The sequence below is a fragment of the Lichenicola cladoniae genome, assembly GCF_013201075.1.
GTDB classification, from domain to species: Bacteria; Pseudomonadota; Alphaproteobacteria; order Acetobacterales; family Acetobacteraceae; genus Lichenicola; species Lichenicola cladoniae.
On record NZ_CP053708.1, the window covers coordinates 747,501 to 1,659,585 of the forward strand.

860 protein-coding genes, 4 tRNA genes, 2 rRNA genes, 1 other RNA gene, 16 pseudogenes and 1 riboswitch (2 of these 884 only partly in view) are annotated in these 912,085 nt (G+C 65.3%); of the genes and pseudogenes, 497 read left to right on the forward strand and 386 right to left on the reverse strand.

Annotation, left to right across the window (positions count from 1 at the left end; genetic code table 11):
- The 3 genes from HN018_RS03285 to HN018_RS03295 all read left to right on the forward strand — a co-directional run.
- Positions 1-2,163: ribosomal RNA gene (locus HN018_RS03285) — 23S ribosomal RNA — on the forward strand; it begins 580 nt to the left of the window's first position.
- Positions 2,164-2,314: 151 nt separating this feature from the next.
- Positions 2,315-2,430, forward strand: a 5S ribosomal RNA gene (gene rrf / locus HN018_RS03290).
- 49 nt (positions 2,431-2,479) lie between these two features.
- Positions 2,480-2,556: transfer RNA gene (locus tag HN018_RS03295), tRNA-Met, on the forward strand.
- Between the two features lie 32 nt (positions 2,557-2,588).
- On the opposite strand, the gene HN018_RS03300 is transcribed toward HN018_RS03295, so the two are convergent.
- Entirely contained in the window at positions 2,589-3,953 is a 1,365-nt protein-coding gene (locus HN018_RS03300; RefSeq protein WP_239478979.1) for a recombinase family protein, read from the reverse strand.
- A 490-nt stretch (positions 3,954-4,443) separates the two neighbouring features.
- On the opposite strand from HN018_RS03300, the gene HN018_RS03305 reads away from it, so the two are divergent.
- Complete coding sequence (locus HN018_RS03305) at positions 4,444-4,782, forward strand: hypothetical protein (RefSeq protein ID WP_172443425.1); 339 nt, start codon at positions 4,444-4,446, stop codon at positions 4,780-4,782.
- A 230-nt stretch (positions 4,783-5,012) separates the two neighbouring features.
- On the opposite strand, the gene HN018_RS03310 is transcribed toward HN018_RS03305, so the two are convergent.
- From HN018_RS03310 to copC, 5 genes are all read right to left on the reverse strand, one after another.
- On the reverse strand, positions 5,013-5,171 hold the full coding sequence (locus HN018_RS03310) for a hypothetical protein (RefSeq protein WP_171837983.1): 159 nt from the start codon (positions 5,169-5,171) through the stop codon (positions 5,013-5,015).
- A 65-nt stretch (positions 5,172-5,236) separates the two neighbouring features.
- Positions 5,237-5,980, reverse strand: coding sequence for a copper resistance protein B (locus HN018_RS03315; protein WP_171837985.1), 744 nt, complete (start codon positions 5,978-5,980; stop codon positions 5,237-5,239).
- Between the two features lie 50 nt (positions 5,981-6,030).
- A complete protein-coding gene (locus HN018_RS03320; RefSeq protein ID WP_172443426.1) occupies positions 6,031-7,767 on the reverse strand; it encodes a copper resistance system multicopper oxidase in 1,737 nt (578 codons plus the stop codon).
- Positions 7,768-7,889: 122 nt separating this feature from the next.
- Positions 7,890-8,786, reverse strand: coding sequence for a copper homeostasis membrane protein CopD (gene copD / locus HN018_RS03325; RefSeq protein WP_239479244.1), 897 nt, complete (start codon positions 8,784-8,786; stop codon positions 7,890-7,892).
- A gap of 14 nt (positions 8,787-8,800) precedes the next feature.
- Positions 8,801-9,172 (reverse strand): copper homeostasis periplasmic binding protein CopC, encoded by a 372-nt coding sequence (gene copC, locus HN018_RS03330; RefSeq protein ID WP_275434177.1) that lies wholly within the window; start codon positions 9,170-9,172, stop codon positions 8,801-8,803.
- A gap of 101 nt (positions 9,173-9,273) precedes the next feature.
- Here copC and HN018_RS03335 point away from each other — a divergent pair, with 101 nt between their 5' ends.
- The 5 genes from HN018_RS03335 (at position 9,274) to HN018_RS03355 (ending at position 13,614) form a co-directional block, all read left to right on the forward strand.
- A complete protein-coding gene (locus tag HN018_RS03335) occupies positions 9,274-9,567 on the forward strand; it encodes a hypothetical protein (RefSeq protein WP_171837987.1) in 294 nt (97 codons plus the stop codon).
- Positions 9,568-9,581: 14 nt separating this feature from the next.
- Positions 9,582-10,007: a periplasmic heavy metal sensor gene (locus HN018_RS03340; RefSeq protein ID WP_204259649.1), complete on the forward strand. Its 426-nt coding sequence runs from the start codon at positions 9,582-9,584 to the stop codon at positions 10,005-10,007.
- The gene (locus tag HN018_RS03345) at positions 10,004-10,567 is read left to right on the forward strand and encodes an RNA polymerase sigma factor (RefSeq protein ID WP_172443429.1); all 564 of its coding nucleotides are present in this window, start codon (positions 10,004-10,006) and stop codon (positions 10,565-10,567) included. Before HN018_RS03340 ends, HN018_RS03345 begins: the two co-directional genes overlap by 4 nt.
- Before the next feature lie 381 nt (positions 10,568-10,948).
- Positions 10,949-12,724 carry a copper resistance system multicopper oxidase gene (locus HN018_RS03350; RefSeq protein ID WP_172443430.1) on the forward strand — a complete coding sequence of 592 codons (1,776 nt, stop codon included), beginning with the start codon at positions 10,949-10,951 and terminating at the stop codon, positions 12,722-12,724.
- Positions 12,725-12,759: 35 nt separating this feature from the next.
- Positions 12,760-13,614: a copper resistance protein B gene (locus tag HN018_RS03355; protein ID WP_172443431.1), complete on the forward strand. Its 855-nt coding sequence runs from the start codon at positions 12,760-12,762 to the stop codon at positions 13,612-13,614.
- A 4-nt stretch (positions 13,615-13,618) separates the two neighbouring features.
- On the opposite strand, the gene HN018_RS03360 is transcribed toward HN018_RS03355, so the two are convergent.
- The 5 genes and pseudogenes from HN018_RS03360 to HN018_RS03380 all read right to left on the reverse strand — a co-directional run.
- Complete coding sequence (locus HN018_RS03360; RefSeq protein WP_171833585.1) at positions 13,619-13,876, reverse strand: hypothetical protein; 258 nt, start codon at positions 13,874-13,876, stop codon at positions 13,619-13,621.
- 16 nt (positions 13,877-13,892) lie between these two features.
- Positions 13,893-14,612 carry a DUF4396 domain-containing protein gene (locus HN018_RS03365; protein ID WP_239478982.1) on the reverse strand — a complete coding sequence of 240 codons (720 nt, stop codon included), beginning with the start codon at positions 14,610-14,612 and terminating at the stop codon, positions 13,893-13,895.
- 147 nt (positions 14,613-14,759) lie between these two features.
- Positions 14,760-15,041: a MerR family DNA-binding protein gene (locus HN018_RS03370; protein WP_172443433.1), complete on the reverse strand. Its 282-nt coding sequence runs from the start codon at positions 15,039-15,041 to the stop codon at positions 14,760-14,762.
- A 5-nt stretch (positions 15,042-15,046) separates the two neighbouring features.
- Positions 15,047-15,349 carry a DEAD/DEAH box helicase family protein gene (locus HN018_RS03375; RefSeq protein ID WP_172443434.1) on the reverse strand — a complete coding sequence of 101 codons (303 nt, stop codon included), beginning with the start codon at positions 15,347-15,349 and terminating at the stop codon, positions 15,047-15,049.
- Between the two features lie 125 nt (positions 15,350-15,474).
- Positions 15,475-15,699 (reverse strand): annotated as a pseudogene (locus tag HN018_RS03380) (HU family DNA-binding protein); the annotation flags it as partial.
- Positions 15,700-16,040: 341 nt separating this feature from the next.
- Here HN018_RS03380 and HN018_RS03385 point away from each other — a divergent pair.
- Positions 16,041-16,955, forward strand: a complete 915-nt coding sequence (locus tag HN018_RS03385) for a LysR family transcriptional regulator (RefSeq protein WP_239478983.1) — start codon at positions 16,041-16,043, stop codon at positions 16,953-16,955.
- On the opposite strand, the gene HN018_RS03390 is transcribed toward HN018_RS03385, so the two are convergent.
- The gene (locus HN018_RS03390; RefSeq protein ID WP_171833588.1) at positions 16,952-18,295 is read right to left on the reverse strand and encodes a dihydroorotase; all 1,344 of its coding nucleotides are present in this window, start codon (positions 18,293-18,295) and stop codon (positions 16,952-16,954) included. The two genes, HN018_RS03385 and HN018_RS03390, sit on opposite strands and share 4 nt — an antisense overlap.
- A gap of 466 nt (positions 18,296-18,761) precedes the next feature.
- On the opposite strand from HN018_RS03390, the gene HN018_RS03395 reads away from it, so the two are divergent.
- The 6 genes from HN018_RS03395 (at position 18,762) to HN018_RS03420 (ending at position 25,181) form a co-directional block, all read left to right on the forward strand.
- Entirely contained in the window at positions 18,762-19,691 is a 930-nt protein-coding gene (locus HN018_RS03395; RefSeq protein ID WP_204259650.1) for an isocitrate lyase/PEP mutase family protein, read from the forward strand.
- Positions 19,692-19,759: 68 nt separating this feature from the next.
- Positions 19,760-21,319: an ABC transporter substrate-binding protein gene (locus tag HN018_RS03400; protein WP_204259651.1), complete on the forward strand. Its 1,560-nt coding sequence runs from the start codon at positions 19,760-19,762 to the stop codon at positions 21,317-21,319.
- 42 nt (positions 21,320-21,361) lie between these two features.
- Entirely contained in the window at positions 21,362-22,312 is a 951-nt protein-coding gene (locus HN018_RS03405; RefSeq protein ID WP_204259652.1) for an ABC transporter permease, read from the forward strand.
- Positions 22,309-23,175, forward strand: coding sequence for an ABC transporter permease (locus tag HN018_RS03410; RefSeq protein ID WP_171833591.1), 867 nt, complete (start codon positions 22,309-22,311; stop codon positions 23,173-23,175). Before HN018_RS03405 ends, HN018_RS03410 begins: the two co-directional genes overlap by 4 nt.
- A complete protein-coding gene (locus HN018_RS03415; RefSeq protein WP_171833592.1) occupies positions 23,176-24,210 on the forward strand; it encodes an ABC transporter ATP-binding protein in 1,035 nt (344 codons plus the stop codon).
- On the forward strand, positions 24,207-25,181 hold the full coding sequence (locus tag HN018_RS03420; protein ID WP_171833593.1) for an ABC transporter ATP-binding protein: 975 nt from the start codon (positions 24,207-24,209) through the stop codon (positions 25,179-25,181). The genes HN018_RS03415 and HN018_RS03420 overlap by 4 nt, the downstream gene beginning before the upstream one ends.
- 41 nt (positions 25,182-25,222) lie before the next feature.
- Here HN018_RS03420 and HN018_RS03425 read toward each other — a convergent pair whose 3' ends face one another.
- From HN018_RS03425 to HN018_RS03435, 3 genes are all read right to left on the reverse strand, one after another.
- Complete coding sequence (locus tag HN018_RS03425) at positions 25,223-26,644, reverse strand: NAD(P)-binding domain-containing protein (RefSeq protein ID WP_171833594.1); 1,422 nt, start codon at positions 26,642-26,644, stop codon at positions 25,223-25,225.
- 121 nt (positions 26,645-26,765) lie between these two features.
- The gene (locus HN018_RS03430; RefSeq protein WP_171833595.1) at positions 26,766-27,521 is read right to left on the reverse strand and encodes a class II aldolase/adducin family protein; all 756 of its coding nucleotides are present in this window, start codon (positions 27,519-27,521) and stop codon (positions 26,766-26,768) included.
- Between the two features lie 53 nt (positions 27,522-27,574).
- Positions 27,575-29,968, reverse strand: a complete 2,394-nt coding sequence (locus HN018_RS03435; RefSeq protein WP_171833596.1) for a TonB-dependent receptor — start codon at positions 29,966-29,968, stop codon at positions 27,575-27,577.
- Positions 29,969-30,415: 447 nt separating this feature from the next.
- On the opposite strand from HN018_RS03435, the gene HN018_RS03440 reads away from it, so the two are divergent.
- From HN018_RS03440 to HN018_RS03455, 4 genes are read left to right on the forward strand one after another with little or no spacing between them, the layout of a single operon-like run.
- Entirely contained in the window at positions 30,416-31,366 is a 951-nt protein-coding gene (locus HN018_RS03440; protein ID WP_171833604.1) for an N-carbamoyl-D-amino-acid hydrolase, read from the forward strand.
- A gap of 5 nt (positions 31,367-31,371) precedes the next feature.
- Positions 31,372-32,049, forward strand: coding sequence for an aspartate/glutamate racemase family protein (locus HN018_RS03445; RefSeq protein ID WP_171833605.1), 678 nt, complete (start codon positions 31,372-31,374; stop codon positions 32,047-32,049).
- Positions 32,033-32,779 carry a cysteate racemase gene (gene cuyB, locus HN018_RS03450; protein WP_171833597.1) on the forward strand — a complete coding sequence of 249 codons (747 nt, stop codon included), beginning with the start codon at positions 32,033-32,035 and terminating at the stop codon, positions 32,777-32,779. The genes HN018_RS03445 and cuyB overlap by 17 nt, the downstream gene beginning before the upstream one ends.
- Positions 32,780-32,827: 48 nt before the next feature.
- Positions 32,828-33,802 (forward strand): D-2-hydroxyacid dehydrogenase, encoded by a 975-nt coding sequence (locus HN018_RS03455; protein WP_171833598.1) that lies wholly within the window; start codon positions 32,828-32,830, stop codon positions 33,800-33,802.
- Positions 33,803-33,863: 61 nt separating this feature from the next.
- Here HN018_RS03455 and HN018_RS03460 read toward each other — a convergent pair.
- The 3 genes and pseudogenes from HN018_RS03460 to HN018_RS03470 all read right to left on the reverse strand — a co-directional run.
- Positions 33,864-35,063, reverse strand: a pseudogene (locus HN018_RS03460) (MFS transporter); the annotation flags it as partial.
- 262 nt (positions 35,064-35,325) lie between these two features.
- Positions 35,326-35,502: a response regulator gene (locus HN018_RS28400; protein ID WP_204259654.1), complete on the reverse strand. Its 177-nt coding sequence runs from the start codon at positions 35,500-35,502 to the stop codon at positions 35,326-35,328.
- A 319-nt stretch (positions 35,503-35,821) separates the two neighbouring features.
- Positions 35,822-36,529, reverse strand: coding sequence for an IS6 family transposase (locus HN018_RS03470; protein WP_204259655.1), 708 nt, complete (start codon positions 36,527-36,529; stop codon positions 35,822-35,824).
- A 233-nt stretch (positions 36,530-36,762) separates the two neighbouring features.
- Here HN018_RS03470 and HN018_RS03475 point away from each other — a divergent pair, with 233 nt between their 5' ends.
- The 5 genes and pseudogenes from HN018_RS03475 (at position 36,763) to HN018_RS03490 (ending at position 41,065) form a co-directional block, all read left to right on the forward strand.
- A complete protein-coding gene (locus tag HN018_RS03475; RefSeq protein ID WP_239479245.1) occupies positions 36,763-37,830 on the forward strand; it encodes an allophanate hydrolase-related protein in 1,068 nt (355 codons plus the stop codon).
- Between the two features lie 164 nt (positions 37,831-37,994).
- A complete protein-coding gene (locus HN018_RS28565) occupies positions 37,995-38,594 on the forward strand; it encodes a gamma-glutamyltransferase (RefSeq protein ID WP_239478987.1) in 600 nt (199 codons plus the stop codon).
- Between the two features lie 115 nt (positions 38,595-38,709).
- Positions 38,710-39,048, forward strand: coding sequence for an AtzH-like domain-containing protein (locus HN018_RS03485; RefSeq protein ID WP_171833600.1), 339 nt, complete (start codon positions 38,710-38,712; stop codon positions 39,046-39,048).
- A 221-nt stretch (positions 39,049-39,269) separates the two neighbouring features.
- Entirely contained in the window at positions 39,270-39,404 is a 135-nt protein-coding gene (locus tag HN018_RS29055; protein WP_275434178.1) for a hypothetical protein, read from the forward strand.
- Positions 39,405-39,768: 364 nt separating this feature from the next.
- A pseudogene (locus HN018_RS03490) lies at positions 39,769-41,065 on the forward strand (pyridoxal-phosphate-dependent aminotransferase family protein).
- Between the two features lie 124 nt (positions 41,066-41,189).
- Here HN018_RS03490 and HN018_RS03495 read toward each other — a convergent pair.
- From HN018_RS03495 to HN018_RS03505, 3 genes are read right to left on the reverse strand one after another with little or no spacing between them, the layout of a single operon-like run.
- A complete protein-coding gene (locus HN018_RS03495; RefSeq protein WP_172443435.1) occupies positions 41,190-42,143 on the reverse strand; it encodes a carbohydrate kinase family protein in 954 nt (317 codons plus the stop codon).
- Positions 42,140-43,327: an SIS domain-containing protein gene (locus tag HN018_RS03500; protein WP_172443436.1), complete on the reverse strand. Its 1,188-nt coding sequence runs from the start codon at positions 43,325-43,327 to the stop codon at positions 42,140-42,142. Before HN018_RS03500 ends, HN018_RS03495 begins: the two co-directional genes overlap by 4 nt.
- Positions 43,328-43,386: 59 nt before the next feature.
- Positions 43,387-44,505: an SIS domain-containing protein gene (locus HN018_RS03505; RefSeq protein ID WP_172443437.1), complete on the reverse strand. Its 1,119-nt coding sequence runs from the start codon at positions 44,503-44,505 to the stop codon at positions 43,387-43,389.
- Between the two features lie 247 nt (positions 44,506-44,752).
- On the opposite strand from HN018_RS03505, the gene HN018_RS03510 reads away from it, so the two are divergent.
- From HN018_RS03510 to HN018_RS03575, 14 genes are all read left to right on the forward strand, one after another.
- On the forward strand, positions 44,753-45,526 hold the full coding sequence (locus tag HN018_RS03510; RefSeq protein ID WP_171837923.1) for a DeoR/GlpR family DNA-binding transcription regulator: 774 nt from the start codon (positions 44,753-44,755) through the stop codon (positions 45,524-45,526).
- A gap of 95 nt (positions 45,527-45,621) precedes the next feature.
- On the forward strand, positions 45,622-47,151 hold the full coding sequence (locus tag HN018_RS03515; RefSeq protein WP_172443438.1) for an ABC transporter substrate-binding protein: 1,530 nt from the start codon (positions 45,622-45,624) through the stop codon (positions 47,149-47,151).
- Entirely contained in the window at positions 47,148-48,140 is a 993-nt protein-coding gene (locus HN018_RS03520) for an ABC transporter permease (protein ID WP_204259656.1), read from the forward strand. The genes HN018_RS03515 and HN018_RS03520 overlap by 4 nt, the downstream gene beginning before the upstream one ends.
- Complete coding sequence (locus tag HN018_RS03525) at positions 48,137-48,982, forward strand: ABC transporter permease (protein WP_172443439.1); 846 nt, start codon at positions 48,137-48,139, stop codon at positions 48,980-48,982. The genes HN018_RS03520 and HN018_RS03525 overlap by 4 nt, the downstream gene beginning before the upstream one ends.
- The gene (locus tag HN018_RS03530; RefSeq protein WP_172443440.1) at positions 48,979-49,923 is read left to right on the forward strand and encodes an ABC transporter ATP-binding protein; all 945 of its coding nucleotides are present in this window, start codon (positions 48,979-48,981) and stop codon (positions 49,921-49,923) included. Before HN018_RS03525 ends, HN018_RS03530 begins: the two co-directional genes overlap by 4 nt.
- Positions 49,924-49,927: 4 nt before the next feature.
- A complete protein-coding gene (locus HN018_RS03535; protein ID WP_172443441.1) occupies positions 49,928-50,923 on the forward strand; it encodes an oligopeptide/dipeptide ABC transporter ATP-binding protein in 996 nt (331 codons plus the stop codon).
- Complete coding sequence (locus HN018_RS03540) at positions 50,920-51,633, forward strand: aspartate/glutamate racemase family protein (protein WP_172443442.1); 714 nt, start codon at positions 50,920-50,922, stop codon at positions 51,631-51,633. Before HN018_RS03535 ends, HN018_RS03540 begins: the two co-directional genes overlap by 4 nt.
- Before the next feature lie 35 nt (positions 51,634-51,668).
- The gene (locus HN018_RS03545; RefSeq protein WP_204259657.1) at positions 51,669-53,168 is read left to right on the forward strand and encodes an amidohydrolase family protein; all 1,500 of its coding nucleotides are present in this window, start codon (positions 51,669-51,671) and stop codon (positions 53,166-53,168) included.
- On the forward strand, positions 53,165-54,070 hold the full coding sequence (locus tag HN018_RS03550) for a polysaccharide deacetylase family protein (RefSeq protein ID WP_239478989.1): 906 nt from the start codon (positions 53,165-53,167) through the stop codon (positions 54,068-54,070). The genes HN018_RS03545 and HN018_RS03550 overlap by 4 nt, the downstream gene beginning before the upstream one ends.
- Positions 54,071-54,261: 191 nt before the next feature.
- Positions 54,262-56,760 carry a TonB-dependent receptor gene (locus tag HN018_RS03555; protein WP_172443443.1) on the forward strand — a complete coding sequence of 833 codons (2,499 nt, stop codon included), beginning with the start codon at positions 54,262-54,264 and terminating at the stop codon, positions 56,758-56,760.
- Positions 56,760-57,635 (forward strand): ABC transporter permease, encoded by an 876-nt coding sequence (locus HN018_RS03560; RefSeq protein WP_172443444.1) that lies wholly within the window; start codon positions 56,760-56,762, stop codon positions 57,633-57,635. The genes HN018_RS03555 and HN018_RS03560 overlap by 1 nt, the downstream gene beginning before the upstream one ends.
- Entirely contained in the window at positions 57,632-58,423 is a 792-nt protein-coding gene (locus HN018_RS03565; RefSeq protein WP_172443445.1) for an ABC transporter permease, read from the forward strand. Before HN018_RS03560 ends, HN018_RS03565 begins: the two co-directional genes overlap by 4 nt.
- Position 58,424: 1 nt before the next feature.
- The gene (locus tag HN018_RS03570; RefSeq protein WP_172443446.1) at positions 58,425-59,522 is read left to right on the forward strand and encodes an ABC transporter ATP-binding protein; all 1,098 of its coding nucleotides are present in this window, start codon (positions 58,425-58,427) and stop codon (positions 59,520-59,522) included.
- Positions 59,519-60,739: an ABC transporter substrate-binding protein gene (locus tag HN018_RS03575; protein ID WP_172443447.1), complete on the forward strand. Its 1,221-nt coding sequence runs from the start codon at positions 59,519-59,521 to the stop codon at positions 60,737-60,739. The genes HN018_RS03570 and HN018_RS03575 overlap by 4 nt, the downstream gene beginning before the upstream one ends.
- Positions 60,740-62,069: 1,330 nt before the next feature.
- Here HN018_RS03575 and HN018_RS29340 read toward each other — a convergent pair.
- A pseudogene (locus HN018_RS29340) lies at positions 62,070-62,366 on the reverse strand (transposase); the annotation flags it as partial.
- 12 nt (positions 62,367-62,378) lie between these two features.
- Here HN018_RS29340 and HN018_RS28570 point away from each other — a divergent pair.
- Positions 62,379-62,513, forward strand: a pseudogene (locus HN018_RS28570) (IS3 family transposase); the annotation flags it as partial.
- Positions 62,514-62,612: 99 nt separating this feature from the next.
- Here the strand turns inward: HN018_RS28570 and HN018_RS28575 are convergent.
- From HN018_RS28575 to HN018_RS03600, 3 genes and pseudogenes are all read right to left on the reverse strand, one after another.
- Positions 62,613-64,360: pseudogene (locus tag HN018_RS28575) on the reverse strand (Tn3 family transposase); the annotation flags it as partial.
- Between the two features lie 36 nt (positions 64,361-64,396).
- On the reverse strand, positions 64,397-65,200 hold the full coding sequence (locus HN018_RS03595; protein WP_172443450.1) for an IS5 family transposase: 804 nt from the start codon (positions 65,198-65,200) through the stop codon (positions 64,397-64,399).
- Between the two features lie 231 nt (positions 65,201-65,431).
- Positions 65,432-68,374, reverse strand: a complete 2,943-nt coding sequence (locus tag HN018_RS03600) for a bifunctional YncE family protein/alkaline phosphatase family protein (RefSeq protein ID WP_204259658.1) — start codon at positions 68,372-68,374, stop codon at positions 65,432-65,434.
- A 297-nt stretch (positions 68,375-68,671) separates the two neighbouring features.
- Between HN018_RS03600 and HN018_RS03605 the strand changes: the two genes are divergently transcribed.
- A complete protein-coding gene (locus HN018_RS03605; protein ID WP_239478991.1) occupies positions 68,672-69,391 on the forward strand; it encodes a response regulator transcription factor in 720 nt (239 codons plus the stop codon).
- A gap of 154 nt (positions 69,392-69,545) precedes the next feature.
- Positions 69,546-70,482, forward strand: a pseudogene (locus HN018_RS03610) (IS5 family transposase).
- A 78-nt stretch (positions 70,483-70,560) separates the two neighbouring features.
- Here HN018_RS03610 and HN018_RS03615 read toward each other — a convergent pair.
- Positions 70,561-70,705 (reverse strand): annotated as a pseudogene (locus HN018_RS03615) (IS481 family transposase); the annotation flags it as partial.
- A gap of 12 nt (positions 70,706-70,717) precedes the next feature.
- Here HN018_RS03615 and HN018_RS03620 point away from each other — a divergent pair.
- Together HN018_RS03620 and HN018_RS03625 are read left to right on the forward strand one after the other, a co-directional pair.
- Entirely contained in the window at positions 70,718-72,118 is a 1,401-nt protein-coding gene (locus HN018_RS03620) for an ISKra4 family transposase (RefSeq protein ID WP_171837743.1), read from the forward strand.
- A 143-nt stretch (positions 72,119-72,261) separates the two neighbouring features.
- Positions 72,262-75,432, forward strand: a complete 3,171-nt coding sequence (locus HN018_RS03625) for a bifunctional cytochrome P450/NADPH--P450 reductase (RefSeq protein WP_171837746.1) — start codon at positions 72,262-72,264, stop codon at positions 75,430-75,432.
- Between the two features lie 329 nt (positions 75,433-75,761).
- Here HN018_RS03625 and HN018_RS03630 read toward each other — a convergent pair whose 3' ends face one another.
- A complete protein-coding gene (locus HN018_RS03630) occupies positions 75,762-76,886 on the reverse strand; it encodes a YeiH family protein (protein WP_171837747.1) in 1,125 nt (374 codons plus the stop codon).
- Between the two features lie 97 nt (positions 76,887-76,983).
- Between HN018_RS03630 and HN018_RS03635 the strand changes: the two genes are divergently transcribed.
- Positions 76,984-77,949: a LysR family transcriptional regulator gene (locus tag HN018_RS03635; protein WP_171837748.1), complete on the forward strand. Its 966-nt coding sequence runs from the start codon at positions 76,984-76,986 to the stop codon at positions 77,947-77,949.
- A 503-nt stretch (positions 77,950-78,452) separates the two neighbouring features.
- Here the strand turns inward: HN018_RS03635 and HN018_RS03640 are convergent.
- The 5 genes from HN018_RS03640 to HN018_RS03660 all read right to left on the reverse strand — a co-directional run bounded on the left by HN018_RS03640 (position 78,453) and on the right by HN018_RS03660 (position 83,201).
- Positions 78,453-78,929: a hypothetical protein gene (locus HN018_RS03640; protein WP_171837749.1), complete on the reverse strand. Its 477-nt coding sequence runs from the start codon at positions 78,927-78,929 to the stop codon at positions 78,453-78,455.
- Positions 78,930-79,429: 500 nt separating this feature from the next.
- Positions 79,430-79,777, reverse strand: coding sequence for a hypothetical protein (locus HN018_RS03645; protein WP_171837750.1), 348 nt, complete (start codon positions 79,775-79,777; stop codon positions 79,430-79,432).
- Positions 79,778-80,578: 801 nt separating this feature from the next.
- Positions 80,579-81,100, reverse strand: coding sequence for a DUF4142 domain-containing protein (locus HN018_RS03650; RefSeq protein ID WP_275434180.1), 522 nt, complete (start codon positions 81,098-81,100; stop codon positions 80,579-80,581).
- A 469-nt stretch (positions 81,101-81,569) separates the two neighbouring features.
- Complete coding sequence (locus HN018_RS03655; protein WP_171837752.1) at positions 81,570-82,988, reverse strand: chloride channel protein; 1,419 nt, start codon at positions 82,986-82,988, stop codon at positions 81,570-81,572.
- Positions 82,989-83,000: 12 nt separating this feature from the next.
- Entirely contained in the window at positions 83,001-83,201 is a 201-nt protein-coding gene (locus HN018_RS03660; RefSeq protein ID WP_171837753.1) for a hypothetical protein, read from the reverse strand.
- Positions 83,202-83,394: 193 nt separating this feature from the next.
- Between HN018_RS03660 and HN018_RS03665 the strand changes: the two genes are divergently transcribed.
- The 3 genes from HN018_RS03665 to cax all read left to right on the forward strand — a co-directional run bounded on the left by HN018_RS03665 (position 83,395) and on the right by cax (position 85,947).
- Positions 83,395-83,568 carry a DUF1328 domain-containing protein gene (locus HN018_RS03665; RefSeq protein ID WP_171837754.1) on the forward strand — a complete coding sequence of 58 codons (174 nt, stop codon included), beginning with the start codon at positions 83,395-83,397 and terminating at the stop codon, positions 83,566-83,568.
- 61 nt (positions 83,569-83,629) lie between these two features.
- Positions 83,630-84,892 carry a cation:proton antiporter domain-containing protein gene (locus tag HN018_RS03670; RefSeq protein ID WP_171837755.1) on the forward strand — a complete coding sequence of 421 codons (1,263 nt, stop codon included), beginning with the start codon at positions 83,630-83,632 and terminating at the stop codon, positions 84,890-84,892.
- Positions 84,889-85,947: a calcium/proton exchanger gene (gene cax / locus HN018_RS03675; RefSeq protein ID WP_171837756.1), complete on the forward strand. Its 1,059-nt coding sequence runs from the start codon at positions 84,889-84,891 to the stop codon at positions 85,945-85,947. The genes HN018_RS03670 and cax overlap by 4 nt, the downstream gene beginning before the upstream one ends.
- On the opposite strand, the gene HN018_RS03680 is transcribed toward cax, so the two are convergent.
- Together HN018_RS03680 and HN018_RS03685 are read right to left on the reverse strand one after the other, a co-directional pair.
- On the reverse strand, positions 85,911-86,909 hold the full coding sequence (locus HN018_RS03680) for a mechanosensitive ion channel family protein (RefSeq protein ID WP_171837757.1): 999 nt from the start codon (positions 86,907-86,909) through the stop codon (positions 85,911-85,913). The genes cax and HN018_RS03680 overlap by 37 nt on opposite strands.
- Before the next feature lie 12 nt (positions 86,910-86,921).
- Positions 86,922-88,238, reverse strand: coding sequence for a DUF2254 domain-containing protein (locus HN018_RS03685; protein WP_171837758.1), 1,317 nt, complete (start codon positions 88,236-88,238; stop codon positions 86,922-86,924).
- A gap of 1,117 nt (positions 88,239-89,355) precedes the next feature.
- Between HN018_RS03685 and HN018_RS03690 the strand changes: the two genes are divergently transcribed.
- A complete protein-coding gene (locus HN018_RS03690) occupies positions 89,356-91,593 on the forward strand; it encodes a penicillin acylase family protein (protein WP_171837759.1) in 2,238 nt (745 codons plus the stop codon).
- 103 nt (positions 91,594-91,696) lie between these two features.
- Here the strand turns inward: HN018_RS03690 and HN018_RS03695 are convergent.
- The 4 genes and pseudogenes from HN018_RS03695 to HN018_RS03710 form a co-directional block, all read right to left on the reverse strand.
- Positions 91,697-91,962: pseudogene (locus tag HN018_RS03695) on the reverse strand (HU family DNA-binding protein).
- An 809-nt stretch (positions 91,963-92,771) separates the two neighbouring features.
- Complete coding sequence (locus HN018_RS03700; protein ID WP_171837760.1) at positions 92,772-95,183, reverse strand: putative bifunctional diguanylate cyclase/phosphodiesterase; 2,412 nt, start codon at positions 95,181-95,183, stop codon at positions 92,772-92,774.
- 238 nt (positions 95,184-95,421) lie between these two features.
- Positions 95,422-95,763: a transposase family protein gene (locus HN018_RS29345; protein WP_171837769.1), complete on the reverse strand. Its 342-nt coding sequence runs from the start codon at positions 95,761-95,763 to the stop codon at positions 95,422-95,424.
- Between the two features lie 495 nt (positions 95,764-96,258).
- Positions 96,259-96,420, reverse strand: a complete 162-nt coding sequence (locus HN018_RS03710; RefSeq protein ID WP_171837761.1) for a hypothetical protein — start codon at positions 96,418-96,420, stop codon at positions 96,259-96,261.
- Between the two features lie 133 nt (positions 96,421-96,553).
- On the opposite strand from HN018_RS03710, the gene msrB (HN018_RS03715) reads away from it, so the two are divergent.
- The 3 genes from msrB (HN018_RS03715) (at position 96,554) to HN018_RS03725 (ending at position 98,374) form a co-directional block, all read left to right on the forward strand.
- The gene (msrB, locus tag HN018_RS03715) at positions 96,554-97,078 is read left to right on the forward strand and encodes a peptide-methionine (R)-S-oxide reductase MsrB (RefSeq protein ID WP_171837762.1); all 525 of its coding nucleotides are present in this window, start codon (positions 96,554-96,556) and stop codon (positions 97,076-97,078) included.
- A 134-nt stretch (positions 97,079-97,212) separates the two neighbouring features.
- Positions 97,213-97,743, forward strand: a complete 531-nt coding sequence (locus HN018_RS03720; RefSeq protein ID WP_239478796.1) for a sigma-70 family RNA polymerase sigma factor — start codon at positions 97,213-97,215, stop codon at positions 97,741-97,743.
- Positions 97,733-98,374 carry an NrsF family protein gene (locus HN018_RS03725; RefSeq protein ID WP_171837763.1) on the forward strand — a complete coding sequence of 214 codons (642 nt, stop codon included), beginning with the start codon at positions 97,733-97,735 and terminating at the stop codon, positions 98,372-98,374. The genes HN018_RS03720 and HN018_RS03725 overlap by 11 nt, the downstream gene beginning before the upstream one ends.
- A gap of 397 nt (positions 98,375-98,771) precedes the next feature.
- On the opposite strand, the gene HN018_RS03730 is transcribed toward HN018_RS03725, so the two are convergent.
- Both HN018_RS03730 and HN018_RS03735 read right to left on the reverse strand, forming a co-directional pair.
- Positions 98,772-98,969, reverse strand: coding sequence for a hypothetical protein (locus HN018_RS03730; protein ID WP_171837764.1), 198 nt, complete (start codon positions 98,967-98,969; stop codon positions 98,772-98,774).
- Between the two features lie 7 nt (positions 98,970-98,976).
- Complete coding sequence (locus HN018_RS03735) at positions 98,977-100,236, reverse strand: lactonase family protein (RefSeq protein WP_171837765.1); 1,260 nt, start codon at positions 100,234-100,236, stop codon at positions 98,977-98,979.
- Between the two features lie 670 nt (positions 100,237-100,906).
- Here HN018_RS03735 and HN018_RS03740 point away from each other — a divergent pair.
- From HN018_RS03740 to HN018_RS03770, 7 genes are all read left to right on the forward strand, one after another.
- Complete coding sequence (locus HN018_RS03740) at positions 100,907-101,287, forward strand: hypothetical protein (RefSeq protein ID WP_171837766.1); 381 nt, start codon at positions 100,907-100,909, stop codon at positions 101,285-101,287.
- Between the two features lie 32 nt (positions 101,288-101,319).
- Positions 101,320-101,790 (forward strand): hypothetical protein, encoded by a 471-nt coding sequence (locus tag HN018_RS03745; protein ID WP_171837767.1) that lies wholly within the window; start codon positions 101,320-101,322, stop codon positions 101,788-101,790.
- 5 nt (positions 101,791-101,795) lie between these two features.
- Entirely contained in the window at positions 101,796-102,287 is a 492-nt protein-coding gene (locus HN018_RS03750; protein ID WP_172443451.1) for a DUF2161 family putative PD-(D/E)XK-type phosphodiesterase, read from the forward strand.
- A 193-nt stretch (positions 102,288-102,480) separates the two neighbouring features.
- Positions 102,481-104,001, forward strand: coding sequence for an IS21 family transposase (gene istA / locus HN018_RS03755; protein ID WP_172443514.1), 1,521 nt, complete (start codon positions 102,481-102,483; stop codon positions 103,999-104,001).
- Between the two features lie 10 nt (positions 104,002-104,011).
- Positions 104,012-104,746: an IS21-like element helper ATPase IstB gene (gene istB, locus HN018_RS03760; RefSeq protein WP_171837778.1), complete on the forward strand. Its 735-nt coding sequence runs from the start codon at positions 104,012-104,014 to the stop codon at positions 104,744-104,746.
- Positions 104,747-104,857: 111 nt separating this feature from the next.
- Complete coding sequence (locus HN018_RS03765) at positions 104,858-105,139, forward strand: DUF2161 family putative PD-(D/E)XK-type phosphodiesterase (RefSeq protein ID WP_171837701.1); 282 nt, start codon at positions 104,858-104,860, stop codon at positions 105,137-105,139.
- Positions 105,140-105,413: 274 nt separating this feature from the next.
- Positions 105,414-106,385, forward strand: a complete 972-nt coding sequence (locus HN018_RS03770; protein WP_239478993.1) for a LysR family transcriptional regulator — start codon at positions 105,414-105,416, stop codon at positions 106,383-106,385.
- 1,179 nt (positions 106,386-107,564) lie between these two features.
- On the opposite strand, the gene HN018_RS03775 is transcribed toward HN018_RS03770, so the two are convergent.
- From HN018_RS03775 to HN018_RS03805, 7 genes are all read right to left on the reverse strand, one after another.
- Positions 107,565-109,133, reverse strand: a complete 1,569-nt coding sequence (locus HN018_RS03775; protein WP_171837700.1) for a cation:proton antiporter — start codon at positions 109,131-109,133, stop codon at positions 107,565-107,567.
- A 123-nt stretch (positions 109,134-109,256) separates the two neighbouring features.
- Complete coding sequence (locus tag HN018_RS03780; protein WP_171837699.1) at positions 109,257-110,165, reverse strand: DMT family transporter; 909 nt, start codon at positions 110,163-110,165, stop codon at positions 109,257-109,259.
- A 44-nt stretch (positions 110,166-110,209) separates the two neighbouring features.
- Positions 110,210-111,016 carry an alpha/beta fold hydrolase gene (locus HN018_RS03785; protein WP_171837698.1) on the reverse strand — a complete coding sequence of 269 codons (807 nt, stop codon included), beginning with the start codon at positions 111,014-111,016 and terminating at the stop codon, positions 110,210-110,212.
- Between the two features lie 27 nt (positions 111,017-111,043).
- On the reverse strand, positions 111,044-111,427 hold the full coding sequence (locus HN018_RS03790) for a tautomerase family protein (RefSeq protein ID WP_171837697.1): 384 nt from the start codon (positions 111,425-111,427) through the stop codon (positions 111,044-111,046).
- Positions 111,428-111,490: 63 nt separating this feature from the next.
- A complete protein-coding gene (locus HN018_RS03795) occupies positions 111,491-111,949 on the reverse strand; it encodes a DUF302 domain-containing protein (RefSeq protein WP_171837696.1) in 459 nt (152 codons plus the stop codon).
- A complete protein-coding gene (rclC, locus tag HN018_RS03800) occupies positions 111,946-112,578 on the reverse strand; it encodes a reactive chlorine resistance membrane protein RclC (protein WP_275434181.1) in 633 nt (210 codons plus the stop codon). Before rclC ends, HN018_RS03795 begins: the two co-directional genes overlap by 4 nt.
- 24 nt (positions 112,579-112,602) lie before the next feature.
- Entirely contained in the window at positions 112,603-112,944 is a 342-nt protein-coding gene (locus tag HN018_RS03805) for a carboxymuconolactone decarboxylase family protein (RefSeq protein WP_171837704.1), read from the reverse strand.
- 19 nt (positions 112,945-112,963) lie between these two features.
- Between HN018_RS03805 and HN018_RS03810 the strand changes: the two genes are divergently transcribed.
- Complete coding sequence (locus HN018_RS03810; RefSeq protein WP_204259660.1) at positions 112,964-113,995, forward strand: cupin domain-containing protein; 1,032 nt, start codon at positions 112,964-112,966, stop codon at positions 113,993-113,995.
- 245 nt (positions 113,996-114,240) lie between these two features.
- On the opposite strand, the gene HN018_RS03815 is transcribed toward HN018_RS03810, so the two are convergent.
- From HN018_RS03815 to HN018_RS03825, 3 genes are all read right to left on the reverse strand, one after another.
- Entirely contained in the window at positions 114,241-115,014 is a 774-nt protein-coding gene (locus tag HN018_RS03815; protein WP_171837695.1) for a type 1 glutamine amidotransferase domain-containing protein, read from the reverse strand.
- Between the two features lie 163 nt (positions 115,015-115,177).
- The gene (locus tag HN018_RS03820) at positions 115,178-115,948 is read right to left on the reverse strand and encodes an SDR family NAD(P)-dependent oxidoreductase (RefSeq protein WP_171837694.1); all 771 of its coding nucleotides are present in this window, start codon (positions 115,946-115,948) and stop codon (positions 115,178-115,180) included.
- A gap of 32 nt (positions 115,949-115,980) precedes the next feature.
- Positions 115,981-116,850 (reverse strand): NmrA family NAD(P)-binding protein, encoded by an 870-nt coding sequence (locus HN018_RS03825; RefSeq protein ID WP_171837693.1) that lies wholly within the window; start codon positions 116,848-116,850, stop codon positions 115,981-115,983.
- 101 nt (positions 116,851-116,951) lie between these two features.
- Here HN018_RS03825 and HN018_RS03830 point away from each other — a divergent pair, with 101 nt between their 5' ends.
- Both HN018_RS03830 and HN018_RS03835 read left to right on the forward strand, forming a co-directional pair.
- Positions 116,952-117,881 (forward strand): LysR family transcriptional regulator, encoded by a 930-nt coding sequence (locus tag HN018_RS03830; RefSeq protein ID WP_171837692.1) that lies wholly within the window; start codon positions 116,952-116,954, stop codon positions 117,879-117,881.
- A 232-nt stretch (positions 117,882-118,113) separates the two neighbouring features.
- The gene (locus HN018_RS03835) at positions 118,114-119,106 is read left to right on the forward strand and encodes a zinc-dependent alcohol dehydrogenase family protein (RefSeq protein ID WP_239478995.1); all 993 of its coding nucleotides are present in this window, start codon (positions 118,114-118,116) and stop codon (positions 119,104-119,106) included.
- Between the two features lie 799 nt (positions 119,107-119,905).
- On the opposite strand, the gene HN018_RS03840 is transcribed toward HN018_RS03835, so the two are convergent.
- Both HN018_RS03840 and HN018_RS03845 read right to left on the reverse strand, forming a co-directional pair.
- Entirely contained in the window at positions 119,906-120,952 is a 1,047-nt protein-coding gene (locus tag HN018_RS03840; protein WP_172443452.1) for an IS30 family transposase, read from the reverse strand.
- A 421-nt stretch (positions 120,953-121,373) separates the two neighbouring features.
- The gene (locus HN018_RS03845; RefSeq protein ID WP_171837663.1) at positions 121,374-122,408 is read right to left on the reverse strand and encodes an IS630 family transposase; all 1,035 of its coding nucleotides are present in this window, start codon (positions 122,406-122,408) and stop codon (positions 121,374-121,376) included.
- Between the two features lie 277 nt (positions 122,409-122,685).
- Here HN018_RS03845 and HN018_RS03850 point away from each other — a divergent pair, with 277 nt between their 5' ends.
- Positions 122,686-123,504 carry an IS5 family transposase gene (locus HN018_RS03850; protein WP_171837629.1) on the forward strand — a complete coding sequence of 273 codons (819 nt, stop codon included), beginning with the start codon at positions 122,686-122,688 and terminating at the stop codon, positions 123,502-123,504.
- Positions 123,505-123,682: 178 nt separating this feature from the next.
- Here the strand turns inward: HN018_RS03850 and HN018_RS03855 are convergent, their stop codons facing one another.
- From HN018_RS03855 to HN018_RS03875, 5 genes are all read right to left on the reverse strand, one after another.
- A complete protein-coding gene (locus HN018_RS03855; RefSeq protein ID WP_171837621.1) occupies positions 123,683-124,099 on the reverse strand; it encodes a TIGR01244 family sulfur transferase in 417 nt (138 codons plus the stop codon).
- 9 nt (positions 124,100-124,108) lie between these two features.
- A complete protein-coding gene (locus HN018_RS03860) occupies positions 124,109-124,564 on the reverse strand; it encodes a DUF6691 family protein (protein WP_171837622.1) in 456 nt (151 codons plus the stop codon).
- The gene (locus HN018_RS03865; protein WP_338034008.1) at positions 124,561-125,004 is read right to left on the reverse strand and encodes a YeeE/YedE family protein; all 444 of its coding nucleotides are present in this window, start codon (positions 125,002-125,004) and stop codon (positions 124,561-124,563) included. Before HN018_RS03865 ends, HN018_RS03860 begins: the two co-directional genes overlap by 4 nt.
- Positions 125,004-125,930, reverse strand: a complete 927-nt coding sequence (locus HN018_RS03870) for an MBL fold metallo-hydrolase (RefSeq protein ID WP_171837623.1) — start codon at positions 125,928-125,930, stop codon at positions 125,004-125,006. The genes HN018_RS03865 and HN018_RS03870 overlap by 1 nt, the downstream gene beginning before the upstream one ends.
- 224 nt (positions 125,931-126,154) lie before the next feature.
- Positions 126,155-126,784 (reverse strand): TetR/AcrR family transcriptional regulator, encoded by a 630-nt coding sequence (locus HN018_RS03875; protein WP_171837624.1) that lies wholly within the window; start codon positions 126,782-126,784, stop codon positions 126,155-126,157.
- A 392-nt stretch (positions 126,785-127,176) separates the two neighbouring features.
- On the opposite strand from HN018_RS03875, the gene HN018_RS03880 reads away from it, so the two are divergent.
- From HN018_RS03880 to HN018_RS28580, 4 genes are all read left to right on the forward strand, one after another.
- On the forward strand, positions 127,177-127,923 hold the full coding sequence (locus HN018_RS03880) for an SDR family oxidoreductase (RefSeq protein ID WP_171837625.1): 747 nt from the start codon (positions 127,177-127,179) through the stop codon (positions 127,921-127,923).
- Positions 127,924-128,010: 87 nt separating this feature from the next.
- Positions 128,011-129,030, forward strand: coding sequence for a zinc-dependent alcohol dehydrogenase family protein (locus HN018_RS03885; protein ID WP_171837626.1), 1,020 nt, complete (start codon positions 128,011-128,013; stop codon positions 129,028-129,030).
- A gap of 39 nt (positions 129,031-129,069) precedes the next feature.
- Positions 129,070-129,963 carry a haloalkane dehalogenase gene (locus HN018_RS03890; RefSeq protein WP_171837627.1) on the forward strand — a complete coding sequence of 298 codons (894 nt, stop codon included), beginning with the start codon at positions 129,070-129,072 and terminating at the stop codon, positions 129,961-129,963.
- A gap of 414 nt (positions 129,964-130,377) precedes the next feature.
- The gene (locus HN018_RS28580) at positions 130,378-130,626 is read left to right on the forward strand and encodes an SDR family oxidoreductase (protein WP_239479000.1); all 249 of its coding nucleotides are present in this window, start codon (positions 130,378-130,380) and stop codon (positions 130,624-130,626) included.
- Positions 130,627-130,732: 106 nt separating this feature from the next.
- Here HN018_RS28580 and HN018_RS29350 read toward each other — a convergent pair whose 3' ends face one another.
- Entirely contained in the window at positions 130,733-131,218 is a 486-nt protein-coding gene (locus HN018_RS29350) for an alcohol dehydrogenase catalytic domain-containing protein (RefSeq protein WP_408886746.1), read from the reverse strand.
- Positions 131,219-131,268: 50 nt separating this feature from the next.
- On the opposite strand from HN018_RS29350, the gene HN018_RS03900 reads away from it, so the two are divergent.
- On the forward strand, positions 131,269-131,631 hold the full coding sequence (locus HN018_RS03900) for a LysR substrate-binding domain-containing protein (protein WP_171837628.1): 363 nt from the start codon (positions 131,269-131,271) through the stop codon (positions 131,629-131,631).
- A 9-nt stretch (positions 131,632-131,640) separates the two neighbouring features.
- Here the strand turns inward: HN018_RS03900 and HN018_RS03905 are convergent, their stop codons facing one another.
- Positions 131,641-132,687: an IS30 family transposase gene (locus HN018_RS03905; protein WP_172443453.1), complete on the reverse strand. Its 1,047-nt coding sequence runs from the start codon at positions 132,685-132,687 to the stop codon at positions 131,641-131,643.
- 48 nt (positions 132,688-132,735) lie between these two features.
- Between HN018_RS03905 and HN018_RS29355 the strand changes: the two genes are divergently transcribed.
- On the forward strand, positions 132,736-133,137 hold the full coding sequence (locus HN018_RS29355) for a LysR substrate-binding domain-containing protein (protein ID WP_172443454.1): 402 nt from the start codon (positions 132,736-132,738) through the stop codon (positions 133,135-133,137).
- A gap of 167 nt (positions 133,138-133,304) precedes the next feature.
- Here HN018_RS29355 and HN018_RS03915 read toward each other — a convergent pair whose 3' ends face one another.
- A complete protein-coding gene (locus HN018_RS03915) occupies positions 133,305-134,678 on the reverse strand; it encodes a TonB-dependent receptor domain-containing protein (RefSeq protein ID WP_171837861.1) in 1,374 nt (457 codons plus the stop codon).
- Between the two features lie 118 nt (positions 134,679-134,796).
- On the opposite strand from HN018_RS03915, the gene HN018_RS03920 reads away from it, so the two are divergent.
- Positions 134,797-135,843 carry an IS30 family transposase gene (locus HN018_RS03920; RefSeq protein ID WP_172443453.1) on the forward strand — a complete coding sequence of 349 codons (1,047 nt, stop codon included), beginning with the start codon at positions 134,797-134,799 and terminating at the stop codon, positions 135,841-135,843.
- Here the strand turns inward: HN018_RS03920 and HN018_RS03925 are convergent.
- From HN018_RS03925 to HN018_RS03955, 7 genes are all read right to left on the reverse strand, one after another.
- A complete protein-coding gene (locus tag HN018_RS03925; protein WP_172443455.1) occupies positions 135,750-137,225 on the reverse strand; it encodes a TonB-dependent receptor plug domain-containing protein in 1,476 nt (491 codons plus the stop codon). The genes HN018_RS03920 and HN018_RS03925 overlap by 94 nt on opposite strands.
- Positions 137,226-137,417: 192 nt before the next feature.
- Positions 137,418-138,398, reverse strand: a complete 981-nt coding sequence (locus HN018_RS03930) for an ABC transporter ATP-binding protein (protein ID WP_171836502.1) — start codon at positions 138,396-138,398, stop codon at positions 137,418-137,420.
- The gene (locus HN018_RS03935) at positions 138,395-139,405 is read right to left on the reverse strand and encodes an ABC transporter ATP-binding protein (protein ID WP_171836503.1); all 1,011 of its coding nucleotides are present in this window, start codon (positions 139,403-139,405) and stop codon (positions 138,395-138,397) included. The genes HN018_RS03930 and HN018_RS03935 overlap by 4 nt, the downstream gene beginning before the upstream one ends.
- Positions 139,402-141,012: a DUF885 family protein gene (locus HN018_RS03940; RefSeq protein ID WP_171836504.1), complete on the reverse strand. Its 1,611-nt coding sequence runs from the start codon at positions 141,010-141,012 to the stop codon at positions 139,402-139,404. The genes HN018_RS03935 and HN018_RS03940 overlap by 4 nt, the downstream gene beginning before the upstream one ends.
- Positions 141,009-142,130, reverse strand: coding sequence for a Gfo/Idh/MocA family protein (locus HN018_RS03945; RefSeq protein ID WP_171836505.1), 1,122 nt, complete (start codon positions 142,128-142,130; stop codon positions 141,009-141,011). Before HN018_RS03945 ends, HN018_RS03940 begins: the two co-directional genes overlap by 4 nt.
- Entirely contained in the window at positions 142,127-143,230 is a 1,104-nt protein-coding gene (locus HN018_RS03950; protein ID WP_171836506.1) for a ketopantoate reductase family protein, read from the reverse strand. Before HN018_RS03950 ends, HN018_RS03945 begins: the two co-directional genes overlap by 4 nt.
- Positions 143,230-144,432, reverse strand: a complete 1,203-nt coding sequence (locus HN018_RS03955; RefSeq protein ID WP_171836507.1) for a DUF885 domain-containing protein — start codon at positions 144,430-144,432, stop codon at positions 143,230-143,232. Before HN018_RS03955 ends, HN018_RS03950 begins: the two co-directional genes overlap by 1 nt.
- 149 nt (positions 144,433-144,581) lie before the next feature.
- Here HN018_RS03955 and gcvA point away from each other — a divergent pair.
- Positions 144,582-145,460: pseudogene (gene gcvA / locus HN018_RS28585) on the forward strand (transcriptional regulator GcvA); the annotation flags it as partial.
- 48 nt (positions 145,461-145,508) lie between these two features.
- On the opposite strand, the gene HN018_RS03960 reads toward gcvA, so the two are convergent.
- The 4 genes from HN018_RS03960 to HN018_RS03975 all read right to left on the reverse strand — a co-directional run bounded on the left by HN018_RS03960 (position 145,509) and on the right by HN018_RS03975 (position 149,968).
- Entirely contained in the window at positions 145,509-146,354 is an 846-nt protein-coding gene (locus HN018_RS03960) for an ABC transporter permease (protein ID WP_171836508.1), read from the reverse strand.
- A gap of 47 nt (positions 146,355-146,401) precedes the next feature.
- Complete coding sequence (locus tag HN018_RS03965; protein WP_171836509.1) at positions 146,402-147,355, reverse strand: ABC transporter permease; 954 nt, start codon at positions 147,353-147,355, stop codon at positions 146,402-146,404.
- Positions 147,352-148,938 (reverse strand): ABC transporter substrate-binding protein, encoded by a 1,587-nt coding sequence (locus HN018_RS03970; RefSeq protein WP_171836510.1) that lies wholly within the window; start codon positions 148,936-148,938, stop codon positions 147,352-147,354. The genes HN018_RS03965 and HN018_RS03970 overlap by 4 nt, the downstream gene beginning before the upstream one ends.
- Before the next feature lie 103 nt (positions 148,939-149,041).
- Positions 149,042-149,968, reverse strand: coding sequence for a 2-hydroxyacid dehydrogenase (locus tag HN018_RS03975; RefSeq protein WP_171836511.1), 927 nt, complete (start codon positions 149,966-149,968; stop codon positions 149,042-149,044).
- Between the two features lie 224 nt (positions 149,969-150,192).
- On the opposite strand from HN018_RS03975, the gene HN018_RS03980 reads away from it, so the two are divergent.
- The 4 genes from HN018_RS03980 to istB (HN018_RS03995) all read left to right on the forward strand — a co-directional run bounded on the left by HN018_RS03980 (position 150,193) and on the right by istB (HN018_RS03995) (position 154,895).
- Positions 150,193-151,872 (forward strand): gamma-glutamyltransferase, encoded by a 1,680-nt coding sequence (locus tag HN018_RS03980; protein WP_171836512.1) that lies wholly within the window; start codon positions 150,193-150,195, stop codon positions 151,870-151,872.
- A 26-nt stretch (positions 151,873-151,898) separates the two neighbouring features.
- Positions 151,899-152,309 carry a VOC family protein gene (locus tag HN018_RS03985; RefSeq protein ID WP_171836513.1) on the forward strand — a complete coding sequence of 137 codons (411 nt, stop codon included), beginning with the start codon at positions 151,899-151,901 and terminating at the stop codon, positions 152,307-152,309.
- Between the two features lie 293 nt (positions 152,310-152,602).
- A complete protein-coding gene (gene istA / locus HN018_RS03990; protein ID WP_171837289.1) occupies positions 152,603-154,126 on the forward strand; it encodes an IS21 family transposase in 1,524 nt (507 codons plus the stop codon).
- Positions 154,116-154,895, forward strand: coding sequence for an IS21-like element helper ATPase IstB (gene istB / locus HN018_RS03995; RefSeq protein ID WP_171837288.1), 780 nt, complete (start codon positions 154,116-154,118; stop codon positions 154,893-154,895). Before istA (HN018_RS03990) ends, istB (HN018_RS03995) begins: the two co-directional genes overlap by 11 nt.
- A 252-nt stretch (positions 154,896-155,147) precedes the next feature.
- Here istB (HN018_RS03995) and HN018_RS04000 read toward each other — a convergent pair whose 3' ends face one another.
- From HN018_RS04000 to HN018_RS04015, 4 genes are all read right to left on the reverse strand, one after another.
- Positions 155,148-156,101, reverse strand: a complete 954-nt coding sequence (locus HN018_RS04000) for an alpha/beta fold hydrolase (RefSeq protein WP_171837919.1) — start codon at positions 156,099-156,101, stop codon at positions 155,148-155,150.
- Positions 156,102-156,453: 352 nt separating this feature from the next.
- Positions 156,454-157,221, reverse strand: coding sequence for an SDR family oxidoreductase (locus tag HN018_RS04005; RefSeq protein ID WP_204259662.1), 768 nt, complete (start codon positions 157,219-157,221; stop codon positions 156,454-156,456).
- Positions 157,221-157,607 carry a nuclear transport factor 2 family protein gene (locus HN018_RS04010; protein ID WP_171837918.1) on the reverse strand — a complete coding sequence of 129 codons (387 nt, stop codon included), beginning with the start codon at positions 157,605-157,607 and terminating at the stop codon, positions 157,221-157,223. The genes HN018_RS04005 and HN018_RS04010 overlap by 1 nt, the downstream gene beginning before the upstream one ends.
- A gap of 91 nt (positions 157,608-157,698) precedes the next feature.
- Positions 157,699-158,559, reverse strand: a complete 861-nt coding sequence (locus HN018_RS04015; RefSeq protein WP_171837917.1) for an alpha/beta fold hydrolase — start codon at positions 158,557-158,559, stop codon at positions 157,699-157,701.
- A 329-nt stretch (positions 158,560-158,888) separates the two neighbouring features.
- On the opposite strand from HN018_RS04015, the pseudogene HN018_RS28590 reads away from it, so the two are divergent.
- Positions 158,889-159,757: pseudogene (locus HN018_RS28590) on the forward strand (LysR family transcriptional regulator).
- Positions 159,758-160,023: 266 nt separating this feature from the next.
- Complete coding sequence (locus tag HN018_RS04025; protein WP_172443453.1) at positions 160,024-161,070, forward strand: IS30 family transposase; 1,047 nt, start codon at positions 160,024-160,026, stop codon at positions 161,068-161,070.
- Positions 161,071-161,076: 6 nt separating this feature from the next.
- On the opposite strand, the pseudogene HN018_RS04030 reads toward HN018_RS04025, so the two are convergent.
- From HN018_RS04030 to HN018_RS04070, 9 genes and pseudogenes are all read right to left on the reverse strand, one after another.
- A pseudogene (locus tag HN018_RS04030) lies at positions 161,077-161,979 on the reverse strand (IS110 family RNA-guided transposase); the annotation flags it as partial.
- 332 nt (positions 161,980-162,311) lie between these two features.
- A complete protein-coding gene (locus HN018_RS04035; protein WP_171837437.1) occupies positions 162,312-162,713 on the reverse strand; it encodes a zinc ribbon domain-containing protein in 402 nt (133 codons plus the stop codon).
- A 176-nt stretch (positions 162,714-162,889) separates the two neighbouring features.
- Entirely contained in the window at positions 162,890-163,057 is a 168-nt protein-coding gene (locus HN018_RS04040) for a hypothetical protein (protein WP_171837438.1), read from the reverse strand.
- A 208-nt stretch (positions 163,058-163,265) separates the two neighbouring features.
- The gene (locus HN018_RS04045; RefSeq protein ID WP_171837439.1) at positions 163,266-164,432 is read right to left on the reverse strand and encodes a pyridoxal phosphate-dependent aminotransferase; all 1,167 of its coding nucleotides are present in this window, start codon (positions 164,430-164,432) and stop codon (positions 163,266-163,268) included.
- Positions 164,429-165,127 carry a glycosyltransferase family 2 protein gene (locus tag HN018_RS04050; protein ID WP_171837440.1) on the reverse strand — a complete coding sequence of 233 codons (699 nt, stop codon included), beginning with the start codon at positions 165,125-165,127 and terminating at the stop codon, positions 164,429-164,431. The genes HN018_RS04045 and HN018_RS04050 overlap by 4 nt, the downstream gene beginning before the upstream one ends.
- Positions 165,115-166,170 (reverse strand): radical SAM/SPASM domain-containing protein, encoded by a 1,056-nt coding sequence (locus HN018_RS04055; RefSeq protein ID WP_171837441.1) that lies wholly within the window; start codon positions 166,168-166,170, stop codon positions 165,115-165,117. The genes HN018_RS04050 and HN018_RS04055 overlap by 13 nt, the downstream gene beginning before the upstream one ends.
- On the reverse strand, positions 166,170-167,546 hold the full coding sequence (locus tag HN018_RS04060) for a glycosyltransferase 87 family protein (RefSeq protein ID WP_204259665.1): 1,377 nt from the start codon (positions 167,544-167,546) through the stop codon (positions 166,170-166,172). The genes HN018_RS04055 and HN018_RS04060 overlap by 1 nt, the downstream gene beginning before the upstream one ends.
- Entirely contained in the window at positions 167,543-168,322 is a 780-nt protein-coding gene (locus HN018_RS04065) for a TIGR04282 family arsenosugar biosynthesis glycosyltransferase (RefSeq protein WP_171837442.1), read from the reverse strand. Before HN018_RS04065 ends, HN018_RS04060 begins: the two co-directional genes overlap by 4 nt.
- A 199-nt stretch (positions 168,323-168,521) precedes the next feature.
- Entirely contained in the window at positions 168,522-169,370 is an 849-nt protein-coding gene (locus tag HN018_RS04070) for an AraC family transcriptional regulator (RefSeq protein WP_171837443.1), read from the reverse strand.
- Positions 169,371-170,170: 800 nt separating this feature from the next.
- Between HN018_RS04070 and HN018_RS04075 the strand changes: the two genes are divergently transcribed.
- From HN018_RS04075 to HN018_RS04090, 4 genes are all read left to right on the forward strand, one after another.
- Positions 170,171-170,839: a cytochrome b/b6 domain-containing protein gene (locus HN018_RS04075; RefSeq protein WP_171837444.1), complete on the forward strand. Its 669-nt coding sequence runs from the start codon at positions 170,171-170,173 to the stop codon at positions 170,837-170,839.
- Positions 170,836-171,609 (forward strand): molybdopterin-dependent oxidoreductase, encoded by a 774-nt coding sequence (locus HN018_RS04080; RefSeq protein ID WP_171837445.1) that lies wholly within the window; start codon positions 170,836-170,838, stop codon positions 171,607-171,609. The genes HN018_RS04075 and HN018_RS04080 overlap by 4 nt, the downstream gene beginning before the upstream one ends.
- Positions 171,610-171,620: 11 nt before the next feature.
- On the forward strand, positions 171,621-172,076 hold the full coding sequence (locus HN018_RS04085; protein ID WP_171837446.1) for a hypothetical protein: 456 nt from the start codon (positions 171,621-171,623) through the stop codon (positions 172,074-172,076).
- Between the two features lie 89 nt (positions 172,077-172,165).
- Positions 172,166-172,825 carry a DoxX family protein gene (locus HN018_RS04090; protein WP_171837447.1) on the forward strand — a complete coding sequence of 220 codons (660 nt, stop codon included), beginning with the start codon at positions 172,166-172,168 and terminating at the stop codon, positions 172,823-172,825.
- A gap of 370 nt (positions 172,826-173,195) precedes the next feature.
- On the opposite strand, the gene HN018_RS04095 is transcribed toward HN018_RS04090, so the two are convergent.
- On the reverse strand, positions 173,196-173,828 hold the full coding sequence (locus tag HN018_RS04095) for a pyridoxamine 5'-phosphate oxidase family protein (RefSeq protein WP_171837448.1): 633 nt from the start codon (positions 173,826-173,828) through the stop codon (positions 173,196-173,198).
- A gap of 59 nt (positions 173,829-173,887) precedes the next feature.
- Complete coding sequence (locus HN018_RS04100) at positions 173,888-174,433, reverse strand: carboxymuconolactone decarboxylase family protein (protein ID WP_171837449.1); 546 nt, start codon at positions 174,431-174,433, stop codon at positions 173,888-173,890.
- A 124-nt stretch (positions 174,434-174,557) separates the two neighbouring features.
- Between HN018_RS04100 and HN018_RS04105 the strand changes: the two genes are divergently transcribed.
- A complete protein-coding gene (locus HN018_RS04105) occupies positions 174,558-175,490 on the forward strand; it encodes a LysR family transcriptional regulator (RefSeq protein ID WP_171837450.1) in 933 nt (310 codons plus the stop codon).
- A gap of 37 nt (positions 175,491-175,527) precedes the next feature.
- Here the strand turns inward: HN018_RS04105 and HN018_RS04110 are convergent, their stop codons facing one another.
- Positions 175,528-176,415, reverse strand: a complete 888-nt coding sequence (locus HN018_RS04110) for a LysR family transcriptional regulator (protein ID WP_204259667.1) — start codon at positions 176,413-176,415, stop codon at positions 175,528-175,530.
- Between the two features lie 162 nt (positions 176,416-176,577).
- Between HN018_RS04110 and HN018_RS04115 the strand changes: the two genes are divergently transcribed.
- On the forward strand, positions 176,578-177,438 hold the full coding sequence (locus HN018_RS04115) for an alpha/beta fold hydrolase (RefSeq protein WP_171837452.1): 861 nt from the start codon (positions 176,578-176,580) through the stop codon (positions 177,436-177,438).
- 42 nt (positions 177,439-177,480) lie between these two features.
- Positions 177,481-177,813: a DDE-type integrase/transposase/recombinase gene (locus HN018_RS28420; protein WP_204259668.1), complete on the forward strand. Its 333-nt coding sequence runs from the start codon at positions 177,481-177,483 to the stop codon at positions 177,811-177,813.
- A gap of 356 nt (positions 177,814-178,169) precedes the next feature.
- On the opposite strand, the gene pckA is transcribed toward HN018_RS28420, so the two are convergent.
- The 12 genes from pckA to HN018_RS04180 all read right to left on the reverse strand — a co-directional run bounded on the left by pckA (position 178,170) and on the right by HN018_RS04180 (position 190,931).
- Positions 178,170-179,813, reverse strand: a complete 1,644-nt coding sequence (pckA, locus tag HN018_RS04125) for a phosphoenolpyruvate carboxykinase (ATP) (protein WP_239479003.1) — start codon at positions 179,811-179,813, stop codon at positions 178,170-178,172.
- Between the two features lie 28 nt (positions 179,814-179,841).
- Positions 179,842-181,047 carry a 3-oxoadipyl-CoA thiolase gene (pcaF, locus tag HN018_RS04130; RefSeq protein ID WP_171837453.1) on the reverse strand — a complete coding sequence of 402 codons (1,206 nt, stop codon included), beginning with the start codon at positions 181,045-181,047 and terminating at the stop codon, positions 179,842-179,844.
- Positions 181,040-181,702, reverse strand: a complete 663-nt coding sequence (locus tag HN018_RS04135) for a 3-oxoacid CoA-transferase subunit B (protein ID WP_171837454.1) — start codon at positions 181,700-181,702, stop codon at positions 181,040-181,042. Before HN018_RS04135 ends, pcaF begins: the two co-directional genes overlap by 8 nt.
- Positions 181,703-181,712: 10 nt before the next feature.
- Complete coding sequence (locus HN018_RS04140) at positions 181,713-182,393, reverse strand: 3-oxoacid CoA-transferase subunit A (protein WP_171837455.1); 681 nt, start codon at positions 182,391-182,393, stop codon at positions 181,713-181,715.
- 173 nt (positions 182,394-182,566) lie between these two features.
- On the reverse strand, positions 182,567-183,346 hold the full coding sequence (locus tag HN018_RS04145) for an IclR family transcriptional regulator domain-containing protein (protein WP_171837456.1): 780 nt from the start codon (positions 183,344-183,346) through the stop codon (positions 182,567-182,569).
- Between the two features lie 78 nt (positions 183,347-183,424).
- On the reverse strand, positions 183,425-184,225 hold the full coding sequence (locus HN018_RS04150; protein ID WP_171837457.1) for a glucose 1-dehydrogenase: 801 nt from the start codon (positions 184,223-184,225) through the stop codon (positions 183,425-183,427).
- Between the two features lie 11 nt (positions 184,226-184,236).
- Positions 184,237-185,220: a zinc-dependent alcohol dehydrogenase gene (locus tag HN018_RS04155; RefSeq protein ID WP_171837458.1), complete on the reverse strand. Its 984-nt coding sequence runs from the start codon at positions 185,218-185,220 to the stop codon at positions 184,237-184,239.
- Positions 185,221-185,266: 46 nt separating this feature from the next.
- Positions 185,267-186,268 (reverse strand): Gfo/Idh/MocA family protein, encoded by a 1,002-nt coding sequence (locus HN018_RS04160; RefSeq protein WP_171837459.1) that lies wholly within the window; start codon positions 186,266-186,268, stop codon positions 185,267-185,269.
- Between the two features lie 44 nt (positions 186,269-186,312).
- Complete coding sequence (locus HN018_RS04165) at positions 186,313-188,010, reverse strand: extracellular solute-binding protein (RefSeq protein WP_171837460.1); 1,698 nt, start codon at positions 188,008-188,010, stop codon at positions 186,313-186,315.
- A gap of 16 nt (positions 188,011-188,026) precedes the next feature.
- The gene (locus tag HN018_RS04170; RefSeq protein ID WP_171837461.1) at positions 188,027-188,938 is read right to left on the reverse strand and encodes an NAD(P)-dependent oxidoreductase; all 912 of its coding nucleotides are present in this window, start codon (positions 188,936-188,938) and stop codon (positions 188,027-188,029) included.
- Positions 188,939-188,951: 13 nt separating this feature from the next.
- Complete coding sequence (locus HN018_RS04175) at positions 188,952-189,839, reverse strand: intradiol ring-cleavage dioxygenase (protein ID WP_171837462.1); 888 nt, start codon at positions 189,837-189,839, stop codon at positions 188,952-188,954.
- Positions 189,840-189,848: 9 nt separating this feature from the next.
- On the reverse strand, positions 189,849-190,931 hold the full coding sequence (locus HN018_RS04180; RefSeq protein WP_239479005.1) for a maleylacetate reductase: 1,083 nt from the start codon (positions 190,929-190,931) through the stop codon (positions 189,849-189,851).
- Positions 190,932-191,203: 272 nt separating this feature from the next.
- Here HN018_RS04180 and HN018_RS04185 point away from each other — a divergent pair, with 272 nt between their 5' ends.
- Genes HN018_RS04185 through HN018_RS04220 form a run of 8 tightly spaced genes read left to right on the forward strand, consistent with a single transcriptional unit; the run spans position 191,204 to position 198,775 of the window.
- Positions 191,204-192,337, forward strand: a complete 1,134-nt coding sequence (locus HN018_RS04185; protein ID WP_171837463.1) for an ABC transporter substrate-binding protein — start codon at positions 191,204-191,206, stop codon at positions 192,335-192,337.
- A 10-nt stretch (positions 192,338-192,347) separates the two neighbouring features.
- Complete coding sequence (locus HN018_RS04190; protein WP_171837464.1) at positions 192,348-193,847, forward strand: sugar ABC transporter ATP-binding protein; 1,500 nt, start codon at positions 192,348-192,350, stop codon at positions 193,845-193,847.
- 12 nt (positions 193,848-193,859) lie between these two features.
- A complete protein-coding gene (locus HN018_RS04195; protein WP_171837465.1) occupies positions 193,860-194,825 on the forward strand; it encodes an ABC transporter permease in 966 nt (321 codons plus the stop codon).
- Positions 194,822-195,790 (forward strand): ABC transporter permease, encoded by a 969-nt coding sequence (locus HN018_RS04200; protein WP_171837466.1) that lies wholly within the window; start codon positions 194,822-194,824, stop codon positions 195,788-195,790. The genes HN018_RS04195 and HN018_RS04200 overlap by 4 nt, the downstream gene beginning before the upstream one ends.
- Positions 195,791-195,803: 13 nt before the next feature.
- Complete coding sequence (locus HN018_RS04205) at positions 195,804-196,583, forward strand: SDR family NAD(P)-dependent oxidoreductase (protein WP_171837467.1); 780 nt, start codon at positions 195,804-195,806, stop codon at positions 196,581-196,583.
- An 11-nt stretch (positions 196,584-196,594) separates the two neighbouring features.
- On the forward strand, positions 196,595-196,882 hold the full coding sequence (locus HN018_RS04210; protein ID WP_171837468.1) for a YciI family protein: 288 nt from the start codon (positions 196,595-196,597) through the stop codon (positions 196,880-196,882).
- 26 nt (positions 196,883-196,908) lie between these two features.
- The gene (locus HN018_RS04215) at positions 196,909-197,676 is read left to right on the forward strand and encodes an SDR family NAD(P)-dependent oxidoreductase (protein WP_171837469.1); all 768 of its coding nucleotides are present in this window, start codon (positions 196,909-196,911) and stop codon (positions 197,674-197,676) included.
- Between the two features lie 10 nt (positions 197,677-197,686).
- Entirely contained in the window at positions 197,687-198,775 is a 1,089-nt protein-coding gene (locus HN018_RS04220; RefSeq protein WP_171837470.1) for a zinc-binding dehydrogenase, read from the forward strand.
- A 45-nt stretch (positions 198,776-198,820) separates the two neighbouring features.
- Here HN018_RS04220 and HN018_RS04225 read toward each other — a convergent pair whose 3' ends face one another.
- The 6 genes from HN018_RS04225 to HN018_RS04250 are packed head-to-tail and all read right to left on the reverse strand — an operon-like array spanning position 198,821 to position 205,426.
- Positions 198,821-199,615 carry an SDR family NAD(P)-dependent oxidoreductase gene (locus tag HN018_RS04225; RefSeq protein WP_171837471.1) on the reverse strand — a complete coding sequence of 265 codons (795 nt, stop codon included), beginning with the start codon at positions 199,613-199,615 and terminating at the stop codon, positions 198,821-198,823.
- A 14-nt stretch (positions 199,616-199,629) separates the two neighbouring features.
- Complete coding sequence (locus tag HN018_RS04230) at positions 199,630-200,610, reverse strand: ABC transporter permease (RefSeq protein WP_171837472.1); 981 nt, start codon at positions 200,608-200,610, stop codon at positions 199,630-199,632.
- Between the two features lie 55 nt (positions 200,611-200,665).
- Positions 200,666-202,183, reverse strand: coding sequence for a sugar ABC transporter ATP-binding protein (locus HN018_RS04235; protein WP_171837473.1), 1,518 nt, complete (start codon positions 202,181-202,183; stop codon positions 200,666-200,668).
- Complete coding sequence (locus tag HN018_RS04240) at positions 202,180-203,205, reverse strand: ABC transporter permease (protein ID WP_171837474.1); 1,026 nt, start codon at positions 203,203-203,205, stop codon at positions 202,180-202,182. The genes HN018_RS04235 and HN018_RS04240 overlap by 4 nt, the downstream gene beginning before the upstream one ends.
- A gap of 16 nt (positions 203,206-203,221) precedes the next feature.
- On the reverse strand, positions 203,222-204,328 hold the full coding sequence (locus tag HN018_RS04245; protein ID WP_171837475.1) for a sugar ABC transporter substrate-binding protein: 1,107 nt from the start codon (positions 204,326-204,328) through the stop codon (positions 203,222-203,224).
- 39 nt (positions 204,329-204,367) lie between these two features.
- Entirely contained in the window at positions 204,368-205,426 is a 1,059-nt protein-coding gene (locus tag HN018_RS04250; protein ID WP_171837476.1) for a ketopantoate reductase family protein, read from the reverse strand.
- Between the two features lie 528 nt (positions 205,427-205,954).
- Here HN018_RS04250 and HN018_RS04255 point away from each other — a divergent pair.
- Positions 205,955-207,013, forward strand: a complete 1,059-nt coding sequence (locus HN018_RS04255; protein WP_171837477.1) for a LacI family DNA-binding transcriptional regulator — start codon at positions 205,955-205,957, stop codon at positions 207,011-207,013.
- 32 nt (positions 207,014-207,045) lie between these two features.
- Here HN018_RS04255 and HN018_RS04260 read toward each other — a convergent pair whose 3' ends face one another.
- From HN018_RS04260 to HN018_RS29215, 3 genes are all read right to left on the reverse strand, one after another.
- Entirely contained in the window at positions 207,046-207,330 is a 285-nt protein-coding gene (locus tag HN018_RS04260; protein ID WP_171837478.1) for a YciI family protein, read from the reverse strand.
- Between the two features lie 204 nt (positions 207,331-207,534).
- A complete protein-coding gene (locus HN018_RS29360) occupies positions 207,535-207,771 on the reverse strand; it encodes a LysR substrate-binding domain-containing protein (protein WP_408886749.1) in 237 nt (78 codons plus the stop codon).
- Entirely contained in the window at positions 207,690-208,121 is a 432-nt protein-coding gene (locus HN018_RS29215; RefSeq protein ID WP_408886750.1) for a LysR substrate-binding domain-containing protein, read from the reverse strand. Before HN018_RS29215 ends, HN018_RS29360 begins: the two co-directional genes overlap by 82 nt.
- A gap of 88 nt (positions 208,122-208,209) precedes the next feature.
- Here HN018_RS29215 and HN018_RS04270 point away from each other — a divergent pair, with 88 nt between their 5' ends.
- From HN018_RS04270 to HN018_RS04280, 3 genes are read left to right on the forward strand one after another with little or no spacing between them, the layout of a single operon-like run.
- Positions 208,210-208,767: an MFS transporter gene (locus tag HN018_RS04270; RefSeq protein ID WP_171837479.1), complete on the forward strand. Its 558-nt coding sequence runs from the start codon at positions 208,210-208,212 to the stop codon at positions 208,765-208,767.
- The gene (locus HN018_RS04275; protein WP_171837480.1) at positions 208,764-209,759 is read left to right on the forward strand and encodes an LLM class oxidoreductase; all 996 of its coding nucleotides are present in this window, start codon (positions 208,764-208,766) and stop codon (positions 209,757-209,759) included. Before HN018_RS04270 ends, HN018_RS04275 begins: the two co-directional genes overlap by 4 nt.
- A 55-nt stretch (positions 209,760-209,814) precedes the next feature.
- On the forward strand, positions 209,815-210,723 hold the full coding sequence (locus HN018_RS04280) for an EthD domain-containing protein (RefSeq protein WP_171837481.1): 909 nt from the start codon (positions 209,815-209,817) through the stop codon (positions 210,721-210,723).
- Between the two features lie 331 nt (positions 210,724-211,054).
- Here HN018_RS04280 and maiA read toward each other — a convergent pair whose 3' ends face one another.
- Positions 211,055-211,726: a maleylacetoacetate isomerase gene (maiA, locus tag HN018_RS04285; protein WP_171837482.1), complete on the reverse strand. Its 672-nt coding sequence runs from the start codon at positions 211,724-211,726 to the stop codon at positions 211,055-211,057.
- A 384-nt stretch (positions 211,727-212,110) separates the two neighbouring features.
- Positions 212,111-213,148 (reverse strand): SDR family oxidoreductase, encoded by a 1,038-nt coding sequence (locus tag HN018_RS04290; protein ID WP_171837483.1) that lies wholly within the window; start codon positions 213,146-213,148, stop codon positions 212,111-212,113.
- A 299-nt stretch (positions 213,149-213,447) separates the two neighbouring features.
- Between HN018_RS04290 and HN018_RS04295 the strand changes: the two genes are divergently transcribed.
- From HN018_RS04295 to HN018_RS04320, 6 genes are all read left to right on the forward strand, one after another.
- Positions 213,448-214,176 carry a GntR family transcriptional regulator gene (locus tag HN018_RS04295; RefSeq protein ID WP_171837484.1) on the forward strand — a complete coding sequence of 243 codons (729 nt, stop codon included), beginning with the start codon at positions 213,448-213,450 and terminating at the stop codon, positions 214,174-214,176.
- A 16-nt stretch (positions 214,177-214,192) separates the two neighbouring features.
- A complete protein-coding gene (locus tag HN018_RS04300) occupies positions 214,193-214,981 on the forward strand; it encodes an SDR family oxidoreductase (RefSeq protein WP_171837485.1) in 789 nt (262 codons plus the stop codon).
- A gap of 43 nt (positions 214,982-215,024) precedes the next feature.
- Positions 215,025-215,903, forward strand: a complete 879-nt coding sequence (locus HN018_RS04305; RefSeq protein ID WP_171837486.1) for an SMP-30/gluconolactonase/LRE family protein — start codon at positions 215,025-215,027, stop codon at positions 215,901-215,903.
- 54 nt (positions 215,904-215,957) lie between these two features.
- Complete coding sequence (locus HN018_RS04310) at positions 215,958-217,298, forward strand: MFS transporter (protein ID WP_171837487.1); 1,341 nt, start codon at positions 215,958-215,960, stop codon at positions 217,296-217,298.
- A complete protein-coding gene (locus HN018_RS04315; protein ID WP_171837488.1) occupies positions 217,295-218,590 on the forward strand; it encodes an MFS transporter in 1,296 nt (431 codons plus the stop codon). Before HN018_RS04310 ends, HN018_RS04315 begins: the two co-directional genes overlap by 4 nt.
- Before the next feature lie 65 nt (positions 218,591-218,655).
- Entirely contained in the window at positions 218,656-219,588 is a 933-nt protein-coding gene (locus tag HN018_RS04320; protein WP_171837489.1) for a BKACE family enzyme, read from the forward strand.
- 211 nt (positions 219,589-219,799) lie between these two features.
- Here HN018_RS04320 and HN018_RS04325 read toward each other — a convergent pair whose 3' ends face one another.
- Entirely contained in the window at positions 219,800-220,219 is a 420-nt protein-coding gene (locus HN018_RS04325) for a gamma carbonic anhydrase family protein (protein WP_239479007.1), read from the reverse strand.
- A 244-nt stretch (positions 220,220-220,463) separates the two neighbouring features.
- Between HN018_RS04325 and HN018_RS04330 the strand changes: the two genes are divergently transcribed.
- The 5 genes from HN018_RS04330 (at position 220,464) to HN018_RS04350 (ending at position 225,468) form a co-directional block, all read left to right on the forward strand.
- Entirely contained in the window at positions 220,464-221,636 is a 1,173-nt protein-coding gene (locus tag HN018_RS04330; RefSeq protein WP_171837491.1) for an acetyl-CoA C-acetyltransferase, read from the forward strand.
- Between the two features lie 93 nt (positions 221,637-221,729).
- A complete protein-coding gene (locus tag HN018_RS04335) occupies positions 221,730-222,437 on the forward strand; it encodes a CoA transferase subunit A (RefSeq protein WP_171837492.1) in 708 nt (235 codons plus the stop codon).
- Positions 222,437-223,072, forward strand: a complete 636-nt coding sequence (locus HN018_RS04340) for a 3-oxoacid CoA-transferase subunit B (protein ID WP_171837493.1) — start codon at positions 222,437-222,439, stop codon at positions 223,070-223,072. Before HN018_RS04335 ends, HN018_RS04340 begins: the two co-directional genes overlap by 1 nt.
- 374 nt (positions 223,073-223,446) lie before the next feature.
- Entirely contained in the window at positions 223,447-223,710 is a 264-nt protein-coding gene (locus tag HN018_RS04345; protein WP_171837494.1) for a hypothetical protein, read from the forward strand.
- A gap of 315 nt (positions 223,711-224,025) precedes the next feature.
- Positions 224,026-225,468 (forward strand): PQQ-dependent sugar dehydrogenase, encoded by a 1,443-nt coding sequence (locus HN018_RS04350; protein WP_171837495.1) that lies wholly within the window; start codon positions 224,026-224,028, stop codon positions 225,466-225,468.
- Between the two features lie 87 nt (positions 225,469-225,555).
- Here the strand turns inward: HN018_RS04350 and HN018_RS04355 are convergent, their stop codons facing one another.
- The 5 genes from HN018_RS04355 to HN018_RS04375 all read right to left on the reverse strand — a co-directional run bounded on the left by HN018_RS04355 (position 225,556) and on the right by HN018_RS04375 (position 230,957).
- A complete protein-coding gene (locus HN018_RS04355) occupies positions 225,556-226,521 on the reverse strand; it encodes an ABC transporter permease (protein ID WP_171837496.1) in 966 nt (321 codons plus the stop codon).
- Positions 226,518-227,501 carry an ABC transporter permease gene (locus HN018_RS04360; RefSeq protein WP_171837497.1) on the reverse strand — a complete coding sequence of 328 codons (984 nt, stop codon included), beginning with the start codon at positions 227,499-227,501 and terminating at the stop codon, positions 226,518-226,520. The genes HN018_RS04355 and HN018_RS04360 overlap by 4 nt, the downstream gene beginning before the upstream one ends.
- Positions 227,498-228,982: a sugar ABC transporter ATP-binding protein gene (locus tag HN018_RS04365; protein ID WP_171837498.1), complete on the reverse strand. Its 1,485-nt coding sequence runs from the start codon at positions 228,980-228,982 to the stop codon at positions 227,498-227,500. The genes HN018_RS04360 and HN018_RS04365 overlap by 4 nt, the downstream gene beginning before the upstream one ends.
- A 6-nt stretch (positions 228,983-228,988) precedes the next feature.
- Complete coding sequence (locus tag HN018_RS04370) at positions 228,989-230,008, reverse strand: ABC transporter substrate-binding protein (protein ID WP_171837499.1); 1,020 nt, start codon at positions 230,006-230,008, stop codon at positions 228,989-228,991.
- Between the two features lie 220 nt (positions 230,009-230,228).
- Positions 230,229-230,957 carry a FadR/GntR family transcriptional regulator gene (locus HN018_RS04375; RefSeq protein ID WP_204259670.1) on the reverse strand — a complete coding sequence of 243 codons (729 nt, stop codon included), beginning with the start codon at positions 230,955-230,957 and terminating at the stop codon, positions 230,229-230,231.
- Between the two features lie 173 nt (positions 230,958-231,130).
- Between HN018_RS04375 and HN018_RS04380 the strand changes: the two genes are divergently transcribed.
- From HN018_RS04380 to eda, 5 genes are read left to right on the forward strand one after another with little or no spacing between them, the layout of a single operon-like run.
- On the forward strand, positions 231,131-232,144 hold the full coding sequence (locus tag HN018_RS04380) for a zinc-binding alcohol dehydrogenase family protein (RefSeq protein ID WP_171837500.1): 1,014 nt from the start codon (positions 231,131-231,133) through the stop codon (positions 232,142-232,144).
- The gene (locus tag HN018_RS04385; RefSeq protein WP_171837501.1) at positions 232,141-233,280 is read left to right on the forward strand and encodes a mannitol dehydrogenase family protein; all 1,140 of its coding nucleotides are present in this window, start codon (positions 232,141-232,143) and stop codon (positions 233,278-233,280) included. Before HN018_RS04380 ends, HN018_RS04385 begins: the two co-directional genes overlap by 4 nt.
- Positions 233,273-233,491, forward strand: a complete 219-nt coding sequence (locus HN018_RS04390; protein ID WP_171837502.1) for a hypothetical protein — start codon at positions 233,273-233,275, stop codon at positions 233,489-233,491. Before HN018_RS04385 ends, HN018_RS04390 begins: the two co-directional genes overlap by 8 nt.
- A 2-nt stretch (positions 233,492-233,493) precedes the next feature.
- The gene (locus tag HN018_RS04395; RefSeq protein ID WP_171837503.1) at positions 233,494-234,414 is read left to right on the forward strand and encodes a sugar kinase; all 921 of its coding nucleotides are present in this window, start codon (positions 233,494-233,496) and stop codon (positions 234,412-234,414) included.
- Between the two features lie 13 nt (positions 234,415-234,427).
- The gene (gene eda, locus HN018_RS04400) at positions 234,428-235,066 is read left to right on the forward strand and encodes a bifunctional 4-hydroxy-2-oxoglutarate aldolase/2-dehydro-3-deoxy-phosphogluconate aldolase (RefSeq protein WP_204259671.1); all 639 of its coding nucleotides are present in this window, start codon (positions 234,428-234,430) and stop codon (positions 235,064-235,066) included.
- Between the two features lie 323 nt (positions 235,067-235,389).
- Here eda and HN018_RS04405 read toward each other — a convergent pair whose 3' ends face one another.
- The 18 genes from HN018_RS04405 to HN018_RS04490 form a co-directional block, all read right to left on the reverse strand.
- Positions 235,390-235,839 carry a TadE/TadG family type IV pilus assembly protein gene (locus HN018_RS04405; RefSeq protein WP_171837504.1) on the reverse strand — a complete coding sequence of 150 codons (450 nt, stop codon included), beginning with the start codon at positions 235,837-235,839 and terminating at the stop codon, positions 235,390-235,392.
- 7 nt (positions 235,840-235,846) lie between these two features.
- A complete protein-coding gene (locus tag HN018_RS04410; protein ID WP_171837505.1) occupies positions 235,847-237,598 on the reverse strand; it encodes a TadG family pilus assembly protein in 1,752 nt (583 codons plus the stop codon).
- A 79-nt stretch (positions 237,599-237,677) separates the two neighbouring features.
- Positions 237,678-238,439, reverse strand: coding sequence for a tetratricopeptide repeat protein (locus tag HN018_RS04415; protein ID WP_171837506.1), 762 nt, complete (start codon positions 238,437-238,439; stop codon positions 237,678-237,680).
- Positions 238,440-238,474: 35 nt separating this feature from the next.
- Entirely contained in the window at positions 238,475-239,413 is a 939-nt protein-coding gene (locus tag HN018_RS04420; RefSeq protein WP_171837507.1) for a type II secretion system F family protein, read from the reverse strand.
- Entirely contained in the window at positions 239,410-240,369 is a 960-nt protein-coding gene (locus tag HN018_RS04425) for a type II secretion system F family protein (protein ID WP_171837508.1), read from the reverse strand. Before HN018_RS04425 ends, HN018_RS04420 begins: the two co-directional genes overlap by 4 nt.
- Before the next feature lie 4 nt (positions 240,370-240,373).
- Entirely contained in the window at positions 240,374-241,783 is a 1,410-nt protein-coding gene (locus HN018_RS04430) for a CpaF family protein (RefSeq protein WP_239479009.1), read from the reverse strand.
- The gene (locus tag HN018_RS04435; protein ID WP_171837509.1) at positions 241,780-243,051 is read right to left on the reverse strand and encodes a cellulose synthase operon protein YhjQ/BcsQ; all 1,272 of its coding nucleotides are present in this window, start codon (positions 243,049-243,051) and stop codon (positions 241,780-241,782) included. Before HN018_RS04435 ends, HN018_RS04430 begins: the two co-directional genes overlap by 4 nt.
- Before the next feature lie 9 nt (positions 243,052-243,060).
- The gene (locus HN018_RS04440) at positions 243,061-243,378 is read right to left on the reverse strand and encodes a hypothetical protein (RefSeq protein WP_171837510.1); all 318 of its coding nucleotides are present in this window, start codon (positions 243,376-243,378) and stop codon (positions 243,061-243,063) included.
- The gene (locus tag HN018_RS04445) at positions 243,378-244,826 is read right to left on the reverse strand and encodes a type II and III secretion system protein family protein (protein WP_171837511.1); all 1,449 of its coding nucleotides are present in this window, start codon (positions 244,824-244,826) and stop codon (positions 243,378-243,380) included. Before HN018_RS04445 ends, HN018_RS04440 begins: the two co-directional genes overlap by 1 nt.
- Entirely contained in the window at positions 244,826-245,665 is an 840-nt protein-coding gene (gene cpaB / locus HN018_RS04450) for a Flp pilus assembly protein CpaB (protein WP_171837512.1), read from the reverse strand. Before cpaB ends, HN018_RS04445 begins: the two co-directional genes overlap by 1 nt.
- A 16-nt stretch (positions 245,666-245,681) precedes the next feature.
- Positions 245,682-246,173, reverse strand: coding sequence for an A24 family peptidase (locus HN018_RS04455; RefSeq protein WP_171837513.1), 492 nt, complete (start codon positions 246,171-246,173; stop codon positions 245,682-245,684).
- A gap of 236 nt (positions 246,174-246,409) precedes the next feature.
- The gene (locus HN018_RS04460; protein WP_171837514.1) at positions 246,410-246,601 is read right to left on the reverse strand and encodes a Flp family type IVb pilin; all 192 of its coding nucleotides are present in this window, start codon (positions 246,599-246,601) and stop codon (positions 246,410-246,412) included.
- Positions 246,602-246,797: 196 nt separating this feature from the next.
- Complete coding sequence (locus HN018_RS04465) at positions 246,798-246,992, reverse strand: Flp family type IVb pilin (protein ID WP_204259672.1); 195 nt, start codon at positions 246,990-246,992, stop codon at positions 246,798-246,800.
- A 135-nt stretch (positions 246,993-247,127) separates the two neighbouring features.
- Complete coding sequence (locus tag HN018_RS04470) at positions 247,128-247,763, reverse strand: lysozyme family protein (protein WP_171837515.1); 636 nt, start codon at positions 247,761-247,763, stop codon at positions 247,128-247,130.
- Between the two features lies 1 nt (position 247,764).
- Positions 247,765-248,451, reverse strand: coding sequence for a response regulator transcription factor (locus HN018_RS04475; protein WP_239479249.1), 687 nt, complete (start codon positions 248,449-248,451; stop codon positions 247,765-247,767).
- A gap of 167 nt (positions 248,452-248,618) precedes the next feature.
- Positions 248,619-250,466 (reverse strand): ATP-binding protein, encoded by a 1,848-nt coding sequence (locus HN018_RS04480; protein ID WP_171837517.1) that lies wholly within the window; start codon positions 250,464-250,466, stop codon positions 248,619-248,621.
- An 820-nt stretch (positions 250,467-251,286) separates the two neighbouring features.
- On the reverse strand, positions 251,287-252,027 hold the full coding sequence (locus tag HN018_RS04485) for a response regulator transcription factor (RefSeq protein WP_171837518.1): 741 nt from the start codon (positions 252,025-252,027) through the stop codon (positions 251,287-251,289).
- A 640-nt stretch (positions 252,028-252,667) separates the two neighbouring features.
- Positions 252,668-253,657: a zinc-dependent alcohol dehydrogenase family protein gene (locus tag HN018_RS04490; protein ID WP_171837519.1), complete on the reverse strand. Its 990-nt coding sequence runs from the start codon at positions 253,655-253,657 to the stop codon at positions 252,668-252,670.
- A 95-nt stretch (positions 253,658-253,752) separates the two neighbouring features.
- Here HN018_RS04490 and HN018_RS04495 point away from each other — a divergent pair, with 95 nt between their 5' ends.
- Together HN018_RS04495 and HN018_RS04500 are read left to right on the forward strand one after the other, a co-directional pair.
- A complete protein-coding gene (locus HN018_RS04495; RefSeq protein ID WP_171837520.1) occupies positions 253,753-254,388 on the forward strand; it encodes a TetR/AcrR family transcriptional regulator in 636 nt (211 codons plus the stop codon).
- 175 nt (positions 254,389-254,563) lie between these two features.
- Positions 254,564-255,711 (forward strand): IS3 family transposase gene (locus tag HN018_RS04500; RefSeq protein ID WP_239479011.1). Its coding sequence is split into 2 segments (ribosomal slippage): positions 254,564-254,825 and positions 254,825-255,711, totalling 1,149 coding nucleotides; the frame shifts between segments, so codons are not numbered across the junction.
- 150 nt (positions 255,712-255,861) lie between these two features.
- On the opposite strand, the gene HN018_RS04505 is transcribed toward HN018_RS04500, so the two are convergent.
- Together HN018_RS04505 and HN018_RS04510 are read right to left on the reverse strand one after the other, a co-directional pair.
- Positions 255,862-256,506, reverse strand: a complete 645-nt coding sequence (locus HN018_RS04505; RefSeq protein WP_171834392.1) for an NrsF family protein — start codon at positions 256,504-256,506, stop codon at positions 255,862-255,864.
- Between the two features lie 14 nt (positions 256,507-256,520).
- Positions 256,521-257,087, reverse strand: coding sequence for a sigma-70 family RNA polymerase sigma factor (locus tag HN018_RS04510; RefSeq protein WP_171834393.1), 567 nt, complete (start codon positions 257,085-257,087; stop codon positions 256,521-256,523).
- Positions 257,088-257,282: 195 nt separating this feature from the next.
- On the opposite strand from HN018_RS04510, the gene HN018_RS04515 reads away from it, so the two are divergent.
- Together HN018_RS04515 and HN018_RS04520 are read left to right on the forward strand one after the other, a co-directional pair.
- Positions 257,283-257,969 (forward strand): hypothetical protein, encoded by a 687-nt coding sequence (locus tag HN018_RS04515; RefSeq protein ID WP_171834394.1) that lies wholly within the window; start codon positions 257,283-257,285, stop codon positions 257,967-257,969.
- Between the two features lie 146 nt (positions 257,970-258,115).
- Entirely contained in the window at positions 258,116-258,361 is a 246-nt protein-coding gene (locus HN018_RS04520) for a hypothetical protein (protein WP_171834395.1), read from the forward strand.
- On the opposite strand, the gene HN018_RS04525 is transcribed toward HN018_RS04520, so the two are convergent.
- Positions 258,321-259,136, reverse strand: a complete 816-nt coding sequence (locus tag HN018_RS04525; protein ID WP_171834396.1) for an SDR family NAD(P)-dependent oxidoreductase — start codon at positions 259,134-259,136, stop codon at positions 258,321-258,323. The genes HN018_RS04520 and HN018_RS04525 overlap by 41 nt on opposite strands.
- Before the next feature lie 143 nt (positions 259,137-259,279).
- On the opposite strand from HN018_RS04525, the gene HN018_RS04530 reads away from it, so the two are divergent.
- From HN018_RS04530 to HN018_RS04550, 5 genes are all read left to right on the forward strand, one after another.
- Positions 259,280-259,558, forward strand: a complete 279-nt coding sequence (locus HN018_RS04530; protein WP_239479014.1) for a winged helix-turn-helix transcriptional regulator — start codon at positions 259,280-259,282, stop codon at positions 259,556-259,558.
- A 331-nt stretch (positions 259,559-259,889) separates the two neighbouring features.
- Entirely contained in the window at positions 259,890-261,215 is a 1,326-nt protein-coding gene (locus HN018_RS04535) for an MFS transporter (protein ID WP_204259673.1), read from the forward strand.
- Entirely contained in the window at positions 261,212-262,444 is a 1,233-nt protein-coding gene (locus HN018_RS04540; protein WP_171834397.1) for an alpha-hydroxy acid oxidase, read from the forward strand. The genes HN018_RS04535 and HN018_RS04540 overlap by 4 nt, the downstream gene beginning before the upstream one ends.
- A gap of 151 nt (positions 262,445-262,595) precedes the next feature.
- A complete protein-coding gene (locus HN018_RS04545) occupies positions 262,596-263,783 on the forward strand; it encodes a pyridoxal phosphate-dependent aminotransferase (protein WP_171834398.1) in 1,188 nt (395 codons plus the stop codon).
- A gap of 232 nt (positions 263,784-264,015) precedes the next feature.
- Positions 264,016-264,798, forward strand: a complete 783-nt coding sequence (locus HN018_RS04550) for an SDR family NAD(P)-dependent oxidoreductase (RefSeq protein WP_338034009.1) — start codon at positions 264,016-264,018, stop codon at positions 264,796-264,798.
- A 30-nt stretch (positions 264,799-264,828) separates the two neighbouring features.
- Here the strand turns inward: HN018_RS04550 and HN018_RS04555 are convergent, their stop codons facing one another.
- Complete coding sequence (locus tag HN018_RS04555) at positions 264,829-265,767, reverse strand: glutathione S-transferase family protein (RefSeq protein ID WP_171834399.1); 939 nt, start codon at positions 265,765-265,767, stop codon at positions 264,829-264,831.
- A 4-nt stretch (positions 265,768-265,771) separates the two neighbouring features.
- Complete coding sequence (locus tag HN018_RS04560; protein WP_171834400.1) at positions 265,772-265,981, reverse strand: TOBE domain-containing protein; 210 nt, start codon at positions 265,979-265,981, stop codon at positions 265,772-265,774.
- 39 nt (positions 265,982-266,020) lie between these two features.
- Between HN018_RS04560 and HN018_RS04565 the strand changes: the two genes are divergently transcribed.
- Positions 266,021-266,845: a sulfotransferase family protein gene (locus HN018_RS04565; protein ID WP_171834401.1), complete on the forward strand. Its 825-nt coding sequence runs from the start codon at positions 266,021-266,023 to the stop codon at positions 266,843-266,845.
- Here the strand turns inward: HN018_RS04565 and HN018_RS04570 are convergent.
- The gene (locus tag HN018_RS04570; RefSeq protein WP_171834402.1) at positions 266,829-267,509 is read right to left on the reverse strand and encodes a YoaK family protein; all 681 of its coding nucleotides are present in this window, start codon (positions 267,507-267,509) and stop codon (positions 266,829-266,831) included. The two genes, HN018_RS04565 and HN018_RS04570, sit on opposite strands and share 17 nt — an antisense overlap.
- A gap of 85 nt (positions 267,510-267,594) precedes the next feature.
- On the opposite strand from HN018_RS04570, the gene HN018_RS04575 reads away from it, so the two are divergent.
- Positions 267,595-268,896 carry an MFS transporter gene (locus tag HN018_RS04575; protein WP_239479016.1) on the forward strand — a complete coding sequence of 434 codons (1,302 nt, stop codon included), beginning with the start codon at positions 267,595-267,597 and terminating at the stop codon, positions 268,894-268,896.
- 104 nt (positions 268,897-269,000) lie between these two features.
- Here the strand turns inward: HN018_RS04575 and HN018_RS04580 are convergent, their stop codons facing one another.
- Complete coding sequence (locus tag HN018_RS04580; RefSeq protein ID WP_171834403.1) at positions 269,001-269,648, reverse strand: S24 family peptidase; 648 nt, start codon at positions 269,646-269,648, stop codon at positions 269,001-269,003.
- The gene (locus HN018_RS04585) at positions 269,648-269,872 is read right to left on the reverse strand and encodes a hypothetical protein (RefSeq protein ID WP_171834404.1); all 225 of its coding nucleotides are present in this window, start codon (positions 269,870-269,872) and stop codon (positions 269,648-269,650) included. Before HN018_RS04585 ends, HN018_RS04580 begins: the two co-directional genes overlap by 1 nt.
- Positions 269,873-269,978: 106 nt before the next feature.
- Between HN018_RS04585 and HN018_RS04590 the strand changes: the two genes are divergently transcribed.
- Together HN018_RS04590 and HN018_RS04595 are read left to right on the forward strand one after the other, a co-directional pair.
- Positions 269,979-271,046, forward strand: a complete 1,068-nt coding sequence (locus tag HN018_RS04590; protein WP_171834405.1) for a quinone-dependent dihydroorotate dehydrogenase — start codon at positions 269,979-269,981, stop codon at positions 271,044-271,046.
- A complete protein-coding gene (locus tag HN018_RS04595; protein ID WP_171834406.1) occupies positions 271,046-271,897 on the forward strand; it encodes a TIGR01459 family HAD-type hydrolase in 852 nt (283 codons plus the stop codon). Before HN018_RS04590 ends, HN018_RS04595 begins: the two co-directional genes overlap by 1 nt.
- Before the next feature lie 38 nt (positions 271,898-271,935).
- On the opposite strand, the gene HN018_RS04600 is transcribed toward HN018_RS04595, so the two are convergent.
- On the reverse strand, positions 271,936-272,370 hold the full coding sequence (locus tag HN018_RS04600; protein WP_171834407.1) for a hypothetical protein: 435 nt from the start codon (positions 272,368-272,370) through the stop codon (positions 271,936-271,938).
- A gap of 112 nt (positions 272,371-272,482) precedes the next feature.
- A complete protein-coding gene (locus tag HN018_RS04605) occupies positions 272,483-273,064 on the reverse strand; it encodes a YqgE/AlgH family protein (RefSeq protein ID WP_171834945.1) in 582 nt (193 codons plus the stop codon).
- Positions 273,065-273,214: 150 nt separating this feature from the next.
- On the opposite strand from HN018_RS04605, the gene HN018_RS04610 reads away from it, so the two are divergent.
- From HN018_RS04610 to HN018_RS04620, 3 genes are read left to right on the forward strand one after another with little or no spacing between them, the layout of a single operon-like run.
- The gene (locus HN018_RS04610; protein WP_171834408.1) at positions 273,215-273,472 is read left to right on the forward strand and encodes a hypothetical protein; all 258 of its coding nucleotides are present in this window, start codon (positions 273,215-273,217) and stop codon (positions 273,470-273,472) included.
- Positions 273,469-274,224, forward strand: coding sequence for an SDR family NAD(P)-dependent oxidoreductase (locus tag HN018_RS04615; protein ID WP_171834409.1), 756 nt, complete (start codon positions 273,469-273,471; stop codon positions 274,222-274,224). The genes HN018_RS04610 and HN018_RS04615 overlap by 4 nt, the downstream gene beginning before the upstream one ends.
- Before the next feature lie 5 nt (positions 274,225-274,229).
- The gene (locus HN018_RS04620) at positions 274,230-275,120 is read left to right on the forward strand and encodes a polyphosphate kinase 2 family protein (RefSeq protein WP_171834410.1); all 891 of its coding nucleotides are present in this window, start codon (positions 274,230-274,232) and stop codon (positions 275,118-275,120) included.
- Between the two features lie 853 nt (positions 275,121-275,973).
- Here HN018_RS04620 and HN018_RS04625 read toward each other — a convergent pair.
- Positions 275,974-277,389: a glycosyltransferase family 2 protein gene (locus HN018_RS04625; RefSeq protein ID WP_171834411.1), complete on the reverse strand. Its 1,416-nt coding sequence runs from the start codon at positions 277,387-277,389 to the stop codon at positions 275,974-275,976.
- Between the two features lie 134 nt (positions 277,390-277,523).
- On the opposite strand from HN018_RS04625, the gene HN018_RS04630 reads away from it, so the two are divergent.
- On the forward strand, positions 277,524-278,114 hold the full coding sequence (locus HN018_RS04630) for a cytochrome b (protein WP_171834412.1): 591 nt from the start codon (positions 277,524-277,526) through the stop codon (positions 278,112-278,114).
- A gap of 10 nt (positions 278,115-278,124) precedes the next feature.
- Here the strand turns inward: HN018_RS04630 and HN018_RS04635 are convergent, their stop codons facing one another.
- The gene (locus HN018_RS04635) at positions 278,125-279,447 is read right to left on the reverse strand and encodes an APC family permease (RefSeq protein ID WP_171834413.1); all 1,323 of its coding nucleotides are present in this window, start codon (positions 279,445-279,447) and stop codon (positions 278,125-278,127) included.
- A 160-nt stretch (positions 279,448-279,607) separates the two neighbouring features.
- On the opposite strand from HN018_RS04635, the gene HN018_RS04640 reads away from it, so the two are divergent.
- Positions 279,608-280,498 (forward strand): alpha/beta hydrolase, encoded by an 891-nt coding sequence (locus HN018_RS04640; protein ID WP_171834414.1) that lies wholly within the window; start codon positions 279,608-279,610, stop codon positions 280,496-280,498.
- A gap of 46 nt (positions 280,499-280,544) precedes the next feature.
- Here HN018_RS04640 and clpA read toward each other — a convergent pair whose 3' ends face one another.
- Both clpA and clpS read right to left on the reverse strand, forming a co-directional pair.
- The gene (gene clpA / locus HN018_RS04645) at positions 280,545-282,899 is read right to left on the reverse strand and encodes an ATP-dependent Clp protease ATP-binding subunit ClpA (RefSeq protein ID WP_171834415.1); all 2,355 of its coding nucleotides are present in this window, start codon (positions 282,897-282,899) and stop codon (positions 280,545-280,547) included.
- 273 nt (positions 282,900-283,172) lie between these two features.
- The gene (gene clpS / locus HN018_RS04650) at positions 283,173-283,517 is read right to left on the reverse strand and encodes an ATP-dependent Clp protease adapter ClpS (protein ID WP_456307005.1); all 345 of its coding nucleotides are present in this window, start codon (positions 283,515-283,517) and stop codon (positions 283,173-283,175) included.
- Positions 283,518-283,833: 316 nt separating this feature from the next.
- Between clpS and HN018_RS04655 the strand changes: the two genes are divergently transcribed.
- From HN018_RS04655 to ggt, 3 genes are all read left to right on the forward strand, one after another.
- Positions 283,834-285,036 (forward strand): D-alanyl-D-alanine carboxypeptidase family protein, encoded by a 1,203-nt coding sequence (locus tag HN018_RS04655; RefSeq protein WP_171834416.1) that lies wholly within the window; start codon positions 283,834-283,836, stop codon positions 285,034-285,036.
- A 249-nt stretch (positions 285,037-285,285) separates the two neighbouring features.
- Positions 285,286-286,095: a type I methionyl aminopeptidase gene (gene map, locus HN018_RS04660; protein WP_171834417.1), complete on the forward strand. Its 810-nt coding sequence runs from the start codon at positions 285,286-285,288 to the stop codon at positions 286,093-286,095.
- Entirely contained in the window at positions 286,092-287,942 is a 1,851-nt protein-coding gene (ggt, locus tag HN018_RS04665; RefSeq protein ID WP_171834418.1) for a gamma-glutamyltransferase, read from the forward strand. The genes map and ggt overlap by 4 nt, the downstream gene beginning before the upstream one ends.
- Before the next feature lie 39 nt (positions 287,943-287,981).
- Here ggt and HN018_RS04670 read toward each other — a convergent pair whose 3' ends face one another.
- Entirely contained in the window at positions 287,982-288,596 is a 615-nt protein-coding gene (locus HN018_RS04670; RefSeq protein WP_171834419.1) for a YjbE family putative metal transport protein, read from the reverse strand.
- A gap of 103 nt (positions 288,597-288,699) precedes the next feature.
- Here HN018_RS04670 and purB point away from each other — a divergent pair, with 103 nt between their 5' ends.
- From purB to HN018_RS04720, 10 genes are all read left to right on the forward strand, one after another.
- Positions 288,700-290,052, forward strand: coding sequence for an adenylosuccinate lyase (gene purB / locus HN018_RS04675; protein ID WP_171834420.1), 1,353 nt, complete (start codon positions 288,700-288,702; stop codon positions 290,050-290,052).
- A 436-nt stretch (positions 290,053-290,488) separates the two neighbouring features.
- Positions 290,489-291,226, forward strand: coding sequence for an NRDE family protein (locus tag HN018_RS04680; protein WP_171834421.1), 738 nt, complete (start codon positions 290,489-290,491; stop codon positions 291,224-291,226).
- Between the two features lie 108 nt (positions 291,227-291,334).
- Entirely contained in the window at positions 291,335-292,099 is a 765-nt protein-coding gene (purC, locus tag HN018_RS04685; RefSeq protein WP_171834422.1) for a phosphoribosylaminoimidazolesuccinocarboxamide synthase, read from the forward strand.
- A 64-nt stretch (positions 292,100-292,163) separates the two neighbouring features.
- Positions 292,164-292,406, forward strand: a complete 243-nt coding sequence (gene purS / locus HN018_RS04690; protein ID WP_171834423.1) for a phosphoribosylformylglycinamidine synthase subunit PurS — start codon at positions 292,164-292,166, stop codon at positions 292,404-292,406.
- Entirely contained in the window at positions 292,403-292,801 is a 399-nt protein-coding gene (locus tag HN018_RS04695) for a Rap1a/Tai family immunity protein (RefSeq protein ID WP_171834424.1), read from the forward strand. Before purS ends, HN018_RS04695 begins: the two co-directional genes overlap by 4 nt.
- Complete coding sequence (gene purQ, locus HN018_RS04700; RefSeq protein ID WP_171834425.1) at positions 292,801-293,484, forward strand: phosphoribosylformylglycinamidine synthase subunit PurQ; 684 nt, start codon at positions 292,801-292,803, stop codon at positions 293,482-293,484. The genes HN018_RS04695 and purQ overlap by 1 nt, the downstream gene beginning before the upstream one ends.
- Positions 293,481-295,685 (forward strand): phosphoribosylformylglycinamidine synthase subunit PurL, encoded by a 2,205-nt coding sequence (purL, locus tag HN018_RS04705; protein ID WP_171834426.1) that lies wholly within the window; start codon positions 293,481-293,483, stop codon positions 295,683-295,685. Before purQ ends, purL begins: the two co-directional genes overlap by 4 nt.
- A 28-nt stretch (positions 295,686-295,713) precedes the next feature.
- Positions 295,714-295,944 carry a BolA family protein gene (locus HN018_RS04710; protein ID WP_171834427.1) on the forward strand — a complete coding sequence of 77 codons (231 nt, stop codon included), beginning with the start codon at positions 295,714-295,716 and terminating at the stop codon, positions 295,942-295,944.
- 29 nt (positions 295,945-295,973) lie between these two features.
- On the forward strand, positions 295,974-296,306 hold the full coding sequence (gene grxD / locus HN018_RS04715; RefSeq protein ID WP_171834428.1) for a Grx4 family monothiol glutaredoxin: 333 nt from the start codon (positions 295,974-295,976) through the stop codon (positions 296,304-296,306).
- Positions 296,307-296,421: 115 nt separating this feature from the next.
- Entirely contained in the window at positions 296,422-296,748 is a 327-nt protein-coding gene (locus HN018_RS04720) for a hypothetical protein (protein ID WP_239479018.1), read from the forward strand.
- Between the two features lie 110 nt (positions 296,749-296,858).
- Here HN018_RS04720 and HN018_RS04725 read toward each other — a convergent pair whose 3' ends face one another.
- Positions 296,859-297,290 carry a YraN family protein gene (locus tag HN018_RS04725; protein ID WP_239479020.1) on the reverse strand — a complete coding sequence of 144 codons (432 nt, stop codon included), beginning with the start codon at positions 297,288-297,290 and terminating at the stop codon, positions 296,859-296,861.
- Between the two features lie 131 nt (positions 297,291-297,421).
- Between HN018_RS04725 and HN018_RS04730 the strand changes: the two genes are divergently transcribed.
- Positions 297,422-298,855, forward strand: a complete 1,434-nt coding sequence (locus HN018_RS04730) for a phospholipase D-like domain-containing protein (RefSeq protein ID WP_171834429.1) — start codon at positions 297,422-297,424, stop codon at positions 298,853-298,855.
- Here the strand turns inward: HN018_RS04730 and HN018_RS04735 are convergent.
- Together HN018_RS04735 and HN018_RS04740 are read right to left on the reverse strand one after the other, a co-directional pair.
- Positions 298,846-299,523: an endonuclease/exonuclease/phosphatase family protein gene (locus tag HN018_RS04735; protein ID WP_171834949.1), complete on the reverse strand. Its 678-nt coding sequence runs from the start codon at positions 299,521-299,523 to the stop codon at positions 298,846-298,848. The two genes, HN018_RS04730 and HN018_RS04735, sit on opposite strands and share 10 nt — an antisense overlap.
- Positions 299,524-299,615: 92 nt before the next feature.
- Complete coding sequence (locus tag HN018_RS04740; RefSeq protein ID WP_408886784.1) at positions 299,616-300,689, reverse strand: AI-2E family transporter; 1,074 nt, start codon at positions 300,687-300,689, stop codon at positions 299,616-299,618.
- A gap of 337 nt (positions 300,690-301,026) precedes the next feature.
- Here HN018_RS04740 and HN018_RS04745 point away from each other — a divergent pair, with 337 nt between their 5' ends.
- From HN018_RS04745 to metC, 3 genes are all read left to right on the forward strand, one after another.
- The gene (locus tag HN018_RS04745) at positions 301,027-301,854 is read left to right on the forward strand and encodes a helix-turn-helix domain-containing protein (RefSeq protein ID WP_239479021.1); all 828 of its coding nucleotides are present in this window, start codon (positions 301,027-301,029) and stop codon (positions 301,852-301,854) included.
- An 81-nt stretch (positions 301,855-301,935) separates the two neighbouring features.
- Positions 301,936-302,838, forward strand: a complete 903-nt coding sequence (locus HN018_RS04750) for a sulfurtransferase (protein WP_171834432.1) — start codon at positions 301,936-301,938, stop codon at positions 302,836-302,838.
- A complete protein-coding gene (metC, locus tag HN018_RS04755; RefSeq protein ID WP_171834433.1) occupies positions 302,835-304,067 on the forward strand; it encodes a cystathionine beta-lyase in 1,233 nt (410 codons plus the stop codon). The genes HN018_RS04750 and metC overlap by 4 nt, the downstream gene beginning before the upstream one ends.
- A 68-nt stretch (positions 304,068-304,135) precedes the next feature.
- Here the strand turns inward: metC and HN018_RS04760 are convergent, their stop codons facing one another.
- From HN018_RS04760 to HN018_RS04780, 5 genes are all read right to left on the reverse strand, one after another.
- On the reverse strand, positions 304,136-306,418 hold the full coding sequence (locus HN018_RS04760) for a DUF6600 domain-containing protein (RefSeq protein ID WP_171834434.1): 2,283 nt from the start codon (positions 306,416-306,418) through the stop codon (positions 304,136-304,138).
- Positions 306,419-306,546: 128 nt separating this feature from the next.
- The gene (locus HN018_RS04765; RefSeq protein WP_239479022.1) at positions 306,547-306,756 is read right to left on the reverse strand and encodes a DUF3072 domain-containing protein; all 210 of its coding nucleotides are present in this window, start codon (positions 306,754-306,756) and stop codon (positions 306,547-306,549) included.
- Positions 306,757-306,843: 87 nt separating this feature from the next.
- On the reverse strand, positions 306,844-308,337 hold the full coding sequence (locus HN018_RS04770; protein ID WP_171834436.1) for a YifB family Mg chelatase-like AAA ATPase: 1,494 nt from the start codon (positions 308,335-308,337) through the stop codon (positions 306,844-306,846).
- A 79-nt stretch (positions 308,338-308,416) separates the two neighbouring features.
- Entirely contained in the window at positions 308,417-309,661 is a 1,245-nt protein-coding gene (gene serA / locus HN018_RS04775; RefSeq protein WP_171834437.1) for a phosphoglycerate dehydrogenase, read from the reverse strand.
- 123 nt (positions 309,662-309,784) lie between these two features.
- Positions 309,785-310,168: a winged helix-turn-helix transcriptional regulator gene (locus tag HN018_RS04780; protein WP_171834438.1), complete on the reverse strand. Its 384-nt coding sequence runs from the start codon at positions 310,166-310,168 to the stop codon at positions 309,785-309,787.
- 104 nt (positions 310,169-310,272) lie between these two features.
- Between HN018_RS04780 and HN018_RS04785 the strand changes: the two genes are divergently transcribed.
- Complete coding sequence (locus tag HN018_RS04785; RefSeq protein ID WP_171834439.1) at positions 310,273-311,337, forward strand: SDR family oxidoreductase; 1,065 nt, start codon at positions 310,273-310,275, stop codon at positions 311,335-311,337.
- A gap of 22 nt (positions 311,338-311,359) precedes the next feature.
- Here HN018_RS04785 and HN018_RS04790 read toward each other — a convergent pair whose 3' ends face one another.
- Together HN018_RS04790 and HN018_RS04795 are read right to left on the reverse strand one after the other, a co-directional pair.
- Positions 311,360-312,166, reverse strand: a complete 807-nt coding sequence (locus HN018_RS04790; RefSeq protein ID WP_171834440.1) for an inositol monophosphatase family protein — start codon at positions 312,164-312,166, stop codon at positions 311,360-311,362.
- Positions 312,163-313,044: a c-type cytochrome gene (locus HN018_RS04795; protein WP_171834441.1), complete on the reverse strand. Its 882-nt coding sequence runs from the start codon at positions 313,042-313,044 to the stop codon at positions 312,163-312,165. The genes HN018_RS04790 and HN018_RS04795 overlap by 4 nt, the downstream gene beginning before the upstream one ends.
- A gap of 139 nt (positions 313,045-313,183) precedes the next feature.
- Between HN018_RS04795 and HN018_RS04800 the strand changes: the two genes are divergently transcribed.
- Positions 313,184-314,050: a prephenate dehydratase gene (locus HN018_RS04800; RefSeq protein WP_171834442.1), complete on the forward strand. Its 867-nt coding sequence runs from the start codon at positions 313,184-313,186 to the stop codon at positions 314,048-314,050.
- Positions 314,051-314,104: 54 nt separating this feature from the next.
- Here the strand turns inward: HN018_RS04800 and HN018_RS04805 are convergent, their stop codons facing one another.
- The 3 genes from HN018_RS04805 to nudC all read right to left on the reverse strand — a co-directional run bounded on the left by HN018_RS04805 (position 314,105) and on the right by nudC (position 318,719).
- Positions 314,105-315,382 (reverse strand): PepSY-associated TM helix domain-containing protein, encoded by a 1,278-nt coding sequence (locus HN018_RS04805; protein WP_338034010.1) that lies wholly within the window; start codon positions 315,380-315,382, stop codon positions 314,105-314,107.
- Entirely contained in the window at positions 315,325-317,463 is a 2,139-nt protein-coding gene (locus tag HN018_RS04810) for a TonB-dependent siderophore receptor (protein ID WP_171834444.1), read from the reverse strand. The genes HN018_RS04805 and HN018_RS04810 overlap by 58 nt, the downstream gene beginning before the upstream one ends.
- A 335-nt stretch (positions 317,464-317,798) precedes the next feature.
- Positions 317,799-318,719, reverse strand: a complete 921-nt coding sequence (gene nudC / locus HN018_RS04815) for an NAD(+) diphosphatase (protein WP_171834445.1) — start codon at positions 318,717-318,719, stop codon at positions 317,799-317,801.
- Between the two features lie 115 nt (positions 318,720-318,834).
- On the opposite strand from nudC, the gene ffs reads away from it, so the two are divergent.
- From ffs to HN018_RS04860, 9 genes are all read left to right on the forward strand, one after another.
- Positions 318,835-318,932: signal recognition particle sRNA small type (gene ffs / locus HN018_RS04820), an RNA gene on the forward strand.
- A 13-nt stretch (positions 318,933-318,945) separates the two neighbouring features.
- Complete coding sequence (locus tag HN018_RS04825) at positions 318,946-320,997, forward strand: DNA polymerase III subunit gamma/tau (protein ID WP_171834446.1); 2,052 nt, start codon at positions 318,946-318,948, stop codon at positions 320,995-320,997.
- Between the two features lie 25 nt (positions 320,998-321,022).
- The gene (locus tag HN018_RS04830) at positions 321,023-321,346 is read left to right on the forward strand and encodes a YbaB/EbfC family nucleoid-associated protein (RefSeq protein ID WP_171834447.1); all 324 of its coding nucleotides are present in this window, start codon (positions 321,023-321,025) and stop codon (positions 321,344-321,346) included.
- Between the two features lie 10 nt (positions 321,347-321,356).
- Positions 321,357-321,947, forward strand: a complete 591-nt coding sequence (gene recR / locus HN018_RS04835; protein WP_171834448.1) for a recombination mediator RecR — start codon at positions 321,357-321,359, stop codon at positions 321,945-321,947.
- A gap of 10 nt (positions 321,948-321,957) precedes the next feature.
- Positions 321,958-322,752, forward strand: coding sequence for an SDR family oxidoreductase (locus HN018_RS04840; protein ID WP_171834449.1), 795 nt, complete (start codon positions 321,958-321,960; stop codon positions 322,750-322,752).
- Positions 322,749-323,144 carry a dihydroneopterin aldolase gene (folB, locus tag HN018_RS04845; RefSeq protein WP_171834450.1) on the forward strand — a complete coding sequence of 132 codons (396 nt, stop codon included), beginning with the start codon at positions 322,749-322,751 and terminating at the stop codon, positions 323,142-323,144. Before HN018_RS04840 ends, folB begins: the two co-directional genes overlap by 4 nt.
- Positions 323,145-323,209: 65 nt before the next feature.
- Positions 323,210-324,571, forward strand: a complete 1,362-nt coding sequence (locus HN018_RS04850) for a mercuric reductase (RefSeq protein ID WP_171834451.1) — start codon at positions 323,210-323,212, stop codon at positions 324,569-324,571.
- A 124-nt stretch (positions 324,572-324,695) separates the two neighbouring features.
- Positions 324,696-325,619, forward strand: coding sequence for a manganese catalase family protein (locus tag HN018_RS04855; RefSeq protein WP_171834452.1), 924 nt, complete (start codon positions 324,696-324,698; stop codon positions 325,617-325,619).
- Between the two features lie 78 nt (positions 325,620-325,697).
- Positions 325,698-326,225 (forward strand): ferritin-like domain-containing protein, encoded by a 528-nt coding sequence (locus tag HN018_RS04860; RefSeq protein WP_171834453.1) that lies wholly within the window; start codon positions 325,698-325,700, stop codon positions 326,223-326,225.
- Between the two features lie 9 nt (positions 326,226-326,234).
- On the opposite strand, the gene HN018_RS04865 is transcribed toward HN018_RS04860, so the two are convergent.
- Entirely contained in the window at positions 326,235-326,900 is a 666-nt protein-coding gene (locus HN018_RS04865; RefSeq protein WP_171834454.1) for a hypothetical protein, read from the reverse strand.
- A 56-nt stretch (positions 326,901-326,956) separates the two neighbouring features.
- Positions 326,957-327,301, reverse strand: coding sequence for a TIGR02300 family protein (locus tag HN018_RS04870; RefSeq protein ID WP_171834455.1), 345 nt, complete (start codon positions 327,299-327,301; stop codon positions 326,957-326,959).
- Positions 327,302-327,514: 213 nt separating this feature from the next.
- On the opposite strand from HN018_RS04870, the gene aroA reads away from it, so the two are divergent.
- The 4 genes from aroA to HN018_RS04890 all read left to right on the forward strand — a co-directional run bounded on the left by aroA (position 327,515) and on the right by HN018_RS04890 (position 332,331).
- Positions 327,515-328,873 carry a 3-phosphoshikimate 1-carboxyvinyltransferase gene (gene aroA / locus HN018_RS04875; RefSeq protein ID WP_171834950.1) on the forward strand — a complete coding sequence of 453 codons (1,359 nt, stop codon included), beginning with the start codon at positions 327,515-327,517 and terminating at the stop codon, positions 328,871-328,873.
- On the forward strand, positions 328,870-329,541 hold the full coding sequence (locus HN018_RS04880; RefSeq protein WP_171834456.1) for a (d)CMP kinase: 672 nt from the start codon (positions 328,870-328,872) through the stop codon (positions 329,539-329,541). The genes aroA and HN018_RS04880 overlap by 4 nt, the downstream gene beginning before the upstream one ends.
- A 206-nt stretch (positions 329,542-329,747) precedes the next feature.
- Positions 329,748-331,472: a 30S ribosomal protein S1 gene (gene rpsA / locus HN018_RS04885; protein WP_171834457.1), complete on the forward strand. Its 1,725-nt coding sequence runs from the start codon at positions 329,748-329,750 to the stop codon at positions 331,470-331,472.
- A gap of 340 nt (positions 331,473-331,812) precedes the next feature.
- Complete coding sequence (locus HN018_RS04890; RefSeq protein ID WP_171834458.1) at positions 331,813-332,331, forward strand: hypothetical protein; 519 nt, start codon at positions 331,813-331,815, stop codon at positions 332,329-332,331.
- 15 nt (positions 332,332-332,346) lie between these two features.
- On the opposite strand, the gene HN018_RS04895 is transcribed toward HN018_RS04890, so the two are convergent.
- From HN018_RS04895 to ccmC, 9 genes are all read right to left on the reverse strand, one after another.
- Complete coding sequence (locus HN018_RS04895) at positions 332,347-333,663, reverse strand: APC family permease (protein ID WP_171834459.1); 1,317 nt, start codon at positions 333,661-333,663, stop codon at positions 332,347-332,349.
- Between the two features lie 208 nt (positions 333,664-333,871).
- Entirely contained in the window at positions 333,872-334,033 is a 162-nt protein-coding gene (locus HN018_RS04900; protein ID WP_171834460.1) for a DUF1674 domain-containing protein, read from the reverse strand.
- A 47-nt stretch (positions 334,034-334,080) separates the two neighbouring features.
- Positions 334,081-334,824 (reverse strand): c-type cytochrome biogenesis protein CcmI, encoded by a 744-nt coding sequence (gene ccmI / locus HN018_RS04905; protein WP_171834461.1) that lies wholly within the window; start codon positions 334,822-334,824, stop codon positions 334,081-334,083.
- Positions 334,825-334,828: 4 nt separating this feature from the next.
- Complete coding sequence (locus HN018_RS04910; protein ID WP_171834462.1) at positions 334,829-335,290, reverse strand: cytochrome c-type biogenesis protein; 462 nt, start codon at positions 335,288-335,290, stop codon at positions 334,829-334,831.
- On the reverse strand, positions 335,287-335,859 hold the full coding sequence (locus HN018_RS04915) for a thioredoxin domain-containing protein (RefSeq protein WP_171834463.1): 573 nt from the start codon (positions 335,857-335,859) through the stop codon (positions 335,287-335,289). The genes HN018_RS04910 and HN018_RS04915 overlap by 4 nt, the downstream gene beginning before the upstream one ends.
- Positions 335,856-337,853, reverse strand: coding sequence for a heme lyase CcmF/NrfE family subunit (locus HN018_RS04920; RefSeq protein ID WP_171834951.1), 1,998 nt, complete (start codon positions 337,851-337,853; stop codon positions 335,856-335,858). Before HN018_RS04920 ends, HN018_RS04915 begins: the two co-directional genes overlap by 4 nt.
- A gap of 55 nt (positions 337,854-337,908) precedes the next feature.
- The gene (ccmE, locus tag HN018_RS04925; RefSeq protein WP_171834464.1) at positions 337,909-338,418 is read right to left on the reverse strand and encodes a cytochrome c maturation protein CcmE; all 510 of its coding nucleotides are present in this window, start codon (positions 338,416-338,418) and stop codon (positions 337,909-337,911) included.
- Positions 338,415-338,558, reverse strand: coding sequence for a heme exporter protein CcmD (ccmD, locus tag HN018_RS04930; RefSeq protein WP_171834465.1), 144 nt, complete (start codon positions 338,556-338,558; stop codon positions 338,415-338,417). The genes ccmE and ccmD overlap by 4 nt, the downstream gene beginning before the upstream one ends.
- Entirely contained in the window at positions 338,555-339,274 is a 720-nt protein-coding gene (gene ccmC, locus HN018_RS04935; RefSeq protein WP_239479251.1) for a heme ABC transporter permease CcmC, read from the reverse strand. Before ccmC ends, ccmD begins: the two co-directional genes overlap by 4 nt.
- A 233-nt stretch (positions 339,275-339,507) precedes the next feature.
- Here ccmC and HN018_RS04940 point away from each other — a divergent pair, with 233 nt between their 5' ends.
- Together HN018_RS04940 and HN018_RS04945 are read left to right on the forward strand one after the other, a co-directional pair.
- Positions 339,508-339,801, forward strand: a complete 294-nt coding sequence (locus HN018_RS04940; RefSeq protein WP_171834467.1) for a YciI family protein — start codon at positions 339,508-339,510, stop codon at positions 339,799-339,801.
- A gap of 31 nt (positions 339,802-339,832) precedes the next feature.
- Entirely contained in the window at positions 339,833-340,279 is a 447-nt protein-coding gene (locus HN018_RS04945; protein ID WP_171834468.1) for an EVE domain-containing protein, read from the forward strand.
- On the opposite strand, the gene HN018_RS04950 is transcribed toward HN018_RS04945, so the two are convergent.
- Complete coding sequence (locus HN018_RS04950; RefSeq protein WP_171834469.1) at positions 340,276-340,644, reverse strand: hypothetical protein; 369 nt, start codon at positions 340,642-340,644, stop codon at positions 340,276-340,278. The two genes, HN018_RS04945 and HN018_RS04950, sit on opposite strands and share 4 nt — an antisense overlap.
- A 206-nt stretch (positions 340,645-340,850) precedes the next feature.
- Here HN018_RS04950 and HN018_RS04955 point away from each other — a divergent pair, with 206 nt between their 5' ends.
- Positions 340,851-341,204: a helix-turn-helix domain-containing protein gene (locus HN018_RS04955; protein WP_171834470.1), complete on the forward strand. Its 354-nt coding sequence runs from the start codon at positions 340,851-340,853 to the stop codon at positions 341,202-341,204.
- A 111-nt stretch (positions 341,205-341,315) separates the two neighbouring features.
- Entirely contained in the window at positions 341,316-342,170 is an 855-nt protein-coding gene (locus tag HN018_RS04960) for an EcsC family protein (protein WP_171834471.1), read from the forward strand.
- A 33-nt stretch (positions 342,171-342,203) separates the two neighbouring features.
- Here HN018_RS04960 and HN018_RS04965 read toward each other — a convergent pair whose 3' ends face one another.
- Both HN018_RS04965 and HN018_RS04970 read right to left on the reverse strand, forming a co-directional pair.
- Positions 342,204-342,422: a hypothetical protein gene (locus HN018_RS04965; protein ID WP_172443457.1), complete on the reverse strand. Its 219-nt coding sequence runs from the start codon at positions 342,420-342,422 to the stop codon at positions 342,204-342,206.
- Positions 342,397-343,386: a 2-hydroxyacid dehydrogenase gene (locus HN018_RS04970; protein WP_171834473.1), complete on the reverse strand. Its 990-nt coding sequence runs from the start codon at positions 343,384-343,386 to the stop codon at positions 342,397-342,399. The genes HN018_RS04965 and HN018_RS04970 overlap by 26 nt, the downstream gene beginning before the upstream one ends.
- Before the next feature lie 107 nt (positions 343,387-343,493).
- Here HN018_RS04970 and aat point away from each other — a divergent pair, with 107 nt between their 5' ends.
- The 3 genes from aat to HN018_RS04985 all read left to right on the forward strand — a co-directional run bounded on the left by aat (position 343,494) and on the right by HN018_RS04985 (position 345,637).
- Entirely contained in the window at positions 343,494-344,180 is a 687-nt protein-coding gene (gene aat / locus HN018_RS04975; RefSeq protein WP_171834952.1) for a leucyl/phenylalanyl-tRNA--protein transferase, read from the forward strand.
- A gap of 64 nt (positions 344,181-344,244) precedes the next feature.
- Positions 344,245-345,009 (forward strand): hypothetical protein, encoded by a 765-nt coding sequence (locus HN018_RS04980; protein WP_171834474.1) that lies wholly within the window; start codon positions 344,245-344,247, stop codon positions 345,007-345,009.
- A 10-nt stretch (positions 345,010-345,019) separates the two neighbouring features.
- Positions 345,020-345,637, forward strand: a complete 618-nt coding sequence (locus HN018_RS04985) for a hypothetical protein (RefSeq protein ID WP_171834475.1) — start codon at positions 345,020-345,022, stop codon at positions 345,635-345,637.
- A 21-nt stretch (positions 345,638-345,658) separates the two neighbouring features.
- Here the strand turns inward: HN018_RS04985 and HN018_RS04990 are convergent, their stop codons facing one another.
- Positions 345,659-346,900 (reverse strand): oxalate decarboxylase family bicupin, encoded by a 1,242-nt coding sequence (locus tag HN018_RS04990; protein WP_171834476.1) that lies wholly within the window; start codon positions 346,898-346,900, stop codon positions 345,659-345,661.
- 82 nt (positions 346,901-346,982) lie between these two features.
- Here HN018_RS04990 and HN018_RS04995 point away from each other — a divergent pair, with 82 nt between their 5' ends.
- Entirely contained in the window at positions 346,983-347,852 is an 870-nt protein-coding gene (locus tag HN018_RS04995; protein WP_171834477.1) for a LysR substrate-binding domain-containing protein, read from the forward strand.
- 201 nt (positions 347,853-348,053) lie between these two features.
- Positions 348,054-348,434, forward strand: coding sequence for a hypothetical protein (locus HN018_RS05000; RefSeq protein ID WP_171834478.1), 381 nt, complete (start codon positions 348,054-348,056; stop codon positions 348,432-348,434).
- 29 nt (positions 348,435-348,463) lie between these two features.
- Here HN018_RS05000 and HN018_RS05005 read toward each other — a convergent pair whose 3' ends face one another.
- Positions 348,464-348,973, reverse strand: a complete 510-nt coding sequence (locus tag HN018_RS05005; RefSeq protein ID WP_171834479.1) for a peroxiredoxin — start codon at positions 348,971-348,973, stop codon at positions 348,464-348,466.
- A 104-nt stretch (positions 348,974-349,077) separates the two neighbouring features.
- Positions 349,078-352,176: a bifunctional [glutamine synthetase] adenylyltransferase/[glutamine synthetase]-adenylyl-L-tyrosine phosphorylase gene (locus HN018_RS05010; RefSeq protein WP_171834480.1), complete on the reverse strand. Its 3,099-nt coding sequence runs from the start codon at positions 352,174-352,176 to the stop codon at positions 349,078-349,080.
- On the opposite strand from HN018_RS05010, the gene HN018_RS05015 reads away from it, so the two are divergent.
- Both HN018_RS05015 and glgX read left to right on the forward strand, forming a co-directional pair.
- Positions 352,149-355,532, forward strand: coding sequence for an AsmA-like C-terminal region-containing protein (locus HN018_RS05015; RefSeq protein ID WP_171834481.1), 3,384 nt, complete (start codon positions 352,149-352,151; stop codon positions 355,530-355,532). The genes HN018_RS05010 and HN018_RS05015 overlap by 28 nt on opposite strands.
- A gap of 76 nt (positions 355,533-355,608) precedes the next feature.
- Positions 355,609-357,738, forward strand: a complete 2,130-nt coding sequence (gene glgX, locus HN018_RS05020) for a glycogen debranching protein GlgX (RefSeq protein ID WP_171834482.1) — start codon at positions 355,609-355,611, stop codon at positions 357,736-357,738.
- On the opposite strand, the gene HN018_RS05025 is transcribed toward glgX, so the two are convergent.
- Positions 357,722-358,264: a GNAT family N-acetyltransferase gene (locus HN018_RS05025; RefSeq protein ID WP_171834483.1), complete on the reverse strand. Its 543-nt coding sequence runs from the start codon at positions 358,262-358,264 to the stop codon at positions 357,722-357,724. The genes glgX and HN018_RS05025 overlap by 17 nt on opposite strands.
- A gap of 114 nt (positions 358,265-358,378) precedes the next feature.
- Between HN018_RS05025 and parS the strand changes: the two genes are divergently transcribed.
- The gene (gene parS / locus HN018_RS05030) at positions 358,379-358,801 is read left to right on the forward strand and encodes a type II RES/Xre toxin-antitoxin system antitoxin (protein ID WP_171834484.1); all 423 of its coding nucleotides are present in this window, start codon (positions 358,379-358,381) and stop codon (positions 358,799-358,801) included.
- Positions 358,802-358,816: 15 nt separating this feature from the next.
- Complete coding sequence (locus HN018_RS05035; RefSeq protein WP_171834485.1) at positions 358,817-359,248, forward strand: RES family NAD+ phosphorylase; 432 nt, start codon at positions 358,817-358,819, stop codon at positions 359,246-359,248.
- 6 nt (positions 359,249-359,254) lie between these two features.
- On the opposite strand, the gene HN018_RS05040 is transcribed toward HN018_RS05035, so the two are convergent.
- Positions 359,255-360,025, reverse strand: coding sequence for an SDR family oxidoreductase (locus HN018_RS05040; RefSeq protein WP_171834486.1), 771 nt, complete (start codon positions 360,023-360,025; stop codon positions 359,255-359,257).
- Between the two features lie 48 nt (positions 360,026-360,073).
- Positions 360,074-361,000, reverse strand: a complete 927-nt coding sequence (locus HN018_RS05045; protein WP_171834487.1) for a LysR substrate-binding domain-containing protein — start codon at positions 360,998-361,000, stop codon at positions 360,074-360,076.
- Between the two features lie 96 nt (positions 361,001-361,096).
- Between HN018_RS05045 and HN018_RS05050 the strand changes: the two genes are divergently transcribed.
- A complete protein-coding gene (locus HN018_RS05050; RefSeq protein ID WP_171834488.1) occupies positions 361,097-362,293 on the forward strand; it encodes an MFS transporter in 1,197 nt (398 codons plus the stop codon).
- A 167-nt stretch (positions 362,294-362,460) separates the two neighbouring features.
- Here the strand turns inward: HN018_RS05050 and HN018_RS28425 are convergent, their stop codons facing one another.
- Positions 362,461-363,825 (reverse strand): YXWGXW repeat-containing protein, encoded by a 1,365-nt coding sequence (locus tag HN018_RS28425; protein WP_204259674.1) that lies wholly within the window; start codon positions 363,823-363,825, stop codon positions 362,461-362,463.
- Between the two features lie 172 nt (positions 363,826-363,997).
- Here HN018_RS28425 and HN018_RS05060 point away from each other — a divergent pair, with 172 nt between their 5' ends.
- The 7 genes from HN018_RS05060 (at position 363,998) to HN018_RS05090 (ending at position 374,111) form a co-directional block, all read left to right on the forward strand.
- Entirely contained in the window at positions 363,998-365,200 is a 1,203-nt protein-coding gene (locus HN018_RS05060; RefSeq protein ID WP_171834489.1) for a DNA recombination protein RmuC, read from the forward strand.
- Between the two features lie 63 nt (positions 365,201-365,263).
- Positions 365,264-366,016: a response regulator transcription factor gene (locus HN018_RS05065; protein WP_171834490.1), complete on the forward strand. Its 753-nt coding sequence runs from the start codon at positions 365,264-365,266 to the stop codon at positions 366,014-366,016.
- 55 nt (positions 366,017-366,071) lie between these two features.
- The gene (locus HN018_RS05070) at positions 366,072-367,472 is read left to right on the forward strand and encodes a sensor histidine kinase (RefSeq protein ID WP_171834491.1); all 1,401 of its coding nucleotides are present in this window, start codon (positions 366,072-366,074) and stop codon (positions 367,470-367,472) included.
- Between the two features lie 135 nt (positions 367,473-367,607).
- Positions 367,608-368,090 carry a hypothetical protein gene (locus HN018_RS05075; protein ID WP_171834492.1) on the forward strand — a complete coding sequence of 161 codons (483 nt, stop codon included), beginning with the start codon at positions 367,608-367,610 and terminating at the stop codon, positions 368,088-368,090.
- A 152-nt stretch (positions 368,091-368,242) separates the two neighbouring features.
- On the forward strand, positions 368,243-371,422 hold the full coding sequence (locus HN018_RS05080) for an efflux RND transporter permease subunit (protein ID WP_171834493.1): 3,180 nt from the start codon (positions 368,243-368,245) through the stop codon (positions 371,420-371,422).
- Positions 371,419-372,654 (forward strand): efflux RND transporter periplasmic adaptor subunit, encoded by a 1,236-nt coding sequence (locus tag HN018_RS05085; protein ID WP_239479028.1) that lies wholly within the window; start codon positions 371,419-371,421, stop codon positions 372,652-372,654. Before HN018_RS05080 ends, HN018_RS05085 begins: the two co-directional genes overlap by 4 nt.
- On the forward strand, positions 372,651-374,111 hold the full coding sequence (locus HN018_RS05090; protein ID WP_171834495.1) for an efflux transporter outer membrane subunit: 1,461 nt from the start codon (positions 372,651-372,653) through the stop codon (positions 374,109-374,111). The genes HN018_RS05085 and HN018_RS05090 overlap by 4 nt, the downstream gene beginning before the upstream one ends.
- Here the strand turns inward: HN018_RS05090 and HN018_RS05095 are convergent.
- From HN018_RS05095 to HN018_RS05115, 5 genes are all read right to left on the reverse strand, one after another.
- The gene (locus HN018_RS05095) at positions 374,092-375,177 is read right to left on the reverse strand and encodes a glycosyltransferase (RefSeq protein ID WP_171834496.1); all 1,086 of its coding nucleotides are present in this window, start codon (positions 375,175-375,177) and stop codon (positions 374,092-374,094) included. The genes HN018_RS05090 and HN018_RS05095 overlap by 20 nt on opposite strands.
- Positions 375,174-376,097 carry a galactosyltransferase-related protein gene (locus HN018_RS05100; protein ID WP_171834497.1) on the reverse strand — a complete coding sequence of 308 codons (924 nt, stop codon included), beginning with the start codon at positions 376,095-376,097 and terminating at the stop codon, positions 375,174-375,176. The genes HN018_RS05095 and HN018_RS05100 overlap by 4 nt, the downstream gene beginning before the upstream one ends.
- A gap of 6 nt (positions 376,098-376,103) precedes the next feature.
- Entirely contained in the window at positions 376,104-377,240 is a 1,137-nt protein-coding gene (locus tag HN018_RS05105) for a hypothetical protein (protein WP_171834498.1), read from the reverse strand.
- Positions 377,237-378,553: a glycosyltransferase gene (locus HN018_RS05110; RefSeq protein WP_171834499.1), complete on the reverse strand. Its 1,317-nt coding sequence runs from the start codon at positions 378,551-378,553 to the stop codon at positions 377,237-377,239. The genes HN018_RS05105 and HN018_RS05110 overlap by 4 nt, the downstream gene beginning before the upstream one ends.
- Positions 378,554-378,644: 91 nt before the next feature.
- Complete coding sequence (locus HN018_RS05115) at positions 378,645-380,363, reverse strand: dihydroxyacetone kinase family protein (RefSeq protein ID WP_171834500.1); 1,719 nt, start codon at positions 380,361-380,363, stop codon at positions 378,645-378,647.
- 181 nt (positions 380,364-380,544) lie between these two features.
- On the opposite strand from HN018_RS05115, the gene HN018_RS05120 reads away from it, so the two are divergent.
- From HN018_RS05120 to HN018_RS05140, 5 genes are all read left to right on the forward strand, one after another.
- Complete coding sequence (locus HN018_RS05120; protein ID WP_204259675.1) at positions 380,545-382,110, forward strand: sugar ABC transporter ATP-binding protein; 1,566 nt, start codon at positions 380,545-380,547, stop codon at positions 382,108-382,110.
- Complete coding sequence (locus tag HN018_RS05125) at positions 382,097-383,104, forward strand: ABC transporter permease (RefSeq protein WP_171834501.1); 1,008 nt, start codon at positions 382,097-382,099, stop codon at positions 383,102-383,104. Before HN018_RS05120 ends, HN018_RS05125 begins: the two co-directional genes overlap by 14 nt.
- A 32-nt stretch (positions 383,105-383,136) precedes the next feature.
- Positions 383,137-384,168 (forward strand): substrate-binding domain-containing protein, encoded by a 1,032-nt coding sequence (locus HN018_RS05130; protein WP_171834502.1) that lies wholly within the window; start codon positions 383,137-383,139, stop codon positions 384,166-384,168.
- 76 nt (positions 384,169-384,244) lie between these two features.
- Positions 384,245-385,075 carry a DeoR/GlpR family DNA-binding transcription regulator gene (locus tag HN018_RS05135; RefSeq protein WP_171834503.1) on the forward strand — a complete coding sequence of 277 codons (831 nt, stop codon included), beginning with the start codon at positions 384,245-384,247 and terminating at the stop codon, positions 385,073-385,075.
- Positions 385,076-385,178: 103 nt separating this feature from the next.
- Complete coding sequence (locus tag HN018_RS05140) at positions 385,179-385,937, forward strand: SDR family oxidoreductase (RefSeq protein ID WP_171834954.1); 759 nt, start codon at positions 385,179-385,181, stop codon at positions 385,935-385,937.
- Positions 385,938-385,949: 12 nt separating this feature from the next.
- Here HN018_RS05140 and HN018_RS05145 read toward each other — a convergent pair whose 3' ends face one another.
- Positions 385,950-386,192, reverse strand: a complete 243-nt coding sequence (locus HN018_RS05145; RefSeq protein WP_171834504.1) for a hypothetical protein — start codon at positions 386,190-386,192, stop codon at positions 385,950-385,952.
- Positions 386,193-386,351: 159 nt separating this feature from the next.
- Here HN018_RS05145 and rplK point away from each other — a divergent pair, with 159 nt between their 5' ends.
- The 39 genes from rplK to HN018_RS05340 all read left to right on the forward strand — a co-directional run bounded on the left by rplK (position 386,352) and on the right by HN018_RS05340 (position 419,973).
- Positions 386,352-386,786 carry a 50S ribosomal protein L11 gene (gene rplK / locus HN018_RS05150; protein ID WP_171834505.1) on the forward strand — a complete coding sequence of 145 codons (435 nt, stop codon included), beginning with the start codon at positions 386,352-386,354 and terminating at the stop codon, positions 386,784-386,786.
- A gap of 4 nt (positions 386,787-386,790) precedes the next feature.
- A complete protein-coding gene (gene rplA, locus HN018_RS05155) occupies positions 386,791-387,486 on the forward strand; it encodes a 50S ribosomal protein L1 (protein WP_171834506.1) in 696 nt (231 codons plus the stop codon).
- A 310-nt stretch (positions 387,487-387,796) separates the two neighbouring features.
- Positions 387,797-388,336, forward strand: a complete 540-nt coding sequence (gene rplJ, locus HN018_RS05160) for a 50S ribosomal protein L10 (RefSeq protein WP_171834507.1) — start codon at positions 387,797-387,799, stop codon at positions 388,334-388,336.
- Positions 388,337-388,426: 90 nt separating this feature from the next.
- Positions 388,427-388,804 (forward strand): 50S ribosomal protein L7/L12, encoded by a 378-nt coding sequence (gene rplL / locus HN018_RS05165; RefSeq protein WP_171834508.1) that lies wholly within the window; start codon positions 388,427-388,429, stop codon positions 388,802-388,804.
- 333 nt (positions 388,805-389,137) lie between these two features.
- Positions 389,138-393,310, forward strand: a complete 4,173-nt coding sequence (gene rpoB, locus HN018_RS05170; protein ID WP_171834509.1) for a DNA-directed RNA polymerase subunit beta — start codon at positions 389,138-389,140, stop codon at positions 393,308-393,310.
- 88 nt (positions 393,311-393,398) lie between these two features.
- Positions 393,399-397,592 (forward strand): DNA-directed RNA polymerase subunit beta', encoded by a 4,194-nt coding sequence (gene rpoC, locus HN018_RS05175; protein ID WP_171834510.1) that lies wholly within the window; start codon positions 393,399-393,401, stop codon positions 397,590-397,592.
- Positions 397,593-398,019: 427 nt separating this feature from the next.
- On the forward strand, positions 398,020-398,391 hold the full coding sequence (gene rpsL, locus HN018_RS05180) for a 30S ribosomal protein S12 (RefSeq protein WP_171834511.1): 372 nt from the start codon (positions 398,020-398,022) through the stop codon (positions 398,389-398,391).
- A 14-nt stretch (positions 398,392-398,405) separates the two neighbouring features.
- On the forward strand, positions 398,406-398,882 hold the full coding sequence (rpsG, locus tag HN018_RS05185; RefSeq protein ID WP_171834512.1) for a 30S ribosomal protein S7: 477 nt from the start codon (positions 398,406-398,408) through the stop codon (positions 398,880-398,882).
- A 75-nt stretch (positions 398,883-398,957) separates the two neighbouring features.
- Positions 398,958-400,148: an elongation factor Tu gene (gene tuf / locus HN018_RS05190; RefSeq protein WP_171834513.1), complete on the forward strand. Its 1,191-nt coding sequence runs from the start codon at positions 398,958-398,960 to the stop codon at positions 400,146-400,148.
- Positions 400,149-400,196: 48 nt separating this feature from the next.
- Positions 400,197-400,505 carry a 30S ribosomal protein S10 gene (gene rpsJ / locus HN018_RS05195; RefSeq protein ID WP_012227960.1) on the forward strand — a complete coding sequence of 103 codons (309 nt, stop codon included), beginning with the start codon at positions 400,197-400,199 and terminating at the stop codon, positions 400,503-400,505.
- A gap of 10 nt (positions 400,506-400,515) precedes the next feature.
- Entirely contained in the window at positions 400,516-401,217 is a 702-nt protein-coding gene (rplC, locus tag HN018_RS05200) for a 50S ribosomal protein L3 (RefSeq protein WP_171834514.1), read from the forward strand.
- Positions 401,218-401,228: 11 nt separating this feature from the next.
- Positions 401,229-401,843 carry a 50S ribosomal protein L4 gene (gene rplD, locus HN018_RS05205; RefSeq protein WP_171834515.1) on the forward strand — a complete coding sequence of 205 codons (615 nt, stop codon included), beginning with the start codon at positions 401,229-401,231 and terminating at the stop codon, positions 401,841-401,843.
- Between the two features lie 35 nt (positions 401,844-401,878).
- Complete coding sequence (locus tag HN018_RS05210) at positions 401,879-402,175, forward strand: 50S ribosomal protein L23 (protein WP_171834955.1); 297 nt, start codon at positions 401,879-401,881, stop codon at positions 402,173-402,175.
- A gap of 16 nt (positions 402,176-402,191) precedes the next feature.
- Entirely contained in the window at positions 402,192-403,022 is an 831-nt protein-coding gene (gene rplB, locus HN018_RS05215; protein ID WP_171834516.1) for a 50S ribosomal protein L2, read from the forward strand.
- A gap of 15 nt (positions 403,023-403,037) precedes the next feature.
- Positions 403,038-403,316, forward strand: coding sequence for a 30S ribosomal protein S19 (gene rpsS / locus HN018_RS05220; RefSeq protein ID WP_171834517.1), 279 nt, complete (start codon positions 403,038-403,040; stop codon positions 403,314-403,316).
- A gap of 1 nt (position 403,317) precedes the next feature.
- A complete protein-coding gene (gene rplV / locus HN018_RS05225) occupies positions 403,318-403,746 on the forward strand; it encodes a 50S ribosomal protein L22 (RefSeq protein WP_171834518.1) in 429 nt (142 codons plus the stop codon).
- A gap of 3 nt (positions 403,747-403,749) precedes the next feature.
- The gene (gene rpsC, locus HN018_RS05230; protein ID WP_171834519.1) at positions 403,750-404,427 is read left to right on the forward strand and encodes a 30S ribosomal protein S3; all 678 of its coding nucleotides are present in this window, start codon (positions 403,750-403,752) and stop codon (positions 404,425-404,427) included.
- A 41-nt stretch (positions 404,428-404,468) separates the two neighbouring features.
- On the forward strand, positions 404,469-404,885 hold the full coding sequence (gene rplP, locus HN018_RS05235; protein WP_171834520.1) for a 50S ribosomal protein L16: 417 nt from the start codon (positions 404,469-404,471) through the stop codon (positions 404,883-404,885).
- Position 404,886: 1 nt separating this feature from the next.
- Positions 404,887-405,114, forward strand: coding sequence for a 50S ribosomal protein L29 (gene rpmC, locus HN018_RS05240; RefSeq protein WP_171834521.1), 228 nt, complete (start codon positions 404,887-404,889; stop codon positions 405,112-405,114).
- 13 nt (positions 405,115-405,127) lie between these two features.
- Positions 405,128-405,427, forward strand: coding sequence for a 30S ribosomal protein S17 (gene rpsQ, locus HN018_RS05245; RefSeq protein WP_171834522.1), 300 nt, complete (start codon positions 405,128-405,130; stop codon positions 405,425-405,427).
- A gap of 15 nt (positions 405,428-405,442) precedes the next feature.
- A complete protein-coding gene (gene rplN / locus HN018_RS05250; protein ID WP_171834523.1) occupies positions 405,443-405,811 on the forward strand; it encodes a 50S ribosomal protein L14 in 369 nt (122 codons plus the stop codon).
- Positions 405,811-406,128: a 50S ribosomal protein L24 gene (gene rplX, locus HN018_RS05255; RefSeq protein WP_171834524.1), complete on the forward strand. Its 318-nt coding sequence runs from the start codon at positions 405,811-405,813 to the stop codon at positions 406,126-406,128. The genes rplN and rplX overlap by 1 nt, the downstream gene beginning before the upstream one ends.
- 10 nt (positions 406,129-406,138) lie before the next feature.
- Positions 406,139-406,711, forward strand: coding sequence for a 50S ribosomal protein L5 (gene rplE / locus HN018_RS05260; RefSeq protein ID WP_171834525.1), 573 nt, complete (start codon positions 406,139-406,141; stop codon positions 406,709-406,711).
- 96 nt (positions 406,712-406,807) lie between these two features.
- Entirely contained in the window at positions 406,808-407,113 is a 306-nt protein-coding gene (gene rpsN / locus HN018_RS05265) for a 30S ribosomal protein S14 (RefSeq protein WP_171834526.1), read from the forward strand.
- A gap of 12 nt (positions 407,114-407,125) precedes the next feature.
- A complete protein-coding gene (rpsH, locus tag HN018_RS05270; protein ID WP_171834527.1) occupies positions 407,126-407,524 on the forward strand; it encodes a 30S ribosomal protein S8 in 399 nt (132 codons plus the stop codon).
- A 10-nt stretch (positions 407,525-407,534) separates the two neighbouring features.
- Positions 407,535-408,068, forward strand: a complete 534-nt coding sequence (rplF, locus tag HN018_RS05275; protein ID WP_171834528.1) for a 50S ribosomal protein L6 — start codon at positions 407,535-407,537, stop codon at positions 408,066-408,068.
- The gene (gene rplR, locus HN018_RS05280; protein ID WP_171834529.1) at positions 408,068-408,430 is read left to right on the forward strand and encodes a 50S ribosomal protein L18; all 363 of its coding nucleotides are present in this window, start codon (positions 408,068-408,070) and stop codon (positions 408,428-408,430) included. Before rplF ends, rplR begins: the two co-directional genes overlap by 1 nt.
- 14 nt (positions 408,431-408,444) lie before the next feature.
- Positions 408,445-409,023, forward strand: a complete 579-nt coding sequence (gene rpsE, locus HN018_RS05285; protein WP_171834530.1) for a 30S ribosomal protein S5 — start codon at positions 408,445-408,447, stop codon at positions 409,021-409,023.
- Positions 409,016-409,222, forward strand: a complete 207-nt coding sequence (rpmD, locus tag HN018_RS05290) for a 50S ribosomal protein L30 (RefSeq protein WP_171834531.1) — start codon at positions 409,016-409,018, stop codon at positions 409,220-409,222. Before rpsE ends, rpmD begins: the two co-directional genes overlap by 8 nt.
- 1 nt (position 409,223) lies before the next feature.
- A complete protein-coding gene (gene rplO / locus HN018_RS05295; RefSeq protein WP_171834532.1) occupies positions 409,224-409,709 on the forward strand; it encodes a 50S ribosomal protein L15 in 486 nt (161 codons plus the stop codon).
- 146 nt (positions 409,710-409,855) lie between these two features.
- Positions 409,856-411,208, forward strand: a complete 1,353-nt coding sequence (gene secY, locus HN018_RS05300; protein WP_171834533.1) for a preprotein translocase subunit SecY — start codon at positions 409,856-409,858, stop codon at positions 411,206-411,208.
- Positions 411,205-411,864, forward strand: a complete 660-nt coding sequence (locus HN018_RS05305; protein WP_171834534.1) for an adenylate kinase — start codon at positions 411,205-411,207, stop codon at positions 411,862-411,864. Before secY ends, HN018_RS05305 begins: the two co-directional genes overlap by 4 nt.
- A 255-nt stretch (positions 411,865-412,119) precedes the next feature.
- The gene (gene rpsM / locus HN018_RS05310) at positions 412,120-412,497 is read left to right on the forward strand and encodes a 30S ribosomal protein S13 (protein WP_171834535.1); all 378 of its coding nucleotides are present in this window, start codon (positions 412,120-412,122) and stop codon (positions 412,495-412,497) included.
- A gap of 78 nt (positions 412,498-412,575) precedes the next feature.
- The gene (rpsK, locus tag HN018_RS05315) at positions 412,576-412,968 is read left to right on the forward strand and encodes a 30S ribosomal protein S11 (protein ID WP_171834536.1); all 393 of its coding nucleotides are present in this window, start codon (positions 412,576-412,578) and stop codon (positions 412,966-412,968) included.
- 117 nt (positions 412,969-413,085) lie between these two features.
- Positions 413,086-414,105 (forward strand): DNA-directed RNA polymerase subunit alpha, encoded by a 1,020-nt coding sequence (locus tag HN018_RS05320; protein WP_171834537.1) that lies wholly within the window; start codon positions 413,086-413,088, stop codon positions 414,103-414,105.
- A gap of 45 nt (positions 414,106-414,150) precedes the next feature.
- Positions 414,151-414,576, forward strand: a complete 426-nt coding sequence (gene rplQ, locus HN018_RS05325) for a 50S ribosomal protein L17 (protein ID WP_171834538.1) — start codon at positions 414,151-414,153, stop codon at positions 414,574-414,576.
- Positions 414,577-414,751: 175 nt separating this feature from the next.
- Positions 414,752-418,243 carry a transglutaminase family protein gene (locus HN018_RS05330; protein ID WP_171834539.1) on the forward strand — a complete coding sequence of 1,164 codons (3,492 nt, stop codon included), beginning with the start codon at positions 414,752-414,754 and terminating at the stop codon, positions 418,241-418,243.
- A 69-nt stretch (positions 418,244-418,312) separates the two neighbouring features.
- Positions 418,313-419,185, forward strand: coding sequence for a slipin family protein (locus HN018_RS05335; protein WP_204259676.1), 873 nt, complete (start codon positions 418,313-418,315; stop codon positions 419,183-419,185).
- Between the two features lie 23 nt (positions 419,186-419,208).
- The gene (locus HN018_RS05340) at positions 419,209-419,973 is read left to right on the forward strand and encodes a DNA polymerase III subunit epsilon (RefSeq protein ID WP_204259677.1); all 765 of its coding nucleotides are present in this window, start codon (positions 419,209-419,211) and stop codon (positions 419,971-419,973) included.
- Between the two features lie 15 nt (positions 419,974-419,988).
- Here the strand turns inward: HN018_RS05340 and HN018_RS05345 are convergent, their stop codons facing one another.
- A complete protein-coding gene (locus tag HN018_RS05345; protein WP_171834541.1) occupies positions 419,989-421,062 on the reverse strand; it encodes a zinc-binding metallopeptidase family protein in 1,074 nt (357 codons plus the stop codon).
- A 192-nt stretch (positions 421,063-421,254) separates the two neighbouring features.
- Between HN018_RS05345 and HN018_RS05350 the strand changes: the two genes are divergently transcribed.
- Both HN018_RS05350 and HN018_RS05355 read left to right on the forward strand, forming a co-directional pair.
- Positions 421,255-421,509 carry a CsbD family protein gene (locus HN018_RS05350; protein WP_171834542.1) on the forward strand — a complete coding sequence of 85 codons (255 nt, stop codon included), beginning with the start codon at positions 421,255-421,257 and terminating at the stop codon, positions 421,507-421,509.
- A gap of 125 nt (positions 421,510-421,634) precedes the next feature.
- On the forward strand, positions 421,635-421,808 hold the full coding sequence (locus HN018_RS05355) for a DUF1328 domain-containing protein (RefSeq protein WP_171834543.1): 174 nt from the start codon (positions 421,635-421,637) through the stop codon (positions 421,806-421,808).
- 70 nt (positions 421,809-421,878) lie between these two features.
- On the opposite strand, the gene HN018_RS29710 is transcribed toward HN018_RS05355, so the two are convergent.
- The 7 genes and pseudogenes from HN018_RS29710 to larC all read right to left on the reverse strand — a co-directional run bounded on the left by HN018_RS29710 (position 421,879) and on the right by larC (position 427,253).
- Positions 421,879-422,100 (reverse strand): MOFRL family protein, encoded by a 222-nt coding sequence (locus tag HN018_RS29710; RefSeq protein WP_456307006.1) that lies wholly within the window; start codon positions 422,098-422,100, stop codon positions 421,879-421,881.
- Positions 422,097-422,680, reverse strand: a pseudogene (locus HN018_RS05360) (DUF4147 domain-containing protein). The gene HN018_RS29710 and the pseudogene HN018_RS05360 overlap by 4 nt, the downstream one beginning before the upstream one ends.
- A 109-nt stretch (positions 422,681-422,789) precedes the next feature.
- Positions 422,790-423,299 carry a cupin domain-containing protein gene (locus HN018_RS05365; RefSeq protein WP_171834544.1) on the reverse strand — a complete coding sequence of 170 codons (510 nt, stop codon included), beginning with the start codon at positions 423,297-423,299 and terminating at the stop codon, positions 422,790-422,792.
- 26 nt (positions 423,300-423,325) lie between these two features.
- Positions 423,326-424,393, reverse strand: a complete 1,068-nt coding sequence (locus HN018_RS05370; protein WP_171834545.1) for an aldo/keto reductase — start codon at positions 424,391-424,393, stop codon at positions 423,326-423,328.
- A gap of 21 nt (positions 424,394-424,414) precedes the next feature.
- Positions 424,415-425,074, reverse strand: a complete 660-nt coding sequence (larB, locus tag HN018_RS05375; protein ID WP_171834546.1) for a nickel pincer cofactor biosynthesis protein LarB — start codon at positions 425,072-425,074, stop codon at positions 424,415-424,417.
- Positions 425,071-425,949 (reverse strand): adenine nucleotide alpha-hydrolase family protein, encoded by an 879-nt coding sequence (locus tag HN018_RS05380; protein ID WP_204259678.1) that lies wholly within the window; start codon positions 425,947-425,949, stop codon positions 425,071-425,073. The genes larB and HN018_RS05380 overlap by 4 nt, the downstream gene beginning before the upstream one ends.
- Positions 425,946-427,253 (reverse strand): nickel pincer cofactor biosynthesis protein LarC, encoded by a 1,308-nt coding sequence (gene larC / locus HN018_RS05385; protein ID WP_204259679.1) that lies wholly within the window; start codon positions 427,251-427,253, stop codon positions 425,946-425,948. Before larC ends, HN018_RS05380 begins: the two co-directional genes overlap by 4 nt.
- Positions 427,254-427,276: 23 nt before the next feature.
- Between larC and HN018_RS05390 the strand changes: the two genes are divergently transcribed.
- Genes HN018_RS05390 through HN018_RS05400 form a run of 3 tightly spaced genes read left to right on the forward strand, consistent with a single transcriptional unit; the run spans position 427,277 to position 429,723 of the window.
- Positions 427,277-428,410 (forward strand): HoxN/HupN/NixA family nickel/cobalt transporter, encoded by a 1,134-nt coding sequence (locus tag HN018_RS05390; protein WP_239479030.1) that lies wholly within the window; start codon positions 427,277-427,279, stop codon positions 428,408-428,410.
- A gap of 37 nt (positions 428,411-428,447) precedes the next feature.
- Positions 428,448-428,633: a hypothetical protein gene (locus HN018_RS05395; protein ID WP_171834547.1), complete on the forward strand. Its 186-nt coding sequence runs from the start codon at positions 428,448-428,450 to the stop codon at positions 428,631-428,633.
- Positions 428,634-428,670: 37 nt separating this feature from the next.
- Positions 428,671-429,723, forward strand: coding sequence for an aldo/keto reductase (locus HN018_RS05400; protein ID WP_171834548.1), 1,053 nt, complete (start codon positions 428,671-428,673; stop codon positions 429,721-429,723).
- A gap of 45 nt (positions 429,724-429,768) precedes the next feature.
- Here HN018_RS05400 and HN018_RS05405 read toward each other — a convergent pair whose 3' ends face one another.
- From HN018_RS05405 to HN018_RS05425, 5 genes are all read right to left on the reverse strand, one after another.
- A complete protein-coding gene (locus HN018_RS05405; RefSeq protein WP_171834549.1) occupies positions 429,769-430,098 on the reverse strand; it encodes a hypothetical protein in 330 nt (109 codons plus the stop codon).
- Positions 430,099-430,218: 120 nt separating this feature from the next.
- Positions 430,219-431,709: an efflux transporter outer membrane subunit gene (locus HN018_RS05410; RefSeq protein ID WP_171834550.1), complete on the reverse strand. Its 1,491-nt coding sequence runs from the start codon at positions 431,707-431,709 to the stop codon at positions 430,219-430,221.
- Positions 431,706-435,200, reverse strand: coding sequence for an efflux RND transporter permease subunit (locus tag HN018_RS05415; protein WP_171834551.1), 3,495 nt, complete (start codon positions 435,198-435,200; stop codon positions 431,706-431,708). The genes HN018_RS05410 and HN018_RS05415 overlap by 4 nt, the downstream gene beginning before the upstream one ends.
- Complete coding sequence (locus HN018_RS05420; protein WP_171834552.1) at positions 435,197-438,391, reverse strand: efflux RND transporter permease subunit; 3,195 nt, start codon at positions 438,389-438,391, stop codon at positions 435,197-435,199. Before HN018_RS05420 ends, HN018_RS05415 begins: the two co-directional genes overlap by 4 nt.
- A gap of 58 nt (positions 438,392-438,449) precedes the next feature.
- A complete protein-coding gene (locus HN018_RS05425; protein ID WP_171834553.1) occupies positions 438,450-439,778 on the reverse strand; it encodes an MdtA/MuxA family multidrug efflux RND transporter periplasmic adaptor subunit in 1,329 nt (442 codons plus the stop codon).
- Positions 439,779-440,106: 328 nt separating this feature from the next.
- Here HN018_RS05425 and HN018_RS05430 point away from each other — a divergent pair, with 328 nt between their 5' ends.
- The 5 genes from HN018_RS05430 to HN018_RS05450 all read left to right on the forward strand — a co-directional run bounded on the left by HN018_RS05430 (position 440,107) and on the right by HN018_RS05450 (position 442,983).
- Positions 440,107-440,280, forward strand: coding sequence for a hypothetical protein (locus tag HN018_RS05430; RefSeq protein ID WP_171834554.1), 174 nt, complete (start codon positions 440,107-440,109; stop codon positions 440,278-440,280).
- Positions 440,281-440,501: 221 nt separating this feature from the next.
- Positions 440,502-440,783: a CsbD family protein gene (locus HN018_RS05435; RefSeq protein ID WP_171834555.1), complete on the forward strand. Its 282-nt coding sequence runs from the start codon at positions 440,502-440,504 to the stop codon at positions 440,781-440,783.
- A 147-nt stretch (positions 440,784-440,930) separates the two neighbouring features.
- On the forward strand, positions 440,931-441,551 hold the full coding sequence (locus tag HN018_RS05440; RefSeq protein WP_239479032.1) for a ribonuclease HII: 621 nt from the start codon (positions 440,931-440,933) through the stop codon (positions 441,549-441,551).
- Positions 441,552-441,573: 22 nt separating this feature from the next.
- Positions 441,574-442,677 (forward strand): site-specific DNA-methyltransferase, encoded by a 1,104-nt coding sequence (locus HN018_RS05445; protein ID WP_275434226.1) that lies wholly within the window; start codon positions 441,574-441,576, stop codon positions 442,675-442,677.
- A 60-nt stretch (positions 442,678-442,737) separates the two neighbouring features.
- A complete protein-coding gene (locus HN018_RS05450) occupies positions 442,738-442,983 on the forward strand; it encodes a CopG family ribbon-helix-helix protein (RefSeq protein ID WP_171834557.1) in 246 nt (81 codons plus the stop codon).
- Between the two features lie 169 nt (positions 442,984-443,152).
- Here the strand turns inward: HN018_RS05450 and HN018_RS05455 are convergent, their stop codons facing one another.
- The 7 genes from HN018_RS05455 to HN018_RS05485 all read right to left on the reverse strand — a co-directional run bounded on the left by HN018_RS05455 (position 443,153) and on the right by HN018_RS05485 (position 452,641).
- Positions 443,153-444,088: an EamA family transporter gene (locus HN018_RS05455; RefSeq protein WP_204259680.1), complete on the reverse strand. Its 936-nt coding sequence runs from the start codon at positions 444,086-444,088 to the stop codon at positions 443,153-443,155.
- 28 nt (positions 444,089-444,116) lie between these two features.
- Positions 444,117-444,773, reverse strand: coding sequence for an ankyrin repeat domain-containing protein (locus tag HN018_RS05460; protein WP_171834558.1), 657 nt, complete (start codon positions 444,771-444,773; stop codon positions 444,117-444,119).
- 69 nt (positions 444,774-444,842) lie between these two features.
- Positions 444,843-445,364: a TspO/MBR family protein gene (locus HN018_RS05465; protein WP_171834559.1), complete on the reverse strand. Its 522-nt coding sequence runs from the start codon at positions 445,362-445,364 to the stop codon at positions 444,843-444,845.
- 151 nt (positions 445,365-445,515) lie between these two features.
- Positions 445,516-447,765 carry a VWA domain-containing protein gene (locus tag HN018_RS05470; RefSeq protein ID WP_171834560.1) on the reverse strand — a complete coding sequence of 750 codons (2,250 nt, stop codon included), beginning with the start codon at positions 447,763-447,765 and terminating at the stop codon, positions 445,516-445,518.
- 10 nt (positions 447,766-447,775) lie between these two features.
- Positions 447,776-450,622 carry a DUF4159 domain-containing protein gene (locus HN018_RS05475; protein ID WP_171834561.1) on the reverse strand — a complete coding sequence of 949 codons (2,847 nt, stop codon included), beginning with the start codon at positions 450,620-450,622 and terminating at the stop codon, positions 447,776-447,778.
- A complete protein-coding gene (locus HN018_RS05480; RefSeq protein ID WP_239479035.1) occupies positions 450,619-451,647 on the reverse strand; it encodes a DUF58 domain-containing protein in 1,029 nt (342 codons plus the stop codon). The genes HN018_RS05475 and HN018_RS05480 overlap by 4 nt, the downstream gene beginning before the upstream one ends.
- Positions 451,648-451,657: 10 nt before the next feature.
- On the reverse strand, positions 451,658-452,641 hold the full coding sequence (locus HN018_RS05485; protein ID WP_239479252.1) for an AAA family ATPase: 984 nt from the start codon (positions 452,639-452,641) through the stop codon (positions 451,658-451,660).
- Between the two features lie 199 nt (positions 452,642-452,840).
- Between HN018_RS05485 and HN018_RS05490 the strand changes: the two genes are divergently transcribed.
- The 8 genes from HN018_RS05490 to HN018_RS05525 all read left to right on the forward strand — a co-directional run bounded on the left by HN018_RS05490 (position 452,841) and on the right by HN018_RS05525 (position 464,761).
- A complete protein-coding gene (locus HN018_RS05490) occupies positions 452,841-453,521 on the forward strand; it encodes a DUF1285 domain-containing protein (RefSeq protein ID WP_239479037.1) in 681 nt (226 codons plus the stop codon).
- Positions 453,522-453,532: 11 nt separating this feature from the next.
- A complete protein-coding gene (locus HN018_RS05495) occupies positions 453,533-454,723 on the forward strand; it encodes a CCA tRNA nucleotidyltransferase (RefSeq protein ID WP_171834563.1) in 1,191 nt (396 codons plus the stop codon).
- 770 nt (positions 454,724-455,493) lie between these two features.
- Complete coding sequence (locus tag HN018_RS05500; RefSeq protein ID WP_171834564.1) at positions 455,494-457,794, forward strand: TonB-dependent receptor; 2,301 nt, start codon at positions 455,494-455,496, stop codon at positions 457,792-457,794.
- A 35-nt stretch (positions 457,795-457,829) separates the two neighbouring features.
- Entirely contained in the window at positions 457,830-458,807 is a 978-nt protein-coding gene (locus tag HN018_RS05505) for an ABC transporter substrate-binding protein (RefSeq protein ID WP_171834565.1), read from the forward strand.
- A gap of 2 nt (positions 458,808-458,809) precedes the next feature.
- A complete protein-coding gene (locus tag HN018_RS05510; protein WP_171834566.1) occupies positions 458,810-460,399 on the forward strand; it encodes an ABC transporter permease in 1,590 nt (529 codons plus the stop codon).
- Positions 460,400-460,615: 216 nt separating this feature from the next.
- On the forward strand, positions 460,616-461,506 hold the full coding sequence (locus tag HN018_RS05515) for a TauD/TfdA dioxygenase family protein (RefSeq protein ID WP_275434227.1): 891 nt from the start codon (positions 460,616-460,618) through the stop codon (positions 461,504-461,506).
- A 364-nt stretch (positions 461,507-461,870) separates the two neighbouring features.
- A complete protein-coding gene (locus HN018_RS05520) occupies positions 461,871-462,836 on the forward strand; it encodes a nucleoside hydrolase (protein WP_171834568.1) in 966 nt (321 codons plus the stop codon).
- 137 nt (positions 462,837-462,973) lie between these two features.
- Positions 462,974-464,761: an ABC transporter ATP-binding protein gene (locus HN018_RS05525; protein WP_171834964.1), complete on the forward strand. Its 1,788-nt coding sequence runs from the start codon at positions 462,974-462,976 to the stop codon at positions 464,759-464,761.
- 40 nt (positions 464,762-464,801) lie between these two features.
- On the opposite strand, the gene HN018_RS05530 is transcribed toward HN018_RS05525, so the two are convergent.
- Positions 464,802-466,205 (reverse strand): YkvA family protein, encoded by a 1,404-nt coding sequence (locus HN018_RS05530; protein WP_171834569.1) that lies wholly within the window; start codon positions 466,203-466,205, stop codon positions 464,802-464,804.
- 311 nt (positions 466,206-466,516) lie between these two features.
- Here HN018_RS05530 and HN018_RS05535 point away from each other — a divergent pair, with 311 nt between their 5' ends.
- Together HN018_RS05535 and HN018_RS05540 are read left to right on the forward strand one after the other, a co-directional pair.
- Complete coding sequence (locus tag HN018_RS05535) at positions 466,517-467,698, forward strand: HlyD family secretion protein (RefSeq protein WP_171834570.1); 1,182 nt, start codon at positions 466,517-466,519, stop codon at positions 467,696-467,698.
- Positions 467,695-469,284: a DHA2 family efflux MFS transporter permease subunit gene (locus tag HN018_RS05540; RefSeq protein WP_171834571.1), complete on the forward strand. Its 1,590-nt coding sequence runs from the start codon at positions 467,695-467,697 to the stop codon at positions 469,282-469,284. Before HN018_RS05535 ends, HN018_RS05540 begins: the two co-directional genes overlap by 4 nt.
- A gap of 39 nt (positions 469,285-469,323) precedes the next feature.
- On the opposite strand, the gene HN018_RS05545 is transcribed toward HN018_RS05540, so the two are convergent.
- A complete protein-coding gene (locus HN018_RS05545) occupies positions 469,324-469,971 on the reverse strand; it encodes a TetR/AcrR family transcriptional regulator (protein WP_239479038.1) in 648 nt (215 codons plus the stop codon).
- A gap of 96 nt (positions 469,972-470,067) precedes the next feature.
- Here HN018_RS05545 and HN018_RS05550 point away from each other — a divergent pair, with 96 nt between their 5' ends.
- A complete protein-coding gene (locus tag HN018_RS05550) occupies positions 470,068-470,913 on the forward strand; it encodes an oxidoreductase (protein ID WP_171834572.1) in 846 nt (281 codons plus the stop codon).
- Positions 470,914-470,928: 15 nt separating this feature from the next.
- Here HN018_RS05550 and HN018_RS05555 read toward each other — a convergent pair whose 3' ends face one another.
- The 9 genes from HN018_RS05555 to HN018_RS05595 form a co-directional block, all read right to left on the reverse strand.
- Entirely contained in the window at positions 470,929-471,834 is a 906-nt protein-coding gene (locus HN018_RS05555; RefSeq protein ID WP_171834573.1) for a dihydrodipicolinate synthase family protein, read from the reverse strand.
- Between the two features lie 112 nt (positions 471,835-471,946).
- Positions 471,947-472,825 (reverse strand): YihY/virulence factor BrkB family protein, encoded by an 879-nt coding sequence (locus tag HN018_RS05560; RefSeq protein ID WP_171834574.1) that lies wholly within the window; start codon positions 472,823-472,825, stop codon positions 471,947-471,949.
- Between the two features lie 72 nt (positions 472,826-472,897).
- Complete coding sequence (locus HN018_RS05565) at positions 472,898-474,280, reverse strand: metallophosphoesterase (RefSeq protein WP_171834575.1); 1,383 nt, start codon at positions 474,278-474,280, stop codon at positions 472,898-472,900.
- Positions 474,277-474,774: an RNA pyrophosphohydrolase gene (locus HN018_RS05570; protein ID WP_171834576.1), complete on the reverse strand. Its 498-nt coding sequence runs from the start codon at positions 474,772-474,774 to the stop codon at positions 474,277-474,279. The genes HN018_RS05565 and HN018_RS05570 overlap by 4 nt, the downstream gene beginning before the upstream one ends.
- Positions 474,771-475,868: a divergent polysaccharide deacetylase family protein gene (locus HN018_RS05575; protein ID WP_171834577.1), complete on the reverse strand. Its 1,098-nt coding sequence runs from the start codon at positions 475,866-475,868 to the stop codon at positions 474,771-474,773. Before HN018_RS05575 ends, HN018_RS05570 begins: the two co-directional genes overlap by 4 nt.
- Position 475,869: 1 nt before the next feature.
- On the reverse strand, positions 475,870-477,333 hold the full coding sequence (locus HN018_RS05580; protein ID WP_171834578.1) for a S41 family peptidase: 1,464 nt from the start codon (positions 477,331-477,333) through the stop codon (positions 475,870-475,872).
- A 170-nt stretch (positions 477,334-477,503) separates the two neighbouring features.
- Positions 477,504-478,928 carry a murein hydrolase activator EnvC family protein gene (locus HN018_RS05585; RefSeq protein WP_171834579.1) on the reverse strand — a complete coding sequence of 475 codons (1,425 nt, stop codon included), beginning with the start codon at positions 478,926-478,928 and terminating at the stop codon, positions 477,504-477,506.
- Between the two features lie 61 nt (positions 478,929-478,989).
- Positions 478,990-480,534 (reverse strand): 2,3-bisphosphoglycerate-independent phosphoglycerate mutase, encoded by a 1,545-nt coding sequence (gene gpmI, locus HN018_RS05590; protein WP_171834580.1) that lies wholly within the window; start codon positions 480,532-480,534, stop codon positions 478,990-478,992.
- A 162-nt stretch (positions 480,535-480,696) separates the two neighbouring features.
- Entirely contained in the window at positions 480,697-480,852 is a 156-nt protein-coding gene (locus HN018_RS05595; protein ID WP_171834390.1) for a hypothetical protein, read from the reverse strand.
- Between the two features lie 128 nt (positions 480,853-480,980).
- Between HN018_RS05595 and msrB (HN018_RS05600) the strand changes: the two genes are divergently transcribed.
- Positions 480,981-481,409 carry a peptide-methionine (R)-S-oxide reductase MsrB gene (gene msrB / locus HN018_RS05600; RefSeq protein WP_171834581.1) on the forward strand — a complete coding sequence of 143 codons (429 nt, stop codon included), beginning with the start codon at positions 480,981-480,983 and terminating at the stop codon, positions 481,407-481,409.
- A gap of 21 nt (positions 481,410-481,430) precedes the next feature.
- Here msrB (HN018_RS05600) and HN018_RS05605 read toward each other — a convergent pair whose 3' ends face one another.
- A complete protein-coding gene (locus HN018_RS05605) occupies positions 481,431-481,922 on the reverse strand; it encodes a hypothetical protein (RefSeq protein WP_171834582.1) in 492 nt (163 codons plus the stop codon).
- The gene (locus HN018_RS05610; RefSeq protein ID WP_171834583.1) at positions 481,919-482,422 is read right to left on the reverse strand and encodes a hypothetical protein; all 504 of its coding nucleotides are present in this window, start codon (positions 482,420-482,422) and stop codon (positions 481,919-481,921) included. The genes HN018_RS05605 and HN018_RS05610 overlap by 4 nt, the downstream gene beginning before the upstream one ends.
- A gap of 140 nt (positions 482,423-482,562) precedes the next feature.
- Between HN018_RS05610 and upp the strand changes: the two genes are divergently transcribed.
- Positions 482,563-483,201: a uracil phosphoribosyltransferase gene (gene upp / locus HN018_RS05615; protein ID WP_171834966.1), complete on the forward strand. Its 639-nt coding sequence runs from the start codon at positions 482,563-482,565 to the stop codon at positions 483,199-483,201.
- 118 nt (positions 483,202-483,319) lie between these two features.
- Here the strand turns inward: upp and HN018_RS05620 are convergent, their stop codons facing one another.
- Entirely contained in the window at positions 483,320-483,991 is a 672-nt protein-coding gene (locus tag HN018_RS05620; protein WP_171834584.1) for a GntR family transcriptional regulator, read from the reverse strand.
- A gap of 280 nt (positions 483,992-484,271) precedes the next feature.
- Between HN018_RS05620 and HN018_RS05625 the strand changes: the two genes are divergently transcribed.
- From HN018_RS05625 to HN018_RS05645, 5 genes are read left to right on the forward strand one after another with little or no spacing between them, the layout of a single operon-like run.
- Complete coding sequence (locus HN018_RS05625) at positions 484,272-485,213, forward strand: ABC transporter substrate-binding protein (RefSeq protein ID WP_204259681.1); 942 nt, start codon at positions 484,272-484,274, stop codon at positions 485,211-485,213.
- Between the two features lie 5 nt (positions 485,214-485,218).
- Positions 485,219-486,007 carry an ABC transporter ATP-binding protein gene (locus HN018_RS05630; RefSeq protein WP_204259682.1) on the forward strand — a complete coding sequence of 263 codons (789 nt, stop codon included), beginning with the start codon at positions 485,219-485,221 and terminating at the stop codon, positions 486,005-486,007.
- Positions 485,970-486,815: an ABC transporter permease gene (locus HN018_RS05635; protein ID WP_171834586.1), complete on the forward strand. Its 846-nt coding sequence runs from the start codon at positions 485,970-485,972 to the stop codon at positions 486,813-486,815. Before HN018_RS05630 ends, HN018_RS05635 begins: the two co-directional genes overlap by 38 nt.
- 24 nt (positions 486,816-486,839) lie before the next feature.
- Positions 486,840-487,763 carry an acetamidase/formamidase family protein gene (locus HN018_RS05640; RefSeq protein ID WP_171834587.1) on the forward strand — a complete coding sequence of 308 codons (924 nt, stop codon included), beginning with the start codon at positions 486,840-486,842 and terminating at the stop codon, positions 487,761-487,763.
- Positions 487,760-488,965 carry an amidase family protein gene (locus HN018_RS05645; RefSeq protein WP_171834588.1) on the forward strand — a complete coding sequence of 402 codons (1,206 nt, stop codon included), beginning with the start codon at positions 487,760-487,762 and terminating at the stop codon, positions 488,963-488,965. Before HN018_RS05640 ends, HN018_RS05645 begins: the two co-directional genes overlap by 4 nt.
- Before the next feature lie 75 nt (positions 488,966-489,040).
- Here the strand turns inward: HN018_RS05645 and HN018_RS05650 are convergent, their stop codons facing one another.
- The 5 genes from HN018_RS05650 to carA all read right to left on the reverse strand — a co-directional run bounded on the left by HN018_RS05650 (position 489,041) and on the right by carA (position 496,719).
- Complete coding sequence (locus HN018_RS05650; RefSeq protein WP_171834589.1) at positions 489,041-490,237, reverse strand: threonine ammonia-lyase; 1,197 nt, start codon at positions 490,235-490,237, stop codon at positions 489,041-489,043.
- A 13-nt stretch (positions 490,238-490,250) separates the two neighbouring features.
- Complete coding sequence (gene greA, locus HN018_RS05655; protein ID WP_171834590.1) at positions 490,251-490,724, reverse strand: transcription elongation factor GreA; 474 nt, start codon at positions 490,722-490,724, stop codon at positions 490,251-490,253.
- A gap of 97 nt (positions 490,725-490,821) precedes the next feature.
- The gene (gene carB / locus HN018_RS05660; protein WP_171834591.1) at positions 490,822-494,076 is read right to left on the reverse strand and encodes a carbamoyl-phosphate synthase large subunit; all 3,255 of its coding nucleotides are present in this window, start codon (positions 494,074-494,076) and stop codon (positions 490,822-490,824) included.
- 13 nt (positions 494,077-494,089) lie between these two features.
- Positions 494,090-495,283 carry an ATP-binding protein gene (locus tag HN018_RS05665; protein WP_171834592.1) on the reverse strand — a complete coding sequence of 398 codons (1,194 nt, stop codon included), beginning with the start codon at positions 495,281-495,283 and terminating at the stop codon, positions 494,090-494,092.
- A gap of 53 nt (positions 495,284-495,336) precedes the next feature.
- Positions 495,337-496,719 (reverse strand): glutamine-hydrolyzing carbamoyl-phosphate synthase small subunit, encoded by a 1,383-nt coding sequence (gene carA, locus HN018_RS05670; RefSeq protein ID WP_171834968.1) that lies wholly within the window; start codon positions 496,717-496,719, stop codon positions 495,337-495,339.
- A 138-nt stretch (positions 496,720-496,857) separates the two neighbouring features.
- Between carA and HN018_RS05675 the strand changes: the two genes are divergently transcribed.
- From HN018_RS05675 to HN018_RS05765, 19 genes are all read left to right on the forward strand, one after another.
- On the forward strand, positions 496,858-497,313 hold the full coding sequence (locus HN018_RS05675; protein WP_171834969.1) for a GatB/YqeY domain-containing protein: 456 nt from the start codon (positions 496,858-496,860) through the stop codon (positions 497,311-497,313).
- A gap of 20 nt (positions 497,314-497,333) precedes the next feature.
- A complete protein-coding gene (gene dnaG / locus HN018_RS05680; protein WP_171834593.1) occupies positions 497,334-499,193 on the forward strand; it encodes a DNA primase in 1,860 nt (619 codons plus the stop codon).
- An 89-nt stretch (positions 499,194-499,282) separates the two neighbouring features.
- Complete coding sequence (rpoD, locus tag HN018_RS05685) at positions 499,283-501,238, forward strand: RNA polymerase sigma factor RpoD (RefSeq protein WP_171834594.1); 1,956 nt, start codon at positions 499,283-499,285, stop codon at positions 501,236-501,238.
- 90 nt (positions 501,239-501,328) lie between these two features.
- On the forward strand, positions 501,329-501,940 hold the full coding sequence (locus tag HN018_RS05690; RefSeq protein WP_171834595.1) for a GNAT family N-acetyltransferase: 612 nt from the start codon (positions 501,329-501,331) through the stop codon (positions 501,938-501,940).
- Between the two features lie 10 nt (positions 501,941-501,950).
- Complete coding sequence (locus tag HN018_RS05695; RefSeq protein ID WP_171834596.1) at positions 501,951-502,937, forward strand: energy transducer TonB; 987 nt, start codon at positions 501,951-501,953, stop codon at positions 502,935-502,937.
- Between the two features lie 114 nt (positions 502,938-503,051).
- The gene (locus tag HN018_RS05700) at positions 503,052-505,118 is read left to right on the forward strand and encodes a hypothetical protein (protein WP_171834597.1); all 2,067 of its coding nucleotides are present in this window, start codon (positions 503,052-503,054) and stop codon (positions 505,116-505,118) included.
- A 142-nt stretch (positions 505,119-505,260) separates the two neighbouring features.
- Positions 505,261-506,367: an NAD-binding protein gene (locus HN018_RS05705; protein ID WP_171834598.1), complete on the forward strand. Its 1,107-nt coding sequence runs from the start codon at positions 505,261-505,263 to the stop codon at positions 506,365-506,367.
- 5 nt (positions 506,368-506,372) lie between these two features.
- Positions 506,373-507,179, forward strand: coding sequence for a Rossmann-fold NAD(P)-binding domain-containing protein (locus HN018_RS05710; RefSeq protein WP_172443458.1), 807 nt, complete (start codon positions 506,373-506,375; stop codon positions 507,177-507,179).
- Positions 507,176-507,997 carry a sugar phosphate isomerase/epimerase family protein gene (locus HN018_RS05715; RefSeq protein ID WP_171834600.1) on the forward strand — a complete coding sequence of 274 codons (822 nt, stop codon included), beginning with the start codon at positions 507,176-507,178 and terminating at the stop codon, positions 507,995-507,997. Before HN018_RS05710 ends, HN018_RS05715 begins: the two co-directional genes overlap by 4 nt.
- A gap of 109 nt (positions 507,998-508,106) precedes the next feature.
- A complete protein-coding gene (locus HN018_RS05720; protein WP_171834601.1) occupies positions 508,107-510,077 on the forward strand; it encodes a hypothetical protein in 1,971 nt (656 codons plus the stop codon).
- Between the two features lie 63 nt (positions 510,078-510,140).
- Positions 510,141-511,523 (forward strand): DUF2252 domain-containing protein, encoded by a 1,383-nt coding sequence (locus tag HN018_RS05725; RefSeq protein WP_171834602.1) that lies wholly within the window; start codon positions 510,141-510,143, stop codon positions 511,521-511,523.
- Between the two features lie 12 nt (positions 511,524-511,535).
- A complete protein-coding gene (locus tag HN018_RS05730; protein ID WP_239479040.1) occupies positions 511,536-512,270 on the forward strand; it encodes an MgtC/SapB family protein in 735 nt (244 codons plus the stop codon).
- Between the two features lie 118 nt (positions 512,271-512,388).
- Positions 512,389-513,075, forward strand: a complete 687-nt coding sequence (locus HN018_RS05735; RefSeq protein ID WP_171834603.1) for a glutathione S-transferase family protein — start codon at positions 512,389-512,391, stop codon at positions 513,073-513,075.
- A 179-nt stretch (positions 513,076-513,254) separates the two neighbouring features.
- Entirely contained in the window at positions 513,255-513,758 is a 504-nt protein-coding gene (gene rpsF, locus HN018_RS05740; RefSeq protein ID WP_171834604.1) for a 30S ribosomal protein S6, read from the forward strand.
- Positions 513,759-513,764: 6 nt separating this feature from the next.
- Positions 513,765-514,046 carry a 30S ribosomal protein S18 gene (gene rpsR, locus HN018_RS05745; protein ID WP_171834605.1) on the forward strand — a complete coding sequence of 94 codons (282 nt, stop codon included), beginning with the start codon at positions 513,765-513,767 and terminating at the stop codon, positions 514,044-514,046.
- A gap of 13 nt (positions 514,047-514,059) precedes the next feature.
- On the forward strand, positions 514,060-514,638 hold the full coding sequence (rplI, locus tag HN018_RS05750) for a 50S ribosomal protein L9 (RefSeq protein WP_171834606.1): 579 nt from the start codon (positions 514,060-514,062) through the stop codon (positions 514,636-514,638).
- A gap of 154 nt (positions 514,639-514,792) precedes the next feature.
- Positions 514,793-516,034 (forward strand): SAM-dependent methyltransferase, encoded by a 1,242-nt coding sequence (locus tag HN018_RS05755; RefSeq protein ID WP_171834607.1) that lies wholly within the window; start codon positions 514,793-514,795, stop codon positions 516,032-516,034.
- A complete protein-coding gene (locus HN018_RS05760; RefSeq protein ID WP_171834608.1) occupies positions 516,024-516,944 on the forward strand; it encodes a glycerophosphodiester phosphodiesterase family protein in 921 nt (306 codons plus the stop codon). Before HN018_RS05755 ends, HN018_RS05760 begins: the two co-directional genes overlap by 11 nt.
- A 232-nt stretch (positions 516,945-517,176) precedes the next feature.
- Complete coding sequence (locus HN018_RS05765; protein WP_172443459.1) at positions 517,177-517,371, forward strand: cupin domain-containing protein; 195 nt, start codon at positions 517,177-517,179, stop codon at positions 517,369-517,371.
- A gap of 75 nt (positions 517,372-517,446) precedes the next feature.
- On the opposite strand, the gene uilS is transcribed toward HN018_RS05765, so the two are convergent.
- The gene (gene uilS, locus HN018_RS05770; protein WP_204259683.1) at positions 517,447-518,355 is read right to left on the reverse strand and encodes a UilS family quorum-quenching N-acyl-homoserine lactonase; all 909 of its coding nucleotides are present in this window, start codon (positions 518,353-518,355) and stop codon (positions 517,447-517,449) included.
- A gap of 163 nt (positions 518,356-518,518) precedes the next feature.
- Between uilS and HN018_RS05775 the strand changes: the two genes are divergently transcribed.
- Positions 518,519-519,373 (forward strand): GNAT family N-acetyltransferase, encoded by an 855-nt coding sequence (locus HN018_RS05775; protein ID WP_171834609.1) that lies wholly within the window; start codon positions 518,519-518,521, stop codon positions 519,371-519,373.
- A 397-nt stretch (positions 519,374-519,770) separates the two neighbouring features.
- Here the strand turns inward: HN018_RS05775 and HN018_RS29060 are convergent, their stop codons facing one another.
- The 7 genes from HN018_RS29060 to lptF all read right to left on the reverse strand — a co-directional run bounded on the left by HN018_RS29060 (position 519,771) and on the right by lptF (position 528,199).
- Positions 519,771-520,145, reverse strand: coding sequence for a hypothetical protein (locus tag HN018_RS29060; RefSeq protein ID WP_171834610.1), 375 nt, complete (start codon positions 520,143-520,145; stop codon positions 519,771-519,773).
- Positions 520,142-521,035: a VOC family protein gene (locus HN018_RS05785; protein ID WP_171834611.1), complete on the reverse strand. Its 894-nt coding sequence runs from the start codon at positions 521,033-521,035 to the stop codon at positions 520,142-520,144. The genes HN018_RS29060 and HN018_RS05785 overlap by 4 nt, the downstream gene beginning before the upstream one ends.
- A gap of 152 nt (positions 521,036-521,187) precedes the next feature.
- Entirely contained in the window at positions 521,188-522,021 is an 834-nt protein-coding gene (rsmA, locus tag HN018_RS05790) for a 16S rRNA (adenine(1518)-N(6)/adenine(1519)-N(6))-dimethyltransferase RsmA (RefSeq protein ID WP_171834612.1), read from the reverse strand.
- Positions 522,022-522,186: 165 nt separating this feature from the next.
- A complete protein-coding gene (locus tag HN018_RS05795) occupies positions 522,187-523,560 on the reverse strand; it encodes a peptidylprolyl isomerase (protein ID WP_171834613.1) in 1,374 nt (457 codons plus the stop codon).
- A gap of 21 nt (positions 523,561-523,581) precedes the next feature.
- Positions 523,582-525,936 carry an LPS-assembly protein LptD gene (locus HN018_RS05800; RefSeq protein WP_171834614.1) on the reverse strand — a complete coding sequence of 785 codons (2,355 nt, stop codon included), beginning with the start codon at positions 525,934-525,936 and terminating at the stop codon, positions 523,582-523,584.
- Positions 525,936-527,048 (reverse strand): LPS export ABC transporter permease LptG, encoded by a 1,113-nt coding sequence (gene lptG / locus HN018_RS05805; RefSeq protein ID WP_171834615.1) that lies wholly within the window; start codon positions 527,046-527,048, stop codon positions 525,936-525,938. The genes HN018_RS05800 and lptG overlap by 1 nt, the downstream gene beginning before the upstream one ends.
- Before the next feature lie 8 nt (positions 527,049-527,056).
- On the reverse strand, positions 527,057-528,199 hold the full coding sequence (gene lptF, locus HN018_RS05810) for an LPS export ABC transporter permease LptF (protein WP_239479042.1): 1,143 nt from the start codon (positions 528,197-528,199) through the stop codon (positions 527,057-527,059).
- A 65-nt stretch (positions 528,200-528,264) separates the two neighbouring features.
- Here lptF and HN018_RS05815 point away from each other — a divergent pair, with 65 nt between their 5' ends.
- Positions 528,265-529,485 carry a phospholipase D-like domain-containing protein gene (locus HN018_RS05815; RefSeq protein WP_171834617.1) on the forward strand — a complete coding sequence of 407 codons (1,221 nt, stop codon included), beginning with the start codon at positions 528,265-528,267 and terminating at the stop codon, positions 529,483-529,485.
- Between the two features lie 43 nt (positions 529,486-529,528).
- Here HN018_RS05815 and HN018_RS05820 read toward each other — a convergent pair whose 3' ends face one another.
- From HN018_RS05820 to HN018_RS05845, 6 genes are all read right to left on the reverse strand, one after another.
- Positions 529,529-529,927, reverse strand: coding sequence for a hypothetical protein (locus tag HN018_RS05820; protein ID WP_171834618.1), 399 nt, complete (start codon positions 529,925-529,927; stop codon positions 529,529-529,531).
- Between the two features lie 271 nt (positions 529,928-530,198).
- Positions 530,199-531,005 carry an MOSC domain-containing protein gene (locus tag HN018_RS05825; RefSeq protein WP_171834619.1) on the reverse strand — a complete coding sequence of 269 codons (807 nt, stop codon included), beginning with the start codon at positions 531,003-531,005 and terminating at the stop codon, positions 530,199-530,201.
- The gene (locus tag HN018_RS05830) at positions 531,002-532,429 is read right to left on the reverse strand and encodes an FAD-binding oxidoreductase (RefSeq protein WP_171834620.1); all 1,428 of its coding nucleotides are present in this window, start codon (positions 532,427-532,429) and stop codon (positions 531,002-531,004) included. The genes HN018_RS05825 and HN018_RS05830 overlap by 4 nt, the downstream gene beginning before the upstream one ends.
- Positions 532,430-532,438: 9 nt before the next feature.
- Positions 532,439-532,990, reverse strand: a complete 552-nt coding sequence (locus HN018_RS05835) for a hypothetical protein (protein ID WP_408886785.1) — start codon at positions 532,988-532,990, stop codon at positions 532,439-532,441.
- A 9-nt stretch (positions 532,991-532,999) separates the two neighbouring features.
- On the reverse strand, positions 533,000-533,998 hold the full coding sequence (locus HN018_RS05840) for an L-threonylcarbamoyladenylate synthase (protein WP_408886757.1): 999 nt from the start codon (positions 533,996-533,998) through the stop codon (positions 533,000-533,002).
- Positions 533,999-534,091: 93 nt separating this feature from the next.
- Entirely contained in the window at positions 534,092-534,901 is an 810-nt protein-coding gene (locus HN018_RS05845) for a 3'(2'),5'-bisphosphate nucleotidase CysQ family protein (RefSeq protein WP_171834623.1), read from the reverse strand.
- Positions 534,902-535,048: 147 nt separating this feature from the next.
- On the opposite strand from HN018_RS05845, the gene HN018_RS05850 reads away from it, so the two are divergent.
- Both HN018_RS05850 and HN018_RS05855 read left to right on the forward strand, forming a co-directional pair.
- Entirely contained in the window at positions 535,049-536,518 is a 1,470-nt protein-coding gene (locus tag HN018_RS05850; RefSeq protein ID WP_171834624.1) for a leucyl aminopeptidase, read from the forward strand.
- Positions 536,519-536,531: 13 nt separating this feature from the next.
- The gene (locus HN018_RS05855) at positions 536,532-537,107 is read left to right on the forward strand and encodes a histidine phosphatase family protein (RefSeq protein WP_171834625.1); all 576 of its coding nucleotides are present in this window, start codon (positions 536,532-536,534) and stop codon (positions 537,105-537,107) included.
- Between the two features lie 64 nt (positions 537,108-537,171).
- On the opposite strand, the gene HN018_RS28430 is transcribed toward HN018_RS05855, so the two are convergent.
- Together HN018_RS28430 and HN018_RS29365 are read right to left on the reverse strand one after the other, a co-directional pair.
- Positions 537,172-537,333, reverse strand: coding sequence for a hypothetical protein (locus HN018_RS28430; RefSeq protein ID WP_204259684.1), 162 nt, complete (start codon positions 537,331-537,333; stop codon positions 537,172-537,174).
- An 80-nt stretch (positions 537,334-537,413) separates the two neighbouring features.
- Positions 537,414-538,145 (reverse strand): annotated as a pseudogene (locus HN018_RS29365) (TIM barrel protein); the annotation flags it as partial.
- 348 nt (positions 538,146-538,493) lie between these two features.
- Between HN018_RS29365 and HN018_RS05865 the strand changes: the two are divergent.
- Positions 538,494-539,456 carry a substrate-binding domain-containing protein gene (locus HN018_RS05865; RefSeq protein WP_171834626.1) on the forward strand — a complete coding sequence of 321 codons (963 nt, stop codon included), beginning with the start codon at positions 538,494-538,496 and terminating at the stop codon, positions 539,454-539,456.
- 67 nt (positions 539,457-539,523) lie between these two features.
- Here the strand turns inward: HN018_RS05865 and HN018_RS05870 are convergent, their stop codons facing one another.
- The 4 genes from HN018_RS05870 to HN018_RS05885 all read right to left on the reverse strand — a co-directional run bounded on the left by HN018_RS05870 (position 539,524) and on the right by HN018_RS05885 (position 543,811).
- On the reverse strand, positions 539,524-540,438 hold the full coding sequence (locus tag HN018_RS05870) for an alpha/beta hydrolase fold domain-containing protein (protein WP_204259685.1): 915 nt from the start codon (positions 540,436-540,438) through the stop codon (positions 539,524-539,526).
- 273 nt (positions 540,439-540,711) lie between these two features.
- Entirely contained in the window at positions 540,712-541,479 is a 768-nt protein-coding gene (gene cobS, locus HN018_RS05875) for an adenosylcobinamide-GDP ribazoletransferase (protein WP_239479046.1), read from the reverse strand.
- The gene (gene cobT / locus HN018_RS05880) at positions 541,476-542,492 is read right to left on the reverse strand and encodes a nicotinate-nucleotide--dimethylbenzimidazole phosphoribosyltransferase (protein WP_171834627.1); all 1,017 of its coding nucleotides are present in this window, start codon (positions 542,490-542,492) and stop codon (positions 541,476-541,478) included. The genes cobS (HN018_RS05875) and cobT (HN018_RS05880) overlap by 4 nt, the downstream gene beginning before the upstream one ends.
- A complete protein-coding gene (locus HN018_RS05885; protein WP_171834628.1) occupies positions 542,489-543,811 on the reverse strand; it encodes a cobyrinate a,c-diamide synthase in 1,323 nt (440 codons plus the stop codon). The genes cobT (HN018_RS05880) and HN018_RS05885 overlap by 4 nt, the downstream gene beginning before the upstream one ends.
- A 53-nt stretch (positions 543,812-543,864) precedes the next feature.
- Here HN018_RS05885 and HN018_RS05890 point away from each other — a divergent pair, with 53 nt between their 5' ends.
- A complete protein-coding gene (locus HN018_RS05890; RefSeq protein WP_171834629.1) occupies positions 543,865-544,995 on the forward strand; it encodes a cobalt-precorrin-5B (C(1))-methyltransferase in 1,131 nt (376 codons plus the stop codon).
- On the opposite strand, the gene cobM is transcribed toward HN018_RS05890, so the two are convergent.
- Genes cobM through cbiE form a run of 3 tightly spaced genes read right to left on the reverse strand, consistent with a single transcriptional unit; the run spans position 544,971 to position 547,314 of the window.
- On the reverse strand, positions 544,971-545,723 hold the full coding sequence (gene cobM, locus HN018_RS05895) for a precorrin-4 C(11)-methyltransferase (RefSeq protein ID WP_171834630.1): 753 nt from the start codon (positions 545,721-545,723) through the stop codon (positions 544,971-544,973). The genes HN018_RS05890 and cobM overlap by 25 nt on opposite strands.
- Positions 545,720-546,097, reverse strand: a complete 378-nt coding sequence (locus tag HN018_RS05900; RefSeq protein WP_171834631.1) for a cobalamin biosynthesis protein — start codon at positions 546,095-546,097, stop codon at positions 545,720-545,722. Before HN018_RS05900 ends, cobM begins: the two co-directional genes overlap by 4 nt.
- Positions 546,094-547,314: a precorrin-6y C5,15-methyltransferase (decarboxylating) subunit CbiE gene (cbiE, locus tag HN018_RS05905; RefSeq protein WP_408886758.1), complete on the reverse strand. Its 1,221-nt coding sequence runs from the start codon at positions 547,312-547,314 to the stop codon at positions 546,094-546,096. Before cbiE ends, HN018_RS05900 begins: the two co-directional genes overlap by 4 nt.
- 29 nt (positions 547,315-547,343) lie before the next feature.
- On the opposite strand from cbiE, the gene HN018_RS05910 reads away from it, so the two are divergent.
- Positions 547,344-548,111 (forward strand): cobalt-precorrin-6A reductase, encoded by a 768-nt coding sequence (locus HN018_RS05910; RefSeq protein ID WP_171834975.1) that lies wholly within the window; start codon positions 547,344-547,346, stop codon positions 548,109-548,111.
- Here the strand turns inward: HN018_RS05910 and cobJ are convergent.
- From cobJ to HN018_RS05945, 7 genes are read right to left on the reverse strand one after another with little or no spacing between them, the layout of a single operon-like run.
- Entirely contained in the window at positions 548,081-548,836 is a 756-nt protein-coding gene (cobJ, locus tag HN018_RS05915) for a precorrin-3B C(17)-methyltransferase (protein ID WP_171834632.1), read from the reverse strand. The genes HN018_RS05910 and cobJ overlap by 31 nt on opposite strands.
- A complete protein-coding gene (locus HN018_RS05920) occupies positions 548,833-549,573 on the reverse strand; it encodes a precorrin-2 C(20)-methyltransferase (RefSeq protein ID WP_171834633.1) in 741 nt (246 codons plus the stop codon). Before HN018_RS05920 ends, cobJ begins: the two co-directional genes overlap by 4 nt.
- Positions 549,573-550,202, reverse strand: a complete 630-nt coding sequence (locus HN018_RS05925) for a precorrin-8X methylmutase (RefSeq protein ID WP_171834634.1) — start codon at positions 550,200-550,202, stop codon at positions 549,573-549,575. The genes HN018_RS05920 and HN018_RS05925 overlap by 1 nt, the downstream gene beginning before the upstream one ends.
- Positions 550,199-551,410: a precorrin-3B synthase gene (locus tag HN018_RS05930; RefSeq protein ID WP_171834635.1), complete on the reverse strand. Its 1,212-nt coding sequence runs from the start codon at positions 551,408-551,410 to the stop codon at positions 550,199-550,201. The genes HN018_RS05925 and HN018_RS05930 overlap by 4 nt, the downstream gene beginning before the upstream one ends.
- Complete coding sequence (gene cobN / locus HN018_RS05935) at positions 551,407-554,751, reverse strand: cobaltochelatase subunit CobN (protein WP_171834636.1); 3,345 nt, start codon at positions 554,749-554,751, stop codon at positions 551,407-551,409. The genes HN018_RS05930 and cobN overlap by 4 nt, the downstream gene beginning before the upstream one ends.
- A gap of 7 nt (positions 554,752-554,758) precedes the next feature.
- Entirely contained in the window at positions 554,759-555,829 is a 1,071-nt protein-coding gene (cobW, locus tag HN018_RS05940) for a cobalamin biosynthesis protein CobW (RefSeq protein ID WP_171834637.1), read from the reverse strand.
- Positions 555,826-556,224, reverse strand: coding sequence for a DUF1636 family protein (locus tag HN018_RS05945; RefSeq protein WP_171834976.1), 399 nt, complete (start codon positions 556,222-556,224; stop codon positions 555,826-555,828). Before HN018_RS05945 ends, cobW begins: the two co-directional genes overlap by 4 nt.
- A 141-nt stretch (positions 556,225-556,365) precedes the next feature.
- A riboswitch (cobalamin riboswitch) is annotated at positions 556,366-556,645 on the reverse strand.
- A 107-nt stretch (positions 556,646-556,752) separates the two neighbouring features.
- Here HN018_RS05945 and HN018_RS05950 point away from each other — a divergent pair.
- Positions 556,753-557,184, forward strand: coding sequence for a DUF1810 domain-containing protein (locus tag HN018_RS05950; RefSeq protein WP_171834638.1), 432 nt, complete (start codon positions 556,753-556,755; stop codon positions 557,182-557,184).
- Between the two features lie 38 nt (positions 557,185-557,222).
- Here the strand turns inward: HN018_RS05950 and HN018_RS05955 are convergent, their stop codons facing one another.
- Positions 557,223-557,708 (reverse strand): pyridoxamine 5'-phosphate oxidase family protein, encoded by a 486-nt coding sequence (locus HN018_RS05955; protein ID WP_171834639.1) that lies wholly within the window; start codon positions 557,706-557,708, stop codon positions 557,223-557,225.
- Between the two features lie 114 nt (positions 557,709-557,822).
- Here HN018_RS05955 and HN018_RS05960 point away from each other — a divergent pair, with 114 nt between their 5' ends.
- On the forward strand, positions 557,823-558,716 hold the full coding sequence (locus tag HN018_RS05960) for a peptidylprolyl isomerase (protein ID WP_171834640.1): 894 nt from the start codon (positions 557,823-557,825) through the stop codon (positions 558,714-558,716).
- Positions 558,717-558,826: 110 nt separating this feature from the next.
- Here the strand turns inward: HN018_RS05960 and HN018_RS05965 are convergent, their stop codons facing one another.
- Complete coding sequence (locus HN018_RS05965) at positions 558,827-559,873, reverse strand: amidohydrolase family protein (protein ID WP_239479049.1); 1,047 nt, start codon at positions 559,871-559,873, stop codon at positions 558,827-558,829.
- 132 nt (positions 559,874-560,005) lie between these two features.
- Here HN018_RS05965 and HN018_RS05970 point away from each other — a divergent pair, with 132 nt between their 5' ends.
- The 6 genes from HN018_RS05970 (at position 560,006) to HN018_RS05995 (ending at position 564,975) form a co-directional block, all read left to right on the forward strand.
- Positions 560,006-560,911 (forward strand): LysR family transcriptional regulator, encoded by a 906-nt coding sequence (locus HN018_RS05970; protein ID WP_171834641.1) that lies wholly within the window; start codon positions 560,006-560,008, stop codon positions 560,909-560,911.
- A 70-nt stretch (positions 560,912-560,981) separates the two neighbouring features.
- Positions 560,982-561,482, forward strand: coding sequence for a bifunctional adenosylcobinamide kinase/adenosylcobinamide-phosphate guanylyltransferase (gene cobU, locus HN018_RS05975; RefSeq protein WP_171834642.1), 501 nt, complete (start codon positions 560,982-560,984; stop codon positions 561,480-561,482).
- Positions 561,479-562,102: a cob(I)yrinic acid a,c-diamide adenosyltransferase gene (gene cobO / locus HN018_RS05980; protein ID WP_171834643.1), complete on the forward strand. Its 624-nt coding sequence runs from the start codon at positions 561,479-561,481 to the stop codon at positions 562,100-562,102. Before cobU ends, cobO begins: the two co-directional genes overlap by 4 nt.
- A gap of 187 nt (positions 562,103-562,289) precedes the next feature.
- On the forward strand, positions 562,290-563,135 hold the full coding sequence (locus HN018_RS05985; RefSeq protein ID WP_172443460.1) for a DUF3667 domain-containing protein: 846 nt from the start codon (positions 562,290-562,292) through the stop codon (positions 563,133-563,135).
- Complete coding sequence (locus HN018_RS05990) at positions 563,132-564,607, forward strand: cobyric acid synthase (RefSeq protein WP_204259686.1); 1,476 nt, start codon at positions 563,132-563,134, stop codon at positions 564,605-564,607. Before HN018_RS05985 ends, HN018_RS05990 begins: the two co-directional genes overlap by 4 nt.
- An 86-nt stretch (positions 564,608-564,693) precedes the next feature.
- On the forward strand, positions 564,694-564,975 hold the full coding sequence (locus tag HN018_RS05995) for a DUF427 domain-containing protein (RefSeq protein ID WP_171834645.1): 282 nt from the start codon (positions 564,694-564,696) through the stop codon (positions 564,973-564,975).
- 141 nt (positions 564,976-565,116) lie between these two features.
- On the opposite strand, the gene HN018_RS06000 is transcribed toward HN018_RS05995, so the two are convergent.
- A complete protein-coding gene (locus HN018_RS06000) occupies positions 565,117-565,284 on the reverse strand; it encodes a hypothetical protein (protein WP_171834646.1) in 168 nt (55 codons plus the stop codon).
- Positions 565,285-565,390: 106 nt separating this feature from the next.
- Complete coding sequence (cbiB, locus tag HN018_RS06005) at positions 565,391-566,398, reverse strand: adenosylcobinamide-phosphate synthase CbiB (RefSeq protein WP_171834647.1); 1,008 nt, start codon at positions 566,396-566,398, stop codon at positions 565,391-565,393.
- Between cbiB and cobD the strand changes: the two genes are divergently transcribed.
- Positions 566,399-567,424 (forward strand): threonine-phosphate decarboxylase CobD, encoded by a 1,026-nt coding sequence (gene cobD / locus HN018_RS06010; protein ID WP_239479050.1) that lies wholly within the window; start codon positions 566,399-566,401, stop codon positions 567,422-567,424.
- 36 nt (positions 567,425-567,460) lie between these two features.
- Here the strand turns inward: cobD and HN018_RS06015 are convergent, their stop codons facing one another.
- Together HN018_RS06015 and HN018_RS06020 are read right to left on the reverse strand one after the other, a co-directional pair.
- Positions 567,461-570,478 carry a ligand-binding sensor domain-containing diguanylate cyclase gene (locus HN018_RS06015; protein WP_171834648.1) on the reverse strand — a complete coding sequence of 1,006 codons (3,018 nt, stop codon included), beginning with the start codon at positions 570,476-570,478 and terminating at the stop codon, positions 567,461-567,463.
- A 192-nt stretch (positions 570,479-570,670) separates the two neighbouring features.
- Positions 570,671-571,033: a hypothetical protein gene (locus HN018_RS06020; protein ID WP_171834649.1), complete on the reverse strand. Its 363-nt coding sequence runs from the start codon at positions 571,031-571,033 to the stop codon at positions 570,671-570,673.
- 183 nt (positions 571,034-571,216) lie between these two features.
- Between HN018_RS06020 and HN018_RS06025 the strand changes: the two genes are divergently transcribed.
- The 10 genes from HN018_RS06025 to HN018_RS06070 all read left to right on the forward strand — a co-directional run bounded on the left by HN018_RS06025 (position 571,217) and on the right by HN018_RS06070 (position 580,804).
- Complete coding sequence (locus tag HN018_RS06025) at positions 571,217-571,663, forward strand: DNA polymerase III subunit chi (RefSeq protein ID WP_171834650.1); 447 nt, start codon at positions 571,217-571,219, stop codon at positions 571,661-571,663.
- A gap of 19 nt (positions 571,664-571,682) precedes the next feature.
- Entirely contained in the window at positions 571,683-572,684 is a 1,002-nt protein-coding gene (locus HN018_RS06030; RefSeq protein WP_171834980.1) for a glycosyltransferase family 2 protein, read from the forward strand.
- Positions 572,685-572,710: 26 nt separating this feature from the next.
- Positions 572,711-572,902, forward strand: coding sequence for a hypothetical protein (locus HN018_RS06035; protein ID WP_171834651.1), 192 nt, complete (start codon positions 572,711-572,713; stop codon positions 572,900-572,902).
- Positions 572,895-573,755 (forward strand): aldo/keto reductase, encoded by an 861-nt coding sequence (locus tag HN018_RS06040; protein ID WP_239479051.1) that lies wholly within the window; start codon positions 572,895-572,897, stop codon positions 573,753-573,755. Before HN018_RS06035 ends, HN018_RS06040 begins: the two co-directional genes overlap by 8 nt.
- Positions 573,756-575,769: 2,014 nt before the next feature.
- Positions 575,770-575,814: a hypothetical protein gene (locus HN018_RS29370; protein ID WP_408886786.1), complete on the forward strand. Its 45-nt coding sequence runs from the start codon at positions 575,770-575,772 to the stop codon at positions 575,812-575,814.
- The gene (locus HN018_RS06050) at positions 575,811-576,743 is read left to right on the forward strand and encodes a hypothetical protein (RefSeq protein ID WP_171834653.1); all 933 of its coding nucleotides are present in this window, start codon (positions 575,811-575,813) and stop codon (positions 576,741-576,743) included. Before HN018_RS29370 ends, HN018_RS06050 begins: the two co-directional genes overlap by 4 nt.
- On the forward strand, positions 576,740-577,333 hold the full coding sequence (locus tag HN018_RS06055; RefSeq protein WP_171834654.1) for a hypothetical protein: 594 nt from the start codon (positions 576,740-576,742) through the stop codon (positions 577,331-577,333). The genes HN018_RS06050 and HN018_RS06055 overlap by 4 nt, the downstream gene beginning before the upstream one ends.
- Positions 577,330-578,733: a hypothetical protein gene (locus tag HN018_RS06060; protein ID WP_171834655.1), complete on the forward strand. Its 1,404-nt coding sequence runs from the start codon at positions 577,330-577,332 to the stop codon at positions 578,731-578,733. Before HN018_RS06055 ends, HN018_RS06060 begins: the two co-directional genes overlap by 4 nt.
- Positions 578,730-580,262 carry an NADH-quinone oxidoreductase subunit D-related protein gene (locus tag HN018_RS06065; RefSeq protein ID WP_171834656.1) on the forward strand — a complete coding sequence of 511 codons (1,533 nt, stop codon included), beginning with the start codon at positions 578,730-578,732 and terminating at the stop codon, positions 580,260-580,262. The genes HN018_RS06060 and HN018_RS06065 overlap by 4 nt, the downstream gene beginning before the upstream one ends.
- Positions 580,259-580,804, forward strand: a complete 546-nt coding sequence (locus tag HN018_RS06070) for an NADH-quinone oxidoreductase subunit B family protein (protein ID WP_171834657.1) — start codon at positions 580,259-580,261, stop codon at positions 580,802-580,804. Before HN018_RS06065 ends, HN018_RS06070 begins: the two co-directional genes overlap by 4 nt.
- Here HN018_RS06070 and HN018_RS06075 read toward each other — a convergent pair.
- Both HN018_RS06075 and HN018_RS06080 read right to left on the reverse strand, forming a co-directional pair.
- The gene (locus HN018_RS06075) at positions 580,692-581,627 is read right to left on the reverse strand and encodes a CDP-alcohol phosphatidyltransferase family protein (RefSeq protein ID WP_171834658.1); all 936 of its coding nucleotides are present in this window, start codon (positions 581,625-581,627) and stop codon (positions 580,692-580,694) included. The two genes, HN018_RS06070 and HN018_RS06075, sit on opposite strands and share 113 nt — an antisense overlap.
- Positions 581,614-582,306: a phosphatidylserine decarboxylase gene (locus HN018_RS06080; RefSeq protein ID WP_171834659.1), complete on the reverse strand. Its 693-nt coding sequence runs from the start codon at positions 582,304-582,306 to the stop codon at positions 581,614-581,616. The genes HN018_RS06075 and HN018_RS06080 overlap by 14 nt, the downstream gene beginning before the upstream one ends.
- Positions 582,307-582,371: 65 nt before the next feature.
- Here HN018_RS06080 and HN018_RS06085 point away from each other — a divergent pair, with 65 nt between their 5' ends.
- Positions 582,372-582,857 carry a hypothetical protein gene (locus HN018_RS06085; RefSeq protein ID WP_171834660.1) on the forward strand — a complete coding sequence of 162 codons (486 nt, stop codon included), beginning with the start codon at positions 582,372-582,374 and terminating at the stop codon, positions 582,855-582,857.
- Here the strand turns inward: HN018_RS06085 and HN018_RS06090 are convergent, their stop codons facing one another.
- The gene (locus tag HN018_RS06090; protein WP_171834661.1) at positions 582,858-583,637 is read right to left on the reverse strand and encodes a class I SAM-dependent methyltransferase; all 780 of its coding nucleotides are present in this window, start codon (positions 583,635-583,637) and stop codon (positions 582,858-582,860) included. It lies immediately after the preceding gene.
- Between the two features lie 63 nt (positions 583,638-583,700).
- Between HN018_RS06090 and gloB the strand changes: the two are divergent.
- Positions 583,701-584,438, forward strand: a pseudogene (gene gloB / locus HN018_RS06095) (hydroxyacylglutathione hydrolase).
- Entirely contained in the window at positions 584,438-585,034 is a 597-nt protein-coding gene (locus HN018_RS06100) for a glutathione S-transferase N-terminal domain-containing protein (RefSeq protein ID WP_171834662.1), read from the forward strand. Before gloB ends, HN018_RS06100 begins: the two are co-directional and overlap by 1 nt.
- Positions 585,035-585,111: 77 nt before the next feature.
- On the opposite strand, the gene HN018_RS06105 is transcribed toward HN018_RS06100, so the two are convergent.
- Positions 585,112-586,167 carry an NAD(P)-dependent alcohol dehydrogenase gene (locus tag HN018_RS06105; RefSeq protein WP_171834663.1) on the reverse strand — a complete coding sequence of 352 codons (1,056 nt, stop codon included), beginning with the start codon at positions 586,165-586,167 and terminating at the stop codon, positions 585,112-585,114.
- Positions 586,168-586,377: 210 nt separating this feature from the next.
- Between HN018_RS06105 and phaR the strand changes: the two genes are divergently transcribed.
- Positions 586,378-587,037, forward strand: a complete 660-nt coding sequence (phaR, locus tag HN018_RS06110; RefSeq protein ID WP_239479053.1) for a polyhydroxyalkanoate synthesis repressor PhaR — start codon at positions 586,378-586,380, stop codon at positions 587,035-587,037.
- Between the two features lie 3 nt (positions 587,038-587,040).
- Here the strand turns inward: phaR and HN018_RS06115 are convergent, their stop codons facing one another.
- Together HN018_RS06115 and HN018_RS06120 are read right to left on the reverse strand one after the other, a co-directional pair.
- A complete protein-coding gene (locus HN018_RS06115) occupies positions 587,041-587,712 on the reverse strand; it encodes a Fe2+-dependent dioxygenase (RefSeq protein ID WP_171834664.1) in 672 nt (223 codons plus the stop codon).
- 22 nt (positions 587,713-587,734) lie between these two features.
- A complete protein-coding gene (locus tag HN018_RS06120; RefSeq protein ID WP_171834665.1) occupies positions 587,735-589,918 on the reverse strand; it encodes a TonB-dependent receptor in 2,184 nt (727 codons plus the stop codon).
- A 61-nt stretch (positions 589,919-589,979) separates the two neighbouring features.
- Between HN018_RS06120 and HN018_RS06125 the strand changes: the two genes are divergently transcribed.
- Positions 589,980-590,729: a tetratricopeptide repeat protein gene (locus tag HN018_RS06125; protein ID WP_239479055.1), complete on the forward strand. Its 750-nt coding sequence runs from the start codon at positions 589,980-589,982 to the stop codon at positions 590,727-590,729.
- 104 nt (positions 590,730-590,833) lie between these two features.
- Here the strand turns inward: HN018_RS06125 and cydB are convergent, their stop codons facing one another.
- The 7 genes from cydB to HN018_RS06160 all read right to left on the reverse strand — a co-directional run bounded on the left by cydB (position 590,834) and on the right by HN018_RS06160 (position 597,979).
- The gene (gene cydB, locus HN018_RS06130) at positions 590,834-591,853 is read right to left on the reverse strand and encodes a cytochrome d ubiquinol oxidase subunit II (protein ID WP_171834666.1); all 1,020 of its coding nucleotides are present in this window, start codon (positions 591,851-591,853) and stop codon (positions 590,834-590,836) included.
- Between the two features lie 5 nt (positions 591,854-591,858).
- Positions 591,859-593,322, reverse strand: coding sequence for a cytochrome ubiquinol oxidase subunit I (locus HN018_RS06135; RefSeq protein ID WP_171834667.1), 1,464 nt, complete (start codon positions 593,320-593,322; stop codon positions 591,859-591,861).
- A 161-nt stretch (positions 593,323-593,483) separates the two neighbouring features.
- A complete protein-coding gene (locus tag HN018_RS06140; RefSeq protein ID WP_171834668.1) occupies positions 593,484-594,599 on the reverse strand; it encodes a DUF2125 domain-containing protein in 1,116 nt (371 codons plus the stop codon).
- Between the two features lie 313 nt (positions 594,600-594,912).
- Complete coding sequence (locus HN018_RS06145; RefSeq protein WP_171834984.1) at positions 594,913-595,677, reverse strand: lysophospholipid acyltransferase family protein; 765 nt, start codon at positions 595,675-595,677, stop codon at positions 594,913-594,915.
- Between the two features lie 16 nt (positions 595,678-595,693).
- Positions 595,694-596,341: a YdcF family protein gene (locus HN018_RS06150; protein WP_171834669.1), complete on the reverse strand. Its 648-nt coding sequence runs from the start codon at positions 596,339-596,341 to the stop codon at positions 595,694-595,696.
- The gene (locus tag HN018_RS06155; RefSeq protein ID WP_171834670.1) at positions 596,338-597,318 is read right to left on the reverse strand and encodes a cell division protein FtsX; all 981 of its coding nucleotides are present in this window, start codon (positions 597,316-597,318) and stop codon (positions 596,338-596,340) included. Before HN018_RS06155 ends, HN018_RS06150 begins: the two co-directional genes overlap by 4 nt.
- Entirely contained in the window at positions 597,311-597,979 is a 669-nt protein-coding gene (locus HN018_RS06160; RefSeq protein WP_171834671.1) for a cell division ATP-binding protein FtsE, read from the reverse strand. Before HN018_RS06160 ends, HN018_RS06155 begins: the two co-directional genes overlap by 8 nt.
- A 107-nt stretch (positions 597,980-598,086) precedes the next feature.
- Here HN018_RS06160 and HN018_RS06165 point away from each other — a divergent pair, with 107 nt between their 5' ends.
- Entirely contained in the window at positions 598,087-598,494 is a 408-nt protein-coding gene (locus tag HN018_RS06165) for a zinc-ribbon domain-containing protein (protein WP_171834672.1), read from the forward strand.
- An 11-nt stretch (positions 598,495-598,505) separates the two neighbouring features.
- Here HN018_RS06165 and HN018_RS06170 read toward each other — a convergent pair whose 3' ends face one another.
- From HN018_RS06170 to HN018_RS06180, 3 genes are all read right to left on the reverse strand, one after another.
- A complete protein-coding gene (locus tag HN018_RS06170) occupies positions 598,506-598,937 on the reverse strand; it encodes a hypothetical protein (protein WP_171834673.1) in 432 nt (143 codons plus the stop codon).
- 145 nt (positions 598,938-599,082) lie between these two features.
- Positions 599,083-600,321 (reverse strand): MFS transporter, encoded by a 1,239-nt coding sequence (locus HN018_RS06175; RefSeq protein WP_171834674.1) that lies wholly within the window; start codon positions 600,319-600,321, stop codon positions 599,083-599,085.
- A 116-nt stretch (positions 600,322-600,437) separates the two neighbouring features.
- Entirely contained in the window at positions 600,438-601,127 is a 690-nt protein-coding gene (locus tag HN018_RS06180) for a DUF1796 family putative cysteine peptidase (RefSeq protein WP_171834675.1), read from the reverse strand.
- Positions 601,128-601,271: 144 nt separating this feature from the next.
- On the opposite strand from HN018_RS06180, the gene HN018_RS06185 reads away from it, so the two are divergent.
- Together HN018_RS06185 and HN018_RS06190 are read left to right on the forward strand one after the other, a co-directional pair.
- Positions 601,272-602,099, forward strand: coding sequence for a DeoR/GlpR family DNA-binding transcription regulator (locus tag HN018_RS06185; RefSeq protein WP_204259687.1), 828 nt, complete (start codon positions 601,272-601,274; stop codon positions 602,097-602,099).
- Between the two features lie 19 nt (positions 602,100-602,118).
- Positions 602,119-603,267 (forward strand): MFS transporter, encoded by a 1,149-nt coding sequence (locus HN018_RS06190; RefSeq protein ID WP_171834676.1) that lies wholly within the window; start codon positions 602,119-602,121, stop codon positions 603,265-603,267.
- Positions 603,268-603,276: 9 nt separating this feature from the next.
- Here the strand turns inward: HN018_RS06190 and HN018_RS06195 are convergent, their stop codons facing one another.
- Positions 603,277-603,918 carry an HD domain-containing protein gene (locus HN018_RS06195; protein ID WP_171834677.1) on the reverse strand — a complete coding sequence of 214 codons (642 nt, stop codon included), beginning with the start codon at positions 603,916-603,918 and terminating at the stop codon, positions 603,277-603,279.
- Positions 603,919-604,034: 116 nt separating this feature from the next.
- Here HN018_RS06195 and HN018_RS06200 point away from each other — a divergent pair, with 116 nt between their 5' ends.
- Entirely contained in the window at positions 604,035-605,006 is a 972-nt protein-coding gene (locus HN018_RS06200) for a GlxA family transcriptional regulator (protein WP_239479057.1), read from the forward strand.
- On the opposite strand, the gene HN018_RS06205 is transcribed toward HN018_RS06200, so the two are convergent.
- The gene (locus HN018_RS06205; protein ID WP_171834679.1) at positions 604,985-605,575 is read right to left on the reverse strand and encodes a TetR/AcrR family transcriptional regulator; all 591 of its coding nucleotides are present in this window, start codon (positions 605,573-605,575) and stop codon (positions 604,985-604,987) included. The genes HN018_RS06200 and HN018_RS06205 overlap by 22 nt on opposite strands.
- 117 nt (positions 605,576-605,692) lie before the next feature.
- On the opposite strand from HN018_RS06205, the gene HN018_RS06210 reads away from it, so the two are divergent.
- The gene (locus HN018_RS06210; RefSeq protein ID WP_171834680.1) at positions 605,693-606,919 is read left to right on the forward strand and encodes an MFS transporter; all 1,227 of its coding nucleotides are present in this window, start codon (positions 605,693-605,695) and stop codon (positions 606,917-606,919) included.
- Here HN018_RS06210 and HN018_RS06215 read toward each other — a convergent pair.
- Both HN018_RS06215 and HN018_RS06220 read right to left on the reverse strand, forming a co-directional pair.
- The gene (locus HN018_RS06215) at positions 606,800-607,960 is read right to left on the reverse strand and encodes a glycosyltransferase family 4 protein (RefSeq protein WP_204259688.1); all 1,161 of its coding nucleotides are present in this window, start codon (positions 607,958-607,960) and stop codon (positions 606,800-606,802) included. The genes HN018_RS06210 and HN018_RS06215 overlap by 120 nt on opposite strands.
- Positions 607,957-608,838, reverse strand: a complete 882-nt coding sequence (locus HN018_RS06220; protein ID WP_171834681.1) for a UDP-2,3-diacylglucosamine diphosphatase — start codon at positions 608,836-608,838, stop codon at positions 607,957-607,959. The genes HN018_RS06215 and HN018_RS06220 overlap by 4 nt, the downstream gene beginning before the upstream one ends.
- 211 nt (positions 608,839-609,049) lie before the next feature.
- Here HN018_RS06220 and HN018_RS06225 point away from each other — a divergent pair, with 211 nt between their 5' ends.
- Positions 609,050-609,997, forward strand: a complete 948-nt coding sequence (locus HN018_RS06225; protein ID WP_171834682.1) for a diacylglycerol/lipid kinase family protein — start codon at positions 609,050-609,052, stop codon at positions 609,995-609,997.
- Positions 609,998-610,007: 10 nt separating this feature from the next.
- Here HN018_RS06225 and HN018_RS06230 read toward each other — a convergent pair whose 3' ends face one another.
- Complete coding sequence (locus tag HN018_RS06230; RefSeq protein WP_171834683.1) at positions 610,008-612,149, reverse strand: putative bifunctional diguanylate cyclase/phosphodiesterase; 2,142 nt, start codon at positions 612,147-612,149, stop codon at positions 610,008-610,010.
- Positions 612,150-612,911: 762 nt separating this feature from the next.
- On the opposite strand from HN018_RS06230, the gene HN018_RS06235 reads away from it, so the two are divergent.
- The 3 genes from HN018_RS06235 to hslU are packed head-to-tail and all read left to right on the forward strand — an operon-like array spanning position 612,912 to position 615,378.
- Positions 612,912-613,391 (forward strand): response regulator, encoded by a 480-nt coding sequence (locus tag HN018_RS06235; RefSeq protein ID WP_171834684.1) that lies wholly within the window; start codon positions 612,912-612,914, stop codon positions 613,389-613,391.
- Positions 613,392-613,450: 59 nt separating this feature from the next.
- Entirely contained in the window at positions 613,451-614,059 is a 609-nt protein-coding gene (gene hslV / locus HN018_RS06240) for an ATP-dependent protease subunit HslV (RefSeq protein WP_171834685.1), read from the forward strand.
- A complete protein-coding gene (gene hslU, locus HN018_RS06245; protein WP_171834987.1) occupies positions 614,059-615,378 on the forward strand; it encodes an ATP-dependent protease ATPase subunit HslU in 1,320 nt (439 codons plus the stop codon). The genes hslV and hslU overlap by 1 nt, the downstream gene beginning before the upstream one ends.
- Before the next feature lie 42 nt (positions 615,379-615,420).
- On the opposite strand, the gene HN018_RS06250 is transcribed toward hslU, so the two are convergent.
- The 5 genes from HN018_RS06250 to HN018_RS06270 all read right to left on the reverse strand — a co-directional run bounded on the left by HN018_RS06250 (position 615,421) and on the right by HN018_RS06270 (position 620,764).
- Positions 615,421-616,974, reverse strand: a complete 1,554-nt coding sequence (locus HN018_RS06250; RefSeq protein ID WP_171834686.1) for a DHA2 family efflux MFS transporter permease subunit — start codon at positions 616,972-616,974, stop codon at positions 615,421-615,423.
- Positions 616,974-618,158 carry an efflux RND transporter periplasmic adaptor subunit gene (locus HN018_RS06255; RefSeq protein WP_171834687.1) on the reverse strand — a complete coding sequence of 395 codons (1,185 nt, stop codon included), beginning with the start codon at positions 618,156-618,158 and terminating at the stop codon, positions 616,974-616,976. The genes HN018_RS06250 and HN018_RS06255 overlap by 1 nt, the downstream gene beginning before the upstream one ends.
- Positions 618,159-618,210: 52 nt before the next feature.
- A complete protein-coding gene (locus HN018_RS06260; RefSeq protein WP_204259689.1) occupies positions 618,211-619,644 on the reverse strand; it encodes an efflux transporter outer membrane subunit in 1,434 nt (477 codons plus the stop codon).
- Entirely contained in the window at positions 619,641-620,120 is a 480-nt protein-coding gene (locus HN018_RS06265) for a MarR family winged helix-turn-helix transcriptional regulator (RefSeq protein WP_204259690.1), read from the reverse strand. The genes HN018_RS06260 and HN018_RS06265 overlap by 4 nt, the downstream gene beginning before the upstream one ends.
- 179 nt (positions 620,121-620,299) lie before the next feature.
- A complete protein-coding gene (locus tag HN018_RS06270) occupies positions 620,300-620,764 on the reverse strand; it encodes a SufE family protein (protein ID WP_171834688.1) in 465 nt (154 codons plus the stop codon).
- Between the two features lie 104 nt (positions 620,765-620,868).
- Between HN018_RS06270 and HN018_RS06275 the strand changes: the two genes are divergently transcribed.
- On the forward strand, positions 620,869-621,327 hold the full coding sequence (locus HN018_RS06275) for an antitoxin Xre/MbcA/ParS toxin-binding domain-containing protein (RefSeq protein WP_204259691.1): 459 nt from the start codon (positions 620,869-620,871) through the stop codon (positions 621,325-621,327).
- Between the two features lie 3 nt (positions 621,328-621,330).
- Entirely contained in the window at positions 621,331-622,092 is a 762-nt protein-coding gene (locus HN018_RS06280) for an RES family NAD+ phosphorylase (RefSeq protein ID WP_171834689.1), read from the forward strand.
- Between the two features lie 31 nt (positions 622,093-622,123).
- On the opposite strand, the gene HN018_RS06285 is transcribed toward HN018_RS06280, so the two are convergent.
- Positions 622,124-622,432, reverse strand: coding sequence for a DUF167 domain-containing protein (locus tag HN018_RS06285; protein ID WP_204259692.1), 309 nt, complete (start codon positions 622,430-622,432; stop codon positions 622,124-622,126).
- 49 nt (positions 622,433-622,481) lie between these two features.
- Here HN018_RS06285 and uvrB point away from each other — a divergent pair, with 49 nt between their 5' ends.
- Positions 622,482-624,707 carry an excinuclease ABC subunit UvrB gene (gene uvrB, locus HN018_RS06290; protein WP_171834690.1) on the forward strand — a complete coding sequence of 742 codons (2,226 nt, stop codon included), beginning with the start codon at positions 622,482-622,484 and terminating at the stop codon, positions 624,705-624,707.
- Positions 624,708-624,763: 56 nt separating this feature from the next.
- Here the strand turns inward: uvrB and HN018_RS06295 are convergent, their stop codons facing one another.
- The gene (locus HN018_RS06295; protein ID WP_171834691.1) at positions 624,764-626,947 is read right to left on the reverse strand and encodes a TonB-dependent receptor; all 2,184 of its coding nucleotides are present in this window, start codon (positions 626,945-626,947) and stop codon (positions 624,764-624,766) included.
- 133 nt (positions 626,948-627,080) lie between these two features.
- Here HN018_RS06295 and HN018_RS06300 point away from each other — a divergent pair, with 133 nt between their 5' ends.
- Positions 627,081-627,470, forward strand: a complete 390-nt coding sequence (locus HN018_RS06300; RefSeq protein ID WP_171834692.1) for a tautomerase family protein — start codon at positions 627,081-627,083, stop codon at positions 627,468-627,470.
- A gap of 9 nt (positions 627,471-627,479) precedes the next feature.
- Here HN018_RS06300 and HN018_RS06305 read toward each other — a convergent pair whose 3' ends face one another.
- Complete coding sequence (locus HN018_RS06305) at positions 627,480-628,055, reverse strand: GNAT family N-acetyltransferase (RefSeq protein ID WP_239479059.1); 576 nt, start codon at positions 628,053-628,055, stop codon at positions 627,480-627,482.
- Between the two features lie 104 nt (positions 628,056-628,159).
- On the opposite strand from HN018_RS06305, the gene HN018_RS06310 reads away from it, so the two are divergent.
- The 6 genes from HN018_RS06310 to gshB all read left to right on the forward strand — a co-directional run bounded on the left by HN018_RS06310 (position 628,160) and on the right by gshB (position 636,244).
- Entirely contained in the window at positions 628,160-629,083 is a 924-nt protein-coding gene (locus HN018_RS06310) for a PhzF family phenazine biosynthesis protein (RefSeq protein ID WP_239479060.1), read from the forward strand.
- Positions 629,084-629,141: 58 nt separating this feature from the next.
- Positions 629,142-630,026: an aldose 1-epimerase gene (locus HN018_RS06315; protein ID WP_171834694.1), complete on the forward strand. Its 885-nt coding sequence runs from the start codon at positions 629,142-629,144 to the stop codon at positions 630,024-630,026.
- Positions 630,027-630,161: 135 nt separating this feature from the next.
- Positions 630,162-632,507, forward strand: coding sequence for a TonB-dependent receptor (locus HN018_RS06320; RefSeq protein WP_171834695.1), 2,346 nt, complete (start codon positions 630,162-630,164; stop codon positions 632,505-632,507).
- Positions 632,508-632,581: 74 nt separating this feature from the next.
- Positions 632,582-633,115, forward strand: coding sequence for a transcription elongation factor GreB (greB, locus tag HN018_RS06325; RefSeq protein ID WP_171834696.1), 534 nt, complete (start codon positions 632,582-632,584; stop codon positions 633,113-633,115).
- Positions 633,116-633,129: 14 nt separating this feature from the next.
- The gene (locus tag HN018_RS06330; protein WP_171834697.1) at positions 633,130-635,211 is read left to right on the forward strand and encodes an alpha/beta hydrolase family protein; all 2,082 of its coding nucleotides are present in this window, start codon (positions 633,130-633,132) and stop codon (positions 635,209-635,211) included.
- A 31-nt stretch (positions 635,212-635,242) separates the two neighbouring features.
- Positions 635,243-636,244, forward strand: a complete 1,002-nt coding sequence (gene gshB / locus HN018_RS06335) for a glutathione synthase (protein ID WP_171834698.1) — start codon at positions 635,243-635,245, stop codon at positions 636,242-636,244.
- 8 nt (positions 636,245-636,252) lie between these two features.
- Here gshB and HN018_RS06340 read toward each other — a convergent pair whose 3' ends face one another.
- Positions 636,253-636,411: a hypothetical protein gene (locus tag HN018_RS06340; RefSeq protein ID WP_171834699.1), complete on the reverse strand. Its 159-nt coding sequence runs from the start codon at positions 636,409-636,411 to the stop codon at positions 636,253-636,255.
- A gap of 277 nt (positions 636,412-636,688) precedes the next feature.
- Here HN018_RS06340 and HN018_RS06345 point away from each other — a divergent pair, with 277 nt between their 5' ends.
- The 4 genes from HN018_RS06345 (at position 636,689) to HN018_RS06360 (ending at position 639,896) form a co-directional block, all read left to right on the forward strand.
- Positions 636,689-637,357: a class I SAM-dependent methyltransferase gene (locus HN018_RS06345; RefSeq protein ID WP_239479254.1), complete on the forward strand. Its 669-nt coding sequence runs from the start codon at positions 636,689-636,691 to the stop codon at positions 637,355-637,357.
- A gap of 121 nt (positions 637,358-637,478) precedes the next feature.
- The gene (locus tag HN018_RS06350) at positions 637,479-638,768 is read left to right on the forward strand and encodes a cbb3-type cytochrome c oxidase subunit I (protein ID WP_171834700.1); all 1,290 of its coding nucleotides are present in this window, start codon (positions 637,479-637,481) and stop codon (positions 638,766-638,768) included.
- Positions 638,765-639,685, forward strand: coding sequence for a heme o synthase (gene cyoE / locus HN018_RS06355; protein ID WP_171834701.1), 921 nt, complete (start codon positions 638,765-638,767; stop codon positions 639,683-639,685). Before HN018_RS06350 ends, cyoE begins: the two co-directional genes overlap by 4 nt.
- A complete protein-coding gene (locus tag HN018_RS06360; protein WP_171834702.1) occupies positions 639,678-639,896 on the forward strand; it encodes a hypothetical protein in 219 nt (72 codons plus the stop codon). Before cyoE ends, HN018_RS06360 begins: the two co-directional genes overlap by 8 nt.
- 25 nt (positions 639,897-639,921) lie before the next feature.
- Here the strand turns inward: HN018_RS06360 and HN018_RS29065 are convergent, their stop codons facing one another.
- From HN018_RS29065 to HN018_RS06390, 6 genes are all read right to left on the reverse strand, one after another.
- Positions 639,922-640,914, reverse strand: a complete 993-nt coding sequence (locus HN018_RS29065; RefSeq protein WP_171834703.1) for a Tim44 domain-containing protein — start codon at positions 640,912-640,914, stop codon at positions 639,922-639,924.
- 41 nt (positions 640,915-640,955) lie between these two features.
- Positions 640,956-642,308 carry a TldD/PmbA family protein gene (locus HN018_RS06370; protein ID WP_408886761.1) on the reverse strand — a complete coding sequence of 451 codons (1,353 nt, stop codon included), beginning with the start codon at positions 642,306-642,308 and terminating at the stop codon, positions 640,956-640,958.
- On the reverse strand, positions 642,305-643,600 hold the full coding sequence (locus tag HN018_RS06375; protein WP_171834704.1) for a M16 family metallopeptidase: 1,296 nt from the start codon (positions 643,598-643,600) through the stop codon (positions 642,305-642,307). Before HN018_RS06375 ends, HN018_RS06370 begins: the two co-directional genes overlap by 4 nt.
- An 84-nt stretch (positions 643,601-643,684) precedes the next feature.
- Positions 643,685-645,085, reverse strand: coding sequence for a threonine synthase (thrC, locus tag HN018_RS06380; protein WP_171834995.1), 1,401 nt, complete (start codon positions 645,083-645,085; stop codon positions 643,685-643,687).
- Positions 645,086-645,188: 103 nt separating this feature from the next.
- Positions 645,189-646,490, reverse strand: a complete 1,302-nt coding sequence (locus HN018_RS06385; RefSeq protein WP_171834705.1) for an L-dopachrome tautomerase-related protein — start codon at positions 646,488-646,490, stop codon at positions 645,189-645,191.
- Positions 646,491-646,757: 267 nt separating this feature from the next.
- A complete protein-coding gene (locus tag HN018_RS06390; RefSeq protein WP_171834706.1) occupies positions 646,758-648,251 on the reverse strand; it encodes a carboxypeptidase M32 in 1,494 nt (497 codons plus the stop codon).
- A gap of 95 nt (positions 648,252-648,346) precedes the next feature.
- Here HN018_RS06390 and HN018_RS06395 point away from each other — a divergent pair, with 95 nt between their 5' ends.
- A complete protein-coding gene (locus HN018_RS06395) occupies positions 648,347-650,203 on the forward strand; it encodes a tetratricopeptide repeat protein (protein WP_171834707.1) in 1,857 nt (618 codons plus the stop codon).
- A gap of 24 nt (positions 650,204-650,227) precedes the next feature.
- Here HN018_RS06395 and HN018_RS06400 read toward each other — a convergent pair whose 3' ends face one another.
- From HN018_RS06400 to HN018_RS06410, 3 genes are all read right to left on the reverse strand, one after another.
- Positions 650,228-653,131, reverse strand: coding sequence for a [protein-PII] uridylyltransferase (locus HN018_RS06400; protein WP_239479062.1), 2,904 nt, complete (start codon positions 653,129-653,131; stop codon positions 650,228-650,230).
- Between the two features lie 26 nt (positions 653,132-653,157).
- Positions 653,158-655,926: a DNA mismatch repair protein MutS gene (gene mutS, locus HN018_RS06405; RefSeq protein ID WP_239479064.1), complete on the reverse strand. Its 2,769-nt coding sequence runs from the start codon at positions 655,924-655,926 to the stop codon at positions 653,158-653,160.
- Positions 655,927-656,068: 142 nt separating this feature from the next.
- Positions 656,069-656,962 (reverse strand): LysR family transcriptional regulator, encoded by an 894-nt coding sequence (locus tag HN018_RS06410; RefSeq protein WP_171834709.1) that lies wholly within the window; start codon positions 656,960-656,962, stop codon positions 656,069-656,071.
- A gap of 235 nt (positions 656,963-657,197) precedes the next feature.
- Between HN018_RS06410 and HN018_RS06415 the strand changes: the two genes are divergently transcribed.
- Together HN018_RS06415 and HN018_RS06420 are read left to right on the forward strand one after the other, a co-directional pair.
- Positions 657,198-657,971 carry an SDR family oxidoreductase gene (locus HN018_RS06415; protein ID WP_171834710.1) on the forward strand — a complete coding sequence of 258 codons (774 nt, stop codon included), beginning with the start codon at positions 657,198-657,200 and terminating at the stop codon, positions 657,969-657,971.
- Between the two features lie 69 nt (positions 657,972-658,040).
- The gene (locus HN018_RS06420) at positions 658,041-658,826 is read left to right on the forward strand and encodes a meso-2,3-butanediol dehydrogenase (RefSeq protein WP_239479066.1); all 786 of its coding nucleotides are present in this window, start codon (positions 658,041-658,043) and stop codon (positions 658,824-658,826) included.
- Positions 658,827-658,926: 100 nt separating this feature from the next.
- Here HN018_RS06420 and HN018_RS06425 read toward each other — a convergent pair whose 3' ends face one another.
- Positions 658,927-660,288, reverse strand: a complete 1,362-nt coding sequence (locus tag HN018_RS06425; protein ID WP_171834711.1) for an outer membrane beta-barrel protein — start codon at positions 660,286-660,288, stop codon at positions 658,927-658,929.
- 249 nt (positions 660,289-660,537) lie between these two features.
- Complete coding sequence (murJ, locus tag HN018_RS06430) at positions 660,538-662,115, reverse strand: murein biosynthesis integral membrane protein MurJ (RefSeq protein WP_171834712.1); 1,578 nt, start codon at positions 662,113-662,115, stop codon at positions 660,538-660,540.
- Between the two features lie 332 nt (positions 662,116-662,447).
- Between murJ and HN018_RS06435 the strand changes: the two genes are divergently transcribed.
- The 4 genes from HN018_RS06435 (at position 662,448) to HN018_RS06450 (ending at position 668,220) form a co-directional block, all read left to right on the forward strand.
- Positions 662,448-663,884 (forward strand): glycosyltransferase family 2 protein, encoded by a 1,437-nt coding sequence (locus tag HN018_RS06435; protein WP_171834713.1) that lies wholly within the window; start codon positions 662,448-662,450, stop codon positions 663,882-663,884.
- 85 nt (positions 663,885-663,969) lie between these two features.
- The gene (locus HN018_RS06440) at positions 663,970-665,793 is read left to right on the forward strand and encodes an adenine deaminase C-terminal domain-containing protein (protein WP_171834714.1); all 1,824 of its coding nucleotides are present in this window, start codon (positions 663,970-663,972) and stop codon (positions 665,791-665,793) included.
- 10 nt (positions 665,794-665,803) lie between these two features.
- Positions 665,804-667,576 (forward strand): ATP-binding protein, encoded by a 1,773-nt coding sequence (locus tag HN018_RS06445; RefSeq protein ID WP_171834715.1) that lies wholly within the window; start codon positions 665,804-665,806, stop codon positions 667,574-667,576.
- Between the two features lie 59 nt (positions 667,577-667,635).
- Positions 667,636-668,220, forward strand: coding sequence for a Uma2 family endonuclease (locus tag HN018_RS06450; protein WP_171834716.1), 585 nt, complete (start codon positions 667,636-667,638; stop codon positions 668,218-668,220).
- A 17-nt stretch (positions 668,221-668,237) separates the two neighbouring features.
- On the opposite strand, the gene HN018_RS06455 is transcribed toward HN018_RS06450, so the two are convergent.
- From HN018_RS06455 to HN018_RS06470, 4 genes are all read right to left on the reverse strand, one after another.
- Positions 668,238-668,600 carry a hypothetical protein gene (locus tag HN018_RS06455; protein WP_171834717.1) on the reverse strand — a complete coding sequence of 121 codons (363 nt, stop codon included), beginning with the start codon at positions 668,598-668,600 and terminating at the stop codon, positions 668,238-668,240.
- Positions 668,597-670,459: a cobaltochelatase subunit CobT gene (cobT, locus tag HN018_RS06460; protein WP_171834718.1), complete on the reverse strand. Its 1,863-nt coding sequence runs from the start codon at positions 670,457-670,459 to the stop codon at positions 668,597-668,599. The genes HN018_RS06455 and cobT (HN018_RS06460) overlap by 4 nt, the downstream gene beginning before the upstream one ends.
- 10 nt (positions 670,460-670,469) lie before the next feature.
- Positions 670,470-671,435 carry a cobaltochelatase subunit CobS gene (gene cobS / locus HN018_RS06465; protein ID WP_239479256.1) on the reverse strand — a complete coding sequence of 322 codons (966 nt, stop codon included), beginning with the start codon at positions 671,433-671,435 and terminating at the stop codon, positions 670,470-670,472.
- 176 nt (positions 671,436-671,611) lie between these two features.
- Positions 671,612-672,229, reverse strand: a complete 618-nt coding sequence (locus HN018_RS06470) for a J domain-containing protein (protein WP_239479067.1) — start codon at positions 672,227-672,229, stop codon at positions 671,612-671,614.
- Between the two features lie 99 nt (positions 672,230-672,328).
- Here HN018_RS06470 and HN018_RS06475 point away from each other — a divergent pair, with 99 nt between their 5' ends.
- The 3 genes from HN018_RS06475 (at position 672,329) to HN018_RS06485 (ending at position 675,969) form a co-directional block, all read left to right on the forward strand.
- A complete protein-coding gene (locus tag HN018_RS06475) occupies positions 672,329-672,697 on the forward strand; it encodes a BolA family protein (RefSeq protein WP_239479069.1) in 369 nt (122 codons plus the stop codon).
- A 78-nt stretch (positions 672,698-672,775) separates the two neighbouring features.
- A complete protein-coding gene (locus tag HN018_RS06480) occupies positions 672,776-675,337 on the forward strand; it encodes a glycosyltransferase family 2 protein (RefSeq protein ID WP_171834719.1) in 2,562 nt (853 codons plus the stop codon).
- Between the two features lie 5 nt (positions 675,338-675,342).
- The gene (locus HN018_RS06485) at positions 675,343-675,969 is read left to right on the forward strand and encodes a LolA family protein (RefSeq protein WP_171834720.1); all 627 of its coding nucleotides are present in this window, start codon (positions 675,343-675,345) and stop codon (positions 675,967-675,969) included.
- On the opposite strand, the gene lipB is transcribed toward HN018_RS06485, so the two are convergent.
- The gene (lipB, locus tag HN018_RS06490; protein WP_171834721.1) at positions 675,950-676,669 is read right to left on the reverse strand and encodes a lipoyl(octanoyl) transferase LipB; all 720 of its coding nucleotides are present in this window, start codon (positions 676,667-676,669) and stop codon (positions 675,950-675,952) included. The genes HN018_RS06485 and lipB overlap by 20 nt on opposite strands.
- A 58-nt stretch (positions 676,670-676,727) precedes the next feature.
- Between lipB and HN018_RS06495 the strand changes: the two genes are divergently transcribed.
- The 6 genes from HN018_RS06495 (at position 676,728) to HN018_RS06520 (ending at position 682,540) form a co-directional block, all read left to right on the forward strand.
- Positions 676,728-676,813 (forward strand) — tRNA-Leu (locus HN018_RS06495).
- 144 nt (positions 676,814-676,957) lie between these two features.
- The gene (gene galU / locus HN018_RS06500; protein ID WP_171834722.1) at positions 676,958-677,836 is read left to right on the forward strand and encodes a UTP--glucose-1-phosphate uridylyltransferase GalU; all 879 of its coding nucleotides are present in this window, start codon (positions 676,958-676,960) and stop codon (positions 677,834-677,836) included.
- A complete protein-coding gene (gene pgmG / locus HN018_RS06505; protein ID WP_171834723.1) occupies positions 677,836-679,245 on the forward strand; it encodes a phosphoglucomutase/phosphomannomutase PgmG in 1,410 nt (469 codons plus the stop codon). The genes galU and pgmG overlap by 1 nt, the downstream gene beginning before the upstream one ends.
- Before the next feature lie 28 nt (positions 679,246-679,273).
- The gene (locus HN018_RS06510) at positions 679,274-680,350 is read left to right on the forward strand and encodes a glycosyltransferase family 61 protein (protein ID WP_171834724.1); all 1,077 of its coding nucleotides are present in this window, start codon (positions 679,274-679,276) and stop codon (positions 680,348-680,350) included.
- Positions 680,316-681,740 carry an anthranilate synthase component I family protein gene (locus HN018_RS06515; protein WP_171834725.1) on the forward strand — a complete coding sequence of 475 codons (1,425 nt, stop codon included), beginning with the start codon at positions 680,316-680,318 and terminating at the stop codon, positions 681,738-681,740. Before HN018_RS06510 ends, HN018_RS06515 begins: the two co-directional genes overlap by 35 nt.
- Entirely contained in the window at positions 681,737-682,540 is an 804-nt protein-coding gene (locus HN018_RS06520) for an aminotransferase class IV (protein WP_171834726.1), read from the forward strand. Before HN018_RS06515 ends, HN018_RS06520 begins: the two co-directional genes overlap by 4 nt.
- Here the strand turns inward: HN018_RS06520 and HN018_RS06525 are convergent.
- From HN018_RS06525 to HN018_RS06545, 5 genes are read right to left on the reverse strand one after another with little or no spacing between them, the layout of a single operon-like run.
- A complete protein-coding gene (locus tag HN018_RS06525) occupies positions 682,527-683,339 on the reverse strand; it encodes a CheR family methyltransferase (RefSeq protein ID WP_171834727.1) in 813 nt (270 codons plus the stop codon). The two genes, HN018_RS06520 and HN018_RS06525, sit on opposite strands and share 14 nt — an antisense overlap.
- Positions 683,336-684,415 carry a chemotaxis-specific protein-glutamate methyltransferase CheB gene (gene cheB, locus HN018_RS06530; protein ID WP_239479090.1) on the reverse strand — a complete coding sequence of 360 codons (1,080 nt, stop codon included), beginning with the start codon at positions 684,413-684,415 and terminating at the stop codon, positions 683,336-683,338. The genes HN018_RS06525 and cheB overlap by 4 nt, the downstream gene beginning before the upstream one ends.
- A complete protein-coding gene (locus tag HN018_RS06535; RefSeq protein ID WP_171834728.1) occupies positions 684,412-684,816 on the reverse strand; it encodes a response regulator in 405 nt (134 codons plus the stop codon). The genes cheB and HN018_RS06535 overlap by 4 nt, the downstream gene beginning before the upstream one ends.
- Positions 684,813-685,313, reverse strand: coding sequence for a chemotaxis protein CheW (locus tag HN018_RS06540; RefSeq protein WP_171834729.1), 501 nt, complete (start codon positions 685,311-685,313; stop codon positions 684,813-684,815). The genes HN018_RS06535 and HN018_RS06540 overlap by 4 nt, the downstream gene beginning before the upstream one ends.
- A 14-nt stretch (positions 685,314-685,327) precedes the next feature.
- Positions 685,328-687,910 carry a hybrid sensor histidine kinase/response regulator gene (locus tag HN018_RS06545; protein ID WP_171834730.1) on the reverse strand — a complete coding sequence of 861 codons (2,583 nt, stop codon included), beginning with the start codon at positions 687,908-687,910 and terminating at the stop codon, positions 685,328-685,330.
- 131 nt (positions 687,911-688,041) lie between these two features.
- Here HN018_RS06545 and HN018_RS06550 point away from each other — a divergent pair, with 131 nt between their 5' ends.
- Positions 688,042-688,227: a DUF3553 domain-containing protein gene (locus HN018_RS06550; RefSeq protein WP_171835002.1), complete on the forward strand. Its 186-nt coding sequence runs from the start codon at positions 688,042-688,044 to the stop codon at positions 688,225-688,227.
- 62 nt (positions 688,228-688,289) lie between these two features.
- The gene (gene moaA, locus HN018_RS06555; RefSeq protein WP_171834731.1) at positions 688,290-689,300 is read left to right on the forward strand and encodes a GTP 3',8-cyclase MoaA; all 1,011 of its coding nucleotides are present in this window, start codon (positions 688,290-688,292) and stop codon (positions 689,298-689,300) included.
- Between the two features lie 7 nt (positions 689,301-689,307).
- Here moaA and HN018_RS06560 read toward each other — a convergent pair whose 3' ends face one another.
- Together HN018_RS06560 and HN018_RS06565 are read right to left on the reverse strand one after the other, a co-directional pair.
- The gene (locus HN018_RS06560; RefSeq protein WP_171834732.1) at positions 689,308-689,490 is read right to left on the reverse strand and encodes a hypothetical protein; all 183 of its coding nucleotides are present in this window, start codon (positions 689,488-689,490) and stop codon (positions 689,308-689,310) included.
- An 81-nt stretch (positions 689,491-689,571) separates the two neighbouring features.
- Entirely contained in the window at positions 689,572-690,447 is an 876-nt protein-coding gene (locus HN018_RS06565) for a methyltransferase domain-containing protein (RefSeq protein ID WP_171834733.1), read from the reverse strand.
- 184 nt (positions 690,448-690,631) lie between these two features.
- Between HN018_RS06565 and HN018_RS06570 the strand changes: the two genes are divergently transcribed.
- The 4 genes from HN018_RS06570 (at position 690,632) to HN018_RS06585 (ending at position 692,720) form a co-directional block, all read left to right on the forward strand.
- Positions 690,632-691,390, forward strand: coding sequence for a ComF family protein (locus HN018_RS06570; protein ID WP_239479258.1), 759 nt, complete (start codon positions 690,632-690,634; stop codon positions 691,388-691,390).
- 100 nt (positions 691,391-691,490) lie between these two features.
- A complete protein-coding gene (gene grxC / locus HN018_RS06575; protein ID WP_171834734.1) occupies positions 691,491-691,751 on the forward strand; it encodes a glutaredoxin 3 in 261 nt (86 codons plus the stop codon).
- Positions 691,752-691,770: 19 nt separating this feature from the next.
- Entirely contained in the window at positions 691,771-692,262 is a 492-nt protein-coding gene (locus HN018_RS06580) for a DUF1178 family protein (RefSeq protein ID WP_171834735.1), read from the forward strand.
- Entirely contained in the window at positions 692,238-692,720 is a 483-nt protein-coding gene (locus HN018_RS06585) for a DUF2147 domain-containing protein (RefSeq protein ID WP_171834736.1), read from the forward strand. The genes HN018_RS06580 and HN018_RS06585 overlap by 25 nt, the downstream gene beginning before the upstream one ends.
- Before the next feature lie 4 nt (positions 692,721-692,724).
- Here the strand turns inward: HN018_RS06585 and ubiG are convergent, their stop codons facing one another.
- A complete protein-coding gene (gene ubiG / locus HN018_RS06590) occupies positions 692,725-693,468 on the reverse strand; it encodes a bifunctional 2-polyprenyl-6-hydroxyphenol methylase/3-demethylubiquinol 3-O-methyltransferase UbiG (RefSeq protein ID WP_239479092.1) in 744 nt (247 codons plus the stop codon).
- Positions 693,469-693,608: 140 nt separating this feature from the next.
- Here ubiG and HN018_RS06595 point away from each other — a divergent pair, with 140 nt between their 5' ends.
- The 6 genes from HN018_RS06595 to prfA all read left to right on the forward strand — a co-directional run bounded on the left by HN018_RS06595 (position 693,609) and on the right by prfA (position 700,826).
- Entirely contained in the window at positions 693,609-694,862 is a 1,254-nt protein-coding gene (locus tag HN018_RS06595) for an aspartate kinase (protein ID WP_171834738.1), read from the forward strand.
- Between the two features lies 1 nt (position 694,863).
- A complete protein-coding gene (locus tag HN018_RS06600) occupies positions 694,864-695,958 on the forward strand; it encodes an NAD(P)H-dependent flavin oxidoreductase (RefSeq protein ID WP_239479094.1) in 1,095 nt (364 codons plus the stop codon).
- A 79-nt stretch (positions 695,959-696,037) separates the two neighbouring features.
- Positions 696,038-697,111, forward strand: coding sequence for a helix-turn-helix domain-containing protein (locus tag HN018_RS06605; RefSeq protein WP_171834739.1), 1,074 nt, complete (start codon positions 696,038-696,040; stop codon positions 697,109-697,111).
- Positions 697,112-697,333: 222 nt separating this feature from the next.
- Positions 697,334-698,497: a flavodoxin-dependent (E)-4-hydroxy-3-methylbut-2-enyl-diphosphate synthase gene (gene ispG / locus HN018_RS06610; RefSeq protein ID WP_171834740.1), complete on the forward strand. Its 1,164-nt coding sequence runs from the start codon at positions 697,334-697,336 to the stop codon at positions 698,495-698,497.
- Positions 698,498-698,510: 13 nt separating this feature from the next.
- Positions 698,511-699,761 (forward strand): histidine--tRNA ligase, encoded by a 1,251-nt coding sequence (gene hisS / locus HN018_RS06615; protein WP_171834741.1) that lies wholly within the window; start codon positions 698,511-698,513, stop codon positions 699,759-699,761.
- Between the two features lie 9 nt (positions 699,762-699,770).
- Positions 699,771-700,826, forward strand: a complete 1,056-nt coding sequence (gene prfA / locus HN018_RS06620) for a peptide chain release factor 1 (RefSeq protein ID WP_171834742.1) — start codon at positions 699,771-699,773, stop codon at positions 700,824-700,826.
- A 150-nt stretch (positions 700,827-700,976) separates the two neighbouring features.
- Here the strand turns inward: prfA and HN018_RS06625 are convergent, their stop codons facing one another.
- On the reverse strand, positions 700,977-701,822 hold the full coding sequence (locus tag HN018_RS06625) for an acyltransferase family protein (protein ID WP_171834743.1): 846 nt from the start codon (positions 701,820-701,822) through the stop codon (positions 700,977-700,979).
- Between the two features lie 147 nt (positions 701,823-701,969).
- Here HN018_RS06625 and HN018_RS06630 point away from each other — a divergent pair, with 147 nt between their 5' ends.
- The gene (locus HN018_RS06630; RefSeq protein ID WP_204259693.1) at positions 701,970-703,118 is read left to right on the forward strand and encodes a ceramide glucosyltransferase; all 1,149 of its coding nucleotides are present in this window, start codon (positions 701,970-701,972) and stop codon (positions 703,116-703,118) included.
- 14 nt (positions 703,119-703,132) lie between these two features.
- Here the strand turns inward: HN018_RS06630 and HN018_RS06635 are convergent, their stop codons facing one another.
- Positions 703,133-703,603 carry a hypothetical protein gene (locus HN018_RS06635; RefSeq protein WP_239479096.1) on the reverse strand — a complete coding sequence of 157 codons (471 nt, stop codon included), beginning with the start codon at positions 703,601-703,603 and terminating at the stop codon, positions 703,133-703,135.
- Between the two features lie 43 nt (positions 703,604-703,646).
- Between HN018_RS06635 and prmC the strand changes: the two genes are divergently transcribed.
- Positions 703,647-704,507: a peptide chain release factor N(5)-glutamine methyltransferase gene (prmC, locus tag HN018_RS06640; protein WP_171834744.1), complete on the forward strand. Its 861-nt coding sequence runs from the start codon at positions 703,647-703,649 to the stop codon at positions 704,505-704,507.
- A 343-nt stretch (positions 704,508-704,850) separates the two neighbouring features.
- Entirely contained in the window at positions 704,851-705,327 is a 477-nt protein-coding gene (locus HN018_RS06645) for a DUF4167 domain-containing protein (RefSeq protein ID WP_171834745.1), read from the forward strand.
- A 91-nt stretch (positions 705,328-705,418) separates the two neighbouring features.
- On the opposite strand, the gene HN018_RS06650 is transcribed toward HN018_RS06645, so the two are convergent.
- Complete coding sequence (locus HN018_RS06650; RefSeq protein WP_171834746.1) at positions 705,419-706,561, reverse strand: mechanosensitive ion channel family protein; 1,143 nt, start codon at positions 706,559-706,561, stop codon at positions 705,419-705,421.
- Between the two features lie 137 nt (positions 706,562-706,698).
- Between HN018_RS06650 and HN018_RS06655 the strand changes: the two genes are divergently transcribed.
- Positions 706,699-706,773, forward strand: a tRNA-Met gene (locus HN018_RS06655).
- Positions 706,774-706,832: 59 nt separating this feature from the next.
- Here HN018_RS06655 and HN018_RS06660 read toward each other — a convergent pair.
- From HN018_RS06660 to HN018_RS06715, 12 genes are all read right to left on the reverse strand, one after another.
- Positions 706,833-707,942, reverse strand: coding sequence for a tyrosine-type recombinase/integrase (locus tag HN018_RS06660; RefSeq protein WP_171834747.1), 1,110 nt, complete (start codon positions 707,940-707,942; stop codon positions 706,833-706,835).
- Positions 707,943-708,182, reverse strand: coding sequence for a helix-turn-helix transcriptional regulator (locus HN018_RS06665; protein ID WP_171834748.1), 240 nt, complete (start codon positions 708,180-708,182; stop codon positions 707,943-707,945).
- Positions 708,175-708,363: a hypothetical protein gene (locus tag HN018_RS06670; protein ID WP_171834749.1), complete on the reverse strand. Its 189-nt coding sequence runs from the start codon at positions 708,361-708,363 to the stop codon at positions 708,175-708,177. Before HN018_RS06670 ends, HN018_RS06665 begins: the two co-directional genes overlap by 8 nt.
- 596 nt (positions 708,364-708,959) lie before the next feature.
- Positions 708,960-710,753, reverse strand: coding sequence for a DNA cytosine methyltransferase (locus tag HN018_RS06675; protein WP_204259694.1), 1,794 nt, complete (start codon positions 710,751-710,753; stop codon positions 708,960-708,962).
- Positions 710,750-710,995, reverse strand: coding sequence for a hypothetical protein (locus HN018_RS06680; protein WP_171834750.1), 246 nt, complete (start codon positions 710,993-710,995; stop codon positions 710,750-710,752). The genes HN018_RS06675 and HN018_RS06680 overlap by 4 nt, the downstream gene beginning before the upstream one ends.
- Positions 710,996-711,179: 184 nt before the next feature.
- On the reverse strand, positions 711,180-712,121 hold the full coding sequence (locus tag HN018_RS06685; protein ID WP_171834751.1) for a hypothetical protein: 942 nt from the start codon (positions 712,119-712,121) through the stop codon (positions 711,180-711,182).
- Positions 712,118-712,582, reverse strand: a complete 465-nt coding sequence (locus HN018_RS06690) for a hypothetical protein (protein ID WP_171834752.1) — start codon at positions 712,580-712,582, stop codon at positions 712,118-712,120. The genes HN018_RS06685 and HN018_RS06690 overlap by 4 nt, the downstream gene beginning before the upstream one ends.
- Positions 712,583-712,664: 82 nt before the next feature.
- Positions 712,665-713,048 (reverse strand): hypothetical protein, encoded by a 384-nt coding sequence (locus HN018_RS06695; protein ID WP_171834753.1) that lies wholly within the window; start codon positions 713,046-713,048, stop codon positions 712,665-712,667.
- Positions 713,035-713,271: a hypothetical protein gene (locus HN018_RS06700; protein ID WP_171834754.1), complete on the reverse strand. Its 237-nt coding sequence runs from the start codon at positions 713,269-713,271 to the stop codon at positions 713,035-713,037. Before HN018_RS06700 ends, HN018_RS06695 begins: the two co-directional genes overlap by 14 nt.
- 130 nt (positions 713,272-713,401) lie before the next feature.
- Complete coding sequence (locus tag HN018_RS06705) at positions 713,402-713,809, reverse strand: hypothetical protein (RefSeq protein ID WP_171834755.1); 408 nt, start codon at positions 713,807-713,809, stop codon at positions 713,402-713,404.
- A gap of 333 nt (positions 713,810-714,142) precedes the next feature.
- Positions 714,143-714,661 (reverse strand): hypothetical protein, encoded by a 519-nt coding sequence (locus tag HN018_RS06710; protein ID WP_171834756.1) that lies wholly within the window; start codon positions 714,659-714,661, stop codon positions 714,143-714,145.
- 488 nt (positions 714,662-715,149) lie between these two features.
- Positions 715,150-715,524 (reverse strand): helix-turn-helix domain-containing protein, encoded by a 375-nt coding sequence (locus HN018_RS06715; RefSeq protein ID WP_171834757.1) that lies wholly within the window; start codon positions 715,522-715,524, stop codon positions 715,150-715,152.
- A 315-nt stretch (positions 715,525-715,839) separates the two neighbouring features.
- Between HN018_RS06715 and HN018_RS06720 the strand changes: the two genes are divergently transcribed.
- Positions 715,840-716,238: a hypothetical protein gene (locus tag HN018_RS06720; protein ID WP_171834758.1), complete on the forward strand. Its 399-nt coding sequence runs from the start codon at positions 715,840-715,842 to the stop codon at positions 716,236-716,238.
- A gap of 6 nt (positions 716,239-716,244) precedes the next feature.
- Here the strand turns inward: HN018_RS06720 and HN018_RS06725 are convergent, their stop codons facing one another.
- Positions 716,245-716,559 (reverse strand): hypothetical protein, encoded by a 315-nt coding sequence (locus HN018_RS06725; protein ID WP_171834759.1) that lies wholly within the window; start codon positions 716,557-716,559, stop codon positions 716,245-716,247.
- Between the two features lie 540 nt (positions 716,560-717,099).
- On the opposite strand from HN018_RS06725, the gene HN018_RS29375 reads away from it, so the two are divergent.
- The 50 genes from HN018_RS29375 (at position 717,100) to HN018_RS06975 (ending at position 755,509) form a co-directional block, all read left to right on the forward strand.
- Entirely contained in the window at positions 717,100-717,681 is a 582-nt protein-coding gene (locus tag HN018_RS29375; protein ID WP_171834760.1) for a GcrA family cell cycle regulator, read from the forward strand.
- A 180-nt stretch (positions 717,682-717,861) separates the two neighbouring features.
- Positions 717,862-718,194, forward strand: coding sequence for a hypothetical protein (locus tag HN018_RS06735; RefSeq protein ID WP_171834761.1), 333 nt, complete (start codon positions 717,862-717,864; stop codon positions 718,192-718,194).
- A gap of 124 nt (positions 718,195-718,318) precedes the next feature.
- Positions 718,319-718,738, forward strand: a complete 420-nt coding sequence (locus HN018_RS06740) for a helix-turn-helix domain-containing protein (protein WP_171834762.1) — start codon at positions 718,319-718,321, stop codon at positions 718,736-718,738.
- Positions 718,731-719,009: a DUF2312 domain-containing protein gene (locus HN018_RS06745; RefSeq protein WP_171834763.1), complete on the forward strand. Its 279-nt coding sequence runs from the start codon at positions 718,731-718,733 to the stop codon at positions 719,007-719,009. The genes HN018_RS06740 and HN018_RS06745 overlap by 8 nt, the downstream gene beginning before the upstream one ends.
- 127 nt (positions 719,010-719,136) lie before the next feature.
- Positions 719,137-719,547, forward strand: a complete 411-nt coding sequence (locus HN018_RS06750; protein WP_239479259.1) for an HNH endonuclease signature motif containing protein — start codon at positions 719,137-719,139, stop codon at positions 719,545-719,547.
- The gene (locus tag HN018_RS06755) at positions 719,544-719,987 is read left to right on the forward strand and encodes a hypothetical protein (RefSeq protein ID WP_239479098.1); all 444 of its coding nucleotides are present in this window, start codon (positions 719,544-719,546) and stop codon (positions 719,985-719,987) included. Before HN018_RS06750 ends, HN018_RS06755 begins: the two co-directional genes overlap by 4 nt.
- A complete protein-coding gene (locus tag HN018_RS06760) occupies positions 719,984-720,214 on the forward strand; it encodes a hypothetical protein (RefSeq protein WP_171834765.1) in 231 nt (76 codons plus the stop codon). Before HN018_RS06755 ends, HN018_RS06760 begins: the two co-directional genes overlap by 4 nt.
- A 259-nt stretch (positions 720,215-720,473) precedes the next feature.
- Positions 720,474-721,058 (forward strand): hypothetical protein, encoded by a 585-nt coding sequence (locus HN018_RS06765; protein ID WP_171834766.1) that lies wholly within the window; start codon positions 720,474-720,476, stop codon positions 721,056-721,058.
- Entirely contained in the window at positions 721,055-721,957 is a 903-nt protein-coding gene (locus HN018_RS06770; protein ID WP_171834767.1) for a DUF1376 domain-containing protein, read from the forward strand. The genes HN018_RS06765 and HN018_RS06770 overlap by 4 nt, the downstream gene beginning before the upstream one ends.
- Positions 721,954-722,739, forward strand: coding sequence for a hypothetical protein (locus tag HN018_RS06775; RefSeq protein WP_171834768.1), 786 nt, complete (start codon positions 721,954-721,956; stop codon positions 722,737-722,739). The genes HN018_RS06770 and HN018_RS06775 overlap by 4 nt, the downstream gene beginning before the upstream one ends.
- Positions 722,736-723,470, forward strand: a complete 735-nt coding sequence (locus tag HN018_RS06780; RefSeq protein ID WP_171834769.1) for a phage antirepressor KilAC domain-containing protein — start codon at positions 722,736-722,738, stop codon at positions 723,468-723,470. Before HN018_RS06775 ends, HN018_RS06780 begins: the two co-directional genes overlap by 4 nt.
- A 71-nt stretch (positions 723,471-723,541) precedes the next feature.
- Positions 723,542-724,246: a hypothetical protein gene (locus HN018_RS06785; protein WP_171834770.1), complete on the forward strand. Its 705-nt coding sequence runs from the start codon at positions 723,542-723,544 to the stop codon at positions 724,244-724,246.
- 110 nt (positions 724,247-724,356) lie between these two features.
- Positions 724,357-724,776: a hypothetical protein gene (locus HN018_RS06790; protein WP_171834771.1), complete on the forward strand. Its 420-nt coding sequence runs from the start codon at positions 724,357-724,359 to the stop codon at positions 724,774-724,776.
- Between the two features lie 150 nt (positions 724,777-724,926).
- Positions 724,927-725,790: a tyrosine-type recombinase/integrase gene (locus HN018_RS06795; RefSeq protein WP_171834772.1), complete on the forward strand. Its 864-nt coding sequence runs from the start codon at positions 724,927-724,929 to the stop codon at positions 725,788-725,790.
- 14 nt (positions 725,791-725,804) lie between these two features.
- Positions 725,805-726,437: a DUF3164 family protein gene (locus tag HN018_RS06800; RefSeq protein ID WP_171834773.1), complete on the forward strand. Its 633-nt coding sequence runs from the start codon at positions 725,805-725,807 to the stop codon at positions 726,435-726,437.
- A 12-nt stretch (positions 726,438-726,449) separates the two neighbouring features.
- On the forward strand, positions 726,450-726,695 hold the full coding sequence (locus HN018_RS06805) for an Acb2/Tad1 domain-containing protein (RefSeq protein ID WP_171834774.1): 246 nt from the start codon (positions 726,450-726,452) through the stop codon (positions 726,693-726,695).
- Positions 726,696-726,744: 49 nt separating this feature from the next.
- The gene (locus HN018_RS06810; RefSeq protein WP_171834775.1) at positions 726,745-727,785 is read left to right on the forward strand and encodes a glycosyltransferase family protein; all 1,041 of its coding nucleotides are present in this window, start codon (positions 726,745-726,747) and stop codon (positions 727,783-727,785) included.
- A 14-nt stretch (positions 727,786-727,799) separates the two neighbouring features.
- Complete coding sequence (locus HN018_RS06815; RefSeq protein WP_171834776.1) at positions 727,800-727,994, forward strand: hypothetical protein; 195 nt, start codon at positions 727,800-727,802, stop codon at positions 727,992-727,994.
- 2 nt (positions 727,995-727,996) lie between these two features.
- Entirely contained in the window at positions 727,997-728,338 is a 342-nt protein-coding gene (locus tag HN018_RS06820) for an HNH endonuclease signature motif containing protein (RefSeq protein WP_239479101.1), read from the forward strand.
- Positions 728,339-728,529: 191 nt separating this feature from the next.
- A complete protein-coding gene (locus HN018_RS06825) occupies positions 728,530-729,042 on the forward strand; it encodes a P27 family phage terminase small subunit (RefSeq protein WP_171834777.1) in 513 nt (170 codons plus the stop codon).
- Between the two features lie 443 nt (positions 729,043-729,485).
- Positions 729,486-731,825, forward strand: coding sequence for a terminase TerL endonuclease subunit (locus tag HN018_RS06830; protein WP_172443461.1), 2,340 nt, complete (start codon positions 729,486-729,488; stop codon positions 731,823-731,825).
- Entirely contained in the window at positions 731,825-733,129 is a 1,305-nt protein-coding gene (locus tag HN018_RS06835; protein WP_171834779.1) for a phage portal protein, read from the forward strand. Before HN018_RS06830 ends, HN018_RS06835 begins: the two co-directional genes overlap by 1 nt.
- A gap of 22 nt (positions 733,130-733,151) precedes the next feature.
- Positions 733,152-733,847 carry an HK97 family phage prohead protease gene (locus HN018_RS06840; protein ID WP_171834780.1) on the forward strand — a complete coding sequence of 232 codons (696 nt, stop codon included), beginning with the start codon at positions 733,152-733,154 and terminating at the stop codon, positions 733,845-733,847.
- A 109-nt stretch (positions 733,848-733,956) separates the two neighbouring features.
- Positions 733,957-735,510 carry a phage major capsid protein gene (locus tag HN018_RS06845; RefSeq protein WP_171834781.1) on the forward strand — a complete coding sequence of 518 codons (1,554 nt, stop codon included), beginning with the start codon at positions 733,957-733,959 and terminating at the stop codon, positions 735,508-735,510.
- A gap of 9 nt (positions 735,511-735,519) precedes the next feature.
- Positions 735,520-735,720 (forward strand): hypothetical protein, encoded by a 201-nt coding sequence (locus tag HN018_RS06850; protein ID WP_171834782.1) that lies wholly within the window; start codon positions 735,520-735,522, stop codon positions 735,718-735,720.
- A 6-nt stretch (positions 735,721-735,726) separates the two neighbouring features.
- On the forward strand, positions 735,727-736,131 hold the full coding sequence (locus tag HN018_RS06855) for a hypothetical protein (RefSeq protein ID WP_171834783.1): 405 nt from the start codon (positions 735,727-735,729) through the stop codon (positions 736,129-736,131).
- Between the two features lie 16 nt (positions 736,132-736,147).
- Complete coding sequence (locus HN018_RS06860; protein ID WP_171834784.1) at positions 736,148-736,777, forward strand: head-tail connector protein; 630 nt, start codon at positions 736,148-736,150, stop codon at positions 736,775-736,777.
- A gap of 3 nt (positions 736,778-736,780) precedes the next feature.
- Positions 736,781-737,161, forward strand: a complete 381-nt coding sequence (locus tag HN018_RS06865) for a phage head completion protein (protein WP_171834785.1) — start codon at positions 736,781-736,783, stop codon at positions 737,159-737,161.
- The gene (locus tag HN018_RS06870) at positions 737,161-737,691 is read left to right on the forward strand and encodes a hypothetical protein (protein WP_171834786.1); all 531 of its coding nucleotides are present in this window, start codon (positions 737,161-737,163) and stop codon (positions 737,689-737,691) included. The genes HN018_RS06865 and HN018_RS06870 overlap by 1 nt, the downstream gene beginning before the upstream one ends.
- The gene (locus HN018_RS06875; RefSeq protein WP_171834787.1) at positions 737,691-738,155 is read left to right on the forward strand and encodes a hypothetical protein; all 465 of its coding nucleotides are present in this window, start codon (positions 737,691-737,693) and stop codon (positions 738,153-738,155) included. The genes HN018_RS06870 and HN018_RS06875 overlap by 1 nt, the downstream gene beginning before the upstream one ends.
- Positions 738,152-738,694, forward strand: coding sequence for a phage tail terminator protein (locus HN018_RS06880; RefSeq protein ID WP_171834788.1), 543 nt, complete (start codon positions 738,152-738,154; stop codon positions 738,692-738,694). The genes HN018_RS06875 and HN018_RS06880 overlap by 4 nt, the downstream gene beginning before the upstream one ends.
- Before the next feature lie 14 nt (positions 738,695-738,708).
- Positions 738,709-738,933 (forward strand): DUF2635 domain-containing protein, encoded by a 225-nt coding sequence (locus HN018_RS06885; RefSeq protein WP_171834789.1) that lies wholly within the window; start codon positions 738,709-738,711, stop codon positions 738,931-738,933.
- Positions 738,934-738,945: 12 nt separating this feature from the next.
- Positions 738,946-740,436, forward strand: a complete 1,491-nt coding sequence (locus HN018_RS06890) for a phage tail sheath subtilisin-like domain-containing protein (RefSeq protein WP_171834790.1) — start codon at positions 738,946-738,948, stop codon at positions 740,434-740,436.
- 11 nt (positions 740,437-740,447) lie between these two features.
- A complete protein-coding gene (locus HN018_RS06895; RefSeq protein WP_171834791.1) occupies positions 740,448-740,846 on the forward strand; it encodes a phage tail tube protein in 399 nt (132 codons plus the stop codon).
- On the forward strand, positions 740,846-741,160 hold the full coding sequence (locus tag HN018_RS06900) for a phage tail assembly protein (RefSeq protein WP_171834792.1): 315 nt from the start codon (positions 740,846-740,848) through the stop codon (positions 741,158-741,160). Before HN018_RS06895 ends, HN018_RS06900 begins: the two co-directional genes overlap by 1 nt.
- On the forward strand, positions 741,157-741,309 hold the full coding sequence (locus HN018_RS29380) for a GpE family phage tail protein (protein WP_408886787.1): 153 nt from the start codon (positions 741,157-741,159) through the stop codon (positions 741,307-741,309). Before HN018_RS06900 ends, HN018_RS29380 begins: the two co-directional genes overlap by 4 nt.
- The gene (locus tag HN018_RS06910) at positions 741,309-742,094 is read left to right on the forward strand and encodes a DNA circularization N-terminal domain-containing protein (RefSeq protein ID WP_171834793.1); all 786 of its coding nucleotides are present in this window, start codon (positions 741,309-741,311) and stop codon (positions 742,092-742,094) included. The genes HN018_RS29380 and HN018_RS06910 overlap by 1 nt, the downstream gene beginning before the upstream one ends.
- Positions 742,091-742,660 (forward strand): hypothetical protein, encoded by a 570-nt coding sequence (locus tag HN018_RS06915; RefSeq protein WP_171834794.1) that lies wholly within the window; start codon positions 742,091-742,093, stop codon positions 742,658-742,660. Before HN018_RS06910 ends, HN018_RS06915 begins: the two co-directional genes overlap by 4 nt.
- A gap of 7 nt (positions 742,661-742,667) precedes the next feature.
- Entirely contained in the window at positions 742,668-743,831 is a 1,164-nt protein-coding gene (locus HN018_RS06920; RefSeq protein ID WP_171834795.1) for a phage baseplate assembly protein, read from the forward strand.
- Positions 743,832-743,844: 13 nt separating this feature from the next.
- Entirely contained in the window at positions 743,845-745,878 is a 2,034-nt protein-coding gene (locus HN018_RS06925; RefSeq protein ID WP_171834796.1) for a hypothetical protein, read from the forward strand.
- Complete coding sequence (locus tag HN018_RS06930; RefSeq protein WP_171834797.1) at positions 745,875-746,369, forward strand: phage baseplate assembly protein domain-containing protein; 495 nt, start codon at positions 745,875-745,877, stop codon at positions 746,367-746,369. The genes HN018_RS06925 and HN018_RS06930 overlap by 4 nt, the downstream gene beginning before the upstream one ends.
- A gap of 3 nt (positions 746,370-746,372) precedes the next feature.
- The gene (locus tag HN018_RS06935) at positions 746,373-746,825 is read left to right on the forward strand and encodes a phage GP46 family protein (RefSeq protein ID WP_171834798.1); all 453 of its coding nucleotides are present in this window, start codon (positions 746,373-746,375) and stop codon (positions 746,823-746,825) included.
- Between the two features lies 1 nt (position 746,826).
- Positions 746,827-747,939, forward strand: a complete 1,113-nt coding sequence (locus HN018_RS06940; protein WP_171834799.1) for a baseplate J/gp47 family protein — start codon at positions 746,827-746,829, stop codon at positions 747,937-747,939.
- Entirely contained in the window at positions 747,939-748,568 is a 630-nt protein-coding gene (locus HN018_RS06945) for a YmfQ family protein (RefSeq protein ID WP_171834800.1), read from the forward strand. The genes HN018_RS06940 and HN018_RS06945 overlap by 1 nt, the downstream gene beginning before the upstream one ends.
- Positions 748,565-750,076, forward strand: a complete 1,512-nt coding sequence (locus HN018_RS06950) for a hypothetical protein (protein ID WP_171834801.1) — start codon at positions 748,565-748,567, stop codon at positions 750,074-750,076. Before HN018_RS06945 ends, HN018_RS06950 begins: the two co-directional genes overlap by 4 nt.
- Positions 750,077-750,109: 33 nt before the next feature.
- A complete protein-coding gene (locus tag HN018_RS06955) occupies positions 750,110-750,946 on the forward strand; it encodes a glycine-rich domain-containing protein (protein WP_171834802.1) in 837 nt (278 codons plus the stop codon).
- A complete protein-coding gene (locus HN018_RS06960; protein WP_171834391.1) occupies positions 750,946-751,149 on the forward strand; it encodes a hypothetical protein in 204 nt (67 codons plus the stop codon). The genes HN018_RS06955 and HN018_RS06960 overlap by 1 nt, the downstream gene beginning before the upstream one ends.
- A gap of 10 nt (positions 751,150-751,159) precedes the next feature.
- Positions 751,160-751,699, forward strand: coding sequence for a phage fiber-tail adaptor protein (locus tag HN018_RS06965; RefSeq protein WP_171834803.1), 540 nt, complete (start codon positions 751,160-751,162; stop codon positions 751,697-751,699).
- 11 nt (positions 751,700-751,710) lie between these two features.
- Positions 751,711-752,058, forward strand: a complete 348-nt coding sequence (locus tag HN018_RS06970; protein ID WP_171834804.1) for a hypothetical protein — start codon at positions 751,711-751,713, stop codon at positions 752,056-752,058.
- Positions 752,059-752,065: 7 nt separating this feature from the next.
- Entirely contained in the window at positions 752,066-755,509 is a 3,444-nt protein-coding gene (locus HN018_RS06975) for a hypothetical protein (protein WP_171834805.1), read from the forward strand.
- On the opposite strand, the gene HN018_RS06980 is transcribed toward HN018_RS06975, so the two are convergent.
- Positions 755,506-756,558 (reverse strand): acyltransferase family protein, encoded by a 1,053-nt coding sequence (locus HN018_RS06980; protein WP_171834806.1) that lies wholly within the window; start codon positions 756,556-756,558, stop codon positions 755,506-755,508. The genes HN018_RS06975 and HN018_RS06980 overlap by 4 nt on opposite strands.
- A gap of 646 nt (positions 756,559-757,204) precedes the next feature.
- Between HN018_RS06980 and HN018_RS06985 the strand changes: the two genes are divergently transcribed.
- The 7 genes from HN018_RS06985 to HN018_RS07015 all read left to right on the forward strand — a co-directional run bounded on the left by HN018_RS06985 (position 757,205) and on the right by HN018_RS07015 (position 762,479).
- Positions 757,205-759,337 carry a cellulase family glycosylhydrolase gene (locus tag HN018_RS06985; protein ID WP_171834807.1) on the forward strand — a complete coding sequence of 711 codons (2,133 nt, stop codon included), beginning with the start codon at positions 757,205-757,207 and terminating at the stop codon, positions 759,335-759,337.
- Positions 759,334-759,810 (forward strand): hypothetical protein, encoded by a 477-nt coding sequence (locus tag HN018_RS06990; protein WP_171834808.1) that lies wholly within the window; start codon positions 759,334-759,336, stop codon positions 759,808-759,810. The genes HN018_RS06985 and HN018_RS06990 overlap by 4 nt, the downstream gene beginning before the upstream one ends.
- Positions 759,807-760,250, forward strand: coding sequence for a hypothetical protein (locus HN018_RS06995; RefSeq protein WP_171834809.1), 444 nt, complete (start codon positions 759,807-759,809; stop codon positions 760,248-760,250). The genes HN018_RS06990 and HN018_RS06995 overlap by 4 nt, the downstream gene beginning before the upstream one ends.
- Positions 760,247-760,699 carry a hypothetical protein gene (locus tag HN018_RS07000; protein ID WP_171834810.1) on the forward strand — a complete coding sequence of 151 codons (453 nt, stop codon included), beginning with the start codon at positions 760,247-760,249 and terminating at the stop codon, positions 760,697-760,699. The genes HN018_RS06995 and HN018_RS07000 overlap by 4 nt, the downstream gene beginning before the upstream one ends.
- 45 nt (positions 760,700-760,744) lie before the next feature.
- Complete coding sequence (locus tag HN018_RS07005; RefSeq protein WP_171834811.1) at positions 760,745-761,428, forward strand: glycosyl hydrolase 108 family protein; 684 nt, start codon at positions 760,745-760,747, stop codon at positions 761,426-761,428.
- A 76-nt stretch (positions 761,429-761,504) separates the two neighbouring features.
- On the forward strand, positions 761,505-762,002 hold the full coding sequence (locus HN018_RS07010) for a hypothetical protein (RefSeq protein WP_171834812.1): 498 nt from the start codon (positions 761,505-761,507) through the stop codon (positions 762,000-762,002).
- Positions 762,003-762,026: 24 nt separating this feature from the next.
- A complete protein-coding gene (locus HN018_RS07015) occupies positions 762,027-762,479 on the forward strand; it encodes a hypothetical protein (protein WP_171834813.1) in 453 nt (150 codons plus the stop codon).
- Between the two features lie 284 nt (positions 762,480-762,763).
- On the opposite strand, the gene HN018_RS07020 is transcribed toward HN018_RS07015, so the two are convergent.
- The gene (locus tag HN018_RS07020) at positions 762,764-763,567 is read right to left on the reverse strand and encodes a HEPN domain-containing protein (RefSeq protein WP_171834814.1); all 804 of its coding nucleotides are present in this window, start codon (positions 763,565-763,567) and stop codon (positions 762,764-762,766) included.
- A 1,376-nt stretch (positions 763,568-764,943) separates the two neighbouring features.
- Between HN018_RS07020 and HN018_RS07025 the strand changes: the two genes are divergently transcribed.
- Entirely contained in the window at positions 764,944-765,630 is a 687-nt protein-coding gene (locus HN018_RS07025) for a hypothetical protein (protein WP_171834815.1), read from the forward strand.
- Between the two features lie 47 nt (positions 765,631-765,677).
- Here HN018_RS07025 and ubiM read toward each other — a convergent pair whose 3' ends face one another.
- Complete coding sequence (gene ubiM, locus HN018_RS07030; RefSeq protein ID WP_171834816.1) at positions 765,678-766,889, reverse strand: 5-demethoxyubiquinol-8 5-hydroxylase UbiM; 1,212 nt, start codon at positions 766,887-766,889, stop codon at positions 765,678-765,680.
- Positions 766,890-767,078: 189 nt separating this feature from the next.
- Positions 767,079-768,578 carry a hemolysin family protein gene (locus HN018_RS07035; protein WP_171834817.1) on the reverse strand — a complete coding sequence of 500 codons (1,500 nt, stop codon included), beginning with the start codon at positions 768,576-768,578 and terminating at the stop codon, positions 767,079-767,081.
- 966 nt (positions 768,579-769,544) lie between these two features.
- On the opposite strand from HN018_RS07035, the gene HN018_RS07040 reads away from it, so the two are divergent.
- Both HN018_RS07040 and HN018_RS07045 read left to right on the forward strand, forming a co-directional pair.
- The gene (locus HN018_RS07040; RefSeq protein ID WP_171834818.1) at positions 769,545-770,423 is read left to right on the forward strand and encodes a hypothetical protein; all 879 of its coding nucleotides are present in this window, start codon (positions 769,545-769,547) and stop codon (positions 770,421-770,423) included.
- 3 nt (positions 770,424-770,426) lie between these two features.
- Positions 770,427-771,122, forward strand: coding sequence for an SOS response-associated peptidase (locus HN018_RS07045; RefSeq protein ID WP_171834819.1), 696 nt, complete (start codon positions 770,427-770,429; stop codon positions 771,120-771,122).
- 58 nt (positions 771,123-771,180) lie between these two features.
- On the opposite strand, the gene HN018_RS07050 is transcribed toward HN018_RS07045, so the two are convergent.
- Entirely contained in the window at positions 771,181-771,453 is a 273-nt protein-coding gene (locus HN018_RS07050; protein ID WP_239479104.1) for a hypothetical protein, read from the reverse strand.
- A gap of 141 nt (positions 771,454-771,594) precedes the next feature.
- On the opposite strand from HN018_RS07050, the gene HN018_RS07055 reads away from it, so the two are divergent.
- Complete coding sequence (locus HN018_RS07055; RefSeq protein WP_171834821.1) at positions 771,595-771,939, forward strand: DoxX family protein; 345 nt, start codon at positions 771,595-771,597, stop codon at positions 771,937-771,939.
- Positions 771,940-771,949: 10 nt separating this feature from the next.
- On the opposite strand, the gene HN018_RS07060 is transcribed toward HN018_RS07055, so the two are convergent.
- From HN018_RS07060 to HN018_RS07070, 3 genes are read right to left on the reverse strand one after another with little or no spacing between them, the layout of a single operon-like run.
- A complete protein-coding gene (locus HN018_RS07060; protein WP_171834822.1) occupies positions 771,950-772,228 on the reverse strand; it encodes a DUF3253 domain-containing protein in 279 nt (92 codons plus the stop codon).
- Positions 772,228-773,247 carry an isocitrate/isopropylmalate dehydrogenase family protein gene (locus HN018_RS07065; protein WP_171834823.1) on the reverse strand — a complete coding sequence of 340 codons (1,020 nt, stop codon included), beginning with the start codon at positions 773,245-773,247 and terminating at the stop codon, positions 772,228-772,230. The genes HN018_RS07060 and HN018_RS07065 overlap by 1 nt, the downstream gene beginning before the upstream one ends.
- A gap of 2 nt (positions 773,248-773,249) precedes the next feature.
- Positions 773,250-775,094 (reverse strand): aminopeptidase P family protein, encoded by a 1,845-nt coding sequence (locus HN018_RS07070; RefSeq protein WP_171834824.1) that lies wholly within the window; start codon positions 775,092-775,094, stop codon positions 773,250-773,252.
- Positions 775,095-775,289: 195 nt separating this feature from the next.
- Between HN018_RS07070 and HN018_RS07075 the strand changes: the two genes are divergently transcribed.
- Positions 775,290-776,465 (forward strand): ATP-binding protein, encoded by a 1,176-nt coding sequence (locus HN018_RS07075; RefSeq protein ID WP_171834825.1) that lies wholly within the window; start codon positions 775,290-775,292, stop codon positions 776,463-776,465.
- Between the two features lie 68 nt (positions 776,466-776,533).
- On the opposite strand, the gene HN018_RS07080 is transcribed toward HN018_RS07075, so the two are convergent.
- Genes HN018_RS07080 through HN018_RS07090 form a run of 3 tightly spaced genes read right to left on the reverse strand, consistent with a single transcriptional unit; the run spans position 776,534 to position 780,179 of the window.
- A complete protein-coding gene (locus tag HN018_RS07080) occupies positions 776,534-777,019 on the reverse strand; it encodes a GNAT family N-acetyltransferase (RefSeq protein WP_171834826.1) in 486 nt (161 codons plus the stop codon).
- Entirely contained in the window at positions 777,016-777,924 is a 909-nt protein-coding gene (locus tag HN018_RS07085) for a 50S ribosomal protein L11 methyltransferase (RefSeq protein WP_171834827.1), read from the reverse strand. The genes HN018_RS07080 and HN018_RS07085 overlap by 4 nt, the downstream gene beginning before the upstream one ends.
- Positions 777,921-780,179, reverse strand: a complete 2,259-nt coding sequence (locus HN018_RS07090) for an ATP-dependent helicase (RefSeq protein WP_171834828.1) — start codon at positions 780,177-780,179, stop codon at positions 777,921-777,923. Before HN018_RS07090 ends, HN018_RS07085 begins: the two co-directional genes overlap by 4 nt.
- A 230-nt stretch (positions 780,180-780,409) precedes the next feature.
- Here HN018_RS07090 and HN018_RS07095 point away from each other — a divergent pair, with 230 nt between their 5' ends.
- From HN018_RS07095 to HN018_RS07105, 3 genes are all read left to right on the forward strand, one after another.
- Positions 780,410-781,045 carry a JAB domain-containing protein gene (locus tag HN018_RS07095; RefSeq protein ID WP_239479108.1) on the forward strand — a complete coding sequence of 212 codons (636 nt, stop codon included), beginning with the start codon at positions 780,410-780,412 and terminating at the stop codon, positions 781,043-781,045.
- A gap of 440 nt (positions 781,046-781,485) precedes the next feature.
- Positions 781,486-783,180, forward strand: a complete 1,695-nt coding sequence (locus HN018_RS07100; protein WP_171834830.1) for a GGDEF domain-containing protein — start codon at positions 781,486-781,488, stop codon at positions 783,178-783,180.
- A gap of 29 nt (positions 783,181-783,209) precedes the next feature.
- The gene (locus tag HN018_RS07105) at positions 783,210-783,719 is read left to right on the forward strand and encodes a GFA family protein (RefSeq protein WP_239479110.1); all 510 of its coding nucleotides are present in this window, start codon (positions 783,210-783,212) and stop codon (positions 783,717-783,719) included.
- A 581-nt stretch (positions 783,720-784,300) separates the two neighbouring features.
- On the opposite strand, the gene bcsD is transcribed toward HN018_RS07105, so the two are convergent.
- From bcsD to HN018_RS07140, 7 genes are all read right to left on the reverse strand, one after another.
- Complete coding sequence (gene bcsD, locus HN018_RS07110; RefSeq protein WP_171834831.1) at positions 784,301-784,756, reverse strand: cellulose biosynthesis protein BcsD; 456 nt, start codon at positions 784,754-784,756, stop codon at positions 784,301-784,303.
- A complete protein-coding gene (locus tag HN018_RS07115) occupies positions 784,753-788,586 on the reverse strand; it encodes a cellulose biosynthesis protein BcsC (protein WP_171834832.1) in 3,834 nt (1,277 codons plus the stop codon). Before HN018_RS07115 ends, bcsD begins: the two co-directional genes overlap by 4 nt.
- An 8-nt stretch (positions 788,587-788,594) precedes the next feature.
- Positions 788,595-793,250 (reverse strand): UDP-forming cellulose synthase catalytic subunit, encoded by a 4,656-nt coding sequence (gene bcsA / locus HN018_RS07120; RefSeq protein WP_171834833.1) that lies wholly within the window; start codon positions 793,248-793,250, stop codon positions 788,595-788,597.
- Positions 793,250-794,041, reverse strand: coding sequence for a cellulose biosynthesis protein BcsQ (gene bcsQ, locus HN018_RS07125; RefSeq protein ID WP_171834834.1), 792 nt, complete (start codon positions 794,039-794,041; stop codon positions 793,250-793,252). Before bcsQ ends, bcsA begins: the two co-directional genes overlap by 1 nt.
- Positions 794,042-794,081: 40 nt before the next feature.
- The gene (locus tag HN018_RS07130) at positions 794,082-794,768 is read right to left on the reverse strand and encodes a hypothetical protein (RefSeq protein ID WP_171834835.1); all 687 of its coding nucleotides are present in this window, start codon (positions 794,766-794,768) and stop codon (positions 794,082-794,084) included.
- Positions 794,765-795,748, reverse strand: coding sequence for a glycosyl hydrolase family 8 (locus HN018_RS07135; RefSeq protein WP_171834836.1), 984 nt, complete (start codon positions 795,746-795,748; stop codon positions 794,765-794,767). The genes HN018_RS07130 and HN018_RS07135 overlap by 4 nt, the downstream gene beginning before the upstream one ends.
- A 303-nt stretch (positions 795,749-796,051) precedes the next feature.
- Positions 796,052-796,756: an HAD hydrolase-like protein gene (locus HN018_RS07140; protein ID WP_171834837.1), complete on the reverse strand. Its 705-nt coding sequence runs from the start codon at positions 796,754-796,756 to the stop codon at positions 796,052-796,054.
- A gap of 120 nt (positions 796,757-796,876) precedes the next feature.
- Here HN018_RS07140 and radC point away from each other — a divergent pair, with 120 nt between their 5' ends.
- Positions 796,877-797,647 carry a RadC family protein gene (gene radC / locus HN018_RS07145; RefSeq protein WP_239479111.1) on the forward strand — a complete coding sequence of 257 codons (771 nt, stop codon included), beginning with the start codon at positions 796,877-796,879 and terminating at the stop codon, positions 797,645-797,647.
- A gap of 3 nt (positions 797,648-797,650) precedes the next feature.
- On the opposite strand, the gene HN018_RS07150 is transcribed toward radC, so the two are convergent.
- The 3 genes from HN018_RS07150 to HN018_RS07160 are packed head-to-tail and all read right to left on the reverse strand — an operon-like array spanning position 797,651 to position 799,592.
- On the reverse strand, positions 797,651-798,817 hold the full coding sequence (locus tag HN018_RS07150) for a 5-(carboxyamino)imidazole ribonucleotide synthase (RefSeq protein WP_408886762.1): 1,167 nt from the start codon (positions 798,815-798,817) through the stop codon (positions 797,651-797,653).
- A gap of 10 nt (positions 798,818-798,827) precedes the next feature.
- Positions 798,828-799,364, reverse strand: a complete 537-nt coding sequence (purE, locus tag HN018_RS07155; protein ID WP_171834839.1) for a 5-(carboxyamino)imidazole ribonucleotide mutase — start codon at positions 799,362-799,364, stop codon at positions 798,828-798,830.
- 27 nt (positions 799,365-799,391) lie between these two features.
- Positions 799,392-799,592: a YdcH family protein gene (locus HN018_RS07160; protein WP_171834840.1), complete on the reverse strand. Its 201-nt coding sequence runs from the start codon at positions 799,590-799,592 to the stop codon at positions 799,392-799,394.
- A 108-nt stretch (positions 799,593-799,700) separates the two neighbouring features.
- Here HN018_RS07160 and HN018_RS07165 point away from each other — a divergent pair, with 108 nt between their 5' ends.
- A complete protein-coding gene (locus HN018_RS07165; RefSeq protein WP_171834841.1) occupies positions 799,701-799,871 on the forward strand; it encodes a YdcH family protein in 171 nt (56 codons plus the stop codon).
- A gap of 105 nt (positions 799,872-799,976) precedes the next feature.
- On the opposite strand, the gene HN018_RS07170 is transcribed toward HN018_RS07165, so the two are convergent.
- The 4 genes and pseudogenes from HN018_RS07170 to HN018_RS07185 all read right to left on the reverse strand — a co-directional run bounded on the left by HN018_RS07170 (position 799,977) and on the right by HN018_RS07185 (position 802,325).
- Positions 799,977-800,558 carry a DUF1013 domain-containing protein gene (locus HN018_RS07170; RefSeq protein ID WP_171834842.1) on the reverse strand — a complete coding sequence of 194 codons (582 nt, stop codon included), beginning with the start codon at positions 800,556-800,558 and terminating at the stop codon, positions 799,977-799,979.
- A gap of 197 nt (positions 800,559-800,755) precedes the next feature.
- Positions 800,756-801,232: pseudogene (locus tag HN018_RS07175) on the reverse strand (Hsp20 family protein).
- Between the two features lie 177 nt (positions 801,233-801,409).
- Positions 801,410-801,640, reverse strand: coding sequence for a 50S ribosomal protein L31 (rpmE, locus tag HN018_RS07180; protein ID WP_171834843.1), 231 nt, complete (start codon positions 801,638-801,640; stop codon positions 801,410-801,412).
- A 97-nt stretch (positions 801,641-801,737) separates the two neighbouring features.
- Complete coding sequence (locus tag HN018_RS07185; RefSeq protein WP_171834844.1) at positions 801,738-802,325, reverse strand: Spy/CpxP family protein refolding chaperone; 588 nt, start codon at positions 802,323-802,325, stop codon at positions 801,738-801,740.
- A 47-nt stretch (positions 802,326-802,372) separates the two neighbouring features.
- Here HN018_RS07185 and pdxY point away from each other — a divergent pair, with 47 nt between their 5' ends.
- On the forward strand, positions 802,373-803,254 hold the full coding sequence (gene pdxY / locus HN018_RS07190; protein WP_239479114.1) for a pyridoxal kinase PdxY: 882 nt from the start codon (positions 802,373-802,375) through the stop codon (positions 803,252-803,254).
- 77 nt (positions 803,255-803,331) lie between these two features.
- A complete protein-coding gene (gene mscL / locus HN018_RS07195) occupies positions 803,332-803,829 on the forward strand; it encodes a large conductance mechanosensitive channel protein MscL (protein ID WP_171834845.1) in 498 nt (165 codons plus the stop codon).
- 5 nt (positions 803,830-803,834) lie between these two features.
- On the opposite strand, the gene HN018_RS07200 is transcribed toward mscL, so the two are convergent.
- Positions 803,835-804,254, reverse strand: coding sequence for a DUF3597 domain-containing protein (locus HN018_RS07200; protein ID WP_171834846.1), 420 nt, complete (start codon positions 804,252-804,254; stop codon positions 803,835-803,837).
- 205 nt (positions 804,255-804,459) lie between these two features.
- Between HN018_RS07200 and HN018_RS07205 the strand changes: the two genes are divergently transcribed.
- Positions 804,460-804,822 carry a hypothetical protein gene (locus HN018_RS07205; RefSeq protein ID WP_171834847.1) on the forward strand — a complete coding sequence of 121 codons (363 nt, stop codon included), beginning with the start codon at positions 804,460-804,462 and terminating at the stop codon, positions 804,820-804,822.
- Between the two features lie 56 nt (positions 804,823-804,878).
- On the opposite strand, the gene secF is transcribed toward HN018_RS07205, so the two are convergent.
- Positions 804,879-805,865, reverse strand: a complete 987-nt coding sequence (gene secF, locus HN018_RS07210; protein WP_171834848.1) for a protein translocase subunit SecF — start codon at positions 805,863-805,865, stop codon at positions 804,879-804,881.
- 10 nt (positions 805,866-805,875) lie between these two features.
- The gene (gene secD / locus HN018_RS07215; protein WP_171834849.1) at positions 805,876-807,435 is read right to left on the reverse strand and encodes a protein translocase subunit SecD; all 1,560 of its coding nucleotides are present in this window, start codon (positions 807,433-807,435) and stop codon (positions 805,876-805,878) included.
- A gap of 398 nt (positions 807,436-807,833) precedes the next feature.
- Here secD and HN018_RS07220 point away from each other — a divergent pair, with 398 nt between their 5' ends.
- On the forward strand, positions 807,834-808,850 hold the full coding sequence (locus HN018_RS07220) for a Gfo/Idh/MocA family protein (RefSeq protein ID WP_171834850.1): 1,017 nt from the start codon (positions 807,834-807,836) through the stop codon (positions 808,848-808,850).
- A gap of 132 nt (positions 808,851-808,982) precedes the next feature.
- Here HN018_RS07220 and HN018_RS07225 read toward each other — a convergent pair whose 3' ends face one another.
- Positions 808,983-809,189 (reverse strand): hypothetical protein, encoded by a 207-nt coding sequence (locus HN018_RS07225; RefSeq protein ID WP_171834851.1) that lies wholly within the window; start codon positions 809,187-809,189, stop codon positions 808,983-808,985.
- 15 nt (positions 809,190-809,204) lie between these two features.
- Here HN018_RS07225 and HN018_RS07230 point away from each other — a divergent pair, with 15 nt between their 5' ends.
- From HN018_RS07230 to HN018_RS07270, 9 genes are all read left to right on the forward strand, one after another.
- Positions 809,205-810,608: an aminotransferase-like domain-containing protein gene (locus tag HN018_RS07230; protein WP_171835014.1), complete on the forward strand. Its 1,404-nt coding sequence runs from the start codon at positions 809,205-809,207 to the stop codon at positions 810,606-810,608.
- A 276-nt stretch (positions 810,609-810,884) separates the two neighbouring features.
- Positions 810,885-811,367 carry an MSMEG_0572/Sll0783 family nitrogen starvation response protein gene (locus HN018_RS07235; protein WP_171834852.1) on the forward strand — a complete coding sequence of 161 codons (483 nt, stop codon included), beginning with the start codon at positions 810,885-810,887 and terminating at the stop codon, positions 811,365-811,367.
- A 5-nt stretch (positions 811,368-811,372) separates the two neighbouring features.
- Positions 811,373-812,305, forward strand: a complete 933-nt coding sequence (locus HN018_RS07240) for a Nit6803 family nitrilase (RefSeq protein WP_171834853.1) — start codon at positions 811,373-811,375, stop codon at positions 812,303-812,305.
- Between the two features lie 40 nt (positions 812,306-812,345).
- Positions 812,346-813,458, forward strand: coding sequence for an MSMEG_0568 family radical SAM protein (locus tag HN018_RS07245; RefSeq protein ID WP_171834854.1), 1,113 nt, complete (start codon positions 812,346-812,348; stop codon positions 813,456-813,458).
- A 4-nt stretch (positions 813,459-813,462) separates the two neighbouring features.
- The gene (locus HN018_RS07250; RefSeq protein ID WP_171834855.1) at positions 813,463-814,026 is read left to right on the forward strand and encodes an MSMEG_0567/Sll0786 family nitrogen starvation N-acetyltransferase; all 564 of its coding nucleotides are present in this window, start codon (positions 813,463-813,465) and stop codon (positions 814,024-814,026) included.
- Positions 814,026-815,015 (forward strand): sll0787 family AIR synthase-like protein, encoded by a 990-nt coding sequence (locus HN018_RS07255; RefSeq protein ID WP_171834856.1) that lies wholly within the window; start codon positions 814,026-814,028, stop codon positions 815,013-815,015. Before HN018_RS07250 ends, HN018_RS07255 begins: the two co-directional genes overlap by 1 nt.
- Positions 815,012-816,169, forward strand: coding sequence for an MSMEG_0565 family glycosyltransferase (locus HN018_RS07260; protein WP_171834857.1), 1,158 nt, complete (start codon positions 815,012-815,014; stop codon positions 816,167-816,169). The genes HN018_RS07255 and HN018_RS07260 overlap by 4 nt, the downstream gene beginning before the upstream one ends.
- On the forward strand, positions 816,162-816,491 hold the full coding sequence (locus HN018_RS07265) for an MSMEG_0570 family nitrogen starvation response protein (RefSeq protein WP_171834858.1): 330 nt from the start codon (positions 816,162-816,164) through the stop codon (positions 816,489-816,491). The genes HN018_RS07260 and HN018_RS07265 overlap by 8 nt, the downstream gene beginning before the upstream one ends.
- A complete protein-coding gene (locus HN018_RS07270) occupies positions 816,488-817,744 on the forward strand; it encodes an MSMEG_0569 family flavin-dependent oxidoreductase (protein WP_171834859.1) in 1,257 nt (418 codons plus the stop codon). Before HN018_RS07265 ends, HN018_RS07270 begins: the two co-directional genes overlap by 4 nt.
- A 35-nt stretch (positions 817,745-817,779) precedes the next feature.
- On the opposite strand, the gene HN018_RS07275 is transcribed toward HN018_RS07270, so the two are convergent.
- The 8 genes from HN018_RS07275 to HN018_RS07310 form a co-directional block, all read right to left on the reverse strand.
- On the reverse strand, positions 817,780-818,514 hold the full coding sequence (locus tag HN018_RS07275) for a glycoside hydrolase family 16 protein (protein WP_171834860.1): 735 nt from the start codon (positions 818,512-818,514) through the stop codon (positions 817,780-817,782).
- A 559-nt stretch (positions 818,515-819,073) separates the two neighbouring features.
- Positions 819,074-820,873, reverse strand: a complete 1,800-nt coding sequence (locus HN018_RS07280) for an ABC-F family ATP-binding cassette domain-containing protein (RefSeq protein WP_171834861.1) — start codon at positions 820,871-820,873, stop codon at positions 819,074-819,076.
- 684 nt (positions 820,874-821,557) lie between these two features.
- On the reverse strand, positions 821,558-823,054 hold the full coding sequence (locus tag HN018_RS07285) for an alpha,alpha-trehalose-phosphate synthase (UDP-forming) (protein WP_171834862.1): 1,497 nt from the start codon (positions 823,052-823,054) through the stop codon (positions 821,558-821,560).
- 205 nt (positions 823,055-823,259) lie between these two features.
- On the reverse strand, positions 823,260-825,299 hold the full coding sequence (gene malQ, locus HN018_RS07290; protein WP_171834863.1) for a 4-alpha-glucanotransferase: 2,040 nt from the start codon (positions 825,297-825,299) through the stop codon (positions 823,260-823,262).
- Positions 825,296-827,506, reverse strand: a complete 2,211-nt coding sequence (gene glgB, locus HN018_RS07295; protein ID WP_171834864.1) for a 1,4-alpha-glucan branching protein GlgB — start codon at positions 827,504-827,506, stop codon at positions 825,296-825,298. Before glgB ends, malQ begins: the two co-directional genes overlap by 4 nt.
- Complete coding sequence (gene treS, locus HN018_RS07300; RefSeq protein WP_171834865.1) at positions 827,499-830,846, reverse strand: maltose alpha-D-glucosyltransferase; 3,348 nt, start codon at positions 830,844-830,846, stop codon at positions 827,499-827,501. The genes glgB and treS overlap by 8 nt, the downstream gene beginning before the upstream one ends.
- A gap of 63 nt (positions 830,847-830,909) precedes the next feature.
- Entirely contained in the window at positions 830,910-834,134 is a 3,225-nt protein-coding gene (locus HN018_RS07305) for an alpha-1,4-glucan--maltose-1-phosphate maltosyltransferase (protein WP_239479117.1), read from the reverse strand.
- 159 nt (positions 834,135-834,293) lie between these two features.
- Positions 834,294-835,037: a response regulator gene (locus tag HN018_RS07310; protein WP_171834866.1), complete on the reverse strand. Its 744-nt coding sequence runs from the start codon at positions 835,035-835,037 to the stop codon at positions 834,294-834,296.
- 176 nt (positions 835,038-835,213) lie between these two features.
- Here HN018_RS07310 and HN018_RS07315 point away from each other — a divergent pair, with 176 nt between their 5' ends.
- The 8 genes from HN018_RS07315 to recQ all read left to right on the forward strand — a co-directional run bounded on the left by HN018_RS07315 (position 835,214) and on the right by recQ (position 844,677).
- On the forward strand, positions 835,214-835,684 hold the full coding sequence (locus HN018_RS07315) for a sigma-70 family RNA polymerase sigma factor (protein ID WP_171835016.1): 471 nt from the start codon (positions 835,214-835,216) through the stop codon (positions 835,682-835,684).
- Positions 835,685-836,106: 422 nt separating this feature from the next.
- Entirely contained in the window at positions 836,107-836,694 is a 588-nt protein-coding gene (locus HN018_RS07320; protein ID WP_171834867.1) for a sigma-70 family RNA polymerase sigma factor, read from the forward strand.
- 119 nt (positions 836,695-836,813) lie between these two features.
- The gene (locus tag HN018_RS07325) at positions 836,814-836,999 is read left to right on the forward strand and encodes a NepR family anti-sigma factor (RefSeq protein WP_171834868.1); all 186 of its coding nucleotides are present in this window, start codon (positions 836,814-836,816) and stop codon (positions 836,997-836,999) included.
- A complete protein-coding gene (locus HN018_RS07330) occupies positions 836,983-838,794 on the forward strand; it encodes a sensor histidine kinase (protein WP_171834869.1) in 1,812 nt (603 codons plus the stop codon). Before HN018_RS07325 ends, HN018_RS07330 begins: the two co-directional genes overlap by 17 nt.
- An 85-nt stretch (positions 838,795-838,879) precedes the next feature.
- A complete protein-coding gene (gene cydD, locus HN018_RS07335; RefSeq protein ID WP_171834870.1) occupies positions 838,880-840,655 on the forward strand; it encodes a thiol reductant ABC exporter subunit CydD in 1,776 nt (591 codons plus the stop codon).
- On the forward strand, positions 840,652-842,340 hold the full coding sequence (gene cydC / locus HN018_RS07340; protein WP_171834871.1) for a thiol reductant ABC exporter subunit CydC: 1,689 nt from the start codon (positions 840,652-840,654) through the stop codon (positions 842,338-842,340). Before cydD ends, cydC begins: the two co-directional genes overlap by 4 nt.
- 85 nt (positions 842,341-842,425) lie before the next feature.
- Positions 842,426-842,818, forward strand: coding sequence for an OmpA family protein (locus HN018_RS07345; RefSeq protein WP_171834872.1), 393 nt, complete (start codon positions 842,426-842,428; stop codon positions 842,816-842,818).
- Between the two features lie 17 nt (positions 842,819-842,835).
- Positions 842,836-844,677 carry a DNA helicase RecQ gene (gene recQ, locus HN018_RS07350; RefSeq protein ID WP_239479260.1) on the forward strand — a complete coding sequence of 614 codons (1,842 nt, stop codon included), beginning with the start codon at positions 842,836-842,838 and terminating at the stop codon, positions 844,675-844,677.
- On the opposite strand, the gene HN018_RS07355 is transcribed toward recQ, so the two are convergent.
- Positions 844,657-845,556, reverse strand: a complete 900-nt coding sequence (locus tag HN018_RS07355; RefSeq protein ID WP_171834873.1) for an aldo/keto reductase family oxidoreductase — start codon at positions 845,554-845,556, stop codon at positions 844,657-844,659. The genes recQ and HN018_RS07355 overlap by 21 nt on opposite strands.
- A 96-nt stretch (positions 845,557-845,652) precedes the next feature.
- Between HN018_RS07355 and HN018_RS07360 the strand changes: the two genes are divergently transcribed.
- The 13 genes from HN018_RS07360 (at position 845,653) to HN018_RS07420 (ending at position 858,805) form a co-directional block, all read left to right on the forward strand.
- Complete coding sequence (locus HN018_RS07360; protein WP_171834874.1) at positions 845,653-846,546, forward strand: LysR family transcriptional regulator; 894 nt, start codon at positions 845,653-845,655, stop codon at positions 846,544-846,546.
- Positions 846,547-846,685: 139 nt separating this feature from the next.
- Complete coding sequence (locus HN018_RS07365; RefSeq protein ID WP_171834875.1) at positions 846,686-847,387, forward strand: TIGR02466 family protein; 702 nt, start codon at positions 846,686-846,688, stop codon at positions 847,385-847,387.
- A complete protein-coding gene (locus HN018_RS07370) occupies positions 847,377-848,180 on the forward strand; it encodes a DeoR/GlpR family DNA-binding transcription regulator (protein ID WP_171834876.1) in 804 nt (267 codons plus the stop codon). The genes HN018_RS07365 and HN018_RS07370 overlap by 11 nt, the downstream gene beginning before the upstream one ends.
- Positions 848,181-848,293: 113 nt before the next feature.
- A complete protein-coding gene (gene glpD / locus HN018_RS07375; RefSeq protein ID WP_171834877.1) occupies positions 848,294-849,874 on the forward strand; it encodes a glycerol-3-phosphate dehydrogenase in 1,581 nt (526 codons plus the stop codon).
- The gene (locus tag HN018_RS07380; protein ID WP_171834878.1) at positions 849,871-850,986 is read left to right on the forward strand and encodes an ABC transporter ATP-binding protein; all 1,116 of its coding nucleotides are present in this window, start codon (positions 849,871-849,873) and stop codon (positions 850,984-850,986) included. The genes glpD and HN018_RS07380 overlap by 4 nt, the downstream gene beginning before the upstream one ends.
- 12 nt (positions 850,987-850,998) lie before the next feature.
- Positions 850,999-852,096 carry an ABC transporter ATP-binding protein gene (locus HN018_RS07385; protein WP_171834879.1) on the forward strand — a complete coding sequence of 366 codons (1,098 nt, stop codon included), beginning with the start codon at positions 850,999-851,001 and terminating at the stop codon, positions 852,094-852,096.
- A complete protein-coding gene (locus HN018_RS07390) occupies positions 852,093-852,983 on the forward strand; it encodes a carbohydrate ABC transporter permease (protein WP_338034012.1) in 891 nt (296 codons plus the stop codon). The genes HN018_RS07385 and HN018_RS07390 overlap by 4 nt, the downstream gene beginning before the upstream one ends.
- Positions 852,983-853,786: a carbohydrate ABC transporter permease gene (locus tag HN018_RS07395; protein WP_204259695.1), complete on the forward strand. Its 804-nt coding sequence runs from the start codon at positions 852,983-852,985 to the stop codon at positions 853,784-853,786. Before HN018_RS07390 ends, HN018_RS07395 begins: the two co-directional genes overlap by 1 nt.
- Positions 853,787-853,797: 11 nt before the next feature.
- Positions 853,798-854,073, forward strand: a complete 276-nt coding sequence (locus tag HN018_RS07400) for a DUF2160 domain-containing protein (protein WP_171834881.1) — start codon at positions 853,798-853,800, stop codon at positions 854,071-854,073.
- A gap of 81 nt (positions 854,074-854,154) precedes the next feature.
- Positions 854,155-855,942: an ABC transporter substrate-binding protein gene (locus HN018_RS07405; protein WP_171834882.1), complete on the forward strand. Its 1,788-nt coding sequence runs from the start codon at positions 854,155-854,157 to the stop codon at positions 855,940-855,942.
- Positions 855,943-856,007: 65 nt separating this feature from the next.
- Positions 856,008-857,528: a glycerol kinase GlpK gene (glpK, locus tag HN018_RS07410; protein WP_171834883.1), complete on the forward strand. Its 1,521-nt coding sequence runs from the start codon at positions 856,008-856,010 to the stop codon at positions 857,526-857,528.
- Between the two features lie 28 nt (positions 857,529-857,556).
- Positions 857,557-858,252: a hypothetical protein gene (locus HN018_RS07415; protein ID WP_171834884.1), complete on the forward strand. Its 696-nt coding sequence runs from the start codon at positions 857,557-857,559 to the stop codon at positions 858,250-858,252.
- 139 nt (positions 858,253-858,391) lie between these two features.
- Complete coding sequence (locus HN018_RS07420) at positions 858,392-858,805, forward strand: hypothetical protein (protein ID WP_171834885.1); 414 nt, start codon at positions 858,392-858,394, stop codon at positions 858,803-858,805.
- Here HN018_RS07420 and HN018_RS07425 read toward each other — a convergent pair.
- The gene (locus HN018_RS07425) at positions 858,795-859,325 is read right to left on the reverse strand and encodes a tetratricopeptide repeat protein (protein WP_171834886.1); all 531 of its coding nucleotides are present in this window, start codon (positions 859,323-859,325) and stop codon (positions 858,795-858,797) included. The genes HN018_RS07420 and HN018_RS07425 overlap by 11 nt on opposite strands.
- Positions 859,326-859,364: 39 nt before the next feature.
- On the opposite strand from HN018_RS07425, the gene HN018_RS07430 reads away from it, so the two are divergent.
- On the forward strand, positions 859,365-859,523 hold the full coding sequence (locus HN018_RS07430) for a hypothetical protein (RefSeq protein ID WP_171834887.1): 159 nt from the start codon (positions 859,365-859,367) through the stop codon (positions 859,521-859,523).
- A gap of 85 nt (positions 859,524-859,608) precedes the next feature.
- Here HN018_RS07430 and HN018_RS07435 read toward each other — a convergent pair whose 3' ends face one another.
- A complete protein-coding gene (locus HN018_RS07435; protein WP_171834888.1) occupies positions 859,609-861,003 on the reverse strand; it encodes a sensor histidine kinase in 1,395 nt (464 codons plus the stop codon).
- Positions 861,000-861,710, reverse strand: a complete 711-nt coding sequence (locus tag HN018_RS07440) for a response regulator (protein WP_171834889.1) — start codon at positions 861,708-861,710, stop codon at positions 861,000-861,002. Before HN018_RS07440 ends, HN018_RS07435 begins: the two co-directional genes overlap by 4 nt.
- A 188-nt stretch (positions 861,711-861,898) precedes the next feature.
- Between HN018_RS07440 and HN018_RS07445 the strand changes: the two genes are divergently transcribed.
- The 14 genes from HN018_RS07445 (at position 861,899) to HN018_RS07510 (ending at position 873,373) form a co-directional block, all read left to right on the forward strand.
- The gene (locus HN018_RS07445; protein WP_171834890.1) at positions 861,899-862,669 is read left to right on the forward strand and encodes an MlaA family lipoprotein; all 771 of its coding nucleotides are present in this window, start codon (positions 861,899-861,901) and stop codon (positions 862,667-862,669) included.
- Positions 862,666-863,751, forward strand: coding sequence for a Rieske (2Fe-2S) protein (locus HN018_RS07450; RefSeq protein ID WP_171834891.1), 1,086 nt, complete (start codon positions 862,666-862,668; stop codon positions 863,749-863,751). Before HN018_RS07445 ends, HN018_RS07450 begins: the two co-directional genes overlap by 4 nt.
- Positions 863,752-863,892: 141 nt before the next feature.
- Complete coding sequence (locus tag HN018_RS07455; protein ID WP_171834892.1) at positions 863,893-865,056, forward strand: substrate-binding domain-containing protein; 1,164 nt, start codon at positions 863,893-863,895, stop codon at positions 865,054-865,056.
- Between the two features lie 32 nt (positions 865,057-865,088).
- Entirely contained in the window at positions 865,089-866,663 is a 1,575-nt protein-coding gene (locus tag HN018_RS07460; RefSeq protein ID WP_172443462.1) for a sugar ABC transporter ATP-binding protein, read from the forward strand.
- Positions 866,660-867,622, forward strand: coding sequence for an ABC transporter permease (locus HN018_RS07465; protein ID WP_171834894.1), 963 nt, complete (start codon positions 866,660-866,662; stop codon positions 867,620-867,622). Before HN018_RS07460 ends, HN018_RS07465 begins: the two co-directional genes overlap by 4 nt.
- Before the next feature lie 113 nt (positions 867,623-867,735).
- Positions 867,736-868,281, forward strand: a complete 546-nt coding sequence (gene nrdR, locus HN018_RS07470) for a transcriptional regulator NrdR (protein WP_171834895.1) — start codon at positions 867,736-867,738, stop codon at positions 868,279-868,281.
- A 55-nt stretch (positions 868,282-868,336) separates the two neighbouring features.
- A complete protein-coding gene (gene nusB / locus HN018_RS07475) occupies positions 868,337-868,903 on the forward strand; it encodes a transcription antitermination factor NusB (RefSeq protein WP_171834896.1) in 567 nt (188 codons plus the stop codon).
- Entirely contained in the window at positions 868,900-869,859 is a 960-nt protein-coding gene (gene thiL, locus HN018_RS07480; protein WP_171834897.1) for a thiamine-phosphate kinase, read from the forward strand. The genes nusB and thiL overlap by 4 nt, the downstream gene beginning before the upstream one ends.
- A gap of 440 nt (positions 869,860-870,299) precedes the next feature.
- The gene (locus HN018_RS07485; RefSeq protein WP_171834898.1) at positions 870,300-870,491 is read left to right on the forward strand and encodes a DUF4089 domain-containing protein; all 192 of its coding nucleotides are present in this window, start codon (positions 870,300-870,302) and stop codon (positions 870,489-870,491) included.
- Positions 870,488-871,894 (forward strand): AtzE family amidohydrolase, encoded by a 1,407-nt coding sequence (locus tag HN018_RS07490; RefSeq protein ID WP_171834899.1) that lies wholly within the window; start codon positions 870,488-870,490, stop codon positions 871,892-871,894. Before HN018_RS07485 ends, HN018_RS07490 begins: the two co-directional genes overlap by 4 nt.
- A gap of 6 nt (positions 871,895-871,900) precedes the next feature.
- Positions 871,901-872,305 (forward strand): oxalurate catabolism protein HpxZ, encoded by a 405-nt coding sequence (hpxZ, locus tag HN018_RS07495; RefSeq protein ID WP_171834900.1) that lies wholly within the window; start codon positions 871,901-871,903, stop codon positions 872,303-872,305.
- 273 nt (positions 872,306-872,578) lie between these two features.
- On the forward strand, positions 872,579-872,779 hold the full coding sequence (locus HN018_RS07500; RefSeq protein WP_171834901.1) for a hypothetical protein: 201 nt from the start codon (positions 872,579-872,581) through the stop codon (positions 872,777-872,779).
- Positions 872,780-872,799: 20 nt separating this feature from the next.
- Complete coding sequence (locus HN018_RS07505; RefSeq protein ID WP_171834902.1) at positions 872,800-873,027, forward strand: hypothetical protein; 228 nt, start codon at positions 872,800-872,802, stop codon at positions 873,025-873,027.
- A 46-nt stretch (positions 873,028-873,073) separates the two neighbouring features.
- Positions 873,074-873,373, forward strand: coding sequence for a hypothetical protein (locus HN018_RS07510; RefSeq protein ID WP_171834903.1), 300 nt, complete (start codon positions 873,074-873,076; stop codon positions 873,371-873,373).
- Positions 873,374-873,456: 83 nt separating this feature from the next.
- Here the strand turns inward: HN018_RS07510 and HN018_RS07515 are convergent.
- Positions 873,457-873,530 (reverse strand) — tRNA-Cys (locus HN018_RS07515).
- Positions 873,531-873,652: 122 nt separating this feature from the next.
- On the opposite strand from HN018_RS07515, the gene HN018_RS07520 reads away from it, so the two are divergent.
- The 5 genes from HN018_RS07520 to ilvD all read left to right on the forward strand — a co-directional run bounded on the left by HN018_RS07520 (position 873,653) and on the right by ilvD (position 881,100).
- Positions 873,653-874,381, forward strand: coding sequence for a protein-L-isoaspartate O-methyltransferase family protein (locus HN018_RS07520; protein ID WP_171834904.1), 729 nt, complete (start codon positions 873,653-873,655; stop codon positions 874,379-874,381).
- 173 nt (positions 874,382-874,554) lie between these two features.
- Positions 874,555-875,997 (forward strand): TolC family outer membrane protein, encoded by a 1,443-nt coding sequence (locus HN018_RS07525; protein WP_171835019.1) that lies wholly within the window; start codon positions 874,555-874,557, stop codon positions 875,995-875,997.
- 3 nt (positions 875,998-876,000) lie between these two features.
- Positions 876,001-876,576: a DUF2497 domain-containing protein gene (locus tag HN018_RS07530; protein ID WP_171834905.1), complete on the forward strand. Its 576-nt coding sequence runs from the start codon at positions 876,001-876,003 to the stop codon at positions 876,574-876,576.
- A gap of 84 nt (positions 876,577-876,660) precedes the next feature.
- Positions 876,661-879,366 carry a valine--tRNA ligase gene (locus HN018_RS07535; RefSeq protein WP_171834906.1) on the forward strand — a complete coding sequence of 902 codons (2,706 nt, stop codon included), beginning with the start codon at positions 876,661-876,663 and terminating at the stop codon, positions 879,364-879,366.
- 12 nt (positions 879,367-879,378) lie between these two features.
- On the forward strand, positions 879,379-881,100 hold the full coding sequence (gene ilvD, locus HN018_RS07540; protein WP_171834907.1) for a dihydroxy-acid dehydratase: 1,722 nt from the start codon (positions 879,379-879,381) through the stop codon (positions 881,098-881,100).
- On the opposite strand, the gene HN018_RS07545 is transcribed toward ilvD, so the two are convergent.
- A complete protein-coding gene (locus HN018_RS07545; protein WP_171834908.1) occupies positions 881,085-881,819 on the reverse strand; it encodes a COG4705 family protein in 735 nt (244 codons plus the stop codon). The genes ilvD and HN018_RS07545 overlap by 16 nt on opposite strands.
- Before the next feature lie 23 nt (positions 881,820-881,842).
- Positions 881,843-883,924 (reverse strand): phosphocholine-specific phospholipase C, encoded by a 2,082-nt coding sequence (locus HN018_RS07550; RefSeq protein WP_171834909.1) that lies wholly within the window; start codon positions 883,922-883,924, stop codon positions 881,843-881,845.
- A 197-nt stretch (positions 883,925-884,121) separates the two neighbouring features.
- Here HN018_RS07550 and HN018_RS07555 point away from each other — a divergent pair, with 197 nt between their 5' ends.
- Positions 884,122-885,063, forward strand: coding sequence for a metallophosphoesterase family protein (locus tag HN018_RS07555; protein WP_239479119.1), 942 nt, complete (start codon positions 884,122-884,124; stop codon positions 885,061-885,063).
- Between the two features lie 102 nt (positions 885,064-885,165).
- Here HN018_RS07555 and HN018_RS07560 read toward each other — a convergent pair whose 3' ends face one another.
- Complete coding sequence (locus HN018_RS07560; RefSeq protein WP_171834910.1) at positions 885,166-887,349, reverse strand: glycoside hydrolase family 52 protein; 2,184 nt, start codon at positions 887,347-887,349, stop codon at positions 885,166-885,168.
- 314 nt (positions 887,350-887,663) lie between these two features.
- Positions 887,664-889,595 carry a M61 family metallopeptidase gene (locus HN018_RS07565; protein ID WP_171834911.1) on the reverse strand — a complete coding sequence of 644 codons (1,932 nt, stop codon included), beginning with the start codon at positions 889,593-889,595 and terminating at the stop codon, positions 887,664-887,666.
- Positions 889,596-889,820: 225 nt separating this feature from the next.
- On the opposite strand from HN018_RS07565, the gene HN018_RS07570 reads away from it, so the two are divergent.
- From HN018_RS07570 to HN018_RS07605, 8 genes are all read left to right on the forward strand, one after another.
- Positions 889,821-890,519, forward strand: coding sequence for a 2Fe-2S iron-sulfur cluster-binding protein (locus HN018_RS07570; protein WP_171834912.1), 699 nt, complete (start codon positions 889,821-889,823; stop codon positions 890,517-890,519).
- Positions 890,516-891,520 (forward strand): FAD binding domain-containing protein, encoded by a 1,005-nt coding sequence (locus HN018_RS07575; protein WP_171834913.1) that lies wholly within the window; start codon positions 890,516-890,518, stop codon positions 891,518-891,520. Before HN018_RS07570 ends, HN018_RS07575 begins: the two co-directional genes overlap by 4 nt.
- Positions 891,513-893,798: a xanthine dehydrogenase family protein molybdopterin-binding subunit gene (locus HN018_RS07580; protein ID WP_171834914.1), complete on the forward strand. Its 2,286-nt coding sequence runs from the start codon at positions 891,513-891,515 to the stop codon at positions 893,796-893,798. The genes HN018_RS07575 and HN018_RS07580 overlap by 8 nt, the downstream gene beginning before the upstream one ends.
- Before the next feature lie 72 nt (positions 893,799-893,870).
- Entirely contained in the window at positions 893,871-894,491 is a 621-nt protein-coding gene (locus HN018_RS07585) for a hypothetical protein (protein ID WP_171834915.1), read from the forward strand.
- Positions 894,488-895,822, forward strand: coding sequence for an AAA family ATPase (locus tag HN018_RS07590; RefSeq protein ID WP_171834916.1), 1,335 nt, complete (start codon positions 894,488-894,490; stop codon positions 895,820-895,822). Before HN018_RS07585 ends, HN018_RS07590 begins: the two co-directional genes overlap by 4 nt.
- A 23-nt stretch (positions 895,823-895,845) precedes the next feature.
- Entirely contained in the window at positions 895,846-896,691 is an 846-nt protein-coding gene (locus HN018_RS07595; protein WP_171834917.1) for a hypothetical protein, read from the forward strand.
- 15 nt (positions 896,692-896,706) lie between these two features.
- Positions 896,707-897,936 (forward strand): M48 family metallopeptidase, encoded by a 1,230-nt coding sequence (locus HN018_RS07600; protein ID WP_171834918.1) that lies wholly within the window; start codon positions 896,707-896,709, stop codon positions 897,934-897,936.
- Positions 897,937-897,989: 53 nt separating this feature from the next.
- Positions 897,990-898,352: an FKBP-type peptidyl-prolyl cis-trans isomerase gene (locus tag HN018_RS07605; RefSeq protein WP_171834919.1), complete on the forward strand. Its 363-nt coding sequence runs from the start codon at positions 897,990-897,992 to the stop codon at positions 898,350-898,352.
- Between the two features lie 44 nt (positions 898,353-898,396).
- Here the strand turns inward: HN018_RS07605 and HN018_RS07610 are convergent, their stop codons facing one another.
- Complete coding sequence (locus tag HN018_RS07610) at positions 898,397-899,671, reverse strand: MFS transporter (RefSeq protein WP_239479121.1); 1,275 nt, start codon at positions 899,669-899,671, stop codon at positions 898,397-898,399.
- A gap of 194 nt (positions 899,672-899,865) precedes the next feature.
- On the opposite strand from HN018_RS07610, the gene HN018_RS07615 reads away from it, so the two are divergent.
- The 5 genes from HN018_RS07615 to araH all read left to right on the forward strand — a co-directional run bounded on the left by HN018_RS07615 (position 899,866) and on the right by araH (position 906,465).
- Positions 899,866-900,954 (forward strand): aldose epimerase family protein, encoded by a 1,089-nt coding sequence (locus tag HN018_RS07615; protein WP_171834920.1) that lies wholly within the window; start codon positions 899,866-899,868, stop codon positions 900,952-900,954.
- A 5-nt stretch (positions 900,955-900,959) separates the two neighbouring features.
- The gene (locus HN018_RS07620; RefSeq protein ID WP_171834921.1) at positions 900,960-902,801 is read left to right on the forward strand and encodes an IlvD/Edd family dehydratase; all 1,842 of its coding nucleotides are present in this window, start codon (positions 900,960-900,962) and stop codon (positions 902,799-902,801) included.
- 80 nt (positions 902,802-902,881) lie between these two features.
- Positions 902,882-903,880 carry an arabinose ABC transporter substrate-binding protein gene (locus HN018_RS07625; RefSeq protein ID WP_171834922.1) on the forward strand — a complete coding sequence of 333 codons (999 nt, stop codon included), beginning with the start codon at positions 902,882-902,884 and terminating at the stop codon, positions 903,878-903,880.
- Entirely contained in the window at positions 903,877-905,412 is a 1,536-nt protein-coding gene (araG, locus tag HN018_RS07630; protein ID WP_171834923.1) for an L-arabinose ABC transporter ATP-binding protein AraG, read from the forward strand. The genes HN018_RS07625 and araG overlap by 4 nt, the downstream gene beginning before the upstream one ends.
- Before the next feature lie 54 nt (positions 905,413-905,466).
- The gene (gene araH / locus HN018_RS07635; protein ID WP_171834924.1) at positions 905,467-906,465 is read left to right on the forward strand and encodes an L-arabinose ABC transporter permease AraH; all 999 of its coding nucleotides are present in this window, start codon (positions 905,467-905,469) and stop codon (positions 906,463-906,465) included.
- Between the two features lie 154 nt (positions 906,466-906,619).
- Here araH and HN018_RS07640 read toward each other — a convergent pair whose 3' ends face one another.
- From HN018_RS07640 to HN018_RS07660, 5 genes are all read right to left on the reverse strand, one after another.
- Positions 906,620-907,465: a substrate-binding domain-containing protein gene (locus tag HN018_RS07640; protein WP_171834925.1), complete on the reverse strand. Its 846-nt coding sequence runs from the start codon at positions 907,463-907,465 to the stop codon at positions 906,620-906,622.
- A gap of 197 nt (positions 907,466-907,662) precedes the next feature.
- The gene (locus HN018_RS07645; RefSeq protein ID WP_171834926.1) at positions 907,663-908,592 is read right to left on the reverse strand and encodes a Gfo/Idh/MocA family protein; all 930 of its coding nucleotides are present in this window, start codon (positions 908,590-908,592) and stop codon (positions 907,663-907,665) included.
- Positions 908,589-909,224, reverse strand: coding sequence for a 2-dehydro-3-deoxy-6-phosphogalactonate aldolase (locus tag HN018_RS07650; protein WP_171834927.1), 636 nt, complete (start codon positions 909,222-909,224; stop codon positions 908,589-908,591). Before HN018_RS07650 ends, HN018_RS07645 begins: the two co-directional genes overlap by 4 nt.
- Positions 909,218-910,228: a 2-dehydro-3-deoxygalactonokinase gene (locus tag HN018_RS07655; protein WP_239479123.1), complete on the reverse strand. Its 1,011-nt coding sequence runs from the start codon at positions 910,226-910,228 to the stop codon at positions 909,218-909,220. Before HN018_RS07655 ends, HN018_RS07650 begins: the two co-directional genes overlap by 7 nt.
- A 69-nt stretch (positions 910,229-910,297) precedes the next feature.
- On the reverse strand, positions 910,298-911,092 hold the full coding sequence (locus tag HN018_RS07660) for a FadR/GntR family transcriptional regulator (protein ID WP_171834928.1): 795 nt from the start codon (positions 911,090-911,092) through the stop codon (positions 910,298-910,300).
- Between the two features lie 154 nt (positions 911,093-911,246).
- On the opposite strand from HN018_RS07660, the gene HN018_RS07665 reads away from it, so the two are divergent.
- On the forward strand, positions 911,247-912,085 hold the 5' portion of the coding sequence (locus HN018_RS07665; protein WP_171834929.1) for an aldehyde dehydrogenase (NADP(+)). The gene runs 721 nt beyond the window's last position; the window shows 839 of its 1,560 coding nt (coding positions 1-839); the start codon lies at positions 911,247-911,249; its stop codon lies off the right edge, out of view.

Consider the following 912,085-nt stretch of genomic DNA (forward strand, 5'->3'; position numbering starts at 1 on the left):
AGCGAGCTTAAGCCGTTAGGTGTAGGCGCAGCGAAAGCGAGTCTGAACAGGGCGTTCAGTTGCTGGCAGAAGACCCGAAACCAAGTGATCTAGCCATGGCCAGGCTGAAGGTGCGGTAACACGCACTGGAGGGCCGAACCCACGCCTGTTGAAAAAGTCGGGGATGAGCTGTGGCTAGGGGTGAAAGGCCAATCAAACTTGGAGATAGCTGGTTCTCCGCGAAATCTATTGAGGTAGATCGTTAGGTGTTTACCCCGGGGGGTAGAGCACTGGATGGGCTAGGGGGGCCCAAAGCCTTACCAAACCTAACCAAACTCCGAATACCCGGAAGTATAGCCTGGCAGACAGACGGTGGGTGCTAAGGTCCATCGTCGAGAGGGAAACAGCCCAGACCACCAGCTAAGGCCCCCAAATCGTGGCTAAGTGGGAAAGGATGTGGAGATTCCAAAACAACCAGGAGGTTGGCTTAGAAGCAGCCATCCTTTAAAGAAAGCGTAATAGCTCACTGGTCTATTAGAAACTCTGCGCCGAAGATGTAACGGGGCTCAAGCCACGTGCCGAAGCTGTGGGTGCATACTTTGATGTATGCGCGGTAGCGGAGCGTTCCGTAGGCCTGTGAAGGGAGATGGTGATGTCTCCTGGAGGTATCGGAAGTGCGAATGCTGACATGAGTAGCGACAAACAGTGCGAGAAACACTGTCGCCGTAAGTCCAAGGGTTCCTGCGCAAGGTTAATCCGCGCAGGGTGAGCCGGCTCCTAAGGCGAGGGCGAGAGCCGTAGTCGATGGGAATGGGGCGAATATTCCCCAGCCTGCCAGAAGTGACGAATGCAATATGTTGTCTGTCCTTATCGGATTGGATGGGCTTTTGGAGCATTCCAGGAAATAGCTCTGGCGTATAGACCGTACCCTAAACCGACACAGGTGGACTGGTAGAGTATACCAAGGCGCTTGAGAGAACGATGCTGAAGGAACTAGGCAAATTACTCGCGTAACTTCGGGATAAGCGAGACCTGTCCTTGGGCAACCATGGGTGGGTGGCACAGACCAGGGGGTAGCGACTGTTTAGTAAAAACACAGGGCTCTGCGAAGTCGAGAGACGACGTATAGGGTCTGACGCCTGCCCGGTGCCGGAAGGTTAAGAGGAGGTGTGCAAGCACTGAATTGAAGCCCCGGTAAACGGCGGCCGTAACTATAACGGTCCTAAGGTAGCGAAATTCCTTGTCGGGTAAGTTCCGACCTGCACGAATGGCGTAACGACTTCCCCGCTGTCTCCAGCATCGGCTCAGCGAAATTGAATTCCCCGTGAAGATGCGGGGTACCCGCGGTCAGACGGAAAGACCCTATGAACCTTTACTGTAGCTTTGCAGTGGCATCAGGAAAATGCTGTGTAGGATAGGTGGGAGGCTATGAAGCATGGGCGCCAGCTCGTGTGGAGCCATCCTTGAAATACCACCCTGAATTTTTCTGATGTCTAACCGCGTCCAGTCAGCCTGGACCGGGACCCTGCATGGTGGGCAGTTTGACTGGGGCGGTCGCCTCCTAAAGTGTAACGGAGGCGCGCGATGGTGGGCTCAAGTCGGTCGGACATCGACTGTTGAGTGCAATGGCATAAGCCCGCCTGACTGCGAGAGCGACAGTTCGAGCAGAGACGAAAGTCGGCCATAGTGATCCGGTGGTCCCGCGTGGAAGGGCCATCGCTCAACGGATAAAAGGTACTCTAGGGATAACAGGCTGATCTCCCCCAAGAGTCCACATCGACGGGGAGGTTTGGCACCTCGATGTCGGCTCATCACATCCTGGGGCTGGAGCAGGTCCCAAGGGTTCGGCTGTTCGCCGATTAAAGTGGTACGTGAGCTGGGTTTAGAACGTCGTGAGACAGTTCGGTCCCTATCTGCCGTGGGTGTTGGAGACTTGAGAGGAGCTGTCCCTAGTACGAGAGGACCGGGATGGACATACCTCTGGTGCACCGGTTGTCACGCCAGTGGCACCGCCGGGTAGCTACGTATGGAAAAGATAATCGCTGAAAGCATCTAAGCGAGAAACTTACCTCAAAACCAGGTCTCCCCGAGGGCCGTGATAGACCATCACGTTGATAGGCCAGATGTATACGGGCAGTAATGCCCTCAGCTAACTGGTCCTAATCGCCCAATAGGCTCAATCATAACCGGGACCGCAGCAATGCAATCCCAAAACCACATGCATAGAAATCATCCACAACACCAGAACTGCTACTCACACACACGACCAAACGACAACACGCACACGCACCAACCCCCACACGTCCCATCAAACATACCAAGTTTGCTCGGACGACCTGGTGGCCATGGCGGGGAATGATCCACCCGATCCCATCCCGAACTCGGCCGTGAAAACCCCCAGCGCCTATGATACTGCATCTTAAGATGCGGGAAAGTCGGTCGCCGCCAGGTCTTCCAAACAAACCAAGCCGCATCCTCCATGCAGCAATCACATCACCCACGCGGGGTGGAGCAGCCCGGTAGCTCGTCAGGCTCATAACCTGAAGGTCACAGGTTCAAATCCTGTCCCCGCAACCATCTTAACTTGCAACGCTAACACCCCCGCGCCATCAGGCGCGGGGGTGTCGCTGTTTGCGCCGGCCGATCCACCCGATAGCGTCCCAGACGCGCTGTTGCGGCTCACGCCAGACACACACAGCGCCAGGATCGCCCCTAACTCCCCGCGCACCTCCATACGATAACCTCGTCTGCTGCCCGCTCGGCCGCAACGTCGCCCTGCGTGCGCTTCCATTCAAGCATTCAAGCGCAAACGTCTCGGCGAACACCTTGTAGAGCGTCGGGTCCATCAGGCGATCCCGTAGCGGGTGCAGCACCCGATCCGCGAGCGTGTCACGCCCAATGGTACGTCGATTGCCAAACGTAGTCGGCCCCCTTGTTGCAGGCCGTCGAGCAGGCGGACCAGTCGCGCTGATCTTGGAAAAGCCTCCGCCACATACCCCACCATGCATCAAACCCGAGAACAGGTAGCGTGACCGCTGCTTCGACCAGAAGGGCCGAGGGATCAACGGAGTCGCAGACGTCTGGTCTGTGTCGCCCGGGTCATGACGAAGCAACCCCTGTCGCGCCTTGACCGCCTGCCATAGGGCATCGTCGATGATCCGCAGCCCCGGCACCTCGGTCACCACCTGCTGATTCGGCGCGCGCAGGCGGGACCGACGGCGGCCGGTATCGGGGTCCTTGAGGTAGGTGAGGCGGTTCCAGACCAGCCGGCCGATGTAGAGCTCGTTGTTGAGGATCCCGGTGCCGCGGGCACTGTTGCCGTTGATGGTGCTCGAGCTCCAGGCGCCACCTCGAGGGCCAGGCACCGAGCAGGCGTTCAGGTCGAGCGCGATCCGCTTGGGCGATCGGCCGTCCGCGTACGCCTGGAAGATCCGCGTCACCACCGCAACCTGGACAGGATCGAGCTCCCGCTCGCCGGTCACGGGCTGGCCATCCGTGTCCATCCGGCGGACCACGGTGAAGCCATACGCGTTTCCACCGCCGCTGCGTCCGGCCTCGACGCGGCCACGCAGGCCGCGGTGGGTCTTGGCGGCAAGGTCCTTGATGAACAGGGCATTCATCGTGCCCTTGAGACCGACATGCAGCTCGTTGATCTCGCCCTCGGGCAGCGTGACCACCTGGATGCCGGCAAAGCTCAGCCGCTTGTAGAGGGCGGCGATGTCCTCCTGGTCCCGCGACAACCGGTCCAGTGACTCAGCAAACACCACGTCGAAGGCGCCCTCCCGCGCGCCTGCCAACAAGGCCTGATAGCCGGGCCGCAGCGCCGAGGAACCGCTCAGGGCGCGGTCCTGGAAGACCTGCAGCAGCTCCCAGCCCTCACGGACGACGCGCTCCTTGCAGATGCGAAGCTGGTTCTCGATCGACGCCTCGCGCTGGTTCTCGCTCGAGTAGCGGGCGTAGATCACGGCGCGCATAGCACTTCCTCGGTTCGGCGGCGGCCGGCGCCCCGCGACCCTGATCGGGACTGGAGCGCGCAGCAGGTCGTCGGCTCATTAGGGTAGTGTACCGTCACGACCTCCTAAACACGCAAATCTTTTCGAACGCTTGCCATCTTGAACCGCAAGATCCTGCTCGCAGGGTGATGTGAAGGCACCCGAAATCAGACAGCTATGACCGCCGGATCTCAGGGGCAGATCCCTACTCAACCGCAGCAACCGGCAAGCACACTTATCGGGCGTGGGGAGATCGGGGTGAGGGATGGTCTGGGGCTGCAGTTAGTCTGAAAGAGAAAATGAAATCAGTAGCGCAGATCCATTCAACGCTGCATTGGACACATAGTAAACCAAGACAGCACTCGCCGTCTTTCATATGCGCGACTATGGCAGGACTATATGGGTCGCTACGCCACGGCGCGATGCTCGACAGCCAAAGGAAGGACGCGATAACCGTGCCTTCGATGTCCCGGTGCTGATCATCGGCTCGCAAATCCGCCAGCAGCCAGGGCAGACACAGTCCCCGACCGGCCCTGATCTGCAGCGGCTGGATCCGCAGTCGGTACGCGATCGTGTGCTCGGGCTGCAGCGTACCGGCGAAGTAGGGCAGTTGCTAATCGTCAGGCCGGCCGAGCCGGCGATCCCGATGCGTTTCGATCCGGTCGGCTTGCGCTTCGAGCCGGCAGCAGGCTTCGTGTCAGGTTGCACGAAATTCTGGGATTTGCCGGAGCGAGCACTCAATTGCATGAAATTAAGGACGCCAGCCTTTCTCGAAGTCCTAAAATACGCAGCAATTCCGGGACAACGGTAGTTCTAATGTGCCTCGAACAATGATGATTAGGCGTTCGGTGGCGGGGCGTAGATCGGGCGTTCGATACAATCTGGGCCGGAAACACGTAGTCTCGCCTCACTTGGCGGGAGGAGTCTGACTCCGACCTTGCATGAGTCATAGTCCCGCGTTTCGTGCAGCCAAGCAACTGCCTGTTCGGAATATCATGCAGTCAGTCCCGCATTTCCGTCGAGCTAACACATTATAATAACTTAAAAGTCCTGTCCGAGATTTTCGTGCAGCGCGACACCCATGCTACTGCCCTGAGTGCCGGTCATTCCTTGCATCTTCGGGCCCGACATGCCGCTCATGTTGGACATACCGGATTGCTGCTGAGCATAGGCGGCGGGTGTAAGGCCAATAAACGCCACGCAGACAACTCGTATAATTCTCGTTTTGCTCGACATTCTTTTTTCTTAAACCGGGGGGGAAGGATTTAAAACCAGGAACGCACGCCAAAGGTAAAGCGAATATCCTGCACTCGATCACCGTTAGAATGGGCAATAGGCTGCGCTTGTCCGAAATATCCTGCGTAGGTGACGCCGATATAGGGTGCGAACTTGCGCGTGACTTCGTAGCGCAGGCGCAAGCCTGCATCGATGTCGGAGAGGCCGGAACCAACCGACCGGCCGCGATCGGATTTGCTGTAGAAATTGAGTTCAGCTTCGGGCTGCAGGATGAGCCTATTGGTCAGAAGGATGTCATACGATCCTTTGAGACGGGCGGCAGTTCGCCCACGATCGCTTACGTAGCCGGTTGCTTCTATATCGAAGAAATAGAGCGATAGGCCTTGGACACCAATCGCTGCCCAAGTTCGGGTCGGACCATTATCTAGATCCATACGTACACCAGCTTGCAGATCGAAATAGCGGCTGATCGCCCGGTCGTAGAGCAACTCCTGGTCGCTGTCGCTGAATTGTCCCCGCGTGCCGACAGTGCCCTCAGACTTGACCCAAACTTTGTTAATATCAGTGCCGATCCAGCCTTGGCCGTCATAGCGGAATTGCTGGCCATTCCCGGCAGCGCGATCCTCAAACTGCTCCAGCAGTACATGTGCAAAGATGCTGTTGTCCATGACCGGCTGCATGCCGCCGATGTATTCGAGTGGAGCAAGGCGTACAGCATCCTGAACGCCGGCTGGCGTTTGTTGTGCCAGCGCCGCTGGACCTCCAGCCGTCATGAAGACGGCGCCACCGATGAAGAGGCCGGAGTGGCACCATGCGCGGTGTGTCACGCCACCACCACGGTGCGGAACATGCCCAGTTCCATGTGATAGAGCAGGTGGCAGTGATATGCCCACATGCCGGGAGCATCCGCGGTGACTAGGTAGCTTAGCTTCCCACCCGGCTGGACGATGACGGTGTGCTTGTAGGGGCGGTAGTCGCCCTGGCCGTTCTCAAGTTCGCTCCACAGCCCATGCAGATGGATCGGGTGCTCCATCATCGTGTCATTGATCAGCGTGAAGCGCACCCGCTCTCCGCGCGCAAGGCGGATCGGTTCAGCCTGCGAGAACTTCTTACCATCGAATCCCCACATGTAGCGCTGCATGTTGCCGGTCAGGTGCAGCGTGATCTCACGCGAAGGCGGCCTCGGGTCGGCGCCGGCAATGGTGGCGCGCAGATCGTTATAGGTAAGCACGCGGCGTCCATTGCCCGACAGGCCGTCGCCAGGCTCACCGAGCCGGTTGATCGGGTCCATCGCGACGTTATCGACACCGACACCGACATGAAGCTTCTGCCCCTCCGGACTGGCCTTCATGGCGCCGCCCATGCGTCTCTTGTCCGCCATGCCCGTGGTTCCAGAGTTGGCCGGCGCCGGCTTGCCTCCACTCATGTCCATGCCTGCCATGCTGCCACCCATGTTCATGGTACCCATGCCCATGTCAGTCATGGTGCGGATCGGCCGAGGATCCATTGGTGGGATCGGCGCTACGAGGCCAGCACGGGTGGCCAGCGTGCCGCGTGCGAAACCGGTGCGGTCCTCGCTTTGGGCAAAGATGGTATACGCCTCCGCGGTCGGCTCCACGATGACGTCGTAGGTTTCGGCGACGCCGATGCGGAACTCGTCGATCGGCACCGGCTCGACGTCGTTTCCATCGGCGGCGACCACGGTCATCGTCAGGCCAGGTATCCGCACGTCGAAAAAGCTCATCGACGAACCGTTGATAAAACGCAGCCTTACCCGCTCGCCCGGCCGAAATAGGCCGGTCCAGTTTGCCCCCGGCGGCGCACCGTTGAACAGGTAGGTGTAAGTCGCGCCGGTGACATCGGCGATATCAGCGGCGCTCATGCGCATGCCGCCCCACATCAGCCGGTCACCGATAGTTGCTCCTAACCCTCTCCGGTGGGCATCTGCGAGGAACGTGCCTGCATCGCGCTCATGGAAATTATAGTAGTCGTTCTGCATCTTGAGGTTGCTGACGATCTCTTCCGGGCTGCTGTCGCTCCAATCCGACAGCAGCACGACGTGATCGCGATCGAAATGCTGCGCGTAACCGGCAGCCGGTTCCACGACGATCGCGCCATACAGACCGGTCTGCTCCTGGAAGGCGGAATGACTGTGATACCAGTAGGTGCCACTCTGATGCAGCGGTATCCAATAGGTGAAGGTCTCGCCGGGCATGATGCCGCGGAAGCTCAGCGCTGGAACCCCGTCCATGTTGGCTGGAGAGCGGATGCCGTGCCAGTGGATCGAGCTCGGCACCGCGAGCGTGTTCCTGACATTCAACACGACAGTGTCGCCCTGGCGCCAGTGCAGCACTGGGCCGGGGGTTAAGCCGTTCACGCCAGTTGCGACGGCCGGACGGCCAGTCATGTTGACCGGCACGCTGCCAATCGCGAGGTCGAACCGCTTGCCGGACAGTACGCCTGCGGAATTGGCAGCCGCCATCCCCCACGCCCTACCGCCAAGCGTCGCCAGGGCCGCGCCGCTGAGGATGGAGCCCTGGACGAAGCGTCGGCGGCTCATCACGCTGTGCTTCGATGAAGGTCGGAAGTCCATGGTCATCGTTCCGTCGTCAAAAGTTAAGAATGACCCTGCGGTTAGGGTCTCAGCTCGTGCATTCATTGTGGATTGCGGTGTTCGGTGACTCAGCCATCGTTTGGCGGGGCCAGGGTGCCGAACCACGCCACCAGTCCCAAAACCAGCACCGCACTGACCGTCTCCAAGGCAATGCTGCGCCGGATTTCGGTCACCCCATTTCGAATGTTGACGCCCCCGCTTTCGGCGGTTTCGAGCCGAGGCGTCAGCCGCCAGCGGTGCAAGGCGGCCAATCCAAGCATCACCATGAACAGCGCGAGCTTGATCAGCAGCAGTCGCCCATAGAGCGTCGTGAAGAGGCCCCGAAGATGATCCGGTCCGACCAGAAACCAGCCGTTGATCAAGCCGGAAAGGATCACCAGGACGACCGCCACGGTGCCCACTCCTGAAAAGCCTGACAAAGCCCGATCCAGGCGGCGTGCGGGGGTGCCAACTGTCCTGGCCAAATGGCCCGTCACCATCGCCATAAGGATGCCGAGCGCTCCGATCCAGAAGGCAGCGGCCAGCAGGTGGACGACGTCCGTGGAGAAGTGGACGAAGCCAGCCGAACCCTCGTTACTCACGGCGTGACCACCCCAGGCTAAGCTCGCCGTCGCGACGGCACCAAGGGCCGTCACCAACCAGAGGCGATGGCGGTTCGGCTGGTTCAGGAGCAGGAGCAGGAGCAGCGCCACGGCAACGACGACAAGACGACTGATGGCCGCATGCCCAAAGGACGTCGACGTCAGCACCATGGCCATCATGGATGGATCAGCACCGCCTGCCATGTCGGCCGCCTGCAGACCCAGCGCGGCAATCGTTGCGGCCATGAGCATCAGCCCGGAGACAATGAGCAGACGACGTTCGCCGACAGTGGGGAGGTCGGGATGCTGGCGAGCCAGAAAAAAGGCGCCACCGAACAGGCCGGACGTACCAACATACTGGCCCAGGCGGGCGAGGACGAGCATCGTCTGCAAGAGGCTCATCGCACCGTGAACGCGAACGCCCCCTGGGTGCGGTGCGTATCGGCCGTCACGACGTGCCACTTCACCGTGTAGCTGCCGGTCTTGAGCGGGTGCTGAGGGATGACCACAAGCATGTTCTTGTCCATGCCCTTGGACGAGACTGGAATGACTGCACCCGATGCCGTCTGAAGCTCTACGCCTGACAACCTCGCTAGAGGTGCTTCGCTGAACCGGAGCTCGATGTCCCCCGGAGCGGCAGTGGTAGCATCCGCCCCCGGCTGACTGTTCATGAGGTGAGCATGAGCCTCAGCCGCCTGTGCCAGGATAAGTCCTGCAAGGAATGCGCAGGTCGTGAGCAGGCGGCGATGAGACCAATGAATTTTAGACAATGGTAGCTCTTCTCGACGTGTTGCATGACCTCTACGCAGCGCGCTACCGGAACCCTCGCGAGGGAATGATGACCGTGATGCGTATGTAATGGACGAGAGGAATGCGCATCATGCTGGACCATGACTTGGAGGAACTCACCGGCCGAGTGGGCGACGTGCCACCTCCAGGGCTGGAACAAGCGATCTGGTGCAGGATCGAGGTGCTGCAGCAGTCGCGTCGCATCGAGGTGCTTGCTACGCGTCTCCAGGCCCTGGCGCTGGTCATCGTCCTAGGGGCCAGCACAACGATCGGAGTGGCGCTCGCCCGCGCGCGGCCATCCCCTTTGTCGATGATCCAGATCTCTTCAGAAGCCGCCGGACTCGCTCCCTCCACCCTGCTGGGCTTTCAGTTTTGAACCGACTGGGCCGCATGAGCTTTGTCATCATCGTGCTGACTGCGATGGCAGCCGGCTTGGGAGGATGGGCTGGCATATACCTCGGCCTGCACCAGGTGCAGGCCCCAGCTGGACTGGACATCATCGTCCACCGCCAGATCCATCTGACCGCTGATCAGGATCGCCAGCTGGCTGTTCTGGAAGCGCACTTCGCTGAGCTGCGCAAGACACGGCAGGCCGAGATGCAGTCCGCTAATGCCGACTTGGCCGAAGCGATCGGCGCTCAGCACGCCTACGGACAAAAGGCGCAGGAAGCGGTGGCCCGCTTCCACGCCGCAATGGGTGCCCTGCAGGAAGATACCATTCGCCACGTCTTCGCGATGCGCGCGGTCATGACGCCTGAGCAGGCGCGCCAGTTTGATGACTCGGTGGCCAAGGCACTCACGTCGCCTGCCTCGTGAACGAAAGCGACGAGGCACTGGCCGGACAGGCTAGGACTGGGAACAGACAGGCATTCGAGGTTCTCGTCCAACGGCACAAAGAGCCGCTCTACCGCTTCTGCCGCCGCTACATCGGCAATGCAGACGATGCCTCCGATGTTCTCCAGGATGCATTCGTCGCGGCGTGGATGGGATTACAGCGCTATGACGAGCGCCGGCCCTTTGCCGCCTGGCTGCAAAGGATCACCCTCAACAAGTGCCGCGACTTTGGACGCCGTGGTCTGGTCCGGCGGCTCTTCCTCGCTAGGTTTGAACGGGAACAGCCTACCGAAGCAGCGTTGACTGAGGACGGTGCAACATTCGATCCGCACACCGAGCGCTTGGCTCGGCTTGACCGTGAAATCGCGGCCCTACCGCCGGCTTACAAGGAAGCGCTTCTTCTGACGACGTTGGGCGGTATGAGCCACCTGGAAGCGGCCGAGCAGCTCGGTATCTCCGTCAAAGCGGTGGAAATGCGAATCTACCGCGCAAAACAACGGCTCACCGAACTCATGAACGACGAGCAGTCCCATAGCCATTGATGCTATTTGCCAATTCCGTCACCCCGCAGCTCTATCATTGCTGCGGGTCCGGGGGTTGGCCGGGCGCCCGCCGCGTTTCTCGACGACGTGCGCTTGTCGATGCCTGCTGTCCAAGGTGCTCTTGGCACGGCCTCGATTGACCGAGCAGGCCAGGGTCAGCCTGATCGCACTGCTCGCTCGAGGCGTCGCCAAAGGATGTCGCATCCATCCGGTGCGCCATCGCCGAACCTTGGTAGAACGGTCAAACCGACCATCACAACCCCGGTATTTGCAGCCGCTATCGGAGGAGCCTGCTTGACTTACCAACATGGGAACCCTGCATCCATTCAGACTCCGTTGGCCCATCACTGACGGCCGCATTTATCTGGATGGAACGTGGCAATGAGCAAGTCCGGAGATATTTTGACGATTGATCGCCGCCGCTTCGTTCAGGGCTTGGCCGGGCTGGGCGCTAGCGCGGCCGTTGGGCTACGGAGTGCGCCCGCCCTTGCCGTGACAGGACCGGCCGAACCTTCGTCGCTGCGCGGGAACCGCTTTAAGCTCAGCCTCGATCGAATCACAGTCAACAAGACCGGCTTGCCCTCCTGGGCAAACGCGATCAACGGCAGCGTGCCCGGTCCCATCCTTCACTGGAAGGAAGGCGATGTCGTCACTCTCGACGTGACGAACAACCTGCCGGTCACCACGGGCGTCCACTGGCATGGCATCATTCTGCCGAACCCGATGGACGGGGTGCCGGGCCTGGAGTTTCCTGGCATTCAGCCCGGCGAGACCTTCACCTACCGCTTCCCGGTCATCCAGAGCGGCACCTACTGGTATCACAGCCACATGGGCTATCAGGAGCAGAAGGGCGCCTATGGCGTGCTGATCATCGAGCCCGCGGGCGAGCCAATGATCAGGGCCGACCGGGATTATCCGATCGTGCTGAGCGACTGGATGGACGGTGACCCGCTCGTCGTTGCCAACAACGTCAAGCAGAACCCCGACTACTACAATTATCGCCGCCGCACGCTTGGCACCTTCATCTCGGACGCTAAACAAAGCGGGCTGAGCGCCACGATCAACGAGCGGCTGAGCTGGGGCGAGATGCGTATGGACCCGTCCGGCCTCGCCGAGCCGACCGGCGCGCTCTACACCTATCTGATAAACGGCGCGCCGCCAGCCGCCAACTGGACGGCACTGTTCAAGCTTGGGGAGCGCGTCCGCCTGCGCTTCATCAACGCCTCCGCCATCACCTACTACGACATCCGCATCCCCGGCCTGACCATGGAGGTGGTGCATGTCCACGGCAATGACGTGCGGCCGGTCCAGGTGGACGAGCTCCGTATCGGCGTCGCCGAGACCTACGACGTGATCGTCGAGCCGAAGGAAAACCGGGCTTACACAATCTTCGCCCAGGATTATGAGCGCAGCGGCTACGCCCGCGGGACGCTGGCGCCGCGCGCAGGCATGGTCGCCGCCATTCCGGACATGGACCCGCGCCCGATGCGCAGCATGGCCGACATGGGGATGCACATGATGCCAAAGGAGGTCGGGGCATCGAAACCGGACGGTACCCGGATCGGCGGTATCATGGGCATGATGGCGAAGACGGTGCCGACAGCCGAACGTGTCGGCGAACAACCGATGCACCCGAACACGCCGGACAACCCGGCGATAAGCGTAGAGGTCCAGTCGAATGCCAAGATGGTCAGCGACCGGCTTGGGCTGCCCGGTGACGGCCTGAACCTGCTCAACCGGCGAGTGCTCACGCTTGCGGAACTGCGGTCCATCCACCCCGGCGTTGATCCGCGCCCGCCCGGACGAGAAATCCTGCTGCACCTAACGGGCAACATGAACCGCTTCATCTGGGGGTTCGACGGCAAGAAGTACAGCGAGGTCGGCCCGATCGACGTGAAGCTCGGCGAGCGGTTCCGGCTGCGCTTTATCAACGACACGATGATGAGCCACCCTATCCACCTGCACGGCATGTGGATGGAGCTGGAGAACGGCGGGGGCGAGCACCGGCCCTACCTGCACACCATCAACGTCAAGCCGGCAGAGGATGTCAGCCTGCTCGTGACGCCGCTGGCAACCGGACAGTGGCCGTTGCACTGCCACGTGCTTTACCACTTCGAGGCAGGTATGTTCCGTACCCTGCGCGTTCTGCCGGCATGACGGTTGACCTCAGCCGGCTCGCCGGGAGCGTCACTATGTTGCTCGGCCTGGCCTCCGTAACGGCGGCCGCGCAGACGGTCCGCACCGGGCTTTCCCCCGACATTTCGGACACCGGAACGTCGCTGTACCCCAAACCGATCCCGAATAACTCGATCCTCGATTTCGGCGTGCCCGCTCTGTCGCGGGTTGGCGGAACCGGGCTTTCATCCAATACCCTGAACGGGGCGGCCCCCTATGGGAGCCCGATAGAGGACACCCGTATCTACTTTCACGGTGTCCTTAACCAGTTCGAGGGGCGGGTCGGAAACGGCAGCTATCTCCGCTGGGACAGCGAGGTCTGGGCGGGCGACGACTACAACCGTATCTGGCTGAAATCGGAAGGCCGCTACAACTCCGACAACAAGGGCAAAGTGTCGGACGGTGACCAGGAGGCGCTGTACGACAGGCCGATCAGCCGCTATTTCGACGTGCAGGCGGGCATCCGCTACGATCTCGACAGCGGACCTGGGCGGACCTGGGCGGCGCTTGGCATCGAAGGCTTGGCCTTGGACTTTTGGAAAGTTCAGGCAACCGTCTATGCCAGCGACAATGGCCACTATGCTCTGCGCACAAACGCCAACTACGACCTGTATGTGACGCAGAAGCTCGTCCTGCAGCCGCAGATCGAGACCAACTGGTATTCCAAGCAGGACCGCGGCCGAGGCGTCGGCGCCGGGCTCTCGGACATCGATATGGGTCTGCGGCTGCGTTACGAGTTCACTCGCAAGTTCGCACCCTATGTCGGCGTAGCCTACCAGCGCTTTTTCGGCGGCACCGAGGGCTTAACCCACGAGCAAGGTGGCCGGGTGAACGACCTCCGCTTCGTCTTCGGCATTCGCCTCTGGTACTAACGACCTACGGCGTCGCCCCGGGCGTGACCGAGTTGCCGGGCTGGTTGTGCAGCGTCCGGTGCAATTGATTGCATTCAGCGTCGAGCGATGTTCCGCGATCAACTCCGACCACTTGTGGTCTGGATTGCGAGCAACGGGCCAGCATGGTGCTCAGGCTGTCGCCGGAGACGGGTTCGACCCCGTAGCCTTTGAGACCCGGCTGTCTGTCCGTCACTGCTGGAGACGAGCAGGCGGCCAAGCCAAGCACGAACAGGATCGGCAAGGATGCGTTCATCGGTCTACATCTTCCCTTTGATTCCGGACTGGATCAGCCACCAGTTCACCGGGTAGGCAGTCAGGAAACCGCAGATCATGGCGATCTGCATCATGAACCAGAACTCGACCGTGTCGGTTTGCAGCTTCACGCCAAGCAGCGTGCCGAAGAAGTAGAAGTAGGCGAGCGCCATGAAGCCGTACATGCCAACCTGCCAGGCGGTCAGCGACAGCGTGTCCGCATTGATTGCGGCGATGATGCCCTTTCCGAAGCCCAACCCGCGCATCGGGGCGATGGTGAAGTACTGGAAGAAAATCCCGAAGGCATACGCGAAGATATAGTCGACTACCCAGACAGCAAAAACTTTGTCACTGAAGATGGTCTGATAACCGAACGCGACGGCCACGGCCGGCACGGCGAACACCAGCCACTCGGCCACGATGTCGCCGAGCATGCAGCCGCTGCCGCAATGCAGAGCGCCGTTGGCGACCATGACGGGAAACGGCGTTTCCCGCTTGCTCGGCGGCTCCTCCTTGCGATCCATGGCCGTCTGCATCGTCTTGTGAGTCGCCAGCCGGGCATAGGCGAAATACTGCCAGGTGACCCAGACGGTGCCGAACAGCGCCGTCACCGGCCAGACGACATCCATGATCCACATATGCTGCGGGCGCCGCACGACGTCGATGGCAATGACGACCGTGCACAGCGCACCGAGCAGCAGATAGGCGATGGAGAGGATGTGCAACCAAGTCGGTATCATCTGCGCGGGATGCCAGCCTTCTGGCCGTCATCTTCAGGCGGTCTGGCGGATATGGTCCGCATGGGAGAGCTTCCAGCTCGCAGCTTTAGAACATACCGTCCGTGCAATGCGCTTCCCATTTGGCAAGGTTCCCTAGCGGAAGGATGAAAGCGACGCGGGACGCCTGCCGTTGCTAGGAGCGGACGCGGCCGTTCGCTGATTGCTCATGCCGATCACTGCGGCAAGATCATCGATAATCGGGCAGTTGGGTCGATGGTCGCCTTCGCATTGCTCGGCCAGGTGCCGCAATGCACTGCTCATTTCAGCGATCTCCTTGGCCTTTGCGTCCAGCGTCATGACATGCGCCAGGGCAAGGCGCTTCACGTCGGCACTGGCCCGCTTTTCGTCCCGCCATAACGCCAGCAGCTCACGCATTTGGTTTAAGGAGAAGCCGAGATTCCGCGTACCGACAGGCCGTGTCCGAGAACACTGCGCCAGACCGGATCGGTGAACGCTTCCTCGGCCTGCAGGCGCAGGCTGTCGCGCGGCACGATCCAGCAGACGCGCTCTATGAGGCCCGCCTCGATCAGCCGGGCGGCGGCGATCACCGGCAGCAGAGACTTGCCGCCACCGGGTGTGACCGCGGCCAGGATGTCGCGGGCCGTGGTCTCGCCGGCCGCCATCGCCGCCACCAGGTTGGCAAGGCGCTGCTGATGGGTGCGGAGCGGGCGGGACGACGTCATCGACGGAATCTTGAGTCACGCAGACTCCGCTGTCCCAGGCCGACTATGTTGGCCCGCTTCGTGTTCAGGTCGACGGCGCCGCCTGCCTCACTTGATCAAGGCTGGCGGCGGCCGGTGCAGAACGGCTAGCCGGCCTTCTTGAGGTTCGGGCTGGCCTTGAAGCGGACGGTCTTGCCGGCCTTGACCTTGACCGGCTCGCCGGTGCGCGGGCTCAGTGACTTGCGCGCCTTGGTCTTCTTGACGCTGAAGGTGCCGAACGAGGGCAGGGTAAAGCCGCCCTCCTTCTTCATTTCCGAGACGATCGCGGCGATCGTCTCGGCGGCTGCCAGGTGGGCGGCGACGCCGCTGCAGCCAGTAAAGCCGGTAGAACACCGCGATGGCGATGGTGTCGCTGGGCAGGCAGGTCCGGTTCAGTATGCCGCTGCTGTGCTCGTTGAACTGCCCGCAGTCCCGGCAGCGGAAGCGCCGGTAGCCTCGCGCTGTGACTTCCCGACGTTCCGTCACCGCAGCCGAACCACAGCACACGCATTTCGCTCCGCCAGCCCGGTCAATCGCTCATCGCTCGTCGTGCTATGCCGCCAGCTGCTCACGCCACGACGACCTACAGAGCGTGTTCCGACAGAACCACACAACCTGCAAGAATAGGGACCGTGTTGCCGATGTGGCAAATATAAGGAATGTTGCACCTCGCGTGCCGTTCTATTCGCCGGGGTTATGGATGAATCTACGCCAGCTTGAAATTCTTCGCGCGATCGTGCGATACGGCACCACCGTGGCCACGGCTCAGGCGCTCGGATTGTCACAGCCGGCCATCAGCAACGCTATCAAGACGATGGAAGAGCAGGTGGGCTTCGCGCTCTTCCAGAGGCTCAACAACCGGATCTATCCGACACCCGAGGCAAAGCTGCTACTCAGCGACGCGGAAAGCATCTTCGAGACGCATAAGCGGCTGGAACGGCGGATTCACGATCTGCGGACGAACCGGGCGGGACAGCTTCGAATCGTTGCGACGCCGCCGCTGGGCTACGGCGCCGTCGCTCGGGCGATCCGGGAGATGCAGATCAAGAAGCCGCGCGTGCAGACCTTCTTCGATGTGCGTAGCTATTCGGAAGTTCTGGATAGGATCGAGACTCACCACAGCGAGTTGGGCTTTGTCGTCGGATACAAGGACCAGGCTGGGCTAAAATCGGAAACGCTCTATCGGGGCGAGATGGTCTGCGTCATGCGGCCCGACCATCCGCTCGCATCGCACGCTATCGTCGATGTCAAGGCGTTGCAGAAGCACCGGTTCATCGCCCTTGAACGAGGGACGCAACTAGGCAACGCGCTGCGTCTCGTCATCGACCAGGCGGAGGATAAGTTCAGGTCGGCGGTGGAAGTCCGGGCCGGGCTGACGGCGTGCACACTCGCCGATGCCGGCGTGGGCGTTGCCGTTGTCGACCCGCTGACCGCGTCTTCATCAGGAAAGTTCTCGCTGGTCAGCCGTCCGTTTTCACCGTCGATTCCAATCTCTGCATCGGTGGTCTGGGCGGAGAGCCGGTCGCTGTCCCGGCTCGCCAACCTGTTTGTTCAGGAAGTTCGCAAGATCACCGATCACCATCCTTAGTGCCGTCCGGACGAGTGCGCGCTTCCGGCGAATGCGACCGGTTTTCCCAGCGGCAGGCCGAGCACTTCGTCATGCGCCATGACCAGGTTGCCGCCGACGATCGTCATCATCGGCCAGCCGGTGCAGGCATGGCCGATGAAGGGGGACCAGCCGCAAGGAGAAGCGATCCAGCTTTCTTCGATAGTTCTGCGATGCGCCATATCGACCAAAGTGAAATCGGCATCGTAGCCGACGGCGATGCGGCCTTTGCCGACGGCGCCGTTGACGCGCGCAGGGCCTTCGGCCATCAGACTGACGAGTTGCACGAGAGAGAGCCGCCCCTCGTTGACATGGGTGAGCATGACCGGAACGGACGTCTGCACTCCGGTCAGCCCGGCGGCGGTGTCCGGCCAGGGTTTTTCCTTGGCGCTGCGCGCATGCGGCGCATGGTCGGAGCCAATGCAGTCCACCCTGCCCTCGCGCACGGCGGCCCAGGCGGCGTCATAATGGCGCCGGTCGCGGATCGGTGGGTTCATGACGGCGTAGGCGCCGAGCGCGTCATAGATCTGGGGCCCGTAATGGGTGAGATGGTTGACCAGCAGCTCGATCGTCGCGAGATCTCGCCTGTCCTTCAAGTAATCCAGCTCTTCCGCCGTCGAGACGTGCAGAATGTGGATTTGCCTGCCGGTTTCTTCCGCGAGACGGACTAGACGCCTGGTGCCGAGAAAAGCGCATTCCACGTCGTGCCATTCAGCGTGGAGGCGATGCGGATCGCCCGCCTTGAACAGCACTTTGCGCGCGGCGAGCCGCGCTTCGTCCTCCGAATGGAAACAGATGCGTCGGGCGCCATGGCGCATGATGTCGGCAATCGACTCGTCGTCGTCGACGAGAAGCTCGCCGCGGGCGGAGCCGATGAACACCTTGATGGCGCAGACGTTCGCGTGATCTTCGAGCGTCTCAAGCGATGTGGCGTTGGCCCTGGTGCCGGCGATGTAGAGACCAACATTGCACCAGGACCGGCCGGTGAGCGAGTCAATCTTTTCTTCCAGCACCCGCTCCGACGCCACCAGCGCCGCGGTGTTCGGCATGTCGAACAGGCTGGTGATGCCGCCCAGCACGGCGGCCCTGGTTCCGTCCGGGATGGTCTCGACCGCCGGGTCTCCCGGATCGCGCAGATGCACGTGCGGATCGATCAGGCCGGGAAGCACCTTTAGGTTTTTGCAAGCGATTACTTGCTCGGCAGAGGCGCCGCGCAGATCGCTGATTTCGACGATCCGGCCGTCGATGCAGCCGATATCGGCATGTTCCACCGAGGCGCCGACGATGCCGCCGCCGCGTAGGATCAGGTCGAAATGCGCCATCGGACGCTCCGTGCTGAGGTCTGCCGGTCCGGTTGCGGACGGGATCGGGCGAGACGCTTTAGAAAACATCGTCGAACATGTGGCGGGCATGCCGCCGATCATACGGATAGATCCCCTCTGGGCCTGCTACAATAAAGACGGCTATAAAGAAAACCGGTCATCCATAACCCGGAGTGATAATCCCATTCTGGACGTTCGCGATTCTCTTTGTCCTTCAATGGTGTATGCCAGTTGTATCGGCTCTGACAGGCTCGTCCCAAGCGTTTGGAATCCTTTGCGAAGCCGGAAGTTTCCGGTAGGTTCGGCCGTGTTAGAAGCGCATTGGACAGATGTCGGGCGGGCCTGCGGAACGCGGCCGGCCGGTCCGGAGCGGAGTAGGATACGTCCTCGATCCGGGACGGCCGTTTGCGATAGCCGCCGTTTGCTTTGGGAGCCTCGCATGTCAAAACGCCCTCTTGCGACTTATATGGACGACGGTAAGTTTTATTACGTCCCGGAAGTATTCGACTGCTCCTCAGCAAAAGCTGCAGAGATCAACGGTTTCCAGATGATCATGCTGTCGAGCAGCGATTTCTCCTGTTCCTCCACGGGGATACCAGATCTCAAGCTGTTATCGGTGGAGGAGTATGTCGGGATCACCGAGCGGCTGACCGCGATGACCGACATGCACCTTTTCATCGATGCCGATGAGGGGTTTGGTCGTCCGCTTCACACCTATCACGGGTGCAGAAAGCTGGCGAAGGCCGGTGCGGATTCGATCCTGATCACCGATTGTGCCGAGGGCGGGAAACCGGGACTGACGTCGATCGACGAGGCCGTCTACAGGTTTCGAGCGGCGCGCGATGGCATGGCGGGAACCGACTGCCTGCTGCTGGCACGGTGCGATCATAGCATCGATGAAGATTTCGAGGAGTTCGTTGAGCGGTGCAATCGGTATCTAGAAGCAGGGGCGGACATGATCTGCCCGCTGGAGGTCAACCGGTCGAAGCGCTATGGCGGCAAGCAGGCAGCTGCGAAGAAGATCGCTGAGCATGTGAAAGCGAAATTTTGGTATCCGAACCTGAAGGAAGGGGAAAAAGCCAACGACATCAGAGCTCTTCTTCATCACGGCTACAAGTTCACAGGCATCCATTACTCGTTCCGCGCCGCGATGCTGGCCATGCTCGATGCCGGCCGACGCGTGTTCGAAAGTGGCACCAACGACTATATTTCGACCGCCTACGACCATACCGGCTATAAGTTCTACTACTCGCCGATGGCGGCGTTTCTGCGCGACGGAAAATGGGTGCAGCGCGAGAGCATGTATTCGGCGGAACCGTCGCAGGCGCTGGCGGTGCGGATCGAGCAGCGCTTCATTGGGCCGACCGACCGGTTCGGCCCGGACGACGTGCGCTGAAAGACCACGCAGGGTTTAAACTAGCGCCTCCGGCGGAAGGGAATCCGGGATTGTACGGTTCACACCGGTTGAGCCGGCGCCTGGCGTTGGGATCGGCGCTGTCTGCCTCCGCGCTTGCTGCGATCCCGGCCCGGCCAAGCGCCGCAGCCGTCGCGGCGGTGCGTGGCGGAGTGTTGAACATCGGCGTCAGCGCTGAAATGAATTACAACATGCTCTGTTTCGCGATGACCGGCGATCCGATGGACTACATCTATTCTTGGCCGATCTACGAGTCGCTGTTCAGGCCCAATGCGAGCGGCACGGTCGATCCGTGGCTGCTGGATTCGGTTGCGACCGACCCCGACGGCCTGTGCTACGTGTTTCATCTCAGACCGGGCGTGGTGTTTTCGGACGGGACGCGGCTGGACGCATCGGTGGTCAAATGGAACCTCGATCGTTACTTGGCGGTCGGGTCGAAGCGGACCGAGTTGTTTTCGTCTGTGAAATCGGTCGATATGGTCGATGAGATGACGCTGAAGATCGCGCTGCGCGAGTGGAGCGCCGTCATTCCGACCGCACTTTCGCGCGAATGCGGCTACATGTTCTCGCGCACCCAGTACGAGGCGCACGGCGAGGCGTATTGCCGGTCGCATCCAGTCGGCACCGGGCCGTTCATGCTGGAGAACTGGGAGCGCAACGTGGGCAAGAGATTCGTGCGCAACCCACTCTACTGGAACGGGGCGGTGCAGCTCGATCGCGTCGTCTACACGATCTACAACGATGCGCTGGTCGGGCAGGCGGCCATGCTGTCGGGCGAAATCGATGTCTTCGCCGGGATGGCGCTGACCGGGATCAGGGGCCTAGCCAGGCACGGGTTCCGGGTCGCGGCGGCGGCGCTCGAAGACCATTCGTCGCTGCTGGTGTTCAACTCGCTCAACGTGCGGGGAAACGATCCGACGGGAAGTCTGCCGGTCAGGCAGGCGATCTGCCATGCGATCGACACCGGGGCGCTGGTGGACGCGTCGTATCTTGGATACGCCACGGTGTCGTCGCAGTTCGGGATCGGCACGCATTACAGGAGTGACGCGATTACCGGTTACGATTACGACCCGGCGAAGGCCCGGGCGTTGCTGGCGCAGGCCGGGTATCCAAACGGATTCAAGACCCAGATCCGGGCGGCGGCGGCTGGGTCGAACAAGACCGTCCTGACAATCATGCAGTCTGGTCTTGCGGCGGTCGGGATCGAGGCCAGCTTGCAGCTTCTGACCGGGGCGTCCGCCAGCCAGGCCCTTACGGGCTGGGGCTCGGGGATGTGGTACCAGACGTCGGGAGTTTACGTCGACGTGGCGATGCAGATGGCGGCGATCTTCCCGCAGGGGTTAACCGGCGGCGCGCTCGGCGTCAGCACGATGCTCAGACCTGCCGACGTATCGATGGTGCTGCGGCGCGCGGTGGCGTCGCGCAGCGATGCGGATTCGATCGGGGCGGTTCGGGAGGCGAACCGGCTGTTGATCGACAAATATGCCCTTTACATGCCGGTGGCGGAGTACAGCACCGCCTTCGTGCTCAATGCACGGGTGAAGAACTCGGGCATCGGTGAGATCTTCTATGCCGTGGCAACCCTGGCCGGTGCGTATGTCGAGACGTGAGGCCGGAACGGCGATGCCGGTCGTGACCGGGATGCGGCGCTGATGCGTTACGTCGCGAACAAGATCATGACGGCGATTTTCCTGACGCTGGTCGTATCGGTGTTGGTGTTCCTGCTGATGCGCGCGCTGCCGGGCGATCCGGCGTTGATCGCGCTTGGTGATTCCGCGACGATCGAATCCATTGCGGCGTACCGGCATCACCTGGGCCTCGATCTGCCGCTGACCAGGCAATACTGGCGATGGATCAGCGGCGTGGCGCTGCATTTCGACTTCGGCCAGTCGGTGCTCAACCAGCAGGACGTGTCGGAGATCGTCCGGCAGAGACTGCCCAACACGCTGACGATCGGCATTCCATCCCTCGTCCTCGGGGTGCTGACCGGAATTCCTACCGGCATCGCGACGGCGATCTTTCGCGGGCGCGGGGTCGATCAGCTCATCACGCTGGTGATCAACTCGTTTCTCGGCACGCCGCGATTTCTCATCGCGCTCTTTGGGGTTCTCGTCCTTGCGCTCAAGTGGCGGTTGATTCCGCTTCAGGGCTATACCGCGCCATGGGACGATTTTGCCGCCTATCTGCACAAGGCGGCGTGGCCGATCATCGTCAACAGCATCTACATCGTAGCGGTCGTGGCCCGTCACACGCGGTCCAACCTGCTCGAGGTGATGAACCAGGACTACATCCGCACTGCGCGGGCGAACGGTCTATCTGAATGGCGGATTGTGTTCGGGCATGCGCTGAAGAATACGCTGATCCCGGTGCTGACCGTGATCGGGCTGGAGATGCCGCAGATCGTCGGCGGGGCGGTGGTGATCGAGACCATCTTCAACATTCCCGGGATCGGGCAGCTCGTGCTGAACGGCGTGGTCAACCGGGATTATCTGGTGGTGCAGGCGGCGGTTCTGGTGATTTCGTTGGTCACGGTAAGCTCCAACCTGGCCGTCGAGGTGCTTTATGGGCTGGTAGATCCGCGGATCAGGAGGGGTGCTCGATGAGCGCGGGCGGCGCTGCGCCGGCCTGGCGGAACACGGTTCGGACGTTTCTCGGGCGTGGGTTGCTGGTGCGGGTGTGTTCGGTCGTCATCGTGGTGTTCGTCGTGGTGACGCTTCTTGCCGGGGTGCTGGCGCCGTATAATCCGGCGGCGCAGAACCTGACCAAGGCGCTGGCGCCGGCGTCGCTGGCGCATCCGCTCGGACAGGACGATCTCGGACGCGACGTGCTGAGCCGGATCATCTATGGCGGACGGGTGTCGCTTTCAGTGAGCATTCTCGCCGGCAGCCTCGCCGCCGTGGTCGGCATCGCGCTCGGTCTGATCTCGGGATATTTCGGCGGCAGCGCGCGGCGCCTGATCATGGGGCTGACCGACGTCTTGCTGAGCATTCCCAGTCTGGTGTTTTCGCTGATCCTGGTGGCAGCACTGGGCGGCGGCCTGCTCAACTTAGTGCTGGCGATCGGCATCGGCATGGTGCCGACCTATATCCGGATGACCAATGGGCTGGCGCTGTCGCTGCGCGAGAACGACTACGTCGTCGCTTCGCGTCTGGTCGGGCAGTCCGAGCGGCTGATACTCCTGCGGCACCTGCTGCCCAATTGTTTTCCGACGCTGACGGTTCTGTATACGATCAATTTGGGCAACGCCGTGCTGACCGAATCGACGCTGAGTTACCTGGGCGTCGGGATCAGCCCGCCGACCGCGTCCTGGGGCAGCATGGTTTCGGATTTCTATCCGTATCTGATCAGTGCGCCCGCTCTCGTGGTCGGTCCGAGCCTGTGCATCATCCTCATCATCGTTTCCTTCAACGTGGTCGGCGACGGGCTTCGCGATGCGCTCGATCCGCGTCTGAGAGGACGGCTGTAGATGGACGACGAGGTGCCTCTGCTGGACGTCCGGAATCTGCGGACTTCGTTCTTCACCGATGGCGGCGAGGTGAAGGCGGTTGACGACGTGTCGTATTTTGTCAGGCGCGGCGAAGTGGTCGCCATCGTCGGAGAGAGTGGCTGCGGGAAATCGATCACTCAGCAATCGCTGGTGCAGTTGGTGCAGACGCCGCCCGGCCGAATCCTGGGCGGCTCGGCGATCTTCGAGGGCCGGGACCTGATGCAGTACGGTCCGCGATCGAAGGAGATTAGGGCGGTGCGCGGCGCCGGGATCTCGATGATTTTCCAGGAGCCGATGACCTCGCTCAACCCGGTGCTGACCATCGGCAGGCAGCTTTCAGAGGTCATCCGCGTCCACTTGGGCCTGTCGCGCAAGGCGGCTTGGGCACGCGGCACCGCTGCCCTTGAAGCGGTCGGCATTCCAGAGCCAGCCAGGCGGATGGCGAGCTATTCGTTCGAGATGAGCGGCGGCATGCGCCAGCGCGTGATGATCGCCATCGCGGTGGCGTGCGGGTCGAAGCTCATCATCGCGGACGAGCCGACGACGGCGCTCGATGTCACCACGCAGGCGCAAGTAATGGAGCTGCTGCTGGCGCTGGTGCGCACCGAGCAGCGGTCGCTGGTGGTCATCACCCATAATCTGGGGCTGGTGACGCGCTACGCAGACCGCGTCTACGTGATGTACGCGGGCAAAATCATCGAGTCAGGCACGACGGAACAGTTGCTGACGGCGCCGAGGCATCCGTACACGGCCGGTCTGCTGTATTCGATCCCCCGGCTCGAAGGCGACACCGGCTCGGATCTGCGGCCGATCCTGGGTCTGCCGCCAAACCTGCAGGATCTGTCGCCGCACTGCGCGTTCGAGCCGAGATGCCCGTACGCAACGGCGGCGTGCCGGGAGTTGTCGTTTCCGGCGTTGCGCCAGACCAAGGGCGAGCCCGGGGCGCCGGAGCAGCAGGTCGCCTGCCATTACGACATCGACCACGCCGCCCGACCCGAGGAACTCCGCGCATGACAGAGCGGCTTCTGTCGGTCGAGAATCTCAGCATGCATTATCCCGTCCGCGCCGGCTTCGCGGGTCGCACTCGTGAGCTGGTCAAAGCGGTGGACAATGTGAGCTTCAGCATAAACAGCGGTGAGACGTTTGGGCTGGTCGGCGAAAGCGGATGCGGCAAGACGACGACTGGAAAATGCGTGCTGCGGATCAACGAGCCGACCAGCGGGCGGATCGTGTTCAAGGGGCAGGATCTGGCGCATGCGAGCCGGCGTGCGCTGGCGCCATTCCGCCGGAAGCTGCAGCTGATTTTTCAGGATCCGTACAGCTCGCTCGATCCGCGGCAGACGGCGTCGTCGATGTTGGCCGAGGCGATCACCGCCGGCGGCGAGGCGGTTTCTGGTGCGGCGCTGCGGGAGAAGATCGCGGCCCTGCTGGCGACGGTCGAATTGCCTGAGGCGATGGGGCGGCGATATCCGCATGAGATGAGCGGCGGGCAGAGGCAGCGGCTAGGGATCGCTCGAGCGCTTGCCTGCGCGCCCGATCTGGTGATCTGCGACGAGCCGGTGGCGGCACTCGACGTGTCGATCCAGGCGCAAATTATTAACCTGTTCAAATCGATCCAAAAGCAGACCGGGGTCACCTATCTGTTCATCGCTCATGACCTTGCAGTGGTTCGGCATATCAGCGACCGGATCGGTGTGATGTATCTGGGCCGACTGGTGGAGGTGACGGGGGCCGAGGCGCTATATATCGACCCGCGCCATCCCTATACGAAGGCGCTGCTCTCTGCGATTCCGATCACTGACTATTACGAGGAGCGCAAGCGGAGCAGGATCGTGTTGCCGGGCGAGGTGCCGAGCCCGATGAATGTGCCGCCCGGCTGTCCGTTTCATCCGCGCTGCGGCTATGCCACCGCGGAATGCAGGATCGTGACGCCGGAGCTGCGCGACATCGGCAACGGGCATAGCGTCGCCTGCCACAACGCCTGAGCGTGGCCGGCCGGGTCCTGGGGACCGGCCGGGACGACGAATTAGCTGCGGACCAGCCGCTGCTGGTCGAGTTCAACCTGCTTCACGTCGTAGGCCTGGAGTGCGGCCCAGTGTGACTCGATATCAGCCTCGAACAGGCCGCGGGTGATGCCGGCGACGAGCTTGGGCACGGCGATGGTCATTGCGTTGATGGACGACGCGGACGGGCCGAAGCTCAGCGTGGCGCCGATGCCGAACAGGTGGATGTCGCGGAGCCAGGGCGCCTCGCCGGGGTTGCGCTCGGTGAACGCATAGTCGGGAGCGAGATACGGGAAGCCGCCGAGGCGCTCGCTCTCCTCCGCAGCCGGGGGCGTGTAGCGGTCGGACCAGCGGGCGATCCGGTTGGCGAAGGCTGAGAGTTCAGGCCGGGCAGCGAAATCGTGAACCACGCCGGTGCCGCAGATGGCGAAATCGGCGATGAATGGTCCGTGCAGGGTGTCCAGCCGGATCCGGCCGTCCACGACTGAGGCGTTGGTCCATGGCGCGCCGACATGCATGGTGAAGGTGGAGAATGCCTGCACCCGGTCGTAGGTCGCGGGTGGGAAGCCCTCCCGCATGCCCAGCACGTAGCCGAGGATCCGCCAGCGCCACGCATCGGTCATGTCGCCGATATGGCGCATGAAGCCGGCGAAGGTCAGCCAGCGATAGGGCTGGACCACCATCGGCTCCGCCCGGCGGCAGAACAGGTGAACGATGGCGCCGTGTTCGAGGGCGGTGGCTGCATTGTCGAAGGCCGATGCGCCGGCGCCGAGGACCGCGACCGTGCGGCCGCGCAGGCTCTCGAAATCGATGTGGTCGCAGGTATGGGCCCGCATCGCCGGCGGTAGTTTTTCGACGAAGGATGGCATCCACCAGCGGCCGGTTCCGTCCTGACCGGTGGCCAGAATGACTTTGCGTGCATAGAAGACGTGGCCGTCTTCGCTGGTTGCCTTGATGCAGCGGGCACCCTGGTCGGTCAGGCCCGGCTCCAGGCTGCGCAAGGCGGTGTCGTTGCGAACCGGCAAGCCGGTAATGTCGCGAAACCAGCGCAGGTAGTCGTGCCATTGGCCTTTGGGAATCAGGTCGAGCTGCACGAACGCCTCGGCGCCCCATTGCGCTTCGAACCAGGCCTGGAAGGTGAGGCTCGGCATGCCGAGATCGGGGCCGTTCTGGTCCTTGGTGCTCCGCAGGGTCGGCATACGCGCGTAGGTCGACCACGGGCCTTCCATGTCGCGTGGCGCCTTGTCGATCAGCAGGATGTTCTCGACCTTGTCGCGCAGCAGCGCGAAGCCGGTGGCGAGGCCGGACTGGCCGGCGCCGACAACCAGGACATCGAGCGCCGGTTCGCCGCCGACCGCATGGGGTGCCAGCCATTTGGCCCGCGGATGCGCCGTCAGTTCGAGGTCCCGCCGGACGCAGACTTCCAGGGCCTCGAGACTGATCATCGCGCATACCTTCAATCGGCCCGGACGCGTGCAGAGCGCGCCGGGCGTTGTGTCGAATAGTCGTCAACAGGGACGATGATTGGACGCTGCTTTTTGTCCGCCGCGTGCCGAAGCGTTCGGCTCAGGCGCGATAATCGGATCCCACCTTGTCGATCAGCCGCAGACAGGCATTCCACGCCATCATTTCGATGTGGATCTGCTTGTCGGAAACGGATTGCTGCTCCAGCCGCGACTGGACCGGGACCGGCGGCACGATCAGCTCGCTGTTGCCGCTGAGGGCCGCGATCTGGATTTCACAGGCGCGTTCCAAATTGTAGATCCGGTTCAACGCCTCGGCCGCAGTGCGACCGACCGAGATCAGGCCGTGGTTGCGCAGGATGAGGACCTTGTTTTTGCCGAGATCGTTGACCAGACTGACGCGTTCCTCGCGCGTCAGCACGAAGCCTTCGAACGCGTGATAGCCGACGCTGTCGTGGAACATCATCGCCTGCTGGCTGATCGGCAACAATCCCTGGCGCTGTGCCGACACCGCCGCACCTGCGCGGGTGTGGGTGTGGATGACGAAGCCGATCTCGGGAAAGGCCTCGTGGATCGCGCTGTGGATGTTGCATCCAGCACCATTGGTTTCGGCGTCGGCGTACTCTGGCAGCACGGCGCCCTCCTCGTTGATCTCAATCAGGCTGGATGCCGTAACTTCGTCGAAGAGGAGGTTGTAGCGGTTGATCAGCAGCGTTCCGGCCTTGTCGGGAAGACGGGCCGACGCATGGGTATGGATCAGGTCGGTCAGACGGAAATGGGCGAGGATGCGGAAGATCGCTGCGAGCTCCTGCCGCGTTATCAGCGACGTAGGTGCGCCGTTATTCTCATACGTCATCATGTCGGACTCCAGACTACGTCACGTCGGTGCTCGGCGACGTCGCTTTGAAAGACTTACAGGGAAGCGGACACCGATACCATGGCCGCAAAGCCGCTTCCAACGATATAGGTCGGCAGCGTGCCGGCGAGGGTTGACCCGAAAATACCCTTTGCGGATCGCGCCGTCAGCTGATTGGCATAGATGCCGGTAAGATAGTGGGTGTTGGCAAGGTTGATCATGTTAAGCTGAACCGTCGGGTTCTTGACCGGACCTACCGGGGGCAGGCGATAGCCGAGTGACATGTCGACAGTCTTGTAGGAGGGCAGTCTCTCGTCATTGGTAAAGGTCGAGTACTGCGAGTCGAAATAATGGAACTGCACGTTTCCGAACAGGTGGTTGTCGTCGTAGCTCAGGCTGATGTTGCCGGTCCATTTTGGAGACCCGGTCGCGGTGCGGCCAGTGGTGGCGAGATAGTCAGCACCGTCGGCGATGTTGTTGTCGATGGTCGCCTGCAGGAACTCGCCCGACGCAAATAGCGAGAGATGGTGCCACGGCTTGGAGCCGATCGAGACGTCGACGCCTCGGCTGGTCTGGCCGCCACCATTGATATACTGCGTGACCATTGTGCCGTTCTGGACGACGACCGTCGAAATCTGCCGGTTAGTGAAATTGTAGTTGAACAGGGAGACCTGGGCTGCGAGGTACTGGTCGTTGTAGCGGTAGCCGAGCTCCTCAACGATCGAGTTCTCGATTTTCTGGTCACGCGATGCTGTTGTGGTTTTCTTGCCGGTGGAGGAGGAGATCGCGTCTGTAATCTGGCTGGGATCGGGCGTGCGGGTGTTGTCCCCGGCGTCGAAGAAGACCTGGCTGCGGTTGTCGAGGTTGTAGCGGACCCCAAAGCTCGGCATTGGCGCGGTCTGGTTGTTAGTGACGTTGTAGGTCGCGCCCGGCAGCCGGTTGAAGCTCGACGCTCTGAAGATCTCGTATTTCAAACCGCCTTCGATTGCCAAGCGGCCACCAAAGTAATTGGCGTGGTCACCGAGATAGATGTTGTTAGTCTGTAGCCGACTGACGACGTTGCTGGTGGCGTAGAGCTGACCGTTCGGCAGACGGACCGCGCTGCCCTTGGAGCCCCAAAGACTGCCGGGAGAGCCCGACGCGTCGACATAGTTGAACTGGCCAGACTGCGACAGCTCGGTGAAGGCGTACCAGTCCCCTAAGGTCAAGCGGTTATGATTGTCGAGATCGATATTGACATTAGCATTGACGCCGGGCCGCACGTATTTCGTTGGCACTGAGGAGTAGAGCAGGGTCGAGCTTGTAGGCGCGCCGCTCGAGGTGTGGAGCTGGAGCCCCTGGATCTTCTGGGTTCCGTAATAGGCTGAGCTGGTCGAAAGAACGCTGGCACCGGGTCCCGGAAGCCCTTTGGCGTAGAACAAATAGGGCGTGAAGTTGACCGTGATTGCGCGGCTGACGACGATCTTGTTCTCAAGCGTGAGGAAGATGTTGTCGTTTACGTTCTGGTGAAACTTGTAATAGTTTGTGTCCTTTGCGGAGTAGTTGGCGTCATAGTTGAAGTCCTGGCCCTGCGCCGCGTACTGGGCAAGGGTGGGCGGCCGCTCGAGCTGATAGTTCAGGTTGGTCCAGGTCGCGGAAAACGAGGTCTCGCTGCCGTTACGCCAATCCTTGATGAATTTCGCGTCGATATGCTGCCGCTTGATCTTACCGGGGCTGCGCCAGTCGTCGCCAAAAAAGTTTGAATAGGACACGAAGCCTCGAATCCCACTCTTGCCGAGGTCACCCGTCTCCAGACGCACGAAGCTCTGGCGGGAGTTGTTGGTGCCGTAGGTGAAGTTCACCATGCCGCCGAGCTGGTGCGACGGGTTGTGCAGCAACATCGAGATGGTCCCGGCAGCGCCATTCGACCCGGGCAGGTCAAAGTTTGTCGAGCCGGGGCTGAGTTTGACTTCCTCAAGGTTGAGGGCGTCAACCGCTTCGGTGGCGTTGAAACCGCCATCGTTGGTGATTGGCGATCCGTCGAAGAGGAAGATGATTTGGTTGGTGTTGAGGCCGCGGACCGTGAGGTTTCCCGGCTCGACGCCGTAGGGATCCTGGGTGGCGGCGACAGCGCCCGGCTGCAGCTGGATGAGACGCACCGGGTTGGCGGTCGCCGGCTGTGTGAGGATGTAGGCGCGGGTCGAGGTTACCGAGGATTTGGTGGAGTTTGACAAGGCGAGCAAACCGCCGCCAGACGACTGATGCGCGGTGCCGACGACGGAGACTTCCTCGGAGCTTTCTGCTGTTCTTACAGCCTTGGGCGTCGACCTTTTATCAGGGCTGGCGATGGCCTTGCCTTCCTTCACAACGGGCATTTCCGCGGCAACCGAAACGGGGGGATCCCCGAAACACGCGATCGCGATGATCGTTGTTGAAAGTAGGGACGACCGAAAGACGACTTTGTGTTTCAAGCGTTACGTTCCTTGTCTACCGCCTGCTCCAGGGCCGAGCGCTTTACGCGGTCCAGCCCGGCTCAAATGCTCGCCCGACGGTGGTGATCCGTCGCAATTCACTAATCTGTCATCAACAGGTAAGCATAAGACGAATGGCAGCTTCAATAAAAACCGCTATCAGGAAACGGCGGTGTTTATAGATCTCGGTGATAGCCCTAGCGTCCCGGTCTGGGCCTGCCGCTCCTGGGCACGCGAGACGGCCCCGAGATCCTAGCTGTTTACCAAGGGAAGATTGGAACTTGCGCCCGGACAAGGATGGGCGGGCCGCGGCGTATAACCACGGCTTATAGTGAAGCATCAATGCTGATAGTGATTCGATTGATCAGTCAAAATGCGTTCGCTATCGTCAGACCAGACACAAGAGCGGACCGGACGGGAAGTCCGCCAACAAACGCGGTGTAAATGATGACCAGAGTGATACGAATTGCAGCGGCCCAGATGGGCCCGACGCAGCGCGATGACACGCGCGCGCGCACTCTCGGCCGTCTTATTGTCTTGCTGGAACAGGCAGCGGAGGCGGGCGCGCAGCTGGTCGTGTTCCCGGAACTGGCGCTGACGACGTTTTTTCCACGCTGGATGCTGGAAGATGCCGAGCTGTCTGCGCAGTTCGAGGACGCAATGCCGAACCCCGGGATACAGCCGCTATTCGACCGGGCGCGCGCGCTGAAGATCGGCTTCTATCTTGGCTACGCGGAGCGGACTTCGGATGGGGAGCGGTTCAACAGCGCCGTTTTTGTCGACAGCGAGGGCACGATCGTTGGCCACTACCGCAAGGTTCACCTTCCCGGTTCGGTGGAGCCAATCCCTGACGCTCGGTATCAACAGCTGGAGAAGCGTTATTTCCAGTACGGCGATCGTGGTTTCAAGACGTTCCGAGGAAACAAGAAACTTGGCGGCGCGATCGTCGGTATGCTTATCTGTAACGACCGGCGCTGGCCGGAGGCGTGGCGCTGCCTGGCGCTGCAGGGTATGGAATTGCTATGCGTCGGGTACAATTCCGCAGCCTATGATCCGAATGGCGGCGACACCGAGTCTGAGGAGCTGCGGACGTTCCACTCGACCCTGGTGGCGCAGGCGAATGCCTACATGAACGCGTGCTGGGCGGTTGCGGTCGCCAAGGCCGGCAACGAGGACGGAGCCGGGCTAATCGGTGGGTCGTGCATAGTCGATCCGAATGGCAGGATCGTCGCCGCTGCCAAGACTGTTGCCGATGAAGTGATTATCGCAGATTGCGATCTCGATCTGTGCAAGCAGGGAAAGAAGAAGATGTTCAACTTCGATGCCCATCGGCGCCCGCAATGGTATAGCAGGATCGTGGAGATGGGCGCCGCGGCGCCCATCGACGGCGACATCTAGCCGTGATGCCGGGCGGCCGCATCCTGATCGTCAATCCGAACAGCTCCGCGCGCGTGACCGCGGTCATCGACCGAGCCCTTGAACCGCTGCGACGGACGACGTCAATGCGGATCGAGGTGGTGGGCAACCCGTCGGGACCGCCCGGCATCGCGTTACAGGCGGATGCGGACTCGGTGGCGCCGTTCGTGCAGGACACGGTAGGGCAGTCGGACGCTCTCGCATGCGTCATCGCCTGTTTCAGTGATCCCGGTCTGCATGGTGCCCGCGAGGCATCGGCGGGCAGGATCGTGCTCGGCTGCGGCGAAAGTGGGATTTTGCATGCGATGATGTCTGGAGATCGATTTGGCATAATCTCGCTGTCTGAGTCGTCGACGCAGCGACAGCGGCGCATGGTCAGGACCATGGGCGTTGCGTCCCGTTACGCCGGTAGTGTTTCCCTTTCGGCAACCGCGGAAGATGTGACGTCGCCGGCGATGTTTGAGGCGATGGCCGGCGCGGGGGATGAGCTGGTCCGACAGGGTGCGAATGTCGTTGTCATGGGCTGCGCCGGCATGGCCCATTGCCGTGATGCGCTCGAACGCCGGCTCGGCGTCATCGTGATCGATCCCGTCGATTCGGCCGTGGCGATGGCGATCGGCCTTTGCTGCCTGAAAGGCTCCCGGGTTCATGGCGACGCAGCCTAAGCTTATCGGTGTTCTGGGTGGCATGGGGCCGGCCGCAACGGCGGAGTTCATGCAGCAGGTGATCGGGAACACGGTTGCGGAAACTGATCAGGGCCATGTGCCGATGCTGGTGTTTTCCGATCCGTCGATTCCCGATCGCAGCACCGCGATCCTGGATGTGAACGCGCTGTCGCCGCTGCCCGCGCTGCGGGACTACGCGCAGCGGTTGGAGCGCGCGGGCTCGACGGTAATCGTCATTCCCTGCAACACCGCCCATCATTTCTACGCCCTGATCTCGGCCGCGGTTGGGATTCCGGTTCTGCATATCGCCGATGCGGTGATCCGCAATCTCGAGGACATGCCCGACGGGGTCAGCAGGAACGTGGCCGTCATGGCGACGGCCGGAACCGTTGCCTCCGGATTCTACCAGACCTATCTTGATGCGAGCGGACGCGCCTGCCTGATCCCGGACAGGATCGAACAGGCTCTGATCAGCCACGCAATCTACGAGATCAAGGCATCGAGGGTCACGGTTGCGGTTCTGATGGTGGTGGCGGCGGCGCGGTTGCTTCGGCTACGCGGCGCGACCTGCGTCATTCTCGGATGCACTGAGCTTGCGTCGGTCAGGCAGGCAGTCGAGGAGGAGCTTCCGGTGGTAGATTCAACCCAGGCGCTGGCCCTGGCCTGCGTCCGTTACGGCATGGCGCAGGTTACGATCCCGAACGTGATCCAGGCCTTGAGCCTCGCCTGACGCCCCGGCGCCGTGCCGGCCTCCTCCGGCCTTCGAGAGAGTAGATGAATGCGCATCCATGTCCATGACCCCCGCATCGGGCTACCGCGTCGCCTGACCCCGGAGATCTGGGCGGCGTGCTTTGCCGGGGAGGATCCGTGCTGGGCCGGGCTCGAGGTGACGTTCGGTGAGACGAACGAAGCGCTGGCCGCGATGCTGCCCGACGTGGAGACGCTGGTCTGCACGCAGCCGCCACCCCGGCCGTTTCACGCGGCGCCGCGACTGCGGCGGATTTTCTGCACGTTTTCCGGCATGGACGCGCTCATGCCGCTGGACTGGCTGCCGCCCGGCGTGACCCTGCTCAACAATAGCGGCGTGCATGGCGCCAAGGCCGGCGAATACGCCATCATGAGCATGCTGATGCTGGCGAACAACGTTCCAGCCTATGCCGCGGACCAGGGCAGGCAGCTCTGGCAGAGGCGGCCGGGCGGCATGCTGCGCGGGCGGCGTCTCACCGTCATCGGCCTCGGCGCGCTCGGCGGCGGTGCGGCGAAGTGGGCGAAGCAGTTCGGGATGCACGTCACCGGGGTCCGGATGCGGCCGGGTCCGCATCCCGATTGCGACAGGGTGTGCGCGACCGGCCGGCTGGAGGAGGTTCTGCCGGAGAGCGAGTTCCTGTTGCTGGCCTGCCCACTGAACGACGGGACGCGGAACATCCTGAACCGGACACGGATCGGCCTGTTGCCGCTGGGTGGTTACCTGATCAATATCGGACGCGGCGACCTGCTGGACCAGGAGGGTCTGTGCGATGCGCTTGACTCAGGCGGCCTGGGCGGCGCGGTGCTGGACGTGTTCGCGCAGGAGCCGGTCGGGCCCGGCCACCGGATTTGGACGACGCCGAACCTGCTGATGACGCCGCATGTGTCCTGCGACGACGCCGGCAGCTATCTCGCGCAGTGCCTGGAAGTGCTGAAGACGAACCTGATCGCGCTGGCGGCGGGACAGGCGCTTCCCAACCAAGTCGATCCGCGTCTCGGATACTGACCCGGACGCTGCCAGAGCGCCGGGAACCGGATCGGCCGGCGACGGCGGCAAGCGCGTCGACCGGCCTGGAGGAGGGGAGCAGGCCGAGGGTGATGACCAGATCGACGAGGTAGATGCAGGCCATCAACCCGAATGCCGCGCCGAATCCCATGCGTGGCGCGGCATAGCCAATCACCAGCGGCGCGAGGCCGCCGCATGCGCGGCCACAGCTCCATAGCACGTTCTGCGCGGTGGAGCGCATGGAGGCCGGATAGAAACGTGGGATAAGTTCGCCGTAGCCGCCCATCATGCCGTTGACGAACACGCCGGCCACCACGCCGACGAGGATCAGTGCGTGCTGCGACGTGGCCATCGGATAGATGAACACGATGGCCGCGGCGCAGAGCTGGTAGAGGGCGAAGGCCGGCTTGGATCCGACGCGCTCGGACAGGCGGCCGAAGAGCAGCACGCCGACGATCATGCCGAAGACGACGAACATGGCGATCAACCCGGACTTTTCCATCGTCAGGCCGCACTCACGCGTCAAATACGACGGAAGCCAGATCATGATGCCGTAGTAACCAAAGTTCTGGATGAAGGCCATCAGGAAGATGGCAAGGCTGCTGCGGCGGCGAAGCGGGCTGCTCCATAAGCCGCGCAGCGCCATCTCCGAGCGCGGAGCTTTTTTAACCGCGACGAACTCGTGCGAATCGCGTACTGTCAGGCGGATCAGGAACGCCGCCAAGGCCGGAAGTCCACCGACAACGAACATGCCGCGCCAGCCGATCCATGGCAGCAGCGCCGGTGTCAGAAGGGCGGCCATCAACGCGCCGACCTGCCAACTCAGTCCGACATAGGAGGCGACGCGCGAGCGCATCGCCGCCGGGTAGGCCTCCGTCGCCAGCACCATGCCCACGCCGAAATCGCAGCCCATGCCAAGACCGGCGCAGAATCTGCTGAAGAACAGATCGTAGAAATTGGTGGAGAACGCCGACAGTACTGAGAACAACGAGAAAACGACGATGGACATGGACAGCACGCGGGCGCGTCCGATGTAGTCAGCCAGGATGCCGAACGCCGATCCGCCGATGGCGCCGCCGAGCAGCGTCCAGGTTACCAGCAGGCCGCCCTGGCTGAGGGACAGGTGCAGGTCCCTGGACATGCTCGGCAGCATGAAGCCGAGCATCAGCATGTCGAAACCGTCCAGGGCAAACCCGGCCATCGCCGCGATGAGGGCACGGCTGCGCGTGTGCTTGCGATTCATGTTTCGACATTCTTTCATGCCGACACGTGCCCGATACACGCAGGACCCGGTCGATTCCGCTCCGACACCGTTCGCAATGGTGATTGCCGCCGGGTGCGACGACCGTGCGGATGCTAGCGGTGCGATCACACGAAAGCGAGCAGGCGCTCGGCATCTGTCCCGCCAAAATCGCTGTTGTAGACAACAAGGCTTTCGATACGTGCAGCACTTCGACGGAGCGTCGTCGTATTGCCGACGTTATGGGCACGCGTTGCGCGGGCCGCCGCTCGGCGTCGAGCGTCTAGCTACCCTGGATGATGGCCCTGATGCGCAAAGCGAGGACGTCCAGTGCGAAAGGCTTGAGCAGCACCTGCATGCCGGAAGCGAGGGTGTCGTGGCCGACGACGGTGGTTTCGGCGCAGCCGGTGATGAACGGCACCTTGAGCTCGCGTCGGAAGACACGCATGGTATCGGCCATCTGGGGTCCGTCATGCCGCCTGGCAGGCCGACTTCGGTGACGAGCAGGTTGATCGGCCTATTTGAGCGCAGCACCGCGAGGCCGGAAGCACCGTCGGCCGTCGCGATGGCCATGTGGCCGAGTTCCTCCAGCTCATCGGTGATGAGCACGCGCACCGTGGTTCGCCGTCGACGACGAGCACGGTTTCGCCGGCGCGCGTGCGGAGTTGCGGCCGGTGTGGCCAAGCCTGAGCAAAGCGAAATGCGCGACGATGCGATCTATGCGGTTCTGTCAGTCCTCGCGCCAAGACTTTGATTGTTCGTCATGAGGACTTGGCGGATCACGCGTTCTGCATGATCCCGAGCGCAACTCGGGCGCCTGTTGCGAACCGGAAGCGGCGGAAGGGGGCGGAGACGGGCTGGTTGTAACGGCGGCGGGAACGAAGGAGATCTCGGAATTCGCCGTGCTCCCTGCAGAAGCGGTGGGCGGCATCGTGGCTCTTGAAGCCGCGCATACATCGGATCCTGCCTTTGATGCCGCGGTGGTCCTGCTCAAGGCGGTTGTTCAGGTAGGCGCTGATGCGGTGGGAAACCACCTTGCCCAGCACGGTGCGGATCGCCCTCGGGTAGGAGCCGTGGCCGTCCGTGGTCACCCGGTCCGGCCGGAAGCCCACCGTCGCCCGCGCCGAGTGGAAGAAGGTTTTGGCCGCCTTCATGTCGCGGTGGTCGCTCAGCATCGCGTCGATCAGGTTCCCGTCCTGGTCGACCGCACGGTAGAGGTAGACCCAGCGGCCGCGGACCTTCAGGTAGGTCTCGTCGACATACCAGCTTGCCCCGGATACACGGCGCTTCCCGAACCGGCGCTTGCGGAGCGCGTCGCCCATAACGGGCAGTAGCTTGGCCTCCCAGTCCCGGACGGCTTCGTAGCTGACCTCAATCCCACGCAGCGCCATGATCTCACTCAGGTCCCGAAGGGTCAGCCGGTAGCGGAGCCGACAGAACACCACGAAGGCGATGACGTCGCTGGGCAGGCATGTCCGGTTCAGCACGCCCCCGCTGCGTTCGTTGAACTGCCGCCCGCAGGCTCGGCAGCGGAACCGCCGGTATCCCCGCGCCGTCACCTCCGACCGCTCGGTTACAGCGGCAGACTCACAGCACACGCAGTTCATTCCGAGATCCTGCCGACTGCCATGACTGGCGACGCTACGTCAGCCGCACGGCGGCCACCAGATCCGTCACTGGCGCGAGGACTGACAGAACCCGAGCGGGGCAGCCTATCGGCCTGCCCGAAAAGGCGTTTCATTTTGGAGTACTTTCGGGCGCCGACCGGGACTTCGACGCCGACAAGGAGGCCGAAGCGCTCTACGATGCCGCGATCGCGAACCTCGCCTGCCTTGGCGGAACTCCGGTTCCGATCGACTATACGCCGTTTCGGGACGTTGCAGCCTTGCTCTATGATGGGCCCTATGTCGCGGAACGGCTGGCAGCGATAGAGCCATTCATCACTTGGCAACCCGAGGCGATGGATCCCGTCGTGCACAGGATCATTGCGGACGCCGCGCGCTTCTCCGCCGTCGATGCGTTCAAGGCGCAATACCGGTTGCTGTCGCTTGCTCGGCAGGCGGCGTTGCAATGGACCGGCATCGACATGCTGCTGCTCCCGACCACCCCTACGATCTTCAAGTTGGCGGATATTGCGTCCGACCCGGTGCGCCTGAACGGCCTGTTGGGTCTGTACACGAATTTCGTCAATCTTCTCGATGACGCTGCAATCGCCATACCGGCTGGCTTCCGATCGAATGGGCTTCCTTTCGGCGTCACTCTGATCGGTCCAGCCTTCAGTGATAGCAGTCTTGCCCGGCTTGGCGCCCCGCTGCATCGGGCCGCCGGGTGCGGTGCCGGGCTCGATCGCTCGGTTGGCATCCCGCTCCCCGAGCCGGACATGGCGCCGCTACCCGGGATCGTCTTCGCCCTCGCCGGCGCGCATCTGAGTGGAATGTCGCTCAACTCCGAGTTGATCACATTCGGTGCGGAACTGGTTGGTGAGGCACGAACGGCTGCGGATTACCGGTTGGTGCTACTGGATGCCGTCCCGCGCAAGCCAGGCCTGGTGCAGACGCCGGGCTTCGACGGTCAGGGGATTGAACTCGAGCTATGGCGACTGTCCGATGAAGGGTTCGGACGATTTGTCGCCAGCCTACCGCAGCCGATGTCGATGGGGAAAGTTGCCCTGGCTGACGGTCGAATCGTGTCTGGCTTTTCCTGCGAGCCCTCCGCGGTCACGAATTCGGTTGACATCACCAAGTTCGGCGGCTGGCGACGCTACATCTCCGAAGCCACAGGCGCCTAGGAATATGACCTGATTGGCGGAGGAGAGCCCGTGAGTGTTTCGGCAATTCTGAAGGAGGTGCTGCCCCCGCTTGGTGCGTGCGTCTGCACGAACTATGGTCGCCGCGCACGATCGGTTGGTGCATACTGGGGTTCCATTCGCGGTATTGCCGGTTGCGGATCCCGATGATCTTCTGTTCGGCATTTGGATCGTTAGGCCTGCGTTGGGCGAGGTATCAAAGGTGGATATTGCCGACATGCTCGAACGGGCATGCGTCGTCGGTGCGTGGCCGACACCTAGCCTGGGGGGAAGTCTCGTCGCGTGCTGAACACGATGCGGGCCCTTGGAGGGATGGTGACCCTCCCCACCACGCGGCAAGCCACGCAGGACTTGACGTACTTCGGGAAGGTGTCTCGCCTGTCCAGGATGCTGTCGAAACCGCCGCCGTGCTGGCTGTCGTCTATCCCCACAGGAACAGTATCGGCGGGGATGGTTTCTGGCTTATCCGCGAGCTGGGAGAGGCGCCGGTTGCGATAGCGGCATGTGGTCGTGCGGCTGCTGCCGCTAGCTACAGTCGCATGCATGCTCAGCCGCAACTGATCGTTCCCTGCGCACTCGACACGAACGATATGCGCTTGACCGCGTTGCAGGGGTTCAATTCGGGAGACCGGTTCTTCAGCTACCGTCGGGACGCATTAGAAGTTCTCTACGTCGAGGGCGAGATCAACCTAAGATGCTTTCGCTCGGGCTCCATTGTCGGACAGCCGCGTGTCCCGCGCGACTAGCATGTTCGCGCGCACAAAAATGTCAGGATTGCCGGACGTCTCGATATCGCGAGACACTGGCTTTCTATTTATCCGCTTGTGATCGAACCAGACAACACTGCCGGGGTGGATCACCATGAAGATCAACGACATCGTCGTTCTTGCCGAGGTGACGGCCGCGTTTGAAGCCTACGAGCGTGCCTTGATGATGAACGACATCATCAGTCTAGACAGTTTTTTCTGGCAATCGGCTCATGTGGTTCGCTACGGAGTGACCGAGAATCTATATGGCACTAACGAACTTGCGGCATTCCGCAGAGGGAGGGTAGGGGGTGCGCCAAACCGCTTGCTCAAGCGTGTATCGATAACGACTTACGGAGATGATTTCGGGACGGCCTGCGCAGAGTACGGTCGCGATGGAAGTAGGGCGACCAGTCGGCAGATACAGAGCTGGGTTCGGTTTCCCGACGGATAGCGGGTAGTCGTCGCGCATATCTCGGAGATTACTGCGATTTCGTAATTTGTCGCGCTGCGGCTTCTTTCGGCCGGTTAATAGTAAGGCACTATCTGTCGACGCTGCAAGATTGGTTCCAGCCGGCCAAGCGGTGCAGGTGCCCATTTCCACACATTACGGCGCGTGAAACACTGGCGGCGTTCTGCGGCCATCCGAAGCCGTCGATCCTGCTCACGGTAGTGATGGCCTTCGAGGTGCTCGACCCGCCGGAGGTGGCTGTGGTGGTAGCCCTGACCTACATCCGTTCGCGCTGTCTGGAGCAAATGATCAACCTCGCACCCCAGGTGGACCCGTATGCCGGCACCGATGAGAAGTAGCGTACGCTGGTGTTACGTTCCAACGAGCCGCTGTTTGCCATCTTCCTCCTCGGTTCTGTCAACTCTCACGCCAGAAATGATCTGGTGGCTACCGAAAGGTTGACGTAGCGTGCTGTTGACGGCGGCTGGTGGGATATCGAGATCAACTGCGTGTGCAGTGGATCTGCGGCTGTTACGGAGCGGTCGGAGTTGACGGTTTGCGCGCAGAGGAACAGCTCTTCACTGGGACCAGGGAACCGGAGCGTCTATATCTCGATGTTCTCAGCTAGACTGGGGGCGTCCTCACGTCCACGCATGCCGGACGATATGCAGGAGAGAGCGTATTACGGCAGTTGCTAATACCTCCGTCATAATAGGCCTTACCATGAGCTCAACCCCGACCGCCTCGCCGTCATCCTTCGGCGAGATCGACCCGCCGCCGCGCCTGCTGATGGGGCCTGGGCCGGTGAATGCGCATCCGCGCGTGCTGCGGGCGATGTCGGCGCAGTTGCTGGGCCAGTTCGATCCCGAATTCACCACCTACATGAACGAGACCATGGCGCTGTATCGCCAGGTGTTCCAGACGCGGAACCGCTGGACCTTCCTGATCGACGGCACCGCGCGGGCCGCGATCGAGGCCGCCCTGGTGTCGCTGCTGGAACCAGGTGATGCGATCGTCGTGCTGAGCGCCGGTCGGTTCGGGCTGCTGCTGCGCGAGATCGCCGAGCGCTGCGGTGCCGAGGTGACGATGGTCGAGGGCGAGTGGGGCGGGATCGTCACGCCTGCAGCGGTCGAGGCGGCGGTGGCCCGGGTGCGGCGGGATCGTCACGCCTGCAGCGGTCGAGGCGGCGGTGGCCCGGGTGCGGCCGCGGGTGGTGGCGGCGGTGTTCGGCGACACCTCGACCACGATCGCCCAGCCGATGCACGAGATCGGCCGGATCTGCGCCCGGCATGGTGCGATGCTCTACTTGGATGCGACGGCGACCCTGGCGGGCATGGATGTTCCGGTCGACGAGTGGGGGGCGGATGTGGTCACCGCCGGGTTGCAGAAATGCCTCGGCGGCCCGTCCGGCTCGGCGCCGGTCACCATCTCGGACCAGGCGGCCGCGCGCATCGCCTCGCGCCGCCATGTCGAGCAGGGGATAGCCTCGGGCGCCGACCGTCCTGCCGGTGGACGGCGCATTGCCTCGAACTACTTCGACCTGGCGATGATCATGGATTACTGGTCCGAGCGGCGGCTGAACCACCATACCGAAGCGACGACCATGCTGTACGGCGCCCGTGAATGCGCCCGGCTGGTGATGGAGGAGGGCCTTGTCGACCGCATCGCCCGGCATCGCCTGGCCGGCGAGGCGATGAGGGCCGGCCTGCAGGCCATGGGGCTGACCCTGTTCGGCGACCAGGCGTACGCCATGCACAACGTCACCGGCATCGAGATCCCGGACGGGGTCGATGGCGAACGGGTGCGTCTCAGGATGCGGGTTCAGTTCGGGATCGAGATCGGCAGTTCGTTCGGCCCGCTGGCGGGGCGGATCTGGCGCATCGGCACGATGGGCTACAACTGCAGGCAGGATACCGTGATGGCCACGTTGGCAGCGCTCGAGGCAGTCCTGCGTGGCGAAGGGGTCAGGGTGCCATCGGGCGAGGCTGTGGATGCAGCGCTCGCCCGATACGCGGCGTAGTCACCCACTGTGGCGGGGCAAGTGGAGCTTTGAGTTCGGGCTGCCTTTGCTGAATTCCATAAGCCTTGGGGCAAGCCGCCACACCCCTGTAGTGGTTTGTCTTACCCAGCCCTACACAGCCAGACTATTCCTGAAGCGCAAAATATTGCATGAGCTGCTCCCGGCGTTCGGAAAACAGTTGAGCACTTGCAGCCTGCAAGCCAGCAATTCCGAAGTCACTGATTGCAAATGAAGCCGCCGCAGCGCCGGACGCCGCTGCGCGGACCAGATCGCCCCGCACTTGCACCAGCGAGGCTACAAATGCCGAGCAGAACGCGTCGCCGCCGCCAGTGGTGTCAACCAGATCGACGGGGCAGGCGGGCATCAGTACATCGCGATCCGTCCGCCGGTCATGCGTCAGGCTGCCCTCCGCACCCATCTTGATGACCACTCGGCCGGGTCCCAGGGCAGCAAAGTACCGCGCCGCGCGCGGCGCATCGACATGGCCAAGCAGGCGCCGCACTTCGTCGAGGCTCGGCATGAACACATCAACCTGCGCGACCAGTTTCAGGATCTCATCGACATGGCCGTCGATGTATTCCTCCTGCGGATCCAGCGCGATTAAGGCCTGACCTTGCCGGCGTAACCCGGCCACCAAGTCGCGCTGGGCGTCCAGTGTCATTGCCAGGATCATGAACGCATCCGCTCCCTGGAAGCTATCCGGGATATCGGCGGCATGGGGCGACAACAAGTCGAAGTCGTCTTCAGACGAAAGCAGCTCGACTGCACGCTGGTCAAACGTCTGGTAGACGATGCGATTGTGCAAGGTTGGCCGAGAACGACGCGGCAGGCCGGCTTCGGCGAAGCCGGCGGCCAAAATCGCGTCCTGCATGACCATCGGCAGGTCGCAGCCGATGGGTGCCAGCATATGCGTTTCTGGCAACACCAGCCTCGCTCCCAGCGCCCCGAACAATGCGTCGCCACCAATGCAGCCCGGATGCGATGATCCGTCCGGATGCACCATGTCGTCGATCGACAGATTACCGCAGCATACCAACCGCGGGGGCGGCGAGATCACGGCCGCGCCGCTGCTGCTCACTCCGGCTGAGCCGGAATGGTTGTGCCAGCGCGGATAAATTTCTCCATCGCCGCATGGTAGGCGAAGAGCTGCAACGGCAGGGTGAAGGTGAAGGCAGCTAGGCTTTCGGGGACTGCTTCCAGCCGGATCACTTGGTCGCAGAACGGGTCCAGCGCATCTTCCTCGCCTGTCACCACTCCATAGACGCGACCGCGCCAGCGCTGGCCCTCGAAGGCGGTGTCCCGGGCGCGCGGAACGGAGGGGCCATCTGGCGCCAGCACGAATAGAGGATCATTGGGTTTCAAGGAATTGTAGTGATGGAACTCCTCGATCGGGATCGCAATCGCATGATCTGGTGAGCACTCCTTCATCTTCACCGCACCAAAGAGCGCAGACGCATAGGCCGGACCACCCCCCGCATAAAGATACATGCCACGATCAGCCTCGATCCGCGCTAGATCCGCCATCACCGCATCGAGTGCGGTGAGTGAACTTGCCATCTGTCGCGGCAGTTTGCTGAGTGCGGTTTCTAGGGCCGGCGCACCCGGTACACCGCGCAGTATCCCGACCCGAATCGCCACCCGGCAGAGCATCGCCATTGCCGCGGTGCTGGACTGCGTCGGCCAGCCGCGGCGTTCGGCATGCACCACCAGCCCATGCGTGGACTGTGTCATCAGCGCGGAGCCCGGAGTATTGCTAAGCGCCAGAGTCAGCGCCCCGAGTGCGTTCGCCACGAGGGCAGCCTCCACCGTACGGGTGGTCGTGCCGCTGGAGCTCAGCGTCACCACCAGCGTCTGCGGCCCAAGGCCACGCTTGTAGTAATAAGCGAGGTCGAGCGCCTGCATCGGCTCGCACACTACCCCAAGCATTTCTTCAAGCAGAAGCCGGGCGCCGATCATAACGGCCAGCGAGTCGCCGCATCCGGTCAGCACCACCCGGCGGATGGACCGGCCAGCGAGGTCGCGCGCCACCGTCTCGATTGCCTCGGCCTCGCGGGTCAGAGTGTTGGTGATCGCGTCGGGCTGAGCGAACATCTCTGTGCGGGTCAACATGACTCGGCGTAGCCGTTTTGGATCCTGCGGATCGTCTGTCGGTAACGAAGCCATCAGCTGGGCCTCTTTTTCGAACAAGCCGGCGATGAGCGCCCGGGCTTGGTCGTCGAGCGGCGAGTTGTCCCCAAGGAGCGGCGTGAGAGGTGCGATCATGGCAGGATTCCGGCGGTAAAAATTCGTGCTGACGAGAGATGCGGGGACCGGGATTCGCCTCAGGAGGCCGGCGCCAGTTCGCAGTGCCGGCTCAGCAACTGCGCGGCAAGGAAGCGAGCGGGATCGCCCTTGTCCTGGCTCATGTTCGGATTGCCGCCAAGCGCGATCGCCAGGTGATACGCCAGCAACTGAAGCGGTATCGCCTGCGCCACCGGCGCCAGCTCAACCGGGACCACAGGGAGTTGGATGCGGTGGGTGGCGGAGCCGACTGCATGGCCACCGGTCTCGACGGAAACGGTGCGCATACCGACTTCGTGCAATGCAGAGGCCGTGTTTTCAGCCAGCTGCGCAGTCTCGGCCGAACTAGCAAGCAACACGACCAGTTCGCGGGCATTCGCGGACCAGAACTGGCTGTGCGCATATTCCTCGATCTCCGCGCCCCAGACAGGCCCGTCATAGAGCTTGACCAGCTTGGCGGCCCCATACTCCGCGGTGCCCCAGTCACTGCCAGCGCCGAGAACGCGGATCCCGCTCAGCCCTTCCCCCGCCAGCGTGGCGGCAATCGCCTGGGTGCGCCGGCTGGCCTCGGCCAGCAATACCGGGAGGGCCAGAGCGAGAAAATCACTGACCCGCCCGTCGAAGCCTGGCACTTGGCCACCCAGCGCGCCGTCGAGCAGGAACATCAGTGCGAGTACCGTGGCACTGTAGCGGGCCGTACCGGTCAGGAAGGGCGCGACATCGGCAACGTGCAGAGACGCCACCCCGGAGGTAATGGCACCGAGTGGGCCGCCATCCTCATTGGTCAGTGCCACGCAGGTCCCGCCCGCCGCCTCGATCGCCTCTGCCGCCGCGTTGGTGCGATCGACGCTGCCGGACATAGAAATGGCGATGCCGCGATCGGCTCGGGTGAATTTCGAGGCTGCCAGCACCACACCGAGGCTGGTAGCCGCCTCGGGCACAACGTCGGAGCCACTGTTCCAGCTTAAGCAGGTGGCCCGCGCCGCAGTCCAACCATCGCCACAGCCGAACACGAAGAGCCGGCCGCCTGCATCCGGGCAGAGCTGCTCGCGCCCGATCGCCCGGAACTGGTCTGCGCGCTCGAACAGGGCGGCAAGCACCGCCCCCTGCCGCATGATGTCTGCAAGCATGGGCAGGTCGCGGGTCAGCTCGATGGTCATGGGGCCCCTGATGGACGCGTAAGGCAAAAATGCCGATCCGACTGTGCAAGGCACCATGGCAGGCTACAAGGAATATCTTCGAAGAAGGTGATCGGGAAAGTTTACGTAAGGCACTGCTGCTGGGCATCATCCTCTGTGCTGCGGTATCCAGTCTCAAAGCCTGCCTCAGCCCGCTACCGAACTTTCTGCTTCTTCTTCACTTTCGAAAAAGATAGAAAGAATGCGAAAATCAGCAGGAGGCACATCCATGGCCGCGTTCGGTGCAGTCAACCGGCAGAAGGAAATCGTCGACCGGCTGCGTGTCGACGGCAAGGTCAGCGTCGCTGTCCTCTCCGACGAACTCGGTGTGTCGGTGGTGACGATCCGAAACGATCTGGACGTGCTGGAGCGCCAGCAAATGCTGCGCCGGCTGCGCGGGGGCGCAATCGCGGTTCGCCCGGCGCGGTTTCAGCGCTCGCTGCACCCGCTCCACAACGCCTTCGAAGAGGAGAAGACCCGCATCGGCGAACTCGCCGCCAGCCTGGTGCGCGACGGCGAGACCATCATCATCGATGCTGGCAGCACCACCCTGGCGCTGGCTCGTGCTCTGTCGATGGCACTGCAGGATGTTGCGGTGGTGACCCCGGCGCTGGATGTGGCGCTGGAACTGGAGCGACATATGGGGGTGAAGGTGGTGATCACCGGCGGCACCTTCGCCAAGCCGCAGCGCTGTCTGATCTCCCCCTTCGCCACGACGTTATTGCGTCAGATTAACGCCGATGTCGCCTTCGTTGCCTGTTCCGGAGTCGATGCGGAGAAAGGCTTTACCACCCAAAGCTGGGAGGAGGCCGAGGTCAAGCACGCCATCGTCGCCGCGTCCTCTCGCGTGGTGTTCCTGGCCGATCGCGGCAAGATCGGCCACGTTGCCACCGCCAAGATCATGGACATAAAAGATGCCGAGCTGCTGATCACCGACAGCGACGCAGACCCGGCGACCCTCAGGCCGCTGGAACATGCCGGTCTGAACATCATCCTGGCGTAGCGGCCCACGATATGGGGAACTTTCGATGTTTTTCGTTGATCTGCAGATCGAAAGCCTTGAGCTTACGAGATGATGCAACCCCGGGGAGACGGTGCGTGTCACCACCTGCTCTGCCGACACGATCCATCCTGCTCAACCGGCGCGGCTTCAACACGACCCTTGTGGCGGCGGGGCTGCTCCCACGCTTTGCGTCGGCAGCGTCCGTTCCTCCGGTGGTAATCACCTCCGATGAAGACGTGACGACCCTCGACCCGCACTTGATCCGCAACAACCACCCGATCGGCAGCGTAATCTGGTCGCTGTTCGACAGCCTGGTACGCCGCCGCCCGGACGGCACCCATGAACCGCGGTTGGCGACCGGCTGGGCGCAGGTCTTGCCGACCGTCTGGCACTTTACGCTGCGCAGCGGCGTCACCTTCCATAATGGCGAAACGCTGGACGCTGCCGGGGTGGTGTTCAACCTGCATCGCATGAACCAAGCGCCCTGGAACGGCGAATGCCAGCTTTGGCAGCAGAGTGGGCTGGTTGTCGCCCAGGCACTGGATGCCGCGACGGTGGCGCTGACCACTGCGGCTCCCTCATCCACCTTGCTCTATTGGCTCGAGGAGGCCTTCATCGGCCCGGCCGCCTATCTGCGCGACACTCCGCCGGAGCAGGTTGGCAGTAACCCGGTCGGCTCCGGTCCGTATCGCTTTGTTTCCTGGCAGCGCGGGTCCCAGGTCAGTTTGAGAAGCAATGCGGGTTACTGGGGTGGCGCACCGCCGATCCGCGACGTGGTGTTCCGCGCAGTGCCTGAGCTTTCTGCCCGGCTTGATGAGCTGAAAGGCGGCAGCATCGACCTGCTGACCGGGCTCGACCCGGATTCAGCAGCGCTGGCTGTTTCCCCGGTGTCGGGCGTTCGGCAGGTGCGGGGTTTGCGCAAGATGCATATGGGCATCGCTCAGCACGGTATTGCGCCGTTGCGCGACCGGCTGGTTCGTCAGGCGCTGAACCACGCCGTCGATGTGCAGCTGATGGTGGACACCCTGCAGCGCGGCACAACGACTCGGTTGCTGTCGATCATTAATCCACCTCATAACGACCCGGCCCTGAAGCCCTTCGCCTACGACCCGGTGCGGGCGCGGACCTTGCTGAAACAGAGCAACCATGAAGGTTTTACTGTCGAACTCGCATTCGACGGTCGGTACGCCGATGCGCAGGAGACCTGCGAAGCAGTCGGCAGCTTTCTCGAGGCTGTTGGGCTGCGTCCGGTGCTCAAGGCTTATGAAAGCGGCCACTTCACCGAGACGCTTCGCGCGCGGGGTTTCCCTGGTTTGTATTTCCACGGCTTCGCCGCGCAGATTGAGCCTCTGGTGGAATTGATCGTGTTCACCAGCAGCGCCGTCGACAATGCCAGCGGTTATGACAGTCCCGCGGTCGATGCGGTCATGAAACAGGCATCGGAGGCGACCGATGACGACAGCCGGGCGGCCCTGGTCAGGCGGGCCGAGGGCATGATCTGGAACGACGCGCCCTGGATCTACCTCTGGTATCTGCCGGCACTGTATGGATCGAGCCATCGCCTGGACTATCTGCCGCGCCCCGACGATTACATCGAAATATATCGTGCACGGCTCACCGCGTGAGCGGGACGATACCCTCTCTGCTGCGTCGATCGCCGCGTCCACGCCGTGCGGCCTCACCGCTGCGGGCGCGCACGCTGCATGCGCTGGCAGTGCTGTTCGGGGTGAGCCTGCTCACCTTCCTTGTCGCTCACGCCACCGGTGATCCAGTAACCTTGCTGCTGCCGGCCAATGCGCCGGAGACGACGCGGACCGCGCTCGCCCACCATCTCGGCCTCGACCAGCCCCTGCCGGTGCAATACGGGCTGTTCCTGCTGCATGCGCTGCAGGGCGATTTCGGCCGCTCCTTCCTCTATGGACAAAGGGTAGCGCCACTGGTGCTGCAGACACTGCCCGCCACCTTGGCACTCGCTGCCGCCGCGTTCTGTATCGCCTTGCTGGTTGGGCTGCCACTCGGCGTGATCGCCGCATCACGTGGCGGGATAGCCAGCGTGGTGCTGCAGTCTCTGTCGATGCTCGGTCTTGCCATGCCGGCCTTCTGGCTGGGCCTGATGCTGGTGCTGGTGTTCGCAGTAGAACTGCATCTGCTGCCGGTCGACGGCTCTGGCGGCCTTTCCCATCTGGTGCTGCCTGCGCTGACCCTGTCGCTGCTGAGCCTGGCCCGTATCAGCCGGCTGGTGCGCTCCGGGATGCAGGAGGTCCTCGACCGCGACTTCATCCGGACCGCGCGAGCGCGGGGCCTGCCGGAGTGGCGTGTAGTCTGGGTGCACGGCCTGCGTAACGTGCTCGTGCCGGTCGTCACCATGGCCGGGATGGAACTGGGCGACCTGCTATCGTCTGCAGTGGTGGTCGAGGTGGTGTTCGCCTGGCCCGGGATCGGCCGCCTCTCGGTCGATGCACTGGGGGCGCGCGATTTCCCGCTGCTGCAGGGCACGGTCTTCATCGCCGGGTTGGGATTCGTGCTGATCAACCTGCTGGCCGACATCCTCTGCGTCCGGCTCGATCCGCGAATCCGCAACAGCACCGGTGCCGCCGGCGGCACCGCGCCATGACCCGCCTCCGCCGCTCGACCGCCCTGGGCGCCGCCGGTGCGACCTTGCTGGCGATCGCGGTGCTGGTTGCCGTGACAGCGCCGCTGATCGCGCCCTGGCCGCCGATGCAGATCGATCTGCGCGCCCGTTTTACTCCACCGTTCTGGGAGGAGCATGGCGCCCTTCGCCATCTGCTCGGCACCGATAATCTCGGTCGTGATATTGCATCGCGGATCATCTGGGGCGCGCGGATCTCCCTCGGAGTCGGTGTGGCAGCGGCTTTGCTGGGTGCCGTGATCGGCGGCACTCTGGGGCTTTGCGCCGGGTTCTTCGGCCGCCAGGTCGACGCGATGATCTCCTGGCTGATCGATGTGCAGCTCGCTTTCCCCTTCACCCTGTTCGCGTTGTTCCTGCTGGCGGTGTTTGGCGGCGGCCCCGGACCGGTGGTCGTGGTGCTGGCCTTGGCCACCTGGGTGAATTACGCCCGCGTCGTCCGCGCCCAGGTGATGGCTTTGCGGAGCCAGGACTTCATCCTCGCGGCCCGCGCGGTGGGCGTCCCGTCGAGGCGCATCCTGCTGCGCTATCTGTTGCCGGCTGTAGCGCCCGTCATGATGGTGGTCGGCAGCTTCTCCGCCGCGCAGGCGATTCTCACCCAGGCGGCCCTCAGCTTCCTCGGCGTTGGCGTCGATCCCTCAAGCCCGTCCTGGGGGGCGATGCTGGATCTCGGGCGCAGCTACATCCTGAGCGCCTGGTGGATGGCCACCTTCCCCGGCGTGACCATCGCGCTGGTGGTGCTGGGCGCAAACTTGCTCGGCGACTGGCTGCGAGAGCGGCTCGACCCGCTCGCCGCGTCTCGCCGATGAGCACGCTGCTGGTCGATGTGTCCGGGCTGAATGTCCAGTTCGGCGCCACGCACGCGGTGCGCGATTTCTCCCTTGTCCTCGCGGAAGGAGAATCCGTCGGGCTGGTCGGCGAGTCCGGCTCCGGCAAGAGTGCCGCCTTGCTGGCACTAATGGGGCTGCATCCGGCATCCCGTGTCCAGGTCACCGCCGAACGGTTGCGGACCGGCGGTACTGACCTTCTCTCGGCAACGGACGCGCAGCTCCGTGATATGCGCGGCGGTGTCGCCGGGCTGATCTTTCAGGACCCTCTGTCCGCACTCAACCCGCTGCTGACGGTGGGCGCGCAGGTTAGCGAAGTCCTGCGCCGGCACCGCGGTCTCTCTGCCCGTGAAGCCCGGCAGGAAGCGACCGCGCTCCTCGCTCTGGTCGGCATCACCGACGCGCAGGCGCGGCTGGCACACTACCCGCACGAGTTCTCCGGCGGCATGCGCCAGCGGGTGATGATTGCCACGGTGCTCGCGGGCCAGCCGCGCTTGCTGCTGGCTGACGAGCCAACCACCGCTCTGGACGTATCGGTGCAATCCGAGATCGTACGGCTGATCCTGCGCCTGCGTGCGGAGAGCGGCATGGGGCTGCTCTGGGTGACACATGACCTGGCGCTAATGGCCGGGATCGTCGACCGGGTGGTGGTGATGTACGCCGGCCGGGTCATGGAAACTGCGCCGGTCGACGCGCTCTATGCGCAGCCGCGTCATCCCTACACTCGGACCTTGCTGGCTAGCCTGCCACGGCTCGACCGCCCGCATCGGCCCCGCGCAGCCATGCCTGCCGAAGCCGGCGTGCCCGGCACCGGCTGTCCGTTCGCGCCACGCTGTCCGCAGCGTTTCTCTGCCTGCGACACGCTGCCGCCGCTGTTCGATGACGGTACCTCGCAGGCCGCCTGCTGGCTCCTGGAAGGCTAGAGCAATGAACGCTGCTGCGCTCGCGGAACTGGCTGGAGTCAGCGTCCGCTATCATCGCGACGGACGGCTCAGCCATGGCCTGATCGAGATCGATCTGCGGCTGGCTGCCAATACTACCGTTGCGGTGGTCGGTGAGTCCGGCTGCGGTAAAAGCACGCTGGGTCGCGTCCTGCTGCATCTGCAGCACCCGAGCGAGGGCGCTGTGCGATTCCGCGGCGAGGATTTGACGCTGCTCAAAGCTGCAGAACTGCGCCGCCGGCGCAAGGCGATGCAGATGATCTTTCAGGATCCGTTCGCCTCGCTGAATGCGCGCATGACCATCGGTGAAACATTGGCCGAGCCTCTGGTGGTGCATGGCCTGGCCCGCTGGCGCGATGCGACGCCGCGGGTTGCCGCCATGCTGGAGCGGGTCGGGCTCGATCCCGCCATGGCGGCACGCTACCCGCACGAATTTTCCGGCGGCCAGCGCCAGCGCATCGCCATTGCCCGTGCCGTGATCGCCGGCCCCGCGCTGGTGGTGGCGGACGAACCGCTCTCCGCCCTCGACATGACGGTGCAGGGCCAGATCGTGTCGCTGTTGATCTCGCTGCAGGAGGCCATGTCGCTGACCTATCTGTTCATCAGCCACGACCTGCCGCTGGTCAGGGAATTCGCCAGCCACGTGGTGGTGATGATCGGCGGCCGGATCGTCGAGGACGGGCCGCCGGATGCCGTGTTTGCCGCCCCGGCGCATCCATATACGCAACTTCTGGTCTCTTGCGTGCCGGTACCCGATCCGGCAACCGAACGCGCGCGGCAGGTTGCTGCTACCGTCACCGCCACCGCCACCGCCACCGCATCCGCAACGCGGCCGGCCGCCCCGAACCGCGCTCCGGATGCGACGGCCTGCCCGTTCCGCGACCGTTGCCCGCACGCCATGGCGATCTGCGCCACCATGCCACCGTTCCGGCGTATTGCCCCCGATCGCCATGCCGCGTGCTGGCTGTACGAAAGATCATGACCGTGCGCATCGCGCTGCTCAATCCCAACACCACCGACGCTTTCACCGCGCGACTGGGCGAGGCCTGCCGCGCGATCGCCTCACCGGACACGGTAGTGGTGGCGCGCGCGCCTGCCGTCGGCACGCCGTCGGTCGAGTGTCATGCCGATGAGGCCGTGGCAACGATCGGGCTGATGCAGCTTGCCCGCGAGGAGGAAGCACTCGGCACGGACGCTTATGTCATCGCGTGCTTTGGCGATACGGGCATTGACGCCGTGCGCGAGATCGCCAGCGGCCCGGTGGTCGGCATGACCGAGGCGGCATTGCAGGCGGCGACCACGGTGGCTGCCTTCTTCTCGATCGTAACCCTGCCACCGCGCACCATCGTGCAGGCGGAACGGGTGGTGCGGTATCTCGGGCTGTCGCATCGCTGCCGCAGGATCCGCGCGATCGACGTGCTTGTCGATGACTGCATCGCTCTCGATGAAACCCTGCTGACGGCGATGATCGTCGAATCCCGCAAGGCGCTCGACGAGGATGGGGCGGAAGCGATCGTGCTCGGCTGTGCCGGCCTGTCCGCGCTGGTCGGGCCGATGACGCAAGCGCTGGGGGTCCCGGTCATCGACGGCGTCGGCGTCGCGCTAAAAATCGCCGAGGGCCTGGTCGCCGCCGGCCTGCGCACTAGCAAGCACTGCTCCTGGGCGACGCCGCCGCGCCATTCCGTACCCTGATCGCTCTCCAACCCGAACTTCGAGGATCCGGCCTGATGAAGACCCTGTTCCGCCACGCGACTTTACGCTCCTTCGCGCCCGGTCGGCCGATCATCGAACTGGCGGATATCCTCGTGGACGGCCCACTGATCGCCGCGGTCGCCCCAGTCGGCAGCATGATCCAGGATGCCGGGACGGAAGTGATCGAGGCGGCGGGCAAGCTGGTGATGCCGGGGTTGATCAACGCGCATTTCCATTCTCCCGTAAATCATCTCAAGGGTTCTCTGGACAGCCTGCCGCTCGAGATCTTCATGCTCTATGAGAGTCCTGGCCTGCCGGGGCTGATGGCCTCGCCGCGCTGGGCCTATGTGCGTACACTGCTGGCCGCAGCCGAGATGCTGAAGACCGGCACCACCGCCGTACAGGACGATGCCTTCCTGGTGCCATTCCCGACGCCGGACGTGATCGACGCAATTCTGCAGGCCTACGCCGATATCGGTATTCGTGCACGAGTGGCACTCGATCAATCGGATCTGCCCGAGATCAGCAAGCTGCCGTTTCTCGGTGGCCTGGTGCCTGCCGAGATGCGCAGCAGCCTGGAAGCCCCGGCGGCGGCTCAAGGCGAGCAGCTGCTCGACAGCTACCGGCATCTGCTGGAGCGTTGGCATGGTGCCTGCGACGGACGCCTGCTGGCCGCCACCTCCTGCTCGGCGCCGCAGCGCGTCACCGACGACTACGTCGGTGCATTGCTCGACCTGTCCCGCGCGCATGACCTGCCATTCTATGTCCACATCCTGGAGACGCGGACACAACGCGTTCTTGGCCAGCAGCGCGGACGATCGCTGTTGCAGGAGGCCAGCGCTCGGGGAATGCTGTCGGAGCGTAGCAACGTCATCCATGCAGTCTGGATGGACGACGCCGATCTCGACACCATCGCCGCCTCCGGAGCGACAGTCGCGCATAACCCGATCAGCAACCTGCGCCTGGGCAGCGGGGTGATGCCGTTTCGACGCCTGCGCGACCGCGGTATACCGATCTGCCTCGGCACCGACGAGGCGATCGCCGATGACAGCGTCAATATGTGGGGCGTCGCCAAGATGGCCGGACTGATCCACAACATCGGAAACCCGGATTACGAAACCTGGCCGCGCGCACATGAAATCCTGGATTGCCTGATTGCGGGCGGCGCACGCGCCATGCGCCAGCAGGGCCGGACCGGCGCGATTGCACCCGGCATGCAGGCTGATCTGGTGCTGGTCGATCTCGACACGCTGGCTTTCACCCCGATGAATGATCTCGACCGCCAGCTGGTCTATTGCGAGAATGGCAGCTCGGTGCGGCTAACGATGGTTGCCGGACGGGTCGTGATGCGGGACGGCGTGCTGGCGGGAATCGACGAGGCGGCGATCCGCGCGGAAGCCCGGGAGCTGGCTCGCGAACAGGATGGCGCCGCCCAGACCGCCAGGGAGGCAGTCCCGTGGCTGCCGCATTATCGCGAGATGCATCTCCGCGCAGCGCAGACCGATGTCGGCATGATGCGCTGGGTCCCCACATGAATCGACAGGAGCTGAAAATGCTGCCTCACCATGGTCGGTATGGCTATCGCGCCATCACCGAGCGGCCGGCCTATCGATGGCCGGGCGACAAGCGCCTCGCGGTCTATGTCGCCCTCGGGGTGGAGTGCTACGCCTTTGGCGAAGGCTTGGTGGAAAACCTGGTGCCTGGCGGGGCCGCGGCGCACGACGTGCTCAATACCTCCTGGCGCGAATACGGTAACCGCGTTGGCGCCTGGCGCATCCTTGACGGGATGAACCAGCTTGGCCTGCCTTTGACCATTCTGATGAACAGCGCAGTCTATCGGGAGGCTCCGTCTCTCGCCGCCGCGTTCCGAACCAACGGTTGCGAGATCGTGGCCCATGGAAGCTCCAATTCCGACACCATGGCGGGAATGAGCGAGTCCGAAGAACAGGCCTACATCGCCAAAGTCACCGAAACGATTGGCGCGGCCGAAGGCCGACAGCCGTCTGGCTGGGCGAGCCCATGGATTGCGGAAACGCCGACGACCCCGGATGCCTTGCAGGAAGCTGGATATCGGTATTTGCTCGACTGGTGCATGGACGACCAACCTGTCTGGCTGAACACGCGCAAGGGCCGCTTGCTGTCGGTGCCCTACAGCCAGGAAATCAATGACAGCTCGACCATCATCGGCCGCATGGCCAGCGCCTCCACCTTCGCCGACATGATCGTCGATCAGTTTGACCAGCTGCTTGCCGATTCCGAGGGCCAGCCGCTGGTGATGAGCGTGATCCTGCACAGCTTCATCGCCGGCCAGCCCTTCCGGCTACGGTCAATCCTCAAAGCATTGGCACATATCGCCGCCGCCAGAGAGGTGCTCTGGCTGACCACTCCCGGCGCGATCGCTGACCAGATCTATGCCGACCCCGCCCTCGCCCCGTAGCTCGGCTTCTGTTCGTGTTGAAGAGAAACCCAATCGAAAGTCAAAGCGCAAGTCCGAGACCGGACTGCGACGTCAGCTAAAAAAACTTTGCCTTTAATCCACGCAGCCAAACACGCCGGATCGTTGGTTTCCCGATAAGCATCCCACCTTAAGCCCGATTTCTGGGCGCGACGCCTAGAATTGCATCAGATGTGCCGCCGACTTTCGAAGCTCTTTCGTTGAAAAGAAAACAGAAGGCTGGTGTAGTCGCTCAGGATGCAACGGGGGGCGATGTGGCCGGTCTTTCCAAAAAACTCGGCGTATTCGGGCCGATCATGTTGTTGTCGATTCCGGCCTCCGGTATCGCCTCGGCCCAGACTGCCGCACCGACCGCCCGTGCACAGGCGTCACAGCCGATTGCCGGCGTTCCACCGACCGGCGCGACCGCGCCCGCAAACATCAAGGCCCATGCAGCGCAGCCGTCGCAACTGGAAGAGGTGGTGGTTACCGCCAACAAACGGCGGCAGAACTCGCGCAAGATTGCTGGGAGCATTGGCGTAATCACCGGTAAGCAGCTGATTGACCATCATGTCGAGAGCTACGAAGACATTACCCGCGTGCTTCCTGGCGTGTCGTTTGCCGCCCATAACGGTCCCGGACAGGACAATATCTCGATCCGCGGCGTCAGCTCGACAGTCGGCAATCCAACCGTCGGGATCTACATCGATGAAGTACCAATCATCACGCAGAACGGCTATGAAGGTGCCGCTCAGCCCCGCATCCTCGACCTTGATCGCCTCGAGGTGCTGCGCGGCCCGCAGGGCACGCTTTATGGTGCTAGTTCTGAAGGCGGTACTATTCGCTTTATTACCAATCAGCCGAACCTCGAGAAATACGGTGCGGTAATCAATTCTGATGTTTCCGGAACCGTCCATGGCGGCGCCAACAGCGACCAGCAGCTGACCGTCAACCTTCCCGTAATCAAAGATAAGTTCGCGCTGCGTATTTCGGGCGAGTTGCTGAACAACAGCGGTTGGATCGACAATCAAAGCCTTGATGGGAACCTGACAAAAAGCGGCACCAACTATGAGCGCACAGGCGTGGTGCGGGTTACGGGCCTCATCCAGCTGGCGCCGGATTTCAGCCTGACGCCGTCTCTATACTACCAAAACCTGTTCACTGGGGATTCGCCAAATTTCTTCGAGGGTCTGGGAACTTACAGACAGAATAAGCAAGTCCGTGAATGGATCAAGGATGAGATCTATATTCCTAGCCTGACTATTCGAAAGGGAATCGGCAACTTTGCCGACCTGACGTCGATCACCAGCTACTTCCAACGTAACGTCGACCGCCAGGCGGACGGCACCGCCTTCAACAGTACAGCGTTGTCGCAATTCTATCTTGACCCGGCTTACCCGGAGCACCAGGCGCAGAACGATTCCACTCTAGGCAACTCGCCCTCGCCGGTACTGTTCCTGGATCGCTTCAAGACCGTCACCCAGGAAGTCCGCCTGGCCTCGAAAGCTAACCAGCGCCTCCGCTGGGTGTTGGGATTCTTCTATTCCGACCAGAAATGGACCCACGACGACTACGAGACGATCCCTGGTTACAGCCAGGCGTTCCAGAACATCTACGGCTTCAACGTCAATGAATCGGTGCTTGGAAGCCCTGCCAATCCGGGGTTGTGGAATAACAACGTGGTCTGGCAGGTCTATGACCATAACGAGATCAGCCAGTATGCCGGATTCGGCCAGATCGATTACGACCTCACACCGCGCCTGCATTTGAGCGCCGGCGAGCGCTACGTCTATGCGCACGAGACTTTCAGCGAGACCGGCGGCGGCTTCTTCGACCTTGGTGGGGCCGGCACTATGGGGTCGCCCTATCGTCAGTCCGCCTCATTCTCGGCTCCGACGCCAAAATTCTCTGCGACTTTTGACCTCTCGCCGCATACCAGCGTCTACTCGACGATCGCAAAGGGCTTCCGCCTCGGCGGCGCCACGACACCTAACACCAACGTGTCGTGCGTGGCCGGCCTAGACCAGCTCGGCTTCAAGAGCGCCCCGAGCACCTATGGCTCCGACCAGCTCTGGAGCTATGAGGCTGGCCTGAAGTCGCTGTTGCTGCACAATACCCTGTCGGTCAACGTAGCCGGGTATTACATCAACTGGTCGCACATCCAGGAGACCATCACGATCCCAATCTGCGGCGGCGCGTTCAACTACAATGTCGGCGACGCGGAGGCCTATGGCGGTGAGGTTGAGACCCGCTATCGCCCGCCCGCCATCCCGGGCTTGACGATCGGCGTGAATGCCGGCGCCGAGCACGCCACCATCACCAGCACCATCAATGCGCAGACAGCGGCAGTAGGCCAGAACGTACTATTTACTCCCACCTGGAGCGCGTCCGCTATCGTCGACTACTACCACGACCTTAGCCCATCGGTGACGGGCTTCATCAAGGGAGATTACGACTGGGTCGGCCCCTCCAATGGCAGCTTTACGGTAACCGACCCGAACTATCACGACCCGGCCTATGGCGTGCTCAATGCCAGCATGGGCGTCGATTTCCGCGGCTGGGAAGCGTCACTTTATGCGCAGAACCTGCTCGACAACAAAATCATTATCCAGCACCCGATCATCAACTCGGTCCCGCAATCCTACACGCTGCGCCCTGCCACGATCGGAATCCATCTCACCAAGCGGTTCTGATGGGTACGGGTCCAAACTCCACCGGGCCGGCCGGTGGGGCGCCAGCGCAGACCTGGGTTCTGGCAGCAGGATGGGGAGTGGCGGTCCTGCTGCCACTCCTATTCGGGCTGTTGCTCGCCATCATGCAGCATCGCGGCCTGCATCTACGCTGGGGCTTTACGTTTTCTGCTTATCGCAGCCTGATTGAAGCCGGCCGCATCCGTGTCGTGCTCGACACCGCCCGTATGGCAGCCATCGTCAGTGTTCTCTGCCTGCTGTTTGGTTTGCCGCTGGCACTTTGGCTGGCCCGCAACGCCCGACCCGGGCTTGCCGTGCAGATGGTCTGGCTTTGCCTCACGGTTCCATTCTTTCTAGATCCCTCGGCGCGGGGACTCGCTCTCCGGCTCATGTTGTCGGCGGGCGGACCGGTCAACAGCATGCTGCTGCATCTGCATCTTGTGCACCAGCCGGTCCGCTGGCTGCTGTTCAGCGACTTCGCCGTTGTGATTGGGCTGCTCGGCCCGTATTTCCCCAACATGGTCTGGCCAATCTATTTGTCGCTTATGCTGATCGACGAATCGCTGTTCGATGCCAGTTCCGATCTCGGTGCCAGCCCAACCCAGACGTTGCGGCTGATGGTCCTGCCGCTGGCCGTGCCCGGGATAATGGCGGGTGTGATTATGACCTTCATCCCGGCTCTCGGCGATAATGTGGTACCGGATTTGCTGGGTGGCGGCCGCACCGAATATATCGCCGACTCAGTCATGGCCTTGTCCACATCGATGAACTATGCCGGCGCTTCGGCAATGGCCACTATAGTGTTCGCACTGCTGGGCGTCCTGCTGCTGCCGACCCTGCTCCTGCGCCGGATGCTGACCCGTGCGGGGGCTGCATGAACCGCGCAGTTCCTTTCTTGCGGGTTGCGCTCCTGACCGGCGCCGCCTCAATTTTGCTGTTGATCTATCTGCCCGTATTGTGGCTGGCGCTTTTGTCGGTCAGCGGCGAGCCGCTCTCCGGCATGCCGGGCCATTTTACCACCGGCTGGTATCGCGCCCTGGCCGAAAACCGGAACTGGGTGCAGCCGACGATCCGCTCGGTGGAAATCGCGAGTTGTGTCGCGTTACTCAGCGTGCTCGGGGCACTGGCAGCCGGGCGCGGGCTGCCGTTGATGCGCCGGGCACGACAGCCACTAGTGCTTGCCTTCCTGTTGCCGCTCGGCATCCCGGGCACTGTGACCGGGCTGATGCTGTTCATCGGCTATCGCTTTATGCTCGGCATCCACATGGGGTTCTGGTCACTGGTTTTGTCGCATTTCATCTGGGCGTTTCCGTTTGCGTTGATCAGTATGCTGGTCGTCACGAATCGCTTTGATTACAGCCTGCTCGAAGCCGCCGCTGATCTAGGTGCCTCTCCCCGCCAGCGTTTTTGGCAGATCGAGTGCCCATTGCTGATGCCCGGTCTGGTCGGTGCCGCGCTGTTCGGATTCCTGCTGTCCTTCACCGAATTGCCCCGCAGCATTTTCGTGAGCGGCGCAATCCAGACCCTGCCGCTGTTCAACTGGGCGGAAGCCTCCGCTCATAGCAGCCAGGTGCCCTTGATCTTCTGCCTGAACACCCTGCTGACCGTATTAAGTACGGTCGCCTCGGTGGCGATGATCGGACTGCTTGGCCAGAGGACGCGCTGAAATGGATCAGATTATCTCCCCGCCCGCCCTGCAGGTGGACCAGCTCTCCCATGCCTATGGTCAGGTGGCCGCGCTCAATAGTATCAACCTCACCGTCGGGCGCGGCGAGCTGTTGACCATCGTCGGTCCGAGCGGCTCCGGCAAGACTAGCCTGCTACGCATTTTGGCTGGTTTCGAGATCCCCAATCGCGGTGGTCGCCTGCGCATTGGCGGCGTGGACATGTTAGAACGCCCGCCGAACCAGCGGCCGGTGGCAACCGTGTTCCAGCACTACGCGCTGTTCCCGCATCTCAGCGTCGGCAAAAATGTCGAATACGGTTTGCTCGTGCGTGGCGTGGCAAAGGCGCAGCGCCGTGCACGGGCAGCGGAAGCGCTCGAGATCATGCGGCTTCCCGGCCGGGAGCAGCGGCGTATCAGCGAGCTCAGTGGCGGCGAGCGTCAGCGCGTTGCCTTTGCGCGAGCCTTGGTAACGGATCCGGAAATCCTGCTGCTAGACGAGCCGATGGGTGCGCTGGACGAACCTCTTCGCCGCGCGCTGGAAGCCGAAATCCGAGGACTGCAGCGCAAGCTTGGCACCACCGTCATCCAGGTCACGCATGGGCGCGAGGAAGCTCTGGCGATGAGTGATCGGTTGGTGGTGCTGAGGGGCGGACGGGTTGAGCAGGACGCATCGCCGAGGACTGTGTTCGAACGCCCGGTCAGCCGTTTTGTCGCCGGTTTCATGGGCCTGACCAACCAGCTGACCGGCCGGATCGTCTCAGGCGGTAGCCGACACGTCACCATCGAGACCGGTCACGGACGGCTCGACGGCCAATGGAGCGGCCTGAGCCCCGCGGAGCTTGGCGCCGCCGCATTCCTGGCGGTTCATCCCGAGAAGCTCTCGCTCGATCTGGACGACGCCTGCAGCAACCAGCTGCAGGGCCGCGTCGTGCAGGCCCTCTATCAAGGTCTTGGCAGCCGAGTTGAACTGGAAACCGACTTCGGTTCGTTCATCGTCGTGTCTGATCGTATCGAACCGCTTACGGGCACCGTCCATCGCTTCGGCTGGAACGCCGAGAATTGCGTGATCGGAAGCCTTGACGCCGATGTGAATGGATGACCCAGACCATGGCAGATTTGCTCTCCCGCACCGAGATTGGCCGGGTGGTACCGCTCCACCGCCGCCAGTTCCTGCGCAACGGCGCGTTGGCGCTGACCGCGCTGTCCGGGGGCATCGCCTTGCCTGACCGGCGTTTCCGCGCTGACGCAGCAACACCAGATAATGTGGTGCGCGTACTCGGGGTTTCGACCGGGGCTTTAACCGACTGGAGCGAGTTTGAGAGAGCCACCGGTCTGAAGATGGAGTGGACCCCGGCGTCAGACGATGTCGGGCTGTTCCTGCATGACATGATCGCGGGCGATGCGGGCGAGCGCTACGACCTCGTCACCTGCCTGAGTGGAAGCTTTGCGCCGTTGGTGGACCAGGATCTGCTGATGCCAATCGATCTCGGCCGGCTGAAGAACTGGACCAACCTGCAGGGCTTTGTGTCCGGTGTAACCCCGAAGGCGCCAGGCGTGAACAAGGCCTGGGGCGTGCCCTATCACATGAATGCAGACAGCTTCCTGTATGCGCCGAGGCGCCTGGGGGTACCGGATGCACCGGAAGAGATTTCCTGGAAGCTGATCTATGACGATCCGCGCACTAAGGGCCGGGTTGCCCTCGACAACGAGATCTATGCTTTAATATGCGCCTCGATTTACGTAAAGGCGCATAAGCTGGCTGAGATCGACGACCTTGCCAACATGACCACCAGCGAGTGTCGCTCGGTGGCAGATTTCCTGATCGAGCGCAAACAGGCCGGTCAGTTTCGCACCTTTTACAAATCCTATGACGAGCAGCTGCAACTGCTGCTGGGCGGCGAGGTGATCGCCGAGTCCGGATGGGAACCGGTGGCGCGCGAAGCACAGCGACATCATGACGACGTTGCCTATGCCTATACTGTCGAGGGCTACGACAAGTGGGCGCAGAACCTGATGGTTCCGGCTCAGGTTGCCGATCGCAAAAGCACCGACAAAGTGCACGCTACTATCGACTGGATGCTGTCGGGCGCCTATGCGGCGGAGTTATCGACGCGAGAAGGCTACATGACGCCCCGGCTTGATCTCGGTCTCACCTATGCTCAGGAGCACGGCTGGGGTGCCGATCGCATCACCGTCATTCGCCAGGTGATCGACAAGGGTACCGCCAAGCTTTCGAAGCCGCTGTTCTGGGATCCCGGCTATTTCACCAACTTCGCCAGCTACCACACCGAGATGGCTCGCTTCCGAAATGCCTGACGGAGGTCGCAGGACGGCTATGGCAGAGCCGGATGACTGCAGCGCGACACTGGAACAGAACACGGTCTGGAACTTTACCCAGGTCACCTGAACCCGAGTTGGGTGCCGGACGACCTTCATCACGAGACAAGCGTCCGGCATTCCCGCCATTAGCAGACCGACCTGACATTCGAGATCAGCGTTAAGAGCTTGATCCAAGCCAAATGCAAAGAAAACCGATTTCTAAGATGCTGACCAGCATCAGGCTCCATTGACCACAGGGTTCGTATGGGAGGAGGTAGTGTTGGTTGATCAGGCTTAATGCATTGGATGCTGGACCTGCGCAGGAAAACGAGCCATTTCGGCAGCTTATTACTATGGATTCGTAACTGACGCTTTCCGGGATCGGAATGAGCCGGTGAGATTCAACATTTGAACAGCCTCGCGAGCCCGAGCAACTTCAGCTGGATTGCCTTGAGGTCGGTATTCCGAATTCCTGCAATCAAACTGCTGGCGTGGCGTGACATCGGTCAGTTCGATAAAGCCAAGTGCTATGGCACTAGTTTTAGAGGATTGAGCTTCGGCACCTGCACACGCTGCTGATGCCAGTAGCAGGACGAGCCCGCGGTAAGTCCCCCACTAAGACTTCATCGTTATCCACAGTGTTGAGGGGGAACGCTACGAATGTAGGCTACGAAGATCCCACTAGCAGAGGCGTCAGACGGTACGATTAAGCGATGGCTTAACCAAGACGAGGAGGGGTGGATGCGAAGACCTCCTTCAAATTTGGCACGAAATAGTTGAGTTGCGGCTGATCGGGTTACGATTGGCCGCAATCCAATGCGCTTGGCAGACTATACTCTATGCGGGTATAAGTAGGATAACGTGGTCCCGCCTGCTGTTCATGCTGTATGCGGCAATCACCAGTGCGCGTTCTCTGGATGCCCGCACGAGCACCAACCGCCTTGGCCCATACTGAACGCTGTGCATCTATTGCAAATCCCGCAAGGACCCGTCCCGAGCCGGGTCTCATCATATCGCTGGGCGACGGAGCAGAACTCTGAAAAGTTCGTGACAATTTCGTTACACCCTTCCTTACACTCAAACATGTTCAGACTCCGCGTGCTGTTTTCAAACTCCCAATCGATCGTGCCCCACCTTAGTTTTTAGATGCAAGTTAAGTCCGGAACCGGACGTGAGATTTGTTTGACCGTGGCGGGGATACATCTACCCTCAGCATAGATCGGGATCACTCATTGTAAGGAGCTGCTCGAGCGAGGCGTCGACCGTCTGCCATACGAGCCGCTGGCTCGGCCAGCTTCCAAGGGCCTCAGAGGTTTACCAGGGCCTGTTAGCACCTGATCCGGTCGCATGTGGCTGCGAGGCGGGAGATGCTTTTGAAGGAGCGTGCAGTTTTTTTACAGCGTGTAGCGACTGCGCGCCATTCCTTCAGTCTTTTCCACACCCGTTCAACCGGATTGCGGTTCGTGTGAGATCAATAAGGGACAGGAAAGCGTCTCCCCGTTCCGGCGATTTGGATCAAGGGGCGGGCGCCCAGGCTCCAGACGTGCTCACGGAAGTCGTGGCTGCTGTAGCCCCGTTCGGCGACCACCCACTTCGGAACGCCAAGCAGCTTGTCCAGCAGCGGGTGAAACGAAAGGGCATTCGGCTGAACCAAAAGAAGTTGTTCCGGCTCTACCAGCAGGAGAGACTGGGGGTACGCAAGCGGGGCGGTCGGAAGCGGGTATTGGGCACCCGATCGCCGATGGACTTGCGGGAGGCGCCGAACCAGCGCTGATCGCTCGACCTCGTGTCGGACGCTCTCAACAACGTATTAGGGGTCACTACACGAAAGATAATTTTATGTACGCTAGCCAAGAACGGATGTAGAACTCTACGCTGCCAACAGCGACTGGGGCCGACGTAGAGGCTTGAGACCGCTGCGCTCGGGCTCAGCCTCTCCAGGCCAGATGTAATCACCGGTCAGGCTGATGTGCTCCCAGCCAAGCGGTGCAATATGCCTCTTGAGTTCCTGTGGCACGGTCGCCCCGAGCCTCGTAAATGCTTCGTTGGGGTAGCGGGTGTTCCACATGATGATGGCCGCAATCAAGAGGTTCAGCCCTGATGCTCTAAAGGCCTGACTTTCGAATTGTCGATCACGCAATTCGCCAAGCCTATTGAAGAAGACCGCGCGGGCCAGCGCGTTACGGGCCTCGCCCTTGTTCTGGCCAACCTGGGCGCACCGGCGCATGTCGCGACTGAGGATCCAGACAAGAGTGAACACGGTGCGCTCGAGGCGCCCGACGTCACGAAGTGCGACGGCCAGACCGTTCTGGCGTGGATAAGCAGCCAGCCTTCGAAGCATCGGCGAAGCGCTCGTCGTGCCCGCGCGAATGGAGACAGCGAGGCGCCCGAGCTCGTCCCAGTTTGCCTCCATGTGCCTGATGTCGAGCACGCCGCCCACCAATGGCTCGATCATCGGGTCGACCGTCATGCCGGGTAGCAGATAGATGCGCCGGTCTTTGATGTCTCGCAGGCGGGGGGCGAACCGGGAGCCAAGGAACAGGCAAAGGGCTAATGAGTGGTCGGTCGCACCGCCCGTATCAGTGCAGTGCTCGCGGATCTGCAGGCCCGATCGATGCGACAGCAGGCCGTCCAGGACATGCAGCGCCTCGGACGCGGCGGCCGCGATCACCTTGGTGTGAAACGGCCCAACTGGTCCGAGATGTGTATGTAGAAGGCAACCCCGGGCTCACTGCCATGGCGAGCGCTTATGTCACCCAGGCCGCTCCCCTGACTGCCCGATCGGAAATACTGCCCGTCCGATGACGAGCGGGAACCGTCTCCCCAGACGGTGGAGAGCGGCAAGGTCCGATAGGTATCGACAAGACGGGCGAGGGCGGCAGCGTAGGTCTCCTCACGGATATGTCAGTCATGCACCCAGGCGAGTCGGCGGGACGTGACACCGCTGCACGTCTCGGCCATCCGCGTCAGGCCCAGGTTGATCCCGTCAGCCAGCACAGTGGCCAAAAGCGCTGTGCGGTCCTCTGCGGCTCGACCGGTGCGCTGGTGCGTAAAGCGCGCCGAGAAGTCAGTCCAGCGGTCGACTTCCATCAGCAGGTCCGTGATGCGGATCCGTGGAAGCAGGTCGTAGGCCGCGTTTCTGGCGACGCCGGCCTCGGGTGGCGTCGTCGCCTTGAGCGGGGTGATCTTCAACTCACCACCGTCTAGACGCGCGTCGGGGAGCTGCCCGATCCGGGCTAGTGCGGTCACCATGACGAGCTTGCCGTGGGGCAGCATCTGACGGTCCTCCAGATGTGTTCCCCAGAGCGATGAGACCGCGATCGGCAGCGGTCCGTTTGCCTTCATCAGATCGAAGCTCGGTCGCGGGATCAGCGCATTATCAAAGGACTGGTCGTGCTGACTGCCCTCGACCCAGATGTCTCCGGCGCGCAGGCGATCGCCAAGCTCGGACAGGACGCAGAGCTCGTAAGGCCGACGATCGATCTTGCCATTCGGCATTACGAAACTGCGCCACGAGCGTCTGATAAAACCGGTCGGGGCGGTGTCGGGCAGGCCACGCCGTCGTGTCTGCCAGATCTCTCGCAGAATGCCGATGGCTTCGAGCAGGCTCGCCGAACTCCGGTGCACGTACCTCATCGGGACTAAGAGCGCCTTTCAAAACCTCTTCTGCAGCGTGTTGAAGCAGATCAATGAGCAGGCGAGAGCGGTGAACGCGTGGTGGATATCGCTTCTGCGCTCGTAGCGCGTGACGAGGCGGCGGTAGCGGTTGATCCACGCGAAGGTCCGCTCGATGACCCACCTGTGTCGGCCCAGCTTCTGGCTGGTCTCGACGCCGCGCCGGGCGATGCGGGGTGAGATCCCACGGCTGCTGCAGGCCTGGCGGCACCGTCGGTGATCATGGGCCTTGTCGGCGTGCAGCTTGTCCGGCCGGTGTCGTGCCCGGCCCGGCTTGCCGCCGATCGCCAGGATGCTGTCGAGCAGTTCCTCGAACGGCATGCTGTCGTTGGTGTTGGCGCCGGTCAGGATGAAGGCGAGCGGGATGCCGCTCCGGTCCGTGACGAGATGGCGTTTCATGCCGAGCCTGCCCCGATCGGTCGGGTTTGGCCCTGTCTTGTCGCCCCCCTTTTTTGCAGCCAGCGATGCGCTGTCCAGGCAGGCCCGGCTCCAGTCGATCCGGTCGGCCGCCCGCAGCCGACGCAGCGGTTCGCGGTTTAGTGCATCCCACACGCCCGCCTCTTGCCGATCCCGCAAGCGACGCCAGCACGTGATGCCCGAGCCGCACCCCACCTCGAGCGGTAGCATCGCCCGCTGGATGCCGGTCCGTAGCACGAACAGGATCCCGGTCAGCGCCGCCCGATCCGGTACCCGCGGCCTGCCGCCCCGCGGTCGTGGCGGAGGCACGGGCAGCAACGGCTCGATGATCGACCAGAGGGCGTCGGAGACGAGCGCAGAAGCCATGTCTCCTCATGAATCAGATCGCCAGGCAGTACAAGGTTTTGAAAGGCGCTCTAAGTCGCCATCGCCGTCAGCGCACTTAATCGCATGATCCGAACAGCCAAGCCCGTATCGGTTCGGGCATCCCAACGTTACCTGCTGGTAGGGCGGTCCAAACCCTGTAGACGATCCATGCACCAACGCCAGTCGAACCGCATTGCGGTCCGACTGGCCGTCTTAAGCCCGTCGACGTGATCAGTCGTCTTTATCAACCACAGAACTGGCGGCGATCCGCGGGTAGGCGACGCCCGGCCTGGTGCCCTCCCAAAGCACCCGATTGAACAGCGCCGTCGGCACCCGGTCCTCAACCGAGAAGTCGAAACCGGCAGTCTTTTTCGCCCACCACGCGGCGTCGTGTAATGGCCGGATGTCTGGTCCGGCAGCATAGCGGATTCCGGTCTGGTTGGCGGCGACGAGCGTCGTTGTCTTGAGGATCGTCGATGCCGTGGCGGTGTAGGACCAGTCGCCAGAGCCGGAGATATCGAACACGTCGGCCATCGGCGCCGCATTGGCGGTCAGCAGGCTGATATGCGCGGTACCCAGGATATCCTCCATGGTGCGCAGCATGTTGACCTGATTGTAACGGGTGCTGACGACGGCATGCTGCCTGACGTAGGCGCCGGCGACGTAGGCGGTAGCGCGATGGCTGTCGACATGGTCCGGCCCATCCTGGCTGTCGTCCTCGATGACAAACACCAGCGTACTTTTTGCAAACGGGCTTTCGCTGACGGTCTGCAGCACGCGGCCGATGGCCAGGTCGTTATCGGCCTCCTGGGTTTCCGGCGTATTCACGCCGGCCAGCGCGGTCGCAAAGTTGCCTGTATGATCGTGGCTGAGGCGAACGGTTTCGAAGGCGGGCAGATTATTGTCATGCACATAGTGCCTGAACTCGCGCTTCCACTCGTTGACGTTCCACTGGTCGGAGAAGTTCTGGTCGAAGCCCCGGAAGTAGAGGTCGGTATTGCCCTGCAATGCCGGATGCAGCTCGGCAACCTGCTGGATGCCGGCGGCGCCGGCGTTTGTGATGGGCTGGCCGTTCAGGGTTGTCGGGCCGATATTGTTGACCATGAAACCATAGTTGCGAACGCTCAGACCGGCCTTGATCGCAGCGACAAAAATGTAGCCGTTCTGCTGGCCTGGCTCGTCGCCGAAAACGGTGTCGGTCGCGGCGATATCGGACGGGCCGGGAAGCAGATTGGCGGTTCCCCCGGGCAGGAGCGCGGACAGCGTGTTATAGTTGTAGACGGTGCCGTTGACCGTGGTGGGCGCCACTGCGTCGACGCGCGCGGCATCGGCGACGCCGACCGGCACGTTGCGGTTCGAGCCTTCGGTCTCGTAGGAAAGCCCACGGTTGACATAGGCGTAGTTCTGCTGCTGCGTCACTTCCTCGTCGTTGGTGATGCGGCCGCGCATCGACCACGACCAGCCATCCATGCTGCCGTCCGCCGGATCGAAGAAATTGTCGAGCGTCACGTACTGGCGCGAGATCCTGTGGAAGTTCGGGGTGATGTCCCGGCCGAACTGGACCAGCGACGGGTCGGCGTTGGCGCCGTTCTTGAGATCGCCGAGGATCTGATCAAACGTGCGGTTCTCCTTGATGATGTAGATGACGTGTTTGATGCGCCGCCTCAGGAACGACATCACCTGCCTGTCAGCAGCCGGCACCCTGGCAGAGTAGCCGTTGTTCTTCGCGACCTGTTCGGTCAGATCGATCAGTTGCTGAGCGTCCGGCGTCGGCGCGCTGATTAGCGAAGCCTGCTCGAGCTGAAACTGATACTGGTTGGCGGCATTGGACGCGGCGGCGGCGATCGTGTTGGCCGCGAGGATGCCGGCCGGGTTATTGCTGTAGCCCGGTGGGATCGGGGCAAATGCCTTGTACTGGATAGAGCCGGTGTTGGTCATCAGGTTGGCGGGATTGGGGCCGGTGTTGCTCTTGCCATTGATGATGTACATCTGGCGGCCATCCGTGCTGAAGGCGATGTCCTTCGGCGCGTAGGCGGTCGGGATCAGGCCGGTCACGCTCAAAGCCTGGCTGCCGGTCAACGGCACGACCGCGATGTTGTTGGCGCCGTTGTTGACGACATAGAGCGTCTTGCTGTCCGGGGACAGGGTTACGGCATACGGTGCAGCGCCGGTATAGCGGGGTCCTTTGAGCATTCCGGCCGGGGCGCGGACATCGATTTCGCGTAGGAGGCTGTTGCTGGCGACGTCGATCAGGCCAACACGATCCTGGTTATCCTCGGCGACAAACAGCACGCCGTCCCGCAACACCATGCCGTATGGGTTGCCCGAAAGCTTGATCCGCTTGACCAGGCGGCCTGCGGTGCCGGAGATGTCGACAACGACGATCTCGCGATCCCGGGTCGAGGACACGTAGGCGTCGTTACCGTTGATCGCGACCGCGAACGGATATTCGCCGCCGGCCACACCGTTGGTGCCGCTGGTGTTGAACGGACGCAGATCAAAGTCGAACCTGATCCGGGCACTCGCAACGTCGCCTACGGTAATCGAGTCGTTATAGTTGTTCGCAGCAACCAGCGTCCGGCCATCGGCCGAAATCGCGAGGCCGATGGTTTCCGGCTTGACCAGAAGGCCCAGTCCGCCCGAACCGGCCTGAGCGTGGCCAAGCGGGACGGTTTTCGTGAGGGAAAAGACGCCGTCGTTTTTCGTATAGGCGTAGACGGCGTCGTCGGATCCGCCGGCGGCGAACAGGATGTTGCCATCAGGCGACCAGACCAGCCCACGATTGGCATTCGGCTGCTTCAGCACCTGGACCAGGGATGGCCGGCGCGCGTTGCTGCCGCTGATGTCGTAGATGAAGATATACTGAGTCGAATTGGCGGTATCGGTGACGCCGCTCGCATTGTGCAGGGAGTTCTGGCCGCCGGTGACAATCGCCAGGCTTTTTCCATCCGGGCTGACTGCCTCGAGCAGCGCCTCGCTGGCGATGAAGTTCGGGTAGTCAGGCAGCTTCGGGTTCAAGAGCTGTTGCTCGGCACCCCGGATGGCCAGCGGGGTAATGTAAAGGTTGGTCGGCAATTCAACCCCTCTCGGGGTCGCATCGGCGACCGTCGCGAACGACAGGGCGCTGGTGGCGAAGAGGGCGGTCCGGAGCCTTTGGCTCAAACGGATGGGCATGGGCATTCTCCTTTGCTGGCGCGCCGGCTTGTCACGGGTGTCGGCACGGATCATCGTGTCAAAGACTACAGTTCGGGATCTGATGGTCGGCCGGTCGCGGCGGGGACTGGACGATGAAGCGCACGGATTGACTGGCAACAAGGCGGTTTGGCCGCGCTTTCATAAAACTGTCTCCGAATCCCATCGGTTGAGACCATAGGATATTTGCCTGACGGAACGCTGACGGTACGGTCGCACTGGGCGCCTCGGCGTACGATGTCATATAAACTTCGCGGTTGACGCCGCAGGACCAGGTGCGTGACACGACCGATGCGGATATTGCTGATCGAGGACCATGCCACACTTCGGGAGATGCTGAGCGCGCATCTTCGCCATATAGGCTTTGCTGTGGATGTCATGCCGACGGGTCGTCTGGCGTTGGCGGCGGCGGCGGCGGCACCCTACAACGCCATCGTGCTCGATCTCGGTCTACCTGACATGGACGGCATGGCCGTGTTGGAGGAATTGCGTGGCAGTGCGAATGCCGATGCCGCCGTGCTCATCCTGACCGCCCGGGGTGGACTGGAAGATCGGGTTGCCGGTCTGGACGCAGGTGCCGACGATTATCTCCTCAAGCCATTCGATCTCCCGGAGTTCGACGCCCGGCTACGGGCGGTGATCCGCCATGGCGCAAGTCGGGCGGCTGACCGCGGACGGTTGCTAAGGTTCGGCGATCTGGCCTTCGACGCGGTCTCTCGCGAGGCTCAGGCGGGACCGCTGAAGTTATCTCTGACGCGTCGCGAGCGCGCGCTGCTCGAGGCCTTGCTTGAAGCCGGCGGCCGTACGGTGCAGCGGGATGCTATCGAAGGCCGTCTCTATAGCTTCAACGAGCCCGTCGGCAGCAATGCACTCGAGGCTGCCGTTTCACGACTACGTCGTCACCTTGCAGACGCCGGGTCCAACGTCACGGTGGAGAACCTGCGCGGTGTAGGCTATCGCCTGCTGGCGTTCGAGCCGCATGCGGATGAGACCACGTGACGTGGCACCGCAGCCTGCGTGCCCGGTTTATCGTTTCGATCAGCATCGTTCTCGGCTTCGTCTGCATACTGGTGACGGTTGCGCACTAACTGGGCGTTGGTGCATGGATGCAGGAGGTAGCATCGCCTGAGTAGCCCGGCTACGCCGCCATCGCATCCCGAAGCAGCGCAGGCAGGTAACGAACTGGCCGGCCTACGAGGCAGGCCTGCGGCAGCGTGGCGACCTGACCATCTGGCTGGACGAGGCTGCGCTGTCGGGCTGGAACACGCCGCGCAGGACGACACGAAGTGGCCAGCCGCCCTACACGGACCTGGCCATCGAGTTGGTGCTGAAGCTGCGGCTGGTCTTCCATCTGGCGCTGCGCCAGGCCGAAGGCTTCGCCCGTTCGGTACTGCGCCTGCTGGGCCTGGACCTTTCTGTGCCGGACCATACCACGCTCAGCCGCCGCAGCCGGGCGTTCGCCGGTCGGCAACCGCGTTCCGCACAATGCGGCGGGCCAGTCCATGTCGTGCTGGACAGCACCGGATTGCAGACGTTGGCCAGGGCGAGTGGGATGGCGAGAAGCACGGCCGAACACCGCGGCGATGGCGAAAGCTGCATCTGGTCGTCGCTGCTGAAACCGGCGAGATCGTAGCGCACGTCCTGACCGATCCGATTTCGGTGACATCACCGCCGTCCCTGTCCCGCTCGCGACGGTTGAGGGATAGATCGCCAGCGTAATCGCTGACGGCGCCTATGACGGCGCGTCCGTCTACCGGGCGGCATCTCCGCGCCAGCGCGATCCGCCACCTGACATCGTCATCCCGCCGCTTGCGTCCTCGATGATCAACGACAACAAGACCTATGCCGCGACAGCCCGGGATCGTCATGTCCGATACATTGTTGAGAGGAGCCGCATGGCCTGGCAGAAGGCAACCGGGTACGGGCGCCGCAGCATCGTGAGAACCGCGATCGGCCGCTACAAGCACGGCATCGGTGCGAAACTGCGAGCCAGATCAGCCGATGGCCAGCGGGGCTAAGTCGCCATCGCCGTCAGCGCACTTAATCGCATGATCCGAACAGCCAAGCCCGTCTCGGTCCGTCAGAACTGATCCTCCACACTGGGAAGAAATATCTCACCAGCCTCCGGTCCATGCGCCAACGCCTGTAGCCGCCTATTCACCGGACGCTCACCAGATGTTTAGTCCCGGCATTTGGTGGATCAGGTCGAGCGTGAATCGTTTTTGGCTCAGAAGTCCAGGTTTTGCAGATGGCTTCGTAGGGGGTGAGGCCCTTCAGGGTCTTCAGTCGCCGACCGAAGTTGTAGGCATCAGCATATGCCCGTGCATGAACGACTGGGACTTCGTGGACATTTCCTGGTCGCCTTTGACCGAGTTGCTCCCGGACCGGTGCACGCCCGAGCTCGGGCGGCTGCAAGCGGAGTTGAGCGCCAGGCACCCCTTCCGAGAAGCAGCCCGGCTGTTGACCAGTCTCTTGCCGTGCCAGCCGATGAACCACGCCACCATGCGAAACAGGACCCATCGCGTCGCATCGGATCTTGAGCAGATGCCGCCAGGTCAACCCGCGCCGGAGCCCGAAGCCAAACCACAGGGTGAGATCATGGTCCTGATCGACGGGGCGCATATTCGGGCGGCTCATGGCTATCAGTCGCGGCGAGTCGACGTCACCGTCGGCAACATCGAAGTCGCAGGAAGGCCGCCACGGCGGTTCGCTCTGGCCCCCAAGGGTGCCGGATCGCCGTTGGCAACCATGCGTCAGGCGCTTCGAGAGCAGGGTTGGCAGCCCGGTCGCTCCGTCACAGTGCTCAGCGACGGCGAGGCGGCTCTTCCCGGCCTGGTCCGCGCCGCAGTTGGTGAGCCGATCGCGTGCATTCTCGACTGGTGGCACATCTCCATGCGAGTGCAGCATATCCAGCAAGCGATGCGCGGCATCCACGCCCCCGATCCGCAACCATGCTTAGATCTGGACATGATCGACTGGTGGGTCGGCCGACTACAAAAGTTGATCTGGCATGACCGCTCCGACGAGGCGCTCGACGAGTTATTCTACATCCAACACGCTGTGCCGGTGGTCGTCCGTGTCAATGGCGAAACGTTAAGATCTGCCGCTGCGATGCTCCTCTGGAACTGCGACGACCTGCGTCGCGACTTGGAGAACGCCGGCAGCTCGTTGATCAACTACGGTGAGCGTTACCGCTCCAAGCTGCCCATCTCGACGTCGCGGGCAGAAGGATGCTTCGACGAGATCGCCAACGCCCGCATGGCCAAGAAGCAGCGAATGAGGTGGTCGCCCGCAAGATGCACATGGCGTCGCCGTGGTGCGCGCCGCGGTCCTGGACGGTCGTCTCACGCAGCCATTCAATCTTCCTCTGGCGGCGTGACCAAAACCTTTCCACTCCCGCAACGCTGTAAGCGACTTCGTCCAGAGTTTCGTGCGATTAGATTAGCACATGTCGCATTTATCCAGAAGCTTTTCTCAAATATTGATCGTCTGACATACTCGAACTATGCGTTTCAAATTCCAGCGAATGACTGCAGCGCGACACCCGTCTCCCTATGCATGAGGCTCCGCGCCGGATTATCCAGCACAACCCTCGTTGCCTTGCATATTGCGAGACTGGTCACCCCTTCTCGGGCGAACATCTGTTCTAGAGACATCTGGACTGATCACCGCGGGCGAGATCCAAGGTGCGGCTGCATGAGCCGCGCCGACTGCACGCGGGTGTGAAATATCAGCCACTCACTGTGCCGGAACCGAAGGATTTGCCGGTGAAGTTTTCGCCTGTGTTCACCCCGCCCGGGGATGGTCACTTGCCACATCCCCGGGCTGCAAGGACAACGGTCGAGGCGAAGCAAGTCCGGAGCGCTCCCATGCCGATCAGCCCGATCCCCCAGCCCCGCACCATCCCGCTGCTCGGCAACCTGGCCGACATCGACAGTCATGGCCCGGTGCAGAGCCTGATGCGGCTGGCGGCCGAGCACGGCGAGATCTTCCGCCTGAGCCTGGCCGGCCAGAACCCGATCATCGTGAGCTCGCATGCGCTGGTGGATGAGCTGTGCGACGAGACTCGCTTCTGCAAGAAGGTCCATTCATCCATCGAGCATGTCCGGCCGCTGGCGGGCGACGGGCTCTTCACCGCCTACGACCACGAGCCGAATTGGGCGCGTGCGCACCACCTGCTGATGCCGGCGTTCGGTCCGCTCGGCGTGCGCGCAATGTTCGGCAAGATGCTGGACGTGGCCGAACAGATGCTTCTTCGCTGGGAGCGGTTCGGCGACGCGGAGATCGACGTCGCCGACAACATGACCAGGCTCACACTGGACACCATCGCGCTGTGCGCGTTCGACTACCGGTTCAACAGCTTCTACCAGAACGAGATGCACCCGTTCGTGGCGGCAATGGTCGGCGCGCTGGACGAGGCCAGTGCACGTGCCCGCCGGCCCGAGGTCGCGTCGCTCGTCATGCTGACGAGGCGGCGGCAGTTCGACCACGACGTCAGGCTGATGCACGCGCTCACCGATACGCTGGTCGCCGAACGCCGCGCGCATCGGCGGCCGGACGGCGCGCCCGATCTTCTCGACATCATGCTCGACGGGCAGAACGATAACGGCGCGCTGCCTGACGAGAATATTCGCTACCAGATGGTCACCTTCCTGGTCGCCGGTCACGAGACCACCAGCGGCCTGCTGTCGTTCGCGCTCTTCCTGGCGCTCCAGAACCCCACGGTGCTGGACCAGGCGCGTGCGCAGATCGATGCGGTGCTGGAAGGTCGCGCGCCCACGGTCGAGGACCTTGGGCGCCTGCACTGTGTCGAACAGATCCTTATGGAGACCCTCCGCCTCTGGCCCACGGCACCGGCCTTCGCGGTGACGCCGCTGCAGGACACCATCGTCGGCGGCCGGTATGCCGTCACCACAGAGGACACACTCCTGGTGCTGAGCCCGGCGCTGCACCGCGACCCGGCAGTCTGGGGTGCCGACGCGGAACGGTTCCGCCCCGACCGGTTTGCGCCCGAGCAGGCCAGGCAACTGCCACCCAACGCCTGGAAGCCGTTCGGCACCGGTCGCCGCGCCTGTATCGGCCGCGGTTTCGCAATGCAGGAGGCGCAGTTGGTGCTGGCGATGATCCTCCAGCGCTTCCACATCGAACTCGCCGATCCCGGCTATCGGCTCGAGATCACCGAAACGCTGACGATCAAGCCCCACAATCTCTTTATCCGCGCCCGCCGCCGGGGCCCCGCCGCCCGCCGCCCCGCCAGCGCCATGCCAAGCGCGCCGCAGCGGCCCTTAACGCCGCACATCGAGCCGGCGGCAGCCGGTCCGAGCACCGGCGGACGGTTGCTGGTGCTCTACGGCAGCAACACCGGCTCTTGCGAAGCCTTTGCCAGGCGCATCGCCAGCGACGCCGCCGGCCAGGGCTATGCCGCCAAGGTCGCGGGCCTCGACACGTATACGGGACAACTCCCGACCGACGGCGCGGTGATCCTGCTCAGTGCAACCTATGAAGGGCAGCCGCCCGACAACGCGGCTGCTTTCCTGTCCTGGCTCGAGGCGGAGGAGCCCGGCGCGCTTTCCGGCGTGCGGTTCGCGGTATTCGGCTGCGGCAACCCCCAATGGAGCCGCACCTATCAGGCGATTCCCAAGCGGCTGGATGGCGCCCTGGAACGTGCCGGCGCCAACCGGATCAGGCCCCGTGGGGAGGCAGACGCGAGCGGCGACTTCTTCGGCGATTTTGACGAATGGTATGCTCAGCTCTGGGCCGATCTGGGGCGCACATTCGGGCAACAGCCGGTTGCGGCGGCGGTGCCGCAGGCACTGGAGATGGATGTGCTGCCGCCCGGGCGTGCCACGTCGTTACGCCTGACCGACCTGCAGGGGGGTGTCGTGCTCTCCAATCGTATCCTTGGCGACACGGATCGATCGCCGGGGAACTCGGTCAAGCGTCACATCGAGATCGCATTGCCGTCCGGTATGAGCTACCGCACGGGCGACTATCTGGCGGTGCTTCCACGCAATCCGCCGAACAACGTCACGCGCGCGCTGCGGCGCTTCGCGCTGGCGCCCGACACCCAGATTGTCGTACGCAAGGGCGGTCCCGCGACGACGCTGCCGGTCGGCTACCCGGTTTCGGTCGCCGAACTGCTGGCGAACTATGTCGAGCTGGAACAGCCTGCGACGCGCGAGCACGTCAACATGCTGGTTGAGTGCACACACTGCACGCCGGAAAAGATGGCGCTCGCCGCCTTCGCCCATCCCGACATCTACAGGAGCGAGGTTTTGGCGAAGCGCGTGAGCCTGCTGTCACTGCTCGAGCGGTTTCCGTCCTGCAACCTGTCCCTGGCCGCCTTCCTCGGCTCGCTGCCGGGAATGCGCGTGCGCCAATATTCGATTTCCTCCTCTCCGCTACGCGATCCGGCGAGGTGCTCCCTGACCTTTTCGGTGCTGGATGCACCTGCCCTTTCGGGTAATGGACAATACCTGGGCGTGGCGTCGAACTACCTGGCAGGGCTCGGCGAAGGGGCCCGCCCCTCGGTGGCGGTCCGGCCGTCCCAGGCTTTCCATCCACCGGCCGAGCCGGCAACGCCCATGATCCTGGTCTGCGCGGGCGCCGGCTTCGCTCCGTTCCACGGCTTCCTGCAGGAGCGTGCGCTCCTCAAGCGCCAGGACAAGCCGGTAGGCCCGGCATTGCTGTTTTTCGGCGTCGCTCACCGTGACATCGACCGGATCTACCGGGAAGAGCTGCGCACTTGGGAAGATGAAGGCGTCGTCACCGTGCGCATGAGCTATTCGCGTGAGCCGGAAGGAGACGTGCGCTACGTTCAGCACCGCATGTGGCAGGACCGCGCCGACGTCGCCGACCTGTTCCGGCGCGGGGCCACGGTGTTCGTATGCGGCGACGGCGTCCGCATGGCGCCGGACGTCCGTGCCACCTTCGTGCGCATCTACGGGGAAGCCATGACGGTTCCGCCCGAGGAAGCGGAAGCCTGGGCAGATCGCATCGAGCACGAAAACGGACGCTACGTCGCGGACGTGTTTTCGTGAGCCATGCGTCGCGTTGACTGATCCACTCGCCACCGGGAGTGATCGGTAGGTGCTAAAACACAATCTGAGCGCATAAGTCGGAATGCGGACCGACGTAAGTGGAGGCATGATCGATTGGGACAAGGGCTGCGTCTGTACCATCGCAGTCACGCGAAGACGATGCGTCTTGCCGTTAAGTCGGAGGAGGTTGCCGTGTTTGCGCACATAGAAGCCCTTCCGGCCAGTCATAGACTTGGTTCCGACCGGGTTCGACATCACGACATCTTCGATAATCGATAGGTCTTCAACCACCGATGAGACAGAACCCAAGCATCTCTGGCGCTGTCTGGTCAGGCAAGGCCGAGCAGGCGGATCAAGCCCAGGCTGAGCAGCCCCAGCGCCAGCAGGGACAGCAGGACCACGGCGGTGACCCGGGCGCCGGCTCGGACTGCCACACGCAGGTCGGTACCCAGCCCGAGTGCTGCCATGGACACCACGGTCAGCAGGCTCGCGGCCCATGAAGCCGGCTGCAGCATCACGTGCGGCACCATCCCGAGGGAGCGCAGCGTCGCCAGGCCCAGGAAGCCGATAATAAACCAGGGCACCAGCTTGTGCAGGGGGAGGCCGGCCTGCTTCGGGCGATCGCCGGCGGTCAAATGCGGTGCTGCCTCGTCGGTCTCGTCGCGGAGCCGGCGTGTCAGCAGGGACAGGACCAGCACCACCGGCCCCAGCATCAACACGCGGACCAGCTTGACCAGGGTGCCGAGCTGCACCGCGACCGTCCCGACGGGTGCCGTCGCCGCCAACACCTGCGGAACCGCGTAGACGGTCAGACCGGCGAGCGCGCCATATTGCAGCCCGCTCAGATGCAGCAGCGGCACGGCCAGCGGCAGGAGCAGCACCAACACGACGCCGAACAGGGCGGTGAAGGCGATGGAGGCCGCGACATCCTCGCCATCGGCGCCGATCACCGGCGCCACCGCAGCGATGGCCGAGTTGCCGCAGATGGAGTTGCCACAGGCGACGAGGGTCGCCATCCGGTGCGGCAGGCCGAACAGGCGACCGATGCCATAGGAACAGCTGATCGCCAGCACGACCACCGCGGCGATCCCGACCAGTAGGCCCGGACCCGCTGCCAATACGGTGCGCGCGCTGACGGACGCGCCGAGCAACACCACGGCGATCTCCAGGAGCATCTTGGCGCTGAAGCTGATGCCGGCCTGCCAGCGGGCGGAGGGCATCCAGGCAGTGCGGACAACCGTGCCGATGATGATCGCCAGCACCAGGCTCTCCAACCAGGCGGTACCGAACACCCGCCGCTCGAGCACCGCCATAAGCGTTGCAGCTCCGGTGACCAGAACACACAGCCCGATCCCCGGCAGCGTGCGGCGGACGCTGTCGAAGGCGGGCAGCCAAACAGGAACCGATGGGACGGCCAGAAGCGGGGAAGGCCGGTTGCAGGCACTGGCAGCCATGGGTCACCTCGTCTCGATGACGGGAGGATGACCCTCTGGCTGACACGCTTCCAACGGATTAATATGCTAGGAATGATCTGTTCTGGAGATCGGTTGGATGACGCTTGAGCAGCTTCGCATCTTCGTCGCGGTCGCGGAGCGCCAGCATGTGACGGCGGCGGCGCGGGCGTTGAACCTGACCCAGTCCGCCGTGAGCAACGCGCTCGCAGCCCTCGAGGAGCGTCATGCAATCCACCTGTTCGACAGGGTCGGACGCGGCGTGGTCCTGAACGAGAATGGTCGGGTGTTCCTGGGCGAGGCGCAGGCCGTGCTGGCGCGGGCCCGTCTTGCCGAGACGACCCTGGCTGATCTGGGCGGTTTACGGCGCGGGCGGCTTGCGGTGTTCGCCAGCCAGACGATCGCAGGCTACTGGCTGCCGGAACAGCTGGTGCGGTTCCATGAGCGCCATCCAGCGGTCGAGCTCGATGTCCAGGTCGGCAACACGCGCGAGGTCGCGCAGGCTGTGCTCGATGGCGCAGCTGAGCTTGGGTTTGTGGAAGGCGAGCTCGACCATCCATTGCTTGAGCAGCAGGATGTCGGACAAGACCGCCTGGTTATACTCGTTCACCCATCACACGCCTGGGCAAACGGCAAACGCCTGCTTGGCCACGACCTAAGCCTGGCCGTCTGGGTGATGCGCGAGCAGGGGTCTGGCACCCGCTCCAGCCTGGAAGCGGCGCTCACGGCAGCGGGCTGCGATCCATCTGCACTCTTGGTGGCAATGACGTTGCCCTCGAACGAAGCGGTCCTGAGCGCAGTGCAAGCCGGTGCCGGTGTGACCGCACTATCGGAACACGTGGCACGTTCAGCGCTGGCAGCAGGGCAGCTTGCTGCGGCTCGGTACAAACTGCCCGAACGGAGATTTCACATGCTTCGACATCGGGATCGCTACAGCAGCCGCGCTGCCGACGCGCTTGTTGCTGCGATAGGCGAGACCGAGAATCAGGCAGGTTCACCGGATCTCGAGCGAGAGCGCAGTTTGGTCCAGGGCCGCCCCGTACGATCGAGGACACCATGTGATTAAAACAAGGGCAATCGGAACGAGCCAAACTACCGCAAACACTGTAGTTGAAGCGCCCCAATGAGAAGGGGAGCGGGAGATCATGCTGTAGCGGCCGCGGGAGGGCATTGCCAAAGCCAGGGCTGAGAACCGTTTCCTCGGCCGTAAATCAGAAGTCGATACCGATGTCGTCTGGGATCGCATCTTTGCCGGCCGGTCTCCGACCACCCTAGAACTAGATTGTTCGTTAATGGAATTGTTGGGCCAGACCCATATCTTGACCTTGCCCCGGTAGAGTGGACACCGGTTACGGCTTACGCAGCCGCAGCGGTTTGTTCCAGATCAGCAGGTAAACTTTTGCCCACCCGTTGCCGCCGATCGCACTACCCATGCATGGGAGACGGATCGCATGACGGAGCTGCGTTTACTTACTCGTCCCGGTCGCCGGCGGCCGGGCTGAATACATGTATTGTTGCTCATCAGACTGGACATCGGCAAATCGGTTTAATCTGTGACTCTATCGGCCTCTAATGGTGCTCGGACTGGGCCAGCCGCTGTTCCGCAAGCTGCCGCCAGGGTGCATCTGCCGGTGCCGCATCGAGTGCGCGCCGGAACAGGGCAGCCGTTTCCGGCCCGACTGCCCCATCCGCCCGGCTTTGCGCCTCTGCCGCCTGCATCGCCACGGTCGGATCGAAACCGTGCGCGATCGCTACCCGCCAGGCCGCCGCCGCCGCGCCCCAGCTGCCGCGGGACGCTTCCGCCTGGCCGAGCAGGATGTATCCCTGGCGCGCCTGCGGAGCAGCCGGGTTCATCTTCGCCAGTCCCTGCCGCAGCGTGTCGATCAGGCTGGCGTCTTCCTGCTCGCTTGTTTCCGCCTGTGCCATGCGCTGGCCGATCGGTTGCGCGGGCAGGTCCGGCCGGCCGCCGGACAGGTAGAGCAGCAGTGCCACCGGCGGGATGATCGCCAGGACCAGCCAGCTCCGGTTCCGGCCTAATACGGGCACGGGCGATAGCAACGTGCTGTGTGGCGGCCGTGCGTAGGCCTGGAGTTGACTGGCACCAACGCGTGCGGCCGGATGAAGCTGAGCGAACCATTGCGACATTTCACGGGCAGGAATGCATTGCCTCAGCCTGGGGCCGCCCGCAGACGAGAAGGGAGTATTACAGATCCTACATTCGATCTCCCAAAGCTCGAACCGGGCCTTTACCGAGACCGGGTCAACACTGCCGACACGATGAAGCGTGCAACACGTTGAACAAATCTGGATTGGTCTCGAGGCCGCTCGTAGCATAAGGGCGGTCGGTTGAAGTCGGAGATGCATAGAGCCGCGGATGATTGCCGGCTCTGAACGCTTCGTTACGGTGAGCCGCCAGATGTCGCTGGTCGAGATCAACCGACGTTGTTCTAGTACTGCGCGATCCCACCGATAGTGTCGCGCACGTACTGTTGCGGCTCACGCCAGAGCCACACAGCGCCAGGACTGTCGCCAACTCACCACGTATCTCAACACGATAGCCTCGTCTGCGGCAACTCTGCTACGACGTTGCCCTGCGCGCGCTTCCATTCGAGCGCACACGTCTCGGCGAACACCTTGTAGAGCGTCAGGTCCATCAGGCGATCCCGTAGCGTGTGCGGCACCCGATCCGCGAGCGTGTCACGCCGGATGGTATGTAGATTGCCAAATATGGTCGGCCCCTCATTGCAGGCCGTCGAGCAGCCGAAATGCGCCGCGCTGATCTTGGAGAAGCCGCCACCACAGACCCCACAGTGCATCAAGCCCGAGAACAAGTAGCGCGGTCGCTGCTTCGACCAGGACGGCCGGGGGACCAGGGGCGTTGAAACGCGACGCACGCGGCGACCGTCGCGCTGTTGCTTGCTCCCGTCGCCGCTTTCGCCCAGACCAGCCCATCGTCCGCCACGGCCGGCAGTAATCCGCCCGGCTTGGCAGCCGGTCGGACCGCAGGGACCGACAATTCGGACGCCTATCCGACACAGGCCGATGGTACTGCGGAGAACCCGAAAAGCACCATGGTGAGCCGGCGGGCACGCGCTCGAGTACCCAGCCGCATAAGCAGACGCGACATTATGAGCAGACCCTGAAGAGCAATTCGGCGAGCCGGGCACTGGATCGCGCGGCCGGCACGGACAACTCAGGTGCCTATCCAAGCCAGGCGGACGGCACGACGGGCAATTCGAGAGCACCGTCGTGAGCCGCGCGCTCGGAACGACGACGCCGAGATGATCGGCGTTGCTGCTGCGGACCGTTGCCGGCCGCACCCCGTTTCGTCGGGACGCCGCAGCACTATCGAAAGCGAACGGAATTCTGCATTTTGCGCTATCTATAACAGAAACGCGCTATCCTGCTTGGGACGTCTCGCATGAGATCGAGCCGGCGCGCCGCAATCATTTCCCTGGCCGTGGTCCTGGTCGGCGCGGCAGGCTGTTATCTTGCCATCGTCCGCGCCTCCGCGCTGGTGACAGCACGCAACATCCTGAGGGCCGACGACGCGCGCGGGACATCTCTGGGCCAGGATAGAGACGCGCTGCAGCAGCAGGTCACAGGCCTGGAGGCGCAACACTCGACCGCACGAGAATCTGTCGGTCAGGCGCAGGCTGTCTTTCGGCTCGAGCGGGCATGGCTACCCGACCAGGTTAGCTTTGCGAGAGCAATGCCTCGGCAGCTTTCAGATTATACTGCACCACCGGCAGCCGGTCGCTCGCATACTTCTTGATGGCGGGGTCGGTTCCGGAGGCGACCTCGCCCTGATAGGCCTGCAGCATCGCCTTGTGACGGGTGATTTCCTGCGCGACATACGCCTTGTCGAACGCGCCGCCGTGGCTTGCCGACATCGCGGTGATTTCGGCGATCTGCGTGTCGCTCGGCGAGGTGGGAACCGTCATGCCCTGCGCGGTCGCCACCTGTCGCATGCCGATTGCCATGTTGGCGTGATCTGCCATCATCCTAAAGGCAAACGTCTTGACAGCCAGCGACCGGGCGCCCGTGGAGGCGTAGCTGGCGGCCAGTTCTTCCGCCAGATTGTCCTGGCCGGCGGTCTGCACGAACTGTGAATCGTTCGCTGGAACAGTTGCGGTTGTCTCACCTGTGCCGGAGCCGGCGCAGCCGCCGACTGCGAGAAGAGGGAGTAGGGCAGCGAAGATCAAGCGGCGGATCATGCGTCTGGTTCCGTTTCAGGAGAGCAGGAAAATGCCACTGCGATGCCGGTCGTCGGGACCGACGCAACGAAAACCTAGTCGCAGTCACTGTGGAACTGTCCTCTGAAACGGATGGATTGCAAAGCTCAATCGCTTCCGGGCGGTCAGTCTTTGCTTCTTATTGCTGGCGCCGCAGCGTGGCTAATGTGCTCGGTTGGGCGGTTCGCAATCGCCGGCCGGGCCTTCTCGGACACGCGTGACGCCGTTGGCTGCGAACACTAGGCCGCGGGAGACGATGGCTCGTGCGACATCTGTCTGACGCGGCCTCTATGGTGCAACTGCGGTGCGAGAGCGGCTAGCAAATCCGGCCTCCGGCCTATCGGGAGTCGACGGCGGTGGATGGACGTGTCGGTGGTCCCAGGTTGGCGCCCTGCCCCTTCCGCACCACGGTGCCGCATGGGCGTTGTCGAGATCAGGCGTGCCCATCGCCTCAAGGCGGGGCGCTGCTCGGCCGATCGCGTTCCCCCCGATCTGAGTGAGCCGGCTCCGGCTCCATAGCCACGCTGGTCTTGATCGACGAGGCCGGCTCGATCGCCAGCAGGAAACGCTGCGCCAACGCGCCATACAGTGCCCGGCGGCTGACGAGCCGCGACACGCCGTAGGCGAGGAACGATGTCGCCAGCAGCGGCACAGTCAGCCCCTGGTTGTCGGTCATCTCCATGACGATCACGGTTGCGGTCAGCGGCGCCTGCACCACGGCCGCGAAATAGGCGACCATGCCGAGCAGCACTACGGCACCAGATGGGCTATGCGGCAGGTAGACGGCGATCCAGCCGCCGATACCAGCGCCGACCGACAGCGACGGCGCGAAGATCCCGCCTGGTATGCCGCTACAGTAGGACACCAGCGAGGCAGCAAACTTCCAGGCGAAGAAGCTGGCGGGGAAATGCACCGAGCCGTCGACCAGATGGCGCGCCTCGCCATAGCCGGTGCCGTAGCTGGTGCCGTGCGAAGCGAGGCCGATCAACGCCAGAACCAGGCCGCACAGGCCGGCGAACAGGATCGGCCGGTCACGCACGAAGCTGCCAGCGCGGCCCGGCAGGCCGCCCGACATGCGGACCAGCAGGGCACTGAACGCGCCGCCGGAAACGCCGCCGACCAGGCCGCAAGCGATCACTGCGATCCATCCGGCGCCGATCGGCAGGGTGGCGGTGGTGTGGCCGAAATAGGTATAGTTGCCGACCAGCGCGAGGCTCGTGACGCCGGACAGGATGACAGCGGTCAGCATGGTGCCGCTGGTGCGGGCCTCGAAGGAGTGGCTCAGCTCCTCGATCGCGAAGACGATGCCGCCGAGCGGGGTGTTGAAGGCGGCCGAGATGCCCGCGGCGCCCCCCGCCAGGATCAGGGCGCGGCGCATCGCCACGTCCGAAAGTCGCAGTGCGCGCCCGAGCGCATGCATGATGGAGGCTCCCACCTGCACTGTCGGACCTTCGCGGCCGATCGAGGCGCCGGACAGGATGCCCAGCACGGTGAGCAGCATCTTGCCGAACGCGATCCGCAGCGACAGCACCCGATCGACCGATGATGCATGCCGCATGTGCAGGGCGGCGATAGTCTGCGGAATGCCACTGCCCTGGGCACCGCGAAACGCGCTCCGCGTCAGCCAGGCTGACAATGCAAGACCCGCCGGCGCCATCAAAAGCATCCAGGCTGGATTCCGCGCCGAGATCATCCGGCGCAGACGGTCGGCCTGGTCGGCAGCGTCGGCGAACAGGATCGCCGCCAGCCCGATCAGGATGGCGCCAACCCACCACACGATCCGGTGTAGCCATAGTCGACGTGAAAACAGGGATGCCCGTCGGAGGCGACGGAGCCGGGACTTCGCCACGGCGGACAAGGGACGATTCATCCGCGGCCTCCTCTACCGCGTCCCTTTGGCCGTCAAGCCCCGGGTTGACGGATTTCCTTTCAAGTTAACCAGGAAAAAATCGAAACCGGCTTCGGTCACCCGGTCAGGTTCAGCCGCCCGATGCAGTTCAGGAGGTGCGATCCCGGCCGTGCTCTGCTTCAGCGGAGCCATTGCCAGCATGTAGTTCTCGTTGATCGAGGCTGCCTTGAGCATCTCGCGAATTGTCTGGGTCGCCCTCGCGCAGTTGCTCGTCGGCCTTGGCGGTTGTTGCGCCTCCCGGAGCGGACTTGTCTCGCTTTCGCAGGGCCAGTCAGTGTTTTCGCAAGCGGATTTACCGGATCGGTTGATGCCATACTGCCGCAAATACCGAACGATGTGATCGGGCCTACGGTTCGAGGAGCCGACAATGCTTAAATTGGCCATCATCTTCTTCGTGGTCTCGCTGATCGCGGGTTTTTTCGGCTTCTCGGGCGTGTCTGCGGCGACAGCGGGCATCGCCAAGATCCTGTTTTTCATAGCCATCGCGATCTTCGTGATCTTCATTCTAATCGCGATCCTTGCGGGCAAGGCGATCTTCTGATCCGCCGGCCGACCGCGAACGCGATGGCTGCCTGACACAGATCCACGCTACTCAAGGATCCATGACGATTCCCGATCCCTGGCTGCTCGCCTTCTCCGTCACCGCGCTGCTGCTGCTGCTGGGCGCCTCCTCCGGGCTGGTCAATTCCGAGCTCTGGATGTCGGAGCCTCTGGTCTGCGCGCTCGCCGGCATCCTGCTGGGCCCGGTGGTGTTCGGCTTCATCCGGATCGATCCCGGGCACGACCCGACCGCCCGCGCCGTGTTCCGGGAGGCCCGCCGGGTGACGCTGGCGATCGCGGTGCTCGCGTCGGCGGTCCGGCTGCCGCGCGGCTGGCTGCGCCGGCACTGGCGCAGCCTGTCGGTGGCGCTGGGGCCGGGCATGCTGCTGATGTGGGCCGCCGGCACCGCGGTCGCATGGGTCTGCCTCGGCCTGCCGCTGTTGGATTGCGCACTGGTGGGCGCGATCCTGGCGCCGACCGATCCGGTGCTGTCGGCGCCGGTGGTCAGTGGCCCGCTTGCCCGGCGGACCGTCCCGGACGATCTCCGCCATGCCATCAACGCCGAGAGCGGCATCAATGACGGGCTGGCGCAACCGTTCGTCATGATCCCGCTGTTCCTCATCCTGGCCACCCGACCGGGCTTGCATGGCCACGGCATCGGCGACTGGCTGCTGCAGGTGCTAGCGATCGAGATCGGCAGCGCCGTCGTGCTCGGCGCCGCCGCAGGCTGGGCCGCCGGCGTCTGCCTGCGCTGGGCAGGCCGTCATCCCGACGCCGAGCGCTCCTCTCTGCTGACCATCGCGCTCGCCCTGGCGCTCGCCACCCTGGCCGGGCTGCAGGCGATCGGCGGCAACGGCGTGCTCGGCGCGTTCGTGGCAGGCGCGGTGTTGAACGAGAGCTTCAGCGAGCAGCACGAGGAGCACCAGGAGCATTTCAACGAGGCGGTCGCCCGCTTCTTCGACCTGCCAATCATGTTCCTGCTCGGTGCCGCAGCACCGTGGGCGGACTGGTATCAGATGGGCTGGCGCGCACCTGTCTTCGTGCTGTGCATCCTGCTGTTCCGCCGGCTGCCGGCCTGGCTGCTGCTGGGCGGCCTGATGTCGTGGACCCGCCCGTTCTCGCATCGTCTGTTCGCCGGCTGGTTCGGGCCGGTCGGGGCGGCTGCCCTGTTCTATGCCTGCGACGCCCAGGGCGCGACCGGGATCGGCGCGCTCTGGCCGGTGGTGAGCCTGGCCGCCGCCGCCTCGGTGGTGGCGCATGGCATCACCGGCACGCATCTGTCGGTCTTTCTTGGCCGCAGCCGGCAGCGCGGGAACGCCGCATGATCCGGCTCGGCCTGCTGCTGCTGGTGCCGGTGGCGCCGCTGCTCCATTACCTGTTCCATGTCTCGCCGATCTGGGTGTTTCTCGCCGGCATCCTTGCGGTGGCGGTGCTGGCGGACTGGATCCGGGCGGCGACCGAGCAGCTGGCCGGTCATACCGGTCCGGCAGTGGGTGGCCTGCTGACCATCAGTCTCGGCAGCGTCGCCGAGTTGCTGCTCGCTTTGTTCGTGCTGATGCAAGGCGAGGCGGACGTCGTGCACGCCCAGATCACCGGCTCGATCCTGGGTACGAGCCTGCTCGGGCTCGGCTTGGCGATCGTCGTCGGTAGCTGGGGGCGCGAGCGCCAATCCTTCAAACGCGAACGTGCCGGCCTGTTGTCCAGCCTGCTGATCCTGGTGGTGATCGCGCTGCTGCTGCCAGCCGCCTTCGACTACACCGGCCGTCACATTGCCAACTCGGCTGGTATCGCCGGTCGCGACGAATCGCTGAGCCTGGCAGTCTCTGTCGTGCTGCTGCTGATATATGTCGCCAATCTCGCCTACACGCTGATCACACACCGCGATGTATTTGCATCCGGCGAGCCGGAGGGCCAACCGGATTGGTCGATCGCCCGCAGCCTCGCCGTGCTGATCGGGGCCACGGTCGCTGCCGCGCTGGAGAGCGAGATGGTGTCCGGCGCACTGACCGAGGCCGCCTCGACGCTGCATCTGACGCCGATCTTCCTCGGCGTCATCGTCATCGCCCTGGTCGGCACAATCTCCGACCTGTTCGCGGCGGTTTGGTTCGCCCGCCAGAACCGGATGGGGCTGGTGATGAGCATCTGCATCGGGTCCGCAATCCAGGTGGCGCTGGTGGTGGCGCCGCTGCTGGTGATCCTCTCCTGGCTGTTCGGCCATCCGATGACGCTGGTTTTCGAGGATCCGCTCGACCTGTTCGCGATCGCAGGCACCGCCTTCATCGTCAACGCGATCGCCGGCGATGGCGAGACCACCTGGTTCGAAGGCGTGCTGCTGATCGGCGTCTATATCGTGTTCGGGCTCGCGTTCTTCTTCGTCTGATCCGGCGCTTCCGAAGGCGGGGACTGGCGGATCTCGATCGGCGGAAGGCCGACTATGTCATAGGTTGCCGACGCGATGCCGATGCCGGCCTGTTCGAGGGCCTCGATGATGTCGCGGCTCATTGCGTCCTTGGTGCCGCGCACGCCGTGGGTGTCGACGATGAATCGCACCGAGAGTTCGATCCAGTTGTCGGTCATGCGGACAAACACGCGGGGATCGAGGTCGATCGGGTTGACGCCGAAGCGCCCCTGCATGTCATCCTTTTCCCTGGTCGCGATGCCGTTCGGATCGATCGCGTGGCGATGTGCGGCATCCAGCAGGATCTGCTCGGCGCGGGCCCGATCGGCCTTGTAGGTGATCCAGATCGCCATCTCCTCCCAGATGAAGGGGAAGTCGCGTGTGTAGTTGAAGACCGGCTCGGAGAAGATCTTCGAGTTGCTGACGGTCACGATCCGCCCGGTGAACTGCCGGCTCCGCACCCACACCGCGGGATCTGCGCCCTGGACGCTCGGCGGCTGGCCCATTTCCATGATGGTGGTCTGGATGAAGCCGAGCCGCATCACGTCGCCGCGCACGCCGCCCATCGATATGCGATCGCCGACGGTGAAGGTGCTGCCGCGCAGGATGACGAAATACCCGGCGACCGACGTCACCACCTGCTGCAGGGCGAAGGCGAGGCCGGCCGAGAGCAGCCCGAAGGCGGTGGCGAGCCGGGTCGGGTCGCTGAACCAGATCGACAGCAGGCCGAGGATCAGCACCACCGCCGAGAACAGGCTGACCGCCTGGCGCATCCAGAAGCGCGTCTGCGTGCCGGCATGGTCGGTGCGGCGCAGTAATAGCCCGATCAGACCACGGATGAGCGCGCTCGCCCCCAGCACGCCGGCAATGAAGGCGATCGAGAGCAGCAGCTTGCGGCCGTTCTGCGGATTGACGCCGACCCAGTCGACACCCAGGAAATGCATATACGGTCTCCGTCAGGCTTGGGCTACGGCCGGTCCGGCGGGTCCGTGCCGGCGCATGCTCATGAAGGCGTGGTGGCGCTGCCTGAGGTCGTCGAGGTCGTCTGGATTGGCGACACTGCGCGTGGCGTCGTCCAGGACGAGGGCAGCATGGCGCTGCAGCGTGTCCAGCCGCTCGGCGACTGTCTCGACCCCCGCGGCCGAGACCAGCACCTCGAGGATTCGGATCAGCACGGCAACGCTGCCGGCGGCGTTCTGGCGGATCAGGTTGAACATGCCATCGCATAGCCCGTCATAGGTGATCCTCGGCACCACCAGCACGGGCCGGTCCTGCCGCAGGAACACGCCGCTGCCGAGATGGCGTCCCTCCAGCTCGCACAAGGCGGCGCCGAGCCGGTCGAGCACGCTCATCGCCGTGTGCGGGTCGTTGATGCCGGGCGAGAGCGCGCGCACCGCCACCTCGACCAGCTGCCGCAGCGCGAATTCCAGGTCGGCCGAGCTCACGCGCTGCGCGCCGAGCGCGGTTGCGTCGCGGATGGCGGCTTCGGCGCCGTCGACCAGCGGGATCATCACGGCGATGGCAGCACCCGGGAACACGTAGTCGCCGGGCCGCACCAGCAGCCGGATCGCGGTCCGGTGCTTCGCCGCCCAGTCCGCCAGCCCGTCTCCCTCGAGCTGCTGCAGGTAGCCCTGCCGTGCATCGCTGACGATGTCCGCGCCATTCCAGATCGACGGATCCGGCACCGCCGGCTGCGGATGGTCGGTGGTCAGGCGCGCGATACCAGACCTGACCTCCAGGGAGACCAGCTCGATCACCGTGTCGACGTTGATCCGTCCCGCCATGTGGCCGACGAAGAAAACCAGCGTGCCGACTGAAACGAAGGCGAGCACGATGCTGATGGTGAGCGACAGGTGCGGGACAAACTCGCCCTCGCTCGGTGTACGCACGCTCCTGAGCACCATCAGGCTGAACGAGAAGGTACCGAGGAAGGTGCCGAGCGTGAACTGGTTGCCGCGGTCACGGGTGAAGTTGCGCAGCAGCCTCGGTCCCATCTGGCCGGCCGCCAACGACAGCGCGGCAATGGTTATGGAGAAGACCGTTCCGGCAACCCCGATCGTCGAGGACGCGACCGCCCCCAGCAGCGTGCGGGCCCCGGTCGCGCCACCATTGTAGAGCCAGGGGCCGGCGATCAGCCATTCCGGCACGACGCCGCTTCGGTCGAGATGCACCACGCCGACGGCCCCCAGGATCCCACAGAGGACCATCAGCGCAGGGAGCACCCAGAACCTCTCGCCAAGGTCGCTGAAGAACTTACGCAGGCGTGCGATCATGTCGTGCGGTATCCAGAACGGGGTGGTTAAGGTTGTTCACCGGTCGCGTCGGCAGGCTCCCCTGCCGACCTAACGCAACGAAAGCCGGAACGGATCATGCGGGCGGCACGGCCGCCTCCGTCGGCGCCACGTCGAAATCGACCGGTCTGTCAGGTTGCGCGTGATTCGGCTCGGTCGCACATCCCGTGCTCACGCGGCGGTGATGACGTGCCCCGCTGGTCTGAATTCGCCGTTAAGCCGTGCCGCCCTCAGCATTTGCTGCCTCCAAGCGTTGGCAACGAACGCTCACCCCGGCCGGAGGACCCGTTATGCAGAGGAAGATCTCGATAGCTTTCAGCCCGAATTCGAGCCTTGAGGTCGTCAGCCTCAGTGGGGTGGCGCGCAACCTCGCGGTGATCATGCACCGCATGTGGGTGTTTGGGACGGGGTTCGCGTTCGGAGGGAAGGTGTCGGTAGCGGCCGCCGCGTAACACGCGACCCGCGCCACTACCCTCCGCCGACCGCATCCTTGACGAAGGGGCGGGTCAGTCCGTTACGATCCCTGCAAGCGCCTGTTACAAGCGACCGCGCATTGTCAGATTGGACGACCCAGCTCCTCGAAACCCATCGTGGGGCGGCAGAAACGCCAGACCCCGGACTGAAGACAGATCCAGAAACGCGGTGCCGTCAGACGGCAGCGAAGAAGAAAGACCCTGCTACCGTTCAAGTCCCAGGGTGACGAACGGCCTCAACAAAGCGGATTGCACGCTCCCGTGTGATGCCGTTTGCCCAATCATGACTGATCACCCCGAGGGCTCCGAACTGGCTCGAACGGTTCAGCCGCACCTCGTGATCGCCGATCGTATTGTGCGGGAGGATACCGGCCTCGAGGTGGGGCACTTGGGAGCCCCGGCGTTGATGCGTTGCCGGCCCGCTGCGGTGCGAAATCGACGTCGATGATTTGCTCAACCCTGCGGCAAGCCCGTGCATGTCGTCCTATGACTGCAGACCGGACCCGGTTAGCCGTCGGCCGGCCAGCGCGTTGGCGCGCGGCTGCCGCATGCTCCGGCTTTTACCTGGACGTCGTGCATGTATCATCCTCCCGGGTTGGGGGATGAGGAACAGTCTGGTGAAAAGCATGAGCGGCGTTGATAATCACCCGGGACGGCCCGGCCTGTTCTTTTCCGCTCTGGCAGCAGCGCTGTACATCGCGAGCGTGCCGCGTGCCGACGCTCGGAGCGGCGATGATCTATCGGCGCTACGGCAGGAAGCGTCGCAGGTCACGATCGTCAGGGACGATTGGGGCATCGCGCATGTCCACGGCCATACCGACCGCGATGCCGTGTTCGGCATGGCCTACACGCAGGCGGAGGACGACTTCAACCGAGTCGAGACCAACTATCTCACCGCTCTCGGCCGCACGGCGGAGGCAAGCGGCGAAGCGGCGATCTGGCAGGACCTGCGCCAGAGACTGTTCATCGATCCGACGGTGCTGAAGGCTGACTACGCCGCAAGCCCCGCCTCGCTGCGGTTGCTGATGGACGGATGGGCGGACGGGCTGAACTGGTATCTCGCGACTCATCCCGACGTCAGGCCGCTCGTGATCCGGCACTTCGAGCCGTGGATGGCGCTGAGCTTCACCGAAGGCAGCATCGGTGGCGATACCGAGCGCGTGCCGCTGAAAGAGTTGCAGGACTTCTACGGAACGCCGGGCACCACGGCGACGCCTGTGGTCCCCGCGACTGCAACGCGATCCGGGCTCGTCGCGCCGAAGGAGCCTGGCGGGTCGAACGGGATCGCCATAGCGCCCGCCAACACGCGCGATGGGCACGCGCTGCTGCTGATCAATCCGCACACCTCGTTCTTCTTCCGCTCCGAATTGCAGATGACCAGCGACGAGGGTCTCGACGCGTATGGCGCGGTTACCTGGGGGCAGTTCTTCGTCTACCAGGGCTTCAACCAGCATATCGGGTGGATGCACACGTCGAGCGGCGTGGATGCGGTAGACGAATTCACTGAGACGGTCACGCGCCACGGAAACCGGCTGTTGTATCGCTATGGGAACGAGGAGCGGCCGGTCACCGTCACGAAGCTGCAGGTGCGGTATCGCACCCCGTCCGGGAGCATGGCGTCCCGGAGCTTCGCGGTGTATGGCACGCACCATGGCCCTGTCATCCGTGCAGCCGGCAGCAAGTGGATCAGCATTGCGCTGATGAATACGCCGGTCGCCGCGCTCAGCCAGTCCTGGCTGCGGACGAAGTCCTTCGATTACGCGTCGTTCCTGAAGATCGCTGTACAGTTCAACGCGAACTCTTCCAACAATACCATCTTTGCCGATGACAAGGGCGAGATTGCATATCTGCATCCGCAGTTCATCCCCTCTCGCGACGATCGCTTCGACTACACACGCCCAGTGAACGGGGCCGATCCCGCAAGCGACTGGAAGGGGCTGGTGCCGTTCGAGCGGACGCCGCATGTGGTCGATCCGCCGAATGGTTGGGTCATGAACACCAATGACTGGCCGTATTCGGCAGCTGGTCCGTTCAGCCCAAAAGAACTCGACTTTCCTCGCTACATGGACAGCTTCGGCGAGAACCCACGCGGCATGCATGCGACACGGCTCCTCACCGGCACCAAGGGCTGGACACTGGAGGGGTTGAACCGCGCAGCATTCGACCCCTACCTGCCGGCTTTCGCAAAACTCATCCCGCCTCTGCTGCAGTCCTATGACGGGATGCCCGGTTCGGATCCGTTGAAGGTGAAGCTCCGGGACCAGGTCATGATGCTTCGGGGGTGGGACGACCGCTGGAGTGCCGGGTCGATACCGACTTCGCTGGCGGTATTCTGGGGAGAAGACATGTGGGCACGCGCCGCGGCAGGCGCAAAGACCGCCGGGATATCGCCCTATGACTGGATGGAAGACCGCATCCCGCCGCGCGAGAAGCTTCAGGCGCTCGCGGAAGCGTCCGACCGGATCGCGCACGATTTCGGCGACTGGCGGACGCCATGGGGCCGGATCAATCGCTTCCAGCGGCTCGATGACCAGATCGACTCGCATTTCAGCGATGCGCAGCCGAGCATACCGGTACCGTTTACCTCGAGCCGCTGGGGCTCGCTCGCCTCGTTCGGCGCGCATGCTTACCCGAACACGCGGAAATGGTATGGCACGCTGGGCAACAGCTTTGTTGCCGCGGTGGAGTTTGGGCCACGCATCCGGGCAGTCGCGGTGACCGCCGGTGGCGAGAGCGGCCATCCCGGATCACCGCACTTCGAGGACGAGGCCGATCGCTATGCCACCGGCCATTTGCGGGAGGTCTATTTCTATCCGGACCAGCTCAAGGGCCATACCGAGCGGACATACCATCCGGGGCTATAGGCCAGCCCGGCAGTTCTTCTCCAGCATTGGCCCGCCTCGTGTTCAGATCGACAGCGCCGCTTGTCTTACCGGATCAAGACAGGCAGCGGCCGACGTAGGACGGCTAGACGGATTTCTTGAGGTTCGGGCTGGCTTTGAAGCGGACGGTCTTGCCGGCCTTGACCTTGACGGGCTCGCCGGTGCGCGGGTTCAGCGCCTTGCGCGCCTTGGTCTTCTTGACGGTGAAGGTGCCAAACGAGGACAGGGTGAAGCCGCCTTCTTCATTTCTGAGACAATGGCCGCGATCAGCTCGGCGGCTGCCAGGTTGGCGGCGACGCCGGTGCAGCCGGTCGAGTCCTGCAATGTCTCTACGATAAAGGCCTTGCTCATCTGTCTGGTATCCTAACCCGCGTTAAACAAGGTATCGACTTCGGATCAGCTCGGTATTCCTAATAGACGAGTAGCGGTGGCTGGCCACATGCCTTGTTTGGCGACAGCTCGAAGAAAACGTAAAATGGCTAGATGACATATTTCCCTTTGCGGAGAACTGCCTGGACGCTGGGTCTTGCAGTAGGCCGGCGCGCAATGAGTGCGTGGCGTGATTGCTTCCATCTCACGCGGCGGTAGACCGCGCATGTCGGATCGGGCGGCGCTGACCGGGATCCTGTTTGTGCTGCGCACTAAAATCTATTGGAAGATGCTACCGCTCGAGATGGAATTTGACCCGGGCATCCGTGCTGACGCCGCTTGCAATACTGGTAGGAGACAGGCGTATGGGGCATCTGGCATCGAGAGCTGCTGCTGCGGCAGTGGGCGGCCGACCGGATCAACTGGAGCTGGACCTGTCCAGACGGCGCGTCGTTCGCTGCTAGGAACATAGTAATAAGACAGAGCCGAATTGGACCGATCAAGGAAGGCACCGTGCGACACGAAACGCCATCTTGTGACCTATCCGGCAAGGCATCCCGCTCGTCTTCGTTCTGACCGGAGGTGACAGTAATGACAGCACACCGTTCGGGGACCTGCTGGATCGCATACCGTCGATCGTTGACAAGACAAGTCCTCGTTCATCAACCGGAAAAGCTTGACGCCAAAAAGCCTATGACTATCGCCGTTGCTGACAGGCCAATCGTCGTCTCGGGACAATGCGTTGCATTGCCCTGCGGGACATCTTCATGAAGCTCGTAGTCGTTTTACCTCTAGATCAATCTGAGGTGAAGTGGCGTCTTACGGACGAGTTCCCCCTTAGCGTGGCACGATCCAGCAGCAATGAGTTGCAAAGCAGCCTCCAGCGGTAGCGGCCGGCTGAAGTGGAAGCCCTGCGCAATGTCACAGCCCAGTGACCGAAGCTGAGCAAGCTGGCCCGGCTCCTCGACACCCTCGGCGATCGTTGTCGCGCGGAAGCTACGTGCCAGTTGAATAATGGTTGCTACAATCGATGCTGCGTCGGGAGATGTCTCGAGATCTCCCACGAAAGCCTGATCGATTTTGATGGAGTCGAATGGTAGCCGCCGAAGGTAGAGCAGTGAAGAATAACCGGTTCCGAAGTCGTCCAGCGCGACTCTTACGCCAGCTCGCCTGAGTGCAGTGAGTGCATTGACGATCTCAGGTGTGTCTTCAAGCAACACTGTCTCGGTCACCTCCACCTCGAGGAGGTCGGGCCTAAATCCGATTTCCTCCAGGGCCACGATCGTGTCGGCTACGAAGCTTTTCTGACAAAGCTGTACAGCCGAGACATTGACCGCAACCCGGATATCTCCGCCCCAGCTATTAGCCGCGCGGCAGGCCTCGCCAATTACCCAAGCACCCAGACGTACGATCAGGCCGGTTTCTTCAGCAACGGCAATGAAGTATCCTGGATCGAGAAGGCCGCGGCTAGGATGCTGCCACCGTATCAAAGCCTCGAAGCCGAGCAGCGCGCCACTGGCTACTTCATATTGCGGCTGGTAATATAGAATGAATTCATCATTATCCAGCGCAACTAGCAACTCGGCTTTCAGCTCTTTATGACGTTGCTCAGCGACCGCAAGTTCCGGACGAAACACCTCAAAGACGCCACGTCCGCGTGCCTTGGCTTTGTATAGTGCAAGATCCGCCTGCCTGAAGATTTCATCCGGCGTGAGTAACGCGTTGACGACCACGGTGATGCCGATCGAGGCTCCAATAAGGATCGTAGTACTTTCAAAGATAAACGGTGAAGTAAGAGCAGCAACAATATGTTGCGCTATCAACGGTGGAGAACCCAATTCCGAAGCGCTCTCCATCAGCAAGGTGAACTCGTCTCCGGCCAGGCGAGCAATCACGCCTGCGTCTGGCGCCAAATGGCGCAACCGAACGCTGACTTCACGTAACACGGCATCGCCCGCAGAGTGGCCAAACGCGTCGTTGATCTCCTTGAAACGATCCAGATCGATCAGGAAAAGCGCAAAGGAAGACACTTGGCCTAATCTCTCTAGACAGGCCAACATCGCGCTATTGAATGCGGTGCGGTTCGCAAGCCCGGTCAGTGGATCATGCAGAGCTAGAAATCGCATCCTTTCCTGATCGCGCATCTGTAATGTGACATCGCTGTGAGTGGCGACCCACCCGCCGCTGGCGAGGCATTGATGATGAACAGCGAGAATCCTTCCCTGTTCGGTCCGGACAACAAATTTGCTTGATCGATTACCTGCAAATAGATGCCGATGGGACGTCAAAGCAGCCTCGGCATCATAACCGATTGCGAGTGATCCGGCGCTTTCACGGAGTGCAAATACCTCGGCCAGCGTCATTCCCGGGACTATATGCGTTGACTCAATGCCATACATTGTAGCGTATCGCGCATTGGAAACGATAAGCCGGTGATCAGAGGAATACAGGCAAAGGCCATCGGATATATTCTCAAGCGCGACATCAAATCGATCCGCAAGCCGCTTGAGACTACTCTCGCGATCATCGATCTCGCGCTTCAATGGTCGTGCGATACTAATGAAGGCGAAGGTTGTGAGGATCAGGAGAGCGACTGACGCGAAAGCAATATTACGTTGAAGTTTAACTACGAGATCGCGAAAGGCAAATCGAGATAAGCCGCTAAAGACAGCGCCGATCACCCGTCCATCCGGCGCCCGTAATGGATCATAAGCAACGTAATAGTCTGTTCCGGCCACATTTTCCCGCCCGCGATAGGCTTGATTGTGTTTGAATATTGCGTCGTGAATTGGTCCGGGCGCCAGGGAGGTGCCGACAGCCCGCTGTCCATTTCGGCGAATCGTGGTCGCAATTTGGACATTCCCGCGAAATATTGCGATATCCCCGCCTAGCATTGACGACATCTTATCCACAAATGCCTCATTGGCATCCAGCACGACATCTCCGGCCACCAAGTATTGATCTTTAAGTCGGACCGCACCATAGTAATGCAGGTCTTGCTGGATGATGGCAATATTTCGACCAAGACGATCCATCGCCCGATTGTCGACGCCGTCTCCCAGGACGACTCTGGTGACCGCCAGAGACATCAATGACATGATCACCAGGCTAATAAGGCCGAAGGCGACAAGCATTGAGCTAGGATGCAGCTTAACAAGTGCGCGAAAAATGAAGCGGACTTTCTGGCGAAGCTTCGATTTCACGGGCCACTCCAACACCGCCTGTCCTTCTATACTTGGTTTTACAATCGTTGAGCAAGGTTAATATATAAATAGAATCGATTTTGGATCCAGTGCGGAATGGTAGTTCGTCGCAAGTTTGCGAATCTGTCCTGAACATTTGAAACCTTGATATCACTATTGAGGTTGAAGTATTAAGTGTTCCAGTCTTTTAGACTTCGGCACGATCCGTGATGTAATGCGCTCGGGATTAGAGATTCTGTCAAAAACCGTATACTGCTTGGCGACGTGGTTCATGACGAGACACGGCATCTCCTGTGATTTCGTGCGCCCCGTGGTAGATCATCGGGCCTGCAAGGTCGACGATACGAAGCGTCCGACGGCCGTATGGGGCCACGATCTGCTGCCCGCGATCGGCGAACGTCCGCTGAGCGCACTCGCGATTAAGGCATAGCCATCGTGCCACTTTGAGCGTCAGCTTCACGGCAGCCCCTTGAGTCGGCAGGTCCTGCAGACGCCGCACACATAAGCCGTGGCGGTGACTGGAGCGAGTGCTACATGCTGGGCACCCGCGACACCGGACATCACCGCAGAGACGAGCCAGCCGTCTCCGAGCTTGATAGCTGCGGAAACCTTAATGCCCGGACCATGCGACCACTCGCTGTCTGTTCTCATGCGATATCAACGCGGTGTCACCACAATGTGGCCAAATGCCATCCTGGAACCAAGTCGCAGCGTCACACGCTTGCGACAGACCCCCACGCGTTGAGGGAGAGCCATATAAGCGCATTAAAGCGTGAGAAAGCACCATTTCCAGCAATATCCTGCAGTCTGACACCGGCAGGCTCGTCTAGGAACGATGTTTAGACGGATGCACGGACAACGGCTCGAGTTGCTCTCATTCCGACGGCTGCAAATGCATCGTTACCGCAAAAGCTTAGGTGAACAAGTTGATTGTAAGTGCAGCTGGTTGGCATGCGTTCCGATCCGGACCAGGCAGGCGACAAGATCATCAGGGTTTAGCTCACCAGCCGCAGCATACTCGTTTGGGTGTCCAAGCGGCGGCCTGGACCTCGTCGTCGAACCGCGACATGATTTTTCAACGCCCGATCCACGGCTCGCCATCGTCCAAGTTGCATTCCGTCAGTATCGACAAGGCGCCGAGCGACAGCGCACTGCGCAGCATCAGCCGGCGTTCGATCTTGACCAGAACGGGACAAACCTCGTCATAGGTCGGGCCGGCCCGCCTGAACGGGTTCATGATGCGGTCTCCCAGTCGGTAGGTTCCGCGACCCGGCCGCCGGTGATCATGCTGCGCAATATCAGCGCACCGTGCTGTAACCGCCGGGGTGCCGCCGCGAATACCATGTGGAAGCTGGATAGCGGCGGGACGGATGATGCGACACGATCGACGGGACATCTTGATCAAGGGCGTGGCTTTCCTGGGCGTCGTGGCCGCGGCACGCGGTGCACTGGCCGCGCCGCCGATGGCCACGGCCGCGACCGTCGGCGGTTCGGACGCCCATCCATACGCCGTGGTCCACACCGAGGCCGAGTGGCGCCGCCTGCTCAGCCCGGGTCAGTTCGAGGTGCTCCGGCAGGCTGGCACCGAGGTTCCCTGGTCCAGCGCCTTGCTGAAGGAGAAGCGCCACGGCCGCTTCCTGTGCGCCGGCTGCAGGCAGCCCAAATTCGACGAGGCCACGAAGTTCGAGAGCGGGACCGGTTGGCCGAGCTTCTGGCAGCCGATCGGCGGAGAGGTTCTCGTGGCCACCGACACGAGCTTCGGCATGGACCGGTCGGAGGTGCATTGCGCGACCTGCGGCGGGCATCTCGGCCATGTGTTCGATGATGGCCCGAAGCCGACCGGTCTTCGCTACTGCATGAACGGCATCGCCCTGGAGTTCCAGGCCGATGCATGACCCCGGACGCCGGCGAGCCGAGCGATAGTCCCGGACCGGCCATGTTGCGGCGTCAGTTCGACGGTCCTATCGTACCCGAATCGTCCTGGTCATTATCGGGCAAATCCGGATCCGAGGGATCAGCAGGACATGGTGTGAGCGATCGCGGCTGGACCGAGATGATGGCGGCGGCGCAATCCGGCAACGCCGCCGTCTATCGGCGCCTGCTCGGCGAGATCGACCCGTGGCTGCATCGTTACTTCGTGCGGCGCCTGCCACCGGCGATGGTCGACGATGCCGTGCAGGACACGCTGCTTGCAGTGCACGAGAAGCGCCATACCTATGAGCCATCGAGGCCGTTCGAACCGTGGCTCGGCGCGATCGCCCGCTACAAATGGATCGACCGGCTGCGCGCGATGAAATCTTCCCGGACCGAGGAACTGACGACTGACATTGCCATTCCCGATCATGAAGATGCAGTCACCAGCGCCAGGTCGCTGGAACGACTGCTCGATGAATTGAAGCCCGCGCAAGCCGATGTCATTCGCCTGGTCAAGCTGCAGGGCCTGAGTATCCAGGAAGCATCGTCGCGCACCGGACAGACGATGTCGCTGGTGAAGGTCAATATCCACCGTGGCCTCGGCCGGCTGAGCTCATTGGTACGGAAGCGCGCCGATGTCGAATGAATTCCTGATCGATCGGCTGACGGTCGGTCTCAAGCCTGTGCGGCCGCGCAACCCGGTCATCGACGGGGTCATCATCGGCGGCATCTGCCTGATCGAATTGATCCTGTTCCTGGGCATGGGTGCGACGCGTCCCAACATGCCGCTTGCCATGGTGCAGCCGTCCTTCTGGTGGAAGCTGACCGGGCTCGGCCTGATCGCCCTGTTCAGCGGCGCGGCAGCGGTCATGTCGTTCGACCCGGTCCGCTCCCCACGCCGCGGGCTGATCGCGGTGGTGGCGCTGGTGGCGATCTGCCTGGGTGCCGGGTGGATGATCGATGCCGGGCGCGGCGGCTGGGGCGCAGTGGTCGGCCGCCTCGACTGGCGCAACGGAATCTGGTGCGTTTATAAGATGATGTTGCTGGCGATACCGCCGGTCATGGGCCTCGGGGTGCTCATGCAGCGCGGCGCTCCGACCGACCGGAAGGGCACCGCCTGGATGGTCGGGATCGCCGCCGCCGCCTGGGGTGCGTTCGTGTTCGTGTTCGCCTGCCCGTTCGACGATCCGCTCTATACGGCGGTCTGGTACAGCGTCGGATGCGGAATCGTCACGATCGTATCGCGGCTGGTAGTGCCGACTTTGACCCGTTGGTAGTGGTCTGTTGCTGCACGGGTAAGCACCTACGAACCGCATCTGGTTTGGCAGAGCCGTGCCTCGGCGCTTGCACGGTAGTTGGGGCGAGCCGTAGGCCGATCGGCGAGAGAAATTCCATGCACCGCGGGGCGGCTATGACGGTGCCGTCGTAGTTCTCTTGAGTATTGATACATGCTTGCCGGAAACTTGAGACAGCGTCTCACCAAGCGTGTTGAACCGCTTAACTATGCCCATGATGCGGCGCGATATAAGCTATGCGCGGAGCTGGTATTCCCTTTGACCTTAAGTGGGTCGGTGAAATATCCGTCAGGCCGGATAAAACCAATTGCGATTCTGTCAAGTATCCGTCGAGCAAGGGAACGCGGTCGACCTTTGATAACGGCACGAGTTACCGAAGCTAGAGATCGAGTGCCGTCAGGCTCATGGGCTTAAGGGCGGCTGCTCTGCGCGTCTGTTTTACGCGGCGGCCGTTCGGATAACCTGTGCCGCCTTTGACATCCACAGCAGCAAGTTGCGCAATCTTCGTACGACTGGAGGCCTTCCGCTGTCTGAAGATCAGCATGCCGTCGCCGCCCTGATCCAGCGGCCACGGCATGCACTTTTCAGCGGATGATCAGGCCGAAGGGCCGCGTATTGGCAGCAACTGGCAAAGAGATTGTCTTGTCGGGGTCGTTACTGAGCCGGCCTTTAATCTGGTCAAAATCAAAGACGTGGATCTTGTTGCTTTTACCCTCTGCCGCGGTTGAGGTCTCCTCCTCAAGCGCGTAGAGGTGTCGCTGATCCGGCGACAAGCCGATCTGGTAGTAGCCGCCGGCACCACCACCGACGGCGCGGGAAACCTCGACTGGCTTAGCAGGATCACGCAGGTCGAAAACCGAGACCGAATTGTCACCGGTGTTTGAAGCAAACAACCATTTTCCATCCGGTGTCACTCTAAGCCAGCACAAACCCTGCCCGGTATCCGCAACGGTGGTGACGAGGCTCAGCTTCCCGGCTTTGTTGTAGCGGTAGACGCCGAGACGGTTGACATTGACTAAGCCGGCATAGAGGTAGGGTAGCTTCGGATGCGCCCAGAGACCAAGAGCAAGCGCTTGGGTTCCATTGAATGTCGGCGGTTCTACAGTGTCCGTAGGAATGATCGAACCATCGGGATTACGCTCGAAGGCCGCAATGCTGCCGCCGGCCGGGAACCCGGTACCAAAGATGAAGCGGCCGGTATTGGTCGTGAGCGCTTGTGTGGGATCCGATTCCTTTGGCAAGTCCACTACCTGGAGCGGACGCCGTAGCGGAAAGCCGCCCGGCAGAATGTCGATAGTCTGGGCATTTGGTGCTCCGGCTGTCGCCGCCTGAGCCGGATCTTCGCTGCTGTTCAGAACGATTAGTCGATTGCCTACCCGGCCGATCGAGATTGGCGTACTACCGCCGCTATGCGTTGGCCAGCCGAGCGAAAGCGAGAGGCGGCCGTTCGGCGAGACATGGAACGCTGTCAGCGTATTTGAACCCGGATTGACCGCGAACAACGTGTCCAGGTTCCGGCTCATTACCAACTGCTGGTCGTTGTCAAACGGCCCGAGGGCGAAGGAAGGGTCAACAAAGCCAGTACCCCCCGTTGCAAAGGGCGAGCCTGAAATCTGACGGAGACTTCCATCATCCGCAATACCATATGCAAAGATGCTGTTACTGTTCGGTCGAGCGTCATTCGACTCAACGTAAAGCACGTGCCGTGTAACCGGCTGCCTACTCTCGTTCGCTACAGATATCGCATCGGCGCCGAAGCTTTGACTGGCATTCAAGCCCACCACAGCCGCCGACACCAATGCCAAGCGATGACAAAATTGAACTCGATTTTTGTGCAGTGTCACGTCTTATCCTCCTGAGCAAGACACTCTTTCGGATAGCTTGGCGACACGGTTACAGCATAACTAGAGAGGAATTTCGTGACCTGGTGTAAATCACCGATTTCCCCAGCTGGCATGGAACCGGTAGCGTGAGCAAGCTTGCCACCGTAGGCGAGGGAACAGAGTACGTCCCTGGGACTGATTTACCCAATAGATGTTGGTGATCACTACCTTGATGATACCAAGTGCGACGTTCACTTGATGAGAACCTGTACACGCCAGGGTTGGCTTCGCTTCTCGTGGCGACGACTTGATGCGAAAATCACGGGCCTAGAAGCGGCTTCGGTCACGCCAGCAAAACAGGGTTCTGTCGTCAGTCCGTGCTTGCGTGGACGTGATGACGTTAGCCGTGCTTCTGAAGACGTCGAGCATGGGCCGCCCGGCTGCTGCTGCTGCGGTCACGGCTGCTGTTCCCGGCCAGCGCGGCCGAGGCCGCCACCGCCGAGCAGGACGCCGCCGCGGAAGAACTGCGGCTTGGCTGGAGGCATAGCCACAGCTGGGACAGGAGGTGTTCGCCCGGCCACGGTAACAACAGGACAGCCGCACCAAGACCACGATGGCGTTGCTCGAGGCCTGACCCGTGGTGCTGCGGGGACCGCGCAGCCGCCCTGACACCGCGCCGGTCTACCGCACAATGCTGGTGCCGTTCTGTCGGGTCGAGCAGGCACTGGCGCGGATCCGCATGCTGCTGGCGGCAGATCGGTTAGAGGGTGAATTGGGGATCTTCCTGCCGGAGCCGGAGCCGGAGCCGGAGCCGGAGCTAGAGATGGGGGAGGGCCGTACTTGGACCAAGCAGGTGCGTGTTGCGCTGGCGGGGACCTTCATGGCGTGTCTGGAGATGGCCAAGCAGGGCGAGATCGATGCCGACCAGGACATCCTGTTCGACCCGATCCGGATCTGCCTACCCCAGGCGGCATTCCAAAAAGCTCAGCAGGCTGAGGCCGCCGAGGGAGCGCCGAGACAAAAGCTGATCCGCCAGGCTCAGAGTTCGCGTCCGAGCATGGCTTGGTTCTAGACTCTTCAGGGTCTTTCGCTCGAGGAGTCGATATGCAGGTTTCCGACAGCACGGAGCTTTCAGCAAGCGTGACGCCGGCACCGATGGCGCCGCGGCTGCACCATAAGCCTGGCACCATCCCGGTCACCGTCCGGCTGGACTCGTTCCGCCATGATCGGCTGAAGCGGCTGGTGCGACGCTTTTCGACCACCGGGCAGAACATCATCCAGACGGCGCTCGACCGCAGCATGGTCAGCATGGAGCGGGACCGCGAACGGGCGTCCCAGGCAGAGGTCGCCGGGCAGAGCCTGCTGTTTGCCCCGGCACTCGACACCGAGGCCAGCATCGTCCGCAAGCCGAAGCAGGACAGCTTTGCCTTCATCAGGCCAGAGCCAACCGTGGCGCTGACCTACCGGGCGACGGTGCCGATGCACCGCTGGCTGCATCGCCGATCAGCCGAGACCGGGATGACGATCCAGGAGATCATGACTGAAGCCCTAAAAATGGCGAAGGGTGTGGAGTAGCGATCGTGGCCGACAAGCCCGCTTCCGTTCTGGCATCCAGTCCGGTCGAGACGGCGCTTTATCCTCTACTGAAGGCATTTCTCGAGGTTCAAGGCTTCGTCGTGAAGGGCGAGATCTGCAGCTGCGACATTGTCGCGGTGCGGGGTGAGGAACCGCCCTTGCTGGTGATCGTGGAGATGAAACTCTCCTTCACGCTCGAGCTGCTGCTCCAGGCGGTGGATCGCATGGCGGCTGCGGACGAGGTTTGGGTTGCCGTCACCGCCACTCGCCGCGGACGTGACGGTGATCGGCGGGTTCACCGCCTTTGCCGGCTGTTGGGGTTGGGGCTGCTTACAGTCGATGTCTTGGATGGCCGGGTCAGCGTTGTCGCAGAGCCGGAGCCTTATCGCCCGCGGATAAATGTCAGGAAGCGGCGTCGCATCCTCAAGGAGCACGGTGGACGGCGCGGAGACCCTGCTGCGGATTCCGACGTAAGCCGCCCACCCATTCCGATCTGATGGCGCTCGGCATTCCGATTTGATGTCGCCCACCGTTCCGATCTCAAGCCGCCCACCATTCCGATGATCCCGCCCACCATGAGGGTAGGAGTGGGCAAGCGGAGATGGATTGTCTCGCGGGTCAGCAATGACCTGGTCTCCAGTGCCGCCATCGCAATCGATGGAGGGATGGATGCCGACACAGAGGCTGTCCATGCGGCGGATACGACATTTACTAACGATGCATTTTGGAGCCGGCGCCAGCGCCCGTTTGATCGCACGCGAGCTGGGCATCTCGCCCAGCACGGTGCGCGAGTACCTCGGCCGAGCCATCGCGGCCGGGATCACCTGGCCATTGGATGTGGACGCGACGGACGAGATCCTGATGGCGCGCCTGTTCGTCAACGGTGGTGTCCGGCTTGGAGCACGCTACCACGCTGAACCCGACTGGGCGGTGCTGGTACGCGAGTTCAAGCGCCCGGGCGTCAACCTGGTGATCCTTTGGGAGGAATACAGAGCAACCCATCCTGAGGGTTATGCCTACAGTCGGTTCTGCGAGCTGTTCCGGGATTTTGAAAGGCGTTTGTCGCCGACAATGCGCCAGCAGCACGTGGCCGGGCACAAGGCGTTTGTCGACTACTCTGGCAAGCGGGTGCCGATCGCCGATCCGGTAACCGGCGAAGTGCGAATGGCGGAGATTTTCGTCGCCGTGCTTGGCGCCTCCAGTCTGACCTATGCCGAAGCAACCTGGTCGCAGGCACTACCTGATTGGGTAGGCGCGCACGTGCGGATGTTCCGCTACTTCGGTGCGGTTCCGCGCCTGCTGGTGCCGGACAACCTCAAGAGCGGCGTCAACAAGGCCTCGTTCTACGATCCCGAGATCAACCGCAGCTATGCCGCGATGGCGGCGCACTACGGGGTCGGCGTCCTGCCAGCACGGCCGCGGCGCCCACGCGACAAGGCCGCCGTCGAGGCGGGCGTGCGGTTCGCGCAGTCCTACATCGTCGGCCGCTTGCGTAACGTCACGTTCTTTTCCCTGGGCGAGTGCAATGCTGCGATCGCTGTCGCCCTCGAGCGGATGAACAATCGAGAGATGCGACGCCTGGGCGTCAGCCGCCGCCAGCTGTTCGAGACGATCGAGCGGCACGCCATGCAGCCCCTGCCGCAAGACGATTACGAGTATGCCGACTGGCACCTCGCCCGCGTCGGCATCGACTACCACGTCGAGGTGCAGAGCTTTTTCTACTCGGTGCCGCATGCGCTGATCCGCGAGCAGGTCGACACCCGTGCCACGGCCCGCACGATCGAGGTGTTCCATCGCGGCAAGCGGGTCGCAGCGCACGTCCGGCGTTATGGCGGACCGCGGCACGGCACCCAACCCGAGCACATGCCAAGCGCACATCGGCGCTACGCCGAGTGGACGCCCGAACGTCTGCAGCGCCAGGCCCGCGGCATCGGGCCGAACACCGAGGCGCTGATCATCGCCGTGCTCGCCCGCCGACCGCATCCCGAGCAGGGGTTTCGGACCTGCCTGGGTGTCCTGCGACTGTTTCGCGGCCTGGATGCAGTCCGGGTCGAGGCGGCCAGCCTGCGCGCCGTGGAGATCGGCGCCCTGGCCTATGCCTCTGTCGCCTCGATCCTCAAGCATCGCCTCGACCGACCCACGTCGCCGCAAGCCACGGACGAGACGCCACTGCTGCACGACAACATCCGTGGCTCCAGCTACTACCATTAGGAGATCGATCTTGCTGAATCACCCAACGCTCGACCTGCTCACTGATCTTGGACTGCATGGCATGGCCAAGGGATTCCGCGACATGGCGGACAATCCGGAGGCAGCCGCACTCAATCAGGCGGAGTGGCTCGCCATCCTGCTGGAGCGTGAGGTCACGCTGCGCCAGCAGAAACGGTTCGAGAGCCGGGCCAAGAACGCCAAGCTGCGCCACCAGGCTGCGATCGAGGATGTCGACTACCGGACCCCGCGCGGGCTCGACCGCACGATGTTCCTGGCACTCGCCGGGTGCGACTGGATCCGGCAGCGCCGCCATTGCCTGCTGACGGGCCCAGCGGGTATCGGCAAGTCGTGGCTGGCCTGCGCGCTCGGCCAGAAGGCCTGTCGGGAGAACCTGTCAGTGCTCTACCAGCGCGTGCCACGGCTGTTTGCCGCCCTGGCGCTGGCACGCAACGACGGCCGCTACGCCAAACTGCTGCACCAACTCGCCAGGGTCGACCTGCTAATCCTCGACGACTGGGGACCAGAACCGCTGACACCGGAGCAGCAACGCGATCTGCTGGAAATCCTCGAGGACCGCTACGACGCCGGTTCGGTCATCATCACCAGCCAGGTGCCGATCGACCGCTGGTACGAGATCGTCGGCAATCCGACGCTGGCTGATGCGATCCTGGACCGCATCGTGCACAACGCGCACCGGATCGAGCTCAAGGGCGAAAGCATGCGCAAGAAACGAGCAACTGCTTGACCCCACCCGCACCCCTATGACATGAGCGAAATCGACCCGCGAGACAACACCATCCTGGGCACCATCAGATCGGAATGATGGGCGGCATCAAATCGGAACGGTGCGCAATACATGCTCGGAATACCCGAGCGGCATCGTCGGAATCCGCACCCTGCTCCAGGCGGTTCGACCCGTCAGCCGATCATGACGGCATACCGGCAGCGGGCGCTGGCGTGTGCCGCTGCCTTGCAAGCGGGGCCGCTCCGGCCGCGTGACCTGCGCCCTGTTGCCAGTGATGCAGGGACCATACTGTCGCGCAACGTCTACGGCTGGTTTGAGAGGGTCGAACCCGGTGTCTACCGGCTTGTGCCCATGGGAGAGGCCGCGGTGGCGAACTGGCTGCCGGGCACGTAACGGCCACCGATGCAACCAGCGAAACCACGCAAGTCGTCACCTGCCGAAAGGCGTCATCCTCTCGCCAGCAGCCTCGACCGAGCCGCCAAGTTATCTTGAGGATGGCCGGCATCATGCGCCTTGCACAAGCCTCCACGCCCCACGGTACTCGCGTCAAACGGACTGAAGCAGGCGTATCAATCCACACCAGTACGTGATCTAATCCAGACGCTGGCGGAGAGTTGACGCAACGCGGAGCCGCGCCGTCACGGTACCGACGCTAGCAGCCGGCATCGTGTTGAGTCTGGTCATGGTTACCTCGTGCGTGGGCGACCGCAACAATCGATTGACGCAGTTGAAGGGACCTGATCGCTTCTGCACAGTCTCCCATACAATTTTATTTTGGCATTCGAACATGGACTGGGGTGACCTCCGCATCTTCCTTGCTATTGCGCGTGTCGGCACGCTCGGAGCTGCCGCTCGGACGCTGGGGCAGACCCAGCCGACCATGGGTCGACGGCTACGCGCCTTGGAAGCTGTCACGGGCCAGATCCTGTTCCAGCGGACGGCGGATGGCTTTATCCTAACCGACGAGGGCGCCGCAGTGTTGGGGCATGCCGAGCGCATGGAGGAGGAGGCCCTCGGCTTTCAGCGTGCATTAGCCGGTAGCGGAGGGCAGCTCGAAGGCCCGCTGCGGGTCTCATCCTCCGAATGGTTCGGCACGACAATCTTGGCCCCGATTCTCGCGACCTTCGGTCAGAGCCACCCGGCAGTTTGTATCGAACTTCTGACAGATGCTCGACTGTATAGTCTTCCACGGCGAGAGGCCGACATGGTTTTTCGTATCAAGCCCTTTGAAGAACCGGAAGTGATTTCACGGCGGCTGCTCCACATCCCTTATGCACTTTATGGTCCCGCTGGAAGTAGCAGCCCGCGCATGGGCGACGGGAGCGGCGTCCGAGTGGTTACAATGGATACCGCCTTCGCAGACATGCCCGATGCATTGTGGCTCAAACGAGTGCTTCCGAAGGCGGTCGTAGCTTTTCGCAGCAACAATCGGGAGGTCCAGGCACGACTCTGCGCGGAAGGCGCAGGGCTGGCCGTGTTGCCGTGCCCTTTGGGTCAGTGCATCCCTGGCATCGCGGCAATCGGTATCGGACAAAAGCCGCCTGGTCGTGATACGTTTGTCGGCTATCATCGCGATTTACGGCACCTTGCACGCCTGCGTGCGCTCCTTGACCTGGTGATTGAAAAGCTGGCGGCCTAACCGCGTTCAATCTGATTTCCTGAAGCGGCCATAACCGCTGCAATAGCCATTCCTCGTTATTGCGGCTAATCATGGCATCGAGCTCAATCATTGATGCAGCTAGGTATGCGCACTATATCGCGTGTAGGTCCGGTTCAGGCTCAATGGCGGACGTATCTAACTTGAAGGTAAAGCGGCAGGGCAATGCGAGGCCACATCACGCTAGAGACCGCGCTTCGAGACTTCGTGCTAGCCGTGCCGTAGTTCGTCATTTTGGAACGCTCCCCATAAAAGCTGCGCTGTTATCGGAAAAATCGTCGTGAGCACAATGCTGCGCACAACTCTTCTGCCGTAAGTCGCGAATTTCTTCCGGCTAAGTCGATGTGTCATCCGCCCCCGTCCCTACCCTTATGCCCGTCATCCATTCTGATCTACCGCTGGCTGACTCAGGCTCCCAACCTTAGAAAATCATCTCGGCAAATTCTGGTGCATCCACCCGCGACACATTTCTTAATGCGACGTTATGAGGCCAGTTACACGGCACAAGATGCCACTATTGTGCGAACAGTTGCGGCTGCCGCGAGACAGGAGCTGGGTCAATACCTGGCCATCAATATGCGGGCAGGCGGATCAGATTCGCGGTTGTACCGATTGGCAAACATCCCCACCGTTGTCTAGGGACCGACGCCGTTTAACATGGGCTGGGACCGACGAATACGCCCTGGTGGATGAACTACATACGGTCGCCATCGTACACGCTCTGGCTGGCTTGGACTTTCTGTCTGCGGACTGATAGGCGGTAAGGCCGCCCCATTTTATTATGAGATCATCTTTGATCCATGCTTGAGCCCTGCGATAGCCTCCATCGGCCGCTGTGCATGGGGTATTAACACAAGTACACAATGCCAATGTCTCTTTACTATTCAGCGTTCATCACGTAAGTCCGTCTTTTCCGAGACTTGCAATCAACGTGGCCGTCCCACCATTCGTTAACTCGAGATCCGAGAGCATTGAGCTGCATTCGGCCTTACCAGGCATTACGTCATGCCGCTGGTAGGTTGCGCAACGACGAGAGCATCCCGATTTCTCGATGAAGGACCGGGTGCTGGAGGCCCCCGTTTATGCTGAGTTATGCGCATCATCACTCAATCATCATACCGGTACACGAAGACAGCACTCAAAGTCCGGGATAACCTATACCTAGTCGACGTGTGGCAAGGGCGCCGCTGTAGCGCGAATACGTGGATCTGCCGTCAGCTCGATGATGTCGAGTTCTTCCTCGATGGCATGGAAAGCATCGTCGCCAATCACACCATCCCGTCTTAGGACAGCAAGCCTTTGCCGCTGCACAACCACGGCTTTACCCTGTAACCCCGCAAGGGTGTCCTCTCTGCCGTCCAGTTGGGCTACACCTTCTGCACGTGTCGCATACTCATCCAGCAGCAGCGCTGCATTATCCGAGACGGTGACGTTGCGCAGGAACGCCACCGCTGCCTGTGCGGTCTCACGGCGTGCGAGCACCGTTTCCTCTTGAACTAAATTATCTTCCGGAAGCCGCAGACGTTGCATGAGCGGTCGCAGGGTCATCCCTTGAAGCATGAGTGTCCCAAGGACCACGCTGAGAGCGCAGAAGATGATGATGTCCCGGTCAATGAAGGTATCCGGCAAGGCCAGCGCCGTGGCCAGCGTCACAATGCCGCGCATCCCGCACCAGGCGATAATGAGACCGCCGCCCGCAGTCGGCCGTGCCGGCTGGCGCCCGCTACGGGGGCCAAGCCGATGCAATGCCCAGCGCAGGATAGCGTTGTACCCCATCACCCAAACAAGTCGGACGAGGATCACAACCAGCAGTACAACGCCGGCAACCTCGACGTAGAGCGCTATTTGCCCACTCATGCGGCTGACAATCGCCCTGAGTTGCAGCCCGATCAGGAGAAAGGCCAATACGTTCAGAACAAATACTGCCACGTCCCATACTGCGTAGGATGCTATACGACGCCGTGCGCCATCGCGCAGCGGAACATGGCGCGCGATGACAACGGCATAAACAACCACAGTGATGATCGCCGATACGCCGAGCCGGTCCGCTAGCAACCAGACTGCGAAGGTGCTTAGGAACTGCACAAGCACCGCAATCGGTATCTCCAACCGGTGGGTAGGGGTCATGAGCAGCAGTCGGGCGAGTGTCCAGCCTAGCAGGCCGCCGCCACCTACCGTGAAAAGAAATTGTGGCATGACCGTCCATCCGACGCTGCCGCCGGTTACGGCGGCAGTGACTGCGATGCGATAGATAATTAGCGACACAGCATCGTTTAGCAGGCTTTCACCTTGTATGATTACCAGCAACCGATGCGGCGGCCGCAAGTAGCGCAGGATGGCCGTCGCTGCGGAAGCGTCGGACGGTGCAACGATGGCCCCCAGCGCTACCGCAGCCGCCCAGGGCATTCCCGGCACCATGGCATGCCCGACCCAGGCGACGGCGATGACCGTAAGCAGCACGACAATTACGGCCAAGGCGCTTATCGGCAGCCAGTTCGCGCGTATGTCCCGGGGCGAGGCGTCATAGGCCGAGTCGAGCAGCGTCGGTGCGACAAATAGAACGAGTGCAAGTCGCGGGTCGAGCGCCATGATTGGTATGCCCGGGATAAAGGCCGCCGCAGATCCTGCCAGCGCCAGCAGCGCCGGGTAGGGCAGGCCGACCCGGCTGGACCAGGCCGCAAGCAGCGCCCCTATCAAAAGGAGTGCGATGACGAGTTCAAACAGAGCCATGGCGTTCCCATCGTTGCACTTACATCACTGCCGAGTTCATCTGCAGGATGCCAGATACCTCTAGTGCTGAGTCCAAGGGTTGTTGCAGGTGTCGCTGCGGGAAGTCACCCCTCGGGCTTCAAGTCAGCGCAGTGCTGGTTTAACTTTCATTGCATGAGCGAGCCGTCCGGCCTGGAGCAAGCCCACGCCGGCGAGTATCGCCACCATGGCGCCGACATCGAGAAGCCTAACTGGTTCACCAACTGAAAGAATGCCGATCAGGAGCGCTACCACCGGCGGGACATAAGTGACACCCGATGCCGCAATGGCGCCAAGTCGCGCGACGAGAATGTAATACAGGATATAAGCAAGTCCTGTTCCGCACAGGCCTAGTCCGAGCACCAGCCCGAGGGTGGCGCGGCGGTCCATGAATACGGCCATGATCCCGTGCCGATCGACGGTCACAAGCAGCAGAAGCAACGCCAATCCAATTTGATAGGTAGTCAATGCCAGTGGCGACAGTCCGAGCGGACTGATGAATTTGCGCGCGTAGACGAAGGAGCAACCAACGCTCAGGGATCCGCCGATCATCCAAAGGACGCCCAGGGAGCTTACCTGACTACTCCCATTCCACGGACGCGCTATGACAAGTACGCCAGCAAATCCGAGCAACGTCCCACAGACCGTCCGCCCGTTGACCGGTTCATCCCGCAGGAAAAGCCAAGCCGTCAGAAAGGTGAAAAGGGGAATAGCACCGCTGAGCATTCCCGCGACACTCGACAGAAGCAGCACGGTGCCCTTGGCAAATGCCAGGTAATATACCGCTGTCGCCAACAATGCCATCACTGTGAAGTGGTGAAGATAACGCAAGTCGCGCCAACGCAGCGCCCGTGTTGCGAGGGCGAACACAAATAGTGGCACGAAACCGAAGACGAGACGCAATAGAACAATCTGCTCCGGCGTAATCGAGACAGCGGCCCATTTCATAAAAATGAAGTTGCTTCCCCATATCACCCCGAGCAGCGCGAAGGCCCCATAGGCGACGACCTGCATGGGGTTCGGTCGAGGACGAACAGCCAGTTCCGGAGCGGTCGACCTCATGATCCACAGCCTGACGGACTGAGGAAGCGACATATCAGCGCTGAAATTTCGCTGCGGTGGGCTTCGAGAGCGAAGTGGCCCGTGTCCAGGAAATGGACTTCTGCACTGGGAAGGTCGCATCGATAGGTTTCGGCGCCTGCCGGAATGAAGAATGGGTCATTGCGACCCCAGACGGCCAGCAGTGGCGGTTGATGCTTGCGAAAGTAGGCCTGGAAGTCCGGGTAGAGCGTCACGTTCGTGCGGTCGCTGAGAACAAGGTCTAGCTGGATCTCCATCGCTTCCGGCCGGTGCATGTAGGCGATGTCGAGTGTGTAACCGTCGGGGGAGACAAGCTCCGCCGGCGCGCCATGCTGGTATTGAAAGCGTATTGCTTCATCGGTCAGCGAAGCACGGCAGACCTTCCGACGCTCGGGTGTCGGTTCGCGCCAATAGGCCTGCCACGGTCCCCACTCCTGGCTGAGGCCTTCCAGATAAGCATTACCATTCTGCGTGAAGATAGCTTTTACCCGCTCCGGATGCTTCATCGCTAGTCTCAGCCCGATCGGCGCGCCGTAATAGAAAATGTAGCGATCGAAGCTGTAGCTGAACGCGTCCCGAGGTGGGGTTACTGTGTTGCCGAACCCCGGCAGGTCGGGTGCAATCACCCTATAGTGGTTCGAGATCTCAGGAATAAGATTGCTAAACATATGCCCAGACGTCGGGAAGCCGTGCAGTAGAAGCAAAACAGGCGCATCTGCTGGCCCCGCTTCACGATAGAAGACCTTGATATCGTCGATTTCTTTAACACCATAAGTAACGGCCATGACTTGTTCTCCTCTATCGATCCGCCGCTAGTTGACGAGGGATGCTTCGCCGTTTCCGAACGACCAGTCGTCAGCGTTAACAGGTACAAGACTGATGAGGACATCCTCGCGTCGTACGTCGAGTTGCCGATGCAGTTCATCAGCCACCTGTTTGTAAAACGCCTGCTTCTGCTCGACCGTGCGACCCGCGACCAACGTCAGCTGGATGAAGATGCAGCCTCGTGAGCGTTGAATGCCAAGAAAACCGGGATCGAAGACAAAGTCTCCAGGCGCATGCTCGGCGATCACCTGGAAGCGGTCATCCTTGGGTGCGTTGAGGACGTCGTGCATCGCTTGATAGACGACTTCTCCCACGGTCTGCCGGAACTCCGGGGTTTTGCCTTGTACCATGTCGATGCGTGCGAGCGGCATAAGAGTCTCCTGCTTTGATGCGTCAGTAGCGTGACGGAGGCTGTCTGGTCCTTTCTTCGACCCTTAGCCCAGCGCCCCGAAACGCGGTGCAAGGCTTTCCGAGACGATGTGCTCGCATAAGACGGCGAGTTCCTGGCCGAGAATCGTCAAGGCCTGGTTATCATACCGAGCGAAGGCAACTGCCGGGTCAATCCACCGGATCGTTATTCTGCTGTCAGGGAGCTCAATCACAGCCAGTTTCAGCGGAGCTTCTAACAGAGCCGAGGCGTCCGCCGTCAAAAGACGGACCATCAGGTCTGGGTGGAAGAACAGGATCTGCCGTGCAGCACCAATAGCATGACCGCCGCGCTGTAGCACCTTCTGCGGATCGATCTCATGCAGCATCCGTAAACCGGCAGCCTCTACCTCCCTTCGTAGTGACGCGATGATGTCGGTGAAGGTCAAGTCGCTCGATTTGCTACACTGGAACGCGCCAGTCATTCCACCGGGCTGGCCGTAATGGATTGGAGCTTCGGCACTCATGATTGCACCGGAGAAACCGCGAGCGAGCTACGGGTCGAAGCTTGCCGCATCGCAGGACCACCGGCTAGTACTGCCCGTGCGCTGTCGACGAGTACGAGCCATCCGCCAGCCATCAACATGACGTCCTTCAACACCAGTCGCCCACCGCCTGACAGGTAAGGGAACCCGTGTTGAGCGTCGCCAAGGGCGGCTACCCAGGCTTCCGGCGTCGTGACCAGGAACGAAAGGGTCACGAACGACGTCAGGAAGCCAAGTGTCGCTCCGACGAGGCCCCACCGGCGTGATATCAGTCCGGCAAGGATTAGGAAACCGATCATCAATTCCACCGCTCCCAAACCCTGGGAGAAGGCATAAGTGTCGTTACCAGTCTGCCAGGTCCGCTCGATGGGCTTCAGTTCTCCTTCATGAGTCAAGTGGTGGGCATATTGATCGGGATGCTCGTAGAAGAGGGACAATACCGGATTGTTGGCGACGAAAGGCGTGATGCTATCGGCTTCGTAGGGGACGAACTTCAAGCCACCAATCCACAAGAAGACGATGGCCATGGCTATGCGCATGCCGTGCAGGCCGATCCATTCCGATCTAGAACCGGAAATCACACCAAGGATACGGTGGATTTGTATGTTCATAACTGAGCTCCTATAGTTAGATTTCTACACTTCGCCAGCGGCGGCAAAGGCGTCCAGCGCACGAACCGAATAGACGATGGCCGCACCCGCGTTGATACTCGTTGCGACGCCCAATGCTTCTGCAAGCTCTTCCCGGCTGGCTCCAAGCTTGCGCGCCGCATCGGTATGGACGGTGATACAGCCGTCGCAGCGCAAGGTGATTGCGACGGCGACGGCAATCAGTTCACGGGTTTTGGCGTCAAGATGACCGGTCTTCTGTCCGGCGACGCCCGTGGCGCCATAGCCTTTAACTGTTTCCGGACTGAGTTTGGCAAAACTTCCAACCCCGGTGATGACCTGCTGGCGATAAGTATTCCAATCGAACATATGCATAGCGACCTCCTTGATGATGATGACTAAAGTAGGCAGCAATCGACAGACGTTCGATACCAACACGGCTCAATCAGATGGCCGCCCGGATCAAAAGCCGCGCCACCCTGGAGATGTCGCGACCATGCCGCTGACAGATGACGTTTTGAGTGAGCTTGCTCAGCTGCTCCGCGTTCGCCCCGAGTTAGATGACGTTTGCCGGTTTGGTGGGCCGTGGATATCCACCCACGTCGCCGGACCAGCCGGTTGGGCGTATTTTCACCTCGTCACCCGGGGTCATGTGCAACTCGACCGGCCCGGTTTTGATCGCCTGAATCTCGTAGCGGGCGACATTCTGCTACTGCCAAACGGGGATGCCCACACAGTACATGGGCTTGGGTTCGCTGAGCATCTGCATTCGCCGGTCGTGACTCAGCTCCGCGGCGCGCTCCGGATACGAACCAGCGTCGGTGTTGAGTTGGATACGGAGTTGATCTGTGGCCGGCTGCACTTTCAGGCGGCGCCGCAAACCTTGGTCATGGCAGCCCTTCCGAGCGTTGTGATCCTGCATATAGACGAACTGCCCCTTGCCAGTCGCTTCAAACCGCTGGTCGAGGGTATCCGGGAGGAGTTGAGTGACGGTCGCCCCGGCGCTGCCTCAATCGCAATAAATCTTGCTAGCGCTTTATTTATGATGATGATTCGGGCGCAGATCGAGAAGTCAACAGCTGTCACCGGCCTGCTGCAGTTGTTCAACCAAAAGGTGACGTCTCAAGCAGTCCTGGCGATGATACGCGAGCCCGTACGCGCCTGGACGCTGGATGATCTCGCACATGACGCGGGAGCCTCGCGGGCGACGCTAGTACGCGCATTTCGCAAGGCTGCTGGAATCGCGCCACTGGCGTTTTTGGCTGACTTACGCCTTGGGCTTGCACGGCACCGTCTGGGGAGCAGCACGGTCTCGGTTGATCGAATTGCAGCAGAAGTAGGCTATCAATCGCCCGCTGCGTTTAGTCGCGCGTTTCTCCGCAAGTTTGGTGTTCGGCCGAGCCAAAACCGGAAAGCTTAGATAATCGTCCCGTCATTAAACAGGCGATAGTTCAAGGTTCTAGGAATCCGACGCCTGAACAGTAGCTCTGGGTCAGTATCCATTTGCTTATTCTCGATGTATGATCCAAGGCCCGCCGCTGGATAAACCCGATGCCACAACTGCGACACCTAGAAATCCGCTTGGCAAGGTCTGCGTGATGATACTTTACCCGCCGATAACCATCACCAGCTCGAAAGGCGACGTCGCTCGCAACCTCAGAGGCCTTACTGCTTGCCTTGCATTATTGGAAGCACAACGTCCATCAAAGCGGTGTCGGAGAATGGGTTTTGACCAGTGACCAATTCCCGATCCCGCACCACCTTCGAATGCCATGCTGCAATGGTTGAGACTTGCCCTCCAGCGTTCTTTAACGCCATGGCGGGCAGAAACTGGGGCTTAGCATGAAAGACGTTTTTTGCTGCCTGTTCCTCTTCGTCATCACTGAAAACAGTTAGACGATAATTACGATAAGGCCAGTTGGAAGCCAGCATTCGAGCTTTAGCCAGGTCGCCAACGCGTAACGCAGCCTGTTCCAATTCAGGATTACGGGTGGTTGACAGGAGAGCGATCGTTGCGTGGCAGAGGAGAGCAGTTGTCTTGGCATGTGTGTGGAAGTAGGTAAGAATCCGTCCTAGGTTCCGATCGGCCATCAGGTCGATCATCGGCGCGGGACCACCCGGCACAAACACTGCTGCATATTGATTGAGATCATGGTCAGCCGCCCAACGCAGTGTGGTAGGATGTTTCAAGCCATCGAGAGAAGATTGATATTTTAGTGCTTGATCAAGCTTAACCTTGCTTCCGTTAAAGTAATCCGGACTAACGGATGCTTGATCCTCCGGCGGAATGTTTCCGGTCGGATCAGCGAAGACCAGTTCGTATCCGGCAGCTGAGAATCTTCGAGCCAGCACGATTAGCTCGTTGAGATAGTAACCAGTCTTGAAGGTATGGCCGTCTTTCAACGGGAGTATGCTTTCGCTCGAAAGCACGATCAGCACCTTGCCCCTGGTCCCGGTGTGTAAGACGGCTGCGCTAGACGCAGCAATTGTTGCAGTCGTAAGGGCGAACGCAAGCGCAGACACTCTTGTCTTGTTTATCATTATTTGAAGTCCTCTATGTATTCGACGCCAGATGCCATACGCCGGCCAGACGGTGATAGGGTTAACAGATCTCTACGCCAGTGAGGTCACGACAGATTTGAAGTAGCCGATCCTGTAGGTCGAAGCGCATTATTGTAGCGCTCACGCGCCGTTGCTTCTGATGATATAGATAGCCGCCAGTGACACGCGCTGCCGCGTCCTCGCTTCCTGCAAGCCAAGCCTGCGTGACATGCCCCAATGCGAGGTCGTCAGGGGCGTCTGGGCCGCCCATTTTGGTGGGTACCCAACCGGGTTCAAGCGCATTGGAAAGAACGCCTGGCCAACGCCGCGCGACTGCAAAGGCAAGGAGAACGTCGTGCAACTTTGTATCGGCGTAGGCTTGGGATCCGTTCCAGCGCCGGTGCGTCCATTGCAAGTCGTCGAGGCTCGTATCACCGCTGCTATGCATACCCGAGCTTAAATATATCAGCCTGTCAGGTCGATCGATCAGTGCCGTCAGCAGATAGGGCGCCAATACATTAACGGCGAAGATCTGCGAAAGGCCGTCCTCGGTCTCGACCCGGTGAGGTTCGCGATAACCGATGCCGACATTATGGATGATCGCGTTGAACCGACCGAATTTGTTAGCCTGTTCAGCGACCACTTGGATCGTGGCAATGCTCGATAGATCGCCGATGACCACTGCCTGCGCTGCGGGCAAGGCTATTTTCGCCTGCTGTGCCCGTGCATCTGTGCGGGCGTGGATGACAACGTCGTGCCCTTGCTCGACCAGGAGCTGTGCGGCCATCAGACCAAGTCCATCGGATGATCCGCTGATGAAAATGCGTGCCATTGCAGATCCCCTCGATATCTAAACGCAGCAGGTCAAGGGGCACGGTCGGCGAGAAAGCGCAGCACTGTTTCGAGAGAGCTCGTGCCTCGCTCGGTTTCGACGCCTCCTCCCCCTTCGAAGGACAGCCATCCCTGGTTGAACCCGTCGATCATCTGCATCCTCGGCTCTGGGTTGCTCATGCCCTGATCGCGAAAAATGTCATGCCAGTCCGACTTCGGCACAACCTGCGCTGAAACTGGCAGACCGAGCACGTCGCCAAGGGTGCGTGCCAGTTGATTGGGTGATACCGGTGCCGGGCCTTGTAGTTCGACGATCCGCCGGCCGCTCCACGTTTCGCCGAGCAGCCTGGCTGCGGTGGCGCCGATATCAGCGGTGGCGATCATTGGGATGGCGCGATCGAGCGGCTGGAGAAAGCTCGCCACAATACCATTTGCCTTTGCCGAGGCGATGTCCCAGCTGGCATTCTCCATAAACCAGGCGGCCCGCACGAAGGCAATCGACAGATCGAGCGTGCTCAGTTCGCGCTCCATCAGGCTAAGTTGGCCTAGGAGGTTTGGATTACTCGCCTGCGCGCCGACCGTCGACAGGCAGACAACACGGGTGGGGCGTGCGGCGGCCAGCGCCACCTTAACGGCGGCTACGACCGCACGTACTTCGGGGAAGCCAGGCGCAGGATCAAAGATCGGCGGGATCAGGATGAATACTCCCTCCACGTCCGTGAAAGCGCGTGTAAGTGCATTGGGGTCGCTCATATCCGCGATTGCCAGTTGACAGCCGCGCGCAGTCCAGGCTGCGGCTTTACTGGGATCACGTGCCACGGCGCGCACTGGCAGGCCGGCCGCCAACAGGCGGTCGGCCACCACGCTGCCAACCTGTCCCGTTATCCCTGTGATCGCATACATGATCGTCTCCTGTTCGATGGAGAAACTTGTCGCACGACGCCTTTCCTGCATTAAGTGCGCTCTGGTCAGCTCACTCCTGACTAATTGGCAAGGATGTCCTGATGTACGATGCGCGGCTTCTCTCTGGCGTCAGTGTGCTCGCCGCCGTGGTCGAGACCGGCAGCTTTATTCGCGCAGCGGATGCGCTCGGACTGTCGGATTCGGGCGTCAGCCGGGCGATCACGCGGCTAGAGGCGCGGCTCGGTGTCCGCCTGCTGGATCGCACGACCCGCTCACTGCGTCTTACGGAAGAGGGGGCGCGGTTCCATGCCGAGGCGGCGCCGCTGCTCGTGCAGCTCTCAGATGCTGCGATGGCGCTGACTGAAGCACGTCACACGGTGCGCGGACGATTGCGCGTGGAAGTCGACCCCTTTTTCTCGCGGCTTGTGCTTGCGCCGCGTCTCGGGGCCTTTTTGGGTCGATATCCCGAATTGTCGCTTGAACTGGTGACGACCGAAGTGCCCGGCGATCTTGTGGCACATGGCTTCGATCTGGCGATCCGTTTTGGGCCACCGGCGGTGGCAGGTCTGATCACGCGGAAACTGCTCGACACGCGCATCCTGACCGTTGCCTCGCCTCTCTACCTCAAACGTCATGGCCGTCCTTCGAGGCCGGAGGAGCTAAAGGGGCATCACTGCATCCACTATCGCGATCCTGCCAGCAACAAGCCATTCGCCTGGGAATTTCATCGCCAGAGAAAGATCCTGCCGGTCGAGGTTACTGGCGCGGTCACCGTGACCGACGTCGGCACGATGCTTGCTGCCTGCGTTGCCGGTCTAGGCGTCGCACAGGTAATGGCGCTGGGCAGCGAGACCATGATCACAAGCGGTGCACTAGTCGAGCTCTTCCCCGAGTGGCCTGGCGAGACCTTTCCGCTGCATGCCTATCACCCGTCACGCCACCAACCGCCAGCCCGGACCAGAGCGCTGATCGATTTCTGTCTCCAGCTCACAGCGAATACAGGCTCCGCAGCTGTCAATTCAGTCAACTGAGCTTCTTTGTCCGCTGGAGCAGCCTTTGCTCGACATCTTGCTTTGAGGAACAATCGGCCGTCCCTCACCGGCTGATCCAGCGGGTGGCGCGAATGGCAGATGCGGAGCCCGCTCCATTCGACCGACGTCTCGTGATCCTGCCATTCATTTTCGAATGGACACCGTGCACGCTTGTCGATGTCTAAACGAGCACGTTGCGCTCAGCTTCCCGTGCAGAAGAGGAGAGCTGTTCATGGCCAACATGTTGATGCAAGCGGCAATACTGGAAAAAATCGGAAGCCCGTTCCGAATCGCCACCGTGGCGCGGCCGTCACCGCTGGCCGGCCAGGTGCTGGTGCGCATTGCAGCGAGCGCAGTTAATCCACTCGACCTGAAGATCCGTGCTGGCGGGGCTGCCCATGCACGCCAGCTGCTGCCGGCCATCCTTGGCCTCGACATGGCAGGGACCGTCGAAGCAGTAGGTCCCGGTGTCACCGGGTTTTGCCGCGGCGACGAGGTCTATGGCATGACCGGGGGTGTCGGAGGCATACAAGGCTCTCTGGCCGAGTATGCTGCGGTCGACGAACGGCTGCTGGCAATCAAGCCAGCAAAGCTGTCGATGCGCGAGGCAGCCTCCCTCCCGCTGGCCTTCATCACGGCTTGGGAGGGTCTGGTGGATCGTGTCGGCATTCAGCCTGATCAAACCGTTCTCATCCAGGGGGGGGCTGGCGGTGTCGGACATATCGCCATCCAGATCGTCTTGGCGACCGGCGCCCGCGCCTATGCAACCGGGTCTACGAGAGACCAGGTCTTGATTGAACGGCTGGGTGCAACTTGGATCGACCGCAACTCCGAGGCCAAGGACTACGTGTCGGAGCACACGGACGGACGCGGCTTCGATATCGTCTACGACACGGTTGGTGGCGCAGTCCTGGACGCTTCGTTTAACGCTGTCTGCCGTTTTGGTCATGTGGTCAGCGCGCTCGGCTGGGGAACTCATGCCTTGGCGCCACTCTCATTCCGAGCTGCAAGCTATTCCGGCGTCTTTACTCTCCTCCCGCTGCTGACGGGTGATGGTCGGACCCGCCATGGCGAAATCTTGCGCGAGGCGACCCGGCTGGCCGAGGCGGGGCGGCTCGCGCCCAAGGTCGATCCGCGGCGTTTCACGCTCGCGACGGTTGGCGAGGCTTACGCAGCACTCGAAGGACGCAAGACCGACGGCAAACTCGTTGTCGACATTGCCTGACAGCAAAACAAAGAGAGGCGAAGTGCGGTTATAAGGATGAACCGGTTTACTGAAAGGTAAGTCCTCAACATGCTTCTGGGCATCTTGCAGCGTGCTGTCTATTGCGCGTCCCGGGGCGGCGTGGATGCGAAATAAGGTAGCTCGTATAACGATTGTTGATGGCCATGCCGCTTTCAAATAGAATGGCAAGCTGAGCAGATAAACAAACTACGCCATTGTCACGTTAGCTGGTGGTGACGGCCGCTTTGCCTCCGATCGCCCGCCCGGCCTAATCCGCGCCTTGTTCGACACAACCGAGCCAGGCAAGCCAGTTCGAACGTATCACACGAAGGCAATGCCTATGATCCTAATGACCTAAGATGAGATCGAGACACGGCTGATAGCGTCAACACGTGGAGTTCTGGAGCTGCAGCGGCCCTTGCTGGATGACGCGCCGGTTGTCGTGGCGCGGGGCTCCTGAAAGGATGGAGCGATCATATCAAACTGATGATGTGCGCGTTCCAGCCCGACGCAGTGGTGGTTGGAACGCGGATCATTCTTCATTTATGGCATCTAATGGATAGCCTCACTTAATACACTGTTCGCTTCTATATCGAGTCCGTGGGGAAAAATTCTCTCTGCGCCTTGCCAAATCTCGATGTAAGCTCCGGCACCTGTGACTAGCTGACCGAAGCGAATGGCTTCAGCATCATTAGGGCAGACGACGTCTTCAACACGTGTGTAAGGCAGATCTAGCTTGACTTTTGTGTATACGTAATAGTTTGGCAATGTAGCACCCTCCATAAAACCCTGGGCGGATTCAAGTTCCGGAGCGAACACCCACGCCGAAGACTTTGTTTACACCAGCCTGCCCGGCCAGCAACATGCTGAATTGCTCGCTTGGCGTCGCGTAGTCGAGCGTCTTTCGAGGACGGCTATTCAGGCTGTCGGCAACGATGTCGAGATCGTCCTGATCCAAGCCCGACAGAGCCGTGCCTTTCGGGAAATACTGGCGCAGCAGACCATTGGTGTTTTCGTTGGAGCCACGCTGCCAAGGTGAGTGAGGGTCGGCGAAGAAGATCCTCATGCCAGTGCTCAGCGCCACGCTTTCGTGCTGTGCCATTTCCTTGCCTTGGTCGTAGGTCAGCGTCTTGCGCAAAGATGCGGGAATGGCATTCAGCGCGCCGGAGAAAGCGCTCGCCACCACATCGGACTTGCGCGTAGGCATGTGCACCAGCACCACAAAGCGGCTTGTCCGCTCGACCAACGTGCCGATGGCACTCGCTCCGCCGGTGCCCAGAATAAGATCGCCTTCCCAATGGCCCGGGACCAGCCGGCCCTCGATTTCCTCAGGTCGTTCCTTGATGTTGGTCATGTTGCAAAGTTTGCCGCGGCGTTCGCTGCCCTTTGGCTTGCGGCCGCGCATTGGCTTGTCCTGTCGCAAATACGAGATCAGCTCACGGCGTAGTTCACCGCGCGGCAAGGCGTAAATCGCCGTGTAGATTGCCTCGTGCGATACCGACAGACCAGGTGGCTGCTCCGTTCCCGCCTCCATCCGCTTACGCCTGCCCGATATCTGCTCGGGGGACCAACCCAGACGCAAAAGCCTCGCCACACGGCCGAACAGCTCACCATCATGCGCCAGAACAGGCCTGCGTCCAGTCAGGCGACGATCTGCCTCGGCCTGCGTCGCCGCAGCCTGCGCCCGGTAGGAGGTCGCGCCGCCATGCCGATTGATCTCGTCCGAAATCATGCCCGCAGAGCGATCCAAGTCGCGTGCAATCGCCCGCACGCCCCAGCTATCACAAAGGCGAACCTCGATCATCGATCGATCAAACACCGTTAGCTTACGTCGTTGCCCTGCCATCCCACCACCCTACACCCGTTGGCCCGGCGTGGGTGTTCGCTCCGGAACTTGAATCCGCCCTGATTTAAAAACAAACAAATAAAAAATGGATCGGTAACTCTAATTCTTGATACCAGGCAGCTGCCGGTTACTGAGCATATGATTTGGATCGGTTATAGGATGGTTTCTATATGGCCGGCTTATTCCAGGCCGCTATGTCGACTGGTTTAGCACTGTCTGATGCTGACACGAGGCGACCTTCCTCAATCGTCGTCGCCTCAGTGCGCTGACCGTTCATCCAAGTCAGATAGGCTTTGTCGGTATCTGCTATGACGCCACCAAACCTCATGCGCCGCCCTCCCGACTTGCAACAAACCATCTCACCGACCGGGAAGTTTCTCATTTATTATCCTAAGGCATGTCATCGAAGTCTGCGTATTACTCAGCAGTCGGTGATATAAGCTACACTTGCCACTCTGAAGAATGAGCGCACCAGCTTGGGCATACGTTTGAGTTTGGCAAGCTGACCCTCGATCTTCTCGCCCAAGCTATCGCCCTTCCGCAATGGTGTTCTGGCTACACCGGTACGCTTGATGTGGCTCCACACGAGCTCGTCCGGGTTAAGATCGGGAGCGTAGCCGGGAAGAAAGTGAAGCGTCAGCATCCCGTTGGTTGATTGGATGTAGGCGTTCACGAGCTTTGTCTTGTGGGCTGGAAGACCATCGACTACGAGATGAACGGGCTTGCGGCGGTTACGCATCATCATCTTCAGTAGGACGATAAACAGCTCCGCGTTGAGGCCGCCCTGGTAGGTGCAATACCAGAACGCACCGCGAGCGTTGACGGCTGATGCCGCGCTGATCGACTGCCGTTGACCCGGGCGCTCGACAACCGGTGTTTGTCCCTTCTTGCCCCAGGTCTTCCCATGCACCGTATCGGCACGGAACCCCGATTCGTCCCAGAAGTAGATCTCGCCGCCCTCGCTTTTTGCTCTACTGGCAATAGAAGGAAACGTATCACGCTGCCACGTCTGGATGGCTTCAGGGTCGCGTTGATAAGCCCTCTGCAACGGCTTCTGCGGCGTGAGCTCCAGCCTCGCCAGTAGGGTGCCGACTGCCGTCAAGCCAATTTTGATGCCGAACTTCTCCTCGATCAAAGCGGAGATCATGGAGCGCGTCCAAAGACCGAAATCCAGACCATACTGACGAGGATCTTTCCCATTGACCCAAAGGAACACCTGCTGCTCCTGACTTGGCGTCAGACTGCGCGGCGGGCCCAGAGACTTTGTCGAATGCAGCGCCTCATCTCCCAGTTCAGGCGTTGACGCTGCTCTGAGCCATTTGTAGATCGTGGTCCGGCAGAAGCCATACGACGCTACGACAGAGGACGGCCGTTCACCGTCGCGAACGCGTTCAACTGCCATCAGCCGTATGGCTTCCAGCGTCCCATGATCAAAAGTTCGGCCATCTCTCTTCATGCCTGACCGTATCAAATGGCAGATACTAGTACAAGGGATTGTAGCCTATGTCACCGACTTGTGAGTAACATATAATCAAAGTTAGGTAAGTCGTTCAGGGTGAACACATTTTTTGCAACTTTTCCGTGTTGCTTAGGCGTTGAGACACTACTATTACGAGCGTTTGTTTATGTATTATTGCATATGCGATGATCGTGCTTTATTTAGAAACACGATTTTCAGTCATCGCAGCCCTAGAGGGTGTTACGTACTTCTGCGAGGCTGCGGTCTAATGGAGATGGATGTCTCCCGTGCTGCCTCGCAAGCCCTACCAGCTGACGTCAGCGACCAGGAATGGTCACTGGTTGTCCCGAATCTGACGCTGATGACGGAGGCGGCCCCGCAGCCTGAGCACTCCCTGCAGGAACTGTTCAACGCCCTGCGCTACGTGATTCGCTACGGCATCGCCTGGCGCGCCATGCCGAATGATTTCCCGCCGTGGGCGGCGGTGTATCAGCAGTCCCAGCGTTGGCTGGCAGCGGGATGTTTCGAGATGCTGGCGCAGGACTTGCGGGCACTGCTGCGGCGGGCTTGCGGCCGGCGGGAAGAGCCGAGTGCTGCGATCATCGACAGCCGCACCCTGCGTTCGACACCGGAAAGCGGCACCCGCGCTGGCTACGATGGGGCCAAGCGCAAACGCGGGTCGAAGGTGCATCTGGCGGTGGACACGCTCGGCCACCTGCTGGCGTTGCACGTCACACCGGCCGATGTCGGTGACCGGGCTGCGGTCACGCGTCTTGCCGCCGAGATCCAGGACGCGACTGGCGACAGCGTCAGTCTTGCCTATGTCGACCAGGGTTATACTGGCAAGGTCGCGGCGAAGGCGGCGGCCGCCGAAGGCATCCAGTTGCATGTCGTCAAACTGCCAGAGGCAAAGCGTGGTTTCGTCTTGTTGCCCCGACGCTGGGTCGTCGAAAGATCCTTTGCCTGGGCCACACGCTGCCGTCGGCTAGTCAAGGATTACGAACGCTATGCCACAACCCTCGCCGGCTTCCACGTGATCGCTTTCGTCGGATACATGTTCAAGCAGGCCGCAGACCTTATGAAAAGTGCATAACACCCTCTAGAGTCACGCCGCACGGAGGTCCGCTTGGCGCGGCTAGGCCAACCCGTCGCGGCGCACAGGCCTCCCGTCCCAATCAACGGACGGCAGCATCGTCGCCTCGAGAAACCAGCCGGCCCAGCTGGGCGTAGAGTTCGCCGTCGCGGGCCTCCTGGCCAATCATTAATGTAGGTTAAGCGACCAGCCGCGATTTGATGGCGCTGAGGTCAAAGCCAGCGTCAGCGCTCGCTTTCATGAGCATTTCGGGCGACGTCTCGCCAACTTGAGAAAGGGCCCACATCATCGCCGCCCGCGTTCCGGTCCTGCAATAACCAAGAACCGGACCCGGCGATTTCGAAATTGCAGCGCGCATCTGCGCGATATCGCTCTCATCGATGCCGATGGCGGTAGTGACGGGGATGTGGGCGAAGTCCAGACCGTGGCTTTGGGCGATGGCCTCCATATCCTCGGCGCTAGGCTGGTCGGCGTCTTCCGCGTCGGGCCGACTGTCGATGATCGTGCGGAACCCCGCATCGGCTGCCGCGGCGACATCGGCTGCGGAGAGTTGCGGCGAGGCCGAAAACGAAGCCGAAAGGCGCTTGAAGGTCATGGCAGTCTCCTAGGTCGTCCGAGCATTGGTCGGCAAAAGGCGGTGGGCCGCGCGCCATGAGTCGAGTCGCTGAATTGCCATTCCAAGCAGCATCGGGGCGACGAAGATCAGGGCTGAGCGTGGTTTGATTGCGAAATCGGCGATCGCCGGGCCGGGACATAGACCGGACAGGCCCCAGCCGATGCCGAAGATCGCCGCGCCTGCAATCAGGCGGAAGTCGACCAGTCGTGTCGACGGAAGTACGAAGGCCTCGGCGTAGATGGGTTTTTGCATCTTGGACTCGAGCATCCAAGCCACCGCCATGACACCCACCGCTCCACCCATGACGAAAGCCAGGGTCGGATCCCAGTGACCGAAGACATCAAGGAAGCCGCGAATGCGCGCGGGATCGACCATGCCCGAAACGGCAAGGCCGGCGCCGAAGAGCGTACCCGACAACAGAGCGATGAGAACATTGCGGATCATGCCGCTACGCCCAGCAGATGCATGAGAGCAACGGTGGCTATTCCGGCGATCATAAAGACCGCTGTCGCCACAATCGAGCGGAGGGACCGTCGGGATACCCCGCACACCCCGTGGCCGCTGGTGCATCCGTTGCCGAGGCGCGTGCCAAAGCCGACCACAAGGCCGCCGACAGCCAGGATGGCGGGACTACCGGGGAGGTGCGTCTCGACCGGTCCGACAATCGCTGCGATGAGCGCCGCGCCAAGCGGCAATCCCACCACGAAGGCCATCGCCCAGGACCACGGCGCGCCATCGGCGGCTAGTCCAGACGCCCGCGCGGCCATGCCACTAACGCCAGCGATACGACCGAGCCCTAATAGCATCAGTGCTGACGCCAGGCCGATCATTGCGCCACCAATTAGCCCCTGCAAGGGCATCGCTGTTGGGCCGACACCGGTCATCACAGCGCGTCCAGCGGGATTTTCAGGAAGCGGGCCCCGTTCGACTCGGGGTCCGGTAGATGGCCGCCGCGCATATTCACCTGGATCGACGGAATGATCAGCTTTGGCATGCTCAAGGTCGCGTCGCGCGCGTTACGCATCGCCACAAAGTCATCCTCAAGGACGCCCTCATGGACCTGGACATTGCTGGACCGTTGCGCGCCGACCGTTGTCTCCCAGACAAACTGCTCACGCCCGACAGCCTTGTAGTCGTGACAGAGAAAGAGCCGCGTCTCGGGTGGCAGGCTCAAAAGCCGTCGGATGGAACGGAAGAGCTGGCGGGAATCTCCGCCAGGAAAATCGGCCCGCGCCGTGCCGTAGTCCGGCATGAATAAAGTGTCGCCGGTGAATACCGCGTCGCCGATGACATAGGCCAGATCGGCAGGGGTGTGCCCGGGAACGTGGAGGGCCATCGCCTGCATATCGCCGACCATGAAGTGGTCACCATCGTCAAACAGCCGATCAAACTCTGACCCGTCGCGCGCGAACTCTGTTCCGGCGTTGAAGATTTTGCCGAAGACATTTTGGACGTGGATGATTTCGCGGCCAATCGCCAACTGTCCGCCAAGTTCCGCCTTCAGGTAGGGGGCGGCGCTAAGGTGATCCGCGTGAGCGTGCGTCTCCAAAACCCAGCCCACGGTCAGGCCTTCAGTCTTTACGTAGGAGATGATCTTGTCGGCGGATTTACGGGAGATCCGTCCTGACGCCACGTCGAAATCCAGCACGCTATCAATGATGACGGCAGACCGAGTCGCAGGGTCATGGATGACGTAAGACGCTGTGTTGGTGGCCTCGTCGAAGAAGCTTTCGACGATCGGCGCAGTCCCCCGGCCCGCTCGGACGCCGCAGATCAACGCTGACGCTTGGGCTAAATGGTGATCAGACATGGATTTCCACCTTTCATCGCGGCTAGTTTTAGCAAGGCTATGTTTTCCCGTCGGACTGGATTCGTCCCATGGCCGCCTAGCGCCCCAAGCGGCCATTGTACTTCCTCCGGAACCGAGACGCTCGAACCTTCCGCGCTTCTAAGCGCCGAAGCTTTGATTGGAGCGGGAGGTCACCGCGTGCCAAATGCCGCCAGCAGTCGGTTCGACAGCCTCGACATCCAGCATCAACTTTCTAGCGCGGCCGTTTCACGCGGCAAAAGGACAAAGTCTACCGCGTCCTCGGCATCTCTAAGAAGCGTCTTGCGCGGCGCGCCCATCTGCGCACGCATGGTCAGACCGCGGGCAAGGTCCATGACCTGGATCGCGCGAGCGGATGCGGGAAAATCAGGTGGCACTTCTCCCGCGCTGACTCCGTCACGAAAGCGGCGTTCCACTTGCGCCGCGCCGGCAGCCGCGACGTCCTGCACGAACTGTCGGACCTCTGCATCGTTCACGAGCGGCGCAACGCACACAACCAGACAACCCGGCGCTGATCCCTCCACAGTCGCACTGTCTACCACGTGTCGCAGGAAGCCGGCGAGCGAGGCGCGAAGAGTCTGCGGCGAGAAGAGTGCTTTCGCGGCAAGAGCACCGTACTCCTCGGCGTACGCCCGAATGGCGCGCAGAAATATCGTCCGCTTGTCCCCGAAGATCGAATAGAGGCTCGGCCGTCCTACGCCCATCCCGGCGACGAGATCGTCGATCGTCACGCCGTCATAGCCCTTCGACCGGAAGATCTGGATCGCCTTTTCCAAAGCCTGCCTCTCATCGAAGCTGCGTGGCCGACCGCGCAATCTAGCGGTGTTCTGTACCATTGGGTTCACATATCCTTGATCAACGCTATCTCAGCATTATCTAACCATATCGTTCGCAATTAGCAAGCCTACGTTAAAACGAAGGCGTCTCGGCTCGACCGTCCCCTCAGCCTGTGAGGCCAAAGGCATATTCGATCGCACTTACCACAGACATGTCAGGCGACGATATTCCGTGCCTGAGCCCAATTTCGAGGAGGCCGGCGGAGAGCGGCGAATTGACCGCCGCGGCTTGAAGCAGCACTCGATGGCGGATCAACTTGATCGTTCGAGTGCTGTCCGAGGATAACTGAATGGATAGTTCGAAAACGTCTTGACCGGGTCCAGCTGCTGATTTACATATGAAGTAGTTCTAAACCAGATAGACGCCGCTGGCGCTGCTAAGGAGAATTCGGATGAAGCGCTACCAAGGTAAAAAGGTTGTCATCATTGGGGGCACCAGCGGCATAGGGCTCACCACGGCAAAGATGCTCGTTGACGGAGGCGCCCGCGTTCTTTTGACGGGGCGCTCACCAAGCAGCCTTGAGAAGGCGCAGAAAGAGCTGGGTGACGGCGCAGTGGCACTTTCGAGCGATGCCGGATTATTGGCAGATATCGACACCCTCGCCGCTCGCGTTAGGGCCGAGTTCGAAACAATCGACCTGCTCTTCGTCAACCCTGGAGTCGGGGTCTTCGCGCCTTTCGCGCATACCAGTGAGGCTATGTATGACGAAGTGTTCGACTTGAACACAAAGGGATCGTTCTTCGCGGTCCAAAAGCCGGCGCCGTTGATCAACCGGGGCGGTTCGGTCGTCCTCACAACCGCGATCTCCAACGTCAAGGGAATGCCGATGCTGGCCGCCTCTGGAGCGAGCAAGGCAGCGCTACGATCCTTCGCTCGGGCGTTTGCCGGCGAACTCGCTCCTCAGGGCGTCCGCGTCAATGCGGTGTCACCTGGCCCGATCGACACGCCAAGCTGGAGCAAGTCGTTTCCCGACAAGGAAATGGCGGCCCAGGTGACAGTGCAGATGAGCGAAGCCAATCCGATGAAACGCTTGGGCACGTCGGAGGAAGTCGCCAGGGCGGTCCTCTTCCTCGCGTTCGACGCGACCTACACGACCGGCGCCGAGCTTCCGGTCGACGGCGGTCAGTCGCAATTCTGACGCGACACTTACCAAATCGAACCCACTCCACTCGATTGGGCGTTCGACCTCAGTGCGAAAGACGCCAAAGCAAAAGGGACTCATAAGATGAAAGCGTTCAATATAATCGAAACTGGTAAAGGTCTGGACAGCTGGAGCCGGGTTGATCTTCCCGATCCCACGCCCGGTCCCGGCCAGGTCTTGATTCGGGTCAAAGCCGTGTCATTGAACACTCGAGACCTGATGGTGATCAGTGGATACTTTCCCATCCCTCCAAAAGAGAATGCGATTCCGGTTTCTGATGGAGCGGGAGAGATAGTTGCAGTGGGTGCGGGTGTAACGCGTTGGAACGTCGGCGACCGCGTTTTTGGTTCCTACTATCAGCATTGGCAGAACGGGCAATTTCCAGCCGATGCGGAGCTTCATGGCTTGGGCGGCCCGCTTGAAGGCATGCTGGCTGAACTCGTGACGCTTCCCGAGTCCGGGGTCATTCGCGTTCCGGATCACCTCAGCTACGAAGAGGCATCGACACTTCCTGTTGCTGCACTGACAGCCTGGAACGCCGTGATGGAGTCCATGCCCCGCACGACCCCCGGGGCGATAGTGCTGACACTGGGAACCGGCGGCGTATCGCTGTTTGCAATTCAGTTCGCATTAGCCAGCGGGCTCCAAGTGATCGCGACGACCTCAAGCCCTGCCAAAGCAGAGCGTCTTCGGTCTTTGGGCGTCTGGGACGTCATCAACTATAACGAGACTCCGGACTGGGAGCAGGAAGTCCTGCGACTGACAAACGGCCAGGGCGTCGATCAGGTTATCGAGGTTGGTGGAACCGGAACGCTGCCGAAGTCTCTCAAGTCCGTCCGATCCGGGGGGCTTGTAAACCTGATCGGACTTCTCACCGGGTTCAACGAACCGATCGATACCTCGCCGATCCTCTTCAATAAGATCCGGCTTCAAGGATCGGGGGTCGGGCCGGTCCAAATGGCAGAAGCGATGGCACGCACGATCAGTGCAATAAAGCTCAAGCCTGTAATTGCCGAGGTATTCGGGTTCGAGCAGGCAAAGGATGCTTTGGCTAAGCTCCAGGACTCAGCGACCTTCGGAAAGATTGTCGTTCGGCTTGACTAAAGCAACACCGAAAACCTCTCAAGTCTAAAGGAGAGCACGATGCACCTGACTGATGCACCCTTCGCTGAGAAGAAGTTCATGACCGTCAATGGTCAACGCATGGCCTATATCGACGAGGGCGAAGGCGACGCCATTGTCTTTTCGCACGGCAATCCAACCTCGTCCTATCTCTGGCGCAACATTATGCCGGCGGTTAAGGGCATGGGACGGTTGATCGCCGCCGATCTGATTGGCCAGGGGGATTCGGACAAGCTCCCGAATTCGGGGCCTGACAGCTATAGCTTTGCCGAACAGAGGAGCTACATCCATGCGTTGTGGGACAAGCTCGATCTGGGCGACAATATCATCTTCGTCATCCACGATTGGGGCTCGGCGCTCGCCTTCGACTACATGAGCAAGCACTCCGATCGGGTCCAGGGCATTGCCTACATGGAATCGATCGTGATGCCGCTCGAATGGGCCGACTTCGGCGAAAACGTCCGTCCGGCGTTCCAGGCACTGCGTTCACCCGCCGGCGACACCATGGTCCTGCAGGACAATATCTTCGTGGAGCAGTTGCTTTTGGGAATGGGCCGCCCGCTTTCCGATGCCGTGAAGGCCGAATATCGCCGTCCGTTCCTGAACCCGGGCGAAGATCGGCGGCCCACATTGAGCTGGCCGCGCCAGCTTCCTATCGCGGGCGAGCCGGCCGATGTGGTCGAAGCCGTAAACGCATACTCGCAATGGTTGGCGACGACCCTCGTGCCAAAGCTCTACTTCCACGCGACTCCCGGAATCATCGACCAGAATCCGAACCAGGTCGCGTTTTGCCGGACCTTTGCCAATCAGGAAGAAATTCAAGTGCAGGGCGCCCATTTTATCCCCGAAGACGATCCCGAAACCGTCGCTCCAGGCGTGGCCGCTTTTGTCCGTCGGCTGCGGGGAATTACCTGACGTCGGCTCTTACTCAAGAGCATGGCAGAGTTCAGGAGTTGCCTGTTAGCGGGACTTATCCTGGACTCGGCACTCGCCGATTTCGGATCAGCTTGGAGATTATGACGGCCGGATTGCCTCATCGCTATGCCCTAATCATCGGTGCCGGGCCGGGGATCAGCGCATCGCTTACGTTGCGCTTCTCGCAGCTTGGCGTGCAAATCGGCCTGGCGCCTCGCAATGCTGCCTAGCTGCCGGCGCAGAAGACGGGAGCCGCTGCCTTTGCAGTAGACGCCTCGAAACCTGATCAGTTGGCCCGGCTGTTCCTCAATATCGATCGACAGGTCGCGGCACCCGATGTTGTGATTTATAACGCCAGCGCGCGTACCCGGCCCGCTGGCGAGCGTCGATCCCGCCGCGGTCGAGCAAGCAATCATGGTTAGTGCATTTGGGGCCTTTTTTGCTGCCCAGCAGGCTGCCGAACGCATGGAGCCAAACGGGCCCGACGCGATATTCTTTACCGACGCGAGTGCCGGCACAAAAGGCTTCGCACAATCAGCGGAATTCGCCATCGGCAAGCTCGGAATGCGCGCACTCGCTCAGAGCGCGGCACGAGAAGTGGGCCCGAAGGGGATAGACGTCGCCCACTTCAACATCGACGGATGCGTCCGCTCCTTGCGGTGACCCAACCCGAGAGATCAGCCCGACAGCACGCTCGATCCCGACGCCATCGCCCAGATCTATATCGACGTCCTTGTCCAGCCGAGAAACGCCCGGTCGCACGAACTTGTCAAGCCGCACTGCGGAGATCGACATGCCGCCGTTTCCCAATGTCAAGATGGACCGGCCGGGCTGGATCATATGAAGACCTCCAAGGGCAAGCCTCGAGTGCGCCATGGCCGTCCATCTCGGACCCCGCCGGCTGCGGGCCGCCAAAGCGGCGGCGGTGAAAACTGCTGATCACGCGATCCCCTGGCTGGAAGATCCGCACGCTCTCTCCAATGGCGACCATTTCGGCGGCAGCATCGCTTGTCGGAATGTATCCGACCTCCGACGGCGAAGGGTAGATGCCGAACGGCATCGCGATGTCGCGATAATTGAGCGAAACCGCCCACACTCGCAGAAGCACTTCGCCCCATTGCGGTGAGTGAGTCGGCTCTTCGTGGAGGCGTAGACCCTCTAGGCCCCGGAATTCATCGACCCGCCAAACACGCGTGGGAAAGACCTCTCGATTGTTGGATCTTCGTATATTAAAAGTAGTGGCGATGGCTAACATGGGGCGGGAAGTATTTCACCTGCAGTTTGGGGTTTGCAGTCGATGAAGCGATGCAAGCGCTCAACAAGGCTCCGCGTGGCCGCTCGCGCGTCAATGCTCCTGTGACGTTTGGCACCTTTTGCCTAGCACCCCTCGTGGGCCGCTACCTCGACAAATTTCCCGAGATCGAAGTGGAACTGATTCTGTCCCACCGTTTCATCGACACCGTCGGAGAAGACTTCGACATCGTTCTGCGGTTGGGGGCCTTTCAGGACACGACGCTGGGCGCTCGTTCGATTGCTCCCCACCGCGCCATTGCCTGCGCGGCCTCCGATTACCTCAGGCGTCGCGGTATACCGAAGCAGCCGAAAGACCTTACCGCTCAGGATTGTCTCGGCTTCGTGGCCTCCTCAGGCCTGGCGGAGACCAAATAGTGGGCGGATTCAAGTTCCGGAGCGAACACCCACGCCGAAGACTTTGTTTACACCAGCCTGCCCGGCCAGCAACATGCTGAATTGCTCGCTTGGCGTCGCGTAGTCGAGCGTCTTTCGAGGACGGCTATTCAGGCTGTCGGCAACGATGTCGAGATCGTCCTGATCCAAGCCCGACAGAGCCGTGCCTTTCGGGAAATACTGGCGCAGCAGACCATTGGTGTTTTCGTTGGAGCCACGCTGCCAAGGTGAGTGAGGGTCGGCGAAGAAGATCCTCATGCCAGTGCTCAGCGCCACGCTTTCGTGCTGTGCCATTTCCTTGCCTTGGTCGTAGGTCAGCGTCTTGCGCAAAGATGCGGGAATGGCATTCAGCGCGCCGGAGAAAGCGCTCGCCACCACATCGGACTTGCGCGTAGGCATGTGCACCAGCACCACAAAGCGGCTTGTCCGCTCGACCAACGTGCCGATGGCACTCGCTCCGCCGGTGCCCAGAATAAGATCGCCTTCCCAATGGCCCGGGACCAGCCGGCCCTCGATTTCCTCAGGTCGTTCCTTGATGTTGGTCATGTTGCAAAGTTTGCCGCGGCGTTCGCTGCCCTTTGGCTTGCGGCCGCGCATTGGCTTGTCCTGTCGCAAATACGAGATCAGCTCACGGCGTAGTTCACCGCGCGGCAAGGCGTAAATCGCCGTGTAGATTGCCTCGTGCGATACCGACAGACCAGGTGGCTGCTCCGTTCCCGCCTCCATCCGCTTACGCCTGCCCGATATCTGCTCGGGGGACCAACCCAGACGCAAAAGCCCCGCCACACGGCCGAACAGCTCACCATCATGCGCCAGAACAGGCCTGCGTCCAGTCAGGCGACGATCTGCCTCGGCCTGCGTCGCCGCAGCCTGCGCCCGGTAGGAGGTCGCGCCGCCATGCCGATTGATCTCGTCCGAAATCATGCCCGCAGAGCGATCCAAGTCGCGTGCAATCGCCCGCACGCCCCAGCTATCACAAAGGCGAACCTCGATCATCGATCGATCAAACACCGTTAGCTTACGTCGTTGCCCTGCCATCCCACCACCCTACACCCGTTGGCCCGGCGTGGGTGTTCGCTCCGGAACTTGAATCCGCCGTGGTTTACGCACGATGGCGAGACACGGACGGTTAAGGTTGGTGGGCGGTATCATGTGAACGACGCACGAGTGCTGCGCGACGCAGCCATCACCGGCTGGGGCATCATCATCCAAGGCGAGCGCCTCGTCGCCGGGGACTTGGCGTCCGGCCGGCTGGTGCGCGTCCTCCCAGATCGGGACGGGGAGGTTAGGCCGATGCATCTCTTGTTCCCTGCGGCGCGACCGCTCACATCGAAGCTGAGATCATTTGTCGATCTCGTGGCCCAAGAGTTCGGCTGGCAATGTCTGCGGCTCTTATCCGGAAGCGGTCTTAATCTCGGAGCCGCAAGCGATTGCGGACTGGATTCGGGCAACTGGAGTTGGGGTTGCCCTACGAACTCCTTCAACTGACCGCACCGACAGGCTGCTCAGAACTCCTCAAGAATGCTACGGAGCTGGAGCGAGTTCCTTTTCCGCTAGTCGATTCGAGCTTTGCCAAGCTCCGCCGCAGGTGAACGATAGTAATCACCTGCCTTTCAGGAAAGATCAAGTTCCGCAAATAGTATAGGACCTGGCCTTTAAAACCGAATACCAGCTTTGAAGTAGTAGTAGCGGCCCAGATAATCGTAGCTGTTTGTCAAAGAGTTCGTTGAACCATCATAATAGAATGGCGGATCACGATCGAACATGTTGTCGATACCGGCAACGAGGGTGACCGTGTGCTTTCCAGCTACCTTCAAAGCGTAGCTGCCTACAATATCGTGGTAGACTATTGCGCCGACGCTGCCGCCATAGCTCGTATCGGCCGGCTGGCCCGGCGACACGTAGTTGCTCGACGGACCAATATAGCGGACGGTCCATTGGAAGGACCATTTTGGCTGGACATAGGCAATACTGCTTGTCGACTTGAAGCGGGTAAAGGCCTGCGGCGTGGTTGTCGAGATAATGGCCCCGGCATCCTGGCGAATCTCGCCATCGGGCAGCTGTTCCGTATAGTTGAGAAGCAACGTATCCAGGTTGCTGAACTCGAGCCGCCCGGCCCAGTTCGGCAGTCCGAGCCGGCTGAGCTTAAGGTTGTAGTTCAACCCAAAATCGAGACCGTCGGTATTAACGAAGCCGGAATTAGCATTAACTGCGCTGACAGTTGACAGCTGGCCGCCACCACGTGGCCCAACCAGTAAGCACTGAGAGCTCGACAAGCCGGAGGAGGAGTAGCAGCTGTTGAGGATGGTCTGAGCATCCGGCGCGGTAATGTGATTGGCGATCTTGATCCGGTAGTAGTCGACCGTCATGGAGAGGTCCGGGATCCAGCGTGGCGTGATGATGGTTCCCAAATCGAGCTGCCTGGAGGTTTCTGGTTGCAGCCTCGGATTACCACCGACATAGGTGTAAAGTTGGGTTTGCTGCTGCACGAAGTTTGCCGGCGTCAAGCCTGCAGTTGACAGCACTCTGTTGCAGTTCGCCGCGGCATTCGCGTTGCTACGACGCAACCCAACGTTGACGTCGCAGGGATCGTTGACGGTATTAGCCGCCTCGTACTCGCCTGCGTAGAGATCGGTAATGCTGGGAGCACGGAAGCCAATCCCGGTGTTGAAGCGGAACCGGATATCACGCGTCGGCGCATAGGCGACGGAAACGTTCCAAGTGGTAGCGCTGCCGAAGTTGCTGTAGTCGGAGTAGCGCGCAGCACCGTCTACCGAAAGATCCTTGGCAAGGAACATGTCCTTGAGCACCGGCACCTTGAACTCGAGATAACCCTCTTTAACGTTAAAGCTTCCCGCTGTCGGTGCCTGATCGAAATCACCGTCTCCACTGGTGATGACGCTGTCTGGAGCGTATTTTCCGGACTCATGACGCAGCTCGCCACCAATGGCGAAGCTGAACGGTCCTGCCGGAAGCTGCACGATTGGTCCGGTCACTTTACCATACCAGTAGTGTTGGCCGACATTCACCTTGTTCGTCTGGGTGAAGCCAATATAGCGAGCCTGCGCGGGGGTCAGTGTATTAGGACGGCGGATTCAAGTTCCGGAGCGAACACCCACGCCGGGCCAACGGGTGTAGGGTGGTGGGATGGCAGGGCAACGACGTAAGCTAACGGTGTTTGATCGATCGATGATCGAGGTTCGCCTTTGTGATAGCTGGGGCGTGCGGGCGATTGCACGCGACTTGGATCGCTCTGCGGGCATGATTTCGGACGAGATCAATCGGCATGGCGGCGCGACCTCCTACCGGGCGCAGGCTGCGGCGACGCAGGCCGAGGCAGATCGTCGCCTGACTGGACGCAGGCCTGTTCTGGCGCATGATGGTGAGCTGTTCGGCCGTGTGGCGGGGCTTTTGCGTCTGGGTTGGTCCCCCGAGCAGATATCGGGCAGGCGTAAGCGGATGGAGGCGGGAACGGAGCAGCCACCTGGTCTGTCGGTATCGCACGAGGCAATCTACACGGCGATTTACGCCTTGCCGCGCGGTGAACTACGCCGTGAGCTGATCTCGTATTTGCGACAGGACAAGCCAATGCGCGGCCGCAAGCCAAAGGGCAGCGAACGCCGCGGCAAACTTTGCAACATGACCAACATCAAGGAACGACCTGAGGAAATCGAGGGCCGGCTGGTCCCGGGCCATTGGGAAGGCGATCTTATTCTGGGCACCGGCGGAGCGAGTGCCATCGGCACGTTGGTCGAGCGGACAAGCCGCTTTGTGGTGCTGGTGCACATGCCTACGCGCAAGTCCGATGTGGTGGCGAGCGCTTTCTCCGGCGCGCTGAATGCCATTCCCGCATCTTTGCGCAAGACGCTGACCTACGACCAAGGCAAGGAAATGGCACAGCACGAAAGCGTGGCGCTGAGCACTGGCATGAGGATCTTCTTCGCCGACCCTCACTCACCTTGGCAGCGTGGCTCCAACGAAAACACCAATGGTCTGCTGCGCCAGTATTTCCCGAAAGGCACGGCTCTGTCGGGCTTGGATCAGGACGATCTCGACATCGTTGCCGACAGCCTGAATAGCCGTCCTCGAAAGACGCTCGACTACGCGACGCCAAGCGAGCAATTCAGCATGTTGCTGGCCGGGCAGGCTGGTGTAAACAAAGTCTTCGGCGTGGGTGTTCGCTCCGGAACTTGAATCCGCCGACCGAAAAAGTTACCCACGCTGCAACCTTGCATGGCATCGGCGGCACTGCAAGGCAGATACCCGCTTACCTGCAGGATGTGCGTCTGGTTGTATTGGTTGGTGAACGTAAACTTGTCGTTGGATGCTCCGTACTTGTATCCAGCTTCCCAATCAAAACGATTCAGGATCGTGCCGGAGAGGCCGATACCCAGCCGGTACGTTGAACCGCTTTCGTTATATTGCCGGTTGCCGACCTCCGCTCGCCGGGTACGATCGACGACATCTACGCCATAGGGATTGTAGGGGTTAGAGGCTGGGATGATGAAGCCATTGGGGTAACGATTAGTGACGATATCGCCACCTTCGGCGTCAGGGCCAAGTTGCTGCTGGGCATGATGGTCCGTAAACAGCTCATCAATGTTGAGATTGACGTTGGGCAGGATCTCGTAATGGCCAAGAGCGTTAAAGCTGCGTCGGTCAAGTTGCGTGCTTGAATAACCGTAGTCGTTCAGCAACAGGTCGTCTGTCACGGGGTTAAAGCGGCGAAAGACTCCGTTGCCGAACGCCCGATCGTTGATAGATGATCGTCCGGTGACAACGTCAAAAGCTGTCGGGTTCTGCACGAGGCCGCCCAGCGTGCGCGTACTGCCTAGGCTTTGCGAGCCGTCCGGGAGCGACTTGTTCTGTGACCAAGCCCGATTGTTCTGTGGCAGCGGATTGCGGTCGCTGTATTCGAAGTTGAAAAGCAGGTTGCCCTTGTCGAAGTTGTAGCCTGCAGTCCCGCTGAAGTCGTAGGATTGTGCGTCGTGCCGATCACTGATTCCCTCCTGAGCATTTATCATCACCCCGCTGAAATGCTTCTTCAATATGATGTTGACAACTCCGGCGATCGCATCCGAACCGTAGATTGCCGAGGCGCCGTCGCGCAAGATTTCAATATGATCAACTAAGGATACCGGAATATTGTTCAGGTCAACGGCGTTGACGGTGTCGGTACCGCTTGAGACCATCCTGTGTCCGTCAATCAGGACAAGCGTCCGTGTTACGCCGAGATTCCGTAATTCGACGAATGAGACACCCTCGCCGCCGCCATTCTGGTTGGAGTTCACCCCCTGCTGCCCAAACTCAGGGATCTTCTGCAGATACTGCTCCAGGGTGACTGTGTTCGAATCTTGTAGTTGCTTTGAGGTTATGACCGTGATTGGCGTGTTGCTTGACGTGTCCTGCCGGATTTGTGAGCCGGTCACCGTGACCTGTTCGGTCGGTTCTCCGATCTGCCCGGACGAGACGGGCGTCTGAGCTAGTGCCGTAGTCATCGGCAGGATCAACCTGCTTGCGGCCAGCGCCAGTCCCGCGGCGGTCATTCTCGAGGCAACAATCGGGCGGATACGCATCAAGGACTATCCTTTGTGCCTAAAACAAGCTTGCAGCCCTACCGGACGCCCGGTATCGAAAAGAAATTCAGACAGCGGAATGGCGGAGCCAGGCGATTCAGCTTCTCATTTGATTACGTAATTGAGACGGTCAGTAACCACCGACGCAAGGCCCCTCTACATCCTGTTCACATGATCTGAGCGCATGTGCCGCTAACGGGCGACCTCGCTTCTGATGCATGCGACATCATGATCGCGACCGACACGACGCAGTAATGGCGGCGTATCGTCGCATTCCTGGATGCGGTGCACACAGCGCGGGCTGAAGGGACAGCCTTGCGACTTCAAGGGCCGATCGACGGGTTCGAGGACAGATAGCGGTTTCGGACGCCGCATAGCCGGATGCGAGACCGGCGCCGCGTCAACGAGCGCCTGCGTGTAGGGATGCGCCGGATGACGGAATAGCGTCGCGGCAGGGCCGGCTTCGACAATCCTTCCCAGGTACATGACGATCACACGGTCACAGATGTGGCGGATGACCGACAGGTCGTGGCCGATGAACAGCATGGAAAGGTTACGGCGCTCCTGCTGCTCCATCAGCAGGTTCAGGATCTGGGCCTGGATCGACATGTCGAGTGCAGAGACCGGTTCGTCTGCGATCAGAAACGTCGGCTCCACCACGAGCGCCCGGGCGATACCAATCCGTTGCCGCTGGCCGCCGGAGAATTCGTGCGGATAACGCGAGCCGGCGTCCAATGGAAGTCCCACCTGCGCCAGCACCGCCGCAACACGCGACGGGATCTCGCGACGGTCGCATGTATGCTGGAGCCTGATCCCTTCCGCGATGTTGTCTGCCGCCGTCATGCGGGGATTGAGGCTGGTATAAGGATCCTGGAAAATGACCTGCATGCGGGCCCGAACTTGCCGCAGCTTGGCTGCAGGTAGCGCCAGCAGATCGATACCCTGAAAGCGAACCGAGCCCGATGTCGCTGGCAGCAGCCGTAGCAAAGCCCGCGACAGGGTGGTCTTGCCGGACCCGGATTCCCCGACCAGCCCCATGATCTCGTTCGGTCGTATGGCGAATGATACTTCGCTCACGACCGGAACGGTGATCGGTCGCTTCCAGGGCAGTCGGGCCGACTGGGCGTAGGAAACGCAGAGGTCGGCGACGTCGAGAACCAGCGACTCCTTCAAGTCAGTTCCTGCCATCGAAGGCAGCGCGACTGGTGCCCGATGTCGATGCGGCGCTCCTCCGGTACCGCCGCCTCGCAAGCGGGAAGCGTCAGGTCGCATCGCGGTGCAAAGCGGCATCCGGGCGGCGGGCTGCGCGGGTCGACGACATTGCCGCGGATCGTTGGCAGGCGGCGGTGCGGCGCAAGGACCTCGTCCATTCGCGGAAGGCTAGCCATCAGGGCTCGCGTGTAGGGGTGGCCCGGTGCATCGAACAGCGATTGAGACGGCGCAGACTCGATGACCTGCCCGCCATACATCACCGAGACCCGGTCCGCGATCTCCGCGACCACGCCCATGTTGTGGGTAATGAACAGTACTCCCATGCCAAGCTCAGCTTGCAGTGTCCGGAGCAGCTGCAGGATCTGCGCCTGGACGGTGACGTCCAGCGCCGTGGTCGGCTCGTCGGCAAGCAGCAATGATGGTCCGCAGGCCAGCGCCATGGCGATCATCACACGCTGGCGCATGCCGCCCGACAGGTGGTGCGGGTAGCTATCGACCCGACGTGCCGGGTCAGAAATCTCGACCAGCCCCAGAAGCCGGACCGCCTCCGCGGCCGCGAGCCGGCGCGAGATGCGGCGATGTAGGCGCAGAGCCTCGGAAATCTGCTCACCGATGGTCCCGGTCGGATTGAGGCTCGTCATCGGCTCCTGGAAGATCATGGCGATCTCGTTGCCACGCAGTGACCGCATCGAGCGTTCATCGAGCTGGACGAGATCACGCTCCCGGCCGCTCCTGCCGCGGAACAGGATCTGGCCAGAGATGATTTCGGCTGACGGCCTATTCAGCAACCGCATGATCGACATGCTGGTGACCGATTTGCCAGATCCGCTCTCGCCCACCAGGGCGACGGTCCGGCCGCGCGGAACCGTCAGGTTCACTCCGTCGAGGGCGCGGAATGTACCCCGCGCGGTGTGGAACACGGTTACCAGATCGCGGACCGCCAGGACCGGCTCGTCCGCATCCGTCACGCGACGGCGCCAGCCTGTGCCATCTCAGCGGCGATCGCGCTGATCGGGGCGTGGCCGTATCCAAGCAGCGTGTCGTGGAACTCCAGCGTGCTCCCGGTCCAGCCTGCACGTAAGGCCCGGATCGCCTCGACCCCAGCCGAATACATCAACCGACTGCCCGGGAACATCGAATTCCGGACGACTTCGCCATGCACTCGTTGCGGCGCAAATCCCGCCTCGTCGCGGTAGAAACGTTCTGCCTCCTGCGAACTCCACAGACCGCAATGCAGCCGCACGTCGACCAGGACGCTCGCCGCGTTGCGGCGCTCATAGTGTTTCAGCAGCAGCCGTTCAGCATCACTGTAAAAGCCGTCCGCCTCCATAAGCAGATCTTCGGCGTAACAGGCCCAGCCTTCGACAGCCATGCCGCCGGACAGCAACGCGATGCCGCTGGCACAGTCAGTCCCGGCAACGCGGGCGAGTATACTATCGGCGCACCTGGCTCGGACGTTATGCGTGTGATGGCCTATGCTGCCGTGATGCACCGCGTGGATCAGCTTGATAGTGGCATCGTTTTGCTGGCGGAGATACGCGCCCAGGTCAGGTCCGGGGGGCATCACCCAATAAACGCTGCCGCTTCCGGGGCGCATCGCCGGCGGCGATCGGTAGGACAGGAAATAGAGATCGGCTGCGACGCCTAGCAGCGCGACGGGAAGCGGACGATACTCGAGGCCATACTGGGCCGCCGGCGTCACCAGCTTCGTTGCAGCAGCAGTTGCTGCGCCGTTCCAGTATCTGTAGCGGGGCAGCACGCCATCGGCTGTGGGGTGTAACGAAGCCAGTTCATCGAGCACGTCCTGGGCATGTCGACCACCAGGGAACTGCGCCGCATCCGCCTCAAGCTCATCACCGAGCCGATCGAACGCCGCTTGTGCCGCAGCTGCCAAGGCTTCCGGTCCCTGCTCCAGCCCGTGCAGGTTGGCCATGATCTGCGCCAGCCGGTCGCGTCCGGCGGCAGGCTCAGCGTCCTCAAGCTCCGGCAGCAGGTCGGCGAAATCCTGGAACGACGCGGCGGCCACCGTTGCCGGCAGCAGCCATTCGGGTTGCCACGCCGGATGCAGGGCGAGTTCGGCGGTCAGGAAGCGGCCCATCGCGCGGCACTCCCCGGCTGCACGCTCGCGCCAGCCGGCCGGTGCGGCACCTGCCTCACGCAGGCGTTCACGTCCATCGGCGAGAAAGTCGGGTACACTGCGAAGCCGGGCTAGAAACGCCATAGGATCGAGCGGCTCCGCTTGCGGCAGTAGGAGCCCGATCAGCGCAAACGCTGCTTCGCCGGTGAACCAGGCAGGATTATGCAAGCGCGATCTGGCGTCCAAGGCTGCGGCCGCGCAGACAAGCTCGCCGGCGACGATGCGCTTGTCGATCCGCTGGCCAGCGTTGTCTTCAGGCGCGTTCAGAAGACGGGTGCGCATTGCGGCGATGCCGCGCCGCTCGTCGGCGGCGACAGCGCTGTCGGCGCGTGGTAGCAGATGGTCATAGCCAGCCACTCCCATGAAGCTGGCATCGACCGGATGAAAAGCGAGATGATGGTCGAGAAAGGCTTGGCCAACGCCTGATGCCGCGTTCATCGCGCCGTCGCCGGCACGTCAACCCAGCGCCGCTCGAAGTGCGCCGTTACGATGGCATCGACGATCTCCTGGCTCTTTGCTCCGTCGAAGAACGTGCATTCCTCGGGGCGATCATCGAGGATCTCGTCAACGAAGTGCCGGATCAAGTTGCGGTAATACAGCTCCGGCCATGGCGTATGAAGGTCGGCGCCCGGCGGCAGGTGCTCCGGACCAAGCGCGATCGGCCTGAACTCGACCTCGTCCGCAGTCGCGGCATGCAGGGTCTCGGCGATGCCGAACTCGGAGATCAGCCGAGCCACTGCAGCACCCTTGGAGCCGTAGACGCGGATCTCCACACCAGGATAGTTGCCGACGGCGATATAGCTCGATTGTAGCAATCCCTGGGTGCCGTTGGCATAGTCGACCAATGCCACCGTGCCGTCCTCGACCGGTATCAACTGACGCCCGACCATGCCGCGGACCAGTCGCTCTGGTACGAAATTGCGCATGCTGGCCGCCACCGAGCCGAACTCGCCGCCGAGCCAACGCATGAGATCGACCAGATGCGACCCATAGCCGACGATCGAGGACGGGATCAGCCGGTCACGCGGCACGTCCGGCGACACCTGCCGCAGCGGATAGTCCGGATCGAGAAACTGCGAGTTCTGTTCAAATCCATGAATATGGAAGATCGTTCCGAGCGTCCCGTCGTCGATCCAGCGCTTGATCTGGCGGATTGCAGGCGAGTACCGAAAGGTGAAGCCGAGCTTCGTGCGCACGCCGCGTCGGGCCGCGGCGGCGGCTGCCTCGAACGCGGGCGCAGCCGATGTGGCGAGCGGCTTTTCCGATAGCACGTGGCGACCGGCGGCGATCGCATCGAGACTGAGCGGCAAGTGGGTATGGGTCGGCGTGCAGACATCGACCGCCTGCACCGCAGGATCGGCCAGCATCTCGCGATAATCGCAATAGACACGCGCGATACCGAATCGTGCGGCCATTGCCTCGGCGCGTTCCGGTACGACATCGCAGATCGCCGCCAGATGCACCCGCTCATGCGCCGCATAGGCCGGCAGATGCGCCTTCTCCGCCCAGTCGTGTGCGCCGATCACGCCGACGCCGAGACGCTGTGACGTGGTCATGGCAGGGCCCTGCCGATTTCGGCGGCATATGCCTCGAGCTCGTCGTAGTTCTGCAAGCCGAGAGAGCGACTGCCGCTCTCGATTTCATAGATCATGCTGCACATCCTGTCGTTCAGGCGCGTGTCGGCGCCGACGCGGCGCCCATACTCGACAAGTTTGCCGTTGGACGCCCGGACCTCGGACGGGCGATTGCGATAGACGATGTCCCACCAAATTCCCGAACCCTTCTTCTTGAAGACGTAGCCGGTGTTCTGGTCCTTCTTTAAAAGCCAGATCGCATGCTTGATGTTGTCGAGTAGCCGGTGCGTGTCTTCCGGGATCTGAGGTCGATAGTTCGCCGGGTCGAAGAAGTTGAATGGTTCGACAACGATGCGGTTGGCCTCGGCAATCTCCAGTGCCTCGCGAACGATAGCGCCGGCAATGCGTGCATAGCGCTCGACCCCGAGCGTTTCGTGGATCGGCGCATCGACCAGGGCGGAAAAGACCACCTGAGCCGAATAGACCTCCTTTGCCCAGATCTGGCCCCAGATATTTGTGGAAAGCTGCACCTCGGTCAGCGCCGAAAGTTGCCCGGCAAGAGACCGCACTCGCTCGCTCATCGAGCCATCCATCTCGCCGAGCTGAATCGCGCCTTCATGCACGAACTCGATCCGGCCGGGATCGAGCAGCGCACCGCCATAGTTCGGGATCGAGCCGATCACCTGCGTCATACCGCCCAACCCGTGACCTTCGAGCAGTTCAGCGATATCGGGCTCGTTGAAGCCGTTCTGGAACGGAACGATGAAGCTGTCCTGGTCCAGCAATGGCAAAATCTGCCTGACGGCCTCGATCGTGTGCTGCGACTTCGTTGCTACGAGCACACCCCCTAGCGGGCCTTCGAGGGCTTCCGGGGTGCTAGCGCGGACCGGAATCGTCATCGGTCCGCGCACACCGTCGATGACCAACCCATTCCGGTTGATCGCCTCGACATGCTCGGCCCAGCGATCGACGAGCAAGACGTCGTGCCCCGCCTGCGCCATGAACGCCCCGGCAAGCCCACCGATCGCGCCGGCCCCCAGCACCACCAGCCGGCTGGATGGGAAGGCGACGGACTCGATCATCAGGCAACCCTCGCCTGGAACATCGCGAGGCTCTGCGGTGAATGCGCATTGGTATAGAGATACTTTATGAACTCCGGCATCGCAGAGGCTGGTGTACGCTCACGAACCTGCCTGACCGCTACCGCGCCGGTCCAATACGACGAGATGAACGGGCCGCGGAACGGATGGGCGGCCATACGCAGCCGCCCTTGGACCCACGGCTCTTGGCCGGCTGCGAATTCGCGCAGGTAATCGGCAACGGCATCCGGCTCCCAGCCATCCGCCATCATGTACCAAGCGGCGCTGGTCTGCACCGCGCTGCGAAGCCGGCGCAGCTCGATGTGGATCATATCATCCTCGTCCTCCAGCCAGTCGAGCAGCGCAACGCCGTCGTCGGCGATACCTTCTTGGATGCAGCCGAGCACGGTATTGGCCGTACAGAGCAGCACCTCCGGTTGCGCCAATCCCTTATCGACCTGCGCACGCGTGTAGAGCAGCTGTGTTGCATGCCCGGGAAAGACCTCGTGAGCCACCAGATGTTTCAATGAGGCGCGCGTGAAACCATTATCAATGTTCAGGTCCATGAGACCATCAGCGAAGCTGCATCGGGCCGTGAACGGCACGTCGCGCATAGGATTCAGGGCCATCGTAAAGTCGCCGCAGTCGAATATCCGTTCCGCGGTCAACCTTCTTGCCTGTCCCATCAGCTCGGCGAACGTCGGCTCAATCCGGACCGGCTCTAGAAAATGCGAGGATTCCCACTCCGAAATCCGCTGCGACAGATCGCCACGGACGATCCCACGCCGTTTCAGCAACGTGTCGAGGATGTCGCGCAAGCCTTCGATGATCGCTGGTTCGACCGGTCCGGTCTGCGCGCCGACGAGATCACGAACCTTGACCTCGAACGAGGGGCTTGATCCGGCGAACAGCCGCAAAGCGATCTTCAGGGACCGGATCATTGCAGCAGCGAATACCTGACGATGCTCCGGCGCGATCGAAGGCAGACGCTGCTGCATTTCGTTCAGGTCGTCTTCGACCACCCACCAGTTATCATAGTGCCGCGGGCTGATGATGTCGCCGCCGAGGTAGATGGGCACAAGCCCCTCGGTGTCCAGAAGGCCGGCCTCGCGATTCACCCGTCGCTCAAAAGCATCGATCCCCATGGTGATCGCGGTCAGGTCAGCGCCGAAGGACGAAATCGGCGTTGTTACAGAACTGATCATGGAAAGACTATCTCCGGTGGCGGGCACGAGCGTTCCGGGAGTGATACGGTGCGGTTCTTGCAAGTCCTCGCCTGCTCAAGGCTATAGGTTCGAACGCGGCGTGCAAGCGCACTTTGATCCTGCTCTCATGCGACAAAGGAATGTATCGGATGCGCCGACGCTTGCTGCCGTCACTCAGTGCCCTGCGAACCTTCGAGGCAGTCGCAAGATACGAAAGCTTCACGCTCGCCGGTGCGGAGTTGAACGTGACCCAAAGTGCCGCCAGCCGACAGGTGCGGGCACTCGAGGATTATCTCGAGCTGGCCCTGTTCAATCGGACCAGCCGGCGGAGCGAGCTGACAACAAGCGGTCGTTATTACTTCAATCTGATCCGTGAAGCGCTGGACCGGATCGAGGCGGGCACGAACGAGCTGATTGCCACCCGCAAGGGCGGGGGCACGCTGACGATCGGCGTCTTGCCGACCTTCGGCACCCGTTGGCTGATCCCGCGCCTTGGCCTCTTCCGCGCGCAGCACCCCGAAATCCTGATCAACATCATCAGCACGGACGGCAAGCTCGCGGTCGACATCCCCAGGCTCGACGTGGCAATTCAGTTCGGCAGCGGCAGTTGGCCCGATACTGTCGCCGAGCCGCTCCTGGCGGAGGAGATCCTGATCGCCTGCGCGCCCGGACTGCTACGGGCGGAATCGCCGCTGCAGTCCGTCGACGACCTCACCGCCTACCCGCTGCTGCAACACACGACGCGACCACATGCCTGGTCGCACTGGTTCCACGCAGTCGGCTTTGCGGAGGAACATGCGCGTTGGGGCGCCAGCTTTGAGCACTTCTTCATGCTGATCCAGGCTGCGCAGTCCGGGCTCGGGATCGCTTTACTGCCCCGTATCCTGATCGAGGAGGAACTGGCGCGCGGCGTATTGGTGGCTCCTCTTGCCTACCGCGTCGCCGGGCCAGGCGCCTATTACCTGGTCACCCCGAAGGCAAAACAGGATGTTGCGCGGGTACGGCTGTTTCGCCGATGGCTGCTCGATGAGGTCGCGCGCCTACCTTCCGATGACGCCCTATTGGCAGCGGCCCAGTTACCGGCTTCGGCTGTCCAGCGCGTCGCGCAGCCCGTCGCCCAGGAAATTGACGGAGAGGACGGTCGCGAAGATCAGAATCCCCGGCGGCAGCGCCATCCAAGCCGCGGTGCCGATCCACGGCGTCGCAGCATTGAGCATATTGCCCCAGGTCGGGATCGGCGGTTGCACGCCGAAGCCCAGGAATGAAAGAGCCGATTCCAGCATGATCGCGTTGCCGACCGCCAGGGTCGCCGAGACGATGATCGGCCCGGAGGCATTTGGCAGAATATGGCGCATCATCAGGCGAAGCGGTGTCGCGCCGAGCGCGCGGGCGGCATCCACGTAGTCGAGCGTCCGGAGCGAGAGGAACTGGCTCCTCACCAGGCGCGCCGCACCCATCCAGGTAAGGCCGCCGATCACGAGCACCAGCGACGGCACATTCGGCCTGAACATGCCGGACAGCAACAACACCAGCGGCAGGAGCGGGATCGACAGCACCACGTCGGTAAGACGCATCAGCAGCTGGTCGACGTACCGACCATGGAAGCCGGCGAGCGCTCCGACCAAGGTGCCAAGACAGGTCGATACCAGCGCACTCGCTATTCCAACGGCAAGCGAGATGCGCCCGCCGTAGAGTAGACGCATCAACAGATCCCTTCCCAGCTCGTCGGTACCAAGCCAGTGCGCCCGGCTGGGCGCCGCCGGCTGACCGATCAGGGTCAAGTCCTGGCCGTCGAACGCGTATGGCGACAGCAGCGGCCCGACGACGACCAGGACCGTCAGAACGCAGATAAATAACAACGCGAGACCAGCTGGACGATGCTCGCGCAGACGTCGCAGCATGCGCAGGGAGCTTTCGATCATGCGGCCGTTCGATGACCGAGTTGTTTCAGAGGTGGAATTCACGGCAATCAGCCGAACCTGATTCGTGGATCGATGACAGCGTAGGCGATGTCAGCTGCGAGATTGGCCAGGACCAGGGCCAGCGAACCGGTCATCATCAGCCCCATGAGCACGGGATAGTCCCTCCCATCCATGCTTTCGATGAACAGCCGGCCGATCCCGGGCCAAGCAAATATTGTCTCGGTGATCACGGCACCTGAAATGATGCTTGCGAGGTCCAGCGAGATCACCGTAACCAAAGGCACCAGCGCGTTGCGAAGCGCGTGGTGCAGCAGCATGCCGCGAACGGTTTGTCCCTTGGCGAAGGCTGTCCTGATGTAGTCCTGTCGCAGCACGTCCAGCAGGCTGGAGCGCAGAAAGCGGCTCCAACCCGCGGCGGTTGCCAGCGACAGAACGATGGCCGGCATGGCGAGGTGCTCCATCCGGTCGACCAGCGAAGCGTCGCCGAACGTCGTATACCCGGCTGCTGGCAGCCACCCCAGCAGGATGCTGAACAGCAGCTGCATCATCAGCGCCAGCCAAAACACCGGCACGGAGATGCCTGAAAACGACAACAGCGTCAGCACGTGGTCGAGCCGGCTGGACCGGTGCAGCGCCGTCAACACACCGACCGGGAGGGCCAACAGGAGCGCCAGCAGCATAGCAGAACCACCGAGCAGCAGCGTCGCCGGCAGTCGATCGCCGATCTCAGCCAGCACCGGCCGCCCGGTACGGATAGAGAAACCCCAGTCGCCGACTACCATCGACCGCAACCACATCAGATATTGGAGTGGTACCGGTTGATCCAGGCCATAGGCACGTCGGATGTGATCAAGGGCCGCCGGGGTCACCGACGGATTGTCAGCATACACGTCGAGCGGACCACCCGGCGCCAGGTGGACGACCGTAAATAGGATCAGCGAAATGGCAAGCAGCAGCGGGATCACACCGAGCAGTTGGCGCAACAGATAAGCCGGGCTCAAGGCGCGCCGCCGCGGAGGGCTGCGACAGGTATCGTGACAGGCCACAGCCACCAGGTCGCGACACCGACAAAATCGGTCATGTTGGTCGGATTTGGCACGTAGCCGCGCAGGCGATTGGATTTTGCGTTGACCGAGACGGTACTGAGCAGCGGGATCGTCGGTAGGTCGCGTGCCAGGATCGCCTGCATGGAAGCCGCATCCCGCCGCCGCTGCTCGGGATGCATTTCGGTCTCGAGGCGCCGCATCGCTTCATCGAGTTCCGCGCTCGCGTAACCCTGGCCATTGTTCGGCCCACGCGTGCCATAGAACACGCTGTAGACAGGATCGGCCGCAGTGACCCACCGGCCATATAGCAGGTCGTAGGTGCCGCGGTAGCGCGCCTGGCGAAAGCTGATGCCGGTTTTGTTGTCGGCAGACAGCTGGATTCCGATTACCCGCAGCTCGGCGATGATGATCTGCTCCGCGATCTCGTCGTCGATCTGACCAGTCTGGGCGGTAATGCCGAAAGAGAGTCGATGACCATGCCAGGAGCGTATGCCATCCGAGCCGCGAGCGTAGCCAGCGTCGTCGAGCAGACGGTTGGCCTGCACCGGGTCATAGGCGAGGACCGCGACTGTCGGATCGTAGAGACCAGTCAGCGTCGGCACCACGACCGAGCGGATCGGCAACGGGAAGCCCCCCGCCGCACGCACCAGGATCCGGCGGTCGATTGCCTGGGCGATAGCGCGGCGCACGACAAGGTCGCGGAGCGCCGGCGCTCCCTTGAAGCTGAAATCGAGATGTTCCCACCCTAGCGACGGCCCGCGCACGATCTCGATGCCGTGCGCGCCCTGCAACTGCTTCGCAAGCATGTACGGGATTAACGGCGCCAGTCCAATCTCGCCGGCGCGGATCAGCGTGCCAAGGGTGTTGGAGTCGGGCACGATCCGGAACACGATGCGATCGAGATATGGCAGCCGCCGACCCTCGGCGTCGTGCTGCCAGTAATCCGGGTTCCGGTCCAGCACCACATATTCGCCGCGCCGGAACTCGCGCACCTTGAAAGGGCCTGTACCGATCGGCCGCGTGTTGTAGGGATCGTGGTTGAGATCGTGTCCCTGCAGCAGGTGACGCGGCAGGATGCCGAAGGTGAACAGCGTCGACGCAAAGGCGGCGTTATTGTGCCGGTAGTTCACGACCACGGTCAGATCGTCGGGCGTATCGATCGACTCGATGTCTTCGCTTCCGTCTTTGGACTCCGCGAGGAACGCCGGGTCTCGCACCGCCTCCCACGTGTATTTCACGTCGGCCGCGGTGAATGGCATGCCGTCCTGCCAACGCACACCGGAACGGAGGTGGTAGGTAACATGCATGCGGCCGTCCGGGTCGAGCGCGATGCCGCCATTGCCAACCGTCGGCACCATCGTCGCAAGCACGGGCCGATATTTGGCCTGCTGATCGGGGGCCACCAACCCCTCCACGACCGCAGCCTCGACATCGCCAAGAAAACCGGTGGCATAGACGTTCAGCGTGTCGAGGTCATAGGAGAGTCCGACCGTCAACGTGCCGCCCGGTCGCACCTCGGGCAGCGTCGCCGCCGGCATCGATGGTTGGGCCGGGCAACGTGTCGCCGGCAGCAGTGACAGGAGCGACAGCAAAGCGAGGTACTGCCTAGGTCGGCACGCCATCGGCCGGCGCCGCGGCGCGCTAGTAGCCGCGCTTCCGGTCCACGACATGCCGCAAGGGCAGCCCGGACTCGAAGCCGCGTATGTTCCGGACGATGGATGCGACAGCTGTGTCGGGGTGCGTGGGCGCGGCGACGTGCGGCGACAGAAAGACGCCTGGATGGCTCCAGAACGGGTGCCCCTCCGGCAGCGGCTCGGTGCGGAACACGTCGAGCACCGCTGCCCGGAGATGGCCATCGTCGAGCAATGCGATCACCGCTTCGTCGACCAGATGCCGGCCCCGGCCACCATTGATGAGCACAGCGGCTGGCGCCAGCCGCTGCAGCAGTGCCGCATCGAGCAGGTTCTCGGTTTCAGGCGTCAGCGGTAGCAGATTGATCAGCATGTCTGAGCCGTCAACGCAGGCGAAGAGCCCGTCCGGGCCGCGATATGAATCGACACCCGGAATCGCGGTGCCGCTGCGGCTCCACGTTCTGGTATTGAAGCCAAGCGCCGCAAGATGCTTCGCCACCGGCAGTCCCAGATGCCCCGCACCCAGCACGGAGACCGTTCGCTCGGACGCCATCTTCTCCTGCAACGGTGCCCAGCGATTTTCATGCTGCGCCGACCGGTAGTAGAAGAGATTGCGATGCCAAGCCAGCGTCTCCGCCAGGACCCACTCCAGCATGCCGGCAGCGAGCCCATCGTCGACCATGCGAACGAGCGGCAGACCCTCAGGGATCTCGTTGCTTTCGATCAGCGCCTCGATACCAGCATTGACGCTGAACAGTGCGTCAAGCCGGCCAAGGGCGGCGATAGCGCCGGCCGGCGGCTTTCCGACAACCGCGTAGGAGAGCGGCCCGAGCGCCGCGGATCTATCCGTGACGACCGCGTGGTTCGGCAGGCCGAGCTTGAGGAGCCGCACCCAGTCGTCGGCGTGCGCACGGAGCATGACGAGGATCGTTTTCATCCATCGATGCTCGCACACGGTTGCATACGTGCAACAACAAAAAACGTATGCCAATCGACCATCACCGGTATCCGGCCCGTCGCGACCTCGACTCCCGGGCCAGCATCATTCCGGAAACTCATGCGCACGATACAACTTTCGACATTGTCGGCCCGGCGGGGAGTTCGTAGACCCGGTATCGTCCGGAAGCCCGGGCGACGAGCCTCCTTATCGAGCGGGTGTGCATGCCTGACCTTTCGCACTATCTGCGTAACCCGGGGCCAAAAGAAACGGTCACCGGCAAACGTTGTGTCTGCAGTACCGACAATTCGATCGTCACCGAGACGGTGCTGGCGACGCTCGCTCGCGGCGGCAACGCGGCCGACGCCGCGATTGCCGGAGCGCTGGTGCAAGCCGCTGTCGAACCATTCATGACAAATCACGCCGGGACGGTCAGCCTTCTCTACCGGGAAGCAGCGACCGGCAAGTATCACCAGTTGCATAGCACCGGCACCTTTCCGCCCCACCTACCGCCTTTCAGGCCGACGCCAAAGACCGATGGCGGTCTTGGCCGCATGCCTCCTTCAGCCTGTATCCCTGGTTTCATGCCGGGGCTGCAGGCGATCCATCAGCGTTTCGGAACGCTGCCCTGGGCCGATCTATGTCAGGATGCGATCCGCTGGGCGGAAACGGGCCATCCAGTTTCGAGCTTCGAGTATGGCGCGCTCCTGGGTGAACTCGACTTCACAACCTACTTCCCCGAGGGGCGCAGCCTCTACATGCCGGGTGGCCACCTGCCCACCGTCGGCACGCTGTTTCCTAACCCAGCCATGGCCAAGACCCTCCGCCGCGTGGCCGAAGAAGGTCCCGGCTACATGATCAGCGGCGGCTGGGCGGTCTCGTTCGTTGAGACTGCCGTCCGCATGGGCTGGCCCATCTCGCTATCCGACATGAGCGCCAATCCACCACGCTGGATCGAGCCACTCCGCTTCATGCATGGCAAGTTCGAGATCGTTGGCTTGTCGGCGCCTGAACAGCAAGGTGTTTTTCTATCGATGGTCCTGGGAATTCTGGATAGTCTCGGCTTGCGGAACATGGCGCATGGTTCGGCTGAACATCTGTTTTCCATGGGTCATGCTCTGCGCCTCGGTCTCTACTTTTGCGGCTTCCTGGGCGATCCCACCATCGGGCCATACGATACGGAGCAGCTTCTCGACGGCGATTTCCACCGGGCGTTGGCCCGTCTCATCAGCGGGCTACGGCCCACACGCGATCTGACTGATCATGTAAGACTGACAGACAGCGCAACGTTCCGCAGCGACGGCCACGGGCTACCTGGCATCCCGTCGAGCGAAATTCAGTCCAGGCAGCCTTCGGGAAGTTGCGAACTCAGCATCGTCGATGCTGAAGGCAATTGGCTGCAAATGATGAACACGCTGCAGTCCGGTGGCATTCCGGGCATGGTTGTTGGCGGCATTCCGATGATTGGCTCGCACGCAACCTTCGCCGGTGTAAGCGGACATTTCGACATCAAGCTGGTGGCCGGCGCTCGAATGCGCAGCATCGTGGGCCATAGCTTCATCCTTCAAGATGGCGTGCCCGTCTACGGTCTCGGCACGCCGGGAAACGTCTATTGCACGATCCCCCAAGTCATCAGCAACCTTCTCGACTTTGATCTATCCGTCCAGGCGGCAATCGAGGCGCCGCGCATCCTGCCGCTCGGTGAAGACAACCGCCTGATCGTTGAGGACCGGGTCAACGCCGGCACGGTGCAGGGATTGGCACGGATGGGTGTCGGAGTGGCAGCAATGCCTGCCTACGATTGGCACATGGGTTCATTCCAGATGTGCTTTCGTGATGAAGCGGGACGACTGGGAGCCGCGGCCGACCCGCGACGGTGCGGCGTCGCTGGCGGTCTTGATTAAGCGGGATGATCAAAGAAGGATACAAAATGTCGGCATTCCATATGGCATTTCGGGTTGACGAGATTGAGAGTACGCGGCGGTTCTACGGAGACTTGCTGCAATGCAGACAGGGACGGGAGTCCGTCAGATGGATCGATTTCGATTTCTTTGGTAACCAAATCTCAGCGCATCTAGGACCACGTCCGGAACGCGTGCTCGAGACGATGGTCGACGATACCTCTGTACCGCTCAACCATTTTGGTGCGGTTATCGGCTGGCCTGATTGGGAGCGTCTTCATCAGCGGCTGAAGGTCGCAGGTGTTCCGTTCATCCTGGAACCACAGGTTCGGTTCGTCGGCATGCCTGGTGAACAGGCAACGTTCTTTGTAAGTGATCCCTCAGGTAATGCCCTCGAATTCAAGGCTTACCGGCAGGAGGATGCGGTATATCAGCGTTAGATCCCAGCGCAATATAGAGAACGTAATACTAGGATCAGCAGCATCCAAATAGGCGAATGGCCACCTTTGGGAGTGGATCAGAAGCCGGCGAAACGGCTCGCGTGGAGCCTCTAGCATTACTCTGGCAGATTTATAGTGACGGGATAGACAAGAGGTTTCTCGCGGTGGGGGCATCGTCTGGGTGTTGATTTGCATTGAGATCTGCCCCGGGTAGGGCCTGAGTTTTCGCTGAGATTTGACCCGTGTCTGTTCACATCCCTTGCCGAATGGTTGGGGTTATTGGAGTGATCGACATGGAGTTGTTGAGTGTGATCCGCCGTTGGCGTCACAGGGATCAGATTTCGATCCGAGACATTGAGAGGCGGACGGGGTTGTCGCGGAACACGATCCGCAAATACCTGCGTTCGGACGCGGTCGAAGTCAGGTTCAAGGTGCCGGAGCGCCCGAGCCGGCTGGACCCGTTCGCAGACAAGCTGTCGGGATGGCTGGCGGTGGAGGCAGGCAAAGGGCGCAAGTCGCGCCGGACCGCTCGCCGGTTGCACGCGGACCTCGTCGTGCTGGGTTATGACGGCTCCTACGCACGGGTTGCCGCTTTTGCCCGGCATTGGCGAGCGGAGCGCATGGTCGCGCAGCGCACTACCGGGCGCGGAGTGTTCGTGCCGCTGGTTTTCTCTCCGGGAGATGCTTTCCAGTTCGACTGGAGCGAGGACTGGGCAACGATCGCCGGCAAACGGGTCAAGCTGCAGGCCGCGCACACCAAGCTCGCGCATAGCCGGGCCTTCGTGGTCAGGGCCTACAGGCTACAGACGCACGAGATGCTGTTCGACGCCCTGGCCGAGGCGTTCCGGGTGCTGGGCGGGGTTCCGCGCCGGGGCATCTTCGACAACATGCGAACCGCCGTGGACCGGATCGGGGTGGGCAAGGCGCGGCAGGTCAACGCACGCTTTGCCGCCATGGCCAGCCATTACCTGTTCGAGCCCACGTTCTGCAGCCCAGCCTCGGGCTGGGAGAAAGGTCAGGTCGAGAAAAACGTACAGGATGCGCGGCGGCAGCTCTGGCAGGCCGTGCCGTCCTTTGCCGACCTGCCAGAACTCAACGCGTGGCTCGAGACGCGCTGCATCGAGCGCTGGGGCGAGCTCGTGCACGGGGTGCTGCCGGGCAGCGTCGCTGACGTTCACGCCGAGGAGCGGGCGAGCCTGATGCCGGTGGGCCGGGCGTTCGATGGCTTTGTCGAGCACCCCAAACGGGTGTCGCCGACCTGCCTGCTGCATTTCGAGGCCAACCGCTACAGCGTGCCCGCCTCGTTTGCCAACCGGCCGGTCAGCCTGCGGGTCTATCCCGATCGCCTGATCGTGGTAGCCGAGGGGCAGGTCTTATGCGAGCACGTCCGCATCGTCGAACGCTCGCACGATGTCCCCCGCCGCACCGTCTACGACTGGCGGCATTACCTGGCGGTGATCCAGCGCAAGCCGGGGGCTCTGCGCAATGGCGCGCCCTTTGCCGAAATGCCGGAAGCGTTTCGCACACTCCAGACCGCACTGCTGCGGCGGCCAGGGGGCGATCGGGAGATGGTGGACGTCCTTGCCCTGGTACTGCAACACGATGAGCAGGCGGTGTTGTGCGCGGTGGAACTGGCTCTCGAGGACGGTGTCGCCACTAAGACCCATGTCCTCAACATCCTCCACCGCCTGACGGACGGCCATGGCGCAACTGCCGCCATCAACGCACCGCAGGCTCTCGTGCTGCGACAGGAGCCCAAGGCCGATATCGAGCGCTACGACGCGCTGCGGGACCGGGAGCTGCGCCATGCGTCATGATCCCGCCAGCGCCGCCCTCGTGGTCATGCTGCGCGGGCTCAAGATGTTCGGCATGGCTCAGGCGGTGGGAGAACTGGCCGAGCAAGGCGGCCCTGCGTTCGAGGCGGCCGTCCCCACCATGTCGCAGCTGCTTAAGGCCGAGATGGCCGAGCGCGAGGTACGCTCCATCGCCTATCACACCAAGGCAGCACGGTTTCCGGCCTACAAGGACCTGGCCAGCTTCGACTTCGCCGCCAGCGAGGTCAACGAGGCCACGGTGAGGCAACTGCACCGAGGCGAGTTCACCGACCGGGCCGACAACGTCGTGCTCATCGGCGGGCCCGGCACCGGAAAGAGCCACCTCGCCACGGCACTGGGCGTCCAGGCCATCGAACAAAGCCGCAAGAAGGTCAGGTTCTTTTCCACCGTGGACCTGGTCAACACGCTGGAACAGGAGAAAGCCGCCAACAAGGCCGGACACCTCGCCGACCATCTGATCCGTCTCGACCTCGTCATCCTGGACGAACTTGGCTACCTGCCGTTCAGTTCGTCGGGCGGCGCGCTGTTATTTCACCTGCTCAGCAAGCTCTACGAGCAGACCAGCGTCGTCATTACCACCAACCTGAGCTTTAGCGAGTGGGGCCAGGTGTTCGGCGATACCAAGATGACGACCGCGCTGCTCGACCGGCTCACCCACCACTGCCACATCCTGGAAACCGGGAACGACAGCTTCAGGTTCAGAAGCAGTTCGACCGAACCCAAAACCAGGAGAACCAAAACATCGGCTTGACCCGCACCAGCAGTGCGACAGAAATACCCTTGGCCGGGTCACTTCTCAATGAAAACGCCGGGTCAGCTCTCAGTGAAAATTAACAGTCTGGGTGGAGGTCGGCCTGCGTGTCCCCGTCCAGGCCGAGCCGTCTGACCGCGACGCGGCCAGTTGCCGCACTCTTGCGGAAGCCGCTCGGGACTCCACTCGGTCCTAGAGGCGCCACAGGGCCGACCTGCACCGACCGGATCACGGCCGTGGGCAGGTCGCCCGTCATGGCAAGGTGCCCTTCTGCTTGGACATGAAATCGAGAATGAGGCTCGCAATCTCGTCATTCTTCTCCTCCAGCGCGAAGTGACCGGCGTCCAGCTGGTGGATCTCTGCATCAGGCAAGTCGGCGCGATAGGCGGTCGCACCCGCGGCGATGAAGGACGGGTCGTTCGCCCCCCAGACGACCAGCGTCGGCGGCTTGTGTTCCCGGAGCCATGCCTGCCAGGCAGGGTAGGCTGCAACGTTGGTGCGATAATCGTAGAGCAAGGCCGCCTGGATCTCACGTTGGCCGGGCCGCGAGAGATGGGCGAACTCGTCGTTCCAGCTGTCCGGGTCATAGGCGTCGGGATGGGAGGTGCCGGCCAGGTGCCGTTGCTTCGTCGCCTCATAGGACATGAAGGCGTCGACGACCTCCGGGTGCGCCTTCGGATCAGCCCAGAACTTCTCGATTTGCGCCCACTTCGGCCCAAGCCCCTCCTTGTAGGCGTTGCCGTTCTGGACGATCAGCGCGTGCAGTCGATCGGGCTGGGCCAGGATGATGCGGTAGCCGACCGGCGCCCCGTAGTCGAACAGGTAAAGCGTGTAGCGGGTCACCTTCAGCTGCTCCAGCAGCGCTTCGATCGTCCCGGCGAGATGATCGAAGGTATAACTATACGCGTCTGGCGACGGGGCGTCGCTCTGTCCGAAACCCGGGAAATCCGGTGCGACCACGTGATAGTGCGTTGCCAGCAAAGGAATCAACGTCGCATATCCCCGTGATGACGAGGGGAATCCTTGCAGCAGCACTATGGTGGGCGCTCTCCTAGACCCCGCTTCCCGGTAAAAAATTCCAATGCCGTCGACCTCGGCTCGGTGATACGTAGTCGTCGTCGTGGTCGAAGGGATGGGGCTCGCCGCCGTCGTAAAGCCTGCTAGCGCTGCACTAAAGATCGCGGTCCCGACCGTATTAGGGTTCATCGTTCTGCTCTTTCCAATAACGTTAGCTGAATGCGGTAGAAATCGGCGGTTATGAGCATGCGAGGCGTAAGAGGCCGAGCGGAACCAGTGTCCGCTGTCGTCGTGATACTCGAAGGCGAACCGCACCGCGGTCCAGTCCTAGGCCAAGGTCTAGCGCTCCTTTCTTAGGCTGCAGTCCAGTTCCCCATTTCCGGGTGAGAAACGCCCGCGCCGGGTCACGCATGTTCCAGGCGTTCTCCGCGACCCGCACCTTCTGGGGTTGCGGTCTCTTCGGTGAAGGAGAGAACGGGAGATGGTTTATGGACGTGCTCCCGAATACTCGGGTCGGCATTCCTACCAATCCTTTCGTAAGTCAGAGTAGCTTGGTTTCGCCGCCGTCGACGCGAAGCGTCGTGCCTGTAATCCAGTGGCTGTCAGGGGTGAACAGGAAGGCGAACGCGTTGGCGATGTCCTCCGGCTGCCCGTAGCGGGCGATGCCGACCTCGGCCGCGAACCGTTCGATAGCCGCGTCGAGCGGGAGGCCATGCGTGTCGGCATAGCCCTGTAGCATCGTCCTGCGACGGTCGGTCATGACCGAGCCGGGCAGGACCGTGTTGACCTGTACCCCGTCCTTCACCCCCCGATCGGCGAAGGCCTTGGCAAGCGCCAGGATTGCCGCGTTGATCGTGCCCACAGCGGCAAGGGACGCCTTGGGCGTGTAGGCCGACGTGCCCGACGTGATCGCAACAGAGCCGCGAGACGACTTGAGCGCATCCCAGGCTGCAATCGTGAGGCGCCGGGCGGAGTGGAACTTCAGCGCAAAGCCATCGTCCCATTGCTCGTCCGTTAGCGCGAACATGTCGACCTGGGGGACGGCGCCGGCAATACAGGCGAGGGCGTCGATCCTGCCGAAGGAGTCTCTCGTCGCAGCTACGATGGCTGCGGCGGCACCAGGCTCGCGCAGATCCCGGGCGAAGATAAGCGGTACTGCTCCCGCCGCCCTGACCGCATCGGCTGTCCCGGCCAGGGTTTCCTGTGTCCGTGCGACCAGCGCCACGACGCCGAAGTCGCGGGCTAGGCGGATGGCGGTGGCGCGTCCGATGCCGCGGCTCGCGCCAGTGACGATGGCCACGCGGTCCATCAGATACGAGCCTGGGCGATGGCCAGCGTATCGATGTATTGGCGAAAGGTGGTGATCCTGCCGCCGCTGACAGTCCAGACATGGGCGTAGCGTGCCTCGGATGTCTTGCCGGTGGCGCCATGGACGCCTTTGAAATCGCCAAGCGATACCACGGTCTCGGCCTCGGTGACGAACTCAGTGGGCACAAGCGAGAAGCTGGTCCACTCAGCCATCAAGGGCTTGAACAGCCCTTCGGCGACAGGACCGGGGCCGCGGCCTTCGACCGTGTAGTGCCACATGGTGGTCCATTCGATGTCGGGGGCCATTAGGCCGAGGGCACCAGGGGCATCGCCGGTGGCAAGCTTGTCGTAGAAGTCCCGGATGACGTCTGTTGGGTTAGCGGTCATGGTCAGCCTCAGTCAGAGGAGCCCGCGCTCAGCGGCCTCAAAGGAGCAGGAAGCCGGGCACGCCCCAAGGGGCGTGCGGCTGCAGTCGGGGTCAGTGCAGGTGCTTGGCGAGGAAGTCCCGCATGGCCGTGCCAATCTCGCGGGCGTGAGTCTCTAGGGCGAAGTGGCCGCTATCGACGAAGCGAACCTCAGCGTCCGGAACGTCCCGCCTGTACGCCTCTGCGCCCGCTGGGATGAAGAAGGGGTCGTTCCTGCCCCAGATGGCCAGCACCGGCGGCCGCGTATCGCGCAGGTAAGCTTGGATGTCGTCGTAGAGGGCAATGTTAGTCTTGTAGTCGCCCAGTAGGTCCAGCTGGATCTCGTCGTTGCCCGGGCGCGCCAGGTAGAAGTCGTCGAGGTTGCGGCCATCGGGTGACACCGACGCCGGGTCGCTCACGCCGTGGTTGTATTGGAACAGGGTGGTCTGCGGGGTCAGGAAGCCGCGTAAGGCGTCTCGGTTGCCCTCCGTCGGCTCATTCCAGTAGGCCTTGATCGGCGCCCAAGCGTCGGACAGACCTTCCAGGTAGGTATTGCCGTTCTGGGAAACGATCGCGCTGACGCGGTCGGGGTGCGCGAGCGCCAGGCGGAAGCCGACCGGGGCACCGTAGTCGAACACGTAGATGGCGAACCGTTCCAGGCCAAGCACCTCAGTGAAGCGGACGACCACCCTGGCAATGTTGTCGAAGGTGTAGGCGAAGGCGTCGCGGGCGGGTTGCTCGGTCATGCCGAAGCCGGGCAGATCCGGGGCGACAACGTGGTATCTGCCTGCCAGCTCAGGGATCAGGTCGCGGAACATGTGGCTGGCGCTGGGGAAGCCGTGCAACAGCAGTACGACCGGTGCGTCCGGATCCCCGGCAGTCCGGTAGAACACTTTTAGGCCATCGACGTCGATGGTCTCGAAACGGACGGTCATCGCTCGAATTCCTGGGTTTGCGGCCTCAGCCACTTTGTTGACACTAGTATCGTCGTCCCTTTCAGACTGAAGGAAGAGCAGGTAAGTTCGGAAGTCGGCCTCCCACCCAGTGGAAGGCTAAGATCGTGCTAGGTTAGGACGATGCAGCTCGGCCATCTGCCGAGGCCGGATGTCGGCGGATACCCAAACCTGTCCTGCGTTGGAAATAGGCTGTGCCCCGCGTCGGGTTGTCAGCGCCCTGGCTTGCGGTTCCCAATTTCCCCGGGGAGCCACTAAGCTATGGAGGAAACATTCCACATTTTGGTAGGCTGATGGACAATCTAAAGGCGATGAAGGTGATGCTCATGGCGGCGGAGTGCGGCAGCCTCTCCAGGGCCAGCCGCAAACTCGGCCAGCCGCTCACCACCGTGAGCCGCAAGGTGTCCGAGCTTGAAAGCTACCTCAAGGCAGACCTTCTGATCCGCTCGGCAAAAGGCCTGGAGCTGACGCCTGCTGGCCAGACCTACGTCACGTCGGCGAGGGCCATCCTGGAACAGCTGAACGAGGCCGAACGCACCGCAGCCGGCGAGTACACCGCGCCTAAGGGTGACCTCGTCGTTACCGCCCCGACGATGTTCGGCCGGCTGCATGTCCTGCCGGTTGTCACCGCCTTCCTCGCGGCCTACCCCGACGTGTCCGTCGGACTGATGCTAACCGACAAGGTGACCCACTTCCTTGAAGATAACGTCGATGTCGCCCTGCGCATCGGCGACCTGCCCGATAGCGACCTGATCGCGACCCGGTTGGCGCCGTCCGCCGGGTGACGTATGCAAGCCCAATATATCTCGCTTCGCGTGCGGCGCCCGTCGTTCCGCAGGACCTTGCCAACCACGATGTGATCTCGTTCGAGAGCGTATCGTCGCCCACCACTTGGCATTACTGGTCGGACGGGAACGAACTCGCTGTAATTTTCAGACCACGTCTCAGCGTTAACACCATCGACGCTGCGATTAATGCCGGCCTGGCAGGCGCGGGGGTGGTCAGAGCCTTGTCCTATCAGGTCGCCGACTATGTGCGCGACCACCAGCTGCAGTTGCTGCTCGAAGCCTACGAGCCGATGCCCCACCGGTGCATCTGGTGTACGACAAGCGAAACCGTCTGCCGCGCAAGCCACGTGCCTTTGTCGATTTCGTTGTTCCGCGTTTGCGGGATCTGCTGACTGCAGTTCCGCTTTAACAGATCTGCTTGAAGGTTTAGAGATGCAAAACCATGGCAGTCGATATATGCCGATATCGTCATTCTCGAGATCTTCTTAAGTGTTGACGATGGTCGGAAGTCTGCAAAAAGGCTACGTATCCAGAATGAGTCCGGGATTATAAACGTTACGTCTAGAAGTATCCTTTTTGATCAAGCGCCTTTTTAGGTCGGCGGATTCAAGTTCCGGAGCGAACACCCACGCCGGGCCAACGGGTGTAGGGTGGTGGGATGGCAGGGCAACGACGTAAGCTAACGGTGTTTGATCGATCGATGATCGAGGTTCGCCTTTGTGATAGCTGGGGCGTGCGGGCGATTGCACGCGACTTGGATCGCTCTGCGGGCATGATTTCGGACGAGATCAATCGGCATGGCGGCGCGACCTCCTACCGGGCGCAGGCTGCGGCGACGCAGGCCGAGGCAGATCGTCGCCTGACTGGACGCAGGCCTGTTCTGGCGCATGATGGTGAGCTGTTCGGCCGTGTGGCGGGGCTTTTGCGTCTGGGTTGGTCCCCCGAGCAGATATCGGGCAGGCGTAAGCGGATGGAGGCGGGAACGGAGCAGCCACCTGGTCTGTCGGTATCGCACGAGGCAATCTACACGGCGATTTACGCCTTGCCGCGCGGTGAACTACGCCGTGAGCTGATCTCGTATTTGCGACAGGACAAGCCAATGCGCGGCCGCAAGCCAAAGGGCAGCGAACGCCGCGGCAAACTTTGCAACATGACCAACATCAAGGAACGACCTGAGGAAATCGAGGGCCGGCTGGTCCCGGGCCATTGGGAAGGCGATCTTATTCTGGGCACCGGCGGAGCGAGTGCCATCGGCACGTTGGTCGAGCGGACAAGCCGCTTTGTGGTGCTGGTGCACATGCCTACGCGCAAGTCCGATGTGGTGGCGAGCGCTTTCTCCGGCGCGCTGAATGCCATTCCCGCATCTTTGCGCAAGACGCTGACCTACGACCAAGGCAAGGAAATGGCACAGCACGAAAGCGTGGCGCTGAGCACTGGCATGAGGATCTTCTTCGCCGACCCTCACTCACCTTGGCAGCGTGGCTCCAACGAAAACACCAATGGTCTGCTGCGCCAGTATTTCCCGAAAGGCACGGCTCTGTCGGGCTTGGATCAGGACGATCTCGACATCGTTGCCGACAGCCTGAATAGCCGTCCTCGAAAGACGCTCGACTACGCGACGCCAAGCGAGCAATTCAGCATGTTGCTGGCCGGGCAGGCTGGTGTAAACAAAGTCTTCGGCGTGGGTGTTCGCTCCGGAACTTGAATCCGCCGTCCAAATCCGATTATCGCGCAGAAGCGCGTTCGCGAGGATGACGAGCTTACGCATGACTGCGGTAATGGCGAGCTTGGCATGCTTGCCGCTGTCGACGAGCCGACTGTAGACCCGCTTCAGATCTGGATTGAACCGCATGGCGACGAGCGCGGGCATGTAGAGCGCCTGTCGAAGGCAAGCGCGTCCACCCCGTATAAAGCTTTTACCCTCCCATTTGCCGGATTGGCGCGTGATTGGGGCTAGGCCTGCGAGCGATGCGGCCTGCCCCTCATCCATGGTTCCAAGTTCGGGCGTATCGGCAAGAAGAGCCTGGGCTGTGACATAACCCAGGCCTGGAATGCTCAAGAGAATTTCACGTCGTCGGATCAGAATCGGATCATTCGCCATGATAGTGTCCAAGGTGGCGTCCGAGGACGTGATCTGGGCTTCGATTTACCGCAGACGATGCCGGGCATGACGCCTGAGGAGATCGATTGTCAGGATTTGAAGCCGGTTGAGGGTTGCCGTACGATCCCGCATCAGACTTCGCCGATCGGCCACAAGTTCGGCGAGTCGGTTTTGTGTTTTGCTACGAACCGGACGGGCGATAGGTTCGAGCAGGGCACCGAACCGCGCCAGCATCAGGGCATCGACACGATCAGTCTTCGCCAGCTTGCCTGTGGCCTCGGCTAAACGTCTCGCCTGACGCGGATTGAGCTTGGCGATGGTCAACCCGGCGGCATCGAGCCGCTGTTGCAATCCTCTGTGGTAAGTTCCGGTAGCCTCGAATACCACACGCGTTACCAGGTTCTTGCTGATCCAACGCAACAGCACTGCGTGGCCCTTGCGCGTATTGGGGACACGCGTTGTATCGCCGGTTGGGTGGCGCGCGGCATCGAGATGATCCTTGGAAACATCGATGCGATCGTGATCGGCGCTTCCACAATGACAGGCTTGGCAGTCGGAGTGATAGGCTTCATCTTTTAAATGTCCTATGCTTGTCGTCCGAGGCCAGACCTCAGGTATCCGTTCAGGGCATAAGGAAAAGAAGGGGCAGTCATACTCTAGAACGGCCCATAATGGCCCGGGTGTTACCGACCCGTCCCCTTCCCGTTGCTTCCGGGCGGCCACCCGGTAGCAACGGTCCTTTATCGCACGCAGCGACAGTAAAAGTCATAAGACAAGGGTGTTATGTACTTCGGTGAGGCATGGCTCTAATGGAGACAGATGTCTCTCGCGCTGCTTCGCAAGCTCTATCCGTCTGAGACGTTGCCCTGCGAGCGGTTCCACTCCAGCACGAACGTCTCAGCAAACGCCTTGTAGAGCGTCGGCTCCATCAGGCGATCCCGTAGCGTGCGCAACGCCCGTTTCTCGAGCGTGTCGCGCCGGATGGTGCGCAGGTTGCTGCAGGCGGTCGGACCCTTGTTGCGGGCCGTCGAGCAGCCGAAATGCGTCGCGCTGATCTTGGAGAAGCCGCCGCCACACACCCCGCAATGCATCAAGCCCGAAAACAGGTAGCGCGGCCGCTGCTCCGACCAGAAGGGCCGAGGGGTCGCCGGCATCGCAGACGCCCGGTCGCTGCCGCCAGGGTCATGACGAAGCAACACTTGCCGCGCCTGGGCCGCCTGCCACAGGGCATCATTGATGATCCGCATCCCCGGCACCTTGGTCACCACCTGCTGATGCAGCGCGTGCGGGCGGGAACGACGTCGGCCGATGTCCTACCGATCAGCGCTCGCGTCAGGATTTCTGCGGGCAACCGCCATCACTCCTTCCTGATCCCGCCTGTGGGCGCGCTTTCGATCTTCAGCTCCAAGTCGGCAATAGTCAGCTACATTCCGATCCGGGTCATCATTCTGTGCATGACGTCCATCATGTCATCCATGCCGAAAACGGCGACGATCACGACCAGCAGAACGAATGCAACGAGGAGCGATATCGTCAGGACGCCGAAAACGCTCAGGTGGCTGTCACGCTGCTTGGATGTTATAATCTGCATCGACCGTTTCCTCGAGTCGCTGGACACACACGGCTGTTTGGAACTCTCTGAATCCCACTGCACCGCAAACGGCCGCCACGACCTCGCCTGGTGGCTTCAAGGCGGCGTTGGACGGAAGTGTAGCAGCCTCCTCATCCAGCGCGCGGTGCGAAGTCGCAGAAGCCTTCGAAAGTCTGCCGAACTTCAACCTGGTGTGACTGCTCGCATATCAGGCTGCAGTCCTGCTTGCGTGCAACGCTCCTGCAAGTTCTTCCAGTGCTGCTCCGCACCGTCGATAACCAAGGCCGAGCCTGATTCGCTCATGCTCGACTGGCGCAAGAGAGGATTGCCACAAAACGGTTGGCAACACGAAGACGCCGGTGTCGAGGACGAGTCGAATTGCGAATGACGCGGCGCTATCGCCACCGCGATATTGGCAGGAGAGAAATGCCAGGTTCTGCGGATGGTCCAGCTCGAGCAGATCGGTCAGACCCGGCAAAAGCGTTTTTAGATAATGCAGGTTGGCAAGAGCGATTTCGCGTTGTGTGGCCATGATGCGGGGCTCCGCATCCAGCGCGATCTCGGCCAGGATCTCGCTGGAAGCTGCAATACAACTCGAGAGCGAGCTTTTGACTGTGAGCGCACGTTGCAACAGCGCCCGGTCGCAACAGGCGATCCATCCAACGCGGAGGCCCGGCAAGCCGAAGCCTTTGGAAAGCCCATTGATCGATACCCCCCGTTCGTAGCGATCGGCGAGCATCGGTGCGCGGCCGAAGGGCTGCACGATTTCGGTCTGCCGGTAGATCTCGTCGTTGATCAGCCACAACCCGTGTCTGCGGCAAAGGTTCACCAGTGCGTCCAGACGCTGCGGATCGAGCGACGCGCCGGTCGGGCTGTTCGGATAATTCATGAGGATCAGCCGGGTCTCAGGACGGATTGCCGCCTCGATGCATTCAATATCCGGCTGCCAACCATCGGCCTCCTGCAGCGCGACACCGGTCACTGCGCAGAGCCGCCGAAGCGCGAGCTCGGAGGGCTGGTAGATCGGCAGCAGCAGAAGAGCGTGCTGGTCACGGACAGGATTTTGCCCGCCAAGAAGCGCCTGCAACACGCAGTATACTGCCTCCTGCGCACCGCAGCAGCAGAGGATATGCTCGGCAATCAGGGAATCGTGCCGTGCGGCGATCGCTGTGCGAAGCCGAATATGACCGCGAGGATCGGTATAGGCAAAACTGTGACCGTTCCATCGTGCTGCGTTCTCGGCCGACGCCATCTGCAGCAGACCCTCGAGGCCGAGCGTCTCGGAGTCGGAGCCTGACAGATCGTGACGGGCGAACGGTCCCCAGCGGGTTAGAAAGTCGCCGAGCGCAAAGCGGCCAGTCGCGCCGCCGATCATGCGGCAGGTCGGCTGGTTGCCGCGATCCGCAGATAGGTGCTGACGATACGGCTGCTTGCATGCAAGGTACCGCGCAATGATCCGGCGACCTTGGAAGCCCCGCCGCCCCGCCGACGATACGGCATCGGCACCTCGAGGATACGCAGGCGCGCGCGGGCGGCCTGCATCTGCATCTCTATATTCCAGCCATAGGTCATCTCCTGCAGCTGAAGCCGCTGCAGAGCCGACCGGCTGATGGCGCGGAAGGCGCACATGTCGCTGTAGCGGACTCCGTAGCGTGCGCCGATCCCAAAGCCTGCGAGGCGTCCTGCCAGAACCTGATGCCAGAGCATGGACCCTGCGTCGCGTTCGCCACGGGTACGGGAGGCCAGGACGAAATCGTGGGTCCCGCCAAGTACCGGACCGACGATCCGCTCCAGCAGGTCGCCGCGATCGGCACCGTCGCCGTCCAGGAAGACGATGATCTTGCATGCAGGATCGGCAGCCTCCGCACCCAATGCGCAGGCGCGCCCGTAGCCTCGGCCGGTATCCAGCACACGTGCTCCGGCAGCGCGGGCCGCCGCCTGCGTCCCGTCGAGACTGCCGCTATCGGCGACGATGATGTCGCCGGCGAACTGCCGAGGAATTTCCCGGATCACCGCACCGATCGTCTCGGCCTCGTTCAGGGTCGGGATGACGACGGTTACAGGCTCCATCGAAGCCCGCAGCTGCGGCAGGGTGCTGGAGGCACGTCGGAGAGCAGCGACTCCCGGAAATCGCGATACGCATCGCCATTCCAGATCTCGCGAAGCGTGCTCTGGGTTGCGTCGCCCAGAGTGTAGTTGCCGTAGCCACGCAGCGAGAACGGCGCGATGCAGCACGGCAACGCGCGGCCGTGGGCGGTGAAATACATCAGCGACCACGGACGTCTGCAGGTCGCCCAAGGCTGGTCGTCACTCTGTCGTTTCAGGCTAAGCCCGGGCTCGGTGGCACCGGACGCATCCAGCGTGACGCCGAGCGACCGGCCAAGCGCCTGCGCTGCCTGGATTGCCGCCACCTCGTCGACCTGCGTGCTCTCGAACAGCGACAGGTCAGCCCGCGCCATGCCGTAGCCGCCCTCGTCGAATACCAGGCGTTGCAGGTGCACCTCCTGTACCCCCATTGCGGCCGCAAGCTGCACGAAGGCCGGGAGCTGCTCGACGGTCTCCTTCATGCCGGTCAGCCACAGCGAGACGCGCGGTGTCGTGGCGCCGACGGCCTTCTGGTAGGCGATGAACTTGCCGACGTCCCGCACGATCCGGTCGAAGAAGTCCTTGCCGCGGACCTTGAGATATGAGGCACGATCGGCTGCGTCGAGCGAGACGCGGAGCTCGTCGAGCCCGGTATCGATCAGCTCCTGAAAACGCTTCGGCTGCATCAGCGTGCCGTTGGTGTTGAACAGCACATAGGTCCCGCGATCCTTCAGGTAGCGGACCATGCGCGGCAGCGCCTCGACCAGCATCGGCTCGCCGACCCCATGCAGTACCGCCCTGGAAACGTTCGGCACCTGGTCGACGATGCGGGTGAACAGTGCCCAGTCCATGTCGGCCGGCGGCTCGAGAGTCTCGAACGTGCGCGGGCAGGTCTCGCATAACAGGTTGCACCGGTTGGTGACCTCCAGATACAGGCAGACCGGCGGTCCGATTGCTTCTGCAGAGCGATCGCTGGCGATCTCCTCGAAATAGCGGCGCGGATCCCGCAGAACCGTAGAGAGTACCATCAGCATGTTCCTTTTAAGGTCGCGGCCAGCACGTATCGCGCCGACCGGCGGCGGCGGAATGCGATGACGGCGAGAATAAGAGCAGGGGCGTAGACGAGGCTCGGCCAAATGAAGCGTTCGTTGAACGGATCGAGCGTCAGCAGGACAGGCGCGCTCGAGAGCCAGATCACCGCCGGCACCGGCGCCACCACACAAGGCAGTGCCAGCCACGCAAAATACCAGGAGTAATGCGGGCTGATGGCGACGGTCACCGCGGCCGCCAGAATCGCTGCATTCCGGCAAAGCAGCACGACATCGTCTGCAGGTCGTGGCACGTCCCGCAGCCGCTGCGTGCCACGGGCGATCCAGAACCCCAGCAGCGCCAGTCCGGCCGCGACCACGACGATGTAGGCGGTTCCCGACCAGGGAGGCAGCCGGCCAAGACGGGCCAGGCCGGCAAGCAGCCAAAAGCCGCTGCCGCCCGAGAGCCCTTCTTCGCTGCTGTAGCCAGGCAGGAAGCCCAGGACATAATGGCCGGCCGACGCGTAGCATGCATAGCCGATCACGACGACGACGAGGCCGGTCAGGATCGGACGCCACAGCGGAACACCTCTGGCGAGAGCCGGCGCCAGCGCTACGGGGAGGAACTTGACCAGTGCCGCCGCCGCCAGAAGGCCTCCCGCCAGGCCGGCCCGTCGTTGGCTGCGGGCGAGCAGCGCCAGGCCGATCAGCCCGATGGCAACGCCGTCCACATGCCCGTCGCAGGCAAACGACCAGATCACCAGCGGATTCCACGCCTGGATCAGGATGCGCTCGCGTGGCAGCCCCGCCATGACCAGCAAGCGCATCATGCAATACAGCCCGGCGAGTTCCAGCCCGACTATCGCAACCTTCATGGCCTGGACTGTGCCGGAGATCCGGACGACCAGGGCGAACACCATCTGCGCCGCCGGCGGATAGATCGTGCGCGCATAGGCGGCGCGGTTGATCAGCGGAAAGATGCTGGTGTCGCGCAGTCTCGATAGCGACGGATCCGCCGGGACGTAGCGGTACGGGTTGATGCCGGCCTGCTGCACCCGTCCGTCCCAGACATAGCGATAGATGTCGCTGGACAGGAAAGGCGGCGCCGGAAGCAGAATGCCGCGCGCCAGGAGGCCGATCGCCAGCACGATCCACACGGCGCGAGAGGGCAGGGCGCTGCCTAGCACCAGGTGAACCGCAAGCAGGTACACCACTACTGCCAGGGCCAGCAGAGCGACGAAGAGCTCGGTCACCACCTGCGGCCGCATCGATACGGTGCCTGGTTCCTCAAGGAATAGGGCTCCGAATGTAAGCCCCAACAGCAGCAAGCCCAGGCTCGTGAGGCGCATCAGGCCGGCCGGCCGAACCTCGCTCACGCCGAGTGCCGGAGCGCAGTGGCCGGAACAGGCTCCTGCAACAGCATCCGAAGTCCGAGGCGATCAAGTGTCGATCGGGTGTGGGGGGCCGGGTAGCCGTGCCGCTCGGTGAGGAGTTTTTGCAGCGAGGCCGCGTCATCGACATCGTACCATGACGGTAGCTCGACCAGGTCCAGACCGATGCCGGCGATCCGCGTGCGGGTCGCTGCCGCAACAGTGTCGGTACTCCAGACGATGTCGCTGAATGGTGCGGCATAGGCTGCTTTCAGACCGAGCAGGTAGTAGCCGCCGTCGTCGCACGCGCCGAGGACCGCGCGGTCACCGGGCTTCGCGAGATGACGCGCCGCCATGACCAGCAGTTCGGTGGGCAAGGTGGGGCTGTCGGAGCTCAGCACGCAGGCCGACCCGTGCCCGTCCGCCAGCATGGCCTGCACCGCGTGCAGGAGGCACCGGCCAAAGCCCTCGACCCCGGCCGGCATGGTGGGCGTTCCGTCTGCCAGGGTGAGACGGATATCGGGCGCCAGGGCAGATGCCACCAGAGCCTCGCATCCGGCCGGAGCAAAGGCGGCATAGGGTATGATCGACAGGTCCGGCGCCGCCATGCGTGCGGCCGCCAACAGGTTTTCGGTGGTATCGCGGAGAAAAGCGGCGCTCAGCGTTGCCGCCTGGTCAGGATCCAGCGGCGGGCACAGGCGTGTCTTGGACCGGCCGGGTCGCGGCGCCTTCGCCATGACGCCGATAGCGCAGCTCTGACCGCCAGTCCTGTTCAGCAGCATGGCGAGCTCGGTCGCAATCGGGTTCGCTTGCCGATCGCGAACTCGCACGTCGAATAGATTGCATGCGCGACCCCTGCCGGGCGACTGATGCTACTGCCGGGATCACCGGGCAGCACGTTGGCGGGATCAAACCGGTGCATCACATGGCCCCGATCATAGTCGGCCTCGACCTGCCGCTGGGCACTTCCTGACTGGCAACTCAACATGCTCGCTGCCTGCGATACGCAACCGGGGAGACGCCGTGGCGCTTGCGGAAGGCGTGCGAAAGTTGTGTCGCATCCAGACCGACAGCAGCAGCGATGTCGGTGACCGAGCGTCTGGTCGTGGCCAGTACCTCCGCCGCTTGTTGAACGCGAAGATCGGTCAGGAAGGCGTATGGCGTGCGCCCGGTAGAGCAGCGAAACGCGCGAAAGAAATGCGACCGGCTGAGGCCCGTCACCGCGATCAGGTCCCCGAGCAGAACATCATCGGCGAGGCGGTGGCGCATCAGCTCGATCACCCGCTGCAGCTGCCATCCGGCAAGCCCGCCCTTGGCGCCGAGCCGGTCGATTGGCGGGCATAGGGGGCCGGCATGATTTTCGAAATTCGAGTGGGATGTCAGCAGTTCATGGACGATTACGACGATCAGACTTTCGCGGTAGAGACTTCCGGCATTCGGCCGGGTCACGTCGGCGAGCAGGGCCTCGAAAAGGCCACGGACAAACGGACTTTCGACACCCACTCGATCCTGCAGCCGTAGCAGGCCCGGATCGCGATCCAGTTCCTCGAGAGCCGCCTGCTCAAGGACGCCTTGTGTCAGCGTGACATGCGCGAAATCGATTGGACCGACAGTACTCCACCGGGCAGGCTCTGCCGCGGGCATGATCGTGATCGAGCCTTCCTCCACGTCGCGCACCAGTCTGTGCCGACCTTGGAAGCGGGTTACGCGTTTTGGTCCGCCCAAGTGAATCGACAGCACATTCTCGAGCAGCGCGGGCTGGTTGATGCGACCGTCGATTCCACGAAAGCGCACGAGGCGCGCACCGCTGGCCGGCGTCTCGCCGCTCAATGCGGGAACCGCCAGATTATCGTGCCACTGCCGGGCCGAAACGAAAGATGTGCTCGCGTGTGCCATTGTCCCACAAGCCTACATTCAGATGAGGGGTTCAACGATCGTTAAAGTCCGATAATGAGCAGAAAGTCCTATTTTCATGACGATCCTCCCCGTGCCCGGAACTATCGGCAGCCTGTCCCGACATGTCTCAGACATGCCTCCCACGTTCGCCTGCTCCCTCCTTCGCTGCAAGATTGGGGAAGGTTACAAGAGCGAGGGCCGACCTCGGCGGGGCAGAGGCGAGGCCTTCTCAATCGCAGCATCTGATCCTTGAGGGCGCTGGGAGCCGTACGTACAAATGTTGCCATCGGTGATGGCAGAAAATGACAAATCTCGAACCGATCAACGCGATCGAAGGATGCCAATAATGTTTTGTAAGACTAATGATTGCATTGGAGACTATATACCGAGATAGGCTTGTCGTGAACGTGTCTAGTCAAGACCGAATGTGCGATTCGTGCAAACCGCACACCGGGCGAGTCAGCTTTTGTCGAGGTATACATCCACGTAGTCGGTCGTGCCGCGACGTTTACATCGGCAGATCCACTCATGATGAAGATCGTCGTAATAGTCGAGGATCCGGTCTCGATGTGACCATGATATGAAGGTTGCCAACCATTCGACGATCAAATCGAAGCAGGCCGCGATGGGTCACGAGCCTACTGAAGCGTTTCCCTGCCGCCTGCACGGCCACTTTGCCCGGTAACCTTCCAGCCGATCCCGACGAAGACTATTCAACATGTGAGGAAGGTCCGATGGGTAGAACAGTATCGACGGCCCTGAGGCGTCGAGGTCGGCGACTGCATCCCATCCCGATCAGGATCATGCACTGGACGAATGCTGCCGCCATGCTGGTCATGATTACCTCTGGCTGGGGCATCTACGACGACGACGTCGTCGTGCGGGGCCTGCACTTCCCGCAGGCGCTCCGGCTGGGGGAATGGGCGGCGCCGTCGCTGAACTGGCACTTCGCCGGCATGTGGCTGCTCGTTCTCAACGGGCTGGCCTATCTTGGCTACGGCGTCATCACCGGCCGTCTTCGAGAGCGGCTGCTGCCGATCCGCTTTCCCGACCTGATCAAGACGGTGCGCGACACGCTGCACCTCAAGATCGCGCACGAGGATCTGACCACCTACAACGCGGTGCAGAAAGTGCTCTACGTGGTGGTGATCCTGGCTGGCGCTTCGCAGGTCGTGACCGGCCTCGCAATCTGGAAGCCGGTGCAGTTCTCCGGCCTGGTATCGCTGCTCGGCGGCTTCCAGGGCGCCCGCATCGTCCACTTCCTTGGCATGAGCGTGATTGTCGGCTTCCTCCTCGTGCACGTGCTGCTGTCGCTGCTCGTCCCGCAGACCCTGTGGGCGATGGTGGCCGGCGGACCGAGGGTCGGACCGTCCGGACACGGCGAACCGGCGCCGCTGCCATGAGGTCTCCGTTCCGGCCCGCCGCCCTGCCTGACCCAGCCATCCTGAACGACCATCGGCCGCTCATCCGGTCGCTGGAGCGGCGGCGGCTGATCCAGGGCGGGCTTTCATTGGGTGCGCTTACCATGCTGACAGGCTGCGACGTCCGCCGCCCTGCGTCCGTGCAGGCGGCGCTCCTGGCAATCCGTGACCTGAACGATAGCGTGCAGGCGCTGCTGTTCGACCCTAACAAGCTGGCACCGACCTACCCGGCCTCGATGGTCCTAAACCCGCCCAGGTTCAACGCCTACTACGACGTGATGAAGGTCAAGCCGGTGGACGGCGCTCAATGGCGCCTCGAACTGTCCGGACTGATTGCCGATAAGCGGCCCTGGACGGTGGAGCGGGTCACAGCGTTGCCGCAGCGCACCGAGATCATCAAGCATGTCTGCGTCGAGGGATGGGACTACATCGGGCAATGGTCCGGCGTGCCGTTCCGCGCCTTCCTGGAGCGTGTCGGTGCCGACCTGAGCGCGAGGTATGTCGGCTTCCACTGCGCTGACGGTTATACCAGCAGCATCGACATGGCGAGCGCGCTGCACCCTCAAACCTTGCTCGCGACCCGGTATGGCGACGACGTCCTGGCCGACCCGTTCGGCTACCCGCTGCGCCTGCGCATGTCGACCAAGCTCGGCTACAAGAACCCGAAATGGATCACCGCGATCGAGGTGAACAACGTCCGACCGGTCGACATGTGGGACAAGCCTGGCTATTCGTGGTTTGCCGGCCTCTGAAAGCGGCACCGATGATGCGCCTCGCCATCCTCCTTCCGGCCCTGCTGCTGAATGCATCGGCGCTGGCGCAGAGCCACACGCCTGGCGGCATGCCGCCGCCGCCCGGCATGAGCCTGACTCAGTCCACCGCCATGCGCTTCCCGCAGCCGGTCCAAGTGGGAAGCCTGCTGCACCGGTTGGTGTTGCGACCAGTGGAAAGCCAGACTGTGCTCGGCCGCGTCGTGCAGGTGGTCCGCGATGAAGACGGAACGATCGAGCTGGTGGTGGCGTACGGCGGCTTTCTGGGTATCGGCAGTCGTCCGATCGCGGTTCCGATCGATGCGACGGTGCTGCTCGGAACCGTCATGGAAATCGTCGCCTATACGCCGGAACAGCTGCGACGCCTGCCGACGTTCACCGGTACCGGCACGACGCCCCTGCCAGCCGATACCGTGCTCAGGATCGGGCTCGCCAAGCCGTCGCATTGATCAGTGCCGGTGTAAGGCCAAGAACATGGGATTGACCGTATTGGTCTGCACATTTTCCGCATACCCAGACGATAAAGAAGGACGTTCCGATGCACGGCGACCCAATATTCGATCTATTTAACTTTTTGATCGGGAACACGGGCGATTACAACCGTTTCGGTTCGTCGAAATACATCTCGGTTATCTTCTACCTTGGCTTGCTTGCCGGAGGCTTATACATTGCCTTTCTGAACTGGTCGCGTGACCCCGAGCAACGGACTGCATATCATTTCTGGGTAGCTGCGATGCGCATTACCGCCGCTGGTATGTGGATCCAGGGCACGATATGGAAGCTTCCGCTCCCGGTCGCGGCCGGCTTCAAATACTGGCTAGAGCAGGAAGCGAAATACAGTTCGGTCCCGATCCTTGCCATGCTTGTGCACAGCCTGTTCATTCCCAACATAGCCCTGCTGCAGCCGGTGGTTTATCTCCTGGAGATCCTCTTCACCATTTCCCTTACGCTCGGTATTGCGGTGCGACTGATCGGTATCGCTGAGGTTCTGTTTACCCTCCAGCTCTGGCTGGGCCTTTACAACGATCCGACCGAATGGCCCTGGACCTACATGGCCATCATATATGCGCATGGGATGTTCGCCGCCGCCTGCGCCGGACGCAGTCTTGGTCTCGATCACCTGCTCCGCCGAGGCCTCCATCGGGTACCCGCGAGCTCCCAGCCGCTTGTCGCGCGCATCTACGCATTATCATCATGATGGAACCATGCGAGATTCGGCTATAGTCTTTCCAACAGGATGTCAGAACCGCGACAGCGTCCACGTCACCGGCGGATCGGTTGCGACGCGCATCGTATGACTGACGCTGTCGCCGGTTGTGTCCTGAATCCTGGCGGCAGGCTGGGTGACCGCAGCCGGGGCGCCGTCATCCGCCGGTGTGATGTGCAACAGGCGCCTTATGGTCGAGCAGGACATGTAGCCCACCTGCGTTGAACGTCAGCACCCGGAGCCGTACTGAAGTCGAAGCGACGTTTCGTTAGGTCCTCCCGTGCTACCCGGTCTTTAGCCAGACCGACCCTTTCGACCTCCATTTTCCAAGTAAGGGGCGGTACGGCCGGACATTAAGGGCTCACCGCGGATCTTCCTTTCCGGCAAGGCGTGTGCGTAGCTCGGCATTTTCGACTTCAAGCTGGGCGAGCCGATTGCGAAGCGGGAGGACAGCCTCGCTGACCTCTTCCTCGGTAAAGCGTGGCGTGATGTGCTGCGGGCAGTTCCAGTCGAAGGTGTCGAGACATAACCGGAAGATGCGTTCGAGCTTTGCCTTGTAGCCGGGCAGGGTGACAAGTCTGGTCAGGGCAGGGTCGTCATCAGGCCCGAGCGTTTCCACATGCGCATAGATCTTGAGCCGCGCGCGGCGCGTATAGTCCATGAGGAACAGGCAAACACGGTCGTCGGCTGCGAGATTACCGGTGCTGATATACTGGCGGTTGCCGCGATAGTCGCCAAAAGCGACAGTCCGATCATCGAGTAACTTCAGAAAGCCGCGCGGGCCGCCCCGATGCTGAATGTACGGCCAACCCGTCTCCGAGACCGTCGCCATGTAGAAGCTGTCACGTTCGGCGATGAACGCGGCTTCGTTCTCGGTGAACCGATCGAACTCGCGGTGTCCCTTGAAGTCCTGCCAGATATGATCGGCACCCATCTTGGCCTGCACGGCGTGGACGCTGGGCGTCACGGCAATATTGAGAAAGCCATACGACACGATGGGCCTCCGCTATTCGAGACGCGGGCCGGGGTCTGAACCGCCCCGGCCCGGTGGAGCTACGCTGCGTCGGCAGCGTGCACGACGGGGAAGTCGATCTCGGTCTCCGCAACGATGTTGAGGAGGTTTGTGAAGATGTTCTCCGCGGTGACGGCGAGGATTTCCACAATCTGGCCGTCGCTGAAACCGGCGTCGCGGACCGCCTTCACGTCGGCTGCGGTAATATGCCCACGCTCGCGCACCACCTTGCCTGCGAAACTCACGGCGGCATTCGCCTTCGCGTCGCCGGATTCACCCCTGCGATTGAGGGTTATCTCCTCGGGGCTGATCCTCGCCAGGTTGAGCCCGAGATAGGTGTGAGCCGACAGGCAATAGTCGCAGCCGTTGATTTGGGCCACGGCCAGCGCGATCCGCTCGCGGGTCTTCACGTCGAGGGCCTTCGAGAGCGCGGCGCTGTTGGATGCGAAGCCCTGCAAGGTGGCCGGGCTTTGTGCGATCAGGCGATACATGTTCGGGATGACGCCAAGCTGTTTGTGGACGGCATCGAGGATCGGCTTTGACGCGTCCGGGACGTCGTCGAGCGCTGGGATCGAGAGACGGGGCATGGTGGATTCTCCTTCAGGGTGCGCGAACCTGAAGTGGTTCGGCCTGAGAGGATAAGGCTCCTTCCCAGTCCCCCACGTAATCCGTTAACATTGGTAATCACTTCACCGGAAAATGGGAGGCTGAGTGGACCGTTTCGAAGCCATGTCGATGCTGGTGACAGTGACCGAAACAGGAAGCCTGTCGGCTGCGGGGCGGGCTTTGAAGGTGCCGCTGGCGACGCTGAGCCGGAAAATCTCGGACCTTGAAACGCTTCTGGGTACGCGGCTCCTTATTCGTACGACGCGCAAGCTCACGCTCACGGACGCCGGCACCATTTATGTCGCAGCCGTGCGCCGTATTCTCGAACAGATCGACGATGCCGAAAAGGTTGCTGCTGGCGAATTCACCGCACCGAAGGGCGAACTGGTCATCACCGCTCCGATCTTTTTCGGCCGGCTGCATGTGTTGCCCGTGGTGGCGGATTTCCTGGCCCTGTTCTCAGAAATCAATGTCCGTCTTGTGCTGGCCGATCGCAACGTCAGCCTGCTTGACGATCATGTCGATATGGCCGTCCGGATCGGCAAGCTACCTGATAGCTCGATGGTGGCGACCCAGGTCGGCCTGATGCGAACCGTCGTCTGCGCCAGTCCTGGACTCATGGATCGGCGCGGCGTCCCGCGGATCCCTGATGATCTGCTGAAACTGCCCTGCGTCACCGTTGATACGCCGTTGCCCTCGCCCGGCTGGCGTTTCAAAGCGCCTGGCTCGGGAGCGGTGATCGAGATACCCGTCGTCCCGCGCCTCTCCGTGACGACGGCAGAGGCCGCAGCGCGAGCCGCGATACGCAGCGTCGGAGCAACGCGGCTGTTGCACTATCAGGTCGCCGATGCGGTCGATGCAGGCGCCCTCCGGATCATTCTCGATGAGTTCGAGCCGGACCCGGCACCGGTCAATCTGGTCCACGCCTCGCGCAATTATATGCCGCTCAAAATGCGCCGTTTCCTGGATTTCGCCGCGCCTCGTCTCCGGAAGGCGGTCGCAGACGTCGGCGGCGGTAATCTTACTGAGGCGTGTTAGATCGGCCCATCTGGGACGGCTCATGCCGGCACTAGCTTCAAAGAGCAGCCTGCGTCAGGCGTTCTCGTAGGCGCGGGGCCACGAAATCGATGAAGGCGCGCAGCTTCAGCGGCAGCCGGCTGTGTGTATCGTAAACGAGATGCACCGGCAGCGGTGAGGGCTCGAAAGCTTTAAGGACAACGGCCAGCCGGTCGCCGCGGACATGGTCGACGACCTGATAGGAGTTCGCCCTGATCAGGCCGAACCCAGATAAGCCCGCGTCGATCGCCGCATCGATCGTATTGACACTGAGACGAGAGCGAAAGCTCACTGCAATTTCGGCTCCGGCGGCCTCGAAGGTCCATATGGTGGCCGAGGAAACGGTCCGAAAGGAAATAACGCTATGCCGGGCCAGATCGTCTGGCGTCGTCGGAGCGCCATGCGTTGCCAGGTAGTCTGGGCTTGCACATATGAGCCGCCGAACCGTTCCGAGACGCGTCGCGATCAGGCCGCTATCGGGTAACGCGCCTATGCGAAGCGCGACATCTACCTGGTCGTCGACGAAACGCGTGAGGCGGTCGGTCAACACGAGTTCGACAGCCACATCGGGGAAGGCGGAGAGGAAGCCCGCCACTATGGGCAAGACATGCATCCTGCCGAACATGATCGGCGCTGTAACCGTCAGATCGCCCCTGGGCTCTCTGTATTCGCCAGCAGCGGTGCGTTCCGCCTCGTTCAACTGCTCCAGGATCGCCTTGGCGGACGTCACGTAAGAGCGGCCCGCCGGGGTCAATTCCAATCCGTTTGCCGACCGGATCAGCAATGTTGCGTTCAGGTGCGCCTCCAGCTCCGCCACCTTACGGCTAACCGTGGCCAGCGGAAGTCGAAGATGCCGGCTGGCCTTCGACAGGCTGCCGCTCTCAACGGCGGCGAGCAACACAGACATTGCGTCGAGACGATCCAAAGGGGGCTACCAAAGAATGAGAGGTCTCCTTCTGAGGATAGCGGCTACCCCGTCGTCGTGGGAAGCCCCAAACAGGATCGACGAACGCGAAGCCAGGCTCCCGCTCCTCTGGCCAAGACGCCCTCAACATGAAGGAAAACGCCTATGACAGACCGCATCTACCATCGCACTGCGGATGTGAACGGTCGCAAGATCTTCTATCGGGAGGCTGGCGACCCGGCTGCGCCCACGATCTTGCTGCTGCATGGCCTGCCAACCAGCAGCCAGATGTTTCGCGACCTGATGCCGGCGCTGGCCGACCGCTTCCATCTCATCGCCCCGGATTATGTCGGGTTCGGTCACTCCGACGCACCGTTGCGTCATGCGTTCACCTACACCTTCGACAACCTAGCGGCTCATGTCGCGGGGCTGGTCGATGTCCTGCGTCTGACCTCATACATCCTCTACATGCAGGATTACGGTGGCCCGGTCGGCTTCCGGCTTTTCACCCAGCGCCCGGACCGCGTCGACGGCTTCATCATTCAGAACGCCAACGCCTACATGGAAGGCGTCGGCGATGCGCCCAAGGCCGTGCTCCTGCCGCTCTGGGAGAACCGCACACCCGAAACCGAGAAGCCGGCGCGTGATTTCATCAGCGTGGAAGGGACTAAATTCCACTGGCTGGTCGGCGCAAAGGATCCCGAGGCGATCAACCCGGACAACTGGGTGCTCGACCAAGCGCTGCTCGACCGGCCAGGCGTGCAGGACTACCAGGTCGACCTGCTGGAAAACTACAAGTCCAATATTGCCCTCTATCCGGAGTGGCAGGCTGCTTTCCGCGTGCACAAGCCAAAGACGCTGATCGTCTGGGGCAAGAACGACCCGTTCTTCATCCCGCCGGGAGCGCGCGCCTACCTGAACGACCTGCCCGAGGCCAAGCTGGTGTGGCTGGACGCCGGGCACTTCGTACTCGATGAGAATGCCCCGCAGGTCGCCGCCGAGATCAAAACGGTGTTCGCCGCCTGAGCGCTCTGCGACATATTTCCCCGAGGGAGGGTAGGTGCGCACGTGCTGCACCCGCCCCCACACAGGACCTCGAAGTTCGCCGTCGTACACCTGGCAGGATCAGCCGATCGCCAGAGTGCCTTGGCGTTGCTGGAAACCGTGATCAAGGCCGTGCCGTATCGCATCCACACCGTGCTGGCCGATAGCGATATCCCGTTCTGCCACCCGCCTCGCTACCGATCAGGGCCTATCGTGCGGTTCGGAATGCATCTGTTTGACCGGCTCTGCCGCCAGCCCGATGTCGAGAACAGGCTCACCAAGCCGAACCACCCCTGGACCAATGGTCAGGTCGAGCGAATGAACCGCACCATCAAGGATGCGACCGTCGAGCGGTAGCACGCCGCCAATCATCAGCAGCTGACGGCCCATCTCGAGTTTTTCGTGGCCGCCTACAATCCCGCTCGCAGGCTCAAGACACTGTCGGGTTTTACCCCGAACCAGCGACCCGGACGCGGTAGATCTCCGGCAGGGCAGGATGCAGGCGGGGCATCCCAGGTGACGCTTGGAAGAGCGCCGCCTCCAGCCGAGAACGTCGCACCTCGAGCTGCTGCAGCCTTCGGCAAAGCGCACGCTGTGATAGAAAGCGGCTTGGTAGTCAGACGGTGCCCAACGCGGAGTTCATGAACGGGAGGAGATTATCCGGCAATCACATTGATCGACGCAGCTGCCGGACCCGAAAAACTTCCTGCACGTCACTGTGCCCGCTTTACCGGAGAGCCTCGGATTATCTCGTCGCGGACCGACTCGCTGACGGATGTCGCGAACTGCTCGAAATTCTGCTCGAACAGGCCGGCAAGGGATCGTGCCTGCACGTCATACGCATCGCTGTCAGTCCAGGCTGCAGATGGATCGAGGATCTCATCCGGAATGCCGGCGACCGACAGGGGAACCGAGAAACGAAAGTAGCGGTCCGACCGGGTAGCCGCATCGTTCAGCGAGTTGTCGAGAATGGCATGGAGGATGGCGCGTGTATGGGACAGGGAGATCCGTCGCCCGACGCCGTAGGCACCCCCGGTCCAGCCGGTGTTCACCAGCCAGCAGGTCGCGCCACTGTCCCTGAGATAGTGGCCGAGCAGATCCCCGTAGATCTCCGGTGCCCGCGGCAGGAAGGGTGCACCGAAGCAGGTGCTGAAGGTCGCCTGCGGGTGGGCGCCCATTCCCTTCTCGGTGCCGGCGACGCGCGCCGTGTAGCCGGACAGGAAGTGGTACATTGCCTGGTCGGGTGAAAGGCGGGCGACTGGCGGCATGACGCCAAAGGCATCTGCGGTCAGCATGATCACGTGCCGGGGTGTGCCGCCTCGGCCATTGGCCTGCGCGTTGGCAATAAAATCGAGTGGATAGCAGGAGCGGGTGTTTTCCGTATGCGTCTTGTCACCAAGATCGAGCGTGCCGTGATCGTCGGCGACGACATTTTCCAACACCGCGCCGAACCGATGCGACGCCTGCCAGATCTCCGGCTCGGCCTCACGCTGCAGGCCGATGACTTTGGCGTAGCAGCCACCTTCAAAATTGAAGACGCCGTGCGGGCTCCAACCATGCTCGTCGTCACCGATCAGGTCGCGCGACGGATCGGATGACAGGGTGGTCTTGCCAGTACCCGACAGGCCGAAGAACAGTGCGACGTCGCCCGCCTTGCCGACGTTGGCGGAACAATGCATCGGCAACAGCCCCTTCTCGGGCAGCAGCCAGTTCATGACCGTGAAGATCGACTTCTTGATCTCGCCGGCATATTGCGTTCCGGCGATGACGACGAGCTTCTGTGCGAACGACAACGCGATCACCGTCGAGCTGCGCACCCCGCAACTTGCAGGATCGATCGCGAGGTCGGGTGCATGGAGAATGACGTAGTCGGGCGCGAAGTCTTCCAGTGCCGACGGCTCCGGGCGGATGAACATGTTGCGCGCGAACAGCGCGTGCCATGCATTCGTCGTCACCAGTCGGACCCGGATGCGATGCGCGGGATCTGCACCGGCGAACAGATCCTGCGTGAACAGAACCTGCCCCTGAAGATAGCCGCGCACTGTAGCGCACAGGCGCGAGAAATTGCCTTCCGACAAACGGTTGTTGACCTTGCCCCACCAGACGGCGTCGGTGGTCGCGGCCTCGTCGACAACAAACTTATCCTGGACCGACCGGCCTGTATGTTCGCCGGTGTTCGCGACGATCGCTCCATCTTCCGATAAAGTCACCTCCCCGCGCTGCAGGGCAAGCGCAGTCAGGCGCGCCGGCTTCTCGTTGGCATAGATATGCCTCGCCGCGTGCAGGCCGGTTCCATCCAGGGCGTCGGCAGACCAGGTCGCGACGTCCGGCGTGTCAAGCATGGTAACCTTGCTCATGAGGTCCTCTTCATTCCGGAGGGTGACGTCAGACGCGCTCGATCAGCGCTGCGATTCCTTGCCCCACGCCGATGCACATGGTCGCGATCGCGCGCCTCAGGCCGAGAGTTTCCAGTGCATTCACTGCTGTCAGGGCGAGGCGCGCGCCGGACATGCCAAGCGGATGGCCGAGGGCGATCGCGCCGCCATGCGGGTTCACGTGGGCGGCATCGTCCGGCAGGCCGAGTTGCCGCAGCACCGCCAGCGACTGGCTGGCAAACGCCTCGTTCAACTCGATCAGGTCGATATCCCCCAGGGCAAGGCCGGTTCGTTCGAGCAGACGCTGGACGGCCGGAACAGGGCCGATCCCCATCACGCGCGGCTCGACGCCAGCGGTCGCCATCGCGACGACCCGTGCCCGCGGTGTCAGCCCGTGGCGCCGTGCGCCCGCCTCCGTGGCCAGGATCAGCGCGGCCGCACCATCATTCAGGCCGGACGCGTTGCCGGCGGTCACGGTGCCACCGCCCGGGCGGAACGGCGCGCGAAGTTTGGCCAGCCCCTCAAGAGTGGTATCGGCACGCGGGTGCTCGTCCACACTCACGATGTGTTCGCTTTTGCGCGTCTTCACCGTGATCGGCGTGATCTCGCGGGCGAAGAAGCCGGCCGCCTGCGCCGCCGCGGTGCGCTGCTGCGACCGGTAGGCGAACAGATCCTGGTCCTGACGGGAGACTTCGTATCGCTCGGCAACGTTGTCGCCGGTCTGTGGCATCGTATCGACGCCCCAGGACGCTTCCATCGCCGGGTTGATAAAACGCCAGCCGAGCGTCGTGTCCTGGAGTTCGGCCTGGCGGGAAAAGGCTTCGGTCGCCTTGCCCATGACGAACGGCGCGCGCGTCATGCTCTCGACACCGCCGGCCAGAAGCAGATCGCCCTCGCCGGTGCGAAGCATCCGGGCCGCCGTTCCGACCGCATCCAGGCCCGAGCCGCACAAACGATTGATCGTCGAGCCGGGTGTGCTGACCGGATAGCCGGCCAACAGCACCGCCATGCGGGCGACGTCGCGATTATCTTCGCCGGCCTGATTGGCGCAACCAAGATAGCAATCGTCGACAGCATTCCAGTCGACCTGGGCGTTCCGTTCGCGCAGAACGCGAAGCGGATGCGCCGCGAGATCGTCGGCGCGAACGTCGCGCAGCGCACCGCCGAAACGGCCGATCGGCGTGCGGGTGAAGTCGCAGATGAAGGCCTCAGCCATCGATGCTTTCCTCCAAGTGCAGAAGCGTACCGGTCTTGTCCTGAAGCTCCTCGAACGACAGGCCGGGCACCATCTCGCGCACGAGGAAGCCGTTGCCGGTGACGTCGATCACGGCGAGGTTGGTGTAGATGCGGCTGACCGCACCCAGGGCGGTCAGGGGATAGGAACAGCGGTTGACGAGCTTGGGCTGCCCATCCTTGGTGGTGTGCTCCGTCACGACCCAGATCCGCTTGGCGCCGACAGCCAGATCCATCGCGCCGCCCACGGCGGGTGCGGCATCCGCGGCAGAGGTCGCCCAGTTCGCCAGGTCGCCGTTCTCCGCGACCTCGAACGCACCCAGGACGCAGAGATCGATGTGACCGCCCCGTATCATCGCAAAGCTGTCGGCATGGTGAAAGAACGAACCGCCCGGAAGCAGCGTCACGTGCTGCTTGCCGGCATTGATCAGCCAGGGATCCACCTTGTCCGCCGCCGGTGCGGGTCCCATGCCGAGAATACCGTTCTCGGAGTGCAGCACGACCTCCCGGCCCTCGGGAATATAATCGGCGATCAGGGTGGGAATGCCGATCCCGAGGTTGCAGTACCACCCTTCGGCGATGTCCTGCGCGACGCGCGCGGCCATCTGCTTGCGGGATAGCGGTTGATGGTCACTCATCGCGCCCTCCTTACCCCTGCGGGTCGCCATAGGGGACATGCACGACCCGGTTCACGAAGATCCCTTGTGTCACGATCGCCTCGGGGTCGAGTTCGCCCAATTCGGCGAGATGCTGGGTCTGCACGACCGTCAGTGCCGCTGCCGTCGCCATGACCGCATTGAAGTTGCGGCCACTCTCCCGATAGACGCAATTGCCCCAGCGATCCGCGCGCCACGCCTCGATCAGTGCAACGTCGGCGGGAAGCGCGTGCTCGAGAATGTAGAAGCGCCCGCCAATCTCGCGGCTTTCCTTCTTCTCGCCGAGTTTCGTGCCGTAGCCGGTTGCCGTGAAGAATGCCGGGATACCCGCTCCTGCGGCCCGGATGCGCTCGGCGAGAGTACCCTGTGGAACGATTTCGAGTTCCAGTCGGCCGGACTTGAAGAGATCCTCGAACACGACCGATCCCGACGAGCGCGGGAACGAGCAGACGATCTTCCGGACGCGCCCGGCCTCCATCAGCTTGGCGAGGCCGACACGGCCGGTGCCGGCATTGTTCGCCACGATCGTCAGATCGCGTGCGCCCTGCTCGATGAGCGCTTCGATCAGAACATTCGGCTGCCCAACCGCGCCGAAGCCCCCGATCATGATCGTCGAACCGTCGGCGATGCCATCCAGGGCCGCCGCGACGTCGCGCACGCGCTTGTCGATCATCCGCTCTCCTTCTTGCCGGTCTTCATTGTAAACCCGGCAATACAAGTTTATGTGCGCCTAACGCACATATGGTCGCCTTGCGCACATTATCATCGAGATCTTCTGACGGATCAAGTCAACTATTGATGTCGACTGACCCAATCATCTGTAAGGCTCGGTGCGTGGCGCGACTGTCAGACCGCTCCGCGCATAGTTGCGGGCGAGATCAGGTCGGCTGCCGCATGAAGTGCCGGCAGAAGCTTCTCAATCAAGGTATCCCGGCTGGTCCTGATAGTCTGCGTGCTGACGTTGAGCGAAGCTGCCACGCTTCCGTCCGGCCGCCTGACGGGCACGGCGAGGGAGCGAAGCCCCTGCTCGAGTTCCTCGTCGAGAAGGCAGTAGCCGTCCCGTTCAACACAATGCAGCAGGTCCAGGAGCGCCGTGCGGTCGACGATCGTCTTTGGTGTCCGGGCGACGAGTGCGTCCGGGAGATGCGCTTGCCTTTCCCGCTGGGGCAGCCCGGCCAGCAACACGCGTCCCATCGAGGTGCACCAAGCCGGGAGGCGCGATCCGACCGTCAGATCGAGGGCGACGATCCGTCTGGCTTCCGAACGGGCGAGATAAACAATGTCTTGTTCGACCAGCGCCGCCAGGGAGAAGCTCTCGCCGAACGTCTTGCTTAGCCGGTCGAGGATGGGCTGCGCCAGGCGTGGAAGCGGTCTCGACGCAAGGGGTGCCGCGAGCGTCAGGACCTTCGGTGTCAGCCTGAAGCTGCGCTCGTCTTCGATCAGGAAGCCCTTGGCCGCGAGCGTCAACAGCGAGCGACGGGCACTGGCGCGGGTAGTGCCGGTCCGACGGGCCGCCTCCGCAAGGGTGATGCCGTTCGGGCTCTCCGCACAGGCCAGCAGCACGTCGAGGCCACGCGCAAGCGCATCCACAAAGTCGCGGTTCTTACCGTCTTCCGGCTTATCCATCCTCCGGGATGCTTACACGGGCCGGGGGGCTTGCCAAGCAAGTGCCCCGGCCGGCCCGTCAGCGGCAACCGATCCCGATCAGACCAGCACCATTCCTCCATCGAACATCAGGATCTGGCCGGTCATGTAGTCCGATGCGCCCGACGCCAGGAATGCCGCCATACCGACAAGGTCGTCGGGCATCGCCGGCCGTCCCATCAGGATGCCGCTCGAAAACGAGTCCATGAACTCGCCCTTCTGCTTGATCACGCCCTTGCCGATCATGTCGGCTTCGAGCTTGTCCCAGAGCGGCGTCTTGACGACGCCCGGGGCGAAGCCGTTCACGGTGATGTTGTGTTTCGCCAGCTCTCTGGCTCCGGCCTGCGTCAGGGAAATCACCGCGGCCTTGCTCGCGCAGTAGGGCGCGAATTCCGGATAACCCTGCCGGCCGGCGATGGAGGCGGTATTGATGATCTTGCCGCCTCGGCCTTGCCGGATCATCTGCTCGCCCGCCACCTGCATGCCGATCAGGACGCTCAGCGCGTTGACGCGCATGATCGCCTCGAAATTTTCGGTGTCGATCTCGAAGAACGGAACGGGCTTGTTCATGCCGGCATTGTTGAAAAGAACGTCGATGCCGCCGAACCGCTCGACTGCCAGCCGGATCAGCCGTTCGAACTGAGCGCGGTCGGAGACGTCGGTCGTGACCGCCAGGGCCTCGCGGCCGTCCTCGCGCAACTCGGCTGCCAGGGATTCCGCACGGGCCTCGTCGAGATCGGCGATCACGACACGCGCGCCGCCTTGGGACAGGGATCGGGCGAAGGCGGCGCCGATACCCTGCGCGCCGCCGGTGATGATAATGACGCGCGGGTCCGCCGGCCTGGTTTCGAGAGTTGCCATGATGCCCTCTGTCACGCGTTGACCATGGTGATCTTGATGCAGTCCGCCGGGTGCTGTCCGATCCGGAGTGCTTCCAGCCCCTGTTCCAGCGGGAAGGTGTGGGTGCGGATCGGGGACAGGTCGATCCCGGTCCGGTCCAGGAACCTGATCGCCGCAGGCCAGACGCCGGGCGAGCCGATGCAGCCGCGAACGGTCAGGTTGCGCATCTGGATGTTGCCGAGATGGCTGGCGACCTTCCGGCCGATATTGATGCCGACCATGGCGACGCGTCCCTCTTCACGCGTCATGTCAAAGACCGCGCCGAGCGAGGAATCGTGTCCGGAAGCCTCGATGACCAGATCGGCGCCGGAGCCGCCGGTGGCGTCCAGGATCGCCTTTACCGGGTCGCCGGCGGTGGGATCCACGGCCATGGCTGCGCCAAGCCGGGTCGCGACCTCGCGACGGTGGGCGAGCGGGTCGATCACGATGGTCCGCGCGCCGCTGCCGATGGCCGCCGCAGCCGCCATCAGCCCGATCGTGCCGCCGCCGGAAACGACGACGGTTTCGCTGGCATTGGTGCCGCCGGAGCGCTGGATCGCATAGTAGCCGCAGGTGAACGGCTCGATGAACGACGCGGTCAGGTCGTCGACGGTGTCCGGCAGCTTATGGAGCCATTCGGGACGGACGGTGAAGAACTGCCGGTAGGCGCCATTCAGCGAGAAGCCGAAATGATGCACCCGATCCGGCAGCCGCACCACGCATTCGCCGACCACGCGGTCGCCGGCGGCAAAGCCGGATATCGAGCGGCCGACCGCGGCGACGCGGCCCGACCACTCATGTCCCGGCACGACCGGATACGAGATGGGAATGATGTAACGGCCCCCGAGAAGTTCGTAGTCGGAATGGCAGATACCGACAGCGGCCATCTCGATCAGGATCTCGTCTGCGGCCATTTCGGGCTGCGGTACGTCTTGCAGAACCGGACGCTCGGGCGCTTCAAAGGATAGGGCTTTCATGGCAACGTTCCTCGTTATTTAATTAGGTTCTTTATTTGGTCGGTGGTCAGGCAACGACCTCGAGAGCGCCGGTCCGGCATGATGTCACGATCGATTCCAGCAGCGAGATGTTGTCGATCATCTGCTCGCCGGTGATCGGGTAAGGGGCTTCGCCCCGGACTGCCCTGGCGAAGGCTTCGAGATTGGCCAGCACCGGCTCCGCCTTGCCGACGTCCTCGGTGCGGATCGGAGCACCCGTGCTGCCGGTGGTCACGATCCATCCGTCCGGTGATTCGACATGCGCGCGGTCGCGGACGTCGATCCAGCCCTTGCTTCCAAACACGGCGAAACGCGACACGAACGGGGTCGCCAGCGTCGCCGAGACATAGGCGGTGGCGCCGGCCCGGAACCGGATATAGGCGCTCATCGTGTCTCCGGACGGAAGCTCGGAGACGAGGTTCTTCGAGGTTGCCAGTACGCTTTCGGCGGGCCCGAGCAGAAGTACCGCGAGGTCGGTCAGGTGGATGCCGGTCGCCGTCATGCCGCCTGCCGGCGCCTGATCGGTATGCAGCCGCCAGTTCGAGGCGTCGAGGCTCAGGAACTTGTCGTGACTGAAGTTGGCCTCGATCTGCAGCAGCGTTCCTAATTCACCGGACGCCGCCGCCGCCAGGATGGCCGCGATCGGCGGCTCGAAACGGCGTTCGTGCCCCATTCCCAGCACCAGACCGGCGTCGCGGCAGAGCTGGACCGAGGCGGCGGCGCCGGCGCGGGTGAGTGCCAGCGGCTTTTCACAGAAGACGTGCTTGCCGGCGGCGACGCAGGCGGCGATCTGGTGTTCGTGCAGGCTATGCGGTGTCGCCAGGATCACCGCCTCGGTGTCCGGGCCCAGCAGGTCGGCAAGATCGGAATAAACGTCGATGCCGGTTCCTGCCAATGCATCGCGCGCTGCCGTCGTTTCCGGATCGGCCACCGCGACAAGCCGCAGTGCCTGCGATCGTGCGCGGATGAGATCCGTCATCTTTTTGCCCCACCAGCCGAAGCCTGCGAGCGCTACGTTGACTGGTTGCATATGCGACCTCCTTCTTGACGATGGCTGGGCCATCCGGTGCAGTTTTAGGCGTGACCCGATGCATGATGCCGGACGTCTGCGGGCCGGGAATGCAGGCGGTCGAACCCCTTCTGGATCGCGGCGAGAGCGGCGCGATCCGTCTTGCGCCGGGTCAGGGCGTCATGAATCTCGGCGCCGACGATCGCCTCGATCGCGGTGTAGTTCGGGATCGCGGGCCGCGCCCAGGCATCCAGCATGTTCTTGCCGGCCGCCTTCTCGACGAAGCTGACAATGGAGGACGACCGCATCACTTCCGGGTCGGAAACCACGCTGAACCGGGGCAGAAACGGGAAGCCGTTCTTGACATGGCTCCTGACCGAATCCGGCGTCATCATCCAGGCCATCGCTTCGACGGCGGCACGAAGTTGGTCCTCGGGCAGGTTGACCGGAATGGTCAGCACAAACCCGCCGAGTGGCGCCGTGCTTCGTCCGTGCGGGCCAGCCGGATGGGTGAGATAGGTGACGCGCCGCTTGACCCGCGAGCGCGTGTCGTACTCGAACCGCGCGCACCGCATGCTCCAGCAATAGATCATGGCGGCATCGCCACGCAGGAAGATGTCGAAGCTCGATTCCCAGTCCAGCGCGGTGACATCCGGCGGCGAAATCTCGACCAGCCGGTGCATGTAGTCGAGCACGCGAAGCCCCGCCTCGACCGGAAGCTGCGGCACCGCGTCCGGCTCGGATGCCTGGCTGCGCGGAACCAGATGTTCACCGCAATCGGACAACAGGAACAGAAACGTCGAGGCGATCGGCATTCCGCGCGCCGCGTTCCAGACGATCCCGTAGCGGCCATGGTTCGGCGCATGCAGGGCGCGGCCGACCTCGATCACCTGGTCGAAGCTGGCCGGCGCCGACAGGCCTGCATCCTGCAGCAGGTCGCGGCGCACCGCGAGGGTCTCGATCGTGCAGTACACGGGTATGCCGTACTGCCGGCCGCGATACTGACCCGCCGCCCAGAAGCTGTCGTGGAAATTATCACGGTTGAGACGAAGCGATGCGAGCTCGTCGTCGATCGGACGGATCAGCCCCTTGCTGGCGAATTCACCGACCCAGGGAATGTTCAGCGCGGTCAGGTGATAGCGCGAGACCCGCTGCTGCGCATTCTCCAGCGTAAGCTTGTAGAGCTGCGGCAGGCGCGCCAGCTCGATATCCTGTCGCGAGCCGAAATCGTTCCTGAAATCGCCCCAGAGATTCTGCATCGCGATGAAATAGTTGTCGTCGGCGAGTAGGAAGCGCATGTCCGAGCGATTGCTGCCGTGCGTCGGCGCCAGCGATGCCGGACGCTGGACCGGACTGGCCGACGGGGCGCCGAAATAGTAATTGTCCGGCTCCTCGCCGTCCGCGCGCCGGCCAAGGGTGGCGGCGAGGATCGCTTTGACCTTGAGCAGATAGTCGTCGAACCGCGCCACCAGCTTTGCGCTGGGATGCAGGGTGAAGGACTTCCCGGTCGTGCCGCGACTGACCCTGTCGATCATGCCGGCGGCGATCAGCTCGTCGAGCTTTCGCATCGCGGTCGTGTAGGGGGCGTAGCCGGCCTGTGCGAGAGCCGACATGGTGACGACATCTCCTGTTATCTCCGCGCGAACCAGATGCTGCAGAATCAGGTTCGCGGGATCGCCGTGCGAGTCCGGAAATAAGTCGCGCCATGGCCCGCGCAACTGTTCCAGCACGTCGAGCAGACGAAGCCGTTCGAGATCGTTCACCCGAACACCTGTATTTTCACGGCGTGTGTGTTTGCCGCGTTTCCGGCAGCCCGGCCTGGGCCTCGTATTGCTGGAGCAGGGCAAAGAAATCGCTCTGGCCCAGGCCTTGTGCGTTCGCAGCCTCGTATTGCTGACGGATAAGCGCAGTCAGGTAGATCGGCGATGCGGTATCGCGCGCAGCGTCGACGATGAGGTCGAAATCCTTGATCATCTGGGTCACGGTAAAGGCTGCGGTGAAATCGTGCCGCTCCAGCATGTCGCGCTTATAGGCGACAAGCGGACTGTTGACGACGCTCTCGCCGATCACGTCCAGCATCGGGCCGACCGCAAGACCGCCTTTCTGGCCGAAGGTGAGGGCTTCCGCCACCAGGGCCGAGGTGGCACCGACAAGCATGTTGATGACGAGCTTGAGGGTGCGAGCCTCTTCGCCTTCGCCGAGATAGAAGAACCGCGACGCAAGATGCGTCATGACCGGATGCACGCGGTCGTAGTCGGCACGGCTGCCGGAAGCCAGAACGGTCAGCGTGCCGGCGGCGGCGAGCGCGGTGCTGCCGGAGATCGGGCTCCTTATATAGCCGGCGCCGGACGCGGCGATCGCGAGCGCGGCTTCCGCAGAGGCGGTCGGAGACACCGTGCTGGTCTCGACGAGGATCTTGCCCGGCTTCAGGGCCTGCCCGAGCCCGTCCGGCGCGACAAGCAGGCTGCGGAGAACCGCATCGTTGGGCAGGGAGGTGAAGACGATGTCGGCCGCCTCGACCACATCGTGCGGGCGCGCCAAAACCGAGGCGCCGGCGTCGCGCAGCGCATTGCATGCTTCCGGTGCGACATCGTGGACATGCAGCGTGTAGCCGGCCTGAAGCAGGCGCGTCGCCATCGGCGCGCCCATCTTGCCGAGACCGATCCAGCCGAGTGTTGCCATTGTGCTCATGGAAGAAGCCGCCTTACAGGGTGTGGTGCGCAGATTGCAGCCGGATGACGACGTCCGTCTCATGATGCTGCGCCGGGACGCCAAAGTACGCGCCGCGTTCCGCATCGTCATGTTTGCGGAACGGCAGGACCAGCGCGTCCTTGACGCCGAACACGGCATCGCTATCGAGATACGGATCACCCTCGACGAAGATGTGTGTCGTGAGGGTCTCGTATCCTGTTGCGGAAACGATGAAGTGGATGTGCGCCGGGCGCATCGGATGCCGCTTCAATGCCTCCAGCATGCGGCCCACCGGACCGTCGCTGGGGATCGGGTAGGAGGCGGGTACGATGCTGCGGAACCAGAAGGTTCCGTCGGGGCCGGTGCGGAAGGTCCCGCGCAGGTTCATGTCCGGCTGGGTTGGATCCTGCGTGTCGTAGTAGCCGTCCTCGGAGGTCTGCCAGATGTCGAGGATCGCGCCCTCTATGGGTTTTTCATCGACGTCCAGGACCGCGCCGGAGACGACGAGGGGCTCGCCGCGACCATCGCGGGAGATGGTCTCTCCCATCTGCATGGTCGGCGCACCCTCGACATGGAAAGGCCCGAGCACGGTGGATGGGGTGGCATCCTGCACCTTGCGGTTGTTGATCGCGTCCACCAGCATCGACACGCCGAGCGTGTCGGACAGCAGGATGAACTCCTGCCGACGATCCGAGCAGATCTGGCCGGTGGCGGTCAGGAAATCGATCGCGGTGCGCCACTCCGCCTGGGTGAGTTGCAGTTCGCGCACCGCGTCGTGCAGGTGACGGACCAGAACGCTCATGATCTCGCGCAGACGCGGATCGGGACAACTGGCGTTCCGCTCGATGACAATGTCCGTCGCGGTGGTCTCGTCGAAGCTTTGGGTGGGAGCGGACATCATGTGTGTTCCTCAGCCCGCCGTGCCGGCGGAGGTGCCGGGCGCACGGCCGTGATAGGCGTCGTCGAGCAACGCGCGGATCGACGTGCGATCGAGCACACGCGGATTGGGATACGGCCTGGCCGTCGCGAGGTCGGCGGCGCGGTCGAGATCGCTCTCGCGTAGCCCAAGCGACGATAGCGACGATGGCGCGCCGATCCGCCGACCGAACTCATGCAATGCCACGGCCACGTCATCCTGGCCGAACACACGGCGCAGGACAGCGACCGCTTCGGGCGCGGCGGCCGTGTTGTAGGCGAGCGCATAGGGGAGCACCACCGAATGGGTCGGTGCGTGGGGAAGATCGAAGCTGCCGCCGAGTGTGTGGCAAAGCTTGTGATGCAGGCCCATCTCGACGGCACCGAGCGTGATACCGCAGAGCCACGCGCCGTAGAGCGCCTCGGTGCGGGCGGCGCGGTCGTCCGGACGTGCTAGGATTGCGGGCAGCGCATGCACGAGCGATCCGATCGCCGTTTCCGCCATCAGCGATATGATCGGGTTGCGGTCACGCGCGTAGAGGGCCTCGATTGCATGCGCCATCGCGTTGAGACCACTGGTCGCCGACATCGCCGGTGGCAGGCCGATGGTGTAGGCCACATCATAGATCGTGGTTTCCGGAAGCACCTTTTCGGAACGCAGCGTATGCTTCTCGCCGTCGCGCGTCTCTCCGAGGATCGGGGTCATCTCCGATCCGGCATAGGTGGTCGGGATCGCGATCTGCGGCAGGTCGGTCCGCAGCGCGATCGCCTTCGACAGTCCGGTGGTGGAGCCGCCGCCAAAGGCGATGAGCCCGTCCGACCGTCGCTCCGCAACCACTGCCATCGCCTGTTCCGTCACTGCAACGGGCGTGTGCATCGTCGCGCCGAAGAAGCCACCGCTGCTGGCATCTCCCAGGAGCGTGAGGATTTCCTGCGCCTGCGTCTGCTGCTCGGGCGTCGAGAGCACAAGTGGGCGACGCATACCAAGCCGCGCTGCCTCTTCGCCGAGCTGCGCAATTGTGCCATCACCGAACAACACGCGCATCGGCAAGCCGCTGAAGACGAACTCGGATTGCATGGGGTAATTCTTCCCTTCCCTGCGGTCGTTTCAGCCGACCTTTCCCTGCCGGCACCGGTGTCGCACATCTGGGGTGCGGCTTAACCTATGCCGAGCCTGACGATAAGCTGTCGGGCGCGACCGAACAGCCCCCAGATATCCATTTTGGACAAATTCACTATTCTGCGGTGAGCGTCTCGTTCCTAGTGTCGTTATCAACAAACTCGGCAAAGAAATCAGCCGCTCCGAGGCTGAGCAAGCCGTCAATAGACCGTATCTGGGAGGTCTCGGGAATGAAATCCACCAATTTGGTGCTCTGCAGCATTGTGCTGTCCGGAGTGGCGGCGCAAGCGGCCGCGGCACGTGGTTATGAGGGCGCTCCGCGAACGGAACTGTTCAATCCGTCATTGAGCAGCTGCATACGCGACACGAGTGCCTACAAGAAGGCGCCGCCTTACGTGATCGGGTTCAGCAATGCCGGGCTTGGGGATAGCTGGCGCGTCGTGGCGCTCGACGAACTGAAGCAGGGCGCGCAAGACCACAAGGATGTCATCAAGAAACTGATCATCACCGATGCCGGTCATGACGACGCCAAGCAGGTTTCGGATGTGCAGGACCTGGTGTCGCAGGGCGTGGACTTGTTGATCGTGAGCGCCAATACCGAAAAGGCGCTCGATCCGGTCGTCACCCGCGCGATGAAGCGCGGCATTCCGGTCGTCATGCTGGATCGCCGGATCTCGTCGGATCACTTCGTAACCTATGTGAACGCATCCGACCCCTTGATGGGTCGTATCTGGGCGCAATGGATCGTCGAGAAGCTGCATGGCAAGGGCAACGTCGTCATGCTTGGCGGACAGGCCGGCTCGAGCCCGAACGAAAACCGGATGAATCCCGCGCTCGAGATATTCAAGCAATATCCCGGTATTCACATCCTCGACACCGTGTATTCCGACTGGAGCCCGGTCAAGGCAAAGCAGGTCATGCAGGCTGTCATTGCCAAGTATGGCCATACGATCAATGCCGTCTGGTCCGCTCACGGCCTGCAGGTTCCCGGCTCGATCGAGGCGTTCGTCGAGGCCGGCTTCAAGCCCGGCGAGATCCCGATGCATACGACGGCCGACATCAACGGCGCGCTGCAGATGGCCGTCAAATACAAGGTGCCGATGCTCGAAGTCGGCGATCCGCCTGCCCAATATCGGCTCGCGGTCTCGGTGGCGCTGAAGGTTCTGGCGGGCGTGCCCGTGCCCTGCGTGGTGACGGTCAACTCGCAGATCGCGGTCACGCCGGGCGACGAGACACCGTCGGTCAAGGGCGATCTGCCGTTCCAGGACATGATCGTTCCGAACGGGCCGCCCGATATGCTGATCACCAACGACCTCGGCCCGGCCTACAGCCCATCCACGGCGCACATCGACTACCCGCATTAGGAACACGACCATGCTGAGCGTGCAGAACATCAGCAAGGCGTTTCCCGGCGTGCAGGCGCTGTCGGACATGCGGCTGGATGTACAGGCCGGGGAGATCCATGCGCTGGTCGGCGAGAACGGCGCAGGCAAGTCGACGCTGACCAAGATCATCGCCGGGGTTCAGCAGCCGGATGCAGGCGAGATGACCCTCGAAGGCAAGCCGGTGCACTGGAGCGGGCCTGCGGCCGCGAAGGCGGCGGGGGTGCATGTCATCTACCAGGAGTTCGTCCTGTTTCCGCACCTCTCGGTCGCCGAGAATATTTTCATCGGGCAGTACCGGCGCAACCGGTTCGGCGCGGTCGATCATGCGGCGACCGAGCGCGCTGCGGCGGAGTTGATGGCGCGGCTCGGGGTAGAACTCGAGCCGTGGCGCATGGTCGGCGAGCTGACGGTGGCGGACCAACAGATGGTCGAGATCGCCAAAGCACTCGTCGACAGGCCGAAGATCCTGATCCTGGATGAGCCGACGGCGGTCATTGCCGGGCGGGAGGTGGAGGCGCTGTTCGAACGCCTGCGTCTGCTGCGCGATGCCGGTGTCGCGATCATCTACATCTCGCACCGGCTGGAAGAGATCTTCTCGCTCTGCGACCGCGTCACGGTGGTGAAGGATGGGCACTGGATCGCCACCCAGCGTGTCGACGAGGTGGATCGCGACCGCCTGGTGACCCTCATGGTCGGGCGCGACGTCACACAGCTGTTCCCGCCGCGTGCCCCGGCATCGCAGGCCGCATCGGCTCCGGTGGTGCTGCAGGCACACGATATCAGGCAGGGGCGCCGGGTTCGCGGCGCGTCCATAGAACTGCGCGCAGGGATCGTGACCGGACTTGCCGGCATGGTCGGCGCGGGCCGGTCGGAACTCGCGATGGCCATCTTCGGCGGCCTGCCGATGGAAGGCGGTCGCGTGTCGATCGACGGAACCGTGTTCAAGCGCATGACGCCCGCGATCGCGATCAGGCAGGGCATCGGCTTCGTGACCGAGGATCGCAAGGGCGAGGGATTGGCGATGTTGCAGGACGTGGCAGCGAACATCTCGGCCGCCAGCCTGGGCGCCGTTGCATCCGGAGGCCTGCTGCGGAACGCGGAGGAACGGGCGATGGCGATGGCCGATATCGGCTCGTTCCGGATCGCCTGCAGCGGCCCCGGCAATCCGGTGGCGACGATGTCCGGCGGCAACCAGCAGAAGGTACTGATCGCCAGGTGGGCGCATACCTGCCGGCGCGTGCTGATCCTGGATGAGCCGACGCGCGGCGTCGATGTCGGCGCACGCACCGAGATCTACCGGATCATGCGCGAGCTGGCCGCACGCGGGATCGCGATCCTGATGATCAGCTCCGAACTGCCGGAGATCGTCGGGATGTCGGACCGGGTCTACGTGATGCGCGAAGGTCTCGTCGCCGGGCTGCTCGAATCCGACGAGATCAACGAGGAGGCCGTGGTGGATCTCGCCACTCGGCATCGGCAGGCGGCCTGAGGAGCAATGAGCATGTCGGACGTCGCGACCCGGCGACCCCGTCGGAGGATCTCGGAAGGCGCGGCTCGCCTGTTGATGGTGCTCGGGCTCATGGCGGCGATCGTTGTCACCGGCGCGGTGGTGACGGATCGTTTCCTGCGACCGGAGAACTTCGCCAACATATTCGAGCAGGCGACCGACCTGGCGCTCGTGTCGCTGGGGCAGTCGCTGACGGTGCTGACCGGCGGTATCGATCTGTCGGTCGGCTCCGCGATCAGCCTGCTTTCGGTGCTGACTTCCGGGCTGATCGACGGCAACAGCAGCATGGTTCTTCCCGTGTGTCTCGGCGTGCTCGTCGGCGGCACACTGATCGGCGTGCTGAACGGCTGCGGCGTAGTCTGGCTGCGTGTGCATCCGCTCATCGTTACGCTGGGAATGGGGGCAGTCCTGCAGGGTGTGGCCCTGCTCTATACGCGCGTGCCGGTCGGGAGCATCCCGGATGGGTTTGATGGACTTGCCTACGGCCGGGTTGCCCGGATCTCGATCGGCGGCGCAATCACCGTCGCGATGTTCGTCCTGGTCGCGCTGTTCCTGCACCGCACCAACACCGGACGCATGATCTATGCGCTCGGCGATGACAGCCACGCGGCGCGCCTGCTCGGCATGCCGGTGCGGCGACTGACCCTGCTGGTCTATGGCGCATCGGGATTCTTCAGTGCGGTGACGGCGATCTATCTCGTCTCCCGGTTCGGCTCCGGACAACCCTATACGGGGGTGGACTATACGCTGTCCTCGGTGACGCCGGTGGTGGTCGGTGGCATCGTCCTGAGCGGGGGCAGGGGATCGGTGTTCGGTACGCTGCTTGGCGCGTATCTGCTGGCGCTGCTCAACAACCTGCTGAACTTCCTGCACGTCCCGACACAGATCCAGCTGATCGCGGAGGGCCTGATTATCATGGCGGCCGTCGCCATCCATGTCGAGCGTGCGAGGCGGGCATGACGGTTTCCGTTGAACATGCCAGGCCGGGTCGCGGTGCGGCATTAGCCGGGCTGATGCCGGCGCTGTCGCGCTACGGTATCTACCTGTTCGTGCTGGTGTTCCTTCTGGTGGCGGCGATCGCGGCACCCGCGTTCTTCAGCCGCAGCAACCTGTCGAACCTCGTGCTTCAGATCGTGCCGCTGGCGATCGTAGCCTGCGGGCAGGCGGTGGTGATCCTGGTCAAGGGCCTGGACCTCTCTGTGTCTTCCGTGATGGCAACGGCGGCGGTCGTCGCCACGAGCTTCAGCGGGCACAATGCCGACATCCCGATGATCGTCCTGGTCTCGATCGGGATGGGCCTGTCGGCGGGGCTGGTGAACGGCTTCCTGGTGGTCAAGCGCAACGTGTCGCCATTCCTGGCGACACTGGCGACGATGATCGTCCTGCAGGGCCTGCGATTTGCGTGGACGCATGGAGCACCGTCCGGATTGATGCCGCCGCTGCTGCACCGGATGGGCGCCGGCACCTGGGGCTTCGTACCGGTGAACCTGCCGGTGCTGCTCGCGGTGGCGATCCCGCTGGCGTTCGTGCTGCATCGCACGACGCTTGGACGTCGCGTGGTGATCACCGGCGGCAATTCGATGACGGGGCGGCTCCTGGGCTATCCGGTGGATGCGATCGTCATCGGCGCCTACGTGGTGTCCGGCGTTCTGGCTGCGATCGCCGGGATCGTACTCGGCGGCTACGCGCAGATCGTCGACAACTGGGTGGGGCGCGGCTTCGAGCTGGACAGCATCGTGGCTGCGGTGCTGGGCGGCTTCGCGCTATCGGGCGGACGGGGAACCATCGCCGGCGCGATCGCCGGCAGCGTCGTGCTCGCGTTGGCGGCCAATATTGTCCTGCTGATCGGGCTACCGGTGCAGTTCCAGATCATCCTGAAGGGCTTGGTCATAGTCTTCGCGGCTGCGGCCTATGCGAAGCGTTGAGGAGGAAATAGGCATGGCGTATCTCGGGACCGATCTCTACCGCCTGGACGGCAGGGTCGCCGTGGTGACCGGGGCTGCCCGCGGCATCGGCGAAACCATCGCGCGGCAGCTCGGCGCGCTGGGTGCGACGGTGGTGCTGACCGACCTCAATCCGGACGTCGAGGCGACGGCGCGCCGCCTGTGCGACGAGGGACTCAGGGCGGACTGGCTGGCATTCGACGTGACCGACGTGGCTGCAGTGCAGGCAGCGTCCGAGACGATCCTGGCAAAGCACGGGCGGGTCGATGCGCTGGTGGCCAATGCCGGCATCAGCCTGGAGCGGAATGCGATCGAGCATACCCAGGAGGATTGGCGACGGGTGATGTCGCTCAATCTCGATGCGGTATTCTTCACGACGCAGGCATTCGCGAAGCCGATGCTCGCACAGGGGAACGGCGCCATCGTGCTCATTTCCTCGATATCCGGCGTGGGGATCTCGAAGCCGGAGCGCCATGTCAGCTACGACGTCTCGAAGGCCGGCGTCGCGCATATGGCGCGCTCTTTGGGAGTCGAATGGGCCAAGCGCGGCGTTCGCGTCAACGCGGTCGGCCCGGGCTACACCGATACCGAGATGCTCGCCGATGTCGGACGGTCCCGGCCGGAAGTCATGCAGGCCTGGCTCTCCGACATTCCGACGGGACGAATGCTCCGCCGGGAGGAGATCGCCTCCGTCGTCGGCTTCCTGCTTTCGGATGCGGCGTCCGGCGTCACCGGGCATTTGATGATGGCCGATCACGGCTATTCGGTTGGATAGGAGACGAGATCATGCATTTTGTTGTTCATTGCCTGGATAAGCCGGGAATGGTCGAGACGCGGCTCGCACATTACGACGCCCACAAGGCGTATCTCGGAACGCAGCCGATCGACATCATCATCTCCGGACCGCTGGTGCAGGATGACGGCGCCACGATGATCGGCAGCTTCTTCCTGGTGCAGGCCGACACGCGCGACGAGGTCGCGACGTTCAGCGCCAACGATCCGTTCCAGGCAGCCGGGATCTGGCAGCAGGTGCTGATCCATCCGTTCATCAAGCGGGTGGACAAACGGACCTGATCGCAGCGGCAGCGAGGGAGCAGAGCATGGGCCGACTTGAGGGAAAGGTCGCCATCGTGACCGGTGGTGGTACCGGGATCGGAGAGGCCACGTGCCACCGCTTTGCCCAGGAGGGCGCGCAGGTGGTGATCTTCGAGATCCAGGAGGAGGCCGGCGAGGAAACCGCATCGGCGCTTCGGAGCGCGGGCTATGAGGCGGACTCGATCCGGGTCGACGTCACCCGGGAGGAGGACGTCGCTCGCGCGGTCGCGGATACGATGGCGCGACGCGGCCGGATCGACATCCTGATCAACAATGCCGGGATCCCGGGAGCGAACAAGTTCACCCACGAGCTGACAGTGCCGGAATGGGAGCAGGTGTTCGCGGTGAACGTGCGCGGCCCGTTCCTGTGCAGCAAGCACGTGCTGCCGCACATGATGGCGGCGCGCCGCGGCGCGATCGTGCATTTCTCGTCGATCTATGCGCTGATCGGCAACGACGATCTTCCGCCCTATCACGCGACCAAGGGGGCGATCCTGTCGATGACGAAGACCGATGCCATCTGCTACGCACCCTTTGGGATCAGGGTGAACTGCGTTCATCCGGGATCCGTCAAGACACCTCTCTTCGTCAAGGCGGGGCAGACCTATCCTGGTGGCTACGAAACCTACCTGGCGATGATGCAGGCGAAGCATCCGCTTCCTCTGGCCGAGCCGGTCGACATCGCCAATTGCGTGCTCTTCCTCGCCTCCGATGAGGCCCGCTTCGTGACCGGCGCCAGCCTGGTTTGCGATGGCGGCTACACCGTTCAGTAGGAACACCAAGATGCAAGCTGTACGCTTCCATACCAAACGCGATATCCGCGTCGAGGACGTAGCCGAGCCGGAGAGCGAGCTGAAGCCCAACGAGGTGCTGATCGCACCGCTCTTGTGCGGCATCTGCGGTACCGATCTGCATGAGTTCGTTGCCGGCCCGATCGTGACGCCGATTGAGCCCAATGCGCTCACGGGGGCAGTATTACCGCAGATCCTCGGCCATGAATTCTCCGCGACGGTGTTGCGTGTCGGCAGCGCCGTCACCCATGTCGTGGAAGGCGACCGCGTGTCGATCCAACCGCTGATGGCGCCGGAAGATGATTTCTATGCGAGGCGCGGACTGTTGCATCTCTCCGAGACGCTTGGCGTCATCGGCCTGTCGCACCCCTGGGGCGGCATGGGCAAGCGCGCGGTAGTCGATGCACGGAACGTCATCCCGATCCCGTCGACGCTGTCCGACGCGCAGGGTGCGCTGGTGGAACCGGCAGCCGTGGCGGTCTATGCGGTCGACCGCAGCCGGCTCAAGGCAGGTGGCAGCGTGCTGATCTCCGGCGCCGGGCCGATCGGCGCTCTGGTCGTGCTGGCAGCGAAGATGGCAGGCGCCAGCACGATCATCGTGTCGGAGCGCAATCCGGCACGGCTGGACAAGGCGGCCGCGCTGGTCCCGGGCGTAATCGCGGTCAACCCGGATCTCGAGGACCTCGTCGCGGTGGCGCGCAAGCATTCCGAGGGTGGGGCCGGCGTGGATGCCGCCCTGGAATGCGTGGGGGCGGAATCTTCGTTGAACGCTTGTGCGAAAGCGGTTCGGCGGCAGGGCGTGGTGGTCCAGGTCGGGTTGCACACGAGGCCGGCGCAGGTGGATCCGATGTTCTGGGCACTGAAGGACATCAGTCTCGAAGCCACGTGGTGCTATCCGGTGCAGATCTGGCCGCGCATCGTGTCGATGATGGAGTCCGGGAGTTTCCCGGTCGAGAAGATCGTGAGCGCCGAGATCCCGATGCAGGATGTGGTCGGCAAGGGGTTCGAGCGACTGCTCGATCCCGGCGGCCGCGACTTGAAGATCCTCGTGCGCGTCAACGAGCCGGCAGCCAGCGCCTGATCCCGGACGACGCTGGCGAACCTGACGGCGGGGCGATCCTCGCCGTCAGGTGAACCGGCAACCGCCATTCACATCCAGCGTCGCGCCGATGAAGTACCCGGCATCTTTTGTCGAAAGGAAATGGATCGCGGCCGCAATCTCTGCAGTTTCCGCGGGCCTGCGCATCGGGATCTTGCTCCATTCCGATGCACGCATTTCTTCTTCCGAAATTCCGCGTGCCTTCGCTTCCATCGCCAGCGCGTCGAAATGCATCGGGGTGTTGATGTTGCCCGGCGCCACGCCGTTTACCCGGATGTCCGGCGCAAGCTCGGCCGCGATGCTCTGGGTCAGCGAAATCATTGCGGCCTTCGAAGCGCAATAAGCGCTGAAGAAAGCGTGGCCCTCGCGGCCCCAGAAGCTGGACACCAGCACGATCGACGGATCTTTCGCTTTGCGAAGCAGCGGCAGGGCCCGGCTGATGAGATGCACGTTCGCACGGACATTGATGTTCTGCACGCGGTCCCACACCGCCATGTCCATGGCCTCGATGCTGATCGCACGATGGTTGATGGCAGCGATCAGTCCGAGGAACCCCAGCGGGATGCCTGTCGCCGCGGCGGCGGCGATCACCGCGTCGATGCCGTCGTCGGTGGTGAGGTCGGCGGTGACGCCGAAGCAGGGACGGCCCGACTCAGTCGCCAGTTTTGCCGCCAGGTGCTCGACCTCGGGGACGCGATCGCACATGAGGACCGACCAGCCGGCCTCGGCGAAGCGCGTGGCGGCGGCGCGTCCGACCTCTCCGGCGGCACCGGTGAGAAGAGCGAGCTTGCGATCCTGAATCGTGTCCACGTGATCGGTCATGGGACGGTCTCCATTCATTTGATGACGCCGAGCTTGTTGCGCTCGGTGGTCAGCGCCACGGCGACGAGTGCGGCCAGCCCGAAGATGATGTTCTGCGCGGTCGGGGCGACGCCGATGATCACCGATACGATGCGCAGCCAGGACGTGATGAGGCCGCCGACCACTGCTGCGAACAGGCCGCCGACCCCGCCGGAAATAGCAGTGCCGCCGAGCACGACGCCGACGATGGAGAGCAGCAACAGGTTTCCGGCCAGGGTGGGTGAGCTGAACGATGTCACCGAGACCAGGAACAGGCCCGCCATCGCGGCACAGCCGGAGGCGATGGAAAAGATCAGCGTGCGGGTCATGCGGACGTCGACGCCCGACATCAGGGCAGCCGTTTCGCCGCTCCCGAGCGCATACACATCGCGCCCGAAGCGGGTGAAGCGCATGACCACGCCGAGCACCGCCACCATCACCACCAGCATGACGGCGGTATTCGGCAGTCCTGCGGTGGTGCCGCTCAGATAATTGACCAGGGCGTCGTCCGACGGCAGCGGTTCGGCCGTCGCATTGGACAGCAGCAGCGCCAGGCCCACGAGGATGCTGAGCGTGGCGAGCGAGACGATGAAGGACGGCAATTGCAGCCAGTGATGCACGAAGCCCTGCGCCGCGCCAAAAACCAGCGCGATCAGGACGACGATGACGGAGCTCCATGGGCCGAAGACCGGATTAAGCACCACCACCAGCACGCCGGCGATGGAGGCGACGCCGGCGACGGAAAGGTCGATGCTACCGGCCAGGATCGGGAACGTGCCGCCGATGACCAGTGCGATGATCGGTGTGGCGTCGGAGAGGAAGCTGACCATGGAGTCGGGCTGCAGCACGCCAGGCGCTATGGCAGCACTTGCGGCGACCAGCAGGATAAGGAAGGCAAGCGGCCCGAGACTCCTGACCAGGTGCAGCCGGCTGGCGATGGTGTCTCGAAGGCCTTTCCGGCCGAATTGTGATATCATGTCGTTCCTGCTTCCACTCGATGCGACGGCACGACCGCTTGACGCGGTGTGTGGCTCAGACCATGGCCGCGACGATTTCTTCTTCCCTCGGCAGAGTGCCGGAGGACGGTTCGAACTGCGCGGTGACTTCGCCATCGCGCATCACGACGATCCGGTCCGACAAGTCGAGCAGTTCTGCGATCGTGTCCGCAACGAAGATCACGGATAGTCCGTTGCTGACCTGTTCACGAACGACCTCGAACAGATCGTCGCGCGCACCCGGATCGAGGCCCCGGCTTGGATGGTCGAGGAGCAGAAGCCGCAGGTTCTTCGCGAGGAGCCATTTCGCCAGCACGATTTTCTGCTGGTTGCCGCCGCTCAGACTCGAGATCGCGGCCGAAGCCTTGTTCATCTTGACCTTCAGGCGGGACATCCAGTTCTGCGCGACCTCGCGCTCTCGGCGCCGGTTCAGAATACAGGATCTCCAGCCGTACTCGCTGCCGAAGGTGATGACCGCGTTCTCTGTCAGGGACCGGCCCGGCAGCATGCCCTCGGCGCGCCGGTTGGCGGGAAGATAGCCGATTCCCTGCCTGACGGCCGAGCGCGGACCGTTGATCTTCAGGACCTTGCCGTCGAGAAGCACATCACCCGAATCAGGCTTGATGACGCCGAAAATGGCCCGGCAGAGCTCCTCCGCACCGGATCCGAGCACGCCCACGATTCCCAGGATCTCGCCGCGGCCGAGCCGGAGCGTGACATCCCGGAAATGGGGATGGCTCGTGAGTCGATTGACCTCCAGCAGCGGCGTGCTTTCGCGGGCGGAGCGCTTCTGGTTCCGAATGGCCGGATCGACCCGCTGGCGACCAACCATGAGTTCGTATAGCTCTTCCCGGTCGATCGAAGACGTCGATCGCTCGGCCATCTTCCGGCCGTCGGTCAGAACGATGACACGATCGCTGATCTCCAAGACCTCTTCCAGACGATGCGAGACGAACACGATACTGGCGCGCGCACGCAGCCGGTTGATCTGGGCGAACAGCGAGCGGATCTCGTCCGGCGTCAGCAGGGAGGTTGGTTCATCGAACAGGATGAGAGGCGGCTTATCCACCATCTCCTCGATGGCTAGCACCTTGGCGAATTCGACCTGCTGCCTTTCGGAAAAGCGAAGATCTTCCACCAGGATCGTTGTCGGGATGTCGACCGACAGTTTATCGAGCTGTGCCCGTGCAGCTGCATTCAGCGAAGACCAGCGATACAGCCCCATTCTCTTCGATGCATGCGCCTTGTCGAGGAAGATATTCTCCGCGACCGTGAGATTTGGAATCAGGGACTGTTCCTGATGGACCATGCCGATGCCGTATCGTGTCGCGGCGGCTGCCGAGTCCAGCACGATCTTCTCGCCGTCGAGCCGGATCTCTCCGGAGTCCGGAAGAGCCAGGCCGGACAGGATCTTCAGGAGCGTCGACTTGCCCGAGCCGTTTTGCCCAACCAGGCCGACGACCTCGCCCACCCGGATCTCGAAATCCAGTGCCTCGAGAGCGACGACGGGACCGTAGGCCTTGCGTACGCCATGCAGCGTGATGGTGCCGCTCATTTCACAACCCTCAGGATGCCGCGACGACGCCAGCCGCCGATGGCCACGGCTGCAAGGATAATGACTCCGCTGATGATGTTGCGGGTATAGGGTCCGGCGCCTATCTGGATCAGGCCGTTATTGAGGACTTCGAGGATCAGGGCTCCCAGTGCCGACTGTACCGCGCCGCCTCGTCCGCCGGTCAGCACCGTGCCGCCGAGCACCGAGGCGCTGACTGCGGGAAACAGATGGCCATCACCGATGTTGGTGTTGCCGCTCCCGAGCTGGGCGGAAAGAAGCAGGCTACTGATCCCGGCGAAGAGGCCGCTCAACGCGAAGGCGGCGATCTTGATCCGTTTAATGCGGATGCCACTTGCCGCCAGTAGGCCTTCTTCACCGCCGATCGCATAGATCATGCGCCCGAGCCTGGTAAAATACAGGATGAGCTGAGCGATAACGACCAGGAAGATCGCAATATAGACGACAAGACTGAAGTTCAGGATCCTGGTCTGTGCCAGGCCAAGGAGCAGACTGTCCCGTATCTGCGGGACACGTTGCGGAAACAGCACCGCGGCTACGCCGAGTCCGATGAACCAGGTGCCGAGCGTGACGATCAGCGACGGCATGCGGAGAACTGCGTTCAGGATGCCGCTGAATACGCCGAAGCCGATGCTGACTAGAAGGGCCACCCCCAGGCCTGCCGCACCCCAGTTATTCGCGTTCACACCGTTGGCCACGAGAAGGGCAGCCACCATGCTGGTGGCTGCCATCACGCCTTCGACGGATAGGTCGATCGCACCCATGATGAGAACGAAGGAAATTCCGGCCGCAATGATGGCCGGAACCGCCGCTGCCTCGATCACCGATCGGAGATTCGCCGCAGTAAGGAATGTCCCGCTGCTCAGCTGGAAGCCGATAGCCAGGATGACCAGAGCAGTGACCGGGCCGGCGATCTGGGCCCACGCCGTCCGGCTGCCCAGCATCCGCAGGCGCCGGATCGATCGAGCCCCGACCTTGCCGGTCGTGCTTTGGGACATACCCATCGAACCTCCTTCGGGCCTATTTATTGTCGTTCGCTCCTACAGGAATTTGGCCAGCGGAGTCCTTCCAGAAATCTTTCTTGATATCCGCGTAGGTGTATTTCGGCTGGTCGCGCTTTAGGGCCAGATACTTGTCGACATTGTCTTTCGTGACCGGCTCCTGCTTGAGGTAGAAATCCCTCTGTGCATGGGTCAGCTTTTCCGGGTCGATATCACCGATCGCCGCGCCATATGCGAGCGACATGGACACGGCACCCTGCAGGACAGGATCGTTCCAGATGGTCACCAGCATGTCGCCGTTCTTGACCATCTCCAGGCCGATGTTCGATCCGTCGGAGCCGGTCACCAGGGTCTTGCCGTTAAGACCCTTCTCCTTGAGCGCTGCGACGGCGCCGCGCGCCATCGCGTCATTGGATGCGAATATGCCCTTGAGATCGCTGCCGTAATGCGCGAGCCAGGCGCGCGTGACATTCTGCGCCTTGGTTTCCTGCCAGTCCGCCACCTGGGTATCGACGAGTTTCAGCCCGGGGCATTCGGCCAGCGCCTTCTTCAGGCCCCTGATCCGCTGGTAGGCGGGCGGGGTGGACGGGACTCCCTCGATGGCAGCGATCTCGCCCTTGCCGCCGAGCGCCTTGCAGAGCGCCATTCCCTGATCATAGCCGGACTCGACACCATCGAAGGACGTATGCGCAACCCAGTATTGCGGATCGGTATCCCAGGGGTGGATGTCCTCGGGTCGGTTCCAAAGCGTTACGATCCGCACCTTGGCTTTTGCCGATCTGGCCACGACGGCCTTGACGAAGGCGTTCGAGGACGGGTCGGTCGCCAGGGCACATTCATGGCAGCCGGTGGCGTAGGTGGCGCCAAGCTGGGCGAGAAGCTGGTCACCCTGATAGTTGCTGGTCAGCACGACAGGACTCTTGCCGAGCGAGTCCGCAATGTCGTGGACGCCCTGGAGATATTCGGACCAGTATTCCGACGCGGTCTCGTCGATCCCGACGATCAACTTGCCGCCCTTCGCTTCCGCGGCGTCGCTTCGCGCCGACGGAACGACCGCCGTTATGGCAAGAGCCAGACAACAGAGCAACGTGTTGCGGAACCCGCCAGATTTGATGTGTGCCGACATCGGCCGTTTCCCTTTGTTATTGACGGATAAAAAAGCCTGTTATTGCGGCCTGACCGTTCGAAGAGTCTCCACGAGAAGACTGGCATTCTCTCTTTCGAGCGGAATCTTGCCGGTCTCGATCTCCAGCGCGACCTGGACGACGCGCTCGTTCATGGGCGCGGCCTGACCGTGCGCGGCAAGGATATCCACGACCCAGCCGTTAACTTCCTTGATCTCGGCACGACGCCCTTTCCGCCAATCCTGAAGGGACGTGGTCAAGGTGTCCTGGCTGGAGAAGGTAGTCAGCACCATCTCGAAGATCTGGTCGACATAGCGCTCGGGATCGTTGGTGGTGATCGGAGGCATGCCGATGATGGGCACGATTTTCGACCCATCCGCCAGGGCGGCACGCATCGCCTCGTAGCCAGCTTCGCGCATGACGTCGAGCATGCCGGGATAACGGGCGGCATCGGCAAGGGGCATGTCGATGATGGCCGACGGGATGAGCTCGGCAGCGTTGACGACCAGCTTCATCCATTTTGCGGAGCGGATATCGTCGGTGACTTCGACGGTTCCGGTGCACCGCAGCAAATCCGCGACGGCCTCGACCCGGTCCTGCGTGTTCGGATCGAGGGCACCCATGGCGAACCAGGACGTATCGTGGTCGTTTTCCCGGTTGGTCGTGCCCGGCACCCACATGTTCGAGGCGATCTCGATGACGGCCCCGATAGTCCGCTCCCGGCCGACGATGCCGGCGATGTCCTCGTGCGTCATGCCGTTCTGCAGCCCCACGACAAGGCCGTCAGCCGCAAGATAAGGCTCGATCAACTGGCAGGCCCATTTGGTGTCGTAGGCCTTCACGACAATGAAGACTATGTCAAAGGGCACTTTGACTTCGGCCACCTGACACAGATGCAGAACAGGAACACGGACGTTGAAACTTCGGGTCGGGAGATTGACCGTTATTCCATGCTCGCGGATCGCCTCCACATGCTCGGGCCACTGCTCGATGAAGGTCACGTCGTGGCCGGCGGCGGCGAAATCGGCTCCTATCGATGCGCCCTGCGCACCGGTGCCGAGAAACGCGATCCGCGGTGACGCCTTTTGTGTCTGATCCATGTATTTCTCCAAATGGACGCGCAGCGCGAACCCATACTTGGCCAGGAAAGTCGAACATGTTGTCGGGACGTGCCGTCAGGCCCCGTGCACGCTCGAGTGAGACTTGATGTCAAGGCACCGGGCCGCGGAAACAGGGCGTGTTCGCCCTGGACGCGGCATCTCGCCTCGCCCCGTGTTCAAGCTCATGACGCCTCCCCGGCGCTGATCCTTCGCACTGTTTACCAGCGCGTTGCCGGATCGTTATGTCGACATCCAAACCGAGTCAAGAGCAAACCTTTGCGCAAAACGGCGATAGGCATGTTCACGAGGTGCTGGTATCGGACGCATGCGCAGTTAGGGGATCGGCGTCGCTTCGGCGATCGCCGCGGTCAGCCCCGAGATGGTGAGCTGTCGCGTTTCATCTTATACTTTGTCATGCAATTGCGGGCGTGTCATCGATGATAAAAACCACTTTGGGAGCGGTTGAGCAGCATGCGACGTCCGACCGGTAAGGAAACCAACAGGCGGTCACGGGCCACCATCGTCGATGTGGCGACCAAGGCCGGCGTGCATGTATCGACGGCGTCGCGCGCGCTCAATCCGAAGTCCGAACATCGGATTTCCAGCAAGACCGTCAGCAAGATCGAGCGGATCGCGGAGCAGCTCGGTTACAGCGCCAACCCGCTTGCCTCGAGCCTGCGGACACAGCGAACCGGCACAGTGGGCCTTGTCGTTCCCAATCTGAGTGACCCGCTCTTTGGACCGATCATCGCATCTGTGCAGGAACGTGTGGCTCGGGATGGTTACATCACGTTCGTCGCCAGCTCCGACTATAAGCCCGAAAAGCTGTTGTCGATTATCCAAACGATGGCTCGACAGCATGTTGCCGGGCTTGTGATCGCAAGTTTCGACCTGAACGATCCCGCGGCCGACCTCTGTGTCGAAATGGGAATCCCCACGGTCGCATTGCTCCGAGACCCACGGCACCCCGACCTGTCCTCAATCGCCATGGATGACGAGAAGGGTGTCGAGGCACTGGTGGACTACATCCTGGGCCTGGGACACAAAGCGGTCGCATACATCACTGCTCCATTGGCGGCATCGACCGCTCAGAACCGACTGGCCGGCTTTGTTGCCGGCTCAAAGCTTCCGAAGGCGGCTGGCTGCAAGTTCGAGGTCATAGAGTCCCAGGCGTATGACATCGAAGAAGGCGAGCGGATCATGAAGACAATGCTCGCGAACGGTCTCGAGGCGACGGCGATCCTGTGCTTCAACGATCTGCTGGCGGTCGGCGCTCTTGTCGCGTTGAAATCGGTCGGGATCTCATGTCCGGAACGGATCTCGGTCACAGGGGTCAACGACCTGCCATTTGCGGCTCTTCTGACACCGCCGCTCACGACCCTCCACAATGCCGGGCGTAGGCTTGGCCAGGAGGGAGCCGAGCTTCTGATCAGGCTTATCGAAAAAGGAGACTGTCCGGTCGAACACATCCTGTTTCCATCCCATATCGTGATCCGGGGCAGCACGGGGCCGGCGCCGAAAGCTAGGCAGAGCGACGATAATCGGGCCACTAAAGTTCGCCGCAAACCGACGTCCGGGAAGATCTAGATGTCGCCGAAGAGGACAAGCCCGGACGCCTGTTAGACGACCTGCCCAATCGTGACACGCCCTTCGGAGAAGCTGATGCGGTCGTAGATGCCATGCATGACGAACGGATCCTTGGCGCAGACTGCTTTCATCGTCTCGATGTCGGGCGCGTCGGCAATGACGATGGCACCGGTCTGAACACCTTCCTGATCGAAAATCGGACCCGACTGGAGAATAGTCAGGGCGCCGCTCCGCAGGAACGCCTTGTGCGCTTCCAGCAGGTTCGCTCGGTCGATGTTTCGATCCGGCGAGGAATACGCGATCCTGACGCAGATCATTGAGAAACGCTTCCATCAGCCACTAGAAACTCCTTCAACACAGTGAAATATGTCCAGCGTGGCGTTTCAAAGTCTTTCAGCCTGACCTCGCCATGCGCCGACCGCTCGCCGGGACTGCACCAGACTCTGGGACTATCGCACCGCGCAGGGCCAGAACAGCCTGCTCGCCCACCATACTCCTAGCAAGGCTTGGTAATGCACGCGTCAGTCTATACGCAGATCACCAGCGAACAGCTTGATGAGCGCGTCCACCTGCGGCTGCAATCGTCTACTTTTGGGCCATACGATATCGAGACCCAAGCCATCGGTTGCCAATTCGGGCAATATCTCGACCAACTCGCCGCTCCGAAGCTCGGCCTCTATGAGCCAGGTCGCCAGTTGCGCAATGCTAAAAGCCGCCTTGACCGCGTAGACCTGCGCCTCTGCGCTGCCGAGAAACATGCGCCCGTCCATAGGGCGTCGTTCTGAGGGTCGGGCCTCACGTGCGAAGCGCCATGTGATCGCGCTGCGGTCCGTCTTGCCGTACAGAATGCAGGCATGATGCAGCAGGGCTTCTTCCGAGGTGGGTGCGCCGTGGCGGGCCAGATACTCGGAGCGGCGAAAAGCGTCACCCGCTCGATGCCGAGGTGAAGGTGTCCCAGGGTATCGGGCCAGACGTCCGGTGCGCCAATGCGCACGGCGACATCTATGCCGTCCTCGGCCACGTCGACGACACGATCGGTGAAGGTGATGCAGGGTCGAAGATGAGGGTGTCTCTCGACGAACTGCAGGATCAGGGGAAGGACCCGCATCCGCCAGCGAGACCGCCGGCTAGTTTACCGGTCCAGATCACGCCTGCGAGCCGATCTCCCACGTGTAAAAAGGCATTCGGCAGCCCTAGTGTTCGGCATCCCGCTTGGTACCCTGGCGGCCTCCACGATCGGCTGGCGCGGCACGTTCTGGAGCCTCTCCGGCCTGTCGATCCTGGTGGCGATCCTGTTGGCGCTCACCTGCCCCAGTCTGGCGCGACCGGAGCGCGTTCGTATTGCCGAACAGCTTCGTATCCTCCGGGACCCGTTTTTCGTCGGCCGCAACCCGCTTGGCGCCACGCTGCTGACAGTGGCGATACTGGCTCTGGGCATGATCGCGGTTCCGGCGCCGGCAGGCTCCACGATCGGACTGCTGCTCGGGATGGCGGTCTGGGGCATTGCGAATGCGGCGCTCTACCCCATCTGCCAGGTTCGCGTGATGAAATCCGCTGTCCACGCCCAGGCTCTGGCCGGAACGTTGAACGTCGCCATGGCCAATGCCGGCATCGGACCAAGCGCCATCTTCGGCGGTCTTGCCCTCCGGCATTTCGGGCTCTGGAGTCTTGGATGCGTTGCGGCCGCAATTGCGGTCCTGGCGATGGCAACAGTGCCGATTGTCGCACGCCTGGGCAGAGGAGCCGGCCGATGAGCAACGTTCTGTCGACCACGACCCCAACCACCAGTAACGATCTCGCCGACCACCGTGGCTACGCCCGCGTGTTCCAACCCGGGCACTTGACCGTCGGCTTCATAGCCCCGCTCGAGGGCTATCCGGACAGCCCGGGCCCGACGCTGAGGGACCACGACATCATGATCCGCAAGGCCGACGACCTCGGTTTCGCAGCGCTCTGGCTTCGCGACGTGCCGTTCTACGACCCGCACTTCGGCGACGTCGGCCAGGTGATCGATCCCATGGTCTACGCCGGCTGGATCGCGGCGCAGACCCGCAGGATAACGATCGGTACCGCCGGCATCGTGTTGCCGCTGCGCGATCCGCTGATCGTCGCCAAGCAGGCGGCGAGCATCGACCAGCTTACCGGCGGCCGTTTCCTCCTGGGGCTATCGTCCGGCGACCGCCCCTCCGAGTTTGCCGCGTTCGGCGCCGATATCGGGAACCGTGCCGCCCGTTACCGAGACGGCCTGTCGGTCATTCGCGCAGCAACCGAAACGCGCTTCCCGACCCTGGACTCCGAATTCTACGGCAGGCTGGACGGAAGCCTCGATCTCGTCCCGAAGCCGGTCGGGCCGCGTCTGCCGATCCTGGCGATCGGCCGGGCGGGTCAGACGCTCGACTGGATCGGCACCGCCACCGACGGCTGGATCTGGCACCTCAGCGATGCAAGGAGATTGCCGGACGTGATTGCGCATTGGAGGCAGGCTTCGCCGGACGAGCAGTTCAAGCCATATGGCTACGGAGCAATGTTCGACCTGTCGTCGAATCCCGATGCGCCGCTGCAAATCGGCGGCGGTATGCGGGGTGGACGAAACGCCTTGCTCGACCACTGGCAGCGGCAACGAGACGAGGGCGTGAATCACATCGCCCTGAACCTGAAGCCGATCCGGCGGCCCGCCGGCGACGTGATGGATGAGCTTGCCGCCTACATCCTTCCCCATTTCCCAACGCCGGGCGCGGCCAGTTAGCCCCTCCGCCATCGGTTCCCACTGCTGCCGTTGAACCACAAACTCAGGTAACGTCATGACACTGCAAAATTACGCCACTCGCGACGAGTCCATCCGCATCAATTCCTACACGACGGTCCTGCGCCGAAACGACGTGCCACACGATGTTTTTGCGACCTATTGGCGCGACGTGCATGGCCCGCTCTGTTCCAGGATCCCCGGCCTCGCCTGGTATGTCCAACACCATTTCAGCCGTGAGCAGGATGCGCATCTATGGCCGGAGGTCGATGGTGTTACGCCGTTGCCGGGTTACATCCTGGATGGCGGGGTGGAGATCGGCTTTGCCGATGTGGCGGACCAGGCCGTGTTCAAAGACGCCAGTTCCATCCTGTTCTCGGACGAACAGAACATGTTCGCCGAGACGCTGGCTTACGATTTGCCGAACGGGTCGATGACCCTCCTAGATCGATGGGCCGATCCCGCCCCGAACGGTAAGGACGGTCTCGACCGCATTCACCTGCATTTCAGCCCGCGGCACGACGATATCGCCGCTTTTCAGACCTTCTTGAAGGATGATCTGGCGGCGACCTTGGCGGCTTCGCCCGAGGTCTGGAAAGTGCGGCTGCATTTGCCAGCGCAGTACGACAACGCGGCGCCGAGCCCGCCGGCCCCGAACGTCGCGCATTTTGCATCTTCGGAGCGCACGCATCTGGCCGTCATGGAACTAGCCTTCGCCAACCCCCTCGCGAGGCGGGCCTTCTACGCCTCGGAGGAGTTTCAATCGACCGTCGCCGCTCAGGGCCGCCACATCCGGCATGCCTCCGCCTTCGCGGTCAGTGGTGTCTACACCTACGTGCGGAACAAAACACTGACCACGGCCGGTTTGCGAGGTAGCCGCGCTGCTCAACTCATCGTACTGCTCGGGGCCAACAACCAGATTTCTCCGGACGTAGAGCACCTCCTGCAGTTTGGAACGAACCGGTGATGTGGCGTCGGTTTGATCAGTATAGCTTATCGAATGCGGATCGATCGTCTCGCTGTCTATGACCTCGATTGCCTCCCTTTGAGGAGCCACTGGATCAAGGCGGGGCTCATGCGTTGACGGACATTCCAGGCTGTCGCTCTCGGGAGGATCGTGCCAAGGTTCGTGGCCGAACGGGGTGCGCACTGGCGGCCTAGCTAAGCTGACCGCAAGACGATCTCGACGGACCGGTGCTGCTACGAGCGTCATTAAGCCTTATCCGAAATACAGGCTACGGCTAACGTTGGCCGTGGAGGGCCCGCCCGAGCCTTGCACGAGCGCGTCACCGGAATGGTCAATCCGGCGGCGCGCCCACCTGCCGCCGGGGCTCTGCGTTCGAAAAAGCCGTATGCGCCTCGCAGGCCCGCATGATCCGCTCGATGGTCGGGATGCCATCAACAGCAATGCCGAAGACACGCATCACTACAATAAGACTGGCTAGGCAGATGTCGGCCATGCCGATCGCATCGCCGTGGCAATAGATTCCGGTCCCGGGATCGCTGCTCAGCCGCTTCTCGAACGCTTGCAGGCCGGTGGTGAACCAGCGGGTTTGCCAGTCGCGCCATTGCGGGTCGTCGAAGCCGCCGGTCGTAGTCAGATACTTTTTCACCCGGGGAACGATGAGTGGATGGGTATCCGCCGCCAGCATCAACGACAATGATCGCACCCGAGCCCGGCCAATCGGATCGGGTGGTAACAGCGGTGGCTCTGGATGTATCTCGTCAAGATACTCCAGGATCGCCAGGGACTGGGTAAGCGGCAATGCATCGGTTTCGTGGTCGATCAATGCCGGGATGGCGCCGAGCGGATTGATTGCAAGAAAGGCGTCCTGCCGATGCTCACCAGCATCGATATTGATGATCCGCTCGGCCGCCGTGATCCCCTTGAGGGCCAGAGCCACCCTTACCCGATAGGTGGCCGAGGTGCGCCAGTAGGCGAATAGTTCGAAACGCGGCTTTGCAGTCATGCGGCTACATCCGGCAGTGGTCTCAGCGATATGCTCGGTGGCCCGTTCGGATGCAAGGGTTCGGCGCCGTTACCAGACCTGGACGGGCTGTACTGAAAATTCCACGCCTCCGATTGAAACTGGAGCCATCGGCCACGCTTCATCGATGCGTCAAAATTTGATGGCCAGCCCCGGCATCTGCAGTCAGAGATTGCCACCCAGAGAGTGCAGCGACGGAACGCTCGACGTTCGCCGATCAGGCGGGCTGATGCGCCCGCTGATGGATGATCGAGCACCAGGATCAGCTCGGACGTAGATTGCCGGTGAACAGACGAACAGCATCTGAACAGAACAGTGCTCGCGTCCGGAAGCGCGCGATGACAGTGCCGTCGATCACCAGAACCACTACCTCTTCTTGAGTGACCCAATGCCGACCGCTACGGCAAGCGGCGCTAATGCAGCCGCCGCTCCAAAAAGCGACGCCACGCCGAGGGCAGCTGCCAGTGCATTCCGTGACCGGCTCGTGACGAACTCGCGACCTGGCCGTTTCGTGCGCGCCGAGAAGGGACCGTCGACACCTGGATCGTCTTCATCGACATCGTAGAGGTTGCCGGGCGACGCCGGTGATATGGAGTGGTCCAGCTGTGCGTCCCACATTTTTGCAGCCTGCTTGTCCCCGAAGCCTGGTGCGATCGCCTGGATCGCCGCCATCTGCATGGTTGACCTGCCGACCCATATCTCACGTTGCGGGCTGGCGACCGCGGCAACGATCGCTGTTGCGCAGGCACGCGGATCGAAGACCGGGTCGGGTGCGTTCTGACCGGCGCCGGTATAGTTTCTGGCCCGTCTGAACTGCGGCGTGTTCACGGCCGGCAGGTAGATCGTCACCAGGCGGACATGCGACTTGTCGTGGATGAGTTCGGCCCTGAGACTGTCGGTGAAGCCACCGACCGCGCTTTTGGCGCCGCAATAGGCTGACTGTAGCGGGGCAGCCCGGATGGCCAGTCCGGACGAGACCTGTACGATTACGCCCCTGTCCCTGGTCTTCATGAGCTTCAAGGCCGCCAGCGTGCCGAACACCTGGCCGAGATAGGTGACTTCGGTAACCCGCCGGTAATCGGCTGGTGTGACTGAAACCGCCGGAGAGAGGACCGTCGCCATGGCGTTGTTCACCCAGGCCTCGATCGGACCAAGTTCGGCCTCGATCCGGGATGCCGCCGCGTGAACAGCATCGGCATCCGTGACGTCGCACGAGATACCGAGAACCTGGGCGCCGAGCGTCCGCAGTTCCGCCTCGGTGCTGCGTAGACGTGTCTCGCCTCGAGCCAGGATCGCGACAGACCATCCGTCCTGGGCAAAGGCGATCGCTGTCGCCCGGCCGATCCCCATGGTGCCACCCGTGATGACCACGACCTTGGGAAACGGTGTCTGTCGATGGGCCATGTTGCTACCTCGCGCTGTACCGCCATAACTCCCCAGGTCGCGATTTGTTTGCATCAGCAGTGGCATCACGAACCGGCCGAGGCGCTGATCGGCTCAGCATAAGCGCCCGGCCTGGGTCCGGCTCAGACTGTCGCGTCACCCCCTCAGTCGCGACGATCGTCGGCACGACATCGTCTTGAGAAGCTGAGCTGTGCGTCGCGGCGGCCGTCGCTTGTTGGCCGTCGCACTGCGACCTGAGCATGAACGCCGCACTTGACCTAACTAGATATGTGATCACAAATGCCGACCTGGAGGCGTTGATGAGCACCGTAATCCCGCTGCCGAAGCTACAGCCGGTCGTTCGAAACTCGATGTCCGAACAGGTCTATCGGCAGTTGCGCGACGGGTTGATGAGCGGCCGCTTCACTCCGGGACAGAAACTGACGATCCGCGGCTTGGCCGAGGCACTGGGTTCCAGCCCGATGCCCGTACGCGAGGCCCTTCAGCGCCTGCAGGCGGAGAACGCCTTCGACATGAGCGATTCGTCCCGCCTTCGGGTCGCGACTTTGACCGTCGACCAATTGCGGGAGGTCCGCGATGCCCGCGTTGCACTCGAGGGGCTCCTCGCCGAGAGGGCAGCATTACACGTGACGTCGGAAGACAAGTCAGTCTTCCTCGACCTCTACAAACGTATCCAGACCGCCGTCGATACCGACGACCAGCCTGGATACCTCTGGAACAATTTCGCCTTCCATCGTCGGATCTACCAGACAGCTAATGCCAGGCTGATCCTTTCGGTGGTGGAGAATTTCTGGCTGTTGATGGGCCCGTGTTTCGCGCTGGTCGCTCCGGATCATGCACACCTGCAGCGTTCGATGGACGCACACACGCGCATTCTCGAGGCGCTCGCAACTGGTGACGGCGCCGCTGCGCGGGCAGCTGTCACCGACGACATCATGCAGGCAGCCACCTCCCTGGAACGGTTGCTGCTTCGTCGTCACCATACGGACAAGAGCAGGACAGCGCTCAAACGCGCGAGCAAAATCTGAAAGGAGCCGTCTCAACATGAGCGTACTCGAACGCCTGAGACCCTACCCGGACATGTGCGTGATGATATCCGCCGGCGCCGCCGGGATCGGCAGGGCCTTGGCAGATGCCTACGTGGAAGCCGGGGCAACGGTGCACGTATGCGACGTCAGCGAGACAGCACTGTCCGCATTTCGGGAACGCCATCCCGGCTGCCTGGCCACGCAGGCAAACGTCGCGGATCCTGCGCAGATCGAAGCGGTGTTCCAGGCTCATGCCGAGCGGTTCGGCCGGCTCGATGTATTGATCAATAACGCAGGTATTGCCGGTCCGACCGGTGGCATCGATACCATGGACGACGAGGCCTGGAGCCAGACCGTCGAGATCAATCTGACCGCGCAGTACCGCTTCGCGCACCGCGCCGTTCCGTTGCTCAAGAACTCGTCGAAAGCGCATATCATTTGCATGTCCTCGGTCGCCGGGAGGCTCGGCTATGCATGGCGGACACCCTATGCGGCGACGAAGTGGGCGATCATCGGCCTCATGAAGTCACTCGCCTCCGAGCTCGGACCGGACGATATCCGGGTCAATGCAATTCTTCCCGGGATCGTCGAGGGGCCGCGGATGGACGGTGTCATCCGCGCAAGGGCAGAGCAGATCGGCTTGTCATTCAAGAAGATGCGCGAGGAATATCTTCAGAAGATCTCCCTCAAGCGCATGGTGACGGCCGAGGACGTCGCCGCCATGGCACTCTTTCTTTGCTCCCCGGCGGCCCGGAACATAACGGGCCAGGCCATCAGCGTTGACGGGAATGTCGAGTATCTGTGACGCCGCAGCAAGACGGTGGCAGACCAGGGATCAGGAGAAAACGATGGATATCGATATCGTTGTCGACGTGAAGACAACGCTTGGCGAGGGGCCGCTATGGGACGTCGAGCACCAGCGTCTCTACTGGATCGATAGTATCGACGGCCGTGTGTTTCGGAGCACTGCGGATGGAAGCGAGCTGAGGGCATGGGATGTAGGTGCCAAGATCGGGTCCATGGCACTCCGCCGTAACGGCGACCATGCTCTTGTCGCGCTGCAGACAGGACTACATGATCTCGATCTTCAGTCGGGCGAGCTGGAGTTGCTACATGCCCCCGAGAAAGATCTGCCGCGTAACCGGCTGAACGACGGAAAGGTCGATCGTGCAGGTCGGTTCCTGTTCGGCTCGATGGATATGCTGGAGGAGCAGGCATCGGGGCGCCTCTACAGGCTGGATCCCGATCTGTCCCTGCACGTCGTCGACGAGGGAATCATCGTATCGAACGGTCCCTGCTGGAGCCCGGACGGGACGCTGTTCTACTTCTCCGACACCTGGACCGGAGAGGTCTGGCAGTACGACTACGATGTCCTGACTGGGAATGCCGTCAACCGGCGGTGTTTCGCACATGTCGATCGGTCCGGGGGCGGGGCGGCCGATGGTGCTACGGTCGATGCAGACGGCTACCTCTGGCAGGCCCTGGTCTATGCCGGAAAGCTTGTCCGATACGCGCCGGACGGCACCGTAGACCGCATTATCGAGATGCCTGTCGCAAAGGTGACGAGCGTCATGTTCGGCGGTCCCGAACTCGATATCCTGTTCGTGACGTCGATGGCCAAGCCGCCCCTGCCGCGTTTTCCGGGCGATGGCCAGGCTCGTGGTTCGCTGTTCGCGATACGCGGGCTCGGGGTGCGCGGCATCCCGGAACCTCGCTTCGGCAGTTAGAGATTCTACTTCATGACCTGAGAGCCTCGCAAAGAGGCCGAACTGGGAATGTTTATGAACAATCGAACCAATCGCACCGGGCTCGGGGCGATACACCGGTATTCCTGGGTATCCCTGCTTGTCTGCTGGCTTATCTGGATCCTCAACGCCTATGACCGTGAGATCATCCTGCGGCTGGGCCCGACGATCTCGAAATATTTCGACCTGTCTCCGGCGGCCTGGGGCTCGCTGGTTTCGGTGGTGATGCTATCGCTCGCCGTCCTGGACATCCCGGGATCGATCTGGAGCGATCATTACGGGTCCGGCTGGAAACGCGCCCGGTTTCAGGTGCCGCTCGTCCTGGGCTACAGCGCGATCTCGTTCCTGTCCGGCTTTCGGGCGCTGAGCTTCAGCCTCACGAGCTTCGTAATGCTCCGTGTCGGCGTAAACCTCGGGGCGGGCTGGGGAGAACCTGTCGGCGTCAGCAATACTGCCGAATGGTGGCCAAAGGAACGACGCGGCTTCGCGCTGGGTGCCCACCATACGGGCTACCCGATCGGCGCCATGCTGAGCGGCATCGTCGCCAGTTTCGTGCTCACCACGTTTGGTGAAGCCCACTGGCGTTACGTGTTCTTCGTCGCATTCGTCCTGGCCGTGCCGCTGATGCTGTTCTGGGCGCGCTATTCGACCAAATCGCGCATAGATATTCTGTATGCGGACATTGCCGCCAAGGGCATGACCCCGCCGGTAGAAGACGGTGCCGGCACCGGCGCAAAGCCCAATGTATGGCACCTGCTCGGCGCCTGCTTCCGGACCCGCAACATCATGCTGACCGCGGGCAATACATTGCTGACCCAGATTGTCTACATGGGCATCAACATCGTGTTGCCGGCCTACCTCTACAACATCTCCGGGCTTTCTCTCGCTGGTGCCGCCGGCATGAGCGTCGTCTTCACGATCACCGGCATCCTTGGCCAGCTGATCTGGCCGAGCCTGTCGGACATCATCGGTCGTAAAGCGACGCTTGTGATCTGCGGCCTGTGGATGGCTGCCAGTGTCGGCGCTTTCTACTTTGCCGACACCATGACGCTGATCATCGTGATGCAGCTCCTGTTCGGGCTGGTCGCCAATGCGGTGTGGCCGATCTACTATGCCGCCGCGTCCGACGCAGCACCCGCACACGCGACCTCGACCGCCAATGGCATGATCACGACGGCCATGTTCATCGGCGGTGGTATCTCGCCGGTGTTGATGGGTCACCTGATAGCCTATGGCGGTGGCTGGAAGCTCGCCGGCGGCTATATGATCTGCTTCTTCCTCATGGCCGCCTGTGCCCTCGCCGGCGTGCTGTTGCAGCTGATGACCACACGGCCGGCCGCACCACGACCGGTCGCCATGTCGCGTCCTGGCGCATGAACGGCGTGGCGGGGGGCGGGGGAACTATCCCTCCGCGGGATCCCGAGACGCTGACGGCGCTCTGTCTACGTCGGCTGCTGCCGCTTCTGGTGGTCGCTTATGTCGTCAGCTTCGTCGATCGTACCAACATTGCGTTGGCAAAAAGCCATCTGCAAACCGATCTCGGCATTTCTGCCGCAGCCTATGGGTTGGGCGCCGGTCTGTTCTTCCTCACCTATGCCCTGACCGAAGTGCCGAGCAACATGGTGATGCACCGCGTCGGCGCCCGCCGGTGGATCACCCGCATCATGGTCAGCTGGGGTGTCATTTCAGGCTTGATGGCGGTGGTTCAGGGACCGACATCGTTCTACGTCCTGCGGATGCTGCTCGGCGTTGCGGAGGCCGGACTGTTTCCCGGCGTCATGCTCTATCTGACCTACTGGTTCGGTGCGGAACATCGCGCTCGTGCAAGCGGCTTGTTCCTGCTCGGTGTCTGTCTTGCCAATGTGATCAGTGGCCCTCTCGGCGGCGCGCTGCTCGAGATGAACGGGGTGCTCGGCCTGCGCGGGTGGCAGTGGCTTTTCATCCTGGAGGCAGTGCCGGCGTTGGTCGTGGCCGCTGTGATCTGGCGCAGATTGCCCGATCGTCCAAGGGATGCGCCCTGGCTGACAGCCGAAGAAGCTGCGGGGATCGAACGGCGGATCTCCAGGCAGCAACTCGAGGCCGCGCCATCGCACGAGGGCCTTGGTCGCGCACTCCTGGGGCCGCAGAGCTTGCTGACCATTGGCGTTTATTTCTGTCACCAGATTGCCATCTACACTGTCACCTTCTTCCTCCCTGGCATCATCGGCGGGTGGGGGCATCTGAGTCCGCTTTCCATCGGATCATTGACGGCACTGCCGTGGCTCGCCTCGACAGCCGGCGCCGTGTTCGCATTGCGTGGGCGTCGGACCCCGTTGCAGGCACGACGCGTCCTGGTCGCCGGCCTCCTGATCATGGCCTCCGGTATGCTCGTCGCGTCCGAGCGGCAGCCGGCTCTCGCGCTCCTCGGCTTCTGTATATCGGCGTCGATGTTCTTCGTGGTCCAGGCGTTGATCTTCACCTATCCTGCCTCGCGCCTGTCGGGCCCGCGGCTGGCCATAGGCTTGGCGTTTACGAATTCCTGCGGTTTGCTTGGCGGTTTTACGGGCCCCACTATCATGGGGCGGATCGAGCAGCAGACCGGAAGCGCCACCGGCGGCCTGATCGCGATGACCATCCTGCTCGTGGTCGCGGCTGGACTGGCGAGCCGCCTTCGGCCGGTCAGCACTTGACCTCGACCCAGCCGACACTCGATCGGCCAAGTTCCGCACTATCAGTTCATCTGAAAGAAACCAGCATGGCGAAAGCTCGCAAAGCAATCATCACCTGTGCCATCACCGGCGCGATCCACACGCCGTCGATGTCACCCTACCTGCCGGTGACACCGGAGCAGATCATCGACGAGGCGGTGCGTGCTGCCGATGCAGGCGCGGCGATCCTGCATATCCATGCGCGCGATCCGGCGACGGGCCGGCCCGACCAGTCGGTCGAGGCGTTCGGCCGTATCCTGCCGGAAGTCCGGAAGCGCTGCGATGCGGTGGTCAACATCACGACGGGCGGTAGCCCTTTCATGTCCGTGGCCGAGCGCGTGGAGCCGGCTCGCCATTTTCAGCCGGAACTTGCGTCGCTCAATATGGGATCGTTCAATTTCGGCCTGTTCCCGATGCTCGGCCGATACAAGGAGTTCAAGCACGAGTGGGAGCGTGAACACCTCGAAGGGTCCCGCAACCTGGTGTTTCGCAACAGCTTCTCCGAAATCGAGGAAGTGATCTCGCTGTGCGCCCCGGGAGGGACGCGGTTCGAGTTCGAATGCTACGATATCGGCCACCTTTATAATCTCGCGCATTTCGTCGAGCGCGGCCTGGTGAAGCCGCCTTTCTTCGTGCAGTCGGTTTTCGGCTTGCTGGGCGGCATCGGCGCCCATTACGAGGATGTCGTCATGATGCGCCGCACCGCTGACCGGCTGTTCGGGACGAACTATGCCTGGTCGGTGATCGGCGCCGGCTCCAGCCAGATGCGGGTCGGTACAATAGCGGCCGCACTGGGCGCAAATATTCGTGTCGGGCTCGAGGATTCGCTTTGGGCTGGCCCGGGCCGTCTTGCCACATCCAGCGCCGAGCAGGTCAAGAACGTGCGCTTGATCCTGGATGGGCTCGGCATGGAGGCGGCCACCCCGGAAGAGGCGCGTGCCGTCCTTGGCCTCAAAGGCGGCTCTGCTGTGAACTTCTGATTTCACGAACGGAGGGCGTCCCGTGGCCATGACCGTTGCTCATTTCAGCGCTGCTTCAGGTTGGCATGGAGCATGCAGACCCGCGGAGGATATCTGGCGGGGGCTCGGCCGTACTATTGCAGTCTGCTCTCGCTGACGAGCGCAACTTTACAAGGACGACCGGCAATGATTTGCGCACAATCCTGATCGACGACGTGTGTTGAGCTTCCTTTCAGTCCGAGAGATTCTGCGCCGGGATGACACTCAGGCCATCTCTGAAGCGTCGGCCGTTCTTGACATAGTGGAGAGACGAGAGCCGTATCCCGGCGATCTCGTCCACAGTCAGCGGCCTGACGACTTTCGCCGGCGCGCCCATGATCAGGTTTCCTGCGGGGAAGACCTTGTTCTCCGTGACCAGCGCATTGGCGCCCACCAGGCTGTTTTCGCCGATTTGGCTGCCATTGAGCAGTGTCGCACCCATGCCGATCAGGCTGTTGTCACCAATGACCGCGCCATGGACGATCGCGCGGTGGCCGATTGTGACACCCTGGCCGATCAACACCGGCCGGCCGGGATCCACATGGATGACCGCACCATCCTGGATATTGCTGCCGCTCCCGATATCGATCAGATCGTTATCGCCACGCAGCACGGCGCCGAACCAGATCGACACGTCGCGACCTATTGTGATGTTCCCGATCACTTGCGCATCCCCGGCAATGAAGCCGCTGGATCGATCCACAAAGACCGGTCTCAGATTATCCAGTGCATGAACCGGCATGGCCGCTCTCCTTCTGGCGGTAGGTCATCGTCATCTCGCTCTCGCCAGACATCGTTGATCATCAGTTACTGGTCCAGACAATGCCGTCCGACATGAGAAAATCAGTGGGAAGATCATGACAGAGATCGTTATCGTCAGCGCGGCGCGCACGCCGGTTGGAACATTCAACGGGGCGTTTGCCACGACACCGGCGCATCGGCTGGGGTCCATCGCCATAAGCGAGGCGCTCAGGCGCTCCGGCGTTGCACCGGAGGAAATCGACGAGGTCATTCTCGGGCAGGTTCTCTCGGCGGGCCAGGGCCAGAACCCGGCGCGTCAGGCGGCAATCGCAGCGGGGCTCCCGGTCGGGACAACAGCCTGGGGTGTCAATCAGCTTTGCGGCTCGGGTCTGCGGGCAGTCGCTCTCGGGATGCAGCAGATCGCCTCCGGCGACGCGCACATCATCGTGGCCGGTGGTCAGGAAAACATGACGCTGTCGCCGCACGCGGCCTATCTTCGGGCCGGCCAGAAGATCGGCGCGCTGTCCCTTGCGGACACCATGGTGACCGATGGCCTCTGGGATGCCTTCAACGACTATCACATGGGAACGACCGCTGAAAATATAGCTGCGCGCTGGGACGTCACCCGCGAACAACAGGATATTTTCGCAGTTGCATCACAGAACAAGGCCGAGGCCGCGCAGACGGAGGGTCGTTTCATCGAGGAGATTGCCCCGGTCCTTGTCTCGTCGCGCAAAGGCGATGTCACCGTCGAGCAGGACGAGCATATTCGAAAAGTTGCGACGGTAGACGGAATGAGCGGGCTCAAGCCGGCTTTCCAGAAGAACGGAACGGTTACCGCGGGAAACGCTTCGGGCATCAATGACGGGGCGGCCGCTCTGGTCCTGATGACCGCATCCCACGCCGCACAACGCGGCCTGACACCGATGGCGCGGATCGTATCATGGGCGACTGCCGGCGTGGATCCGGCGGTGATGGGAACCGGGCCGATACCGGCATCCCGCAAGGCGCTCGACAAGGCCGGATGGACCGTCGCGGATCTTGACCTAGTCGAGGCGAACGAAGCCTTCGCGGCGCAAGCCTGCGTGGTCAACCAAGAGATGGGCTGGGATCCGGCGATCGTCAACGTCAACGGCGGCGCGATCGCGTTGGGGCACCCGATCGGCGCGTCCGGTGCACGCGTTCTGGTAACTCTTCTCCACGAGATGCGCCGGCGCGATTCCAAGCGGGCCCTGGCCACCTTGTGCATTGGCGGTGGCATGGGCATCGCCATGACGCTGGAGCGGTAACGCGCGAGTTCAGACTGCAAACGGCTCGGTGATGTCGGCCCTGCTGGCCGGCAAGCCCGTCATCGGCCCGAGACAAGGCCAAGGAGGAACACGATGAAAAAGATCTATCCCGACGCCCAGGCTGCCCTGGAGGGCATACTGACCGACGGCATGTTGATTGCCGCCGGTGGCTTCGGCCTTTGCGGCATCCCGGAGCGGTTGATCGACGCGATCGAGCGGGCGGGTACGAAGAGGCTGCGGGTTGCCTCTAACAATGCCGGTATAGATGGCGCCGGTCTCGGCAAGCTGCTCCGGTCGCGCCAGATAGCGAAGATGATCAGTTCCTACGTCGGCGAGAACAAGGAATTCGAGCGGCAGTATCTCGCGGGAGAACTCGAGGTGGAGTTCTGTCCGCAGGGAACCCTTGCAGAGCGGATGCGCGCCGGCGGTGCCGGGATCCCCGGCTTCTACACGAAAACCGGTGTCGGGACGCTCGTAGCGGTCGGCAAGGAGCACAAGGTGTTCGGTGAGGATACGTTCATCCTGGAGCACGGGATCTTTGCCGATCTTGCGATCATCAAGGCCTGGAAGGCAGACGTTGCCGGTAACCTGGTGTTCCGCAAGACCGCCCGGAACTTCAACGTGCCGGCTGCCATGTGTGGGCGTATAACCGTCGCCGAGGTCGAGGAGATCGTCCCGGCGGGGGCACTCGACCCCGACGCGATCCATTTGCCGGGCATCTTCGTGCAGCGGATCGTCAATGGCAGCCCGTATGACAAGCAGATCGAGTTTCGAACCGTTCGTGCAAGGGAGGTCGCCTGATGCCCTGGACCCGCAACGAAATGGCAGCCCGCGCTGCGCGTGAGCTACAGGACGGCTTTACCGTCAATCTGGGGATCGGCATTCCGACGCTCCTGGCAAACCATATTCCGGCAGACGTGATGGTAACGCTGCAAAGTGAAAATGGCATGCTTGGGATTGGCCCGTTTCCGTACGAAGACGAAATCGATGCCGACCTGATCAACGCCGGGAAGCAGACCATCAGCGAGTTGCCGTCCTCGTCGTATTTCTCTTCGGCAGACAGCTTCGCGATGATTCGCGGCGGACACGTCGATCTGACCGTTCTCGGCGCTATGGAGGTAGCGGAAACCGGCGACATCGCGAACTGGATGATTCCGGGCAAGATGGTCAAGGGGATGGGGGGTGCCATGGACCTGGTTGCCGGTGTCAAGAAGGTCATAGTGGTCATGGAACATACGTCGAAAAACGGCGAGCTGAAGTTCATTCCGGCCTGTACGTTACCGCTAACCGGATTGAACGTCGTCGATATGATCGTGACCGATCTCTGTGTCTTCCAGCGTGACGATCACAAGAGCCTGTTTCGTCTCGTGGAGCTTGCGCCCGGCGTCACCGCCCAGCACGTAAGCGAGGCAACCACGGCACGGTATTTGTCTTGAGAGGACTGGGATAGCTGGGAGGCGCCATTGTTCGGCCTGTTTCCCAGTGTGCTCTCGTTCACCAGCTATTTACAGCGAGTGTCTTGAGCTTGCTCGTGCAGCGTCAAGTTTGAACGTCGGTGGCTGCTGTCTGCCGGAGGCACCGGATCGGCGACGCGAACTTCTGTACGTTGCGCTTGAGGTATGGCGGCATGGAGCGGGCGGACATACATGTCGTCCTACCTAGCGGCGGCCAGCATGCGCAGCACGCGCGTTCGGTTCAGGCCAAGCTCGCGTGCGATCGTGTCCGGTGTCAAGCTCTCAGCGCAGTAGGAGCAGGCGGCGCGGATCCCGATGCCGTGGTTCAGGGCGATTGTGAATCATAAGATATTGTCATGGAAAGCGTGCGCACCCAGCACTTCGGACGGATCGGCGTGATGCATGTGATAGAATTGGTTCATCAAAAGCTTCTACGACCGATCCAAAGTAAGTATCTGGAGATGACAGCTCATCAAGATAGTAACGAGCTATGGAAGGTGATGGATCAACCACATTACATAACACGTTCATATACCGGCATATTGGCATTACCCAACGTCGTTTACCACGTTGCCTTGGATGGCGGCATATGGAGACGGATCCAGCCGATGTCTGAATGAGCGTAAGAAGCAGTCTCAGAATCAAATCGCCTGGACTTCTGGTAGACCTGACAAAAACATGAGTAGATCAAGCTTTAGCCGTTCGAGCAGGCTTGAGCTGAGCTGGCTTGCACGGATGCCAGCGCTTCCCAGTTTCGGCAGAAACACGTGTCACGGAGGATAGCTAATTCTGATCATATTGGCGTAAGCGAGGCAGTATCCCTGATCGCCAAAAAACGCAGACCCGTTCTTGAGACTCGGTAACTCCTAGGAAAGGGCTATAGGAGGCCTGCGAAAGCATCTCAGATAGATGCGGTCCGATCCGGAGAGAAAAAGATGATGAGTCTCGCCCGCTGCTCTTCAACTGCCGTGATTAGTATCATCACGCTACTTTCCGGACATGGTCTCGCAAACTCAGCGCCGACGCCACTTTACGAGCCTTTACTCCCAAAGGCGACCTTTACGGGCGCGGTGATCGAGTTGGAGGACTTTGCGACTCTTCCAAAAGAGTCGAACGGTTCCCCGGCACGGGTCAATTTCCTTATGCCGGCCCCGGATAACACCACAGATCTCCTGGTTGTCGACCAGGGAGGGATCATCTATCGAGTTTCTGCCGATGGCTTCAAGGTCACGACCTACCTGGATCTCCGCGCCCAGAAGCTTTCTCTTGTCTCTTCGTCGAGCGAGGAAGGATTCGTGGGGTTGGCATTTCATCCGAATTTTTCAGGTGATCCGACCAAGCCAGGGTATGGCAAGTTCTACACGGCATTCAGTGCCTCGAAGACAAGTGGCACGCCCGACTTTCTTGCGAGCGACGCCGGCGATCATCATCAGGTGATCCGTGAGTGGACGGCGAGCGACCCGTATTCGCGTGCGTTCACGGGCACCTCGCGTGAAGTGCTGCGTGTAGGGAGATACGCCAGTAACCATAATGGCGGAGTCATCCGCTTCAATCCGAATGCGACGTTTGGCACTTACGATTACGGGAATCTTTACATCGGCTTCGGTGATGGCGGCGGTGAGAACGATCCACGCAATAATGGCCAGAACCTCACCACGCCGCTCGGCAAGATCCTCCGGATCAATCCGTTGGCAGGCGCCAATGGAGCGAAATATACGATCCCGAGCGACAACCCTTTTCGGAAGATTGCGTCGGCGGGACCGCTTATCTGGGCCTATGGCCTCCGGAACCCACAGCAGTTCAGCTGGGAGATCGGTGGTCAGGGGCGGATGTTCATCGACGATATCGGTCAGAACCAGGTCGAGGAAGTCAATCTTGGAGCCAGGGGTGCCAACTACGGTTGGTCCTTGCGCGAGGGAACATTTGCGACTGGCGTCGCTGTTGGTAGCCCGGGCGGCAAGAGAGACTATCTCGACTATCCGCTCCCTGCGGATGATGCCAAGAAAGGCTATGCCTATCCAATCGCGGAATACGATCATAGTGATGAAGCGCGTGATGGAAAGACAGTCGCAAGCGGCGTAGGAAGCGGGTTTATCTACCAGGGTTCGTTCGCCCCGAACTATCGCGGATTTTATGTATTCGGCGATTTTGTCCAAGGCAAGCTCTTCGCCATCAATGCGAATGGGCCGTTATCGGCCGCTATGGATCTGTATTCTCTTCAGTTTCTGTATCACGGTGTGTCCTACACCTCGCTAAGCACGTCGCCGATCGGCGAAAAGACCCGATCGGACTTTCGTATTGGTGAAGATCGAAACGGCGAGCTCTACGGCCTGCTGAAGGGGACCGGTGGGATCTATCGGTTCATTCTTCCGCGATAGATAAGGCGGTCGGGCCGAGATGCCTTGGGGACCCAGGGCTGGGTAGCCTCTGACATGTCGCCTTAGCTTACCTTACCTTACCTGCGCTCAGCGAAGCGCCGTACGTCCCCCGGCGACGACAATGACCGCAATGATGATCGCTCCGGTCATCACGTCCCGGCCGCCAGCGCCGAACCCGGACCCGTTGAGCAGCGTCACCACCATGAACAGGAACAGCGAAGCCCCCCATATGCCCGGAAGGTTCGCAGCGCCGCCGGCCACCGCAGTACCGCCGATCACCACGACAGCGATCGAGCTGAGGAGATACTCCGAGCCCATGTCGAGCGAGGAGCCACCGGTGAAGCCGGCCAGCAAGGTTCCACAGAGGCTGGCAAGCACCGCGCACAACACATAGGTCAGCAGTCGCACCCGGCCCACCGTGATGCCGGCCAGCCGTGCAGCCCGGATGTTCTGGCCGATCGCCAGGACGGACCGCCCAAACACCGTTCTATGCAGCATGACGCTTGCCAGGATGGTCAGGATGAGCGCGGCCACCGCCATCACCGGGACGCCCTCGATACGGGCGACGGTCATTGTCGCCAGGGCCGGCGGCGGCTTGATCTGTAGACCGCGGCCATAGCTGATCCCCAGCGACACCAGGACGAAGCTCGCGGAAAGCGTGGCGATGATCGGCGGGATCCGGAGCAGGCGGATCAGGGCGTAGTTGAAGAGCCCGATCAGGATACCGACCCCGGTCGCGGCTGCCAGGCCGAGCGCGATCCGGCTGTCTATGCCATCCATGACCTGCATCGCGACAGCACCGGACAGACCGATATTCGCCGGCAGGGAAAGATCGATATTTCCTGGGCCCAGCGTGATGACGAACATCTGGCCGATCCCCACCACCACGGTGAAGACCGAAAAGGCGAGGGCGGTGGACAGCATGCTGCCGGCGCCGCTGCCATGCGCGACCAGGATAGCGAGGAACCACGCCAGCGCCGCCATCAGGAACGACCAGATCCAGGGCCGTGTGTTCGCCTGTTTTACCAGCGCAGCAGGAGAAAGGCCGATCATCGCTCGCCCCTGTTCATGAGCGCCCGCAAGGCAAGGATCAGGATCAGGATGATCCCCTGTGCACCGACCTGCCATTCCTGCGGGATCCGGAACGAGGGATAGGCCGGTAGATGGAAGAAGTTGAGCGCCACGGCGGTAAGCTGCAGCGTCAGCGCGCCGAGGATCGCACCGATCGGCGAGACGCGTCCGCCTACGAATTCGGCGCCGCCGAGGATCGCTCCTGCAATGGACAGCAGGGTATAGCCGTTCGCCATGTTGGCGTCGGCCGAGGTGGAAATGCCGACGAGCGCCATGCCCGACAACACGCCGAACACCCCGGCAAGCGCATAGACGACCATCTTTGCCTTGAGCACGGACCAGCCCGCACGCTGCAGCGCCGCCGCGTTCCCGCCGACCCCGCGGAGCATCGTTCCATAGGAGCTGCGCATCAATCCGACATGGACCACGATGCCGACCACGATGGCGGCAACGATCGGGAAAGGCACATAGGGAACGCGAACCGAGATGAGGGCGTGGAGCCAGCTGGGCGCGGTGCCTCCCGGCGTCGGCCGGATCAGGATGGCCAGGCCGAGCCAGACGAAACTCATGCCGAGCGTAACCACGATCGACGGGACCCGGCGCAGGTGGATCAGCGCGCCGATCAGGGCGTAGGCGACGACAGAGGCGAGCAGGATGGCCCAGCCGATCGCCGGCTTCGTCGGCAGCCAGGTCGCGACGACGCATCCGGTAAAGCTCACGAACGCGCCGATCGACAAGTCGAGCTCGTTGACCGTGATGATCAGCATCTGCGCGATGGTCGCGAGGGCAACCGGGACGCCGAGGTTCAGCATCAGGTTGAAGCCGAAATAGCTGATCGCGTGCGGATTGAAATAGGCGATCGCGAGGATGACGAGCGCCAGCGATACCACCGGCAGCGCGCTGCGGCCAAGGCTGGCGGGTGTCCTGCCCAGGATCGTCAGGTTCGAGGCCTGCTCGCTCATGTGGCCTCCCGGAACGAAGCGTCGATCAGTTGCTGCTCGCTGAGGTCGCCTTGGGCAAAATCGGCGACGATCCGTCCATGGCGGAAAACATAGATATGGTCACAGTTTTCGAGCTCCTCGAGCTCGGTGGTGTACCACAGGAACGTCCGTCCTTCCGCGGCCTCGCTCCGGATCAGGTCGTACACGTCCATCTTTGTTCCGATATCGACCCCGCGCATGGGATCGTCCATCACGACGATACGCGCATCCGATCCCAGTGCCCGTGCGAACAGGGCTTTCTGCTGGTTTCCGCCGGACAATGACAGAATGGGATTGTTGAGATCGGGCGTCCGGATGCCGATGCGCGTCTTCCACAGGGTGGCCATCGCCAGCTCGCGATCCGGCGAGAGGAGCGGACCCTGCCGCAGGGCGGCCAGGGACCGAACCGTGATGTTCTGCGCGATCGACCAGAGCGGGAACACGCCGTCCCGCTGTCGATCCCCAGCCACCAGCGCCACGCTGGACGCGGCCTCGGTGCGCGTGGTCCGCCGTCCGGCCGCCTCGAACACCTCGACCAGGATTTCGGTCTGTCCATGGCCCGAGAACCCCGCCAGGCCGATGACCTCCCCCTCGCGGGCAACGACCGCCGTTTCGTCCCGCTGGAATTTCGGACGAGCGCGCACCATCACCGGCCCCTGGGCCCGGTCGGTGCTCGACGCCAGGGACTCCCTTGTCCGGGCATGGGCACTTCCCATCGCCTGCACGAGACGGCTCCGGTCGAAGCTGTCGGCCGGTGCATCCACAGAGACCTGACCATCGCGCATGACGATGATCCGATCGCAATTCTCCAGTATTTCCCCCAGGATGTGCGAGATCAGCACGACGCTGCCGCCGTCGCCGATGAACCGGCGGACGAAGCCGAGCAACTGCGAAGCGGTATTGGCATCGAGCGATGAAGTGGGCTCGTCCAGGATGACCAGCCTGGTGTTCGGAACCGTGAAGGCACGTGCGATTTCCACCATCTGACGCCGCCCGATCGAGAGATCGGAAATGATGGCGTCGGCGCTGATCCCATGATCTGGAAAGATCGCGTCGAGCTGCATACGGATCAGGTTGCCGAACCTGCGACGCCAGCCGAAGCCGCCGGTATGCCGGTGCATCATCCGCGTATTCTCGGTGACCGACAGGTTGGGGCAGAGCGACAGCTCCTGGAAGACGCAACGGATCCCGGCCTGCTGGGCCAGAGCGACCGTATAGCCTTTCAGGTCTGCCCCATCGAGGCTGATGGTGCCGCTGGTCGGGCGGAGCGTTCCGGCCAGCATGTGCATGAGGGTCGATTTGCCGGCGCCGTTATGGCCGACAAGTCCAAGACATTCCCCCCTGGATACCCGGAACTCGACACCGCCGAGAGCCCGGACCGATCCGAAACTCTTGGTGACGTTCGAGAGGTGGATGATGGCGTTTCCAGTTGGTGCCGGGGAAGCCACGACGGCGCCGTTCATGCGGAGCTATTTCGCCACGCTGGCCGAGATCGCCTTCACGGCATCCGCCTGGCTGTATTCGGTGTTGTAGACGCCGCCGACCGGCGCCGCAGCCAGCGCCGCGTCGAGATTGGCGTCCGTCACCGACAATGTCGGGAAGACGATGTCGTGCGGCACCTTCTTGCCGTCGAGGATCTGCTGCGCCACCCAGAACGCCAGGGTCACGCCGCCCGGCGCGATGCTTGCCGAAATGGTCGAATAGTTGCTGGCGGTTTTCTGCTGCTTCCACCAGGCGAGTTCGTCCTGGCGGTTGCCCATGATGATGATCGGCTCGGCGCGTCCTGCGGACTTGAATGCCTGTGCCGCGCCATAGCCGTCGCCGCCCTGGTCGACCACGCCGACGATCTCCGGGAGCGAGGACAGGACTGTTGCAACCGCCTTCTGGGCCGTCGCCTCGTCCCAGTTTCCGGTGACCGACGAGACGATCTTGAAGTTCGGATGTTGCTTGACCCCGGCTTCGATCCCCTGGTGGATCAGGTCGTCGATCGACGCCCCGGCAAGGCCGCGGATCTCGAGCAGGTTGCCGCCGTTCGGCAGCCGCTTGGCGAGGTAATCGACCTGCGCGCGGCCCATGCCGACATAATCGATACCCACCCGGTAGGCGCAGGGCTCGTCCACGGTGCCGTCGAAGGAAACGACGGTGATGCCTGCATCGCACGCGGCCTTCACCGCCCCGTTCAGCGCGGTCGGCGAGGCTGCATCGATGACGATGGCGTTGTAGCCCTGCAGGATGAGGTTCTGCAGCTGGGCCGCCTGGCTCGGCACTTCCTTGTCGGCGGTGGTGAATGAGTCGGCCGCAGCAACATGGCCTTCGCTGACGGCCTGCTTGGTGACCTTGTCCCAGCTCCGAAGCATCGCCTGGCGCCACGAATTGCCGGCGTAGTTGTTCGAAAGCGCGATCTTCTTGTCCGACGTGGCAGCATGTGCAGGCGGCGTTGCCAGAGCGACCGCCACCATGGCCGCCATCATGGGGAAACCGTTCTTCATTGGGCCGATCCTCTGGTTTTTGTCGTAACGCTGCATTGTTGCAGCTTGCCCAGGCCGATCGACCGCAGGATGGGATCGACCGTTTCCCTGTCAGGAAACCTGGTCAGATCGATGTAGCCAAGTCGTCAGCCGCTTGTCCAGTGGTCTGACCAGTTCGCCTGAAACCCTGGTGAGTGCCGGTCCGACTAAAAGCCGCCCCCAGGATCGACCGGCAACCTGCTCAGATGCCGAACCACCGCTCCGTCGACGCCTTCAGGTGCATTCGCATGGCCGCTTCGGCCAGCAAGGGATCGCGTGCTTCCAGCGCGAGTACGATCGCCTCGTGTTCGGCCACCGCCGCACGCCAGGTTTCGGCGGTCTCGGCGATACCGCGCAGCTTGGACGACAGCGGATTGTGGCGCTCATCGAACAATTCGCCGACGATCCGCGTCAGGATCGCGTTGCCGCATTGGGCAACCAGCAGCACGTGGAACTGTCTGTCCTGTTCGACCGAGCGCTGTCCGGCTTCACTCTGCGCGCCCATCACCTCGAGCGTCGTGCGCAACGCGCCGATCGTTTCCTTCGTCATCCTGGCGCTCGCCATCGCCGCGACCCCGCCCTCGATGGTGATGCGTGCCTGCATGATCTCCGCCGGGCTCTCGCCGAGCCAGCGTGGCGGCGCCTCGGTCCCCGCGATGTCGACCGAGACGTAGATCCCCGACCCCATGCGGACCTCGACCGTTCCGTCGATCTCCAGGGCTATGAGCGCTTCGCGCAGCGATGGCCGCGAAACGCCCAGCTGCTGCGCCAGTTCGCGTTCCGCAGGCAGGCGGGTCCCCGGCTGAAACTCGAAATCATGGATCATGGCGCGAACACGATCCGCGATCTGCTGGTAGAGCCGCCTGGGCTCGCCCGGTTTTATGAGTTCGACCATCGCGGCACCGCTAACACCGACCAGCCGTAAACGCATCGGTTATTACCGGCTACGCCGATCCCCGCGGTTGACTGGTAAGGCCAAAGCCTCTAGATGGCATATCTGGAACCGTGTGGTCAGGCCAGAAACCGCGGTGTGATCTGCCGATCATCCTCGATCAGGCAATGTCGAACCACCAGCCGGCTCCGAGCAGCAAACGAGAGCGCGTCATGCAGGTCATCTTGTGCGAGCAGCCGGGCACACTCCGGCTCGTCGAGCGGCCCGTCCCGGTTCCGGACCGGGACGACGTTCTGGTCCGGATCAGGCGGATCGGCGTCTGCGGAACCGATCTGCACATCTTTTCCGGCGACCAGCCTTATCTGTCCTACCCGCGCGTCATGGGCCACGAACTCGCAGGGATCGTGGAGACTGCTCCGGAGGATAGCGGCCTGCGCCCGTCGGACGTCGTCTTCATCGTGCCTTACCTGACGTGCGGGACCTGCCACGCATGCACGCACGGCAAGTCGAACTGCTGCAGCAGGATCCAGGTCTTGGGCGTGCATCGCGATGGTGGCATGGCCGAATTCCTGAGCGTGCCGAAGCGTTTCGTGCACAAGGCCGAGGGAATTACGCTCGACCAGGCCGCCATGATCGAGTTCCTGGCAATCGGCGCACACGCGGTTCGCCGGGCCCGGCCGGTGTCCGGCCAGCAGGTTCTGGTCGTCGGTGCCGGACCCATCGGCCTGGCCGTGGCGATCTTCGCGATCGAGACCGGGGCCTCGGTCGTCATGCTCGATCCACGGGCGGATCGCCTTGCCTTCGCCGCGGCGCACCTGGCCGTTTCCGCCACCGTGCAGGTCGGCCCCGACGACGAGGCGCGTCTGTCGTCCCTGAACGACGGGAACGGGTTCGACGTGGTGTTCGACGCGACCGGCAACGCCAAGGCGATGGAACGCGGGTTCGCGTTCATCGCGCATGGCGGAACCTATGTGCTGGTCTCGATCGTTGCCGGCGAGATCAAGTTCTCGGATCCCGAATTCCACAAGCGCGAGACCAGCCTGCTCGGAAGTCGCAATGCTACGCTCGAGGATTTTGCGCACGTGATGGCGTCGATGCGGGCGGGGACGATCCCGACAGGCGCGCTGTGCACGCACCGCCTGACCTTCCAGGACGCGGCCGGCAGCTTCGGGACGCTTCTCGATCCGGCCAACGGGGTCGTCAAGGCGCTGATCGAGATCCCATGAGTCCGGTCTCGTCGATCCTGCAGTTCGGCACCAGCCGCTTCCTGCAGGCGCATGTCGACCTGTTCGTCTCCGAGGCGCTCGATCGGGGAGAGGCGATCGGCACTATCGCTGTGGTGCAGACGACATCCAGCCCCTCCAGCGCTCGACGGATCGACGCCATGGCGCGCGGGGAGGGGTACCCGGTACGGATCCGCGGCATACGCGACGGGCAACGGATCGACGACGTGGTGGTGGTTCGCTCGGTCAGGCGGGCGCTGCAGGCGACCGCCGACTGGCGCGAGGTGCGACGGATCGCCGTCACGGAAGCGGACATCATCGTCTCGAACACCGGGGACCAGGGCTTCGCGCTGAACCCGGCCGATGGTCCGGACTGCGTCACGAACGAGACCGCTCCACCTGAAAGCTTTCCGGCAAAGCTGCTGGTCCTGCTGCATGCGCGCTGGACGGTGCGCCCGGAAGACCCACTATCGCTGTTTCCATGCGAACTGGTCAGCCGGAACGGCGAGCAACTCCAGGCCATCGTTGTCGGGCTTGCGGTGGTGTGGGGCCTGCCGGCCGGGTTCGTGACCTATCTCCGGACCCGCTGCATCTGGGCGAACAGTCTGGTCGATCGGATCGTCTCCGAACCGCTGGACCCGGTCGGCGCTGTGGCCGAGCCGTACGCCCTCTGGGCGATCGAGCGGCAGGACGGGCTGCTGCTGCCCTGCCGGCACCCGGCGATCGTCGTCACCGACGACCTCGGCCGGTATGAACGCCTGAAGCTTCATATCCTCAACCTGGGGCATACGATGCTGGCCGAGATGTGGCGGCAGACGAGTCCGGACGTGGATCTCACCGTCCTCGACGCCATGGGCCGGCCGGCGATGCGCACCGCACTCGAGGCGATCTGGAACGACGAGGTCATTCCCGTTTTTGCCCGGGACGGATTGGAAGACCAGGCGCGTGCCTACAGGGACGAGGTGCGCGAGCGGTTCCTGAATCCGTTCCTGGCCCACAGGCTCGCCGACATCGCCCAGAACCACCCGGAGAAGAAGCGCCGGCGACTGGCGCCCCTGATCGCTGCGGCCCAACACATGCAACCGCCCCTTGCCCAGACCCGCCTCCGCGCGGCGATGCAGGAAAACGATCATGCCTGACAGCAAGACCTGTCCGCAGCGCGCTCCTGCCGATATGATCGGCATGGCGTTCGAACCGCCGAGGAGCGGCGACATGGTGACTGTGCACGAGGCGATCGTGAGCGGACGCAAGCTGGCGATCGCAAAACTTGGGACCGAGCGGGTAGCGCAAGCGATGCTCCATGTCGGCAAGACCTGCGAGCCCACCGCATTCAGCGCCGCGGCGATCTAGCCGTGCTGGTCGCTATCGGGGAATGCATGGTCGAGATCGCGCCTGCAGGAGATGGTAACTACAAGTTTGGTTACGCTGGGGATACGTTCAATGCAGCCTGGGCCTGCAGAATGCTATCGCCAGCCGACGATGCGGTTCGCTATGCGACGGCGATCGGAACCGACTGGATTTCCGATCAGCTCCTGGAATTCATGGCGGGATCTGGACTTGATCTGTCATCGGTCACACGAAACCCGGCCAGATCCGTGGGTCTCTACGCCATCAAGCTCGAAGACGGGGAGCGGAGTTTCGCATACTGGCGTTCCGGGTCCGCAGCGACGGCTCTCGCCGATGATCCCGGCCTCCTCGAATCATCGTTGCGCGGTGCGAACCAGGCGCTGTTCTCCGGCATAACGTTGGCAATTCTTCCGCAGGACGGGCGGGACAATCTTTATCGGGCGTTATCGAAGGCGCGGGACAACGGCACCAGGATCATCCTGGATCCTAACTATCGTGCGAGGCTCTGGCCATCTGCGGACACGGCGCGAGCGGAGCTGACCAGGTTCTCGAGGATCGCCAACTGCGTCCTTCCCAGTTTTTCGGACGAGGCGGACCTGTTCGGGGACACGAGTCCGGAGATGACGGCAGACCGGTTCACCGATCTCGGTGTCGACGAGGTCATCGTCAAGGATGGTCCGGCGCCTGCGTTGTGCGCGTGGGATGGGCACCGGGCGTTCGTGCCGTCCATCACGGTCGACACCGTTGTCGATACGACCGGGGCCGGCGACGCGTTCAACGGAGCATATTTGGCAGCGCGGTCCCAGGGTGCGGTCCCATCGGCGGCGGCGGCGTTCGCGCATGAAGTTGCCGCGATTTCGGTGCAGACCCGGGGAGCGCTGATCCCGCGGGATACGCGGCAGCGTATTACCTCGCAGCCGCAGTAGGAGTGCCACAGCGATGAATCCCATGGATGCACTGATTGCGAGCAGGACGGTGATACCCGTACTGACGATCTCACGCGCTTCCGACGCTGTACTTCTCGCGAGAGCGTTGGTCAGGGGCGGCATACACATCCTGGAGGTCACGCTGCGGACACCGGCCGCCGCCGAAGCCGTGGCGCTCATCCAGGCCGAGGTGCCCGAAGCGACCGTCGCCCTCGGCACGGTCATGACCGAGGCGGACGTCGCCCTGGCTCACAGATTGAACGTCGGCCTGAGCTTCAGCCCGGGGGCGACGCCTGCGCTGCTGAAGGCAGCCCGCGATGCGCGGATAACCCTGATCCCGGGTATCCAGACCGCGTCGGATCTGATGATGGCCGCGGAACTCGGCTACCATGTCGTCAAGTTCTTTCCCGCCATGCCTGCCGGTGGGCTGGCGGCGCTGAAGGCCTTGGCCGCTCCATTCCCGCAAACGCGGTTCTGCCCGACCGGCGGGATCGACGAGTTCTCGGCGACGCAGTGGCTCGCCTTGCCTTGCGTCTTTGCGGTCGGTGGTTCCTGGCTGGCAACGCCGCAGGATATCGAGCAGGGCAACTGGGCCGCCATCGAGCAGAAGGCAGGGCGGATCAAGAACCTCCTGTCCTCGCGCGCGCTGTAGTCGATCAAGTCGTCACTAACGGAATCAACCAGAGGGTCTTTTTTCCAGCACGTGCCATGGGAGTAACGGGGCCTCCACTCATGCAACGCGAACGTTATGAGTACAGACACCTGACGAACGGAGTTATCGGAGTGTGAAGCGACAAGCGCACCGATAAGCAAATCGGCCGCTTCAGAACGGCCCTGCAGGCACTATTTGGAGCCCAGGAAAAGCTTACAGCGCGCATCGTTTCGCCTGCCAATAGAGGCCGGCGCATCCGTTAAGGAACCACTTGGCGCAGCCGGCTTATGAGACCGGCCGTCCCATGCGTCTGTCCGGAGCTGTCAGTAGCCACCGGTCGAGATCGAGACGGTCACTGTGCTCGTCGGGAACGCGGTCGGCACCGCCACGAGTGTCGTCGACATGGAACCCAGGCTGTAGGTCACGGTAACGCTGAACAGTGCCGATGCAGGTGCTCCGGTTCCAGCCGGCGCCGCAGTCGCCGTCACCCCGCTGATGGCCAGGAATGGTGAGTAGTTCGTCATCACGCTGTTGACGGCGGTGAGCGCGAGACTGCTGCGCTCGGTTGCCGTCAGTCCGGCGACCGAGGCCCGCGCACCTTCCTGAGCGGCCGCCGAGACCGCGATCTCGGCCATGAAAAACTGCCCCCATGCGAGCATGCCAAGCACGAGCGCGAACAGGACTGGTGCGACGATAGCGAACTCGACCGCAGCCACGCCGCGTGTGTCGAAACGCGTCCAGATCCGCTGCCCGCTGCGAAGCAATGCGATCATTATCCCCTCACTCCACGAGAACCGGAACGCCGCAGCGGACCCCGGGTACCGTTACATCCATCGACCCCAGCTTGATGCCAAGCGCCGCTAACAGCTCGGCGATGATCGTGTTGAGCACTCCGGGCGGGGTGGGCACCGTCAGGAGCGGCGTCAGCCCAGCCAGCAGGTTTGCCTGCGTCGGCAGCAGCGTATTCCCGCTGATCTGCATGTTGGCAAACAGGGAAGTGTTCAGTGCGCCGCTTGTCGAATTGACGGTCTGATACGCCGGTGGCTTGGCCTGGATCTGCGCCTGAGTGAAGGTCAGGTTGGCGCTGCCCTGCAGGTCCGTGTCCGGCCCGGAAAGAACATTGAGATTGAGTGGGACCACGCCCGCAACAGTAACCAAATTCGCAGGCGTCGGTGTGACCGGCTGTGAGAAATTGGCGAATGCCGCCGGCGTGACAGTGCCGATCCAGGCCGTGGCGAGGCCGGTCTGCGCCGCCACGGTGACAGTCGCGTCCGTCGGAGGGTTGGCACCGCACGATATTGCCGACAGGGTCGCTTGTCCGCTCGCAGCTTCGATATAGATCGGCACCTGGAGCGTCACGGGTAGAAGATTAAGAATGCCCAGGTTGACGCCGGCAAGCGACACCGTGATGTAAAGTCGAACCTGCGACGTCCGGACGGTCGACCCGACCGGGCTGAAGGTCAGATACGGAGTGCTTTGCGCCGGCTGTCCGACGATCATCTTGATGCTGACGACGCCGATATTTGTGGGAAGGGTGAGGCTGGGCACCAGGGAAACTGTGCTTGAGCCGCCGGACAACTGCGCCGCGGCCGTGACCAGGCTGTAGAGGTTGATGGTTCCGGCGAGCGCCGATGAGGGCAGGGCGCTGCCGATCGACTGGTTCGTGTAGGCGGCCAAACCGATCAGGCTCGCCAGCGGGATCGGCACCGAGGTGGAAACCGGTAACGCCGCCAGCGCCGCGATCGCGGTGGCGCTGACGGTTCCGGAGGTCGTCGCGGCCGATAACACGGCCTGGATGATCTGACCGGCGGTAAGCGAGGCGGTCGCCAACTGTCCATAGGTGCCCGTCGTCAGTCCGGCCTTGGTGGCCAGTGCCGGCAACAACGACGCCGCCGACACATTGGCCGAAGCCAGCCCCTGATAGGAGACGAGCGTCAGGTTCAACGACGTACCGAGGAAACTGCCGAGCACGGCGTTCAGGATCTGCGCCTGATTGCTATCAATGCCGATTAGCGTGGTGCCGGCGGTAAGCCCGGCCAGGTCGATCCGCGTCGCGGTGGACGACGCACCGAGAGCCATGGTGGAGGCGCTCGTGAACACACCGCCGAATATGACCGGCGACGTTCCCTGAGCGAAGACATGAACCGCGTTGACTGGAAGAGCCGTCGTGCTGAAGCGTGAGCCCACGACCCTCTTTGAGTCGTAGTTCCCGATACTGGTCGTGGACGTTGCGACCCCGGCCGGAAAACCGTTTCCGGCAAGGGCGTTCATAGCCGATTGGGTAGCGGCCGCGGTGTTCACCTGGCTTGTAGCCCCGGGCGACACCGAAAAGCTCGCCGACAGGGCGGCCATGTCGCTGGCGCCCTGAAGCTGGGAATGGCGGGAAAATGCGAGACCGAGGTCGATCGACATCGCCGCCATGCCGACCATCATCGTCAGGCAGAGACCGGCGATAATGGCAACCACGCCGCGACGGTCGCGAAGCAGCGAACGAGCCTGAATTCTTTTCATGCTGCGGCAGAACTTGGCCATGTGTCGACGATCTGACAGGAACGCCTAGTTTACCGGCCTCGTGTTAATCCAGCATTAATCCTGATCATGGTCTCGTCGTTCAGGAGCCAGGAACCGCCTGCATTGTTCCCAATGCGCGCAGTGCCCGGATGCTGTCGTCCAGCCGGTTTTCCGGTACGTCCCGGCGTAGCACGGCGCGAGCGGCATTTTCCTGACCGGAAAGCAGGAGCGCGGTGGCCAGGTCCTCCCGGGACCGCGGTGTCGCCGCCGATCCCTCTGCCAGTGGCCGGATCAACGCGGCACCTTCCTGTGCATGGCCGGACACTGCCAGGGACAGCCCGAGATTGACCTGGGCAGCGCTCAAATCCGGCTGCGCGTTCAGCGCCTTGCGATAGTTCACCTGCGCGGCCGCGTGCTGGCCGAGCAGGTCCTCGGCGATCCCGAGATCGTTCAGGGCTGCCGGATCGTCGCGATGCGTCTCCACGACCTTCCCGAACCACTCCGCCGCCTCGGTCGGATTGGATCGCAAGGCGAGTCGGCCCATGCCCATCTCCGCCCCGGTCGAATGCGGCTGCAGGCTGAGTGCCCGATGGTAACTGCCTTTCGCTTCGAACGGGTTGCCCATCGCGGCATAGGCATCTCCCTGCCGCACCCAGGCAGCTTCACTGGAGGGATTCTTAGCAATCATGGTCTGGGCGATGCGCAGCGCGAATTCCGGGGCGCCATTGGCCAGTGCGGTGTCGACCACCCCGAGCGACGGTGTATCGCGCATCGGCGCCACCGGTGCACACCCATCCAGACCCAGGATCCCGGCCATGGCCAAGGCTCCCGGCACGATCCTGACGAAGCGTCGGCCCGTCATGTCCAGTCGCCGAAACAATAGTACGACTCCCACGGTCAGTGGTGGAAATGCTGCAGGACCTGGATCATGGCAGGTCCTCCGACGATGAGAAATACGCATGGCAGGATGAAAACGATCATCGGGATCGTCAGCAACGTCGGCAACCGGGCGGCCCGCTCCTCGAACCGCAGCAGCATCTCGCCGCGCATCTCGACCGACAAGGTGCGAAGCGCCTGGATAAGCGGTGTCCCGTGATGCAGCGACTGGATCATGGTCGCGGCCAGGCGCTTGAGGCCGGATACGCCGGAGCGCGTGCCCATGTTCTGCAGCGCGATCCGCGACTCCGACATCATCTGCAGTTCCTGCACCGTGCGCATCAACTCGTCCGCCAGTGCCGGATGCACCGGTGCGAGCTCGTTGCTCACCCGCAGCAAGGCCGGTTCCGTCGCCAGCCCGGCCTCGGCACAGATCACCATCATATCGAGCGCGTCGCCAAGACCGGCTTCCAGCGTCCGGACATACGCATTGCGGCGCCGGCGGATAAAATAGTCGGGCAGCAGCAGGCCGATGACGAAGCTGGCCAGGACCAGGCAAATCCTGACAATGCCCGGTACCGGCAGCCTGGGGACCAGCAGGGCGGCGAGTGCCGGCAGGGCAAGAGCGGCGATGACCTTGCTGGCGATGAAGAAGCCGAGAGCCCTGCTGGACACGATGCCGGCAGAGGCCAGGGTCTGCTCCAGCTCGCGCACCGTCCGGGCGGAGAGCAGGCCGCTTCCGGCAAAACGACTGCCCAGATCGCCGATCATCCCGAGCATCCTGCGGCGCTTGCGCGTCGCCACCTGCGCCGCGATTTCGCCCCGGGCCAGGCGGCCGCGTAATGTCAGCCGGTCTGATTGCCGGTTGGTCGTCAGCAACAGGACGATCGACGCGACCGCCAATATCAGCATGAAGAAGACGGGTAGAAGCACGAGACCTTGGGCGAGAAGCTGGTTCAACTCAGGCTCTTTCGGATCAACGTGCGCATGCAGAATTGGCCGATCCCGAGAAGCGCCAGGGCCACGCCGAACACCTTGTGGCCGCTGGAGGTGTTGAGCAGCAGCATGATATAGGCCGGGCTGATCAGGAGAAGCGCGAAGAAGGTGAACACCGGCAATATTGTCAGCACCAGGGCGCTCATGCGCGCTTCGGCCGCCAGCGCGTAGCCTTTGGCGCGTGCATAGACCCGCTGCCTGATCACGTCTGCGAGGTTTTCCAGTGTCGTGGCAAGGCCGCCGCCGGTCTGGTTCTGCAGGGTCAGCGCGGCGGCGAAGAAGCGATATTCCGGCAACCGGTTGCGCTCGGCCAGATCGATCATCGCCTCGTCGATTGGTTTGCCGATGGACAGGGCGTCCGCGAGCTTGGCGAACTCGCCCGCCGTCGGCTGGGGCGAATCTTTGGCAACCCCCTGGACTGCCTGGCTGACCGGAATGCCGATCCGTACCGCGCGCACGATCATCGCGAGTGCATCGGGGAACTGGTTGAACAGGGCGCGCATGTGCCGGCGATCGGACCAGCCGAACACGCTCCGGCTGACGATGAGCCACAGCACCGGCCACAGCAGGATACCCCACGACCCCACGATCATATCGACGACGAAAATCAGGGCCCGGGCCACGACCAGCGACACCGTCAGCAGGATGGGCCAGGCGACCGGGAGATGAGCGGTCCGCGACCGATCGATGCCGAACGCACTCAGTATCAACGTCGCCGGGGATCGGTCGGTCGCCGGCCGCGCCGCCAGCATCAGGGACGGCAAGGCTCGGTTGCGCGGGCGCGAGTGCGGATCGAGAACAGCGACGAAGCGCGTCTGCAGCCGGTCGCGCCGGGCCTGGTGCTGCATGACGAACAGCGCCGACAGGGCGAGGCCGCTCAGGCAGACGCAGGACAGCAGGCCGAGAACGGCGAGGTTCAACCGTTCAGCCTCCTGCGGTCTCGGCCATCGCCTGGGTCCAGCCCGTGTCGAGACCGAATCCCACCAGTCGCGACCAGAAGGACGGACGCGACCGGCTGATCTCGTAGCGCCCGCTCGACTGGCCTTCCGCGACTTCGCCAATCTGTTCTCGCCGGAAGATGTCGTTCAGGATGACGACTTCCCCTTCCATGCCACAGACTTCGGTAATCTGGACCAGGCGCCGCACGCCGTCGCGCTGACGCTCGATCTGGATGATCATGTCGACGGCGCTCACGATCTGCTGCCGGATCGCCGCCGAGGGCAGGCCCATGTTGCCCATCTGCACCATGTTCTCGATACGGGTCAGCGCGTCGCGCGACGTATTGGCGTGGATCGTCGACATGCTGCCGTCATGGCCGGTATTCATCGCCTGCAGCATGTCGAATGCTTCCGAACCGCGGACCTCGCCGATGATGACCCGATCGGGGCGCATCCGCAGTGCGTTGCGCACTAGGTCGCGCTGGGTGATCTCGCCACCACCCTCCAGGCTCGGCGGCCGGGTCTCGAGACGCACCACATGCGGCTGCTGCAGGCGCAGTTCGGCGGCATCCTCGATGGTGACGATGCGTTCGCCATGGTCGATCAGGCGTGACAGCGCATTCATCAGTGTCGTCTTGCCGGAGCCGGTGCCGCCGGAAATGATGATGTTGAGCCGCGCGCTGGAGGCGATCTGCAGCACCTCCGCCATCGCGGCCGTCATGGCACCGTTCTCGACCAGTTGCTCGAACGTCAGGGCATGCTTGCCGAACTTGCGGATCGACAGGTACGGGCCATCGAGTGCCAGCGGTGGGAACACGATGTTGACGCGCGAACCGTCGCGTAGCCTCGCATCGACCAGCGGACTGGATTCGTCGATGCGTCGACCGACCGCCGAGGCGATGCGCTGACAGATGTTGGCGACATGCGCCGCATTGCGGAACCGGACGGGTGACAGCCGCAACCGGCCACGCTGCTCGATGAACACCCTGTCCGGGCCGTTCACCATGATGTCGGCGATGCTGTCGTCGTCCAGCAGCGGCTGCAGCGGTCCGAGCCCAAGCATGTCGTCGACCAGCTCGGTGGCCAGGCTGCGCTGCTCGCGGGCATTGATGTGGATGCGTCGATCGGTTGCGATCTCGGAAATCAGCCGCTCCACTTCGCGTGTCAGCCGCTCCGGCGCCACATTGCCGATCGCCGCCGGATCGACGCGCGCAAGGCAGGCGGACCGGAGATCCGCCAGGGCCGCAGCATGGGCGGAGGCATTCCCAGTCGCGACAGCTGCGGCGGCAGACGCCCCCATAGCCGTGGTCGGACCCTTCCGCTCGGCGATGGCTTCCGCCGGTGCCTCCTCCTCCGTTCCAAGACGCCGCCGCCCGAACATGGTCGATCCCGTCACGGCTTTGCTCCGAACAGATGCCATCTGGCGCCGCGAACCGTAATTTTCTCCGGGGCGATGGTGCTGTCGAGCAAGCGGATGAAGGCCACCTGTTGCGCCAGTTCTGCGACCGCATTGCGAAAAATGCCGCGGGTGGCCGCTGCCGCCATGCCCATGGTCGCCGCCTGTCCCATTTGACGCGGCAGGTCGGCGATCGCGATGTCCACGGGCATCTTCAGTCCTTCCTCGACCTGCCGGCGGTTCAGGCCGCCAGGCAGCCCGACCCGGTTCAACACGATCACCGGCCGGCGGGCGCCTTGCACGGTCTGAGGAATTGCGAGCAACCGCAGCGTCGCGCGAATTCCCGACAGGGTCGGCGGCATGACGAGTATCCGCTGCTGAGACTGCTTGAGCAGGTCGCGATACAACGTGACCGGGGCCGCCGGCACATCCACGACGATCATGTTGTAGCGGCGGCCGAGTGCCTCGATCAGCCGTGAAGCCGCGTCGGGCGCGGTATCGACCGCGTTCGACAACGTCTCCTCGCCGGCCAGGACATGCAGCCGCGTCGATGTGTCGCCATCCATGATCGGCTGGGTTGCGCGTTCGACGAACAGGGCGTCGATCCGGTCGGGTGCTTCCAGGGCCGCCCGCAGGCCCGGACTTGCCTTGACGTCGAGCAACAAGGCCGCATCGCCCAGATGAAGGTCGGGGTCGAGCAGGACCGTGTGGCGCATCGCATCCATGGCGAAATGCCAGGCTAGATTGGCTGCGATCGTGGTGGCGCCGACGCCACCGACAACGCCGGTGACGGTCAGCACGCGACCGGTGGTGACGGCGTCGTCGCGCAGCTCTCCGGTCACGATCGGTAGGAAATGCCGCGAGACCCGCTCGCGGGTGACGGGCTTGGAGAGATATTCGACCGCCCCCAGCCCCCGCGTGATCTGGCGGTAGGTGTCGACGTCGTGTGCGTCGCCGATGACCAGCACGCGGACGTCCGGCTCGACCACCTCGGACAGATGGCCAAGTGCCGTCAGCGGATGCTTCTCGCCGCCGACATCGACGATCAGGACATGCGGCGTCGCCGTCTTGCGCAGCGCCGCGATCGCCGCCTTGATGCCGCCGCGTCGTATGTCGATGCGCTCGACGGGCAGGTCGGCAAGTCCCTCGCGGAGTGCCGCCTCGGTCTCGCCGTCGCCGATGAACGCCATGAGCGGCGCCCGGTCGTGGCGTTCTGCCTCGGTATTGCCGCTTTTCGCGGCGTTTGACTGGGTGAGGATTTCGCTCAATTGGGTTGCCTATTGCGTAGCGGGGGCGATGCCGCCGGTTACACTGCCGGATGAAGTTGAGGCGACGGCGCCGTCCGCCGACGACATCAACGGCTTCAAGCTGTCGGATCTCGCCCGATCGACCGCGGCAGCGGCCATTTGCCCATCCGCGATCGTGGAGCCATGCCCGCGTTGCATGTCGTAGGGGTTGGCGATCATGCTGGCGGCGTTGATCGTCGGGGTGTTGTCGACCTTCAGGGTACCCTCCCGAACCGTCGGGTCGAACACGCTGCATCCCATCAGCAGGAGGATCGGCGTCGCCAATGCGACGCGAGGAAACCCGGTCATCACTTCACGATGAACCCGGCATCGGCGGGAAAGACATGATCTGCGCGACTGTCCGCTCTGCCGGTCAGCGATGTCTGCCGTAGCAGGAAAATGCGCTCCAGGTCGTTGGGAGGGGTGAAATCCTGATCGGGCGTCTTCAGCACCGATGGATCGTCGACCGGTTGGACCAGGTAAGGTGTCACGATAATCACCAGCTCGGTTTCGCTATGGGAGAAATTATCGCTCCTGAACAGGCTTCCCACGACCGGAATATCGCTCAGGCCAGGGATCCCGGAATCAGTTTGGGTATAGTTTTTCTGCAGCATCCCGGCGATTGCCAGACTCTGGCCGGAGCCGAGTTCGACGGTGGTGTCGGCCCGCCGGATGGTGAGCGCCGGTATGGTAATCGCCGTGTTGCCGGTTCCGGTCTGGATCGCACCCTGCGTCGTCAACGAACTGACCTCGGGCCGGACGTGCAGCAGGATACGGTTCGAGCCGAGCACCGTCGGCACGAAATCCAGCTTCACGCCATACTCCTTGTAGGTGACGTTGATCTGGCCGAGTGACGAACTGACCGGGATCGGATACTGGCCGCCGACCAGGAAGTCTGCAGGCTGGCCGCTCATGGTCACGAGGTCGGGCTCCGCAAGCAGATGTGCCGAGTTATCCTGCGCCAGCGCGTCGACGATGGCGTTGATGCTGGTTCCGCTGTTCTGGTAGCCGAGGCCGATCAGCGCCGACGCCGCGTTATAGGTCGCCGAAGGCAAGGCGCCGCCGATCATGGTCTTCGTGACCCTGCCAGCATAGGCTCCGGCAACCTGCCAGTTGATGCCGAGCTCGCGGGTGACCTGCCGCGACATCTCGGCGACCCGCACGCGCAGCAGGACCTGAACGGATTGATTGACGCCGGTCCGGTTGTCGAGAGTGGCACCTTTCGGCAGTGAGCCTGCCAGCGCCGCCACCGCGCCGGACGCATCTTCCGGAGTTGCCACGGTTCCCGCTGCCTCGAGACCGCCGGCGGTCGTCTGAACGGAAATATCGTTGCCCGGCAGTTCCCGGTTCAGCAACGCCTTGCCCTCCCCGGCCGCGAAGGAGGATGGCTGGACAACGACTTCGTAGCTGGCGAGGCGTCGTCCCGACGCATCCAGCGCGGCCACCGTGCTTCGTCCGGGTGCCAGGCCGAACACGAAAAAGGTCGATGGACTGGCCGGTCGCACGTCGACGACCTTCGGGTTGGCAACGAACACGTTCGCCGCCGGCCGGTGCACGTCGATCACCTTTCCGGCGCCCATTTCGAGCGTCAGGGCCGCGGGCTGACCGATCCTGGCCTGAGCCATGCTGACGTAACGGGCGGTCTCATGCCGTGTGCGGCCTTCGACGGGTTGCGGTAAAACAATCGGTGTGGCCAGCGCGACACCGGTGCAGGCGGCAAGCGCGATCGCGCGCCGCGATGAACGAAGCTGGCCCATCAATAGCGATACTCCTGCGCGTCGGCCTGCCCTCGGAATATCCGGAGTGGTGGCGGCACCGATGCCGGCGCGGGCTGATCCGCGGCCAGCGCCGGGGACACGTCCTTTGCCCAGGTGATCCTGAGCGGCCTTGCGGCAGCAACGCCGCCGGCAGACAGGACGGCAAGCGACAGCCGCCCGAGATGAGCCGCGACGGCGACTTTCTCGTCTTCGTCCGACGTCACTTCAAGCGTTACCGTCCCGGCCTGCGGCTGCGCCGTCTTGGTGCCGGTCGCACCCTCCATGAGATCCTGGTCGATCGCGATCACGCGAACGTCGCTCAATACTGTTTCAGCCGCCACGCGATGGCCTGCCGGGATTTTCGGATCGTCAAGCGTCTGGGTCAGCACCAGGTTGACGTGGTCGCCCGGCCAGATCAGGCCGGCAGATCCGCTGACGGCATCGACCGCAACGGTCACCGCCAGCTTTCCGCTGCCGAGAACAGCCGCAAGAAATCCATGGTCTCCCGGGTGCAATGCGTCCTGGCCAAGGATCGGCTGATCAGATGCCAAGCTGCGGCGCACCATGCTGCCGAAAAGATTCTGGCGCGCCGTGGCGGTATCGGCGATCGCGCCACGCGGAACCGCTCCCGACGGAATCACCAGGTTCTTGAGGTCGCCAGTCGCCAGCAGGCTTCCTGCACGGATATCGTGGCTGACCGCGAGAATTGTCTGGGTCGGTGGGATCTTGGGCATTTCCGCCACTATCGGGGCAGGGGGGCGCGTGCTGATCCAGGCGGTCACGCCGAAGCCCGCAAGCCCGATCGCCATGATCAGGAATAGGACGATACGGACGATCATGATCTGCCGGACATGTCTAGTGGACGGTCATGACGAGGATCGAGCCGCAGGCAATCGCAACGCCGTAAGGCAGCGAAAGGCGTCGGACGATCCGGCGTTGCTCGGTGCGCAGGATGCGGCGTAACCGCGATGCCGGCCGGACCGGACTGACCCGGGGCAGCAACCTGCTCATCACGATATAACAAAGGCTCAGGACACCACCGGCCAGGGCGGTCACCAGGATCAGGTCGGCAACGCGATTCGCCGGGATCGAAAACGTGGCTGCGGCAAGAAGCTTCACGTCCCCGCCTCCAAGAATACCGAACATCCAGGCAATGAAGCAGAGGGCGAATACCGATGTCGCCAGAACCACAGAAAGCCCCAGATGCCGATCGAACAGATGATTGACGATCCCGACAAGAATGAGACAAACCGGAAGGATGTTCGGAATTCGTCGCCATGCGATGTCATAGAGTCCAGCGGCAAGAACAACGAGGCAGGCTAGAGAAGTGCTTGCGACCGACCACATTGTTCGCCCTCGACCAACCACAAACCTTTACTACTTCATCACCGGGAATTGAAAGCCTAAATTGTGATATTATTCCCGCCCAGAAAGACAGAAACATAAAAAGAGATAAGTTATTTAATCATTGGATTCTCGCCGACCGGCGCGAATCCATCAGGGCGGCGGCACAGCCATCAGGAAAATGCTTACGAGTTCAAGCAAGAGGAACTGCGGAGCGCATCCGCCGCTTCTACATTATCCTACTTAATAGGGAAGTCGCCGCTGATAGTAGTGAACGCTGATGAAAGCGATCCGGTGAGCAGCGCAACCGCAACGACGAGGACGACTGCCATCATGGACGCGATCAGGCCATACTCGATCGCGGTCACACCGCGCCTATCGAGCCGAAAGTTGTAGATCAGCAGGGTCGTCAACGACGCAAGTAATATCATGAGATCTCTCCAGGCCCTGAGTTGACGGTCGCCGGTAGAAAAAGGTGCCGACCGATGGCATCCTGATCTAGTTTCAGGCCGAGATGCCGCCAGTCAGCACTGGAATGACGGATCTGGCGGTCCCGGATCGAAAGCGATAGCCGGGAACAGGGAGAACACGCTTTCCTCCTCGTCCCCGGCTTAGCTCGGCTGTTTATTACTTGCCGGTCGAGATATGGGTGCCGATGCTCGTGAACGCGGTGGTCAGCGAGCCGGTGACCAGGGCCACGGCGACGACGAGGACGACGGCCATCATGGACGCGATAAGGCCGTACTCGATGGCGGTCACGCCACGCTTGTCGTCGCGGAAGGTGTTGATGAGGACAGTGGCCGCCGAAATCAATGACATCATTTTGGTGTCTCCAGATTCTGTGTTGACCGAGCGCTGGGATACACACCACCCGGCCGGCAACACAGTTATCGTGTCTTTTCGTTAACCGGATGTTAATCTCTACGGAAATGCCCCGTCAGGAAATGACGAGTTTGGTCAACGAAGTCCAGCACGAACAACATGCGGAAACGATACGGATGCATCTAGACGCCGTCCTGCAACGACGATGAGATACGGGTCGGACTTCCGTGCTATGCTCAACGTTTGAGACGAACCAGCCGAACCTAGAACGCGGTCGCGATATGCGGTCCCAAGACGCGGTGTCGCACTGTGATAACGAGCGACAGCGGACGGCCAGTCCGCAGTCTCCGCGTGCAGTGCCACCAGGAACCGTGCCGCCGCTCGAGCATTCGCACGCGGATCGAGAGACTCCTCGACCGAGGCAAAGTCGCCGGGATGCCAGAACAGATCGACCTGGAAACAGCCGACGTCGATCAGCCGCGTCCCCTGCGCCTGGAGTCGCTCGACCTGCGCGGCGGCTTCGGCACGTGTCTCGTAGAAGGCGCCCGTCTTGTTGGCCGCAACCGTCCACGGCCATGGCGCATTGTCCCGGCCATGACCGCTCTCGACGCGCCCGATGGCACCGAGCAGGCCCTGGGGCAGTCGGAACTCTTCCTCTGCATCGTGCGCCGCCTGCTGGCAGTCCTGGGGATCGGCCTTTGCAGACGGATGAACGGCGAGTGCCAGGAGCTGCACTGCCAGCAGAAGCGTCCCGGCAAGCCAGCGCCGCATGTCAGGCAGACAATGCGTAGCCGGCGCCACGAACCGACACGATGATCTGGTCGTCGCTGTCACGGGACGACAGCTTCTTGCGCAGACCCACGATCAACTGGTCGACCGCGCGATCCTCGGACCCAAGCGGACGCCGCAGCGCCTGACGACAGAGTTCCTCGCGCGAAAGCGGCTCTCCGCGGGCAGCGACCAGCAATTCGAGGGCCTTCCCCTCTGCGCCGGTCAGCGGAATCCTGTCGCCATTTTCGACGATCACGACGCGCTTGCGAAGATCTACCTCTGCATGCGCCAGGCGGAGCGTTGTAGAAGCTTCCGGCCGGATCTCATTGTTCCGGCCCCGGGCCAGCCTTCGATGCACCGCGCGGATGCGGGCGACCAGCTCGCGCATGGATGGCGGCTTAATGATATAGTCGTCGGCACCAAGCTCGATGCCAACCACGCGCTCTGCTTCCTCGCCGTTGCCGCTGAGAACGATGATGCCGCAATCGCCGGTGCGGAGCAGCCATGGGATCAGTGAGATGCCGTTCGTGTCGGGCAACTCGAGATCGAGCAGCACGATGTCCGGGCCGAAGGTCTCCTTGAGCAGCATGGCCTCGCGGCCGCTACGCGCAATCTGTGCCGGCATTCCCGACCGGATCAGGAAGCGCAGAAGCATATCCCCGATTGCAGGGTCGTCCTCGACGATCATCACCGATGGTCCCTGAGGCTCTAGATCGTCTAATCGTGCCACGGTTCAGGCCTTCCAGCCGTGCGTGGCTGCTAGAACTTGACTATTCAGCCAAGGTATAACGCAATTCTAACGTTTAGGACAGATCCGTTTTTGAAGTGACTCGATCCCGCAAGAGACTTTTCAGGCTAGAGAACGCTTCTTTTGACGGTATTCAAAACCTGAGATCCAAGTTGATAAAACGAGAACGGTTTCTGGAGCAGGTTCTGTCCAGGCTCGACCAAGTTCCCATTTAACGATCCGTCATCGGCGTAGCCGCTCACGAACAAGACGGGCATATCCGGGAGTATGACGTTCAGCCGTTGCGCAAGATCAGGCCCGTTAATGCCGCCGGAGAGTTCGATGTCGCTCAGGAGCAGGTCTGGTGATGCTCCGCACATCACGGCAGACAGCGCCTGCTGTGCGTCTGCGGCCTCGATGACCATGTAGCGCAGGCGACGCAGCATGCGGGCAGTCTGATGGCGGACAAGATCCACATCCTCGACCAGAAGTATCGTCTCGCCATTTCCGGATGGCGGCTGCGACTCCACGGCGACCGATGCGGTGCTGTTGGCGGTGCTGTCTAGGCTACGAGGGAGATAGAGCGTGATCGTGGTGCCGGTTCCCGGCGTGCTTACGATACCGACATGACCCCGTGACTGCTTGACGAAGCCGTAGACCATCGAAAGTCCGAGCCCGGTACCGGCCCCAGACGGCTTCGTCGTGAAGAACGGCTCGAACACATGAGAGAGATGCTCCGAGGCAACGCCGTAACCTGTATCCGCGACGTCTATCCGCACGTAGTCGCCTGGTTGCAGGCCATCCCTTTCCGGTGGGCTATCGGCCGTGATGACAGTGGTGCTGAGGCGGATGGTGAGCGTCCCGCCATCTGCCATGGCGTCGCGCGCGTTGACGGCCAAGTTGATCAGGGCATTTTGCAACTGCGTCGCATCGATCAGGGCGTGGCATGATGCGCAATCGAACGTCAGGGCAATGGTGATCAAAGGCCCGGCCGAACTCTTGATCAGGCCGGTCATCTCGCGAAGCAGTTGCGCCACGTTAACCAGTCTTGGCGCGAGTGGTTGCTTGCGCGCAAACGCGAGCAGCTGATGGACCAGATCCGCGGCAGAGCGTGCAGCCTGAAACGCGTCTTCGATGGAGCCACTATCGTGCCTGGAGCCGCCTTCATCGATTTGAAGCAGCTCGAGATTGCCCATGATGACGGTCAGGAGATTATTGAAATCATGCGCAATCCCGCCCGTCAGCAGGCCGATCGCCTTCATCTTGGCTGCCTGGCGATCCCGGGCATCCGCTTCGATCTGGCGGCTGATATCCTGGAGCGATACTGTTGTTCCTGATCCGTGGCCAACGCCGCGCATCGCGAAGTAGCGTTCTGGAGCATCTGCCTGGCTGGGCCAGCGGATCGTGCAGGACATCTCGGAACGCGTGTCCGCGGCATGGCGCAAAGACGCTTCGATCTGTTCCAGGACCGGTGCGGGGAAAAGCGCCCAGAGGGGGCTGCCCGATGCGCTGGTGAGGTTGCCGCCACCTGAGGTGTTGTCGAGGCTGCCGCTCGAGCAGATCGAGCCGAGGGAGAGTAGCGTCCGGGCTTCCTCGTTGGCGAAAATCGGCTGCCAAGCCTCGTCCACTGCCAGCACCGCATCCGGCATCGCGCTGAACACCGCCTCGATCTGTCTGCGGGACTGGTCCGCCATCCTGTGCAAGGCGGTGACCTTTTCCACCTCCGCCCGGCGTTCCTCCAGCAGCTGAATAACGTCGAGTGTGTGCGAAGCGCTGTAGACCAGTTGCTCCAGGCTGGAACGTTCGATTGCCTCAAGTCTACGGCGCGTCTTCAGCGTGACCAGCAGGACGCCTTCCAGGCATCCTTCGCGGGTCAGCAACGAAAAGCTGTCGCCACCGGGCTTCCTGCCGCGACCGGCGCCCAGGTCCAGGCCCGGTGGCAACACGACGCAGGTTGCGTGCGGATCGACCAGCATTGCACTGTCAGCTTCCAACTGCCTGAACAGCGATGCGCGGTCGAGCTGCTGTGAAAGCCGCACTATGCTGGTGGACAGGTGGGCCAGGCGGCGGGCCTCGCGGACCTCCAGGCGCTCAAGGCGGAGGCTGAGTGCCAGCAGCAGGGCAATGATCAGCAGGGTTCCAATCGCAAGCCGGCCGGTGGCAATCTGCCAGGGTTGCATCGCGACCATCCGGGGTGTGCCGACAATAACCGTGAGCGATCGTCCGGGGATCGGCGCAACCACACATAGGCAGGTTCCGAGCGGACGGCTTCGCGCGTCCAGGATCGCGTCCGCACCCGACTGCACAACCAGTCTGCCGAGATCATCCACCAGAGCGACGGTGACCCGCGCGCCGCTGCCCAACCGGGCGTAGTGCCGGGCAAGCCAGTCGGTATCCAACATGATGGCCGCACGCGTCGCGGTACGGTCCGTAACGGCCCGGTCCGCCAGCACCGTGCCGACGGGCGCCGCGATGCTTGGCTGCTCTGCAGGCACCAGCCGGATCGATCGGACCCCGCCGACAGGCTGCGATACCGCAGGGGGATGCCCTGACGTGCCTTCGCGGCGTAGGCTGGCAACCGCTGCATCCGCGCTGCCGAGGACCGCCTGTGTCTGTTGCATAGCGAGCTCAGCGACGCTGCTCCTGGTTGCCAGGTCCTGTCGCACGGATCGCGCATGGTCGGACGTGACATGCAGCAGGAATAGCAGCAGGATCGTGACGACCGTGACCGCGGTCACCAGATGAAGCGCGCCACGCGGTCTCCAGGCAGATAAACCAGGAACGATCCGGTATGGATCAGGCCGCCTGAGCGGCATCACTCATACCCTTGAAGCCGAGACCGGGCCTGTATGCTGTCGATGGACGGTCCGGTGGCGTGTCGTTCAGGATATAGCCCAGGCCACGAACCGTCTCGATGAGATCGTGGACGCCACAGGCCGCAAGCTTCTTGCGCAGCTTGCACACGAAGACGTCGATCGTCCGGGCGTTCGGCGCGTCCCGGCCGCCATAGAGCTGGTCGAGCAGGACGTCCTTGGTCAGGATTGCACCCTTGCGAAGCACCATGGCTTCCAGAAGCTCGTATTCTTTGCTGGTCAGGGTAATTGGAACCCCGTCCAGCCGCAACGAGCGGCGGATCATGTCGAAGCGCAGTGGACCGATCGCGCAGATCGCCGGATCGGCGCCGCGAAACCGGCGCACGATGGCCCGGATCCGCGCTGCCAGGATTTCGATCCGGCATGGCAAGGCGACGATATCGTCCACGCCCGCTGCGAAGCAGCCGATGCTCTGCTCCAGGCCGATGTCGGCGCCGAGCACCAGGATCGGGACAGTCGCATGCATCAGTCGAAGCCCGGCGATCGCCGAACCATCAGCCCCTGCAAGTGCGACATCCAGAAGGAGCATGTCGAGATCGTAAAGTCCGGCCAGTTCCGAAACGTCATCAAGGTCATCGCATGCCTCGGTCTGAACGCCTTGTTCCTGCAACAGGCTGACGAATGCGAGCGTGCGTGGATTGATTGAAGCAATGGCCACGCGCATCTGACAATCCTTCTTACAGACCAACCGACTATATAAGCAATGTTTATCGAAATTTAACTGAATGTCGGTGGCTAAGCTTGTGAGATTATGTCAACACTATTTTAGATACTTGGGACCATTATGGATAGCGGCAGCGTCATATAGGTCAATTGCCTCGAAATCCGTAATAGCGAGGACTATCCGTGTTGATACCGCAAGGGCAGCCGGTTCGGCTGTTCTTCCTGAACGTGTGCAGGCAGCCATCCTTGACTTGATGGTTGATCGTGACTGCGACCCCAGTGGGATCCCGAAATCGTCCGGGTCGCCCCACGCGCCGACAGTAAAACACCCGGCGCCCCCCGATGACGACCATACTCGAGCAAGAAGTCGAGGTTCTACCGATAGACTCGAAGCCGGATTTTGCCGGCGTCGCGATCGGCACGTGTGATCTCACAGTCAGGGCGGGGTGCTCATATTCAGCAAACCCCCGTTCGCCGCCTGCAACACGAATGATCACGCCGTGGGCGGACGGGTGCTGCAGCCGTAGCAATACGGTCCCCCGAGCGCGGCGGCATTTCGATGCCCCGTTTGCAAGGAAATCCGCGCTTATGCGTGATCTAAGCATCCGGCCGTAGCGGCGCTACGTCCGTTGGAATACGGATCAGACGGTGACGACAACCTTACCGATCTGTTCGTTCGACTCGAGAAAGCGATGCGCATCCTGGATCTGGTCGAGTGTAAACGTGCGTGCGATCACCGGCCTCAGCGCGCCCGACGCCAGACCGGCAACGATAAAGGCCTTGGCGCGACCGAGAGCCGCATCGTCGGCGACGACCTCGCTGTAGAGATAGCCTTTCAGCGTCAGGCATTTTCCAAGCACGGTGAATAACGGGAAAGGCGTCGGCTCCGGACTCAGCGCACCATATTCCAACAGGATACCGCCTTGTTTCATGCTCGCTGTCAGCGGTTCGAAAGAAGGCCCCCCGACTGGATCGAAAACGACGCGCGCGCCTGTGTTGCCGGTGATCTCCATGACCCGTGCGACCAGATCCTCTTCCTCGACCGCAACCACGTAATGTGCTCCGGCATCGAGAAGCGCCTGCCGCTTGGCACTGGTGCGCGTGGTGGCGATCACGATGGCACCCACCATTCGGGCCATCTGGAAGGCAGCAAGACCGACGCTGCTCGACGCCGCGGTGACGATCACGACATCGCCTTCGCCGAGCTTCGCCTGCTCGATCAGCGCGCCCCAGGCGGTGACATACTGCATCCAGGAAGCGGCGGCCTCTGCAAACGACAATCCCTGCGGATGCTTCACGACGAGACGCGCCGGCACATTTGCCAGTTCGCCATAGGTGCCCCAGTGCGCGATATCGAGTGCCGGGATCACGCTGACGACATCACCGATGTTCACACCAGTCACCGACGCACCCACAGCCTTCACGATCCCCGCCGCCTCGTAACCGAGCCGGCTTGGGAAGACGGCTTCCTGTAGATAGGCGTGATTACGGAACATCACCTCGGCCCGGTTGATCCCGATCGCTTTTACTGAAATCTGCACCTCATCGTTTGCTGGAGCTGGAACCTCGATATCATCGATCTGGAGAACGCTGGCATCGCCATAACCGTGGATCCGAACAACACGCGACATGCCTAAACTCCCTCGATTATCTAATGAACGTTATATATCGTTCGAGATCTACCGGGCAAGCAGGTCTTTATCAACCGTTCGAGATTGGAATTCCTATGGCAGCGGAGACTGTGCCACGTCGAGCTGCAGGCCGCCCCCGGGAATTCGACGCGAACGTAGCCCTCGACAAGGCGGTCCGGCTTTTCTGGCGCCATGGTTATGAAGCGACCTCGATGGCCGATCTTGTCGCGGCACTCGGGGTTGGTGCGCCGAGCCTGTACGCCGCCTTCGGCAACAAGGCTCAACTGTTCGCCAAGGCATTGGAACGTTACGCGGCAACCTTCAGCGTGACGCTCTACGGCGTGATCGACGATCCCTCCCTGACGACACAGGCCACCGTCGGGAAACTGTTCGATCAGGCAGCCCGGCAATTCTCGGAACCGGGGACTCCAGGCGGATGCTTTATGTATTCGGCTGCGGCTGCGGTTTCACCGACATCCGGGGCAATCGAGGCGTTGTTACGGGGTAAGCGCGCGGAATTCGAGACGCGGCTGGCTACGCGACTGGTGCAAGGCATTTCGCGCGGCGACTTGAGCGCGAACATCGACCCTATTGCCACCGCAAAATATCTCAACTGTATCCTGCAAGGCATGTCGCTCCAGGCGCGCGACGGCGCCAAGTATGCGGACCTGAAGTCAATGGCGCAGCGGGCACTCGCCAGTTGGACCCGGGCCCCCAGGGATGATACCTAGGACAGCCATTTCTGGACTGTGTTGCGCTCGCTGATTATTCCGGCTGAGGGCATTCCGGGAAACTATGATCAAGGCGCATTAATGCTTGAGCGTTAGGGTCAAGTCGCGATTATTGAGCTGCTGCCGGTTTCGTGGACACCGAGATTAGGGTGTTTCATGAGATTGGAGGGTGGAGATGGTACGGCGACAGTTCAGCCGAGAGTTCAAGCTGAAGGCGGTCCGGCTGGTCAAGGAGCGTGGTGTTTCGGTGGTGCAAGTCAGCCGAGACTTGGATGTCGGCGAAAACATCCTGCGGCGTTGGATCAAGGAGCTCACTGCGGATCCTGGGCAGGCCTTTCCGGGTCACGGCCAGGTCAAGCCCGAGCAGCAGGAGATCGATCGGTTGCGGCGTGAGGTCGCCAAGCTCAAGGCTGAGCGCGACATTCTAAAAAAAGCCGCGGCCTACTTCGCGAGGGAGTTGTTGTGAAGTTCGGCTTCATCGCGAAACATCGAGGGATCTGGCCGGTGCGGTGGCTTTGCGAGGCGCTCGATGTCTCGCGCAGTGGGTTTCATGCCTGGCTCTCCCGGTCGCCCAGTGCCCGGGCGCGCGGTGACGAGGTTCTCGGCGCCCAGATCAAGGCCAGCTTCGTCGGCAGTGACCGGACCTATGGCGCCCGGCGGGTCTGGCACGACGTGCTGGCCGAGGGGGCCGCATGCGGGCTGCACCGTGTCGAGCGGTTGATGCGTGAGCACGCCTTGCGGGCAAGGCCACGCCGCCGGGGTCTGCCTTCGGACAAGGGCACCCGGCACGAAGCGGCAGACAACGTGCTGGATCGCCAGTTCGACGCCACGACGCCAAACCAGAAGTGGATCGCCGACTTCACCTATCTCTGGACAGCCGAGGGCTGGCTCTACGTAGCGGCCGTCATCGACCTGTTTTCACGCCGCGTGGTGGGCTGGTCGATGAGCGCGACCATGACCGCCCAGCTCGTCGCGGATGCGCTGATGATGGCGATCTGGCGCCGCGGTAAACCAAACGCGCTGCTCCACCACTCGGATCAGGGAAGCCAATATAGCAGTGAGCAGTTTCAGAAGCTCCTAGTGGATCACGGCGTCACATGCAGCATGAGCCGGTCGGGTAACGTCTGGGACAATGCAGCGATGGAGAGCTTCTTCTCCTCGCTGAAAACCGAGCGAACAGCTCGCAAGGTGTATCGCACCCGGGACCAGGCCCGGGCTGACGTGTTCGATTACATCGAGCGGTTCTACAACCCGCGCCGACGCCACTCGACCATCGGATATCTGAGCCCTATGGAGTTCGAGCGTATCAAAGCGTCAGCTTAAGTTGTGTGTCCACAGAACCGGCAGCAGCTCATATCGAACCTCTTTCAGGTTCCGCTACTTCAAACCTCACGGTCACCTGCCGCCTCGTCCGGGCTGATCCCACCCCTGCAGCAGCCACCGTCTCCACCGTCGGGCACGATGCAGCGACATCTACCAGGCAAGAGCGCGCCGGGCGATGACGGCGCCCAAGGCGGCGACCAGCAGGACGGCCAGCGGATACCAGATGGCGACGAACATGCCGCCATCGTTCTTGCAGGCGAGCGAATAGGCTGCGGCGCCCAGTGCGCCGGCCAGCATCCCGGCGATGGCGCCTGCTAGAGCGGGACGGGTAGAGGCACCGAGCCGCAACACGCCGATCAGGATGGTGAGCGGCACGACCGACGCGATCAGGATCGCCAGGATGCATCCCGGCACCGAGATGGTCTCGGCGCCCAGCACCGACAAGCCGGATTGGTCCGTGGCGGCGCGGAACGCCAGCAAGACGGCCGCCGGAAGAAGCGCCATGAGGGTCAGTCGCCCACTCCCGGGCAACGCGGCCCGGCTGGCCAGAAGCAGTCCGCCCGCACTCAGCATCAGCATGCTGACGATTTTGTAGATAAGAGGCGCATGATGACCCGCAGCGAAATCGGGACCGACGCCGAACACCGCCAGCACCAGCGCCACGGAGATGGTGAAAGAGCATAGGGCCGCGACGATCAGGACGGTGTTGAACCCGCGAGGCCCCGCCACGCGACCGCTGCCCGCCTGTCGCGCGAGACTACCGATGAGGTCGTTGGTATTCAGGGTGGATACCATGTCCTGTTTCCTGGTCACGGGGCATTTTCCCGCTGCGACTTCGCCATAAGACGCCGCAGCGCGCGATGATAGGACACCCGGACCGACCCTTCGCTCGTTTGAAGCTGCTCGGCGGTGGCCCGCACGGTGGCGCCGTCCACGCCGAGGGCGCGGACGACCTGACGCTGGCCCTGTGGCAGGTCGGCAAGGTATCGGTCGATGTCCGATAGGGTCCGGTCCGGGTCCTCGATGGGGGCCTCGAAGATCTCCGTCATCTCCTCCATCGTGAGGTTTACCCGTCGCTTCGCCTCGCGGCTGAGGCGTCGGGACGCATCGATGAACTTGTAGCGGGTGATCGTGAACAGCCACGGCATGAACGGCCTTGCGGCGTCCCACGTGTGCCGCTTGCCATGCAACCCGATCAGGATCTCCTGCACCACGTCCTCGGTTTCCTCCACGCCGAGGCCTGCGCGGGCAAGGCGTGACCGGATCAGCCTGCGCAGCATGACGGCGATCTCCCTGAGAAGGACTTCATAAGCTGCAGCATCTCCCCGGCGCTCTGCACGCATCGCCGCTGCCCAGTGGTCCTCGCGCACGGTCACGCTAGGGAGTTCGGTGGCGATGGGGGGGACGTTAGCTGCGCTGCAAGCATGCCAGCCATGTGCCGCTTTCTCTCCGCGATGTGTTTCACCGTCGGAATCCAGATCGAACACTCCATCGAAGCATCTGCTTTCATACGGCAGGCAGGCGCCAGGTCTGCCGTTCCGGCCCGACCTTCAACCAAGGACATCAGTTCCATGCGTATCATCGACATCAGGCTCGCCGCCACCTCGGCCATGTTCGTGGCCGCGTCGTTAGCCGCTACGGGCGCCGCCTTTGCCCAGGTGCCCCCGCGCACGCGTGGCACGATCACCGCGGTCAGCGGCAGCGAGGCCACGCTCCGCACCGCGATGGGCAAGGTCACGATCAAGCTCGCCGACGATACCGGCTATGTCGGCGCCAAGAAGTCCAGCCTCGACGACGTCAAGCAGGGCAGCTTCATCGGCACCGCTGCGACACCCGCCGCGGACGGCACCCTGCGCGCGCTCGAAGTCGCGGTGTTCCCGGAATCAATGCGCGGCGCCGGCGAGGGCAACTATGCCTGGGATCTCGGCAAGGCCGGCTCGATGACCAATGGCACCGTCAGTTCGATGACCAACGGCACGGTCAGCAAGATGTCGGGCGGTTCGGCATCGGGAAGCTCGATGACCAACGGCACGGTCGGCTCCAAGACCGCGCACGGCCACTCGCTGATGGTCGACTACAAAGGCGGCCAGAAGACGATCATGGTGCCGGATAGCGTACCGGTCGTGGCGCTCGAGCCCGGCGACAAGTCGCTGCTGAAGGCCGGTGCCAAGGTCGTGGTGTTCGGCCCGGTCAACGGCACGACGGTCGATGCGAAGAGGATCATCGTCGGCGAGGACGGCGTGAAGCCGCCGATGTAAGTGCCGGCATAACGACAAGCCAAGGACGCACAACAGGCGGGTTTAGACCGGGATGACCGTATTGACGAACGAGAACTCTTTATAGTTCGTCTGACGGTCATCCATCCGCTGGTCGTGCGCCTGACCGGTTAATCAACGCATCAGCATTGCTGGTGATGGTGGCAAGCGCGTGGCAGATCTACAATTCCTCGCCGCCGCTGCCCTCCTCCTTTTCGCACTGGGTGCCGCTGGGCGGCTGGCTTGGCGGCGGCATTGCCTGGCATCTCGCGGCGATGTGGCTGCTGGCCGGCAATGCTCTGATCTGTTTCAGCTCCGGCATGGCCGGCCGCCACTTCAGTAAGGTCCTTTTCGCTAGAGACTGGGCAGAAGTCCGCCATCGATCCGCAGGTTGACGCCCGTTATGTATCCCGCGATCGGACTAGCAAGAAAGGCGACCGCATCCGCTACTTCTTCGACCCGTCCCGTGCGTCCAACCGGAACATTGGCAAACAGCGGCAGGACGATACGTTCGATCTCGTCCCATGGCGCATCCTGACGGGCCAGGCCACGCTCGGCTGCGACTTCCCGGAAACGGATATCGCCCGTGATGCTGTGGATCGTGCCGGGAGAAATCGCGTTGACCGTCACGCCGTGGGCCGCCACCGCCTTCGACATCGATACGGTCATGGCGTTCATGGCTGCCTTGCACGCGGAGTAATCGGGTGAGGAGGGCGGAGGCATCATCCCGGCAATGCTCGATATGTTGATCACGCGGCCCCATTTCGCGTGCTGCATGTTCGGCAGCAGGCGTCTGGTGATCCTGAGGGCAGCCAAGACATTCCTGTCATAAGCCGCCGCCCACGAGCCGGGCTGAATATCGGTCCAACTCTCCGTCGAGCCACCCGAGCCGCCGGCATTGTTGACCAGAATGTCGATAGATCCCGCTAGAGATTCAGCTTCCTCCACAAGTCGTTCTACATCTTCATCGCTCGTGAGATCGCCGCCGACGGCAAAGGCACGCCCGCCCTCGGCGATGATGGCGTTGGCGACTTGCTCGGTCCGGACCCGATCGCGGCCATGGACGACGACGATCGCCTTCTCACGTGCAAGAGCTGTCGCGATAGCTTCGCCAATTCCTTTGCTGCTGCCGGTGACCAGGGCCGTCTTTCCGCTCAATTGCAAATCCATTGATAGTCCATCAGTTTGTTGGTCCAGATGGATTTCATATGACGATGGGCAACACAATCAGGCACTTAAAAGTGCCTATCGCGCGCGAAAGCCGGGCTGTGTGCCTGGGTCCGGACGGTGCGGTAGCCCATGTGAGCCGAACGATGAAGATGATCCAGGGACGTTGGAAACTCCCGATCCTCTTCCGGCTCTACGCAGATCCTGCGATGCGGAGTTCGCAACTGCGGCAGGACTTGCCTGCTGTCTCCCAGAAGATGCTCACACAGCATTTGCGCCAACTGGAAGCGGATCGCCTTATCGAGAGAACGGATTTCGGTGAGAAGCCTCTGCGGGTCGAATACCGATTGTCCGAGCTGGGCAGGAACCTCTTACCCGTTCTCGTGGCACTGCGTGATTTCTCAACTCTCCAGATTGCTGAGTGACAGCATCTCCGAAGATGCGGTCGCGGTCCGAAACGAAGATCACCCAGAAGTTCGAATGGCGCTGAGCTCGGTGAGGGCGAAGAAAAAGCCGCGCAGGCTCAGTGGTCCCGACCGCTAGAACCACGATCGCGCATGCAGCCCCACGATGTCTGACAAACCTCCTTGATATTGCAGGCTGAACTCGCGTCCGGTCCTGGGCCACCAAGGCGCCTCAGGCTCTCCCCAACCACGATCGACACTCCCGGCTTGGTTCGAGCCGATTTTAGAGGGATGATCGTGCCTCCAACCAGAAGGCCGTGAAACGGCCCGGACATGCCAGGGGAGGCATTTTATGTCGTCGATCGCGGGAACCGGCCGGATTCGTCCGGAAAGACAGCGCACGCTCATGCCCAACGCCCGCTGGCTCATGGTCTGGCTGTGTTTCCTGGCGCTGGCAATCAACTACACCGATCGCGCCAATCTCGCGGTCGCAGCCCCCAGCATCAAGCACGCGCTGGGCGTCGACGACACCACGATGGGCTTCCTGCTCGGGTCGTTCTTCTGGACCTACGCGCTGATGCAGCTGCCGGCCGGATGGCTGGTGGACCGGTTCGGAGCGCGACTGATGTTCCCGCTGGCGGTGTGCTGGTGGTCGCTGTTCACCGCCATGACCGCGCTGGCGAACTCCGCCGCCACGCTGTTCGGGTTCCGGCTGCTGCTCGGTGCCGGCGAGGCCGGCGGCTATCCCGCATCGGCCAGGGTGGTCGCGCGCTGGTTTCCGCCGCAGGAACGCAGCCTCGCCTCCTCGATCTTCGATTCCGGTTCGCGTGCAGGCAATCTGGTCGCGATCCCGCTCTGCTCCTGGCTTATCGCGACGTTCGGCTGGCGCGCATCCTTCGTGGTGACCGGCCTGCTCGGGTTCGTCTGGGCGGTGGGCTGGCTGATGATCTACCGCAAGCCTGAGAACCATCCTGCAGTGACACCCGAGGCGCTGGCCGAGATCGAGGCGGGCCATGCCGTTCCGGATGCGGACGAGCCGCCGATACGGTGGATCACGCTGTTCCGCTATCGGACCATCTGGGGCATGATGTTCGGCTTCTTCTGCCTCAACTTCGTGATCTATTTCTTCATCACCTGGTTTCCGACCTACCTGATGACGGCACGACATTTCTCGCTCAGGCAGTTCGGAACATACGGCCTTATTCCTGGCTTGATCGCCATACCCGGCGGATGGCTGGGCGGCGTGACGTCGGACTGGCTCTACCGTCGCGGCTGGAGCCTGACCGCGGCGCGCAAGACCTGCCTGGTGGGCGGCATGCTGGTCTCCTCGGTCATCACCCTGGCGGCCATCGTTCCTGCCGCGTGGATGGCCCTGGTGCTGTTCGGCATCGCCTACGCGGCGTTGGCCTTCACGGCCGCGAGCATCTGGTCGCTGCCGGGCGACGTGGCGCCGACCAAGGGTCACGTCGCGTCGATCAGCGGCATCCAGAACTTCGCATCGAACCTTGCCGGCGTGGTGACCACCAGCTTCACCGGCGTCATGCTGACAATCACGCATGGCTCGTTCCTGATCCCGCTGGCGACGGCGGGTGGCCTGTGCCTGCTCGGTGCGGCGACCTACCTCTTCGTGGTCGGTCCGATCGAGCCGCTGCCGGTGATGTCGAGGCGGCACGCATGATGTCGCCGGATGGGCATACCGGGCCGGGCCGGATCACATCCCGTCAGCGGCGGCTGCTGGGACAGGCGCTGGAACTCGAGGATTTCGCGGGGCTGGTCAGACCTTTCCTGCCGCGCGCGGTGCATGGCTACGTGACCAACGGTGCCGACTCCGGCGGCGTGGTGACAAGCAACCGCACGATCTTCGATCGCTGGCGGATGGTGACACGCGTGTTGCGCGATGTCAGCGCTCGCACGCAGGCGACCACCCTGTTCGGGCATGAATATGCCGCTCCCTTCGGTATCGCGCCGATGGGCTCCGCCGCCGTGATCGCGTTCGACGCCGATAACCGGATGGCGCGGGCCGCTGCTTCTGCCAACGTCCCGTTCATTCTGAGCGCCAACTCCATCACGCCGATGGAGGAGGTCGTAAAAGCCAATCCGGACATGTGGTTCGCGGCTTACCAGTCTCCCGATCATGCCAAGATCGAGCGGATGGTCGAGCGTGTCGCACAGGCAGGCATCAAGGTGTTCGTGCTGACGGTCGACGTGCCGGTCGGTTCCAACCGCCCGGCCGACGCGCGCACCGGCTACACCATGCCGCTCAGCCCGACCCCGCGCCTTGCTCTCGACTCCATCCTGCATCCGCGCTGGCTGGTCGGCACCGGCATGCGCACCCTGTCCCGGCGCGGCATGCCGGCGATCAGCAATGTCGAGGCGAACGAGCCGATCGGGCTGTTCTCGCGCAATGTCGGCCGCGTCACCGGTTATAGTTCGTTTACCTGGCGCGAAGCGGAGTTGATCCGCAAGCTGTGGAAGGGGCCGTTCGTGCTGAAGGGCGTGCTCGCAGCCGAGGATGTCCGGATTGCCCGCGAAGGCGGTATCGACGGGATCGTCGTGTCCAACCATGGCGGCCGTCAGCTGGGCTGCGCCGTCTCGCCGATGGAAGTGCTGCACGAGATCAAGGCGAAGAGCGGCGACATGACGGTTATCGTCGATAGCGGCTTCCGGCGCGGCACGGACCTGCTCACGGCCTGCGCGCTCGGCGCCGATTTCGTACTGGTCGGCCGACCGTTCCTCTACGCGACGGCGCTGGCGGGCGAGGCGGGGCTGCGCCACGCAATGTCGCTTCTGGCGCGCGAAGTGGATATCGGCATGGGCCTGTTGGGCGTGCGGACCCTGGCGGAGCTAGGACCGGAATACCTGCGCGCGACGACAGGAAGCGTGCACGAGCACCAGCCGGAGTACTGAAAGCGCGTCGCATGGACGAATCCCCCCAACCCGGCTGCACGCTTGCCTATCGGCCCGGAATGGCCTCCCCCTGATCTCGCGCGGGCTTCTGGACTGCATCGGAGGTGACCGGCTAAACCGCGCTCGCGCAGAACCTGGAACAGTGTCTCGAATGGACAGCCTGCTTTTCCGATCCGACACCCTTGCCCGGCCGGGCGTCGAAATGCTGCCTGGCTCCCTCATCCGCGAGGTCGCGCAGGAGGGGCTCGGCCTGCAGGGTGTCATCCCGCTCTGGTTCGGCGAGCCGGACTCGGTGACGCCGGGCTTCATCCGCGACGCGGCCAAGCGTGCGCTCGATGATGGCCAGACCTTCTACACCTCCAACTACGGCATCTACCCGCTGCGCGAGGCGATCGCGCGCTATCAGGGCCGCCTCGGCCGCATCAGTGCGCCGGAGCGCGTTTCCGTCACGTCCTCCGGGGTGAACGCGATCCTGCTGGCCTGCCAGACCATCCTGGCGCCGGGCGACCGGGTCGTCCTGCCGGTGCCCGCCTGGCCGAACCTGGCCGGCATCGCGGCCGTGGTGGGCGCCGAGGTCACGGCGGTTCCGCTCCGGCTGCATGAGGCGCGGTGGCAGCTGGACCTGGACGAGCTGCTTGCCGCGCTGACACCGGACACGCGGATGGTGATCCTGAATGCGCCCGCCAACCCGACCGGCGCGATGCTCACGCGCGACGAAATGGTCGTGATCCTGGCGCACTGCCGGCGGCACGGCATCTGGATCCTGGCTGACGACGTGTACGAGCGCGTGGTGTTCGAGCGCGACGTCGCACCGTCTTTCCTCGAGCTGGCCGATGTCGACGATCGGGTGGTTTCCATCAACTCGTTTTCCAAGAGCTGGGCGATGACCGGCTGGCGCCTTGGCTGGATCACCGCTCCGCCGGCCCTGATGTCGGCGTTGGGCAAGATCACCGAGTTCAATACCTCCTGCGCGCCGGGCTTCGTGCAGAGCGCCGGCATCGTGGCGCTGGAACAGGGAGAGCCATTCGTCGCGGCGATGCGCGCCCGGTTGCAGTCTCGGCGAGATATCGCCGCCGATCTGCTGGACGCTATTCCCGGCATCACGACACCGCGGCCGGAAGGGGCGATGTATGCCTTCATGCGCATCGCCGGCTGCACCGACAGCCTGGCTCTGGCGAAGAGCCTGTTGCGCGAGGCGCGTGTCGGCGTGGCTCCTGGCCGTGCCTTCGGCGAGTCCGGGGAGGGTTGCCTTCGTCTGTGCTTTGCAGTCGAGGAGGCCACGCTCCGCGAAGCGATCGGACGGATCGCCGCGTACTTCCGCATGCACCCGCTCGCATAAACTCAGGGCAACGGCCGAAGAACGCGCCTGCGTGATAACGGTGCCTCGATGCGCGCAGGTTACTACCGCAGACCCCCGACCAAACCGACGTCCGGTGCTGCCTCTGCAACACATGCCAACTGTGCAGCGCCGCGTCGCTTGAGCGGGTTCGCGTCCGGAGCGTGGAACGCGTCTCCTGGACAGATGAAGGCCCGAACCGTATTGGCCTCCGTCCGTTCTGCCGTGACATCATGTGAGTGACCCGACCATGGCCGACCAGTTCGCCACCTATCCGAGCCTGAGGGATCGCCGTGTTCTCGTGACCGGCGGCGCCTCCGGCATCGGCGCCAGCATCGTCCGTCATTTCGCGGAGCAGGGCGCGCATGTCGGTTTCCTCGACCTCGACGAGGCTGCCGCCGCCGCCACTCTCGCAGGGATGCCGGAAGGATCGACCGTCCGCTTCGCCAAGGTCGATCTGCGCGACATTCCGGCGCTGCGGCTCGCGATCGCGAGCCTGCGCGACCAGCTCGGCGGGCCATTCACCGTCCTGGTCAACAACGCGGCTCGCGACGACCGGCATGCCATCGACGACGTGACCCCCGAATACTGGGACGACCGCATGGCGACCAACCTGCGCCACCAGTTCTTCTGCGTGCAGGCGCTCAAGCCGGACATGATCGCGGCCGGCGGCGGCTCGATCATCAACATGAGCTCCAACAGTTTCCTGCTGGCGTCGGGCGGCATGCCCGCGTACACCGCCGCTAAGTCCGCGGTGATCGGTCTGACCCGCGGCCTCGCGCGCGACCTCGGCCCGCACCACATCCGCGCCAACATCGTCTACCCGGGCTGGATCATCACCCAGCGCCAGCTCGACCTCTGGATGACCGACGAGGCCGAGCAGAAGCGCGTCAGCGGGCAGTGCATCCCGGACCGTCTCTACGAGCCCGACGTTGCACGCATGGTGCTCTGGCTCGCCGCCGACGACAGCCGCATGGTGACGGCACGCGAGTTCGTCGTGGATGGCGGCTGGTTCTGATCCTGCGGGCGCCGGCCCACACCCTCGTCGCTAGGCGACCGGGCCGAGCGGAACGATGCCGGTCGGATTGATCGTCTTGTGGCTCTGGTAGTAATGCCGCTTGATGTGGTCGAGATCGATCGTCTCGGCGACACCGGGCCACTGCCGCACGTCGGCCACGAAACGCGACAGGTTCGGGTAGTCGACGATCCGTCGCAGGTTGCACTTGAAGTGACCGTGATAGACCGGATCGAACCGTATCAGCGTGGTGAACAGCCGGATATCGGCTTCGGTCGGCACGTCGCCGACCAGATAGCGCTGCCCGGCGAGACGCTGTTCCAGCCAGTCGAGCGTGTCGAACAATCCGGTCACGGCTTCCTCGTATGCTTCCTGCGTGGTCGCGAAGCCGGCCCGGTAGACGCCGTTATTGACCGTCGCATAGACCCGCGCGTTGACCGCATCGATCTCGGCCAGCAGCGACGCCGGCACGTAATCACCTGGGGTGGCGCCTATTGCGTCGAACGCGCTGTTCAGCATGCGCACGATGTCGGCGCTCTCGTTCGACACGATGGTGCGGCGCTGGCGGTCCCAGAGCACCGGAACCGTGACCCGGCCGGTATAGTGCGGATCGGCGGCCGTATAGACCTCGTGCATCAAGCGGGCACCGTTGATCGGGTCGCCAACCACTCCCGGTCCGGGCTCGAAGGTCCAGCCATGCTCGGCCATCAGCCAGTGCGTCACCGAGACGCCGATCATCTGCTCCAATCCCTTGAGGCGGCGCATGATCAGCGTGCGGTGCGCCCATGGGCAGGCGAGCGAGACATACAGGTGGTAGCGCCCAGGCTCCGCCCTGAAGCCGCCTTCGCCGGAGGGTCCCGGCTGGCCATCCGGCGTGACCCAGTTGCGGAACTTGCTGTCCTGCCGCTCGAACCTGCCGTCACGCGTTTCGTACCACTGGTCCTGCCAATGTCCGTCAACCAGCAATCCCATGGTCTCAGTCCACCGCGATCATGACGTCGGACGATTTGATGACCGCACTGGCCAGGCTCCCGACCGCCAGGCCGAGCTCGTCGACCGCCTCGTTGGTGATAGACGCGGTGACGATGGCGCCGCCGGCGATCTCGAGCCGGACATGGGCGGTGGTGGCGCCCTTGGTCAGGGCCACGATCCGCCCGTCCAGGATGTTGCGCGCGCTGATTTTCATGTCATGTCCTACCGACGTCACCGGCTTCGGGGATACGTGATGAGCCGAACGATCCACTTCATATCCGGTTTGCCCCGCTCCGGTTCAACCTTGCTGGCGGCGTTGCTGCGCCAGAACCCGATGCTCCGGGCGGAGATGAGCAGCCCGGTCGCGGTGCTGTGCGAGCGGGTGCTGCCGGTCATCGGGCATGGCGAGTATGCCACCATGTTCGACGATCAGCTCCGCCGGCAAATCCTGAACGGCCTGGTCGACAGCTACTACGCGGGCACGCCGGAGGAGACGGTGCTGTTCGACACCAACCGCGCCTGGTGCGCGCACATGCGCGTGCTGGCGGACCTGCGTCCCGGCGCCTTCGTGATCGCCTGCGTGCGCGATCCGGTCTGGATCATCGACAGCTTCGAGCGGCTGCTGCGCCGGAATACCTACCTGGTATCGAAGCTGCACGGCGTCGCGCACTCGGCCACGGTGTTCGACCGGGTCGAGCAGCTGATGGCGGTGCAGGGTGCGTTCGGTGCCGCCTGGCAGGCGGTGCAGGACGCCTATTACGGCGAGTTCGCGCACCGGCTGATCGTGGTCGATTACGACGAGCTCGTGGCCGATCCGGTCCGTGTGCTGGCGGCCCTGTACGACGTGCTGCAACTGGCACCCTTCGAGCACGATCCGAATGCGCTCGCCTTCGAGGGTGGGCAGGCGTTCGACGCGGCACTCAACACGCCGGGCCTGCACGCGGTCCGGCCCAGGGTCGAGCGCACCCATCGGCGCACCATCCTGCCGCCGCAGATCGTCAAGCGGCTGGCCGGTACCAGCTTCTGGCGCGATCCGGCCCACAACCCGGGCGGCGCCTTCGTCATTGCGCCGGAGTAGACGGGTCCTTCGCGTCGCCTGCCCATACTGCCAGCAGCGCACACCAGATCGCCGCGATCCATAAGCCTTCCAGCCGGACGGTCGGGAACAACGCCGCACCGGCGACGGCACCAAGCACCAGCGCCACCCACAGCATGAGGTAAGGCAGCCACTCCAGCCGCTTGCCGCCGAGCATCGCCCGGGCGAGAGCCTGGCCCATCTTGACCAGCGTCCCGGTCATGTAGGTGACGGCGATGCTGACCTCGCCAGCGCGCTGGATCGTCGCGTTCTCCGCACCCAGCGCCAGCGTCATCAGCGTGATCGGGAGCCTGTCTCCTGCAAGCCAGCCGGACATCAGCGCCTGCATCGCGGGCGACGCTGACAGTGCCGCCAGCCCCAGCAGGACCGCCACCAACGAAAGCACCGCCCGGCGGGGACGCTTTGCCACGTGGCTCACGATCGAGCCCAACACCACGCCCGCCACGAACAACCCGATCAACGCACCGGCCGTCGCCACCGGCTGGCGGGATCGTTCCGCCAGCCCGACCGCGAGGCGGGTCGAGTTGCCGCTCATGAAGGAGACGAAGAACCCCTTCAGCGTCAGGTAGCCTAGCGCATCGACGTAGCCGGCGAGTGCGGCAAGGCCGAGGGCGAGCAGGATGGTGCGGCGGTCCGAGCGGGTCATCTCCACCAAGCTTGTGGCCCGCCCGCTCCGGATTGTCGAAACCGGGCACTCGCCTATGGTGCGGCACTGGTTCGAGGAGAACATCTTGGCTTCCGGCATCACGATCGGCACTCCGACCCACCCACCGGCACCGGGCGGTCCCATACCGGGCGGACCGGTCCCGCGTACCGCGGTCCATGTCGTCGTCGCCTGCTACCTCGGCTGGATGCTGGATTCGTTCGACTACTTCATCACCGTGCTGGTGCTCGACCAGGTCGCGCGCAGCTTCGGCGTCACCACGGGTGCGACGGCGTTCGCGCTGACCGCGACCCTCGCCTGCCGGGTGATCGGCGCCGTGCTGTTCGGGCGGCTCGCCGACCGGTTCGGGCGCCGCCCGACGATGATGGTGAACGTCATCAGCTACGCCACCCTCGAACTGATGTCGGGCTTCGCGCCGACCTTCACGATCTTCCTGATCCTGCGCGCGCTGTATGGCATCGCCATGGGCGGGGAGTGGGGCGTCGGCGCCTCGCTGGCGATGGAGAGCATCCCGGCACGCTGGCGCGGCATGGTGTCGGGGATCCTGCAGACCGGCTACCCGACCGGCTACCTGCTGGCCTCGCTGCTGTACCTGGCGGAACCCTATATCGGCTGGCGCGGCATGTTCATGGTCGGCGCGCTGCCGGCGCTGCTGGTGCTCTATATCAGGACCACCGTGCCGGAGAGTCCGGACTGGCTGCTGCACAAGAAAGTGGTGCGCGAACCGATCCTGTCGGTGCTGCGTCGCCATGTCGGCCTCAGCGCCTATGCGATCGTGCTGCTCACCTGCATGCTATTTTTCTCGCACGGCTCGCAGGACCTCTACCCGTCGCAGTTCCTGGGCCGCTTCCACCATCTGTCGCACCCGACCGTCGTGGTGATGATGGTGATCTACAATATCGGCGCCATCGTCGGCGGCCTGTCGGTCGGCTACCTGAGCCAGCGGATCGGCCGTCGCTGGGCACTGGGTCTCGCCGCCGCAATGGCCCTGCCGATCATCCCGCTCTGGGTGTTCGCGAACGGCGTCGTGCCCCTGGCGATCGGCGGCTTCCTGATCCAGTTCGCGGTGCAGGGCGCCTGGGGCGTGGTGCCCGCCTATCTCAACGAGATCTCGCCATCGGCGATCCGGGGCACGTTCCCGGGCGTGGTCTACCAGCTCGGCAACCTGTTCGCCTCGCCGAACGCCAACATCCAGGTCTGGCTGGCAGGCCTGCCCACCAGCGACATACGCTGGGCGCTGGCCGGGGTAATCGGGGTCGTGGCGATCGCGATCGCCGTGCTTGCCGCTCTCGGCCGGGAAACCCGCTTCGTCCGCATGGGGCTGGAACGCTCGCCCAGCGACATGGCCTCGCCCGTCGGTTCGTCATGACGAACAGGCAGGCCCGGCCGTGCGTCGGTGTCCGTGAGCCTGATCCGGCGGCGTATGGAAGCGCCTCCGGCCGGACATAGGCATCCGGGCAGTCGGCGTCTCGTTCAGGAACTTGCCCAGATGATCCGGTGCAGCCAGACCAGCGTCTCGCGGGTGGTCGAGAAGCCGGCGCTGTCTGCATCGAGGCTATCGAAGCTGAAGCTCGTCGCGGTCCGGTCGCCGGCCACGAACGCTCCGACCGGGCCCTCTCCACGACGCAACAGCACGCGGTCTCCCGGACGGACCGGAACTGCCGGTGACAGGATCAGCGTGCCGCCCTCGCGGAACACCGGCTCCAGCCGGGCGGAGTCGATCCGGACCGCATAGCCGTGCGGATCACCCGGCTGCGGCACCTCGGTTTCTTCCCAGCCCTGCCCACTGGGGTTTCCGGCATCGTCGAACAGCCCGTCGGTGCAGAGCTGCGAGAGCGGTAGCAGCGGCAGACGGTGGGCACGATGGCTGCGTCCGAGGCCGAGCGCGCGGGCACCGCCGACCAGTGCGGTGAAGCTTTCCAGGCTTGCGCCGGTTGCCGACAGCACGCGGGACAGGCTCTCCGTGCTGGGCCAGCGCAGGCCACGGCTGGTGGTGCGCTTGGACCGGTTGAAGGCGGTCGGGTCGAGCCCGGCCGCACGCGCGAGGCCGGACGGGGACAACCCTTTTTCCGCGGCCAGCGTGTCGAGCGCACGCCAGACATCCTCGTGTTTCATCGACATCAGGCGACTTTCATGATCTCCCGGTCGTGTCGCGCGACGCCGGCCTCGGTCATCCGGTAGCTGTCGCCGACATGGACCGCGAAGCCGAGCTGCTCGAGCCGGTCCAGGCAGCGCGCATCCTTCAGTTCGGCCCGGGTGCCGTCCGGCCGGCCCCGGTCGTCGCACAGACTGAGACGATGCAGCGCCGATCGGCAACATGTCTCGAGGTATGGGTCGTTCCACATCGACCCTTGATTGCCGTGCCCGCGACCGACTGGCAAGCCGCCAGACGAACACGCTATCGCCCCGACCCTTTCCAGCCGGCTCCGCATGCGGCAGTTACGGGGCTGCATGACCGTACAATCCCTCGCACTGCCGCTGTTGCGTCGCCTCGACCCCGAACGGGCGCACCGGATCGCGCTCGCGGCCCTGGGTGCCGGCCTCGGCGGCCGTGCCGGACCGCACGAGGATGACGGGCTGTCGGTCGAGGCGCTGGGCCTGCGCTTCCCGAACCCGATCGGCCTCGCCGCCGGCTTCGACAAGGATGCGCGCGCGGTTCGCCCCCTGGCACGGCTCGGCTTCGGCTTTGTCGAGGCCGGCACCGTCACGCTGTTGCCGCAGGCCGGCAATCCGCGTCCACGGCTGTTCCGGCTGCCCGAGGAGGGGGCGGTGATCAACCGCATGGGCTTCAACAATAATGGGCTCGACCGCTTCCTCGACCGGCTGGCCCGCACCCGTGCCGGTGCACCGCTCGGCGTGCCGTTCGGTGCCAACGTCGGCATCAACAAGGAAGGTGCCGACCCGCCGCGCGACTATGCCCGGCTGGTGCAGGCGCTGGCGCCCCACGCCGACTACCTGGTGATCAACCTGTCATCGCCGAACACACCGGGATTGCGCGACCTGCAGCAGGCGGCCCGACTGCGCGATCTGCTCGATGCGATCGTGCAGGCATCGCCGGTCCGCCCACCCCTGCTGGTCAAGCTGGCGCCCGATCTCGCCTTCGAGAGCCTGCCCGAGATCGTCGAGACCGTGGTGCAGGCCGGCCTGGATGGATTGATCGTGTCCAATACCCTGGTCGCACGACCGCCCGGCTTGCGTGGACGGCATGCGGCGGAAACCGGGGGATTGTCAGGCCGGCCGCTCCGCCGGCGCAGCACCGAGATGCTGGCGGAAGTCTCGCGCCTGTCCGCCGGGCGGCTCACGCTGGTCGGTTGCGGCGGCATCGAGACCGGTGCCGACATACTGGAGAAGCTGCAGGCCGGCGCCCATCTGGTCCAGCTCTACACGAGCTTCGCTTACGAAGGCCCGGCGCTGCTGGGCCGGCTCAAGCGCGAATTGCGCGACGCGTTGCGCGACGGCGGCTGGTCCTCGATCGAGGCGGCCCGCTTGCAGGCGCCACACGCGGCAAGGAACAGCTGATGGAACATCTGGACAGTTTCCGGCCGCTGGCCAGCCGGTTCGACGGCTTCATCGTCGATCTGTGGGGCGTCGTGCACGATGGCGTTACACCGTATCCGGGCGCAGTCGACTGCCTGGCCGAATTGCGCCGGGCGGGCCGACGGGTGGTACTGCTGTCGAACGCGCCGCGCCGCTCCTGGTCGGCCCAGGTGACGCTGCGGCGCATCGGCATTCCGGACGACGCGTACGACGGCATCCTGACCAGCGGCGAGGCCACCCGCACCGCGCTGCTCGAGCGCACCGATCCCTGGTTCGCGAGCCTGGGCCGACGCGTCTGGCACCTGGGGCCGGCAAAGGACCACAGCATCTTCGAGGATCTGGACCTGGAACTGGTGGCCAGCCCGGCCGAGGCAGATTTCGTGCTCAACACCGGCCCGGATGACGAGCAGGGCGAGAACGCTGCGGAGCCGTATCTCCCGTCGCTCCGCGACTGCGCCCGCCTCGGCCTCAGGATGGTCTGCGCCAATCCCGATCTCGAAGTGGTTCGCGGCGGCCAGCGGTTGGTCTGCGCAGGCTTGCTGGCACGGTTCTACGAGCAGTTCGGCGGTGAAGTGCGCCAGCTCGGCAAGCCGTACGCCGAGATCTACGGGCCGGTACGGCGGATGCTCGGCCTGCCGGACGACCGGATCCTGGCAGTCGGAGACGCGCTGGCGACCGACATCGCCGGCGCCAAGGCGGCCGGGATCGCCTCATGCTGGGTACTCGGCGGGATCCATGGCGAGATGATCGGCAACGACCATTTGCTTGCAGAACAGGAAGCCTCAGGTGCCGGTCTCGCGCCGATTGCCACGGTGCCAAGCTTCAGCTGGTAGAAGCCTGGCGGCCGGAAGCCGCCAGGCTGGTGACTGGTCTAGCGAGGAGTGCCGCCGGGTGTCGCCGACGGCTGCATGCCCGGGACTCCGCCGGTCGCGGGCATCCCGGTAGAAGGCTGCGTCATTCCCGTTCCGGCGGCCGTCGCGCTGTTGTTCATGCCGGTGCCGCTCATGCCGGTGCCGCTCATGCCGCTGCGGCTCATGCCTGGTCCGCTCATACCGGTGCGGTTCATGCCTGGTCCGCTCATACCGGTGCGGTTCATGCCGGCGGCAGCGGCGGCTGGCCCACCGGTCGGGCTCATGCTCATCGCGCCACCACCCATCGAATTGCCGCCCATCGCGCCGCCGCCCATGGCGTTGCTACCGGTGGAATTGCCGCTCATCGCGGCCGCCGTCTGGGCGATTGCGGACGTGCCGAGCGCTGCACTCATCAGACCGGCGATACAGAAGATCGAAACTGCTTTGGTCGTCATGATCATTCTCCGGGACGCCATTGCAAGACATGGCATCCGGCTGTCACAACGACCATCACGACAGGTGGTTCAGGCAATGCGGCCCTGCATGGTGGGGTCTCAACGCCTCGTGTCAGGCGTTGCCGACTCCACCAACCAGCCGCAGCGGATCGACCCCGACCATGGCCATCGCGCGGCGCCATTTCCGGTCATGATCGGTGCCGAACACGATCGCGTCGCTCGACGGTGCCGGCAGCCAGGCATTCTGCCTGATCTCGGATTCCAGCTGCCCGGGACTCCAGGTCGCATGCCCGAGTGCCAGCAGCGCCTTGGCGGGCCCCTGGCCGTCGGCGATCTCACGCAGCACATCGAGACTGGCGGTCAGCACGATCCCGTCATCGACGGTCAGGCTGCCATCGCCGGTCCAGTCGCTGCTGTGCAGCACGAAGCCGCGAGAACTCTCCATCGGGCCGCCCGAACAGAGCGCGATCCGACGCTTGGGCGGTGCCGGCGCGATCTCGAGCTGGGCCAGCAGATCGTCGAAGCCAGGCTCCACCAGGCGCCGGTTCACCACCAGCCCCATGGCGCCGTCCTGAGGCGAATGCGCGCACAGGAAGATCACCGTCTGTTGGAATGCACGATCCATCAACGACGGCATCGCAATCAGCAGGTAGCCGGTGAGGCTGGCATCGGGGTCGGGATCCATGGAGAACATCATCGTCAGATGTGGCGAAACCTGCGGCCGGCGCAAGGCAAGCGATGCCGGAACTCGACAGCCGGTTGCGGAAACTGCCGGCATTGATGAACTTGATCGTCGCCCGGCCGCTTTCCGGGCAGTCCGTCCCGTTCGGCAGCCAGGTGCTTCATGCCATTCACTCTTGCCTACCTCGACAGCTCGGTCCCGACGATCCCGTCCCGGCCGGGCGCCGACGGTGTCTGGCATGCACGGCCGATCGACCGGCAGGAGCATTTCGGCACCGAACACGCAGCGATGAAGCGCGTGGCGGACCTGTTGCCTGGCCCGAGCTGGCTCGATCTGCGTCTGTATGGACCGGACGGCCGCCGGCTCGCCGACCAGGCCCAACTTGCAGCCCGGCTCGATGCCGGCCCGGAGGTTTCATGACTCTCACCATCTTCATCACCGGCGCGACCGCCGGCTTCGGCAAGGCCACCGCCGAGCGCCTGATCGGCGACGGGCATCGGGTGATCGCCACCGGCCGCCGGCGCGACCGGCTCGACAGCCTGGCCGCACAGCTCGGGCCACGGCTGCTGCCGGTGACGCTGGATGTCACCGACGCCGAGGCGGTTGCCTCCCTGCCCGGAAGCCTGCCCGAGGACTGGCGCGAGATCGACGTGCTGGTCGCCAATGCCGGCCTGGCACTCGGTCTCGGCCCGGCATGGCAGAACAAGCTGGAGGATTGGAACCGGATGGTCGCGACCAACGTCGGCGGCGTGCTGGGGCCGGTGCGGGCCCTACTGCCGGGCATGGTCGAGCGCGACCGCGGCCATGTCGTAACCATCGGCAGCGTTGCCGGCAGCTACCCGTATCCGGGCGGCAACGTGTATGGCGGCACCAAGGCGTTCGTCGCGCAGTTCATGCTCAACCTGAAGGCCGACCTGATCGGCACCGGTGTCCGGGTGACCAACATCGAGCCGGGCATGGTCGGCGGCAGCGAGTTCAGCAATGTCCGCTTCGGCGACGACGACAAGGCGGCCGCGGTCTATCGCAATGCCGACCCGCTGATGCCCGAGGATATCGCCGAGACCATCGCCTGGGTGATCGGCCTGCCGGGGCGGGTGAACATCAACCGCATCGAGATGATGCCGCGTACTCAGGCGTCGGCGCCGCTCGCGATCAAGCGCCGGGAGGACTGACCGCCATGCATGAGGATGTCCGCGCCAACCTCCTGAAACGCTACCGGGTGACGGACGGGAAGGGGTTCTCGCTGTCCGACCACGATCCTGGCGACACCAAAGGCATCGATGTCGGCGAGGAAGAAGCGACGGTGCTGCTGCAGCAGGGAGTCGAGCGGCTCTCGGAGCTGCAGGAAGCATTGTTCGCGAACGGGCGCTGGGCATTGCTGGCGGTGTTCCAGGCGATGGACGCCGGCGGCAAGGACGGCACCATCAAGCACGTCATGTCGGGGATAAACCCGCAGGGCGTGAGCGTGACCTCTTTCAAGCAGCCGGGCCCGGTCGAACTCGGTCACGATTTCCTGTGGCGGATCCATAATGCCGTTCCGACGCGCGGCCGCATCGGCATCTTCAATCGCAGCCATTACGAGGAAGTGCTGGTCACGCGCGTGCATCCGCAGGTGCTGGATAAGCAGGACCTGCCCGACGAGCGTCGCAAGTCGAAGTTCTGGAAGCACCGGTATCGCGACATCCGCAACTTCGAGCGCTACCTGGACGGGCAGGGCACGATCGTCCTGAAATTCTTCCTGCATATCTCGAAGGAAGAACAGCGCACCCGATTCCTGGCGCGCCTCGATGATCCGGACAAGCGCTGGAAGTTCAGCGCCAGCGACCTCGCCGAACGCGAATTCTGGGACGACTACCAGTCGGCGTACGAGGACGCGATCGCCGCCACCGCGCTGCCCGAAGCGCCGTGGATCGTCGTGCCGGGGGACAAGAAATGGTATGCGCGACTGGTTGTCGTCGAGGCGATGATCGATGCGCTGGAAAAGCTCGGGCTGTTCGCCCCGACCGTGGCGCCATCCGATGAGGAGCACCTGGTAAAGGCGAAGAAGCAGCTGGAGGCGGAGGGCTGAGGTTCAAATCCGTTGAATAGTCGATGTCGGCCGCACTCGATCGGGGGACGCGCGGGACGGCGGCTTAGGACGGGCGTTCCTCTTTCGACGGACAGTGCCCGCGCGCTGGATTCGTACTAGCACGGATCCAGCGCTTGTAGGCCGGGCGCTCGCCCGGTACGGGCGCGCAAGGCAAGTATCCGCGAGCTGATATTGTCATCTGCACGAACATTTGGGTGACCGGAGACGCAACGACCGAACACACCGCCGCCGCCACCGCTACAGCGAGGCACAAGGCCGGTCCATCGAACCGTCGACCGCAATGTTTGCCACGATTTCGTTGCCGGCGTTCCGGCCCGATTGCAGGCGCCGGGAAAAGCGTCATCGCTGCCAGCGCAAAGAATGCCACGGCAAGCGGCAGGCCGAGTGCGTCGCGTGGAGCGAGCGCGACCATCGGCGCCCGTGCTTCTATGGCGCGAAAGACCGGTAATAGTCCGGAGAGCGCGAGCCAAAACAGACCGCATCCGATCGCAAGGAATCCAGCGAAGGATGGAAGAGCCTTCAGTCTTGCTACCAGTGAATTCGATAGAGTCATTAAAGGCGGATAAGCTCCCCACGCACCCGATCCATCCGGCTAGTGGCGAGCTGGCGAAATCGTTGTTCAGCTACGGCTACGACTTCCTGCCGGCCCTGTTCAAACTTCAACAGCCGATAATCGTAACCGGCACTGACTGTCTCGATAACGTAAAATTCTTTTCGAGCTTGAAAGCGTGGTTTCGCGACGCGTTCCTCTTCGTAACCTACCCGGCTTAGCGACATACTGTCCGTATCAATACGTCGCATGGCATACCGGGGCGACCGGCATGTCGCTGTCCTACCAACGCCGCGACCGGCTCAGGAACGACCACCAACCCAGCGCGGCCCCGGTATGTCGCAACAGCTGGAAGCTGAACGGCTCGATCAGCGATGCCAGGATCGCGGGCAGGGGCCGGATCGACCCGGTACGTCCAAGCCAGCCCCGATAGAGCCGCAGCGTCCAGAGATGGAATGCCAGGTCGAACACGATCTTGGCCGCGATGACGCAGGCGACCGGCAGCAGGATGTGCAGGTGCCCGGTCACTAGATAGATCACCAGCAGCACCGCGCCGGTCAGCCCATAGAGCGGCTGCAGCGTGTCGATCGCCTTCACCGGCAGCATCATCGTGCCGAGCCGGCCGTAGCGTCCGTTGCCGACCATGTGGCGGTACCAGTACTGTGTCTGCAGGAAGCCGCCGAACCAGCGGCGCCGTTGCCGCAGGAACACCGGCACCGTTCCCGGCACCTCGGTACGCCCCTGAGCCGCGCCGATGACGGCAGTGCGCCAGACCAGCCCCTGCCGCACCGCATGGTCGCGCAGCCGGTGGGTCAGCTCGTAATCCTCGACCAGGCATTCCGGATCGAAGCCGCCGACCGCCAGCAGCGCATCGCGCCGGTAGCACGCAAACGCGCCGGACAGCAGCAGCAGCCCGTCCACGCTCGCCCAGGCGTAGCGGGACAGGAAGTTGCGGACATACTCGTAGGTCTGGAACCATTGCAGCACCCGGCCGGACAGGCCCGGCCCGCAGAACGGGGTCAGAACGCCGGTGGCAGCCACCAGCGTCGGGTCGGCGGCGAAGGCATCGCGCATCGCCGCCAGCGCAGACGGGTCGATCAGCGTGTCTGCGTCGATGGTCAGCACCAGGTCGGTCTCGGCCAGGCTGACCGCGATGTTCAGCGAGGCCGCCTTGCCGCCATGCGGGAGCCTGAGCCAGCGCAACGACGGATAGCGACCACCTCCCGCGGACTGGCCCGGCCGCATCGGCTCGAGCCCGTAGGCATCGGCAAGCAGCGTCGCGGTGCCATCGTCCGAGCCGTCGTCGGCGATCAGGATGATGTCGGCCGGGCCGGTCTGCGCGAACAGCGAAGCCAGGGTCGCCTGCAGGACCTCCGCCTCGTTATGGGCGGCGATGATCACCGTGGTCGTCGGCGGCGCTGCCGACGATCTCGTCGTGATCGCCGGTGGACGCACCAGCACCAGCGTCCGGTGGAACACGAAGCACAGCAGCAGCGTGTCGTAGGCGATGTAGACGAGCCCCGCGGACCAGGCGAACACGCCGCCGCCCTGGAATGCCCGCCAGAACAGCGCCACCCAGAGCAGCAGCACCGCGCCATGGATCAGCATGCTGGCCAGCGGCGTAGGCGGCGGGCTGAACCGCGGCGAGATCGACTGCCGCCGGCGGGCGAGCGTCTCGGAAATGGTCGGCGTGGTCATTCAGGCTCGTATCCCAGGCTCGTTCATCGTCGCGTGCCCGAAGCACGCTGGAGTTCGCTCTTTGCGCCGGCTTCGGGGCCAAGGCATTCTAGGTCGGGTCGGCAAACGGCTGCCGCAAGGAAAGGTAACCGAGCATGATACGGGCCGGTCGCTATACGCGCACGGCGATGGCGCTGCATTGGCTCGTCGCCCTTCTCGTCATCGCCAACCTGGTCCTGGTCTGGACGATCGGCTGGTTTCCCGATGCGCTGGTCCGCCCGGCGATCGACACCCACAAATCGATCGGCATCACCGTGCTCGGGCTCGCCCTGCTGCGGGTGCTCTGGCGCTTCTCGCACCGGCCGCCGCCACTGCCGGCCGAGTATTCGAGTCCCGAACGTGCCGCCGCGCACGGTGCGCATATCCTGCTCTACGGGCTGATCCTGGCGCTTCCGCTCACCGGCTGGATTCATGATTCCGCCTTCAAGGATGCGGCGGCGCATCCGCTGCGGCTGTTCGGGCTGGTTCCATGGCCGCGCATCGGCCCGATCATGGCGCTGGACCCGGTGACCAAGGAGCACGTCCATGCCGTGTGGTTTTCGATCCATGGCCTCTTGGCCTATGGGCTCTACGTCCTGCTGGCGCTGCACCTGCTCGGTGTCCTGAAACACCAGTTGTTCGACCGCGAGCCGGTCCTGAAACGCATGCTGCCGGCGTGGGGAAGCCGGAGGCACCGACGCTTCTAGGACTGCCGCATCAGGACGGCTCGGTACCGCTCCGGTCTGCGAGCCGGCGCATCACCAGGTAGAGCGCCATGCTGACGAGGACCACGGAGACCAGCCCGAGGATCTCGTCGGCCGGGGCCAGACACACCAGCAGCACCATCGCCACCATGCCGCACAGCGCGGCCGCCGGCAGCACCGCGAAATTCACCGGGACGCCCATCATCTGCGTTCCGCGCCGGTGCAGGACCCAGGCGGCACCGCAGCCGAGGAAATAGAGCCCGGCGGTGTTCAGGGTGGAGGCTACCACCAGTCCGGTGAAGCTGCCGGACAGCGCCAGCCCCGCCGCGATCGCGGAATGGACGACGATGGCGATGTCCGGTGCGTGCGTGCGCGGATGCGCCCGGCCCAGCGCCCTCGGCAGCAGCCCGTCGCGCGCGAAGGCGAACAGGATGCGCGGGGCGCCCAGGATGTCGCTGCCGATCCACGCGAACATGGACAGTCCGGCGCCGATCACCAGCACCAGGCGCGCCACCGGACCGATCCGTGCCGCGGCTGCCGCCAGCGGCGCGGTCTGGCTGGTGAGGTCGGCTCCGAGCAGGAACTGCGCGACGAGCTGGATACCGACATACAGCACCAGCACGAACCCCATCGCGCCGAACAACGCGCGCGGGACGTTGCGGTGTCCGTCGGCGACCTCGCCGCTGGCGGCAAGCGGCGTCTCCATCCCGCTGAAGGCGAACACGCCGAGGATCACCGCCTTGCCCAGCCCGGATGCGGGCACGGTATCCAGCCTGAGCGTCGGCACCACCCCCGCCATAAGCACCACGCCACCCACCGTCACGAACAGTACCAGCGGCACCAGCTTGATCAGCGTCGCGGCCGACACCATCCAGGCGGCCTTGCGCACGCCGCGCAGATTGACGATTGCGATCGCGCCGATCGACACGATGATCACCGCGGCGCGGCCGAACCCGGCGGAAAGTCCCGGCAGGACGGTGCCGATCGTGTCCGCGAGCGCGCCGGCAATGCCGCCGCAGGCGAGCACACTGGCCGTCCAGGTCAGCATTCCGCACACGAACCCGGTCAGCGGGCCGAACGCGAAGGTGACGGTGCCATAGACACCGCCGCTGGTCGGCAGCCGGCTGCCGGCCTCGGCGAAGCAGACCACGACGAAACTCATCGCCATCGCGCACGCCAGATAGGCGAGCGGCGCCAGTGCTCCAGCCGCCGCCGCCATCGCCGCCGGCAGCGCGAAGATGCCGGCGCCGACCACGCCGTTCACCACCGCGGCCGACAGCGCGAACGCACCGATATGCCGCCGCAGGACGGCATCGCGCTCGATCGGTGCCGTCATGTCGACGAAGCTGTCATGCCCCGGAGGCTGCCTGTCGCCCGGCCGCAGTGCAACGAAACACTGATGGAACCGCTATCCAGCCCGTTTATGCGAGGATGCGGGATCGAACTAAGCGGTGGCGCGCCCGTAATCAGGCATTCGATGTCCCGGGAGCATTCGCATGGCGAGTTGGCAGGCGCACCTGATGGTTCTGGCACTCAAGCTGTCGGTCAAACGCAACAACCGCCGGAATACCGACATGCTCAAGGCGCGGGCGATGATGTCGCGTGCCAGCCCAGGGGTCCCGCCCGGAACCATCGTTTCGGCCGGTGAGGTCGGTTCGGTGCGGGGAGAATGGGTACGGCCGGCGGCGGGCAGATCGGTCGGCACCCTGTTCTACATTCATGGCGGCGGATATTTCGCCTGCTCGCCGCAGACGCATCGTCCGATCACCGGCGCCTTCGCCAGCCGCGGCCTGAACGTCTTTGCGCCGGACTACCGTCTGGCGCCGGAACATCCGTTTCCGGCGGCGGTCGACGATGTGGTCATGGCCTTTCGGGGACTGGTGGCCAGCGGCATCGCGGCTGCCGACATCACACTGGCCGGAGACTCCGCCGGCGGCGGGCTGGCTTTGGCGATGTTGCTGTCGTTGCGGGATGCCGCCGAGGCGATGCCGGCAGCCTGCGTCCTGTTCTCGCCCTGGACCGATCTGGCAGGCACCGGCACCACGTTGGAGACCAACCGCAGGCGGGACGCATTCTTCGACGGCCACGGCATCGAGCGCCTGACCGAGCCGTACCTTGCCGGAACGGACCCGCGCAATCCGCTTGCATCGCCGCTTTACGGAGACCTTCACGGATTGCCGCCGCTGCTGATCCATGTCGGGACATACGAGGTTCTGCTGGACGACAGCCTGCGGCTCGCAGCCCGCGCCCGCGCCGCAGGGGTGTCCGTCACGCTGCGAAGCTGGCCGGTCGTACCGCATGTCTGGCAGATGTTCGGGTTGCCGGAGTCAGCAGACTCTCTGAAAGAAGCCGCCGACTTCCTGCACGGCACGCTGTCGAACCGATAGGCTCGACAGGAAAAAGGCAGGAACCGGTCTGGCCCCTGCCTTTCCTTCAGTCGGCGGTTTCGGACTCGCGTTCCGAGCCGCCCTCGTCGCCATCGGTTTCTTCCTGCAGGACCGGCGGCGGGTTTTCGATATAGTCGAACACCAGCTTGCCATCCTTCAGGCCGACATTGACCGCGCCGCCATGCACCAGCTTGCCGAACAGCAGCTCCTCGGCGAGCGGCTTCTTGATGTGCTCCTGGATGACACGCGCCAGCGGGCGGGCACCATACAGGCGGTCGTAGCCGCGTTCCGCCAGCCACTCCTTGGCCGAGGACGACACCTCGATGGTAACGTTGCGATCGGCGAGCTGTGCCTCGAGCTGCAGCACGAACTTCTCCACCACGCGACCGACGATCTCCGGAGTAAGGCCGGCAAACGGGATGATCGCATCGAGACGGTTGCGGAACTCGGGGGTGAAGATGCGCTTGATTGCCTCCTCGTCCTCGCCGGCGCGGTTGTCACGGCCGAAGCCGATCGCCTCCCGCGTCAGGTCCGCCGCACCCGCGTTCGTCGTCATGATCAGGATGACGTTCCGGAAATCGACCGTCTTGCCGTTATGGTCGGTGAGCTTCCCGTGATCCATGACCTGCAGCAGGATGTTGTAGAGATCCTGATGTGCCTTCTCGATCTCGTCGAGCAGCAGTACCGCATGTGGATGCTGGTCGATGCTGTCGGTCAGCAATCCGCCCTGGTCGAAGCCGACATAGCCCGGTGGCGCACCGATCAGCCGCGAGATCGAATGCCGCTCCATGTACTCGCTCATATCGAAGCGGATCAGCTCGATACCGAGGGTTGAGGCCAACTGCTTGGCGACCTCGGTCTTTCCGACGCCGGTCGGACCGGAGAACAGGTAGTTGCCGATCGGCTTCTCGACCTCGCGCAGTCCTGCACGGGACAGCTTGATCGCGGCGGACAACGCCTCGATCGCCCGGTCCTGGCCGAATACCATCGACTTCAGGTCACGCTCGAGGAAACGCAGCGTCTCCTTGTCGTCCGCGGACACGCTCTTGGGCGGGACGCGGGCGATCTTGGCAACCATCTCCTCGACGTCGCGCAGGGTGACGACCTTGCGGCGCTTGCCCTCGGGCTGGAGCATCCGAGAGGCGCCGACCTCGTCGATCACGTCGATCGCCTTGTCGGGCAGCTTGCGGTCATGGATGTACTTCACCGCCAGCTCGACCGCACCGCGGATCGCCTCGTCGGTGTAGCGGACCTTGTGATGCTTCTCGTAGTTGGTCTTGAGCCCGCGCAGGATCTTGACCGCGTCCTCGACCGAGGGCTCGTTCACGTCGATCTTCTGGAAGCGACGGACCAGGGCCCGGTCCTTCTCGAAGTGCTGGCGGAATTCCTTGTAGGTGGTCGAGCCGATGCAGCGCAGCGTGCCCTGGGCCAGCGCCGGCTTCAGCAGGTTCGACGCATCCATCGCACCGCCCGAGGTCGCACCGGCACCGATGACGGTGTGGATCTCGTCGATGAACAGGATGCCGCCCGGATTGGCCTCGAGCTCGGTGACGACCGCCTTCAGCCGCTCCTCGAAATCGCCGCGATAGCGGGTGCCGGCCAGCAATGCGCCCATGTCGAGCGCGTAAATTGTCGACTTGGCCAGCACCTCGGGCACGTCGCCCTCGACGATGCGCTTGGCCAGGCCCTCGGCGATCGCGGTCTTGCCGACGCCGGGATCACCGACATAGAGCGGGTTGTTCTTGGTGCGGCGGCACAGGATTTGGATAGTGCGCTCGATCTCCTGGTCGCGACCGATCAACGGATCGATCTTGCCGGCCAGCGCCTTCTTATTGAGGTTGACGCAATAGGCCGACAGCCCGTCCTGCTGCTTGGCGCCACCGCGGCCGCGCTCCTCGCGCTCGCCCTCCGGTGTCTCGCCGTTGCCACCGGCAGACCCCTGGGTCGGGCGCTGCGAGGTGCGGCCGGGTGCCTTGGCGATCCCGTGGCTGATGAAGTTGACCGCATCCAGGCGCGTCATGTCCTGCAACTGCAGGAAATAGACGGCATGGCTTTCACGCTCTGAGAACAGGGCGACCAGCACATTGGCGCCGGTGACCTCGTCGCGTCCGGACGACTGCACGTGGATCGCGGCACGCTGGACGACACGCTGGAAGGCGGCGGTCGGCTTCGGCTCGCTGGAGCGATCCGATGCGAGGCCAGCCAGATCCTTGTCCAGGAATTCGGTCAGGTCGGCGCGCAGCTTGTCGAGATCGACGCCGCAGGCGCGGAGCACGGTCGCCGCATCCCCGTCATCGACCAGCCCGAGGAGCAGGTGCTCGAGGGTCGCGTATTCATGGCGGCGCTCGCCTGCAAGGGAGAGGGCGCGGTGCAGCGTTTGTTCGAGGTTGCGTGACAGCATAGTTGACGCTCCTTCGCCGATCAGGCCAGGCAGACTGCAGCCAACCCCCGGGACAACTCAGTACCGCGCAATGCCACGCGATCGCTGATCATCTTTGAAGGGAATTCTGCAGAAGGCCAGTAAAAAACCGGTAGAGACATTGAGATGGGGTGGATGCCCGCAATCGTGAGAGGGCCGGTATCACGAGATAGGTGCGAACCGCGCTGATTACATCCCCGCCGGAAGGCAGCGGCAAAAACGGTGCCAGACGGCAATGGCCGGTGGGCCGGCTGCTCAGTCCTTCTCGATCGTGCACTGGAGCGGATGCTGGTTCTGGCGCGCGAGATCCATCACCTGGGTGACCTTGGTCTCCGCGACCTCATAGGTATAGACGCCGCAGACGCCGACACCCCGCTTGTGGACGTGCATCATGACCCGGGTCGCCTCGTCGCGCGACTTCTGGAAGAAGCGTTCCAGGACATGCACGACGAATTCCATCGGCGTGTAGTCGTCGTTCAGCATCAGCACTTTGTACATGGCGGGCTTGCGCGTCTTCGGGCGCGATTTCACCACGACCCCTACATTGGGGGAATCTGGATTATTGGTCTTGTCGCTGTCGCTCATCAGCCTCGGAACCATGGGTCTCTCGTCGGGGTACAGTGGCGTATAATCATCTCGCCGGACCGTGCGGTGAGACGGAAACCCGGAATGGGAAACCGAAAATCGAGGGTCATAGCGCATCCAGGAACCATATTGGAACTCGAAGCTGTGGTGAAAGCCCCTGGTTCGATGAAAACGCCGGGGGCAGCGTGTGGTGTAGTCTGGGCCCAAATTGCAACCCGGTGTTGCAGTAGCCTGAGAACAATCATGTCCAACCTGTTGTTGGAGCCGAATTAATCTGGACGTAAGGTTTGCGCAGCCATACCATTGCCTACCGGTAGTTGAGGGGGTGCGGATGGCGCCAGGTTCGAAGGATCATGGCCTGTCCAGTCAGGCGCGAGGTCGTGTGGGTATCAAAGCCCGGCTGCTCACGGCGGTTGCGGGCGTTCCGATCTGGTGCGGCGTCGTCTTTCTTGGCGTCTCCCTAGCTCCTAACGCGGCGCATGCGCAGTATGTCGGGCAGTTGAGCACCTTCATCATGGACGCCAACACCGGCGCCGTGCTGCAGCAATCGAACCCGGACCTGCAGCGCTATCCCGCCAGTCTGACTAAGCTGATGACCCTTTATCTCGCCTTCGATGCGTTGCGGCAGAACCGCATCTCGCTCGACCAGGCGGTGCCGGTTTCGAGCCATGCTGCATCGATGGAGCCGTCGAAGCTCGATCTGGTGCCTGGCAGCTACGTTACCGTCGAGCAGGCGATCCTCGGGCTGGTCACGAAGTCGGCCAACGACGCCGCCTGCGCACTGGGCGAACTCCTGGCACAGGGAGACGAGCAGCAGTTTGCGCAAATGATGACCCAGAAGGCGCGGTCGCTCGGCATGAGCAACACCACCTTCCGTAACGCGTCGGGTCTGCCTGACTCCGAGCAGGTATCGACCGCCCGCGATTTCGCGACGCTGACACGCCACCTAATTCTCGATTTCCCTGACCAGTACCATTACTTCTCGGTGCCAGCCTTCATGTTCCATGGCCGCGAAGTCATGAATCACGACCCGATGCTCCAGATCTACCCCGGCGCCGACGGCCTCAAGACCGGCTACACGGTCGATGCCGGGCGCAACCTGGTGACATCGGCAGTGCATGGGAACGTCCGGCTGATCGGCGTCGTGCTGGGTGCCCGTACCAACCCGCAGCGCAGCGCCGTCATGGCGGACCTGCTCGATCAGGGCTTCGCGCAGGAAGGCGTGCCGGTCATGGCGCGTCCGATCATCCGAGGCCGGCGGACGCCGCTGATGCTCGCCGCCGACAGCGTCGGAGACGATCGACCCGCGACTGCCGTCGTGCACAGGGCGCATTCGGGTCGCCACATGGTCCGCCTGCGGGGTGGCCGCGTGGTCATGCGCATGGCGGCGTCTCATGCTCCTGGTGCCGCCGGCGGCCATGCGGGGCACGGGCCGCGCGTCCACCTGACCGGCGCCCGCGTTCATCTGACCGGAGCGACCGCCGCTGCCCCGCGCCATCACTCCCACTCGCGGAGCCGTTTCCAGAAGGGCTGACCAAGTCCGGCCCGTCCCTGGTCCGTCGAGGGATAGTCTCCAGTCGAATTCCTGCATGCCGGTTCGGCTTGCGTGTGCGAACCTGGCCGCGCATCTTTAACCAACACCAATCCGTCGCATCGCACGTTGCTGCCAAGGGTCGTCCCGGCCAACCGGCCCGGCTCCATCGGCGGAACCGTCGAGATGCTCCGGGCTAGGCACATGGGAGGAACGGTCGTTGGCGATCGGCCTCCAGGGGAAGGCACCACGATGGACGGCGAAGCAGACGGACGTCGGATAATCATCCACTCCGAGGCGGATTTCGAAGGCATGCGCGTCGCAGGCCGGCTCGCGGCCGAGACGCTGGACATGATCACGCCGCATGTCCGAGTGGGAGTGACCACCGGCGAACTCGACCGGATCATCCATGACTACACGCTCGAACGGGGCGCGATCCCGGCCACCCTGAACTACCGCGGATATCCGAAATCGTCCTGCATCTCGATCAACCATGTCGTCTGCCACGGCATCCCCGGCGAGCGCCGGTTGCTGGACGGCGACGTCCTGAACATCGACGTCACCTCGATCGTGGATGGCTGGTTCGGCGATAGCAGCCGGATGTACACCGCCGGTACCGTCTCCCGCCGGGCCGCCATGCTGATCGACGTGACCTACCAGTCGCTGATGCGCGGGCTGGCCATGGTGAAGCCCGGCAAGACGCTCGGCGACGTCGGCCATACCATCCAGGCTTATGTCGAAGCCCAGCGCTTCTCGGTGGTGCGCGATTTCTGCGGCCACGGCATCGGCCGGCAGTTCCACGAGCCTCCCAACATCCTGCATTTCGGCCGGTCGGGCGAGGGTCCGATCATTCGCCCGGGCATGTTCTTCACCGTCGAGCCAATGGTCAATGCCGGCCGGCCGGACGTGAAGGTGCTCGATGACGGCTGGACAGCGGTGACCCGCGACCGCAGCCTTTCGGCACAATTCGAGCATATGATCGGCGTGACCGAGGAGGGCTGCGAGATATTCACCCTGTCGCCTGCGGGCCTGAACAAGCCGCCATACGCGGACGCTGCATGACGCGCTCGTCCGTTTCCCTCGCAGTCGCGCTGGCTGCGTCTCTGGCGATATCGCCGATCCTGCCGGCCCTGGCCCAGTCCGGGAGACCGGCAGGCGCTCCTGCCACGGTCAAGGCAGGAGGCTGGGAAGGTGCCCCGGATCCGCTCGCATTCGGCCCGGCCTCGCACGCTGGGCATCCGGTCTCCATGTTCGGCACGCATGGAATGGTGGTGACGGCGCACGCGCTTGCATCGCAGGTCGGGGCGAAGATCCTGGCCCAGGGTGGCAATGCGGTCGATGCGGCGGTCGCGGTCGCCTATGCGCTCGCCGTCGTCTATCCGGCCGCGGGCAATCTCGGCGGCGGCGGGTTCATGACCCTGCGCCAGCCCGATGGAACCGCGCTGTTCCTCGATTTCCGCGAGCATGCACCGCTGGCTGCCACCGAGACGATGTACCAGGACCCCAGCGGCAACGTCGTACCCGGCCTGTCCGAGAACGGGTGGAAGGCCGTCGCCGTACCCGGAACCGTCGCCGGCATGGACGAGGCACTGACACGCTGGGGTCACCTGAAACGCGCCGTGGTCATGGCGCCGGCGATCAGGCTGGCGCGGGATGGCTACGTGCTCGGCGCCGGCGACGTGATGCTGCTGCACACCGGCACCGCGGGATTTGCCCGCGACCCCGATGCCGCACGCATCTTCCTGCATCCGGACGGCACGCCGTACCAGGTCGGCGACAGGCTGGTGCAGGCCGACCTGGCGCACACCCTCGAGCAGATCAGCGCGCACGGGGCGACCGCCTTCTATCGCGGTCCGATCGCCGCCGAAATCGTGGCGGCCAGCCGTAAGGGTAGCGGCATCATCGAACAGGCCGACCTGACCGGCTACCACACCCGTACCATGGCCCCGATTACCTGCACCTATCGCGGCTATACGGTCGATACCGCACCGCCCCCGAGCGGTGGCGGCGTTGCGATCTGCGAGATCCTCAACATCCTGGACGGGGACGATCTGCACGGTCTCGGGCTGCGCAGCGTGGCCGGCGTACAGCGGCAGGTCGAGGCCATGCGGCGCGCCTACGCCGACCGCCAGAATTTGGGCGACCCGGCATTCGTGACCGATCCCGTGGCCCGGCTGATCGACCCCGCCTATGCGGCAGAGATCCGGAAGGACACGCCGACCGACCACGCGACGCCCTCGGCCGCACTGGTTCCGCTCGATGCCCAGCCAGTCGGGGCCAAGCCGGCCGAGAAAGCCGAGACGACCCACTTCTCGATCATCGACCGGCAGGGCAGGGCGATATCGATGACCTACACGCTGAACGGCTGGTTCGGCGCGAAGGTCGTCGCCGGCCGGACCGGCGTCATGATGAACGACGAGATGGACGATTTCTCCACCAAGCCGGGCTCTCCCAATATGTATGGGCTGGTCGGGTCGAAGGCGAACGCGGTTGCACCCGGCAAGACGCCTCTGTCGTCGATGTCGCCCACCATCCTGTCCAGAAACGGCAAGGTGGTGATGGTCATCGGCAGCCCGGGCGGTTCGCGCATCCCGACCATCACGCTGGAAGCGATCCTGGCGGTGGTGGATGGCGGCCAGACCATCGCCGACGCCGTAAACATGCCGCGGATCCACGAGCAGTGGACGCCGGACGCGATCGAGGCCGAGGCCGGCGCACTCTCGCCCGACGTGGTGAGCAAGCTCCAGGCCATGGGCTACACGATCAAGCCGCACGAGAACTGGGGTGCTGCCGAAGGTATCCTGGTCGGCGGTCCGTCCCTGAGCCAGGCAGGCTCGATCGGCACACCGACGGGCTACTACGGCGGCCTCGATCTCCGTCATCCGGGCGGGGCCGCGGTCGGCTACTAAGACGGTGCGGTTCCGGTCGCGTACCGGAGCCGCATTTGTTTAAGTCATGTGGTTCAGCACCTCGTGGCTGCCCTTGAAGATCAGCTCGACCGAGACGCCGAGAACGATCAGCAGCCCGATCCAGGCGATCCACCGATACCGTTCCAGCAACTTCGCCACGATGGTCGCCGCCGCTCCCATCAGGAGCACCGAGACCGCCAGGCCGGTCACCAGCACCCAGACATGCTGGCCGGCGGCTCCCGCCACGGCGAGCACGTTGTCCAGGCTCATCGACAGGTCGGCGAGAACGATCCGCACGATGGCCCGGCGCATCGCACCCGGCACGATCCGCTCGACGGCAGCGGGATCGTGGCCTGCGCGGATCTGGCTGCGCAACTCCCGGTACATGCGCCAGCACACCCAGAGCAGCAGCAACCCGCCGGCCAGCATCAGCCCGACGATCGCCAGCAGCTTCATCGCAACGGTCGCCAGGGCAATGCGGATCACCGTGGCTGCGGCGATCCCGAACAGCATCGCGCGCTTCCGCTGGCGCGGCGGCAACCCCATCACCGCCAGCCCGACAACCACCGCATTGTCGCCGGCCAGGGTGACGTCGATGACCAGGACCTGCAGCAGGTCGAGCAGTTGCGGCAGCAGGTGATGCGGGATCGGCATAGGCACTCCGAGCGTTCGTGCCTGCTAAAGCGGCAGCGGACGTGCTTAAAGCCATTCCCACGGCAGCATAAGCGCTGACATTTTACAGCAACAAGGTGTCCTCATGGTCCCACGCTACACTCGCCCGGCGATGGCCGCGATCTGGGCGCCCGCCAACCGGTACCGCATCTGGTTCGAGATCGAGGCGCTTGCGGCCGAAGGCATGGCCCGGCTGGGCGAGGTGCCCGAGCAGGCCGCCCGCGACATCCGCACCAGAGGCGACGCAGCGCTCGCCGCCTTCTCGGACGAGGATCTGGCCCGGATCGACGCGATCGAGGCCGAGACCCGTCACGACGTCATCGCCTTCCTGACCTGGCTTGCCGAAAAGATTGGGCCCGAGAGCCGGTTCGTGCATCTCGGCATGACCTCGTCGGACGTGCTGGACACCTGCTTTGCGGTCCAGCTGACCCAGGCGGCCGACCTGCTGCTGGAGGATGTCGATGCGGTGCTGGCCGCGCTGAAGCGGCGTGCGTTCGAGCACAAGCACACCCTCACCATTGGCCGCAGCCACGCCATCCATGCCGAGCCGACCAGCTTCGGCCTGAAGCTTGCCGGGCATTACGCCGAGTTCGCGCGCAACCGTGAGCGGCTGCTCGTGGCCCGGGCCGAGATCGCCACCTGCGCGATCTCCGGCGCGGTCGGGACATTCGCCCATGTCGATCCGCGGGTGGAGGAGTTCGTGGCCGACCGCCTCGGCCTGATTCCGGAACCGGTTTCGACCCAGGTGATCCCGCGCGACCGGCATGCGGCGTTCTTCTGCACGCTGGCGGTCATTGCCAGCGGGATCGAGCGGCTGGCGGTCGAGGTCCGGCACCTGCAGCGCTCCGAAGTGCGCGAGGTCGAGGAGTTCTTCCATCCCGGCCAGAAGGGCAGTTCGGCGATGCCGCACAAGCGCAACCCGGTGCTGTCGGAGAACCTGACCGGCCTCGCTCGGCTGGTGCGCAGCCATGTGGTGCCAGCACTGGAGAACGTGGCGCTGTGGCACGAGCGCGACATCAGCCACTCGTCGGTCGAGCGCAATATCGGTCCGGACGCGACGCTCGGGCTGGATTTCGCATTATTCCGGCTGGCCGGGATGATGGAGAAGCTGGTGATCTATCCCGAGCAGATGCTCACCAATCTTGAGAGCCTCGGCGGTGTGGTGCATTCGGGCGAGGTGCTGCTGGAACTGGCACGGGCGGGCATCTCGCGTGAGGATGCCTACCGGATCGTGCAGCGCAACGCGATGGCCACGTGGACCACGCTCGGAACCGACGGGTCACGCAGCTTCAGGCAGAACCTGGACGCCGATCCGGAGGTCGTCGGACGGGTTTCGCCGGACCTGCTCGACCGCGCCACCAACGCGATGCGCCATCTGTCGGCGCTCGATGCGAGCTTCAACCGCGTGTTCGGCGAACCCGGCCCGGTCGTCGCCTGACGCCGGTCGGTGGCGGCGGAGCTGTCGTCCGGTCAGGACAGCTTCCCGCCTCGAAGCGCGTCCGGCGGCGCACCGGCGAAAGCGTCGCTGACCCCAGACGACTCGTCGGGTCCGGATCAGTACCGCCGGCCCAACGCCTGATGCGAGACGGTCCCCAGGCCGTGGCCTTGAAGCCGGCTGCAACCCGAGGTAGCAATCTGCTCTCTCTCTGGTCGCCCGAGCCGCCGCCGGCGTGCGTCTTCGGTGCACGACTTGTCGGGATTCGATCCGTCGCTGGCAGGGTCGGGATCGATGCGGACGACCGGGGCTGATGGCCGCGCAGGCAGGATCGCCTCGCAGGCTGTGCCATTGACAGCCTATAGCGTCCATGTCGCAGTGCGGCATTAATCGTGTTCAGGCCGCAGTCCGTAGCTGCTGGGTTCAGGTTCCGTTCATCGTGTGCACTGTCATTATCTCGACGACCCCCGGCGAAGCGTGGCCGTTGCTTCTCGCCGCCAACCGTGATGAACGGCTCGACCGACCTTGGGAGCTGCCTGGGCGCTACTGGCCCGACTATCCCAATACACTCGGGCCACGGGATGTAGCGGGCGGCGGTACCTGGCTGGCGATCGGCGATACCGGCGTGGTTGCCGCAGTTCTGAATCGCGTGGGCAGCCTCGGCCCGGCTCCGGGCAAGCGTTCGCGTGGCGAGTTGCCGCTGTTCGCGGTTGCCGAACCAACCGCCGAATCGGCAGCCGAGGCGATCGCAGCGACGGATGCCGGTCGCTACCGCTCGTACAACATGATCATCGCCGACCGCGACCGGGCCTACTACCTGTGTGGCCTTGGTTATGGTCATCCCGAGATCACGCCCCTCGAACCCGGACTACACATGGTCGCGACGGCCGGCCCCGATGACATGACGATTCCGAGGATCGCCCGCCACCTGCCACGGTTCCAGGCGGCTGCACGGCCGGTGCCACCCGACTGGGGCAGTTGGACCGGACTGCTCTCCGATCGATCCCTGCCGGCCGGCAGCGAGCTCAATATCCCGCCTCGCTCGGGGTTCGGCACCAGCAACGCCTCGCTGATCGGGTTGCCGGCCGACCGCGGTACCGTCGCCAACTGGATGTTCGCCGCAGGCCCTCCGGACCGGAACTCCTTCGAGTCGATCTCGTTCGCGCAGTTCGCCTGAATCGGCCGAGGCGGCTGCAAAGATGCGGCTGTATCATCGCGTCTCCGACGCTGCTATACCGCGCCCGCACCGCCTGAGCAGGCGCGTCCAGACCGTATAAGGACAGTCATGGCCCGCCGCCGACAGCTCTACGAAGGAAAAGCCAAGATCCTCTTCGAGGGTCCGGAACCGGGCACGCTGGTCCAGTATTTCAAGGACGACGCGACCGCGGGCAACGGCGCCAAGAAGGGCATCATCACCGGCAAGGGTGTGCTGAACAACCGGATCAGCGAGCATCTGATGCTCCGCCTGCACGATATCGGCGTGCCGACCCATTTCGTGCGCCGCCTGAACATGCGCGAGCAGCTCATCCGCGAAGTCGAGATCATTCCGCTCGAGGTCGTGGTGCGCAACGTTGCCGCCGGCAGTCTCAGCAAGCGACTCGGCATTCCCGAGGGTACGCGCCTGCCGCGCTCGATCCTCGAATATTACTACAAGAACGACAGCCTGAACGACCCGATGGTTGCCGAGGAACATATCACCGCGTTCGGATGGGCCTCGACCGCCGACATGGACGACATCGTGGCGCTCGCGCTGCGTATCAACGACTTCCTGACCGGGCTGTTCCTGGGCGTCGGCATCACCCTGGTCGACTTCAAGCTGGAGTTCGGCCGGCTCTGGGAGAACGAGGACATGCGTCTCGTCCTGGCCGACGAGATCAGCCCCGACAATTGCCGCCTGTGGGACACCAAGACCAGCGAGAAGCTGGACAAGGACCGCTTCCGCCGGGACATGGGCCGCGTCGAGGAGGCCTATCAGGAGGTTGCCAAGCGCCTGGGCATCCTTCCCGAAGCGGGCAACAACGACATGAAGGGTCCCGAGGTCATGCAATGACCGACCTCTTCAACGTGTTTGGTCATGCAATGACCGACCTCTTCAAGGTAATCGAGGTCATGCAGTGAAGGTTCGCGTCACCGTCATGCTCAAGGACGGGGTCCTGGATCCGCCGGGCAAGGCGATCGGGCATGCGCTGCATACGCTCGGATTTCCCAATGTCGGCATGGTCCGGGCCGGTCGCGTGATCGAACTCGACCTGGACGAGACCGACCCTGCGCTCGCCAAGGCGCAGGCAGACCAGATGGGCCGCAAGCTGCTGGCCAATCTGGTGATCGAAACCTTCACCACCGAGGTAGTCGGATGAACAAGCTCCGTACGACGCTGCTGCTGGGCGCGATCGGGTTCGCCGGCATTGCAGGCAACACCACCGGCGCCCACGCGCAGCGGCTGACCGCCATGCAGGCATCCAAGTTCTTCCAGGCCTGCCAGTCACGCGGCGGCCAGACCGTGTGCGACGCCTATATCAGCGGCCTGTCCGATGGCGTGACGCTGAGCGAAAGCAGCGTCGGCAAGGGCGCGGATGGCAAGCCTCTGGTGGTCCCGGCGATCTGCGTTCCGCCGACCCCCGGTGCCGCCCTGCGCTCCAAGGTGCTGGGCTGGCTGTCGTCGCATACCGACAGACTGAAGGGCGATGTCGGTCCTGCCGTGCACGACGCCCTCCTCGACCTGTATCCATGCCATGCGGGTGCGGGCAAATAATGAAGGCCGGTATCGTCGTTTTTCCCGGCACCAACCGGGAGCGCGACATGGCGATCGCGCTGAAGGCCGCCTCCGGACGTGCACCGATCATGCTCTGGCACCGGGACACCGAGCTGCCGTCGCTTGATCTGGTCGTGTTGCCGGGTGGGTTCAGCCATGGCGACTATCTGCGCTCCGGCGCGATGGCGGCGCATGCGCCGATCATGACCGCGGTCCGTGCGTTCGCGGCCGCGGGCGGTCATGTGCTCGGCGTCTGCAACGGCTTCCAGATCCTGACCGAGGCGCAGATGCTGCCTGGCGCGCTGCTGCGCAATTCCGGGATGCGCTTCCTGTCGCATGACTGCATTCTGCGTGTGGAACGGGGCAACACCGCATTCACGCGCGGCTGGCGGAAGGGCGACCTGTTTCGCGCACCGCTGGCGCATGGCGACGGCAACTATGCCGCGGATATGGACACGCTGGACCGCCTCGAAGGGGAGGGCCTGGTCGCTTTCCGCTATGCCGACGCCGATGGCTCGGAGCGCAACCCGAACGGCAGTGCACGATCGATCGCCGGCGTGTTCAGCCAGAACCTTCGGGTTTGTGGCCTGATGCCGCATCCGGAGGATCTGGTCGATCCGCTGATGGGCGGGATCGACGGCAGGCCATTGTTCGACGGCCTGGTCGAGGCATTCGTCCAATGAGCGCGCCGCGCATCGTCGATCAGGGGCTGGCTCGCGAATTCGGCCTGACCGCCGAGGAATACGGCCGGGTGCTGGCCATCATGGGCCGCACGCCGAGCTTCACCGAGCTCGGCATCTTTTCGGTCATGTGGTCCGAGCACTGCTCCTACAAATCGTCCCGCGTCTGGCTGAAAACATTGCCGACCACCGCACCGTGGGTGATCCACGGACCGGGCGAGAATGCCGGCGTGGTCGACATCGGCCAGGGCTTGGCTGCCATCTTCAAGATGGAGAGCCACAACCATCCGAGCTTCATCGAGCCGTTCCAGGGTGCGGCGACCGGTGTCGGCGGCATCCTGCGCGACGTGTTCACCATGGGTGCGCGGCCGATCGCCAACCTGAACGCGCTCCGCTTCGGCAGTCCGGAGAACCCGAACACCCGTCGCATCGTCGATGGCGTGGTGCGCGGGATCGGCGGCTACGGCAATTGCGTCGGTGTGCCGACCGTCGGTGGCGAGATCAACTTCCACCCCTCCTACGACGGCAACCCGCTCGTCAATGCGATGACCGTCGGCGTCGCACGGCAGGACCGGATCTTCCTGTCCGCCGCCGCCGGCATCGGTAATCCGGTGATCTATGTCGGCAGCCGTACCGGCCGCGACGGCATTCATGGCGCCACCATGGCCTCCGCCGAGTTTGCCGAGGACGCCGAGTCCAAGCGCCCGACGGTGCAGGTCGGCGACCCGTTCGTCGAGAAGCTGCTGATCGAGGCCTGCCTGGAGCTGATGGCGACCGACGCGATCGTCGCGATCCAGGACATGGGTGCGGCCGGACTCACCTCGTCCTCGGTCGAGATGGCAGGCAAGGGCGGGGTCGGCATCGATCTGGACCTGGACCAGGTGCCCCAGCGCGAGACCGGCATGTCGGCCTACGAGATGATGCTGTCCGAGAGCCAGGAGCGCATGCTGATCGTGATCCGGCCCGACCGGACCGACATCGCACGGGCGATCTTCGACAAGTGGGAACTCGATTTCGCGATCATCGGCCACCTGACCGATACCGGGCGTATCGTCGTCCGGCACCAGGGCGTGGTCGAAGCCGATATCGCGCTGGCGCCGCTCGCCGACGAGGCACCGCTCTATAACCGCCCGACCGCGCCGAGCCCGCCACCCGAACCGCTCGGCGTGCTTTCGGATCCGATCGGCATCGAGGATGCGCTGATCCGGCTGATCGGCTGCCCGGACATCGCGTCGCGCGCCTGGGTCTGGGACCAGTACGACAGCACAGTTGGCGGCCAGACCGTCCGGCGTCCCGGTGCCGCCGATGCCGCCGTGGTTCAGGTCGAAGGCACCACGATCGGGATCGCCCTGACCACCGACTGCACGCCGCGCTATGTCGCGGCCGATGCCAGGCTCGGTGGCGCGCAGGCGGTGGTGGAGGCCTGGCGCAACTTGACCGCGGTCGGCGCCCGTCCGCTCGCGGTGACCGACAACCTCAATTTCGGCAATCCCGAGAAGCCCGAGGTGATGGGCCAGTTCGCTGATGCGATCGCCGGCATGGGTGAGGCCTGCCGGGCGCTCGATTTCCCGGTCGTGAGCGGCAACGTCTCGCTCTACAACGAGACCCGTGCCCCGGACGGCTCCACCATCGCGATCCTGCCGACCCCGGCGATCGGCGGTCTCGGGGTGCTCGAGGATGCTGGTCAGGCGATCGGCCTCGGCCTGAAGCCCGACCTCGACGTGGTGCTGCTCGGTCGCACCGAGGGGGCATTGGGCCAATCGCTCTGGCTGCGCGAGATCCATGGACGCGAAGCGGGTCCGCCACCGCCGCTCGACCTGGTTGCCGAACGCCGTACCGGCGACTTCGTGCGTGCCCGCATCCTCGCCGGACAGGTCGTCGCCTGCCACGACCTGTCCGATGGCGGGCTGCTGGTCGGCCTCGCGGAGATGGCGATGGCAGGCGGCACCGGCGTCAAGCTGGACGTGCCGCAGTCGGGCATGCCGCCCTGCGCCTTCTGGTTCGGTGAGGACCAGGGCCGCTACGTGCTGGCGGTCGCCGACGGCGATGCGCTGATCGAGGCGGCTCGCCGGGGTGGCATCGAGGGCCGGTTGCTCGGCCGATCCGGCGGCGACGGTTTGACTTTGCCCAGCGGCGCCACAATATCGCTGGCAAGGCTTCGCACCACCCATCAGGCATTCTTCCCCGCCCTGATGGACCGGTGATTTAAGTCGAAACGGAGATCCTTGTTCCATGCCGATGGCCGCGTCCGAGATCGAGACCCTCATCCGTGCGTCACTGCCTGACGCGCAGGTGACGATCGAGGACCTGGCCGGCGACGGCGACCACTATGCGTGCACCGTCGTGAGCGAAGCGTTTCGTGGTCGCTCGCGCGTGCAGCAGCATCAGCTGGTCTATGCGGCACTCGCCGGCCACATGGGCGGTGCGTTGCATGCCTTGGCGATCCAGACGAACGCCCCCTGATCCACCGACATAGTCCAGGAGCCAGTCCGATGGCCGACCCAGTATTCCAGCGCATCCAGAGCGAGATCGATGCGAATCCAGTGATGCTCTACATGAAGGGCAACGCGATGTTCCCGCAATGCGGTTTCTCCGCGCGTGTGGTCCAGATCCTGACCCATGTCGGGGTGCCGTTCCAGACAGCGAACGTGCTCGAGGATCCGGCGCTGCGCGATGGCGTCAAGGCGTTCTCGAACTGGCCGACCATCCCGCAGCTCTACGTGAAGGGCGAGTTGGTCGGCGGCTGCGATATCGTCACCGAGATGTTCCAGTCCGGCGAACTCGAGACGCTGCTGGCCGAGAAGGGTGTCACCGTCTCAGCCTGATGCGTCACGGTCTTTCTTGTGACAGTCGATGCCTGCGGTTCGAGCTTTACCGTAGCATCGGGGATGTCGTATCGAATGAGCCCAGGGACGACCAAACGATCCAGGGGATGTATTCGTGGCCATTCGCACCATTGTTGCCAGAAGCCTGTTCGCCTGTGTCATGACCCTGGCCGTGGGATCGATTTTAGCACCCGGGGCCATGGCGCAGCATATGGTGACCGACGGCGAGGCCGGTAAGCTGACCCTGGACTCGCTGACGGCCACGCCTGCCCCTGTCTACCGTCACGTTGTCGCCTACCATGCACCTCGCATCAGCCGGTCATCGGGTGTGCGGGGCCGCACGGTTCGCGGCGTTCATTCGGTCATCTATCGCCACGCCTACCGGCAGCCGGCGATGGCGACCAGCCACCATGTCGCGACCCGTCACCGCGTTCGCGGGTGATCAGTCTCAAAGCTGGTGACAAGCCAGATTTCGGTCTGGCGACTATCAAGCTGAAGAGGGTTTCCGGCCGGGTGTCTTAAGCCGGCAACTCGGTCGTGAAGATCGAGGAGCTACGACGGGTCCATCTGCCGGAACGCATCGGTAATGCGGCGGACCATACCGGCAGCATCCACCAGCAACACGTCGAAGCGGATGCATCCGTGGCTCCAGTCCGGGTGTCGGCCGATCAGGATCTGGGCGGCCGCAACCAGTCGTTCCTGCTGGCGCCCGGACACCGAGGCGGCGGCCTGGCTCATGACCGGCCTAGCCTTGACCTCGATGAAGCTGAGCAGCGCCTCCCGGCCAGGCTCGAGCTTCTCCGCGACGATGTCGATCTCGCCGGATGGCGTCCTGGCGCGTCGCAACAGGATCGTCCATCCGTCCCGCACGAGTGCTGCGCATGCCGCCTCCTCGGCTGCCATCCCACGTTGCCAGGCGTTGCCGCCACGCCGCGTCCGGCTCAGCCGCCGCAGCAGGGTGGCGTCGGTGAGGGGGCTGGTCAAAATCGGTTCGTCACCGCATCGTGCCCGTCCGGCTGCACGGTCGGGCCCGCGGTCTTGCTGTTGTTCATGCGGGGTCGTCCTTCAGTACGGAACCGTAGCTTGCGCCTGATTCGTTACCGTTCCGTCACCGCATGACGATCCATTCCGTCTGGCTGTTCGCCCAGCATCTGCTGTGGCCGTTGCGACTGGTCCTGTCGGTTCTGGTGACGCTGCATGTGCTGCGCACCAAGCGCGATATCGGTTCGGCGATCGGCTGGATCGGCCTCGGCTGGCTCGCTCCGGTCATCGGCGCCTGCCTGTACGTGATGTTCGGCGTGAACCGGGTGCGTCGGCTGGCGCAACGGTTGAGCAGGCGCCAGCGCTGGTCCAGCAAGCATGGCGTCTCCACGGGAAAGCGTGTCCTCCAAGGCGAATACGAACTGCTGTCGGAAGCGGTCGGACGGCTGACCGGCCGGCCGCTGCTCGGCGGCAATGTCCTGCGCCGGTTCGAGAACGGCGATACTGCCTATCCGGTCATGCTCGAGGCGATCGGGGCCGCCGAGCGCACGATCCTGCTGTGCTCGTACCTGTTCCATGACGACAAGGTCGGCAGCCGGTTCGTCGATGCGATCATTGCCGCGAAGGATCGCGGCGTGCAGGCGAGGGTGATCGTCGACGGTGTCGGCAGCGGCTATCTCCGGTGCCGGGCGGCCAATCGTCTTGCGGCAGCCGGCGTACCGACCTCGCGGTTCATGCACTCGCTGCTGCCCTGGCGCATGCCGTTCATCAATTTGCGCACCCACAAGAAGATCCTGGTGGTGGATGGGCATACCGGGTTCACCGGCGGCATGAACATCGCCGTCGAGAACATGCTGCAGGACCGTCCGAAACATCCTGTCTCAGACACGCATTTCGAGTTGCGGGGACCGATCGTGCATCAGCTCAGCGAGGCGTTTGCCAAGGACTGGTCGTTCAGCACCCGCAATGAGCTCGACCGAGAGCAATTCTTTCCCGAACAGAAGGAAGTGGCACCGCCCGGCGCAGGGGCACTGATGCGGGTGGTGACGTCCGGGCCGGACAACGAGGTTGAAAAGATCGAGTTCACGATGATGCAGGCGGTGGCGATGGCCCGCCGCTCGATCCGGATCATGACGCCGTACTTCCTGCCGGACGAGCGTCTGCTGACGGTGCTGGCCATGGCGGCGATGCGGGGTATCGAGATCGACATCGTCATGCCGGTCGCCAGCAACCAGAAGCCGGTCGACTGGGCGCGTGACGCGAATAACGGGCCGCTGCTCGATGCGGGCGTCCGTCTATGGCTGGCACGACCACCGTTCAACCACTCCAAGCTGATGACGATGGACAGCAACTGGGCGCTGATCGGCAGTTCGAACCTCGACGTGCGCAGCCTGCGGCTCAATTTCGAACTGAATGTCGAGGTCTACGACGACGCCATGGCATCCGAGATCGAGGCGTTCATCTGCGACCATCGCCATATCCGGCTGACCCATCACGACCTCGACAAGCGGAACTTCCCGCATCGCCTGCGCGACGCTAGCGCCCGGCTGATGCTGCCCTATCTCTGACGGAAAGCCTGGAAGCCGCTTCGTTTAGGCGTGTCCTCCGCCGCCATGCGCAGAACCACCCTGATCGGGTGATGGTCGGATGGACGATGCGGCAGCACCCGCGTCTCGATGCAGTCGAGCCCGCGGGCCAGGCAACGGTCGAGGCGGATCGGCACCATGTCGGCCATGCGATGGGTCGCCGCGCGCGGACCAACATCACGGAATCCAGGCAGCAACGCCGGACCGAGCAGGTTGAAGTCGCCGAGCACGGCGCCGCAGGGCGGCAGGAAAGTGGCGATCCGCCGGAGCTGTCGGCGGTTCAGCACCTGGCCATGCGAAAGATGGACGTTGGCAACCGAGAACTCGCCGAGGTCGATGATCTGGCATACTCGCCGGATCAGCGAGCCGGGCTGCAGCGGATGCACTTTCGGGACCGACAGGAACGGCGTCGGACTCCAGCAGGCGACGCCATGGATGCGGCCTGGCAGCGGCGACCGCGCATAATAGCCGCCGATGCGGCTGGCGAGGTGGTCGATATCCAGGGTCGCCTCCTGCATGAGCAGCAGGTCTGGCCGTTCGTCGCGGATCAGCCGGATCACGTCGTCGATCGAGGCGCCGGTGGTCCGCAGCAGGTTCCAGCTGACGATGACGGTCTGCTTCGGTGGAAGCTGTGGGGGCGACCGGTCCATCGAGGTCTCGTCTACGGTGGCGGTATCGCTCATCGGTTCAGCTAGCGCGGCATGGCGTTGTTCGTTCCGCCGGTATTCGGCCCGTCCGAACGTCACGCACCGGGTTTGATCCCGGCGATCGGATAATCGGGCTTTGCGATTGCCCTGTCCCCATTCGCGGCGAACTCCACCGCAAGCGTGTAGCCCAGTCCAAGCAGGACCGGGCCCAGGAAGATGCCGAGGCCGCCGAAACTGAGGACGCCGCCCAGCACGCCGAGCACGGTCAGCAGGTAGGGAAGCTGTGCGCCGCGGGCGATGAACACCGGACGGATGATATGGTCGGCTCCGGAAATCGCCAGGATGCCATACACGGTCAGGAATATGCCCCAGCCGAGATGGTGGGTCATCGCCAGCCAGATCGCCGCCGGCACCCAGACCAGCGGCGCCCCGATCGGCAGCACGGCGACGAAGGCTGCAATGCCGCCGAACAGCACCGGGCTGGGCACGCCGGCAATGTAGAAACCGGTTCCGGTCAGGATGCCCTGCACGATCGCGGTGCCGAGGATGCCGTATACCGTCCCGCGTACGGTACTGCCGGCGACACCGAGCAGCCGGTTCGCATAGGGACCGGCAATACGGGTGATGATCGCAGTCAGGGTGCCGCCCAGCGCGTCGCCGTTGACCCAGAAAAAGAAGCCGATGAAAAGCGCCAGCACCAGTTGTAGCAACCCGCTGGCGATCTGCACCAGGACCGCCAGGATCCGGCCGACGATGGTGCCGATATAGGGCTGCACGGTGGCGCCGACCTGGTTGAGGTCGGCCGACCAGCGGTTCAGCGTCTCGGTCAACTGATGCCCCACCAGTGGAACCCGCGCCACCCAGTGCGGCGGTTCGGGCAGGCCGACTGCCGCTAGGCTCGACGCGGCATGCAGCATGCCCGGCGCGTCCTCGACGCCTGCGGACGCGACCAGGCCGATCGGCAGCACGACCAGCAGTGCGGTCATGATCATCATCAGCACCGCTGCAGAAAACCGCCCGGTTCTGGCACGCAGTCCGACATAGACCGGCCAGGTTGTGAACACGAGGATCCCGGCCCACAGGATCGCGGAGAAGAACGGATACAGCACGACGACGCAGCCGGTTGCGACGCCGCCCAGCAGCAATCCCATCATGATGCGTTCGGCCATCATCGTCTCATCGTCCCTGGCCGCTCGGTGGGTGCAGCCTCTCATGACCGCCCGTCATCGCAAAGCGGAGAACGCCGCAGGTGGTTCGATGCGGAGTTCCCGAGGAACGACTTAAAAAATTGAAACTGCACCGGACAGCGGGCGCAATGGCGTTACACGCACGCTGTATCGACAAACGATCATTTCGTCATAGCAAGTCGACCGAGTTGGTGATAACGTCACTTTACCGTTAAACTTCACTGATCAGCGATCACGACCTGATGAGTGATGACTAGGATTCATTATGCGCGTTAATGAGATTGGTCAGCAGCTGCGAGCCTACCGCCTGGAGTCAGGCATGCGCGCCGAGGAGATCGCCGCCAGGCTCGGCGTCTCACGCGCGGCGCTTTATCGCTATGAGAAAGGCGAGGTCATCAAGCTGGACACCGTCCAGCGGCTGGCTGAACTTCTCAAAATATCGCCATTGTCTCTTCTGGGTATCGGTGTCGAATATTATAGCCGTACGATCGGCTTCTTCGAGCGGATGCGCCAGATCGAGGAGGGAGCCGACCAGATCCTTCAGGTCGGCGACCCACTTTGCTATCTGGTGACCTCCGAGAATTATGACTCCGTCCTCACCGACTGCATGTTCCAGTTGGCGGATGAGGGCGGCGACGAGGCTACGACCCTTCGGTCCATGGCCGAGCAGGTGCTGGGCATCCTGTCGCTCCGCAAGCGCGTCTACCAGGCGCGCCGTCCCGGCATCATCGCCATTCTTCCGGAGCACGCGATCCAGCGTCTTCTCCAGAACGGCATCGCCGCCGGGCTGGTCCTGGACGACAATCTGCGCGATCGCTGCAGGCGCGTCGCAGCCGCCGAGATCGAGGCGATCGCCGTGCTGCTCGAGACCGAGCCGATGGGTCTGCAGTTCAGCCTGATGGCCGGGCCAGAGACCACCACCAATTGCGTCCTGCTGCGTCAGCGGGACCGGGCCACGCTGGCGATCAATCCGTTCCGCAGCGATGCCTGTTCCAACCTGTCGGCCGGCGTGGCGCTGGTCACCGGGGCGCCGGAAGCGGTCTCGACGCACCAGCGTGCAGCCGAGGGCATGTGGCGCGACTCGATCAAGGGTGCGGCGGCAGCCAAGCGCGTACGGGCGCTGCTTGCAGCGCATCGCATCCAATGATTTAGACTTGTTCCAGGGCACAGGCTGCCGCCACGATCCGGTTCGTGGCGGTATCCGGTCGCCCTGGGAGACGACGCGCGCATGAGCCCACTTATCTCCGCAGCTGAACTGTCTTCGCTGCTGGACGAGCCGACTGCGGATCAAGCTGTTCCGGTCCTTCTGGACGCGACCACCCTGCTTCCCGGCGAGAGCCTCGACATCGAGGCCATGTTCATCCAGGGCCATCTACCCGCTGCGCGCCGGTTCGACATCGAGGCATTCTCCGATCCCGACAGCACGCTGCCGCACATGGTGCCGAGCCAGGGCCGCTTTGCCCGGCTGATCGCCGCGCTGGGCGTGGGCAACGACAGCGACGTGGTGTTTTACGACCAGTCCGGGATCGTATCCGCCGCCCGCGGCTGGTGGCTTCTCGGCCTGTTCGGTCATGACCGGACGCGGGTGCTCGATGGCGGCCTGCCTGCCTGGCGAGCCGGGGGATACCGGCTCGAGCAAGGCGCGCCGTTGCCGCCTCGTCCCGCCCACTTCACGCCGATGATGCGGACGACCCGATTGATCGGCCTCGGAGACATGGTGGAGCTTTCCCGCGATGCCGTGGCCGGTCGAGCGGATGCAACGCGCCTGCTTGATGCGCGGAGCCGCGGACGCTTCGAGGCGACCAGTCCGGAACCTCGGGCCGGCCTGGCGGGCGGACATATTCCCGGTGCGGCAAGCCTGCCGTTCGGCGAGTTGCTGGTCGAGGGCCGGTGCTTCCGGCCGGTCGAAGAATTGCGAGCGCGGTTCGAAGCAGCCGGCGTGATGCAGGGCGACCGCGTCGTCACCAGCTGTGGTTCCGGCCTGACCGCGTCGGTGCTGTCGCTCGGGCTCGCCGTGGCCGGTTACGAAGCCGGTGCGATGTACGATGGATCCTGGACCGAATGGGCACAAGCGCCCGGGCTGGAACGCGCTACCGGCTCCGGCGTCGCCCACGTCGGAGCCGTGTCATGAGCGGCGATGGGAGCGTTCCGGCTAAGGGGGGCTGGTCCACGCTGACCGATAAGCTGGTCCGGCTCGGCCGGCCCTCCGGCACCGAGCCCGGTTTCGTCAACGCGCCGGTCTCACGCGGATCGACCGTCCTGTACGAGAGCATGGATGCGATGCGTGCCCGGTCGGCGCAGCGCTACGAGCATGAACTCATCTATGGCGCGATGGGTGGTCCGACCCAGGCCCTGCTGGAGGAGGCGATCGCCGCGATCGAGGGCGGCCGGCATACTCAGGTGGTCTCGTCCGGGCTTGCCGCCTGCACGACCCCGCTGCTGGCGTTCCTTGGTGCTGGCGGCCACTGCCTGATGCCGGACAGCGTGTATGGGCCGACCCGCCGCTTCTGCGACAGCATGCTCAGGCGCCTCGGCATCGAGACGACCTACTACGATCCGATGATCGGCGAGGCAGCGCTCGATGCGCTGATGCGTCCGACCACGCAGGTGCTGTTCGCGGAGAGTCCGGGCAGCCACAGCTTCGAGGTGCAGGATGTCGGGATGCTAGCCCGTGTCGCGCACGGGCACGGCGCCAAGCTGATTCTCGACAACACCTGGGGCATCCATGTCTTCCAGCCGTTCGAGCATGGCGTAGACGTGTCGATCCAGGCACTGACCAAATACCCGGCCGGCCATGCCGACGTCGTGCTGGGGGCTATCACGGTCGTCGACCAGGCGGACTGGGTGGTGCTGCGCGATTCGGTTGTCCAACTCGGCCAGTATGCCGGACCGGATGAATGCTGGCTGACACTGCGCGGCCTGCGCACGATGGGGGTTCGCCTGGAGCGGCAGTCCCGTTCCGCCATGACGGTCGCACTCTGGTTGCAGGCTCGTCCGGAAGTCGCGCGGGTGCTGCATCCCGCCCTGTCGGGCAGCCCCGGCCATGAATTCTGGCTTCGTGATTTCACCGGCTCAGCCAGCCTGTTCGGCGTGGTGTTTCGCCGCGAGTTCACCGCTGCCGCCGTCGAGGACATGGTGGCCGCACTCGGCGTGTTCGGGCTCGGCGCATCCTGGGGCGGCTATGAGAGCCTGGTCCTGCCGACCACCGGCACGGTCAGCCGGACCGCGCTCGCCCAGGGCATACGCGATCCATCGATGAGCGGCCCGGCACTTCGCGTGCATGTCGGGTTGGAGTCGCCCGACGAGCTGATCGCCGATCTCGAAGGCGGCCTGGAAGTACTGCGCGCCGCCTCGGCCTGAGGCGGAGCGGGGCGCTTCCTGCCCCGGACCGGCGCGGAATTCATCCGAGCCCGGTAGCTATCCGATGGTCACGGGTGGCGGTGATCGTCCCGATGCGGGTCCGGCGACGGATGCGGGGGCGCTGCCTGATGCGGCTCGGGATGCGGAGCGGGCTGCGGGCGTGGCGCCGCCTCATGCGGCGGAGCGCGAGGCGGTTCGGGACGTTGCACAGCCTGCGGAGGCCTCGGTGCCTGCACATGCGGCGCCTCCTGGTGCTGGGCCGGTCGCGCGTCGACGCGCGGCGGTTGCGGACGCTGGACCGGCTGTGGTGACGGAGTGCGAGGCGGCGGCGGGCGAACCGGTTCCGCATGAGGTTCGGCCTGGTGGATCGCCGTACGGGGAGCTTCCGGCCGTGCAGGTGTGGCAACACCTTGCGCAGCGGCACCCGGTCCTGCTGCATGGATCTCGGGCCGCGATCCGCCCTGGTCGGTGCCTGGCGCCGGACCGGTAATGCCTGGATGGGTCGTCGAGCCGGGCTCGACAGGAGGCCGTCCACCGGACGGATGTTCGCCCGGAGCACCGGGTGGTCTGGCACCCGGCGTACGGAGAGCGGGCAATCCGTTGGGCTGGACAGCCGGCAGGGCTCCAGCGGCGGGATGCCCGGGCGTGGCCGGTGCAGTGCCGGGCTCCCGGACATTCGGTGGCACACCGGGCCGTGGCGTCGGCGTCACCGATCCGACGCCCGGCGGACGGTCATTGCCAGGTGTGGTTCCAGGGGCAACAGCGAGATTGCCGCCGGGATTGCCGACTTCAGTGCCGCTCTGGCCACGGAACGGGGTCCTGTTGGCGGAAAGCTGATGCGGTGTGAACAGCTGCTGGTTGATCGCCGGACCGGGGGCCGATGGGCGCGCAGCACCAACTTTCAGACCAAGGCGCTGCGCTACCGCCGGAGTTACACCACGCGTATCCGCAGCCGGTTGCACCGGAAAGGCGCCGCGAACCGGCTGGAACCTTGCCGCAGCACCCACGCCAGGGGCACCCTGGCCCAGGGCCGCGGCACCGGTCCGGGCGACACGACCGACCGGCTCCGAACGGGCCATCGCGGACACCGGGATGACGGTCAGCGCGGACCGGTTGGCGTAGTTGTTGATGATGGTCGTGTTGTTGACCGAATGATTGTCGCGGCTATTGTTCATGGAAACGGCATGGCTGTCGCGTCCGTAATTCACATGGGACATGTAGGTCTGGCTGGCATTGAACTGCGGCCGATACTGCTCGCGCGGCCCGAGCGGGATCCAGCCGATGTCGCCGCCACGTCCCCTGTCATACCGATCGTTGTCGTCGTGTCCGGCGAATGCACCGGCGATCAGCCCGCCGACCGCACCCGCCACCACGAAATCGACCAGCGCCGGCGCATAGGCCGGCTGCTCATAAACATCCGCCGAGGCCTGCTGATCCGAGGGAACCCAGCCCCAGCGACCATCGAACTGCGCCCAGCGACCGTAATGGAATGGTGCGAACCCCCATGGCTCGTTATCGACCCAGGTCCATCCCCAGGGTGCGACATAGGCCCAGCTGCCTTCCCGATACGGCGCCCAGCCGCTCTGCACCCGCGGATACCAGACCTGGCCGTAATCCGGGCTCGGCTGCCAGTCGCCATAACCGCCGAGCGACTCGCCGCCCGTCATGTAGCGCACCGGCTGTGGTTCGGCCGGCTGCCGGACCGGACGACGCAGGTGAGCCTCCAGAAACGCATCCCGCACCAGCGGACCCACCGAACCCTGCAGCACGTCTCTGCCGGTGACCAAAGCGGTCTGGCCGGCGGCCACCTCAAGCGAGAAGGAGCCGCTGACGATCCGTGCCGAACCGCTGATCACGCTGATGCTGGTCGGTGTCGCGCTGTCGCCGGCAATGATGCCGTACTGGCCTGCGCCACCAAGCTGCACGGCGCCGCGTGGCGTCGTGATGGCGTAGCTATCACCCGAAAGCATGTCGCGAAGGTCGAGAAACACTTCTCCTTGCGGCTCGGTGGCGATGAACTGGTGGTTGTCGAGCGTCGCCAGATCGAGCTCGGTCGCCTCGTTGAGGGCCACCAGATTGTCAGCGATCTGCACCGACGCGCCGGACCCCGGCTGGGTCCAGACCGCGTTACCGCTGGTCAGGGGCAGGTTGATGGTGGCATCGACCCAGTCGGTGGCTCCGGCGCCGTGCGTGGAAACGCTGCCGTTGACCTGTGCCAACCGCCCGACGCGCCAGGGCGGATCTGCTGCATCCTGGGCGGCGGCCGACTGCACCATCCCCAGACTTGCGAGGGTCAGGCCGGTCGCGGCCAACAGGCGATCGAGGCGCAGAGAGGGAAAAGCAGTCTTCATATCATTCTGCGCCCGGCTGGCGCCTCCAAGGAGGGACGCCTATCCGGGTGCAGCCTGCAGTCGAAAATAGGACGAACTCGTGGCTGGACTATGACATTACAAACTGTTTCCGGAGTGACGAGCCAGCTTTAGTGATTTTTGCCGCGGCCGGTGCTCGATTGCAGCTCGTCGATACGCTTTGACGCCTGCGCCTTGTTGAGCGTCTCGTCGAACGGCTCGCCAGCCTCTTCCGACAACGTCTTGAGGTAGGACGCCTGCGCACCGGTCATCGTCTCCTCGCCGGTGGCCCAGGTATCGGGATCTTTCACGGTGTTCGACGGCAGGTCCTGCTCGGTCACCGGATCGGGCTTCTTCTGATTTGTGCTCATGAGCTAGATACGAGCCTGTGCTTGTTTTGTTCCTGGCTCACCAGAACGTTAACAGCCTCAACCGCGGACCACTGCGCGGTGCCGGTAACCCAGTGCCTCGGCGACATGCGGGCGCTGCACGGTGTCGACATCCTCCAGGTCGGCGATCGTGCGAGACACCCGCAGCAGCCGGGTGAAACCGCGCGCGGAGAGTTGCAGCCGATCGGCCGCCTGCTCGCTCAGGCTCCGCGCCGCGTCGTCCATCGGGAACTGGTCCGGACTGGCCTCCGCGTTGCACAGCCCGTCCTGTCGTGCATGCTGGCGGATGCGGCTGCAGGCGATCCGACCTGCCACGGTGCATGATGCCTCGCCGGCCGGCGAGCGCGCGATCTCCGAGGCCGGAACCGACGTCACCTGCACGGCCAGGTCGATCCGGTCGAGCATCGGCCCGCTGATCTTGCCGAGATATTCCTCGCCACACCGGGGCGCCCGCCGGCATTCCCGCGTCGGGTCGCCGAGGTAGCCGCATCGGCACGGGTTCATGGCGGCAATCAGCTGGAACCGGGCCGGGTAGGTGAAATGACCGGCGGCACGCGCCACCGTCGTGCGTCCGGTCTCGATCGGTGCCCGCAGCGCCTCCAGCGATTGTCGCGGCAACTCCGGCATCTCGTCCAGGAACAACACCCCGCGATGCGCCAGGCTGACCTCGCCCGGCTTCGCGCGCGGACCACCACCGACGATCGCGGCCTGGCTCGCCGAATGATGCGGTTCGCGAAACGGCGGACGCTTCACCAGCCGCCCGCCCGGCAACAGCCCGGCGATGCTGTGGATGGTGCTGACCTCGAGCGCCTCGCTGGCCGACAGATCGGGCAACAGGCCGGGCAACCTCGCCGCCAGCATCGATTTTCCGGCACCCGGAGGGCCGATCAACAACATACTGTGCCCGCCGGCCGCCGCGATCTCCAGCGCCCGCTTGGCGGTTTCCATGCCTTTGACGTCGATCAGGTCGAGCACCCGCCCGGTCTCGGCAATGCCGGGCGGAACCGGTGGGCTCAGGACCTGGATGCCCTTGAAGTGGTTCACCAGGGACAGCAGGTCCGGCGTTGCCAGCACCTCGATCCGCCCCGCCCACGCCGCCTCGCCACCCTGCGACTGCGCGCAGATCAGTCCGAGATTGCGGGCCGATGCACCGATCGCCGCCGGCAGTACGCCTGCCACCGGGTTCACCCCGCCATCGAGCGACAACTCGCCGAGTGCGGCATAGCCGGCAACCTCGTCCCGCGGCAGCACATCCATGGCCGCCAGCACGGCCAGTGCGATCGCCAGGTCGAAATGGCTGCCTTCCTTCTGCAGGTCGGCCGGCGCCAGGTTGATCAGGACCCGCTTCGGCGGCAGCGCCAGGCCCATCGCGGTCAGCGCGGCACGCACCCGCTCCCGCGCTTCGCCCACGGCCTTGTCGGCAAGCCCGACGATCAGGAAGGCCGGCAGGCCGCTGGATATCTGTACCTGCACTTCGACCGGAACGGCATCGATGCCGGAAAAGGCGAAGCTCTGTACTCTGGCGATCGTCATGCAGCGGCTCCGGGTTCGAACCGGAACCTTATCGAGCCCGCCTTAAAGCATGGTTAAGGCCGGCAGAGCCGCGACGTGGTCAGCGTTGATACAATACCCGGGCCCGGATCGTTCCCTCCAGGGCGCGCAGCTTGGCCAGGATCGTGCCATCCTCGGAACGATCGGTCTCGGCTTCGACCACCACGTACCCCAATTCGCCATCGGTCTGCAGGAACTGCGCCGCAATGTTCGCACCGGCCTCGGAGAAGATCTCGTTGATGCGCCGGAGGATCCCCGGGGTGTTCTGATGCACATGCATGAACCGGGTGCCGCGCGGCCGCGGCGGCAACTGCACCTGCGGGAAATTGACGGCCCCCAGCGTCGCGCCGACATCGCTGTATTCCACCAGCTTGCGTGCCACCTCGGCGCCGATGCGCTCCTGCGCTTCCGCGGTCGATCCGCCGATATGCGGCGTCAGGATGACGTTGTCGCGCCCCTGCAGCGGCGAGACGAAACGTTCGTTGTTGCTTCTGGGCTCGACGGGAAACACGTCGATGGCGGCACCGAGCAGATGCCGGTCGTCGAGCGCCCGCGCCACGGCCTCGAGATCGACCACGTTGCCGCGCGCATTGTTCAGCAGGAAGCTGCCCGGCTTCATCGCGCGGATCTCGGCCTCGCCGATCAGCAGGTCGGTCTCGTGCGTCTGCGGCACATGCAGGCTGACCACGTCGCTCTGCGACAACAGAGCCATCAGCGTCGGAACGGCCGACGCATTGCCATGACCGAGCTTGTCGGCGAGGTCGTGGTAGATCACCCGCATGCCGAACGCCTCGGCCAGCACCGAAAGCTGGCTGCCGATGCTGCCATACCCGACGATGCCGAGCGTCTTGCCGCGAACCTCCCAGCTATCCGCGGCCGACTTGTCCCAGCCGCCATCATGCGCGGACACCGATTTCGGGAAGATCCGCCTCATCAGCATGACGATCTCGCCCATGACCAGTTCGGCCACGCTGCGGGTATTGCTGAAGGGCGCGTTGAACACCGGGATGCCTCTCACGGCGGCGGCGCCCAGGGCGACCTGGTTGGTGCCGATGCAGAAACAGCCGATGGCGATCAGCTTGTCCGCACCCTCGATGATATCAGCGGTGAGCCTGGTGCGGGAGCGGATGCCGACCACATGCACGCCCTCGAGCGCCTGGGCCAGCGCCTCGCCGTCCAGGGAGCCCGGATGCCGGGTTATCGTGGCATACCCGCTGGCCGCGAACAGCTCGACCGCGCTGTCATGCACGCCCTCGAGCAACAGGATCCGGATCCGGTCCTTGGGCAGGGAGAGTTGGCTGGCCATCGATTGATTTGCTCGCGGTTCCGGCAGGAGCGTGGTCCTACTGGAAACCGGCGGTGGCGGGTAGCGCCGTGGCGTATGGCAGCCATCGGCACTCCTTGAAAAAACGTCCGACCGGGCCCGCTCCTAGGTCCGCCGCTGCCGGGATCGCGGACGCTGCCCGAGCTGGCCGAGCGCCTCGGGATGGGTACGGCCCCAGTCGTAGAGCAACTCGATCGGCTCGATGAACACCCGCCCGAGGTCGGTCAGTGTGTATTCTACCCGGGGTGGCACGACATCGAAGACATGCCGGGACAACAGGCCGTCCCGCTCCAGTTCACGCAGCGTTTGCGTCAGCATTTTCTTGCTGATGCCGGGCAGGCTGCGCTGCAGTTCTCCGGTGCGGCAACTCCCGCCATGCAAGGTGTGGAGCGCATGCAGCACCATGCTGGACCATTTGACGCTGAACAGCTCCAGCACCCGGCGTGGTGCGCAGGTTTCCTGATGGACGGTCTCGTCGGTATCGCTCATCGATGGAGACCCAATGGTGCCTATGTCCCTGAACGGTGCCTTCTAGACGCGAAGCGCCCGGATGGCCACCTAATCATCCGCAACAACAGGAGAGGCCTCGGCTCATGACGGAAACCGCACTGATCGTCGGCTCGAGCGGCATCGTCGGCAACAACCTGGCTCGCCATCTGGTAGGCAAGGGCTGGCAGGTGCATGGGCTCGCACGGCGTCCGACCGCCATCGAAGGTGTGCTCCCGGTCGCGGCCGACCTGCTCGATCCAGCCGCGCTGCGCACTGCCCTCGCCGGGCTGCGTCCGACACGCGTGTTCGTGACGACGTGGATGCGTCAGCCCACGGAAGCCGAGAACATCAAGGTCAACGGCACCATGGTGCGCAACCTGCTCGACGCGGTGTCGCCGGCTGGTTCGGTGGAGCACGTGGCGCTGGTCACCGGCCTCAAGCACTATCTCGGTCCGTTCGAGGCATACGGAAAAGGCGTCCTGCCCGCGACGCCATTCCGCGAAGAGCAGCCGCGGCTCGACGTCGAGAACTTCTACTATGCCCAGGAAGACGAGGTTTTCGCGGCTGCGGCACGAGACGGCTTCGGTTGGAGCGTGCACCGTCCGCACACGATCATCGGCTACGCCGTCGGCAACGCCATGAACATGGGCACGACGCTCGCCGCCTACGCATCGATCTGCCGCGCGACCGGGCGGCCGTTCCTGTTCCCGGGCTCGGCGATGCAGTGGAACGGGCTGACCGACATAACCGATGCCCGCGTGCTGGCACGCCAGCTCGAATGGGCGTCCACCACCCCGGCAGCACGCAACGAGGCGTTCAATATTGTGAACGGCGACGTGTTCCGCTGGAGCTGGATGTGGCCGCGCATCGCCGGCTGGTTCGGCCTCGACGCCGCTCCGTTCCCGGGCCAGGGAACGCCGCTGGAGCAACAGCTCGCCGATGCCGCCCCGATCTGGGCGGACATCGCCGGCAAACACGGGCTGGTCGAACCGGACCTGGGACGCCTGGCATCCCCCTGGCACACCGATGCCGATCTGGGCCGTCCGATCGAGGTCGTCACCGACATGTCCAAGAGCCGCAAGCTCGGCTTCCTCGACTATCAGCCGTCCGACGAGAGCTTCTTCGACCTGTTCGCCCGCCTTCGCGAGGAGCGGCTCATTCCGCAATAGGAACCGCCGGGGCAGGGCCGTATCAGCCGGGCCTGCCCCTCAATGCCTCGACCGCCCGATCGCCGAGGGCGGGATCGCCGACTGCCAGCACGCTGCCGTCCCCATCCTCGCGCAGACGGTCGCCGTTCCAGTCGGTAACCCGTCCGCCGGCACCCTCGATCACCGGAACCAGCGCGGCCCAATCCCAGATCTTCATGTCGCGCTCTGCAATGATGTCGATATGGCCGAGCGCCAGCAGCCCGTAGGCGTAACAATCTCCGCCCCATGACGTACGGCGAACGCCGGCCTCCAGCGCGTCGAACCGGGGTTGGGTCGCACCGTCCATCATGGCCGGCGACGTGCATGAAAGCTCAGCCTCGTTCAGCGACAAGCAGGACCTGGTGCCGGCCGCGCCGCCGAACGGCCCGGCAAAATGGGTCGGCTCGCCGGCGACACCGACCCACCGCTCGCCGGTGATCGGCTGGTCGATGATGCCCAGCACCGGCACCCCGTCCATCAGCAGCCCGACCAGTATGCCGAACGTGGGACGTCCGGTGATGAAGGCGCGGGTGCCGTCGATCGGATCCAGTACCCAGCGCAGCCGGGCATCCGGACGGTCGAGACCGAACTCCTCGCCGAGGATGCCGGCTTCGGGAACCCGCTGGGACAGCAGGGTGCGCATGGCCTGCTCGGCATTGCGATCGGCCACAGTGACCGGGCTCTGGTCGCCCTTGAGTTCGGCGCCGAGGCCACTGCGAAAGAACGGCCGGATCACCTGTCCCGCAACCTCGACGGCCGCGATCGCCGCCGCCAGAAGCCGGTCGCGATCGCCCAACCCGACTACGCTCACGGGGCGTCGGACAGCGAGCGCAGGTAGGCAATGACCGCGGCCCGCGTCGCGTCGTCCGGAATGCCGGCAAAGGCCATCTTGGTGCCGGGGGCGAACGCGCGCGGATGTTTCAGCCACGGGTCCAGCGTCTCGCCGGTCCATTTGTCGTGTCGGCTCGTGAGTGCCGCCGAGTAGGTGTAGTCGCTGCCCTGGCCGATGGCGCGGCCATAGACGCCGTACAGGTTGGGCCCGACCATGGCGCTGCCGCCCTTGTCGAACGAGTGGCAGGCACTGCATGACGCCGCGGCCTCGGTTTCGCCCGTCTTGATGGTCGCCGCATCCGCCGGGCCGGCGACGACGGCCTGCACCGCGGCGACGGGCTTGAGCGCCGCTGCAGCGGGCGCCGACAGGGTGATCAGGTAGGCGATGACGTCGGCGCGCTCGGACTCGTCCCGGATACCGGCAAAGCCCATCTTGGTGCCCGGCGCGAACGCCTGTGGCCGGGTCAGCCAGGCATCCAGGCGCTCCGGGGTCCAGTTGCCGCCCTTGCTCTTCAGCACGTCCGAATAGTCGTAGTCGGCGACGGCGGCGATCCGGGCGCCGGCGATCCCGTGCAGGTTCGGACCGACCAGCGTCTGGCCGCCCGCGTCGAAGCTGTGACAGGCGGCGCACTGCGCTCCGGCGGACGCTTCGCCCTTCGCCGCGGAGGCCTGCTTGAGCAGGCTGTCGATCGAAGGATGCTGCGGAGTTGCCGAGGTCTCGTTGCCGGCAATGCGGAATGCCGGTTCGGACGGCGGCATCGCGTGCACCATGGCCGCGCCGGCGAGGTCGGCGGCACCGAATGCGAGCACCGCGCACAGCAGGGACGCGGCGATCTTGTTGAGCTCTTTGCTATCCATCGAAGACCGACCCGATCTCTCGCCAGTCATTACTGAACCGGGCCGTCCCGGGCGCTTCCTTGCGATCGGGGGAAGCCTATGGGATGCAGCCACAGCGAACAACCCGGCCCCGGACCGCTTTCCGGTGAAGATTGATCCCATGAACCCTGCGGTCCCGCCCCCTCCCGGCAGCACGCCCGGACCGATCGCCTTCCAGGGCCGGCCCGGCGCCTATTCCGACCTGGCCTGCCGCACCGCCTATCCGGGACGTGCCACCATGGGGTGCGAAACGTTCGCCGACGCCATCAAGGCGGTGCATGACGGCGCGGCGGACCTGGCGATGCTGGCCTGCGAGAACAGCCTCGCCGGACGGGTGCCGGACATCCATTCGCTGCTTCCGGAGAGCGGCCTGCATATCGTGGGCGAGCACTTTCAGCGTGTGGAACACTGCCTGCTCGGTGTGCCCGGCACCGCGATCGGCGATGTCCGGCGACTGCATACGCACTCCGTCGCGATGGCGCAGGTGCGTCGCCTGATCGACGAGCTGGCACTCGAGCCGGTGATCGAGTTCGACACTGCCGGTGCGGCAGAACTGGTCGCAGGCTGGGGCCGGAAACAGGATGCGGCGATCGCCTCCTCGCTGGCGGCGGAGCTGAACGGGCTGGTGATCCTGCGCCGCAATGTCGAGGACGCGGCGCACAACACCACCCGCTTCTATGTGACTGCGCGCGAGCCGCTCTCGCCGCCGCCCGGACAGTCGGGGACGATGACGACGATCCTGTTCCGGGTCAGGAACGTCCCAGCCGCGCTCTACAAGGCGCTCGGCGGCTTCGCCACCAATGGCGTCAACATGACCCGCATCGAGAGCTACATGCTCGACGGCTTCTTTTCGTCGACGCAGTTCCTGCTCGAGGTGGATGGCCACCCGGAGGATACCGGTCTGGCCAGGGCGATCGACGAGCTACAGTTCTTCTCGACGGCCCTCAAGATCCTCGGCAGCTACACGAGGTCGTCGTTTCGCGGCTGATGATAACGCCGGCCTGCCACGTCCCCCATGTCGCTTGCCTACCGCTCCCACCGATCATGCCAGCGGGGCATCGCAATCCGATACGGGGCGGCGGCGTACGCGCCGTTTACGGTCCCAGATCATCACGCCGGTTACCGCGAGCCCGGCGGTGGCCAGCCCAGCCAACGCCACGAGAATGCGGCCGGCCAATCCAAGAATCTGCCCGCTATGCCAGGGGAACTGGATCTGCATGACCAGGTCTCCGATGCGTCCGCCGCCGGGCATCTCTATTTGCGCCACACGTCCGGTCTGCGTGTCTATGGTCACCGTAGGCCGGCCGAGACCGGTACCGCGTTCGCCTGCCGATTGAAAAAAGAACACGCTCGCCAGATGCGCGGCCGGCATCATGAACACACCGCCCGCGTCGACAGGCCAACCCTGCCTGTGCACCAGCTTGTTGGCTAGGGCGACGATCGCGTCGAGGTCGGGATCGGGGTGTGCCGTACCCGCGTCCGGTGGTGTGGCCGGGCGTGCAACCGGCAGCAGGTGGGTCACCATCGGGTGGAATAACGGTCTATCGAGCGCGATCGCGAAACCGCTGATCGCGATGCCGAGCAGCACCAGCCAGAGCCAGAGTGCGACGGCGCGATGCAGGTCGAACACCAGCCTGAAGCCGCGGCGTGCGCTGTCGATCCGCCAGGCGCGTCGCCAGCCGCGCAGCCACTCGGCCGCACGACGCCGCACGTCGCGCCTCCGGACAGGCGGCAGCGTCAGCAGGAGGCCGACGATGCAGTCGATCGACCAGAGCGCCGACAGCAATCCCATGATCCACTGCCCGGTCGCGCCGAGACCGATCGTGTAGTGGAAGCGATAGAGGAACGGGATGATCGCGCGGCGCGAGAAACAGCACGCGTCGGATTTGCGCCCGCCGAGCAGGTCGCCGCTGGCAGGATCGAGGAACAACTCGTTCGCTGCCAGGACGAATGGGCGGCCGGTCGCCGGATCGGTGCGTGGCTGGACATAGGCGCGAACGCTCTGCCCGTCCGGCGGATGAAACAGCATGTAGCCCAGTTGCGTCTGCGGCGCCTGCGCCTGCAGGCGTCGCACGAGTGCTGCCGGGGAGAGCGTCGCCCCGGGCAGCCGCGCATCGAACAGGTCGGGATTGAGTTGCGCGTCGATGGCATCGTGGAAGGCGGCGATGCTGCCGGTCAGCCCCGCCATGGTGACGAAGCCAGCCAGCAGCAGACCCATCCATCGATGCGCGCGTAGCAGCCACGGGCGCATCGGACGCCGGACTACCAGCGGTAGGTCAGGCCGCCGAAGGCGGTGCGCTGATAACCGTAGGCGCACCATGTGCCGTAGTAGCAGGAGGAAACGTATTTACGGTCGAGCAGGTTGTCGATGTTGATGTAGCCTTGCAAGCCTTTCAGCGCCGGTACCAGGTGGCCGACATCGTAGCGCAGGGCGAGATCGAACAAGGTGACGTCCGGAACCGCAAAGCTGTTGGTGCTGTCCAGAGTCTTGCCGACATAGCGCGCGCCGCCACCGACCGACAGGTTCGCGAGCCTGCCCGACGGCACCGTGTAATAGGCCCAGGCGGAGGCCTGGTTATGCGGCACCGCCGGGAGGCGCTTGCCGGTCAGCCCGGAGGTATCCCGCGTGTAATATGCGTTGATGTAGGTGTAGCTGGCGACCAGTTGCAGATCGCGGGTGATGTCGGTGCGCGCCTCGACCTCGAAGCCGCGGGAGCGCGCGGTGCCGGTCTGGATCGAGAGCAGCGGGTTGTTTGGTGCCGGCGTCGTCAGGTTCTCGCGGGTGATGTCGAACGCGGCGGCGGTGAAGAAGCCGTTGAAGCCACGCGGCTTGTATTTGACGCCCGCCTCGTACTGCCGTCCCCGCTCGGGCACGAAAGGCTTACCGTTCGCATCCGTCCCTGCAATCGGCGAGAAGGATTCCGAGTAGCTGATATATGGCGCGATGCCGTTCGGAAACACATAGGTCAGGCCGGCGCGGCCGGTGAAGGCCGCGTTCCATTGCGCTGTCCGACCACCCGAGTCAGGTGTGCGGGTACTGCTTCCGACCCAGTCGCGCCGTCCAGACAGCGTCAGCACGAAACCGGCATAGCGGAGCTGATCCTGCAGATAGACGCCGTACTGGCTCTGCGTGACGTCCGTCTTGGTTCGGGCGGGCTGGGTTATCGGGAGCGTATAGTCCGGCGCAAAGATGTCGATCGAAGGTGCGGTTCCAAAACCCGTGCGGTAGGCGCTGTCGAGATGTTGGTAGTCGAAGCCCGCGAGAGCGACGTGCGAGACCGGCCCTGTCGAAAAACGCGCTTCGGCGGCGTTGTCCGTCGCATACTGGTCCGACCATTCGGTCGACGCGGCTATTCCGCGGTCGAGCGTGCGATGGTCGTCTTCGAGTCCGGAACTATAGACACTGGCGTAGTCCATGTTGACACGGAACCAGCGCGAGTTGCTGCGCAACGTCAGCCAGTTATTGACCTGTCGTTCCGCCTTGAGCCCGACCGATAGCTGCGTACGGTCGAATTTCTCGAAGTTGAGGTCTCCATCGTAGAAATCGACCGAGACGCTGCCGAACGGATTGTACAGCACGCTGGCCCCGGCCGGCACGCCGCCATAGGACGTGCTGCGTGGCTCGTGCTGGTAGAGGCCGAGCAGCGTGATGTCGGTGCGGGCATCCGGACGCCAGGTGAGGGCGGGCGCCACTTCGATACGCTGGTCCTTGGTATGCGCGACCTGTCCATCCTGCGTGCGGGCAAGGGCGGTGAGCCGGTAGCTCCAGTGTCCGGCATGGTCGATAGGACCGGAGAAATCGCCTGTCGCCTGGGCATGGCGGAAATTACCGAATTCCATACCGATCTCATGAAGTGGCGTGGTGGTCGGCAGCTTGGCGGTCTGGTCGACCAGGCCGCCTGCCTGCGCCTGGCCATAGAGCACCGAGACCGATCCCTTCAGCACATCGACCCGGTCGAGCAGGTAGGGATCAACCTGCGGTGCGGCATACTCGCCGTTCGTGAGCAGCTTGAGACCGTTATAGTAGGTGTCCGCGTCGAACCCGCGGATCGAGAACATGTCGTAGCGTGTCGCGGTGCCTCCGCGCGTCTCGGTGGTCACGCCGGACACGTAGCGCAGCGCCTGGTTGAGGGTCTGCACGTCCTGCTCGCGCAGGACTGCCTGCGTAACGACCGAGATGGATTGCGGCGTCTCGAGCAGCGGTGTCGACGTCTTGGTCCCGGCCGAACTGGTTTGCGGCACCACGCCATGCGTCTCGCCGCGGACCAGCAGATATTCCATGGCGTCGGTCGGGATCGTCTCGCCCTGTGCGCAGGTCGCACCCTGGAGGGAGGCTCCGGCAAGCAGCGCGGCGGGGGCGAAGCGCACGAGAAGGGTGCGGCGCGGCCGGGAGCAATCCATGAACATGACGCCTTAGTTGATATTGAGAACCATTCGCGTTTGAGGGTCTAGACGTGATCCTGCCGCCCCGCAAGGCGGTCGGGTCAGGTCGGGCGCGTAATCATCTCGCAGGGTTGCAGCCTCGCTGCGCAGGATACCGCGTGCGCCGGTTTGCACCCGGTCCGGATCGAGTACCTGAGATCGGGTTTCTGCGTGACTGCGGGCTGGACGATCGCAAAGCCGCGATTACGTCCACACCACCGCCTGCAATGCCGGCGCATCATCCCGCATCGGCTTGCAAGCTGTTGCGACAGCGCAAGAGGAGTGGGGCGGTGACCGCAATATTCGGTCGCCGGTCAGCCTTCGCTCAACCAGCTTTCGACCAGCCTGCGCGCGATGGCGCTCGGTCCCGGCATGTCGAAGCCTTGTGTTTCATGGTCGAGCACCTGTGCGCGGGTGAGCCATCGCGCCTCGGCGATTTCGCCCGGGTCGATCGTCAGCTTCATCTCGAGCGCCTCGGCATGAAAGCCAAGCATCAGCGATCCGGGAAAAGGCCATGGCTGGCTCGAATGGTAGCGCACGTTCCGAACGGTGACGCCGACCTCCTCGAACACCTCGCGGGCCACGGCCTCCTCCGCACTCTCGCCCGGCTCCAGGAACCCGGCGAGGGCCGACAGCACCCGCGAGTTCGGCGGGAACCGTGTTCCCCGCGCCAGCAGCGCATGGTCGCCGTGCTGGACCAGCATTATCACCACCGGGTCGGTGCGCGGAAAATGCTGGTGGCCCTGTGGGCAGCAGAGGCGATGGCCGCCTTGCTCCGGATGGTTCGGGAGGCCGCAGACGCCGCAGAACCGGTGCGTCGAACGCCAGTGCAGCATGCCGCGCACCTGCGCCAGGAGTGCCGCCTCCTCTGCCGGGAGCAGCGGCGCCAGCGGGCGCAGCTCCTCGAAACTCCAGATGTCCGGCCAGTCGGGGCGCACTGGTTCGTCGAGTTCGCTTATATCCACTGTGAACAACGGCACAGCGCCGTCGAGGCCAAGGAAGATCCACGGAAACTGCTCGAGCCCGATCTGCGCCGGGCTCGGCATCGCCACGCGGATGCTGTCCGGCGCGAGCCGCTCCATCAGGTGCCGACCGCGCCAGAACGGCAGCAGGCGGCGTACGGGATCGGCGAGATAGCCCGCGATCGCATCCTCGTCCGCGCGCGAATTGGCGGCGCGGTCGATCCTGCTGCCGGCGTAGAAATTAACGATGGGCGAGAGCCTGTCGCCTGCCATAAATGCCTCCGATGACCGCCCCGACCTGTTCGATCCGAAGCAGTCCGCTTCTCGTCGCCGCCTCTTGTCGCCGCCTCTTGTCGCCCATGGGGGCAACCGTGTTAAGGTCCGATCGGGAGGTCGGCAGCGGACGGGCGTCTTGCCAACCCGGTCAGGTCCGGAAGGAAGCAGCCGCAGTGAGTTTCCGCTCGGGTCGTTCGTTCGGCCTCCCACCAATCTGATGCACATGTCATCCAGCGACAACTCCGACCCTCGGGATACCGACGAGCACGGCATGGACGGTGCCTCGGGCCTGCCGGAGCCGCCACCCGCCGAAGGGCCCGGCCTGTTCGGCGATACGCTGGCGCCCCCACGGGCAGCACCGGCTCAGCCCGTCGCCATTGCAGCTTTAGCCCCGAAAACCCCCTATCGCGTCCTTGCGCGCACCTATCGCCCCGCCCGGTTCGACGACCTGATCGGCCAGGAGGCGATGGTGCGCATCCTGCGGCGCGCCTTCGCCGTCGAACGTGTCGCGCATGCCTTCATGCTCACCGGCGTGCGCGGCGTCGGCAAGACCACCACCGCCCGCATCATCGCCCGCGCCCTGAACTGCATCGGCGTGGATGGCACCGGCGGGCCTACTGCCGATCCGTGCGGGGTCTGCGCCAACTGCACCGCCATCCTCGCCGACCGGCACCCGGACGTGCTGGAAATGGATGCCGCGTCCCGGACCGGCATCGACGACGTGCGCGAGATCATCGAGGCGACCCGGTTCCGGCCGATGCAGGCGCGGATGAAGGTATTCATCATCGACGAGGTGCACATGCTGTCGCGCAACGCGTTCAACGCGTTGCTGAAAACCCTGGAGGAGCCTCCCGCCCAGGTCACCTTCATCTTCGCCACCACCGAATTGCGCAAGGTGCCGGTGACGGTGCTGTCGCGCTGCCAGCGCTTCGACCTACGCCGCGTCTCGCAGTCCGAGCTGTCGGCGCATTTCGCGGTGATCGCGGCCAAGGAAGGTGCGTCGATTACCGCCGAAGCCCTGGCGCTGATCGCCCGCGCCGCCGACGGTTCGGTGCGGGACGGGCTCTCGCTGCTGGACCAGGCGATCGCCCAGGGTGGCGACGGCAGTGACGATGGAACCGGCGACGGCACCATTCGCGCCGACCGGGTCGCGGACATGCTGGGACTGGCCGATCGCGGCCTGGTGTTCGACCTGCTCGACGCGGTGATGGCAGGCAAGCCGGCCGACGCGCTGGCGATCACCGATCAGGCGCATGCGCGCGGTGCCGATCTCGGACTGATGCTGGCCGACCTGCTCGAGCTGATCCACACCGTGTCGCGCCTGAAGGCGTTGCCGGCCCTGCGCACCAGCGGCGACTTGCCGGAAACCGAACGTGTGCGCGGAGCCGCCCTGGCGGATGCGCTGCCGGTGCCGGTGCTGGGACGGACCTGGCAGATGTTGCTGAAGGGCGTGGCCGAGGTCGAGACCGCGCCGGACCGCCGCGAGGCCGCCGAGATGGTGCTGATCCGGCTGTGCCATGTCGCCGACCTGCCGCCGCCCGGCGACCTCGTTCGCCAGTTGCAGGCAGAACAATCCTCTGGACACCGTGCCCCGCCGGCGCCGTTGGGACAGTCCAACCCCGGCCCGACGCTCCGTTCAGTGACCGGCGGCGGTGCCGCGCGGGCGCCCGCCCCGGAGCTGGACCGGGAGCCGGACCAGGACCGAATGGCGGCCCCGATGGCCGAGACCGTCGCCCCGCCGGTCGAGATGTCGGCACCTCCACCGCCCTCGCTCAAGAGCTGGCGCGAGGTGGTGGCCTTCATCGCCACCCGGCGCGAGGCGATGCTGCACGGGCATCTGCGCCATTGCGCCCATCTGGTCAGGTTCGCCGCCCCGGTGATCGAGCTCAGGCTGGAACCGCAGGCGCCGCGCGACCTTGCCCAGCGCCTGGCAAAGCTGCTCAGCGACGCGACCGCCACGCGCTGGACCATCGCCGTGGTCCGCGAGGCCGGCGAGCCGACGCTGGCCGAGCAGTCGGATGCGCTGGACATCACCCGGAGCCAGATGGCGGAAGCCCATCCGCTGGTGCAGGCGATCATGGCGGCGTTTCCGGGTGCCAGGCTCGGTGCGGTCAACGATGCGACGCTCGACGAATACGGACTGCCGCCGGAACCGATCGTTGCCCAGTCTCTACTCAACGACGCCGACGCTCCCGATATGGAGTTCGCACCGCTCGATTCGGAGCCGGTCGGGCTCGACGATCTCGACAACGAGGTCGGGCTTCCCGATCCATGACACGCGTTTTCAAGGACCACAGCGCATGAAGAACCTCGCAGGCCTGATGAAGCAGGCATCGCAGATGCAGGCCAAGATGGAAGAGATGCAGGCCGGTCTTGCCACTCTCGAAATCGAGGGTGCTGCCGGCGCCGGGATGGTGTCCGTGACGCTTACCGGCAAGGGCGACCTCAAGCGCATCCGCATCGATCCTAAGCTGGCCGATCCCGCGGAGATGGAAATGCTTGAGGACCTGATCATCGCGGCGCATGCGGAAGCCCGCCGTCATCTCGAGGTCCGTACGGGCGCCGAGATGGAGAAGGTGACCGGTGGGCTGAACCTGCCGGCCGGCATGAAACTGCCGTTCTGACGCGCTCCCGATGGGCGGGCCGGAAATCGAGCGGCTGATCGAGCTGTTGGCGAGACTGCCGGGGCTTGGCCCGCGCAGCGCACGGCGTGCGGCGCTGACCCTGTTGCGTCAGCCGCGCACCCGGCTGCTGCCGCTGGCGACGGCCATGGAGCAGGCGGCCAACAGCGTGCGCACCTGCGACGCGTGCGGCAATCTGGACAGCCGCAACCCGTGCTCCATCTGCGCCGACGAGCACCGCGACCACTCGATGGTCTGCGTGGTCGAAGGCGTCGGCGACCTCTGGGCGCTGGAGCGGGCAGGGGTGCATCGCGGGCTCTACCATGTGCTCGGCGGCACCCTCTCGGCGCTGGGTGGCACCGGTCCAGAGGATCTCAGCACTGCACCGCTTTTAGCGAGGCTCGCCGGGGGCGAGGTGCGCGAGGTGATTTTGGCGCTCGGCGCCACGGTCGAGGGTGCGACCACAGCCCACTGGCTGGCCGAGCGGCTGGCGTCGTTCGGTATCGCCATCACCCGGGTGGCACAGGGCGTGCCGATGGGTGGTGCGCTCGACGTGCTGGATGACGGCACGCTCGCGGCCGCCCTGATGGCCCGCCGCTCGTGACGGCGCCCGCATGAGCGTGATCTGGCCGATCCCATCCTCCGTCCCGCGCGCGGTGCTGGTCACCGGCGGCGCGGCGCGGCTCGGCCGGGCCATCGCCCTGGCATTCGCCGAATGCGGGTTCGCGGTGGCGATCCATTGCCGGCATGGCCACGAGGAGGCGCAGCAGACGATGGAGACCATCGAGGCGATCGGCGTGAAGGGCGTGCTACTGGAAGGCGACCTCTCGCAGGAGCATGAGGTCGCCGGCCTGGTCGGCCGCGCGGGAGCGGCGATCGGCCCGCTCGGCGTGCTGGTCAACAACGCCAGCACCTTCGAGCGCGACGAGTGGCACGATGCCGACCGCGCCTCCTGGGACCGGCATATGGAGCCGAACCTGCGCGCGCCGTTCAGGCTGATGCAGGATTTCGCCCGCGGGCTGCCGGCCGATGCCGAGGGCATGGTGCTGAACATGCTGGACCAGCGGGTCTGGTCGCCGACCCCGCATTTCGTGTCCTACAGCCTGTCGAAAGCCGGGCTTTGGGCACTGACCCAATCGATGGCGCTGGCGCTGGCGCCGCGGCGCATCCGGGTGAACGCGATCGGCCCCGGCCCGGCGCTGCCGAGCCCTCGCCAGAGCGATGCGCAGTTCCGGGCGCAATGCGAGAGCGTGCCGCTCGGACGCGGCACCAGCCCGGGCGAAGTGGCCCGCGCTGCGCTGTCATTGCTGTGCCTGCCGTCCGTCACCGGACAGATGCTGGCGCTCGATGGCGGCCAGCACATGCAATGGCATCCCGCACCGGGCGCCGGTGGAGCGTTTCAGGAATGAGCATGTTTCCACCATGGCCGGAGCAGCCGCCGCTGCGGCACGTGTTCCTGCGCGACCTGGTGATCGACGCGCATATCGGCGTCTATCCGCATGAAGAGAACGTCCGCCAGCGCGTGCGGGTGAATATCGGCTTCGGCGTGACGGACGAGCCGGGCCTGGCGATCGGCCGCGACGATCTCAGCCGGACGGTCTCCTACGAGCGCGTGGTCCAGCTGGTCAGGCGGATCATCGACGAGGGCCATGTACGGCTGGTCGAGACGCTGGCGGAGCGCATTGCCGCCGGGGTGCTGGCCGATGCCCGTATCCGCGTGGTCCGGGTGATGGTCGAGAAGCTGGACGTGTTCTCCGAGCTGGTCTCCGTCGGCGTCGAGATCGAGCGCCGCCAGCCATAGGCGCGGGCCGGGCGGCAACCAGCCTCGCATGTCCACCGTTGCCCTCGCATCGGGGGACAGAGAAGATGGATGTCGACGTCGCGATCATCGGCGGTGGACAGGCCGGGGTGCCGCTAGCGCGCTCGCTCGCCGAGGCGGGGCAGCAGGTCGCACTGATCGAGCGGGTTCATCTCGGCGGGTCCTGCGTCAATTTCGGCTGCACCCCCAGCAAGGCACTCATCGCCTCGGCCCAGGTCGCCTACGAGGCACGCAACGGCGAGCGCTGGGGCATCCGCATCCCGACCATCGATGTCGATTTCGGCGCGGTGATGGACCGGGTGCGCGGCATGGTCGCGGCGGCAAGGAATTCGCTCGACGACAGCATCGAGCAGGCGGCCAACCCGTGCCTGATCCGCGCTCATGGACGGCTCGCCGGCCGGGAGGATGGCCGGTTCGTTGTCGAGAGCGACGGCGGTCGGGTTCGCGCGCGCCGTGTGGTGCTCGATACCGGCACCCGCAGCCTGCTGCCGGACATCGACGGGCTCCGGACGGTGCCGCTCCTGACTGCGGAGAACTGGATCGACATGACCGTGCTGCCGGAGCGGCTGATTGTGATCGGCGGCAGCTACCTGGCACTGGAGTTCGGCCAGGCGTTCAGCCGGCTCGAGTCTGAGGTGGTGGTGCTCCAGAGCGGCAGCGCGCTGGCCGAACGCGAGGATCCGGACGTATCCTACGTCATTGCAAAATTTCTCGAGGCCGAAGGTCTGGAGATCAGGCTCGACGTCCGGATAGACCGCATCGAGCCGATCGACGGCGGCATCCGCGTGCATGTCGATGGCGTGGTGCTGGAAGGCACGCACCTCCTGGTAGCGACCGGACGCCGGCCCAATACCGATGATCTCGGGCTCGAGACACTGGGAGTCGCAACCGACCAGCACGGCATGATCGAGGTCGACGAGCGGTTGGCAACGACTGTCGCGGGGGTGTGGGCGGCGGGAGATATTCGCGGCGGCCCGGCCTTCACCCACACCGCCTATGCGGACTCCAAGGTAATACACGACCAGATCGTCGGCGACAGCCGCATGACCACCGAGCGGATCGTGCCCTATGCGATGTTCCTCGATCCCGAACTCGGCCGCGTCGGCATGACGGAGACCGAGGCACGCAAGGCGGGCCATGCGATCAGGATCGGTCGCAAGGACATGTCGACCAGCGGCAAGGCCAAGGAGGTCGGGCAGACCGCCGGCTTCATCAAGGTGGTGATCGACGCGGAGACCGACCGGTTCCTGGGCGCCGCATGCCTTTGCCACAACGGGTCGGAAGTCGTGCAGGTGTTCATAGCACTCATGAACGCGGGGGCGGGTGCCAACACGATCAAGAACTCGGTGGTCATCCACCCGACCATCGGCGAGGCCGCCAAGAATGCAGTGGTTGCCGCCTATACGTAGCCTCTCGGGACTTACCGTGCGCCGCGTCTTTCAAACGTGATCCGAATGCGGATCAAAGCGACCGGCGCGGCGCGAACCCGTTCCCAGAGCCTCCGTTCACTGGTTTCCCCCCGGAGTGTCCCTCATGTTTCTACGTATCGATAAGCTGCAAGCCGAGCTTCCCGCGCCGAAACGGCGGGACCCCAATGCCGCCGCTGCCTTGCAGGAACTGCTCGGCGGCAAATATGGCGAGATGTCCACCCTCGGGAACTACATGTTCCAGAGCTTTAACTTCCGCAGCAAGGACAAGCTGCGCCCGTTCTACAACCTCGTTGCCAGCATCACGGCCGAGGAACTCGGGCACGTCGAACTGGTCAGCAACGGCGTTGCCATGCTGAACAACGGTCCCGACAATGACGGCGACAGCGTCGATGGCGGCGATATCTCGGGCGCGCCGTTCGAGGACATGAAGGACATCCGGCTCGCGGCAGCGTTCCTGTCGGGCGGTGGCGGTTCGGCCCCGGTCAACAGCAATGGCGCGTCGTGGAACAACGACTTCGTCACCAGCACCGGCAACGTCGTCGTCGACCTGCTGCACAATTTCCACCTCGAGTGCGGCGCCCGCCTGCACAAGCTGCGCGTGTATGAGACGATGACCGATCCGACCGGTCGCGAAGTCTGCGGCTACCTGCTGGTACGCGGCTCGGTACATGCTCATGCCTATGCGCTGGCGCTGAAGCAGATCACCGGCGTGGCGATCGAGAAGTTCCTGCCGACACCGAACATCAATCTCGACAAGATCCCGGAGTGCCAGAAGTACCTGAACGAGGGCTCGCATCGTCGCCTCTATACGTTCAGCCCGAACGACTACAAGGAGATGTCGGGCATCTGGGGCAATGGCGAGATGGCGCTGCCGGGCGATCCGCCGGGTGAGCTCGTCGTGGTCGATGGTGCACCCGAAGGCGGCAAGATCCATCAGCTGACCGGCGTCCCGTCCGCGTTCACGCCGGACTACGCGCCGCAGGAAATGTTCGAGATCGCCTCCAAGCTCTACAAGAAATCCCGTTAATTCAACTGCCTGCTCGGATGCACCTCGATCGTGGGTGCATCCGGCATCGCGTTTCAGCTTCAATCAAGGAAAACAATCATGGACGGTGACGCATCAACCGGAGACACGGTGCACGAAATCTATCATGTCGGCCTGCGCAACCAGCATGCGCTTGAGATGAGCGCGATCGAGCTGTGCGAGCGCCAGATCGAGCGCATCGAGAACTACCCGGAAATGAAGCTGCGGCTGCAGCAGCATCTCGTCGAGTCCCGCGAGCAGGCAAAGCGTCTCGAGGCGATCCTTGCCCGGCACGACAGCAGCACGTCCTCGCTCAAGAACACCGTCACCGCGGTGATGGGCAACATGGCGGCGTTGCTGCACGTTCCGGCGTCGGACGAGATCCTGAAGAACACCTTCGCGAACTACGCGTTCGAGCATTTCGAGATCGCTGCCTACACCAGCCTGATCTCGATGGCCGAGAAGATCGGCGACACGGCCTCGATCGCGCCGTTGCAGCAGTCGCTGGCCGAAGAGAAGTCGATGGGTGAGTTCATCCAGTCGCAGATCGTGCCGACCACCGCACGGTTCATGGAACTGACCCGCGCCGGCGCCACCGCCGGGATCTAGACCAAGGCTCTATCTCGCGGGCGGCGGCGGAAACGCGAGCAGCCCGCGTTGATAGGTCTCGACGACGATCGAGAACGGCTGGCCGTCACCGCGTCGCAGAAGTGCGCGGTTGCGGATCAGGGCTGGCGGAATATCGAGCGGTTGCCCGGTCGCTCCGGGCGTGTCGCCGTGGCTGATCCAGTCGCCCGGCAGCGGTGACCAGAGCAACTCGCTCGCCACTGTGGTCCGGCTGAATTTGAGCGCCTGCACGACATGGCCGAACGGGATATCGGTCGTATCGAGCTCATGGTTCATCGCAGGGGTCAGCCGGTCGGCGACATACCAGTTGTCTGCTTCGGACAGGACCTGTCCGCCGCAGACCAGCCTGACATGCCGATAGCCGATCCGATCGTCCGGGCCAGCCTCCAGTCTCGCACGGTCCACCGGTGCGATGGCATGGCCGACGGATGGATCGCGTTCCGCCGTCACATGCGCGACCGTGCCCCGGACGATCCCGCCGATGCCGTAGGTGCCGCACCAGTGCTCGAGCGTTGCCGTGGCGCTTGTCTCGGTCAGCAGGGCGACGTGGAGTTCCTCGAGCAGTGCCAACGCTGCAAGCCGGTGGAACCGGTCGTCGGGCCAGGCCGGGTACGCAGGCCGATCGGGGGACGCCGCAGCCCAAGCACCCGACGACATCCCCAGGACCACCGCGAATGCCGCGAGGCTCTGGAGATACGCCGGGCGCCGGTGCGTCAGCGCTCGTTCTCGTCGTTGTCGGTCTCGACCTCGATGTCGGTGCCGATCACGTCGGCATCGTCGTCGAGATCGTCGGTGTCCTCGGCCACGTCGCCGGCCTCGGCTTCATCCTCGGCCTCGGCGGGCTCGGCCTCGGTGTCCGCGTCGTCCGGATCCGGTGCCGGCTTCTTCGGACGGCGATCGTCCGGCGGCAGGTTGCCTCCGGCGCGGCGCTGCCTTGGCTGATCGAGCGGCTGTTGGGTCCCACATTTTGGGCAGACGGCCGGTACCTTGGTCAGATCGTAGAAGCGCGTGCTGCATGAAACGCAGACGCGCTTGGTGCCGAGTTCTGGCTTGGCCATGTTGACCCTGTGTTTGGAGGGGCGATGCGTCGCAGGGCGGGGCCCATGCCACCTCGCCGCACCGGTGTCAAACAATCGGCGACGCAGGCAATGCCCGCGCCGGGTCCGCCCGGCCCCGATCGGCTACCGATTTCACGCTCCGGTCGTGCCCTCCGCAACTCGCGCATTGACTTCCGCCGGGTCGATCGATCAAGGGAATGACCAATGCCAGACATGCCCCATGCGCTTGCCCGCCCCCTCGTCGTCCGCCAGGCGGCAACCCCCCTCGGCGGCAAGATTCGCGTGCCGGGCGACAAGTCGATCAGCCACCGGGCGTTGATGTTCGCTGGCCTGGCCCAAGGCGACACTCGCATTACCGGCCTGCTGGAGGGCGAGGACGTCCTGCGCACGGCAAGCGCGATGCGGGCGCTCGGTGCGGTCGTGACACGCCAGGCCGACGAGAGCTGGCGTGTCTCCGGCCGCGGGATCGGCCAGCTTGCCGAGCCGGAGGACGTGCTCGACATGGGCAATTCCGGAACCGCCGCGCGCCTCCTCGCCGGGATCCTGGCCAGTCATCCGATCGTCTCGGTGATGACCGGTGACGCCAGCCTGAGGGGCCGGCCGATGCGCCGGGTGATCGATCCGCTGAGCCTGACCGGCGCGTCGTTCACCGCCCGCGCCGGCGGCCGGCTGCCGCTCTGCATCGCCGGGTTGGGCGAGCCGAAACCGCTGTCGTACCGGCTGCCGGTGGCCTCGGCGCAGGTGAAGTCGGCGATCCTGCTGGCCGGCCTCAACACCAGCGGCGAGACGGTCGTCGAGGAACCGGCACCGACCCGCGACCATAGCGAGAACATGCTCCGCCATTTCGGGGCGGAGGTTTCCGTCGAGCCGACGCAGGCGGGTCATGGCCGGGGGCGGGTGATCCGCCTGACCGGCCGTCCGACCCTGGTCGGACGCGACGTCTCGGTGCCGTCCGACCCGTCCTCGGCGGCATTCCCGTTGGTCGCGGCGCTGCTGGTGCCCGGCTCGTGCATCACCCTCGAGGCGGTCGGGCTCAATCCCCTGCGCACCGGACTGATCGCCACGCTGATCGAGATGGGCGCCGACATCCAGGTCATGAACCAACGGGTCGAGGGCGGCGAGCCGGTCGGGGACCTGGTGGTGACGGCGAGTGCGCTGACCGGCGTGGACGTGCCGGCCGACCGCGCGCCGAGCATGATCGACGAATATCCCGTGCTGGCGGTGGCGGCTGCGTTCGCCTCCGGCACGACCCGGATGCGCGGGCTCGAGGAGCTTAGGGTCAAGGAAAGCGACCGGCTCGCCTCGACCGTGGCGCTGCTCACCGTGAACGGGGTGCAGGTGACGGTGGACGGCGACGACATGATCGTCACCGGCGGCCGCTCCGTTCCGGGCGGTGGCCGGGTGGCGACGCAGATGGACCACCGGCTGGCGATGAGTGCGGTCGTGCTCGGCCTGGGTGCGGAGAAGCCGGTGACGATCGACGATACCAGCTTCATCGAGACCAGCTTCCCCGGCTTCACCACCCTGATGAACCGGATCGGCGCCTGCCTCCCTGTGGATGTCCCGGCTTGACCGTGCGGCTGGTGGTGGCCGTCGATGGTCCGGCGGCTGCGGGCAAGGGCACGCTGGCGCGTGCCCTCGCCGAGGCGCTGGGGCTTCCCTACCTCGATACCGGGCTGCTCTACCGTGCCGTCGGGCGTCGGATGCTGGATGCCGGGCTCGCCGCATCGGAGGATGCCGGCCCGATCGCGCAGGCGCTGGTGCCGGCGGATCTCGAGCGGACCGACCTGCGCACGCCCGAGGTGGACCGCGCCGCCAGCCTGGTCGCCTCGCAGCCGGCGGTTCGCTCGGCACTGCTCGACTTCCAGCGCGGGTTCGGCGCCCGCCACGGCGCGGTGCTGGACGGGCGCGATATCGGCACGGTGATCTTTCCCGATGCGCCGGTGAAGCTGTTCATCACCGCATCCACCCGGGCCCGCGCCGAGCGCCGCTGGCGGCAGATCGGCGGCGACGTCGCCCTGTCGGAGAACGTGCGGATCGCCGCGATCGAGGCGGTGGAGGCGGAACTGCAGGCCCGCGACGAGGCGGATTCCGCCCGTGAGGTCGCCCCGTTGCGGCCGGCAACCGATGCCGTCGAGATCGATACCGATCAGCTCGATGCGCAGGCCGTGCTGCAGGAAGCGCTGCGGATCGTGCACGAGCGCACCGCCGAACACGCCCGGACCGCAGCGATTTCTTGACTCGGAGCATGCGCGGGTGTTTGTGCGCGACGCAGGCGTAGCTCCATCGAAACGGGCTCGTCTCGTCATAGCCGGTCCGTAACGGCACAGACGCATCCCGCCTCTGGCCCCGGACACGACGTGCTGCCGCCGATCGAGGTTGCAGGGCGCAAGACCGTCAGCAGGGCCAGTCGCGCCCGGCTTCCGACGCAGGAAATTTCTGCCACATGGCATCAGCCACACTCGCCCGTCCGCCTGTCGATCATTTCGGCGGCGAAGATTTCGCGTCCCTCCTCGACGAGACCCTCGGCCGTGACGTCGGCTTCGACGGTTCGGTCGTCACCGGCACGGTGATCCGCCTCACCGAGGAATTCGCGATCGTCGATGTCGGCCTCAAGAGCGAAGGCCGCGTCTCCCTGAAGGAATTCGGCGTTCCGGGCATGGACCACGAGGTCAAGCCGGGCGACGTCATCGAGCTGTATGTCGAGCGTTACGAGGACCGTGACGGCTCCATCGTGCTGTCTCGCGAGAAGGCCCGCCGCGAAGAGGCGTGGACCAATCTCGAGAAGGCATTCGAGGGCAGCCAGCGCGTCAACGGCACCATCTACGGCCGCGTCAAGGGCGGCTTCACCGTCGACCTCGGCGGTGCCATGGCGTTCCTGCCCGGCTCCCAGGTCGATATCCGCCCGGTGCGCGATGTCGGTCCGCTGATGGGCAGCCCGCAGCCGTTCCAGATCCTCAAGATGGACCGCGCTCGCGGCAACATCGTCGTCTCGCGCCGTGCGGTTCTTGAAGAGACCCGTGCCGAGCAGCGCAGCGAGCTGATCCAGGGCCTGAAAGAGGGCATGATCCTCGACGGCGTGGTCAAGAACATCACCGACTACGGTGCGTTCGTGGATCTCGGCGGCGTCGACGGGCTTCTGCATGTCACCGACATCGCCTGGAAGCGCATCAACCACCCGTCCGAGGCGCTGCAGATCGGCCAGGCCGTCCGCGTTCAGGTCATCCGCTTCAACTCGGAGACCCAGCGCATCAGCCTCGGCATGAAGCAGCTCGAGGCCGATCCCTGGGAAGGTGTCGCCGCGAAGTATCCGCCGGGTGCCCGCTACAGCGGCCGCGTCACCAACATCACCGATTACGGCGCCTTCGTGGAGCTGGAAGCCGGTGTCGAGGGTCTCGTGCACGTGTCCGAGATGTCCTGGACCAAGAAGAACGTCCATCCGGGCAAGATCGTCGCCACGTCGCAGGAAGTCGACGTCATGGTGCTCGATGTGGACAGCTCCAAGCGCCGTATTTCGCTCGGCCTCAAGCAGGTCCAGCGCAATCCGTGGGAAGTGTTCGCCGAGGAGCACAAGATCGGCACCACGGTCGAAGGCGAGATCCGCAACATCACCGAGTTCGGCCTGTTCATCGGCCTGTCCGCGGACATCGACGGCATGGTCCACATGTCCGACCTGTCCTGGGACGAAGCCGGCGAAGCCGCGATGGCGAACTTCGAGAAGGGCCAGGTCATCCAGGCCAAGGTGCTCGATGTCGACGTCGAGAAGGAGCGCATCTCGCTCGGCATCAAGCAGCTGCATGACGATCCCGCCGCGGACACCCTGTCCCGCGTCAATAAGGGCATGGTCGTGACCTGCGTTGTGACCGCCGTGCAGGCGAACGGCATCGAAGTGAAGGTCGACGAGGTCCTGACCGGCTTCATCCGCCGCGCGGAGCTCGCCCGCGACAAGGGCGACCAGCGTCCGGAGCGCTTCGCGGTCGGCGAGAAGGTCGATGCCAAGGTGGTGTCGGTCGATCGCGCGTCCCGCAAGCTCTCGCTGACCATCAAGGGTCGCGAGGTCGAAGAGGACAAGCAGGCGATCAACGAGTACGGCTCGTCCGATAGCGGCGCGTCGCTCGGCGACATCCTGAGTGCCGCGATCCGTCGTCGCAGCGCCCAGACGCCGGAATAACCAGCTCGAACTGCTCCCGGCAACGGGAACATGACGAACAGGGAGGGCGGCACCAGCAATGGTGTCGCCCTTCTTGGTATTCGGCCGTCGGATCACCTAATTTGGATGGATCGACCTGATGGGAGCGGAGCGGTGTCGCCAGTGACTATTTCGACAAACGATCCTGCCTGTTTCGGATCGGTTGCCGACAAGCGTGTGCTCGGCCTGCTGGCAGGTCGGTTACGCGTTCCAGCCGACTTGGACTCACCCCTGCCGGACGACGTGCTTGCCGATTTCGAAGGCCGGAACCGCTGAGCATCGTCTGGTTCCCTCCTGACAGAACTGCCGGAAGCACCTGCTTATGAGTTTGGCCGACAAGGTTAACCAGTTCGACGGCTGGCTGCTGGACCGGATCTTCCAGCCGGCGGTCGACCGGCTGCCGGAAAAGCCGTCCGGCTTCGATATCGGCATGAGCATGCAGCTCGGCGCGGTGGTGCTGGATGCGGCTTCGCTGGTCGCGATGGTGGCGACCGGGCGGATGGGCTTCGGCAACGCGACCTGGAACGTGCTGACCTGGCTGTTCGCGGCGTTCTTCTACGTCTCGATCTCGCGGATGCGGCCGCTGGTGAAGCCGGGTCACGCCAATCCCCTGCGGTTCATGCTGCAGGGTCTCCGCCCGCTCTCGATCCCGTTCGCGATCTACAGCCTGTGGATCATGATGCGCGCGCCGCCGATGCTCGAGATGGCCCTACGCTTCAATGCGCTGGCCAATTTCGTCTACGTAGTCGGGCTGTATTTCATCTCGTGCCAGCCGAAGCCGCCCGCCTTCCGTCGTACGGTCGTGGACTGGACGCCACGCGAGGCCCGCAGCAAGGCCTGATCCCAGGCGGGCAGTTCAGTCGTCGACGATCCGGACGTGTTTCAGCCGCATGGCGATGATCGCGCCACCGATGGTCAGCCATAGCCCCCACCACAGGATCAGCCGCAGGTTCAGGTCGCGCAGCAGCAGCGCGATCGTGACACCCTGCGAGGCGACTGCCAGCACCGAGGCGAGCAGCAGCATGCCGATCGGCAATGCCAGGGGAGAAGCCCGGTAGGCAGCCGGATCGGCCCGCGCATTCAGCGGCGCGCAGGCGATCGACAGGATCGCGGATATGCTGGCTCCCAGTCCGCTGACCCGGATGATGCTGGCGACGTCCAGTCCTGCCATCAGCGGAACGGCTCCGATCGCCCCGAGCAGCAGAAGCGGCCATGCCGGCACGCCCTTCGCGGTGGTCTTCCCGAACGCATGCGGCAGCCAACCGTCCTGGGCCGCCATCAGGATGCTCCGGCTTCCCCACAGCATGTGCGCGTTCATGATCCCCAGCATGCTGACGATGCCGGCGCCGAGTTCGAACAGCACCAGCGGCAGTGGTCGCATCACCGACGCCGCCACCGCGGTCAGCGACCGCCCGCCCGCGCCGGGTGAGGGCACGCCCGCGGCAACCAGCGTCACACACACGTAGAGCAGGGCTGCGCACACCGTCGCGCCGAGGATGGCGACCGGGATATCGCGCCCGGGCCGGCGCATTTCCCCCGACAGTTCCGACACCAGCGTCGCGCCGCTGATCGGGAACGTCAGCAACGCCGCCGCCGACAGCAGGCCATGCCATCCATGCGGCAGCAGGTCCGCCAGCCGCGCCGGCTCGACATGCGGTGCGCCGGCCACGGCGAGCCACAGCAGCGACAGCACGACGGCGGCGGTGATGACGATGCCTGCCCGCGCCGACACCCCGGTCCCGAGCAGGTTCAGCGCCAGCACCGATCCCAGTGCCGCAAGCCCGCCAAGCCTCGCCGATACGACCGGCACCAGCATATGCAGCGTCGTCCCGAACGTGACCGCATACGCGGCCAGCCCGACATGGGTGCTCAGCACCATCCAGAAGGCGATGAAACCGGCCGGAGCGCCGATGAACCGGCTAGGCCACCGATACAGGCTGCCCGACATCGGCCGGGCCGCGCCGAGCACTGCATAGGGAAGACTGACCAGCAGCACCACGATGCAGGCAAGCAGGTAGGCCGGCGCGGCACCGGCGCCGGCGAGCCCGATCGCGGTCCCGGTCAGGACGATCACGCCACCGCCGATGACCTGTTTCAGCGACAGGCAGAACGCCATCGGCAGTGTCAGGCTCGGCTTGAGCCTATGCATGTCGGGAGTGGTCGCATCGGCCATCGTCGCTGAAGCCCGCCTGTTGAGACAGCGTGGTCGCTGCCCGCAACAAACGTCGGGACAGCCGTCGGATGAGCGATCCGAGCCCATCAAGCTCGCGTCAGGAGCGGAAGCACCGGTCGCTATTCGAGGGCTTCACCGAAGAGCGGTAGAAACTGGCTGTAGATAGTCAGACCCGCCCCCAACGGTCATGGCACGGGTAGAGGCTGCCTCAGAAGTCGATGCAACGACCCTTGACCGTCCAGTCGCCGTAGCGCGTCGGCTCGAGCCCCTTCGGACCACCGATTTCCGGCTCTGCCGGCTTCTTCTCGGCTTCTGGCGCGATCGTGGAGGGGACGGACGGGTCGGGCTGGGTCTCGGGTTCGTTGCTCATGGATTTTACATGGGCATTGCGGTCCGGCGCTGCGAGGCTCCTGCAGCCTAATGGTGCTCGGATTGGGCCAGCCGTTGTTCCGCAAGCTGCCGCCAGGGTGCATCTGCCGGTGCCGCATCGAGTGCGCGCCGGAACAGGGCAGCCGTTTCCGGCCCGACCGCGCCATCGGCCCGGCTTTGCGCCTCTGCCGCCTGCATCGCCACGGTCGGATCGAAACCATGCGCGATCGCCACCCGCCAGGCCGCCGCCGCCGCGCCCCAGTTGCCGCGGGACGCTTCCGCCTGGCCGAGCAGGATGTATCCCTGGCGCGCCTGCGGAGCAGCCGGGTTCATCTTCGCCAGTCCCTGCCGCAGCGTGTCGATCAGGCTGGCGTCTTCCTGCTCGCTTGTTTCCGCCTGTGCCATGCGCTGGCCGATCGGTTGCGCGGGCAGGTCCGGCCGTCCGCCGGACAGATAGAGCAGCAGTGCCACCGGCGGGATGATCGCCAGGACCAGCCAGCTCCGGTTCCGGCCCAATACGGGCAGCGGCGCGTCGGGCGTAGCGGCGGCACGGAGCAGGCGGCGCTCGACCTCCAGCCTAGCTCCGTCATGCTCGGACGGCGCGATCAGGCCGCCGTCCCGGTCGCGCTCGAGCTCGCGAAGCTGCGCGCGGTGCAGCGCCAGTGCCGGCTCGCGCCGGGTTCGCGGGATCGATTTACCTCGCGCGGCCATGATCGCGGCGCGGCCCGCCGGCACCAGCACCAGCAGGCAGAGCAGCAGGATCTCGATCCAAAGGGTCGCCTGACCGGTCACCGTGTCACCGCAACAGCTCGGCAATGCGGATGCGTTCGGCTGCTTCCAGCGGGGCCGGCGGCAGCGCCCGCCGTCGCATGCCGAGCCAGGCGGCGACCAGCCCGGCCACAAGTGCCAGCGGTGCCGAGGCCCAGAGCAGGAGCGTGACCCAGGTCAGCCGGGGCCGCAGCCGGATGAAATCGCCGTAGCGGACTACCATCCAGTCCATGATCTGGCGGTTGCTGTCGCCCGCCGCGACATGTACCCGGACCACGTGGCGCAGGTCGCGGGCGAGGTCGGCGCCGCTATCCTCGATGCTCTCGTTCTGACAGACCAGGCACCGAAGCTGCGAGCCGATCGCCTCGGCGCGCGCTTCCTGCCGTGGGTTCTTCAGCATTTCGGCCGGGTCGCTCACCGCCAGGGCGGGCCCCACGAGGATCGTTGCCAGCAACACCGCCGGCAGCAGCGCGAGGAGGAGACGTCTCACCGCCTGAGCTCCGCCGCCAGGGGCAGCACTTGCCGGTCGATGATCTCCTGGGTCAGCGGCCCGGCCGTGTGCCAGGCGATCGTGCCGCCCGGCCGGATCAGGAAGCTCTCGGGCACGCCCGAGACGCCCCAGTCGATCGCCGTAAGCCCGGGCCGGTCCGCTGCCAGTCTCGCGTAGGGCGACCCGGTTCGCGTCACGAACCCGGCGGCATCGTCCGGCCGGTCCTTGTAGGCGATGCCCCATACCGGCAGCCGACCCTTCAGGCTGATCAGGAGCGGGGCCTCGATGACGCAGGGGATGCACCACGAGGCGAAGAAGTTGACCAGCAACGGAGCGGTCGCGGCGCCGAGGTCGGCGCTCGAGAACCCATGGCCCGGCGCCTGGTCGGGCAGGGCGAACGGCGGCACCTGCCGGTTCAGCGCCGGGGCATGGATGTCGTGCGGATCGAACGAGCCGCGGCCCATCCCGGCCAGCATCGCCCAGAACCCGACACCGACGGCAGCGGCTCCGGCCAGCGGCGCGATCGTCAGCACCCGCCGCCGCGACAGGAGCGATCCGGGCGGCATCATTCGGCCGGGACCGCGACGGCGTTGCGGGCACGCCTCGGTGCACCGACCCGCACCCGGCGGTCGCTGAGCGACAGGGCGCCGCCGATCGCCATGATCAGCGCGCCGAGCCACATCCAGGGTGCCAGCGGATTATAGTGCAGCCGCAGGATGGCGGTGTGCTCGTTGTCCTTGCCGGGGCCGCTATCATGCTCGTCGCCGAGCACGGCATAGAGGTCGGCCATGCCGTTGGTATGGATCGCCACCTCGCTGGTGGTCTGGTTCTGGCTGGCGAAGTCGCGCCGCGACGGGTGCAGCACCGTCACCAGATGGTCGTGGCGACGGACCTCGATGGTGGCGACCCGGGCGCGGTAGTTCGGACCCGCGGCATCGGCCAGGCCGGTCAGGGTCCAGCGATAGCCGGCAAGCTGCACGCTGTCGCCGGTGTGCACCGCGACGATGGCATGGCTCGCATCGGACATCGCGGCGAGGCCGATCACCGTCACCCCGGCACCGGCATGCGCCAGGGCCGCGCCGAACACCGCGCGCGGCAGCATGCGCGCGCGGTGCAGGCTGTCCCGGAACGCCGTCCCCCGCCGGTGGCCGATCCGCTGCAGCAGGCTGGCGGCACTCGCGGCGATCACCCACACGCCGAGCACGAACGCGACGATCGGGAGAACCCCTTTCAACCCGCGTGCCGCGGCCAGCCCGACGATGCCGGCCAGCAGCCCCGCCCACCACAGGCGGGCAAGCACCGGCGCCAGTTGCGCGCGCTTCCACGGCAGCATCGGGCCGATCGCCATCGCGGCCAGCAACGGCAGCGCCATCGGGGCGGCGGTGGCATCGAAGAACGGCTTGCCGACACTGATCGCGCTGCCGAACAACAGGCTGGCGAACGGCGGATACATGGTTCCGGTCAGCACCACCGCGCAGATCGCGCACAGCAGGATGTTGTTCATCACCAGCGCGCCCTCGCGCGACAACGGCGCGAAGGTGCCGCCGGCGCTGAGTTTCGGCGCGCGGATCGCGAACAGCAGCAGCGCGCTGCCGATCACCAGCGCCAGCAGCCCGAGGATGAACACCCCGCGGGTCGGGTCGTTGGCGAACGAGTGCACCGAGTTGAGGATGCCCGAGCGCACCAGGAAGGTGCCGGACAGCGACAGCGAGAAGGTGCCGATCGCCAGCAGCACGGTCCAGACCTTCAGCGCCTCGCGCTTCTCGACCACGATCGCCGAATGCACCAGCGCGGTGCCGGTGAGCCACGGCAGCAGCGAGGCGTTCTCGACCGGATCCCAGAACCAGTAGCCGCCCCAGCCGAGCACGTAGTACGACCACCAGGACCCGAGCGCGATGCCGCAGGTCAGGAAGCACCAGGCAGCGACCGCCCAGGGCCTGACCCAGCGGCCCCATGCGGCATCGACGCGGCCTTCCATCAGGGCGGCGACGGCGAAGGCGAACGGCACCGCGAACCCGACATAGCCGGCGTAGAGAATCGGCGGATGGAAGGCGAGGCCGGGATCCTGCAGCAGCGGGTTCATGCCGTGCCCGTCGACCGGCGCCGGCCAGACCCGGTCGAACGGGTTCGAGGTGAACAGGCAGAACAGCTCGAAGCCGGCGGCGGTGCCGCCGAGCACCCCGAGCACGCGTGCCTGCAGGGTCGAGGGAAGCGTCCGCCCGAACCAGGCGACCGCGCCGCCGCAGAGTGCGAGGATCAGCGACCAGAGCAGGATCGAGCCCTCATGGTTCCCCCAGATCCCGGTGATCTTGTAGAGCAGCGGCTTGGCGATGGCGCTGTTCTCGGCGATGTTGGCGACCGAGAAATCGTCGCCGATCGCCGCCGCGGCGAGGCACACGAACGACAGCGCCAGGCAGGCGAGCTGCCCGAACGCCAGGGCCGGCGCCGTCGCCATCAGCCTCGGATCGCGTCGCCACGCACCGGTCAGCGGCAGGACGAACTGCGCGACCGCCAGGCTGCAGGCCAGCGCCAGGGCGAAGCGGCCCAGCTCCGGGCTCAGCAGGGTGCTCAGGATCATCGGGTTGTGCATCCCCATCCAGGGCGCCGCATCGAGGGCTTCAGCTCGGATGCGGGGCGTTGGTGGTCATGGTGTTCCAGCTCGCAGCCGAGGGCGGTGGTCCGAACCTCGGGTCCCAGCGTCCGGACTTTCGCAAGGCGGCGGCGACGTCCTTCGGCATGTAGGTCTCGTCGTGCTTGGCCAGCACCTCGGCGGCGCGGAAGCTGCCGTCCGGCTGCATCTCGCCCAGCGCCACGACACTCTGACCCTCGCGGAACAGGTCCGGCAGGATGCCGACGTAGCTGACATGCACCGCCTCCTGCCCGTCGGTGACGGCGAACTGCTCGGTCGGCTCGTGTCCCGCCTGGTGCTGCTGGTGCAGCGATCCGGCCACCACCATCCCGCCGAGCCGGATGGTGCGTCCGGGGAGCGGCGGCTTGGCCAGGATCTGCGACGGCGCCATGAAGAACACGATGTTGGCGCTGAAGGCCTGCAGTGTCAGCGCCGTCGCCGAACCGAACCCCAGCACGCAGCCGCCCACCAGCCACAGCCTGCGCGACTTGCGGGTCATGGAATGGGTCGTCGGCGCGCGTCCACCGCATCCAGCCGGCGACGGGCGCGCCTGAGCCGGAGCGACGCCGAGATCGACAGGTACAGCCCCATCGCGAGGGTGACGCCGTAAGCTCCGGCAACATAGGGCAGGTGCGTCATGGCGCGGCACCGCTCAGCAGCAGCGACCGGGTGCGGGCTTCCATGACCGCCGCGCGCAACCGTGCCAGCACGATGGCGGCGAACCCCAGGCTGAAGCCGATCGTGCAGACCAGCAGCGGCCACAGCATGCTGAGCGACATGGTCGGCGCGCCGGTCAGGGTGATGCTGTCCGGCTGGTGCAGGGTGTTCCACCACTGCACGCTGAACTTGATGATCGGCAGGTCGACCGCGCCGGCGAGTGCGAGGATCGCGGCGGCCCGCGCACCGCGCCTCGGATCGTCGAACGCCCGGATCAGCGCGACATGGCCGAGATAGAGAAAGAACAGCACCAGCACCGAGGTCAGGCGCGCATCCCAGACCCACCAGGCCCCCCACATCGGCCGGCCCCAGAGCGAGCCGGATACCAGGCAGAGGCCGGTGACGCACGCACCGACCGGCCCGATCTCGGCAGCGGCGAGATCCGCCAGCGGATGTCGCCAGACCAGCGACAGCAACCCGCATACGGCAAGCGCCATGTAGCCCAGTGAGCCGAGCCAGGCCGCAGGGACATGGACGTACATGATCCGCACCGCATCGCCCTGCTGCCAGTCGGCGGGCGACAGGAACAGGCCCCAGGCCAGCCCGACAGCGGTCAATACGATCGCCGGCCAGGTCAGCACCGGCTGCAGCCAGCGTCCGAGCCGAAGGAAACGGCCCGGATTGGCGAAACGATGCAGCCACGCGCCGAAGCCGCCTGGTCGCGGAACGGGCTGTCTGGAGCCGGGCTGGTCGGAGGCGACGAGGTGGGTGGCTTGCAAGCGGCGACGGATCCCTGATTGCCGGCGATCGACCACGACCGCCATTCGATCGGGAACAGCCTCCGGCTGTCCCGTTCCGATCAACAGTCCTACACTAACATGCCGAAGTGCCCGCCATACCAATCCGGCCTCCAGCCTGCGAGGAACACGACATGCTGTTCGCCATCATCTGCTCCGACCGCCCCAACAGCCTCGATACGAGGCTCGCCGCCCGCGAGGCGCACCTGCGTTATCTCTCGACCTATGTCGACCGGATCGTGCATGCCGGCCCGATGCTCGACCTTGCCGGCCGGGCATGCGGCAGCCTCCTGATCATCGATGTCGAGGACCGCGCGGCCGCCGAGGGCTTCGCGGCGAGCGATCCGTATGCCGACGTCAATCTCTTCGAGAGCGTGGTGATCAGGGGGTATCGCGCGGTCTTCCGCGACGGCGCGCTTGCCGAATGATCTTCGCCGACCGGCAACCGGGGTGCGTTCGATGAACTACTGGCTGATGAAATCCGAGCCCGAGTCGTTCTCATGGGAGCAGCAGGTGGAGAACGACGTCGAACCCTGGACCGGCATTCGCAGCCACCAGGCGAAAAAGAACCTGCAGGCGATGAAGGTGGGCGACCGGGCGTTCTTCTATCACTCGAACACCGGCAAGGAGATCGTCGGGGTCGTCGAGGTGGTGCGCGAGGCCTATCCGGATCCGACCGCCGATACCGAGGCCTGGGTCTGCGTCGACGTGAAGGCGATCGGCCCGATGCCCACCGCCGTCACGCTTGCCGCCGTCAAGGCCGATCCTGAATTCGAGGATCTGGCGCTGGTGCGCCAGTCCCGGTTGTCAGTCGTCCCGGTCTCCAAGGCGCACTGGCAGCGCCTGTGCGAACTCGGCGGCTGGCACGACGAAAAGCAGCGGCCTGGGCGGCGAGGAAAAGCCTAGGGCGAGCCGTTCATGCTCTGTGCCAGGATCGCGTTCTGGCCGTTGCCGGGCTGACCGGCGAACGTCGTGTAGGTGGCATCGCCGTTATAGGCGGGTGTCACCGGAGCCGAGACCTGGGCGGACAGTCCGAGCACCCGGAATAGCTCGCGGTGGTTGGTATTGCGCGGCGTCTGTTGCGCGTCGGCCGGAGGAATGCCCGGTCCCTGCTGGTCGAGGACAACGCCATTCGACTGCTGCGATGCCGCGGCACTCGAGGTCGATGCCGGTTGGCGAGGCTGCGCGACAGCCAGTGTCGATACCAGACCGATGCATGCGACCAGGCTGGCACTTCCGAGCAATGCACGGCTCATTCTGGAAATACGCATGGCTTGGTCCTTTTTGTTACGAACGAGGCGGGATTGATCATTTAGACTGCCGGTGAACGCAGACGGTCGTGGCAAAGCTATCACTTTTCCGCGAGGCGGATCATTGTAGCGCTTGTGATCCACGGTCCTTCGTTCCGCCACCCGTCCCGACACATCTTGACGCAAGCGTAACCAATTCGGCTCATTTCCAGCATCTGGGGGTAGATATGCAGCATGACAAGCCATCCCTGACGCTGGGTGCAAGGATACGTGCACTGCGCCGTGCACGGGGGTTGACCCAGGATCGGCTGGCGAACTCGACCGGCGTGTCCAGGAGTGCCGTCGCTCAGTGGGAGAGCGACAGGGCCGGCCACAGCACCGGCATGTTGCGGCGTCTGGCGGACGTGCTCGGCGTGTCGGTTAACACGCTCAACGACGGCTGGGACACGACCGCGACCGACACCGTATTGACCCCGCACGAACTCGCCCTGATCCATCTGTATCGAACTTGCAACGAGGAAGATCGCGCCGTGCTGATGCAGGTGGCCAGCAAGATCGCGGCGTCGACCAGGATCGACTGAGCCGATCCGGGCACGATCGCGTCACGCGGCAATCCGGGCCAAATCGGCTTGCTGATGCGTGCAGCCTCTGGTCCTGTCGGCGCGTTGCTGGCTGGTCAAAAGGAGAAGCCCATGAGTGCCACCACACGGACCGACCTGTCCCCTGTGAGCGGTCTTGCCTCGATCGGGCTCAGCCCATCGGCCCGCGGCGAATTGCAGCGCGTCCTCGAGCAGCTCGAATCGGGTCGTGGCGTCCTGGTCCGCCTTGCCGACCTGATGGGCGGCGCGGTCGGTCAGGCGACCCGCCTCGGTGTAAAGGGCCTCGGTCTGGCGCCCGGCCTGCAGGCGAAATTGCGCGGGGTTGCCGAAAGCTCCATCTCGCGCGCCTTCGACATCGCCGTCGTCGGATTGAAGCAGCCAATCACCGGAAGCGCGCTGGCGGAAGCCGGCCAGCGGCGGCGCTGGCGCGAGCACGTGACCCACGGTGCCGTGACGGTCTCGGGAGCACTCGGAGGCCTGGCCGGCTTTACCGGGCTGTTGCCCGATATAGGGTTCACCACCCTCACCATCATGCGCGAGATCGCCCGGATCGCCCGCGAGGAAGGCGAGGACCTGTCCACCCCGGATGCACGCCGGGCCTGTCTCGAGGTGTTCGCGCTGCGGCCGATCGAGGCATCCGAGGAACAGAGCGAGCTCGGCTACTTCTCGGCGCGTGCGGTACTGCGCGGCCGGCCGGTGGTCATGCTGCTGTCGGAAGTCGCATCGCATTACGGGCTCGCACTGTCCCGCAAGGTTGCCCTGCAGATGATGCCGGTGGCCGGCGCGCTGTGCGGGGCATCGCTGAACGCTGCATTCCTCTCGCACTACCGCTCCCTGGCGCGGGCGCATTTCACCATCAGGCGACTGGAGCGCACGCACGGCACGGGCGTGCGGGAGGCGGTCGAGTCCATCCGCCATAACCTAGCCGAACGCGTCGCCACCACCTGAGGCGCATCGGCCTCCCGCCGGGGCAGGGCGACGTCAGCTTCTCCGTTTCAGGAGGTTGAGCGTCGCCGCCACGACCGCGAATGCCAGGTAGATCAGCATCATCCGGAAGCCCAGCCGATGCACCAGATGCGGCATCATCAGGCCGAGTCCGCCGGATATCAGCGCGAACACCGTGAAGACCGTGGCCATGTACATCAGCAGTCCCCGCTCGTGGTGCTGCCACTCTTCATGCGACCAGATCCAGGGGCCCATTGCCGGCATGGATGCTGGCGATGTTGTCCAGGGCGCGGAGGCCCATCGCCGTCCGGGTCTCCATCGTGGCGCTGCCGACGTGCGGCGTCAGGAACAGCTTCGGATGATCGAGGAAGCGGATGTCGATGGAGGGCTCGTTTCGGAATACGTCGAGCCCGGCCGCAGACAGCCGCCCACTGTCGAGTGCGGCGAACAGCGCATCCTCGTCCAGCAGCGAGCCACGCGCGGCATTCACCAGCACGGCCCGGTCCGGCAGCAGCGCCAGCTGGCGGGTGCCGATCAGCGTGTTGGTATTCGGTCCGCCGGGCACATGCAGGCTCAGCACCTGGCAGCGGGGCAGCATCGCATCGAGATCTGATACGAAGATCGCCTCCTGTTCCAGTTCGGGCGGCAGCCTGGTCCGGTTGTGATACAGCACCTGCATGCCGAAGCCGCGCGCCCGGCGTGCGACCGCCCGCCCGATGCGGCCCATGCCCACGATGCCCAGGGTCTTGCCGGTGACCTGGATGCCGAGCAGTTCGGTCATCCCGAGCGGGCGGCCCCATCCGCTGCGAATGACCGCGGCATACTCGGTCGCGCGCCGGCAGGCGCCGAGGATCAGCATGAAGGTGAGGTCGGCGTTGCAGTCGGTCAGCACGTCGGGGGTGTTGGTCAGGATGATGCCGCGATCCTGCAGCGCGCGGCGATCGATATGGTCGAACCCGACACTCACCGTCGCCACCTGACGGACGCAGTCGGGCAGCGCGTGGATCAGCGCCGCCGGCACGCTGGTGCCGCTGGTGACCAGCAACGCCTCCGGCCGATGGGCCAGTGCTGCCTCCAGCAACTGGTCCGGCGACAGCATGACCAGCGGCAGCGCCGGAGCCTCGAACTCGGCCTCGATCCGGGCCGCCACCATGGGCGGCATGTCCTGGCTGCCGACCAGGCGCGGTCGGGCGGGTAGGCTTGGGATGGCTTGGCTCATGGTCTCTCCTAAAGCCGCTTCGGCAAAACGCGAAGGGTGCGGGCCAGGGCCTGATCCCGCTCATGCGGGGCCTTCTCCGGCGTGACGCGGTGCCCCATCATCAGGACATGCTGAAATCCTCGCCTTCCCTGACGGCCGAGCTGTTGCTTCAGGCCTATCGGGTCGGGCTGTTCCCGATGGCGGAGAAACGGGATTCCGAGGAACTCTACTGGCTGGATCCCGAGATGCGCGGCGTGCTGCCGCTCGAGACGTTCCATCTCTCGCGTCGCCTGCGCCGCACCGTGCTGTCGAGCCCGTACGTCGTCACCGCCGACCAGCGGTTCGAGGCGGTGATCGCCGCATGTGCCGCGTCCGCGTCGGGGCGCGAGGAAAGCTGGATCAATCCCGAGATCGAGCGGCTGTTCACCCAGCTGCATCGTCAGGGTCACGGCCACAGCATCGAGTGCCTGCACGACGGCGAACTGGTCGGTGGCTTGTATGGAGTGGCGATCGGCGGCGCGTTTTTCGGCGAGAGCATGTTCAGCCGGGCCCGGGACGCATCGAAAATCGCCCTCGTCCATCTGGTTGCACGCCTGCAGCTTGGTGGTTTCACCCTGCTGGATACCCAATTCACCACGGAACATCTGGCCCAGTTCGGTGCGTTGGAGATTCCCCGGGCGGTCTATCGGCATCGGCTCGGCCTGGCGGTCGCCAGCCAGGCGAAGTGGGTGGCTGCACCCGCGGCCGATGCCCTGGCCGGTGCGATCGCCGGCCTTGGCCGGGAGACCGAATTCCCCATGCTCACGAATCCGTGAGAATGGCATTGACAGGCAATGGCAGGCGGACGCCATGTCCGCGTCCCACACGAAGGAGATGAGTATGCGCTCAGCAAGCATCGGGTTGTCGGCACTGCTGGCGACCATGGCGGCCGGCACCGTTTCCGCCCAGGCACAGATAGCGAGCCCAACGGTGGTGGCGCCGGCGCAGGCAGGTATCGGTCCGCAGCTCATGCCGACCCGCGATGTCTCGGTGCTCTACAGCGTGCAGCCCGAGGGAGCGCCCGAGCCCGAGCCGGTCCATGTCTACTTTCGTGGCGGCGGCGGTCTGATGCGCGTGGATGGTCCGGCCGGCCAGGACGGCAACAGCCAGGGCCAGATGATCCTCGATCGCGAGGCCAAGATCATGACGGTGGTGCTGAACGGGCCTCGCATCTTTATGCAGATCCCCGAGCAGGAGGAAGTCCGCTCGCCGTTCGTGCTGGATGCCTCGATGCACTTTACCCGCACCGGCACCGGCAGCGTCGCCGGGCTTGCCTGCACGCAGTGGGCGATCGCCACGCCCAAGGGCGGCGCGACCGCCTGCGTGTCGGCGGACGGCGTCGTGCTGAGCGAGTCCGGTGTCGATGGCCAGGGTGCGCGCGGCGAGCTGGTGGCGCAGACGGTGCAGTATGGCCCGCTGGCCGCGGCCCTGTTCGCACCGCCGCCCGGCTACCAGCGCACCGCGCACCCGCAGAATATGGGGGCCGGGATGAACGGCGGACCAGGCCAGGGTGGACCTGCCCTGTCGGGACCCCAGGCCGGCTTCACGCCCCAGGCGGGGGCGGGACCGCAGAACATCGCGCCGGGCAACGTGCAGGGTCAGTGATGGGGCCCCGATGATGGTGAGATCCATCGTGCTGCTGGCGCCGGTTCTGCTGCTTTGGATGGCGGCGGCAGGCCATGCGCAGGCTCCGGACCATCCGTACGTGGTCCCGCAGCACGATGTCGACGTGCTCTATGCGGTTCCGCTTCCGGCTCCGGCCGGGCAAGCCGGCAGCCGGGCCGGGGAACCGGTGAAGGCGATCGAGCAGCGTATGCGGTTTGCCGCCGGCCTGCAGCGGCAGCGGGTCGACCCTCCCGGGCCGGGCACCTACATGATCACCGACTACCGGGCCGGGCAGCTGATCATGGTCCAGCCGGGACAGCGCATCGCCACCTCGATCCCCGCACCGGGCGGTCCGATTGCCACGCCGGGAACACGTGCGACCGGCGACTATACCCGCCTCGGCCCACAGACGATCGCCGGGGTCGGCTGCACCGACTGGCGCACACGCGACGATTCCGGCAACCAGAGCGTGGTCTGCCTGACCGGGGACGGGGTCCTGCTGCGTGCGATGCAGGCGGACCATGTCCTGGTTCAGGCGGTCCGGGTCACCTTCGACCGGCAGGACCCGACGCTGTTCGACGTGCCGGCGGGCTTCAGCCTGCAGCGACCTGCCGCCCGGGCACCCTAGGCAGACTCCCCCCGATCGACCTCAGGCCGGAACAACGTCGGGACGGTTCCTGGGGAAGCGGCCGATCACCGACGGATCGATGTTCAGGTGCTGCGCCACCAGTTGCGGCGGCGCATGGGTCAGCCAGTCAGAGAGGGAAACCTCGGCGTAGCGGTCGGTCTTGAAGATCTCCAGGAACTGCAGTTCGGTCTTGCCGGTGTTTTGGATGTAGTGGCCGAGGCTCTTCTTGACGTAGCCGAGGTCGCCGGGGCGGAAGTCGGCGGTCTGCGCCTTGGGCCCGGTGTTGAACACCGTCATCCGCGCCTCGCCCTTGATGTAGTACTGCCACTCGTCGGCGTTCGGATGCCAGTGCAGCTCGCGCATGCCGCCCGGCTCGACGGTCACCAGGGCCGCTGCGACAGTCTTCGAGATCGGGAAGTTGCGGCTGTCGGCGATCTGCACCCGGCCCCCGGCGGTAACCTTGTTCGGGGTCATCGCCGACAGGTGGAATATCACAGGCTCGGCCCCGGCCACCGCGTCGACCGCCTTGCGATCCTCCGCGAGCGGGCCAGGCTCCTTGCCCTCGAAGATCCACAAATTCGACAGCGGGATATTCTTGAAGGTCTCGGCAGGCACATTGAAGTTCAATGCAAGCACCTCCGGCGGCGTATGCGCCAGCCAGTCGGTCAGCAGCAGCGTGTTGAACTCCGATGCCATGCCGTTGTCGAACGCCAGCAGGAACTCGGCGCCATCCGGCCCGATGCCCTGCAGCGAGTGCGGCAGGCCGGGCGGGAAATACCAGAGGTCGCCGGCGGCGACGTCGTCGATGCTGGGCCGGCCCTGCTCGTCGATCGTGGTGATGCGGCAGTTGCCGGTGAGCATGATCGCCCACTCGGCCTGCTGGTGCCAGTGCATCTCGCGGATGCCGCCGGGCGCCAGCCGCATGTTGACGCCCGAGATGCTTTCCGAGATCGCAAAGTCCGCCTGCGTGACCTCCCGTGCCCAGCCGCCATTCTGGATCCGCCGGTGGGCATTGTTGAACGAGGCCCAGAACAGCGGCATGCCGTCGACATCGGTCGCAGGCGGATCCTGGAACGATGGAAACTGCCCCGCCAGCGCCGGATTTTGCGGTCCCGGATTGGTCAGGCCCGTGGGCGTCGCCAGGGCATTTATCCTGCCTTGTGGCGGCATGTCGGGATTGCCGAAGGAGGCGGCGCGGGCCGCGGTAACTGCGCCGAGGCCGGCGGCAGCTGCAAGCAGGCCGCGGCGAGGGAGAGGGTTCATGGCACTGGTCCCAACAGGTGATTTGTTGTGACCTGTTTATTGGACTTGCCGATTAATCAAACTAAATTTATTGTAAGATCCGATGGACCCTCTCGATCAAAACCTCCTGCGCTCTTTCCTCGCCGTCGCCGGGACACTGCAGTTCACAGCGGCGGCGCGGCAACTCGGTCTCAGCCAGTCGACCGTGAGCGATCATGTCGGCCGCCTGGAAGCGGTGGTCGGCCGGACCCTGCTGTTGCGCAGCACCAGACAGGTGGGGCTGACCGCGGACGGTGTCGCGATGGTCGGCCTCGCGCGGGACATCATCGCGGCGCACGACCGCGCCCTGTCCTATTTCGATCCCACGGTGCTGCGCGGTCCGCTGCGCTTCGGGATCTCGGAGGATCTGGTGCTGTCGCGCCTGCCCGAGATCCTGGGCACCTTCCGGATGAACCACCCGCTCGTCGATCTCGACCTCCATGTCGGTCTGAGCAGCGACCTGTATACGCGGCTGGAGGCAGGCGGCCTGGACCTGATCTTCACCAAGCGCATGTCCAGCGACCCGCGCGGCGTCACCATCTGGCAGGAGCGGCTGATCTGGCTGGGCAGTCCGGGGATGCTGCTCGACCCGCTGCAGCCCGTGCCGCTGGTCCTTTATCCCGGCGCCAGCATCACCCGGAAGGCGGCGATCGAGACGCTGAACGACCAGGGTCGCCACTGGCGGCTCGCCTTCGGCAGCGACAGCCTGAGCGCCCTGCTGGCAGCGCTGCGTGCCGGGTTCGGGGTGTCCGCCCAGTCCGCCATGCTGGCCGGCCGCGACCTCGTCGTGATGTCGGAGGAGGCCGGCCTGCCACCCCTGCCGATGATCGACATCGTCGTGCTCGGCCGCGGCAGCCGGTTCGATGGGCCGGTCGCCGCCCTGGTCGATGCGATCAGCGCAGGCTCGGCGCAGTTGCGGCAGCAATCGGCGTGAGCCGGCCCGATACCAAGTGCGTGTTGCAACGATTTGTTACATAGTCGCCTTGTGTTGGTCGGCAAATAGCCATGTCTCCCGTCCATGGTGACGATGAAGATGCGGTGTCCGGCAACAGCCGGTCACCGTCGGAGCAGGGCCGGCGACAGTCCGATCCGGGTGCCGTTCGGCATCGACGTTCCAGTGGAAAGGGTTTGCGTCATGATCAACAGTTTGCGTCTCTGGTTGGCCGTTCCGGTGCTGGCCTCCGGGCTCGCCCTCGCTGCAGCACCGTCGGCGCAGGCAGAGTGGCATCATGGCGGTGGCTATGGCCGGGGCTACGGCGGCGGACGCGGCGGCGGCTGGCACCATGGCGGCGGCCACGGCGGCGCCCTGATCGGCGGTCTTGCGGCCGGCGCCCTGATCGGTGTGCTCGGTGCCGGGATCTACGCCAATTCCGCACCGCCACCGCCGGTCGTCTATGCACCGCCCCCGGTGATCTACGCGCAGCCGGCACCCGGCTATTATGGCCCGCCGCCGCCCGGTGCTTACCAGCAGCCGGGCTATTACCAGCAGCCGGGCTACTACCAGCCGGGCTATTGATCTTTCGGGACGCCTGATCCCGCCGCCGCCTAAAGGGCGGCGGCAGCCTTGAGCACGTCCGCCACATGGCCGGGCACCTTGACCTTGCGCCATGAACGGACGAGCCGGCCCTCGCCATCGACCAAGAAGGTCGAGCGGTCGATCCCCATGTATGTCCGCCCGTACATCGATTTCTCGGTCCAGACCCCATAGGCCTCGACCACCGTGCCGTCCGCGTCGGACGCCAGCGGGAAGGTCAGGGTGTATTTCGCGGCGAACCGGTCGATCGCCTTCAACGGGTCGCGAGACACACCGACCAGCGCCAGGCCGGCCTTGGCCCCCGCGTCGTTCAGCGCGGCCAGCGCCTGCTCGAAGTCGCAGGCCTGGCGGGTGCAGCCGGACGTGTCGGCCTTGGGATAGAAATACATCACGAACGGCCGGCCCTTGAAGCCGTCGCGGCTGACGCGGCGGCCGAGGCTGGCGGCCAGGTCGAAGTCCGGGACCAGGTCGCCCGGCTCGAGAGTTGATCCCGGAACGTCGATGTCGGGGATGGTGTGCATGGTGTTCCTCTCTATCCTGGGGCGATGCGTCCGGCTGTTCGCCCCATCCGTCCATCCAAGCTAGAGGTGCAGGCGCATCGCGGACAGCCATGACCGCGTCGCGATCATCCGGGCCTGACCGGCCCGACCAGGCGCAGGAACGCGGATCGCACCGAATGCGCGACCGTGTCGCGCCGGGCGACCAGCCCGGCCAGTCCCTCCACCTGCATCGACACGCCACGCAGCAGCGCCTCGATCACCGGTTCCGGCAGGACGTCCCGCAGATCGTCGGGGAGGTCGCCGCGACCCGCGACGCCCAGCAGGATTCGCAGCATTCCCTGGATGTCGCGCCAGAACCGGTCCGCCTCGATCAACAGCCCCGCATCGGCCCGCGACAGCATGCCCGCACGGGCCAGCCTGGCGAACGCGGTGCGCGTGGTCGGATGCCGGACGCCGGGATCGAGGCTGGCGAGCTGCAGGACCTGGGCGATGAACTCGACCTCCATCAGCCCGCCGGACCGCAGCTTCACGTCCCATGGTCCGTGCGGCGGCAGGTCGCGGGCCAGCCGGGACCGCATGGCGCTGGCGTCGTGGAACAGCATCCCGGTGGCATCGATCCCGGGCATTGGCGGCGCCTCGCCAGTCTGTCGTGGCAGCACCGAGAGCGCCGCGCCGATCGCCTCGGACACGATGCGGCGCAACGGTCCCGGACCGGCGACCACCCGGGCGCGGGACAGCGCCATCCGTTCCCAGGTCCAGGCCTGTTCGGCATGATACCGGCGGAACGCGCCGAGCGAGACCGCGACCGGGCCGGTGTTGCCGGATGGGCGCAGCCGCATGTCGAGCGCGTAGAGCGGTCCCTCGATACCCCGCGCGGTGAGGGCGGCGATCAGGGCATGCACCAGCCTGGTGTAATACTGGCTGGTGGCGATCGCCCGCGGCGGTGGTCCGGGCGCCTCGCCGATCCGTCCGGAACCGCGCCTGCCGATGCAGGGAACGCTCTCGGTGACCGCCTCCGGATGGTCGTAGACCAGCATCAGGTCCAGGTCGGAGCCGTTCATCATCTCACGCGAGCCGGCCTTGCCCAGCGCAACCACCGCCATGCCGCCACCGGGTACCAGTCCATAGCGGGCCCGGTGCTCGGCCAGCACATGGTCGAGCATCCGCGTGATGACCTGTTCCGCCAGTGCGCTGCGGGCCTCGCCGGCCGCATCCACATCCAGGCGTGCTTCCAACTGGGCCACGCAGAACCGGAACTCCTCGCCGCGCACCAGGGTGTGCGCGATCCGGATCGCCTCCTCGGTATCGCGCGCCGCCCGCATCTGCTGGTCCAGGATGCGCAGCAGCGTGCGTCCGGCCTGCCTGCCATCCTCGGGCACCAGCAGGCCCTCGAGTGCGGACGGGACCGCGGCGAGATGGTCGGCGAGCGACGGCGATGCGCCGAGAACGGTGGCGATCCGGCTCAGCAGGGCCGGGTTGCGGCCGAACAGCGACAGCAGGTTCACGCCGGCGCTCTGCCGCGACAGCAGCGTGTCGAACCGCACCAGTGCCGCCACCGGATCGCGCTGGCCGGCGAGGGCATGCAGCAAAGCCGGCATCAGGCCGTGCAGCAGCCGGCGCGCGCGCGGGTCGCGCAGCGCGCGCAGCCGGTCGCCGCGCCAGCCGTGAAGGATATCGAGCGCCTGCGGGCTCGATGGGAAGCCGAGTGCGTGAAGCTGGCCCGGCAGGTCGGCGCCGTCGAGGTCGAACGGTGCCAGGCCGCTATCCTGCAGCCCCGGCCGGTCGGCATCGTCGGCCTGGCCGATCCGGCCCCGGAACATCCGCTGGAACCGGGCGCGGGTGCGGCGAAGCACCGGCAGGAGGGCGCTGCCGAACGCATTGCCGTCGGGGTAGCCCATGAACAGGGCGAATGCCTCCAGCCCGTGCCGCGTTCCCGGCAGGCTGTGCGTCTGGCGATCCGCCTGCATCTGCAGCCGGTGCTCGACGCTGCGGAGCAACCGATAGGCGCGGCAGAGCGAGTCCGCGGTGCCGCGCTTCAGGTAGCCGCCATCGGCCAGGCGGGACAGCGCACCCAGGGTGGTCGGCTCGCGCAGCGCCGGTTCGCGCCCGCCCCAGACAAGTTGCAGGGTCTGGGCGATGAACTCGATTTCCCGAATGCCGCCATGCCCGAGCTTGACGTCGTGGCCGAGCAGCGCGCCGACCGGGTCGTCGCCCTCGAGCCCGCCGGGCGGCTGGACGACCGCCTCGCTGGCTCCGAAGCGTCGCGCCGGCGACGGCTTGTGCAGGTCGATCCGGCGCTTCATCGCGTGGATGTCCTCGATCGCCGCGAAATCGAGGTGACGTCGCCAGACGAACGGACGGATGCTGTCCAGGAACCGGTCGCCGCAGCCGAGATCCCCGGCGACCGGGCGCGCCTTGGTCATCGCGGCGCGCTCCCAGTTCTGGCCGTAGCTCTCGTAATAGGCGATCGCCGCGGGCAGCGAGACCGCGGGAGGCGTGGCGCCGGGATCCGGGCGCAGCCGCAGATCCATCCGGAACACGTACCCGTCGGCGTCGCGAGCCTCCATCAACGACACCAGGTCCGTCGCCAGCCGGCTGAAGATCCGGCCGAGATCGTCGCGCTTTCCCTCCAGGTCCAGGATCGCGGGGTCGTAGAGCAGCACCAGGTCGATATCGCTAGAATAGTTGAGCTCGCGGGCGCCGAGCTTGCCCATCGCCAGCACCACGAAGCCGGAGTCACGCTCGGGCATGCGCGGGTCGGCAAGCGGCAACTGCCCGGCGCGGCTCGCGGCCAGCAGCAGATGCGCGCTGGCGACCCTGAGCGACGCCTCGGCCAGCAGGGAGAGCGTGCCGGTCACCTGTTCCAGGCTCCAGAGCCCGCCGAGATCGGCGACCGCCGCGGCGAGTGCTACCTGGCGCTTGGCACGACGCAGGCCGGCGGCGATCTCGGCCCGTGGCGTCGCCGCCTTGAGCGTGCGCAACTGCCGGATAGCGGCCGCGGCGACATGCGTCGGTCCTTCGACCAGCATCCGCGCGAACACCTCCCGCTCGCGGCGCACCAGGTCGGACAGGAATGGGCTGTTGCCGCCGAGACAGGCGATCAGCGCCGTTGCTGCCGGGGTCTGCATATCCGGATGCGCCGAGAGGTCCTGGGCCAAAGATGCCGCCGTCACCGGATCGGCAGGCAGCGGCCAGAGTGCGGGAAGCTGGAAACCGGTCGCCATCCTGCCCGTCCCCATCCGACCTCGCGCACGGCGGCACGGTGACCCCGGTGCAGGAACATGGTCAAGCAGGGCGAGCGGCGGCTCCCCGTCCGCACGCGATGGTCCGTGCTGGATCTTCACTGGGTCACGGCCTGCTCCGGCTGGTGGTGCGGCCGCTGCTCGCCGTGCTGGTCCTCGGTGTGCTGGGCGTATTCGGCATCGCCCTGCGCCTGTCGTCCGGCCCGCTCGACATGACCTGGGCGGCGCATGTCTTCACCCCGGTCGAGCTCGGTGGAGAGACGAACGGACTGGTGCCGTTCGGCCACTCCTGGGGCGTTCTCGATATCGGCCGGGTCCGGCTGGACTGGCGCGGGTTCCATGACGGCAGGGGCGCGCCGGTCACGATACGGCTGGAGGACGTCACCATCAGGCGGCCGGACGGGCCGATCGTCGATCATGTCGATCGCATCCGGATCAGCCTGGCGGCGGTTCCCCTGCTGCGGGCGCAGCTGTCGATCATCGAGGTCGATGTGTCCGGAGCGCGCCTCAACCTCAGACGCGACGGCGTGAACGGGATCGGGATCGGGCTCGGTCCGGTGCAGCCGCGGCACACCGGCGGCAACTCCGGCCCGATGATGCGGTGGAACGAGCTGAGCCGGGTGCATGTGTCGGACATGCAGGTGGCTGTGCACGACCTGGTGGTCGGCCAGGACTGGACCGTGCGTGACGTCGAGATCGATGCGCGACCGCCGGGCGCAGTCACCGGCGGGTCCGGGGGAACATCGGACCAGGGGGGGATCGTCGGGCAATTCGGTGCGATCCTGCGCATCGCCGGGCGGCAGGCGGCGCTGCGCGGCAGCGGGACCACCGGCACCGATCGCGGGAAGATCCTCTGGCACGTCACCCTCGATCCGATCGTCCCGGCCGATCTGGTCGGCGAGCTGCCGATCCTGGGACCATTGCAGGCCCTGGCGCTGCCGGTGGCGCCGACGCTCGATGTGACCTTCGCGAACGGCCCTGGACGCTTCATGGAACCTCTCCGGGCCACCATCTCGGCCCGGCTCGGACAGGGCGAGGTGCATGAGCCGGGCACCGTGCTCCGGGTCGCGAGCGGCCTGATCCGGGCCGATGCAGAGATGCCCGACCAGGCTGACGGTGCCGTCACGCTGCGACTGCTGCAGGCCGACCTGAAGCTGCGCGACGCTGCCGATCCGGACCGGGCGGCGACGGGCCCGGAGCTGCATGCGCACGGCACGATGTCGCTGGACCGGCTCGCCGACCCGATGCGCATCCGCGCGGCATTCAGCGTCGATATCCCGCGCATCGGCTTTCCCGGCCTGGCGCAATACTGGCCGAGCCAGGCGGCGGCGGGCGCACGCAAATGGATCACCGCGAACATCACCGAGGGCGAGGCCCGCAACCTGCATGTCGAGAGCACCCTTGCCGGCGACCAGGGCTGGTCGAAGCTGGCCGAGACCGGGCGGACCGGCGGGTTCGACGCCAGCGGGCTGACCCTCTGGTGGCTGCGGCCGATCGCCCCGCTGCACGACATGCAGGCCCGGCTGACCTTCCAGGGCACCGACGCCGTGCTGATCGAGGCGCCGCATGCGGTCATGCCGGTCGAGACGAAGCCGGACGCTCCTGCCGGCGCTCACCCGATTATCGTATCGGCGGCATCGATGCGGATCGCCGGGCTGAATGCCAAGGACCAGATCGCCACCATCAAGGCGCACCTGTCAGGCAGTCTTCCCGATCTCCTGGCCGAGCTGTCGCATCCGCGTCTCAGGCTGTTGTCGCGACATCCGCTCCCGTTCACCGATCCGGCCGGCCATTCCGAGACCGACCTGGAGCTGGAGCTGCCGCTGAAGAACGACATCTCGGTGGAACAGCTGCATGTGCACGCGCAGTCCCTGATGACGGACGTCCACCTGGGCAACGTTGCCGCTGGCCGGGCGCTCGACCACGCAAACCTGTCCCTGTCGGCAACGGCGGACGGTCTCTCGCTCGATGGCAACGGCGCGATCGGCGGCATCGAATCGGTGCTCCACTACGCGATGGATTTTCGCGGTGGGCCGCCGGAGCAGGTGACCGAGCAGGCGCACGTCGAGGGGGTCGTCACGACGGAGGCTGCGAAACGGGAAGGTCTCGATCCTTCGGACAATCTTGACGGCAGCGGTCGCCTCGCGGTCGGTTACGTGGCACATCGAAACGGCTTGTCGGAGGTATCGCTCGGGCTCGACCTGACCGACCTCGGCGTCTCCACCCAGGTCTGGAGCAAGGCGCGCGGCCGACCTGCCGATGTGTCTGCCACGATCGGCCTGGACCAGGGTCATCTGGTGTCGATCGACCGCATCCATGCGGCCGGCCCCGGCCTGGTAGTCGAGGCGCGTGCCGCCGTTGCCGACGGGCGAGCCAGCCAGGTGGTCGTCGGTCATTTCGAGCTCGGTCGCAGCAGTGGCGCCGGGCGGATCGAGCTTCCGCAGGGCAGCGGCCGGAAGCAGGCGATCCGGGTCAGCGTGAAGGGTCCGGTGCTGGATCTCTCGACGGTGATCGACAGCAGCCGGCCGAAGCTGGCCAAGGCCGGACCGCCGGCTCGCAACACGCGGCGCCCGCCCACGGTGCCGCAGCCCTGGATCGCCGACCTCGCCTTCGATCGGGTCTACGTCAGCCCGAAGACCCTGTTGTCGGGTGTCACCGCGCACCTGCAGGACGATGGCCGGCAGATCGAGCTGGCGCGACTCGATGCGAGCGGCCCGACCGCCATGTCGGTCAGGCTGACGCCGGAACGGGGTGGACGGCATCTGCTCGGCAGCACGCGCGACATGGGGCTGCTGCTGCAGGCGCTCGGGGTGACCGATGCGCTGTCGGGGGGCACGCTTCGGCTGGATGCGCGCTTCGACGATGCGGCTCCCGGGGCACCGCTGTCCGGCACGGCAGAGATCGGCCGGTTCATAGTGCGCGATGCGCCGCTTGCCGCGCGGATCCTGCGTAACCTGTCGATCTATGGCTGGCTGACGGCGTTGCCGAGCCCGCAACTCGCGGTGACCCGGCTGGTCGCGCCCTTCAGCCTGGTCGGCAATGTGGTGACGCTGACCGATGCGCGTGCGCACAGCCCGGCGATCGGCGTGACCCTGCAGGGCCCCATCGATCTCGGCCGGCAACGCCTCGACCTGAAGGGGACCGTGGTGCCGGCCTGGGCGATCAACCAGCTTCCGGGTAAGCTGCCGATCGTCGGCCACTTGCTCAGCCCCGAAACAGGGGGCGGCGTGCTGGCGGCGACACTCAGCATCAAGGGCCCGTTCTCGGGGCCGGACATGCATGTGAACGCGCTCTCGACCCTGGCTCCGGGCTTCCTGCGCCGGCTCCTGTTCGAGTAGGCGAAACCTGAACGGCCGCAAGCGGCTTTGACCGGAGGTGCGCGCGGTGCCCGCGACCTCCAGGGAGAGATCAACGATGAGCAGACGTACGCTCCGGGCCCCACGAATTTCCGAGGGCCTGCCGTTTCCCCTGGGCGCGACCTGGGATGGGCTCGGCGTCAATTTCGCCCTGTTCTCGGCCAATGCGACCAAGGTCGAGCTCTGCCTGTTCGATCAGGCCGGGAAACAGGAAACCGCGCGGATCGAGCTGCCGGAATATACCGACGAGATCTGGCATGGCTACCTGCCGGATGCCCGTCCCGGTACGATCTATGGCTACCGGGTTCATGGTGCCTATGCACCCGATGCCGGCCACCGTTTCAACCCGAACAAGCTGCTGCTCGACCCGTACGCGCTCGCGCATATCGGCGAGCTGCGTCATGTCCCGGAAATCTACGGCTACGAGATCGGCCATGCCGACGGCGACCTGTCGTTCGACACCCGGGACAGCGCCGCCTTCGTGCCGAAATGCCGGGTGATCGATCCGGCCTTCACCTGGGGACGCGACCGCCGGCCGAAGGTGCCGTGGGAAAGCACGATCTTCTACGAGACGCATGTGCGCGGCTACACCATCCGCCACCCCGCGTTGAGGTTCGGCCAGGGTGGTACCTTCGTCGGGCTCGGCGCCGAGGAGGTGGTGTCGCATCTGAAGGATCTCGGCGTCACCTCGATCGAGCTGCTGCCGATCCACATGTTCGCCGACGAAGGCCACCTCGCGGCGACCGGGCTCAGCAACTACTGGGGCTACAACACGCTCGGCTTCTTCGCGCCCGATCCGCGCTATGCATCCGGCCTCGGCAGCCACGTCTCCGAGTTCAAGGCGATGGTGGCACGCCTGCACGAGGCCGGCCTCGAGGTCATTCTCGACGTGGTCTACAACCATACCGCGGAGGGCAACGAGATGGGCCCGACGCTGTCGTTCAAGGGCATCGACAATACGTCGTACTACCGGCTGCTGCCCGGGCAGGAACGCAACTACATCAACGATACCGGCACCGGAAACACGCTCAACCTGAGCCATTCGCGCGTGCTGCAGATGGTCACCGACAGCCTGCGCTACTGGGTGACCGAAATGCATGTCGACGGGTTCCGCTTCGACCTCGCCACCATTCTGGGCCGCGAGAGTTACGGCTTCGACGAGGGTGGCGGCTTCCTGGATAGTTGCCGCCAGGATCCCGTACTTTCCGATGTGAAGCTGATCGCCGAGCCGTGGGATTGCGGGCCCGGTGGCTACCAGGTCGGCGGGTTTCCACCGGGCTGGGCGGAGTGGAACGACAGCTACCGCGATACCGTGCGGGCATTCTGGCGCAGCGAGGCGTCGGTGGCCGAACTGGCGCAGAGGCTGTGCGCGTCCGCCGACAAGTTCAACCGGCGCGGTCGCAGGCCCTGGTCGACGGTCAATTTCATCACCGCCCATGACGGCTTCACGCTGCACGACATCGTTTCGTACAACGAGAAGCACAACGAGGCGAACGGCGAGAACAACCAGGACGGCACCTCGAACAATTCAAGCTGGAACTGCGGTGCCGAGGGCGAAACCGACGATCCGGCCGTGCTGGCCCTGCGTGACCGGCAGATGCGCAACCTGATGGCGACGCTGCTGCTGAGCCAGGGCACGCCGATGATCCTGGCCGGCGACGAGTTCGGTCGCACGCAGTCGGGCAATAACAACGCCTATTGCCAGGACAACGATATTTCGTGGGTCGACTGGAGCCGGCTGGAGCAGTTCTCCGGTTTCTACCAGTTCGTGAAGCGCCTGATCCGACTCAAGAACGATTACCCGATTCTGCGCCGGCAACGGTTCATGACCGGTGATTTCGACGAGGATCTCGGTGTGCGCGACGTCACCTGGATCAACAGCACCGGCGAGGTGATGCGTCCGCAGGACTGGAACGATCCGTCGGTACGCTGCTTCGGTATGCTGATGGATGGTCGCGCCAAGACCAGCGGCATACGCCGTCCCGGTACCGATGCGACCCTGCTGATGGTGCTGAACGGCAGTCACGACGAGGTGGAGTTCGTCATGCCGCCCTGCAGCGGCGGCATGCACTGGCACCTGATCCTGGACACCAACCGGCCGAGCATGACCTCGGGCCGGGCCTATGCGATCGGCACCAGCAGCGATGTCGTCGGTCGGTCGCTGATGCTGTTCAAGCTGGAGAGCTGACCAGAAGCTTGCCCATGCGCACCAGCGGCACGCACTGTCCGTCGATCGGATCAGACCGGAGCGGCTCGATCACCGACCAGCCGCACGCGGTATAGAGCGGCACGCCGGCGAGGGTGGCGGCAAGTTCGGCGCTGCCGAAACCGCCGGACCGCGCCGCTGCCTCGGCAAGCTGCAGAACCAGCCGGCCCACCCCGCGCCGGACGAAGGCGGGATGGGTGTACATGGCCCGCACCCTGGCAGGCTCGCAAGCCGGGTCCAGCAGGGTGTCGTCGCGGGCCGCCGCATGGTTGCCGCCGAAAAGGGTCGCCCGCCGGCTCCAGCCGCCGCAGCCGGCCAGGGCGCCGTCAGCCTCGATGACGAAGTAGGTTCCGTCGGTGATCAGCTGGGTGTCGAGCCCCATGATCGCGCGGCTGGCGGCGATGGTGCGCTCGTCCAGGAAGCCGATCTGCAGCCGGTCGATCGCCAGCGCCATCAGCGCGCGCAGGGCAGGGATATCCGCGTGGGTCGCCAGCCGGTGTGTCAGCATCGGCCATGGCTATCGGCCCACAGTCCGGTGGACAAGGCCCGCAGCAAGACCAGCCTTGCATTCCCTGGATGACATGCCCACGTTGCAGTGGCATATCGCCGGAAGGGATCACCTATGCCGCTCGGTTCGGTCAAGACGATGCCCCGCAATTCCCCGATCGAGCGCATTGCGACCGGCCGTGACCTGATCGCGCAGGTGAGGTCGGGCCTCCCGGTCGAGATCGTCGATGCCGTGGTGAAGGATGGCTGGCTCACCCTGACCGAACTGGACGGCATCGTGCTGCCGCGCAAGACCTTGTCGCACCGTCGCAAGCTGGGCGCCCTAACGCCTGACCAGTCCGACCGGCTGGCCCGGGTCGCGCGCATCATCGTCATGGCGCGCGAGACGTTCGGCGAAGATGAGAGGGCCAAGACCTGGCTCCGCCGTCCAACGACGGCGCTTGGTGGTGAAGCCCCATTGCAGATCCTCGATACCGACCAGGGTACCCGCGAGGTCGAGACCCTGCTCGGACGGATTTCGCACGGTATCGCCGCCTGAGCGACGGATCGCGGCGTGTTCGCCTGGCGCCTGTGCCGCAGACCGTTCGCCGACCTGCTGGGCGAGGGCGCCCGCCAATATGGGGGGCGGTGGAACAGCCCCGGCCGTCCCATGCTGTATGCGGCATCGAACGCAGCACTCTGTGTCCTGGAAGTCCGGGTGCATCTCGATCTGCCGTTCCCGTTGATCCCGCCCGACTACGTGCTGATGACGATCGACCTCACAGGGCTCGGAACGGAAGCCGTCGGCGACAGACCGGCGGATACCGTTTCATTCGGTGATCGCTGGCTGCGCGAGGGACGAACCCCGGTTCTCGAGGTTCCGTCCAGTATCGTTGCGGAATCAACCAACCTGCTGCTGAACCCGGCCCATCCGGATGCAGCGCGGGCCCGGATCGGCGCCCTCCGCGCATTCTCGTTCGACCAGCGCCTCTGGACCGACGCCTGATCTCGGTCAGCGGCTGGCGGGAACCGTAAACGCGCCCTGTATGCCGCCATCGAGCGGGAACATGGACGCCGTGACGAAACCCGAATCATCGCTGGCGAGGTAGGCCACCGTCCCGGCAAGTTCCTCCAGCGTTCCGAACCGGCCGAACGGCATATGCTGGAAGCGGCGTTCGCGCTCATCCTCGCCGATCCGGGCAAAGACGGCCTCGAGCTGCGGCGTCGCGATCGGTCCAAGTGCCAGCGCGTTCACGCGGATACCTTGCCGGGCGAACTGGGTGCCGAGATCCCGGCTGAGCTGGGCGACCGCGGCCTTGGCGGCGTTGTATGCCATCTGCGCGGTCGCGGCGCCCATCCCGACCAGGAACGAGCTCGAATTGATGACCGAGCCTTTTGCGGGATCGTTCTGGAGCATGCACGCGATGCCGTGCTTGCAGCACAGCCAGGTCGTGCGGAAGTTGGCGGCGAAGATCAGGTCGAGCGTTTCGGTGCTGGTCTCGATGGCGGATTTATCGCCGGGCAGGATCAGGCCCGCATTGTTATAGAGCACGTCGATACGGCCCGCATCGCGCCGGATCCGGGCGAACGCGTCCACGACCTCAGCCTCGACGCTCAGGTCGGCCGTGATGCTGAGCGAACCGACCGAATGGTTCTGCCGGTCGATGCCGATGACAATGCCGCCTTCCAGTTCCAGCCTGCGGGCGACGGCCTGGCCGATATCGCTGCTGGCTCCGGCAATCACGCAGACCTTCCCGTCGAGCCGTTTCTCAAGCGAAACCATGGCGGCATGATCCTTGGGCGAAAGATGGGTCGGTGTCGGCGCTGCCGCCTACGGGATGTCCGGGCACGATGGGCGGCAAGCCGTCCGGTTGAATCCTTCGGCCGCCAGCCAATCGACAAAGGTAGCGGGCAGGGCTGCATTGTCCAGGTGACGAGGTCTCAGAGCCACGTAACCGGTCCGCGTTACCCGGATGCCTGGCAGGGGAGTCATCAGCCGTCCGGCAGCGATGTCGATGTCCAGCATCGGCATGGGTCCGATACCGATGCCAATTCCATCCTCGACCGCTTGCCGGGTGACGAAGAAATGGTCGAAAACCTGCCTGTCATGGCCGGCAAGATGAGAGACGCCGGCCGCCTCGAGCCAGTCGGTCCAGTCTCCAGGTCGTGTCTCGCTGGCCAGCAGCAGATGCCCTTCGACGTCCACAGGCTTGCTGATCGGCCGACGCTCGAACAGTGCCGGGCTCATGATCAACGTGTCGGCGTTCTCGAGGACCGGAACGGCGATGTGCTGTGGCCAGGCATCGTCGGTTGCAACACCCTGCCGCACCGCCACGTCGAAGCCGCCGCGCAACTCCTCATGAACCGCCGAGACCGTTGTTACGGCGACTTCCACATCCGGATGTGCAGCGTGGAACCTTCGTAGACGCGGTATCAGCCAGCGCATGGCAAAGCTGGTCGGGGCGCTCACCCGGAGGATCCTGCGCACGCCGGGCCGTCCGCACGCCTCGGCAGCTTCGGCCAGACGATGGAAGGAGAGGCTTACCTCGGCCGCGAACACGCTGGCGATCGGCGTCACCACCATGCGCCGGCCGGCTTTCACGAAAAGACGCTGGCCCAGCCAGCGCTCCAGGGCTCCGATCTGCCGGCTCACCGCGCCATGCGTCAGGCCGAGTTCGGACGCCGCTTCGGCGTAGCTGCCAGTGCGGGCTGCGACCTCGAATACGCGGAGAGCATTGAGTGGTGGCAGATGGCGCATGAAACCGTGAGGAAAGCTGACGGGTATGGTGAATTATAGCCTTCTATTTTCATCGAACGCACATGTCTAGAATGCTGCGAGGAGTTCGACGACAGAATGCAGATTATCGACCCGACACATGACACCCGCCGGGCGACGGCGCCGGGCCCGTCACCGAGATCGCGCAACCTGCTGGCCGCCTGCCTCGCCCATGCCCTGCATGACGGCTACACCGATGGTCTCTATGCGTTCATGCCGGTCTGGCAAGCGGAGTTCGGCCTCTCCTATGCCGGTCTCGCCGTCGTGCGTGCGCTCTATTACGGAACCATGGGAGGCCTGCAACTGCCGGGCGACATGGTGCTGCGACGCCTGTCGCCACGGTCGACGCTGGCACTTTCCACCCTGATCGCGTCTGCGGGCTTCCTGATCATGGCACTGCCGTTCGGCTTTGCCGGCCTCTGTGTCGGGCTGATCGTGGCCGGGCTGGGATCGAGCATTCAGCATCCGCGCGCGTCGCAACTGGTTACCGATACCTACGGGGGAGCGTCGCGCGGGCCGCTCAGCATCTACAACTTCTCGGGTGATATCGGGAAGGCAACGCTCCCCGCCATCGCCGCCTTGCTCTTGCCGCTCCTCGCCTGGCGTCCGGTGATCGGTATGATGGCAGCGCTCGGACTGGCCGCAACATTCGGGCTGCTGTTTCTGGCACCGGCGAGATTCCCGGTCGCCCGAGGTGCTGCGGAAAAGTCCGGAGTGGATCGACGAAGTGCGGGTTTCACTCTGCTGACCTCCATCGGCGCGCTCGATACCGCGACACGCATGGGATATCTGCTCTTCCTCCCGTTCCTCATCCATGGCCGAGGCGGGACATCGGCGACGGTGGGCATCGGTCTCGCGTTGCTTTTCATCGGCGGTGCGTTGGGCAAGGCGGCCTGCGGCCGGCTCGGACAATATCTGGGCGTCGCAGGCACCGTCCTCGCAACCGAAGCTGCGACCGCGATCCTGATGACCACGACCTTGTTCATGCCCTTGATGCCGATGCTGGTGATTCTCCCGCTGCTCGGCATCTTCCTTAACGGGACGTCATCCGTGCTCTACGGGACGGTCCCGGAACTGGCGCCGAACGGTAATACCGGAAGAGCCTTCGCCATCTTCTATACCAGCGTGATCGGGTCGGGCGGCTTCGCGCCGATCCTCTACGGTGCGATCGCAGATCACAGCAACCAGACTGTCGGTATCCTCACCGCGGCGGCGACCGCGGCGCTGATCATTCCCCTGGTGCTCGCGCTAAGGCCGTTCCTGAAATCGCCCTGAAGCGGATGCACCACGCCAGTGCCGATGGGGACCTCCACGACGTGGGCAGGCCGGGAAACCGATCCACCGGTGTTCCGGTTGCGATCGATCCCGTGCAGCGCTCAGGAAAATCCCATACCTGCAAACTGGTACGCCCATCGTCCGGGATGTGCGGGGGTGGCCGCCCGTCATTCCCAATGGGCCGGCACCCAGATCCAGTCGTCACCATCATACTGCCAGTGTGGCGGCTCGTAGATCGGCCGTGCGACGTGACGGGAGACCGCACGCTTCTGCACCCACCGGCCGGGAAGCCAGACATAGTCGTAGCCGTTCCAGTTCCAGCCGCCGGGCTGCCAGGCATAGCCGGACGCGGGCGCGGCCCTGCGCCGCTCGGTGCGCGGCCGGGGTAGCGGGCGTGGATGGTGGTGGATCCGCAATCCCGGTGTCACCGTGACCGGTTGCGGGTGCGCCGCAGGCTCGGATCCGCCATGGACCGTGACGGGTGGCGCCGTCGTCACGACCGCCGTCGCCGCCGGCCTGCGGCCACAGAGCGGGGCGTCGTAGATCGCGGCGAGCGCGCAGTCCGACGTTAGCATGCCGCTGGTGTCGTGGCCGACGCCCGGCACGTCGTGCAGCTGCTGCCGGAGATCGCTCGGGTGGCGGGCCTGGAGATACCGGAAGTAGTCGTGGCCGCGCTCATACCGGTTCGGTCCCTGCGCCTCGGCGCCACAGGATTTGTCGATGGCGGTCCTGTCCGGATCGGTATCGAGCGTGCCCAGTAGATACTCGATGTCGCGCTGGACGTAGTCGCGCTCGAGCTCGCTGGGCCGCGCATCGCCGCCGTAGATCGGCAGGTCCTCGAGCCCGTATTTCCAGCGATTGAACCGGTGGCACTGGTCGAGCGGGTAGGGCGTGAACCCGCCTGCCTCGGTCGGCCGGTCCGGGCTGAAATAGGCATAGGAGGACGGGTTGGCGATCACGTAGCGCATGGCGATGCCTGCCTGTGCCGCGCGTGCCTCGCCGTGCGTCAGTACCGCGTAGCGCTGCACGAACTGGCCACCGCCGGAGTGACCGACCAGCACGATCGTCTTCAGCGCCGGGAACAGGCTGTGGTCGGACAGCCGGGCGATGATCGCATCCATCGCGTCGAACGAGCTCAGCGCCGCCGGAGCCGACGCCATCTGTCCGTCCATCCACTCGTTGTGGTGCCAGCGCAGCGTGTCCGCCGCGGGCCGGTCGTCATCGTCCGGGAACAGCGGCGTGACCAGCAGCGTGCCGAGCCCGGCAGGCCCCGCCTTTGCGAGGCCGGCCTGCGCAATGCTGTCGGTGGTGTCGGCGTCCCGCTGCTCGCCATGGATGGTGATGACCGCCCGGGTGATGTCGTACTGGGGCTTCGACCAGTCGCGCGAGACGAACAGCGGTAGCCGGCCGGTCCCGCGGAAATTGCTGACGCCGATGCTTTGATCGGGAAGTGCGCCGGCTCCGGCGGTCCGGTACGTGGCGATGGTCATCAGGGCCATCAGCAGGACGCTGGCCCAGAAGCTGCGTGTCATCCACGGTTCCTTAATCATTCCGGCGACCGCCGGTCTGGTTCATCCCGGCGACCGCCGGCCAGTCATCATCATCGTCGATCACTGGTCCGTGATCATGGCGGTTTTGCGTCGGCCTCCCGGGCAACGCGAATCGCGGCATTCGCGACTCGGGTGCCGCTGCTACGTGTCGGCGATGTCGTTCGATCTTCTCGGCCTGCTGGCCGCCACCGGCGCGATCGCGTCGCTCATCGTCTCCCTCCTGGTCCTGCGCCTGCTGCTCCTGTCGGCCGGACGCGAGGACGACACGCTGCACCGGTTCGAGCGGCTGGAACGCGAGATCGCCGACCGGCTCGGTCGGATCCGGCTGGAGATGGAGGAGCGCCTCGGCGGCCTCACCACCACCATCGCCCGCGAGCAGGGCGAGGCAAGGCTGGCGATGTCGGCATCGCTGCGGGAGATGGCGGATCAGAGCGCCCTGCGCCTCTCGATGATCCAGGCCTCGGTGAACGAGCAGCTGCATGCCGCCGTCGAGAAGCAGATGCAGACCAGTTTCCAGCGCGTGCTCGAGCAGTTCGCCTCGGTGCAGAAGGCGATGGGCGAGGTGTCGGCGATGACCGCGCAGATCGGCGATCTCAAGCGGCTGTTCAGCAACGTGAAAACCCGTGGCGGCTGGGGCGAGGCGCAGCTCCGGGCGATCCTCGACGACGTGCTGCCACCGGGGGCGTACGAGACCAACCGCAAGCTCAGCGACACCAGCTCGGAGGTGGTCGAGTTCGCGATCCGCATGCCGATGCGTGGCGGCAAGCCCCCGTTGCTGGCGATCGATTCCAAGTTCCCGACCGAGGCGTACGAACGGTTGCTGGCCGCGGTCGATGCGGTCGATCCCGACGGCGAACGCTCTGCCAGGCGCACGCTGGAGGCCCTGATCAGGCTGGAGGCGCGCAAGATCGCCGCCAAATACATCCTGCCGCCGGTGACGGTGGAGTTCGCGGTGCTCTATCTGCCGACCGACGGGCTGTACGCGGAAGTGGCGCGGGTGCCCGGCCTGATCGACGAGGTCGGACGTACGTGTCGGGTCCTGATCATGGGGCCGAGCCTGATCCCGGCGCTGCTGCGCACCATCCACCTCGGCTACGTGACGCTGGCGCTGGAAGAGAAGGCGGAATCCATCGGCCACCTGCTCGGTGCCACGCGCCAGGAAATGATCCGCATGGACCAGGTGCTGGAGCGGCTGGGTCGCAACGCCTCGTCGATGGCCAACGTGATCGAGGAGGCGCGTCGCCGTACCCGCGTGGTCGGGCGCAAGCTGCGGGAGGTCGAGGCGCTGGACTCCGAGGCCGCGTCCGCGCTGCTGGAGCTCGACGAGCATGAAACGACCGCGCTGCCGATCGACTGAGATCGAGGCCTTTCGCACCGAGCCGACTGGTCCCGCGCGTCTGCTCCCCCCATCTGTCAGGGTATGACGTCTTCATCCGACCGCCCGATCGAGGACCCTTTTGCAAGCCAGCCGCCAGCGGCGCCTGGGCGCCGGGTGCTGCTGGTCGAGGACGATGCCCGCATCGCGCAGGACGTTACCGAGGAACTGTCGCTTCGTGGGTTCACCGTCGTCCATGCCGCAACCGGCTCCGCTGGCCTGGAGCTGGCATTGAGCGGGTGCTTCGATGTCCTGGTGCTGGACCGGCTGTTGCCGGAACTGGATGGGCTGGCGGTGCTGGAGCGTCTTCGCGCGGCCTCGGTCAACACGCCGGTGCTGGTGCTGAGCGCGCTGTCCGCGGTCGACGACCGGGTCGGCGGATTGAAGGCCGGCGGCGACGACTACCTGACCAAGCCGTTCGCGATGGAGGAACTCGCGGCCCGGCTCGATGCCTTGCTGCGCCGTCCCGCGGACAATCCCAGCACGCGCGAGACCGTCCTCCGCGCCGGGCCAATCGAGATGGACCTGATCGAGCGCAGCGTCAGGCGCGCACACCGCACGGTCGATCTGCTGCCTCGCGAATTCCGGCTGCTGGAATACATGGTCCGCCGGCCGAACCAGGTGCTGACCCGCGACATGCTGCTGGAGGATGTCTGGCACTACCGCTTCATCCCGCAGACCAACCTGGTCGACGTGCATATCGGCAAGCTGCGCCGCAAGATCGACCCGCCGGACGAGATCCCGCTGATCCAGAGCATCCGCGGCGCCGGGTTCATGCTTCGGGTCGAGGTCGACTGACGATCCCGCCGGTCCGTTGCTGAAGAACCGCCGGGGAATGTGTTAGCAGCACCGGATGCGCCGATACCTGCCAGAAATGTTCTCGACCGCGGCGTTCCGGCTGGCGCTGGGATCATCGGTCATCCTGGCCGGCGTGACCGTGCTGCAGTTCTCGCTGATCTACTGGCGCACCACGGCCTACGAGGTGGAGCGCGCGGATCGGTTGCTGGACCGCGAGGCGGCCCTGATGGCGGCGCAGACCCCCGCAGACCTGCGGGAGCAGATGCGGCTCTGGCAGACCAACGACCTGCGCCTGCTGATCACCGCGGCTGGGCTGTTCGATGCCGACCGGAAGGCGATCGCCGGCAACCTGACCACCTGGCCCGAGACATTGCCGGTCGATGGCGGCATCCGCGAGATCACCGTGCATCCGAGCGACCAGGGCGAGCGCCTGATCCGTGCGGAGGCGCTGCCTGTGCCGGGCGGGCGGATACTGGTCATCGGCCGGGGCTTGCGCGACCTGCAGCAGATCCGCAGCATCGTCCTGCAGGCGCTCGAAACGTGCCTGATCCCGGCACTCGCCTTCTCGCTGCTGGCCGGCATCTGGCTCAGCCGCCGCGGCCTGGTCAGGGTCGGGCGGATGCAGCTGGCGATCGACCGGATCATGGAAGGTGGGCTGCACGAGCGGCTGCCGGTCCGGACCGGGCCCGGCCGCGACGAGATGGAGCGGCTTGCGGTCAGCGTGAACCGCATGTTGGACCGGCTCGAGCGGCTGCTCGACGAGATCAAGGGCGTCGGCGACGACATCGCGCACGACCTCCGCACCCCGCTCGCCCGGGTGCGGGCCGGGCTGGACCGCACGCGCCTGCGGCCGCAGCAGCCGCGTGAGCTGGAGGCCGGGATCGACCGCGCGATCATCGACCTCGACCAGTGTTTTGCGATCATCACCGCGCTCCTGCGGATAGGCGAGATCGATAACGGGCGGCGGCGCGGCGGCTTCGTGCCGCTCGACCTGCACCAGATCGCGATCGACATCGTCGAACTCTACGAGCCGCTGGCGGAGGCGGCCGGAAACCGCCTGGTGCTCGAGCCGGGAGACAGCGTGCCGCTGGTCGGCGATCGCGACCTGCTGATCGAGCTGGCCGCCAACCTGGTCGACAATGCCATCAAGTTCACCCCGTCCGGCGGCACGGTCAGCGTGTCCACCCATTCGGGACGCGATGGGCCGGTGCTTCGGGTGGCCGACACCGGCGTCGGGATCGCCGAGAAGGAGCAGCAGGCTGTGCTCGCGCGGTTCTACCGGTCCGACAAGAGCAGGCACATTCCCGGCAGCGGCCTCGGCCTCAGCCTGGTTGCTGCCATCGTCAGGCTGCATTCGGCGCGGATCCTCGTCTCGGATGCCACGCGGGGCGGCGACTGCGCCGGCGCCGTGTTCGAAGTGATATTCCCCCGCCTGGCCGCCGACGTGCCCATATAGAGTCCGATGCCAGGCCGGAATGGCCGCCTGTCACAATCAGCTACACGTGGACGGCTTGTCCGGCCTGATCCACGGCGGCAACTCATGCGTTCAAGGTATGCGCGCGTAATGTTTGCCTATTCGGGGAGATCTTCCATGCCGAGACCGTCATCCAGATCCTTGGGCTTTATCGCCGCATCGGCCGTCGCCGTCAGCCTGTCCGGCTGCGCTTATTATCCCGACGGCTATAGCGGATACACCGGCTACGCCGGGACATACGGCTACGGCGGCTATCCGTACGGTAGTTATGGCGGGTATGGCGGCTACTGGTCCGGCTGGGGCTATGGGCCCGCCTGGAGCGGCTATGGCCTCGGTTATGGCGGCTACGGGCTTGGCTATGGCGGCTTCGGCTATGGTGGCTATGGCTTCGGATATGGCGGCTATGGTCGCGGCTGGGGCGGCTATCGCGGCGGGTATGGCCGAGGCTACGGCGGCGGGTATGGCCGGGGCTATGGCGGCCGGGGCTACGGTGGCGGCGGGTTCCACGGCGGTGGCGGTGGCTTTCATGGCGGCGGCGGCGGTTTCCACGGGGGTGGCGGCGGTGGTGGTCATGGCGGCGGCGGGCATGGCGGCCGCTGAGCCGGGCTCGGTCGGTAGCGGTCATTCCTAAACGCTAATTTCATTGGTCCGGCCCTGATCGTCGACTACCAGCCTCGGTAGGCGGCGAAGGGGCTGACGATGCGGCACGGCAGACCAGCAGGCTCCAGGGCCCGAGCGGATACGTTCCGCACATGAATGCGCTCGTCGTCGTAGCACTCAAGCGGCCCTACACCTTCGTCGTCATGGCAATCCTGATCCTGCTGTTCGGCACGATCGCGGTCATCAAGACCCCCACCGACATTTTCCCCGGCATCAGGGTTCCGGTCGTTGCGGTCGTCTGGACCTATAACGGCCTGATGCCGCAGGACATGTCGGGCCGCGTCATCTATTATTACGAACGCGCGCTGACCGCGACGGTCAGCAATATCGAGCACATCGAAAGCCAGTCCCTATACGGCCGCGGCATCGTAAAGATCTTCTTCCAGCCAGGCACCGATGTTTCGGCGGCCCAGTCGCAGATCACCTCGATCTCGCAGACCGTCATCAAGCAGATGCCGGCCGGCATCACCCCACCGCAGGTGCTGGCCTTCGACGCATCGTCCGTGCCCGTCCTCGACCTGCAGATCTCGTCCACCACGATGACCGCGTCCGAAGTCTACGACATGGCGTCGAACCTGATCCGGCCCGCACTGGTGGCGGTGCCGGGCACCGCGATCCCGACGCCTTATGGTGGCTCGTCCAGCGTTGTCGAGGTGGACCTCAACCAGACCGAACTGCTGGCGCATGGGTTGTCGGCCACCGACGTCGGCCGCGCGCTCGCGACCCAGAACATCGTGCTGCCGGCCGGCGACCAGAAGATCGGGGCGATCGACTACATGGTCGAAACCAACGCGACCCCGATCGCGATCGCGACCTTCAACGACCTGCCGATCAAGCAGGTCGGGGACACCGTGGTGTATCTTCGCGATGTCGCCTGGGTGCATCGCGGCGGCACGCCGCAGCAGAACATGGTACTGGTGCAGGGCCACCAGTCGGTCCTGATCGAGGTCCTGAAAACCGGCGATGCGTCCACGCTCGACGTCGTCAAGGGGATCAAGGCAAAGCTGCCTGGGGTGATTGCGACACTGCCGGCCGGCGTCAGCATCACGCCGCTCAACGATGCATCCAGTTTCGTCAGGGATTCCGTCGAGGACGTGCTGCAGGAGATGGTGACCGCGGCCTGCCTGACCGGGCTGGTGGTGCTGCTGTTCCTGGGAAGCTGGCGGTCGACGCTGATCATCGCGACCTCGATCCCGCTATCGATCCTGTGCTCGATCCTGGCGCTGTCCTGGTTCGGCCAGACCATCAACGTCATGACCCTGGGCGGCCTCGCGCTGGCGGTCGGCATCCTGGTCGACGATGCCACGGTGATGATCGAGAACATCGACAGTCATCTCGAGCACGGCGAAGCCGACGGCAATGCCAAGGGGCTGGAACTCGCGATCATCGATGCGGCGAACCAGATCGTGGTGCCGACCTTCGTGTCGACGCTGTGCATCTGCATCGTCTGGCTGCCGCTGTTCCAGCTCGGTGGGGTCGCCGGCTACCTGTTCCTGCCACTGGCGGAAGCGATCGTGTTCGCGATGGTCGCCTCGTTCATCCTGTCGCGCACACTGGTGCCAACCATGGCAGCCTGGCTGCTGCAGGCGCAGGTGGACGCCCACCGCAACCCGGACCATTCCAAGCGGCCCGGGCCGTTCACGCGGTTCCAGCGCGGTTTCGAGCAGCGCTTCACCCGGTTCAGGGAATGGTACCGGATCCTGCTCGAGAGGCTGGTGCTGCGTCGCGGCCTGTTCGCGTCCGGGTTCCTGGGCGTGGCGCTGTTGTCGCTGGGACTGCTGGCATTCGTCGGCCAGGATTTTTTCCCCGGCATCCGCTCCGACGAGATCGACATGCACATGCGTGCGCCGATCGGCACGCGGCTCGAGGAGAGCGGCAAGATCTCGGTCCTGGTCGACCAGCAGATCCGCACGCTGCTGCCCGGCCACGTCGCCAGCATCCTGGCGAATTGCGGCCAGCCGGTCAGCGGCATCAACCAGGCCTACAGCGCCACCGGCACCGTCGGCAGCCAGGATTGCGACATAACCATCCTGCTGGATAACCCGGCCTCGCCGGTGAAACGCGACCGCCAGCTGCTGCGCGCCGGCCTGACCGAGCGCTTTCCGGGCACCGAATTCACCTTCCTGCCCGGCGACATCACCGCGAAAATCCTGAATTTCGGTCTGCCGTCGCCGATCGATGTGCAGATCACCGGACGTGACCTGGACTCCAATTTCGCGTTTGCCACCCGCATGATGGCGCGGCTGAAGCACATCCCCGGTGCTGCCGACGTGCGCATTCAGCAGGTGATGGGCGAACCGACTCTGCGCATCAATTCACGCCGTTCGTTTGCGCTCGGCACCGGTCTCACCGAATCCGATATCGCCAACACCGCGCTGGCGACCCTGTCCGGCAGCGGCCAGGTGGCGCCGACCTACTGGCTCGACGTCAAGAGCGGCGTATCCCACTCGGTGAATATCCAGACGCCGCAAACCCAACTCACTACTATGAACGACCTGGAGACCATTCCGGTCGACAAGGGCGATGGCAACCCCAGCGGCCAGGCGCCGCAGTTGCTGGGGGGCCTCTCGCGTATCGTGCAGACCGGGACGCCGGGGGTCGTGTCGCACTATTCGATCCTGCCGGTGATCGACATCTACGCCAATGCCGAGGGACGCGATCTCGGCGGGGTCAGCGACGCCGTCGCGACCATCGTACGCGACATGCAGCCGAGCCTGCCGCACGGCGCCAGCATCACCGTGCGAGGGCAAGCCACGACGATGCACAGCGCCTACGCCCAGTTGCTCGCCGGCCTCGCTTTGTCGATCGTGCTGATCTACCTGGTGATCGTGGTGAACTTCCAGTCCTGGGTGGACCCGTTCGTCATCATCACGGCACTGCCGGCAGCACTCGCCGGTATCGCCTGGAGCCTGTTCCTGACCCACACCACCCTGTCGGTGCCGGCGCTGACCGGCGCGATCATGTGCATGGGCACCGCTACCGCCAATTCGATCCTGGTGATCTCGTTCGCCCGCGAGCGGTTGGCCGAACACGGCGATGCGGTCCGCGCGGCGATCGAGGCCGGCTACGGCCGTATCCGCCCTGTGCTGATGACGGCGCTGGCAATGATCATCGGCATGCTGCCGATGTCGTTCAGCAATACCCAGAACGCGCCGCTGGGCCGGGCCGTGATCGGTGGCCTGCTGGTGGCGACGTTTGCAACCCTGCTGTTCGTGCCATGCGTATTTGCGATCCTGCACCGGAACAAGCCTGTCGAAGGAGAGCCCGCGTGAACGGTGCCGGACTGCAAAAACGGAAAGCCGGCCGGGGTGGCCGCGTGGTGATCCTCGGCCTCTGCCTGGCGGTCGGGTTGGCAGCCTTCGGGATCTGGTCGCGTGAAAGCGCGCTGGCCGACCTGACGGTCCGGGCCGACGACGCCTCGATCCCACGGGTCGAGATCATCAGCCCGAAGTCGGCACCACCGCTCCGGGAGCTGACGCTGCCGGGTAATATCCATGCCTGGTACGAGGCGCCGATCTACGCTCAGGTCGCCGGCTACGTGAAGATGTGGTTCAAGGATTACGGCGCCACGGTGAAGGCCGGCGAACTGCTCGCCGTGATCGACAGCCCGACCATCGATGCGCAGTTCCAGGCTGCCCGCGCCAACCTGGCGGTGGCGCAGGCCCGCGACCGCCTTGCGGAAGTCACCGCAAAACGCTGGCAGGCGCTGGCCGGCACGCAGGCGGTGTCGCAGCAGGATGTCGACCAGCAGACCGCGAACGCGACGGTGCAGAAGGCGCTGGTGGAGGCGGCACAGCAGGATGTCGCGCGTTACCAGGCGCTGGTCTCGTTCAAGAACGTGGTGTCGCCGTTCGACGGTGTCGTAACCTCTCGGCTGACGGACGTCGGCGATTACGTGAATGCGGCAGGCGGCGACGTGGGATCGAAAGGGGCGGCGTCCGAGCTGTTCAGCGTCGCCGACATTCACGAGCTGCGGGTGTTCGTCTCGATCCCGCAGGATTATGCCGACATCCTGAAGCCCGGGCTGACGGCAACGCTGAGCCTGCCGCAGGCGCCCGGCAAGCTCTACACGGCGCAGTTCCTGACCTCGGCGAACGCGATCAATCCGCAGACCCGCACCGTGGTGACCGAACTGACGATCAAGAACCTGAACCACGAGTTGTGGCCGGGCACCTATGTGAGCGTTCATTTCTCGGTGCCGGCCGATCCGCATATCCTCATCGTGCCAGAACAGGCGCTGCTGTTCCGGGCGCAGGGGATGCAGGTAGCGCTGCTCGACGGGCAGGGGCGGGTGCATCTGCAGGCCGTCACGCTCGGCCGCAATCTTGGAACCGCGGTACAGATCCTGTCCGGGATCAAGAAGACCGATCGGATCGTCAACAATCCATCGATGGGCCTGCTCGAAGGCGAAACCGTGAAGGTGGTCGAGCCGGTGCATGGATATTCTGCCGCAAGCGCCCAGCCCGCGCCCGAGCCGGTGCCGGAGGAAGGTGTTCGCCGATGAGCAGGCTTTCGCTCGGGCGCATGTTCGTCCTGTTGCCGTTGCTCGCCGGATGCGACCTGGCACCGCACTATGCACCGCCGACCTACGTCCTGCCGGCGAGCTATGCCGGTTCCGGCCCGTTCGGGATCGCGCATCCCGCCGACACGCTGCCGCGCGGTCCATGGTGGACGATGTTCGGCGACCCGTTGCTGAACCAGCTCGAGACCCAGGCCGCAGCCGGTAATCCGGATCTCGCGGCGATCGCCGAGCAATATACCCAGGCGCGCGACCTCGCCGCGGAAGCGCGCGCGAACCTGTTCCCGCAGATCGGCGTGGACGGTTCGACCACCGACAACAAGCAGTCCGACCATCGGCTCTATCGCACCACCAGCAGCGGGCCGAACGAGGCGTCGTCCAACGAGATCCAGGGAACAGCATCCTGGGAGCCGGATTTCTGGAGCCGGATACGCAACCAGACCCGGGTGCAGAAGCGATTGGCGCAGTCGAGTGCGGCAAACCTGGCAAATGCTCGCCTCAGCCTGCAGGCCGAACTCGCGGACGATTATGTCGCGTTGCGCGGCCTCGACAGCCAGGATGCGGTCTACCGCCAGTCGATCGGCTTCTATCGCCAGACGGTCGACATCACCAAGCTGCGGCTGGCCGGCAAGATCGCGTCCGGCCTGGACGTGTCCCGCGCACAGACCCAGCTTTTCTCGACGGTGGCTCTGGAAACCGGGATCGCGGCCCAGCGCGCGGTACTGCAGCATGCCATCGCGGTGCTGGTCGGCGTCACGCCGAGCGCGTTCGTCATCCCGGTCGAGAGCGAAGCGCGTCTGGCAGTGCCGCTGATCCCGCCCAGCGTGCCGTCCGTCCTGCTGCAACGCCGCCCCGACATCGCCGTCGCGGAGCGGCAGATGGCCGCGGGGAATGCCGGCATCGGCATCGCCAGGGCGGCCTTCTATCCCGACATCAACATCAGCCTGCTCGGTGGTTTCCAGGATACCGGCTTCAATCTTGCCAGCTTGCCCAACAGCCTCTGGACGATCGGCGCCCAAGCGATGCTGCCGCTGTTCGAAGGCGGCCTGCGTCGCGCCGAGTTGCAGCGGAGCTGGTCGCAGTACGCACAGACCCGGGATAATTACCGGTCCGTCGTGCTGTCCGCATTCCAGGAAGTCGAGGACGGGCTGACCCTGACCTCGCAGCTGCAGGCCGAGGCGCTGCAGCAGACCCAGGCAGTGTCGTCGGCGGAGAAGGCGCAGGCGATCACCCTGCAGCTCTACACCGGTGGGCTCACCAACTATCTCGATGCGGTGGTGGCCCAGGTCGCGGCGCTGACCGCGCGGATCGCCCTGGTGCAGGTGCAGACCCAGCACCTGCAGGCCTCTGTCGCACTGATCCGCGCCCTGGGCGGCGGCTGGACCAGCGCAGAGCTGCCGACCGAGAATGGCGTGCTGCCGTTCAACCCGGTCGCCCTCTGAACGCAGCGCGGCCCCCCCTGCGCGCCTCGTCGTAAAGGCGTTCGCAGGCGCTGAGCCAGATGTCGCGGGTGAACAATTCCATCACCCGCCTATGCGGTATGCAGCGGTCGATCGCCATCGCGGACGGGATCGCCAGCGCGAGAGCGGCGGCATCGTCCGGAGGCGCGAAGCTGCCCGCTTCGGCAATCACCTCGCGGGCCGCGCCCATGTCGATGCTGGCGACCGGCAGGCCGCACGCCATCGCCTCGATCGCCACCAGGCCGAACGGTTCGTCCCAGCACGGCGTGAACAGGAATACCGATGCACGGGCGAGTTCGGGCGCGAGCGAGGCGGCATGCAGATGGCCGCCGTAGCGGATGCCACCGGTGATCGCCGGCTTGACCAGCGCTTCCCAATAGACCGGGTCCTCGATGGTGCCGAACAAGGTGAGCGCAATTCCACTGCGCTGTGCGGCTTCCACCGCCAGGTGGGTGCCCTTGTTCGGCGTGATCCGGCCGCACCAGACCGCGCTGCCGTCGCCCGTCGCCTGGAACGGCCAGGCAGCCGGGTCGATGCCGTTATAGAGGATCGATGCCTCCGCAGGCGCACCGCCCGGCCACCACGCATGCATCTGTCCCGCCGACGTGACGGTGAGCCGATGCGCGGGTCCGGCGCTGTCCTTCACGAACCAGTGCAGCGCATCGAACGGCGGCACATGCAGCGAAGTGACCGTGGGCGCGACATCGGTGCGGGCGCGCTGGAGCGGGAAACGATGCAGGCTGTTGTTGTGAACGACGTCGAACCCGCCGGCGGCGATGCGGTCGCACGCGGCTTCGTAACCGGCATCGACATGCGCGATGAGCGGCGCGCAGCCGCGATGTTCCGCCCATGGAAACGTGCGTTCGTAATGTTCGCCCAACACCGGGTCGATCGCGAAGCGCGGGTCGCTGTCCCCGGCGGCGAACAGCACCACTTCGTGTCCGCGCGCCATGAGGCCGGCGGCAAGATGCCAGCTATGGGCTTCCATTCCGCCCATGAACGGCTCCGCGATCGGCTGGCGCACATGGGCCAGCAGCGCGATCCTCACGCGGCCGCATACGCAGCCGGCGCTGCACGGTCTTCCAGCGTCCGGATCACGCTGGTGGTGTTGGTGTAGGGCTGGTGGCCCTGCTGCCCGGTCAGCGCCAGATCCGCCGCATCGGGACGGCGCAGGATCCGGATCGGCGCGCCCGGCGCATCGTCGATCAGCCCCATCAGGCGGAACGCGTAGAGCCAGTGCCCCATGGTCCGGTAGCCCCACTTGGCTTCGAACACCTGCGCATTGCGCACGACGCTGTCGAGATGATGGACCGGTGGCATGTGGTGCTGATGATGCTGGTGATAGGCGAGGCCGCCCTTCATCCAGGCGATCGCGATGCCTTTGCGGTCGAGCACCTTTCCGAAGTCGGTATCTTCGCCGCCATAGCCGCGATAGCGCTCGTCGAAGCCGCCCGCCTCCAGGAAGGTCTTCCGCCGCATCGCGAAGTTCAGCGACCAGAAGCAGCGATAATCGCTGCAGCGTTCGATCCCCTCGGACGGCGGTCCTCGCCGGTCGGAATGCCTGACCGCGACCGACGCGAAATCGTCGAAGCTCCATCCCTCCCTCGTGGCTCCGCTCGGCAAATACATCACCTCGCCCATCAGCAGCCCGTCGAGTATTGCGAGCCCGGCTGCGTAGTCGGAGATCAGCGTCGGTGCCGGAATGCAGTCCATGTCGAGAAACACCAGCATGTCGCCCGACGCGGCGCGTGCAGCGGCGTTGCGCGCTGCCGCCAGCGGCAGAAGCTCGTCGGCGATTAGGATCTGACGGATCGGGAAAGATGCTGCGGGAAGCTCGTAGGTTTCGTCCTGCATCACCGCGACGATCAGCTCGGCCGGCGCCCGGTCCTGGCGGCTCAGGCCGAGAACGACGTTGCGCAGATGGTCCGGCCGCCCCTTGGCCAACGTCACGACCGATACGGTATTCATGTGTGTTCAGGCTCCCGTGAGCAACGAAGGTGAGGTGGCGGCGACCTGCGGCCACAGGCTGGTCGCCAGCTGTTCGAGCCAGGCAGCGGCCTTGTCCGCCGGCCGCTCCTCGATCATTGCGCGCTGCGCATCCGGCCGATGGCCCGACAGCGTTTCCGCGAGCGCCTGCCGCCAGGCATCCGCCGAGGACGGCAGGTGTGGCCGGACGCACGCGACGCCGGCGGCGGCCAGCGCCTCGGCCTTTCGATGCTGTTCATCGAAGTATCGCCACTCCGGGACTGCGAGCCACGGACGCGATGCCGCCAGGATCTGCTGGCAGGTGGTGTTGCCGGTCGACGCGATCACCAGGTCGGCGGCGCCGACATGCGCCACGGCGTTCTTCACCCAGCCGCGATGTTCGATGTTGGCGGGCTCGGTCGCATGCCAGTCGCGTTCGACCGGGCCGATCGTGATCCAGCGTGCACCCGGGCGCGAGCGCGCGCCGACGCCGAGTGCGGCCTGGCTGAAGCCGCTGCCGCCTGCGCCGGCCATCACCAGGATCAACTCCTCGTCCGGTCCCACGCCGATCCGCCGCCGCGCCGCCCGGCGCTCGACGCGTCCGGTATCGACGCCCAGCCCGCCCGCGAAGCAGGTCCGCGCACGCATCGCCGCGTCCCATTCCGGCTGGGCCAGCGCCGCGTGGAACGGCGCCAGCAGCCCCGCCGCGCCGTCATAGGCAGCGCGGTGGCCCGCGTCGCCGCGATCGCCGTGCTGCAGCACCTTCACGTGCGGTACGCTGCAGATCCGCGCGAGCTGCGCGATTTCCGCCGACACGTCGCAGATCATCAGTGCCGGATCCGCGGCATCGAACCAGGCGACGATCGTCGCCATCGCCCGGCGGATCGACGGCCAGCCGAGGGGCGCGCAATGCAGCGTCGATGGGGTCGGCACATGATCCATCGTTGCCGCCTCGTCGCCGCGCGGCTCGAACAGCGACGGGATGACGACGATCGCCGCGTTTCCGGGAAGCGGCGGGAAGATGTCGTCGCGGGCACAGAAGATGACCAGCGGCCGGTCCGCCGGCAGCGCGTGCGCGATGGCGGCGCAGCGTTCGGCATGACCACGGCCCTGATGGTGCGCGAAATAGCCGAACGGCCGCTTCATGCCGCTGCGGCCCGATATGCCCGACCCAGCATTGCGTAGAGGGAGACCGACCGTCGGGCGTAATTCGACCAGTCGTAGGCACCGATGTTTCGCAGCGCCGCCCGTGACAGCCGGTCGTGCAGAGAAGCGTCCGAAACGATCCGCAGGCACGCCGAACCGATCGCCGCATCGTCCAGAGGATCGACCAGGATACCGTGCCCGATCGTCTCGACGATCTCGCCCGGACCGCCATTGCGCGTGGCGACCACCGGAACCCCCGCCGCCGCCGCCTCGATCAATGTCAGCCCGAACGGTTCATGCAATGCCGGGTTCACGAAAACGCCACCCTGCGCGGCCCGCTGATAAAGAGCGACGACGTCGCCGGACTCATGCCGGGGCGGCAGCGCCACCCGCCCATACAGACCCCAGTCGGTGCAGAGGCAATCGAGTTCCAGCAGAACCTCACGTTCCTCGGTGGACGATCGGCTTCCGCCACGCTGGCCTGCCAGGATCACGAGGTTCGCCGTCTCGGCCAGCCCGGGCGTCGCCGTAAAGGCTCGTACGAGTGCGGCCAGGTTCTTCTTGGCGACCGGCCGTGCGATCGCCAGCACGATCGGCTTGTGCGGGTCGTGCAGGCACTCGGCCAGTCGCGCGATAAGGAGCGACGACGATCGTGGACGTTCACGGTGGGGCACGCCGGGGGGCAGGCAGTGAATGCGGGAGGCCGCATCGGCAATGCCATAGGCGTGGATCTGGTGGTCGGCCTCATCGCGCGTGGAGACGATGATCGCATCCGCCATGGCGATCGCATGGCGCTCGCCGCCGATGCGTTCCTCGAGGACGCTGCAGACGGAATGCTGCACCCGCTTGTCGATCCCGAGCGAGTGCGGCGTGAAGACGACCGGAATGTCGAACCGTGCGCGTGCGGCCAGCGCGATGGCGGCGGCATCGGCGAAATGGGCATGGATGATGTCGGGCAGCCGCGGCAGCCTTGCCAGGTGGCTGCAGAACGCTTCGGTGAAGGCCGGAAGGTCGGCAGCCAGCGCCTCCTTCTCGAGATAGGCACGCCTGGCCGTCGGCACACGGTCGATGGTGATCTTCGGGCCAGCCGGCTCGGAGGGGAGTGCGTGTTCGGCGCCCAGCTGCTTGTCGTCGAACAGTCGCGTCACGATCGAGATTTTCGCGACGGAAGACAGTCGTGCCTGCGCGAACGCCGCATCGAGCACGTAGGCGATATGCCCGCCGGTATCCGCGGTCGCGCCAAATCTGACCGGCGGTGCCTTGAGGCATCCGCCGAGTGCCAGATGCACGATGAATAGGTTTTCCCCTGTCACCGGGCCGTAACGTCAGCTCCGCAAAAGGGTTCGGATCAGGATCAAGAAGCTCGAGGCGCACCCCTTCGGGTGCGCGGTAAGGCCTGCGTGATCAGGTCGGGAAGTCGAGCAGGGCGTGGATCGTACTCGCTGCAAGCGCCAGCGATACGGCGCCCGCGTCGCGGTGCCCGCGGCTGCGTTCGGCGATGATGCTGGCCCGGCCGAGCCGCGGCGTCAGCCTGGCGGTTGCATCGGAGGCGCGGGTCGCTTCCTTGCTGGCAGCAGCCCAGGCTGCCGCCAGTGGCAACCCGGCGTCGACCGATGCCGACAGGGTCCGGACGAACGGATCGAGCGCGTCGACCAGGGTCTTGTCCCCGGGCTTCGCGCCGCCGAGCGCGGTGATGCTGTCGAGCGCCTTCTTGGCACCGGCCGCGACCTGACCGGCATCGACCGGCGCCTCATCGCTCAGGCACTGGCTGGCCGAGCGCAGCCCCAGTCCCCAGATCACCCCGGAGGTGCCGCCGGCCCGGTCCGCCCAGGCATCGGCAGCCGCTCCGAGCACGCTGGCGGCCCCGGCCCCGGCCGTCGCCGCCGCCTGTGCCGCCGCTGCCGCCGCCGTCGAACCACGCGTCATGCCCTGGCCGTGGTCGCCATCGCCGGCCTTGGCGTCGATCCGCCCGAGCTCGTCCTCGGCGCTTGCCAAAGCTGCCGCCAGGAACGCCATGCCATCCGCGATCAGGCGACCCTGTGCCGCCGAGGCGGTGCTTGCGGGTGGCCAGCTCGTGCGCTCCTCTTCTGCGACGTCGGGCACGGCCTCCACCGAGACCAGCCCCTCGTCGGCACCGATGCGCAGCGTCGCCGTGTCGCACGGTGCCAGCCACAGCGGCTCCAGCTCGTCATCGAGCCAGGTCAGGGTCAGCGAGCAGCCTTCCATGTCGAGACTGGTCATGAACTCGCCCACCAGCGGCGCCACCAGCGTCAGCCCCGCATCGCGCAGCAATGCCGCCACCGCGACCCACAGCACGAACAGTTCCTCGTGCTTGGTGCTGCCGAGACCATTCAGGATCACGGCGACGCGTTGTCCGGCTTGTGCCGGAACCTCGTCCAGCAACCGCTGCACCAGCAACGCGGCGATTTCCGAAGCGCCGAGGATCGGGGTTTCCTCGATGCCCGGCTCGCCGTGGATGCCGAGCCCGATCGCCATCTGGCCGGGCGGCACGGCGAACAAGGGCGCCTCGGCGCCCGGCAGCGTGCAGCCGGCGAACGCCACGCCGAACGAGCGCGTTCTTGCGTTGGCCAGCCGTGCCAGGCGTTCGACCTCGTCGAGCGGCTTGCCGGCTTCCGCCGCGGCACCGGCGATCTTGAACACCGCGAGGTCGCCGGCGACGCCGCGTCGCCTGGCCTGGTTGTCCGCCGGTGCGCTCGCCACGTCGTCGGTGATCGCCAGCGGCCGCACGTCGATGCCGTCGCCGCGCAACTGCTCGGCCGCCATTCCGAAATTCAGCACGTCGCCGGCATAGTTGCCGTAGCCGAGCAGGATGCCGGCGCCGCGATGTGCCTTCACAGCGACCGAGCGGATGAACCGGGTCGAGGGGGATGCGAACACGTCGCCGGTTACCGCGGCATCGGCGAAGCCCTGGCCGACATAGCCGGCGAAGGCGGGATAATGGCCGCTGCCGCCACCCACCACGACGGCGACCTTGCCCTGCGGCGTCGGGGTCGCGCGTAGCACGCCGCCCTGGGTCAGCCGCACGGTCCTGGCATGGACGTCGCAATAGCCGCGCATCGCATCGGCGGCGAAAGTGTCCGGCTTGTCGAACAGATGGGTCATCGGGTGTTGTCCTGGAACAGGGAGGCTGCGGTCCGTCGAGCCCTGATCCCATCTAATCGTCAGTGAGACAAATGATGCGATCGTAACAACTCCCTGTTATAACCCTTGCCCCGTTTCATCTCCGTGTTACGGTCTTCCCAACTAGCGGTCCCCGGATGAACGGGAGCGGGGGAGTAGCGTCGTGTCTTCAGTTGCAGCGGCGGCCCAGCCCGCTCGTGCGGATCAGCGACCGGCCGACGGCCCGGCAATCGTCTGCGCAGGCTTGAGCAAGGGTTTCGACGGCGTCCCGGTGCTGCGCGGTATCTCGGCTCGCTTCATGCCGGGTACGGTCAATGTTCTCGCCGGCGAGAACGGAGCCGGGAAGTCGACCCTGTTCAAGCTCATTTCGGGACAGCTTACGCCGGATGCCGGCACCATTTCGCTGTTCGGCGAAACGGTCCGCCGCTTCGACCCGAAGGCGGCCCAGGCGATGGGCGTGTCGATCATCCCGCAGGAGCTCGCGCCGATCCCGGAGATGCGCCTTTGGCAGAACCTGCTGATCGGTCATGAAACGACCGGCCCGCTGGGCCTGATCCGCCGGCGCGAGATGATCGCCCAGGCGCAGACGCTGCTGGCCGGGGTCGGGCTCGATCTCGATCCGACCATGCCGATGAAGAGCCTCGGCGTTGCGGCTACCCAGATGGTCGAGATATTGAAGGCGACGTCGTGGGACAGCCGGATCGTGCTGATGGACGAGCCGTCCTCGTCGCTCTCGTCGCGCGAGACCGAGCAGCTGTTCCGGGTCATCCGGCTGCTTCGCGATCGCGGCACCTGCATTCTCTACACCAGCCACCGGATGGAGGAGATCGAGGCGATCTCGGACACCGTGGCGATCATGCGCGACGGCGCCATCATCCGGCACGACCAGACCGTGGACCTGACCGAGCGGCAGATCATCGCCGACATGGTCGGGCGCGAGATCACCGAACTGTTTCCCGACCGTCCGGCGACGTTGCGTGATGCGGCGCCGGTGCTCGACGTGCGGGACCTGCATGTGACGGGCTACGATTCGCGTATCTCGTTCGCGGTACGCGCCGGCGAGATCCTCGGTTTCGGCGGCCTCGTCGGCGCCGGGCGCAGTGAGTTGCTGGAGGCGATTTTCGGCCTGCGTGCCGCAACCGGCACCGTCACGCTGGACGGCAAGTCGCTTCGCCTGGGTCACATGGACCAGTCGATCGAGCGCGGCATCGCCATGGTGCCGGAGGATCGCAAGCTGGCCGGCGTGCTGACGTCGCTGTCCATTCTCGACAACATCACCCTGCCGCATCTCGATAGCTTCACCGGGCCCGGCGGGTGGATGGATAACGGCGCCAGGCGGACGAGTGCACTCGATGTGCTCAAGCGGACGCGCGTGGCCTACGCCAGCCTCGGGCAGCGTGTGGGCCACCTGTCCGGCGGCAATCAGCAGAAGGTGGCGCTGGCGCGGTGGCTGGTGACTGACCTGCCGCGCGTGCTGATCCTGGACGAGCCGACGCGCGGCATCGATATCGGTGCGCGCTCCGAGCTGTACAAGCTGATCAACGATCTGGCCGCGCAGGGCGTCGCGATCCTGCTGGCATCGTCGGACATGCCGGAGCTGATCAACCTGTCGCATCGCGTGCTGGTCATCCGTGGCGGCGCGATCATGGGCGAACTGAAGAAGGACGAGCTGGACCAGGAACGGATCCTGCGGCTGGCGATGGGGAGAACCAACGATGCAACTCACTGAGACGGCACCCCCCACCATACTGCCGCCTCCGGGTAGCCGTCCCCAGTTCGACGCGAAGTCGGTGCGGCGGTTCGCCCTGCGCTATTCGCTGGTGATCATTCTCGGGCTGTTCCTGGTCACGCTGGCTTTGTCGAACCGGTCGTTCATGACCGTGTCCAACATGAACGTCATCCTGATCCAGGTGGCGGCCAACGCGCTGCTCGCCACCGGCGCCACCTTCGTGATCCTGACCGGCGGTATCGATCTTTCGGTCGGCAGCGTGGTCGGGCTCTCCGGCGTGGTGGCGGCGCTGTTCGCACAGAATGACGGTGCGATGACCTGCGCCGAGGCGGTGGTGCTCGGCGTGCTCGCCGGTGCCGCGATCGGTGCCTTCAATGGTGCGCTGGTCGCCTTCGCCAAGGTGCCGCCGTTCGTCGCCACGCTCGGCAACATGACCGTGGCATCGGGCCTTGCCTTCGTGTTCAGCGAGGGCCAGCCGATTTCGGGCCTGTCAGACCAGTTCCTCGGTCTCTCGGGCACGCTCGGCGGATTCTCGATCCCGGTCGCGGTCTCGATCGTCGTGGTGGTGCTGTCCTGGATCGTGCTCGCCCGCACGAAATTCGGCATGCACGTCTATGCGGTCGGTGGAAATCCACACGCGGCGCGCGTCGCCGGCGTCGGCCTGCGCGGGATCCGCTTCACCGTCTATACCATCGCCGGCGCCATGGCGGGCGTGGCCGGTGTGCTGCTTGCGGCACGCGCCACCGCCGGCATCGCCAGCACCGGCACCGGCTACGAGCTGAACGCGATCGCCGCCGCGGTGATCGGCGGGATCAGCCTGGCCGGCGGTCGCGGATCGATGCTCGGCACGGTGTTCGGGTTCCTGATCATCGGCGTGCTCGATAACGGCCTCAACATCATCAACGTCTCGCCCTTCTACCAGCTGATCGTGAAGGGCCTGATCATCATCGGCGCGGTGTTCGTCGACAGCCTGACCCACCGTACCGACGACTGACGACAACAATAAAATCTCCAGGAGAAACCATCATGATCCGCCATTCTTTCAAGACGCTGCTGGCGGGCTGCAGCGTGCTCGCCGGCATCGCGTTCTCGGCGGCACCGGCCCTCGCCGACAAGGCGCATCCGGTGATCGGCTACACCGTCTACGACATGAGCTCGTTCATCTCGCTCGGTAAGGGTGGTGCCGAAGCGATCGCCAAGGCCAACGGCGCCTCGGTGCTGTGGAACTCCGGCCACATGGACGTGAACGCGCAGATCTCGCAGATCCAGCAGTTCATCAATCAGAAGGTCGACGCGATCATCATCGCGCCGGTGAATTCCTCGACGCTCGGGCCACAAGTCGAGGCCGCCAAGGCCGCCGGCATTCCGGTGGTGATCGTGAACCTCACCGCGACGGACTCGGTGATGAAGAACGCCGTCTCGTATGTCGGTCCCGACGACGTGAAGGCCGGCGAGCAGGAGGCGCAGCACCTCGTCGATGCGATCGACCACAAGGGCAATATCGTCGTCATCCAGGGCCCGCTCGGCCAGTCCGGCGAGATCGACCGCACCAAGGGTATCAAGAACATCCTGGCCAAGTATCCGGATGTGAAGCTGCTGGCGATGCAGCCCGGCAACTGGGCCCGCAACCAGGCCTATTCGGTCATGCAGGACTGGCTGTCGCGCTACGGCACCAAGATCAACGGCGTGATCTCCGAGAATGACGACATGGCGATCGGCGCGATCCAGGCGATGCGCGAGAAGGGGCTTGCCGGCAAGATCCCGGTGACCGCCGTCGACGGCATCAAGGACGGCATGCGCGCGGTCCGCGACGGCACCCTGCTCGAGACCAACCTGCAGGATGGTCCGCTCGAGCTCGGGATGGCGGTGCAGGTCGCGGTCGACCACATCAACGGCAAGGACGTGCCGAAGGTCGCGATGTTCGTGATGCCCGAGATCACCAAGGCGAACGTGGCGCATTACTACGACCAGCTTTACGGAAACCCGTCGAAGTTCACCACCGAACTGCCCGCACTGATCAAGAAGAACCTGGTGTCCGGCAACTACGCCGAGCAGTAGGCCTCGTCATGACGGGCGGCATCATCGTCGCCCGTCGCTTCTGCAGGATCGGAGCCTCGAGAGGTTCGGGAGTTTGATGGAGTCCCCTGCCGCTTTCGAGAAGCAGACCACGCCCAACGTGACGCGGCGCCGGCGCATGATGCTGGACGCCGTCGCCGAAGCCGGATCCGCGCAGGTCGACGAACTGGCGGCTCGCTTCCGCATCAGCCGCATGACGGTGCATCGCGATCTCGACGACCTTGCCGGGCACGGGCTGGTCCGCAAGGTGCATGGCGGGGTCACCATGCGCCCGTCCTCGCTGGTCGAGACCGACATCCGGGTGCGCGAGCATGTGGCGGGGCATGAAAAGCAGGCCCTTGCCCGGGCTGCCGTCCAGTTCATCGAGCCGGGCCAGGCCATCATCATCGACGATTCCACGACCGCGGCGGCCTTGCTGCCGCTGCTGCCGGCCCTGGTGCCGCTGACCGTGCTCACCAACAGTCTGGGCGTGGTGCAGGCGCTGTGCCGCCTGCATGGCGTGAAGGTGATTTGCCTCGGCGGCGACTATTTCCCGACCTTCGATGCGTTCTTCGGCCTGGTCTGCGAACAGGCGATCGCCTCGCTGCGCGCCAACACGCTGTTCATGTCGAGCTCGACGGTGTTCGGTCTCGCCGCCTATCACCAGGACCAGGATGTGGTGAAAACCAAGCGCGCGCTGATGGCGATCGTCGATCGTCGCATCCTGATGGTCGGCAGTGCCAAGTTCGGCGCGACCGCCCTGAACCGGCTGGCGGCCCTGTCCGAATTCGACGTCGTGCTGACCGACGACGGCCTCGATCCCCGGATGCGTGCAGAGTTGCTGAACGCCGGCGTCACTCTGCACATCGCCGGCGAGCCGGCCTCCGACATGGCGCAGGGGGCGGCCTGACGATGCTAGGGTGCCTGCGATCCGACGCAATCATCGTGGTCCCGGGGCTCGTTCCCGGCACAACGGCTTTCTGAACGGTCTCTCAAGGATATCCATCGTGAGTATGTCTGCCTTCGATGCCGCCTTCGACTTCACCGGCAAGACCGTCCTGGTCACCGGCGGTGCTGCCGGAATTGGGCGTGCCGTGGCGACGCTGTTCGCTGAACGGGGCGCGCAACTGGTCCTGCTGGACCGCGATCCCGGTGTCGGCGCGGTTGCCTCGACCCTGGCCGGTAGCGGCCATCTCGGGCTGGTAGCGGACGTCACCAGCAAGTCGGCGCTGGAACAGGCTGTTGCCTCGATCATCGAGCGCTACGGGCGGATCGACGTGCTGGTGAACAATGCCGGCGTCGCCCGGCTGGCACCGGCGGACAGCCTGACCGTCGATGACTGGGACCTGACCATGGCGATCAATCTCCGCGCGCCGTTCCTGGTGTCGCAGATGGTCGGCCGGGAAATGCTGAAGGCCGGCAGCGGCCGGATCGTCAACCTGGCCAGCCAGGCCGCAATCGTCGCCATCGACGGCCACGTTGCCTATTGCGCCTCCAAGGCTGCGATCGTCAGCATGACCAAGGTGCTGGCGCTCGAGTGGGGCCCGCGCGGGATAACCGTCAATGCGATCAGCCCGACCGTGGTGGAAACCGAGCTCGGCAAGAAGGCCTGGGCCGGCGAGGTCGGCGAGGCGCTGAAGCGCCAGATACCGACCCGCCGCTTCGCCCAGCCCGAAGAGATCGCGATGGCGGCGCTCTACCTCGCCAGTGGCGCCGCCGGCATGGTCAACGGCGAGAACCTCGTCGTCGATGGCGGCTTCACGATCCAGTAGGCGGGGCGGCCTTCAGTCGACGTCCGGTACCTGGCCGACCTGGCCCAGATATTCCGGGTCTGCGAACATCTCCGCGTCGTCGTCATGCGACATGCGGACGATGCGGGCACCGAGGATCGAGCCGTTCGCCAGTGCGCGTTCGGCTCGTACCAGCCCGGCATCCGCGGAAGCGCAAGGAATGGCCTGTCCGGCTTTCAGGCTGCCGCGTGGGCCCTTCACATAGGGCTGGTAGATAATCTGCGTCGTCGTCGCCACTTGGGCTTGTCCTGACCTGGTTGGGTGATTTGGGTTGCAAAGAAGAACCGGGCGCGCTAAAGGCCCGCCTCCCTCTTACGGAGCGCGGGAGACATTTGTCGGCTTGACCGGCGGACGTCGCATGAACCGCGGTCCTGGCATCTATAAGGAGCCCAGGATATGGCCAAAAAGATCGTTGGCTACATCAAGTTGCAAATCCCTGCCGGCAAGGCGAATCCGTCCCCGCCGGTCGGTCCGGCACTCGGTCAGCGCGGCCTGAACATCATGCAGTTCTGCAAGGAGTTCAATGCCGCCACCCAGGGCCTCGAGCCCGGCATGCCGATCCCGGTGGTGATCACCGCATTCGGTGACCGGACCTTCACGTTCATCACCAAGACGCCGCCGAACACCTACTTCCTGCTCAAGGCAGCCAAGGTGTCCAAGGGCAGCCCGACCGTCGGCAAAGGTGCAGCCGTCGGCCGCGTGACGACCTCGCAGCTTCGCGAGATCGCGCTCGAGAAGATGAAGGACATGAATGCCAGCGACATCGACGGCGCCATCCGCATGCTTGCGGGTTCCGCCAAGTCGATGGGTCTGACCGTGGTGGAGGGCTGATACGATGGCCAAGAACAAGCGTCTCGAAGCTGCCTCGGCCAAGGTCGAGCACAACAAGGCCTATAGCCTTGCCGACGCCATCGCACTGGTGAAGGGCAATGCCACCGCCAAGTTCGACGAGACCGTCGAGTTGTCGCTCGGCCTCGGCATCGATCCGCGTCACGCCGACCAGATGGTCCGTGGCCTGCTGAGCCTGCCCAACGGCACCGGCAAGACCCTCCGCGTCGGCGTATTCGCCCGCGGTGCGAAGGCCGAGGAAGCAACCGCTGCCGGAGCCGATGTGGTCGGCGCCGAAGAGCTTGCAGAAAAGATCCAGGCTGGCGAGATCGGGTTCGACCGTTGCATCGCGACGCCGGACATGATGGCCCTGGTCGGTCGCCTTGGTAAGATCCTCGGGCCGCGCGGCTTGATGCCGAACCCGAAGCTCGGCACCGTGACCATGGACGTCAAGGGCGCCGTCCTTGCCGCCAAGTCCGGCCAGGTCGAGTTCCGTGCCGAGAAGGCGGGCATCATCCATGCCGGCATCGGCAAGGCGTCGTTCGACGAGGACAAGCTCGCGCAGAACATCCGGGCGCTGGTCGATGCCATCCAGAAGGCCAAGCCGACCGGAGCCAAGGGCGTCTACCTGCAGAAGGCGGCATTGTCCTCGACGATGGGTCCGGGCGTGACGGTGGACGTGTCCACCCTCGCCGCGGTCTGACGCCGGCTCAACAAGAATGCGTTGAGCGCCGGCTCCCTCGGGAGGCGACGTTCTCGAACAGGGGAGGGGTCCGGTCGGGCCCGCTCTTCCGAACCTGTCCAAGACCGCACGTGGCTTCATGCCTCAATGGACCTTCGGGTTCGCGCGCGGGAGACGGGAGACGCCAGCTCACCCTGGTGGTTCCGACTTCTTCAGGACAGGCGAACCGGATCGGTTCGCGTCCAGGCCTCGTGCCGGGACATGGACCGGTCTCAGGGCAACCCGGCTCTGCAGGCACGTGCTGTCTGTCGAGCCACGACGGAGACGGGATTTGGACCGTACGGAGAAGCGGGAGTTCGTATCCTCGCTCGCCACCGTTTTCGCAGAGACCTCAATGGTCGTCGTCACCCGTAATGACGGGCTGACGGTCGCTCAGGTGACGGTGCTGCGAAGCCGGATGCGCGCGGCGGGTGCGACCTTCAAGGTCGCGAAGAACCGGCTGGCCATACTCGCCCTGGATGGGACCCGATTCGACAGCATTGCACCCCTGCTGAAGGGTCCGACCGCGCTTGCGTGGGCGCACGACCCGGTAGCGGTGGCCAAGGTGGCTGTCGAGTTCGCCAAGACCAACGACAAGCTCGTCATTCTCGGCGGTGCCCTCGGTGCTCAGACGCTCAATGCGGATGGCATCAAGGCACTGGCCGAGCTGCCGTCCCTGGACGTTCTGCGTGCACAGCTGGTGGGGCTCATCTCCACGCCGGCCACCCGCATCGCAGGCATTCTCCAGGCACCGGCAGCACAGCTTGCGCGGGTCTTCGGGGCCTATGCCAACAAGGACGAAGAGGTCGCCGAGACCGTCGAGGCCGCGTAAGCAGTCTCGACCGATCAGCAAAAGTGATCGCAGGCCCGGGAACCGGGCTTGCATGGAACCACACAGCGTTTATATCAGGAAGATCAAATCATGGCCGATCTGTCAAAGCTAGTCGACGAGCTGTCCACACTGACGGTTCTCGAGGCAGCCGAGCTTTCCAAGCTCCTCGAAGAGAAGTGGGGCGTTTCCGCCGCGGCACCGGTCGCCGCAGCGGCACCCGCCGGCGGCGGCGGCCCGGCTGCTCCCGTCGAAGAGCAGGTTGAGTTCACCGTCATTCTGACCAAGGCTGGCGAGAAGAAGATCAACGTTATTAAGGAAATCCGCACCATCACCGGCCTAGGCCTCAAGGAAGCCAAGGATCTGGTCGAGGGCGCCCCGAAGACGGTCAAGGAAGCCGTCACGAAGGACGAAGCGGCCAAGTACAAGAAGATGCTGGAAGAGCAGGGCGCCTCTGTCGAAGTCAAATAAGAACGCGACACTGAGGGCGTTCGATCAGGCTGGATCTGCGGATCGGGCTCGTTCGACGACCGGTTGACGACGAGAAAGTCAGGGTGGGAATCAGCAATGGTTCCCGCCCTCTCTGCCGTGCAGCGCCTTGATCCTCCGGATTTGTTCCGGCGGGTCGGGCGCTTGCGGCAGTAGAAGGCCCGCTCTCGGAGCGGGAAGTGGTACGGCGCAGGCCGGACCGCGAACGGAATTTTCGGCCTCGCCGTTTGGTCGGGGCGCTCTAAGTGGTCTTGCAACCCATTTGGATCGTCCAGACGGATCGGCCGGCTGTCAGGTGACGGGGCAGGACATACGATGAACGCGATGACCAAATCGTTCACGGGACGCAAGCGCATCCGCAAGAGCTTCGGGCGCATCCCCGAAGTGGCTCCGATGCCCAATCTGATCGATGTGCAGCGCTCGAGCTACGAGACGTTCCTGCAGATGAACGTGGCGCCGGATAGCCGGACGCCATCGGGTCTGCAGGAAGTGTTCCGCTCGGTGTTCCCGATCAACGACTTCGCCGGCCGTGGCCGGCTGGAGTTCGTGCATTATGAGCTCGAGGAGCCGAAATACGACGTCGAGGAATGCATTCAGCGGGGCATGACCTATGCCGCGCCGTTGAAGGTGATCCTGCGCCTGATCGTCTGGGACGTGGACGAGGACACCGGCAGCCGCTCGATCCGCGATATCAAGGAGCAGCCCGTCTACATGGGCGACATGCCCCTGATGACGGATAACGGCACCTTCATCATCAACGGCACCGAGCGCGTCATCGTCAGCCAGATGCACCGCAGCCCGGGCGTGTTCTTCGATCACGACAAGGGCAAGACCCACTCGTCGGGCAAGTTCCTGTTTGCCGCCCGCGTCATCCCCTATCGCGGCTCGTGGCTCGACTTCGAGTTCGACAGCAAGGACATGGTCTATGTCCGCATCGACCGGAAGCGGAAGCTGCCGGTGACGACGCTGCTGTACGCGCTCGAGAGCAAGGCCTCCGAGGCCGCCCGTGCCAAGAAGATCGCAGATGGCGGCGACGTCGATGCGATGGACGTGCGCGGCATGGATGCGGACGAGATCCTGTCCAACTTCTACGGCCAAGTGGTGTTCGTGAAGTCCGCCAAGGGCTGGGCGCGTCCGTTCGATCCCGATGCGTTCCGCGGCATGAAGCTGCTGGAGCCGTTGGTCGATGCCGACACCGGCGAGATCGTGGCCAAGGCCGACGACAAGCTGACAGCGCGTGCGACCCGCAAGATCGCCGAGAACACCAAGGAAGTGCTGGTCGGCCGCGCCGATCTCCTTGGCCGGTTCGTGGCCTACGACCTGATCAACGAGGACACCGGCGAGATCTACGGCGAGGCGGGCGAGGAGCTCACCGAGCCACGCCTGCTGGCGCTCGAGGAAATGGGCATCGACAGCCTGCCGACGCTCGCCGTCGACAACAGCAACGGCCCGTGGATCCGCAACACCCTCGCGGTCGACAAGAACAGCTCGCGTGACGATGCGCTGGTCGACATCTACCGCGTGATGCGCCCGGGCGAGCCGCCGACCCCGGACACCGCGGAAGCCCTGTTCCGTGGCCTGTTCTTCGACGGCGACCGCTACGACCTGTCCGCCGTCGGCCGCGTGAAGATGAACATGCGCCTCAGCGTCGATGCCGAGGATTCCGTGCGTGTGCTGCGCAAGGAAGACATCATCCGCACGGTGAAGATCCTGTGCGAGCTGAAGGACGGCCGCGGCACGATCGACGACATCGACAATCTCGGCAATCGCCGCGTACGTTCGGTCGGCGAGCTGATGGAGAACCAGTATCGCGTCGGCCTGCTCCGCATGGAGCGCGCCATCCGCGAGCGCATGGGATCGGTCGATATCGACACCGTCATGCCGCACGACCTGATCAACGCGAAGCCGGCCGCTGCGGCCGTGCGCGAGTTCTTCGGGTCGTCGCAGCTGAGCCAGTTCATGGACCAGACCAACCCGCTGTCGGAAGTGACGCATAAGCGTCGCTTGTCGGCCTTGGGCCCTGGCGGTCTCACACGGGAACGCGCCGGATTCGAAGTGCGCGACGTGCATCCGACCCATTACGGCCGCATCTGCCCGATCGAAACGCCGGAAGGCCCGAATATCGGACTGATCAACTCGCTTGCCACATACGCCAAGGTGAACAAGTACGGCTTCATCGAGACGCCGTACCGCCTGGTCAAGGACGGCGCGCTGCAGACCGGCTGGAAGTACCTCTCCGCCATGGAGGAGGAAAAGCTCGTCGTCGCCCAGGCCGACGCGGCCCAGGACGCTGACGGCAACCTCACCGACGAGCTGGTCTCGGTCCGCCGTGGCAGCGACTTCCGGCTGGTGAAACCGGAGGACGTGACCGCCTGCGACGTGTCGCCGAGGCAGCTCGTGTCGGTCGCCGCGGCGCTCATCCCGTTCCTCGAGAACGACGACGCCAACCGCGCGCTGATGGGTTCGAACATGCAGCGCCAGGCGGTGCCGCTGATCCAGTCCGATGCGCCGCTGGTCGGCACCGGCATGGAGGCCGCGGTCGCCCGTGACTCCGGCGCCACCATCATCGCCCGCCGTCCCGGCGTGGTCGACCAGATCGACGGTGCCCGCATCGTGGTGCGTGCCACCGACGAGAGCGGCGCCACCCAGGGCGTCGATATCTACCGGCTGCGCAAGTACATGCGTTCCAACCAGTCGACCTGCATCAACCAGCGTCCGCTGGTCCGCGTGGGCGACCGGGTGGTCCTCGGCGACATCATCGCCGACGGCCCGTCGACCGACCTTGGCGAGCTGGCCCTCGGCCGGAACGTGCTGGTCGCGTTCATGCCGTGGAATGGCTACAACTTCGAGGACTCCATCCTCATCTCCGAGCGGATCGCCCGCGACGACGTCTTCACCTCGATCCACATCGAGGAATTCGAGGTCATGGCGCGCGACACCAAGCTCGGCCAGGAAGAGATCACCCGCGACATTCCCAACGTCGGAGAGGAAGCGCTCCGCAACCTCGACGAGGCCGGCATCGTGTATGTCGGTGCGGAAGTGAACCCGGGCGACATCCTGGTCGGCAAGGTCACCCCAAAGGGCGAGAGCCCGATGACGCCGGAGGAGAAGCTGCTCCGCGCCATCTTCGGCGAGAAGGCCTCCGACGTCCGCGACACCTCGCTCAAGCTGCCGCCCGGCACCACCGGGACGATCGTCGACGTGCGGGTGTTCTCCCGTCGCGGCGTGGACAAGGACGAGCGCGCGATGGCGATCGAGCGCGCCGAGATCGAGCGTCTGGCCAAGGACCGCGACGACGAGCGCGCGATCCAGGAGCGGTCGTTCTACAACCGTCTGCGCGAGCGTCTGCTCGGGCAGAAGGCCGGCGCCGGCTTCAAGGGCGTCAAGTCCGGCACGGAGATCACCGAGGAAGTCCTCGGCGAGCATCCGCGTGGAACCTGGCGCAACATGGTGCTGTCGTCCGACCAGGCAGTTGCCGAGATCGAGACGCTGAAGCGCGAGTTCGACGGAGCCGTCGGGCGCATCCAGGCGCGCTTCGACAGCAAGGTCGAGAAGCTGCAGCGCGGCGACGAGCTGCCGCCCGGCGTGATGAAGATGGTCAAGGTGTTCGTGGCGGTGAAGCGCAAGCTGCAGCCGGGCGACAAGATGGCCGGACGTCACGGCAACAAGGGCGTCGTGTCTCGCGTCACCCCCGTCGAGGACATGCCGTTCCTCGAGGACGGCACCCCGGTCGACCTGGTGCTCAACCCGCTCGGCGTGCCGTCGCGGATGAATGTCGGGCAGATCCTCGAGACCCATCTCGGCTGGGCGTGCGCCAATATCGGCAAGGGCATCGGCGAGCTGGTCGACGAGTACATGCGCACCGGCAACGCCAAGCAGGCCCTGCTCGACGAGCTCAAGAGCGTGTATGGCGACGAGGTCTACCGCGACGACATCGCAACGTTGCCGAACGAGCAGCTAATCGAGCTCGCCAACAACCTGCGCAAGGGCGTGCCGATCGCCACCCCGGTGTTCGACGGCGCACGCATCTCCGATATCGAGGAGATGCTGACCCGGGCAGGCCTGGACACGTCCGGCCAGTCGCAGCTGACCGACGGGCGCACCGGCGAGCCGTTCGAGCGCAAGGTGACCGTGGGCTACGTCTACATGCTCAAGCTGCACCATCTCGTGGACGACAAGATCCATGCGCGGTCGATCGGACCGTACTCGCTCGTCACCCAGCAGCCGCTGGGCGGAAAGGCGCAGTTCGGTGGCCAGCGCTTCGGCGAGATGGAGGTCTGGGCGCTCGAGGCATACGGTGCCGCGTACACGCTGCAGGAGATGCTGACGGTGAAGTCGGACGACGTGTCCGGACGCACCAAGGTCTACGAGGCGATCGTGCGCGAGCAGGACGACTTCGAGGCCGGCATCCCCGAGAGCTTCAACGTGCTCGTCAAGGAGCTGAAGTCCCTCGGCCTGAACGTGGATCTGGAGCAGAGCGGCAATTGATACCGGTTTCTCCCATCCTCCTTTTCTATCCTAACGGTTTGCCGGCGACCAAGGTCGCCGGCGTCCCTTTCTCAGGGGTATTCGGCGCATGAACGAACTGATGAAGATCCTTGGCCAGACCGGCCAGGCGCAGACCTTCGACCAGATCAAGATCCAGCTGGCATCGTCGGAGCAGATCCGCTCCTGGTCCTACGGCGAGATCAAGAAGCCGGAGACCATCAACTACCGCACCTTCAAGCCGGAACGGGACGGCCTGTTCTGTGCCCGCATCTTTGGTCCGATCAAGGACTACGAGTGCCTGTGCGGCAAGTACAAGCGGATGAAGTTCCGCGGCATCATCTGCGAGAAGTGCGGCGTCGAAGTGACGCTGGCGAAGGTGCGCCGCGAGCGCATGGGCCATATCGAGCTGGCCTCGCCGGTCGCCCATATCTGGTTCCTGAAGTCGCTCCCGAGCCGCATCGGCCTGATGGTCGATCTGACGCTCAAGGAGCTCGAGAAGATCCTGTATTTCGAGAGCTACGTGGTTCTCGAGCCGGGCCTGACCGACCTCAAGCTGCACCAGCTGCTGAACGAGGACCAGCTTCTCGCCAAGCAGGACGAGTTCGGCGAGGACGGTTTCCGGGCCGGTATCGGCGCCGAAGCGATCAAGACCGTGCTGATCAGCGTCGATTGCGACGCCGAGAAGGTGAAGCTGCGCGCCGACCTCAAGGACACCACGTCCGAGGCGAAGCGCAAGAAGCTGGTCAAGCGCCTGAAGCTGGTCGAGGCGTTCGCCGAGAGCGGCTCGCGTCCGGACTGGATGATCCTGGACGTCGTTCCGGTCATTCCGCCGGAACTGCGTCCGCTGGTGCCGCTCGATGGCGGCCGCTTCGCCACGTCCGACCTGAACGACCTGTATCGCCGCGTCATCAACCGCAACAACAGGTTGAAGCGCCTGATCGAGCTGCGCGCGCCCGACATCATCGTGCGCAACGAGAAGCGCATGCTGCAGGAGAGCGTCGACGCCCTGTTCGATAACGGCCGCCGTGGCCGCGCCATCACCGGTGCGAACAAGCGCCCGCTGAAGTCGCTGTCCGACATGCTGAAGGGCAAGCAGGGGCGGTTCCGCCAGAACCTGCTCGGCAAGCGCGTCGACTACTCGGGTCGTTCGGTAATCGTCGTCGGTCCCGAGCTGAAGCTGCACCAGTGCGGCCTGCCCAAGAAGATGGCGCTCGAGCTGTTCAAGCCGTTCATCTACTCCAAGCTCGAGAAGTACGGTCACGCCACCACCATCAAGGCTGCGAAGCGCATGGTGGAAAAGGAGCGTCCCGAGGTCTGGGACATCCTCGAGGAAGTCATCCGCGAGCATCCGGTGATGCTGAATCGCGCGCCGACCTTGCATCGCCTCGGCATCCAGGCCTTCGAGCCGGTGCTGATCGAAGGCAAGGCGATCCAGCTGCATCCGCTGGTCTGCACCGCCTTCAACGCCGACTTCGACGGCGACCAGATGGCCGTGCACGTTCCGTTGAGCCTCGAAGCCCAGCTCGAAGCCCGCGTGCTTATGATGTCGACCAACAACATCCTGAGCCCGGCGAACGGCAAGCCGATCATCGTGCCGAGCCAGGACATCGTGCTCGGTCTCTACTACCTGTCGCTCGAGACGGCCGAGTTCCGCGAGACGCCCGACCAGAACGAGTACGACGACCAGGGTAAGGTCACCAAGGTCGGCGCCAGCGCGTTCGGCTCGATCGGCGAGATCGAGTTCGCGCTCGCCGAGAAGGCGATCAAGCTGCACGACAAGATCCGTGCCCGCTACGAGACCGTCGATGCCGAAGGCAAGAAGGTCCGCAGCACAGTCGTCACCACGCCGGGCCGCATGCTGATCGCGCAGATCCTGCCGAAGCATCCCGCGGTGCCGTTCACCCTGCTCAACAAGCAGCTGACCAAGAAGAACGTCTCGGACGTCATCGACGCCGTATACCGCCATTGCGGTCAGAAGGAGTGCGTGATCTTCGCCGATCGCCTGATGGGTCTCGGCTTCACGCAGGCTGCCAAGGCCGGCATCTCGTTCGGCAAGGATGACATGATCATCCCGGACGCGAAGAAGCCGCTGGTCGAGCGCACCACGGCCGAAGTGAAGGAGTTCGAGCAGCAGTATCAGGACGGCCTGATCACTGCCGGCGAGCGCTACAACAAGGTGGTGGATGCCTGGTCGCGCTGCACCGACGAAGTGCAGGCCGCGATGATGAAGGAGATCTCCAGGCAGGAGATCGGCAAGCAGACCAACTCGGTCTGGATGATGAGCCATTCCGGTGCCCGTGGATCGCCGGCGCAGATGAAGCAGCTGGCCGGCATGCGGGGCCTGATGGCCAAGCCGTCGGGCGAGATCATCGAGCAGCCGATCATCGCCAACTTCAAGGAAGGCCTGTCGGTCCTCGACTACTTCACCTCGACCCACGGCGCCCGCAAGGGTCTCGCGGACACCGCGTTGAAGACCGCGAACTCGGGCTACCTGACCCGCCGTCTCGTCGACGTGGCGCAGGATTGCATCATCGTCGAAGAGGATTGCGGCGCCGAGCGCGGCCTGACGGTGCGCGCGGTGATGGATGGCGGCGAGGTCGTGTCCTCGCTGTCCGAACGGATCCTCGGGCGGACCACCGCGACCGACGTGTTGTCACCGCTGAACGGCAGTGTCGTGCTGCCGCGCAGCACGCTGATCGGCGAGGCGGAAGCCGAGCTGGTCGAGAACTCCGGCGTGGAGAGCATGCTCATCCGCTCGGTTCTCACCTGCGACAGCCGCGTCGGCGTCTGCGGCCTGTGCTACGGGCGCGATCTCGCCCGCGGCACGCCGGTCAACATCGGCGAGGCGGTCGGCGTGATCGCCGCCCAGTCGATCGGCGAGCCTGGAACCCAGCTGACCATGCGCACCTTCCATATCGGTGGTGCGGCCCAGCGCGGTGCCGAGCAGTCGATGGTCGAGGCGTCGCATGACGGCGTGGTCAACGTGAAGAACCGCAACGTCGTGCAGAACAGCATGAACGTGCCGGTGGTGATGTCTCGTAACTGCGAGATCGTGCTGACCGACGACAAGGGCAGCGAGCGCGCGCGCTTCCGCGTCCCCTACGGCGCCAGGTTGCTGGTGGACGAGGGTGCGACGGTCGTGCGGCAGCAGAAGCTGGCCGAGTGGGACCCGTACACCCTTCCGATCATCACCGAGCGCGCCGGCAAGGTCGAATACCTCGACCTGATCGACAGCATCACGCTGGTCGAGCGGATGGACGAAGTCACCGGCCTGACCTCGAAGATCGTCGTCGACTACAAGCAGGCCTCCAAGGGCATCGATCTTCGCCCGCGGCTGCAGCTCAAGGACGACAAAGGCGAGGTGCTCAAGCTCGGCAACGGCGGCGAGGCGCGCTACTTCCTGTCGCCGGACTCGATCCTCTCGGTCGAGAACGGCGCCACGGTGCATGCCGGCGACGTGCTGGCGCGTATCCCGCGCGAGGGCAGCAAGACCCGCGACATCACCGGCGGTCTGCCGCGCGTGGCCGAGCTGTTCGAGGCGCGGCGTCCGAAGGACCATGCGATCATCGCGGAGACCGACGGCCGCATCGAGTTCGGCAAGGACTACAAGGCCAAGCGCCGGGTGATCGTGAAGAACGACGAGACCCAGGAAGAGACCGACTACCTGGTCCCGAAGGGCAAGCACGTCTCGGTGCAGGAAGGCGACTTCGTGCGCAAGGGCGACCCGCTGGTCGATGGTCCGCGGGTGCCGCACGACATCCTCAAGGTGCTCGGCGTCGAGGCGCTGTCGGACTACCTGGTCAACGAAATCCAGGACGTCTACCGGCTCCAGGGCGTGAAGATCAACGACAAGCACATCGAGGTCATCGTCCGGCAGATGCTGCAGAAGGTGGAAGTGCTCGAGCCGGGTGACACGACCTACCTGGTCGGTGAAACGGTCGATCGCTTCGAGTTCGAGGCGGAGAACAACAAGCGCCTGCAGGCGAACGAGCGTCCGGCACAGGCGATGCCGGTGCTCCAGGGCATCACCAAGGCCTCGCTGCAGACCCACTCGTTCATCTCCGCGGCGTCCTTCCAGGAGACCACGCGCGTGCTCACCGAGGCGGCCACGGCCGGCAAAGTGGATACGCTCAACGGCCTCAAGGAAAACGTCATCGTCGGCCGCCTGATCCCCGCGGGAACGGGCAGCGTGATGAACAAGCTGCGTGCCGTGGCCGCTGGCCGCGACAAGCAGCGTGTGCTGGGTCGCGACATGCCGACGAACATCAAGGCGGCGGAGTAGGTCCACCGAAGGCCGTCCAGGCAGCTCCTGGGCGGCATTCGAGGCGACTTCAGGCCGGCCGGGGAAACCCGGCCGGCCTTTTTCTTGGGCATTTCTCGGCGGGCGCGTCCGCCGTGCAGGAAGCGAATACCGATCGTGCAATCGGTTCCATCCGAATCGGGCGATATCCGGCCGCATTTGCTTGACTCATGGTCCGGCCCCCCGTAGGTATCCGGCCCTCGGCTAGCCCCGTCTCAAGACGTCGGACGCCGTCAGATGCAGCACTTCGTGTGCGGCGCCGCTCCCGTTACTACAGGGGGCCAAGGCCGCATGTGTTCAGACCACCGTCGATGGGATCGTCCCATCTTGGCGGTGTATCGTTGTTGATGGCGGTGTTTGGTTCTCGATATTAGGCTGGTCGCCGACTTTCGAGGATTGGGAAGGGCGTATGCCGACCATCAACCAGCTGATCGCAAAGGGACGCGAACCCGCTCCCAAGCGCAATAAGGTTCCCGCTCTGCAGGGTTGCCCGCAGAAGCGCGGCGTCTGCACTCGCGTCTACACGACCACCCCGAAGAAGCCGAACTCGGCTCTTCGTAAGGTCGCCAAGGTGCGCCTGACCAACGGCTTCGAAGTCGTGAGTTATATCCCTGGTGAGGGTCACAACCTGCAGGAGCACAGCGTCGTGCTGATCCGCGGCGGGCGCGTGAAGGATCTACCAGGCGTGCGCTATCACATCCTGCGTGGCGTGCTCGACACCCAGGGAATCGCAAAACGTCGTAAGCGCCGGTCGCTCTACGGCGCCAAGCGGCCGAAGTAAGAGGATATCGAGGCATGAGCCGCCGCCGCCGCGCAGTAAAGCGCGACATCCTTCCGGACCCCAAGTTCGGTGACGTCGTCATCACGCGTTTCATGAATGCGCTGATGTACGACGGCAAGAAATCCACCGCCGAGAGCATCGTCTATGGTGCGCTCGAGTCCATGCGCCGTCGTGGTGGCTCTGCCGCCGACCCGGTCCGCATGTTCCACGAAGCGCTGGACAACGTGAAGCCGGCCGTCGAGGTCCGTTCGCGTCGCGTCGGTGGTGCCACCTACCAGGTGCCCGTCGAAGTCCGCACCGAGCGCCGCCAGGCTCTGGCGATCCGCTGGCTCATCGATAGCTCACGCAAGCGCGGCGAGCACACGATGCAGGACCGGCTGTCGAACGAGTTGCTGGATGCAGTGAACAATCGCGGTTCCGCCGTGAAGAAGCGCGAAGATACGCATCGGATGGCCGAAGCCAATAAGGCCTTCAGCCACTACCGCTGGTAGCAAGCGCAGCCGTCTAGTTAGAACCCTTCCAACCCGACCGACCGGCGCCATTCGGCGGGTCAACGGAGAGAGACAATGGCAAAGGCTAAATTTGAGCGGAACAAGCCGCACTGCAACATCGGCACGATCGGCCATGTTGACCACGGCAAGACGTCGCTGACTGCTGCAATTACCAAGACGCTGGCGAAGTCCGGCGGCGCCGTCTACACGGCCTACGACCAGATTGACAAGGCTCCTGAGGAGCGCGCTCGCGGCATCACGATCTCGACTGCCCATGTCGAGTACGAGACCAAGAACCGCCATTACGCCCACGTCGATTGCCCGGGCCACGCCGACTACGTGAAGAACATGATCACCGGTGCCGCCCAGATGGACGGTGCGATCCTGGTCGTGTCCGCAGCCGATGGCCCGATGCCGCAGACCCGCGAGCACATCCTGCTTGCCCGTCAGGTCGGCGTTCCGGCACTGGTCGTGTTCCTGAACAAGGTTGATCAGGTCGATGATCCCGAGCTGCTCGAGCTCGTCGAGATGGAAGTGCGCGAGCTGCTTTCGTCCTACCAGTTCCCGGGCGACGACATTCCGATCGTGAAGGGCTCCGCGCTCGTCACCCTGAATGACGGCGACAAGACCCTCGGCGAGAATTCGGTGATCGAGCTGATGGCGGCAGTCGATGCCTACATCCCGCAGCCCGAGCGCATGATCGACCGTCCGTTCCTGATGCCGATCGAGGACGTGTTCTCGATCTCCGGCCGTGGCACCGTCGTCACCGGCCGCGTCGAGCGCGGCGTCGTCAATGTCGGCGAGGAAGTCGAGATCGTCGGCATCAAGAACACCGTCAAGACCGTCGTTACCGGCGTCGAGATGTTCCGCAAGCTGCTCGATCGCGGGCAGGCCGGCGACAACATCGGCGCGCTGCTGCGCGGCACGAAGCGTGAAGACGTCGAGCGCGGCCAGGTGCTTGCAAAGCCGGGTTCGATCACCCCGCACACCAAGTTCAAGGCCGAGGCCTACATCCTGACGAAGGAAGAGGGTGGCCGTCACACGCCGTTCTTCACCAACTATCGTCCGCAGTTCTACTTCCGCACGACCGACGTGACCGGTGTGGTTCAGCTTCCCGAGGGCACCGAGATGGTGATGCCGGGCGACAACATTTCGATGGATGTCGAGCTGATTGCCCCGATCGCGATGGACGAGGGTCTTCGTTTCGCAATTCGCGAAGGTGGCCGCACAGTCGGCGCCGGCGTGGTTGCATCGATCCAGGCCTGAAACCCAGCCGAGACAGAGGCCCCGAACTGAAGTTGGACTTGAGTTAATATGGACAACCAGAACATCCGCATTCGCCTGAAGGCGTACGATCACCGCGTGCTGGATAACAGCACAAAGGAAATCGTTAACACGGCGAAGCGTACGGGTGCGCGGGTTCGGGGTCCTATCCCGCTGCCGACGCATATCGAGAAATTCACCGTTAACCGCTCCCCTCATGTGGACAAGAAAAGCCGCGAGCAGTTCGAGATTCGGACTCATCGCCGGCTGCTCGACATCGTCGAGCCGACACCGCAAACCGTGGACGCACTCATGAAGCTCGACCTCGCCGCCGGCGTGGATGTCGAGATCAAGCTGTAAGGTCCAGACGATGCGCACCGGATTGATTGCAAAAAAGCTGGGTATGACCCGGCTTTTCAAGGACGACGGCACACATGTGCCGGTCACCGTCCTGCACCTCGACAATGTGCAGGTGGTCGATGTTCGTACCCAGGCTCGCGACGGCTACAACGCCGTCCAGCTCGGTTACGGCAACGCCAAGGTGAAGCATGTTTCCAAGCCGAACCGTGGCCACTTCGCCGGCCTGAAGGTCGAGCCGAAGAAGAAGCTCGCGGAGTTCCGCGTAGCCGAAGACGCCCTGCTCGAGTCCGGCGTCACCCTGTCTGCCGCCCATTTCGTGGTCGGCCAGAAGGTTGACGTGACCGGGACCAGCAAGGGCAAGGGCTTCGCCGGCGGTATGAAGCGCTGGAACTTCGCAGGTCTCGAAGCCTCGCACGGCGTGTCGGTCAGCCATCGGTCCCTCGGATCGACCGGTAACCGCCAGGATCCGGGCAGGACCTTCAAGAACAAGAAGATGCCTGGCCATCTCGGCATGGAGCGGGTGACCACTCTGAACCTCGAGATCGCTCTCGTGGATGCAGAGCGGAGCCTCGTCATGGTTCGCGGTTCCATTCCCGGTGGCAAGAATGGCTACGTGCGGATCCGCGATGCGATCAAGAAGGCTCGCCACGTCGATGCGCCGTATCCGGCCGCACTCGTCGAAGCGGCAGCCACCACACCGGCTGCAGGCTGAGGAAGAGGGCAATGGACGTCGATATCAAGACCCTCGACAACGGTAGCGCTGGTTCGACCAGCCTGCCTGACGAGATTTTCGGGGCAACCCCGCGCAGCGACATCATGGCGCGCGTGGTTCAGTGGCAGCTCGCCAAGCGCCGTGCCGGCACCCACAAGGTGAAGGGCATGGGCGAGGTTTCGGGCACCACCCGCAAGCCCTACAAGCAGAAGGGCACCGGTAACGCCCGCCAGGGTTCGCTGCGCGCTCCGCAGTTCCGGACCGGTGGCGCCGTGCATGGACCCGTCGTGCGCAGCCACGCCTTCAGCCTTCCCAAGAAGGTTCGCCGGCTCGGCCTGATCTCGGCGCTGTCGCAGAAGCATGCGGATGGCAAGCTGATCGTCCTCGACGTGGCGAACGGCACGGCCAAGACCGCCGAGCTCGCGGCGAAGCTGAAGGTTCTCGGCTGGACATCGGCACTGATCGTGGATGGCATCGTGGACGAGGCGTTCCTGCGCTCCGCCCGCAACCTGCCCAAGATCGACGTGCTGCCGTCCGTCGGCGCCAACGTCTACGACATCCTGAACCATGAAGTTCTGGCGATCACCCGCGCCGGGCTCGAAGGCCTGAAGGAGCGCCTGGCATGACCAATATCCTGGCGATCCGCCGGTCGGCCGAGCGCATGTCGCGCGAGGCGATGTATGACATCGTCCGCGCGCCGCTGATCACCGAGAAGGCCACCGCGCTTTCCGAGAAGAACCAGGTCGTGTTCCGGGTATCGATCGATGCGACCAAGCCGCAGATCAAGGCTGCGGTCGAGGGTCTGTTCGGTGTGAAGGTTCTCGGGGTGAACACGCTGATCCAGAAGGGCAAGACGAAGCGCTTCCGTGGTCGTCCTGGTGTTCGTTCCGACGTCAAGAAGGCGTTTGTGCAGCTTGCGGAGGGTCAGTCGATCGATCTCTCCGCCCGGCTCGCCTGACGCGGGGTAGATTTCGATGGCATTAAAGCACTTTAAGCCTGTCACACCGTCGCTGCGCGGAACGGTCCTGATCGACCGCAGCGAACTGTGGAAGGGCAAGCCGGTCAAGACCCTCACCGAGGGCAAGCACAATACCGGTGGACGTAACAATCACGGTCGGACGACATCGTTCTTCCGGGGTGGTGGTCACAAGCGGACCTATCGTTTCGTGGACTTCAAGCGTCGCAAGTTCGACGTTGTCGGCACGATCGAGCGGATCGAGTATGACCCGAACCGCACGGCGTTCATCGCGCTGGTGAAGTACGCCGATGGCGAGCTGGCCTATATCCTGGCTCCCCAGCGTATCAAGGCTGGCGACCAGGTGATTGCCGGCGCACGCGTCGACATCAAGCCGGGTAACGCGATGCCGCTGTCGGCCATTCCGGTCGGCACGATCGTGCACAACATCGAGCTGAAGCAGGGCGCCGGCGGCAAGATGTCGCGCTCCGCGGGCACCTATGCCCAGCTGGTCGGCAAGGATAGCGGCTACGCGCAGATCAAGCTGCAGTCCGGCGAATTGCGCGTCGTTCGCGGCGAATGCATGGCGACTGTCGGTGCGGTGTCGAACCCGGACAACATGAACCAGAGCATCGGCAAGGCCGGTCGCGCACGCTGGATGGGCCGTCGTCCGCATAACCGCGGCGTCGTCATGAACCCGGTCGACCATCCGCACGGTGGTGGTGAGGGTCGTACGTCGGGCGGTCGTCATCCGGTTACCCCGTGGGGCAAGCCGACCAAGGGCTACAAGACGCGTGGTAACAAGCGCACCGACAGCCTGATCATCCGTCGCCGCAAGACCGGCAAGTAAGGGGGGCAAACAGAGATGGCACGTTCCGTCTGGAAAGGCCCGTTCGTTGACGGGTATCTGCTGAACAAGGCCGAGGCGTCGCGCGCATCGGGTCGTAACGAAGTGATCAAGATCTGGTCGCGTCGCTCCACGATCCTGCCGCAGTTCGTCGGCCTCGTGTTCGGTGTCTATAACGGTCACAAGTTCCTGCCCGTGCAGGTCAACGAGAACATGGTCGGACACAAGTTTGGCGAGTTCTCGCCGACGCGCACCTTCACAGGGCATTCGTCCGACAAGAAGGCGAGGCGCGGCTAACATGAGCAAGCCGAAGCACACACGCGCCCTCGGCGAGACCGAGGCGCAGGCGATCACCCGGAACATCCGCGTCAGCCCACGCAAGCTGAACCTGGTTGCCGGCCTGATCCGCAACAAGCCGGTGGCGCAGGCCGTCGCGACGCTGACCTTCAGCAAGCGACGGATCGCGCTCGCCGTGAAGAAGACGCTCGAGAGCGCCATCGCCAACGCCGAGAACAACCATCAGCTCGACGTCGACCAGCTGGTCGTGAAGCACGCCGAAGTCGGCAAGGCGATCGTGATGCGCCGCTTCCATGCCCGCGGTCGTGGCCGGTCGGCGCAGATCGAGAAGTTCTTCAGCCACCTCAAGATCGTGGTGGCCGAGCAAGCGGTCGCGGTTCCGGCTCCCAAGAGCCCGGCTCCCGAGAACACCGAGCAGAAGGCGGCCTGATCCATGGGTCACAAGGTCAATCCGATCGGGCTCCGGCTCGGCATCAATCGCACCTGGGACAGCCGCTGGTACGCCGGCGCTGACTACGCGAAGCTGCTGCATGACGACCTGAAGCTGCGCAGCTACCTGCGCAAGAAGCTGTCCGGTGCCGGCGTGTCGCGCGTCGTGATCGAGCGTCCGGCGAAGAAGCCGCGCGTGACGATCTATGCCGCACGGCCTGGCGTCGTCATCGGCAAGAAGGGCCAGGACATCGACGTGTTGCGTCGTGATCTCGCCCGCATGGCGAAGACCGACGTCGCGCTGAACATCGTCGAGATCCGCAAGCCGGAAATCGATGCGCAGCTGGTTGCCGAGAACATCGCGCAGCAGCTCGAGCGTCGGGTGGCGTTCCGTCGCGCCATGAAGCGTGCCGTTCAGTCCGCGATGCGTCTCGGCGCACAGGGCATCCGCATCAACTGCGGCGGACGTCTCGGTGGCGCAGAGATCGCCCGCGTCGAGTGGTATCGCGAAGGCCGGGTGCCGCTGCACACGCTTCGCGCCGACATCGACTACGGCGTCGCAACCGCAAAGACGACCTATGGCACGTGCGGCGTGAAGGTCTGGATCTTCAAGGGCGAGATCCTGACCCACGACCCGCTGTCGCAGGACCGTCGTGCCGCCGAGCAGGCGCCGCAGCGCTGATCAGACCCCGGGCCATGCCTGGCGCCTTAGGATAGACGAACATGCTTTCCCCGAAGCGGACGAAATACCGCAAGGCCCACAAGGGCCGCATTCATGGACTGGCCAAGGCCGGCACGACGCTGAACTTCGGTGCGTTCGGCCTGAAGGCCCTGGAGCCGGAGCGGGTGACCGCCCGGCAGATCGAAGCCTCGCGCCGTGCGATCACACGTGCGATGAAGCGCGCGGGCCGCGTCTGGATCCGGATCTTCCCGGACGTTCCGGTCTCGACAAAGCCTGCCGAAGTCCGCATGGGCTCCGGCAAGGGATCGCCCGAGTTCTGGGTGGCCCGGGTGAAGCCGGGTCGCATCGTGTTCGAGATCGACGGCGTGCCGGTCGAGATCGCGAAGCAGGCTCTGGCACTCGGCGCTGCGAAGCTGCCGATCAAGACCAAGTTCGTGACCCGCATCGGGGAGGCCTGAGATGGCGAAAGCAACCAAGCCGTCTGAGCTGCGGGCGAAGACGGAGGACGAGCTGAACACTTTGCTGCTCGACCTTAAGAAGGAGCAGTTCAACCTGCGCTTCCAGCGTGCCGTCGGTCAGACCGAGGGTGCGAGCCGTGTGCGTGAAGTGCGGCGCGAAATTGCGCGGCTCAAGACCGTGCAGCATTCCAACAAAAAGTCCGTGGCAGTCGCCGCGGCGAAGTCCTGAGAGGAGACGGGCGATGCCTAGGCGCGTCCTCACGGGGCGGGTAACGAGCGACAAGATGGACAAGACCATTACGGTTCTGGTCGATCGTCGAGTCATTCATCCGCTCTACAAGAAGTTCATCCGTCGCTCCAAGAAGTATGCGGCGCACGACGAAGCCAACGAGTGCAAGATCGGCGACACCGTTCGTATTCTCGAGTGCCCGCCGATCAGCAAGCGCAAGACCTGGACCGTGGTGACACGCAACGGGACGGCCATGGGTGACGCCAGCACGGTTGCGACCGCGCCGACTTCGCTCGAATCCGTGTCGGCCTGAAGGGGCTAGAGACCAATGATCCATCCCGAGACCAACCTGGACGTGGCCGATAATTCGGGCGCACGTCGGGTGCAGTGCATCAAGGTGCTGGGCGGCTCCAAGCGGAAGACCGCCTCGGTCGGCGACGTGATCGTCGTTTCCATCAAGGAAGCGATCCCACGCGGCAAGGTAAAGAAGGGCGACGTTCACCAGGCGGTGATCGTGCGAACGTCTTTCCCGGTCCGCCGTGCGGACGGCAGCGCGATCCGTTTCGATCGCAACGCCGCGGTGCTGATCAACAAGCAGCAGGAGCCGATCGGCACCCGCATCTTCGGCCCGGTCGTCCGTGAACTGCGTGCGCGCAAGTTCATGAAGATCATCTCGCTGGCACCGGAGGTGCTGTGATGGCTGCTCGTATCAAGAAGGGCGACCAGGTTCTCGTCATCACCGGTTCCTCCAAGGGCACCCGTGGCGAAGTCCTGTCGGTATCGCCGACCGCCTCCAAGGCGATCGTTCGCGGCGTGGCCTTGGCCAAGCGTCATACCAAGCCGAGCCAGGGTCAGCCGGGTGGCATCATCGAGCGTGAAGCCTCGGTGCACCTGTCGAACCTGAAGCTGATCGATCCCAAGAGCGGCAAGCCGACCAAGGTCGGTTTCCGGGTGATCGAGGGCGGCGCCAAGGTCCGTGTCGCCAAGGCGACCGGCGAAATCATCGAGAGCTGAGGAGGCGACGATGTCAGACACAACGGAAGTCCGTGCCCTGCCTCGCATGCAGCAGCGCTACAACGACGAGATGCGTGCTGCACTGCGCGAGCAGTTTGGCTACAAGAACGTGATGCAGGTTCCGCGTCTCGAGAAGATCGTCATCAACATGGGTGTCGGCGAAGCCGCCGGCGACCAGAAGAAGCTCGATGCGGCCGTTGCCGAATTGACCCTCATCGCCGGCCAGAAGCCGGTGAAGACGGTCGCGAAGAAGGCGATCGCCGGCTTCAAGATCCGTGAAGGCCTGCCGATCGGCACCAAGGTGACGCTTCGCAAGGTCCGCATGTATGAGTTCCTTGATCGTCTGGTGACGATCGCGATGCCGCGCGTGCGCGACTTCCGCGGTCTGGCCCCGAACAAGGGCTTCGACGGTCGCGGCAATTTCGCGATGGGTGTCAAGGAACAGATCGTGTTTCCTGAGATCAACTACGATAAGGTGGATCAGGTCCGCGGCATGGACATCATCTTCGTGACCACTGCGAAGACCGATGCCGAGGCGAAGGCTCTCTTGAAGGCGTTCGATCTGCCGTTCGTCGCCGGATAAGGTGGCGGTCGGCGGTATATCCGTCTTTACCGACTAGAAGCTTTTTTTGGAAAACCGCTGGGCGAGCCCGGCAGGTTCCGGAGGGTAGAACAAGGCATGGCTAAGACTTCCAGCGTCAATCGCAACCTCAAGCGCACTGCAATGGCAGCGCGCGACAAGGGCAAGCGGTCGGCACTCAAGAACATCGTTATGGATCGTACGCTCCCCGTGGAGGACCGGTTCGAGGCTTCGTTGAAGCTCGCCGAGCTGCCGCGCAACGGATCGCGTGTCCGCGTGAAGCTGCTCTGCAAGCTGACCGGGCGTTCGCGCGCCAATTATCGGAAGTTCGGCCTCAGCCGAATTGCCCTGCGCGATTTGGCTAGCTCGGGGCAGATCCCCGGCATGGTCAAGTCGAGCTGGTAAGGAGCACGACCCATGTCCATGTCCGATCCACTGGGTGACATGCTCACCCGGATCCGCAATGCACAGCGTGCCCGTCACGTCGCGTGCGTTGCTCCCGCATCCAAGCTCCGTGCGAACGTCCTCGAGGCGCTGCGTCGCGAGGGCTACATCCGTGGCTTCAAGCTCGAAGAGATCCGCACGGGCATCGCCCAGCTGCGCATCGAGCTGAAATACACGGACGGCGAGCCGGTCATCAAGGAGATCCATCGCGTCTCCAAGCCGGGCCGTCGTGTCTATTCGAAGATCAAGGAGCTGCCCCGGGTCTATGCCGGTCTCGGCGTCTCGATCCTGTCGACGCCTCGCGGCGTCCTGTCCGATGCGGAAGCCCGCGCTGCCAATGTTGGCGGCGAGGTTCTGTGCCGGGTCTTCTGAGGAGGGATGCATGTCACGCGTAGGCAAATATCCCGTTGAAATTCCTCAGGGCGTCGATGTTGCGATCGCCGGCGGAATTCTGACGGCAAAAGGCAAGCTCGGTCAGCTCACGCTGCCGTTGTCCCATCATGTCGAGACGACGATCGCCGACAACCGCGTCACCGTGGTGCCGATCGGTACGGCGTCGCAGGCACGGATGATGTGGGGAACCACACGGTCGCTGGTCGCTGCGATGGTGAAGGGCGTGTCCACCGGATACGCCAAGACCCTCGAGATCACCGGTACCGGTTATCGCGCCTCGGTCCAGGGCACCAACCTGGTCATGAACCTCGGTTATTCGCACGATATCGTCTATCCGATCCCGGCCGGCATCAAGATCACGACCCCGAAGCCGACATCGGTGACGGTCGAAGGCGTGAGCAAGCAGCAGGTCGGCCAGGTGGCCCTCGATATCCGGAACTTCCGCGCACCCGAGCCCTACAAGGGCAAGGGCGTGCGCTACAACGACGAAGTCATCCGGCGCAAGGAAGGCAAGAAGAAGTAATGAGCACGCAACAGGAATTGCGGGAGCGGCGGCGCGTACGCCTCCGTTTCCAGCTCCGCCGCAAGGCCGGTGGCCGTCCGCGCCTGTCGGTGTTCCGCTCGGGCAAGAACATCTACGCCCAGGTGATCGACGACGTCGCCGGCCGTACGCTCGCTGCCGCCTCGTCGCTGGACAAGAGCCTGCGCGAGCAGTCGAAGTCCGGCGCCGACAAGGATGCTGCAGCGGCTGTCGGCAAGCTGGTCGCCGAACGCGCCCTTGCTGCCGGCGTGAGCCAGGTCGTGTTTGATCGCGGCTCCTATCTTTATCATGGGCGCGTCAAGGCGCTGGCGGAGGCTGCTCGCGAGGGCGGCCTCGCCTTCTAAGGAAAGGTCACGACATGGCACGTGAACCGAGAGAAGGCGGCCGTGGAGGCCGTGAGCGCGAGCGGGATCGCGATGGCGACGAACTGATCGACAAGTTGGTCACCATCAACCGCGTCGCCAAGGTGGTGAAGGGTGGACGTCGTTTCGCCTTCGCCGCCCTGGTCGTTGTGGGTGACCAGAAGGGTCGGGTCGGCTACGGCGCCGGCAAGGCTCGCGAAGTTCCCGAGGCGATCCGCAAGGCGACCGACCGTGCGAAGCGCGCGATGATCCGCGTGCCGATGAAGGAGGGCCGTACCCTCCATCATGACGTCACCGGTCATTACGGCGCAGGCAAGGTCGTGCTGCGATCGGCAGAGGCCGGAACCGGCATCATCGCCGGCGGCCCGATGCGCGCAGTGTTCGAGAGCCTGGGCATCGGCGACGTCGTTGCGAAGTCGCTCGGCAGCCGCAACTCGCACAACATGGTCAAGGCGACCTTCAACGCACTCGAGCGTTGCGCCAGCCCGCGTTCGGTCGCGAACCGTCGCGGCAAGAAGGTCTCCGACATCCTGGGCAAGCGCGATGGCGTTGCCGCGGAGGGCGCAGATGTCTGAGACCGAGAATACCGCCGCCGTCGCCGGCCGGGTCCGCGTCAAGCAGATCGCGTCCGGCAATGGTCGCAAGCCGGGTCAGCAGGCAACGCTGATCGGGCTCGGCCTGAACAAGGTGGGCAAGGTTCGTGAGCTGGAGGATACCCCCTCCGTTCGCGGCATGCTCCGCAAGGTGCACCACCTGGTTAAGGTGGGGGATTGACATGGAACTGAACCAACTCCGCGACAACGACGGCGCGCACTACCGCAAGAAGCGGCTTGGACGCGGCATCGGCTCCGGCAAGGGCAAGACCTCCGGCCGAGGTGTCAAAGGTCAGAAGGCACGTGAAGGCGTCTCGCTAAATGGATTCGAGGGCGGTCAGCTCCCGATCTATCGGCGTCTGCCGAAGCGCGGCTTCAAGAACATCTTCCGCAAGGTGTATGCGCCGATCAACCTCGACACGATCGAGCAGGCTTTCGTGGACGGCAAGCTTGCCGCCGGCGAGACCGTCACCGAGGAGAGCCTGCACAAGGCCGGCCTGATCGGAAGCGGCAAGTATGCCGGTATCCGGTTGCTGGCCAGCGGCGAGCTGACGCGTGCGGTGACGTTCGAGCTGTCCGGCGCCTCGGTGTCTGCCATCGCGGCGGTCGAGAAAGCCGGCGGGTCGGTCAAGACCACCGTCGTCAAGAAGGTCAAGCCGGAAGCATGAAGGCCTTAGGGCCGGGTCGGGGCATGTCTCCTCCCGGCCTTCCGGATCTCTCTGTTTCAGGTTGCTTCAACCGACATCCGAGCTAAACAGACAGCGCCCCCGCGGAATCCCCGCAGCGGCGCTGTTCTTGTGAAAGGGACGCGCGCATGGCCTCCGCGGCCGAGCAGCTTGCAGCCAATATGAACCTCAGCACCTTCTCGAAGGCGACTGAGCTCAAGAAACGCATCTGGTTTACCCTTGGCGCGCTGATCGTCTATCGCCTCGGCACCTACATTCCCGTTCCGGGTGTGGATGCACGGGTCATGGGTCAGCTGCTGTCGCAGAACCAGGGCGGCATCCTGGGCATGTTCGACATGTTCTCGGGTGGCGCACTCGGTCGAATGACCGTGTTTGCGCTGAACATCATGCCGTACATCAGCGCGTCCATCATCGTGCAGCTGATGTCGTCCGCGATCCCCACCCTCGAGGCGATCAAGAAGGAGGGTGAGTCCGGGCGCAAGAAGCTCAACCAGTATACCCGCTACCTGACCGTGCTGATCGCACTGTTCCAGGCCTACGGCATATCGGTCGGGCTGGAGAACATGCACGGCGTCGGCGGCACGTCGGCGGTCATCGATCCGGGGATGTTCTTCCGTTTTTCCTGCGTGGTGACGCTGGTCGGGGGCACGATGTTCCTGATGTGGCTCGGCGAGCAGATCACGTCGCGCGGCGTCGGCAACGGAATCTCGCTGATCATCTTCGCCGGTATCGTCGCCAACCTGCCGCATGCGCTCGCGACCCTGTTCCAGCTTGGCTACACCGGTGGATTGTCGCCGGTGTTCGTCGTGTTGTTCCTGGTGCTGGCCGCGGCGGTGATCGCGTTCATCGTGTTCATGGAGAGCGCCCAGCGACGGGTGGTGATCCAGTATCCCAAGCGCCAGGTCGGAAACCGGATGTCGGGTGGCGAATCGAGCCACATGCCGCTCAAGGTGAACACCGCCGGCGTCATCCCGCCGATCTTCGCGAGTTCGGTGCTCCTGATCCCGGTCACGATCTCCGGCTTCGCGTCCGGCAACGCCAACATGCCGCACTGGCTCAGCTTCCTGGCCCAGGAACTCGGGCAGGGACAGCCGCTCTACATGCTGTTCTATGCGGCGATGATCCTGTTCTTCTCATTCTTCTATGCGGCCGTGGCGTTCAATCCGGTCGAGACCGCCGACAATCTGCGCAAGCAGGGTGGCTTCATTCCGGGGATCCGGCCCGGCGCGAACACGTCCGACTATCTCGACCGCATCCTGGTCAGGCTGACCACGATCGGCGCGCTCTACCTGGTGGTGGTGTGCCTGCTGCCGCAAATCCTGATCAGCCGCTACAACGTGCCGTTCTACTTCGGCGGCACCAGCCTGATCATCATCGTCTCGGTCACCATGGATACCGTGACGCAGATCCAGTCCCACCTGCTGGCGCACCAGTATGAAGGCCTGATCCGCAAGTCTCGCGGACGGACGAGAATTCGGTGAACCTGATCTTTCTCGGCCCGCCAGGTGCGGGCAAGGGGACCCAGGCAAAGCGCCTGGAGACCCTGCACGGTATCATCCAGATATCGACCGGCGACATGCTCCGGGCCGAAGTCCAGGGCGGTACCGAGATCGGGCGCCAAGCCAAGGCTGTCATGGATTCAGGCAACCTTGTGTCCGACGAGATCCTGATTGCCATGCTCGGCGCCAGGATCGTTCGACCGGATTGTGCCAGGGGGTTCATCCTGGATGGGTTCCCCCGTACGACGGTGCAGGCGGAAGCGCTGGACCTGTTGCTGGCGCGACTCGGGCTGAAGCTCGATGCCGTACTGTCACTGCAGGTGGACGAGGCGGAACTGACCGAGCGAATCGCCGGCCGGTACACCTGCGCAAAATGCGGCGCCGGCTATCACGACAGCTTCAAGCGTCCTCGCGTCGAGAACACCTGTGATGTCTGTGGCAGCCACGAGTTCACACGACGTGACGACGACAAGCGCGAGACGGTGGCGGCCAGGCTGGATGCCTACCGGGACCAGACGGCGCCGATCCTGCCGCATTACGCGGCTCAGGGCCTGGTACACACGATCGATGGCATGGCCAACATCGACACCGTCAGTGCCGCAATCGATGCAGCTCTTGCAAAGACGCATAAAAGGTGATCATCACGCAAAGTTGATCCAGTTTCGTTGACTCAGGGTGTGCCGACGCTATAGTGCGCGCCCTCAGCCAAGCGTTCCGCGGACGTCCATTTCGGATGCCCTGGAGCTTGGCAAAATCCGATCATCCGGGAGCAGACCGTTCGCGGTTTCGCTCGTGAGACGAAGACTTCTCCCGGGTGCGGGATGAATTTCATGCCTGGCGGCAGCCGGGGTATCAGGCCGGGCAGGTTGCCGGGCGGACGAGGAGTGACTGGCGTGGCGCGTATTGCCGGCGTGAATATCCCGACCACAAAGCGTGTGGTTATCGGCCTGACCTATATCTTCGGGATTGGTCCGACCAAGGCGAAGCAGATCTGCACCCAGCTGGCGATTCCTGCCGAGCGCCGGGTCAACGAGCTGTCCGATGACGAGATCCTCCACATTCGCGAACTGATCGATCGTGACTACCGCGTCGAGGGTGACCTTCGTCGTGAACTGTCGATGAACATCAAGCGGCTGATGGATCTGGGTTGCTACCGCGGCCTGCGCCATCGTCGTGGCTTGCCGGTTCGCGGTCAGCGCACCCACACCAACGCCCGCACCCGCAAGGGCAAGGCCGTGGCGATCGCCGGCAAGAAGAAAGCCACGAAGTGATCTTCGGCGTTTCGCCTTAGTCGCATCCCGCGCGTCCTTTCCGGGGCGCGCCAATGAACAGTCAGGACGAACAGAACCATGGCGAAAGCCGCCACACCGCGCGTCCGTAAGAAAGAGCGCAAGAACATCATCTCCGGCGTGGCGCATGTGCTGTCCACGTTCAACAATACGATGATCACCATCGCCGACGCGCAGGGTAACGCGATTGCCTGGTCGTCCGCCGGCAGCCAGGGCTTCAAGGGTTCGCGCAAGTCGACCCCGTACGCGGCCCAGGTCGCCGCCGAGGACGCCGGCAAGAAGGCCCGCGAGCACGGCATGGAGACGCTGGAGATCGAGGTTTCGGGTCCGGGCTCGGGCCGCGAGAGCGCGCTTCGGGCGCTGCAGGCGGTCGGCTTCTCGATCACTGCCATCCGCGACATGACGCCGATCCCGCATAACGGTTGCCGTCCGCGGAAGCGTCGCCGGGTCTGATCTCAAAAGGATCGTCCTGACTTATCGCCGCTGGGCCACCCCGGCGGCTCCGGCTGCCGTCCGAACCGCTCTCCCGAGTGTTTGGGCGGCGGTTCCTCGTTTTGAAAGGCCACTCTCTTGGTCCTCCAGAAGAACTGGCAGTCCCTGATCAAGCCGGAAAAGCTGGAAGTCGAGCCCGGCGCCGAGCCCTTGCGCACTGCAACGATCGTTGCAGAGCCGTTGGAGCGTGGCTTCGGCATGACGCTCGGCAATGCGATCCGTCGCATCCTGCTGTCCTCGCTTCAGGGCGCTGCCGTCACTGCCTTGCAGATCGATGGCGTGCTGCACGAGTTCTCGTCGATCGCGGGCGTTCGCGAAGACGTCACGGACATCGTGCTCAACATCAAGCAGCTCGCGCTTCGCATGCATGGCGAAGGCCCGAAGCGCATGGTGCTGACCGCCACGGGCCCGGGTGAAGTTCGTGCCGGCCAGATCCAAACCGGCCACGACATCGAGGTGATGAACCCCGACCTGGTGATCTGCACGCTCGATGACGGCGTGAAGCTCGGCATGGAGTTCACCGTCAATCTCGGCAAGGGCTACGTCCCCGCCGTGGCGAACCGCCCGGAAGATGCCCCGATCGGCCTGATACCGATCGATGCGATCTACTCGCCGGTCCGTCGCTGCTCGTACAAGGTCGAGCCGACCCGCGTGGGTCAGGTCACCGACTACGACAAGCTGCTGCTGACGGTCGAGACCAACGGTGCCGTCACCCCCGAGGACGCGGTGGCTCTCGCCGCCCGCATCCTGCAGGACCAGCTCCAGCTGTTCATCAACTTCGATGAGCCGCGCCCGGTCCGGACGGAAGAGCCGCAGGACGACCTGCCGTTCAACCGCAACCTGCTGCGCAAGGTCGACGAGCTCGAGCTGTCGGTGCGTTCGGCGAACTGCCTGAAGAACGACAACATCGTCTATATCGGCGACCTCGTTCAGAAGACCGAGCAGGAAATGCTGCGCACTCCGAACTTCGGTCGCAAGTCGCTCAACGAGATCAAGGAGGTCCTCACCTCCATGGGTCTGGCACTGGGGATGAATGTCCCGTCCTGGCCGCCCGAGAACATCGAAGATCTGGCCAAGCGGCTCGACGAGCCGTTCTAACCCACTTACCGGGCTGTTTGGCCGGATAACCAGGATACAATCACCATGCGTCACGGTGTAGCCGGCCGTAAGCTCGGCGTTACCTCTTCCCATCGCCTCGCCATGTTTCGCAACATGGCGGTCGCGCTGATCAAGCACGAGCAGATCACCACCACCCTGCCCAAGGCGAAGGAACTTCGTCCGGTTGCCGAGAAGCTCATCACGCTCGGCAAGCGCGGCAATCTGCATGCGCGTCGTCAGGCCTATGCGCAGCTTCGTGACGACGTCATCGTCACCAAGCTGTTTGGCGTGATCGCCGAGCGCTACAAGGGCCGCCAGGGCGGATACACCCGCGTCCTGAAGGCTGGCATGCGTCACGGCGATGCTGCCGATATGGCGGTGATCGAGCTGGTCGAGCGCGACGTTGCGGCCAAGGGCCTCGATAGTGGCCCGAAGCCGGAGCTGGTCGAGAGCGAGAACGACTTCGCCTGATCCAGTCCCTCGAGGCTGGAACGATATCGGGGCGGCCAGGTGAAAGCCCGGCCGCCTTTTTCATGTCGAAATCTCGAAAACATGCATCATCGGTGCCGAACCGCATCGAATGACCATTGGCGGTACGCGGGCTGCATGACAGCTTTGGCAACATCTTGCCGGAGACGCGCCGCTCATGACGCTCCACGTCGCTCTGACGCATCGGACCGCCTATCGCTATGACCGTCCGATCACGCTCGGGCCGCAGACGATCCGGCTGCGCCCGGCGCCGCACTCCCGCACCCCGGTGCTGTCGTACGCGCTGACCGTCGAGCCGCCCGACCATTTCATCAACTGGCAGCAGGACCCGCAGGGCAATTTCCTTGCCCGCGTGGTGTTCCCCGAGCGGGTCACCCAGTTCTCGGTCACGGTCGATCTCGTCGCGGACATGGCGACGATCAACCCGTTCGACTTCTTTCTCGAGCCGGAAGCCGAGGAATGGCCATTCGCCTACGATCCGGTGCTTCACACCGAACTGGCGCCGTTCCGTGATGTCGAGGCGCCCGGCCCCGTGCTGAACACGTTGCTCGCGGGGATCTCGCGCGACACGCAGCGAACCGTGCCGATGCTGGTGGCATTGAACGCGATGCTTCGGGATCGAGTGGATTACATCGTCCGCATGGAGCCGGGCGTCTGGACGCCGGAGCAGACGCTGGCCGAGGGCAGGGGCTCCTGCCGGGACTCGGCATGGCTGTTCGTGCATGTGGCCCGCAACCTCGGACTGGCGGCACGTTTCGTGTCCGGGTACCTGATCCAGCTCAGGCCCGATCCCGACACCCAGGGCGAAGGCCCGCAGGGCGCGTCGGCGGATTTCACCGACCTGCATGCCTGGGCCGAGGTCTATCTTCCCGGTGCCGGCTGGATCGGCTTCGACGTCACCTCCGGCCTTCTGACCGGCGAGGGTCATATCCCGCTCGCGGCAAGTCCGGAACCCGGTTCGGCCGCGCCGATCAGCGGGCTGGTCGAACGAAACGAGGGCACATTCGAGTTCGAGATGTCGGTCGCCCGGATCGCCGAGAGCCCGCGCACCACTGCGCCCTATCCGGAGCCCACCTGGCAGGCGATCCTTGCCATGGGTGCCTCGGTCGACCGGGCCCTGTCGGATGGCGACGTCCGGCTGACCATGGGCGGCGAACCGACTTTCATCTCCGCCACCGACATGGATGCGGACGAGTGGAACTCCGATGCGCTCGGCCCGACCAAGCGTCCGCTTGCCGGCCGGCTGATCCGCAAGCTGCTCCCGGAATGGTCGCCGGGTGCCGTGCTGCAGTATGCCACCGGCAAGCACTATCCCGGCGAGCAACTCCCGCGCTGGGCGATCCATGCGATCTGGCGTCGCGACGGCGAGCCGGTCTGGCGCGATGTCTCGCTGCTCGCCTCGGACGACGATACCGGCACGGCGACCACGCCCGATGCCGCGCGCTTCGCCCGCGCGCTGGCGGTCGAACTCGGGCTGAACCCGGACCGGGTGCTGCCGGCGTACGAGGACATCCACTATCACCTCTGGCGAGAGCACCGGCTGCCCGCCAACGTCCTCGTCGAGGATGCCAGGCTTGCCGATCCGCTGGAGCGGGCACGACTGGCAAGGGTCTATGGCCAAGGACTGACGTCCGAGGTCGGCAGCGTGCTGCCGTTGCACCGGATCGCCGAGGGCAGCTTCCGGACCTGGCAGACCGGTCCGTGGCTGGTGCGCTCGGACCTGCTGTTCCTGGTGCCCGGCGACAGTGCGATCGGCGTACGCCTGCCGTTGCAAAGCCTGGAATGGATGGAGCCGGGAGCGCTCGAGACCAGGTTCGAGCGCGACCCCTTCGCACCGGTCGAGCCGCTGCAGGCGGCAGCCGATCCCGTGGCGCAGAGACGAGGGTCTCGTGCCAGCTATGCCGCGCCAAGCAGGATGGCATCGCCCGGACCCCCGCTCGTGCTGACCGACAGTGCCGATGCCGCCACCAGTATGGAAGAGCTGAGCGGGCAGGCCATGCCACCCCGCCCTCCGAGCCAGCTTCACACGACGACCCCGCCCGGACCGACGCTGGATGTCATGCGACCGCAGCAGCAGGCCGAGGACAGGCAGTCCGGAGGAGCGGGCGCCAAGGGCCCGAACGAGGCCGCGCAGCCGGTCCGGACCGCGCTCACCGTCGAGGCGAGGCGGGGACTGATCCATGTGTTCCTGCCGCCGCTGTATCTGGCCGAGGACTGGCTGGACCTGGTCGCGGCGATCGAGAGCGTGGCTCAGCACGACGGCCGCAAGATCGTGCTCGAAGGGTATGCGCCGCCGCACGATGTCCGGCTGCAGACCTTCTCGGTCACCCCCGACCCCGGGGTGATCGAGGTCAACGTGCATCCGGCGGTAAACTGGGCCGAGCAGGTCGAGCGCACCGAGCTGCTGTACCGGATGGCGCGGGGTATCGGGCTCGGGACCGAGAAGTTCCTGCTGGACGGTCGCCATGTCGGCACCGGCGGCGGCAACCACGTGGTGATGGGTGGTGCCAAGCCGGAAGACAGCCCGTTCCTCCGCCGTCCCGACCTGCTGAAGTCGCTGATCGGCTTCTGGCACAACCATCCCAGCCTGTCGTACCTGTTTTCCGGCCTGTTCATCGGCCCGACCAGCCAGCATCCGCGGGTGGACGAGGCGCGCCAGGACAGCCTTGCCGAGCTGGAAATCGCGTTCGCGCAGATCGTGCCGGGCAAGCCGGTGCCGCATTGGCTGGTCGACCGGCTGTTGCGCAACCTGCTGGTCGACATGACCGGCAACACGCACCGGACCGAGTTCTGCATCGACAAGCTGTATGCACCGGAAAGCAGCTCGGGCCGTCTCGGCCTAGTCGAATTGCGGGCGATGGAAATGCCGCCGCATCCGCAGATGGCGGTGGCCCAGGCACTGCTGTTGCGGGCTGCCGTGGCCGCGTTCTGGCATACGCCGTACGAACGGACCCTGATCCGCTGGGGCACGCGCCTGCATGACGAGTTCATGCTGCCGCATTTTGTGGCGCAGGATCTGAAGGATGCCCTCGAGGAGCTGGCCGGCTTCGGCTTCCGGCTCGAGCCGGAATGGTTCGCGCCGCACCATGCTTTCCGGTTCCCGCTCGCGGGCAGCGTCACGGTCGATGGCATCACCATCGCGCTGCGCCAGGCGCTGGAGCCCTGGCCGGTGCTGGGCGAGACGCCGGGGATCGGCGGCACGGTGCGTCACGTCGACAACTCGGTCGAGCGGATCGAGGTCCGTGTCGATGGCTGGGTGGACGAGCGCTACGTGCTCGCCTGCAACGGCGTGGCGGTACCGCTGACACCGACCGCACGGGTGGGCGAGGCGGTGGCCGGGGTCCGGTTCAAGGCGTGGGAGCCGGCCTTCGGGATGCACCCGGTGCTGCCGGCGCAGACCCCGCTGGTCTTCGACGTGTATGACCGGTGGAGCGGCCGGTCGATCGGCGGGCTGACCCATCACGTGGCGCATCCGGGCGGCCGCAACTACGACACCAGGCCGGTGAACGCGTCCGAGGCGGAGGCGCGGCGTCGGGCCCGGTTCCAGCCGTTCGGACACACGCCTGGCCCGATGCAGGAGCCGCTGATCGCGACGTCGAAGGAGCTTCCCCGCACGCTCGACCTGCGCCGGGTGGCGTTCGGCGCTTGACGGTCGGATGTCCCGGGGGACGATAGTCTCCCGGGCACGTTGTGACACGAAGCCCGTGGAGATCGCGCCGTGAACGCCCCGCCCGTCGTCTACCTGTTCTCGTTCCTTCTGGCTGCCGGTGCGGCCGGGCTGATCTCCCTCCGCCACGACGCCACAAACGTGCTGGCGGGCCTGCTGGTGATCATGGCGCTGCTTTTGCCGGCCTGGCTCAAGATGGTCGGCCAGTGGCAGCGGGCGGTGGTGCTGCGGCTGGGTCGGTTTCGCGGCGTGCGCGGCCCGGGATTGTTCTTCCTGATCCCGTTCATCGAGACCATCCAGACGCTGGTCGACATGCGCATCCGCACCACCGAGATCCGGGCCGAGGAGGCGTTGACGCGCGACACGGTCTCGATCGCCATGGATGCGATCGTGTTCTGGCGGGTGATCGATGCAGCCAAGGCCGCCCTGGAGATCGACGATTTCCGGCTGGCGGTGGAGCGCGTCGCGCAGACGTCCCTGCGTGAGATGATCGGCACGCACGACCTGTCGCGGCTGCTGTCGGATCGCCAGGTGGCGGACCAGGAACTGCAGCGCGCCATCGGTGCGAAGACGGTCAGCTGGGGCGTGACCATCACCTCGGTCGAGATCAAGGATATCGGCATCCCGGCTTCGTTGCAGGACGCGATGAGCCGGCAGGCGCAGGCCGAGCGGGAGAAGCAGGCGCGCGAGACGCTGGCCTCGGCGGAAGTGGGCGTGGCGCGGCAGGTCAGGGAGGCGGCGCTGATCTACGCGTCCGATCCGATCGCCCTGAAGCTGCGGCAGATGAACCTGGTGTACGAGATGAACAAGGAGCGTGGCACCACGATCATCATCCCGAGCGACCTCGCCTCGGCGCTGGGCCAGCTGTTCACGCGCGATATCGCGCCGCCCCAGCCTGATCCGGGGCCGGGCGCACCCATATAAACCCTATGGATAGACTGGATGCTTTGCCGTTCCTACGTGTCATCGATCTGGAGACGACCGGGAACAGTTTCACCGATGGCGGCGTGGTCGAGATCGGTTGGCAGGATGTGGGCTCGGACGGGCAGGGCGGCTGGACGCTGACGGGATCGCCCGGAGCGATCCTGATCGATCCGGGTAACCCGATCAGCCCGGCGACCGCTGCGATCCACCACATCATCGACGAGGACGTGGCAGGTGCGCCGCGCTGGCAGCACGCCGCACCGGATGTGCTTCGGGCAGCCCCGGGACCGGCGCCGCGGGCGCTGGCGGCGCACCGCTCGAGTTTCGAGCAGCGCTGGTGCGTGCCGGCAATGACCGGCGGGCTGCCGTGGATCTGCACCTACAAGTGCGCGCTGCGGATCTGGCCCGATGCTCCCGGCCATTCCAACCAGGGCCTGCGCTACTGGCGGCGTCCGGCGGGCATGGACCGGGCAACGGGGCTGCCGGCGCATCGGGCCGGGCCGGATGCCTACGTCACGGCGTTCCATCTGCGCGACATGCTGGCGGTGGCGTCGCTGGAGCAGTTGCTGCTCTGGTCGGCCGAGCCCGCGCTGCTGGTCAAGGTGCCCTACGGCCGGTTGCGTGGCCGTCGCCTTGCAGACATGTCAAGCGAGGATCTGGAGAGCCTGCTGGCGGGCGAGCGCGTGGACGCCGAAATCGCGTTCTCCGCACGCCACCATCTCGCGCTACGATGCGCCGACGTGCCGCCCGCTTCGTCGCCGGATACGAGGAACGACCTGCTGATCTGATCGTCCCCGGCCAGATCAGGCCGCGCCGGGCTGGTCGTGCAGCATCGTGTGGATGAAGCCGAGCTTCTCCCGCACCAGGCGGGAGATCACGAACGGATACAGGTCGGACAGCCCCATGCTGCGGTTCAGGCTGTTCATCGCGAACACCAGCGGCACCCACTGGTCGATGATCCGGTCCATGCTGATGGCGGCATACGGATCGATGGCGATTTCGACCTCCAGCCCCTCGGCGTGCGGCACCGTCGGTTTCACGTCCAGCCCGAAGGCGCTGGCGGTCTCCAGCGTGTCCATGATGTGCAGGTAGTGCGCCCAGGTCTCGGCGAAATCCTCCCACGGATGGCTGGTCGCATACGCGCTGATGGTGCGCTCCTGCCAGTCCGGCGCCGGGCCGTTGGCGTAGTGCCGTTTCAGCGCCTGCGCATAGTCGGCGCGCTCGTCGCCGAACAGGCTCCGGAAGGCTCCAACCCGGTTCTGATCGCGCACCAGCCGGTCCCAGATCCAGTGCCCGACCTCATGGCGGAAATGTCCGAGCAGGGTGCGGTAGGTCTCGTGCATCCGGTGACGCATCTCCTCGCGGTGTGCGTCGTCGGCTTCCTGCACATTGATGGTGATGACGCCGTCCTCGTGCCCGGTCAGGATCTTCGGCCCTCCCGGCAGCGGGTCGAGGAAGTCGAACACCAGACCCTCGGCAGGGTCGTCGATCCGGTTCGGCAGCGGGATGCCGAGCCGGATCAGCGAATAGAACAGCCGGTGCTTGGCAATCTCGAGGCGCTGCCAGAGCAGCACGGTATGGTCGTTGCCGAGGCCGGGGATGATCCGGTTATGGCGGCAGGCAGCGCAATAGGTCTCGGCCGCTTCCGCATCGACCAGCCAGTTGCAGGCGTCCCGTCCGGCATTCTCGCAAAGCCGCACCCGCGCGTTGGCCGCCCCCATCGCCTCGTATACGTCGGTGCTGCCGTCTCCGGTAATGATCAGTGCCGAGATCGTTGCCTGATGCGGCAGGTAGCCGAGCGCCATGCCACACTGATCGCAGAAGCGGTTTTCGAAGAACAGCAGGTTGCCGCAGTTCTGGCAGTTGAACAGCTTCATCGGGTCATCCTGGCGGGCTGCGGATGCCGCGTCATGCTGAATAACGCACCGGCAGGACGCCGGGTCCCGTATTGCGCCGGTTGCAGAACCGGGCGCCAATCCGCAACCACGCGCATCCAACCGGCGGCTGGCGCGTTGGCGCGCCCAAGAGGTCGATCAATCATGGTCGGCACGAAGTGAGAGTATCAGTACATGGTCGACACAAATCGTATCGAAGGCGCAGCCAAGGACACGGTCGGCAAGCTGCAGGACGGCATGGGCGGTCTTCTGGGCGATTCCGCGACGCAGGCCAAAGGCAAGGTCAAGCAGGTCACCGGCCAGGCGCAGGGTTATTACGGCGACACGCTCGACAGCGTGCGTGACGCCACCTCGGACCAGCCGCTGATCGCGATCGCGGTCGCGACGGCGATCGGCTTCGTTCTCGGCGCGCTGATCGCCCGTCGCTGATCGCACCCGACCCATCCAACATGTGGCGCCGGTCGTTCGGGTAGCGAAGCAATCGACGCAACCGTCGAACTGCAATGACGTTTCAGAACGACCGAACCGCTCAACAACCGTAGCTAGGGTGCCCCATGCTTAAGCTTGCATTGCTTTTCCTGGTGATCTCGATCATCGCCGGCATCTTCGGCTTCACCGGTATTTCCGCCGGGACCGCCGCGATTGCCAAGACCCTGTTCTTTATTGCCATCGTGATTTTCGTCGTCCTGCTCATCATCGGCCTGATGGCCGGCAAGGCGATATTCTAGATCGGCGCATTCGCTGCGCTCGGCCCGGTATCGCAGGATACCGGGCCTTTTTTATGTCCGCACCACCGCCTTACCGGTCGATCAGGATGGCCCGGAAATCATTGACGTTGGTGCGGGTCGGACCGGTCACGAACAGCGCCCCGATCTGCTCGAATGCATTGCCGGATGAGTGTCCGGCCAGATCCTGCCCGGGGTCGATGCCCGCCTGCCGCGACCGGGTCACGGTTCCACTATCGATGAAGGCGCCGGCCCCGTCGTTGGCCCCGTCGATCCCGTCGGCATCGGCGCTCACCAGAGCGAAGTCGGTGTTGCGGCCAACCGGCCGCATGGCCCGGTCACGGTAACGGTCGTTTCGCCACCGGACAGCAGCAGGGTGATCAGCCGGGCAGCTGCCACCGGCCGCGCGAGGCGCAGGCCCTTGATGCCCGAAACATGCTTGCGAAACAGGTTCATGTCCGAGATCGGCAGTCCGCTGCCAGCAAGCTACGGTTGAACGCCTGCTCGTCGTCCAGCGTCAGGTCCCCGGCCGGTGCCGGCAGCAGCGCCGAGCTGCCGCCGGAAATCAGCGCGACTATCAATTCGTCGGCGGTCAGGCCGGACACGAAGCCGAGCAGCTGTCGCGACGCGGCCAGGCCAGCCTCGTCCGGCACCGGGTGGGCGGCCTCCAGCACCCGGATGCGGCGGTACGGCACGCCGTAGCGGGTGACCACGAGGCCTTCCGGCGGATGCGGCCATGCATCGTCGAACGCCTGCGCCATGGCGGCCGCTCCCTCGCCGGCGCCGATGACGATGGTGCGACCGCGCGGCGGATCGGGCAGCCAGGCCGGAACGATCCGCGCCGGGTCCGGAGCGGCGACGGATGTCTCGAACACCTATGTAATCAGCAGCCTGGGCTCGGCGACGCTCATGGTCCCCGTGGTCGCGTACTAGGTCTGCCGGATGCAGAGTGCCGGGCCTGCACACGGACGCACGCTTCAGGCGCTACTCGAAACGGCAGGGTTTCCCGGTCTGTGGGAGGTCCATCATCTGGACGATCATCAACGATACCGGGACGGAGCCCGGATTGCGGGCCAGGTGACCCTTGTGCCCGGCCGCGTCCGCCCTGGCGTGCTGGTCTTCGCCCACGACGATTTCGCCGGGACCGACGGTCGCCTGGCTGCCGTCCATCGCCTGCACGAACCAGGTGCCGCTGACCGGCATGATCCACTGTATCGCCGGGTTCTCGTGCCAGCCACTCACCCAGCCCGGCGGCTCGACATGGTTCAGGATGGTTTTGGCGCCGGCCTGCTGCCGATCCCGCCACTCGGGCGTCGCCGGTTTCGAGACACTTTCGAGCGCGAAACGATGCAGCTTGCAGCGCGTCAGGTGGCTGATGCCGGCGCTGTCGGTCCAGTTGTCCCAGTAGGGGATCTCAGGCGTCGCTGCAGGTGCAATGCGGGTCGTTGCCACGAGCAGCAGGCCCGTGGCGACCGCACCGATCATCCGCCGCATGGGCCGCTCACCGGCGCAGCCCGGTTTCAGGCTTCGGTCAGCCATTGCGGATTCTGGTTGGTGCCGTCGAAATGCTCGGTGGTCTTGTAGAGCTCGGTCTTTCCGGTCATCGCGATCTGCGCGCTGCGGGCCAGCAGCGCCGCACGGAACTCCGGTGTCGGCGGCGAGTAGGTGCGCACCGCCTCGAGCGCCTGGTGCAGGATATCCATGCTGTCGATGCCGGTCATCTGGCTGCTGATCGGCAGGCTCATCGGATATTGCAGCATCTGCATCGGCGGCATCACCCGCGACTGCAGGATGAACGGGTCGCCGAACGCCTTCATGCCGATGATGCCGGTGCCGCGGGCCACCGCCATCGGCACGACGGTTTTCTCGAAGCTGTCGTAATGCGCGTCCATGACGTTGAGCGGCATCTGCACGCTGTCGAAATGGAATCCGTGGCTGTCGGCTATTTCGAACATGCTCGCATGGATCGCCGGACTCTTGTGGCCGGTGAACCCGATATAGCGAAGCTTGCCCTGCTCGCGCGCCTTCAGCACCGCCTCGAGCGCGCCACCCTGCGCGAACACCCGCGCCGGATCGTCGGCCCGGATGATCTCGTGGAACTGCAGCAGGTCGAGATGGTCGGTCTGCAGCCGGGACAGCGAGGTCTCGATCTGGCCCATCGCCGCCTTGGCGGTGCGGCCGTCGATCTTGGTCATCAGGAACACGCGCTTGCGGTAACCCTGCTGCGACAGGGCACGTCCGAGCCGGACCTCGCTCTCGCCGTTATTGTAGTCCCAGCAATTGTCGCAGAAGTTGATGCCGGCATCGATGCTGGCATGCACCACCCGGATCGCCTCGTCGTTGTTCATGCCGCCGGGCTTGGCGAGATGGTATCCGCCGACACCGACCAGCGACACCGCCTCGCCGGTGCGGCCGAGGGCGCGATATTTCATGTCCGGATGCTGCGGGATCGTCGCGGTGACCGTCCCGGGCCGCGGCGTGACGCTGGGTGGTGCCGCCATCGACGCTGCATCGGCGGTCGCCGTTCCCAGTGCCGCGACAGTGCCGACGCCGGCCGCGACGGTCTTGATGAAATCACGACGATCCATGGTCGTTATCCCTTCTTCAGATCAGGCAGGCGTCCTGCCCATTACGCCGAGCACCCGCAACGCGGCGCAGGCCGCCCCATATCCATTGTCGATGTTCATCACCGTGAGACCCGGCGCGCAGGAGGCGAGCATCGCGTCCAGCCCGGCACGCCCGCCGACCGCGACCCCGTAGCCGACCGATGTCGGCACGCCGATCATCACGCCCGGCAGCAACCCGGCCACCACCGAGGGCAGGGCGGCATCCATGCCGGCCACTACGATGACCACGGCATAGGCGCGAAGTTCATCGACCCGTCGCAGCAGGCGCCACAGTCCGGCCACGCCGACATCGGTGATCTCGGCAGCAGCATGGCCGGAGAAGCGCAGCGTGCGCACCACCTCGCGGGCTACCGGCACGTCGGAGGTGCCGGCGGTGACCACGGCGATGTGCCGGCCGGGCCGCAAGGGCGCCGGCTGCCCCTGCCAGGCCGTGCGCGACACCGGGTCGTAGTCGAGCCTGCCTGCGAGGTCCTCGGGCAGGCCTGCGAACCGTGTCGCGTCGAGCCGGGTGAGGAGCAGGGGCGTCTCCGGCACCGAGCGCAGAATGGCGGCGATCTGGGCTGGCGATTTGCCCGAGCAGTAAACGGCCTCGCCGAAACCAATGCGGGCGGACCGCTCGCCGTCGAGCTGGAACTCGCTCATGGCTGTACCGGTTGTGCTGCGTCGGAGACGGGCCGAAGGAACGCACTGCCGGTCCGGTAGGCAGCGAACCTCAGCGCGCGGGGTGGTTCGCCCGCCTCCGCGACCAAGTCCGAGATCGTATGGCGCAATGTCGCCTCCAGTCCGTCCTGCACGTCCTGCAGCGAGATCGCATCGAGTTCGATGACCAGCCCGTCGCGACGGACCCGGCAGCGCACTATGCGGCCGTCGCTGCCGAGACGTGCGGCCACCGACCGCTCCACCGCATGCACCAGTGCCAGCGTCGCCGGCTCGATGAACAGCCCGGTCTCGATCCGGCTGGACAGGCAGGGCGCCGATGGCAGGTCGGCCAGGTGACCGAGGCCCACGAGCGGCGCGATTCGGCGCAGCGTCGCCTTGGAGATCGCTGCCTCGACGAACGGGTGCCGCACGCTGTGCGCGTCCGCCGCCTGCAGGCCCGGCCGGTAGTCGCTCAGGTCGTCGGTATTGGTGCCTGACAGGACCAGCGTGTCCGTCCCGCGCAGGCGCGTGGCGATCGCCCCATACAGGTTGGTCTTGCAGAAGAAACAGCGGTTCGCCGGGTTGGCGCGGTAGCTCGGATCGTCGAACTCGCCGGCGTCGAAGATCACCAGCCGCGCGTCGAGCCCCGCCGCCAGCGCGCGGGTCCGCTCGGTGGCTTCGTGCGGCACCGCCGGCGACGTGGCGTGGTGCAGCGTCAGGCGACCGCCCAGCACCGGCGCGGCGACGGCCGAGAGCGTCAGGCTGTCGATCCCGCCACTGACCGCGATGGCGACCCGTGGCGCGTCCAGCCCGGCCAGCAGTGCCTGCAGCCGTCCGAGTGCCGCAACGGGCTCCTGTGTGTCGATCAGCGAGCTCATGGCTTCGCGTCCTGGTCGTTCGCCATTGCCATCGCCTCGGCCTGCCGGCGCACGCGGGTCCGGGTGGCATGACCGGGCAGGCCGAGCAGGTGGTCGGCCTCCGCCTTGCCGGTCCTGCCGTCCGGACGATCCACCAGCTTCACGTCCACCGATGCGCCATCGATGGTCATGCGGGCAGTACGGCGCTGCAGCGCCTGGCCCTCCACCAGATGCGTCCGCAGCCCGATCGTCGTGGTTTCGCGGAAGCAGGCTGCAGTTATCTCGGGAAGCGCGTCCGGTGCCGCGAGAACCTGCACATGCACGGCCATGCGGCCCTTCTTGCCGATCGCCGCCATCTGCATGATGTCGTGCACGCCGGGAACGCTCCTGATGCGGTCCAGGCCGGCGGCAAGATCCTCGCCCGACTGGTCGTCGATTTCGAATGCGATCACGCCGAGCGTGCGATGTCCGCTGGCAATGCCCTGCTGCGCACCGGTCTCCGTCACCAGCACGCGCACGCAGTTGCTGGTGCCCGGCAGGGTTCTGGTGCCGAAGCCGATGCCGCTGCCGGCCAGGCGTCCGGCCGGCCGGTGGCCGAGCACGCCGCTATCCTTCAGGTAGCGCAGGATCGCCGCTCCGGTGGGCGTGACGCGCTCGCCGGGGATGCCGTCATCCAGCATGTCGAACCCCTCAAGCAGCAGCGCGGTCGCCGGCGCCGGTACCGGCATGATGCCGTGCGCGGTCCGGATGCGGCCGGCGCCGAGCGGCAGTGCCGAAATGCTCCAGCTTGCCGCTCCGATCGCCTCGATCAGCACGGCGGCGGCGACGATGTCGGCAATGGAGTCCGAGGCACCGACTTCGTGGAACGAGACCGCATCGGCGGCGACACCGTGGACCCGGCCCTCGGCTTCGGCCAGGACCGTAAAGATCCCGACTGCGACATCGAGGATCGCCGCATCGAGCCCGCTGGCCAGCAGTCCCGTCCGGATCTGCCGCCATGCGCGATGATCATGTGCATGTTCGTGCCCATGCTCGTGCTCGTGGACATGCTCGTGGTCGTGCCCATGCGTGTGGCCATGGTCGTGCGTATGATGCCGCTCGGCCGTGGCGGGCGCGTCGGCGGGCCGTCCGTCGGCGCCCTCGACGCGAAAGCGCAGCCCCGCGAGGACGCCGTCATTATGCGGCAGGACCCGGCACGTCACATCGACCGCCTTCGCCACGGCGATCGTGACAGCGCCTTCGTATTCGGGGAACGCCGACAGCAATGCAGCCGCGAACATGTCGCCGGCCATGCCGCCGAGCGGGTCGAGATGCAGGTGGATCATCGCCCGATGATGGGTAGGTAACCGTGTCTTGTCCACGTTCCGAACTTGCCCGCGAGCGCCTGCTCGGACAGGCTGTCTCCATGCCGGAATTCCATGACTTGCCCGCTCGTTCCGGACTGCCGCCGTCGCCGACGGCACCTGGGCAGGCGGTTCGCGCAGGCCCCCAGAAGCGTCGAATTTCCGTGCTGTTCCTCGGGTTGCTCGGGGTCAACCTGCTGGCCTGGTGCTGGGCGGTGCTGGCATTCCACGCGTCGCCGGCCCTGCTCGGCTCCGCCCTGATCGCCTGGGGATTCGGGCTGCGTCATGCCGTCGACGCCGATCACATTGCTGCCATCGACAATGTCACGCGGCGGCTGATGCAGGACGGGCAGCGCCCGATCACCGTCGGCCTGTTTTTTTCGCTCGGACATTCCACCGTCGTGGTGGTGGCGGGACTGGCGGTGGTGCTGGCGCAGGGCTGGTTCCGCAACCGGTTCGGAGTCCTCGCCGGATGGGGCGCCCCGGCCGGCGCCGCAGTGTCCGCGGCTTTCCTGCTGCTGATCGGCGGCTCCAACCTGGGCGTGCTGCTGTCGCTGTTGCGGATGCGCCGTCGCCGGCGTCGCGGCGACCCCGACCTGTCGATGGCCCTGCCGACCGCACAGGGCGGGTTGTCCCGCCTGTTCGCGCCGCTGTTCCGGCGGGTTGGCACCAGCCGTGGCATGTTCTGGCTCGGCCTGCTGTTCGGGCTCGGCTTCGACACCGCGACCGAGATCGGCGTGCTGGCGCTGGCCGCGGCCGGTGCGACGCATGGCCAGGCCGGCTGGGCGGTGATGGCGTTCCCGGCCTTGTTCACTGCCGGCATGACATTGGTCGATACCGCCAACGGCGTGATGATGCTGGGTGCATATGGATGGGCACTGGCAGAGCCGACCCGCAAACTCGGCTACAACATGGCCATCACTTCGGTCTCGGTCGTGGTGGCGTTGCTGATCGGGCTGGCGGAAGCGATCGACCTGCTCAGTATTCCCGGCGTCTCGATCCCGGCCTGGGTGAGCCTCCCGGATACACACGGGGAACTGATCGGCTACGGGCTGGTCAGCAGCTTCGCGCTGCTCTGGATTGGTTCGATGCTCGCCTCGCTCCTGGCGAGACAACGCCGGAAGCTCACCCTGCGCTGACCGCGCCCGTCGGCCTGCCCGTGATCGGATGAAATCCATGGATCGACGCAGCCTGTTTCGAACCGTCGCTGCCACCGGCCTGCCTTGCCTCGTTGTGGGCACTGCACGCGGCGCCACCGAGACGATCCGATTGGTCCAATTCGAGGGAATCGCATGCAATCCCGACTGGTTCGGCCGGGATCGTGACCCGATTCTCGCGCTCGCACCCAAGAACGGCGGCTAACCACCAAACCCAAGCCGAAGATCCCAGGAGACCATCGATGCCGGATACACACGACCTCAGCAGTGCGATGCTGCCCGTCACCCGCGTTGCCGACCCGGCCGACCTGCCGTTCGTGACCGATCCGGGCGAGCGCCGCGGCGACATGCTGTATCGCCGGTTCGGGCGCACCGACGAGATGATCTCGGCGATCGGGCTGGGCGGGTTCCATGTCGGCAAGAGCGCGCTGACCGACGATGAGGCGGTGCACCTGATCCATGAGAGCATCGATCGCGGAATCAACTTCGTCGACAATTGCTGGGACTACAACAAGGGGCGATCGGAGCTGCGCGTTGGCGTGGCGCTCGACCAGGGCGGCTACCGGGACAAGGTTTTCCTGATGTCCAAGATGGACGGCCGCACCAAGAAAGAGGCGGCCAACCAGATCGACGCCTCGCTGCAGCGCATGCGCACCGATTGCATCGACCTGATCCAGCATCACGAGATCCTCCGCTACGACGATCCGGATCGGATCTTCGCCGAGGAAGGTGCCATGGAAGCATTCGTCGAGGCGAAGCAGGCCGGGAAGCTACGCTATATCGGCTTCACCGGTCACAAGGACCCGCGCATCCACCTGCAGATGCTGGCGGTGGCTGCCGAGCGCGGGTTCCATTTCGATGCCGTGCAGATGCCGCTGAACATCATGGATGCACATTTCCGCAGCTTCGCACATCTGGTGCTGCCGTATCTGGTCGAGCACGGCATCGCGGTGCTCGGGATGAAGAGTTTCGGCGACGGCGTCCTGCTGAAAAGCAACGCGCCGATCGACCCTCTCGAATACCTGCACTACTCGCTCAACCTGCCGACCTCGGTGGTCATCACGGGGATCGAGAACCGTCGCGATCTCGACCAGGCCTTCAAGGCCGTCCGGACCTTCCAGCCGATGGACAAAGTCCGTGTTTCCGAGTTGCTGGCCCGCAGTCGCCCCTATGCCCTGGAGGGCAAGTACGAACTCTTCAAGACCAGCGCGACGTTCGACGGAACTGCAAAAAATGCTGAGTGGCTCGGTGACGATGTAGACGCCGTCAATTTGCTGGCACCCGTCATGGAATGAAGGTGAAACGTGCCTGGCTGCATGATGCAGCCAGGCACGTCGCTGTCATGCGGCCTTGGTGTCTTCGGCAGCAGAACTGAGCGCCTCACCGAGCGCCTTGATCTTGTCGGCGTTCTTGCCATCCGCCTTGCCGGCAATGGCAACCGTCTCCTTGCCGAGCTTGGCGATCAATTTCTGGATCGCCGCGCCGTCCAGTGGCTCGGCATGCAGATGCTTCTTGAGACTCTCGAGATCACGGATAATCCCCTTGGTGCCGGGGGTATCGAGCTTCTCGAGCGTGGCTTCCCAACCCTCGATATTCTTGGTTGCGGCGGCGACGGTGAAGCTCTTCACCCCGTCCTTGATATGCTTGATGGTTGCATCGAACTGCGGCATTTCGAAACCTCGTCAAGGCTGGCGCAGCGGGATCGCGACACCGAGGTCAGAAACCGTTCGCCGCCGATGAGTTTCCAGCCTTCACGAATCTTCAACGATCGAGCCAGGGTCCTCAACGCCTCAGTTCCGGTCCTTCTGGATGAAGGACGGCAGGAACGGGTTGTCCGTCTGCAGGCTGGCCTTGCTGGGCAATTCCGAAGCGTCCCAGCCGCCGCCGAGATCGTTGATCAGGTCCACGCTCGCCACCATGCGGTTCTGCTGGATGCCGAGAGCCGTCTGCGCATTGGTCAGCGCGGTCGTCTGGCTGGTGATGACGGTGGTGTAGATCGCCGTGCCGGCAGTGTATTCGTTGAATGCAACCTCCACCGCCTGGTTGGCGAGATTGACAGCATTCGCCTGGGCGTCCGCCTGTATGGCCAGGATGCGCAGGCTGGAGAGGTCGTCCTCGAGATTCTGGAACGCGTTCAGCACGGTCTGCCGGTAGTTGGCGACGCTGACATCGAAGTTGGCTCGGGCCGCACGCACGGCAGCGGTCCGCTCGCCGCCCTGGAACAGCGACTGCGCCACGGTCGCGCCAAGCGACCAGGCCTGGTTTGCCGCCCTGAACAATCCTCCGACCGGATCACCGACATACTGCCCGGCGGCGGACAGGCTGATCACCGGATAATAGGCCGCCACCGCGACGCCGATCAGCGCATTCTGTTGTTCCATGGTGCGCTCGCCCTCGGCGATGTCCGGGCGGCGCTGCAGCACCACCGAGGGGATCGTGACCGGGATCGCGGGAATGCGGTCGGTGAGGGCGCCCGGCGCGAGGGACAGGTCGGCGGGCGGATGGCCGGTCAGCACCGCGATCGCATGCTCGTACTGGGCGCGCTGGATCCCGACGGAAACGGATTGCGCTTGTGTCGTCGCGAGCTGGGTCTCTGCCTGCAGCAGGTCGGACGGCGCGGAGACGCCGGCATTGGTGCTGTTGCGGGTGATCTGCGCTGCCTGCTGGTAATAGGCGACAAACCGGTCGAGCAGTGCCTGCAGGCTATCCTGGTAGCGCAGGTTGAAGTAGTCGATCGCCAGCGTCGTCTGGATCGACAGGCGCGCTGCCGCCAGCGTCGCGGCACTCACCTGCGCCGCGGACGCCTGAGCCTGGACCTGGCGGCGGATCTGCCCCCAAACGTCGAGCTGCCAATCCACCGTGCCCTGCACGCCGACGGTCGAGTTGGTGATGTTGGCGGTGCCCGTACGCGTGGCGGTCGGCGTTACGCCGATGGTCGGGAACAGGCCTGCGCGCGCCTCGTCGACCAGGGCGCGGGCATTCCGGTAGGAGGCCTCGCTGGCCTTGAGCGTCTGGTTCGAGATGTCGATCTGGCTCTCGAGCCCGTTCAGGACGGGATCGTTGTAGAGCGTCCACCAGGCGCCCTTCGGTAGTTCGGCGTAGTGCGGATCGGCGAACGCCCAGCCGGGTGGCGGTGGCGTCATTTCCTTGAAACGGGCAGCCATGACCGCGTTGGGCCGATGGTAGTCCGGACCGACCATGCAGCCGCCGAGGGCCGTGGTGGCGAACAGGCTGGAGGCGATCAGCATCGCCGCGCGGCGGGTCGTCGAGACGGGCTTCATCCGGCGGTGGCGTCCTGTTGTGTGGTGGGGCCGGGGCGGGGCGGGTGACGCCCGCCCCCCAGCCAGCTTCGGTTGGACCAGCGCCTGGCCGACCAGTGCCGCATGCGGTCGAGATACAGATAGACCACCGGCGTGGTGTAGAGGGTGAGCGCCTGGCTGACGATCAGCCCGCCCACCACCGACAGTCCGAGCGGCCGGCGCAGCTCGTTGCCGTAACCATGTCCCAGCACCAGCGGCAGCGCGCCCAGGGCGGCGGCAAAGCTGGTCATCATGATCGGCCGGAACCGAAGCAGGCAGGCCTGGTAGATCGCGTCGTAGGGCGTGGCGCCGTGCTCGCGCTCCTGGCTCAGCGCGAAATCGATCAGCAGGATGGCGTTCTTCTTCACGATGCCGATCAGCAGGATCACCCCGATCATCGCGATCAGCGAGAACTCCTCGCCGAACAGCTGCAGCGCCAGGATCGCGCCGACGCCCGCCGACGGCAGCGTCGACAGGATGGTCAACGGATGGATGTAGCTCTCGTAGAGGATGCCCAGCGTCGCATACACCGCGAGCAGGGCTGCCAGCACCACCAGCGGATAGGAGCTCGTGGTCTGCTGCAGTTGCTGGGCGTTGCCGGCAAAAGCGCCGTGGATTTCGGCCGGCACGTGCAGCTGCAGCATGGTCTCGCCGATGGCGGTCTCGGCCGCGCTGAGCGAGCCGCCGACCGGGGTGTTGAACGAGATGGTGGCCGCGACGAAGCCGCCATCGTGCGAGACTTCGAGCGGGGTGACGGTCGGACCGATCGTGGTGACTGCCGATAGCGGCACCATCGTCTCCCTCGCGGACGACACCGCCGATCCGTTGGAGGCGCCCTTGCCGCCGGCGAGGCTGTTGCTGTTGGCGTTCTGCTGCGACTGCTGCGCTGTCGAGAGCGTCGTGGTGCTGCTGGTGCCGCTCGTGGTGCCGCTGGTGGCGGACGCGATGCCGGTGCCGGTCTGCACGGTGGCGCTGGTGTTGGAGATCGACTGGCCACCGCTGCCGCCGCCGTTGGTGGTGCCGCCGGACGCGTTGCTGCTGGCGTTGCTCACACGGATCAGGTTGCTGCTGGCACTGCCGGTCGCGGTTCCGCTGGCGGCACTCACCCAGATCTGCTTCAGGATCGAGGGGTCCTGCCAGAAGCGCGGCGCCACCTCCATCACGACATGGTACTGGTTGAGCGTATTGTAGATGACCGAGGCCGAGCGCTGGCCGAACGCGTCGTTCAGCGTGTTGCTGATCAGCTGCGGTGTGAGCTTGAGGCGGGCGGCACTGTCGCGATCGATCGCCACCTGGATTGCCTGGCCACCCTGGGAGACGTCGGAATCGACGTCGGCAAGCTCGGTCCGCTTCTTGAGGGCAGCCTCGATCTTCTGGGCCCACGAGTAGAGCAGCTCGGAATCGTCTGATGTGAGCGTGTACTGGTAGTTCGAGCTGCTGGACCTGGCACCGGCGCGCACGTCGCCGGCCGAGAAGGCGAAGAAGCGGGCGCCAACCATGTTCTTGAGGCTGGCACTCAGCCGCCCGATGGTCTGCTCGACGCTGTCGCTGCGCTGCGAGATGTCCTTGAGCTGGATGTACACCTGCGCCTGGTTGGTGCCGCGGCCGCCGGTAAAGCCGGCCACGGTCAGCACGTCCGGGTCGGCCAGTACGGCGTTCTGCACCTCGATCAGCTTCTGCTGCATGTTCTGGAACGAGATGCTCTGCTCGCCCTCGACGCGTCCGATCAGCAGGCCGTTATCCTCGGTCGGGAAGAAGCTCTTCGGCATGCGCTGCACCAGCAGGATCGTCAGCACGATGGTCAGCGGCAGGGTCAGCACCACCAGCCGGCGATGCCGCAAGGCCCAGTTCAGGCTCTTCTCGTAGCCATGCAGCATGCCGTCGAGCCCGCGCTCGATCAGTGCCGAGAAGCGGGCAATGGCACGGCGCACCGGCCCCGCCTGCGATCGTGCCCGCCGTGTATCCTCGGCGGCCTGCTCCGGGCTCACGCGCGGCTGCACCACGAGCAGCAGCGAGCACATCATCGGGGTGATGGTGAGCGCCAGCACCAGCGAGACGCTGATCGTCACGATCAGCGTCATCGCGAACTCGTAGAAGAACTTGCCCGCGATCCCGGGCAGCAGCAGGATCGGCATGAAGACCGCGATCAGCGACACCGTGATCGAAATCACCGTGAAGCTGACCTCGGCGGTGCCCTGCAGCGCCGCCTGCAGCCGCGGCATGCCGTCTTCCATGTGGCGGGCGATGTTCTCCAGCACCACGATCGCGTCGTCCACTACGAAGCCGGTCGCGATGGTCAGGGCCATCAGCGACAGGTTGTCGAGCGCGAAGCCGAGCATGTACATCGCGCTGAACGTCGAGATGATCGAGACCGGCACGGCGACCGCCGGGATCAGCGTCGAGCGGAAGGTGCGCAGGAACACCAGCACGACCAGCACGACCAGCACGATGGCGATCAGCAGCGTGGTCTGGGTATCGCTGACCGAGGCGCGGATGGTGGTGGAGCGGTCCATGCCGATATGCAGCGACACGTCGGCGGGCAGCGCGGTCTGTAGTGTCGGCAGCAGCGCCTTGATGCCGTCGATGGTCTTGATGATGTTGGCGTTGGCCTGCGGATAGACGATGCAGATGACCGAGGGCTCGCCGTTGTAGTAGCCGGCGTTGCGAAGATCCTCGACGCTGTCGTTGATCTCGGCGATATCGGTGAGCCGGATCGGCGCGCCGTTGCGATAACCGACCACCAGGTCGCGATAATCCGCCGCCTTGCGGGCCTGGTCGTTGGTGTCGAGCTGGTAGCGGCGGGGGCCGACATCGATGAAGCCCTTCGGCGTGTTGGCGTTGGCCGACGAGAGGGCGGCGCGTACGTCCTCGAAGCCGATCCCCTGCTGGAACATCGGCAGCGGGTTCATCTCGACCCGGACCGCCGGCAGCGAACTGCCGCCGGGTTGGAAATTACCGACGCCCTGTACCTTCGAGAGCTGCTGCTGCAGGACGTTGGTGGCGAGGTCGAAGAGTTCCGGCATCGTCTTCGTCTTGGACGTGAGCGCCAGGATCATGATCGGCTGCCCGGCCGGGTTGAACTTGTGATAGACCGGATTGCTGCGCAGGCTGGTGGGCAGGTCGGCGCGGGCCGACTGGATCGCCGCCTCGACGGCATGGGCTGCCGTGTTGACGTCGGTCGAGAGGTCGAACTGGATCACGATGCGGGTCGAGTTCTGAACGCTTTCCGAGGTCATCTCGGTGACGCCGGCGATGGTGCCGAGATGCCGTTCGAGCGGCGTCGCCACCGTCTCGGCGACTTCTTCCGGCGAGCCGCCGGGCTGGGTCGCCTGCACCTGGATCACCGGGAAGGCGACGTTGGGCAGTGGTGCGACCGGCAGCTTGGTGTAGGCGAACGCCCCGCTCAGAGTCAGGGCGACGGTCAGCAGCGTGGTCGCCACCGGTCGCAGGATGAAGGGCCGGGAGATGTTCATCGCGTGGTGGACGGACCGGGCGTCGGCTCGGCCCGACCGGCGTTGCGCCGTCTCATCCAGGCCCGGGTCCGCCGGCTCAGCCCGTCCATGAACAGGTAGATCACCGGGGTGGTGAACAGGGTCAGCAACTGGCTGACCATCAGCCCGCCGACGATGGCGATGCCGAGCGGACGCCTGAGCTCCGAGCCGGTACCGGTGCCCATCATCAGCGGCAGGGCGGCGAACGCGGCTGCCAGCGTGGTCATCAGGATCGGCCGGAAGCGGAGCAGGGCGGCACGCCTGATCGCGTCGAACGGGGTCATGCCGTCCTCGCGTTCAGCCTCGAGCGCGAAGTCGATCATCATGATCGCGTTCTTCTTCACGATGCCGATCAGCAGTACGATGCCGATGATGCCCATCACGTCCAGGTCGGCGCCGGCGATCATCAGGGCGGCCAGCGCGCCGATGCCGGCGGACGGCAGCGTCGACAGGATGGTGACCGGGTGGATGAAGCTCTCGTAGAGCACGCCCAGCACGATATAGACCGCGGCCAGTGCGGCCAGCACCAGGAAGAATTCGTTGCCGAGGCTGCTCTGGAACGCGGCCGCGGTGCCCTGGAACGAGGTCTGGAAGCTCGACGGCAGCCCGATCGATTTTTCGGCGGTGTCGATCGCGTTCACCGCAGGTCCGAGCGAGGCGCCGTCCCTCAGGTTGAACGAGATCGTCGTGGCCGGAAACTGGCCCAGATGCGAGATCAGCAATGGCGCGGTGCCGATATGAACCGATGCCACCGCGCTCAGCGGCACCAGCCCGCCGGTCGGCTGCCGCGCCGCGCCGGTGGTCGTGGTGCTGGTGCTCGAGGCACTGCCCGGCAGGTAGATCTGGTTCAGGCTGGACAGGTCGCGCTGGAGCGCCTTGTCAACTTCCAGGATCACCCGGTACTGGTTCGACTGGGTGTAGATCGTGCTGATCTGGCGCTGGCCGAAGCTGTCGTAGAGCGCGTTGTCGACGGTCTGCGGCGTGATGCTGAAGCGCGCCGCGGTGGCGCGGTCGAGCGTCACGTTGGCGACCAAGCCGCTCGCCTGCAGGTCGGACGTGACATCCTCGAGCTGCGGCAGCGCCTGCAGGGCGGCCACCACCTTGGGCACCCAGACGTTGAAATCGTCGTAGTTCGGGGTTTCCAGCACGAACTGGTACTGCGTCGCCGACACCGCGGTATCGAGCGAGAGATCCTGCACCGGCTGCATGTACAGCCGCACCCCGGCCACGTTCGCCACCTCGGTCTGCAGGCGCCGTATGACGCCCGATGCGGTCAGGTTGCGGTCGTCGTGCGGCCTCAGGTTGATCAGGAACCGGCCCTGGTTGAGGGTCATGTTGGTCCCGTCGACGCCGATGAACGAGGACAGGCTGATCACGTCCTCGTCGGCCAGGATCACCCGGGCCAGCGCCTGCTGGTGCGTCGACATCGCGGCCAGCGACGTATCCTGGGACGCCACCGAAACGCCCTGGATGACGCCGGTATCCTGGATCGGGAAGAACCCCTTGGGGATGATGACCGCGAGCACGACCGTGGCCGCGATGGTCAGCACCGCCACGAACAGGGTCAGCGGCTGGTGGCGCAGCACCACGTCGAGCATGCGGCCGTAGCCGGCAATGGTCCGGTCGATCAGGCTTTCGGTCCATCGCGAGAATCGGGTGCCGGACTGGATCTTCGCGCCGTCCGGATGATGCGGCTGCTCGCGCAGCATCCGCGCGCACAGCATCGGCACCAGGGTGAGCGACACGAGTGCCGACAGCACGATGGTGACGGCAAGCGTGATGGCGAACTCGTGGAACAGCCGGCCGACCACATCGCCCATGAACAGCAGCGGGATCAGCACGGCGATCAGCGAGACCGTCAGCGAGACGATGGTGAAACCGATCTGCCCGGCGCCCTTGAGCGCCGCCTGCATCCGGGTCTCGCCCATCTCGATATAGCGGGCGATGTTCTCGATCATGACGATGGCGTCGTCGACCACGAAGCCGGTCGCGATGGTCAGCGACATCAGCGACAAATTGTCGAGCGAGAAACCCAGCAGGTACATGATCGCCATGGTGCCGATCAGCGACAGCGGCACCGACAGGCTCGGGATGATGGTCGCCGGGATGTTGCGCAGGAACAGGAAGATCACCAGCACGACCAGGCCGACCGACAGCAGCAGCTCGAACTCGACGTCGCTGACCGAGGCGCGGATGGTCGTGGTCCGGTCGGTCAGCGGCGTGATGGTGATGCCGGCCGGGATCGAGCTGCGCAGCTGCGGCAGGATCCGGTCGATGGCGTTCACCACCGCGATGACGTTGGCGCCGGGCTGGCGCTGCACGTTCAGGATGATCGCCGGCGTGGTGTTCGCCCATGCCGCGAGCTGGGTGTTTTCCGGGCCGCTGACCACGGTGGCGACGTCGCGCACCCGGATCGGCGCGCCGTTGCTGTAGGCGATCACCTGATCGGCGAGAATGTCGGGCGCACTGATCTGTCCGTTCACCTGCAGGGTGGAGGAGTGCAGCGGGCCGTCGAAGGTGCCGGTCGGCGAGTTGACGTTGACCGTGGTGATGATGGTGCGCAGGTCGTCGAGGCTCAGGCCGTAGGAGCTCAGCGCGCGGCTGTTCACCTTGACCCGGATCGCCTTGCGATTGCCGCCGGTCAGCGTCACCAGCCCGACGCCGCTGATCTGGCTGATCTTCTGCGCCAGCCGCGTGTCGACATAATCCTCGACATCGACCAGCGTCATCGTCTTCGAGGTGATGCCGAGCGTCAGGATCGGGGTGTCGGCCGGATTGACCTTGGCGTAGATCGGCGGCGCGGGCAGGTCGGTCGGCAGCAGCGAGTTCGCGGCATTGATCGCCGCCTGCACTTCCTGCTCGGCGACGTCGATGTTGATGGACAGCCCGAAGCGCAGCGTGATCACCGATGCGCCGGCCGAGCTCTTGCTCTGCATCTGGTCGAGGCCGGGCATCTGGCCGAGCTGGTATTCGAGCGGCGCCGTCACGTAGGTGGTCATCACCTGCGGCCCGGCGCCCGGATAGAAGGTCTGCACCTGGATAGTCGGATATTCGACCTGGGGCAGGGCGGCGATCGGAAGGAACTTGTACCCGAGCAGCCCGACCATCAGGATCGCGAGCATCAGCAGGGTGGTCGCGACCGGCCTGACGATGAAGAGGCGGGAGAGGTTCACGGGCGGCTGGTCCGGTCGGTGTTCAGGCGCGGATCAGCCTCGCGGCCGCCGGCCAGGCTCACTGATCCCCGCCGTGTCTGTGGTGGGCCGGCGTGCCTGCGGCAGCCGGCGCCTTGGCGGGCGCCGGCGGTGGGACCATCACCTTAGAGCCGGTCTTGAGCTTGTCGGTGCCGTCGGTGACGACCTTGTCGCCGACTGCCAGTCCCGACGTGATGACGGTGTCGGTCATACTGGCTGTGCCGGTCTTGATCGGCCTGACGGCGACGGTGTTGTCGGCCTGCACCAGATAGACGAAGTTGCCCTGTGGCCCGGTCTGGATGGCCCCGTTGGGGATCAGGACCGCGTTATGCAGCGTCTGCAGCAGCAGGCGGGCGTTGACGAACTGGTTGGGGAACAGCGCGTCGTCGGTGTTGGTGAAGATCGAGCGGATGCGCACGGTCCCGGTGCTGGTGTCGATCGTATTGTCTATGGTCTGAACGAAGCCGGACGCCAGCTTTAGCGTGTTGGTTCGGTCGTATGCATCGACCTCGAGCTTCGTGCCCGCCTTCATCTGCGCCTGGAGCGAGGGGATGTTGTCCTCGGGAATGGTGAAGATCACCGAGATCGGATGAACCTGCGTGACCACCACGAGCCCGTTGGTGGCCGAGGATGTGATGTAGTTGCCGGCATCGACCTGGCGCAGTCCGACACGACCGTCGATCGGCGACAGGATGTGGCAATAGGCGATGTTCTGCTTGGCGCTGGCAATCTGGCCTTCGTCGGTGCGTATCGCGCCCTGGTATTGGCCGACCACGAAGATCTGGTTCTCGGCGAGCTGGGAGGCGATGCTCTTCTGGCGCAGCAGTAGCTGGTAGCGCGCGTAGTCGGCCTGTGCCTGCTTCAGAAGCGCCGTGTCGCGGATCAGGTTGCCTTCGTACTGGGTCAGCGTGGCGATGTAGAGCCTGGGATCCACCAGGGCGAGCTGGTCACCCTTGTGAACCTCCTGGCCCTCGGTGAAGTTCACCTCGAGCAGGTAGCCGCTGATCTGCGACTGCACGGTGATCGTGGCGAGCGAGGTCACGGTACCGAGCTGGGTCAGCACCACCGGCATGTCGCCGGTCCGCGCGACCGCTTCGCTCACCGGCTGCGCCTGCGCGGTGCCGTCCGCATTCTGTCCCGCGGCACCTCGGTGGTGGCGTCCGCCGGTCGCCGCCGGCTTCGTTTGTGGCCGCAGCAGCGCATATGCAATGACGCCCACCACCAGCAGGACGATCAGCCAAGGGAGCCACCGGCGCCTGCGCCGGGACGTTGCGGCCGGGCCGGATGGCGGTAATGGAGCCGGCGAAGCAGCAGTGTGGGCATCCGCTACGCGAGTGTCGCGATCAGGGATTCTGGTCGGCTCGTCCATGCTGCTCCCTACCCCGTATCAGGGCGCATGCAGTGAAGGCGCGCGCTTGGCACGCGTCTGCTGTGTCGTAGCAGATTATAGGCCCGCCAAAGATGGCAGGTTTCGCGCAAATCCCGCTCGAAACGTCACAGCATCTTCCATCAGGCCGGTATTCTCTGAGCAAACACGGGTTCGTGAGACAATCAAGGCGAGATTGTGGCACAACTATGAGTATGCTATGAAGACTTCATTGGTGCCCCTGGTTTAGATCATCACCCGGTTCGCCGCGTGGCGGATTAGAAAAGTCCGCTGCTCTTTCCGTCCGACGACGGAGCACAGGAGACAGGCAATGTTTCGCAGGCTCTTCGCACTCGAGACCCAGGCTCTTCAGGCACGCACTGATGACTTGGTCATCCGACAGGACCAGTCTGATTACGCAAACCGGGATACGGTCCGCGACATCTCGTATCTCGCTGGAAGCTCCTCCCGCCACGGCATGTGGGCGTCCCGCGCCACTGCCTAAGACCCGAACTATTTAGCCTCGACCGCCGGGAGGCGACTCCCGGTTAGAGCCCCACACGCGCGGCAGGCTCTCCCGCCAGCGCTCGCGCCTTGAGCGCCTTTCCTTCTCGATGATATGGTTCTGCCAACGGTTTCGACTGCGCTAGCGCGCTGTCCAAGGAACTGCGACCGGCGTGACCTCGTTCGCCGCAAAGCAACAACTTCAGTGGAGGATCGAGGGCAATGGTCGACGAGAACGAAATCAAAGGCGCGGTCACCGAAGGCGTCGGCAAACTGAAGGATGGCGTTGGCGGGCTGACCGGCCAGACCGACATGCAGGCCGAGGGGAAGATCGACCAGCTCCAGGGCAAGGTGCAGCAGGAATACGGCGACCTGATCGACCAGGCTCAGGAGCAGCTCGACGAGGTGACCACCCTGGTGCGCGACCAGCCGTTCGCCGCACTCGGGATTGCGGCCGGCGTCGGGTTCCTGCTGGGCTTCCTGCTGATCCCCTCCCGCGACTGACGTCATTCGCCTAGTCGTATCGGCGCCGATCCGCTTGCCACGGGCAGACCAAAGATGGTTTGCCTGTGGCAGCGGCGGCATCTGACGGCGACTCGCGCCCAGCGAGTCTGCCACGAGCCTCCCGAGCTACAGGCCGAGGGGTGGGTGTTGCCACATTACAGGCGCGAATCGGGTCATGGCGGCCGGGTTGCGGGAGTCGACGAAGTTGGTCGTGGCCCGCTGGCCGGGCCGGTGGTTGCGGCTGCGGTCATGTTCGCGACACGACCGCCGAGACGCCTTGCCGTCCTGCTCGACGACTCCAAGAAGCTGAGCCCCGAGGCGCGCCAGGTTGCGCACGACGCCCTGCTTGCCTGTCCCGGTATCTCGATCGCCCTCGGCGCCGCGTCGGTTCGGGACATCAAGCGGCTCAACATCCTGCACGCCAGCATGCTCGCAATGTCGCGTGCGGTCGCACGGCTGCCAGACCTCCCGGACCTGGTCCTGGTCGATGGGAATCGCTGTCCGAAGCTGACCTGCGCGTCCCAGGCGGTGATCGGCGGCGATGGCGTGTGCCTGTCGATCGCGGCCGCGTCGATCATTGCCAAGGTCACCCGCGACCGGCTGATGACCCGCCTCGGTCTGCGATGGCCCGGTTACGGCTGGGAGCGCAATGCGGGCTACGGCACCGCCTTTCATCGGGCGGCCCTCAACTCGCTCGGGCTGACCCGGCACCACCGGGAGGAGTTCGGCGCCGTACGCCAGCTCAGCCTGCTGCTCGAGCTGGCATGATGTCGCTGACAAAAGATCGTTCATGACGTACGCAGTGGGGATGGAGCTACCGCTCGACCAGATCCTGCTCGGCGACTGCATAGAGCTGATGCGGCTGTTGCCGTCCGGCTCGGTCGACTGCGTGTTCGCCGACCCGCCCTATAACCTGCAGTTGCGCGGCGAACTGCGACGCCCCGACGACAGCCTGGTCGACGGCGTCGACGACGACTGGGACAAGTTCGGGGATTTCGCGGCCTACGACACCTTCACTCGCAACTGGCTGGTCGAGGTCCGGCGGCTGATGCGCAAGGACGCCACGATCTGGGTGATCGGCTCGTATCACAACATCTTCCGCATCGGCAGCATCCTGCAGGATCTCGGCTTCTGGATCCTGAACGACGTGATCTGGCGCAAGTCGAACCCGATGCCGAACTTCCGCGGCCGCCGCTTCACCAACGCGCACGAGACGATGATCTGGGCGGCGCGCGGCAAGGAGAGCCGCTACCGGTTCAACTACGCCGCGATGAAGGCGCTGAACGACGACGTTCAGATGCGGTCGGACTGGCTGCTGCCGCTCTGCACCGGCTCGGAGCGTCTGCGTAACCAGCACGGGCTCAAGCTGCATCCGACCCAGAAGCCGGAAAGCCTGCTGCACCGGGTCCTGTTGGCGAGCACCGGCGTCGACGACATCGTGCTGGACCCGTTCACCGGCACCGGCACCACCGCCGCTCTGGCGAAGCGCCTGCGCCGCCGCTTCATCGGCATCGAGCGCCATCCGGACTATGCCGAGGCCGCGATCGGCCGCTACCGTCGCGAACGCCCGTTGCCGATAGACAGCGTGATGGCGACCCCGGCCAAGCGCGACCTGCCACGTGTGCCGTTCGGCAGCCTGGTCGAGCGCGGTCTGGTGCCGGCGGGCACGCGTCTGATGGACAAGCAGCGGCGGATCACCGCAACCGTCTCGCCGGACGGCACCATCCTGAGCGGCACGATCCGGGGCTCGATCCACCAGCTCGGCGCCACCCTGACCAATGCGCCCTCCTGTAACGGCTGGACGTTCTGGCACTTCGAACGGGACGGCATCCTGATCACGCTCGACGTCGTGCGCACGGAGTCCACGCAGGTCGTCCGGGAGGAAGCCGGCTGAGCGCGGCCTTGGTCGGGCGGTGCAAATCCAGCGACCAGTTTAGCAAACGGAGACGGCACCGTGACTGATGGGGCAGTCGAGGACGCGGTGACGGTAAAGCTCGATCACAAGAATCGTGCCGAACTCGATGCCCTGGCGCAACTGACATCGCGGGATCCGTCGTTCCTGATCGACGACGCGATCGCGATCTATCTCGCAGCGCACCGGTGGCCGATCGCACGTATCGCCGACGGCCTGCATCAGGCCGAAGCGGGTGACTTTCCGTCTCCCGAAGAGGTCGATGCCGGTTATGCTCGCTGGGTATGACCGCTCGCTGAACCCGCCCAGCGGCCCCCTGTTGCGGTCACGCTGCACGAGGTCATTGATGGCGTGCAGCTATGTCCGGCCCGGTCGGGTCTCCGACGCGAATGTCGACGTCCTGGCAATCCTGCACGGCGCCCGCGTGTAGTGCCCGCGGTGCCCGCTGGTCGATGCCTTAATCCGGCGGGGGAAGCGCCGGCTGGGGCGCGTCGCCAACGGCGGCGCTGCCGAGGGACGCCGCGACGATGCCGCCGATCGCCAGCCAGTGCATGAATGTTAGATGCTCGCCCAGCAGGAACAGTCCGGCCAGCGTCGCGATGGCCGGCTCCAGGCTCATCAGGATGCTGAAGCTGCGCATGCTCATCCGGCGCATCGCCATCATCTCGATCGAGTAGGGCACCGCACTCGACAGCATGGCCATGCCGAACGCGCTCGCGATCAGGGCTGGATGCGTCGCCAGCGCCGGCAAGGCCTCGAAACCGAACGGCAGCACGAACACCGCCGCGACGCTCATGCCCAGCGCCGTCGCCGAGATGCCTTCGACATGCGAGCCCAGGTGGCGGCCTGTCAGGATGTAGAGCGCCCAGGTCACGCCGGCACCGAGCGCCAGCAGCACCCCGATCGGATCGAGCCGGTGCTGCGAGGCCGCCATCTGCCAGGGCTCCAGCAGCAGCAGCAGGCCGCCGATCGCCATGGCCGCCCAGAGAAGATCCAGGGCGCGACGGGACCCGGCTACAGCCAGGGTCAGCGGCCCGATGAACTCGATGGCCACGGTGACGCCGAGCGGCAACCGGGCGAGGGCTGCATAGAACACCATGTTCATCACCGCGAGCGACAGGCCGTAGGCAAGGATCGCGATCATCCCGCTCCGGGTCGGCCGGGCCATCGCCTGACGGTTCCACGGCCTGGCGATCAGCAACAGGACGATCGCCGCCAGCAGGACCCGCATGCACGCGGTGCCGATCGGCCCCAGGACCGGGAACAGCAGCTTGGCGATCGACGCACCGATCTGCACCGAGCCCATGCCGCCCAGCAGGGCTGGAAGGGCGAGCAGGCGGCGGGCTCGGAGATGGGACGCAGCTGCGGCGGTCGAGACCGCGGTTACCGACACGGAACCAGGGACGATCTAGAACAGCCTGCTAGCTGCCGCCGAACCCGAGGAAACCGATCTCGGGCTTCGGCGCGCCGCCGTCCGCCGCGTAGCGCTGCGGCTTCGGTGCCAGGCCGGCGACCGGGCGGCCGTGCTTACCCTTGGTCTTGATGGGCGGCCCTGCGGCATCGTCGCTGCCGGCCGCGGAAACGCTGGCGGTCTGGATCGACGCGACCGGGGCACCGTTCTCGGTGTTGCGCATCGACAGCAGAACGAAGGTGATGTCGTTGCGGTTGAGGTCGATCGCCATCTCGAGCGGGCTCTGGCCCAGCACGTTCTTGCCGTTCATGTCGGCACCTCGGCCAAGCGCCTCCTTGGCTGCGGTCATGTCGCCGCGGTTGATGGCATCGAACAGGGCGGCGGTCGGCTCCATGTCCACGCTGGCATGGCCGGAGGTCGCGGTCGCCTCGTCGGTCACGGCACCGGGAATCGCCGGCGGCGGCGCTGCGAGACGAGCGGCCTCCTTGGCGGCTGCCCGAGCCTGCTGGTCGGCGGCTTCGCGATCGGAGTCCGCGCCACTACCACCGCCGCCGCCGGTCCCGCCGGCGCTGAACTGCGCCAGGGCGCTGTGCAACGGCATGAGGGCGGGCCCGGCACCGAGCAGGAGGGCGGTCGTGGTCAGGCGCAAGGCGCGTCGGAAATCCATGTCTCGTCTCTGCTGCAAGCCCGGCCCGGGTTCCGTTTCCGGAGCCTTCGTCGGTTCGGTGCGTGTTTGTTAAGCGTGGTTCAGCCAGGCGATCCCGGCATTCAGCCAGGTCGCGTAGCATAGCCATGCCAGATAGGGCGCCATCAATAACCCCGCGAGACGATCGACGCGACGGAAATCGCGCAATGTGAGCCCAACCAGCACCGCGAGCGACACGATCAGCCCCAAGGCGACGAGCGGCTTGTGCAGTCCGAAGAAGACCGGGGTCCATAAGGCGTTCACCGCGAGCTGCCATCCCCAGAGCTGAAGCCCGCGCTGACGCAATGTCGGCGGACGCGGTTTTCGCCGGATTGCCTCGGTCCGGGCGGCACCGACCAGATGCAGCCGTCCCACCGGGCGCTTCCAGACCCGCCATGCCGCAACGCCCATGGCGACGTACAGCGGCACCCAGACGCACGGGAACACCCAGCCGGGCGGCGTCCCGATCGGGTGCCGGAGTGCCGGATACCAGATGCGCATGCCCGGTTCGGTCACCGCGGCATCGGCGCCCGCGACGAACAGGCACAGCCCGACAAAGCCGAGCAGCGCCATCAGCGGCCGCGGGTCGATGCGTCGGGGAATGTGGGCAGGCTGCTGGAAGACACCGTCTCCTGATATTGAACGGGTGTTAGAATGAACTGCATCATCCGGCCATGGCTTCCGCAAGGGCCTTGTGCGGGACGCAGTCGCGAGCGGGTCACGATCAGCTTCGGCCTTCGCGTCTCCAGGCCAGCAACAACAGCATCAATACCAGCGGCAGCACGGCCCAGCCGGGCAGCAGCTGCTCGGCCTGCTCGCCCGTCACCACATGGGCGCCTTGCCGCCTCAGGCCGATCCATGCCGATCCCGCGCTTCCCCCCTCTGCTCGGTCGTGCGGGCCGATCAGCCGCAGTTGCGGCACGTGCGGCCGGGCCGGCTCGTCGCCGAGCCAATGGATGCTGCCGCCGGTCGACGCGGCCAGCGGCGCCAGGACCGTCGCCGTGGCCCGGAGGTCCGAAATCTCCAGCGGATCGGCCGGCCTGGCGGCGGCGAACGCTCGATTATGGCCGTCGGTCACCTCCCAGATCCCCGGGCTGGCAGCGTCCAGGCTGGCCGACGCGGTGCCATCGCTGCGCGACGCCAGTTCGAGCGGATGCCGGCTGCCATCCGGCGCGATGACGGTCACCTGCATGGCTGCCGCCGCCACGACCGAGCGGCGGGTCGCGATGAGATGCCCGTCCGAGATGGTGGCGGAGAGCTGCTCCTCCTCGAGTTCCGGCTCCTTCATCAGCCAGTGGGCCAGCCGGCGCAGCAGCTCCGGCTGCGGCCCGCCGCCGCCTTCGCCGCGCGACCACAGCCAGATCTGGTCGGACAGCAGGAGTGCGACGCGCCCCTGGTCGACCCGGTTCAGCACCAGCAGCGGCGCCTGGCCCGGACCGGTCATCAACACCTGCGCACCGGGCTGGACCTGGTCCGGATCGGCCTTCAACGCCCGATACCAGGGTCCCCAGCCGGATGCCTGCGCGTTGGCGGACGCAGGCGGATCCGGTGTGACGTCCGGTGTCTGGGGTAGGCCCTCGGTGACCGGATGGCGTCGTCCGAGCGCCGTCGGCATCGGCTGGAACCGCTGCTCGATCAGGCCGCCCTCCTCGGGAACACGCACCGGCAGCACGTCGCCGAGCGGGGTATCCTGCAACGTGCCCGGCCCGATGAATTCCGGTCCCGCGGTCAGCAGCAGGCCGCCGCCGCCGCGCACGAAGTCGGCGATGTTGCGCAGGTAGCTGGTCGGCAGGATGCCGCGATTCTCGAACCCGTCCAGGATGATCAGGTCGAACTGGCCGATCTTGTCCTGGAACAGCTCGCGCACCGGGAAGGCGATCAGCGCCAGCTCGTTCAGCGGCGTGGTATCGTCCTTGTCCGGTGGGCGCAGGATGGTGAAATGCACCAGGTCGACCGACGGATCGGCCTTCAGCAACCGACGCCACACCCGCTCGCCCTGGTTCGGCGCGCCGGACACCAGCAGCACCTTGAGCCGGTCGCGCACTCCGTTGATCTGCACGATCGCCTGGTTGTTCAGCGTCGACACCTCGCCAGGCAGCGGCGAGGCCTCCAGCGACAGCAGCATCTGGCCCGGCCGGGTGATCGGCACGGTGATGTCCTGCGGCTGGTTCACCGGCACCTGCCGCCGGATCGGGTCGTCGCCGTCGCGCTTCAGGCTGAGCGTCGCGGTTGCGTCTCCACCGTCTGCGTGCGGTCCGAGATCCTCGACCTCGACACGCAGGACCGCATTCTGGCCGACGATGCCGAACGGCGGCGCCTGCAGGATGCGCAGCCGGCGATCGGTCTGTTCGGCTGAGGCGGTGATCAGCACGTGCAGCGGCACGTTCGTATTGCCGGCCGGGAAGGCGGGCGCGGCCGGTGTGTTGGCGTGGCGGCCGGGATCGGCGGGTTGGGCAGGTGGCACGTCGTGTGCCTGCCCATCGGTGATGGCGACGATGCCGGCGATCCGCCCGCCGCCGTCGCCGGCCGGGATCTGCGCCGCCGCCCGTTCGATCGCACCGACCAGGAGAGTACCGCCCTGGCCGCTCTCCTGCCCGGAGGCATTCTCCCGTGCGGACTGCACCGGCACCACACGCACATCGAGGCCGGGCAGCCGGCTCGCCTCCGCCTGCAGCTCGGCAGCGGCATTGCGGGCAATGGCGGCGCGTTCGCCCACCTGCATCGAGGCGCTCTGGTCGAGCACCAGCAGCAGGGTCTGCGGCAGGTCGCGCCAGGTCTGGTGGGCCAGCAGCGGTCCGGCCAGCCACAGCAGCACCAGCGCGAAACTCAGCCCGCGCCACCAGGCACCCCCCGACCGCCGCAGCAGCGCAGCCAGGGTGACGGCCAGGCAGAGCCCGGCCAACAGCCACAGCAGCCAGCCCGGCAGCAGCGGCTGGAACCGGAGCGAGGTGAGCTGGGACAGGTGTGCGTTCAAGACGGGTTGCTCATTGGCCCAGCCGCTCCAGCAGCGCCGGCACATGCACCTGGTCGGTCTTGTAGTTCCCGGTCAGCGCATACATCACCGCGTTCACCCCGAACCGGTAGGCGGTGACCCGCTGGCTCTCGCCGCCCGGGATTGCCGCATAGGGGGTCTGCCCATCGGCATCGACGGCCCAGGCCGCTGCCCAGTCGTTGGCGCCGATGATCACCGGGCTGACGCCGTCATTGCCGAGATCGTCGTCGCGCGCCACCCAGACCGGCGGCCCGGTGGTACGCCCGGGGAAACCGTGCAGCAGGTAGAAGCTGTGCGACAGCACATGCTGTCCATCGACCGGGCGCAGCGCCGGGATGTCGAGCCCCGCGGTTGCCTGCTTCAACGCCTGGCCGGTGCCCGGCACGAAGAAGGTTGAGCCGCCGGTGGCATCGCCCTGGCTGTCGCTGCCCTGGGTATCGATCAGCAGGATCCCGCCATGGCTCATGTAGAAATTGAGCGCCGCCGTCCATTCCTGGCCGGGGTGTGCGGACGCCACGGTCGCCGGCGTCACCGGCCAGTAGATCAGCGGATAGAAGGCGAGGTCGTCGCGTCCCGGGACCACCCCGTCCGGATGCCCGAGTTGCGCCGAGGTACGGGCATTGGTGTAGGCGGACAGGCCTTCGAGACCCTGGCGCGAAATCTCGTCCACCGCCGGATCGCCGGTCACGACATAGGCGAGATGGGTCTCCAGCGCCGACTTGGATGAGGCTGACGGCTCGATCGCGAGGGCAGGGCATGCATATCCCATCGCTGCACAGAACCCCCCGACCAGCAGGAGCGCCGCGCCGCCCGAACCGCGGCCGAGACGGTGGACGGTAGCCGGCCGGAGCAGTCCGCGTAGCCACATCGTCGCCAGGAGGTCGATGGCAAGCAGGGCCAGCGCCATCACCAGCAATGTCGGCCCAAGCGGACGGTCGGGGACGCGATCCGCCAGGTTCCGCAGCGTGCCGACGACCGGCTCGACGCCAAGCGACGGCAGCGCATCGGCGAGATTGAGCGATCGCCGCGTGGCCGCCGGGCCATACAGGCCGGCGGGATGCCGTGGCGAGACCATGGTATGGCCGAACGCATCGGCCGCGAGCCCCTGCGCCGACGGCGGCGGCGGGCCGAGTACGCCGTCGCCGCCGAGGGTGGAGACCGGCGCCAGCACGGTCCGGTCGCCGGGGGTCGAGAGCCCGGCCGCGCGCTGCACCAGCCGTTGCAGCATCTGCGGGAACAGCCCGGACAAGGCCAGGTTCGACCAGTCGGCGGTGCTGGTGACGTGGAACAGCACGAGTTGGCCGTCGCCTAGCGTGGCATGCGTCACCAGCGGGGTCCCGTCGGTCAGGCGCGCCCAGCTTCTCGCATCGATATCCGCGGTCGGCTGGGCTAGCACCTGGCGCGACACGGTGACCTCGGACGGGACCGTCAGCCCGGCGAACGGGCTGTCGGCGGCGAACGCGGCCGGGTGTTCCGGCTTGCCCCAGGACATGGTGCCGCCGAGTTGCCGCGCACCGCCCAGCAATGCCACCGGCAGCAGCGAATCGGCCGGCGTTGCGGGGACGGTGGCGCCGGTCGCCTCCAGGTCCCCGTCGGTGGTGTCGGTGCGTCCCGCGGCCGGACTATCCTGCAGTTGGGCATCCTGGCGTGCCGCCAGCCTTGGCCCGGCGAAGCGGATCAGGGTCCCGCCCTGCTTAACCCATGCCGACACGCCGTTACGGTCGGCCTGGTCTTCCAGCGCGCCGTCCGGCGCGATCAGCACCGAGAGTTGGTTCGACAGCAGGTGCGCCAGGTCGCCCTCGCGCAGGTCGGCGGTCGGAGCCAGCGCACGGCGCAGATAGAACAGCGTGCCGAGCAGCGGGGTATCGCCACCGCCGGACGAGAGCAGTCCGACCGGCCGGCGGCGGTCGCCTTCGTCGAGCAGCCTGACACCGGCCGGCCCGGGGACCCCGTCGAGCAACAAGCGCGAGAGCTGGTTTCGCAACTCCGCGGGAAGGGTGATCGGCACCTCCATCCTGGTAGCGCCCGTCGGGATCGTGACATCGGTCCGGCCCAGGGTCCCGCCCTGCTCGGTCTCGCCGCGCAGCACCAGATGACGCGGGCCCGGTTGTCCGAGCGTCCTGATCCGCGCCACCAGTCGGCCCGGTGCCGAGATCGGCGCATCGAGAAGGGCTATCGCGTCGGGGCCGGACCGAAGCTCGATCACCGGGCCGGCCTGGCGGAGAGCGGTCGCGAAATCACCATCCGCCGGCGTACCCGGCCGGTCCGCCAGCCCATCGGACAGATAGACGACATCGCCGATGCGAGCCCCCGCCTGTCGCAGCGCCTTGGCCGACGCGGCGCGATCGACCGGCCAGGGCATCGGCCGGGCCTGATCCAGGCGGTCGCGCAGCAGGCCTGCCGGCATCTCGCTCGTGAGCCGGGGCGGGACTCCGTTGATGTCCGCCGCCGTCATCAGCAGCCTGACCTTGCGGCCGTTGCGGGCGGCGCGATCCAGGGTTTCGCGGGCGGCCTGCAGCCGTCCGGTCCAGTCCGGCGCGGCGGCCCAGCCATCGTCGATCGCCAGCAGCAAGGTGCCGGTTCCGGCTGTCGGATGCGGGTCCTGCACCAGCACCGGCTGGGCAAGGCCGACCACCAGCAGCACGGCGGCGGCGATTCGCAGCAGCAGCAGCCAGGGCGGTGCGCGGCGGCTCTCGCGAACGGCTGCCCGCAGCCCGTCCAGCAGCCGGATCGCCGGGAACGACTGCACGCGCGGCGCCGGCGGCAGCGCCCGAAGCAGCCACCAGAGCACCGGCAGCACCGCCAGCCCGAGCAGCAGGAGCGGGGTCGTGAGGATCATGCGCCGACGATCCCGTTATGCAGGCTGGCCTGGCGCTGGTGGCCGATCGCCTGGTGCAGTGCCAGCAGCGTCGTCTCCGGCGGCTGGTCGGTGCGGGCACGCAGCAGACCCGAACCGGTTCCGGCACACAGGGCAGCCAGCCCGGCCTGGTGCGCCGCCAGCACCTCGATATAGGCGTCCCGTATATCCTGGGTGCGGGGCACCAGGTTCGAGGGCTCCCCTTCGGTGCCCTCGAACCGGACACGGCCGGAATAGGGCAGGTCGAACTCGGCCGGATCCAGCACCTGCACCAGCTGCACCGTGACCGGCATCGCCGCGAAGCGCGCCAGGGCCGCCTCGATCTCCGGCAGCGGCGCCAGGAAATCGCCGATCAGCACCAGCCGCGCATGCCGTGGCAGGTCGGCGCCCACCGGCAGCCCGGATCCGGCCGGCAATCCGGCATCAGCCCGTGATTGCAGCAGCTGCCGTGCCAGCCGCTCTCCTGCCTGGCGTCCGGAGAAACGCGCGGTGTTCGGCGTTCCGTCCTCGACCAACCGCACATGCTCGCCGCCACGCAGCAGCAGCAGCCCCAGCGACAGCAGCAACAGTTCCGCCCGGGCGCGCTTCGACGGCAGCAGCTCGCCGGACCGCCATTCCATGCTCGCCGAACGATCGACCCACAGGCACACGGTCTGCGCCGCTTCCCACTCGGTCTCGCGAACATAGGCGCGGGAGCTCCGGGCCGACTGGCGCCAGTCGATCCGGGTGATCGACTCGCCCGGCATCAGCTGGCGATATTGCCAGAAGCTGTCGCCGCTGCCCGCCCTGCGCCGGCCATGCACGCCCTGCGCGACGGTGTTGGCGACCCGGTCCGACTCCGCCAGCAGCGCCGGCAGCCGCGCAGCCAGCGCCTCGGCCTGCAGCCGCATATGCTCGGGCGCCACGCCGCCGGTCCGGCCGATGGCGGCAAGCCCGGCCTGGCCGCCCGCCACGGCTCCGCTGGCCAGCCTCCGGCCGATCCGGGCGATCGAGGACGCAAGGCTCATGGCAGCCGTTTCAGGCGAGACGCCGGACCAGCCCGTCGATGATCGTGGCCAGAGCCACGCCCTCGGCGCGTGCCGCGAAGCTCAGGGCCATGCGATGGCGCAGCACCGGATGGGCCAGGGCGGCGACATCGTCCAGGCTGGGGGCCAGCCTGCCATCCAGCAGCGCGCGTGCCCGCACCGCCAGCATCAGGGCCTGCGCCGCACGGGGACCCGGACCCCAGGCCAGCGAGCGACGCACCTTCTCGTCGGTGGCGGTCTCCGGCCGGGCGCCACGCACCAGCGCCAGGATCGCGTCGAGCACGGTCTCTCCGACCGGCAGCATGCGCACCAGAGCCTGCGCCGCGAGCAGCTCGCCCGGCGCCAGCACCGGCTCGGCCGGTGCGCGGGGCGTACCGGTGGTGGCCAGCAGCATGGCGCGCTCGGCCTCGGCCTCGGGGTAGGTGAGATCGATCTGCAGCAGGAACCGGTCGAGCTGCGCCTCCGGCAGCGGGTAGGTGCCTTCCTGCTCGATCGGGTTCTGGGTCGCGAGCACATGGAACGGCGACGGCAGCGGCTGGTCGAAGCCGGCGACCGCGACGCGATGTTCCTGCATCGCCTGCAGCAGCGCCGACTGGGTGCGCGGGCTGGCGCGATTGATCTCGTCGGCCATCAGGAGCTGGCAGAACACCGGGCCCTTCACGAAGCGGAATGCGCGCCGGCCGCTGCCGTCCTCCTCCAGGATCTCGCTGCCGGTAATATCCGCCGGCATCAGGTCGGGGGTGAACTGCACGCGTCGCGCATCGAGCCCGAGCACGATCCCCAGCGTCTCGACCAGCAGTGTCTTGCCCAGCCCGGGTGCTCCGACCAGCAGCGCGTGTCCGCCGGACAGCAGCGCCACCAGCACCTCGTTGATCACCGCGTCCTGGCCGAAAATCACCCGGCCGATCCGGTCGCGCACGATCGCCAGGCGCGCCGCCAGCCGGTCCGCGTCCGCCACCGGATCGGCAGCCGGCATCAAAGGCGGGGAGAAGACCTCCCCGGTTGCAGTCGAATCCGGTGTCCCGTCGGCCACATGGTCTGGACCTGTCATCGCGCCTCGCTCTCGAACGCGGCAATCTGCCATGTCCGGGGGTTTCATCAAGGAGGGTATGCTTCCTATATCGTGTAGATGCGAATGCACGGCGCCACCGACCCGTCCGGCCGAGGATCTTGACGTGAAGCAGCAGAGCTTCCCCAGCCTCGGCGCCGATGAGATGCCCGGGATGGCGGCGGCCCGAACCGCTCCGTTCGTTCCGGGTCCATGCGGCTTTGCGCCGCGCAGCCGGCCCGCGTCCGATCCCCGGCCGTCGCAGCGCGATTGCGGACCGTTGCCGTTCCTGATCCAGCGCGACGGGAGCTGGCTCTATCAGGGCACGCCGATCCGCCGGAAACCGATGGTCTGCCTGTTCGCCAGCGTCCTGCGCCGCGACATCCACGGCCGCTACCGGCTGGAAACGCCGGTCGAGCGCGGCGAAATCGAGGTCGAGGACGTGCCGTTCGTCGCGGTCGAGCTGGAATGGCGTGGATGCGGCCGCAGCCAGGTCCTGGCCTTCCGCACCAACGTCGACGAAATCGTCTGCGCCGGCCCCGACAACCCGCTGACCGTCGACTGGTCATGCGCACCCGGCGGCGACGAGGGAGCGGCCATTCCGTATCTCACCGTCCGTCCGGGCGACGGCACCCTGCCGATCCAGGCGAGGATCGCCCGTGCGGTCTATTACGAGCTGGCGGCGATCGCCGTGGAAGGCCAGCGTTGCGGCGTGCCCTGCCTCGGGGTGTGGAGCCAGCACCGTTTCTTCCCGATCGGTCCGCTGCCGGATGCCTGCGTCGAGGATTATCCGGACGAGCCGGGCTGACCGTCGATCTCGTGGCGGCGGCGGCGAGCCTGGACGGCGCTGCCGCACTCCCCGTTATCTGGAGCATACTGCCGGATGCGCGGCTGGTCGGCGGCGCGGTGCGCGACCTGCTGGCCGGTCGAATCACCGCCGACTTCGACCTGGCAACCGCGGTGCCGCCGCAGGCGATCCTCGACCGGCTGCGGGAGCGGGGCATCAAGGTGGTGCCGACCGGTCTTGCACATGGCACCGTCACCGCGGTCGTGAAGGGCCGCCCATACGAGATCACCACCCTTCGTCGGGACGTGGAAACCGATGGCCGCCACGCGGTGGTGGCCTGGACCGACGACTGGCGCGAGGATGCGGCCCGTCGCGACTTCACCATCAACGCGATGTCGTTCGGCCGGGACGGCGTGCTGTGGGATTATTTCGGCGGCGAAAACGACCTCCGGGCGGGGAAGGTGCGCTTCGTCGGGACCGCACGGCAGCGCATTGAAGAGGACGGACTTCGCATCCTCCGGTTCTTCCGGTTCCAGGCGCGCTACGGCACCGGCGTTCCGGACCCCGAGGCGGTCGAGGCGATCGCGAACACGACCGCCCGCCTGTCCATCCTCTCCGCCGAGCGGGTCTGGTCAGAACTGCGCCGGCTGCTGGATGTGCCCGACCCGATCGATGCGGTGCGGCTGATGCAGCGTCTGGGCGTGCTGGATGCCGTGCTGCCGGGCGCCGATGTCGGTCGGCTGGCCGGCCTGTTGAAGCTCGCGGCGCCGACCGATCCGTTGCTTCGGCTGGCGGCCCTTGCCCGTGGCCCTTCGGCCCGGGTAGCAGAGCGGTTCCGGCTGTCGACTGCCGATGCGCAGAAGCTCGATGCACTCCGGTCCGGTCGATGCCCAGTACCCGGGCTGGACGACGACGCGCTGCGGCGGCTGCTGGCCGATGAGGCCGCCGACCGGCTTGTCGAGCGTAGCTGGCTCACCCAGATCGACAGTCCGGTGACTGCGAACGAGTGGGACATCCTGCGCCATCGCCTACGCATGATGCTGCGGCCAGTGTTTCCATTATCCGGACGCGATGCCGTGAAAATCGGATTGGTTCCGGGGCCGATGGTCGGCGCGATCCTGCGCGATGTCGGCGACTGGTGGCGCGCTGGCGGTTGCCTGGCCGACCGCGCCGCCTGCCTGGCGCAACTTGCCCGGGTGGCTGCCGAACGATCCGGGAATTGACGCCTTCGGTCGAGCCGGGGCTGAGAGCATGTGCCGGTGGTTGCCGACCGCACGATCTCGTTGATGTGGCGCCAAGATACGGTGGCGGCACGGCTTCTGATGCAGTGCAGACATCGCCCACTCGCCCTGAATTTTAGTCGACCTCCGCGAGGCTGACTGCGCCTGCAGCTGTTGCGCCTGCAGAGGCGCGGCGGATTGAGCGCACGATACGGCCGATCGCTTCGCTGATCGAGACTGCACGGCCCGGCCGTGCAGAACCGTTCGAGTGGCTGCGCGACGGCCTGATATCGATGATCGATGAATGCTCGGTTAGTCGCGTCGACGATCGGCCCCAATGGTATCGCGCCATGGAGCAGCCTGAAACTGAAGTCTTAACGGACGTGCGCGTGCATCGCAGAAGAAGGACGCAGCTTGGTTCTGGTCGCACGCGATGTCGGGGGCTGGCCGTCGTCGCCGAGCGTGTGCGCGCCGCGTTCAGGGGGAGCAATTGATGTGCTGGCCGCAGATCTGAAAGGGGGAGAGACGATCGATCGAATGATCGCTCTGGATGGTGGTTTGTCAGGCCGCCTGCACCAGACGACGTCGTAAGATCCGCTCCGAACCGCACCCGGCGGCAACGATCAGATTAAAAAGTCGTTATCCCTTATGACCCTATGCGGTCTTACGTCGGTTCAAATGGGTATACCGCTGGAACGCATTGGGAATACGATTGCCCCTCTTTCATCGAAACGTCATCCAAGAACTGGAGCTTCCCCGATATAGACCCGCGCATGTCAGATTACCGTCAGGAAACTTTTCGCTCCCCCGGTCAAGTAGCCGTTCTTCCGGTGACAGCCGGCTTTATTCTCGATTCTGCCTCGTCGGGGATTAAACAGAATGATCGCTTTACCTTGGTGGTTCTATCGACAGCGCAATGGCTCCCGGCCCTGCGCCACCTTGCGACGATCGATACGCGCAGGAAACTTGCTTCGCTGCTCGCTCTCCTGCTGCTCTCCAGCGCGGGCAGAGCATTTGCGCAGGATAAAAGCCCCATCCAATCGGTCACTGTTTTCGCAGATCCGATGAACAATGCCGTTGCTCAGGCGCCCTCGCAGGCCTCGCTCTCGGTGACGCAACCGACCTCGATCCTGTCGAGCCAGTTCATCCGAAATAGCATCCCGCCTCAGTCCGACTACTCGCAGGTCGTGGCGCTCTCGCCGAGCGCCTACACCGTCAATCAGAACGGCCCAGGTGGCGCATTCGCGTCGCGGCTCAGCATCCGCGGCTTCCAGGACGGGCAATACAACGTCACGCTCGACGGAGTGCCATTTGGGGACTCCAACAATTACACACACCACACCTCTTCCTATTTCATGAACCGGGATCTGGCGCAGATCGAGGTCGATCGCGGGCCCGGAACGGCCTCGACGATCGGCAACGCGACCTTCGGTGGCACGATCAGCCTGGTCACACGCGACCCTGCGGATGTCGCCACGCTGACTCCCTATGCGTCGGGCGGCAGCTTCGGCACAACATTGTTCGGCGGCCAGCTCGATACCGGGGCGCTACCGGGTGGCGGTCATGCGGTCTTCGACGGCGAGAGCACCTCCACCGACGGCGCACTGACCTACGACCAGGCCAAGCGCACGAACGTCTTCGGCAAATATGTCCAGCCGATCGGCGCTGACACGACGGTGACGCTGGAGGGGATGTACAACACCACCCAGCAGTTCTTCAGCCGCGGCGCATCGCGCGCTCAGATCGCACAATCTGGATCGAACTTTGCGTTCAACAATGATCCCAAATCAGCCGACTACTATAAGTTCTGGGTCAACAATACGCGTTCAGACTTCGAATACCTGCGCGTGCAGTCGAGGCTTACCGAGCATTGGTCAATCGACGACTCCGTTTACACATATTATTACGGCCTCAAGGGTACGCGTCCTACCGACCAGACGAACATGACCTATGGAACGATCTATGGAGACAGGGACGTTCCCGGTTTACTGAGCAACAACCAGTATCGTGCCTTCGGTGACGTGGTGCAGCTCAAGCGGACGTTCTCGATAGCCGGTATCGCGGGGGATCTGAAGTTCGGCGGCTGGATCGAGCACCAGGCCAATGCGTACAAGCAGGCGAATGCCGACCTGACCCTTGGCAACAAGCTGACGCCGAACAACCTGAGCGCCTTCCTCTATCTTGATCATGAAGATCTCCTTACGGTGCAGCCGTATGCCGAGCTCGACATCGAGCCGATCCCCGGCCTGATTATCACGCCTGGCATCAAGTATGATTTCTTCAACCGCAGTGTGGGTGCGATCGTCAACACTGGCGGTGGCTCGCTCGACTACGCGCGTGACTATGGGGCAGCCCTACCGGCGGTGACCGCCCACTATATGATCCGGAAAAACTGGTCCGCCTATCTGCAGTATGCGAAGGGCTTCCAGATGCCCGACCTGAACTATATCCAGGTTGCGGATCCCACCCAGACCAAGGTGAGCCCGCAGAAGACCGACAACTATCAGATCGGAACCGCCTGGCAGAACCACCGCCTCTCGCTCTCAGCCGACCTCTATTACATCGATTTCGGCAACATGGTGGGTAGCCGGTCGTTCAGCGACACCACCGTGTATTTCAATCAAGGCCAGGTCAATTATTACGGTGTCGAAGCGGAAGCGACGCTCAATATTGGCTACGGTATCAACCTCTACGCCAATGCAAGCGGCAACGAGGCGCGCTCACGGCAGACCGACAAGCCGATCGCCAACAACCCGGAGGCAACAGCCGCAGCGGGCATCATGTATTCGAGCAAGCTCTGGTATGCGTCGCTCATCGACAAGTGGGTCGGCGCCCGCTACGGCGACACCAACCTGAAACAGGGGCTGCAGCCCTTCAACCAGCTCGATCTGAGCATCTCGACCATTCTGCGTTCGCGTGGCGGAAAGAAATGGAAGCTGACATTGCAGGTCGACAACCTGCTCGACAGCCAGAAGATCGTCGGTTTCGACCTCTACTCGGGCAAGGCGCTTACACCGATCTACTACACCCAGGCTGGACGGAGCGCCTTCGTGTCGCTTGAGCTTCCCCTCTGAGGGCGCTTCGCTGGCGGCTACGGGTAGCAGTCTTATTGATACTTGTCGCGAATGCGGCGGCGCTTGCGGCGTTGTGGCCGCGTGGCGAGGACCAGCTGGTTATCTATTCCATGATGGGGCCGGCCCGCGCCCTGACCGCTGCGTTCACGGCGCGAACCGGCATCCCCGTCACCTACATCAACCTCGAAGGCGGCCCCATGCAGGCCCGCCTCTATGCCGAGGGCGACCATCCCCGCTGGACGGTCGCCTGGTTCACCGGCGAAGCGCCGATGGCAGCCCTTGATGCCACCGGCCTGCTTGCGCGGCACGCGCCGGACGATCCGGAATGGCCGGACGCGCCGTTCACCGACCTCGCGCGCAGCCTCCTGCCGGCCGATCGCGCCTGGCTGCCGACGCGGATCGGCCTCGGGGCCGCCTTCGTAGCTGCCGCCGGTTCGCCCGCGCCAGGCAGGTCCTGGCAGGACGCGTTTTTGCACGCGCGGGCGCCAGGCCTGCTCAGCCCGGTCAGCTCAGGCGGTGCCTATCCGGTCCTCGCGACGATCCTGGCCGTCGCGACCGGCTCGGGACGGAGCCTGCTGCTGGGTTCCCGGTCCCGTCTGCGCATCTTTCCCTCGAGCTCTCTCCTGTTTGAAGCGCTTCGCTCCGGCGACGTCTCTTTCGCGATCCTGCCGAGCGAGACTGCCTTCAACCTCCGCAGACGAGACCGGCGCCTCTCCGTCACCCTGCCGGTACCGAACACTGTCCTGCCCGACGTGATCGGCGTCAGTCCGCATGCCAGTCCGACCGACCGCAAGCTTGCGGCGCAGTTCATCCGCTTCGTTCTGAGCGCCCCGGGTCAGGCGCTTCTGGGTCGCGACACCGCAGCAGCCTTGGGCTGGCCGCCGGTCACCAACGCCGTTCCGGACACCACGCTTCCGACCCTGCCTGTCGATCTGGTCCACCTGCCGGCCGGCCTGTGGGGAGCGCGACAGGATGAGGAGATCGGCTGGTTCGAGCGCGAGGTCGCACGCTGACCATGTCCAAGGCCCTGAGAAGCACGACAGCGCTCCTCGTGGTGCTGCTGCTGACCGTGCCGCTTGCGCGGTTTCTTCTGCTGCCGTTCTTTCCCGCCTTCGGACCTGCCCATTCCCCGCCGCCAAGCGATCCGGACCCGCTTGCACCCGCGCTCGTTGGCTCGGCACTCCTCGCCTTCGGCAGCGCGGCGCTCGCAACTCCCCTCGCACTCTGGCTCGGCCTGCTCCTGGAGCAGCGGCAGTGGCGCGGAAACGGAATGCTCACGGCGCTGCTCTGGCTGATCTTCCTGATGCCGGGGTATCTGGTCGCCTCCGGCTGGGAGGTCCTGCTCGCGCAGCTCACGTCTGGTGTGGGTGTTGCCCTGCGCCATGCACTGCTTGGCTGGCCCGGCTTCGTCGCCTTCAACGCGCTGAAAGGGCTGCCTCCCGCGATCCTTGCCTGTCGCGCCGGTTGGGCTTCGCTCGAACTGATCCTGGTCGATTCCGCAAGGCTGCATGTCCATCGCCGCGCGTCGCGCTGGTTGCTGAATGCTCGGACCATGCTGCCCTTTGCGTCGGTGTCGTTTGTTATCGTCTTCGTGGAGTCGATGCAGGATTTCGGGCTCGCTGCGACGCTCGGTGGGCAGCTCGGCATGCCGCTGCTGGTGGCCGAGGTCTATCGCGGCATCGCCGCCTGGCCGGTGTCCTGGCCCCGCGCGGCGCGGGCGGCCGATCTCCTGGTCCTGCTCTCGGCTGTGGCGATCCTGCTTCGTGTCTGGCTCGGTACGGAGACGCGTGCGCCTGTCCTGATCAGGAGCAGCGCGCAGCGGAGGGCACGCCCGTCCTCGCGGGAACGCTGCTTCGCCGCAGCTGCCATGGCCGCGGTTGCGCTGCTTGGGGTCATCGTTCCGCTGACCGGCTTCGCCGCCGACGTTCTGACTGTGCAGGAGACAGCCAATCTGCAGGAAACGAGTGCCTGGCAGCTGCCGCAGGGATCCTGGCGTGCGCTTTGCGCCTCACTGCTCTACGGCGCGTCCGGTGCCTTCCTTGCGCTGCTGCTCGCCTGTGCCCTCCTGGCAATCGGCAGCCGATCGCGCGCCGGCAGGATTGCCATGCTCGTGCCGATGGCCAACATGGCGGTGCCTGGCGTGGTGCTGGGAGCTGCCTGGGTGATCACCTTCGGCGCACCGCCGCTCGTGCTGACCGGCACACCGTTCGCGATGTTGCTTGCCAGCGCGGTGAGTCAGCTCCCGGTGCTGCTGCTCCTGCTGGGAAACGTGTTGGCCAGCCGGCACAGCGCGTTCGGCGACGCCGCGCGGGTCAATAATGTCGGCCTCCTCGACCGGCTGGAGTTGATCCATCTCCCACCGCTGCTTCGGCCGCTCGCCTGGGGGTGGTCGCTGGCTTTCGTGCGGATTTTCTTCGACCTTCCGCTTGCGATGTTGCTGGCCCCTGCAGGGGGCGAACCGGTTGGCGTGCTCATCCTGCAACTCCAGCACGGCCTGCATTTCGGCCCGATGGCCTTCCTCGGCCTGGTTTCGCTCGCGCTCTGTGGAAGTGTCGTCACGCTGGTCTGTGCGTCGATCCGTGTTCTGGCCCGGAGCATGGCATGAGCACGCTGCTGCGCATCATGGCCGGTCTGCCGCGACGACCGCCGGCCGGCTCCGTCGAGAGATCGACCGTTCGGTGCGACCGGGCGAGGTCATCGCCTGCGTGGGCGGATCGGGCTCCATCCAGCATCTCCGCCAATCGAGGCGCTGCTCTCCCCCGCCGAGAGACAGGTCTTCGTATTCCCATCGTGAGCCCATAAGCATGTTGAAAGACCAAGCATGATCGCACCTCCAAACCTCGCAATCAGCCCTCTCTCGCCTATCCTTGGATCGATGGTCGAAGGGGTGACAGTGGCGGATCTCGTCCGACCGGAGAACGCCGACATGGCGGCGAGACTACGCTCGGTCATCGACGAGCGGCTCGTCCTGCTGTTTCCGCAGCAACGTGTGACACCGGAGCAGTATATCGCGTTCGCCAGGCTGTTCGGCGATCTTCCGGAACTCAAGCCGGTGCCCCATGTCGAAGGCGCAGCTGAAATCAAGATCTTGTCCAATAGCGGCAGCCTGGACGGCAAACATATCCGTGGCGGGAATTCAGCAGCAGAGCTGATCTGGCACGCGGACGATACCTACAGGCCTGAGCCTCCCTCCTTCATGTTCCTGCTGGCACAGAAGGTTCCGAGCACGCGGCGCCCCAGGACGTCGTGGCTGAGCTTGTATGAAATCTACGAGAAATTGGATGCGCCGATCCGCGATAAGCTTGCCGGCCTTTCTGCCATCCACGCCGCGATCGGATCGAACGACGTGAAGTACCATCGGGGCGGCCCGACTCCTTCCGTCGAAGCCCGGCAGGAGGGATCCCATCATCCGTTGCTCCGCGCGCATCCCGAGAGCAGGCGGCCCTGTCTCTTCATGCCGCGACGTCGGGACGCGCTGGTTGTCGGAAAAACATCTTCGGAAAGTGCCACGCTTATCGAACCACTTTGGGATGCCCTGATGTCGAACGACCATGGCTGTTCCATTGCCCTGAACGCGGGCGACCTCGTGGTCTGGGACAACCGCTTCACACTGCACGCGCGGGATGCGTGGGATATGAGCGAAGCACGAACGATGTGGCGCCTGGCGAACACCGGCGAGCGTCCCATTCCGGTTGATCAATCTGTCTTATGAAGTTTGCCGCAACTTCCCGAAGCAGAGGGAGGCCGACGGCCCCTGCGGTTATTCGTGCGGAACGGCCAGGGCGGTAGCTTGAGCCGATGGAGCGGGAACAATTCCGAAGAGAACGGATTGTCGCGCACCGCTTACCTTCAACATCGTATGGGCCGTCCTGTTCTCCTAAAACCCTCCCGCGGCACACGGTTTTCAGAATCATGCAGGAATGTCCGGGCGTTGCAGGAGCGGCTGCCAGCACCCTTACGTTTAGGGGGCTGATACCCGGTATCGTGGTCAACACACGGGCGGTCCCACTGATGCGAGCCTGTGCTGCGAACTCGGGTATCAGAGGCTTTGTTCCGGCGGTGCTAGGGTGGTGCCCATGAAGCCAGTCGTCCGCATCTTATTGATCTCGCTTGCGCTGATCGGCGCAACGATCCGTGTCACGGCCGCCAGAGCCGGGGCGCCGCAGGACATTATCGTCGATACCGATATCGGTGACGATATCGACGACGCATTCGCGCTTGCGCTGGTCCTGGCCTCGCCCGAATTCCAGATCGACGGCATTACCACCAGCTTCGGCGATACCGGTCTCCGTGCGCGCGAGGTCCAGCGCCTGCTTCGGATCGCCGGCCGGCCGGGTATCCCGGTCGCAGCCGGCCCGAGGACCGCGCCGGGCACGCCCTTCACCCAGGCCGAATGGGCCAGTTCCGAGCCACAGCCGCCGACGCCGTTCCCGGATGCCGTCGGCTTCATGCTGGGCCGGCTGCGTGCGGCGCCGCCCGGCCGGATCACCCTGATCGCGCTCGCGCCGTTGACCACGGTCGGCGCAATGATCGATCGCGACCCGGTCGCCTTCCGCCGCCTGCGCCGGGTGGTGATGATGGGCGGGTCGATCCGGCGCGGCTACGGCGCCCATGCCGGCGAGACCTCCAGTCAGCCGAGCATCGAATACAACATCCGCTCCGACCCGACTGGCTTCGCAAAGCTCCTCGCCAGCACTGTGCCGATCGAGATGATGCCGATCGACGCCACCGAGATCGCACTCGGAGACACCAGGCGGAACCGATTGTTCGCAATTCGCTCGCCGCTGAACGGGGCCCTGTCCGAACTGTACAGGCAGTGGGCTGCCCATAACGCCTGGGGCGTCACCCCGACGCTGTTCGACGTGGTGCCGGTGGCGCGGTTGCTGCGGCCTTCGGTGTGCAAGCCGGTCCCGCTCAGGATCGCGGTCTCGAACGCCGGCGCCACGTCCGTCGTGGAGGGTGCGCCGAACGTGACGGCCTGCCTCGATGTCGACCGCGATGCCGTGCTCGATCTGTTGCAGGACCGGCTGCAGCCGAAATAGCCGTCCAGCCCGGACGGTTTGTGGTTCGGGATGGCGGCTGGTAAAGGCCGGGCATGACGTTTGCGCCGACACTGCCGGCCTTGCCCGCGATTGCGATGCCTGCTTCCGGATCGATCGACCCGCCCGCTTCCGACCGTATGACCGAGCCGGTACCCGAGCCTGTCCCCGAACCCGAGGCGTCGCGGGAGCCGGCCTCGAGTGCCGCGCTGCTGCGACGATTATGGCGCGAGGACGTGAAGCAGAACCACGGCCGCCTGCTGGCGGTGCTGGTGCTGACCGTGCTGATGGCCGGACTGACCGCGCTCTATCCTCTGGTGATCCAGCGCGCGCTGGACATGTTCAGCTCGCACGATCCGCGCATCCTGTACCAGGTGCCGGCCCTGGTGGTGGTGATCACCGCGGCCAAGGCGGCGGCGCAGTATGGACAGACCATCGCCGTCCAGAACCTCGTGCTGATCGTGATCCGCCGGCTGCAGGGCCGGATGTTCGCGCACCTGATCGAGGCCGACATCGCCCGCATCGAGCGCGAAGCCCCGGCCCAGCTCGCGGCGCGCTTCACCACCGATGCCGTCACCATTCGCGAGGCGATGATCCGCGCGGTGAACTCGCTTGGCGACTCCGTGACCGTGCTCGGGCTGGTGGCGTCGATGTTCTACATGGACTGGGAGCTCAGCCTGATCGCGGCGCTGCTCTACCCGATCGCCGCCGTGCCGATCCAGCGCATCGGCAAGCGTATCCGCCGCGCATCCGGCGGCATGCAGGAGCAGATCGGCCAGACGGCGACCATCCTCAACGAGAGCTTCGCCCAGGCCCGCAGCGTGCGCGTGTATCGCCTGGAACAGTCCGAGACGGCACGGGCCAACCACTCGTTCGACCTGCTTCATAACAGCCTGCTCCGCATCACCCGTGGCCGTGCGCGGGTCGATCCGCTGCTCGAGGTGCTGGGCGGCTCGGCGGTGGCGGCGGTGCTCGGCTTCGCCGGATGGCGCGCGGCCATGGGCGGCAGCACTCTTGGTGACTTCTCCGGCTTTGTCGCTGCCCTGCTGCTGGCATCCCGCCCGTTGCGGGCGCTGGGCTCGCTGAACGCCGCGATCCAGGAAGGCCTGGCGGGACTGGTGCGGATTTTCGGGGTGATCGACGAGCCCGCCGGCGTGCGGGAGACGCCGACCGCCTGCGCGCTGCCGGCCGGGCGCGGGCGCCTGGTGTTCGAGGATGTGTCGTTCCGCTACCCGGACGGGCGTTCCGGCCTGAACGGACTGAGCTTTGTCGCCGAGCCCGGCCTCACCGTGGCCCTGGTCGGGCCGTCGGGCGCCGGCAAATCGACGGCCCTGTCGCTGATCCCGCGCCTACACGACGTTCTGGGTGGCCGCATCATGCTCGATGGGGTCGATCTGCGCGACCTGCGGGTGTCGGCGCTACGGGACGCGATCGCCTATGTGAGCCAGGATACGCTGCTGTTCGACACCAGCATCGCCGACAATATCCGCATGGGTCGCCCGGGCGCGGACGAGGAGGCGGTGCGATCCGCCGCCCGTGCCGCCGCCGCGGAGGATTTCGTGCTCGCCCTGCCGAACGGGTTCGAGACTCGCGTCGGCCCCGGCGGGCAGCGGCTGTCCGGAGGCCAGCGCCAGCGCGTGGCGCTCGCGCGTGCTCTGCTGCGCGATCCCAGGCTGCTGCTGCTCGACGAGGCAACCAGCGCGCTCGATACCGAGAGCGAGGCCACCGTGCAGGAAGCTCTGGCCCGGCTGCGCCTGGGTCGCACCACCATCATCGTGGCACACCGGCTTTCGACCGTGCGTTCGGCGGACCTGGTGGTCGCCCTTGCGGACGGCCGTGCGATCGAATGCGGCACGCATGCCCAGCTGATGGCCGAAGACGGCCTCTATGCGAGGCTGGTCAAGACCCAGGGCCTGGCGCTGGCCTGAGCCATCGGCGGTCCGGTGCGGCTGGAGTCTGCGCAGCGACCTACGCCGGCAGCAGCGACTGGAAACGCTCCCTGGCCCGCTCGTAGAGAATAACGTCGAGGCGGGTGAGCCTGGCCAGTTCGGCCTCGATTTCCGGCGTGATGGTCTCGCGCGGTGTCGGACGCACCTGCAGCAGCACGTTCCGCTCGACGTTCGACATGACGTTCACCTCCGGGGTGCGGTCCGGCGGCGTGAAGCCGAGCAGGCGCCCCAGCACCGACAGGCTGTCGCCGAGCTGGCCCGACATCCCGACGAAGTCGAGCCCGTCCAGCGCCCGGATCGCGGCGGTGAGGGACGCCTCGGGCGCGTCCACCAGCGGATCGCCGGACCGGGTGGCGAACAGCCCGGTCAGGCGTCTCACGTACATGTTGTCGATGTCGTTGCGGATGCCGGCATCCTCGGCGCGGAGGAACGCCAACAGCCCGTTCTCCCTGGCGAAACTGAGCCCGGCCGACTGCTCGTCCTGGTTCGCATGCCAGAAATAGTAGAGCGACAGGATGCGCTCGGCGGGCTCGCGGAGCAGGCAGAGCGTGAACCTCGGCTCGCTGCAATCGAGGCGCCGCATGGTCGGCAGGTCGTAATGTCCCCAGACGATCTCGGCCTCCCGGTGGGCGGTCGCCAGTGCCTCCTGCTCGGAGCAGGAGCGGCCCGGGGCATGCCGTCGGTCGGTCTGGGAGTGGATCTGCAGCGGATGGAACTGGGCTGCCAGCACGGTGACCAGCGAGGACCCGGCGGTTTTTTCCAGGTGCATGAACCGCACCTTCGGGCCGCGCCACAGGGCGAGCGTGTTTCCCATCATCTGGGCATCGCTGAGCACCACCGGCTGCTCGCTCGCGTTGGCGGCGCCGAGCAGCATGCTCCGGCTGAGCAGCGGCCGCGCCGCCGGCACATAGGCGGCCGCACGCAGGAGCGGCGGCAAGGCGTGGGAGGTCGCCTGCAGCCCGCGCACGAACGCGGCCTGCTCCTCGGCACCCGGCCAGCGCCCGATCATCAGGCGCAGCGTGATCCGGCCGGGCAGGCCTGCGCTGGCACGTCGCATCATCGCGCCCGCAACCCTCAGGATACGGGACCGGATCATGCCGGACAGCATCGCGCCGGACGACGCCGGGCGATGCGGGCCGGCCGACGCCAGCGACAGTAACAATCCCGCGGCGAAACCGAGCAGGATGAACCCGGCCTCATCGACATGGCCGACCAGTCCCAGACGATCCGGGATCAGATCGATGGGCACGAACAGGTAGCCGAAGCCGGCTGCGACGAGCAGCTTGGGTGCGATACCGGACTGTCGGCTGAACAACCTGGCAATGTTGGCGTTGCTCGTCACCAGAGCGAAGAAACCGGCTTCGCTCGGGAATCCGGTGGCCTGAGGACGTTGATCTGCTGTGCCCGGCACGCGCATCGACATGTCACCTGTCTCGATGTCAGCCTGCAGCGACCTGCGGCATGACGATCGTCGCAGTCGTTCGCCGCCGATGTCGCCGCCCATCGCGTTACAGACCGTGTCGCCTGTTACAACAACGTCAGGTCCGTCATCCAAAATTCATAATGTCGGAAAAATCCGCTTCGGGGGGAACAACTTGCCGCGGGTCGAGCGCCCCGCCATCACGATCCTGCTACGGCGAAAAATGCCGCCGCCATTGCCGACCGGAGCCTGCCATGGCAATTTGACCGATCGGTCAGCGGATGCTCGGCCAGGTTTACGCGCCCGGGGGCAGGATGGCTGAAGACGACCAGCAGCATGATGGCGGCCAGGACAACCATCGCGATGATGATCCGAAGGCGTCCGACAAGAAGGAAGCCGAGCCCGCCGATCAGGGGAGCGAGGACAAGAAAAAAGAGGAGAAGCATGACGCCGACCGCAAGGCGTCCAAGCCCTACGTCAAGATCGGGCTCGTGCTGTTCCTCCTGGTGCTGGTCGGCGGCGGTTTCTACTTCTGGCTGACGACGCGCGGCGAGGAGAGCACCGACGACGCCTTTACCTCGGGCCGCACCATCACCGTTGCGCCGCACGTGGCCGGCTACGTCGTCGAACTCGATGTCAACGACAACGAGTTCGTGCATGAAGGCCAGGTGCTGCTGCGGATCGACCCGCGCGACTACCAGGCGACCCGCGACCAGGCCCAGGCGACCCTCGACCAGTCGAAGGGCCAGCTGGCCAGTTCGCGGTTCAACGTGGAAGTCGCAAGGCAGACCTTTCCGGGCCAGCTCAAGCAGGCCCAAGGCCAGCTGCTCCTGGCGCAGGCGCAGCAGTTCCGCGCCGAAACCGACTACAAGCGCCAGCACAGCATCGAGCGTGCCGCCACCTCGCAGCAGCAGGTCGACTACTCGACCGCCGCACTCGACCAGGCCAAGGCGCAAGTGCTGCAGGCAGAGGGCCAGTTGCAGCAGTCGAGCCCCGTGGTTCCCAACATCGGCACCACCCAGACGCGGGTGGCCCAGCAGACGGCGTCCCTGGCCCAGGCGCAGGCGCAGGTCGTACAGGCCGACCTCAACCTCGGCTGGACGGTCATCCGTGCGCCGCACGATGGCTGGATCGCCCAGCGCAACGTCGAGCGCGGCAACTACGTGCAGAACGGCCAGTCGCTATTCTCGATCGTCGAGCCCGACGTCTGGATCACCGCCAACTTCAAGGAAACCCAGATCACCCGCATCCGTGCAGGCCAGTCGGTGAACATCTCGGTCGACGCCTATCCGCAACTCAAGCTGCGCGGACATGTGGACAGCGTGCAGCTCGGTTCGGGTGCGGCCTTCAGCGCCTTCCCGCCGGAGAACGCCACCGGCAACTTCGTCAAGATCGTCCAGCGCGTGCCGGTCAAGGTGATCATCGATAGCGGACTCGATCCGCTGGCTCCGTTGCCGCTGGGCATTTCGGTCGAGCCCACGGTCGACGTGAAGTGAGCGGCGCGGCGACGAAGGCGGGAGCGCCCGCCGGCGACCAGGACTGGAAGCCGAAGGGCAATCCATGGCTGATCGCCATCGTCGTCACGCTCGCCGCCTTCATGGAGATCCTCGACACGACGATCGTGAACGTGTCGCTGCCGCATATCGCGGGTGATCTCTCGACGTCCTACAACGATGCGGCTTGGGCGCTGACCTCCTACCTGGCGGCGAACGGGATCGTGCTGACGATTTCCGGTTGGCTCGGACGCCGGCTTGGACGCAAGCGATACTTCCTGATCTGCATCGTGATGTTCACGGTGTTCTCGTTCCTGTGCGGCGTGGCGACCAGCCTGCCGCAGCTGATCGTGTTCCGGCTGTTCCAGGGGCTGTTCGGCGGCGGGCTGCAGCCGAACCAGCAATCGATCATCCTGGATACGTTCCCGCCGGCCAAGCGTGGCGGTGCGTTCGCCATCACCGCGATCGCCACCATCGTGGCCCCGGTACTCGGGCCGACACTCGGCGGCTACATCACCGATAATTTCTCCTGGCGCTGGGTGTTCTTCCTGAACGTCCCGGTCGGGATCTTCGCCGCCCTCGCGGTCAGCGCGCTGGTCGAGGATCCGCCCTGGGCGCGCATGCGCAAGACCCCGGTCGACCTGATCGGACTGTCGCTGATCACCATCGGGCTCGGATGCCTCGAGGTGATGATGGATCGCGGCGAGGACGATGACTGGTTCGGCTCGACCTTCATCTGTGTCCTGGCCGTGCTCAGTGTGGCCGGTATCCTGGGCGCGGTCGGGTGGCTACTGACGACCAAGCGCCCAGCCGTCGATCTGCGCGTGCTCGGCGACCGCAACTTTGCGATCGGTGCGATGCTGATCGGCGTCGTCGGGATCGTGCTGTACGCGAGTGCGGTGCTGGTGCCTCAGTTCGCGCAGCAGGTGGTCGGCTACACGGCGACGCTGGCCGGGCTGATCCTGTCGCCGGGCGGTCTCGGGATCATCGTCCTGATCCCGCTGGTCAACATCGCGATGAAGCATGTCGAGACCCGATACATCATCGCGACCGGCTTCACGATCATGGGCGCGTCGCTGGTCTATTCATCGCATCTCATCCTGCAGATCGACTTCAAGCACCTGGTGATGTTCCGGCTGGCCCAGACCGCGGCGTTGGGATTCCTGTTCGTCCCGATCAGTACGATTGCCTACCGAACCTTGCCGCGCGAGATGAATGGCGACGCGTCGGCACTGTTCAGCATGTTCCGCAACGTGTTCGGGGCGATCGGAATTGCCATGAGCACGTCGCTGATCACCCAGCGGACCCAGGTGCGCGAGGCGCACATGACGCATTGGATGACGCCGTTCTACCAGCCGTACAACGAGTACATCCATCGAAGCGAGATGCTGCTGCAGCGGCTTGGGCGGCCGCCGGCCTCGATCCACGCGGGCGCACAGCACCAAATCTACCAGCAGTTCGTGCGGCAGGCGACGGTGCTCGCCTATAATGACTGCTTCCTGCTGTTCTCGCTGATCGCGTTCGCGGTGGTGCCGTTCTGCTTCCTGCTGAAGCCCGGTGTCAGCGGGGGGAAACCGGCCGCGAAATAGGTTCGTCTCGCGGGATCGAAAGCGCCTGGTGCGGAGACGCTACCGGAGCTGCCCGATCAGATCGGCGCGACGCTTCGCACCGGTGAAGCCGAGCAGACTGATGCAGGCGCCCGCTTGGACGGCACGACCCAGGTTCTCGTCCTGCAGCTCGCCGGCAATCCAGAACGAGACACAGCCCCGGAAACTGAAGGCAAGCTGATCCGCGAGCAAGGCCTGGGCAAGTTCCTTCAGGTCGTCCGTCACGCCTGCAAGATCTCCAAGCGCCAGCGACCAGAGCTCCCGTGAGTTCTGCCGGACCGATGCGGGCATGGGGCTGGCGACGCCGAGCGATCCGACCACCGCCTTGTGGACGGCAGCTTTTTCCAGCAGCAGCGCGATACTGATCCGCCCCATCGCCAGCACCCGGTCGACCGTATCCCCATCGGGTGCCTCGTCGCGGAAACGCGTCGCCATCCGCCCGATCAATCGCGACGACAAGGCCTGCATGATCGCGTTCTTGCTGCCGAAATGATTGAACGGCGTTGCAAATCCGACGCCAGCCTCGGCTGCCAGCGCACGCATCGAAAAATCGGCGGGCTCGCCCTGCTGGAGCAGGCGCTCGGCCGCGTCGAGGACGACGTCGCGGGCGATCTGCCGGTTCCTGTCCCGCAGCGTCGGCCGCGATGGTTCTGCCAGGCTCTGTCTCACTCATGCCTCCCGCGTGACGTCCAATCTATATCGTGATATAGATCTGATATACCGATATCACTATTTTTCCATCGGTGGAACGCGAGAGGAACATTCATGAGCGACATCAAGACCTTTTTCATAACCGGGGTCAGCTCGGGGCTGGGCAGGGCGTTTGCCTCGGGTGTGCTGGCCGCGGGCCATCGGCTGATCGGTACCGTCCGCGATCACGACGCCGCATCGGCGTTCACCGCCCTCGCACCCGATCGGGCCCACGCTGTTCTCCTCGATGTCACGGATTTCGACGCCATCCCGAACGCCGTTGCCCAGGCGGAACGCGAGCTCGGTCCGATCGATGTCCTCGTCAACAATGCCGGCTATGGCCACGAGGGCATTCTGGAGGAATCCCCGCTGGAGGACATGCGCCGGCAGTTCGACGCCAACGTGTTCGGCGCGGTCGCGATGATCAAGGCGGTGCTACCGGGCATGCGTGCGCGGCGCTCCGGCCGCATCGTGAACGTCACCTCCATGGGCGGCTTCATCACCATGCCGGGTATCGCCTACTACTGCGGCAGCAAGTTCGCGCTCGAAGGGATTTCCGAGGCACTCGGCAAGGAACTGAAGCCGCTCGGCATTCACGTCACTTCATTGGCGCCGGGACAGTTCCGAACCGACTGGGCCGGGCGATCGATGATCCGTGCCGGGCGCAGCATTGCCGACTACGACACGATCATGGATCCGCTCCGTGCGGCGCGGCAGGCCAAGAGCGGTAACCAGCCCGGCGATCCCGCGAAGGCGGCACAGGCGCTGCTTCGACTGGTTGCTGCCGAGAATCCGCCTGTGCGGCTCTATCTCGGCGCCGATGCACTCCAATTCGTCCGGGACAAGATCGACACCATGAAAGCTGAGATGGAGTTCTGGGAGCAGACGTCGCGTTCGACGGACTTTACCCAACCAGCCTGAATGTATCCGGGGCCCTTACCCCGCGATGGCAGTAATTTCCTCGACGGCATCCCGGATGCGCGTATGGGCATCGTCCCGAAGCGGCAGCACCGGCAGAGGAGGCGCCACGTCGCAAAGCCCCATCTGCCTGGCGATCACATAGACGACCCGGAGGCTACCGAACTCCCTGAACAGCGCCCACAAAGCCTGGAAGCTGCGGTCGATCCGGCGCACTTCGACCTCGTCGCCACTCTGCGCCGCACGGATCATCCTCAGCATCTCCCGCGGCAGGATACCTCCGGCGACGCTGTAGAACGCGTCGGCACCGGCCAGCATCGCATCCGCGGTGCCCCAGTCGCCGCTATAGCCTATCGCGATTGCACCGGCGGACTTTGCGCGCAGGTCGGAAAGCTCTGTCTCCACACTGACGTTTGCCGGCAACGGCATCTTCACTGCGCGGATGTTCGGAACGGTCGCAAGGCGTGACAGCAGGCTACCGGTAAACACGAAGCCGGTCGTACTTGGATTGTTGTAGATACAAAACGGCAGCGACGTAGCACCTGCGACCGTTGCGTAATGCTGGTAGATTTCTGCCTCGGTGAGCGGCGTGTAGGCGACCGGCGCCATGAACAGCGCGTCCGCGCCTTCCTCGGCGGCGTCACGAGCCAGAGACACCGCCGAATCGGTGCGAAGTGCGCCGACGCCGACCATGAGCGGTATCCTGCCGCCGGTAATGTCCGATGCCGTCCTTATCGCGCGCCTGCGTTCTTCGCGCGTCAGATAGGCATAGATCCCGGTGCTGCCGAGCAGTCCGATCGAGTCGACATCGGCTGTGACAAGCCGTTCGATTATCCCGGCGAACGCGGATGCCTCTACATGTCCTTCGGCATCCGCCGGGGTCATCGGGAATGCGCACAGCCCATGGAAAAGCGTCCTGGTCATCGGGATCCAGTCGTTCGCGACATTCGAAACAGGTCCAGACGTAGAGGGAACAGGCTGCTTTTCAAAATCCGGAAGTGTTAGAGCAGTGATAGCGCGTGTCGGCATCGCCGCTTCAGGACGCCGGAGTACTCGTTGTAGGCCCGGCCTCGATCGCCGCGGGGCTGCCGTGATGGGCGGCCCAGGCGCGGGTGAATTCCGCACCGAGCAGGAAGATCTGCGCGGAGTAGTAGACCCACAGCAGCACGATCACGAGCGCCCCGGCGGCGCCGTAGGACGAGGCGACCTGGCTGCTGCCGATATAGAGGCCGATGATCGTCTTGCCGACGGTGAACAGGAACGCAGTGGCGACCGCGCCGACGCCGACATCGTGCCACGTGGTCGGCTTGTCCGGCAGGATCTTGTAGATCGCCGCGAACAGCACGGTGATCAGCCCGAACGAGATCAGGAAGTTCAGCGCCCTGAACAACAGGTCGATGTCCGGCAGCACGCTCTGCAGCATGTGCCCGAACGCGGTGACCGCCGCGCTGACCGCCAGCGACACCATCAGCAGGAAGCCGAGTGCGGCCACCAGTCCGAGGCTGACCGCGCGTGCACGGACAAGTCGCGAGACGGTCGAGGTGGTCGGTTCCGCTTTCCAGATCCGGTTGAGCCCGCTCTGCATTTCACCGAATACGCCCGAAGCGGTGAGCAGCAGCGCCCCGAAGCCGAGGATGGTGCCGACCGTGCCACTCTTCTTGTTGCTGGCCGAGGCGACCATGGTCTGGATTGCCTCCGCCCCGTCATGTCCCATCATGCCCTGCAACTGCCCGACGATGGCGCCGCGTGCGGCTTCCTCACCGTAGACCAGGCCGGCGATGCTGATGACGATGACCAGCACGGGCGCGATCGAGAACACGGTGTAGTAGGCGATCGCCGCGCCTCGCGAGAGGGCGTCGTCCTCGATGTAGCCGTTCACCGTGTCCTTCAGCAGCTTCCAGGCCAGTGCCAGCATTGCCGTGTTCCCCGCGCTTTGAGCCACGCAAACGGGATGTCGACACCAGGGTTGCGAAACCGGATCGACCTGTCAGGCCGCGGCGAGACCGTCTGAAATGATGTGGCCGAGGGTCAGCGTCGAGCCGGACGCCGACAAGGCCGGTGCGAAGCCCTGCGCGTCCCAGCCCAGCATCGCGATGCGGTTGGCTGGCGTGGAGACCGCGTAGCTGTTGATCGCGACCTTCACCGTGTCACGCGCCGCCGCAGCAGGCATGGCGGTCGCATAGAGATAGTCGCCGGTGCGTCGTGCATACGGCGTGCTGCCATCGAACTGGTTGGACCGGGCGATCACGCCGGCCAGCCTCGCCCGCGGGATCTCGCCGATCGAGATGCCGCCGTCAAAACGCATGAACGAGGCGAGGTTTTCGGCGCTGACCGGGCCGGCCGGAAGACCGTCGCCGAAGGTGGTGTGCGACAGCAGCCCGATCTCCGCATCGGCCGCCACACGGACCCAGCCGGCAGCGCGCAACACGCTGGCGTCGAGGCCCAGTGCGTGCGGCAGATGTCCCAGCACGGCGCGATCCGCCGGTTGCAGGTTCTGCCGCCGCTGGTCCGCGACCAGACGCTGCATGGGCGGATCCTGTGGCGATTTAGTGTCCAGCACGACGTCCCGTACGGACATGACCGGGCCGCTTGCCTGGAAGCGGACGGTGACCACCTGGAACGCGTTCGACCACGCCCCGCTGTGGAGATGCAGGCCTTGTCCCAGCTTCTGCGAAAAGCGCAGGTGATCGTGCGACCCGTGCAGCAGGAACGCGCCGGAGAGGTGCGGCAGCACGGTCCGGTCCGCCAGGAATCCGGCATGTACCAGCGCCACCGGCAGGTCGGCATCGCCGAACAACGCGGGCAACCGGTTCGCCGCATAGGCTTCCGGGTCGGGCACCCCGTAGGCCGCACGATACTGCGGCGGATACAGCGCCAGCACCGGCGTCCCGAGTGCGGCGAACGTGACCTTCCGGCCCGCGACGGTGACGGTCATCGATGCGGGACCGTACGGACGCCCATCGCGGGGATCGACGATGTCGGTCAGCACCGTGGCGCCGGCCTGGGTGATCCGTGCCGCGAACTCGCGCGGGTCGAACAGGTCGCTGTCGTGGTTGCCGATGGTGACGATGGTGGGTGCGATCCCGGCGAAGGCGCGGATCAAAGCCAGGTCGATGCGACCGTCGTTGCGGCGGCTGACCGCATTATTGTGCTCGAACACGTCGCCGTTCACGACGATTCGCACCTCGCCCCGGGCGCTCAGCGCGGCCTGGCGGATTGCTGCCAGCAGGCGAGACGACCAGGCATAGCCCGAGTGCAGGTCGCCCATCAGGATCAGGGTGAGGTCGGCATGACCGGCAGCACGTGCGGTGCCGGCAGCGAGGACCGTGCCTGCGCCGAGACAGGCGAGCCGCCGCCTGGTCAGCTTCATCGGGCAGCGTACTGCGCGAACGAGGTCGCCAGGATGCCGTAGATTGCCTTCTTGAAGCCGACCTCGAGCGTCGGCAGCGTGTCCAGGGACACCCACTTCCAGGCATCGAACTCGGGGTGCGGATCGAGGTCGAGCCGGATCTCGCGGTCGTCGCCCTTGAAGCGGAGCGCGAACCAGCGTTGCCGCTGGCCGCGGAACAGGCCGCGCAATGCCTTGCCCATCAGCGCGGGCGGCAGGTCGTAGCTGAGCCAGTCCGGATGGAAGCCGAGGATCTCGGCGTTGTCGGTGCCGACCTCTTCCTTGAGTTCGCGCATCACCGCGACGGCCGGGTTCTCGTCCGCATCGATGCCGCCCTGGGGCAGCTGCCAGACGCCGGGCGAGCCCTCGGCGTTCGGAAGGTTGGCGCGGCGGGCGACCAGCACCAGGCCGTCCCGGTTGAATAGGACCGCCCCGACATTGGGGCGATAGGGAAGGTGGGTAAAGTCATCGGTCATAGCGGTCGCTCTGGATTGGCTGGGATCGGAAGGTGGGCCATGACCGGATGCACCCTGGACGCGTCGGCGCGCCTCCAGGCCAGCAGCGCGGTCACCGGAATCAGCGTGACGCCGCGATCGGCCAGATGCCGGCTCCAGGCCTGCAGCCGCTCGATGGTGACCGGCCGCAGCGGACCGGCGATGCCGAGTGCGCTGCCCTGGGTCAGGGCGATCTGCTCGAGCCGGGACAGCCGCGCCTCGATGTCGGCGGCATCAGGCTGATCGTCGATGGTGAGATCGGCATCGACCCGGTCGCGGACGGGCACGGCATCGCCCGTATGCACCCCGGTGCCGGCATCCACGTAGATCAGCCCACGCGCCGCAAGCGCCTTGGCCACCATCTCGAAGGCGCCGGCATTTGCGAACCGATCGCCACGCAGGCCGCTGAGGGCGTTGGTCACGCCGACATAGCCCTGCAGCCGCGATAGCGTCCATTGCAGCGCACGACGGTCCTGGTCGAGATCGATCGTGGTGCTGAGCGCCTGCGGACCCTCATCGTCGAGCGGGCTGCCGGCCGGTTCCATCGGCAGCGACAGCAGCGTCTCGTGCCCGGCCCGGCGGGCAGCATCGGCCAGGCTGCTCTGCCCAGCCTGGTCGAACGCCGGGGCGTAGGGGGAGAAGCCCAGCGAGACTGCGGCGGGCAAATCGTCGACCGCCGCGCGGCTGACGGCGTCGGACAGGCCCAGTCCTTCGACCAGGACCGCCACGACCGCGCCATGCGCGGGCAGGCCGGGGTGTGCGGCATAGACATCGGCCGGCCTGCGTCCGTCCGCGGCGATGCGAGGCAGCATGCGTCCGTTGAAATCGGGCGCCGGTTCGAGCAGGGCAGGGTCGGGGGCGGCCAGCGCGACCGTGACCGCAACCGGCTGCGGAGCGGCCGCCAGCGGAATGGCCGGTATGATCGCAGTCGCCAGGATCGGCTTCAGCGTCGGGACCGGCCTGGCCACTGGGTGCATACCAGGCGGCCCCATGACCTGGAGGAGCAAAGCTCCGCCCCCGCCCAGGACCAGGATTGTCGCCCAGACCCCGACCAGTACGCGACCGGCCGGGTGCATGTTACGGCGAACCGGTCGGCGGCGTCTTGGCCGGAACAGTGGCTGGCGCGTCGGCCACCGCGAGGGTCGGCTTGCCCGCCATGGCGTTGACCACTTTCAGGCCCTGCTGGAGCTGGAAGTCGGTCGCCGGCTTGGTCGGGTCGAAGGCCGGCCAATTGACGGGCGGCGCGTCGGGGATCGACTTGGCAATCGCCGGCAGGTCGGTGCGCGGCTGTGCCGGCACCTGGGTGCCGCCCTCGTTCTTGATGATGTGGGCGAGGTCACCTTCGCGCAGCATGAACTTGCTGTCGTCCTCCCGACTATCGCGAACCTTGATGTCGGGGGTGATGCCGAGACCCTGGATCGAGCGGCCGGACGGCGTGTAGTAGCGCGCCGTAGTCAGGCGGATGGCGCCGTTGTCACCGGCCAGCGGGATGACGGTCTGCACCGAACCCTTGCCGAACGACCGCGTGCCGACGGTGACCGAGCGGCGATGATCCTGCAATGCGCCGGCGACGATCTCGCTGGCGGACGCCGACCCCTCGTTGATCAGCACCACCAGCGGCAACCCGCCGGTGATGTCGGTGCCGTGCGCGTTCATGCGCTGGCTGTCCTCGGGATGGCGGGCACGGGTGGAGACGACCTCGCCGGACGTGATGAAGTCGTCGCAGACCCCGACCGCCTGGTCGAGCAACCCGCCCGGATCGTTGCGTAGATCCAGGATCACGCCGTCGAGCTTGCCGCCGGCCTGTTTCTTGAGCTTCTCGAAGCCGGTGCGCAGCCCCGACTCGGTATCCTCGTCGAACGAGGCCATGCGGATGTAGGCGACCTTTCCATACAGCGCGGTCCGGATCACCTGGATGTGGATGATCTCGCGGGTCATGGTGACGTCGTACGGCTTGTCCTTGCCGGGCCGCTTGATGGTCAGGGTGATCTTGGTCGCCGGCGCACCGCGCATGCGATCGACCGCGTCGTTCAGGTCGACACCGTCCAGGCTCTTGCCGTTGATCGAGATGATGTAGTCGCCGGTCTTCATCCCGGCCCGGAAGGCGGGCGTGCCGTCCATCGGCGTGATCACCTTGATCAGCCCGGCATCGGACGAGACTTCGAGGCCGAGACCGCCGAACTGGCCCTTGGTCTGCACCTGCATGTCGGTGAACTGCTTGGCGGTCATGTAGGAGCTGTGCGGATCGAGCCCGGTCAGCATGCCGTTCAGCGCATTGTTGATCAGGTCGCGGTCGGTCACCGGCGAGACGTAATCCGCGCGCACGCGCTCGAACACGTCGCCGAACAGGGTCAGCAACCGATAGGTCTCGGCGTGCCCGGTCGGGTTGGAAGCCGAGCTCGATCCCGCCTTCTGGTCCACTTCCTGCGCCAGCGCGGTGCCGAACGACACCTGGCTGTTTGCAAGCCGGCCGATTTCCGGCCCCGCCAGGGCACCGACCAGGAAGGCGGTACCGAGCAGCAGGCCATTTCGCAACGTCATTCGGTGTCGTCTCCTGGAATAGACAGAGAAGAAGGTGGTTCGAGGCCTGAGCCGCAAGGCTTCCGTAGATCGGTGGGCGATCGGACAGCCATTATGGCCGCGTCACCCGTTCCGGCACCTTTCGACCACATTACACTTAACGCCGGCTTACAAAAACCGGCTCGGCACACTTAATGGCCGGCCTGCAGGAACCGGCTCGGGTCGATCGTTGCGTCACCGTGCCGGAGCTGCACATAGAGTCCGGAGGATGCGCCTGCGGAGCCCGCCGCCGGCATCCTGCCGATTGCAGCACCACGTGCCAGCGACTGGCCGATCGCCACGTCGAGCCGATCCAGCCCGGCCAGCACGAACCGGTACTGGTGGCCGCAATCCAGGATCAGCATGCGGCCGTACGATCGGAACGGACCGGCGAAATCGACCCGGCCGGCACACGGCGCGGTGACGGTCGCCAGCGAGGGCGGGGCGTAGGTGATGCCGGCGGCTTTGCCGCCATCGGTCCGGTCGCCGAAGGAATGCACCACCCGCCCGGCGACCAGGCTGGCACCCGAGCCCGTCGCCCCGGCGGATTGCTCCTGCAATCCCGGGCCCGCAGGCACCGCCAGGCTCGCCGCACTCGCGCGGGCCTCCGTGGCATCGTCGGGGCGGCGTGCCGCTTCCGCCTGCGCGGCCTGTTGCTGGAAGCGCGCCTGCGCCGTTTTCTCGGCAGCCTCGATCCGTGCCACCGCATCGCCGAGCGTCGCTGCCTTGGCCGCGGCGTCCGCCGCCGAACGGGCCGCGCGGTCGGCGGCCGCGCTCGATGCGAGCTGCACCGCCTGGGCGGCCTGGGCTTTTGCCGCCACCTGCACCTGCTGCTCGGCCTGATGACGTTGCAGCGCCGAGAGCCGCGCCTGCTCCTGGTCGAGCTGCACGCCCAGCGCCGTCAGCCTTGCCTGCTCCTGGCGCAGGACCCGGGCGCGCCGTTCGAGCTCCCCGCCCAGGCCGCGCAGCACCATGAGCCCGGTCATCGCGTCGTCCGGACTGACCGGTGCGCCCAGCAAGGTCTCCGACGGATACAGCGACAGCCGCTCGATCACCGGCAGCAGCGGCGCCAGGGCCGCGGCATCGGCGGCGAGCGCACGCCGGGCCACGTCGGCCTCGCCATCGAGTGCGGCGATCCGGTCCGATGCGGCCGCGGCATTGCGTTCGGTATCCTGCACCCGAGATGCGGCGGCGACGGTCGCGTCGGACAGCGCAGTCGCATGGGCATGGTCCTGCTCCGCCCGCAGCCTGGCCGCGGCAAGGCGGGCCGTCGCCTGGCTTGCAAGTCCCTTTGCCGCGAGCCGCTGCGCCGAGAGCGCCTGCCGCTGCGCCTGCAGGCGCCGCTGCTCCACGGACCGGTCCCGCCGCGACGCATGGTGCGACGCCGGTTGCGGCGCGGCGTGGCGATGCACCCTCTGGTCCGGCGGGCGCGCCACGGACATGGACGGCGCGACCAGCACCAGCATCCCGGCCACCAGGATCCGCCGCAGGCGCATCACGGGCGCCGGCCCGGGATCGATCGGGCTCGGCCGGCGTGCAGCGAGGCAGGGGGAGCCGGTGCCCGAAGCGTTGTTCATGCGCGGCGGCTCACCAGCATCGGGTATCCGGCCGAACTGTCCCCCTTCGCCGGATGACGCTCTAGCCGCCGGCGATCAGCGACTGCCCGGTCATCGCCAGCGGCTGCTCGAGCCCCATCAGCGCCAGGATAGTCGGCGCCAGATCGGCGAGCCGTCCGTCGGCCAGCGTCGAGTTCACCCGGCCGCTCAGCACCAGCGGCACCGCGTTCAGCGTGTGCGCGGTGTGCGGCTCGCCGGTGACCGGGTCGCGCATCATCTCGCAGTTGCCATGGTCCGCGGTGGCAAGCAGCACACCGCCTTGTGCATCGACCGCCGCGACAAGGCGGCCGAGCCCGGCATCGACGGTCTCCACCGCCTTGATCGCCGCCTGCAGGTTGCCGGTATGCCCGACCATGTCCGGGTTGGCGTAGTTCAGCACGATCAGGTCGTACTGGCCGGTCCCGATCGCCGCGACCGCCTTGTCGGTCAGTTCCGGCGCCGACATTTCCGGCTGCAAATCGTAGGTCGCGACCTTCGGCGAGGGCACCATGATGCGGTCCTCGCCCGGCAGCAGCGCCTCGCGGCCGCCATTCAGGAAGTAGGTGACGTGCGGGAATTTCTCGGTCTCGGCCATGCGCAGCTGGCGTCGTCCCGCCCTGGCCACGACTTCGCCGAGCAGGTCCTCGAGGTTCTGCGGCGCGAACAGCACGCCGAGCCGGTCGGCCAGGTCGTCGCTGTAGCGGGTCATGGCGACCACGCCGGCCAGTTGCGGCGGCGTCTCGCGGGGAAAGCCCGAGAATTCGACGTCCAGGATCGCGTTCATCAGCTGCCGGATCCGGTCGGCGCGGAAGTTGAACGAGACGATGCCGTCGCCGTCCTGCATGCCGTCATAGCCGTGCAGCACGGTCGGCGGGACGAACTCGTCGGTAATGCCCGACGCATAGGCGGCTTCGAGCACCTGGTCCGGATCCTGGTCGCGCGGCCCGTGTGCGGACACGATGGCGTTGTAGGCCATCTGCACGCGCTCCCAGCGCTTGTCCCGGTCCATCGCATAGTAGCGACCGGAGATCGTCGCGAGCTGAACCTGCGGCGGCAAGGAGCGGCGCAGTTCCGCTACGTCGGCACGCGCCGACTGCGGCGGCGTATCGCGGCCGTCGGTGAAGATGTGGAACGCCACCGGCACGCCGGCATCGACCAGGATGTGGGCAAGGGCGGCCGCGTGCGTCTGGTGCGAATGCACGCCGCCCGGCGATACCAGCCCCATCAGATGCGCGGTGCCGCCGGTCTCGTGCAGCGATGCGATCAGGGCGCGGAGGGCAGGTGCCTGCGCCAGCGACCCATCCTCGACCGCCATGGTGATACGCGGCAGCTCCTGCATCACCACCCGGCCGGCGCCGATATTGAGGTGGCCCACCTCGGAGTTGCCCATCTGGCCGAGCGGCAGCCCGACATCGTGCCCGCACGTCCGCAGGAACGAGCGTGGCCCCTGTGCCCAGAGCCGGTCGAAGTTGGGTGTCTCGGCCTGGGCCACCGCATTCTCGGTGCTGTCCTCGCGCCAGCCGAAGCCGTCGAGAATCACCAGCATCACGGGGCGCCTGGCCTGGCGGGTCGGGATGGTGGCTGGCATCGATATCTCCTCGGCCGGTCGAACGACAGGTCGGGAGCGATTGTGCCATCAAACTCCGAGGCTGCGAACCGTGCGGATCGCCGCAGCGGCCGCAGCCCCGGGAGCATACTGCCCGAACGATCGGTGTCAGGGACCGGATCGGGCAACCAGGGTCACGACGATCTAGTGGGCCGTCTTGGGGCCGGTCGTCGTCGGGTCGTTCGGGCCGGTGCTGCCACCGGTCGATGGCGGGTCGCTTGCCGGAAAGGTATCTTCCAGCGCGTCGTCTTCCATTTCCTCGGTGGTCGTCGGCACGTCGGTTTTCTTGTCTTCGTCCAAGGCTCGCCTCCTCTGGTGATCCTCGTGGCACAGCGCAGCCGGCGAACCCGGGTTGCGCGCCGGCACGTCCGGTCCAATCTTTCGGGAACACGATCCCCTCGAACTCAACGAACCCGGAGCACCCGCACATGAGCAGCTCAACCACGCCCGAGACCTCTGCCGGCGGCACCGAGGCCTTCGACGACGCAACCCTGCGCCAGCGACTGACGCCGCAGCAGTACCACGTGCTGCGCGAGCACGGCACCGAGCGCGCCGGCACCAGCCCGCTGAACTACGAGAAGCGCGACGGCCTGTTCCACTGCGCGGTCTGCGACAGCGCGCTGTTCAGCTCCGACACCAAGTACGAGAGCGGCAGCGGCTGGCCGAGCTTCTTCGCGCCGATCGAGGGTGCGGTCGAGAACTTGGTCGATACCAGCCACGGCATGCGCCGGGTCGAAGTGCTTTGCGCCAAGTGCAAGAGCCATCTCGGCCACGTCTTCCCGGACGGACCGAAGCCGACCGGCGAACGTTATTGCATGAACGGCGTGTCGCTGGCGTTCGAGCCCGCAGCTGGCTGAACGATCACCGGGCGCCGGGGCCTACTGCAGGAAGCCCCAGCGTTCGGTCGCCGGTTCCGCCTGCGCCCAGTTCCAGCTTCCCGACCCGGGCTCGGAACATTCCGTCGTGACGTAGTCGGCGTGGCGGTATCCATCGACGACGGTGAACACGACCTCGCGGCAGTCGGCCAGCGGGTTCGGTATCATACCGGCGACCCGAAGGGTTCCGTGTGCATCGCCGAACGGCAGCGTATGGGAGATGTGCCACTCGGCTGCCTCACCGGGCGGGAGCCGGCCCGCGACCTCGGCGATCGCATCCTGCTGGCCTTCCTGCTGCACCCGCGCGATGTAGTGCACCAGCGCATCGACCGCCGCCTTGGTGCCGAGCCCGACCGCCGTCCCGACCACCGGATTGACGCTCGCCGTCCCGACCGCGACCCCGACGACCGCACCGGCGCCGCTGCCGATCGACCCGCACCCCTGCAGCGGCAGCAGGGCCATCGCGATCATGCCGAGCCGCGCGGCGCCGCTCATTGCAGGGCGCCCCAGCGCGACGTTGCCGGTTCGGCGGTGGCCCAATGCCAGGTTCCGTCGGCCTGGCAGACCGACGCGGTATAGAATCGCCGGGCCGGGTGCTTCTCACGGACGTAATCGACCGAGAAGACGATCTCCTTGCACGACAAGCCGGCCGCGTCGTTGCCGATCAGCCGGACCACCGCGACCTCGCCATGCTCGTTCGCCTCGATCGGGATGTCGTGGTCCACCCGCCATGGGCCGCTGCCGCCGACCGGCAGCCGGCCGGCGACCGAGGCGATCCGTTGCTGTTCGGCGTGATGCACGGATTTCTCCAAGGACTGCACCGCAGCCGATGCCACCGCCTGCGCGCCGAGGCCAATGCCCGTGGTGACTGCCGCATTGCTGGTGATCGCACTGGCCACCGCCGCGCCGCCGACGCCCGCGCCGGCGGCCGAGCCCTCGGTCAACAGCGACGAGCATCCTGCCAGCCAGACGCTCGACACGCCGATGGCCGCCACGGCGAGCCAGGCCCGCCGCGTTTGGTCTAAAACTCTCAAATCATCCCCCGTTGCCGGTCTTTCAACAATCGTGCCCGACGAACCGCTGTTTCGGCAACGGCACCGATGGCATTTCGGCCCGGCGATGCTAGACGATGGACATGGCAAGCTTCCCGAACGTCGTCGTCCTCGACCACCCGCTGGTGCAGCACAAGCTGACCCGTCTTCGTCAGGTCACCACGTCGACCGCGGGTTTCCGGCGGCTGACCCGCGAGATCAGCCTGCTGATGGCCTACGAGGCGACCCGCGATTTGAAGCTGGAACCGGTCGAGATCGAGACACCGCTCGAGCCGATGACCGCCACCATGCTGTCCGGCAAGAAGCTGTGCTTCGTCTCGATCCTGCGCGCCGGCAACGGCATCCTCGACGGGATGCTGGACCTGGTCCCGGCCGCGCGGGTCGGGCATATCGGCCTCTACCGCGATCCGGACACGCTGGAGCCGGTCGAATATTACATCAAGCTGCCCGACGATCTTTCGGAACGCTTCTGCATCGTCGTCGATCCGATGCTGGCGACCGGCCACTCCGCGGTCGTGGCGGTGACCAAGCTGAAGCAGGCGGGCGCGAAACAGATCGCCTTCGTGTGCCTGCTGTCGGTGCCAGAGGGGCTCGCCACCTTCACCGAGGCGCATCCGGACGTGAAGGTCATCACGGCGGCGATCGACCGCGAACTCGACGAGCATGGCTATATCCGGCCGGGCCTCGGCGATGCCGGCGACCGGCTATTCGGCACCAAGTAGCGGGACTGCACAGGACGACATGTTCTGATCGCTCGAGATCAGAAAGGCACCTCGCGCCGACAGGTGTCTGACCGCCGGGAATCGCGCCTGCTGAGTCGAACCCTGCATTGCCTCTGCGTCAGACGATGCGATCCGACCGGGTCAGACGCGCCTGCACATTCTCCTCGATCGCGCGCAATGTCTGCTCGAGATGCTCCGCGGTTTTCCGCGCTGCCACCTCGGCATCGCCGTTCCGGTAATGCTGCAGCAGCTCCGCGTGATCGGCGTTGTTGAACGCCATCAGTTCCTTGGATGCATGCATGGACAGGGTAACGTAGGCACCGGCCGCTTCGGCCAGGCTGGCGACGATCCGGGCCAGCCTCCCGTCCGGAGCGGACAGCGTCAGCTCGCGGTGGAAGACCACGTTGAGCCCGGCCCATCGCTCCGGGTCCAGCTCGGCGCAGAGCCGGAGATGGGTGGCTTCCGCGGCGGCGAGATCCCCCGGCAATGCCAAGGCGAGGGCGCTGACCACCAGCCGTGGTTCGAGCAGGATGCGAAGCTCATAGAGTTCGCGGACGTCGGCCAGCGTCAGGCCGCGAACCAGAACGCCGCGATGGGTGTCCAGTCCGATCAACCCTTCGGCCAGAAGATCGCGGAAGGCCTCGCGCACCGGCGTCGTGCTGACGCCGAGACGGGCTGCAACCTCCTCCTGCCGAAGACGCGCTCCAGCCTGGTGCGTGCCTCTGAGGATCTCGGTCCGGAGCACTCCGACGACATACTGCCGGGCCGTCTGGGGTCGTCTGCTGTCCATACTTCGTCCCCGAAAATCCGACTTCAGTTCGGTCGTTCCCATACCGTGAGGCAAGCTGGTGCTCCAAGGGCAGGGTGCGCCTCATAAGCGTGCATTATGCACAATGCACGCTTATCGCATGGCGCGCAGGGCGGTTCGCAGCGTGTCGTGGCCGCGAGCCACGGCGCGGCACGGCTCTTGCGATGCGGAGGTTCGTAACAAGTCGGCGGTAAAAACGATGATCGGACTGCCTTTCCCTGGACTTTCCCGGCGCGGTGCTCTTCAGGCTGCAGGTGCGGCCGTGCTGACGTCCCTTACGGCGCCACGCCTCGCCCGCGCCGCCACTCGCGAGGTCACGTTCGTCGAAGCCGTACATAATCTCGGCTACATCGATCTCTATGTCGGCCAGCACGCAGGATATTTCGAGAAGAACGGCATCAAGCTGAACGTGTCGGCGGCAGGCGGGGATACCCAGGCCTTCGCCGCCGTGCTCGGTGGCTCGGCGATGTTCGGCATCGGCGACCCGACCATGGTTCCGATTTCCGTCGAGAAAGGCGGGCCGGGCAAGGTCGTCGGCAGCGTGGTGCAGCGGGCGCAGTATTTCGGGGTCTCGGAGACACTCAAGCCGATCACCGATCCAAAGCAATTTAAAGGTCTGCGGATCGTCACATCGCCCGACCCGAACACCAACTACAGCGTGACGAAACGTCTGCTGACGCAGGCGGGACTGGTGATCGGCCGCGACGTGCAGATCATCCAGGTCTCGCCCGGTACCGAGATCGGCGCCATGCTGGCCGGACAGGCCGATGTCGCCATTGCCTATCAGCCCGGTGTCGCACAGGCGAAATCCCAGGGCGCGCACATCGTGTTCGACTTCTCGAATGCGATCGGTCCGTTCTGCAACACCGGGATCATGGTGCTCGACAACACGATCAAGGGAAATCCCGACATCATCCAATCGCTCTGCAACGGGTTCCAGCAGGCGATGCGACGGACGTATGCCGATCCGGCCTTCGCCAAGCAGGTCGCCCGGAAGGAGTTCCCCCAGCTTCCGCCTGATGTCATCGACAACGCGATCGACACGGAACTGCAGTACCGAATCCCGTCGGAGTCCGTCGTGGTCGACGAAGCTCAGTGGGATAATCTGATGAAGATGCAGGTGTATCTGAAGAACATCGAAGGCACGACGAAGTTCGAACAGATCGTCGATAACAGCTTCGCCAGGAAAGCGGCTGCAGGCTGAGCGGGTTGGCCCAGGCCCCGGGCAAGCGGAAAGCACTGCTCGAGGCACATGATCTCGGCAAGGACTTCCTGTCGGACGACGGGAGCGAGCTCGAGATCATCCGCTCGATCTCGTTCACGCTCGCCCCCGGGGAGATCGTCAGCCTGGTCGGACCGTCCGGCTGCGGCAAGACAACGCTTCTGAACCTTCTCTGCCGCCTCACCGAGCCGAGCCGGGGCGCCGTGCTCTGGAATGGTCACGAGATCGGCAGCGTGCCTCCCGGCGTCGGATACATGCTGCAGAAAGACCTGTTGCTGCCGTGGCGGACGGCACTCGGGAACGTCATGCTCGGCCTCGAGGTGAAGGGGGGCACCCGCGCTGCGAACACCGCGCGGGCCCACGCACTGCTCGACCAGCTCGGGCTCGCGGCGTTCGCAGGACACTACCCGTCGACGCTGTCGGGCGGCATGCGGCAACGGGTGGCGCTTGCTCGAACGCTCGCACCCGAACCGGACGTGCTGCTGTTCGACGAACCGTTCTCGGCTCTCGACTTCCAGACGAAGATCCTGATCGAGCGGGACACGCTTCGGCTCGTGCGTGAGCTGGGGCGCTCGCTCCTGCTCATCACGCACGATGTCGAGGAAGCCGTCAGCCTGTCCGATCGTGTCCTCGTCCTGTCACGCCGGCCCTGCACAATCGTATCCGAACACAGGATCGATCTCGATGATGACCGCAGCAATCTTATCGCGCTTCGCGAAAGCAAGGGGTTCGCGCACCATGTCCGACAAATCTGGACAGAACTCGATATCCGTTGATGCGCGGGCACGTGCGCGTGTCTCGGAAGCCGTCGTGCGGCGGCGGCGTCAGCGGATACAGGTTCTGCTCTGCCAGCTTCTCTGCTTCGCCCTGATCATAGCGATCTGGCAATGGCAGACCGCGACGGGCGCGGTCAGCGCATTCCTCTACGGCTCGCCCTCGGGGATCGCCACGGCGCTTGTCGCAGCCGTCCGTAACGGCTCGCTATGGACGGATCTCACGACCACCGCGCTGGAGACTCTGGCCGGCTTCGCGCTCGGCAACGTCATCGGCACGACGCTCGGGCTTTTGCTCTGGTATTCGAAGTTCATTTCCCGTGTGCTGCAGCCGTTCATCCTGGCGCTCGGGTCGATCCCGATCATCGCACTCGCGCCGATCACCATCATCTGGTTCGGAACCGGCTTCGCGTCGAAAGTCGCCATGTCCACGCTGTCCGTCTTGGTCGTCTCGATCATCATCGCCTACAAGGGCGCGCTCGGCGTCGATCCCGACCAGATCAATCTCATGCTGTCGCTCCGCGCACGCCGGTCACAGGTGTTTCGCCTTCTCGTCGTGCCGGCCTCGATGACGGATATTTTCGCAGGGCTGAAGCTCACGGTCGGGTTCGCGCTCGTCGGCGCCATCGTCGGCGAGTTCATGTCCTCGACACAGGGGCTGGGCCACCAGATCTTCAAGTCGGGCAGCCTCTACGCGATTTCCGCGGTATTCGCGGAGCTGGCCGTGACCGTGGTCCTGGCGCTTATCCTGTCCAGCGTCGTGACGCATGTCGAGCGAATGCTGCTCCCATGGCGCCATGATCTTTCCTGAATCCATCGAGAGAAGAACAATCCAATGATCCGCACGATTTCCAAGGACGGCAACCTGAAATATGCGCTCGCCAGCGGTGAGCCGTGTATCGAGACCATACGGCCCGGCGAGATGATCCGCATCGAATGCGAAATCAACTGCAATGCGGGAATCATCACCTCGACCGATTCGAAGATCACCCCAGCCAATGTCCACTTCCCCTTCGTCAATCCGGCGACCGGACCGCTGTTCGTGGAGGGGGCGAAACGCGGCCAGGCTCTTGCCGTCACGATCCACGAGATGGAGCTGGACGAGATCGGCTATACCGCCCTGTATCCGGGATCCGGCATGTTCCCCGACTGGGTGAGAAACAAGGAGTTCGGGCACCATACACGTGCCATGCGCGTTTCGGACGGCGTCGTGCACTGGAGCGACACCAGGAAGCTGCCGATCAAGCCGATGGTCGGCGTGCTCGGGGTGGCACCCGTGCATGGTGGCGTACTGACCGTGGATAACGGAGTGCATGGCGGCAATCTCGACGTGCAGGAAATCGGCCCGGGCAGCACGATCACGTTCGACGTGCACCAGGACGGCGCAGGACTTTATGTCGGCGACTGCCACGCCCTGCAGGGCGACGGCGAGTGCGTCGGGATGGGTGCGACGGAAATCGGCGCGCGCGTCACCTTCAGCGTGGCGCTGGTGGACAAGCCCACGCGTCTCACCTGGCCGCGGATCGAGACCGCGACACATATCGCGACGCTCGGCTGCGCACGGCCGCTCGAGGATGCGATGCGGACGGCATTCCAGGAGATGGTCTACTGGCTGGCCGACGAGTACGGTTTCACCGAGGTCGAGGCTTATCTTTTTCTCGGCCAGATCGCCGAAGCCCGCTGCACGCAAGTGGTCAATCCCAAATACACCTACATCTGCAAGGTCGCGAAGAACCTGCTGAACGATCCGACGGCGTGACGCTTTCGGATCGGGTCGAAGGCGCGCTCGCACGCATTGCGCTGCGCGATAGTGCGCTCGGCGCCTGGGCGCATGTCGATACGGCCGGGGCGCGGCAGCAGGCGCGACGGGCGGATGATGCCGCGCCGCTTCGAGGTCTTCTGCTGGGGGTCAAGGACATCATCGATGTCGGGGGTCTTCCGTGTGGCGTCGGAAGTCCGATCTTCAGGGAGCGGCACGCCTTCGCCGACGCGGCGATCGTGGCGCGCCTCAAGGCGCTTGGCGCGATCGTGCTGGGCAAGACGGTGACCACGGCATTCGCCTTCCTGGACCCCGCCGCGACCCGCAATCCGCACGACCTGTCGCGCTCGCCCGGAGGATCCTCGAGCGGCTCGGCCGCCGCAGTCGCGGACAGGCATGTCGATGCGGCACTCGCAACACAGACGGCCGGCTCGATCGCGCGTCCTGCCGCCTTCTGCGGGATCGTCGGCTACAAGCCGACGCATGGGTTGTTCGGGCTTGCCGGCGTCGCCGCCTCGGCGCCAACGCTCGACACGGTCGGCTGGATGTCGCGCGACATCGCGACGACCTGCAGGATCCATGCGGCGTTGACCGGCGAACCCCCGTCCCGTCCCGCAAGCCGCCTCGGCTCCTGCCGCACCGTGCATTGGGAGCGGGCCGATGAGGCAATGCGCGATGCCTTCCTGCTGTGCGCGGCAGCACTCGGAGCCGCCGAAGTCGCATCTCCGCCGGCTGCACTGGACGTCCTGCACGCGACGATCATGCGCTTCGAGATGACCCGCGATCTCGCGACCGAATGGCTCCAGCACCGCGAGTTGCTGCCGCAATCCTTGCGGGAGTTCCTGTCGGGCGCCGCTCCCACCGATGACGCCTATCGGGCCGCCAGGTCGGCGCGGAACGGGTTCGACTTCGATGGGCTCTTCGGCGCCAGCCAGGTGCTCGTCCTGCCGTCGGCGGCGGGAGAGGCGGTGGCGTTCGGGTCGACCGGGGATCCGGCCTTCAACCGCTTCGTGACGCTGCTGGGATGCCCGAGCGTCACCTTGCCATTCGCCCGGGGTTTGGGAGGGCTACCGCTCGGACTGCAACTGATCGCCCGGCCGCATGAGGACGCGATGCTGCTGGCGACAGCTGCGATCGTCGAGCAGGCGATCCGTGATGACGGGTCATGGCCGTCCGGCATCACGCAGGCAGCGTTGGGATAATGGGATTTATTTCGCGTAACCTGGGACGTCCCTGAGCCCAGACATCAGGCAAGGCGTCCATCATTTCGCGAATTGCTAGATGCGCTTGACCACGTAGCGTTCCCGAAGCGCGTGCTCGATCTGCTGGGCGTGTTCGGGATCGCGGGCTTCCAGCATGACCTCGAGATGGGCCGCCTGCACGCTGGGGGTCGCGAACAGGCGCTGGTGCGACACCTCGATGATGTTGCCGCCGCTTTCGCCGATGATGGTGGCGATGTCCGCCAGCACGCCCGGGCGATCCGGAATTTCCATCAGCAGCCGCAGCAGCCGGCCATCGCGGAGCAGCGTGCGCAGCAGCGTGTTGGCCAGGATGCGGCTGTCGATATTGCCGCCGCAGACCGGTATCGCGACGCGCCGACCGCGGAACATGTCCGGGTTGGACAGGATGGCCGCAAGCGCTGCGGCGCCGGCGCCTTCGGCAACCTGCTTCGCCGCTTCCGCCATCAGCGTCAGCGCATCCTCGACTGCCAGTTCCGATACCGTAATGACCCGGCTGACATGGCGCTTTACCAGCTCGAGCGGTCGCCGGCCGACCTGTAGCACGGCCATGCCCTCGGCGATCGTGGCACCACCCGGCGGCATGACCTCGTCGGCCGGGAAGCCTGCCAGCGAGGCGTAGTTCTCCACCTGCACGCCGATGATCTCGATGCCCGGACGCATCTCGACGGCCGCGGCTGCACTGCCCGAAATCAGCCCGCCGCCGCCGATCGGGATCACCAGCACATCGAGCGGCCCGGCATCCTCGAGCAGCTCCAGCGTGAGCGTCCCCTGGCCGGCCATGACCGCGACATCGTCATAGGGATGGACGAACACCCGCCGTTCGCGCTCGCACAGCTCGAATGCGTGCACGCTCGCCTCGGAGAAGCTGAGACCGTGCAGGACGACGCGGGCGCCCCAGGCAGCGGTCCGGGTGACCTTCGCCGCCGGAGTGAATTTCGGCATGACGATGACGGCGTCGATGCCGAGCAGGCTCGCATGCCGCGCCACGCCCTGGGCATGGTTGCCGGCCGACACGGTGATCACGCCGCGGGCCCGCTCGTCGTCGGTCAACAGCGCCAGCTTGTTGGCGGCACCGCGCTCCTTGAACGAACCGACCGCCTGCAGGTTGTCGAGCTTCAGGGTGATGTCGGCGCCGGTGACGCGGGACAGTCTCTCGCTGCGGATCGTCGGCGTACGCAGGATGCGTCCGGCGATGCGCGCATGCGCATCCCGAACGTCCTGGAGACCGATCATCGCCCGGTCGATCTCAGCCGAAGCTGACGTTGAGGATCTCGTAGGTGCGGTCGCCGCCGGGCGCAGGTACCGATACCGTATCGCCCTTGCGCTTGCCGATCAGCGAACGGGCCAGCGGCGCCGACACCGAAAGCAGCCCCGACTTGATGTCGGCCTCGTACACGCCGACGATCTGATACGTGGCTTCCTTGTCGGTTTCCTCGTCGACCAGCTTCACCTGGGCGCCGAACTGCACGTGGTCGCCGGACAGGCTGGACGGATCGATCACCTCGACCGCCGAGATGACTTCCTCGAGCTCGCCGATCCGGCCCTCGACGAACGACTGGCGATCACGGGCCGCATCGTATTCGGCGTTCTCGGACAGGTCGCCGTGGCTGCGGGCCTCGGCGATCGCGCGGATGACCGCCGGGCGCTCCTCGCTCTTGAGCTTGCGGAGTTCGTCTTCGAGCCGCTGCAGGCCGCGGCCCGTCATTGGAAATTTCTGCAACGAACACGTCCCCAGACCTGGTGATAGGCTACATCGAAGCGATCGACGGACCGGCCCGGGCGGGAGTAACCCCAGGTGCCTTCCGTCGTCCGACCGCTCAGAACGATCCGTGAAAGTAGGACTGCAACGGGGCGACTTCAAGCGGGCCGGATCGCATTGCCGCGATCGCATAGACCGCCGCCCTGGCTCCGGCGATCGTGGTGAAGTGCGGAATGCCGTGGGTAAGGGCGCTGCGGCGGATGTCGAAGCTGTCGGTCACCGACTGCGCGCCGCCGGCAGTGTTGATCACCATCTGCACGTCGCCGGAGCGGATCGCGTCGACGCAGTGGGGCCGGCCCTCCAGCACCTTGTTGACGATGGCAGCCTCGATCCCGGCCTGCTTCAGGGTGGCGGCGGTGCCGCGCGTCGCCAGCAGCTTGAACCCCATATCGACCAGGCGCCGGCCCAGCGCGCCGATCGCCTGCTTGTCGCCTTGCCGCACCGACAGGAACACCGTGCCGGCCAGCGGCAGCTTCACCCCGGCGCCGAGCTGCGCCTTGGCGAAGGCGCGCTCGAAGCTGGCATCGAGGCCGATCACCTCGCCGGTCGAGCGCATTTCCGGACCCAGGATCACGTCGACGCCGGCGAACCGCGCGAACGGGAACACCGCTTCCTTGACCGCGACGTGCGGCGCAATGGCCCGGTCGTCGAGCCGGAACTCGGACAGCTTGGCGCCGGCCATCACCCGCGCGCCGATCTTGGCGATCGGCACCCCGGTCGCCTTGGCGACGAACGGCACGGTGCGCGACGCACGCGGATTGACCTCGAGCACATAGATCGTGTCGCCCTTGATCGCATACTGCACGTTCATCAGCCCGACGATGCCGAGCTCGCGCGCCATCGCCTCGGTCTGCGCCTTGAGCTCGGTGATGGTGGCGGGCGACAGCGAATAGGGCGGCAGCGAGCAGGCACTGTCGCCGGAATGGATGCCGGCCTCCTCGATATGCTCCATGACGCCGGCGACATAGACCTGGGTGCCGTCGCAGATGCAGTCGACATCGGTCTCGATCGCATCGTTCAGGTAGCGATCGATGAGGACCGGCCCGTTCGCGATGTCCGGCCCGGCCAGCTGCAGTGCCACGCGCATGTAGCGGGCGAGGCTGGCGCGGTCATGCACGATTTCCATCGCCCGGCCGCCCAGCACGTAGGACGGGCGGATCACCACGGGATAGCCGATCCGGTCGGCCACTGCCTCGGCTTCCGCCGGGGAACGGGCGATGCCGTTTTCCGGCTGGCGCAGGCCGAGCTTGTGCAGCATTGCCTGGAACCGCTCGCGGTCCTCGGCACGGTCGATCGCATCGGCGGGGGTGCCCAGGATCGGAATGCCGGCCCGCTCCAGCGCACGGCTCAGCTTCAGCGGGGTCTGGCCGCCATACTGCACGATGCAGCCGAGCACCGTGCCGGCCTCCTGCTCGCGCCGGATCAGCGCGATGACGTCCTCTTCGGTCAGCGGTTCGAAATACAGCCGGTCCGAGGTGTCGTAGTCGGTCGAGACGGTTTCGGGATTGCAGTTGACCATGATGGTCTCGAAGCCGGCCTCGCGCAGCGCATAGGCGGCATGGACGCAGCAATAGTCGAACTCGATGCCCTGGCCGATCCGGTTCGGCCCGCCGCCGAGGATGATGATCTTGTCCCGCGCGGTCGGGTCGCTCTCGCATTCCGGCTGGCCGTAGCCGCCTTCGTAGGTCGAGTACATGTACGGCGTGGCGGATGCGAACTCGGCAGCGCAGGTATCGATCCGTTTGTACACCGCATGCACGCCGAGGCGGGTGCGCAGCTGGTGCACCGCCGTTTCGTCAAGCCCGGACAGCACCGCCAGGCGCGCGTCCGAGAAGCCCATCGCCTTCAGGCGGCGCAGGCCGAACGCGTCCTGCGGCAGCCCGCCGGTCTCGACCTCACGCTCGCACACGATGATCTTGTCGATCTCGCGCAGGAACCACGGATCGAACTTGCAGGCGGTGTGGATGTCCTCGACCGACACGCCGGCGCGCAATGCCTGGGCTGCCATCAGGATGCGGTCGGGCTTCGGCTGGCTGAGCGCGGCGCGGAATGCATCATGCCCGCCATCGCCGGGCGGCTCGACCGGATCGAGACCGGACAGGCCGGTTTCCATCGAGCGCAGGCCCTTCTGCAGCGCCTCGTTGAAGCTGCGGCCGATCGACATCGCCTCACCGACCGATTTCATGCTGGTCGACAACATGGCAGGGCTGCCCGGGAACTTCTCGAAGGTGAAGCGCGGGATCTTCACCACGACATAGTCGATGGTCGGCTCGAATGCCGCCGGCGTGGTGCCGGTGATGTCGTTGGTGAGCTCGTCCAATGTGTAGCCGACGGCCAGGCGTGCCGCGACCTTGGCGATCGGGAAGCCGGTGGCCTTGGATGCGAGTGCCGAGGAGCGCGACACGCGCGGGTTCATCTCGATCACCACCATGCGCCCATCGGCCGGGTTGATGCCGAACTGCACGTTGGAGCCGCCGGTCTCGACGCCGATCTTGCGCAGGCACGCGATCGAGGCGTCGCGCATGCGCTGGTATTCCTTGTCGGTCAGCGTCAACGCCGGCGCGACAGTCACGGAATCCCCTGTGTGTACGCCCATCGGATCGATATTCTCGATCGAGCAGACGATGATGCAGTTGTCGGCGGTGTCGCGCACCACCTCCATCTCGTACTCTTTCCAGCCAAGCACGCTTTCCTCGATCAGCACCTCGGTGGTGGGCGACGCGTCCAGGCCGCCGGTGACGATCTGCTCGAATTCCTCGCGGTTGTAGGCGATGCCGCCGCCGGTGCCGCCCAGCGTGAAGGACGGCCGGATCACCGCCGGCAGGCCGACGATGGCGAGGGCGTCGCGCGCCTCGGCAAGCGTGTGCGCGATCACGCTCTTCGGGCTCTCGATGCCGATCTCGGCCATCGCGTCGCGGAACTTGAGCCGGTCCTCGGCACGGTCGATGACCTCGGCATTGGCGCCGATCAGCTCGACATTGTGCGCTTTCAGGAACCCCGAGGCGTCCAGCGCCATGGCGGTATTGAGCGCAGTCTGCCCGCCCATGGTCGGCAGGATCGCGTTGGGCTTCTCGCGCAGGATGATCCGCTCGACGAATTCCGGCGTGATCGGCTCGACATAGGTCGCATGCGCCAGGCCCGGGTCGGTCATGATCGTCGCCGGGTTGGAGTTCACCAGGATCACCCGGTAGCCCTCGTCGCGCAGCGTCTTGCAGGCCTGGGCGCCCGAATAATCGAACTCGCAGGCCTGGCCGATAACGATCGGGCCGGCGCCGATGATCAGGATGGAGTTTATGTCTGTCCGCTTGGGCATTATCGGTGCGCCTTCAGGTGCGAGCGTCGGCCGGAGCCGGAACAAGTCGGTGCAGGAACTGGTCGAACAACGGCACGGTGAAATCGGTGGCGCCATGCGCCGGGCTGTAGATCATGCCCTTGCGGATTAGCCCGTCGCGCAGCGGTGCGACCGACTGCACGCGGGTACCCATCGCCGCCGCGACATCGCCGGAGCGATGCGCGTCGGGTCCGAGATCCGCCATCGCATGGCAGTAGGTTTTCTCTCGGGGCGTCAGCCGGTCGTAGCGGACCCGGAAGAAGCCGGCATCGAGTGCGCGTATGGCGCGGCCGTCGGCTTCCTCGATGTCGGCTACGCCGATGACCGGGCCGGCGGCGGCATTCCAGGCATGGTAGCCCCACTCCTGCAGGAAGTAGGGATAGCCGCGGGTGATCGCGACGATCCGGTCGAGCGCCGCATCGTCGAAGCGCGCACCTTCGACGCGCACCGGCTCGGCGAGGGCTAGCCTCGCATCGTCGTCGGACAGCGCGCCGATCTGCGGGAAGTCGAACAGCCGCTCGGCATAGGATTTGGAGCGTCCGCTCAGTCCGACCACCTGCGGCAGACCCGCCGCCATCAGCACCACCGGCAGGCTCTCCTGCATGATGCGATGCATGCTCATGATCAGCGCACTCATGTCGCGCTCGTCGAGATACTGGATCTCGTCCAGGATGATGGCGACCGCCAGCTTCCGCGACGCCGCCGCCCGGCCGACGGCGGCCAGCAGTTCGGGCAGGTCGGCTTCGAGATCGCCGCTATCCGCCGACCCCGGCTCGCCCTCGATGTCGAGTTCGAGTTCCGCGTCGCCGTAGCGCAGCTTGATGCCGGAGACGAAGCTCTTCAGCACGCGCAGCCCACGCTTGACCTGCTCGCTGAGCGCGCCGAGCCGGTCCAGCTCCAGCAGCATCCGGCGCAGATGCGGCACCAGCAGCAACGGCAGCGGCTTCTTTTCGTGCGCCTCGATCAGGCAGACCTTGAACCCGGCATCGCGGGCCAGCTGTGCGGCGCGGGTGAGCACGACCGTCTTGCCGACGCCGCGCAGCCCGACCGCGATGAAGCTCTTGGCGGCGCGGCCCAGCAGGGCGCGCTGCACGACGATCTCCACCTGCTCCAGCAGCAGATGCCTGCCGGCCAGCTCGGGCGGGGTCACGCCGGCGCCGGGCACGAACGGGTTGCGGATCGGATCCATATAGGAAGTTTACTCGATTATAGAGAGAATGCCATATACATCGCTAAACATCCTCAAATCGCCTTGCCGTTCATCAGCCCGACGAAGCGCTCGAACAGGTGGAAGCTGTCGGACGGACCCGGACTGGCCTCGGGATGGTACTGCACGGAGAAGGCCGGCCAGCGATCGCTGGCGATACCCTCGTTGGAGCCGTCGAACAGGCTGACATGGGTGATCCGCACGTCGGCCGGCAGGCTTTTGTCGTCGACCGCGAAGCCATGGTTCTGACTGGTGATCTCGACCTTGCCGGTGGCCAGATCCTTGACCGGCTGGTTGGCGCCGCGATGGCCCTGCACCAGCTTGTAGGTGCTCGCGCCCAGCGCCAGCGCCAGCAACTGGTGGCCGAGGCAGATGCCGAACACCGGCTTGCCCGCTTCGAGCACGCCCCTGATCGCGGGCACCGCGTAGCCGGCGGTCGCCGCCGGATCGCCCGGTCCGTTGGACAGGAACACCCCGTCCGGCGCGTGGGCCAGGATGTCCTCGGCAGTGGCGTTCGCCGGCACGACGGTGACGCGGCATCCGGCCTGCACCAGGCAGCGCAGGATGTTGCGCTTGGCGCCGTAATCGACCGCCACCACGTGCTTGGCGGTGGTATCCGGTCGTTTCGGTTGGGCGCCGTCTGCCCACGTGCCTTCGGTCCAGGCGTAGCTTTGGGTGCACGAGACCTCAAGCGCCAGGTCCATGCCCTCGAGCCCCGGCCAGGAACGCGCGATCTGCTGCAGCGCCGGGATGTCGAAGCCGCCATCGGCGGGATAGGCGAGGATCGCGGTCTGCGGTCCGTTGTCGCGGATGCGCCGGGTCAGTGCGCGGGTATCGACGCCGCAGATGCCGGGGATGCGGCGCGACTTCAGCCAGGCATCCAGGGGCTGGGTCGAACGCCAGTTCGACGGCTCGGTCAGGTCCTCCTTCACCACCAAGCCGCGGGCGGCGATGTTGATCGCCTCCTCGTCCTCGGGCGTGGTGCCGACATTGCCGATATGCGGGAAGGTGAAGGTGATGATCTGGCCGGCGAACGACGCATCGGTCAGCGTCTCCTGGTAGCCGGTCATCCCGGTCGAGAAGCAGATCTCGCCGATCGACTGCGCCTGGCTGTGCGCGCCGAAACCGCGGCCCCACATGACGCTGCCATCCGCCAGCACCAGTGCCGCGGTGGCCCCGGCCGGAGCGGGGTGCGGGTGTGATGATGCGCTTGGCATGGCCGGCTCCGCGGGCTTGGGGGAAAGGGAAAGGTCGGACACGACAAGGTCGGTCGCCTGCAGGATGGCGGTCCAGTGCTTGGGTGGAACCGCGCGCGCCTGTCGCCATTTACGGATGGCCTCGGTGCCGACGCCGGTCAGCCGGGCTGCCTGCTCGGTGCCTCCCAATCGTTCGATGATCGCCTCGACCGTCATCGGCATGACATAAGGACCTTCCAGACCGCGTCCGGACGGCTTAGCAAGAGGGTGGTCCATTGGGAAGATAATTCCCACTTGGCGGTCAAAGGCCGGATGGGAAATCTCTTCCCTGCATGGTCGGGTATGATGGAGTTCGACCCCATGTCGCTGCGTGTGCGCTTCACCGACGGTCTGAAAACGGCGATGAAGGCGGGTGACGCGCCCCGCGTCTCGACGCTTCGCATGGTGCTGGCGAGGCTCAAGGACCTGGATATCGCCGCCCGGCCCAAGGGCATCGAACAGATCCCCGACGACGAAGTCACCGCCATGCTCCGCAACATGGTCAAGTCCCGCAGGGAGTCCGCCACCATGTTCCTGCAGGGCGGCCGGGGCGAGCTGGCGTCCAAGGAAGATGCCGAGATCGTGGTGATCGAGGAGTTCCTACCGGTGCCGATGGACGAGGCGGCGCTGGTCCTCGCCGTCGCTGATGCGGTCGCGGCAACCGGAGCCGCGTCGATGAAGGACATGGGCAAGGTGATGGCGTCGCTGAAGACGACGCACGGCGCAGTACTCGATCTCGGCCGGGCCAACGCGCTGGTGAAGGCGCGGCTGTCCTGACCGGCTGATCGCACCCGCGGATGGCATTCGATCCCGCCTTTCTCGACGAGCTGCGCGCCCGCACCCCGCTCGGCGCGGTGATCGGGCGCAAGACCAAGCTCGTTCGGTCGGGGCGCCAGCTCAAGGCGTGCTGCCCGTTCCATGGCGAGAAGACCCCGTCCTTCTATGTCTATGACGACCATTTCCACTGCTTCGGCTGCGGCGCGCATGGCGACGCGATCTCGTTCGTCATGCAGGCGGAGGGGCGCTCGTTCATGGAGGCGGTCGAGGGCCTGGCCTCCGAGGCGGGCCTCGAGGTGCCGAAGCAGGCCCCCGCCGATCGCGGCCGGGCGGAGCGTGCACGAACCCTGACCGACGTGCTCGACGCCGCCCAGCGCAGCTACGTGCGCCGGCTGCACAGCGGCGAGGGCAGGGACGGGCTTTCCTACCTGCGTGGCCGCGGCCTGACCGACGCCACCATTGCCGACCATGGGCTCGGCTGGTCCGGCGACGGGCGCGGCAGCCTGATGACCGAACTCCGCGAACAGAACTTTCCGCCCGAGCTGATTGCCGAGGCCGGGCTGATGCGCGTGGACGAGGAGGGGCGTCCCAAGGGCGAGCTGTTCTTCAACCGGGTCACCTTTCCGATCCGCGACAAGCGCGGCGGGCTGGTGAGTTTCGGCGGGCGGACCCTGGGCGACGGCCAGCCGAAATACCTGAATGGTCCGGAGACCCCGCTGTTCATCAAGCGCCGCACCCTATTCGGGCTGGAGCGCGCCAGTTCCAACCTGCGCACGATCCGCCCGCCCGGCAGCACCGCCCTGGCATCGCGCGAACTGGTGGTGGTCGAGGGCTATATGGACGTGATCGCCCTGCACCAGGCCGGTTTCGGCGGCGCCGTCGCGCCGCTGGGCACGGCGCTCACCCCCGAACAGCTCGAGGCGCTATGGCGCGTGGCGCCGGCACCGGTGCTGTGTTTCGACGGCGATAGTGCCGGGCGGCGGGCGGCGATCCGGGCGGCCGAGACCGCGCTGCCGTTGCTGGACCCGGAGCGGACGCTGCGCTTCGTCCGGCTGCCGGAAGGCGAGGACCCGGACAGCCTGGTGCGCAAGCAGGGTGCACCGGCGATGACGGCCGAACTGGCCGGGGCGGCCGGCCTGGCCGACGTGCTGTTCGAGCTGCTGAGCGAGGGCATCAGGAACCCCGGTCCGGAGCAACGCGCGTCGCTGCACGCGAAACTGACCGAGGCCGCCGCGACGATCGGCCACAAGGGACTGGCCAGCGAGTACCGCCGCACCCTGCAGCAACGCTTCTTCGAGACGTTCGCCAAGCAACGCCAGACCGGCCGTGCCGGGGGGCGGGCACAGGATGGGAGGTCCGCGTTCAAGCCGGCTCCGGTCATGTCGGGCGCCAGGCCGGTTCCGGCCGCGGACCGGGTCAGGCTCGAGCGGATGCGCCTGCTGCTCGCGATCCTGCTCCGTCATCCGGACCTGCTGGCCGATGTCGAACAGGCGCTATGCGGGCTTGATTTACCCGACGATCTGGCGTCTATGCGGGCTGCGATTCTGGAGGCGGCCCATGCCTCACCGACACTTGACTCGGCAGGGCTCACAGCCCACCTGCAGTCAGCCGGACTGTCGGCACAAATCGACACGATATCGGCTCCCTCGCCTTTGCCCATGCCTGCCGGCGCGTCCCATGACGCAATGCCAGCGGAAGCGGAAAAGACGTGGTGGCATTTTTTTGGCTTCCTGAGTGTCGAGGGCTTGCGAGAACAGAGAGCAGCGGCGGAGCAGGCATTCATCCAGTGTCCGGATGAAGAGAGCCAGAAGCGATTGATCTTACGGAAAATGACGTTGGATTTCGTCGAACGTGGCGAGATTGCCGACGAAGAAGGCTGAAACGGCCGAGGCCATGAGCCCGACCCGCCTCGTGTGGCGTGGTCGTTGCGAGGCAATCGGCCAGGGACCGGGTTGGAGTTGAGTTAAGCATGGCGACGAAGACGGCGGCGACGACGGAAGCGACCACTGGCGAGCAGGATGCCGACGCCTCCTTGCTCGACACGCAATCCGCAGCAGTCAAGCGCCTCATCGCGCGTGGTCGCGAGCGCGGCTACATAACTTTCGACGAGCTCAACGCGGTCCTGCCGCCGGACCAGATGTCGTCCGAGCAGATCGAGGACGTAATGGCCGTGCTGTCCGAGATGGGCATCCAGGTCGTCGAGAACGAGGATAACGAGGAAACCGAAACTCCCCGCGAGGAGGAAGAGGAAAAGAAGCCCGAGGCCGAGGAGGGCGAGACCCCCACCGGCAACGTCGATGCCGAGAGCCTGGGCCGCACCGACGATCCGGTGCGGATGTACCTGCGCGAGATGGGCTCGGTCGAGCTGCTGTCCCGCGAAGGCGAGATCGCGATCGCCAAGCGCATCGAGGCCGGCCGCGACGAGATGATCGGCGGGCTGTGCGAAAGCCCGCTGACCTTCCGCGCGATCATTTCCTGGCATGACCGGCTCAAGGTCGGGCAGATGCTGCTGCGCGACATCATCGACCTCGAGGCGACCCAGGCCGGCAACGCGGCGCTGGAGGAAGTGCCCGAGGGCGGTGGCATCCCGACGCCGGCGGAGCCCAGCTTCGAGGCGGCGCCCGAGCTCGACGACCAGGATGAAGGCGAAGGCGTCGGCCTGTCTTTGTCGGCGCTCGAGGAGAAGCTCAAGCCGGAGGTTCTGCTCCATTTCGAGGAGATCGAGAACCTCTACAAGAAGCTGCACAAGCTGCAGGCCAAGCGGCTCGAAGGCCTCACTTCCGGCGAGGAAGTCTCCGATCGCTCGGAAAAGAGCTACGAGAAGCTGCGCGACGAGCTGGTTGCCAAGGTCGAGCAGGTCCACCTGCACAACAACCGCATCGAGGAGCTGGTCACCCAGCTCAAGCAGATCAGTCAGCTGCTGAACGGCCTCGAGGGCCGGATGCTGCGTCATGCCGAGAGCGCCAAGGTCAGCCGCGACGACTTCCTGCTGAAGTATCGCGGCCGCGAGATGGAGCCCGGCTGGATGGAGGCGATGGCGGTGCTTCCGGGCAAGCCCTGGAAGAACTTCGTCGCCAAGCATGCACCCGACGTGATGGATCTGCGCGTCAAGGTCGGGCAGATCGCCCAGGATACCGGCCTGCCGATCAGCGAGTTCCGGCGCGTCTATGCGACGGTGTCGCGCGGCGAGCGCGATTCCGCGCGCGCCAAGAAGGAGATGATCGAGGCCAACCTCCGCCTCGTGATTTCGATCGCCAAGAAATACACCAACCGCGGCCTGCAGTTCCTGGACCTGATCCAGGAGGGCAACATCGGCCTGATGAAGGCGGTCGATAAGTTCGAGTACCGCCGCGGGTATAAGTTCTCGACCTATGCCACCTGGTGGATCCGCCAGGCGATCACCCGCTCGATCGCCGACCAGGCGCGGACGATCCGCATCCCGGTGCACATGATCGAGACGATCAACAAGCTGGTGCGTACCTCGCGCCAGATGCTGCACGAGATCGGCCGTGAGCCGGCCCCCGAGGAGCTTGCCGAGAAGCTCGGCATGCCGCTCGAGAAGGTCCGCAAGGTGCTCAAGATCGCCAAGGAGCCGATCAGCCTCGAGACGCCGATCGGCGACGAGGAGGACAGCCATCTCGGCGACTTCATCGAGGACAAGACCGCGGTCATTCCGCTCGATGCGGCGATCCAGACCAACCTGCGCGAAGCCACCACGCGGGTGCTGTCCTCGCTGACGCCACGCGAGGAGCGGGTTCTGCGGATGCGCTTCGGCATCGGCATGAACACCGACCATACGCTCGAGGAAGTCGGGCAGCAGTTCAACGTGACCCGCGAGCGTATCCGCCAGATCGAGGCGAAGGCGCTGCGCAAGCTCAAGCACCCGAGCCGCAGCCGCAAGCTGCGGTCGTTCCTGGACGATTAGCCGGCGACCACGGCCGTGCTCGTTCGTTGCCCGGTTCTCGACCCCCACTGATGTTCCGGCCCGGATGCGGGCCGGAAGAGGCAAACACGAATGTCCATCTGGCAGCCGCAGCTCCAGGATCGGAGCACGACCCGGGTTGCTGTCGACGTCACCTTCCTGCGTCTGGATCCGAATGCCGTCGGCGCGCCGGTCCCTCCGGATGACGGCGTTCCGACGAGCTTTCCACCCGGTTGCGATCTGGTCAGGGTCCTGGCGCCGACCGTGGAGTTCTATCGCTACCTCTACAATACCGTCGGGAATGCCTATTGCTGGTGGCTCAGGCGCATGACGCCCGATATCGAGCTGGCCGCGCTGCTGGCGAATCCCAAGATCAGTCTGCATGTGCTGTATCGGGGCGGCGAACCGATCGGCTTCTTCGAGCTGGACGGGCGTGACAGCCTGGACGTCAATCTCAGCTATTTCGGGCTGATGCCGCACGCCATCGGCACCGGCGCCGGCTACCCGCTCCTGCTGGCCGCCGTCCACACCGCGCGTGCGGGCAGCAGTGGCGGGGTCGTCCGGGTCAATACCTGCACCGCCGATCATCCGAGGGCGTTGGGCACGTATCTGCGCGCCGGCTTCGTGCCGATGCGGACGGTGCGCGAGATCTGGGACATCCCGAACCGCCTCGGATTGCCGATCGCCGACCGCCTGCGGGCGTAGGCCGCCCTAGATGACCCGCGGACCGTCGCGCAATGGTCCGGGCGTGTCGGATCCGGTAATGCGCCTGGCTCCGTTGCCGCCCGCTTCTATCGGCATGGGCAACACGCCGCCGGTCCTGGCGCCGGCGCTGCCGACACGGCTGGCACCGATACCGTCGCGGCGGACCACGCAACCGGCAGTGCGGGTCCCGGCACAGGCGCGCGTGCGGCTGTTCGTGCCGTCGCGTGCGTGGGGCGGACGCCGGCGACGCGAGCTGCTGTTCGCAGCCGCCGGGCTGGCGGTTCTGTTCCATGTGCTGCTGACCGTGGCCATCCTGGAGGCGCCGCATCTGTGGCCCGCACCGGCGACCCCGCTCGCGGCGCCGCCGCCATCCGCCTCGGACCCGCCGACCATCGAGATGCTGATGGACAAGAACCGCTATGCCGGCGGCTCCCAGGCGACCCCGCCGGCGAGCCCGACGCCGCCGGCACCGGTCGCGCCGCCGTCGCCGCCCAAGCCGCAGCCACCCGCGGCGCCCGACCTGGCCTCATCCACCCTGGCGTCCCGCGAGCAGGTGACGGTGCCACCGGCGTCGCATGACCCGACCACGACGCGGCCGCCCAGCCCGACGCCCCCGGCGCCGGAGGCGGCAGCCCAGCCGAGCCAGCCCCAGGTCAACCTCGATCAGGCCGATGGGCTCGGCTACGGCATGCAGGACGATCCGAGGATCATCCCTGCGAGCCCGGACGACAGCCATGCCAACCGGATGCCTCCCTATCCGCCCGCCGCCGGCCGGCGCGGCGAGGAGGGATCGGTGCAGATGCTGATCCGGATCGCCGCCGACGGGTCGGTCACCTCGGTCGAGGTCGCGACCAGTTCGGGCTACCAGACCCTCGACCGCACCGCGCGGGACGCGGTCGTGCACTGGCACTTCAGGCCGGCCGTCCAGGACGGCGTCGCGGTCCCGACCCAGATGATGCAGGTCTTCAACTTCAGGATCGACCGCAAGCACCCGTAGGAACAACCCGGTGGTGGTTTGGACATCGCCAGCTATGACTTTCCTGTGTAATCGATGGGCGGTCTGGAACCTGCGGTTGGCGGATGGTCCAGGTCCTGCCCCGGTTCCGATATCTTGCAGGAAATGGCCGATGGCGAACTCGTGCACCACACACTGCGCATCGATGGCGCCCTGAAGATGCCCAACGATCTTCGGATGGCACGCAGCCCGGTCGTGCAGCGGGACGGCGCCTACCATCTCAGGCTCCCTGGCGGCGGTACTGCGCCGCTCTACGACCAGCCCGGCTTGGCGGCTCGAAGCTTCCTCGACGGCTGGTCGCCCACCGCCTTCCATCCCGGCATCGGTCCGTTGCGCCTGCTTGCATTCACCGGGCCGGATGGTGCCCGCGCCTGCTGGTTTCTCGACCAGGGCAACGTGCGCCTGGGCGACAGCCTGACCGACCTTCCGCCCGAGGTGGCGGGCGCGTTCCTGGCGGCTGCCTGCCCAATGCTGCAGGGCCTCGTCCGCGAGGTCATGCTGCGGCCGAGGCCGCGGCCGTCGGCACTCGAAGCCGCGGACGCGTTGCTGCTGCTCGGCCCGCTGGTATGCGAGCAGGCGGTGGAGGCGATCGGCGACGACCTCGTCCTGAAGCCGCGGATGATGCTGGTGGACAAGCTTTCGCCGACCATCTCGATCGACACTCCGGACGGAAACCAGGTCGAGGCCGGTATCGACCGCCTGCACATCCAGTCCGGCTTCGCCGTCACCCTGCAGGACCGCCTGGTCGCCTCGACCCGGAACGGCGTGCTGACCTGGCCCAGTCCGGTCAATGGCCGTCCGTTGCAGGTACAGGGCTGCCTGTATTTGGACGATTTCCGCCTGGCCTACCGGTTTGCCGATACCATCCACGGTCTGGTCTTCTACGTGATCGCTTCGGACCATCTGTGCCGCGCACTCGGGATATACTTCCCGACCGGCAACCTCCTGGTGGTGAAGGACGAGTGGAGCCGGCACCTGTCCGACGTCTATTTCCCGGACGGGGTCGGGCGCCGGATCGCCAGCCACTGCGCAGCCTGGGCGCAGGAGCTGGTTCCCTATCTCGCCCGCGGCGTGCAGGGGACCGCCAGCATCATGCGTGGCCCCTCGGGCGCGCATCTCGGCCATCAGCTCTGGAACGAGCTGACCGGCATGGAGACGCTGCTGACCCATGCGGCCGGGTCGTTCATCCCGGAATGGATCGTCGCCGGCGCCGGTGAGGGCGTCGAGTTCTGGGGCCCGATCGAGCGGCTGTTTCCCGAGCTCGAGGGCCGCGTCAACCGCACGCTCGCCGACGATGCCGGGATCACCGCGTATCTGTATGCCAAGGGCCTGTGCGCCGCGCGGGTGACCGGGGAACGTATCTCGGCCGAGTTGCGCCGGCGCCTGCAGGCGAGCGTGGACACGGGGGCGGCGCGGCATCGGCTGCACGCGCTTCGGCGCCAGACCGGCAAGGCGTCCGGCCCGCAAATGCCCGGCGACATGCCGCCGCCGGTCATCCTGCTGGGGCTGCGTGTCGAGAACCGGACGATGACCGACCTCGCCGGCTTCTGTATCAGGCTGGCCGGCCTGATCGCCAGGACCTGGCCGGGCGCGGTCCTGGTCGTGGATGGCCATAATTCGCGGGAAGGCGGGACCGGCGTGCACAGCAGCCGGATCATGAGCCATGGCGAGGTGCTGGCGGCGCACACGCCGCTGAGCATCGAGCAGGCGATCGTCGTCCAGATGCGCGCTGCATTGGCTGGCCTGCCGATCCATATCGAGGACACGCTCGACCAGCCGATCGGCGCCAGCCTGGCGTGGTCGATGCTGTCAGACTGCTTCATCTCAATCTGGGGCGCGAGCCTCGCCAAGTTCCGCTGGGTCTGCAACAAGCCGGGGCTTGCGGTCAGTAGCCGGGCCAACCTGCTGCACCGCGACGACCTGCACATCTACGACCAGCCGCGCTACATGGAAGACCCGACCCGGTTGCTGATGGCGGACCCCGCCTCCGTCACCGACGAACCGGACGCGCCCCGTCTGGTGCCGGTGGCCCTCGACAATCCCTTCTTTGCCAATTTCCGGGTCGACGAGGACCGGCTGTTCGACCAGTTCCGCGCCTTCGTGTTCGAGGTGATGACGGAGGCGTCGCTGAACGGTGCCGCGACCCCGCCGCCGGGGACGTAGGCGTCCGCCGCAGACGCACGGTTGTAGCCGGACTGTCGCGGACACGCGATTTTCGTCTAGGATTGTTCCGGAGGCAGCCGGTCTGGGTGCCCGACAGGATGCGTCCGGCGCCGCCCGACCGCAGGCTTTCGAGAGGATGGTCATGGTTTCGAGAGTGGCGATCATCGGTGCCGGCTGGTATGGCTGTCATCTCGGCAGTTCGCTGAAGTCGCTGGGCTTCGACGTCAAGGTGTTCGAGCAGCACCACCGGCCGCTGCACGAGGCATCCGGCAACAACCAGTTCCGACTGCATCTCGGCTTCCATTATCCGCGCCATCACGGCACCCGGGTGCAGTCGCGCGACGGGTTCATGCGGTTCATGGAGCGCTATCCGCAGCTCAGCCGCGAGGTCGTCGAGAACATCTACGCGGTGCCGAAGGCCGAGAGCCTGATCGACTTCGCGACATACCGGCTGATCATGACCTCGACCGGCATCGAGTTCCGGGAGCAGAACGAGACCTCGATCCCGATCCGCGAGATCGCCGGGCTGATGCTGACCGCCGAGCGGGTGCTGCTGATCGAGCAGGCTCGCCGGTTCTTCAGGGACCTGCTGGGCGACAGCCTGGTGCTGAACCACAAGGTGACCTCGATCGAGGAGGACACCGACTGCGTCATGGTCGAGGGCGAACCCTACGACCTGCTGATCGACGCGAGCTGGGGACAGCAGCTCGGCATGCCGATGCCGTTCTTCTACGAGCCGACCGTGCTGCTCTATTACGAGACCGACCACGCCTTTCCGGCCTGCACGTTCGTCGATGGTCCGCTCTGCTCGGTGTATCCGACCGAGGATCCGAACATCTACACCCTCTCCAGCGTGCCGCACACGCCGCTGGCCCGCGTGACGAATGCGCAAGAGGCCCAGCGGATCCGCGACAGCGTCTCGTCGGAAACCGTCAGCGCCAAGGTGAAGGCGATGGAGGAACAGGTCGGCCGCTACCTGCCGACGTTCAAGGAGAGCTTCCGGTTCGTCGGCCCGCAGCTTGCCATCAAGACCAAGCCGGTCGGCAACTTCGACGATCGCAGCTGCTCGGTGTTCCGGCGCGGCCGCGTGTTCCATGTCATGTCGGGCAAGATCGACACGATCTTCTTCGCCATGGAGCGGATCCTGGCCTTCATCGAATCCAGCCGCGAGCGGGGCTTCACGCCGCTGGCGAGCCCGCTGCGACGCGACATCGTCAAGCGCAGTCTGCTGACCCAGGAGCAGGGCTGAACACCATGAGCGAGAGCCCTGCAATGAGCGTACGCGCACTGATCGGCCATACCGGTTTCGTCGGCTCCAACCTGATCCGGCAGCAGGGCTTCGACAAACTCTACAACTCGACCAGCATCGGCCAGATCGACGGCGACCATTTCACCGACGTGATATGCGCGGGCGTCGGGGCGGTGAAATGGTGGGCGAACCAGAACGCGGACGAGGATCGTGCGCGGATCGAAGGCCTGATCGCCCATCTCGACACCATCACCACCGACAACTTCACCCTGATCTCGACCATCGACGTCTACGGCTCGCCGATCGGGGTCAGCGAGGCGGACCAGCCGATCCTCGAGGGCCTGCATCCCTATGGCTCGAACCGCGCCATGCTGGAGCGTTACGTGTCCGACCGCTTCGCCAATCACCAGATCGTCCGCCTGCCGGCACTGTTCGGGGCGGGCCTGAAGAAGAACGCGATCTACGACCTGATGAACGGCAACCGCATCGACGTGATCAACGGCGCCTCGGTGTTCCAGTGGTATCCGCTCGAACGGCTGTCGGCGGATCTCGAACTGGCCCGCACCCGTCACCTGGGCGTGGTAAACCTCGCCACCGAACCGGTGTCGATGGAGGAGATCCGGGCGCGGTTCTTTCCCGGCAGTGCGATCGGCGCGGATGCGGCCCCGCAGGCCCGTTACGACATGCGTACGATCCATGACGCGGAGTTCGGGGGCGTGGACGGCTACATTCTCGACAAGGCAGGGGTGCTTGCGGCGATGGAGCGGTTCATCGCCAATGAGAGTGGCACGACGGACGGAGCCCGCATGTGAGGCGGCTCGGCGTTTCGAACCTCGCCTGGAGCCCTGAGTCGGAAGCACGCGCATTCGCGCTTCTGGCCGGGCACGCCGTCGACGGCGTCGAGGTGGCGCCGACCCGCATCGCTCCGTGGGACGATCTGACCCCGGCGCGGCTGGCGGCATTCCGCGATGGCTGCACCGCGTCCGGCCTGTCGGTGAGTTCGCTGCAGGCGGTGTTCTTCGGCAAGCCGGAGGCGACGCTGCTCGCCGACCAGGCCGGCTTCGACGCGATGTGTGCCCACATGCACGTGCTGGCGAAAATCGCCGAGACGCTCGGGGCCGGCGTCGCGGTGTTCGGCGCGCCCAGGAGCCGGCTCAAGGGCGACCTGTCGAACGACGATGCGATGGCGCTGGCGGCCGAGCGGCTCTCCGTGCTGGGCGACATCGCCGCAACCGGCGGCCTGGTCCTCGGCATGGAGCCGGTGCCGCCCGTCTATGGCGCCGACTTTCTCAACCGGTATCGCGACATCATCGCGATCGTCGAGATGACCGGCCACCCGAACATCCGCGCGCATCTCGATACCGGTTGCGTGACGCTCGGCGGCGACCGGCCGGCGGACGCGATCCGCGAGGCCGCTCCGCTGCTGGCGCATTACCACATGGCCGAGGCGCAACTCGGATCGTTCGCGTCACCCGGCTTCGATCATGCGTCGGCCGGACGGGCGCTGGACGAGATCGGCTACGATCGCTGGGTGGTGATCGAGATGAAGCAGGGCGAGGGGGATGGCCTCGCGGACGTCGAGACCGCGATCGCCTACGCCCGGACGCATTATTTCGGTGCGGCAACCTGATCGGGACGATGCGGCATGCTCACGATCGGCCAGGTAGGATTGAGTCCATGACCGGCCTCGGTCCGGACATTCCCCATCCGCAAAAGCCGTGCGCGTGGTAGAAACGTTCGTGAGCCAGTCTGCCGGCACCGTGGCTGATCCGGCGACGTCGCCCGCCCTGCCGCCCGGCGGTGACTATCTGATCGCGGATCCGCTCTTTCTCAAGAACGGATCGCTTCACATCACCCTGTGCGGCCATGACCTGCCGTTGCTGATGAGCGGCGAGCCGGTACGGGAGTTCCTGCCCGGCTGGCGTGCGGCGGCGCTGTTCACCGGGTTTGCGCCGTTGTTCCTGCTCGAACTGGTTCATGACAGCGGTGCCCGCGCGACCTGGTTCCACGACCACCGGCTGCAGCGGATAGGTGACGCCGTTGCTGCATTACCGCGTGAATTGGCCGATCTATTGAAAAGCCGTGCCGTGCCGCTGCTCCGGTTGCTGACTGGCCCCTTGTTGGGAAGCTGCACTCCTTTTGTCGATCCCCGGGTGCGCGCCTTCCTCGGCGTCAACGAGGCCACCCGCCTGGCGATCGGCATGCTCTGCGTCGACGAGCTGGTGCGTCCGCCGATCCTGCATCTCGTGGGCGAACTGGTATCGAACGCGCTGGTGTATCGCGGCGAGGACGACCGCCTACGGCTGCTCGACCATGACTGGGTTTCGGAAGCGCTTTTTCAGGACTGGCAGGATCGTATCGCTGGCTTCGCGCGTGCAGGCCGGATGAGCTGGCCGAGCCCGGTCGATGGCGTCGAGTTGTATGCGCAGGGCGGACTGGTATTCGACGATTTCCATTTCGCCTTCCGCTTCGTGGACCACCGGCACAAGCTGGTGTTCTTCGTCATGGTCGGCGAGCACCTGTCGGCGATCGCCGGCATCTGGTTCCCGTCGATGGGACTGATGGTCACCCGGGACGGGACGCAGCATGGTCTGGCCCGGGCCCTGATCCGCAGCATGCCGACCTGGTTCGTCACCCACTCGCTGTTATGGGCGGATGAGTTGTTCGCCTACCTGAACAAGGGCGCCACCCGGTTCGCCAGCGTCATGCGCGGGCCGCCGGGGGTTCATATCGGCCACCAGCTCTGGAACGAGCTGAGCGGCATCGACCGCTACGTGCAGGATGCGCCCGACGCACTGCTCGAGTGGATCGTCCTGAATTCGGGTGAGGGGATCGAGGTGTACGGGCCGATCGACCGGCTGTTCCCGGAACTCGCCGGTAAGGTCAATCGCCGCCTACATAACGCTGCCGACTTGGCCCGCTACGCTTATGAGCACGGCATCCTGGTGCTGCGCGTGACGCGTGAGCACGTGTCCCGCCGCCTGCGCCAGCGGATCCAGCAGCACGTGGCGCAACTGCCGGCCGCACGCCGGGTGACGGACATGCTGCCGGCGGGACGCGACGCTCCGGTGATCCTGTTCGGTCTGAGGGTCGAGAACCGCACGATCGTCGATCTCGGCGAGTTCCTGGAGCACTTCGTGGCGTTCGTTGCCGATCGCTATCCGGGCGCCCTGATCGTGTTCGACGGCCATAACGCAGCCGGCGAGGAAGCGGATGGCAAGGTCATCGGCAGCCACGGCGAAGGGTTCGCCGGCCGCAGCCCGGTGAGCGTCGAGCACGAGCTGGTCTCGGGCCTGCGCACGGCTTTTTCCGAAAGCCCGGTGACGATCCTTGACACCATCGGCGCACCGATTTCCGCCAGCATCGCCTGGGCGACCGCAAGCGACTGCTTCGTGTCGATCTGGGGTGCGAGCCTCGCGAAGTATCGCTGGGTCTGCAACGCGCCCGGCTATGTGCTGACCAGCCGCGCGAACCTGCTGCAGCGCGGCGACCTGCATATCTACGACGATCCCGCCTACATGCAGGACCCGTCGCCGCTGGTTTTCCCCGATCCCGATCTGATCACCGACGAACCGGATGCGGTGCAGCTCGTGCCGGTGGCGCCGGGGGACTGGGCGCTGTTCAATTTCCGTGTCGACCAGGCGCGGCTGCTGCCGGAGATCGGCATGTTCATCGATCGTGCCATGGAGGTTCGGGCCGACCGGGCCTGACCTGCGGGGACGCGTCACCGGTCAGGCGTGGACACCGGTCGTACACTGCGTCTAGGACCGGGGATGGACAACCAAGCCAGCCTTCCGCTTCGTTCGCGAACCGACCGCCATGCCGCCGGGAAGGCGCTTCGCCAAGCCACCAGGCGCCCGGTGCACGCGGAGTGGCAGCCGTCGGCGAGCCGCCCCGATCCGATCGGCATCATCGAGGCCCAGGGCGCCAGTCGCATTCCCGAGCTGCTGCCGATCCGCTATGGCCGGATGAAGGCCTCGCCGCTCGCCTTCCTGCGCGGCGCGGCTGCGATCATGGCAGCCGATCTCGCAACGACCCCAGCCAGCGGCCTGCGCGTGCAGAGCTGCGGCGACTGCCATCTGGCGAATTTCGGGAGCTACGCCACCCCGGAAGGCCTGCCGGTTTTCGACATCAACGATTTCGATGAAACGCTGCCTGCGCCGTTCGAGTGGGACGTCAAGCGCCTCGCCGCCAGCCTTGTCCTGAGCGGCCGCGAGCACGGATTGCGCGAACGCGACAGCCGCCGGCTCGCCCTCGATGCCACGCAGGCCTACGGGCGCGAACTCGCGCGCCTGGCGCGACTGACCCCGCTGGAAGCCTGGGGCACCCGGATCGACCTGCTGGATGCGATCGACGCGATCGACGACCACCATGCGAGGAACCGGGCCCGTGCCAGCCTGGACGAGCAACTGCACAGCGCGTCGACGCAGTTCGGCCTGCTCGACACCGGCAGCCGGACTCCGCGCCTGCGCGAGAAGCCGCCGCTGGTGATCCGCCTTCCCGAACATGAGGCCGCGACCCGGCAGGCATTCGCCCGCTATGCCGCAACGCTTTCGCCGGAACGCCGGCTGCTGCTCGAGCGCTACCGGCTCGAAGACGTCGTGTTCAAGGTGGTGGGTGTCGGCAGCGTCGGCACCTTCTGCGCGATTGGCCTGTTCGCCACCGCGGACGGCGAACCGCTGCTGCTGCAGATCAAGCAGGCGCAGGCGTCGGTGCTGGAACCGTTCGCCGGCGGATCGACCTATCCGGACGCAGGCGAGCGGGTGGTGGTTGGCCAGCGGATCATGCAGGCGGCGTCCGACCTTTTCCTGGGCTGGACCCACACCACCGGGCCGCATCATGACGACGATACCAGTGCCGCGGCCGGCCGGCAGTTCTATGTAAGGCGGGTCAAGGATGCCCGTCTTGCCGCCCTGGCGCCGCAGATCGAGCAGCACGGGCTGGCCGAGTATGCCGCCCTGTGCGGGCGAACGCTGGGCCGGGCGCATGCGCGGTCCGGCGACATCGTCGGGCTCGCCGCCTATCTCGGGCAAGGCCGCAGCTTCTCGCACGCGATCGCCGATTTCGCGGTGCTGTATGCCGACCAGACCGAGCGCGACTGGCAGGGCTTCAACCAGGCCATCGAGTCCGGCCGCCTGACTGCCGCGCCGGGCTGACGGAGCCGGGTGGTGAGCTATCCCGAACTGTCCGGCTGGTGGTCCGGCTTCCTGTCGAGCGCCTACGCGCACACGCTCGCCGGCTACACCACCGCCTTCCTTCTGGGCACGCTGATCGGGTTGGAGCGGCAGTGGCGGCAGCGGAGTGCCGGACTGCGCACCAACGTGCTGGTCGCGGTCGGCGCCGCCGCCTTCTCGGACCTCGGCATGCGCCTGCTGGGTGCGGACGGGGCGACCCGCATCATCTCCTACGTGATTTCCGGTATCGGCTTTCTCGGCGCCGGCGTGATCCTGAAGGACGGTACCAACATCCGCGGCCTCAACACCGCGGCCACGCTCTGGTGCTCGGCGGCGGTCGGCACGCTGGCCGGCAGCGGCCTGCACCTGGAGGCAGCCACGCTCGGCGGCTTCGTGCTTGCGGGCAATACGCTGCTGCGGCCGCTGGTGAACTGGGTCAATCGCCGTCCGCTCAGCGCAGAGGTGACGGAGGCGAAATACATGGTGCATGTCACCTGCCACCCGCGCGACGTCTCCGATGTTCGCGATCTGCTGGATGTCGAGCTGGACCGGGCGAACTATCCGGTGCGCGAGGTCGAGATGCGGTCCAGCAGTAGCGAGCAGGTCGAGCTGGCCGCCATCCTGGTTCCGACCACGGCGAGCGAGGCGGAACTCGATGCCGTCATCGCCGCACTGGAGACCTCGTTGCTGGTCCTGTCCGCGACCTGGTCGGTCGAGGCGACGTCCTGACAAGGTGTATGGTTGGCCGGACCCCTCTTGCAGCCATCACGGATGATGTTTCGAGTTCGGAACCAGGCTAATCGATGCGGCCCCTTCACTCATCGTTCCCAGCAGGAGAACCCGACCCATGATCCAGTTCTATTACAGCCTGGCGCCGAACCCGATGAAGGTGGCGTTGTTCCTGGAGGAGGCGGGCCTCCCGTATGAGCCGATCCCCGTGGATACCCGCACCGGCGCGCAGTTCGACGCGGCGTTCGTCGCCCTGAACCCGAACGGCAAGGTGCCCTGCATCGTCGATGGCGACGCAACCGTGTTCGACAGCAACGCCATCCTGCTCTACCTCGCCGAGAAAACCGGCCGGTTCCTGCCCGAGAGCTCGCCGGCGGCGCGTGGCGACCTGCTGTCCTGGCTGATGTTCGTGGCGACGGGGGTTGGTCCGTTTTCCGGCCAGGCCGTGCATTTCCGGCACGTTGCGCCGGAGCCGAAGGATTATGCGCTCACCCGCTACTCGTTCGAGGCCGAGCGGCACTGGGGCATCCTGGAAGCCCATCTTGCCGACCGGCCGTATATGCTGGGCGACACCTATACGATCGTCGACATGTCGGTCTGGGGATGGCTGCGCATGGTGCCGCGCGTGCTTGGCGGGGACGAGGTCTGGAGCAGGCTGCCGAACCTGAAGCGCCTGCTCGACGAGATCAACGCGCGCCCGGCCGCGATCCGCGCGCTTGCCCTCAAGGACCGCCACGTCTTCAAGGCCGAAATGGACGATGCGGCCCGGCGGATCATGTTCCGGCACACCATCCCGGCCACCTGACCGAGCCACCCGGAATCACGTTTTTTCTTGCGGGGCACGCCGATCCGTGGTCCACCCCCGCGTTCCCTGCCGGAGCGAGTGGCATCGCCCCGGCTATACCCATGCCCCGCCTTGCGCGGTGCGCCTACCCCGAGGATTTCCCCGGACGGTCGGGTTGAATGCATCCGAAGGGAGAACCCATGCCACTTTATGAATGCACGATCATTGCCCGCAATGACGTCACGCAGCAGCAGGTCGAAGCGCTCGCTGACGTCATCGCCACCCAGCTCGAAGGCGAAGAAGGCTCCATCCAGAAGCGCGAGTATTGGGGGCTTCGCAGCCTCGCATACCGCATCAAGAAGAACCGCAAGGCGCATTACATGCTCCTCGGCCTGGACGCGAAGCCGGCCTCGCTCAACGAGATCGAGCGCCAGCTCAGCCTCAACGAGGACGTGCTGCGCTTCCTGACCATCCGCGTCGACGCCATCGACGAGGCGCCGTCGGCCATCCTCAGCCGCAAGGCAGACGATCGCGAGCGCGGCTTCCGTGGTCCCAAGCCCGCCGGACGCTTCGATAGCGGCCGCAAGCGCGGCTATGACGACCGTGAGGAATTCCGGGCCCGCGACGAAGGCGGCGAGCGCCCCGAGCGCGGCGGCGAGCGTGGACCCCGTGGCCCGCGGTCCGAGCTGGCCGAGGCGGAGTAAGGCATCATGTCACAGACCATTCAAGAAGACGCCGGCCCCGCCGGCCGGCGCGCAGCAGTCGGCGCCCGCCGGCCGTTCTATCGCCGTCGCAAGTCCTGCCCGTTCTCCGGCCCGAACGCGCCGAAGATCGACTACAAGGACGTGCGCCTGCTGTCCCGCTTCCTCTCGGAGCGCGGCAAGATCGTACCGAGCCGAATCACCGCCGTCTCGGCGAAGAAGCAGCGCGAGCTCGCCCAGGCGATCAAGCGTGCCCGCTTCCTTGCCTTGCTGCCCTACATCCTGAGCTGAGGGAGCGCATTCCATGTCCGCAACCGAAGTGATCCTGCTCCAGCGCATCGAGAAGCTGGGCCAGATGGGCGAAATCGTTAAGGTGAAGCCGGGCTATGCCCGTAACTTCCTGCTGCCCCAGGGCAAGGCGATCCGCTCGAACAATGCCAACCGCGCGCGTTTCGAAGGCGAGCGGATCCAGCTCGAGGCGACCAACATCAAGCGCCGCGAGGAGGCCGAGCGCCTCGCCGAGCGGATGAGCGGCCTTACCGTCGTCATCATCCGTCAGGCCGGCGACAGCGGCAGCCTGTATGGCTCCGTGTCCCCGCGCGACATCGCCGTCGCTGCGGCGGAAGGTGGCCTCACCATCAACCGGACGCAGGTCCAGCTCGAGCACCCGATCAAGACGCTCGGCCTGGCCGACGTGCGCGTCGTGCTGCATCCCGAGGTGACCATCCGCGTCGTTGCCAACGTCGCTCGCTCCCCCGAGGAGGCCGAGCGCCAGGCACGTGGCGAGCGTGTCGGCCGCGATGACGACGATGACGACACCGACCTGCCGGTCTTCGGCGGCGGCCTCGACGAGGCTGATCCGGAGCTGGACGAGACCGCCTGACGATCGGCGAAACGAACGGAACGACTGGAACGGCCCGGACCTCAAGTCCGGGCCGTTTCACGTTGGAGGGACGGTGCATGCGAACGCGGCTCCCGGCCTTTGACGGTATAGCCCCGGTCGGTCATTCTCCGATCGGCTGCGGGGAGATCGAAGCATGTCCATCCTGCTCGACCTGATCCTGCGGCGCTTCATCAGGGACGGCCGGGTCGATATCCGTTTCGCAAACGGACGTACCTGTTCCTACGGCCACGGCGCGCCGCACGTGGCGATGGAAATCCTGACGCGGAAGGTCGAACTCGACCTCATCCTCAATCCCGGGCTGCTGCTCGGCGAAGCCTATATGGACGGGACCATCCGTCCGGTCGGCTGCACGCTGTATGACCTGATCGACGTGTTCATGATGAATGCCACCAATGGCGGTCATCCCGGCGTGGTGGTTGCCTCCAGGCTGCGCGAACTGAAGAAGGCCTGGACCCAGCACAACCCGGCGTCACGCTCGCGCCGGAACGTGGCGCATCACTACGACCTCAATGGCCGGCTCTACAGCCTGTTCCTGGATCGCGACCGGCAATATTCCTGTGCATATTTTCCGCGCGGCGACGAAACATTGGACGAGGCGCAGGACGCCAAGAAACACCATATCGCCGCCAAGCTGCTGCTCGATCGTCCCGGGCTCGAAGTGCTGGATATCGGTTCCGGCTGGGGCGGGCTCGCGTTGACCCTCGCCCGCGACTATGGCGCCCGTGTCACCGGCGTGACCCTGTCCACGGAACAGCTTGCGGAATCACGCGCCCGCGCCGAGGCCGAAGGGCTGGGCGACCGCGTCCGGTTCGAACTGGTCGATTACCGTTCGATCGAAAAACGGTTCGACCGGATCGTTTCGGTGGGTATGTTCGAGCATGTCGGGGTCGGTCATTTCTCTACCTTCTTCACCCGGCTCCGGGAGATGCTGGTCGATGACGGCGTCGCGTTGGTCCATTCGATCGGACGTTCCGAGGGCACCGGCGCCACCAACGCCTGGCTCGACAAATACATATTTCCGGGCGGCTATTCGCCGGCACTGAGCGAAACGTTCGCCGCGATCGAGCGCTCCGGCCTCTGGATGACCGACTGCGAAGTGCTGCGGCTCCATTATGCCAAAACCATCGCGCACTGGCGGCGACGCTTCGCGGCAAATCGCACCGTGATCGCCTCGCTCTACGACGAACGCTTCTGCCGCATGTTCGAGCTTTATCTCGCCGGATCCGAAGTGGCGTTCCGCCGGCGCGGATTTATGAATTTCCAGATCCAGCTCACCCGCCGTATCGACGCCGTGCCACTAGCACGGGACTACATGATCGATGCGGAACGAGCGGCCGTGGATATGCAGGCATTGGAGCGGGTCGATGCGGATTGACGACATCGGCTCTATGACAGGACGCAGTGTCCCTCGACCCCGCCGAAAGCTGAGCCTCCGTACCGCGTGTCTTGCAGGGTTCGTCCTGCTGCTGTCGAACGAAGCCTCGGCGCGCACGCTGACGATCAGCCTGCGACAGGGCCCGATCGTCTGTGCCCATCGAAGCTGGACCACGCCGGAGCAACCGGAAAACAGCTTGCGGACCATGCGCAACACCGAACTGCACGGGCGGTTCATGCTCGAGATGGACCTCGGCCTTACCCGTGACGGCACCATCGCCATGATGCACGACGCCACCATCGACCGCACCACCGACGGCCAGGGACGCTTGTCCGACCTGTCCGATCGGGAACTGCGCCGTCGCCACCTGCGCAACGCGTCCGGCACGGTCACCGCCGAGCACGTGCCGCTGCTGTCGGACGTGCTGGCCTGGAGCCACGCCGATCCGCGTGCTCTCCTGATGCTCGACATCAAGCAGACGCCGCCGGAGCGGGTGATGATGCTCGTGCGTCGCTACCGGATGACGTCGCGCGTGCTGCTGCTGACGTTCGACCCGGCACTTGCCAAGGCGGCCTTCGCGGCCGATCCGAAGGTGCTGGTGTCCGTGCTGGTCAGATCGAACAGCGATCTCGACCTCTACCGCACCATGGCAGGCGGCCGCCGTTTCGCGGCCTATATTCCACGCGATCTCCCGCCCGGGCTGTTCCAGCGGGCACATGCCATGAAGGCGGTGGTGATCACGGATATGCTGAACACCCGCGATGCGCTCGCCGACACGATGGATCCGCACGCGATCCAGCGAGTTTCACCGACACGAGCCGACTACCGGAAGGTCGTGACCAGCGAGCCGATCGACATACTTGTCACCAACCACCCGATAATCGCCGCGAGCGCAGCGGAGCGTCGATAGACATGGCGGTATGGTTGTTGTTCCGCTCCGGTTCTTGATGATGGATGGAATGACCGATCAAAGGGACGGCCTTTCCCCAGCATCGACCGGAGGGCGGTTGCGACGAAGAACTTGTGCGCCTCCGCTGCTGACCAGCTGAGCGAAGCAAGAGGGAGCGCGTGAAAATACTCCGACCCCGGTCGCAAAGCGCCACGCTGGAAGTAAGATTACAACGTTCTCGCCATCGATTTCGATGACGTCTCGTGAACGGGACAGTCACGTCAGCCTGCCAGTCCTGTCAGGCAGCATCGAACTGGAGATCGCGGACCGGCGACTGACGTCGTTCGAGGGAGATTGCGCATTTCTCGATGCGCATATCGTCCACCGGCTGCGCAGTTGTGATGAGCGGTCTGCTGCGGCACTTGTGATAATCGCGCGTCACCCGTGACTGGTTTCTAGCCACCCATATCCCAAACCGAAACGGTGTATGTGCGGTAGATCGCGATATACAGCTGGTAGACTTCTATAGGCTCACCGGTTGGAGATGCGTCTTGAACCAGCTGATCTCTGCAGCGACGACATTATCAAAATGCGCGCCAGAATAAATATCATAATGCCTGGCTCCCGTTTCGTTATGCAAAGCTTTGGTAGGCGTTCCGATTGCATCGAAAAGGGCCTGGCCTTGTTCCGGCGGGTTCACGGTGTCTTTTTCAGCAACAACTACCAGCACCGGGCAAACCACGTCTCTTGCGGCGATAGCTGGCTTGTAGAGCAGGGTCTCACGAACGGTCAGAAAGGGTATCTTGACGTTCATCGCAGGAAATTCGTCCTTGTAAGCTTCGAAGAACGCTTTCGACTCATCATCGTTAAGAACCCGTGTGATGCCGACAAACATTTCCTTGCCGCTATCACGCCGTTTTGCTTCCATCTTGTCGAGCGTGGCGATGAAGCCCAGCTTTTCCTCCGACGACATCCTGCCCGTGACGATAGTTTCTCCGTCGGCGAACGGCAGCTGCGTCACGACGCAACTAATGTCGGGGTTGTTGGCTGCAGCTGACACGACATGGCAGCCACCGAACGAAGTGCCCCATAGTCCGATGCGGTCTTCATCATGAGCGGTGTGCTGTTTTGTCCATGCTATCACCGTTTGGATATCCTCGATCTGCATCGCCGGAACGAGCCGGCCGCGTTCACCGCCGCTCTTGCCGAAACCGCGGTAATCGAAGGTAACCGATGTAAATCCGGCTGCCGCGAATGCCTCCGCAAACGCTGGCAGCAGGATCTCCTGGATGCCGCAAAATCCGTGGCACAGGATGATCCAAGGCGTGCGACCATGGGTCTCGGAACCATGGACGGTTACGGCGATATCATTACTGATGCAGTAAGTTGTCGTTTTCAAAATAGCTCCATCCGCTCGCTCAGAAGCTGTCATCCATAATCAGGCCACTGCGGCTTAGCAACACAGCGAATGGCAATGCTGCGGATGCCCGCCTATCGTTGGGTGCCGACAGACCGGCTCCTTGTGGTTCTGGAATAAGGATCGATATCGTGCGATTTGTTCATCACTTGGAGCGTCATTGAATGATGAGATCCTCATGAAAGATCCCCTGCCCGATACCCGGTCCATAATCGTGAGGTCGGAGGCTGTGCAGCGTAAAGCATGGCGCCTGTTGTCCCATGCTGCGCCGCCTGATCTGGTCGACACGCTGGGGATCCAATACAAAGAGGTTGGATCGACCCTGTATCAGGGAGCCCTGGGGGTTCCCGGCGCACAGTTCAACAAAGTATTCTCCTTCGGCCTCGACGGTGATTTGACCGCATCATCTGTTGCAGCAGCAGCCGATTGGCTCGGACTTGCCTGCTGCGAGCGGTCGTTGTTGATGGTGCCAGCTGAGGGAAGCGATACAAGAGTTGACGGCATTCTGCTCGCCAACCGATTTCAGCGTTTTCCCTTGGACATTGCCATATTTCATATGGACGCGACCGATATGCCCGACCTGTCGCGCTCGTCAGGTATTCATGTCGGTACGGTCGGGCTCGAAAATGCGGCGGAGTTTGGTGGTGTTTTATCGGAAGGGCTCGAAGCTCCCGCCGCTGCATCATGGCTGGCTACCTTCGCCATCGGCCGGCCCGGTCTGACAGCCTATCTGGCTTACGAAGGATCCGTTCCCGTCGGAGCTGCGGCGTTGTTTATCGACGGTGAGTGGGGCTGGTTGTTCATTGCCGCCGTCAGACCCGACTACAGGAATCGAGGAGCTCAAACGGCGTTACTCGCGCGTCGCCTCGAGGACGGTAGGAAGGCGGGGGTACGCACGTTCAACATCGGTGCACTTCGCCCAGCTCCAGGTCACGGAGACGTCTTTGCGTCATACCGCAACATCGAGAGGGCGGGATTCAAGCTCGCTTACAATCGCCCGAACTATATCCTGCCATCGATTAAAACAGCGTGACGAAAGCGCTTTGCCCCGCGGAGACGCGATCACCTGAATTTTGCCTGGGTGGAAGCTTCCGGTGCAGAAGGTCGCCGCGACAGCGGTCCGTTCCTGTGGTCGCGGTCGCAGGAGGGTTCGAGCGCCTGGCTGCAAGGCGTGCGGTACTACGCCGGTCTGGCCTGCGGTCAGTAGTTGGAAGACCTGGCAGCTTCTCTGCCACGTACCCAACGGTCGGCCGCGGACCGGAACGCGGGGTAAGCCGATCAGGTCAGGATCAGCCTGACCGGATCGGTTAGAGCCACACCTGCTTCTTCCGGACGAAGGCGACACCTCGGTCTGCCTGACGACGACGCTCAAATCGTCAGAGTCCGCCTGAGCGTTTCCGCACAGGCCGCCGCAGCGGCAGGATCAGCAATCAGCGGCCACCGTGACCGCCACCATGCCCGCCACCACCGCGTGAACCGCCCCCGCCGTGGAAGCCACCGCCACCGCCATGGAACCCGCCGCCGCCGCGTGGACCGTTCGGGATCCCGGGGATCGACCGTCCGCTGCCATGTCCGCCGCCGAAGCCACCCCGGCCGCCGCCGCCGCGATACGGACCGACCCGGTAGCCGCTACCCCAGCCGCCGTACCCGCCATATCCACCACCACTGGTGTCGTAGTAGCCGGCGCCATAACCGTCATTGCCATAGCCGCCATCATACCCGCCGACGGCACATCCCCCGAGCGGTGCGGCAAGCAGGGCGACCGCGAAAGCCAGCCGTGGGAGCTTCGAGCCGAAAGCGGTCATTTCGCGCTCTCCGCTGCTGCGTCTTCGGGCCATTCCATCAGCCCGAACAATGCGCCCTCCGGGTCAGCCACCAGGGCGATCGTGCTGCCATGCCGATCCACCCTCGGTGCCAGCACGGTCTGGCCGCCGGCCGCCGTGACTTTGGCAACCGTTGCAGCAGCATCGGCAACTCGGATGTAATTCACCCATCGCGGATGCACCCCGGGGCGGTCCGAGGGCAGGGGGTTGATGCTCGCCCGCGCAAAGCCGTCCGATGCGACAATCAGGTGCTGCGCGTCGCCGGCATCCAGCAGCGTGAATACGTCGTAGCCGAACAGGCTCTTGTAGAACCCGGCATCCGCCGTGGGATCCGTGGTGATCAGCGAGCTCCAGATCCACTCGCCGGGATCGGCCTGCACATCCGCCGGATCGCCGCTGCTCGAGGCAAGCAGCCCGAACACCGCACCCTGGCTATCGGCGAGCAGGGCCCCGCGACCGAAGTTGGCGATGTCATGCGGTTGCACGAGCACCTTGGCGCCTTGCTGCATCGCCATCGCATTCAGCCGGTCGACACTGTCCGGTGCGGTACCGCTCGAGATGAACGTCAGCCACGCCGGACGCCGGCCTGGCGGCATCTTCCGTTGCAGGATTCCGCCGACGATGTCGCCGTTCAGCGACGCCTGCGCGAACAGGCCCGAACTTGCCGGGATGTCGCGGAACGTCCAGCCGAACATCGAGCCGTAGAACCGCTTTGCCGCGGCCATGTTCGGCGTGACCAGTTCGGCGAATATGACCTTGCCGACGTGATGCTCGGACGTGACGGGCGACACCAGGCCCGGCAGGTCAGGAGTCGCCGCAGATCCCGGTGCCGCAGCGGCACCGCTGCAGACCAGGACTCCAAGCCCCAGCATAACAGTCCGCCATCGCTTTACAGAGCGTTGTCTGATCCCGATGGCACGGTTTGCACGTCGCTTGGATGCCGTTCTGACCGTGTCCAGCATAGTCTCCCGCGTTTGCCCGTAATCATTACGGTATAGCACTCTGCGGGTTGCCTGGTGGGGCCTTACAGCAATTGCGCCAGCCGATCGAATTCCTCGACCGACAGCGTTTCGGCCCGTCGTTGCGGATCGATCCCGGCACGATCCAGCAGCGCCTCGCCGCCGACCGACTTCAGCGAGCCGCGCAGCATCTTGCGCCTCTGCCCGAAGGCGGCCGCGGTCAGCCGCTCCATCGACCGGAACAGGTCCGGTGGCGGCTGCACGGGATGAGGAATGAGCCCGACCACGGCAGAGAAAACCTTGGGCGGCGGCAGGAACGCCCCGGGTGGAATACGCATCAGCAGGTCCGCGCGGCAGGTCCACTGCGCCAGCACCGCCAGCCGTCCGTAGGCGTCCGCACCGGGGGCGGCGGCGATCCGCTCGGCGACCTCCATCTGGAACATCAGCGTCAGCCGTTCCCACGAAGCCGCCTGCCGCAGCCAGCCGATCAGCAGCGGCGTGCCGACATTGTAGGGAAGGTTGGCCACGATCTGGCGCGGTTCCGGCACCAGCGATGCCAGGTCCAGCCGCATCGCATCGTCCTCGATCAGCCGCAGCCGGTCGCCTTCCGCGCCGTTCACCGCCTGCCGCAGTTCCTCGATCGCCAGCACCGCACGGCTATCGATCTCGATCGCGGTGACGGTCTCGGCCGACGTCGCCAGCAACGCCCGCGTCAGCCCACCGGGCCCGGGCCCTACCTCGACCACATGTCGACCATCCAGATCGCCCGCCTGCGCCACGATCCGTCCAAGCAGCACCGGATCCAGCAGAAAATGCTGCCCCAGCGACTTCCGCGCATCCAGCCCATGCCGCGAAAGCACCTCCCGCAACGACGGCAGGCCGGCTGGTAAACCCTTCATTGACCGGCCGTGCAGCGAACGGTTGGGACTGCGCTGTGCCGAGTGAGAGCGAAGCGCCCGTCGTGGCTATCGAGAACCGGAGCGGAGCGGCCTCCTGGCCGTGAGCACCGGAAGCGCAGAAAGCCGCGTCGGATCGCCGGCACAGTAGCGGTCCCGAGCGTTCGCCTAGGAGCGCATGTCTATGGTGGCTTTGCGGTGCAGATCCCGATTCAGCTGGCGCGAGACCAGCTCGACGCGGTCGTTCAGGAGCTGGTCGGCGATCTCCTCGGTGCTGCGGTCGGCGAGGTTCTTCTCGGTCCGGGCACAGACCATGATCACGTCGATGCCATCGCCGGATACCAGCGGATGGCTGGCGACGCCGGTCGCGAGCGGCGCCAGCACGTTCGCCATCTGCGGGTTGAGGCGGCTCAGCTGCACGCTGCCGGGATTGCTCGGGCGCTTCTCGCCGAAGCTCTTGTTGGCGGCCTCGAGGTCGGCACAACTATGCGCGCTCTTGGACAGGGCGGTCGCCTTCTGCAACGCCTCCTGCTGCTGCGGGCTCGGAGCCTGTGGGTTGAGCGGGGTGGTGAACGGGATGAAGGCCTGGCGCAGATCCATCATCGTCGCCATCTCGCGACCGATCTGGCGACGGCCGGACAGGGTGATGATCTCATAGCCGCCGGCGACCCGGATCGGGTTGCTGACCGCGCCGATCGGCATCTCCTTGGCGACCGCGACCACCTGGGGGTCGAGGTTGTCCGCCTGCACCCAGCCCAGCGAGCCGCCATCGAGCGCGGTCTGGCTCTGGCTGAACTGCGCCGCGACGATCGCGAACGGGGCGCCGTCATGCAACTGCTGGATGATCGTGGTGGAAAACTTCAGCGCGTCGGCGGCATTCTTCGGGTCGTCGACCGGCACGAAGATCTCGCTGATCTGGTACTCCGGCTGGCCGGCTTCGCTGTGCAGGGACGCCTGCCGCTGGTGGATGTCGGCCGAGCTCACCCGCGAGCGGTCGCCGAGCTGCTCGCGCAATACGCCGGTCCAGGCGAGCTGGACCCGGATCTGGTCGATCAGCGTGGTGAGCGAGACGCCGTCCTGGGCAAGCCGGTCGCGCAGCGCGTTGGGCGACATGTTGTTGCGCTTCTCGATATCGCCGATCGAGGCGGCTATCTGCTCGAGCGGGACGTTGATGTGACGCTGCTGGATTTCCTGCATGCGCAGCTTCTCGTCGATGAGCTGGCGGGTGATCTGCGGGCGCAGCCGGGACAGCACCTCGTCGTTCATCGGCAGGCCGGTCGACAGCGCGAACAGCCGTCCACGATCGGCGACATCCCGGCGGGTGATGATCTGGCCGTTCACCACCGCGATGATCTCGTCCTGCGGCTGGGCCGCATCCGGCGTCTTGGCAGCCGGAGCGATGCCGGTGCCGGCCGGTGCCGCATGCCCATGATGGGGCTGCGGGGAGGCGAACGCACTGGCCGACGTCACCACGCCGGAGGTCGCCAGGCTGCAACTGGCGAAGGCGGCCAGGGCCGGGAGGGTGAAGCGCCTGAAGCTCATGGGATGTCCCTGGTCTGCCACTCAGCCGTTCACCGGGAAGGTGCCGAGCGTCTTGAAGGTAAGGGTGAAGAGGATCGACGTATCCCCACTGTCCCCGTTGATGGTCGTGTAGCGCCGGTTGAAGGCGACGTCGAAGATAAAGCAGTCGTTCGTGTAGGCGAGATCGGCGCCCAGCGCCACGAACCGGTTGGAGGCCAGGTCCCTTCTGCCATAGGCCGACACACGATAGGCCTTGTAGGTGCTCGATGCGCCCAGGGTGGCCTCGTTGGTCGGCACGAAATACGCCGCCGGCGGTCCCACGGTATAGGGATTATTGTTGTAGTAGTAATAGTAACTCTTGGAATTATAGATGTAGCCGCCGGTCACCGAGAGCAGCGGCACCCCGGCGGTGATCAGCCCGTCGGCGAAGCGGGTCTGGCCCGAATTATGGTCCATCCGGTCGCGGGCGGTGAAGTCGAGCCACCTGGTCGGCGTGAAGCTCAGCCGGCTGACGATATCGGACGCGTGGGTCCCCAGGCCGCTGTTCGGCAACTGGTTCCGGTCGATGTGCTCCTGGTAGCTCTCGCCGACCAGAGCATCGATCTGGTGGTTGTTGAAGGTCCAGTTCGCGTGCAGGCCGACATTGGCCCGCATCCCGCCATCGAGCCGGTCCACGCCCTCGTGGCGGTTCAGCGAGAACAGGGTGGTGTCGGTGAACTCGTAATCGAGGCTGTCCTCGTTCGGGCGGTTCCGGGTGGTGCTGTTGCCCGAATTCGGCGCCGCGATGAGCTGGACGATCGGCTCGACGATCACCGAGCCGTTCTTCAGTGTCTTGAGGAACGGCCAGTTCATCTTCACGGCGACGGTCGGCAGCGCCTGGATGGTCGTCGCGGCGTTGACGGTGCTGTAGGCAGGAAGCAGGTCGAGCTTGGTCGCCTTGTAGAGCTCGCTATCCACGTGCCCGGTCACCACGAACACCTGCCCGAGCGCGTTGCGGAACGGCCGGTCGTAGTTGAGGCTGAGCTGCAGGCGCTGGTCGGAGTTGCCGTTCGGGCGATAGATGTTGAAGTCGTTGGTGTTGACGCTGAGCCGGCCGCCGAGTGCGTCGGGTTCACCCATGTAGCTGTAGAGATACCGCGGGAGCACGAACGGCAGCTCGCTCTGGTTGATGACGCCGGTGTTAAGCCCCTGGTAGAAGCTGCTGTCGATCCGCGAATACGACCCGACGCCGAAGCCTTCGAGGTAGAGGTTGCTGCCCAGCACGTCGGCGCCGTAGCCGGTGATGCGGTAGTCGCGCATGTAGTTGGCCGAGCTGGCCAGGTTGACGTCGGCGCCGTAACGCCAGTTCTCGTTCAGGCTGAACTGGGTGTGCGCGAACAGGTAGCCCTGCAGCCCCTTGTCGTTCGAGGGGGCGATATAGTTGGTGCCGGAGTAGTAGCCGCCCTGGTCGTTGGTATCGTAGGCGACGGCGCCGGTCAGGTGGACGATGCCGGTGTTGAACCGCTCACGATACTGGGTGGTGAGCTGCGGACCGGTGGAGCTCGAGATCAGCGGCACGAAAGTGATGTCGGTGCTGCGGTTGACCGCCCAGAAATAGGGCAGCGTGATGTAGGTGCCGAGGTGCTTGTCGGATGGCGAGATGTCGCCGAGCAGCAGGCCGCTCTGGCGCTTCACCGACGGATCGGGGGTCGAGAAGAACGGCAGGTAGCCGACCGGCACGCCGAACATGTCGAGATACATGTCGCGGTATTCCATGCGGTGATGCTCGAGGTCGTCGGTCGCGTCGTAGGCACGGATCTGCCAGAAGGGCGGACGCTCTGGATGCTGCGCGCAGATCTTGCAGGACGTGTAGACGGCCCGCGACATCTCGTTGACCTTGCCGTCGGTGCGTCGCGAGCCATTGGCCGCCAGCTTGCCGTTCATGGCGAGCAGGGCGCGCATGTTGGTCATGACGCCCTCGCGCAGGCCCTGGGTCAGCTCGGCATAGTCCGAGAACAGCACCTGTCCGTCCGGCTCGACGATCGCCACATGGCCGGATGCGGCGGCCACGTTGGTATTGCGGTCGAACGTGACCTTGTCGGCCCGCAGGATGTGGTCGTTCTGCCAGATCTCGACATGGCCGGTCCAGGTGACCAGGCCGCCCTTGCTGTCGTAGCTGACATCGTCGGACCGGAACGTCACCGGCTCGTTGCGGGCCAGCGGCGCGCCCTTGCCGGCGCCCGCCCTCGGCATGGAGAATTGGGCCCGGGCCGCCTGGAAAGGCGCGCCGGCGAGCGCGATGCCTGACAGTCCCGCCACCACCATGATGGTACGCGATCGCCACAGGCGCCTGGGGAGTGGTGCGCCCGTGGCGCAGGGGCATGGGGTTCGGAGAGCGGGAGCAGCGAAGCGGCGCATCAGCCGTCCTCCAGGTGAAGCAAGAGGGTTATGGCAAGCAACAGCCCGGCGCCGCTCGGCGCCCAGGCTGCCATGATCGGAGGCAGCGCGCCGGATTGACCGAACTGCTCGGCGATCTTGGAAATGGTGAATAGCGCGAATCCGGCGGCGATGCCGCTGCCGATCATCCGCGCGACACCGCCGCGCCGGACCGGTCGCATCGAGAAGCCGGCCGATACCAGGGCCATGGTGCCGGCCAGCAGCGGCAGCGCCAGCAGTTCCTGGAAGTGCAGCCGGTGCCGGATGGTGGAGAAGCCCGACCGCTCCAGCAGCGCGATGAAGCCGGGCAACGACCAGACCGACAGCGTGTCCGGAGCGGCGAAGCTCTCCTGCACCCGGTTCACGGTGAGGTCGGTGGGCAGGCTGATGTCGCCCACCTTCTCGGGCAGGTGATCGGGCGCGATGCTGCTGGCGCCGTGAAAGATCCAGGCACCAGCGCCGAGACGGCCATCACTCGCCTCGACCCGGCGCAGCAGCCGGTCCTTCGCATCCAGCCGGAACACGCTGATGCCCTGCAGGTCGAGCACGCCCTTTTTCAGCACCACCTTCTGCGCGTGCAGGATGGCGACTCCGCCCGGTGTCAGGCCCGAGTCGGATTGCCGCAGCCAGAGCTGTCCGCCGGACAGGTTGAGCGAGCCGCCGGCACTGCGCAGGTAGGTGCTGTCCAGCACTTCCGCCCTCGAGTAGGTAGCCGACGAGAGCGGGCTCAGCAGGGTGGTCGCGGCCAGCCCCAGCCCCATGGCGCACGCCAGCGGCGCCGCCAGGAACTGCCAGGCCGAGATGCCGGCTGCACGTGCCACCACCAGCTCTGACGAACGGGTCAGCCTCCAGAAACATACGATCCCGCCCAGGAGTACACCGAAGGGCAGGATATCGATGCAGAAATACGGCAGATGGAGGGCAGCGATTTCGACCGCGAGGCTGGCTGGGACGTCGGGACGGGTCGCCGCGCGGCGCAGCAGGTCGATGAAGTCGAACAGCGATACCAGGCCGGTGAGCGAGGCCACCATGGCCAGCACCGCGAGGGTGAACTGCCTCGCGACGTACAGGGACAGGGTGACGGCGACAGGCATCTACCGGGTCACTCTGCGGCGAGTGCATTGGACGGCGCGGCGCGGCGGCTCAACCCGAGCTCGGGCCAGAACAGCATCCCGCAGCAGATCAGGCCGGGCAGGATCGCCTGCAGCCAGATCAGCGGAATCAGGGCAGGCGTGCGGGCGGCTACGCTCTGCTCGACCAGCCCCAGGGCAAGCAGCCCGACCACGGTCATGATGGCCGCCAGCGGGCGTGCGATGTTGCCATGCCGGGAGAACGCCCCGGACAGCACCGCCACCAGGGCCACCATGGCGAACGAGAACGCGGTCAGCGGGGAGCTGAGACGGCGCTGCGCCTCGACCGCGAACTTGCCGACATCGCGCGCCTGCACGAACCGCGGGTCGGGGTGCATCAGCTCGTTCAACGACATCTCGGTGGCATCGCGGTAACGGATGTCGTCGTCCTTGGAGCTTGCGGCGAGGTCGATCGTGTTGCGCGCGAAGGTTAGCACGTTCAGCCGGCCCGTCTGCCGGTCGATTTCCTCGCGTGACCCATTATAGAGCACGACCCGCGGCACGTCGCCGCTGGACTCAAGGTGGCCGTGCTCGGCCAGGATGGTGGCGCGGCTGTTCTTCTGGCGATCATCCTGGACCAGGATGCCGTGCAGGGTCCCGTCCCGGTCGCGCGTCCGGATATAGACCGTCATGGTCGGCGAGACCGGCGTGAATACCCCTTCCTGGAGCAGGAAGGCGGCCATCTTGTTGCGGATCTCGAACTCGTATTCGCGGAAGCTGTGATAGCTCGCCGGAACGATCCAGATGTTCAGGACGTAGGAGAGCGCGACCGCGATGCCGGCGCAGTACAAGCCCGGCCTGGCGATCGCCGAGGGCGGCAGGCCGGCGGCCCGCATGACCGTCAGCTCCCGGTCGGTGGCCAGGCGCTGGTAGACGAACTGGACGACAACGAAGGTGGTGATCGGCAGGATGACGGCAACGAAACTCGGGATCAGCAGGCTGGTCAGCTGTACGAACACCCTGAACGACAGGCCTCGGTCGACGACCAGGCTGACGAAGCGCAGCGACTGGGTCAGCCAGATCAGGGCCGCCAGTCCGCCGGTGGTCGCGAGCAGTGCTGCCAGCAACTGTCGCAGCACGTACCGGTCCAGCCTGGTCAGGAAAGGCGCAATCATGCCTCTCTCTACCCTCCATGGCGTTCCGGCAAAAGACGGCAACATGGAACGGAACGTGACCCGTGGTGGGTAAGGGTTCACGGCGGATGGGCAGGGACGCGCTGCTGGCCCACCATCGTCGGCTGCACGGCCCGGTGTCCAGATGTCCGATCCTGGACGGCAACCGGGTGACGCTGCTGCCGCACGGGGCGGCGGTGGTGGATGCGGTGATGGACGCCATCGAGGCGGCGCAGGAGCACGTCCATCTCGAATACTATACCGTCGACGACGTGACGCTCGGCGGCCGCAGCCTGTTTACGCTGCTGGAACGCACCGCCCGGCGCGGTGTCGAGGTGGCGCTGACCTGGGACGCGATCGGCTCCGGCAGCACCGAGGATGCTGCCTTCGACCGCCTGCGCCGGGCCGGCGTCAGGCTGCTCGAATATCATTCGATCAACCCGTTCAAGGCCCGTTTCGACATCCGCATGAACGATCGCAACCATCGCAAGCTGGCGGTGATCGATGGCCGGGTGGCGGTGATGGGTGGCACCAACATGTCGAAGGTGTACGAGACGCCGGCGTCGGTCGGCCGCGGGCCGGACGCCGACCATGCCTTCTGGATCGATAACGGCGTGCGGATCGAAGGCCCGGCGGTAGCCGAGGTTCACGCGCTGTTCTTCCATACATGGGACACGCAGGGCGGCGGCCAGTCGCCACCGCTGCGCGGGCGCGACGACCCTGGGCCGGCGGCACGGGGCAACCAGCATATCCGCGTGGCCGGCAGCGCACCGGCGGAGCGCCGGCCGCTCTATAACCAGGCGATGCGCGCGGCGATCAGGGGCGCACGATCGCGGATCGTGCTGACGACCGGCTATTTCGTGCCGTCGCACCGGGAATGGAAGCTGCTGGCGCGTGCTGCCCGACGCGGTGTCGAGGTCGATCTGCTGCTCCCGGGCTACAGCGACGTCCAGGCGGCGGTGCATGCGGCACGCGCCCTGTACGGCCGGTTGCTGCGAGCCGGCGTGCGCATCCATGAGGTACGGGACGCGATGCTGCACGCAAAGGCGTCGACGATCGACGGTGTGTTCACCGCGATCGGCTCGTCGAACTTCGACTGGCGCAGCGTGCACTACAACAACGAGATCGACGCGATCGTGCTCGGCCACGAAACCGCCGATGCCGTGGAAGCGATGTTGCGCAGCCAGATCGAGACTGCTTATTCGATCGGGTATGAGGAATGGCGTAACCGTTCCAAGCGTGAGTTGATGCTGGAGTTTGCAGCGCGGATTTGGAAGCGGCTGATGTAGATAATACCGGTGCAGGGCGTTGGCGGGTTACACTGTTGACGTATCAGGAGGGCGGCATGGTCCGTCGTTCATGCAACTTCAACCGGATATAGGCGCCTGCCATGCCGAGAAAAAGCGATAGTACAAAACAAAGGACTTTTAATGTCTTAGGAACGTCATCGACTGCGGATGGACCAGTGAGTAACTGATGCAAGAGCAGGCTGCCGGCAACACCGACGCATGGTAGAAGGCCGGAAACTAGAAAACCGGCCCCAATAAAATTGAGGCAGACATAGCCAGAGAGCAAACTGCTGATCATGATTGCGATAATGAAAAGAACCTGTCCAACATTGGACGCATGACGATCTGCTATTAGTGCTGGCAGCCCGCGTGGGAAACTCATAAAATTACTGCTGATCGATACGAGTATTGTCGACAAGATCATTGTCAGCGCGACGTTCAACAGGTTCGACAGAAGTGCGCGAAAAGCTAACTTCAACGTAGGGTGCCCAGACGCTCAGTGGTGATTTACATAACTACGCTAAGGCAAGTAGTTTATCTTCCTACCTATGGGATCGCAATAACTGGACGCTCGATCCCCTCCTATCCTTGGGATGCTTCTTCTTACACAGTATAATCTGATAAATGCCGCGCAGAGCAGCAATGCTTTCTGAATAACACTTGATAGGATGTATGAGCTCAATTCGGAATTCTTGCGTCGAACACGCCAGCCTTCAGGTTTCCTGAAGCACCGAGACTGTGTCGCCCACGGCCAGCGTGCCGGGTGCGAGTGGGATCAGGTTGGCGCCGAACACGATGCCGTCCTCGGTCCGGTTGATCCGGCCCAGGGTCCGCAACGGCTCGCCGGGATGCGGTGTCTCGCCGGTCACTTGGTCGCGGGTGATGACGACGCAGCGGGTGCTCGGCTTCGGCGCGCGGAACATCATCGTGCCGATGCGCAGGAGCAGCCAACTATTCTCCGACCATGCGGGCAGGCCCGAGATCGTGACGCTCGGACGGAACCGCTCCATGCCCACCGGATGATCGAGCGCTGCGTTCAGGGACGCGAGCGACGCGTCGTTGGCGGCCAGCAACGGATACCCGTCCGCGAAACCGACATGGTCGGCTGGTTCGGCGAACTCCGGGTCTATGGGCCGCATGTCAGGATCGTCCATGTAGGCCAGCCGGCACGCTCGTCCGAGCGCGTCCGACAGCCAGGCTTCGGATGCCGCATCGGCCCGCACCGCGGACATCACATCGTTCCATATGGTCACCGTTATGCGGTCGGCGCCCTTGGGTGGAATAGCGGCGAGGCAGCTACGCTCGCCGTGGCGCATGGTCAGGCCGGCCTCGTCCGCCCGCGCGTCGAACTGTGCCAGCCGAGCGACCTGCCTCTGGGTCAGGAATGCACCGTCGGGATCGGTCACCATCCAGCGCCGGTCATGCACGATGCCGTGCCTGGCCACCCCGGTCGAGACCAGGCTCCGGCCGCGCATGCCCTTCACCGGATAGACGTGCAGGCTCTCGACGCGATCGATCATGTCGGGGGGGATGCTTCGGGCAACACCTTGCCGGGGTTCATGATGCCCTTCGGATCGAGCGCATGTTTGATCCGGCGCATCGTTTCGAGCTCGGCGCCGCCGCGCCAGGACGGCATCATGTAGGGCTTGAGCTTGCCGACGCCATGCTCGGCGGAAAAGCTGCCGTCCAGGTCACGGACGATGGCGGCGACCGTATCCATGATCTCATGGTCGCGCGCCAGGAACGCCACCCGGTCGGCGCCGTCCGGCTGCACCAGGTTGAAATGGATATTGCCGTCGCCGAGATGGCCGAACGGCGCCACCCGGATCCCCGGGATCAGCCGCTCGCAGGCCTCGGTGGCGCGCGCGATCAGTTCCGGAACCCGCGATACCGGCACCGAGACGTCGTTCTTGACGTTGCCGCCGGCGCGTTTCTGGGCTTCGGCATGTTCCTCGCGCAGCTTCCAGATCGCCAGGCGCTGGGTCTCGCTCTCGGCGACCACCGCATCCAGGACGCGGCCCTCCTCGAGCGCCTCGCCGAGCACGCTTTCCAGCAAGGTCCGGAGGCTGTCGTCGTCACGGGCACTGGCGAGCTCGACCAGCACGTAGTGCGGCGCCGGCTCTGCCAGCGGCAAGGCGGCATCCGGGATCAGCCTATTCACCAGCCCCATGCCGGTGCCGGACATGTATTCGAATGCCTGGATCGCCGAGGGATCGGCCGACCGGAATGCGGTGAACAGCGCCAGCGCCGCCTCCGGGCTGGCTACCGCGCACAGCGCTACCTCGACCTGGCGCGGGCGCGGGCTGAGCTGCAGCACCGCCGCGGTGATGATGCCGAGCGTGCCTTCCGAACCCACCAGCAGCTGGCGCAGCGCATAGCCGGTATTGTCCTTGCGCAACCGGCGCAGGCCTTCGAACACCGTGCCGTCCGGCATCACCGCCTCCAGCCCGAGCACCAGTTCGCGGGCATTGCCGTAGCGCACGGTGTTGTTGCCGCCGGCGTTGGTCGCCAGCACGCCACCGATCTGCGCCGACCCTTCCGAACTGATCGACAGCGGCAGCAGGCAACCTGCCTCGCGGGCCGCGTCCTGGGCCGCCTTCAGCGTGACGCCCGCCTCGACCGTCATGGTCATGTCGACGGGGTCGATCGCCCGGATGCGGTTCATGCGGGACAGGCTCAGCACCAGTTCGTGGCCGTTCTCGGAGACGGCGGCACCGCCGACCATGCTGGTATTGCCGCCCATCGGCACGATGCCAGCCCCCGCCTCGGCGCAGGCGCGCACGCAAGCCGCGACCGCCTCGGTATCCGCCGGGCGCAACACCGCCGGGGTGCGGCCGTGATAGAGCCCGCGCCAGTCGCTGCAGTACGGTTCGGTATCGGTCGGATCGGTGAGCATCCCACCCGAACCGAGCCGGGCGCGCAGGATATCGATCAGAGCATTCATCGGGACTGCCTAGCGGAGAAAGCTCGACTCGGACGCCGGCGGCGTGTGGTCCAGCATCACGAACGCACTGGTGCCGGCCACGCCGATCAACAGGCCGCACAGCGCGCTCAGCAGCAACAGCATTCGCTTCGGCACCAGCACCTGCGATGCGGACAGAGCCTGCTGCGCCTCGGCACGCGCCTGCCGGGTCAGGTGCAGCTCGGACCGTAGCGCCTCGATCCGGGCACTGGCGCCGCGCAGGTCGAGATCGAGCTTGTTGATGTCGGCGGTGAGCTGGGAAATCCGGGTCCGTGCCGCCTGGATCTCGGTGGCACCGGCACTGCCGGCCCGCGGTGCACGCGGCTTTACCACCGGCTTGGCCTGGCCGGCGAGGCTCGATGACGGATTGGGCGCGATCGCCACGAACAGGTTCTTCAGCGCCCCGCCGGTGATGCCATTGCGCCGGGCGCGGGCCCTGACCGCTTCCAGCGCGCTCGCGGCCTGGCCGGGCTGGTCCTCGAGCACCAGCGCCAGGATGTCCGAGAGTGTCTTCAGCTCCTTCGGGTCGATCTGCTCGCGCATCATGACCAGTCAGCCGGTTGCATGGCGAAGATGTCGCGGGCGAGGTGCCGCCGCGCGCTGCAGCCGGTCGCGAATGGCCAGGCCGAGCCCGTCGGACGGAATGCTCATCGCCGCGATGCCGGTCAGGCCCCGCCGCCGGCCCTCGTCGTCGAGGTGGCGCAGCCCGGAAAACAGCCGCGCCGCCGCCTCGTGGAGGTCGCCGCCCGGGCTCAGGTTCCAGACCAGCGTCTGCTGCCTCGTGGTTCCGGGCAGGGGACCGAACGCCAGCAGCGCTTCCATGTGCCCGGCACCGGCGGCATCCAGCCGGACCGGCAGCGACGGCGCGTAGTGCGATGCCAGCATCCCCGGGGACGCGGGCAGGCCGGCCGGCGCCAGACGCCGCACCGGTCCGATAACCAGTTCGATCGCCTCGACGGAGATGCCGCCGGGGCGCAGGAGGGTGGGCGTATCGCCGGCAAGGTCGAGCACCGTGCTTTCCAGGCCGACACCGCAGGGTCCGCAATCCAGGATCGCGTCGATGCGCCCCCCGAGACCGGCCATGACGTGATCGGCGGTGCTCGGGCTGACACCGCCGGACGGGTTTGCCGAGGGCGCCGCCACCGGCCGTCCGACCATGCGCAACATCTCCCGCACCGTCTCGCCGCCGGGAACGCGGACCGCCAGGGTCGGCAGGCCGGCGCAGGCCAGCGCGCATACCGTGCTCGACGCGCGCCGCGGCAGCACCATGGTCAGCGCCCCCGGCCAGAATACATCGGCCAGGCGGCGGGCCAGGTTGGAGGGCTCTGCTTCGGCGAACGCCGCTTCGGCATCCGTGAAATGGGCGATCAGCGGATTGAAGCCGGGCCGGTGCTTGGCCTCGAACACCGCGGCCACCGCGCGCGCATCGGTGGCATCTGCGCCGAGCCCGTAGACAGTCTCGGTGCCGAACGCGACCAGACGGCCCTGGCCCAGCAGATGGGCGGCACGCACGATTCCCGCCGTGTCGGCATCGAGCCGCTCGGTCGTCACTCTCTCAGGGTCTTGCGCAGCCGGGTGTCGCATACCGTACCATTACCATTTCGGACGACGAGTCGGCAGCATCCACGCGTGCCTCATCGACAGTCAGTCGTCCGAGATGCCGGAAACGCCGCCGCGACAGATGAAGAACGGGTTTTCCCAGCCGGGCTTGCCATAGCGGAGCGGGCCGCCCTCGAATAGCGTGACGCTGCCGCCGGCCGCCTCGACCACCGCCTGTGGTGCCGCGGTGTCCCATTCCATGGTGCGGCCGAGCCGCGGGTAGAGGTCGGCTCGTCCCTCCGCCACCCGGACGAACTTCGCCGCCGAGCCGATATTGCCGATGGTGGCGATCCGCTGATGGCCCAGATATTCGAGGAGCCGCGGGTCGTCGGCGTAGTGCCGGGAGGCCAGCACGGACAGCCCGGCTTCCGGCGGCGGACGAACATGGATCGCCACCTCGCCATCGCGATCGCGGCGAGTGGCGCCATGACCTACCCGCCCGAGATACAGCTCGCCATAGGCCGGCAAGGCCACGGCGCCGAGTACGACGAGGCCGTTCCGCACCAGTCCGATATTGACGGTGAAGTCATCGCGTCCGGACGCGAATTCGCGTGTGCCGTCGAGCGGGTCGACCAGCCAGAATTCCGGCCCGGGCTCGGTCACGAGGCCTGCCGCCGCTTCCTCCTCGGCGATGACCGGGATGCTGGAGCCGGCCCTGAGCCCGGCCAGGATCAGCGTCTCGGCCTGGTGGTCGGCCTCGGTGACGGGGGAGGCATCGTCCTTGATCAGCGTCTCGAACCCGCGGCTGCGTATGTCCAGGATGATCCGGGCGGCCTGCCCGGCGAGCTCGGCCGCCAGGGCCAGCAATGCCTCGTCGTCGGTCGGCACGGCGTTCGCAGTTCGGAGAGGGTTCATGTGACCCGATTAGGGGATCGTCGAGGCGGTTGCCAAGCCGTGGCCGGATCGGACACGCCCTGGGTTGCGGCGCCAACACACGCGGCTGATAATATTGGTGATCGATCCTGACGTCATGCGGCTACACGCCGGAGCCGGAGCGCCCTTATGCTGGATATAGATTTTCACGCTGCCACGTTGCCCGAGAAGGGTGCCCTCGTTCTTCTGGTGCCCGAGGATGGCGAGCGGCCGGCGCTGTATCTGCAGGCGGACGAAGCGACCCAGGGCGCCGTCTCCCGCGGTCTCGAGGCGGCCGAGTTCAGCTTCGGCAAGGGCAAGAGCTGCGTTCTGCCGGGGCCTGGCGCCGGCCTGTCGCGCATCGTGGTGATCGGCCTCGGCAAGCGCAGCGAGCTCGACGTCTCGGCGGCGGAAGCGGCCGGCAGTGCTGCCTGGAACGCCCTCAAGACAAGCACCATCGGCGCCCTGGGTATCGACGGGCTCGCCCCCGAACTTGCGGCGCATGCGGCGCTTGGGGCAGTGCTGGCGAGCTACCGGTTCGGGCTGTACCGGACCACGCAGAAGCCCGAGGAGAAGCCGCGCCTCGCCCACCTGTCGGTGCTGGCCTCCTCGCTGGACAGCGTGCAGGCGGCCTGGCCGGAACTGGCCGCGATCGCACACGGCGTGTTCATCACCCGCGACCTGGTCAGCGAGCCGGCGAACATCCTGACCCCGGCGGTATTCGCGGACCGGATCGCCGCCCTGTCCTCGCTCGGCCTCGAGATCGAGATATTCGACCCGGAGCAGATGGCCGAGCTCGGGTTCGGCGCGCTGCTCGGCGTGGCCATGGGCAGCGACCTGCCGGCGCGCATGGCGGTGATGCGCTGGAACGGCGCTCCGGAGAACCAGGAGCCGCCGATCGCCTTCGTCGGCAAGGGCGTGACGTTCGACTCCGGCGGCATCAGCATCAAGCCGGCTGGCGGCATGGAAGACATGAAGTGGGACATGGCCGGCGCCGGCACGGTGGTCGGGCTGATGGCGGCCCTCGCCGGCCGCAAGGCGCGGGTGAATGCGGTCGGGCTGGTCGGCCTGGTCGAGAACATGCTGTCCGGCCGTGCGATGCGGCCTGGCGACGTGGTGAAGAGCGCCTCCGGCCAGACCATCGAGGTGCTGAACACCGACGCCGAAGGCCGGCTGGTCCTGGCCGACGTGCTCTGGTACGCGCAGGACCGCTTCAAGCCGCGCGCGATGGTCAACCTGGCGACGCTGACCGGTGCGATCATCGTGGCACTCGGCCATGAGCATGCAGGCCTGTTCAGCAACAACGACGAACTCTCGGTGCGGCTGGCCGAGGCCGGCCTGGCGGTTTCCGAGAAGGTGTGGCGCATGCCGATGGGCGAGCCGTACGACAAGAGCCTGCGCTCCGACATCGCCGACATGAAGAACATCGGTGGCCGTCCGGGCGGTTCGATCACTGCGGCGCAGTTCCTGAAGCGCTTCGTCGGCGATGTGCCCTGGGCGCATCTCGACATTGCCGGCACCGCCTGGTCGTCGAAGGACGCGCCGGGGGTGCCGAAGGGCGCCACCGCGTTCGGCGTGCGCCTGCTCGATCGGCTGGTCGCCGCGCATTACGAGGACTGACCACGACCGGACGGTGACGTTCCGGGTGGCGCTGCTGCGTCACCCGCCGGTGCGTGCGCTCCCGAACCGCTGTTACGGTCGCGCGGACCTGACGTTGCTGGACGGGTGGGAGGCGACCTTGCCGTCTTACCTGACGGCTCTGGCGGGCATGCGGCCATCGATGGTACGGACCAGTCCGCTGTCGCGCTGCCTGTTGCCGGCGCAGGCACTGGCCGGGCTGCTGGCTATTCCGGTCCATGTCGATCCGCGCCTGATCGAACTCGATTTCGGCGAGTGGGACGGCCTCGACTGGGACGATGTTCCACGCGCCTCGCTCGATCTCTGGGCCGCCGACCCTATGGGTTTTGCGGCACCCGGTGGCGAGAGTGGTGTCATGCTGGTCCGTCGCGTCGAGGCGGTGTGTGCAGATATCCTGGCGGACGCGCGTGACTGTGTCATCGTTTCGCACGGTGGCCCGTTGCGCCTGCTCGGGCCGATGTTGCGCCGAGAGGTGCCGAGCCTTCTGGCACCGGCGCCAGCGATGGGACGACTTGAGTTCGTGTCGGTAACGGGTCGGCAAGCAGCGACATTTGATGATCTCGCGCGATGACGGGATCGTTGCATGCTGCGTGGGTCTTAGTCCGTTTTCGAACCGGCAGGCGATTAACAAAGGCCTAGTATCGGACAGCCTGGTCCGGACGTCCGAAGTGCCGAGCAGAGTGACGTGGTTCATCCGGCACGACCGGTGCGGCAAAGGCCTCGCGGAAACGCTGCAGCGCCAGTTCGTCATCGCCCGACGCCCAGGCTTCCAGGCCGATCGTGCCGCGATATCCCAATGTCCGTAGTTCCCGCGCGATCGCCGGATCGCCGGATAGTTGATCTCGCCGGTGCCCGGTTCGCAGCGTCCCGGCACGTCGGCAACCTGGATTTCGCCGATATAGGGGAGCGCCCGGCGCAGCAGCGCGATCAGGTTCCCTTCTCCGATCTGTGCATGGTACAGGTCGAGCATCAATCGCACCTCGGGCCTGTCCACGCCGCGTATCAGCGCCAGGCAATCCTCGGCCGGTCCGAACGGCACGCCGGGATGGTCCACTGCGGCATTGAGGTTTTCCAGCACGAACATGATGTCATGCCGGGCTGCCAAGTCGGCCAGCCGATGCAAGGTCGACTGCGCCGTCATCCACATCCCGCCCGTTACGGCGTGGCACGGGGTAACAGGCAGGCCCTGTCCGTCCAAGCCGGTGCCATGCAGGTTCAGGCGCGGTATTCCAAGCGCCTTGGCGACCGGGATCGACAGCTCGGCTGTCCGCAGCAGTTCGTCCGCGCCGTCCCGATCCGCAAGGCGCCCGGTGACATAACCGGTCATCGACGAGAAGCGTGCGCCACTGGCGGCCAGGGCGGCAATGTCGTGCCGCGTCCAGTCCCAGATCTCGACCTGGAAGCCGAGCGCGTGGATCCGTCTGACGCGTTCGATGACCGGGAGCGACCGAAATACCATCTCGGCGCAGACAGCAAGGTCGAAGTCGGATTGCGTCATGGACATCGCTTTCCCGATTTCCGTTAGCCCGGCATGGACCTTCGCAAATCCTGCCCGATCGGCCGCCGCGAGCCGGAGAGCAGAGGCAGTGCCGCCGGTTTCCGGTCCCATTGCATGATCTTGTTCCGTCTGGACGTCAATATAAGCGAGACTTTCTAATTTCAAGGTAGTGGACGCCTGGCGGATCGAGAGTTATGAACGATAAATACCTATAGCTGCCGGGATGGAAACCATTTTCCAGCAAAAGGTGCTCGGCTCGAACAACGGCAACGACCGGCGAGAGGGCCATAATTTCTACAGGACCACCCGGTTCGCGGGTGCGGATGCCCCCGGGCCGGCCAGGACGCTGCGGAAGACGACCCGATACTGTCCAGGCGCAAGACAACGCCTGCGAGCGGGCTACGGAGCTTCAAGAAAAACGTCGCCAACAAAATCAAATCAGGACAGGGACGAAACATCATGAGCCGACCGAGAACTCTTCTGGCATCGGTATCGCTGATTGCCGCCTGCGCCCTCATGGTCGCCGCGCCGCAAGGAGCCGCACAGGCAGCGGAAAAGACCATCAACATCATCCTGGTCGATCACGGGCAGGCTGCCGATCCGTTCCACAACGTCATCAAGCGCGGCGCGCAGGATGCGGCGAAGCAGATGGGCGTGCACCTGGAGATCCGGCAGCCGCAGAATTTCGACATGACCCAGATGGCCAATCTGATCACCGCGGCCGTCAACCAGCGTCCGGACGGCCTGGTCACCACCGTTCCGGATGCGGACGCGCTGTCCGGCCCGATCGGACGCGCAGTCGCGCAAGGCATTCCGGTCATCACCACCAACGGAACCCCCGCCAATGGTCACAAGGTCGGTGCCCTTCTCAATGTCGGGCAGGACGAGGTCGAGGCCGGACGCGCCGCCGGCAAGGCCATGGCCGCGGCTGGCGGCAAGAAGGCGTTGTGCGTCAACCAGGAGGTCGGCAACGTAGCCCTCGACCAGCGCTGCCAGGGCTTCGCCGCGGGCTTCGGCGGTTCCGTGAAGGTGGTGCCGGTCGACACCGATCCCGCCACCACCAAATCCAAGATCGAGGCGGCGCTTCGCTCGGATTCATCAGTGGACAGCATCATCGGATTGAACGCCGTGCTGGTCGGCGAGCCGGCGGTGGCAGCGGTTGCCGAAGGCGGCTTCGCGAGCCGCGTCAAGGTCGCCTGCTTCGACCTGTCACCCGGCTTCCTGGACGACATTGCCAAAGGCAAGGCGTTGTTCACGGTGGATCAGCAGCCGTATCTGCAAGGCTACCTGCCGGTACTTTTCCTGGCGCAGAAGGCGCGCTACGGCCTGATCCCAAGTGGCGACGTCGCGACAGGCCCGAACCTGATCCGCAAGGACGACGCCGGCAGGGTCATCGACCTCTCCAGCCAGTCGATCCGCTGACCGACGGAGCGTTTTTCAACGGGTGGAGGCACGCAAGCATCCTCCACCCTACTTTCGTTACAGCGCCCTACTTGCCGAGATGCTTGTCGAAGAACGCCCCGATTTCCGTGAAGGCTTCCTTCGCTTCGGGCACGCGGTCGTCGAACTGATACTGCGCGTGCGACTGACCTTCATAGACTTCCAGGTCGGCCTCCACGCCCGCGCGGTGCAGCGCGCGATGTACTCGCACGGTGTTGCTGAGCAGCAGGTCACGCGTGCCGGTGGTCAGGATTGTCGGCGGGAAACCATGCATGTCGCCATAGACGGGGGATAGGAGCGGGTCCTTCAGGTCATGCCCTTTCGCATACACGACTGTGGCGGCCTGGCAGAAACCGGTGGGCGAGACAAGAACGTTGTCAACGAGCTTGTTGGTGTAGAAACTGTCGCCGACCATCGTCGCATCGGACATCGGCGTGCCAGACCCGAGGGCGCCCGGTAGCGGAAGCCCCAATTGCTTGGCCCGAAGCGTGATTTCCAGCGTCAGCGCACCGCCGGCCGAGGTGCCGAAGATGCCGATGTTCTTGGGGCTCATCGTCTTCAGCAACGACTTGTAGACCGTGATCCCATCGTCGATCGGGGCCGGAAAATACGCTTCGGGCGGCATGCGGTAGTCGGGCATGATCACCTTGATGTGGCCGAACCCGGCCATCATGATGGCCTCGGTAGCGCCCGTTTCGCCGGGGAACAGAACGTAGCAGCCACCATGTTCATGGATCAAAACCCGGTTACGGTTCTCGGGCGCGATCTCGTTGGGCGTAATGGTGTAGACCCTGACGCCGTCGATCGTCGAACGCTCCATCTTCACGTTCATCCGCTGCATCATGTCCGGAATGCCGGCGTTGATCTTGATGGCCTGATGATCGGCGAACTTGCGCCACTCGGCGCCGGTGCTGAACTGGTTGTTCCAGGCGGGGTTGAGCGGAGCCGCGATGAACTTCTGCATCCCCGGGCTGATATCCGCCGTCGGCACCTGCAAGGTCTTTGCCGGAACCTTGCGCGGTGCCAGTGCCGTTTCGTCGGCGTTCGCCGCAAACGGGGATATCATCATCGCCGCAGCTAGAACGAGCGATGCGGACCGTGTTGTCGTAAGCTTCATGGACGTATCCCGATTTTCTTTCGGGAACGGTATGCCTGGATGGTTGCGCTGTCATCAGAGGATGCAGTCTTGATTGAACACGTTCTGGACACTGCGAGGATGGGCGGATGCGGCGCCCGTTCAGCCGGCCGCAGCCAGGGTCAGGAGCACGCAGTCAACGGCGACGCAGACTGTTCCCAGCACGTCGCCGGTATGTCCGCCGATACGGCGTTGGGCCGAGGCGCACACGATCACCGCGACTGCAGCTGAAGCGGCGATCGCCGCGACTGCGTGCGACGGCGTCAGCATCAGGCTCGATGCAAGCGCGATGATGCCGCCGAACGCCAGGGCGCTCGGCGAAATCCGGCCGAGGCCACGGCTCAGGCCGTCGGTGCGCGCCGGCTTCAGCAAAGCCAGCCCGACCAGCATCGATCCGCGCGACAGCGCGCCGATCACCAGCAAAGCCATAACCGCACGGTCTGCCGGTATGGCCGCCAGCGCGGACACGCGGATCAGCAGCGACAGCATCAGCGCCAGTGCGCCGTAGCTGCCGATGCGGCTGTCGCGCATGATTTCGAGCCTGTGCTCCCTGGTGCGTCCGCCACCGAAACCGTCCGCGGTATCGGCCAGTCCATCCTCATGCAGGCCACCCGTCAGCACGACGGCAACCACGAGCGTCCAGCCGGCACCGACCACGGGCGGAAGGCCGAAATTGCGGCAGGCGGTCAGCGTGGCAGCTTCGGCGCCGCCGACCAGCAGACCGGCAAGCGGATAGGTCCATACGGCGCGGCCGGGACGATACGGCACGTCGCCCGGCACCAGCCAGCCCACCGGCAGCCTCGTCAGCAGCCCGAAGCCGGCCGCAAGGTCGGCGCCGATCGCACGGAGATGGCCGCCCGTGTCGCTCACGATGCGGTGGACACGCCTGCCTCGGCGAACGAGGCCATTCCCGCATGACAGGCGCAGGCCGCGCGCAGGATCGGCACCGCGAGCGCCGCACCGGACGCCTCGCCCAGGCGCATGCCCAGGTCGAGCAACGGCGTCTTGCCCAGCGCCGCCGCCAGCGCGCCGTGGCCGGCCTCGGCCGAGCGATGCGATACCAGCGCATGATCGAGCCCTCCGGCGTTCAACCGGGCCAGGGGGGCGGCGGCGGCCGTACAGACGAAGCCGTCCAGCAACACCGGGATGCGATGCAGCCGTGCCGCCAGCACCGCGCCGAAGATGGCGGCCAACTCGTACCCGCCGAGGCAGCGCGCGACAGCAATCGGATCGTCCTGCGCCGCTGCATGCAGGGCCAGGGCCGCATCGATCGCCCGTGCCTTGCGGGCGAGGCCGGCATCGTCGAGCCCGGTTCCGCGACCGGCCCAGGCAGCGCCGTCGCCGCCGAACAGCCCGGCCGCCAGCGCGGCCGCGGCCGTCGTGTTGCCGATCCCCATCTCGCCGAGGCACAGCAGGTCGATGCCGGGTTCGATTGCCGAGAAACCGATGGAGACCGCGGACAGGAAAGCCGCCCCGGTCATCGCGGGCGCAAGAGTAATGTCCGCGGTCGGATCGAGCCCAGCGACCGGTACTACGCGGAGCCCGGCGCCGGCGATCCGGGCTAGCTGGTTGATCGCCGCCCCACCGGCCGCGAAGTTGCCGACCATCTGCGCGGTCACGGCGGGCGGATAGGGCGAGACCCCCTGTGCGGCGACGCCATGGTTGCCGGCGAAGATCACGATCTCGACACGGTCCAGGCGGGGGATCGACCGGCCCTGCCAACGGGCCAGCCAGACCGCGAGCTCTTCCAGCCTGCCCAGGCTGCCGGGCGGCTTGGTCAGCGTGGCCTGCCGGGTCAGCGCCGATGTAGAGGCCTCCGTATCGCCTCCCGGCAGATCCAGACAGGTACGGCGCAGTTCATCGAGGTCACGAAATTCGGTCATGCATCCTGCAGGGCGATGGCGTGAAAAAAGGATCCGGATACGTGTCCGCGCCGGCCACCGGCGGGCCCGAGCGCGGTGCCGTTCGCGTCGGCGAGGTCGGCCAGCGCGTCATCGTCGCCAGGGTCGGTGACGCTCGCGTAGTGGAACTCGTGGCCGCGCAGCACCCGGCCGCGCGCGCCCAACGGGGTATCAGCCAGCAACGTCGCCTCGCGGTAGCCGAGATGCATGCGCCTCTGCGCATATGAGGTGACGTGCCCGAGCAGCCCGGCCATCGGATGGGCGATGCCGGCCGCATCGGTGAGCGCCTGGCCCAGCACCATGTAGCCGCCGCACTCGCCATGTACCGGGCGCGTGGTCGCGAACCGGGCGAGGCCGTTCCGGAAGCCGGTCGCTGCCGAGAGCGCGCCGGCGTGCAGCTCGGGATACCCGCCGGGCAGCCAGCAGCAGTCGCAATCGTCCGGCGGCGCCTGATCGGCGAGCGGCGAGAACCGGATCAGCTCGGCGCCGGCATGCCGCCACGCATGGGTCAGATGCGGATAGAGAAACGAGAAGGCGGCGTCGTCGGCGACCGCGATCCGCTGTCCCGGCGGCGGGATGGCCGGGCCGGCTGCGGTGTCGGCCGGGCCTGGCGATGGCGCCGCCAGACCAAGGATCGCGCCGAGATCGAGGTCGCGCTCGGCCATGGCCGCCAGCGTGTCGAGGAACGCCGGCAGCGTGCCGTGTTCGCGCGCCTGCACCAGGCCGAGATGCCGCTCGGGCAGCGCCAGCGCGGCATCGCGTGGAATGCTGCCGAGCACGGCGATGCCGGCGTCGCGCAGCGCGGACGCGGCGCCGGCATGATGGCGCGGCGAACCGACGCGATTGAGGATCACCCCGGCCACGCGCACCGCCGGATCGAACGTTGCGAACCCGTGCGCCACGGCGGCAACCGATTGCGATTGGCCGGACACGTCGAGCACCAGCACCACTGGTAGTCCAAACCGCGCAGCCAGGTCGGCGCCCCGGCCACGCCGCCCGGGTGATCCCTCGACCCCGTCGAACAGGCCCATCGACGCCTCGACCACCAGCAGCTCGGCATCCTTGGCCGCCCGACCCAGCGTCGCATCCAGCAGGGCAGGCGGCATCGCCCAGCTATCGAGCGTCAGGCTGTCGTGGCCGGACGCTGCCGCGTGGAAGGCGGGATCGATGTAGTCGGGGCCGGCCTTGGCTGCGCGCATCTCGACGCCGCGCCGGCGCAGCCCGGCGATGAGGGCGAGCGCTACCGTGGTCTTGCCGCTGCCCGAGCGCGGCGCCGCGATCATCAGGCCGCGCGCGGTCATGCCGGGACCTGCTCGTGGTGACAGGGGAGGCACCCGGACCTATATGAAAACTCGTGCAGCAGGACACAAACTCCGACAATCAGGCGCTGCGGCGAGGCTGGACCACCGGCAGCTGCGCCACCGCCGCCGCCAAGGCAGCGTTCGCCGCGCTGCAGGATGGACACTTCCCCGACCCCGTCACCATCACTCTTCCACGCGGGGGGCAGGTCGCCTTCGCGCTGGCCGAGGCGCGGTTCGACCAGGACGCCGCCGAGGCCGGGGTGGTCAAGGATGCCGGCGACGATCCGGACGTGACGCATGGCGCCCTGATCCGGGCACGGGTTCGCCTGCTGCCGGCCGGCAGCGGCATCCGGTTCCGCGCGGGCGAAGGGGTCGGCACCATCACCCGCCCGGGCCTGGCGCTGCCGCCCGGCGAACCGGCGATCAACCCGGTGCCGCGCCGGATGATCCGCGACGCGATGCAGGAGATCGCAGGCGGCAGCGAGCCGGATGCCGAAGTGACGCTGTCGGTCCCCGGCGGCGAGAAGCTGGCCGAGCGTACCCTGAACGGCCGGCTCGGCATCGTCGGCGGTCTCTCGATCCTGGGCACCACGGGGATCGTGGTGCCGTTTTCCTGCGCCGCCTGGATCGACACGATCCGCCGCGGCATCGACGTCGCCCGCGCCATGTCGATCGGGCATGTCGCAGGCAGCACCGGCAATGTTTCCGAAATCGCCGTGCAGGCGCTGCACGGGATGCCCGACGTGGCGCTGATCGAGATGGGCGACTTCGCCGGTGGGCTGCTGAAATATTTGCGCGACCATCCGGTGCCGCGCGTGACGGTTGCCGGCGGCGTCGCGAAAATGACCAAGCTGGCGCAGGGACGCCTCGACCTGCATTCCAAACGCGGATCGGCCGACCTGGCGGCGCTTGCGGCGGTTGCCATCGAGGCAGGCGGCGGCAGCGATCTCGGCGAGTGCATCGCCCGGGCCAACACCGTGGCGCAGGCGTTCTCGCTCTCGTCGGCCGCCGGCGTGGCGCTCGGCGATGCAATTGCTACGCGCGCCTGGACCGTGGCGGCGGAGGTGCTGCGCGGCACCGGCACGTCCCTCGAGATCGTGCTGTTCGACCGGGAAGGCACGCTGGTCGGCCGCACGGATTTCCTCTCGGTCGATGCGGCTCATTCCCTGAACCGCCTGCGATAGTCGGGGTCGTAGAGCGCGCTATCACGGAACTCTGCCGTGTCGAGCGCCGGCCCGACCAGCACGAGCGCGGTGCGATCGACAGGGTCCTGCTCGAGCATCGCGCGTATCGTGCCCAGCGTTCCGCGCAACACCCTCTGGTCCGGCCAGGAGACCCTGACCGCAACGGCGACCGGGCAGTCCTCGCCGTACAGCGGCGTCAGCTCGTCCACCACCCGGTCGATCGCATGGATCGCCAGATGGATCGCCAGCGTGGCGCCGGTTGCCCCGAACGCCGTCAGCGTCTCGGTCGGCGGCATCGCCGAGGCCCGGCCGGACATCCGCGTCAGCACCAGGCTCTGCGCCACTTCCGGCACCGTCAGTTCGCGCTCGAGCACAGCTGCCGCAGCCGCGAACGCGGGCACGCCGGGCGTCATGGTGAACGGGATGCCGTGCCGGCGCAGGCGCCTGATCTGCTCGGCGACCGCGCTGTAGATCGACAGGTCGCCGGAGTGCAGCCGCGCCACGTCTTGGCCGGCATCGTATGCGGCCACATACTCGCGTTCGATATCGTCGAGGCTGAGCGAGGCGGTATCCACCAGCCGCACGCCGTCGGGACAATGCACCAGCATCTCGCGCGGCACGATCGAGCCGGCGAAAAGGCAGACCGGGCAGCGCGCCAGCAGGTCGCGGCCGCGCAGCGTCAGCAGGTCGGCGGCACCGGGCCCGGCGCCGATGAAGTGCACCGTCATGGCAAAGCTCTCCAGCCGGCTATCGCGCAGGTGGCGTTGGCCGACGATATGCGTGGCAGCAGCAGCACGGCGTCCGGTCCCGCAGCCGCCAGCGCACACCCTTCCGCCACCGAGGCGACCCCGGTCATCGCTTCTGCCAGTGCGGATTGCGTTGCGCAGCGTGGCTGGGCATCGGCGAGGGCGCGTTCACCGACGACGATCAGCCCCAGCGACAATGCCCCGGCCGCCGCGATCGGTCCGGGCTCGGCGGCACGGAACTCGGGGATCGCCAGTCGCTCGGGACGGCAGCCGGCACGTTCCGCCGCGAGTTCGACCAGACCGGCGATCTCGTCAGCGGCGCAACCGGGCCGCAAGCCTATCCCTGCAAAGATCATGGTTTGGTCGCCGCATACTGGGTCACGGTCATTGCCGGCCTGAACCCGTGCATGCCGCCGACCCGGTCGAGCCGTTCCACCGAAATCCGGGTCAGCGTTCCGCCGTATCGCGCATGGGCTGCGAACAAAACCGCCTCGGTCTCGATCGTGACGGCGTTGATCACCAGCCGGCCGCCGCGGCGCAGCGCCGACCAGGCCGCGTCCAGCACCCCGGGCCCGCTGGCGCCGCCGCCGATGAACACAGCGTCGGGCCTGGGCAAGTCCGCGAGCCCCTCCGGTGCGGTGCCGTCGATCACCACGAGGCCGGGCACACCCAGCGAGACCGCGTTGCGCATGACCCGGTCGGCCCGGTCCGGCCGGCGCTCGATCGCGAATGCCCGGTTGGACGGATGGAGCAGCATCCACTCGATCGAGATCGAGCCCGACCCTGCGCCGATATCCCACAGGGTCTCGCCCTGGCGCGGCGATAGCGCCGAGAGCGTCGCCGCACGGATCTCGCATTTGGTGAGCTGGCCGTCATTGCCGAAGAACGCGTCGGGCAGCCCGGTGCCGAGCGGGATGACCCGGGCGTCGGGATCGCCCACGATTTCGATCCCGATCAGGTTCAGCCGGTCGATCCCGTCCGGCAGCGCATCCGAGGCCTGGAACCGGCGCATCCGTTCGTTCGGGCCGCCCAGTGCCTCCAGCACATGCACGACCGACCCGCCGAAGCCGTGCCGGACCAGCAGCGACGCGACCGCTTGTGGCGAGGTCTCGTCCGCCGACAGCACCAGCAACCGCGCGCCCGGCTGCAGCGCGGGCAGCAGCGTCTCGATCGGCCGGCCGCAGATCGAGAGCAGACGGCTATCCTGCATGCTCCAGGCCAGCCGGGCGCAGGCAAGCGAGACCGCGCCGGGTGCCGGCAGGCACAGCAACTCTCCGGGCGGCACGGCACCCGCCAGCATCGTGGCGATGCCGAAGCAGAACGGATCGCCCGAGGCCAGCACCACCACAGGGTCACCCCGGCGCGCGAGGATCGCCGGCAGTCCGTCCGCGATCGGCGATGGCCAGGGCATCGTCTCGCCGCGTGTCAGCGAAGCCGCAAGCGCCAGGTGCCGCCGGCCGCCGACCACCAGCGCCGCGTTGAAGATCAATGTGCGCGCAGCAGGCGGCAGCGCCTCGACACCGTCCTCGCCAATGCCGACAACTGCCAGCCAGGGACCGGGCGCCGGCATCATGGCCGGCACCGGAGGAGGGACGGATCGTGCTGCGGGTTATGATTCTTGGCGGCAGCACCGAAGCCGGCGCGCTGGTTCGCGCACTGCGCGGCGATTTGCGCTTCGACACCACGCTTTCGCTCGCCGGCGTGACGCGGGCGCCGCTCATCGAGGCGAGCATCGCCACGCGGATCGGTGGCTTCGGCGGCGTTAATGGTCTTGCCGCGTGGCTGCGCGCCCATGCCATCGACGCACTGGTCGACGCGACGCATCCGTTCGCGCAGCAGATCAGCCGGAATGCCGTGCTTGCGTGCGCCGAGGCCGGCGTGCCGATGCTGCGTGTGGACCGGCCGGAATGGCGGCCGGTTTCCGGCGATCGCTGGAGCATGGTCGCGGACATGCATGAAGCCGCCGCCGCCCTTGGGCCTGCGCCCCGCCGCGTGCTGCTGACGATCGGCCGCAAGGATTTGGCTCCGTTCCGCGAGCATCCCCACCACGACTACATCGTTCGCAGCGTCGATGCGCCGCCCCCGGAGTTGCTGCCGCCACGCTGTCGGCTGATCACGGCACGCGGACCGTTCGATACGGACGCGGAACTGGCACTGCTGCGCGAGTCCGCGATCGAGCTGATCGTCACCAAGAACTCCGGCGGCCGCGCGACCGATGCCAAGCTCGATGCCGCGCGCCGTCTCGGCCTTGCGGTCGTGATGATCGCAAGGCCGGCACCCGTCGAGGGACCCTTCGTGCCGGATTGGCAAAGCGCGTTGCAGTGGCTGGAACAACGCCATCAGGCTTCCGACACGCTGCGCGCCGTATAGACCCACGGCATCCCGTCGCCGCGTGCGATCAGGCGGGTGCCGGCACACCCGATCAGCACCAGCGTCCGCATGTCCGCGTGTCCGGCATCCGCGTCCGCCAGCGTCGTGAGCACGATGCGCTCCTCGGGGCGCGACACCGCGGTTGCGAACACGATCGGGATCGTTCCAGGCAGGATCTCGCGTAACGCCGAAAACGCGGCGCCGAGTTGCCAGGGACGCGCCCGCGACAACGGATTATACAGTGCGATCACGAAGCCCGCTTCGGCCACCGTACGCAGCCGTCGCAGCACCAGCTCCCACGGCTTGAGATTGTCCGACAGCGAGATCGCACAGAAATCCCCGCCGAGCGGCGCACCGATCCGGGCGGCCACCGCCATCATCGCCGAGATGCCCGGCACCACGCTCACATCCAGCGTCGCCCAGGCCGGCTCGCCATGCTCGATCGCCTCGAACACCGCACTGGCCATTGCGAACACACCGGCATCGCCCGACGACACCACCGCGACATCCCGGCCCGACCCCGCCAGCGTCAGGGCATGCCGCGCACGGTCGAGTTCCTCGCGATTGTCCGAGATGTGGCGGACCACGTTCGCAGGCGCCGCGACCCGCGCCACGTACGGTCCGTAACCGACCAGGTCGGTGGCGCGGGCGAGGGCTGCCACTGCCTGTGGCGTGCGCATTGCCACGTCGCCCGGTCCCAGCCCGATGATCGTGATCGAACTCATCGCGGCCGCTGCCGTCCCTGGACCAGCACCATCGAGAAATAGGGCGCGGTCTCGCCTTCCATCCCGGTCATCGGCATCACGCGCTGGTCCGCCTGCGTGCCGCGCTCGACATAGGTGGCGCGGTCTTCGAGCCCGGCCCGCCGCAGCGCGCGCTGGATCTTGGGGAGGTTGCGGCCGACCTTCATGATCACGGCGGCATCGCATGCCTGCAGGCGTTCGGTCAGCCGGTCCTCGTCGAGGGTGCCTGGCAGCACGCACAAGATATCGTCGCCATGCGCGATCGGCAGGTCCGCCGCGGTCCAGCAGCCGCTCATGCCGGTGATGCCCGGGACGGTCTCGTGCGGATAGTCGGCGCGCAGCCGGTCGAACACGTACATCGAGGAGCCGTAGAAGAACGGATCGCCCTCGCACAGCAACGCCACGTCCTGTCCGGCATCGAGATACGAGGCGACCCGGCCGGCACAGTCCTCGTAGAAGCTGCCCATGTCGGCAAGATATCGCGGATCGTCGACCGACAGCTCGGTGGTGAACGGATATTCGAACCGCAGCTCGATCGCTTCCTCGCTCAGCAACTGGTCCGCGATCGAGCGCGCATGGCCGACCCGCCCGCGCTTGGCGAAATAGGCGATCACCGGCGTCATCACGATCAGCCGTGCGGCCTTCAGGGTCAGGAGCTCCGGATCGCCCGGCCCCATCCCGATCGTGCGCAGCGTGCCGACTTTCGGAGTTTTAAGCATCACTCGATGTCGCTCGCGACCGCGTTGACGGTCGCCACCGCCATGGCGCTGCCGCCCTGCCGGCCGGCGACGATCGCGAACGGAAGCCGTCCGAACACTGCCAGCGCGTCCTTTGATTCCGCAGCGCCGACGAAGCCGACCGGCATGCCGATGACAGCAGCAGGCGGTTTCGCCCCGGCCTCGATCAGTTCCAGCAGATGGAACAAGGCGGTGGGCGCATTGCCGATCGCCACCAACGCACCGTCCAGATGCTCGCCCCAGAAATCCAGTGCCGCTGCAGAGCGCGTGTTGCCGATCTCGCGGGCCCGCGCCGGCGTCGCCGCATTGCGCAAGGTGCAGATCACCGCGTTGTCGGCGGGTAGCCGGGCGCGGGTGATGCCGTGCGCGACCATTTCGGAGTCGCACAGGATCGGCTTGCCGGCTTTCAGCGCCGCCCGTGCCGCCGCTCCGAACCCGTGGCCGAACCTGATCCGCTGCGCGATCTCGACCATGCCGCTGGCATGGATGATCCGCACCGCGATCGGGGCATCCGACGCGGTGAAGCCGGACAGGTCCGCCTCGGCACGGATGATCGCGAACGACTTCTCGTAGATGCCGGCGCCGTCCCGGATATAGTCGAAACCGGTCACGCCGGATGATCCTTGTGCTGGTGCAGCAGCGATGCCGCCATGTCGAGTGTGAGGCCGTGATGCCGCGGTGTATCGCCCGCCCGTCCATCGACCACCAGATCGTAGAGCCCATCATGGCCGACCAGCGTCAATGGCGCGGTCCCCGGATGCGCGCACCCCTTGGCGCAGCCGGACACATGCAGGAACACCCCGTCCGGCAGCAGCGCGCCAAGTTGGAACGCGGTAGCGGGCGCCGGCACCATGCCGCGCGGGCAGGCGGGTGCTCCGATGCAGGACGCAGTGCGCAGTCGCGGGTCGGTGGGGTCGAGCAGTTGCCCCGCCAATGTCGAACGCACCGACGACTCGGCTCCCGGCAGCAGCCCGGCAAGCACGAGTGCGCGCCATGGGGTAAGCCGGATCGTAGCCTCGCCAAGCTGCTCGGCCAAAGCCGCCAACTGCAGCAGCAGACTTGCATCGAGCCGACCGGGTGGCACGCCAATTCCGAAGGCACCGGCGGGGAGAGGTCCGACGGCGACAGGGCTTTGCCGGGCGACAAAGCCGATGGGCCGGCATGGCAACCCGTCAGCCTGGAACAGCATCGTTCCGGATACAGGGTCACGCGACGGCCGCACCGGCGCGCCGGGAAGGGCCAATGAAGCGCGGGCAAGGCGCTGGGCATGCAGGGGCGCCTCGGCAACGGTGCAGGCAGCGGCGGCATCTCCGGCTTCGACCTGCCAGGATCCCGGACCCGATGCGCGCAGCGTGATATCCGCACGCACGCTTTCCAGCGACAAAGCGCCGCCACCATCCACCGCGAACCCGAACTTGCCCGGTAGCCCGTTCAAACTGTCGTCGGCGATCAGCACCGCCTCGAGCGCGCGCGCAATGGCGAGGGTGTCGGCATCGCAATCCGGATCGTCGCCGGCCAGCGGCGACGCCTGGATATTGCGTCGACGCTCCGCCGCCGGATCGGCTACGGCAAGTCCAAGCTCGACCGCCTCGCGCGCAAAGAGCGCTGCGGAGCCGACACTGAATCCGCGCAGCTGCAGGTTGCCCCGGTTGGTCAGCTCGATCATGCCGTTGCCATGCCGCAGCGCCGCCTCTGCAACATGCCGCGCCGACATCGCATCGAGGCGCGACGCCGACGGCTTGATCCGCACCAACAGACCGTCGCCGGACTGCATCGGCTCGTAGAGCGACGGACACCAGCCGCGCACGATCGCGTTCATGATGCGTCCGGCTCCAGCACTAGCCCGACATCGTTGCGCCGCGGCTGCCAGAACCCGCGTCGGCGTGCCTCGTCGAAGCGGGCCGCCATCGAAGCGCGTGCCGCTGGATTGGTCTCGCGCATGAACTGCTCGACCATCTCGTTGCCGAGCGTCGCCTCGAACACCAGCTCGAACTGCTGGTCGAACCGCACCGGCAGCGTCGCGGCATAGCCATGCAGCGCGTCGAGCGCGCGGGCCATCTCGGCGGCGCCCTGGTAGCCGTGCCGCATCATGCCCTCGATCCACAGCGGGTTGGCGGCGCGTCCACGCACCACCCGCGCCACTTCCTCGGCGACGCTCCTGATGCGGGGAGCATCCGGCCGCGCGGTGTCCGCGTGATATAGCGCCGGTGCGGCACCCAGCGAGGCGGCGGCGGCGGCGAACCCACCCTCGTGCGCCGCGACGTCGAGATTATCCAGGAGATCGGTCTCGGCATGGTCCTGCACATGCAGCAGCGCGTCGGCGCCGGCCACGCCACGAGCAAACCCGGTCGCATCGGCGGTGCCGTCACGGCCGCCTCCATATGCGTAGGAAGAGCCATCGAGATACGCGCGTCCGAGCTCGTCGCGATCGGTCCAAGCGCCACGCGCCAGCCGGTCCTCGACACCGGTGCCGTACGTGCCCGGTGCCGGGCCGAAGATCCGCGAAGGCATCTCGGTGCCGTGTTCCGCCGCGAGCGGGTTCCAATCAGCATCCTCGTCCCGCGCAGCGAGAGTGGCCACCGCCTGGTCGAACAGCGCGATCTGGCCTGGGAATGCGTCGCGGAAGAACCCGGAAATGCGCAACGTCACATCCACCCGCGGCCGGTCGAGCACGGCCAGCGGCACGATCTCAATCCCCGCGACCCGGCCGGACCCGCTATCCCAGATCGGCCGCACTCCCATCAGCAGCAGTGCCAGCGCCAGATCCTCGCCACCGGTGCGCAGGCTGGTCGAGCCCCACAGGTCGATCACCGCCCGGCGCAGCCAGTCGCCCTGGTCCTGCCGGTGACGCTCGAGCAGCGCCGCCGAGGCCTTCTCCGCCAGCAGGACGGCGGCCCGCGTCGGGATCGCGCGCGGATCCACGGTGAACAGGTTGCGTCCGGTCGGCACCACGTCAGCGCGGCCACGCGTTGGTGCTCCCGCCGGCCCTGGCTCGACGAACCGCCCGTCCAGCGCGGCCAGCAGCGCCTGCGCCTCGGCCGGCCCGCTGGCGTCGAGCGCTACCGAGAGCGCGGCAGGGTCGGCATCCGGCAACGCCCGCATCATGCCCTCGAGCAATGTCCGATGGCCGCGCGGCGCCTGGCCGAATACATGCAGGCCATCGCGGATCTGCAGATCCTTCACGTCGCACAAATACGCGTCCAGCCGGGCCAGCGCGTCCGCATCGTCGGCATCGCCGCGACGCACGCCGCTTTCCGCCAGCAGGCCGGTGCTCTCCGCGCGATCCAGGATTTCGCCCCGCAGGATCTCGCCGCGACGGCGATCGAGCCCGTCCGAGGCGGCGAAGTCGTCGATCAGCCGTTCGAGTTCCAGCGCGGCGCCATGCGTGCCGGCGCCTACGATCGGCGGCGTCAGATGGCCGATGGTGACCGCTCCCAGACGCCGCTTCGCTGCCGCCGCCTCGCCGGGATTATTCACGATGAACGGATACACCACCGGTATGCCGCGCAGCAGCGCCGAGGGCAGGCATTCCGCCGAGAGCGCGGTCGCCTTGCCCGGCAGCCATTCCAAGGTGCCGTGAGTGCCGAGATGCACGAGCGCGTGGACCCCGATCCGGGTCCGCAGCCACAGGTGGAAGGCAAGATAGCCGTGCCGGGCAGGGGTGTCGGGATCGTGGTAGCCGGCCTTGCGATCCAATGCAGCGCCGCGATCCGGCTGCACCGCCAGGATCATGTGGCCGAGACGGGCATGGCGCAGGGTGAAGTGGCCGTCTCCGACCGACAGGTCGGAACCGGCCGGTCCCCACGCGTCGACCGTCGCCGCCCGCACGGCCGCCGGAAGTGTCGCGAACAGGACTGCGTATTCGGCCAGTGACAGATACGGCGTCGCCGGATCGTGGCAGAGCCGCCGGGTGAGTTCCGCGGCGTCGGTTGAGCCGCCGGTCGTATAGCCGGCCCCCTTCAGAATCCGCAGGATTGCCGACAGGCTGGCGAAGCTGTCCAGCCCGACCGCATGCGCGATCTGCCCGCCGACTGCCGGATAGTCGGACAGCACGATCGCCACCCGGCGATCCGCCGCGGACGTCACGCCGAGCCGCGCCCAGCCGGCCGCACGATCCGCCGCGAGCGAGATCCCCTCGGCATGCGGCACGTTGATGACCTGGGCGAAATCCTCGAGGCCGGCGCTGGCCTGTTCCGCCTTGAACGAGACCGTCGTCGCCAGCAGCCGTCCATCCAGCTCGGGCAGCACCACCTGCATCGCCAGGTCGGTCTGCGACAGGCCGCGCCGGCTCGACTGCCAGGCTACTTCGCTGCCCACGGCCTGCACCAGTTGCAGCACCGGCACGCCGGCCGCATCCAGCGGCGAACCGGCCGCATCCCGCCGCGACGAGAAGAAGGTCGCGTTCAGCACCACGCGGGGTCGTGTCAGACGCAGCCGCCGCTCGACGAACTCAGCCGCTTCCGGCTCCTTCAGCGACGCTGCATAGAGCAACTCGGTCGCCAGGCCACGTATTTCGAGCGCCTCCGCGAGCGCCTCGAACGGCGCCAGGTCGCCGGCCATCAGGTGCGAGCGATAGAACAGGATCGTCGCGACCGGCCGTCCGTCGAGCGATGCCGCGCGATGCACTCCGGCGACCGGTACCGGCACCGGCAGCATCCCGTCATCCGGTTCGCGCCCGGCCACGTGCGCCAGCAGCCGCAGCGCACCGGCGACATTGTGCGGCCCGCCCTGCCGGAGAAAGCCGTCGAGCCGGGCCAGCACCGGCGCCGGCACCGTGGATAGCTCGGCCAGCCTTGGATCGTCCCGTGCATCGCCCGCGATCAACGCCAGCGGGATCCGGTGCCGACGACAGGTGGCCGCCAGTTCCTCGGCGCCGTAGCGCCAGTAATCCAGCCCGCCCAGCAGCCGCACCAGCACGCAGCGGGACCGCTCGATGGTCTGCTCGGCATACAGGTCGACCGACATCGGATGGCGCAGCCGCGCGAGGTTGGCCAGCCGCAGCGTCGGCCGCCCGTCCGGCATCGCATCCCAGCCGGCAGCCAGCGTCGCGAGATCGCTGTCGGAGAAGGACAGGCAGACGATGTCGGCCGGCGCGTGCCCGAGATCGTCCGCCTGGTCCTGCTCGTCGAGCGTCCGTATCTCGCGGACCAGCAGGTGCATGGGCCGGCTAGACCGCGCCGGTCGCGTCGTTGATCGCGGCCGCGATCGCGGTGCGGTCGAGACCCTGGCGGCCGATCACCACGATGCTGCCGGCACGGGGCTCGCCCGGCTTCCAGGCTCGGTCGAACTGCTGCCGGAACCGGGTGCCGACGCCCTGTACCGCAAGCCGCATCGACTTGCCCTCGACGACGGCGAACCCTTTCATGCGCAGCACGTCGTGCGCCTCGGTGACGGCGGCCAGCCTTGCCACCAGCGCTTCGGCACTGGCCTGCGCCCCGATCGGCACCACGAAGCTGTCGAAATCGTCGTGCTCGTGCTCTCCGTCCATCGCGTCGTGATGCGAGGGCCGGGCCGCCAGATCATCCTCTGCCGCCGAGCCCAGGCCGAGCAGCACCGCCGGATCGAGCCTGCCCTCGGTGGTGCGCACCAGCTTCACCGCACGCGGGATGATTCCGGCGATCTGCACTGCGAGCGCATCGACCTCCGCCGTGGTCAGCAGGTCGGTCTTGTTCAGCACCACCAGGTCCGCGGACATCAGCTGGTCCTCGTAGACTTCGGCCAGCGGATTATCGTGATCGAGCGACGGATCCGCCGCACGCTGGCGGGCGACATCCTCCGGGTCGTCGGCGAATCGGCCGGCATGCACGGCGGGGGCGTCCACCACCGCGATCACCCCGTCGACGGTCAGCCGGGCGCGAACGCTCGGCCAGTTGAACGCTTTCAGCAGCGGCTTCGGCAGCGCCAGCCCGGAGGTCTCGATGACGATGTGCTCGGGCGGATTCGGGCGCGAGATCAGCGCCTCCATGGTTGGCACGAAATCGTCGGCGACGGTGCAGCACAGGCAGCCATTGGCCAGCTCGACGATATCCTCGTCGTCGCAGCCGGTGATGCCGCATGCCCGCAGCGTGTCGCCATCGATGCCGAGCGCTCCGAACTCGTTGACGATCACCGCGATCCGGCGTCCGCCCGCATGCTCCAGCACATGCCGCAGCAGCGTGGTCTTTCCGGCCCCGAGGAAGCCGGTGATGATGGTGGCCGGGATCTTGCCCAAATTGGTGACGGGACTGGTGACGCTCATCGGGGCATTCCTTCGGCTGGCGCGGGAGCAGGGCCGGGGACACGGCCGAGGATCATGGCGGCAAGCGAGGCCGGCCGCTTCGAGGGCATGACGGTGCCGGTTTTCGATACGCCGTACGAGCGTGCGAACACCAGCAGGTCCTCGGCCATATCCGGTGCAAGGCGTCCGAGCAGATACGACCACTTGCCCGGCATGGCGATCGACGCCGCGCAGCCATCGTTGCAGACCGCAAGGCATTCCACCGGCAACAGGCGGATCGGAGCGTCGGGAGCCTCGGAGAGCAGATTGGCCAGGCGGTCGTGCAGCACGTGGCCCGGCACGGGAATGCCGTCCAGCTTCACGCTGCCGGCGCGGCAGGTGGTGCAGACATGAAGCACGGGTGTCGGTTCGGACACGGTTGACCCCTTCGAACGCGCGCGCCGGACGATCCGGACACGCTGGGGCACCAACCGCTCCCGGTTTCCCAGGAGTCGATATCATCGCGATATCGTCGGCATCCGGGCACCCCGCCGGACAACACGGCTCGAAACACGGCCGAACGGCCGCGCGCGATGGCAGGTCTCCTGGCTCACGGATCTGGACGGGGCCGTGCCAGCGGCCTCGTCCGGCACATCCCGTCGGCCTTCCCGGCGATCCTGCGATCCACCAGTGACCTTGTGCGTGCCGGACCTTCTCAGGGCCTGGCATGCGACAGAATGCTCACCGCCTACAGTTGCGGGGGCAGCGACGGAATGGAGTGTCGGCCTGGGCCGGCATGCTCGAACCGTCTTCCCTTTTCACCCTTCTCTCGAAGGGACCATCGTTGTCGAGTTTAGCGGCCACCCTCCACCTTCGTCAAAGGCAGCCGGCCGAAGTCAAACCATCGTGTTGCCGGTCCGATGACGCTGTCCGCTGTCGCGGCGCGGGATGTAGCGTGTCCACCGATGACCGATACCGTCGATTTCGAGCGCTTCATCGAGGCCCAGGCTCCGGTGCTTGCCAACGTCAAGGCGGAGCTTTCCGCCGGCGCCAAGCGGTCGCACTGGATGTGGTTCATTTTCCCGCAGCTTGCCGGGCTCGGCCATAGCTCGATGGCCAGGCACTATGCGTTGGCCTCGCTGGCGGAGGCGCGGGCTTATCTCGCCCATCCGGTGCTCGGACGACGGCTGGTCGAGTGCACCGGGCTGGTGAACGCCGTGAAAGGCCGCTCGATCAACCGGATCATGGGCAGCCCGGACGACATCAAGTTCCGGTCCTCGATGACCCTGTTCGCCGCCGCCGACCCCGCCATGCCGGCTTTCAGCACCGCGCTTGACCTGTATTTCGAGGGTGCGGCGGACCCGCTGACGACGCGCATGTTGTCGCAAGCGGGATAGGATGCGGCGCGACGGAACCGCCGTCGCGCCAATCCTGATCAGGCCAGTTTCACCTTCTCGTTCTCGCCGCCGGCGGGCGGCGTGCCGGTGAGCTTGGCTTTCACATAACCGTAGGCATGCACCATCTTGGAGTTCGGTGCGTCCCAGTATTCCGCCTGGGTGACCTCGATACGCAGCAGTGCGACATCCGGGTCGTCCTTGCCGTTCGGAAACCAGGTTGTGAGCAGCTCCGACCAGTGTTGGTCGATCGTCGCCTTGTCCTGTACCAGCGTTCCACTGCCCGACAGCGAGACGTAGTTCTGCAGCTTGGGGTCGGCATAGGTGACGCCGACGCGATGGTCGGACTGAACCTCGTCCACCTTGTGCGACTTGGCGCTGGTGAAGAACCACAGCGTGCCGTCGAACGAGCTCTGGCTGGCCGCCATCGGCCGCGCCCGCAGATTGTCGCCGTCCTCGGTGGTCAGCATGGCGAACTTGGTGGACTTCATCATCTCCCACAGCTTGGTGATCTGGTCCTGGTCCATCGAACTCTCCTAGGGGGATTTGCCGGTTAGAGGCGCCGAGGCGGGCAAAGGTTCCAAACCGGGACGCGGAACGGCCTTCTTCCGCGCTGCCGCACAGCGTGCAAGGGTCGGCGGATGCGCCTGCACACCGTCCTGACCAGCCTCGCCGCAACCTTGCTGCTGGGCGCGGCCGCCCCCCTGCCAATGCCGGCCATCCTGTCTCCGCAACAGATCGTGGACACGGCGCCGCCCGGTGCATGGCAGCCGGTGTCGCCGGAAGATGTGCTGGTGATGGAGCTCGCGACCGGCCAGCGCATCGTGATCCAGCTCGCGCCGGACTTCGCTCCGGTCCATGTCGCCAACATCCGCGCCCTGGCGCGGGCGCACTGGTGGGACGGCGCCGGCATCGTGCGGGTGCAGGACAACTACGTGGTCCAGTGGGCGCGCATGCCGGAAGGCCAGGCGCTGCCGAAGGGCATCGATCAGCATCCGCCGGCCGAATACGACCGCCCGTCCGCAGGCCTCGCACTCCGGCCTCTGTTCTATCCTGACCCCTACGCCCGGCAGGTCGGCTACGCGAACGGCTGGCCGGTCGGGAGCGACGGCACAAGAAGCTGGCTGACCCACTGCTACGGCATGGTGGGTGTCGGCCGCGACATGCCGCCCGATACCGGCACCGGGGAGGAACTCTACGCGGTGAACGGCCAGGCCCCGCGACAGCTCGACCGCAACATCGCGCTGGTCGGACGTGTCGTCGACGGCATGCCGGTCCTGGGAGCCTTGCCACGGGGAACCGCGGCGCTGGGTTTCTATGCCGGCCCGAAGCAGTGGGTACCGATCCGGACCGTGCAGGTTGCAGCCGACATGACACCGGCATCGCGCCCGAATGTCGAGACGATGCAGGCAACAAGTCCGGCGTTTGCAAAATATCTAGATGCCCGGGCCAACCGTCGCGACCCGTTCTTTATCAGGCCGGCCAGTGGTGTCGATCTGTGCAATGCGCCGGTACCGACGCGATTGGCGCCCTGAGCGGAGCTTCGACGTCCGGCGTCTTGCTGTTGGAGGCGCGTCCAACTTCGCGCATGGCAGCTCATGATCGGCAGGCGCATCGAATTTATATGCGTTCGGCATGCCGGCTTTCAGACCACAGCGTTTCCAGCCTGTGTCAGCCGAAGCCAGTTTCCATGAGCGAACGCTGACGTGTCGGCCTCGTTCAATCCGCAATCTGCCAAGAATCGTCGCGCGTCCCCGCCGGGGCGATACTGGTAGGGAAAGTCGGTAGAAAAGAGCAGCCGGTCGGTCCCGACAATGGCGGCCGCCTGCGCCAGGTAGCCGGGCAGGAACATGCCGCTGGCCGTGACGTACAGGTTGCGGCGCAGGTAGGTCGTGATCGGCTGCTCCAGCTCCGACACGCGGTCCATGGCCTTGAGGCGTTCCGCATAGAACAGCACGACCTCTCCCCAATGACCGAGGATCACCTGGAGGCCGGGCAGGCGGTCGAACGTGCCGGCAAGCACGAGGCGAAGAAACTGGATGCCCGCATCGTAATGCCAGCCCAGGCCAAACATCGCGAACACGGCGTCGACCTTCGGCGTGAAGCCAGAGTAATATGCATCGCGCACCGCCATGGCGGGCGTGCGGGGGTGGAGCAGAACCGGAACCTTGAGTGCCTCAGCCCTCTCGAAAATCGGGAAGAAGTCCGGATGATCGAGGTTGCGATCACCGACCCGGCCGGACAGCATGGCGCCCTTGAACCCGAGCGTTCGGACGCAGCGTTCCAGCTCCTGCGCCGCCTCATCCGGCCTCGACACCGGTAGCGTGGCCAAGGCCTGGAAACGGTCGGGCCATCGAGCGATGGCCATGGCTACCGCATCATTGGCACGCCGGGCCAGTTCGATGCTCTCCGGCCCAAGATCGTGCAACGCAGGCGTGGTCAGCGACAGAACCTGAACGTCGAGACCGGCCTCGTCCATCAGGGCGACCCGCTCGCCGGCAAGATCGAGCAGGCGCCGCTCGATCTCGCCCGAATGCAGCGTGACGCTGGGGTCGGTCGCGGCCAACCCGATCGCGTCCCAGGCGTCGCGCACATCCGCGGTCAAGTAATGTTCTTCGATGCCGATCAGCTTCACGCGTGATGCGCCGACAGGCAGGACCGTCCTGCTTTCCTGATTTGAGGAAATGTCCATGCCGAGATTCCTTGCGCCGATGTGCTGTGCCGGATGTGAGGCGTAACTGAGCAATGGCGCCAGACGCATGGGATGCAAACTATGCTTGCACCAGACGCTATGGCCGAAGTGAAAGTACGGCTATGATCTGGCATGGATACGGTCGATCTCAACCTGCTCGCGGCACTCGACGTGCTGCTGGCCGAGGGCAGCGTCACGACTGCCGCCAGACGCCTCGGGCTCAGCGTCTCCGCGGCGAGCCGGACATTGGCGCGGCTTCGATCCGCAACCGGTGACCCGTTGCTGGTGCAGGCCGGACGCTCGCTCGTGCGGACGCCCCATGCCGAGCAACTGGCCGGCCGCGTCCACGCGCTTACCCAGGAGGTGCGAGCGCTCCTGACGCCGGCCACGGACCTTATGGACCCGGCCCTGCTGGAAAGAACATTCACGATCCGCGCCAACGAAGGGTTCGTGACGTTGTTCGCGGCCCGGCTGGTCGCTTCGATCATCGACGCAGCGCCCAATGTCCGCCTTCGCTTCGCTCCCAAGTCCGACAAGGAGGCAGCCCCGTTGCGGGATGGCCGGATCGACCTGGAGATCGGTACGGCCGGCGCCTCGGCTCCCGAGATCCGAAGCCAGCTCATCTTACGCGACTGCTTCATCGGTGCGGCCCGCCTGGGTCATCCCCTGCTTGCAGAGCCGATGTCGCCGCAACGCTATGCGGCTTGCAGGCACGTCGTCACGTCGCGTCGAGGCGCGTCGAAGGGGCCGGTGGACGATGCCCTTCACGAACTCGGCTTGCAGCGCCGGATCGTTGTCATCGTGCCGAGTTTTCTCGATGCGATGAACATCGCACGGTGCTCGGACCTGATCGCCCTCGTGCCGCGCTCCTGCATTCGCGATGGCGGCGTGGCGGCGCGAGGCCTCGACGGGTTCGACCTGCCTGTCGCGACCCCGGAACTCGCGATCAGCGTGATGTGGCACCCGCGTCTCGACGCCGACCCGGCTCACCGCTGGCTGCGAAAGACGCTCGTGGCCACCTGCCGGTCCGCAGCCTAGAAGGCCTGGGCGCGATCGGTGGATCATCTGCCTGCTGCCGGAGTCCGCCCCTTTTGAGGATGCAAAGACCTTGTTGACCCTTGTTCTGGGCGGAGCCCGATCGGGCAAGAGCCGCCATGCGGAGGAACTGCTCGCGGGAATGCCCGCACCGTGGATCTACCTTGCCACCGGACAGGCCTGGGATGAGGAGATGCGCGCCCGCGTGGCCGAGCATCGGGCCCGCCGGACGGAGGGCTGGCAGACGATCGAGGTCCCGGTTACCCTGGCCGATGAACTCGACGAGGCCGGCGATCGTCCGGTGCTGGTCGACTGCCTCACCCTCTGGCTCACCAACCTGCTTCTGGGCGATCATGACGTCGAACAGGCCGTGTCGCGGCTGATGGCGGCGCTCGGGCGACGGCAGGTGGCGACGGTACTGGTGGGGAGCGAGGTCGGAATGGGGATCGTGCCGGAGAACGCGTTGGCGCGGCGGTTCCGCGACGAGGCCGGCCTGCTGCACCAGCGGATCGCGACGATCGCGGACCGGGTGGTGTTGGTGGTCGCCGGCTTGCCGCTGGTGGTCAAGGGATGAGCGGCACCCAGGAGCCTGCCGATGAGGAGGCAGGCCGTCACCGCATGAAGATGGAGCGGCGCAAGGCCGTGCAGGATGAGGAGGTCGCGTCCAAGTCGATCGAGAAGGGGCTGCTGATCGTCCATACCGGGGCGGGCAAGGGCAAGTCGACGGCCGCCTTCGGGCTGCTGCTCCGCATGGTCGGGCGTGGCCGCAAGACCGCCGTGGTGCAGTTCATCAAGGGCGCGTGGAGCACCGGCGAGCGCACCATGCTCGAGAGCTTCGGGCCGCTGGTCGAATGGCACACCATGGGCGAGGGCTTCACCTGGGAAACCCAGGACCGCGCCCGCGACGTCGCCGCCTGCGCCCGCGCCTGGGAGGTGACGAAGACCCTGCTGGCCCGCGACGATATCGCGCTGGTCGTGCTGGATGAGCTCAACATCGCGCTGCGCTACGAGTATCTCGAACTGTCCGAGGTGATCGCGGCACTTCATGACCGTCCGCCGATGCAGCACGTCGTCGTCACCGGCCGGAACGCCAAGCCGGCGCTGATCGAGGCCGCCGATCTGGTCACCGAGATGACGCAGGTGAAACACCACTTCGCGGCCGGCGTGAAAGCCCAGGAAGGCATCGAGTTCTAGAGAACGGTCCGGAATGGCTTGTGCCGGTGATTCGACCCCAGCCTCTGTGCCGGCCGGATGCTCACGGCGTAACCGGGGCTCCTGAGGTGGGAAGCCTCGCCTGACACGCAGCATTCCGAGCCGTTCTCGCGGAACTCATGCAACATCGGTTGCAGCTATCTGACGGACCGGGGAGCGGACGGATCGAATGCAAGATGTCGAGGTTCACTGCGACAGAAGTAGGGCTTGCCTGAACTGTGGCGCCGCGCTGTGCGGGGCGTGGTGTCATCAGTGCGGGCAGCAAGCCGGGCTACAGCATCGCTCGTTGATGCATCTGGGCGCGGAACTGTTCGAAACGCTGACGCATGCGGATAGCCGTTTCTGGCGGACGCTGACGCGCCTGGTATGGCATCCGGCTCTTTTGACGGGGGACTATCTCCAGGGTCGCCGCGCCCGCGAGATCCCGCCGCTGCGGCTGTTCCTGGTCATGCTGTTTCTGTTGTTCAGCATAGGTTCGCTCACACACACCGAGTTCAGCATAACGACAATTCACGACAAGGCTGGCGCGCAGATCAACCGGACGATCGATAGCATAATGATCGGCGACCATCCGCAGGTGACGCAATGGCTTCACCTGCATCTGCATCAGGCGTTTGATCATCCGGACGGAGTCATGACGGTCATCCGTGAATGGTCTGAGCGCTTCACCATCCTGATGCTGCCGATCGCCAGCTGCATCCTGTGGCTGCTTTACCTGGTGCCACGGCGGGTCTCGCTCTACGACCACACGATCGTGTCGATCCACTCACTTTGTTTTGCAAGCCTGGTCATCATGACGCTGTTCCTGCTTCGTGAAACACCAATACCCTTTAGCTCGTTGCTGCTGCTTGTGCTGCCGGTGCATCTGTTCCTGCACATGCGCGGTGTCTATCGGTCAAGCGTGTTCGGCACGCTCATACGTATGGCGTTGCTGGCGGTGGGGTCGACGGTGGCGGTGATGGTGCTGCTGCTCGGGCTCGCGGTGGTCGGCCTGCAACTCGGTGCGCACGCATGAAAAAGCCAGCCCGGAGCCTGATGCTGCAGGGGACCGGCTCGTCGGTCGGCAAGTCGGTGTTGGTGGCCGGGCTCGCGCGCGCCCTCACCCTGCGCGGCCTGGTGGTGCGTCCGTTCAAGCCGCAGAACATGTCGAACAACGCGGCCGTGACGCCGGATGGCGGCGAGATCGGGCGTGCGCAGGCGTTGCAGGCGCGGGCGTGCGGGGTGGCGCCGTCGGTGCACATGAACCCGGTCCTGCTGAAGCCGCAGAGCGAGATCGGCTCGCAGATCGTCGTGCAGGGCAGGGTGGTCGGCAACGCCCGTGCCCGCGAATACCAGGCGCTGAAACCCGGCCTGATGTCGTATGTGCTCGACAGCTTCGCGCGTCTGCGCGGCGAGTGCGACATCGTGCTGGTCGAGGGCGCCGGCTCGGCTTCCGAGATCAATTTGCGTCGCAACGACATCGCCAATATGGGATTTGCCGCCGCCACAGACACGCCGGTGGTGCTGATCGGCGACATCGACCGCGGCGGGGTGATCGCCAGCCTGGTCGGGACCCAGGTAGTGCTCGATCCGAACGATGCTGCCCGGATCAGGGGCTTCATCGTCAACCGCATGCGTGGCGACCTGTCGCTGTTCGCCGACGGGATGGCGATGATCGCCGAACGCACCGGCTGGGCGCCGATCGGGCTGGTGCCGTTCCTCGATGCCGTCCGCCTGCTTCCCGCGGAGGATGCGGCCGACCTGCAAGACCTCGCCCGCATGCGGAGCCGGGGTGGCCGTGTCAGGATCGCCGTGCCGATGCTGCCGATGATCAGCAACTTCGACGATCTCGACCCCTTGCTTGCCGAACCCGACATCGAATGCATCCTGCTCCGGCCCGGTCAGCCGTTGCCCGGATCGTGCGACCTGGTGATCCTGCCCGGCTCCAAATCGACCATCGCCGACCTGGCGGCACTGCGTCGGGAGGGGTGGGATATCGACCTGCAGGCGCATCGCCGCCGCGGTGGCCAGGTGCTGGGGCTTTGCGGCGGATACCAGATGCTCGGCCGCCGCATCGACGACCCGGACGGCACCGAGGGTCCGGCCGGCACCGTCGCCGGCCTCGGGCTGCTCGACGTCGCAACCGTGCTGGGAGGGGCGAAGACCCTGACCGAAGCCTCGGGCACGTTGCTGCCGGGCGGTACCCCCGCACACGGCTACGAGATGCATATCGGCCTGACCGACGGCGCAGATCGCGCGCATCCGTTCCTGCGTCGTGCGGATGGCAGCGGCGAGGGTGCGGTATCCGCAGATGGACGCGTCTCGGGCACCTACCTGCATGGCATCTTCGCCAATGACGCGACGCGGGCCGCCCTGTTGCGGCGGATCGGCCTGGATCCGGTCCCACGCGACCACGAGGCGGGCGTCGAGGCGGCGCTGGATGCACTGGCCGCGCACCTGGAGGTCCACCTCGATATCGATGCGCTGCTGGCCGTTTCCGGATACTGACCACCGCTTCTGCGGTCGCGCCATTGAAGTCCGGTCGTCCCGAACGCAGTTGACCAACGCGTACACGTGGTTTGGAGGATCGAAACATGAAGGCAGTCTGGAACGGCGAGACCATTGCCGAGAGCGATGACATCGTCACCGTCGAGGGGAACGCGTATTTCCCGGCCTCGTCGGTGCGACCCGGCGTGCTCACCGCGAGCACGCATACCAGCGTCTGCCCCTGGAAGGGCACCGCGCACTACCACTCGCTGACCGTGGGCGATGCCGTGAACCAGAACGCCGTCTGGTTCTATCCGGAACCGAAAACCGCGGCAGCGAACATCAAGGATCGTGTCGCGTTCTGGAAAGGCGTGCAGGTCAGCGCGTGATTCGATCGGGGCCGTCAAGGGATGGTGCGACGGTGAGCATGCAGCCATGCGTGATTCCCGTCACCGGGTGATCGGCATGCCGGCGCTGGCTTTCATGCAGACTGCAATACGATGGGCGCTCCCGAAGGAGCGCCCATCGGTTTAGCGCCAGCCACCACCGCGGTAACCGCCGCCATCGTGATAGCCACCATGATAACCGCCACCGCGGCCGCACCAGCCAAGTCCAAGCGGGCCGCACCCGCAGCCGGACAAGGTGGTCGCCGCGACCATGAGCGCGAGGACCGCGAAAGATCGTCTGGTTCGCGTCATCTGAAGTCTCCTGCGAATAGGCAAGAATGCCATCGTTGCAGGAAGCGCCTCGAATGTGGCGGTGGCGTGGAGACTCGCGCGCATCTTGTAACAGGGCGAGCGACCGTTACCGCGCGCAGGCAACGAGGCCGATCAGCGTGGCCGCCTCGACGATGCAGGCGTATCGATAGACCGCCAGTGCCCGACGCAGATCCGGCGCGCCTGCGTCGATGCGACCCCTACCCATCCAGGCATCGTCGACCAGCTCGCCGTCATAGATCCGTGGGCCGGCCAGGCTCAGTCCGAGCGCTCCGGCCATGGCCGCTTCCGGCCAGCCGGCATTCGGCGAACGATGCCGGCCGGCATCGCGCCACACCGCGCCGACCGCGCCCGCCGCCGACATCGCCGGCAAGAGCGTGGCCGCAAGCGCAATCCACAGCGCCGAGAGGCGTGAGGCCGGCAGGTTGACCAGGTCGTCGAGCCGGGCCGACGCCCATCCGAACGCCGCGTGCCGCGGCGTAAGATGGCCGACCATGCTGTCCGCGGTATTGACCGCCTTGTAGAACACCATGCCCGGCAGGCCGAACACCGCGCACCACAGCAGCGGCGCCACCACCCCATCGGAAAAATTCTCGGCCAGGCTCTCGATCGCCGCGCGCACCACGCCTGCTTCGTCGAGCGCCTCGGGGTCGCGCCCGACGATCCGTGCAACGGCGGTCCGGCCGGCACCAAGCCCGCTGCGTTCCAGCGCCCGCAGCACATCCCGGACATGGGTGAACAGCGATCGCTGCGCCGAGAGAGCGCTGGCAACGATGCCCAGCAGCAGGATCGCCGCACCGTGCGGCAGGGCGCGCAGGCAGGCACGCTCGATCAGCCAGGCCGCCAGCGTCGGCACCCCGGCCAGCACCACCAGCGATACGATGCCCATGATCCGTCCGGACACGTCGCGACAGTTGAGGCGGCCGCCCGGGTCGGGCACCATGCCCCGGTTGAGGCGCCGGTCGAGCCCGCCGATCAGCGCGCCGATCCAGACCACCGGATGGCCGATCGTCCGGAACAGCCGGTCCGGATAGCCGAACGCGGCGTCGACCAGCAGCGCCACCAGGGCAACGACGAGGGTATCGACGATGGTCACGTGTCACATACCGTCGGTCTGAGCATGGTTCCTGTCCTGCATGGCGGTCGTCTCGCTGCAGCGAGGCGGTTGTTTCCCGCGGCCCCATCGCCGTTCATCGACCTCTCGACCGGCATCAATCCACACCCCTATCCGCTGGCGCCGTTTTCCGTCGCCGCATTGACCAGGCTGCCGGAACCCGAGTCGGAGGAGGCATTACGTCACCTGGCCGCATCGGCCTATGGCGCGCCGTCGTCGGATCATGTGGTCGCGGCGCCGGGCAGCCAGATCCTGATCTCGCTGCTCCCGATCCTGCTTGCTTGCCGGCATGTCGCCATCCTGTCTCCGACCTATGGCGAGCACGCGGCCGCCTGGCGCCTTGCCGGCGTGACCGTGGTTCCGGTTCCGGATGCAGCGGCGCTGCTGGAAGCGGCCGGCGCCGGCGTGGCGCTGGTCCTTTGCAATCCGAACAATCCGGACGGTCGCCGGATCGATGCCGATACGCTCGCGATGCTGGCGGCACGCTGCGCCGAACAGGGGGGCACGCTGGTGGTGGACGAGGCATTCGCCGACCTCGAACCGGACGTGCCACTTGCCGGATCGCTGTTGCCATCCGCGGGGCTGCTCGTGCTGCGCTCGTTCGGCAAGTGCCATGGACTCGCCGGGCTCAGGCTCGGCTTCATGCTGGCCGATCTTGGCCTGGCTGGCCGGATGCGTACCCTTCTCGGGCCGTGGGCTGTGAGTGGTCCGGCGATCGAGGCCGGGCTGCAGGCGCTGGCAGACGATCGCTGGCGCAGCCGGATTTCGCATATCCTCGATCTGGCCTCGCATCGGCTGGACAGGCTGTTGACCGGGGCGGGGCTTGTTCCCGTCGGCGGCACCCGCCTGTTCAGGCTGGCGGAGACGCCGGATGCGGCCGCACTCTTCGAGCGCCTCGGCACAGCAGGACTCCTCGTGCGCCGGTTCGACAACCAGCCGCACCGGCTCCGGTTCGGCCTGCCGGCGGATGAGCAGGCCTGGGAGCGGCTCCGGACCGCGCTCGGCTGATGCAGCTTCGGTCCGGGGCGGCGCCCTCTCGCCGGCTCAGACCGCTTTGGCGCGTCCCAGGTCAGGTTCGACTTCTATCCGGTCCCGGCCGGAATTCTTGGCGATGTAGAGATACTGGTCCGCACGCCTGAGCAGTGTCTCCGACGTATCGCCAGGGTGATACCACGCGACACCGATGCTGCAGGTTATCGCGATACTGCTGCCCTCGACGGGGATCGGCGCTGCGACCATCGCCTCGCGCAGCTGTTGTGTCCGCCCACCGGACGATCTCCTTTCGCTCGGCAGAATCAGCACCAGTTCCTCGCCGCCGTAACGGCCGGCGAACTCCCCGGTGTGCAGCGAGCTCTTCAGCCGCCGTGAGATCTCGCGCAGTACGTCGTCTCCACCCAGGTGGCCGAACCGGTCGTTGATCGACTTGAAATGGTCGAGGTCGAGGAGCGCGATCGCCAGCGGGGTGCTATCGCGGCGTGCCTGCTCGATCGCCTGGTCGAACGCCTGCATCGTGGCGGGCCGGTTGAGCAGACCGGTCAGACTGTCCCGCGTTGCCTGCTCGAATAACACCGCCCTGGCCTGCTCGATCTCGCTGGTCCGCTCCGCCACCAGAGCCTCGAGTTGCCGCTGCCGCCCGAGCAGGTAGCTGATCCGCAACCTCCAGATCGACACCGCCAGGGCACAGAAGGTGAAGGCGCATACGGTCAGGAACAGCCCGGTCCGCCACCATGGCGCCTGGACCATGATGTCGAACGAGATCGGTGCCGACGTTCGCCGCTTCAATGGATCGTAGGCCATCACGCTGAATGTCAGGTGGCCGGGCGGCAGCTCCGGATAGCGGACTTCGCGCTCGGCGGTGTCGACCCAGTCGCGATCGACGCCGGTCAGCCGGTAGCGGAACCGCACCGAGCGCTCGTCGCGATAATCGAGCGCGCTGAACCGCACGACCATCGGATCGTGAGACCACTTGACCGTTCCGGTTGGCAGCGTGCGGTGCCCGAGCAGCACCGAGGTGATCACCGGATGCAGCGGCAGCGACACCAGGACCGGACCGGGATCGAGCAGGTGCGAGATGCCATGTCCGGTGCCGAACCACAGCGAGCCATCCGGATCCTCGAACATCGAGCCTTCGTCGAGGTCGTTCGACAGCAGTCCGTCTTCCTCGTCCAGGTGGTGCCAACCCCGGTCGATGCTGCCTGCAATCCCGCTCTCATGGGGGTTCCAGATGTCGAGCCCGCGATCGCCGCCGACCCACATCCACCCGCGATGGTCCTGCCGCAGGAACAGGACGTTGTTGGAACCGAGCCGGGGGATCGCAATGGTGTCGGTCGACATGACGCGATCATGGTCGAGATGCAGCCGCTGTATCCCCGCGATACCGCTGCCGACCCAGAGGCTGCCATCGGTCGCGAACGCGAGCGCGCGCGGGCTCGGGTTGATCCCGGTCCCGACCGACAGCACGGTTCGTATGACGCCGCCGGCTTCCTGATGCAGAAGCTCATGGTCGGAAATCAGCCAGAGCGTGTCGTCCGGTCCCCGCGTTATGTCGCGGACCCGGCCCTGGACGCCGTCGACGCGCACCGGCGGCGTGGCCGGCATCGCATCGGGATCGTCCACCTTGTAGAGACCGTCATGCGTGCCGAACCAGAGGCTGCGCGGAACGCCTGCCCGGGGTGGGTCCGGGAATATCTCGTCGGTCGGAGGCAGGTTGGCGATCACCGCAACGACCCCGGTCGACGGGTCGAAGCGGCTCACGATCCCATCGAGCGTCGCGTGCCATACCCGCCCGAGCGGCGTGACGGCGACGGCGAACCCGGATCCGTTCAGATGTGTCAGTGATCGTGAGGATTGCTGGTTGGCAACCAGTGCGTCGGCACCACCTTCGGTCGCCGCCCAGAGCGGCCCGTTTCCCGAGCGTGACATCTGCCAGATCACGTTGTCCGACAGCCCGTCGTCGCGGGTCCAGTTCTCCCACTCGCCGACGCCCACCCCACGGAAGGCGCCCTGGTTGCGCACCGCGAACCAGAGCGAGCCTTCGCGGTCGAACATGATCGCGACGATCTCGCCCTCGGGAACGCCCTGAACCAGGTTGAGCGAACGCCACACACCGTCTTTGCGGATGAGCAGGCCGGTCCGGCCCTGGGTCAGCACGTGGCCGGAGGGGGCTTCGGTCAGCACCAGCCGGTCCGCGTGACCGGCATATCGCCCCGGTCCGCCCGGGATCTCCTCGATCGTGAACCGGCTGCCATCGGCCGCACGCCTGGCAATCAGGTCGAGGGACCGGGCCCAGATCGTTCCGTGGCGATCACGCAGGAAGGCGGCCCAGTGCCGCTTGGGCAAGCCATCGGACGGGCCGAAAACGGCGACGCTGCGGATCGTGCCGTCGTTGGTCGCGACAATGTGACAGGCCTGTCCGTCGCCGCAGCCGAGCCAGAACCCGTCGGAGGTGATGGTGACCGAGACGATATGAGCCAGCGCCGGGTCGTGCGCGATCATCGCCGGGGTGAAGAAGGCGGTCAGTTTCGGAATGGTGCCGGGCGCATCCCCGGGGTTGGTTCGCGCGATACGAAGCTGCCCGCGCTCGACCAGGAGAAGGTCGTTGCCGAGCATCGCTCCCGCGTGGGCCGCGTCGATCTCGATCGGGCCGGTATCGCTCCTCAGTGCCGTAAAGTGTCCCCGCGCGAACGGGTCGAGCGGCCTTGCCAGTTCGGAGACGTAGACGGCGTTGCTGAACACGACGAACAGCCGCCCATCCGCGGCGACCTCCATGTCGTAGACGATGCCCTGGCCCGGCAGCCCCTGCTCGGTGCCGAACAGCTGGAATTCGCGTCCGTCGTAGCGTGCGGCGCCGTTCTCGGTGCAGACCAGAACGAAACCCGACCGGTCCTGATTCAGGCATTGCAGGCCAAGGTTCGACAGGCCCTGGTCCTGTGAATACTGGCGAAAGGTCAGCCGTTGCGCCCGTGCCGCCGGGCTGCTGGCGAGCATGACCATGATCGGCAGCAACAGGAATGCGACCCAACGCCAGACCCGCGCAGCCGGTCCGAACGAACCTCTGTTCATCTGGTTCACGCGCACGTGTTCGACTGGTCCGGCATCATCTCGGGGCAGGTCCGGGCACATCGGCAGGGCAGTTCGCATCGTCTCTAAGTATCAGGACGGTGCATAGCTGAAACGATAAATTAACGCGACTGGCGGCCGAGCCTGGCGGTCGGACACACGCAAGATGCCGGCCGGGTCGCCAGTCGGCGAATATCAGCCGTTATCCGGCTTGGGCGTATCGGAGCCAGGCGCCGGACGGCTGCCGGGCTTGACTGGAGCGTCGGGGATCGGTGCGACCTGATCCCGCACCTGGTTCGGTCCGTTCGGAAGCCGCTCGGAGGGCGGGATCTTCTGCGCGGTCGCCGGTGCCGGCTGCTCGGGGCTCGTCTTGACCGAATGTGCCTTGTGCGTCCTGGTATAACCGGTCACGCGCTGCCCGCTGGTCACTTCGGTTTCGGGCGCCGAATCGGGGCTGGCCGGGTTGGCCCATGCCGCAATCGCGATTGTCTGCGACAACAGGGGTGCCGCAATCAGCAGTGCAGCACTCGCCAAACGGATGCCGGACGGGTTTAACATGATCTTTTTCCTCTGGCGGAGCCCTGGTGACCGGTTTTGGTCCCTGCGCGAGCAGGGCGGACTTGGCGGACGTAACACGGCTGACATGGCGGAAGTTCGGCACGGACGGGGCAGACGCGTGGCGATCGTCGGGTCGCTGGGGCGCGCCGTGTATTCCGGCCCGCGTGCGGGGGCGGGCCTGCGATGACCGAGATCGGCTTCTACCACCTCACCCGCACGTCCGCCGAAGACACCCTCCCGGCTTTGCTCGGCCGTACGCTGGCCGCCGGCAAGCGTGCGCTGGTGCGTTGCCACGACGCCGCCCGGGTCGAGGCGCTCGACGCCGCACTCTGGCGGGCGCCCGAGCCGATCTGGCTGCCGCACGGAACAGCCAAGATGGGCGATGCGCCGTTGCAGCCGATCTGGATCACCAGCGACGACGAGGTTCCGAACGGCGCCACCTACCTGTTCCTGCTCGACGGGGTGCAGGTCGCCGATATCGAGACATTTGAGCGGTCGTTCGACCTGTTCGACGGCAACGAGCCGGACGCCGTCGCTGCCGCCAGGCGGCGCTGGACCGAGGCCAAGGCTGCCGGACACACGCTTGCCTACTGGAGACAGGAACCGAAAGGCTGGGTCCGTGCCGGCTGACGTCGAGGCGTTCGTCGCCATGCCAGCCCGGTCTGTCCTGACCGTCGTCGTCCCGTGTTTCAACGAGAGTGCTGGGCTGCTCGATTTCCACGAGCGCCTCTCCGCGGTCATGTCGGCGATCGGCGAAAGCTGGGACGTACTCTACGTGAACGACGGCAGCCGCGACCGGACGCTGCCGTTGATCGAGGCGCTTACCGTGCGCGACCCGCATGCCGGCCTGCTCAACCTGTCGCGCAATTTCGGCAAGGAGATCGCGCTGACCGCCGGCCTGGACCATGCCTCGGCAACCGGCGCGGTGATCGTGATCGACGCCGACCTGCAGGACCCGCCCGAGGTGATTCCATCGCTGGTGGCGCAATGGCGGCAGGGCTTCGAGATGGTTTATGCCCAGCGTGCGGCCCGTTCCGGCGACAGCTGGACCAAGCGTACCACCGCGCATGGCTTCTACCTGCTCATGCAGCGTCTCGGCGGGCGCGTGCTGCTTCCGCGGGATACCGGTGATTTCCGGCTGATCGGACGGCGGGCGCTCGATGCATTGCTGCAGCTCCGCGAGCATCATCGCTTCATGAAGGGCCTGTTCGCATGGGTGGGCTTTCCCAGCGTCGCCGTCTCCTATGACCGGGCGGCCCGGACGGCGGGCGAGTCGAGCTGGAACTACTGGTCGCTGTGGAATCTGGCGATCGAGGGCATCACCGCCTTCACCGTGGTCCCGCTCAAGATCGCCACCTATGCCGGCCTGCTGGTCGCGCTGTTCGCGCTGCTGTTCGGCGGCCAGCTGGTCATACGCACCATGATGTTCGGCAACCATGTCCCCGGTTATCCAAGCCTCATGGCCGTGGTGCTGTTCCTGGGTGGCGTGCAGCTGATGACGCTGGGCGTGATCGGGGAGTATCTCGGCCGCATCTTCAACGAGACCAAGCATCGGCCACTCTATTTGGTCGAGCGCTACAGCGCTGCCGGTCTGCTGGAGCGCTACGGCGCCGCTGGTCCGCCGCAACCGAACGCCGGCCAGGAGGTTTGACTGTCGCCACAGATGGGAAGCGGACGATGGCCGATAGCAATGACAAGGGCCTCACGACCACGGGTGAGCCGCCGAAATCGCACGAGGACGTCAACCAGCCGGGCATGACCAACGGCGTTCCGGACAAGATGAAGCAGGGTGAGGCGCTGGGCTCGCCGTCGTCCGATCGAATCGAGGGTGAGACCGCCGGCCATTCCGACGAACCGGACCATGGCTGAAACGCAGATGACGCCGCTGCGCCAGGTCAGGCTGGCCGACGGGTCGCATGTGCCGTGCCTGGGCCAGGGCACCTGGCGGATGGGCGAGGACCGGGGTCGTCGCAAGGCCGAGATCGAGAGCCTGAGGCTCGGCATCGAACTCGGCCTCGGCGTGATCGACACGGCCGAGATGTACGGCGACGGTACGTCCGAGGAGCTGGTCGCCGAGGCGATCGCCGGGGTGCGCGACGAGGTCTATCTGGTGACCAAGGTGCTGCCGTCGAACGCCACCCGGTCCGGAATACCGGCCGCGTGCGCGCACAGCCTGAAGCGGCTCAAGGTCGAGCAGATCGATCTCTACCTTCTGCACTGGCGCGGCGGCACGCCATTGGCCGAGACCGTCGAGGCGTTCGACGCGCTGCAATCCAAGGGTCTGATCCGGCACTGGGGTGTGTCCAACTTCGACGTCGATGACATGTGCGACTTTGCCGGCCTGGCCAGGCCCGGCGCCTGCATGACCGACCAGGTGCTCTACAATCTGGAGTATCGCGGCATCGAGCATGACCTGATCCCCTATTCGGTGGAGCATGGCATCCCGCTGATGGCGTATTCGCCGGTCGGGCAGGGCGGCAAGCTGCTGCGCTCGCCGGCCCTGGCCGGCGTGGCACAACGGCACCAGGCGACGCCGGCCCAGGTGGCCGTCGCCTGGACGCTCCGGCTTCCCAACGTGATCAGCATTCCCAAGGCCGGCGATGTCGCCCACCTGCGCGAGAATGCCGCCGCCGCATCCCTGGTGCTGACGCAGGAGGACCTGGCCGAACTGGACCGGGCGTTTGCGCCACCGTCCCGCAAGGTGCCACTCGCAATGCTTTGACGCGGACGAAACCCGGCCGGGCGATGGAGAATCGTCCCGGCCGGGCTGGTCCTCTTTCGTGCCGACAGCGTAATCTCACGGCCAGCGACGCCTTTCCGCCCGCACGCAGCCGCAAGAGGTGAGCCTGAGTCTCCTGATCCTCGTCGGCCTCGTCCTGGTCATGCTGGCCCTGGCGGCATCCGGCACGCTCGGCGTGTTCCGGCCGGCTTCATCCGATCCGATACCGCGGACCCTGCTTCCAGGACTTGGATCCATTATGGCCGCGTCGGGCTTGCTCGGCGGCAGCAGTTCCTCCGGCCTGCCGCTTCCGGTCGGGTTCGAAGGCGGCAGCGGTGGCCTGGAACTAGACGCGCTATCGTGCATGTTCCTCCTGCTGGTGTTCCTGGCAGCGTTATTCGGAGAATGGTCGGCGGACATCGAGCGCAATGCCATGCCGATGCACCGCTTGCGTCTCGCCTGCATCGTCCTGACCCTGCTGGCGGGCGATGTGTTCCTGCTGGCGGTCGGTGGCGTTCTGTCGATCCTGACGATCGGGCGCGCGCCTGGGGCGCCGGGATGGCCGCGTCGCCGGGTCGTTTCCGCCTGCTGCCTGGTCGCGTCCTGTACCTTGATCGCCGGCGCCGGCACTCCGGCCGGCGCTCTGCTGCCCGATGCCGGGTTCCTGCTCCTGCGCGGCGAGACGGGCGCGATCGAAAACGGTGTCGGCAGCGTGCTGCTGCCGCTGCTGGTGGTCGGTGCGATCGGTCCGCTGCTCGGGTTGTTCCCCTGGGCCGGCTGGCAGCGCCGGCTCTGCGTGTCGGCGCCAGCCTCGGTTCCGGCACTTGCCAGCCTGCTTGGGCTGTTCCTCCTCCTGCGCCTGCTGCTCGATCTGGCCGGCACCGCGTCACCCGGCGGCTGGGGCCTGCTGCTGGTCGCGCTGGGCCTGATCACTAGCCTGTCCGCCGCACTCGCGGCCTTCACCGCCACCCGCCTGCGGGCCGCGTGCGGTGGGCTGCTTGCGCTACAGAACGGCCTCGTGGTGATCGCCGTCGGGATCTGCCTGCTGGCCCGGTCAGATGACCTGCCGCTGCTGGCAACCTCCGCGTCCGACGCGGTCATGCTGCTGATCCCGGTGCAGCTTCTGGCCGGCCTGGTGATGCTTCGGCTGGCACGAGCCGTGGAGGATGAGGCGGGCACCACCTTGCTGGGGCGTCTCGGCGGCCTGGCGACGGCCATGCCCCATGCTGCGCCGATCGTGCTCGCATCGGTCTCGTTCCTCGCCTTCATGCCGCCGGCGGGCGGGTTCGGCGGGTTGTGGCTGCTGCTGCAATCGACGCTCGCGGCCTGCCGGCTGGGCAACATGCCCCTGTCGGTCGGCGGTGCCGTCGGCACCGGCGGGATCGTGATCGCGGTCGCCATCTCGGTCGCCGCCTGGTTGCGGCTGGCGGCGATCGTCTTCCTCGGCCGCCCGCGCACGCCTCGTGGCGCAGCGGCGCAGGATATCCCGCGCACCCTGGCGATCGCGTCCATCGCACTGCTGGCGTTGCCGCTGCTGATCGGTCTGGTCCCCGGTGCCTGGCTGCGGCTCATGACCCAGGCAGCCCGGCTGGGTGCCCCGTCCGGCGACGCCGATCTGCCCATACTGGCGCTCGTATCCCCGGCGTCCGACAGTCTGCTGTGGCCTCTGCCGCTGGCGTTGATGTCGATCGCGTTGCTGGCCGCCTGTCACTGGACCGTACGGCGCCTGTCGGTCCGCCCGGAACGACGCGAGCCGGTGTGGGAGGGCGGGTTCGCGCCTCCTCCGGCCTGGCTGCCGTTCGGCGATCCGCTGACCCAGATTGGTCCCGCCGCGCTGCCGGGTGCCGTGCGGGCGGCCCTTACCGGTAGTTCGCCTTTGATCCGCCTGCCATCGGGAGCCTGGTTTCCGCGTCGCCCGGGTCGGGGCCTCGGTCCGCTGCTCGCGGCCTGCCGGCGTGCCAGCCTCGGCCTCGATCGCGCGCTCCGGCAAACGGGAGCGGCTTCGGCGCTGTTCCTGCTGGCGGCGACACTGGCGCTGTGCGGCTGGTGGCGGTTCTTATGAGTCCCGCGCTCGGCATTCTCCTCGGCACGGCATCGCTGCTGCTGCATTTGGCGCTCATGCTGGCGGCGGCGACGCTGACCGGGGTCGCGCCGGGGCGTACGGGCGCCGGCATGCCCCGCAGCATCGCCTCGCTGTCCGCGTCGATCCTGGCACCGATCCGGTCGCTGGCCGCCCTCATGCGCAAGGAGCCGGTTCGCGCGGCCAACGGCTCGCCGGTGCTGGTCCTGGCGCCGATCGTGGCGCTGGCGGCGACGCTCCTGGCGGCGATCCTGGTGCCCTCGTTCTGCATCGGCATGCTGACCGCGCCCTTCGCCGACCTGCCGATCATCCTGGCGCTGCTGGCGGTGGCGCGGGTCGCGGTGTTGCTGGGCGCGTTCGATGCAGGCATCGCCGGGCCGGGGCTGTCCGCGGTTTCGATCTCGGTACGGTCGCTGCTGGCGGTGCCGGCATGCGGCCTGGCGCTGTTCACCTTCGCGTTGGGTTCGGGCAGCACGAGCCTGGACGCCATACTGGGAGGCCTGAAGACCGGCTCGACCGGGCCGAACGCCGCGATGCTGCTGGCGGCGTCAAGCCTGGGACTCGCCGCGATCGCGGCCGGGGCCGACGAGGCAGGCCTGTCGGAACAGCGTTCCGGGCCCGACCTGGCGGTGTTCCGGTTCCAGCACGCGTTGCAGCGCCTGGTCTGGGTCGATCTGGTGACCGCCCTGCTGCTGCCGGACTCCCTCGCGGTGGCCCAGTCGAACCCCCTCTACTGGCTGTTGGGACTGCTCGGCTGGGCGCTGCGAGTGGGGGTCGGCTGCGTCGCACTCGGCCAGCTGCGCCGGTTCGGCGGGTTGCAGGGTGGGCGGGCACGCAGCCTGGCCGGGCTCGCGACGCTGCTGGCACTCCTGGCGCCGTTGCTGCTGCTGGTCGGGCGGATTGCCGAATGAGCCTCCTGCTGCCGGATGCATTGCTGGTGCTGTCGCTGCTGTTCGTGCGGCCGGCCGCTGCCCTGACCTGGCGCTGGCGGTTGCTGGCGCATGCGCTGCTGCTCGCGGCCTGCCTGCTGGAAGCGGCCCTGTCCGCACAACGACCCGAACTCGCGGTCGTCGGGATGCTGTCGGCGACGCTCGAGGCCGGGCTGGCCTGGTGGTTGCTGCGCGGCGAGCCCGATGAACCGGGCTTCCAGCCGCGCAGCGTCGCGTGGCTGGTGGCAGGACTGGTGCTGGTCGGCCTGTCGGTCCGGCTGCTGCCCGATGCGGCGCTGCTGCCGTTCCCTCGCGGCCTGATGTCGGCGTCGATCGCGATACTGCTGACCGGGCTGCTCGGCGCCCTGGCAGCTGATCGTGCGGTGGCGCGCTTCGGCTCGCTGCTTCTTGCCGGCAACGGGCTGGTGATGGCCGCGTGCGAGCTTCCGGGCATGACCCTCCTGTCGCTGGCCTGCATCCTGCTGATCCAGGCCGGCCTGTTCGCGAGCCTGCTGCAGGCCTGGGGTCGCGCCGTGCCGGGCCCACGCACCGGGCCTGGAGCCCCGCCGTGAGCGGTGCGATCCCGCCCGTGATCGTGTGGCCGCTGATCGCCGCCCTGCTGCTGGCCGCTCTGCCGGGGAAGGGCGGCCCCCGCGCTTACGTGGCCGTCGCCTTGGCCGGGTCGCTCGTGACGCTGCTGCTGTCGGTGCTGCAGGCTCTCTCATTGATGGATGCCGGGTCCGGCGGGCTGTGGCTGCATGACCGGCTTGCGGTGGCACTCGCCTTGCCATTGTCCATTCCAGGCGTGCTGCTGACCGCGTCGCTGGTCGCCGGCGTGCCGTCGGCACCGGCCGATGGTTGGAAACGCCAGCTGGTCGCCGCCCAGCTCCTGAGCGCGGGCGCGATGATCGCGACGCGGGCGGACCCGCTGTTCCTGATGCTCGCCGGGTTCGTCGTGATGGCCGCCGCCGCTTCCATGCTGGTGCCGGACCGGGAGCATCACGCCTCTATCGCCATGCTCGCCGGAACGCTCCTCGCCGCCTGGCTGGGGGTTGCCCTGTTCACCGCCGGGCTCGGGGTCACGGCCGGATGGACCCGGCTCTCGGCGGGACCATCGGCGCTGCACCCGGCCGTGCGTCTGTTCGGCCTGCTGCTTTTGCTGCTGCCGATGATGCTGCTTGCCTGGATCGGATCGGCGTCGGCTGCCGGCAAGCCCACCCCCGATCCCGCGGACACCGACCGCATCGCCGGGCTCACCCTGTTGCCGATCCTGTTCGCGCTGCCGGCCCTCACCGTGGCCCTTCGCCTGCATGCCCTGCCCGAACTCGATCCGGTCCTGCTTCGGCTCGGCACTGGAGTTCAGGTGGCGGCCGGCCTGTTGATGATGGGGCTCGCCGTCTGCCTGCTGCCGGGCCGCAGGACGCTTGCAGGGCGCGTCACCCTGGCCGCGATGGTCCAGGTCGGGGCGGCGGCGGTCGGCATCGGGGTGGGCGGCACCGGGGGCGTTGCGGCGTCGTTGCTGATCCTCTCGTTCCTGTCGCTAGGTTTTCCGTTGGCGCTGTTGCCGCCATCGTCCGGGGCCGGGTCCATCATCCGCCGGGTGGCGGTGCTTTCGCTGGCCGGGCTGCCGCCCTTCGGCCCATTCGTTGCCACCTTTGTGCTGCTGCTGCGGTCGTTCGCGGACACGCCGATCCTGGCGGTCTCGGTGCTGGCGGCGTTCTGCGCCACGGCGATCGGGCTGTTGTCGTCGCTGCGTCGGGACGCACGTGACTCCGTGGCGATCGACCGGTCCGGCACGCGTGCGTCGCGGGCAGTCTCGCTCGCCTCGGGGTTCATCGTGCTGGCACTGCTTGCCCTGCTCGGCCTGGCCATGCCCTCGACCCTGTCCGGATGGCTGCTCGGCGTCTCCGAAACCTTCGGCGGCACACCCTGGCCGGTGCATGGCCCGGCGCCGCACGGGACTGCTTCATGAACCTGGTGCCGCGCCCGCCGCCGTCCGCGTCCGAGTTGATCCGCGCCGGAGCCGTGGTGCCGGCCCGACCCTGGCCGCGCTACAGGCTGGCCCCCGAGGCCTGGGCCGACCTGGCCGACCGGCTGGCGACGGATCCGTTGCGGCTCATCACCCTCTGGGCCGACGAGACGACCGTCCATGCCCTGTTCCTGGATGCCGATGGCGATCCGCTGGTCGCGTCGGTGCCGATCGAGCTGCGCCGGTACCTGGCCCTGTCGCCGGCGCGTCCGGCAGTCTCGCCGTGTGAGCGCATGATTCGCGACCTGTGGGGCGTCGAGGCGATCGGCGCGCTCGACCTGCGGCCCTGGCTCGATCATGGCAACTGGGGACTGACAGCGCCGCTGTCGCCGCGCCCGGGACCGGCCGTATGGCCACCGGAAGCCCCCGAATTCACCGCCATGCCCGAGGACGAGCGCACCGGCGCATTTCAGCTCGGGCTCGGCCCGGTCCAGTCGTTCGCGACCGGTCCGGTACATCTGCGGCTCACCCTGGACGGCGAGCGGATCGCCCGCCTGGAAGTCAGGCTCGGCTATGCCCATCGCGGCATCGTCCGGCTGCTGCGGAGCCGTACGCCGGCCGAGGCGGTGTCCCTGGTCGCCCGCATCGATGCGGAGACGACGGTCGCGCACCAGTCCGCGTTCGCGCGTGCCGTGGAAGCAGCCGGCGGGTGGCGGATCACCGCGCGTGCGGAAGCCTTGCGCGTCGTGATGGCCGAACTTGAACGATGCGCGGTGCATCTGCATCACCTGGCTCAGGTCGCGCGCCTGGTCGGGCTGGACCGGGCCGGCACCTCCGCAGGCTGGATGCGCCAGACCGTGCTGGCCGGAAGCGCCGCGGCGTTCGGGCACCGCATGATGATGGGTGCGATCGTGCCCGGCGGCCTTGCCGACGCCCCGGCCGAGACCGGACTGGCGGCTCTTCCGGCAGTGCTGGATCGCCTCGAGGCAGCGTTGCCCGGCCTGGCGCAGGCGTTCCGAAGCGGGGCGAACCGCCTGTCCGGCCGTGCCGGGATCCGCGCGTCGGTCGCCGCGAACTGCGTGCTCGGGGGGCCCTCCGGACGCGCATCGGGTCATCCGCTCGACGTGCATGTTCTGCCGCCGCTTCATCTGGAGGCCGCGCCGGTCGCGCGGCTGCAGGCCGGGGACGCGGAGGCGCGCTGCCGGATCAGGCTGGACGAGATCGCCCGCAGCCTGATGCTGGCGCGTCGTCTGCTGCTGGCGGATCCGGCCGGCCCGGTGCATCGCGATCCGCTGCCGGACCAGGACCTGTTCGAGCCGGCCTCCGAAGGTTTTGGTGTCGCGGAGTCGGCGCATGGCCCAGTCTGGTACTGGATCAGGATCGAGTCCGGCCGGATCTCGGCGCTGCACATCCACGATCCCGGCCTGGCCCTGTGGCTGGCGCTGGAACAGGCGGCACCGGGCCTCGAACTCGACGGGTTGCGGCTGTTGTGCCGATCGCTGGGACTCTCGGTATCTGGAGCGGACCTATGACCGGACCAACGGACCGGACTGTCAGCCCGATCCGGGCGGTGCTGCATCTGGATGGTGGCGGTTGCGGCGGCTGCGCGCTCGAGGTGGCGGCGCTGAGCGGGTCCGCCCGGGCCCTGCGCGACGCGGGTCTGACACTGGTCGACAGCCCGCGCCAGGCCGACCTGCTGCTGGTCAGCGGCACGGTGACGCGCAACCTGCTGCAGGCGGTGGATGCTGCCTGGACCGCCATGGCGGAGCCGAAATACCTGGTCGCCATCGGCGCCTGCGCGATGGATGGCGGCCCGTTCCGGGACAGCTACGCGGTTGCGGGCGGGATCGGTGCGCGGCTGCCGGTCGCGCTGGCGATCCCGGGGTGCCCGCCATCGCCCGACGCGATCCTCGATGGGCTGGCCATGCTGATGTCGGCGCTCGACGGCGCCGCCGAGGCTCCTACGAAACCGGACCCGCGGCCGGCGACGCCGGAGCGAACGGATCCGCCGCCTCTTCAGGCACTTCTTCCTGCAGCGCCAGGGCATCCGCGCGTAGGCGGCGATGGCTCCTGAGGCTGAACGGGATCATCACGACATAGATCAACCCGGCGGCCGCGAACGCCGCCCACGGATCGGCGACCAGCACGGCCGCGAACGCACCGGTGCCGAGCAGCATCGGCAGCACGAATTGCGCCGGAACCTTGAAGTTCTTGAAGCTCCAGAGCGGCAGGGTGGAGACCGAGAGGAAGGCGACCGCGATCAGGATCGGCGCCACCAGCAGCGGATGGCGTGACGCGACATAGAGCCAGGGCATGCCGAGCTTGTGCGCTTCCAGGCCGATGAACAGCGGGAACAGGGCCAGGCCGGCACCCGCCGGGGCAGGAACGCCGGTGAAGAAGTTGGCGGCATAGGTCGGGGGCTGGGTCGGTCCGGCGATGCCGGCGTTGAACCGTGCCAGCCGCAGCGCCATGCAGACTGCATACATGATGCACGGCAGGAAGCCGTAGCGGCCGCCATCCTGCAGCGCCCACAGATACATGATGAAGGCCGGCGCGATACCGAAGCACAGGAAGTCGGACAGGCTGTCGAACTCGGCGCCGAACCGGCTGGTGGCCCGCAGCAGGCGGGCGATGCGGCCGTCCAGCCCGTCGATGAAGCCGGCGATGACCAGGGCGCCCGCGGCCTGGCCGAAGCGCCCATCGAGTGCGGAGTGCATGCCGGTCAGGCCGGCGCACAGGCCGAGCAGCGTCAGGATGTTCGGGATCAGCCGGTTGAATGACTGGCCGCGGAACCGGGGACGCGCGCGCTTGCCCAGGCGGCGCAACCGGCGCAGCCGTCGCGGCGGCGCGCCCGGCGTCCGGCCGGGTAATGGGTCGAAGGGTTCAGAGGCGGGCAAGCACGGTCTCGCCGCCGATCATCGTCTGCCCGACCCGCACCAGCGGCTCGACCCCGTGCGGCAGGTAGAGATCGGTCCGGCTGCCGAACCGGATGATCCCGAACCGCTCGCCGATGGTGAAGAAGGCGCCTTCCTTGGCATGGCACAGGATGCGCCGCGCGATCAGGCCGGCGATCTGCACCACGGCCATGGTGCGGCCGTCGGCGAGACGCAGCGCCAGGCCATTGCGCTCGTTCAGGTCGCTGGCCTTGTCGACGCTGGCGTTGAGGAACTGGCCCTTGTGATAGGCGATCCGGGTGACCTCGGCCGCGACCGGCATCCGGTTCACGTGCACGTCCAGCACCGAGAGGAAAATCGCGATGCGCCAGCGCGGCTCGATGCCGAGTCCGAGTTCCGCCGGCGGTGCCACCTGCCCGACCAGCACGACCTTGCCATCGGCAGGGGCTACGACGATTCCGGGCAGCAGCGACGGCAGCCGTTCCGGATCGCGAAAGAAATACAGGCAGAACAGGAAGAACACGAACGCCAGCACCGCGACCACCCAGGCGGTGGTGGAGGGCAACGCCAGCCCCAGCACCAGTCCGAGCACGGCAACGACACCCGAGACGATCAGGAATGGACGGCCAGCCGGATGCGGCGGGGCGAGCACGAGTTTGAGCGAGTGTGTGAAGGAGGACATCGGTCGCGGTTCATGGATGCTTCACCAAGTTCGGTCAAGTTGCGCGCATGGCGGGCTGGAGGGGCATGCAGGACATGGTTGGCAACGAGGCGGTATCGTTCGGGTCGTTCAGGGTCGACGACCTCGGCCGTATCTCGCTGGGCGACGGCACCCAGGGTGGCTTCGACTTCCAGTGGCGCGGCCGGCCGATCGCCTTGACCGTGCACGGGCTGGACACGTCGGGCGAGGGACCGTTCTCCGGCAGGAACCGTGCAGCCGCCTCGCCGTGCCGCATCCGGATGAGCGCGCAGGTCGGGCGCGTACCGAGTACCGCGGTCGCGGCCGCCCGGCGTCCGGACGCATTCCGGCTGACCACCGCCCTGTCCGGCCTGCAGCCGCACGGGTGGCTCGTGCGGCTGCTGCCGGACCACATGCTGCAGTTCCAGTCGGAGGAGCAGGCGCCGCTTCCCGCACTGATCGGCGAACTTCTGGTGTCCGCCACCCGGTTCACCCTGGCGCTTGCCCCGTATCTCGACCTGCTCGAGGAACACGGCGTCGGGATGAATGCCTGATTATCGCAGAGCTGCGTTATCCGCGTGGTCGACGTCGCTCTGGAGCACCCGGTCGGCACGGTTCCGGCTCGCCGGGACGGCACCCGCCGGCATCAGCACCGAGCGGAACCGCACCTGGCGTGCCGCAGGTGCGGCTGGGTGCGCTGCATACATGTCCTTGACCGCCTCGATCACCAGCACCCCAGCCAGCCGGGGCGTCAGGAAGCGGCCCGCCGACTCCAGCACCGGGCCCGCCCGCAGCACCGAACGCAGCGGGCTCGGCGGAAAATACAGCGCGCCCTGCAACTGTTCGACGCGGAACAGGCAGCGCTGCAGCAGCCGGGCGATCCGCCCGGTCGAGTACGGCGTGCCATCGGCAAACGGCGTCGCCTCGATATGGGCCCAGAGCCCGGTCCGGTTCGGCACCACGATCAGCAGGCGTCCGTCATTGCGCAGCACCCGCCAGGCTGCATGCAGCATGCGCGGCGCGTGGGTCGCATTCTCCAGCGCATGGGTCATCAGCACGCGGTCGAAGGTCTGGTCCGGAAACGGCAGGGCATCGTCCTGCACCAGGCAGTCCGGCTGGAGCGGGGTCGCGGCGATGCTGGTGGATGCATCGATGCAGAGCCGGGCCTGATGGTGCCACAGCGGCAGGAACGGCGAGGCATGGCCGAGCCCGAGGATCGACTGGCCCTGCAGATCCGGCCAGATGCCCTGCAGGCGCCGGCGCAACTGGCCGGCGGCGACGCTGCCACGCCTACGCGAATAGAAGTCCGCCACGGTCTGGACGTCGTCGAGCATCGTGCGGATATAGCATGCCGCCGGGGAACCACGATGCCCGCGGATTTGATCGGAGTCTCTTACATGTCGTCGCCAGGATCCCTGACCGTTTCGCCGATCCCGATCCTGTCCGACAACTACGCATGGCGGCTTAGCGATACATCCTCCGGTGCCGTCGCGGTGGTCGATCCGGCCGACGCCGACGCGGTGATCGCCAGCCTCGAACGGTAGGGCGGCCGGCTCGACCTGGTGCTGCTGACCCACCATCACTCGGACCACATTGCCGGCGCCGAGCGGGTGGCGCGGCATTTCGGCGCCCAGATGGTCGGGGCCGCCAAGGATGCGGCTCGCCTGCCGCCGCTCGACATCGCTCTGTCCGAAGGCAACCACATCAGGCTCGGCGACACCGTCGGCGAGATCATCGAGACGCCGGGTCATACGCGAGGGCACATCTCCTATTTCTTCGGGGACGGTCCGGTCCTGTTCTGCGGAGACACGCTGTTCAGCCTGGGCTGCGGCAGGTTGCTCGAAGGCACGCCGGCCGAGATGTTCTCCAGCCTGCAGCGGCTAGCCCTGCTGCCGGACGATACGCTGATCTGCTGCGGCCACGAATATACCGAGAGCAATGCGCGGTTTGCCCTCTCGGTCGATCCGGGCCGGGTTGCCCTGCAGGACCGTGCACGCGAGGTCAGGGACCTGCGTGCGAAGGGCTTGCCGACCTTGCCCGTCCGCCTCGGCCTCGAACGGGACACGAACCTGTTTCTGATGGCCCGTGACATTCCCGCCCTCGCCGCACTGCGCGCCGGAAAAGATAATTTCTGATGAAGTTGCTCTACTCCCGCACCAGCCCGTTCTCGCGCAAGGTCCGTGCCTGTGCCGCCGTCCTCGGGATCAAACAGCGGATCGCGCTGGTCGAAGTCAATTCGACTCAGTCGCCGCGTGAGCTGACCGGCACCAATCCGTTGGGCAAGGTCCCGACCCTCATCACCGCCGATGGGTTCGCGATCTTCGACAGTCCGGTGATCTGCGAATACCTGAACGATTCGAGCGAAGACATGCCGATCATCCCGGCAAGCGGCGCGCCGCGATGGCTCTGCCTGCGTCTGCAGGCAATAGGCGATGGACTGATGGACGCCGCCTCGGTCCGGCGGCAATTGCTGGTCGTTGGTGGCCTTGAGGCCGATCATCCGCTACCCGAGCGGCAGCGAGCCACTGTCATGCGGACGCTGGATGTTCTCGAGCGTGAACGACCAAGCCTGCATATCGATGTCGGCGTGCTCTCGATCGCCTGCGGCCTCGGCTATCTCGATTTTCGTTTCGCCGGCGAAGACTGGCGCGCGGAGCATCCGAGGCTGGCCGAATGGCATGCGGCGATCTCGGAGCATGACTGCATGAGATCGACCGCACACGGCTCGTAACCCGGCCGGCGGCAGCGGGCCCGGATGTGGGTCGCTGCCGCCGGTGTCAGGACACCATCAGTTTCAGGCAGCCAGCTTCAGGCGGCGAGGGACTGCATGTCGATCACGAAGCGATACTTCACGTCGCTGGAAATGACGCGCTCGTAGGCCTCGTTGATCTGGTCGATCGAGATCATCTCGATATCCGAGACGATGTTATGCTTGGCGCAGAAATCGAGCATCTCCTGCGTCTCGGCGATGCCGCCGATCAGCGAGCCGGCAAAGCTCTTGCGCGACATGATCAGGTTGAAGGCCGCGACCGGAAGCGGCTCCGGCGGCGCGCCGACCTGCACCAGGGTGCCATCGCGCTTGAGCACGGCGAGATAGGCATTGATGTCGTGCTGGGCGGAAACACAGTCGAGCACGAAGTCGAACGTGTTCGCCTGGGACGCCATCTGGTCGGCATCCTTGGAGATGACGACGTGGTGCGCACCCAGCCGCTTCGCATCCTCGGCCTTGTTCGGGCTGGTGGTGAACAGCGTCACTTCGGCGCCCATCGCATGCGCGATCTTCAGGCCCATGTGGCCGAGCCCGCCCAGGCCGACGATGCCGACCTTCGAGCCGGGTCCGACTTTCCAGTGGCGCAGCGGCGAATAGGTGGTGATGCCGGCGCACAGCAGCGGCGCGACGGCGGCAAGCTCGAGTCCCGTAGGCACGCGGAGCACGAAGCCCTGGTCGACCACGATGCTCTTGGAGTAGCCGCCGTAGGTGAACATGCCGGGGGTCTTCTTGTCCGGCGCCGCGTAGGTGCCGGTGAAGCCGCCATCCTCGCAATACTGCTCGAGTCCCGCGGTGCAGCTCGGGCAATGACGGCAGCTATCGACCATGCAGCCGACGCCGGCGAGATCGCCGACCTTGAACTGGCTGACCTCGGAGCCGACCGCGACGACCTTGCCGACGATTTCATGACCCGGGACGACCGGGAAGTCGTGGTTGTTCCACTCGCCGCGGGCGGTATGGATGTCGGAATGGCAGATGCCGCAATAGAGGATGTCGATCTGGACGTCGTTCGGGCCGGGATCGCGGCGCTCGAACGAGAAGGGTGCCAAGGGCGAGGTCGGCGTCTGCGCCGCATAGCCGTTGCATGCAAACATGAAGATCTCCTGGGGGAGTGGGAGCGGTGGGCACGACGGCCGAAGCTGGAAAGCGTGTCGTCGCTGTCGCGGGCGATAGATGGGCTGCCTTGCCCCCGGGAGACAAGGGGACAGTGCGACGGGCGCCAGCACCCAGGCGCGGAAGCGGCCCGGTCGCGGCCGGATGACGCGGATTTGCCCTCGCCTGCCGTCGTCATGCTATCCTCTTGCATGTCCACGATCGGGATGGAGGACCATTTGCCGGAAACCGATCGCCCGGTCGCGCCTGTCGTCATCAAAAAATACGCAAATCGCCGGCTCTACGACACCGAGAGCTCGATCTACATCACGCTCGACACGCTCGCCGAGATGGTGCGGAAGGGGCGGGATTTCGTCGTGTTCGATGCCAAGACCGGCGACGACATCACCCGCAGCGTGCTGACCCAGATCATCGTCGAGGAAGAGACCAAGGGCCGCAACATGCTGCCCACCGCCTTCCTGCGCCAGCTGATCAGCTTCTATGGCGACAGCATGCAGGGCCTGGTGCCGGGCTTTCTCGAGAACATCATGGAGCAGTTTTCCGCCCAGCAACGCCCCGGCGGCCAGGCTGCACCGGCTCCGGCGGCTACGAGCCAGCCGTCTGCAACGGGCCCGAAGCCGGCGACCTCATCGGCTTCCGACCCTGGCGCCAGGCCGGCAACGCCGATCATGGACCGGGCGAAAAGCCTGCTGACCCCGTTCTATCGGCCAGGCTCCAAGGACGGGACCGAGAAACCGGCATCCCCCGAAGTCTCCACCGTCGACGAAGCGACCCGCGTGGAGATCAAGAGCCTTCGTGCCGAGGTGGAACGCCTGAACCGCATCGTCGCCGCCCGCCCGGGTCAGGCCTGAACCTCAAAGCTCGGCCCAGCGCCTGACCAGATTGTGATAGGTCCCGGTCAGTGCGACCACCCGCTGGTCGTCCTCGATGTCGGCTGCAAATGATTGGATCGTGCGGTCGAGGTCGAACAGGATGCTGCGCTGTCCGTCGTCGCGGATCAGGCTCTGCAGCCAGAGCAGGGCACAGAACCGCTCGCCCCTGGTGACAGGCTCGACCCGGTGCAGGCTCGAGGACGGATACAGCACCATGTGTCCGGGCCGGAGCCGCACCTGCCGCGGTCCGAACACATCCTCGATCACCAGCGCGCCGCCGTCGTATTCGTCCAGCGGCGTCAGGAACAGGGTGGCGGACAGGTCGGTGCGCAGCGATCCGCCATGCCCATAGCGAATCGCGTTGTCGACATGCAGGTCGAACCGGTCGCCCGGCCGGTAGCGCGCAAACACCGGCGGGAACACCAGCTTCGGCAGTGCCGCCGCGACGAACAGCGGGATCCGCCCGAGCGAGGCGACCAGTTCCTCGCCGAGCCGCAAGGCGATCGGATCATCGGCCTCGAGCTGGGTGTTGTGCTTGGCGCGCGCCGACTGGTGGCCGGCGGTCGCGGTGCCGGAGGTCCAGCCGCGATCCTGGATGCGCAGCCTCAGTTCCGCTGCCTCGCCCGCCGACAGGACGGGGATCTCGATCAGCATGCGACCCGGCCCAGGCGGCTGCTCATAGCGATGCGCTGATCGAGAACAGCGCGGCCCGTGATGGGCCGACCACGATGTGGGTCGGATGTAGCGCGCTGTAGTAGGTCTGGTCGCCGATGTTGGTCAGGTTGAGCTGCAGGCTGACATGCCGGTCGACCTGGTATTTCACCATGAGCTGCTCGGTGGTGTAGCCGGGCGCCCGCTCGATGATCGTCGTGCCGGTGACGGGGAGCGAACTCGCGGTGCGCGACGACGTGTAGTTCACGCCGCCGCCGATGGTCAGGCGCGCCGCCGGGATGTGGTATTCGGTCCAGAGTGCGACCGTATGTTTGGGTGCATTCGGCGGACTGTTGCCGAGCTCGTTCCGGTTGGGCGACGAGACCACGACGACATCGTTGTAGCTGTAGCCGCCGAACACTTCCCACATCGGGGTGATGTGCCCGGTTGCCGACAACTCGAAGCCGCGCGACCGGTAGTTTCCGGCCAGGATCGTGCGGGTGGCGTCGTTCGGGTCGGTCTCGCGTACGTTGCTCATCCGGATCTGGTAGAGCGCCCCGGTCAGCGACAGGCGTCCGAGATCCCACTTGCTGCCGACCTCGTAGGTGCTGGAGGTTTCCGGCGCGACGCGGGCGGTGGCCGCCGTCAGGTTGATGTTCTCGCCGGACGGATCGAACGACGTGCCGTAATTGAAATAGATGCTGCTGTGCTCGGTCGGCTTGTAGACCAGCGCACCGCGCCAGGATGGCTTGTCGTCGACCCGGGTCACGTAGGCGGCCGGCGCGACGATCTGCTTGTATTCCGTGGTGTAGTGATCCCAGCGCCAGCCGCCGAGGACCTGCCAGTGCTTGTCGAGCGTGATGGTGTCGTTGATGTAGGGCGACAGGTCGTTGCTGACGCTGCCCGACATCGCGCGCAATTTCGCGGTGTAGGCGAACGGCGTCGACAGGTCGGGTGCCAGCAGGCTGGTCTTGCCCTGCGGGTAGAGGTAGCGAGTGATGTCCGCGGTCTGGCGCTGCACCTCGAAGCCGGCAACGATCGCGTGCCGCAGCATCCACGTCGAGAACGTGGCTTCGGCTTCGAGCTGGTTGTCGAGCAGCGTCGACGGGCCGCTTAGTGCGAGCACGTTACGCGACACCTGCAGCGAGGAGAGCGGTATGCCCGCCGGTACGATGTCGGTCGAGCCGGAATAGCCCAGCAGCTCCGGTTCCACTGCGCGCTGCCCGACATTGTAGGAGGAATAACGGATCTGGTCGTGAACGGTGATGTTGCGGCCGAAATCATGTTCGACCCGGATGGTGCCGATATCGACGATCGAGCGCAGGTAGTCGTCCGAATAGCCGTAGAAGTTCGAGGGCTTCACGTTGGCCGGCCGGCCGTTGATCCAGGGAATGCCGTAGTACTGGGTGTCGTAGGATTGCTGCCGGAAATAGTCGAAGCGCACCCGCGTATCGGTGTTCAGCCCGAATGCTAGCGATGGCGCGATGCCGTAGCGCCGGGTCCGCGCCGAGTCGATTCCGGACAGACCTGCCTTGTTGACCATCGCATTGAGCCGGATCGCGCTGCCGCCGAGCGCGTCGCTGCTGCGCCCCATGTCGATGGTGGCGCGCTCGGTACCGTCGGTGCCGAACGACAGCGTGCCCGCGGCGACGGGTGCGATGCGCGCACTCTTGGTGACCTGGTTGATCACGCCGCCGGTCGATCCGCGCCCGAACAGTGTGGCGGACGGACCCTTCAGCACCTCGATCGTCTCGAGATCGAACGGGTCGCGATAGTAGCTGCCGAAATCCAGCATGCCGTCACGGTAGAAATCGTTCTGCGCGTTGAAGCCGCGGATCGACAAATTGTCGCCCTGCTGCCCGCCCTCGCCGGCGGCGATGCTGATGCCGGGCACGCTTTTCAGCGCATCCAGCACCGAGGTGATGTTCTGGTCCTGCAGCAGCTGCTTCGGGATCTCGGTGATGGTCTGCGGCGTGTCGACCAGCCTGGTGGTGATCCGGTCTAGATGCGGATCGAGTTCCTGGTAGCCCTGGTGATGGCCGATCACGGTCAGGGTCTCGGGGTGCCCGGGTATACGGTCGGCGGTCGCATCGTCGCCGGTGGTCTGGGCGCGAGCCGCGGCAGGCATCATCCAGGCACTGGCGATCGCTACCCCGAGGGTCGACCGGAGCCAGCCGGTGTGGTCGGGGGCAGGGGTCCTGCTTGTCACGGCATGCGTCCATCTGTAAATGCAAATCACTCGCAATTAGCAGTAGGGTATTTTGATTACGGTGACAAATCATGATCGTTCGTCGCGGTTCGACACGGTACGGCGCGCAGCGGAGCGCGGTTACGTGTCGGCCCAGTTGATGTTCGGGCAGATGTTGCTGGATGGCAGCGACCAGCCGGCCGATCCGATACGGGCCTTGTGCTGGTTCGCGATCGCCGCCGATGCCGGCCACATGCCGGCGATGAACATGCTGGGGCGATGCCACGAGAAGGGATGGGGCACGGAGGCCGACCCGGGCCGGGCGGCGGTCTGCTACCGGCGTGCGGCCGATGAAGGCGACGACTGGGGACGTTACAACCTGGCCAACATGCTGCTGCGTGGCCGTGGCGTCGTCCGGGATCGACGGGAGGCCTGGCGGCTGTTCCATGAAGCGGCGACATCCGGCCATGCCAAGTCCATGAACCTGGTCGGCCGCTTCCTCGAGGAAGGGTGGGACCGTGAGCGCGATCCGGCCGTCGCGCGCGCCTGGTATCGACGCTCGGCCGAGGCCGGCGACTATCGCGGCCGGCACAACCTGGCGACCGCGCTGGCGGAAGACGGCCATCATGACGAAGCGCTCGACTGGTGGAGGCAGGCTCTGCCGGATGCCACACCGGACATCCTGCAGGCGATGGTGCAGGCGCTTGCCCGCATCGATCATGCCGGCGTCGCACCGCTGCTCCTGGCGGTGCGGCAACGCCTGGCCCCGATGCCGGCGCCGGTCCGGCCCGGCTTTTGGCGCGCGCGCTTTCGGCGCCTCAGCCGAGGATAAGGTGCTTCAGCCCCTCGGCCACGACCGCCACGACGACGATGCTCGCGGCCCAGATGCCTACGAACCAGAGGATCCGGCTGGTGAGCCTGCGCGGTGGGGTGACGTCAGTGATAATGGGTCTCCCGTCCGACTTTTCCGCGGAACACCCAGTATGAGTAGGTGGTGTAGGCCAGGATCGTTGGGATCAGCACGACAGTGCCGACCAGCAGGAACTTCTGGCTGCTGGGCGGCGACGAGGCCTGCCAGATGTCGATGCTGGGCGGCACGATCCACGGCCACAGGCTGACGCCCAGGCCGGTGAAGCACAGGAAGAACCAGCCGAGCGCGCACAGAAGCGGCGTCAGGTGGTGGTCTTCGCTGTCGATCGTGCGCCAGAACAACACCGCAAGCACCGCGACCAGGACCGGCACCGGTGCCACGTAGAGGATGCGCGGCCAGACGTCCCAGTGGCGCATGTATTCGAGGTGCAGGGTCGGGGTCCACAGGCTGGCCACGATGATCAGCCCCAGCGTAACGACGGCAAGCGTCTTGGCATGCCGGCGCGCACGCTTCTGCAGGTCTCCGTCGACGCGCCAGATCATCCAGCAGGCGCCGAGCAGGGCATACCCGACCACCACCGACAGGCCGCAGAAGATGCTGAAGCCGGTGAGCCAGTCGAACCAGCCGCCGGCATATTGCCCGTTCTCGACCTTGATGCCCTGGATCAGGCCGCCGAGGATCAGCCCCTGGGTGAGGGCCGCCAGGGTCGAGCCGGCGAAGAACGCGATGTCCCAGATCAGGCGCGACCGTGCCGTCTCGGCACGGAAGCGGAACTCGAACGAGACGCCGCGGAAGATCAGCGCCAGCAGCATGGCGATGATCGGCGGATACAGCGCCGGCAGGATCGTCGCGTAGGCGACCGGGAACACCCCATAGAGCGCGGCGCCGCCCAGGATCAGCCAGGTCTCGTTGCCGTCCCAGACCGGTGCGACGGTGTTCACCATCACGTCGCGGTCATGCTTCTCGGGCTCGACCGCGAACAGGATGCCGAGGCCGATATCGAAGCCGTCGAGCACGATGTAGGCCAGCACCGTGAAGCAGGCGATGCAGGCCCAGATGATCGGTAGCCAGTGTGCCTGGTCCATCGTGCTCACTCCGCCGGCTGCGCGTGGCCGGACTGCTTGCCCGACCGGATATCGACGTTGCTGTCGGCGCCCTGGGCCGGACCGGGGTTGATGCCCGACGTCCGTGTCGGCGTGCGCGGATCGAGGCCGCTCTCGCCCATCTCAGGCTCCTTGGACATCAGCTTCAGGATGAAGGCGAGGCCCGCACCGAACACCGCGAAATACACGATCACGAAGGCGACCATCGAGGTGGCGATGCCGGGCAGCGCGATCGACGAGACGCTGTCGGTGGTGCGCAGCAGGCCATACACCGTGTAGGGCTGGCGCCCGACCTCAGTGGTGATCCAGCCGCACAGCAGGGCGATGAAGCCCGACGGCGCCATCACCAGCGCGAACCGGTGCAGCCAGACATTCTCATAGAACGTGCCGCGCCAGCGTAGGAACAGGCTGAGCAGGCCAAGGCCGAACATCAGGAAGCCGAGGCCGATCATGATCCGGAACGTGAAGAAGATCAGCGGCGAATAGGGTCGGTCCTCGGGCTTGAAGTCCTTCAGGCCCGGCACCCGGCCGTTGATGTCGTGGGTCAGGATCAGCGAGCCGGCGAACGGAAGCTCGATCTTGTAGTCGGTCGTCTCGGTCTTCATGTTCGGGATGCCGAACAGGATTTCCGGCGCACGGGTCTTGCTGTCCCAGTCGCCCTCCATCGCCGCGATCTTCGCCGGCTGGTATTTCAGCGTGTTCAGCCCCTGGGTGTCGCCGGCGAGGATCTGCAGCGGCGCCACGATTGCCGCCATCCACATCGCCATCGAGAACATCACCCGCACCGCCTCGGTGGGCTTGCGACCCCGCTTCCGGTCGCGCAGCAGATGGTAGGCACCGACCGCGCCGACCGAGAACGCTACGCACAGGAACGCCGCCAGGCCCATATGCACCAGCCGGTATGGAAAGGACGGGTTGAAGATGATCTTCCACCAATCCTCCGGCATGAAGCGTCCGGTCGCCTTGTCGATGACGTAGCCAGCAGGCGTCTGCATCCACGAGTTCGACGCCAGGATCCAGCTCATCGAGATGAGGGTCCCGATCGACACCAGGCAGGTGGCGGTGAAATGCAGCCGCTTGCCGACCCGGTCCATGCCGAACAGCATGACGCCGAGGAAGCCGGCTTCCAGGAAGAACGCGGTCAGCACCTCGTAGGCCAGCATCGGCCCCAGCACCGGCCCGGCCTTCTCGGCGAAGCGCGACCAGTTGGTGCCGAATTCGTACGACATCACCACGCCGGACACAACGCCCATCGCGAAGCCGATCGAAAAGATCTTTAACCAGTAACGGAAAAGATCGAGATAGACGTGTTTCCCGGTCTTCAGCCACAGGCCTTCCAGCACTGCCAGGAACGCCGCGAGCCCGATCGAGAATGCCGGGAACAGGATGTGGAATGCGACGGTGAATCCGAATTGTGCCCGGGCAAGGTGCAGGGCGGTAATGCCGAACATGACAAAAACAGCTTTCAGCTAGGTCGTACCGGGTGCGTTCCGAATGCAGGTCGCGACAGCGCGCTACGATATGTAGCACGCCGAAGCAGCAATTCGTCGCCGCTATGACATGGCTGAAATGGTGCTCACGCGCCTGCGGGGAAAGAGGGATGGCGTCGAGGTTAATGAATTGACATCGTTGATGTCCCTGCGGAACTTTTTCCGATATCGCGAAGACCGGGATCGATCTGTAATAACGGGATCTGGCCGAGGCTCAGCAGGCCGTCTCGCAACGTGAGTGGCAGGTGCACGCGCGGTCCCTGCTGCGGAGCCGCCACCAGTCCGATCACCGCGCGCAGCGTCGTGCTGGTGCCGGGTCCGATCAGGCCGGTTTCGCCCATCTGCCGGAGTGCCGGGTCGGGACGGGTCAGCACGAGGTCGAAGGTGCCGTTGGTCCGGCCCTCGGCATCGAGTGTCGCGTCGCCCGCCACCGCGGCGGCACTGTCGCCCCAGTCGAGGCTGGCCTCGGCGAGATGCAGGTTGCCGCGGGTGGGTTGTCCGGTAGCCGCCTGGCCGCTGAGCACCATCCTCAGGGTCGCCCGCTGTACCACCCGGCCGCTTGCGCGCAGGCGTGCCGGCAAGGCGACATCGCGCAGGTCCACCGAGACCGAGACGTAGGCATCATGTCCGGCGGTGTCCGCAAGGCCATCGGGCGCCGGGGTTCTAGGCTGCCATTCCAGACGGCCCGTCGCATGAGCCAGCTGGGCGATGTCGTCCGGACCGGCGCCGGGAGAGGCGACGTGCAGCGCCTCCGCATCCAGCAGGTAGTGGGCCACCTCACGCGGCCCGGCATCCGGCGGCACATGCAGGGCGATCCGGGCGCCCCAGAAGCGCAGCTTGATCGGCACGTCGCCGCCCCGTCCCACGGAGAGGTTCTGGGTGCCCCCGGCCAGGATCGTAAGACGATGCGGATGCAGCGGCGAGAGGCTCAGGGTCGCCCGCTCACCCGACCAGGCCAGGCCGCCCAACGCCTGTGGATCGGCCGCCCGCAGCGCCGGACGGATCAGGGTGAGGGTAGCCGAGAGTGGCCAGCCGCCGCGCTCCCCGGCATCGGCGCCGAAGTGCCAGCCGGACGTGCGCGCGCTGGTGGAAAACCGGTCCAGCCGCTGGTCGAGCAGGTGCTCGAGCCTGAACCACATGAGCGTGTCGAGACCGACCAGCGTGCTGCCCAGCGCCAGCGCGGCCGCGAGGACGATACGCAGCCGGCGGGTCGGGCGGTGGTGGGGGAGAGGTTGCATCGCAATGTTCATAGTTCACCTCCCGACCGCTGGCGAAGTCATTGAACAGGTGAGGCTCAACGACGTATTTTCAGTCGATTGCAAGAGGTATTGCACAGATTTGTCCACAGGCCCGATCGTAACGGGCTCGGATCAAACCCAGCCATGTCAACAGCTTGGCTCTACCGGTTGTCACCGGGCCGTCATCAACCGGGTGGTCGCCAATCTTGCAGTGCACAGCACAGGGTATCGGCAAGACCGTCTCATAATGCGAGACGCCGGAGCGGTTTCCGGGCAGTCTGACCGAACCCTGGGGCCGGCAAAACACGATGCCTCAGCCCGACTCATCCCCACGCCCGGAAAAGCTTCCCACAAGGTTATCCACAGGCTGATCACCCGTGCGGTGTGCCTTTGCGATCACCCAGCCGCGACGGATTTCCGCCAGCAGCGGGCCCCGCCGCAACCCGACCGGAATGGCGGGCGCAATATCGATGTGGATGGTGCCGGGACGCTTGACGAAGGCGCGATGGGACCAGCAGTCCCCCGAGTCGGTGGCAACCGGCAGCACCTGCAGCCGCGCGTGGCTGGCCAGGGCGGCGACGCCCGGCTGCAGCGGCACCGTCTCGTCCGCGAGCACGCGGGTGCCCTCGGGGAAGATCACGATCTGCCTTCCATCGGCGCAGGCCTGGTCGGTTGCCCGCATCAGCTCGCGGAGGGCAGGGGCGCCTCCCTTGCGCTCGATCGGGATCATTCCGGCCAGCAGCAGCATCGGCCCGAGCAGCGGGATGCGGGTGAGCTCGCTCTTCATCACGTAGGCCGGCCGCGGGACCATGTTCATCCAGACCAGTGCGTCGAACGCCGACTGGTGCTGGGATGCGATCAAGATCGGACCGGAGGCAGGCAGGTGTTCCAGGCCGCTGACGACGGTGCGGATGCCGCAGATATGGCGCAGCCCGGCCAACGACAGGCGCGCCCAGCACCGCGCATAGGCGAGCGCATGCCGGCGGGCGAACAGCCTGATCCAGAGCGCGGCCAGCCCCATGGCCAGGGTCAGCAACACGAAATAGAGGTTGAACAAGGCGGCGCGCAGGACTGCGATGGGGAGGCTCATGCAGTCACGCGGTCTCCCGCAGATGCGCCGAACCGGTCAAGCCCACCTCGACCGCCAGCCACTTGGTATATTCCTCGGCGAGCAGACGGAGCGTGCCGAGGCGCCAACGGCCCAAGCCTGCCCGGACCAGTGCCGGCGGCTGCACCGGGTCGGGATACAGCGTCGTGTCGGGCAAGGCCGTGCCGATCTCGGCGAGTGCCCGGCGCATGTGATAGCCCGCCGTCACCACGATTAGCGAATGCAGCCCGTTGGCGCGCGCCCAGGACGCGGTCTCGATGGCGTTGCCGACCGTCGAGGTGGCGCTGTGACCGAGCGCGATGCGGTCCGACAGGCCGGGTGCCAGGGTGCGGCCGGCCGCATGCGCGATCTGCTGCAGCGACAGGTATTCGGAGACACCGGAGATCAGCATGAGCTGGGCCCGGTTCTGCTGCAGCAGGTCGAGCGCCGCCTCTATACGGCCTGCGCCGCCGGTCAGCACGACGATCCCATCGGCTTCCGGCACCGGTGGCGCCGGCCGGGTTGCGGTGTAGGCAAACCAGGCGAACCCGCAGCACCAGGCGATCGCCAGCACCAGCGCCAGCAGCGACAACGGTCCGAGGAGCCGGCGGGTGCCCGGGTGGCGGATGCCCGGCCGGCGCGATCGTGCGGTCATGGCAGCCGCCGGAGCCAGGTGCGGACTGTCGCCTGCGCCGTGCTCCAGCCGATCACCGCGGCCACGATCGGCAGCAGCGGAAGCGCGATCCAGAGCGGTAGCGGCACCCGGCCCAGCGAGTCCGCCAGGGGTGCCAGCATGGCCGGCAGCAGGTCGTCGAGCATCGATGGCGGGATCGGCAGGGCGCTCGCTCCGGGAGGAGCGGCAAACGGCGCGGCCAGGCGGCAGAGGGTCAGCAGCAACGGCACCGACAGCACCGTGCCGATCGCCCCGCCGGTCATTGCCAGCCGCGTGGTCCGGTTGGCGAAGCGCCCGGCGATGTAGCTGTCGGTGGCACCGAGCCCGTGCACGATCTCGATCGCCTGGCGCCGGGCGGCAAGACCGGCGCGGGTCGCCACGGCCACCACCGCGACCGCTACCCCCGCCACCACGAGCAGCGCCAGGCCGGCGCAGGCCTGCAGGCTTGTGGTCAGCACCACCAGCCGGTCGCTCCAGACGCCGTTGCGCTCCAGCAGCGTGCCCGGCGCGGCCCTGGTGAGCCGGTCGGCAAGGTCCACCGGTGCATCCTGTCCGGCCCGGAGCCGAAGCTCCACCACCGACGGCAGCGGCAAGGCGATGGTTCCGGTATCGCCCAGCCAGGGCGCCAGCAGCTTGCCCAGCGCCGCCCGATCGACACGATGCACGCTGACGAACGCGGGCTCGGCCGTCAGCAGCGCAGTCACGGCGTCCGCACGCGTGCTCCCGGCCAGCACCGCCGGTTCGTCCCCATCCGGCACCTGCACGGTGAGGATGGACGCAGCACCCGATCCCCATCGGCTGGCCAGGAGCGATGCCCCGACCGCGCCCGACAAGGCCAGCGCCGCCAGGAAGGTCATCGCCGCGACCAGGGCCGGCAGCAACCGGTCCGACAGGGCACGCCGCAGTGCCAGCCCATCGGAACGACGCCTGGCGATCTTGCGGGCCGCCGCCCTAGCCATCGGTCAACAGCGTGCCGCGCTCGAGCCGGATGGCGGCTGCCGGGAAGCGGCGGGTCAGGCCTTCGTTGTGGGTCGCGACCAGCACCGTCGATCCCATCTGGTTGAGCTCGAGGAACAGCTGCATCAGCCGCACCGCCTGCGGCTCGTCCAGCGCACCGGTCGGTTCGTCCGCCAGCAGCAGCGGCGGCCGATGCACCACCGCGCGCGCCACCGCGACCCGCTGCTGCTCGCCGCCGGATAGTTGCGGCGGCCGCGCCTGCAGCTTCCGGCCGAGCCCCACCCAGCGCAGCATCTCGGTGACCTCGAGCTCGATCCGGTCCTCCGGCATCCCGTCGAGCCTGAGCCGCAGGGCCACGTTGTCGAACACGCTGAGTTCGGGCAGCAGGCGCAGGTCCTGGAACACGGTGCCGGTCCGGCGGCGCAGCTTCGCCAGTGCCGACCGGCGGGCGCGGGGCACGGCGACACCGAACAATTCCATCGTGCCGGTGGTTGGGCGGACGCTCAGGTTCAGCAGGCGCAGCAGGCTGGACTTGCCGGCGCCCGACGAGCCCAGGACCCACCGGAAGGCCCCCGCCGGGATGTCGAAGCTGATCGAGCGCAGCACGTCGACGCCGCTGCTGCCACGTTCGCTGCGCAAACCGACCTCGCGGAGATGGATCATTGCGGCAGGCTCACAGGTGATCTGTGTCGGAAGGTTGCATCCATTCAGCAATTCTACAGGAAGTTGTGCGAGGCTGGGTCGTCCAAACAGGATTGTCACGACCGCCTATGAACGTTCTCTGCCCGTCCTGTGCCGCGCAATACGACGTGCCGCAGTCGCAGATGGCCCGTCCGCGCCTGCTGCGCTGCGCCCGCTGCAGCACCGAATGGCGGGTGCCCCCGGCTGGCCTGCCGGAGCCTGTCGCGCCAAATCCTGCTGAGGATGCATCGCCGATCGTCGTGCCCTTGTTGCCGCCGATCATGGATGCGGGTGCGATGCTGCCGCTGGTTGCCGCGCAGGCGAAGCCGGCCGGAGCCCGTCGCGGTGCGGTGCTCTGGATCGTGCTGTGGCTGCTGAGCCTGATGGTCATCGTGGCCGGCCTCTACGCCGTCTGGCATTGGCGCGGGGCGATCGGCCATCGCTGGCCTCCCTCGCTGCGCCTGCTGCGAATGCTGCCGGAAGTGGCTCGTCCGTGATCCCGGCCCGCCTACATCTCCCGTGCGGCAAGCGCCGACAGGGTGGCGCCGATCGCCGCGATCGCCATCAGCAGCAGCCCGCCCGTGATCAGGCCGCCCGCGGTGATCCAGTGGGTGCCGATATGCACGCTAGCCGGGATCGTGCCGGAAATGGTGTTCAGGATGTCATGCGCCTGTGAGTCGGTGGCACCCGGTCCGGCCGTCTGCGTGGTGATGGCGCCGACGATGCGCGGCAGTGCCCACCAGCCCACGCCGGCGACCAGCAGCAGCGGCGCCAGCAGTTCGGCAAGCTGCTGCAGGAAGTAGAACACGAAGTGCAGCACGCTCCATATGCCGATCCGCAGGAACATCACCGCCGAGCGGCGACGCGCGATAACCCGGCTGCGACTCCGACCATCGGGTGGCTGGCCGGCAAGGGGCTCCGTCCGGGTAGTGCCGTCCATCTTCATTCTCCCCTGGCGTCCTGGGTCCCGGCATCGACAGTGAGGATACAGGTCATACTGATGCTGCTCTAGACCGAGCCGACAGCCGGCAGCAACATGTGCCAACGCCGCCGGAGCCCGTAAGGCTGCGTTCGGCGGCGCAACTTCATTTCGGCCCTGGCGCGTCCTCCGGCTCGGGGAGCGACAGGACAGCCAGCAAACCGCCGAGGCACACGACCGCCGAGAGCAGGAACGGCGCGCCCGGAAAATGGATCGGACCGCCGCCTTGTGTCGCCCATTCGAAGACGAAGCCGGTGGTGACCGGGCCGGCGACCATGCTCAGCCCCTGTAGCGAGGACAGGCCACCCTGGGTCTCGCCCTGCCGCTGCGGACCCGCCGCGATCGAGAGCATCGACTGGATCGACGGGCCGGACAGCGCCGCGACCGCGAGCACCAGGATGCCGGTCAGCATGATCCACCCCCGGACCGCGAAGGCGTAGGCGACATAGCCGGCGACGGCGAACAGGTAGCCGACGATGGCGGTCCGGCGCGCGCCGTAGCGCCGGTTGATCCGGCTGACCAGGACGCCCTGCACCAGTGCCTGGGTAATGCCGCCCATCGCCAGCACCATGCCGTTCTCGGCGATGTTCCATCCGAACCGCATCTGGTTGGACAGGATGAAGCTGCTCTGTTGCGCGCCGATCGCGACCCAGCTGCAGCACCAGGCAAAGCCAAGGCGGCGCGTCCAGCCATTCGTGTTGAACAGCGCGAGCGAGCCGACCGGATTGGCGCGGCGCCACGAGAACGGCCGCCGGCGCTCGGGCGGCAGGCTCTCCGGCAGTACCAGCAGGCCGTATGCGACGTTGCAGGCGATCAGCGCGGCCGACACCAGGAATGGCAGCCTGATCCAGTAGCTGCCGAGCCAGCCGCCGAGGGCGGGGCCGGCGACGAACCCCAGTCCGAACATCGCGCCGACCAGTCCGAACGCGCGCGCCCGGCCCTCGGGTGGCGTGACGTCGGCCACGTAGGCGGTGGCGGCGCTGACATTGCCCGCCAGCGCTCCGGCGACGACGCGCAGGGCCAGTAACCACCCAAGGTTCGGGACCCACACCCAGAGCAGCGAGTTGGCCCCGAGGGCGGCCATCGAGACCAGCAGCACCGGGCGTCGGCCGAACCGGTCGCTCAGGCCGCCGGCGATCGGCGCGCACAGGAACTGCATCCCGGCGAACACAGCGAAGATGATGCCGAGCCACATCGAGGTCTGCGAATGCGGCAGGTGCCCGATCTGCATCACCAGGTCCGGCACCACCGGGATGATGATGCCGAAACTCAGCGCGTCGAGCGCGATGGTCGCGAGAATGAAACCGGTCGAGGCCGAGCCGGTCGAAGCCGAGGGGAAGCGCATTAAACACCGGAGCCAGCCGCGTCGTCCGGCGTCAAGCGTCCAGGGGGTCAAATCCGGAGAATGACGGTTCCGGCAGGCATGGTGGCTCCAAGCGGGATCGATCGTGCGCCGGGCGGCTACCTGGCGACCGAAAGCTTCGCTACTGGTGCGGTTTCGCTCAGCCTGATGTCGAACCGGGCGAAGATCTCGTCCCAGCCGCCCTTGCTTCCGGTCCAGTCGGTGATGTCGCCGCAGTTCCTTACGTCGGCGAACAGCGCCTGGCGATCATCGATCGACTGCGCGCCGTAATTCACGAACAGCACCTTGAACGACGTTTCCGGGAAGCAGTGCCGCAGGGCATCGAGCAGTTCCGCAAACTGGTAATCCGGCACCCCACGGATGCAGTAGTCCGGATAGTCCGGCGCCGTATGCAGGATTTCCCGCCAGCTCCTGACGAACAGGATGGAACGCCCGGGACGGCATGCGTCCTGGAGGCGTTCGATCCTGCGCGCGTACTTTGCCTTCACGTCCGCGAACACGCCGGCGATGTCGTCGATCATGACCAGGGCTTCCGCATCCCTGGGGAAATCGTGCTGGTAGACGATACCGCGCTTGGCGCACTGGATCGCGTGACGGGTGCCGTTCCAGAGGGTGAGCCGGTCGAGGCGAATGAAGTCCCGGAAATTATCGTTGCACATCGATATCAATGCGTCGAACGGCACGATCAGCCAATCCATCGGCATGGATTTTTCGATCTTGAAGTACCGGCGAACATGATGCGCTGCATCACAGTTGCCGCCGACGCTGATGATCTCATCGAACTGCATGCGTCCCAATAATCGTTCGTCGTTTCGGAAAGCAAGCCGGATTTAGATCAGCACCGGATTCAAGGATGCGTCGCCCAGCACCGCCATTGCACGATCGAACGTGTTCATGCATGTTCTGTCGTGTTTGCTGCATGGGATGACCCAGTGCCGGATCCGATCCATTCGCTACCCGACCAGCGCCAGCAGCATATTCTCGAGCGATTGGCGCGCGATGGCCGCGTGTTGGCGATCGATTTGGCCCGGCAGCTCGGCCTGTCCGAAGACACGATCCGCCGGGATCTGCGCGAACTCGCAGCGGCGGGATTGTGCCGTCGTGTGTATGGGGGCGCGTTGCCGTGTTCGCCGGCGACCGGTACGCTCATCCAGCGCGAAGGCGAGCGGCCGGCGCACAAGGCTGCACTCGGGCAGGCCGCCGCCGCGCTGATCGCCACGATCATGCAACGAGGCGACGTCCTGTTCCTGGATGCGGGATCGACCAACATGGCGATCGCACGCGCCTTGCCACCCGGGCTTGGCATCAGCGTCGTGACCAACGCCCCCCACGTCGCGGCGATACTGGTGAGCACCGAGGACATCGAGTTGGTGATGATCGGCGGACGTATCGATCGCGGCAACGGTGCCGCGCTGGGAGCGAGGGCGTTGCGTGATCTCGATGCGATCCGCTTCGATGTCGCCATTCTCGGCGCATGCGCGATCGGTGCCGCTTCCGGGCTGGCAGCCTTCGATTTCGAGGATGCCGAGTTCAAGCGTGCCGCCGCGTCCCGATCGGCGTCCATCGTCGTGGCGGCGGTGACGAACGAGAAGCTCGATACGGCGGCCCCGTTCCGGATCATCCCGGCCGAGCTTGTAACGCACCTCGTGGTCGAGGCCGATGCACCGGGCGCGTCGGTGTCTGCGCTGGCGTCGCTCGGCATGCAGGTGCACCGGGCCGGGCCGCCGGACGGCACTTCACGATCGAAGGCATCGCAATGACAACCGGACACAGTTTCCCATGACAATCAGCGTCACGACCCGAACTGATCCTGGCCGTGCCGAGCAGCGTGCGACACGGATCGTGTTCTTCATCGCCGGCTTCGGGTATGCAGCCTGGGCTCCGCTGGTGCCGTTTGCGAAAGCCCGTGCCGGAATCAGCGACGGTGGCCTGGGCCTGCTTCTGCTGTGTCTCGGCGCAGGCTCGATCGTCATGATGCCGCTGGCCGGCGCGTTGTCGGCAAAGCTCGGATGCCGCCGCGTGATTGTCGCATCGGCCCTGTTCGTCGCCGCCACCTTGCCGTTCCTGACGCTGGTGTCGTCGGCGCCGTTGCTGGTCGCCGCACTTCTGATCTTCGGTGCCAGCGTCGGCACCATCGACGTGTCGATGAACATTCAGGCGATCATCGTCGAGCGGGCAAGCGGGCGCTCCATGATGTCCGGCTTCCATGGGCTGTTCAGCGTGGGCGGCATCGCCGGGGCCGGCGGCATGACCGCTCTTCTCAGCCTCGGGATCTCGCCGTTCGCAGCGACGCTCTGCATCTCGGCCTGCATCCTCGCGGCACTCGCCATCGCCCAGGCGCATCTATTGTCCTACGGCAGCAGGAGCGAGGGGCCGCCGTTCGCGATCCCGCATGGCGTGGTGCTGTTCATCGGCATGCTGTGCTTCGTCCTGTTCCTGGCCGAGGGCGCCATCCTTGACTGGAGCGCCGTCTTCCTGACGTCCGATCTTCACATGGAAGCAACCTACGCCGGGCTCGGCTATGCGGCGTTCGCCAGCACGATGACGATCGGCCGGCTGTTCGGCGACCGCATCGTGGGTAGGCTCGGCAGCAGGCAGATCATCCTGGTCGGCGGACTGTTCGGAGCCGCGGGCTTTACCGTGGCGACCCTGGTCACGTCGCCGGCCATCGCCATCCTGGGTTACGCGCTGGTGGGCGTCGGCTGTTCCAACATCGTTCCGGTGCTGTTCAGCGCGGTCGGGCGCCAGACCGTGATGCCGGAGAACGTCGCCGTTCCCGCCATCACGACGCTGGGTTACATCGGCATCCTGGCCGGACCCGCCGGCATCGGCTTCATCGCCCACGCCAGCAGCCTTTCCGTGGCATTCCTGGTCATGGCCCTGATGCTGGTCGGGGTGGCGTTCAGCGGACGCTTCCTGCGGACATGACGGAGCCGGTCAGCCCGGCCAGGCCGACCCGCGGATGACCGTGCAGAAATTACCGCGCCGGAATGCCTGGTCCTTGTCGGCGATGACATCGGCCTTGACGTTGCCGAAGGTGGTGTCCGGCTTGTCCTTGATGCCGTCATAGAAGGACTGGATAATGTCCTCCTTGAAATGCTCGTTGCGCGGATGCGCGTGGACCACCGCGGTCCGGTCCTCGCTGCTGTAGTCGTTGTAGGTCAGGCCCAGCACGTCCATCTCGACGCCGGCGGTGACCAAAGCCACGACCGGATGCATGTGCTTCGGGATCCCCGGCGTCGTATGCAGCGCGATCGAGGCCCACACCGTATCGATGTCGGCTGGCGAAATGCCGTGGCCGCGCAGAAAGTCGCGTGCGGCGTTGGCGCCGTCGACCTCGAAACGTTCATGCGGCGTGCTGTGCTGCGGCATCAGCCCCATGTCGTGGAACATCGCGCCCGCATAGAGAAGCTCGGGATCGAACGCGAGGCCGCGCGTCTTTCCCGCAAGTGCCGCCCAGTAATAGACGCGGCTGGAATGGTGGAACAGCAACGGTGTCTCGGTGTCGCGAACCAGTTCGGTGATGCCCCGGGCCAGCTTGCTGTCCGGAACGCCGACGCCCTTGATGATGAGTGACACTCTCTTCTCCTGTCTTTCCTGTTGCCGGAAGCCTAGAAGCGGCCAGATCTGTCCGCAATTGGCGTGAGACGACGAATCCTGCCAAGATGCTGCCGGGACGGACGTCGGAGGACAGGGTGGCAACCAGGACCGTGGCGATCGTGGCGATGCCCAACGTCCAGCTGCTGGATGTTTCGGGTCCGCTCGACGTGTTTGCAGAGGCGAACGTCCAGTCGGGCAGCGACGCCTACCGGCTCATCGTGGCGGCTGGCGCACCCGGTCCGGTCCGCAGCTCGTCCGGCGTACGCCTCATGCCGGATCACGTCATTGGCGACCCGCTGGCCGGGACGATCGACACGCTGCTGGTGGCCGGATCACCGGATGCCGCCACCGTGCCGGCGAACGCCGCCATCCTCGATTGGCTCGGTCGCACCGCACCCGCCACGCGGCGCTACGGGTCGGTTTGTGCCGGCGCTTTCGCCCTGGCCGCCGCCGGGCTGATCGACGGACGCCGGGTGACCACCCACTGGGCGGTGGCCGACGAACTGGCGCGACGGTATCCGGGCATCATCGTGGACCGGGACGCGATCCATGTCAGGGACGGGCGGGTGCGGACCGCCGCCGGCGTGACGGCCGGACTCGACCTGGCCCTGGCCCTGGTCGAGGAGGATCTCGGCCGGACCGTCGCCATGAAGGTCGCCGGCCAGCTCGTGATGTTCTTCAAGCGGCCCGGCGGCCAGATGCAGTTCAGCCGCAGGGACGGCGCGGCGCCGGCCGGCCGGTCGGCGCTTCAGGAAGTGCAGCGCTGGGTGGTCGCGAATCCTTCAGCGGACCACAGCGTCGCCAGCCTGGCGGAACGAACCGGCCTGAGCCCGCGCCATTTCGCCCGGCTGTTCCAGAGCGAGGTCCATCTCACCCCGGCCGCCTGGGTCGAGGAGGCCCGGGTCCTGGCCGCTCGCCGGCTATTGGAGGATGGACGCGAGACCCCGAAACAGGTGGCGGCCCAGTGCGGTTTCGCCGATGCGGACACGCTGCGCCGCGCCTTTGCACGCCATGTCGGCGTGACGCCGGCCGAATATCGCCGGCACTACGCGTCCGTCACGGCATGAACTGGCTCCGCGTGGCCGGGCACCGCCGCGCTCACCAGTTGCCGGCAATAATCCGTGCTTGGCGGCAATTCCCGGAACAGGATCCGATAGAGGATCGGTGCCACGACCCGGTCGATGAACAGCTCAACGTCGAACCCGGGCTTGCCCCGGTCGATCGCCCGCCGGTTGATCACCCCGAGCTGCAAGTCGGTAAAGCTGCAGCAATAGCTGGGGTTCTTGCTGTCTGTCGTGCCGGCGAAGATATCGCGCAGCATGGTGCGCCCGGGGACCGATGACATCTCGTCGGCGAACTGGATCGACCAGGCCTCCAGGTCGCCGGGCACGGACCCGGTATCGGCAGGATCGGACACCGGACGCAGGCGCTGGACCGCGACGTCGCCCAGGAGTTCCGCGAGATCGCCCCAGCGCCGGTAGATCGTCGACGGCGTGACCCCGGCCCGGTCCGCGATCAGCGGGATGGTGAGTTCGGAGCGGCTGAGTTCCGCCAGCAGTGTCTCGACCGCCGCATGAACGGACGCCTGGATACGGGCGCTGCGGCCACCGGTACGAACTCTGGCCTTCTCGGTCACTGGGATCTCCGCTCCTGCCAGGCGTCATCGGCAGCTTAAAGCAAAGAATTTGCTTTAGCTCTGGATCAGGCTATCATGCCTAACGCATACCATTAGCGTTAAGCATCGGAAAAAGCCATGTCCCGTGTTCTTGCCGCGAAGACCGAAACGACGTCACCCACGCCCGTTAGCCTCGTCAAGCTCGTGACACTGGCCACCTTAATGGCCGCCTCGACGACTCCCACGCCGCTTTACCATCGATACCAGGAGCACTGGCACCTGGCGCCGGTGCTCCTGACCGTGATGTTCGGGATCTACGCGCTCAGCCTGTTGTGCGGATTGCTGACGTTCGGCTCGATCTCGGATTATCTCGGCCGCCGCCCCGTCATCCTGGCCGCGATCGCCATCAATGCAGTCGCGATGATCCTGTTCGCGACGGCCGGCGGCGTGGTCGACCTGATCATCGCGCGGATGGTGCAGGGTCTCGCCACGGGCATCGCGGTCAGCACCCTGAGCGCCACCATCCTGGACGCCGACCGCATTCGCGGACCGCTGATCAACAGCGTCACCCCGTTCATCGGCATGATGTTCGGAGCGGTGGGATCGAGCGCCGTCGTGACGTACCTGCCGGCGCCCGAGCAGACCGTCTATGTCATCCTGCTGGCGATCCTCGTCGTGGAGGCTCTGCTCATCTACCGCACGACGGACACGATCGAGACGAAGCCGGGTGCGCTGGCGTCGCTGCGTCCGCATATCGCGGTACCGGCGACGGTCCGCCGGGCATTCCTGTCGATCACGCCGGTCAACATTGCATCCTGGGCTCTTGCCGGCTTCTATTTCTCGCTGATGCCGTCGCTGTTGCGCGTCGCCACCGGATATACGTCGCCGCTCGTCGGCGGCCTGGTGGTTGCCGAACTGGCCCTGACGGGAGCCGGCGCGATCCTGATGTTGCGCAACCGGCCCGCGGCGACGATCAGCATCGTCGGCACGATCTGCGTGGCGTCCGGAGTCGTTGTGACGCTGTGCGGTGTCGCCTTGCACACGATCCTGCCCCTGCTTGCCGGCACGGCGATCGCCGGTGCCGGACTGGGCCTCAGCGTGCTCGGCAGCATGCGGACGATTCTACCGATGGCGCTGGCGCATGAGCGGGCCGGGTTGCTCTCCGCGTATTTCATCCAGAGCTACCTGGCCAACAGCCTGCCGGCGATCGTCATCGGCCTGGCGATCCCGAGGCTCGGATTGCTGTCAGCTTCCTATGTCTACGGAGGCGTGGTCATCGCGCTGGCGCTGGTGCCGCTCGTCGCGGCCCTCGGTTCGCGCAGGCGTCCGGTCCTGCGCGTCCCGTGCGACAGTCCGGCCGGCTGACAGCGGCACCAGGGCGCCGTGGAAAATCTCGGCGCAGGCACGCCAGGTGAAGCGTTCCGCATGGGCACGGCAGGCGGCACGATCGGCATCGAGGGCCGCGATCGCCGAATGGCGCAGGTCCGGCCCGAACGCGCCGACGCGGCCCGAGGCGTCGGCCAGTATGTCCTTGGGTCCGGTCACGTCGAACGCCGCCACCGGGACGCCGCAGGCCAGGGCTTCCAGCACCACCAGCCCGAACGTGTCGGTGCGGCTCGGGAACACGAACACGTCGCCGCCCGCATAGGCGCCCGCGAGTTCGGCCTCGGAGAACGGGCCGGTGAAGACCACGCCGGGATGACGCGCCCGCAGCGCCGCCAGCTGCGGTCCGCCGCCGACCACGATCTTCGAGCCGGGCAGGTCGAGTGCCAGGAATGCCTCGATGTTCTTCTCCACCGCGATCCGTCCGACATAGAGAAATATCGGCCGGGCGATGCCGTATTCGGCGGCCCAGTCGCGACGCGGCTGCGGATTGAAGCGGGACAAATCCACGCCGCGTGACCAGCGCACCAGGCGGGTGAAGCCGCGCGCGGCGAGATCCTCCTGCAGGCTCCTGGTGGCGACCATGGTGGCGGCTGCATCGTTGTGGAACCGGCGCAGGAACGCATAGGCGAGGCCGGTCGGCAGGCCTGTGCGCGCCTGGATGTATTCCGGGAAGCGGGTGTGGAACGAGGTGGTGAAGGCGTATCGGCGCCGTTTCGCCCAGGCGCGGGCGGCCATGCCGAGCGGGCCCTCCGTCGCGATATGCAGGGCGTCCGGCGCGAATGCCTCGATCAGGCGGGCCAGCCGCCGGGCCGGCAGGATCGAGAGCCTGATGTCCGGATAGGTCGGGCAGGGGATGGTGCGGAAGCGGTCGGGCCCGATCACCTCGACGGTGTGCCCCATGTCCCGCAGCTCGCCGGCGACGGTGACCAGCGTGCGCACGACGCCGTTCACCTGCGGCGTCCACGCATCCGAGACGATCAGGATCCGTCCGACGGATGCATGCGCCGGCCCGTCGGTCACGCGGCCACCGGTTGCGGTGGCGCGCCCGGGCTTGGTGTCATGCGTCCCGGTGCCGTGCGTCCCGCTGCCAGGCGCTTGCGCGGCTCGCGTGCGGCGATGAATGAGAGCCGCCGCAACTCGACCCAGTCGATCAGCTCAAGCCGGCCATCGGCATGTTCGGCCAGCGCGGTGCAGCTTTCCACCCAGTCGCCATCGTTGATGTAGAGGACACCGCCGATGTCGCGCATCTCTGCATGGTGGATATGGCCGCACACCACCCCGTCCACCCCGCGCCGGCGCGCTTCCGCGGCGAGGGCGATCTCGAACCGGTCGATCGCCATGACCGCACCCTTGACCTGGCGCTTGAGCCAGGCCGACAGCGAGCGGTAGGGCAGGCCGAGCCGCCGGCGGATCTGGTTGAACCAGCGATTGACCACCAGCGATGCGGCATAGGCGCGGTCGCCGAGCAGGGCCAGGAAGCGGGCATAGCGCACCACGCTGTCGAATTCGTCGCCGTGCATGACCAGCAGTTTCCGGCCATCCGCGGTTTCGTGCACCGCATCCTGGCACAGGCGGATGCCGGCGATTTCGAGCCGCATCGGCAGCCAGGCCCGGAACATCTCGTCATGGTTGCCGGGAATGTAGATGATCTCGGTGCCGTCGCGGGCCATTTCGAGAATGAGGCGCAGCACCGCATCGTGGTGGGCGTCCCAGTACCAGCTCTTGCGCAGTCGCCATCCGTCGATAATGTCGCCGACCAGGAACAGCTTGTCGCAGGTGATGCTGCCCAGGAAGTCGGCCAGGAAGTCCGCGCGACTTCCGCGGGTTCCGAGATGGATATCGGAGACAAAAATGGTTCTGTAATGCGGCGTCGGAGGCTGGAGCAGGATCTGATCCACGGGCGCTCTCCCTTCTCGGTCGACGCCCCGGCCCGAACGGGCGACACGCGATGGCGCCGCTATATCCCGGCCGGTGCGCCAACCGTGTGACGTTTCGATGATGTCAGAGTGGCGCTCGTTGACTCGCGATCGTCACGTATCGATACCGTAAAGTCCCGCATACTCCACAATCCGCGACTCCGTCGGGCAACGCGCCCCAGGACAGTCCAGCATGCTCGTTATCTACAATCCGACAGCCGGCCGCAGGCGGGTTCGCCGTCTCTGGGCGGTGCTGGATGTACTGGTGGCGCATGGAATCCGGCTGGAGGTGGCGGAGACCATGCACCCGGGCCATGCGCGAACATTGGCAAGCGAAGCCGCCGGCGCCGGCACATCGCTGGTGGTGGCCGCCGGCGGCGACGGCACCATCGCGGAAGTCGCTGCCGGGTTGCAGGGTGCCGGGACCGATCTCGGCATCATCCCGCTCGGCACCGCCAACGTGCTGGCACACGAACTCGGACTGCCTGCCGACGCGATCAGCCTGGCTTCGGTGCTGACGTCGCAGCGAACCATTCCGCTGTGGCCCGGCATCATGCAGAGCGCGCTCGGCACGCGGCTGTTCGTGCAGATGCTCGGGATCGGGTTCGACGCGCACGTGGTGCATCACATCTCGCGCCCGGTGAAGCGCGTGCTCGGCCGCGGCGCCTATGTGGTGCAGACCCTGCGCGAACTGCCGCGCTACCGATTCGGGCAGATCCGCCTGCGCGTCGATGGCGTCGAGATGAGCGCCGGCAGCGTCATCATCGCCAAGGGCCGGCTGTATGGCGGGCCGTACCTGCTGGCGCCGGACGCGACCACCAGCGCCCCGGGTTTCTCGGTGATGCTGTTCGAGCATGCCGGGATCGGCTCGGCATTGCTCGCCGGTGCTGCCTTGCCGTTGAACATGCTCGGCCGGCTTCCCGGCCTGACCCACCACCGCGCCTCGGAGATCGAGCTGCTGGACCAGACCGGCCTGCCCGCCCAGGCCGACGGCGACCCGGCCGGCATGGCCCCGTTGAGGGTGACCGACGCGGATGCAGCCTTGCGCGTGCTGGTGGGCCGCTTGCAATCGTCCGATACGGGTGTGGCGACGATCGTGCCGTCGATACCGTCTCCCGGCTATCACTCAGCGCCGGTCTGAAGGCCTCCCGCTAGGCAAGGCCGCCATCCACCATCGCCATCTCGCTGTGTGGCATTGCTGGATCGGCAGGCCTCAAGGGAAGGCCGTTGGCAAGCAGATGCGCCAATGCATCGGACGTGACCGGACGACTGAACAGATAGCCCTGGCCCTCTTCGCAACTCAGCCCATGCAGGAATCCGAGCTGGGCCGCATTCTCGATACCTTCCGCGACGACCCGCTTCTTGAGGCTGTTTCCCATGGCGATCACCGCGCTGACGATGATCCCGTCATCGTTGCCGCCATCGATGTCCTGCACGAAGGATTTGTCGATCTTGAGAATATCGATGGGAAACTGCTTCAGGTAACTGAGGCTCGAATAGCCGGTTCCAAAATCGTCCAGCGCGATCTGCACGCCAAGTTTCTTCAGCTCCCGCAGGATTGCAGCCCCCGCCTTGGCATCCTGCATCAGGGCGCTTTCGGTAATCTCGAGTTGCAGGAAGCCCGGATCGAAACCGGTGCCCTCGATGATCGACCGGACGCCCTCCAGGAAATCGCGACGGCGGAACTCGACTGCGGAGATGTTGACCGCAATCGAGACCGGCGGCAGCCCCGCATGGAGCCAGCGCCGGCCCTGCGTGCAGGCTTCGAGCAGGACCCAGCGGCCGATCGGCACGATCAGTCCGCTATCCTCGGCGACCGTTATGAAATCCGGCGGAAATACCAGGCCGCGATCGGCACTGTTCCAGCGCAGCAAGGCTTCCGCGCCGGTGATCCTGCCCGACTGCAGATTGACCAGGGGCTGGTAGTGCAGCACGAATTCCTGAGCATCGAGGGCTTGCCGCAAATGTCCTTCGATGAAGTGGCGCTCGACCGCGCGCGTGTTCATCTCCTTGCCGAAGAACTGGTAGTTGTCGCCGCCGTTCGCCTTTGCGTAATACATTGCGGTATCGGCGCTCTTGATCAGCTTTTCAGGATCGTGCCCATCGGTCGGGCATAGGCTGATCCCGACGCTGACAGTGACAAACGCTTCGACTCCCCTGATCGAGTGCGGCAGCTTCAACGATGCGATGACCTTGTCGGCGATGGCGGCCGCATTCGCAGGTTCCTTGATATCGTTCAGCAGGATCAGGAATTCGTCCCCGCCGCGCCGGCTCACGGTATCCGACTTGCGGACCGCGTCGGTCAGGCGTCGTGCGACCGACTGCAGGAACCGGTCGCCGCTTTCATGGCCAAGCGAGTCGTTGATGTGCTTGAAACCGTCCAGGTCGAGAAACAGCAGGGCGATCATGCTGTTGTGTCGTTCAGCGATCTTGATCGATTGGGCGATACGATCGTTGAGAAGCATCCGGTTCGGCAGGTCGGTCAGGAAATCGTACTGCGCCAGGTAGGTCATCTTCTGGTTCATGGCCTGGGCGGCGCCGACATCGTGGAACACCATGACCGCGCCGGTCATCAGGCCGCTCCAGTCATTAACTGGAGAGACCGAGTCCTCGATCGGAACCTCCGTCATGTCGCGCCGGACCAGAATGGAGTCCGGTTTCATGCCGACCTTTTCCTCACCCTGCAACACCAGATTGATCGGGCAAGGTTGCGGCAGCCTGCTCTTGCCATTGATGATCCGCATGACATCGTCGATCAGATGGCCGTTCGCTTCCTCGCGGGGCCAGCCGGTCAGTTCCTCCGCGGCAATGTTCAAATAGTCGATCCGGCCTTCGAGATCGGTGCTGATGACACCGTCTCCAATCGAGTTCAGGACGATCCCGGCGCGTGCTTTCTCCTTGTAGTACGCAAGCTCGACTACATTGCGCTGGATGATGTTGCGCAGCGTCTGCGTTATCATGCTTCTGGAAAAGTCGTTCTGTGTGAGGGTCGCGCGCGCGCCGCGCCTGATCGCCTCGAGCGCCAGGTCCTCGTCCTCGCTCGCAGTAATCGTCACGATAGGCGTGTGCGGTATGATGGCAGTCAGGCGATCGTAGGTGGCGATGCCGTTGCTATCGGGAAGTATGAGATTGACTACGACGACGGCGATGCCGGCTAGGTCCGCCTGCTGCAACGCGGACGACAGGGTCCTGACCCAGGTGACCTTGAATGATCCGTAGCGGGAACTTCGCAAGATTACGCTGAGGGCCGAAGCCTGCGCCGGATCGTCGGTAATCAACAGAACTCGGCTCAACCGGATTGTCCTCCCCGACAAAATCCTGCACGTCGATCATTCTGAGTTTCAGATTACGGAAGATCGCATCGGCTTGATTTCAACTAAAAGGCTACCAATACTTTCCTCGAATGAACGAGCAGGTGTAGCCCGACAACACAGCACAGTCAAAATCACTGATTGAGCTGCCTCAATACTTATCGATCAGTTTGCTTCCGTAACCTACCACCGGATCGAGAAGGTTACAGAACATTTCTAGGATATTGTGGATGACAGATTATCGAGATCTAACTGGATCAGCAAGTTCTATTCACGTCTATTTTTTTCCAAATCTCGATTAATCCAGGGCTGAAAGCCAAGAATCTGCGGAACTTATTCTTGTTCAAGTCTGACCATAAAGTTCTGAACTTAGCGTCCCTTCTGTCGTGCGGGGAACTTTATGGAAACCGGTTTGATCATGCCTGGAATGTTCGTGATGATGTCGCGGTGCAACCGCCAGTAGTCGATTTAAGTGGGCGATAGGCTGTGTTCCGACCGGCGAATGCTCATTGGCGACAAGTCTTGATCGTCCGCTATCGGGCCATGATTGAGAGCATCCTGGTGGCGGGTCTCCGAACCTGGGGAGCGGGACCGGCCTGGGGCTTTATGATCGGCTCCTCCAGCCCGCGGCTAGCGACAATCCGACGCCCGGGTGGGACGGCTATAACTTCCCCCCAGGTCCCACCATTCGAATTGGGATCTCGGATCAACAGGGGCTGGGCGCGGTCATTGGAACTGCTCTTATTGGTCCCGGCGGCAAACACGATCAGCATCCCGGCCAGCGGCAACTTCGGCATCCATCGCACGCTTCCTCCCGACGACGGCCTGTATGGAGCGGCGACTTCGATGTGTGATCTGCTGGTCCTCGATGACGATCCCCTGGTCCGGACGATGCTGGTCGAGGCCCTGCGGGAAGAGGGCCTGGACGTCATCGGCGCCGGCGACGAGACCGAGGCTCTGGCCGCGCTGCGTCTGCCGGAGCCGCCGCGCGTGTTCGTCACCGACCTCGACCTGGGCACCGCACGGAACGGGTTCGTCATCGCCGGCATGGCGCAGATGCTGTTTCCGGGCGTGGCGATCATTTACATCACCGGCCGCCCCGACTCGGTCCGCGACCACGTCATGGGCGAGCGGGAGATGCTGCTGATGAAGCCGTTCCGGCCGGGCGAACTGGTCGCGGCCGCACGACAAATGATGTCGTCCGGGTTCCCGCAACCGGCCTGAACGGCGGAGACGATCGTCCTCGCTTGCGCTGCGGCACGATTATCCCATCTCATCCTGTCATGCAGACTTTTCAGACGACCAGCCACGACCCGATCGGCTGGCATGGAACCACCATCCTGTGCGTCAGGCACGGCAACCAGGTGGCAATGGCCGGCGACGGCCAGGTGACCCTTGGCCAGACCGTCATAAAGGGCAACGCCCGCAAGGTCCGCAGGATCGGACCGAACGGGACGATCCTATCCGGTTTCGCCGGTGCCACGGCCGACGCCTTCACCCTGCTCGAACGCCTGGAGGCCAAGCTGGAGCGTTATCCGAACCAGCTCGAACGCGCCTGCGTCGAGCTTGCCAAGGACTGGCGCACCGACCGCTACCTGCGCCGGCTGGAAGCCATGATGGCCGTGGCCGATGAAACCCGCTCCTTCACCCTGACCGGCAACGGCGACGTGCTCGAGCCCGAGGATGGTGTCATCGCGATCGGTTCCGGCGGAAACTACGCGCTCGCCGCCGCCCGGGCCCTGCTCACCGTGGACGGACTTGGAGCCGAGGAAGTCGCGCGCCGGGCCATGCGGATCGCCGGCGACATCTGCGTTTACACCAACTATTCGGTGATCGTGGAGACGCTGGTCGCCAGGCCGCCGGCGACCGATGCTGCCGGGGAGCCAGGATGATGGACGTGCCCACCTATTCGCCCCGCGAGATCGTCTCCGAGCTCGATCGCTACATCGTCGGCCAGGGTGACGCCAAGCGTGCCGTCGCGATCGCGCTCCGCAACCGCTGGCGCCGCGCACAGCTGCCCGAGGGCATGCGCGACGAGGTGGTGCCGAAGAACATCCTGATGATCGGTCCGACCGGCTGCGGCAAGACCGAGATTGCCCGCCGCCTTGCCAAGCTGGCACAGGCGCCGTTCCTGAAGGTCGAGGCCACCAAGTTTACCGAGGTGGGCTATGTCGGCCGCGACGTCGAGAGCATCGTCCGCGACCTGGTCGAGGTTAGCCTCAACATGCTGCGCGACCTGAAGCGCCGCGACGTGCAGGTCCATGCCGACAAGGCGGCCGAGGACCGGCTGGTCGATGCGCTGGTCGGCGCCAGCGCCTCCGCCGACACCAAGTCGAAGTTCCGCCGCATGCTCCGGGACGGCGAGCTCGAGCAGAAGGAGGTCGAGGTCGCGGTCAGCGAGCCCAGCGGTCCCCCCGGCGGACAGATGGACATCCCCGGCATGCCGGGCGGCAGCGTCATCAACCTCGGCGACATGATGAAGGGGATGTTCGGCAAGACCGCGCAGCCGCGCCGGATGCCGGTCGAGGCGGCGCGCACCGCGCTGGTTCGCGAGGAAATCGACCGGATGCTCGACACCGACAGCCTGACCCGCGAGGCGGTGGCGCATGCCCAGGACCATGGCATCGTGTTCCTGGACGAGATCGACAAGGTCTGCGCGCGCTCGTCCGAGGGCGGCTTCCGCGGCGGCGACGTCAGCCGGGAGGGGGTGCAGCGCGACCTGCTGCCACTGATCGAGGGCACCACGGTCACGACCAAGTATGGACCGGTGAAGACCGACCACATCCTGTTCATCGCATCCGGCGCGTTCCACCTGGCCAAGCCGGCCGATCTGTTGCCGGAGCTGCAGGGACGCCTGCCGATCCGCGTCGAGCTGCAGCCGCTGACCCGTGACGATCTGCGCCGGATCCTGACCGAGCCGGAGCACTCGCTGCTGAAGCAGTACAGCGCGCTGATGGGCACCGAGAAGGTGGTGCTCGACTTCAGCGAGGACGCGATCGACGCACTGGCCGATCTCGCCGCCGACATCAACGACAGGGTCGAGAATATCGGCGCGCGTCGCCTGGCGACGGTGCTGGAGAAGCTGCTGGAGGATATCTCGTTTTCCGCGTCCGACCGTCCCGGCGACAGCGTGCGGATCGATGCGGCCGCAGTGCATGAGCGGGTCGCCCCGCTGGCGAAGAAGGGCGACCTGTCCCGCTTCATCCTCTGATGTCAGGGGTGCCGGGACCTCGCGGTCCCGGCACCTGCCGGTTCAGTCCGCCGCCACCACGATGTCGCTGGGCGCCGGCCGGCGGGTAAACCAGACGACCACGATCATCGCCAGTGCCATCCAGCCGCAGAGCCAGAACAGCTCCAGCGAGGACAGCAGATAAGCCTGGTTGACGATCTGGCGCATGACCGCTTCCGCCGCCTGCAATGCGTTCATCCCCATCGCCTCGTATTGCCCGGTCACCTGGCGGTAGGCGGGCGAGTAGTCGTTTCCTGCCTCGACCAGCCGCGCCTGGTGCAGCGCCTCGCGCCGGTCCCAGAACGTGGTGATCAGCGATGCGGCGAAGCTGCCCGCGGTGATGCGCGCGAAGTTGGAAATCCCGCTCGCGGACGGCAGTCGCTCGGGTGGAACGCCCTGCAGCAGGATGGTCAGCAGCGGCACGAAGAAGGTGGCCATCGCTATTCCTTGCACCAGCAGCGGCAGGGTGAGGGACCAGTAGCTCGCATCCGGCGGATAGTACGAGCGCATGAAGAAGCTCGCCGCGAACGATAGGAAGGCGACCGTCGCCAGCCACCGTGGATCGACCTTGATGCGGGCGACCACGAGCACCAGCACCACCGCCACCGCGCCACTCGGCGCCGCGACCAGTCCGGCCCAGGTCGCGGTGTAGCCCATGTATTCCTGCAGCCAGAGCGGCAGCAGCAGGTTGTTGGCGAACAGCAGCGCGTAGCCGAGGCACAGTGCCAGCGTGCCGAGCGCAAAATTGCGGTCCTTGAACAGGCTCAAATCCACGGCCGGCCTTGCGTCGGTCAGTTCCCAGATCATCCAGGCGATGAACCCAACCACCGCGCACACGGTGAGCGCCACGATCATCGGGTTGTTGAACCAGTCGCGGTCCTTGCCGAGATCCAGCACGGTCTGCAGGCTGAACACCCAGAACGTCAGCAGCAGCAGGCCGACCTTATCGACCGGTATCTTGCGCGTCGGCGTTTCGCGGCTGGCCAGGAAGCGCCAGCTGAGCGTTCCGGCGATCAGGCCGACCGGCACGTTGATCAGGAATATCCAGCCCCAATAATAGTTGTCGGAAATGTAGCCGCCCAGCAGCGGGCCCAGCACCGGTGCGGTCAGGGTCGTCATCGACCAGATGCTGAGTGCGGTGCCGCGCTTGTGGGCGGGAAATATCGCGATCAGCAGGGCCTGGCTGCCCGGGATCATCGGTCCCGAGACCGCGCCCTGCAGCAGGCGGAAGAAAATCAGCGACGGCAGGCTCCACGCGATCCCGCACAGCAGCGACGCGATGGTGAACAATGTCACCGATACGGTGAATGTCCTCACCACCCCGAACCGTCCCATCAGCCAGCCGGTCAGTGGGACCGTCACGCCGTTGGCAACCGCGAAGCTGGTGATCACCCAGGTTCCATTGTCGGTGCTCACGCCGAGGTCGCCCGCGATCGTCGGCAGCGATACGTTGGCGATCGAGCCGTCGAGCACCTGCATGAAGGTGCCCAGTGCCAGTGCGACCGAGGTGACCGCAAGCGCCAGCCCGGCCAGTGGCGGCGGCTGTACCCTGGTCGCCGACGCGGAGCTTCCGCTCATCACGGATGTCCCATGTTTGCCGCGATGATCTCGCCGATCCGGGCCTCGATCTGCGGACCTCCATCCAGGCTCTGTTCGACGCCCCCGGCCGGAGGCGCGCTGCCACCGACGAACGGGCCGGAGCGATCGGCGGTCTGCACCGTCACATCGACCGACAGGCCGATGCGCAGCGGGTTGACCGCCAGCTCGTGGGGATCGAGCGCGATCCGAACCGGTACGCGCTGGACGATCTTGATCCAGTTGCCGCTGGCATTCTGCGGCGGCAGCAACGCGAAGGCGCTGCCGCTGCCGGCGCCGACGCCCAGCACATGGCCATGGAAGACGGTCTTGCCACCGTAGATGTCGGCAACGATCGTCGCCGGCTGCCCGACCCGCAGATACTGGAGCTGGGTTTCGCGGAAGTTGGCGTCGACCCACAACGAGTCCAGCGGGATCACCGCCATCAGCGGCGTACCGGCCGCCACCTTCTGGCCGAGCTGGACCGTTCGCTGTGCCACCATCCCGCTGGTCGGCGCAACGATCTCCATGTGGCTGCGATCGATCGCCGCACGCCGGACTGCCGCGATCGCGGCGAGCACCTGCGGATTGGTGGCCAGGCTGGTGCCTTCGATCGTGCTGGCTGCCTGGGCCCGCCTGGCCCGCGCGAGGTTGAGCGCTGCCTGCGTGGTACTGACGGCATCGCCGGCATGGCTCAGCTCTTCGCCTGAAACCGCGCCCTGGGCGGCGGCACTCTTGCGGCGAACCAGGTCGTTGCGGGCCTTGGAGAGGTTCGCCTGCGCCTGGACGATCTCCGCATCGGCCTCGTCCACCTGCGCCTGGTTCGAACGGATCGCGCGGACCGCCTGGCCCAGCGCCGCCTCCGCCGACGCGAGCTGCACGTCGGTCGTGGCCGGGTCCAGCTCGATCAGCTTCTGGCCACGCGTGACCGCCTGGGTGTTGTCGGCATGAATGGCCAGCACGGTGCCGCCATCGCGCGCCGTAACCGCGATGATATTGCCGCCGACATAGGCATCGGCGGTTTCCTCGGCTGGAGGTGCCATCAGCCGTGTCGCCAGATAGAGGCCGGCGGCGGCCAGCACGACGATCGCCAGCACGATGAAGCCGATCCGGCGCTTGTACGAGCGACGCGCCGGCAACGAGATTTCGGCCGTTCGCGTGGCGACGACAGGTGCAATGGTGTTCATGAGCCCACTTCGTTCAAAGGATGCCGGTCGATCAGGGGATGTCCGGCTTCGGTCATGAGTGCTGCTGCGCCGCGTGCGCCGGAGCGGTTGCGCGGGGAGGTCTGAAGCCGCCGCCCAGTGCCGCGATCAACTGCACACGGCGGGTCAGCGTGTTCGCCTGGAGATCGACCAGCGTCTGCTCGGCCTCCAGCAGGCGAAAGCCGCTATCGATGGCGTCGAGCCTGGATCCGAGCCCGGTGGTGATGCGCACCTGGTTCAGTCGCACCGTGTCGCGCAGGCCGGCGACCACCTGGTCCTGCTGGGCCAGGTCGGCATCGGCCGACCGGACCTGGGTCAGCGCATCCGCGGTGCCGCGTACTGCGTCCAGCACGCTGGAATTATAATCGGCGACGGCCTGGTCGAGGTCGGCGGTGGCGCCACGATATCGTGCCCGTAGCTTGCCGCCCTCGAAGATCGGCACATGGATCGCGCCGCCGCCGCCGAAGGTGGCCGCGGCGGGCCCGAAGAACGGACCGAGCCCCAGTGCAGACAGGCCGACCAGCCCCTGCAGGTTGATGTCGGGCAGGAAGTCTGCCCGAGCCACCCGCCGGCCGGACAGGGCGGCATCGATCCGGTCCTGGCCAGCCAGCAGATCCGGCCTGCGTCCGAGCAGATCCGCCGGGAGCAGATCCGGAACCGGCGGCGGCCGGTCGAGCGACAGCGTCGGCGGGGTGACGGACGCATAGAAATCGGCGCCCCGGCCGACCAGCCTGGCCAACGCATGGACCAGCACGTCGCGCTGTGTCCGTGCAAGCACTCCCGCCCGTTGCGCCACCGCCAGCAACGTCTCTGCCGTACTGAGGTCAAACTGGCTGGCGAGCTGGCTGTGGAACTGCGCTTCGGTATAGGCGAGTGCGCGTTGCCGGGTCGAAACGAAACTCTCTGCGACCCGGACCTGCTCGTACGCCTGGGCAAGGCCCACATAGGCCTGCGCCACCGACGTGGAAATGGTCAGGCGCGCGGCCGCCGTGTCCAGCCTTGCGGCATCCGCTTGCGAACGTGCCTGTGCCAGCAACGCACGCTGGCGACCGAACAGGTCGATATCCCAGCTGAAATTGACCTGTGCGGTCGGCACCCATTGTGTCGTGCCCCCATACGGCGGCGGGATGATGTATCTCTCGCTGAACCGCTCGTCGAGCACCTGCCCGTCGGCGCTCACCTGCGGCAACTGGCCCGCATGCTGCACCGAGACGGCAGCCTCGGCCGAACGCACCCGGGCGAGCGCGCTGTCCAGCGTCGGGTTGCCCGCAAGTCCGGCTTCGACCAGGCGATCGAGTTGCGGATCGCCGAACTCGGTCCACCATTTTGCATCGATCGAGACGGACCGGCTGTCGAGACCGAGGGCGCCGCCCTTCAGTTGCGCGACCTGCGGCAGGGAATGGGACATGCCCGCGCACCCGGCCAGCAACAGCGCAGCGGAAATCGGCAGGATCCTGGAGGGGATCACTCGGCTTGCTCGGGCTGCAGTTCCGTTTGCGGCAGGGCATGACGCTCGAACGAGTGCATCAGCTTGGTCAGCAACTGGACCAGCTGATCCACCTCGTCCCGTTCGAAATCGACCAGTATCTCGTTCCAGGCGGTTACCAGAACGGATATCCGATCCAGATACTTGGCAGTCCCTGCCTCGGTCAGCGTCAGACGCACTACGCGCCGGTCGGCGGAGCCGCGATCGCGCACCACCAGGTCGAGCGCCTCGAGACCATCGATCAGACGCGTGGTCGCGCCGGTGGTCATCTGGATTTCGCGTGCCAGCTCGCCCGCAGTGGCGACGACGCCATCATGCAGGTGCTTCAGCGCCAGCCATGGCGTGAAACCGAAATCCCCGTCGGCGAATCGTGCCTCGACCCGTGCCAGCATCAGTTTGTTGATGCGGCGCAGGATCCGGCCGGGCGAGCGGCCTCCGATGCAATCTTCAACCGTCATCACGACCATTTATCTTCTACCACACTGTCTGCAGAGGCAGATATATTGTCGGCAGATATTGGTCAAGCGTCAGTCGTAAGTCTGGACGGCTGACGTCAGTCCGCGGCGGCTGGTCGCCAGCGTGCTGGTGCTACGGAGTTCGCGTGTCTCGAAACGGGATACGCGTCGGCGGCAGTTGGCTAGGCCTGGTTATCCGTCGCGGCATGCGCTGCCCGCTGCACTGCCCGCGCCATCGAGGCGATGCCGTTGCCGCGGTTGGTCGACAGCGCCTCCAGCAGGCCGAGCTCCTTCAGGAACACCGGGTCGGTCGCGAGGATCTCTTCCGGGCCGCGGCCCGAATAGACACGCAGCAGCAGCGCCACCAGTCCGGAGACGATGGCCGCATCGGACGCGCCGGCGAACCGGATGCGGCCGTCGATCAGCTCCGATTCCATCCAGACCTGGCTCTGGCAGCCTGGAACGCGATGCGCGTCGTTGGCCCATGCCTCGGGGAAGGGAGGCAGCTTCCGGCCAAGCTCGATGATGTACTGATAGCGTTCCATCCAGTCGTCGAACACATCGAGCTCCTCGGCGATGGCCGAGATGGCCAAGGCGGCACTGGGCTCTTCGGGAACGACGTACGGCTCCGGGGATGCTGTTTCCATGCATCCTCATGTGCGCAGCCGCCTGGGGACAGTCAAGCTAGGCAATGCACGGCACCGATCCTTGCAACTTCTGCCGTTTGGCAGCATATAGACTGCCAGGAGGCATGATGCGCACCGTCATCGACCGTATTCCAGTTAATCCGTTCGTCAGCGAGGCCAGTCTCAACCTGTCCGACCCGGCGACGCGGCTCCGCCTGACGCCGGCGGCACTCGACGGGGTCATCCGGCTGTCCGACCTCTGGCGGCTCTCCACCGAGGAGACCTGCCTGTTGCTGGGCGACATGTCCGAGCGCAGCTGGTTCCGCCTCAAGAAGCAGGATTTCAGGGCCGACCGGACCCTGCGCCTGTCGCAGGACATGCTGACCCGGATCAGCGTCCTGGTCGGGATATTCAAGGGATTGCGGCTGCTGTTTTCCGAGACGCTGGCAGACGACTGGATCCGGCTGCCGAACCGCGGGCCGCTGTTCGGCGGCCGCACGCCCATCGAGATCGCGATCGAACGCGGCATCCCGGGGCTGCTGGAAATACGGTTCCATATCGATGCCCTGCGCGGGGGCCTCTAGCTTATGGCGGAAGCTCAGCCGGCGGCACCCGATTTGGAGGCGCTCGACGTTGCGGCCTCGCCGAAGCTCACCAATATCGCCTGTTTCGACACCATCCGGCTTATCCCGAGTGGCCGGCTCAAACCGCCGGTGCTGGCACCCCTGGCCGCGACCGACCAGGCGCTGCAGGAACTGGCCGCCCTCGAGGGCGTCACCAACAGCCGCATCCAGGCCTCGGGCAGCGGCATGCCCGACCTCGATCCGCGCGAACTGGTGTTCGGCCGGCCCAACGACAGCTTCGTCAACGCCGCCTTCACCCATGTCCGGCCCGGCGGCAACCGCTTCAACGACGGGCTGCGCGGCGCCTGGTATTGCGGCTTCGATGTCGCGACGTCGCTGGGGGAAGTGACCTACCACCTGACCCGCGAGCTCGACGCCATCGGCCGCTACGACAACGTCACCGACTATGCCGAGATGATCGCCGACTTCATCGGCCCTTTCCACGACCTCACCGAGCCGTCGCTCGGCACGCAGCCTTATCTCGGTCCAGATGTGGCGCTGGCCTATCCGTCCGGACAGGTGCTGGCGCGACAGCTGCGGCAGCAGGGCAGCAACGGATTGATCTACCCGTCGGTGCGATATGCAGGCGGCACCTGCCTCGCCGCCTTCCGTCCCAGCCTGGTGCAGAACCTCCGCCAGGGCAGCCTGTGGCGCCTTACCTGGGCCGGCAGCCGCACGCCGGAGGTGAGCCGGCCGGCCGGGACGCCACCGCTTTCGACCTGTTGAGGTGCGCGGGAGGCTGGTCCGGCGGCCGGTGTCAGCCCGCCAGCAACACCTGCAGCCGTGCCGCCAGGGTTTCGCGATCACCCTCGATCCGCAGCAGTTTTTCCCGTGACGTGCCGCCGCTGTGCAGGCTGACCCTGCTGGCGGCGACCCCGAAGGCCTCCGCGACGGCGTCGCAGACCGCTCTCGTCGCGCGGCCATCCTCCGCCGGTGCCGTTACCGCGACCCGCAGGCGTATCCGGCCGTTCGCATCCGCCGTGCCGCCGGCAACCGCCGGCCGCCTGGCGCGGGGCTGAGCGCGCACCGCCACCAGCAGTATTCCGGCATCCGGATCGATCGTCACCTGCCCGGATCTCCTTGCCTTGGGCGATCCCGATCGCCACCTTCAGCCCATGTCAGTGACGCTCCAGAAGAAGCCTTCCCGCAAGCCCGAGCGGCCGGCTCGTCCGGCGATCGATCCGGCCAACCAGTTCGAGCCGGACCGGCAGGCGGCCAAGCCGAAGCTGCGCCAGCTGAAGGTGGTTTCTCCCTATGAGCCGGCCGGCGACCAGCCGACGGCGATCCGCGAGCTGGTGGCTGGCGTGCAGTCGGGCGAGCGCGACCAGGTGCTGCTTGGCGTCACCGGGTCCGGCAAGACCTTTACCATGGCCAAGGTGATCGAGGCGGTGCAGAAGCCGACCCTGATCCTGGCGCCGAACAAGACGCTGGCGGCCCAGCTCTATGGCGAGATGAAGCAGTTCTTTCCGGAGAACGCGGTCGAGTATTTCGTCAGCTACTACGACTACTACCAGCCCGAAGCCTACGTGCCGCGCTCCGATACCTATATCGAGAAGGACAGCGCGATCAACGAGCAGATCGACCGGATGCGCCACGCGGCGACCCAGGCGCTGCTCGAGCGCAACGACGTCATCATCGTGGCCTCGGTGTCCTGCATCTACGGTATCGGTTCGGTCGAGACCTACTCCCGCATGGTGGTCAAGATGCAGGTCGGCGGCGCGATCGCGCGCGACACGCTGGTCAAGGCGCTGGTCGAGCAGCAATACCGGCGCAACGACGCCTCGTTCCAGCGCGGCACCTTCCGCGTGCGCGGCGAGACCGTCGATGTGTTCCCGGTGCAGAACGAAGACCGCGCCTGGCGGATCATGCTGTTCGGGGACGAGATCGAAAGCATCATCGAGTTCGACCCGCTGACGGGCGAAAAGACCGCCGACCTCGAGGAGGTGCACGTCTACGCCAACAGCCATTACGTCACGCCGCGTCCGACGCTGAACCAGGCCACCATCCTGATCAAGCAGGAGCTGCGCGAACGGCTGATCGAGTTCACCGCGAACGGCAAGCTGCTCGAGGCCGAGCGGCTGCAGCAGCGCTGCACCTTCGATCTCGAAATGATCGAGACCACGGGCGCCTGCAAAGGAATCGAGAACTACTCGCGCTATCTGTCCGGCCGCAAGCCCGGCGATCCGCCGCCGACCCTGTTCGAATACCTCCCCGAGGACGCCTTGCTGATCGTGGACGAAAGCCATGTGACCGTGCCGCAGATCGGCGGCATGGAGCGCGGAGACTTTGCACGCAAATCGATCCTGTCCGAGTTCGGGTTCCGGCTTCCCTCGTGCCTGGATAACCGTCCGTTGCGCTTCGACGAGTGGGAGCGCTTCCGGCCGCAGACCATCCATGTGAGCGCCACGCCCGGCCCGTGGGAGATGGATCGCGTCGAAGGCGTGTTCGCCGAACAGGTGATCCGGCCGACCGGGCTGATCGATCCGGTCACCGAGATCCGCCCGGTCGAGCACCAGGTCGACGATCTCCTGGCCGAATGCCGGATCGTGATCGGCCGCGGCGGCCGTATCCTGGTCACCACGCTGACCAAGCGCATGGCCGAGGACCTCACCGAATACATGACCGAGGCGGGCATCAAGGTCCGCTACCTGCACTCGGACGTCGACACGCTCGAGCGCATCGAGATCATTCGCGACCTGCGTCTCGGCGCATTCGACGTGCTGATCGGCATCAACCTGCTGCGCGAGGGCCTGGATATTCCCGAGTGCCAGCTCGTGGCGATCCTGGATGCCGACAAGGAAGGGTTTCTCCGCTCGCGCACCTCGCTGATCCAGACCATCGGCCGCGCCGCCCGCAACATCGACGGGCGCGTGCTGCTGTACGCCGACCGCATGACCGACAGCCTGAAATACGCGATCGAGGAAACCGATCGCCGGCGCACCCGGCAATCCGACTGGAACACCGCGCACGGCATCACGCCGCATTCGGTACGCACGCATATCGGCGACGCGATCAAGTCGGTATTCGAGCAGGACTACGTGACGGTGTCGCCGATCAAGGATGGCGGCATCACCGACATGGTCGGCAAGGACCTGAAGGCGGCGATCGTGGATATCGAGAAGCGCATGCGCGCCGCCGCCGCCGATTTGGAATTCGAGACCGCGGCCCGCCTGCGCGACGAGCTCAAGCGGCTGGAGGCGCTCGATCTCGGACTCGAGCCGCCACCGCCGTCGCCGGCTTCACGCGGCGGCAAGGTCGCCAAGTCTCGGACGCCCGAGCCGCTCGGTCCGGGCGGTGGCGGGTATGATCCGTCGCAGCGACGGGGCAAGCGGCGGGGTTGAAGACCAAGGGCGCTGCCCCTGGACCCCGCCAAAGGCTTGCCTTTGGAAGCCGCTTGTTAGAAGCGCTGGGTGATGCCGCCCAGGATGGTCCGGCGTAGGCCGTATTGCGGGGCTCCGACGCCGATGCCGCTGCCGTCGCGAATGAGGTAGCGGCGATCGAGCAGGTTCAGGATATCGAGCCGTATCTCGGTGCCGCGCAACACCAGCCGCTTGAAGGTCTGCACGAACGAGGTGTTGATCACGTAATAGCCGGGCAGGGCGCGTCCGTTCGGAACATCGCCGTCGGCACGCAGGCCGGAGCCGACGACGAGATCGACCGATGCCCGCAGCGGATGATTCGAGCCGTGCAGGAACGAATAGGCCGCACCGGCCGATCCGGTCCAGCGCTGGTCATGGTCGAGATGCACCCAGCGGTTCTTGATGTAGGAAACATCGGCCTCGCTGAAGTTGAACTGCGACGAGGTGAGATCCTTGCCGATCGCCCGCGACCAGGCGACGCTGCCATACAGCGAGAGCGGCCCCTTGTCGTACGATGCGGTCGCCTCGTATCCGTGCACTTCCCCACGTGCGTAGTTGAAGGCGGACAGGATGATCGGCGCGCCGAACTGGCCCTCGTCGATCAGGTTGCTCGCCTGCTTGTAGTAGGCATCCACGCCGACATGCAGCCCCGGCAGCACGATCTGGTCGATGCCGGCATCGTAGTAGTTGTCGCGCTCCGCCTGCACCTTGTCGTTCAGGGTCTGCGCCGGTGCCGCACTGGTGCCGGCGAACGCGCCCAGATTGTTGCTGGTCAGCTGCTCGAACGGCGGCGGCGTGAAATAGCGCGCGTAACCCACATGCAGCGTCGTCGTATCGGTCGGGCGCCAGACGACGTTCACGCGCGGACCGAACGCGTGGTCGGCGATGTATTCGCTGACGCCGTCGAAGCGCAGTCCGGTGTTGATCGTCACGCGCGGCAGGATCCGCCACTCGTCCTGAACATACAGGCCATAGACCATTCCCGTCTTGCCCTGGCCGCTCTGCAGCGAGATCGGCTGGTCGCCAAACATCGGATTGCCGGACCCGTCCTCGCCGACTTGTGGCGACACCACGGAATTCGTGCTGGACACGTTGCGCTCGACGAACAGCTGGAACCCGGCGCGCAACGTATGCTGGTTGTTGATGCGCCAGCTCGCATCGGTCTGGGTTCCCGTCGACATCACCGATCGCGCGGCGGTCAGCGCGATGCCGTCGTACAGCAGGTCACCGACCGGATCGGGCGTGTAGTACAGGCTGCTGTAGCGGGTGAAGACCGAGCTCTGCAGGTCGAGCGCGCCGATCTGCTTCTGCAGGGACAGGATCGCGAAATCGGTGATCTCGCGCTGGTGCTCGGTCAGGTCCCGGCTGGCATAGTCGGTGGTTCCATTCACCGATAATCCGAGCCCGGGGACCTGCGCCGGATTGTTGGGAATCTGGTATTGCGCATTGGATACGCCGGCAATCAGGCTGACACGGGTGTTCGCGTCGGCGGTGAAACTCAGCTTGCCGATGCCGTGATACTGGTTGCTCAGATCGTGGATGGCATTGAATGCACCGGTCGAGTTCTCGATGCCGATGCGGTTGTGCAGGACGTCCGCAGTCACGAACCAGTCCCAGCGCCCCGACGATCCGCCATAGGCGGCCGATGGCTGGAAATAGTCGCGGGCGCCGCCATAGACCGAGATCTCACCGCCGGGATCGGTGATCCCGCTCTTGGTGTCGATGTTGATGACCGCCGCCTGCAGGAAGCCGTACTGGGCGGGGAGCGCGCCGGTGGTCAGCGACAGGTCGTGCGCGAACCGCGTCTGCAGGCTCTGCCCGAACACCGCCAGACCCTCCGGAAGCTGCACCCCGTCGAGGCGGAACTGCACCTCGTTATGGTCGCCGCGCACATGGATCTGCCCGTAGCTGTCCTGCGCCACGCCGGGCGCCTGGAGCAGTACCTGGTTGAGCGGGGTATTGTCGCCCTGGGGGATCGTCGCCAGCGCGCCGCGACCGAAGCGATAGACTTCCGCGCCGAGGCTCGGCTGCAGCCCGGACCGGGCACGATCGAGCCGGACAGTGACCGTCTCGACCGGATCGTTGATCCCCGGCGTTGGCGCTTGTGTCTTGAAATCCCGGCTCAGCGGCGGAACATCCGGCTGCGCCAGCGCCTGTTGAACGGCGCCGCCGGCCACGCAGAGGCATGCCAGGATACTGCTGGAAAATAGTCGGCAGTGCATCTGGGCCTCATACGCAATGTTATACTGTTGCGTTTGGTAGCTGGCCGGCTCTGGTCTGTCCAGTCGTGAAACGCTCGGCGTGAACCCGGAACGGTGCGATGCTAGCCATCCTTGCCACTTAGGGTCCTGTCCTATGCCGTTGCTCCGTTTCGACCTGCTCGAAGGCCGTACCGATCTCGAACTCCAGACCCTGCTGGACGCCGCGCACGAGGCCGTGGTGGAAGCCTTCGCGGTTCCGGCCCGCGACCGCTACCAGATCGTCACCGAGCACAAGCCTGGCCGCATGATCCTCCAGGATACCGGTCTCGGTTTCGAGCGCAGTGCGGATGCGATCGTCGTGCAGATGTTCACCAGCCCGCGCACGCCGGAGATGAAGCAGGATTTCTATCGGCTGCTGACCCGGAAGCTCGGCGAACGCTGCGGGGTCGCGCCCGAGGACGTCATGGTGTCCTGCATGACGAACGCCAGGGAGGATTGGAGTTTCGGCTTCGGCCGGGCGCAGTTCATGACCGGGGAGCTCTAGGACACCCCTTCAGCGCGGGCGCTCCAGCTCCCAAGCGAGGTGCGACCGCACTGCCGGCCACTCCGCGGCGATGATGCTGTAGGAGCAACTGTCGCGCAGGGTGCCGTCCCTGGTCCGCACGTTGTGGCGCAGCACCCCGTCGAGTTTCGCGCCGAGCCGCTCGATCGCGCGCCGGCTGCGATAATTCATGAAATGCGTGCGCAGCTCTACGGCAACACAGTCCAGCGTCTCGAAGGCGTGCGTCAGCATCAGGCGCTTCGCCTCGGTGTTGAGCGCGGTGCGCTGCACCCGTTCGGCGTACCAGGTCCACCCGATCTCCATCCGGCGCACGATCGGATCGATGCGGCCGAAGCTGGTCATGCCGACGATCGCTCCGGTATCGGTTTCGGTCACTGTGAACGGCAGCATGATGCCCTGGTCGCGCCAGGCCAGCCGGGTCGCGATGTCGTCCGCCATCTCGTCCGGGTTGGGCACGCTGGTGAACCAGAGCCGCCACAGCATGCCATCCCGGGCCGCCTCGACCAGCCCGTCATGGTGCTCGTGCTCGAGCGGCAGCAGCGTCACATGCCGCCCGGCCAGGCGCACTGGTGTTGTCCAGACCATAGATGGTCCCCCTGTCGTTCACGTCGAGTGTAGGCCGGAACCACGTTTGGGTTCACGATCGCCTAATCTGTGTCTGTACGGGTGCGATGATGAAGCGGCGTTATATCACGGTCGATGTGTTCACCGACCGGTTGTTCGGCGGCAATCCGCTGGCGGTCGTGCTCGATGCGGAGGGCCTGTCGACCGCGCAGATGCAGTCGATCGCACGCGAATTCAACTATTCCGAGACTAGCTTCGTACTGCCGCCGCAGGATCCGGGCAACGATGCCTGGGTGCGCATCTTCACGCCGGGCCAGGAACTTCCGTTTGCCGGCCATCCGAACGTCGGGACCGGCTTCGTCTTGGGGCGGCTTCGGCCGGTGCCGTCCGGTGCATTGCTGTTCGAGGAGCGGGCCGGGCTGGTGGCGATCCGCCTGCTGCGGGAAGGTCCGGAGGTCATCGGCGCGGAGCTGACGGCCCCGGAGCCGTTCAGCCGGCGCGGGCATGTCGATCCGGCCCTGGCGGCCGCCTGCCTGTCGCTCCGTCCGGAGGATGTCGCGACCGAGCGGCACCAGCCCGGGATCGCCTCGACCGGGCTGCCGTTCCTGGTCGTCGAATTGCGCAGCCGCGATGCGCTGCGTCGCGCCAGGGCCGATCACGCGGTCATGGCCGGCACCCTGCCATCGCACGACGTCGACGGGATCTATCTCTACACGCGCGACATCCGGCCGTCCGATGGCGACACGCAGGTGCAGGCCCGGATGTTCGCACCGGCCGACGGCATCGAGGAGGATCCTGCAACCGGCAGTGCCACCTGCGCGATGGCGGGCCTGCAGGCGGCGCTGCTCCCCGACGCGGACCTCGATCTCTCGCTGACGGTCGGGCAGGGGGTCGATATGGGCCGGCCGAGCCTGCTGCAGGCGCGCGTGATCAAGCGGCATGGCGAGATCGTACGTGTGCATGTGGGCGGAACATGCGTGCCGGTCATGGAAGGAAGCTTCGAACTGGCCGGCGCTCCCGACGCCGGGTGAATAGGGTCCGGCTGTAATCGTTGTAGGCCGGATGGGCCTCGACCAAAGGAGACTAACGATGCTCGAACTGAAAGCCGGCCAGAGCGTACTCGGCCTGAGGCCGGATATCGGCGGCGCCGTGGGGTTCTGGATCCGCGAGGGCAAGGATGTGCTGCACCCGGTGATCGACCCGAATCTCGTCGCCCAGAAAGGCCAGGCGGTAGCGGCATACCCGTTGATCCCGTTCTCCAACCGCATTGCGAACGGCCGCTTCGAGTTCGAGGGCGAGCAGTTCCAGCTCGACCGGAATTTCGGCGGCGAGCCGCATGCGATCCACGGCAACGCCTGGGAGCGCGCATGGGACGTGGTATCGCAGGGTCCCGCGCAGGCGACGCTTTCACTGGACCACGCGCCCCCACGCGATCCGCCCGGGCAATGGCCGTTCTGCTACCATGCCGAGATCGACTACGCACTTCGTGACGACGGGCTCACCGTCACCATCCGCGTGCGGAACACCGACCATCGTGCACAGCCTGTCGGCCTCGGTTTCCATCCGTTCTATCCGCGCGGGACCGACCTCGAGATCGGCTTCAGCGCGGCAAGCGTGTGGGAGGTGGGACAGGACTCGCTACCGGCGGAACGACTGGCGGTCGAAGGCGACTGGAGCTTCGCGCCGATGCGTGCAGTGGAGGGCGCCGCGCTGGATAATTGCTATGCAGGCTGGGGCGGGTCGGTGTTCCTGCGCTGGCCGGTCCGCGGCCTGTCGCTGACGATGAGTGCGGCGTCGCCGTTCGACCACCTGGTGGTCTACACGCCGCCCGGACGGCCCTACATCGCAGCCGAGCCTGCCAGCAACATGACCGACGCGATCAACCGCCCGGACATACCGGATCGCGGCCTGGCGATCCTGCAACCCGGCGAAACGCTGACCGGCGTCACTGAATTCTCGCTGGCCAGGCTCTGAGTGCCGAAGCACCGGTGCTGTCGCAATACAGACACGGTTCGCCAATAATTCTCGTGTTGCAACAAGTCGGCCGTGATCCTGGCACTGCCGTTGCATTCTCTGGATGCGACGAACAGCAGCCAGGATGTCCGCCTCATGACCGTGCGCTTCGCGACTGCTATGCTTCTCTGCGGAACGGCTCTCTCGACAACGGCGGTTGCCGGTCTTGCGGACTCCGCGCTGGCCCAGGCGACGCCGGCCGGGCCAGCCGAGGCGGTTACCGTCATCGGCAATGCCGGTCACAAGACGGCGGACGGGGTCACCGGCCTGCAGCCAGGCGGCGGGCTGATCAAGATCCAGGTCGCGCCGAAATCGATCAGTACGGTGACCAAGGACTATATCCTCAAGCAGGCGCCTGCATCGAGCCCGTTCATGCTGGTGCAATTGCTGCCGGGGGCGAATGTCGCCGAAGTCGATCCGTGGGGCCTGTCCGGTGGCTCGCTGTCGTTGCGCGGTCTCGACAACACAGAAATGGCGTTCATATGGGAAGGCATGCCGATTGCGGATGTCGGCGTCTATACCACCTATCCCTCCGAGTTCGCCGATACCGAGAACCTGGACGAGCTTACCCTGCAGCAGGGCTCGTCCAACATCGATACGCCGACCATCAATGGCTCCGGCGGCCTGTTCACCTTCCATGACCGCGATCCGACCGACAAGTTCGGCGGCCTGATCGACTATGGCTATGGCAGCTACAAGTACAACCGTGAGTTCGCCCGCGTCGATACCGGACTGATCGGCAACAGCGGCATCAAGGCGTTCGTTTCGATCTCCAACCAGCACGATCGGTCCTGGCGCGGTCCGGGCGGTCCCGACGACAGGCTCCATACGGACTGGAAGCTCGTGAAGGAGTGGGGCGAAGGCAACCGCGTTGCCCTGGTCGGCGCGTATCAGTCGGCTGTGCAGAACAGCTACACCAGCCCGACCCTGGCACAATGGGGCGCACAGGGCCGCTCGTTCAACTTCGACGGGACCTATACTTACGGCGACACCAACTACTGGAAACTGAACCGCAACCCCTATCATAATTTCGAGATGTCGGCGCCGATGCATTTCCGGCTGACCAACCGGCTGACCGCGGATGTGACGCCCTATATGTGGCATGGTTACGGAAACGGCACGATCGCGATCCCGCTTCCAACCGATGGAAATCTCCTCGGTACCGAGCCGGTCAACCAGAGCCTGAATCTGGCGAACGCGCAGGATGGTTCGGCACCGGTGCTGCTGGCGTTCCAGGACAATCAGTATCGCAGCGGCCTGAGCACCAAACTGAACTACCAGGTCGGCAACAACCGGCTCTATGCCGGCTGGTGGTTCGACTACTCAAACGATCATGATTATCAAACCTTCAGCCCGGTCAGCCTGAAGGGCGAGCCGTCGAGCATCTGGGGTGACCAGGAAATCGTCAAGCTCGCCGATGGCCGGCCCTATCTGGGGCAGGACATCCAGACCGTCACGACCATCAACACCTTGTTCCTGGGTGACGAGTTCGGGTTGTTCAACAACCGGCTCAAGATCGATGCCGGTTTCAAGGAGGCGATCATCAGGCGGGACGGCACCAACATGCTGCCCGGGCCGCAATATAAGGCCATCATCAACGACGCCCAGCCGCTCCCTGCGATTTCCGCGCATTACCAGCTCGACGTGCATAACCAGCTCTTCGCCAGCGTCTCGACCAATTTCCGCTCGCCGGTCAACACCACCCTCTACAACACGTACGGTTTCGACGGATCGGTCGCATTCCGCGGCAACACCAGGGTTGCCGATGAATTCTCGATCGCGGAGGAATTCGGCTATCGCTACACCGGAAACCTGCTGGTCGGGTCGGTCACCTATTTCCACTACAACTTTACCAACAGGCAGATCTCGTCCGCTGTCGCCGGCACCAACAACTCGATCTCGACCGATATCAACGCCGGCGGCCAGACCTCGGACGGTATCGATTTCGAAGCGGGCCTGCGCCCGATCCACCATTTCCGGCCGTACGTCTCCGGCCAGTATCTGCATACCTCGGTCGATAACGACATCCAGGCCGGCGGCGACTATCTTCCCACCAGCGGCAAGGATGCGATACGCAGCCCGCATTTCATCGGCGCGGTCGGGCTCGACTTCGACGATGGAACGCTCTTCGCGAACTGGAACATGCGCTATATCGGCCAACAATATTCGACCTTCATGAACGACGAGAAGATCCCCGCCTTCTACGAGATGGGTGCCGCGGTCGGCGTCAGGCTCCCCGATATCGGTCCGGCGAAAACGCCCACCCTGCAGCTCAACCTCGTGAACCTCACCGACAACAAGTTCCTGAGCGGCATCAACTCGGTGTCGACCAACGCGCTCAGCACGGTGGGCAAGTTCGGCACCACGATCGGAGGATCGGCGCCGAGCTATTTCATCGGCGAGGGCTTCGCAGCGATCGCCACGGTCAAGGTCGGCTTCTAACCCCCGGGCAAGGTCTACTTCCAAAGCCCCATCGCGCTTGACGCTGCGTCCAGGGCCGCGCGACAGAAGCGGTCATGAACGCCCCCACGACGGACGACGACGATGACGAGGTGGCACTGCCGGGCCTGCCGCCCGGCGTGTCGCGATACATCACCCCGGCCGGCCTCGCCCGCATGGAGGCCGAGATGCGACAGCTCATGAAGGAGGAGCGGCCGCGGATCGTCGAGATCGTATCCTGGGCTGCCGGCAACGGCGATCGTTCCGAAAATGGCGACTACCTGTACGGCAAAAAGCGGCTGCGCGAGATCGACCGCCGCGCACGCTTCCTCGGCAAGCGGATCGACAAGGCGCAACTCGTCGACCCGGCCGCGCAGACAAGACGGGACCGGGTGTTCTTCGGCGCCACGGTCACCTACCTCGACGAAGCTGATACCAGCCACACCGTCACCATCGTCGGTGTCGACGAGGCCGAATTCGAAAAGGGCGAGGTCAGCCTGGTCGCGCCGGTCGCCCGGGCCCTGCTGGGTGCGCAGGTCGGCGACGAGGTGAAGCTCGCCACGCCACGCGGCGTCGTACTGCTGGAGGTGACGGCGATTACCTATCCGTGACAAAGAGCGTGCCCATGATCCGAATCATCACGCTGGCAGCCCTGCTGGGCACCACTCTCCTCGGCGGGCTGCTGCCCTGGCACTCCGCGGTGGCCAGACCGTTCACCGCGAACGACCTGGTCTCGCTGGACCGGCTGTCCGACCCGCAGGTTTCGCCGGACGGCAGCCAGCTCCTGTTCTCGGAACGCAGCACCGATCTTGCCGCCAACAAGGGCGTGACGTCCGTGCGGCTCCTGAGCCTCGGCGCCAGTCCGGCGGCGCCATCGTTGCTCGCGGGTGCCGATGCCAGGGCGGGGCAGCCGCGCTGGTCGGCGGACGGCCGCGCCGTCTATGTGATCTCCAACCGTGGTGGCAGCGACCAGGTCTGGCGCCTGCCGGTCGCCGGCGGGCCGCCGGTGCAGGCGACGCACCTACCGCTCGATGTCGGCAGCTTCCACCTGTCACCGGACGGCCACCACATCGTGCTGTCGATGGCGGTGTTTCCGGACACGGACTCCGCCGACGACACCAGGGCGAGAATGGACCGCCGCCACGCCGGCAAGGCATCCGGGGTGGTCTACGACAAGCTGTTCGTCCGGCACTGGGACGAGTGGGAAGACGGCACCCGGAGCCACCTGTTCGCGCTGACCCTCGATGATGCCGGGATCGCCACCGGTGCTGCGATTCCGCTGATGAAGGGCATCGATGGCGACACCCCGTCGAAGCCGTTCGGCGACGACACCGACTACACCGTCAGTCCGGACGGCAGCACCGTGTTCTTCTCGGTCCGCGCCGGGGCCAAGGGCGAGCCCTGGAGCACCAATTTCGACATCTACCGCTCGCCGATCGACGGCAGTGCGCCGCCCTCCGACCTGACCGCGTCCAATCCCGCCTGGGATGCCGGACCGGTGGTGTCGCCCGATGGCACCCGGCTCGCCTACCGTGCGATGAAGCGTCCCGGCTTCGAGGCGGACCGCTACGGCGTGATGGTCATGACCCTGGCCACCGGAAAGACCCGCGAGATCGACCCGCGCTGGGACCGCTCCGCCGAAACGCTGCTCTGGTCGAAGGACGGCAAGCGCCTGTTCGTCACCGCCGAGGAGACCGGCCAGTCGAAGCTGTTCGCCCTCGACGTCGCATCCGGCCAGCCGACCGCGCTCACCGGCCTGGGCCATGTGACCCAGGCGGCACTCGCCGGCAACGACATCGTGTTCCAGCGCGATGCGCTCGATAGCCCGGCCCAGCTCTGGCGCCTGTCGGCCACGGGCGGCATGCCGGTCCAGCTCACCCATGTCGATGCCGATCGCCTGGCGGGCGTGGAGATGGCGCCCTCCGAGCAGTTCAGCTTCGCCGGCTGGAACCGCGAGACCGTGCATGGCTACGTGGTGAAGCCGGACGGCTACCAGGCAGGCCATAAATATCCGGTGGTGTTCCTGATCCATGGCGGGCCGCAGGGCTCGTTCGGCAATGACTGGTCGTATCGCTGGAACCCGCAATTTTATTCGGGCCTCGGCTACGCATCGGTCATGGTCGATTTCCACGGCTCGACCGGATACGGCCAGGCCTTCACCGACGCGATCTCGAACCACTGGGGCGACCGTCCGCTCGAGGATCTGCAGAAGGGCTGGACCGCGGCGCTGGCAAAATATCCGTTCCTCGATGCAAGCCGTGCCTGCGCGCTTGGCGCCAGCTACGGCGGCTTCATGGTCAACTGGATCGCCGGCAACTGGAACGCTCCCTGGAAGTGCCTGGTGACCCATGACGGGGTGTTCGACGACCGCATGATGGGGTTTGCCACCGACGAGCTCTGGTTCGCCGAGTGGGAGCATGGCGGCCCGAACCACACGCCCTGGTCGGACCCCGCCGCCTACGAGCGCTTCAACCCGGCCGCCCATGTTGCTGCATGGCGGGTGCCGCAACTCATCATCCACAGCCAGCACGATTTCCGCATCCCGATCGAGCAGGGGCTCGGCGCGTTCGATGCCTTGCAGCGTCGCGGGATCGAAAGCCGCCTGCTGGTGTTCCCGGACGAGAACCACTGGGTGCTGAAGCCGGCCAACTCGCTGCTCTGGCATGCGACGGTGGCGGACTGGCTGAAGGCGCATATCGGTCCATGATGGCAACCGACCACACGGGAATTCGAGACGGATGAGCAGGCACCTCAAGGTCGCGGTCCAGATGGACCCGATCCACGCCATCGACATCAACGGCGACTCCACCTTCGCGCTGATGCTCGAAGCCCAGGCACGCGGCCACTCCCTGTGGGTGTACGAGGTACGCAACATGAGCCTGCGCGAGGGCAAATCCGGCCTAGGGGCGAAGCGCGAGGAGCGGCTCACTGCGCGGGCGAGGCCGGTGACGGTGCAGCGCGTGCAGGGCGCGCACGCCAGCATCGGCGAGGAGCAGGTGCTCGACCTGGCGACGATGGACGTGGTGCTGATGCGCCAGGACCCGCCGTTCGACATGGCCTACATCACCGCCACCCACATGCTGGAGCACATCCACGCTGCCGAGGGCGAGACCGGCCACCGTACGCTGGTGGTGAACGACCCGCGCTCGGTCCGCGATGCGCCGGAGAAGCTGCTGGTCACCCATTTCCCGGACCTGATGCCCCCGACGCTGATCACCTGGGACCTGCAGGCGATCCGCGACTTCCGGCTCGAGCATCGCGACATCATCGTCAAGCCGCTGTTCGGCAATGGCGGCGCCGGGGTGTTCCGTATCCGCGAGGACGACCAGAACCTGGCATCATTGCTGGAGATGTTCTTCTCGCACTCACGCGAGCCGCTGATGATCCAGCGCTACGAGAAAGCAGTCCGGCAGGGCGACAAGCGCATCATCCTGGCCGACGGCGAGCCGATCGGCGCGATCAACCGGGTACCGGCCGAGGGCGAGGCGCGCTCCAATATGCATGTCGGCGGCAAGGCCGGGCGCTCGAGCCTGACGCCGCGCGAGCACGAGATCTGCCGGCGGATCGGACCGATGCTGCGCGAGCGCGGGCTGATTTTCGTGGGTATCGACGTGATCGGCGACTGGCTGACCGAGATCAACGTGACCTCGCCGACCGGGCTGCAGGAGATCGACAGGTTCGACGGGATCAACACGGCCGGCCTGCTCTGGGACCGGATCGAGGCGCGGCTAGCGGCCTGAGCGGCGTCTCAGTCGTACATCCGGCGTCGCTGCCGGGGCGGTTTCTCTTCGATGCTCTTCGGGCCGTACTTGTTGTCGACCCACTGGTGCAGCTCTCGCTTGAAATACCAGATGACGACGCCGGTCCACGCGAGCGCGGTGAGGACGACCAGGCTCCAGATCAGCATCCCTGCCTCCTCACGATGTAACACTACGCCCAAGAATAGACGGAACGGGCACAAACCGGCAAACGCCTCGCGGGTTGGTGTGATGGCATCATCTTCGGCTACACTTGATGGTGCAGCCCTTGCAGGGCAGAGATACGGCGTCATGAGTCAAGTCCTCGATGAGAAGCAGACCAAGACAGCCCGCCGCATGCGGTTCGGGCGCACGAATCTGGAGTTGGCCGTGAGCGCGCCCCCTGATCTCTACGAGCCGTCGCAGACGGGTGCGGGTGCGGGTGCCGTGGCGGTGCCGCTCGCGGCCGCCGCCCCGGTTCCGAAGTCGGCACTGGATGCCGACGCGGTCAAGGCAGCCTACCAGCGCTGGGCGGGGGTCTATGACGGCGTGTTCGGCGGCGTCTCCGCGTTCGGCCGTCGCCGTGCGGTAGCCTCCGTGAACCTGCTGCCGGGCATCAAGGTGCTGGAGGTCGGCGTCGGCACCGGCCTCGCTCTGCCGCATTATTCCCCCGACAAGCGCATCACCGGCATCGACCTGTCCGCGGCGATGCTGGACCGCGCGCGCCGTCGCGTCGCGCTGGCCAACATGCCGCATGTCGAGGCGCTGCTGGAGATGGACGCCGAGGAGACGGTGTTTGCCGACGATACGTTCGATATTGCCGTCGCGATGTTCGTGGCCTCGGTCGTCCCCAATCCGCGCCGGCTGCTGATGGAGCTGAAGCGGGTGGTCCGCCCGGGCGGTCATATCCTGTTCGTGAACCACTTCCTGGCGCGTGGCGGCGTACGCCTGGCGATCGAGCGGGGCATGGCCCGGGCATCGCATTCGCTGGGCTGGCATCCGGATTTCGCGATGGAATCGCTGCTGCCCGAGGCCGACCTCAAGATCGCGCAGATCGAGCCGGTCTCGCCGATGGGACTGTTCACGCTCGTCACATTGTCAAACGAGCCCAATTGAGCGGTCCTGTATCGATCCGGATGGCTGCATAAATAGAAGCCGCGTACCATATCGTCATGATGATCATGCGTGATGCCGACGAGGTGGATGCATGACGAGCGTGACGGGAGACACAGGCAGCATGGCGCGTTGGCTTCGCCTGACCGACCACCGAGACGTCGGTACCGCCACGATCCTGCTCGCGGTCGTGGCGGGCCTCATGGGTGGGGTAATGTCCCTCATCCTGCGGCTGCCGGCGCTCGACCTTGCGCCATCCTGGCGGCAGGCGGCATTGCAGCATGGTCCGATCGTGATGTTCTTCTCGGCGATCCCGGCGCTCACCGGAGGCTTCGGCAACTGGTTCGTGCCGCTGCTGATCGGCGCCCGGAACACCGCATTACCCCGCGTCGCCGCAGTGTCGTTCTGGCTGAGCGTGCTCGGCTTCCTGCTGACCCTGGCCGGACTGCTCGATCCGCGATCGGTCCTGTTGCTGCCGGCGGCCCTGCATCTGGCCGGGACCGCGATGGTGTTGTGCTCGGCGAACCTCGTTGCGACCGTGTTCAACATGAGGCGTCCGGGCATGACGATCGGCGCGATGCCGGTGTTCGTGTGGTCCCAGCTCCTGGCCGGGTGCCTGACGATCGTCGCGATCCCGATGCTGGTCGCCGCCCTGACCCTCGCCGGCGCCGCCCCGGCGCAACAGGCTGCGCGGTTCCTCTTCTATCCGGGCTTCTGCATCATGATCCTGCCCGGCCTCGGCATGGTCGGCCAGATCGTCTCCACCTTCTGCGCCCGGCCGCTGGTGGGCGGGCGGTCGATTGTCGTCGCGATGGCAGTGCTGGCAACGACCGGTTTTCTCGCCTGGGCGCACCAGCTGCTCGACGAGGGTGCTGCGTCGGACGACAGCCTGTTCGGGGTGGTCTCGATGCTGGCGGTGATCGTGCCGACTTTGTTCATCGCCACATCCTGGTGCGTTACGCTCGCGCGCGCGCCATCGCCGGCGAGGGCGTTGCTGGCCCGGACGCCCGGACTGTTCTCGCTCGGGTTCGTTGCGGTCCTGGTTGTGGGAGGTCTGGCCAGCCTGATCCGTCTGGCGAATGACCCGGCGACGGCGCCGCTGCACGACGCGGTCTCTCTCGGAGCCGTGTTCGCCCTGTTCGCGGGCTTCTACTACTGGATCGGCCGGATGACGGGAAAGCCCTATCCGGAGTTGCTCGGCCGCCTGCAGTTCGGACTGCTGCTCCTGGGCGTCGCGATCATGTTCTCCGGTGCGCCCTCCGGCGGATCGATCGCGGCCGCGGGTGCCGCCCTGGCCAGCCTGTCGATCCTGGTGTTCGCGCTGGTCGTGGCGGTCACCCTGTCACGCCGCGCCCGCGTCGCCTCGCACCAGTGGGGTCCGGGGGCGGTGACCCTCGAATGGACCATCGCATGAGCGACGCGACCCTCAATCTTGCCGACGGCTTCGGCAGCGACACGCGCGACTGGTTCGCCCTGCTGAAGCCCAGGGTGATGACGCTGGTCGTCTTCACTGGCGCGATCGGCCTGTTCATCGCGCCGGTGCATGTCCATCCGCTGGTCGCGTTCATCGCGATCCTGTGCATCGCGATGGCCACCGGTGGCGCCGGCGCCATCAACATGTGGTACGACCGCGATATCGATGCGCTGATGAAGCGTACTGCGAACCGGCCGATCCCGACTGGACGAGTGGGCGCCGACGATGCGCTCGCCTACGGCATCGGCATGAGCGTGCTGTCGGTCGCGCTGATGTGGCTCGCGACAAACCTCGTGGCGGCCGCGTCGCTCGCCTTCTCGATCCTGTTCTATGTCGTGATCTACACGATGTGGCTGAAGCGCTCGACGCCGCAGAACATCGTCATCGGCGGGGCCGCCGGAGCGTTTCCGCCGATCATCGGCTGGGCTGCGGCCACCGGACAGATCGGGCTGCTGCCGTTCCTGTTGTTCGCCACCGTGTTCTTCTGGACGCCGCCGCACTTCTGGTCGCTGTCGCTCTATGCCTGCGCCGATTACGGCCGGGCCGGCGTGCCGATGCTGCCGGTGGTCAAGGGCGCCCGCCATACGCGGCAGCAGATCCTGCTCTACACGGTGCTGCTGACGATCGTGTCGCTGACGCCATCGATGCTGCACCTGACCGGCATGATCTACCTGGTCTCGACGCTGCTGCTCGATCTCGGCTTCCTGGTCTGTGCTTGGCGCGTGCTGCAGGACAAGCAGACGCCGGGCGGCACTAGCCTGACCGATGACAAGCCGGCACGGCAGGCGTTCCGCTTCTCACTTCTCTACCTGATGGTCCTGTTCATGGCCGTCTGCGCGGATCGCCTGGTTGGCTGAGCAGAAGCGCCCCGCCTCCGCCTACCGGATGGATCCTGCGACCGAGGCGGCGCGTCGCCGTGCGGGCCGCAACCGCATGCTCCTGGTCGTCGTGCTGTTGTTCGCGCTGCTGCTCTATGGGCTCGCCATGGTGAAGATCACGAGCCACGGCCCGGCCGGCGCCGGCACCGGTCTGCACTCCGATCCAGCCACCCGGCAGGAAGCCAGGTAGCCGGGTCGAAGGGCAAAGAGGGGTCTCAGCGACCCTGCTGGATCGCCGACAGCAACCAGCTGCCGCCGCGGGCCCGGACGAAGGTCCAGAGCTCGGTCACGTTCTGGCGCTCGTTCGGACTGCCGTCGACGACGCGGCCGGTCAGGTCCGTGGTCACGTCGATCAGCGAGTAGCGCATCGCCACCGTCGCGAACTCGCGTCCGCCTTCGTTCCACGCTTCCGACAGGTCGCCCTGCTCCATGCGCACGTCGCTGACCACGTTGCGCAGGTTGCGGCTGGTCAGGTCGCCGAGCTGCTCGGAGAAGTAGCTGACCATCTCCGGCGTCGCGAAGCGCGACAGGCTGTGCAGGTCCTGCATCGACCAGGCCTGCTGGACGTCGAGCAGCCCCTGTTCGAACTGCTGGTAGTCGGCCGGGGTGATCGTCAGGCTGGCGCCTGCGCCGCCTGCCTGCCCGTAGTTCGACGCCATGCCGCCATTGTTCGCGTATCCGGCCTGGTTCATCGCCATGCCGCGATTGCGGGCGAACCGGCGATACAGCCAGCGCACGATGAAGGCGATGATGGCGAGCTGGATCAGCAGCCCGATGATGCTGCCGCCGCCGAACCCGCCGCCGTAGCCGCCACCGAACATGCCGTGGCCGAACAGCAGGCCGCCGAGCCCGAACCCGACCAGCCCGCCCATGAGCCCGCCCATCAACGGATGCGAACGGCCACCCATGCCGCCGATCATGCCCCCCGACTGGCCGTAGCCCGGCTGGCCGAAGTTGGAGCGGGGGGTCATGCTGCGGTCGAACGAGGAGGCGCCGCCTGGATTGCTGCGTGTCATCGGCGGCGCCATGTAGGTGCGGCTGCCCCGGCTTCCCATCGACATGCCGCCGCCCGGACGCGCCTCCGCCGCGACCGGGACCAGCATCGTGGCCAGCACGGGGGCGATCGCGGGCGTGGCCGCGAGCAGCAACGCGAGGGACGCCGCCGCGGCGCGAGGGCCGGACCGTTGCGGCAGCTTGGTGGTTGTCATGGTGTCCTGTCCTGGTGTTGGGCTGAAGGCGTCCGGATGGGTCAGGCGCCGGCAATCATCATATGGTCAATGCGGATCGTCGGTGCATCGGTCCCGCGTCGGAACGAAAGATCGTTGGCCGGCTGCAGGCGCCCGAACATCTCGATCAGGTTGCCGGCCACCGTCAGTTCGGCGATCGGCTCGGCCAGGGCGCCGTTGCGGATCATGAACCCGGCCGCGCCGCGGCTGTAGTCACCGGTCAGCCCGTTGATCGCCGATCCCATCATCTCGGTGACATAGATGCCCTCCACGATGTCGGCCATCAGCTGGCTCGGACTGACGATGCCTCCGGTCAGGCACAGGTTGCTGGTGGAGGGCGACGGCGGTGACGACGTGCCGCGCGAGGCGTGGCCGGTGCTTGCCAGCCCGAGCTGCCGTGCACTGCGCCCGTCCAGCACCCAGCTATGGAGGTCGCCGTCCTCGACCAGGACGAGCGGTGCGGTGGGCACGCCCTCGCCGTCGAACGGCTTGGACCGCAGGCCGCGCCGGCGGGTCGGGTCGTCGACGACGCCGATGCCGGACGGCAGGATGCGCGTGCCCATGCGCTCCTTCAGGAACGAGGTGCCGCGTGCGACCGACGCCCCGTTGATGGCACCGGCGAGATGGCCCAGCAGGCTGTTGGAGACCCGCGGATCATAGACCACCGGCATGTGGCCGGTGCGCGGCTTGACCGGGTTCAGCCGCGCCACCGCCTGTTCGCCGGCATGGCGGCCGATCCGGGCGGGGTCGTCGAGGTCGGCGAGATGCACCACCGAATGATAGTCGTAGTCCCGCTGCATCGCGGTTCCGCTGCCGGCCAGCACGCTCGCGGACACCGAGTGGCTGGTGCGGGCATAGCGTCCCGAGAAGCCGGCCGACGTCACCAGCGCGATCTCGCTCCGGCCGAAACCGGCGGAGCCGCCCTGGCTGTTGGTCACGCCATCGATGGCGAGCGCAGCCGCCTCGGCCTGTCGTGCGCGCTCCGTCAGCGCCTCTATGCCCGGCTCGGCGGTATCGGCGAGATCAAGCCCGTCGCCATCGATGAAGTCCGGCGCCGACCGCTCGCAGAGACCGGCAAACCGGTCTTCCGGAACCACGCGCGCCATCGCCAGCGCCTGCTCGACCAGGCGCCCGAAGCCGTTCGGCTCGGCGCTGGTGGCGGAGACCATGGCGCTTCTCGTACCGGCGAACACGCGCAGCCCGACATCGTTATGCTCGGAGCGCTCCAGCTCCTCCTTGCGGCCCTGGCGGACCTGCACGCCGACCGACGTGCCGGACACCAGGATCGCGTCGGCGGCATCGGCGCCGGCGCGGCGCGCGTGTGCCACCAGCTCCTGCAGCAGCGCCACTGGATCGGTCATGGCGTGCGAGCTCATGCCGCCAGCCTGTCCGCGACCTCGCCGAGGCGCGGGATGTTGGAGAGCGGCCCGAGTGCGGTCAGCGTCGGGCTGCCGCGGAACACGCGGGCGGCGGCGCGGCGCACATCGTCCAGGGTGACAGCGTTGATCTTCGCGACCGTCTCCTGGGTCGGGATGATGCGGCCGAACACCTGCAGCTGGCGGGCAAGCTGCTCGCAGCGGCTGCCGGTGCTTTCCAGCGACATCAGCAGGCTCGACTTGAGCTGCGCGCGGGCGCGGTCGAGCTCGTCCTGGCGGATGACGTCGGAGCCGGTGGTGAGCTGCACCTTGCGCAGTTCCTCGAGCGTGACCGGGACCAGTTCCTTGGCCTCGTCCTCGCCGGTGCCGGCATAGATGCCGAACAGCCCGCCATCCAGGAACGGCGCGTTGAACGAGTAGATCGAATAGACCAGCCCGCGCTTCTCGCGGATCTCCTGGAACAGGCGCGACGACATGCCGCCGCCGAGCAGGGTCGAGAGCAGCAGCACGCCGTAATAGTCACGGTCGCCGTAGCCCACGGACGGGAAGCCGAGCACGACATGGACCTGGTCGAGCTCCTTCTCCTTTCGGAACTCGCCGCCCTGGTAGCGCCCGGCCTCGGGCTTCTCCAGCGCCGCACTCGGCAGGTCGGCAAAATGCTGCTTGGCGAGGTCGACCACCTGCTCGTGATGCAGGTTGCCGGCGGCGGCGATCACCACGTTGCCGGTGGTGTAGTGGGCCCGCATGTAGTCGGTCAGGGTGTCGCGCTTCATGCCCCGGATCAGGCTGTCGGTGCCCAGTGTCGGCCGGCCCATCGGCTGGCTCGGAAACGCGGTCTCCTGGAAATGGTCGAAGATGATGTCGTCCGGCGTGTCGTTGGCCTGGCCGATCTCCTGCAGGATCACGCCCCGCTCGCGCTCCAGCTCCTCGGCTGCGAAGCTGCTGTGGGTCAGGATGTCGCCGATGATGTCCGCGCCGAGGGCAAGATCCTCCTTCAGCAGCTTGACGTAGTAGGCGGTCTGCTCGCGCGCCGTGTAGGCGTTGATGTGGCCGCCGACATTCTCGACCTCCTCGGCGATGAGCGCTGCCGAGCGGCGCTCGGTCCCCTTGAACGCCATGTGCTCGAGGAAATGCGAGACGCCGTTCTCGCTGGCCAGCTCGTTGCGCGTGCCGCTCGCCACGTAGGCGCCGAACGAGACCGTCTCGACCCGGTCCATGCGCTCGGTGACGATGGTCAGGCCGTTGGACAGGCGTGTCGTGTTGATCGTGTCGGATTTTGTGCTGTCGGTCATCTGGTTCCTGGTGCCGGGTCGGATGGCCTGCGGCAGGTGTTTTTCGGGGAGCAACGAGAGAGTGGCTGCAGGGGATATGGGGTGCTAGGCGGCGTTCTTCAGCACCGCGGCCCGGACCGCGTCCTCGACGGCATCGAGCCGGTTCGGCACCACGCGAAAACGCTCGTCCCGCTGATACAGATCCGCCAGGTGTTTCGGCAGGTCCGGCGCGAAGCCGACGGCGGTCCGCATCGCGTCCGGGAACTTGGCCGGATGCGCGGTGGCCATCGCCACGGTGGGCGTGCCCGGGATCCGGCCGGCGCGGGCGGCGGCGATGCCGATCGCGGTGTGGGGATCGGCCAGGTAGCCGGCCTCGCCATAGAGCCGGCGGATCTCGTCCGTGGTGTGCGCGTCGTCCAGGGTCAGGCCATGGAACAGGCTGGTGGCATCGCGCCAGACCGCATCCGGCACCGCCATGCGGCCCTCGCGCCGGAACCCGGTCATGATTGCGGCGCAGGCATTCGCATCCCGCCCGAGCAGCTCGAACAGCAGCCGCTCGAAGTTCGAGCTGACCTGGATATCCATGCTCGGCGACAGGCTGGGCGTCACGCCGCGCACGCTCATGTCGTTGGCGCCGAGGAAGCGCGCCAGGATGTCGTTGTGGTTGGAGCCGACATTGAGCCGGGTGATCGGCAGCCCCATGCGCCGCGCGCCCCAGGCCGCCAGCACATTGCCGAAATTGCCGGTCGGCACCGCGAACGCGATCTCGCGGTCGGGTGCGCCCAGGGCCAGTGCGGCCGCGACATAATACGGGATTTGCGCCGCCACCCGGGCCCAGTTGATCGAGTTGACCGCGCTCAGCTGCATGTCCTCGCGGAACGGCGCATCGGCGAACATCGCCTTCACCAGATCCTGGCAATCGTCGAAGGTACCCTCGACGGCGAGATTGGAGATGTTGGCCGCGCGGACCGTGGTCATCTGCCTGCGCTGGACTTCGCTGGTGCGGCCCAGCGGATGCAGGATCACCACATCCAGCCGCTCGCGATCGCGGCAGGCCTCGATCGCCGCCGAACCGGTGTCGCCCGAGGTGGCGCCGACGATGGTGACGCGCCGGTCCTGCTGCCGCAGCACATGATCGAACAGCCGCCCGAGCAGCTGCATCGCCAAATCCTTGAAGGCGAGCGTGGGGCCGTGGAACAGCTCCTGCGCGAACAGCTCGTGGTCGAGCTGCACCAGCGGCACGATCGCCGGGTGGCCGAACCCGGCATACGCCTCGTGGCACATCGAGCGCAGGGTCTCGAAGTCGATCGCACCCTCGGCGAACGGAGCGATCACCCGTGCCGCCAGCTCCGGATAGGGCAGGCCGCGCAGCGTTCGCCAGTCGGCGGCGGACAGTTCGGGCCATTGTTCCGGCATATACAGGCCGCCATCCTCGGCGAGACCTGCAAGCAGGACGCCGGAGAAATCGCGGATCGGGGCCTGGCCCCTGGTCGAGACGTAACGCATGCGGCCAAGCATAGTCAGGCTGGCGCGCCTCGCGAAGGGGGCCAGCCGCATATGGGTCCCCCGGGGCCAGCCGGCTTCATGATCCAGCTCCGATGACGGTGGTTCAAGGCGGGGTCTTCGCCGGCTGTCGCGGTGCAGGCTGAACTGTACCCGATCCCGGCGTCGATGCGGCCGGGACAGGTGCCGCGGCGGCAGGCACAGCCGGGCGCGCCTCGGCCTTGTTCATGTCTGCGGCAAGTTTCGACGGGTTGAGGGAATAGAGCGCCACCGGGAACTGGATCTGGCTGTGACCGCGGTGAAACGGCGACGCACGGTCGAGTTGCGGCACGGGTACGGTGAGCGTGCCGTCCGACGACAGGAACGGTGCGTCCGCCCAATGCAGGCGCGGGTCGTGGATGAGCCTGGTCAGCTTGCGATCTGGCGACAGGCTGAGGATGCTGTCGGTTTCCAGATCGTCGAGATACAGCGTGCCATCCGGTGCGATCGCGGTTCCGCCGAGCGCCGGGGTGTCGTACCAGAAGCCGATCGCATGCGAGAGGGTCTTGGCACTCGTCCGCGGGTCGTCCAGCAGCGCCGTCGCCACCCGCGACATCGGCCCGGAGAGCGGCTGGATATAAAGATAATGACCGTCCGGGGTGACCTCGAGCTGGTCGGCATGGATCATCGCCGGCTTGCCGTCCGGACCTTTCACCACGTCGCCATCGACGATGATCGGCCGCTGTGCCGTCAGGGCCGGGTCACGATCCAGCACCCGCCGGAAAATGCCGGTGGCGAGTTCGAGCACGATCAGGCCGGGTGCGCCGGCATCGCTGATGTACGCATGGCCGCCGTTGAAGCGGATATCGTCGATCATGCTCTTCGGACGCAGGACCTCCTGCGGCAGCGTCAGCACGCGGGTGACCTGGTTGGTGGCGAGATCGATCCGGATCAACCGGGCGGCATCGAGGCTGGCCGGCTTGCCGAAACCGGGCGAGCCGGTATCGACGGCCCAGAGCGCACCGTCCGGGGCTAGATGGATCGCGTTCAGCCCGACAAAGACCGATCCCGGGCCGGGCGGCGGACTCGACCCCTCGGCCGGCGGCTTCGAGCTGGTCGAAGCGCCGGCATTCCAGGCGGCATCCGGGTAGGGCGTCAGGCTGCCGTCGGCGGCAACCAGCGCCAGCGACGGGCCAGTCGTGTTGGCGGCTCGCGGAAACACCACGAATATCCGTCCGTCCGGCGCGACGACGACGCCATTCCAGACCATCTGCTTCGACTGGGCGCGCAACACGAGGCGGTCGTTCGATACGGGCGCTGGCGGCGCAACACTGGCAGCCGGCACATCCGCCGCCACTGCAGCACCGGACAGGACAGTTCCCAGCAGAAGGATTCCGAAGGCAACGCCGCCTCGCCTCGCAGACGTCACGATGCCAACCCGTAACCTCACGAATTCGTGAGGCAAACTGGCCGGTTGCGGCCGCGTCATGGCGTCGTCAGCTTCATACCGTGTAGTCGAGTTCGAAAAATGGCAAAGATCTTCCTTCTGACCGGGGTCGTCCTGACCTTCGCTATCGGCACGGTCGCCGCTACCGAAACCGGTCTGCTGATGCCGATGCCCGCATCCCTGGCAAGTGGGTCGAACTGACGCCGGAGCCTCGACCCTGATCCTGCGGCCGATCAGGTTCAACCGCCCTTAACGGGCAAGATATCTTCGACGCACGTAAGCCTGGTAGATCGAAGCATCGAGCGGACGTCCGGTTGCATCCCGGACAAGTGTGGCGGTATCGGTCTCGCTGGCCCGTCCATGGATCCGGGTGCGCAGCCAGCCCACCAGGATCGAGAAATCCCCCAGCGCAAGGCTGGCTTCCAGCTTCGGTTCGTCGGCCACCGCGGCCTGATAGAGTTGCGCTGCGGTCATCGCGCCCAGCGTATAGGTCGGGAAATACCCCCACGCGCCGCCCGGCCAGTGAATATCCTGCAGGCAGCCACGGCGATCGTCCGGCACCTCGATGCCGAGCAGGCTCCGTAGTCCGTCATTGAAGGCGCCCGGCAGATCGGCCAGGGCCAACTGGCCGCCGATCAGTGCCTTCTCCAGCCGGTAACGCAGCAGGATATGCGCCGGATACGTCACCTCGTCGGCATCCACCCTGATCAGCCCCGGCCGGACCTGCCGGTAGTGCCGGCGCAGATTGTCGGTGGCCCAGGCAGGGTTTTCGCCGAACGACGCGGTCAGTTGCGGCGACAGGTAGGCCAGGAACGCATCGCCGCGGCAGGCCTGCATCTCGATCAGCAGCGACTGGCTCTCGTGCAGCGTCATGCCGCGCGCCTGCCCGACCGGTTGCGCCAGCCATGCACGCGGACGGCCCTGCTCGTACAACGCATGACCGGTTTCGTGCAGAACGCCCATCAGCGCGCTGGAGAAATCGGCCTCGTCGTAGCGGGTGGTGATCCGGACATCGTCGGTCGCCCCGCCACAGAACGGATGCGTGCTGACGTCCAGCCGGCCGCGCGTGCCGTCGAAACCGGCAGCCTGCATGAGTGTCTCGCCGAGCCTGCGCTGGATGGCGACCGGGAACGGGCCGGGCAGGGGCAGCGGTGCCGGCTGGTGTGCCTGATGCTCCAGCACCTCGGCCAGCAGCGCCGGAAACCCGGCCTGCAGGTCGGAAAATATCGGATCGATGAAGTCCTGCCGGGTCCCGGCGTCGTACTGGTCCAGCAGCGCATCGTAGGGCGACAGGCCGAGCGCCTCGCCCTTGGCCTGGCCGATGGCACGTTGCGTGGACAGCACCTCGGCCAGCTTCGGCAGCAGGCCGGCGAAATCGCTGTCGGCCCGCGCCTGCCGCCAGGCGACCTCGCATGTGGTCGCGGCGCGCGAGGCGGTCTCGACCAGCTCGGCCGGCACCGCTACGGCATGGGCATGCTGGCGGCGCATCTCGCGCAGGTTGGCCGCCTGCCAGTGATCGAGCGTCGCTGCATCGTCCCGCTCGGCGCGGTCGAGCAGCTCGTCGGTCTGCGTCTCGGTCAGCAGTTCATGGCGGATCACCGAGAGGGTGGCGATCTGCTCGCCGCGCTCGCCGGCGGCACCCAGGGGCATGATCGCCTCCTTGTCCCAGCCTAGAATGCCGAGCGCGCCGTCCAGCCGGCTCAGCCGGGCGAAGCGCTGCTCGAGCGCGTGATAGGCCTGCATGTGCGTCCTGCCTTCGAGAGTGCCGACACCGGCATAGCGAGCCCGGTGCCGGAGGGAAAGCTGGACCGCCGCATCGCATCCTCTAGAGAGGGGACATGCCGACGCAGCAGGACCACCGACCCAGACCCGATCGCCGTGAAGCCAGGCGCACCGCCCGGCAGGCCGACACGCATGCCGCGGACGCGCAACGCAACCATGGTGCCGGCAGGCTCGACGAGGCCGAACGCCTGTACCGGCTGGCACTCGCGGTGCAACCGGACCATGCCGATAGTCTCTACGGGCTCGGCGTGCTCGCACGCGGTGCGGGCCGCAACGATCTCGCCGCCGGCCTGATCGGCCGGGCGATTGCCGCCCGGAAGGAGGCCGCCCACTACTATGTCGATCTCGGCCTGGCATTGCGCGAGCTGGGCCACGCCGAGGAGGCGAGGGCGGCGTTGCAGGTGGCCGTGCTGCGCGATCCCGACGATCCGCGCGGACATGCCGGCCTGGCGCTGGCGCTCGAGACGCTCGGCCGACTCGACGAAGCGGTCGCCAGCCTGCGGAGCGCGGTGACGCTGGCCCCAGGCGATGCCCAGGCCTGGCACCGGCTCGGTGCCGATCTCGGCATGCTGGGACGGCTCGACGAGGCGGAGGCTGCCTTCCGCCGGACCGTGGCACTGCTGCCGGACGACCCGTCGGCGCTGGCCAACCTCGGCGGCCTGCTGTTCGAGCGGAATGGCCTGGACGAGGCGGCCGACCTGCTTCGCCGGGCCGCCTCGGCCGGCCCGCCGACCGCCGCCACGCTCAGCAATCTCGGGCTGGTGCTGATGGCGAAGGGCGAGGTGGTCGAGGCCGAGCGACTGCTCGGCGAGGCGGCGACCCTGGCGCCGGCCGAAGATGCGATCCTGGTCAACCGAGGCAGCGTGCTGGTCGATCTCGGCAGGTTCGACGACGCGGAGGCCTGTTTCGAGACGGTCGAGGCGCGCAGCCGGCCCGGCTCGGACAATGCGGCGCGGGCCTGCTTCAACCGCGCGACGGTGCTGCTCGCCACTGCCGGCGCCGACCGGCCCGGCCGGCTGCAGCAGGGCTGGACGCTGTTCGAAGCGCGTCGGACGTTGCTGGCGGCACCTCTGAACAGCCTCCCCGACTGGGACGGGCTGTCTTTGCCAGATCATGCCTCGTTGCTCCTGCATGCGGAGCAGGGGCTGGGCGACGCGATCCAGTTCCTGCGCTACGTGACGCTCGCGAGCCGCCGGGCCAGGGTGGTCCTCGCATTGCCCGACGCCTTGTTCGGGCTGGCCGCCTGCCTTGCCTCGGATCGCTGCCGCCCGGTCCGGCTGCACGATCCGGAAACGCTTCTCTGCGTGGCCCAGGCCAGCCTGCTCAGCCTGCCACACCTCCTGGGACAGCCGACGGTGCCGTCCTTCTTACCCTATCTGCGGGCGTCTCCGGATGCCGCCGCGCCATGGCGGGACTGGGTCGGCTCGCTGGCCGGCCTGAAGGTCGGGCTGTCGTGGGCCGGCAGTCCTTCCTATCGATTCGACCGCAGGCGCTCGCTGAAGCTGGCGGCCCTGGCCCCGCTCGGCGGCGTGCCCGGCGTCAGTTTCGTCTCGTTGCAGCAGGGCGAGGCGGCCGGCGAAGATCCCCCGACCGGGTTGACGCTCTCCCGGCCGCCGGTGCCGCTGGCCGATCTGGGCGTGACAGCCGCGCTGATCGCCCAGCTCGACCTGGTGGTGAGCGTGGATACCGCGATCGCCCATCTCGCAGGGGCGCTGGGTCGTCCGGTCTGGCTGCTCAACCGTTTCGGCGGCGACTGGCGCTGGCAGGACGGCTTCGCGGGGCCGGACGATACGAGCCTCTGGTATCCATCGCTGCGCCAGTTTCGCCAGCGGGAACCGCTCGCGCCGTCCGCCGCCTGGCAGGATCCGGTCGCGCGCCTCGCCGGGGCGCTTCGGCTGCAGGCATCGGGGTGATAGGCGGCGAATATGCGCCCCTGATCAGGCGGCGGCACCGCTCCGCTTGCGCGACGGACCCGGTGGTGGCGCGCCTATCGCCGCCTCCTCGGCCCGCGTCAGCACGGTGACGAGCGCCAGCCGCAGCTCGTCGAGCTTGCGCTCGTTGGTGATCTTCAGGCCGAACACGTCCTTCACATAGAACACGTCCACGGCGCGGACGCCGTAGGTGGTGATATGCGCCGACGCGATCTGCATCCCCTGCTGGCTGATTGCCGCCGTGACGTCGTGCAGCAGGCCCGGCCGGTCGCGGCCGTTCACCTCGATCACCGTGTGCGCGTTGGAGGCGCGATTATCGATCACCACTCGCGGCGGCACGTGGATCGCGCGCATGCGCCGCCCCATCATTCCACCGGACGCCTTGGCGATCTCGTCGGCGAGGTTGATCCGGCCGGACAACGCCTGCTCCACCAGGATGGTCAGCCGGGCCAGCCGGTGCGGCGCGTCGAACGTGTCCTCGGCGGAATCCTGCACCCAGAAGGTATCGAGGGCCATGCCGTTGGTCATGGTGTGGATGCGTGCATCCACGATCGATGCGCCGGCAACCGCCAGCGCGCCGGCGATGCGGCTGAACAGGCCGGAATGGTCGCTGGTGTAGATGGTGACTTCGGTGACGGCCCGGGCCGGCAGCGGCTGCGTATCGACGGTCAGCGCGGAGTCCCGCAGCGTGCTTTCGCGGATCATGCGGGCATGGCGCGCATGCATGTCCGGATCGAACGACAGCCAGTAGCCGCCATAGCCGAGCTGCAGGAAGTCGGCGATCTCGGTGCCGGCGAAGCCGTCCTCCTCGAGCAGGCCGCTGACCGCCTCCTTGGCGCGGGCGACCCGCACGTCGCGCTCGGTGGTGGCGAGCCCGCCGGCCAGGACTTCTGCCACGCGCGCATACAGTTCTCGCAGCAGCGTCGCCTTCCAGTTGTTCCAGACCTTCGGGCTTACCGCCCGCATGTCGATGATGGTCAGGACCAGCAGCAAACGCAGTCGTTCGGGAGACTGGATGGTGTCGGCGAGGTCGAGGATGGTCTTGGGATCGTCGATGTCGCGGTGGAACGCGGTCTGGCTGAGCAGCAGGTGATGCAGCACCAGCCACGACACGGTTTCGGTTTCTTCCGCCGACAGGCCGAGTGCCGGGCAGAGCTCCAGCGCCAGCTCCGAACCGAGCTCGGAATGATCGCCGCCGCGACCCTTGGCGATGTCGTGCATCAGCGTCGCCACATACAGCGCGCGCCGCGATTGCAGATCCTCGACGAGGTCGTTGGCGACCGGGGTCTCCTCGGCGAGCAGCCCGGCCTCGAGCGTCCCCAGGATGCGAACCGCCTCGATCGTGTGCTCGTCGACGGTGAACACATGGTAGGTGTCGAACTGCATCTGGCCGACGATGCGCGACCAGGGCGGGATCAGCCGGCCGAGCAGCCCGGTCTCGTTCAGCACGTGCAGCCAGCGTGCCGCGGAGCGCGCCGGCTCGCCGCGGCGGATCTCCTCCTCGCGCGCCGCCCGGTCCATCTCGCTGGCGAGCTTGCGGTTCGGGCGCTCGCCGCAGATCAGTTCGAGCAGGATGCGGTTCGCCTCGGCGTTGCCGCGCAGCGACGCGGCGCGACGTTCCCAGCGGATCAGCAGGTGCATCGCCAGCGGATGGATCGCGAGCTTGCGGTCCCGTGCATAGGCGAGCAGCCGCAGCATCATGATCGGCTGCTCGTCGAACGACACGCCCGGCGCCGGCATGATCTGCCCGTCCGCAAGGACGAAGCCCGCCTTGCGCAGGGCGGCATCGACCTGCGGAACCACCGCCGGTGCCCCAAGCGCCTCGCGCAGCACCTGCGGCTCGAGGATATGGGTGAGGCGCATCACCTCGCGCGCGGTCAGGAAGTAATGGCGCATGAAGCGCTCGACGCCCACCTGGCGGCCATGGCGCGTGTAGCCCATGCGGGCGCCGACGACAGGCTGCATGTCGAAGGTCAGCCGTTCCTCGGCGCGACCGGCGATGTAGTGGAGGTGGAAGCGCACGGTCCACAGGAAGTCCCAGGATCGCTGGGCCCGCTTGGCTTCCTGTTCGGTCAGCAGGCCGGGAGTGCGCTGGTATGGCCCGCTCGGGCGGGCCAGTTCGGCGAAGTTTCGCGTTCCGAAGGTGTCCCGACAGAGCCAGTAGAGCGTCTGCAGGTCGCGGAGCGCGCCGCGGCCTTCCTTGATGTTCGGCTCGACCAGGAACGGGCTCTCGCCATAGCGCTGGTGACGAATCGTGCGCTCGCGCTGCTTGTCGGCGATGAAGCCGCCGGCCCCGGCCTCGACGCACGCGACGATGTAGCGGGCCTGGAACATCGAGAACAGCGCATCGTCGCCCGCGATGCGGCGCGCGTCGAGCAGTGTGGTGCGGATGGTGGTGTCGTCCGCCGCCTCGGCAATGCACTGGCTGACCGAGCGGGTCGCATGCCCGACCTTGAGGCCGAGATCCCACAGGAAGTAGAGCATGAATTCGACGGCGGCCAGGATCACCGGCGATGGTTCCTCGTCGGTCAGGAACAGCAGGTCGATGTCGCTGAACGGTGCCAGCGTGCCGCGGCCATAGCCGCCGGTCGCGGCGATCGCCAGCTCCATGCCGGTCGCCGCATCGGGCAGTTCGAGCCGCGCCGCCGCGATCTCGTCCTGCAGCGCGTCGTTCATGGTGAAGTCGTGCAGGGCCGCGATCAGGCCGTCGGTCAGGCCTGCCAGCATCTGGGCAGCCCGCTCGCCATCCACGCGATGCTGCTCGAATTCGTCGCGCACGCCCTGCTGGATACGGGCCAGATGACGGCGGAACAGCGCGATCGCCGCACCCCTCGGTGTGGGTCCGGCGTCCGCTGGCCTGGCGAGGGATGAGGTGAGGGCGCGGTTCGCGTCCCCGGAATCCGTGAACATGGATGCGGCTATCGGCATAGTGTCAGTCAGAATAGCGTGTCGACGCTGCTTGCAACAGCAACATCGTGCGATGCAGCAAAGATCGATTTCAGCCGGTAGAGCGCGTCGAGCGCTTCGCGCGGTGTCAGCTGATCCGGCTCGATCGCATCCATCGCAATCCGCAGTGCCGCGATCTCGGACGGATCGAAAGTCGATGTTTCCGTGTCGGGCTCAGCATCCCGCCCGGGCACGGCCGAACCGGCCGCAGCGAACAAAGGTAGTGGCGGTTTAGACGCAGCGCGGGTTTTTTCCAGGCTCGCCAGCAGCCTGCCGGCCCGCCGTACGACCGGTTCCGGGACCCCTGCGAGGCGCGCCACATGCACCCCCCAGCTCCGGCCGGCGACGCCTTTGACCACCTCGTGGCGGAACACCACCTGGCCCTTCCACTCGCGCACGCTCATCGTGTGCGGCGACAGGCCCGGCAGCGTCTCGGCCAACTCGCCCAGCTCGTGGAAGTGGGTCGCGAAGATGGTCCGGCATCGTTGCGCGCCGTGCAGCGACTCCAGCACCGCCCAGGCGATCGCCAGCCCGTCCAGCGTCGAGGTGCCGCGCCCGATCTCGTCCACCACCACCAGCGAGCGCGGACCGGCCAGGTTCAGGATCGCCGCGGTCTCGATCATCTCGACCATGAAGGTGCTGCGTCCGCGCGCGAGGTCGTCGGACGCGCCGACCCGGCTGAACAGCCGGTCGACCAGCCCGATCCGCGCCGCATCCGCCGGCAGCGGCAGCCCGGCCTGCGCCAGGATCACCGCAAGTGCGGTCTGCCGCAGGAAGGTCGACTTCCCGGCCATGTTCGGCCCGGTCAGCAGCATCATCCGGCGGTCCGGCGACAGGTCGCAGGCGTTCGGGGTGAACCGGTTCTCGGCGCTGGCCCGCCCCGGCCGGGTCAGCGCCGCCTCGACCACCGGATGCCGCGCCGCGGTCAGGCAGAACGCGGCATCGTCGGACAGGGTCGGCCGGCACCATCGCCCTGTTGCCGCAAGCGTGGCGCAGGACTGCGCCACGTCGAGCAGCGCCAGCGCCTCGGCGATCGCCGGCAGGTCCGGCTGCGCCAGCGCCTCGGCCACGAGGGACGCGAACACCAGCCGCTCGCGCCGCGCGGTCCGCTCCGCAGCCTCGCCGATCCGCCGGTCGAGGTCGGCCAGCTCGTCGGTCGAGAACCGGGCGCTGCTGGCGGTGCCCTGCCGCAGCACGACGGACCCGTGGGTCTTCATCTGCGCCGCCGCCGAAACCGGAACCTCGATCACGTAGCCGAGCTGCGCATGGTGCCGGATCTTGAGGCTGGCGACCCCGAATCGCTGGGCATACTGCATCTGCAATGCCGCGATCACCCGCCGGCTGTCGTCGCGGAGGGCGCGTTCCGCATCGAGCTCGCCGTCGAAGCCGGCGGCGATCGCCCCGCCATCGTCGAGCCTGGCCGGCAGGTCCGCCGCGAGTGCCTGGTCCAGACGCTGCTCGAGCGCTTGCGCAGCGTCGAGGCAAATGCGGGCGCGGCTCAGCAGCACCGGCAGTGTCGCGAGGCTGTGCACGGGCTGGTCCAGCACCGACGCCGCCTCGCGCGCCGCGAACAGGCCATCGCGCAGGGCACCGAGATCGCGTGGCTGGCCGCGACCGACCGAAAGCCGCCCGAGTGCCCGGGCGATGTCCGGGGCACCGCGCAGCGCCAGGCGCAGCAGGGCGGAGCAGGGCTGTTCGCCGGCGAGGAAGCTCCACGCATCCTGGCGGGCGACGATCCGTCCCAGGTCGGTGATCGGCCCGGCGATCCAGCTTGCCAGCATCCGGCTGCCGGGCGCGGTCACGGTGTGGGACACGCAGGCGAACAGGCTGTGCTCGGTGCTGCCGTCGCGGCTGCGCAGCAACTCCAGGCTGGCCCGTGTCGCCGGGTCGAGCCCAAGCCGCCCGGCCTCCCCGGCCTCGCCATTCCCTTGCGACGATGGGCGCGACAGGCGCGGCAGTTGCCCGGCCTGGCTGTCCCGGACGTAGTCGAGCACGACCAGCCCGGCCATCGCCTCCTCGTCGGAGAAGGTGCCGAACGCATCCAGGCTGGCGGCGCCGAACGGTTCGGCGAGCCTGGCGCGCGCCGCGGCCGGTGCCGGCGGCGGGATCTGCGACGGCCCACGCCGGGACTCGAAATCGCCGAGCGCCATGCCTTCCGGCGACAGGATCTCGGCCGGGTCGAGCCGGCCGAGCAGTTCCGCGAGCGCCCCGGGGCCGGCAAGCGACACGGTCTCGAACAGGCCGGTCGAGACGTCGATCCAGGCGGCACCGATCGGGGCGGCAAAGCGCGTGGCGCCGCGTCGGGCGGGACCCTCGGCAAGTGCCAGCAGCAGGCTCGGCCGTCCGGGCTCGAGCAGTTCGTCCTCGGTCAGGGTGCCGGCGGTCACCAGCCGGACGATGTCGCGGGACAAGGGGCCCTTGGGCACGCCGGGCCCGGGCTTGCGTGCCGGTTCGGTCTGCTCGGCGACCGCGACCCGGAAGCCGCGCCTGATCAACCGGGCCAGATAGGCCTGGGCCGCATGCACCGGCACCCCGCACATGGCGATCGGTTCGCCACGATGGCGGCCGCGCGCGGTGAGCGAGATGTCGAGCGCCGCGGCAGCGGCCTCCGCATCGGCGAAGAACAGCTCGTAGAAATCGCCCATCCGGAAGAACAGCAGCGCGTCCGGATGGCGTGCCTTGAGCGCGAACCATTGCGCCATCGCCGGCGACGCACCCTCGGCCAGGGGAACTTCGTCTGGAATCACGTCAGGGTTCATCGCGACATCTGTAGAGCGTGCCGCCCGTGCGCTCCAGCCGCCGGATCAGCCGCGACTGGCGACGATCGGCCGGAGCGTCATCCGATCGTGTTGCAGGTCGACCGAGCAGGCGCCCTGCCTTGGCGCCCCATCGCCCATGTCGTCATTTTCCCTTCCGCCGGAACGCCGCGACGAACGCCTCCATGACTGCGGCGAGCGCTGGTGCGGCGGGCCCCGGGGCGCGCAGCATCCACATGGACCAGGGAGGCGGCGCATAGGTATCGAGCACCGTCACGAGGCCACCGGAGGCGATGAGCGCCGCCGTACCCTCGGCACCAGCCTGCGCGATCCCGATCCCGAGCGCCGTTGCAGCGCGCGCGGCGTCCGATCCGTCCACGATAAGTGCGAAGTCGGGTGGGAGGCGGCGCGTGCCGGCAGGCTCGCGAAACAGCCAGGGCATCATGCGGCCCGTCGCCGGAAAGCGCACACCGATCAGCCGATGCTGCACGAGGTCGTCCGGCGTCTTCGGCACGCCATGCCTCGCGAGGTAGGCGGGAGCGGCGAGGGTGACGAGCGGTAACGGTGCGAGGCGCCGGGCGAGGACGCTGGCGTCGGCGATCCGGGGTGCGATCCGCACCGCGAGATCCCAGCGGCCGCCGCCGAGGTCGGCGAAGTGGTCGTCGAAGGCAAGCTCAACGTGCAGCGCCGGATAACGCTCCAGAAGTGTTGCCAGGGCGCGCAGTAGGGTCGGGGCGAGTGTGGCGGCGGCGGTCACGCGCACCGTGCCTGCAATTCCGACCGGCGCACCGAGGCGGCCGGCGGCGGCCGCGAGTGCCAGGGCCGGGCCTCGGACGTCAGCGAGGAAGCGCTCGCCGTCGGGCGTGAGGGAGAGCGAGCGGGTCGAGCGACGAAACAGGCGCGCACCGTGCACGGCCTCGAAGCGGCCGACGAGGCGTGCGACGGCGGCCGGGGTCACGCCGAGCAGGCGCGCGGCACCGGCGAAGGAGCCGGCCTCGGCAACGCGGAGAACGACGACGGCGGCGCGCAAGGTGTCCACGCCCCATTCGATACATCAGGTTGTCTCAGCCGCAACACTGTCTGTTCTGCCCGGCGCGACCCGGCAGCCTCACCTTCAGGGACATCGGAAGCAGGCAAGCGATGATGCGCACAGGGATCGCGCCCCACGCCTGACCGTCATTCCGGGTTCACCCCCAGCCGGACGGGATAAGAAACGACGTCCCGTCGAAGCACTCGCGCGCCGACTTTCCCATGCAGATAGAAGGACATCGATCATGAGCAATTCCATAGCCGAGCAGGCACGTCCGCCGGCACCGTCGCTCGACCTCACCGGCAAGCGCGTCGTCGTCGTCGGCGGCAAGAAGGCGATCGGCCTCGGGGTCGCCCAGGCCGCCTACGCCATGGGCGCCTCCGTCACGGTCGCCAGCCGCCGCGATATCTCGGCCGAGGAGCGGCCGGACCTGGCAGCGTTCGACCAGGTCGTTCTGGACATCCGCGACGAGGCAGCCGTGCACGCCGCGTTCGAGGCGATCGGTCCCTTCGACCACCTCGTCGTCACCGCCGGACCGGAGATGGGGTCCTGGGGATCGTTCATGGACGCCGATATGAGCGGCGTCCGCAGCTACCTGGAGTCCAAGTTCCTGGGCACCTGGGCCTGCGCCCGCCATGCCGCCCCGCATGTGCGGGCCGGCGGCTCGATGACCTTCCTCACCGGCGGCACCGGGGCCCGGGCGAAGCTTGGCCTGGCCGCGGTCACGTCGACGTTCGCAGCCGTCGAATCCCTGTCGCAGTCGCTCGCCCTGGAGCTCGCCCCAATCCGCGTCAACACGATCCGGCCCGGGTTCATCGATACCGACTTCTGGGACGTCCTGCCCGCGGAGACCGTGGAGGATATCCGTGCCAAGGTCCGCGCCAAGTTCCCGGCCCGGCGGCTCGGGACGGCCGCCGACGTCGGGCATGCTTCGGTTTTTCTCATGACCAACCCATACGTCACCGGCACGGTGCTCGAAGTCTCCGGCGGCGAGTTGCTGGTCGACTGGATCTTCTGACTTTGATTTCGTGACGAAGTGGGCGCGCTGTCACCACCGACGGCAATCCCGGGCAGCATACTGGAACACATGATGAAGCGTTTCGAAGACAAGGTCGTCATCGTCACCGGAGCGGGGACGGGTATCGGGGCGGCCACGGCCAGGCGGTTCCTGCGCGAGGGTGCCACGGTCGTGCTGAATGGTCGCCGCGAACAAAAACTGCGCGACACGGTCGCGGACATCGACCCGGCCAAATCGCTGATCCACGCCGGCGACGTGTCGGACGAGGCGTACATCAAGCGGCTGGTGGAAGACACCGTCGCGCGCTTCGGCCGGCTCGACGTGCTGGTCAACAATGCCGGGTTCGCAATCTTCGGCCCGTTCGCCGAGCTGACCACCGCCGATTGGCGGCGTCAGCTGGCGACCGACCTGGACGGCGTCTATTTCGGTACTCGCGAGGCGCTGCCACACCTCCTGAAAACCAGGGGTTCGATCGTCAACGTATCGTCCGCCTCCGGCCTCGGCGGCGACTGGGGTGGGAGCGGCTACAACGCGGCCAAAGGTGCGGTTTCTAACCTGACGCGATCTCTTGCCCTCGAGTATGCCGCCCGCGGCGTCCGCGTGAACGCCGTTGCCCCCAGCCTGACCACCACGGACGCGACGGCGGATCTGGAGAAGAGCGAGGCCGCGATGTCGACCTTCCGCGAGCGCCTGCCGATGGGCCGGCCGGCTACGCCGGACGAGGTGGCAGCGGTGATCGCGTTCCTGGCCAGCGATGACGCCAGCTTCGTCAACGGCGTGATCCTCCCGGTCGACGGCGGCCTGGCCGCATCCAACGGCCAGCCGAACTTTCTCGCCTTGTTCGGGCAGGGCTGAAGCGCCACCCGGGTTCGCAACCGGGTGGTGCGAACCAGCATTCAAGAGGTGGTGCGGTCCCGATCGGCGCCGATCGGGACCAGGCGTCCGACCTTATCCTCTAGAACCCGAGGATCACGTCGGCTGCGAGGGTGAAGTTTCCGGTGTTGGTCAGCGCGTTATACGGATGGCCGCCGCTGAACGACTTGTCCCAGCGGATCTCGGGCCGGAACGCCAGCAACGCCACGTGCGGGATCACCGGCTTGTAGCTGACCCCCCAGGTCCACTCGCTGTAGGTCTGCCGCCCGGCGCCGAACGCGGTGGTGCTCAGTCCGTTCAGGCCGCGATACGCATCGGTGTTGCCCGGGAACGCAGCCACGAAGAAGCCGGCATTGTCGCGATACACCTCGCCGCGGAAGTTGGCGGTGAGCGTCGGGGTCAGCGCGTAGGACGCGTAGCCGGCCAGGCCATAGGAGTCCGCGCCGTAGAAATCGTCGTGCTGCCACTGGGCTTCGGCCACCAGGGTCAGCTTGTCGGTCGCCTTGTAGGTGGCGACCACGTCGCCCTCGTAGCGCATCGAGCTGTTGGCCTCGTGGCCGATCGCGTTCGTCGCGTCCTCTGGCCCCAGATGCAGGAACGCTAGCACGGTCAGCTTGCCGCCGGCCAGGCTGTTCAGCCCGACGCCGACCAGCCCGGCCGGCTTGGCGTTGTTGTCGCCGTTCCCGAAGGTGGTGCTTTCGCCGGTATCGATCTCGCCATACAGGTCGACGGTCGGGTTGAGATGGGCCTCCGCGATCAGGCCGGTATGCTCGAACGGCCCGAAGTTGAAGTTGTACGAGTGCGAGTAGAACGGGTTGGTGCTGGGATCGATGGTCTCGTAGCCGATCAGGGTGGCGAACTGGCCGAGCTTGAAGTCGATGCCGCCCTTGAACAGCACCGGCGCATGCATGGTGACGTTGGCCTGCAGGATGCTGAACTGGTTGCGATCGTTGGTGACGTGGCCGAACTCGCCGAGATAGTGGGTGTAGCGGGCGTCGGAACCGTAGGTGCCCTGCAGCATGAAGCCGAAATCGAAGGTCGACAGCGTGGGATCGATGGCGCGCGTGGCGGTCAGCTGCACCGAGTTCAGCAGCGCGGTATTGGCCTTGTCGTCGAACAGCCTGCCGTAGTTCAGCCCGTCCGCGGGACGGTCGAAGTTGCCGGTGACGCCACCCTCGACCTGCGCGCCGTAGGTGATGCCCTCGAGCCAGGTTTTCGGCGGCGCCGCAGCGGCGGGAGTGGCGGTCGCAGCCGTCCCGTTCACGCTTGCCGAGGCGGGGGGAGTGCCGGTCGAGAGCGCCTGTGCGAAGGCACCGGTCGATGCCAGCAGCGAGCCCGTCATCAATGCAGGAACCAGAGCCGAACCGGCCATCAGCATCCGATGGATCGATTTGCGACGGCCAGCTTCGCAACGTCCGGCGGCGGTCACGAGTGGCGTGGTCATCCTGGGTCTCCAGTCATAAAGCCTGAACCGCGTGCTGCCCGATCCGATTGCGGAACGGACCTCATGCGTCGGGCGATCACTCGCCCGGTTCGTCTGTGACTGGCATCAATGCCTCATGTCCAGGCACAACCAGGTCCAACACTCGGTCCTGCCTTAGAAAAGATCGCATAGTTACGGATTTGCCACGGTTTCTTGCGTGAGCGTGTCCAATCACGCAACAAAATTCAGCGCTGACGGGCACTGGCATGTTCAGGACGGTGTATCGGCAGCCGGCGTGTCATCACGACGGCGTTGCAACCGCCGCTTGAGTTTAGACGCCAGTCTCCGGATATCGAATATGCCGAGCAGTTGCAGCAGGGCGGCATAGACCGTCATCCCGACCGTCACCAGCAGCAGCAGCCCGGCGATCCGCTCGAGGCCATGCCAGCGCCCGAGCCCGGACAGCAGCGTGTGCGAGATCAGCGCCAGCACAGCTGCCATCGCGACCGACGCCAGCCCCATGCGAAGCAGCCGCGACAGCATGATGCGGTCCGGCTGCAGGTATCCGCGGCGCAGCAGCACGACCATCAGCGTGAGCGCATTGATCATCGAGGCCAGGCTGGTCGCCAGTGGCGGGCCGACATGTTGTAACGGGCGCATCAAAGCGAGGTTGAGACACAGGTTGACGGCGAGCGTCGCCATGCCGATCCGCACCGGCGTCGACATGTCGCCGCGTGCGAAGAACCCGGGCGCCAGCACCTTGATCAACACAAAGAAGGGCAGGCCGAACGCATAGCCCGTCAGGGACTGTGCCGACAGCACGACATCGCGCGGGGTGAAGGCGCCGTAGCCGAACAGGGTGCCCAGGATCGGCACCGACAGCACCATCAGCGCGAGCGAGGCCGGCAGCGTCAGCGCCAGCGCGAACTCGATGGCGCTGTTCTGGGTGCGATGTGCTGCCACCATGTCGTTGGTCTGTACCTGCCGGGTCAGCACCGGCAGCATGGTCGTGGCGGCAGCGGCGCCCAGTACGCCCAGCGGCAGCTGGTTCACCCGGTCGGCGAAATACATCAGCGATACGCTGCCGGCCGGCAGCAGCGTGCCGATGATGGTGTCGACGCCAAGATTGAGCTGGGTGATGCCGCTGCCGATCAGGCCGGGCAGCATCCTGCGCATCAGCAGCCGCATGCGGGGAGTGAGGCGCGGGCGGGGCAGGCCGAGACCCATGCCGGCCCGGTGCGAGGCGATCATCAGCACACCGAGCTGCAGCACGCCGGACACGGTGATGCCCCAGGCGGCGGCATGCGCCACGCTCTTGACATGCGGGGTCAGGAACAGGATCGCGGCGATCCCGACCACGTTGAACAGCACATACGCGGCTGCGGCGACGCCGAATTTCTCCAGGCCGTTCAGCACGCCGGAGACCAGGGCGGCGGCACAGATCAGCAGGACATAGGGGAAGGTGATGCGGCCGAGCGAGACCGCGAGGGGATAGTTGGCGCCGAAGCCGGGCGCGATCCCCCTGATCACCTGCGGCATGAACAGTTCGCCGAGCAGGGTCAGGCACAGCAGCCAGAACAACAGGACCCCGAGCGCCTCGCGCGCGAAGCCACGGGCGACCTCCGGGCCCTCCTTGGCCAGCAGCCCGGAGAATAGCGGCACGAACGCGGCGTTGAACGCACCCTCGCCGAACAGCCGCCGGAACAGGTTCGGCAGCCGGAACGCCACCTGGTAGGCGTCCTGCATCGGGCCGGCACCCATCAGGGCCGCCAGCAACTGGTCCCGGACCAGGCCGAGGACGCGGCTGAGCATGGTCCAGCTGCCGACGGTGAGAAACCCCTTCAGCATGAGGGATCACCCTGCGTCGAAGGATCTGGGCTTGGACATGAGGCACGGTGGGATCGCATCGCCCTGCTCTAGCAGGCAGGACCGCTTCTGACAGCCATTGTCGCGCAATCATCCGGATGAGAGGGCACAGCGGTGGTCCCATCGTGATCGCCTTGGTGACGGATGGCATCGTTGCTCAGGGGCGTCCAGCGACCACGGATGAGCGTGGCAGATCGGTCCGCGCCCAGGGACATAACCTGCAAGCCCGGTCTTCGCGGCCGCGGTCGCTAAGGTATGCTTAAGGTCGTTATGTTATTATAATAGTATTTTAGTGTGGTTCGGAGAGCCGACAGGTGGATGACAGTAAGCGTCGCCAGTACGAAACAGAACTGAAATCCTATCCGGATCGGCCACTTGGAGTTGTCCGGAACAACGGAGCCTGGCCCGCTCCGAGATACCGCTACAGCCTCGCCGCCTGCGCGCGCTGGGAATCGCGTTACGTTGTCGAGTGGATACTCTATCATCGCTCGATCGGCATCGACCATATCTACCTCTATTGCAACGATGATGATCCTGCCGAACTCTTCGAAAAGGTGTTACCATTTATCGAAGGAAAGGACCCTTTCGTAACCTTCTTGCACTACAGCTTCCAAGGTCTTCAGTTTCAAATGTATTTTCATTTCATACGAAATTACAGCCATGAAACTGATTGGATGATGTTTCTCGATATCGATGAGTTCATCTGCATCCGCAAATCAAACAGTATCGTGGCACTGATGGAGGCCATACCGTCAGGAGCCGAGGCCATATATTTCAACTGGAGCAGTTTTGGCTGTAATGGCCACGATATCCGCCCGGACGGATATGTCCTTCTGAATTATACCAGACGCGAGGGGAGGGCAACGCCGTTTACCAAGGTATTCATCAAGAGTAGACGCGTCCCATATGCGGGCTTCTTTCGGAAGAAGACTGCTCCCGTGATGCATGATTACACCAAGCTCGATCCGGATATCGTTGCATATAACGTCATCGGCGATCGCCTGACGACCTATTACATGGACTTCCCGACCAACGCCTGGGCGTATCTACTGGCGGACGACCACAGCGAGCGCATCCTCGCAACAGCTTTTATCGCGCACTACAATATCAAGTCGAACCAGGATTTTCAGCTCAGGGTCGATCGGGGTCTGCGTGGCGACTACGCGGCTGAGCAGATGTGGGGGAACAAGAGCCTTCATGATCGGAAGATGTTCAACATCATGACAAACGAGGTTCAAGATCTGCATCTGCATGATTACTGGAGGGATTACCTGTCATGTGGTTGGAAAAACGCCGTCTTCCCGAAGTCGCGCTGGCCGCTGATATCCCAAGGCAAGTCCGCGGTGCAAAGCTCGACGGCTCATAATCGCTCGATCGCGGACGATGCGGCGACCATCATCAGTGGCCGGTTGCTTGGTGCGTCCCAGAACCACACGAATCTCGAAGACTCTCCATGGTGGCAGATCGATCTCGGGGACCTCCACATGATCCACGAGGCCCGGGTGTTCAACAGGATGGATGGCGTCCTGGATCGTATGAGCAGGTTCGACCTCCTGGCCTCGGAAAACGAGACGGACTGGAAGACCGTACTAGTGCGCGATGAGTCTGGACTTTTCGGTGGCATCGACGGAACGCCGTTCGTTAGCGCGTGGGAGGAAGGTTTTGCTGCACGCTGGCTACGCCTGGTCGTGCCCGGGGAGAAACGCTTTCTTCACCTCGACCAGATCGAGTTCTATGGGGCGCGGTGCTAATCTCCCGGCTTTGACTGGTGGTGCGTCCTGGCGCGCGACACACTGTTCTTGCTTCGCCTCGCCGTGTCGGTGCTAGCATCCGTTCATGACCATCGAACGCCATCTGACCCGCTTCTCGGTTCCGCCCCTGCACGAGGAAACGCGCGAGCTGGCTGCGGTAGCGTCCGGGCGCCTCTGCCCGGACCTGGTGATAACCGGCGCCCGGGTGCTGTCGACCTACTCCGAGCGGACCCTGCAGGACCGTGAATTATGGGTGCATCGCGGCCGGATCGCGGCGTTGAAGCCGGCGGGTGCTGCGCGGGTCGCTGGTTTGCAACCCGGGCAGATTACCGATGTCCAGGGCGGCATCATCGCGCCGGGGCTGGTGGATCCGCACGTGCATATCGAGAGCAGCATGATGACCGCCTGCGCCTACGCCGAGGTGGCGCTGCTCAACGGCACCACCACGATCTTCTGCGACAGCCACGAGATCGGCAACGTGGCGGACGCGGCCGGCATCGAGTGGATGCTGGAGGATGCGCGCGCGGCACCGCTCAACATCTTCCTGACCGTGCCGAGCACGGTGCCCGCGACCGGTCCGCGCTACGAGACCGCAGGCGGCGACCTGACGCCGGCCAAGATCGGCGCGCTGTTCGATCGCTGGCCGGAAGCGGTGGCGCTCGGCGAGAAAATGGACTTCGTGCAGGTCTGCGAGGGCGATGTCCGCAGCCACGGCATCATTGCCGAGGCGCTGAAACGCGGCCGCCCGGTCAGCGGACACGTGTATGGACGCGAGTTCGTCGCGGCCTATGCCGCCAGCGGCGTCACCGATACCCATGAGGCGGTGACACGCGACATCGCCGACGACATGATCGAGGCCGGCCTCTGGATCTACCTGCGCGGCGGTCCGCCGACCACGCCGTGGCACAGCCTGCCCGCCGCCATCCGTGCCATCACCGAACTGGGCGCGGACCCCAAGCGCTTCTGCGTCTGCACCGACGATCGCGACGCGGACGATCTGTTCCTGTTCGGCATGGACTGGGTGGTGCGCGAGGCGATCGCCGCCGGCATTGCGCCGAACCGGGCCTGGAGCATGGGCTCGCTGCACCCGGCGACCCGCTACGGCATGGACGGCGAGATCGGCGGGCTGGGCGGCGGTCGGCGCGCCGACCTGGTGCTGCTCAACGATGCGATGGAGGTTCAGCACACCTGGTACGGCGGCGCGCTGATGGTCGAAAACCGGGCCATCACGCCATTGCTGGAACAGCAGCTGGAGCAGGGCCGGTATCGCTATCCGGACGCGGCATATCGCACGGTGATCCTGCCGGAAATCCCGGCGCTGGTGCCCCCGCTTCCGAACGAGGCATGCCGGGTCAACGTCATTCGCACGGTGAGCCCGTCCGACATCGCGCTCAAGCACGAGGTGGTATCGTTGCCGCGTGAGACAAGCTGGTCGACCCATCTGGACGCGCATGGACTGTGTTTCCTGAGCGTGGTCGAGCGGCACGGACATTCCGGCGAGGCGGCGCACGGGCTGCTTGCAGGGTTCGGCCTGACCGAGGGCGCGGTGGCGAGCTCGGTGGGACACGATGCGCACAATATCGTCGCCGCCGGGCGCGACGAGGCCTCGATGCGGCTGGCGGTCGAGGCGATCCGCGCCAATGGCGGCGGCGTGGTCGTGGTCGGCGGCGGCCGGATCCGCGCCGAGGTGGCCTTGCCGATTGCCGGCCTGCTGTCCGACAAGCGGGCGACCGAGGTCGCGGCGGAGACGGTGCTGCTGAAGCAGGCCTGGGCCGCACAGGGCTGCACCTTGCCGTATATGGGCTTCAACCTGATTCCGCTTTCGGTGATCCCGGAAATCCGCATTACCGATAAGGGCCTCTTGACGGTGCCCGGCATGGTGCAGCTGACGCTGGTGGTCGCGGCCTGAGGCCGCCTGCGTGACCAATCGGCTGACCCAGCTCCGGGTCGGCGACGAAAGCTTCCTCGTCTCCAGCATGATCGAACGCTGCCCGAAGATCATGATGCTACGTGAACTGGTCAGAAACGCCCTCGATGCGGCCGCGACCGCACCGGACGGCTGCCGGCAGGTCAGGCTTTCCCAGGTGCTGATCGATGGCGTGCCGAAGCTCGCGATCTGGAACAGTGGCCGCGGCATGGATGCGGACGAGTTGTTCCGGATGTGCGACATCGCCTCGTCGATCCGCAAGGAGCACCGGCTCGACCAGAATTTCGGCATGGGCGCCAAGGTGGCGTCACTGCCGTCGAACCGGCATGGCCTGCGCTATCGCTCCTGCCACGCGGGCGTCGTGCACGAGGTCACGCTGGGCTGGCGCGACGGCGTCTATGGCAGGCTTCGGCGCGCCGACGATCGCGGCACGATGCAGGACGTGACGATGGTCAGCGCGGACGCGATGTCCCGGGGCCATGCGCTCGATCAGGACTGGACCGAGGTCGTGCTGTTCGGCAACTCGGCTGCGCAGGACACGGTCAGCGACCCGTATCAGGGTTTGCCGACAATGGGCCCGAACTGGATCGTTGAAGAGCTCGGCTACAGGTTCTACCGGATCGAAAACGGTATCAGCATATGGCTCGACCAGCATGCCCGGCTGTTCGAGCCGCTGGCCTCGCGTATTCCATATGACGACAGCCGTCATTCCTCGGTGACGCTACCGGGTGACGGGATGGTGCTGCACTATGTCTATGACGCGCCGAGCGACACCGACGCGCCGCGGGGTGGGGCCGGTCGCGATACGCTGAAACCGATGCCCGGAACCTGCGGCCTGATCTATCGCGACGAGCTTTACGATGTGCTGCGCCAGCAGCATTGGCTGCATGCGGCGCCGGTATTCGGGGTGCCGTTCGGGGCAGGGTCGATCTCGGTGTTCATCGAGCTGCCTGAATGGATGGACATCGTACCCGACGCCTACAGGCAGTTCCTGCGTCATGCCGGCAGCAACCAGGGGCAGGTAGCCTGCCGTGATTTCGCTCGTGTAGTACATCAGCATCGTCCCGGCTGGCTCATCGATATTATCGAGAACCAGTCACCTTCCGCCAAGGTTTCTCCCGACATCTATGACGATCTGGACAAGCTGCTGCGCAAGCTCGGGGTAAAGCGTCGTCGGCGTGTCATCCCGAGCGCGGCCCGGTCGGTTGCAACGGCAACACGCGAGGCGGATCCTGCAACGCAAATGGGAGCTGCCTGCGCGGATACGGAATCTCCGATTGAAAGGACCGCGCATGGCCATCTGACCACCGATCACGATCCGAGTTCGGACGACACGTTCGATACCGAACCATCGCCCGAAATCCTGATCCTGCGCTATCCGCTCGAAATCGATGCGCGTGGCCTGCTCGGGCGCGCCGGCCGCTACTACCCCGAAACGCACCAGCTGTTCCTGAACGCCACGTATCCGGCCGTTACGGAGATGCGGCTTCTGCTCGAACAGGAATACGCCGCCGAGCCGGACCAGCAGGCGGTGCGTCGTCAGTCGCTCTACCTTGCAGAGCGATCGCTGGCGGCGCGGGTCGGTCGGATGCTCGTATTCGCCCTGTCGAAACAGGGAAAGTGGCCGGACCACGATATCGGCCAGGCTTGCTCGCCCGAGGCGCTGTCGCTGGTCGCGGATGATTTCATACCGAGCCTGTCGGGAGCGCGGACGAGCATGCAGGCCATACTCGACCTCAAGCGGATCGTAGCCGAACCTGCTTGAGCAGCTGTGAAGCACCAAAACAAAATCGAATTCTGCCAGGCGGTGCTATGGTCGGTCGCATGAACATCGCGCATCGCGAGCCCATGACCCAGGAGGAGTTCTTCGATTGGGCAGGGGCCCAGGAGGGGCGCTACGAATTCGATGGCTTCCAGCCTGTCGCCATGGTCGGAGGAACCGGAAATCACGCAAGGATCATCCGGAACATCAACTTCCAGCTGACCGGTCGCCTGGGCGATGGACCCTGCGAAGCCCTCGCGTCCGACGCCGGTATCCAGACCGTCGGGAACAGGATCCGCTATCCGGACGGGGTCGTCACATGCAAGCCGTTCGACGGAACCCGCCACATCGTCCCCGAGCCGGTGATCGTGTTCGAAGTGGTCAGCGCCAGCAGCGCGCGCGACGACCGGAACGGCAAGCTGCGTGAGTATCATGCAGTGCCATCGATCAGGCGCTACGTCCTGGTCGAGCAGTCGGTGATGGTGCTGACCGTGTTCTCCCGACAGGGCGCTCAGCCATGGAGTGCCGTGTCGCTGGGCGAGGGGGATACGTTGGTGCTGCCCGAGATCGGCGTGGAGATCCCGGTTTCGGACATCTATCGACGCGTCGACTTCGCCGAACCCGGTGTTGAACAGGGCGACGGCTAGCTCCCGGTCGATCCGAGTTACGGCCCGGCGAGCTGCCCGATATTGCGCAACAGTACGGCTGCCAGCAGCGATATCGCCGTCAGGCCGTATAAACCGAGCAGCAGCAACCGCCACGGACCGGGCGCGGTATCCAGAACCACACGAAGCAGGCGGCTCGACCGGCGCACGACGATGATCGCGCACACCGCCGCGAGCAGCAGCAGCATGACCCGCCGCTGTCCGGGGTCCGTCCAGAGATAGGCGAGTGCCGGGAGGATGAACGCCGTCCCCACCAGCAGCCCGAGGATCGTGGAGGCGATCGCCGGAACCAGGATCCTGGCCCAGTCCGGCGCCGTCTCCAGCCAGTGCTGGAACCTGCGCGTCGAGCCCGGCTCGCTCACGCAGCCCGCCGGAAGCGACCTCCGCCGGACCGGCTGCGCGCCGCATCCTCGTCGAACAGTTCGGACAGCTTGGCCATCATGGTGCCGCCCAGTTCCTCGGCGTCGGTGATAGTGACGGCGCGGCGGTAATAGCGGGTCACGTCGTGGCCGATGCCGATGGCGATCAGCTCGACCGCTCCGCCCTTCTCGATCTCGGCGATCACCTCGCGCAGATGCTGCTCCAGGTAGCTGCCGGAATTGACCGACAGCGTGCTGTCATCGACCGGTGCGCCGTCGCTGATCACCATCAGGATGCGCCGGCTTTCCTTGCGTCCGAGCAGCCGTCGGTACGCCCAGGTCAGCGCCTCGCCGTCGATGTTTTCCTTGAGTAGGCCCTCGCGGAGCATCAGCCCGAGATTGCGGCGCGCCCGGCGCCACGGCATGTCGGCCGCTTTGTAGATGATGTGGCGCAGATCGTTCAGCCGGCCCGGCTCGCGCGGCTTGCCCTCCGCCACCCAGCGCTCCCGGCTCTGCCCGCCCTTCCAGGCGCGCGTGGTGAAGCCGAGGACCTCGACCTTCACTGCACAGCGTTCCAGCGTGCGGGCCAGGATGTCGCCGCACATCGCCGCCACGGTGATCGGACGGCCGCGCATCGAGCCGGAGTTGTCGAGCAGCAGGGTGACCACGGTGTCGCGGAAATCGGTATCGCGCTCGTTCTTGTAGGAGAGCGACAGCATCGGGTTCACCACCACCCGGGCAAGCCGGCCGGCATCGAGAATGCCTTCCTCCTGGTCGAAGTCCCAGGCGCGGGTCTGCTGCGCCATCAGCTTGCGCTGCAGCCGGTTGGCGAGCTTGGACACCACGCCCTGCAGGTTCAGCAACTGCTGGTCGAGCTGCTGGCGCAGGCGGGCGAGTTCCTCGCCGTCGCAGAGCGTCTCGGCCGCGACTTCCTCGTCGAACTGCTTGCTGAAGGCGCGATAGTTGGTGCCGACGCTGGCCTGCTGCGGCTCGCGCTGCTGCTGCGGGCCGCCGGGGCGATCCTCGCCTTCGGCGGCGCCGGCTTCCTGGTCGGTTTCTTCCTGCTCTTCCGGATTGCCGGCGCTGGCGCTTTCCGGCTCGGCACCCATGCTGTCTTCGGAGTGGCCTTGGCCCTGCTCCTGTTCGGGAGAGGGCGGCTGCTCCGGCTCGGGCTGGTCCTCGCCATCGCCGGGCTCGGATTCGTCCTCCTCCTCTTCCTCGCTTTCGAGCTCCATCTCGGCAAGGTCGTAGGCGGCGAGCAGTCGGCGGGCGGCACGGGTATAGGCCTGCTGGTCGTCCTGTACGCGGGCCAGTTCGTCGAGCGCGCGGTCCGCGTCGGCGGCCAGGGTGTTGCGCCACAGATCGAGCACGCGTGCCGCCCGGGCTGGAGCGGGCTCGCCGGACAGCCGTTCGCGCGCCAGCATCGACAGCGCCGCAGCCACCGGTAGCTGCTCGCGCCGGGTCATCCGGTCATAGCCGGCAAGCTCGCATTCCTGGTCGAGCCGCGACTGCAAGTTGGCCGCAACGCCGGTCATGTGCCGGGCGCCGACCACCTCGATCCGGGTCTGCTCCAGCGCGTCGTACACCTCGCGTGCATCACGCGGCGTCGGTGTGCGGGCGGCATGGACGACGCTGTCGTGATGGCGCAGGCGAAGCGCCGCGGAGTCTGCGGCACCGCGCATCTTGGCGATCTCGGCAGCCGGCAGCGACCGGCTCGGCGCGGGCAGGCGGACGCGCTTCTCCCCGACCTGGGGCGGACCGGCCTGGAACGTGACCTGCACGTCCTTCTTGCCGCCGATCGCCCGGAGCGCGCCGGCGGTGGCCCGCTTGAACGCCTCGCTGCGGGTGTTCTCGGCGCTCATCGCCGCCCGCTCACTTCGCCTTCAGGAGCGTACCGAGGAACAGTTCCTCGTTGAAGCAGCGCTGGTAGTACTCGGCGACGGTGGCCCGCTCCGCCTCGTCGCACTTGTTGAGGAAGGTGAGGCGGAAGGCGAAGCCGAGGTCACCGAAGATGCGTGCGTTCTCGGCCCAGGTCAGCACCGTCCGCGGCGACATGACGGTCGAGATGTCGCCATGGATGAAGCCGGCACGGGTGAGGTCGGCCAATGCGACCATGCTCTCGACGTGTCGCTTCTGCGCCATGTCGCGCCCGTCCCAGCCGGTCTTGGCCAGCACGATCGCGGTCTCCTGCCCATGCGGCAGGTAGTTCAGCGTGGTGACGATGTTCCAGCGATCCATCTGCCCCTGATTGATCTGCTGGGTGCCGTGATAGAGGCCGGTGGTATCCCCCAGGCCGACGGTGTTGGCGGTGGCGAACAGCCGGAACGAGGGGTGCGGGCGGATGACGCGGTTCTGGTCCAGGAGGGTCAGGCGCCCCTCGACCTCCAGCACGCGCTGGATCACGAACATCACGTCCGGACGCCCTGCATCGTACTCGTCGAACACCAGCGCGCATGGATGCTGGAGGGCCCATGGCAGCAGCCCCTCGCGGAACTCGGTGATCTGCTTGCCGTCCTTGAGGACGATCGCATCCTTGCCGATCAGGTCGATGCGGCTGATGTGGCTATCGAGGTTGATGCGGATGCAGGGCCAGTTCAGGCGCGCCGCGACCTGCTCGATGTGGCTCGATTTGCCGGTGCCATGATAGCCCTGGATCATCACGCGGCGGTTGTATGCAAAGCCCGCCAAAATCGCGACCGTGGTCTCGTAGTCGAATTTATACGCCGGATCGATGTCCGGCACGTGCTCGGTGCGCAGCGAGAACGCCGGAACCTGCAGGTCACTGTCGATCCCGAACAGTTCGCGCGCGCTCACCACCACGTCCGGCGCCGACAGCATGGATGTCGGCGGCAGCCCCTCGGTGCCGGCATCGCCAAGATCGGAGCTCGGATGGGCGCCCCCGCTCCGTGCGTCGCGTTTCATGGCGGTGGCAGGGGCAGCCATGTCAACGATGTCGTCCATGTAGGTCGGTATCCCGTTCATTCCTGTCGCATGCGGCTGCCGGCTGGTTCCGCTCAGCCGGTTTCCGCAAGGCTCGTCTGTCGGGCTTCTGTCAGGTGAACCCGCAGAGCCGTGTATGCTACGTTGATCGTCTTGAGCCGTTCCTCTGCCGCCCGGTCGCCGCCGTTCGCATCCGGGTGATGGCGCCGCGCCAAGTCCTTGTAGCGGGTCTTGACCTCCTGAAGCGATACCGGCCATCCCAGTCCGAGCGTCTCGAGTGGCTGGCGCAGCGCTTCGGGCCGATGATCGACCTTCTCGCGAGCGCGCCTGCGGCCGCGGACGCGCGCATCCGCATTGCCACGCAGCACGCCGAGCGGATCGAGCACCTGCTCCTCGTCGAGCGGCGCACCTCCGCCCAGATGGCCGAGGCGCCAGGACGGCCGGTTCCAGGACACGTCCGCCCGCAGGTGGGCTTCGATCTGACCCGGGCTCATGCCCTTATAATAGTCCCAGCGGGAGTTATACTCGCGTACGTGATCGAGGCAGAACCAGAAGTAGTCGGTAAGCGTTTGCCGGGAGCGCGGAGCTCTGTAGCCAGCCCTTTCCGGGCAGCCGGGGATGTCGCAATGCCGGTCCGGCGCTGCCGGATCAGGGTCGAAGGCCCTGTGTCGCTGGTTCCGTCGCATCATCACGGCGTTTATGTGCGCGCTGTTTCACCTCGCGCAAGAGGAAGTCGACCCGCCGACGAACGCCATGCCCGGCGGTAGAGGCCATGCTAGAAGGAGAACGGCGTGAACGACGCGATGTCCGGCCACGAAAAGGTGAGCGGCAATGACCAGGAAAGTGCCGCCTCCATGCCGCAATCGCGCTCCGAACGGATGCACGCGTGCCTCAACACCTGCTTCTCACCCCGGTTGATGGAGGTTGTGGACGAGAGTGCCCTCCACGCCGGGCATGCCGGGATGCGGGAGTCTGGTGCGACCGGAGAGACGCATTATGCGATGATGGTGGTTAGCGAAGACTTTTGCGGAACCAGCCGGGTGCAGCGCTCCAGGATGGTTCACGACGCGCTTGAGCCTGAATTTCGCCGCGGTTTGCATGCATTATCGCTCAGTCTGCGAACTCCCGAGGAGCACGCGCTTCGGGAGAAAGCCGTTTGAGCGCCGTTCGTACCTGGCCTGGCAGTCAGTCAATTCAGTGATCGCAACTCTATTTAGAGACTGCTGCAAGACAGGTGGATGATGGCCGATTTCGACGATACGATGCCGAGCTCGACCTCGATACGCTATAATGGCTACTTCGACCGTTATGATGCCGGATGCGCTTCCGGTTGGGTGACCGATCTGCGGTCTCCACTCGACGTCGTCACCCTGACCGCGATCATCGATGGCGTGCAGCAGGGGACTGTGTCGTGCGAGGGGGTACGCGAGGATGTCCGTGGGGCGCTAGGCCTGTCGTCGGCCCTGGTCGGCTTCAGCTTCGACATCCCGGAAGAGTATCTTGACGGCGAGCCGCACGTCATCAGCTTCCTGTTGCCGGACGGCACGATCCTGCCGCACATGGGCGAAGCCGGGCTCAGCGGCCTGAACCCGTCCTACGAATTCAGCGACGTTCCGGTGGTGACCATCCAGGGCAACGTGGACGGGCTCGTGCATAACGCGTTGCGCGGCTGGGTGCTGCGCAAGGTCGGACGAAGCACGGTCGCCGAGGCCCGTTGCGACGTCCTGATCACCTGCGACAATGTCAAGATCACGCAGCTCAAGGCGGACCGCTTCCGTCGCGACGTCGGCAACGTGCTCGGTTGCGACCCGAACTGCGGCTTCGAATATGCCATCCCGCACGTGTTCATGAAGGACTACGCACAGAAATTCCGTTTCTTCGTGCTGCCCGAGATGATCGAGCTGGACAACAGCCCGTTCGTCACCAGCACCGTGTCCGATTTTCTCGAAGGCAAGCTCGTCTCGATCTCGAACGATATGAGCCGCTTGTATACGGACATGGAGAAGCTACGCCGGCAGATCGGCTCGCTGCTGCCGAGCCAGGGCTATCATCTCGGAGACTATGATCGCTGGGCGCGCCGCTACTACGAGAACCTGCGCGCCCGGGTCGCCGCCGAGCGTCGGGCGCTGAAGCAGGCCGGCACGCTGCCGGCGGAGCCGCTGGTGACCGTCATGGTGCCGACGTACAAGCCGCTGCTGTCGGATTTCGTCGCCGCGATCGAGAGCGTGGTCGCCCAGACCTACGACAACTGGGAGCTCATCATCGTCGATGACGGCTCGAAATCGAAGGAGATCTCGGACCGGATCGACGAGTTCTGTGCTGCCGACAAGCGCATCCGCTGCATCCGTTCGAAAAAGAATGCCGGGATCGCCAAGGCAACCAACATCGCGATGGAAGCGGCACTCGGCGAGTGGACCGTGTTCTTCGACCATGACGACCTGATCGTCGACGTGGCACTCGAGGTCATGGTTCGCGCCGCCCAACGCACCGGCGCCAGGCTGCTCTACTCCGACGAGGACAAGATCGACCAGGCCGGCTACTACCTGGAGCCGAACTTCAAGCCGGACTGGAACTACCGCTACATGCTCGGCTGCAACTACGTCTGCCATCTGACGGTCATCGAGACCGCGACGATGCGCAAGGTCGGGCTGCTGAAGAAGGAATACGACGGCGCGCAGGATCACGACTTCATCCTGCGCTGCTCCGAACTCCTAGCTCCCGCGCAGATCGCCCATGTGCCCGAGCTGCTCTATCACTGGCGCCTGACCCCGAACTCCACGGCTTCGGACGTGTCCAAGAAGGGCTATGCGGTCGACGCGGGTGTTCGCGCGGTCGGCGACCACCTCAAGCGCAAGGGCCAGGTGGCGAACGTGTCGTCGATCAACGGCCTGACCATCTACGGGGTCGAATGGATCCCGCAGGTCCAGCCGAAAGTGTCGATCATCATCCCGTTCCGCGACCAGATCGAGACCACGCGCCACTGCGTCGCCAATCTTCTTGAAAACACCGTCTACGACAACTTCGAGATCGTGCTGGTGAATAACTGGTCCACCTCGCCCGACGCCAAGCAGTTCTTCAAAGATCTTCGCGGGATCGACAATATCCGTGTCCTGGATGTCATCGAGGATTTCAACTACTCGCGGCTGAACAACCTCGCCGCGGATGGCAACGATGCCGAGTTCTTCGTGTTCATGAACAACGATGTGTTCATCAGCGACGAAGGCTGGCTCGACCGCATCCTGGGCGAGGCGCTCTCCGACGAGAAGGTCGGCATCGTCGGCGGCAAGTTCCTGTATCCCGACAAGACCGTCCAGCATGCCGGCGTCGTCGTCGGCACGCACGGCGTCGCGGCGCATATCCATCTCGGCATTCCCGACGATGATTACGGCTATATCGGCCGGGCGCGCCTGAGCCACGATCTGGTGGCGGTGACGGCGGCCTGCATGATGATCCGCGCCGACGTGTTCCGGCAGGTCGGCGGTTTCGACGAGGAGCATCTCAAGATCGCCTACAACGACGTCGATCTCTGCCTCAAGGTCTATGAGAGCGGCTATCGCGTGGTGTGGTGCGCGGAGTTCGTGGCCGAGCACCACGAGAGCCTGTCGCGCGGCAGCGACATGCGTCCGGACCAGGAGGCACGCTTCTTTCGCGAGCAGCAGACCATGTACGAACGCTGGGGCGACAAGCCGTTCTTCAAAAGCGATCCGTTCTTCAATCCCAACTTCTCCCGTGTCGACCGTCTGTTCTACGACCTGGAAGATCCGGCGCGGGTGCGTGCGGATGCGGTGCAGGGCGGGTGAGGGACGTGACTGCCACCCGGAGGTTTCGACGGTGTCTCGTTCCCGCGGCGCTGCTGTTCGGCCTGTCCGCCTGCGCGCTCGGACCCCTGGCGACACCGCACACGCCGGCCGAGCAGGTCAGTATCGGCGAGGCCCAGTCGGCGCTGGACGGGATGCGCGGCCTGTCCGCGAAGTTCGTCCAGGTCGGGCCGGGGGCACAGGGTGCGTCGGGACTGGCCTGGTTCGAGACCGGTCATCTTCGCCTGGACTACGCGGCCCCGATGCGCCGGATCGTGGTGGCAACGCATGGCCGGCTGATCGTGCATGACGAGGCGACCGATGCCACGACCCGGATTTCGCTGGCTGCCAACCCACTCGGCCTGCTGCTGTCCGGTCCGGTAAGGCTGTCCGGCGAGATCGACGTGACCGACATACAGCGCAGCCCGACCTCGTTGCAGTTGTCGCTGACCCGGGCCAGCAATCCGGCCCAGGGCCTGCTGACCCTGTTCTTCGATGTCGGGAGCCAGGGATCTCTGCTGTTGTCCGGAATCGAGGCGGTGGATGCCGAGCGGCATCGTACCCGATTCCATCTCTATGATCAGAAGGTCGGGCAGGCGCTCGACGAAGGGCTGTTCACGCCGCCCGGATCGTAGGAACCCCGCCGCCGAAGCACTCGGGCCAGCAGGCGGCGAGTGCGAGGTCGACATCCTGCATCGTGGCACCGTTGCCCAGGGCGCGCAGGCTGGTTACGCCATGCTCGCGTATGCCGCACGGGACGATCCCGTCGAAATGAGACAGGTTCGGGTCGACGTTGATCGAGACGCCGTGCCAGGTGGTCCAACGCGTCAGTCTCACGCCGAGGGCCGCGATCTTGGCATCCCGGCCGGTGCTCGGGTCGGTCACCCACACGCCGATCCGGCCGGTGCGTCGCCCGGCCTCGACGCCGAGCCTGGCGAGGGACGCGATCAGCCACCGTTCGAGCGCCGTCACATAGGCGCGGACGTCCATCGGCGGCAACGGTCCGTGGGGAACGTGCAGGTCCAGCATGACATAGGCCACGCGCTGGCCGGGGCCGTGGTAGGTCCATTGCCCGCCGCGACCGGCCTCGAAGGTCGCGAAGCCCAGCGGGTTGAACAGGTCCTCTGGACGCGCCGACGTGCCCGCGGTGAAGGTCGGCGGATGCTCCAGGAGCCACACCCGTTCCCCGTCGGGATGGTCCCTCAGGTCGTCGATGATCTTGCGCATCCGGTCCATGCCGTCCGGGTAGCCGACAAGGCCTCCGCTGCGCTGCCACGCCGGCTCAGGCACGATCCGGCGGCGTGTTGGAACGGTGATTGCGGTGAGGTCGTCCATCGTCTATACGGCGCTCCGTCGCCCCGGATATGGCCCATGGGTCCCGGGATGTCACGGTGCGGTCGTGGCGGAATGGTAGACGCGCAAGCTTGAGGTGCTTGTGGGGGAAACCTCGTGGAAGTTCGAGTCTTCTCGACCGCACCAAAGTTTCATTTATTTTCGGCAATAAATGCGGCCGGGATGTGCCCGGGTAACCGGGTCACACATTGCGGCTGGTCGCGCCGCATGGCACGCTCCTTCGTCCTGATGCTGTAGTTTCGGATCGGCATCCAAGCGAAGGTAGATAATGTGATCAAGCCCTTACGTAAGGCAGTGCTTCCGGTCGCGGGGCTCGGGACGCGCTTCCTGCCGGCCACCAAGGCGATGGCCAAGGAGATGCTGCCGGTCGTGGACAGGCCGCTGATCCAGTATTCGATCGATGAAGCACGGGCTGCGGGCATAGAGCAGTTCTGCCTGATCACCGGGCGTGGCAAGACCGCGCTGGTCGAATACTTCGATCGCGCGTTCGAGCTCGAAGCGACCTTGAAGGAACGCAACAAACCTGAGGCGATGCAGGCGCTGAAGGAATCCAGCATGTTGCCGGGGACGATGCTGTCCGTGCGCCAGCAGGAGCCGCTCGGCCTCGGCCACGCAATCTGGTGCGCCCGGGCATTCATCGGCGACGATCCGTTCGCCATCCTGCTGCCTGACGATATCGTGCTGTCCAAGACACCGTGCCTGAAGCAGCTTGCCGATGCCTACCAGCAGACCGGCGGCAGCGTCGTCGCGGTGACGGAAGTGCCGCACGAGCAGACCAACCGCTACGGCATCCTGAAAGTCGGCCAGGATGACGGGACCATGGTCGAGATCACCGGGCTGGTCGAGAAGCCGGACCCCAAGGACGCACCCTCCAACCTCTCGATCATCGGCCGTTACGTGCTGACGGCAGACGTCATCACCCACCTCAGCCGGCTGGAGCGCGGCGCCGGCAACGAGGTGCAGCTCACCGACGCGATGGCCAAGATGATCGGGACCGGCCCGTTCCACGGCCTGCGCTTCGAAGGCCGCCGCTTCGATTGCGGCGACAAGATCGGCTTTCTCGAGGCGCAGATCGCGTTTGCCCTGGAGCGGCCGGACCTCGGCCCGGCGGTCAGGGAATTCCTCAAGACCTACGTGGACAGACTCTGATGGCCTTCAACCATGGTTTCTCGGCGACCAGCCTGCGCGAGTACGATATCCGCGGGATCGTCGGCCAGACTCTCCATGCCGCCGACGCCTTCGCGATCGGCCGGACGTTCGGCAGCATCGTCGCGCGCAACGACGGTAAGACCGTTGCGGTCGGCTATGACGGGCGGCTGTCCTCCCCGGAACTCGAACAGGCGCTGGTCGAGGGGCTGAAGGCCTCCGGCATGGAAGTGCTGCGGGTCGGCCTCGGTCCGACGCCGATGCTCTACTACGCGGCGACCACGCTCGAGACCGACGGCTGCATCATGGTCACCGGCAGCCATAATCCGCCGAACTACAACGGCTTCAAGATGATGCTGGGCCGCAAGCCGTTCTTCGGCCAGCAGATCCAGGAACTCGGCCGCCTGTCCGCCGCCGGCGACGTGGTTGCCGAGGGCACCGGGTCCGATCGTGCGGTCGATGTCAGCCACGACTACATCGCCCGCCTGATCTCGGACTGGGACGGCGGCGACCGGATCCTGAAGGTGGTGTGGGACAACGGCAACAGCTCGGCCGGCGACATCCTGACGCGCCTGGTGCGTTCGCTGCCCGGCGAGCACACGGTGCTCAACGGCGACATCGACGGGACCTTCCCGGCACATCATCCCGATCCGACGGTGGCCAAGAACCTCGAGCAGCTGATTGCCGCGGTGGCCGAGAAGCAGGCCGATATCGGCATTGCCTTCGATGGCGATGCGGACCGGATCGGCGTGGTCGACAACAAGGGCCAGATCCTGTGGGGCGACCAGCTCCTGGTGGTGCTGAGCCGCGACGTGCTGCGTACCCATCCGGGCGCCACCATCATCGCCGACGTGAAGGCGAGCCAGGTGCTGTTCGACGAGGTCCAGCGCGCCGGCGGCGTGCCGCTGATGTGGAAGACCGGTCACTCGCTGATCAAGGCCAAGATGGCCGAGACCGGCAGCCCGCTTGCCGGCGAGATGTCCGGTCACGTGTTCTTCGCCGACCGCTGGTACGGCTTCGACGACGCGCTGTACGCCGGCGTTCGGGTGCTCGGCATCCTGGCGCGCATGGACGGCCCGCTGTCGGACGTGAAGGACGCGCTGCCGCATGCGGTCAGCACGCCTGAACTTCGCTTCGACTGCGACGACACCCGCAAGTTCGGGGTGATCGACGAGGTCGCTGCCCGCCTGAAGCAGACCGGTGCGCAGGTTTCCGCCATCGACGGCGTTCGCGTGCGGACCGCCGATGGCTGGTGGCTGCTGCGTGCCTCCAACACCCAGGCGGTGCTGGTGGCGCGTGCGGAAGCATTCAGCGACGAGGGGCTGGAGCGACTGAAGGCAGAGCTGGTGCATCAGCTCGAGGCGTCGGGGCTGGAGGCACCGGATTTCTCCGGTGAGAACGCCGGCCACTGAACCAGGATCGAGCACGACCGGCCCGCACATGAGCGAGCCGGTCGCGATCATCGACCCGCCCGATGGGGCTGTGCTGATGCACATCGCATCGCCCGGCTTCCGGGCCGTGGAACCGGACATCATCAATTCCGAACTGACGCCGGCCTCGGTCTATGCAGCCGTCGCGGCGCAGCGTGAGCCGGTGTTCGCGCCCCGTACCGTGACGGCCTGGCTGTTGCAGGACGTGTTCGTGGCCTGCGAGGGCCTGGTGTTCGACCACCACGGTGCCCTCTACGGTCCCAGCATCACCCAGCATGCCCCAGCCGAGATCGAATGGGCGGCGGGGCAGGTTCGCGAGGCGATTGCCGGTGCCACGGTGCCCGGGCATGACGGCCCGCTGGTGCTCGGCAAAAAGCGCGGTGCCGCCAACTACGGTCACTGGCTAATGGAAATGCTGCCGATGCTGCACCTGGTGCTGTCGCGGGTGCAGGGAGATCGGCTGGGTGTGCTGGTCCATGATATCCACGACCCGCAACTCGGCGAGGTAATGCAGAGCAGCATGCGCCTCGCGGGGATCGCGGACGAACAGGTGCGCGTCTCGAACCGTTTTCCGGTACGGGTGCGCCGGTTGATCCTGGTGGACGGACTGACCCGGCACGGAACCTACATGTCGCCCCTGGTGCGGGCGTGCCATGACCGGCTGGCACATGACAGCCGGGGGACCGGCCATGAGCGCGTGTTCATCGCCCGCGGCATCGGCATGCGCCGCGATTTCGCCAGGGCGGCCGAACTCGAGGCGCTTGCGGAACGAAAGGGGTTCCAAGTGTTGAGGACGGCCGGAACCACGCTGCAGCAGCAGATCGGCGCGGTGCGTGACGCGCGGGTGATCGTCGGCGCGATGGGGGCTGCGATGACCAGCATCGCGTTCGCCAGGCCAGCCGCGCAGGTGCTGGTATTCGCCGGTGCCGCCATGCCGGACACGTTCTTCTGGTTCGTCGCCAACCAGTTCGGACACCGCTACCGGGAAGTGCGCTGCCGCCAGACGGAAGTGGAGGCGGGCGCCTCGTACGATCGCGACCTGCTGATCACCGATGCCGAGTTCGGGCGCCACCTCGCCGCCGCCTGACGCGGTGGGCCGCGTCGTCCGTGCCTTGTCCTGGCGCGAGCCGGAGCAGGCATTCGAGCATGTCCGCGACGATCCGCATCTGGTCTGGCTCGACAGCACCGGACCCGTCGGCCCGCGCAGCCGGTATTCGTATCTGTGCGTCGACCCGTTCGAGATCGTCAGGACCGGGCCCGGCGAAGATCCGTTCTCGTTGCTGGCGGATGCGCTGGCACGCTGGCCGGAGCCTGCCGGCGATGCAGGTCCGATGCCGTTCATGGGCGGTGCCGTCGGGCTGCTCGGCTATGGGGCGGCCCATCATCTCGAACGGCTGCCACGCCGTCATGCCGACGATCCGGATGTGCCGGAGTTCTGGTTCGGACTGTTCGACCTGGTGCTGGCGTTCGACCGCGCGGAAAGCCGGTGCTGGCTGATCTCGACCGGGCGACCGGAGCGGGACCGAGACAGTCGCTCGAACCGGGCCCGCGCGAGGGCGGACTGGCTCGAGAACCGTCTCGCCAAGGTTCTGCCGGTTCGGTGCACGCCGCAGCCCGAACTTGTCTGGACGCCGGACCTGTCGGCCGAAGCCTATGCGGCGATGGTCGAGCGTGGCCTCGACTACATCCGCGCCGGCGACATCTTCCAGGCCAACCTGACCATGCGGCATGTGGCAGTGCGACCGCCGCAACTCGATGCGGGGTCGGTGCACCTGGCCCTACGCCGGATCAATCCGGCGCCGTTCGGAGCCTATCTCGCCTGGGCACCGGGATGCGCCTTGTGCAGCACCTCGCCGGAGCGGTTCATCCGGCTCGAAGCGGACGGACGGGTGGAGACACGGCCGATCAAGGGGACGCGCCCGCGGCCATCGGACCCCGGCCGAAACCCGGAACAGGATCGTCAGGAAGCGGCCCTGCTGATGTCCAGCTCCAAGGACCGGGCGGAAAACCTGATGATCGTCGACCTGATGCGCAACGATATCGGGCGCGTGGCCGAGTTCGGCAGCGTGACGGTGCCGTTGCTGTGCGAACTGGAGACGTTCGCGACGGTGCATCACCTGGTCTCGTCGATCACCGCGAAACTGCGGCCGGACGCCGACGCGGTGAGCCTGCTCCGCGCGACATTTCCCGGCGGTTCGGTGACCGGCGCACCGAAGATCCGGGCGATGGAAATCATCGACGAGCTCGAGGCGTCGGCGCGTGGTCCCTATTGCGGGTGCATCGTCTGGATCGGGTTCGATGGCGCCATGGACAGCAGCATCGTGATCCGTACGCTCGTCCTGACCGGTCGGCAGGTGGTGGCACAGGCGGGCGGCGGCATCGTTGCGGACTCGGTCGCGGCACAGGAACATGACGAGATGCTGACCAAGGTGGCGCCGCTGCTGTCGGTGTTTTCGCGGACCGGGCGGCCGACATGAAGGACTGGTGCGACGGCAGGCTGCAGGACTCGGCAGCCGTGCGGATCGCGCCGGACGATCGCGGCTTCACGCTGGGCGACGGGTTGTTCGAAACGATCCGGGTCAGCGATGGCGCGGTCGTTCATGGTCGCCGGCACCTGGCACGGTTGCGCGAAGGTGCTGCCATGCTCGGCATTCCGGCTCTGCGGGACGACGAGGCGATCGAGGCGGCGATGCATCAGGTGCTGGTGGCGAACAGGGTCGCGCAGGGCAGCCTGCGGCTTACCCTGACGCGCGGGCCAGCACCACGCGGGGTCGCTCCACCGGCATCGCCGCGCCCGACGATGCTGATCACGGCCGCGACCGGGCTCACCATGCATGGTCCGGTCTCGTTGATCGTCGCCGGCGAGACACGGCGAAACGAGTTCTCGCCGCTGAGCCGGATCAAGTCGCTGAACTATCTCGACAGCGTGCTGGCACGGCAGGAGGCGTCGCGGAAAGGGGCTGACGACGCGATTTTGCTCAACACGCGCGGCATGGTCGCCGAGACCAGCGCCGCGAACCTGATTGCGCTGATCGACGGCGTGCTGGTGACACCGCCGGTCGGTGACGGCGCGCTCCCCGGCATCGCGCGCGGGCTGCTGATCGACAGAGGACTGGTGATGGTTGCGCCGATCGGCCCGGACCGTCTTGGCCATGCCGAACTGCTGGTTGTGTGCAACAGCCTGGGCCTGCGCGGTGTCGTTTCGCTCGATGGACGCAGCCTGGAAGTGCGTCCCGACCTGATCGAGCGTCTGACGATCGGGATCAGGGAACCGTGATGGAGTTCTTCTGAAAGATGCAGTGCTCGCCCGGCATCGATACCAGGGCGGTCGTCAGTCCGAGCACCGTCTCCGCGCCGCCGAGATAGATCACCCCGTCGGGCGCAAGCTGGCGTGAGATCGCCTCGAGGGTCCGGGTCTTGGTTGCATGATCGAAATAGATGAGAACGTTGCGGCAAAAGATGATGTCGAAACGACCGAGGCCGGAAAGGTCGGACAGCAGGTTCCATTCCCGGAACCCCACCATGTCCCGCAGCGCGCGATTGATCCGCCAGCCGGCATCCTCCTTTTTGAAATATTTGACCAGGAGCCGGGCCGGCAATCCGCGCTGGACCTCGAACTGCGAGTAGAGGCCTTCCTCGCCCCGGGCCAGCGGTGTGCGTGCGATATCGGTGCCGACGATCTCGATCACCCGCCCCGCCAGGACGGGCCCCATCTCGCTGATCAGCATCGCCAGCGAATAGGCTTCCTGGCCGGTCGAAGCGGCGGCCGACCAGATACGCAGAACAGCACCTTTCGGCCGATCGCGGTGGAGCATCGGCAACAGCACGTCCCGCAGGTGATCGAAGGGCCGGCCATCGCGAAAGAACAGCGTCTCGTTGGTGGTCATCGCCTCGACCACCTCGCGCTCGAGTCCGGAATCGGTACGCATGCGATCGGCGAGCACCTCCAGGCTAGGGAATTCCCGGCGCTTCAGGATCGGTTCCAGGCGGGCGCGCACCAGATAGTCCTTGTCGGCACCGAGCGAGAGGCCGGATCGCAGCTTGAGAGTGGCGGCAATGGCGTTGAAGCTGCTCACAGGCGGATCGCCAGTTCGTCGATCTTCGCGGCGATCCGGTCGAGCGGCAGCACCGCGTGGCACAGGCCTTCGCGCGCGACGGCTCCGGGCATGCCCCAGACGACGCTGGTGGCTTCGTCCTGGGCCAGCACGGTCCCGCCTGCCTCGACCACGAGCCGGGCGCCGGCCGCGCCATCGCGCCCCATGCCGGTCAGGATCACCGTCAGTATCCGGCCCTGGCAGGACATGACCGCACTGCGCAGCATCGGATCGACCGATGGCCTGCAGGAGTTTTCCTGCGGCGTCTGCGCGAGGCGGGCGACCAGATGCTCGCCGATGGCTTCCACCAGAAGATGCCTGTCGCCGGGGGCGACATAGGCGTGGTTCGGCCGTAACCGCATGCCGTCTTCCGCTTCCACGCAGGGGCGGTGGCCGATCCGGGCCAGGTGTTCGGCCAGGCTCCGGGTAAAGAACGGCGGCATGTGCTGGGTAATGACGATCGGCTGCGCAAGCGTCCGGGTCAGGCCGGCGAGCAGCGTGAACAATGCCTGCGGTCCGCCCGTGGAAGTCCCGATCGCCAGCAGCAGCGGGCGCGACCTGCCGGCCGGCCGCAACGCGATTGCCGGTCCAGCGGGCGCGGCGAGGGTGGATGGGGCGATGCGCTGTCGCAGCCGGCGTCGGCCCAGCACCAGGACGCGTGAGCGGATATCGGCGGCAAACGTGTCGCGGGTGTCCGCCATCGGCTTGTGCAGGCAGTCGGCGGCGCCGGCCTGGATCGCCCGGATCGCGATCGCGGCACCGGCGGTGGTCAACGCGGATGCGACGATGATCCGCACCGTCGGGTCCACCTGCAGCAGCAGGGGCAGGGCGGTCAGTCCGTCCATCACCGGCATCTCGACATCGAGGATGATCACGTCGGCCGGGATCAGCCTGAGCGTCGCGACCGCGACGGCGCCGTTGGCGACGCTGGCGACGATCTCGATGTCCGGATCGACCTGCAGGGCCCGGATGATCAGGGTCCGGACGACGCTTGAATCGTCGCACACCATGACCCTGACCCCGGACCGGAGCGGCGGGGCTGCCGGGATCGAATTCATGCCGGCGCCGGCGCCGGCGCAGTGGCGGTTGCGCCGGCGATCTTGCCCAACAGGATGTCGGCGTCGAAGGGCTTCATGATGAATTCCTGTGCGCCCGCCTCCATCGCCGCGACGATATGCTCCGGATCGTTCTCGGTGGTGCAGAGGATCACCCGAGGCTGGTCGGCGCCGAACTCGAGGCGGATCGCCTTCAGGCACTCGATGCCGTTCATCCGGGGCATGTTCCAGTCCAGCAGCACGTAGTCCGGCCGGTGGCGTCTGCAGGCTTCCAGGCCCTCGGCGCCGTCGGACGTCTCGACCACCCGCAATCCCGCATCCTCGAGGATCGTCCGGGCAATCCGCCGGACGGTTCGGCTGTCATCGACGATCAGGCACAGGAGCCCTGCACTCGGGGCGATCATGTCGGCAGTGCCAGCAGGCGTCCGATGTCGAGCACGACCATCAGGTGGTTGGGCAGGCGGAACACGCCGTTGCTGAACTCGCGCCAGGTCGGCGAGAAATTCGGTGGCGTCTCCTCGATCATGTCGACGCGCAGGCTCAGCACGTCCTGCACCTGGTCGATCAGCAAGGCATAGAGGACGCCTTCATGTTCCGCGACCAGGGCCACGCAGTCGGCGGTGTCGGCTGCCGGCTCCAGCCCGAGCCGGCAGCGCGTGTCGATGGTGGTCACCACGCGGCCGCGCAGGTTGATGTTGCCGGCAATTTCGGGCGGCGCCAGCGGCACGCGCACGATCTTGCTGTTGGTGATGACCTCGCGAACCGCCAGCACGGGAACGCCGCACAGCTGTCCACCGAGTATCAGGGTCACGAAGCCCTGCTCCTGGCGGTCGTCGTCCGGTGCCTCGTTACCGCCGTGGTTACGGTCGCTTGAACGGATCTTGTCGGCTTGGAAAGACATGGCCGGGTTCCCGTTCAGGCGGCAATGGATCGGGACAGGCACTGCTCGAGACTGGTCAGCAATTCGTCGCGTTCGAACTTGCGGATCATGTCGGTAAAGCCGGCGGCGCGTGCCTCCTGCACGAGGTCGCTGCCGCTCAGCGCCAGCAGGGGCAGATCGACCCACTGGCCGCTCTCCCGCACCGTCCGGGCAAAACCGAGCCCACCCATGCCGGGCATCTCGATATCGGACACGATCGCCTCGAAGCTGCGTCCGGCCTCGCGGAATTCGAGCGCCCTCTCGGCCGAGTCCGCGACGGTGACGTCGTAGCCGGCCGCCGCCAGGGTTGGTGCGAGCAGCTGGCGGAAGAAGCTGCTGTCGTCGATCACCAGCAGGCGCGGCTTGCGGAGGTTCCGCGACGGCGCGGCCCGGAACCAGTTGCCAGACGCGCGGGTGAGCCAGAAGGCGGCATCGACGATGTCGGTGGCCCGGCTGGCGATGACCGCGGTGCCCAGGAACCCCAGCCGCTGGGAGCCGGGCTCGACCTGCAGATCGGTCGCGACCACATCCAGGATCTTCTCGACCAGCAGGCCGGCCGGCTTGCCGTCATTGTCGAACACCAGCACCGGATGCGAGGCAGCGCGGCCGGTGGTGCCCAGGGCGAGGGCCACGATGTCGACCGTGTCGTCGAGCGTGATGATCGGCATGAGGTTGCCGCGATACTGGACGATGACGCGCCCGCCCGACACTTCCAGCCGGTCCGTCTCGATGCTTTCCAGCCGGGAGATCAGGGAAAGCGGGATCGCCTTGGGCGCCCCGATCCCGGCCTCCACGAGCAGCATGTCGATCCGGTCGACGTCCGCATGGTCGTCGTCGGGTACGTGCCGGATCTGGCTTTTCTTCGTGGTGTCCAGGCCGGCATGACGGGCGATCCCGGTGGGATCCAGGATCATGATGACGGCGCCATCCTCGAGGATGGTATTGCCGCCGAACAGCGGGATATGCCGCAGCACCGGCGACACCGGCTTGACCACGATCTCCTTGGTATCGAACACGCCGTCGACGATCAGGCCGATGCGGACACTGCCGACCGCAATGACCGCCACCATGTCCATCGCGGGCACGGTCGCATCCTGCGCCGCGTCCTGAAGCTGCAGCAGCGAACCGAGCCTGATCAGCGGCAGCAGGCGGTCGCGCAGCCTGAGTACGGAGGCGCCATCGACGGTCTCGATCCTGGTATCGGAGTCGGCGCGTGGCAGCACCACCTCGACGACGCTGGTCTGCGGGATCGCGAAACGCTCGCCGGCCACGCCGACGATCAGGGCCGAAATGATCGCCAGGGTCAGCGGGATCTTGATCAGGAAGCGGCTGCCCTGGCCGAACACGCTGTGCAGCTCGATCATGCCGCCGATCTGCTCGATATTGGTCTTCACCACGTCCATGCCGACGCCGCGGCCGGAGACCGAGGTTACGGCTGCAGCGGTGGAAAATCCCGGCTGGAAGATGAAGCGCCGGATCTCTGCGTCGCTCATCGCATCGATCTGGGCGCGGGTGGACATGCCCTGCGCGATCACCTTCTCGGCGATGCGGCGCACATCGATGCCGCGTCCGTCATCCTCGATCTCGATCACCACGTGGCCACCCTCATGACGGGCGGTGAGGGTGATGGTGCCGACCGGCGGCTTGCCGGCCCGTTCGCGTTCCGCGGGTGTTTCCAGCCCGTGATCCGCGCTGTTGCGGATCATGTGGGTGAGCGGGTCCTTGATCAGCTCGAGCACCTGCCGGTCGAGCTCGGTCTCGGCGCCATGCATGACCAGGTCGACGCGCTTGCCGAGATCGTGCGCCAGGTCGCGCACCTGCCTCGGCAGCATGTTCCAGACATTGCCGATCGGCTGCATGCGCGTCTTCATCACGCCTTCCTGCAGCTCGGTGGTGAGGTGCGAGAGACGCTGCACCGGGCCGGTCAGCTCGGCATCGCCCCTGGTGCGCAGCTGCTGCAGGAACTGGTTCCGGGTCAGCACCAGCTCGCTGACCAGCGTCATCAGGGTTTCCAGCACATCGACCGACACCCGGATCGTCTGGCCCCGCATCGGCCCGGAATCGGTTCCCTGGTCCGGCGGGCCCGGCGGCGCGACCGCGATCGCGTCCGGCACCGGCAGCGCCGGCGCGCCGACCAGCGCGAGCGTCGATGTCGGGACCGGGATGATCGCGAGCGAGACCGGGCGCGGCACGGCCGGGCTCCGGCCTTCGGCCAGCGCATTCAGTTCGGCGATCAACGGCAGGTCGTCACCGGGCGGTTCGGCTTCGGTGCGGGTGATGGTGTCGACGATCAGGCGTATCCGGTCGATCGCCGACAGGATCAGGCCGATGCCGTCGGCGGTGACGGTCAGGCTGCCGGTTCGAAGCTTGTCGAGCACGGTTTCGCTGGCATGGGCGACCCGTTCCAGCCGGGGAAGCCCGAGAAAGCCGCAGGTACCCTTGATGGTGTGGACAAGCCGGAAGATCAGCGACAGGGTCGGCTGGTCGTTCGGTGTACGCTCCAGCCGGACCACGGCGAGGTCGAGTTCCGAAAGGCTTTCGGAGGTTTCGGTTAGAAAATCGGCCAGGAGATCGTCCAAGCGGCACTCCATCGGGCTTGCTGTTGCCGCCGATGATGCGCATGCGCTTACGAACGAATGGTAAATGCGAGGACGATCTACGCGACCCGGCGCAGTCGAACCGCCGGTCCGGCAACCGCGTTCAGGAGACCATGGTGGATAGCGTCCCTTTCAGATCCTTGGTCGAGCCGGGCCAGTGGGTGCGTCATCCGGATCGTCCGGAGTGGGGCGACGGGCAGGTGCAGTCCGCCGTCGGCCCTCGGATCACGGTCAATTTCGAGCACCAGGGCAAGGTGTTGATCAACGCAGCCCTGGTCGACCTCGACATTCTGGGCTAGCGCCCAATCTGTTAGCCAGTCGTGCAGGCCGGCATTCGCCGATGCACGCTTTGCAGGAATTCATGAACGCGCCCCTGATCGACCCTTTCGGCCGGCATGTCAGCTATCTCCGGGTTTCCGTGACCGATCGCTGCGACATGCGCTGCGTCTACTGCATGGCCGAGGACATGGTGTTCCTCCCAAAGCCGGAGGTGCTCACGCTGGAGGAGCTCTCCAGGTTGTGCGGCGCGTTCATCAAGCTGGGCACCCGCCGGATGCGGGTCACCGGCGGCGAGCCTCTGGTCAGGCGCGGCATCGAGGATTTCCTGCACGAACTCGGCAGCTGGCTGGGACGGCCGGACGGCCAGCCGGGTCTCGACGAGGTGACCATCACCACCAATGGCAGCCAGCTTCAGCGCTTTGCGTCGATCCTGCGCAAGGCCGGCGTGACTCGGGTCAATGTCAGCCTGGACACGCTGGATGCCGATCGGTTTCGCGCCATCACCAGGCTCGGGCGGCTCGAGCGCACCCTCGAGGGCATCGAGGCCGCACGGTCCGAGGGGCTGGGCGTGCGGGTCAACATGGTGGCGATGCGCGACACCAACGAGGACGAGATCGACGCCATGGTCGCCTGGTGCGGGCAGGTCGGTGCCGATCTGTGCCTGATCGAGACCATGCCGATGGGCGATACCGGCGAGGATCGCACCGACCGGTATCTGCCGCTGTCGCTTGTGCGGGCGAGGCTGGAACGCCGCTGGACGCTGCAGGACATCCCGTACCGGACCGGCGGCCCGGCGCGCTACGTGCACGTCGCCGAGACCGGTCGGAGGCTCGGCTTCATCACGCCGATGACCCATAATTTCTGCGAGAGCTGCAACCGGGTGCGGCTGAGCTGCACCGGAACCCTCTATATGTGCCTCGGCCAGGACGACGCGGCTGACCTGCGCCGGCCGCTCCGCGCCGGTGTCAGCGACCTCGAGCTGATGGGCGAGATACGCGAGGCGATCACCCGCAAGCCGAAGGGCCACGACTTCCTGATCGACCGCGAGAACACCAAGGGGGTCGCGCGCCACATGAGCACGACCGGAGGCTGAGGCCGCTTCAGTAGCCGTGCGGCGTCATCAGGGACGCGGGCGGGGTCGCCAGGGCCGGCTTGGCATTGGCCGATGGTGCGGACGCGGGGGCCAGCACCGGGCTGGCGGCGCAGCCGGAGAGAGCCAGGCTGGCCACGAGGCCGGCTGAAACGAGAAGCGCCCGGGCGGCGCGGCAGATCTGGCGAAACATCGAAACATCCTCAAGAACCATGCGCGGCCGGACCTAGCATGCCCCGGGGCCGGCCGGTATCGGGCGGCAGGAACTGCGTGTTCAGGAATCCGAGGGCGGATCGGGCATCGCGTTGAGCGCGTCCTCGAGCCTGACGGTGAACTGGCCCGGCTTCAGGGGCTTCGGCTGATCCGGCGATGGGGCCCAGCCGGTCATCATCGCGAGCTTCAACGGCATCGCAATCCTGCCATCCTCGCCCTGCGGCAATCGGCCCAGCGTACCGGCGAACAGCGCGCCCGGCGGGATCCTCCGGTCGCGCAACGCCACTGCATTGGCTTCACCGGCCGCACGCAGGTCGTTCAGCAACGCCAGCGGATTGGCGTAGCTGAGGTGGATCTCGTCGGAATCGGCGACCGGCAGCGCGAAGCCCGCCCGCTGCAGCAGCGATGCGCAGTCCCGGAGCTCCGGAAACGGCGAGATCCGCGCGGACGCACCGCCGAGCAGGTCGGCCTCGGCGCCGAGCAGGGCTGCACGAAGCGGGGCCAGGGTCGGCAGGATCGGCATCGAGGCCAGCAGCAGCCCGTCCGGTCGCAGCGCCCGCCGAAGCTGGATCAGCGCGCCGGGCAGGTCGTTGACCCAGTGCAGCGATACGTTGGCGACGATCAGGTCGAAGCTCCCCGGCGCGAACGGCAGCCATTCCTCGTCGGCGGCAACTGCCAGCCCGCCGTTGCGCGCAGCCATACGTGCCGAGAGGTCGCAGGAGACGGTCTCGATCCCGCGCGCCCGCAGCATGGGTGCGACCACGCCGCGGCCACCGACATCGAGGGCCCTGGCGAAGCGATGCTTGATGTCGTCCAGCCGGTCCAGCAGCCGCGTCGCCGCGTCGGCTAGGATATCGGACACGCTGTCGACACTGGCATGGGCGCGATCGCGATGCAGCCGCACCGCGTTCCGGTCGAAGATGACGCTCTCGTCCATGTGGGTTCCAGCCGCCTTGTTGACGGTCTGGCATGTGCGCCCGGCACCGGCGTCTGCCAACCCCGGTGCAGCCTCCCGAATTCACACTGACCTCGCTTGCGGTAATGGGCGACAAGTCCGACACTCGTTTCGGGTCCGAACCGACGATCGGCATCGGGTGCCACCGGGAGGCGTGATCGTGTCCATGCAGGGTTTCGCCATGCGCACCGGCTTCCATGCCGGCCGGGCTATTCTGGACCTGCTGCTGCCATCGCATTGCCCGACCTGCGATACGGTGGTGGATGCGGCTGGCCGGTTCTGCACCGAATGTTTCCGCAAGGCTGCGCTGATCATGGCGCCATGCTGCGTGCGCTGCGGCATCGCGTTCGAAAGCGCCGGCGCAGCTGGCCTGTCATTAAGCTGCCATGACTGCCTGAACGAGCCGCCGCCGTGGCGTCACGGACGAGCCGCCTTCACCTATGACGAGTTCTCCCGCCGGCTCGTGCTGCCGTTGAAATATAACGATCGCACCGAGAACGCGGCCGTGCTGGCCACACACATGCTGCGGGCCGGCCGGAGCCTGCTCGACGCCTGCGACCTGCTGGTGCCGGTGCCGTTGCACCGAAGGCGCCTGTTCAGCCGGCGCTACAACCAGGCGGCGCTGCTGGCCAGGGCGCTCGGGCGGCTGGCCGATCGGGCGGTGCTCGTCGATGCACTGGTCAGGCTGCGACCGACGGCACCGCTGGTAGGCCAGACCCCGGCGGAGCGACGGCTGGCAGTGGCGGATGCGATCGGCCCGAAGTTCAACCGGGTGAAGTCGTTCCGGGGGCGCCACGTGCTGCTGGTCGACGACGTGCTGACCACAGGGGCAACGGCGAGCGCCTGCACCAACGCGCTCCTTGCGGCCGGCGCGGCCTCGGTGGACGTGCTCGCCGCAGCACGTACGGTGCGCGATCTGCGCTGAACCGCGATCGAGACATGTCCGGCCTCTTGTCAGCGCAGCATGCGCGCACGATTCTGCAGGAAGGCCTGTGACTCCCCCAGGCGATGGCTGGATGCAGAGAATGGCCGAGATCGAGATCTACACCCAGTATGGCTGCCCCTATTGCACGCGGGCCGTGGCATTGCTGACCAGCAAGGGCGCCGCGTTCCAGGAGATCAAGGCGCCGAACGGCTCGCCCGAGCGGGCAACATCGGTACAGCGCTCCGGCGGCCGCACCAGCGTGCCGCAGATATTCATCGACGGACGCCATATCGGCGGGTGCGACGACCTGATGGCGCTGAACGCGAAAGGTCAGCTCGACCCGTTGCTGCAGGCCGCCTGATCGATAACCGGACCGCGCGATGATTCATTACCAGCTTCGTTGCCGGACCGGACACGAGTTCGAGGGATGGTTCCGCGACAGCGTATCGTTCGAGCTGCAGTCGGAGACCGGGCTCCTGACCTGCCCGAACTGCGGCACGACCGCGGTCTCTCGTGGCCTGATGGCGCCTGCCGTGCGGACCAGGCGAGCGTCCGAGCCTGCCCCTCCGGCGTCCGGTGGCATTCCGGCCCAGGCGGTCGTGCCGTCGCTTCAGGTGCAACAACCGCAGGCCGGGAGCGAGGCCGCGTTGCCCGACGAGATGCGCGCGATGCTGCAGCGGATCCGGGTCCAGGTGGAACGCGATTGCGACAATGTCGGCGACGCGTTCGCGGCCGAGGCCCTGCGCATGCATCGGGGCGAGGCGTCGGTGCGGGGGATCTACGGCAATGCCAACGAGGATGACCGCGAGGCCTTGGCCGACGAGGGCATCCAGGTCATGCAGATCCCATGGCTGAAGCCCGCCGAAGGCTGAGCATGCAGCCGTGGCTGGTGTCGTGCCTGGCCGGACTGGTGATCGGTGTAGCGGTCGTTCCGGCTCATGCGGAACCACCCTTGCCGGCATCCGCCGTGCTCGGGCGATGGCTGACCAGCGACGGGGATGGCGTATTCCAGCTGGAGCGTTGCGGCCCGGCGCTCTGCGGCTGGCTGGTCGGCATGCGCTATACCGGAACGATGCCGCTGGACGTCTGGAAGCGCCCGCAATGCGGCATGTCGCTGCTGAGCGGCTTCGAGCCCGGCGACGAACCGGGTCGCTGGAACGGCAGGATTCTCGATCCGGATAACGGCCGCACCTACCAGGCGGAGATATGGTCGCCGGCGCCGGACGTACTCAAGCTGCGGGGCTACCTGCTGATGCCGATGTTCGGCGAAACCCAGGTCTGGAGCCGGTATCGCGGAACGATCGGTCCCGCCTGCAAGCTGCCCGGTTGAGCGGTCAGCCGTTGGTCAGCGCCACGATGTAGTTGACGCCAAGGCGTCGGCTCTCCCGCCAGCTCCTGGGGGGCGCCGGCACCATTCCGGCGACATCCACCACACGCAGGCCGGCGGATGCCGCGAAACGCCCGAGTTCGGCGGGGGTGATGAACCGGTTCCAGTCGTGCGTGCCTGCCGGAAGCAGCTTCAAGACGTATTCGGCGCCGATCTTGGCCATGGCCAGCGACTGCCAGGTCCGGTTCAGGGTCGAGAGCACGACGATGCCGCGTGGCTGGAGCAGCCCGGCCAGCAGGCCGAGGAAGGCGGCGGGATCGGTGACATGCTCGATCACCTCGAGTGCGGTGATCGCATCGAAGCGCTGGCCTTCGGCCAGGAGCGCCTCGGCGCTGGAGGTACGGTAGGCGAGGGCGCCGGTCACCGGATGCAGGACCGCATGGGCATGCGCCGCCTCGATCGCCTCGGCCGAGGCATCCACGCCGAGCACGTCGTAGCCGAGATCGGCCAGTGCCTCGCTGGCCAGCCCGGCGCCGCAGCCGATATCGAGCAGCCGGACCGCCCGGTCCGGATGCAGGGTCTGCAGCGGTGCCAGGTGGCGGTCGGCCCAGGCCACGCGCAGCGGGTTCATCTCGTGCAACGGCCGCATCGGCCCGCGTGGGTCCCACCACCGGGCGGCGAGGCGGCCGAACCGGGCGATCTCCTCCGGTGATACCGAGGCCGAAACCCGGGCACCGTCTTGATCGGGCATCGAACTGTCTGCTTGCATGTTGCTGCCTCCGTCCCAGGAAGCTATGTGAGCCGCCTGCCTTGCGCCGGCAATGCCGACGCGTTCCCTGCCGGGCCCCGCTCTCGAACCCGTACTCTCGCGTCCCTGGAGATCCTCCGTTCATGGCCCGCATCGTGATGAAGTTCGGCGGCACGTCGGTGGCCGATCTCGACCGCATCCGGTCCGTGGCAGCGCGGGTCAAGCGTCAGGTCGACCTGGGTGACGAAGTGGCGGTCGTGGTGTCGGCGATGTCGGGCGTCACCAACCAGCTCGTCGGCTACTGCCAGTCGCTGTCGCCGCTGCACGATGCGCGCGAATACGATGCCGTGGTGGCGACCGGCGAGCAGGTGACCAGCGGGCTGCTGGCGATCGCCCTGCAGGCTATCGGTGTTGAGGCCCGCTCCTGGCACGGCTGGCAGGTGGCGTTCCGGACGGATGGCGCGCATGGCAAGGCCCGGATCGAGGCGATCGAGGCCGGGCAGCTGATCGCCAGGATGCAGGCCGGCCAGGTGTCGGTGGTGGCGGGGTTCCAGGGTATCGGCCCGGACAACCGCATCACCACGCTTGGCCGCGGCGGCTCGGACACGTCGGCGGTGGCGCTGGCCGCGGCCTTGAAGGCCGATCGTTGCGACATCTATACCGATGTCGACGGCGTCTATACGACCGACCCCCGGATCGTGCCCAGGGCGAGACGGCTGGACAAGATCGCCTACGAGGAAATGCTGGAACTGGCGTCGGTCGGTGCCAAGGTATTGCAGACCCGCTCGGTCGAGCTGGCGATGAAGGAGCGGGTGCGGATCCAGGTGCTGTCGAGCTTCGTCGATGGTCCGGCGCCCTACGAGGACGGAACGGACAGCCTGCTCCCCGGCACGCTGGTGGTTGACGAGGACGAGATCGTGGAAAAGGAAATTGTCGCCGGGATCGCCTACTCGCGCGACGAGGCGAAAATCACCGTGCGCAAGGTGCCGGACCGGCCCGGAGTTGCGGCGGCGGTGTTCTGGCCGCTGTCCGAGGCGCACGTGAACGTCGACATGATCGTCCAGAGCACCGGCTCCGACGGCACCACCGACATGACCTTCACCGTCGGCAAGTCGGACCTGGCGCTGGCGATCCGGGTGCTGGAAGCGGCGCACGGCGACATCCAGTACGGCGAGATGCTGACCGATGCGGACGTGGCCAAGATCAGCGTGGTCGGTGTCGGCATGCGCAGCCATGCCGGGGTGGCGAGCACCATGTTCCGTACCCTTTCGGATCGCTCGATCAATATCCAGGTTATCTCCACCAGCGAGATCAAGGTCAGCGTGCTGATCGGCGCCGACTACACCGAACTCGCGGTTCGTGCCCTGCATAGTGCCTATGGCCTGGATGTCTCCTGACATGAATATCACCGACCCCGCCTACGTTGCCGCACGCGCCGAACTCGACCTCCTCTGGGCGCGGGGCACCGCGTTCCTCGGCAGCCGGGTGGCGATCCTCGGCGGCGCGATGAGCTGGGTCAGCGAGCGGAACCTGGTCTCGGCCATCTCCAATGCCGGCGGGTTCGGGGTGATCGCCTGCGGTGCGATGGGCCCGGCGCTGCTCGAGGCCGAGATCGCCGCCACCAAGGCACTCACCGACAAGCCGTTCGGCGTCAACCTGATCACCATGCATCCAAAGCTCGACGACCTGATCAAGGTCTGCGTCGCGGCAGGGGTGACCCACGTGGTCCTGGCCGGCGGCGTGCCGTCCGGCTCGGCGATGCGGGCGCTCAAGGATGGCGGCGCCAAGGTGATCGGCTTCGCGCCGGCGCTGGTGCTCGGCAAGCGGCTGATGAAGCTGGGCGCCGACGCGCTGGTGATCGAGGGCTCCGAGGCGGGCGGCCATATCGGGCCGGTCTCGCTGACCGTGCTGGCGCAGGAAGTGCTGCCGCATCTGCGCGACCTGCCGATCTTCGTAGCCGGTGGGCTCGGCCGTGGCGATGCGATCCTCGGGCTACTGGAAATGGGCGCCGCCGGAGCGCAGCTCGGCACCCGCTTCGCGGCATCCACCGAAAGCGTCGCGCATGCCCGGTTCAAACAGGCGTTCGTCCGCGCATCCGCCCGCGATGCGCTGCCGTCGGTGCAGCTCGACGAGCGTTTCCCGGTGATCCCGGTGCGCGGCCTGGTCAATGACGGCACCAAGCGGTTCCTGGTGCATCAGGCGGAGACGCTCCGCCGGTTCCAGAGCGGCGAGCTGACCAAGGAAGCGGCACAGCTCGATATCGAGCATTTCTGGGCCGGATCGCTCCGCCGCGCGGTGGTGGATGGCGATATTGAGGGCGGGTCGGTGATGGCGGGCCAGTCGGTCGGCATGGTGACGTCGATCCAGCCGATTGCCGAGATCCTCGAGGAGCTGGTCGGGCAGGCGGTGCAGGCCCTGATGCGGCGCCAGCCGCAGGGTGCGGGAACGGGTTTGCCGCAGCGGGTCGACGCAGCGTCTCCGCAGGCGGCTTGAACGGTCATGCGAAGGCCGCGCGTTTGAACAGGACCGGCACCGGATCCTGCTCTACTGTCCCGCCAACCGAGGCGGGACGATGACCACGATAGAACAGGCCGATCAGTCCCGACCCGGCATCGTCGATACCAGCAAGTTGCCTGTCGGGGCTGCCCTCAGGATGAAGCGCGAGCAGCTCGGCTGGATGCTGCCTGACGTCGCCGCCTGGCTTCGGATCAAGCTGTCGTATCTCGAGGCGCTGGAGAGCGGACAGGTCGGGAAGCTGCCCGGGAACACCTACGCGCTCGGCTTCCTGCGCGCCTATGCCGGCATGCTCGGCCTAGATGCCGAGGATATCTCCCGGCGGTTCCGGCACGAGACGAAGGACATCAACCGCAAGCCCGAGCTGGCCTTTCCCGCGCCGGTGCCGGAGCGGGGCGTTCCCGCCGGGGCGGTGCTGTTGCTGGGCGCGGTGCTGATCGCCGGCGCCTACGTCGCCTGGTACGAGTTCACCGGGCACGAGCAGGTCCAGCCGCACGACGTGCCGCCGGTGCCGACGGCGATGCTGCCCGGTGCCCCATCCAAGGTGCCCGCCGCTTCGCCCCAGGTGGCTACGGTCATGCCCGGACCAAATCAGGTTCCGTCGCCGCTGCCGCCGTCCGCCGCAGACGACGCGCCCGCGACGCAACCGCCCGTTTCAGCCGAGGCGTCCAGGCCGGCCATGGCCGAGCCGGTCCCGGCAGCACCTCCCGCGGCCAAGACTGTGCCACTACCCGCGCCGGTTCCGGTTGCGCCGCCCGCGGCCGCACCGGCCGTCGCACCGCCGCCCGCCGCCGTGACGGTCCCGGCCGGGATCCCCGGCCAGATCACCCTGAAGGCGCTGGCGACAAGCTGGGTGCAGGTGCGCCAGGTGGGCGGCAAGGTGCTGTACGACCATGTGCTGCAGCCGGGCGAAAGCTGGGCGGTACCGGCCGACGCGGGCGCGGTCACGCTGACGACCGGCAATGCCGGCGGCCTGACGCTGATGGCCGACGGCACCACCACCCCCGTCCTCGGCCGCAACGGCGCGGTCCGTCGCAACATCCCGCTCGACGCGTCCTCGATCCGGGATGGTTCGATCGCGACCGACTCCGTGGCACCCAAGGTGGCCAAGCCGGTTCCCGCGTCCAACTGAGCCCGACCTTCGGTGTGCTTGCAGGTGCACCGGTGGAACGCCATGTCGTTCATGTCACGGCAGCGGCACTGGCTCTGGTCAATCAGGCCCGATCCTGGCAGGAAGCGGGCTCGCGCATGGTGCCTTGTCGCCGACGCCGTGCAGCGAAGGCCCAGCGGCAGACGCCACACCGACGCCTGGACCTCGCTTGGATGGCCCGGGCGCGTCAGGGGAGCAGATCACATGAGCTACCGTCCGTATCAGCAGATCGAACGCCGCAAGTCGCGCCAGATCCATGTCGGGCGCGTGCCGGTCGGGGGCGATGCGCCGATCACCGTGCAGACCATGACCAACACGCTCACCACCGACGCACAGGCGACGATCGCGCAGATCCGCCTGTCCGAGATCGCCGGCGTCGACATCGTCAGGGTGTCCTGCCCGGACGAGGAGAGCACCGCGGCCCTGGCCGAGATCGTTCGCGAAGTGAACGTCCCGATCGTGGCCGACATCCATTTCCATTATAAGCGCGCGATCGAGGCCGCCCGTGCGGGTGCCGCCTGCCTGCGCATCAATCCCGGCAATATCGGCTCGCCCGAGCGGGTCCGCGAAGTGGTGAATGCCGCCCGCGAGCATGGCTGCTCGATCCGCATCGGCGTGAATGCCGGCTCGCTGGAGCGGCACCTGCTGGAGAAGTACGGCGAGCCGAACCCCGAGGCGCTGGTCGAGAGCGCGCTCGAGCACGCCAAGATCCTGCAGGATCTCGATTTCCACGAGTTCAAGATCAGCGTGAAGGCGTCCGACGTGTTCATGGCGGTCGCCGCCTACCAGCAGCTCGCCGACGTGTGCGACCATCCGCTGCATATCGGCATCACCGAAGCCGGCGGAAAGCGCGCCGGCACCGTGAAGAGCTCGATCGGCCTCGGCAACCTGCTCTGGGCCGGGATCGGTGACACCATGCGTGTCTCGCTGTCGGCCGAGCCCGCCGAGGAGGTCCATGTCGGCTGGGACATCCTGAAGTCGCTGGGCATCCGCCATCGCGGCGTGAAGATCATTTCCTGCCCGTCCTGTGCCCGCCAGGGCTTCAACGTCATCCAGACGGTGGCCACTCTCGAGGAGCGGCTCGCGCATATCGAGACGCCGATCACCCTGTCGATCATCGGCTGCGTGGTGAACGGGCCCGGCGAGGCGCTGATGACCGATATCGGCGTGACCGGCGGCGGCTCCGGCCGTCACATGGTCTATGCGTCCGGCAAGCAGGACCACACCATGCCCGCCGAGGCGATGGTCGAGCACATCGTCGAGCTGGTGACCGAGAAGGCCGCGATATTCCAGGCCGAGATCGATGCCAAGAAGGCCCTCGATGCCGCGGCGGCCTCGCGCGTCTCGGCGGTCCTGGCCGCGGAATAGCAGAAAGCCGGTCATGGACGCCCTGCAGCCGGTACGCGGCACCCGCGACCTCATCGGCGAGGATCAGCGCAGGCATGCGCACGTCGTCGACACTGCCCGCCGCATTGCCGGACTGTATGGCTTCGACGAGTGGAGCATGCCGATCTTCGAGGATACGCGGGTGTTCTCGCGCAGCCTCGGCGAGACCTCCGACGTCGTGTCCAAGGAGATGTACAGCTTCACAGACCGGGGCGGCGACGGCATCACCCTGCGTCCCGAGGGTACTGCCGGGGTCTGCCGCGCGCTGGTCAGCAACGGGTTGACCCAGTCGCTGCCGCAGAAGGTGTTCTATGCCGGCCCGATGTTCCGCTACGAGCGGCCGCAGAAGGGCCGCTACCGGCAGTTCCACCAGATCGGCGCGGAGCTGATCGGCCCCGGCGAGCCGCTGGCCGACGCGGAGGCGATCGCCCTCGGGCGCGACATCCTGGCGGCGCTGGGCATCGTCGACCAGACCGTGCTGGAGCTGAACACGCTCGGCGACGCCGAAAGCCGGGATTCGTGGCGCCAGGCACTGGTCGGGTATTTCACCGAGATGAGCGGGCAGCTTTCCGAGGACAGCCGCGCCCGCCTGGAGCGCAATCCACTGCGCATCCTGGACAGCAAGTCGCCGTCCGACCAGGCGCTGGTGGCCGATGCGCCGCTGATCGAGGCGTTCCTCACGCCGGCGGCCCGCACGTTCTGGGACGGGCTGCGGTCCGCGCTGGACGGGTTCGGGGTGGCCTACCGGGTCAACCCGCGCATCGTTCGCGGCCTTGACTATTACAGCCACACCGCCTTCGAGTTCGTGACCACCAACCTCGGCGCGCAGGGCACCGTGCTGGCCGGTGGGCGATACGACGGCCTGGTGGCCGACATGGGCGGCCCGCCGACACCGGCGATCGGCTGGGCAGCCGGGATCGAGCGGCTGTCGATGCTGCTGCCGGCCTCGCCGATAGCCGCGGTGCCGGTCGCGGTGGTGCCGGTGGGCGACGCGGCACTTCCGGCGGCGGTGGATGTGATGCAGGCGCTGCGACAGGCCGGCATCCGGACCGAGATGAGCTACCGCGGCAATGTCAAGCGCCGCATGGAGCGCGCCAACCGGATCGGCGCCGGCTTCGCGGTGATCCTTGGCGAGGAGGAGGTGGCGCGCGGTGTCGCCCAGGTGAAGGATCTGGCCCAGGGCACGCAGCAGGAGGTGGCGCTCGGCGCCGTCGCCGCGCACATCGCATCCGTCCGACCGGCATAAGATCGCACCATGAGTTTCGATGACCGGCTCGATCGCATCGTCGGGCGATCCGACGAGCTGCAGAACATGCTGTCGAGCGTCCTGTCCGGCGACGCCTTCAACAAGGCCTCGCGCGAATATGCCGACCTGGGTTCGCTGGTCGAGCGGATCGGCGCCCTGCGTCAGGCCGAGCAGGACGCGCGCGACGCCGAGGCTATGATGGCCGATCCGGACATGCGCGAGTTGGCCCAGGCCGAGCTCGACGGACTTCGCGAGCGGCTGCCGGGGCTGCGGCACGAGATCCGGCTGGCCCTGCTGCCGAAGGACGAGGCGGACGCCCGCAGTGCCATCCTGGAGATCCGTCCGGCCGCCGGCGGCGACGAGGCCGGGCTGTTCGCGGCCGAGCTGTTCGACGCCTATAGGCGGTTTTCGGACCTGCATGGCTGGCGCTTCGAGATCCTGGAGTTCGACGAGAGCGAGCTCGGCGGGCTGCGCGGCGCGATCGCCAACATCAACGGGCGCGACGTCTTCGCCCGGCTGAAATACGAAAGCGGCGTGCATCGTGTGCAGCGCGTGCCGACCACGGAGACGCAAGGGCGCATCCATACCTCGACCATCACCGTGGCGGTGCTGCCGGAGGCGGAGGAGGTCGACGTTACGGTGAACGAGAGCGACCTGCGCATTGATGTCTATCGCGCGTCCGGTGCCGGCGGCCAGCACGTCAACAAGACCGAGAGCGCGGTGCGCATCACCCATCTGCCGACCGGCATCGTGGTCGCGATGCAGGAAGAGCGCAGCCAGCACAAGAACCGCGCCAAGGCGATGAAGATCCTGCGCGCCCGGCTGTATGAAGCGCAGCGTGCGCAACTGCATTCCACGCGCGCCGCCGATCGGAAAAGCCAGGTCGGCACCGGCGATCGCAGCGAGCGGATCCGCACCTATAATTTCCCGCAGGGTCGGGTATCGGATCATCGCATCAACATGACGCTCTACAAGATCGACCGCGTCATGCAGGGCGAGTTCGACGAGTTCATCGATGCGCTCACGTCGGAGGAGCAGGCGGCTCGACTGGCCCAGGAAGACTGAGACCAACCAGGCGTCACGCTTCGGCAGGGGCTTTCATCGCGCTTGATGCGCCGAGGCGCATCCGGAACCAGCGATCGGCAGGCGACGACAGAAGCCGGTCGACCAGCCGGCCAAGGCACGGGTCAGGTAGATCTCGTGCAACGCTTTCCGTCAGGAGCAGCATGCTTCCGCTTCCGAGCATTCGATAGACAGCGTCCTCCCACAGGAAAAACCCGGCAAGGCAGGCCGTCGCGAGATATCCGGCTGCCATGGCAAGACGGCTATCGTCTCGACCCGGCATTTTCGAGACCAGCAATGCCTTGCAGACGCCCATCGAGATTGCGGAGATCCCGGGAAGATAGGCTTTCTCCCGCCAGATTTCGGAGCATGTGCGATGACGTGCAGTAGAAGCGGCAACGAAAGTGCCAGTGCTGCAAACAGGATCGTCTGTAACATCCAGTATCGCCCAACCAGCAGGCATACCAGCGGGAAGCCGAGATGGAACACCTCCTCGACCGACAGCGACCACGTCACGTCCCATCCACCCGGCAGGGAGCCGGTGTGTCCTTCATACCAGTTCAGGTGGAATGCGAATGCCGCCAGGATAGCGCGTGGCAATGACTGGTCGGCACGGGTGATCACGTAGTTGGACACCCCGCTTGGATCGAGCGATGCGAGAACCGCGACGAGCAGGACAAGACACGGAAGAATCCGTGCCGCACGCCGGATATAGAAAATCCTCGGATCGAGACGAGCGAGGCTGGTCCAGCGCCTGATCGAGTTGGTTGCGATCAGGAAGCCGGAGACGACGAAGAAAACGAACACCGCTTCGTAGCCGTCCGAGCTTAGCCCGATCAGGAATCGCTTCGGCAGGATTGCCGACAGGCTGGTCTGCATCACCGGGATCCTGAGGGACGTGTGATGGATGACGACCAGAACGATCGAGATCCCGCGGATGAGGTCGATCCCCACGTTCCTGCCGGCAGGATGGTCGGTTCCAGGCGGGCGAAACGACATGAGTGGCCTTGGGGATCGGACGACAGGCGACAGTGATCACATCGACGGGCCCGCACGTCCAACGGTCATTGGACAATCGCCTCCGCGTCTGCAACCAGCATTACGCGGCCCTGGATCGGGCCGGTCGCTACCTGATCGGAGTTCGGCGTGATCACGCTTGCCGCCATTGCTGCCGGGTTCTGCCTGTTCACGACGATGGTGCATCTGGTGAGCCTGGCGGTCGTCAGCGTCAGGTGCCGCGAGCGGCCGGACCGGCTCGCCGCCTCCGCGGGTGCGCCTCCGGTGACGATCATCCGGCCGGTCTGCCGCATCGACAACTTCGAGCGCGAGACGCTGGCCTCCACCTTCGCGCTCGACTATCCGGACTACGAGATCGTCTTCTGCGTGGCACGCGCCGACGATCCGGTCGCCGCCATCGTCCACGAGCTCATGGCCGAACATCCCGGTGTCCCGGCGCGGCTGCTGGTCGGCGAGGACCGGCGCAGCTCGAACCCCAAGCTGAACAACGTGCTCAAGGGATGGGATGCCGCCCGCCATCGCTGGATCATCATGGCCGACAGCAACGTGCTGATGCCGCCCGACTACGTGCAGCGCCTGATGCGGCGCTGGCGGCGGGATACCGGGCTGGTCTGTTCGATGCCGATCGGCTCGCGGCCCGGCAATTTCTGGGCGTCGCTCGAATGCGCGTTCCTCAACACCTTCGAGGCGCGCTGGCAGTATGTCGGCGAGACCCTCGGGTTCGGCTTCGCCCAGGGCAAGAGCATGCTGTTCGAGCGCGGCGTGGTCGATCGCGCGGGCGGGTTGCTGAGGGCGCTCGGCAGCGAGGCGGCCGAGGATGCGGCGTTCACCAGGCTGATCCACGAAGCCGGCCTGCGCGTGCACCTGGTCGATACACCGTTCGAGCAGCCGCTCGGATGCCGGACGTTCGCCGAGGTCTGGGGCAGGCAGCGCCGGTGGGCGACGCTTCGGCGCACGACCTTCCCGCTCATGTTCGCGCCCGAGATCCTGACCGGCGCCTTGTTCCCGATCCTGGCCGGGATCTACGCGGCGCGAGCCGACGGCCATAGCGAGACGCTGGCGGTGGGCCTGCTCTGTGTCCTGTGGTTCGGTGCCGAGGCCCTGCTGGCGCGGTCGGCGGGGTGGCATTTCCCGGCGCGGATGCTGCTCGCCTGCGTCGTGAGGGATGCGCTCGTGCCGGCACTCTGGGTCGAGGGCTGGCTACGCCATGAGTTCAACTGGCGCGGCAACGAGATGGATAGCCGCCGGCCGCACGGCGATGAGGTCGATGCCGGCTGAGGAAGCGCCGGTGCCTATGAAACCGGTGCGGCGCAGGACGAGGAACGACCGGGCTGGATATCGACGGCGGTCGGGTCGGTCGGGTCGGCCAGGTAGAACAGGCTGAAATTCTCGGCACTCAGGGCGGCGAATACATGGCCCTCCGGCTGGTGCAGCACGCCCTGGCCACTGACCTCGTGGATTTCCGGCGCGCCGGCATGGTTGCGGATGGTGATCTCGCCGCACAGCACGTACTGGTGCGCGGTACCCTGGCCGGCGACGTCCGCGACTTCGACCGGCATGCTGGCCTGGGTGGTGCGGTCGTCGAGCCGGAATGTGCCGACCAGCGTGCCATCGACGTAGAGACGACTGATTTCGCTGATCTCCTGGCTCGCCTTGCCATCCACCACGGTGAACCCGACGGCGTGTGCGTCGCCGAGGAGCAGCCGCAGGCAGACCAGCGGGCCCAGGACGAGAATCGAGCGGAGGTGAGGATGTCGCATCATGAGATCGCCAGGATAGTTCAGCCTTGAGCTAAGGAGGATCAACATGACGCAGCGATTGGCAAGCGATCTCCTGGCCGAGGCGGAGCGTGCACTGGCGGATGCGGGGATCGGCCAGCCGCGGCGGGAGGCACGGTGGCTGCTCGCGCACGCACTCGGTCTGGAGCCGGCCGGGCTGCTGGGGCTGGGCCGTCACGCACCGGTCGAGGCCGACGCGTTCGTGCAGCTGGTGCGACGGCGTTCCGCACGCGTGCCGCTCGCCTACCTCACCGGGCGGCAGGGCTTCTGGACCCTGGACCTGGCCGTGTCGGACGCCACGCTGATCCCGCGGGCAGACAGCGAGACGCTGATCGAGGCGCTGCTGCAGGCGAGGCAGGACCGCGGCCAAGTGCGCCGCATCCTCGATCTCGGCACCGGCACCGGCTGCCTGCTCCTGGCAGCACTGGCCGAATATCCGCAGGCCTGGGGGGTCGGCATGGACCTGTCCGAGGCGGCGGCCAGGCTTGCGTCGCGGAATGCCGCCGGCAACGCGCTGGCGGACCGCAGCGCCTTCCTGTGCGGCGACTGGGCCGATGCTGTCGGACTGCCGGGCGGGGGGTTCGACGTCGTCCTGAGCAACCCGCCTTATATCCCGCATGACGATATCGCGACCCTGATGCCAGAGGTGGCGGTACACGAGCCGATGCAGGCGCTCGACGGCGGCGATGACGGGCTGGCGGCCTACCGGCTGCTGATGCCGATCCTGGCACGGCTGTTGGCCCCGGCCGGCCTCGCGGTGCTGGAGATCGGGATCGGTCAGGCAACTGACGTTTCACGGCTTGGAACGGAGGCCGGACTGGCAACCGTTGCAGTCCGCGCGGACCTTGGCGGAGTCGACCGGGCCGTGCTGCTCACCCGGACCTCGTAAAAAAGGTTTGGCAGGGACCGTGTCCATCGCTACGGTCCCGATCGCGCCATGCCGGGCATGACGATTCCTGTCACCTTAATCAACATGAACGATACGGGATCGCTGGCGTGCGCCGCCGGTGGGTAGACTGGTCAGATGACGGACGATCCCCTGGATCGTCTGTGGACCGGTCGCCGGGCCGGCCAACTGGCAGACGACACGGCGCCATGGGGCGCCACGGGCAGCCATGGGACCATCCTGGCTCGGGCCGCCTGCTCCCAAGGATCGGACAGCGTACGGGGTAACCATCCCCACGGTATTCGGGCGTCCGGAACCGCGATCAGGAAAGTGCTGTGACAAACTAATGAACATGAAACGCATGCGTGGCCGCAACCATCGTCCGGGAGGCGGCGGCAGTGGCGGCAGCACCCCGATCCGCCACAATACCGGGCAGATCCCGCTCAACCGGAACCATGTCTTCGACAGCAATGGTCCCGACCTGCGCATCCGGGGTACGGCCCAGCAGCTTTTCGAGAAGTATCTGCAGCTCGGTCGCGACGCGACCAGCTCGGGCGACCGGGTCATGGCGGAAGGATACTTCCAGCATGCGGAACATTATTTCCGCATCCTGAACGCGATCGCCCAGGCGACGCAGCAGAGCCAGGCCAACCAGCAGCAGCCGCATCACAACCAGCGGAACAACCGCCAGCACTCCGAGGGCGGCGAGCAGCAGGACGATCGCAACGGTGGCGAGCAGCCGCCGATGGCGAACGGTCCGGCCGAGCAGGTGATGCAAGAGGAACATCGGTCCCAGCCCGAGTTCTCGTCCGCCGACAACTAGAGCCGTCCCCGATCGTGCCGCGGCTCGATCGGGACCGCGGGCTGGACCGACGGGCTGGGGATTGTGTCCGTGTCGCCTCGGCCGGACAGTCCTAGCCCGGCGATCTCCCGGGGAACGGGGTATCCGGGCGCATCGGAGCGGCTGGCCCGCCAGCGGCGTCTTCCATCATGATGCGTGTCTGGGGCAGTGCGTCCGGACAGGTCGTCTGCAGGAACAGCAGCATCCTCTCCCGCACGAAGCAGCGCAGGTCCCAGGTCTGGGGGGCGTTGCGGCCGCTGACCAGCATGCGCAGCTCGACCGTGTCCTGCTTCATGTCGCTGACCTGCAGGTTCACCACGTTGCCGTCCCAAAGCGGGGTCTCCAGCACGATCTCGTTGAGGTGCGTGCGCAGCAGGTCCACCGGCACCCGGTAGTCGAGATAGAAGAACACCGATCCGATCAGCGACGCCGACTGGTGGGTCCAGTTCTGGAACGGCTTCTCCAGGAAGTAGGCGATCGGCAGGATCATCCGGCGCCAGTCCCAGAGCCGGACCACCACGTAGGTCGAGGTGATCTCCTCGATCCAGCCCCATTCGCCCTCGACGATCACCGCGTCCTCGATCCGGATCGGCTGGGTGATGGCGATCTGCACGCCGGCGATCAGGTTGGTGAGCAGCGGCCTGGCGGCGAGACCGACCACCAGCGAGGCTGCGCCGGCGGAGGCGAACAGGCTCAGCCCGTACTGCCGGACCGGTTCGAAGGTCATCAGCGCGGCCGAGATGGTGAACACGAACAACAGCAGGTCGGCGGCGCGTTTCAGGATGCGTATCTGCGTGACGTGCTTGCGCGCCAGCAGGTCGTCCCCCTCGCCGGTCTCGAAGCGGGCCAGGTAGAGCGTTGCGGACACCCTGATGGCGAGCGCCGCGGTCCAGCCGAGCAGAAGCACGAATGCCACCAGCAGGACCTGTCCCAGCGTGGTGAAGGCCCGGGACGACAGGCCGGCGGCAGGCAGCGACGACCCGACCGCGACCACGACCACCAGCACCCGCAACGGCCGCCGGACCTCGGTCGCGAAGGTGCGGAAGAACTCGCGCCTGGGACCGGGTATGCGCAGGAACAGGTTCACCAGCACCCGGCTGCCGAACAAGGCGAGGCCGCCGGCCAGGATCAGGACCAGCGCGGATGCCAGGGGCGCCGGGGCCCAGTCGAACCAGTCGTGAACGGTGCCGATGATGTCGAGGAAATGGTGTCGCATAAGTCTCCGATGCTTGAACTGGTGAGTGCCTGGCCAGCGCCGTGCCATGTCGACCAGGCCGGGCCAACCTCCGGACCCGAGCCCGGCGCCGTTGACTTGACCCTGCCATCTTTGTATCCCACCGCTCCCGGCGCGATGGCGGCGTAGCTCAGCGGTAGAGCAGGAGAATCATAATCTCTTGGTCGGCGGTTCAAATCCGTCCGCCGCTACCAACGTGCCGGGTTCTTATCAGACACTTACCCGATAATGCTGCGCCGCACCATTGGTGCGTTTAGCAGTCGAGAATTTTCGGTTTAGCACTCGGCGTTCTGTTCATGTTCCGTTGCTGGTGCCGCTCCACCTTGCGGGCTGCACCCTTGGCACGGGTCTTCTGCTCGGCCTCACGGACGTATCGGCTGACCATGTTCGAGGTCGTGTGGCCGGTCACCGACATGATCTCGCGCTCACTGCACCCGGCCTCGGCCATCCATCGCGCGGCCGTGGCTCGGAGCCCATGGGTAACTAGGCCCTCCAGTCCAGCGTCCTTGATCGCCTTCGCCATCAGGTGCCGGAAATGGTCGAGCATCCACGGCTTGCCGTCCGGTCTGGTTAGGATGGTGGTGGCCGTCTTCGGTGCCGAAGAGAGGGCGACCCGGGCCCGGGCGTGCAGCGGCACCCAGACCTTCGCGCCGGTCTTCAGCTGCACGACCTCAACCGCGGAGCCGTCGAAGGCGGCCCAGGTCATCGCCACAAGGTCCTGGCCGCGTTGACCAGTCCCAACCGCCAGCAGGATCGCTAGACGGACCTGCGCGGGCGTTGTCTCGGCGTTGAGCACCTGGTCGAGCTCGACGTCGGTCCAGGACCGATATCCGACACCCGTCTTCAGCCGCTTCGGTCGTAGAGCAGGGTTGTCTTTCCGCCAGCCGCGGTCGACCGCCCAGCTCAGAAGTAGCGACAGGACCGCGACCATTCGGTTAGCCCGGCTCGGCGTCTTGACCGGAGGCGCACCTTCCACGCTCGGCTTGAAGGCGTACCTGTCTCGCAGGGCGAACACGAATTCGCGCGGCAGCGTCTTGACCGGCAGGTGGCCGAACAACCCCTCGAGCGGCTTCATCGCCTTCTCGTAGTCGCGCTTCGTGCTCGCCTGCTTCTCCGACCACTCCGGCGACTTGCGGTAGGCAATGATCAGCGCCCGCATCGACCCCGGCAGAACGCCGGCTGCGGTGGCTGCCTTGGCGTCAGCTGCCTGGGCGGCCGCATGCATGTCCTCATACGCTCGTAGGAACGCCGGCTCACCCGGGTAGCCCGGGATGCGCCGCCGCAGCTTGCCACGGCGGTAGTAATAGTAGATCCGACCTTTGACCGCGATTGCGTCGAGGTATGGGAGATCGATCAGCGCCATCTAACCAAGCGCTCGCAACCACTCGTTTCCAGACTCTGCCGGTAGCCGACCAGCGAGCCGCTCAACGTAAGTATCCAGGTCGTCGATCAGCCACGCCTTTCGGCCAGGCGTCAACCGGAATGGCTGGGGCGCCCGATGCGCGCTCACCTCGATGCGCCAGGTCGACACGCTCAGGCTGACATAGCTGGCAGCCAACTCTTCGCTCAGCGCGCGCGGCCAGCCTGGCAGGCGATCAGCCATCGCACCGATCCTCCTCGCACTCGCAGCTATAGTGGTCGATCGCGGCGAATCGGTCGGCCTGGGTGCGCGACGTGATGTCGAAGCCCGCCTGGTGCAGCTCGTTCAGGATCAGGCTCGCGTCGTGGGCGGTGTGGCCGCTGGCTTGGATCAGTGCGGCGACGCGGGGATCGGGTGTGGTCATGGCCATTTCCCCGGCACACGGAGGCGAGTGCCCGCGTCGTAAGCGCCCATGACTGCGAAGAAGATGGCGAGATTCCACCACCACTGCATTCCCGGGAACGCATGGTCGACACACCAAGCAATCGCGGTTCCGCCGCTTATTCGCAGGACGGCGCTTGCTACTCTGCGAGAGGTCATGCGCCGGGCTCCCCATCCTGGCCGGTCGTGGCTGGTGGCGCGGGCACCTTTTGTCTCGGCATCCAATGCGTCCAACCGTGCCCTCTGATTTCGGCCATTGCATAAGCGGGCGATACGAAGTCCGTCAGATTGCTCCCAACCCAAATCAACGAATGGTCATCGGGACACGTCTCGATCGGCCGCCACCCGCTCGGCGCAGCGGCGTCGGCTGCGGTGCGTGTGTTCCACATTGCTACCGGCGAACAAACATCGGTTCCGGCGCACTTCATTGGATCACCAGAACAAGTCGCCTGAGCGGTTCCGTTGAAACGGAACGTCTTTGCTAGGGAACCGCAGAAGGGGCAGGGCAGGAGCGCCACCCTCGGATCGGGCGCGGTCATGGCGTTACCTCGCGAGAAGATTGATTATCGAATGTAAGGTTCATTCTGCCGCAGCCTTCATCGGGGCTTGATCAAGAGCGTGCACATTGTTCGCCTGCGCCAAAAGGCGAGCCATTCGTTTTGGAACCGAGTTTCCAATCAGGAACATCGTCTCGGTCTTTGTCAGCCGGCGGCGAACACCGTCGATCTCGATCCACTCCGGCATCGAGAGTTCGTGGGCACGCGCCGCCTCCATCGGATCGAGCATCCGCATGCCGATGTCCTGGACGACACAGGGCGTTCCGCCGATCGTGGTCGTGACGACGCCGAACCGCGCCTTGGTCGACAGGGTGTCGAGCGGATCGTTTGCAGCCTGCGAGACGCCGCCTTGGCTGTAGTATTTGGTCATGAAGGCCGCGACGCAGGACACGTGCGTGCCGCCGCCGGCCGTCAGCGTCGGTACGGGTGCCTCGACATCGTTCGCCGTGCTCGTGCCTCGATGATGCGCCAGGAAGGCACCTGCGATCTGCTGCTGCGATCCCACAGTCGTCAGGGTCGATACCGGCGCATCCATGCGTACGCCGATCGCATTGAGGTTGTGCTGCGCCATCCATGCGGCGACCAGCGCATGCTTAGCGCCGCCGGCGACCTGCGTGCCGATCGGCTCATCGATGTCGAGTGCTCTCGGTGCCTGGCCAGATCGCTCGCCGTAACCGGTCTGGGCCATGAAGGCGGCGGTCAGGCCGATTGGGATCGCGCACCCCGCCCGCTTGCTGTGGCCGTTCGCAGTGACGGTCGCCAGCGGCTCTCGCACGTCGATGCCGGTAGAGTTTTGCCGGAACTTGGTCACATGCGGCGCGACAAGCGCCATCTCGCCGCGGTGCGCCGTCGTCACCGTGCGCAGTGGATCCGCCAGATCATAGATCCGCGGTGCGCCGGTATGAGTGATCGGCATCAGGAACGGGTTCGCATTATTCAGCACGAACTTCGCCATGCCGACCGCGATCCGCCGGTGGGTCGCATCTGCCAGCGGCTTCTTCCGCTCGAAGATGCTCGGCATCGGGATCGACCAGTCGATGATCGTGTGCGCGCCGACCCATGGCTCGAGCCCAAGTGCCGCAGCCTGGTCGCGAGGCGCATGCGTCCGGACTGGCCAGTCGATCGCGGCACCGTCGCAGCGCGCGACCGCGAACCAGCGGCGCCGACTAGTCGGCACGCCGAAGTCCGCGCAGCACAGGTCTCGATCCTCGTACGCATACCCGAGCTTGCGAATGGAGGAGACGAGATGCCGGAACGAGCGGCCCAGGTTCTTCGGATCCCGGCCGAGCTGCTGCTCGCGGACGGGCACGCGCTCGCCCTTCGCTGCGACCGAGCCGTCCATCTTGATGACGCGCCCCGTGGCCTTGTCGCGCTTGGCGATCAGCGGACCCCAGCCGCGAATCTCGCGGACGTTCTCCATCATCAGCACCGTGGGACGCATCTTGCCCATCCAGCGCAGCACCTGCCAGGGCAGCGACCGAACGCGGGCGCTGCGCGGTGCGCCGCCCTTGGCGACCGAGTGGTCCCGGCAATCGGGCGATGCCCACAGGATCTTCACCCTGCGGCCACCGGTGGCCTGGATCGGATCGACGTCGAAAATATCACCCTTCACATGCTTCGTGTGGGGGTGCACCGCGGCATGTGCTGCCAGTGCGACCGGGTTGTGGTTGTTCGCCACATGGACCGGGCACCCGGCCTCCTCCAGGCCGTCACACGCGCCGCCACGACCGGCGAACAGCACGACAGTGATCGCGGCATCCAACTCCCATTGCGGGAATATCCGTTTGGACTTTTGGTCGCGACTACGGTTGCTCATGCGCCCAAATCCCGAGAATTATCCGTATCGGGCGTTGTTGCTTTCGCAATCTGCGCAGTGATCGGGCTCGCAAGAGTCTTCCACGGATTGCTTTCCGCGCCCGATCCAGCGCATCCGCTCGCATGTTGAAAGTCCTCCATCACGCGAGAAACGATCTGCGGACGCCTGCAAATCCGGCAGCGAAGGTAATCGCCATCAAGCTCCCAGCGCGTCCCGAACTTTATGAGCTCCGGCTTGCTCATCCCCCGGCGCTCCCGTCATCGCTGGTCGGGGCAATGGGCCAATAATGTTCACACCCACGGTTAGTAATGTGGTGAAAATCGGACCATGACTGCCAATTCGAGGGACGCGTCCCCGATGCCTCATTGCGGTAGCAAGTCGAGCGGATCGGGCACGCGTTGTCCGCACACATGGATATGTCAGGCATCAGGCGCTCCCGTCATCGCTGGTGGGTGGGGTGGTGATCAGGGCGCGGATGGTATGGAGCGCATGGTCTGCTGTGAATGGACCATCGTTGCACAAACCTTCCCATGTTGCTGTTTTCCATGATCCCCACGGCGCGAAGTAGCAGTCTATGATTTCCTTGACGCGCTTTACGTCAACCTCACAGATCGCCGCTGCGCTGTCTGTGGTGGGTGCCTGGGGAGGGTGGGTGTAGAGCGAGATCACGGCCTCACCTTCCAACTGCCATTCTGCGGCTGTGATCGGATCGGTCGTGAAACTGTCCGCGTCCACTTCGGCATCTTCCAGCGTCCATGCGTAAGGCTTCTCCACGCTCGCGACTTCCTGCGCTGGCGATGCTGCCACCGTCTCTGCGGAGCGGGCGGCGTCGATGGCGGCGTCTAAGTCCTTTGCGTAATCGGATGGTGTGCGTCCAACCATCACTCCGAAGCCTGGGACGCCTTGATAGATAATCCGGTTATCACGCAGCCAACGATACCGAGCCGCATCCCGCACCACCGCATCGTCCGGCGCCGGGGAAGTGGCAGCGATCAGGGTTTGCTTCGGGCGCCAAGCCATGACCTCGCGCACTTGATCAACACACCAGCCCGCGTCGGGATGATAAGCGCAATCACAAATGATCGTGGACAGTCCTTCCCGGCCCGGAGCCAGGACCTCGACCACGGTGCCGTCCGCTGGAGCATCACGCAGATCGAGCCAGTCCGGCGCTGGGGGAGTGGCGGGATAGGCTGCGGCCATTTCGTGAAATACCGCGGTCATCAAGTTTTTGGCCCAGTCCGGCACTTCAGCCCATGTGATTACGTTTGCATTACTTGATGCGTAGTCAAATGCAGGAGCTACCCTTTCATAAGTCTCATGAAAGAGTTGTGCTCGCGCCGCCGCTTCAATCCGTTCCTGCTCGGTCATGGTGTTTTCTCCGGCTTGGTGCTGGTGATCAGGGCGCGGGCGCGGGTTCGAATGCTTTGTGCCAACCATGCAGCGGCTTCTTGATACGGCTTGCGTGGGCTTTCGGCTATCATTCGGTCGCACATGCGCGCCGCTTCCTCGAAGGCCTCCGCACGGATCGCCGCTCGCGTGTCGGGCGCCTGGGGAGGGTGGGCGCGCAATGCTGTGCACTCAGGTCCATTGCACGGCTCGTTGTTGTAGAAGCCTGTTCCGTCGCAAATCCAGCAGTTGCGCGCTGCGTCTTCCAGCGTCGGCCCATGCAGATCGGGCGAGGTGATGGTAGCCAATGCTGCGTCCCGACTAGATTTCCAGTCTTCAGTCTCACGCTCTCCGCTCGGGTATTCACTGTTATATCCCTCGCCAGAAGCTTCCCATCCAGCAAGGTATGCCGCTTCAAGCGCCGTCATCATCTCATCAGCCATAATTACCACCACCCAATCTGCGCGCGGCGTGCGCGCCTGTTGCGCCAGTAGAGGGCGATGTCGCGGATCATACTGATCAGCATTATGGCGATGCACTCCGAGACGACTGTCTATCGAAGAGCGACGCCTGCGCTGGGGCGATTGCGGGCGGTGCTGAACGGCGGCGCCAGCCTGGCGCGGCCAAGTCGATCGCGGTCAGCAGCTGGTCCATTCCCGGCCAGTCTTCAAACTCGTCCTTGATGGCTTCTCCGCGCAGGAGAGAGCCCGCACCGTATTCACTCCATGCCATGACGATCGCGCTGTTGATCACACACCCGTTTGGCTCGAGGCCGGCCGCGGCAAGAGCAGCGAGGACGCGATCGGCTTCCTCAATGGGAGTGCCAGCAGGCTCGGCGCCGAGCATCTGCTTATCGAGGACGCCGGCGATGACGTCGCGGGCGCATGGGCGGGCGTCACCTTCCTTCACGGCGCGCCCTCCTGCATTCCGCGGACTGCGCCATGGCGAGTTCTTGGGCTTTGCGAGCGGCTGCCAGCAGGATGGAAGCCTGCATATCGGCCGGCACGTGGGCCTCATCGAGCTGGCGCTTCAGGCCGTTGATCTGCGCCGACACGATCGCCTCGGCCTTAGCTGCCAGATCGCGCAGCCGCTCGTCGATTACAGGGTGCAGAGACCCGTCCGGCGCGGTCATGGAATCTTCCTCCGATCCGGGCCCGATCGCCGCTCAGTCTGGTCCCACGGCTTCTTCAGCATGCGGTGCCATTCCCAGGCGCAGAAAGCGTAGCCTGCAACTGCACCGATGAGCAGCCCGACCAGGATGCTCATGACCGGCCGCCCTGCAGCAGCTTGAAGCGCGGGTTGGCTCGCAGCGTGTCTGCCCCGTCTGACCGCTCGCACCGGTCGCTAAGCGCTAGGGCCGCGCTGAGTAACAACTTCGCTTCGGCCACGGCTGCCGCCACGCGCTCCGGTGCAGCGGCCGGATAGCTGAAGGCCTCCACGTCGGCACGGAGAGCGGACAGCCCGGCCGAGACCTGGATCCAATGCCGTGCGGCGATAGCGGCCTCGATGCTGACTAGGCGATCGGCAATATGCTCGTGGTGGCGCGTGGTTGGTGCATAGCGGGCGCTAAGGCAGCCGATGCGGTCGACACAGCCAAGGACGTCTGCCGTCGGCATTTGTGCGGCCAGGCGGCGCACGACGGGCCATTTGATGAGTGAAGCGTAAGCCATCGGGGAAACTCCGTTACTGGCGTTGGCGCATCCGTCGGTAAAACCGGCGGATTCGTCAGCGTCAGGCGCTGAGGAGTGTGCGGCGGAGGAAGCCGTTGCTGGCTCCCTCCGCTCCGTCCACCATCGGTCGTGCAACCAACCCGATGGAGACCTCTGTGACCAAGGAACCCGAAAAGCCGTCAACGCCCTTTAAGCCGAAGGGCGACAGTGTTCCCAAGCCGACGCCGGGCGGCATGGCCAACGATTCCAAGCCGGACAAAGACGGTCCGAGACGTCCAACTGGCACACAGCAGCCAGACCGGACGAAGTCTAAGAAGTAAGCGCGGCCTGCTATTAGCGCATCGAATAAGCCAACATCGCCAGCAGAGGCATGGACGCGAAGTTGATCCAGGCCACGCGCAAAAATCGCGCGCGGACCTTGATCAACGCGCTGTTCTGAACGATCGACAGGTTCGAACCGACTGCCAGACTCTCCAACAGCAGCAGTTCGCTCTTGTGCTCGTGGTCCAGGATCTGGAGCGGATTGAAGCTCGGCCAGCGCCAGGCATTCGTGACCCACAGCACTGCGATGCTCAAGGCTGCGGTGATGGTGATCGATGTCACCACGGTGACGGCGACGGCCGGCAGGTGTGTGGTCAAGGCTGCCGCGGCGAGGGCCACCCCGATTGTCACGCTCCAGCCGAGCAGGCTGGTTGCCTGCACCCGCAACCCATCCAGAGCCAGGCTCTGCTGTGTCAGGGTCATCTCGCCCTGACGAAATGCTTCTTTCGCGCGCCACAAGCGAAATGGAGCGCCGACCGCTCCAAGCTCCGGATCTGGCGGTGCGGGTGGCGGGGGCGGTATCTCGAGCATTGCAAAACTCTCCCGTGGCGCGTTTGGCCCATTCCTGAGGCAATTTATACGCCATGCTGTCGATCCTCCGGCCGTCGCGGGGTGCGGCGGTGTGAAGACTATGTGCGTGGACGCACTGGCCTGCAAGCATAAAAGTGCGCAGACGCACAACTTTCTACATGAGAAAGCCGGCGCCTCATGGAGGCCCGGCTTGGGACCGAATTCCGTTAAGCTAGAGCCACTGCAACCAGGACAGGTTCTTGAGCCCACCTGGCCATGCGAACAGCCTAATGACTGCCAGGTTGGACGCCTTCATGCGACCCTGCGCATGGCTACGCCGCTCGAATCCCAACATCCGCAATGGCGTCTAAAAAACGAGGCACTTGCCAGGGAGAACAGAATAGGAACAAACTCCTGTTATAGCGCCGCTCTCTAGAGGCGGCCTGGGAAGGGTGTCCATGCCAACCGGGAAGCCTACTGAAGGCGGCAGCAAGTGCCAGCCAATCACCTCAGGGCCTTCCATAACGCCTACGAAGGCTGGACCTGACGGCCGCTTCGACAATGTCGAAAGTAAGCGCCTGCTCCGGCTCCTCGAGGTCCCTCCACATGTCGACAAGAGCAACCTCCCTATTAGGATGCGGGCTTTGGGAAGACTTGCCAGAGCCTACCAGCTGAGATCTCTCTTTAAGGTCGTCCATTCCGACTGAGGCTGCGAATGCCTGCAGCTTGTCCAGGTTTGGACGCTCGAGCATTCCCGTTTTGCTTCTTTTGATCTTCGACAGGATATCGGGTCCGAGCCCAGCCGCCTTGGCTAGGGCGGTCTGGTTAAGCCCGGTCCGCTCGATCAACAGGCGCACGAAAGCCTGATCTTCCGTCTCACTCATATGTGCATTCTCGCACATACCTGGAACTCGGTCTCTTGCACAAAGCTGAAAGTGCTTCCAAGCACATTCTCAGCTTGACGATGTGCGCACGCGCACATAGATTGTGCGTATGAGCGATCTCCTTACTCCCTCTGATATTGAGCATCGAGCACGCGCTGCTGGTGTGACCATGCAGGCCGTGTGCGAGAGGGCTCGGATCGCTCCGAGCACCTTCACTCGGTGGAAGGCGCATAAGAGCGAACCCACGCTTGCTGTATACAAACGCCTTCATGCTGTCGTTGCTGGCCTGAGCCAGAAACAGCCAGCGAGCGCAGCATGACGATCGTCGAAGTGCGCCTGGAAGCCCTGCGTCTCGCGCGGGAGTTGGCGCCGCAATATGCGGACTATAAAGCATCGTTGGCCGCGATCTTTTCTCTCGCGGCCAACATCGAAGCCGCTTTACTCGGCGCCTCCGGTCTTTTGGTTTGCGTCGACGGCTTGGATGATCTCTTTGATGAGCTCCAGCTGGTAAGCGCGGTCTCCGCCGAGAACAAGCGTGTTAGCGTTGGCGATCTTCCCGTCGGCGACGGCGATGGAACGGGCCAAGGCCCAAATGAGGCCTTCCTTGGTATTGATGTCGAGTATCTGCAGGTTCCTGTTGCTGGAGTGAGCACCACAACAGTCGCCGATGGCGAGGGATCTGTCACGGCTCCCTCGCCGGGTTGCGCAGCATGACGCGCGCTACTCAAGTTGCCACCATTTGCGCGCTTGCCGGTTGCGTGCTTGTCGCGTTGAGGCATCGATCCTCTCTGCGCTCTGCACAAAGTTCTCAAGCTCAGCATCGATTCTTTGCTGCAGTGATGTCGTCGCTGGATTTCTGGGCATGTGATGATCGATATTTGCGCGAACCGATTCACAAAGTTCGGACAAGGACAGCCCCGGAAAGGCGCCCGTCGCCGCGAGCTCGGTCATGAGCGCGATGGTGACTGTCTTATTCACGAGCGCGGTAGCCAAAGCCGCTTCGGCAATTATCAGGGCCCTCTCGCCAACGTCCATAGTCTTCTCCATGGGTCGTGTTGCAACACTCATGGTGATGAAGGCGGAGTGGCTGTGCAAGCAGTCGCTCCGTGGGCCTGCAGCATGATCCCGATCCCGAACAACCCTCTCGTCGGCATTCTCAACGCGCTCGTGCTGTGCTTAGCGTTCTGGATTGTCGTCGCCGCAATCGTTTGGTGGGCACTGTGACGGCCCCGCTCAGTTGGGTCGGGAGGGCGGTGTCAGCGCCAGAACACGTCTCGCAGACGTTTGCAGTACCTCCGCAAGATCTAGGCACTGCTGTGGCGTCAAGATCACCTGGAGATGTCGTCCTCCGGCTCCTTCGTCTTCGGGACTTGCTATGTAATTCAGGCGAAGAACTGTTGCCACTCCAGCTGCAATCGCTACGGACCATCCCATGACTGGATTCGTCACGATGCGGCCTTTGGCGTCGAGATCGAACTTGTCGGACACGAAGTTCTCCGTGGTGGGTGTTGCAGTTCCCATGGTGAGCCGCGCGGGTCGGATCAGCAATGATCTGGCCCGCAGGACGGTCGTCTGATGCCCAGCACCGCCGAACGCTGGACACCGGAGCGCGACCAGGTTCTCCGCGAGCTATGGCACGCCAATCTCTCGACGCAGCTCATAGGCCAGCAGATGGGCGTGACGAAGAACTCGGTCATCGGCCGTTCGCATCGGCTCCAGCTGACCAGCCGGCCATCGCCGATCAGGGCCAGCTGGGGAGGCGCGCCGAAAGGCAGCATCACCCCGCAAGCCGGCCGAGTGGCTTTCGCTCCGGTGGCCGCGCCTACGCTGCCGGTCGCTCCAGCCGTTGTCCCCGAACCTAGACCAACTATCATGCCTGCGGCGTTGCCAAGCCCGGAACCGAAGCCGGCCCGGTCGCCTGTGGTTTTGCCAGCGCAGCAGGTCGCAGCACCCGCGTCGAGCCGTATGGCAAGCCTGCTGCCGGCTCCGAGGGGCCCAATCGCCCCGCCGAGCTCCTGCCAATGGCCGATGCACGGCTCGACCGGCCGCAGCATGATCAAGTGCGGGGCGGCTCCGGCTCCGGCGAAGCCATACTGCCTCGAGCACCTTGAGCGAGCGCATGTACGCGCGCCTCGGTCTCCCGGTGCTGACCAGTGACCGGACGTCCTGCAGCATCATGCCGTGCACGTCGCGCTTCCGGCGCGCGCGCATCGAGCATGAGCTGCAGGACCAAAGATATTGGGACCATGGTTCCGTATCGGGTTTCACCTCGCATCGCTGTTTCTCCACTGCAGTCTGTCGATCGCAAGACAGACCATGCTGTGGAGCTCGATCGTAATGTCGTTTTTCTCCCCCGAGATCTCGGAGCGTCGCTCCGTGACCAGTGAAGCCTGCGAAATGCGCCTCATCGTCCAGCAGGCTGTCGATACCCGGCGGTCCCTCGGCTATGACCGCGCCGTCGATGGCGCTGCCCGGGATCTCAACATGAAGCCCCGGCGTGTGCTCGCGATCTTGCGCAGCGAGATCAAGCGCGTCTGGGCCGACGAACTATCTGCAGCGCGACGCTGGTATCGCTTGAACGGCGACCGCCAGGCGCGACTGGACCATGAACAAGCGGCTCTTCGCCGAGCCCTGATCCAGGAATGGGAAAGCACATGGCCGAATGGCTGATGCGGCGACGAGTTCACAAGCTCCGAAGCTATGCAAATCGATTACTGAAGAAGGCAATCCGTCTGCGGACAAAGTCCGATGAGCTCACCTCGCGGGCGGCGGAGCTGGAGCGGGAAATGCAACGGTGCTGGTTAAATCCAGTGATCGACCGCAGGGGAGGATCGAGATGACTGTAAGAGGCATTCCAGCGTCCGGGGCTTGCGAGCAGGAGCGTTACGCTCACTGGCTCGACCTCGAAGAGGAGCTGGAGAAGCATCACGCTCCGGAAGCGCTCACCTCGGCCCTGTTCGACCTGGTTATGGGGAAATCCGCACGGACCCTTGATCGCGTGGGGGTCATCGGGACAATTAACACTGCTGTAAAGTCTCTGGGCAGCCAGGCAGCGTTCGCCAAAGCCGCGCACGTCTCACAACCGCATCTCAGCCTGATGCTAAGCGGCCAGCGCGACTTCAACGACCAGGTGCTCATTGCGGCGGGTATTCGCCGATACCGGGTCGACATCGAACGGTTCGACCTGATCGAGCAGCAGGCCCATCATGGCTGACGAGACGCCCGCCGAGGAGCATAACAGCGGATCATCCGTCGGCGGTATTGCTGCCGATCGGTTGCGCAGCATCATCGAGCGCGTTGAGCGGCTCGAAGAGGAGCGAAAAGCCCTCGGGTCCGACATCAAGGACATCTTCGCAGAGGCTAAGAGTGCTGGGTTCTCGGTGCCGACGATAAAACAAATCATCCGCATCCGGAAGCAGGAGCCAGCTGACGTCGAGGAACAGGAAACATTGCTCGACATCTACAAGCGCGCCTTGGGCCTATAGCGCCATGATTAAGCAAATGGAGTGGCGCCTGTGCCGGTCGTTTCCGACATATGAAGTGTCGGATTGTGGCGATCTGCGGCGCATTGCTGACCGCGACGTCAATCAACCTGGTCGAAGGCTGCGCGGGATGATCGACGCTGACGGCTACCTGCGATACTCAGTAACCGCGCACGACGGCTCAGGCCATACTGCCTTTGCGCATGTGTTGGTTGCAGAGGCCTTCCACGGGCCGAAACCTTCAGATTGCCATCAGGTGGCGCATAGAAACGGTTCAAGGCTGTTGAACACGCCGTCGAACTTGCGATGGGCAACCTGTAAAGAAAATCATGACGATAGAATCGTCCATCAGACAGACGCGGCAGGCTGCCGAAACGGCAGGGCTACGATAACTGATGACGATGTCAGGTTCATTCGTGTCCGATACAGAGAGATCAAGCTCAGGCGCCTACCTGTCAAAGAACTGGATGATCGTTTCGGTCTGTCCCGTTCGCAGGTCATAAGGATCGCCCGTGGACAGGCATGGAGTCACGTCACATGACCTACGTGATCACCTTCCGTCTGTCTGCTCCATTCCCGCTGCTCAACCAGCAGCACAGGATGCACTTCCGCCGATACAAGCAACTGCAGACCCGGATCATGCACGAGATCGCGGATGTAACGCGTGGGCGCCGGCCGGCCGAGCCTTTCCCGTTCGCGCTCGTGCGCGTCGAGCGGCACTCGTGCGGGCAGCCTGATCACGATGGCCTGGTCGGGGGCGTCAAGCCGGTGCTGGATTGCCTGACGACGCCGAAGCAGCTAGTCGCCCGCAAGCCGACAAGCCGGGCGAGGGTGCGCAACCCGATGGGCCTGGGCTTCGTGGTCGATGACAGCCCGGATCACATCCTGCTCGAGGTGGTGCACGTGAAGACGCGGCACGCCGACCAATGCACGCTGGTGACGATCACCGAAGCCGTGCGCCAGATGCAGGTGGCGGCGTGAGGCTCGCTGGGGGCTCCCGCATGCTGGTGTGCGCCGAGTGCGGCCTCCGATGCGATGGGCCGTATGGCTTCCGTTCGCATTGGGCGCAGAAGCACCACCACCCAGGGCGTGTTCGCGCGCATCCGATCCCGGAGAAGCTGTTTCCGCCGGCGGCGCAGGCGCTGATGGACTTGCACAACGAAGCCCGGGCTCGCGCGATCGCCAAGCTGCAGCAGGGCCGGCGATGAGGTCATCTGGATACGCGCGCGTCGAGGCGTGCCTGCAGCTGGTTTCCAGCAACCGCGACTGCCCAGGCTGCAAGGGTCAGGGATGGGTCCTCACGACTTGGACCGGCGGTGATTTGTTCAGTCGCCGGACGGTACCGTCATACGCGCAATGCCGGCATTGCGAAGGCCTCGGCCTGGTGCCGGAAATAACCCTCTCAACGATGAAAGGCCCCGCTGTGCAAAGCGGAGCCTTTCGATAGACACACAGGACGCGACCCTGATGGAATATACGGTAGCGGCGATCCCGACGACATACAACGGCAGACGATACCGGAGCCGACTTGAGGCGAAGTGGGCTGCTTTTTTCGATTTACTGAAATGGTCAGCCGAGTATGAACCTTTTGATCTTGGAAAATGGTCGCCTGACTTTCAAATCTATTCACCTGAAAGCCGAGGTCTTATTGAAGTTAAGCCCTGGGTCAATCAATCGATTGAAACGTGTGATCGAGTCGTCGAAGCTTGCTGCAGGCACGGGTTTGACGATTTCGGCGATTACGCGTGGCTTACGAACGTGGCGCCGACTTTCGAGAGTAGTTTCGCCCATGTCGGTTGGATCGCCAACCTGCGGGAAGACGACAAGACTTGGACTCCTGTTCACATCGGTTGGTTTCGTTCGCCGGATGAAAAACATGTGAGCGCCGACCTAGTTCATGTCTCGTCTGATTACTGGGTTTCTTGGATGCGTGCCGACGCCAATCGGATGGGTCTTGATGACGAGCCCATGCCGCAAACTGATTTAGTCAAAAGTCTTTGGTCGAGAGCGTCGAACGTCTGCCAGTGGCATGCGAAGGCCACAATCACATGACCGATCTTCCAGCCCCACTCACCCCGCCAGATTGCGACCTCCGTGGCTACGACTACATGCCGCTGTTCGGATCCAGGCTGTTCGGCTCCCGGCTCTACACTCGAGCATTGCGTCAGCCGCGCGCTGGCTTGGCTGCGATCAAACTGTGGTGGATGGCGTGGCAGCAGTGCCCCGCCGGCAGCCTGCCTGACGACGACGACGACCTTGCGATGCTGGCCGACTTCGGTACGGACGCGAAGGGGTGGCGCGCTGTCCGCGAACTGGCGCTGCATGGGTTTGTGAAGTGCAGCGATGGTCGCTTCTACCATCCAATTCTCTGCGAAGAAGCAAAAAGCGCTTTTGAGAGGCGCAAGAAGGAGCGCGAGCGAAAAGCACGGCTGCGGTCGAAGAAAGATGGGACAGACGATGATGGTGTCAAGATTGGATCTGGGGACGTCCCTCCCTCTGTCCCACGGGACATCCCCGGGACAGACCTAGGAAGTGCCGTGTCCAGTGATGGTAGAGGACAGGACAGGACAGGACAGGACAAAGAAGAAGAGAAGAAAGAGGTCGCTTCGCTCCCGGCGCGCGGGCGCGCTCCGAGCGCGCACGACTCGCATGGCAGTCGCCTTTCGAAGGACTGGATTCCGGGCCGTGAGGACGAGCAGTGCGCTAAGGAGCTGGGTCTCGACGTTAGGGCGGTGCTCCCAGCGTTCCGCGACTACTGGGTCGGCAAGGCGGGCAAGGACGCTCGGAAAGCCGACTGGTCGGCGACCTGGCGGAACTGGTGCCGGCGCGAGAAGGCAAGCCCGCAGCGTGGCCGCCCCGGGGGTGGCGGTCGCCCTGACCCGGCGATGTCGGAAGACTGGGATCGTCTTGATCAGGGCCTCGGCATCCAGAGCGCGGGAGCGTTTCAGTGAACGACATCACCACCATCACCCAGGACCAGATCACAGCGGTAGCGGCAGTTCCGTCGATGTTGCCGGCCAGCAGCGAGCTCGGGTCCACGATCTACTGCCTCGAGCAGGGCCTGCCGCCGGGCAAGGTCGTCGTTGCTGAGGATGGCACGGCGACAGTGCTGGGCTTGGCGCCAGCGATGGTCAGCGAGGCTCAGCGACACCTGGAGGCGATCGAGCCGCTGTTGGCCTGTGGCGGGCCCGAGGAGATGATGGCGTGGCTGTGCCACCTCCGGCACTCGGTCCGGAACGCCCCCGAAACCTGGCGCTCGATTCAAGCCAAGGCCCGGGCAATCTGGGAGGATTGCTCGGACTTGCCGCGCGGTGTCTGGTGCGACGAGACCAGACGGCTGTGGCGCCGGCAGCCGCCGCGTGGGGACTACCATCCAGGCTCCTACTGGCCGCTTCCGGGCGAGCTGCACGCGATCCTGCTTCAATACGCCAACCAGCTGCGCCGCGACGCGGCCGGGTGCCGCAGGGTCCTATCTGCCGCGGCGGCTGTAGCCGAGCCGGTCTGGGAGCGCCCGTCAGACGAGGTGCGTGCCCAGGTCGCCGAAAACCTGCGCCAGCACCGCGCTTGGCTGGAGGAGCAGCGGCTTGCAGCGGGTGATGAGGAGCGTCGTCCGCGCGGCGATGCGCCGGCGGCCGCGGCTGGCGCGATCGATGAAGGTCCGCCGAATTGGGCAGGGGCAATCGCCCGGGTGGTCAACGGCGCGAGCGCGGCGCGGACGGAGTTGGCGGCATGAGCGCGCTGATCCCCTACCTGTTCGAAGGTCACGCGGTTCGTATCTTGGACCAAGCCGGGGAGCCCTGGTTCGTCGCTCGCGACGTTGCGGCCCTGCTCGGTTATCAGGACACCGATTACGCGATCAGGGCTCACTGCAAAGGGGCCGGGGAAACCCAGGTGCCTTCGGCTGGCGGTCCTCAACGCGCGAAGATCATCCCCGAGCGCGACGTCTACCGCCTGATCGTTCGCTCGAAGCTGCCGACCGCAGAGGTCTTCGAAGACTGGGTGTTCGGCGAGGTGCTTCCGAGCATCAGAAAGACCGGATCCTATTCGCCCACCGCAAGCGTCCCACAGACGTTTTCGCAGGCGCTTCGGCTGGCAGCCGACCAGGCCGAGCAGATTGAGGCGCAGCGTGCGCAGCTGGCGATAGCTGAGCCGAAAGCTCAGGCGCTCGACCGGCTCGACGGTGCGGAAGGCAGCATGTGCATAACCGCTGCCGCGAAGGTGCTGAAGGTCGGGCCCAGGGAACTGCAGGCCTATCTGCGCCAGCACGGATGGACGTATCGCCGGCCAGGCGGCAGCGCGGTGCTCGGCTACCAGGCCAAGATCGCCGCCGGGATGCTCGAGCACAAGGTCACGAAGTTGGAACGCCCCGACCGCCCTGAGAAAATCGTCGAACAGGTCCTAGTTACAGCAAAGGGCCTGAGCCGGCTGGCGCAGCTGCTGGTCGCGCCTGGCGCAGCCACTTGAACGGCACGGTCGAGGCCGCAAGAGAGGAATGTTTTCCTAATGTTCTATGCAGTATAGTGGAGAGACGCTGAATGGAACTCGTGATGTCAATCCTTCCGCCGGGCGAGATTATTCTTGGTGAGCAGCTGGTTTCGGAAATCGAGGTAACGGTAGTCCCCGCCGGGCGGAGGGGATTGCGGAAAAGCCCGGCGCACCCGCGGCTGCCGATGGACATCTACCGTGACGACTATCGAACGATCCTGCCGACCGTCCAACGCCGTCAGCATCTGCAGGACTTGGTCGAAGAAACGGTCGAGCTCGAGCCGCCGGTAACCGAAGTCCGCTATGACCCCGTTTCGCGAGAGAACTTCACGCGCCTGATCAAAGATGGCGTCTACGGCCGGGCGACGCGTGTCGCTCGAGGGGTGGCCACCCTCCAGCGCTCGGGGAAGATCGATAGCGAAGAGGTCAAAGCCGCAGAACGATATACGCGCGAATATGAATACGGGATGTCCCGTATGCGCCTAGCGTCGCTTGAGTCTGGGCGCGGTGGCACTGGCGGGAATGCGCAGGGCGTCTCGGATGCGCAGTTGGACGCCCAAACCTCGGTTCGCCTGGTTCGACAGGCCCTCGGGGCCGAAGCGGAAGCTCGCCTCCGGCTGCTCCTCATTGAAGACGTGTCCTTCGCGAAGATGGCAGAAGCGTTGGTTCCGGCGAGCAAGAAGGGCGACGAGGAAATGAAGGCGCAGGCGGCGATCCTGCTGACCGTGTTGGCGGCGCACTACAAATCACGATAAAGGGGCTTGGAGATCTCCGGGATTTCGAGTAGGTTTTTACCACGATGAGATGACTACGCCCGCTAGGTTCCGCCCGGCGGGCTTTTTCATGTCCAGATCCTGGAAACACGATGCACCCCACGCCAGCCACAGCGCTTCGCGCCGGGGATGTGGTCGTATGCGGGCGACGCTTCTTCATCGTGGTCGCCGACAGTCGGAAGCCCGCGCAATCGCTCGGCTCGGTCCTCGTCCGGTGCGGCCCGCTCGATCGCCTGCGCAGTCATGTGCTACCCAGCATCGACGATCTTCGCGGCGCAGGCCTCCCGCTGCGCGATACGGTCGTGTGCTGCGACAGAGTCCGGCCGCTTCCGGCCGGCGTCGCTATCAGGCTTGGCACGGCGCCGGCCGACCTGCTTCGGCAGATCGCGACAACACTCGAGCGCACCGCCGCTGCTCTCGCAGCCGAAGCGTCGGCGCCGGTTCGATGCACGATCTGGCGTGAACCAGGTGGTGATCGCGGACGACAGGTCGGCGCGAAAAGCGTTTGCTGACCGGGCCAATACTGGAACAATAAGCAGTAGCTTACTGATACGATAACGAACCGGCGTTTGGCGTGGTCCGCTACATAATACCTCAGGGCCGCTACATAATATCTGTTATGTAAGCTGCCTGGGATAGAACTGGTGCCTACCGGAGCGGCCATGGAAATCGTGCCGGCTCAGGCAGTTAGCAGTGTCCCGCAGGTCCGCGACGACATGCTTATTCGCATGTGGCTGCACGGCCGCACGCCGAACACCGTCACCGCTTACGCGGCGGACGCCAACAGCTTCCTCCAGTTCGCGGGGCGGCCGCTCGCCGAGATCGGCCTCGCTGACCTCCAGCGGTGGGCCGAAAATCTCAGCGAACAGGCGCCCGCGTCCCGCGCGCGGCGATTGGCGGTGGTGAAGTCGCTGCTCTCGTTCGCCCTCAAGCTCGGCTACCTGCAGATCGATCCGGGACGGATGCTCCGCATCGAGAAGCCGGCCATCACCAGCGGCGACCACCTTCTGTCTCCGGCCGATGTGTTGCGAATGATCGGAATGGAGCCCGACCTTCGCGCGCGCACGATGTTGCGCTTGGTCTACGCCTGCGGCCTCCGGGCTTCTGAAGCGTGCGGCCTTCGCTGGCGCGACATGACGGGCACCGACAAGAAGGGTGGCCAGGCCAACATCCTTGGCAAGGGATCGAAATTGAGAACGGCGCTGATCCCAGCGGATCTCTGGCGCGATCTCGCGGCACTGACCCCGGCGGTCCGGCCCGACTCCCCGGTGGTCCCGGGTCGCCATGGCGGCGCGATGGATCGGCAAGCTCTGCATCGCCTGGTGAAACGAGCGGTGCGTCGTGCCGGCGTTAACCCTAAGGCCTCGTCGCACTGGCTGCGGCATTCCGCGACGAGCCATGCGATCGCCGGCGGCTGCGACATCCAGACTGTCCGTGAGCGCCTCGGACACGCGAGCCTCGCGACAACGACGCGGTATGCGCACGCCGCGCCTGACAAAGGCCTGGCGAACTATCTGAAGTACTGACCGGAGACGACATCATGACCGCGACACCCGACGCTCCGCCGGCGGTGCCCGATGGCTACGCCCGCGATGCGCAGGGCCGTCTTGTGCCGCTGTCCAAGGTTCGCCCGGAGGACCAGCTCGAGGACGCGCTGGTGCGTGGCCTGATCTCTGGCGCGGACGAGCTGCGCGAGTTCATGGGCGGGTTCCGCGACAAGGCCTACGCCGAGATCAAAAGCCTGATCGATCTGCTCGCCGAGAAGTATGACACGAAGCTGGGGGGCCAGAAGGGCAACCTGCAGCTCACCAGCTTCGACGGCACGCTCCGCGTCCAGGTGGCGATCGGGGACACGCTGGCGTTCGGGCCGCAGCTCCAGGTGGCCAAGGCTCTGATTGACGAGTGCCTGGTCGAGTGGACCGAGGGCGGTAACGACAACGTCCGCGCGCTGATCAATGACGCGTTCGACGTTCGCGAGAAGGGCAAGCTGCCGGTCGATCGCATCCTCTCGCTGCGGCGTCTCGACATCGGCGACGAGCGCTGGAAGCGCGCGATGGATGCGATCTCCGAGGCGATCCGGGTTGAGAGCTCCAAGAGCTACATCCGGTTCTACCGCCGGGAGAGCCCGGACGCGCCCTGGACGGCGCTGTCGCTCGACATCGCGAAACTCTGAGGAACAGGCGGCATGGTTCATGTTTTCGACGGCGCGCCCGATGGACGCCAAGCCGACGCGCCGATCACCGTAAGCCGGTTTCGACCGCGTTACCGGCCCCTGACCGACGAGGAGAAAGCTCTCCACGACGCGATCAAGGAGAAGGCCTCTGAGCTCGAAGCGCTCTTCGATCAGGTGAAGCCTGGTCGGTATCGATCGCTGGGACTCACCGCTCTCGAGGAGAGCGTGATGTGGACCGTCAAGGAACTGACCAGCTAGCACTGCTGAAGATCGACATCGCGAAGCTCTGAGCCAAGGCCGATCACTGATGAAGCGGATCCTATTCGTCCTGAAGTCCCGCGAGGCAGCCTGGGGCTACAGCGCCGGCTCGTCCGGGCTGAGCAACTCGGTCCGCTTCGTAGTCGACATGCTGAGCCAGCGCGGCATCGAGGCGAAGTCGGTTGAGGTCGCGGACAACAACGCGATCGATGCGGCCGTCACCGCCTATCGGCCCACGCACGTGATCGTCGAGGCGTTCTGGGTCGTTCCCGAGAAGTTCGACGTCCTGAAGACGCTGCACCCGACCGTGCGCTGGCTTGTGCGCGATCATTCCGAGACCCCGTTCCTCGCGAACGAGGGCATCGCGTTCGGCTGGACGATCGAGTATCTGCGCCGCGGCGTCGAGGTCATGTGCAACTCGCCGCGTGCGCGCGCCGACATGCGCGACGTTGCCGCGGCCTGCGGGTTGCCGGAGTCGCTGATTACCTACGGGCCGAACTTCTACCCATGCCCGGCGGCGCGGTTCATCGTGCCGAAGCCGGTCAATCGCGAAGCGATCGACATCGGCTGCTTCGGCGCCGTGCGGCCGCTGAAGAACCACATGGCCCAGGCCATCGCAGCGATTGCCTTCGCCGACGCCGCGCGTGTGAAGCTACGGTTCCACGTGAATGCGACGCGGATCGAAGGCAATGGTGACCCGATCCTCAAGAACCTGCGTTCGCTGTTCGATGCCACGCCGCGCTACTCGCTCATCGAGCACGACTGGATGTCGCACCACGACTTCCTCGAGGTGATCCGGCAGATCGACGTGTCGATGCAGGTGTCCTTCACGGAGACATTCAACATCGTCGCCGCCGATGCTGTCGCGATGTCGGTGCCGGTGTTGGCCTCGCCCGAGTTGCCGTGGCTGGGTGCTTATGCCCACGCCCTGCCGACCTCCACGGCATCTATGGCCAGGTCTCTGATGGCGATCTGGAACGAGAGCCATGCGGAACAGAACGCCCGGCTGCACCGGCAGAGGCACGAGCTGATCGGCTACAGCCAGCGCAGTGAAGACGTCTGGGTCGGCCGTTTCGGTCCACGCTTCTAGGTCGGGAGTTGCTCATGCTCACGAACGACGAGTGCTCGCTGATCGAGGACGACACGGGCATCACCCCACAGCAGCTTCGGCGCCTCGAGCGGCTCGGTTACGTTCGAAACCCACTTGAGATGACCATCTCAGCTTCCGAAGTCGTCGCGATGTTTCGAGCATCAGAAGCTCGTCGACCGGTCTTCGGCTGTCCGTCCGAAGCGCACTGATCGTGCCATCGTCACCGCCCCGCCACATTCAACCCGGCGTCGTGTATGGCGCCGAGCGTGTTCAGCAGTTCGACCAGCGTCGTGGCTCTGCCTCATCTCGCGGTTACGACCGCGCCTGGCAGCGCTGCCGCAACGCCTTCATCGCGAGCTACCCGCTCTGCCTGTTCTGCCTGAACAAAGGCATCGTCCAGGCAGCCGAAGAGGTCGACCACATCAAGTCCATCGAGGCAGCGCCTGAGCTGCGGCTCGACTGGTCGAACCTTCGGTCGCTCTGCAAGGCGTGCCACTCGAGCCGGACCGCCACTGACACCGCCGCGACCAGGCGCCACGAGCCATGCGCCTGACGTCTGAGCCGGACTAAGCCATGCGTGCCCTCCCATAGGGGGGTCGCCGGTTGGATCCTCTTCCGGTTGTGGACCATGACCCCGTGGTTTTCGAGCGCGTGCATAACCACGGGAAAAAGTGGCCGGGCGGTTCCAGCTGCCGATCCGCCAGAAAAGCGGCTGCCGCGGCCTGAGCGAGTGAGATCGAGACCATGGGACGACCGCGCAAGCCAACGCACCTGAAGGTCGTTGGCGGCACCGCGCAGCCCTGCCGCACCAACAAGGCGGAGCCGAAGTTGAAAGCCGCGAGACTCGCGGCACCGGCGCATCTCTCCCGACGCGCGAAGTTGGCGTGGGCGAAGGCCTCTCGCCTGCTGCACGATATGGGCGTGCTGACGGTTGCCGACGGGGTCGCGCTCGAGGGGCTCTGCGAAGCAATCGCGGATCAGCGCGATGCGCGCAGCTCGCTGAGCGAGGCCGTCAGCTACGTGCATCAGGAGCACGGCGCGCCGCGGGAGGTGCAGATCGCTGCGGCCGGATCGCTCACCTACATCACGGTCGGCAACAGCGGCCCGATGATCCGCATGCGGCCCGAGGTGGCAGCGATCGCAGATGCTGACCGCAGGGTGTCGATGTGGCTCGCGAAATTCGGCCTGACGCCCGCCGACCGGTCGCGCGTCGGAGCTGCAGGAATGGAGAAGACAAACCCGTTCGCGGCGCTCTGAAGCCGGCGAGGCCGAAGGCACCCATGAAGCCCAAGCGGCCGCCGGCGGCGCCACACGTCGCCCAGGCCGACCGCTACGCCCTGGCGGTGGTCGAGGGCCGCGTGCCGGCCTGCAAGTGGGTGCTCCTGGCCTGTGAGCGGTATCGACGCGACCGCAGCCGGGAGATCGATCCGGCCTGGCCCTATCGCCTGGACGAGGTCAGGGCCGAGCGCGTGTGTCGCTTCGCCGAGCTCATGCCCCATACGAAGGGGAAGTGGGCACTGCATAAGCAGATGCTGGTCCTGGAGGACTGGCAGGCCTTCTGCCTGGTCAACCCGTTCGGGTGGGTCCGCAAGGCGGACGGGCTGAGGCGATACCGGATCGTCCTGATCCTGGTGCCGCGAAAGAACGGCAAGGCGCTCGCCCTCGACACCCCGATCCCTACGCCGTCCGGATGGACTACCATGGGTGATCTACGGGCAGGCGATTCGGTCTTCGGGCCAGATGGTAGTGTGCGCCATGTGGCTGCGACCACAGCGCCTATGCACGACCGGCCCTGCTACCGGCTCGCCCTTGCCGACGGCGAGTCCATTGTCGCGGACGCTGAGCACCAGTGGCTGACTGATGCACGTCAGGATCGCGACCGTCTGAAAGGACGCGGCAGAAAGACGGCAGGAGCCAAGCCGAGCATAAAGACCACACGAGAGATTGCTCTGACGCTGTTGTGCCGAGAGGAGCGGAACCACCGCCTAACTCTTCCGGCTCCCTTCGAGCTTCCGGAAGTTTATCTGCCCATCGAGCCGTATACGTTGGGCGCTTGGCTTGGCGACGGGACGACCGCTGCGGGAATCATCACCATCGGGCAGCAGGACGCTGCAAGCATGGAGGTCATCCTCGGTGAAGTCGGGCAGGTGATCTCGAAGCGCCATGGATGTGCGTACCGGCTTGGCACGGGAGTTCGGTCGGCGGAACGCTTCCGCTCCGTCCAGGCGCGGCTGCGCGGCTTAGGGGTGTTGGGTAACAAGCACATCCCGCAGAGCTACCTGCGCGCGGGTTCTCGACAGCGGATGGCTCTCCTGCAGGGCCTGATGGACACCGATGGCTATGTGTCTGCGGCCGGTCAGTGTGAGTTCACCTCGACCTCCAAAACCTTGGCCCAGGGTGTCGAGGAGCTGCTCTGGGGCCTCGGCTTCAAGCCGCTCGTGACGGAGGGTGTCGCTACCCTGCAGGGGCGAGTGATCAGCGCTAAGTGGCGCATCCAGTTCTGGGCCACGCAAGAGCGTTCCGTGTTTCGGCTCCCGCGTAAGGCGGCGCGTCTGAAGCCGAAGCTCGTCAGGGCAACCAGGTCGCAGACCAGGCAAGTTTCCGCCTGCGAGCCTGTTGCCTCCGTGCCGGTGCGCTGCATTCAGGTCGACCATCCCGACGGCATGTTCCTGGTGGGACGATCCTTCGTCCCCACGCACAACTCTGCACTGTCGGCGCCGGTCGGCCTCTACATGATGGCGGCCGACGACGAGCACGGTGCCGAGGTCTATTGCGGCGCGACGACCGAAAAGCAGGCCTGGGAGGTTTTCCGGCCGGCGACGCTGATGGCTCGCGGCCGTCCCGACCTGCTCAGCCACTACGGCATCAAGGTCAACGCCTCGAACATCCACATCGCGGCCAACAGCAGCCGCTTCGAGCCGGTGATCGGCAAGCCTGGCGACGGTGCATCACCGTCCTGCGCGATCGTGGACGAGTACCACGAGCACGATACGCCCGAGCTCTGGGACACGATGCTCACCGGCATGGGTGCTCGCGAGCAGCCGATGATGTGGGGCATCACGACCGCCGGCGACAACATCGCGGGCCCCTGCTTCGACCTGGTGCTGACCGGGCGGAAGGTGCTCGAGGGCACGATCGAGAACGAGGAGCTGTTCTACCTCGAGTACAGCATCGATGAGGACGACGAGTGGACCTCTCCGGACGCCCTCCGGAAGGCGAACCCGAACATGGGCGTTTCCGTCCTGGAGGAATTCCTGCTCGCCCGGCAGCGCGAGGCGATCCGGAATCCGCGCCAGCAGGCCGTCTTCAAAACGAAGCATCTCAATCTGTGGGTCAACTCGCGGGCCGCCTACTTCAACATGCAGTCCTGGTTCCGGTGCTGCCAGCCCGATTTCGACGAGACGGCCTGGTACGGCCGTCGAGCGATCATCGGCCTCGACCTTGCGTCGAAGAACGACATCGCCGCGCTGCAGGTGCTGATCCCGCTCGACGATGGGCGCTACGTTACCTTCGGCCGCTACTATTTGCCGCGCGAGATCCTCGAGCAGACGGGCAAGGAACACTACTACGCCTGGTCCTGCGAGGATCCGGCGCTGCTGATCCTGACCGAAGGCAACATGATCGACTTCGAGCAGATCGAGGCAGACATCGACGAGCTGCGGAAGCTGTTCGATGTCGAGGAGCTGACCTTCGACCCCTCGCAGGCAACGATGCTCACGACACGACTGATGGCAAAGGGGGTCACGGTGACGCAGTTCGACCAGAACGCGCGCAACTTCTCCGAGCCGATGAAGGAAGTTGCCGGCTTGCTCGATGCCGGGCGGATCATTCACGGGTGCAGCCCCAAGCATCCGATGAGCTGGATGATGTCGAACGTCACCGCGCGCCAGGACGCCAAGGAGCAGGTCTATCCGCGCAAGGAGAAGCCGGAGAACAAGATCGACGGACCGGTCGCCCTGATCATGGCGATGGGCCGCGCGCTGCTGACAGGCGTCCGGCAGGAGTCCGTCTACGAAAGCCGCGGCTTGCTGGTGCTCTGATGGGGCTGCTCTCGTTTCTGGATAACCGCGGCGCGCCGTCCGTTCGTGTAGAGCCCAAGGTCTCCATGCCGGCGGTGGTGAAGGCCGACAGTTTCGCGTCCGGCTCCTACCCGTCCTGGCTGTCGGCGGGCCTCGGGGCGCTGCCGTCAGCGACAGGCCTGCCGGTCACACCTTTCACAGCGCTGCAGTCGGCGGCGGTGTTCGGATGCGTCCGGTGCATCGCCGAGGACTGGTCCAAGCTGCCGATCAAAGTGCAGCGGATGCGGCCCGGCGGTCGCGGCTTCGATGTCCTGCACGATCACTATCTGGCACGCCTGCTGCGCCGGCCGAACCGGTGGCAGGTGCCGGTGCAGTTCTGGTCGTTCGTCTCGACCTGCCTTTCGCTGCGCGGCAACGCCTACATCGTCATCATTCGCGGCAATGGGGGCGAGCCCAAGGCGCTCGTTCCGATATCGCCTGATCGCGTCAGCGTGCTGCTCTCGCCAAAGGGCTGGCTGTTCTACCACGTCAGCCACCCGCTCATCGGCGAGGGGCTGACGTTGCACCAGGACGACATGCTGCACCTGCGAGGCTTCTCGCTGGACGGCTACCTGGGCCTGTCACCGATCATGGCATGCCCGGAAGCGGTTGGCCTGGCGATGGCGACGCAGCGCCATGGCGCGACGCTGTTTCGTCAGGGTGCGCAGATCCAGGGTGTCCTGAAGGCGGCCGCAAAGCTGTCGCCGGAAGGTGCGGCTCGGCTCGCCAACAGCTGGCGGGAGACATACGGCGGCGTCGACAACACCGCGAAGACGGCGGTGCTCGAGGAGGGGCTGACGTACGAGAAGATCGGCATGACGAGCCAGGAGTCGCAGTTCCTGGAGGTCCGCGAACACCAGGACATCGATATCTGCGGTCTGTATCGCGTGCCTCCGCACAAGATCATGCGTCTCGGTGATGCGCACTATTCGAACATCGAGAACCAGAATCAGGAATACATCGACAACGCGCTCCTGCCGCCGATCAGGCAGGTCGAGGAGCTGATCAGCGACAAGCTGCTGTTCAGCGAAGAGCGCGATGTAATCCGGGCCCGGTGCGACTTCAACGAGCTGCTGCGCGGCGACCGGAAGAGCCGGGTGGACGCTGGCGTTGCTGCCGTCAACGGCGGCCTGCAGAACGCAAACGAGTGGCGCATCGACGAAGGCCTGAACCCCTACCCGGGCGGCGACGAATATCGTGTCCCGCTAAACACCGGTGCTGCCAGCAGCGCGCCGGCGCCTGACGACCCGGCACGCGTCACGGCGCCGGCGACCAGTCCGGCCTAGAGCCTGAAAGGGCCAATCGACAATGACCCTCATGTCACCGCTGCGCCTCAAAGCCCTGGTCCGGAAGGGCGAGCGGCCGACGGACGTCACGCTGCGCAAGGAGATGATCAGCACCATCACACAGGTCAGTGACCGTGTGCTCCGGTTCGTGATCAGCACGCCGAACCCCGACCGCGAGAACGACACGATCGCGCTCGACGGCTGGGACCTGATCAACTTCCGGCGCAATCCGGTCGTGCTCTGGGGTCATGAGCAAAGCTGCTTGCCGGTCGGCAAGGCAACCTGGATCGAGATCGATGACGGTGCGCTGAAGGCCGACGTCGAGTTCGTGCCGGGCGACTGGCCGCACATCGGCGACAAGGCAGAGGCCGTGCTTCGCTGCTGCCAGAACGGGTTCCTGGCAGCCACGAGCGTCGGCTTCCGGCCGCTCGACTACGACATCGCCAACGATCGCGACGATGGCGAGGGCTGGTGCCCGCCGATGGACTTCAAGCGGCAAGAGCTGCTTGAATTTTCGATCGTGACTGTGCCGGCCAACGCCGAAGCGCTGATCGAGTTCAACGATCTGCTGGCGCCCGGCCCGACCGGACTGCCGCTCGCTGATGTCGATGCCGACGCACGCGCCGCGCAGGAAGCAGTCGAGAAAGAGCAGCGCTTGCGCGTCGAGCGGATCCGCCGTGCGCATCGGCACACCCTCATGCTGGCAACGTCAGCCTAACCTGATTCCGGGCCGCACTTCCGCGGTAGCCGGTGCCCTCAACCGACCTTTGGGCAAGGTCGTCGCAGCGCCTTGAGGGCGCCGCTTTCCCTCCGATGGAGCCTACCAAATGAAACTGTCCGATCTGCTCCGCAAGCGATCCAACCTGATCACCGAGGCGAAGGCGCTCCGCATCAAGGAAGAGGGTCTTCCCGACGGCGAGGCGCCTGCCCAGGATGATCTCGACCGTGGCACCGCGATCATGGCGGAGATCTCCGTCCTGTCCGGCAGCATCGATCGCCTGCAGTCGCTGATGGCACTCGAGGCCGACGCGGCCGACCCCATCACCGATCCGGTCGATGGGGATCCTCTGAACGACGAAGAGCGCGGGATGCGCGATATGCAGCTGCGCCGTTTCACGCATCATGGGTCCGGCGAGCCGGCGGCCCTGAAGGAGCGCGGTTTCAAGGCCGCCCGCTTCATGATCGGGCTCTGGCATGCGAAGTCGGGCTCGATGTCCGGCGCGGCCGCTTTCATCCAGCGTCGTTTCGGCGATGCCGAGGTTGCGAAGGCGCTCAACACCGCCGGCACCGCAACCGGTGGCGCGCTGATCCCGCAGAACTTCATTCCCGACCTCATCGAGCTGCTGCGCGCGGCGACCGTGGTGCGCGACAGCGACCCGATGATCATCCCGATGCCGATGGGCAACGCGACGATCCCGCGCCTCGCGGCCGGCGCGACCGCCGGCTACCAGGGTGAGCTGGACGACATCGGCGTTTCGCAGGAAACGTTCGACGACCTGCAGCTCAACGCCAAGAAGCTCACGGCAATGGTTCCGGTCTCCAACGACCTGATCCGCCGTGCGCCGATCGGCGTAGAGGCGATCGTTCGGGACGACCTGATCCAAACCCTGGCGCGCCGCGAAGATCTCGCGTTCCTGGTGGGCGACGGGTCCGGCAACAGCCCGATCGGGTTGCTGAACCTGTGTGCCGCCGCGAACAAGCTGACGGTGCTGCCGTTCACCGACACGACCAACAACGCCCTGGTCGTCGGCGTCGTGTCGCAGGTTCTGCAGGGCATGCTGCTGCTCCTCGAGCAGGGCTTCTCGCGCATGATCCGTCCGCGCTGGATCATGCCGCCGGTGGTGAAGTCGTTCCTGCTGACCCTGCGCGACGGCGTCGGCAACTACGTGTTCAAGGACGAGATCGCCACCGGCACACTGCTAGGCATCCCGTACAAGACCACGGCGCAGCTGCCGACCAACCTGAACACCGCGGCAAACGGTGCCGCGGTGAACAACGGCGCATACCTGATGCTGGCAGACTTCGCCGACGTGGTGATCGGCGAGACCTACAACATCCTGGTCGATGCCTCGGACGTTGCCTCCTACAAGGATGGTGGCGGCAACACGGTCTCCGGCTTCCAGCGTGACCAGACCGTGTTCCGTGTGATCAGCGAGCATGACTTCAACATTCGGCACCAGGCCTCGCTGGCCATCGCCGTTCTGCCCGGCTGGAACCCCGCCGGCTACACCCCGTACGGCGGCGCTGCCTACTACGTGCAGGCACCGAGCGGCGACGGTTCGGCGGCTGCCTCCACCTGGGGCACTCCGCCGACCGGAAGCAATCTCCCCGGCAACAGCGCGGCGGCAGTTGCCGGCGGAACGCTGCCCGGCCGCGCATAGGAACAACACATGTCGGAATCGACGCTACCGGAGCGGATTGTCGAAAAGACCGTCCGCTTCCGCCGGTCCTATCAGTCCTGGAATCGGGGCGTCGAGGCCGGCTTTCCTGTGCTGACCGCGAACTCGCTCATTGCGCGCGGGATCGCGGTCGACATCTCAACGACGGTGGAGCGCGAGCCTCTCGCGGGCCGCATCATCAAGAAGGCGTAACCAGTCATGGACGATGAAAACACCGAGCCGAAGCCGTTCGAGACCGCTGCCGAGCAGCACGGGATCGTCGAGCGCACCATCGATCACGTCGAGGGGTTCTTCCATCGTGGGAAGAGCTTCACGCCAGGCCTGACCGAAGTGCCGGATAGCAAGGTTCCGGGTGCCGAGCACTCCCACGTGCACGGTCCGCAGCAGGCTGCCGTCGATCCGGTGGCCGCTGGTCTCGAGACCGAGCATTCGCCCACCACGATCAACGAGAACCGTGTGGTCAACCGGACCGGCGAGATCGGTTCCGGACCGCATACCCCGGGCACCACGCCCGCCGTGTCGGATGGATCGCCGGTCGTGGCGCCGGAAGACGACAAGCATCCGGTCGGCGGCGACCCGGCCGAAGAGAAGGCGGAGGGCTAACGCCCTTCGAGGCTGCATGTACTCCGCGATCGGCGTCGTCACACCGCCTGCCACGCTCCTCAGCCTCGACCAGGTGCGGCGACACATCCGCATCGATACCGAGGATGAGGACGACCTGCTCGAGATCTATCTCGGTGCGGCGACGACGATGGCGGAGGAGTTCCTCGCCCGGGCGCTGGTGACGCAAACCCTGCGCTGGGTGATGGCGCACTCGCCGCCGACCAACCAGTTTCCGATGTTTCCCTTCACGGCTTTCATCCTGCCGCTCTGGATGCCCTACTCGATGCTGTTCCAGCGTCCGGTGGAGATCCCGCGCTCGCCGGTACAGTCGATCGTGTCGATCGCCACGGGGCAGTGGGGCCAGGCCGATACGGTGCTGGATCCGTCCAGCTACCACCTCGATCTGAACACCGAGCCGTCCCGCCTGCACCTGCTGAACGGAGCAGGCAACTTCCCGTCCGACCATCTGATCGTCGAGTTCGTCGCGGGCTACGCCGACCCGGCCTCCGTCCCGAAGCCGATCGTCATGGCGATCCTGCTGCTCACGGCCTTTCTCTACGAGAACCGGGGCGATGCTGGCGGCGACATGCCTCCCGCCGCGACGGCGCTCCTCTGGCCATACAAGATCCAGACCTTCGGGGGCTGACCAATGCCTGAAGCCGAAGGCGTCGAGATCGGCCGGCTTCGTTGGCGCGTGCTGCTAGCAACGCGCGAGCAGTACGCGCAGATGAACGGTGGGGCCGGCATCGATGAGGTGCTGGAGGATCTCCAGCCGGTGCAGGCTGATGTTCAGCCAGTCGGCGCGATGACCTTCTGGGGCCTGGCGGGTGAGCAAGTCGATGGGCCGATCACCCACAGGATTTTCATCCGGTGGGTCGACTACCTCGACAACAAGCAAGTCGTGATCCGGCGCTCCAAGCGCCGCGACGGTACAGCGCGAACCGAACTGTTTCGCGTCCGCCGGGTCCGCGAGATCACCGGGCGCAAGCGCTTCGTCATCCTTGAGGTTGAGCTGGAGAAAGCCACCTGATGGCCGGCTTCCGGATCAAGGTTGAGAGCGCCACCCTGCTCTACAACAAGAAGGCCTTGCGCCAGGTGATGCGCGTGGCCGGTAGCGAAGTTGCCGCCACGGCTCGGAAGCTGATCCGAAGCAGTGCCGGCGGTGGTCGCACGTATCGCGGCCCGGGCGGCTCGGCAGCCAAGTATCGGGGCGGCTACCGCAAGGGCGCGTTCCAGGCCTCAGCGCCGGGCAATGCGCCATCGAACATCACGGGCACGCTCGCGAAGTCGATCCGGGTCCGGCCGTTCAAGTCGGGCGAGGGCGTTGCGATCCGAGATTCTGTTTTCTACGCGCTGTTCCTCGAGGCCGGCGCAAAGGGCGGAGGTCGCGTCAGCAGAGGCGGCATCCGGGTGAAGGGCGGCGGCGGCGTCGGGAAGGCGAGGGTGATGCAGGCCCGCCCATTCCTCTCTGCCGCCCTCGATGCCCGCAAGAGCAGCCTGGGCCCCCGCATCGCGGCGAGCCTGTCGCAGGACATCAAGCTCGTGAGGATGAAGGCCTGATGCCCGGACATCCTCCCAATAGCATGGGCGATTATCCGTGGATGCCAACTGGCGAGGTTCGATACCGCCGGCGCTTCCTGGTCGGCCCGCAGCGCCTGATGATCGAGGAGCTGCGCCGGGAGTATCGCCCGGTAGTCGCCGGTCACTCGCCAGCAAATTGGCAGAACGTCTGTCGCTTCCGCTGGGCCAACGCTCACGAAAGACAGGTCGCCAGCGAGGCGTGGTTCCGAAGTGAGGTCGAGCGCTTCGCCTCGACGATCACGATGCCAATCCACCGTCGCGAGATGAAAATGAAGCAAGTTCGTTTGCTGTCGCCGAATGGTACAGACCTCGGTTCCGCATCAATCTCGGATGATGCGGTTGGACCGGAAACGATCCGCCGCGGCGACCTGATCTTCGTGCGCAAGACGCACGACGTCTACGAGCATGTCACCTGCTGCATCGTCACGGACGACGCCGGGTGACCCTCGACGAGATCATCGCGCAGCTGAAGACCTACGCGCCGGTCTTCAACGGCAATGTCGCTGGCGCCGCCGAGTGGGAGCTTGCGGGCGACCAAGTGTGGCTGCCGGCGCCGGCGGCCTACGTGGTGCAGATCGAGGACGAACCGGGCCCCAACCTGGACCAGACCGGCCTGCAGCAGATCGTGACGCAGACGATCGGGATCATTGTCGACCTGGACAACAGCATCGACCGGCGCGGCCAGGCGGCATCGACCGATGCGGTCGGGCAGATCCGCACGGCGGTGTTCGGCGCGATCCTGAACTGGCGGCCGGGCAGCGCGAACGCGGCGCGGGGCTTTGCCTATGCGCGCGGCGGCTATTTGCGATCGAACCGGGCTCGCCTGATCTGGCAGTTCGACTTCGCCATCGAGACGACGATCACCGAGCATGACGGTTTCCAAGTGCCGTTCGAGCCGCTGGTCGAGGTCCAAGGCACCATCACCAACCAGCCGACCGGCACCACCCTCAGCGTCTTCGACGCGGCCGTTCCGCAGTCCTGACCCCCGGAGCACTCATGCGCATCAAGCCAGCGTCGGGCCTGAAGGTCCGCGACCACGTCACGCGTCAGCTATTGCCCGAGGATGGGATCGATGTGGCGGACACCAATGGTGTCCCGCACCATCCCTATTGGCAGCAGCTGATGAACCACGGGGACGTGGTTGCGGAAGAGCCTCCCCAGGAGGCCGCCGCGCTTCCGGCACTGCCTGACCACAATCCCGACGCCGATTCTGGCTCGTAGAGGACGCGCGCCATGAGCAGCACCATCAGCTTCAAGAACTACCCGGCGACCAATCGCACGCATGGCGTGTTTGCGGAGATCAATCCGCAGGAGAGCGGCGGCGCGCAAAACCAGCGCACGCTCATTCTCGGCCAGAAGGTCGCCGGCGGCACCGCGCCTCCCAACCTCGCGTTCCTGGCGACCGGACTGAACGATGCGAAGGTGCAGCTCGGCGCGGGCTCGATGCTCGCCCTGATGTACGAGCAGTATCTGGGCCAGGACACGTTCGGTGAGACGTGGCTCGCGCCGCAGGTCGACCCGGCCGCGGCCGTCGCCGCGACCGCGACGGTGACGTTCGCCGGAACGGCCACGGCCTCTGGCGCTATTTCGCTGCGTATCGCCGGCGTCCTCGAGCCGCTGTCTGTGGCGTCGGGCACCGCCGCTGCGGCGATCGCGACCGGCTGGGCTGCCGTGGTCAACGCGGACAAGAACTGCCCGGTCTCCGCGACCGTGGCCGGCGCGGTCGTCACCCTGACCGCTGACAATGCCGGCGTGGTCGGCAACGAGATCGACGTCCGGGCGAACTACCTCGGTTCCGCCGGCGGCGAGATCACCCCGCCCGGTCTGACCGTCACGATCAGCTCGGCGCAGCTGACCGGCGGTATTGGCTCGCCCTCGACGGATGTCGGAACCACGCTCACCAACCTGGGCGACAAGAGCTTCGACTTCATCGTCTGCCCCTATACCGATGCGACAACTCTCGCGACGCTGCTTGCATTCCTCAATTCGACGACGGGCCGCTGGTCCTGGCAGTCACAGATCTACGGCCATGTGTTCCTCGCCTACCGTGGCACCGCGGCGGCGCTCACCACGTTCGGCAACGGGCGCAACGAATTCACGGCGTCCTGCATGGGCTTCTACGACAGCCCGACGCCGGCCTGGTTGTGGGCTGCAGACCTGGCTGGCGCCTGCGCCACCAGCTTGCGCGCAGATCCAGGCCTGCCGCTGCAGGAGCTGGTGCTCAACGTGCTGCCGCCGCCGATCGCCAGCCGGTTCATTCTCAGCGTGCGCAACACGCTGCTCTATGACGGGCTGAGCACGTTCGTGGTCAGCGATGCTGGTGTGGTCACGATCGATCGCATGCAGACGTTCTACCAGTTCGACGCATCGGGTGCCCCGGACACGACCTGGGAGAATACCGAGACGCCGTTCATGGTCGTGGACCTGACGCGCGACATGCGGAATCAGCTGCAGACCAGCTACGGCCGCAAGAAGCTGGTCGTGGACGGCACGAACATCGCCGGCGGCTCCAACATGGTGACGTCGCAGACGATCCTCGCGACCGTCCTGGCGATCTACAAAGGCTGGTGCACCACCGGGCGGGCGCAGAATTATGCGCTCTTCAAGGCCGGGGCTCGCGCGGAGAATGCCGGCGGCGGCCGGGTCAACCTGCTGCTGCCGTTCGTGCTGGATGACCAACTACGAGCAATCGTCATGTCGATCAGCTTCATCGCAAACTCGTAAGGATCTGATCGATGAGCCAGTCGCTCTATAATGGCCTGACGGCGTCGAACACGCGTCGGGCCGGCGTTGCCTCCCTGGAGATCGACGGCGAAGCCGTGGATGTCGCGGGGGACCTGACCTACTCGCCATACAGCACCAAGAAGGAAATGCTGGTCGGGCAGTCCGGCGTGCAGGGCTTTAGCGAAATGCCCGTGACCGGCTTCATCTCGGCCCGGATCCGCGATTCCGGAACGCTGTCGGTAGCCAGTTTCCTGACGAAGACCGACAGCTCGATCGTTGCCGTCCTGGCAAATGGCAAGACGGTCTACGGCAACAACATGGTCTGCACCGAGAGCTCGGAGGTCGCCACCGCCGAGGCGACATTCACGGTCAAGTTTGAGGGCACCGACGTCACTGAGAGCAGCACCTGATGGACGCGATCGCATACGACCTGCCCGACCCGGAACTGGTCATCGAGTTCGATCCGCCGCTGTCGCATGGCGGCATGTCCTGCGACAGCATCCGTCTGCGGGAGCCGACCGGCGCGGAAGTCCGGGCGGCCGAAGGACACCTCCGCAAGGGGATCTCGGCCGAGGCGATCCGCATCTACCAGATGTCGCTGATCAGGTCGGTGTCCGGTGTTCCTCAGCAGATCATCGACGCCATGCCGATCTCGAAGATCATGATCGCATCGGAATATCTCCAGGCTTTCGTCACGCCCAACCAGGCAACTGGGAACAGCTGACCGCTCAGCTTTCCAAATGGTTTGGTTGGGGGCCTCGTGAGTGCTGGGACCTGCCGGTGAGCGAGATCACCTGGTGGCTTGAGCGGGCCAACGAACAGGCGGCAGCCCAGGCTGCGGCTCAGGTGGCAGCGCAGAAGGGGGGCAGGTGATGGCGGTTTACAGCAGCAGCTTCGCCCTCGATGTGCCGGCCTGGCTTGCGCAGCTTCAGCCCGCGTCGTGGCGCGGGCTTGGCTTCGCGGTCGACAGTTCGAGCTATCGGCGCGGCCGGCGCGTGGCCGTGCACGAATACCCGTTTCGAGATGAAATCTGGGTCGAGGATATCGGCCGGAACGTCCGGGCGGTGCAGTTCTCGGGTTTCGTGGTCGGGGACGATTGCTACGCGCAAGCGCAGGCACTGCTCGAAGCGTCCGAGACGGCGGGCTCCGGCCAGCTGATCCATCCGTCGCTCGGAAGCCTGACCGTGGCGCTCACGGCGCCCATGGAGGCGATCGAGCGCAAGGAAATGGGCCGGGTCGTCGAGATCCGGTTCGAGTTCCTGGAAACCGGCGTTTCGATCTACCCGGACAGCAGCACGTCGACGACAGACGTCGCAAACATGTTCGCGGACGATGCCGACACGGCGACCACCGGTGACTTCCTCTCCGGCATCGGCCCTGCCCTGACCGAGGGTGCCCAGGTGGTGTCCGCCGGGCTCAGGGTGGCGACGCAGGCCGTAGCCCGGGTCCGGACGCTGGCTGGTGATGCGTCGCTCATCACCGGCGCGGTGGCGGGCCTCACAGGGCAGTATGGGCGCTATGCGAGCGGCTCCAGGGGCACAATCCTGGCAGGCATCTCGAACGTTGAGGGCGCCCTGTCGGCGGTGACGGTCGCCCGGGCCGGCGTCGCCCAGGCCGGCAACACCGTCGCCAATCTGGCCGGGAGCCTCTCCCTATGACGGTTGCAGCCGACAACGGGTTTGCCTCCGCGGTCCAGGCGATGATGGAGACGCTGCGAACCGCATGCGCAGATCCTGCAGACGCCGTCCGGCTGCTGTCTTCGCTGGCTGGTTACGACCCGGGCGGCGTGCCGTCGACGGTGCCCGTCGGTGGCGCGATCTTCACGATCACGGTCTGCATGGGTCGGTTCTTCCGGCGTGCGGCCCTGTCGTCCCTGGCGCGGGCCTGCGCGACCTACCAGCCGTCGTCCTACGACGATGCGCTGGCGGTTCGGCTGGCGGTAGCGCCGCTTTATGACGCCGAGATTCTGGTCGCGGGCGATGCCGAGGAGGACGCCTCGTATCAGGCGCTTCGTTCGTTGCGAGCCGCCGTGCTGGACGACCTGATGACACGCGGTTCCGACCTGGCCCGGCTCACCACGATCACCACGAACCTGCCGCAGCCGTCTCTCGCTCTGGCCTATCGGCTCTACCGCGACGCCAGCCGGTCGGATGATCTGATTGCCCGGGCCAACCCGGTGCATCCCGGGTTCATGCCTACGTCGCTTGTCGCGCTGAGCAGCTAGGATCGTAATGGCCGACGAGACCATCACCGTCGTCGGCAAGCGACGCGGGCAGGGGGGATCAAGCGATCCGAACGAGCTGACCATTACGGTCGGCGGAATGACCTTTGGCGGCTGGCAGCAGGTGCGGGTCGCGCGCGGCGTCGAGAAGATGCCGAGCGATTTCGACGTCACCCTGACCGAGAGGTTTCCCGGGCAGACGCAGGCCGTGTCGGTGCAGCCGGGCCAGCAGTGTGTGGTCCGCCTCGGGCGTGATCGGATCCTGACCGGCCGGATCGACCGCTACTCGCCGTCCATTGGACCCGAGCAACACCAGGTGCGGATCAGCGGGCGCGGCAACTGCCGGGAGCTCGTCGACTGCGCGGCCGGGTTCGACCAGAACGGCCCGACCGGTGGCCAACTGGGCAACGTCTATATCAAGGACATCGCGGCCAAGCTGGCTGCGCCGTTTGGCATCACGGTCAAAGATACGGTCACTGACCCGGGCATGATCGTTCCGCAGTTCAACATCATCTTCGGCGAGACGGTGTTCGAGATCATCGACCGGTGCGCGCGCTACGGCGCCCGCCTCGCCTACGAGGACACCGACGGAAACCTGATCCTGGCGCAGGTCGGCACCACGCGAGCGGCCTCCGGGTTGCAGCAGGGCGTGAATATCCAGACTGCCAGCGCCGACTTCTCGATGTCCGACCGCTTCAGCGACTACTACGCGACCACCGTCGGCACCGACACGCTGGCCGACGTCTCGGACAGCGGCTTCATCATCGGCCACGAGACCGACAAGGGTGTCCCGGATTTCCGGCCGACCGTCGTTGTCTCGGCGGAAATGCAGCAGGGCGGAACGTTCATCGCCACTGCCCGCGCCCGGTGGGAAAAGGCACGACGCTACGGTCGATCGCAAGCCGTGCGGATCACCTGCGACAGCTGGCGCGACAGTGCGGGCACGCTGTGGACGCCGAACACCCTGGTGCCGATCAGCATCCCGGCACTGAAAATCGACGCGACCTGGATCATCGGCGAGGTCAGCTACGTCCGGGGCGAGGGCGGGACGACCGCTGAACTGTCCCTGATGCCACCGGAGGCCTTCCAGCCCGAGCCGGCAATCATCCAGGCATTCGACTGGCAGGTCAGCCAGGCACTTTCGGCCGGATCGGCAGCACCGGGCGACGCATAAAGGACCCCGGACGATGGCCAATGGCTTCAGCGTCACGATCACCGCAAACGACGGCGTCACTGCCACAATCGACAAGATCAACAAGAGGCTTCAGGCATTCTCGGCTCCCTACGAGAAGCTGAGCGCGTCGATGGAGAAGTTCGGGAATGTCTCCGGACTGAACAGGGTCGGCAAGGCGTTCGGCGACATCGGGCGCAGCGCGTTCGACGTGTTCCGCAACGTGACCCGCATCGTCGAGCCGCTAGCCGCGATCACTGGTGCGGCGAGCATCGCCGGCATGTATCGGTTGGCCTCGGCCTGGGCCGATTGGGGCAGCCGGCTAGGATACAATGCTGAGCGCATTGGCTTGTCGGCCGACAAGCTGAACACCTTCCAGAATGCCGCGCGTCTGGCCGGCGTTTCGGCCGACGCGATGACCGGCGGCATGACGCACCTGAAGGATGCGATGACCGACGCGCTCGCCGGGCGCAACAACGACGCGATGCAGTATTTCCAGCGCCTCGGCATCAGCATGAAGGCGCTGCACGGCACGGCCGACAGCGTGATGCCGCAGATCATTTCCAAGATCGGCGCGCTCGAGAAGGTCAACCCGACGCTTGCAGCTCGGGTCACCAGCAGCATCTTCGGTAGTGAGGAGCTGCTGCGGGTGTTCCGGCAGGGCCTGCCGGCGTTCCAGCAGTACATCGCCCAGGCGAAGCAGCTCGGCGGCATCACGGACGACCAGGTCCGGAAGGCCGACCAGCTGCGGCAGTCGCAGACGGCGCTGACGATCTCGGTCGAGCAATTCGGCTACACGCTCGCGGCCGGACTCCAGCCGGTGATCGGGCCGATCGTCGATTTCATGACCAACTGGCTGTCGGTGAATCGGGATTGGCTGGCCAACACGATCACCGACGACGTCAGGCAGTTCGTCGACTACCTGAAGGGTGCTAACTGGAAGGGCCTGCGCGACGACTTCAACAAGTGGTACGACGCGGTCAAGCACCTGGTCGATGCGCTTGGTGGTCCGAAGGCAGCGCTCGAGGATCTGTTCCTCGTCATGGCGGGCGGCTTCGCGCTCAAGGTGATGGCGCCGTTCCTGGCGCTCGCCGGTGCGCTGGACGGCGTGCTGTTGAAGTTCGGCCGGATCGTGTTGGCGGCGCGGGCTGCGCAGGCAGCAAGTGTCGCAGCAGTCGGCGGTGAGGCAGTTGCAGGTGCAGCAGCAGCAGCAGGCGCGGCCGGATCCGGGACGGCGGCGGTGGTGGCCGGTGGCGAAGCCGCCGCCGGCGGACTGGCGGGCATGAGTGGGCTCGGGCTCGCGACGCCTCTCCTGATCGGTGCGGCCGTCACCGGGACGATCGCCTACCTGACCGCACACGGTCTGTCCTGGCTGTTCGGCCAGGGCTGGAATGCCGCCCCGACAGGCCATGCCGTCGCCAACCAGGCGAACCGTGGGCACGATCCGCACTCGGCGATCCATTCGAGCAGCGGGCCGCAGCGCGGCAACGTTCCGCGCGGGTATCGGAACAACAACCCGCTCAACCTGACCTATGTGCCAGGTCAGATTGGGGTCACCGGGTCAGACGGTCGTTTCGGCCAATACGGCACGATGTCGGATGGCGTGGCAGCGGCTGAGCGGCAGATGCTGCTCAACCAGAACCGCGGCGCCGGCACGCTGTCGGCACTGATCTCGAAGTGGGCGCCGCCGAACGAGAACGACACGGCGGGCTACATTGCGCAGGTGGCAGGACAGACCGGGCTCGACGCGAACGCTCCGGTCAACATGCGCGACCCGTCGATCGCCTCGAAGGTGATCGGAGCCATGGCAGCGCGGGAGAACGGGCATCCGCTCGACACGGCGTCGCTCACCAGCGGCGTCAATGCGGTGATCGGTGCTGGCGCACCTGCTCAGCAGTTCGCGAGCTCCGGCCAGCCTGCCCCGGAAGGGAAGGTCGTTGTCCATGTCCAGACCGACCCAGGCACGAAAGCGACGGTGAAGTCGACGACCGGGAACGTGCAGGCGAAGGGGGTGGCGACGTCGTCCATAGCCTCCGGCTACGCCATATGAGCGACATTCTGGCGGGTCTGACCCGCCGCCTGCAGAACGTGGTGCAGGTGATGCGCACCACGGTGGCGCCGATCGACAGCGGGCCCGTGCAGACGGTGCAGGCGAAGTCGAACAGCGCGCAGACCCGGGACAATATCCCGGTCACATACCATTACGGCTTCTCTGCACACATCCCGGTCGGCAGCGACATCATTGTCCTCAACGTGTCCGGTGATGGCACCAAGGGAATGGTCATCAGCTCGGCGCACCAGGGATCGCGGCCGAAGAACCTCACCGACGGACAGGTGATGCTCTACGACCTGACGGGCTCGTCCGTCCTGATGGATGGGAAAGGCGGAGTGGTCCTCACCGCGTCCGGGGGCACCGTCACCATCAACGGGAAGCTCGTCGTCACCGAAGACGCGACGATCGGCGGAATTACCTTCCTCGCGCACGAGCACTCGAACGGCAATGACGGCAACGCGACAGGCGCGCCGATCGCGGGGACCTGACGCATGGATCTGCAGATCGAGTGGCGCCCGGACCTGTTCGCCGGCGACTGGGTCGTCGCGGGCGGCAGCCTGGCCATCAGCGCGACCGGAAGCGACGACCTGAAGAGCGCGGTGTTGGTCAGCCTGTTCACCTGGGGCGCCGCGCCAGCCGGCTACGTCAGCCCGACCGGCGACACCGACCCGCGCGGGTGGTGGGGCGACACGTACGAGCCCAGTCCGATCGGCTCGCTCCTCTGGACGCTGCTCCGCGCGAAGAAGAGCGACGGGAAGGCCCTGCTGCAACAGGCTAAGGGCATCTGCCTCGACGCCCTGGCGTGGATGAAGAAAGACGGCGTCGCCAAGACGATCGAGGTGACCACCTTCTGGTTCACCCCAAGCGCGATGGGCATCACGGTCGCGATTACCAAGCCGAGCGGCCAAGTATTCGGATTCGCCTATACTTGGAAGGGCTTCTGACTTGCCATACAGCCGGCCCGCCCTCACCGAGATCAACACCACTGCGCTCCAGGACATCCAGAACGCCAATATCTCGGGCGTGGACGGGCTGCTCCAGCGCGCGGTGCTGCGGGTGCTGGCGCGCGCCATGTCGGGGCTCGCCTACGAGCATTACGGCTACCAGGATTACATCGCCCGCCAGGCCGTTCCTTGGACCGCGACGGGCGAGTTTCTCGAAGGCTGGGCGGCCCTTAAGGCGGTCTATCGCAAGGCGGCGTCCGCCGCATCGCTCCCAGCCACCTTCACGGGCGCTGAAGGTCGCGTGCTTCCGTCCGGCACGCCGGTCTCGACCGGTAATTCGCTGGCGTTCGTCACCACGGCGGCCGGGACCGTCGTTGGCGGGTCGGTCACCGTTCCGATCACCAGCACCGGGACCGGTACCGACTATAATCTGACCCCAGGGACCTCGCTCAGCCTCGGCACCGTCATCACCGGGATCAACAGCTCCGGCACGTCGGGCGCGCTGACCACCACGGCGGCTGACGAAGAGACCGACGACGAGCTCCGCACCAGGATGCTGCAGGTCTATGCCAACCCGCCTCAGGGAGGCTCCAGGAGCGACTATGTGACCTGGGCGGAAGCGGTGCCCGGCGTCACGCGCGCCTGGTGCAACGCGAATGGATCCGGCGCCGGCACGGTGGTCGTCTACACGATGTTCGACGACGCGGAAGCAGCCAACGGTGGCTTTCCGCAGGGATCGAACGGCGGCGCGACCGCGGAAAGCAGGACAGCGGCCGCCACCGGCGATCAGCTGACCGTCGCGAATGCCATCTACCCACTCCGGCCGGTGACCGCGCTCGTCATCTCCGCCGCCCCGCTGCCGCAGCCGATATCGTTCGTACTCCAGGACGTGTTTCCGAGCACTGTGAATGTCGCTGACATCGAAGCGGCACTGACGGACCTGTTCCTTCGCATCGGGGATCCGACCGGCATGACGCTCTACCCGTCGGACTGGACAGGGGTGATCAGCTCGGTAGCGGGCATGGACCACTTCGACGTGATCAGCCCGGCCGCGCCGGTCGTCATCCCGGTCGGCTACCTGCCGACGCTGGGGACTGTCGCGGCGACGAACTGATGGCTTACACGTCCGCCGATTTTCTCAGTCTGTTGCAGGGCCTGCTGCCGACCGGACCGGTCTGGCCACGCGATCCCGCGGCCATCCAGACACAAGTCCTTGCCGCGCTGGTTCCGACCTATGCCAACCTGGCAGAGCGCGACGAGAATCTGCTGTTCGACGCCTTCCCGGCGACGGCCGACGAACTGCTGCCGGAATGGGAGTATTCGCTCGGTCTTCCGGATCCATGCGCTGGTAACGCGGCAACGCTCGAGCTGAGGCGTGCGCAGGTCGTCGCCCGCTTCACGGCCCTTGGCGGGCAGAGCATCGATTATCTCGTCGCCTTCGCGGCCGCCCTTGGTTATGCGATCTCGATTTCCGAATATGCGCCGCGGCGCTTCGGCGCCGGGTTCGGACAGCCGATGAACGGCGAGGCCTGGGCATTTGCCTGGCAAGTGTCCACCACCCAGTTCTCGATCATCCAGCGCAAATTCGGTGACGTATTGGGCGAGCCGTTCGCGACCTGGGGCAGCACGGTCCTGCTGTGCGAGCTGCAGCGCCTGTCGCCCGCGCATACGACCATCATCTTCAACTTCGCGGGCGTCACCTGGGACACCTTCGATCCGGACGTGGATGTGTTGCCCGCATGATGAAGTATCTTCTCGTCGCCGCGATGCTGGTGCTGTTCGGCTCAGCCGTGCCAGCTCATGGCCAATCCGGCTTCACGCTTCAGGGCAACAGCATTCCCACGGCGGCCGGGTTCAACGCCTTGGGCACGACGAAGCTCGACAAGATCAACGGAAGCGCCATCGGTCTCGCTCTGGATCCGACATCGAATGTCAGGCCGGCGACAGCAATCAACGCGCAGACGATAGCGGCAGTGGCTGCGGCGACCGGTGTTGCGCCAGACTGGTTCAAATTGGCCGCCGACGGCGTGGACGACGCACCGTCGATCAACCGGGCCATTGCCGCGGAGTGCTCGCTTTCCACTGGGCGCCATGACCTCGCGTTCCAGGGCCGGCACTACGTCCTCAACACGCCGGTGACGCAGAGCTGTCAGCTGAACTGGGTCGGAAAGGGTTTCCAGGAACAGCCGCTGCAGACCGCCATCTCCAGCGCCCCGGGCACCTGGTTCGACATCGGCGCCTCATTCATCGGATCGCTCACGCCGCCGATCTCCTTCATCGCCAGTGCCGAAGGCAGCATCGTCGAGAGCTTGGCATTCGACGAGCCAGGCATGACACCGCCGCCGACCGCCGTTTTCAACGGTAACCAGCTGATCGGGTGGTCGCCCTCAACCTGGTCGCCGGCGGCCTACCCGCAGATCATCGAGGTCTCGGCCGGGTCGACCGGCATGGTCCTCCATCATCTGATGTTCGACGGCGTCAACGCGGGAATCGTGGTCACCGGGGCGGGCCGGTCGAACATCTATGACATCCGCGGTCAGGCTTTCGCCTACTTGGTCAACGAGCAGGAGTCCTACGACGTCACGCGGATCACCGATATCCATGCGTGGCTTTTCTGGTCGTCGGCCGACCCGGTCATCCAGTATCAGCAGGCAAACACCTCGGCCATCGAGAGCTACCGGAACGATACGCCGTTCTGGGACGGCATCTTCGCTTTCGGGGTCGAAAATGGCGTCCTGATCGACCAGCAGGCGGACGGCACGACGACCGGTGCGATGCTTTCTCGCCTCCAGTGCGATTTCACGCTGCATTGCCTCCACATCGCAACCAATGCTGTCTCGGTGCAGTTGCAGCTCAACAACATCCGCAGCTATGGCCAGAAGTGGAGCCAGATCACCGGCGCGCCGGTCACCATGATGCCAGGATCGAACGTAATTCAGGTCGACGGCGCCGGCGTGTTCCAGCTTGGCAACTTCGAGAATTACGGCTCGGACGCCTCGGCGATCGCCCTGACCAATCCGACGTCGCTGTCGACGATCTACATCGCCAGCGTCTACGCGATCCTGACCAGGCAGAGCGCGAACAGCAACCTTGTGCTGTTCCCAAGCTCCGGAACGGGCGGCAGCACCGTCAGCATCGGCAACCTGATTCAGACCACCGACGCGCCGAGCGGCTATGCGCTGACCAACACCGGCGGAGCAAAGACTGGCGTCGGCTCACTCCTCGTTACCACCGGCACCCTGACCCACTAAGGCGCCGCCTTTCTAGGCCGCCCTGGAGTCCCCATGGATCTTCTGATTGCACCGAACACGGTCGCTTATGCGGCGCGCGATGTCGCGCCTGCGAACGGCACGCCAGGCTGGGCTACGGGTGGAAACCCCGGGACCGGTGTGCCCGCGACGATCGACGAGGCATACCAGTACAACGCCCTGATCGAGGAAGTGACAAACGTCATCAAGGCATCGGGTGTTGCGCTCGACCGGACCAATAACGCGCAGCTGCTCGGTGCAGTGTCGGGTCGCCTGATCAATATCAGAACCTTCCAGACCAGCGGCACGTACACGCCGGCCGCCGGGGTGACGAAGGTCAAGGTCACCGTCGTCGGCGGTGGCGCTGGTGGTTCGGAATGCCAGGGCAACTCCCTTGCCGCGAGTATCAGCGGCGGCGGCGGTGGCGGTGGCGGCGCGGCAATTTCCTTGATCCCGGTTTCGTCGATCGTGGCGCCTGTAGCGGTCACCGTCGGCGTCCAGGGAACGCAGCAGGTCTCTGGAGGAACCTCGTCCTTTGGTAACTACGTTTCGGCGACCGGGGGAACTGGCAGCAAATTCACCGGGGGTGGCGTTTCTCCAGGCGGCGGCGGCGGTGTCGGCCTGAACGGAAATGTCGCAAACATAAACGGCAGCGACGGCAGCGATGGTCAATCCGGCGCCTCCTTCATCTTTGCCGGAGATGGCGGATCGAGCTTCCTGGGCGGCGGCGGTCGCGCCGGAAACCTCGGCGGAACGTCCGGCGGCAACTACGGCGGCGGCGGTGGCGGGGCCTACGACGCCACCCTGAGCAATAACCAGTATCCCGGAGGTGCCGGGGCACCCGGCGTCGTCATCGTCGAGGAATATGCATAGTGGCACAGCAAGCATACGCGATCATCGCGGCGGCTCCGATGAGCTACATCGCTCCGGATGGCAGCAGTGCCCAGGCAGCCGCCGGCACGGTGATCAACCGCGTCATGTGGGACGGCAGTTCGTCGTGGGCGCCGCCTGCCGGCACGGAAGCCCGGGCGGATCCGACCGGAACCCTGAACATCGGCGCCACAACCGCCGTCTGATCGGATCATCATGGACCGCCTCTGCAGAACAGCGCCCAGGCCGCCGTCCGGCGTTGGCTGGGACGTCAGCCGGGCCCGGACGCTGGTGCTGGCTGCGCCACGTCCGCTGCGCGGCGTCCGGCCGTCGCGCGTGCATCTCGAATGGGCCGCCAAAGCAAGCGCCGACTGCCTCGACTTCGCGCTCGATCCGTCCCCCGTGCTGGCCGACGCTGGAGACACGCTGGTCGGCGCCTCGGTCACCGTACCGGCGGTGGTGAACGATACCGACCTGGTGGTCCTCTGGTGCACGATCATCGGTGGCCTGGTGGTGATCATGACCGGCGGCGGCCAGCCGTGCACCCGGGTGCCGGTGCAGGTCACCCTGACCACGGCGGCCGGACGGCGTCTGTTCGAAAGCGTGCTCCTGCCGATCGATAACGATAGCCCGGCGACGGTTCCGCAGACGGTCGCGCAGCTGGCGGGCGGGATCGCGATCGCGCCGAACGCCATCGCGCTGCCGGATGGGTCGATCCTCACGGACAGCCTCGGCCAGCCCTTCATCCTCGCCTGATCGGAGATCCGATGTCCGGAACCACTACCAAGGCAGGCACGCCGCTGAGCAGCCTGCCGACGGCTTCGGCCGTGGCCGACACCGATCTCGTGCTGCTGGTCATCGACGACCCTATTACCGGGCTGCCAACGCCTGTCCTGGTGCAGCGCGCCACGGTCGCCGCGTCTCCTGCCGCCCTGGCCGCCCTCGTGGCCACGGTGGCTGCGCAGTCCGGGACCATCGCAGCTCAGGCCGCCAGCATCGCCGCTCTGCAGGCCGTGGTGGCGCGCCTCGAGGCGGGCACCGGCCAGACGACATCGAACCTGCTCACCGTTGGCGGCGCCGCCGTCACGGTCAACAGCCAAACCCTGACCGCCTGAGGCACCCATGACAGAAATCACCACAGCTCCTGTCGCATCAGCGGCCATCTCCGGCGACGTCCTGCCGCTTGTTCGCATGGTCGCAGGCGTTCCGACACTGTACGAGATCAGTGCATCGGAGCTTGAGGGAACTTCCTGGAACTTCCGCGGCGCATGGACGGCTCTCACCTCCTACGCCTTCGATGACGTGTTCACCTTCAGTGGATCCACGTATCTCGTCACCACGTCGTTCGTTTCCGGCGCGTCGTTCGACGCCTCTCATGAGGCGCTGATTGCGTCTGCCGGTACGGCCGGAACCAATGGGACGAACGGAACGAACGGTATCGGTACAGCCGGAACGAACGGCACAAACGGCACGAACGGGCTGAGCCTCAATCTTCGCGGCGCGTGGGCAGCGAACACCGCCTACAACGTCGATGATGTGGTCACGTATCTTGGCGGTTGTTACTCAGCGCCCGCCGCATTCACGTCCGCTACCACGTTCAATGCTGCGAATTGGATGCAGATTGCGGCGCCGGGTGCGCAAGGCATCCAGGGCGTCGCCGGGAATTCGATCAGTGCGGTTGGCGTCGTCGTCAGCACACTGGCGGCTGGATCGCAGGCGACAGGTTCCGCAACACTAACGGGATCGACACTCACCCTCAACCTGGCGCTTCCACAGGGTGCGGCTGGTGCAGCCGGTTCGGGAGGCGGTAGTGGGTCGGCCGCCCTGACGCGCGGCACGATTGTCCAGCCTGCGCTCATGACTACCGCAGCCCTGACCTTGGCGACGCTCTTGGCGTCAACGGCAGTGCCGGCATTCGGGCCGCTGCTCGGCACGCCTGGTAGTCAGATTGTCGTCGACTCCAGCATCACTTTTCAGGATTTCCTAGGCGTTGGTGGCGCGCTGACCGACACGGCAGCGCAGAACCTCATGTTGATGTCGCCGGCTGCTCGCCTGGCGCTGCTAACCGAGTGGTTCGGGACCAACAATTTCGCCATTGTGCGCGTGCCGATGGGTTCGAGCGACTACACGTATCGACCATACCAGACCTATGCCGACAATGGCGGGGCCGCTGACCCGAACCTGACCTCGTTCTCGATCGCGATGGACGAGCAGTGGACGATCCCGCTGCTGTTGCAGATACAGCAGATCAATCCACACGTCCGGTTCATTTTCGAGCCTTGGACCGCAATGACTTGGCTGAAAAGTTCGGCTTCGCTGACGAGCGGGTCGTTCATCGTCAACGCGGCGAATATGACGACCTGGTCGCAGTATTACGTCAAGCATTATCAGGCGATGCAGGCATACGGGATCAATCCCTATGCGTATGGCCTTGGAAACGAACCGAACAACAACAATACCGGCTACCCCTGCATGGGCTGGGCTGGCGCCGATCTCGCGACCTTTGCCGGAACTTATCTTGGCCCGGCATTCGACGCTGCTGCAGTCGAAGCCCTTATATGGACCGCGGACGTCTCTTGGGGCGGCGTTTCGACCTACGCGGGTCTGTCGCTGGCATCGACCTCAGCCAATCCATACATCGATACTGTAGCCTGCCACGGTTACAGCGGTCAGCCGATCCAGGCTGAGAGCACCGCGCGTTATTATGGCGGCAAGCCGATCGTGTTGACCGAGTGGGAAGCGACTGCGCCTGAGGGTGCGCAAGTGTCGGTCACGAATATGGCCGGAACGCTGGCCGTAATACTGCCGCGTCTCAGGTTCGGGGCGATGGTCCTCTGGAACTTGATGACGGACGAGTCTGGCGGACCATGGCACGGTGGCCAGCTAAGCGGGGCGAATAACGGGCCACGCGGGCTCGTCACTTTTAATAGGTCGACGAATGCGCTGACCCGCAATGTTGAGCACTACGTGTTCTGCCATCTGTCGCGGAACCTGAAACCGGGCGCCAAACGCGCCAAATCCACAAGCCTTCCGGGCGGCGATGTCGTCGGCGCCACCGAGCTGATGAACGTGTTCTTCAAGAACAAGGATGAGAGCGTCTGGCTCTACATGTTCAACGCCAACACGGTCGCTCGCACCGTCACGGTCGTCGACGCGATAACCGACGAAGCAACCTATGTGACGTTGGCTCCTAACGACATACAGACCCTAAGTTGGGGTCCGGGATCGACGGTCGCGGCAGGAACATTCACGGCTCCGACCGCACCGCAAAACCTGACTATGACCGGAGCGACCGGCGCTGTTAACTGGGCGTGGCAAGCTCCAGCATCGACAGGCACAGGCGATCTTGGCGGCTATATCCTCGTCCGGTCGGCCGTTACCAATGGGGAGAGCGTCAATCTCCCGCTGGTTGTCTTGCCGAAGGGCACTTTGGGCTATAGCGACGCCACGGCTGTCATCGGCACCACCTATTTCGGTGAGGTCTATGCTTATGGCGCAGGCGGCAACAGCCCGCCGAGTAATGAAGCGAGCGCGTCGCCTAGCGCAGCAGCCGCCACCGCACCGCCAGCCATGACTATTACGGTCACGCCGGGTAACGGGCAGAACACCATCGTCATGTCGGTGCCGAATAACGGCGGCTCACCAATGCAGTCCTACCAGCTGACCTCGGGCGCTCAGGGTGCCGAAACCGCGCTGACCACAATTGCCAGCACGGCGCTCTCAATCACCTATGTCCATAGCGGGCTGACCAACCTAAACAAAGTCTACTACAACGGCTCGTCGACCAACGGCGTCGGAACGACGGCAGCAGCGGCAGAGGCGAGCGGCACACCAGCCGCGGCACAGACAACCCCGACGCACGCACTGGTCACCACCGGGTCAGCAGCACAAGGTGCGAGCGCGCCGGCATCTTCTGCGCAGGTTGACACCACTCCCGTTCTCGATCTTCGCTGGTATGGGTCCCTGCCGACCTACGGCTACAGCGCAGAGCAAGGTTTGCTCGGCAACTATCCGACCGCAGGCGTTAATAAGGCGACTGCATCCTTTGGCATGTGTATTTGGCCACAAACGGGCGGCGGCCTCGGCTTGCAGATGTATGACTCTGCGGGCATCGCCTTCAATTTCAACGCTGCTGACCCTGTAGGAACGAACGTCACCGGGACGCCCGCGACGATGCTCAGCGTCGCTCCGGTCAATACGCCGGTCGTGTGGCGGAGCTACCTGAATATGGGGACTTCAGCCGTCACCGATAGTTTCGGCATCGTTCATCCTGCCTCATGCTGCCAGTCGTTTTACTCGCTCGATGGCGGCAACACCTTTACGCAATTCGGCACGACTCGGGCATACACCGGGGCGACGACGACCGAGCAACATCCTGCTGGAAACGCCTTTTATATCTCCAGCACCGCAGCCTTGGCGGGCAACACGTTCAGAGCGCAGGCTTTCAACGCCAGCGGCGGCGTGCTGGTCAACGCGGACTTCACGGCCGCCGCGACCGGTGTGGCGAGCATCACCGATAGCGCGGGGAACGTCTTCACCCCCATCTCGCCGTCGTCGATCTCCTAGGGGGCAGACGCTGCCAAGCTCTGCGACCGCATCTTGAGCCTCCCGCCAATCCAGGCGCGGACTGGCTTGTCGTAGTAGTGGAACGCGGCCAGCGACGCGGGGATCGTCACCAGCAGGGTAGCAACGGTCACCACGTCGTAGCCGTATCCGTGGAGAGCCTTCCGGCAGAGCCAAAAAATCGGGAGCTGCAGGAGGTAGATAGGATAGGACAGGTTGCCAGCGAGTGCGCAGAACTCGTTGACGCGGAGGGATCTGATTCCGGCGAGGCTGACCACGGTGATCGCGGGGAACAGGATCATAACCGCGAGCAGATCGACGATCTGGCCGGCGACAGAAGTCTTAGGCGCCGTGATGCATAGGCACCCCAGCAGAAGCACAGGAGCAACGGTCCAGCCGCCTTTGAACTGGGGTAGCCGGTCCGAGCTCCACAGACGCCATAGGATCATGCCGGCGGTGTAGGAGAAGAACACGCGGGCAAGACCCCCGGCGAACGTCTCGACACCGGCGCCCATGTCCATCGAACCGTAGTGCTGCTGGCAGGCGATCAGGGCCACAGCGGAGGTGGCCGCCAGGCCGACCAGGGCTTGCACGCCGAGTTTCCGCAACACAGCAGCGTGAGCAGCGTTCGCGACCAGTTCGAAGAAGATCGACCACTGCGCGAGGTTCAGCGGGTAGAGCCCGAGGAATGGCGCGGTCGACGGCACGAGTAGAAGTTCCCGCGCCAGGAAGGACGGGTGCACCAAGCCGACGTGGCCGCTGATGTAGAGCGACACGATGCTGAACAGCGTAGACAGGAGGAACAGCGGGTAGAGCCGAAGCAGCCGGATCGAGACCATGAACTTGGCGAACGACGTGCCGGCGTTCAGGCGCCTTTCATAGGCGGCCGAGACAACAAAGCCCGAGACCACGAAAAATAGGTCGACGGCCAGATATCCGTGGGTGAACAGCTGCCAGCCGGTGCCGGACTGCGCGTGGAACACGAGCACGGCTACGGCGGCGATTCCGCGCAGCAGATCGAGAGCCGCGTACCGGTGTGACTGTTGCGCCATAACGCCTCAATACGATTGCAGACCAACTTTTAGGCATCAATGCGCACCCCGAACAAGTGGCATCAGGGCCACACCTATTGTCCTTCGAGTAGGGGGGCGACTGGTTGTGCCCAGGTTTGACGCTCACCACAGCGATAGGCCTTGCTGTTCGGAATCCTCATACCCCGCCAGCCAGTCGTCTCGTCGAGTGCCGACGTGAGGCGGGATTACGGACCTTGGCAGGCCCTGCTCAGCGGCGGCGTATCCGGCTTTGTATGCCGGGCTGGCATAGGCGGCATCGGTGATCGCCCCTCTCGTGCGCGAGGGACGCCAGACTAGGCGAACCATGGATCGGCAAACTGCGGTTGTGGCGACAAAGAATCTACTGGCCATCTCATCATCCTGATTGACCCACCGTAACGATGAGTGCGGGTCGCGCTCAAGACTTGAAATCACTGCCTCCACCGAAGTGAGGGGGAGGCAGTGATCGGAACGCCGAGCCTCCGCTGCAAGCTAGATCAGTCTCGTTCTCCAACAAGGTTTGCTGGCCTCACGGTGGCACAGGCAGTGAAGTCGTAGCCCGCGATCACCTACTAACTTGAACACTCGCGCTATGCCTGCAAGTCGCCGGGACTATCCGGGGACGTCTTTATTGATCGGACAGCTCATGACCCTCATCGGCTACAACGACGGCGGTCTGGCCGACGGTAGCGGCAATGTCGCGGGAACGAACTACGCGATCCCCAGGCCGGCGCCCTTCCTCGCCACCGGGCTTGATATTATCCGGATCGGCTTCAAGTCCGAGCGATACGCGACCGCGCCTGGCTACGTGGCCACGCTTCTCGGCACCGTGGCGAGGCCGATCGTCGAGGCCGGCAGGATCGCGTGGCTCAACATGCACAACTTCGGCAGCGTCTATAACCCGACGCTGAAGGCAACCGAGCAATTCTCGGCAGCTGACGCCCCCACCCTGTTCCTCGCCCAGTGGAAGCAGATCCAGGCGGACGTCGCCGCGGCCGGGCTTGATCAGACGAAGCTCGGCTACGGCCTGATGAACGAGCCGGGCAACGCACACAGCGACGTCGACGCCATGGCGCTCTTCTACCAGCCGGTGATCACGGCGCTCCGGGTGGCCGGCTACCTCGGGTATTTCGAGGTGCCACGGCAGGGGAGCCAGGAAGCATCCGCGATCACGCTGGCGAAGCCATATAGCGCCACGGTGCATGACCCGCTGAACCGGACCTTGCTCGGCGTCCATAACTATGGCGACGCGAGCAACGAAGGTACCGGGGACGACAGCTCGAGTGCCACGACGATGGTCGGCCGCTTCACCGGTGCCATCCAGTGGATGCAGCAAAAAGGCGCTGCAGCTGGGTTCTTCGGCCTCATCGTCAGCGAGTTCGGGACGAACAATTCCGCCGTCTCGGTTCAGGATTTTTCGAGTGTCGTCGACCTGTTCATGTCGTCGGAAGGGGCTGTCTGGGGCTTTACTACCTGGACCGAGGACCCATGGCTCGCGAATAACGGGAATTACCTAGGCACCCTGGCTGCACCGACGCCGAACCTATCCAAGCTGCTCGCGGCCAAAAAAGCTGCAGCGGCATCACTCCAACCGGAGCCACCCATGCAATATGATCTGGTCGTCACCCTCGCGTGCGAGGATGGGCCCTGCACCGCACTCGTCATGCTCGATAACGTACAGCTCGCCGGTAACGGCGTTGCAGTCACGGCCCCGTTTTCTGGTGGAGCGACGCAGCAAGCCGGCTTTGACGGGGAATGGCCGAAGACCGCAGCTCACAAGCTCGGCGTCCGGCTGAACGAGACCGGCAAGGTTCTGCACCTGATCGACGCGACCTTGAACGGCGTCAAGATGACCGGCGGCAGCGTCGCGAAGCGGGACTGGATCTGGTTGACCTTCCCGGCAGATACCATCGCAGCCACGCCGCCGACACCGCCCGTCGTCACGCCGCCAGCGCCAGCCAAGAAGCAGGTTCATGATGTCGGCATCGGCGGGTTCGCCGGCCTCACCGACCTCAGCCGCGCAGATACCGTAGGGGAGGAGGCGACCGGCCGACTGTTCGACTACATCCACATGTCGGCGGCGACCGCAGCCAACGCTCCGGCGATCCGCGCGCTCCTGACCAGCATGGTTCCGGTCGACAGTGATGACGGCAAGAGCTTCATGATCGAGCTCGGGACCAACACCGCGCTGGCGAAGGGCGATGCCTACGACAGCTTCGTTGCAGTGCCCGGTATCAACCCAAATCGGGGTGTCCTGAACTGCGGGACCAGTGGCGACAACGCGACCGATAATACAATGGCGATCAGCAACCAGAACTGGATCAAGAACAACTGGTTCAGCCGTTTCCCTGGCAAGCCGATCGCTATCGTGGTCACGCCAGGCGGAAACGATGCGTTCCTTGGGACGGACTTCGGTACCGACCCGCATTGGGCGAACCAGCGCAAGCTGGAGGTCTACGGTGGCGCTGCCTGCGATGATATCCCGGCAGCCTTCTACAACCAGACCGAATGGTTCAACCATAACGTCGAGCACGGCCGTTGGGCACTGGCAGAGGGTCTCGAATATTACCTGATCCTTTCGCCGACGCAGGGATCGAACCTGACCTCTGACGTCCAGACCGTGTGCAAAGCCTACTGGGAGGCAGGCGTTTTTCCGACACACATCATCGTCGAGAATTACACGCCAGGCGCGGGCGTCAGTATTGGTCCCGAAACGGCGGACACGCTCAACCGGGCGGCGCTGTGGGTCGCCCAGAACAAGCCGGTACTAGCGCCATGACCTCCAGCAGCCTGTATGCAGTCGTGGCCCCATACCAGCGGCGCGCTCGACAGGCGGTTTCGCGCAGTGCGATCGAGCTGCTGGTGCTGCTGCTGAACGCCCGCACGGTCATGCACGCGCTGCTGGTGCTGCACCTGAGCTGGGAGGCCTGGAAGCTGTTCCAGCCCGGCGACGAGCTGCAAGCGGACCCGCGCCAGTACGCCTACCTCATCAGCCACGGCGGCGAGGCTGAGTGGACGCGGGTGCTGGCGTTCGGCGCGGCGGCTGGGGCATTGGGCCTGCTGATGCAGGCCAGATGGCCTCGCATCATGGGAGCGCTCGTCATGGGGACTGTCGAGTTCGCCCTCAACCATGCACTGACCAGCAGCGGCGCCGCTCCGACGGCGGGACCGACCTACAGCATCCTCGAGCTGATGGCGTGCTGGCTGATGGTCGCACACTGGCTTCCCGACCAGCGGCAGGTGCGCGAGTGACGCCACTTCGGCGGATGCGCGTGCGCATCCGGATGTCGGTTCAGCACCGCCCGTTCTGGCTCGAGGTGTCTGCCGGCCAAGCTCTCGCGACGTGGGGCACCTATGTGCTGCTCATGCGGATCCCGATTGGCCATGTTCGCGCGTTCGCAGCGCTCGATCACCTCCAGGACGCGAACTACTGGGTCGGCGGGATCGCGGCGGTCGCCGGGTTGAGCCAGGTGGCGATCGTCCTGCTGAATGTCACGCTCGGCCGGATCCTGTGCACCGCCATCGGAATGCTCCTCTGGGTATTCGCTTACCGGGTGACTGGCCACCAAGACGCACCGCGGCCCGGGATCGTCCTCTACGCCGAGCCTGTCGTGCAGAACGCCTTCGCCATGGTCTGGCTCTTCTACGATCTCACGCGGCGGCGGCGCTATGATCTGGCGAGGCGGCGATGAGCTCCGGGTCCGGCGACACCAGCATCGTCCTGACTTTGGTCCAGGCGGGCGCCTTCACGACCTCAATCACCGCTATCGGTGGTGCGATCGCGTGGTTGATCGGCCGCCGGGACAAGCGTCGCGCCGAGAAGCTCGCCGGGGAACGCCGGGACGAGGACGAGATCGGTGAGGAGCGCAAATTCTATGATGAGCGCGCTCGCAACGAGATTGCCCGGATCGAGCTCGAGCGGGAGGCTGCGCGAGCGGAGTGCCGCGCGTGCCATGCTCAGCGCGAAGTCCTGGTCCGGCGGAATTTCGAGGACCGGGAGTCCTGGCTCGAGTGCCTGCACGAGGCGCGGCGCTGCCAGCAGATCCTCATCGCCGTCTATCTAAGTCCACCGGTGCCCGGGCAGCCTCCACCCGTCTTCGATCTGCTGCCGGACCCACGCCGGCGCGCTGATCCCGCCTGACCACGCAGCCGCCTCCGGGCGGCTTTTTCATGTCCGGAGCATCACATGCAGACCTCTCTGGTGCCGACGCGCACCTTCACGCTGGGCGTGGAAACGTCCGCGCTCAGTCTACGACGTGACGACAGCGGAAACTGGACCGGCGGCAGGGTCGGTGTCGGTGCGCTGATTGGCAGCAAGTGCGGGGTCTCGGCTCCCGTGCTGAGTGCCTGGCTTGGCCGGACCGCATCCGCCGCCGACATGCGCGCGGTCACGCCCGCGACCATGGCTGCGATCTTCGGCGCCAATTACTGGAACCAGGTGCACGCGGACTCCCTGCCGGCCGGTATCGACCTGATGACCGTCGACCATGGGTTCAGCCGCGGCGCCGTAACGTCGGCCATGCTGCTGCAGCGTGTGCTCGGCACTGTCGCGGATGGTTGGATCGGGGCGGGGACTCTTGCCGCGATCGCCGGCTTCGCAGCGGCGTCGGTGCCTCCGTCCGTCATCGATGCGGTGGCGCTTCAGGAGGGCCTTGGTGTCCAGCAGGATGGCAATATCGGGCCGGTAACGCTCGCCGCGCTGAGTGCCCTCTCGCCGATCGAAGGCCTGCTCGTCGCCCTCTACGCCGCGCAGGTGCACGACTACCGCGGCCGCAAAGAAGCGGCGGCGAATCCCGGATGGTTCACCCGGGCCCGGAACCGGCTGCACGCCGGGCAAGGCCTGGTCCCAGCGGCCTCGACCCCAGCCTAACGAAACCGACCTCACCATCATTCGCCGCCCCGTGTCGGGGCGGTCCTTTGCGCTTCCGATGCGCTGGAGCAGACCCATGACCAATCCCTATGTCGATCGCGCCGAGAAGTGGGCGCTGCAGACCTCGACCATCATCGGCACGGCGACGATCATCGCGGCCGGGATCGGCGGCGGTGTCGATGCGAGCACGGGCATGCCCTGGCTGTCCGCCCTCGTCGGCCTCGTCGCCGGCGGTGTCACTGCGATCGTGCTGCCCGGGCATGACCCGGCCCCCGTCGTCGCCGGCGCGGAAGCTCTCGTGACTGCTATCGAGTCACACCAGGACGATCTCGAGAAGGCCACCTCCAGTGCCCAGGCAGTTGCCGCGACCGTGAGTGCGGCGGTGCCGAGGATCGCCACCGAGGCGGCGAAGATCACCGCGCAGGTTCAGCAGCTCGCCCCGGTCGCGCAGGCGATCGCCGCCGCGTCCGGCAAGACTGGTGTGGCGGCAATCGTGGGTGACGCAGGGGTCGTGCTGGGCGATTTCGAGGCCGGCCTTGCGACCGTCAAAGCGACCTCCGCCTCGCAGGCTTAAAGCGGCCAATAGTTTGGTCCAACTTTGACGTACCGCTACAGCCCGAAAGGCATCAACATGTTCCGCACCCTCGCCATCCTCATCGGATGCGTCGCCCTTTCCGGCTGCGCGCAGACCCTCGCCATGACCAACGCCGCAAACGCCGATTTGGCCAACGTCGAGGTCCAGGCGGCAAAGCTGATCGCTTACTACCCTGTCGCCAAGGGCCTCGTCGTCGCCGGCGAGGTGTCGCTCACGCTCGCCGGTCAGCCAGCGGCCGCAGCCGCGCTCGAAGCTGGCGTGACCAAAGTCGATGCCGTCGTCGCCCAGTTGCAAGCCGCCGAGGACGCGACCAACGCGGATGCTGCAGCCATCAGCGCGCTTATCGTGCAGGTGACGGCGCAGACGCAGACGCTGGTGTTGCAGGTGGCGCCGGTGGTCAAGGTGGTGCCGACGAGCGCGACGGTGCTGTCGGCGACGTCGGTTCCGGCCGGTTAGGGAATGGGCCGCAAAATAGCCTGCGTCACGACGGCACCGGGCCGAGTTCTTATCGGTGGAGAATAACAATGGCAGCGCATAGTATTCATGCAAGCGGGCAAATGATCATCCAGGATCGACGATACGGGGCAATAATAGAGAGGACGATATTCGATTTGGCAGGGGCTATCGAAATTAGACATCAACTAGATGCGGCGATTGCATCTGCACAGGTAAGTACCCCAAAATCGCAATCGTGAATTTATCTTTGATCAATTCTCAGACTAGACTTTCGTAAAGCGTCGTTAAATGATAGGGGCAAGCGTCTTCATGAAACTCTTTACGGATTCGAACACTTGTTTTGCCTCATCTTCTGTGTAAATTTGTTGCGGGTGCATAGTCTGATTCCTCCATGCTTTTCCGACGGAATGGAAATGAGCGTGCAAGGAATACCAGGCAATTTGCTTATCTCCTTTAGACATCGCATCAATCTTTGTTTTTAGATTGCTAGCTATGGGGCCCCAAGGAAGAAATATCCCGTCTTTGTCATGGACCGTGGCGCCCAGGGTGTTTGCAACAGCCTTCAATGCGGATTCCATTGCTCGCATCAGATGAAATACAACTGCAGTATAACGGCCAAGCGCCAAGCTCATTCCGGCTTCTGATAGATCGTAAGTTGAGTCCGGAAATGACTTATGTACGTTCTCGCCAAACAGGTGATGGCTCTGATCATATAACTCTGCCATTGAAGCGCTTACACAGAAAAATCTCCTGGTATGAACTTCCTCACACATAGAAGCCAATATTTGGTCTACCTGATGCGAGATCATTCTTACATCACCTGTTTGCAAGGAGCCGAAATTTTTATCTTTTTCTTCGAGCAGGTTGATCAGTCTTCGACTTGCGGCTTTAGCCAAAGTAATTTCAGTAGCTGTAGCCGCATCTTCTATATGTCCGGCGAAGCGCCGTAAGCGAGCGTGTTCTTCAGGGACCATCGTCCACCGCTTTTTAGGATCAGCGCGCAGTCCATCCAGCACAGTTGTCAAATGGACAAGGTAACTTCCAAAGTAGGCCATTGCGGGATAGGCGGCAGGGGTAATTGTTGGCATTCCTGCAAGCTCACAGTTCGAGGAAATTTAAGCAAACCAACTGTAGCGCCTCCAGCAGCGCGGCCGACACTCGAAAATAGCCGGCCGCGCTGATATTCGCTTCGTGTCGGTGGATTTCGTCGAACATCGCGGGGCTCCCTGATTGGTGGTTTAAGGCTCACCGAGCAGCACCAGTTCCCAAGGTCGGACCCCACCCCGATCGCTCCCTGCATGGCTCGCGTGTTCCTGCGCATCCAGAAGTGCTACCCGCATCGGGGCTTGGCGACAGGCGCGCCGGCAGCGGAGGCGAATGAGGACGCGACTGAGCGGGACCGATGCCAGGGCCGGATGGTTGGCGACAAGCAGGCGAAACGGCAAGCCAGCGGACCAGCAGCAGGAACAGCGGATGTCCAGACTGAGGTTCAGGTAGGCGCAGGTGGAAGCTGGCAGGAGGATCGCGTCGGCGGGGCTGGTGGGGCGCATGGCCCAGCTTCCCGTACGAACGAAACAAGAACAAGATGTGCCATATGGCAAGCGTGATCCGCATCATACGGATTGACATGATCCCGGTTCGAATTTGGCAGGCAGGGCCTAACGTATTGATCCACATCGGCAAAAACGGCTGGTGAACAGTGCCAAACGGCCCTGTGATTGCTTCCTGTACATGGGAATCATAATCTCTTGGTCGGCGGTTCAAATCCGTCCGCCGCTACCAACGTGCCGGGTCTTCGATTGATAACACACGCTTGCCCGATTCAGGGACAGATCCAGTCATAGCGGTTGCCGGCCCGGTGAGAGTGGCTACTGCTGATTGTGCCGGCCGAGGATAGAGCACCTCGCTTCGCCGGCGTTCACGGGCACCTGGGGCCGTAGCGCCAGGCTTGGAGGGACCGTCTCGGCTGCCGACCCGTTGGAGAGGGTCTCACCATCTTAACGAAATCCTGGCCGCACTTGTGGCACCGGACGAAACGGGTAGCCGACGCGTTTCGTCCGCAGCGCTTGGTCGTTCGTCCGCCATCCGAAGCGCCGTCACTGCGGGGGCCTTGGGGGCGGGGTATCCCAGGGCAAGACCGGACCGAAGGGGCCAACATCCTGACCGGAAGGTGGCCGAGCGACTCCTCGATCCGGTCCATCGCCCTCCGCGTGAACGATCGTGGATACCTGGCCGCTGAGGCTCGTCCCCACCGGACGTAGCAGTTTCAAGCCTTCACCGGGATCGCGTCCAGATAGCTGGCCGGCTGGCGCCACTCGTCCGAGCGTCTGTCACTGTTGCCCATGGGCTACGGCCTCCGGGAAAGGCCAGGCAACGACGAGCCGCCTGCACGCAGACCATCGACGGACCGTTGCGGTTACGTATAGAAGATTGAATTCCCAATCAACTTCGGACTCGCACTGTTATGGCCAGAAAAGACGGTCGAATTCCGGTTGGCCTGATCATGCTCGCCGCTGGCTCGAGCGTGTCGTTGGTTTGGCCTCCATTGAAGCAAGCTGTCACGGGAGCCCGTTTCAAGGATGCAGGCTTAGCCTCAAGCTTGATCGTGGCGCTGTCTAATTTATGCGGGTCCGCTGTGGGAATAAGCGAGTTTGCGGCAGACAGTAGAGCTTGTGAGCGGTTCGTATCAAAATTGACCGCATCCTGGACCAGAAGCAGGATCACGATCTCTGCTGCCGTGATGTTGCTGCTTCCATTGGCGATGCCCGAAGCAGGAGCCGTCGAACAAGCCCGAGGTCCCGACCTCCTGTGTGGAACTGGTTCCGTCTGCAATCAGGGCCAGACCGCAGGTCGAACGACCAAGACGATCGAGACCGCTCAGACCCCGGACGATCCTTACGAGCTCTATACCTTGGGGGGATCCGAGGAAGGTTACGTCATTGGCATAGTTCCTTCCGCCGACAATCAGCTGGTGAAGTTCGGTGTCTTCGCGGTACCCGATGATTTTCCATGGAGCAAAGCCGTCAGGATACAGAAATTCAAAATAGGGTGTGCCCGGCCTGTGGGCGGTGCGTACTCTCGCATCGAGGGACCAGGTCCGAACCTCACCCGATACTGGAACGTGACCTGCCGCATCCTTGGTTCAGCCTAAGGAATTCGACCAGCCGGACCTTCGGCACCTTGCCGGCGGCGTGCCGGTCAATCGGGCTTGCCGGACGATGTGGTCATGCCCTTGTCGGGATCGCGCATCCGTGCTGCCAATGCCTGGCGGAACGGCGGCAGATTGCCCAGGCGCAGTGCCCCGTCACGGAGTATCCGCGCCGGCAGGCTGTTCCCGGCCGCATAGAGCCGCATCAGCGCTTCGGCGCCTGCGAAGAACAGCCGCGTCTCCGCCCGATGCGCGACCTCGTAACGGGCCAGCGCGCCCGGATCGGCGACCTCCCGGCCAGCGGCCAGGGCCGTCCGCAACTCCCGCGCCAGTGCGTGCTGCCCGAGCAGGCCGAAATTGAAACCATGTGCCGTCGTCGGGTGCATGCCGACCGCAGCGTCTCCGAGCAGGGCGAAGCGTGGACCGACAAACCGGGTGGCGTAGGCGGTGACCACAGGAACCGCATGCCGCTTGCCGACCGGCTGCATCGCACCGAGCCGGCCACGATAGCGGCGGGTCAGCGCGCTCCCGAACGCCGTGTCGTCCAGTTGCAGCAGGGCCGCCGCATCGGCCTCGCCGACCGTCATCACGGCAGAGGACACGCCGCCATTGAGCGGGAGCGTCACCAGGGTCTGGCCATATTCGAACCAGGCCGTGGCGGTCTCGTGATGCGGGATGGGATGCGCCACCGGGCACACCAGCATCCGTTGCCGGTAATCGTGCAGCGCCGCGCCGATGCCCTGCTGTTGGCGCAGCCGCGAGCGCCTGGTATCGGCCGCCACCACCAACGTCGCCGTCAGCTTCTGTCCATCGGACAGGGTTGCCGTCGTGCCGCCCTCCCGAACCTGGACCGCGGCGACCGACAGGCCCGGCAGCACGATAACGTCCGGCAGGGTCTGCACGACCGCTTTCAGGCTTCGGCGCAACCAATGGTTCGGCACGAAGCGGCCCAGCATGTCGGTGCCCGCTCCACCGGCCCCGAGCCGCATCGCATAGTCGGATGGACCGTTGAGAACCCGCATCCGGCGAAGCGGCGCGATCTGGTCCGCTGGGATCCTGGCCCAGGCGCCCAGGGTGGTCAGCATCGCGACGCTGTGGTCGGTGAGCGCGATCTCCCTGCCATCATCGGCCGGATCCTCCAGGGCGGCCTCTGCCTGCGGGTCGACCAGCGCGATCCGTAGCCCGGTTCCGCCCATGGATGCGGCGAACGCCAGGCCGACCGGCCCGGCGCCGGCGACGACGATGTCGAAGGCTTGCGTCACTCTGTTCTACCCCGGTCCACTCCTGTCCTAGATGAGGCGATCATGGGCAACTGCAAAGGGCTGCGCTCGGTGCCTTGATGCGGTTGTCCGGTATCGCCACTAGCCGGGTGATTGTGGACGAACTTGCCCGGCACGTGATGTCGATGCCCGATTGCGCGTTCGCATTCCGTTGGCAGGACGCCTCACGTTCTACCGGATCGTGCAGGGAACTGCCGATCTTGCTCTCAAGGCTCCGTCGGAGCAGGCGAAGGTTGGATTGGCCGGTGTGACCCGTCCGGACGTCGCCGGCTCCCTGCACGGGAAGGGCGGCGTTGCAGCCCTGGCGGCGCCCGCGACCGGCATCGTGTTTGCGGCGGACACGATGACCTTGTCGATGCGGTGCCCGTCCAGATCGACCACCTCGAAGCGCCTGACATCCCCATCGGTGTCCCACTCGAACTGCTCGCCTTCAACAGGAACATGGCCAAGGCGACGCAGGATGAACCCGGCCATTGTACGATACTCGCCGTGATCGTCTGGAACCTTGGCAATCCCGAGTTGATCGAAGGCATCGTGAATGGCCATCGTCGCGTCGACCAGGAACGAGCCATCCTCGCGCTTCAGGACATCGAGTTCGCCATCATCCACGATCTCGCCCGCAAGGGCTTCGAGCAGATCCGTCTGGGTTACAACGCCGCGAAGTGCGCCGTATTCGTCGACGATCAGCGCCATCTGTATCGGGCGGTTCCGGAACGTATCCAGGACCTGGAGCACGGTCGCACCGTCATGCACGACCAGGGGCTCGCGCATGAGTGACTGCAGGTGCTCGACGGCGCCATCATGCGCGTCGAGCGCAAGTTTCCGGTCCAGGTAGGAATCCAGAAGATCCTGCTTGCGCAACACTCCGACGACCCGATCCAGGGTTCCTTTCGCCACGACGACCTGCTCATGCCGGCTGCCTCGGACCCCTTGCAACATGAGCTCCGTGCTCGCGTTTGCGTCGATCCAGTAGATGTCGTGGCGGGGGGTCATGATCGTGCGCACGCGCCGCTCGCCCATGCCGAATGCGCGTTCGACGACGTCCTGTTGCGCCTGTTGCACCAACCCTGCATCCCTGCTTGCCGCGACCAGAAGCTTCAACTCTTCCGTGGAGTGAAGACGGGATTCTGCGTTGCCTGGCTCGAAACCGCATGAACGGACGACGATGTTGCTGAGCCCGTTGAGCAGGAAGATAAACGGTTTGAATAGAGCAAGAAACAGGCTCAGTGGCCGTACGATCCGGAGCGCCGTGCGCTCGGGCAGTTGCAGGGCAAAACTTTTCGGTGCCAGCTCGCCGAGAACGATGTGGAAAACGGTTATGATAAAGAACGCAATGGCGATGGCCACGGCGTGCGCAGCCGTTGCTGCCAACGAGCCCAGGCTTCCGAAGGCAGGGTCGATCAATCGTGCCAGTGCCGGCTCCCCGATCCAGCCAAGCCCGAGCGACGAGATCGTGACACCGAGTTGTGTCGCCGCCAGATTCGCATCGAGGTTGTCGACTGTTCTTCGCAACAGGCCCGCACCGGCACGACCATTGGCGACAAGCTCGTCGATCCGACTACGCCTGACACCCACCAGGGAGAATTCGGCGGCGACGAAAAAGCCGTTGGCAAACACCAGCGCCAGGACCGCCGCCAGCTTCCCAAGGATGAGCGATGCATTCTGGTCCATCAACGTGTCACCGCCGGAACCCCTGCAGCCATAGTGACAGGCAGGCGTGGCAGTCTCCCGGCTTCCGCCATCCGGCAACTGTGCCGACCGGAGCACGTCGAATTTCTGTCATTGAAAAATGGTCAATCAAACGCCGGCTTGCCACGTCGTTCTCTTCCATGAACGGTTTGATATCCTTGCGGAGGTTTGAACGTCGCCTGGGTGGGCATGCGGCTTCTTCAACGCTCCCACGTAACATCGCAGCATCGACAGGCCGGAACGAGCGGTCGCGGAAAGCCTCGCCACCATGATCCGGATTTGGGCGGCTCGTCGCCAGGCCATCGCGCATGACGCGACACGGATGCTGGCCGAGAACGCTATCGAGCATGGAGAGCCCTGTTCATTGACTGCTGCCGCGATCGATGCGGTTCGATACCCTGCTCTGTATCGCGTAAAAATTTGATATGAACTTCAGGGGTGCGAATAAAACTTTCATCAACGCCGTAAACGAAATGTGATCAGTCGAAGGTGAACCGCTTCGTTCGCGACGTCCGGTGTCTGGTCGCCACGGGCCTGACGGTCGATTGTAGAGTGTAGGAGCCCAGGCCAAGCCAACGCGGATGCCCCTCGCCGTTGAGCGTGCCGAGCCCCGGCCACGTCTCACTGCGCCGATCAGCGACATGACGCATCACCCGGCTCGCCGCCCCGTCCGGTCGGCTGCCTGAAGCGCGACTGCACGCCGGCGATCGCATCACCGCCTTGCCGGGTCCGCCAGACACTGCCTCGTTTTCTCGCCAACCGATCGAAGGACACCGTCCCCAGCCAGGTCATTGCGAAGCGACAGCGGCAGGTCGATGCGTCGTTTCATGCTTTACCGAATGTCGTATCGGGCTCGGTTCACCCTGCGGTCATTGCCCGGCCTTCGTGCTACGATCTGCGATCCATACCGGGTGGCCTAGCCGTTTCCGATTGCGAACTGGAAAAGCCGTGATTTCACGCATTGTCGCCGCTCTTGCCGTCATCCTCGCATGTCCCGCCATCTCCGACGCGGCCACGCCTGCAAAGCGGCAGGGAGTGCAGACCGTCTGTGTCGGCGGCTTTGTCGGCTTTCAGAATCTCACGCCGGCCAATACCAGGCTGCTCCGGGAAACCGGACGCGGCTGCCTGTATCTGCACGGTAGTGCGGTCGGTCCCGCGACCGCGGCGGCGGACCGGGCGGTCCTGAGTTCCTTGCGTTCGATGACGGGGATATTCGAGGCGGGCCAGAACGACTTCTTCCTCCCGGGCAACGCCTACGACAATTATCTCGCGGCTTCAGGCTGGGTGCCGCGGCATATCCTGCTCAATACCCCCTCCGTCGACGAGTTCCTCGCGAGCCCTGGTCATGCCGACCTGATCGCCTACAAGGCCTGGGTCGATCAGGTCAGGACGCGGTTCCCCGGCATCACGGTCGGACCGGTGCTGACGCCCGGGGGCGACGAGAAACATTTCAACGAGCCGTTCGCGACGGCGGACTATTGGAAGGATGCCCGCCTGGCGGCGATCTATGGCGGGTCGCTGGCCATCGACATTCCATCGCGGAATTTCTTTCTCGTGCCGCACTGGGCAAAATTCGAGGAAAGCCAGATCCGCTGGGCCAACTCGGCCGGAGTGCGGTCGGACCTGATCCTGTCGCCGGGCGGGAGCAGGAGCTTCATGGCCGACACGCAGGCGGTGCTGGCTCGGCTGGTTGCCGACAACGCCGTGCCACTCTCGATCACCATCGAGAATTACGAGCCGGGTAGCGCCAGCACCATCGGGGAGGAAACGGCGCCCGAGACCCTCAACGCAGTCGCATTATGGGTCGCCCGGCATGCGCCGCGCTAACACATGTGCGGTCGTTTCGCCTCCGACCTCCCGCCCGAGCTGATCCGGCGGCTGTTCAGCACGATGGGCGCGATTCCGAACGACGTGCCGAGCTACAATGTCGCGCCGACGCAAAGCACGGCCGTGGTGCGCCGTCATCCGGAGACCGGCGAGCGCCATCTCGACCTGCTGCGCTGGGGGCTGATCCCGCACTGGTCGACGGACAAGGGCCGGCAGCCGATCAATGCAAGGGCGGAAACCGTCGCGTCGTCGGGCATGTTCCGCGGCGCGCTGGCTTCCCGGCGCTGCATCGTGCCGATGTCGGCCTTCTACGAATGGGACCAGGCGACCGCGCCGAAGCAGCCCTATGCGTTCGCGCGCAGCGACGGTACGCCACTGGCGCTCGCCGGCCTGTGGGAAGGCTGGTGGGACCCGGCGGGCGAGGTGGTGCGCAGCTTCACGATCATCACCACCGGCGCGAACGATACCCTTGCTGCGATCCATGACCGGATGCCGGTCGTGCTCGAGCAGGATGACTGGGCAAGCTGGCTCGATACCGGGCCGGTCTCGTTGTTGCGCCCGGCCATGGATGCGGTCCTGCGGCGATGGAAGGTCGGCAGCCGGGTCAACTCGCCGCGGAACAACGATCCCACTCTCCTGGATCCGGTCGAGCAGGCCGCGGCGAACGACGCGCAGGAAGCGGGCCCGGACTCAGCCTAGGGCACAGCCGATCGGATAGCGTCCTGCTCGCGCACGTGATGAGCCGGACCGGCCGGCGTCAGATCGGTGTCCCGGCGACGTGGCCGTTGCCGAGCAGGGCGTGGAACAGCAGGAGCAGCAGGAAGACCGCGATCAGCACGCCGAACAGACGCCCGAATACCCTGATCGCCGCAACGATCAACAATACCAGCAGGACGATCAGGATGATCGTCTGCAACTCGCCGCCGATGCCGATATCTGCCAGCAGGCGGCGTGCGAACCCCTCGATCACGCCGATCGCGGCGGCCACGAGGTTGAACAGCCCGAGCAGCAGCCCCAGGACCAGGTTCATCGCGTGCTCCATTCGGCCTCCGTTCGGGTGCAGGACTGCATCCAGCCCATTCTGGAGGCGGAACCACACCTCTGCAACCGCCGGCGAACTGTGCCCACCCGAGGAACGTTCGCCTCTGGTCCAAGCCAGGAAAACGCCATCATGACCAGTCCGATAGCCAAGCGCAGCCACCGGCCCTCCCTCTGGACCGGCCTTGTCGGCCTCGTGTTCGCGACCGCGGGCATCGCCAAGCTCACCGCGGTCGCGCCGGAAGCCGCCCTGTTCAAGAGCTGGGGCTGGACCGAGAAGGACATGCAGACGATGGGTGCCACCGAGCTGCTGGGCGCGGCATTGCTCGTCACGCATTCGACGCAGCGGGCGGGCGCGATGCTGCTGAGCAGCACGTCGGTGTGCCTGTTGCTGGCCGAGATCAAGCACAACAACGACATGCTGGTGACCCCGCGCGCCGGCCTGCTGCTGGCCGCGCTGACCGGCTTCCTGCGCTAGGCGCGCTGTCCTAGTCGGGAGTGCCGGGTCGCAGGCGGAGCCGGATCACGCCCTTGATCGCGTCGGGCTCGACCGGCCGGCCCTTGCGCAGGATGTCGATCAGCCCCTCGCGGCTGAGGGCCTGGGCGGCGACGCGGACCGGACCCATCAGGCTGTTCCATCCTTCGCCGTAGGCGCGCGCGACCTCGCTGGGACAGATCGACTTGTCCGCGCCTCGCTCGATCACCTGCCGCAGGATTTCCGCGCGCAATTCGTCGGCCGAGGGCGGATTGTCGATCGTCCCTGCCATCAGCGCAGTTGCTGCAGCAAGGCGTCGGTCAGGTCGCGTGTCCCGGCCGTGCCGCCGAGGTCTCGGGTGCGCAGACCGGCCGCCAGCATCCGGTCGATGCCGGCGGTCAGGCGATCGGCCAGATCGGCGCGGCCGACATGCTGAAGCATCAGCCCGGTCGAGAGCAGCATCGCCAGCGGATTGGCCACGCCCTTGCCGGCGATGTCCGGCGCCGAGCCGTGCACCGCCTCGAAAATTGCCGCATCGGTGCCGATATTCGCCCCCGGCGCCATGCCGAGGCCACCGACCAGGCCGGCGATCAGGTCGGACAGGATGTCGCCGAACAGGTTGGTGGTGACGATCACGTCGTACTGCCATGGATCGAGCACGAGCTGCATGGCGCAGGCATCGACGATGCGGTCGTTCATCTCGACCCGGCCCTCGTATTCCTTGGCGACCTTGCGGCCCTCCTCGAGGAACAATCCGGTCAGCGCCTTCAGGATGTTGGCCTTGTGGACGATCGTGACCTTCTTGCGGCCGTTCTTGACCGCATAGTCGAAGGCGTATTCCACGATCCGGCGGCACTCGGTGCGGGTGTTGAAGCCGGTCGACATCGCGATCGCGCGGGGGTCGTGGCCGAGCGGCATGTAATGTTCCATCGCCGCGTAGAACCCTTCCAGGTTCTCGCGCACGAGCACGATGTCGATCGCCTCGAACCGGCCGCCGGGGATCAGGGTCCGCGCCGGACGCAGATTGGCGTACAGCTCGAATTCCTTGCGCAACGTCACGTTGATCGACTTGAAGCCGCCGCCGACCGGGGTGGTCAGCGGACCCTTCAGGGCCAGCCCGGTACGCCGGATGCTGTCGAGTGTCGCCAGCGGCAGCGGGTCGCCGCTGTCGCCGACCGCCGCCAGGCCGGCCAGTTGACGGTCCCACTCGAAGGGTGCCCCGAGCGAGTCCAGGATCTCGACGACGGACTCGACGATCTCAGGGCCGATACCGTCGCCGGGGATCAACGTGGCCGGGATCTTGTCGGGCATTCTCAAAGCTCCTTCTGGTCGTGCGACACCGGGTCGAGCGGTGCGCAGGCGCCTGCGAGCCAGTCCCGGACCGGCCCCGGCAGGCCGGGGCCGATCTCGCGCAGTACGCGTGCATGGTAGCGGTCGATCCACTCGATGTCCGCCGGGGCCAGCAGGGCAGGTTCGATCAAGGCACGATCGAATGGCGCCAGGGTCAGGGTGTCGAACTCCAGAAAGCGGCGGCTGGCGTCCCGGCCGCTGTCGGGCGGCCCATCGAACGTGGCGACCTGCACCAGCAGCAGGTTCTCCACACGCATGCCGTAGGCGCCCGGCAGGTAGTAGCCGGGCTCGTCGGACAGGATCATGCCCGCCTCGATCGGGATCGGCCGGGCGGTGGCCGAGATGCCGCACGGCCCCTCATGCACGGCAAGATAGCTGCCGATGCCGTGGCCGGTGCCGTGGTCGTAGTCGAGGCCGGCCTGCCACAGCGCGGCGCGGGCGAACGCATCCAGTCTGCCGCCATGCACGCCGGCCGGGAACCGGGCCCGCGCCAGGGCAATGTGGCCCTGCAGCACCCGTGTCGCATGGTCGCGGACGACCGAAGGCGCCGCTCCCGGGCCGCTCCAGATCGTGCGGGTGACATCGGTGGTGCCGTCCGGATACTGGCCGCCGCTGTCGATCAGGTAGACCTCGTCCGCCTGCAGCCGCCGCGCGGTCGCCGGATCGGCGCGGTAATGGATGATCGCGCCGTTCGGCCCGGTGCCGGAGATCGCCGGAAAGCTCTCGCCGCGATAGTCGGGTGCCTGGCTCCGGAACGCGTCGAGCTGGCCTGAGAGCTCGGTCTCGCTGCGGCCGATGCCGCGCCCGGCCACGAAATGCAGGAACTGGCACAGCGCGATGCCGTCGCGCCGGTGCGCGTTCCGCGAGCCCTGCTGCTCGACGGCGTTCTTGCGCGCCTTCGGCAACAGGCAGGGATCGGGTGCGGCGGAAATGGTGGCGCCTGCCGTCCGCAGCGTCTGGGCGAACCAGGCGGCGGCTCCGGCCGGATCGAGCCGGACCCGGCGATCGACGAGGCCAGCGAGGGCAGGGGCGATCGCCTCGGGCGGCTGGACGCTGACGCTGTTGCCGAGCCAGCGCAGCGTCTCCGCCGGCAGTTGCTCCGGTGCCATGAACAGGGTGGCGGTCTCGTCGGCGCTCAGCAGCGCGAACCCCAGCGCCATCGGGGTGAAATCGACGTCGCGTCCGCGAATGTTGAACAGCCAGGCGATCGAGGCCGGATCGGTGAGCATCACCGCATCCTCGCCGGCGTCGCGCAGCAGGAGGGCGATCTCCTGCCGCTTCTCCTGCGAGGACCGGCCGGCGAACTCGATCGCATGCGGCAGCGCCGGCGTACGCGGCGGCAGTGGCCGGTCGGTCCAGACCGCGTCGACCGGATTGCGCGACAGCGCCACCAGCTCCAGCCCGGGCTTGCTGTAGCGGGCCAGCGCATCCGAGCCCAGCAGCCACGGATCGTAGCCGATCCGCGCGGCCCGTCCGGCGATCGCCGCGGTGGCGGTCTCGGCAAGCCAGGTCTCGGGCGGCTCCAGCGTCAGGTGCAGGCGCTGGTAGCTCGCCTCCTCCACCTGCGAGGCGAGCTGCAGCACGTAGCGGCCATCGGAGAACACGGCCGCCGTTCCCGGCAGCACGATGGCCACGCCGGCGCTGCCGGTGAAGCCGGTCAGCCAGGCCAGCCGCTCGGCGTAGGGGGCGACATATTCGCCCAGATGCTCGTCGCCGCGCGGGAGGATGAACCCGTCCACACCCTGCTCGGCCAGTTCTGCGCGCAACGCTGCGAGGTGCGCCGCCGTGTTCGATCTCGTCTGCGTCATGCCGCCAAGGATCGACCTCCCGGCCCGCCTAGTCCAGAGGGTGCGCGGACGTTGATTTAAGACAGATGCAGCCGTCAGGTCTGCCAGCGTCTCGTCGCAGTACAGCAAGCCTCTGGAAGCTCGCAAGGCCAGAACAGCCCTTGTTTAGGGAGATTAGCAGGTTTAGGTAGGTTTATGGATCTTTGAGGGTTTATAGTGGACGCGACTCTCAACCCTTATGCCCCCGGTGCAGGCACCCCGCCCCCGACGTTGGCCGGGCGCGATAAGTTACTCGAGTCAGCACGGATCGCACTTGCGCGCATCAGGATCGGGCGCCCCGCCAAGAGCTTCATCGCCGTCGGACTACGAGGTGTCGGCAAGACCGTCATCATGAATGAAGTACAGAAGATCGCGGAAGCCGAGCAATTTCATTCGATCTACATCGAGGCATACGATGAGATCAGGTTTCCGGAAGTGCTGGCCAAGGCTCTTCGCCCGATCCTCCTCAAGCTATCCCGCAAGGAAGCAGCGCACCACCTCGCTGTCCGGGCCTGGGCCGGACTGCGTAACTTTGCATCGGCCTTCGACATATCGTTCCAGGGAATCGATGTATCGGTAAAAACCGAGGAAGGCCTGGCGGATACCGGCGACATTACGGCCGACCTGCCTGACCTCCTTGTTTCGATCGGGGAAGCCGCCAAAGCAACGGCAACGGCACTCACGATTATCATCGATGAAGTGCAATACCTGTCCGAGCTCGATATGTCCGCGCTGATCATGGCGCTACACCGTTGTAACCAGAAGTCTCTTCCTGTCGTCCTGTTTGGCGCCGGCCTGCCGCAGCTTCGGGGGAGGATGGGTGACGCCAAATCTTATGTCGAGCGGCTCTTCGACTTTCCGGAGATCGATGCACTACCGGACGACGACGCGAGGATGGCGATCGAGAAACCGGCCAACGACGAGGGCGTTCGATATTCCGCCGACGCGCTCGCCGAAATCCTGCGCGTTACCGCCTGCTACCCCTATTTCATCCAGGAATGGGGCCATTTCGCCTGGGCTACTGCAAAGTCGAGTCCAATCACTCTACAGGATGTCACGCGGTCGCATGACGCTGCCATCGCCAAGCTCGACGAGAGTTTCTTCCGAGTACGCCTGGACCGAATGACTCCGACCGAGCGTCGTTATATGCGAGCACTTGCGGATCTCGGTCCGGGTCCGCATCGCTCGGGCGACGTCGCAAAAGTCTATGGCGCCCCCGTTACGAGTGCTGCCCCTATACGGTCCGGCTTGATTGCCAAGGGGATGATCTACAGTCCGGCTCACGGTGATACGGCGTTTACCGTTCCGCTATTCGACGAGTTCATGCGTCGGGAAATGCCAGACAGAAAGTGACATAACGACCATCGTTGATGCGGCAGACTACCGCGCCTGTTCCGTCGTCGGGATGTTGAACGGAGTGATCAGAGCAGCCTGTGCATGAAGGTGAGATCGAGCCAGCGGTCGAACTTCCGGCCGACCTGCGGCAGGGTCGCGGCCTGGGTAAAACCGAAACGCTCGTGCAGGGTGATCGAGACGAGGTTTTCCGTGGCGATGGCGCCGATCATCGCGTGCTTGCCGTGCGCCTGCGCGCGCTCGATCAAGGCGCCGAGCATGGCCCGGCCAAGGCCGAGCCGCTGTGCCGCCGTATCGATATACAGCGAATGCTCGACCGTGTGCAGGAAGCCGTCATGCGGACGGAACGGACCGTAGGAGCCGAAGCCCTGGACCGATCCCTCGTGCTCGGCAACCAGCACCGGAAGGCCCACCGACTGGCGATCCCGCATCCAGACGGTCCGGGATTCCAGCGTCGCCGGGATGATCGTCCAGAGCGCGGTGCCGTTCAGGATCGCATCGTTGGTGATGTCCAGGATCCGCGGCAGGTCGGCCGGAACGGCATCGCGGATCACCCGCCGCGGCCCGGCTTGCGCAGCACCAGCGTCGCCCAGTCGCCTTCGATCAGCCGATGTTCCAGCACCAGCCCCTGGCGACGATGGGCGGCCAGCACCATCCGCACCTGCGTATCGAGCAGCCCGGCCAGAATCACCGTACCGCCGGGTGCCAGCTGCCGTCCGAGGTCGCGTGCCATCATGCAGAGTGGGCGCGCCAGGATGTTGGCGAACACCAGGTCGAACGGACCGCCGGCGCGGATGTCCGGGGTTCGCCAGCCATTGCCGTGGCGGCAGACCAGCTGGTTTCGCAATCCGTTCATCGCCGCGTTCTGTGCCGCAACCCGCACCGACCACGGCTCGATGTCCACTGCCAGCACCTTCGCGTGGAGCAGGCTCGCAGCACCCATCGCCAGGATGCCGGAGCCGCAGCCGAGATCCAGGATCCGGGCCGGCCGGCGATAGGCGATGCGCTCCAGCGCGCGCAGGCAGCCGCGCGTGGAGCCGTGCTCGCCCGAGCCGAACGCGATGCCTGCATCCAGCGTCAGGGTGATCCGGTGCCCGCCGGTGGTTGCCAGCAGGTGGGTGCCGCGGATCGAGAAGCGCTTGCCGACCTGCTGCTCGGGAAAGCTCTCGTAGGTGCGGGCGAGCCAGCCCTCGGCCTCGGTGTCCGAGCGTTCCAGCGTCGCGATCAGCCCGGTGGCCGCGGCAGCCAGGGCGAGTGCGGATTGCAGCATGACCTCGCCGACGCCGACATCCTTGACACCCTCGATCCGCCAGATCGTCTGGGTGTCGTCCGCCTCGAAGATGCCGACCGTGGTGCAGACGCTGGCGAGCGCGCTTTCGTAGGCCTCGACGGCGCTGTCCGGGACGGTGACATGCACCGTTTCCAGCCGCGTCGCGTGACGCCGGGTCATCACCGTCATGATCCGGTTCCGATGTCGGCGCCGATCTCGCCTTCGCTCACCTGCTGCACGTAGTTGTCGAGCACGCGCTTGAACCCGGCTTTCTCGAACTCGACATCGAGCTTGTTGTCATCTGCACTTTTCACGATCCCGTAGCCGAATTTCTGGTGAAACACCCGGGTGCCGGGTGCCAGCGTGTCGGAGCGTGGCGCCCGTCCGGGCTGCTCCCAGCTCTCGATCGCGCGCGGACGCTTGGCCATCAGCGGGAACTGGCCGCTGAACACCGTAGGCGCATTGCGCAACTGCTCGCGGGCGAGTGACGTGGAGCCCATCCGTTCGGCATGCTCCTCGGGGATCTCGTCGATGAAGCGGCTCGGGATCGAGCTCTGCCAGTTGGCGTAGATGCGCCGGTTGGCGGCGTGGCTGATCAGCGCGCGCTTGCGGGCCCTGGTGATGCCGACATAGGCCAGGCGGCGCTCCTCCTCGAGACCCTTGTTGCCGCTCTCGTCCATGGTGCGCTGGCTCGGGAACAGGCCTTCCTCCCAGCCGGGCAGGAACACGTTGTCGAACTCGAGCCCCTTGGCTCCGTGCAACGTCATAAGATTGACGCGGTCGGCGCCGGCATTCTCGTCGTTCTCCATCACCAGCGAGACGTGTTCCAGGAAGCCGCCCAATGTTTCGAAATCGACCAGCGCGCGCACCAGCTCCTTGAGGTTGTCGAGACGTCCCGGGGCGTCGGGCGACTTGTCGCGTTTCCACATGTCGATGTAGCCGCTCTCCTCGAGCAGCGTCTCGACCACGCGGATATGCACCGGTGCGATCTGCTCGCCCTGGGCAGCCTCGGCCAGGCCGATGCGGCCGCGCTCGAGCGTTGCCATCAATTGCCCGAGCTGGTCGCGCACGCGGCCCTTGAGGGTGCCGTCGGCCAGAAGCCGCAAGACGGCCTCGGTCATCGGCACGCGGTCGGCACGCGCGCGGCTGTGCAGCGCGCTCAACGCCACGTCGCCGACACCGCGGCGGGGCAGGTTGATGATCCGTTCGAAGGCGAGGTCGTCGGACGGCTGGTTCATCGCCCGCATGTAGGCGATCGCATCGCGGATCTCGGCCCGCTCATAGAAGCGCATGCCGCCGATCACCCGATAAGGCAGGCCCAGCGTGATCATCCGCTCCTCGAATGCGCGGGTCTGGAAGCCGGCACGGACCAGGATCGCCATCTCGGACAGGGTGTTGCCTTCGCGGTGCAACTGCTCGATCCGCTCGCCCACCAGACGGGCTTCCTCGTCGGAGTCCCACACCGAGGCGATCAGCACCTTGTCGCCCTGGGAGTCCTCGCGCCCGGGCCGCAGGGTCTTGCCCATCCGACCCTCGTTATGGGCGATCAGCCCGGAAGCCGCGCCCAGGATCGGCGCGGTCGAGCGATAGTTGCTCTCCAGCCGGACGATGGTGGCGCCGGGGAAATCCTTCTCGAAGCGCAGGATGTTTTCCACCTCGGCGCCGCGCCATGAATAGATCGACTGGTCGTCGTCGCCGACGCAGCAGATGTTCGAGGGGAAGCCCTCGCGCTGGGCAAGCAGGCGCAGCCACAGATACTGGATGGTGTTGGTATCCTGGTACTCGTCGACCAGGATGTAGCGGAAGGCACGGTGATACTGCGCCAGCACGTCCGGCCGGGTGCGCAGGATCTCGACGATATGCAGCATCAGGTCGCCGAAATCGGCGGCGTTGAGCTGGCGCAGGCGCTCCTGGTAGTCGCCGTAGATCTGCCGCGCCTTGCCGCCGGCAAAGTCGGTATCCTCGGATGGGGTGATCCGGTCCGGCGTCAGACCGCGATCCTTCCAGCGCTGGATCGCGCCCATCAGCCCGGGTGCCGGCCAGCGCTTGATGTCGATCCGGTGCAGCTCCATCACCTGCTTCAGCAGGCGGAGCTGGTCGTCGGTATCCAGGATGGTGAAGCTGGAGGTGAGCCCGACATACTCGGCGTGGCGCCGGAGCATGCGGGCACACAGCGCGTGGAAGGTGCCCAGCCACAGCCCCTCGACCGGGCGGCCGAGAATGACCGCCACCCGTTCGCGCATCTCGCGTGACGCCCGGTTGGTGAAGGTGACTGCCAGCACCTGGCCGGGCGAGGCACGCCCGCTCAGCAGGATATGGGCAAAGCGGGTGGTCAGCACGCGCGTCTTGCCGGTGCCGGCACCTGCCAGCACCAGCAAGGGACCGTCGACCGTCTCGACGGCCTCGCGCTGCTCGGGATTCAGCCGTTCGAGATAGGATGTCATGTCCCAGGCAACCTAGGGCTTCGACCGCCAGGCCTCAATGCGGTTTCTTGTTTTGTTCCTCATGCGTCGCACGGCATGTGGATGCACAGCCCGAAAAACATCTCCCTCCGTCGAGTCGGTTCGATACGCTAACGGTTGGTTAGTGTATCGAGGTCGGAATGCCTTTGTCCTTGTTGCCCGGAAACCGCCCCAGTTTCGACAGCACCGGACCGGCCGGGCATCGGGGCCGCATGCGCGAAAAGCTGCTGTCGCGTGGGCCGGAAGCGCTCGCCGACTACGAGATCCTGGAGATGCTGCTGTTCCTGGCGATCGCGCGCCGGGACACCAAACCGCTGGCCAAGCAGCTGATCAATACCTTCGGCAGTCTGGCCGGCGTGCTGTCCGCCAGCCCGGCGGCGCTCGCGGTGACCGGCGGCCTGGGACCGGACGCCATCGCCGTTCTGCAGTTGCCGGAGGAGGCTGCGCGGCGGCTGGCCGGGCCTGAACGCCGCACCACCCCGATCCTCAACAACTGGGACCGCCTGCTCGAGTATCTGGACCAGGCCCTGGTGGGGGCGGTGCCGGGCCAGTTGCGAGCGCTGCTGCTGGACAACCGCAACCGGCTGCTGGCCGACGAGACGGTGCAGGGCGAGCCCGAGCATGTTCCGCATGTGCTGGCCGGACGCGCCCTAACCCTGCACGCGACGGCACTGATCCTGATCCGGGTGGTACCTGCCGGCATCCCGGACAGGGTGCTGCTGAAACGGGAGGCCGTCCTGGCCGGCGCGGTTCGCACCGCCGTTTCGTTACTGTCTGTAATCGTGCATGACCACATGCTGGTCGGCATGGGAAACTGGATCAGCCTGACGCAGAAGGGCCTGCTCTAGTTCGTTGTTTGTGAAGTATCATTCGATACGGAAGCAGGACGACCGGATGAAGCTGCAGCCAGCACGGTTTAGAAACCTTGCAAGACGGTAAGGTAGAACTTCCGACGGTAATCGAAATGGCCAGATCAACAAAAACCTGTAACAATGGAGGTAGGGTCGCCATTCGGCCGGGAAGACGCCATTGCAATCGAACCGCCTCGCGTTTTCACGACCCTTTGGTCGGATTGATTAGTACTTGCGAACGCTGGTTCTGCTGCAACGAGGCCTGACCGGACGTGGCCTGGCGATGATCGTTCGGGCGCACAGCTTCAAGGAGCGAAGCGACCATGCACGGACGGGCAGGGGGTGCTGCCCGGGAACCCGGCACCCGCCAATACCATCGCGCATCGGCAGACGTCCGTGGATTACAACGTTTCAAAAAACAGGCTCAGTCAGAACACGTGATAAAAACACTTTTTATTAGCCGCGCGGCAGCGGCACGGGATGCGTTTCCACGCGAGATGCGTGTGGTGCGATCGGCATTCGACGTCGTGGTCAGGGATGAAACGAAGGAGCTTTCGGCCGAGGATCTCCTGGCGTCCGCCATCTTCATCGACTGCCGCAAGAACCACGAGCTGGCTGACATCATCCTCCAGCAACTGCAGCTCAAGGCGCTGACGCCACGGCCATTCATCATCGTGCTGATCGACAATGCCGAGGCGGACAAGGCCTGGGCGGTCACCGCCGGCATCGACGATGTCATGCTCAGCCCCTACAGCCTGCTGGACCTGCAGCTTCGCACCGGCGCCATCCTCGCCCTGATCGGCCAGCAGCAGGATATCAGGCGTCTCGCCCACGCCGTCGACGGAATGACCGAGGAGGCAAGCCGCCTGCGCGCGCTTGCCTACACCGATCACCTGACCGGCCTTCCGAACCGGCTCTACCTCGATAACTGGGTGTCCGGACTGGCTCTTAAGCGCGAAGGCACCACCAGCTTCGCGCTGCACATGCTCGACCTGGACGGGTTCAAGAAGGTCAACGACCAGTACGGTCACCAGGCCGGCGATACGTTGCTGAAGCAGGTGAGCGAGCGCGTCTCCCGGGTTCCGCGGCGGCTCGATATCGTCGTGCGGCTGGGCGGCGACGAGATCGCCGTCGTGCAGATGGGTGCCGCGCACGTGACGGACTGCGCGGCGTTCGCCGAGCGGCTCCAGGCGATGTTCACCGAGGCGTTCCTCATCGACGGCCACACGATCAATATCAGCGCCAGCGTCGGTACCGCCCTCTACCCGGACGATGGCGATAATTTCCCGGATCTTCTCCGCCGCGCCGACATCGCGATGTATGCGGCGAAAGCCGTCGGCATGGGGAAGGTCAGTGCGTTCAATGCGGAGCTCGAAGCATCGCTGGTGCAGGGTCGCCCGGCTGCCATCATCGAGAAGCAGATGAACGAGTCCAGCTACGCTCTGACCTTCAGCCTCGCGACCGGCGAGCTGGGCGGAGTGTTCGTGGAGCCGCAGATCCGGCCGAGCGCCTCCGGAACCCTGCCGGGCGGCCCGGACGGGTCCGGGTGGATCGAGGAGCAGATCCGGCGGCTCGAAATCGCGTTCCTGCAATCCGTGTCGTGGAAGAGCACCCGCGCGCCCGTCGTGTTCGGTGCGTCCATCCATGCGAGCGCGTTCTCGACGTTCGGGGTCATCCAGCGCATCCGGGACCTGCTGCTGGTGACGGGCGCCGACCCGACGCGTTGCGAAGTCACCCTTGAGGCACCGAACTCGCTCGAGGAGATGAAGTATCTCCATCAGGTGCGGGACCTCGGGCTGGGCCTGGGTGCCCATATCGATCTGGAATCGTTCACCCTGCAGCGTATGTTGCGTCTACCGGTCACCAAGCTTCACCTGACCCGCCAGTTCACCGAAACCACTGCGCGGGAAGGGAACGCCAACGTCATGGTCGAGGCCGCGGTGCTGTTCGCGCGGTCCATCCGTGCCCGAACCTTGGCCTATGGGGTGGAGACGCGCGAGCAGATGGACGCGTTGCGAACGCTCGGCGTCGACAGCGCGACCGGTCCGTTCGTCGGTTCGGCCGCAACCGGCGACCGGCTGTCGACGTTGCGTCGCCGGATCCGGCAGCAGCATGTTCACGCGGTGGATTGACGCACGCCGAATGCGGGCGCGGATCCGTCATGAGGTCGATCATGCGCCTGAATGGATCGTGTCATTGCCGCGCGGTGCGGTTCTCCGTGGAGAGCCGCCAGCCGGTGCCGTACCAGCTCTGCTACTGCACGATCTGCAGCAAGACCCAGGGCGGCGGGGGCTATGCGATCAACCTCGCGGGGGATGCGGAAACCCTCGAAGTCGAGGGCCGGGAACACGCGCGGTCCTATCACGCGGTCATGCGCGAGGAGGGCGCACCGGACCAGCACAGCGAGGCCGAACGGGTTTTCTGCGGCCGATGCGGCAGTGCGCTATGGCTTTACGACAAGAGCTGGCCCGGACTGATCCATCCGTTCGCGTCGGCGATCGACACCGAGCTTCCGATCCCGCCCGAGCGCACCCACCTGATGCTCGCGTTCAAGGCGAACTGGGTCGTGCCGAGGATCGGTAAGCACGACCAGACGTTCGACGAGTATCCGACGGAATCGATTGCCGACTGGCATCAACGCCTTGGCCTGGAAGATGCTCACGGCGGATAGGCCCTTCGTCATGCCCGCATCCGGCACCCGTCGAGAAACCGGGGAACGACGGTCCATGCGATGGTGTCTATCTCGTCATGGGTCGGCGAGGGTCTTGGATCGAGCAGTCACTGCAGGTGGAAATCGCCGAGCAGCATGCCGAGCAACTGCCGCGCGGCTTGTTCCGGATCATCGAGCGCCGGCAAACTGCGACCGTGTGCGCGACAAATCGTCGGCAGCGTCGCGACACGACCGACGCCGGCCCGCAGCTTTTCGTTCCCGACGTCCTCATCGGGCGCAGGCCGTCATGCCGACGTCACCTTCCGCACTCGCAATGGTGGCATCACGTCGATCGAGGGCGGCGCCGCGTAATGGCTTTTCGACACGCGCTGCAACCTCGGGGACACGATCAGCACCACCACTGCGGTCGGAACGTCTTTTGTAGGCGCGAGAGATTTACTCGTTCGTCGTCAAAGCGCACGTGCCGCTCCCGACGCGGCGGACACAGCTTCCGGCCGGCTTCTCAACTGCCGGACAAGGAAGCCTCATTCGCCGAAGGCGCACATTGACGGGTTCGGTTCCGCGACGCGCCAGGGTTCACGCTAGGCCGAAAAGGACCGGAGCCGCAGCACCACGGTGCCCGGCGTCGACATCCCGTTGCGATCCGGCTCGCGGTTGGCGACGTAGGTGTCGGTGGCGCCGGGCTGGCGGGACAGCCATGTCTCGTAGAGGCCCTCCAGCGTCGCTGCCAGCCACTGTCCCGGCGGATCCCCGACTGCTCCGAGACGCGGCAGGTTCTCGTGGGTGATCAGCAACGCCTGCTCCTCGGGCCGCACGTCGAAACGCATCCGTCCCCAGCCGATTTTGGCGAGCAGGTCGTTGATCTCGATCTCCAGCGCCTCGACCGCAACGCAGGGCGGCGGCGCGATCCGCTCCGCCATCCGCCGACCGACCGCGTGCAGCAACTTATCACGCGCTTCCGTCCCGGCCTGCGCATCGAACTCGGACGCGAGCGCATGCAGCAGCAGGGCGAAGTCAGGCGCAGCAGAGGCGGTCATGGCTTCTCCGAGAAGGTATAGCGCGCGGTGAGCAGCGCCTGGGCTTCGTTCCAATCGCCGGCCCGCTGGTAGGAGGCGGTGGCACCCAGGCGAAGTGCGGGCATGAGCTGGTATTCCACCTTGCCGCTGGCGCCACCGGCAAGACCCGACACCGAACGGCCGGAATACACGCTGGCAATCGGGTCGCTGTCGACCAGTCGTGCCTGCAGGCCGGGGTCGTCCGGGTAATAGTTCGAGCTGTGTTCGGTGTAGTTCTGGTAGCCGACCGATCCCGTGCCCGTGTAGGTCCATGCCCCCGACTTGCCGGAATAGGTGACCGGGACCACCGCCGCGACATAGGATTGCGGCGAGAAGTAGCCACCCTGGCCGAGGGTGAAATAGCGCAGGTTCTTGTCGTAGCCGAAATAGGTGAGGTCGATGCCGACCCGTACCTGGTCGTCGCCCTTGTGCCAGACCGAGACGCTGCCGCCGACACCGGCCTCGACTTCGGTGTTGCTGGCGACGTGGGTGCCGGTGATCGAGGCGAAGCCACCGCCGGCATAGATCACCGCATCCTTGTTCGCGAGCTCGAACTGCGCATGGCCATGGTTGCGGACCACGCCGCCCCAGACCGTGTTGGTGCCTGGGTCGCGCAGCCCGCCATAGGACAGCACGCTGTCGGTGATGGCCCGCCGCTCGCCGGTCACCCGCAAGGTGAGGTTCGGTGTCAGCTTCGGCGAGAATTCGACGCCGCCGACCGCGTTGGTGGTCCGGAAGCCGAGCGGCGAAGTCCCGGCATCGGCGCTCAGCCACGGATTGGCGAAACCGACCTGGAAGGCGACGCCGGCCGCATTGCTCTGGCTGTTGCTGTCCGACGAGCCGCCGAGTGCAAGCGTGCCGAAGCGATCCTGCGTCGTGGCAGCCTGATCCAGGCTGCCCGAGGACAGGACCGTCGGCGTCAGCGTGGCCGACCAGTGCGATGCGCCGCCGCCGAACGGCAATGTCGCGGTGATCGGCACGGTTGCCTGGGTGAGCGAGTCCAGCCCGCCGCTGCCCGACCGGCTGCGCAGCCCGATATCGACGTCGAGCTTGGGCGACAGCGTGTCGTTCAGGGAGGCGAGCTGGCTGTCAATCGACGACAGCATCCTGTCGGCTGGTGCCCTGCGGGCGGATTGCCCCGAGCCGGTGCCGAGCCCGTCGATATCGTCGGGGCTGGGATCGGATGCGGTGATGCCCTGCTGAACGGGGTCGGTACGGAACGGGTTGTCGCTGGTCGGCGTGTCGGTCTCGATGACGTAGTTGATCATCGCGTTGCTGTCGGTGCCGAGCTGCTGGCGCCGCAGGCTGCTGGCCTGGCGCAGGTCGGCGAGCGCTGCCTGGCCGGCCCCGCGTGCACGATGAACAGCGGCGGCGGCAAGCCAGGCGCGCGGGTCCTGCGGCCCGATCACCAGCGCGTCGCGGGCCAGCGTGCCGGCCTGCGCCAGGTCGTTGCAATCCACCGCCGCCTGGACCGCGGCCAGCCGTGCGTCCAGATCGGACGGGTCGCGCTGCAGGACCGCGAGGTCGAGCGCCAGCGCCTTCCTCGGCTTGGAGTCCGACTGATACAGCCGGGCCAGCGCCAGCCGGGGCGCGACCGCATCGGGCGACTGCGCCAATACCGGTGCCAACCTGTCATAGGCATCGGCCTGCTTGCCCTGCTCGTTCAACTGGTCGGATTCCACCACCGCCATGCCGGCGCCGAGCTGCTTGCGGGTGATCTCCTGGTCCCGTGTCAGGCCACGCCCGCCGGCGGACTGGTTGTCGAGCGCCAAGAGCAGGCGATGGGCGCCGCTCGTATCTCCGAGGGTGACCAGTTCGCCGGCATAGGCCAGTCGTTGCGACGCCGTCGGCGGGCCGCCCGATCGTTCTGCGATCTGCAGCGCGCGCCTGGCGCCGTTCGTGTCCCCGAGCCGCTGCAGCGCCTGCGCGATCTGCACGCCGCGCACGCCGGTCGGGTCCGGGCGCTGCGCCAGTTCGATCAGCCGGCTGTGGCCGAAGCTGTCGTCCGCCTGGGCCTCGGCGATATCACCTTCCAGCGCGACCCGTCCCGCCACCGCATTGACGTCCGGCGTGCGGCTGCGCTTCGGCAGCTGGGCCAGCAGCCGGGAGGCGGTCTGCAGGTCGTTGGTCTGGCCGGCAAACAGGATGCCGGCCTGCAGCATCGAGGGCGTCGGACGCGACATCGCGTTCATCTCGGCCATGACCTGCTGCGCCTCCTGAGCCTGCCCGGCCTTGAGCAGGTTCTGGGCCAGCCGGAGTCGCATCCAGCCATCGCGCGGCGTCTGCGCCACCGCATCGCGCAGCAGGTCGACCCGGTCGCCCGGGTCGTTCGCCCGGGCGACACGGCCGTTCGCCTGCTGGTTCTCGATCTGCGCGACGTCGCGCGCGTGCCGGCCGCCAAGCCGGGCCAGCAGCGCCCGGGCCTCGGCCTGATGGCCGCCATGCATCTGGATCCGCGCCAGGCCAAGCAGCGCGTCGTCATTGTCGGGATGCGCGCTCAGGATCTGGTTGTAGGTTGCCGCGGCGTCACTGCTCCGGCCGCGCCGCTGCTGCAGCCCTGCCAGCATGGACTGGGCGCCGCTGACGTCGCCGCCGCCGGCGATCAGCGCGTTCAGCTTTGTCTCCGCCTCGTCGAAGCGGCCGTGCGCGATCAGGCTGTTGGCGGCGGCGTAATCCTCGCCCACGGCCAGGCCGGTGAGGGCCGGCTGCCAGCGGGCTGCATGGTCCGGGTCTGCGGCGATCGCGCGCGCCAGAAGCTGGTGGGCCTCGTCGATGCGGTTCTGCTTGGCACGCACTAGCCCGAGACCGCCCAGTGCGTCGGCGTCCTTCGGCGATAGCGCAAGGGCTGCCTCGAACTGCTTTCCCGCATCGTCCAGCTGGTTGCCGGCAAGCGACTTGAAGCCGGATCCGCGATCGGTGCCTCCGACATCGGTGGGCACCTGGAGGTTGGCCTCCTTGATCCGCTGCCCTATCGCCGCGTCGTCGGGATGGGTCTGCAGCCAGGCCTGATAGGCAGGCACGCTGGCCTTGTCGTTCGGCAGCCAGAGCAGCGCCTGGTGCCAGTTGCGTGCCGCATCCGACGCCACCTGCGGCGAGCGATCCGATAAGGCAGCGAGCCCCTGCAGCCGCGCGATGCCCTGGGCGCGCGTCGGCTCCCGGTAGGTGAGCAGTTGCCCGTATGCCAGCTGCGCCTGCAGGTCGTTCGGGTTCGCTGCGACGATGCGGGCGAGGCCCGCCTTGGCCTCGGCCCATCCGGCCGAGGTGCCTGCCAGCGTCTGATAGTATTCGGTCCCGAACTCGGCGGGAGGTGCCGTGCCGCCGAACACGCGGCGATATCCGGCGGCTGCCGCGTCGTTCTTGCCGGCCGCTCCCAACGCGCGGATGCCGCTCAGGGTCGCCGGGTCGATAGAGCGGACCTGCAGGCTGCGGCTCAGGTCGCCAAGCTGCTTGCTGCCGGGCGCGATGCGGGCCAGCGTCGCCTGCGTCCGGCGAGCGCCATCCAGGTCGCCTGACGCCGCCTGCAGGTCGGCCTGGGCAGCGAGGACGTCCGGATCGTTGGGAGCCACCTGTTGTGCCCGGCTGATCGCGACCTGCGCCTTGTCGTTTTCCGATCGTCCACGCCAGTAGCGCGCCTGCTGCAGCAGCAGCGTCACGACCGATGGCTCCGCCGGGGCTGACGCTGCGGGTTGTGCGGCCGCCGGCGCCGTCGTTTGCGCCTGCGCCGGCATGGCCAGGGCGAGGATCGGCAGGATGATGCAGCCGTTCAGCAGTGCCTGCCGACCGTGTACGCGATGCACGCGCATCGGTGCCATCCGGGCGCTCATGGATGTTTGGCCGGTGGCGGCGTGGTCTGACGATTGCGGCGGTCACCGCGGCTGGTGAGGATGCGGAACAGCGCGATGCCAAGGGCGAGGCATCCGAGCAGCGCCACGATCAGCACGCCGACCGGACGATCGCGCATGAACCAGTCCGGCCAGAGCCAGACCGGCAGGGTGCCGACCGTGTAGATCGGCCCGGTGCGGTAGGAGTCCAGATGGACGCCGTTCATCAGCACCAAGTCGCCCTGGATCTGCGGCAGGTCGATCTTGTTGTGCAGGGCCTGGACCAGGGTATCGAGGCCCTGGGGCGTGCCGGCCAGCAGCGCCACGACCGAGCGGTGCGCACTGAGCGGTGACTGCGCGCCGATCAGCGCGCCGCCGTCCGACAGGGTCGTGTTCAGCCCGCTGATGCGCTGCTGGCGGGGACCGGATGCACGATCGCTGAACAGATACCAGATCCCGTCGAGAGCGCTGCCGTGCGACATCGTCAGCCGTCCGTCGACGACCTGGTAGGGTGCTTTCGCCAGGAGCTGCGCCGCACTGCCGAGTTCGCGAAGCGTGCTCATCACGATCAGGTCGCGGTCGGCGACCGTATCGAGCTGGTCGGCGGTGACGACCGTGACCCCCGTGGTCGGAAACCAGGTGGTGGCGCCCATGAAGCCCATCAGGTCGAGATAGGCGCTGAGCGTGACGGTGTTCGGATGCGGCGGCAGCACGATCGCCGTTTCCGACAGGTCGGCGAGCCGTGTGAAGGGAAACCCGGCGCTGGCAAAGAAGGCGAGGTTCGGCAGCGTGGTGAAATGGTAGGCGTTGGTCAGGTCGATCGTGGAGTTCTGGTCGATCGCGGTGTGGATGTCGCCCGGGATCGCGACGCAATCGCCGCGATGCATCGGTCGCGCGTCGAAGTAGAACTGCAACTGGTTCTGGCCGAACACCAACCAGGGCGGTATCGACGTACCGCGATGCACGCTGCCGACATGGGTTCCGATCAGGCGCTGCAGCCACAGCATCGGCCCGGCCGCCGGCGCCAGCGAATAGCTGCGCAGGAACATGTTGTTGATGCCGACATCCAGCCGTGACGCGGCAACATCCACGATCGGGCCATCCGGGGACCGATAGCCGATATCGAGCCCGTACGGTCGCGATCGCCACGTGTAGAGGTCCGGGCTGGTCCGGAACGGTACCGACATCGTTCCAGGTACGTAGCCGGTGCCTTCGAGATCGCTGGCTGCGACCAGTTCGCCGAAACGCACCTTGCGCGTGGTCGGCACGAACGCCGGCGCGTCGTAAGGCAGGCGTATGCCGGGATCGATCTGCGTCACGGTGGCGGTAGCGTCGGCGCCCAGTGTGTCCGTGGCGAGTGCCAGGCTGTTCGCGGCCGCCACCACCTCGGCGCCGGTGCGGCCGGTCACCACCAGGATGGTGCCGTTCGGGTCGTTCGGGTTCGGGATTTCGGCGAGGGTCGGCCCGTCGAGCATGGGATTGCCGAAGCCTGCCGGCAGGTTGCTGCGAAGGCCGATCGCGATCGCGCTGCCGGTCTGCGGGAAGTCGTTCGAGACCGGGAAGGTGACGCCACGGAAATCGGTCAGCCGGCCGAACCACGAGGCGACTACAGAAGCTGCCCTCAGGCCGTCGGTCGACGGGTTCTTTGCCAGTAGGATCGGGATGATCGCCTTCTGCCGGACGTTGCGATCGAAATACGGAAGGGGCAGGCGTGAGAGTTGGCGCTTCGGCGGGATCGGCACGGTGGTAAGCGTCAGGCGCGAACGGTCCGACACGGTCGACCAGAGCAGGCCGCTCAACGGGTCGTTGCAGGACTTGGAATACTGGCCGGCGAAGCGGAAGTTGAGCCGGTTCTCGCCGCCGAAGAACACCGGGTCGATCGGGAAGACGATCGGCCCGAACGCCGGATGCTCGGGATCCACATGCAGGGTCCCGACATACTGCTCGTTCAGCGTGATGGTGACCGAGCTGGCTTCCGGGATCAGCGACGGCGACATCGCGCCGGTCAGGACGAGTTGCGCGCCGGTGACGACCTGGTCGGCCGGTACGCCGAACTCGAGGCCCTGGATCGCGCTGGTGCCGCGCATGGTCATCGGGCCGGTCGCGCCGAGATCGCGCAGCGAGAAGGCACTGGCGGTGCCGCCGGCGTTGGCGGCCGCCAGCTGTATGTCCTGGACAGCTGGCGGAGGCGGGAGGGCGGCCGGCGCGCCGGCGCCGGCCTGGGTAAGGCCGGGTGCCGCCGGCGCCGTGGCCGCCGACGGCATCGGCGGGTTGCTGCCGTCGTCGGTGGCCGGCTTGGCTGGGGCCGGATCCGGCTTGGATGTCGTCTGCGAATTTGCTGTCGGAACCGGTGCATCGAGACGGACGGCCTGGGCCATAGCAGGCCGGGGATGCAACGCCGTCGCGAGCGCCAGCAATGCGGCACCGACGACCGCAGCCGCACGCGGCCGCAAGACCAGGGTCTGCTTGCCGAGGCGATCGGTCGGCACCAGGACCGCCTTCTCCATCGCCACGATCTGCTGCGAGGTAAGCGCCTGACCGCGTGGCCGGAACAGGCCCTTGATGCTCACCAGCACCGCCCAAAGCCCGACCAGCGGCCGGTCGATCGGGTAGTCGCCCCAGTCGAGCCAGGCATCGGCACGGCCGAACACGGTGCGGACGATCCGCGCCTCGTCGGCGATGCCGGCCGGTTTCCATTTGATGTAGGCGCTCTTGCCGTCGTGCCCGAGCAGCGTCGCCGGAATCACGACCGGGTCGCGATCGTTGGTGAAGGTTGCCGAGATCGATACAGGCTCGGTGATCGGTTCCGGCCAATCGATACGGATACGCGCGCCGCCGAGCGAAAGGTTCATGCTGGTGCATGAAAATACCCTGCCGTCCTCGGTGTAGACCGACATCGGCAACTCGGCGCGGATGCGGGCCTGCTTGCGCACCTGGCGGGTCTCGCGGCCGACAGCGAGCGCCCCGAGCACGGTCAGCAGGCTGAACGAAATCCAGATCGAGTTCAGCAGCAGCGCCTGGAAGACGATGGACGTGGTGTGCTGGAAGATCATGCCGAGCACGCCTCGCATCAGTCCGGCGAACAGCATCAGTGCCAGGATGATGTTGGGATACACCGCACTGATGTCGAAATACCCGTTCTCGAGCAGGCCGCCCTTGTCGGTCACGTTGAACTTGCCGCGGCGCGGACTGAGCAGCGTCACGATGGTGACCCGCACCAGGAACAGCGCGAGCACGGTTTCGTAGATTTCGCTCCAGAACGAATGCCGCCAGTTCCGTTGCAGGCGCGATCCGGTCGCGATCGAATGGAACATGTGCGGCAGGGCGTAGGCGGTGATGGCGAGCGGCGAGGCGGCGATGATGTTCTGGTCCAGGAACAGGAAGGCGAGCGGTGCGATCAGGAACACCAGGCGCGGCACCGCGAACATGAAATGCATCATCGCGGCGAGGTAGCAGAGGCGCTGACCGACCGAGAGTCCGCGTCCCAGCAACGGATTGTCGATGCGCATGATCTGCAGCATGCCGCGGGCCCAGCGCACGCGCTGGCCGATATGCAGGATCAGCCGCTCGGTCGCGAGGCCTGCGGCGAGCGGCAGACGGAGATAGGCGGTGGACCAGCCGACGCGCTGCAGCTTGAGGGCGGTATGGGCATCCTCGGTCACGGTCTCGGTCGCGAAGCCGCCGATCGCCATCAACGCCTCGCGCCGGATTACCGCGCAGGAACCGCAGAAGAAGGTGGCGTTCCAGAAATCGTTGCCGTCCTGGACCAGCCCGTAGAACATGTTGCCTTCGGCCGGCACCCGGGTTCCGGCAGCGAGGTTCCGCTGGAACGGATCGGAGGAATAGAAATGATGCGGCGTCTGCAGCAGGGCGAGCTTGGGGTCGGCGATCATCCAGCCCATCGTCATCTGCAGGAACGCGCGGGTCGGAATGTGGTCGCAGTCGAATACGGTGATAAACTCGCCGTCGGTCTGGTGGATCGCGTGGTTGAGGTTGCCGGCCTTGGCGTGGAAATTATCCGGACGGATGATGTAGCCACAGCCTGCGGCTTCCGCGAAATCCCGGAATATCACCCGGCGCCCGTCATCCAGGATATAGACGTTGATCTTGTGACGCGGCCAGTCGATCGCGAGCGCTCCCAGCACGGTCGAGCGGACGATGGAGAGATCCTCGTTGTAGGTCGGCACATAGATGTCGACCGTCGGCCAGTTCGCCGGATTGTCCGGCATCGGCAGCGGCTTGCGGTTGAGCGGCCAGGCGGTCTGGAAGTAGCCGAGCAGCAGCATCACGATCGCGTAGAGCTCGGCGAGCGCCAGGATCGTGCCGAGCAACGCCTGCAGCCAGGAATTATATTCCAGCGTCTCGGTGACGCGCCACACGATGTAGCGCATCGACACCATGATCGACAGTACCACCAGGAACAGCGTGGCCTGCCGGCTGGGATTGCGGTTGATCAGCAGGAACAGGACCATGGTCACGATCGCGACGACGGCCTGCTGATCCGCCCGTAGCGCAACCATGCCCGCGGCCACCATCATCAGGCCGCCGACGGTGGCGAGGATGATGACGCCGATGCGCGAACGGCTGAAGCGGCCGAACGGCGCCGTTAGCCTATGCAGGCCGCGTCCGATCGGATGAGTTGCTGCGGCGACCATCAGTGTGTCACCGGCGCCGGTGCGCCGAGCCGGTTGGAAATGGCCTGGGCAATCCGGCGTATATCGAAGGATGCCTGCGCCATGGGCGAATAGTCGCCGACGAGTTTCTGTGCGGCAGCGGCTTCGGCGACGTGTTCGTCACGGTGCACGAGGCCCAGCAGGCGATCGCCGACGTGACGCGACAGCCCCTGCGCGATGACCGGGCCGAGGCGGGTGCGGGGATCGAACTGGTTGAGCACGAACGTCTGGTTGCGTGGCCCCTCGGCCGCACCCCGCTTGGTCCAGTCGACACCGTAGGCACGGCCGCTATCGATCGAGGGAACCAGCGCGGTCGACATGGAGTCTACCAGCAGGATCGTCACCAGCAGGTCCACGATCGGCAGGACTGCCGCGAGCGAGGCCGAAGGACCCGGCTCGGTGTCGACGACGACCACCACGCCGGGTTGCGCCAGCATGTCGGCGATCGGCTCGCCGAGCAGGTCGGGATGGTCGCCGAGGCGGTGCGACACGGACAGGGCAGTCTTCATGTCGGTTGTGCCATAGGGCAGCACGTTCACCCCGCTCGGGGTGCGCATCATGACCGTCCGCCAGTTCGGTTGCGTCGGCAGCGTATGCATGAAGCCGTCGGCATCGTGCAGCGACACGCCGAAATGCAGCCGCAGCGCATTTTGCGGATCGAGATCGAGAGCGAGAACCCGCCAGCCAGCCTTCGAAAGCTCGTAGGCGACGTTGGCGGCAAGCGTGCTCTTGCCGACGCCGCCCTTGGGAGATGCGAAACATATCAGCGGCATCTGAGCGATCCGGAACGATGGCGGGGCACGGTCGGGCCGATCAGCTGTTGCGCTTGCCGGCGTATCCGAACACGTCGCGAAGCGTGCGTGACGGAGCCGCCTGTGTCTGTGCCGGCGAGCCCAGTATCCGGAACAGCCCGCCGAGGCTGAGAGGCTGCTTGACCGGGAGCTGGCCGCCGGCGGTGCTGGCAGTGTCCGGCGGCGGCACGCGGCTGGCCGGCCGCGTGGCCGCACGGTCCGGTTCGGCCAGGTGCCGGCTCCAGTCCGCCTTGCTTGCAGCCTGTTCCGCCATGGCATGCACGAGGGGTGCCGGCGCCGCGTGTGCCGTCACGCGCGGTTCGATCCGGGTCGGGATCCCCAGGGTCGGTGTGGTCCAGACCGGCGCCTCGCGGGCCGGTTCGTGCGATCTCGGTTCCGGCCGGGGCAGGTCCGCTTCATCGTGCCCGGACCGGGTCGGCAAAGCAGGCGGCAGCTGTTGGTCGATCGCGCCCGCATACGCCGGTTCGACCACACGATCGTCCGCCGCGGTTCGCATCGTAACCATCTGCGGTTGCGCATTTTGCGGATTGGCTTGCGGGGGTTCCGGGGTCGGAGGTGGCTCGAACGAGTGGTAGCTGGAATTCGTGATGCCAAGCGCACCCAGGACCCTGCCGATATCGCCGGCTGGCGGTAGCGGGCCAAGCGATTGCTCGAGAACCGCGCTGAGGAGAGGGAATTCCGATGTCATGGCGAATGTCTTTCCGTCCAGACGATACGAGCCAGAAGAGTAAGCGACGCGGAATAATAGTCGGGGTCGGAAGCCACCGATGGGAAAGCAGCCGGCATGCTGCCTGGAGGAAGGACGAGGCCGGTGCATTCGGCAACGGCGTGAAAACCGGACGGCGCGGGGTATGGAGCGCGCGCGTTCGTTGCGAGATCCACCCAGGCCGGAAGACCGTCCCCGAACGCACTCCAGTAGGTGCGAAACCTGTTCAGCAAAGGCGCGGTCAGCAGGCCGGACCATTCGAGATAGAGCGGTATTCGTACCGCATCGTACGAAAACCGCGGTGGCTTGCCGGGCGCCGGTACCGGGGCGTGCGGCGGGTTCAGGCGCAGCCAGTCGGGCGGCAGATCCCAGCGCCCGAATCGGGCGATGTCGATCAAGCCAACTCCGTCATGGACGACCCTGCGCCATCTTGCCTGATCGCCCAGCGAAGACGCCTCTATCAGCGACGGGAAGATCAGGTAGGAAAGGTTGATTTCCGTACCGGAAGGAGTGACGAATCCGGTAACGCCCGGCAGCAGCACCAGCCGCCCCCCGACCTCGCGCGTGGCCAGCCGCAGGACGTCCGCGTAGATGGAGCGGGCCTGCTCGCGCAGCTCCGGGCGGTTCCATCTTCTTGCGGCGCGCGCGAGTGCCATCGCGATCAGCAGGTCGCCGTCGGTCGCGTTGTTGAGGTCGCCGACAGGAGGTTGTGCACCCGGATCGAAGCGCCATGCATGCAGGCGGTCGGGACGGCATTGCAGGGTCTTCCGCGTCCAGGTCAGGATGCTGTCGAAGGTGGCCTGGTCGTCGAAATGTTCGGCGAACAGCAGGCCGTAGCCTTGACCCTCGCTGTGCGACACATCGCGGTTGCCGGTATCGACAACCCGGCCATCCGGCCTGATAAATCGCGACCGATAGGATTGCCACTGGACATCGGCATCGGCCCAGGCCAGCTCAGGCATAAAGGTCAGTGCAAAGCCTGAGATCAGCAGCGTCGAAAACCGTCGTCGGCCGCACGGCATTCGTCTGCATCCTCCGCGGGCGCGTCAGGCAACATGGATGTGCACAACGTCTAGTGTGCAGATCGATAGTTAACCGTAAACCGCGCGTCAATCATTGGATGCAGCGTAGGCAGTCCTGAAAAATAGAAGATTCCGAACCGATGATTTCAAAATAGTGACTATCGTCGGCACGTTGGTATTTTTGCTTAATCGTGAAGGAGCATTCTTTTTGAGATGCTTTGCAACAACCTGAGATTGTAATTGCTACTCTTTTGCATGCGCCACGGATGCGGCAATTTGGTCACGGATTGTCGCTACCAGTAGATCGGTCGATGCGACCAGTACGTCCGCACCGGCTGCCTCGAGTTCGGCCCGGCCGCCATAGCCCCAGAGCACCCCGATCGTCCTCACCCCGTTTGCCTGTGCCCCTGAGATGTCGAAGCGGCGATCTCCAACCATGACCGCATGGGCCGGATCGACAGCTTCCTGTTTCAGCAGCCGGGCGATGAGTTCCGACTTTTCCGCCCCGCTATCGTCCGGGCGGGCGCCGTACAGTTCGTCGAACAGGGGCGTCACGCCATGCGCGTCGAGGATCCGCCGTGCGGTATGGACCGGTTTCGAGGTTGCCAGGAACAGCCGCCGGCCGGATGCCGACAACTGGTCGAGGACATCCCTGATGCCAGGAAACAACGGGCTCTGGAAAAGGCCACCACCCTCGTAGTGATGGCGATAGCGCGCGACAGCGTCCGACGTGCGGTCGTCGCCGAAATCGGCAAGCAGGCGCGTCATGATGTCGTGCAACGGCGGCCCCACCACCCAGGTCAGATCCAGGTCGGCATGGATCTCATGGCCGAGATCGGCAAACGCCAGACGGATCGAGGCGACGATGCCCTCCCGCGAGGCAACCAGCGTGCCGTCGAGATCGAGCAGGACAGCCTGGTTCTGCGCCGATGTGCGGGAAGGGATCATGGATGTCTCCGGTGGCAAGGCTGTCTGTCGTCGAGGCTTCGAGGAGCAGGATGGAGCGGTCGCCTGCTATCATCCCTCTACAGATGGGGTGCGCGACCCGGCCGCCTGCACGACGCTGGCATGCCGTTGCGGTTTGTTGCAGGGTCAAACCGGTTTCGCAGCGTCGCGGACCGGGAGGTCAGGATGGCGGACGGGTTTGCCGATGCCGGCGGCGCAGCGTTGCTTCTGCGACCGGTCGTACGTGATCTGCCGGCGACGGCATCCAGCGACTGGTTCGATGTTCCGGACCAGGCGTTGCTGGCGGGATTCCTCAGGAGAGTGATGCCGGAACGCAACGACGTGGATGGCCTGGCGAGCATCGCCCTGGCGCGCTTCGGCTCCTTCGCCGGCCTGCTGGCGGCGCCGGTCAGGGAATTGCGCGGTATCGCCGGGTTCGGCACCCACAGCCTGTCCGCGATCAAGCTGCTGCATGACGCGGCCCTTCGACTATCGCGGTCGCGCATGCAGGGCCAGCCGATCCTGTCCGACCGGGACGGCCTGCTGGACTATCTGACCGCGGTCCTGGCCCGGGAGCGGATCGAGCAGTTCCGGATCCTGTTCCTCGATGCCGATGACCGGTTGATCGCCGACGAGGCGCAGGCGCGGGGCACCGTGAACCATACGCCGGTCTATCCGCGGGAGGTCGCGCGGCGGGCGCTGGAACTGCAGGCGCATGCGCTGGTGCTGGTGCACAACCACCCGAGCGGCGACCCTGCTCCGTCGCGGGAGGACATCGCCATGACCCGTCAGGTCGCGGCAGCCTGCGCCGTGATGCGTATCCTGGTGCGGGACCACCTGATCGTCGGAAACGCGCGCTGGACCAGCTTCCGGGACGAGGGCCTGCTCGACTGAGGATCAGGCGTCCGGTTCAGCGGTGCCGGCCGCCGCCAGCGGTCCGAGTGCTGCCTGGATGCCGAATGCGCCCGGCAGGCCGCCTTTCGGGAACAGCCGGTTGACGTGACCCATCTTGCGCCCGGCACGCGCCTCCTGCTTGCCGTACAGGTGCGGCAGTAGTCCATTGGTGGCGAGGACCAGGGGCCATAGCGCCATGTCGGCCGGGCCGACCAGGTTCTTCATCAGCGCGTCGGAATGACGGGTCGCCGGCGGCAGCGGCAGGCCGGCGACGGCGCGGACATGCATCTCGAACTGGCTGACCAGGCAGGCATCCATGGTCCAGTGCCCGGAATTATGCGGGCGCGGGGCGATCTCGTTCACCAGCAGCGTCCCGTCCGCGGCCACGAACATCTCGACCCCGAGCAGGCCCACGAGCCCGAGCGCCTCGGCGATCCGCACGGCGAGGGCCTGAGCCTCCTGCGCGATGTCCGGCGTGACCGGCGCCGGGGCCAGGGTCAGGTCGAGGATGTGATGGCGATGATGGTTCTGGACCGCGTCGTAGGTGCGGACCACCCCGTCCAGGCCGCGTGCCACCATGACGCTGAGCTCGCAGGCGAAATCCACGAAGCCCTCGGCGACCAGCGGATGCGGGTCCAAGGCAGCGAAGGCCGCGTCGAGCTCGTTCCGCTCGCGGATAACCCGCTGGCCCTTGCCGTCGTATCCGAGGCGGGTGGTCTTGAGCACGAACGGCAGCCCGAGCGCCGTCGCCGCGTCGTCGAGCGACGTGCGGGTGTCGACAGTGTGCCATGGCGCCAGCGGGATCCCGGCATCGGCGAGGAAGCGCTTCTCCGCCAGCCGGTCCTGGCTGATCCTCAGGATCGACCCGTCCGGGCGAACAGGCTTCAGCGCCGACAGCAGCTCCAGCCCATCGGCGCTGATGTTCTCGAACTCGAAGGTGATGACATCCACGGCCGCCGCGAACCGCCGCAGCACGTCCGGATCGTCATGCGCGCCGATCGTGGCGCCGGTGGCGACCTGCGCCGCCGGACCATCCGGTTCCGTCGTCAGGATGTGGGTGCGATAGCCCAGTCGCGCCGCGGCCATCGCTGACATGCGTCCGAGCTGCCCGCCGCCGATGATGCCGATGACCGAGCCGGGGGGAAGTGCCAGCTCGTGGCCCATCGTCATGCAGCCGGACTCAAGGAACCGGGACTTCCGGGACCGCGGCGGTCTGCAGGGCCCGCCATGCCTCGAGCCGTGCCATGAGCGCCCCGTCCGACAGGGCCAGGATCGAGGCGGCCAGCAGGGCGGCGTTGATCGCGCCGGGCTTGCCGATCGCCAGGGTCCCGACCGGGACGCCGGCCGGCATCTGGACGATCGACAGCAGGCTGTCGATGCCGTTGAGGGCGGCGCTTTCCACGGGCACGCCGAGCACCGGCAGCAGGGTCCAGGCCGAGCACATGCCGGGAAGGTGGGCTGCTCCGCCGGCGCCGGCGATGATGACCTGCAGACCGCGCCCGGCGGCCTTGCTGGCGTAGTCCATCAGCCGGTCCGGCGTGCGGTGGGCGGAGATGATCCGGGTCTCGAAGGCGATGCCGAGCGTGTCGAGCTGGGTTGCCGCGTGCGACAGGGTGGTCCAGTCGGACTGGCTGCCCATGATGATGCCGACGACCGGTTCGTCGATCCCGGCCGGGATGTCGGATACCGCGTCGTCGCCGAATTCCGTCTCGCTCATGCAGGCGATTCCTGAAGCTGGTTGATACTAGGCGATGCTGTCCGGGATGAGCCGACTTTCGAGCCAGGAGATCTCGTCCTTCAGCAGCAGCTTGCGCTTCTTGAGGCGCTGGATCTGGAGCTGGTCGATCGGCTGCGGCGCCAGCCGGCCGATCACGGTGTCGAGGTCACGGTGCTCGCTGCGCAGCTCGTGCAGTCTGCGTAACAGGGTATCGCGGTCGATCAGCATGGGACTTCGCATAGCATGCGACCGTGGTCGGGCTCAATTTAGCAGTGGAATTCGGAGGGAGCGCGGGTCTAGCGTCGGATCGTTCCAAACAGACGAACCGGAGGCACCATGAACCTACCGTCACGGATCGAGAGCCTGAGGACCAGACACGCATCGCTCGATACGCGCATTTTCGATGAGGACCGACGTCCGGCACCCGACCAGGGTGCCCTGACCCGCCTCAAGCGCGAGAAGCTATGGGTCAAGGAAGAAATGGAACGACTGCGGCAGCGTATGTGAGGCTGGCGCCACTTCCGGCTATTTCATAGTCGCCCCACGGGGCGCCACCCACGAGCGGGAAGCGGCCGAGGCTGCTTCCCGTCAGGCTCGCTGACGCGAACGGCGTCAGGCCGCCTCTTCGTCCGGCAGCGGCATCGGCGGTGTCGGCACATGCTGGCCGTCACGCACCAGGCGATCGTTGGCGGTGGTGACCATCGCATTGAGATCGGTCTGGCTGCACAGGCCGAGAATGACCGGGTCGCGCGGCTTGATGTTGGCGCTGTTCCAATGCTGGCGGTCGCGCACCTTGGCGATGGTATCCTTGGTGGTACCCAGCAGCTTGATCACCTGGACTTCGCTGAGCTGCGGATAGTTGCGCAGCACGAACGCGATCGCATCCGGGCGGTCGTTGCGCTTGGCCACCGGCGTATAGCGCGCGCCCCTGGAACGGCGGGTCACCGGATTGTTGGCGGACAGCACCGTCAGCCGTGCCTCGGAATCTTTCTCGCACCGGGCCACATCTTCGGCGGTGACCTGGTGGTTGGCTACCGGATCGTAGCCGACGATGCCCTGGGCCACTTCGCCGTCGGCGATCGCCTGGACCTCGAGCGGATGCATTCCGCAGAACTCGGCGATCTGCGTGAAGGTGAGGGCCGTCTTCTCGATCAGCCACACTGCGGTGGCTTTCGGCATCAGGGGCAACGTCATGCGGCTGTCCTCTCGGGTGCGCCGCCACGACCGGTGCGCACCAGCGCTTGAATGGGATGTGCCTCCACGAGCGGGCACGATATGCGGCGGATATGGGCGCCGCGCCTACGGTGGGTCAAGCCATCTCAGGCATGCAACAGAAAAGGGGCCGGTTTCCCGGCCCCTCCCTGCGTTCATGAAACAGACGCCGGTCCTGCTCAGGCGGCCTGGGTCGCCGCCGTCGCCGCGCCGTCGTTTGCCGGGCCGGCCAGCGTGGTGCCAGCCGAACCGACGGTGATGCGACGTGGCTTCAGCGCCTCCGGAACGACGCGCTTCACGCCGATCTGGAGCAATCCGTTGACCAGATCCGCCTGCTCGACCTGGATGTGGTCGGCCAGCACGAACCGGCGCTCGAACGCGCGGGCCGCAATCCCGCGATACAGGACCTCGCGGCCGTCCTGCTCCCCGACTCGACCGGAAACGACCAGGGTGTTGTCCTGGACGGTCAGTTCGATGTTCTAGGGCCCGAAACCGGCCACGGCCATCGTCAGCACGTAGCTGTCGTCGCCGCTCTTCTCGATGTTGTAGGGGGGGTAGGACGCCGTGCTCGTCGCCTGCGCCGCGTGATTGACCTGGCGAGCCAGACGATCGAAGCCGATCGCGGTACGGAACAGGGGTGCGAAATCGTAAGTCATTGTAAAACCTCCTCAGGAGCAAGGTTCAGAGGCTCTCCACCAGGGCAGAGCCGGTCCAGTTCTCAGTCTCGCCAGAAACCCCGAATGGGCATCCCCGGCTGCACCAGAAATGGAAAGTGCCGCCCTTGGGATCAAGGGCGGCACTCCAAAAACTCGTTCGTGAGGAAAAGCGGCGGATCAGGGTTCCTTGCGAAGACCCAGGCCGGCGAACTTCTTGTTGAACTTGGCGACCTGGCCGCCGGTGTCCATCATGCGCTGCACGCCGGTCCAGGCCGGATGCGACTTCGGATCGACGTCCAACCGGAGCGTGTCACCCTCCTTGCCGAAGCAGGAGCGGGTGGTGAACTGGGTGCCGTCGGTCATGACGATGTTCACGGTGTGGTATTCGGGGTGGATGCCGGGCTTCATGTCGCAATTTCCTTGGGGCGTGACGACGCCGCCGATACCGACCGGGGCGTAATCGGGCGCGTATAGAGGAGGCGGCGCGCCCGATCAATGTTTCCCTCTAGTTGGCCTTCTTCACGGCCTTCTCGGTGTAGCGCAGGAACGTGGTGTCGGCGGTCTTCTTCTGCTCGGGCGAGAAGCTCTCGTACAGCGCCTGGAACGGGGGCAGTAGCTGCTGGACGTTACGGGAGTTGGTCTCCTCGACTTCGCCGTAGGACTGGAGGTCCTGCACGGCGTTCATCGAGCCGTAGCTGCTCTGGCGCTTGGCATAGACCGCGTCCATCTGGACCACGTTCTGCCGCATAGCGCTGCCGAAGCTCTGCCACAGCGCTTCCTGTTCCGGCTTGATCTTCAGGACGGTATGCAGGCTGGTGATGTGAGATTCGATCCGTCCCGCCTTCTCCTTGCCGAGCTTGGTCTGCAAGGCACCCGAGCTGGTCATCTCCGCGGCGACCGGTGCGGCATCCGTCGCCGGTGCGGCCATGGCCGGAGCGGTGGGTGCCGCAGGTGCAGCCGGTGTCTCGGACGCGGCAACCTGGGCCACGGCCGGGGCGGCGAGGAGCGGAGCGGTCAGGGCGAAAGTGGCGAGGGCTCCGGCCCCGAGCAGTTTGCGGAAGTCCATCAAAGGAGCACGCACGTGTCGCAGCATCTTGTCTTCTCCTGTCGGGTTCTCGTCCTCCAGGACATCGGCCGCCCATGGAGAAAAACGTGAACATCCTGTCGATCCAGTCATGGGTCGCATACGGACATGTCGGAAATGCGGCTGCGCTGTTTCCATTGCAGCGGCTCGGCGCCGAGGTGTGGGCCGTCAACACTGTACAGTTCTCCAACCATCCCGGCCATGGCGGCTTCACCGGCCAGGTTTTCACCGGCGCGATGATCGGCGAACTGGTGCGCGGCATCGCCGCCCTTGGGGTCCTGGCCGAGACCGATGCCGTGCTGTCGGGATATCTCGGCGACGAGAGCATCGGCGAGGCTGTGCTGGATGCGGTCGCACGGGTCCGGACAGTGCGGCCCGACATGCTGTATTGCTGCGATCCGGTGATGGGCGACCGTGGGCCCGGCCTGTACGTCCGTGCCGGCATCCCGGGCCTGCTGCACGGCCGCGCGGTGGCGCAGGCCGACATCCTGACCCCGAACCAGTTCGAGCTCGAGCAGCTGGTACCGGAGCTCGGCGACGGACCGCATGGCGTCCAGGTGCTGGCCGACGCCGCGCGCGGCCTGCGCGGCCGGATGCACCAGCCTGGCCCGCGATGCGTCCTGGTGACCAGTGTCGAGGCCCAGGAGACCCCGGCCGAAGCGCTGGACCTGCTTCTCGTGTTCGACGGCGGTGCGGCCTTGCTCCGCACCCCAAGGCTGCCGATCAACCCCAGCGGCGCCGGCGACCTGATCTCGGCGCTTTTCCTGTTTCACCTGCGCGACGGCAGCGATCCGGTGAACGCGCTGGAACGGGCGGCGGCGTCGGTCTGGGGCATCCTGCAACGGACCGCCGAGGCAGGCTCGCGCGAACTGCTTCTGGTGCAGGCGCAGGACGAACTGATCCGCCCATCACGAATATTTCGGGCGCAGCTGCTCTGACGACCCGTTCGTGGAATTGAGACAGATCGACGAAGCGGCTACCGTTTTCAGAGCATACCGAAATAAGGGAACGTACCATGGCACTGAAACCTCATGCGATCCGGGCTCCAGGCTGGGTCTCCGAGTTCAGCGCGTTCATCATGCGCGGCAACGTCGTCGACCTTGCAGTCGGTATCATCATCGGCGCCGCCTTCACCACGATCGTGCAGAGCCTGGTCAAGGACATCTTCACGCCGCTGATCGGCCTGGTCGTGGGCGGCATCGATTTCTCCAACATCTTCGTGACGCTGAGGGGCACGCATTACGCGACCCTGGCGGAAGCCCAGCGGCTGGGCTCGCCCACGCTCAATGTCGGGCTGTTCCTGAATGCCGTGATCCAGTTCCTGATCGTCGGCCTGGTGATCTTCTGGGTCGTGAAGCTGCTGACCAAGCTGCATGTGCGCCAGGAGGCGAAGGAAGCGATCGTGCTCCCGACCGCGAGCGAACTGCTGCTGGTCGAGATCCGTGACCTTCTGGCGCGGCGGGAAGCAGTGCCGGCGACCGAGCCGACATTGCCGCCCTCCCTGTCGATCTGAGCGCGTCAGCCCTTCATGCTGTCGGGGACGGTACCGCCGTTCTCCTGCAGCTTCTGCACCACCGCCTTGTGCAGGGCGATATTCTCTTCCGCGCTGCCATCGGCGCCGGCATGGACATCGAGTTCGCCGGCGAGGGTCTTGCGGGCCTGGAGACTGGAATCCAGGTCCAGCAGCTTGAGCAGGTCAACGATCGACGTCTGGTAGTTCAGGTTGCCGCCCTTCTGCTCCGCCAGCTTGGACAGCACCGCGCCGACATCGACGGACTGCAGAGATGCGCCGGCCGGTGCGGCGGCCGGTGTGGAGGGCGAGGGCGCATCCGGGCTGCCGGCAGCGGGCGCGGCGGCCGGTGTGGCTGCATCCGCGGAGCCGACCGCTCCGGTCGCGAAGTGGACGATCTTGTCCATGATCGATCCGAAAAAGCTCATCACGGTATCCTTTCTCGATGTGCTGGCACTCCATCGTCCGGAACGAGTCGAGGTTCCGCCTGTTGGCGCCTGGTGACAGCTTGATAAGATCTCGGCTCGTGAGATCTAGTGTAGACCCATATCGGTCCGATCCGGAGAATGCCCGCATGTCCCAGCCACGGTTCATCCCAGTCTTCAGGCAAGTTTCCTGAGCCGGCTGCTACCCATGGCGCGTGCCTGCTCGTTGATGGCCATCGTCATGCTCGGTGGATGCGGCGTCGGTGGCTCGTCCGGTCCGGCGATCGGCGCCCGGGACGATCATCATCCGGCCAGCCTGATCGATGGATACCTGATCGCCCGCGGCATGGCCCTAAGCTACGGCCATTCCGGACGCGCCGGGCCGGCCGAGATCGCGCAGCTCGTGCAATATGATCACGCGGCACTGATGGCAGTGGTGACGGCCCAGCTGGAGCCTGGCGACGAGCGCAACATGCAGGCCGAGCGGGCGCTGCAGACGCTGGTCGATTTCACCGGTGCGAACGACCTGAAGCCGGACCCGGCAATGCCGGTAGCCCCAGCGGTGCAATAAGGCGAGCGGCTTGTCGGCGCCGACTTCGGAGGCGGCAGCGACCCGGGAACGACCGGCTATTTCGCCTTGGCGCGGGGCGGGGCCGGCTTCTGCGCGTCGCGACGCAGCCGCTTCTCGCCCAGCAGCAGCAGGATCGGGGCGGCGATGAAGATCGAGGACGAGGTGCCGACGACAATGCCGAACAGCATCACCCAGGCAAAGCCGGCCAGGGTGTGGCCGCCGAACAGGGCCAGTGGCAACGCGGCCAGGAACACGGTGGATGACGTGCCGAGCGTCCGGTTCAGGGTCTCGTTGATCGACAGGTCGATCAGCTCGCGCAGCGGCATGGTGCGATACTTGCGAAGATTCTCCCGCACCCGGTCATAGACCACGACCTTGTCGTTGGTGGAGTAGCCGAGGACGGTCAGGATCGCCGCCACCATCACCAGGTCGAACTCGAACCGGGTGATTGCCAGGAAGCCGATGGTCTTGGTGATGTCGAGCACCAGCGTCGCCACGGCGCTGACCGCGAACTCCCATTCGAAGCGAAACCAGATATAGGCCAGGATCATCAGCAGGCTGATCCCGAGCGCCAGCAATCCGTTGCGGAACAGCTCCGACGACACCGACGCGCCGACCGCGTCGGCGCGCAGGATCTGCGTCCCCGGCTGGGCCTGGCTGACGCCGGCGCGAACCTTGTCGACCAGCGACTGGGTCGCTGCCTCGGAACCGGCATCCTTGCCTGCGGGCGCATCGAGGCGGATCAGCACGTCGTCGGCACTGCCGAACCGTTGCAGGCCGGCATTGGTGACGTGCTGTGCCGCGAGCCCGGCGCGGATCTTGGCGAAATCGGCCGGTCCCTGAGTGCGCGCCTCGACGACAATGCCGCCCTTGAAGTCGATGCCGAGCGACAGCCCGGGATAGAAGAACAGCCCCACCGACGCCGCCGACAGGAACGCCGAGACCGCGAGCCCCAGGAAGCGGCCGCGCATGAACTTGATGCGGGTGCCGTCCTTGACGAAGCGGAAGCGCGGACGAAGCAGGGCCGAGGTCGAATTGGACATGGGCGAGAGCCTAGACCGGCAGGATGGTGGGGCGGGTCGTCGCATACCAGCGGACCATCAGCATGCGCGACAGCAGCAGCGTGGTGAACAGCGTGGTGACGATGCCGATGGTGATGGTGAGCGCGAACCCGCGCACCGGGCCGGTGCCGAACACGAACAGCATGACGTGCGCCAGGAGCGCGGTCGCGTTGCTGTCGACGATGGTCGAGGTGGCGCGCTCGAAGCCTGCCTGCATCGCGGCGAGCGGGGTGCGTCCGCGCTGGACCTCCTCGCGGATGCGCTCGTTGATCAGGATGTTGGCGTCCACCGCCATGCCGAGAGTGAGCAGCATGCCGGCCATGCCGGGCAGCGTCAGGGTCGCCTGGAACAGCGACAGTACGGCCACGATCAGGATCAGGTTGGCGACCAGGGCGAGGTTCGCATACCAGCCGAACAGCCCATAGAACACCGCCATGAAGCCGACCACCAGCAGGAAGCCGATCCCCAGGCTGATGGCGCCGGCCCGGATCGAGTCTGCCCCGAGCGTTGGTCCGATGCTGCGCTGCTCGATCACCTCGAGCGGCGCGGGCAGCGCGCCGGCACGCAACAGCAGGGCGAGGTCGGTGGCGGACTGGGCGGTGTAGTTGCCGGTGATCTGGCCGTTGCCGCTCGGGATGACGCCGCGGATCACCGGGGCGGTGATCACCTTGTTGTCCAGCACGATGGCGAACGGCTTGCCGAGATTGTCGCGGGTCACTTCGGCGAACTGCCGGGTGCCGACGCTGTCGAGGGTGAAGTCGATCGCCCACTGGCCGCTCTGGTTGTCCTGGCCGGCGCGCGCGTTGGTGAGATCGGCGCCGTCCACATCCACATGGTGCATCACCGGCACCAATTGTTTGGGATCGTCCTGCATCGGCAGCATGTCGACGCCGGGTGGCGCCGCGCCGCCGGGGCTCACACCCTCGGCGACCAGATGGAAGGTCATCTTGGCGGTGGTGCCGAGCAGCTGCTTGATGCGGTTCGGGTCGCTGATTCCGGGCAGCTGGACGACGATGCGGTCGTCGCCCTGGCGGGTGATTTCTGGGTCGACGGCGCCGGTGGCATCGATTCGCCGCCGCACGATCTCGATCGACTGGGCGACGGCGTCGCTGGCGCGGGTGCGGAGCGCACCAGGCGACAAGGTCACCGCGATGCGGCCGTCCGCCAGCGTCGAAATGGCGAACTCATTGGGGGTCGCCGCCGGCAGGTCGGCCAGGATTGCGAGGTCGCGATCATGCTCGGCGGGGCTGCGTGGCGTGAAGGTCACGGCGCCCAGCTTCGGGTCGGCCACCAGGTTGCGATAGCCGAGGCCGGCCTTCAGCAACGACTGCCGGACACCGTCGGTCAGGGTTTCCAGGCGTCCGCGCGCCAGCGTGTCGAGGTCGACCCGCATCAGCAGGTAGGACCCGCCGCGCAGGTCGAGGCCGAGATGGATCTGGCGCCAGGGGAGGTTGGCACCCGGCATCCGGAAGACGTTCGGCAGGCAGAGCAGCAGGCCGATCAGGCAGACGGCCAGAACGGAGCCCATCTTGAGGCGGCTATAGTACATCATGGCAAGCGGGCCGACCTCTCCTGGTCCCGCCCCGGGCGCGTGCGGGCGAGATCGGCGGGAACATGCCGGGCGGACCTTCAGGATGCAACCACGGGCGCCGGGGTGGGGCCGGGATTGGTCCGCAGGATGTCGAGGTGCTCGTTCCGTTTCACGATCGAGCGACACGGACACGCTGCATGCCGCCGCATTGCTGGTGCCACCGGGTGCTTGTGGAGCTCGCATCACGGGCGCCGTCATCGGAGCACCGGTCGCCAACCCTGTCGGAAATTCCTAGATGTTCCGGAACCCCGCTTGCTCCGGGTCTGCCGCAATGACCGGGCCGCCCCGCGCTTGACACTGCACCTGATGCAGCCGACGACGTTTCGGCCCGGACAATGACGGAACGGCAGGGAGCAGGCATGGCACGTTCCAAGGCACCGGCGGGACCGGCGACCGGACCTCTCCTGCGCATCGGCATTGTCGGCGCGGGACATTTCGGCCGGTTCCATGCACTCAAGGTGGCAGCGTCGGCGCGGTCGGTGCTGGCGGGGGTGCACGACCCGGACCAGGCGCGGGCAGCCTCGGTCGGACGCGAGGCCGGCGGCGCACCCGCACTCGGTTTGGACGATCTGCTGGCGTCCTGCGACGCGGTGATCGTCGCGGCGCCGGCGGAAGCCCATTTCGCGCTGGCCGAGGCGGCATTGCGGGCCGGACGGCACGTGCTGATCGAGAAGCCGATCGCCTCGACCCTGGATCAGGCCGACCGGCTGATCGCCCTCGCCGGGCAGGCGGGCCGGGTGCTGCAGGTCGGGCATCTGCTGCGCTACTCCGCCGAGCACAAGGCGATCACCCAGCGCATCACCCGGCCACTCTATATCGAGGCGACCCGGATCGCGCCGTTCAAGCCGCGCGGCACCGACGTCTCGGTGATCCTGGACCTGATGATCCATGATCTCGACCTGGTGCTGGCGATCGTCGACAGCCCGATCGAGGATGTGGACGCGCTGGGCGCCGCGGTCAGCAGCGCGCACGAGGATATCGCCAACGCCCGGGTGCGTTTCGCCAACGGCTGCGTCGCCACCATCACCGCCAGCCGGATCTCGCTGAAGACCGAGCGGCGGATGCGGCTGTTCTCGGAGGAAGGGTATCTTTCGGCGGATTTTGTGGCCCGCGAGCTCACCATGATCGGCCGGGATCGCGGCCTGCCGCTGCCCGGCACCGGCGGCTTCCGGCGCGAGGCGGTGAGCTGGCAGGAGCACGATACGCTGGCCGCCGAGCACGAGGCGTTCGCGGCCTCTTGCCTGGACGGGGTGCCGGTGATCGTCGACGGGTCCGCCGGCCGCCGGGCACTCGCCGCCGCCTTGGCGGTCGGCGACGGCATCGCCGAGGCGCGCCGGCGCATGGAACGCTCCGGCCTGATCGGCATGCAGGCCTGATCAGTCGCGGCGACGGTCTCGCCCGGGCATCGTCCGACTGCACGGGATCGCCCGACTGATCAGGGTGCGCGCCCGTTCGGCAGGTTGGCGGATAGTCCCCGGGCTCTGCGAACGAACAACACCCATGCAGTATCATCCCGGAACCGGCTGTCCGGGCGGCGGGGACCGTAGCCCGACATGCCGCGCCTGAACCCCGCTCTCCTCCGGACCGCTCCACGAGGCTTCGGGATCGCGGCCCCGCTCTTGCTTGCAGAGCTGTGCGACCCCGACATTCAGCCTGACAATCGCTGCCGCCGAGCGGGACATGTCCGGCCCACCTCGGGTGCGCGTGTCGATCATCCACGAATGGATATCATGCAGACGGACGACATCATCGGCTCCTGGCAGCGTCATCTGACCGGGCAGACCGGCCCGCTCTATCTGTGCATCGTCGAAGCCCTGAGCCGGTCGATCCGGCAGGGCGAACTTCGCGAAGGCGACCGGCTGCCGCCGCAACGTCGCCTGGCCACCGCCCTGGACGTCGATCTCACGACAGTCACCCGCGCCTTCAACGAGGCCAAGCGGCGTGGCCTGCTCGACGCGACGGTCGGGCGGGGCAGTTTCGTGCGGTCCGGGGTCGGCGCGGCGCGCTGGCGCGACGACCGCCAGGCGGTGGTCGACCTCACCATGAACCTGCCGCCGATGCTGGCGGAGCCATCGATGCAACGGCTGCTGCAGGAGGGCGTCAGCCGGCTGCTGCGCAAGCAGGATGTGGGCGTGCTGATGTCATACCGCATGACCGCCGGCACCACCGAGGAACGCACCGCCGGCGCCGCCTGGCTGAAGCCGGTACTCGGCCAGCGTGCGGTGGACGAGGTGCTGCTGGTTCCGGGTGCGCAGAGCGCCATGCTCGCGGTCGTCAGCACGATGGCGAAGACCGGCGACGCGATCGTTGCCGAGCAGTTCACCTATCCGGGCATCCGCGCGCTGGCCGCCCAGCTCGGACTCAACCTGTCCGGGGTCGGCATGGATGCGGAAGGGATGATCCCGGACGCGCTCGACCGGGTACTGCGCGAAAGTGGCGCCAGGCTGATCTATTGCACGCCGAACATCCAGAACCCGACCACGGCGACGATGTCGCTGGAGCGACGCCGCCGCATCCTGTCCGTGGCGCAGGCGCATAATTCGATGGTGCTCGAGGATGATCCGTACGGGCTGCTGCCGACCGACCCGCTGCCCGCCCTGGCGCAGCTGGCGCCGACGCGGGTGTTCCATGTGGCGACACTTGCGAAAGTGCTGTCGCCCGGATTGAGAACGGCGTTCCTGGTGGCACCCAGCTACGATCATGCCCAGCGGCTGACTGCCGCGATCCGGGCGACATCGCTGATGGGGGCCGGACTGATGACCGGCCTGGCGACGCAATGGATCCGTGGTGGCCAGGCGAGGACGATCCTCGACGCGGTGCGTGCCGAGTCCGCTGCGAGGCAGCGCGTCGCCCGAACCGTGCTGGGAACTGCCCCATGCGCGCATCCGGAAGGGCTGCATGTCTGGCTCCGCCTGCCGCCGCACTGGAACAGCAGCGATTTCGTCACCTATGTCCGGCGGCAGGGACTGGCGCTGGTGCCGAGCGACGTGTTCACGGTGGAGGGCAAAGCGCCTGGCCGGGTACGGATCGCACTCGGTACAGCCGCCGATCAGCCGGCGCTGCTGGATGCACTGACATCGGTCGCCGCCGCCATGCAACACAAGCGCGCGCAAGGCTACGACAACGTCGTTTAGGGCACCGTTATATGCACATGCCGTGTGCTTCTGGTGCGACCGGTGCACGGGATTTGAGCAGAGAAAAACGATCAATTCGGTTTGTGGCCGCCCCTGGACAATGTGTCTGACATTGTATGGCACTGCCTGATCCGTGCAGACGCATTGTATGGAGATCGGGCGCCAGGCACCCCTTGGCACGAGCCTTGCGATGGTCGTCTGCAGAGACGGCGCCGTGCCGATCTCGCTGTGATCCATCCGGTCCGATCGATCGGAACACGCCCAAGAGGTGCCGCAATGCCGAAGGTCGAGAAAATCCCGAACCAGCCTGGCGACTATCTGGTCGATTACGAGGAGAAGGTGTTCGAGGATGTCCAGGCAAAGCCTGGCGAGAAGGCGCTCGTCACGTTCCACACGGTCGCGTTCGAAGGCTCGATCGGGCTGGTCAATTTGCTGCAGGCGACACGCCTGAAGCGCAAGGGTTTCGAGACCTCGATCCTGCTGTACGGCCCCGGCATCACGCTCGGCGTGCAGCGCGGGTTTCCGCGCCTGGGCGACGAGGCGTTCCCCGGTCATCAGAACTTCAACAAGCAGATCACAAAGTTCATGGAGGAGGGCGGCAAGGTCTATGCCTGCCGTTTCTCGATGCAGGCCCTGTATGGCCATGGCGAGGGCGCGCTGATCCCCGGCATCCGACCGATCGCGCCGCAGGACGTGCTCGACCTGATGCTGATCCATCGTCGCGACGGCGCCTTCATCCTCGATACCTGGACGCTCTGACGCCGATGGGAAAAATCGTCAGGGCAGCCGCAATCCAGTTGTCGCCGGTGCTGGAGAACGGCACCGGCACGGTGGAGAAAGTCTGCCAGGCGATCCGGAACGCGGCTGCACAGGGTGTGCAGCTCGCGGTCTTCCCGGAAACGTTCGTGCCATACTATCCATATTTCTCGTTCGTGATGCCGGCGTCGAAGATGGGCGCCGAGCATATGCGGCTCTACGAAAATGCCGTTACCGTGCCTGGCCCGATTACCGACATGGTAGCGGCGGAAGCGCGCGCCGCCGGCATGGTCGTCGTGCTGGGCGTCAACGAGCGCGATCACGGCTCGCTCTACAACACCCAGGTGATCTTCGACGCCGACGGCACCATCCTGCTCAAGCGACGCAAGATCACGCCGACATTCCATGAGCGCATGGTGTGGGGCCAGGGCGACGGCGCCGGCCTGCGCGTCGTCGAGAGTGCCGTCGGCCGTGTCGGCGCGCTGGCCTGCTGGGAGCATTATAACCCGCTCGCACGCTACGCCCTGATGACGCAGCACGAGGAAATCCACTGCGCGCAGTTTCCGGGCTCGATGGTCGGCCAGATCTTCGCCGACCAGATGGAGGTAACGATCCGCCATCATGCGCTCGAGGCGGGATGCTTCGTCGTCAACGCCACAGGCTGGCTCACCGACGAACAGATCGTGTCGATCACGCTGGATACCGGTTTGCAGCAGGCACTGCGTGGGGGATGCTGTGCGGCGATCGTGTCGCCGGAGGGGGTGCTGCTCGCGCCGCCGCTGCGGGAGGGCGAGGGCATGGTCGTAGCGGATCTCGATATGTCCCTGATCGTGAAGCGCAAGCGCATGATGGACAGTGTCGGCCATTATGCGCGGCCCGAATTTCTGAGCCTGCAGCATGACATGCGCCCGGCCATGCCGGTGCAGATCCAGCCCGCCTAGACGCATCGCCCACCCGGCTCGTTTTTAAAGAGGCCAGCGCATGTCGATCCAGACTTCGATGCCGATGAGCAGCCGGCAGTTGATCACCGAGCTGCAGTCGTTCGGTCTGAAGCTGGCCGACAGCGACAAGGGCGGCCAAAGCCGTCGCGGCGGTGCCGGTCCGTCGGACCACAAGGCGGTGACCGTCGCCGGCCAGACGGTGATGGTGCCGATCCATACGGCGACGGCGCGCACCTCGCCGTTCACCGCAGCCCCGCCGGACCCGAACGGCATCACGGTGCTGATGCGAGAGGGCATGGAGGTCGGCCGCATCGCCTTCCCGCGGCCGCCGCGCTTCTACGGTCTGCAGACGTTCGATGGCGTGCCGTACTGGAAGATCGCGCTGCTGCATGGCCGCGACACGCTGGCGACGACGGTGATGCAGACCTGCATCCGCTACCGCGACCAGCGCACCGCCTGCCAGTTCTGCGCGATCGGGCAGTCGCTCGAAGCCGGCCGAACCATCGCCCACAAGACGCCCGAGCAACTGGCCGAGGTCGCCCGGGCTGCAGTCCTGCTCGACGGCGTTCGCGACATGGTGCTGACCACCGGCACACCCAATCTCGACGATCGGGGCGCCGCGGTGCTGTGCGACAGCGCGTTTGCCATCAAGGCGGCGATCGACCTGCCGATCCAGGCGCAGTGCGAGCCGCCGCGCGACCCGGTCTGGTATGCACGGCTGAAAGCCGCCGGTGCCGACAGCCTCGGCATGCATCTCGAAGCCGCCACCCAGGATGTGCGTGCGCGCATCATGCCGGGCAAGGCGACGGTCAGCATCGAGCGCTACATGGATGCGTTCGCGCAGGCCGTGCCGGTGTTCGGCCGTGGCCAGGTCAATACCTACATTCTGGCCGGGCTCGGCGACACGCCGGACGAAATCCTGTGCCTGTCGGAACGGCTGATCGCGCTCGGCGTGTATCCGTTCGTGGTGCCGTTCGTGCCGATCTCGGGAACCGCGCTGGAAGATCATGCAGCGCCGACCCCGGACTTCATGCGCCAGGTGCTGCGTCCGCTGGGGCGCATGCTGCGCGACGCGAACTTGCGCTCGGTCGACATCAAGGCCGGCTGCGGCCGTTGCGGCGCCTGTTCCTCGCTCAGCGCCTACGAGGACTGAGCCGATGGCGATGTGGGACCAGCCGGCGGCGCCGTTCATCCCCGGGCAATACTGCGTGCGGATCGCGCAGGCCGCGTGGGAACGCGACGGGCATTTCCGCCTACGCCACGAGGTGTTCTGCGACGAGCAGCAGGTGTTCAGCAGAACCGATCGCGACGCCATCGACGATGATGCGATCCTGCTGGTCGCCACCACCTGCGTGCTCGGCAGCCCGCATAGCGTGGTCGGCGCGGTGCGCATCCACGAGGACGAGCCGGGCTCGTGGCGCGGATCGCGGCTGGCGGTGCAGGCCGATCACCGCCGGGTCGGCAGGCTCGGCGCGGAACTGATCCGGCTGGCGGTCTGCACGGCCCACCAGAGGGGCGCCACCCGCTTCCTGGCCCAGGTGCAGGTGCAGAACGTCACCCTGTTCGAGCGCATGAACTGGCGTTCGCTGGAGCAGATCACCGTGCACGGCTTGCCGCATCACCTGATGCAGGCGGACCTCGCGCATTATCCGCCGCACGGGCTGGTCGAGACGCGGATGGTGCGGCCGCTTGCCGCACGGGCGATGGCGCAGGCGGCCTGATGGACGGTGCTGCCTCGCTGGTCGCGTCCCTGGCCGCGGAGATCCGCCAGAGCCGGGCGCTGGCGCACAAGGCCGATATCGGGCTGGTGACGTCGCGGCTCGGCATCGGTGTGCCACGCGGGTCGCAGCCGGTCCGCGTGGGTGACGATTGCGCCGCGATCCCGGATGGCGACGGCTTCCTGCTGTTCGCGATCGAGGGCTTCCTGGACAGCTTCGTGTCCGCCATGCCGTGGTTCGCCGGCTATTGCGGGGTGATGGTCAATCTTGGCGACATCGCGGCGATGGGCGGTCGCCCCATCGCCGTGGTCGATGCGATCTGGAGCCGGGACCAGACCCAGGCAGCGCCGATGCTGGACGGGCTGTCGGTGGCGAGCACGCGCTACGGAGTGCCGATCGTCGGCGGGCACAGCAACCTGCGCAGCGAGGGCGAGCAGCTCTCGGTGGCGGTGCTGGGACGCGCCAGCCGCCTGCTCACCAGTTTCGACGCACAGCCGGGCCACGTCCTGGTCGCTGCCATCGACCTGCGCGGCGCCTACCACGACCCGTATCCGTTTTGGGATGCCAGCACGCGCGGCGCCAGCGGCGAGCGGCTGCGCGGCGATCTGGACATCCTGCCGGAGCTTGCGGAGGCCGGCCTCTGCGGGGTGGCCAAGGATATCAGCAACGGCGGGTTGCCCGGCACCGCGCTGATGCTGGCCGAATGCTCCGGGGTCGGGTTCAGCATCGAGCTCGACCGCATCCCACGGCCCGAGGGCGCCGATCTGGGGCGCTGGCTGACAGCCTTCCCGAGCTTCGGTTTGCTGCTGTCGGTGGCGCCCAGGGATGCGACTGCAGTCATGGCGCGGTTCGCGGCGCGCGGTATCGCGGCGGCGGCGATCGGCACGTGCGAGGCCGGCACACGGCTCGACCTGATCCAGCACGGACGGCGGGAGACCTGCTGGGATCATTCCATCATGCCCCTGCTCGGATGCGGCGGGATCGCGGCGTGACGCGGATCGCCGTGCTTGTGCATTCCACCAATCCGCGCGGCGGCGTGGTGCATGGCATGCAGCTCGCGGAAGCGCTCTGCGACGCCGGCCACCAGGCGACACTGATCGCTCCGGACGTGGGCGGGCAGGGCTTCTTTCGCGAGCCCCGATGCGCGGTGCTGACCATTCCCGCGAAACCGGAGATCGATACCGTCACGATGGTGTCGCGCCGGATCGACGAGATCGCGGCCTTCCTCGAACAGCCGGCGACCGGGTCTTTCGATATTTATCATGCACAGGATCCGATCGGCGCGAACGCGCTGGCCGGTCTGGTCGGGACGCGTCGTATCCAGGGTTTCGTCCGCACCGTGCATCATCTCGACAGGTTCGATGACCCGCGCCTCGCCGCGTGGCAGGCGCGCGGCATGCACGCCGCCAGCCGCGTCTGCGTCGTCAGCCGGCTCTGGCGGGACCGGCTGCAGCACGACCATGGCGTGACGGCCACCATCGTCGGCAATGGCGTCGACACCGCACGCTTCACGCCCCGGGCCGATCCCCATGACGCGGCGGTGCGTGCGCGCCTCGGGCTGCCGGTCGGAACCGGTCCGATCGTCCTGGCCATGGGCGGCATCGAGCCACGCAAGAACACCCTGGGCACGTTGCAGGCATTCCAGCTTCTGGCCGGCTCCTATCCGGGTGCCAGGCTGGTCATCGCCGGCGGCGCCACGCTTCTGGATCATCGCCCCTACCGGGAGCGCTTCGATACGGCCCTGGCGCGATCCGGGGTGGCGGACCGGGTGATCGTGGCGGGTGTCATGCCGGATGATCAGCTTCCGGCGCTCTACCGGATTGCCGACATGCTGGCATTTCCGTCGCTCGAGGAAGGGTTCGGACTTTGCGTGCTCGAGGCGATGGCGTGCGGCCGGCCGGTGATCGTGTCGGACATCGCGCCATTCACTGAATATCTGCAGCCGGACGATGTGCTGTGGGCCGCGCCGGACGAGCCGGGCTCGATCCTGATGGCGATGCTCGAAGCGCTGGACACAAGAATTCGCGACCGGCTGCACGAAACCGGGCCGGGACGCGCGGCGGCGTTCGGATGGAACGGTGTCGCGATGGCGCATCTGCCGGTCTATGCCGCACTCGATCGAACCCTGGAACCGAACCATGCCTGAGATGAAGTTCAACGTGCGCTGGCCGGACGATACGGAAAGCCTGTGCTACTCCCCATCGTTGGTGATCGAGGAGCATCTTGCGCCCGGCACCAGCTATACGCTCGACGATTTCATCGGCCGCAGCCGGACTGCGCTGACCATTGCCAGCGATCGCGTCATGCAGAAATACGGTTTCCCGTGCTCGCGTGCGATGGGCCAACTGGCGGAACTCGAACGCCTTGTCGCCGGCTTCCGGGGACATGACCCTGCGTCACCGGACGGGCGGGTGACCGTGCTTGCCTTCCATCGCGACAACGCGCCCCAGGCAGGAGCCAGGAGATGACGGTCGACGAAACCGGCCCCGGCGTCGAGCATAAGGCGGTCGTGATCGTCGGTGGTGGCCAGGCCGGGCTGTCTCTGAGCTGGTTCCTGTGCCGGGACGGCATCGACCATGTCGTGCTCGAGCGCGAGACGCCGGGCCATACCTGGCGGAACGAGCGCTGGGACAGTTTCTGCCTGGTGACGCCGAACTGGCAGTGCCAGCTTCCTGGCTATCCCTATGCCGGCAACGATCCCTACGGCTTCATGGTCAGGGACGAGATCGTCGCCTATCTCGACGGCTTCGCAAAGTCGTTCTCGCCACCGGTCAGGAGCGGCGTGTCGGTCGATGGCCTGACGGTGCGCGCGGAGGGCGGCTTTGCACTCCGGACCAGTGCCGGCGCGCTGACCGCGGACCGGGTGGTGATCGCCACCGGCGGGTATCACGATCCGATCCTGCCGCCGTATGCTTCGGCGCTCGATAGCAGCATCCTGCAGGTGCACTCGTCGGACTATCGCAACGGTGCATCGCTGCCCGATGGTGCGGTGCTGGTGGTCGGCACCGGCCAGTCCGGTGCGCAGATCGCCGAGGACCTGCATCTGGCCGGACGGCAGGTGCATCTGTGCGTCGGGGCGGCCCCGCGGGTCGCGCGTTTCTATCGCGGCAAGGACGTGGTCGAGTGGCTGCATCTGATGGGCTACTACGACATCTCGGTCGACCGGCATCCGCTGCGCGAAGGCGTGCGCGACAGGACCAACCACTACGTCACCGGACGCGACGGCGGCCGTGACATCGATCTGCGTCGGTTCGCGGTCGAGGGGATGCGCCTGCATGGCAGCCTCAGCCTGGTTGGCGACGGGATCGCGCACTTCAACGACGACCTGGCCGCGAACCTGGACGATGCCGATCGCACCAGCGAGAACATCAAGCGATCGATCGACCAGTATATCGAGCGCGAACGGATCGAGGCGCCGGTCGAAGCTGCCTACGTCCCGGCATGGCAGCCCGAACGGTCCCTGCCCAGCCTGGATCTGCGGGAAGCCGGCATCGGTGCGGTGATCTGGTGCATCGGCTTCCGGCCGAACTATCGCTGGATCAACGTGCCGGTGTTCGACGGTCGCGGCGTGCCTGCGCATCACCGTGGCGTCACGCCGCAGCCAGGCCTGTTCTTTCTCGGACTTCCCTGGCTGTACACATGGGGATCCGGACGGTTCTCCGGTGTAGCCAGGGACGCCGAGTATCTTTCGACCCGCATGCACGAGCAACGCCGAGTTTAGCCGTCCGGCTGCCTCGGCGCTGTCGCGGTGCGCCGTTACTTCGAAGTCTTCGTCCAGACATGAACCCATGCGACGGACGCGTTGGCCGACCATCCGGTCAGGGGCTTGGTTCCACTGCCTTGCGGGCAACCGGCCCATCCATCGTAGCAATCTCCCGTATAGAGACTGAGTACCGGAAACAGCGGTCCGGTCTCGCCCGTGCGTGCAGGCGCGTGGCCCTGTTGCACGCCGTCGAGAAACCAAGTGATGGTCTTGCCATCGAGCAGGACGCCATAGGTGTGGTAACCGCTACTGAGCGGCGTCGCAGAGTTGTAGTAGTACTGTTGCGCCAGGTTGTTCGTACTATAGTGGTTCGTCATGTAGCTTAGTTTCGGGACGTCGCCGCGAACTTCGGTGATGTCGACTTCCGGTGGCCATGCACCACTCTGCGGCAGCAGCCACCAGGCGGTCAGCGTCCCCGCCTTCGGCGCGGTCTTGATGCTGGCCTCCCAATAGGCGTTCGAATATGCGGTGCCGAACGCATCGAGATGTGCATACGAATAATCGTGCATCGTCCCGGCGCAGGCAGGAATGGATTCAAGCGACTGGATATGGAGCGTCAGGCCGTTCGACCCCGGAACCTGCGAGCTGGGAATAAATGCCTGCTCGCACGCATCCGTATTCTGATACCACCACGTATTTTCCCATTGCGCCGGGATGGTTTTGAAGTTGTCAGATCGGATCTCGGTATAACCGGACTTGGCAGGATCGAAAGCCAGGGCGGGTGTCACTGTCGTAATCAGTAGTGTGACACTAGGAACTATCGCAGCCAAACATGAAAAACGTTTTTGAGATGTCGACATATGATGACCTCCAGATAAATTCTGGCGGGATCTTTATGCACCGATGCAATGCACGTCAATCTAGACAGGGTTATTCAAGGTGAAGTTGAGCTATCACGATACATGGAGCCAGTATCAGCAACAGAGCTTAATCTTCTTCTTCGTGTTCTTGTCGCACCTGTCCATAAATCGGCAAGCGCTGTCTCGATCGCACTCGTCTTATGGTGGCGCCCGGGGGCGCAAAGCCCGTCTCTGGTGGTGCGGATAAAGATTATCTGTCGCGACTCCGGCTGTTCCGGAGATTAAGCTCATAAATATTCTCTGGCACGTCATGAGAACGCTTATTGCAATCTGATCCAGTTCGACTGTGATCTGCTGCCACGTATGCTGCAACCGGCAAGAAGAACAATACGCATCGGCAACGAATGTCGATGCCGGATAGATCCTCATGCAGCAGGCGTGAGCCCGACACCGCCCACCTAATGGCCGGTGTCGGGCTCTGTCGCGATCAGGCCGTACCGAGTGCCTCGCGCATCGTCTCCAGCTGGAGCCAGCGCTCCTCTGCCGCCGTGAGCAGCGCCTCGGTACGGGTCAGCAGATCGGTCGCCGCGGCGAAGGTGGTGGGGTCGCGGCGATAGAGGTTTGCGTCGGCGAGCACGCTCCGGAGCCGCCAGATCTCCGCCTCGTGGGCCGCGATCTCGCCCGGCAACTGCGCCAGCGCATGCTTGTCCTTGAACGACATCTTGCGTGGCTGCGACTTGTCGGAACGGGTGCCTGGGGTGTTCCCACGCTTGGCCGGCGCGCCGGAGCTTCCGGCAAGACCGCCGCCCTGGGCGACCATGTCGCTGTAGCCGCCGGCATATTCGGTCCAGCGCCCGCCACCGGCCGCGGCCAGAACCGAGGTCGCGACACGGTCCAGGAAGTCGCGGTCATGGCTGACCAGCAGGACGGTACCGGGGTACGCCGCCAGCATGTCCTGCAGCAGGTCGAGCGTCTCCAGGTCGAGGTCGTTGGTCGGTTCGTCGAGCACCAACAGGTTGGATGGCCGCGCCAGGGCGCAGGCCAGCATCAACCGTCCGCGCTCGCCGCCGGACAGCACGCCGACAGGGGTGCGCGCCTGCTCCGGACGGAACAGGAAGTCCTTCATGTAGCCGATGACGTGCCGCTTCTCGGTGCCGACCAGCACGGTGTCGCCGCCGCCGCCGGTCAGCGTGTCGGACAGGGTGGTATTCGCGTCGAGGCTCTGGCGCTGCTGGTCCAGGGTCACGACGGACAGGCTCTTGCCGACGTTGATCTTGCCGCTGTCGGGCTTGTCCAGCCCGGTCAGCAACCGCAGCAACGTGCTCTTGCCGGCGCCGTTCGAGCCGACGATGCCGAGACGGTCGCCGCGCAGCACGCGCAGGTCGAGATCCTGCACGATCGGCCGGTCGCCGTACGATTTCGACATACCCTCGGCGACCGCCACCAGCTTGCCGGACAAGCCGGTGCCGCTGGCCTCGAGCTTCAGCCCCTGCGGATTATGGATGGTGTCCTGCCGGGTCTGGCGCAGTGCCGCCAGCTCGCCGACGCGCCTGACGTTGCGCTTGCGCCGGCCGCTGACACCATGGCGGATCCAGTCCTCCTCGCGGGCGATCTGGCGGTCGAGCTTGTGGGCATCGCGCTCCTCCTGGTCCAGCACCTCCTCGCGCCAGCTCTCGAAGCGGGCAAAGCCCTGGTCGAGCCGCCGGGTGGTGCCGCGATCGAGCCAGACCACGCTGCGCGACAGCGTTTCCAGCAGGCGGCGGTCATGGCTGATGATCACCATCGCAGACTGCAGCGAGGTCAGCTCGCGCTCGAGCCATTCGATCGCCGGCATGTCGAGATGGTTGGTCGGCTCGTCGAGCAGCAGCAGGTCGGGGGAGGGTGCCAGGGCCCGTGCCAGCGCCGCACGCCGCGCCTCTCCGCCGGACAGGCGCTTGGGATCTTCCGAGCCGGTCAGTCCGAGCTCGGACAGCAGCGCCGGTGCGCGATGTTCCTCGTCGTTGGGGCCGAGGCCGCCGAGCACGTAGTCCAGCGTGGTCTTGAAGCCCGAGAGGTCGGGCTCCTGGGCGAGGTAGCGGACGGTCGTGCCCGGCTGCAGGAAGCGCTTGCCGGAGTCCGACTGCAGCTCACCCGCCGCGATCCGCAGCAGGGTCGACTTGCCCGAGCCGTTGCGTCCGACGAGGCAGAGGCGCTCGCCGGGCGACACGCCGAAGCCGGCGCCGTCCAGCAGCGGCTTGCCGCCGAGCGTGAGAGTGATGTCCTGGAGAAGAAGCAGAGGTGGCGCCATCCGCGGGTTCTCGCCGATGGCGCCACGCCATGCAACTCGAACGAGGTGCGGGTGTCGCCTGCGTCGTGCTCTCGATCTTCGCAGGTTGCCGGCGGACCGTCGTGCCCGCTGCGGTTTTGTTCGGGTCGGACGGGGCTGCGTAGAGGGTCTAAAGCGCGCTGGAGAGGTTCTGGTTGTTGTCCGCCGCAGTCTTGGTAACGGAATGGCGTCGCGCGCCGGGAACGGCCCGTCGGCGGCAGCGGCGTTGTGTCGCATCGCCCTGGACCAACCCGGTTCATTATGGCGTCTGCGCGGGGGCATCGCCGCCGACCTGGCACGGACCGAACCCGTGCCCGTCGCCGCCGTATCCAGAGCCGCCATGGCGACGCCCGAAACCCAATGATCGCATGCCGTAGATCGATCCCTGCTCGCCACAGCCGCGATGGGAAGCACCAGGCCTCCTCGCTGCGGCGCAGGGAGCGGCCTACCAAGGGCGACCCGGACCGCGCACAAGCCCGTCAGACGCAGGATACGGCTTCCGGAACTGCTACCAGGCCTGACGGCCAATTAGCGATCGAGGGACGGACTGCTTCCCGGAACGGACGAGAATCAAACAGGCTATGGCCGGCATAGAAGCATTGTCCAAACGGCAGCGGGCGCGCTGCCCGGGTAGCTTCCCCAGGCTGCGCGCCCGTCCGTTCGCAGTCAGTTCACCGTGCGCGACGGCGGCTGCGTCGACACCATCCGGATGTCGTTGCCGGTGCCGGTGCGGCGTTCGATCGACGGTTCCGGGATCGTCCGCGCGGGACGGGCGGGACGAGGTACTTCGGTTCCGGCCCGTGACAGCGCCGAGACGAACGACCTGCCCCAGCCGAGCGCCGAGGCGTCCTTGATCGCTTCCCAGCACGCCTTCCACCGGTCCTGCCGCTCCGGCCTGCTCATGCGCAGCGCCAGATCGAGAGCATCGGCGATCTCGTCGGGATCGACCGGGTTCACCAGGATCGCCGCACCGAGCTGACGAGCCGCGCCTGCGAACTTCGAGAGGACCAGCACGCCGGGATCGTCGGGATCCTGGGCCGCGACATATTCCTTGGCGACCAGGTTCATGCCGTCACGCAACGGCGTCACCAACCCGATCCGCGCCTCACGCATGAAGCCGGCGATCGCGTCGCGGCCGACACCACGGCTGATCAGCCGGATCGGGGTCCAGTCGGCCTCGCCGAGCGTCGCGTTGATCGCGCCGGCGGACCCTTCGAGGTCGTCGCGCAATGTCTGGTAGGCATCGACATCCTGCCGGCTGGCCGCGGCGATCTGCAGGAACGTCGTCTGCCTGGACCACTGGTTGCGGGTCTCCAGCAAGCGACGATAGCCAGCCAGGCGATGACGCAGGCCCTTGGTCGGGTCCATGCGGTCGACACCGAGGATAAGGCTCTGGCCGTCGAGGCTGCGACGCAGGCGCGCTGTCTCGGCGTTGCCATGCGCCTGCTCCGCCATCTCGGCGAAATCATGCGGGTCGATCTCGACCGGGAACGCTCCGACGCGGATCTGGCGGTTGCCGAGCTGCAGCCCGCCACCGGCCAGCCGCGCGGCGCCGGCGATGCGCTGTGCCGATGCCGCGAAATTCTCCGCATCGTTCGCGGTCTGGAAGCCCAGCAGGTCGGCGGAGAGCAGGTCGCGGATGAACTGCGACGCTTCCGGCACGCTGGACAGCATGTCCGGGCTCGGAAACGGCGTGTGAAGGAAGAAACCGATCGGGCAGGTGACGTTGCGCGCGCGCAACGACGCCGCCATCGCCAGCAGGTGGTAGTCATGGACCCAGATGGTGTCGGTCGAGCGCAACAGCGGCACCAGCACATCTGCAAGGCGCATGTTGACCGCGCGATACCCCTGAAGGCTCCGGCGGTCGAAATTCATCTGCTCGGGAAGCGAGTGCATTAACGGCCACAACGTGCCGTTCGAGAAGTTGTTATAATAGAGCTCGAGCTCTTCGGGAGTCAGATCGACGGTGGCGTAATCGACGGCGCCATGCTGCACCAGGGCAGGGGTCGTTGTCGCGGATCCGGTCGAGGTATGGCCGCTCCAGCCGAACCAGAGCCCGCCCTGGCGCTCCATCAGGTCGTTCAGCGCAACCGCGAGACCACCAGCCTTCGCGTCTCCGGTCGGGATTGATACTCTGTTCGATACAACGACCAGTCTGCTCATTTGCCACTCCCCGCGTCGAAACAGACGGCTCGCGCTCGGATGTTACACATGCGCCGCAACTAGCCTGGTCTGTCCAGCACGTTCCTGGATACACCGGGCTGGTAAAGTTCAACTGACGAACAATTAACAAGTTGCACGGATCGTGGCCAGTCAATACGTCTCGATTAGCGACTCGTGCCCGAGCGGGTCTCAGCCGGTGGGACGATCAGAAGCGCCGAACCTGATCGAGACGACGCAGCCGCAGCGTGGCACGTTCTCCTGCCAGAACCTGGCCGACCGGGTCATGCAGGCGCCGCCGCCAGTTCGGATGCTCGGTCGTGGTTCCCGGGATATTGGGTTGCTCCTCGAGGCCGATCGCGTCCTCGGTCGGGATCATCGCCAGTTCGCACGCCGAGGCCCCGACCTGGGCTACCGCCGCATCCACGACCGGGATGAGGTCCCACACCGCCGGCTCCGGTCCGGCACATGCGCCGCTGGCCTGCATCGCATGCCACAGCGCGCTCCGGTCGGCACGACGCGTGACCAGCTCGGCCTCTTCTTCCTGAACCGTGCCGCCCAGTTCAAGACGATGGCGGATATCGACGCCTTTCCACCAGCCGGCGACCGTCGGCAGGTCGTGCGTGCTCGTCATCGCACTGGCCTGCCTGGTCCACTGCGCCGGCGGCTTGAATGCCTTGTCGTCACGCTCGAACCACAGCACCCGCATCCCGTCGATACCGGCCTCCTGCAGCCGTTCCGGGAAGCCTTCCGGCACGGTGCCGAGATCCTCGCCCAGCACGATCGCCCGGTTCAGCAGAGATTCCAGCCGGGTGAGCCTGAGCAGGTCGGTTTCCGGCATTTGCAGGTAGGCACCCTGCGCGGCACTGCGGCCTTCCGGCACGATCCAGAGCCGCTTCAGTCCCATCGCGTGATCGATGCGCACGCCGCCGGCATGCCGCATGGCACCCTGCAGCATCTCGATGAAGGCTCGGAAACCATGCGCCCGCAGGCCGCGTCCGGAGAAGGCGGTGATGCCCCAGTTCTGCCCGTGCCGCTGCAGCAGGTCGGGCGGCGCCCCAACCGTCAACCCGACCAGGGACTCGCCCTGCCGGCTCCAGCAATGGCTGCCGCCCGAATCCGTGCCGACCGCGAGATCGGAGATCAGTCCGATCGGCATTCCGGCCTCTACCGTGGCATCCTGGGCCGCCTTCAGGCCACGGTCGGCGCGATATTGAAGCCAGGCATGGAACGTGACCTCGTCCGGATGCTGTTCGGTATAGGCGACGGCATCGGGGGCGTGCGGGGAGCGGAACCCTTCCGGCCAGTCCTTCCAGTTCCACGCCTCGCCGCGATCGCGCCAGAGGTGGGCGTGCAACGCCTCGAACAGGGCGTGCGCCTCGAGCTTGTCGCCCTCGGCTTTCCGCCAGTCATGGAACTCGTCCTCCTCCGACATGCCCAGGTCGAATTCCCGGCGCAGCCTTGAAAGGCGATCGCGGGCGACGGCGGGCCAGTCCACCAGGTCGAGGCTCTCGAGCCGTGCCGCTTCCTCGCCGGGATCGTCCACCGCGACATGCAGCACGTTCAGCATGATCCGGCTGGACGGTGCATAGGGGCTGAACCGGTCGGGATCGGCCGAGAACTGCGCGTGGACCGGGCTGATGGTGATCGCTGCGGCGCCATGCGTTGCCGCCTCGCGTACGAAGATATCGAGTGCCTCGAAATCGCCGACACCCCCGTCGCCGGGTCGCCTTAATGCATAGAGCTGTTGCGCCAGACCCCAGCACCGGGGCCGGTCGCCAGGCGACGGCTCGGGTGCATTAGCCAGCGCCGAGAGGGCGTCTCCGATCGTGAAGCAGCGATGCGGCGCAACCGCGACGGTGATTTCGCGCTGGGCAATCTCGAGCTGGTAGTAGCCCGGTTGCTCCGGCAGCTGCAGCCAGGCCTGCCCATCACGGGATATCGCAGTCCCGGTCGTATCGGTCCCGTCCGCAGCCCTCATCCGCCACGGACCGGCCGCAACCGGAAGCCCGAGGTCCGCACCTGCATCTCCCGTTACCAGGGGTGCCGGCGCTGCATCCACCTCGTCCATCTTGGAGATCAGCGCGTGCGCCTCCTCCGAACTGGAGGCACCGAGGCCGAGGGCCGCGAGAATGGCGCCGAGGTCGTCGGGCGCTACGTCGTGTTCCTTGCCGAACGCATCCTGCCACCGTGTCGAGATGCCGGCACGGTCGGCCAGGGTCTTCAGCAGCGCGTCGTCGAAACTCATGACCGGCCAACCTGTCTCGGCGCGAGGATCAGGGTCGCGAGCGGCGGCAGCGTCAGGGTCAGCGATGCGGGCTGGTCGCCGGTGCCGGTCTGCGATGCCTCAACGCTGCCATGGTTGCCGACGTCCGAGCCGCCGTAGCGCCCGGAGTCGCTGTTCAGCAGCTCGTCCCAGATCCCGGCCTCGGAGACGCCGAGCGTGTAGCCGTGACGAACCATCGGCGTGAAGTTGCAGATCACCAGGACCGGCCGCTGGCCGTAATGCCCGAAGCGCAGCCAGGCATAGACGCTCTGCTCGGCATCGTGCAGCACCACCCAGCGGAAACCGTCCGGATCGGTATCCTTGACGTGCAGCGCAGGCTCGCCGCGATACAGGGTGTTCAGGTCGCGCAGCAGCACCTGCATGCCGCGATGGCGCTCGTCGTCCAGGAGCCACCAGTCGAGCCCGGTATCGTGGTTCCATTCCCGGTGCTGCGCGATCTCGCTGCCCATGAACAGCAGCTTCTTGCCGGGATGGGTCCACATGAAGCCGTAATAGGCACGCAGGTTGGCGAACTTCTGCCACGCGTCGCCCGGCATCTTGCCGATCATCGAGCCTTTTCCGTACACCACCTCGTCATGCGAGATCGGCAGGACGAAGCGCTCGGAGAAGGCATAGACCAGGCCGAACGCGATCTCGCCATGATGCCAGCGGCGATTGATCGGCTCCTCCTCGATGTAGTGCAGGGTGTCGTGCATCCACCCCATGTTCCACTTGAAGTCGAAGCCCAGCCCACCCTCGTCGGCGCTGCGCGTGACCCCGGGGAAGGAAGTGGATTCCTCGGCGATCAGCACCGCACCCGGTGCGGTCTCGTGCACCGCGCGGCTGAGATCCTGCAGGAAGGCGATGGTTTCGAGGTTCTCGCGGCCACCGAACTTGTTCGGGACCCACTCGTCGTGCTTGCGGCTGTAGTCGCGATACAACATCGACGCCACCGCATCGACGCGCAGCCCGTCCACGTGGAAATGCCGCAACCAGAACAGGCCACCGCCGATCATGAAGCCGCGCACTTCGTTGCGGCCCAGGTTGTAGATGTAGGTGTTCCAATCCTGGTGGTAGCCCTCGAACGGGTTGCCGTGCTCGTAAAGAGGCGTCCCGTCGAAGTTCGCCAGCCCGTGCGCGTCGGTCGGGAAATGCCCCGGCACCCAATCCAGCAGCACGCCGATACCCGCCGCGTGGCACCGATCGACGAAGCCCGCGAACTGGGCCGGCGAGCCGAGGCGCGCGGTGGGGGCGAACTGGCCCAGCACCTGATAGCCCCAGGAGCCGCCGAACGGATGCTCCATGATCGGCATCAGCTCGATATGGGTGAAGCCCAGTTCGAGGATGTACGGGATCAGCCGGTCACCCAGCAGCTGCCAGCTCGGCTGGGTGCCGTCATGCGGCAGCCAGGACATCGCGTGCAGCTCGTAGATCGAGATCGGCGCATCGGCGGATTGTGCCGCGGCGCGTCGGTCCATCCAGGCATGGTCGGTCCACGCAAACGGCGCCGGATCATCGACCACCGAGGCGGTTGCGGGTGGAACCTCGGTCGCCCAGGCGACCGGGTCGGCGCGCCATGGCAGAATGTTGCCGTCCGGCCCGACCAGCTCGTACTTGTAGGTAGCGCCCGCGGCGACACGCGGCACGAAAAGTTCCCATACGCCGGACTGGCCCCGGACCCGCATCGGATGGCGTCGTCCGTCCCAGCCGTTGAACGAGCCGACGACGGACACACGCTGCGCATTCGGCGCCCACACCGCGAAACGCGTGCCGCTGACGCCGTCGACCGCAAGCACGTGCGCGCCGAGCACCTGCGCCAGGTCGCGATGCCGGCCTTCCGAGATCAGGTAGATGTCGAGGTCGCCGAGCTGCACGGGAAACGCGTACGGATCCTCGGTCTCCTGGATCGTCTCGCCACCCATCCCGTCGGGCACGAAGCTGCGCAGGAGATAGGGCAGGTCGGTCTCGACGGTGCCTGACCACAGCCCGTCCGCATGGATGCGGGCAAGCGTGCCGCGCACCGTCCCGGTGACGGCATCGACCACGTCGACGCGCCCGGCGTCCGGCAGGAAGGCGCGTATCGCAAAGCCGCCAGCGACCGGGTGCGGGCCGAGCAGTGAGAACGGATCCCCGTGCCGGGCGCGCACGAACGAGTCGACGGCGCCCGGATGCGGCAGATGATCAACCATTGGCAGTATCTCCGGCGCCGAGCAGTCGGGTCGCGATCTGGTCGAGGCCGTTCAGGGGAATGCCGATCCAGTCCGGCCGGTTGTCCGCCTCGTAGCGGATCTCGTAGGCGGCCTTCTCCAGCAGGAACAGGTCGAGCAGGGCCTGCTCCGCCTCGGGCTGGACCCAAGGGTTGCTGCTGGCCAGCAGCACGTCGCGATAGGCTTCCAGGAAGTCGGCGCCGGCGGAGATGCGGAACCGTGCGATCAGCTTGTCGCGACGGTCGTTGACCCGCTCGTTGGTGCTGTGCAGGCGCGACGATGCGGTCGCCGCCGCATAGTCGAACGAGCGCAGCATGCCCGCCACGTCGCGAAGGCCGGAGGAATGCGCACGGCGCTGCTCCATGGTCTTCGCGGGCTCGCCCTCGAAGTCGATCAGGTAGGCATCGCCACCGACCACCAGCACCTGGCCGAGATGGAAGTCCCCATGCACCCGGGTCCGCAGCGCGCCGATGCCGGTGCCGGCCAGCCGCCTGGCCAGCCCGTGCAGCTGCTCGTGCTGCCCGACCACGCGACGCGCCACGATGGCGATGGCATCGTCTTCCGGACCATCGACCAGCGGGCGCAGGGCGGCGACAGCGCGGTCGATCTGCTCGATCGCGCCCTCGGCCCAGGCCTGCAGATCGGCGTCCGTCACGAGTTCCGGCTTGAAGGCCGGATCCGATGTCGGAGCTGCAAGGACGTCGTGGAGCTGCGCCAGGCGCTTGCCGAGCGCATGCGCGAAGCTCGCATAGTTGCTGTAGAGGTCGGTCTGCAATTCATGCTCGGCGCCGGCGCTGGCCGTATCCGGTATGTCGGCCAGCGTGTCCTCGGCAGCCCGTGCCAGGTATTCGAGCGTCCACTGCCAGCCATCGCCCTGGTTGCGAACGAAGCCCTGCACCAGCACCAGCGTGTTCGGCGTGCCGTCTGCATCGTAGCGGGTGACCTCGCCGTACAGCGGCGGGCTGTTGGCATAGCCGCGCTCGGTCAGGGTGCGGGAGATCTCGGCTTCCGGGTGGATACCGGACAGCACCTTGCGCACGACCTTGAGCACCAGCTGGTCGTCGATGATCTGCGAACTGTTCGATTGCTCCGCCGACAACCGGCGGATATGCATCTCGGCCGGCCGCTCGATCTCGGCCAGGCGTGCGGTCTTGCGGAACTCGATCCGCTGCCCGGCTGCCTTGCCGTCCAGTTCGATCGTCGCATCGGCGGCGATCAGGTCGAGCACGGCCGTGGTGAAATCGTCGGTCGCGAACCCGTCGGTGACGTAGCCTACCAGCGGACCGCGACGGATGCGGGTCAGTGCCAGCTGCTGCGCAAGCGGGATGCAATTATCCTCGCGCGCCACGCCAAGCGGCAGGCAGTAACGCTCGACCCGGTCTCCCACGGCCACGTCGATCTCGGTCAGCAGCGACCTGTTGTCGCGATCGTCGCTCAGCGGCACCACGTAGGCGAGCGTGGCGCTCCGGAACGCCTCGCTCTTGGACGAGAACCAGCGCCGCTTCGGCAGGTAGGCCGGCAGCACTTCCTTCTCGATCAGGTCACGCGCTGCGCCCATGCCGATCTCGGTCATCTGGTTGCGCACGACGATGGTCGACAGGTCGGGCAGGGGCTCCGGGGTCGGGGTATGCCAGCTGGGCAAGGCCTGCTCGGCGGCCAGCATGAACCAGTAGAAGCCATACGGCGGCAGCGTGAGCAGATAGGTGAGCTGGCCGATCGGCGGGAAGATCGAGCCGCCGATGATGTCGACCGGAACCCGGCCGTTGAAGGCGCCGAGATCGAGTTCCACCGCCTGCGCGGAACGGGACAGGTTGTAGACGCACAGCAGCGTCTCGTTATGGCCTTCGAGCCCGTCGAGGTCGCGCAGGTAGGCCAGCACCTTGCGGTTGCCCGGATACAGGAAGCTCTGGGTGCCGCGGCCGAATGCGCGGTGGCGCTTGCGCACCTCCAGCATGCGACGCATCCAGTTCAGCAGCGAATGCTGGTCGGCTGACTGCGCCTCGACGTTGACCGACTGGTAGCCATAGATCGGGTCCATGATCGGCGGCATCACCAGCCCGGCCGGATCCGCGCGCGAGAACCCGCCATTGCGGTCGATCGACCACTGCATTGGCGTACGAACGCCGTCGCGGTCGCCGAGATAGATGTTGTCGCCCATCCCGATCTCGTCGCCGTAATAGATGACCGGGGTGCCGGGCATCGACAGCAGCAGGCCGTTCATCAGCTCGATGCGACGGCGGTCGTGCTGCATCAGCGGCGATAGCCGGCGGCGGATGCCGAGATTGATGCGCGCGCGCTTGTCCGACGCGTAGGTTTCCCACAGATAGTCGCGCTCCGACGAGGTCACCATCTCGAGCGTCAGCTCGTCATGGTTGCGCAGGAACACCGCCCACTGGCAGTTGTCCGGTATCGCCGGGGTCTGGCGCATGATGTCGGTGATCGGGAAGCGATCCTCGCGTGCGATCGCCATGTACATCCGCGGCATCAGCGGGAAGTGGAAGGACATGTGGCATTCGTCGCCCTCGCCGAAATAGGCCTGGGCATCCTCCGGCCACATGTTCGCCTCCGCGAGCAGCATGCGTCCCGGGGCGTAGGAGTCGATCTCGGCGCGGATGCGCTTGATGATGACGTGGGTCTCGGGAAGGTTCTCGTTGTTGGTCCCGTCGCGCTCGATCAGATAGGGCACCGCGTCGAGCCGGAGCCCGTCGATGCCGATATCGAGCCAGAAGCGCATCGCCGACAGCACCTCGTCCATGACCGCCGGATTGTCGAAGTTCAGGTCCGGCTGGTGGCTGTAGAAGCGATGCCAGTAATAGGCCTTGGCTTCCTCGTCCCAGGTCCAGTTCGACTTCTCGGTATCGCAGAAGATGATGCGGGTGCCGATGTACAGCGTGTCGGTGTCCGACCATACGTAGAAGTCGCGCTCCGGCGAGCCGGCCGGCGCCTTGCGTGCACGCTGGAACCAGCTGTGCTGGTCCGAGGTGTGGTTGATGACCAGCTCGGTGATGACACGGAGCCCGCGCTCGTGCGCCGCGACCACGAAGCGGCGCACGTCGTGCAGCGTGCCGTATTCCGGATGCACGCCGCGATAGTCCGAGATGTCGTAGCCGTCGTCGCGACGCGGGCTCGGGTAGAACGGCAGCATCCAGATCGCGGTGACGCCCAGATCGACGATGTAGTCCAGCTTCTGGAGCAGTCCCTCGAAATCGCCGACGCCGTCATTGTTGGCGTCGAAGAAGGATTTCAGATGGACCTGGTAGATCACCGCATCCTTGTACCAGAGCGGATCCTCGATCGGCGGCAAAGTCGCTTGATTGGTCATGGAGGGTTAAAGTCCCGGAGGATGGATTGCTGGGCTCGGATAGCGACTGGCCGGCGCGGACGGTCAGGAAGCAGGTGTGGCACGCCAGATCAGGTACGGCTGCTCCGGCGTCAAGGTGATGTCGTGGTATTTTCCGGACAGGGTGAAGCGGCTGTCGCCCACCAGGTCCTCCAGCTCCAGCGTCGCCTGCTCGGGAAGCGCCCATTTCCACAGCGGCAATTCGATCCGTGCCTGCTGGACATGATTGGGGTCCAGGCTGATCGCCACCAGGATGGTGTTGCTCCGGTCCGACGTGGCCTTCTCGAAGAACAGGATCGCATCGTTGGCCGCCGGCAGGAACGAGATGCCGTGGTGTGTGCGAAGCGCCGGGTTCTGGTTGCGGATCGCATTGAGCCTGGTGATCTCGGCGACGATGTTGCCGGGCCGGTCCCAGTCCCAGGTGCGGATCTGGAATTTCTCGCTGTCGAGATACTCCTCCTTGCCCGGCGCCAGCTTGGTGCCTTCGCACAGCTCGAAGCCGTTATAGACGCCCCATAGCCCGGACAGCGTCGCGGCGGCGGCGGCACGGATCAGGAAGGCGCCGCGCGTGGTGTCCTGCAGGAAGGCCGGGTTGATATCCGGCGTGTTCACGAAAAAATGCGGCCGGAAGAAGTCGCGCGGTGCTTCGGTGGTCAGCTGCGTGAGGTACTCGGTCAGCTCCACCTTGGTGTTGCGCCAGGTGAAGTAGGTGTAGCTCTGGCTGAACCCGACCTTGCCCAGCCGGTTCATCACCTTCGGCCGCGTGAACGCCTCGGCCAGGAACGCCGCATCCGGATAGCGCGCACGCACCTCGCCGATCATCCACTGCCAGAACGGGAACGGCTTGGTGTGCGGGTTGTCAACCCGGAACAGCCGGATGCCCTGCTCGCACCAGAACAGCACGACGTTCGCCAGCGCCAGCCACAAATCGGGCACGCTGCCGCCGGCATAGAAATCGACGTTGACGATGTCCTGGTATTTCTTCGGCGGGTTCTCGGCGTAGCGGATGGTGCCGTCGGGACGCCAGTCGAACCAGTCCTTGTGGTCGCGCAGCCAGGGATGGTCGGGCGAGCACTGGATCGCGAAATCCAGCGCCAGTTCCAGCCCATGTGCTTCCGCGGCCTCACGCAGATGCAGGAAGTCGGCAAGCGTTCCCAGCTCGGCATGGATGCCGTCATGGCCGCCATCCGCCGCGCCCACCGCGTACGGGCTGCCGACATCCTGCGGACCCGGGGTCAGCGTGTTGTTGGGGCCCTTGCGGTTGGTGCTGCCGATCGGATGGATCGGCGGGAAATACAGCACGTCGAAGCCCATCGCGCGCACCCGCGGCAGATGCCGCTCGACGTCTCGGAAGGTGCCGTGGCGCGTCGGATCGTCGGCCATCGAACGCGGGAAGACTTCGTACCAGCTTGCGAATCCCGCGCCGGTGCGTTCCGCATCCACCGGGATCTCGGCGCTCACGATGCTGAATGGCCGTGCATCGGCGGCGTGCATCAGCAGCGCGACGTCGTCCGAAAGCAGGATGGACCGCCTGGCATCCTCGTCCGCGGCGTCGAGGCTGGCCAGCAACGTGTCGAGCGTCGTGTGCCCGCGTGCGGCAGCGTCGCGGATGTGCCCGATACCCTCGAGGATCTCGAGCGAGGTCGGCACGCCGGCATTATGCTTGGCGGCAAGTTCGTGATGGAACGTGCCCCACACGTCGCGCCATGCCTCGACGCGATAGAGATGCATGCCGCGGGTTTCCAGCGGGAAGGACGCCTGCCATCGGTCGTTGCCGAGCAGCCGCATCGGCGCTTCCTGCCAGGTCTCGCTCAGCGCCTCGGACGGTCCCTGCCACTGCAGCGCCACCGCGAGCACATCGTGCCCGTCGCCGATCACGTCGATCTCGACGTCGACCAGCTCGCCGGCGGTCCGCTTGACCGGGAACAGGCCGCCATCCACCGCCGGGGTCGGCGCCTCGAGGGCCAGGCGGGGCCAATGCCCGGCACGCACCGCGAAGTCGCTGTCGAGCGGTAGCGGCGTGCCCTTGCCGAGACGCGTGGCGCGAAAGGCGTGGAGCGCGCCGGGTGCCAGGGTGAGAATGTGGCCTGGCACCAGCTTGTCATGCCCGGGCGACGGATCGGTACCGTCGAGTGGCGCGAACGGCGAGAATGCACCGCCGGTGGCCGGCAGCACCGATGCGGGATCCCAGGATACCGTACGGTCGCTGTGCATGTTCAGGACCAGCAAGGTCGCATCGTGACTGTTGCGCGGGTCGTCGGTGTTGCCACGCAGGATCGCGCTCACCGGTTGTCCCGGCGCGGACAGCATGCGCGGCGCCCCGAGATCGGCCAGGTGGGTGGCGATGTGGGACAGCGCAGCGAGGTCGGCCGTCTGTGCGAGCGATGCAGGCAGGATCCAGCCGATCCCCTCGGCGACCGCGAAACTCAAAGTCCGCATCGTGGCGGCGTCATCCGATCCGGTTCCAGCCGGCGCCCGGTTCGACGGCAGTTGGGCCAGCACCGGCGCTACCTGGCGCAGGATCTCGAGTTCACGGGCAAACCAGCTCGCGTGCCAGTCCCACCAGGCCAGCGAGGACAGCACGCCATCCAGCTGCAAGCCGGCAAGTCCGGCAAGCTCGTCCCAGGACGTGCCTGTGGTGTCTGCGATCAACAGCAGATCGGGCGCAGCCTTGCGTACTGCCTGCAGCAGCGGCCGCTTCAATCCGGCAGGGATTGCCGAGATGCCCCGCAGCAGCACGCCGGCTAAGCCTTGCGGTGCCAGGCCGGCCAGCGATGCGCCCCAGAAGGTACCGAGCGCCTCAGCCGATTGCGCGTCGTGCAGCGCAGCCTCGGCGATCGTGTCGGAGACGCCGTGCCTCGGATCGAGTGCGCGGTCGCGGCTCGGCTGCGGAAACAGGTCCGGGTGGGCCAGGGCGACACTGCCCGCGGCGACCACGCGATCGATGATGAGATCGGCCAGGATGGGATAGCCGAAGCCGGACACGGACTGGATGGCCGGTCCGACGTCGATCGTGTCGACGAGGCCGGGCGTCGCGTCGCCGAGAAACAGGTCCTGGACCAGGAGCCCGTCAAAGCCTGCGGGTAACGCCACGGGAACGTCCCGCGCGCTGGACTGCAGCAGCCGGGACGGCGTTCGTCCTGCCGACTCGGTCAGGACAGGCTTTGCGGGAATCCCCTGGTCAACACCGCGTCCGACCGGTTCGATCACGTCCATCTTGTCCCCGACGCTGCAGTTGGCATGACACGAGCGCGGCCGACAGACCGACATCGCGACGATCCTCGAACGAGGCCGATGTCATGAACCATTGAACGGACCATATCCATGGAACCCGCCTGGCTTCGGGCCGAACGTCGCGTCGCTCGGCGCGGTTCCACGGTCTTCCAGACAAACCACCAGCCGCCGAGCGGGACGGCTGGATAACTGTGACTACTGCAGGTCGACGCCGCCGCTGACCGCCTGGTAGGTGGCGATTGCCAGCGTCAACGGCTCGAACGGTTTGGTGATCACGAACGCCGGCTCGACCGCTTCGCCGGTCAGCAGCCGCTCCGGATAGGCGGTCACGAAGATCACAGGTGCATAATGATGCTTGAGGATCCGGCTGACCGCCGACGTGCCGTCCCCACCAAGCCCGAGGTTGATGTCGGCGAGGATCAGGCCCGGCTTCGTGGCCTGCGCCAGCCGCACCGCATCGGCCTCCGTCGAGGCTACGCCAACGACACGATGGCCGCAGCCCTGCACCAGCTCCTCGATATCCATCGCGATGATCGGCTCGTCCTCGATGATCAGCACGTCGGTGGCAGCCGATGCACGCAGGCGCTCGCGCGCATCGCCGAGCTGGGTGACCGCATCGGCAAGATCGAGTGTCACGATTGGGGCCGCATCCTCGATCGGTACTTCCTCGAGTGCGGTGAGCAGCAGCAGTTGCCGCTGCTTCGAGTTCAGCCCGTCGACCAGCGACGGCAGGGTGGAAATGCCGGCATCGAAACGCCGCGTGACCCAATGATAGAGGCCGTAGCGGGGCGTCAGCGTATCGTCGGTCGACGCGAGCATCTCGCGCAGGCTTTCCGCGACCAGCAAATCGCCGCGTGGTTGGCTTCCGGTAAGGGCACGGGCATAACGTCGTGCATAAGGAAGAGCGCGGAGTAGATCATCGCGCCGCGTGCTGGCCATCAATCGTTTCTCTCTGGATAGGAATTGGATTGCAGGTGGATGATCTGCCGGACGAGCCGAAGCCCCGCCCGGAGCTGGAGCTTGAAGGGACCGGACCGCACAAGACCCTCGTGCATCAGAACCGTGGCCGCCATGTGGCGCCGACGCAGGCCCTCGGGGCGGATGTGCACGACCAGATGTCCGGGCTGCTGCCCGACCTGCGCGCATTCGCCCGGTTCCTGACCCGGGATGTGACGGCCGCAGACGACCTCGTGCAGGACACGGTCGTCCGCGCGCTGGCGGCGCATGCGTCCTTCCAGCCGGGGACCAACCTGAAAGCCTGGCTGTTCACGATCGAGCGCAACGCCTTCTATGAACAGATGCGCCGGAAGCGGCGCGAGGTCCGGCTGCTGAGCGAGCAGATGCCGGTCGTCGAGCCGCAGTCGCCGGAGGCGTATCGGCGAGGGGACCTGTCGGACCTGCAGCGCGTGTTGTGGACGTTGCCGCCGCTTCTGCGCGAGGCGCTGGTCCTGGTCGGGGCGCAGGAGCTGAGCCACGAGGAAGCCGCCAGGATCTGCGGCGTTCCGGTCGGCACCATGAAGGCTCGCGTCTCGCGGGCCCGCAGCCAGCTTGCCCGCACCATGGGTGACGGACGTACCGAAGGCTGAAACCGGCGTGGCCGCCGAACGGCAGGCATTGCCGTGACGATGATCGACTATCGCTGCCTCCCTCGATCGGCGGACGGTCACAGGGCGACGCACCACGCGCCGGCTGATCCCGCCCTGGTTCGGCTGTGCCTGCTCGGTCACCCGGTATGTCCCGGCCATTATCCCGCCGGTCCATGGCCATTCAGGCGGACGCTAGGCCGGAACCAGCACGGTTGCGTTTCCTGCGGCGTGTGTAAAGGCTTGCTCCAAACCGGGCCACTCTACAACTCGCCGCCGATGACTTTCCTGCTCTTCGGGCACGGTTTTCCGCTGTTCGAACAGCCGCCCGGCACGCACGCTCGCCCGGCGTTCATTTTTTCAAACCCATGCAACTCTCCCGTTTCCGCGTTCATTGCTCGGGCAGATTAGGAGACATGTGCACCATGGCGAACAGCTTCCACGACCAGGTCATCACCATTCTCCCAAAGCTTCGCGTGCAGGCGCTGGCGCTGACACGCAATCGGGCCGCGGCCGAGGATCTGGTGCAGGATGCGGTTTGCAACGCATTGTCGGCTCAGAACAGCTTCATCCCCGGCACGAATTTCCCGGCCTGGATGCACCGCATCCTTCGCAACCGGTTCATCTCCAACCTGCGCAAGCGCCGGGACACGACCGACATCGACGATGTGCCGGCGTCGGCGTTCGCGACCGAGGCGCCGCATGAGGATCGTCTCGCACTCAAGGATCTCAGCAAGGCGATGACTCGCCTGCCGGCAGACCAGCGTGAGGCGTTGATCATGGTCGTGGTCCAGGGGATGAGCTACGAGAACCTTGCCGAAGCGACGGGTTGCGCAGTCGGTACGGCGAAAAGCCGGGTGTTTCGCGCACGTCGTCAGCTGGAGACCTGGTTGATGGGCGAGGTTCCCGAGCGGGCCGACGACCGTGCCGCTGCTGCGCGGGCGAGCGCGATCAGCAGGGCGATGGATGCGCGTCTGCTGGAGGCAAGCCGGGCCGGACGTGTTACATACTGATACGTCGTCGTTATGACGCGATTGGAAGTCATATCGGTGCTATGATGGAACGGGCCCGGTAAGGGCCCGTTATCATATTCTTGAGCGCTCGATTTCAGTTCCTGGGATGATTTAGGTTGATGACGCCAGCGAACGACAAGCCTCCACTCGGGCGTTCGCAACTCCCTCCGAAAAAGAAACGCAGGACCGACAGTGCGTTCGATCAGTGGCTGCAGCGGGGGCTTCATCAGATGTTCGACGATGTTGCCAACGAGCCCGTGCCCGAGGATCTCCTCAAGCTAATCGAGGATGATCGCGAGCCCTGACATGGGGTTGTCCCGACTGGAGCGGCTGCGTCATGGCGGATCGCGCGGCAGACACCTGCATCGACTGCTCGACAGCGTCAGCACCCGTCTCGTGGCGCTCATCATGCTGTCGGTCCTGCCGCTTGCAGCTCTGGCATCGCTGCTCGCTTGGCATAATTACGAAACGACGCGCGACGCCAGCCTGAGCCGGGCAGGAGTGGTGGCCGAGGCCCTCACCATCCAGTCCGCGCAGCAGATTGCCGATACCGAAAGAATGCTGCGCGCACTCTCGCATCAGCCCGGATTGCAGGACCCCCTGCAATGCACCGAACTGCTGCGTCTCGCGAAGGTCCTGAAGACCGCGCCGCTGATCAGCCTCAGGCTGATGAACACCGATGGTGCGGTGGTCTGCGGAGAGCCCGTCACCAGCGTCGTCCACCGCGACACGGCACGACCGGCCGTAAAGAGCGAAGCGCCCGTCCGCGACACGATCACCCTGCGGCCGGTGCTGCATGGGTATGACGGCCACGGCCGTGCGCTGCTCCGACTGTCGCTGGACGCGATGGGTCCTGCGGGAGCCGGCATACTCGTCGCCGAGATGCCGCTCGGATGGGCCCGTGCCGAGGTCGACGATGCCGGCCTCTGGCATTCGCTGATGGGCCCGGCCGGGGAGACCGAGGCATGGCTGATCGGCTCCGACGGCAGCCGTGTCCCACTGTGCCGCGATTGCGGCTGGTCGATGGGCCGCAGAGGTGTGGTCTCGAAAGCATACGACGCGGGCAGCTACCTCAAGCGAAACATGATCGGCGACATCTCCCTGCTGATCACCACGGTGCCCAGCAAGCAGGAAAGTCTTGCCCGGGCGACCTTCCTCTGGCGGGTGCTTGCGATCGTCTCGCTCCTGGCAGCCGGGATGGCCGCCGTCGCGATGGGCGCCAACATCCTGATCGTCGCGCCACTCCGCGCGATCACCCATTCGGTTACCGAGTGGCGACGCGCCGGGGCCTATGACCCTCGTCATACGCGGCTGACCCCGATCGAACTCAGGCAGCTCTCGCGAGCCTTCACCCAGGCGACGCGGACGCTGAACGCGCATGAGGAGCGCCTGGAGAAAGCCGAGGCCAAGCAGGAGCTGCTGATCAAGGAAATCCACCATCGGGTGAAGAACAACCTGCAGATCATCGCCTCGCTGCTGAACCTGCAGGCCAACCGGATCCGCCAGCCGGAAGCCAAGGCCGAGTTCGCATCCGCCCGTGACCGGGTACGCGCGCTGGCGACGCTGCACCGCTATCTCTACTCCGAGGGCGAGATGCACACGTTGAACATGCGTTCGTTCCTCCTTGAGCTATGCGGCCAGCTGTTTCAGGCGATCGGCGAGAAGGAAGGTCGGCGGATCAGGCTCGACATCGAGGCACCGGAGATCGTGATGTCCACCGACCAGGCGGTTCCGCTGGCCCTGGTGGTGACCGAGGCGGTCAGCAACGCCATCAAGTACGCCTTTCCGGGTGGGCGCAGCGGCGTGGTGTCGGTGCGGCTGGCCGAGGAGACGACCGGTATCGCCACGCTGGTGATCGAGGATGATGGCGTCGGGATCCCGGCTGGACGGGCCGAGACCGAGGCCGGGATTCGCGACGGGCTGGGCATCCAGCTGATCCGCGGCTTCGCGCGCCAGCTCGGCGCGACGCTGGAGGTGGTGGAGGGCGAGCCCGGTTCCGACATCAAGACGACCGGCACCCGTTACACGCTGCAGGTGCCGCTGCACCCCAAGGTCGAGACCTATTCGGGACCGGACGAGGCCGAAGGAGCATCGGTCTAGCCACGGCTCCGGAAGCATGAACATTAATCAAGAATGCCTTGAGGGCCTGGGCATCCTCCGCCGGCATCTCTAGATCGGCAGGGTGATGACCGCCAACCGAACACTCATCCGCGCCTGGTCGCGCACCCAGTCCCGGATCGGCAGGCGTCAGGCGATGCCGGCGATCCTGTTCGGCCTTGCCTCGACGGCCCTCGCCATCGGCCAGGCCTGGTGCATTGCCGTGATACTGGCCCACGCCCTGGCCTGGGCGTTTGCCGGCAACAAGCACGTCGTGCCCCCGCCCGGTTGGGAGCTGGTCGTCCTGTTCGGGCTGCTGGCCCTGATGCGGGCCGGGCTGCAGATCCAGCAGGAAACCCGCGCGGCTGCCACCGCCTCCGCGTCACGCCGGCGCCTGCGCGGCGAAGCCCTTGCGGCGGTGCTGGCCGAAGGCCCGTCACTGCTGCGCCGCCAGCACAGCGGCGCATTGACCGCCCTGCTGGTCGACCGGATCGAGGCGCTGGACGGATTCTTCGGACGATGGATTCCCGCGGCGACGCTGGCGATGCTGTCTCCCGGCCTGGTGCTGCTGGTCGTGCTGGTCGTGCAGCCTCGGGCGGCACTGGTCCTGCTGTTGTGCGGCCTGGCGGTCCCGGTTTCGCAGGCGGTGTTCGGGATCGGCGCGGCGGTAGCGTCACGGCGTCAGTTCATGGCGATGAGCCGCCTGCAGGCGCGCTTCCTCGACCGTATCCGCGGGATCGCCACGATCGTGCTGGCCGGGCGCGCCGACGACGAGGCCGACCGCCTCGGCATAGCAGCCGATGAGTTGCGCCAGCGCACCATGCGTGTGCTGCGGGTTGCATTCCTGTCATCCGCAGCCCTGGATTGTGCGCTTGCAGTCGCCCTGGTGGTGATCGCACTTCTGGATGGGAGGGCGTTGCTGGCCGGAGGCTCCACCGTGTCATGGGTCGGCGCCCTGCTCCTGCCGCGCTCGCTGTTCGCGCTGCTCCTGGTGCCCGAGTTTTTCGCCCCGCTCCGCAGTTTCGCGCTCGCCTACCAGGACCGCATGCAGGCGGCGGGTGCCGCCGAAGCGCTGGATGACCTGGCCCCGCGCGATCGCGCCGGCCAGCGTCTCGACGCCGCACAAATCCCGCCGCAAGTCTCGCCGCCGCCGGTTCGCACGGTTGCCGCGAACGGGGTCAGCGTGGCCTTCGAAGGGGTATCCTTTGCCTGGGACGCCGCGCGCGGTCTGGCCCTCGACGACGTCAGCTTCCGTATTCCCGCCCAGGAAACCATGGTGCTGGCCGGTCCCTCGGGCAGCGGCAAGTCCACCATCATCGAGATGCTGCTCGGCTTCGTCAGTCCCGACGAGGGCCGGATCACCCTGAACGGCGCCGACCTGGCCTCTATCGTGCCGGAGGCGCTGTCGCGCATGACGTCCTGGATCGGCCAGCGACCGCTGCTGTTCGCCGGCTCGGTGCGGGACAACGTGCTGTTCGCGCGCCCCGACGCCTCGGATGCGGACCTGGCCGCCGCCCTGCGTGCGGCTGCGATGGACGAATTCGTGGCCCAGCTTCCCGCAGGGCTCGACACCGTCATCGGCGAGGGCGGCTACGGCCTGTCCGGCGGGCAGGCGCAGCGTGTGGCGATCGCCCGGGCCTTCCTGCGCAATGCGCCGCTGCTGCTGCTGGACGAGCCGACCGCGCACCTCGATCCGGTCACCGAGAAGGAGATACTGGACAGCCTGCGCCGCCTGGCAGTCGGCCGCACGGTGTTGCTGGCCAGCCATTCGTCGGCGGCCCACGCTTTTCTCGGCCGGCGCCTGGATCTCGCCCAGGGCCGTATCGTCCGCCCGCCCGCCTACACCCAGGAAGCCAGCGTATGAGCGACCTCGCGGATCATGATTCCGGCACGTCCGGCCAGGGCCTGCGTCCAATACTGACCATCCTCTCGCTCTGGCGTCGCCGTGCGCCCGGGCTGGTGATCGGGCTGATCGTCTCCGTGCTGGCATTCGGGTTCGGGCTGGCCCTGCTCGGTGCATCCGGCTTGCGGCTGGCCGGGACCGGTGCGGGGATCGTCCTCGCCTCCGCCCTGCTGCTGCGCCTGCTCGGCGTCGGCAGGGTGGTGCTCCGCTACGGCGAACGCCTCACGACGCATGACGCGATGTTTCGGGCGCTGGCCGATCTCAGGGTCTGGTTCTTCCGGAAACTGGCACGCAGCGCCGCTGGCGGCCTCGGCTTCCGCCGCTCGGGCGACCTGCTCTCCCGGATGGTCGGCGATGTCGAGGCGCTTGACGGGCTCTACTTGCGTATCCTGGTGCCGCTGGCCGGCGGGCTCGTGGCACTGCCGATCGTGTTCCTGCTGGCGCTGCATCATGGGCTCGGGCTTGCACTGGTGCTGGCGCTCCTGTTCGTGCTGGCGGCGTTCGTGTTGCCGTTCCTTGCCGGCCGGCTGGTAAATCACGACTCGGCCGCACTGGCCGGGCGGTCGGCGCGCCTGCGCGTCTCGGTGCTGGATCTGGTCAGCGGACTGCGCGAGGTGCGCGCCTTCAATGCGGAGGGTCGCATGCTTGCCGGCCTACAGGCGCGCGAATCCGCGCTGCTGTCGCTGCAGCAGACCCTCGCGCACCGCAACGCGGTGGCTGGCGCCGCGTCGTTCCTGTGCCAGCAGCTCGCCGTGGTGGTCGTGCTGGCGTCGGTCGCCGGCCTGGCGTTCGGCCGGATGAACCCGATCTTCGCGACGCTGCTGCTGTTCGTGCTGTTCGCCTGCTTCGAGATCGTCGGCGGCCTGACCAGGGCCGGAGCATTGGCGGGCCATGTCGCCCATGCGGCCGGGCGCGTCGTCGGCGTCGATGCCGGGATTGCCCCGCCTGTCCCGGCAGTGGCTCCGGCAACACCGAGCGGGCACGCGTTGCGGTTCCGCGATGTCGGGTTTCGCTGGCAGCCGGACCGCCCGCCGGTCTTCGAGCACCTGACGCTGGACATACCGCAGGGCGCGCGCATCGCGGTGCTTGGACCGTCCGGATCGGGCAAGTCCAGCCTTGCGGCGCTGCTGCTCCGGGTGGCGGCGCCGCAGACCGGTGCGATCAGCCTCGGCGGCGTCGATCTGGCCGAACTGGACGAGGCGACGCTCCGCTCCAGCATCGCCTGGCTGAGCCAGTCCACCCATCTGTTCGACGATACGATCCGGGCCAACCTGCTGCTCGGCCGTCCGGGTGCGACGGATGCCGAACTCTGGCAGGCGCTCGACCAGGCTGCAGTCGGCGACGTGGTGCGCGGGCTGCCCGATACGCTCGATAACTGGCTGGGCGAAGGCGGCGCCGGTCTGTCGGGCGGGCAGGGACGACGGATCGCGCTGGCGCGCACACTGCTTTCGCCGGCACCGATCCTGATCCTGGACGAGCCCGGCGCAGGACTCGATGCCGAGACCGAGCAGGCCTTCCTGGCCACGCTGAACACCGTGGCGGCCGGTCGGACCGTCATCCTGATCGCGCATCGCCTGACGGGCGTGGAACGGCTGGACCGGATCTGGCGTCTGTCCAATGGAATCGCGACCGCCGCGGCCGGCTGAAGTGCGCCCGCGCGCTCGCTCCGCATTGACGCTCAGCCCCCCTTGGCGGCACCTGTATCCGCAACAACTTCGGAACTGAGACCCCATGCGTCGCCTGTCATGTCTTGTCGGATTCTGCCTGTTGTCGGGCTGCGCCACCTTTGACGGTGCGCCGGACACCGTCGGACGGAAGTACGTCGTATTCTTCACGAAGGGATCGGCGTCGATCACCGGATCCGGAACTGGCGTCGTGTCGCATGCGGCGATTGCTGCGAAGCGAAGTGCCGATTACTCCGTGCTGGTCGAAGGCTATGCCGCCGCCAACGGTGATCACGACTCGGAGGTTCTGCTGTCGCACGCACGGACCGAGGCAGTCGCTGCCGCGCTCCGGGCCGACGGTGTGGAAGGGTCTCGCATTCACGAGGATCCACGGCCGCCGTCCAACGAGGATCGTGGCGTTGCCGCGCGCCGGGTCGAAATCGGCTTCGTCTCCCCCTGATCGGCGCCTCGACCTCCATCCGGCCGACGCGGGACGCAGGACAGCAGCCAGAGAGCCCGAGCGCCGTCCTCGCACGTGTCTTCGGCTTCCCGGGATTCCGGGGGCTGCAGCAGCAGGCGATCGATCGTGTCATGGCAGGCGGCGATGTGCTCCTGCTGATGCCGACCGGCGGCGGCAAGAGCATCTGCTACCAGCTCCCGGCCTTGTGCCGCCCGGGCATGGGACTGGTGGTGTCGCCGCTTATCGCGCTGATGGACGACCAGGTGGCGGCGCTGCGGCAGGTCGGCGTCAATGCGGCGGCGCTGCATTCCGAGCTCGAGCCGGAGGAAGCCGCGCGCATCAAGTCAGACCTCGCCGGCGGACGACTGGACCTGCTGTATGTCTCTCCCGAGCGGCTGCTGTCGCCCGGCATGCTGGACCGGCTGTCCCGTCTGGAAATCTCGGTCATCGCGATCGACGAGGCCCATTGCGTGTCGGCCTGGGGCCATGAGTTCCGGCCGGAATACCGCGCCCTGGCGCAACTGCCGCAACGCCTGCCCGGCGTGCCGCGCATCGCGCTGACCGCCACCGCCGATCCGCGCACCCGCTCCGACATCATCGACGCGCTGGCGATGCCGGACGCGGAAGTGCTGGTGGCGAGCTTCCATCGCCCCAACCTGCACATCACCGCCCGGCCGAAAGGCTCCGAGCTGACGCAGCTGCTGGAACTGCTCGGCCGGCACAAGGACGAGGCCTCGATCGTCTATTGCGGCAGCCGCAATAAGACCGAGCGGATCGCCCGGTCGCTGCGCGAACGCGGCTGGCCGGCGATCCCGTTCCATGCCGGGCTGGCGCCGATCGAGAAGCGCGCAGGATTGCTGCGGTTCCGGTCCGGCGAGCCGGTCGTGATCTGCGCCACCATCGCCTTCGGCATGGGCATCGACCGGCCGGACGTACGCAGCGTGGTCCATCTCGACATGCCCGACAGCCCCGAGGGCTACTACCAGCAGATCGGCCGCGCCGGCCGCGACGGCGAGCGATCGGACACGCTGCTGCTGTTCGGCGGCGAGGACATGGCCCGCGCCCGCCACTGGCTCGACCAGAGCCAGGCCCCCGTGGCCCAGAAGCGGTTCATGAGCCAGCGGCTGGAGTCGATGATCGGGCTGGCCGAAACCACCTCCTGCCGCACCCGTGCGTTGCTGGCCTGCTTCGGCGAGGATCTCGCGGTCGATTGCGGCCATTGCGACAACTGCATATCGCCGCTCGCCACGTTCGACGGCACCGTCGCCGCGCAGAAGGTGCTCTCGGCGATCTACCGGACCGGCCAGATGTTCGGCGCCCTGCATATCGTTTCGGTGCTGCGCGGCAAGCAGACCGAGGCGGTCAAGCGTCATCGCCACGACGAGCTCGCGCTGTACGGCATCGGCAAGGAGAAGTCGGACGGGTTCTGGCGCAGCGTGATCCGCCAGCTGGTGGCGCGTGGCGCGCTCAAGATCCAGGGCGAATATGCCAGCCTGGCGCTGCACGAGAGCGTCGCGCGGCCGATCCTGCGTGGCGAACAGCCGGTGATGCTGAGCGAGGACGCCGCCGCGACATTGGGCAGCGTGACGTCGGCATCCCCATCGCGCAGCAGCTCGGGCGCCGCCGTGCGGGCGCTCGACACCACCGCCGAGGCCCGGTTCGCCGCCCTGCGCAACTGGCGGCTGACCGAGGCCCGCTCGCAGGCGGTGCCGCCCTACGTGATCTTCAGCGACGCCACCTTGCGCGACATCGCCGCAGACCAGCCGGACAGCCATGCCGCGCTGGCGGAGATCAAGGGCGTCGGCGTCTCCAAGCTCGAGCGCTACGCCGATGCGGTGCTAGGCATCCTGCGCGGCTGAAGCCGGAGCGGCTGGTCGGCCGATCGTGTCGAGCTTCGCGAGCACGTCGTCCGGCAGTTCCAGTTCCGCCGCCGCCAGGTTCTCGCGCAGATGCGCCAGCGACGAGGTGCCGGGGATCAGCAGCACGTTCGGCGCCCGGTGCAGCAGCCAGGCGAGTGCCACCTGCATCGGCGTCGCCCCGAGCTGTGCCGCCACCTCCGAGAGCGTCGTGGATTGCAGCGGTGTGAAGCCGCCGAGCGGAAAGAACGGCACGTATGCGATACCGGACGCCGCGAGGTCGTCGATCAGCGCATCGTCCGCGCGGTGCGCGAGATTGTAGTTGTTCTGCACGCACACGATTTCCGCCATCCGGCGCGCTTCCGCGACCTGGAGCGCGGTGGCGTTGCTCAGGCCGAGATGCCGGATGAGTCCCTGCCGCTGCAGGTCGGCCAGCACGGAGAACGACGCCTCGATCGATCCCTCCGCGGGGCCCTGGTGGCTGAACATGAGCCGCAGGTTGACGATTTCGAGCACGTCCAGCCCCAGGTTGCGCAGATTGTCATGCACCGCACTTGTCAGGGCTTCGGGCGAGAAGGCCGGGTTCCACGAGCCGTCTTCGCCGCGTCGCGCCCCGAGTTTCGTCACGATGACCAGATCGTCCGGATAGGGGTGGAGCGCCTCGCGGATCAGCTGGTTGGTGACGTGCGGTCCGTAGAAATCGCTGGTGTCGATATGGTCGATGCCGGCTTCGACCACGGCGCGCAGGACCGCGATCGCCGCGTCATGATCCTTGGGCGGCCCGAACACGCCGGGGCCGGCAAGCTGCATGGCGCCGTAGCCGAGACGCCGGACTTGCCGGTCGCCGAAAAGGAAGGTGTCGGCTTCACGAGTGCTGTTCATCGAGGTGCTCCGCGATTGTGATGGACATCAGATGCGCCCGGCCATGGCGTGCGATAATCCTTGTCAATCGACACAAGCCGTGCAGTTTTATGTACAATGCCACCTGATCTTCTCGAACTGTCCGCCTTCGTCTCGGTCGCGCGGGCCGGTGGCTTTCGTGATGGCGCACGGCTGAGCGGTGTGTCGGCATCCGGCCTGAGCCAGGCGGTCAGGCGCCTCGAGGCCAGGCTCGGCGTCCGGCTGTTGAACCGGACGACCCGCAGCGTTGCGATGACCGAAGCCGGCGAGCGCCTGTTCGAGCGGCTCGTACCGGCATTGAACGAGGTCGAGACCGCGCTCGACGTGGTGAACGCCTTCCGGGACAGGCCGGCTGGCACCCTGCGGCTGAACGTGCCGTCGCACGTGTCGCGTCTAATCCTGCCTGCCATCGTCTCGCCGTTCCTGAAGGCATTCCCGGATATCCGGATGGAGGTGACCGTCGAGGACGGATTCGTGGATGTGCTGGCGGCGGGATGCGATGCCGGCATCCGCTACGACGAGCGGCTCGAGCAGGACATGATCGCGGTGCCGATCGGCCCCCGGATGCAGCGTGTGGCGACCGCCGCGTCGCCAGCCTATCTGGCGGTGCGTGGGCGGCCAATGCATCCCCAGGATCTGCTCAGCCACGCATGCCTGCGCGGCCGTTTCGCAGGCGGTGCGACCCCTGTCTGGGAGTTCGAGCGCGCCGGCGAGGTCGTTCGGGTCGACCCGATCGGATTGCTGACGGTCCGACAGACCGCGGCGCTCGACCTTGCCGTCGACGCGGCGGTGGCCGGCCTGGGCGTCATCCAGCTATTTGAGGAATGGCTGCGCCCGGGCCTGGACAGTGGTGCGCTGGAGCCGGTGCTAGAGCCATGGTGGCAGAGCTTCCAGGGACCGTTCCTGTATTACCCCGGGCGCCGCCTCATGCCGGCACCGCTACGGGCGTTCGTCGATTTCATCCGGATCTAGAACCGGACGTTTCGGTATCGATCATTCCGGCTCCGGCGTCGAACGCCGAACAGCCGATCCGGTCCGGTCCAGCAACGATATGTCCGGCGCGTTTGGCTCTCGCGGCACGCGCGATTTCAGTTCATGATGTTCGGAATGGGTGCCAAACGAACATGGCGCCGCTCTCATGCTGGAGCCCGACCGGATGGCCCGCCTCGATATCGCCGTGAAGGGGCTGTTCGCGACGCCTGTCGCGGCCGTGCAGTTGCCCAGCTCGGAAGCCCGCAACGCGATCCTTCGCGAGACCATCCTGCAGCGCCGCGCCACCACGCCATCGGTGCAGGCGTCCAACGCCGGCGGCTGGCATTCGGATCGCGATATCGCGGATTGGGGCGGCGCCGAAGCCAACACCGTGCTTGAACTAGCCAGGCAGGTCGCGACGCAGATGGTGGCGGACCGCAAGGGCCAACCGATCCGGCCGCGCTGGTCGATGCAGGCCTGGGCCAACGTGAACGGTCCCGGCGACGGCAACATCTGCCACTACCACCCGGGCGCGTTCTGGTCCGGCACCTACTATGTGGACGATGGCGGCTGTGCCGACGACCCGTTGCTCGGCGGCGAGTTCGAGATGCTCGATCCACGCGGGCCCGGCCCGGGCATGTATGCGCCGGCGCTCAAGTTCGCGGGCGAGGACGGTGCGTCGGCCGGCAGTGGCGAAACCATCCGCCCGCGTCCGGGGCTGCTGTTCCTGTTCCCGTCCTGGCTGTTCCACCAGGTGCGGCCGTATCGCGGCGACCGGCTGCGGATCTCGATGGCCTTCAATTTCGGCCTGGACCAGACAAGCGCCGCCGATGCGGGCTGACATCCCGGTGGTCCTGTCGCGCCGGCAGCAGGACATAACCAAGCTGCTGCGCGAGAACGGCCGGCTTGCGGTCGAGGATCTTGCCGCCCGGTTCGCGGTTACACCGCAGACCATACGGCGCGACCTGAACGAGCTTGCCGATGCACGGGTGATCACCCGGGTGCATGGCGGTGCCGTCATCGCGTCCGGCGTGGAGAACCTCGCCTACGACGCCCGCAAGCAGGTCGCGCAGAACGCCAAGCGCCTGATCGGCGAGGCCGCGGCGGCGCTGATCCCGGACAATACCTCGCTGTTCCTCAATCTCGGCACCACCACCGAGGAAGTCGCCCGCGCGGTGGCAGGCCGCACCGGCCTGCTGGTGGTGACCAACAACATGAACGTAGCGCTCGAACTGTACCGGAACCAGGCGATCCAGGTGATCGTCGCCGGCGGCACGTTGCGGCCGTCGGATGGCGGAATCGTCGGGCGGCTGGCGGCGGACGCATTCAGGCAGTTCAAGGCCGACATCGCTGTCATCGGCACCTCGGCGATCGATACCGACGGCGCGCTGCTCGACTACGATGTGCGCGAGGTGCAGGTATCGCGCGCGATCATCGAGAATGCGCGGCGGGTTATGCTGGTGACGGACTCGTCCAAGTTCACGCGTCGTGCGCCGGTACGGATCGCGCAGCTGGAGGAGATCGACATCCTCATCACCGACCGGTTGCCGAGCCCGGAACTTGCGGCTTTGTGCCGCAACGCCGGCGTCGAGGTGATCGAAACCGGGCCGCAGGAGAGCGACCCGTCAGCCTGACCGTCATTCGTTGCCAGGACGCGAAATGCGCACTTGCATGTTCGCTTTGTGCGTGACAGAACGAAAACCGAAATAAGCGCAGCCTATAACGCGCATGTCCGGGAACATTGTCGATGGCCATCACGCCGGAAGACCAGATCTACGACATCGCAATTATCGGCGGCGGCATCAACGGCTGCGGTATTGCGCGCGATGCGACAGGTCGTGGTCGTCGGGTGTTCTTGTGCGAACAGAACGACCTCGGCTCCGGAACATCGTCCGCTTCGACCAAGCTGATCCATGGCGGCCTGCGCTATCTCGAATATTACGAGTTCCGGTTGGTCCGCGAGGCACTGCGCGAGCGTGAGGTGCTCTGGGGCATTGCGCCGCATATCGTCTGGCCGCTCCGCTTCGTGCTGCCGTATCACGATAAGCTGCGTCCGGCCTGGCTGCTCCGGTTGGGATTGTTCCTGTACGACAACATCGGTGGTCGGAACCGCCTGCCGCCGACACGGTCCGTCAACCTGCATACCGATGTCGTCGGCGGTCCGTTGAAGCCGGAGTTTGCCCGGGGTTTCGAATATTCCGATTGCTGGGTCGAAGATTCCCGCATGGTGGCGCTGAACGCCGCCGCCGCCGCCTCGATGGGCGCCACCATCATGACGCGCACCCGCTGCGTATCGGCCGAGAAGCACGATGGCGGCTGGGACGTCACCGTCGAGAGCGTCGAAGACGGCACGCGCCAAACCATCCGCGCACGGTCGCTGATCAATGCCGCCGGCCCCTGGGTCGACAGCGTGGTGCAGAAGGTGGTGCGCGACAACAACCGCGCACCGGTCCGGCTGGTCCAGGGCAGCCACATCGTGGTGCCGCGGCTCTACGATCACGACCAGTGCTACATCTTCCAGAACGACGACAAGCGCATCTTCTTCGTCATTCCCTACGAGCAGGACTTCACCCTGATCGGCACCACCGATCAGGACTACACCGGCGATCCGGCACTGGTCAGCGCGTCGGCGGAGGAGATCGCCTATCTCTGCCGCTCCACCAGCGACTATCTGAAGCAGCCGGTCACGCCGGACATGGTGTGCTGGACCTATTCTGGCGTCCGTCCCCTCTATGCCGAGCAGGCGACTGGTTCGGCGGCCCAGGCCGCGACACGCGACTACGTGCTGAAGCTCGACGCGGAGAACGGCGCGCCACCGCTGCTGACGATCTTCGGCGGCAAGATCACCACCTATCGCCGGCTCGCCGAAGCGGTGCTGGCCAAGCTCGACGCGCATCTTCCGGCCGCGACCGGCAGGAAGCCGGGCTGGACCGGAAAGGTGGCACTGCCTGGCGGCGACTTCGCCCGCGACGGCTACGAAGGGCAGGTCGCGGACCTCGCCAGGGATTACGGCTTCGTTCCGCACAAGCAGCTTCGCCGGCTGGTACGCCTGTACGGCACACGTGCACGCATCCTGCTCGGCGACGCACGGAGCGAAGCGGACCTGGGCCGTGATTTCGGTGCCGGATTGACGCAGGCGGAGCTACGGTACCTGGTGCGGCACGAATGGGCACGAACCGGCGACGACGTGCTGTGGCGCCGTACCAAGCTCGGCCTGCGGCTGGACCCGGTGGCACGCGCTGCAGTCGACGGAGCGGTGCGCGCCCTGGCGGATGCGGAACCCGAAGCGACGGTTCGGGACGCTAGCGGGATCGAGCAGAAGCAATGAGTGTCGTTCTCGAACATGTCGGCTTGCGTGACGGTAACGACATCATCATCAACGATGTCAGCCTGGCGTTCGAACGCGGCACGATGAACGTGCTGCTCGGGCCGACCCTGAGCGGCAAAACCACGCTCATGCGATTGATGGCCGGCCTCGACCATCCGACCAGCGGACGTATCCTGGTCGACGGCAAGGATGTCGCCAAGGTGCCGGTGCGCCGTCGCTCGGTGGCAATGGTGTATCAGCAGTTCGTCAATTATCCGTCCCTGTCGGTCTATGAGAACATCGCGTCGCCGCTGCGTGTCGCCGGGGTCGGAAAGGCCGAGATCGAGACGCGCGTGGCGGAAGCGGTGCGGGTGCTGCGGCTCGAGCCGTTCCTGCGCCGGCTGCCGGCCGAACTGTCCGGCGGCCAGCAGCAGCGCACCGCGATCGCCCGGGCGCTGGTGAAGCAGGCCGAACTGGTCCTGCTCGACGAGCCGCTGGCCAATCTCGACTACAAGCTCCGCGAGGAACTGCGCGAGGAACTGCCGCGCCTGTTCGCCGCCTCGGGTGCGATCCTGGTCTATGCCACCACCGAGCCGTCCGAGGCGCTGCTGCTGGGTGGCCGTACCGCGACCCTCTGGCACGGGCGCATGACCCAGGAAGGGCCAACCCCGTCGCTGTATCGCAGCCCGGGCAATCTCGATGCGGCGCGGGTGTTTTCCGATCCGCCGCTCAACGAGCTGGCGATCGAGATCCGCGGCGGCAGCGCCTGCCGCATTGATGGGACGCCACTGCCCGAGGGCATGGTCCCGGCCCTGGCGGACGGCAGCTACATCCTCGGCTTCCGCGTCGAGCATGCGACGGTCGTCGACCAGGCAGCCGGATACGGGGCGAACGAGAATAGCGCGGTGTTCAACGGCACCGTCTCGGTGACCGAGATCAGCGGCTCGGAAAGCTTCGTGCATGTCGATCTCGGCTTCGCGATCTGGGTGTGTCTCGTTCTCGGCGTGCATGACTGGCGACCGGGTGCCACCGCCGCGGTCGCGGTCGATCCGCAGGGAATTTTCGTGTTCAGGCCGGACGGATCGCGCCTGGAAACCGCCGTGCCGGCAGCAACGCACGCGTTCGCCGGCTGAGGGGGCAAGGACATGGCCAGCATCACCCTCGACGGCATCGGACATGCCTATCCGTCCCGCGACCCCGGAGAAGCCAAGCGCTATGCGCTGAAGCCGGTTCATCATGTGTGGCAGCACGGGCGTGCCTACGCGCTGCTCGGGCCGTCCGGCTGCGGCAAGACCACGCTGCTCAACATCATCTCGGGACTGGTCATCCCGTCGGACGGACGGCTGCTGTTCGACGATGTCGACGTGACGCGGTTGCCGACCGAGAAGCGCAACATCGCGCAGGTGTTCCAGTTCCCGGTCATCTACGACACCATGACAGTGCGCGAGAACCTGCTGTTCCCGCTGCGCAACCGGGGCGTGGACAAGCGCATCGCGCATGATCGCGTGGTCGAGATCGCCGGGCTGCTGGACCTGGTGCCGGTGCTCGACCGCCGTGCCCGGGGCCTCACCGCCGACGCCAAGCAGAAGATCTCGCTCGGCCGCGGACTGGTGCGGTCGGACGTGTCGGCGGTGCTGTTCGACGAGCCGCTGACGGTGATCGACCCGGCGCTGAAGTGGGAACTGCGGTCGAAGCTTAAGGCGGTCCACGAAGCCCTCGACATGCTGATGATCTACGTGACCCACGACCAGGTCGAGGCGATGACCTTCGCCGACGAGGTGGTGGTGATGAACGACGGCCGGGTGCTGCAGATCGGAACCCCGACCGAATTGTTCGAGCGGCCGGCACACGCGTTCGTCGGCTACTTCATCGGCTCGCCGGGAATGAACTTCCTGCCGGCGCGCCTCGAGGGGTCCGCCGCACGCGTCGCCGACGCGGTGTTCCCGCTCGATGCCCGTTACGGCCCGCAGGCCGGCGAGGTGAAGCTGGGCTTCCGTCCGGACTATGCGACGGTGACGCCCGACGGCGAGGGCATCCCGGTGCAGGTCCTGCGCATCGAGGATCTCGGCCGCCGGCGGCTGGTGCGCGTCGCACTCGGACCGCACGAACTGGTGGCGACGCTGCCGCCCGGCATGGAGCTGAACGAACCGACCGCCAGGCTGCAGGTCGGATCGCAGCATCTGCACATCTATGTCGATGACGAACGCATAACTGGCGAACAGATCGGGGGCGAGCTCGCATGATGGACAAGCCGCTCAACAACCGGGCCTGGTTCTTCCTGATCCCGGTTCTGGTGTTCGTCCTGTTCTCGTCGCTCATCCCGCTGATGACGGTGGTGAACTACTCGGTCCAGGACACGATGGGCCAGAACAACTTCTTCTATAATGGGATTGCCTGGTTCCAGAACCTGCTCGATCCCAGCACCGATATCGGCGGACGCTTCGCCAGCGCGCTAGTACGCAACCTGATCTTCTCCTTCGTCGTGCTGGCGATCGAACTGCCGCTCGGCGTCGCCGCCGCGATCTGTATTCCGCGGCATGGCTGGCGGGTCGGCGCGACCCTGGTGCTGATCGCGCTGCCGCTGCTGATCCCCTACACGGTGGTCGGCACGATCTGGCAGATCTTCGCCCGCGCCGACATCGGCCTGCTCGGCTACGTGCTCAATCATCTCGGCATTCCCTACAACGATACGCAGGATCCGACCTCGGCCTGGGCGACGATCGTGGTGATGGATGTGTGGCACTGGACCGGGATGGTGGCGCTGCTTGCCTATGCCGGTCTGAAATCCATTCCCGACGCGTTCTACCAGGCGGCGCGTATCGACGGGGCCGGACGCTGGTCGGTGTTCCGCAACATCGAACTGCCCAAGCTGCAGAAGGTGCTGGTGATCGCAGTGCTGCTGCGCTTCATGGGCAGCTTCATGATCTATACCGAGCCATCCGTGGTGACCGGTGGCGGTCCCGGCGAGTCGACCAGTTTCCTGTCTCTCGATCTGGTGAAGATCGCCCTGGGGCAGGTCGATCTCGGTAACGCGGCAGCGATGTCCCTGGTCTACAACCTCATCACGCTGACGATCTGCTGGGTATTCTTTACCGTCATGACCCAGATCGACCGCCGGAAGGACGTGTGATGCGTATCAACGGACGTTCCATCGGCATCGCAGCGTATCTGCTGGCCCTGTTCCTGCCGATCTATTGGCTCCTGAACATGTCGTTCAAGACCAACGGCGAGATCATGTCCCGCCTGTCCCTATGGCCGCACCACATCAGCTTTGCGAATTATGGCCACATCTTCGGCGACCCTGTCTGGTATCTCGGCTTCCTGCATTCACTGACCTACGTGCTGCTGAACACCGTGATCTCGGTGACGGTGGCACTTCCGGCCGCCTATGCGTTCAGCCGCTACCGCTTCATCGGCGACAAGCACCTGTTCTTCTGGCTGCTGTCCAACCTGATGGCGCCGCCGGCGGTCTATGCGATGCCGTTCTTCAACTTCTACTACTCGATCGGTCTGTTCGACACGGTGTGGGCGGTGGCCCTGGCGCATTGCCTGTTCAACGTGCCGCTCGCGGTGTGGATCCTGGAGGGCTTCATCTCCGGCGTGCCGCGTGAGATCGACGAGACGGCAGCGCTCGACGGCTACTCGTTCCCGCGCTTCTTCGTGAAGATATTCCTGCCGCTGATCGGTAACGGCATCGGCGTCGCCGCCTTCTTCTGCTTCATGTTCTCATGGGTCGAACAGTTGCTGGCGACGACGTTGACCACCGTGAACGCCAAGCCGATCGCCGCGGTCATGACCCGGGTCTATTCCGCCGCGGGAATGGACTGGGGCCTGCTGGCAGCGGCAGGCGTGCTGACGATGATCCCGGGCGCCATCGTCATCTGGTTCGTCCGCAACCACATTGCCAAGGGCTTTGCCCTCGGTCGGGTCTGAGGAGGCCGATCATGGGCTGGATGGCCTGGAACTGGCACACGGCGGTATTCTTCGTTGCCATCGTGCTGCTGCTGACCGTGATGACGCTGCTGGCTGTGTATCGCCCGGAGACCCCGCGCAAGGGGATCCTGCGGTTCCCGACCACCCGCGGCGACCGGCTTTTCGTGTCGCTGATCGGATCAGCGTTCATCTACATCTTCTGGATTCGTTTCACCGGCGGTAGCATGATGTGGCCGGCGGCGATCCTGTCGGTGGTTTATTGCGTGGCGATGTTCCGCTTCGCCTGAGCCGCCGCTACGAATACGTCAAACAGCCGGAACAAGCCCACAGAAGGCTGCAGACCGGCGGAAACCCCAAGGAGGACAATCATGGACATTACCAGACGCGATGCAATCAAGGCGGCGGCGGCCGTCGGCGTGACCGGCAGCGGCATCCTGATCAACAGCCGCCCGTCGCACGCGCAGCAGGTCGATGCCGCAAAGAAGTGGGTGGACAGCGAGTTCCAGCCTTCGACCCTGTCGAAGGACGAGCAGATGTCCGAGATGGAGTGGTTCATCAAGGCCGCGAAGCCGTTCGTCGGGATGAAGGTGAACTGCGTTTCCGAGATCCTGAACATCCACGAATACGAGTCCAAGACGCTGACCAAGGCGTTCGGCGAGATCACCGGCATCCAGGTCAATCACGACCTGATGGATGAAGGCCTGCTGGTCGACAAGATCGAAGTCGAGATGCAGTCGGGCCGGCCGATCTACGATTTCTGGATGAACGATTCCGACTTCATCGGCACCCATCCTCGCTACAAGGATATCGTCGGCGGATCGCTGACCGACTTCATGGCGGCCGACGGCAAGGACGTTACCAGCCCGACCCTCGACCTGAAGGACTTCATCGGCCTGTCGTTCGGGACCTTCACCGACGGCAAGCTGTATCAGCTCCCCGACCAGCAGTTCGCCAACCTCTATTGGTTCCGGCATGACTGGTTCAACCGCGCGGACCTGAAGGCGCAGTTCAAGCAGAAGTTCGGCTACGAGCTGGGCGTTCCGGTGAACTGGTCCGCCTACGAGGACATTGCCGAGTTCTTCACCAACGACGTCAAGAACATCGACGGCGTCCGCGTCTATGGCCACATGGATTACGGCAAGAAGGACCCGTCGCTCGGCTGGCGCTTCACCGATGCCTGGCTGTCGATGGCCGGAGGCGGTGATCGCGGCCTGCCGAACGGCCGTCCGGTCGACGAGTGGGGCATCCGCATGGAGGATGGCCGTCCGCGTGGTTCCTCGATCAGCCGCGGTGGCGATGCCAACGGTCCGGCAGCCGTCTACGCCCTGACCAAGTTCGTGGAGTGGCTCAAGAAGTACGCTCCGCCGGAAGCAGCCGGAATGGACTTCCTGGAAGCCGGGCCTGTCCCGGGCCAGGGCCACATCGCGCAGCAGATCTTCTGGTACACGACCTTCTCGGAATCCATGACCAAGCCGGGTTCGCAGGTGATGAACGCGGACGGTACGCCGAAATGGCGCATGGCGCCGAGCCCGCACGGTGCGTACTGGAAGGAAGGGCAGAAGCTCGGCTACCAGGATACCGGTTGCTGGACGATGCTGAAATATGCCGATCCGCAGCGCGTCAAGGCAGGCTGGCTCTACGCCCAGTTCTGCACCTCGAAGTCGGTCACTCTCAAGAAGGCGGTGCTGACCCAGCATCTGATCCGCGAGAGCGACGTGCAGAGCCAGGCGATGACGGATCTTGCGCCGAAGCTCGGCGGACTGGTCGAGTTCTATCGCTCGCCGGCCCGCAAGAACTGGACGCCGACCGGCGTGAACGTTCCCGACTACGGCAAGATGGCGCAGGTCTGGTGGCAGAACGTGTCCAACGCGATCGCCGGCTCGGTCACGCCGCAGCAGGCGATGGACGGGCTCGCGCGCGACCAGGACGCAATCATGGCGCGCATCGAGCGGTCCGGCGTGCAGGGCGATCTCGGTCCGAAGATGAACCCGATCATGACGCCGGAATATTGGTACAAGAAGTCGGCGGCCGACGGAAACCTGGCACCGCAGCGCAAGCTCGCAAACGAGAAGCCGCAAGGGCAGACCATCGCCTATGAGGAACTGCTCAAGAGCTGGGCTCCGGGGCAGCCTGCTCCGGACGCGAACAAGGGCTAGAGCCGTCACGCTAACGGGTCCCGGGTGCATCGCGCATCCGGGACCCTTTTTTTCGGTGGCCTGTCATGACCGCATCACACCCTGCCCACGCGCATGTCCTGGTCATCGACCAGGGCACCACGTCGACCCGCGCCATCGTGTTCGACCACCACATGCATCCGGTGGCGCAGGCGCAGGAAGAGTTTCCACAGATCTACGCGCAGCCCGGCTGGGTCGAGCATAATCCGGAAACGCTCTGGGCCACGGTACTCGGAACCGCGCGGGCCGCACTGCAGAAGGCCGGACTTGCCGCCTCCGACATCGCCGCCCTCGGCATCGCAAACCAGCGCGAAACCACGCTGATCTGGGAGCGCTCGTCCGGGCGCCCGATCCATAACGCCATCGTCTGGCAGGACCGCCGCACCGCCTCGATCTGCGACCGGCTCGAGCGCGACGGCCATGCCGAGCTGATCGCCGAGCGCACCGGCCTGCGCATCGATCCTTATTTTTCCGGCACCAAGATAAGCTGGATGCTGGACCAGGTTCCGGGCGCACGAGCACGGGCCGAGCGCGGCGAGCTGGCGTTCGGGACGGTCGATAGTTTCCTGATCTGGCGACTGACCGGCGGCCGGGTGCATGCGATCGACGCGACCAACGCGTCCCGCACCCTGCTCTGCGACATACGCAGCGGGACGTGGGATCCGGACTTGGTCAGGCTGCTGGATATCCCGGTATCCCTGCTGCCGGAAATCCGTGACAGTGCCGGCAGCTTCGGCGAAACGCTGCCGGAACTGCTCGGCGGGGCCATCGCCATTCGCGGCGTGGCCGGCGACCAGCAGGCAGCCCTGATCGGCCAATGCTGTTTCAGCCCGGGCACCATCAAGGCGACCTACGGCACCGGCGGCTTCATCCTGCTGAACACCGGAACCGAGCTGAAACGGTCCAAGCACCGACTGCTGTCGACGATCGCGTGGCAGCGCAACGGCGTGCGCCATTACGCGCTCGAGGGATCGATCTTCTCGGCGGGTGCTGCGGTGCAGTGGCTGCGTGACGGGCTCGGACTGGTGGAAAGTTCCGCCGAGACCGGCCGGCTGGCCGAGGCCGCGGACCCGGCGCAGACCCTCTATCTGGTGCCGGCCTTCACCGGTCTCGGTGCGCCGCACTGGGACAGTCGCGCCCAGGCGCTCATCACCGGCATTACGCGAGGCACCACCAAGAAGGAACTGGCGCGCGCCACGCTGGAAAGCGTCGGCTTCCAGACGCGCGACCTGCTCGCCGCGATGCTGGCCGACGACGACGAGCCGGATCGCACGCGCAGTGTTTTCCGCGTCGATGGCGGCATGTCCGCGAGCAACTGGACCATGCAGTTCCTGGCCGACACGCTCGACATGCCGATCGATCGGCCGGCGTTCCGGGAGACCACCGCGATGGGGGCCGGCTACCTGGCCGGGCTGGACGCTGGCGTGTATCCGGAGCCGGAGATCTTCGAGCGCCAGTGGAAGCTGGATCGACGCTTCATGCCGAACGCGGTGCCGGAAGATCGCGATCGTCGCTATCGTGGATGGCAGCGCGCGGTAAAGCTGGCTCTGACCCCGCAGGACGAGTAGCGCCCGCCGACAGGAGGCAGGAACCGCAATGCGTGTCCGGTTTCGATGCGACCCGAACCTGCTTGCAAGCCTGAGCCCGCCGGTTCCGGCTCGCGACGCCCTGCCGGACTGGCTGCGGTCCATGCCCGGCATGGCCGCATCCGACATGCATGACGGCGCGCCGATCCGCACGGTGAAGCAATGCCCGCCTTTCGTGGACGCGATGATGCAGGGGTTCGTGATGACCCTGCCATGCGACGTGCAGGTGCGGGACGGGGTGCTGTCCTGGAACTGGGATGTCCCGGCGCTGGCAACCGGCACCCATCCACGCGCGCCGATGTCGTTCCATGCCGCTGCCCAGGTGGAAGGAACCCCGTTCGTGCGGGGAGAGCAGCTGGTGGTGAAGTTCAACTCGTTCTGGACCATACGGCTGGACCCCGGCTGGTCGCTGCTGGTCAGTCATCCAGTCAACCGGGACGATTTGCCGTTCCGGCTGCTGAGCGGCCTGGTCGATGCGGACCGCTTCCACGAGGTCGGCATCCTGTTTCCGGCGATCTGGCTCGCTCCCGGCTTCGAGGGCGTGCTGCCCCGCGGCATGCCGGTCGCGCAATGCATCCCGGTCCGACGCGACGCGCTGACGCTGGATATCGGTGCCTTCGATGCCGACGAGCAGGCGCGCTACGAGGCCACCGCGCGCATCCTGACCGAGGAAACCGGTCATTATCGCCGGGTGACCCGCGCATAGGCGGCCGGCGACGGCAGGCCGTCCATGATCGTGGTGCGGTTGCAGTATGTAACGAGACCGGTTGTTCGCATGCTGCAATGGTTTGACACACCCGGACCGATTGGCGTGTCCGGCAGACCTGCGCGAAAAGGGCCATCCGATGAAGTCTCGCTATAGGCTTCCTGCAGCCTCGATCCTGGTAGCCGCCCTCTGCTCCGGTTGCGGTCCGATGATGAGCGTCTCCAGCCCGACCCTCATGAGCGGTGCCGAGCTGTCCCAGGGACGGCGTGGCGACACCAGGGACTTCCACATGAACGATCGGATCGTGCAGCTCGTCGATTTCACATGGACCGACCCGACGCAGGATGCCGGGACCCATGAGTGCGAGTGGAAATGGTACCGCGACGGAAAGCTGGTATCGGACACGCCCGAGAAGCGTATCTATTTCGCCAGGACCCCGTTCACACTTCGCACCATGCGGCCGGCAGCGCCCCTCGGGATCGGCCACTACTCCGTCGATACGATCGTGGACGGCACCGTCGTCGCGGTCAGCGCCTTCACCATCACCGGGTGAGCGAAGCGACCGAGCGCTGACGGCCCCGTTCGGCACGTGCCTGCAGGTCCTCCCGCAGCCGGCGGGGATCGAGGAACATCAGTCCCGTGCGGCCCGACACCAGCGACTGCGCGATCCGACCGAAGCTCGCCGGACGCAGCGCCAGCGCCTGAGCATAGGCGTCGAGCGCCTCCTCGATCAGGCCGCACTCGCCGAGCGCCACGCCGAGGTTGAGGGCGGCCTCGTGGAAGTCCGCGCGGGCACCGAGCGCCGATCGATAGGAGGCCGCCGCGGCGTCGTGCCGGCCGTGATCCTGATGCAGCAGCGCCAGGCTGTACCAGCCCTCCGCGAATGCCGGATCGAGCGTGGTCGCCTGCTCGAACGCGGCGAGAGCCGCCGCGTGCTGGCCGGACGCGAGCAGAGCGCGACCCAGCAGGTGCTGCGCCCGCGATGCCTGGTTCGCCGCCGCCTGGCCCGACAGGCCGCGCAGGCCCCGCCTGATGGCGATCAGGCTGGCATCGGTCCGGCCCCGTTCCAGCAACGCGTCGCCGATCGCCAGCCAGCCGCTTGCAAACCCGTCATGCCGTTCGAGCTGCGGCAGCAGAGTGCCCGCTTCGGCGTCGCCGGCGCGGAGCAGCAGGGCGGCAAGCGTGAACAGCGCGCGCGGCTCGTCCGGCCGCGCCGCCAGCGCCGCGCGCGCCGTCGCGATCGGATCGTTGCCGTCGGATGCAGGCTCTGATCGCAGTGGGGCGGCACCGGGGCGGGGCGGTCTGCGGATGGCCGGTCTCCCTGGCGCGATGACTGCGATCTCCGACCGACTATCGTCAGTTCGTGCGGTTCGGGCCAGAGGCGTGGGCGAGGCTGCTGGATCCGGCCACGTCGTTGGCGACCGGAAGCGTCATCGTGACCAGCAATCCGCCATCCATGCGATTGCGCAACGTGATGTCGCCGCCATGTGCGCGGACGATGGTTCGCGCCGAGGTCAGTCCAAGACCGACCCCGCCGGTCTGCCGGTTACGGGATGGATCGACCCGATAGAAGGGCTGGAACACCGCTTCCAGCAGCGGCTCCGGTATGCCCGGGCCATCGTCGCGTACGGACAGGACCGGCCCGGCCTGGGTGACATCGAGTTCCGCGGTCGCATGCGTCGCATAGGTGCAGGCGTTTTCGATGACATTGCCGATCGCCCGCTTCAGCGCGGAGGGCCGGCCGTAATAGACGACATGATCCGTGCCCTCGAAAACCACCCTCTTTCCCTGATCGGTGAGATCGTCGACGACCAGCCGGACCATCTCCGAGACGTCGAACCGCGTGGAGTGTTCCTGGATTGCGTCGTCGCGAAAGAAGGCGAGCGCCGCGTCGATCATCGCCTGCATCTCGTCGACGTCGCGGAACAGGCGCCGCTGCTGTTCGCGATCGTCGAGGAGTTCACCGCGCAGTCGCATCCGGGTCAGTGGCGTGCGCAGATCGTGCGAGATCGCTGCCAGCATGTCGGTACGGTCGGTCACGAAGCGGCGGATCTGGGTCTGCATCGCGTTGAACGCGGCAGCCGCACTGCGCAACTCGGCCGGCCCATGCTCGACCATCGGCAATGCTCTCGGATCGGCGCCGAACCGGCGTGCGGCATCCGCGAACGCGGCGATCGGGCGGACCAGGGTCTGTGCCGCGAGTAAGGCGATCGCAAAGGTCGCGAGCAGGACGAAACCGATGATCAGGGCATTATGACGCCAGTGGCCGATCCCCCAGTCGCGCTTCGGAACGCTGAACACGATCCAGGTGCCGTCGTCGAGCGCGATCAGCATGCCGTAGGCCGCAGTCCTGAACGTCCGGTCGTTGCGGATCGCCTCGGGTTGTTTCGAAGTCTCGAAGGCCAGGACAAGACGGTTCGGGTCGTGCAACAGGCCGCGCATGACGTCGCGCAGCACCTTCGATCGTGGCTGTTTCGGAAGCTCCGGCGCGGTCGGCAGCCATGTGACCCGGACCCGGTCGGTTCCGGCGATCGTGGCAAGCTGCGGCCGGATCGAGACCGGCGCTGCCGAGATCAGCCGCGTCACGGTCGCCGCCTGCTCGAGCAGGCCCGAGTTGATCAGGTCGGGGTTCGCATACACGCCGGCGATGTCGATGAAGGCGACGTCGAGGCCGGCCGAGGCCGACATTGCGAGCATCACCGTCAGTGTCAGTCGCCAAAACACCGTGTCGCGTGGAAGCAGGCGTCTCATCCCGGCCGAACATCGGGCGTGAAGATGTAGCCGCCGCTGCGGACCGTGCGGATGATTGTCGGCACCTTGGCATTCGGCTCGAGCTTGCGCCGCAACCGGCTGACCTGCGTGTCGATGCTGCGGTCGAACACGTCATGCGCGGCGCCGTGGGCCAGGTCGAGAAGCTGTTCCCGGCTCATCACCTGTTGCGGGCGTTCGGCGAATGCCAGCAGCAGGTCGAACTCGCGCCCAGACAACGGCACCAGGATCTTCTGCTCCGACCGCAACTCGCGTCGCGCGACATCGAGCCGCCAGGTATCGAACAGCAGCAGCGGCCTGGTGGGCGTGGCGGCGGATACCCGGCCGGGCTCGCTGCGCCGAAGCACCGCCTTGACCCGTGCCAGCAGCTCGCGCGGATCGAACGGCTTGCTGATGTAGTCGTCGGCGCCAAGCTCCAGCCCGACAACACGGTCCATCGGTGTCGTAGCGGCAGTCAGCATGATGACAGGCAGCGTCGAGTTCGCGCGCAGCCGCCGGCACAGCGACAAACCATCCTCGCCCGGCATCATCAGATCCAGGATGACCAGATCGACCGTTGCATCTTCGAGCACCTTGAACATCTCGATCCCGTTGCGGGCAACGCTGACATCATGGCCGTACGACGTGAAGAAGCGAGCAAGCAGGGACAGAATATCTTCGTCGTCATCGACAATGAAAAGATGCGGCATGATCGTCATTACCAAATAATAGGACGCTCGATTGTCGGCATGATGTCAGCCCGGGTGAGTTTCGTGTCAAGTTCGACACAGTTTGCCGCGCCGGGGACAAGTCCGACATCAAGCATACATGAACCAAGCATAGTGTCGCCGCGGTCACATCCAGGCCTGTCTCAGGCCCTATAGGAAACAGAACTGCCATGCGACAGCTCCTGTCCGCCGCGATCCGTGTCGTGCCGTTTCTCCTGCCTCCGCTCATGCTGTCCGCCTGCGCTCACGACAGCGCGGATCTTGCCGCCAACGACCCGGCCGCTCCGACGAACCGCACGGTGTTCGGCGGCAACATGTTTGTCGATCGTCATGTCGTTAAGCCGGTCGCGCGCTTCTATGTGTCCGACATCCCGAACGGTGCGCGGCACGGTGTGCATCATTTCGTCTCCAATCTCGAGGAACCTAAGGTCTTCATCAATGACGTGTTGCAGGGAAATATGAGCAGGAGCTGGAATACCCTCCAGCGCTTCACGATAAATACCACGATCGGTGGCCTCGGCCTGTTCGATGTCGCACAGGGATGGGGGCTGCCGAAACATAATGCCGATTTCGGCCAGACGCTTGGTGTCTGGGGAGTGGGCACCGGCCCGGACGTTCAGTTGCCGCTGCTGGGATTCAGCAACCTGCGGGATGTTGCAGGAGACGGGATCGGCATCATCGCAAACCCATTCACCCTGGTCACCGGCCCGGTCGTCGCCATCATAAGCGGCACGGACAAGGGCCTGGCCGTGGTCGATGGTCGTGCCGACCTGCTCCCGGTCACGGACAACGTGGATAAGACCTCCCTCGATCGCTATGCGACGTACCGTTCGATGCTGGATCAGCACCGCGCGGCGTTCATCCAGGAGGGGCGCGAGGGCAGGGTGCGTCCGGTCAAGGCGGACGTCGCGGTCGTGGACAGCCCGCCGGTGCATTCATGAACGCGTGTCTCCGCATACCGGATTTCGACTGGGAAGACCGCGAGATCCTGCCGGACCTCTGGTACCTGGCCTGCGCGGCCGCCGCCATCAAACCGGGGCAGATCGTGCCGGTCGACATGCCGGACCGGCCCGTCCTGCTCGGACGCCTCAACAGCGGCGAGCTGTTCGCCTATCGCGATGCCTGTCCCGGTTGCGGAGTTCCGCTGCGATACGCGACGTTCGAGAACGACCGACTGAGCTGCTGCCTGCAGGGATGGCGTTTCGACGCGTTGGATGGAGCCTGCATGCATGGTCCGTCCGGTGCCGACGAACTCTCGACGAGTGCAGCATATTTCCGGCTGGACGCAATTCCGGTCGTCGAACGCTACGGCCAGTTATGGATCCTGTCGCAAGCTGCAAGACAGGCGAGCCGCACCGCTCCCTTCTTTCCGGGGTTGCCGATTTCGGCGACCGAGCATCCGCAGGTCAGCGTGGTGCTTCGTCTGCCGCACGATTTCGGGCCGGTGTCCCGTGTTGTCGATGCCGTGCATCCGACCTTCGCGCGTGCGTCCAGTTGGTGGACCCAGGACCGGACCGGACTATTCGCACCGAAGCGAAAGGAGTTCGAGGCAACCGCACTGGGTTTTCGGGTGCGGTGCCATGGCCTGAAACCACGCGCGCTGCCGTACCGGTTGTTCGGGCCGGACATCAGCATCGATATCGAGGTCAGACTGCCGGGGATCCGGATCGAGCACATCTCGGGCAGCCGCGGCAGCGCCTGTATCCTGATGGCGGCGACGCCGGCTGCGGGAGGGTTCACCGACCTGCATTGCAGTCTCTACTGGACGGTTCCGTGGCTGGCGCCGGCCAGGCCGATCCTGCGCCACATGCTGCGGACGTTCCTCGGACACGAACACGATCTCCGGGCAAGGCCGAAACCCGGGAAACAGGCGACTGTCCCGACCAGCGTCTCGGACCGCGCATTCGTCGAGCGGAACCCGGAGACGCCGTGGTTTCACCGGATCCGGCAGGAGTTCATCGACAGCAGCCGCCAGGGACGCCCGTTCCTCAATCCGGTCGCGGCGCAGGGACCGAGCGTCTGAACGCCGGTTCAGAGCGAAGGCAATCCGTCCCCGGGATCATCATGACCCCGATCATGCTTGCCCAATGACCAGCATGGCGCCAGATTGGCTCGGGCACTAAGCTCGAATTAATCAAAAAACGAAAAACGGCGGGGACGCTTCATGAACATCAACGGTCGAGTGGGCCTGGCTGCGCTGTTCGGCGCGGGCATGCTGGCAATGGCGGTGCCTGCCTCGGCGGCAGATGCCTATTCCTGGCCCGACAACATTCCACCGGCCGCCAAGGCGCTCATGCAGCCGCCACCGTTGTCGCCGTTTGGCCAGAAGGTGCCGGGCTATCCGCAAGGCGCGCCCGCCTCCTCACCGGACGTGCTGACCTTCACACCGGAGCAGATCGCCAAGCTCAAGGCCGGCCACTACACGGCAGGCATCGTCATGCAGACCATGGATGCAGGCTGGCCGATGCTGCAGGTGCGCGGCATCACGCAGACGCTGGCGTCGTTCGGGATCACCGTCGTTGCAACGACCAATGCGAAGTTCCAGCCCGGCAAGCAGATCAGCGACCTCGAGGAGGTCATCGCCCGCAAGCCCGACGTGATTTTCTCCGTGCCGCTCGATCCGCTGGGAGAATCCGCTGCCTACAAGAAGGCTGCTGCCGCCGGCATAAAGCTGGTCTTCATGGATAACGTCGCCGTCGATATGACACCGGGCAAGGATTACGTGTCGGTGACCGCGTCCGACAACCAGAGCAACGCGATGTTCGCGACGCGCGAACTGGCTGCCCGCATCGGCAACAAGGGCGAGATCGGTTTCATCACCCTGGTCTACGACTACTATTATTCGGTCGCCGCCCGGAAAGTCGGCATGCTGAAGGCGCTTGAATCGCTGCCCGACGTCAAGCTGGTCCAGACCAGCACCTTCGCCACGCCGGAAAAAGCCTACGGCGTCGCCACCGCGATGATGACCGCGCATCCGAACCTCAAGGGGATCTTCGTCGCCTGGGATACGCCCGCCGAGCAGGTCGTGGCAGCCGCCAAAACCCTCGGGCGCAAAATCGTCGTCACCACCAACGATCTTGCAACCGACAGCGCCTATTACGTCGCCCGCGACGAGATCTCGGCGATCGGCTCGCAGCGTCCGTACGACCAGGGCGTGGCCGAGGCGAAATCGGCCGGCTATGCGCTGCTCGGCCTGAAAGTGCCGCCGTATATCGAGGTGCCGACCCTGGCCGTCACCAAGCTGAACCTGCTCAGCGCGCTCAAGGACGTCACCAAGGAGGAGCCGCCGGCATCGCTGGTCAAGCTCTGCAGGGGCCAGTGCTTCTGAAGGGGCCCGTGCTTCTCGAAGGGTCGGGACCTGTGACCGGGGCGGCGAGCGGCGCATGGGAGGCCGGTGACCCGCCTCTCGTCAGCCTGAGGCAGATCAGCAAGAGCTTCGGTGCGAACCGCGTTCTCTACGATGTCGACTTCGAACTGTTCCCCGGCGAGGTGCATGCGCTGCTCGGCGAGAACGGTGCTGGCAAGTCGACGCTGATGAAGATCCTGATGGGCATCCATCGGGCGGATGCCGGCGAGGTGGTGCTGCAGGGGGAACCGATCGGCGGCCACTCCGTCAGCGACCATCTGTCGCGCGGGATCGCGATGATCTTCCAGGAACTCAGCCTGATCCCGAACGGCACCGTGGCCGAGAACGTGTTTCTCGGCCACGAGCCGCAGGTGGCCAGGCTCTGGGTCGACCAGCGGGCGATGCGCCGGGAGACGGAGCGCCTGATCGCGTCGCTCGGCTTCGAATTGTCGGCCGATGCGGAGATCCGCTCGCTGGCGTTCGCACAGCGACAGATGGTCGAGATCCTGAAAGCGCTGTCGCGTGGCGCGCGGGTGCTGATCATGGACGAGCCGACCTCGTCGCTTACCATGCGGGAGGAAACCGCGCTGTTCGAGCTGATCGCCGGACTGAAGCGCCGCGGCATCGGCATCATCTACATCAGCCATCGCATGGCCGAGATATTCGCCATCGCAGACCGGCTCAGCATCATCAAGGACGGCCGCATGATCGGCCCGCTGAAGCCCGGCGACACCTCGGTGGAAAAGATCGCGTCCATGATGTCCAAGGCATCGTCCGCGGCGACATTGCCGGCGAGCCCCGTCACGCCGGCCGTGCGTCCCACCTCGGCCGGCCCGGTTCTCGAAGTCCGCAGCCTGGCCACCCGAGGCAAGCTGCGCGACGTCTCGCTGGTCGTGGCGCCCGGGGAGGTCGTCGGCATCGCCGGGCTGGTCGGCAGCGGACGCTCGACGTTGCTGAAGGCCTTGTTCGGACTGCTGCCGGACTGCCGTGGCGAGATCCGGCTCGATGGCCGGGTGATCGCACCGGGACGCACCCACGCGGCGCTCGAGGCCGGCATGGCGCTGGTGCCGGAGGATCGTCGGCTCGAGGGCCTCGTGGTGAAGCACAGCCTGGCCGACAACATCGCGCTCCCGAGCCTGGATCGCCTGCGGCTCGGCCGCCTGCTGCCGATGGTGCCGGCGGCGCGCCAGGACCGCCTGTTCGAGCGCTTCCGGCAGGCCCTCAACATCGTGGCGACCGGTCCAAGCCAGCACGCGCAGCTTCTGAGCGGCGGCAACCAGCAGAAGATCGTGTTCGGCAAGTGGCTGGCGCGTGCGCCGCGGCTCCTGCTGCTCGACGAGCCGACCTCCGGCGTGGACGTCAACGCCAAGGCGGAGATGCGCGCGCTGATCCGCAGCACCGCGGCCACGGGAGTGGGCGTGGTGCTGGTCTCGTCCGAGTTCGATGAACTCGTGACCACCGCCGACAGGATCCTGATCCTGGTCGGCGGCTCCATCGTCGCCACGGCACCGGACCAGGCCGACGAACCGACACTGCGTGCCTTCCTTCAGACCGAAGTGACGGCCGCGAAGACAAGGGTTCCCGCATGACGGATATCGCACTGCCCGGCACCCGGCCGCCGCTAGGCCGGACGATCGGCAGGTTCCTGGCGGATCACGTCACCTTCGTGATCTTCGGTTTCGTCACCCTGTTCTTCATCGTGATGGCGCCGAATTTCGCGTCCGCGGCGACCGCCGGTGCTATCCTGCGCATTACCGCGATCGTGTCGGTGATCGCGGTCGGCATGACCTTCGTAATCGTATCGGGCGAGATCGACCTGTCGGTCGGTTCGGTCGCCAGCTTCTCGGGCATGATCGTGGCCATGCTGGTGCAGGCGAACTGGCCGTCCTGGGCGGCGGCCTTGCTGGTCCTGCTGATGGGCGCCGTCATCGGTGCGATCAACGGATTGCTGGTCACCCGGCTGCGCATCCCGTCCTTCCTGGTCACGCTCGGCATGCTGAGCGTGTTCTCCGGCGGGGCGATGACGCTGACCGACACCATGCCGGTGCCGATCGTCGACGACGCATTCGGCACGACGTTCTGGAACGGCCAGGTCGCGGGCCTGCCGATGCCGATCTGGTGGACGGTCATCACCGTTCTTGTCGGCGGGTTCCTGCTGCATTTCTCTCTGTTCGGCCGCCGCATCTTCGCCTGCGGCGGCAATGCCGTGGCGGCGCAGTTCACCGGCATCAATGTGGGCCGGATCAAGATCATCGGCTTCATGCTCTGCAGCATGTCCGCTGCCTTGGCGGGAATGATGCTGGCGGCACGCAGCGGTGCCGGCAATCCGAACATGGGGGTCGGGCTCGAACTCGATGTGATCGCCGCCGTCATCATCGGCGGCACCAGCCTGTTCGGCGGCTACGGCACCATCCTGGGTTCGGTGGTCGGCGCGATCTTCATCGGCATCATCGGCTTCGGCCTGCTGGTCATGGGGTTTTCCACCACCATCCAGGAGATCATCAAGGGCGCGATCATTATCCTAGCGGTCTCGGTCAACCGCCGCTGACTCGCATCCCGGGATCATAGCGTTTCGCCCAGGAACCCCGCACTTGCCACTGCGGCTGCGGGAGTGCACCTCTCCGGAACCGCCGATTTCTCGAATTTGATCAGGATCCACCCATGCGTTGCCCGTTCTGCGGCCACGAGGACACGCAGGTCAAAGACAGCCGGCCGAACGAGGACGGCGCCGCAATCAGGCGCCGCCGCTTCTGCGCCGGCTGCGGCCAGCGCTTCACGACGATCGAGCGGGTGCAGCTCAGGGAGCTGATGATCGCCAAGTCGGACGGGCGGCGGGTGCCGTTCGAGCGGGAGAAGCTGGCCCGCTCGATCCGCATCGCCATGCGCAAGCGTCCGGTCGATGAGGAGCGGATCGAGCGGATCGTCAACGGCCTGGTGCGTCAGCTCGAGGCCTCCGGCGAAACCGAGATCCCGAGCGCGCAGCTCGGCGAGCTGGTCATGGACACTCTGCGCGAGGTGGATACCGTCGCCTATGTGCGCTTTGCCAGCGTCTATCGCGACTTTCGCGAAGCCCGCGATTTCGAGACCATCCTGGGCTCGCTGACCAATGTCGCCCTGCGTGAGGCCGGCACCGATGCCGTTCGCGAGCTCGGAGCGGCCAGCCGCGAGTTCGGCGAGGCTGGACCTGACCGGCCAAAGGGACGATGAAGCGCGTCATGACCGCCATGACACGCCGATCGGACCGCCGCAGGGACATAACCTGATGGCGGAGGGCCAGACACGCCGCAAGCAGGCGCCACGCAGCAGGCCGCGCACTGCCGCGCGGGTCGGCGCCGTGCAGGCGCTGTTCCAGAGCGAGCAGGGCGGCGAGAGCGCGGAAAGCGTGATCGACCAGTTCGTGCGCCACCGCCTCGGCGAGCTGCCGGGTACCGGCGGCTACGAGGAAGGTCGCGTGCCCGATGCGGATGTGGCGCTGTTCGGCCGGATCGTGCGCACCGCGGTGACCGAGCAGGATCGGCTCGACCTGATGCTGGTCGAGGCGCTGCCCGAGGAATGGCCGCTGGCACGGCTCGATCCGGTGCTGCGGGCGCTGCTGCGCGCGGCCGGTGGCGAGCTCACGATGGCGGACGGCCCGCCCGGCCGGGTGGTGATCAACGAATATCTCGACGTGGCGCACGGGTTCTTCTCCGGCGACGAGCCGCGCATGGTGAACGGGTTGCTGAACGCGCTGGGCCGCCGGCTCCGGCCGCAGGATTTCGACGTCGATGCGCCGGCACCCGCCCCGGAACAGGAACCCGAACCGGACGTCTCCGAACAGACAGGTCCGTGACCGAGCCGGCTGCCGAGTTCGCTTTCATCGCGCGGCATTTCAGGCCGCTGGCCGGGCCGGGCGGGCTGGCGTTGTCGGACGACGCGGCGGTCTTTCTGCCCCCAGCCGGGCGCGAACTGGTGATGTGCGCCGACGCCATGGTGTCGGGCGTTCATTTTCTTGCCGCGGATCCGCCGGACACCGTGGCGCGCAAGCTGCTGCGGGTGAACCTGTCCGATCTCGCGGCAATGGGCGCCGAACCGCTCGGCTACCTGATGACCGTGTCGGTGCCACCCGACCTGCCTCCCAACTGGTTCGAGGGTTTCGGCGCCGGGCTGGCGATCGACCAGGCCCAGTACGGTCTCTCGCTCTTCGGCGGCGACACCACCTCGACCACCGGGCCGCTGGTCCTTTCTCTCACGATCGTCGGCCATGTCGCACCCGGCGCCGCGCTGCGTCGCAACGGTGCGCAGGCCGGCGACGGTATCTGGGTGACCGGAACCATCGGCGACGGCACCCTCGGCCTGGCCTGCCTGACCGGGGAACTCGATGACGACACCGGGCAGTTGGCCGACCGCTACCGGCTGCCGCAGCCGCGCATGGGGATGAAGCTGGCCGGCGTGGCGCATGCGGCGATCGACGTGTCCGACGGGCTGGTGCAGGACCTCGGGCATCTCTGTCGCGAGAGCGGCGTGGCTGCCCGGATCGAGGCGGCCCTGGTGCCGGCGTCGGAGGCGGCGCGTCAGGCCGGTCCGGCCTGGCTCGAGCGCCGGCTGAGCGGCGGCGACGATTACGAACTTCTGCTGGCGGTGCCGCCAGGGGCAGAGGCGACATTGCTCGCCGAGGCAGGGGCCGCTTGTATCCGGGTGACCCGGATCGGCATGTTCGAAGCCGGCCTGGACGCGGTCCACGTGATCGCCCCGGACGGCACTGCGCTCATCTTCGAGCGTCCCGGCTGGAGCCATTTTCCCGGATAGACCCAATTGGCGGCATGGTACCTGCTCGACCGGGATGTGCCATCGACGAGAAGAGAGCCAGAGCCAGATGCATGTGACCGCGCTGCCCGCCACCCTGCCGTCGCCAGCGGTGCCGGGTCATGCGCTCGACGCCGAGGCGTGCTGCATCGGGCAAATGCTGGTCGGAGCTCTCACGTTCGGCAGTGCAGCGGTAATTGGAGCGCGTCGATCCGCGCACGAAATGTTCCACGCGCGGTCGGGCGAGAGCATCGTGAATCGCGGCTTGCGCAATTGTAGCCTTCACCTCGGATCGGCGATAATGGTCGAACCGGGTTCGGAGCATGGGTTGGAAACTACCGGCATGACCAAGCTCCGCACATACGATCCGCCGACCTCATCCGTGCGGGACAGTCGGCCATGATGATCGACAACGAGGACCGGCTGGTGCCCGGCGGCCCGGCGTGAGTAGTTCCGAGCCGGCCGACCAGGCCATCCTGGCCGCACAGGCGGCGCGCTTCCTCGGTCTTTCCCTGGATCCCGCGCATCTCGACGGGATCGCCGCCAGTCTCGAACTGCTCGAAAGCCACGCGGCCCGGGTGATGGCGATGGTGCTGCCGCACGATATCGAGCCGGCACCGGTGTTCGTCGCGTGATCGACGCAACGGTTCTCGCCGATGGTGTGCGCACCGGTCGATGGTCGGCGGTCGAGCTGGTGAGGCAGGCACTCGACCGGATTGGCCGGCACGACCCGCTGCTGAACTGCTTCACCCATGTCCGGTCGACCGATTCCCTTGACGAAGCCGCCGCGTCCGATGCGGCGCGCGCCAGGGGCGAGGTGCAGGGCCCGCTGGCCGGGGTGCCGTTCGCGGTCAAGAACCTGTTCGACGTGGCGGGCCACACCACGATCGCCGGCTCGCGGGTGCTGGCCGGCCATCCTCCGGCGGAGCGGGATGCGACCATCGTGGCCCGGCTACGGCAGGCGGGCGCGATCCTGCTCGGCCAGCTGAACATGGACGAGTTCGCCTACGGCTTCTCCACCGAGAACAGTCACTACGGCACCACCGCCAATCCGCACGACCCGGACTGCATTGCCGGCGGTTCTTCGGGGGGATCGGCGGCTGCGGTGGCAGCCGGGCTGGTCGCGCTTAGCCTCGGGTCCGACACCAACGGGTCGATCCGGGTGCCGGCATCGCTGTGTGGGGTGTTCGGCCTGAAGCCGACCTACGGACGGTTGTCGCGCGCCGGTGCGTTCCCCTTCGTTGCCAGCCTGGACCATGTCGGTCCGTTCGCCCGGAGCGTGCGGGATCTCGCCCTGGCCTACGAGCTGATGCAGGGCGCCGACGATCGCGATCCGGTCATGGCCAGGCGAGGGCATGACCCGGCGCTGGCCGGACTCGGCGCCGGAACGGGCTTGCCGCCGGGCTTTCGTGTCGGGGTGCTGCAGGGCTGGTTCCGGCGAGGCGCTTCGGATCAGGCGCTGGCGGCGGTCGATCACGTCGCGCAAGCCCTGGCCCGGGCAGGCGCCATCGTCGAACCGGCTGTGCTCGAGGATGCCGAGACGGCACGCTCGGCGGCGTTCGTCATGACCGGCGCGGAGGGCGGTGCGCTTCACCTGCCCTGGCTGGCGACCGACGCGGGATCGTATGATCCGGCGGTGCGCGACCGGCTGATCGCCGGGGCGATGATCCCGGCCTCGGTGGTGATCCAGGCGCAGCGGGTGCGCAGCCATTTCCGTGCGCAGGTGGCACGCTTGTTCGAAACGACGGACCTTCTGCTCGCCCCGGCGACACCGTTCCCGGCGGTCCGGCGTGGACATGCGACGATCATGCTGGACGGGAAGCCGGTGTCCGCCCGTGCCAACATGGGCCTCTACACCCAGCCGATCAGCTTCGTCGGCCTGCCGGTGGTGAACGTGCCGATCCAGCACGAGCAGGACCGGTTGCCGATCGGCGTGCAGGTGATCACCCGGCCCTGGGCCGAAAGCCTCGGCCTGCGCGTGGCGGCGATCCTGGAGCGGGACGACATCACCCGGGTACGCGAGCTTGCCTATGACTGATCACGCATGAACGGCAAGGCCGGCGAGCTCGCGATCGACGATCCGGCGACGCTGGCGGAGGTGACCTCGCATGTGGCGCGCTACGAGGCGGCGTTGATGGCGAACGATTTCGCCGTGCTGGACGAGCTGTTCCGGCACTCGCCGCTGACCCGCCGCTTCGGGGCGACCGAGCAGCTATACGGGTTCGAGGCGATCGCCGCCTATCGCCGGGACCGCCCGGGTGGCGCGCCGCCTCGTCGTATCCTGCGACAATCGATCACCACCTACGGCACCGATTTCGCCACCGCTGACATCGAGTTCCAGCCGATCGGCACCGACCGGCTCGGACGGCAGACCCAGAGCTGGGTTCGCACCGGGAAGGGCTGGCGGGTCGTCTCCGCGCATGTCTCCTTCATGTCGGTCCCAGATTAGTCAGGCCCGGGATGTCCGCTTCCGGATCGGCTACGTCCCACCGCCAGGCGATTCCCACCGACCGTGTCCAGCGCGAGCGCTCGGCTGCCCGAACTTCCGATGCTGCCATCATCGCTCTTGGCCGCTACGCCGCGGTCTGGCACTGATGCCGCAGTTCTGACGGCTTCGGGGTTCGCGATGCGACTGGTTCGGCTTGTTTAGCTTTATCTGCCCCTGCTCGGGGTGCCTCTGCTGCTGTCCGCTTGTGGCGGGCATTCGAACTCGGCACCGACCTTGTCGGTTTCCTGTAACGGCAGCCTGGTCCTGGCCGGCGCCAGCTCGATCGACGTGACCTACCTCGCCGGCAAGAGCACAATGCTCAGCTTCCCGGACCCGGCCAACCCGGGCCATGTCGGATCGTTGCCGGTGTCCGACGGTCAGCCCTGCACGATCACCCCGTCGGTGAACAAGGCCGACAAGCCGGGCGCGTCCTGATCGTCCAGCCGGTCGCCTGGATGCATCACGGCTACGGCTACCAGCCGGGGTTCGGGCATCACAATTTCGGCGGCGGCGGCGGCTGGCTGACCCACATGATCATCTCGTCGGTGGTGCACGGGCTGATCTACGGGGCTATATTTCGCCTGCTGCGCCATCTCAGCCTGACCGAGATCGTGCTGCTGGTCGTGCTGGTGATCGGCGGGATCTACCTGTGGAACCAGAACCGGTACAACCGGCGTTGGTGACCGCGTCCGGCTCCATCAACCCATCATTCAAGAAGGTCGACTGCCTATGCCCCTGTTCGTGATCGAAGTCGAAGGCGAACCGATCGTCGTCTTTCCGGAAGACGATCTTTCGCTGGCCAAGGAAGAGGCGTCCACCGGCAACGTCACTGAAGCGCTTCAGGAATTCCAGCGCGATGGAAAGCCGGTCTGGAGCGGAGATAGCCCGCTCAATGTCCGCGAAGCCAATCCGGACGAGACGGCCCTCTATAATGCCGGGCTCGCCGAAGCACTCGAGGAAGGCGACATCACCGAGGACGAGACCGATGAGTTCGCCGTGTTCCTGATCGAAACCGACGACATGGAATAAACCCTGCCGCTACGGGGATCATGCCTCATGGCATGACCTCGGGGCGGAGGCGCACAAGTTTCGAAGGTTTGGGATCGAGGTCTTGGAGGTCCGGGCGGGAATCGAACCCACATACGCGGATTTGCAGTCCGCTACATCACCACTCTGCCACCGGACCGGAGGATGCCGTGGCTGTATCCCGCGGCGGAACCGGTTGGTCAAGCGGGCGTACGGCTTTGCGCCGGAGCAGGGCGGGCCCTATGGTTTGCGGACCGGTAGAAGCCGTGCGCACGGAGTATCATGAGCCAGTCCACCTTGCCGATCGCCCCCGGTCGCGCGGCCCCGACATCCGACATCGACGGCATGCCGGACATGGAATTCGCCAGGCATCGGATGGTCGATACCCAGATCCGCCCGGTGAAAGTCAGCGATCCGCGGATCCTCAAGATCATGCGGACCCTGCCACGCGAGCGGTTCGTTCCCGCCGACCGCGCACCTGTCGCCTATACCGACCAGAACATCTCGCTCGGCGACGGCCGCGTGCTGACCGAGCCGCGGGTGATCGCGCGCATGGTCCAGTCGCTGGTGCCGCGGCGCGGCGAGCGGGCCCTGGTGGTGGGTGCCGGCACCGGCTACGCGGCGTGCCTGCTCGAGGCGCTCGGCATCGATGTCGTCGCGCTGGAGCAGAACCAGGCTCTAGCTGTCCTGGGACACGCCCTGGTCGCCGAGTTGGCCCCGGCCGTCCGGTATCAGGTCGGACCACTGTCCGACGGGTATGCCGAGCTTGGCCCCTACGATCTCATCCTGATCGACGGCGCCGTGCGCGCGATTCCGGACGGCCTGGCGGCGCAGTTGGCGCCGGGTGGCCGCATGTGCGGCGTGCTCGCCCTCGAGGGTCATGTCGCCACCGCATTCCTGGCCGAGGCGTCGCCGGTCGTGGGTGTCGCGACGCTCAAGGCGAGGCCGCAATTCGACGCCGCGACTCCGTTGCTGCCGGAGCTGGCACCGGCGCCGGCGTTCAGCTTCTAAGCGCTTTCTCGAGGTCGGGGTCCGTTCTGCCTGTGACCCGGTAGGCACGAGCCGGCGCTCTTAACTCGGCGTAAAGGCACAAGCACTAGAAGCGTCGTCAGGTTCTGTGGCAGAGGATGGGCACCGGAAATCCGATAGATGCCGGAGATTTGACGGAGATGGTTGCTATGTCGATCAGGCGAGGGGTAGGCGCGGGTTTGGCCGCCCTGTTGTGCAGTACGGCAGCACTGGCTCAGAAATACGATGGCAGCGGTTCGCCGACCTTCATCGCACATGATCTGCAGGAAGCGCTGGCGTCGGCCTATCTGACCAACCCGACATTGCAGGCCGAGCGAGCCGCATTGCGGGCGGTGGATGAAAACGTCCCGACCGCGGTTGCCGGATGGCGCCCGACGGTCTCGGTGACCACGAGCGGCACCGTCTATAACGGCACCTCGTCGACCACGTTCGCCGGCAACAACGGTACTGGCGCGGGAACGACGACGCAGAGACTTAGTGGCACGCTGGGCTACACGACCGGCGTCTCGATCAACCAGCCCCTCTACCAGGGTGGACGGACGACCGGGCAGACGCACCAGGCAGTCAACAGGGTCATGGCGGAGCGCGCCAACCTGATCGCCACCGAGGAGCAGGTGTTCGGCAACGTGGTCAACGCCTATGTCGGCGTGATCGAGGATCAGCAGCTTCTGCAGCTGCAGATCAACAACGAGAAGGTGCTCGAGGAGCAGCTCCGCGCCACCAACGACCGGTTCCGCGTCGGCGAGATCACCCGGACCGACGTCGCACAAGCCGAAGCCGCCCTGGCCAGCGCCCGCGCGGCCCGGCAGCAGGCGGAAGGCACCTTGCAGACGGCGCAGGCGACCTACACCCAGCAGGTCGGCAACGCGCCGCCGCCCAACCTGATCCCGCCGCAGCCGCTGATGTTGCCGGTCAAGGACCAGGAACATGCGGTCGCCGAGGCGGTCTCCAACAACCCGAACGTCATCAACGCCCTCTTCACCCAGTCCTCGCAGCAGGATGCGGTGGACGTGGCGATGGCCGTGCTGATGCCGAAGCTCAACCTGCAGGGCCAGTATACCTACAGCAAGGACCAGGCCGCGGTTCAGTCGAAGACGGACGTCGAGGAAGGGCTCATCACCCTGACGGTGCCGCTCTACCAGGGTGGTGCCGAGTATTCGGCGGTCCGGCAGGCCAAGCAGACCCAGCAGCAGGGCCGGCGGCAGGTCGATATCCAGCGTCGGAGCGCTGCCCAGCTGGCGATCTCGAACTGGCAGAACCTGATCTCCTACCGCGCGTCGATCGACAGCAACCGCGCTGCGATCCAGTCCAACATCGTCGCCCTCGACGGTGTCGAGCGGCAGGCGATCGTCGGCACGAGCACCACGCTGGAAGTGCTGCAGCAGCAGCAGACGCTGCTCTCGGCGCAGGTGGCGCTGGTGCAGAGCCTCAGCAACATGGTGCTGACCTCGTATGGCGTCGCCTCCGCGATCGGCCGCCTGACCGCACGCGACCTCAGGCTGAACGTGCCGCTGTATGACGAGACTGCGTACTACAACGCGGTCAAGGATCGGCTGTGGGGCCTGAACGACTACGCCGTGTCGCAACCCGGACGCTGATGGTTGGCTGAAGCAGCCACCTTTCCCGCGGACGATTCGGACGGCTCGATGGAGACGATCCTGGCCTCGATCCGGCGGATCATCCGCGAGGACGATGTCGGGCCGACCGCCGGCCAGCCGGCATCCGGACCTCCGGCTACCGTGCCGGCCGCCGGGGAGGATGAGCTGCTGGTGCTGCTGCCATCGATGATGGTGCAGCCGGATAGGGATGCACAGGCTGCCATGCCGATCGAAACCGTTGTTTCCGTGCCGCCCGGCATGAGCGCCGCAGCCCTGGCGACGGCGATGTTCGACGATCCGGTCCACGCTCCGGCGACTCCGGAAGCCCCTCGCCTGCTGGCCCCCGAGACACGTGCGGCGGCGGTGCAGTCGCTGGCTGCTTTGCAGGAGGCGGTCAGGGTCGAGCCGCAGTCGCCGGCCGGCCCGAACCTGCTGCGATCGGGTGGACCCACGCTCGAGGACCTGGTGCGTGACGAGCTGCGTGGCCAGCTGAAGCTCTGGCTCGACGCCAACCTGCCCGCGCTGGTGGAACGTGTCGTCCGTCAGGAGATCGAGCAACTGGTGCGACGTCCCACCTAGCCGAGCCCGCCCATGCCGCAGGCGCGTTCGCCAAATGCGCCGAGGTGCCTTCACTCGCTGCGCGCGTTTCTCTAGCTTCGCCGCATGTTGGACAAGAGTTTCAAGCCTGAAGAGGCCGAGGCCCGCCTGTATGCACTATGGGAGGCCGGTGACGCGTTCGCCGCCCGCCCGGACAGCGAGCAGGCTCCCTATACGATCATGATCCCGCCGCCGAACGTCACCGGGACCCTGCATATGGGTCACGCACTGACGATGACGCTGCAGGACATCCTGGTGCGCTGGCGCCGGATGCAGGGCCGCGACGCGCTGTGGCAGCCGGGTACCGATCATGCCGGGATCGCCACGCAGCTGGTGGTCGAGAAGCAGCTCGACGCCGAGGGGGTGCGGCGCACCGAGCTGGGCCGCGACGCGTTCGTCGAGCGTGTCTGGAGCTGGAAGGAACAATCCGGCGGCAGCATCACCCAGCAGCTTCGCCGCCTCGGATCGTCGCTGGACTGGAAGCGCGAACGCTTCACCATGGATGCCGGCCTCTCCGACGCGGTGCGCGAGACCTTCGTCACGCTGTATCGCGAGGGCCTGATCATGCGGGCCAAGCGCCTGGTGAATTGGGACCCGTCGTTCCGCTCGGCCATCTCCGACCTCGAAGTCGAGAGCCGGGAGATCCGCGGCAGCCTCTGGTACATCCGCTATCCGGTCGAGGGCATCGACGGTCGCTCGGTGACCGTGGCGACCACCCGGCCGGAAACCATGCTCGGCGACTCCGCGGTCGCGGTGCATCCCGATGATGCCCGCTACACCGACCTGGTCGGCCGCTTCGTCATCCTGCCGCTGACCGGCCGCCGTGTTCCGATCGTTGCCGACACCTACTCCGATCCGGAAAAGGGCACCGGTGCCGTCAAGATCACCCCGGCGCACGACTTCAACGATTTCGCGGTCGGCGAGCGGCATCGCTTGCCGACGCCCTCGATCCTCGATGCCAACGCCCGCATCCTGCTGGACGAGATCGCCGACGAGCTGCAGTCGGTCGATGGCCTCGCCGACCCGGCCTTCGTGCTGGCGCTCGCCGGCCAGTCGCGCGAGGCCGCCCGCAAGGCGATCGTGGCCGAGCTGGACCGGCTCGAGCTGCTCGAAAAGATCGAGCCGCACGTCAACCAGGTACCGCATGCCGAGCGCAGCGGCGCCGTCGTAGAGCCGCGCCTGACCACGCAGTGGTATTGCGACGCCGCCAAGCTGGCCGGCCCCGCGATCGAGGCGGTCGAGAGCGGACGCGTCGAGTTCGTGCCGAAGCAGTGGGAGAACACCTTCTTCGCCTGGATGCGCGAGATCCAGCCCTGGTGCATCAGCCGGCAGCTCTGGTGGGGTCACCAGATCCCGGCCTGGTACGGGCCGGACGGCCACGTGTTCGTGGCGCATGACGAAATCCAGGCCGCCGATGCGGCGCTGCTGCATTACGGCAGCAACACTCTCCTGACCCGCGACGAGGACGTGCTCGACACCTGGTTCTCGTCCGCGCTCTGGCCGTTCTCCACGCTCGGCTGGCCGCACAAGACGCCGGCGACGGTGGCCGACCTCGCCCGGTACTATCCCGGCGACGTACTGGTCACCGGCTTCGACATCATCTTCTTCTGGGTGGCCCGGATGATGATGATGGGGCTGCACTTCATGGGCGAGGTGCCGTTCCGGCAGGTGTTCATCCATGGGCTGGTGCGCGACGAGCGCGGCCAGAAGATGTCGAAGAGCAAGGGCAACGGCATCGACCCGCTCGACCTGATCGACAGCTACGGCACCGACGCGCTGCGCTTCACCGTGTGCGCACTGACCGGCCAGGGCCGCGACGTGAAGCTCGGCGTGAAGCGGGTCGACGAATATCGTTCGTTCGTCACCAAGCTCTGGAACGCCGCGCGTTTCTGCGAGATGAACGACGTGAAGCCGGTGGCCGGGTTCGATCCGGAAACCGCCAAGGGCAAGCTCGCACGCTGGATCCTCGACGACGCCGCCATTGCCGTCGCCGATGCGACCGCAGCACTCGAAGCCTACCGGTTCGACGAGTATGCAGCCGTTTCCTACAAGTTCACCTGGTATCGTTTCTGCGACTGGTTTCTCGAGTTCGCCAAGCCGGTGTTCAACAGCGGTGATAGCGAGGAAGCGGTCGAGCTTCGCGCAGCCACGGCACATGTGCTGAGCACGATCCTGCGCCTGCTGAACCCGGTGATGCCGTTCGTCACCGAGACGCTATGGGCGGAGTTCGGCTACGGGCCGGAAGGCAGCCTGATCCGGACCGCGTGGCCGGTCCCGACGCGGCTCTCGGACGCGCAGGCGACTGCGCGCGAGCTGGACTGGGTGATCCGCTTCATCGGCGAGATTCGCGCGGTGCGGGCCGAGATGAGCGTGCCACCCGCCAAGGTCACGGAACTGCTGTTGCGTGACGCCAGCGAAACGACCCTGGCGCGTGCCGCGACCTGGTCCGAGGCGATCGGTCGCATGGCGCGCGTGTCCAGCGTCTCGGCACTGGTCGGCGAGATGCCGCACGGCGCCGCGCAGGCGGTCGTGGACGAGACCACGCTGATCCTGCCGCTTGCCGGCATCATCGATCTCGATGCCGAGCGTGCACGCCTGCAGAAGGATCGCGCACGTGCCGTCGACGAGGCCGGCAAGGTCGAGCGCAAGCTGGCGAACGCCGATTTCGTCGCCCGCGCGAAACCGGAAGTGGTGGAAGAGAATCGTGAACGACTCAACGCATTCCAGCAGGAAACGGAACGGCTCGATGCGGCGCTTCGTCGGCTCGGATAGGAAATAACGATCATGACCAAGGTCTGGGACAAGAGCCGGCTGCCGTCACGGCATGTCACCGAGGGCGCGGATCGGGCACCGCATCGCAGCTACTACTATGCGATGGGGCTGACGGAGGCGGAGATCCACCAGCCGCTGGTGGGCGTCGCTACCTGCTGGAACGAGGCGGCGCCGTGCAACATCTCGCTGTCGCGCCAGGCGCAGTCGGTCAAGATCGGCGTCAAGGCGGGCGGCGGTACTCCGCGTGAATTCACCACCATCACCGTCACCGACGGCATTGCGATGGGCCACCAGGGCATGAAGTCCTCGCTGGTCTCGCGGGACGCGATCGCCGACACGGTCGAACTGACCATGCGGGGCCATTCCTACGATGCGCTGGTCGGGCTCGCCGGCTGCGACAAGTCGCTGCCCGGCATGATGATGGCGATGCTCCGGCTCAACGTGCCGAGCGTGTTCATGTATGGCGGCTCGATCCTGCCCGGCAAGTTCAAGGGCCGCGACGTCACCGTGGTCGACGTGTTCGAGGCGGTCGGCCAGCATGCTGCCGGCAACATGTCGGACGAGGACCTGTTCGAGCTCGAATGCGCCGCCTGTCCGTCGGCGGGTGCCTGTGGCGGCCAGTTCACCGCCAACACCATGGCGACGGTGAGCGAGGCGATCGGGCTGGCGCTGCCTGGCTCGGCCGGCTCGCCGGCACCGTACGAGGAGCGCGACCGGTTCGCGGTCGAAAGCGGCCGCGCGGTGATGGCATTGCTGGAATCCGGCCTGCGCCCGCGCGACATCGTCACGCTGAAGGCGCTGGAGAATGCCGCCGTCGTGGTGGCTGCCACCGGCGGTTCCACCAATGCAGGCCTGCATCTTCCGGCAATGGCGCACGAGGCGGGCATCCGCTTTACCATGGACGACGTGGTGCAGATCATGCGCCGCACCCCGTACATCGCCGACCTCAAGCCGGGCGGCAAATACGTCGCACTCGACGTGCATCGCGTCGGCGGCATCCCGGTGATCCTGAAGTCGCTGCTCGATGGCGGGCTGCTGCATGGCGACTGCATCACGGTCAGCGGCAAGACGATCGCCGAGAATCTCAAGGACGTGGTGTTCCCGAAGGACCAGGATGTGGTCTACCCGGTCGCCCAGGCGATCTCGACCACCGGTGGCGTGGTCGGGCTCAAGGGCAACCTCGCCCCGGACGGCGCGATCGTGAAGATTGCCGGCCTCAAGGAGCACCGGTTCGTGGGCTCGGCGCTGTGCTTCGATTGCGAGGAGGATGCGTTCGCGGCGGTCCAGGCCCGTGCCTACAAGGAAGGCGACGTCATCGTCATTCGCTACGAGGGTCCGAAGGGCGGTCCGGGCATGCGCGAGATGCTGTCCACCACCGGCGCGATCTACGGCCAGGGCCTCGGCGAGAAGGTTGCCCTGATTACCGACGGCCGCTTCTCCGGTGGCACGCGCGGTTTCTGCGTCGGCCATGTCGGCCCCGAGGCCGCGGAAGGCGGGCCGATCGCGCTGCTCCGCAACGGCGACCGCATCACCCTCGATGCTGATGCCGGCACGATCGAGGTGGCGCTATCGGATGCCGAGTTCGCCGAGCGCCGCGCCGCCTGGACCCCGCGCAAGACCGACTACAATAGCGGCGCGATCTGGAAGTTCGCGCAACTGGTGGGGCCGGCGCACCTGGGCGCGGTGACGCACCCAGGCGGCGCCGCGGAAACCCACGTCTACGCCGATATCTGATCCTGCACGGCCGGTACGGATCGTTGCCGGAACAGCAACGATCCGACGAGCAGCAGGCCGGCGCCGGCGGTCGTGGCCGGTAGTCCGAGACCAAGCCCGTGGCGGCTGGCGAGCAGATCGCCCACACTGGTCCCGGCAGTACGGGCGGCGAGAACGGTCAGCCAGTACGAGCCATTGCCGGTGGCGTTCGTCCGCTGCCTTAGCCAGAGCAGCGTTCCCAGCACCACGCAGAGCATGAGCGAGGCGGCGGCCAGCCCGTAACGGTCGGAGGCATCGTCGCCCAGCACCGTGCCGAGGGTGCCCGCGAGGAACAGGGTGACCCAGTAGGATGTGCTGGTCTCGGGCACCTCGGTGCTGCGCGAAATCCGCGCATCGGGAACCGTCCGGCCGACAAAAGCCGGCACCAGGGCCGACACCAGCAGCAGGATGGCCAGCACCGCGACCAGCGCATGATCCCCGAGCCGGAGATCATGCGTGGCGAGGTCGCCGATATTGGTGGCAGCGGCCCGGATGATCACCACGGCCACCCAGTAGAAGGCCACGAACCGTGCCCTGTTCCGGCCTGCCGCCAGCAGGGTCAGGGCAAGCAGCACGGCCAGGGGCGGAACACCGCGCCAATGGCCGAGATGCAAATTGTGCGAGATGAAGTCGCCAAGGCTGGCGCCGAACACGCTGGCGACGGACATCGACGCCCAGTAGCGCATACCGAGTGGGCGCACGCTACCGGGAGGTCGGTTCGTGATCAGCTGGAAACACCGATCGCCGGGTCGGTGACGCTGTCGCGGCCGGTTTCGACATGACCGGCGAGCTGGCACCGGAATACGGCGTCCTCCTCCACGGTGACGGTGAGGTCATACCAGCCGAACAACGACGACGACTCCAGCTTGATCTGGTGTTTTTCGCCGGGGGTCAGCGTGTGCCGGTCGATATGGCCGCTATAGGCGTTCAGGACGTGGACGCGAACACTGAACCGACCGCGGTTGCGCAAATTCACCACGACGCCGCAATTGCCTTCGTCCTCGTCCGCATCGACGACCACGTCGGCGTTGGCGAAGCTGGCGACGGCGCCCCGGAAGGTGCGCAGGAACCCGTTCGGGCCATAGACCGAGAGATCGTATGCGCCCGCGGTGGCAGCCAGCCAGCTATCCTCGAGCTTCACCTTCGGCTCGACCGTGTAGCTCCGCGGCACGTCGAGAGGATTGGTCGAGCGCACCTGGTAGACGGTGCCGACCGAGCCGTCGTTGCCGAACGCGATGCTGAACGAGCCGGCTTTCATGTCGGCATGTCCGTGCACGGACGAGCGATAGGGCAGGGCGCGTGCGCGGCGGATACCGCGTTCCTGTGCCGGCAGTGCCTGCACCACGGGCGGCAGCGGCACGTAGTCCGGATGACGCAGCGCATCCACCGGCTTGAAGGACGTCGTCGACGAGAGCGGGGCGATCGTCCGGTTCGGGCTCCGGAAGTCGAAGGCCGAGGTCAGGTCGCCGGCGACCGCGCGACGCCAGGGCGTGATGTTCGGCTCGACCAGGGCCGGGTTGTGGGGGCCGAAGCGCTGCTCGATGAAGCGGATGATCGAGGTGTGGTCGAACAGCTGGCTATTCACCCAGCCGCCCTTGCTCCAGGGCGACACCACGATCATCGGCACGCGGGCACCCAGCCCGTACGGACCGGCCATGGCGTCGGTACCGCCGGCATAGATCTCGTTGACGATCGAGACGGTCGACTGGCCGTGCGCCTTGGTCTGCGGCGGGGTCGGCGGCACCATATGATCGAAGAAACCGTCATTCTCGTCATAGGTGATCAGGAAGACGGTCTTGCTCCAGACGTCCGGGTTCGCGGTCAGGATGTCGAGCATCTGCGATACGTACCAGGCGCCGTAGTTGGCCGGCCAGTTCGGATGCTCGGTATAGGCTTCCGGGGCGACGATCCAGGACACCGGCGGCAGCTTGCCCTTGCTCACGTCGCTGCGGAACTCGTCGAACATCGTGCCGGAGACGGCGATGTCGGTGCCGGTCTTGGCGCCGACGGCGAGCGGAGAGCCGACGGCGGCGTTCTGGTACTGGTGGAAATACAGCAACGAGTTGTCGCCGTAATTGCCGATATAGGCGTTCTCGCCCCAACCCCAGCCGCCTCCGGCGGTCAGGCCGGTGCCGATATCCTGGTAGATCTTCCAGCCGATGCCTGCAGCCTGCAGCCGCTCGGGATAGGTCGACCAGTCATAGCCCGCCTCGGCATTGTCGATGACCGGGCCACCGTTCTTGCCGTCGTTGCCGACCCAGCCGGTCCACATGTAGTAGCGGTTCGGGTCCGTCGGGCCAAGCAGCGAGCAATGGTAGGCGTCGCAGATCGTGAAGGCGTCGGCCAGCGCGTAGTGGAACGGGATGTCGTTGCGGTCGAGATGGGCCATCGTCGTGGTGCCCTTGTTCGGCACCCACTGGTCCCAGTTGCCCTGGTTCCAGGCAAGATGGGTGGTTTCCCAGTCATGCGGCAGGTCCTGCAGGAACTGCATCCCCAGATCCGGCGCGGTCGGATGGAACGGCAGCACATAACCGGCGCCGAAAGGCTGGTACCAGACCGGCTTGCCGGACGGCAGGGTGACGGCGCGGGGATCGTCGAAGCCGCGCACGCCCTGCAAGGTGCCGAAATAATGGTCGAACGAGCGGTTCTCCTGCATCAGCACGACGATATGCTCGACGTCGTTGATGGTGCCGGTCCGGTTGTTCGCCGGGATCGCGAGCGCCCGGCCGATGCTCTGCTGCATGGTGGCGGCGAACGCACCCGATCCAAGCAATTTCAGAAAGGAACGACGATCGGCTGGTTGCATGGCCAGACACCTCAGGTTGTTGCAAACAATTTCAGGCGCCGGTACTAGACGGCTCGCATGTCAGGAGGATGACAGTCGCGCGAACGTTTGAAGACGTGCAACTTGTTCGCGATCCGCCCGGTGCGACTTGCAACGGTCATTTTACCGCTCCCGGATCGCTGCCTACACATTATCATTTGCCTGGGGGATAAGGCGCCGTGACGATCAACCAGTCCTGGAGCCGCCGCGGATTCCTGCGCCTGTCGGGTGCGGCAGGCCTGGCATCGACCGGTCTGCTATCCGCGCACGCCGCGACCATCCTGCCGCACGAGCGCTTCTCGTTCCTGTTCGTGACCGATACGCATCTGCAGCCGGAACTCGACGCGGCGGGCGGCTGCCATGCATGCTTCAGGAAAGCACATTCAATCGGCGGCGATTTCGCGATCCAGGGCGGCGACCATGTGTTCGACGCACTTGGAGTGGCGCAACCGCGTGCCGACAACCTGATCTCGCTCTACACGCGCACCGAGCAGGATCTCGGGATGAAGATCCATCATACCATCGGCAATCACGACTGTTTCGGCGTGTATACGAAAAGCGGCGTGCAGCCGACCGATCCGCTCTACGGCAAGAAGTTCTTCGAGGATCATTTCGGCCGGCTGTATTATGCATTCGATCATCGCGGCGTGCATTTCATCGTGCTCGACTCGATCGGCCTCACCGAGGATCGCGACTATGAGGGCCGGATCGATACTGCCCAGCTTGCCTGGCTGGCGTCGGATCTGGCAGCGCTGCCGGCGGGGACCCCGACCATCGTCGTCAGCCATATCCCGCTGGTCACCGCGTTCGACAGCTATGCGGCGCCGCTGCCGGTTCCGGCACGCCATCACAAGAACAGCGTGATCAACGGCTGGCAGGTGATCGACCTGCTGTCCGGCCACAACGTGCTTGGCGTGCTGCAGGGCCACGTCCACATCAACGAAACCATATTGTGGCGCGGCATTCCCTACATCACCGGTGGCGCGGTCAGCGGCAACTGGTGGCACGGCACGCATCTCGGCACGCCGGAGGGTTTCACGGTCGTCACCGTGGAGGACAACCGGCTCGTCACCCGCTACGAGACCTACGGCTTCAAGAGCGTCGATCCCCACAACACATGATGGACGTAGAAGGTCGCCACGGTGCGTCGCTGGATGACGCACCGTGGAACTTCGTCCGTTTTCTCCCGATCCGGCGCTAGGTGCCGGAAGAGGGCGCGATGATCAGGCCGGCGGTTCCTGCAGCCACAGGATCGCGGTCACGCCACGAGGATAATACTCGCTGCCGATCGCGATGCCGTTGATGATCTGGTCGCTCCAGGCCAGACGCCCGCTGGTCGAGTTGGTCAGCCAGGCCACTGCAGTGGAGTCGGCCTGATCAGTACTCTGCCTGATGTCGAGATCGAGCACACGCCTGCCGACGAACTCGTTCAGGTAGGTTTTCGAGAGCCAGGTATTGTCGCTCTGGCTGTCGAGTTTCCAGCCACCGTCGGTAGTGATGCAAACCCCGGTGGAAATGACCGTGGTCAGATGGCGCTGCATCGCCTTGATCAGCTTGCCGTATTGCCCGTCGACCGAAACGACGTCCTTGCGGCCAGCGAAGTAGGAATAGACAAGCCCTTCCACGACCGGAATGATCGGGATCGCCTCGCCGTTATAGACGTTCGACGCGATGAAGCCTCCTGGCGTGACGTGTGCCAGCAGGGTGTTGGCAACGCGCGTCGCCTGCTTGGCCGCACGGGCAGCCAGGCTGAGACGCCCGGTGGTTGCAAGCAACCCTTCCAGGATGACGTAGGCGGAGAAAGTCTTGCCGGCCAGATAGGTGTTGCCGACAGCCTCTTCGAGTCCGGCGCCGACGGAGTCGTAGGTGGTGATTTCCTCGCCGGTGCCGGTCTTGGTGCTGTTGTAGCTCTCGATGCCGTCGCGCTGGCTGGGATCCGGATTGTCCCGGTTCTCCAGGCTGACCAGGATCTGCTCGAAGATCGCCCCGTTCTTTTCCAGCCAGGCGACGTCGCCGGTCTGCGCCACATAAACGCCGGCGATCAGCGTCCAGTTGGTGAGCTGCTCGCCGGTCATGAACGAGAAGGTGCCGAACACGTTGGTGCGCTCGTAGTTCGAGGCGCCATCCGGCGAGAAGGCCGGCCACTGGCCCATGTCGTGCGTGAAGCTGATGCCGCCGGCACCGGTAGCGCCCCCGGCAAGTTCAGTCCCGCTCTGGTAGGAATAATGCGCCACGAAGTTGTCGAGTTCGTTTTTGACGGTCCAGGGGTTCATGCCGAGTTCGAAGAACAACTGGTCGACCGTCAGGTCGAACGTGTTCATGTACTGATACTGCCCCTCCATCACCACCCACCACGGCGTGCCGTCGCTCTGGGTCAGGAAAGCGGTGTTGCCGTAGTACGAGCGTATCGCGTGGGCCAGCATGAACTTCTGGTCGGACGATAGTTTCGAGTTGTCGACAAGCCTGTCGTCGGCCTGGAACGAGGCGATCCGCGACGGCAGGTTCTGCGTTGCCGCCAGGGCCACCGCCGCGATATCGGCGTACGACTTGGTGTACCAGAACGAGGTGACACGGCCGGTGGTCGCTGCTCCCGAGCGATGGAAGCTAAGTGCGAAGCGGACGGTCCTGGTGTGTCCTGCCGCCACCGTGACCGCGAGCCCGCCGACCGGGCCTGCGCCGGTTTCGCCGTTGATCGCACTGGTCATGCTGGCGCCGGTAAAGGCGACAGCCGTGGCATCGTCGGTGGTGATCGAATAAAGGCGCGGCGCGGTGCCGAACACGACACCCCGCGTGCCGGTCGGCATGATGATCGCGTTGCCGCCGGCGACGGCGAACGCCGCCATCATCTCGGTGGCACCGGTGCTGTTGTCGATGACCATCTCTGCAAAGATCGCCGGCAGCAACGCGTCGTTGAGGGAGTTGCGGGTCGAGGTGGAGATGCCGGTCAGCGGGCCATGCAGGAGCCCCGGCGATCCACCGGTCGGATCGGGGATCGACCGTACCGGCGAATAGAGGGTGAAGTTGAAGTCGGGGGTGGTGAACGTGTCGCTCGCGGCTCGGAAGTCACGCGTGACCACGGACAGGTCGTACGGCGTGATGCCGGTTTCCGCCACGGTATCGAAGAATGGCAGCGCCTGCGTGCGCCCATCGGTCCTTACACCGATGAACACGCTCTGTGCGCCAGGCAGTTTCTGCTCGATGCCGAAGCCGCCATTGGCGCCCGGATAACCGAGAGTGAATGTCGCATACGCACCGATCGGTGAATGATGCGCATTGAAGAAACGGTCGGAGGGCGTGTACGAGGGCGTCGGAATGGCTGCCGCAGTGCCGGCGGCGAAGGCATTCATGCCGCCGATGCCACTGCCCGCAAGTGCCGCGCCAAGGCCCGAAAGGGCGGACGCGCGCAACAGGGTTCGCCGCGTGGGACCACGCGATTCGAATTGTGTTTTCAGAAACTTGCTCCCGAGGACTGGATTTTACATCCTTTTGAGTAACGTGCCTCAGAACGTTACAGGCGAACTCTAGGAGAAGTCTTTCTGTTATGACAGAGTATTTCTTTTCACGCTTCGTTGATGGTTCTGGATCAGTCGTTATGCCAGACTTGCGAGGCTGGATCGGCATTGTCGCGAACCGATGACGGCCGCGGGCATGCGGTGTGCCGAACACGGTATACGGGATACGGCAGCGTCGCCGTATCCCGCGACCGATATCCGCTCGGTCGTTACTTGCGCGCGGAAATGATCGTGTCGAGCGATGCGGGACCCGTGCCGGTCCGCTCTAGATGCGGGTAGCGCAGGCCGCCATGGTAGTCGACGGTGACCATGCGGTAATGCCGGTCGGCCTTCAGCAGGATCTGGATCGGTGCCTTGTCGGTCAGGCTGGCCTTCAAGGTCTGCTTGAGCTCATCGGCATCGTAGGACAGCCCGTTCACGGCGACGATCTGCGTGCCGACGACGATGCCCGCCTTGAAGGCCGGACTGTCCCAGATCACGCCACGCACCGTGCCGTCGCTCTTGAGCGCCACGCCGAGCGAGAACGAAAGTTCGGTGTATTTCCGGTTGGCTTCCTCGCTCTTCAGGAACGGCGTTTCGGTGTCGGTGTAGGTGAGGCGGTAGCCGCCGCGGGTCAGTCCGTCGAGCGGCGCCTGGGGTCCGGTGGCGAACAGGCGCGCGTTCAGGAACGCGGCCCAATCATACGGTGCCACGGTGTTCAGCGCCTTGACCACGTCGGCCAACTGATAGGTCGCGGTGATGTAGCTGCCGTTGTCGATGCCGAAGAAGGCGCGGGCGAAATCGTCCAGGGACTTGCTGTCATGCGTCAGGCTGCGCAGCCGCGTGTCGACATCGAGCCAGACCAGGGCGCCTTCCTCGTAGTAATCCTCCGACCGTTGCCAGGACCGGAACGGGATCGGCCGCCGGCTGGCGATGACCGGGTCATTGGTTGTGTCTTCCAGGTTGCGCCAGCTGCGGCCGATTCCGGTCGAATAGGTAGCCGCCGTGTAGGCGAGGCTGTCCAGCACCTCCTGCCTGCTGATCAGCCCGGAGCGCGCCGCCAGGATCTTGCCCCAGTACTGCGTCTGGCCCTCATAGACCCAGAGCAGGCTGTCCTGCTCCGGAACGTTGAAGTTCGGCTGCCAGAGATCGGCCGGCCGCCGGAACTTGCCGTTCCAGCTATGGGTGTATTCGTGCGGCAACAGGTCGCGCTCGGGCGCCATCTTGTCCCACTCGGTGAAGTAGCCCGGTTCGACGCCGTTCTCGGACGAGCGATGATGCTCGAGGCCGATGCCGCCCAATTCGTCCGACAGCGACAGCAGGAAATCATAATGGTCGTAATGGTGCGAGCCGAACAGGCGCTGCGCCTGCACGACCAGCGCGCGATGGCGGGCAAGCTGGTCGGGGGTGATGGCCAGGTCGTCCGGCCGGTCGGCGGCGATGTCGAGATGCACGGGCACTGCCGCACCCGGGGCCAGGTCCTCGCGCCGGAAGTAGCGACCGGCGAGCATCGGGTTGTCGACCAGCGTGTTCAGGGGCACCGGCTTGAAGTGGGTGACCGCACCGGCGGTGGATGCGACATCGAGGCCGGTGCCGAAGCTCCAGCCCGCGGGCAGGGTGACCGACGCATCCATGGTGATGTCACGGGAGAAATACCCGGCCGGATACAGCAGCATGTTGTTCCACTGCAGGCTGAGCATCGCCGGCGTCATCGCCACCCGGCCCTGTTTCGGCTCGGTCGGCGACAGGAACTGGAAATCGAGGTCGAGCGAGGTGCTCCCTCGCGGAACCGGTATGTGGAACGCATAGACGTCCACCGGATCCCGTACCCATCCAAGGCGCGTGCCGCCGGCGTTCACCACCAGGCTGGCGAATGCATCGAGCTCTCCGCTGGGCGAATGATCGCCAGGCAGCCATTTCGGGAACAGCAGCACCATGTCGCCACCGCTTGCCGACAACTGGGCCGGCACCGGGACGGTCTCGTGGCCGGTGAAGATGTGCCGGTCGAGATCGGTGGCGTCGATCCGGAGCGCGATGTGTCCGGGAAATGGACGGTCCTGCGGCGCGGCGATCGCGGCCGGTGCCGTAGCCGGTTGCGGCTGGGCCTGATCCTGGACTTGCGGCTGGGCATCAGCGGCAGGAGCGATCAGGAATGCGAGCATGGCAGTGCAGGCTGCCAGCCTTTGTCGTAGCGTCGGGAGCCGGGAAGAGTGGAAAGACACGGTGTGAACTGCCTCGCTGGTTGGGCGTTATAACGCCTACACCGCGAAGCTATGCAACCGCCGGACCACGGTCACGTCCTGGCGAGCATCCGCAGCGGGGACTGCTTCACGAATACTTCAATCCCCAGCTTACAGTGAGTGCGGACGAGAATGGAGAACCTACCCATGGCTGAACGCCAGCACGAGGCGAGCACAGATCGCGTCGCCGTGTCGCGTCGCGGCGTGCTCCAGGGCGGAGCCGTTGCGGGGGCAGGGTTGATCGCCGGGGTTCCGACCGCCCGCGCCGAGCCGCAAACCACGCCGCCGGCACCGGTTACAAGGCTGGAAACCACGGTGCGTCCGGTAGTGATGCAGCAGGTGAACATCATCGTGAACGGCGAGCCACAGACGCTTAGCCTCGATGCGCGGACCACGCTGCTCGACATGCTGCGCGAGCATCTGCATCTCACCGGGACGAAGAAGGGCTGCGACCACGGCCAGTGCGGTGCCTGCACGGTGCTGACCGATGCCGGTCGCGTCAATTCCTGCCTCGGCCTGGCGGTCATGCATGACGGCGACCACGTCACGACGATCGAAGGGCTCGCGAAGGGCGACGAGCTGCATCCGATGCAGGCGGCATTCCTCGAGCATGACGGCTACCAGTGCGGCTATTGCACGCCGGGCCAGATCTGCTCCGCGATCGGCATGCTGGATGAGCATCGCAAGGGTTGGCCGAGCTGGGTGACGGAGAACCTGCCGGCGGGCCAGCCGGCGCTGACCGATCTCGAGCTGCGCGAGCGCATGAGCGGCAATATCTGCCGCTGCAGCGCCTACCCCAACATCGTCGCGGCAATCCGCGAAGCCGAAGGAAAGATCCCGGCATGAGGAGCTTCTCCTACGAGCGTGCGTCCGACGCCCGAGCGGCGGCGAAGTCCGCGAGCGTCCAGGATGCGAGCTTCATCGCCGGCGGCACCAACCTGCTCGACCTGATGAAGCTGGAGATCGTGGTGCCGGCCCACCTGGTCGATCTTGGCCGGCTCGACCCGGGCGGGGTAGCCCCGACTCCGGATGGCGGCCTGCGCATCGGTGCGGGCGTCAGCAACAGCATCCTCGCGGCGGACCCGACGGTCCGTGCCCGCTATCCGCTGCTGTCGCAGGCGCTGCTCGCCGGAGCCTCGCCGCAGCTGCGCAACAAGGCGACGACCGCCGGCAACCTGCTGCAGCGCACGCGGTGCGGGTATTTCTACGACACCGCCGCGCCCTGCAACAAGCGCCAGCCGGGCACAGGATGCTCGGCCCTCCAGGGCTTCAACCGGATGAATGCGGTGGTCGGCGGCAGCACCGATTGCATCGCCGTGCATCCGTCCGACATGGCGGTGGCGATGATGGCGCTCGACGCGACCATCGAGACCGTGGCGCCGAACGGCGACACGCGCCGCATTCCGATCGCGGGCTTCTACCGCCTGCCGGAGCACACGCCGCATCTGGAAACCGTGCTGCAGCCCGGCGAACTGATCACCGCCGTCACGTTGCCGCCGCCACCGCCCGGCCTGCAGGGCTATCGCAAGATACGCGACCGGGCGTCCTACGCGTTCGCGCTGATCTCGGTCGCGTCGATCGTCGACGGCGCCGGTGGCCACATCCGGCACGCGCGTTTCGCCTGTGGCGGCCTGGCCCCCAGGCCCTGGCGCGTTCCGGCCGCGGAGGCCGCCCTCGCCAACGTGTCGGCGGATGCCGAAACGATCGACCATGCCGCCGACCTGCTGCTCCAGGGCGCCGCCGGCCATGGCCATAACGACTTCAAGATCCCGATGACCCGCCGCCTGCTGGCCCATGTGGTTTCGACAGCGGTGGCCGGGTCCGACCAGGAGCTCATTCATGGCTGACGGCGACCCGAAGGGCCTGCATGCGCCAAGCCTCATCGGTCCGTTCGGGCCCGGCATCGACCGAGTCGATGGACGGCTGAAGGTTACGGGCCATGCGACCTACGCGTACGAATACGGCGCCGACGAGTATCACGGCCCGGCGCCGCTGGTCGGGTTCATCGTGCCGGCCACCATCGCGCGCGGCCGGATCGTGTCGATCGACGCGAAGGCGGCGGAAGCGGCGCCCGGCGTCAGGCTGGTGCTGACCCATGCCAATGCGCCGGCGCAGGCTCCGTGGGGCCCGCTCGACGCGCAGGATCGCTTTGCCCGCGCGAAGCCGGAACTCGGGTCCGACATGATCCGGCATTACGGCGAGCCGGTCGCGTTCGTGGTCGCCGACAGCTTCGAGCAGGCGCGTGCGGCCGCGATGGCGATCCGCGTCGAGTATGCGCCGGACGCGATCGACGTCGATCTGCTGCCGTCGCTCGGGAACGGCCAGCTGCTGGCCAAGATGGATGGCGGCGAGAAGCCGCAGAGCTCGGTCGGCGACGCGACCGCCGCCTTCGCGAAGGCACCTGTCCGCATCGACGTGCATTACGATACGCCCTACCAGAACCATGCGCAGATGGAGCCGCATGCGAGCCTGGCGAAATGGGACGGCCCGAAGCTGACGATCTGGTGCTCGTCGCAGATGGTCGACAGCCACCAGGCCGGTGTCGCCGCGACCCTGCAGATGTCCAAGACCAACGTCCGGATCGTCAGCCGCTATATCGGTGGCGGCTTCGGCGGCAAGCTGCCGTACTTCTCGGACCAGATCCTGGCGGCGCTGGCGGCCAAGCGGCTCGGTCATCCGGTGAAGGTGGCGCTCACCCGGCAGCAGATGTTCCACCTGACCAGCCATCGCACGCAGACGTTCCAGCATCTCCGGATCGGCGCCGGTCATGACGGTACGTTGCAGTCGGTGTCGCACGATGCCTGGATCCAGACTGCCCGCTACGACAATTTCGTCGAGAACGTGGCCCAGCCGACCCGCGGCCTCTATGCGTCCCCCAACATCTCGACGCTCCACAAGGTGGTGAAGCTGGACCTGCCGCCGTCGGACTCGATGCGGGCACCGGGAGACGCGGTCGGCTCGCTGTCCCTCGAATGCGCCCTGGACGAGTTGGCCGACGCCACCGGGGTCGATCCGGTCGCCCTGCGCCTGCGCAACGACACCATGGTCGACCCGACGACGCACGAGCCGTTCACCAGCCGCAAGCTGGCGCAGTGCCTGACCGCGGGTGCCGCGAAATTCGGCTGGGACAAGCGTCCCGCCAAGCCGGGCACGCAGCGCGATGGCGAATGGCTGATCGGCTACGGCATGGCATCGGCGTATCGTGGCAACATGCTGCGCAACGCCTCCGCAGAGGTGACCCTGGCGCCGGACGGGCACCTGACCGTGCGGCTGGCGATGACCGACATCGGAACCGGCACCTACACGATCCTGACCCAGATCGCCGCCGAAAGCATGGGGCTGCCGGTCGGGCAGGTGACCGTGCTGATGGGAGACACCAACTTCCCGCCGACTGCCGGCTCCGGCGGTTCTTTCGGCGCCGAAACGTCCGGATCGGCGGTATTCCGGGCCTGCGAGAACCTCCGCGGCGCCCTCGCCAAGGCGGCCATCGCCGACGTGCGTTCGCCGCTGCATGGGGTCGATGCGGACGGGATCGTGTTCGAGAATGGGCGTATCGCGTCCGGCAGCCAGGGCGAGCCTCTCGGCGCGCTGGCCGGGCGGATGTCGCCGGACGGGGTGTTCGCCAAGGGACAGGTCAGCAAGTCCGAGAAGCCGAAGGGCAAGGCCCAGGCCTCGTTCGGGGCGCACTTCGCCGAAGTCGGCGTGAATGCGATCACCGGCGAGGTCCGGATGCGTCGCATGGTCGGGGTATTCGCGGTCGGACGCGTGCTGAACGTGAAGACGCTGACGTCGCAGCTGATGGGCGGCATGATCTGGGGACTCAGCAGCGCGCTGACCGAGGAGAATGTCGTCGATACCAGGATAGGCAAGTTCGCGAACCAGGATCTCGCCAACTACCACGTGCCGATCCAGGCCGATGTCGGGTCGGTCGAGGTCAGCTTCCTGCCCGAGACCGACGATCTGGTGAACCCGATCGGGGTCAAGGGCGGCGGCGAACTCGGGATCTGCGGCTCGGGCGCAGCGATCGGGAATGCGGTTTTCAATGCCACCGGAGTGCGTATCCGCAGCTTCCCGATCACCCCGGACAAGCTGATCCCACACCTGCCCGCATTAAAGTTTGTTTGATTAAGAGAGCTTTACGCTTCGATACGCAAAGCATCATTGCGGCGATCGAGCCCGTCTGTTCAGATCTGTAGCATGGACAGGCTGAGCCCGATTACCGCCGAGGAACCGACCATCGCACCCACCGGCGGGTCGGGCGCCGTCCGGAGCACCGTCTACGCCGCGCTGGCGATCATGATCGCCGCCGGTGCCTGGGTGCGCTTCAACGACACCATCGCGACGCTCTCGCCGACCCTCGCGGCGCCCGCCGCCGGGGTGGCGCAGCAGCACCAGCGGCAGCTGGAGGCCGGCCATCCGAGCGGACTGCTCGAGATCGGGCTGCTGCCGCAGGGTTCGGCGGCCGCTGCGGTCGCGACGATGGGATTGCCGCAGGGCGATGCCACCTCGATGGTTGCTGACCTCAAGCGCGACCGGCTGCGGCTGGTGCAGCTGCCGCTGTTCGATGCCGGTCCCGCCACACCCGACGGAATGCTCGGACGGGCCGTGCAGGTCAGCTCCGGCGGCTATAGCCGGCTCATACACCTGACCCGCCAGCCGATCCTGGTGACGCTCCCGATCGATCATGTCGGCACGGTGTCGTTCAAGGTCGCAGGCGCGGATCCGGTCGGGATCGGCGCCCTGACCCTGTCGGGGCCGATCGAACTGCCGGTGCTGGCGACCGGGCAGCAACTCGACATCGGAGTGGTCGCGCAATGAAGGGCCTGCTGCCGATGGCGACGCGGCTGATGCCGCTGATGATGCTGGCGTTCCTGACGCTGGCGACCGTCCAGATCATCATGCAGCTGCATCTGTCGCCCGAGCACATGCTACAGGTCATGCTGTCCTGGCTGACGAAGCTCGGCCCGTTCTACGCGGGGGCGGGGGCATTGGCCTGGGCGCTGGTGATCGGCGGCATAGGCTACGAATGGCGTGCCGGCATCGCCGACCGGCGGTCACGGGCGGCTGGACGCAACCTGCGGGTCGACGCCTGGGCGCGACGCAGAAAACGGGGATGGATGATGGACGTTCTGGCCCGGCTGACAAATCGCGCAGCCCTCGAGGACATGCTCTCGAAACAGGAGAAGGCGACCGTCATCGACTCGGTGGCACTCTCCGCGACGCTGCGCTCGCAGGTCATCGGACAGGACCAGGTCTGCGAGGACATCGCCCAGCAGCTGCGCCGGCGCCTTGCCTTGCAGGTGCGCGGCAAGCCGGTCGGCATCTTCCTGCTCGCGGGCCCACCCGGAACCGGCAAGACCTATCTCGCCAAGCGGCTGGCGGCGGCACTCGGCCGCAAGCTGCTGCATTTCGACATGACACAGATGAGCAGCCCGCACGCGGCGACCCAGCTGTTCGGCTCGCCGAAGGGCTACGTGGGGTCGGACACCTACGGCAAGCTGACCGGCGGCCTGAAGGAAACCCCGGACTCCGTCGTGCTGCTCGACGAGATCGAGAAGGCGCATCCGGACGTGTTCAAGAAGTTCCTCAGCGCCTGGAACGACGGTCACGTCACCGAGGCATCCGTCGGCACGCAGGTATCGACCACGCGCGCCATTTTCGTGCTGACCTCGAATATCGCCACCGAGGCACTCAGCGAGATCGCCGAGCGTCACGTGGACGATCCCGAGGCGATGCGCCAGGCCTCGGTGGACGCGCTCCGCCTCGCCGGTTTCGCGCCGGAAGTCCTGAACCGGCTTGACCGGATCTTCGTGTTCCGCAGCCTGGGCGGCCTGGACGTGGCCCGTGTGGCGGCACTCGAGATCGAGGCGATGATCGCCAGCTACGGGCTCGAAGTCGATGCAGGCGGTATCGATCCGTCGCTGCTGTTCGAGGTAATGCAGAAGCAGGACCGGCTGGGGCAGGGCGCCAGCGCCCGCGACCTCGTGCGCTCGATCGAGGAGATGGTCAGCGACGGGCTGATCGAGGCCCGCCAGAAGGGCGCGCACCGGGTCCGGCTGGAGAAGGGCGAGGATGGCATCATTACCCGCATCGCCGACCTGAAATCGCCCGGCAAGGACGTTCCCGCCGCCATGACCGCCGTCCCCTGACCGGTGGCGCCTGGACATAATCCATGATCCGCCGGTTATGGCGCCGTGCGCCGGCCTGGCGTTTCTGCCTGATCACGGCGGTGGCGCTGACCGCGCTGACCGCGATGTTCCCGCCGGCGGTCCCGCATCTGCCTTCGTTTCTGCAAAAGCACCCCGAAGCGGGGAATGCCGCCGATCTTGCCCATTATAGCGCCCCGTCGCACGAGGCGCCGACGCTTCCGGCCGACAGCGGCATGATCCACATGCCGCCGCCGGATGCCGGCCGGCAGGGGATCGTTCCGGTCAGTGGCCGCCTGCTGCCGCTGCCGGCCGGAACATGGCACGAACTCGCGCTGGCGAGGCTCGGCGGCCCCGAACCTAAACAGGTGACCGTGCTCGACCGTATCGACGGCAATCACCTGGTGGGCCTGATCGTCAGCGTTGCGCCGACGCCGCAGGTCGCGAGCGCCGGTCCGGTGAGGATACCGCCATCATGCATCGATCCCGAACGGATCGCCGGCCACATCACAACGGCGGAGCCCGGCGACAGCCCGCTGACCCACCAGTGCTGGAGCCTGCTGCCGATCGACATGAAGCAGGCGGTGTCAGACAAGGGCGGCAACGAATTGCTGCAGCGGGGGATGGCGCGCCTGGGCGAGCGCAACATCGCCGTGCCCGACCAGATGCTGATGCTGAGCTATTTCAGCTCCGACGATAATGGCTGGCTGATGACCTCGGTCTACCTGCCGGATCATCCCGGTTATCTGCCGGGTGCCCTGCATCGCATCCAGGACTGGGCCCAGCGCTTCTCGGTGCCGATCCAGAAGGGCTTTACCGGGACGCTGACAGAGGCCGACCTGACCCCGGCGATCATTCGCGACCCGACCTGAGACGGAGCGTCCGCGGTGCCGAACCTGCTACTGGCCTATCTCGCCTGGACCATCGCGTGGCATGGGTTCGAGTTCTATCTCGGACGCCGGCAGGCAGCTTCGGTGCGTGGTCACCGCGATGCGGTGCCGGCCGCCTTCGTTGCCAGCGTGCCGATCGCGGATCACCGCAGGGCCGCCGACTACAGCCTGGCGCGGCTGCGGTTCGGGGAATTCGCCGGCGCGATCGATCTCGCCGTGTCCCTCGTCGGGCTGCTGTGGGCATTTGACGCGGTGGCCGGGCTCGCCGCGATTTGGGCGCCGCCGTCCATCCTGCGGAGCCTGCTCATCCTCGGCGTGTTGTGGGTGTGCGGCAGCCTGATCGGCCTGCCGATCGGCGCCTGGCGCGATCTGGTGCTGGAGCAGCGGTTCGGGTTCAACCGCAAGAGCACCGGCCTGTTCATCCGCGATGCGCTCACCTCGCTCGGCCTCACCGCCCTGATCGGCGGCCCGGTGGTCGCCGGCATCCTGTGGGCGATGCGCGACCTCAGCGGCTACTGGTGGGTCTGGGTGTGGGCGGCGCTGACGCTGGTGATGTTCGCGGCGCCGACCATCCATGTCCGCATCGTGGCACCTTTGTTCAACCGGTTCACGCCGCTGCAGGGCGAGCTTGCCGACCGGATCGAGGGATTGCTCGCGCGATGCGGCTTCCGGTCCGGCGGCCTGTTCCAGATGGATGCCTCCAAGCGCTCCAGTCGTGGCAACGCCTATTTCATCGGCTTCGGCCCGACCAAGCGCATCGTCCTGTTCGATACGCTGCTGGACAAGCACGATACCGACGAGATCGAGGCGGTGGTGGCGCATGAGCTCGGCCATTTCCGCCATCACCACACGCTGTTCGGCATGCTGCGCGGCATCGTCGGCCTGTTCGTGATGCTGGCGGTGGTCGGGTGGCTGGCACGCCAGCCCTGGCTGCTCCCGGGCTTCGGGATCCGCCATGCCGATCCCGCGCTGGCGCTGTTGCTGGCGGTGCTGCTGGCCGGCGCGGTATCGCCGCTGCTCGGCCTGCTGGGCAACGTGGTTTCGCGCCGGCACGAGTTCCAGGCGGACGATTTCGCCAGGCGCACCGTCGGCGCGGCGCCGATGATTTCGGCCCTGACGCGGCTGGCACGCGACAACGCCAGCACCTTGACGCCGGACCGGCTGTTCTCGCTGGTGCACGACACGCATCCGCCGGTGCCGGTTCGCGTGGCCCGGCTGGTTGCCTGAACCATAGTCGCGGCCCGGCACCATGCCGCGGCCGCAAACACGGAGTTTCGACCATGGCAGATGAATTCCAGACCCTGCAGCCCGGCCTGCGCTATCGCGACGACGTGGTCGGCGAGGGCGCGCAGCCGGCACAGGGACAGACGGTCAGCGTCCATTACACCGGCTGGCTCGACAACGATGGCGAGCAGGGCAAGAAGTTCGACAGCTCGCGCGATCGCGGCTCGCCGTTCCGCTTCACGCTGGGCGTGCAGCAGGTCATTTCCGGCTGGGATCTCGGCGTCGCCTCGATGCGCGTCGGTGGTCGTCGCACGCTCCGGCTCGCGCCCGAGCACGGCTACGGCGCCCGCGGTGCCGGCGGTGCCATTCCGCCGAACGCCACGCTGATCTTCGACGTCGAGCTGCTCGGCGTCGGCTGAAGTAACGAAGCACCCGGAGGCGATCGTCTCCGGGTGCATCCGCCTCAGGGTTCCGGATCGCCTTCCATGTGGGCACCGGGCAGGACCGCCGGCTGCCGTGCAGCGACCAGCGCGACGAGCACCGATCCGCCGACGACGCACAGCTCGATCGACCGCGCCAACCCGATCATGCCGCCTCCCCATGGCACGACGAAGCTGGCGACGCCCTGGCCGAGCGACGCCACCGCGTAGCTGATCCCCATCCCGAACGACCGGTTCTCGGACCTGAAGCGCTGCGACAGGTAATGCGGCACCAGCGCGAACACGCTGTTGCCGAAGAAGCCCATGCCGCAGGCAGCGGCCAGCAACACCCCGGTCGATCCGCCGGACAGGAACGGCACGATGTCGAGCACGGTCAGGACCAGATACACCACCAGCGTGATGCGGCCGCCGAATCGGGTGGCCGCCCAGCCGCAGACCGGCTTGCCGACGATCGAACCGAGGCAGTAGGCGGCGACCGCCGGGAACACCATTGCCGGCGTGAAGCCGTGAACGTCGCGCAGGAACGACGGGTAGAAGCTGTAGATCGCCGCGTTCTGGAACTGCAGGAACAGCATGAACAGCAGCGCCTGGATCGCTGCCGGACCGAAGCGGAATTTGGGCCGCGGCGCCGCGGTGGGCGCCTGCCGGCTCTTTTCGCGCATCCGCAGCCAGACCGGGCTCTCCGGCACCCCGATGCGGATGAAGATCGCCAGCAGGGCCGGCACGATGTCGATGAAGAACAGCACCCGCCAGCCATAATGCGGCAGGATGAGCGCCTGCGCGCCGGCAGCGGCGAAGAAGCCGAACTCGTAGCCGGACATCATGATCGCCGAGGCCATCGGCCGGGTCTTCGGCGGCACGCTCTCCATCAGCAGCGACGCGGATGCGGTCCATTCGCCGCCGAAACCGATCCCGAACAGCAGCTGGATCACCACCATCGCGGTGTAGCTCCAGGCCAGACCGGAGACGCCCGAGAACACCGCGAACCAGATGACCCCGATCATGAAGGTCAGCTTTCTTCCGTAGCGATCGGCGAGCCAGCCCCAGCTGGTGTTGCCGATCAGCCGGCCGATGCTTTGCGCGGTGATGACCAGGCCCATGCCGGTCAGCGACGCGCCAAGGCTCTTGCCGATGTCCGGCAGCGCCAGCAGCAGCACCACCTGGTCGAACGCGTCGAGAAACCAGCCCAGGAAGGCGGCCAACGTTACCCGCCAGTAGGGCAGCAGCTGCCGTAATGCCCCCGGCTCCCCGCCCGGGCCGGATGCATGATCGGAGGCCTGCGTGATGCTGTCCGGCACGTGATCTCCCGTCGCGATGCCATTGCGGTGTCATTGAACAGGATGCCGGAGCTGGAGTTCCGGCTCGGGGCGGACTGCTTGCCAGGGGGGTAGAAGGCTATTAATTGTCTGAGTAATCCCGGACCGTCGCTTGGGTTGCACGGCCGGCCCGCCCGCCGTGCGAAGGATCATGCGATGACGACCAGGACCGGTTCATGACGACGACAGGTGCCGCACCGCAGGTCGAGAGTTTCGGCCGGCTTGCCGATGGCACTGCGGTCGAGGCGGTCAGCCTCCATAATCGCCATGGCGTCTCGGTGCGGCTGATCAGCCTCGGCGCCACGGTGCAGTCGCTGCGGGTGCCCGGGCGCGACGGCACGGTCGCCGACATCGTGCTCGGTTGTTCCGACGTCTCCGGATATATCGACGATCCGCAATTCTTCGGCGCGACCATCGGTCGTTTCGGCAACCGGATCGGCAAGGGCCGGTTCACCCTCGACGGCGTCGAGCATCAGGTGCCGGCCAGCGACGGGCCCAACGCCCTGCATGGCGGTGCAAACGGCTACGACAAGCGTGTCTGGGAGATCGCCCGGTTATCCGCGCCCGGCGAGCCGGCCGGCGTCGTGTTCCGGCGGATCAGCCCGGACGGCGAGGAAGGGTTTCCCGGCACGCTCACCGTCCAGGCCAGCTACCGGCTCGACGATGACGGGCTCACGCTCGAGTACGAGGCGACCACCGACCGGCCGACGGTGCTGAACCTGACCAACCACAGCTACTTCAACCTGGCGGGCGTCGAGAGCGGTCGTTCGGCGCTGGACCATGTGCTGTGGATCGATGCCGATGCCATCACCCCGGTCGACCGGACGATGATCCCCACCGGCGAGGTCCTGCCGGTCGCGGGCACGCCGTTCGATTTCCGGACACCGACCGTGATCGGGTCCAGGATCCGCGACGCAACCGACCAGCAGCTCGCAGCCGGACCCGGCTACGACCACAACTACGTCCTGCGGGCCGGCGTGACCGCGCAGCCGGAAGTCGCCGTGCGGGTCGAGGATCCGGCATCCGGGCGGGTGCTCGAGATCGCGACCACCGAACCGGGGGTGCAGTTCTATTCGGGTAACTTCCTGGATGGGACCACGCTGGGCAAGGGCATGCAGCTCTACCGCCAGGGCGACGGCCTCTGCTTCGAGACCCAGCATTTCCCGGACTCGCCGAACCATCCGCATTTCCCGAGCACGCGTCTCGATCCCGGCCAGACCTTCCGTTCCACAACGGTCTGGCGCTTCACGACCAGCGGAATTTGAAGCCTATGTCGAACCATCAGGACAGCAAGCCGGGCACGACATTGCCCGGGACCAACCAGCCGGCCAAGGCGCGGCTTCGCTCGCGGGCCTGGTTCGACAACCCGCATAGCCCGGACATGACCGCGCTCTATATCGAGCGCTACATGAATTTCGGCCTGTCGATCTCCGAGCTGCAGTCCGACCGCCCGATCATCGGCATCGCCCAGACCGGCTCCGACCTGTCGCCGTGCAACCGTCATCATCTCGTGCTGGCCGAACGCCTTCGCGAGGGCATCCGGGAAGCGGGCGGCATCGCCATCGAGTTCCCGGTGCACCCGATCCAGGAGACCGGCAAGCGCCCGACCGCCGGGCTCGACCGGAACCTCGCCTATCTCGGCCTCACCGAAGTGCTCTACGGCTACCCGATCGATGGCGTCGTGCTCACCATCGGTTGCGACAAGACCACGCCGGCCTGCCTGATGGCCGCGGCGACGGTGAACATCCCGTCGATCGCCTTCTCGGTCGGCCCGATGCTCAATGGCTGGTTCCGCGGGCAGCGCACAGGCTCCGGCACGATCGTGTGGCGGGCCCGCGAGATGCTGGCAACCGGCGAGATCGACGAGGCCGGCTTCATCAAGCTGGTCGCGAGCTCGGCGCCGTCGACCGGCTACTGCAACACCATGGGCACGGCCACGACGATGAATTCGCTCGCCGAGGCGCTCGGCATGCAGCTGCCGGGTGCCGCGGCGATCCCGGCGCCGTATCGCGACCGCCAGGAATGCGCGTTCCATACCGGCCGGCGCATCGTCGAGATGGTGCGCGAGGACCTGAAGCCCTCGCAGATCATGACCAGGGCCGCGTTCGAGAATGCGATCCGGGTGAACACGGCGATCGGCGGCTCGACCAACGCGCCGATCCACCTGGCGGCGCTGGCCCGCCATCTCGGCATCGACCTGCCGATCGAGACCTGGCAGCGCCTCGGCATGGATATCCCGCTGCTGGTGAACCTGCAGCCGGCCGGCGAATATCTCGGCGAGGATTTCTATCGTGCCGGCGGCGTGCCGGCGGTGATTTCGCAGCTGATGACCCAGGGGCTGATCGCCGAGGACGCGATGACCGTCAACGGCCGCACGATCGGCGACAACTGCCGGACCGTGCGGATCGAGGACGAAGAGGTCATCCGCCCGTTCGATCGCCCGCTCCGGACCCGCGCCGGCTTCCTGGTGCTGACCGGGAACATGTTCCGGTCGGCGATCATGAAGACCAGCGTCATCTCGCCGGAATTCCGCGAGCGCTACCTCAGCAATCCCGCCGACCTGGATGCGTTCGAGGGGCGGGCGATCGTGTTCGACGGTCCCGAGGATTATCACGCGCGGATCGACGACCCGGCGCTCGATGTCGGCGACCACGACGTGCTGGTGATGCGCGGCGCCGGCCCGATCGGCTATCCGGGCGCGGCCGAGGTCGTGAACATGCGGCCCCCGGTCTACCTGATCGAGAAGGGCGTGCATGCGCTGGCCTGTATCGGCGATGGCCGCCAGTCCGGTACCTCCGGTTCGCCGTCGATCCTGAATGCGTCGCCGGAAGCCGCGGCCGGCGGGGCGCTCGCGCTCGTACGCACCGGCGACCGGATCCGGGTCGATCTCGGCAAGGGACGCGTGGACATGCTGCTGACCGACGAGGAAATCTCGGCACGTCGTGCCGCCCTGGATGCGGCCGGTGGCTACAGCTATCCCGCCAGCCAGACCCCCTGGCAGGAGCTGCAGCGCAGCGTGGTCGGACAGCTCGATACCGGTGCGGTGCTCGAGCCGGCGGTGGCCTACCAGCGCATTGCCCAGACCATGGGGATCCCGCGCGACAACCACTGAAAAGACTATTTGTCGGACAAGAAAAACCGCATTAGAACGTGTCGCAAGCGGTCAAAGCCGCATAAACCTGGAGGGTTAAAATGTTCACGACCAGACGCCGGTTGGTTCAGATGTCGTCGCTCGGTGCCGTTGCCGCGATGACCGGCCTCGGCAGCAGCCGCGCTGCCGCCGCACCACTCAAGATCGGCTTCATCGTCAAGATGCCCGAGCAGGCCTGGTTCATCAACGAGCAGCACGCCGCCACCGCGGAAGGCGCCAAGATGGACTTCATCGTGGTCAACATGGCCGGCACCGACGGTACCGCCGTGATGAGCGCCATCGACAACCTGTCGGCGCAGGGCGCCAAGGGCTTCGTGATCTGCCCGCCCGACGTGCGGCTCGGCCCGGCCATCTTCGCCCGCGCCACCAGCGCCGGCATGAAGGTCGTTTCGGTCGACGACCAGTTCGTCTCCGGCGGCAAGCCGATGACCCAGGTGCCGCATCTCGGCATGTCCGGCTACAAGATCGGCCAGCAGGTCGGCAGCTCGATCGCCGACGAGATGAAGAAGCGCGGCTGGAAGCCCGAGGAAGTGGCAGCCTGCCGCATCACCAGCAACGAATTGCCGACCGCGCGCGAGCGGGTTGCCGGTGCGACCGACACGCTGGTGCAGAACGGCTTCCTGAAGGCCAACATCTTCGACGCGCCGCAGCGCACCACCGACACCGAAGGTGCCAACACGGCATCGAGCCCGGTGTTCGCCCGCCACGGCACCTTCAAGAAGTGGGTCATCTACGCGCTGAACGAAGAGTCCGTGCTCGGCGGCGTCCGGGCCAGCGAGCAGTTCCATTTCGGTGCCGACGACGTGATCGGTGTCGGCATCAACGGCACCGGAGCGGCGTTCGCCGAGTTGGGCAAGGCGCAGCCGACCGGCTTCTTCGGCACCATCGCGGTAAGCTCCGCGCTGCATGGCCGCCAGAGCGCCATCAACCTCGTCGACTGGATCCGTGACGGCAAGGAGCCGCCGCTCGACACCCAGACCACCGGCACGCTGATGACCCGTGCGAACTGGCAGCAGGTCAAGGCGCAGCTCGGCGTATGAGTGAAGCGCTCGCCGTCGATCCGGGACCACGCGACGATCTGCGCGGTCCCGAGCCGTTCCTGACCCTCGCCGGCATCGAGGTCGAGTTTCCCGGAGTGAAGGCGCTCCGGGGCGTCGACCTGTTTGTCGAGCGCGGTTCGGTTCATGGATTGATGGGCGAGAATGGTGCCGGAAAGTCCACGCTGCTCAAGGTGTTGAGCGGCGTGAACCTGCCGAAGGCCGGAACGATCACCGTCGCCGGCAAGCAGCTTACCTTCCGCGGTGCATCCGACGCCCTCGAGGCCGGGATCGCGATCATCTACCAGGAACTGCATCTGGTACCCGGCCTGAGTGCCGCCGAGAACCTGATGCTGGGCCACCTGCCGCGCCGGGGCGGGCTGGTCGACCGGAAAGCGTTGCGCATCCGTGCCGAGGCAGTGCTGCGTGATCTCGGCGAGGATATCGATCCGTCGACGCCGGTCGGGCGACTGTCGATCGGGCAGCGGCAGATGGTCGAGATCGGCAAGGCGCTGCTGCGGAACGCGCAGATCATCGCGTTCGACGAGCCGACCAGCAGCCTGTCGTCGCGCGAGGTCGAGAACCTCAAGCGGATCGTGCGCCGGTTGCGCGACGAGGGCAGGGCGATCGTCTACGTGACCCATCGCATGGCCGAAGTGTTCGAGTTGTGCGACGCCGTCACGGTGTTTCGCGACGGCGCCTGCGTCGCGCGCCATCCGGACATCGCCGACGTGACGCCCGATCAGCTGGTGACCGAGATGGTCGGCCGCGCGATCGAGGACGTCTATGGCTACCGGCCACGGAAAACTGGTGACGTGCTGGTCGAGGTCGAGAACATCGCCGGTCCGGGCATCCGCGAACCGATCTCGTTCTCGCTCCGGAAGGGCGAGATCCTCGGGTTTTTCGGACTGGTCGGCGCCGGCCGTACCGAGCTGATGCGGTTGATCTGCGGCACCGAGCGCGCCACCGGTGGCAAGATCACGCTGCAGGGCAAGGTGCTCAAGATGGGCTCGCCACGGCGGGCGATCAGCGCCGGCATCGCGATGTGCCCCGAGGATCGCAAGCGCGAGGGCATCTTTCCGATCGCCTCGGTGGACGACAACATCAATATCAGCGTGCGGCGGCGCTATGCGAAATTCGGTATCGTGAATTTCGCGCGCGAGAAGCTGAACGCCGCCAAGGCGATCCGCGACCTCGATATCCGCACGCGAAACGGCTCAACCCCGATCCGCAACCTGTCCGGCGGAAACCAGCAGAAGGCCATTCTCGGTCGCTGGCTGTCGGAGGATATCGAGTTGTTCGTGCTCGACGAGCCGACCCGCGGGATCGATGTCGGTGCACGCGCCCAGATCTACGAGATCCTGTATGGGCTCGCGGAAAAGGGTGTTGGCGTGATCGTGGTGTCCAGCGACCTGTCCGAGGTCAGCTCGATCTCCGACCGTGTCATCGTCATGGCCGACGGGTGCGTGACCGCGAACTTCTCCCGCGACGAGATCACCCCGGAGCGTCTGCTCAGCCAGGCTTTGCCACGCTAGCACTCGTCCTTCCGATCCTGTCGACACGACCTCAGCGCAGCAGCGAGAGTTCCAATGCAGCCCGTGACCCTCTCCCAGACGCCTTCCATCGAGCGAGGCCGGCTCAACAACGCACTCAGGCGCGCGGTCCAGCAATCGGGCATCGTGTTCGTGTTCATCCTGCTGGTGATCGGGCTGGCCGCCCTGGTTCCCGACTTCCTGTCACGCGGCAACATCACCGGCCTGCTGCTGTCGGTCACACTCACCGGCACCATCGCATCGAGCATGATGCTGGTCCTGGCGCTGGGCGAGGTCGATTTGTCGATCGCATCGATCGTGGCCTTCGCGGGCGTCGTCGGCTCGGTCGCGGCAAACTATCTCGGCGCGCCGCTCGGGATCCTCTGCGGCATTCTTGCCGGCGGGATGATCGGGCTGTTCAACGGCGTCGTGGTTGCGTCGTTCGGCATCAACTCGCTGATCGCGACCCTGGCCACGATGGAAGCGGTGCGCGGCCTTGCCTACATCGCGTCCGGCGGCGACGCGGTCCCGATCATGGCGCCGGCTTTCTTCGGCCTGTCCTCTGCGAACTTCCTGGGACTGACCACGCCGGTCTGGATCATGTTCGTGAGCTTCGTGGTGCTGGGCTTCGTGCTCAACCGCACCGTGTTCGGCCGCGACGTGCTGGCGATCGGCGGCAACGTCGAGGCGGCACGGCTGGCCGGTATCCCGGTCACCCGGTTGCGGATCGGCGTGTTTGCCCTGCAGGGACTTCTGGCCGGACTGGCCGGCGTGCTGCTGACCTCGCGCATGGGTCTCGGCGATCCCAAGACGTCGATCGGGCTTGAGCTCGCGGTGATTTCCGCCTGCGTGCTCGGCGGCGTTTCCCTGTCGGGCGGTATCGCCACGATCTCCGGCGTCGTGGTGGGCGTGCTCATCATGGGCTGCGTGCAGGATGCCATGGGCCTGCTGAACGTGCCGGCCTTCTACCAGTATCTGGTCCGCGGCGGCATCCTGCTGCTCGCCGTGATGTTCGACCGTTGGAAGACGGGCCGTAAGGCGTCCACCCTGCGGTAAGAACCGGTTCGGTCAGGGCGTCTTCCGATAGTTCGTGCGGCGCGCCTTCGACCGATGATGCGAAACGTGGTGGCGGGCGCGGATGCGTCGTCGGTCCACAACGGCCTGCCTGGCGTTTCTCCGCGCCAAGGCTACAGGTTCGGCAGGACACTCATCACGGACTATGGGTTCCGGAAAGTGTCACCGGGATAAGTCCGTGTTGAGCCAGGATGGTCTGGCCTGCGTCCGAGAGGATGAAGAGCGCGAACCGCATGGCGATAGGGTTGCCCGACAGGACAATCAACCCATACGGCGCGCTGACGTCCAGAGGCTGAGGAAACTGCACTGCCACCAGATCAGGCACCGCATTCCGCAAGACGCTTGCGCCGCTGCAGTAGCCGATCAGCACATCGGCTCGGCCGGACAGGAACACGCCCTCCGCCGCGCTGTGCCCGGGAACCAAAGCCCGTGCGCCAGGATGGCCGAGCAACTGCTGCGCCTTGTCTTCCAGCATGGCTGTGGCCCCCGGATGCACTCCGTCCGCTCGCTTGAAGATCGCCCAGGCGTAGTCGCCGCTTGGATCCGCGCCGGGCGTCGACGTCGCAAGCTTCACCGCCGGATCGAGCAACCGGGACAGCAGGTTCGCCGGAGTCAGTCCGAGGGAGCTTCGGCCGATGGCGCACATGCGGTTGCGAGCAAACATGACCACCGACCCTTTGTGGCCGCCCTGTGCCAGCCGACGCGGTTGCGCCATGTCCGCGGACGCGAACAGTTCCGCGGTCTCGCCATGCTCAAGCCGTTCACGAAGCGCTCCGGCCGGTCCATAGGTCGCCTGGACCGCTGTCGCAGGCGGCGTGCCGAACGCCGTCAGGAGGTCGGAAAAGGAGCTTGCCAGGCTGCCGGCAGCATAAATGCGCAGCGGTTGCCGAGGGGTGGTTTGTGCCGAGCTTGCGGTTTGGCAGCCCAACAGAAGTGCCGTCGCGAGCATGGCTCGCCCGACGATCGATCTGAAACGGCTCACTGCGCTTCTCTCCTGCCGCTGCCTTCCAGAGCCGACGTCGCCAGCACTCGGCATGGATCCATCAGGAAGCATGGTCCACTTGATGTCACTCGTTGAAGATCGAACACCGTATCGACAGGTCGAAGGCCATGGTCGTCGTCCGAGTCAGCCGCAATCTACTGCGCAGAAAACCTCACCCGTGATTTGCCAGACAGACTTCACACCCGCTCGATCCGCGCCAGGCTGAACGCGTCGGCGGCCAGTTGCAGCGGCCGTGTCTCGGCGTCGCTCCGGCCTTCGTCGATCAATGTCTCGAAATGCCGATACAGTGCTGGATACTCGTTATCCCCGGCATCCAGCAGCATCCTGCCGTCGAGCCGCAGGATGCGACCGCCCTGTTCTAGTTCGAGCGTACCACCGTCGCCGAGGGTCCAGGTGATCGACCAGGTTTCTTCGCCGGCATGGTTCCAGTCCAGCACGGCCGAGAAGCCATCGGCATGCGAGGGCGTCGCGAGCTGCAGGGTGGCGGAGATCGGGGTGTGGGCACCGTCGCGGACATGGAATGTCGCACCGCGCACGAACACCGGTTCGGGCATGCTGCCGACCAGGATCGACAGGGCATTCACCCCTGAATCGAACGTGCCCATGCCGCCCGGCTGCCAGAACCAGTAGACGCCGGGATGGAATTTCTCGAAATCCTCTTTCCACACGATATGCATCGCCGACACGCCGCGCTCGGCCAGGATGCGTCGTGCCGGCTCCACCGCCGCGCTGAACATCGAGTGCCACGCCGCGAACAGCGTTCGTCCGGACGCGGCGGCGCGGGTGGCGAGGTCCTCGACTTCCGACACGGTCTGCGCCGGCGGCTTCTCCAGCAGGACATGCAGCCCGGCGGCGATCGCGGTGCGCGCCAGGCCATAGCGGATCTGCGGCGGCGTGCAGATCGAGACGGCATCGACGATGCCCGCCTCGATCATCGCGTCGATCGACGGGAACAGCGTGACGCCGTCCGGCACGTCGACCGGCACCGGATTGGCGATCGCGGTCAGCCTGAACCCGGCCGATGCGGCGATCGCCGGGATGTGCTGCACCTTGGCGATCTGCCCGGCGCCGACGATCCCGATCCGGATGGGCTCGCCGGTCTTCATGCGGCAGCACCCGCGACGGCGCGATCCCACGCGGCGGCGTAGGCGCGGGCAAGCACCCCGACCTCCTCCCCACTGCGGCCCGGCTTGTAGAGGCCGGAGCCTAGTCCGAACCCGACCGCGCCGGCGGCGATATACGGCGCCACGTTGTCCGGCGTGATGCCGCCGACCGGCAGGAACATCGTGTCCTTGGGGAATACCGAGCGAAGCGCGCGCAGCACGTCCGGCGTGATCAGGTCGGCCGGGAACAGCTTGAGCGCATCCGCGCCGGCAGCGAGCGCCGCGAAGCCCTCGGTCGGTGTGATGATCCCGGGCGTGCAGACCATGTCGAGCGCCTTGGCGGCCCGGATCACCGCGGTGTCGCCATGCGGCATCACCACGACGCGGGCACCGGCCGCATGTACCGCGTGCACGGCTTCCACTGATGTCACGGTACCCGCGCCGATCAGGCAAGTGCTTCCGAACTCCACCGAAAGGCGCTTGATGCTTTCGAGCGGCTCCGGCGAGTTGAGCGGCACCTCGATGATACGGAACCCGGCCTTAACCAGGGCGGCCGACACCGGGATGATCTCGTCCGGGGTGATGCCGCGCAGGATCGCGACATAGGGAGATTGCGAAAGATACTGTTTCAGCATGCGGAGTCTCCAGCCGTCGCCGACACCAGTCCGGCCAGCACGGCGATACGATACAGGCCGCGCACCGAGGCGGCGCCGAGTTCCAACGGTATGGTTCGTCCCAACGTCGCGAATGCCCGTGCATAGCGCGTGGTGATCGCAGGGTCGCCGACCAGCACGATGCGGCCGGGCTCGGCGCTGCCGGCATGTGCGGCGGCCAGTGCCCGGGTCAGTTCCTCGCCGATCAGCAGCCCGGACAGGTAGTCCGTGATGAGGGCGGCATCGAGCCTGCCGGTCAGCACCAGGGCGCGCACCGAGAACAGCCGGCCCGCCAGCCCGTCGGACGCGGCCGCACGCACGCCATCATCGAAGGCGCGGCGCCGGGCCGGATCGTCCGCCGGCAGCGTCGGCGCGGTGGTCGGGATCGACCGGCCGAGGATCGAATGCTCGGTGAGCATCGCGAACAACTCGCCGGTCATGTAGGTGGTGAAGCCGGCGATCACCCCGTTGGAGACCCTGACCCACTTGCAGTGGGTGCCGGGCATCACCAGCAGGATCTCGCCGGCCGTGTCGTCCAGCCGTTCGAGCGCACCGACCGCCTCGGTCTCCTCGCCGCGCATCACGTCCGGGCGTCCGTCCCGGGTCTCGTCGATCAGCCCGGGAACCAGTCGCAGCCCGGTCCCGCCGACCTGGGTCAGCGATCCCGCCAGCTGGTTCAGGTCCAGCGGCAGGCTGAGATACGGAACCTCGTGCCAGCCCTGTCGGCTGCCGACCATGCCGCACGCAATGGCGGCCACCGGTGCATCCGGCTGCCCCTGCCAGCCCTCGGTGATGGAGGCATACGCCGCCGGGAACCCACCCTCCGGCAGGCGCAGGATACCCCAGGGGCGGTGGCGTTCCTCGAGCACGCGCCCGGCAGTCGAAACCCGCCAGGCCCGCAGCGAACTCGTGCCCCAGTCCAGCGCCAGCAGGGCGGTGCGACCCGGTCCCGGACTATCGACAGCCATGTTCGTCTTGTCTGACAATTCGGATCCTCCATGGGTCGTTGCGTGTCCGCGCCGCCGGAATCGGCAGGCAATCCGGCATTCCCCTGCTCAGCGTTCGGCCGGCCGGGACAGACGCGCACTGCGGCCGGAGAGTGATGCCTGCATATCGTCGAATGCATAGCGCACCAGCTCGGTCATGGCTGCACGCGCCTTCTCCGGCTCCCGCAGGCGGATCGCCTCGAACACGGCGCGATGTTCCGGCAGCGGATCCCGGGGGTAGCGCTGGGCACGCTGCTTGAACAGGGTGGTCCACCAGATGGCGGTGACCACGCTGCTCGACAGGGCGGCGATCAGTTCGTTGCCGGTGGCGACCAGGATCACGTGGTGGAAGGCGCGATCGGCTGCCCGCCCTTCCTCGGTGGTGAGCTGGAGCCGCGCCATGGTTCCGAGTGCGTCGCCCATCTCGTCGATGTCGCGCTGGGTATGATTGAGTGCTGCCAGCGAGGCTGCATGCGGCTCCACCATCTGCCGCACCTCGAACAGGTCACGCACGAAACTCTCGCTCGGCTTGGTCTCGAGAAACCAGCCCAGCACCTCGGGATCGAGGATGTGCCATCGGTTGCGCGGGCTGACCCGGGTGCCGGTCTTGGTGCGGCTCTCGACCATGCCCTTGGCCGCCAGGATCCGTACCGCCTCGCGATAGGCGGTTCGTGACACGGCAAGCTGCTCGGCGGCATCGATCTCGCCGGACAGCAGATCGCCGGGCAGCAGCTGCTCGCCGGTGATGCGAATGCCGATGTCACGGGCAATGTTGTCGTGCAGGCGCGGCGCCGACGGGGACCGCTTTTCTACGTATCGCGCCGGTCTGCCGGTACCGGAATAAGTCGTCTCAGGCCGATCCATCCGCGACGATTTCCCCTTGCGCGAGCACCCTGCTGCAGGCCATGCCATCATCGGTCCAAAGCGCCGGCGGTGCCAGCGCCGACACCCGACGACCTGTTGCAATAGCATGCATTAGCGTCGATTTTGTCCGAGTAATCGAAATGGAGCCAGTGCGATGAGCATCGGGACACAAACCGCACCGGATCAGACCGGCTTCCGCGGCGTCGACCCGCGGACAGGCCAGTCGATCGGCCCGTCCCTTCCGGTCGATGACACCGCATCGGTCACTGCAGCCGTCGAGCGGGCCGAAGCTGCGTTCGAGGCCTATCGCGCAACCTCTCCCGATATCCGGGCGCGCTTCCTGGAAGCCATTGCCGGCTCTCTCGAGACCCGTCGCGAGGCGATCATCGCCTCCGCTTCCACGGAGTCCGGTCTGCCGATCCCGCGCATCACCGGCGAATTCGGACGCACCACGGGTCAGCTCAAGCTGTTTGCAAGCGTGGTCAGGCAGGGCGACTGGCTCGGCGTCCGGCTCGATCCCGCGCTGCCCGATCGCGCACCGCTGCCGCGTCCGGATCTGCGCGTCCGTCGCATTCCGGTCGGGCCGGTCGCGGTGTTCGGCGCCAGCAATTTCCCGCTCGCCTTCTCGGTCGCCGGCGGCGACACCGCATCGGCGCTGGCCGCCGGCTGCACGGTCGTCGTGCGCGGCCATCCGGCGCATCCCGGCACCAGTGCATTGGTCGGCGAAGCGATCGACGAGGCGGTCCGCCTCAGCGAACTGCCGGCCGGCGTGTTTTCGCTGGTCTCCGGCCCCGACATCGCTCTCGGCCAGACACTGGTCGGCGATCCACGGATCGCCTCGGTCGGCTTCACCGGCTCGCGCAATGGCGGGCTGGCCCTGGCGCGTCTCGCCGCCGAGCGGCCCGTGCCGATCCCGGTGTTCGCCGAGATGAGCAGCATCAATCCGGTGTTCCTGTGCCCGGCCGCTCTCGAGGCCGGTGCCGACGCGCTGGC

Bases quoted from the DNA above. Each gene is read 5' to 3' on its own strand.
- HN018_RS06930 (WP_171834797.1), top strand. From the start codon at position 745,875: ATGAGCGACATTCTGGCGGGTCTGACCCGCCGCCTGCAGAACGTGGTG.
- HN018_RS07090 (WP_171834828.1), bottom strand. From the start codon at position 780,179: ATGACATCCTATCTCGAACGGCTGAATCCCGAGCAGCGCGAGGCCGTC.
- HN018_RS06255 (WP_171834687.1), bottom strand. From the start codon at position 618,158: ATGAACACCATTGCACCTGTCGTCGCCACGCGAACGGCCGAAATCTCG.
- HN018_RS07280 (WP_171834861.1), bottom strand. From the start codon at position 820,873: ATGGCGCCACCTCTGCTTCTTCTCCAGGACATCACTCTCACGCTCGGC.
- HN018_RS05580 (WP_171834578.1), bottom strand. From the start codon at position 477,333: ATGACGTTGCGAAATGGCCTGCTGCTCGGTACCGCCTTCCTGGTCGGT.
- HN018_RS05040 (WP_171834486.1), bottom strand. From the start codon at position 360,025: ATGGTTTCGCTTGAGAAACGGCTCGACGGGAAGGTCTGCGTGATTGCC.
- HN018_RS06560 (WP_171834732.1), bottom strand. From the start codon at position 689,490: ATGTTTCGCCAGATCTGCCGCGCCGCCCGGGCGCTTCTCGTTTCAGCC.
- HN018_RS04015 (WP_171837917.1), bottom strand. From the start codon at position 158,559: ATGACCGTCCGTTTCGAGACCATCGACGTCGATGGCCTAAAAGTGTTC.
- HN018_RS04250 (WP_171837476.1), bottom strand. From the start codon at position 205,426: ATGGATCAGACACAAAAGGCGTCACCGCGGATCGCGTTTCTCGGCACC.
- HN018_RS05355 (WP_171834543.1), top strand. From the start codon at position 421,635: ATGCTTAAGCTTGCATTGCTTTTCCTGGTGATCTCGATCATCGCCGGC.
- cpaB (WP_171837512.1), bottom strand. From the start codon at position 245,665: ATGATCGTCCGTATCGTCCTATTCCTGATCATGGCGATCGGGCTTGCG.
- HN018_RS04590 (WP_171834405.1), top strand. From the start codon at position 269,979: ATGACCGTACAATCCCTCGCACTGCCGCTGTTGCGTCGCCTCGACCCC.
- rpsN (WP_171834526.1), top strand. From the start codon at position 406,808: ATGGCTAAGACTTCCAGCGTCAATCGCAACCTCAAGCGCACTGCAATG.
- carA (WP_171834968.1), bottom strand. From the start codon at position 496,719: ATGCCGATGACGGTCGAGGCGATCATCGAACGATTGGGAGGCACCGAG.
- cbiE (WP_408886758.1), bottom strand. From the start codon at position 547,314: ATGATGCCGGCGCCCGGTCCCTGGCTGGCAGTTGTCGGCATTGGCGAG.
- HN018_RS05835 (WP_408886785.1), bottom strand. From the start codon at position 532,990: ATGCGCGAGCAGATCGACCCGAAGGAGCTGAAGACACTCTCGGACATC.
- HN018_RS03320 (WP_172443426.1), bottom strand. From the start codon at position 7,767: ATGAGCCGCCGACGCTTCGTCCAGGGCTCCATCCTCAGCGGCGCGGCC.
- HN018_RS06040 (WP_239479051.1), top strand. From the start codon at position 572,895: ATGGCTGAAACGCAGATGACGCCGCTGCGCCAGGTCAGGCTGGCCGAC.
- HN018_RS03855 (WP_171837621.1), bottom strand. From the start codon at position 124,099: ATGACCTTCAAGCGCCTTTCGGCTTCGTTTTCGGCCTCGCCGCAACTC.
- HN018_RS05350 (WP_171834542.1), top strand. From the start codon at position 421,255: ATGGTCGACACAAATCGTATCGAAGGCGCAGCCAAGGACACGGTCGGC.
- HN018_RS04980 (WP_171834474.1), top strand. From the start codon at position 344,245: ATGCGCTCAGCAAGCATCGGGTTGTCGGCACTGCTGGCGACCATGGCG.
- HN018_RS06650 (WP_171834746.1), bottom strand. From the start codon at position 706,561: ATGCGACACCATTTCCTCGACATCATCGGCACCGTTCACGACTGGTTC.
- HN018_RS06150 (WP_171834669.1), bottom strand. From the start codon at position 596,341: ATGACCGCACGATCGCGCCGGCCGGGCATCCGCCACCCGGGCACCCGC.
- cobJ (WP_171834632.1), bottom strand. From the start codon at position 548,836: ATGAGTTCGATCACGATCATCGGGCTGGGACCGGGCGACGTGGCAATG.
- HN018_RS05795 (WP_171834613.1), bottom strand. From the start codon at position 523,560: ATGAGCTTCAGGCGCTTCACCCTCCCGGCCCTGGCCGCCTTCGCCAGT.
- HN018_RS03840 (WP_172443452.1), bottom strand. From the start codon at position 120,952: ATGGCAGGGCAACGACGTAAGCTAACGGTGTTTGATCGATCGATGATC.
- HN018_RS05725 (WP_171834602.1), top strand. From the start codon at position 510,141: ATGGACAACCAAGCCAGCCTTCCGCTTCGTTCGCGAACCGACCGCCAT.
- HN018_RS04245 (WP_171837475.1), bottom strand. From the start codon at position 204,328: ATGTCGGCACACATCAAATCTGGCGGGTTCCGCAACACGTTGCTCTGT.
- HN018_RS07305 (WP_239479117.1), bottom strand. From the start codon at position 834,134: ATGTCGGTCTGTCGGCCGCGCTCGTGTCATGCCAACTGCAGCGTCGGG.
- HN018_RS03620 (WP_171837743.1), top strand. From the start codon at position 70,718: ATGAACGACTGGGACTTCGTGGACATTTCCTGGTCGCCTTTGACCGAG.
- HN018_RS04000 (WP_171837919.1), bottom strand. From the start codon at position 156,101: ATGAACCCTAATACGGTCGGGACCGCGATCTTTAGTGCAGCGCTAGCA.
- HN018_RS04185 (WP_171837463.1), top strand. From the start codon at position 191,204: ATGAAATCCACCAATTTGGTGCTCTGCAGCATTGTGCTGTCCGGAGTG.
- HN018_RS04965 (WP_172443457.1), bottom strand. From the start codon at position 342,422: ATGGGCCCCTGGATCTGGTCGCATGAAGAGTGGCAGCACCACGAGCGG.
- HN018_RS06890 (WP_171834790.1), top strand. From the start codon at position 738,946: ATGAGCAGCACCATCAGCTTCAAGAACTACCCGGCGACCAATCGCACG.
- murJ (WP_171834712.1), bottom strand. From the start codon at position 662,115: ATGCTGAAGGGGTTTCTCACCGTCGGCAGCTGGACCATGCTCAGCCGC.
- HN018_RS06875 (WP_171834787.1), top strand. From the start codon at position 737,691: ATGCCCGGACATCCTCCCAATAGCATGGGCGATTATCCGTGGATGCCA.
- HN018_RS06540 (WP_171834729.1), bottom strand. From the start codon at position 685,313: ATGTCTTTCCAAGCCGACAAGATCCGTTCAAGCGACCGTAACCACGGC.
- cobO (WP_171834643.1), top strand. From the start codon at position 561,479: ATGAGCGGCACCCAGGAGCCTGCCGATGAGGAGGCAGGCCGTCACCGC.
- HN018_RS03685 (WP_171837758.1), bottom strand. From the start codon at position 88,238: ATGATCGCACGCCTGCGTAAGTTCTTCAGCGACCTTGGCGAGAGGTTC.
- rplB (WP_171834516.1), top strand. From the start codon at position 402,192: ATGGCATTAAAGCACTTTAAGCCTGTCACACCGTCGCTGCGCGGAACG.
- rpsC (WP_171834519.1), top strand. From the start codon at position 403,750: ATGGGTCACAAGGTCAATCCGATCGGGCTCCGGCTCGGCATCAATCGC.
- HN018_RS03980 (WP_171836512.1), top strand. From the start codon at position 150,193: ATGCCTGACCTTTCGCACTATCTGCGTAACCCGGGGCCAAAAGAAACG.
- HN018_RS04160 (WP_171837459.1), bottom strand. From the start codon at position 186,268: ATGCAACCAGTCAACGTAGCGCTCGCAGGCTTCGGCTGGTGGGGCAAA.
- HN018_RS03455 (WP_171833598.1), top strand. From the start codon at position 32,828: ATGCGCATCCATGTCCATGACCCCCGCATCGGGCTACCGCGTCGCCTG.
- HN018_RS03780 (WP_171837699.1), bottom strand. From the start codon at position 110,165: ATGCAGGTCGTCGCCTATGGGGCCTTCGCGCTGCTCGGGGTGATATGG.
- HN018_RS04600 (WP_171834407.1), bottom strand. From the start codon at position 272,370: ATGACGACCAAAGCAGTTTCGATCTTCTGTATCGCCGGTCTGATGAGT.
- HN018_RS06790 (WP_171834771.1), top strand. From the start codon at position 724,357: ATGCACCCCACGCCAGCCACAGCGCTTCGCGCCGGGGATGTGGTCGTA.
- HN018_RS03875 (WP_171837624.1), bottom strand. From the start codon at position 126,784: ATGGTACAGAACACCGCTAGATTGCGCGGTCGGCCACGCAGCTTCGAT.
- rplN (WP_171834523.1), top strand. From the start codon at position 405,443: ATGATCCATCCCGAGACCAACCTGGACGTGGCCGATAATTCGGGCGCA.
- HN018_RS04535 (WP_204259673.1), top strand. From the start codon at position 259,890: ATGTCGTCGATCGCGGGAACCGGCCGGATTCGTCCGGAAAGACAGCGC.
- HN018_RS07085 (WP_171834827.1), bottom strand. From the start codon at position 777,924: ATGACGGTGATGACCCGGCGTCACGCGACGCGGCTGGAAACGGTGCAT.
- HN018_RS06425 (WP_171834711.1), bottom strand. From the start codon at position 660,288: ATGACCACGCCACTCGTGACCGCCGCCGGACGTTGCGAAGCTGGCCGT.
- HN018_RS06395 (WP_171834707.1), top strand. From the start codon at position 648,347: ATGCCGACGCAGCAGGACCACCGACCCAGACCCGATCGCCGTGAAGCC.
- rpoB (WP_171834509.1), top strand. From the start codon at position 389,138: ATGAACGCGATGACCAAATCGTTCACGGGACGCAAGCGCATCCGCAAG.
- cobW (WP_171834637.1), bottom strand. From the start codon at position 555,829: ATGAGCGTCACCAGTCCCGTCACCAATTTGGGCAAGATCCCGGCCACC.
- ilvD (WP_171834907.1), top strand. From the start codon at position 879,379: ATGACCAAGGTCTGGGACAAGAGCCGGCTGCCGTCACGGCATGTCACC.
- HN018_RS06865 (WP_171834785.1), top strand. From the start codon at position 736,781: ATGCCTGAAGCCGAAGGCGTCGAGATCGGCCGGCTTCGTTGGCGCGTG.
- cobM (WP_171834630.1), bottom strand. From the start codon at position 545,723: ATGACGGTGCACTTCATCGGCGCCGGGCCCGGTGCCGCCGACCTGCTG.
- HN018_RS28565 (WP_239478987.1), top strand. From the start codon at position 37,995: ATGATCTTCTGTTCGGCATTTGGATCGTTAGGCCTGCGTTGGGCGAGG.
- HN018_RS06855 (WP_171834783.1), top strand. From the start codon at position 735,727: ATGGACGATGAAAACACCGAGCCGAAGCCGTTCGAGACCGCTGCCGAG.
- HN018_RS04100 (WP_171837449.1), bottom strand. From the start codon at position 174,433: ATGCCCCGTCTCTCGATCCCAGCGCTCGACGACGTCCCGGACGCGTCA.
- HN018_RS29065 (WP_171834703.1), bottom strand. From the start codon at position 640,914: ATGACAACCACCAAGCTGCCGCAACGGTCCGGCCCTCGCGCCGCGGCG.
- HN018_RS05465 (WP_171834559.1), bottom strand. From the start codon at position 445,364: ATGGCGCTGCTCGGCTTTGTCGGGCTGTGCCTGTTCGTCGCGGGCGCC.
- HN018_RS03315 (WP_171837985.1), bottom strand. From the start codon at position 5,980: ATGACGGCTGGAGGTCCAGCGGCGCTGGCACAACAAACGCCAGCCGGC.
- HN018_RS07095 (WP_239479108.1), top strand. From the start codon at position 780,410: ATGCGCGAAAAGCTGCTGTCGCGTGGGCCGGAAGCGCTCGCCGACTAC.
- pgmG (WP_171834723.1), top strand. From the start codon at position 677,836: ATGGCCTTCAACCATGGTTTCTCGGCGACCAGCCTGCGCGAGTACGAT.
- HN018_RS04630 (WP_171834412.1), top strand. From the start codon at position 277,524: ATGATACGGGCCGGTCGCTATACGCGCACGGCGATGGCGCTGCATTGG.
- HN018_RS07625 (WP_171834922.1), top strand. From the start codon at position 902,882: ATGTTCACGACCAGACGCCGGTTGGTTCAGATGTCGTCGCTCGGTGCC.
- HN018_RS04295 (WP_171837484.1), top strand. From the start codon at position 213,448: ATGAGCACCGTAATCCCGCTGCCGAAGCTACAGCCGGTCGTTCGAAAC.
- HN018_RS06840 (WP_171834780.1), top strand. From the start codon at position 733,152: ATGACCCTCATGTCACCGCTGCGCCTCAAAGCCCTGGTCCGGAAGGGC.
- HN018_RS06520 (WP_171834726.1), top strand. From the start codon at position 681,737: ATGAAGGACTGGTGCGACGGCAGGCTGCAGGACTCGGCAGCCGTGCGG.
- rpmE (WP_171834843.1), bottom strand. From the start codon at position 801,640: ATGAAGCCCGGCATCCACCCCGAATACCACACCGTGAACATCGTCATG.
- ggt (WP_171834418.1), top strand. From the start codon at position 286,092: ATGACGCGCTCGTCCGTTTCCCTCGCAGTCGCGCTGGCTGCGTCTCTG.
- HN018_RS06690 (WP_171834752.1), bottom strand. From the start codon at position 712,582: ATGGCTGATGAGATGATGACGGCGCTTGAAGCGGCATACCTTGCTGGA.
- purC (WP_171834422.1), top strand. From the start codon at position 291,335: ATGGCCCGCCGCCGACAGCTCTACGAAGGAAAAGCCAAGATCCTCTTC.
- HN018_RS04970 (WP_171834473.1), bottom strand. From the start codon at position 343,386: ATGAGCCAAGCCATCCCAAGCCTACCCGCCCGACCGCGCCTGGTCGGC.
- HN018_RS04940 (WP_171834467.1), top strand. From the start codon at position 339,508: ATGCTGTTCGCCATCATCTGCTCCGACCGCCCCAACAGCCTCGATACG.
- HN018_RS07070 (WP_171834824.1), bottom strand. From the start codon at position 775,094: ATGACGCAGACGAGATCGAACACGGCGGCGCACCTCGCAGCGTTGCGC.
- HN018_RS06275 (WP_204259691.1), top strand. From the start codon at position 620,869: ATGATGCGCACCGTCATCGACCGTATTCCAGTTAATCCGTTCGTCAGC.
- HN018_RS03565 (WP_172443445.1), top strand. From the start codon at position 57,632: ATGAACCGCGCAGTTCCTTTCTTGCGGGTTGCGCTCCTGACCGGCGCC.
- HN018_RS05330 (WP_171834539.1), top strand. From the start codon at position 414,752: ATGACGCTCCACGTCGCTCTGACGCATCGGACCGCCTATCGCTATGAC.
- HN018_RS06970 (WP_171834804.1), top strand. From the start codon at position 751,711: ATGTCCGGAACCACTACCAAGGCAGGCACGCCGCTGAGCAGCCTGCCG.
- HN018_RS06950 (WP_171834801.1), top strand. From the start codon at position 748,565: ATGATGAAGTATCTTCTCGTCGCCGCGATGCTGGTGCTGTTCGGCTCA.
- HN018_RS07355 (WP_171834873.1), bottom strand. From the start codon at position 845,556: ATGAACAGCACTCGTGAAGCCGACACCTTCCTTTTCGGCGACCGGCAA.
- HN018_RS07550 (WP_171834909.1), bottom strand. From the start codon at position 883,924: ATGCAACCAGCCGATCGTCGTTCCTTTCTGAAATTGCTTGGATCGGGT.
- HN018_RS06985 (WP_171834807.1), top strand. From the start codon at position 757,205: ATGACCCTCATCGGCTACAACGACGGCGGTCTGGCCGACGGTAGCGGC.
- HN018_RS05515 (WP_275434227.1), top strand. From the start codon at position 460,616: ATGATCGCACCTCCAAACCTCGCAATCAGCCCTCTCTCGCCTATCCTT.
- rplK (WP_171834505.1), top strand. From the start codon at position 386,352: ATGGCCAAAAAGATCGTTGGCTACATCAAGTTGCAAATCCCTGCCGGC.
- ccmD (WP_171834465.1), bottom strand. From the start codon at position 338,558: ATGACGCACCTGCCCTATGTTGCCGGAGCTTACGGCGTCACCCTCGCG.
- HN018_RS03505 (WP_172443437.1), bottom strand. From the start codon at position 44,505: ATGACCATCGAGCTGACCCGCGACCTGCCCATGCTTGCAGACATCATG.
- HN018_RS05695 (WP_171834596.1), top strand. From the start codon at position 501,951: ATGACCCGCGGACCGTCGCGCAATGGTCCGGGCGTGTCGGATCCGGTA.
- HN018_RS06990 (WP_171834808.1), top strand. From the start codon at position 759,334: ATGACCTCCAGCAGCCTGTATGCAGTCGTGGCCCCATACCAGCGGCGC.
- HN018_RS05520 (WP_171834568.1), top strand. From the start codon at position 461,871: ATGAAGCCAGTCGTCCGCATCTTATTGATCTCGCTTGCGCTGATCGGC.
- HN018_RS07405 (WP_171834882.1), top strand. From the start codon at position 854,155: ATGGACATTACCAGACGCGATGCAATCAAGGCGGCGGCGGCCGTCGGC.
- HN018_RS06115 (WP_171834664.1), bottom strand. From the start codon at position 587,712: ATGCTGATCGAGATCCCCGTCCTGTCGGCGGGCGAGGCAGCGGAACTG.
- HN018_RS05025 (WP_171834483.1), bottom strand. From the start codon at position 358,264: ATGCTGACACACCGGCTGGCGACCCACGCGGATATCCCTGCCCTGCGC.
- HN018_RS05400 (WP_171834548.1), top strand. From the start codon at position 428,671: ATGCCGGATACACACGACCTCAGCAGTGCGATGCTGCCCGTCACCCGC.
- HN018_RS04375 (WP_204259670.1), bottom strand. From the start codon at position 230,957: ATGCGTTTACGGCTGGTCGGTGTTAGCGGTGCCGCGATGGTCGAACTC.
- HN018_RS05950 (WP_171834638.1), top strand. From the start codon at position 556,753: ATGACCGATACCGTCGATTTCGAGCGCTTCATCGAGGCCCAGGCTCCG.
- HN018_RS04005 (WP_204259662.1), bottom strand. From the start codon at position 157,221: ATGGACCGCGTGGCCATCGTCACTGGCGCGAGCCGCGGCATCGGACGC.
- HN018_RS07050 (WP_239479104.1), bottom strand. From the start codon at position 771,453: ATGAACCTGGTCCTGGGGCTGCTGCTCGGGCTGTTCAACCTCGTGGCC.
- HN018_RS06420 (WP_239479066.1), top strand. From the start codon at position 658,041: ATGATGAAGCGTTTCGAAGACAAGGTCGTCATCGTCACCGGAGCGGGG.
- HN018_RS04570 (WP_171834402.1), bottom strand. From the start codon at position 267,509: ATGACCCGCTCGGACCGCCGCACCATCCTGCTCGCCCTCGGCCTTGCC.
- HN018_RS05000 (WP_171834478.1), top strand. From the start codon at position 348,054: ATGATCAACAGTTTGCGTCTCTGGTTGGCCGTTCCGGTGCTGGCCTCC.
- HN018_RS03810 (WP_204259660.1), top strand. From the start codon at position 112,964: ATGATGATGACTAAAGTAGGCAGCAATCGACAGACGTTCGATACCAAC.
- HN018_RS06845 (WP_171834781.1), top strand. From the start codon at position 733,957: ATGAAACTGTCCGATCTGCTCCGCAAGCGATCCAACCTGATCACCGAG.
- rpsH (WP_171834527.1), top strand. From the start codon at position 407,126: ATGTCCATGTCCGATCCACTGGGTGACATGCTCACCCGGATCCGCAAT.
- HN018_RS05060 (WP_171834489.1), top strand. From the start codon at position 363,998: ATGTCGTTCGATCTTCTCGGCCTGCTGGCCGCCACCGGCGCGATCGCG.
- HN018_RS04390 (WP_171837502.1), top strand. From the start codon at position 233,273: ATGCCTGACAGCAAGACCTGTCCGCAGCGCGCTCCTGCCGATATGATC.
- HN018_RS03635 (WP_171837748.1), top strand. From the start codon at position 76,984: ATGACGCTTGAGCAGCTTCGCATCTTCGTCGCGGTCGCGGAGCGCCAG.
- rsmA (WP_171834612.1), bottom strand. From the start codon at position 522,021: ATGAAGGGTTTACCAGCCGGCCTGCCGTCGTTGCGGGAGGTGCTTTCG.
- HN018_RS05555 (WP_171834573.1), bottom strand. From the start codon at position 471,834: ATGACCAGGACGCTTTTCCATGGGCTGTGCGCATTCCCGATGACCCCG.
- HN018_RS06140 (WP_171834668.1), bottom strand. From the start codon at position 594,599: ATGCAACCTCTCCCCCACCACCGCCCGACCCGCCGGCTGCGTATCGTC.
- HN018_RS05065 (WP_171834490.1), top strand. From the start codon at position 365,264: ATGACGTCTTCATCCGACCGCCCGATCGAGGACCCTTTTGCAAGCCAG.
- HN018_RS05130 (WP_171834502.1), top strand. From the start codon at position 383,137: ATGATCCGCCATTCTTTCAAGACGCTGCTGGCGGGCTGCAGCGTGCTC.
- HN018_RS04240 (WP_171837474.1), bottom strand. From the start codon at position 203,205: ATGGGTATGTCCCAAAGCACGACCGGCAAGGTCGGGGCTCGATCGATC.
- HN018_RS06860 (WP_171834784.1), top strand. From the start codon at position 736,148: ATGTACTCCGCGATCGGCGTCGTCACACCGCCTGCCACGCTCCTCAGC.
- HN018_RS06570 (WP_239479258.1), top strand. From the start codon at position 690,632: ATGCAGGGTTTCGCCATGCGCACCGGCTTCCATGCCGGCCGGGCTATT.
- HN018_RS04490 (WP_171837519.1), bottom strand. From the start codon at position 253,657: ATGTCGCGTGTTGTTCGGATCCACGGTTATGGCGATGCCAGCGTTCTC.
- HN018_RS03925 (WP_172443455.1), bottom strand. From the start codon at position 137,225: ATGCGTATCCGCCCGATTGTTGCCTCGAGAATGACCGCCGCGGGACTG.
- malQ (WP_171834863.1), bottom strand. From the start codon at position 825,299: ATGAGTTTCGACGACGCGCTGCTGAAGACCCTGGCCGACCGTGCCGGC.
- istA (WP_171837289.1), top strand. From the start codon at position 152,603: ATGGAGTTGTTGAGTGTGATCCGCCGTTGGCGTCACAGGGATCAGATT.
- HN018_RS04730 (WP_171834429.1), top strand. From the start codon at position 297,422: ATGACGATCCATTCCGTCTGGCTGTTCGCCCAGCATCTGCTGTGGCCG.
- HN018_RS06830 (WP_172443461.1), top strand. From the start codon at position 729,486: ATGGGTGATCTACGGGCAGGCGATTCGGTCTTCGGGCCAGATGGTAGT.
- HN018_RS06265 (WP_204259690.1), bottom strand. From the start codon at position 620,120: ATGACGGTTGAAGATTGCATCGGAGGCCGCTCGCCCGGCCGGATCCTG.
- upp (WP_171834966.1), top strand. From the start codon at position 482,563: ATGGCAAGCTTCCCGAACGTCGTCGTCCTCGACCACCCGCTGGTGCAG.
- HN018_RS06375 (WP_171834704.1), bottom strand. From the start codon at position 643,600: ATGACCGACAGCACAAAATCCGACACGATCAACACGACACGCCTGTCC.
- HN018_RS05585 (WP_171834579.1), bottom strand. From the start codon at position 478,928: ATGAACAACGCTTCGGGCACCGGCTCCCCCTGCCTCGCTGCACGCCGG.
- HN018_RS03560 (WP_172443444.1), top strand. From the start codon at position 56,760: ATGGGTACGGGTCCAAACTCCACCGGGCCGGCCGGTGGGGCGCCAGCG.
- HN018_RS03830 (WP_171837692.1), top strand. From the start codon at position 116,952: ATGTACGATGCGCGGCTTCTCTCTGGCGTCAGTGTGCTCGCCGCCGTG.
- HN018_RS06000 (WP_171834646.1), bottom strand. From the start codon at position 565,284: ATGACGCGAACCAGACGATCTTTCGCGGTCCTCGCGCTCATGGTCGCG.
- HN018_RS06035 (WP_171834651.1), top strand. From the start codon at position 572,711: ATGGCCGATAGCAATGACAAGGGCCTCACGACCACGGGTGAGCCGCCG.
- HN018_RS06310 (WP_239479060.1), top strand. From the start codon at position 628,160: ATGATGAAGCGGCGTTATATCACGGTCGATGTGTTCACCGACCGGTTG.
- HN018_RS04585 (WP_171834404.1), bottom strand. From the start codon at position 269,872: ATGTGGAACGACCCATACCTCGAGACATGTTGCCGATCGGCGCTGCAT.
- HN018_RS04870 (WP_171834455.1), bottom strand. From the start codon at position 327,301: ATGGCCAAGCCAGAACTCGGCACCAAGCGCGTCTGCGTTTCATGCAGC.
- larC (WP_204259679.1), bottom strand. From the start codon at position 427,253: ATGATCCACCTGCATCTCGACCCGCTCGGCGGCATGGCCGGCGACATG.
- HN018_RS03890 (WP_171837627.1), top strand. From the start codon at position 129,070: ATGCACCTGACTGATGCACCCTTCGCTGAGAAGAAGTTCATGACCGTC.
- HN018_RS03820 (WP_171837694.1), bottom strand. From the start codon at position 115,948: ATGGCACGCATTTTCATCAGCGGATCATCCGATGGACTTGGTCTGATG.
- HN018_RS05210 (WP_171834955.1), top strand. From the start codon at position 401,879: ATGTCGCGCGAGGCGATGTATGACATCGTCCGCGCGCCGCTGATCACC.
- HN018_RS05525 (WP_171834964.1), top strand. From the start codon at position 462,974: ATGACCGAGCCGGTACCCGAGCCTGTCCCCGAACCCGAGGCGTCGCGG.
- HN018_RS03765 (WP_171837701.1), top strand. From the start codon at position 104,858: ATGCTCGGAATACCCGAGCGGCATCGTCGGAATCCGCACCCTGCTCCA.
- HN018_RS04040 (WP_171837438.1), bottom strand. From the start codon at position 163,057: ATGCAGATTATAACATCCAAGCAGCGTGACAGCCACCTGAGCGTTTTC.
- HN018_RS05675 (WP_171834969.1), top strand. From the start codon at position 496,858: ATGTCGCTGCGTGTGCGCTTCACCGACGGTCTGAAAACGGCGATGAAG.
- HN018_RS05485 (WP_239479252.1), bottom strand. From the start codon at position 452,641: ATGCCGGCTGCCGATCCGGTGGCGGACGCGGACCGGCTGGCGGCGCGC.
- HN018_RS06085 (WP_171834660.1), top strand. From the start codon at position 582,372: ATGCAGGACATGGTTGGCAACGAGGCGGTATCGTTCGGGTCGTTCAGG.
- HN018_RS06065 (WP_171834656.1), top strand. From the start codon at position 578,730: ATGAACCTGGTGCCGCGCCCGCCGCCGTCCGCGTCCGAGTTGATCCGC.
- glpK (WP_171834883.1), top strand. From the start codon at position 856,008: ATGACCGCATCACACCCTGCCCACGCGCATGTCCTGGTCATCGACCAG.
- HN018_RS03630 (WP_171837747.1), bottom strand. From the start codon at position 76,886: ATGGCTGCCAGTGCCTGCAACCGGCCTTCCCCGCTTCTGGCCGTCCCA.
- HN018_RS03920 (WP_172443453.1), top strand. From the start codon at position 134,797: ATGGCAGGGCAACGACGTAAGCTAACGGTGTTTGATCGATCGATGATC.
- HN018_RS03710 (WP_171837761.1), bottom strand. From the start codon at position 96,420: ATGAACCCGTTCAGGCGGGCCGGCCCGACCTATGACGAGGTTTGTCCC.
- HN018_RS05830 (WP_171834620.1), bottom strand. From the start codon at position 532,429: ATGAATGCTCTGATCGATATCCTGCGCGCCCGGCTCGGTTCGGGTGGG.
- HN018_RS06725 (WP_171834759.1), bottom strand. From the start codon at position 716,559: ATGGACGTTGGCGAGAGGGCCCTGATAATTGCCGAAGCGGCTTTGGCT.
- HN018_RS07025 (WP_171834815.1), top strand. From the start codon at position 764,944: ATGGCCAGAAAAGACGGTCGAATTCCGGTTGGCCTGATCATGCTCGCC.
- HN018_RS05475 (WP_171834561.1), bottom strand. From the start codon at position 450,622: ATGATCCTCACGACCCCGCTCCTGCTGCTCGGGCTGGCGGTGCTGCCG.
- HN018_RS06755 (WP_239479098.1), top strand. From the start codon at position 719,544: ATGACCTACGTGATCACCTTCCGTCTGTCTGCTCCATTCCCGCTGCTC.
- HN018_RS06415 (WP_171834710.1), top strand. From the start codon at position 657,198: ATGAGCAATTCCATAGCCGAGCAGGCACGTCCGCCGGCACCGTCGCTC.
- HN018_RS06105 (WP_171834663.1), bottom strand. From the start codon at position 586,167: ATGTTTGCATGCAACGGCTATGCGGCGCAGACGCCGACCTCGCCCTTG.
- grxC (WP_171834734.1), top strand. From the start codon at position 691,491: ATGGCCGAGATCGAGATCTACACCCAGTATGGCTGCCCCTATTGCACG.
- HN018_RS03415 (WP_171833592.1), top strand. From the start codon at position 23,176: ATGGACGACGAGGTGCCTCTGCTGGACGTCCGGAATCTGCGGACTTCG.
- recR (WP_171834448.1), top strand. From the start codon at position 321,357: ATGGGCGGGCCGGAAATCGAGCGGCTGATCGAGCTGTTGGCGAGACTG.
- HN018_RS05845 (WP_171834623.1), bottom strand. From the start codon at position 534,901: ATGAACCCTCTCCGAACTGCGAACGCCGTGCCGACCGACGACGAGGCA.
- rpmC (WP_171834521.1), top strand. From the start codon at position 404,887: ATGGCGAAAGCAACCAAGCCGTCTGAGCTGCGGGCGAAGACGGAGGAC.
- HN018_RS05705 (WP_171834598.1), top strand. From the start codon at position 505,261: ATGGTTTCGAGAGTGGCGATCATCGGTGCCGGCTGGTATGGCTGTCAT.
- HN018_RS29060 (WP_171834610.1), bottom strand. From the start codon at position 520,145: ATGACCGCTTTCGGCTCGAAGCTCCCACGGCTGGCTTTCGCGGTCGCC.
- HN018_RS04330 (WP_171837491.1), top strand. From the start codon at position 220,464: ATGACAGAGATCGTTATCGTCAGCGCGGCGCGCACGCCGGTTGGAACA.
- HN018_RS07400 (WP_171834881.1), top strand. From the start codon at position 853,798: ATGGGCTGGATGGCCTGGAACTGGCACACGGCGGTATTCTTCGTTGCC.
- HN018_RS29055 (WP_275434178.1), top strand. From the start codon at position 39,270: ATGGCCTTCGAGGTGCTCGACCCGCCGGAGGTGGCTGTGGTGGTAGCC.
- HN018_RS04915 (WP_171834463.1), bottom strand. From the start codon at position 335,859: ATGATGCCGCCCGGATCGCTCCTGTCGCGGCGGCGGGTGCTGACGATC.
- HN018_RS05870 (WP_204259685.1), bottom strand. From the start codon at position 540,438: ATGCAGAAGTTCATCGCGGCTCCGCTCAACCCCGCCTGGAACAACCAG.
- HN018_RS06370 (WP_408886761.1), bottom strand. From the start codon at position 642,308: ATGAGCTCGCACGCCATGACCGATCCAGTGGCGCTGCTGCAGGAGCTG.
- HN018_RS07380 (WP_171834878.1), top strand. From the start codon at position 849,871: ATGAGTGTCGTTCTCGAACATGTCGGCTTGCGTGACGGTAACGACATC.
- HN018_RS04945 (WP_171834468.1), top strand. From the start codon at position 339,833: ATGAACTACTGGCTGATGAAATCCGAGCCCGAGTCGTTCTCATGGGAG.
- metC (WP_171834433.1), top strand. From the start codon at position 302,835: ATGAGCGGCGATGGGAGCGTTCCGGCTAAGGGGGGCTGGTCCACGCTG.
- HN018_RS06595 (WP_171834738.1), top strand. From the start codon at position 693,609: ATGGCCCGCATCGTGATGAAGTTCGGCGGCACGTCGGTGGCCGATCTC.
- HN018_RS04985 (WP_171834475.1), top strand. From the start codon at position 345,020: ATGATGGTGAGATCCATCGTGCTGCTGGCGCCGGTTCTGCTGCTTTGG.
- HN018_RS07205 (WP_171834847.1), top strand. From the start codon at position 804,460: ATGGCGCGTGCCTGCTCGTTGATGGCCATCGTCATGCTCGGTGGATGC.
- prmC (WP_171834744.1), top strand. From the start codon at position 703,647: ATGACGCAGCGATTGGCAAGCGATCTCCTGGCCGAGGCGGAGCGTGCA.
- HN018_RS04335 (WP_171837492.1), top strand. From the start codon at position 221,730: ATGAAAAAGATCTATCCCGACGCCCAGGCTGCCCTGGAGGGCATACTG.
- HN018_RS06225 (WP_171834682.1), top strand. From the start codon at position 609,050: ATGCTCGTTATCTACAATCCGACAGCCGGCCGCAGGCGGGTTCGCCGT.
- HN018_RS04320 (WP_171837489.1), top strand. From the start codon at position 218,656: ATGGCGAAAGCTCGCAAAGCAATCATCACCTGTGCCATCACCGGCGCG.
- HN018_RS05560 (WP_171834574.1), bottom strand. From the start codon at position 472,825: ATGCTGGCACTGGCCTGGAAGCTGCTGAAGGACACGGTGAACGGCTAC.
- HN018_RS03535 (WP_172443441.1), top strand. From the start codon at position 49,928: ATGAACGCTGCTGCGCTCGCGGAACTGGCTGGAGTCAGCGTCCGCTAT.
- HN018_RS05965 (WP_239479049.1), bottom strand. From the start codon at position 559,873: ATGGACATTTCCTCAAATCAGGAAAGCAGGACGGTCCTGCCTGTCGGC.
- HN018_RS04085 (WP_171837446.1), top strand. From the start codon at position 171,621: ATGATGCGCCTCGCCATCCTCCTTCCGGCCCTGCTGCTGAATGCATCG.
- HN018_RS07005 (WP_171834811.1), top strand. From the start codon at position 760,745: ATGCAGACCTCTCTGGTGCCGACGCGCACCTTCACGCTGGGCGTGGAA.
- HN018_RS04825 (WP_171834446.1), top strand. From the start codon at position 318,946: ATGTCATCCAGCGACAACTCCGACCCTCGGGATACCGACGAGCACGGC.
- HN018_RS03570 (WP_172443446.1), top strand. From the start codon at position 58,425: ATGGATCAGATTATCTCCCCGCCCGCCCTGCAGGTGGACCAGCTCTCC.
- bcsD (WP_171834831.1), bottom strand. From the start codon at position 784,756: ATGACCGCCTCTGCTGCGCCTGACTTCGCCCTGCTGCTGCATGCGCTC.
- HN018_RS07590 (WP_171834916.1), top strand. From the start codon at position 894,488: ATGAAGGGCCTGCTGCCGATGGCGACGCGGCTGATGCCGCTGATGATG.
- HN018_RS06885 (WP_171834789.1), top strand. From the start codon at position 738,709: ATGCGCATCAAGCCAGCGTCGGGCCTGAAGGTCCGCGACCACGTCACG.
- HN018_RS06350 (WP_171834700.1), top strand. From the start codon at position 637,479: ATGGCGCGTTGGCTTCGCCTGACCGACCACCGAGACGTCGGTACCGCC.
- HN018_RS06440 (WP_171834714.1), top strand. From the start codon at position 663,970: ATGACCATCGAACGCCATCTGACCCGCTTCTCGGTTCCGCCCCTGCAC.
- HN018_RS06765 (WP_171834766.1), top strand. From the start codon at position 720,474: ATGGAATATACGGTAGCGGCGATCCCGACGACATACAACGGCAGACGA.
- HN018_RS05430 (WP_171834554.1), top strand. From the start codon at position 440,107: ATGTTTCGCAGGCTCTTCGCACTCGAGACCCAGGCTCTTCAGGCACGC.
- HN018_RS06600 (WP_239479094.1), top strand. From the start codon at position 694,864: ATGAATATCACCGACCCCGCCTACGTTGCCGCACGCGCCGAACTCGAC.
- HN018_RS06605 (WP_171834739.1), top strand. From the start codon at position 696,038: ATGACCACGATAGAACAGGCCGATCAGTCCCGACCCGGCATCGTCGAT.
- HN018_RS04170 (WP_171837461.1), bottom strand. From the start codon at position 188,938: ATGAGCACAATGGCAACACTCGGCTGGATCGGTCTCGGCAAGATGGGC.
- parS (WP_171834484.1), top strand. From the start codon at position 358,379: ATGCCGCTCGGTTCGGTCAAGACGATGCCCCGCAATTCCCCGATCGAG.
- HN018_RS05825 (WP_171834619.1), bottom strand. From the start codon at position 531,005: ATGATCGATCGCGTCGAGAGCCTGCACGTCTATCCGGTGAAGGGCATG.
- hslU (WP_171834987.1), top strand. From the start codon at position 614,059: ATGGACGTGCCCACCTATTCGCCCCGCGAGATCGTCTCCGAGCTCGAT.
- dnaG (WP_171834593.1), top strand. From the start codon at position 497,334: ATGGCATTCGATCCCGCCTTTCTCGACGAGCTGCGCGCCCGCACCCCG.
- HN018_RS03430 (WP_171833595.1), bottom strand. From the start codon at position 27,521: ATGATGACGTATGAGAATAACGGCGCACCTACGTCGCTGATAACGCGG.
- HN018_RS04555 (WP_171834399.1), bottom strand. From the start codon at position 265,767: ATGGGATTGCTGGTTGACGGACATTGGCAGGACCAGTGGTACGAAACG.
- HN018_RS07325 (WP_171834868.1), top strand. From the start codon at position 836,814: ATGACGCCAGCGAACGACAAGCCTCCACTCGGGCGTTCGCAACTCCCT.
- HN018_RS07445 (WP_171834890.1), top strand. From the start codon at position 861,899: ATGCGACAGCTCCTGTCCGCCGCGATCCGTGTCGTGCCGTTTCTCCTG.
- HN018_RS05410 (WP_171834550.1), bottom strand. From the start codon at position 431,709: ATGAAGCCCGTCTCGACGACCCGCCGCGCGGCGATGCTGATCGCCTCC.
- HN018_RS04315 (WP_171837488.1), top strand. From the start codon at position 217,295: ATGAACGGCGTGGCGGGGGGCGGGGGAACTATCCCTCCGCGGGATCCC.
- HN018_RS06900 (WP_171834792.1), top strand. From the start codon at position 740,846: ATGGACGCGATCGCATACGACCTGCCCGACCCGGAACTGGTCATCGAG.
- HN018_RS04635 (WP_171834413.1), bottom strand. From the start codon at position 279,447: ATGACGGCACCGATCGAGCGCGATGCCGTCCTGCGGCGGCATATCGGT.
- maiA (WP_171837482.1), bottom strand. From the start codon at position 211,726: ATGACTGCAAAGCCGCGTTTCGAACTATTCGCCTACTGGCGCACCTCG.
- HN018_RS04960 (WP_171834471.1), top strand. From the start codon at position 341,316: ATGAGTGCCACCACACGGACCGACCTGTCCCCTGTGAGCGGTCTTGCC.
- HN018_RS05425 (WP_171834553.1), bottom strand. From the start codon at position 439,778: ATGGACGAGCCGACCAGAATCCCTGATCGCGACACTCGCGTAGCGGAT.
- HN018_RS04760 (WP_171834434.1), bottom strand. From the start codon at position 306,418: ATGAAGACTGCTTTTCCCTCTCTGCGCCTCGATCGCCTGTTGGCCGCG.
- HN018_RS05665 (WP_171834592.1), bottom strand. From the start codon at position 495,283: ATGGATCCGATCCGCAACCCGTTCGTGCCCGGCGCCGGCGTGACCCCG.
- HN018_RS06155 (WP_171834670.1), bottom strand. From the start codon at position 597,318: ATGGCTAGGGCGGCGGCCCGCAAGATCGCCAGGCGTCGTTCCGATGGG.
- rplL (WP_171834508.1), top strand. From the start codon at position 388,427: ATGGCCGATCTGTCAAAGCTAGTCGACGAGCTGTCCACACTGACGGTT.
- folB (WP_171834450.1), top strand. From the start codon at position 322,749: ATGAGCATGTTTCCACCATGGCCGGAGCAGCCGCCGCTGCGGCACGTG.
- aat (WP_171834952.1), top strand. From the start codon at position 343,494: ATGCTGAAATCCTCGCCTTCCCTGACGGCCGAGCTGTTGCTTCAGGCC.
- HN018_RS04050 (WP_171837440.1), bottom strand. From the start codon at position 165,127: ATGGAGCCTGTAACCGTCGTCATCCCGACCCTGAACGAGGCCGAGACG.
- HN018_RS03850 (WP_171837629.1), top strand. From the start codon at position 122,686: ATGGATGTCTCCCGTGCTGCCTCGCAAGCCCTACCAGCTGACGTCAGC.
- HN018_RS06850 (WP_171834782.1), top strand. From the start codon at position 735,520: ATGTCGGAATCGACGCTACCGGAGCGGATTGTCGAAAAGACCGTCCGC.
- HN018_RS03960 (WP_171836508.1), bottom strand. From the start codon at position 146,354: ATGATCGAAAGCTCCCTGCGCATGCTGCGACGTCTGCGCGAGCATCGT.
- HN018_RS05690 (WP_171834595.1), top strand. From the start codon at position 501,329: ATGTCCATCTGGCAGCCGCAGCTCCAGGATCGGAGCACGACCCGGGTT.
- eda (WP_204259671.1), top strand. From the start codon at position 234,428: ATGAATCCCATGGATGCACTGATTGCGAGCAGGACGGTGATACCCGTA.
- phaR (WP_239479053.1), top strand. From the start codon at position 586,378: ATGTCCACGATCGGGATGGAGGACCATTTGCCGGAAACCGATCGCCCG.
- HN018_RS05100 (WP_171834497.1), bottom strand. From the start codon at position 376,097: ATGAATACCGTATCGGTCGTGACGTTGGCCAAGGGGCGGCCGGACCAT.
- HN018_RS03680 (WP_171837757.1), bottom strand. From the start codon at position 86,909: ATGCATTTCCTGGGTGTCGACTGGGTCGGCGTCAATCCGCAGAACGGC.
- cuyB (WP_171833597.1), top strand. From the start codon at position 32,033: ATGGCGACGCAGCCTAAGCTTATCGGTGTTCTGGGTGGCATGGGGCCG.
- HN018_RS03970 (WP_171836510.1), bottom strand. From the start codon at position 148,938: ATGCCGGCGGCGACGCTGCCCGAGGTGCGACCGGGCGGCACGTTGACG.
- HN018_RS05970 (WP_171834641.1), top strand. From the start codon at position 560,006: ATGGATACGGTCGATCTCAACCTGCTCGCGGCACTCGACGTGCTGCTG.
- HN018_RS03790 (WP_171837697.1), bottom strand. From the start codon at position 111,427: ATGCCGCTCGCACGCATCGACATGGTACAAGGCAAAACCCCGGAGTTC.
- HN018_RS05395 (WP_171834547.1), top strand. From the start codon at position 428,448: ATGGATCGACGCAGCCTGTTTCGAACCGTCGCTGCCACCGGCCTGCCT.
- HN018_RS07200 (WP_171834846.1), bottom strand. From the start codon at position 804,254: ATGAGCTTTTTCGGATCGATCATGGACAAGATCGTCCACTTCGCGACC.
- HN018_RS05755 (WP_171834607.1), top strand. From the start codon at position 514,793: ATGTCCATCCTGCTCGACCTGATCCTGCGGCGCTTCATCAGGGACGGC.
- HN018_RS06645 (WP_171834745.1), top strand. From the start codon at position 704,851: ATGAACATGAAACGCATGCGTGGCCGCAACCATCGTCCGGGAGGCGGC.
- HN018_RS05140 (WP_171834954.1), top strand. From the start codon at position 385,179: ATGTCTGCCTTCGATGCCGCCTTCGACTTCACCGGCAAGACCGTCCTG.
- HN018_RS07165 (WP_171834841.1), top strand. From the start codon at position 799,701: ATGAACCTACCGTCACGGATCGAGAGCCTGAGGACCAGACACGCATCG.
- glgX (WP_171834482.1), top strand. From the start codon at position 355,609: ATGAGCAGACGTACGCTCCGGGCCCCACGAATTTCCGAGGGCCTGCCG.
- HN018_RS05850 (WP_171834624.1), top strand. From the start codon at position 535,049: ATGCTGGATATAGATTTTCACGCTGCCACGTTGCCCGAGAAGGGTGCC.
- HN018_RS03540 (WP_172443442.1), top strand. From the start codon at position 50,920: ATGACCGTGCGCATCGCGCTGCTCAATCCCAACACCACCGACGCTTTC.
- ispG (WP_171834740.1), top strand. From the start codon at position 697,334: ATGAGCTACCGTCCGTATCAGCAGATCGAACGCCGCAAGTCGCGCCAG.
- HN018_RS04075 (WP_171837444.1), top strand. From the start codon at position 170,171: ATGGGTAGAACAGTATCGACGGCCCTGAGGCGTCGAGGTCGGCGACTG.
- HN018_RS04565 (WP_171834401.1), top strand. From the start codon at position 266,021: ATGAGCCGAACGATCCACTTCATATCCGGTTTGCCCCGCTCCGGTTCA.
- HN018_RS05080 (WP_171834493.1), top strand. From the start codon at position 368,243: ATGAATGCGCTCGTCGTCGTAGCACTCAAGCGGCCCTACACCTTCGTC.
- HN018_RS03300 (WP_239478979.1), bottom strand. From the start codon at position 3,953: ATGCGCGCCGTGATCTACGCCCGCTACTCGAGCGAGAACCAGCGCGAG.
- HN018_RS06330 (WP_171834697.1), top strand. From the start codon at position 633,130: ATGATCCGAATCATCACGCTGGCAGCCCTGCTGGGCACCACTCTCCTC.
- HN018_RS07045 (WP_171834819.1), top strand. From the start codon at position 770,427: ATGTGCGGTCGTTTCGCCTCCGACCTCCCGCCCGAGCTGATCCGGCGG.
- HN018_RS06030 (WP_171834980.1), top strand. From the start codon at position 571,683: ATGCCAGCCCGGTCTGTCCTGACCGTCGTCGTCCCGTGTTTCAACGAG.
- gpmI (WP_171834580.1), bottom strand. From the start codon at position 480,534: ATGCCAGCCACCATCCCGACCCGCCAGGCCAGGCGCCCCGTGATGCTG.
- HN018_RS03825 (WP_171837693.1), bottom strand. From the start codon at position 116,850: ATGTATGCGATCACAGGGATAACGGGACAGGTTGGCAGCGTGGTGGCC.
- cheB (WP_239479090.1), bottom strand. From the start codon at position 684,415: ATGAATTCGATCCCGGCAGCCCCGCCGCTCCGGTCCGGGGTCAGGGTC.
- HN018_RS03355 (WP_172443431.1), top strand. From the start codon at position 12,760: ATGTTGCTCGGCCTGGCCTCCGTAACGGCGGCCGCGCAGACGGTCCGC.
- HN018_RS03425 (WP_171833594.1), bottom strand. From the start codon at position 26,644: ATGATCAGTCTCGAGGCCCTGGAAGTCTGCGTCCGGCGGGACCTCGAA.
- HN018_RS07370 (WP_171834876.1), top strand. From the start codon at position 847,377: ATGCGGGCTGACATCCCGGTGGTCCTGTCGCGCCGGCAGCAGGACATA.
- HN018_RS07575 (WP_171834913.1), top strand. From the start codon at position 890,516: ATGAGGAGCTTCTCCTACGAGCGTGCGTCCGACGCCCGAGCGGCGGCG.
- HN018_RS06895 (WP_171834791.1), top strand. From the start codon at position 740,448: ATGAGCCAGTCGCTCTATAATGGCCTGACGGCGTCGAACACGCGTCGG.
- HN018_RS05785 (WP_171834611.1), bottom strand. From the start codon at position 521,035: ATGCTGGGGCTTGGAGTCCTGGTCTGCAGCGGTGCCGCTGCGGCACCG.
- istA (WP_172443514.1), top strand. From the start codon at position 102,481: ATGCGGCGGATACGACATTTACTAACGATGCATTTTGGAGCCGGCGCC.
- HN018_RS07115 (WP_171834832.1), bottom strand. From the start codon at position 788,586: ATGGCACCGATGCGCGTGCATCGCGTACACGGTCGGCAGGCACTGCTG.
- HN018_RS04745 (WP_239479021.1), top strand. From the start codon at position 301,027: ATGCGCGCCGAGGAGATCGCCGCCAGGCTCGGCGTCTCACGCGCGGCG.
- HN018_RS05800 (WP_171834614.1), bottom strand. From the start codon at position 525,936: ATGCGCCGCTTCGCTGCTCCCGCTCTCCGAACCCCATGCCCCTGCGCC.
- rplI (WP_171834606.1), top strand. From the start codon at position 514,060: ATGTCCGCAACCGAAGTGATCCTGCTCCAGCGCATCGAGAAGCTGGGC.
- HN018_RS07345 (WP_171834872.1), top strand. From the start codon at position 842,426: ATGCGTCGCCTGTCATGTCTTGTCGGATTCTGCCTGTTGTCGGGCTGC.
- HN018_RS04345 (WP_171837494.1), top strand. From the start codon at position 223,447: ATGGAAAGCGTGCGCACCCAGCACTTCGGACGGATCGGCGTGATGCAT.
- HN018_RS07660 (WP_171834928.1), bottom strand. From the start codon at position 911,092: ATGGATCGGCCTGAGACGACTTATTCCGGTACCGGCAGACCGGCGCGA.
- HN018_RS06175 (WP_171834674.1), bottom strand. From the start codon at position 600,321: ATGCGCTTCCCCTCGGCTTCGACCGGCTCGGCCTCGACCGGTTTCATT.
- HN018_RS06565 (WP_171834733.1), bottom strand. From the start codon at position 690,447: ATGGACGAGAGCGTCATCTTCGACCGGAACGCGGTGCGGCTGCATCGC.
- HN018_RS06270 (WP_171834688.1), bottom strand. From the start codon at position 620,764: ATGGAAACAGCATCCCCGGAGCCGTACGTCGTTCCCGAAGAGCCCAGT.
- HN018_RS07585 (WP_171834915.1), top strand. From the start codon at position 893,871: ATGGACAGGCTGAGCCCGATTACCGCCGAGGAACCGACCATCGCACCC.
- HN018_RS06780 (WP_171834769.1), top strand. From the start codon at position 722,736: ATGAGCGCGCTGATCCCCTACCTGTTCGAAGGTCACGCGGTTCGTATC.
- HN018_RS03420 (WP_171833593.1), top strand. From the start codon at position 24,207: ATGACAGAGCGGCTTCTGTCGGTCGAGAATCTCAGCATGCATTATCCC.
- HN018_RS03595 (WP_172443450.1), bottom strand. From the start codon at position 65,200: ATGGCTTCTGCGCTCGTCTCCGACGCCCTCTGGTCGATCATCGAGCCG.
- HN018_RS04485 (WP_171837518.1), bottom strand. From the start codon at position 252,027: ATGCGCGTGGCCATTGCTTCAATCAATCCACGCACGCTCGCATTCGTC.
- HN018_RS07310 (WP_171834866.1), bottom strand. From the start codon at position 835,037: ATGGCCAGCACGCGGCGCGATGATCTACTCCGCGCTCTTCCTTATGCA.
- purQ (WP_171834425.1), top strand. From the start codon at position 292,801: ATGAAGGCCGGTATCGTCGTTTTTCCCGGCACCAACCGGGAGCGCGAC.
- HN018_RS06720 (WP_171834758.1), top strand. From the start codon at position 715,840: ATGACGATCGTCGAAGTGCGCCTGGAAGCCCTGCGTCTCGCGCGGGAG.
- HN018_RS04340 (WP_171837493.1), top strand. From the start codon at position 222,437: ATGCCCTGGACCCGCAACGAAATGGCAGCCCGCGCTGCGCGTGAGCTA.
- HN018_RS04195 (WP_171837465.1), top strand. From the start codon at position 193,860: ATGTCGGACGTCGCGACCCGGCGACCCCGTCGGAGGATCTCGGAAGGC.
- HN018_RS07270 (WP_171834859.1), top strand. From the start codon at position 816,488: ATGACGGTCGACGAAACCGGCCCCGGCGTCGAGCATAAGGCGGTCGTG.
- HN018_RS06920 (WP_171834795.1), top strand. From the start codon at position 742,668: ATGGCCGACGAGACCATCACCGTCGTCGGCAAGCGACGCGGGCAGGGG.
- HN018_RS06625 (WP_171834743.1), bottom strand. From the start codon at position 701,822: ATGTCGTTTCGCCCGCCTGGAACCGACCATCCTGCCGGCAGGAACGTG.
- HN018_RS04710 (WP_171834427.1), top strand. From the start codon at position 295,714: ATGCCGATGGCCGCGTCCGAGATCGAGACCCTCATCCGTGCGTCACTG.
- nrdR (WP_171834895.1), top strand. From the start codon at position 867,736: ATGCGTTGCCCGTTCTGCGGCCACGAGGACACGCAGGTCAAAGACAGC.
- HN018_RS07320 (WP_171834867.1), top strand. From the start codon at position 836,107: ATGGCGAACAGCTTCCACGACCAGGTCATCACCATTCTCCCAAAGCTT.
- HN018_RS06190 (WP_171834676.1), top strand. From the start codon at position 602,119: ATGACAATCAGCGTCACGACCCGAACTGATCCTGGCCGTGCCGAGCAG.
- secY (WP_171834533.1), top strand. From the start codon at position 409,856: ATGGCCTCCGCGGCCGAGCAGCTTGCAGCCAATATGAACCTCAGCACC.
- HN018_RS07065 (WP_171834823.1), bottom strand. From the start codon at position 773,247: ATGCCCGACAAGATCCCGGCCACGTTGATCCCCGGCGACGGTATCGGC.
- HN018_RS28425 (WP_204259674.1), bottom strand. From the start codon at position 363,825: ATGACACGCAGCTTCTGGGCCAGCGTCCTGCTGATGGCCCTGATGACC.
- HN018_RS07250 (WP_171834855.1), top strand. From the start codon at position 813,463: ATGGCGATGTGGGACCAGCCGGCGGCGCCGTTCATCCCCGGGCAATAC.
- rplD (WP_171834515.1), top strand. From the start codon at position 401,229: ATGGACGTCGATATCAAGACCCTCGACAACGGTAGCGCTGGTTCGACC.
- HN018_RS07220 (WP_171834850.1), top strand. From the start codon at position 807,834: ATGGCACGTTCCAAGGCACCGGCGGGACCGGCGACCGGACCTCTCCTG.
- rpsG (WP_171834512.1), top strand. From the start codon at position 398,406: ATGAGCCGCCGCCGCCGCGCAGTAAAGCGCGACATCCTTCCGGACCCC.
- HN018_RS04455 (WP_171837513.1), bottom strand. From the start codon at position 246,173: ATGTGGTCGGTCGCAAGCACTTCTCTAGCCTGCCTCGTTGTTCTTGCC.
- HN018_RS05005 (WP_171834479.1), bottom strand. From the start codon at position 348,973: ATGCACACCATCCCCGACATCGACGTTCCGGGATCAACTCTCGAGCCG.
- HN018_RS05710 (WP_172443458.1), top strand. From the start codon at position 506,373: ATGAGCGAGAGCCCTGCAATGAGCGTACGCGCACTGATCGGCCATACC.
- HN018_RS03975 (WP_171836511.1), bottom strand. From the start codon at position 149,968: ATGAAAACGATCCTCGTCATGCTCCGTGCGCACGCCGACGACTGGGTG.
- HN018_RS04780 (WP_171834438.1), bottom strand. From the start codon at position 310,168: ATGAGCGATACCGACGAGACCGTCCATCAGGAAACCTGCGCACCACGC.
- rplP (WP_171834520.1), top strand. From the start codon at position 404,469: ATGCTTTCCCCGAAGCGGACGAAATACCGCAAGGCCCACAAGGGCCGC.
- HN018_RS06170 (WP_171834673.1), bottom strand. From the start codon at position 598,937: ATGGACGGCACTACCCGGACGGAGCCCCTTGCCGGCCAGCCACCCGAT.
- HN018_RS07535 (WP_171834906.1), top strand. From the start codon at position 876,661: ATGTTGGACAAGAGTTTCAAGCCTGAAGAGGCCGAGGCCCGCCTGTAT.
- HN018_RS04210 (WP_171837468.1), top strand. From the start codon at position 196,595: ATGCATTTTGTTGTTCATTGCCTGGATAAGCCGGGAATGGTCGAGACG.
- HN018_RS06340 (WP_171834699.1), bottom strand. From the start codon at position 636,411: ATGCTGATCTGGAGCCTGGTCGTCCTCACCGCGCTCGCGTGGACCGGC.
- hpxZ (WP_171834900.1), top strand. From the start codon at position 871,901: ATGAACGGCAAGGCCGGCGAGCTCGCGATCGACGATCCGGCGACGCTG.
- HN018_RS04275 (WP_171837480.1), top strand. From the start codon at position 208,764: ATGAGCAACGTTCTGTCGACCACGACCCCAACCACCAGTAACGATCTC.
- HN018_RS04445 (WP_171837511.1), bottom strand. From the start codon at position 244,826: ATGGGCCAGCTTCGTTCATCGCGGCGCGCGATCGCGCTTGCCGCCTGC.
- gshB (WP_171834698.1), top strand. From the start codon at position 635,243: ATGAGCAGGCACCTCAAGGTCGCGGTCCAGATGGACCCGATCCACGCC.
- HN018_RS04385 (WP_171837501.1), top strand. From the start codon at position 232,141: ATGAGTCCGGTCTCGTCGATCCTGCAGTTCGGCACCAGCCGCTTCCTG.
- HN018_RS05105 (WP_171834498.1), bottom strand. From the start codon at position 377,240: ATGAAGCGGCCGTTCGGCTATTTCGCGCACCATCAGGGCCGTGGTCAT.
- HN018_RS03775 (WP_171837700.1), bottom strand. From the start codon at position 109,133: ATGGCTCTGTTTGAACTCGTCATCGCACTCCTTTTGATAGGGGCGCTG.
- HN018_RS06020 (WP_171834649.1), bottom strand. From the start codon at position 571,033: ATGTTAAACCCGTCCGGCATCCGTTTGGCGAGTGCTGCACTGCTGATT.
- HN018_RS05760 (WP_171834608.1), top strand. From the start codon at position 516,024: ATGCGGATTGACGACATCGGCTCTATGACAGGACGCAGTGTCCCTCGA.
- HN018_RS07035 (WP_171834817.1), bottom strand. From the start codon at position 768,578: ATGGACCAGAATGCATCGCTCATCCTTGGGAAGCTGGCGGCGGTCCTG.
- HN018_RS05415 (WP_171834551.1), bottom strand. From the start codon at position 435,200: ATGAACATCTCCCGGCCCTTCATCCTGCGACCGGTGGCGACCACGCTG.
- HN018_RS07255 (WP_171834856.1), top strand. From the start codon at position 814,026: ATGGACGGTGCTGCCTCGCTGGTCGCGTCCCTGGCCGCGGAGATCCGC.
- HN018_RS05090 (WP_171834495.1), top strand. From the start codon at position 372,651: ATGAGCAGGCTTTCGCTCGGGCGCATGTTCGTCCTGTTGCCGTTGCTC.
- HN018_RS28580 (WP_239479000.1), top strand. From the start codon at position 130,378: ATGGTTAGTGCATTTGGGGCCTTTTTTGCTGCCCAGCAGGCTGCCGAA.
- pckA (WP_239479003.1), bottom strand. From the start codon at position 179,813: ATGAGCAAGGTTACCATGCTTGACACGCCGGACGTCGCGACCTGGTCT.
- glpD (WP_171834877.1), top strand. From the start codon at position 848,294: ATGGCCATCACGCCGGAAGACCAGATCTACGACATCGCAATTATCGGC.
- HN018_RS03525 (WP_172443439.1), top strand. From the start codon at position 48,137: ATGACCCGCCTCCGCCGCTCGACCGCCCTGGGCGCCGCCGGTGCGACC.
- HN018_RS03885 (WP_171837626.1), top strand. From the start codon at position 128,011: ATGAAAGCGTTCAATATAATCGAAACTGGTAAAGGTCTGGACAGCTGG.
- HN018_RS04890 (WP_171834458.1), top strand. From the start codon at position 331,813: ATGAGTTTGGCCGACAAGGTTAACCAGTTCGACGGCTGGCTGCTGGAC.
- HN018_RS06450 (WP_171834716.1), top strand. From the start codon at position 667,636: ATGAACATCGCGCATCGCGAGCCCATGACCCAGGAGGAGTTCTTCGAT.
- HN018_RS05075 (WP_171834492.1), top strand. From the start codon at position 367,608: ATGCCGAGACCGTCATCCAGATCCTTGGGCTTTATCGCCGCATCGGCC.
- HN018_RS03865 (WP_338034008.1), bottom strand. From the start codon at position 125,004: ATGACCGGTGTCGGCCCAACAGCGATGCCCTTGCAGGGGCTAATTGGT.
- HN018_RS29360 (WP_408886749.1), bottom strand. From the start codon at position 207,771: ATGTTTCTCGGCAGCGCAGAGGCGCAGGTCTACGCGGTCAAGGCGGCT.
- HN018_RS06070 (WP_171834657.1), top strand. From the start codon at position 580,259: ATGACCGGACCAACGGACCGGACTGTCAGCCCGATCCGGGCGGTGCTG.
- HN018_RS05570 (WP_171834576.1), bottom strand. From the start codon at position 474,774: ATGACCGATGACTTTACCCACCTTCCCTATCGCCCCAATGTCGGGGCG.
- cydD (WP_171834870.1), top strand. From the start codon at position 838,880: ATGACCGCCAACCGAACACTCATCCGCGCCTGGTCGCGCACCCAGTCC.
- HN018_RS06535 (WP_171834728.1), bottom strand. From the start codon at position 684,816: ATGATCGCCCCGAGTGCAGGGCTCCTGTGCCTGATCGTCGATGACAGC.
- HN018_RS03785 (WP_171837698.1), bottom strand. From the start codon at position 111,016: ATGGCCGTTACTTATGGTGTTAAAGAAATCGACGATATCAAGGTCTTC.
- HN018_RS07240 (WP_171834853.1), top strand. From the start codon at position 811,373: ATGGGAAAAATCGTCAGGGCAGCCGCAATCCAGTTGTCGCCGGTGCTG.
- HN018_RS05985 (WP_172443460.1), top strand. From the start codon at position 562,290: ATGCAAGATGTCGAGGTTCACTGCGACAGAAGTAGGGCTTGCCTGAAC.
- HN018_RS05050 (WP_171834488.1), top strand. From the start codon at position 361,097: ATGCAGATTATCGACCCGACACATGACACCCGCCGGGCGACGGCGCCG.
- HN018_RS07000 (WP_171834810.1), top strand. From the start codon at position 760,247: ATGAGCTCCGGGTCCGGCGACACCAGCATCGTCCTGACTTTGGTCCAG.
- HN018_RS04785 (WP_171834439.1), top strand. From the start codon at position 310,273: ATGACGGAAACCGCACTGATCGTCGGCTCGAGCGGCATCGTCGGCAAC.
- HN018_RS04310 (WP_171837487.1), top strand. From the start codon at position 215,958: ATGAACAATCGAACCAATCGCACCGGGCTCGGGGCGATACACCGGTAT.
- HN018_RS06015 (WP_171834648.1), bottom strand. From the start codon at position 570,478: ATGAACAGAGGTTCGTTCGGACCGGCTGCGCGGGTCTGGCGTTGGGTC.
- HN018_RS03575 (WP_172443447.1), top strand. From the start codon at position 59,519: ATGACCCAGACCATGGCAGATTTGCTCTCCCGCACCGAGATTGGCCGG.
- HN018_RS05125 (WP_171834501.1), top strand. From the start codon at position 382,097: ATGCAACTCACTGAGACGGCACCCCCCACCATACTGCCGCCTCCGGGT.
- HN018_RS04200 (WP_171837466.1), top strand. From the start codon at position 194,822: ATGACGGTTTCCGTTGAACATGCCAGGCCGGGTCGCGGTGCGGCATTA.
- HN018_RS03665 (WP_171837754.1), top strand. From the start codon at position 83,395: ATGCTTAAATTGGCCATCATCTTCTTCGTGGTCTCGCTGATCGCGGGT.
- HN018_RS07265 (WP_171834858.1), top strand. From the start codon at position 816,162: ATGCCTGAGATGAAGTTCAACGTGCGCTGGCCGGACGATACGGAAAGC.
- HN018_RS06055 (WP_171834654.1), top strand. From the start codon at position 576,740: ATGAGCCTCCTGCTGCCGGATGCATTGCTGGTGCTGTCGCTGCTGTTC.
- HN018_RS07385 (WP_171834879.1), top strand. From the start codon at position 850,999: ATGGCCAGCATCACCCTCGACGGCATCGGACATGCCTATCCGTCCCGC.
- HN018_RS05565 (WP_171834575.1), bottom strand. From the start codon at position 474,280: ATGAAGCTGACCAGGCGGCGGCTCGCCTGTCTCGGCGCAGGCACGGTC.
- rpoD (WP_171834594.1), top strand. From the start codon at position 499,283: ATGGCGACGAAGACGGCGGCGACGACGGAAGCGACCACTGGCGAGCAG.
- HN018_RS07565 (WP_171834911.1), bottom strand. From the start codon at position 889,595: ATGCTCGCATTCCTGATCGCTCCTGCCGCTGATGCCCAGCCGCAAGTC.
- HN018_RS03440 (WP_171833604.1), top strand. From the start codon at position 30,416: ATGACCAGAGTGATACGAATTGCAGCGGCCCAGATGGGCCCGACGCAG.
- HN018_RS05900 (WP_171834631.1), bottom strand. From the start codon at position 546,097: ATGATCTTTGCAGGGATAGGCTTGCGGCCCGGTTGCGCCGCTGACGAG.
- aroA (WP_171834950.1), top strand. From the start codon at position 327,515: ATGCCCCATGCGCTTGCCCGCCCCCTCGTCGTCCGCCAGGCGGCAACC.
- HN018_RS06965 (WP_171834803.1), top strand. From the start codon at position 751,160: ATGGACCGCCTCTGCAGAACAGCGCCCAGGCCGCCGTCCGGCGTTGGC.
- HN018_RS06935 (WP_171834798.1), top strand. From the start codon at position 746,373: ATGGATCTGCAGATCGAGTGGCGCCCGGACCTGTTCGCCGGCGACTGG.
- HN018_RS03600 (WP_204259658.1), bottom strand. From the start codon at position 68,374: ATGCCCATCCGTTTGAGCCAAAGGCTCCGGACCGCCCTCTTCGCCACC.
- HN018_RS04080 (WP_171837445.1), top strand. From the start codon at position 170,836: ATGAGGTCTCCGTTCCGGCCCGCCGCCCTGCCTGACCCAGCCATCCTG.
- HN018_RS03860 (WP_171837622.1), bottom strand. From the start codon at position 124,564: ATGATCCGCAATGTTCTCATCGCTCTGTTGTCGGGTACGCTCTTCGGC.
- HN018_RS05765 (WP_172443459.1), top strand. From the start codon at position 517,177: ATGACGTCTCGTGAACGGGACAGTCACGTCAGCCTGCCAGTCCTGTCA.
- HN018_RS06710 (WP_171834756.1), bottom strand. From the start codon at position 714,661: ATGCTCGAGATACCGCCCCCGCCACCCGCACCGCCAGATCCGGAGCTT.
- cobN (WP_171834636.1), bottom strand. From the start codon at position 554,751: ATGCACCTGCTGGTCCGCGAGATACGGACGCTCGACGAGCAGGACCAG.
- HN018_RS03625 (WP_171837746.1), top strand. From the start codon at position 72,262: ATGCCGATCAGCCCGATCCCCCAGCCCCGCACCATCCCGCTGCTCGGC.
- HN018_RS06700 (WP_171834754.1), bottom strand. From the start codon at position 713,271: ATGACCGCGCCGGACGGGTCTCTGCACCCTGTAATCGACGAGCGGCTG.
- HN018_RS07360 (WP_171834874.1), top strand. From the start codon at position 845,653: ATGCCACCTGATCTTCTCGAACTGTCCGCCTTCGTCTCGGTCGCGCGG.
- nudC (WP_171834445.1), bottom strand. From the start codon at position 318,719: ATGGCAGGCGACAGGCTCTCGCCCATCGTTAATTTCTACGCCGGCAGC.
- HN018_RS06180 (WP_171834675.1), bottom strand. From the start codon at position 601,127: ATGCAGTTCGATGAGATCATCAGCGTCGGCGGCAACTGTGATGCAGCG.
- HN018_RS04860 (WP_171834453.1), top strand. From the start codon at position 325,698: ATGGACGGTGACGCATCAACCGGAGACACGGTGCACGAAATCTATCAT.
- cobT (WP_171834718.1), bottom strand. From the start codon at position 670,459: ATGAGCGCCGAGAACACCCGCAGCGAGGCGTTCAAGCGGGCCACCGCC.
- HN018_RS07645 (WP_171834926.1), bottom strand. From the start codon at position 908,592: ATGAAGACCGGCGAGCCCATCCGGATCGGGATCGTCGGCGCCGGGCAG.
- HN018_RS04045 (WP_171837439.1), bottom strand. From the start codon at position 164,432: ATGATCGGCGGCGCGACTGGCCGCTTTGCGCTCGGCGACTTTCTAACC.
- rpsL (WP_171834511.1), top strand. From the start codon at position 398,020: ATGCCGACCATCAACCAGCTGATCGCAAAGGGACGCGAACCCGCTCCC.
- lipB (WP_171834721.1), bottom strand. From the start codon at position 676,669: ATGGACGACCTCACCGCAATCACCGTTCCAACACGCCGCCGGATCGTG.
- HN018_RS04475 (WP_239479249.1), bottom strand. From the start codon at position 248,451: ATGATCGTCGAGGACGACCCTGCAATCGGGGATATGCTTCTGCGCTTC.
- HN018_RS04670 (WP_171834419.1), bottom strand. From the start codon at position 288,596: ATGCCGATCCCGCATCACCTGCTGCCGCAACTGCTCGACCTGCTGCAG.
- HN018_RS05930 (WP_171834635.1), bottom strand. From the start codon at position 551,410: ATGAACGCGATCGTGCGCGGCTGGTGTCCGTCGCTCTACGAGCCGATG.
- hisS (WP_171834741.1), top strand. From the start codon at position 698,511: ATGGACGCCCTGCAGCCGGTACGCGGCACCCGCGACCTCATCGGCGAG.
- HN018_RS06815 (WP_171834776.1), top strand. From the start codon at position 727,800: ATGCTCACGAACGACGAGTGCTCGCTGATCGAGGACGACACGGGCATC.
- cax (WP_171837756.1), top strand. From the start codon at position 84,889: ATGATCCGGCTCGGCCTGCTGCTGCTGGTGCCGGTGGCGCCGCTGCTC.
- HN018_RS04235 (WP_171837473.1), bottom strand. From the start codon at position 202,183: ATGAGCGGCACCATCACGCTGCATGGCGTACGCAAGGCCTACGGTCCC.
- rpmD (WP_171834531.1), top strand. From the start codon at position 409,016: ATGTCTGAGACCGAGAATACCGCCGCCGTCGCCGGCCGGGTCCGCGTC.
- treS (WP_171834865.1), bottom strand. From the start codon at position 830,846: ATGACCAATCAAGCGACTTTGCCGCCGATCGAGGATCCGCTCTGGTAC.
- HN018_RS06580 (WP_171834735.1), top strand. From the start codon at position 691,771: ATGATTCATTACCAGCTTCGTTGCCGGACCGGACACGAGTTCGAGGGA.
- HN018_RS04140 (WP_171837455.1), bottom strand. From the start codon at position 182,393: ATGATCGACAAGCGCGTGCGCGACGTCGCGGCGGCCCTGGATGGCATC.
- HN018_RS07395 (WP_204259695.1), top strand. From the start codon at position 852,983: ATGCGTATCAACGGACGTTCCATCGGCATCGCAGCGTATCTGCTGGCC.
- HN018_RS06025 (WP_171834650.1), top strand. From the start codon at position 571,217: ATGACCGAGATCGGCTTCTACCACCTCACCCGCACGTCCGCCGAAGAC.
- greB (WP_171834696.1), top strand. From the start codon at position 632,582: ATGAACGCCCCCACGACGGACGACGACGATGACGAGGTGGCACTGCCG.
- HN018_RS03500 (WP_172443436.1), bottom strand. From the start codon at position 43,327: ATGATCGCACCTCTCACGCCGCTCCTTGGGGACAACTCGCCGCTCGAC.
- tuf (WP_171834513.1), top strand. From the start codon at position 398,958: ATGGCAAAGGCTAAATTTGAGCGGAACAAGCCGCACTGCAACATCGGC.
- HN018_RS03340 (WP_204259649.1), top strand. From the start codon at position 9,582: ATGAGCTTTGTCATCATCGTGCTGACTGCGATGGCAGCCGGCTTGGGA.
- HN018_RS06480 (WP_171834719.1), top strand. From the start codon at position 672,776: ATGATGGCCGATTTCGACGATACGATGCCGAGCTCGACCTCGATACGC.
- HN018_RS04525 (WP_171834396.1), bottom strand. From the start codon at position 259,136: ATGGATTTGCAATTGAGCGGAAAGACGGCCCTGGTCACCGGCAGCAGC.
- HN018_RS06870 (WP_171834786.1), top strand. From the start codon at position 737,161: ATGGCCGGCTTCCGGATCAAGGTTGAGAGCGCCACCCTGCTCTACAAC.
- HN018_RS04090 (WP_171837447.1), top strand. From the start codon at position 172,166: ATGCACGGCGACCCAATATTCGATCTATTTAACTTTTTGATCGGGAAC.
- HN018_RS06745 (WP_171834763.1), top strand. From the start codon at position 718,731: ATGGCTGACGAGACGCCCGCCGAGGAGCATAACAGCGGATCATCCGTC.
- HN018_RS06715 (WP_171834757.1), bottom strand. From the start codon at position 715,524: ATGAGTGAGACGGAAGATCAGGCTTTCGTGCGCCTGTTGATCGAGCGG.
- HN018_RS04035 (WP_171837437.1), bottom strand. From the start codon at position 162,713: ATGCGGATCATCAATGATGCCCTGTGGCAGGCGGCCCAGGCGCGGCAA.
- HN018_RS06975 (WP_171834805.1), top strand. From the start codon at position 752,066: ATGACAGAAATCACCACAGCTCCTGTCGCATCAGCGGCCATCTCCGGC.
- HN018_RS03740 (WP_171837766.1), top strand. From the start codon at position 100,907: ATGCTGGTGCCGTTCTGTCGGGTCGAGCAGGCACTGGCGCGGATCCGC.
- HN018_RS07285 (WP_171834862.1), bottom strand. From the start codon at position 823,054: ATGAGCAGACTGGTCGTTGTATCGAACAGAGTATCAATCCCGACCGGA.
- hslV (WP_171834685.1), top strand. From the start codon at position 613,451: ATGCAGACTTTTCAGACGACCAGCCACGACCCGATCGGCTGGCATGGA.
- HN018_RS07505 (WP_171834902.1), top strand. From the start codon at position 872,800: ATGCATCACGGCTACGGCTACCAGCCGGGGTTCGGGCATCACAATTTC.
- HN018_RS07150 (WP_408886762.1), bottom strand. From the start codon at position 798,817: ATGACGATGGGCCACGAGCTGGCACTTCCCCCCGGCTCGGTCATCGGC.
- HN018_RS07235 (WP_171834852.1), top strand. From the start codon at position 810,885: ATGCCGAAGGTCGAGAAAATCCCGAACCAGCCTGGCGACTATCTGGTC.
- HN018_RS04505 (WP_171834392.1), bottom strand. From the start codon at position 256,506: ATGGTATCCACCCTGAATACCAACGACCTCATCGGTAGTCTCGCGCGA.
- HN018_RS04460 (WP_171837514.1), bottom strand. From the start codon at position 246,601: ATGATATTACTTGCGTCGTTGACGACCCTGCTGATCTACAACTTTCGG.
- HN018_RS04800 (WP_171834442.1), top strand. From the start codon at position 313,184: ATGAACCCTGCGGTCCCGCCCCCTCCCGGCAGCACGCCCGGACCGATC.
- HN018_RS05640 (WP_171834587.1), top strand. From the start codon at position 486,840: ATGATCCGCACGATTTCCAAGGACGGCAACCTGAAATATGCGCTCGCC.
- secF (WP_171834848.1), bottom strand. From the start codon at position 805,865: ATGTCCAATTCGACCTCGGCCCTGCTTCGTCCGCGCTTCCGCTTCGTC.
- HN018_RS05605 (WP_171834582.1), bottom strand. From the start codon at position 481,922: ATGAGCGGCGCCGCGCGGCTCGGCATGATCGCGATGGCCCTGCTGCCG.
- HN018_RS29375 (WP_171834760.1), top strand. From the start codon at position 717,100: ATGCCCAGCACCGCCGAACGCTGGACACCGGAGCGCGACCAGGTTCTC.
- HN018_RS04620 (WP_171834410.1), top strand. From the start codon at position 274,230: ATGCATGAGGATGTCCGCGCCAACCTCCTGAAACGCTACCGGGTGACG.
- rplE (WP_171834525.1), top strand. From the start codon at position 406,139: ATGTCAGACACAACGGAAGTCCGTGCCCTGCCTCGCATGCAGCAGCGC.
- HN018_RS05480 (WP_239479035.1), bottom strand. From the start codon at position 451,647: ATGAGCCTTGCGTCCTCGATCGCCCGGATCGGCCGGAGGCTGGCCAGC.
- thrC (WP_171834995.1), bottom strand. From the start codon at position 645,085: ATGCGTTACGTCTCGACCAGGGGCCAGGCCCCGATCCGCGATTTCTCC.
- HN018_RS04110 (WP_204259667.1), bottom strand. From the start codon at position 176,415: ATGTCTGTGTTGCTCGCCGCCGTTGAGAGCGGCAGCCTGTCGAAGGCC.
- HN018_RS03805 (WP_171837704.1), bottom strand. From the start codon at position 112,944: ATGTTCGATTGGAATACTTATCGCCAGCAGGTCATCACCGGGGTTGGA.
- rplR (WP_171834529.1), top strand. From the start codon at position 408,068: ATGAGCACGCAACAGGAATTGCGGGAGCGGCGGCGCGTACGCCTCCGT.
- HN018_RS29350 (WP_408886746.1), bottom strand. From the start codon at position 131,218: ATGTTAGCCATCGCCACTACTTTTAATATACGAAGATCCAACAATCGA.
- bcsA (WP_171834833.1), bottom strand. From the start codon at position 793,250: ATGGTCGCCGCAGCAACTCATCCGATCGGACGCGGCCTGCATAGGCTA.
- HN018_RS05460 (WP_171834558.1), bottom strand. From the start codon at position 444,773: ATGGATTTCCGACGCGCCTTGCGCCTGACCACGACCGCCCTCCTGCTC.
- HN018_RS07620 (WP_171834921.1), top strand. From the start codon at position 900,960: ATGTCGAACCATCAGGACAGCAAGCCGGGCACGACATTGCCCGGGACC.
- HN018_RS05510 (WP_171834566.1), top strand. From the start codon at position 458,810: ATGTCCAAGGCCCTGAGAAGCACGACAGCGCTCCTCGTGGTGCTGCTG.
- HN018_RS04540 (WP_171834397.1), top strand. From the start codon at position 261,212: ATGATGTCGCCGGATGGGCATACCGGGCCGGGCCGGATCACATCCCGT.
- HN018_RS03880 (WP_171837625.1), top strand. From the start codon at position 127,177: ATGAAGCGCTACCAAGGTAAAAAGGTTGTCATCATTGGGGGCACCAGC.
- HN018_RS06090 (WP_171834661.1), bottom strand. From the start codon at position 583,637: ATGCTCGACGACGTCCAGACCGTGGCGGACTTCTATTCGCGTAGGCGT.
- HN018_RS07105 (WP_239479110.1), top strand. From the start codon at position 783,210: ATGAGGTCGATCATGCGCCTGAATGGATCGTGTCATTGCCGCGCGGTG.
- HN018_RS04900 (WP_171834460.1), bottom strand. From the start codon at position 334,033: ATGAGCAACGAACCCGAGACCCAGCCCGACCCGTCCGTCCCCTCCACG.
- rpsF (WP_171834604.1), top strand. From the start codon at position 513,255: ATGCCACTTTATGAATGCACGATCATTGCCCGCAATGACGTCACGCAG.
- HN018_RS03835 (WP_239478995.1), top strand. From the start codon at position 118,114: ATGGCCAACATGTTGATGCAAGCGGCAATACTGGAAAAAATCGGAAGC.
- HN018_RS03375 (WP_172443434.1), bottom strand. From the start codon at position 15,349: ATGACGTCGTCCCGCCCGCTCCGCACCCATCAGCAGCGCCTTGCCAAC.
- rpsJ (WP_012227960.1), top strand. From the start codon at position 400,197: ATGGACAACCAGAACATCCGCATTCGCCTGAAGGCGTACGATCACCGC.
- HN018_RS07230 (WP_171835014.1), top strand. From the start codon at position 809,205: ATGCAGACGGACGACATCATCGGCTCCTGGCAGCGTCATCTGACCGGG.
- HN018_RS03655 (WP_171837752.1), bottom strand. From the start codon at position 82,988: ATGAATCGTCCCTTGTCCGCCGTGGCGAAGTCCCGGCTCCGTCGCCTC.
- ubiG (WP_239479092.1), bottom strand. From the start codon at position 693,468: ATGCCCGATCAAGACGGTGCCCGGGTTTCGGCCTCGGTATCACCGGAG.
- HN018_RS04290 (WP_171837483.1), bottom strand. From the start codon at position 213,148: ATGGCCCATCGACAGACACCGTTTCCCAAGGTCGTGGTCATCACGGGT.
- HN018_RS05960 (WP_171834640.1), top strand. From the start codon at position 557,823: ATGCGCCTGCACACCGTCCTGACCAGCCTCGCCGCAACCTTGCTGCTG.
- prfA (WP_171834742.1), top strand. From the start codon at position 699,771: ATGAGTTTCGATGACCGGCTCGATCGCATCGTCGGGCGATCCGACGAG.
- HN018_RS03390 (WP_171833588.1), bottom strand. From the start codon at position 18,295: ATGGCGCATTTCGACCTGATCCTACGCGGCGGCGGCATCGTCGGCGCC.
- cyoE (WP_171834701.1), top strand. From the start codon at position 638,765: ATGAGCGACGCGACCCTCAATCTTGCCGACGGCTTCGGCAGCGACACG.
- HN018_RS06670 (WP_171834749.1), bottom strand. From the start codon at position 708,363: ATGACCACACCCGATCCCCGCGTCGCCGCACTGATCCAAGCCAGCGGC.
- HN018_RS04655 (WP_171834416.1), top strand. From the start codon at position 283,834: ATGGCGCCAGGTTCGAAGGATCATGGCCTGTCCAGTCAGGCGCGAGGT.
- HN018_RS04750 (WP_171834432.1), top strand. From the start codon at position 301,936: ATGAGCCCACTTATCTCCGCAGCTGAACTGTCTTCGCTGCTGGACGAG.
- HN018_RS03650 (WP_275434180.1), bottom strand. From the start codon at position 81,100: ATGATCCGCCGCTTGATCTTCGCTGCCCTACTCCCTCTTCTCGCAGTC.
- uilS (WP_204259683.1), bottom strand. From the start codon at position 518,355: ATGACAGCTTCTGAGCGAGCGGATGGAGCTATTTTGAAAACGACAACT.
- HN018_RS07140 (WP_171834837.1), bottom strand. From the start codon at position 796,756: ATGATCCCTTCCCGCACATCGGCGCAGAACCAGGCTGTCCTGCTCGAT.
- HN018_RS04465 (WP_204259672.1), bottom strand. From the start codon at position 246,992: ATGATGTCATTGATTTCGGCGGCCACTGTCCTCATCAACACCTTCCGC.
- HN018_RS04145 (WP_171837456.1), bottom strand. From the start codon at position 183,346: ATGGATAAGCCGGAAGACGGTAAGAACCGCGACTTTGTGGATGCGCTT.
- HN018_RS04205 (WP_171837467.1), top strand. From the start codon at position 195,804: ATGGCGTATCTCGGGACCGATCTCTACCGCCTGGACGGCAGGGTCGCC.
- HN018_RS07010 (WP_171834812.1), top strand. From the start codon at position 761,505: ATGACCAATCCCTATGTCGATCGCGCCGAGAAGTGGGCGCTGCAGACC.
- HN018_RS04865 (WP_171834454.1), bottom strand. From the start codon at position 326,900: ATGTCGTCGGGTGCTTGGGCTGCGGCGTCCCCCGATCGGCCTGCGTAC.
- HN018_RS05995 (WP_171834645.1), top strand. From the start codon at position 564,694: ATGAAGGCAGTCTGGAACGGCGAGACCATTGCCGAGAGCGATGACATC.
- HN018_RS06250 (WP_171834686.1), bottom strand. From the start codon at position 616,974: ATGAGCGGAAGCTCCGCGTCGGCGACCAGGGTACAGCCGCCGCCACTG.
- HN018_RS07415 (WP_171834884.1), top strand. From the start codon at position 857,557: ATGCGTGTCCGGTTTCGATGCGACCCGAACCTGCTTGCAAGCCTGAGC.
- HN018_RS04405 (WP_171837504.1), bottom strand. From the start codon at position 235,839: ATGATCGCATTGCTTCGCAGCGGGCAGCGGATCTGGACGCGTTTCGAC.
- HN018_RS06295 (WP_171834691.1), bottom strand. From the start codon at position 626,947: ATGCACTGCCGACTATTTTCCAGCAGTATCCTGGCATGCCTCTGCGTG.
- HN018_RS07465 (WP_171834894.1), top strand. From the start codon at position 866,660: ATGACGGATATCGCACTGCCCGGCACCCGGCCGCCGCTAGGCCGGACG.
- HN018_RS04135 (WP_171837454.1), bottom strand. From the start codon at position 181,702: ATGAGTGACCATCAACCGCTATCCCGCAAGCAGATGGCCGCGCGCGTC.
- HN018_RS03335 (WP_171837987.1), top strand. From the start codon at position 9,274: ATGCGCATCATGCTGGACCATGACTTGGAGGAACTCACCGGCCGAGTG.
- HN018_RS05885 (WP_171834628.1), bottom strand. From the start codon at position 543,811: ATGACCGCGCGCGGCCTGATGATCGCGGCGCCGCGCTCGGGCAGCGGC.
- HN018_RS04830 (WP_171834447.1), top strand. From the start codon at position 321,023: ATGAAGAACCTCGCAGGCCTGATGAAGCAGGCATCGCAGATGCAGGCC.
- mutS (WP_239479064.1), bottom strand. From the start codon at position 655,926: ATGAACCCTGACGTGATTCCAGACGAAGTTCCCCTGGCCGAGGGTGCG.
- HN018_RS06795 (WP_171834772.1), top strand. From the start codon at position 724,927: ATGGAAATCGTGCCGGCTCAGGCAGTTAGCAGTGTCCCGCAGGTCCGC.
- clpA (WP_171834415.1), bottom strand. From the start codon at position 282,899: ATGCTGTCACGCAACCTCGAACAAACGCTGCACCGCGCCCTCTCCCTT.
- HN018_RS07615 (WP_171834920.1), top strand. From the start codon at position 899,866: ATGACGACGACAGGTGCCGCACCGCAGGTCGAGAGTTTCGGCCGGCTT.
- HN018_RS04955 (WP_171834470.1), top strand. From the start codon at position 340,851: ATGCAGCATGACAAGCCATCCCTGACGCTGGGTGCAAGGATACGTGCA.
- araG (WP_171834923.1), top strand. From the start codon at position 903,877: ATGAGTGAAGCGCTCGCCGTCGATCCGGGACCACGCGACGATCTGCGC.
- HN018_RS04225 (WP_171837471.1), bottom strand. From the start codon at position 199,615: ATGACCGATCACGTGGACACGATTCAGGATCGCAAGCTCGCTCTTCTC.
- HN018_RS03445 (WP_171833605.1), top strand. From the start codon at position 31,372: ATGCCGGGCGGCCGCATCCTGATCGTCAATCCGAACAGCTCCGCGCGC.
- HN018_RS07315 (WP_171835016.1), top strand. From the start codon at position 835,214: ATGTCCGGGCTGCTGCCCGACCTGCGCGCATTCGCCCGGTTCCTGACC.
- HN018_RS06665 (WP_171834748.1), bottom strand. From the start codon at position 708,182: ATGGCTGATCGCCTGCCAGGCTGGCCGCGCGCGCTGAGCGAAGAGTTG.
- HN018_RS05635 (WP_171834586.1), top strand. From the start codon at position 485,970: ATGTCCGACAAATCTGGACAGAACTCGATATCCGTTGATGCGCGGGCA.
- HN018_RS04495 (WP_171837520.1), top strand. From the start codon at position 253,753: ATGGCAGCGGAGACTGTGCCACGTCGAGCTGCAGGCCGCCCCCGGGAA.
- HN018_RS04770 (WP_171834436.1), bottom strand. From the start codon at position 308,337: ATGACGATCGCCAGAGTACAGAGCTTCGCCTTTTCCGGCATCGATGCC.
- HN018_RS03350 (WP_172443430.1), top strand. From the start codon at position 10,949: ATGAGCAAGTCCGGAGATATTTTGACGATTGATCGCCGCCGCTTCGTT.
- HN018_RS04360 (WP_171837497.1), bottom strand. From the start codon at position 227,501: ATGAGCGAGCAGGCCTCGAACCTGACGATCCTGGGCAGGACACCCGCC.
- HN018_RS06805 (WP_171834774.1), top strand. From the start codon at position 726,450: ATGGTTCATGTTTTCGACGGCGCGCCCGATGGACGCCAAGCCGACGCG.
- HN018_RS06945 (WP_171834800.1), top strand. From the start codon at position 747,939: ATGGCTTACACGTCCGCCGATTTTCTCAGTCTGTTGCAGGGCCTGCTG.
- HN018_RS04215 (WP_171837469.1), top strand. From the start codon at position 196,909: ATGGGCCGACTTGAGGGAAAGGTCGCCATCGTGACCGGTGGTGGTACC.
- copD (WP_239479244.1), bottom strand. From the start codon at position 8,786: ATGCTCGTCCTCGCCCGCCTGGGCCAGTATGTTGGTACGTCCGGCCTG.
- HN018_RS04470 (WP_171837515.1), bottom strand. From the start codon at position 247,763: ATGCGGCGCTGGCTTGCCGGGACGCTTCTGCTGGCAGTGCAGCTCCTG.
- HN018_RS03670 (WP_171837755.1), top strand. From the start codon at position 83,630: ATGACGATTCCCGATCCCTGGCTGCTCGCCTTCTCCGTCACCGCGCTG.
- HN018_RS06980 (WP_171834806.1), bottom strand. From the start codon at position 756,558: ATGGCGCAACAGTCACACCGGTACGCGGCTCTCGATCTGCTGCGCGGA.
- HN018_RS05955 (WP_171834639.1), bottom strand. From the start codon at position 557,708: ATGGACCAGGACCAGATCACCAAGCTGTGGGAGATGATGAAGTCCACC.
- HN018_RS07430 (WP_171834887.1), top strand. From the start codon at position 859,365: ATGCCGTTCGAGCTGCGGCAGCAGAGTGCCCGCTTCGGCGTCGCCGGC.
- carB (WP_171834591.1), bottom strand. From the start codon at position 494,076: ATGCCCAAGCGGACAGACATAAACTCCATCCTGATCATCGGCGCCGGC.
- pcaF (WP_171837453.1), bottom strand. From the start codon at position 181,047: ATGGCTGAGGCCTTCATCTGCGACTTCACCCGCACGCCGATCGGCCGT.
- HN018_RS07060 (WP_171834822.1), bottom strand. From the start codon at position 772,228: ATGGCAGGGACGATCGACAATCCGCCCTCGGCCGACGAATTGCGCGCG.
- HN018_RS06050 (WP_171834653.1), top strand. From the start codon at position 575,811: ATGAGTCCCGCGCTCGGCATTCTCCTCGGCACGGCATCGCTGCTGCTG.
- HN018_RS04810 (WP_171834444.1), bottom strand. From the start codon at position 317,463: ATGGATTGCTCCCGGCCGCGCCGCACCCTTCTCGTGCGCTTCGCCCCC.
- HN018_RS05650 (WP_171834589.1), bottom strand. From the start codon at position 490,237: ATGATCGGTCTCCAGGACGTTCGGGATGCGCATGCGCGCATCGCCGGA.
- HN018_RS07450 (WP_171834891.1), top strand. From the start codon at position 862,666: ATGAACGCGTGTCTCCGCATACCGGATTTCGACTGGGAAGACCGCGAG.
- HN018_RS07245 (WP_171834854.1), top strand. From the start codon at position 812,346: ATGTCGATCCAGACTTCGATGCCGATGAGCAGCCGGCAGTTGATCACC.
- purE (WP_171834839.1), bottom strand. From the start codon at position 799,364: ATGAGCGAGACGGAATTCGGCGACGACGCGGTATCCGACATCCCGGCC.
- secD (WP_171834849.1), bottom strand. From the start codon at position 807,435: ATGATGTACTATAGCCGCCTCAAGATGGGCTCCGTTCTGGCCGTCTGC.
- glgB (WP_171834864.1), bottom strand. From the start codon at position 827,506: ATGGTTGATCATCTGCCGCATCCGGGCGCCGTCGACTCGTTCGTGCGC.
- HN018_RS06660 (WP_171834747.1), bottom strand. From the start codon at position 707,942: ATGGCGCTGATCGATCTCCCATACCTCGACGCAATCGCGGTCAAAGGT.
- HN018_RS06510 (WP_171834724.1), top strand. From the start codon at position 679,274: ATGAGCGAGCCGGTCGCGATCATCGACCCGCCCGATGGGGCTGTGCTG.
- HN018_RS05345 (WP_171834541.1), bottom strand. From the start codon at position 421,062: ATGAAGCTGTTCAACTGCCAGAACTGCGGCAACCTGCTGTTCTTCGAA.
- HN018_RS04025 (WP_172443453.1), top strand. From the start codon at position 160,024: ATGGCAGGGCAACGACGTAAGCTAACGGTGTTTGATCGATCGATGATC.
- map (WP_171834417.1), top strand. From the start codon at position 285,286: ATGGACGGCGAAGCAGACGGACGTCGGATAATCATCCACTCCGAGGCG.
- HN018_RS04895 (WP_171834459.1), bottom strand. From the start codon at position 333,663: ATGGCCGATGCGACCACTCCCGACATGCATAGGCTCAAGCCGAGCCTG.
- rplC (WP_171834514.1), top strand. From the start codon at position 400,516: ATGCGCACCGGATTGATTGCAAAAAAGCTGGGTATGACCCGGCTTTTC.
- HN018_RS04220 (WP_171837470.1), top strand. From the start codon at position 197,687: ATGCAAGCTGTACGCTTCCATACCAAACGCGATATCCGCGTCGAGGAC.
- HN018_RS03940 (WP_171836504.1), bottom strand. From the start codon at position 141,012: ATGAACGCGGCATCAGGCGTTGGCCAAGCCTTTCTCGACCATCATCTC.
- HN018_RS05405 (WP_171834549.1), bottom strand. From the start codon at position 430,098: ATGCCGCAGTTCGATGCAACCATCAAGCATATCAAGGACGGGGTGAAG.
- HN018_RS04190 (WP_171837464.1), top strand. From the start codon at position 192,348: ATGCTGAGCGTGCAGAACATCAGCAAGGCGTTTCCCGGCGTGCAGGCG.
- serA (WP_171834437.1), bottom strand. From the start codon at position 309,661: ATGGCCAGCCAACTCTCCCTGCCCAAGGACCGGATCCGGATCCTGTTG.
- HN018_RS04640 (WP_171834414.1), top strand. From the start codon at position 279,608: ATGGCGAGTTGGCAGGCGCACCTGATGGTTCTGGCACTCAAGCTGTCG.
- purB (WP_171834420.1), top strand. From the start codon at position 288,700: ATGGTCCCACGCTACACTCGCCCGGCGATGGCCGCGATCTGGGCGCCC.
- HN018_RS04260 (WP_171837478.1), bottom strand. From the start codon at position 207,330: ATGATCTGCGTCAGGATCGCGTATTCCTCGCCGGATCGAAACATCGAC.
- HN018_RS07595 (WP_171834917.1), top strand. From the start codon at position 895,846: ATGATCCGCCGGTTATGGCGCCGTGCGCCGGCCTGGCGTTTCTGCCTG.
- istB (WP_171837288.1), top strand. From the start codon at position 154,116: ATGCGTCATGATCCCGCCAGCGCCGCCCTCGTGGTCATGCTGCGCGGG.
- HN018_RS05115 (WP_171834500.1), bottom strand. From the start codon at position 380,363: ATGACCCATCTGTTCGACAAGCCGGACACTTTCGCCGCCGATGCGATG.
- rclC (WP_275434181.1), bottom strand. From the start codon at position 112,578: ATGAACATACAAATCCACCGTATCCTTGGTGTGATTTCCGGTTCTAGA.
- HN018_RS29215 (WP_408886750.1), bottom strand. From the start codon at position 208,121: ATGCGGGTCCTTCCCCTGATCCTGCAGTTCGTCGAGAGACACCCTCAT.
- HN018_RS07390 (WP_338034012.1), top strand. From the start codon at position 852,093: ATGATGGACAAGCCGCTCAACAACCGGGCCTGGTTCTTCCTGATCCCG.
- HN018_RS06080 (WP_171834659.1), bottom strand. From the start codon at position 582,306: ATGTCCTCCTTCACACACTCGCTCAAACTCGTGCTCGCCCCGCCGCAT.
- HN018_RS03985 (WP_171836513.1), top strand. From the start codon at position 151,899: ATGTCGGCATTCCATATGGCATTTCGGGTTGACGAGATTGAGAGTACG.
- HN018_RS06800 (WP_171834773.1), top strand. From the start codon at position 725,805: ATGACCGCGACACCCGACGCTCCGCCGGCGGTGCCCGATGGCTACGCC.
- HN018_RS05990 (WP_204259686.1), top strand. From the start codon at position 563,132: ATGAAAAAGCCAGCCCGGAGCCTGATGCTGCAGGGGACCGGCTCGTCG.
- HN018_RS06750 (WP_239479259.1), top strand. From the start codon at position 719,137: ATGATCGACGCTGACGGCTACCTGCGATACTCAGTAACCGCGCACGAC.
- HN018_RS06320 (WP_171834695.1), top strand. From the start codon at position 630,162: ATGACCGTGCGCTTCGCGACTGCTATGCTTCTCTGCGGAACGGCTCTC.
- HN018_RS03955 (WP_171836507.1), bottom strand. From the start codon at position 144,432: ATGATCAGTTCTGTAACAACGCCGATTTCGTCCTTCGGCGCTGACCTG.
- HN018_RS04180 (WP_239479005.1), bottom strand. From the start codon at position 190,931: ATGCAATCCGAGTTCGTCTTCAGCGGCTTGCCGATGCGCGTGTTGTTC.
- HN018_RS04735 (WP_171834949.1), bottom strand. From the start codon at position 299,523: ATGGACCGGTCGCCCCCACAGCTTCCACCGAAGCAGACCGTCATCGTC.
- HN018_RS06550 (WP_171835002.1), top strand. From the start codon at position 688,042: ATGGTGGATAGCGTCCCTTTCAGATCCTTGGTCGAGCCGGGCCAGTGG.
- HN018_RS04610 (WP_171834408.1), top strand. From the start codon at position 273,215: ATGCCATTCACTCTTGCCTACCTCGACAGCTCGGTCCCGACGATCCCG.
- HN018_RS04055 (WP_171837441.1), bottom strand. From the start codon at position 166,170: ATGGTACTCTCTACGGTTCTGCGGGATCCGCGCCGCTATTTCGAGGAG.
- HN018_RS04440 (WP_171837510.1), bottom strand. From the start codon at position 243,378: ATGACCGGGTTTCCTCGCGTCGCATTGGCGACGCCGATCCTCCTGCTG.
- HN018_RS07055 (WP_171834821.1), top strand. From the start codon at position 771,595: ATGACCAGTCCGATAGCCAAGCGCAGCCACCGGCCCTCCCTCTGGACC.
- HN018_RS06910 (WP_171834793.1), top strand. From the start codon at position 741,309: ATGGCGGTTTACAGCAGCAGCTTCGCCCTCGATGTGCCGGCCTGGCTT.
- HN018_RS06675 (WP_204259694.1), bottom strand. From the start codon at position 710,753: ATGAGCAACCGTAGTCGCGACCAAAAGTCCAAACGGATATTCCCGCAA.
- HN018_RS04595 (WP_171834406.1), top strand. From the start codon at position 271,046: ATGGAACATCTGGACAGTTTCCGGCCGCTGGCCAGCCGGTTCGACGGC.
- HN018_RS07130 (WP_171834835.1), bottom strand. From the start codon at position 794,768: ATGACATCGGAATTCCCTCTCCTCAGCGCGGTTCTCGAGCAATCGCTT.
- HN018_RS04615 (WP_171834409.1), top strand. From the start codon at position 273,469: ATGACTCTCACCATCTTCATCACCGGCGCGACCGCCGGCTTCGGCAAG.
- HN018_RS04380 (WP_171837500.1), top strand. From the start codon at position 231,131: ATGCAGGTCATCTTGTGCGAGCAGCCGGGCACACTCCGGCTCGTCGAG.
- HN018_RS03725 (WP_171837763.1), top strand. From the start codon at position 97,733: ATGTCGAATGAATTCCTGATCGATCGGCTGACGGTCGGTCTCAAGCCT.
- HN018_RS07225 (WP_171834851.1), bottom strand. From the start codon at position 809,189: ATGATCGACACGCGCACCCGAGGTGGGCCGGACATGTCCCGCTCGGCG.
- purL (WP_171834426.1), top strand. From the start codon at position 293,481: ATGAGCGCGCCGCGCATCGTCGATCAGGGGCTGGCTCGCGAATTCGGC.
- HN018_RS06835 (WP_171834779.1), top strand. From the start codon at position 731,825: ATGGGGCTGCTCTCGTTTCTGGATAACCGCGGCGCGCCGTCCGTTCGT.
- HN018_RS04545 (WP_171834398.1), top strand. From the start codon at position 262,596: ATGGACAGCCTGCTTTTCCGATCCGACACCCTTGCCCGGCCGGGCGTC.
- HN018_RS03900 (WP_171837628.1), top strand. From the start codon at position 131,269: ATGCAAGCGCTCAACAAGGCTCCGCGTGGCCGCTCGCGCGTCAATGCT.
- HN018_RS03550 (WP_239478989.1), top strand. From the start codon at position 53,165: ATGAATCGACAGGAGCTGAAAATGCTGCCTCACCATGGTCGGTATGGC.
- HN018_RS03745 (WP_171837767.1), top strand. From the start codon at position 101,320: ATGCAGGTTTCCGACAGCACGGAGCTTTCAGCAAGCGTGACGCCGGCA.
- HN018_RS04155 (WP_171837458.1), bottom strand. From the start codon at position 185,220: ATGAAAGCCCTATCCTTTGAAGCGCCCGAGCGTCCGGTTCTGCAAGAC.
- HN018_RS04560 (WP_171834400.1), bottom strand. From the start codon at position 265,981: ATGAAAATCAGCGCGCGCAACATCCTGGACGGGCGGATCGTGGCCCTG.
- HN018_RS05620 (WP_171834584.1), bottom strand. From the start codon at position 483,991: ATGGACAGCAGACGACCCCAGACGGCCCGGCAGTATGTCGTCGGAGTG.
- HN018_RS04530 (WP_239479014.1), top strand. From the start codon at position 259,280: ATGAAGATGATCCAGGGACGTTGGAAACTCCCGATCCTCTTCCGGCTC.
- HN018_RS03510 (WP_171837923.1), top strand. From the start codon at position 44,753: ATGGCCGCGTTCGGTGCAGTCAACCGGCAGAAGGAAATCGTCGACCGG.
- rplQ (WP_171834538.1), top strand. From the start codon at position 414,151: ATGCGTCACGGTGTAGCCGGCCGTAAGCTCGGCGTTACCTCTTCCCAT.
- HN018_RS04150 (WP_171837457.1), bottom strand. From the start codon at position 184,225: ATGGCAACTCTCGAAACCAGGCCGGCGGACCCGCGCGTCATTATCATC.
- larB (WP_171834546.1), bottom strand. From the start codon at position 425,074: ATGAGCGAGTTCCAGCTCGACGGCGAGCGGTCCGCCCGCATTGGTTTC.
- HN018_RS05500 (WP_171834564.1), top strand. From the start codon at position 455,494: ATGTCAGATTACCGTCAGGAAACTTTTCGCTCCCCCGGTCAAGTAGCC.
- cydB (WP_171834666.1), bottom strand. From the start codon at position 591,853: ATGGACCAGGCACACTGGCTACCGATCATCTGGGCCTGCATCGCCTGC.
- HN018_RS07580 (WP_171834914.1), top strand. From the start codon at position 891,513: ATGGCTGACGGCGACCCGAAGGGCCTGCATGCGCCAAGCCTCATCGGT.
- HN018_RS03405 (WP_204259652.1), top strand. From the start codon at position 21,362: ATGCGTTACGTCGCGAACAAGATCATGACGGCGATTTTCCTGACGCTG.
- HN018_RS06280 (WP_171834689.1), top strand. From the start codon at position 621,331: ATGGCGGAAGCTCAGCCGGCGGCACCCGATTTGGAGGCGCTCGACGTT.
- HN018_RS04855 (WP_171834452.1), top strand. From the start codon at position 324,696: ATGTTTCTACGTATCGATAAGCTGCAAGCCGAGCTTCCCGCGCCGAAA.
- HN018_RS04995 (WP_171834477.1), top strand. From the start codon at position 346,983: ATGGACCCTCTCGATCAAAACCTCCTGCGCTCTTTCCTCGCCGTCGCC.
- cobS (WP_239479256.1), bottom strand. From the start codon at position 671,435: ATGCTGTCGGCGCCGGACGTGGTGGTGAGCGCGCGCGAACTGTTCGGG.
- HN018_RS07650 (WP_171834927.1), bottom strand. From the start codon at position 909,224: ATGCTGAAACAGTATCTTTCGCAATCTCCCTATGTCGCGATCCTGCGC.
- HN018_RS07520 (WP_171834904.1), top strand. From the start codon at position 873,653: ATGAGCCAGTCCACCTTGCCGATCGCCCCCGGTCGCGCGGCCCCGACA.
- HN018_RS06160 (WP_171834671.1), bottom strand. From the start codon at position 597,979: ATGATCCATCTCCGCGAGGTCGGTTTGCGCAGCGAACGTGGCAGCAGC.
- HN018_RS04990 (WP_171834476.1), bottom strand. From the start codon at position 346,900: ATGAACCCTCTCCCTCGCCGCGGCCTGCTTGCAGCTGCCGCCGGCCTC.
- HN018_RS03545 (WP_204259657.1), top strand. From the start codon at position 51,669: ATGAAGACCCTGTTCCGCCACGCGACTTTACGCTCCTTCGCGCCCGGT.
- HN018_RS03730 (WP_171837764.1), bottom strand. From the start codon at position 98,969: ATGCCGTGGCCGCTGGATCAGGGCGGCGACGGCATGCTGATCTTCAGA.
- HN018_RS06705 (WP_171834755.1), bottom strand. From the start codon at position 713,809: ATGGCTTACGCTTCACTCATCAAATGGCCCGTCGTGCGCCGCCTGGCC.
- HN018_RS06735 (WP_171834761.1), top strand. From the start codon at position 717,862: ATGTCGTTTTTCTCCCCCGAGATCTCGGAGCGTCGCTCCGTGACCAGT.
- HN018_RS06300 (WP_171834692.1), top strand. From the start codon at position 627,081: ATGCCGTTGCTCCGTTTCGACCTGCTCGAAGGCCGTACCGATCTCGAA.
- HN018_RS05070 (WP_171834491.1), top strand. From the start codon at position 366,072: ATGCGCCGATACCTGCCAGAAATGTTCTCGACCGCGGCGTTCCGGCTG.
- nusB (WP_171834896.1), top strand. From the start codon at position 868,337: ATGGCGGAGGGCCAGACACGCCGCAAGCAGGCGCCACGCAGCAGGCCG.
- HN018_RS06515 (WP_171834725.1), top strand. From the start codon at position 680,316: ATGCCGAGTTCGGGCGCCACCTCGCCGCCGCCTGACGCGGTGGGCCGC.
- HN018_RS04300 (WP_171837485.1), top strand. From the start codon at position 214,193: ATGAGCGTACTCGAACGCCTGAGACCCTACCCGGACATGTGCGTGATG.
- HN018_RS04740 (WP_408886784.1), bottom strand. From the start codon at position 300,689: ATGGCCGAACGCATCATGATGGGATTGCTGCTGGGCGGCGTCGCAACC.
- HN018_RS04625 (WP_171834411.1), bottom strand. From the start codon at position 277,389: ATGACCACGCCGACCATTTCCGAGACGCTCGCCCGCCGGCGGCAGTCG.
- rpsS (WP_171834517.1), top strand. From the start codon at position 403,038: ATGGCACGTTCCGTCTGGAAAGGCCCGTTCGTTGACGGGTATCTGCTG.
- HN018_RS06135 (WP_171834667.1), bottom strand. From the start codon at position 593,322: ATGTTCGGCATTACCGCCCTGCACCTTGCCCGGGCACAATTCGGATTC.
- moaA (WP_171834731.1), top strand. From the start codon at position 688,290: ATGAACGCGCCCCTGATCGACCCTTTCGGCCGGCATGTCAGCTATCTC.
- grxD (WP_171834428.1), top strand. From the start codon at position 295,974: ATGGCCGACCCAGTATTCCAGCGCATCCAGAGCGAGATCGATGCGAAT.
- msrB (WP_171837762.1), top strand. From the start codon at position 96,554: ATGATGCGACACGATCGACGGGACATCTTGATCAAGGGCGTGGCTTTC.
- HN018_RS05380 (WP_204259678.1), bottom strand. From the start codon at position 425,949: ATGAGCTCGCTGATCGACACACAGGAGCCCGTTGCGGCACTCGGACGG.
- HN018_RS07135 (WP_171834836.1), bottom strand. From the start codon at position 795,748: ATGCCTGAGCTGGCCTGGGCCGATGCCGATGTCCAGTGGCAATCCTAT.
- HN018_RS06635 (WP_239479096.1), bottom strand. From the start codon at position 703,603: ATGATGCGACATCCTCACCTCCGCTCGATTCTCGTCCTGGGCCCGCTG.
- HN018_RS03845 (WP_171837663.1), bottom strand. From the start codon at position 122,408: ATGAAGAGAGATGGCCGAACTTTTGATCATGGGACGCTGGAAGCCATA.
- HN018_RS04065 (WP_171837442.1), bottom strand. From the start codon at position 168,322: ATGCTGCTGAACAGGACTGGCGGTCAGAGCTGCGCTATCGGCGTCATG.
- HN018_RS06680 (WP_171834750.1), bottom strand. From the start codon at position 710,995: ATGAGCAAGCCGGAGCTCATAAAGTTCGGGACGCGCTGGGAGCTTGAT.
- HN018_RS04840 (WP_171834449.1), top strand. From the start codon at position 321,958: ATGAGCGTGATCTGGCCGATCCCATCCTCCGTCCCGCGCGCGGTGCTG.
- msrB (WP_171834581.1), top strand. From the start codon at position 480,981: ATGAGCAGCTCAACCACGCCCGAGACCTCTGCCGGCGGCACCGAGGCC.
- HN018_RS06400 (WP_239479062.1), bottom strand. From the start codon at position 653,131: ATGTTCACGGATTCCGGGGACGCGAACCGCGCCCTCACCTCATCCCTC.
- HN018_RS04175 (WP_171837462.1), bottom strand. From the start codon at position 189,839: ATGATGTCCGCTCCCACCCAAAGCTTCGACGAGACCACCGCGACGGAC.
- HN018_RS03905 (WP_172443453.1), bottom strand. From the start codon at position 132,687: ATGGCAGGGCAACGACGTAAGCTAACGGTGTTTGATCGATCGATGATC.
- HN018_RS04805 (WP_338034010.1), bottom strand. From the start codon at position 315,382: ATGGTGCGCCTACGGTTATCAGCGCACCGCCTTCGGCGGCCTGACCTA.
- HN018_RS06770 (WP_171834767.1), top strand. From the start codon at position 721,055: ATGACCGATCTTCCAGCCCCACTCACCCCGCCAGATTGCGACCTCCGT.
- HN018_RS07435 (WP_171834888.1), bottom strand. From the start codon at position 861,003: ATGAGACGCCTGCTTCCACGCGACACGGTGTTTTGGCGACTGACACTG.
- HN018_RS04795 (WP_171834441.1), bottom strand. From the start codon at position 313,044: ATGGATAGCAAAGAGCTCAACAAGATCGCCGCGTCCCTGCTGTGCGCG.
- HN018_RS04350 (WP_171837495.1), top strand. From the start codon at position 224,026: ATGATGAGTCTCGCCCGCTGCTCTTCAACTGCCGTGATTAGTATCATC.
- HN018_RS03370 (WP_172443433.1), bottom strand. From the start codon at position 15,041: ATGCGTGAGCTGCTGGCGTTATGGCGGGACGAAAAGCGGGCCAGTGCC.
- HN018_RS03950 (WP_171836506.1), bottom strand. From the start codon at position 143,230: ATGATCGAGTCCGTCGCCTTCCCATCCAGCCGGCTGGTGGTGCTGGGG.
- rplF (WP_171834528.1), top strand. From the start codon at position 407,535: ATGTCACGCGTAGGCAAATATCCCGTTGAAATTCCTCAGGGCGTCGAT.
- araH (WP_171834924.1), top strand. From the start codon at position 905,467: ATGCAGCCCGTGACCCTCTCCCAGACGCCTTCCATCGAGCGAGGCCGG.
- HN018_RS06915 (WP_171834794.1), top strand. From the start codon at position 742,091: ATGACGGTTGCAGCCGACAACGGGTTTGCCTCCGCGGTCCAGGCGATG.
- HN018_RS06785 (WP_171834770.1), top strand. From the start codon at position 723,542: ATGGAACTCGTGATGTCAATCCTTCCGCCGGGCGAGATTATTCTTGGT.
- HN018_RS06315 (WP_171834694.1), top strand. From the start codon at position 629,142: ATGCTCGAACTGAAAGCCGGCCAGAGCGTACTCGGCCTGAGGCCGGAT.
- HN018_RS05735 (WP_171834603.1), top strand. From the start codon at position 512,389: ATGATCCAGTTCTATTACAGCCTGGCGCCGAACCCGATGAAGGTGGCG.
- HN018_RS04305 (WP_171837486.1), top strand. From the start codon at position 215,025: ATGGATATCGATATCGTTGTCGACGTGAAGACAACGCTTGGCGAGGGG.
- rpoC (WP_171834510.1), top strand. From the start codon at position 393,399: ATGAACGAACTGATGAAGATCCTTGGCCAGACCGGCCAGGCGCAGACC.
- HN018_RS07440 (WP_171834889.1), bottom strand. From the start codon at position 861,710: ATGCCGCATCTTTTCATTGTCGATGACGACGAAGATATTCTGTCCCTG.
- HN018_RS03395 (WP_204259650.1), top strand. From the start codon at position 18,762: ATGGACGACGGTAAGTTTTATTACGTCCCGGAAGTATTCGACTGCTCC.
- HN018_RS05920 (WP_171834633.1), bottom strand. From the start codon at position 549,573: ATGCTTAAAACTCCGAAAGTCGGCACGCTGCGCACGATCGGGATGGGG.
- HN018_RS04580 (WP_171834403.1), bottom strand. From the start codon at position 269,648: ATGTCGATGAAACACGAGGATGTCTGGCGTGCGCTCGACACGCTGGCC.
- rpsA (WP_171834457.1), top strand. From the start codon at position 329,748: ATGGCATCAGCCACACTCGCCCGTCCGCCTGTCGATCATTTCGGCGGC.
- rpsR (WP_171834605.1), top strand. From the start codon at position 513,765: ATGTCACAGACCATTCAAGAAGACGCCGGCCCCGCCGGCCGGCGCGCA.
- HN018_RS04850 (WP_171834451.1), top strand. From the start codon at position 323,210: ATGGATGTCGACGTCGCGATCATCGGCGGTGGACAGGCCGGGGTGCCG.
- rpsE (WP_171834530.1), top strand. From the start codon at position 408,445: ATGGCACGTGAACCGAGAGAAGGCGGCCGTGGAGGCCGTGAGCGCGAG.
- HN018_RS04695 (WP_171834424.1), top strand. From the start codon at position 292,403: ATGAACAAGCTCCGTACGACGCTGCTGCTGGGCGCGATCGGGTTCGCC.
- HN018_RS05435 (WP_171834555.1), top strand. From the start codon at position 440,502: ATGGTCGACGAGAACGAAATCAAAGGCGCGGTCACCGAAGGCGTCGGC.
- HN018_RS03795 (WP_171837696.1), bottom strand. From the start codon at position 111,949: ATGAGTGCCGAAGCTCCAATCCATTACGGCCAGCCCGGTGGAATGACT.
- HN018_RS06390 (WP_171834706.1), bottom strand. From the start codon at position 648,251: ATGCAGGCCTATCACGCGCTCGAGCAGCGCTTCGCCCGGCTGAGCCGG.
- HN018_RS03485 (WP_171833600.1), top strand. From the start codon at position 38,710: ATGAAGATCAACGACATCGTCGTTCTTGCCGAGGTGACGGCCGCGTTT.
- lptF (WP_239479042.1), bottom strand. From the start codon at position 528,199: ATGATTGCGCCTTTCCTGACCAGGCTGGACCGGTACGTGCTGCGACAG.
- clpS (WP_456307005.1), bottom strand. From the start codon at position 283,517: ATGGTTCCGAGGCTGATGAGCGACAGCGACAAGACCAATAATCCAGAT.
- rpsK (WP_171834536.1), top strand. From the start codon at position 412,576: ATGGCGAAAGCCGCCACACCGCGCGTCCGTAAGAAAGAGCGCAAGAAC.
- HN018_RS04410 (WP_171837505.1), bottom strand. From the start codon at position 237,598: ATGGCCAAGTTCTGCCGCAGCATGAAAAGAATTCAGGCTCGTTCGCTG.
- HN018_RS03530 (WP_172443440.1), top strand. From the start codon at position 48,979: ATGAGCACGCTGCTGGTCGATGTGTCCGGGCTGAATGTCCAGTTCGGC.
- HN018_RS07455 (WP_171834892.1), top strand. From the start codon at position 863,893: ATGAACATCAACGGTCGAGTGGGCCTGGCTGCGCTGTTCGGCGCGGGC.
- HN018_RS06585 (WP_171834736.1), top strand. From the start codon at position 692,238: ATGGCTGAAGCCCGCCGAAGGCTGAGCATGCAGCCGTGGCTGGTGTCG.
- HN018_RS05865 (WP_171834626.1), top strand. From the start codon at position 538,494: ATGAGCCGACCGAGAACTCTTCTGGCATCGGTATCGCTGATTGCCGCC.
- HN018_RS06685 (WP_171834751.1), bottom strand. From the start codon at position 712,121: ATGACCGAGCAGGAACGGATTGAAGCGGCGGCGCGAGCACAACTCTTT.
- HN018_RS07605 (WP_171834919.1), top strand. From the start codon at position 897,990: ATGGCAGATGAATTCCAGACCCTGCAGCCCGGCCTGCGCTATCGCGAC.
- HN018_RS05135 (WP_171834503.1), top strand. From the start codon at position 384,245: ATGGAGTCCCCTGCCGCTTTCGAGAAGCAGACCACGCCCAACGTGACG.
- HN018_RS04605 (WP_171834945.1), bottom strand. From the start codon at position 273,064: ATGTTCTCCATGGATCCCGACCCCGATGCCAGCCTCACCGGCTACCTG.
- HN018_RS04230 (WP_171837472.1), bottom strand. From the start codon at position 200,610: ATGATATCACAATTCGGCCGGAAAGGCCTTCGAGACACCATCGCCAGC.
- mscL (WP_171834845.1), top strand. From the start codon at position 803,332: ATGGCACTGAAACCTCATGCGATCCGGGCTCCAGGCTGGGTCTCCGAG.
- HN018_RS07170 (WP_171834842.1), bottom strand. From the start codon at position 800,558: ATGACGTTGCCCCTGATGCCGAAAGCCACCGCAGTGTGGCTGATCGAG.
- HN018_RS05575 (WP_171834577.1), bottom strand. From the start codon at position 475,868: ATGCACCCGGCCGGTCGCGTACTGGTCGGGGTCTGGGCGACAATCCTG.
- HN018_RS06165 (WP_171834672.1), top strand. From the start codon at position 598,087: ATGAACGTTCTCTGCCCGTCCTGTGCCGCGCAATACGACGTGCCGCAG.
- HN018_RS07330 (WP_171834869.1), top strand. From the start codon at position 836,983: ATGATCGCGAGCCCTGACATGGGGTTGTCCCGACTGGAGCGGCTGCGT.
- HN018_RS05535 (WP_171834570.1), top strand. From the start codon at position 466,517: ATGGCTGAAGACGACCAGCAGCATGATGGCGGCCAGGACAACCATCGC.
- rplA (WP_171834506.1), top strand. From the start codon at position 386,791: ATGGCCAAGAACAAGCGTCTCGAAGCTGCCTCGGCCAAGGTCGAGCAC.
- HN018_RS04115 (WP_171837452.1), top strand. From the start codon at position 176,578: ATGACAGACCGCATCTACCATCGCACTGCGGATGTGAACGGTCGCAAG.
- cydC (WP_171834871.1), top strand. From the start codon at position 840,652: ATGAGCGACCTCGCGGATCATGATTCCGGCACGTCCGGCCAGGGCCTG.
- HN018_RS05010 (WP_171834480.1), bottom strand. From the start codon at position 352,176: ATGGCGACCGGTTTCCAGCTTCCCGCACTCTGGCCGCTGCCTGCCGAT.
- lptG (WP_171834615.1), bottom strand. From the start codon at position 527,048: ATGCCTGTCGCCGTCACCCTGTCCCTGTACGTCGCGAGGCAGTTCACC.
- HN018_RS28400 (WP_204259654.1), bottom strand. From the start codon at position 35,502: ATGGCCGATACCATGCGTGTCTTCCGACGCGAGCTCAAGGTGCCGTTC.
- HN018_RS07185 (WP_171834844.1), bottom strand. From the start codon at position 802,325: ATGCTGCGACACGTGCGTGCTCCTTTGATGGACTTCCGCAAACTGCTC.
- HN018_RS04950 (WP_171834469.1), bottom strand. From the start codon at position 340,644: ATGCGTATTTCCAGAATGAGCCGTGCATTGCTCGGAAGTGCCAGCCTG.
- radC (WP_239479111.1), top strand. From the start codon at position 796,877: ATGCCGTTGCGGTTTGTTGCAGGGTCAAACCGGTTTCGCAGCGTCGCG.
- HN018_RS04010 (WP_171837918.1), bottom strand. From the start codon at position 157,607: ATGACCGCTAACCCAACAGACGTCATCCGGGACTTCTACGACAAGCTT.
- rplX (WP_171834524.1), top strand. From the start codon at position 405,811: ATGGCTGCTCGTATCAAGAAGGGCGACCAGGTTCTCGTCATCACCGGT.
- HN018_RS05775 (WP_171834609.1), top strand. From the start codon at position 518,519: ATGAAAGATCCCCTGCCCGATACCCGGTCCATAATCGTGAGGTCGGAG.
- HN018_RS06100 (WP_171834662.1), top strand. From the start codon at position 584,438: ATGAAGTTGCTCTACTCCCGCACCAGCCCGTTCTCGCGCAAGGTCCGT.
- HN018_RS04415 (WP_171837506.1), bottom strand. From the start codon at position 238,439: ATGACGGGCCGACGCTTCGTCAGGATCGTGCCGGGAGCCTTGGCCATG.
- uvrB (WP_171834690.1), top strand. From the start codon at position 622,482: ATGTCAGTGACGCTCCAGAAGAAGCCTTCCCGCAAGCCCGAGCGGCCG.
- HN018_RS06210 (WP_171834680.1), top strand. From the start codon at position 605,693: ATGTCCCGTGTTCTTGCCGCGAAGACCGAAACGACGTCACCCACGCCC.
- HN018_RS04515 (WP_171834394.1), top strand. From the start codon at position 257,283: ATGCGTATCATCGACATCAGGCTCGCCGCCACCTCGGCCATGTTCGTG.
- HN018_RS03660 (WP_171837753.1), bottom strand. From the start codon at position 83,201: ATGCTCAAGGCAGCCTCGATCAACGAGAACTACATGCTGGCAATGGCT.
- HN018_RS06810 (WP_171834775.1), top strand. From the start codon at position 726,745: ATGAAGCGGATCCTATTCGTCCTGAAGTCCCGCGAGGCAGCCTGGGGC.
- HN018_RS03945 (WP_171836505.1), bottom strand. From the start codon at position 142,130: ATGACCACGTCACAGCGTCTCGGCGTCGGCGTGATCGGCGCACACGAC.
- HN018_RS03410 (WP_171833591.1), top strand. From the start codon at position 22,309: ATGAGCGCGGGCGGCGCTGCGCCGGCCTGGCGGAACACGGTTCGGACG.
- HN018_RS04280 (WP_171837481.1), top strand. From the start codon at position 209,815: ATGACACTGCAAAATTACGCCACTCGCGACGAGTCCATCCGCATCAAT.
- bcsQ (WP_171834834.1), bottom strand. From the start codon at position 794,041: ATGCCGCTGATATGTTTCGCATCTCCCAAGGGCGGCGTCGGCAAGAGC.
- HN018_RS05365 (WP_171834544.1), bottom strand. From the start codon at position 423,299: ATGCGGCGGATGATCGGTGCGGTCGCCACGGGCCTGCTGCTCGTGGCA.
- cobT (WP_171834627.1), bottom strand. From the start codon at position 542,492: ATGACCGAATTTCGTGACCTCGATGAACTGCGCCGTACCTGTCTGGAT.
- HN018_RS06825 (WP_171834777.1), top strand. From the start codon at position 728,530: ATGGGACGACCGCGCAAGCCAACGCACCTGAAGGTCGTTGGCGGCACC.
- HN018_RS07420 (WP_171834885.1), top strand. From the start codon at position 858,392: ATGAAGTCTCGCTATAGGCTTCCTGCAGCCTCGATCCTGGTAGCCGCC.
- HN018_RS04480 (WP_171837517.1), bottom strand. From the start codon at position 250,466: ATGCTGGTCGATCCGCACGCAACCTGCGTCGTGTTGCCACCGGGCCTG.
- HN018_RS03870 (WP_171837623.1), bottom strand. From the start codon at position 125,930: ATGTCTGATCACCATTTAGCCCAAGCGTCAGCGTTGATCTGCGGCGTC.
- HN018_RS04355 (WP_171837496.1), bottom strand. From the start codon at position 226,521: ATGATCGGCCTTTCTCCTGCTGCGCTGGTAAAACAGGCGAACACACGG.
- HN018_RS05530 (WP_171834569.1), bottom strand. From the start codon at position 466,205: ATGTCGATGCGCGTGCCGGGCACAGCAGATCAACGTCCTCAGGCCACC.
- rplV (WP_171834518.1), top strand. From the start codon at position 403,318: ATGAGCAAGCCGAAGCACACACGCGCCCTCGGCGAGACCGAGGCGCAG.
- HN018_RS07160 (WP_171834840.1), bottom strand. From the start codon at position 799,592: ATGCTGATCGACCGCGATACCCTGTTACGCAGACTGCACGAGCTGCGC.
- HN018_RS06925 (WP_171834796.1), top strand. From the start codon at position 743,845: ATGGCCAATGGCTTCAGCGTCACGATCACCGCAAACGACGGCGTCACT.
- HN018_RS05445 (WP_275434226.1), top strand. From the start codon at position 441,574: ATGACGTACGCAGTGGGGATGGAGCTACCGCTCGACCAGATCCTGCTC.
- HN018_RS07510 (WP_171834903.1), top strand. From the start codon at position 873,074: ATGCCCCTGTTCGTGATCGAAGTCGAAGGCGAACCGATCGTCGTCTTT.
- HN018_RS04370 (WP_171837499.1), bottom strand. From the start codon at position 230,008: ATGAAGAACGGTTTCCCCATGATGGCGGCCATGGTGGCGGTCGCTCTG.
- HN018_RS03690 (WP_171837759.1), top strand. From the start codon at position 89,356: ATGAGCGGCGTTGATAATCACCCGGGACGGCCCGGCCTGTTCTTTTCC.
- rpsQ (WP_171834522.1), top strand. From the start codon at position 405,128: ATGCCTAGGCGCGTCCTCACGGGGCGGGTAACGAGCGACAAGATGGAC.
- pdxY (WP_239479114.1), top strand. From the start codon at position 802,373: ATGGAGAAAAACGTGAACATCCTGTCGATCCAGTCATGGGTCGCATAC.
- rplO (WP_171834532.1), top strand. From the start codon at position 409,224: ATGGAACTGAACCAACTCCGCGACAACGACGGCGCGCACTACCGCAAG.
- HN018_RS05370 (WP_171834545.1), bottom strand. From the start codon at position 424,393: ATGGATCGTCGTGATTTCATCAAGACCGTCGCGGCCGGCGTCGGCACT.
- HN018_RS04365 (WP_171837498.1), bottom strand. From the start codon at position 228,982: ATGAACGGCGCCGTCGTGGCTTCCCCGGCACCAACTGGAAACGCCATC.
- HN018_RS07020 (WP_171834814.1), bottom strand. From the start codon at position 763,567: ATGCCAACAATTACCCCTGCCGCCTATCCCGCAATGGCCTACTTTGGA.
- HN018_RS05045 (WP_171834487.1), bottom strand. From the start codon at position 361,000: ATGCGCCATCTGCCACCACTCAATGCTCTCCGCGTATTCGAGGTCGCA.
- ccmE (WP_171834464.1), bottom strand. From the start codon at position 338,418: ATGACCCGCAAGTCGCGCAGGCTGTGGCTGGTGGGCGGCTGCGTGCTG.
- HN018_RS06955 (WP_171834802.1), top strand. From the start codon at position 750,110: ATGGATCTTCTGATTGCACCGAACACGGTCGCTTATGCGGCGCGCGAT.
- HN018_RS07570 (WP_171834912.1), top strand. From the start codon at position 889,821: ATGGCTGAACGCCAGCACGAGGCGAGCACAGATCGCGTCGCCGTGTCG.
- HN018_RS05550 (WP_171834572.1), top strand. From the start codon at position 470,068: ATGAGCGACATCAAGACCTTTTTCATAACCGGGGTCAGCTCGGGGCTG.